Below are 909,422 nucleotides of genomic sequence, written 5' to 3'. Positions count from 1 at the left end.
TACTAGGTCCATACTCCTTCCGCATTTTTAAAACCGAGTCTCGGTCGATTATCTTGAATTCTAGTCCGAACTTTTCAGCCATCTCGTCAACCCATTTTATTTTTAGGTGTGCAGGGCAAACGATCAGTACACGACTTGCTCTATGGCTATGTATCAGTTCTTGGGTCACCAAGCCTGCCTCAATAGTTTTACCCAGGCCAACATCATCTGCTAATAAGAGTCTAACTCTTGGCATATGAGTCGCACGGATAACAGGAGCTAGCTGGTATTCCTCCATCTGCACACCACCACGGAAGGGGGCTTGTAGTATGTCGCCGACAGCCAACGAACTCGCTCGCCACTGCAGAGAACGGATGAAGGCATCAAAGAGTTCGGGATCGTCGTGACCTGTAATTTTGGGTAGTGAGGTCGATTCGACAAAAGCAGGCGCAATTTCTCGCTCCCAAATCACTTGGATGTTCTCGCCAAGCGCATCATCGCTTAGGCATTCGAGTGAGACCCGATGTATGGCCTGTTTTGCTTCTGTTTTCGTTTTGCTTACGGCGGTTACCGCCCAAATTTTGTGGCGCAATCTGACAATCTGCCCTTGCTCCGGGGCTGACCCTATCTCAGGCATACATTTCTATCCGTATTTTTGAGTGCGTAGATAGGTATGATTATATCTTTAACTCTAGGCTCTGTAGGAATGCTGAGAAACCCAATCACCGCCCCTGACCGCTGAGATTTTGTAGCGTCCCCACCATCAATGGAACGGAATTCTGTGCTGGCAAAGCGTCAAAGGTTGTCGGATGGAGCCTGGAATGTGTTTTCCGATCCCTTCACCGAAACCAATGGCCGGGGCGGCCTCGCATAAGCGACCGGCTCATTTTCGATGACGTGCTCTGGATGCTCTGCTCTGGTGCCGTGTGGCGAGATATGCCAGTACGCTTTGATCCAGTGGTCAACGGTGTATGAACGGTTTCGGGGTTGGCGAATCCAGGGGCAGGCTTCGGCTAGGTGTCGAGTACCACTCCTCCTTCACGAATTAACGTAATTGGTTGTTCAGTTCATTTTTTAATGCTGGTGGCCATCAAACTCAGATATTCACTCAGAGGGTGAACACCCAAGATTTTTCGAGACGACGAGCGAGTAGCCGCATGGTCAGGACGTAGTAATACCGCGTTGCGTCACTGTGTTTGTCTAGGCGACTATCGAGAAACCAGGTGAGGTGCTTTCTTCGCCAAGCCCAGGGGTTCTCTCGTTGCCAGCGCTCTGCAATTTCAGCCGTGATAGTCACCGCCTGCCGCAAGTGGCGCTGCCGCGTTGCGTACGATCCCGTCAGCACCGCAGCCAAGAACAGTTCCATATCGAATGGCTTACTCATATGCGTCCTCCAATGTAGGCCGCGACCACATCGATCCGACCGTGCCCCAACTCATAGCTGATTTGCCTTCGAGCCTCACGATCTAGGTTCCTATCTGCCTGGCAACATTGGCCGCCGTTGATAGGCGCGGGGTGTTGGGTGATCTGCTCATAGCGTTCACATGCATACGCCGCTCGTAGCTCATGAAAGCCTTTGAGCTGGTGTGCATGCAGGACGTCCCGCGCTGGGCGGATGATTTCCTGCAGGACATTCAGATAGCTTTCGTCTGGCGCAATCAGGTTGCGGCTACTCGCAGGCGACACCTGCCGTGCAAACCCAAGTGCGTCTCGAACATGGTGGTCCACCGCAATCCATCGTGGCGCTGAGGCGCCGGCTCGGCCGCCTTTGGTGCCATCCTGGATGTTGATCCTGCCTAGGTCGTTAGCCTCACGGCTCAGCCGTGGCAAGTCGGCTAGGATGGCCTCACGCAAGCGCATGCCGGTGGATCGCGCCAACAGAACGATTGCAGCGGCCCGTAGCTGATGATCGCGGCAAAGCACATCGACAATCTGCTTAACCTGTTTGCGGTCTTGGCCCTGTGGCACCGAGTGTCGAACTCCGCTGCGCTGCATACCCAACGCCTTGCTCGGACTTGGCAGTTTCACATGCTGATCACCACGAAGCGCTGCCATGGTCCTGTTAACGCTGGATAATCGGTTTTGCGCGGTGCTGACGGCGAGATCACCGCGCTTAACAATGTCGCGCAGATACGCCGCGTAGTCGGCCAATACCTTTCGATCAATCTGTCGCGCATCATTGATTCCGGGCCCCTGTTCGGAGCGGCACCACTTCACGAATGCCAACCATCGATCACTGTGTGCCTTGACCGTGCCGTAGTGGCCGCCGCCGAACATGTCCTTAAGCGCCTGCGGCCCTGCGTAGCTCAATTGTCTGCCGTAACCGAAATTGCGGCCATCGCGTCTACCCACCAATGCCATGTCAGTCACCTCATCTAACGTTCTCCGATCCTCGCCCCACGTCATCCCGCCAAGAGTGCTGAGTGTTATCAGGGATCAAGGCCCCTGCGACCTGTGGGGATGTCCTTTAACGCGGGACTGGCGGCTCCTTACGACCGGGAGCAAGGGCATCTCATGATCTGGCCTCCTGAGCACCGTTACCGGTGGGCGGGGGGAGGCTGCGTTGGCTGACGAAACCAGCGCCGCGAGATTCTGAGCCGGGTGAACTCAGCGATGCGATGACCGGGGCATGCCTGACTGTCAGTCAGGTGCAGTCCATTCCTTGGTCTGCGGCACCATCATCTACATCGCTGTTGCTGGTGACATCGGCGTTTGTCACGCCGATTGTCACAAGTGAAGTTGCCGCAAAGCCAAATGCGATGAGGGCTGCAGCAGTGTTAGACGCGCCCGTCTCTTTCCACAGAAAGAGACGGGCACAGGTTGGCGCAAGATTCGGCCAAGCGGATAGGTTGCTGCAGGGCAGCGAGGTACGGAGTATCTGGCGCACGAGCGCCATATGTGTAAGAGCATCCATCACATGGGTAGTGACCGGGCGAGCTGCCGGATGCGAATCGCCCTTGGGGAGAACCACCGCCAGAGCGGCGTGACCTTTAAGGCTCGAGTCACCTGGGGTGCTGTCATCGACAGCGCTTGCACGGCCAGTTCTACGCCTGTGGATAAACCCGGTCAAGGTTCGAATTCAGCGCCACTTTGGACTTTAAGAGCGGTTATCCACCGGTGGAATTCCGTGGTAAATCCTGGACAATGTGGTCGCTTTTAGCTCTTCAAAGTGAGGTCCTTCCAAACAGGGCGGCTTTGCAGCCCTGTTTGGAAGGACCCGTGCTAAGAAGCGGATGAGCGAGGCTGCTTGCCCCGAATCTTGAGCGTTCAGTTGTTGCTGCTGCCGTTCTTGCGCCGTACAGAACTAGCGAATCGGCACCACGTTCTTGTCTCTGACTTGGCCGTAGGCTGAGGCAAGCAGGCTGCCGGTGGCGGCCTTCCGGATGTACTCACTCCACCAAGCCATCATCGGACGCCGGCGCTCGATGTAGTCGGCCCGGTTGTAAGCGCTGCGCACCTCATCCTTGTCGACATGCGCCAGTGCGACCTCAATGAGTTCGGGGTCCCACCCATGTTCATTCAAGATGGTGCTGGCCATCGAGCGCATACCGTGGCTGACCAACCGATCCTGGAATCCCATGCGTTTCAACGCCATGTTGGCCGTCTGGCTATTGGCGTGGGTGCGCGGATTTCTGTCTGCCGGGAAGACGTATTCGCGATGGCCGCTGTGAGTCTTCAGTGACTCCAGCAGTGCTACAGCGTGATCACTCAACGGAATGCTGTGCGGGCGGCGCTTTTTCATCCGCTCTGCTGGGATAGTCCAGACACGCCTTTCAAAGTCGATGTCTGCCCAGCGAGTAGTTGCCGCCTCGGCGGGGCGAGTCATTGTGTGTAACTGCCATTCGATCAGGCAGCGGGTGGTGCGTTTGATGCTGGCGTTCGCGATCTCCAGCATGAGCTCGGGGAGCTCTTCGGGCGGAAGCGCAGCCATGTTCTCTTTCTTGGGCTTCTTGAATACTGCCCTGATGCCGGTGAGCGGGTTGGCGAAGATCAGGCCGGAGTTGACGCCGTAGGTCATGATCTCGTTTAGCCGCTGGCTGAGACGCTTGACCGTTTCCAGGCTGCCTTTCGCTTCGATTGGACGAAGCAATGCGATCACCATCGGCGCGGTGATTTTCGTCAGTGGTGTTGTCCTCAATTCTGGGAATACATGCAGCGTGAGCGACCGCCAAATGTCCTCGGCGTAGGCCGGGGTCACCGAGTCTTTCTTGAGCTCGAACCAGGCGGTAGCCACGTTCTCGAAAGTGTGTTCAGTCTCAGCGCGCTTGGCTTCATTCAGCGTGTTGCGCTGCACCTTCGGATCGATGCCTTGGGCGAGCAGCTCGCGGGCATCTACTGCCATCTTTCGTGCGTTCGCCAGTGACAGTTCGGGGTAGGTCCCGAAGCCAATGTTGATGCGCTTCTTGGTCACCGGTTCGCGGTAGTTAAAATTCCACAGCAACGAGCCGTTGCTGCGTACGCGTAGCTGTAAACCGTCACCGTCTGTGAGGACGTAATCCTTGGACGCGGGTTTGACTCCCTTGAGCTGTCGATCGGAGAGGCGGAGGTTTTGAGCAGGCATGAGATTGTCCTCAAGCACTGATTCGGTATTCCAAAGATTAGCACCGGGTGAGCTGGAATACCGCCTGGAATACCCGAATGGCTGGAACTCAAAAACTCTTGAAAGACCGCAAAAGCGCTGGAGGCCGCGTATTTACTGGCTTTCAGGCACAAAAAAAGACGTCCGTGGACGTCTTTGTTTGATCATTTGGTGGAGCCGGGGGGATTTGAACCCCCGTCCGCCAGTACTCCGCTGTCGGTACTACATGCTTAGCCGTGTCTATTGAGTTAATCCGCAGCCGCCCGACGGGCAGGGTGCTTTGGACGAGTTGGGTAAGTTTTAGTCGCTTTGCCCCCAACGTGCTACACGACGATCCTGTTCTGTATGACAATCACTTCGGGTTTACAGGCATCCCCTAGTGATTGCTGGAGCCGAAGCTACCAGGAGAGCGGGCTCAGCTGCTTACGCAGCGAGAGCGTAGCCCTCGTAGTTTTCGTCATTGGCAACTATAGAAAGTTGCAACAGTGGATTTACGAGTTCTGTTACCAACTCGGCATGCACCTAGAGTTTCGCTACCGGCGTCGAATCCTGATCGGCCCCACACTCAGCTCTAGCTGACGTATCTCTCGACACGTGCCGCCGAGTATACGCCTTTGCACGGGCGGCGTCGACTGCTGGTGCCGCCGCCCGTTGCAACAGAGGGGCTCAGGCGCCACTGCCGCCGGCCGAGCCGCTGCCTTTCTCGGTCTTTTCCAGGCGCTCCAGCACCTTGCTGGTGATGGCGATGCACTCCTTGGTGTCGCCGCTGGCCTGGGCGGCCTTGGCTTTGTCGACATGCTCGGTGAGTGCCTTGTCCAGGCCTTCGGACGTGGCGCCGGCGGTAGCCATGCTGTCGTCGATCTTCTGCAGGTTGATCGCGCACAGGTCATCGGCGGCGAATACAGGCGAGGCCAGCAGGGTGGCGGCCGCGAAGAGGGCGGAAAGCGCTGTACCTTTCATGGGTGTCTCCTGGTGAAGGCCTCTGGAAGGTGGGCCTGAAGGGTGGACTGTGGCCATTGGCCAAGGGTTCCATCGGGTTGATCGGGCGATCCACCAAACCCGTCGCGAGTAAAGAGGGTGAGGCAACCGGTCACGCGGCAAACAACCACACAGCCTGCCCTGGCATTCGGGACTATGCTTCCCAACAGTCGTTGATTTGGATCAATCGTTCCAGATGAAACGAGTTGGCCGCCTGGCCAGAATCCCTGCGATCGAACAGAACAATTCGACAACAGCGCACTCGATTACCGTGGGGGCAGTGAGCGCGAGGGTCACGAGCCCGAACGCCCGGATTACCTGAAGAGGAAGCACTATGTTCGGTTTAGAGGCCTTGGAGCTCGCCCGAATCCAGTTTGCGTTTACCGTATCCTTCCACATCCTGTTCCCGGCCATCACCATTGGTCTGGCGAGCTACCTGGCGGTCCTCGAGGGCCTCTGGCTGAAGACCCACGACAATGTCTACCGCGACCTCTACCAATTCTGGTCGAAGATCTTTGCCGTCAACTTCGGCATGGGGGTGGTCTCGGGGCTGGTCATGGCCTATCAGTTCGGCACCAACTGGAGCCGTTTCTCCGATTTTGCCGGGGCTGTTACCGGGCCGTTGCTGACCTACGAAGTGCTCACCGCCTTCTTCCTCGAGGCGGGTTTCCTCGGGGTCATGCTGTTCGGCTGGAACCGCGTGGGGCGGGGGCTGCACTTCTTCGCCACGGTGATGGTGGCGCTCGGCACGCTGGTGTCGACCTTCTGGATCCTTGCCTCCAACAGCTGGATGCAGACGCCCCAGGGCCACGAGATCATCGATGGCCGGGTGGTGCCGGTCGACTGGCTGATGGTCATCTTCAACCCCTCGTTCCCCTACCGCCTGATGCACATGGCCACCGCTGCGTTCGTGGCCACGGCGTTCTTCGTCGGTGCCTCGGCGGCCTGGCATCTGCTGCGTGGGCGGGATAATCCGGCGGTGCGCAAGATGCTGTCGATGGCCATGTGGATGGCGCTGATTGTCACGCCGATCCAGGCGGTGATCGGTGACTTCCATGGCCTGAACACGCTCAAGCATCAGCCGGTGAAGATCGCCGCCATCGAGGGTCACTGGGAGAACAAGCCCGGCGAGCCGACGCCGCTGATCCTGTTCGGCATCCCCGACATGAAGGCCGAGACCACGCGCTTCAAGGTAGAGATTCCAGCGTTGGGCAGCCTGATCCTGACCCACAGCCTGGACAAGCAAGTGCCGGCGATGAAGGAGTTTCCGCCTGAAGACCGGCCGAATTCGACCATCGTGTTCTGGTCGTTCCGGGTCATGGTCGGGCTGGGCTTCCTGATGATCTTCGTCGGCCTGTGGAGCCTGTGGCTGCGCAAGCGCGGCACGCTCTACACCTCGCGGCCGTTCCTCCACCTCACGCTGTGGATGGGGCCGTCGGGGTTGATTGCGATTCTTGCGGGCTGGTTCACCACCGAGATCGGTCGTCAGCCGTGGGTGGTGTATGGGCTGATGCGCACGGCGGACGGGGTGTCGAACCACAGCTACGGGCAGCTCGGCTTCACCCTGGTGATGTTCGTGGTGGTGTACTTCGCGCTGTTCGGTACCGGTCTGGGCTACATGATGCGCCTGGTACGCAAAGGGCCGCACACCGGGGAGGGTGACGCACAGCCGCCGGGCGGTCCGGGGCAGAAACGCACGCCAGCGCGGCCGTTGTCGGCTGCCGACGATGGTGGTGCGGACCACGATACTGCCAGCCTGAACAAGGGGAACTGAGCCATGGGTATCGATCTTCCGCTGATCTGGGCCGTGATCATCATCTTCGGGGTGATGATGTACGTGGTCATGGATGGCTTCGACCTGGGAATCGGCATGCTCTTCCCCTTCGTCAAGGGCGAGCGTGACCGTGATGTGATGATGAACACCGTCGCCCCGGTGTGGGACGGCAACGAGACCTGGCTGGTGCTGGGCGGGGCGGGGCTGTTCGGGGCTTTCCCGATGGCCTATTCGGTGGTGCTCGAGGCGCTGTACCTGCCGCTGATCCTGATGTTGGTGGGCCTGATCTTCCGTGGCGTGGCCTTCGAGTTCCGCTTCAAGGCCAAGGACGACAAGCGCCACCTGTGGGACAAGGCGTTCATCTGGGGTTCGCTGGTGGCCACTTTCTTCCAGGGCGTGGCGCTGGGGGCCTTCATCGAGGGCTTCAAGGTGGTAGACCGCCACTACGCTGGTGGCGCATTTGACTGGCTGACGCCGTTCAGCATCTACAGCGGCCTGGGGCTGATCGTGGCCTACACGCTGCTGGGTTGCACCTGGCTGATCATGAAGACCGAAGGGCCGCTGCAGAAGCAGATGCACGACCTGGCGCGCCCGTTGGCGCTGGTGCTGCTGGTGGTGATCGGCATCGTCAGCCTGTGGACGCCGCTGGCTTATCCACAGATCGCCGATCGCTGGTTCAGCATGCCCAACCTGATCTGGTTCATGCCGGTACCGGTGTTGGTGCTGGTGACCTTCTATGGGTTGCTCAAGGCGGTGGCGCGCAACGCCAACTACACGCCGTTCCTGCTGACCTTGGTGCTGATCTTCCTGGGCTACAGCGGGTTGGGTATCAGCCTGTGGCCGAACATCATTCCGCCGTCGATCTCGATCTGGGATGCCGCTGCGCCAGCGCAGAGTCAGGGCTTCATGCTGGTGGGGACGCTGTTCATCCTGCCGTTCATCCTGGGGTACACCTTCTGGAGCTACTACGTGTTCCGCGGCAAGGTGACCCACGACGATGGCTACCACTAGGGAGTGCCGGGCGATGGATATCGAGGAGAAGAAACCGTTGTGGCAGCGCCTGGGCTGGCTGGTGCTGATCTGGGCGCTGAGTGTCGCGGCGCTGGGGATCGTGGCCTATGGCATGCGCATGTTCATGAGTGCGGCGGGGTTGAGTACGCATTGAGCCGGGTAGGAGCACCTTCCTGGTTCAAAATCTAAAGGCCAGCCCAGCCCTTGTGGGAGCGGGCTGGTCCCGCGATCACCGGCGCAGCCGGTGCCAGAGACCGCAGTGTCTTTTTCGCGGGACCAGTCGGGACGCAGAACCGCCGCTCTCACAGAGGTCACGTCCGGTTTAATGGACGCTGTTGCGGGCGATTTCCAGATCGTTCAGCAGGCCTTTGGCCAGTGCGCTGAGGTAATGCAGTGCTGTGATGGAGGCCGGGGCGGCCTGTTCCTGGTCGCTCAGGTCGCGAATGCAGCCCAGCAATACCGAAACTTCCTCCAGCACCCGCTCCGGTGACAGGCCGGGTTGCACGCGGAACATGTCCAGGAAGCTTGCGACGCCTGCGGTGGTGTAGTCGTTGGGGTGATCACTCATGCTAGAGCCCTCGCATTAGCGGGGCTGGGGATGAAGCGGGGTGGGTCGGGGACGATCTTTTTCATGGCGAATATCCAGTATCGATAGATGAAACCGCCGTTCATCCTTCTCACCAGATGAGGGTGGCAGCCGCGTATGGGGTGAGAAAACCGAGGATACTGGAACCCGGCCAGACCGAAGTCTGCCCATACACGGCCGCCATGACTGCAAGCCTGGGTCAATATCGTTCGGGTTTCTCACGCCCGGTCGCCAACTCGACGTCCCAGCGACGGTATCCCTGAGACATTTCCCCGACAATCAAGACGCTTCCGCAAAATGCGTAGGATAGTTCTCAGGAAGATTTGCTTGAAGCTGGCAGGCTGCAGATTCAGAAACGTCCTATCCGGCCCTGCATTTTTTTTGTGGGAGCGGGCTTGCCCGCGAAAAGGACACTGCGGTGCATGGCACCGGCTTCGCCGGTGATCGCGGGACAAGTCGGGACGCCGAACCGCCGCTCCCACAGGGATTGGGCTGGTCTTCAGATTTTGAGCAAGACAGTTGGCCCTACGATCACTTGCGCGCCTTGAGCACCACGAACTTCGGCGTCGCCGCGACCTGCTCCACACCGCGGAACAACCGCGACAGCTTGCTGTGATAGCCCAGGTGGCGATTGCCGACGATGTACAGCGCGCCGCCGACCACCAGCGCCTCCCGAGCCTGCTGGAACATGCGCCAGGCGAGGAAGTCGCCGACCACCTGCTGCTGGTGGAATGGCGGGTTGCACAGCACCACATCCAGCGACTGCTTCTGCTGCCCGGCCAGGCCATCATCGGCGCGAATGTCCACCGCGCGATCGCCCAGTGCCGCCTGCCAATTTTCCCGCGCCGATTGCACGGCCATGTACGACTCGTCCACCAGGGTGTAGTGCGCATCGGGGTTGACCTGTGCACTGGCGATGGCCAGCACGCCATTGCCGCATCCCAGGTCGGCGACGCGGGCGCTGCCGAGGTTGCGCGGCAGGTGCGGGAGGAAAGCGCGGGTGCCGATGTCCAGGCCTTCGCGGCAGAACACGTTGGCATGGTTGATCAGCTCCAGCGCGGGGCTGTCCAGGCGGTAGCGGGTGGGGTAGGGCGAGGTGGCGACAGGGCGCTCGCCGACCGTGGCGATCAACAGGCGTGCCTTTTTCTGCGCAAGCGACGCCTGGACCGGGCCGATGTACTGCTCCATCAGGTCGCCGGCGGCGCGGGGCAGGTGCTTGATCATCGCCCCGGCGATCACTTCGGCGCCGGGCGCCAGCTTGCCTTGCAGGCGGATCAGTTGTTCCTCGAGCAATGCGAGGGTCTTGGGCACGCGAATCAGCACACGGTCGAACGGCCCTTGCCAATGCTCGCTGGAGGGTATGAAGGGCACCGCGTCGTAGGGTTTGCTATTGCGCGCGAGGTTTTTTTCCAGGGCCAGGTGGGCCAGGTGGGAGTCGCCGCTGCTGGTCACCTGCACATGGCCGGCGAGGCTGGCCGCCAGGGCGCCGAAGCTGTCGTTGAGGATCAGCACGCGACACGTGGTTTGCGGTGCCTGGGCTGCCAAGTGGCTCAGCAGGTACTCGTCGGCAGCGTCGAAGGCTTGCAGGGGGTCGTTGTTCTGCTCCGGTTGACGGATCAGGTCGAGTTCGGCGAATGGGCTGGTCAGCAGGGGCATGGGGGAACGGGCTCGATGCGGCTTTGCCTGCGGTGGATGATCGCAAGCGTCAAAGCCTTCGATTCTACAGGGCTTTGCCGGTAGCGGGCAGTTACTTCCAGATCAAGCCGCGAGCGGCGGCAACTGCGGCGGCAGCGGTCTTGTTGGACACGCCGAGTTTGGCGATCACACTGCGAATATGGAAGTTCACGGTACTCTGCGACAACGAGAGAATGCAGGCGATGTCCGACGCGGTCTTGCCGTCAGCGGTCCACTTGGTGACTTCCAGCTCACGGTCGGTCAGGGCAGGGGCTGGGTCCATCAGTCTGCGGTGATGTTCGCAGATCAGTTCATGCAGTACGTTGTGCAGCCAGAGCAATTGTGCGCTCTTGGTCAGGAATTCGAGCGTCGAGACCTTGTGCTCGGGGCGGGCCACGCTGAGCTGGCTGGCGTGGTTGATGTGATCGTAGAGCGACTGCGTCCACCCATGACGCAGGCCATGGCTGCAAGCGAGGCTGCGGTATTCGGGGGCTTCGTCGTAGAGCTTGTCTTCCCAGAGCACCGGGACCGTGGAGCGGCGGCTGAGGGCTATGATGGGGTCTTGCTCGATGAAGTTGCGATCCGCCTGATAGTGGGCATTCCATTCCTTTGGAAAATTGTTGTACAGGATTACATGGGCACGTTGCGCGGGAACATGCAGGTGCAGGGCAAGCCCTACGTACTGCATGTCCATCTCCTGAACGAGTGCGATGGCGTGGTCGAACATACGTTCGGGGTGCCTTTCGCCCAGCAATATCTGGAGATTTTCCGGCTTCCAATGCGACATGTTGTTGCTCCAAGTGGATCCAAATTTCGGTGGCATCCATCCGAGTGTAGGAAAAGCTGACTAAAGCGCTGGAAATTTTTCGCTATAGCGTGTGCTATCGATATAGATTTAGTTGTACCGATTTTGTACGAGACCCTACAGCTCCTCGGTGTTCCTGGGCGTCACTTTGCGCCACACTTGGCGCATTCACCTCGGGAGTCCGTCATGACCGCCAGTGCCGACAAATTCACTTCACAAACCCTGCTCGATGTCCAACCCCTGACGCCGAACCTTTTCAGCCTGCGTGTAACCCGTGATGCGGGGTTCCGTTTCCGTGCCGGGCAGTTCGCGCGCCTTGGGGTGGCCAAGGCCGACGGCAGTGTGGTGTGGCGGGCCTACTCGATGGTCAGCGCGCCCCATGACGAGTTTCTTGATTTCTTTTCCATCGTGGTGCCGGGCGGTGAGTTCACCAGTGAGTTGAGCCGGCTGGGAGAGGGTGACACCCTGCTGATCGACCGCCAGGCCTTCGGCTACCTGACCCTGGACCGCTTCGTCGGTGGCCGCGACTTGTGGCTGCTGGCCACAGGCACCGGTATCGCCCCCTTCGTGTCGATCCTCCAGGACTTCGAGGCCTGGGAACGCTTCGACAACATCAAGCTGGTGTATTCGGTGCGCGAAGCCAAGGAGTTGGCGTACGTGGATCTGATCGCCGGGCTTGAACAGCGCGACTACCTGGCCGAGTTCGCCGGCAAGCTGCAGTTCATTCCGGTGGTTACGCGTGAGCTGCACCCTGGCGCGCTGAATGCGCGGATCACCACGCTGATCGAGAACGGCGTGCTGGAGCGGGCCGCGGGGCTTGAGTTTTCGCCGGAGCATTCGAGGATCATGCTGTGCGGCAACCCTGAAATGATCGACGAGACACGCAAGGTGCTGAAGGCGCGTGACCTGCAACTGAGCCTGAGCAAGCGGCCGGGGCAGGTGGCGGTGGAGAACTACTGGTAGAAACGCTATCCGGGGCCGTATCGCGGCCCCGGAACGTTTTGGTCAGGGCTGGCGGTTCTGCGCCTTGAGCAGGTCGCGGATCTCGGTCAGCAGGGTTTCCTGCGGCGTCGGTACCGGCGGGGTGGTGGGCGCCACGGCCTCTTCGCGCTTGAGGCGGTTGATCGCCTTCACGCCCATGAAGATGGCGAAGGCCACGATCACGAAGTCGATGACGGTCTGGATGAACTTGCCGTAAGCCAGCACCACTGCCGGTATATCACCCTCTGCAGCCTTGAGCGTGATCGCCAGGTCACTGAAGTCCACCCCGCCGATCAGCAGGCCCAGTGGCGGCATGATCACGTCGCCCACGAACGACGAGACGATCTTGCCGAAGGCCGCGCCGATGATGATACCAACCGCCATGTCGACGACATTTCCCTTGACCGCGAAGGCCTTGAACTCGCTGAGCACGCCCATGTTTTATTCCTTTGTAACAAATGGTGAGGTAAACGCAGTGTAAGCCACTAAAACGCTTCATGCGCTGCATTCAGGGCTACAGACTGCCATTAGAACGAATAGTTTTGTCGCACGCAGCAGCGCCCGAGGCACATCGGGCTTGGGCTATCATGGCGGTCTTTGCCCAGGAGACTGACCCGATGGCCAAGGCCAAGCGCTTGTATGGCTGCACCGAGTGCGGCGCGACCTTTCCCAAATGGGCCGGCCAGTGTGGCGAATGCGGCGCCTGGAACACCCTGGTCGAGACCATGATCGAAAGCGGCGGCGCTGCAGCGCCTTCCGGGCGTGCGGGCTGGACCGGGCAGCAGGCGCAGATCAAGACCCTGGCCGAGGTGAGTGTCGAGGAGATCCCGCGCTTCACCACCAGCAGCACCGAGCTTGACCGTGTGCTTGGCGGCGGCCTGGTCGATGGTTCGGTGGTGCTGATTGGCGGTGACCCAGGTATCGGCAAGTCCACCATCCTGCTGCAGACCCTGTGCAACATCGCCACGCAGATGCCTGCGCTGTATGTCACCGGCGAGGAGTCGCAGCAGCAGGTGGCCATGCGTTCGCGGCGCCTGGGCCTGCCCCAGGACCAGCTCAAGGTGATGACCGAAACCTGCATCGAAACCATCATCGCCACGGCGCGGGTGGAAAAGCCGCGGGTGATGGTGATCGACTCGATCCAGACCATCTTCACCGAACAGCTGCAATCGGCTCCCGGTGGCGTGGCCCAGGTGCGCGAGAGCACGGCGCTGCTGGTGCGTTACGCCAAGCAGAGCGGCACGGCGATCTTCCTGGTTGGCCACGTGACCAAGGAGGGCTCGCTGGCAGGCCCGCGGGTACTCGAGCACATGGTCGACACCGTGCTGTATTTCGAGGGCGAATCGGACGGACGCCTGCGCCTGCTGCGAGCGGTGAAGAACCGTTTCGGCGCGGTCAACGAGCTGGGTGTGTTCGGCATGACCGACCGTGGCCTGAAGGAGGTCTCCAACCCTTCGGCGATCTTCCTCAACCGCACCCAGGAAGAGGTGCCGGGCAGCGTGGTGATGGCCACCTGGGAGGGCACCCGGCCGATGCTGGTCGAGGTGCAGGCGCTGGTCGACGACAGCCACCTGGCCAACCCGCGGCGGGTCACCCTGGGCCTGGACCAGAACCGCCTGGCGATGTTGCTGGCGGTGTTGCACCGCCACGGCGGCATTCCCACCCATGACCAGGACGTGTTCCTCAACGTGGTCGGCGGGGTCAAGGTGCTCGAGACCGCCTCCGACCTGGCGCTGCTCGCAGCGGTAATGTCGAGCCTGCGCAACCGCCCATTGGCCCATGGCCTGCTGGTGTTCGGCGAGATCGGTCTTTCTGGCGAGGTGCGTCCGGTGCCCAGCGGCCAGGAGCGCCTGAAGGAGGCGGCCAAGCATGGCTTCAAGCGCGCCATCGTGCCCAAGGGCAACGCCCCCAAGGAACCGCCAGCAGGCTTGCAGGTGATTGCGGTGACGCGTCTGGAGCAGGCCCTGGACGCACTGTTCGAGTGATCGCACTTCTTGCAAGTGATTCTCAGTAGCGAGTAGCATTCCGCCACCTTGCGACCACCAGCTGGAGTGCGTGTGGCGGAGTCCGACCTCAAGCGCTTGTTCATCAAGCATGCGAAAACCCTGCAGGGGCTGCTGACGCGCAAGGTGCGCGATCCGCAGCTCGCTGCCGATCTGGTGCAGGAAAGTTTCCTGCGCCTGGCCGAACAGCAGCGCCAGGAAACCATCGAAAACACGCCGGGCTACCTGTACCGCACGGCGCACAACCTGATGATCGACCACCTGCGCCAGCAGCAGCGGCGCAAGACCGACCCGGTACCCCACGAGGCTCTCGAAGGCATCGTCGAAGAACGCCCGGGGCTTGAGGAGCAGGCGGCGCGCGAGCAGCATCTGCGGCGCCTGCAAACCATGCTCGAAGAGCTTCCCGAGCGCACCCAGCAGGTGTTTCGTCTCAACCGCCTGGAAGGCATGACCCACGCCGAGGTCGCCCGCCACCTGGGGATTTCCGACAGCTCCGTGCAGAAGCATCTGGCCAAGGCCCTGGCCTATGTGATGCAGTGCCTGCAGGACGGTGGATGACGAGCGGTTTACTGACAATTGCCCCTTCAGACGTCAGCCCAGACATAACCAGATCGCGAGAGAACCGTGTGAGCAGCGAGAACCAGCCCGAGCAAGCGATTCGCGAGCAGGCCGCCGAGTGGGCGGTGCGCGACAGTGCCGGCCCCTTGAGCGATGAGCAGCAGCGGGCGCTGGAGCAGTGGTGCGCCGCCGATCCGCGGCATGCCCAGGCCTATGAGTTCGCCCGCACGACCTGGGCCGACCTGGGGGCCTTGGCGCAGATCGCGCCGCCTGTGCGCCGCGCATCGCCCTCCACCCTGGCCCGGCCAGTGCCTCGACGTTCGCGCCTGCGCCGGGCGATGACCGCAGCAGCTGCGCTGCTGGTGGTGGCGTTTGGCGTCGCGCAGGCGCCGCAGTTGCTGCTGGACTGGCGTGCCGACTACATCACCGCGGCCGGCGAAGTACGCCGCGTGACGTTGCCCGATGGCAGCCTGGTCGACCTGGACAGCCGCAGCGCCATTACTCTGGCCTTCGACGACCGCGAGCGGCGTGTGCGCCTGCTGGCGGGGGAGGCGGTGTTCAGCGCCGCGCCGGTGTCGGCGCAGGAGCGCAGACCGTTCGTGGTCGAGTATGCCGGGGCGACCACTCGCGCGCTGGGCACGCGCTTCGTGGTGGGGCAGGCGGGCGAGGGCGGCTGGGTCGGGATGCTCGAGCATCGCGTGGCCGTCGATCTGCTGACGCCGCCAGCGCGTGGCCGTGCCGATCAGGTGGTCGAACAGGGGCAGAGCGTGCGTTATGACCACGCCAGTGGTGTGCGGCCCTGGCCGGAGCAGAATCTGCAGCGCGCCACCGACTGGGAGCGTGGGGTGCTGGTGTTCGAGCGTCAGCCGCTGGCCGAGGTGGTGGCGCGGCTCAACCGCTATCGTCCGGGGCGCTTGATGGTGGTGGATTCGCAGTTGGCGCAGCGCGAGGTAAGCGGGGTGTTTCGCCTTGACCAACTGGCGGCGGTTGGCGGAGTGTTGAGCGATGAGCTGCAGGCGCAGCGGCTCGAGCTGCCTGGGTTGACCTTGATCTACTGATCTTTGCTCGGTGGTGGGCTTTTCGCGGGCAAGCCCGCTCCTACAGGTACTCCACTGATTTTTGTAAGAGTGGGCTTGCCCGCGAAAAGAACACCACCATGTATGGCACCGGCCATGCCGGTGATCGCGCACCCCTCCAGCCCCCGCAAAATCTTTTTTCATTTCCCCTTACTGACTTTTCCACCCCCGCACGTCTGATTGTTGAGATTGATTTTCATTACTAGAAAACACCAACAACAGACGAGCCTTCGCAGTGACCACGCCACGACAACAGACCCTTCGACCTTTCGGTCGCCTCGCCCTGGCCAGCAGCCTGGTCCTGGGCACCTGTGCCATGCCGATGGGGATCGGCATGGCGCACGCCGCGCCAGCGACCAATGCCGCCAGCCGCCAGATGATCCAGTTCGACATCCCGGCCCAGGCCCTCGACAGTGCCGTACTGGCCTACGCCGAGCAGTCGGGCGTGCAGGTGTTCTTCGACAGCCGCAAGCTGGCCGGGCTCAACAGCGCCGGCCTGCACGGCGCGCATGCCGCTGAAGACGGCCTGCGCCAACTGCTGCAGGGCACCCCGGTACGCTATCGCTTCAGTGCGGCCGGCCAGGTAGGGCTGGAGCGGGTGGAGGCCGATGGCCAGGCGCTGGAGCTGGGTGCCACTCATGTCGAATCGACCCGTGACGGCGACTGGGTCTACATGACCCCGCGCTCGGTCAGCGTCGTCACCCGCAAGCAGATCGACCAGCGCCCGCCGCGCCACGCCGCCGACATGCTCGAGCAGACCGCCGGGGTATACACCGCGGTCAACCAGCGCGACCCCGGGCTCTCGGTGAACATTCGCGGCGTGCAGGACTATGGCCGGGTCAACATGAACATCGATGGCATGCGCCAGAACTTCAGCGTCAATGGCCATCAGCAGCGCAACGGCGTGATGTTCATCGACCCCGAGTTCGTGCAGAACGTCGAGATCGACAAAGGCACCTCCGCCGGTATGGGCGGCGCCGGGGTGATCGGCGGGATCGCCAGCTTCGCCACCCTCGACGCCCGCGACCTGCTCGCTCCTGGCAAGGAAGTCGGCGGCCGCCTGCGCGCCGGGCACGGTATTGGCGAGTTGGGCAACGGCACCTACTTCAACGGCAGTGCGCTGTTCGCCGTGGGCAACGAAGTCGGCGACATCCTGGTCGGCCACAGCGAGCGGCATTTCGGCGACTACCGCAGCGGCACGCAGAACGCCGGCAACCTCGGCACCCAGATGCGCGGCAAGCTCGAAGACCGTCAGGCCTGGAAGAGCTGGCTCAACGGCGAAGTCGGCGGCATGGACAGCGTGACCCGCTCGCAGATCTTCAAGCTCGGCCTGAACCTGCCCGATGAGCAGCGTCTGCAGTTCAGCTACTTCGAGACCGACACCGACAGCAAGGACGCCTGGACGGTGAAGGACGCCGGCAGCCACGACTACTACTACCGCGTCACCGGCACCAACGACATCAACGCCAGGAACGCGGCCCTGGACTACAGCTTCAACCCTAACGAGCTGATCGACTTCAAGGCCAAGCTCTACTACGTCACCACCCGCCAGGATCGCTGGAACGCCAATAACGCCTCGTCCGAGAACAGCGGCAACCGTGTCGAGGACTACACCGATCGCTACCAGACCGACACCTGGGGCCTGCAACTGCAGAACACCTCGCGCTGGCACCTGTTCCAGGCCGACAGCCTCACGTTCAACTATGGCAGCGAGGCTTTCCAGGATACCTTCCGCCCCAGCACCAACCGTATCGCCGCGGTCAACGAGACCGAGTCGCTGCCGTACGTGCAGGGCGCGAACCCCAAGGGCAAGCGGGTCATGGCCAGCCTGTTCGGCAACCTCAGCTACGAGCATGACGACTGGCTGGTGGTCGATGCCGGGCTGCGCTATGACCGCTATCGCCTGACCGGCAAGACCGGCGTCACGACCTGGATGTACCCCGAGGGTGTCACCGAGACCAACCTGCGCCGTCAGCGCACCGACCTGTTGTTCGAGGAAGACCGCGAAGAAGGCCGCTTCTCACCGACCTTCGGTATCGCCGTGAAGCCGGGGCTGGACTGGCTGCAGGTATACACCCGCTGGGGCCGTGGCTGGCGTCCGCCGGCGGTGACCGAGGCGTACATGAGCGGCCGCCCGCATGGCGGTGGCAACGAGATGGTCTATCCCAACCCCTTCCTCAAGGCCGAGGAGTCGCACAACTGGGAGCTGGGGCTGAACATCTTCAAGGAGTCGCTGCTGCGCAGTGGCGACCGCTTCGCCGCCAAGATCGCCTACTTCGACACCCGTATCGACAACTTCTCGTTTCTCGACACCAACGCCAGCCTGCCGGGCTCCAGCGTATCGGGCATCGCCCTGGGCCGCTCGGTGTACCAGAACAACCTCGAGACCACACAGTTTCGTGGCGTGGAATACAGCCTCGACTACGACGCCGGCGATTACTACGGCCAGCTCAGCTACACCCACATGATCGGCAGCAACGACTTCTGCTCCAACCAGTTCTACCTCGGCGGCGCCCAGCAACTGGTCAGCGCCGGTACCGTGCTGCGCCCGGTGCAGGTCGGCAGCCGCATCATCATGCTGCCGGTGCGGGTCTCGCGCGCCGAGGCCAATGCCACCGAGAACAACCGCGTCAGTTGCGGCGACATCATGGGCAATGCCTCCTATATGCCGGCCGATCGTGGCTCGCTGACCCTGGGCATGCGTTTTCTCGACAAGACCCTGGATGTCGGCATGCGCCTGCGCTACAGCGAGGGTAACGGCAAGAACCTCGACACCCACGGCTACAGCCAGATCGACCAGGCCATGTGGCCCAAATACAAGGTCTACGACCTGTACGCCAGCTACTGGATGACCCCCAGCCTGAACCTTGCGCTGTCGTTGGAGAACGCCACCGACGAGGCCTATTTCGTTGCCATGGGCGACGTCAACAACCTGTCCCTGGCCCGCGGCCGGACCCTGAGCGGCATGCTCGAATACCGATTCTGAAACACCTGCGTTCGCCCACTCCGGGCAACACGAGGGCAAGACGCCTTCGTTCAAACCAAGCAGCACAGAGGAACCGTCATGACTATTTCCGTCACCTACGATCCAGCATTCGGCAGCGCCACCGTCGACGACTACCTGGCCTTCTGGAGCGCAGGTTTCGTCACTGCCGGTCACGGCTACAGCAACACCGGCGGCTTCAGCAACGGCAGCCGTGATGGCGACCAGTACGCCACCCACGGCGCCAACGGTTCGGACTACGCCTTCATCGCCGACTCCGACACCTCCAACGGCCTGCACTACGTCTTCGATCCGCTGAAGGCGCCGGGCGACAACCTGAACCACTACCTGTGGGGTTCGCTGGACAACGTCAGCCTGGGCGAAGTGCTCGGCGGTGGCGGCGGCAGCGATTTCAGCCTGAGCAACTACGTGGTCAGCTTCAACGGCCTGGACCTGGATGCCGCGCTGGGTGCCGGCCGTGCCGGCAACGAAGTACAGGGCGTGATCTACGGCCTGATGCAGGGCAACACCTCGGCGCTGGAAGGCGTGCTGGACAACCTGCTGGCCAGCTACGGCGTGTCGACCGACAGCACCTTCGACGCCATTGCCGCGGCACTGAGTGGTGGTGCTGCGAACGTTGCGGCTGCCGAAGCCGTGGGTATCCAGGCACTGCCTGAAGACCTGGCCCTGGCTGCCTGACGCCAGGCATGAAAAAGGCCAATGGCAGATCGCTCTGTCATTGGCCCTGTTGCATGCACCCTGGCCCGTGTCTTGTCGGGCCCAGGCCGGGGTGCCGCGAAATTCTGCGAGGTGGCGGCTGCCAGGTCAATGGCGACGCCGCCTCGCCCTTCGAGGTCAGCGATGAGTACACCGCGCAACGCCGCCGCCGATGAACTGTGGCAGGTCCTCAAGTCCTGCCGGGGTGGGCTGGGCAATATCGCCCTGTTCACCGCCGTGGCCAACGTGCTGATGCTGGCGCCGGCGCTGTACATGCTGCAGGTCTACGACCGGGTGCTGTCGTCGGGCAACGAGATGACCTTGCTGATGCTCAGCCTGATGGTGCTGGGCCTGTTCGCCTTCATGGGCGTGCTGGAATGGCTGCGCAGCCTGGTGGTGATCCGCCTGGGCACGCGCATGGACCTGCAGCTCAACCCTCGGGTGTTCGATGCCGCATACCAGGCCAGCCTCGACGGGCACAAAGGTAGCGCCCAGCAGGCCCTGGGCGACCTGACCCAGTTGCGCCAGTTCGCCACCGGCCAGGCGTTGTTCGCCTTCTTCGATGCGCCGTGGTTTCCGCTGTACCTGCTGGTGATCTTCCTGTTCAGCCCGTGGCTGGGCCTGCTGGCGGTGGTCGGGGCGCTGCTGCTGGCCGGGCTTGCCTGGCTCAACGAACGCCTGACCCATGGCGAGTTCATCGAGGCCGGGCGGCTGTCGCAGCAGGCGATGCAGCAGGCGTCGGGCAACCTGGGCAATGCCGAGGCGATCGCCGCCATGGGCATGCTTGGCGCCGTACGCCAGCGCTGGAACCTGCTGCACCATGGCTTCCTGGCCCGGCAGAACCTGGGCAGCGAGCGCAGCGCGGCAATAACTGCGGTGTCCAAGAGCGTGCGCCTGGCATTGCAGTCGCTGGTGCTTGGGCTGGGGGCCTGGCTGGCGCTGGAGCACCTGATCAGTCCGGGGATGATGATCGCCGGTTCCATCCTGATGGCGCGGGTGCTAGCGCCGATCGATCAGTTGATTGGCGTGTGGCGCCAGTGGGGTTCAGCGCGCCAGAGCGCCGAGCGGCTGGGTTTGCTGTTGCGCCGTTATCCACCGTTGGCCAGTGCGATGCCGCTGCCTGCGCCACAGGGGCGGCTGCGGGTCGAGCAGTTGCATGCCCGGGTGCCTGGCGGGCAGCGGGTCTGCCTGAGTGGTATCGATTTTGAGCTGGCGGCCGGCGAGTCTCTGGGGTTGATCGGTGCCTCGGGGTCTGGAAAATCGACCCTGGCCCGCCTGTTGGTAGGGGCTGCGAACCCTGAGTCGGGCAAGGTCTGCCTCGACGGTGCGGCGCTGGCCCAGTGGGATCGCCAGGCGCTCGGCGAGCACATCGGCTACCTGCCGCAGGACGTGCAACTGTTTGCCGGCAGCATTGCCGACAACATCGCCCGGCTTGGCTCGGTGGACGCCTCGGAGGTGGTCGCAGCGGCGCAGTTGGCCGGTGTGCACGAGCTGATCCTGCAACTGCCGCAGGGCTACGACACGTTGCTGGGCGAAGGTGGCGCGGGGCTGTCCGGTGGACAGCGGCAAAGGATCGGCCTGGCCCGGGCGCTGTATCGCTTGCCTGCGCTGGTGGTGCTCGACGAACCCAACGCCAGCCTCGACGAGGCCGGTGAGCGCGCCTTGCTGGCGGCGCTCGCCGAGCTCAAGGCGCGGGGGCGCACGCTGGTGATGATCAGCCATAAGTCGAGCCTGCTGTTGGGGCTGGACAAGCTGCTGGTGCTGCACGGCGGCGTGATCCAGCAGTTCGGCCCGACCGCACGGGTACTTCAGGCTGCGGCCCGTCCTGCAGCCCCCAGCGTCGCACCACCCTCCGCGGCGCGTAGCGGCGTGACCTACAGCTTCAACCAGGGCGGCCAGAGATCTTGAGCATGAGTGTGCACCCGTTGTTTACCCGCGCGTCTGGCGCTGCGTCTGACAAGGTTCATCAACTGCGCGACGATGCCCGAGGCCCGGCGAAGGCCGGGCGTTGGCTGGTGTTGGCAGGCTTTGGCGGCTTCCTGTTGTGGGCGGCGCTGGCGCCGCTGGACAAGGGCGTGCCGGTCAGCGGCAACGTGGTGGTGGCAGGGAGTCGGCAAGCGGTTCAGCATCCCACCGGAGGGGTGATCGGGCAGCTTGCGGTGCGCGACGGCGATCAGGTCCAGGCAGGCCAGGTGCTGCTCAGCCTCGACCCGACCCAGGCCCAGGCCCAGCGCGGTTCATTGCAGGTGCAGTACGTGAATGCGCGGGCCATGGAGGCACGTCTGCTGGCCGAGCGCGATTCAGCGCCCGGCGTGACCTTTGCCGCCGACCTGCTCGAGGAGGCCGCCACGCCGTGGGTGGCGACGGTACTGGAGACCCAGCGACAATTGCGCAGCAGCCGCGCCCAGGCGCTGGAGCTGGAGTTGGCGGGTGTGAGCGAAAGTATCGCCGGGGCCGAGGCGTCGCTCAGTGGCCTGCAAGGCTCGCTGAGCAGCAAACAGGCCCAGCGCGTCGCGCTGGACGAGCAACTGCGCGGCCTGCGCGAGCTGGCCCGTGACGGCTACATTCCGCGCAACCGTCTGCTCGACAGCGAGCGCCTGCTGGCGCAGGTCAACGGCTCGATTGCCGAAGACCTTGGCAATATCGGTCGCACCCGGCGCCAGGTCCAGGAGCTGAAACTGCGTGCCAGCCAGCGCCGTCAGGAATTCCAGAACGAGGTGCGCCAGCAGTTGAGCGAGTCCCAGGCCAGCGCCGAAGACCTGGGCAACCGCCTGCGCAGCGCCGAGTTCGACCTGGCCCACACCCAGGTGCGTGCGCCGGTCGCCGGTACCGTGGTGGGCTTGAGTGTGTTCACCAACGGCGGGGTGATCGCGCGCGGTCAGCAGTTGATGGAAATCGTCCCTAGCGATGCGCCGTTGCTGGTCGATGCTCGGGCGCCGGTGGAGCTGGTCGACCGCTTGCGGCCGGGCTTGCCGGTGGAGTTGCTGTTCGTCGCCTTCAACCAGAGCACCACGCCACGGGTGGCAGGTGAGGTAAGCCTGGTCTCGGCGGACCGCCTGCTCGATGAAAAGACCCAGCAGCCGTATTACCAGGTGCGCATCAAGGTCAGCGAGGACGGCGCGCGGCAGCTTGCTGGGCTGGACATTCGCCCCGGTATGCCGGTGGAGGCTTTCGTGCGCAGTGGCGAGCGCTCGCTGCTCAGCTACCTGTTCAAGCCGTTGGCCGACCGGGGGCATATCGCCCTGAGCGAGGAGTGAGCCGATGCGCCTGTTGTTGCCCACGGTATTGTCGGGCGTGTTGTCGGGCCTGGTACTGCCAGCGCAAGCCCTGGACCTGAGCGATGCCTATGCCCTGGCCCTGCGCAACGATCCGACCCTGCACGCGGCAATCGCCGAGCGCGACGCGGGTGTCGAGAACCTCGCCATCGGTCGCGCGGGGCTGTTGCCGAATCTTTCCTACCGCTACAACCGTGCCCGCAACGACTCGGAAGTGACCCAGCGCAGCCAGCTCGGTGATGTCACCAGCCAGCGCGATTACCGCAGCTACAGCTCGACCCTGACCTTGCAGCAGCCGTTGTTCGATTACGCCGTATGGAGCGACTATCGCCGCGGCGTGGCCCAGGCTGCGCTGGCCGACGAGCGCCTGCGCGGTCGCGGCCAGGAAATGATGGTGCGGGTGTTTTCGGCCTACAGCGAAGCATTGTTCGCCGACGAGCAGATTGCCCTGGCCCAGGCCCAGCGGCGCACCTACGCCGAGCAACTGCAGCTCAACGAGCGCCTGCTCAAGAATGGCGAGGGCACCCGCACCGACGTGCTGGAAACCCGTGCCCGCTACGAGTTGGCCCAGGCCCAGGAGATCGAGGCTGGCGACAACCTCGACGCGGCGCTGCGCAGCCTGCAGGCGATCACCGGCGAGGCGATGAGTGCCGAAGACCTTGCGCCGATGTTGCCGTCACTCGCCGTGCAGCCGCTGGTACCGGCGCGCTTCGAGCCCTGGCGCGACCTGGCCGTGGCGCATAACGCCGAGCTGGCCAGCCAGCGACATGCCCTGGATGTCGCTGACCAAGGTGTGGAGCGTCAGCGTGCAGGGCACCTGCCGAGCTTGAGTGCCTACGTGAGCAAGGGCATTTCCAGTTCGAGCTCGGAAAGCACCTACAACCAGCGCTATGACACCGACAGTGTTGGCATCCAACTGAGTGTGCCGCTGTTCGCCGGTGGCGGTGTATCGGCGCGGGTGCGCCAGGCACAGGCGGAGCGAGATGGCTTGCAGTTCCAGGTCGATGCGCAGGTCAGCGACACGCTCAATCAGTTGCGTCGCCAGTTCAACCTGTGCGCCAGCAGCACCGCGAAGATCCGCGCCTACGGGATGGCGGTGAATGCGGCCAGTGCGTTGGTCGAGGCGACTCGGCGCAGCGTGCAGGGGGGAGAGCGGGTCAACCTCGATGTGCTCGATGCCGAGCAGCAGCTGTACGGAGCGCGGCGTGATCTGGCCCAGGCCCGGCATGAGTACCTGCGGGCCTGGGTGCAGTTGCGCTACTTGGCGGGGGTACTGGATGCCAAGGACGTGGAGATATTGAACGGGTACTTCGTGGCGCGCGGTTGAAGGCGGTGTCGCCGCTGCGACTTGTCCCGCGAACACGGGCGTAGCCCGTGCCAGGCACCGCGGTGTCATTTTCGCGGGCAAGTCGGGGCGCCGAACCGCCGCTCCTACAGGTATGGCATCCTGGTCAGTGCTCCGCCACCGCCTTGCGTCTGAGCACCTGTTCGCCGTGTTCATCGATGTCCATCACTGGCACTTCATTGCCATCGGCATCGAACAGCTTGCCGTCCTTGAAGTAGTCGCCATCGCGCAGCACCGAGATGTCCGAATACTGGATGGTGCGCTCGTACCCGGCGGCGAATACCGACTGCTGGTCCGAATTGCCGGCCTTGAAGTGGTTGAAGATCAGGTTCAGCAGGATCGCCATGATCGCCGCCGAGCTGATGCCCGAGTGGAAGATGGTCTCGAACCAGTTGGGGAATTGATGGTAGAAGCTCGGCGCGGCGATGGGGATCATGCCGAAGCCCAGCGAGGCCGCCACGATGATCAGGTTGACGTTGTTCTTGTAGTTCACCTTCGACAGGGTACGGATGCCGCTCGCCGCCACGGTGCCGAACAGCACGATGCCCGCGCCGCCCAGGACCGGGGTGGGTACTGCGGCGATGATCCGGCCCATGATCGGCAGCAGGCCAAGCACCACCAGGATCACCCCGCCCGTGGCCACCACGTAGCGGCTCTTCACCCCGGTCACGGCCACTAGGCCGACGTTCTGGGCGAACGCGCTCTGGGTGAAGGAGCCGAAGATCGGCGCCAGGATGCTCGATGCCATGTCGGCGCGCAGGCCGTCGCCCAGGCGCTTGGAGTCGACCTTGGTGTCGATGATCTCACCGACCGCGAGGATATCCGCCGAGGTCTCTACCAGGGTCACCATGATCACGATGCACATCGACAGGATCGCCGCGATGTGGAACGTCGGCATGCCGAAGTGGAACGGGGTAGGGAAGGCGAATATCGGGCCTTCGCCGACCTTGCTGAAATCGGCCATGCCCAGTGTCCAGGCGATCAGCGTGCCGGCAACCATGGCCAGCAGGATCGACAGGCGCGAGATGCTGGCGCTGCCCAGCTTGCTCAGCAGCAGGACGATGGCGAAGGTCAGCGCCGCCAGGCCGATGTTGGCCATGCTGCCGAACTCCGGCGAGGCGCTGTTGCCACCCATCACCCAGCGCGCGGCCACCGGCATCAAGGTCAGGCCGATGGTGGTGATGACGATGCCGGTCACCAGCGGCGGGAAGAACTTGGTGATCCGCGAGAACACCGGAGTGATCAGAAAGCCGATCAGCGATGCTGCCATGACTGCGCCCAGCACCGCCGGCAGGCCGCCGCCGCCCTGGCTGCCGAGAATCGCGCCCATGGTGGCCACGCCAGCGAACGACACGCCCTGCACCAGTGGCAACTGGCAGCCGAAGAACGGCAGGCCCAGAGTCTGCAACAGGGTGGCCAGTCCGCCAGCAAACAACGATGCGGCAATCAGCAGGCCGATCTCCGCCGGGGCCAGGCCGGCGGCCTGACCCAGGATCAGTGGCACGGCGACGATCCCTCCGTACATGGTCAGGACATGCTGCAGGCCATAAGCCAGATTGGCACCAAGCCCGAGGTTTTCGTCCTCGGGGCGCTTGGCAGGAGACGTGCTGGTGGACGTAGTCATTGGAGCAGGCTCTCTGTTTATTGTTGTGCCGATACTGTAGACAGCTCCGATAAAATATTGCCAGATAAATTGTATACAATATTTTGATCTGGGCAGCCGCAGATCCGGCAGGGCGGTGTCTCTGACCGCAATGCAGATAGCGTTCCAACATGGGAAAGGCGGTTTAGAAGGGTGTGTACAAAAAGCTCGGCAGCCCGTGAAAAGCTGTCTAGGTAGGCAGGAAATGCGGGTCGGTCATGTTCTTAGCAAGCTAAAAGATTTCAATCTTCGATAAGTTCGCGCAGCTCGCGCATCATTTCGGTGCTGTCGGCCAGGTTCAGTTCCACAAGACGGTGCAGATGGGTCATCGAGTCAACGTCTATATAGAGGCAGACGAAACCCAGCCGAGTGGGTTCTTCGTGGCGTAATTCCACCTGCATACGGACCGTGACCTCTTTGTCGAGGTGGATGAGCGCATCGAAATCCTGGGTCAGGTCTGCGTCCCAGGGCGCTGGCCGTTCGATCAGCAGGCCTTTGAGCGACAGGTCGAGCAGTTTCACAGGCCACTGTCGGTCGCCTTGGCGCAGTTCGGTGGGGGCGTCGAAGTCGATGCGCTGGAAGCGCCTGCGCTCGTCAGTTCCAGAGGGATGTGTCATGGCGGATCCTCGTCAGTTGATCTGACTATAGACCAGCCACGCTTGTCGCGGCCTGGCGGCGACTGATGCGATTCAGCCTGCGTGCCCTAACGGGTGCTGGGTTGTTCTGCGTGCTGGCGCGGCGTGGGGGTCACCAGCGGCTCCTTGCGGGCCAGCAGCGCGAACAGAATCCCTGCCGCCAACAGCACGAGCAAGCCGATTTGTATGGCCCGGATACGGTTCTTCATTGCGACATCTCTGTCCGATCAGCGATGTCGAAATATTCGGGCGGCCTGGGCTACGGCACAACTGGTAGAAATATCAGGTCGCTTTTCGCACCCTGCCCGCGCCGCTCTAGGGCGGCGCGGGCAGGGTGCAATTCGATATGGTAAAGCTGGCAAGCAGGCCCTAGACTCAGTGAGCTGTCTATTCCAACCACTTAGCTGGAAGCATGCCATGAATAACAATAACAGCCTGCTACGTCACATTCCGTGGCTGGCGCTGGCAGTCATAGGAGCCTGTGCGCTGGGTGTGGTCGCCCTGCGTCGCGGTGAAGCCATCAACGCCTTGTGGATCGTGGTTGCGGCTGTGGCCATCTACCTGGTCGCCTACCGCTACTACAGCCTGTTCATCGCCACCAAGGTGATGCAACTCGATCCGCGCCGGGCTACTCCGGCGGTACTCAACAACGATGGCCTGGACTACGTCCCGACCAACAAGCACATCCTCTTCGGTCACCATTTCGCCGCCATCGCTGGCGCCGGCCCGCTGGTCGGTCCGGTGCTCGCCGCGCAGATGGGCTACCTGCCCGGTACGCTCTGGCTGATTGCCGGCGTTGTACTGGCAGGGGCCGTGCAGGACTTCATGGTCCTGTTCCTCTCCACCCGCCGTAACGGCCGTTCGCTGGGCGACATGGTGCGTGAGGAAATGGGCCGCATTCCGGGCACCATCGCCTTGTTCGGCTGCTTCCTGATCATGATCATCATCCTCGCGGTGCTGGCGCTGATCGTGGTCAAGGCCTTGGCCGAGAGCCCATGGGGCATGTTCACGGTGATGGCGACCATCCCGATCGCCATGTTCATGGGCATCTACATGCGCTTCATCCGCCCGGGTCGCATTGGCGAGATTTCGCTGATCGGCGTGGTGCTGCTGCTGGCATCGATCTGGCTGGGTGGCGTGATCGCGGCCGATCCGGTGTGGGGCCCGGCGTTCACTTTCACCGGCGTGCAGATCACCTGGATGCTGGTCGGCTATGGCTTCGTCGCCGCCGTGCTGCCGGTGTGGCTGGTGCTGGCACCGCGTGACTACCTCTCGACCTTCCTCAAGATCGGCACCATCATTGGCCTGGCCATCGGTATCCTGATCATTGCGCCTGAGCTGAAGATGCCGGCCCTGACCCAGTTCACCGACGGTACGGGGCCTGTGTGGAAGGGCACCCTGTTCCCGTTCCTGTTCATCACCATCGCCTGCGGCGCGGTGTCCGGCTTCCATGCCCTGATCAGCTCGGGCACCACGCCCAAGCTGCTGGACAACGAAACCAACGCCCGCTACATCGGCTACGGCGGCATGCTGATGGAGTCGTTCGTCGCCATCATGGCCATGGTCGCTGCTTCGGTGATCGAGCCGGGTGTGTACTTCGCCATGAACAGCCCGGCCGCCGTGGTCGGTGCCGACGTCGTGTCGGTGGCGCAGACCGTCAGCAGTTGGGGCTTCACCATCACCCCCGAGCAGCTCGAGGCCACTGCCCGTGACATCGGCGAGCACACCATCCTGGCGCGTGCCGGTGGTGCGCCGACGCTGGCGGTGGGGATCGCGCAGATCCTCCACCAGGTACTGCCGGGTGAAAACACCATGGCCTTCTGGTACCACTTCGCGATTCTGTTCGAGGCGTTGTTCATCCTGACCGCCGTGGATGCCGGTACCCGTGCCGGGCGCTTCATGCTGCAGGACCTGCTGGGCAGCTTCGTGCCAGCGCTCAAGCGCACCGAGTCGTGGACGGCCAACCTGATCGGCACCGCCGGTTGCGTGGCCCTGTGGGGCTACCTGCTGTACCAGGGCGTGATCGACCCGTTGGGCGGTATCAACACCTTGTGGCCGCTGTTCGGTATCTCCAACCAGATGCTGGCCGGTATCGCGCTGATGCTCGGCACCGTGGTATTGATCAAGATGAAGCGCGAGCGCTATATCTGGGTCACCTTGCTGCCAGCGCTGTGGCTGCTGATCTGCACCACCACCGCAGGCCTGATCAAGCTGTTCGACCCGAACCCTGCGGTCGGCTTCCTGGCCCTGGCCAAGAAGTACAGCGCCGCGCTGGATGCCGGTCAGGTCCTGGCACCGGCCAAGGACATCGGCCAGATGCAGCACGTGATCTTCAACGCCTACACCAACGCCGGTCTCACCGTGCTGTTCCTGGTGGTGGTGTTCAGCGTACTGTTCTTCGCCATCAAGGTCGGCATCGCCGCCTTGGGTCGCAAGGAGCGCAGCGACAAGGAAACCCCGTTCCAGGCCCTGCCTGACGCTTGAGAGGATTGCAGCGATGTTCAACGACCTGGGGCGACTGGGTAAGTATCTGGGGCAGGCTGCCCGACTGATGGTTGGTATGCCCGACTACGACACCTATGTCGAGCACATGCAGAACAAGCATCCGGACAAGCCGGTGATGAGCTACGAGGACTTCTTCAAGGAGCGCCAGGAAGCTCGTTATGGCGGCAAAGCCGGCCCCAAGTGCTGTTGAGCCTGCACCCTGCTTGAACCTGTGGGAGCCCGCGCAATCGGGCTCCCACAGTCATTTTCGGCTTCAATGGAGGCAAACGCGTGCATACCCCCATTCCCGTCACCGTGCTCACTGGCTTTCTCGGTGCTGGCAAGACCACCCTGCTCAAGCACATGCTCAAGGCCGAGCATGGCCTGAAGATCGCCGTGATCGAGAACGAATTCAGCGAGGCGGGCATCGACAGCCAGCTGCTGGGCGACGAACCGGTGCAGGTGATGACCCTGGCCAACGGTTGTGTGTGCTGCAGCATCCATGGCGACCTCACCCGTGCCCTGTACCTGCTGCTCGAACGCCTGGATGCCGGTGAAATCGCCTTCGATCGTCTGGTAATCGAGTGCACCGGCCTCGCCGACCCGGCGCCGGTGGCGCAGACCTTCTTCATCGACGAGGAGCTGCGCGAGCGCTATATCCTCGACGGCATCATCACCCTGGTGGACGCCAAGCATGCCGAGTTCCACCTGACCCAGACCATCGCCCAGGCCCAGGTCGGGTTTGCCGATCGCCTGCTGCTGAGCAAGACGGACCTGGTCGAAGCAGACGTGGTCGACGCGCTGCGCGAGCGTTTGGCACGGATCAATGGCCGTGCACAGATTCGCGTGGTCGAGCATGGCCGTATCGACCTGGCCGAGCTGCTCGATGTGCGCGGTTTCAATCTCAACCCGGACTTGGGACTGAGCTCGAGGCCGACCCTGCGCCCGGTGCTCAGGCCCGCGACCCCGGACCGTATCTCCACCCTTGTGCTGCGCACGGAAAAGCCGCTGGACATCGACCGTCTCAGCGACTTCATGAACGAGCTTCTGGAAGAGCACGGCAAGCAATTGCTGCGCTACAAGGGAGTACTGAACATCGCAGGCGAGGACCGCCGGCTGGTGTTCCAGGGCGTGCTCAAGCTGTATGGCTTTGACTGGGATGCCGAGTGGAAGGAGGGCGAGGCGCGCGAAAGCGTGATGGTGTTCATCGGGGATGAGCTGCCGCAAGACAGCATACGCGAGGGTTTTGCCGCCTTGGCCGGCTGACAGGGCCTCAAGACATCAGCAAAAAGCCCGGCACAAGGCCGGGCTTTTTCACATCAGGCGATTGCCAATCAGTTGCCGTACACCGGCAGCTTCTTGCAGATGGCCTTGACCTTCTCGCGAACGGCGTCGATCACCGCTTCGTTGTTCAGGTCGGCGAGGATGTCGCAGATCCAGCCGGCCAGCTCGCGGCACTCGGCTTCCTTGAAACCACGGGTGGTGACGGCTGGGGTGCCGAAGCGCAGGCCCGAGGTGACGAACGGCGAACGTGGGTCGTTCGGGACCGAGTTCTTGTTCACGGTGATGAAGGCTTTGCCCAGTGCGGCGTCAGCGTCCTTGCCCGAGATTTCCTGCTTGATCAGCGACAGCAGGAACAGGTGGTTTTCGGTGCCGCCGGAAACGACGTCGAAGCCACGCTCGATGAACACGCTGGCCATGGCCTGGGCGTTCTTCACCACTTGCTGCTGGTAGGCCTTGAACTCAGGCTGCAGCGCTTCCTTGAAGCAGATCGCCTTGGCGGCGATGACGTGCTCCAGCGGACCACCCTGGGCGCCCGGGAAGACTGCGGAGTTCAGCTTCTTCTCGATGTCGGCGTTGGCGCGGGCCAGGATCAGGCCACCACGTGGACCACGCAGGGTCTTGTGGGTGGTGGTGGTGACCACGTCGGCGAATGGTACTGGGTTCGGGTAGACGCCAGCGGCGACCAGGCCAGCGACGTGGGCCATGTCGACGAACAGGTAGGCACCGACTTTGTCGGCGATTTCGCGGAAGCGGGCGAAGTCCAGGACCTGCGAGTAGGCGGAGAAGCCGGCGACGATCATCTTTGGCTTGTGCTCGACAGCCAGGCGCTCGACTTCGTCGTAGTCGATCAGGCCGTTGCCGTCGATGCCGTACTGGACGGCGTTGTACAGCTTGCCCGAGGAGCTGACGCTGGCGCCGTGGGTCAGGTGACCGCCGTGGGCCAGGCTCATGCCCAGGATGGTATCACCGGCCGACAGCAGGGCCAGGTAGACAGCAGCGTTGGCTTGCGAGCCAGCGTGCGGCTGGACGTTGGCGTAGTCGGCGCCGAACAGCTCCTTGGCGCGGTCGATGGCCAACTGCTCGACGACGTCGACGTACTCGCAACCGCCGTAGTAGCGCTTGCCTGGGTAGCCTTCGGCGTATTTGTTGGTCAGAACCGAGCCCTGGGCCTCCATGACCGCTGGGCTGGTGTAGTTTTCCGAAGCGATCAGCTCGATATGCTCTTCCTGGCGCAGGGCTTCTTGCTGCATGGCTTCGAAGAGCTCGGCGTCGTACTTGGCAATGGTCAAATCACGGCTGAACATGGCGGTCCTCAAGGATCGGGGCTGAATTGGGATGGCATTCTAACCGATTGGGTCGGGGCTGGCATATGAAGTGGCATCAAGTCGCGGACCAATGGGCTTCATGTTGCAGGCCGCGCGGGGACTGGGCTGAGGCAGGGCGCTAGTTGACTCCGAAGTCCGTTTTTTTCGATGCCTGGTGGAGGCAGGATTGGTGTCCAACTTCTTGGGGGCAGCCCACCCTGTAGGAGCGGGCTTGCCCGCGAACACGGGCGTAGCCCGTGCCAGGCGGCGCGGTGTCCTTTTCGCGGGCAAGCCCGCTCCTACAGGGACTGCGTGGCGGCACGATCACTGAAACATGAACAAGGTTTCGTTGCTGAACTGCGCCTCGAACTGGTTGGCCGGCATCGGGCGGCCGAACAGGTAGCCCTGGACTTCGTCGCAGCCATGCTCGCGCAGGAACTCCAGCTGTTCATGCGTTTCCACGCCTTCGGCGATCACCGCCAGGTTGAGGCTGTGGGCCATGGCGATGATCGCCCGTGCGATCTGCGCATCCTGCTCGCCTTCGGGCAGGCCGTCGACGAAGGTACGGTCGATCTTCAGCACGTCGATGGGGAACTGCTTGAGGTAGTTGAGCGATGAATAGCCCGTGCCGAAGTCGTCCACCGCGATGCTCAGCCCCAGGTTCTTCAGGCTGTCGAGGATCTGCATGGCCTCGTTGACCTCGCGCATCAGGATACTCTCGGTCAGTTCCAGTTCCAGGCACGCCGGCGGCAGGCCGGTCTCCTCGAGAATAGTGGCGATCCGCTTGCCCAGCTGGCCGTCGGAGAATTGCCGGGCCGAGATGTTCACCGACACCTTCGGCACCCGCACCTTGGCCTTGTGCCAGGCCTTGAGCTGGCGGCTGGCCTCGCGCAACACCCAGTCGCCGACGTCGACTACCAGGCCCAGTTCCTCGATCACCGGGATGAAGTCGCCCGGCGGCACCAGGCCGCGGCGTGGATGGCGCCAGCGCAGCAGCGCCTCGGCGCCGGTCAGGCGCTTGCCGTCGCCGCTGAACTGCGGCTGGTAGTAAAGAATGAACTCGTTCTGCTCCAGGGCGTGACGCAGGTCGCTTTCCAGCTCCAGGCGCTCCAGGGCGCTGGCGTTCATGTCGGCCTGGTAGAACTGGAAGTTGTTCTTGCCGCGCTCCTTGGCGTGGTACATCGCCGTATCGGCGTTCTTCATCAGCTGGCTCAGCTCGTTACCGTCCTGCGGGCTGAGGGCGATGCCGATACTGGCGGTGACGAAGAACTCGCGACTCTCCAGCACGAATGGCCGCACCAGGCTGGCGAGGATGTTCTCGGCGACGTGAATGGCGCGGTTCAGCGCCATTTCACGGCTGGTACGCGACTGCAGCAGCAGGGTGAACTCGTCGCCGCCCATGCGTGCCACGGTGTCGTCTTCATCGACACAGGCCAGCAGGCGCTCGGCCATGTCCTTGAGCATGCGATCGCCGGCGGCGTGGCCGAGGGAGTCGTTGATCGGCTTGAAACGGTCAAGGTCGAGGAACATCAGCACCACCCACGACTTGTGCCGCTCGGCCTGCTGCAATGCCGTGTGCAGACGGTCCTGGAACAGGGTGCGGTTGGGCAGGTGGGTGAGGGCGTCGTAGTACGCGAGGCGGTGGATGCGCTGCTCGCTGGCCTTGCGCTCGCTGATGTCGGTGAAGAAACACACATAGCTGGCCAGGTCGCGCTCATCGTCGAGCACCGCGGTGATGCCCACCCAGGCCGGGTAGTGCTCGCCGCTGCGGCGCTTGAGCCACACTTCACCTTCCCAGGTGCCGCGTTGGTTCAGTTGCTTGAGCACATAGCCCAGGTGCGCGTCCTGCTGGCCTTCGACGGTGAGCATGTTCGGGCGTTGGTCGAGTACTTCATCGGGCGCATAGCCACTGACCCGGCTGAAGGCCTCGTTGACCTGGACGATATAGCCCGCCGGGTCGGTGATCAGGATCGCCGAGGTCGAGTGCTCGAATACCGTCGCGGCCATGCGCAGGTCTTTCTCGGCGCGTCGTTGCTGGCTGATGTCGCGCGCTACCCCAAGGACGCCCTCGAAGCGCTCGTGGTCGTCCCACACCAGCACCAGGCGCAGCTCGATGGGTATCTTGCGACCGTCGGCACGCAGGCAGTCGAACAGGAACATCTGGGTCGGCAGCTGGCTGCGCAACTGGCGCAGTTGCTCGCGGTCGTCCAGCGCCTTGCTGACCCGCTCCATGAGCGTCTGCATGCCGCTGAGCTGGGAGGGGTTGGCGATGATCGATGGCCAGCCGTTGTCGAAGATGTAGTCCACCGAGTAGCCCAGCACCGTCTGCACCGAGGGGCTGATGTAGTTGAGCTGCAGTTGGTTGTCGGTGGAGAAGATCACGTCACTGATGCTTTCGGCGAGCATCCGGTAGCGCTGCTCGCTGTCACGCAGCGACTGGCTGGCCTCGATCTGCACTGTGACATCCTTGCCCACACCGATGATCCGCGTGACCTGGCCTTCGCCATCACGGGCCAGGACCTGCTCGCGGATGTCGTAGCAGCGCCAGCCGCCGTCGCGGTGGCGGAAGCGCAGTTGGCAGTGCAGTGACTGGCTGTGACCGCTGTCGCGCTGTTGCTGGCGCAGGCTGCGGTAGTGCTCGGCATCCTCGGGGTGCAGCAGCAGCTCCCAGAAGTGATCGCCCATCTGCGCAAGTTCCGAGCGGTCGTAGCCCAGGGTTTGTCCCAGGTGGCGGTTGCTGAAGATCATGCGTCGGTTGTGCACGTCCTGAACGTAGAGCTGGTCGGGTACGGTACGCACGACGTCCGACCAGAAGCTCTCACGTTCGAGCAGCGACAGTTCGACCTGCTTGCGGCTGGTGATGTCGCTGATGCTGAGGATCACGGCCTGGTAGTCGCGCCGCTGCTGGGGCAGGCGGGCCATCAGCCACAGGTGCAGCTCGCCACCCAGTGGCGCGGGCAGGCGTACTTCGAGCTCGAACTGTGCGCGCTGCTCGATCAGCGCGTCGAGCAACTGCATGCCGATGCTTTCGCGGCCGTCGCCGCTACCCTCGATCAGCCGTTGCCAGGCGCCCTCGTTGCAGGTCACGTTGAGCAACTGGCGTGCAACTTCGTTGATCTCGGTGATCTTCAGTTCCTGCAGCAGGTTGCGCCGCAGGCCCGGCTCCAGTGCCAGGCTTTGCTTGAGTGCGGCGAGGTTGCGCAGGTGGTAGCGATCGAGCTGGCCGGGCAGGCTCGACAGGTCGAGCACGCACAGGGCCACGCCGGTGCTCTCGAAGATATCCTGATAGCGCCGGCGGTCTTCCTGCAAGGCACGCTGGCGACGGCGCATGTTGATCAACGCCAGGCCCGGCAGCAGGGCGCAGAACAGCACCAGCAAACTCTTGCCCAGCAGCGCGGGCAACAGTTTCTCGCGGGCCGAGGTCGGGTCGTACAGGCCGCGGACCTGCCAGGTGCTGTTGTCGATGAAAGCCAGCAGCACGCTGTGCAGTGCCGATGGGTTGGCGTGGGCGACACCGCTGCGCTCGATCACCGCGCCGTCACGGCTGTTTTCCAGCAGCCAGAGCGGGTGGATCGGCGTGTTGAGCTTGCTGGTCAGCTCCTGGTAGTAGTCGGTGGACAGGCGCAGCAGCCAGTAGCCGCGGTCCTGTTCGGCGGGCTGGCGCAGCAGCAGGTAGACCAGCTGGTTGTCGCTCGAATTGCCATAGAAGTAGGCATTACCATGGTTCAGGCGCACCAGGCCGTCGATCGTTTGACGGTCTGGGCTGTCGCGCAGGCTGTCGCCGCGGATCTGCCCATTGCTGTCCAGCCAGGCCAGGCCGCGCAAGGCCGGCAAGCGTCCCCTGAGGGTCTGCAGCAGCGCCGGCAACGCCGCCGGTGACGGTGGCTTGACGTAGGGCTGCACCAGATTCATGGCTTGCTGCGCCTTGAGCGCCATGTTCAGGGTGAGGTGGTCGGCCAGTTCCGCACTCGTCGCCACGCTTTGCTGGCGCAAGTCGGCCTGTGTGTGGCGGAACTGCGAGAACAGTTGCCAGAACAACAGACCCAGCAGGACCAGGGCCAGCAGAGCAAGCGCACCCTTGAGCGAGCCTCGCAACGAAGCAGACGGCGCAGGGCGCTGGATGGGCGGTTGGGTGAAGTTGGTCAAGCGTTGGTCCTGCGATTGGGCTGGCGAAGGCAGGGGAGATCATGCACGCGGCATGCCGCCGTGGCGCACTATAAGGCCGGACATACGAAAGCGGCTAGGCTCAACCTCATATGTATCTGCACTCGCCCATACTGCGTTGAAACGGAGCGAGCAATGCGCATGTACTTCAGTACACTGGGCTTGCTCGCTCCGTTTCGCCTTGTCTGGCCTTCGCGCAGACACATTTCAGACTGACCCTAGCATGCCTTGGATTATGGCAAAGTGCCAGTCCATATGTCGCCGATCCAGCGCTGACCACGCATTCGGCAACCCGCTTCCACCTGTGCGAGAATGCCGGCCGTTTCATAGTCAATGCATCGGAGAAGTACGGTTTGGTTACTCACTATTCCACCAATGGCCTCGATTCCGCCTGTGGGCGCAGCAGTCAGACCCTGGTCAGCACTGCCGTGGCCGACGACGTATCCTGCAAGTCCTGCCAGCGCTCGTTCACCAAGCCCGACGCCGCGGCTGCGCAGCGCAAGACACCCTCGCTGGCCGAGCTGCGCAAGTCGGCCAAGGTTGCTGTCGAGCCTGTCGTGGCGGCGGTCGTCACGGCCGATTTGGAGCCCGCTGCCAAGGTTGTGAACAAGTCGGCGAGCAGGTCCGTCCAGACCCCTGCCCGTGCCGGCGGTTTCAGCGCCAAGGCTGCCTGGGCTGCGCGCCTGGCCGAACAGAGCGGGCAGTCTCGCCTGCCGCGCGGCATGGGCAAGCAACGCCACGTCTGAGTCACGCTGCTTGTGGTGGCGAGGCTTGCCTGCGAAAAAGCCCCTGCGCTGTCTGGCACCCGCCAAGCCGGTGTTCGGGGCCAGGCCTATCGATCTGTTACCCGTTCGTCATTGAACGCCTGGCCCTCGATCGCGATGCGCCTGGCATACCCGACGCCCCATACCAACGCCCGGCTCATGTTTTCGCCCGGGCGTTGGAGATAGGCTTGTTCGTATAACGCGGAGCCATCGGCGCGATAGACACCGATGAACAACTGTGTCGCCCCCGTACGTGACAAGCGTGCCTGCACTTCAAGGCAGGCTCCGGTGTCCAGCGTCTCCTCATGGATTTGGTGGTGCAGGATCGGGTCGTACCACTGTCGATAGGTCTTGCCTCTTTTTTTCATCTGCCTACCCTCTGCATTGTTGTCAGCGGTAGATCACTTCCTGTGCGTATTCCGTCCAATTCAAACGGCACCATCGGACAGTCGGCAGACGTGTACAAATAGTCCTTGTTTGTACACCTAAGTTGTCATCAATCCATAAATCCAAGCCCATCCCTGATTGTCATTGGACAAGACTTTCGGGCCGTTGATAAGCGTGGCTGATATGCCCGCTCGCCAGGTTTGTGTCTACAAGATTAAAGACTCAAGTTCATTAGAGCCTTTCGTCCCCGCATTCAAAATCTTTTGCACGATGAGCCGCTTGCCCCCGGTCACTCATTTACACAGACCGTTCTGTGTAACTAACGACATGAGGTGTCAATCATGGCTAACAATCAAGACAATCGTGGCAATCAGGGTGGTAATGCCAACACCAATCCGGGCAACTTCGCCAACGATCGCGAAAAAGCCTCCGAAGCGGGACACAAAGGCGGCCAGGTGTCTGGGGGTAACTTCAAAACCGATCCGGAACGCGCTTCGGAAGCAGGTCACAAAGGTGGTCAAGCATCCGGTGGCAACTTCAAGAACGATCCTGAACGTGCCTCCGAAGCTGGCCATAAGGGAGGCCAGGTGTCGGGCGGCAACTTCGCCAATGATCGTGAGAAAGCCTCCGAAGCGGGGCGTGTCGGTGGACAGCATAGCCACGGCGGCGGTCGCAAGAGTGACGACAACCGCTAGTCATCCGTGAAAAGCGCAAGGGCAGCCGAGCTGCCCTTATGCGTTGATGAGGACCCGCTTATGTTCATGCACAACAAACGATTGCAGTACACCGTGCGCGTGGCGCAACCCAATCCCGGCCTTGCCAATTTGCTCCTTGAACAGTTCGGAGGTCCACAGGGTGAGCTGGCTGCAGCCATGCGCTATTTCACCCAGGCTGTCAGTGAGGACGATCCAGGACGCAAGGACATGCTCTATGACATTGCGACCGAAGAACTCAGCCACCTGGAGATCATCGGTTCGATCGTGGTGATGCTCAACAAGGGGGCCAAGGGCAACCTGGCCGAAGGCATAGAGAGCGAGGGCGAGCTTTACCGCTCGCTGACCGGCGCCGGCAACGACTCCCACATCACAAGCCTGTTGTATGGGGCTGGGGCGCCGCTGGTGAATTCCGCCGGCGTACCCTGGAGCGCAGCCTACATCGATACCATTGGCGAACCGACTGCCGACCTGCGTTCGAACATTGCCGCCGAGGCTCGCGCCAAGATTGTCTACGAACGGCTGATCAACGTCACCGATGATCCTGGCATCAAAGATGCGCTGGGTTTCCTGATGAGTCGCGAGATCGCCCACCAGATGTCGTTCGAAAAGGCGTTGCACGCCATCCAGCCAAACTTTCCACAAGGCAAGCTGCCAGGAGACCCTGAACTCAATCGCACCTACTTCAATCTGTCCAAAGGCGGTGAAATGCGCGGGGCGTGGAACGAGGGACAAGACTGGGTCTACGTCGACGAACCCCAGCCTGCAGTGGACGGCGGCGATGGATCGGCCAGTGTCCAGCTCGATGAAACCAGTGCGCAGGTTGTCGAGGCAATGAAACTCCGTACTCAGTCGAATCCAGAGGCGCAACCTTTGACCGGGGCGGAGCTCGGCAAGGTCAACAATGGACAGCAATGAGAAACACCCCGCGCCGGAGCTGATTCGGCGCGGGGCGCTGGTCAACGCTTGGCTTCGGTGTCTGGAGGGGCGATCGGGCCGGGAACGCGCGGGTCACCTCTGGCAATTGGTCCGTCAGCCATTCAGCCATGGCCACTTCTTCCTTGAGAGTTGAGCAGCAGGCTTGCGCAGTGGCTCTCTCTTCGACCGCAACCCTATATGGGCCGCCCCGCAAGCGCTGCCGCGGGCGTTTGGCCAGCGACATAAGACCTCTTTTCAGACAGGGCACATCGTACCCAGCAAGCGAATTTGCGCTGAACGCCCTTAAAGCTCGACAATGGCCCATTTTGCAAAGCTGGCCAGGTAGTTGTCAGTTTTATTCACGTTTGTGCAAGAGGTCCTCAGAATGGCTCAATACGTCTACACCATGCATCGGCTGAGCAAAGTCGTGCCGCCGAAGCGGGAAATTCTCAAGAACATCTCCCTGTCGTTCTTCCCCGGCGCCAAGATCGGCGTACTGGGCCTGAACGGCGCCGGTAAGTCCACGCTGCTGCGGATCATGGCGGGTGTCGACAAGGAATTCGATGGCGAAGCCCGTCCGATGCCCGACATCAATGTCGGCTACCTGCCGCAGGAGCCCCAGCTGGACGCGAGCAAGACCGTGCGTGAAGTGGTCGAGGAAGCGGTCAGCGTGATCAAGGATGCGCAGGCGCGCCTGGACGAGGTCTACGCGGCCTACGCCGACCCGGATGCCGACTTCGACAAGCTGGCCGCCGAGCAGGCCAAGCTCGAAGCCATCCTGCAGGCCGCTGACGGCCATAACCTGGAGCGTCAGCTGGACGTCGCCGCCGATGCCCTGCGCCTGCCGGCCTGGGATGCGAAGATCGAACACTTGTCCGGTGGCGAGAAGCGTCGTGTGGCCCTGTGCCGCCTGCTGCTGTCGGCCCCCGACATGCTGCTGCTGGACGAACCGACCAACCACCTGGACGCCGACTCGGTAGCCTGGCTGGAGCGCTTCCTGCACGACTTCCCTGGCACCGTGGTGGCCATTACCCACGACCGTTACTTCCTCGACAACGTCGCCGGCTGGATCCTGGAACTGGACCGCGGCGCGGGCATCCCGTACGAAGGCAACTACTCGGGTTGGCTGGAAGCCAAGTCGGAGCGTCTGGCGCAGGAATCCAAGCAGCAAAGCGCCCACGAGAAGGCCATGAAAGAGGAACTGGAGTGGGTCCGCAAAGGCGCCAAGGCTCGCCAGTCCAAGTCCAAGGCCCGTCTGCAGCGTTTCGAAGAGATGCAATCGCAGGAATTCCAGAAGCGCAGCGAGACCAACGAGATCTACATCCCGGCAGGTCCGCGCCTGGGCGACAAGGTCATCGAGTTCAAGAATGTCTCCAAGGGCTATGGCGATCGCGTGCTGATCGACAACCTGTCGTTCTCCATGCCAAAAGGCGCCATCGTCGGCGTTATCGGTGGTAACGGTGCGGGTAAGTCGACCCTGTTCCGCATGCTGATGGGCAAGGAGCAGCCGGACTCGGGCAGCATCGAGATCGGTGAAACCGTGCAACTGGCCTGCGTCGACCAGAGCCGCGAGGACCTGGACGGCAGCAAGACCGTGTTCCAGCAGATCTCCGACGGTTCCGACCAGATCCGCATCGGCAACTACGAGATCCCGTCGCGTACCTACGTGGGCCGCTTCAACTTCAAGGGCGGCGACCAGCAGAAGTTCGTCAAGGACCTCTCCGGTGGTGAGCGTGGCCGTCTGCACCTGGCGCTGACCTTGAAAGAGGGCGGCAACGTCCTGCTGCTCGACGAACCGTCCAACGACCTCGACGTCGAGACCCTGCGTTCGCTGGAGGAAGCCCTGCTGGACTTCCCGGGCGCCGCCATCGTGATTTCCCACGACCGTTGGTTCCTGGACCGTGTGGCGACCCACATCCTGGCCTACGAAGATGATTCGAACGTGGTGTTCTTCGAGGGCAACTACACCGAGTACGAAGCCGATCGCAAGAAGCGCCTGGGCGACGCCGCTGCCCAGCCGCACCGGGTACGGCACAAGAAGCTGGCGCAGTAAGCCGGTTTCACTTGCACAAGGATGGGGCCCTCAGGGGCCCCATTTTTGTGCCTGGCTGGGAGCGGTGGTGGCTTCATTCGCGGGCAAGCCCGCTCCTGCAATGGCTTGGAACTGCACGCTTCCCTGTAGGAGCGGGCTTGCCCGCGAATGCCACACCTCGGTGACAATTTGTATACATTTATATAAAACGCACCAAAAAAATTCAGAAAAACGACATTTTGCCCTGTTCCAGTGCGATTGCTTCTTGATAGAGTCCGGAAAAAATCAATAAGTCCAATCCTCTTGGTGAGATGTCTACCATGATCGAATCCGTCGACCATTTCCTTGCACGCCTGAAGCAGCGTGACCCTGCCCAACCCGAATTCCACCAGGCCGTCGAAGAGGTGCTGCGCAGTCTCTGGCCATTCCTCGAAGCCAATCCCCACTACCTGCAGGCCGGCATTCTCGAACGCATGGTCGAGCCGGAGCGTGCGGTACTGTTCCGTGTGTCGTGGGTCGATGACCAGGGCAAGGTCCAGGTCAACCGCGGTTATCGCATCCAGATGAGCAGCGCCATCGGCCCGTACAAGGGCGGCCTGCGTTTCCATCCGTCGGTGAACCTGGGTGTGCTCAAGTTCCTGGCCTTCGAGCAGGTGTTCAAGAACTCGCTGACCTCGCTGCCCATGGGGGGCGGCAAGGGCGGCTCGGACTTCGACCCCAAGGGCAAGAGCGACGCCGAAGTCATGCGCTTCTGTCAGGCGTTCATGAGCGAGCTGTACCGCCACATCGGTGCTGACCTCGACGTGCCGGCCGGCGATATCGGTGTGGGCGCCCGTGAGATCGGCTTCATGTTCGGCCAGTACAAGCGCCTGGCCAACCAGTTCACCTCGGTGCTGACCGGCAAGGGTATGACCTACGGCGGCAGCCTGATCCGTCCTGAGGCCACCGGCTACGGCTGCGTGTATTTCGCCGAAGAGATGCTCAAGCGCAAGGGCCTACGCATCGACGGGCGTCGCGTGGCCATCTCCGGTTCTGGCAACGTCGCCCAGTATGCGGCGCGCAAGGTCATGGACCTGGGCGGCAAGGTGATCTCGCTGTCCGACTCCGAGGGCACGCTGTTCTGCGAGGCCGGGCTGAACGACGAGCAGTGGGATGCGCTGTTGGAGCTCAAGAACGTCAAGCGCGGCCGCATCAGCGAGCTGGCCGAGCGTTTTGGCCTGGAGTTCCGCAAGGGCCAGACGCCGTGGAGCCTGCCGTGCGACATCGCCCTGCCGTGCGCCACGCAGAACGAACTGGACCTCGAGGATGCCCGCACACTGCTGAGCAACGGCTGCATCTGCGTGGCCGAAGGCGCCAACATGCCGACCACGCTCGAGGCGGTGGACCTGTTCATCGAGGCGGGTACCCTGTTTGCACCGGGCAAGGCGTCCAACGCCGGTGGCGTCGCGGTGTCGGGCCTTGAGATGTCGCAGAACGCCATGCGCCTGCTGTGGACGGCGGGTGAGGTGGACAGCAAGCTGCATGCGATCATGCAGTCGATCCACCATGCCTGCGTGCACTATGGCGAAGAGGCCGATGGGTCGGTCAACTACGTCAAGGGCGCGAACATCGCCGGCTTCGTGAAAGTGGCGGATGCCATGCTGGCGCAGGGCGTGGTCTGATTCGAGATCGTCGGGCCGCTTTGCGGCCCAATCGCGGGACAAGCCCGCTCCCACAGGGATTGGGCTGGTCTTCCTGCAGGAATCGCGATTGAGCTGCGCAGCAGCCCCTAACCTTCTCCCAGGATCTCGACCACCTCGATGGACAGATCCCCCGCAGGCCGCCGCCATACCACTTCATCCCCAGGCCCCGCGCCAAGCAGCGCCCGCCCCAGCGGTGAGCCCCAGTTGATCAGCCCCCGCGCTGCATCGGCCTGGTCTTCCCCGACCAGCTGCACCCTGTGCTCCTCATCCTGCTCATCGACGAACCTCACCCGGCTACCGATCTGCACCTTGTCCTGCGAGGTTGCAGGTGGCACCACCTGGGCGCTCTGTACGCGTGCCCGGAAATAGCGCAGGTCGCGCTCGGTATCGGCCAGACGCTGCTTGTCGGCGTGCTCACCCTGGGCTTGCAGATCGCTGTGCAGGGCAATGAGCGCCGCCACGCGTTGCTGCAACTGTGCAAGTCCGCTGGCGGTGACGTAGTTGGGCTGGTCGCTGACCCGTCGCTCCACCGGCTGGCTGGCCTGGGCGGCGGCCTGGTCTTCGTTGACGAATGCTCGGCTCATGAACGGCCTCCTTGTTTCTGGAGACCATGGTGAGGGCTGTAGGGTTTCCCTGAATGTCTGGCTGCGACCTAATTGTGGCGATAGGCGCGCGCGGCACCGCGGTCTTTTTCCTGTTGCCAGTCGCGGTCACGCTCGTCCCAGTAGCGCTCTCGGTACTGGCGCGTGTCTTCGCTGTTCTGCATGGCATGGCACTGGCGAAAGCCGTCGTCCCAACCGCTTTCGTAGCGGCGGTCGTGGAGGTAGCGCGGCACGTCCTTGCGAAAATCACCGACCATCAACCCCGCTGCCTGGCGGCCGCTGCTGCAGCCGTCCTGGAATCCATCGGCATAGGCCGGTGGATAGCCCTGGTCGAGCATCTGCTCGTGGGTGGACTGGCAGCCGACCAGCAGCAGGGTTATCCACAGGGCGAACGCGTACCGCAACATAGACTCTGGACCTCCGGGTGATAGAGGAAGTCTAGGTCGCGGATTGTCGTGGCGATGTCAAAACGCCGTCGAAGGATTGCACGTCATGATGCGAATCCCTGTGAGTGGTATCAGTACTGATACCACTTCAATTCGAGCATCACCTCGTTCTGCGCGGTGGCCAGGTGGCTGAACTCGCGCTTGGCGCTCAACCGCAGGCCCAGGTTCTGCGAAATCTCCCACTGCTGGTTCAGGCTCAGGCTGCGCCGCACTTCGCCATTGGTGAAGTAATCGCCTTTCGCCTCCAGGGTCATGTTGCCCAGCCCGTTGCGCCACAGCAGGCCGCCATTGAAACCGGCTGCCGGCGAGATGAACTCGGCGAAGTCGTTGTGGTGTTCGACCCGCACCGTACCGAGGGCGAAGCCCAGCAGGCCGTCGGCGAGCTGCCAGGTGCCACCGCCGCCACCGTTGACGTGGCTGACCAACACCTCGTCGTCATGCTTGCCCGGCACCCGCTCGAGGCCGCCGGCGACCTGCCACGACCAGGGTTTGAGCAGCTCGTTGCGCGGGGTCAGTGAGCGGATGGTGGCCAGGTCGAGGCGTTGCACCTGCCAGTCGTTGCCCTCGTACTGGCGCAGCTTGAGCTGGAGGATCTCGATCTGTGCGCCGAGCGGGAAGCCGTAGGCGTTGTCGTTGAGGTCGTGGTAGGCCATGCGCAAGCCATATTCGGCGAAGGCGCGGTCTTCGCGGGTGCCGACACCCAACTGCCAGGTCCGCGACTGGTGACCGTCCTCAGGCAGGCCGGGGCGTTCGATCTGCAGCGGTGGCGGCGGGTTGCGGTTGATTGCCCGCAGCAGCTCGAAGCTGCGCCTGGCCTGTTCGGGGTCACGCTCCTGGCCGGTGGCGCGGTAGCGTTCCAGGCGATAGGCCGCATCTTGTACCAGGGCCTGGCGTTCGCGGGGCAGGGCGGTGAACGCGGGGCTCTGCAATTGCGCGGTGTCGGCGCTGACGGCCAATACCTGCTGTTTTTCGTGATGGTCCAGTGGCTCGGCGCGGGCCAGCAGCTCGCGTTCGCGCGATGGCCGGTAGCGCACATCGGACACCAGCCCCGACTGCTTGACGGCCTTGACCGTGTCGGTGGGGATGGCGGTGAGCGGGAACTGCGAGGTCAGGTCCAGCCCGGGGCGGGCGACCTGCAGCAGCTCCAGCAGGCGGTAGGAGCAGTTCTCGTCGAAGAAGAAGTAGTCGAACTGCACCTGCTTGAGTTCCCAGACGTGCTCGACCATGCGCCCGGTCTCTTCAGGCGTCAGGTCCAGCTGGTACTCCCACAGGTCGCGGTTCTCCAGGCTGCGGTATTCGGAGAGTTTCTCCTGGTACGGCATCATCGCGAACAGCCCGGGGTAGCCGCCCATCAGGCCTTTCCAGGCGTAGAGGATGCTGTTGTCGCTGCCTTCGATATAGGCGCCGAAGTTGATCGCGTAGCTGAGTAGCGTGGTGTCGTTGCTGCGGGTGTCGGCCTTGTCGATGCGCAGCAGGGTATGGCCGAACATCGAGGACGGGCTGTTGAGGTAGGCCGCCGGGAAGATCAGCACCGCGCTGTGCGGTGCGACGTCGGCGTACCAGCGGCTGTATTCCTGGCAGTCCGGGGTCGGCAGGTCGCTGAGCTGCAGTTGTTCACGTAGCCAGCGGGTGCGCGCCGGAAAGACGCATTGGGCGTGTTTGTCGCCCAGGCTCGCCGGGGCATACAGCGCATCGACCGTGGCCCGCAGTTCGCGATCCGGATGATGGGCGCCGTCCTCGGCGAGAAAGAATTTGTCGTCGTCCACATAACTGCGCCAACCGCCCAGCTTGGCGGTTTCGTAGTGACCCAGTGCGATCCAGTAGCGGTCGGCGGCCAACTGCTGCACGCGCGCCTCATCCAATGAAGGTGCCGCGTAGGCAGGGGCGCAGGCGCATAACGTCAGGTAGGCGAAGCGTTTGAGCATATCGGGCAACTACTTCTGAATGATGCCGAAGGGAGGCGGGCGAAACCCGCCCCGCAAGCGGGGCGGGCAGGGTCGAACTTACGCTTCGGTAGCGTATTTCGCCAGTTGCGGATCTTTTTTCAGGACCGCGATGGTGTTGTTGTGGACATCTTCGGCAGTGACGTTGGCGCTGCTGAAGATCTGCTGGAAGTGGTCGTGGGTGACCGAGGCGAAGTGCGCGCGGTCTTCGGGTTTGACGCCCAGTACCACGGCGTAGGTGGTCAGGGCTTCGCCCTGGCCCTGGGCCATGTCTTCGGACAGTTCGTTCATGGTGCCATTCATGGCCAGCCACGATTTACCGCCGTAGGTGAGCGCTGCCTTGGTGGAGCAGCCGTTGGTGCCGGAGGTCATGCCGAAGGTGGCGTTACCGGAGGTGCCGTTGGTGGTGGAGGCCAGGAAGTGCGCCGGAGTGCCGCGCTGGCCTTCGAACAGCAGGTTGCCCCAACCGCAGTTCGGGCCGCCTGGCGCTTCGGCCATGGCATTGATCGAAACCGCGGCGAACAAGGTACCCAGAAGAATCCGTTTCATAGCGTTATTCTCTTTTTCGATACGTATCAATGATCAGGGTTGTCTGGCAGTTCACTGCCAGGACGGGGAAGCGTTTTACCCACCCGCGCAGTTTGGAGTTTAGGCACGATCCAATAGTTGCGTAGTTGATTGCGAAAAAATCTTGGACAAACCTTTTTAACGCCTGCGACATAAAGTCCCGCGGAGCCTTGCAAGGCGCGCGCCCCCGGCGCCAGAATGCTGCGTATCCGCCCCGCCGAAGTAAGGAAACCCAATGCCCGATCCTGTTGCTGCGCGCCTGCGTCTCGCGCCCGAAGCCCTGACCCGGCGTTTTTCCCCCGAGCAGTTTGCCTTCACCAACACCGATGATCTGGAGCCGTTTCGCGGAGTACTGGGCCAGGAGCGTGCCGTCGAGGCCCTGCAGTTCGGCGTGGCCATGCCACGCCCTGGCTACAACGTCTATGTGATGGGCGAGCCGGGCACCGGCCGCTTCTCCTTCGTCAAGCGCTACCTCAAGGCCGAGGGCAAGCGCCAGCAGACCCCGGCCGACCGGGTCTACGTCAACAATTTCGAAGACACCCGCGAGCCGCGTGCGCTGGAGTTGCCGGCAGGCACTGCTGGCGAGTTCATCGCCGACATGAACGGTTTGATCGGCAACCTGCTGGCGACCTTCCCGGCGGTGTTCGAGCACCCGTCCTACCAGCAGAAGAAGGGCGCCATCGATCGCGCCTTCAACCAGCGCTACGACCGTGCCCTGGATGTGATCGAACGCGCGTCGCTGGAAAAGGACGTGGCGCTGTACCGCGACGCCAGCAATGTCGCCTTCACCCCCATGGCCGACGGCAAGGCGCTGGATGAGGCCGAGTTCGCCCAGTTGCCTGAAGAGGTCCGCGAGCAGTTCCACGAAGACATCGCCGAGCTGGAGGAGCGTCTCAACGAGGAGCTGTCCAGCCTGCCGCAGTGGAAGCGCGAGTCGAACAATCAGCTGCGCGAACTGAACGAAGAAACCATCACCCTGGCCCTGCAACCGCTACTGGCCCCTCTGTCGGAGAAGTACGCCGAGAACGCTGCGGTGTGCGCCTACCTGCAGTCGGTGCAGTTGAACCTGCTGCGCACCGTGGTCGAGCAACTGGTCGACGATGCCAAGACCGACGCGGTGGCGCGCAAGATGCTCGAGGAGCAATACGCGCCAAGCCTGGTGGTGGGGCATCCGGTCAATGGCGGCGCGCCGGTGGTGTTCGAGCCGCACCCGACCTACGACAACCTGTTCGGTCGCATCGAGTACAGCACTGACCAGGGCGCGCTTTCCACTTCCTACCGCCAGCTGCGTCCCGGTGCATTGCACCGCGCCAACGGCGGCTTCCTGATCCTGGAAGCGGAAAAAATGCTGGGCGAGCCCTTCGTCTGGGATGCACTCAAGCGCGCGCTGCAGTCGCGCAAGCTGAAAATGGAGTCGCCGCTGGGCGAACTGGGCCGCATCGCCACCGTCACCCTGACGCCGCAGATGATCCCGCTCAACGTCAAGCTGGTGATCATCGGCTCGCGTCAGCTCTACTACGCGCTGCAGGACCACGATTCGGACTTCCAGGAGATGTTCCGCGTACTGGTCGACTTCGACGAAGACATGCCGATGGTCGACGAGAACCTCGAGCAGTTCGCCCAGCTGTTGCGCACGCGTACCAATGAAGAGGGCATGGCGCCGCTGACCAGCGATGCCGTGGCGCGCCTGGCGACCTTCAGCGCGCGCCTGGCAGAGAACCAGTCGCGGCTCTCGGCGCGTATCGGCGACCTGTTCCAGCTGGTCAGCGAGGCGGACTTCATCCGCCAGTTGGCCAACGACGAGATGACCGACGCAGGCCACATCGAGCGTGCGCTCAAGGCCAAGGCGACCCGCACCGGGCGGGTGTCGCAGCGGGTGCTCGATGACATGCTCGCCGGCATCATCCTGATCGACAGCGAAGGCGCTGCTATCGGCAAGTGCAACGGCCTGACGGTACTGGAGGTCGGCGATTCGGCATTTGGCATGCCTGCGCGGATCTCCGCCACGGTCTACCCGGGTGGCAGCGGCATCGTCGACATCGAGCGTGAGGTCAACCTCGGCCAGCCGATCCATTCCAAAGGCGTGATGATCCTCACTGGATACCTGGGCAGCCGCTACGCCCAGGAATTCCCCCTGGCGATCTCGGCGAGCATTGCCCTGGAACAGTCCTATGGCTATGTGGACGGCGACAGTGCCTCGCTTGGCGAGGCCTGTACGTTGATCTCGGCGCTGTCGCGCACGCCGCTCAAGCAGTGCTTCGCCATCACCGGTTCGATCAACCAGTTCGGCGAAGTGCAGGCAGTGGGTGGGGTCAACGAGAAGATCGAAGGCTTCTTCCGCCTGTGCGAAGCGCGTGGGCTGACTGGTGAGCAAGGGGTGATCATCCCGCGCGCCAACGTTGCCACGCTGATGCTCGACGAGCGCGTGTTGCAGGCGGTCGAAGCCGGGCGCTTCCATGTCTATGCGGTGAGCCAGGCCGATGAAGCGCTGAGCCTGCTGGTGGGCGAGGATGCGGGGACGCCGGACGAGAAGGGCGAATTCCCTGAAGGCAGCGTCAACGCGCGGGTGGTCGAGCGTCTGCGGGTCATCGCCGAGATGATCAGCGAGGAAGAGATCAAGGAGGCCGAGAAGGAACGGCTGGAGGAGATGGTGGCCCAGGCCAAGCCGGCTTGAGTCAATAATCCGGCGCTGGCGGCCAAGTGCTACCGTTCAGCGCCGGTTTTCCAGCAATGCCCACCTGTCATCTATGCTGGAACTTAAGGAGTTTTCAGGGTTCAGGATGGAAACAGCCTGTCATGCAGGCTGAACAGGGCTTCTCAGAGGGGACGCCGCCATGCGCAACCTCAGCCTCACCCGCCAGTGCCTTGGCCTGGTGACCCGCATCGAGTGCAGCATCCGTCCGCTGGCCGGCGACAACGGCATGTGGACCTTGCTGTTTGCCGCCGGCATGTCCGGTGAACAGCCTTCGGCGATCAAGGCACAAGGGCCGTTTCATGGGCCGATGGTGGCCGAATCGGTGATGAACGCCGTTGTCGACAGCTTGACCCTGCACGGCTACCAGGTGGCTGAAGACCCGCAGATCTGGTGCCTGCACCTGCAGGCGCAATTGCGGCGGATCAACGGAGAACGTTGCCGCAATATTGGGGACTACCAGTTCCGTCCGGATAATTGAAGAGGACTCTGCGGCAACCCGCCGCAGACTTTTGCTGTCATTGATGGCTGGCTATACTCGCGCACGCTTTTCCAGTCCTCTCATGAGTCCCTATCCTCCATGGAACGTATTCTCGAAAACGCGATGTATGCCTCTCGCTGGCTGCTCGCACCCATCTATTTCGGCCTGTCGCTGGGCTTGCTGGCGCTGGCGCTGAAGTTCTTCCAGGAAGTGGTTCACGTCCTGCCAAACGTCTTCGCGCTGAGCGAAGCGGACCTGATCCTGGTGATCCTGTCGCTGATCGACATGTCGCTGGTCGGCGGCCTGCTGGTGATGGTGATGATCTCCGGCTACGAGAACTTCGTCTCGCAACTGGACATCGACGAGAGCAAGGAGAAGCTCAACTGGCTGGGCAAGATGGACTCTTCTTCGCTGAAGATGAAGGTTGCGGCGTCGATCGTGGCCATTTCCTCGATCCACCTGCTGCGCGTGTTCATGGATGCGCAGAACATCTCCACCGACTACCTGATGTGGTATGTGATCATCCACATGACCTTCGTGGTCTCGGCCTTCTGCATGGGCTATCTGGACAAGCTGACCAAGCATTGAGTCGGTGTTGCCCTTTTCGCGAGTTCGCCCGCGAGAAGGGCGACGTGCTTCCGACCGACGAGTGGCCCCTTGTCTAATCCCGGCTTCTGTACAAAAAATGAGCACTCATGTGGGCTTCCCACAGCGAGGTGCATCCATGAACCTGCATCAGCTCAATACCGAGGCCAGGGCCGGCCACGTCGATGAACTCAATCTGATCGCCATCGAAGGCGGCGATTACCTGCTCGAGGCCCGGATCAAGGGTCATGCCCATCCGTTGAACGATCCCCGTGGCGAGCGCCTGCGGGTGCAGTCGGTCGAAGATGCTCGCTTGCTCCTGCAAGCCCTGCCCATGCTGTCGATGAACCTGGTGCACTGGTCGGTGCAGGATGAGATGTGCGGAATGGGCAGCCACCCGGAGGAAGACCTCAAGGTCCCGATATCCCAGCGTTCGGCCTGGTAGCTGCTTCGCGCGGCCCCAGTGTGCTAGGCTGCTTGCCCTTTTGACCAAGGGCGCGGATGCAGTGCGCCCTTAAGCGGAGCAAGCCAATGTCCGAACTCAACCTGTCCACCGACGAATCCCGCGTCAGCTACGGCATCGGCCGCCAGCTGGGCGGCCAGCTGCGAGACAACCCACCACCAGGCGTGAACCTGGAAGCGATTCTCGCTGGCCTGACCGACGCCTTCAACGGTGCCGACAGCCGTGTCAGCGAAGCCGACCTGTCTGCCAGCTTCAAGGTTATCCGCGAAGTGATGCAGGCCGAAGCTGCCGCCAAAGCCGAAGCTGCTGCCGCCGAGGGCAAGGCCTTCCTGGTCGAGAATGCCAAGCGTGATGGCATCACCACCCTGGCTTCGGGCCTGCAGTTCGAAGTGCTGACCGCTGGTAGCGGCGCCAAGCCGAGCCGCGAAGACAACGTGCGTACCCACTACCACGGCACCCTGATCGACGGCACCGTGTTCGACAGCTCCTACGAGCGCGGCCAGCCTGCCGAATTCCCGGTAGGTGGCGTGATCGCTGGTTGGACCGAAGCGCTGCAACTGATGAACGCTGGCAGCAAATGGCGCCTGTACGTGCCGAGCGAGCTGGCCTATGGCGCGCAAGGCGTTGGTAGCATCCCGCCGCACAGCGTGCTGGTGTTCGACGTCGAGCTGCTCGACGTTCTGTAAGACTGCGTTGTCTTCATCGCGGGGCCAGCCCGCTCCCACATGTGCCCTGCAGGCTCTAGTGCGTAGGTGTATTGGTGGGAGCGGGCCTTGCCCGCGAAGAGGCCGGTAATGCCGGCCTCAATTCCAATCCGTTCCCCCTGGGCGCAACGCCCGCGCATAGCAGAACAGAAACAGATTCCTCACCAGTTCCTTCAGTACTCCAGGCTCACTCGAGTTCAGGCCGTTGAGGTCCAGGTCGCCCTGGTCACGCAGTTCGTCGAGCGCTTCTTCCTCGAGTACGGCACAGACTTCGCCGGTCTCGCGATGGAGGATGCGCAGGTAGGGATGGGGGCGGTCGAGCCAGGCGTCGATCAGGTAGGTCATGGCTATTCTCCTTGGAAAGCGTTCCAATGAGAATAATTATTATTATCAAAATAGCAAGTGACTATTGGATTAATTCTGCCGAAGGGTGCAGATGATCCTGTTGCAGGATCTGTTAGGGCCACCCGAGGGTAGCCCTGCAAATAGGCTCAGACCTTGCGCACGAACTCGGACTTGAGTTTCATCGCGCCGATGCCGTCGATCTTGCAGTCGATATCGTGGTCGCCGTCGCACAGGCGGATGTTCTTGACCTTGGTGCCGACCTTGACCACCAGCGACGAGCCCTTGACCTTGAGGTCCTTGATCACGGTGACGGTGTCGCCATCCTGCAGGACGTTGCCGACCGAATCTTTTTTCACCACGTCATCGCTGGCCGTCTCGGCGTCGCCGGTGGCCGACCACTCGTGGGCGCATTCAGGGCAGATCAGTTGGGTGCCATCCTCGTAGGTGTATTCGGAGTTGCAGGCGGGGCAGGGCGGCAGAGTGCTCACTTCGGTTCCTTGGTGTACAGAGGGTTAAAGGCGCACATTGTATAAGGTTTTGCGGCGAAAATGTTTTTTGTCCGCACCAAAGCATTCGCGGGCAAGCCCGCTCTCACACGACCCAAGTACATCAGGTCCTTGTGGGAGCGGGCTTGCCCGCGAATGAAGACGATGCGATCTATCAGTGTGTACGCGCGACCGCAAACTCGCTCAGCTCGACCAGTGCATCACGGTATTCGCTTGCTGGCAGCACTTCCAGGCAGGCGATGGCGCGGGCGACGTAGTCGCGGGCCATCCGTGCGGTGTAGTCGAGTGCGCCGGAGGCTTCGACGGCAATGCGGATCTGCTCGAGGTCTTCCAGGCCGCCCTTCTGGATGGCCTGGCGCACCAGCGCCGCCTGCTCTGGCGTGCCTTCGCGCATGGTGTAGATCAGTGGCAGGGTGGGCTTGCCTTCGGCCAGGTCGTCACCGACGTTCTTGCCCAGGGTTTCGGAGTCGCCCTTGTAGTCGAGCAGGTCGTCGACCAACTGGAAGGCCACGCCCAGGTGGTCGCCAAAGGTGCGCAGGGCCTCGCGCTGCTCGTCGCTGGCGCCGGCCAGCGCCGCGGCGCTGTGGGTCGAGGCTTCGAAGAGCATGGCGGTCTTGCCGCGGATGACGTCCATGTACACCTCTTCGGTGGTGCTGGCATCACGCACGCGCGACAGCTGCAGCACTTCACCCTCGGCGATCACCCGGGTGGCCTTGGACAGGATCTGCATGACCGGCATCGAGCCCAGTTCGACCATCATTTCGAACGAGCGCGAATAGAGGAAGTCGCCGACCAGCACGCTGGGGGCGTTACCCCACAGGGCATTGGCAGTGGAGCGGCCGCGGCGCATGCCGGACATGTCGACCACATCGTCGTGCAGCAGGGTGGCGGTGTGCAGGAATTCGATGGTCGCGGCCAGCAGGCGCAGGTCGTCGCCTTCACGGCCCAGGGCCTTGCCGCACAGCAGCACCAGCAATGGGCGCAGGCGTTTGCCACCCGCGGATGTGATATAGTCGCCGATCTTCGATACCAGCGGCACGCGCGAGGTCAGCTGCTTCTTGATGATCTCGTCGACGGCGCTGAAATCGTCAGCTACCGCGCGGTAGAAGGATTGGGGTTGCATCGGCTGCTCCATTGAGGTTGCGCGGCATGCTAGGTCGCGGGTCCCGGTGTGTCAAGGCGCGCTGCCTGCACCCTCGGGGCGGCACTTGCAAGGCTTTACCGGGTTGCGTACAATCGCGCACCCTAACTTCCTGGGCAGCACCTGCCTTACGCAATTGCACCGGGCCGTTCCAGCCTTGTGCAGCCATGCCAGCCAATACTCATCATATAAAGCGCTGGGTGAGCAGGATTATCGGAGATTCAAAATGTCCTACGCAGTAATCGTTACCGGCGGCAAGCAGTACAAAGTCGCTGAAGGTGAATTCCTCAAGATCGAAAAACTGGAAGTCGCCACTGGCGAATCCGTGACTTTCGATCGCGTTCTGCTGGTCGCCAACGGTGAAGAAGTCACCATCGGTGCTCCAGTCGTTGCTGGCGCCAAAGTAGTGGCCGAAGTTGTTTCGCAAGGCCGCCACGACAAGGTTCGCATCATCAAGTTCCGTCGTCGTAAGCACCACATGAAGCGCATGGGCCACCGCCAGTGGTTCACCGAGATCAAAATCACCGGTATCCAGGCTTAATCCCCTAGGTCCCCTGAATTTATTTGGAGAATTGAACCATGGCTCACAAGAAGGCTGGTGGTAGTACTCGTAACGGTCGCGACTCAGAATCGAAACGCCTTGGCGTGAAGATGTATGGCGGCCAGGTTATCAAGCCGGGCAACATCATCGTCCGTCAGCGTGGCACCGAATTCCACGCTGGCTACGGCGTTGGCATGGGCAAGGATCACACCTTGTTCGCCAAGATCGACGGCGTGATCAAGTTCGAGAAGAAAGGCGAGTTCAACCGCCGTTACGTGAGCATCGTCGCCGCTTAATCGCGACGTCGCTCCAGAAGCCCCGTCATGCGACGGGGCTTTTTCGTTTGTGGTGAGCCTCTTGCAAAGCTGTTTGTCTGGGCTGCCGGCGTTGGTTTCTGATGATACGGGGCCGCCGCGCTCATTTTTGCAAGAGCCTCAGGGTTTTCTGGTTTTCAGCTCGTCGTCCGACGAGAGGCGGTTTTGAATGAAGTTTGTTGACGAAGTATCGATCCGGGTAAAAGCCGGTGACGGCGGTAACGGTTGCATGAGCTTCCGCCGCGAAAAATTCATCGAGAACGGCGGTCCCAACGGCGGTGACGGTGGCGACGGCGGCTCGGTGTACATGGTGGCCGACGAGAACCTCAACACCCTGGTCGACTACCGCTACACCCGCCACCACGAGGCCCAGCGCGGCCAGAATGGCGGCAGCACCGATTGCACCGGCAAGAAGGGCGAGGACCTGTTCCTGCGCGTGCCGGTCGGCACCACGGTGATCGATGCCTCCACCCAGGAAGTCATCGGCGACCTGATCACCCCGGGTCAGAAGCTGATGGTCGCCCAGGGCGGCTGGCACGGCTTGGGCAACACCCGTTTCAAGTCGAGTACCAACCGTGCGCCGCGCCAGACCACGCCTGGCAAGCCGGGCGACCAGCGCGACCTGAAGATGGAATTGAAAGTGCTGGCCGACGTCGGCCTGCTGGGCCTGCCGAACGCCGGCAAGAGCACCTTCATTCGCGCCGTCTCGGCCGCCAAGCCGAAGGTTGCCGACTACCCGTTCACCACCCTGGTGCCGAACCTGGGCGTGGTCAGCGTCGACCGCTGGAAGAGCTTCGTCATCGCCGACATTCCCGGCTTGATCGAGGGCGCCTCCGAAGGTGCCGGCCTGGGTATCCGCTTCCTCAAGCACCTGGCCCGTACCCGTGTGCTGCTGCACCTGGTCGACCTGGCGCCGCTGGACGAGAGCAGCCCGGCCGATGCGGCCGAAGTGATCATCAACGAGCTGGCGCAGTTCAGCCCGGCGCTGGTCGATCGCGAGCGCTGGCTGGTGCTGAACAAGGCCGACATGCTGATGGAAGACGAGCGCGACGAGCGTGTGAAGGAAGTCGTCGACCGCCTGAACTGGGATGGCCCGGTCTACGTGATCTCGGCGATCTCCAAGCAGGGCACCGAGAAGCTCAGCCATGACCTGATGCGCTTCCTCGAAGACCGCGCCGACCGCCTGGCCAACGACCCGGCCTACGCCGCCGAGCTCAACGAACTCGACCAGCGCATCGAAGACGAGGCCCGTGCCCAGCTTCAGGCCCTGGACGACGCTCGTACCCTGCGCCGTACCGGCGTCAAGAGCGTCCACGACATCGGCGACGATGACGACTGGGATGACTTCGAGGACGACGAGGACGGCCCGGAAATCATTTACGTGCGCGACTGACCGGTTGCAGTACACTGAACGCCGCTCTTCGAGGCAGTGTGCCGTGATCAGGCTTGGGCGTTGAGCCCATCGCGGGACAAGCCCGCTCCCACAGGTCCGCTGGGATCCTTGTGGGAGCGGGCTTGTCCCGCGATGGCCTCAACACCCTCTCACGGTACGCCGCTCAAATGAGCGGCGTTTTGGTATCTACAGATTCGACATAGGTTGGAAGAGAAGATGCGAAGCAAGGTGACGGGCGCCAAGCGCTGGGTCGTGAAGATCGGCAGTGCGCTGCTGACCGCCGATGGCAAGGGCCTCGACCGTGGTGCGATGGCGGTCTGGGTCGAGCAGATGGTCGCACTGCGTGAAGCGGGCGTGGAACTGGTATTGGTCTCCTCCGGGGCCGTGGCCGCAGGCATGAGCCAGCTGGGCTGGACCACGCGACCGAGTGCGATGAACGAGCTGCAGGCGGCCGCCTCGCTCGGCCAGATGCGCCTGGTGCAGGCCTGGGAGTCGAGCTTCGGCGAGCACGGCAAGCACACCGCGCAGATCCTCCTGACCCACGACGACCTCTCCGACCGCAAGCGCTACCTCAATGCCCGCAGCACCCTGCGCACCCTGGTCGACCTGGGCGTGGTGCCGGTGATCAACGAGAACGATACCGTGGTCACCGACGAGATCCGCTTCGGCGACAACGACACCCTGGCCGCGCTGGTAGCCAACCTGGTCGAGGCCGACCTGCTGGTGATCCTCACCGACCGCGACGGTATGTTCGACGCCGACCCGCGCAACAACCCTGAAGCCCAACTGATCTACGAAGCCCGCGCCGACGATCCGTCGCTCGACGCCGTGGCGGGCGGTACCGGTGGCGCCCTGGGGCGCGGTGGCATGCAGACCAAGCTGCGTGCCGCACGCCTGGCTGCGCGCTCCGGTGCCCACACCATCATCATCGGTGGCCGTATCGAGCGTGTGCTGGACCGCCTGAAGGCTGGCGAGCGCCTGGGCACCTTGCTGTCGCCTGAGCGCGGCATGCTCGCTGCGCGCAAGCAGTGGCTGGCTGGGCACCTGCAGACCCGCGGCACCCTGGTGCTCGATGCTGGCGCTGTGAAGGCCCTGCGCGAATCGAACAAGAGCCTGTTGCCGGTCGGCGTGAAGACTGTGCAGGGCAGCTTCCGCCGTGGCGAAATGGTGGTCTGCGTCGGCCCCGATGGCCTGGAAGTGGCCCGTGGCCTGGCCAACTACAGCGCCCTGGAGGCGCAGAAGATCATCGGCCAGCCGTCGGACGCCATCGAAAGCCTGTTGGGCTACAGCGCCGAACCCGAGCTGGTGCACCGCGACAACCTGGTCCTGGTCTGAAGGAGATGCCCGTGCTGAAAAGGATGTTTGCCGTGGCAGCGCTGATGCTGCCGATGCTGGCCGGTGCCGAGGAAATCGGCCAGGTGTCCACCGTGTTCAAGTTCCTTGGGCCCAACGACCGCATCGTGGTCGAGGCGTTCGACGATCCCAAGGTCGAAGGTGTGACCTGCTACCTGTCGCGAGCCAAGACCGGCGGCGTGAAGGGTGGGTTGGGGTTGGCGGAGGACCGCGCAGAGGCATCGATCGCCTGCCGTCAGGTTGGGCCGATCAACTTCAAGGGTGAGCTCAAGGATGGCGAGGAGGTGTTCAAGGAACGCACCTCGCTGGTGTTCAAGACCATGCAGGTGGTGCGTTTTCTCGACAAGAAGCGCAATACGCTGGTGTACCTGGTGTACAGCGACCGGATAGTCGAAGGTAGCCCGCAGAATGCGGTGACAGCGATTCCGATCCTGCCTTGGGCGCATGCCCAATAAACGACGCAGCTCCTCCTGTGGGAGCGGGCTTGCCCCGCGATAGGGCCCGACCTGGCGGCGAGGTTGCCAAGTCGGGCCCTATCGCGGGGCAAGCCCGCTCCTACAGGAATGGGCCGCGGTTGCCTCAGGCCAGCTCTTCGGCCTGATCCTCACGCACGATCGCCTTCACTTCATCCCGGCGGCTGATGTACTTCCAGTCCGCCTCGTCGATGTAGATCCCGTTCGGCCCGCTGCCGCCTTCCAGGTCGATCGCCACGCGCGCCGACACCTGCGGCTTCACGCTCGCCAGAATCGGCACGAAGCCCAGTTGCTGGCTGGTCTCCAGCAGCGCCGCCTGGTTGCGTTCGTCGATGTCCGCCGCTTCGTCGAGGTAGTAGGGCAGGCGGATGCGCCCGGCCAGGTCGCGGTCCATCAGGTGCAGCAACAGGTACATGTTGGTCAGCGCCTTGATGGTCATGGTGGTGCCGTTGGACGCGGCGCCGTCGATGTCGGCGTGGATCACCGGCTGGCTGTTGATCTTGGTGATCTCGAAGGCCAGCTCGAACAGGTCTTTCAGGCCCAGCTGGTTGTGGTTGGCCGCTACCAGCCGCGCCAGGTACTCCTTGGCCTCTTCGTTCTTGTGATCCTGCTCGGCGCTCTGCGTGAGGTCGAACACCGACAGCGTTTCGCCTTCCTCATACTGGCCGGCACTGTGGATGATCTGGTCGATGTGCTTGAGCGCTTCCTTGTTCGGCGCCAGCACCACGCGGAAGCTCTCCAGGTTGGATACCTGGCGCTTGTTGATCTCGCGGTTGAACAGCGCCAGCTGGTGCTCGAGGCTGTCGTAGTCGCTGCGGATGTTGCGCAGGGTCCGGGCGATGTCGGTGACCGCCGCGCGGCGCGCCTTGGCCAGGGTGAGGGCTTCCTCAGTGCGGTGCGAGTAGGCGTTGATCAGCAGCATCAGGCGACGTTCCATGTCGTCTTCGCTGTCGAACTTGGCCACACCTTTCAGGCGCACCTGGGCATACAGCGCCTCGATCTGGTTGTCGACGCGCTGCAGCGCCTGCCAGCTGTCCTGGTAGTCGTTGAGCAGCGGCAACAGGTTGTCCATCGAGTCGTCGACCGGCTCCATGAACGGCGTGCCGAACGGCAGGTCGGCCGGCAACAGTTGGCGGCGGCGCAAGGCGTCGTCCAGGGTGCGCTGCTTGGCTTCCATGTCGGCGATCTGGCGGCCGACCAGTTGCAGCTTGGCCGACAACTGCTGGACGCGTTCGGTGAAGGCGTCGCTGGAGCGCTTGAGCTCGTCCTGGGCGGCTTCGAACTGCGCCAGTTGCTCCATCTTCTCTGGCTCCTCGGCGCTCAGGGTCTCGGTGCGGCGGAAGTCCTCAAGGGCCTTCTGCGCATCCAGCACCTGCTGGTACAGCGCCTCGGTCTGGGCCTTGCTCGCGGCGCGGTCCAGGGCCACGGCCTGCTGGGTCTTGAGCTGCTTGAGCTCCTTTTCCAGGCGTTCTTTCTGGTCGCGCAGGGCCGCACGGTCGGCCAGTGCCTGCAGCGCTGGCGGCTCGATGTGCGACAGGTCGATGGACAGGCCCGGCACTTCGAAGCGCTCGCCCTTGAATCTGTCGAGCACGCCTTCAAGCGTCTTGACCCACAGGTCGCTGTCGTCCAGTTCGATGCCCCGATCACCCAGCGGCAGGCTGAACAGCGCGCCGTTGAACAGGCGCATCAGGCGGTCGACGTCTTGCTGAGAGAACTCTTCGCGCAGGCGTGCGTAGCTGTTGTTGTCGGCGTGTTCGAGCTGCTGCTTGACCGCCTTGACGCGTTTTTCGAGGTCGCGCACGCGTTCGTCGAGGTCTTCGGCGGAGAACTGGCGCGACTGCGCCAGGGCGCCGGCCAGTTCGTCGTGGGCGTCCTTGGCGGCGAGCAGTTGCTGCTCCAGGACCTTGACGTCATCGACCAGGGCGAAGCGGTGCTTGAGCACCGACAGCTCGCCGAGCCAGCGCTGGATGCCGGTGATCTCGCGTTCCAGACGCATCAGCTCCTGGGTGCCGCCACGCTGGTCGTTCTGCAAGCCATCCTGCTCGGCGCGGTAGTGCTCGGCCTGGATCACCAGCTCTTCCTTGCGCGCTACGGCGTAGTCCTGCCAGGTGCCGAGCAGGCTGTCGAGCAGGGGGGAGAGACGGTGCAGCTTGCCGCGCAGGATGTCGCGCTGGGCCACGCCGCCGGCAAGTGCTTCGACCAGCGGGCCGGCAGCGACCAGGGCGTTGTAGTCCTGCTCCATGCGGCGCACGTCGCGGAAGGCTTCTTCACAGGCCGCAATGTAGTCGACGCTGCCCGAGCGCAGGCTGTGCTCGAAGGCATCCAGGAACAGCTGCTTGAGCTTGGCGGCAGTGATCTCGCGCATGTGCAGCAAGTTGATGAACAGCGCGCGGAAGGTCTTCAGGCTCTGCTCGCTGGTCGAGCGCAGCGGGATCAGGGTGAGGTCCAGCGGCACCGAGGTGTGGCCGCCGACCAGCAGCCGGCGCAGTTCGTCCGGCTTGAGTTCGTAGGCCTTGAGGCCGTTGCGCTCGAGGTTGGTGAACAGCTCCTTCTGGCGCAGGCAGGTGTCGTCTTTCTGATAGTGAGCCAGGTCCAGCTCACCCTGGTAGGCGAAGAACTGGTGGCCGAAGCCGCCGCCCGGGCCGCGCCCGACCACGCCGATCACGTGCGGGCCGTGGGGCAGGTTCAGTTCGCAGAGGATGTAGCTGGTGTCGCTGGCGAAGTAGAAGCGCCGCGACTGCTCCAGGCTGTACTTGCCGAAGCTCATGTCCGACATGCGCGCCAGGATCGGGAATTGCAGGGCGTTGATCGATGCCGATTTACCCAGGTTGTTCGCGCCATAGACCGACAGCGGATGTTCCAGCGGGAACAGGCCGAGGCTGTAGCCGGCGGTGTTGAGCAGTGCGAAGCGGCGAATGCCGTAGCGTTCCTGGCTCATGCGTCAATCTCCTGTTGCTCTTCGCGGATGGCCCGGGCCAGGGCGTCCTCTTCGCTCTCTTCGCCCTCGAAGGGGGTGAGGTCGAGCGGATCGTCGGTGCGGTTGAGTTGTTCCGGGGTTTCTTCCTCGACCAGCACCGGGACCGGCAGCGGCAGGTCGCTGTGCAGGGTGGCGGCCAGGTCGCGGTCCTGCTGGACCGACAGGCACACATCGAGGAAGCGGTGCATCGGCGGCAGGAAGCGGTAGATGCCGCCTTCTTCATGGGCGAAGCCCAGCTGGGTCATGCGGCGCAGGATCTTCTCTTCGAGCTCCTCGACCGTCTGCACTTCGGCCTGCAGGAACAGGTCGCGGTATTTCTCCAGCAGCGAGGGCAACTCGTCGCGGCCGATGCTGCCGCCGTCGAGCACGGCCATCGGGTCGCGGCCCTGGTCGGCCAGGTGCTCGACCAGGATGAAGGTGAACAGCGACAGGCGCTGGGCGGTCTTGTTGACCTGCGCGGCGGCCTGCTCGGGGACGAAGTAGTAGAAGCCACGGGTGTCGCAGACCAGCTCGAAACCGAGCGCCTTGAACAGGGTGCGGTACTGGTCCTGGAAGTTCGACAGTTGGGCGTACAGTTCCGGGTCGCGGCGGCTGACGTGGAAGCCCTTGAACAGCTCGCGGAAGATCGGCGCGAGCTGGGACAGTTCGGAAAGATCAAGATGCATTGGCTGGGCTCGCGGTGGATTCGGTGGCTGCCGGTTGTTGTTCGCGGCTGGATGTCAGGGCGAAGGAACGCAGGCTGACCAGGTGTTCGCGGGTGGTGTAGTCCTGGCGCTGCAGGCGCTCGCGGCTGAAGCGCTTCTCGCGCGAGAGGCGCGAGAACCAGTACAGCAACTCGTCGGTGGCGCCTTCGGGTTCCTGCTCCAGCAGCCAGACCATCAGGTCGGGCAGCGGGAGGGCGTCTTCGCAGCGTTCGAGCATTTCCTTGACCGTACGCGGCGCGCGTGGCAGCGGGCCTTTGTGGGTCTTGTGCGCCTTGGGGAAGCGCGCAGGCTTGGGCTCGAAGCGGGCCAGGGCATAGACATAGGCCTCGACCTGGCTGGCGCTGCCGAGGAAGGTGCTTTGCGGACGGGTGAACATCGGCATGGCCGCTTGCGGTACGGCATCGATGCCTTTCTTGCGGATCACCGACAGCGCCAGTGCCGCGCCGCGGGTGACGGCGTTATGCCGGCGCGCTTCCTCGCGCAGCGGCAGCAGCAGCTCGCGGGCGTGGCGCAGGGTGAGCTGGGCGCTGGTCTGCATCTCGAGGATGCGCGCGTGGGTGCGCAGCAGCATGTCGTCATCGACCAAGTGGCCGAGGCGCGCCTGCTCGCCCAACAGGCGCAGCAGCACGGTCTCGACCTTGCGTACGCCCTGCTCGAAGGCACCGTCGGCGTTGACCAGCTGGATCATCGGCTCGACGTATTCGTCCCAGGTCGCCAGCACTTCGGCGTAGCGCTGGCGCAGCGGGATCTGGCGGTTGCTGGTCTTGGCCCGTTCGGCCACCGCGACCAGCGCCTGTTCGTCGTTGTCGAGCTTCTTCAACACATCGCGCACGCGCATGTCGAGCAGGCGCAGTTGGCGCGCCAGGTCGTCGCTGTCGCGGTTGTCGAAGGCGTCCTGGATGTGCCCGGCCAGGCGCTCGAGGTGGCGCAGGTAGGCTTCGATCTCCAGGCACAGGCCCAGGCGGTGCTCGCGACGCAGGTAGGCGAGGAAGTCGTGGATCTGCGCGTTGAGCTCGAAGCGGTTCGGGCTCTTGGCCACCGGGACCAGGATATCCAGGCGAATCCACACGTCGAGCAGCTGGGTGATGTCCTGCGGCGTGCTCTCTACCTGCTGGCGGGCCAGTTGCTGACGCAGCTCGACCAGGCTCAGGGTGCCCTGGTCGAAGCGCTCGCACAGCGGCTCGATCAGGGCCCAGTGTTCGGCTAGGGCGCGCAGGACGCGCTTGGGTTCGATCATTGGCGGGTCGACTCTTGCCAAATAAAAGGGGCGATTGTACTGCATACGGGGGGGAGGATTTCACCCCTTGGTCCGGGATTTGCGTTGATCTGTGCCAGCCTCTTCGCGGGCTTATCACCGTTGGTGGGGCAGGCGCTGTACCTGTGGGAGCGGGCTTGCCCCGCGATCGGGCCGGCACAGGCGATAAATTTCCGCCAGCCTGTTGCGGCACGCCGCCGCCAACAGCGTTAGAATGCCCGACTGAACCAAGCCCCCGGATACCCGAGCCTTGCTGACCGAACCCCGCCGCCGCGCCTACCTTTCCGCCATGCAAGTGGTGCACTGGCTGCCGCGTGCCGAACTGCCGTTCGCCGCGCCTTCGCGCCCCGAGCTGCTGTTGCCGGTGGCGCCGGTCGAGGATCTGGATGTCGAGGCGCAGCCGGTGCGCCAGGCGCCTGCGCAAGGCGAAGCCGCGCCGACCCATGCCCGCTCCGGCGAGCGCCCGAAAATCGAGATCCCACGCCCCGGCAGCACGCCCAAGGCCGCTGCCAAGCCGGTCGAGCGCGAACAGGAAGCCCCCAAGGCTGCACGTCCGGCGTCTGTGCCTCCGCCGCGTTTCGCCCTGCAGCTGCTGCGTGCCGGCACGTGCCTGTTGCTGGTGGAGCTCGCCACCGGCCAGCCGTTCCAGAGCCGCGACCCTTCTTACCTGTTGCTCAAGGACATGCTGCGCGCCGCCGGCCTGCCGGACGCGCCGCAGATCATCGGCGAGCCGGTGCGCTGGCCGCTGTTCGTGCGTGGCAACATGGAGCAGGGGCCGGAGGCTGCGCGTGATTTCGTCCAGGGTTTCATCCAGGCCCGCCTCGAAGAGGTCCCCTGCACCTGCCTGTGGCTGATCGGCCTGCCAGCGGTGCGTTTTGCCGGCGACGCCGATGCCCAGGCCTACTACCAAGCACTGAAGATCGATGGCCTGGGCGACGTCTGGGCGTTGCCGGGTCTTGAACTGTTGATGGACGAGCCGCAACGCAAGGCGGACGTCTGGAAAGCGATGCGCCAGCTGATGGCGCGCTGGAAGAGCGTTGAATGAGTGACTCGATCAGTTTCCGCCCGATGACCGAGGCGGATCTGGATAGCGTGCTGAAGATCGAATATGCCGCCTTCAGCCACCCCTGGACCCGCGGGATCTTCCAGGATGCGCTCAAGTCCTACGAAGTGTGGCTGATGTTCGACGGCCAGCAACAGGTCGGGCATGGCGTGATCAACGTGATCATCGACGAAGCGCACCTGCTCAACATCACGGTCAAGCCAGAAAACCAGGGGCGCGGCCTGGGTTTGCGGCTGCTCGAACACCTGATGGCGCGAGCCTGGCAGCTCAATGGGCGCGAATGTTTCCTGGAAGTACGTGCCAGCAACCAGTCGGCCTATCGTTTGTATGAACGCTACGGATTCAACGAAATCGGTCGGCGTCGGGATTACTACCCGGCCGCTGGCGGACGTGAAGACGCCCTGGTGATGGCCTGCACCCTGTTCGAAGAGTGACCGCCTGCCAAGCTACCAGCCGAACAGCTCACAAGCGTTGCGCGTACTGGTCGCGGCCAGCGAAGCGTACTCCACGCCCATGACCTCGGCCAGCGCCCGGGCGATATCGGGCAGATGTTCGGGGCTGTTGCGCGCACCGGGGTGCATCACCGGCGGCATGTCTGGGGCGTCGGTTTCCAGTACCACGCTCTCCAGTGGCAAGCGCGGCAAGGTCTTGCGCAGGCGCAAGGCTTGCGGCCAGGTGGCGGCGCCACCCAGGCCCAATTTGAATCCGAGCTTGATGTATTCGCGTGCTTCTTCGTAGCTGCCGGCGAAGGCGTGGATGATGCCTGCGCGTACGGGCTTGTAGCGCTTGAGCGTGGCGATCACCTGGGCATGGCTGCGGCGTACGTGCAGCAGCGCAGGCAATTCGAAGTCGCAGGCCATCTGCAATTGCGCTTCGAACAAGGCCTGCTGGCGTGTCTTGTCGAGCTCGGGCAGGTAATAGTCCAGGCCGAACTCGCCGACCGCGCACAGGCGCGGGTCGCCCCGTAGGTGTTCGAGCCACGCACGCAGTTGCGCCAGGTGTTCGGGCTGATGCTGCTCGAGGTACACCGGGTGCAGGCCGAGGGCGGCTGGCAGGCGTGTGTCGCTGCAGGCCAGGTCCCAGACTCGCTGCCAGTTGCCCTGATCCACCCCCAGTACCACCATGCGCTCGACCCCCAGCGCCGCGGCGTTGGCCAGGAGGCGCTCGCGGTCGGCGTCGAAGTCGGGGAAATCCAGGTGGGTGTGGGTGTCGATCAGGCGCATGTTCAGGCCGAGATGCGCTGCTTGAAGGTTCGCGCCACGGCGTGTACGCCGGGGGCGTAGGTCTTCTGCTCGATAGCGGCCAGGGCCAGCTCCAACGCGGTGGCGGCGATCTGGCCGTGCTGCTGGGCCATGGCGTTGACTGGCAGCGGCAGGAAATCGAGCAACTGGTTGTCGCCGAAGGTGCCCAGTTGCAGCTCGCGTGGCTCGCTGGCACGGGCTTGCAGGGCATCGAAGACGCCTTGCAGCAACACATAGGAGGTCGTCACCAGGGCATCGGGCAGGTCGCCGAGCTCGTCGATCAGCGTTTCCATCAGGCGCTGGCCACAGGCGCGGCTGAAGGCGTCGCCTTCGTAACGGCGAACTTCGCCATCAAAACGCTGCAGGGCCTCGTCGAATCCTCCGGCGCGTGCCTGGCTGACCGACAGCTCCGGACGCGCACCGATCAGGGCGATGCTGCGAGGCTTGCTGCCCAGCAGGCTTTCGGTGAGTTGGCGGCTGGCCTCGCGGTCGTCGCTGATCACCGAGCAGAAGTGCGCGGGGTCGAGGCGACGGTCAATGGCAATCACTGGCAGGCCCTTGCTCTGCATTTCGCGATAGCTGTCATCTTCCGGCGGCAGGCAACTGGCGACGAACAACGCATCGCAGCGGCGAGCGCGGAACAACTGCTGCAGCTGGCGTTCGCTTTCGGGCTGGTCATCGCTGCTGGCGATCAGCAACTGGTAGCCACGGGCTCGCGCGCCTTGTTCGAGCTGCTTGGCGATGCGTGCGTAGCTGGGGTTTTCCAGGTCCGGGAGGATGAAGCCGAGGGTGCGTGTGTGCCGGCTGCGCAGGCCGGCCGCCTGGGGGTTGGGCGTGAAGTCGTGGGCCTCGACCACCGCGCGCACCCGCTCGACGGTGGCGCTGCTGATGCGCTGCTGTTCGGCCTTGCCATTGATGACGTAGCTGGCAGTGGTCACGGAAACACCGGCCAGACGTGCGATATCGCTGAGTTTCACCGCATTTTCCTTGTTATTACCGGGGCGGCCAGGGGCGCCTGATCGGGTAGTCTTACTCAGAATTGTGTCCAAGTGCAGGCGACCATTGTCGCAATTGTTCCGACAAACTGGGGCTTTTTCCTACGCAGATTATCGAGTAACGTGGCCGCCTGGTCAGATTAAACGTTTCAGCATCCGATTGAACGGGAACTGCCCCTGAGCCCGCGGGTGAAAAAACGCGTTGAATCCCACAACAATAACCTCAGTCCCGAACGACGGGTACTGCAAAAGGAGAAGGTCATGCTCGAGCTCGCGAGAGAGCAGATAGCCATGGGCCAGGTTGCCAGCGATAAAGCGGCGGCATTGCGCTTGCTGGCCGATCGGCTGGTCAGCGACGGTCTGGTCGCCGAGGGTTACCTACAGGGCCTTGAGGCGCGCGAGGCGCAGGGCTCGACCTTTCTCGGCCAAGGCATCGCCATCCCCCACGGTACCCCGCAGACCCGCGACCTGGTGTTTGCCACCGGTGTTCGCCTGTTGCAGTTTCCCGAAGGGGTGGACTGGGGCGACGGGCATATCGTCTACCTGGCGATCGGCATCGCCGCACGCTCTGACGAACACCTGCGCCTGTTGCAACTGCTGACGCGCGCCCTGGGTGAAACCGACCTGGCCGAGGCGCTGCGCCGCGCCAGCTCCGCCGACGCACTGCTCAAGCTGTTGCAGGGGGCGCCGCGCGAGCTGGCGCTGGATGCACAACTGATCGGTCTGAACCTGCCCGCCGAAGACTTCGCTGAACTGGCCTGGCGCGGTGCGCGCCTGCTGCAGCGTGGCGGCTGTGTGGACAGTGGTTTCGCAGCGCTGTTGCAGCAGGCCGAGCCACTTCCGCTGGGAGAGGGGCTGTGGTGGTTGCACAGCGAGCGCGAGGTGCTGCAGCCGGGCCTGGCGTTCGTGACCCCGCAGCAGCCGCTGCGTCATCGCGATCAGCCCTTGAACGGCCTGTTCTGCCTGGCCAGCCTTGGTGCTGCGCATCAGGCCTTGCTCGAGCGTCTTTGTCAGGTGCTGATCGAAGGGCGTGGGCAGACCCTCTACCAGGCCACCAGCAGTCGCGATGTGTTGCAGGTGCTGGGTGGCGAGGCGCCGCCCGACTGGCCCAGCGTGCGCGTGATACTGGCCAACCCCAATGGCCTGCATGCCCGCCCGGCGAAGGTGTTGGCGCAACTGGCCAAGGGCTTCGAGGGTGAAATCCGCATCCGCCTGACCGACAGCGGCCATCCCGGCGTGTCGGTGAAAAGCCTGAGCCGCCTGCTGTCACTAGGGGCCCGGCGTGGGCAGGAACTGGAGCTGATCGCCGAGCCGGCCATCGCCAGTGATGCCCTGCCGGTGTTGCTGGAAGCCATCGAACAGGGCCTGGGCGAGGACGTCGAACCGTTGCCAGCGCTTGCCCTGCCGGTCGCCGAGGTGGTGCGCGAAACCTTGCAAGCGCCGCTGCCCGGTAGCCAGGTCCAGGGCGTCGGTGCAGCGCCAGGCATCGCCAGCGGGCCGTCCCATGTGCGCATTGAGCGCCAGATCGACTATCCGCTGCGCGGCGAATCCTGCGCCCAAGAGCGTGCCAGGCTGCGTGCTGCCCTGGCGGCGGTCGACGCCGAGCTGCAGACACTGGTGCAGCGCAGCGACAAGGCCATCGGTGAGATCTTCATCACACACCAGGAGATGCTCGCCGACCCGGCACTGGGCGATGAGGTGGATCTGCGCCTGGCCCAGGGCGAAAGTGCCGCAGCGGCGTGGATGGCGGTGATCGAGGCGGCCGCCAGCCAGCAGGAGGCGCTGCGCGATGCGTTGCTCGCCGAACGTGCCGCCGACCTGCGCGACATTGGCCGAAGGGTGCTGGCGCAGCTGTGTGGCGTCGCCGAGCAGGCCGAGCCGCAACAGCCCTATGTGCTGGTGATGGCTGAAGTCGGGCCGTCCGATGTGGCGCGTCTCGACCCGGCGCGGGTTGCTGGCATCGTGACCGCGCAAGGAGGGGCCACCGCACACAGTGCCATCGTCGCCCGCGCCCTTGGCATTCCGGCGGTCGTCGGTGTCGGGGCGGCGATCCTGCTGGTGGAGGCGGGCACGCCGCTGTTGCTCGACGCCCAGCGCGGCAAGGTCACCGTTGCGCCAGCTGCCGATGAGCTGCAGCGTGCGTTGGCCGAACGCGATCAGCGTGAGCAGCGTCTGCAGGCCGCCTGGGCGAATCGCCACGAGCCGGCCGTGACCCGCGATGGCCATGCCGTCGAAGTCTTCGCCAACATCGGTGACAGCAGTGGCATCGACAAGGTGGTGGAGCTTGGCGCCGAAGGTGTCGGCCTGTTGCGCACCGAACTGATCTTCATGGCCCATCCGCAACTGCCGGATGTCGCCACCCAGGAAGCGGAGTATCGCCGCGTGCTCGATGGCCTGCAGGGGCGCCCGCTGGTGGTGCGCACCCTCGATGTGGGCGGTGACAAACCCTTGCCCTACTGGCCGATCGCCGACGAAGACAACCCTTTCCTCGGCGTACGTGGCGTGCGCCTGACCCTGCAGCGTCCGCAGGTCATGGAGGAGCAGTTGCGCGCCCTGCTGCGGGCGGCCGACGACCGGCCACTGCGGATCATGTTCCCGATGGTCGGCCAGATGCACGAGTGGCGCGCGGCCAAGGCCATGGTCGAGCGGCTGCGTGAGGAGATCCCGGTCAATGACCTGCAGGTGGGGATCATGGTCGAGGTGCCGTCGGCTGCGCTGCTGGCCCCGCAACTGGCCCGGGAGGTGGACTTCTTCAGCATCGGTACCAACGACCTGACCCAGTACGCCCTGGCCATCGACCGCGGCCATCCGAGCCTGTCGGCCCAGGCCGATGGTCTGCACCCGGCAGTGCTGCAACTGATCGACATGACCGTGCGCGCCGCCCATGCCGAAGGCAAGTGGGTGGGCGTGTGCGGTGAGCTGGCGGCCGATCCGCAGGCTGTGCCAGTGCTGCTGGGGCTGGCGGTGGACGAACTGAGCGTCGCGGCGCGCAGTGTCGCCGAAGTCAAGGCCCTGGTGCGCCAGGCCGATTACTCGACGGCCCGCGCCCTGGCGCGCGAGGCCCTGCAACAGGACAGCGCCGAGGCGGTACGGGCGCTGGTGGAGCGTGACTGAAATGGCCAAGATTCTCACCCTGACCCTCAACCCTGCGATCGACCTCACGGTCACCCTCGAGCAACTGCGCGCAGGCGAGGTCAATCGCACTCATGAACAGTGCAGCCACGCCGCCGGCAAGGGCCTGAACGTTGCCCAGGTGCTGGCTGACCTTGGGCATCAGGTGACGGTCAGCGGTTTTCTGGGGCGCGATAACCTGCAACCTTTCGAAGCGCTGATTGCCCGTCGCGGCTTCGACGACGGGTTCGTTCGCGTGCCAGGCGAAACCCGCACCAACATCAAGCTGGTCGAGGCCGATGGCCGGGTCACCGATGTCAATGGCCTGGGCCCTCAGGTCGACGACGCGGCCCAGGCCGAGTTGCTCGAGTACCTGGCGCAACGGGCGGCAGGGCATGACGTGGTGGTGGTGGCGGGCAGCTTGCCACGTGGCGTCAGCGCGCAGTGGTTCTGCCAGTTGCTGGGCCAGTTGGTCGCCCAGGGCCTGAAGGTGGCGTTGGACACCAGCGGTGAGGCCTTGCGCGCCGGTCTGCAAAGTACGCCCTGGTTGGTCAAGCCCAATACCGATGAGCTCGGCGAGCTGTTCGGCATCACCGTGCAGGCTTTTGCCGAGCAGCGTGATGCCGCCCAGCGCCTGCTCGACGGCGGCGTCACCCACGTGGTGGTGTCCCAGGGCGAACACGGGGTCAACTGGTTCGCCGCTGACCTGGCCCTGCATGCCCAGCCGCCCAAGGTGAGCATCGCCAGTACCGTGGGCGCGGGCGACTCGCTGGTGGCGGGCATGGTTCATGGCCTGCTGCAGGCCGAGAGTGCCGGGCAGACCTTGCGCCGCGCCACTGCGATCGCCGCCCAGGCGGTGACTCAGGTGGGCTTCGGCATCGACGACCGCGAACAGCTGTCGCGCCTTGAAGCTGCCGTGCAACTGACAGAACAACAACAAGAGGCTCGCCGATGAACATTGCGATCGTCACCGCCTGCCCGAATGGCCAGGTGTCGAGTGTATTGAGTGCACGCTTGCTGGCCGCCGCGGCCCAACGTCGGGGCTGGAGTACCAGTGTCGAGGTGTGGGATGCCGAGCACCCCGAGCGGCGCCTGAGCCCTGCGCAGATCGCCGAGGCCGACTGGGTGCTGGTGGTCAGTACCGGTTCGGTGGACCTGAGCCGTTTCGTCGGCAAGCCTGTGTACCAAAGCACTCCCGCCCAGGCGCTGGCTGATCGCGAAGGTTTCCTCGATGAAGCCGCGGCCAACGCCAAGGTGCTCGAGGCGAGCGTCGCCGATACGCCTGGTCGCAGCGCTGCGCCGCGTATCGTGGCGGTCACCGCCTGCCCGACCGGGGTGGCCCATACCTTCATGGCGGCCGAAGCCCTGCAGCAGGCTGCCCGGGAGCTGGGCTACGGGTTCAATGTCGAAACCCAGGGCTCGGTGGGCGCCCGCAACCCATTGTCGGCCGATGCCATTGCCCAGGCGGACGTGGTGCTGCTGGCTGCCGACATCGAGGTGCCGACGGCACGCTTTGCGGGCAAGCGCATCTATCGATGCGGCACCGGCATCGCCCTCAAGCAGGCGCGGGCGACCCTCGACAAAGCGCTGGCCGACGGCAAGCAGGAAAGCGCCGGAGGCACGGCCGATACACCCGCGAAAAGTGAAAAGGCCGGGGTCTACAAGCACCTGTTGACCGGTGTGTCGTTCATGCTGCCGATGGTGGTGGCGGGCGGGCTGCTGATCGCCCTGTCGTTCGTCTTCGGCATCGAGGCGTTCAAGGAGCCAGGCACCTTGCCTGCGGCCTTGATGCAGATCGGTGGCGAGGCGGCATTCAAACTGATGGTGCCGATGCTGGCGGGGTATATCGCCTGGTCCATCGCCGACCGTCCGGGCCTGGCCCCAGGCATGATCGGTGGCCTGCTGGCCAGCACCCTGGGTGCGGGGTTCATTGGCGGTATCGTCGCGGGCTTTCTTGCCGGCGACAGCGCCAAGGCCATCAGCCGCTGGGCGCGTCTGCCCACCAGCCTCGAAGCGCTCAAGCCGATCCTGATCATTCCGCTGCTGGCCAGCCTGTTCACCGGGCTGGTGATGATCTACGTGGTCGGTCATCCGGTGGCGGCCATGCTCGAGGGGCTCACGCGCTTTCTCGACAGCATGGGTACCACCAACGCGATCCTGCTCGGATTGCTGTTGGGTGGGATGATGTGCATCGACCTTGGCGGGCCGATCAACAAGGCGGCCTATGCCTTCTCGGTGGGCTTGCTGGCCTCGTCGAGCTACGCGCCGATGGCGGCGACCATGGCCGCTGGCATGGTGCCGCCGATCGGCCTGGGAATCGCGACCTTCCTGGCCCGGCGCAAGTTCGCCCAGAGCGAGCGCGAGGCTGGCAAGGCGGCATTGGTACTGGGGCTTTGCTTCATCTCCGAAGGCGCGATTCCCTTTGCTGCGAAGGACCCGTTGCGGGTGATTCCGGCGAGCATCGCTGGCGGTGCGCTGACCGGGGCGCTGTCGATGTATTTCGGCTGCAAGCTGATGGCGCCGCACGGTGGCCTGTTCGTGCTGCTGATCCCCAACGCGATCAACCATGCGCTGCTGTACCTGCTGGCGATCCTTGCCGGAAGCCTGGTGACGGCGGTGGTGTACGCGCTGATCAAGAAGGCTGAGCGAGTGGAGATGGTGGTGGCCCCGGCCAAGTGATCGCCCTGGGGGCAATGGTGGAGGCTTCGCAGGCGTGCCAGCGAGGCCTCCACCACCGATCTCAACGTTTGTGCCGCAAGGGCACCAGCAACTCCCCCAGACCGTTGTGATCGATCTCATGCATCAATGCCAGCAACCCGCCCAGCTCTCCGGGCGGAAAGCCCTTGCGCGCGAACCAGGCCAGGTAGTCGCCCGGCAGATCGGCGATGATCCGGCCTTGGTATTTGCCGAAGGGCATGGTCCGTGTGACCAGCAGTTGCAGGGATTCGGGTTTCATTCGGTGAACCTGGTGCGCTGAAAACGCCGACCATACAGCAATCGCTGCGCGCATCCACCCTGCAATCTGCACGAGCGCGCAAGCGGCAATCATGCAGAACACCGCTTCCTTACCGGTGCGCTAAAAAAATAAATATATGATTTTCAAGGATTTTTTATATTTTCCAGGCTTGGCATGAAGACTGCTCCTGTCATAGGGACTATCACCTGCCAAGGAGTTACCCCATGAGCAACCCCAACAAAGACGTGATCGACGTGCTGAACAACCTGATCGAGTACAGCAAGGATGGCGAGAAGGGTTTCAAGGAGTCGGCCGATGACGTCAAGAATCCTGAGCTGAAGGCCTTCTTCGTCCAGCGTGCCGGCGAATGCGCCAGTGCCGCAGGCGAGTTGCAGAGCGAAGTACGCCGTCTCGGTGGCGACCCGGAAACCTCCACCAGCTTCAGCGGCGATCTGCACCGTGGCTGGGTCAACCTCAAGTCGATGGTGACCGGCAAGGATGAAGAAGCGGTGCTCAACGAAGTGGAGCGGGGCGAGGACCATGCGCTGAAGGCCTACAAAGAGGCTCGCGAGAAGCTGGTCAAGCTCGGCCGCGGCGCCAGTGATCAAACCTATGCGCTGGTGGAGAAGCAGCTGCAAGGCGTACAGCGTAATCACGACCAGGTGAAAGTCCTGCGTGACGCTGCCCGCGCCCGCTCCTAAGCAACAGGCGTGACAGGCCCTTCTACCCGGTTACGGCCCCCCGCCTTGGCCCGGTAAAGGGCTTCATCCGCGGCACCCAGCACTGCTGTAAGGTCGTGCTGGGTGCCGGGTTGGTAAAGGCCGATGCCAATGCTGACCGTGATCGGTCGCTCATCGGCACCGAATCGCGGCATCGCCTCGACACTCAGGCGAATGCGTTCGGCCAGCAGCAACGCGCCGGCCAGTTCGGTTTCCGGCAGTACCACCTGAAACTCCTCGCCACCATAACGCGCTGCCAGGTCGGCCGGCCTGCGAATGCAGCGATTGATGGTGCGCGCCACTTCACGCAGGGCATGATCACCGCCGGCATGACCGTGGCGCTGGTTGAACGCCTTGAAGTGATCCACATCCACCATCAGTACCGCCAGCGCCGAGCGGTTGCGTTGCGCGCGTGCCCATTCCTGGCGCAGGACCTGATCGAGGCGACGTCGGTTTGCCAGGCCCGTAAGGCTGTCGGTGGCTGCCAGCGTGGCCAGGCCTTGCTCGGCATCGTGGCGCCGACGCAGTTCGCGCCCCAGCAGCACGGTCAACCAGAGTATGCCCAGGCACAGTACTCCCGTGGCCAGGCCGACGATCAGCGCCGTGCGCCGCCAGGCCTGGAAAACTTCGGAAGAAGAGTGCGCCACCAGCACGATCAGCGGCAGTTCGCCCACGCGCGCAAACGTATACATGCGCCGCTCGTCGAACAGGTTCGAGTGCGCGCTGAAGCTGCCACTGTGCTCCTGGAGAATGCGCTGGAAATTGGGTTGCTGGCTGAAGTCGCTGCCGATCGCTGGGTCTTGTGGCCGGGTCGGCTCGCGAGCGAGCAACTGGCCGCTGGTGTTGAGCAGGTTGATGCTGCTGTGCTCGCCGATGTCCAGGCGCTGGAACAGTTCGTTGAAATATGACAGGCGCAGGGCGCCGGTGGCCAGGCCTGCGAACTCACCGTTGGGGCCGGGGATGCGCCGGCTGAAACTGATGCACCAGTCCAGATCGCCAAGCCGCGCCTTGAACGGTGGGCCGACCAGCAGACCGAGGTTGGCGTTGGTCTGGTGGGCCCTGAACACCCCCGTGCCGGCGAAGTTCGCCTGGCGTGGAATGATGCTGCTGGAGTCGCCCACCACATCGCCTTGGGCGTCGAGCCACAGCACATCGCCGCGGCTGCGGTCGACGAAGGCCTGGTTGAACAGCAGGCGTTGGCGCAACGGGCCAGGCACCTTCGGCAGCTCGCTGCGCCCGACTGCCCAGATCAGTCCCTTGAGCGACTGGTCATAGAGTTCGGCGTTGCGCAGGATGTCACTTTCGATGAGCTGGACGATGTTGCTCGAGGCGCGGATGGAGGACTGTTCGACACTGTCCCGTTCGCGGCCGAGCAGATAGCTGACGATACCTACAATCGCGAGCACGGCGAGGCAACTGCCCAGGTTGAGGATCAGCTCGGGGTGAGGCCTGGGGAGGATGGGGCGCGGGGATCGGGTGTGCAACATCGGGCTCGCTACTGCATAGGCCCCTCTTTCCGTGAGGGTTGGGCTATAAAGCGGCGGCGATATTCTAGGGAAGTGGCAATTGTCGGACAAGATTAGTCCGTCGGAAATGCATCAGGGGCTTTGCGGGACGAGCCCGCCCCTACAGAACTGTAGGAGCGGGCTCGTCCCGCGATCACCGGCAACGCCGGTGCCATCCGCTGAGAGAGGGCCGATCAGAACACGTTCAGCGGATAGTCGACGATCACACGCAACTCGTCGTTGTCGTTATCCACAGCCGAGTACCCCTGGCTGCCACGATGGCTGGCATAGCGCAGCAGCACCGACAGGTCCTTGAACTGGCCTTCCTGGAACACGTACTTCACGTCCAGGTCGCGTTCCCAGTGGCGCGCATCCTTGCCGTCCTCGCTGTACCAGTGGCCATAGCCGACGCTGTTCGGATCGGCCTTGGTGAGGTCCAGCTTGCCGCGCGAATACGACAGCGACGAGGTCAGCCCCGGGATGCCGAGCCCGGCGAAGTCATAGTCGTACTGCAGCTTCCAGGAGCGCTCGTTAGGGCCGTTGAAGTCCGAGTACATGCGCGAGTTGTCGAGGTAGATGCTGTCGCCCAGGTTGATGTAGTCGAACGGCGTATTGCCGTTGACCCGCTGGTAGGCGGCAGTGACGCTGTGATGACCGGCCGCCACGGTGAAGTGCAGGCTGTAGGTGTTGTTGTCGATCTTGCCCAGTTTCGACTGGCCAGTGTCCTGGGTGTGATAGAAGTGCACGCCCGGGTTGAGGCTGACCAGATCATTGACCGCGTAGGTGTAGTCGAAGTCGGCGTAGTACTGGTTCCAGATGTCTTTCAGTTCGGCGGCATAGAGGTTGGCGGTGATGTTCTCGGTGCCGTTCCACGCGGCGCCAGCCCACGACAGGTGCTTGCTGCGCTGGTCGTCGGTCTGCTGGCTGTAGTAGGTGTCGATGCGGCGGTGGCCGCTCTGGTTGTAGGGCTTGGTGAAGCTCACCTGGCCGCCTTCGAGCAGCAGCCCTTCAACGCTGGTGTTGGTCAGTGCTACACCACGGAAGGTCTGCGGCAGCATGCGCGTCTCGCCACCGGCGATCACTGGGTTGGTGAGGAACAGGTCACCGGCCTTCAGTTCAGTGTCGAAGCCCTTGAGCTTGACCGCGGCGCCTGCGGTGGAGAACGAATGCGGCGCGGCGCCCAGTTCGTCTTCGTTCTTCTGGTGAGTCGGCAGGATGCTGGTGCCAGCGTGGCCGCCACCGCCATCGAGCTTCAGGCCCAGCATGGCGTGGGCATCGACACCGAAACCGATCACACCGGGCGTATAGCCCGACTCGAAGCGGGCGACGGCGCCCTGGCCCCACTCGCGATTGTCGCGCACACCCTGGTTGAGTTGGTTGCGGTTGAAGTAGGCGTTGCGAAAGTGCAGGTTCAGCGACGAACCCTCGATGAAACCATCAGCTTTTTCGTCGTCCGCCTGGGCGGCATGGGGAATCGTTGCGGCCAATGCAACGAACAGAGGCGTGAAACGGAAAGCGAGGGACACGAGTAAATGCTCCTTTGGTCTAACAGTGAGGCAGTTTCTAATTGTCGGAATTGCAGTTTCTTATGAGGGACGTTACAAACCGGCTGATAATTAAAGCGCATAAAAAAAGCCGCTGATGCGCAGCGGCTTTAAAAGGCTAACATATCGACACAGGCACTGCCCATGGCGTAGCCGGGGGAAAACAGGGCGTGTTCCGGCTGCCGATCAGCTGTCGGCATTGTCATCGGTCGTGACTTTGGAAGCTGTCTGTTGCGCGTCTTTTGCTGCACCTTGGTGCTGCGCGGCATAGGCGTCCTGCGTCTGTTGCAGGGTGGCGGCGATCTCTGCGTTACGGGCGACGAAGGCCGGCGATTCCTCAGCCATGGCCAGGGGCGACAACAACAGGGACGACAGGACGAAGACGCTGGCAATACCCATACTGTTGGACATTTGAAACAACCTTCTTGCGTGGCAAGTGTGAGTGAAGACAGGGCTAAGTTAGTCCTGAAGAGGCACTTGAAACAGCACCGCAGAGGATAATCACTCTTGCGCAAAAAGTAATAATGACTGCGTGGGTCTTCAGACTTTTACCCTAAAACCGCGTAGTTGAGCGCTCGGCAGGTTGATGCCGAAAGTATTGGCGCCCCCTTCGCTGCGTACAAAAACACTGCCGCCATGCATCAGCGCAATGGCCTTGACGATCGCCAACCCCAACCCGTGGTTACCACCGCCGCTGTTGCTGCGCGCGGCGTCCACCCGATAGAAGCGTTCGAACAGTAGTGGCAGGTGCGCTTCATCGATAGCCGGGCCGGGGTTGCTTACGGCGATGCTGACCCGCTCTTGCTCAACGTCGATTCGCACCTGGATCACCTGCCCGGGCGCAGTGTGCTGTACCGCGTTGTTCAGCAGGTTGATGAGCGCGCGGCGCAGTTGGGCCTTCTCGATCGGGGCCTGGGCATCACCGCTGACCGTGACGCTGACCTGGGCGTCTTCGAGGATGTAGTCCAGGTAGTCGAGGGTCGTGGCCACTTCCTCGGCCAGCGAGGCCTGGGTCAGGGCGGTGGCCTTGCTGCCCTGATCGGCGCTGGCGAGAAACAGCATGTCGTTGATGATGCTGCGCAGGCGCTCTAGCTCTTCCAGGTTCGATTGCAGCACTTCGAAGTAGTGCTCGGCGCTGCGCCCGCGGGTCAGGGCCACTTGGGTCTGGCCGATCAGGTTGGTCAGCGGCGAGCGCAGTTCGTGGGCAACGTCGGCGTTGAAGGCTTCGAGCCGCGAATAGGCCTGGCTGACCCGGTCGAGCGCGGCGTTGAAGGCCTCGGCAAACTGCGCCAGCTCCGGCGGCAGGTCCTGGGTGCGCAGGCGTCCGTCCAGGCGCGGTGGGGCCAGCGCCTGGGCCTCGGCTGACAGCGCCAGCAGCGGACGCAGGCCGATGCGTGCGACCCAGTAGGCCAGCAGCGAGGCCAGCAGCACACCGAGCACGGCCAGGCCGACAATGGCCACCAGCAGGCTGTGCTGGGCCTGCCAGAAGGTTTGGGTGTCGATACCGATCATGAAACGTACCGCCGGCCGTTCACCCAGTGCCGGCAGTTGGCTGACCAGGATCTTGAACGGGTAGGGGTTGTCGGTCAGGCGCAGGTCGCGCATGCCTTCCGGGCCCTGGGCGAAGCGGCGCAACTGTTCGTTGGGATGGCCGTACTCGAAGCGCGGATCATCGCTGACCACCCAGAAGCGGATGCGCCGGTCTTCTTCGGCCAGCAGGTTGAGTTTGTTGTGGATCTTCACCCAGTGCTCCAGGGTGCCGAAGCGGTTGAGGGTGGACTCCAGCACGCTGAAACGCGCATCCAGCTCGGCCGCCGGCAGCAGGTCGAGGCTGCGATCGACCTGGCGGTACAACGCACTGCCGATCAGCACGAACACCGCCAGCGCCACCAGCGTGAACAGCAGCGACAGGCGCAGGGCCAGGGAGTTAGCCCGCACGGTTTTCCAGGACATAGCCCATGCCTCGGATGGTGTGCAGCAGCTTGTTGTCGAACGGCCCGTCGAGCTTGGCGCGCAGGCGCTTGATCGCGACCTCGACAACATTGGCGTCGCTGTCGAAATTGATGTCCCAGACCAGCTCGGCGATGGCGGTCTTTGACAGGATCTCGCCCTGGCGCCGGGCCAGCACGCTGAGCAGCGAGAACTCCTTGGCGGTCAGTTCCAGACGCTGGCCCGCGCGGCTGGCCTTGCGCGCCATCAGGTCGATCCACAGGTCGGCGACCTGGATCTGCAGCGGCTCGTGGCTGGTGCTGCGACGGGTCAGGGCCTGCAGGCGGGCGACCAGTTCGAGGAAGGAGAACGGCTTGCCCAGGTAATCGTCAGCACCTTCGCGCAGGCCATGAATGCGGTCCTCGACCCGCTCACGGGCGGTGAGCATGATCACCGGCGTCTGCTTGCGCGCACGCAGGGCGCGCAGCACGCCGTAGCCATCCAGGCCCGGGAGCATGACGTCGAGCACGATCACCGCGTAGTCGCCTTCGAGCGCCAGGTGCAGGCCATCGATGCCATCGCGGGCCAAGTCGACGGTGAAGCCCTGCTCGGTCAGGCCACGATGCAGGTAGTCGGCGGTTTTTTCTTCGTCTTCGACGATCAGCACACGCATGGGTTTGTCTCAACTGGCAGTCGCGGCCGCGTTGGCGACCTTGCGGCGGTGGAACACACGTTCCAGGGCCAAGTATATGACGGGGGTGGTGAACAGCGTCAGCGCCTGGCTGACCAGCAGGCCGCCGACCACCGCGATGCCCAGCGGCTGGCGCAGCTCGGCACCGGCTCCGAAGCCGAACATCAGCGGCACGGCGCCGAGCAGGGCGGCGAGGGTGGTCATCATGATCGGCCGGAAGCGCGTCAGGCAGGCCTGGTGGATCGCCTGCTCGGGCGTCATGCCCTGGGTGCGCTGGGCGTCGAGGGCAAAGTCGATGAGCAGGATGCCATTCTTCTTGACGATACCGATCAGCAGCACGATGCCGATCAGGCCCATGATGGTGAAGTCCTGGCCCATGGCCCAGAGCAGGATCAGGGCACCAAGCCCCGCCGAGGGCAGGGTGGAGATGATCGTCAGCGGGTGTAAGAAGCTCTCGTAGAGCACACCGAGGATGATGTACACCGCCACCAGTGCGGCGAGGATCAGCCACGGCTGGCTCGACAGCGAACTCTGGAACGCCTGTGCCGCGCCCTGGAAACTGCCGACGATGGCGTCGGGCATGCCCAGCTCGCGCTGGGTCTGTTCGAGGATGCGCACCGCATCACCCAGGGCCACGCCGGGGGCGAGGTTGAACGACAGGTTGGCGGCCGGGAACAGGCCGTCGTGGGCGATCGACAGCGGGCCGGTGCTGGGCGGTGCGACATGCGCCAGGGCCGACAGCGGCACCATCTCGCCCGACAACGGCGAGCGCAGGTAGAAATAGTTCAAGCTCTCGGCCTTGCCGCGCTGGCGGGCATCGAGTTCGAGGATCACCTTGTACTGGTTGGTCTCGGTCTGGAACTCGCTGATCTGGCGCTGGCCGAAGGCGTCGTACAGCGCCTGGTCGACGTCGGTGGTGGTCAGGCCGAAGCGTGCGGCGGCCTGGCGGTCGATGTCGATGTGGGTGACGCTGGCGCCCAGTTGCAGGTCGTTGGACAGGTCACGCAATGCCGGGTTTTCCCGCAGGCGTTCGGTCAGGCGCTGGGTCCACAGGTTCAGGGCCACGCCATCGTTGCTCTTGAGCACGTACTGGTACTGGGTGCGCGACGGGCCGGAGCTGAGGTTGATGTCCTGGCCTGCGCGCAGGTACAGGACGATGCCGGGCACCTGGGCGAGTTTCGGGCGCAGGCGGTCGATCAGTTCGCTGGCTGATACATCGCGCTCGCCGCGGGGCTTGAGACTGATCCAGAAGCGGCCGTTGGCGATGGTCTGGTTGCTGCCGGTGACCCCGACGGAATGGGAGAAGGCGCGCACCGCAGGGTCGGCTTCGATGATCTTTGCCAGGGCCTTGTGCTTCTCGATCATCGCCGGATACGACACGTCGGCTGCGGCCTCGCTGGTGCCGAGGATGAAGCCGGTGTCCTGCAGCGGGAAGAAACCCTTGGGGATGGCGACATAGCCGATCACCGCCAACGCCAGGGTGAGGCCGAACACACCCAGCGTCAGGCGTTGGTGGGCGAGGGCGCGGTCCAGGCCCTTTTCGTACCAGCGCACCAGGCGCTGGCCAAAGCCGTCGTGGTGTTCCTGCGGCGGTTTGCGCATGAACAAGGCACAGAGGGTCGGGGCCAAGGTCAGTGATACCACCACCGAAATCAGGATGGTCGAAGTGGCTGTCAGGGCGAATTCCTTGAACAATCGCCCGACCACGCCGCCCATGAACAGCAGCGGAATGAACGCGGCGATCAGCGAGAAGCTGATCGAGATCACCGTGAAGCCGATCTCCCCGGCGCCCTTTATCGCCGCCGTGCGGCTGTCATCGCCGGCTTCCAGGTGACGGTGGATGTTTTCCACCACCACGATGGCGTCGTCAACCACGAAGCCCACGGCGATGACGATGGCCACCAGTGTGAGGTTGTTGAGGCTGAAGCCTGCCACGTACATCAGTGCGCAACTGGCGATCAGCGACACCCCCAGCACGCTGGAGACGACCAGGGTTGCCGACCACTGGCGCAGGAACAACGCCATCACCCCGATCACCAGTATCACCGCGATCATCAGCGTCAGTTCCACTTCATGCAGCGAGGCGCGGATGGTCTGGGTACGGTCGTTGAGTACCGACACCTCGACCGAGGCCGGGAGCATTTCCTGCAAACGGGGCAGGGCGTCGAGCACGCGATCGACGGTGTCGACGATGTTGGCGCCGGGCTGGCGGAAGATCACCAGATTCAGCCCAGGTTTGTCCCCGGACCAGGATTTGACATAGGCGTTCTCGGCGCCTTCGATCACCTTGGCTACGTCCTGCAGGCGCACCGGGGCGCCGTTGCGGTAGCTGACGATGAGCTGGGCGTAGTCTTCGGGGTGGAACAACTGATCGTTGGCGGCGATGGTCGAGACACTGTGTTCGCCGTACAGCGCGCCCTTGGCCAGATTCAGGCTGGTCTGCTGGATGGCCTGGCGGATATCGGCCAAGGTCAGGCCGATGGCCGCGAGCTTCTCGGGCTGCGCCTGCACGCGGATCGCGGGGCGCAGTTGGCCGGTGATGTTGATCAGGCCGACCCCGTCGATCTGGCTGAGCTGGCGCGCCAGCAGGGTTTCGGTGTAGTCGCTGAGCTCGTTGCCAGGCATCTGCTGGGAGCTGACGGTCAGCACCAGCACGGGGCTGTCGGCCGGGTTGACCTTGCGCCAGGTCGGTGGGCTGGGCAGGTCCTGCGGCAGGCGCGCAGTGGCAGTGTTGATCGCGGCCTGGACTTCCTGGGCGGCGGTGTCGATGTTCTTGTCGAGGGTGAACTGCAGGATCAGCGTGGTCGAGCCCAGGGCGCTGCTGCTGGTCATCTGGGTCATGCCGGGGATGGCGCTGAACTGTACCTCCAGCGGCGTCGCCACCGACGACGCCATGGTTTCCGGGCTGGCGCCGGGAAGCTGTGCGGTGACCTGGATGGTCGGGAAATCTGCCTCGGGTAACGGCGCCACCGGCAGGCGTGGAAAGGCGATGGCCCCCAGCAGCACCAGGGCGAAGGTCAGCAGCAGGGTGGCGATGGGGTGGTCGATGCACCAGGCCGAAACGCCTTTGCGGGTGATCATGGCTGGCTCCGGCGGTCAGCCACTTCGGGGCTGGCGGGCACGTCGGGGGCAACCTCGACCCGTGCCCCGGGCTTGAGGCGCGACTGGCCGTCGAGCACCAGGCGATCACCGGCCTTGACCCCGGCGACAATGTTCAGGTCGCTGTCCTGGTAGAGCACCTTGACCGGAACGCTGGCGACCTTGTCGCCATCGAGGCGGTAGACGTAATGACCATCGACGCCGCGCTGCACCACCGGTGGCGGCACCACCAGCGCCTGCTCATCGACAGCGGTGCGCAGGCGGATGGTCACCAGTTGGCCGGGCCACAGCAGGCCATCCTTGTTGTCGAATTCGGCCTTGATGCGCACGGTGCCGGTGTTGGCCGAGATCTGGTTATCGATCAGCGCCAGATGGCCCTGGCCGAGCAGGCTGCGTTCGCCGTCGGCGTCCATGTAAGCCTCGACCAGCGCCGGCGAGGGCGCTTTGAGCAGCGTCTGCAGAGTCGGCAGCATCTGCTGGGGCAGGGCGAACTCGACGGCGATCGGGTCGATCTGGGTGACGCTGAACAGACCCTGGGTGTCGCTGCTGCGCACCAGGTTACCGGGGTCGACATTGCGAATGCCGACGCGACCGGTCACCGGTGAGCGGATCTGCGTGTACGACAGCTGCACTTCGGCATTGGCGATGGCCGCCTGGTTGCCCTTGACCGTGGCCTGGAGTTGATTCACCAGCGCCTGTTGCTGGTCGAGGGTCTGCTTCGAGACACCGTCGTCGCTGCTCAACAGGCGGTAGCGCTTGAGGTCGACACCGGCCACCTGCAACTGTGCCTGGCTCTGGCCGAGTTGGGCGCGGGCCTGATCGAGGCTGGCGCGAATCGCACGGTCGTCGAGGGTGGCGACCAGGTCGCCTTCCTTGACCCACTGGCCCTCCTTGACCAGCACTTGGGTGAGGGTGCCCTCGACCTGCGGCCGTACATCGACGCTGTGCAGCGAAAGCACCGAGCCGATCGCGCTGGCAAAGCGCGGCACGTCCTGCTGGGTGACGCTGATCACCCTCACCGGCACGGCGTTTTGCGCGCGTGGGGCAGGCGTATCCTGGCGCAGGCGCAGCCAACCGGCCAAGGCGATAAGCAGGAGGATGGCCAGGGCGGCGAGGACGAGGGGGCGGGAGGGACGTCGCATCGAGGCTGATACCGGTCAGTGGGGGAGGGCTGGAAACCGTGCTGGCGTCTTTCGGTTCCAGACTTTTGTCAGATTCTTTTCTGCTTATAGCCCGCCGATCGGGTCGGCAACGTGACGTCTGGCTGACAGCGCTGACAGTTTCCAATCATTGATGGCCAGTTGCCAAGGAATTGAGCTGGACCAATGCTCGTCCGGGATTTGCCCTGGAGTCGAACGCCAACGTTGGAGGTGAGGGACCCTAGATTCCAGCTCAGAACCCGATAAAGGCGTAGTACACCGGCGCTTCGCCGGTCGTCAGCAGCCCATGCTCCCGCAGCCCGTCGGCCAGTTCGGCATCTTGCACATGCACAGTCCATGGCACGTGCGCTTGAGCGCTCACCTGATCCAGCGCCGCGAGAAACGCCGGCATGTCTGGCAGCCAGGCGGTAAAACCGTTGCCCTTGAGCGCGCTGGTGGTCATGCCCAGCGCCTGGCAGACGGCAACCTTGGCGGCGATGTCGTCGCGGTCGGCCTGGCGCGAGGCTTCGATCAGTGCGACCAGTTGCGGATCGACGGCCCTGTTGCCGACGATCAGTTGCGGGCCTTGTTGCCAGGCTTCGGGTGGGCAATCCTTGGCTTCGACGCGCAGAGGCAGGTGCGGGTTGACCTCGGCCGGATAGATACGACAGACCAGCGGGCGTGTTTCATAGATGCCGCACAGGTTGTTGGCATCCAGGTTGCGACAGCGCCCTGGATTGAAGGCCGCGAAGGTCACCGAGACCCGCACCTCGGCGCTCCCGCAAGGCACGGCGAGCGAACGGCGCAGCACATGATCGCGTTGCTCGACCGGCATGCCCGGGCCATCGGTGATGAAGCCTTCGATCAGCACCACGACCTGGCCGCCACTGGCAGCCCACTGGCGGGACTCGGCGAGCGTGAGGGGTACGTGGTGGCCGGTGCAGCACTTGCCGCAGCCGGTGCAGGCGAAACGAATGCCGTCGCTCACTTGGCGCCTGGCTTCCATTCGGTGACGTAGGCTTGCTGCTGGGCGCGGTCGTACAGGCACAGTTCGGTGCCTGTCTGGTTCTTCATGGATTTCGGCTTGTACACGCCTTCGATCAGCAGGGCGCTGTAGGCGGTGCGGTCGTCGAATTCGGCGGGCTTGCCCAGGGCGTGGGCGTCCTTGAACTGGCTGGCGGCCAGGCAGCGCTTGACCATCTGCTGGCGGTACTCGTTCCAGGCGTCGGGGCTGGAGGCCTGGGCAAGACCACTGGTCATGGCGAGGGCAATCAGGGCAATGCGAAGAAGGGTCATAAGCGGTACCGGCAAGAAAACCTCGGAAGGGGAGTGATTATGCCCGAGTCCTCCCCACCATCAAGTGAAGGCATTGTGTCGCCAGATGTATCAGCGCTCGGCGAACCCGACCGCTCGCGCCGCGACGACCAGGCAGTCGGTCAGCTCGGGCGAGGAAAACTTGGTGAGAATCGCGTTGGCGCCTGCGACCTTGGCTTTTTCGGCGCTCATGGCGCTGTCCAGCGAGGTGTGCAGCAGCACGTAGAGGTGCTTGAAGTCCGGGGTCTCGCGCACGGTGCGGGTGAAGGCGTAGCCGTCCATCTCGGACATTTCGATGTCTGACACCACGATGTTGATTTCCTGGGCGGTGCCCTGCAGCTCCAGCAGGACGTTGATCGCATCCTTGGCGCTGCGCGCGGTATGGCATTCGACGCCGAGGTGGCGAAGGGTGTGCACCGATTGCTGCAGCGCCACCTGGCTGTCGTCCACCACCAGGATGTTGGCGGCAGCCAGCAGGCTGGCGTCTTCTGCGCTGAGTTCGCCGGGATGCGTTTCAGGTTCCGGCGGGGCGATGCCGTGGATGACTTTCTCGATGTCGAGCACCTGTACCAGCGTATTGTCGACCCGGGTCACGCCAGTGATGAAGGAGCGGTTGCCCGAGCCGTAGGGCGGTGGCTTGATGTCGGTGCTCAGGCAATGGACGATGCGGCTGACCGCCTGCACGTGCAGGCCCTGGCGGGTGCGGCTGATGTCGGTGACGATCAGGCAGCCGCCATCCGGGTCGGCCAACGGCATTTCGCCGATTGCCCGCGACAGGTCGATCACCGACAGCGAGTTGCCGCGCAGGGTCGCTACGCCTTTGACGTGGGGATGCGACTCGGGAAGCTTGGTCAGGGGCGGGCAGGGGATGATCTCGCTGACCTTGAGCAGGTTGATAGCCATCAGCTTGCCGCTGCGCAGGGTGAACAGCAGCAGGGACAGCGAGTCCGCGCGGGCATTTTGCGTGGCCATGGGTAACCTTCAGGTATGTCTGGAAAGGAGAGATGTCGGGTTATCGGCCTGGAGTAGCCAGGCTTTAGGCCCTCATCCTGATGGTTGGCGCGGGTCCTGTGGGGCTGCCGTCAGCGCAACCCCAGGCGCTTGGCCAGTCGGCTCAGGTTCGCCCGGTCCAGCCCCAGTTCGCGGGCGGCAGCAGCCCAGTTGCCCTGATGGCGCGTCAGGCAAGCTTCGATCAGTTGTCGCTGGTAGTCGTCCAGCGCCTCGCGCAGCCCGCCTTGTGGTAGATCCGTGGGCGATACGGGGACACTGGCAGCGGGTATGGCAACGGTTGGGCGCAGGTCGAGGTCGGGCGCTTCCAGCGTGAGGATGCGTGGACGCTGCGGGTGTGAGCCGAGGGCCTTGAGCGCCGATCGCCCGATCAGATGCTCCAGCTCGCGCACGTTACCCGGCCAGTCATAGGCCAGCAATGCCGACTGGGCACCGGCGCTCAGGCGCAGGCTGTTGAGCCCCAGGCGCGAACGGTTCTGCTCGAGGAAATAGCCCGCGATCATCAGCACGTCACGCCCGCGCTCGCGCAGTGGCGGCACCAGCAGTGGATAGACGCTCAGGCGATGGTAGAAGTCGGCGCGGTAGTTGCCATTGCGTACCTCTTCGGCAAGATCGCGGTTGGTCGCCGCGATCAGGCGCACATCGACCCGGTGTTCGCGGTCAGAGCCCAGGCGTTGCAGTTGCCCGCTTTGCAGCACCCGCAGCAGCTTGGCCTGCACGGCCAGCGGCAACTCGCCCACTTCGTCGAGGAACAGTGTGCCGCCGTTGGCCAGTTCGAACTTGCCGCGTCGCTCGCCGTGGGCGCCGGTGAACGCGCCGCGCACGTGGCCGAACAGTTCGCTTTCCACCAGGGTGTCGGGCAAGGCGGCGCAGTTGAGGCTGACCAAGGGCTTGTCGGCGCGATTGCTTGCGCGGTGCAGGGCCTGGGCCACAAGCTCCTTGCCCACGCCGGTTTCACCGGTGATCAACACGGTCAGGTCGCTGCCCCCGACCAGGCGGATTTCCTCGAGCAGCCGCTTGTGGGCCTTGCTCTGGCCGATCAATTCCTTGTCCTGCCCGCTGGCCTGGCGATAGACCTCGGCGCGCAGGTGCTCGTCCTCGGCACGCAGGGCCAGGCCCTCGATACGCTCGGCCACGGTGACGGTCGCGGCGGCGAGGCTGGCGAAAGCCTGCAGTGCTTCGAGCTCGAGGCTCTGGAACTGGCCGGGAGTGAGGGCGTCAAGTGTGACCAGGCCCCAGGGTCGTTCATCGACCATCAGCGGGCAGCCCATGCAGTCGTGCACTTCCAGGTCTGCATCGTGGGCGTTGACCAGGCCGTCATAAGGGTCGGGCAGGTCGCTGTCGCTGGCGAAGCGGGTGGGCTCGCTGCGGCTGAGCAGAATCTTGAAGCGGGGGTGTTCGCTGACACGGAAACGCCGTCCCAGGGTGTCCGGCGACAGGCCATCGACCGCCAGCGGCACCAGCCATTCGCCGTCAAGCCGCAGCAAGGCGGCCGCATCGCAAGGCAGCAAACCGCGCATGGCCTGCAGCAGGCGACGATAGCGCTCCTGGTCGGGCAGGTCGCGAGACAGGTCGCTGACGAGGGGGAGGAGGGCGGTGAGCAGGGGCTTTGTAGTCATTTGGACTCCTGTTGGTCATCATGACTATATACCGGAGTAGGTCTTTTTGACATGGATTGCTTGCAGGCCTCGGTTTCATTGGGCTTTGGAGTTGGCACGATTGCTGAAGTGGGCTGGGTAACCATTCGTAGCCCAAGGCTCAGGGAGTCACTGCAATGCTCAATGCCGAACAACGTGCAATCATCAAGGCCACTGTCCCACTGCTCGAAAGCGGTGGCGAGGCGCTGACCACCCACTTCTACAAGATGATGCTCAGCGAGTATCCCGAAGTGCGTCCGCTGTTCAACCAGGCGCACCAGGCCAGCGGTGACCAGCCTCGTGCGCTGGCCAACGGCGTGCTCATGTATGCCCGTCATATCGACCGGCTGGAACAACTGGGTGGCCTGGTTGGCCAGATCATCAACAAGCATGTGGCCTTGCAGATCCTGCCCGAACATTACCCGATCGTTGGCAGTTGCCTGCTGCGCGCCATCGAGGAAGTGCTGGGCAAGGACATCGCCACCGCGGAAGTGATCGCTGCCTGGGGCGCGGCCTATGGCCAGCTGGCCGATATTCTTATCGGTGCCGAAGAGGGCCTGTACAAGGCCAAGGAAGAGGCTGACGGCGGCTGGCGTGGTGCCCGGGATTTTCGTGTGGTGCGTCGTGAGCAGGAAAGCAGCGAGATCGTCTCGTTCTACTTCGCCCCCATCGATGGCAAGCCGGTACTCAAGGCCGAGCCTGGTCAGTACATCGGCCTGCAGTTGTTTATCGACGGTGCCGAACAGCGCCGCAACTATTCGCTCTCGGCATTGTGCGATGGCGAACAGTACCGCATCAGTGTCAAGCGCGAGGCCGGGGGCAAGGTGTCGAACCATCTGCACGATCAACTGCAGGTCGGCGACACGCTCAAGCTGTTCCCGCCGTCTGGCGACTTCACCCTGGCACCTGGCGACAAGCCGCTGGTGCTGATCAGTGGGGGTGTCGGCATCACCCCGACCCTGGCGATGCTCGAGGCTGCGCTGAAGACCGAGCGTCCGGTGCACTTCATCCACTGCGCACGCAACGGTTCGGTGCATGCTTTCCGTGACTGGATCGACAGCCTGGCGGCGCAGCATCCGCAACTGCAACGCTTCTATTGCTATGCCGAGGACGACGGCAGCCGTGACGCCAATGCGGTCGGCCTGCTGACCCAGGATCTGCTGGCCGAGTGGCTGCCGCGAGCGCGTGACGTGGATGCCTACTTCCTTGGACCAAAGGGCTTCATGGCGGCGATCCGTCGTCACCTCAAGGCCCTGGGGGTTCCGGATGCGCAGAGCCGCTACGAGTTCTTCGGGCCGGCGGCTGCTCTGGAATGATCTACTGACCAGGCTGGCGTCTTCGCGGGCAAGCCCGCGAAGGGGTTGGCCTGTCCATATATAAGGAAGGATGAACAGCGCCCCGCAGCTTTCATCTTTAATCCTCCTTTAATCACTGTATCCTTCACTCCCGGGTGTCGAGGGGCTGGTCCCTGCGCGACGCCCGGGCAGCCGCTTTTTTTTACCGGCCAAGGTTGAACCGATGTTGCCAACGCCGGTCACAGCATCTCCGGATAGCCCTGCGCAGCGCTGTCTCGCCGCTTCCTCGACACGCTAAGAGACCATCCCTGCGTGTAGACTTGCGCCCAGGCAGGCGGAACACGCTGCCACCTATCCATCCAAGGAATCGGCAATGAACGAACAAACCCTGCGCCTGAATCGGGAACGGCGCTTCCTCGTGCTGTTGGGGGTAATCTGCCTCTCGCTGATCGGCGGCGCGCTGTACATGCAGGTCGTGCTAGGCGAGGCACCTTGCCCGTTATGTATCCTGCAGCGCTATGCCTTGCTGCTGATCGCGCTGTTCGCGTTCATTGCCGCAGCCATGCCCGGACGACGGAGCCTGACCTTCTTCGAGGCGTTGGTCGTGCTCAGCGCAATTGGCGGAATCGTTGCGGCCGGCAACCATGTGTATATACTCGCCAACCCGTACGCCAGTTGCGGTGTCGATGTACTGCAGCCGATCGTCGACGACCTGCCCCTGGCGCGACTCTGGCCCCTGGCATTCCAGGTCGACGGTTTCTGCACCACACCGTACCCGCCCATCCTGGGTCTGTCGCTGGCGCAATGGGCGCTGGTGGCGTTCGTCCTCACTGCCATCCTCGTGCCGCTGGGCATCTATCGGAATCGGCGCCGGGCTTAGACAAAAGTCCCGATTTGATGCAGGTCTATTGCACGGTGAGATAACCGGCAAAATTTCCCCAGAGACTGATCCTGATCAACGTTGAGCCCTTGTAGTACAAGGGTTTCAGGGCTATCAAGCCGGGTGCGACAAACTGTCGCGAAGTTGATTTTTCAGGCAGGATTATTACAAATCCTGTAAAAGACTGTTGCTCAATAAGTCATAGTCAAGGGGGGGCGACCTATCTACAATCGCCCCCAATTTCCGTTCGGCACTGCTTGCGAGTCGCAGGATTGAAGGAAGCCCCAGCGCTCCTTTTGCTGACTTCGACAAGTTTCGCCCAACGGCGATCCGGGCGGACACCCCTCCGCGTTTTCCCGCACCAAATGGAATTGGTCTGAAGTACAGGCCTTTAGCCTAAGAAAACCCCAAGCTCGTCCATACGCTCAACGCCCAGATCCAGCAGTCGGATCCCAGGCAGGCGCGGGTTCGAGCTCGAAATGCTAACGCTTGGCAGGACGAAGTGTTGGCGAACAAAACACATTGCATTGAAGCAAGCTGATCTAGAGGTCGTGAGATGAGTAAAAAGCGTTACCCCAGACTGTTTGGCATATTGCCCTTTTTAGGCATGCTTTTACTCAGTGGGTGCAACTGGACCCTGCTCGACCCGAAGGGCCAGGTCGGCATTGAGCAAAAGAACCTGATCCTCATCGCTACCGGCCTGATGCTGCTGGTCGTGGTGCCAGTCATCATCATGACCCTGGTCTTCGCCTGGAAGTACCGTGCTTCCAACAAGGCTGCCACCTACACCCCCGACTGGTCGCACTCGACCAAGATCGAAGCTGCGGTGTGGATCATCCCGATCCTGATCATCATCGCCCTGGGCTACGTCACCTACCACTCCACCCACAAGCTCGACCCTTATCGTCCGCTGGATTCCGATGTGAAGCCGGTGCAGATCGACGTGGTCGCCCTGGACTGGAAATGGCTGTTCATCTACCCGGAGCAGGGCATTGCCACGGTCAACAAGATCGTCTTCCCGGCTAACACTCCGGTCAACTTCCGCGTGACCTCCGACGCCGTGATGAACTCGTTCTTCATCCCTGCGCTGGGCGGCCAGATCTACGCGATGGCTGGCATGACCACCAAGCTGCACCTGATCGCCAACGAAAATGGCGAGTTCGACGGTATCTCCGCGAACTACAGCGGTGCTGGCTTCACCGGTATGAAATTCAAGGCAACCGCCACTTCGCAAGCCGACTTCGATGCATGGGTCGCGCAAGTGAAGGCTTCGCCGAAGAAGCTGGACAAGGCCGAATACGACGCCTTGGCCAAACCAAGCGAAAACAACCCAGTCGAGCTGTACAGCGAGGCTTCGCCTGACACGTTCCAGCTCATCGTCGACAAGTACGAAGGCATGAACCGTGGTCGTCCGAGCCACGAAGAAGCAGGCAGCAAAGACCTGGCCACTACCAAGGGTGTGGAAACGAGTATGCAACCAGCTGCCGGTGCAGAGGAGTAAGAGATGTTCGGTAAATTAAGCCTGGAGGCGATTCCCTATCACGAGCCGATAGTCATGGTGACGCTTGCCATTGTCGCGCTCGGGGGCCTCGCCGTCGTTGGTGCCCTCACCTATTTCCGCAAGTGGTCCTACTTGTGGACCGAGTGGCTGACCACGGTCGACCACAAGAAGATCGGGGTGATGTACATCATCGTCGCGATGGTCATGCTGCTGCGCGGCTTCGCCGACGCCATCATGATGCGTACCCAGTTGGCTGCCGCTACCGGCGGCTCCGAAGGCTACCTGCCGCCTGAACACTATGACCAGATCTTCACCGCCCACGGTGTGATCATGATCATCTTCATGGCGATGCCGTTCTTCACCGGCCTGATGAACCTGGCCCTGCCTCTGCAGATCGGTGCACGTGACGTTGCCTTCCCGTTCCTGAACTCCCTGAGCTTCTACCTGCTGCTGGCAGGTGTGCTGCTGGTCAACATCTCCCTGGGCGTCGGCGAATTCGCCAAGACCGGTTGGGTTGCCTATCCGCCATTGTCGGGGATCCAGTACAGTCCGGGCGTAGGGGTTGACTACTACATCTGGGCGCTACAGCTATCAGGCTTGGGTACGACACTCACAGGCGTGAACTTCCTGGTCACCGTTCTGAAGATGCGCGCACCTGGCATGAAGCTGATGGACATGCCGATCTTCACCTGGACCTGCACCTGGGCCAACGTGCTGATCGTCGCTTCCTTCCCGATCCTGACCGCCGCACTCGCCCTGCTGACCGTTGACCGTTATCTGGACTTCCACATCTTCACCAACGAGCTTGGTGGGAACCCGATGATGTACGTCAACCTGTTCTGGGCCTGGGGTCACCCTGAGGTGTACATCCTGATCCTGCCGGCGTTCGGCGTGTTCTCGGAAGTGACCTCGACCTTCTCCAGCAAGCGTCTGTTCGGCCACCACGCGATGATCTACGCATCGGGTGCCATTGCCGTACTGGGCTTCGCGGTCTGGCTGCACCACTTCTTCACCATGGGTGCAGGCGCCAGCGTCAACACCTTCTTCGGCCTGGCGACGATGCTGATCTCCATTCCGACCGGTGTGAAGCTGTTCAACTGGCTGTTCACCATGTATCAGGGCCGCGTGCGTTTCACTCCGCCGATGCTCTGGACCCTGGGCTTCATGGTCACCTTCTCCATCGGTGGCATGACCGGCGTACTGCTGGCCGTTCCAGGTGCTGACTTCGTGCTGCACAACAGCCTGTTCGTTATCGCCCACTTCCACAACGTGATCATCGGCGGCGCGGTGTTCGGCTACATTGCCGGCTTCGCCTTCTGGTTCCCGAAAGCCTTCGGTTTCACCCTCAACGAGAAGTGGGGCAAGGCGGCATTCTGGTTCTGGCTGTCCGGTTTCTACGTGGCCTTCATGCCGCTGTACGCGCTGGGCTTCATGGGTATGACCCGTCGTCTGAACCACTCCGACAACCCACTGTGGGAACCCTACCTGTACGTGGCCGTGGTCGGTGCAGTGCTGATCCTGTTCGGTATCGCCTGCCAGCTGATCCAGCTGTACGTATCGGTTCGCGACCGCAACCAGAACCTGGACGTCACCGGCGATCCATGGGGTGGCCGTACCCTGGAATGGTCGACTTCGTCGCCACCTCCGTTCTACAACTTCGCCCACATGCCCGAGAAGGTCGGCCTGGACGCCTGGCAAGAAGCCAAGGAAGCCGGTGTCGCCTACAAGGTGCCGGCCAAGTACGAAGCGATCCACATGCCGAACAACACCGCTACCGGTCTGTTCATGGGTCTGTTCCTGACCATCTTCGGCTTCGCTTTCATCTGGCACATCTGGTGGCTGGTGGGTGCGAGCCTGGTAGCAACCATCGCGGTCTTCGTTCGCCACGCTGCGCGTGACGACCAGGGCTACATGGTCCCTGCCGAAGAAGTGGCGCGCATCGAAGGCGAACGCCAGCGGGCCCTGCAGCTTGCCGGTGTACCTACCGGTGGCGCACGTGTCGAAACCTTTGAACGGGTGTAATCAATGTCCAGTCAAGTAATTCACGGCGATGCACATGGTCACGACCATGGGCACGACGATCACCACCACGACTCGGGCCAGATGACCGTCTTCGGTTTCTGGCTGTACCTGATGACCGACTGCATCCTGTTTGCGTCGCTCTTCGCCACCTACGCGGTGCTGTCCGGCAGTTTTGCCGGCGGCCCGTCGGGTCATGACATCTTCCAGCTCGACTTCGTGCTGGTCGAAACCGCATTCCTGCTGCTGTCCTCGATCACCTTCGGCTTCGCCATGCTGAAGATGTTCGCCGGTAACAAGGCAGGCGTACTGGGCTGGTTGGCAGTGACCTTCCTGTTCGGTGCAGGCTTCATCGCGATGGAAATCTACGAGTTCCATCACCTGATCGTTGAAGGCTACGGCCCGCAGCGCAGTGGTTTCCTGTCGGCGTTCTTCGCGCTGGTCGGTACCCACGGCCTGCACGTGACCTCGGGTCTGATCTGGATGGCCATCCTGATGTACCAGATCAACAAGCACGGCATCACGCCGACTGCCAAGACCCGCATGAGCTGCCTGAGCCTGTTCTGGCACTTCCTGGACGTGGTCTGGATCTGCGTCTTCACCGTCGTCTACCTGCTGGGGGTTCTGTAATGGCTAACGCACACGACACTCACCACGAAGGTAACCACGGCAGCGTGAAGTCCTACATGATCGGCTTCATCCTGTCGATCATCCTGACCGCGATCCCGTTCGGCCTGGTGATGTATCCGACCCTGCCGAAGAACCTGACCGTCCTGATCGTGGTGGCCATGGCCGTCATCCAGGTCGTGGTGCACCTGGTGTACTTCCTGCACATGGACCGCTCGAAAGAGCAGCGTTCCACTGTCTCGACGTTCCTGTTCACCGCTCTGGTAATCGCACTGCTGGTAGGCCTGTCGCTGTGGATCATGTTCAGCATCCACTACGAAATGTTGGCCAAGTGAGGTAAGACTGCATGTCCGTGAAGCACTTTATCCAAATCACCAAACCGGGGATCATTTTCGGTAACGTGCTTTCCGTGGCAGGCGGTTTCTTCCTTGCCGCGAAGGGCCATGTGGACTTCGCCCTGTTCCTGGCGGTGGTAGTAGGTACTTCGCTCGTGGTTGCGTCCGGTTGCGTGTTCAACAACTGCATCGACCGTGACATCGACCAGAAGATGGAACGTACCAAGAACCGCGTCATGGTCCAGGGCGGTATGTCGCTGCCCCTCGCACTGATCTACGCCACCCTGCTTGGGGTGGCGGGCTTCAGCCTGCTGTATGTCCAGGCCAACCCGCTGTCGGCGTTCTGCGCGTTGATCGGCTTCGTGGTCTACGTAGGCTTCTACAGCCTGTGGCTCAAGCGCAAATCGGTGCACGGCACCCTGGTCGGCAGCCTGTCCGGTGCCATGCCTCCGGTGATCGGCTATTGCGCAGTGAGCAACAGCTTCGACCTGGCAGCGGTCACGCTGCTGGTGATGTTCAGCTTGTGGCAGATGCCGCACAGCTTTGCCATCGCCATCTTCCGCTTCAAGGATTACAGCGCTGCCAACATCCCGGTCCTGCCGGTGGCTCGCGGTATCCTGGCGGCGAAGAAGCAGATCGTGCTGTACGTGCTGGCCTTCGTGCTCGCCACGCTGATGCTGACGCTGGGTGGGTATGCCGGTCTGGGTTACCTGGCCGTTGCGGCTGCCATGGGTCTGTACTGGTTGTACATGGCCTGGGGTGGCTACAAGGCCGAGGACGACAGCAAGTGGGCACGCAAGGTGTTCGGCTTCTCCATCCTGACCGTTACCGCGCTGAGCGTGATGATGTCGGTGGACAGCCAGACCGCTGCCGACGTGCTGATGACCTACGCACGCTGAAGCCTTCGCGCTTTACAAGAACCCGGCCTTTGGCCGGGTTTTTTGTTGGCAGATTTTCCGTCTGCGTGCAGGCGTTCGAACACACTAGTTTGGGCCTCCAAACCATCAGGAGGCATCCAAATGAGTGTTTTTACCGTCTATTTCTGTGGCACCGGGTCCCATCGTTTCGATGACAAGAACCCCAACTTCTGGAATGGTGAGCTGATCGCCACGCTGGCGAGCAATCACTCCGGCAGGGAATTCGTCGATTGGATCACAGTCGATGGCCCAGGCAGTGGCAACCTGCAGGACGATGCCCTGTTCGTCGATGACGGCGACTACTACAAAGTGACCGGCACCCTGTTCGGCAAGGGTTGGGATGAGAATGTGCAGCACGCCCTGCAGGTCATCAAGGGCAAGAGTACCTGGGCCCGCACCAAGCTCACCGAGCAGCAATACCAGAACCTGAAGAGTGCAGGCATTCCCATTCCTGATGCCGAGGCCGGCGGCTCGTGGTTCTGGCGCACTTACGACTACGGCGATCGCGCGGTGACCCCTCAGGCTTTGCAGGAGCAGTTGATCAAGCAACTGCGCAAACCGCTGATCCCGACCACGGTCAACCTGGTGGGGTGGAGCAGGGGCGGAATCAGTTGTCACATGCTTGCCAACGCCATGGCGCAAGACCCGGAGCTGTGCGATGTAAAGGTCAACATCTTTGCCATCGATCCGGTGCCCGGCGTGGGTAACGTGCAGTCTGAGCGTGTGCAACTGGGAGCCAACGTGAAGGAGTACGTGGGGTTCTACGCACGAGACGAGCGATCCAAAGGTTTCGCCTGTGTGGTGCCTGTCACTGCATACGGTACGCGTATGAGCGTTCTCCCGATGCCGGGCCGTCATGCAACGCTGGTGGGCAATGCTTCGATAGACGGCGCAGGTTCCGGCAAGGCACTGCCTGAACCGGGGATGATCGTACGGCACTTCGCCGAGGTTTGCCTGAAGCGTTGGGGTGTAACGTTGGACAAGTGTCTGGATTTGAGCGATGCGGCGCTGATGACCTATCACAAGACCATCGACGCGAACGATGAGCTCTACCGCGCCATGCGCAAGAAGTCCTATACCGTACTGACCGAAGGCACTGCCGATGAACGTATGGTTCACCGCGGCAGCATTGCCACGGAGTTCACCCAGGTGCGTGGCGAGCACATGGACCCCAGCGATGGGTTGAGCATCCAGCGCTTCGACTTGAACGCCTACAAGGCTTTGCGCTGAGTTACACGCTTACCCGCCAACGAGCGAGTCTCGCTGGCGGGGCTGCCAATCTGTCGGTAGCCCCTTTACAACGCCAGGGCAACCAGACTATTTTCTGCCTCGGCCACCGCAGTGGCCAACGTCGCTCGGACGGTTCCGGGCGCTTACGTCTCTCGAGGAAAGCATGGCCAACCCAGGTTCGCCGCGCCGCTTTGCGCGCATCGATCGTCTCCCCCCTACGTCTTCAACATCACTGCCGAGCTCAAGATGGCGGCACGCCGTCGCGGCGAAGACATCATCGACCTGAGCATGGGCAACCCGGATGGCGCGACCCCGCCACATATCGTCGAGAAGCTGGTGCAGGTCGCCCAGCGTGAAGATACCCACGGCTACTCCACCTCGCGCGGCATCCCGCGTCTGCGCCGCGCCATCTCCAACTGGTACAAGGAACGCTACGAGGTCGAGATCGACCCGGACAGCGAAGCCATCGTCACCATCGGCTCGAAAGAGGGCCTCGCGCACCTGATGCTCGCCACCCTCGACCATGGCGACACGGTGCTGGTGCCCAACCCAAGCTACCCGATTCACATCTACGGGGCGGTGATTGCCGGTGCTCAGGTTCGCTCGGTGCCGCTGGTACCGGGCGTGGACTTCTTCAATGAGCTCGAACGTGCGATCCGCGAATCGATCCCCAAGCCGAAGATGATGATCCTGGGCTTCCCGTCCAACCCGACGGCGCAGTGCGTGGAGTTGGACTTCTTCGAGCGTGTGGTCGCCCTGGCCAAGCAGTACGACGTGCTGGTGGTGCACGACCTCGCTTACGCCGACATCGTCTACGACGGCTGGAAGGCCCCCTCGATCATGCAGGTGCCCGGCGCCAAGGATATCGCGGTGGAATTCTTCACCCTGTCCAAGAGCTACAACATGGCGGGCTGGCGGATCGGTTTCATGGTCGGCAACCCCGAGCTGGTCAGCGCCTTGGCGCGGATCAAGAGCTACCACGACTACGGCACCTTCACTCCGCTGCAAGTGGCGGCAATCGCTGCGCTGGAGGGCGACCAGCAGTGCGTACGCGACATCGCGGAGCAGTACCGGCAACGCCGCAACCTGTTGGTCAAGGGGCTGCATGAGCTGGGCTGGATGGTCGAGAACCCGAAAGCCTCGATGTACGTCTGGGCCAAGATCCCCGAAGCTTATGCGCACCTCGGCTCGCTGGAGTTCTCCAAGAAGTTGCTGGCCGAGGCCAAGGTCTGTGTCTCGCCCGGTATCGGGTTCGGCGACTATGGCGATGACCATGTGCGTTTTGCCCTGATCGAGAATCAGGATCGTATCCGCCAGGCCATCCGCGGCATCCGTCAGATGTTCCGCGCCGACGGCCTGACCAGCAAGTAAGCCCCCGGCTCAAGCCGCAAGCAGGTCTGCGATGGCAGGCCGTTTGCGGCTTTACCTGCCGCTGGCAACATGGCGCTCGAGGGTCGCGACCAGCGGCCGTCTTTTTTTCATTTCCCCTCTATCCAGCCGCTCGTGCTTGGATTAAAAATGGCGCCGCGAGCGCCCGCTCGATAACAACAACTTCCCTTCCTGGCCATCATGTCCGAACAGAACCCTTGCCTGACCTGCGGCGCCTGCTGCGGCTACTTTCGTGTGTCTTTCTTCTGGGGTGAATGCCAGTCTTCGGGCGGGTTGGTGCCCGACGATCTGGTGGTGCAGATCAATCCGACCCGTGTGGCGATGATCGGCACAGACGCCAAGCCTTGCCGCTGTATCAGCCTGGACGGCGAGATCGGCAACAAGGTCGGGTGCACCATCTACGAGAATCGTTCCACCCCCTGCCGCGAGTTCGACGCTTCGTGGGAGAACGGGGTGCACAATCCCAGCTGTGATGACGCCCGTGCCGCCTATGGCCTGCCACCACTGACACCTCCCGGTGCCAACGAGCCGCACTGGCCTGACGATGGGGCAGAGGTCGCCTGAAAGTGAACGGCCGGATCATTTGCGAAACGGTCAAGCCCATCACGTTTTGCCTGCCGCGCACGACCGTTCGTCGGTTGGATCCAAGCGGCGCACCGCTGTAGCCCGCGAAATACGGGCTGCCTTGAAAAAGTATTAACACCATTTGACCGCCCCGGCGGAGCCTCACGCCTGCTCGCCAGCGGCTACACATTCCCAACAAGGAATCATGTAGCCATTGGTCAGGTGTTTCGTCGTCGCGTGTTCGACTAGCCGGCAACATTGCAGTGCGAGCGTTCAAGGACCGAACCACCTGATCCACGAAGGAGCTCTCCGTGGACAGAAGCGTCGCCTCCGTTTTGCCTACCCGTCTCTCCCATTTGTCGCTCGCTGTGAGCCTGGCTGTCGGAGGGCTGGCCTTCGGTCTTACGAGCGAGCAGGCCCTGGCTGCGTGCAGCGCGGCCGGGTCCATCATCACTTGCAGCGGTGCTGCCAACCCGCTGGCGCCGAGCTATAGCAATGGCGGTAGCGGCCTGACGGTCAACGTGAACCCTGGCGCCAGCCTGGGTACGCTGTTGGGCGTGGGAGGCACGTCGCTGTCACTGGCGGGCAACAACAATACGTTGAACAACTCCGGCACCATCGACCCTACGTTGCTGGGGTTGTTGAGCATCCAGTCCAGTGCTGTGCTGATCGGCAATACTGGTACCGGCAGCACGCTCAATATCAATAACAACGCCTCGGGGGTAATCAAGGGCACGGGTGCCTTGCTTGGCGCAAACCTTCTTAACCTGACGGGCATGGCGCTGGACGCGCGCAATGGTGCGGCCGGTACCACCACCATTACCAACGCCGGCAGCATCGGTTCCTCGGCGTTGCTTGGCCTCACGCTGCTCAGCGAGGACACGCCGGTCATCGCTGTGACCGGCGGGAGTACGGTTAACTTCACCAACACCGGCACCATCCTTGGACGGGCAGCGTTCGAGGCTTCTGCTGCGGGCAACACCTTTACCAACGCCGGCACCTTGACCGGCAGCTTGTCGATGGGGGCCAACAGCACCAACCGCTTCAATGCCATTACCGGTTCGAGTGTCGGTGCCGGGCTTGGTATCAGCGTTGCACTGCTGGTCACCAGTAATCCCAATTTGGGCTTCGCAGCCGCCGGCAAGATCGATGGCGGTGCCGGTGGCACCAACACCCTGGCCTTGCAGAATGCCATTGGTGGCGGTAGCGGAACCACCGGTTCCGGCACGATCAACGCCAACAACTACATCAACTTCAACCGCCTTATCGTGGACAGCGGGACCTGGAGCCTGATCGGCCAGGTGCTCAACGGCACCACCCAGACCACCCTCAATGGCGGTTTGATCAACTTCGACAATGCCAGCGCCTTTGGTACCGGCGGCATCACCGTCAACGGTGGCGGGCTTGCCGGTACTGTCGCAGGTCTGAGCCTGGCCAACGCCCTGACGCTCAACGCCGGCATCAACGTCGGCGGTGCTACCGACATGGCCCTCAATGGGGTCATCTCCGGCGTTGGCGGCTTGACCAAGACTGGCGCCGGCCTGCTCACCCTTGGGGCCACCAACACCTATAGCGGTGGTACCACCCTGGCCGCTGGCGGCCTCAACCTGACCAGCGCTGCGGCGCTCGGCAGTGGTGCGCTCACCGTCAGTGGTGCAAGCAGCCTGCAAGGCAGCGTGCCGCTGGTATTGAATAATGCCGTGGCGCTGAACGCGGCGCTGACCTTGCCCGGCAGCAACGCCCTGACCCTCGGGGGCGTGCTCAGCGGCACGGGCTCGCTGGTCAAGAGCGGCACCAGTAACCTGACCCTCAACGGCGCCAATACCTTCTCCGGCGGCACCAGCCTCGGCGGCGGCACGCTCACCCTCGGCAACAGCGCTGCCCTGGGCATTGGCGCGCTGACCCTGACCGGCAGCGGCGTGCTGGACACCACGGCCGCCATGACGCTGGCCAACGCGGTCAACCTCGGTGCCAACGCCCTGACCCTGACGGGCAACAACGCCCTTACGCTGGGCGGCGTGATCGCCGGCGCGGGTGGCAGCTTGATCAAGAACGGCGCCGCCGACCTGAACCTGAACGGCACCAACACCTTCAGCGGTGGCACCACGCTCAACGCCGGCAAGCTCACCGTCGGCGCCAACGCCGCGCTCGGCACCGGCGCCCTGACCCTGGGTGGCAACGCCAGCCTCGACGCCAGCACCGCAGTCAGCCTGGGTAACGCAATCAACCTCGGCGCCAACACCCTCAACCTGTTGGGCACCAGCGCCACTACCCTGGGCGGGGTGATCAGCGGCACCGGTGCACTGGTCAAGAACGGCGCCGCCGACCTGGCGCTCAACGGCAACAACACCTTCAGCGGCGGCCTGACCCTCAATACCGGCAAACTCACCGTGGGTAACAACAACGCCCTGGGCGGCGGTGCCCTGACCCTGGGTGGCAACGCCAGCCTCGATGCCAGCACCGGGGTCAGCCTGGGCAATGCCATCAGCCTGGGCGCCAATACCCTCAACCTGCTGGGCACCAGTGCCACCACCTTGGGTGGAGTGATCAGCGGCACTGGCGGGCTGGTCAAGAACGGCGCCGCCGGCCTGACCCTCAACGGCGCCAACACCTTCAGCGGTGGCACCACCCTCAACGCCGGGGTGCTGACCGTCGGTAACAACAACGCGCTGGGCACCGGTGCCCTCAGCCTGGGCGGCAATGCCAGCCTCGACGCGGGCGTGGCGGTCAACCTGGGCAACGCCATCAATCTGGCGGGCAACACCCTGAGTGTGGTGGGTAGCAACGCCACCACCCTGGGCGGTGTGATCAGCGGCACCGGTGCATTGGTCAAGAATGGCGCCAGCAACCTCACCCTCGGTGGCACCAATACCTTCACAGGTGGCCTGACCCTCAACGCCGGCACCCTGACCCTGGCCAGCGCTGCGGCGCTGGGCACCGGCGCGCTGACCGTGGGCGGCGCATCCACACTCGCCAACAGCGCGGCGATGACCCTGAACAATGGCGTCAGTCTCGGCGCCAACCTGACCCTGGCCGGCGCCAACAACCTGAGCCTTGCAGGCAACCTGAGCGGTACTGGTGGCCTGATCAAGAATGGGGCGAGCACCCTGACCCTGAGCGGCAACAACACCCAGAGCGGTGCCACCGCGCTCAACGCCGGCACGCTGGTGGTCGGCAGCGCCACCGCCCTGGGCACCGGCGCACTCAACGCTGCCGCCAACACCACGCTGGATTCGTCGGTGGCCGGGCTGACCCTGGGCAACGGGCTTAACCTGGCCGGCAACCTCAACCTCGCCGGCAGCAACGACCTGACCCTGGGAGGCGTGATCGCCGGTGTCGGTGGCCTGACCAAGAACGGCAGCGCTGCCCTGACCCTCAACGGTGCCAACACCCAGATCGGCGCCACCAACCTCAACGCCGGTACCCTTGTGGTCGGCAGCAACACGGCCTTGGGCTCTGGCGCGCTGAATGCCGCTGCCGGTACCCACCTGGACGCCAACGCCGCAGTCAACCTCGGCAACGCCGTGAACCTGGCCGGTGCCCTGACCCTCGACGGCACCGCCAACCTCGGCCTTGGTGGCGTGATCGCCGGTGCCGGTAGTCTGGTCAAGAACGGTGCCGCCACGCTGACGCTTTCCGGTCCCAACACCTACCTGGGCGGCACGACCCTCAATGCCGGTGGCCTGGTGCTGGGCAATGGCGCCGCACTGGGCGTCGGCAAGTTGACCGTGGCAGGTGCCGGTAGCCTGGATACCTCGGCTGCGCTGACCGTTGGCAACGCCGTCACCCTGGATGCCGACCTCACCCTGGCCGGCAGCAACAACCTCAACCTCACCGGTCTGGTCGACGGCACCGGCCGGCTGATCAAGAACGGCACCAGCACGCTCACCCTCGGCGGGCTGAACACCTATGCCGGTGGCACGCTGCTCAACGGTGGCGCCCTGGTGCTGGGTAATGGCAGTGCCATCGGCACCGGCGATCTTACCGTCGGTGGCGCCGCGAGCCTGGACAGCAGCGCTGCACTGAGCCTGGGCAATAACATTGGCCTGAACGCCGACCTTACCCTCACCGGCAGTAACGCGCTGACCCTCGGCGGTGTGGTCAGTGGGGCAGGGCAGTTGGTCAAGAACGGCAGCGCCACTGTGACCTTGAACGGGGCCAACACCTATGCCGGTGGCACCACGCTCAACGCGGGTGGCCTGGTGATAGGCAACGGCAACGCCCTGGGGACCGGCGCCCTGACCGTGGCCGGCGCCGCCAGCCTGGACAACAGCGCGGTCGCTACCCTGGGCAACGACATTGCGCTCAACGCCAACCTGACCCTCGGCGGCAGCAACAACCTGACCCTTGGCGGCATCGTCAGCGGTACCGGAGGCTTGATCAAGAATGGCCTGGCCGACCTCACGCTGACCGGCAACAACACCTTCAGCGGTGCCGTCGACTTGCTTGGCGGCACCCTGACCACCGTTGGTACGGGTGCGCTGGGCAACGCCTCGGCGGTCAATGTCGGCGCTGGCGCCAACCTCAACCTTGGGGCCAGCACCACGGTCGGCGGGTTGAGCGGTGCCGGCGCGGTGAGCGTGGCGGGGGGCAGTGACCTGACGGTCGGCGGCAACAACCTCAATAGCGTATTCAGCGGCGCCCTGGCCGGTAGCGGTGGCCTGATCAAGGCTGGCACCGGTGCTCTGGAACTGTCCGGCGTGAACGTGCTTGGCGGCGCCACCACGGTCAATGGCGGCCTGCTCAATGTCAGCGGTTCGCTCGCCAGCTCCGGCGTACAGGTCAATGTCGGCGCCAGCCTGGGCGGCACCGGCAGCGTGATCGGCCCTGTGGACATCGCCAACGGGGCGCACCTGCTGGCCAACAGCGGCGCGACCCTCAACACCGGTGCGCTGACCCTGCACAGCGGCTCGATCCTCGACTTCGGCCTCGGCTCGCCCTCCACGGGCGGCACTGCCTTGGTCAACGTCAACGGCAACCTGACTCTCGACGGCACCCTCAACGTCACCGATCTGGGTGGTTTCGGCACCGGTATCTATCGGCTGTTCGACTACACCGGCGCGCTGGTCGACAACGGCCTGCTTGTTGGCGCGTTGCCGGGTAGCGTACTGCCGGGCGATGTCCAGGTGCAGACCGCCATCGGCGCGCAGATCAACCTGCTGGTGGGCGGTGCCACCGGCACCGTGCAGTTCTGGGACGGTGCGCAAAGCGTGCCGAACGGCGTCATCGACGGTGGCGCCGGCACCTGGGACGGCAGCAATACCAACTGGACCGACATCAACGGTGTGCTCAACGGCAGCTGGGCCAGCGATTTCGCCGTGTTCCAGGGCACCGCTGGCGATGTCAACGTGGTGGGCACCCAGGCTGCCACCGGTCTGCAATTCGTCACCAATGGCTATCGCCTGATCGGTACCGGTGGCCTGAATCTGGTCAATGGCAGCAACGGTGCATTCGCCGTGCGTGTCGATCCGGGCGCTACTGCGACGATCAACGTCGGCCTCTCCGGCAGCGGCCAACTGGCCAAGCTCGACACCGGAACCCTGGTGCTGAACGGCGCCAACAGCTACACCGGTGGGACCTTGCTCAACGGCGGCACCCTGGTGGTAGGCACCAACACCGCCCTGGGTACTGGCGCGGTCAGCGCCGCAACGGGCACCACGCTGGACAGCAACACCGCAGTCACCCTTGGCAACGCCCTGGCCCTGAGCGGCGCCCTGACCATCGCTGGCAGCGCCGACCTCGGCCTGTCTGGTTTGGTTTCGGGCGCCGGCAGCCTGGTCAAGAACGGCGGTGCCAACCTGACGCTGGGCAATGCCAACACCTACAGCGGCGGCACCACCCTTGCCGCTGGCACCCTGACCCTGGGTAACGACCTGGCCCTCGGCACGGGCGGCCTGAACGTCACTGGTGCCTCCACCCTCGCCACCACGGGTAACGTGGCGTTGGCCAACACCGTTGCGCTGAACGCCAACCTGACCGTGCCAGGCACTGGCAACCTCACGCTCAACGGCGCACTCAGCGGCACCGGTGGGCTGATCAAGACCGGCACCGGCGTGCTCACCCTGAACGGCAGCAACAGCCAGCAGGGTGTTACCAGCCTCAATGGCGGCACTCTGGTGGTTGGCAGCAACACCGCCCTGGGCACTGGCGCGCTGAATGCCGCGGGTGGCACAACCCTGAGTGCAGGCGCCAACGTGACCCTGGCCAATGCGCTCAACCTGGCGGGCAACCTCACCATCGCCGGCGCGCAGGACCTGGTGCTAGGCGGCAACATCATTGGCGTCGGCGGCCTGACCAAGACCGGCAGCGGCACACTCACCCTCAATGGCACCAATGGCAACCTGGGCAACGCCAACCTCAACGCGGGCACCTTGGTGCTCGGCAGCGCAAGCGCGCTCGGCCTCGGCCAGCTCAACGCGGCTGCGGGCACCACGCTCGATAGCAATACGGCGCTCACTATCGGCAACACCGTCAATCTGGGCGGCAACCTCACCATCGCCGGCAGCAACGACCTGGGCCTGGGTGGGCTGGTCACGGGCGCTGGCAGCCTGACCAAGAATGGCGCCGGCAACCTCACCTTGAGTGGCCCCAACACCCTGTCCGGTGGCGTGACCCTCAACGCCGGCACCCTGACCCTGGGCAATAACTCGGCACTGGGCCTCGGCAACCTGACCGTCGGCGGCGCCAGCAACCTGGCCACCACCGGCGCCCTGATCGTGGCCAATCAGGTCACGCTCAACGACACCCTGACCCTGCCTGGTAACAACGACCTGGCCCTGAGCGGCGTGATCAGCGGTACCGGCGGGCTGACCAAGACCGGCACCGGCAACCTGACCCTCGGTGCCGCCAACACCTACCAAGGCACCACCACGCTCGCCGCAGGCACCCTGACCCTGGGCAACGGCAGCGCGCTGGGCGCTGGCAACCTCTCGGTGACCGGCAACAGCACCCTGGCCACCACCGGCGCCCTGCAAGTGGCCAACGCCATCGGCCTGGGCACGGGCGCCACCTTGGGCGTCAACAACGCCCAGACGCTGACCCTCGACGGGGTCATCAGCGGCGGCGGCAGCCTGAACAAGACCAGCACCGGTCAACTGGTGCTCAACGGCGCCAACAACTACACCGGCGGCACCTCGCTGCAGGCCGGCAGCCTGCTGCTGGGTAACGCCAGTGCCCTGGGCAGTGGCGCCCTGAACGTCACAGGTGCCGCAGCCCTCGACGCCAGCCAGGCCCTGGCTCTGGTCAACGCGGTCAACCTGACTGGTGGCAATCTTACCCTCGGTGGCAGTCAGGCCCTCACCCTCAACGGTGTGGTTTCCGGCGCCAACGCACTGGTGAAGAACGGCGCCGCCGGCCTGACCCTCAATGGCAACAACACCTACAGCGGCGGCACCACCCTTAACGCCGGCACGCTGACCGTCGGCAGCAATACCGCGCTGGGTACCGGGGATCTGAGCACTGCTGCCAACACCTCCCTCGATGCCAGCGTGAACGTCGCATTGGCCAACAATGTGCACCTGGGCGGCGCGCTCAACCTGCCAGGCACCGCCGACCTGACTCTCAACGGCGTGGTCGACGGTGTCGGTGGCCTGAACAAGGCTGGTGCCAGTACCCTGACCCTCAATGGCGCCAACAGCTACCTGGGCGGCACCACCCTGGGCGCCGGGCAACTGGTGGTGGGTAACGACAACGCGCTGGGGCAGGGCGGCCTCACCGTCGCGGGGGCCTCCACCCTGAGCAGCGGCGTCGCCGGTACCACATTGGCCAATAACGTCACCCTCAACGCTGGCCTCACCGTCGCCGGCACCAACGACCTGACCCTCAACGGAGTGATCAACGGGACCGCCGGGCTGACCAAGAACGGCAGCGGCAACCTCACGCTCAACGGTAACAACGGCTACCAAGGCGGCACCCAGCTCAATGCCGGGCGCCTGACCCTCGGCAGCAGCGGCGCCCTGGGCACCGGCACCCTCGACGTGACCGCCGACGCCACCCTGGCCAACAGCGCGCCGATGGCACTGGGCAATACCATCGCCCTGAGCAACGGCGCCAACCTGACCGTCGACGCCGCCAATGCCCTGATCCTCAGTGGCGACCTGGGCGGCACAGGTAACCTGGTCAAGGCCGGTGCCGACGATCTGACCCTGGTCGGCGTCAAGACCTTCACCGGCAACGTCGATATCCAGGCCGGCTCGCTCACTACGCTCGGCAGCGGCGTGCTGGCCAACGTCGACACCCTCAACATCGGTGCCAGTGGCCAGCTCAACCTCAATGGCAACACCAGCCTTGGTGCCCTCACCGGCAGCGGCAACGTCGATGTCGGCGTTGGCAGCACCCTGAGCCTGGGCAGCAACAACGTCAGTACGACCTTCGCGGGTGCCCTCAATGGCTCGGGCGGCCTGGCCAAAGATGGCACCGGTACCCTGACCCTCACCGGTACCAGCAATCTGGCTGACAACACGCAGGTCAACGCTGGCACCCTGAAAGTCGATGGCAGCCTGGGCAGTAACCTGCTGACCGTCGCCAGCGGCGCAACCCTCACCGGCAGCGGCTCTGCCAATGCCTCGGTGGTGATCGACAACGGCGGCCACCTGGCAGGCCAGAGCGGCGGCACCCTGGGCCTCGGTTCGCTGGTGCTCAACAGCGGATCGATCGTCGATGTCGGCCTGGCTTCGCCAAGCACTGGCGGCACCGCGCTGTTCAATGTCGGCGGCAACCTGACCCTCGACGGCACCCTCAACGTCAGCAATATCGGTGGCTTCGGCAACGGCGTGTATCGCTTGTTCGACTACGCCGGTGCGCTGACCGACAACGGCCTGGACTTCGGCACCCTGCCGCTGGGCGTGAGCCTTGGCGATGTGTCGCTGCAGACCGCCCTGGCCAACCAGATCAACCTGCTGGTCAGCTCCAGCGGCCTGAACATCCAGTTCTGGGACGGCAGTCAGACTGCCCCGAACGGCCAGGTCGATGGTGGCACCGGCGTGTGGAACGCCGGCAACACCAACTGGACCGACCTCAACGGCACCGTCAACACCACCTGGGGCAGCACCTTCGCGGTGTTCCAGGGCACGGCAGGTGACGTCACCGTCGACGGCAGCCAGAGCGTCAATGGCATGCAGTTCGTCAGCAACGGCTATCGCCTGCTGGCCGGGACCGCCGGCCTGCTCGACCTGGTCAACGGCAGCGGTGGCGATACCAGCGTGCGGGTCGATCCCGGCGTGATCGCGACTCTCGAGGTTGGCCTGGGCGGTGTCGGCAAACTGAACAAGCTCGACACCGGCACTCTGGTGCTCAACGGCAACAACAGCTACAGCGGCGGTACCCAGCTCAGTGGCGGCACCCTGGTGCTGGGCAGCAACACCGCGCTCGGCACCGGCCTGCTGGACACTGCCAGCGGTACCACCCTGGACACCAACAAGAGCGTGAGCCTGGCCAATGCGATCACCCTCGCCGGCCCGCTGAACCTGACCGGCAACAACGACCTGGCGCTCACTGGCAACATCGGTGGCGCCGGCAGCCTGGTCAAGGCCGGTACTGCGCAACTGGCCTTGTCCGGCAACAACAGCTACAGCGGCGGCACGGCGCTGAACGGCGGCACCCTGGTGGTAGGCTCCAACACCGCCTTGGGGACCGGCTTGCTCAGTGCGGCGGCAGGCACCAGCCTGGACAGCAGCCAGGCTGTGACGCTGGCCAACAACGTCAACCTCGCCGGCAACCTCAACGTGCTGGGCGGCAATGACTTGAGCCTCGGCGGCACCGTTGCTGGCGCTGGCCGTCTGATCAAGTCCGGCAACGCGCGGTTCAGCCTGCTGGGCGCCAATACCTTCAGCGGCGGCACCGAGCTGCAGGCCGGCACTCTGGTGGTCGGCAACAACGGCGCGCTCGGCACAGGTGGCCTGGACGTGACCGGCAATGCCAACCTCGACAGCAGCACTGCGGTGACGCTGGCCAATCCGGTCAATGTCAGCGGCGTCCTCAACGTGCTGGGCAGCAACGACCTGCAACTGGCCGGTGTGCTCAGTGGCAACGGCGTGCTGAACAAGAACGGCCTGGCCGATCTCACCCTGTCGGGCAACAACACCTTCAGCGGTATCCTCAACATCCTTTCTGGCAGCCTGAGCACTATCGGCACCACCGCGCTGGGTACCCAGAGCGAGTTGAACGTCAGTACCGGCGCGAGCCTCAACCTTGACGGCAACACCACCCTGGGCGAGATCGGTGGCACCGGCGCGATCCAGATTGCTGCAGGCAACAGCCTCAACGTCGAAGGCGGCGTGTTCGATGGCAACATCAGCGGCACCGGCACGCTCAACAAACTCGGCGCCGCCACCCTGGCCCTGAGCAGCAGCAACAGCCATACCGGCAATACCAACGTGCAGGCCGGTGGCTTGAAGGTGGATGGTTCGCTCGCCAGCAGCGCGGTCAACGTTGCCAGTGGTGCGACGCTGTCGGGTGCGGGCAACCTCGGTGGGGCGGTGACGGTCGCCAGCGGCGGTAGCCTCGCTGCCGCCAGCGGCGCGACCCTGAACGCGGGCAATCTGGCGCTGGATGCCGGTTCGAACTTCAACGCCGCGCTCGGCACGCCGACCGGCGGCAATTCGCCGCTGGTCAACGTTGCCAACAACCTGACCCTCGGTGGCACGCTCAACGTCACCGACATCGGCGGCTTCGGTGCAGGCGTCTACCGCCTGTTCGCCTACGGCGGCAGTCTGATCAACAATGGCCTGGCCTTTGGCACCACGCCCGTTCCAGTGACCGACCTCACCGTGCAGACCGCCGTGGCCAATCAGGTCAACCTGGTGGTTGGTGGTGCCAGCAACGTGCTGTTCTGGGACGGTAGCAACACCGTCGCAAACGGTGTGATCGAGGGTGGCAGCGGTGTCTGGGATGCCACCAACAGCAACTGGACCGATGCCAACGGCGTACTCAACAGCACCTGGAACGACACCTTCGCAGTGTTCCAAGGCACTGCCGGGACCGTCACCGTCAACGGCAGCCACAGCATCACTGGCCTGCAATTCATCACCGATGGCTACGTGCTCAACGCAGGCGCAGGCGGCGAACTGCTCACCAGCACCAGCGGCACTACCAACCTGCGGGTCGATAGCGGCGTCACCGCCACCCTCAACGTGGCTCTCAACGGCACCGGCAACGTGGCCAAGTACGATGCCGGCACGCTGGTGCTCAATGCTGCCAACGGCTACAGCGGCGGCACCGCGCTCAACGGCGGCACCCTGGTGGTCGGCAACGACAGTGCGCTGGGCAGCGGCACGCTGACCGCCGCAGCGGGCACCACCCTGGACAGCAACACTGCCGTCACCCTGGCCAACGCCGCGGTACTCAACGGCGCACTGGCCATCGGCGGCAGCAACGCGCTGACCCTCAACGGCGATATCAGCGGTGCTGGCGGGCTGGTCAAGAATGGCGCAGGCCTGCTGACCCTGGGCGGCAGCAACAGCTACAGCGGCGGCACCCAGATCAACGCGGGCAGCGTGGTCGGCAACACCACCAGCCTGCAGGGTGCGATCCTCAACAACGCGGCGCTGACCTTCGAGCAGAACGCCAACGGCAGCTACACCGGCAACCTCACTGGTAGCGGTACGCTGACCAAGAACGGCAGTGGTGAACTGCTGCTGACCGGTGTCAACGGCTTGACCGGTGCCACCACCGTCAATGCCGGCAGCCTGCTGGTCAACGGACGCCTGGACAGCGCCACGGTACAGGTCGCTACCGGCGCTCGCCTGGGCGGCAGCGGCACCTATGCCGGGGCTGTGCAGATCGCCGACGGCGCCACCCTGGCCGCGGGCCAGAGCAGCACACCGCTGACGGTAGGCAGCCTGAACCTGAGCTCCGGCAGCGCCCTGGACTTCTCGCTCGGGGCGCCAGCGGCGTCCACTACGGTAGTCAAGGTCGACGGCAACCTGATGCTTGACGGTACGCTGAACATCACCAATGCCGGCGGCTTCGGCACCGGCGTCTACCAGCTGTTCAACTATGGCGGCGCACTGACCAACAACGGCCTGGTATTCGGTGCCATTCCCGGCAGCGTGGCGCTGGGCGACCTGAGCCTGCAGACCGCCATCGCCAACCAGATCAACCTGGTGGTGCAAGGCGCGGGCGACCAGTTGCAGTTCTGGAACGGTGGCAAGACCAACCCGGATGGCAGCATCGGTGGCGGCAGCGGCACCTGGGGCCCTGGTACCAACTGGACCAACTCCAACGGCACCACCGGCGAAACCTGGAGCGATGCCTTCGCTGTATTCGGTGGCCAGCCTGGCACCGTCACCGTGGTCGGCAACCAGGCGTTCAGCGGCATGCAGTTCCTCAGCGACGGCTACCAGGTGGTGCCGGGCACAGGCGGCAGCCTGACCCCGGTCAACGGTGCCGATGGCAGCCTGGCCCCGGTACGGGTCAACGCAGGTGCCAGCGCCGTGATCAGCGCGCCACTGGTAGGCACTGGCGGTATCGAAAAACTCGACGCTGGCACGCTGTTGCTGACCGGAGCCAACACCTACAGCGGTGGCACCATTGTCAGCGGCGGTACCTTGGCCGGTAACACCACCAGCCTGCAGGGCAGCATCACCAACAACGCCAACCTGGTGTTCGCGCAGGGCACCAACGGCACCTTCAACGGCACCCTCAGCGGTACCGGCACCACCACCAAACAAGGGGCGGGCAGCCTGTTGCTGACTGGCAACCAGCCGTTCAGCGGGGCCTTCAACGTCAACCAGGGCACGCTTCAAGTCGGCAATGCCGACAACCCAGGCACCTACCTTGGCGCCCAGGTCACCGTGGCCAACGGCGCGGCGCTCACCGGCAACGGTACTGTCGCCAGCCTGACCAACCACGGCACTGTGCTGCCAGGGCCTGCGGGCAACCTCAATGTCAGCGGCAACTTCACCAACGCCAGCGACGGCAACCTCGTCATCGACCTGGGCACCGCGCCGGTGAACTACCTGAATGTCGGCGGCACGGCCAACCTGGGCGGCAGCCTGACGGTGGCCAACCTCGCCGGTGGCAACGGGCAGTACACCGTGGTCAGTGCAACTGGCGGCATCAACGGCACCTTCGCCAGCAACAACCTGATGAACTCGGCGTTCCTCAACAGCTCGCTCGACTACGGTGCCAACCAGGTGACCCTGTCGGTCAGCCGCAACGGCAACGCGTTCGCCGATGTCGCGGCCTCCAGCAACCAACGTGGTGTCGCCACGGCCCTGGAAAGCGCCGGTGCGCCGACCAGCCTGCGCGACAACATCCTGCCGCTGGACCGTCAGGCCGCGCAGTCGGCGTTCGACAGCCTGTCCGGGGAAATCCACGCCAGCACCGCGACCGTGCTGATCGAGGATTCGCGCTACATCCGCGACGCGGTCAACGACCGTATGCGTCAACCGGATTGCAGCCGCGAGGACGATCCACGCCGTACCCTGGCGCCAACCGCCAACCAGCAACTGACCAGCGAAGGTTGCCAGGGCCAGGCCGTGGGCTGGATCCGCGCCATTGGCGGCTGGGGTGACTACGACGGCAGCAGCAGCCATGCCAGCGTCGACCGTGACCTGTCGGGCTTCATGCTCGGTGTCGACCGCGCCCTGGACGATCAGTGGAAAGTCGGTATCGCTGCCGGATACACCCGCAGCAGCATCGATGCTCACCGTCGTCAGTCGGACGCCAGCGTCGACAGCTACCACCTGGCCACCTACCTGGGTTACCAGATGGATGCCTTCGCCGCACGCCTGGGCGCCAGCTACACCTGGCATGACATCGACACCAAGCGCGATGTCCAGGTGGGCAGCTACGACGACCGCCTGAAAGCCAAGTACAAGGCGCGCAGCGCCCAGGTGTTCGGCGAGGTGGGTTACGCCATCGACGCTGGCGGTATCGCCCTGGAACCGTTCGCAGGCCTGGCCTATGTTAACTACGACAGCGACAGTGCCCGTGAGAAGGGGGGCGACGGCCGCCTGAAGGCCAGCGTCGATCAGGACGTGACCTTCTCCACCGTCGGGGTGCGCGCCGGCAAGCGCATCAAGCTGGACAACGGCAGCGAGATCACACCACGGCTGTCGGTTGGCTGGCGGCATGCCTTCGGCGACACCAAGCCCGATGCCGACGCTCGCTTCATCGCCGGTGGCGCTGGCTTCAGCACCGAAGGCGTACCGATCGCCCGCGACGCTGCGGTGGTCGAGGCCGGTGTCGACCTGGCTGTCGGCCAGAGCGGCAAGCTGGGGGTGGGGTACTCCGGGCAACTGTCCAGCGAGAACCGCGACCATGGCGTGGTGCTGAGCTTCAGCATGGGCTTCTGACGCGACATTGCAGTTGGGGTACTACAGGCGCCGTTCGCAAGAACGGCGCTTTTTTTTGTCAGAGCGAAACTGTGCAGGGCGTCAAGAGGCGAAAAATCACAGGCGAATTTTACATGTCCTGTTTGAATTGATTCGGGCGGGCCGGGCATTCAACTAGAGCTATCCAGTTGGTGTGTGCCGATTATTACGCTGCTTTAATTGGGTGGGTGGTCACGCCAAGAGGATCGTTGACCCCATTGGCGCGCCACTTTGCCAGGGCGAGGATTTATTAACTCTTGTTACATTTTTGTAATAAGTAGAAACAGATGCACCGCGTATTAATATGCATTTTTTTCTTTTTCCAGCGTCGGTAACAGGTTGATACAAATACCAATTCGACAATATTCAGGACGAGCCATTTAATTGCCACCGACTTCCAGTCATGCCGATTTGCAACTTTTTGGATGTTGCACCTTTATTAGGTAGTCGTCGGTATGTCGCCATGGAAATCGACAACGTATTGAAACTTTCGGCGCGGTTTTCTGGCGTTGAACATGCACTTTATCGATGGGTGAAGGCCTGTCGTGAGGCTTTCGAAGTTGCCCTTCAGGTACTTCGCTGTGCTGTTTCTGTTGTCTACGTCAACATTTGATAAGGAGTATCAAACATGACGCAACGCCCTCTTCAAGGCGTCCTTCCGGTCGCCATCCTGCCTTACAACAGCGACCTGTCCCTGGACACCTCCGCCCTGCGCCTGCAGATCGAGCACATTCTGCATACCGGCTGCGATGGTGTGGTGATCGGGCAGATTTCCGAAGTTTCCCGACTGACCACCGCCGAGCGTTTCAGCCTTGCGGAACTGATTGCCGAGCAGACCGCGGGCAGGGGCCTGTCGATCATGAGTACGGGCGGCGAAAGCATTGCCCAGGCTGTGGAGTATTCGCGTCAAGCTGAGCGCGCCGGCTGTGATGCCTTGCTGGTGATGCACCCGTCGATGTGGGCGCTGGATGACGAGCAGATGTATACGTACTTCGCCAACGTCATCGAGAGCGTACAGGTGCCGGTGCTGGTGCATCATGCCAAGTCCCTGGCCAAACGCCCGCTGTCGATCGATGTGCAGGCACGCCTGCTCAAGGCGTTCGGCCCCGAGAAGGTCCAGTTCAAACCCGAGTCGGCGCCGACTGCACCGAAGGTCTCGCTGCTTCGTGATGCCACTGCAGGGCAGGCGCGGATTTTCGAAGGTGATGGCGGCATGATGCTGGTCGACACTTATCGACGCGGCTTGGCCGGGGTGATCCCGGCCACCGAGATCGCCGAGATCACCGTGGCCTTGTGGCGCGCCCTGCAAGCAGGTGACGAACGTCTGGCCCGAGCCATCGGCTATCCGCTCTCCTACCTGATGTGCCACATGATGGCGAGCATCGACTGCTACCTGCAGTTGTCCAAGCACTTGCTCAAACGCCGTCAATTGATGAGCAACACTTTGATCCGCCCACCGGTGGACTTCACCATGGACCCGGAAACTCTTCGGGAAGTCGAGAAAGTCTACGACCAACTTCTCGAATTCGTCAGCCAGTAATAAGGATATTACTCATGAAGCGTTTTGGTTTTTCGATTCAACTGAGCAGCGAACAAGCCGTTGAGGCCTACAAGATGCTGCACCAGGATGTGCCGTCGCAAATTGCTGGCGAACACGGTGTGCTGCGTGAAATCGGCCTGCAACGTATGTCGATCTACCTGCTGCCACCCAATACCTTGTTCATGCAGGTCGAGGCGCACGAGGCGTTCGATCCGCTGCGCGATTTCACCCACGCCTTGTCGGTCCACCCGGTCATCCAGGCCTGGGACGACCGCATGCATGGCGCCGAAAGCCCGCTTCTCAAACGCATCGCCGGCAACCAGACCGAGCTGAACTGGTGGCGTCTGGAGCAGGTGTACGACTGGGCGATCGAACAGGTGAGTGGGCAGAAATGACCGGGCGAAAACAGTCATTCGTGCTGATGGATTGCACCTTGCGTGACGGCGGCTTCCAGACCGATTGGCGGTTTTCCGATGCCATGGCGCGACAGTACTTCGATACCTGTCACGCCATGGGCGTGGACATGGTCGAACTGGGCTATCTGAACCTCGCCGCACCGGGCACTCCGGTAGCTATGGGGTCTTACAAGGCGCTCCCCGAGTCGCTGAGCGAGCAGCAGCGCGAACTGGTCAAGCCGGGGACGCTGCGTGCAGCGGTGATGATCGATGCGTGGCGTATCCTCGATCTGCCGACCCATGAGGTCGCCCAGGTCATTCTCTCGGCAGTGGCTCGTGCGCCGTTTCGCATCGAGGTCTTGCGCATCGCCGCGATGAGCAGTCAGTTGGATGCCAGCTTCGCACTCGCCCAGGTATTGGCTGAAAGCGACCTTGCCGTGATGATCAACCTGATGCAGGTCGCCGAGCTTTCGCCCGAGCAACTGGCGCGCGATCTGCGCGGCCTCGGCCAGGTACCGATACAGGCGTTCTACTTTGCCGACAGCTTCGGACGCATGCTGCCGGAGCAGGTGCACCGCGTGCTGCGCCAGGCCGGCGAACTGACTGACCTGCCGCTCGGTTTTCATGCCCATGACAATTATGGGCTGGCAGTCGCCAACACGCATGCGGCACTGCAAGCCGGAGCTCGTTACGTCGACGGAACCTTCGCCGGCATCGGTCGCGGTGCGGGCAATGCGCCGACCGAGACCTTGGCCTTGCTCAAGCCCGGCCAGCAGGAAATGGCGTCCTGCGAGCGGTTTCTCGCCGAGCACATCGAGCCGCTGCGACAAGAGGCCAGCTGGGGCTACTCGCCGACCTACCGCTGCCAGGCAAAACACAACGTGCACCCGACCTATGCGCAGAAGTTGTTCGAAGGTGCGCCGCTTTCGGCACTCGAGCGCATCGATATTCTCGGGCGCATCGCCGGGCACGCGGGGGCAGGGAAGTACGACCCGAGTATTCTCAACCACTACATGTGAGTGCGGGCCATGCGAATCAATCAGGCCAGGCTGGGTGACAGGCTGGCAGGCAGCAAACTCGTGTTCTTCGACTGCGATGGTGTGTTGCTGGACTCCAACGGTGTGAAGCTGGCGGCCGTCGAACACGCCCTGGCCGCCTATCCGTCGGCACTGCGCGAGCGCTGCAAGGTCAGTTTCAAGCTCAACTTCGGGCGTTCGCGGCGTTGGCACTTCGAGGCTTTCGAGTCATTGGCCGGCACGGCCGCCGAAGCGGACTTCGTCAGCACCAGCATTGCCCGTTACGAGCACTACCTGCAACAACACTACAGCGCGGCGCCACCGGTGGCCGGTGCCGCAACGCTGTTGCAGCAACTGGCGGACTGCGCGGTGAAATGCGTGGTGATCAGCGGTGGCAATGAAAAGGAAATCAATCTGGCGCTGGCAGCCAACGGCATGGACCACTATCTGGCGCGCATCATCGGCTCCCCGGTGGCCAAGGCAGCAGCGATCCGCACATTGCTTGAACAGTACGACTGCACACCCGGCGAAACGGTGTTTCTCGGTGACGCGATCGCCGATGCCGAAGCTGCCATCGTCTGCAATGTGCCGTTTCTGTTTGTCAGTGGCCACGCCCTGGTCAAGCGTGATGCCCTGAGCCAGTGCTGGCCCGTCGGGCATTGGGCGGGGGAGGTCGAGAACCTGCAGCCGGATGCACCGATCACGCGCTTCAATCTTGTCGCACAGACTATCCAGGAGGACTCATGAGCGACCATCGACATCGGCCATTACGCATCGTCGTCACTGGCGTCAGCCGTGGGCTGGGCAAAGCTCTCAGCCAGGCGCTGGCGTCCCGTGGACACCAGGTCTTCGGCTGTCAGCTGTCGGCCGAGGCGCAGTCTGCATCCACTGACAATCCGGCGCTGTTCAACGCCTCGGTGACCGAGGCTCACGAGATGCGCGAGTTCGCCAGGACTGTCATGCGTGACGGCGGGGTGGACATCGTGGTGTGCAACGCCGGGGTCATCAACCCACGGCAACCGGCCTGGGAAATCGCCGAGCAGGAATGGGCACGGGTACTGGATGTGAACGTGCTGGGTGTGGTCAATACGATGCATGCCTTCCTGCCGATGATGCTCGACCGCGGCCAGGGCTTGTTCATCGCCATCAGCTCCGGCTGGGGGCGTTCGGCCTCTTGGGGGTTGGGGCCGTATTGCGCGAGCAAGTTCGCTGTAGAAGGGTTGATCGGTTCACTCGCTGCAGACCTGCCCAACGGTGTGAACGCCATCGCTCTGGATCCGGGTAACGGGGTCAATACCCAGATGCTCTCGGTGTGCTTGCCTGATGAACACCAAAACTATATCGCACCGCAGTTGTGGGCCGAACATGCTGCCGACTACATCGTCGGGCAGCTTTACCAGGAAAATGCCTCAGGTAGCCGCACGGTTCCACATCCGGGCCTTTGACAGGAGTCGCAACGATGCTGAAAGACAAACGTGTGGTGGTCACCGGTGGTGGCCGTGACTTTGGACAGGCCGTGTCGGTCTGGCTGTCCCGCGAGGGCGCCCATGTCGACCTGTGCGCGCGCCAGTTGCAAAGCGCTCAGGCCACCTGCGAGATCATCCAGGGCGAGGGTGGCTCGGCGCGTGCGTATGCCTGTGATATCGCCGATCCTGCCTCGGTACGGGACTTCGTCCAAGCGCTGCAAGCCGATGCGCGACCTGTGGATATCCTGGTGCTCAGCGCTGCGCAGTGGCTTGAAGGCCCGCTCGGCGAGGATGACAGCGACGAGGACATTGTCAGCACCATCAATTCCGGGCTCACCGGCTCGATCACCCTGACGCGTGCGTTGCTGCCAAGCCTGCGACGTTCTGCTGCGGCAGATATCGTGGCCATGGTATCGGTGTGCGGTGTGCCACAGTTCACCAATTCGGTGGCGCATCCGGCGTTCTTTGCCGCCAAGCATGGCCTGAGCGGCTTCTGCCTGAACATGACCCACCATCTGGCTGCCGAGAACATCCGCGTCACCGGATTCTATCCGCCAGACTTCGAGGTGACCGGACTCGAGGAAACGGTTGATCCTGCCGGTCGGTTGCTCAATGGCCGCTCCATCTGGGAAACCATGCGCTTCGTGCTGACCCAGCCGCGCAACTGCCATATCGACGCCGTGCACTTTCGCGGCCCGACCCGTGCGGAACTGGGCGAATGAAACCGGCCTACGATTCGCCTGCGCGCGCCGCGTACCGGCTGGCCAGCGATGACCTGCAACTGCGTGAGGTGATGCCGGAAAATATCGAAGCCGGGTACTTTCGCGCCGATTGCGACCCTGCGGTGTTCTACGACAAGTGCGAGCAGTATCGCGCGCTCAGTCGTCTCGACCCAGGGCTGGCGTTCAGCGCTCAGGTGCTTGGCTCCTGCGCCGAGCTGTCGGGATATACGCAAGGCGATTGGGTCGTGCGTCCGGCGATTTCACCGCACTCTCGGGGCTGCGCCGTGTTGCTGGGCGAGCACGGCATCGCGGCTACCGAAGCGGTGTTGCAGGTTATGCCAGGGCCTTTGCTGGTCCACCGCCATGAAGCCGGTTACACGGTGTTCATCAATGGGGTACTGGAGGAAGGGCAATTCCAGGTCAGTGACGCGTGGCGTTGCCACACCCAGGACTGGCTGGCGCGGCGCATTCTCACCGCGGTAACCAGTTTGCCCCCCGCTGCCTTGCCTGCTGATCTGGTGCCGCGTCTAGCGCGGCTGGCCTCTGGCCTGGGCCTGCTGTACGGGCCACTGCACGCTGAAGTGGTGATCACTGCGCAGGGGCCGCGTCTGGTCAAGCTGGCGCCACGGCTGGCCAGTACGCCACTACCTGAGCTATGCCAGCTTGGCGGTTGGCCCAGCCAGCAGGATCTCTGGCAGAAGCGCCCGGTAGTTGACGTCGCGAGCGCTGCGCAGGCGGTGGCCGACTACTCGTTCGTGATCACCCGGCCTGGGCGTGTCCTGGCGATGCGTTTCGATCAACAGGTGCGGGCGCTGTCGAGCTTCAGCCACTATTTCCTGGCGCCGCCGACAGGCCAGTGGGTGCAGACCACCACCGACGGTACCACCTATGGCTGCACGGTGTTCCTGCGTAACAGCAGCGCCGAGGCATTGGAGGCAGATATCGCGCAGCTTCAGGCGCTCAACCTGACGGACGCCTTCGTCTTCGGCTAGCCCTCAACCGTTCAGGCAAAACCAACCGGCCCCCGGGACTGTCATCGCGTAATGACCTTCCCGTGGCCTCGCTCAGCCCGAAATTCTGTAGACAGGGAGTTCACATGAGTTTTGCAACAGACTTGGCCAGAAGCCCTTGCGAGCGCAAGGTTCACGATGTGGTGGGCATCGGGTTCGGCCCTTCGAACATCGCACTCGCCATCGCACTCCAGGAAATGGCACCGCAACTGGATGTCGCGTTCGTCGACAGCGCCCCCGGCTTTGCCTGGCACAAAGGCATGCTGTTCAAGAATGCGACGATGCAGGTGTCCTTCCTCAAGGATCTGGTCAGCTTCCGCAACCCGCGCAGCCACTTCACCTTTGTCAATTACCTGCACAGCAAGGGCAGGATTGCAGCGTTCTGCAACCGCAAGGACTTCTTCCCTGCCCGCGTGGAGTTCCATGACTATCTGAGCTGGTGCGCGGCCGAGTTCAGTGATCAGGTGTACTACGGGCACCAGGTGATACGCATCGTCGAAGGCGGTGTCAGCGACGACGGTGCAGCACTGTTGCGCATCGAGATGCGCGTAGGTGATACCACCACCTCGCTGCTGACCCGGTCCGTGGTGCACTCTCTGGGGTTGGAGCCGCGCTTGCCGGAAGGCCTGCACGCCGACGCACGCATTACCCATGTTCATCATTTGCTGAAGCACTTGCAGGAAACCCCGCCCAAGGCTGACGGGCATTGTGTAGTAGTCGGAGGAGGGCAAAGCGCCGCCGAGGCGGTGGAGTACCTGCTGGAGACCTACCCATCGTTGCGGGTGACAGCAATCCTCGGTCGCTACGGCTATACGCCTGCCGACGACAGCCCCTTCGTCAACCAGATCTTCGACGCCGACGCCGTCGACGATTTCCATGCCGCGCCACCCCACGTGCGCCAGCATGTCCTGCGAGTCCACGCCTCTACCAATTACGCCGCCGTGGACCTGGCGCTGATCGAGAAGCTCTACCGGCAGTGGTATGACGATGAAGTCACCGGCCAGCAACGCCTGGTGCTGGAGCGTCTGAGTCGTTTCCAGATGGCGAGCACTCATGGGAATGAGCTGCAAGTGACGTTCAGCCGACAGCTCAGTGGTGAGGTGCAGAGCATCGCCTGCGACTACCTGATCTGCGCAACGGGATTTCGCCCACGCAACATCGCCGACCTGCTGTGCAGCGGGCTTGCCGCGCGATTGATCAAGGACGAAGGCGGCGCCTGGCTGTCGCGCCACTATCGGCTGACCTTCAAGGGTGAAGCGGCGCCGCTGCTTTACTCCACCGGCATTGCCGAGTCTTCGCATGGCCTGAGCGCCACATTGATTTCCAACATGGCCATTCGCGCGGGCGAAATTGTCGACGACCTGTGTGCCAGCCTGACGCGGAGGCAGTATGAGCAAGCCGTTTGACGTGATCATCGTCGGCGCCGGGATCATCGGCGCCACCTGTTTCAAGATCTTCGGCGATATGGGCAAGCGCTGCCTTCTGATCGACGAGAAGCCGCTGGGGTGCGGCATCACCGGCGCTTCCGGGTGTATCGTGCGGGTCGCTCACAGTCACGCAGCAGCCACTGCTGCTGCGGCGCAGGGGTATCACTTCTACCGGCAGTTGGCGGACACGGCGCAGGTGCCATTCGCCCGCACCGGCTACCTGCATTTCGCCGAGCCCGCAGCCCTGGCGCGCATGCACGACTGGCTCACCGAGCACGACGTGCCTGCCGAGCTGGTCGGGCCAGAGCAACTGGCGGCGCATTATCCAGGCTTTGCGATCAGCGCCGAGCAAGCGCTGTTTGAACCGGGCTCGGGCTATATGCAGGCACGTCCTACCCTGGAATACCTGGTCGGCGCGGGGATTGCCAACGGTGGTGTCTACCGTGATGCCGTGCGCGTGCAGGGCCTGAACCTCGATGGCGCCGGGGGACGGGTAGTCGGCGTGCAGACCACTGCCGGCGAGCATGCAGCCACGCATGTGGTGCTGGCGATGGGGAACGCGACTGCAGAATTTGTGCAGACGCAGTTCGGGCAGGCGTTTGGCCTGTGGAACCAGCACATCCAGGTCACCCGTTTCAAAGGTGAGGCAGCATTGCTGACGGCGCCGTGCTTTATCGACGACGAGCACGATCTGAACGGCCGTTGGTGCCCGCTGACCCAGGGGTTCTATGTGGGCCATCCTACTGGGCAGCGGGTACCGGCCAGCCACGCCTACGCCCCGGCCGATCCTGCGCATGTGCAGCGTACCCGCGAGCGCGGCCAACTGCGTTTCCCGTGGTTACGCCATGCCCAGATGGATGGCGCGTTGTGCCACAGCGACTGCTACAGCACCCAACCGATCGCCGTGCTCGGCCAGCAGCCTGGCCTGCCGGATGGGGTATTGCTGGCCTCAGGCTTCAGCGGCGGTGGCTTCAAGATGGCGCCTTACGCTGCCATGACCCTCGCTCGTGAAATCACTCAAGGATAGAGAGACGACCGTGAAGAAGATCAACATGTTTTCCCCTGCCAAGCGCTTCTACAATGTCCACGCCCGTGCCGTCGAGTTGCCAGGCTCGAACCTCAACCTGATGGGTTGTACCTTGGCGCCAGGCGAGCAGAGCCAGGCGCACAATCATTTCGAAGATGAAATCTTCGTGTTCACCGCCGGGCATGGCGTTGTGCGTACCGCGAACGAATCGCTGCAAGTAACCGCGGGTGACGCCGTTCATTGCCAGCGCTTCGAATCGCACACCGTGCACAACCTCAGTGAAGACGCACCCCTGCAGTTTCACTCGCTGTACTGGGATGCCGGTACCGCGAACCCGGTGGCCGTGCAGCCTGTGCGCGACACACTGATTTTCGCCACTCCTCCCACGCCCAATGGCGACCTGCACCTTGGCCATCTCAGCGGCCCCTATGTTGCGGGCGACGTGCTCAAGCGCGTTCTGGCAGGTGCAGGGGCAAAGGCGTTCTATGGCAGTGGCCGGGATGACAACCAGACCTATGTGGTCACCTGCGCGGCGAAGGAAGGCCGCACAGCCGTCGACTGCGCCGAGCACTATGCCGAAGCGATCCGCCACACCTGGGGCATGTTCGGCATCGACATGGACCTTTTCATCACCCCGGACAACCAGGGTGCCTATGCCGATTTCGTGCATCAGTACGTGCAACGCCTGCATGACAAAGGCCTGATCTATGCCAAGGACACCCCGGTATTCGTCGACGACCGCGGTGATGCCTTGCACGAGGCGTTCATTCATGGCGGCTGCCCGCATTGCGGCGAGAGCAGCGATGGCAACGCCTGCGAAGCCTGTGGCCGGCCTAACCAGTGCGTCGACCTGTCCCAGCCACGGGTCAAGCGCGATGGTCGCCAGCCCCAGCTGAAGATCGAGCCGCGCCTGTTCTTCCGCCTGAGCGCGCTGGCCGATGAACTGGCCCAGTATGTACAGACGGCGAGCATGCCGGCACATGTCTATCAGCTGTGCCATTCCATGCTTGTCCAGGGCCTGCCCGATATCTGCATCAGCCACCGCAGCGACTGGGGTATACGGCACCGCCTGCCAGGGTTCCAGGACCAGATCCTGTATGTGTGGTTCGAAATGGCCTTCGGTTACCTGTGGGCTGCCGGCGAGTTGCCGGTCGCCGGCCAGGATCGTTTGGCGCGAGCCGCCCAGTGCTATTCGGGGGCGATGGATATCGTTCACTGCTATGGCTTCGACAACGCCTACTACCACACGCTGTTGTTCCCCGCGGTGTATCTGGCGCTGGGGCTCACACCGCCGGGTCATCACGTGGTCAACGAACTGCTTGACCTCGATGGCAGCAAGTTCTCTACCAGCCGTCGCCACCTGATCTGGGGCAAGGACTTCCTGGCCGAGGCGGGGCGCGACTACGCCCGCATGGCGCTGATGCTGACCCGTCCCGAGGGTGTTCGCAGCGACTTCACCGTGGCCCGGATCAGCGAGCGGATCAACACCTTGTTCGCCCAGCAGTTGTCCGGCTGGACCGAGAGCCTGCAGCGCAGCCTGGCGCGACAGGCAGGCAAGGTGCCGGAGCCGGGTGCCTGGTTGGCAGACCACAAGGCCTACTACGACGAACTGTGCCAATGGATGCAGAGCTATCGCCAGGCGGCGTCGCTCGACAGCTTCTCGCCACGGCGCATGGCCGAGCAAGTGGCCCAGGTGATCGACCGTGTGGCGCGTTTCGGCCTGGCCCAGGTCTACCTGGTGGATACAGGGCAGGGGCCTTGGTCCAATCATGCCCGCACTGCTGTGGCGCTTCAGGCCTTGACTGCACGTTGGCTGGCCCATGCGCTGGCGCCGTTGGCACCTGACCTCGCCCAGCAGTTGGCCGAATGGCTCGGCCTGGAAGCCCCTGAGCAGGATGCCGCCAAGGCTTGCGCATTCTTCGATGCAACCCAGGTGCTCCCCTGCCAAGGTGGCTTGCGGCTACCGACGATGTGCGCCAAGACGCTGGAACGGTTGATGCCGGAGCGTGCCTGAGTGGAACAGGTCGGCATAGTAGGTCCATTCACCGGCCCGCGTGCGGCCTATGGTCGGTGGTTGCGCCGGGCCGCCAGTGGCACGACGCTGCGAGTGTGCTGGGCGGACGATGGCGCCGATCCGGCCTTGGCGTTGGTCGCTGCCCTGCGTTTGCTGGAGGCCGGTGTGAGTGCGGTGGTCGGGCATTTCAACAGCGAGTGCGCGCGCGTCGCGGGTGCCTTGTATCAGGCGGCGGGCGTGCCCTTGTTGCTGCCCGCCGCCACGGCGCCAGACCTGTGTCAGGCCGTCGGTGCGTACCGGCTGTGTGCAAGCGAGAGGCAGCAGGTCGCAGCGATGCTGGAGTACCTTGCCAGTGCATCAGGGTACCTCGAAGAGGTCTGGTCGGATGGCTCGGTCTACGGCGAGCGCCTGGCACAGTCGCTGCGGGCTGGCGTTGGTCAGGTGCCGCAGCCGCGCGCCGGGCCGCCGATCCATGCGTTGATGGGCTCACACGTCAAGGTTGCACAGCAGATCCGCCTACATGGCCGCTCCGACACTCTGTACCTGCTGCCTGACGACTGTGTGATCGATGAGTTCGATGTGCTGCTCGAGGGCTACGAGTTGTCGACGCTGTGCCCACACGCTACTCCGGACTTCGGCACGTGCGTACGCCTGGCGCTCGGTCACGTCGAGACCGCCATCGCCCAGGGACGAAGCGTTGCCGAGTACCTGCGCAGCCACCCCGACTTCCAGGGCGGCGAGCACCGGCATGCCGGTTTTACCCTGGTGCGGCGCGATTATCGAAGCGCCGCCTCTCTGCTTACAAGGATGTCCTGAACATGCGCGCACCAACCCCCGCACTGCCCGGCATCGGCGACGCCGGCCTGACGCATGAATCGCTTGAGCTGATGCTGGAGGCGATGCGTCAGGCGCTGCTCGGCCAGCGTGCGCCGATGGCGGCACCCGCCTCGGCTGCGACCCTGCAAACCCAGGTCGGTGCCTGCATCACGGCACAGGGCCTCGGCTTGCAGGCATCGCTGAAGCTCTTCACTGAAGTGCTCAGCCGTCAGGGTGTGCCCACTGATCACCCAGGTTATCTGGCCTACATCGGCTCGGCGCCGACACCGGAAGCGGCATTGATGGATGGGCTGCTGTCGGCCAGCGGCATGATTGGCTCGGGCTGGCTGGGCGGGGCGGGTTTGATCTGGGCCGAGAACCAGGCCCTGCGCTGGCTGGCCGATCTTGCCGGTTTGCCTGCCCAGGCCGCAGGCTGCTTCGTCAGTGGCGGAACGGCCGGCAACTTCTCTGCGCTGGTTGCGGCTCGGCAACGCTATCGGGCACGGGGAGGAGGGCGTGACGGAGTGTTGCTGGCCACCGAGGGCGCGCATTCTTCCATCGTCGTGAGTGCCGGCCTGCTGGACCTCGAGGTGGTGACAGTGGCCGCCGATGCGCTTGGCCGGATGACTGCCGCGAACTTGGCGCAGTCCTTGGCCGCACTGGCCGCCGAGGGGCGTTCTGAACACGTGGTGGCGGTGGTGGCGGTGGCGGGCTCGACCAATACCGGGCAGATCGACGAGCTGTCAGGGATTGGGCGCATCGCACGCCAGCAGCAGATATGGTTGCATGTGGACGCGGCCTACGGCGGAGCATTTCTCTGCGCTGCGAGTGTGCGGGAGCGCTTTCAGGGGATCGAGCTCGCCGACTCGCTGATTATCGATCCGCACAAGGGCCTGTTCGTCCCCTACGACTGTTGTGCGTTGCTGTACGCCGCGCCCGAGGAGGTGCCCGCCGCCTTTACCCAGGATGCCGTGTACCTTGACCGGATCAACGCTTCGCAAGCCTGCAACCCGATGCACTACGCGTTTCATCTGTCCCGGCGCGCCCGGGGGGTACCGCTTTGGTTTTCGTTGGCAGTACATGGTACCCGTGCTTATCAGGACACCCTGGAGCAGGTCCTGGCCCTCACCGAGCGGTTGCGGGCGTGTATCGCCGAGCATCCACGACTGGAGTTGATCGAGGCGTCAGGGCTGAGTGTCATCCTGTTTAGGCGTCTGGGCTGGCAGGCACCGGACTACGACGATTGGGCGCAACGGTGCTTGCAGGAGGGAATTGCCCTGGTGGTGCCAAGTGAGTGGCAGGGGCAGACAGTCATGCGCCTGTGCGTTATGAACCCGCGACTCGAGGAGGCACGCTGGACACGACTGCTGGCGATGCTCTAGCCCGTCGGGAGCGACTGTTCCATCCTTGACGCTGACGCTAGACTAACGTGTTGATCTACATCTGTGCGAAGGAGCCCTGGTGTGACCCACCCCCGCAGTTTCCCCAGCGACCTGTGCCTGGACAGCCCGCGCCTGCAGCTGCGCCCCATGCGTCACGGCGATGCCGCGCAGTGGCTGACGATCATGGCTGATCCTGAGGTCATGCGTTTCTGGCACCACGCCCCTTGGCAGGAACTGGCCGAGGCCGAAAGCGCCCTGGCCGCCGACCGCGAAGCCTATGCCGCCGGCAATCTGCTCAAGCTCGGCATGTACCGTCGCGACAACGGCGAACTGATCGGCATGGTCCAGTTGTTCAATCTCGATGACGATTCGCGTCGCGGCGAGATCGGCTACTGCCTGGCCAAGGCGGTGCAAGGCCGGGGTTACATGGACGAGGCGCTGACCTGCTTCATCGACTACCTGGCCCATACCCTGCACATGCGCCGCCTGGAGGCGGAGATCGACCCGCGCAACCAAGGCTCGGCGCGCACCCTGGAGCGCCAGGGCTTCGTCCTCGAAGGCACCTTGCGTGCCCGTTGGTGCGTGGCGGGCGAGTTGTCCGACTCGGGGATCTACGGGTTGTTGCTGGAACCGCCTGTCGTCTGAGGCGCGGGTGCGGTAAGGTCGGGGTTTCGCCCGATCCGATGGAGCTCCGGTTGCCAGCCTACTACATCAGCATCAGCCTGCTGCTTTACCTGCTTGGCCTGTTTTTCGATGGCGCCCTGATGGGCGCCGAGCAGCATATGCCTGCTTTGCAGATGCTGCTCTACGGCCCCTGGGGCGTGGCATTCGAGCTGTATCAGTGGTTCGCCAACCCCCTGCTGGCGCTGGCGATCCTGAGCCATCGGCGCTTGCGGCGGCTGTCGCTGCTGTTCGGCCTGCTGGCGCTATATCTGGCGGCAAGCAGCCTCGGCGTTGAGCGGCTGCCCGACAACCGCAGCTACGCGTTCCACGATGTCACAGGTTTCGGGGCCGGGTTCTACCTGTGGTCGCTGTCGATCCTGACTTTCTGCGCAGGTCAGGCCTGGTGGTGCTGGAAGGCCCGCAAGGCCGACGACATGCCGGGTTGGAACTGGCTGGACGTGGCCCTGATCGCAGCGCTCGGCGTGATGCTGTATGCCGCCACGCAAATGCCCTCGCTGCGCTTCGAGGTGGATCAGGTGCTGATGCCGCCCGAGCCTGCACACAGCCTGTAGCGGTCTGGGCTCAGGCGCTGCGTGCCGTGCCCCACTGCACCACCAGCATGCCCCCAACGATCATCGCCACCCCCAACAGCCGTGGCAGGTTCACGGGTTTCTCCGGCAGGCCCATCAAGCCGAACTGGTCGATCAGCAACGACGACAGCACCTGTCCGGCGATCACGCAGACGATGAACCCCGCCGCGCCCAGGCGTGGCGTCAGCACCAACGCGGCGGTGATGTAGATCACCCCGGCGACGCCCCCCAGCCAGGCCCACCAGGGTGCCTGGGCCAGGTTCTGCAGCTGTGGCATGGGCGCGCGCATCAGCAGCAGCGCCGGCACCAGCATCATCAGGCTGACCAGCAGCGAAACCCCCGCTGCCCACAACGGGTGCCCGAGCAAGCGCCCCAATGCGGCATTGCTGCCAGCCTGAAAAGGCACCGCCGCCCCGGCGAGCAGGGCGATGAGCAAGGGAAGGGTGGCAGACAAGGCAATGACCTTGGGCATGGCGTGAACTCCTGTGGATAACCTTGGCCCAGTCTCCTGTATGCGCTTAAATGATGGAAATTCGAATTCTGCACAGGCTTTATTCGTCATATGGATGATTTGCGTCGCATCGACCTCAACCTGCTGCTGACCCTGCATGCACTGCTCAGCGAGCAGCACGTGTCCCGCGCAGCTATCCGACTGCACCGCAGCCAGCCGGCGGTGAGCCATGCCTTGGCGCAACTGCGCGATATCTTCGCCGACCCGCTGCTGGTGCGTCGTGGCGCACGCCTGGTGCTCAGCCCCCGCGCGCAGGCCCTGCGCGACCCATTGCAGCAGGCACTGGCGCAGCTCGACGGGCTGCTGGGCAGCCCGGGGTTCGAGCCGGGCAGGGCGCGCCGCACCTTTCGCCTGGCGATGTCCGACTACGGCGCCCAGGTGGTCCTCCCTGCGCTGATGCGCGAGTTGCGCAGCGTGGCGCCGCAGATCGATCTGGTCATCTCCCAGGGCAGCCGCGAAGCGATGCTCGGGCAGTTGATCGACGGGGAGGTCGACCTGGCGCTTGGGGTGTTCCCCGAGTTGCCCTCGGAGATCCATGAGCAGGGTTTGTTCGACGAGTCGTTCGTCTGCGTGGCCGATCGCGGCACCTTGCCGGTGCGCGGCAACCTGACCCTCGACGCCTGGCTGGCGCGTCCGCATGTGCTGGTGGCAGTACGCCCCGGTATCGACAACGAGATCGACCAGGCACTCAAGGCCCTCGGCGTCCGTCGGCGCATTGCCCTCACGCTCCCGCATTGGGGGGTGGCCCAGACCGTGCTGGCCGGGACCGATCTGGTGTTGACCGTGGCCCGGCGCAGCCTGGCAGCAAGCCCGCCAGACAAGGCCCTGCGCGTATTCGAGCCGCCGCTGCCGATCAGCGCGTTCAGCTTTGCCCAGGCCTGGCATGCCCGGCGCGAGGGCGATGCTGGGCATCAGTGGTTGCGCGAGCTGATCCTTGCCCATTGTCGGGGCTGGCATTCGCGCGCGTAGGACAGGTCCGATTTCACAGGGTCACAGGGGCCATGCGGCGCACTTGCTGCTAGGCTGGCAATCTTTCCGATCAGAGGGTTCTCTTCGATGTTCAAGCATTCCCTGGCAGCCGTCGTTGCCGCGCTGATGTTCGTCTCGCAGGCCCAGGCCGACGAGAACTCCCCCACCTATACCAAATGCATGGACAAGGCCTCCAGCACCGTTGCGATGAGCGCCTGCATCAAGGATGAAACCAAGCTGCAGGACGACCGCCTCAACCGTGTCTACAAGCAGTTGCTCGGCAAGCTCGATGCGCCGCAGCAGAAAAGCCTGCGTGAAGTGCAGCGCGACTGGATCAGCTTTCGTGACAAGAACTGCAAGTTCCATGTCCAGGCCAGCGGCGGGACCATGGCGCAACTCGAAGGCGGCATGTGCGTACTGGACATGACCCGCGAGCGCGCCGCGGAGCTGGAGCGGATTCTCAGCCCCGGACAGTGAACGGTCTCGAACCCTGTAGGAGCGGGCTTGCCCGCGAAAAATACACCGCGCTGCCTGGCACGGGCTACGCCCGTGTTCGCGGGACAAGTCGCAGCGGCGAACCGCTGCTCCTAGAGGTACCGCACCGGCAAAGCCGGTGCCATGCCCCACGAGGCGATCAGCGCCGGCGCAGCGCCCGTGCTTTCAAGTACTCCCGCACCTCGAGTGCATCACCGGCAAACTCGATCCTGCCCGACTTCGCCTCACGCTGGTACGCATACATCGGGTCGTAGTACTCGTTCAGCAAACCCTCGATCCAGCCTCGGTGCAGGTCCACCTCACCGCTGTGCATCTGCACCTGCAGCGCCTGCTCCAGCAGCCCATACAGCCGCTGGAAGCGTTCGCCCCCCAGACGCTTGTGGATATTGCCCATGCTCTGACGCAGGCGCTCGGCAAACAGGCGGCGCCCATCCTCTTCGCCATGCAGGGCAATGAATTCGGCACACAGGTTGATCACGTAGTCACGCAGGATGCGCTCGACGCGATTGGCAAAACTGTCCTCCAACCACACCAGCGGATACTGCTGCATGCCTTGGTACAGCGCCAGCGGCACCGAGCAGCTGCCGACCATCCGCCCCTCGTCCTCCAGCACGAACTGCTGCACGCCACGCGCGCGTTTTTTCAGCACATCGATGGCCAGGCGGTTCTCGAAATCGATCGGTGCCGGTTGCACGGTGGCGCGCTTGCCGAAGCTGGAGCCGCGGTGGTTGGCGTGGCCTTCGAGGTCGAGCACGTTGTCCAGTTGCAGCAGCACGTCGGTCTTGCCGGTGCCGGTCAGGCCGCCCAGCAGCACGAAGTCACATTGCTCGACTGCCTGTTGGGTGGTGTCCATCAGGAAGGTCCGCAGGGCCTTGTAACCGCCTTTGACCCGCGGATAGTCGATGCCCACGTCTTTCAGCCAGCCCTGGACGATCTGCGAGCGCAGGCCGCCACGAAAACAGTAAAGATACCCCTGGGGATGGGCCTGGGCGAATGCGGCCCAGGCCTCCAGGCGCGCCTGCTTGACCGCGCCGCTGACCAGTTGGTGCCCCAGGGCGATGGCTGCGCTTTGGCCCTGGTGCTTGTAGCAGGTGCCAACCTTCTGCCGCTCCTGGTCGTTCATCAGCGGCAGGTTGATGGCGCTGGGGAAGGCGCCCTTGGCAAACTCGACCGGTGCGCGCATGTCCATCATCGGCGCATCGTCGAGGAACAGCTGTTTGAAGTCGGTGCAGTCGGGGCGCATCAAATCACCTCGACTGCGTAGGTCTGTCGCTCGACCAGCGTGCCGATCGGCGCCAGATCCAGGCCCAGTTCAGCGGCGACCGCCAGAAACTCCGCCTGGCCCTCGGGGCTCACGGCTACCAGCAGGCCACCGCTGGTCTGCGGGTCGCACAGCAGGTGCTTCTGTTCATCGCTCAGGGCACCGATCTTGTGGCCATAGCTTTCGTGGTTGCGCAGGGTACCGCCGGGGATGCAGCCCTCGGCCAGGTAGTGCTCGACACCCGGCAGGCGCGGTACTGCATCGAACTGCAGACGTGCGGTGAGGCCGCTGCCTTCGGCGACTTCCACCAGATGGCCGAGCAGGCCGAAGCCGGTCACGTCGGTCATGGCCTTGACCCCGTCGAGCTTGCCGAAGCGGCTGCCGGGTGTGTTCAGGGTGCACATCCAGTCGCGCGCCAGGCCTTGGTCCTGTTCACGCAGCTTGGATTTTTTCTCGGCGGTAGTGAGGATGCCGATACCCAATGGCTTGGTCAGGTACAGCGTGCAGCCGACGGTCGCGGTGTCGTTGCGCTTGAGATTGCGCTTGCCGACCACGCCGGTCACCGCGAGGCCGAAGATCGGCTCGGGCGCATCGATGGAGTGGCCGCCGGCCAGTGGAATGCCCGCTTCGGCGCAGACCGCACGGCCACCACGGATCACCTCGCGGGCAACTTCAGGCGGCAATACGTTGACTGGCCAGCCGAGGATGGCGATGGCCATCAGCGGGTCGCCGCCCATGGCGTAGATATCGCTGATGGCGTTGGTCGCGGCGATACGGCCGAAGTCGTACGGATCGTCGACGATGGGCATGAAGAAGTCGGTGGTCGAGACCACCCCACGCTCGTCGTCCAGGGCGTACACGGCAGCGTCGTCACGCGAGGCGTTGCCGACCCAGAGCTTGGGGTCCAGCGCCTGGCTGCCGCTTTCGGCGAGGATCACATCCAGCACCTTGGGGGAGATCTTGCAGCCACAGCCTGCGCCGTGGCTGTACTGGGTCAGGCGAATCGGCTCGCTCATAGGTACCTCGGGGTCCAATTGTTGCGCGATTGTAGCAAAGCTGGCCTTTGCGCCATCGGCTCTTATAATTCCCGCAGTCGGTGCGTCGCCGGCACTTTCCCCGCTATTGAACCGGAGAACTCCCATGCTCAAACGCCCCTTGGCGCTCGCCGCCGGCCTCGTGCTGTCCTGCTGCGCCGTCATCGCACAGGCCGCCGACACTTTGCGGGTCAGCGCTATTCCCGACGAAGCGCCGACCGAACTGCTGCGCAAGTTCAAGCCGCTGGGTGAATACCTCGAGCAGCAACTGGGCATGAAGGTGCAGTTCGTACCGGTCGCCGACTACCCGGCGGTGGTCGAGTCGCTGGCCAGCAATCGCCTGGACCTTGCCTGGCTGGGTGGCTTTACCTTCGTCCAGGTGCACCTGAAGGACCCGACCGCCACACCGCTGGTGCAGCGCGAGCAGGACGCGCAGTTCACCAGCAAGTTCATCACCGCCAACCCGGATGTGAAGAGCCTGGCCGACCTCAAGGGCAAGACCTTTGCCTTCGGTTCGATTTCCTCGACCTCCGGCAGCCTGATGCCGCGCTATTTCATGCTCAAGCAAGACAACATCAAGCCTGAGGGCTACTTCAGTCGGGTTGCCTATTCCGGTGCGCACGACGCCACCGTGGCCTGGGTTCAGGCGGGCAAGGTCGATGCCGGCGTACTCAACGCCAGTGTCTGGCAGAAGCTGGTCGATGCGGGCAAGGTCGATACCAGCAAGGTGAAAGTGTTCGCCACCACGCCGACCTACTACGACTACAACTGGACCGTGCGCGGCAACATGGACCCGGCCCTGAAAGACAAGATCAAGCAGGCCTTCCTCGCCCTCGACCCGGCCAAGCCTGAGCACAAGGCGATCCTCGACCTGCAAGCGGCCAGCCGCTTCATCGAGACCAAACCCGAAAACTACGCCGGCACCGAACAGGCTGCCCGTGAGGCCGGCTTGCTCAAGTGAGTATTCAACTGCACGCGGCAGGGCTTCGGCACGGCCAGGTACGCGCCCTCGAAGACGTGAGCCTGCGCATCGACAAGGGCGAGCGGGTGGCGGTGATCGGGCCGTCGGGGGCGGGCAAGTCCAGCCTGCTGCACCTGATGGCCACGGCCGTGCAGCCCGGCGCCGGGCATCTGGAATTGCTGGGTGAACAGCCCTGGGTGCTGTCGGCGGGCGAGCGGCAACGCTTGCGGGCGCGGGTCGCGCTGGTGCACCAGGCACCGCCGTTGCCGCCGCGCCAGCGGGTGGTCACCGCCGTATTGGCCGGGCGTCTTGGCCAGTGGGGCACCTTGCGCGGCCTGCTCAATCTGCTGCACCCCAGCGATGTGCCGGGCGCGCGACAGGTGCTGGCGGAGCTGGGGCTGGCCGACAAGCTGTTCGTGCAGTGCGGGCAGCTGTCCGGTGGCCAGTTGCAAAGGGTGGGTATCGCCCGTGCGCTGTACCAGCAACCTGAAGTATTGCTGGCCGACGAACCGGTCTCGGCGATGGACCCGGTGCTGGCTGATCACAGCCTGGCCCTGCTCAATCGCCACGCGCAAACCCATGGCGTGACACTGGTCGCCAGCCTGCATGCGGTGGAGCTGGCGCTCGCGCATTTTCCCCGGGTGATTGGTATCCGCGAAGGGCGTGTGGTGTTCGATTGCTCGGCAGCGGCGGTGACCGATGCCTTGCTCGACGCCCTCTACGCCAATGAGCAACTGGCGTCGCCGAAGACCGTGGGGCCGACGCTGACGGTGCAGATTCCGCGATGCTGAAGACCGATGCCCGCGACCCAGCGGCGCTGCCACGCCTGTTGCTGACCCTGTTGTGCCTGGCTCTGTTGTGGCCGGGGTTGCAGTTGAGCGAACTCGACCCCGGGGTGCTGTTGCAAGCCGAGAACCGTCGACAGATGGCGAGCTTCGTAGGCGCCTTCTGGCCGCCTGCCCATGATCGGGAGTTTCTGGCGTTGCTGTTCGAAGCCACCCTGCAGACGCTTGCCGTGGCCACTGCCGGCATGACCCTGGCATTGCTGCTGGCCATCCCTGCCAGCCTGCTGGGCAGCCGGGCATTGTCGTTAAGGGCGGCATCCCGCGCCGGTCGCCCGGGGCCTTGGTCGCGGCTGGTGCGCATGCCGGTACGCGGCCTGCTGGTGTTCCTACGCAGCGTGCCGGAAATCGTCTGGGCACTGTTGTTCGTGCGCGCCGTGGGGCTGGGGCCGACGGCGGGGGTACTGGCCATCGCCATCACCTACAGCGGCATGCTTGGCAAGGTCTATGCCGAAATTTTTGAGTCGGTGGACCAGCGCCCGGCCCATGCCTTGATGCAGGCCGGCAGCGGGCGGCTGAGTGCGTTCTGCTATGGCATCCTGCCGGTGGCGGCGGCGGAGGTTGTGTCTTACACGGTCTACCGCTGGGAATGCGCGGTGCGAGCTTCGGTGGTGATGGGCTTTGTCGGTGCCGGTGGGCTGGGGCAGCAGATCGACCTGTCGATGCGCATGTTCGCTGGCGCCGAGGTGGCGAGCATGCTGCTGGCGTTTCTCGTACTGGTGACCCTGGCCGATGTGTTGAGCCGCGTGTTGCGCGGGAGGCTGACATGAACCGGGCGATCAACCTGCTGGTGATCGTCGCCATCGTTGCGGCGGTGGTGTCGTCGTTCGCCTACCTGGAACTCGATCTTGCGTCGGTCATCGGCAATGGTGGCCTGGCGCAGATGGGCGAGTACGCCTCGCGTTTCCTGAGCCCCGACCTTTCTTCCGAGCACCTGCGTGCGGTGGCGCGTGGTGCGCTGGAGACCCTCGCCATGTCCGGGCTGGGCACCTTGCTGGCGATGCTGCTCGGCCTGCTGTTGGCATTGCCTGCGGCCGGGCGCTTCGGCTGGCCGCTACAGGGTGCGGCGCGCTTGCTGCTCAATGCCCTGCGGGCTATTCCTGAGCTGGTGTGGGCGGCCTTGACCGTGCTGGCAGCCGGGCTCGGGCCCAATGCCGGCACCCTGGCCCTGGCGCTGCACACCGCAGGCGTGCTGGGGCGCCTGTTTGCCGAGGCGCTGGAGAATGCACCCGCAGAGCCGGCGGCGGCGATTCGTTTACAGGGCGGGAGCCAGGTCGCGGCGTTCTGCTTTGGCACCTTGCCCAATCTGTGGCCGCAGTTGCTGGCCTACAGCCTGTATCGCTGGGAGAACAACATCCGCATGGCCAGTGTGCTGGGCTTCGTCGGCGCGGGCGGGCTGGGGCAGATGCTCTACACCACCCTCAGCCTGTTCCAGGAAGCCCAGGCCAGTACGGTGATCATCGGCATGCTGGTGCTGGTGTTGCTGGTGGATGCCTTCAGTGATGTGTTGCGCCAGCGCTATGTGCGGGCGTAGGTGAACGGGGCGGCTTCAATCCACCCACTCCCCACACTGCGCCTCGCGCTGCATCGATTCCAGATTCCGTTCGATGGTCTCGCAGATCGTGTCCATCGGAATCTGGTGCTCGCTGCGTCGGAACGGGCTCTGCAGGTCGGTGCCGATCCGCTCGATCGCCAGCAGCATGAAGCCCACCACTGTCGAAGCCAGCGGCGTGAACCACTCCAGCGACTCGACCAGCCCGATCGGCACGATCACGCAGAACAGCGTGATGAACAACCGCGGAAAATACACGTAGGGGTAGGGCAGCGGTGTATTGGCGATCCGCTCCATCCCGCCCTGGGCGTTGGACAGGTCTACCAGCGTCGACTCCAGCCGCGCCAGACGAATGCTGTCCAGCCGCCCAGCCTTGTATTCGCCTGCCAGCAAGGCGGCGGAGCCGGCCAGAATGTCGTTGGCGAAGTTGTTCGAGCCATTGCGCCGCTCGAACTCGTGATGGGGGATGAACGCCATCAGTTCCGGCGGGCACGGCTCGTTCTTCAGGTGCGCCGCCAGGCAGTTCACATAGGCCACATGCCGACGCAGCAAGGTCGCCTTGACCGGATTGAGCCCGTCATCCGGATCGTCCACCAGCGTCAGCACCTGCCGCGCGAAGCTGCGTGAACTGTTGACCATCGCCCCCCACAGCGTGCGCGCTTCCCACCAGCGGTTGTAGGCACTGCTGTTGCGAAAGCTCACCAGCACCACCAGCGCCGAACCCAGCAGCGTCAGCGGGATCAGCGGCAGGCTGAACTTGCTGTTGAAGAACAGCATGAAATCGATGGTGACCAGGATGTCCCACACCAGCAGCCACAGCAGCGACCAGCCGATGTAGTTGAAGGTCTTGAGGACCAGGCGGTACTTGCGCACGAGGTAGTTTTTCACGCAGGGATCTCTTCGTGGAGCGGATGAAGGATCCGACGTCGGGGGCGGGGCAAGGTTCGGTGGACTGGATGTTACTGGACGTGTTTCTCGCGAGGTCGCGACGGAATTAACCCGACGGTTAGTGTATTTCGTCCAGCACGTTTGAAGTCCTGTTTTCGATAGTGGCACAATGCTCGAACGCCGACCCCCAGGGCATTTTCCCGCCTGGCTGCCTGTCCGGTGCATTCAAGGACAGTCCATTTTTTCGGTGAGCCCTCGATGATCGAGCGAACGGGTAAGGGTCTTTCCTTCGCCAAACGCATGTACCCACCCCGCGCCATCGGCACCGGGCTTGGGTTCTTCTGTGTGCTGATCGGCATCTGGCCGCTGCAGCCGGCCTGGTGGACCTGGGCCTTGCTCGCGCTGCACGGCTTCGTCTGGCCGCACGTCGCTTATCAGCTGGCCCGGTTGTCGAAGCAGCCCTTTCGCGCCGAGCAGCGCAACCTGGTGTTCGATGGCTTCGCCGGAGGCTGCTGGGCTGGTGTCATGGGGCTCAACCCGCTGCCGAGCGTGATCATCCTGTCGATGATCGCCATGGACAAGATCGCCGCAGGCGGCTGGCACATGCTCGGCAAGACCTTCCTCGCTCAGGCGCTGGGCATTGGCCTGGGGCTCTGGTTGTACGCGCCACCGCTATTCCCGCCTACCAGCCAGGCACAGATGCTTGCGTGCCTGCCGATCCTGCTGATCTACCCCATGGCCATCGGGCTGATCTGCTATCAGGTCACCGTCCAGCTCGCCCAGCATAAACGCACTCTCTCGCGCCTGAGCCAGACCGACAGCCTCACCGGGCTGATCAACCACGGCGCCTGGAAAGACCTGCTGCTGCGCGAATTCCAGCGTTGCCGCCGCGACAAACAGACCAATGTGCTGGCGCTGATCGACATCGACCATTTCAAGCAGATCAACGACCGTCACGGCCACCTGATGGGCGACGACATCCTGCGCACCCTCAGTGCCTTCCTGCCGACTCACCTGCGCAAGAGCGACCCGGTGGCGCGCTATGGCGGTGACGAGTTCTGCGTGATGCTGCCCGGCGTCAGCGTGGCCCAGGCCGAGGAAGTGCTTGAGCGACTGCGCGAGGCGGTGGAGTGTTATCGCCATCCTGAATTGCCGGAGCAGGGTTTGAGCCTGAGCATCGGCATCGCGCCTTTTGGCGTGCATCTGCAGAGTGCCGAGGCCTGGTTGCATGAGGCGGATATGGCGCTGTATCAGGCCAAGAGTGCGGGGCGGAATCGGATTGTGGTGGCAGGCCGGTATGGGGCGCTGGTGTGACACCCGCAATTGCATAGCTGCTATGTGTTGGTTTTGAGTTTGCTCAGCAGGTCGACCTCTTTTGACCCGCGCAGCTCAGAAATAAACGGAAGCAATCATCCGATTGTTTTCGATAAGCAAGCTCCTCAGCTATGCTTAGGCGTACCCAACCCTATGGATAAACGGATTTAAACGTCCGTTTATTTAAATTAGTCGGACATATTTAGCCGCTTATGGAAAGATTTTTTCCGGTAGATTGTGAAGCAAGCCTCCAGCGTATAGGGCTTCTGGTCAAAACGGCACGCCTGGAGCAGGGTGTCCGGCAACTGGATGTCGTCAGTAGACTCGGCGTTACCGAGAAGATGCTGCGTCGCATCGAACGTGGTGATCCATCCGTCAGTGTCAGATCGTTGATGCTCGTGTTGTGGAACCTTGGTCTTACAGACAAGGTTTTCCGTCCTCTGGAGGATGCTTCAGTCTCCTTCGTTGAGTTGAAGGACGAGACCAGTGGCCGCCGAGCGCGTAGACGCCGCGCCAAGCCGGAGGACTTCTGATGCCCAGTGCCTACATCTACATGGAGCACCCCCAGACCGGTGAGGTTCTGACGCTTGGGCGCCTGACCTTGAATGGCAACCGCCCTGGCGAGTTCGTCTATTCGCCCGCCGTGCTGGACTCGAAGGTATGGGTGCCCGACCCTTTCCACTACCCCTTGTCGGATCAAGTCTTCAGCGTCGCCAGTAATCACGGGGTTCCGGGCTTTATCGACGACGCCCTGCCAGATGGCTGGGGCGAGAGGCTGCTCCAGCGCCTCAAGCGTGACCCGATCACACGTTATGACCTGCTGATCGATTCGCCCAACAGCGATCGCGCGGGAAACCTGATGACCGGGCGCGACAAAACCCCACCTATCGGTGTCGGCCAAAAGCCACTGCCACGGCTGTCGGGGTTGGACAAGTTCATCGAAGCCTGCGATGTCGTCTACGACCAGGACATCGATGAAGAGACCGCCAGAACCCTGGGCGTGCGAGACCAGCGCTCATCGGCTGGAGGAGCCCGTCCGAAGCGCACGTTCCAGGGTGACGGAAAACTCATTCTGGCCAAGCCGCATGATCGCTTTGACCAATATGAGCTGGCCCCGGTAGAGCATGCCTGCATGACCTTCGCCGCCATGAAAGGCATGCGCGTCGCCAACACCTCGCTGTACCTGGATGGAAAGGGGCCGACCTTGCTGGTAGAGCGCTTTGATCGTCGGTACGTGGACGGCGTCTTCCGGCGAGTCCCGATGCTCAGTGGCCTGACCTTGCTGAAGACGGATTGGACGCTGCTGGATCTCCAGGCCCGTTCGTACGCTCGCCTGGCCAACGAAATGCATCGTCGTGGCGTGCCGGATCAGGATCTGCGTGAGCTGTACATGCGCATGGCCTATAACGCCCTGGTCGGCAACGCGGACGACCATCCCCGCAACCACGCCGTCATTTTCATCAACGATGGATGGCGACTTTCGCCCATGTACGACGTGCTGCCAATCCTGGATGAGGGGCCTGCGAAATATCTGTCCATGAGCGTCGGACTGGATGGGGCGCGGGTGTCGCGCGCGAATCTGCTTAGCCAACGGCAGCACTTCGGGCTCGCGCAGGATGAGGCGGAAGGTATCCTTGACCTGGTTGGTGGTTGGGCCGACGAGTTGAAGGAGTACTACGCGGACTTTCTGCAAGGCAAGGTGTTGGAGCTGGCGCGCGATGCGACCAGCGCACGGAGGATTCTGGGCTGAGTCTTGGTGGTGGATTGTGTGGGAAAAAGGAGAAGCTTTTGGCCCTGATGAATGATCGGCATCAGCGATGCACCCAATTATGCTGGGGCGCGATGGATACGCTCATCATCGTGCTCTACGCATTCGGCAGTATTCGCCGTGGTCGGATTCCATTTTGGGATGATCTGCAAAGCATTGTTGCCTTGTCACGCGAGCATGGCGAGCTGGCATTATTTATCGGCCTTACAGGCGTAGCGGTGCATCTCTCGGTAGTCGCCAGCGGTTTGTTGTTTATCAAAGGCGTGCGTGCTGCGGCCTATGTCGGCCTGGCCCAGGCGCCATTTCGAATGATCCTGCTTCCCTCGATACCTATCGCCTTCCTATGGCCCAACGTCCTTGTTACGCCAGCACCCTGGCTGCTTTTTCTGCTGGCAGTTGGTGCGGAAGCCGTCAAAGTGTGGAGTTTGGTACTGCTGGTGCGAAGCCAGCGGTTCGCCCAAGCGACTGAATCACAGCCTGTGTAGCCGATTCGATTCAATAGGCCGGGGCCACGTGCAGCCCCAGCCTATCGCCAATGCGGCTCTGGCCTAGCGGCTTTCCCGCCCGCGTCCTATCTCCACGTCGTCCATCACCGCCTTGACCATGTCGCACAGCAAGTGCGCGGCCCAGCCCAGGTCAGCCTCGCCGTCGGTGGAGGCGAGCAAGGTCATGCGCTTGGCGCAGGCCATCATCGCCGAGGCTTGTTCCATTGCCAGTTTCGAATCATGTCCGGGCTCGACCCGGAACAGCGGCTTGTCGCCATCGCCGTATCCGAACCCGGTGACGCCTGCAGTGGTATCGCTCATCTCCGATGCTCCTTCAGTGACGGACCTGGATCCTGCTCAGTGCGGTTTCCGCCAGCGTCAGGGCGGCATCGACTTCGTGGGCGGTGGCGATGGTCAGGGGCTGGGCGGGGGAGCCGAGGGTGAGGGCTGTGCTGTGGTGGGTGATGGCGAGGGCGCAGGTGAGGTGTTCGATGAGTTGGAGGACGAGGTCTTCGAGGGCGTGGGGATTTTCGGGGGCGAAGGGGGGATCGGGGACGATCTTTAACATGGTAACTCCTTGAGCCGTTTTCAGGAGTTGCGGACCATCGCTGTCAAACGAATGGAGGCAACCGTACGTGGGTTGACAGACCGGAGGCTCAAGAACCCGGCGCACACGAATGTGCCCCACGTACAGCTGCCATTGAGGTCAGCCGTTTGGTCTTGAGCATGCGGCCTGTCAAAGCCGGTCGTTGATGAGCAACGACCGGGCGAGACTAGAACGCGCCCCATGGCACCGCAACGGCTTTAGGCGGCCGAGAGTATGTTTGGGAAACGGACTACAGGGAATGGGGAAAAACTGAAAATCGAGCCACTTATCCACAACGAAAAAAGCTTCGCCCAAGCTAATCTAGGGCAACTTCCCGCCCAGGTAGAGCCCCCATGTCCATCGCCGACAATCTGATTGCCTTCACACTCGCGGCTACCCTGCTAACGGTAACCCCCGGCCTAGACACCGCCTTGATCCTCAGAACCTCTGCTGTGGAGGGGCGCAAGCAGGGACTGCGCGCGGCCCTGGGCATCAACGCCGGCTGCCTGCTCTGGGGCGCAGCGGTCGCCTTCGGCCTTGGCGCATTGATCGCCGTCTCCGAGCTGGCTTATGACATCCTCAAGTACTGCGGCGCTGCCTATCTGGCATGGTTGGGCGTGAACATGCTCCTGCGCCCACGCCAGTCGCTGGCGCCTGCCGAGGCCGAGGGGCGACCGGCAGCGAATTGGTTCCTCAAGGGCATGATGGGCAATCTGCTCAATCCCAAGGTCGGGATTTTCTACGTATCGTTCCTGCCGCAATTCATTCCGCAAGGCCAGCCATTGATTGCATGGACCTTCGGGCTTGTGGGCATTCATGTGCTGCTGGGGCTGATCTGGGCGGTGGGGTTGATCGGTGCGACACAATCCATGGCGGGTGTGCTGCGCAAAGGGAAAGTGATCCAGTGGATGGACCGGGTGACTGGAATGGTGTTTGTATTGTTTGCGGCGCGTTTGGCGTTGAGTCGGCGTTGAGGTGGGCGGCGGTTCGCCCCGAAAACGTCGGTCTGAATCCCGCCCACAAAAAAACCGACCATAAGGTCGGTTTTTTCTGGATCTTGGTGCCCCGAGGGAGACTCGAACTCCCACTCCTTTCGAAAACGGATTTTGAATCCGCCGCGTCTACCAATTCCGCCATCAGGGCTTGTGGCGCCGCAGTATAGAGAGGCTCCTGCAGTCGGTCAATCGGCTTTCATGGTCAATTTTCATGCATTGGGCTAAACTTCCCGGCCCTGCCAAGCCGAACACGATCATGCGCGTCGCCGATTTTTCCTTCGAACTCCCCGATTCCCTCATCGCCCGCCATCCCCTGGCCGAGCGCCATGGCAGCCGTCTGCTGGTCCTTGACGGGCCGAGCGGGGAGCTGGCGCACCGGCGCTTCACCGATTTGCTCGAGTACCTGCGTCCGGGCGACCTGATGGTGTTCAACAACACTCGGGTGATTCCGGCGCGGCTGTTCGGTCAGAAAGCCTCCGGCGGCAAGCTGGAAGTGCTGATCGAGCGGGTGCTCGACAGCCATCGGGTACTGGCCCATGTGCGTGCCAGCAAGGCACTGAAGGTCGGCGCCACGGTGCTGATCGATGGCGGTGGCGAGGCCGAGATGGTCGCGCGCCATGAGACGCTGTTCGAGCTGCGCTTCACCGAAGAGGTGCTGCCACTGCTCGATCGCGTCGGTCACATGCCGCTGCCGCCGTATATCGACCGCCCGGATGAAGGCGCCGACCGTGAGCGCTACCAGACCGTGTACGCCGAGCGTGCCGGTGCGGTTGCTGCACCTACGGCGGGCCTGCATTTCGACGAGGCGCTGCTGGAGCAGATCGCCGCCAAGGGCGTCGAGCGTGCCTTCGTCACCCTGCACGTGGGTGCCGGCACCTTCCAGCCGGTTCGGGTCGACAAGATCGAAGACCACCACATGCATAAAGAGTGGCTCGAAGTGAGCCAGGACGTTGTCGATGCCATCGAGGCCTGCCGCGCCCGTGGTGGGCGGGTGATCGCGGTCGGTACCACCAGCGTGCGCTCGCTGGAGAGTGCGGCGCGCGATGGTGTGCTCAAGGCGTTCAGTGGCGACACCGACATCTTCATCTACCCCGGTCGGCCGTTCCATGTGGTCGATGCGCTGGTGACCAACTTCCATTTGCCCGAGTCCACGCTGCTGATGCTGGTCTCGGCCTTTGCGGGGTATCCCGAGACCATGGCCGCGTACGCCGCGGCGGTCGAGCAGGGGTACCGCTTCTTCAGTTACGGTGATGCCATGTTCATCACCCGCAATCCGGCGCCGCGCGGCCCCGAGGATCAAGCATGAGTCGCACCTGTCGAATGTCCTTCGAACTGCTGGCCACCGACGGCAAGGCCCGTCGCGGTCGGCTGACCTTCCCCCGTGGCACCGTGGAAACCCCGGCGTTCATGCCGGTGGGCACCTATGGCACGGTCAAGGGCATGCTGCCGCGGGACATCGAGGCCATCGGCGCCGAGATCATCCTGGGCAACACCTTCCACCTGTGGCTGCGCCCGGGCACCGAGGTGATCAAGAAGCACAACGGCCTGCACGACTTCATGCAGTGGAAAGGCCCGATCCTCACCGACTCCGGTGGTTTCCAGGTGTTCAGCCTGGGCGCGATGCGCAAGATCAAGGAAGAGGGCGTGACCTTCGCCTCGCCGGTCGACGGCTCCAAGGTGTTCATGGGCCCGGAAGAGTCGATGCAGGTGCAGCGCGACCTGGGCTCGGACATCGTGATGATCTTCGACGAGTGCACGCCGTACCCGGCCGAGCACGATGTGGCGCGCACCTCCATGGAGCTTTCGCTGCGTTGGGCCCAGCGCTCGAAGAACGCCCACGGCGACAATACCGCGGCGCTGTTCGGCATCGTTCAGGGTGGCATGTACCAGGACCTGCGCATGCGCTCGCTGGAAGCATTGGTCAACATCGACTTCGACGGCCTGGCTATCGGCGGCCTGTCGGTGGGCGAACCCAAGCACGAGATGATCAAGGTACTGGATTACCTGCCGGCACAAATGCCTGCTGACAAACCTCGTTACCTTATGGGGGTAGGCAAACCGGAAGATCTGGTTGAGGGTGTGCGCCGCGGCGTCGATATGTTCGACTGCGTGATGCCCACGCGCAACGCGCGCAACGGCCATCTGTTCGTCGATACAGGGGTGATCAAGATCCGCAACGCGTTCCATCGCCACGATGATTCGCCGCTGGATCCGACCTGTGACTGCTATACCTGCACCAACTTCTCCCGCGCTTATTTGCATCACCTGGACAAGTGCGGCGAAATGTTGAGCAGCATGCTGAATACCATCCACAACTTGCGCCATTACCAGCGCTTGATGGCCGGTTTACGCGAGGCTATTCAACAGGGTAAATTGGCCGCCTTTGTCGACGCCTTCTATGCCAAGCGCGGACTTCCCGTTCCGCCTTTGGACTGACTGTTCGCACACATAACTAAATTCAGCAACTGGAGTGCTACATGAGCTTTCTGATTCCCGCCGCTTACGCGGACGCTGCAGCCCCTGCCGCCGGCCCAGCCGGTACTGGCTTCGAGTGGATCTTCCTGGTCGGTTTCCTGGTCATCTTCTACCTGATGATCTGGCGCCCACAGGCCAAGCGTGCCAAAGAGCAGAAGAACCTGCTCGGCGCCCTGCAGAAGGGTGACGAAGTGGTCACCAACGGCGGTATCGCCGGCAAGATCGTCAAAGTTTCCGACGACTTCGTGGTGCTGGAAGTGTCCGACAACGTCGAGCTGAAGTTCCAGAAGGGCGCCATCGCCGCGACCCTGCCAAAAGGTACGCTCAAGGCTATCTGAGTTACCGGTTTCATTTTTTCCAGTCGGGGCGCGCAAAGCGCCCCGCGTCTTGAACGGGCGGCGTGATGCTGAACAAATACCCTCTGTGGAAATACCTGCTGATCCTGGTGGTACTGGCGGTCGGCTTTATTTATTCCGCTCCCAACCTCTACCCGGATGACCCGGCGGTGCAGATCAGCGGTGCAAGTTCCGCGCTGCACGTGAGCCAGGCCGACCTCGACCGCGCCACCAAAGCGCTGGCCGATGCCGGTATCACCGTCAAGGGTGGCAGCCTGGGCGAGAAGGGCAGTGCGCTGGTGCGCCTGACCAACCAGGAAGACCAACTGCCGGCCAAGGATGTGGTGCGCAAGACCTTGGGTGACGACTACGTCGTCGCACTGAACCTGGCCCAGACCACCCCGCAGTGGCTGCGCAACCTGGGTGCCAGCCCGATGAAGCTGGGCCTGGACCTGTCCGGAGGTGTGCATTTCCTGCTGGAAGTGGACATGGACAAGGCCATGAGCGCCCGCCTGAAGGTCTACGATGGCGAAGTGAAGACCCTGCTGCGCAAAGAGCGCGTGCGCTACCGTAGCCTGCCCCAGCAGGACGGCAGCATCATGCTGGGCTTCGTCGACGATGCTACTCGCGAACAGGCACGTGCCCTGGTCCGCAAGAATTTCAATGATTTTGACATTACCACCACCGAGCGCAACGAGCTCTCCGTGCTGCGTCTGGCGCTGACTCAGGCCAAGGTCGCCGAAATCCGCGAATACTCCATCAAGCAGAACCTGACCACCGTCCGCAACCGTGTGAACGAGCTGGGCGTGGCCGAGCCGCTGGTTCAGCGCCAGGGCGCCAACCGTATCGTGGTCGAGCTGCCGGGCGTGCAGGACACTGCCGAAGCCAAGCGTATCCTCGGCAAGACGGCCAACCTGGAGTTCCGCTTCGGCGCTGAGCCAGGTGCTTCGAAAGCGACCACCGAGGTCTTCGAGTTCCGTGACGGCAACCGTTCGGCTGCGGTCGAGCGTGGCTTGATCATCACCGGTGACCAGGTTACCGATGCCCAGGCGAGCTTCGACGAGCACGGTCGTCCGCAGGTGAACATCCGCCTGGATGGCCACGGTGGCGAGTTGATGAGCCGCGCCACGCGCAGCAACGTCGGTCGCAGCATGGCGGTGATCTTCATCGAGCAGAAGCCGGTGACCCGCTACGTCAAGCAGACCGTCGACGGCGTCGAGAAGGAAGTGGCGGTACAGAGCTTCCAGGAAGAGAAGAAGATCATCAGCCTGGCGACCATCCAGTCGCCGCTGGGCAGCCAGTTCCGTATTACCGGCCTGAACGGCCAGGGTGAATCGTCCGAATTGGCCCTGCTGCTGCGTGCCGGTGGTCTGGCCGCACCGATGTACTTCGCCGAAGAACGTACCATCGGCCCAAGCCTGGGTGCCGACAACATCACCAAGGGTGTCGATGCATCGCTGTGGGGCATGTTGTTCGTCTCGCTGTTCATCATCGCTATCTACCGTGGCTTCGGCGTGATCGCCACCATCGCCCTGGCGGGCAACATGGTGCTGCTGCTGGCGCTGATGTCGCTGTTGGGCGCGACCCTGACGCTGCCGGGTATCGCCGGTATCGTGTTGACCATGGGTATGGCGGTCGACGCCAACGTGCTGATCTTCTCGCGGATTCGCGAGGAGCTGAAAAACGGCATGTCGGTGCAGCGCGCCATCCACGAAGGCTTCAACCGTGCCTACACCGCGATCATCGACGCCAACCTGACCAGCCTGCTGGTCGGCGGCATCCTGTTCGCCATGGGTACCGGCCCGGTCAAGGGCTTCGCGGTCACCATGTCCCTCGGGATTTTCACCTCGATGTTCACCGCCGTCATGGTGACCCGCGCAATGGTCAACCTGACCTGTGGCGGGCGTGACATCAAGAAGCTGTGGGTTTGAGGGAGCTGCGATGAAAACCATCAACTTCATGGGCGTGCGCAACGTTGCGTTCGCCGTCACTGTCCTGCTGACCGTACTGGCGCTGTTCAGCTGGTGGCACAAGGGCTTGAACTTCGGCCTGGACTTCACCGGCGGTACGCTCATCGAGCTGACCTACGAGCGTCCGGCCGACCTCAAGGCGGTGCGTGCCGAGCTGGTCGAGTCCGGCTTCCACGAGGCCATCGTGCAGAGCTTCGGTGCCACCACCGACCTGCTGGTGCGCATGCCTGGCGATGACCCGCAACTGGGCAATCAGGTTGCCCAGGCGCTGCAGAAAGTGGGCGGGGACAACCCGGCCACCGTCAAGCGTGTCGAGTTCGTCGGCCCGCAGGTCGGTGAAGAACTGCGTGACCAGGGCGGCCTGGGCATGCTGCTGGCGCTGGGCGGGGTACTGATCTACCTGGCGTTCCGCTTCCAGTGGAAGTTCGCGGTGGGGGCGATCGTCTCGCTGGTGCACGACGTGATCGTGACCGTGGGCATCCTCTCGTTCTTCCAGATCACCTTCGACCTGACGGTGCTGGCGGCAGTGCTGGCGATCATCGGCTACTCGCTCAACGACACCATCGTCGTGTTCGACCGCGTGCGTGAGAACTTCCGCGTCATGCGCAAGGCGTCGCTGATCGAGAACATCAACGTCTCGACCACCCAGACCCTGCTGCGCACCATCGCCACCTCGGTGTCGACCTTGCTGGCGATTGCTGCGCTGCTGTTCTTCGGTGGCGACAACCTGTTCGGCTTCTCGCTGGCGCTGTTCCTGGGCGTCATGGCGGGTACCTACTCGTCGATCTACATCGCCAACGTGGTGCTGATCTGGCTGAACCTGAACAGTGAAGACCTGATCCCGCCGGTCAAGGCCGAGGGTGTGGACGACCGGCCGTAAGGGCTTGTCCTACGCCGTTTGGCGTAAAGAGAGGCGCGAGTGTTGAACTCGCGCCTTTTTTTTGCTCCAAGGCAGGGAGAAGGCGGGCAATGTCCCGCGGGTATGATCAGGAGATTCCACGTGAACAAATCAATGCTGGTGGGTGCGGTTCTGGGTGCTGTCGGTGTTACAGCCGGAGGTGCTGTGGCGACCTACAGCTTGGTGAACAAAGGGCCGGAATACGCCCAGGTCACTGACGTACAACCGATCAAGCAGCAGGTGAAGACACCGCGCGAAGTGTGCAAGGACGTGACCGTGACGCGCCAGCGTCCGGTGCAGGACCAGCACCAGATCGCCGGTACCGTGGTGGGCGCCCTGGCCGGTGGCCTGCTGGGTAACCAGATCGGTGGCGGCACCGGCAAGAAGATCGCCACGGTCGCAGGTGCGGTGGGTGGTGGTTATGCCGGTAACAAGGTGCAGGAAGGCATGCAGGAGCGTGACACCTACACCACCACGCAAACGCGCTGCAACACGGTCAACGACATCAGCGACAAGGTGGTGGGCTACACCGTGAAGTACACCATCGGTGACCAGGCTGGTGTGGTGAAGATGGACCACGAGCCAGGTTCGACCATTCCGCTGGACAAGAACGGCAAGCTGGTCCTGAGCCAGGCGCAGCCCGGGCAGTGATCAGGATGCTGGCCTCATCGCGGGCCAGCAGAACCACGGAAAGCAGGCACAAAAAAAGCACCCCGAGGGGTGCTTTTTTTGCATCCGAAGCCCTGGCTCAGCGCTTCAGGTTTTCCGGCAGGTGCGGCTGGATGGCGGTCAGTACCGCTTTGAAGCACTTGATGTTGCCGGCAACGATGTGGCCTTTGTCGAGGAAGTCGTGGCCACCGTTGAAGTCGCTCACCAGGCCGCCCGCTTCCTGGATCAGCAGTACGCCTGCCGCCATGTCCCACTCGGACAGGCCCGACTCCCAGAAGGCGTCGAAACGACCTGCGGCAACGTAGGCCAGGTCCAGGGCGGCGGAACCCGCGCGGCGGATGCCGGCGGTCTGGCCGGTGAGGGCGCGGAACATGCCGAGGTAGTTGTCCAGGTCAGCCATCTGGCTGTCGCGGAACGGGAAGCCGGTACCCAGCAGGGCGCCTTCCAGGCTGGTGCGCGAGCTGACACGCAGGCGACGACCGTTGAGCTGGGCGCCACGACCGCGGCTGGCGGTGAATTCTTCCTGGCGGACCGGGTCGACGATGACCGCGTGCTCGAGACGGCCGCGGTATTTGCAGGCGATGCTGACCGCGAAGTGCGGAACGCCACGCAGGAAGTTGGTGGTGCCATCCAGTGGATCAATGATCCACAGGTAGTCCTTGCCTTCCTCACCGGAGCCGGCGTGCAGGCCAGTCTCTTCACCCTGGATCGAGTGGTTCGGGTAAGCCTTGCGCAGGGCGTTGACGATGGTCTGCTCGGCGGCGCGATCGACCTCGGAGACGTAATCCTTGGCCTCTTTCTCGTCGACCTTGATGCTGTCCAGGCGTTCGATGGAGCGGAAAATCAGTTCACTGGCGCTGCGAGCGGCGCGCAGGGCGATATTCAGCATAGGCTGCATGGGCGTTTCACCTGGAGATGTTAAAGAAGAAAGCCGCCTAGTCTATCAGAAAACTGTTCCGGCAGAAGGGTGACATTCGCATTCGTGGCGTTACGCCCGTCGCTTAGGTAAGATCGTTCCCCCCTTTATAGGCATCCGTGAGCTCGACACCTTGCTGCAGAATATTCGTGTTGTTCTGGTCAATACCAGCCACCCCGGCAACATCGGCGGCGCTGCTCGTGCCATGAAAAACATGGGCTTGTCGCGCCTGGTGCTGGTCCAGCCACTGGATTTCCCCGCGGCCGACGCCAGTGCCCGCGCCTCTGGTGCCGACGACGTGCTGGAGGGCGCCATCGTGGTCGATACGCTCGAGCAGGCGCTGGCCGGTTGCAGTCTGGCGATTGGTACCAGCGCCCGAGACCGCAGCATGCCGTGGCCGATGCTCGACCCGCGCGAATGCGGGGTGCAGAGCGTCGCGCGTGCGGCCGCTGGCGAGGAGATCGCCCTGGTGTTCGGTCGTGAACATGCAGGCCTGACCAATGACGAACTGCAGCGATGTCACTTCCACGTGCACATTCCATCGAACCCCGATTTCAGCTCGCTGAATCTTGCCGCCGCGGTCCAGGTGCTCGCCTACGAGGTGCGCACCGCATGGCTGGCGGCGCAAGGTGCGCCGGCGAAGGTCGAGAAGGTCGATGCCAGCGATGAGCTGGCCACCCTGGACGAAATGGAGCTGTTCTACGAACACCTGGAAAAGACCCTGGTGGACATCAGCTTCCTTGACCCTGAGAAGCCCAAGCACCTGATGGCGCGCCTGCGCCGGTTGTATGGGCGCAGCTCGGTCAACCGTTCGGAAATGAGCATTTTGCGCGGCATCCTCACCGAGACCCAGAAGGTCGCACGGGGTGATGCGCACAAGCGGAAGGACTAGAAACAATGTTCGAACGTCTGCGTGAAGATATCCAGAGTGTGTTTCATCGTGACCCGGCGGCGCGCAATGCCTTCGAGGTACTGACCTGCTACCCGGGGATGCATGCCATCTGGCTGCATCGCCTGGGCAATGCGCTGTGGAAACGCGACTTCAAGTGGCTGGCGCGCCTGGTGTCGAACTTCGGGCGCTGGATGACCGGCATCGAGATCCACCCGGGCGCCACCATTGGCCGGCGCTTCTTCATCGATCATGGCATGGGCATCGTCATCGGCGAGACCGCCGAGATCGGCGATGACGTGACGCTCTACCAGGGCGTTACCCTCGGCGGCACCAGCTGGAACAAGGGCAAGCGACACCCGACCCTGGAAAACGGCGTAGTGGTGGGGGCGGGCGCCAAGGTGCTCGGCCCGTTCACGGTTGGCGCCGGGGCCAAGATCGGCTCCAATGCGGTGGTGACCAAGGCCGTGCCGGCCGGCGCCACGGCAGTCGGGATCCCGGGGCGGATCATCGTCAAGACCGAAGACAGCGAGGTCGAGGCCAAGCGCAAGGCCATGGCCGAGAAGATCGGCTTCGATGCCTACGGCGTCAGTGGCGACATGCCCGACCCGGTAGCGCGCGCCATCGGCCAGATGCTCGACCACCTGCAGGCGGTCGACGAGCGCCTGGAGGGCATGTGCGGGGCGCTGACCAACCTGGGCAGTGACTACTGTGCCAAGGCCCTGCCGGCGCTGCCGGAAGAAGACTTCGCCGAGGTCAAGCAGGCTGCGCAGAGCGACACTCCGTCGCATTGATTACGCCCGGCTGATACACGGGGCGTGTGCTCGCGCCCCTTGTCTGCTATCATCGCGCCCGCTTCCCGCATGCAAACCCGACTAAAGCACTAGGTCTTATAGTTGACTTAAATGCTCGGGAATCGCATACTCGCACACATCCTGTAACTCCCGTGGTACCCATAGCCATGCGATTGACTACCAAAGGCCGTTACGCCGTCACCGCCATGCTCGACCTGGCGTTGCACGCGCAGCATGGGCCGGTATCCTTGGCCGACATTTCCGAGCGCCAGGGCATCTCCCTCTCCTATCTGGAACAGCTGTTCGCCAAGCTGCGCCGCAGCAGCCTGGTATCCAGCGTGCGCGGTCCGGGTGGCGGCTACCAGCTGTCGCGGGGCATGGAAACCATCCAGGTGGCGCAGGTAATCGACGCGGTCAACGAGTCGGTAGACGCCACTCGCTGCCAAGGCCTCGGGGATTGCCACGCCGGTGATACCTGCCTGACCCACCACCTGTGGTGTGACCTCAGCCAGCAGATCCACGAATTCCTCAGCGGCATCAGCCTGTCCGACCTCGTCATGCGCCGTGAGGTGCAGGAAGTCGCCCAGCGCCAGGACCTGCGTCGAGTCGCCGGTCGCGTTGCCCAGCTGGACAAGATTGAGACGTCCGCCGTCGACTGATGCAGCGACGAGCGACGCCAACGCCTGATAGGAGATACTCAATGAAGTTGCCGATCTACCTCGATTACTCCGCGACCACCCCGGTCGATCCCCGCGTCGCCCAGAAGATGGCCGACTGCCTGCTGGTCGACGGAAACTTCGGTAACCCGGCCTCGCGTTCCCACGTGTTCGGCTGGCGCGCTGAAGAGGCGGTCGAGAATGGCCGCCGCCAGGTCGCCGAGCTGATCAATGCCGACCCGCGCGAAATCGTCTGGACCAGCGGTGCCACCGAGTCCGACAACCTCGCGCTCAAGGGTGTCGCGCACTTCTATCAGACCAAGGGCAAGCACATCATCACCTCCAAGATCGAGCACAAGGCGGTCCTCGACACCGCTCGCCAGCTCGAGCGCGAAGGTTTCGAAGTCACCTACCTCGAACCCGGTGAAGACGGCATCGTCACCCCGGCGATGGTCGAGGCAGTGCTGCGCGACGACACCATTCTCGTCTCGCTGATGCATGTGAACAACGAAGTCGGCTCGATCAACGATATCGCCGCCATCGGTGAACTGACCCGCTCGCGCGGCGTGCTGTTCCACGTCGATGCCGCTCAGTCGGCCGGCAAGGTCGAAATCGACGTGCAGAAGACCAAGGTCGACCTGATGTCGTTCTCGGCGCACAAGGTCTACGGTCCGAAGGGCATCGGCGCGTTGTACGTCAGCCGCAAGCCGCGTGTTCGCCTGGAAGCCATCATTCACGGCGGTGGCCATGAGCGCGGCATGCGTTCGGGCACCCTGCCGACCCACCAGATCGTGGGCATGGGCGAGGCCTTCGCCATCGCCAAGCAGGAAATGGCCGCTGAAAACGTGCGCATCAAGGCGTTGAGCGACCGCTTCTTCAAGCAGGTCTCCGACCTTGAAGAGCTGTACGTCAACGGTAGCCAGACCCAGCGCGTTCCGCACAACCTGAACCTGAGCTTCAACTACGTCGAAGGCGAGTCGCTGCTGATGTCGCTCAAGGACATCGCCGTCTCTTCCGGTTCGGCCTGCACCTCCGCGTCGCTCGAGCCGTCTTATGTACTGCGCGCCCTGGGCCGCAACGACGAGCTGGCGCACAGCTCGATCCGCTTCTCCTTCGGTCGCTTCACCACTGAAGAAGAAGTCGACTACGCCGCGCAGGAAGTCTGCAAGGCCGTGAACAAACTGCGTGAACTGTCGCCGCTGTGGGACATGTACAAAGACGGCGTCGACATCTCCAAGATCGAGTGGGCCGCCCACTAAGCAGTCGCCAGCAAGAGCGGCTCCCTGATGAGGAAGGAATTGCACCATGGCATACAGTGAAAAGGTCATCGACCACTACGAAAACCCGCGCAACGTCGGCAAGATGGACGCCGAAGATCCGGACGTCGGTACCGGCATGGTCGGCGCCCCGGCTTGCGGTGACGTGATGCGTCTGCAGATCAAGGTCAACGAGCAAGGCATCATCGAAGATGCCAAGTTCAAGACCTACGGCTGCGGTTCGGCCATCGCCTCCAGCTCCCTGGCCACCGAGTGGATGAAGGGCAAGACGCTGGACGAAGCCGAAACCATCAAGAACACCCAGCTGGCCGAAGAACTGGCGTTGCCGCCGGTCAAGATCCACTGCTCGGTACTCGCCGAAGATGCCATCAAGGCAGCCGTTCGCGATTACAAGCAGAAGAAAGGCTTGATCTAAGTCGCCGCGAGGTAAGGAGTTCCGATGGCTATCAGCATGACAGAAGCCGCCGCCAACCACATTCGCCGCTCCCTTGACGGTCGCGGCAAGGGTGAGGGCATCCGCCTGGGCGTGCGCACCACCGGCTGCTCGGGCCTGGCCTACGTGCTGGAGTTCGTCGACGAGCTGGCCGACGAGGACCAGGTGTTCGAGAACCATGGCGTGAAGGTCATCATCGACCCGAAGAGCCTGGTGTATCTCGATGGCACCGAGCTGGATTTCGTCAAGGAAGGGTTGAACGAAGGCTTCAAGTTCAACAACCCCAACGTGCGCGGTGAGTGTGGCTGCGGCGAAAGCTTCAATGTCTGAGGCTTGACGTGGGTACTCCTTGCCATTTCGCCCTGTTCGACCTGCAGCCGGGCTTTCGCCTGGACCTCGACAAGCTGGCCACCCGTTATCGTGAGCTGGCCCGCGAGGTCCATCCGGACCGCTTCGCCGACGCCTCCGAGCGTGAGCAGCGTGTCGCCCTGGAAAAGTCCGCAGCACTCAACGACGCCTACCAGACGCTGCGCAGCGCGCCGCGTCGCGCGCGTTATCTGCTGGCCGTCAGCGGTCATGAAGTGCCGCAGGAGGTCACGGTCCACGACCCCGACTTCCTGCTGCAGCAGATGCAGTGGCGCGAAGAACTCGAAGAGCTGCAGGACGAAGCCGACCTCGACGGTGTTGCCGTGTTCAAGAAGCGCCTGAAGGTCGCCCAGGACACGCTCAACGAGGATTTCGCCGCCTGCTGGGATCAAGCTGCCGAGCGCGACAGGGCCGAGCGCCTGATGCGCCGCATGCAGTTTCTCGACAAGCTCGCCCAAGAAGTGCGCCAACTCGAAGAGCGCCTCGACGATTAACCCCGGCGTTGCCCGTGATAACGCCTAAGGTATTCAGATAAGCATGGCCCTACTGCAGATCGCCGAACCCGGTCAGAGCCCCCAGCCGCACCAGCGTCGCCTGGCGGTGGGTATCGACCTGGGTACCACCAACTCTCTCGTCGCTGCGGTGCGCAGCGGTCGCAGCGAGCCCCTGCCCGACGCCCAGGGCAACGTCATCCTGCCGTCCGCAGTGCGCTATTTGCCCGGGCACAGCGACGTTGGCCAGGCGGCTCGTGATGCAGCCGCCAGCGACCCGCTGAACACCGTGCTTTCGGTCAAGCGCCTGATGGGGCGCGGTCTTGCCGACGTCAAGCAGCTAGGCGAGCAACTGCCCTATCGCTTCGTTGGCGGCGAGTCGCACATGCCGTTCATCGACACCGTCCAGGGGCCGAAGAGTCCGGTAGAGGTGTCGGCCGACATTCTCAAGGTCCTGCGTCTGCGCGCCGAGCAAACCCTCGGTGGCGAACTGGTGGGGGCGGTCATCACCGTGCCAGGCCTATTTCGACGACGCCCAGCGCCAGGCCACCAAGGACGCTGCGCGTCTGGCTGGCCTGAACGTGCTGCGCCTGCTCAACGAGCCGACCGCTGCCGCCGTGGCCTATGGCCTGGACCAGAACGCCGAAGGCGTGGTGGCGATCTTCGACCTGGGGGGCGGCACTTTCGATATTTCGATCCTGCGCCTGACCGCGGGCGTCTTCGAAGTGCTGGCCACGGGGGGCGACACTGCCCTGGGCGGCGATGACTTCGACCACGCCATTGCCGGCTGGATCATCGAGCAGGCCGGTCTGTCCGCCGATCTCGACCCGGCGACCCAGCGTCAACTGCTGCAGACGGCCTGTGCCGCCAAAGAGGCCTTGACCGACGCCGATACCGTCAGCGTCGCCCATGGCGCCTGGCAGGGCGAGCTCAGCCGTGCCGCCTTCGAAGCCATGATCGAACCCCTGATCGCCCGCAGCCTCAAGGCCTGCCGCCGCGCCGTGCGCGACAGCGGTGTCGAGCTGGAAGAGGTCGGTGCGGTGGTCATGGTCGGTGGCTCGACGCGCGTGCCGCGTGTGCGTGAAGCCGTCGGCACGCTGTTCGGCCGCGCTCCGCTGACCTCGATCGATCCGGACCAGGTCGTCGCTATTGGTGCCGCGATCCAGGCCGACACCCTGGCCGGTAATCGCCGCGAGGGTGGCGAATTGTTACTTCTGGACGTCATCCCGCTGTCGTTGGGTCTTGAGACCATGGGCGGGTTGATGGAGAAGGTGATTCCGCGTAACACCACGATTCCCGTGGCTCGCGCCCAGGAGTTCACCACCTACAAGGATGGCCAGTCGGCCATGATGATTCACGTCCTGCAGGGCGAGCGCGAGCTGATCAGCGACTGTCGTTCGCTGGCCCGCTTCGAGCTGCGCGGCATCCCGGCGATGGTGGCCGGTGCAGCGAAGATCCGCGTGACCTTCCAGGTCGATGCCGACGGCCTGCTCAGCGTCGCGGCCCGCGAACTGGGCTCGGGCGTGGAGTCGAGCATCCAGGTCAAGCCGTCGTACGGCCTGACCGACGGCGAGATCGCTCGTATGCTCAAGGACTCCTTCGAGCACGCAGGCTCCGACAAGCAGGCGCGCCAGTTGCGCGAGCACCAGGTCGATGCCGAGCGCTTGCTCGAAGCGGTGCAGGGCGCCCTGGATGCCGACGGCGAGCGTCTGCTCAGCGCTGACGAGCGCGAGGCCATCGCCTTCCAGATGCAAGAATTGCGTGATTTGCTCAGCGGCACCGATGGCGCGGCCATCGAGCAACAGACCAAGCGTCTGTCGCAGGTGACCGATGCCTTTGCCGCCCGTCGCCTTGATTCGACGGTCAAAGCCGCACTGGCCGGGCGCAACCTGAATGAGATCGAGGAGTAACCGATGCCCCAGGTGATTTTCCTGCCGCATGAGAAGTTCTGCCCGGATGGGCTGGTGGTCCAAGTGGAGCCAGGGACCAACATCCTGGAGCTGGCCCACGAGCACCATATCGAGATGGAAAGCGCCTGCGGTGGCGTGTGTGCCTGCACCACCTGTCACTGCATCGTGCGTGAAGGTTTCGACTCGCTGGAAGAAGCCGACGAGCTGGAAGAAGACATGCTGGACAAGGCCTGGGGCCTGGAAGCGCAGTCTCGCCTGGCGTGCCAGGTGATCGTCGGTGAGGACGACCTCACCATCGAGCTGCCTAAATATACGCTCAACCACGCTGCCGAAGCGCCGCACTGAGGTTTGCCCCATGAGCCTGAAATGGATTGATGTACTTGAGATCGCCATCCAGCTTGCGGAAAGCAAGCCGGACGTCGATCCTAAATATGTGAATTTCGTCGATCTGCACCGTTGGGTGCTGGCTTTGCCAGAGTTCAGCGACGATCCGTCACGCGGCGGTGAGAAAGTGCTCGAGGCCATCCAGGCGGCCTGGATCGAAGAAGCCGACTGAGCGTCTCTGCAGGTTAGGCAATCCCCTGGAACCCGCGTATAATTCGCGGGTTTAATTTTTCGCAACACTCAAATTCTGGAGTTTTCCATGGCTGTTCAACGTACTTTCTCCATCATCAAGCCTGACGCAGTTGCCAAGAACGTCATCGGCAAGATCACCACTCGCTTCGAAGAAGCCGGCCTGAAAATCGTCGCTTCGAAAATCAAGCAGCTGTCCAAGGCCGAAGCCGAAGGCTTCTACGCCGAGCACAGCGCTCGTGGCTTCTTCGGTGATCTGGTTGCCTTCATGACTTCCGGCCCGGTCGTCGTTCAGGTGCTGGAAGGCGAGAACGCCATCGCTCTGAACCGTGAGCTGATGGGCGCCACCAACCCTAAAGAAGCCGCTCCAGGCACCATCCGTGCCGACTTCGCCGAGTCGATCGACGCCAACGCCGTTCACGGTTCGGACTCCGAAGCCGCTGCAGCTCGCGAAATCGCTTACTTCTTCGCTGCTACCGAGGTAACCACTCGCTAAGCGAAAGCTTACGAGTGAGGGTGAATCCATGACGACATCTACTGGCAAAATCAACCTGTTGGGGCTGACCCTGCCGGAAATGGAACAGTTCTTCGACTCGATCGGGGAGAAGCGCTTCCGTGCCGGTCAGGTGATGAAATGGATTCACCATTTTGGCGTGTCCGACTTTGCGGACATGACCAACGTTGGCAAGGTCTTGCGCGAAAAGCTCGAGGCCGTTGCCGAGATTCGCCCCCCGGAAGTGGTCAGCGAGGACATTTCCGCCGACGGTACCCGTAAATGGGTAGTCCGCGTTGCCTCCGGCAGCTGCGTCGAGACCGTCTACATTCCCACCGACGACCGCGGTACCCTCTGCGTTTCGTCGCAAGCCGGCTGTGCCCTGGACTGCAGTTTCTGCTCCACCGGCAAGCAAGGCTTCAACAGCAACCTCACCGCCGCCGAAGTGATTGGCCAGGTGTGGCTTGCCAACAAATCTTTCGGGACCGTCCCCGCCAAGATCGACCGCGCTATCACCAACGTGGTCATGATGGGCATGGGCGAGCCCTTGCTGAACTTCGACAATGTCATCGCCGCGATGAAGATCATGATGGACGATCTGGGCTATGGCATTTCCAAGCGTCGCGTCACCCTGTCCACCTCGGGTGTCGTGCCGATGATCAACGAGCTGGCCAAGCACATCGACGTGTCGCTGGCGTTGTCGCTGCATGCGCCCAACGACGCGCTGCGCAACCAGTTGGTCCCGATCAACAAGAAGTACCCGCTCAAGATGCTGCTTGAGTCCTGCATGGGCTACATGTCCACGCTCGGTGGCAAGCGGGTGCTCACCATCGAGTACACCTTGCTCAAGGACGTCAACGATCAGCCTGAGCATGCCGCGCAGATGATCGAATTGCTGCGTGACGTGCCGTGCAAGATCAACCTGATTCCGTTCAACCCGTTCCCGCACTCCGGTTACGAGCGCCCCAGCAACAATGCGATCCGTCGCTTCCAGGATCTGCTGCACCACGGCGGCTTCAACGTCACCACCCGCACCACCCGCGGCGAAGATATCGACGCGGCCTGTGGCCAGTTGGTGGGGCAGGTAATGGACCGCACCCGCCGCAGCGAACGCTACATCGCCGTGCGCCAGATCAACGCCGATGGCAGCGAGCTGCAAGACAGCGCTGCGCGCCACTGACGGACTCCGCCGATGACCCTGCGCGCCGCGCTGTCGATCCTGTCGCTTTTGCTGCTGGCCGGCTGCGTGTCCGGCGGTGCAGGTGATCCGCTTTCCAGCCGACAGGGCAGGGCGGAGGCAGGGCGTGCCTACGTGCAGTTGGGCCTGGGGTATTTGCAACAAGGCATGACTGAGCAAGCCAAGGCCCCGCTGGCAAGGGCGCTTGCGTTGAACAGCCGTGATGCCGATGCACACGCCGCCCTGGCCCTGGTCTTTCAGGCCCAGGGCGAGCCCGATCTGGCCGATGGCCATTTCCGCGAAGCCTTGTCGCAATGGCCGGATGACACGCGGATTCGCAACAACTACGGCAGTTTCCTATATGCTCAAGGGCATTTTCGCCAGGCAGAGCAGATGTTTCGCCAAGCCGCCGCCGATACCCTGTATCCTGAGCGCTCCCGGGTGTACGAGAACCTTGGCCTGACCGCACTCAAGCAGGGGCGCCGCGAGCAGGCGCACGAATACCTGGACAAGGCCCTGCGGCTCAATCAACGGCAACCACGAGCACTGCTGGAAATGGCTGAGTTGTCCTACGAAAACAGGCATTATGTGCCAGGCCCGGGACTACTACGAACGTTTCAGCCAGCAAGGCGATCATGACGCCCGCAGTCTGTTGTTGGGCAGCCGCCTCGCCCGAGTCTTCGAAGAGCACGGCACCGCGGCCGAGCTGGGCAAGAAATTACAACGACTTTATCCCGGTACGCCGGAATATCAGCAATACCTGTCGGAGCAACGATGAAAGCCGCGCACCCCGAAGCAGCAGCAGCGATTCAGCAGAATCCCGGTGATGTCTTGCGCCAGGCCCGCGAGAACCGGAACTGGTCGCAGGCCGAGGTCGCCCGTAAGCTGAATCTCACGGTCACTTCGCTGAACAACCTGGAAACCGGCGCCTTCGACAAGCTTCCCGGACACACGTTCGCGCGCGGCTATATCCGCGCCTACGCCAAGCTCATGGACATGGACCAGGCGCCGCTCGTCGAGGCTTTCGACCAGATCACCGGGACTCACGCCAAGGGCAGCGAAGTGCATGCCCTTGGTCGTATCGAGGAGCCGGTGCGCCTGTCGCACAACATCCTGCGTGTCGTCAGCCTGTTGCTGCTGGTGGCTGTGGTCGGTGGCGGCTTCTTCTGGTGGCAGGACCAGAGCAGCCTGCGTGGCAAGGACCTGGCCAAGATCGCCCTGGAGCATGTCGAGGTCGAAAGCGCCGACGGCACCACCCAGATCCACCCGCTCGACGAGCCGGAAGATCAGGCCGTGACTGCTGGCCAGCAGCCTGAAAGCGCGCCACTGCCGCTTGAGCAGGCTCCGACCGAACCCGCCGCCGAGGCGCCTGTGCAGAGCGACCCGGCCACCTCGGCATCAGCCGCCGCTCCAGCCGCTCCGGTTGCCCAGGCTCCTGCCCAGACCCACACGCCGGCCACCACGCCCGCACCGACCGCGCCTGCCACCCACGCCGCACCGACCGCTCCCGCTGCTGCCGAGCCTGCCGTGGTGGCTGCTGGCGATGGCAAGGTCGCCATTCAATTCACCGCCGATTGCTGGACCCAGGTCACCGATGGCAACGGCAAGGTGCTGTTCAGCGCGATCAAGCGCAAGGGTGACAGCCTGGAACTGACCGGCAAGCCGCCGTTCGCGGTCCGCCTGGGCTTTGCCCGCGGCGCTCAGGTCAGCTACAACGGTCAGGCCGTCGATGTCGCCCCGTTCACCAGTGGCGAGACCGCTCGCCTGAAGTTGGGACAGTAAGTCATGCACGGCGAATCTCCGATCAAACGTCGCGAATCCCGCAAAATCTGGGTCGGCAATGTTCCGGTGGGTGGTGATGCACCCATCGCGGTACAGAGCATGACCAACACCGACACCAATGATGTCGCCGCCACCGTTGGGCAGATCCAGCGCCTGGTCGATGCCGGTGTCGACATCGTCCGCGTCTCGGTGCCAGACATGGACGCGGCCGAAGCCTTCGGCAAGATCAAGCAACTGGTCAGCGTGCCATTGGTCGCCGACATCCATTTCGACTACAAGATTGCCCTGCGCGTCGCCGAGCTTGGTGTTGACTGCCTGCGCATCAACCCGGGCAACATCGGCCGTGAAGACCGCGTGCGCGCGGTGGTCGATGCCGCTCGCGACCGTGGGATCCCGATTCGCATCGGCGTCAATGCCGGCTCGCTGGAAAAGGACCTGCAGAAGAAGTACGGCGAACCGACCCCGGCTGCGCTGGTCGAGTCGGCGCTGCGCCATGTCGAGCACCTTGACCGCCTCGACTTCCAGGACTTCAAGGTCAGCGTCAAGGCCTCCGACGTGTTCATGGCCGTCGAAGCCTACCGCCTGCTGGCCAGGCAGATCGTGCAGCCGCTGCACCTGGGCATCACCGAAGCCGGTGGTCTGCGCTCGGGGACGGTGAAATCCGCCGTCGGCCTCGGTATGCTGCTCGCCGAAGGCATTGGCGATACCATTCGCATCTCCCTTGCTGCCGATCCGGTCGAGGAAGTGAAGGTCGGCTACGACATCCTCAAGTCGCTGCACCTGCGCTCGCGTGGCATCAACTTCATCGCCTGCCCGAGTTGTTCGCGGCAGAATTTCGATGTGGTCAAGACCATGAACGAGCTTGAAGGGCGCCTGGAAGACCTGCTGGTGCCGCTGGACGTCGCGGTGATCGGCTGCGTGGTCAACGGCCCGGGCGAAGCCAAGGAATCCCACGTCGGCCTGACCGGTGGCACCCCCAACCTGGTGTACATCGATGGCAAGCCGGCGCAGAAGCTGACCAATGACAACCTGGTCGATGAGCTGGAAAAGCTCATCCGCCAGAAAGCGGCCGAGAAGGTCGAGGCCGACGCGGCGCTTATCGCCCGCGGCTGATAGACAGATTCGTAAGGACTTTTCGTGAGCAAATCGCTGCAAGCCATCCGTGGCATGAACGACATCCTGCCCGAGCAGTCGCCCCTGTGGCGCTACTTCGAAGGCACCGTGGCCGGCCTGCTGGACGGCTACGGCTACAGCCAAATCCGCACGCCGATCGTCGAGTTCACCGAGCTGTTCAAGCGCTCGATCGGTGAAGTCACCGATATCGTCGAAAAAGAGATGTATACCTTCCAGGACAACAAGGACTCGCTGACCTTGCGTCCCGAAGGCACTGCCGCCTGTGTGCGTGCTGTGCTCGAGCACGGCATCATCGGCAACGGCCAGGTCCAGAAACTCTGGTATGTCGGCCCGATGTTCCGCCACGAGCGCCCGCAACTGGGGCGCTATCGCCAGTTCCACCAGATCGGCGTCGAGGTATTCAACCTGGCCGGTCCGGACATCGACGCCGAACTGATCATGCTCACCTGGCGCCTCTGGGCGCGCCTGGGTATCCAGGACGCGGTCACGCTCGAGCTCAACAGCCTGGGCACCAGCGAAGCCCGTGCGCGCTATCGCGACGCGCTGGTCGAGTTCCTCAGCGAACGTATCGATCAGCTGGACGACGACAGCAAGCGTCGTTTGCAGAGCAACCCGCTGCGCATCCTCGACAGCAAGAACGAAGGCACCCAGGCCGCCCTGGTGGGCGCTCCGAAGCTCGAAGAGTACCTGGACGAAGAGTCCCGCGTGCACTTCGAGGGTGTGAAGGCCCGCCTGGACGCTGCCGGAATCCCGTTCGTGATCAACACCAAGCTGGTGCGTGGCCTGGACTACTACAGCAAGACCGTGTTCGAGTGGGTGACCGACAAGCTCGGTGCCCAGGGCACTGTCTGCGCTGGTGGCCGCTACGATGGCCTGGTCGAGCAGATGGGCGGCAAGCCGACGGCTGGCGTGGGCTTCGCCATGGGTATCGAGCGCCTGCTGTTGCTGATCGAGACGCTGGGCAAGGTGCCCGAGTCGATCAGCCGCACGCTGGATGTCTATCTGTGCGCCTTCGGCGAGCAGGCGGAGCTGGCGGGCCTGAAGATCAGCGAGCAACTGCGCGATCGCTTGCCGGGCCTGCGCCTGGCGGTCAACGCCGGTGGTGGCAACTTCAAGAACCAGTTCAAGAAGGCCGACAAGAGCGGGGCGCTGTTCGCCCTGATCCTGGGGGACGACGAGCTGGCGCAACAAGTGGTAGGTTTCAAGCCCCTGCGTGGCCAGGGCGAACAACAGAACATTGCCTGGGATGCTCTGGCCGAGCACCTGCAAGCTGCTCTCGCGCAGGCGTGAAGCGGTCAAACAGCCGAATTGCTGAAAAGGAGTATTGGGGTGTCGAGTACCGATGATGATGGCCTGGCCGCAGCCAAGGACTGGTGGAACCGCAACGGCAAGCCGCTGCTGACCGGTGCCCTGCTCGCCGCCGCGGTGGTGATGGGCTGGCAGGCCTGGCACAAGTACCAGAGCAACCAGTCGCAAGGCGCTTCGGCGCTGTACCAGGCGTTGCTGGAAACTACCCTGACGCCTGACGGCAAGCCGGATGCGACCAAGGTCGCCGAATTGTCCGGCAAGCTCAAGAGCGAATTTGGCGGTTCGGCCTATGCCCAGTACGGCAGCCTGTTCGTGGCCAAGGTCGCGGTCGACAGCGGCAAGCTGGACGATGCCGCCGCCGAGCTCAAGAGCGTGATGGACAAGCCGGCCGATGCCACCCTCGGCGAGATCGCGCGCCAGCGTCTGGCCCGTGTGCTCGCTGCCCAGGACAAGGCCGAGGAGGCCCTCAAGCTGCTCGACGGTGACGCCGACAAGGCGTTCCTGGCCAGCCGCGAGGAGCTCAAGGGTGACTTGCTGGTCCAGTTGGGCCGTGCCGACGATGCCCACGGTGCGTATGAAAAAGCCAAGGCCGCGCTGTCCGACGACGCCGCGATCGGTGGCCTGCAACTGAAGCTGGATGACCTGGCCAAAGGGGACGCGTGAAGTGACCGGTTGGAAACAAGCAGCAGTGCTCGCCCTGGCCGTGCTGGCCGCGGGTTGCAGCAGCAACAGCAAGAAGGAACTGCCCCCGGCCGAACTGACCAAGTTCACCGAAGAGGTGGTGCTCAAGAAACAGTGGAGCCGTTCGATCGGTGACGGCCAGGGTGACAAGTACAACACCCTGGTGCCGGCCATCGAGAACGACCGCATCTACGCTGCCGACGTCAACGGCAAGGTCTTCGCCCTGAACCGCAGCAACGGTGACGTGGTGTGGAAGAAGGACCTGGAGGTGCCGGTTTCCGGCGCTGTCGGCGTGGGTTACGGCCTGTTGATGATGGGTACCCTCAAGGGTGAAGTCATCGCCCTGGACTCCAGCACCGGTGAAGAGCGCTGGCGCTCGCGCGTCACCAGCGAAGTGCTGGCTCCGCCGGCGACCAACGGTGATGTGGTTGTGGTGCAGACCCAGGACGACCGTCTGATCGGCCTGGACTTCAGCACCGGTGATCGCCGCTGGATCTACGAGAGCTCGCCTGCGGTACTCACTCTTCGTGGTACCGGCGCGCCGATCGTCACCAACCGCCTGGCGGTGGCTGGCCTGTCCACCGGCAAGGTGATTGCGGTCGACACGCAGAACGGCGTACCGGTGTGGGAGGCCCGCGTGGCCGTGCCGCAAGGCCGTTCCGAGCTGGACCGCGTGGTGGACATCGACGGTGGCTTGCTGCTGTCCGGTGGTACCCTGTACGTCACCAGCTACCAGGGTCGCGTCGCGGGCCTGGATCTGGAAAGCGGCCGTGTACTGTGGCAGCGCGATGCCTCCAGCTACGTCGGTGTCGCCCAGGGCTTTGGCAACGTCTACGTGAGCGAGGCTTCGGGCACCGTCGAGAGCGTCGATGAGCGTTCGTCTTCGGCGCTGTGGACCAACGATTCCATGGCCCGTCGCCAACTGTCGGCACCGGAAGTGTTCTCCAGCTATGTCGCGGTGGGTGACTTCGAGGGTTACCTGCACCTGCTCAGCCAGGTCGATGGTCGCTTCGTCGGCCGTGAGCGTATCGACAGCGATGGCCTGCGCGCCCGTCCCCTGGTGGTCGGCGACACCATCTATGTCTATGGCAACAGCGGCAAGCTCGAGGCACTGACCATCCGCTGAAGCTATGCTTGAGACCGTCATCGGTTTCAGGCTGCGGCGCAGGAAGCGCCGCCCGAACTCCGGCCGCTGCCTTGCAGCGGCCTTTGCATTTTCAAGAATTCACGAATGGAGAGCCGCATGGTTCCCGTAATCGCCCTGGTGGGACGGCCGAACGTCGGCAAATCCACCATGTTCAACCGCCTGACCAAGACCCGCGATGCCATCGTCGGCGACCTGTCGGGCCTGACCCGTGACCGCCAGTACGGCGATGCCAATTGGCAGGGTCGTTCGTTCATCCTCATCGACACCGGCGGTATCACCGGTGACGAAGTGGGCATGGACGAGAAGATGGCCGAGCAGTCGCTGATGGCCATCGAAGAAGCGGACTATGTGCTGTTCCTGGTCGATGCCCGCGCCGGCATGACCGCCGCTGACCAGATGATCGCCGAGCACCTGCGCAAGCGGAACAAAGAGGCGATCCTGGTCGCCAACAAGATCGACAACATCGATGCCGATGTCGCCCGCGCCGAGTTCTCGCCGCTGGGTATGGGCAACGCCATTCCTGTCGCTGGCTCGCAAGGCCGTGGTATCAACGCGCTGATGGAAGCCGTGCTTGGCCACATCCCGCGCGACCAGGTCGAGGAAGCGCTGGATGCCGAGGTCGCCGAAGGCGAGGAAGCGGTGCGTATCCCCGGCCCGAGCGAGAAGGATGGCATCAAGATCGCCATCATTGGTCGCCCCAACGTCGGCAAGTCCACGCTGGTCAACCGTATGCTCGGTGAAGAGCGCGTGGTGGTCTACGATCAGCCGGGCACCACCCGCGACAGTATCTACATCCCGTTCGAGCGTGATGGCGAGAAGTACACCTTCATCGACACTGCCGGGGTGCGCAAACGCGGCAAGATCCACGAGGAAGTCGAGAAGTTCTCGGTGGTCAAGACGCTGCAGGCGATCAAGGACGCCAACGTGGTGATCTTCGTCATGGACGCGCGCGAGGGTGTGGTCGACCATGACCTGAACCTGCTGGGCTTCGCCCTGGACGCCGGCCGTGCCATCGTCATCGCACTGAACAAGTGGGACGGCATGGAGCCGGGCGAGCGCGACTACGTGAAGACCGAGCTGGAGCGCCGGCTGTTCTTCGTCGACTTTGCCGATATCCACTTCATCTCCGCCCTGCACGGCACTGGCGTTGGCCACCTGTACAAGTCGGTGCAGGCCGCGTTCAAGTCGGCGGTCACCCGCTGGCCGACCAGCCGCCTGACCCAGATCCTCGAAGATGCGATCAGCGAGCACCAGCCGCCGCTGGTCAATGGTCGTCGGATCAAGCTGCGCTATGCCCACCTCGGTGGCGCCAACCCGCCGCTGATCGTGATTCACGGTAACCAGACCGACAAGATCCCGCGTTCCTACTCGCGCTACCTGGAAAACACCTACCGCCGTGTGCTGAAGCTGGTCGGTACGCCGATCCGCATCGAGTACAAGGGCGGCGAAAACCCCTACGAGGGCAACAAGAACACCCTCACCGATCGCCAGGTCAACAAGAAGCGTCGCTTGATGTCGCACCACAAGAAAGCTGAGAAGAAGCGCAAAGACAAGCGCTGATTCTCGCGTCTGCTTCTTCGCGGGCAAGCCCGCTCCCACTGGGTAAGGCACAGGCATTGAGATCTGTGAACGACCTGTGGAGCGGGCTTGTCCACGAATGAGCCTTTAAATGTTTCAACCTTTTTCCTGCCTGCCCGATCCGCTATGCTCGGACTCCACCCCGTGCCGGACCACCCCGCAGGAAAGAGGGCTCCATGATCCGCAGCAAACTGCCGAACGTCGGCACGACCATCTTCACCACCATGTCCCAGCTCGCCGCGCAAACCGGCGCGCTCAACCTGTCCCAGGGTTTCCCCGATTTCAATGGCCCGCAGCCGCTGCTCGATGCGGTCGGCCGACACGTGGCCGCTGGCAACAACCAGTACGCGCCGATGACCGGGTTGCCGGTGTTGCGGCAGCAGGTCGCGGCGAAGATCGCCCGGCTTTATGGCGCCCAGGTGGACGCCGATCAGGAAGTGACCATCACGCCGGGCGCCACCGAGGCGATCTTCTGTGCGATCCAGGCGGTGATCCAGGCTGGCGACGAGGTGATCGTCTTCGACCCGTCGTACGACAGCTACGAGCCGTCGGTAGAGCTGGCCGGTGGTCGCTGCGTGCATGTGCAACTGAGCGATGGCGATTTTCGCATCGACTGGCAGAAGTTCAGCGATGCCCTGACCCCGCGCACGCGCATGGTCATCCTCAACTCGCCGCACAACCCCAGCGGTGCCCTGATCACCCGTGAAGACCTCGACCAGCTTGCCGCCTTGATTGCCGAGCGCGACATCTACCTGGTGAGCGACGAGGTCTACGAGCACCTGGTCTACGACGGCGTACGCCATGCCAGCGTGCTGGCTCACCCGCAGCTGTATGCGAGGGCCTTCGTGGTCAGCTCGTTCGGCAAGACCTACCACGTCACCGGCTGGAAGACCGGCTATGTGATTGCACCGCCTGCGCTGAGCGCTGAGCTGCGCAAGGTCCACCAGTACGTCAACTTCTGCGGCGTGACGCCGCTGCAATGGGCGCTGGCCGACTTCATGGCCGAACACCCGGAGCATATCGACGAACTGCCAGGCTTCTACCAGGCCAAGCGCGACCTGTTCTGCGACCTGCTGCAAACATCCCGATTTGCCTTCACCCGCACCGCGGGCACCTATTTCCAGTTGGTGGATTACTCGGCGATCCGTCCCGACCTCAATGATGTGGAGATGGCCCTGTGGCTGACCCGCGAACACGGTGTGGCGACCATCCCGGTGTCGGTGTTCTACCAGCGCCCCATCCCCGAGCAACGCCTGGTGCGCCTGTGCTTTGCCAAACGTGAGGAGACGCTGCGTCAGGCGGCGGAAAAACTATGCGCGATCTGAGTCAACTGCCGAACCTGAAGCTCGCCCTGGTGCAGACCACCCTGGCCTGGCATGACCGCGAGGGCAACCATGCGCATTTCGAGGTATTGCTGGAGCAGGCCCGTGGCGCTGACCTGGTGATCCTGCCGGAGATGTTCACCACTGGCTTCTCGATGGAGTCCGAACGCCTTGCCGAGCCCGAGCAGGGTCCGACCTACAAGTGGCTCAAGGCACAGGCAAAGAAGATCGATGCGGTGATCACCGGCAGTGTGATCATCCAGGCCGCCGACGGCAGCCATCGCAATCGCCTGCTGTGGGCGCGACCGGACGGCGAGGTGCTGCATTACGACAAGCGCCACCTGTTCCGCATGGCGGGTGAGCACAAGCACTACACGCCTGGCGAGCGCCAGGTGCAGTTCGAGCTCAGGGGCTGGCGAGTTCGCCCGCTGATCTGCTACGACCTGCGCTTCCCGGTGTGGAGCCGCGACGCCCAGGACACCGACCTGCTGCTGTACACGGCGAACTGGCCGGCCGCGCGGCGCCAGCACTGGAACCGGCTGCTGCCGGCGCGGGGGATCGAGAACCTGTGCTACGTGGCTGCGGTGAATCGGGTGGGGACCGACGGCAAAGGCTTTGCCTATTCGGGTGACAGCCAGGTGCTGGACTTCCAGGGCGAGAGCCTGCTGAGTGCGGGGGAGGCCGACGGGGTGTTCAGCGCGGTGTTGAGCGCCGCTGACCTGGCGGCGTATCGGGCCAAGTTCCCGGCGAACCTGGATGCCGACACCTTCGAGCTGCATTGAAACTGCAGTGCTCTTTTCGCGGGCAAGCCCGCTCCCACAGGTAAAGCGTTACTCAATGCTTTACCTGTGGGAGCGGGCTTGCCCGCGAAAAGACCGATACATCAGGCGCTGGTCAGTACACATCCCGCCGATAGCGCCCATCCTCGATCAGCCGCTCGACGAGCTCTTCACCAAGAAGCCCCTTCAGCGCTGCATCCACGCCGCCTGCCATCCCTTGTAGGCTGCCGCAGACATACACACAGGCACCCTCGTCGATCCAGTTGCGCAGCTCTTCGCCTTGCTGCAACAGCACATCCTGCACATACACCTTTTCCGCCTGGTCTCGCGAGAACGCCAGGTCCAATCGTGCCAGATCGCCGCTGTCCAGCCAGCCTTGCAGCTCGCGGCCGCAGAGCAGGTCGTGGGCGCGGTTGCGTTCGCCGAACAGCAGCCAGTTGCGCTGCTCACCACTCGCGATCCGGGCCTTGAGCAGGCTGCGCAGGCCTGCCAGGCCAGTCCCGTTGCCGATCAGCACCATCGGTACCGAGGCGGCCGGCAGGTGGAAGCTGCTGTTGCGGCGCAGACGCAGGCTGGCATGGCCGTCCATGGGCAGGTATTCGGTCAGCCAGCCGGAGCCCAGCCCGAGGCTGCCATCGGCATGACGCTCCTGGCGCACGATCAGTTCCAGCACGCCGTCGCTGGCGATCGAGGCGATGGAGTATTCGCGGGCACCGAGTGGAATCAGCGAATCGACCAGGGCCTGGGCGTGCAGGCCGACCAGATGCTCGCGGCTGGTTGGCAACTGGCGACTGGCCAGCGCCTGGCCAAGCGGCTCGACAAGACCCTCAAGTTGCACCGGCAGATTCGCATCGAGCCCCAACCCTTGCAGGAAGGCATCGATCCGCGCCTGGCTGTGGCGGGGCAGCACCTCGACCAGGTCGCCAGCGTCCCAGACGCTTGGGTGTTCGGCACTCAGGCCCAGCAAGTACACCGGTGCGCCCTGGCTACCGGGGTTGAGGCGCTCCCGTCGTACCAGGCGCCAGTTGCCGTAGCTGGGCGGTTGCCAGGCGGCGAGCGGACGTGCGCCGGTCAGTTGCCCCAGGGCCTGCTGCCATTGTTGCAGGGCGTTCTGGTCGGCACTGTCGACTTCGATCGGGCTGAACGCGGTGGTCGCGCCACGCTCGGCCAGCCAGGCCTGCAAACGCCGGGCGAAACCGCAGAAATGCGGATACTGCCGATCGCCCAGGGCGAGCAGGGCGTAGTTCAGGTGTTGCAGGGCCCAGGGCTGGCCCAGCACCTTGCGCTCGAAGCCGCGGGCGCTGTCAGGCGCCTCGCCATCACCGAAGGTGCTGACCACGAACAGCGCGCGACGGGCCTGGCGCAGCTCGTCCTCGCCCAGCTCGGCGAGCGAGCGCACCTGTACCGGCAAGCCCGCCGCCTGCAACTGCCCTGCGCTCTGCCAGGCCAGTTGCTCGGCCAGGCCACTCTGGCTGGCGAAGCCGATCAGCCAGCTGTCGCCGTTGGCGTGGGCGGTGTCGACCGAGCCTCGGGCGGCACGGACCTGGCGCTTCTTGCGGCGGCGATCGAGATACAGCAGCCAGCCGGTGACGAAGAACAGCGGCATGGTCAGGCTGGCGATGGTGAGGATGATCCTGCCCGGCAAACCGAAATAGCTGCCCACGTGCAGGGCGTAGACGCTCTGTAGCAGTTGGGCTTTGAACGACTTGTCGGTATAGCGCTCGTGACGCTTGATCTGGCCGGTGGCGGGGTCAAGCGTCACGGTGTTGAAGGCGCGTTCGTGGGCCGAATCATCGAGCAGGTAGAACAGCGTCGCCGGCTGCCCGCCGCCAGGTGGCAGGCGCAGGTTGTAGCTGGCAAGGCGTGGGCCTGCGGCATCCTTCAGATTGCTCCAGATGGCGTCGTAGTCGACCACCAGCGGCGCCGCCTTGGCATCCGCTGCTTGTGGCCCGGGCCGGCCGCGACCTGCGCCGCGCTGATGCTGCTCGCCGGCTGCGGGTTTGTCGGCGAGCAGTTTGTTCAGGCCCTCGCGGTACCAGTCGTAGGACCAGAACAGGCCAGTCAGGGCAAACAGCAGGTAGAACAGCAGGCACCAGGTCCCGGCAACGGCGTGCAGGTCCCAGTTGAAGGCGCGGCCTTTCTTGGCCCAGTCGAAGCTCAGCCAGACCCGCCAGTTCAAGGCCCGGCGCGGCCAGCGCAGGTACAGGCCGGAGAGGCAGAAGAAGATCAGCATCAGGGTGCAGGCACCGGTGATCTGCCGGCCGGTATCGCCCATGGCCAGGAAACGGTGCAACTGCAGCATGAGGTTGAAAAAGCCCAGGCCCGTCACTTCACCCTTGAGCTCGCCAGTGTATGGGTCGGCATAACGCAGCTCACCGCGGCGTTCGCCGGGCGGCGGGGTGAAGAAGAGGCGTGCGGCAGTGTCGGCGTGGGTATCGACCCAGAGCATCGCCACCTTGTCACCCTGGGCCAGTTCCGCACGGCGCACCAGTTCCGGCAGCGGCAGCACACCCTCCTGGCGCACCTCGACCTTGAGCACATCGGCGTTGAACAGGCGCAGCAGTTCTTCCTGGAACGACCAGATCGCACCGGTGATGCCCATCAGCGCCAGCACCAGGCCGGCGGTGATGCCAAAGAACCAGTGCAATTGGAACAGCGACTTCTTCACCACATCGATCACCTTGTGCTACTGCGCGGGGGCATTATGCCTTGTGTTGCGATTGATGGCCCCATCGCAGGACAAGCCCGCTCCTGCAAGGACCGCGCTATCGTGGATGACAGCGAAGTCATTGTAGGAGCGGGCTTGTCCCGCGATGGGGCCCTGGCAGACGCCAGGGCGTTCAGGTCAGAAATGCACGCTGGTGGTCAGCAGCGCCGTACGCCCGGCCGCCTGGTTGGCGAAGTGGGTGGAGAAGGCCTTGTCGTAGTACACCTCGTTGGTCAGGTTCTGCACGTTCAGTTGCAGATCGACGTTCTTGGTCAGCTTGTACGCTGCCATGGCGTCGTAGCGCACGTAGCTGTCGACCATGGTGGTGTTGGCCACGCTGCCATACACGTCATCCACATAGAAGGCGCCGCCGCCAACGGTCAGCTTCGGTGTGATGGCGTAGGTGGTCCAGAGGCTGGCGCTGTTGTTCGGCGTGTTCGGCAGCTGGTTGCCGTCGTTGGCCTTGCCCAGCGGGCCACCGTCGATCTGGCGTGCCTGCATGTAGGTGTAGCCGGCGAACACCTGCCACTTGTCGGTGAGCTTGCCGCTGGCCGACAGCTCGATGCCCTGCACGCGAGTTTCGCCGACGTTCTCGTAGGTGGTGGTGTTCACCTGGACGCGGGCGTTTTCCTTTTCGGTGCGGAACAGCGCAGCGGCCAGGGACAAGCGCTGGTCAAGCAGGTCCCACTTGGTACCGATCTCGTAGTTGGTGGTTTCTTCGGGTTCCAGGTCGCTGGACAGCAGGTTGCCCGAACGGTCCGGGGTGCCCGGCAGCGGGTTGCCTTCCTGGCCTTCGCCGAGCATCGCGCCCGGTGGCGTGGCTGAGGTGGCGTAGGACACGTAGATGCTGCCGTTGTCGGCCGGTTTCCACACCAGGCCCAACTGGCCGGTGAGGAACTCGCTCTTGTCGCGGCCCTTGGCCGTGGTGGCGCCGGCTGCGGTATAGGTCTTGTAGTCGGTGTCGAAGTGGTCGTAGCGCAGGCCCATGTTCAGCAGCCACTGCGGGGTCAGTTCGAGGGTGTCGAAGACGTACAGCGCGCGGGTCTTGCTGTTGGTGGTGGTGCCTGCGTAGTTGCGCGAGATCGCGCCGTTCCACGGGTCGTCCGGGTTGGGGTTGCTCAGCGAGGTGCAGTTGTAGCCGCTGGAGACGATCATGCCCGGGGTGCAGTTGGTGCTGGCGTTGCCGGGCGAGGCTGGCGTGGTGTCGGTGTTGACGTTGTAGGAGGACCGTTCGCTTTCTTCGCGGCTCAGTTCGATGCCGGTGGAGAAGCTGTTCTTCAGGCCGCCCAGGTAGAACTCGCCGAACAGGTCGGTCTGGTTGGTGGTAGTGGCGGTATTGCCTACGCGGGTATTGGCGCGGCGCCAGACACTGCCGTTGTTGACGTTGCCCTTGCTGTCGTCCGGCTGGGTGAGGATGTAGTCCTGCATGCTGTTGCCGTGGCGCAGGGTGTTCTTGATGGTCAGCGAGTCCGACAGGTCGTGTTCGACGGCGATGGTGGCGATGTCTACCCGCGACTTGCGGAAGTCGCGGCCGGTCAGGCCGTAGAAGTTGTCGTGGTCGCCACCTGCGTAAGGCTTGCTCGGGTTGGCCGAGGTACGGGCGCCGGTGCCGCCGGCCGGTACGGTGTAGGGGATGCCCGAATCCGGCAGGTCGTCGCTTTCCAGGTGGTAGTAGTCGAGGTTGACGCGGGTCGGGGTGCCCAGGCCGAAGGCCAGCGACGGGGCGATGCCCCAACGGTCGTAATTGACCTTGTCGCGCCCGGCGACGTTGCTCTCGTGGGTCATCAGGTTGAGGCGCCCGGCAACGCTGTCGCTGAACTGGTAGTTGCCATCGAAGGTGTAGCGCTGGGTCTGGTCACTGCCCCAGGTCCAGGCGCCGTCGAGCGAGTTGCCCAGGTGGGCGCGCTTGCTCACCAGGTTGATGGTGCCGCCTGCCGCGCCGCGCCCGCCAATCGCAGAGTTCGGGCCCTTGGCCACTTCCACCGATTCGATGGCGAAGATCTCGCGTGTCTGTGCACCCGTGTCGCGCACGCCGTCCAGGTAGGTATCGCCCTGGGCGTCAAAGCCGCGGATGAAGGGGCGGTCGCCTTGCGGGTTGCCGCCTTCGCCGGCACCGAAGGTGATACCTGGTACGGTACGCAGTGCATCCTGCAGGCTCAGGGCGTTGGTGTCCTTGATCACCTGCTGCGGGATCACCGTGACCGAGCGCGGGGTGTCCACCAGCGGCGCAGTGTATTTCTGCGAGGAGGCTTTCTCGACCTTGTACTCGGTGCTCGCCTGTTCGGCCTTGCCGTTGACGCTGGTGGCGTCGAGCGTCACGGGCTGGGCTGCGGGGTCGGCGGCATAGGCCGAGGTCGCGCTGATGGCGACGCCGATGGCGCAGGTGAGCAGGCGTGGAGAGCTGACAGCGGATGGTACGTGGCGCATGTTGTTTTTGACCTTCCCCAAGGTGTGAAGGCCGCGGATGTTAATGTAAGCAATTGTAAGTAACAATTGAGACTCGTTACCATTCGCAAGAAACTTACAATCTTTACATTTTGCCCTTACGGTTTTTCCGGGTTCATGCGTCTGCGCCCGCCATCTGTATCAAAGGGATTGCCCAAACGGCACTTGCCTGTCGCAAAAGGGAATCAATATCATTGGGGCCTTTGCCCTCTGCCAGGTAATCCGCGCATGCTTCTGCACATCCCCGGCCTGTTCGACGCCGACGAGATTTCCCGCATCCGCCAGGCGCTGGAGCAGGCCGACTGGGCCGATGGCAAGGTCACTGCCGGCTACCAGTCGGCCAAGGCCAAGCACAACCTGCAACTGCCCGAAGGCCACGCCCTGGCCAAGGAGATCGGCAGCGCGCTGATCGACCGGCTATGGCGCAATCCGCTGTTCATGTCGGCGGCGTTGCCGCACAAGGTGTTCCCGCCGCTGGTCAATTGCTACCGCGAGGGTGGCAACTTCGGCTTCCACATCGACAATGCATTGCGCCAGCCCAAGGGCAGCCCCGAGCGGGTGCGCACCGACCTTTCGTCCACGCTGTTTCTCAGTGAGCCGGACAGCTACGACGGCGGCGAACTGGTGATCCAGGACACCTACGGTGTGCAGCAGGTCAAGCTGGCGGCAGGCGACATGGTGCTGTATCCAGGCACCAGCCTGCACAAGGTCAACCCGGTGACCCGTGGCGAGCGTTACGCGGCGTTCTTCTGGACCCAGAGCCTGGTGCGCGACGATGGCCAGCGCACGCTGCTGTTCGAGATGGACAACGCCATACGCCAGCTCGGTGCCGATGTGCCCGATCATCCGTCGCTGCTGCAGCTGACCGGCACCTACCACAACCTGTTGCGTCGCTGGGCGGAGGTTTGAGCATGTCGTATCAGTTGCGGCGCGAGGATGTGATCGATGTCGCCAAGCTAAAGGCCATGCTCGAGCACAGCCCTGGCAAGGCCGCCCAGGCGATTCTTGCCGCAGCGGGGCAAGGTGTGGTCGAGGCGCAGGCATTGCTTGGGCAGATCCTGCTCGACGGGCACGGTATCGAACAGGATGAACGCTTGGCGCGGCATTGGTTCGCCATTGCCGCGCAGGCTGGCAATGCCATGGCCTTCAACATGCTGGGGCGTTGCCTGGAGCACGGCTGGGGTGGGGAGATCGACCTGACCCAGGCGGCCATCCATTACGCACAGGCCGCCGATGCCGACTCCGAGTGGGGCCTCTACAATCTGGGCAACCTGCTGGCGACCGGACGTGGAGTGCCGGTGAACCAGGCGCAGGCGCTGTTCTGCTACGAGAAGGCGGCGCACATGGGACATGCCAAGTCGATGAACCTGTACGGACGTTACCTGGAGCAGGGCATCGCCACGACCGCGAGCCCGGTGCGGGCGGTGCGCTGGTATCGGCGTTCGGCCGAGGCGGGGGATTTTCGCGGAATGTTCAGTTTGGCGCTGGTGCTGGTGGAGCGAGGTGAGGTCGCCGAGGCTGCGCCATGGTTCGAGCGGGCGCGAGGGGAGGGCAACCTGAGCTTTCTGCGCAGTGCATTGGTGACGTTACAGAACGCAGGGCCGGTGCTGATGAGCTTTGCCGCGCGCTATGCCGAGGAACTGGAGCGGCGCGAAGAATGATGTCGCCTGTACTGGCCTCTTCGCGGGTAAACCCGCTCCCACAGGGACCGCGCCACATTGAAATCTGGCGCTGTACCCGCGAAGGGGCCAGTACAGGACGCCACAAACGAGAACGGGGCCTTGCGGCCCCGTTCGGGTGTTACAGGTAGAACGCCTTCAGCGGCGGGAAACCGTTGAACTCCACTGCGCTGTAGCTGGTGGTGTAGGCGCCGGTCGACAGCCAGTACAGGCGGTCGCCAATGGCCAGGTTCAGCGGCAGGCCGTACTTGTAGTTCTCGTACATGATATCGGCGCTGTCGCAGGTCGGGCCGGCGATCACCACTTCTTCGGCTTCACCTTTCTTCTCGGTCCAGATCGGGAACTTGATGGCTTCGTCCATGGTTTCGATCAGACCGGAGAACTTGCCCACGTCGGTGTAGATCCAGCGCTCGACTGCGGTGCGCGACTTGCGCGCCACCAACACCACTTCGCTGACCAGGATACCGGCGTTGGCGATCAGCGAGCGGCCCGGCTCCAGGATGATTTCCGGGAGGTCGTCACCGAAGTCTTCCTTGAGGAAGCGGATGATCTCTTCGGCGTAGGTTTCCAGGCTGTTGGTGCGGGTGATGTAGTTGGCCGGGAAGCCGCCGCCCATGTTGATCAGCTTCAGTTCGATGCCGTCTTCTTCCTTCAGGCGCTCGAAGATCACCTTGACCTTGGCGATGGCCGCGTCCCAGACGCTGATGTCGCGCTGCTGGGAACCGACGTGGAAGGAGATGCCGTAGGGCACCAGGCCCAGGTCACGGGCCAGGATCAGCAGGTCCATGGCCATGTCGGTCTGGCAACCGAATTTACGCGACAGCGGCCAGTCGGCAGTGGTCGAGCCTTCGGTGAGGATACGCACGTACACCTTCGAGCCCGGTGCGGCCTTGGCGATGTTGCGCAGGTCGGCTTCGGAGTCGGTGGCGTAGAGACGCACGCCCTTCTCGTAGAAGTAGCGGATGTCCTTGGACTTCTTGATGGTGTTGCCGTAGCTGATGCGGTCGGCGCTGACACCACGGCCCAGCACCTTGTCCAGCTCGTAGATCGAGGCGATGTCGAAGCTCGAGCCTTTATCCTTGAGCAGGTCGATGATCTCGACCGCCGGGTTGGCCTTGACTGCGTAGTAGACCTTGGCGAATTCGAAGCCCGCGCGCAGGTCGTCGTAGGCCTGGCTGATCATCTGGGTGTCGATGAGTACGAACGGGGTTTCCTGCTTGTCGGCGAACGCCTTCATTTTCTGGAAGGTATCGCGCGCGAAATAGTCTTCGACCTGGATCGACATGCTTAGGGACTCCATGGGCAAACTGAAAAGATAAGTGGCTGCAAACTGAACGTCCTCCGTATCCCCACTTTGGTTCGCCTACTTCCCAAGGCATGTCGCCGAAAGCAAAAAGGTCGCTGTAAAAAGCGGCGGCCTTGCTGTCTCGTCGTCAGTACTTGAGCCGGATGGATCGTTTCCAGCATGGACGTTCGGCGCGCACTTTAGGGCGTGAGGAATGCAGAATCAACCCGCAATCCCGGCGTGTTCCGGTGCAATCGACGAGCAGCCATTTGAATAACCGACTCGTGTGACCGGCAGATGTTCCCCAGGCCAATTCCAGCGTAAAGAATTGTGGAATGGAGCATGTCGGCCCGTTCGCCAGCGAACCCGTTTTCATAGGCGTCACGGTGTTTTGGCGGCGCCGTACTCGTTCGCGAAAAGCACTTGGGTGTTCATATTTATGGCCACGCAGAGCGGGTACATCCGTGCCGGAATCCATCGATAAATTTTTTGTTACCAAGGCAAAAAAATGCCCTCGGTCGAACAGGCACACGCCGATTTGCCGCTTTTAATAAGAAGTATTACTATTTGCGACTTCTTGTCCCCGCCTCCCTGACGAGCCAGACCGTGTCCGGACACAAAGGCTTTCTCGACCACTATCACGAGCTGATCGGCACCTGGACGCGCAAGTTGCGCAGTCGTCAGCAGGCCGAGGATCTCGCCCACGATGCCTTCGTCCGCGTACTGGAAAATCCGCGCGAGCAGGTCGAGCAGCCGCGCGCCTATCTGCACCAGACCGCGCGCAATATTGCGGTGGATGGTTTCCGTCGCGAAGACCGCCGTCAGGCCCTGGAAATTGAACTGTTCGATGAAGGCACCGGCCATGGCGGCGACCCGGAAGCCTATATGCACGCGCTGGAGTTGGCCGACACGGTCGAGCGGGCGCTGGCGCAACTGCCGGTCAACTGTCGGCGGGTGTTCATCTGGCAGAAGCTCGAAGGCTTGACCCAGGCCGAGATCGCCGAGCGCATGGGTTTGACCAAGAACATGGTCGAAAAGTATATGATTCGCACGCTCCGACATCTGCGTGAGCACCTGGACGTGACTACCAGATGAGTCAGGAGACCCTTTCGATGAATCAGCAAGGCGCCGACAACCCGCGCGAACAGGCCGCCGCCTGGTTTGTTCGCATGCAGGACGCGCCCGATGACAGCGCCCTGCGCGAGCGTCTGCAGCATTGGCTGGACGAGCGCCCCGAGCACCGGCAGGAATACGAACTGCTCGGCAGGTTGTGGTGTGCAGCCGATTTCATCCCTCCCGAGCGCCTCGAAGCCTTGTGCGAACCAGAGCCAGTGCGCCAACTGCCGCGCAGGCGCCTGCTGCGCCAGGCCCTGGCCGCGGGGGTGGCGCTGGCTGCGCTTGGCCTGGGTTGGGGCGGCTGGCAGTACCAGCAAATGAACCACCACGACGTGCTCGCCACGCAGGCGGGCGAGCGGCGCCTGTTCGAGCTCCCGGACGGCTCGCGCCTGGAGCTCAACAGTGCCACGCGCATCGACGTTGCGTTCAGCGCCGGGCGCCGGCAACTGCGGCTGCTGGCCGGCGAGGCGATGTTCAGCGTCGCCCACGACAGCAGCCGACCGTTCGTGGTCGATACCGCGCAAGGCAGCGTCACCGTCACCGGCACCCGTTTCGACGTGCGTCAGGACAACGGCCTGACCCGGGTTGCCGTCGAGCAGGGGTCGGTGAAGGTCGAGGGCGCGGCGGGCTCGCTGGCGCAGTTGGGGGCAGGGCAGGGCGCGCATATCGACCACCAGGGCAAGGTTGCCGCGCCCTACACGATCAACGCCGCCACGCTCACCGCCTGGCGCCAGGGCAAGCTGGTGTTCGACAACGCCACCCTCGCCGAAGTGGTCAGTGAAGTCTCGCGCTACCGCCGCCATCCGCTGTATGTCGCACCGGGCAAGGTTGCCAACCTGCGCCTTTCCAGCACCTTCAGCACTGACGATCCGGATGCGCTGCTGCGGGCCCTGCCGAACATCCTGCCGGTGGCCGTGAAAACCCACTCCGACGGCTCCAGCGAAATAATCGCGAAATAAATTCAGGTTTTTTTCGCCTCGTTCGTCTTCCCCGCCAGCTGCAACTGCCAAGCATTTACATTTGCATGCGGTTGGCATTCATCCCGACTTTCAGGACTGATCGAAGACGTGAACAACAACAAGCCCCTGCTTCATCTGCGCCGCCTGGCGCTAGCCCTGGCGGTCAGCGCCGCTGCCACCCACGGTTATGCCGCCCAGGCCCCGGCCGCCATCCAGATCCAGGCCCAACCGCTGGCCCAGGCCTTGGCCCAGCTTGGCCAGCAGACCAACCTGCAACTGTTCTTCAGCCCGGACCTGGTGGCCGGCAAACAGGCGCCGGCGGTGTCCGGTAACCTGGCCCCCGAGCAGGCGCTGCAACAGTTGCTGCAAGGCAGCGGGCTGACCTACGAGATGTCCCAGGACACCGTGGTGGTCAAGCCGGTGCAGAGCGCTGGCACCTTGACCACCGGTAGCCTGGAACTGGCGCCTACGGATGTGAAGGTGGTGGGTGACTGGTTGGGCGATGCCGACCAGACCGTGGTGCAGAACCACCCCGGTGCGCGTACCGTGGTGCGCCGCCAGGAAATGGTCGAGCAGGGCACCATGAACGTGCGCGACGCGCTGCGTGGTATCCCGGGTGTGCAGGTACAGGACTCCAACGGCACCGGCGGCAGTGATCTGTCGCTCAACGTCGGGGTGCGCGGCCTGACCTCGCGCCTGTCGCCACGCTCGACCGTGCTGATCGACGGCGTGCCGGCGGCCTTTGCTCCTTATGGCCAGCCGCAGTTGTCGATGGCGCCGATCTCCTCGGGCAACCTCGACAGCATCGACGTGGTCCGCGGTGCAGGCTCGGTGCGTTATGGCCCGCAGAACGTCGGCGGGGTCATCAACTTCGTCACCCGGGCGATCCCTGAAAAAGCCACGGCCGAGCTGGGCACCACCCTGGAAACCTCCAGGTACGGTGGCTGGAAACACACAGAGTCGGCCTTCGTCGGCGGTACTGCCGACAACGGCATCGGCGTCGCGTTGCTGTACTCCGGCGTCAACGGTAACGGCTACCGCCGCAGCAACAACGACAACGACATCGATGACGTGCTGCTCAAGACCCACTGGGCACCCACCGACAGCGACGAGTTCTGGCTCAACTTCCACTACTATGACGGCCGCGCCGACATGCCCGGTGGCCTGACCCAGGCGCAGTTCGACCGCGATCCGTACCAGTCTGTGCGCGACTACGACTACTTCAGCGGCCGTCGCAAGGACGTGTCGTTCAAGTGGCAGCGCCAGCTCGACGAAGCCACTCAGTTCGAAGTGCTGACCTACTACACCGACAGCTTCCGCGGCAGCGCCATTGCCGCCCGCGACCAGCGCACCCTGTCGTCGTTCCCGCGTAACTACACCACCTTCGGTATCGAGCCACGCGTGTCGCGGGTCTTCTTCACCGGGCCTGTGACCCAGGAAGTCAGCGTCGGTTATCGCTACCTGAAGGAAACCATGCGCGAGCAGGCATCACGCCTGGCGCTGATCGACAACGTGCCGACCGTCACCCCGACCTCCGATGGCCACGTCTACCAGGACCGTACCGGTGGTACCGAGGCCAGTGCCTACTACATCGATGACAAGATCGACGTCGGCAACTGGACCATCACCCCGGGCATCCGCTTCGAGCACATCAACACTGACTGGCGCGACCGTCCGGTGCTGGACACCAACAACCGCCCGGTGCCGGAGAAGAACCGCAGCATCACCAGCAACGAGCCGCTGCCGGCCCTGAGCGTGATGTACCACATGTCCGAGGCGTGGAAATTGTTCGCCAATTACGAGACCTCGTTCGGTAGCCTGCAGTACTTCCAGCTGGGCCAGGGCGGCTCGGGTGACAACACCGCCAACGGCCTGGAGCCGGAGAAAGCCAAGACCTATGAGATCGGTACCCGCTATGACGACGGCCACTTCGCTGGCGAGCTGACTGCGTTCTACATCGACTTCGACGACGAACTGCAGTACATCAGCAACGACGTGGGCTGGACCAACCTGGGCGCGACCAAGCACCAGGGTATCGAGGCATCGGTGCGCTATGACCTGGCCGGCCTGGATCCGCGACTGGACGGCCTGTCGGCCAACGCCGGCTTCACCTACACCCGTGCTACCTATGAAGGTGAGATCCCTGGCTTCAAGGGCCGCGACCTGCCGTTCTACTCGCGCCAGGTGGCCACGGCCGGGCTGCGTTACCAGATCAACCGCTGGACCTGGAACCTGGATGCCTATGCCCAATCCAAGCAGCGCGCACCGGGCACCGGGGTCAATGCCGACGGCAGCTTCACCGGCAACTACATCACCCAGCCGAGCGCCGATGGACAGTACGGCAACATTCCGGGCTACGTGACCTGGCATGCGCGTGGTGGCTATGACTTCGGCCCGCAGCTGTCGAACCTGAAGCTGGCGGCGGGGGTGAAGAACATCTTCGACAAGCAGTACTACACCCGTTCCAGCGACAACAACGCGGGGTTGTACGTGGGTGAGCCGCGCACTTTCTATGTGCAGGCCAGTGTAGGGTTCTGATACCGAGTCGCCCCATTCGCGGGCAAGCCCGCTCCCACAGGTCCTATGCAAGCCCTGAGGCTGGCGCTGTACCTGTGGGAGCGGGCTTGCCCGCGAATAGGCCCGTCCAAGCACTACCTATCCAGGATTTGCTTCGACATTGCCGGGGCGCAAAGCGCCCCCGGCAATCTAAAGCGCCACCGCCTCGGCAGGCGACACGATGCTGGTCTTGGCCCCGCGCGAGCGCCCGGAACTCAGGTAGGCCGCAATGGACTCCTGGGTCACCTCGCCAAGAAACACCTGCTCGGCATCCAGCACCGGCAACCAGGCCCGATTGAACTCGTACATGCGCGACAACAGGATGCGCAGGTGCTCGTCATGGGATGCGGTGGCATTGAACGATCGCAGGAAGTCCCCACAGGTGCCTTGCTGGCGGTGCATGTCGCGCCGGCGCACATACCCCATCGCCTTGTTCGCCGCATCTGTGACCACCACGTAGCGGCGGTCGTGCTCGTCGAGCAACTCCAGCGCCTCGCTCACCGGGGTCTCGGGGCTGACCGACGGCGCGTTGTCCGCGGCATCTTCTGCGCGCACCAGCAGCAGGCGCTTGAGGGTGCTGTCCTGGCCGACGAAGTTGCTGACGAAGTCGTCCACCGGGTGCGCCAGCAGCGTGTCCGGGTGGTCCAGTTGCAGCAGCTTGCCTGCGCGGAAGATGGCGATCTTGTCGCCCAGCTTGATGGCCTCGTCGATGTCGTGGCTGACCATGATCACGGTCTTGTTCAGCGCCCGCTGCATCTCGAAGAACTCGTTCTGGATCATCTCGCGGTTGATCGGGTCGACCGCACCGAACGGCTCGTCCATCAGCAGCACCGGGGCCTCGGCCGCCAGCGCGCGGATCACGCCGATACGCTGCTGCTGGCCACCCGACAGTTCGCGCGGGTAGCGCTGCAGGTACTGCTTGGGCTCGAGCTTGATCATGCTCATCAGCTCGCGGGCGCGGTCATGGCAGCGCTGCTTGTCCCAGCCGAGCAGGCGCGGCACCACGGTGATGTTTTCCTCGATGGTCATGTTGGGGAACAGACCGATCTGCTGGATCACGTAGCCGATGTGCCGGCGCAGGGTCACTTCGTCGAGGCCGGTGGTGTCCTCGCCATTGATGAACACCTGGCCGGAGGTCGGGGTGATCAGGCGGTTGATCATCTTCAGCGTGGTGCTCTTGCCGCAGCCAGAAGGGCCGAGGAACACGCAGATTTCGCCTTCGTTGACGGTGAGGCTGACCGAGTCGACGGCTTTGACGTCCTTGCCGTTGACGTTGAAGGTCTTGCTGAGGTTCTTGAGTTCGATCATGAGCGCAGTCCTTCTGGAGTCAGGGCACGTTGCAGGGTTTGCAGGAGCAGGTCGGCGATGATCGCCAGCAGGCTCACCAGTACGGCGCCGACCAGCAGCATCGACATGTCGCTGCGGCTGATGGAGGTGAGAATGAGCACACCCAGGCCACCGGCACCGATGGTCGCGGCGATGGTCATCACGCCGATGTTCATCACCACGGCGGTGCGCACGCCGGCGAGGATCACAGGTACGGCGATGGGCAGCTCGACCATGCGCAGGCGCTGGCCGAAGGTCATGCCGATGCCGCGTGCCGCTTCGCGGATACCAGGCTCGACGTTGGTCAGGGCCAGGTAGGTGTTGCGCAGGATCGGCAGCAGCGAATAAAGGAACACCGCCGTGATCGCCGGCAGCGGGCCGAGGCCCTGGCCGAACTTGCTGTAGAACGGCAGCAGCAGGCCGAACAGGGCAATCGACGGGATGGTCAGCAATACCGTGGCGCTGGCTTGCAGCGGGCCGGCGAGTACCGGGAAGCGGGTCATCAGGATGCCCAGCGGCACGCCGATGACGATGGCCAGGCTGACGGCGATGCCGACCAGCATGATGTGTTGCCCGGTCAGTTGCAGGACCAGGGCCCAGTCGAGATGGGCGAAAGTATCGATCAGGTTCATCGCGCGACCTCGCTGAAGGCATGTTCACGCAGGAAAGCGGCCGCCACGCTGGACGGGCTCTGGTGCTCGACATCGACCTTGGCGTTGAGCTGGCGCATGGTCTCGTCGTCGAGCGTCTCGGCCAGCGGCTTGAGCAGGTCGGCCAGTTGCGGATGGGCGTCGAGCACGGCCTTGCGCACCACCGGCGCGGCGGTGTAGTCGGGGAAGTAGTGCTTGTCGTCGTCCAGCAGCTTGAGGTCGAAGGCGCTGAGGCGACCGTCGGTGGTGTAGACCAGGCCGGCGAACACTTGGTTGTTGCGCAGGGCGGTGTAGACCAGGCCCGCATCCATCTGGCGGATGTTGGCGCGCCCCAGTTGCATGCCGTACATCGCCTGCAGGCCATCGAGACCGTCGGGGCGATTGGCGAACTCGGTGTCCAGCGCCACCAGGTGCTTGCGCGCCTGTTCGTCCTGCAACACCTGGTTCAGCTGGCTGATGGTGGTGACCTGCGGGTAGGCTTCGGCGACCTTGCGTGGCAGGGCCAGGGCATAGGTGTTGCTGAACTTGGAGGGGGTCAGCCAGATCAGGTCCTTCTTCGCATCCAGGGCCTTGACCTTGTTGTAGGTCGCTTCGGCGCTGGGCATGCGTTCCTCGATGTGGTTGTAGGAGACCAGCGATACTCCGGTGTATTCCCACATCAGGTCGAGCTGCCCGGTTTCGTGGGCCTGGCGCGCCAGGCTGCTGCCCAACCCGCCGGTGACTCGGACCTGGAAGCCGTTGGCACGCAGGTACTGGGCAGTGATTTCGGCGAGCACGGTCTGCTCGGTGAACACCCGCGCGCCGATGCGCACCAGGGGTTTTTCTGCAGCTTGGGCAAAACCTGCGCATAGCAGTGCCGCGCCCAGCAGCAAGGCGATTGTCTTTTTCATGGGTTCCCTCTTGTTATCCGGCCAGGCCGCGTTCCAGCCAGCGCTTGCTGGAGAAGCTCACCAGGGCATCCAGTACCAGGGCCAGGAGCGCCGTGCAGGCGGCGCCCAGCAGCAGCTGTGGCTGGTTGTTCAGGGCGATGCCGGGGAAGATCAGGCTGCCAAGGCTGTTGGCGCCGATCAGAAACGCCAGTGGTGCGGTGCCCACATTCAACGCCAGGGCCACGCGCACGCCGCCGACGATGATCGGCACGGCGTTGGGCAGCTCCACCTGCCAGAGTTGCTGGCGCGGGGTCATGCCGATGCCGGTGGCGGCTTCCTTGAGCGAGGCGGGGACGTTTTTCAGGCCCTCGTAGGTGTTGCGCACGATGGGCAGCAGGGAGGCGAGGAACAGCGCGAAGATCGCAGGGCCTGCGCCGATGCCCAGAATGCTCAGGGCAATGGCCAGAACGGCCAGGGGGGGAATGGTGTTGCCAACGTTGAAGAACTGCATGAAGCGCTCGGCTTTGTCGACCCGGTGCGGTCGACTGAGCGCAATGCCGGCGGGGATGCCCACGGCCAGCGCCGCCGCCATCGAAGCCAACACCAGTACCAGGTGCGCTTGCAGGTAGAACCCAAGATCGTCGCGGTAACGCGCGATCGTGTCAGTGTCGATCCAGTGGATCAGCAGGGCCAGGATGACGAGCACGCAGGCCCATCCCATCAGCCCTTTTCCGTAGCGTTTCGCCACAGGTGGACTCCTTATGTCGTCGGCGGACACACTTCTTCGTAGCCGGCCCGTGCGGGAGGCGGGTGGTGTGTTCGCGAGTAGCAGCGTGACGCCTGCGAGGCAGTGCGTTCATGCCATGAGTCGAGCCCCGTCAGGCTCGTGAATGCTGGTGAAACCAGCCCTGAACCGAAACGGGTTGCAGGGGAGTGGACGTCTCCGAGGGCGTAAAGGTTCCCATCTGAGGCGGCATTTGGCCAGTGTTAATCACTGGCTAAGCAGGATAAAGGCGCGTGAAAAATGCGATTTGTCGCGCTGCAGGCGTTGAAAACACTAAGGTGGAGGGCTTTTGGGCGATGCCACGAATTTATAGTGACTGGGCAGGCCTCTTCGCAGGGCATCGCCAACTGGTAGGCGCGGGCGTGCCACGCGAAGAGGCCGGTTCTGCAATCACTCGTGCAGCCGGCTTTGGTCCAAGCCCGAGTTCAGGTATGATATCGCCCCATTTTTCGATCCCCAGTCAGGCGATTTCCCATGACCAACCAGGCCGCCGAAGTCGCGAAGCGCCGCACTTTCGCAATCATTTCCCACCCCGACGCCGGTAAGACCACCATCACCGAGAAGCTCCTGCTGATGGGCAAGGCAATCTCCGTCGCGGGGACCGTGAAGTCGCGCAAGTCCGACCGCCATGCCACCTCCGACTGGATGGAAATGGAGAAGCAGCGCGGCATCTCCATCACCACCTCGGTGATGCAGTTCCCCTACCGCGAGCACATGATCAACCTGCTCGACACCCCCGGCCACGAAGACTTCTCCGAAGATACCTACCGTACCCTGACCGCCGTGGACTCGGCGCTGATGGTGCTGGACGGCGGTAAGGGTGTAGAGCCGCGTACCATCGCCCTGATGGACGTGTGCCGCCTGCGCGACACGCCCATCGTCAGCTTTATCAACAAACTCGACCGTGACATCCGCGACCCGATCGAACTGCTCGACGAAATCGAAGCGGTACTGAAGATCAAGGCCGCGCCGATCACCTGGCCGATCGGTTGCTACCGCGACTTCAAGGGCGTGTACCACCTCACCGGTGACTACATCATCGTCTACACCCCGGGCCACGGCCACGAGCGCACTGAAGCCAAGATCATCCAGAAGCTGGATTCCGATGAGGCCCGCGCCCATCTGGGCGACCAGTACGATGGCTTCGTCGAGCAACTGGAGCTGGTGCAGGGCGCCTGCCACGAGTTCAACCAGGACGAGTTCATCAACGGCCAGCTCACGCCTGTGTTCTTCGGGACCGCTCTGGGCAACTTCGGTGTCGACCATGTGCTCGATGCCGTCGTCGACTGGGCACCGCGCCCGCTGGCACGCGTGGCGCACGAGCGCACGGTGGAACCGGTGGAGGAGAAGTTCACCGGTTTCGTGTTCAAGATCCAGGCGAACATGGACCCCAAGCACCGCGACCGTATCGCCTTCATGCGTATCTGCTCGGGCAAGTACGAGAAGGGCATGAAGATGCGCCATGTGCGCCTGGGCAAGGACCTGCGCATCGGCGATGCGCTGACCTTCTTCTCTTCCGAGCGTGAACAGCTCGAAGAGGCATATGCCGGCGACATCATCGGCCTGCACAACCACGGCACGATCCAGATCGGCGACACCTTCAGCGAAGGCGAAGCGCTGGGCTTCACCGGTATCCCGCACTTCGCCCCGGAACTGTTCCGTCGTGTGCGCCTGAAGGACCCGCTGAAATCCAAGCAGCTGCGCCAGGGTCTGCAGCAGTTGGCCGAGGAGGGGGCGACCCAGGTGTTCTTCCCCGAGCGCAGCAACGACATCATCCTTGGTGCGGTCGGTGTGCTGCAGTTCGATGTGGTCGCCAGCCGCCTGAAGGAAGAGTACAAGGTCGAGTGTGCCTACGAGCCGATCACCGTCTGGTCGGCACGCTGGATTGCCTGCGACGACAAGAAGAAACTCGAGGAATTCCAGAACAAGGCCATGGAGAACCTCGCCATCGATGGCGGTGGCCACCTGACCTATCTGGCACCGACCCGGGTCAACCTGTCGCTGATGGAAGAGCGCTGGCCTGACGTGCAGTTCCGCGCGACCCGCGAACACCACTGATCCCCTGCAGGATTGCGGCACAAGGCCGCTTCCGGGTAATGCGCCGATGGGCGCGTGATACCCGGAAGCGGCCTTTTGCCGTTATCGGGGGTGGTGTGCGCAATTTTTTTTCACGGGGGGGTGAGGTAACCCGGCGCGGCATCCGTGTAGTGAGTGAAAGTGCGATTCATTCGCAATAAATCCGGTCTCTCACAGGTCAGCGTCCATGAAGTTCACCCCGCGTTGCGTCCCTCTCTGGTTTGGTCTCTGCGCCCTGTCCGCAGTGGCGCTGACACCCCTGGCTCGCGCCGCCGAGCAGGTTCAGGTGTATACCTTCGCCCAGCCCGGCCAACCACTGGCCCAGGCCCTCAACGCCTTCAGCCGCACTACCGGGCAAAGCGTGGTGTACACCTTCGAGCTCCCCAGCCAGCAGGCGCCAGCGCTCAACGGCTCGTTCAGCGCCGAGCAGGCCTTGCAGCAACTGCTTGGCCAATCCGGGCTGGCCTGGCGCCGCGTCGATGCGCGCACCCTGACCCTGGAACCTCTCGACACGTCCGGCGCCTTGAACCTGCAGGCCACCACCGTGACCTCGCAGATGGACAGCTTCAGCTACCAGCCACCGGCCAGCCCCTCGATCATGCGCGGCCAGGGAACGAACCTGGAAACGCCCCACGCCATCAACGTGGTTCCGGCCCAGGTGTTGCGCGACCAGGCGCCGCGCAACCTCGATGATGCCCTGGCCAACGTCAGCGGTATCACCCAGGGCAACAACTTTGGCGGCACCTCCGACACGGTGATGAAGCGCGGCTTTGGCGACAACCGCGACGGTTCGATCATGCGCGACGGCATGCCGATCGTGCAGGGTCGCAGCCTCAACGCCACCACCGAACGCGTTGAAGTGCTCAAGGGGCCGGCGTCGCTGCTGTACGGTATCCAGGATCCGGGCGGGGTCATCAACGTGGTCAGCAAGCGCCCGCAGCTCGAGCAATACAACGCCCTGACCCTGCGCGGCTCGACCTACGGCAGCGGCAAGAATGGCAGCGGTGGCAGTTTCGACAGCACCGGTGCACTGGGCGACAGCAACCTGGCGTATCGCTTGATCGTCGATCATGAAGATGAAGACTACTGGCGCAACTACGGCGTGCACCGCGAGTCGCTGGTGGCGCCGTCGCTGGCCTGGTTTGGCGAGGACACCCAGGTGCTGCTGGCCTATGAGCACCGCGAGTTCCTGTATCCGTTCGACCGTGGCACGGCGATCAGCAACCGCACCAATCACCCGCTGGATATCCCGGCCACTCGCCGCCTGGACGAGCCGTTCAACGACATGGAAGGCCGCTCGGACCTGTATCGCCTTGAAGTCGATCACCAGTTGGCGGACGACTGGAAACTGCACTTCGGCTACAGCTTCAACCGTGAAACCTACGACGCCAGCCAGGTGCGGGTGACCGGCGTCAACGAGGCCCGTGGCACCCTGACCCGCAGCATCGACGGCACCCACGGCGCCATGAGCCGCGACCAGTTCGCCACCCTGAGCCTGAACGGCAATGTGCAACTGGGCGGGATGCAACATGACCTGCTGCTGGGCTTCGACCATGAAGACCGCAAGGTCTACCGCGCCGACCTGATCCGCCAGGCCAGCCGTTCGACCTTCAGCTACCTCAACCCGGTCTACGGCCAGGAGCCTGAAGGCAGCACCGTGCGTGCCAGCGACAGCGACCAGACCGACAAGCTGCGCACCGACTCGCTGTTTTTCCAGGACGCCGTGCACCTGGACGAGCACTGGATCGCCGTGGCCGGTGTGCGCCTGCAACAGTACGACCAGCTCGCCGGTCGCGGCCGACCCTTCACCACCAACACCGACACCAGCGACCGCGCCTGGACCCCGCATGCCGGGCTGGTCTACAAGGTCGACGAGCAACTGTCGTTCTATGGCAGCTACAGCGAGTCGTTCAAGCCCAACTCCAGCATCGCCCCGCTGAGCGGCGGGCTGGTGCTCGATTCCTCCATCGCCCCGGAGGAGGGCAAGGCCTGGGAACTGGGGGCCAAGCTCGACATTCCCGGGCAGATCACCGGCACCCTGGCGCTGTTCGACATCACCAAGCGCAATGTCCTGGTGGCCAACTTCGACACCCGCACCGGCGAAACCCTGTACAGCAATGCTGGCGAAGTCAGCTCGCGTGGCGTCGAACTGGACCTGAGCGGCCAGCTCAGCGAACGCTGGAGCCTGATCGGCAGCTATGCCTTCACCGACGCCGAAGTGACCAAGGACCCGGCCCTCAAGGGTAATCGCCTGCAGAACGTGGCGCGCCATACCGGCTCGCTGTCGGCGGTGTACGACTACGGCAGCCTGTTCGGTGGTGATCGTCTACGTTTGGGAGCCGGTGCGCGTTATGTCGGTGAGCGGGCAGGTAACCCGACCAACGATTTCGACCTGCCGGCCTACACCGTGGCCGACGCCTTCGCCAGCTACGAGACCAAGCTGGATGCGCACAAGGTGCGTTTGCAGTTGAACGTGAAGAACCTGTTCGACAAGGTGTACTACAGCTCGGCGGTGAACCGGTACTTCGTGGCTATTGGCGACGCACGGCAGGTGAGTGTATCGAGTACGTTGGAGTTCTGAGGCAAGTCAGCAGCACTCTACTTCAATGGCGAACTAGAGTGCTTTCAATATACTCAGTCATCAACGTGGTTCACGCGGGTAAGGGAAGTTGAAATACCCTTTTCTGAGGATGAACCCGTCTGCCGTTCCAGAGAAGCTGACGATGCACCTTCCGTCGATGTTGTTCAGATCGACAACACCTTTTATTGAACGGAGGGCGGTTCCTCCCAGGATGATTCCGGGGATGATGCCGACTTTCCCGCCTTGATGTTCATCCATGGTGACAAAAGGGTAACTCCCATCTTTGGAACCATTGGGAACATTCAGAACGACCCGGTCAAGCGAGAGGGCCATACGCGCTATGATCTGAGTGAAGCCTGCGAAGAACTCATAATCAATCTTGGCATTCGAGGTCTCGGAGGTATGTTCGCTCTCGAAGCCATACCACCTCAGATTAAAGTAAGGTTCCTGCGATGTATCCGGCGCAGATGAACCATAAGATTTGTCGGGTAGTTCTGTGATTTTTTCCATTGTTTTCTCCTGGGCGATAGTTTCAGTGAAGGGCGATAGGTGCCTGCTGAAACTAGACACATGATCAGGAGCCCACAACTAGCAGAATTATCAGGTACCCAGGCGAAGGTTTATCGGCTCGCAAGTTCTATTCTGCCCAACGCAGCACGATACTCCCCGGGCGTTGCGCCCATCGCCTGCCTGAAGCGATTGCTGAAATGGCTGGCACTGGCAAACCCGCACAGCAATGCCACCTGCCCCAGCGGCAGGTCGCCCTGGCGCAGCAACCGGCACGCCTGGTGCAGTCGGCGCGCCAGCAGGTACTGGTGTGGCGGCAGGCCGAAGCTTGCGCGGAACATTCGGGCGAAGTGGTATTCGGACAGATTGCAGCGCAGCGCCAGTTCGTTCAGTGAAAGCGGCTGGTCGAGATTGGCCTCGATGTAGTCCACCAGATGCCGACGCTGGTGCGGCGCCAGCCCGCCCTTGAGCCGTAGCCCCTGGCGCAGGCCGGCCTGGCCCAGCACGGCATGGTCGATGATGGCGTGGGCCAGGCTGCTGGCCAGCAGGCGCTCGGCAGGTTCGTTCCAGTCAAGCCCGATCAGTTGGTGAAAGCGCAGGGCCTGCTGTGGGTCGTCGAGGAAGGTGGCTTCGTGCAGCTGCATTTCCCGTGGCTCGCGGTCGAGCAGGCGAATGCAGCCGAGGGCGAACTGTTCTTCGCTGATGTACAGGTGCGCCAGGCGGATGTTGCCGTTGACCACCCAGTTGGACTCGTGGCCGGCGGGCATGATGCACAGTTTGTTCGGCGCGCCCTTGTCGCCCGGGCGCTGGCGGCGGAAGGTGCCGGTGCCGTCGGCGATGTAGCACGACAGGGTATGGTGGCTGGGGGCGAGGTAGTCACGCGCATCGTCACGGTTGCGCCACAGGGCTGCGGCCAGGCCCTCGCCCATTTGCGCGCTGGCTTCCAGGCGGGCGTTGGGCGAGCTGTGCATGGCGTTGAAGACTTGCAACTGATGAAGTGGCGGCATGGGCGATTCCTCTGGAGGGCTATCGTACTGCGGCGCGAGCGCAAGGGGAGTGGTTGCCGACGGAAAAGCGCAAGTTTGTGCAAGCGCGGGGCGGGGCGAGGGGAACAGACTTCGTGAGCGGCGGTGGGTTCTTCGCGGGCAAGCCCGCTGTCACCGCCGCTTCCGCAGACCGCCGCCAGACCCAAGGACCCCGCCCATGAACCTGTCGCTCTATTTGCTTACCGTCCTGATCTGGGGCACCACCTGGATCGCCCTGAAGCTGCAATTGGGTGTGGTCGAGATCCCGGTATCGATCGTCTACCGCTTTGCCCTGGCAGGTCTGATCCTGTTCGCGATCCTGCTGCTGACCCGTCGCCTGCAACCGATGAATCGGCGTGGGCACCTGATCTGCCTGGCCCAGGGGCTTTGCCTGTTCTGTGTCAACTTCATGTGCTTCCTCACCGCCAGCCAGTGGATCGCCAGCGGCCTGATCGCCGTGGTGTTCTCCACCGCGACCCTGTGGAACGCGCTCAACGCGCGGATCTTCTTCGGCCAGAAGATCGCCGCCAACGTGCTGGGCGGTGGCGCCATGGGCTTGCTGGGGTTGGGCCTGCTGTTCTGGCCCGAGCTGTCCGGACACGCCGCCAGCCGTGAAACCCTGGTCGGCCTGGGCCTCGCGTTGCTGGGTACCCTGTGCTTCTCGGCCGGCAACATGCTTTCCAGCCTGCAACAGAAGGCGGGCCTCAAGCCGATGACCACCAACGCCTGGGGGATGGTGTACGGTGCGACCCTGCTGGGGTTGTATTGCCTGGTCAATGGCGTGCCCTTCGCCATGGAGTGGAACACCCGCTATATCGGTTCGCTGCTGTACCTGGTGATTCCAGGTTCAGTGATTGGCTTTACCGCCTACCTTACCCTCGTCGGGCGCATGGGCCCGGAGCGGGCGGCGTATTGCACGGTGCTGTTCCCGCTGGTAGCGCTGAACGTGTCGGCATTCGCCGAAGGCTATCAGTGGACGGCACCGGCATTGCTGGGGCTGGTCGCCGTGATGGCCGGTAATGTGCTGGTGTTTCGCAAGCCCCGGGTTGCCAAGGCCACCCAGGCAGCGTTGGCCATGAAGTGAGGCCTGTGCCCGACACCGTTGCAGAAGACGCTGGCGCTGCGCTGTCTACACTTGGCCAAACCCCTTGATCCTGCAAGGTAGGCCATGCCGACAGCCCAGCCGTGGAACCGCCCCCTGACACCGCGCCAGGCGCATCTGCTCTGCCTGCTCGCACTTGCCCTGCATGTGCTGCCGCTGATTCTCGCCGACTCGATGTACCTCGACGATGTCTGGCGCGCGCAGACCGCCACGGGGAACTGGACCGCCGAAGGGCGCCTGCTCACCCAGTGGCTGCATGCAGGGCTGAGCTTCGCCGGCGGGGCGATCAACCTGTTCCCCTTGCCGCTGCTGTTGAGCCTGCCAGTGGCGGCCTATGCCCTGGCGCGCCTGGCCATTCACTACTTCGGCCAGCCGCGCCCGACCGACCTGCTCGTGGTGTTGCCGCTGTGGTACAGCCCGTTCTTCCTGCAGAACCTGTCATACCAGTACGACGGGCCCGCCATGGCACTGGGTCTGGCGGCGATGATCCTGGCGGTGAGCCTCGATCCACGCCGGTTGTTCGCCGGCACCGTCTTGATTGCCTGCGGCCTGGGTTTCTACCAGGTGACGCTGAATGTATTCATCGGCTTGTGTTGCATCGACGCGGTGCGCGGCCTGTTGCGCGGCGATCCGCTGGCCCGGCTGGGCAAGGTGGTGACCTTGCGTGTGGTGCAGATGCTGTTGGGCGCGCTGGTGTATCTGTTGGTGGCGATGCCGTGGATGTCCGAGCAGCGTTTGACCATGCTGGCAGTGGATGCTGCGCTGCCAGGCGAAGTGATAACGCGCCTGGGCACGGCGTTCGAGCATGTCGCCCTGCTGCTGACGCCCGGCAACCTGGTCCTGGCGGTGGGGCTGGCGCTGCTGGCCGCCGCTGGGCTGTGGCGCGATGGTCGAGGTATCCATCGGCAGCACGGCCTGCCAGGCCTGCTCGTGCGCGTCGCCGGCCTGCTGCTGGCGGTGCTGGTGCTGGTGGTGATGACCAGCGGCGTGATGCTGGCATTCGACTATTTCATTCATGGCGCACGCACCCTGATGGGCTTTGCCTGCGTGCTGGTGCTACTGCTCTACCTGGCCAGGCGCGGGCTGGGTGACCGCGCGCCTGATCGTGCGCTGATTCTCTGCCTGCCGCTGTTGTCGATGCTGGCGCTGGCCTACGCCCATGGCCGTCTGCTGGAGGCGCAGAAGGCGCAGTTCGCGGCGATCGGTCAGTACATCGGTCAGGACATCCTCAGCCACCCCGCCCTGGACAAGGCCCGCGCCTTCTACCTGCTCGAACGCAACCAGGCCGATGGTTGGTTGCCTGCGGCCTCTGGCGCGCAGGCCCGGGCACCGTTGCTCAAATTCATCCGCAGTTCGGACTTCGTACTCTTGCCGGAGATGATGGCGCGCGTCGGTATCGGCCAGTTCTATATCAACAGCACCGCCAACCAGAGCCCGGCACCGACCTGGCGCGCCGATGACCTGCTGGCCCGCGGCGGCACACCGGTAGTGGACAACCGCCTGTACAGCATCTACCTCATCGGCGACCAGGGTTATGTGGTGACCAAGCCGCAGCCCAAACCCTGGACGTTGCCTTGAACGCCGGTGCGGGCGGGCTGTTGGACCAGATGCGGCGCTATGTGCTGGTCGGGTTGGGCAACACCCTGGTGCACGGGTCGGTGTTCTTCCTGCTGCACCTGCTGCTGGGGTTGCGCCAGGCGCCAAGCAACCTGCTGGCGTTTGCCGTTGCGGCGAGCCTGTCGTACTACGTCAACGCCCGCTACACCTTCGCGGCCAGGCCCAGCAAGCGGCGCTACTTGCTGTTCCTGCTGGGCATGGGGATAGTGAGTGTGGCGGTGGGTGCGCTTTCCGACTGGGCGCGCCTGTCACCCTGGCTGACCCTCGTGATCTTTTCCATGGTCAGCCTTGTAGCGGGTTACAGCTACTCGCGCAGTGTGGTCTTCAGACGGAGGACGCCATGAACATCACCCTCATCGTGCCGGTGTACAACGAGCAGGACACCCTCGAACACTTCTACCGCACCGTGCGTGCCGAGCCGTCGCTGCAGGGCATGACGGTGGAGATCCTGTTCGTCAATGACGGCAGCAGCGACGAGACCGAGGCGATCTGCGCCGAGCTTGCGCTACGCGATGAATGGGTCACGGTGATCAACTTCTCGCGCAACTTCGGCAAGGAGTCGGCGCTGTTCGCCGGGCTCGAATATGCCGATGGCGATGCCATGGTGCCGATCGATGTCGACTTGCAGGACCCCATCGAACTGATCGCGCAGATGGTCGAGCGTTGGCAGCAGGGCGCCGACGTGGTCCTGGCCAAGCGTCGCAGCCGCGATGCCGACACCCCGCTCAAGCGCTGGAGTGCGCGCCTTTATTACCGGCTGCACAACCGTATCGCCTCCACTCATATCGAAGAGAACGTCGGTGATTTTCGGCTGCTCGACCGCAAGGTGGTCGCCGCGATCCGCCAGTTGCCGGAGCAGCAGTTGTTCATGAAGGGCGTGTTGTCGTGGGTAGGATTTCGCACCGAGATCATCGAGTACGACCGCCCGCCGCGGGTGGCGGGGGAGAGCAAGTTCGGCCTGTGGCGGCTTTGGAACCTGGCGCTGGACGGCATCACCTCGTTCAGTACCGTGCCGTTGCGGTTGTGGACCTACATCGGCGCGGGGGTGTCGCTGTTCGCGCTGGTATTCGCGGTGTACCTGATCGTGCAGAAGGTGCTCTGGGGGATCGACCTGCCGGGGTATCCGTCGTTGCTGTCGGCGATCCTGTTCCTGGGCGGGGTGCAGCTGATCGGGATCGGGATACTGGGCGAGTATGTCGGGCGGATCTACCAGGAGACCAAGCACCGGCCGCGGTATGTGGTGCGCAAGGTGCTGGGTAGGCGGCGCCAGCCGCGGTGAGCCTGTTGGATGGGTGCTGGCCTCTTCGCGGGCTTGCCCGCGAAGAGGCCGGTACAGTCAGCGGCCAGGCTCAGCCCTTCCACACCTGCGGATTCACCAGGTCCCGTGGTCGCTCGCCCAGCAACGCTGCGCGCAGGTTCTCCATTGCCCGGTTGGCCATGGCATCGCGGGTCTCGGCAGTCGCCGAGCCGATGTGCGGCAGGGTGAGCGCGTTGGGCAGCTTGAACAGCGGAGAATCGGCCAGCGGCTCCTTCTCGTACACATCCAGCCCTGCGCCACGGATGGTGCCAGCTTGCAGCGCCTCGACCAGCGCCGCCTCGTCCACCACCGGCCCGCGGGCGATGTTGATCAGGAAGGCGCTCGGCTTCATCAGCTTCAGCTCACGGGCGCCGATCAGCTTGCGGGTGGCATCGGACAACGGCACCACGATGCAGACGAAATCGGACTCGGCCAGCAACTGCTCCAGGCTGCGGAACTGCGCGCCCAGTTCCTGCTCCAGCGCGCTCTTGCGGCTGTTGCCGGCATACAGGATCGACATGTTGAAGCCCAGGCGACCACGGCGTGCCACGGCGGCGCCGATGTTGCCCATGCCGACGATACCGAGGGTCTTGCCGTGCACGTCGCTACCGAAATGTGCCGGGCCTACGGTTGCCTGCCAATTGCCGGCCTTGGTCCAGGCGTCCAGCTCGGCGGTACGGCGGGCACAGCCCATGATCAGCGAGAAGCCCAGGTCGGCGGTGCTTTCGGTGAGCACGTCGGGAGTGTTGGTCAGGGCGATGCCGCGTTCGTTGAAGTAGTCCAGGTCGTAGTTGTCGTAGCCGACCGACACGCTCGACACCACCTCCAGCTTGCCGGCACCTTCGAGCTGCGCGCGGCCGAGCTTGCGGCCGACGCCGATCAGACCGTGGGCCTCGGGCAGCGCTTCGTTGAACTGGGCATTGATGTCGCCCAGCTTGGGATTGGGCAGGATCACGTTGAAGTCGTGCTGCAGGCGCTCGGCCATGGCCGGGGTGATACGGCTGAAGGCCAGGACGGTCTTTTTCATCGGGCTACTTCTCTGCAAGGCGGTGGGACGATGGCGGCCTTGCGAAAAGGCCGCCGCGAATCAACGATTGGTTAGCAACCTACCATTGTCCCCACCTCCAATGCAGCAGCTTTTTCAGGTGGCGATCAGCAATTCATGGGTCTTCAGGTCCGCTTCATGCGCCGCCAGGATTTCCGGCAGCGAGTTGCGCAGATACTCGACCCAGGTCTTGATCTTGGCATCCAGGTACTGGCGCGACGGGTAGATCGCGTACAGGTTCAGCTCCTGCAGGCGATAGTCGGGCATCACCCGCACCAGGCTGCCGTCGCGCAGGCCGTCGATGGCAGAGTAGATCGGCAGCACGCCCACCCCCATGCCACTGCGGATCGCGGTCTTCATCGCGTCGGCGGAGTTCACCTGGAACGGCGAGCTGGTGATGTTGACCATCTCCTGGCCTTCCGGGCCGTCGAACAACCATTTTTCCAGCGGAATCACCGGGCTGACCATGCGCAGGCACTGGTGCTTGAGCAGGTCGGCAGGCTTGTGTGCGATGCCGTGGCGAGCAATGTAGTCGGGCGAGGCGCAGACGATGCTGTAGGTGATACCCAGGCGCTGGGAGACGAACCCCGAATCCGGTAGCTCGCTGGCCAGCACGATGGACACGTCGTAGCCCTCGTCGAGCAGGTCGGGCACGCGGTTGGCCATGGTCAGGTCGAATGTGACGTCTGGGTGCGTTTCGCGGTAGCGGGCGATGGCATCGACCACGAAATGCTGGCCGACGCCGGTCATCGAATGCACTTTGAGCTGCCCGGCCGGGCGCGCGTGGGCATCGCTGGCCTCGGCTTCGGCCTCCTCGACGAAGGTCAGGATCTGTTCGCAGCGCATCAGGTAGCGCTTGCCCGCTTCGGTCAGGGCGATGCGCCGTGTGGTGCGATTGAGCAAGCGGGTTTGCAGATGGGCTTCCAGGTTGGAGACCGCTCGCGACACGTTGGCGGTGGTCGTATCCAGCTGCGCAGCGGCAGCGGTGAAGCTGCCGAGCTGGGCTACACAACTGAAAGCACGCATGTTTTGCAGGGTGTCCATGGGTCACTCTCGATCTAGAGGACAAAATTGTGACATGAAGTGACGAAAAAGAACGTCCGACCAAAGCCGGATTATCGCTGTTTTGGTAACAAAGATTCGCAGGAATATGCGCTTATCGCCAATGAAACCCGCCCCTAGAATTGCCCGGCCCCTTCACCTCTTCCTCGGGAAATCGCAGCTGTGCCGCGTCGCAACATCGGAGCGCTTCGAGCGCTCAGTGCCTGTGCCCTTAGCCTGTCCTTGAGCGGCTGTATCGGAACCTGGGGCATCGCCCCGCAAAGCAAGACGCTGCAAGTCAACCAACTCGCCACCGACACTGCCATCCGCGAAGCCGACCGCGACGCCCATTGGCCCGCGCAGCAATGGTGGCGCGCCTATGGTGATCCCCAGCTCGATCGCTGGATGGACCTCGCGGTTGCCGGTAGCCCGAGCCTGGCCATGGCCGCGGCGCGGGTGCGCCAGGCCAGGGCCCTGGCTGGTGTGGTCGAGTCGGCGGAACGCCTCCAGGCCAATGGCGAGGCGACCCTCAAGCGCCACAACTGGCCGGAGGACCAGTTCTACGGCCCCGGCGCCCTGTCCGGCGCCAATACCTGGGACAACAACGCCGCCATTGGCCTGAGCTACGCCCTCGACCTGTGGGGCCGTGAACGCAACGCCACTGAGCAGGCGCTGGACCAGGCGCACATGCGCGCCGCCGAAGCCCGCCAGGCCCAGCTCGAATTGCACGACAACGTGGTGCGCACCTACATCCAGCTGAGCCTGCATTTCGCCCAGCGCGACATCGTCCAGGCCGAGCTGGAGCAGCAGGAACAGATCCTCGCGTTGGCCAGGCGGCGCCTCGAAGCCGGGATCGGCACCCATCTGGACGTCAGTCAGGCCGAAGCGCCGTTGCCGGACACCCATCGGCAGCTCGACAGCCTCGATGAAGAAATCGCCCTGACGCGCAATCAATTGGCGGCACTGGCCGGCAAGGGGCCGGGCGAGGGGGCCAGCCTGCAGCGCCCGACACTGACGCTCGCGGCGCCGCTGTCCTTGCCCTCGGCATTGCCCGCCGAGCTGGTCGGCCAGCGCCCCGACGTGGTCGCCAGCCGCTGGCAGGTGGCAGCCCAGGCCCGCGGCATCGAGGTCGCCCACGCAGGCTTCTTCCCCAATGTCGACCTGGTCGGCGGCCTTGGTTTCATGGCCACCGGTGGCGGGCCGCTGGAGTTTCTCACCGGCCGCAAGTTCAACTACAACGTCGGGCCTGCCATCAGCTTGCCGATCTTCGATGGCGGGCGTCTGCGCGCGCAGTTGGGTGAAGCTTCGGCCGGCTACGACATGGCTGTTGCCCATTACAACGAAACAGTGGTCGGGGCGTTGAAGGGGATTTCCGACCAGTTGATCCGTCGCGAGTCGATGGCGCAGCAGGCACACTTCGCGGCCGAATCGGTCGCCGCCGCGCAGAAGACTTACGACATCGCCACGGTTGCCTTCCAGCGCGGGCTGACCGACTACCTGAACGTGCTCAATGCGCAGACCCTGCTGTTTCGCCAGCAGCAGATCCAGCAGCAGGTCCAGGCTGCGCGCTTGAGTGTGCATGCCGAGCTGGTCACGGCGTTGGGCGGAGGTCTGGGTGCGGGCAGCGACGTGCCGGATGAAGGGCATCAGGCGGTGCCGAAAGCGCCGGCCCTGATTGCCTCGGGACGCGGGCAATGATGCGTTGGCTGTCCAACCTGGAATGGCGCCGGGGCTTCTTTGCCTGGGCGCGCACCGACGGGGTGACCTGGGTCTACATCTTCAAGGTGCTCGCTGCGGCGTTCCTCACCCTCTGGCTGGCCATGCGTCTGGAGCTGCCGCAGCCGCGCACGGCGATGATCACCGTGTTCATCGTCATGCAGCCGCAGAGCGGGCATGTGTTCGCCAAGAGTTTCTACCGGATGCTCGGCACCCTGGCCGGCTCGGCGATGATGGTCGCGCTGATTGCGATCTTCCCGCAGAACACCGAGCTGTTCCTGCCCAGCCTGGCGCTGTGGGTCGGCCTGTGCTCGGCAGGGGCCATGCGCTATCGCACCTTCCGCGCCTATGGCTTCGTGCTGGCCGGTTACACCGCGGCGATGATCGGCCTGCCGGTGCTCCAGCACCCTGACCAGGCGTTCATGGCCGCGGTATGGCGGGTGCTGGAGATCTCTCTGGGGATTCTCGTCTCGACCCTGGTCAGTGCCGCGATCCTGCCGCAATCGGCCAGCGCCGCCATGCGCAATGCCTTGTACCAGCGCTTCGGCGTGTTTGCCGGGGTGGTGGTCGAGGCCCTGCGCGGCAACAGCCAGCGTGCGCTGTTCGAGTCGTGCAACGTGCGTTTCATCGCCGAGGCGGTGGGGCTGGAAAGCCTGCGCAACGTCACCGCCTTCGAAGACCCGCACATGCGCAGGCGCTCCGGTCGCCTGGTGCGCATGAACAGCGAATTCATGGCCATCACCACCCGTTTCAACGCCTTGCACCGTTTGCTCGAACGCCTGCGTGCACGCGGCCCGGCGCAGATCGTCGGCGCCATCGAGCCGGGCCTGCATACCCTGGCGCAATTGCTCGAGCCCTACGTCGGGCGAGCCCTGACCGATGCCGATGCGCTACGCCTGACCCTGGAACTGGCAGCCTACAAGGATGGCCTCCAGGCGCAGGTGCGCGGGCTGCGTGCGGCGTACCTGGAGACCGGCCCCAGCGACGCCGACCTACTGGACTTCCACACCACCTACGAGCTGCTCTACCGCCTGGTCGACGACCTCTACAGCTACGCCCAGACCCATGCCTCACTGGCCGCGCACAACCACGAACGCGAGCAGTGGGACGAGCCCTATGTGGCACAGACCAGCTGGCTGGTGTCGCTGGCCGCCGGCGTGCGTGGCGCCGCGGTGCTGTTGCTGCTGGGCAGCTACTGGCTGCTCAGCGACTGGCCCAGCGGCGCCATGATGACGCTGATCGCCACGGTCACCGCCGGCCTTTCGGCAGCCTCGCCCAACCCCAGGCGCATGTCGTTCCAGATGGCGTGCGGCACCCTGCTCGGCGCGTTCATCGGTTTCTTCGAGACCTTCTTCGTATTCCCCTGGATCGATGGTTTCGCCCTGCTGTGCATGGTGCTGGCGCCGGTGTTCGTGCTCGGTGCGTTCCTCTCGTCGCGTCCGGCCTATGCCGGTTATGGCGTGGGCTTGCTGGTGTTCTTCGCCATCGGTTCGGTGCCCAACAACCTCACGGTCTACGACCCGTATGCCTTCATCAACGATTACATCGGCATGATCATCGGCATGCTGGTCTGCGCTGCGGCCGGGGCGATCATCCTGCCGCCGAACAGCCGTTGGCTATGGAGCCGCCTGGAGCAGGACCTGCGCGAACAGGTGCTGTTCGCCATCGGTGGGCGCCTGCGTGGCCTGGGCTCGGCGTTCGAGAGTCGCACTCGTGACCTGCTGCACCAGGCCTATGGCCTGGCGGCCGGCAAGCCGCAGGTGCAGGCCGAGCTGATGGGCTGGATGTTCGTGGTATCGGAAGTCGGTCACGCCGTGATCGAACTGCGCAAGGAGCAGGCCAATGCCCCGGTGCACCCGGCCTATGCCGAATCGCAGCCCTGGCGCCAAGCGATCAGGGTGATGGGGCGCGCCCTGGCGCGGCTGTTCCTGCAGCCCAACGCCAGCAACCACGAGCGCGCGCTGGTGGCGGTCGACCACGCCATCAGCCGCGTGCAGGCCACCGACGAACCCTTCGCCCGGCACTTCGACACGTCGGTGCTGCGCCGCGCGCAGAGCTACCTGCACTTCATCCGCACCTCGCTGCTCGACCCCCAGTCACCCCTGGCCCCGGCCAAAGGATTGCACCATGCCCCGTGAGATCGCCTTCCATGGCGTGTACATGCCCACCATGACCCTGATGTTCCTGTTCGCTGCAGGCCTGGCCTGGGGCCTGGACCGCTTCATCGCCAGCCACGACGGCTATCGCTTCTTCTGGCACCCGGCGCTGCTGCGCCTGTCCCTGTTCGTCTGCCTGTTCGGCGCACTGGCGCTGTCTGTCTACTGGTGAGAAACCTTCGATGAAAAAGTTCTTCAGCCTCCTCGCCACCCTGCTGGTGCTGACCGCTGCCGTGGTGATCGGCCGCCAATTGTGGCTGCACTACATGACCACGCCCTGGACCCGCGACGGTCGCGTGCGCGCCGACATCATCAACGTCGCGGCCGATGTGCCGGGCTATGTGGTGGACGTGCCGGTGCGTGACAACCAGCAGGTGAAGAAGGGCGATGTGCTGATCCGCATCGACCCCGAGCACTATCGCCTGGCCGTGGAGCAGGCCCGGGCGCTGGTCGCTTCGCGCAAGTCCACCTGGGAGATGCGCAAGGTCAACGCACGGCGCCGTGCCGACCTGGACAACCTGGTCATCTCCAAGGAGAACCGCGACGACGCCAGCAATATCGCCAACGCCGCCCTGGCCGATTATCAGCAGGCCCAGGCACAACTGGGAGCGGCCGAGCTGAACCTCAAGCGCACCGAGATCGTTGCCACGGTCGACGGCTACGTCACCAACCTGAACATCCACAAGGGCGATTACGCCCGCACCGGCGAGGCGGTGATGGCGGTGGTGGACGAGCATTCGTTCTGGGTGTACGGCTTCTTCGAGGAGACCAAGCTGCCGCATGTGAAGGTGGGGGACCAGGCCGAGCTGCAGATGATGAGCGGCGAGTTGCTCAAGGGGCATGTCGAGAGCATTGCCCGCGGCATCTATGACCGCGACAACCCGCAGAGCCGCGAGCTGGTCGCCGATGTGAACCCGACCTTCAACTGGGTGCGCCTGGCGCAGCGGGTGCCGGTGCGGATTCATATCGATGAAGTGCCCGAAGGCTACCTGCTGGCCGCTGGCACGACCTGCACGGTGGTGGTCAGGCCAGGCGGGGCGTGAGGGTCACTCGCCTGCCGGGCAGACCAGCACTGGCACCTGTACCCGGTCGATCACCTTGCTGCTGATCGACGGGTCCAGCAGCCTGCCGAGGCGCGACAGGTGCCGGTGGCCCATGATGATCAGCTCGCAGCCCAGTTCCCGGGTCTTGTCGACGATGGCCTCGACCGGTTGCGCAGCGACCATGCAACCCTGGCATTGGAAACCCGCTTCGCGCAGCGTGGCCACGGCTTGTTGCAGGGCGCGTTCGGCCAGTTGCTGCTCCTCGCAGGCGGCGGGGTATTCCTCCAGTTCCTGCTCGGTATAGGACGCCGGGCGCTCGTGCACGGCGAAGGTCGGGTCGATGGCCAGCAGTACCTGCAATGGATGTTCGCCGGGGCGGCAGTAGCGGCGGGCGAGGTCGATCAGGGGGGCGCTGGCGGGGGAGGCGTCGATGGCGATGAGGATGGGCATTGGCGGGGCCTTGTGTCAGGGCGGGTGAGCGGTGTCGATCTTTTCGCGGGCAAGCCCGCTCCCACTGGTTGCCATGTGAGAGCAACTGTCAGGTTCAAATTTGACAGCCAGCTAAATCCTTGTGGGAGCGGGCTTGCCCGCGAAAAGAACCCCACCATTCTCGAACCTTCCCCCAACCTGGATAAATGGCCCCCCACGCACGGCGTTATTGCACCAGACGCAATCGTGCGACCTGCTACCATCGCGTTTCCCACACTCGCCACGGAAACCGGCCATGCAACTCCCGGACATGAACCTGCTTGTCGCCCTCGATGCCCTGCTCGACGAGGGCAGTGTGGTGGGCGCTGCGCAGCGCATGAACCTGAGCCCAGCGGCGATGAGCCGCACACTGGGGCGCATCCGCGACGCGCTGGGCGACCCGATTCTGGTGCGCGCCGGGCGCGGCCTGGTGCCGACACCCCGCGCGCTGGCCCTGCGTGACCAGGTGCGGGCGCTGGTCGAGCAGGCCGGGCTGGTGTTCAACAGCGGCGAGGACGTCGACCTGCCGAACCTGGAGCGCGCTTTCAACATCCGCACCAACGACCTGTTCGTCGCCCTGTATGGCGCGCGCCTGCTGCACATGATGCTGGCCGAGGCACCGCGCACGGTGCTGCGTTTCGTGCCGGAAGCCCATGGCGATGACGACCTCGTGCTGCGCCACGGGCAGATCGACCTGGTGGTGAGTTCGAGCATCGAACTGGGGCCGGAGATCAAGGTGCAGCATCTGTTCGATACACACTTCGTGGGCCTGGCGCGGGACGACCATCCGATCTTCGACGCGCCGATCACCCCCGAGCGCTTCGCTCGCTATCCACAGATCAGCGTGTCGCGGCGCGGGCGGGCCAACGGGCCGATCGACGTGGAGCTGAGCAACTACAAATTGCAGCGGCGGGTGTCGCTGATCACCCCGAGCTTCCACTCGGCGATGTTCTCCCTGCCGGATTCCGACCTCATCCTGCCGATGCCGGCGAATATCCTCGGCAATGTGCTGAAGTTCGGGCTGCCGCTGCGCTCCTTCGAGATTCCGGTGGAGTTGGAGAAGGTGCGGGTGATGCAGGCCTGGCATCCACGGTTCGACAATGACCCGGCGCATCGGTGGCTGCGGCGCACGCTGAAGGCGTGTTGCGGGACCGAGCCTTGAGGCCACCACCGAAAGCGGATTGCGTCTGGCGCAATATAAAACTGCCAACAAGTCAGTTTTCGTAAGCATTGCCCACCCCTAGACTTCCCACAGCTGAAAAATGTTGCTGGAGATGTCTAGAAATGAGTTCCCTGAGCGCACCCGCCGCTGCACTCGCTGCCGCCCCGGTGGCTGCTGCGCCCGCGCAAACGCCATTCGGCCTGCGCGTGGTGGTGGGGTTGTTCGGTGTGTTGCTGGCGGTGCTTTGCGCCGGGCTCAACGAGGCGGTGACGAAGATTTCCCTGGCCGATATCCGCGGCGCCATGGGCATCGGTGCCGACGAGGGGGCCTGGCTGGTGGCGGTGTATGCCGCTGCATCGGTTTCGGCCATGGCCTTCGCACCTTGGCTGGCCACCACCTTCTCGCTGCGCCGCTTCACCATGACCGCCATTGGCCTGTTCGCCGTGCTGGGCCTGGTCCAGCCCTTGGCCCCCAACCTGCATAGCCTGATGCTGCTGCGGGTGCTCCAGGGCTTTGCCTCGGGGGCATTGCCGCCGATGCTGATGAGCGTGGCGCTGCGCTTCCTGCCGCCGAACATCAAGGTCTATGGCCTGGCCTGCTACGCCCTGACTGCCACGTTCGGGCCCAACCTCGGCACGCCACTGGCGGGCCTGTGGACCGAATATGTCGGCTGGCAGTGGGCGTTCTGGCAGATCATCCTGCCCTCGGCACTGGCGATCTTCTGCGTCGGTTGGGGCCTGCCGCAGGACCCGCTGCGCCTGGAACGCTTCCGGCAGTTCGACTGGCGCGGCGTGCTGCTGGGTTTGCCGGCCATCAGCAGCATCGTGCTGGGCCTGTCGCTGGGCGATCGTTGGGGCTGGTTCGATTCGCCGCTGATCTGCTGGTTGCTGGGCGGTGGCCTGCTGCTGCTGGTGCTGTTCATGTACAACGAATGGTCCGAGCCCTTGCCGTTCTTCCAGTTGCGCATGTTGTCGCGGCGCAACCTGAGCTTCGCCCTGGTGACCCTGGCCGGCGTGCTGGTCGTGCTTTCCGGCGTAGGTAGCATTCCTTCGGCGTACCTGGCGCAGATCCAGGGGTATCGCCCGGCGCAGACCAGCCCGCTGATGATGCTGGTGGCCATGCCGCAACTGATCGCGCTGCCGCTCACCGCAGCGCTGTGCAATATCCGCGCGGTGGACTGCCGCTGGGTACTGGCGAGCGGGCTGGCGATGCTGGCGGCCTCGTGCGTGGGCAGCAGCCTGCTCACCAGCGAATGGATCCGCGGTGATTTCTACCCGTACTACCTGCTGCAGGTGTTCGGCCAGCCGATGGCGGTGCTGCCACTGCTGATGCTTTCGACCAACGGCATGACCCCGCAGGAAGGCCCGTTCGCGTCCGCCTGGTTCAACACCGTGAAGGGCCTGGCGGCAGTGATCGCCACCGGCCTGCTCGATGCCCTGGGCACCCTGCGCAGGCATTTTCATTCCAACCATCTGGTCGACAGCCTGGGCAATGCGCCACTGCTGGACGATGGCGCGGCGAACCTGGCCAGGCGCCTTCACGAACAGGCCCTGGTACTGACCTCGGCCGACCTTTACCTGGTGATGGCCTGCATCGCCGTGGCCCTGATCTGCCTGATTCCCTTTGTGCCTACCCGGGTCTATCCGCCCCGTGCGGTGGCCTGACCCTGTAGTTCGAGACAAATGACATGACCCAAGCACGCAAGACAGTTTTCATCGGCTCGGTACTCGCCGTGGCCGTCCTCGCCGCCATCGTCGGCCCCTGGATGTTCGGCAGCGACCACCGCCAGAGCACCAACGACGCCTACGTCACCGCCGACTACACCGTGGTCGCGCCGAAGGTAGCAGGCTTCATCAAGCAGGTGCTGGTCGAGGACAACCAGCAGGTCAAGGCCGGCCAGTTGCTGGCGACCATCGACGCCCGCGACTACCAGGCCGCACTGGATGCCGCCCAGGCCCAACTGCTGGTGGCCAAGGCGCAGGCCATCGATGCCCGCGCCACCCTCGAGCGCCAGGCGGCGCTGATCGCCCAGGCCGAGGCCGCGGTCAAGGCGGCGCAGGCCGAGGCCGGTTTCGCCGACCATGAAGTGACGCGCTACAGCCGCCTGGCAGAGCAGGGCGCCGGCACCGTGCAGAACGCCCAGCAGGCGCGCAGCCGCGTCGACCAGGCCCGCGCGCGGCTGGCCAACACCCAGGCGGCGCTGGTGGCCACGCGCAAGCAGGTGGACATCCTCCAAGCCCAGGTCGCCAGTGCCGATGGCCAACTCAAGCGCGCCGAAGCCGGCGTGGAAAAAGCCGAGCTGGACCTCTCCTACACCCGCATCACCGCGCCGGTGGACGGCATGGTCGGCGAACGCGCGCTGCGTGTTGGCGCCTACGTCAATCCAGGCGCGCGGCTGCTGTCGGTGGTGCCACTGCAACAGGCCTATGTGGTCGGCAACTTCCAGGAAACCCAACTGACCCATGTGCAGCCCGGCCAGCCGGTGCGCATCAGTGTCGATACCTTCTCCGGCGAGACCCTGCACGGGCATGTCGAGAGCATCGCGCCGGCCACCGGCGTCACCTTCGCCGCGGTGAAGCCGGACAACGCGACCGGCAACTTCACCAAGGTGGTGCAGCGGATTCCGGTGAGGATCGTCTTCGATGATGGGCAGCCTTTGCTCGAGCGTCTTCGCGTAGGCATGTCGGTGGAGGCGACCATCGATACCCAGGGCGACACCCTGGCTGGCAAAGAGGTGACTGCGCGATGAAAGCCCATCCAGCGATTGCGGCAGCCGCTTCCACAGTGCTGCTCGCCGCGCTGTTGGCCGGCTGCACCCTCGGCCCGGATTTCCAGCGCCCCGACAGCCAGGCGCCGCAGCAGTGGAACGCCCTGGAGGGCGAGCAGGCGGCGAGCCAGCCTGTGGCAGAGCCCCTGCAACTGCGCTGGTGGGACAGCTTTCATGACCCGCGCCTGAGTGCGCTGATCGAGCAGGTCGCAGCGCGCAACCTCGATCTGCAGATCGCCAGCGCACGCCTGCTGCAGAGCCGGGCGCTGCGCAGTACCGTCGCAGCCGACGAGCTGCCGTCGGTGGATGTCAACGCTGGCTACAGCCGTGCGCGCAACAGCGCCGAAGGGCTGAGCGACCCATCTGGCAAGGCGGGCAAGTCGGCCTTCAACCTGTGGCAGGGCGATCTTGTAGCGGGTTGGGAGCTGGACTTCTGGGGGCGGGTGCGGCGCCAGGTCGAGGCGGCCGATGCCAGTGTCGAGGTGGCCGAGAATGACCGCAATGGCGTGCTGCTGGCGCTGCTCGCCGAGACTGCGGGTGACTACATTCAGTTGCGCGCGGTGCAGCATACCCTGCAGGTCACCGAGGATAACCTGAAGGTTGCCCGGCACAGCCTGAAGCTGTCCGAGGACCGCCAGGCCGAGGGTGTCGCCACTCGCCTCGACGTGGCCCAGGCCAATGCTCAGGTGGCGTCCATCGAAGCGCGCCTGCCAACCTTGCAGGCGCGTCGCGATGACCTGATCAATGCCCTGAGCCTGCTGGCGGCCGAGCCGCCACGCAGCCTGCAGACCACGTTGCTGGACGTTGGCGCGTTGCCGGCGCCGGAGCAGAAGTTCGCCATCGGCGTGCCTTCGCAACTGGCCGAGCGCCGCCCGGATATCCGCCAGGCAGAAGCCCGCCTGCATGCCGCCACCGCGAGCATCGGCGTGGCCAAGGCGGATTTCTATCCCAGCATCCGCTTGTCCGGGAGTGCCGGCTTCCAATCGATGCAGCTGGCTGATTTCGGCAACTGGGATTCGCGGCGCTTCGCCTTCGGGCCGCAGTTGTCGTTGCCGATCTTCGAAGGCGGCCGCCTGAAAGGCACGCTCCAGTTGCGTGAGGCGCAGCAGCAGGAGGCGGCGCTGAACTACCGCAAGGTGGTGCTGGGTGCCTGGCACGAGATCGACGATGTGCTGCGCTTGTACAACGCCAGCCAACTGCGCCGTGACCATTTGGCCGAGGCGGTGCGGCAGAACCGCATTGCCCTGGAAACGGCGCAGCGGCAGTACGTGGAAGGGGCGGTGGACTTTCTCAACGTGCTGACCGTGCAGTCGGCACTGTTGGCCAGCGAAGAGCAGTGGATCGACAGCTCGGCGGCCGTATCGCAGGCGCTGGTGGGGCTGTACAAGGCGCTTGGGGGCGGCTGGCAGGCGTTCGACAAGGTTTGAGACGGGGGGGATTCTTCGCGGGCTTGCCCGCGAAGAATCCACTACTGCTTCAAAGCGGGCGCAACAACCCGAAGCGCTTGCGCAACACCTTGTCCAGCAACCGCTGCGGCAGCAGCCGTGCCATCAACGGCAAGGCGGTGCTGCCATTGCCCAGCCTCACCAGCGCCGGTGTCGGCGTCTTGCGTGTGGCTGCCAGCAATCCCTGGGCAAAGGTCGCCGCTGGGGTCGGCCTGTCCTGCGAGGCGCGAGCCCTGGCCTGCACCTGTTCGCGCAACGGCCACCACGGCGAATCCGCTACCAGTACCTGCTCGGCTTCGTGCTGTGCATTGCTGGCGAACTGCGAAGCGATCGCCCCGGGCTGCACTTCCATCACCCGGATCCCGAACGGTGCCAGCTCCAGGCGCAGGGCGTCGCTGAGCGCATGCACGGCGGCCTTCGAGGCACAGTAGGCCCCGGCGAAGGGCGTGACCAGGACCCCGGACACGCTGCCGATGTTCACCACCAGGCCTTTGGAGCGGCGCAGCAGCGGGAACAGGGCGCGGGTCACGCCGACCAGCGAGAACACATTGGTTTCGAACTGGCGCTGCAGGGCTTCGACGCCGCCGTCGAGCAGCGGGCCCATGGCGCCGTAGCCGGCGTTGTTGATCAGGATGTCGAGTTCTGGCAACTGCTCGGCCAGCAGTGTCAGGGCCTGCGGGTCGTTGACGTCCAGTTGCCGGGCGACGAAGCCTGCGCTGGCGAGGCGCTCGACATCTTCAGGCTTGCGGGCGGTGGCCCAGACCTGGTGGCCGGCATCGCGGAAGGTATCGGCCAGGGCGCGGCCGATGCCGCTGGAACAACCGGTGACAAGAACGGTGGGCATGGTCAGGGTCTGCTGTCAGGTGAGATGTGCAGCGTCTGCACCGGCCTCTTGGCGGGCAAGCCCGCGAAAAGCTCGACGCGGTCGCCCGGTCAATTGGCAAATGTACCTTGCAGGTGCTCGGCACGAAACTCCAGGGTCTGCGCACGATAGCCAGAGCGCAGCGGTGGCAATGGCAGGCAGTCTGTCCATTCGGCACCCGGCTGCAGCTCACCGGGCCCACGATAGCGCGGCGCGGCATAGGTGTTTTCGGCAAGGTTGACCGTATCGCCCGGGGTGTAGGCGGCAACCCGCCAGCGCAGCTCGGTGAGCGGCACCTTGTTGCCGTTCTTCATTCGTACTTGCAGGGCGCGGTCGGCGGGGCATTGATCGGGCGCATAACTCAGGCGCAGATCGAGACGGGCCAGTTGCGAGGCTTCGCGGCTGTCCTGCCAGACCACGAACAACGCAACCAGACCCAGGCCGCACACGGCGGCCATGGAAATCGGCAGGGCCTTGGCCGGGTAGCGCAGCAGCAGGACCAGCCAGGTGAGGATGAGAAAGGCGCCGATGATCATGAGGGTGCAGGCCTTGGTTGGGCGGTTCGATCATCGTAGCGGGAAATGACGCATGGCTCAAAAACGCCATCGCGGAACACGTCGCAGCGGCGAACCGCCGCTGCGACTTGTTCCGCGATGAAAGCGCTGCCGTTACTGCGCGATGGTCTTCACCGAAACCCCACGCTCCACCGGCGTGGAAGTACGCCCGTACACATCCTCGAAGCGCTCGATATCATCCTCGCCCAGGTAGCTCCCGGACTGCACTTCGATGATCTCCAGCGGGATCTTGCCCGGATTGCGCAGGCGGTGCACCGAGGCAATCGGGATGTAGGTCGACTGGTTCTCGGTGAGCAGGAACACGTTCTCGTCGCAGGTCACCTCGGCGGTGCCGCTGACCACGATCCAGTGCTCGGCGCGGTGGTGGTGCATCTGCAGCGACAGGCTGGCGCCTGGTTTGACGGTGATGTGCTTGACCTGGAAGCGTCCACCCATGTCCACCGAGTCGTAGGAGCCCCACGGACGGTACACCTCGAGGTGGTTCTGGGTCTCGCTGCGGCCTTGCTGGTCGAGGGTGTTGACCAGTTGCTTGACGCCCTGGACCTTGTCCTTGTGGGCAATCATCATTGCGTCCTTGGTCTCGACCACGACGATGTTCTCAAGGCCGATCACCGATACCAGCTTGCCGTTACCGTGGATCATGCAGTTGTGGCTGTCCTGCACCACCACGTCGCCCTTGGTGACGTTGCCGTTGTCGTCCTTCTCGTGCACATCCCACAGCGACGACCAGCAGCCCACGTCGCTCCAGCCGGCCGACAACGGCACCACGCAGGCGCGCTGGGTCTTTTCCATCACCGCGTAGTCGATGGAGTTGTCCGGGCAGCAGGCGAAGGTGGCTTCGTCGATGCTCAGCACGTCGGCCTCTTCGTCGCTGCGCTCCAGGGCCAGCAGGCAGGTGTCGTAGATGTCCGGGTCGTGCTTTTTCAGCTCTTCGAGGAAGCGGCTGGCGCGGAACAGGAACATCCCGCTGTTCCAGAAGTAACCGCCGGCACGCACGAACTCGTTGGCACGCTTCTCATCGGGCTTTTCGACGAACTGCGCGACCCGCGCCACGCCCTCTGGCAGCAGGGCGTCCTGGCTGGAGCGGATGTAGCCGTAGCCGGTCTCGGGCTTGGTCGCCGGCACGCCGAACAGCACCATCTCGCCGCGCTCGGCCGCCACGGTGGCCAGGGCCAGGGCGCGTTGCAGGGCTTTCTGGTCCTCGATCACGTGGTCGGCGGGCAGCACCAGCATCAGCTCGTCGCGGCCCTCGTTGACCAGTTTCATGGCGGCCATTGCCACCGCTGGCGCGGTGTTGCGCCCGAAGGGCTCCATGAGAATGGCCTGGGTTTCGAGCTTCAGGCCCGCCAACTGCTCCTGGACGATGAACTTGTGGTCCTTGTTGCAGACCACGATGGGGGTATCCATGCCCTCGAACACCAGGCGCTGGAGGGTCTGCTGGAACAGGGTGTGTTCGCCGGTCAACGCCAGGAACTGCTTGGGGAACTGCTTGCGCGACAGAGGCCACAGACGCGAACCGCTACCACCAGAAAGAATTACCGGGATCATCATGTTTCTCCAATAGTCGTTTAGAGGCAGGGGGATCAGTTGCTAGCCACGGGGCGAGTTACCCACACCGGCGACAAGCTGTTGCCGGAACCGGTGACATACAGCACGGCCGCTTCGCCGCGCTCCAGGGCGACGGGTTTGACGTCGCTGACTTTCTTGTTGCCGTCGAACAGGGCCAGGTTGACCTTGACCGGATTGATTTCGCGCTCGCCGCGACCCTTGGCGGCCACCGGCTTGACCACTTCGGTCTTGCCGTCGGCGGTCTTGAGGGTCAGCGACTGGTCGCTGAGGTTCTGCACGCGCACCAGCGCTTTCTGCTTGTTCTTGAACGGCGGCTCCTCGATCAGTTGCGGGTTGCCGCTGTTGTTGTTGACCAGGGTGTAGTACTTGTCCGAGGCCAGCTTGACCGGCACGCTCTTGCCGCCGACCTGGGCGGTATAGTCGCCGCCAGGCAGGAAGCTGAAGTCGCTGCTGGCCTGGGCACCGACCTGCTTGATCTGGGTATTGCCGACCGAGGCCGCGGTGGGCGCGGAGCTTGCGTTGTACAGGCGCACGAAGGTCGAGCCTTTCGGGGCGCTAGGGCCATAGAGTGCGGCGTCGGCGCCGGCGAAGGCCTGCAGCGATGCCAGGGAAAGGCCGGCCGCGAGGGTGAGGGCTTTGGCGATGGATGGCTTGTGAGTCATGTGCGTGTTCCTCTCTTTCAGTGGTCCGTCCGGTTGGACGAAAGGGCCAGGTTTTCTTCGGATTTACGGGTGTTCTTCAGTTGTGCGATCCACTGCGGATCGAAGCTGCTGAGGTCGTTCTTCATTGGCAGATAGCGCTCGGGGAACTCCCACACCACGACCTGTGGCGGGGTGTTCTTGAAGGCGTCGCTCTGCAGGTACTTGAGCATCGGCAGCAGCGGGCCGTGGCCGTCCTCGGCATAGTTGGCGACGTCGCTGTGCAGCGCCTGTTGCAGGGCGCCGAGGAAGTTCCAGTGCGGGTTGGCGCTGTAGCTGGTGCCCACCAGTGCCACCGGGATGGCGCTGTCGGCGAACAGCGCATCGCCGTCGTCGCCCTCGGCTTGCGCCGGGCGAGTGGTGCGCTGCTGCAGGTTGTCCGGAGTTGGCAGCAGGTTGCTGAACAGCGGGTCGAGCGGCAGGAAGTTGGTCAGGTCGCCTTTGTATGGCGCAGTCTTGCCCGCCTCGGTGATGTAGGCCTGGGGTTGGCTGTCGAGCAGTTGCTGGCGCTTGACGCCTTCGGCGATGGACTGGGCAACCACTTCGGCGCCCATTGGCGTCCAGTGCGTGTCGGTGCGCAGGAATACCTGGCCACGGGCCTTGGCCTGCTCCAGTGGGGCGAGCAGGTCGGGGGCGAACACGTTGGCCTGGCGCGCCTGGGCGTGGAACTGGTTGAACAACTCGCCGTGCAGGCTGGCGGGCGTCTCCTTGCCCAGGTACTCGGCATAGACCCGTGCCTTGGCCGGCACGATCGCCAGCACCAGCTCGATGTTCTGGCGCTGCAGGGTGTCGCGCACGCCGCGGATCAGCGCCAGGTTGTCCTGCATCAGTTGGTCGGCGTTGGCGGTGGGGTTGAATTCCTCATCGCTGAACAGCCACTGGTCGCGGCCCAGCACCACACCGGGGCGGCCTTCGTTGAACAGCTTGAAGTCCAGTGCGGCCCAGAGGTTGGTGCCCAGGCGCTTGATCGGGAACTGTTCGTCGTAGTGGGTTTCGGCGGCCTTGGCCAGCTTGCCGTCGAGCAAGGTCATCTGCCCGGTGCGGTTGAAGCTCTCCAGGCCCCCGACCGACCAGGCGCCCAGGCCTACCAGCAGACCGAGGAACGACAGCGAATAGGTGATGCGAAGTGTGCGGTTCATGTCATCCACCTCAGAACTGGAAGTACAGGAACGGCGAGTAGCTCTGCGCCGAAAGCTTGAGGATCGAGGCCACGAACAGCAGCAGCACCAGGGCGCGGGTCATGACCCGGCTCCAGTCCAGGCTCAGCGTGCCGTCGCCATGTACTTGCGCCGGAATGCGCGGGGCGGCCGGTGGCGTTGCGTTGCGGTAGAAGTCGCGCAGGCCGAAGAACGCCAGGGTCAGGTAGGCGACGATCAGCGTGGCCACCTGCAGGCCGGTGAGTTGGGCGCGGTTGAGTTCCGACAGCTGCCACTGGCCGAAGCTGAACATGGCGCCGTACATGCGGCCGGCCACTTCGAGGTTTTCGGCGCGGAAGATCACCCAGCCGACGACCACCAGCAGGAAGGTGAAGGCCCATTTGATCGGGTTGAAGCGCTGCGGGTTGGTGTCGATGCCCAGCGCGCGTTCGATCGCCAGCCACATGCCGTGCCAGGCGCCCCAGATGATGTAGGTGAAGTTGGCGCCGTGCCACAGGCCGCCCAGCAGCATGGTCAGGAACAGGTTGCGGTAGGTGGCGAAGGTGCCGCCGCGGTTGCCGCCCAGGGTGATGTACAGGTAGTCGCGCAGCCAGGTCGACAGGCTGATGTGCCAGCGCCGCCAGAACTCGGTGATCGACTGGCTGATGTAGGGCTGCTTGAAGTTCTCCATGAAGCGAAAGCCCATCATCAGGCCCAGGCCGATGGCCATGTCGCTGTAGCCGGAGAAGTCGAAGTACAGCTGCGCGGTGTAGGCCAGCGCGCCCAGCCAGGCATCGCCGGTGGTGGGGTTCTGCAGGGCGAAGCAGTGGTCGGCGACCACCGCCAGGGTGTCGGCGATGAACACTTTCTTGATGAAGCCCTGCATGAAGCGGGTGCAGCCTTCGGAGAACTTGTCCAGGGTGTGGGTGCGGTTGTTGAACTGATCGACCAGGTCCTTGAAGCGCAGCACGGGGCCGGCGATCAGGTGCGGGAAGATCGCCACGAACGCGGCGAAGTCGATCAGGTTGCGCGTGGCCGGGGTGTCGCCGCGGTACACGTCGATGATGTAGCTGATCGACTCGAAGATGTAGAACGAGATACCGATCGGCAGCAGCACGTGGGTGAGGATGAACGGCTCAAGGCCGAACGAGCTGATGATCGCGTTGAGGCTGTCGACGCCGAAGTTGGCGTACTTGAAGTAGCCGAGGATCGCCAGGTCCACGCCCACGCCCAGCAGCAGCCAGCGCTGGGCCGGCTTGGTGCGCACGCCGGCAGCGCCGACTTTCAGACCGATCCAGTAATTCCACAGGGTGACGCCTGCGAACAGCGCCAGGAAGTCTACCCGCCACCAGGCGTAGAAGATGTAGCTGGCCACCAGCAACAGCAGGTTGCGATAGCGGTTCCCGCTCAGGTAGTACAAGCCGAGGAAAACCGGCAAGAACAGGAACAGGAACACGTTGGACGAGAAGACCATCCCGGTTCTCCTTTTTGTTCACAGCATCCGGGGCACAGCGCCCCCCAAACCCCCCACGAAAATGCGGGGGATCACCTTGGTCCCTGTGGGAGCGGGCTTGTCCCGCGATTGCGTCAGTCGATTCGCCGGTGTTGTCCAGTCGGACGCAATCGCGGGACAAGCCCGCTCCCAAAGGGGTCACTTCATTTTTTGCTTTCCGCGCTCGGGTCGTAGACCCGTGTCATGTCGCCACCCATGCGGAAGCTGTTGAACGGCTGCATGTCGTGCTTGCGCTTGAGGGTGTCGCCGACGCACTGGTACAGCGCGCACCAGGGTTCGAGCCAGGCGTACTTGCTGTCGACCTTGAGGTCCTTGAGGTCCTGCTTGACCCCGGCGCGCTCGGCGAAGTGCACCGGATCGCGGGCACCGGCCAGCACGCCTTCGCCCAGACGCTGCAGGGCGAAGTTGTTTTCCTTGCGCAGGTCCACGCCATTGACCTGGGCGAAGCTGGCGATCATCGCCAGCGGCGGCAGGGCGTAGTTGTGGTAGGCCAGCGCGCGCTGGCGACGTTTGATCTCGTTGGGCAGGAAGCCTTGGTCGTCGATCTGGTTGGCGCCGACCTTGAACTCCTTCACTGCCCAGTCGAACAGGTCGCGCCGGTCGGTGGCCACTGCCGTGGCCATCACCGACCAGGCCGCCCAGTAGCTATGGTTGTTGATCTTCTCCAGCGGCAGGTCGCTCCAGTCGCGCACGGTCTGTGTCGCCAGCTTGGCGAGCCACTTCTCGATCAGCTCGGCCTCGGCCTGGTGCGCGGCCAGTGGCTGGGAGTTGGAGAACTTCAAGCGCAGCCACGAGCCGCTCATGCTGCCCAGCGCCCATTTGCGCATGGACTTGCCGGTGTGGTTGAAATCGGTGGACTCCAGCGCATCGGCGCGCGCCCAGGTGCCGAGCCAGGTCAGCACGCAATCGAGCTGGGCCGGGCGACCGTCGCGCATGTACTGGCCGACCATCTTGCTGACGCCCTTCTCCAGGGTGGTGATGTCGGCGGTGGAGTCGCGGAAGGCTTTTTCAGAGGCGACGTTGAGCGTTGCCCGAGCCTTGTCCGAACCCTCGTACTTGCTGCGAAACTGCAGCGCGCCGGTGTAGGGCTTGGGCGCGGCTTCGCAAGTGAAGTTGCCGTCGCTGGTCTTGAGTTTCTCGATGCCCTCGTAGTAACCCTGCGGGGGCACCAGCGCAGCCTGCGCGGCACCGCCGAACAAGGCCAGCGCGAGCAGGGCGGGGCTGAAGGTTCGCTTCAATGTCGTCATGTTCGCCTCACTGGCCGGCTTGCGCGGTGTTGCGCGCGCTGCCGGCGAAGTTGTTGCGTTTGCAGAGCTTGGCCTCGACTTTCTGGGTGCCGTTTTCCGGGCCCTGGACTTCCAGGGCCAGCAGGTTCTGGCTGGCCCAGTCTTCGTCCTCGCGCATCTGGAAGACGAAGCGTCCGTCGGTGTCGGAGGTCTCGGGTTTTTCGATCTTGATGTCCTCGTGGCGCCCGTTCAGGTACCAGAGGGTGGCCTGCAGCACCTTGACCGAGGTGTCCTCGAAACGGATGTCGAGTTGGTGATTGCGGTTGACCAGGTCCTTGATCACGCCACCCTTGCCGTTGACCATCAGCTCGTTCTTGCCCGGCTTGAGTGTGGTGCTGGCGCTCATTTGCGCCGGGCGGCCGTCGCAGCCATCGTCGAGCAGGCCGAGGATCTGCCGCCAGATGGTTTCCTGGTCCAGGCGGTACAGCGGCGAGAATTCCCAGATCAGGATCTTCGGCGGGTTCTTGTGGAACTCCTCGCTGCCCAGGTACTGGATCATCGAGCCTTCCAGGCCACCGCCGGGGAAGGCGACGTTGAGTACGTCGGCGCCGATGTACTGTTCCAGAAAGCCCGAGAAGTTGTAGTTCTTGCCACTGTGGCTGGTGCCGACCAGGGTGATCTGCGCGTTGCCTGAATCGCCGAACAGGTCGTCGCCGCCGCTGGCGCCCCCCTTGGGTTCGGTGGCGAACTGGTCCATGTACTGCACCGCATAGCTGGTGCCGCACAGTTGTCCGGCGACGTTGTGCAGGGTGCCGGTCTTGCCCATGCGTCCGGATTTCCGGGTTTCGAATTCCTTGCGTGGAATACCCTCGAAAGCCGGCATCTTGTGCACGGTGTCGGCCACGATCTTCGCTGCGCGCTCGGCGCCGTAGGGCGTCCAGTGCTGGTCGCCGCGGAAGTAGAAGTCCTTGCCCTGGTCGGCGGCGGCGAGCTGCTCGTTGGTCAGGGGCGAGAGGTCGGGCACGTTGTAGCCCATCCGGGCGAAGCGCTGCAGCATCGCCTGGTAGTTGTGCAGGGCTTTCTGGTAGTCGAAGGCAGCCTTCTCTTCGGGATTGAGCATGTTGCGGTTTACCAGGCCACGGGTCGGCTGGTAGACCACCACCAGCTCCACGCCGCGTTTCTTGAACGCATCGTGCACCTGCTGCAGGCGCTTGTAGCCGCCGGGCGTGGTGTCGAACTCGGTGCGCAGGTCTTCGCGGGTACGGAACAGCCAGTCGCCCTGGGCCTGCACCAGGGTGGTGAAGTTCTGCTGGTAGCGGGTGGTGTAGCGGCTGGCGTCGTGGGCCTCAGGGCACAGCTGGCAGCACGGCTCGGCGCTGAAGCTCGGTGGCTGCACGTCGTCGGCGCGCACGCCCTGGCTGATGGCCAGGAGGGCGGCGGACAGGCCGAGCAGTTTCATCAGGTGTGGGGTCATGGTCTGGGCTTCCTTAATCGATCATTTCGGTCTGGCGTTCGACCGGGTCGATCAGCACGGCCTTCTGCTGGCGCACCAGCAGGTCGAGGATTTCGTCCTGACGCTCGCCGAGCACGCCGTTGAGGCTGATGCCGCTGGACTTGCGCGGGGCGAGCATGGAGACCTTGTACAGCTCCACCGACAGCGGCGAGTCGATCGACAAGGGCCCGGAACCGTTGGCCGCCAGCTCGCCGCCGACCACGATGAGCGACACCTTGGTGTCGAACGGGTCGAGGGCGATGTCGCGGTCGGTGTCGGAGAGGTCCTTGATGTGCCCGTACACCCCGACCAGGCCGTTGGCCATGGCGATGTTTTCGTACAGGCGGATGTTCACGCTGTTGCGTACGCGGATGCCGTGGCGACGGTTGTTGATCAGCTTGTTGCCCCAGATCAGGTTGTCGCCGCTCTCGTAGAGGGTGATGCCGTCGGTGTGGTTGCGGTAGATCTCGTTGTAGGCGATCAGGTTGTTGACGCTGTTACGGTCGATCACCACGCCCGAGAGCTTGTTGTCGTAGCTCTTGTTGTTGATGATCCAGCTGTCGTTGACCTCGCGCGAGACGATGATCCCGTGCTTCTTCTTGGTGCCGTACACGGTGTTGCCGGCAATGATCAGGCGGTGCGAGCGGTCGTGCGGGTCGATGCCGTAGACGATGTTGTCGCGGTAGGTCGAGTCCTTGACCACGAAGTCGCTGGTCTCGTAGCAGTAGAAGCCGTACCACATGTCGCTGAACTCCGAGCCGATGATCCAGCCGGTTGGTTCAGGGCGGCCCATCTGCTTGGCCATGTTCGGCGTGTACTGCGAGATGCTCACGCCATACGACTTGGACTTGGCATAGCCGAAGCTGGCCATCTTGCTGTTGACGATGTACGTCTCGGTGCCGCCCCAGCTGAGCAGGAACGGGCGGAATTCCTTGGGCGAGCGGAAAGTCGCCGGGCCGTTGGCCTGCTCGCGCCAGCCGGTGACCTGGGTATCGCTGACGAACAGCTTGCCGTCGTTGACGATGAACGAACCGCCCTCCTGGGAGAGGCGCAGCTCCTTGACCTTGCCGTCGATCTCCAGCACGCCCTTGCGCCCGACCACGATCGGCAGGCGCGCCAGATACACGCCCGGCGCGGTTTCGCGCAGGTACTGGGCGGGCACCTTCTTGCTCAGTTCGACCAGGTCGACATGCCCGTCATCGACGAAGATCGCCTGGGGGATGCCGTGCTGGCGCTGGACCCACTCGGCGGCCTTGTTGTCGCCGCCGATGAATTCCTTGAGCGACTCTTCCTGGAGCATGCGGCGCACGCTGACCTTGCCCTTGTGGCGGCGGTCGATCTTCTGTTGCACGGCCTGCGCGGTGTAGCCGGAGAGGTCGGGCAGCTTGGGCGGATCCATCTGCAGCGGCTCGATCGGCGCGCTGGCGACGGTGTAGGTCTTGGCCTGTTGCAGCTCCTTGACGATCACCGCCGGCTGGGCGGCGGCGGCCATGCCGCTGGCCAGCAGCAGGGCGCTGGCGAGCAGGCTGTGGCGGAGGTTCGGGTGCAGGTTCATAACGGTCCTCTCCCGGCCTCAGAAGCGCCAGATCACGTCGACGAAGGCGCGGTGCATGTACGAGTCCGCTTCCTTGCCATAGGCATCGCCGGGCTTGAACACACCGGCGCGCAGGCGTACCAGGGCCGACGGCTCGTCGATCGACTGGCTCAGCGAGGCGGGCAGCAGGCCCTGCTTGAAGTACTTGGTGACCACCACGTCCATCTCCTGGCCCAGGTCCTTCTCGCCGTTGATCAGCGGACGGTTGATGCCATCGTCGTTGACCACCGCGTTGATGCCGCTGGAGCCGATGTTCTGGTTGCCATCGACGCGCCAGAACTTGTGGTAGATGAAGCTTGCGTCGTAGTCGTCGCGCAGCTGCCAGGAGGCGAACAGGGTCGCGGCCTGCAGGTTGCCCAGCTCGCCGCGGAAGGCCTCGCCGAAGCGGTGCACGCGCGAGCGGGTGCCGGTGAAGTTGGAGCGGTTGCTCTCAAGGCCGGTCTGCTCGAAGTTGTTCGAGCCATCGCTGCCGCCACCACCGCTGCCACGGGCGTAGGCCGCGCCGACCTGCCACTGCGGGTCGAGGCGCAGGCGGATACCGAGGTCGGTGGCCCAGGCATTGACGTCGCCGCTCTGTTTGCCGGTGGCGACCTGGTCTTCGCCGACCAGCTGGCTGCTGAGGCTGTCGCGATTGCCGGTCAGCCAGGTGACGCTGCCCCAGTAGTTGACGGTATGGTCGTTGCGCCAGTTGTAGGCGTCGCTGTTGGCCTCAAGGCCCAGCCAGGTGAGGTCGCCGGTGCGGGTCTTGTCGAGGGCATCGACGGTCTCGCCGGGGTTCTTCAGGCTGCCGCTGTCATGGGTATGGTGGGCGCGCAGGCCGACCCAGTGGCCGGGTGTCCACTGCGTGGCGATGTTGCCGTAGACGTGCGTGCGGTCCTTGTCTTCTGGGGCCAGCTCGGTGAGGTCGGTGCGGTATTCGCTGAAGCGTTGGGCGACACCGAGGTCGGCCTTGAGCAGGGTGGTGTCGAAGCTCCAGTTCAGCGCCTCGATGTTGGTGTCGCGCCACATGCCGTCGTCGCTGCGCAGGCGCTGGCGGCCGAAGCGCAGTTGCTCGCCGGGGTAGGGCGTGAAACCGCTGTAGCCGATCCAGAATTCGCGCAGGGCCAGGTAGCTCTTGTCCGGCTTGCGGCTGTCGTCGCCGGTGTCGACGGCGGTGCCGTCGTCGTTCTGGCGCAGGGTGTCGGTCTCGATGATGTCGGTGGCAGTCACCGCCTGGCCCATGGCGAAGGCGCTCCAGTTGCCGCGCTCGCCGTACACCCAGGGACGCAGGTCCAGGCCCAGGCCGTTGACGTCGCCGCCGGAGCGGGTGCCCAGGTCACGGTCGTCCTCGGACTGGCCGGTGATCTTCACGTCCAGGCCGAAGTTCTTCACTGCGGTTTCCGCGGCCAGGGTCGGCAGCGACCACAGCAGGGCGAAGCTCAGGCCGATGCCGGCTTTCACGAAGGGATTGAGCGTCATAGCGAGTCCTCGGCGTCTACGTCTTTCTCGTCTTGCAGGGCGTCCAGGGCCAGCGGGCTGTTGCTGGCCTGGAGCATCCCGGCACGCGCCTTCTTCTCCTGCTCCAGCAGGCGCTGGGCCTGGCTGCGCTGGTCGGGCGTGAGTTGCTGGTCGAGTTGCTGCAGCAGTTCGCTGGACTGCGGCGTCGGGTTGGCCTGGGCAAGCTGGGCGAATACCCAGGCGTTGCCGGTGTTCTGGCGGATGCCGTGGCCTTCGCTGTAGAGCTGGGCCAGGGCGTAGTCGGCACTGAGCTGGCCGCCACGGGCGGCACTGAGCAGGTGGTCCACCGCTTTCTGCGGCTCGACATGGCCCAGGTAGCCGCGGCGGTAGAGCTGGCCGAGGTAGTAGTGGGCGCTGATTTCGCCGGCGTTGGCGGCGGCCTGCAGGTGTTGCTCGGCCTTCACGGCATCGGCCGGGACGGTCTTGCCTTCGTAGTAGAGGCGGCCCAGCAACAGTTCGGCGCGGGGCTGCTCGGCTTCGCGGCCCTTGTCGATGTAGGCCATCAACTGGTCGGTGTCGCCCAGTTCGGGGAAGTCGTAGAGCAGTTGCGCAAGGCTGACCCAGGATGCCGGGTTGGCCGGGGCGACATGTTCGAGCAGATCCTTGGCGGTCTTCTCGTCGGTCTGGCCGAGGCTCCGGTCGGCGAGCACGCGGGCGACGCTGTCGACCCGTGTGGCAGGCACCGCATTGCGGGCATAGGCGGCCTTGAGCTGGTCGAGCAGGGCGGCCTGCTGGTCGGGTTGGGCGCGTTTCTGGTAGACGGTGGCCAACTCCACGTAGCAGATGTCGGTGCTGTTCAGCGCGGCCTTGCAGATCTTCTCCACCTCGGCCAGGTGCTGGTCGTAGGTGCCTTGGGTGCGGTACAGCAGCACCTGGGCCAGGCCCGCCTCGGGGTTGCCGGCGGTGCGCCACTGGTCGATCTGCTGCTGGGCGTTGATGTTCGGGAAGCTCTGCGGGTATTGCAGGTAGAGCATCGCCAGCGGGATCAGGGTGTTGCCCTCACCTTGCCTGGCCGCGAGCTTGAGCAGGGTTTCGGCCTCTTCGCGTTCGGCCTGGGTGCTGTCGGGCTTGGCCACCAGCAGGCGGCCCAGGCGTGCCTGGGCACGTGGTGAGGTAGCGGCTGCGGCGCGGTAGGTGGCTTCGGCCTGCTTGAGCTGGGCCGGGTCGCGGGTGCCAACCTGAATGTCGGCCAGGCCGACCTGTGCGTCGCTGTAGCCCAGGTCGGCAAGTGCCTTGTAGTTGGCCTCGGCGGTGGCGGTGTCGCCGCGCTTCAGGGCCTCGTTGGCCAGGCGCTGGTCAGGCAAACCGACGCAGCCGGCCAGGGTAATGGCCAGGACGCAGAGCCCGAGAGCCCTGTGGGAGCGGGCTTGCCCGCGAATGGCCGGGACGTGCGATGAAGGTGTGCCTGCTGGCCCCTTCGCGGGCAAGTCCGCTCCCACGGGGACGCAGGGATAATTGTTCGGCGTCATCGTCCTGTCCCCCTCAGAGCCCGCGGGCCACGGCCTTGTCGATCAGCCAGTTCAGCGAGGGACCGCGGTCGCTGTTCACCGAAGCCGGGCGGCCGGCCAGCTCTGCAGGCAGCGACTCGTCAGGCTTGATCTGCACGCGGATGTCCGAAGCCAGGTTGTCGTTGTCCAGGCTGGCGCTGCCGACGATCACACCGGTGCGCACCTCGTCTTCGCCGGCGATCTGGAAGTTGACCCGGGTGCCGGGCTTGACCTCGTCGAACTGGCGATAGCTGAAGCGCGCCTCGACCATCGGGTTGGTGGTGCGCGGGATCAACTGGTAGACCACCTGGCCCTTGCTGGCGTACTGGCCGTCATCCACCAGCTGGCGGGCGACCACGCAATCACAGGGGCTGGTGAGGGTGCCGGAAAGTTGCTTGCCGAACAGTTCCTCGACCTTGGCTGGCTCCAGTTGCGAGTCGTCCAGATGGCCCTTGAGCAGGTCGAGCATACTGGTGTTGAAGGTTGCCAGCGGCGCGCCCTTGACCACCTGCGCACCGTTCTCCACCAGGCTCTGCATGCTGCCGTCGCGGGGCATGGTGACGTTGGTAGTCGGTACTGCGACCACACCGGCCTCGGCGTGGCTGACGAAGTACAGACCGTACAGCGATTTGGCGACGAAACCGAAGGCGGCGATGCCGACCACGAACACGCCCAGGGTGACGGTGACGGCACGCAGGCGACCGAAGGCCGAAAGGCCGGAGCCTGCGTCCTTCTGCTTGCGCGCCTTGGTGAAGTTGTCGCGCTGCAGGGTACTGAGCACATCACCGACGCTGATCAGCTCGCCGGACAGGTGGGAGGTGATGATGTGGCGCAGGGTGGCGATATCGCGCGGTTCCAGGTTCTGGAATTCGACACCGGTGCGGCCGCTTTGTGGATCGCTCGAGCGCACCAGGAACTCGATGTCCATCGACAGCCCCAGGTTGTCGACCACGAACTGTAGGCGACCACGCACGACATCACCGACCGGGAGGGCTTTTTTGGCATGGAACGACAGACCACCGGCGGAGAGGTCGTCGACCTTCACATCCTGCGGCTGGCGCTCGCTGTCCAGGTAGCGCAGCTTGGCCGGGATGCGCACCCGGGCGTGCTGGCGCTGGGCTTCGGACTCATGCACGACGTTGACGTTCACGGCGGTATTCATGGCGATTTGTTCCTGTTGGATCGATCCGGGTTGGGCTCACACGACCATGAACAGCACAGCGACGAAGATGCTGGCGGCCGAGAAGGTCATGGTCCGAGAGGACCAGGTGTTGAACCATTGTTGAAAGCTGGCGAGGTCACGTTTCAGGGCAGTCGGCTGGCGGGTCCAGGACTGCTTGTCGAGGCGGAAGAACACGTAGATCTTCATCAGCGCGCCGACGATCTGGTTGTAATAGAGGATCAGCGGATAGGCCGGGCCGACACTGTGGCCCGAGCACAGCAGCATGATGGTGAGGATCAGGCGGGTGATGCCGATCCACAGCAGGTACACCAGCAGGAACTGCAGGCCGAACTTGAAGCTGGCGATCACGGCCACGGTCAGGCCCAGCAGGCTGGTCCACATCGACACACGCTGGTCGAGCAGCACGATGCTGGTGAACAGTCCCAGGCGCTTGAGGCCCAGGCCCAGGGCGCGGGAGTTCTGCCGCAGGTTGTTGCCATACCAACGGTACATGAGCTTGCGGCTGGCCTTGACGAAGCTCTTCTCCGGCGGATGCTCGACCGTGTTGATCGCCGCGTCCGGGACGTAGAAGGTGTCGTAGCCCAGGCGCATCAGGCTGAACCAGCTCGACTTGTCGTCGCCGGTGAGGAACTTGAAGCGGCCCAGGCGCCAGTGCATCAGCGAGTCGCTTTCGACGTCGGCGATGAACTCAGGGTTGGTGACCACGCTTGCGCGGAACATCGACATGCGCCCGGTCATGGTCAGCACGCGCATGGACAGCGCCATCGAGCACATGTTGATGTGGCGCTGGGCGAAGCGCAGCTTGTGCCACTCGCTCATGATGTAGCCGCCGCGCACTTCGCAGAATTCGTTGGTGGTCAGGCCACCGACATTGGGGTAGAGCTTGAACCAGGGCACGGTCTTGCGAACTACGCCTTCGGCCAGCACGGTGTCGCCGTCGATCACCGCAACCACGGCGTTTTCGTCTGGCAGCATCCGCGAGATGGCACGAAAACCGTAGGCCAGGCCGTCGCGCTTGCCGGTACCGGCGATGCGCACGAAGTCCAGGGCGACGTGCTCGGGCGGGTTGTACTTGGCCCACAGGCTCTTGACCAGCAGCTCGTCGGACTTCTCCACCAGCGAGCAGACCACGGTGGTCGGATAGCCGCATTCGATCGCTTCGCGGATCACCGAGCTGTACACCTGGGCGGTGGTCAGCGCATCGATGCGAAAGCTGGTGACCATCAGGTACACATGAGACGGTTCGGCTGCCTTGCCCAGCTTCTGCACCTTGCGGCGCAGGTAGGGGTAGACCAGGTACAGGAAGATCATGCCGCGGATGAAATGGGTGGCGCCCATGGAGTAGCGCCAGATGCCGACTGCGCCGACCAGGAAGATGAAGTGCTTCGACTGCGAATCGAAGATATCGCTGGGCAGGGCCAGGGCGATCAGCATGAGCAGGCTCATGTAGAGCAGCCATCCGGCGCACTGCAACAGCACTGTCTGGAGCCTTTGCATGTTCAGCATCCGTCGCGAGAATCAGGAGAATGCGGGGCCGACCGGCCCCGCGTCGGGCTGGCTTACCAGCAGATGCCTTCGGTGCGGGTGAGGGTGCTGGTGGGCTTGCTCATGAAGCCGACCAGATCGATCACCTGCTTGCCTTCCGGCGCCTGCTGGGCAAGGGCGCGGAACTGTTCGTCGCGGTTGCCGAGGATGATGATGTCGGCGCCATCGACCACCTGCTGGAAGTCGGCGTTGAGCAGCGACGAGACATGCGGGATCTTCGACTCGATGTAGTCCTTGTTGGCGCCGTGGACACGGGCGTACTCGACGTTCTGGTCGTAGATGTTCAGCTCGTAGCCCTTGCCGATCAGGCGCTCCGCCAGTTCCACCAGCGGGCTTTCGCGCAGGTCGTCGGTGCCGGCCTTGAAGCTCAGGCCCAGCAGGGCGATCTTGCGCTTGTCGTGGCTTTCGATGATGTCGAAGGCGTTCTGCACCTGCGACTCGTTACTGCGCATCAGCGAGTCGAGCAGCGGCGCCTTCACATCGAGGCTGGCAGCGCGGTAGGTGAGGGCGCGCACGTCCTTGGGCAGGCACGAACCGCCGAAGGCGAAGCCAGGGCGCATGTAGTACTGCGACAGGTTCAGGGCCTTGTCCTGGCAGACCACGTCCATCACTTCGCGACCATCGACGCCGACCGCCTTGGCGATGTTGCCGATCTCGTTGGCGAAGGTCACCTTGGTGGCGTGCCAGACGTTGCAGGTGTACTTGATCATCTCGGCCACTTCGATCGGCTTGCGGATGATCGGCGCGTCGAGCTCTTCGTAGATCGCCTGCAGCACGTCGCCGCTGGCGCTGTCCAGTTCGCCGATGACGGTCATCGGAGGCTGGTCGTAGTCCTTGATCGCGGTACTTTCGCGCAGGAACTCGGGGTTGACCGCCACGCCGAAATCGACGCCGGCCTTCTTGCCCGAGCAGTCTTCGAGGATCGGGATCACCACGTTCTTCACGGTGCCTGGCAGCACGGTGCTGCGTACCACGATGGTGTGGCGGCGGGTGGTGTCGCGCAGCACGTAGCCAATCTCGCGGCACACCGATTCGATGTATTCCAGGCCCAGGTCGCCGTTCTTCTTGCTCGGGGTGCCGACACAGATCATCGACACGTCGCTGGCGCGGATCGCCTCGGCGAAGTCGGTGGTGCCACGCAGGCGACCATTGGCGATGCCTTGCTGCAGGAGTTGCTCCAGACCCGGCTCGACGATTGGCGACTTGCCCTGGTTGATGAGGTCGATCTTGGTAGTGGACACATCCACACCAATCACTTCATGGCCCCTTGCCGACAGGCAACCTGCACAGACGGCACCCACGTAACCCAAACCAAAGATGCTGATACGCATCGTATTCACCTCGTGTGTTTATCACGCCGGCTCTTTCGAAGAACCGGACCGGGTTGATTGACCTGCTTTTACGGGCGCACGGATCCATGGCGAATTGACACTTCACCGAACGCAGGCATGAATGAATCCGGAGCGCAAACAGTGCTGCGCTCAAAGTTGGCAGTAAAAGGCCAGTTATAAAAAGGCGTGCCCTGAGATGCAGCCGTCTTTATTGCAACGCGTTATCGGGTGCGCTGCTGTGCTTGTTCTTTCAAGTGAATAAATCCTTTGAAATCAACCACTAGGACGATTAGTAGGGGCGCGGCTCTCCTGCTTTAACAGACCGCTTGGTTATACCGAAGCGGTAGTCGAAGTTATCAGTGCAGGTAGTGAGTACCTGCCACTTGTCCTCTGTAAGTCATCTCTCACGTTGCACGCTCGTGATTCGTTACGGGTGCTATGAGCGATCTGCGAAGGGAGAAGTTCCGAGGTGCGTTCAGGGCAGATGAAAGATTTCTAAATATTTTTTCAGTGAGAAATACTTTCATTCTGATAGCACGGATGGGTTTCACCCCTATATATAAAGGGCGAAAACAAGATGAGATGGTTATATGCCAGTATCGGAAAAATTTTTTCAAAATTCGTCAAAAAACTACGAACGGTCTTATGGCGTTTGGCGATAAGCTCAGCCTTGCCTGTTTTTTGGCGCCGGTAATTTGGCTTTTTTGAGGCGGGGTTTGCAGGAGCGCGCTTGTTGGAGCGCTCCTGCAAGACGGGGAAGCAGGGCTAGTCCGCTGGGTGGTCGCGCAGGAACACCAGGTGGTCGGGCTTCGATTGTTCGGCGCTGTAGTAGTAGCCTTGCACGTCGAAGCGCTTGAGCTGCTCGGGATCGTTGATGCGCTCCTGGATCACGAAGCGGCTCATCAGGCCACGCGCCTTCTTGGCGTAGAAGCTGATGATCTTGTACTGGCCGTTCTTCAAATCCTTGAAGTCGACGTTGATCACGCGGGCATTCAGCGCATTCTTCTTAACGGCGCTGAAGTACTCGTTGCTGGCCAGGTTCAGCAGCAGGTCATCGCCTTGTTCGGCCAGGGCCTGGTTCAGCCATTCGCTGATGCGCGTGCCCCAGAAGGCGTAGAGGTCCTTGCCGCGTGCGTTCGCGAGCTTGGTGCCCATTTCCAGGCGATAGGGCTGCATCAGGTCCAGCGGCCGCAGCAGGCCATAAAGGCCCGAGAGCATGCGCAGGTGTTGCTGGGCATAGCTGAAGTCGTCCTCGCCAAGGGTTTCGGCATCCAGGCCTGTGTATACGTCGCCCTTGAACGCCAGCAGCGCCTGCTTGGCGTTGGCGGGGGTGAAGTCTGGGGTCCAGCTGCCGAAACGCGCGGCATTGAGGCCGGCAAGCTTGTCGGACAGGTGCATCAGCTCGGCGATCTGCGCCGGCGACAGCTCGCGCAGTTGGGTGATCAACGTCTGCGAATCGTCCAGGTACTGCGGCAGGGTATGGCGCTGGGTTACCGGTGGGGTGTCGTAGTCGAGGGTCTTGGCGGGGGAAATCACCGTCAGCATGGGTCGGCTCCTGAAATCGTCGGCGACGATTCTACGGGGCCAGCAGGGCAACGCCAAACTATGGTGACGATAGTCACAGACCATCGCCGGGGCAGGCGCTATAGTGCGCATCATCCGTTTAGGGAGAACCGATCGTGCGCATTGCCTTCGCCGTGCTGGCCGGGTTGTTCAGCCTGGCTGTGCAGGCCGCTCCAGCCAATTCCGTCAGCTTCGACCGCAGCCATTGGCCCGAGCAACTCGACAGCCCGGTGCTGTTCGACGTGGCATCGCGCGCGCAGATCCTCTCCTTCGCCCAGGTGCTGCATGAAAGCGAGATGCTCGATGAGCGCGCCCTGGCGGCGCGACTGGGGCTGCGGCAGATCAACCTGGCGATGATCCGTTCGGTGCGGGCGCGCATGTGGCAGCGGTTGTGGGAAAACTTCCAGCAGGCCCAGCTTAGTTGCGAGCAGGATGCATCGTTCTGCTATCCGCTGGATTCGATGGCGGATTTGCGTACACGTTCGGCTACGTTCGCTACAGATGTCGGCGAATTCTACAAAGAATGGGTCGAGCCTAGCCATCAGTTCAACGTCCGTTACCTTGACGAGCAATTGCGCAAGGCGGCCTTGTTTCCACAGACCAGCAGCGAGATCGAGCGGCTGTCGAATGGCGAGCGCAGTGGCGATGAACTCAACGACCGGATGTTCCTGCTGACGTTCGTCGGCGGCCCCGGCCCGGTCGGCAGCAACACGGACCTGCTCAGCGATTACCTGCGCCGGCAAAAGCTGGGCGCAGTGTTCTTCGTGCTGGGCAACCGTGTGCAGCAGCGCCGTGACATGGCCCAGGGGGCCAATGTCGCGGCGCTCTACGCTGGACAGTGCGTGGGGATTCAGGGCTGGGAGTATCGCTCCCACGCCCAGTGGCAGGGCTGGCAGGATTCCCTGCGGCGCAGCCAGGCGCAGGTGCAGGGGCTGATGCCCGAGCAGTACGTGCCGCTGTTCCGCCCACCCTATGGGCAGCGCCGCGCCGACGGCGAGGCGTTCATGGCGGCGCAAGGGCTGCAGGTGTCACTGTGGGATATCGACGCCCAGGACGACAGCGCGCTGGATGCCGAGCAGTCGGCCCAGCGGGTGATGACCTTGATGCTGCTATGGCGCAAGGGTGTGATCCAGTTCCACGATACCTTGCCCAAGGCACAGCCGGCGCTGGAATGGCTGTTGCAGCACACGGCGCAGAGCGGGATCGGGTGGGAGGATTGCATGGAGTACGCGCATCTGCGCTAGGCAGAAAATCCAGGGTCCAACATTGACTGTAGTCCCCCGTCACCTTATCGCCAAGCGCGGTTCGTCATTCGGCAAAATAAACTTCACCGGAGCGTAAAAAGTCTTTTTTCCGTCACGCCTTTTGCGGTATGAAGGAATCAGACAGCCGATTCCTGCAGCACAGGTGGCGTCATCCAGGCCCTCCTTTGCCAGGTGCGCTCCCCGCCCGTAACGACGCGGATACGGGGAGAACGGCGGTCACTCTGCGGTGCAGCGAAGCTGTGCCGTCCTGCTTTCACATAAGGTGACCGAGTATGGATGACCAAGGACGCAACCCTTCCTCCAACCAGCCAATCCTGTATGTGCTCGATACCAACGTCCTGATTCACGATCCCAACGCTTTGCTCAACTTCGAGGAGCACCACGTCGCCATACCGATGACGGTGCTGGAGGAACTCGACAAGCTCAAGACCGGTAAACAGACCATCGCCGCCGAATGTCGCCAGGCCATTCGCCTGATCGACCAGACCCTGGGCGATGCATCGCCCAACGATGTCGAACAAGGGGTGCCGATCCAGCGTGGCAAGGGCGGGCCGAAGGGCTTCCTGTCGATCCTGATGAGCCCGCGCAACGAACCGAACCGGCTGCTGCCGGAAAACCTCAACGACAACATCATCATCAACCAACTGCTGGAGCTGCGTGCCAGGCGGGCTGACCTGGACGTGGTGCTGGTCACCAAAGACATCAACATGCGCCTGAAGGCGCGCGCCTGTGGCATCGCCGCCGAGGACTACAGCACCGACCAATTGGTCGACGATGTGTCCCTGCTCTCGAAGGGCTACCACTCGGTCACCGGCTCCTTCTGGGACCGGGTCAGCAAGGTCGACACCCGCCAGGAACGGGGCCGCACCTGGCATCGCGTACAACTGATCGACAACTTGCCGGCTGTGCACGTCAATGAGTTCATCATCGACGAGCAAGGCTTCGTCGGCTGGATCAAGGGCATTCGCGAGAACGAGCTGCTATTGCTCGACCTGCACCAGGAGCCGCTGCTGCATCAGGAAGCCTGGGGCCTCAAGCCCCGCGACATCCACCAGAGCCTGGCGCTGTTCGCCCTGCTCGACCCGGACATCCACCTGGTCAATCTCACCGGCGCGGCCGGCTCGGGCAAAACCATCCTGGCACTGGCTGCAGCCATCGAGCAGACCATGGTCAGCAAGCGCTACCGGCGTATCATCGCCACCCGCAGCGTGCAGGGGCTGGACCAGGAGATCGGCTTCCTGCCGGGCACCGAGGCGGAAAAAATGGAGCCCTGGCTGGGCGCCATCACCGACAACCTCGAGGCGTTGCACATGGATGACGAAAGCACCCATGGCAGTGTCGAATACATCCTCGAACGGGTCCCGCTGCAGTTCAAGTCGCTGAACTACATCCGTGGCCGCAGCTTCCAGCAGAGCCTGATCCTGATCGACGAATGCCAGAACCTCACCCCGCACCAGATGAAGACCATCATCACCCGTGCAGGCTCTGGCTCCAAGGTGGTCTGCCTGGGCAACCTGGCGCAGATCGACACCCCCTACCTGTCCGCGACCAGCTCGGGCCTGACCTACCTGACCGAGCGCTTCAAGGACTTCCCCCATGGCGTGCACATCACCCTGCAGGGTGTGCCGCGTTCGGTACTGGCCGAGTACGCCGAGTCGCATCTGTAGACCCGGATCGCTCATTACGCAGGCTCGCCCGCTCCCACACGGTTGTGGGGGCGGACGAGCCCTGTGATGAGGCCGAGCCTGCCGACACATTCCCCTGCGCAAAGCTGACCCACAGGTTTACACTCTGCTTTCCCTTCACAGGAGCAGAGCAGTGCTGACTCATCTCGATTCCCAGGGGCGTGCCAACATGGTCGACGTCACTGAAAAAGCCGTGACTGCGCGCGAGGCGATCGCCGAGGCACGGGTGCGCATGTTGCCGCAGACCTTGCGGATGATCGTCGACGGCGAGCATCCCAAGGGCGATGTGTTCGCCGTGGCGCGCATCGCAGGTATCCAGGCGGCGAAGAAGACCAGCGACCTGATCCCGCTGTGCCATCCGCTGATGCTCACCAGCGTCAAGGTCGAGCTGGCTGCCGAAGGCGAAGATGTGGTGCATATCGTTGCCCGTTGCAAGCTGGCCGGGCAGACCGGTGTCGAGATGGAGGCCCTGACCGCCGCCAGCGTCGCGGCGCTGACGATCTACGACATGTGCAAGGCCGTGGACAAGGGCATGGTCATCGAGCAGGTGCGCCTGCTGGAGAAGCTCGGCGGCAAGAGCGGCCACTACAAGGTGGAGGGGTGATGAAGATCAAGGCCCTCTATTTCGCTCGTTACCGTGAGCTGCTTGGCGTTGATGCCGAGCGTCTGGAAGGGGATTTCAAGGTGCTCGACGACGTGCGCCAGGCGCTGGTTGCCAGAGGCGGCGTTTACGCCGTGCTGGCCGAGCAGAACCTGATGTGCGCGCGTAACGAGGAGCTGTGCAAGCTCGATGAGCCGGTCGAGGACGGCGATGAGCTTGCCTTCTTCCCGCCGGTGACCGGAGGTTGAGCATGGGCGTACGGGTACAGCAGGCGGCGTTCGACGCTGGTGCCGAGGTCAATGCCATGCACGCTGCCAATGTTGGCGTGGGCGCGGTGGTCGGGTTCGTCGGTTATGTGCGCGACTTCAATGACGGTCGCGAGGTGGCGGGGATGTTTCTCGAGCACTACCCAGGCATGACCGAGAAGGCCCTGGCCAAGATCGTGGTCGAGGCCGAGCAGCGCTGGCCGTTGCTCAAGGTCGAGGTGCTGCACCGCATCGGTGCGCTGGAGCCGGGCGAGCCGATCGTGTTCGTGGGTGTCGCCAGTGCCCATCGGCAGGCCGCGTTCGATGCCTGCAACTTCATCATGGACTATCTCAAGACCCGGGCGCCGTTCTGGAAGAAGGAAAACACTCAGGAAGGTCCGAGGTGGGTCGAAGGCAGGCAGAGTGACCAGGATGCTGCCGGGCGCTGGTAGAACCTCTGCCTGATGGCCGGGGCGTTGCCCCGGTTCGCGGGCAAGTCGGCGCCTACAGGTACCCGCTGCCCTCAGGTCCAGCACATTACCTGTGGGAGCGGAGGTGCGGCGACCCGACTTGCCCGTGAAGATTCCAGTACCGATCAGTGATGCTTGCGCGGCACTGGCGTGAGCAATTCATCCGGCGGCATCTCGCATTTGATCTTGCGCCCCAGCAGTTCCTCGATCGCCGGCAACTGGTAGGAGTCATCCTCGCCGGCAAAACTGATCGACACACCACTGGTGCCTGCTCGGCCGGTACGGCCGATGCGGTGCACGTAGTCGTCCGGGTCTTCCGGCAGGGTGAAGTTGATCACGTGGCTGATACCGTCGATATGGATCCCGCGCCCGGCCACGTCGGTGGCCACCAGCACGGTGATGCGCCCTTCGCGGAAGTTTTCCAGGGTACGGATGCGCTTGTGCTGCGGCACATCGCCCGACAGTTGGGCGGCATTGATGCCGTCGCGCACCAGCTTCTCCTCGATGCGCCGCACCTCGTCCTTGCGATTGGCGAAGACCATCACCCGTTCCCACTTGTTCTGCGTGACCAGGTTGTACAGCAGCTTGTACTTGTCGCTGCCCGCCACGGCATAGACGTGCTGCTCGACCGTCTCGCTGGCGACGTTCTCCGGCTCGATCTCGACGATGGCCGGATCAGTGGTCCATTGCTTGGCCAGGTTCATGACGTCGTCGGTGAAGGTGGCGGAGAACAGCAGGGTCTGGCGTTCGCTCTTGGGCGGGGTCTGGCGGATGATCTGGCGTACCTGGGGGATGAAACCCATGTCGAGCATGCGGTCGGCTTCGTCCAGCACCATCACCTCGACCATGTCCAGGTGCACTTCGCCGCGTTGCTGGAAGTCCAGCAGGCGGCCCGGGGTGGCGACCAGGATGTCGCAGTAGCGCTTTTCCAGGGCCTTGAGCTGCTTGTCGTACTCCATGCCGCCGACGAAGCTCATCACGTTCAGCCCGCTGTACTTGGTCAGGGCCTCGGCGTCCTTGGCGATCTGCACCACCAGTTCGCGGGTCGGGGCGATGATCAGGGCACGCGGCTCGCCCATGTAGCGTTCCTTGGGCGGCGGGGTCTGCTGCAGCTGCGAGATGATCGAGATCAGGAACGCGGCCGTCTTGCCGGTGCCGGTCTGGGCCCGGCCGATGGCATCCTGGCCACGCAGGGTGTAACCCAGGACCTGGGCCTGGATCGGCGTGCAGTAGGGGAAGCCCAGGTCGTGGATGGCATGCATCAGCTCGTTGGAGAGCTTGAAGTCGTGGAAGCGGGTCTTGCCTTCCTGAGGCTCGACCACGAAGTCCTCGGGCTTCCACAGGCTGGCCTGGGGCTTGGGTTTGCGCTCACGGCGGGGTTTTTCCCGGGGCGGCTCGACAGGCGCGGCTTCAGCCTTGGCCACAGGTTCGGGCTGGCTGCGCGGCGCAGACTTCGCTCTTGGCGGTTTCGGGGGCCGGGCCGGTGCAGGCTGAGGCGTGGGTGCAATCACGGGGGCAGCGGGCGCGACGGCCTGTGGGGCGGCGTCTCCCTTGCCGAATATTTTCTTGAGTGCCTTGAGCACGGTCGTCTCGTCAACTGGTTAAGGAATGTACGCCGGGCAGTGTAATGCAAGATCCAGGCTCGGCGTAGTACCGGGTGTAGTCCAATGCGCCGACGGCTACAGGCGCACGTCGATTTACAGCAGGCGCTTGGCCAGCCAGTCGTGGATATCGCTCAGTTCCTCGACCACCACCTCGTGTTCCATGGGGTATTCGTGCCAGCGCGCGGCCACGCCCCAGGTGTTCAGGTACTCGAAGGCCGTGCGGCCCATCGACGGGATCACCACCGGGTCATGCACGCCATGCAGGCATAGGGCCGGGGTACGTTGCTGGCAAGCGCTGAGCTGATGGCTTTCGGTGAAGGTCGGTGCGTAGGTGGACAGGGCGATCACCCCGCCGAGCGCTTCCTGCCACTTTATATAGGCGGTATGCAGCACTACGGCGCCGCCCTGGGAAAATCCGGCGAGGATGATCCTCGACAGGTTGATGCCCTTGGCCTGCTCGGCCTTGATCAGCTCGATGATCTGGTCGGCCGATTCTTCAAGTTGCGCCTCGTCGATGGCCCGGGCCGGGGTCATGGCCTTGATGTCGTACCAGCTCGGCATGGCATAGCCGCCGTTGATGGTGACTGGCCGGGTCGGCGCCTGGGGCATGATGAAACGGGTGCTTTGCAGACGTTCCTGCATGAATTCGGCCACCGGTAGGAAGTCGTAACGGTCGGCCCCCAGGCCGTGCAACCAGATCACACAGGCGTCGGCGGTCTTCTGGGGTTCGAGAATCAGCGGGTTGGTCATGACTGCTCCGAAAAAGTGCGTAAGAACTTATTGAGTGCGTAAAAAGAAGGCGCTGGTGGTTAGTGCCATAAAAAGATGTCGCAACTCTACAACTTTACCCCCTTGACGCATGCTTAAACGCTTAAGGCGGCAACTATGGTACGCGCTTTGCTACGTTCGTACCGATGCGATGGACGGGGACCTGAACGGTAACACCCGCCCACGTGGATGGAAGGCTGTCACAGAACAGCCCATTGCGCCAATTGACCCAAAAACAAGCCAACAAGGGTCGGATGCGCCTCATAAGGGTGCGGTGCAATTCCGGCTCGGTACAACAAGAGCATTTGGAGGTTGTTGATGAAGATGTTGAAAACCACGCTGGCAGTCCTGACCGCTGCAGCCACCCTGGGCACCGTGGGCGCCGCCCAGGCTGGCGCCACGCTCGATGCGGTAAAGAAGAAGGGCTTCGTCCAGTGTGGCGTGAGCGACGGCCTCCCGGGCTTCTCCGTTCCTGACGCCCAAGGCAAGATCGTCGGCATCGACGCCGACGTCTGCCGCGCCGTGGCTGCCGCCGTGTTCGGCGACGCCACCAAGGTCAAGTTCAGCCAGCTCAACGCCAAGGAGCGCTTCACCGCGCTGCAGTCCGGCGAAGTCGACGTACTGTCGCGCAACACCACCTGGACCAGCTCGCGTGACGCTGGCATGGGCCTGGTGTTCGCCGGTGTCACCTACTACGACGGCGTGGGCTTCCTGGTGAACAAGAAGCTGGGCGTTTCCAGCGCCAAGGAGCTCGATGGCGCGACCATCTGCATCCAGGCCGGTACCACCACCGAGCTGAACGTCTCCGACTACTTCCGCGCCAATGGCCTGAAATACACCCCGATCACCTTCGACACCTCCGACGAGAGCGCCAAGTCGCTGGAGTCCGGTCGTTGCGACGTGCTGACCTCCGACAAGTCGCAGCTCTACGCACAGCGCTCCAAGCTGGCGGCTCCCACCGAGTACGTGGTGCTGCCGGAAACCATCTCCAAGGAGCCCCTGGGCCCGGTCGTGCGTAAAGGCGACGAGGAGTGGTTCAGCATCGTCAAGTGGACCCTCTACGCCATGCTCAACGCCGAAGAAGCAGGCGTGACCTCGAAGAACGTCGAGGCCGAAGCCAAATCCACCAAGAACCCTGACGTCGCCCGCCTGCTGGGTGCCGACGGCGAGTACGGCAAGGACCTGAAACTGCCCAAGGACTGGGTAGTGCAGATCGTCAAGCAAGTCGGCAACTACGGTGAAGTATTCGAGAAGAACCTGGGCAAGAGCACCCCGCTGGAAATTGACCGCGGCTTGAATGCCCTGTGGAACAACGGCGGCATCCAGTACGCACCGCCTGTGCGCTGATGGCTGCCCCCCGCGACGGCATCCGGCCGTCGCGGGTCGTTCGACTCCCTTCTTTTCGGGGCATTTCATGCAAAATCATATCGGCGCACGGAAAGGGTTATCCCTGAGCGATCCACGTGTGCGCGCGTGGCTGTTCCAGATCATCACGGTCGTGGCCGTGATCGGCCTGGGCTGGTACCTCATCCACAACACCCAGACCAACATGCAGCACCGAGGGATTACCTCGGGCTTCGACTTTCTCGAGCGCAGTGCCGGTTTCGGCATCGCCCAGCACCTGATCGACTACACCGAAGCCGACACCTATGCACGGGTGTTGCTGGTTGGCCTGCTCAATACCCTGCTGGCAAGCGTCATCGGCATCATCATCGCCACCGTGCTTGGCTTCGTCGTCGGCGTTGCCCGGTTATCCTCGAACTGGGTGATCAGCAAGCTGGCGGCCGTTTACGTCGAGACCTTCCGTAACATTCCACCGCTGCTGCAGATCCTGTTCTGGTACTTCGCGGTATTCACCGCCTTGCCGGGGCCACGCGGCAGCATCAACATCGATGACCTGTTCTTCATCAGCAGCCGTGGCGTGAACATGCCCGGAGCCTCCATCGGCGAAGGGTTCTGGCCGTTCGTCGTGGCGGTGCTGCTGGCGGTCGTGGCCATTGTCCTGATGGTGCGCTACGCCAACAAACGCTTCGATGAAACCGGCCAGCCGTTCCACAAGTTCTGGGTAGGGCTGGCGCTGCTCGTTGGCATTCCCGGTATCAGCGCGCTGCTGTTTGGCAACCCATTGCAGTGGGAAGTGCCGCAGCTCAAAGGTTTCAACTTCGTCGGCGGCTGGGTGCTGATTCCCGAATTCCTCGCGCTGACCCTGGCACTGTCGATCTACACCGCCGCCTTCATCGCCGAAATCGTGCGCGCGGGTATCCGCTCGGTCAGCCATGGCCAGACCGAAGCGGCCCGTTCGCTGGGGCTGCGCGAAGGGCCGACCTTGCGCAAGGTCATCATTCCGCAGGCGATGCGGGTGATCATTCCGCCGCTGACCAGCCAATACCTGAACCTGACGAAGAACTCGTCGCTCGCGGCGGTCATCGGCTATCCGGAATTGGTGTCGCTGTTTGCCGGCACGGTGCTGAACCAGACCGGCCAGTCGGTCGAGGTCATGGCGATCACCATGGCTGTGTATCTGACGATCAGCATCAGCATCTCGTTGCTGATGAACTGGTACAACAAGCGCATTGCGCTGATCGAGCGGTGAGGACAGGCGCATGACTTCCCATGTTTTCAAACCCGATATGCCGCCACCGGTGAAGACCGTCGGCGTGCTGGCGTGGATGCGCGCCAACCTGTTCTCCAGCTGGATCAACACGCTGTTGACCCTGTTCGCGATCTACCTGATCTGGCTGATCGTGCCGGCACTGCTGCAGTGGGCGTTCCTGGACGCCAACTGGACGGGCACGACCCGCGCGGACTGCACCAAGGACGGCGCATGCTGGGTGTTCATCCAGCAACGCATTGGCCAGTTCATGTACGGCTATTACCCGAGCCAGTTGCGCTGGCGGGTCGACCTGACCGTGTGGCTGGGCGTGATCGCCGCCGCACCGCTGTTCATCCGCCGGTTCCCGCGCAAGGTGCCCTACGGTATTGGTTATCTGGTGCTGTATCCGATCCTCGCCTACCTGCTGCTGCACGGTGGCAGCTTCGGCCTGACGCAGGTGCCGACCTCGCAATGGGGCGGCCTGATGCTGACCCTGGTCATTGCGACCGTAGGCATCGCCGCAGCCTTGCCGCTGGGCATCCTGCTCGCGCTGGGACGGCGCTCGAAGATGCCGGTGGTCAAGGCCGTGTCGGTGACTTTCATCGAGTTCTGGCGTGGCATTCCGCTGATCACCGTGCTGTTCATGTCGTCCGTGATGCTGCCGCTGTTCATGCCCGAGGGCACGAGCTTCGACAAGCTGCTGCGGGCGATGATTTTCGTGATCCTGTTCGAGTCGGCCTACATCGCCGAGGTGGTTCGCGGCGGCCTGCAGGCGATTCCCAAGGGACAGTACGAGGCAGCCGCGGCGATGGGGCTGGGCTATTGGCGTGCCATGGGCCTGGTGATCTTGCCGCAGGCCCTGAAGCTGGTGATCCCCGGCATCGTCAACACCTTCATCGCGCTGTTCAAGGACACCAGCCTGGTGATCATCATCGGCCTGTTCGACCTGCTCAACAGCACCCGCCAAGCCACGGCAGATCCTGCCTGGCTCGGCATGGCGACCGAGGGCTACGTGTTCGCGGCCCTGGTCTACTGGATTTTCTGTTTCGGTATGTCCCGCTACTCCATGCACCTGGAGCGCAAGCTGGACACTGGCCACAAGCGTTAGGAGTTTCGAAATGAGTGAAGCGATCAAGCAGCCTGCCGGCCCCGAAGGCATCATCCAGATGCAGGGTGTGAACAAGTGGTATGGCCAGTTCCATGTGCTCAAGGATATCAATCTGAACGTACGCCAGGGCGAGCGCATCGTCCTGTGCGGGCCGTCCGGCTCGGGCAAGTCCACCACCATCCGCTGCCTGAACCGATTGGAAGAGCACCAGCAGGGGCGCATCGTCGTCGATGGCGTGGAGCTGACCAACGACCTCAAGCAGATCGAGGCGATCCGTCGTGAAGTCGGCATGGTGTTCCAGCACTTCAACCTGTTCCCGCACCTGACCATCCTCGAGAACTGCACCCTGGCACCGATGTGGGTTCGCAAGATGCCCAAGCGCAAGGCCGAGGAAATTGCCATGCATTACCTGGAGCGTGTGCGTATTCCAGAGCAGGCGCACAAGTTTCCGGGGCAGTTGTCGGGCGGTCAGCAGCAACGTGTGGCCATTGCCCGCGCGCTGTGCATGAAGCCCAAGATCATGCTGTTCGACGAGCCGACTTCGGCACTCGATCCGGAAATGGTCAAGGAGGTGCTCGACACCATGGTCGGCCTGGCCGAAGACGGCATGACCATGCTCTGCGTCACCCACGAGATGGGCTTCGCCCGCACCGTGGCGAACCGGGTGATCTTCATGGACAAGGGCGAGATCGTCGAGCAGGCCTCGCCGGATGACTTTTTCGACCGGCCGCGCAGTGACCGGACCAAGTTGTTCCTGAGCCAGATCCTGCACTGATGTGACTGGGGCCGCAAAGCGGCCCCATCTTGTTGTTACTTTTCTTCCTTGGTCGCCACCGGCGCCGGTGGCGGACGCAGCCCGACCTCGGCAATCAGCTTCAACTGCTTGCCATTGCGCATCACCTCGATGCTGATCTTCTCGCTGGGTTTGATTCGTGCCACCTGGTTCATCGACCTGCGACCATCGCCGGCCGGCTCGCCATTGATGCTCATGATCACGTCACCCAGTTGCAGCCCCGCACGCTGGGCCGGGCCGTCGCGGAAAATACCGGCGACAACGATGCCCGGACGCCCCTGCATGCCGAACGACTCGGCCAACTCTTCGCTCAATGGCTGCACCTCGATGCCCAGCCAGCCGCGAATCACCTGGCCATGCTCGACGATCGACTTCATCACCTCCAGCGCAAGCTTGGCGGGGATGGCGAAACCGATACCCTGCGAACCGCCGGATTTGGAGAAGATCGCGGTGTTGATGCCGATCAGATTGCCGTTGGCGTCGACCAGTGCACCGCCGGAGTTGCCCGGGTTGATGGCCGCGTCGGTCTGGATGAAGTCTTCGTAGTTGTTCAGCCCCAGCTGGTTGCGGCCGGTGGCACTGATGATGCCCATGGTCACGGTCTGGCCGACGCCGAAGGGGTTGCCGATGGCCAGGCAGACATCGCCGATGTGGATGTTGTCGGAGCGGCCGATGGTGATGGCTGGCAGGTTCTTCAGGTCGATCTTCAGCACCGCCAGGTCGGTTTCCGGGTCGCTGCCGATGACCCGGGCCAGGGTCTCGCGGCCATCCTTGAGCGCCACCACGATCTGGTCGGCCCCGCTGGTCACGTGGTTGTTGGTCAGCAGGTAGCCTTCGGGACTCATGATCACCGCCGAGCCCAAGCTCGACTCCCAGCGCCGCTGCTTGGGCAGGTTGTCGCCGAAGAAACGACGGAACTGCGGGTCCTCGAACAGCGGATGGGCGCTCTTGTTCACCACTTTGGTGGTGTACAGGTTGGCGACCGCGGGCGCCGCCAGGGTGACGGCGTCGGCATAGCTGACCGGGCCCTGCATGATCCGCGAAGTCTGCGGTGCCTGTTGCAGGTTGACGTCCTGGCTGGGCAGGCCGACCCATTCCGGGAAACGCTGGATGATCAGTGCGGCGATCAGTACGCCAGTGAGCAGGGGCCAGCCAAAGTAACGCAAAGCCTTGAGCATCGAATGAATCCTGGAAATGGGACGAGGGCCGGGGCGCGAACGCGCGCGATCATACACCTCGGTGATCGGTGAGGGTATGGATCGCGAAGCAGCCGAAGCTGATGTACGCCGGTTTCCCCGAATCCGGCGACGGCCCATAATGGCGCCCAGTATACGAGGCCTGGCGCCCGTTGAAGCAGCGAATTACGAGGAGATTTTCCATGGCCGTCGCCCTTAGCACCCTGGTCGAGGAAGCCGAGCGCTACCTGTCCAGCGCCAAGATCCAGGATTACTGCCCCAACGGCCTGCAGGTCGAGGGGCGTCCGCAGGTCAGCCGCATCGTCACGGGCGTCACGGCCAGCCAGGCCTTGCTCGATGCTGCAGTCGAAGCCGAGGCCGACCTGGTGCTGGTGCACCATGGCTATTTCTGGAAGGGCGAGAGCCCGTGCATCACCGGGATCAAGCAGCGGCGCATCAAGACCCTGCTCAAGCACGACATCAGCCTGCTGGCCTTCCACCTGCCGCTGGACGTGCACCCTGAGGTGGGCAACAACGTGCAGATGGCGCGCCAGCTCGATATCACCGTCGAAGGCCCTCTCGACCCCGAAAACCCGCGGGTGGTCGGCCTGATCGGCTCGCTCGCCGAGCCCATGTCGGCTGGCGATTTCGCCCGCCGCGTGCGTGAAGTCATGGGCCGCGAGCCGCTGTTGGTCGAGGGGGAGGGGATGATCCGCCGGGTTGGCTGGTGTACCGGTGGCGGCCAGGGTTATATCGACAACGCCATCGCCGCGGGTGTCGACCTGTTCATCAGCGGCGAGGCCTCCGAGCAGACGTACCACAGCGCGCGCGAGAACGGCATCAGCTTCATTGCAGCAGGGCACCACGCCACCGAACGCTATGGGGTGCAGGCGCTGGGCGACTACCTGGCCAAGCGCTTTGCCCTGGAGCACCTGTTCATCGATTGCCCGAATCCGATTTAGGCAGGTGCGGTCCTCAAACCCCCAGTCATATCATTAGACCGTTTCGATCTAGCAGCCCGCCTAAATAGAATCAGGCGCTGTGATAAAGTGGCTCGCTCGAACACGGCCCGCTGGCCGTCCATAAGATCGTTTTTCGTGAGTAGCCATGGTCGACAAACTGACGCACTTGAAACAGCTGGAGGCGGAGAGCATCCACATCATCCGCGAGGTGGCCGCCGAGTTCGACAACCCGGTGATGCTGTACTCGATCGGCAAGGACTCCGCCGTGATGCTGCACCTGGCGCGCAAGGCTTTCTTCCCGGGCAAGCTGCCGTTCCCGGTGATGCACGTCGACACCCAGTGGAAATTCCAGGAGATGTACCGCTTCCGCGACAAGATGGTCGAGGAAATGGGGCTGGAGCTGATCACCCACGTCAACCCCGAGGGTGTGGCGCAGGGGATCAACCCCTTCACCCACGGCAGCTCCAAGCACACCGACATCATGAAGACCCAAGGCCTGAAGCAGGCGCTGGACAAGCATGGTTTCGACGCCGCCTTCGGTGGCGCGCGCCGCGATGAAGAGAAGTCGCGGGCCAAGGAGCGTGTCTACTCGTTCCGCGACAGCAAGCACCGCTGGGACCCGAAGAACCAGCGTCCGGAGCTGTGGAACGTCTACAACGGCAAGGTCAACAAGGGCGAGTCGATCCGCGTCTTCCCGCTGTCGAACTGGACCGAGCTGGACATCTGGCAGTACATCTACCTCGAAGGCATCCCGATCGTGCCGCTGTACTTCGCCGCCGAGCGTGAAGTCATCGAGAAGAACGGCACCCTGATCATGATCGACGACGATCGCATCCTCGAGCACCTGAGCGACGAGGAGAAGGCGCGCATCGTCAAGAAGAAGGTGCGTTTCCGTACCCTGGGCTGCTACCCGTTGACGGGCGCTGTCGAGTCCGAAGCCGAAACGCTGACCGACATCATTCAGGAAATGCTTCTGACGCGTACTTCCGAGCGTCAGGGCCGAGTCATCGACCACGATGGCGCCGGCTCCATGGAAGACAAGAAACGTCAGGGCTACTTCTAACTTCAGGGTTACTCCATGTCGCACCAATCCGATTTGATCAGCGAAGACATCCTCGCTTATCTGGCTCAGCACGAGCGCAAAGAACTGCTGCGTTTCCTTACCTGCGGCAACGTGGATGACGGCAAGAGCACCCTGATCGGGCGCCTGCTGCACGACTCCAAGATGATCTACGAGGACCACCTCGAGGCCATCACCCGTGACTCGAAGAAGTCCGGTACCACGGGCGAGGAAGTCGACCTGGCGCTGCTGGTCGATGGCCTGCAGGCCGAGCGCGAGCAGGGCATCACCATCGATGTCGCCTACCGCTACTTCTCCACCGCCAAGCGCAAGTTCATCATCGCCGACACCCCGGGCCACGAGCAGTACACCCGCAACATGGCCACCGGCGCCTCGACCTGCGACCTGGCGATCATCCTGGTCGATGCCCGCTACGGCGTGCAGACCCAGACCCGCCGCCACAGCTATATCGCCTCGTTGCTGGGCATCAAGCACATCGTCGTCGCGATCAACAAGATGGACCTCAAAGGCTTTGACGAGCAAGTCTTCGAGTCGATCAAGGCCGACTACCTGAAGTTCGCCGACGCCATCGACCTGAAGCCGTCGAGCCTGCACTTCGTGCCGATGTCGGCGCTCAAGGGCGACAACGTCGTCAACCGCAGCGAGCGCTCGCCGTGGTACACGGGCCCGGCGCTGATGGAGATCCTCGAGACCGTCGAGGTTTCGGCTGACCGCAACGTCACCGATCTGCGTTTCCCGGTGCAGTACGTCAATCGCCCGAACCTGAACTTCCGCGGCTTTGCCGGCACCATCGCCAGTGGCGTGGTGCACAAGGGCGATGATATCGTGGTGCTGCCGTCGGGCAAGAGCAGCCGCGTCAAGTCCATCGTCACCTACGAGGGCGAGCTGGAGAACGCAGGCCCAGGTCAGGCCGTGACCCTGACCATGGAAGACGAGATCGACATCTCCCGCGGCGATCTGCTGGTGCATGCCGACAACGTCCCGCAGGTGGCCGACCAGTTCGAGGCCATGCTGGTGTGGATGGCCGAGGAGCCAATGCTTCCGGGCAAGAAGTACGACATCAAGCGCGCCACCAGCTATGTGCCAGGCTCGATTGCCAGCATCACCCACAAGGTCGATGTGAACACCCTGGAGCAGGGCGCCGCCAGTGCGCTGCAACTGAACGAGATCGGTCGCGTCAAGGTCGCCCTGGACGCCGCCATCGCGCTGGACGGCTACGACAGCAACCGCACCACCGGTGCGTTCATCGTCATCGATCGCCTGACCAACGGCACCGTCGGCGCCGGCATGATCATCGCGCCGCCGGTGCTGCCGCACGGCGGCACCGGTCAGCACGGCAAGCTCGCCCACGTCTCCACCGAGGAGCGTGCCCTGCGCTTCGGCCAGCAGCCAGCTACCGTGCTGTTCAGTGGCCTGTCGGGCGCCGGCAAGAGCACCCTGGCCTACGCCGTGGAGCGCAAGCTGTTCGACATGGGCCGTGCTGTCTACGTGCTCGACGGCCAGAACCTGCGCCATGACCTGAACAAGGGCTTGCCGCAGGATCGCGCCGGTCGCACCGAGAACTGGCGTCGCGCCGCTCACGTGGCGCGCCAGTTCAACGAAGCCGGCCTGCTGACCCTGGCCGCCTTCGTCGCCCCGGATGCCGAAGGCCGCGAGCAGGCCAAGGCGCTGATCGGCAAGGAACGCCTGGTGACCGTCTACGTCCAGGCTTCGCCGCTGGCGTGCCGCGAGCGCGACCCACAGGGCCTGTATGCCGCCGGTGGCGACAACATCCCGGGTGAAAGCTTCCCGTTCGATGTGCCGCTGGATGCGGACCTGGTGATCGACACCCAGAGCACCAGCGTCGAGGACGGCGTGAAGCAAGTGCTGGATGTGCTGCGCCAGCGCGGCGCGATCTGACGTTCGCTGCTGCACCAGAAACCCCGCTTCGGCGGGGTTTTCTGTTGATGGCCAGACCCATTCAGGCCAGCCCATTGGCCTGCCGCCACGTCATCACCTTTTGAACTATGCTGTTCGCCGACTCGCTGGTGCCTGATTCAGGGTGATAGATGAGGTCTGACCCCTGTGGATGAGAGGTGATGTCGATGAAGTGCTCCAGCAACCCATCCTGGAACTCGGACGAACCTTGTGCGGTGATGAGCATTTCGACCAGTGATTCGAACTCGTCAGGTGCGTAGTCGTTCAGCTGTTGCCTGAAGGTGATCATTCCTCGACCTCCGAGGACAGCGCATATTGCAGGGCGCTCATGATCCGCATGTTGTCCATGTCGTACACCACTGCGCTGAGCTCCGGTGGCAAGAGGTGGCAGATCTGGTAGGAGCGCAAGCCTCTGGCCGTTTCACCGAACGGCGCGCGAGGCGCCCAGCCTTTCTTGATTCGGTTCAATTGCGATTCGACAAATTGCTTCGAAAGTACCGGGTCTTCGGCGATGGTCATCCAGAAGGTGCTGGAGAACTGGTCGAAGCTTGTGAAATGGTGTCCGGCGAGTTTTTGGGCAATGTGAGTGGGGATGGGTGTGGCCATGCTGTTAGTGCTCCTTGTGCATGACAGGGTGAGGTGCCCCATGATCAACGCTTGGTCAGCCAGGGAATAGATTCCGATTGCCGAGTTCTGCGCGGGTTGTTTTCGTGTGGCGAGTCAGAAAACTCCGCTACTGGTGTCGTCCAGGGCTGGCACCCACTGCAAGACGCCTAGATATGCTTCTCCCCCACCGGAATCACCCGCCTTTCCTTCACCGCCTTGTACGAAAAGCTCGAATAGATTTCCTTCACCCCGGGCAGTGTCTGCAGCACTTCGCGGGCGAATTCGCCGAAAGACTCCAGGTCCCGCGCGAGGACCTCCAGGAGAAAGTCATAGCGCCCCGAGATGTTATGGCAGGCGACGATTTCCGGGATTTCCATCAGGCGCTTCTCGAAGGCGCGGGCAGCGTCCTTGTTGTGCGATTCCATCATGATGCTGACGAATGCAGTGACACCAAAGCCCAGAGACTTGGGCGAAAGGATGGCCTGGTAGCCGGTAATGTAGCCGCCTTCCTCCAGCAGCTTTACCCGACGCCAGCAAGGTGAGGTGGTCAGGGCGACCTGGTCGGCGAGGTCGGCGACGGTGAGGCGGGCGTTGTCTTGCAGGGCGCCGAGCAGGGCGCGGTCCGTTCGGTCGAGAGGGGCTGGCATGGTATGCCCTTTTTTCGGTCTGATTGTTGTTTTTGTTCCAGAACTGCCGATGTTCACGGGGCAATTTGGAAAAAAATCCGGTGTGTCAAGGCATAAGCTTAGAACAAACAACAAGGAGGCTGTTGTCATGCGCGCCACTGTCGACAAGACCGGTTTTTCCACGCGGGCCATTCACCATGGCTACGACCCGCAGTCCCACGGTGGTGCGCTGGTGCCGCCGGTCTACCAGAACGCGACCTACGCGTTCGAAAGCGTCGAGTATGGTGCGGCCTGTTTTGCCGGCGAGCAGGCCGGGCATTTCTACAGCCGTATCTCCAACCCGACCCTGGCCCTGCTCGAGCAGCGCATGGCTTCGCTTGAAGGTGGCGAGGCGGGCCTGGCGCTGGCCTCGGGGATGGGCGCCATCACTTCAACGCTGTGGACGCTGCTGCGTCCCGGTGATGAGCTTATCGTCGGCGATACCCTGTATGGCTGCACCTTCGCTTTCCTGCACCATGGCATCGGCGAATTCGGCGTCAAGGTGAAACATGTCGATCTGAACGATCCCGCTGCGCTCGAGGCGGCGATCACCTCCAGTACACGGATGATCTATTTCGAAACCCCGGCCAACCCCAACATGCACCTGGTGGACATCGCCGCAGTGGTGGGCGTGGCGCGCCAGCATGAGCTGCTGGTGGTGATCGACAACACCTACTGCACCCCCTATCTGCAACGCCCGCTGGAGCTGGGCGCGGACCTGGTGGTGCATTCGGCGACCAAGTACCTCAGTGGCCATGGCGATATCACCGCCGGGTTGGTGGTAGGGCGCAAGGCGCTGATCGACCGCATTCGCCTGGAAGGCTTGAAGGACATGACCGGCGCCGTGCTGTCGCCGCACGACGCATCGCTGCTGATGCGCGGTATGAAAACCCTGGCCCTGCGCATGGACCGCCATTGCAGCAACGCCCTGCGCGTGGCGCAGTTCCTGGAGCGTCATCCGCAGGTCGAGCTGATTCATTACCCGGGCCTGCCTAGCGTTGCGCAGTTCGGCCTGGCGCAGCGGCAGATGCGTTTGCCGGGCGGGATGATTGCGTTCGAGCTCAAGGGTGGCATCCAGGCGGGGCGACGCTTCATGAACGCGTTGCAGCTGTTCAGGCGTGCAGTGAGCCTGGGGGATGCCGAGTCGCTGGCGCAGCACCCGGCGAGCATGACCCATTCGAGCTATACGCCCGAGGAACGGGCGCAGCATGGGATTTCCGAGGGGTTGGTGCGGTTGTCGGTGGGCCTGGAGGATGTCGACGACCTGCTGGCAGATCTTGGGCAGGCCCTCGGGAGCCGTGTTCGAGTTGAGTGATGGCCACTTCTCACGGGCACAAAAAAGGCCGCTTTTAGCGGCCTTTGTCATGCTTGCTGGGTCAACGCTTGAGGCCGTAGCTCTCGTCGAGCATGCCTGGCGAGTTCGGCGCCTTGGGCGCGTAGTCGCGTGGGACTTCGGCGGTATCCTTCGGCGGTGTCAGGCGATCGCGCGGACCTTGCGCGGCTTCGGAGTGCAACGAAGCGAGCAGGCGCTGACGGGTCAGTTCGTCCAGGGCCAGGCGATTGGCCCCGTCGGCCAGGTGATCCTGCACATCCTGGTAGCTCTGGGTCAGTTTCTTGACCAGCGAAGCAGTGCTGTTGAAGTGGGTGACCACTTCGTTCTGGTAATTGTCGAAACGCTGCTGGATGTCATCCAGCTGGCGTTGCGTACTGCTGGGAGCCGCGTTGGGGAGAAGGCGGGCCAGGGCGAAACCGACGACGACACCAACGACCAGTGCCAGGGTCGGCAGCAACCAAACAAGGAGCGAGTGTTCCACGAGTCCTTCCTCTATAAACGGCTTTGCTTTACGTTAACGGCTCAGACCTGCGCTGTATACCGCGAGCAATCGCAAATCAGAACAGATTTCCCCCCTCTAGACGAATCGACCCCCCTCGAGGTCACGGAGTAGTGCCTTGCTTGTCCGCGAAACCCCCTTGTTCATCGACGGCCCCAGTGGCCCGCTGGAAGCCTTGTACCTGGACGTGGCAGATGCCCGCGGCGTGGTGCTGATCTGCCACCCCAACCCGGTCCAGGGCGGCACCATGCTCAACAAGGTGGTCTCGACGCTGCAACGCACGGCTCGCGATGCCGGCTACAGCACCCTGCGCTTCAACTACCGTGGCGTCGGCCAGAGTGCCGGCAGCCACGACATGGGGGCTGGCGAAGTGGCCGATGCCGAGGCCGCCGCGGCCTGGCTGCGCGACAAACACCCTGAGCGGGCGCTGGTACTGATGGGCTTCTCGTTCGGGGGCTTCGTCGCCGCCAGCCTGGCCGGACGCCTCGAGGCCGACGGGGTGACGCTGCAACATCTGTTCATGATTGCCCCGGCGGTGATGCGCCTGACCGAGCAGTTCCCGCTGGCGCAGCAGTGCCCGACCACCGTGGTCCAGCCCGACGCCGACGAGGTGGTCGATCCTGCGCTGGTCTATGAATGGTCCGACACACTGACGCGCCCCCATGAGCTGCTGAAAGTGGCAGAATGCGGACATTTCTTCCATGGCAAGCTGACCGATCTGAAGGATCTGGTGCTGCCGCGTCTTTCGAACTGAGCCAAGCCTGAATAAGCGATCACCCATGACCACGCGCATTCTCACCGGTATCACCACCACCGGCACTCCGCACCTGGGCAACTACGCCGGTGCCATCCGCCCGGCGATCCTCGCCAGCCAGCAGCCCGGTGCCGACTCGTTCTACTTCCTGGCCGACTATCACGCCCTGATCAAGTGCGACGACCCGCTGCGCATCCAGCGCTCGCGCCTGGAAATCGCCGCCACCTGGCTGGCCGGTGGCCTGGATCCGGACAAGGTCACGTTCTACCGTCAGTCCGACATTCCCGAGATCCCCGAGCTGACCTGGCTGCTGACCTGCGTGGCTGCCAAGGGCCTGCTCAATCGTGCCCACGCCTACAAGGCCTCGGTCGACAAGAACCTGGAAAACGGCGAAGACCCGGATGCCGGTGTGTCCATGGGCTTGTACAGCTATCCGGTGCTGATGGCTGCCGACATCCTGATGTTCAACGCACACAAGGTCCCGGTCGGTCGCGACCAGATCCAGCACGTTGAAATGGCCCGTGACATCGGCCAGCGCTTCAACCACCTGTTCGGCCAGGGCAAGGAGTTCTTCGTCCTGCCCGAGGCGGTGATCGAGGAGAGCGTGGCCACGCTTCCGGGCCTGGACGGTCGCAAGATGTCCAAGAGCTACGACAACACCATTCCGCTGTTCACCAGCGCCAAGGACATGAAGGACGCCATCTCGCGCATCGTCACCGATTCGCGTGCCCCAGGCGAGGCGAAGGATCCGGACAACTCGCACCTGTTCACCCTGTACCAGGCCTTTGCCAGCGCCGCACAAGCCGGCGAGTTCCGCGAAGAGCTGCTGCAGGGCCTGGGCTGGGGCGAGGCGAAAAGCCGCCTGTTCCAGTTGCTCGACGGCCAGCTGGCCGAGAAGCGCGAGCACTACCATCAACTGATCTCGCGGCCGTCGGACCTGGAAGACATCCTCCTGGCCGGCGCCGCCAAGGCCCGCAAGATTGCCACGCCGTTCCTCGAGCAGTTGCGCGAATCGGTGGGCCTGCGCTCCTTCCGCAGCAGCGTCCAGGTCAACGCCGAAGTGAAGAAGAAGGCCGCCAAGAGCGCGCGCTTCGTCAGCTTCCGCGATGAAGACGGTAGCTTCCGCTTCCGCCTGCTGGCCGCCGATGGCGAGCAACTGTTGCTGTCGCGCAGCTTCGCCGACGGCAAGAGTGCAGGCGCGGTGAGCAAGCAACTGCAGCAGGGTGGCGAGGCGGATGTGCGTGTAGATGGCCTGGGCTTCAGCCTGTGGCTCGATGGCGAGCAGGTGGCCGACGGGCCGCAGTTCGCCGATGCAAGCGCCCGTGATGCGGCGGTGCTGAGCCTGCGTGAGGCGTTGGCGCCCCAGCAGGACTGAGGCATATTGACACAAGTCTGATTGCCATTAAGCGGGCCGGTCGCTACAGTGACGGCCCGTTTTTTGTTGCCTCGCTAACGAATCATGACGCCCCTAGAACGATATCAAGCAGATCTGAAACGCCCCGATTTCTTCCATGACGCGGCGCAGGAAACGGCTGTGCGTCACTTGCAGCGCCTGTACGACGACCTGGTCGCCGCGCAGAACAACAAGCCGGGCGTGTTCGGCAAGCTGTTCGGCAAGAAGGAGCAGACGCCGGTCAAAGGCCTGTATTTCTGGGGCGGGGTAGGGCGTGGCAAGACCTACCTGGTCGACACCTTCTTCGAGGCGCTGCCGTTCAAGGAGAAGATGCGCACCCACTTCCACCGCTTCATGAAGCGTGTGCACGAGGAAATGAAAACCCTCAAGGGTGAGAAGAACCCGCTGACCATCATCGCCAAGCGCTTCTCCCAGGAAGCCAAGGTGATCTGCTTCGATGAGTTCTTCGTGTCCGACATCACCGATGCGATGATCCTCGGCACCTTGATGGAAGAGCTGTTCAAGAACGGCGTCTCGTTGGTGGCGACCTCCAACATCGTGCCGGACGGCCTGTACAAGGACGGCCTGCAGCGTGCGCGCTTCCTCCCGGCCATCGCCATGATCAAGCAGTACACCGATGTAGTGAACGTCGACAGTGGCGTCGACTATCGCTTGCGCCACCTGGAGCAGGCGGAGCTGTTCCACTTCCCGCTCAACGAAGCTGCCCACGAGAGTCTGCGCGCCAGTTTCAAGGCACTGACCCCCGATTGCACTCAGGCGGTCGAGAACGACGTGCTGATGATCGAGAATCGCGAGATCCACGCGTTGCGCACCTGTGACGACGTCGCCTGGTTCGACTTCCGCGCCCTGTGCGATGGGCCACGCAGCCAGAACGACTACATCGAGTTGGGCAAGATCTTCCATGCCGTGCTGCTGAGCAACGTCGAGCAGATGGGCGTCACCACCGACGACATCGCCCGCCGCTTCATCAACATGGTCGACGAGTTCTATGATCGCAACGTCAAACTGATCATTTCGGCCGAAGTCGAGCTCAAGGACCTGTACACCGGTGGACGCCTGAGCTTCGAGTTCCAGCGTACGCTCAGCCGACTGCTGGAAATGCAGTCCCACGAATTCCTGGCTCGCCCGCACAAACCCTGAAGCAGTACCTGCCCCCTGGCAGGAACGGGCTTGCCCCGCTCTTGCCAGGGGCGGCTGGTGTTCTCAGGCTTCCTGCATGAACTGCTGCCGATACTGGTTCGGCGACAGTTCAGTGTGCTGGCGGAAGAGCCGGGCGAAGAAGCTCGCGTCGTCATACCCCACCTCATAACTGATGGTCTTGATGCTCTTGCGGGTGCTCGAGAGCAAGCCCTTGGCTGTCTCGATGCGCAGGCGCTGCAGGTAGTGCAGTGGCTTGTCCCCGGTCGCGCTCTGGAAGCGGCGCATGAAGTTGCGGATGCTCATGCCATGGTTGCGCGCCACGTCCTCGAAGCGGAACTTGTCGGCGAAGTGCTCCTCCAGCCAGTGCTGGATCTGCAGGATGATCAGGTCCTGGTGCAGCTTCTGGCCGCCAAAGCCCATGCGCCCCGGCGTGTAGTTGCGCTGCACTTCGTAGAGGATGTCGCGAGCCACCGCCCGCGCGACGTTGGCGCCGCAGAAGCGCTCGATCAGGTAGATGTACAGGTCGCAGGCCGAGGTGGTGCCGCCGGCGCAGTACAGGTTGTCGGCGTCGGTCAGGTGCTTGTCCTGATTCAGGCGGATGGTGGGGAAGCGTTCGGCGAAGCTGTTGAAGAAACGCCAGTAGGTGGTCGCCTCCTTGCCATCGAGCAGGCCTGACTCGGCGAGCCAGAACACGCCGCTGGCTTCACCGCACAGCACGGCGCCACGGGCGTGCTGCTCACGCAGCCAGGGTAGGACTTGCGGGTAGCGGGCGAGCAGGTTGTCGAAGTCGTCCCAGAACGCCGGCAGGATGATCACATCGGCGTCACCCAGGCCACTGTCCACGGGGAGTTGTACGTCGCTGAAGCTGTCCACCGGCTGGCCGTCAGGGCTCACCAGGTGAATTTCGAACATCGATTGCAGCCCCAGGCCCAGTTGCTTGCTGTAACGCAGGCTGGCCAGGTGGAAGAAGTCCTTGGCCTGCATCAGTGTCGAAGCGAACACCTTATCAATGGCCAGGATGCTGACGCGCCGCAACGACGCGGAGGGTTGGGTAAACATCATTGTCATTGTTCTTATAGGGTAGAGTGGTCAATCACCGGCTGGATCGTCTTATTTTTTGGCGATTGTGTCTACCCCGAAGAAATGCGCCGCCTTCTTCGCGGGCCTACCTGCGAAGAAGGCAGCAATGCTATCGCCTCAAGGCGCCGGATTCGGCTGCCCCTGGTGAATCGCCTCGATCGCCGCCAGTAGTTCGTCGCCGAGTTTCAGTTCGATGCTTGCCAGGTTGCTGCGCAACTGCTCGAGGCTGGTCGCCCCGATGATGTTGCTGGTCACGAACGGCTGGCGGGTGACGAACGCCAAGGCCATCTGTGCCGGATCCAGGCCATGTTCGCGGGCCAATTGCACGTAGCGGCTGCAGGCGGCCACGGTCTGCGGGTTGGAGTAGCGGGCGAAGCGGCTGAACAGGGTCAGGCGTGCGTTTTCAGGGCGCGCGCCGTTTTCGTACTTGCCCGACAGCATGCCGAAGGCCAGCGGCGAATAAGCCAGCAGGCCGCACTGCTCGCGGATCGCTACTTCCGCCAGGCCCACCTCGAAGCTGCGATTGAGCAGGTTGTACGGGTTCTGGATCGAAACTGCCCGTGGCCAGCCCCGGCTTTCGGCCAGGTGCAGGAACTTCATGGTGCCCCACGGCGTTTCGTTGGACAGGCCGATGTGGCGGATCTTGCCGGCGCGCACTTGCTCGTCGAGCACCTCCAGTGTTTCCTCCAGCGGCGTGAACAGGTCGTTGGGCAGGTGCTGGTAGCCCAGCTTGCCGAAGAAGTTGGTCGAACGTTCCGGCCAGTGCAGTTGGTAGAGGTCGATGCGGTCGGTCTGCAGGCGCTTGAGGCTTTCGTCCAGCGCAGCGACGATGTGCTGGCGGTTGTGCTTGAGCTGGCCGTCGCGGATATGGCTGATGCCGTTGCCGGGGCCGGCGACTTTGCTGGCGAGGATCCAGTCGTCACGGTCGCCATTGGCGGCGAACCAGTTGCCGATGATGCGTTCGGTGGCCGCGTAGGTCTCCGGGCGCGGCGGCACCGGGTACATTTCGGCGGTATCGATGAAGTTGATGCCGGCGGTCTTGGCCAGGGCGATCTGCTCGAAGGCCTCATCCTGGACGTTCTGCTCACCCCAGGTCATGGTGCCCAGGCACAGTGCGCTGACGTTGAGGTCGGTACGGCCGAGCTTGCGGTATTCCATCGGAAGGCTCTCTGCTGGACAAAGAAACCATCAAAGCAGGTTGAAAATCTTTGCGCAATCTGGATAATGCTGGGCCTCTCCGTGTGGCGGAAGTGATGCACCACCATGCAGGAAGAACCCCGTCGATCATGGGCGTGCCCGACCCGAGCCCCCAAAAGCGTCCGTGCTCGGCTGCGCGCTTGCCCTTGGCAAGTTGTGCACTATCCAGTAAGATTCGCCGTCTATTTTTCGCTGGGCGGCCTCTGAGGCTTTAGAGAATGAAAACTTTTACTGCTAAACCGGAAACAGTAAAGCGCGAGTGGTTCGTAATCGATGCCGCTGGTCAGACCCTGGGTCGTCTGGCTACCGAAATCGCTACCCGTCTGCGCGGCAAACACAAGCCTGAGTACACTCCTCACGTTGACACCGGCGACTACATCGTCGTCATCAACGCCGAGCAGGTTCGTGTAACTGGTGCCAAGTCTTCGGACAAGATGTACTACTCCCACTCCGGCTTCCCAGGTGGCATCAAGGAAATCAGCTTCGAGAAGCTGATCGACAAGGCCCCTGAGCGCGTCATCGAGACCGCGGTCAAAGGCATGCTGCCGAAGAACCCGCTGGGTCGCGACATGTACCGCAAGCTGAAAGTGTACGCGGGTGCTACCCACCCTCACACTGCTCAGCAGCCTCAAGAACTGAAGATCTAACGGGATAGTTCATTATGTCGGCGACTCAAAATTACGGCACTGGCCGTCGCAAGACCGCAACCGCTCGCGTTTTCCTGCGTCCGGGTACTGGTAACATCTCCATCAACAACCGTCCTCTGGACACTTTCTTCGGCCGCGAAACCGCTCGCATGGTTGTTCGCCAGCCGCTGGAACTGACCGAGACCGTTGAGAAGTTCGACATCTACGTCACCGTCGCCGGTGGTGGTGTCAGCGGTCAGGCCGGTGCTATCCGCCACGGTATCACCCGCGCCCTGATGGAATACGACGAAACCCTGCGTGGCGCTCTGCGTCGTGCTGGCTACGTCACCCGCGACGCTCGTGAAGTCGAGCGTAAGAAAGTGGGTCTGCGTAAAGCGCGTAAGCGTCCTCAGTACTCCAAGCGTTAATACCGCTTCGGCAGTCGAAAAAGCCCGGTTCCCTGGAACCGGGCTTTTTTTATGTCTTGAACTAACCTGTCAGCATGTCCGGGCCGAGTTGCCACATAGACGCAGATCAAGCAAAGCGAGGGTTGTAGCCCGAACCAGGGGTAATCACCTTGTCAGTGTGTGGATTTGTTTCTTACCATGGCGGCCAATTTTTAGTGCCACAGACATTACTAATAGACGCCTGATCCAGCGGGCGAGAAGAAAGCTGATGGGAGAGGACTGAATGAGCAATGACGGCGTCAACGCAGGCCGGCGCCGCTTCCTCGTAGCTGCCACATCCGTGGTGGGGGCTGCGGGGGCAGTGGGGGCTGCGGTACCGTTCGTGGGGTCATGGTTCCCCAGTGCCAAGGCGAAAGCCGCTGGCGCACCGGTGAAGGTCAACATCGCCAAGGTAGAGCCCGGGCAGCAGATGGTTGCCGAATGGCGCGGTCAACCGGTGTTCATCGTGCGGCGAACGCAAGAGATCCTCGGCAATCTGAAAAAAATCACCGCAGACTTGTCCGACCCCGAGTCCAAGGCTTCGGTGCAGCCGACCTACGTCGATCCCGAGGTCCGCTCGATCAAGCCGGAAATCCTCATTCTCGTTGGCTTGTGCACTCACCTGGGGTGCTCGCCGACTTTCCGTCCGGAAGTCGCCCCCGCCGACCTCGGTCCTAAGTGGGTTGGTGGCTATTTCTGCCCTTGCCATGGCTCGCACTACGATTTGGCAGGTCGCGTCTACAAGTCGCAGCCAGCCCCGCTCAATCTGCCAGTGCCGCCGCACTCGTACGAGTCGGACGACATCATCGTCATCGGCGTCGATCAGGAGAACGCATGATGAGCAAGTTCATGGACTGGATTGACGCTCGCTTCCCCGCCACGAAAATGTGGGAAGACCACCTGAGCAAGTATTACGCGCCCAAGAACTTCAACTTCCTGTACTTCTTTGGCTCCCTCGCGCTGCTGGTGCTGGTCAACCAGATTGTCACGGGAGTCTGGCTGACCATGAGTTTCACGCCCTCGGCAGAAGAGGCGTTTGCCTCGGTCGAGTACATCATGCGCGATGTCGAGTACGGCTGGATCCTGCGCTATCTGCACTCCACCGGCGCCTCGGCGTTCTTCATCGTGGTCTACCTGCACATGTTCCGCGGGTTGCTCTACGGCTCCTACCAGAAGCCCCGTGAACTGGTGTGGCTGTTCGGCATGCTGATCTACCTGGCGCTGATGGCTGAGGCCTTCATGGGTTACCTGCTGCCCTGGGGGCAGATGTCCTACTGGGGCGCCCAGGTGATCATCTCGCTGTTCGGTGCCATTCCGGTGATCGGCGATGACCTTACTCAATGGATCCGTGGTGACTACCTGATCTCCGGCATCACCCTGAACCGCTTCTTCGCCCTGCATGTGGTAGCGCTGCCGATCGTCATTCTCGGGCTTGTGGTACTGCATATCCTGGCCCTGCACGAGGTAGGTTCGAACAACCCGGACGGTGTCGACATCAAGAAGCACAAGGACGAAAACGGCGTACCGCTGGATGGCATCCCCTTCCACCCGTACTACACGGTGAAAGATATCGTCGGGGTCGTGGTATTCCTCTTCGTGTTCTGTGCTGTGGTGTTCTTCTTCCCGGAAATGGGTGGCTATTTCCTGGAAAAACCGAACTTCGAGCAGGCCAACGCCTTCAAGACGCCTGAGCACATTGCGCCGGTGTGGTACTTCACGCCCTTCTACGCGATCCTGCGGGCGGTGCCTGACAAGCTGTTCGGTGTCATCGCCATGGGCGCGGCGATCGCGGTGCTGTTCGTGTTGCCCTGGCTCGATCGCAGTCCGGTGCGCTCCATGCGCTACAAGGGCTGGTTGAGCAAGATCTTCCTGCTGGTGTTCTGCGTGGCCTTCATCATTCTCGGCGTGCTCGGTGTACTGGCGCCTACGCCCGGACGGACCCTGCTGTCCCAGGTCTGCACCGTGCTGTATTTCGCCTACTTCCTGCTGATGCCGTTCTACACAAGGCTCGAGAAGACAAAACCGGTTCCGGAAAGGGTGACTGGCTGATGAAAAAGTTTATTGCAGTAATGTTCCTGGCGTTGATGCCTGCCTTATCCTTTGCTGCCGAGCAGGGTGTGGAGCTGCAGAAGGTCGATATCGACCTGACCGACAAGGCCGCGTTGCAGGATGGGGCGCGAACCTTCGCCAACTATTGCATGGGTTGCCACAGCGCCAAGTTCCAGCGTTACGAGCGGGTTGCCGATGACCTCGGCATCCCCCACGAGCTGATGCTCGAAAAGCTGGTGTTCACGGGGGCCAAGATTGGCGATCACATGAAGATCGGCATGCAGCCCAGCGATGCCAAGACCTGGTTCGGTGCGGCGCCGCCCGATCTCACGTTGGTCGCCCGAGTGCGGGGTAACGATTGGCTGTACAGCTACCTGCACAGCTTCTACGAGGACAAATCGCGCCCTTATGGGGTGAACAACAAGGTCTTCCCGAACGTGGGCATGCCCAATGTGCTGGTCGGGCTGCAGGGCAACCAGGTGATTGGGTGCAAGCAGATCCAGACAGTGGTCGACGGCAAGAAGCAGTTCGACCCGCTGACTGGCAGTCCTTTGACCCATGAAGCCTGTGACCAGCTGACCATCGAGCCGAAATCCGGTACCCTGACGCCCGAGCAGTTCGACGAGAAGGTCAAGAACCTGGTGACCTTCCTGGCCTATTCGGCCAACCCGGTCAAACTGGAAAGTCAGCGCATCGGCACCTATGTCCTGCTGTACCTGGCTTTCTTCTTCGTGTTCGCCTACTTGCTCAAGCGCGAATACTGGAAGGACGTGCACTGATCACGCAGTAGTTTCTGGTAGTTGAACGCGCCCTGGGGCGCTCCTGCGCAATCGCGAGGAGCCTCCCAGGGCGCGTTTGCATTTGCAGTTTCACAAGCATCCCCATGCGAGGAGGAGCTACATGGGCGCGACCAACAGGTTAGCCTGCTATTCCGACCCCGCTGACCATTATTCTCATCGGGTACGCCTTGTTCTCGCCGAGAAGGGCGTCAGTGTGCAGATCATCGACGTCATCGCCGATCGTCTGCCGCCCAAACTGATCGAAGTGAACCCCTATGGCAGCGTGCCAACCCTGGTCGACCGCGACCTGGCGTTGTACGAATCGACCGTGGTGATGGAATACCTCGAGGAGCGTTATCCTCATCCGCCGCTGATGCCGGTATACCCGGTGGCGCGCGGCAACAGCCGCCTGCTGATGCACCGTATCCAGCGTGACTGGTGTGCACTGGCTGATGTCATTCTCGATCCGCGTGCCGCCGAGGCTGCGCGTGGCGAGGCGCGCAAGTCGCTGCGCGAGAGTCTGACTGGTGTCTCGGCGCTGTTCGGCGAGTTTCCCTGCTTCATGAGCGAGGAGCAAAGCCTGGTCGATTGTTGTCTACTGCCCATACTCTGGCGATTGCCGGTCCTGGGTATCGAACTGCCGCGGCAAGCCAAGCCGCTGCTGGATTATATGGAGCGACAGTTCGCCCGCGAGCCTTTCCAGGCGAGCCTGTCCGCTGCTGAACGTGAAATGCGCAAGCTTTAAGGAGCCGTTGATGAACTCCAGTCGCCCCTATCTGGTTAGAGCACTGTACGAGTGGATCGTCGACAACGATTGCACCCCCCATATGCTGGTCAATGCCGAGTATCCGGCGGTCCAGGTGCCCCAGGGATTTGCCAGCGATGGCCAGATCGTCTTGAACATCTCGCCCAGCGCTGTGCGTAACCTGCACATGGACAACGACGCGGTGAGCTTCGAGGGGCGCTTCAGTGGTGTGGCCCATTCGCTCTATGTGCCGGCAGGCGCGATCCTGGGGATCTATGCTCGAGAGAATGGCCAGGGCATGGTGTTCGAGCTGGAGCCGCCGTTGATGGATGGCGAAGAGCTCGATGACGAAGGCGTCGAGCCTGATGATGATGGCCCGCCGGAGGGTGGTGGCCAGCCGCCGCGACCCACTGGGCGGCCGAGCTTGAAAGTGGTCAAGTAATAAAAAAGGCGATCCATCCGGATCGCCTTTTTTATTCAAGTTCGGATTACAGGTCCTTGATCGTGCGGACCTGGTCCTTGTTGATGCGGGTCGGCTTGCCGTCCAGCTGCTTGAATTCGTAGAAGCCCGAATCTTTGTCGAACTTTGGCGTGTCGAGCGTCTGCAGCTCGCGGCCGTCGTTGAGGGTGATCGTGCTCGGGGTGGAGCAGCCGGCCAAGGTGGCGAAGGCGGTGATGGCGAGAAGGGACAGCAGGGACTTCTTCATGGGCTTTCCTGGGTTGTTTGCGGCAATACCTGGTGCGATGGGCCACAGCGCTCATTCATCGCGCGCCGTGGCCCTGGATATCAATCGATGTACTCGAACAGCTTGACGATCTTCTGTACGCCAGACACACCTTGAACCACGTTGGTGGCGGCGTTGGCTTCCTGCTGGGTGACCAGGCCGAGCAAGTAGACGATGCCGTTCTCGGTGATCACCTTGATGCGCGAGCTGGGCACGTTGGCGTCACCGATCATCTGGGTCTTGATCTTGGTGGTCAGCCAGGTGTCGTTGTTGCGTGCCAGGATCGACGAGGGCTGCATCACCTGCAGTTCGTTATGCACCTTCTTGACCCGTTGTACCTGGCCGGCGGTCTGCTCGGCGAGGCTCTTCAGGTCGGCGCGCGGGGTCTGGCCGGCGAGCAGGACGATGCCGTTGTAGCTGCTGACGACGATGTGCGAGCCCTTGTCCAGGTCTGGGCTTGCCTTGGCCACATTGACCGAAACCTTGGTTTCGATCAGCGAATCGTCGATCTTGCTACCAATGGTGCGTGTGCCGCGGTCATCCTCGATCGGCGAGTTGCGGGTCGAGGTCAATACCGAGCTGCAGCCGGAAATACCGAGGCACAGGGTCAGGGCCATGAGGCCGAGGCGCTTGGGGATCATTCTTCACTCCCGAACAGTTGGCTGTCGATCAGATCGCACAGGCAATGGATCGCCAGCAGGTGGACTTCCTGGATGCGCGCAGTGACCGTGGAGGGGACGCGGATCTCCACATCCTCGGGCAGCAGCAGCGAAGCCATACCGCCGCCGTCACGTCCGGTCAATGCTACGACAATCATTTCACGATCATGTGCGGCCTGGATCGCCTGAATCACATTGGCCGAGTTGCCGCTGGTGGAGATCGCCAGCAGTACATCGCCTGGTTGGCCCAGGGCGCGGATCTGCTTGGAGAAGACTTCGTTGTAGCTGTAATCGTTGGCGATCGAGGTGATGGTCGAGCTGTCGGTGGTCAGGGCGATGGCCGGCAGGCTCGGACGCTCGCGCTCGAAGCGGTTGAGCAGTTCCGAGGAAAAATGCTGGGCGTCACCCGCCGAGCCGCCGTTGCCGCAGGCGAGCATCTTGCCCTCGTTGAGCAGCGCGTTGACCATGACCAGGCTGGCCTGCTCGATGTGCGGTGCCAGGATGTCCATTGCCTGTTGCTTGGTATCGATGCTGGCCTGGAACAGCCGGCGAATTCGGGATTGCATGTCCATCTGGTGTGACCTTAAGTGCGGCGGAGGCCTGCGCGACGCGCGACAGGGGCCAGCCCGCGAAACATAGAGCAAAGAAATCGGAATGGGTTCAGCATTCGAAGGCGTTTTTCAGCCATTGAAGCGGCCGACCTGCATGGTGGCTGCCCTGCAGGGCGACTACGTCGAAGCGGCAGGGGTGATCGGCCCAGCGGGGCTCCTTCAGCAGGAACATGTTGGCGGCAAGCGCCAGGCGTTTCTGCTTGCGCCCGTCGATACTTCCGACGGCGCCGCCGAAGTCCACGTGCAAGCGGTAGCGGACTTCGACGAATACTACTGTATCGGCGTCGAGCATGACCAGATCAAGCTCGCCTCCCTTGCATCGCCAATTGCGCGTCAGCAGCTGCAGGCCTTGCCCTCGAAGATAATCGAGGGCCTGGTTTTCTGCCGCGAGCCCGGCGCTGGTAGGCGAGGCGTCGGGCATCAGCGAGCCGTGTCCGGCAGGCGCTTGACCTGGCCGCCGGAGAACTCGGCCCAGGGCAGTTGGCGCTCGATACGCTGGTTGGCGTTGATGCTCAGGCTGCCGGACAGGCCCTCGACCCGATTGTCAGGCAGCGCCTTGAGCTGGCCGAGGCGTGGCGCCAGGCTATAGGCATCGACCCCCATGGCGTACAGGCGACCCAGGCTGCCGGCAGCCTGCGGCCACTGCTGGACCACCTGCTGGCGCAAGCTGTTGGTGTTGTCCAGCAGCCATGGGGTTTCGCAGAAGCGAATGCCGTTCATGTCGTTGTACTGGTTCACGTCTCCACTGGCGCTGTAGAGGTTCGAGGTCGCATAGACCGGCACGTCACCCGCGTACTGGAAGTTGAGGGTCGGCTTGATCTGTTGGGCCTGCTGCGGGGTGGCAGCGAGGAAGATGAAGTCGATGTCCTGGCGACGCGACGGTTGTGCGGCGACATTGCCACCCACGGCACTCTGCAGGCTCTTGGCGCGACCTTCGCTCTGGCGCAGCTGGAACAGATCGGCGATCTGTTGAGCCAGGGCCACGGGCTGGGCGATGCGCTCGGCAGCGAGCAGGGTGCCGCCGTTGCCTTCCCAGTCCTGGCGGAAAGCTGCGAGCACGCGGTCGCCCCATTCGCCGCTCGGCACCAGGGCCACGGCGCGGACCAGGCCGTCTGCGCGGGCACGGCGAGAGACTTCGCGGGCTTCGTCCTCGGCGGCGAGGCCGAACTGGAACAGTTGTGGTGGCGATTTCTGCCCGGCCTCGGCGTAGTTCAGCGCCAGGGTGGTGATGGGCAGTTGCGGGTAGTCGGCGAGTTTCTTCACCAGTGGTTTTTCGAGCGGACCGATCACCAGCTGTACGCCGGCCGCCTGGGCCTGGCGATAGAAGTCATCCAGCGAGGTGAGGCGCGAGCTGTCGAAAACCTGAACCGCCGGCGCTGGCTGGCCGGATTGCTGGGCCTGGAAGTGGGCTGCCATGAAGCCGTCGCGCAGTGCACGGGCTACACCGGCCAGCGGGCCTTCCTGTGGCAGCAGCAGGGCGATCTTGGTCAGTGGCTGGCTGGCCAGTTGCTTGAGTTTGACCAGTGCGTCAGGCAACTGCTTGGCGGCCGGATGATCGGCATGTTGCTGGCGCCAGGTGTCGATGGCGGCCTGTTGCTGTTCCAGGGTGCCGGCGGTCTTGACCGCCAGGGCCAGGCTGGTCCAGCCGGCGAGGGTCGGATTGCTGGTCGGTTGCTGCAATTGGTCGGCGGGCAGCGAGGCTACCAGCGACCAGATAGCATCGTTGTTCTTGGCTGCGGCCGGGCCGCTGAGCAGTGGGGCGAGCAAGACGCGCTGCTGGGCAGCAGGGAGTGCCTGGCCGTCGGCTTCGAGGGCTGCAGCATGCACGCTATAGGTGCGTACCTGCAGCTCTTCGGGCAGCTCGCCGACGCGTTGCAGGCTTGGGTGCGACAGGGCGTCGAGGGCGGCTTTGGGCTGGTTGCGGCTCATCGCCAGTTCGGCGGCGAGGGTGCTGGCGAACACCTGTTGGGCGGGTTTGAGCGTGTCCAGTGGAACCTGCTCGAGGATGCGTGCGGCGCGTGGGAAGTCCTTCTGCCGGTAGGCCATGTCGGCGGCGCTCAGGCGCAGCAGCGCGGCGTCTTCGGCGGACTTGCTGGAAGCCGCCTTCTCGAGCAGTTGCTCGATGCTGGCGTCGGGGGTGCGTGGCAGTTCGCCCAGGCTGGATGAGGGCGAGCTGGCGCAGGCTGCCAGCAGGGCAGCGAGACAGAGGGCTGTGAGCAGCCGCAGGCAAGCGATCATGTAAGGGTCCTGTTACTCGATCAAGTTGGCCGGCAATTGTACCCAAGCGCTGGCCGGGGCGCGATCTTGCTGACGCTGATCCTTCACTATAGGTCGCATGTCAGGGGATGACGGCCAAGTTCTTTGCGCCTTGTTGCGGGCGCTCGGGCTACAATGGCGCCTTTGATCGGCAAGACAGGTGTGTGCAGTGACTGATGTTGCAGGGGTTCCAAAATCCATAGCGGGTACGCTTTACGTCGTTGCGACGCCCATCGGCAACCTCGACGACATGAGCGCCCGGGCACTCAAGGTGCTGGCCGGCGTGGCGCTGATCGCGGCCGAGGATACCCGCCATTCTGTGCGCCTGCTGCAGCACTTCGGCATCGAGACGCCGCTGGCGGCCTGCCATGAGCACAACGAGCGCGACGAAGGCAGTCGCTTCATCACGCGCTTGCTGGCGGGTGACGATGTGGCGCTGGTGTCCGACGCCGGCACACCGCTGATTTCCGATCCGGGCTATCACCTGGTGCGCCAGGCGCGGGCTGCCGGGGTGAGGGTGGTGCCGGTGCCAGGGGCGTGTGCGCTGATCGCTGCGCTGTCGGCAGCGGGGCTGCCCTCTGATCGCTTCATCTTCGAAGGCTTCCTGCCGGCAAAGGCTGTCGGGCGCCGTGCGCGACTGGAGCAGGTCAAGGAGGAGCCCCGGACCTTGATCTTCTATGAGGCGCCGCATCGCATCCTCGAATGCCTGGAGGACATGGAGGCGGTATTCGGGGGAGAGCGCCCGGCCGTTCTGGCGCGAGAGCTGACCAAGACGTTCGAGACGCTCAAGGGGTTGGCGTTGGCCGAGTTGCGCGCCTTTGTCGCAGCGGATACCAATCAGCAGCGTGGGGAATGCGTGGTGCTGGTCGCGGGCTGGAGTGCGCCGCAAGACGATCAGGCGATCAGCAGCGACGCCATGCGTGTACTGGACCTGCTGCTGGCGGAATTGCCGCTCAAGCGGGCGGCGGCATTGGCGGCGGAAATCACCGGGGTGCGCAAGAATCTTCTTTATCAAGCGGCGCTGGATAAACAGAAAAGCCATTGATGGCGTAATGATATTGTTTGCGGTATTGCTTGTTCTTGCTCGCGCCTGCCGTTACCCTTACCGGCGGAGAGTCGATCGGACAGTCGCTGCCTGCATTTGTTCCGCAAAAGCAGGGGGAGGAAAGTCCGGGCTCCGCAGGGCAGAGTGCCAGGTAACGCCTGGGAGGCGCGAGCCTACGGAAAGTGCCACAGAAAACAACCGCCTAAGCACTTCGGTGCCGGTAAGGGTGAAAAGGTGCGGTAAGAGCGCACCGCACGACTGGCAACAGTTCGTGGCTAGGTAAACCCCACTCGGAGCAAGACCAAATAGGGTTCCTTATGGCGTGGCCCGCGTCGGAACCGGGTAGGTTGCTAGAGGCGTCCAGTGATGGCCGTCGTAGAGGAATGACTGTCCTCGACAAAACCCGGCTTACAGATCGACTCTCCACCTCTTCTTTTCCTGCTTGAATCGATAGCAGATCCCTTCTGGTAATGCCGAAAAGTTCTTACTCTTGATAATTCACTTTAACTTCACACTCTATCCGTTTGAGTGCGCTTGATTTTTCCCGCCAGTTTTTTCTCCCGGTAGTCCTTCCGCCTTCCTTTGTTGCGCTAAATCTCGGTCCTGTAAGGGTTTTCCTTATGAACGCGCCTTGACGGTGTGGCGGACGGATTCCTATAGTGTGCGCAAGTGGCAGAAAGTGGGATGAAGTGGGTTTTCTGGCACAAAAAAGTTAACATTGTGGGGAATCGCAGCCGTGTTCCGCGGAGCCAACGCCGTCAGCCTCGATGCAAAGGGCCGTCTCGCCATGCCGAGCCGGTACCGTGACGAGCTCGATTCGCGTTGCAATGGTCAACTTATCGTGACCATCGACGCTGTTGACCCCTGCTTGTGTGTTTATCCCCTCGATGAGTGGGAGCAGATAGAAGCCAAGTTGCGTGCCTTGCCGTCGCTGCGTGAGGAAAACCGTCGCCTGCAGCGTTTGCTGATCGGTAACGCGGTGGACCTGGAGCTCGATGGCAGTGGTCGTTTCCTGGTGCCGCCCCGTTTGCGTGAGTACGCCAAGCTCGACAAGAAGGCGATGCTGGTGGGGCAACTGAACAAATTCCAGCTGTGGGATGAGGATGCCTGGAACGCGGTTTCGGCAGCCGACCTCGCAGCTATTCAACAACCGGGCGCCATGCCCGATGAACTGCGTGACCTGATCCTGTGACGATAGATAGCGGCTTCAACCACATCACCGTATTGCTCGACGAAGCTGTCGAGGCATTGGCCCTGCGCGCCGACGGTTGCTATCTGGACGGGACCTTCGGTCGCGGAGGGCACAGTCGTCTCATTCTCAGCAAGCTCGGGCCGCAAGGGCGGCTGTTGGGCTTCGACAAGGATCCACAGGCGATTGCCACGGGGCAAGCGCTGGCGGCCGAAGACGGCCGCTTTGTCATTGTGCAGCGCAGCTTCGCCGAGCTCGGTGATGAAGTGCGCGCGCGCGCGCTGGACGGCAAGGTCAGCGGTATCCTGCTCGACCTGGGTGTCTCCTCGCCGCAGTTGGACGATCCCGAGCGCGGCTTCAGTTTCCTCAACGATGGCCCGCTGGACATGCGCATGAATCCGGGCCAGGGCATCAGCGCGGCCGAGTTCATCGCGACCGCCCCCGTCGAAGAAATAGCCCGCGTGTTCAAGGAGTACGGCGAGGAGCGTTTTGCCGGCCGCATGGCGCGTGCGGTGGTCGAGCGTCGCGAGAAGCAGCCGTTCACCCGTACTGCCGACCTGGCCGAAGTGCTCAAGGTCGCCAACCCTGCTTGGGAAAAGGGTAAGAACCCGGCAACTCGCGCCTTCCAGGGGCTGCGCATTCACGTCAATAACGAGCTGGGTGACCTGGAAGCCGGCCTCGACGCCGCGCTCGAGGCGCTGGAAGTCGGCGGCCGCCTGGCGGTGATCAGCTTCCACTCGCTGGAAGACCGTATCGTCAAACTGTTCATGCGCAAGCTGGTCAAGGGCGAGGCGGATAACCTGCCACGCAACCTGCCGGTGCAGCACAAGGTCTTCGAACCTCGTATCAAGCTGATCGGTAAGGCGCAGTTTGCCTCCGATGCCGAACTCAAGGCCAACCCGCGTGCGCGCAGCGCCGTCATGCGCGTGGCGGAGAAGCTGCGGTGAGTCGCCTGTTCGCCAAGCCATTGCCAGGCGGAAGCTTCCTGATGCTTCTGCTGTTCGTTGGCGTGCTGGTGTCGGCCATCGCTGTCTCCTACAGCGCGCACTGGAACCGCCAGTTGCTCAACACGCTCTACAACGAGCTGAGCGAACGCGACAAGGCCCAGGCTGAGTGGGGGCGCCTGATTCTCGAGCAGAGCACCTGGACTGCCCACAGCCGCATCGAAAGCCTGGCCGCCGGCCAGTTGAAGATGCGCGTGCCCAACGCTGACGAAGTGCGGATGGTGACGCCATGATGAAGCTCGAGGGTGCACTCTACCCCTGGCGCTTCCGGGTCGTCGTTGGCCTGCTGGCGTTGATGGTCGGCGCCATCAGCTGGCGGATCATCGACCTGCAGGTGGTCGATCGCGACTTCCTCAAGGGCCAGGGTGATGCTCGCAGCCTGCGCCATATTCCGATTCCTGCACACCGCGGCCTGATCACCGACCGTAATGGTGAGCCTCTGGCTGTCAGTACGCCGGTCACCACGCTGTGGGCAAACCCCAAGGAGATGCAGGCGTCCAAGGATCGCTGGCCGCAACTGGCCGCCGTGCTGGGGCAGAACCCGCAGCAATTGATCGAGCGCCTCACCCAGCAGGCCAACAAGGAGTTCATCTACCTGGTTCGTGGCCTCACGCCCGAGCAGGGCCAGCAGGTGCTCGACCTTAAAGTGCCCGGTGTCTACGGCCTCGAAGAGTTCCGCCGCTTCTATCCGGCGGGTGATGTCACCGCGCACATGGTGGGTTTCACCGACCTAGATGACCATGGCCGTGAAGGTGTCGAGCTCGCCTATGACGAGTGGCTGGCCGGGGTGCCTGGCAAGCGACAAGTGATCAAGGACCGGCGCGGTCGCCTGATCAAGGATATTCAAGTCACCAAGAACGCCAAGGCCGGTAAGACCTTGGCGTTGTCGATAGATCTGCGCCTCCAGTACCTGGCGACTCGCGAGCTGCGCAACGCCATCGCCGAACAGGACGCCAAGGCCGGCAGCCTGGTGATCATGGACGTCAAGACCGGCGAGGTCCTGGCGATGGTCAACCAGCCAACGTACAACCCCAACAACCGCCGCAGCATGTTCCCGGCAGCCATGCGTAACCGGGCCATCATCGATGTCTTCGAGCCCGGCTCGACGGTCAAGCCGATCTCCATGAGTGCGGCCCTGCAGAGCGGGCGCTGGAAACCGACCGACAAGGTCGAGGTGTATCCGGGCAGCCTGCAGATCGGTCGCTACACCATCAAGGACGTTTCCAGGAGCGAGGGCCCGATCCTCGACCTGACCGGCATCCTGATCAACTCCAGTAACGTCGGCATGAGCAAGATCGCCTTCGATATCGGCGGCGAAGCCATCTATCGGGTGATGTCGCAGGTCGGCCTGGGGCAGTACACCGGCCTGGGCTTCCCGGGCGAGCGTGTTGGCAACCTGCCCAATCATCGCGAATGGCGCAAGGCCGAGACGGCCACGCTTTCGTACGGCTACGGCGTATCGGTCACCGCCCTGCAGTTGGTTCACGCCTACGCCGCGCTGGCCAACGACGGCAAGATGGTGCCGCTGTCGATTCTCAAGGTCGACAAGGCGCCGGAAGCCGTGCAAGCCATTCCGCAAGAAACCGCAAAGACCGTGCAGGGCATGTTGCAGCAGGTGATCGAGGCGCCGCGTGGGGTGTTCCGCGCCCAGGTGCCGTTCTACCACGTCGCTGGCAAGTCGGGTACGGCGCGCAAGGCCACGGTCGGCTCCAAGGGCTACACCGAAAACGCCTACCGCTCGCTGTTCGCAGGCTTCGGCCCGATGAGCGACCCGCGCTACGCCATCGTCGTGGTCATCGACGAGCCGGGCAAGGGCGGCTACTTCGGTGGCCTGGTATCGGCGCCGGTGTTCAGCAAGGTCATGTCCGGCACCCTGCGGCTGATGAACGTGCCGCCGGATAACCTGCCGCCCGCGAACGCGCAGCAGGCCAGTGCAGTACCCGCCAAGGGAGGGCGTGGTTGATGACGATGCCATTGAGCAAGCTTTTCGCCCACGCCAGCCGCGATCCGTTGATTCGCGAGCTGACACTCGACAGTCGCCAGGTGCGGCCGGGTGATCTGTTCCTGGCGGTGCCAGGTGCCAAGGTCGATGGTCGTGATCACATCGCCGATGCGCTTGCCCGTGGTGCTGCGGCCATCGCCTATGAAGAGCAGGGCGCCACGGTGTTGCCGCTGACCGACGTGCCGCTGATTCCGGTCAAGGGCCTGATCGCGCAACTGTCGGCCATCGCCGGCCGCTTCTATGGCGAGCCGAGCCGCCAACTCAATCTGGTCGGTGTGACGGGCACCAACGGCAAGACCAGCGTGACGCAACTGCTCGCCCAGGCCCTTGATCAGTTGGGCCAGCGCTGCGGTCTGATCGGCACCTTGGGCACCGGTTTCTACGGAGACTTGCAGAGCGGCCGCCTGACCACGCCGGATCCGATTGCCGTGCAAGCCACGCTCAACGACCTGAAGAAGGGTGGCGCTGAGGCCGTGGCGATGGAAGTGTCTTCCCATGCCCTGGAGCAGGGGCGCGTGGCAGCACTGGCCTTCGATATCGCGGTGATGACCAACCTGTCGCGCGATCACCTGGACTACCACGGCAGCATGCAGGCCTACGAGGCCGCCAAGGCCAAGCTGTTCGCCTGGCCGAGCCTGCGTTGGCAGGTGGTCAACCTGGACGACGCCTTTGGTCGTCGTCTGGCCGAGGACTTTGCTCGCCGCCCGAGTGCCGATCATATCGAAACCCGGCTGCTCAGCTATAGCCTGGAAAACCCGGACGCCTCGCTGTTCTGCCGCGAAGCCCATTTCGACGACGATGGCGTGCGCGCCCTCCTGGTCACCGCTCAAGGCGAACGCACACTGCGCAGCCAACTGCTCGGGCGTTTCAACCTGAGCAATATGCTCGCTGCCGTGGCCACGCTGCTGGCGCTGGATTACTCGCTGGACGAAATCCTGAAAGTCATCCCGCAGTTGCAAGGACCTGTCGGTCGCATGCAGCGCCTGGGCGGGGGAGCCAAACCGCTGGTGGTGGTCGATTACGCGCACACCCCCGATGCGCTGGAAAAGGTGCTCGAAGCCCTGCGTCCGCACGCCCACGGCAAGCTGCTGTGCCTGTTCGGTTGCGGCGGGGATCGCGATCGCGGCAAGCGTCCGCTGATGGCCGAAGTGGCCGAGCGTCTGGCTGACCGCGTGCTGGTCACCGACGACAACCCGCGTACCGAGGATCCGCTGCGGATCTTCGATGACATTCGCCCAGGTTTCGCCAAGCCTGCCGACGCCGAGTTCGTCGCCGGTCGTGGCGAAGCCATCGCACACCTGATCGCCACCGCTGCCGCCGACGATGTGATCGTGCTGGCCGGCAAGGGGCACGAGGATTACCAGGAGATCAATGGCGAGCGCCTTGTTTTCTCCGATCTGGTCGAAGCCGAGAAGGCGCTTTCAGCCTGGGAGGCTCCACATGCTTAAGCCCATGACACTCAGCCAGCTGACCGCAGCACTGAGTGCTCGTCTGGTCGGGGCCGACGCCACCTTCACCGGTGTCAGCATCGACAGCCGCAGCGTGGCTGCGGGGCAACTGTTCATTGCACTGACCGGCCCGCGTTTCGATGGCCACGACTACCTTGCCGATGTGAAGGCCAAGGGCGCCGTGGCCGCGTTGGTCGAGCGCGAAATCGCCGATGTCGACTTGCCGCAGTTGCTGGTCGCCGATTGCCGCGTGGCGCTTGGCCTAGTGGGCGCGCTCAATCGCGCCGCCTTCGACAAACCGGTGGTCGCCATCACCGGCTCCAGCGGCAAGACCACGGTCAAGGAGATGCTGGCCTCCATTCTGCGCACCCGCGGCCTGGTACATGCCACCCGTGGCAACCTGAACAACGACCTCGGCGCGCCACTGACGTTGCTGGAGATCGCGCCCGATCACAGTGCGGCGGTGATCGAGCTGGGTGCTTCGCGCATCGGCGAGATTCGCTACACCGTTGGCCTGACCCGGCCACAAGTCGTCATCCTCAACAACGCTGGCACCGCCCACGTGGGTGAATTCGGCGGGCTGGAGAAGATCGTCGAGGCCAAGGGCGAGATTCTCGAAGGTTTGGGTGAGGGCGGTATCGCCGTGCTCAACCTGGACGACAAGGCCTTTGACATCTGGCACAAGCGCGCCGGCGCGCGCCAGGTGCTGAGCTTTGCCCTGAGCAACGAGAAGGCCGACTTCTACGCCAGCGACATCGGTCGCGACGCGCGCGGCTGCCCCTCGTTCACCCTGCACGGCCCAAGCGGCAGTGCGCCGGTGCAGTTGAACCTGCTTGGCACGCATAACGTCGCCAACGCGCTGGCCGCTGCGGCTGGCGCCCATGCCGTAGGTGTGAGCCTGCCGGGCATCGCCGCCGGCCTTGCCGCAGTGCAGCCGGTCAAGGGCCGTTCCGTGGCACAGATCGCGCCCAGCGGTGCGCGGGTGATCGACGACACCTACAACGCAAATCCCACCTCGATGTGTGCCGCCATTGATATACTCGCCGGCTTTTCCGGACGCACCGTCCTGGTGCTCGGGGATATCGGCGAACTGGGGCAATGGGCCGAGGAAGGCCACCGTCAGGTGGGCGACTACGCACGCGGCAAGGTCGATGCCTTGTACGCGACTGGCACCAACATGGTTAATGCGGTCCAGGCGTTCGGCGCCAATGGCCGCCATTTCGCTACTCAAGCTGAGCTGATCGACGCCGTTCGTGCCGAGAGCGTCAGCGACACCACTATCTTGATCAAGGGCTCGCGCAGCGCTGCGATGGAAAACGTCGTGGCTGCATTGTGTGGTGCCAGCGGGGAGAAACATTAATGCTGCTGCTGTTGGCTGAGTATCTGCAACAGTTCTACAAGGGCTTCGCGGTCTTCCAGTACCTGTCCCTGCGCGGGATCCTGGGTGTGTTGACGGCGTTGTCCCTGGCACTGTGGCTGGGGCCCTGGATGATTCGTACCCTGCAGATTCGCCAGATCGGCCAGGCTGTGCGTAACGATGGCCCACAATCGCACCTGTCCAAGTCCGGCACCCCGACCATGGGCGGTGCGCTGATCCTGTCTGCCATCGCCATCAGCACCCTGCTCTGGGCCGACCTGACCAATCGCTATGTATGGGTGGTGTTGATCGTCACCCTGCTGTTCGGCGCCATCGGCTGGGTCGACGACTACCGCAAGGTGATCGAGAAGAACTCGCGTGGCCTGCCGAGCCGCTGGAAGTACTTCTGGCAGTCGGTGTTCGGCCTCGGGGCTGCGGTCTTCCTCTACATGACCGCCCCGACCAGCGTTGAAACCACGCTGATCGTGCCGTTCCTCAAGGACTTCACCATTCCCCTGGGCGTTGGCTTCGTGGTGCTGACCTACTTCGTCATCGTCGGTTCGAGCAACGCGGTCAACCTGACCGACGGCCTCGATGGTCTGGCGATCATGCCGACGGTGATGGTCGGCGGTGCGCTGGGCATCTTCTGCTACCTGTCGGGCAACGTGAAGTTCGCCGAGTACCTGCTGATCCCTTATGTGCCGGGCTCGGGTGAGCTGATCGTGTTCTGCGGTGCGCTGATCGGTGCAGGCCTGGGCTTCCTCTGGTTCAACACCTACCCGGCACAGGTCTTCATGGGTGACGTCGGTGCCCTGGCGCTGGGTGCGGCGCTGGGCACCATCGCCGTGATCGTCCGCCAGGAAATCGTGCTGTTCATCATGGGCGGCATCTTCGTGGTGGAAACCCTGTCGGTGGTGATCCAGGTCGCATCGTTCAAGTTGACCGGCAAGCGTGTGTTCCGCATGGCGCCGATCCATCACCATTTCGAACTCAAGGGTTGGCCCGAGCCGCGGGTGATCGTCCGATTCTGGATCATCACCGTGATTCTGGTGCTGATCGGCCTTGCCACCCTGAAGCTGAGGTAAACGAGCGTGTCACTGATCGCTTCCGACCAATTCCGCATCGTTGTCGGCCTCGGCAAGAGCGGCATGTCCCTGGTTCGCTTCCTGGCGAACCGGGGCATTGCCTTTGCGGTCGCCGATACCCGCGAGCAACCGCCGGAACTGGAAACCCTGCGCCGTGAATACCCGCAGGTGGAAGTGCGCTGTGGTGAACTGGATGTGGACTTCCTGTGCCGCGCCAACGAGCTCTACGTAAGCCCGGGCCTGGCATTGGCTACCCCGGCGTTGCAGCAGGCCGCCGCGCGCGGCGTGAAACTCTCCGGTGACATCGAGCTGTTCGCACGCCATGCCAAGGCACCCATCGTTGCCATCAGCGGCTCCAACGCCAAGAGCACGGTGACCACCCTGGTCGGCGAAATGGCTGCCAAGGCCGGCAAGCGTGTCGCTGTCGGCGGCAACCTCGGCACCCCGGCGCTTGACCTGCTCGACGATGCGGTCGAGTTGTACGTCATGGAGCTGTCGAGCTTCCAGCTCGAGACTACCGATCAGCTCAACGCCGAAGTGGCCACCGTGCTGAACATCAGCGAAGACCACATGGACCGCTACAGTGGCCTGCCGGCTTATCACCTGGCCAAGCACCGCATCTTCCGCGGTGCGCGACAGGTGGTAGTCAACCGTCAGGACGCCCTCAGCCGGCCCCTGCCTGTCGAAGGTCGTCCATGCTGGACATTCGGCCTCAACGCCCCGGACTTCAAGGCCTTTGGCCTGCGTGAAGTGGAGGGCGAGAAGTATCTGGCCTTCGAATTCCAGACCCTGATGCCGGTGCGCGAGCTGAAGATCCGCGGTGCGCACAACCAGAGCAATGCCCTGGCAGCCCTGGCTCTGGGCCATGCCGCCGGTCTGCCGTTCGAACCGATGCTCGAGGCTCTGCGCGAGTTCAAGGGCCTTGTCCATCGCTGCCAGTGGATCCGCGAGCGCAATGGCGTGAACTGGTACGACGACTCCAAAGCTACCAACGTCGGTGCTGCCCTGGCGGCCATCGAAGGCCTGGGTGCCGACATCGAAGGCAAGCTGGTACTGATCGCCGGTGGCGACGGCAAGGGCGCTGATTTTGCCGCCTTGCGTCAGCCAGTCGCCGCCTATTGCCGCGCTGTGGTGTTGCTGGGGCGTGACGCCGAGCGCCTGGCCGAGACGTTCGGCGACAGCGTGCCGCTGGTCCGGGTCAAGACCCTGGACCAAGCCGTGCAGCGCTGCGCCGAGCTCGCCCAGCCAGGTGACGCGGTGCTGCTGTCGCCGGCCTGCGCCAGCCTCGACATGTTCAAGAACTTCGAAGAACGCGGGCGCCTGTTCGCCCAGGCAGCGGAGGGGCTGGCATGATCTTCGGCATCATCAAGCCGTATCCGTCGCCGCTGATCAGCGGTCGTGGCATCGACATCGACTTCGCCTTCCTTGCCGGCTGCCTGGCCTTGCTGGGGTTGGGCCTGGTGATGATCACCTCGGCGTCCTCGGAAGTGGCCGCCGTGCAGTCCGGCAATCCGCTCTATCACATGATCCGTCACCTGGTGTACGTCGCGATCGGCCTTGTTGCCTGCGGTGTGACCATGATGGTGCCGATCGCCACCTGGCAGCGCATGGGCTTCATGATGCTGATCGGCGCCTTCGGCTTGCTGGTGCTGGTACTGGTGCCGGGGATCGGTCGGGAAGTGAACGGTTCGATGCGCTGGATCGGCTTCAGCTTCTTCAACGTCCAGCCTTCGGAGATCGCCAAGGTCTTCGTGGTCATCTATCTGGCGGGTTACCTGGTACGCCGCCAGACCGAGGTGCGCGAGAGCTGGATGGGCTTCTTCAAGCCGTTCATCGTCCTGCTGCCCATGGCAGGCCTGCTGCTGATGGAGCCGGACTTCGGCGCCACCGTGGTGATGATGGGCGCTGCGGCGGCCATGCTGTTCCTGGGAGGGGTGGGGCTGTTCCGCTTCTCGCTGATGGTGGTGCTGGCGGTGGTCGCGGTGTTCATCCTGGTCCAGGCGCAACCCTACCGGATGGCGCGTCTGATCACCTTCACCGACCCCTGGTCCGATCAGTTCGGTTCGGGCTACCAGCTGACCCAGGCGCTGATCGCCTTCGGTCGTGGCGAGTGGCTGGGCGTTGGCCTGGGCAACAGCGTACAGAAACAGTTCTACCTGCCCGAGGCGCACACCGACTTCGTGTTCTCGGTGCTGGCCGAAGAGCTTGGCGTAGTCGGCTCGCTGTGCACCGTGGCGCTGTTCGTGTTCGTCACCATCCGCGCCTTGTACATCGGCCTGTGGGCCGAGAAGGCCAAGCAGTTCTTCGCCGCCTACATGGCCTTCGGCCTGGCCTTCCTGTGGATCGGCCAGTTCCTGATCAACATCGGTGTGAACGTGGGCCTGCTGCCGACCAAGGGGCTGACGCTGCCATTCCTCAGCTACGGGGGCAGCTCGCTGGTGATCTGCTGCGCCTGCGTGGGGCTTTTGCTGCGTATCGAGTGGGAGAGTCGAACGCACCTGGGCAGCGAGGAGCACGAGTTCAAGGAGAGCGATTTTGCCGAGGAGACCAGTCATGGCCGCTGATGGCAAGAACGTACTGATCATGGCCGGTGGCACCGGGGGGCATGTATTCCCGGCCCTGGCCTGCGCCCGCGAATTCCAGGCGCGCGGCTACAGCGTGCACTGGCTCGGTACGCCACGGGGTATCGAGAACGAACTGGTGCCCCAGGCTGGCTTGCCGCTGCACCTGATCCAGGTCAGCGGGCTGCGGGGCAAGGGCAAGCTGTCGCTGCTCAAGGCGCCGTTCACCCTGGTCAAGGCCGTGCTGCAGGCGCGGCGCATCATTCGTGAGCTCAAGCCGGTGTGCGTGCTGGGCTTTGGCGGCTATGTCACAGGCCCAGGCGGTGTTGCCGCGCGGCTGTGCGGTGTGCCGCTGGTGATTCACGAACAGAACGCCCGTGCAGGTACCGCCAATCGCCTGCTTGTGCCACTGGCCGCGCGAGTCTGCGAAGCTTTCCCCGACACTTTCGCTGCCAGCGAGAAGCGTCGGACCACCGGTAACCCGGTGCGCCCCGAACTGTTCCTGGAAACGCCTCGTGCGGCACTTGCCGGGCGTCGTGCGCGTCTTCTGGTACTCGGTGGCAGCCTCGGTGCGGAACCATTGAACAAATTGCTGCCTAAGGCCCTGTCCGAAGTGACTGCAGACCTGCGGCCAGAGGTGTTCCACCAGGCTGGCAAGCAACATGCGTCGATCACCGCCGAGCGTTATCGCGAGGCCGGTATCGAGGCTCAGGTAGAGCCTTTCATCAAAGACATGGCCCACGCTTATGGCTGGGCCGACATGGTGGTGTGCCGGGCCGGCGCCCTGACCGTCAGCGAACTCGCGGCGGCGGGCCTGCCCTCGATGCTGGTGCCCTTGCCCCACGCGATCGACGATCACCAGACTCACAACGCCCAATATCTGGCTCGCGAAGGTGCCGCCTTCCTGATGCCACAAGCGACAACTGGCGCAGCGCAGCTCGCTGAACGCCTGAACGAGGTGCTGATGCAACCCGAGAAACTCAACACCATGGCCGGCACTGCGCGCCGCCTGGCCAAGCCTGCTGCAACCAGCACCGTGGTCGATATCTGCCTGGAGGTGGCCCATGGTTGAAAGCCAGAAAGCCATGCCGCAGCCCAAGATGGGCCGCATTCGCCGCATTCACTTCGTCGGTATCGGCGGCGTGGGCATGTGCGGTATCGCCGAAGTGCTGCTGAACCTGGGCTACGAAGTGTCCGGTTCCGACCTCAAGGCCTCGCCGGTCACCCAGCGCCTGGAGTCGTTCGGCGCCGAAATTTTCGTGGGTCACCGTGCCGAGAACGCTGCCACCGCCGATGTACTGGTGGTTTCCAGCGCAATCAATCCGGCCAACCCTGAAGTTGCCACCGCGCTCGAACGCCGTATCCCGGTGGTGCCGCGTGCCGAGATGCTGGCCGAGCTGATGCGCTACCGCCACGGCATTGCTGTCGCCGGTACCCACGGCAAGACCACCACCACCAGCCTGCTGGCCTCGGTGTTCGCTGCCGGTGGCCTGGATCCGACCTTCGTCATCGGTGGCCGTCTGACTGCGGCTGGCACCAACGCCCAGCTCGGTACCAGCCGCTACCTGATCGCCGAAGCCGATGAAAGCGATGCGAGCTTCCTGCACCTGCAGCCGATGGTCGCTGTCGTCACCAACATCGACGCCGATCATATGGCGACTTACGAGGGTGACTTCAACAAACTGAAGAAGACCTTCGTCGAGTTCCTGCACAACCTGCCGTTCTACGGCCTGGCCGTGATGTGCCTGGACGACCCGGTCGTGCGCGAGATTCTGCCTCAGGTCAAGCGTCCGACCGTCACCTACGGCTTCAGCGAAGAGGCCGACATCCGCGCCATCAATGTGCGCCAGCAGGGCATGCAGACGCATTTCACCGTGCTGCGTCGCGACTGCGAGCCGCTGGAGGTGTCGGTGAACATGCCGGGCAACCACAATGTGCTCAACGCCCTGGCCACCATCGCCATTGCCACCGACGAGGGCATCAGTGACGACGCCATCATCCAGGGCCTGTCGGGCTTCCAGGGTGTGGGGCGACGCTTCCAGGTGTACGGCGAGCTGCCAGTCGAGGGCGGTAGCGTGATGCTGGTCGACGACTATGGCCATCACCCCACCGAAGTGGCGGCGGTGATCAAGGCCGTGCGCGGCGGTTGGCCGAGCCGGCGCCTGGTGATCGTCTACCAGCCGCACCGCTACAGCCGCACCCGCGATCTGTACGACGACTTCGTGCAGGTGCTGGGTGATGCCAACGTGCTGCTGCTGATGGAAGTCTACCCGGCCGGCGAGGAGCCGATTCCCGGCGCCGACAGCCGCCAGCTGTGCCACAGCATCCGCCAGCGCGGCAAGCTGGACCCGATCTACATCGAACGTGGTGCCGAGCTCGCGCCACTGGTCAAGCCACTGCTGCGCGCTGGCGACATCCTGATCTGCCAGGGTGCCGGCGATGTGGGTGGCCTGGCCCCGCAACTGATGAAAAGCCCGCTGTTCGCTGGCGCTGTCGCCAAGCAGGAGAAACCGCTGTGAGTACCGCCTACGACAAACTGCACTCCACGCTCGACGTCAAGGCCTTCGGCCGCGTCGCCGTGCTGTATGGCGGCAAGAGCGCCGAGCGCGAGGTTTCGCTCAAGTCGGGCGCCGCGGTGATCGAGGCGCTGACCTCGGCCGGCGTGGATGTGGTTGCCATCGATGTGGGTGACGATCTGCTCGCCCGCTTGCAAAGCGAGAAGATCGACCGCGCCTTCATCATTCTTCACGGCCGTGGTGGTGAAGACGGCAGCATGCAAGGCCTGCTCGAGTGCCTGGGCATTCCCTACACCGGCAGCGGCATCCTCGCCTCGGCGCTGGCCATGGACAAACTGCGCACCAAGCAGGTGTGGCAGAGCCTGGGCATTCCGACCCCGCGTCACGCCGTGCTGGCCAGCGAAAGCGACTGTGTCGAGGCCGGCAAGGAACTGGGCTTCCCGCTGATCGTCAAACCGGCCCATGAAGGTTCCAGCATCGGCATGGCCAAGGTGAACAGCGTCGAAGAGCTGGTTGCCGCCTGGAAGGACGCCGCCAAGTACGACTCCCAGGTATTGGTCGAGCAATGGATCCACGGTCCGGAGTTCACCATTGCGGTGCTGCGCGGGCAGGTGCTGCCACCGATCGCACTGGGTACGCCGCATGTGTTCTACGACTACGACGCCAAGTACATCGCCAACGACACCCAGTACCGCATTCCATGCGGCCTGGACGCTGGCAAGGAACAGGAACTGATGGACCTGACTGCCCGCGCTTGCGATGCCATCGGCATCGAGGGCTGGGGCCGTCTGGATGTAATGCAGGACGAGCAGGGCCGGTTCTGGCTGCTCGAAGTCAACACCGCACCCGGCATGACCGATCATAGCCTGGTGCCCATGGCGGCCCGCGCGGCCGGTCTGGACTTCCAGCAGCTGGTGCTGGCGATCCTGGCCGAAAGCGTAGCGACGCGAGGTTAAGAGCCATGCAAGGCGCGATGATACGTCAGCAGCAACCCGTCACCGGCCGCAGCAAGCCGGTGCCGCGCGGTGCCAGCCGACTGGTGGCCGACGAGCCCGTATCGGCGCGCCTGCCACGGCCCAGCTTCGGTGGGTTGAAACGCCTGCTGTGGCCGGTGCTGCTGGTCGCTGCCGGCTTCGGCGCCTACGAAGGCGCGATCCGGTTGATGCCTTACGCCGACCGACCGATCACCAAGATCGCCGTGCAAGGCGACCTGAGCTACATCAGCCAGCAGGCGGTGCAGCAGCGTATCGCGCCTTATGTCGCGGCGAGCTTCTTCAGTGTCGATCTGCCGGCGATGCGTACAGAACTCGAGCAGATGCCATGGATCGCCCACGCCGAAGTGCGTCGGGTATGGCCGGACGAGGTGGTGATCCGCCTCGAGGAACAACTGCCGGTCGCGCGCTGGGGCGATGAGGCCTTGCTCAACAACCAGGGCCAGGCGTTCACCCCGCGTGAGCTGGCCAACTATGAGCATTTGCCGCAGCTGTTCGGGCCGCAGCGCGCTCAGCAACAAGTCATGCAGCAGTATCAGGTATTGAGCCAGATGCTGCGCCCCATGGGCTTCTCCATCGCTCGCCTGGAGCTGCGCGAGCGAGGCAGCTGGTTCCTGACCACCGGTGCGGGTAGCGCCGGTCCTGGCATCGAGCTGCTGTTGGGGCGCGATCATCTGGTGGAGAAGATGCGCCGGTTCATTGCCATATACGACAAGACACTCAAAGAGCAGATCACCAACATCGCCCGCATCGATCTGCGATACGCCAACGGATTAGCGGTTGGCTGGCGGGAACCGAATGCACCGACGACGGCCCAACCCGCCGTTGCGAAGAATTAGAGAGAGGCAGGACCATGGCAAACGCGCATAGCGGCAAAATGATCGTCGGGCTGGACATTGGCACCTCCAAGGTGGTGGCGCTGGTTGGCGAAGTGGCGGCGGACGGCACCCTCGAGATCGTCGGGATTGGTACGCATCCGTCCCGCGGCTTGAAGAAAGGCGTGGTGGTAAACATCGAGTCGACCGTGCAGTCGATCCAGCGCGCGGTGGAAGAAGCGCAGCTGATGGCCGGCTGCCGCATCCACTCGGCGTTCGTCGGTGTTGCCGGCAACCACATCCGCAGCCTGAACTCCCATGGCATCGTCGCCATCCGCGACCGTGAGGTCAGCGTCGCCGACCTCGAGCGCGTGCTCGACGCTGCCCAGGCCGTGGCCATCCCGGCCGACCAGCGCGTGCTGCACACCCTGCCGCAGGACTACGTGATCGACAACCAGGAAGGTGTGCGCGAGCCACTGGGCATGTCTGGCGTGCGTCTGGAAGCGAAAGTCCATGTGGTCACCTGCGCGGTCAACGCCGCCCAGAACATCGAGAAGTGCGTGCGCCGCTGCGGCCTCGAGATTGACGACATCATTCTCGAACAACTGGCCTCGGCTTATTCGGTGCTGACCGATGACGAGAAAGAACTGGGCGTGTGCCTGGTGGACATCGGCGGCGGCACCACCGACATCGCGATCTTCACCGAGGGTGCGATCCGCCACACCGCGGTGATCCCGATCGCCGGCGACCAGGTCACCAACGACATCGCCATGGCCCTGCGTACACCTACGCAGTACGCCGAGGAAATCAAGATCCGCTACGCCTGCGCCCTGGCCAAGCTGGCCAGCGCCGGCGAGACCATCAAGGTGCCGAGCGTCGGCGATCGTCCGCCGCGCGAACTGTCGCGCCAGGCCCTGGCAGAAGTGGTCGAGCCGCGTTACGACGAGCTCTTCACCCTGATCCAGGCCGAGTTGCGTCGCAGCGGCTACGAGGATCTGGTGCCGGCCGGCATCGTCCTGACCGGCGGTACATCGAAGATGGAAGGCGCCGTGGAACTGGCCGAGGAAATCTTCCACATGCCGGTACGCCTCGGCGTGCCGCACAGCGTTCGGGGGCTGAGCGACGTGGTGCGCAACCCGATCTATTCAACCGGCGTGGGACTGCTCACCTACGGCCTGCAAAAGCAGACCGAGGACCTGCCCCTGACCGGCAACAGCAGCAGCAACAGCTATGGCGATGAACCTAAGGCCCCGGTGCTTGAGCGCTTCAAGCGCTGGGTCCAAGGCAACTTCTAAGTTTCAAAGCAGTAGTGGTAGGCGCAAAAACTAGAGAACTGTAAGGAGAGGGAAAATGTTCGAGCTCGTAGACAACGTCCCGCAAAGCCCGGTCATCAAAGTGATCGGTGTCGGTGGTGGTGGTGGCAACGCCGTCAACCACATGGTCAAAAGCAGCATCGAAGGTGTGGAATTCATCTGCGCCAACACCGATGCCCAGGCGCTGAAGAACATTGGCGCACGCACCATCCTGCAACTGGGGACCGGTGTGACCAAGGGCCTGGGTGCCGGTGCCAATCCGGAAGTCGGTCGTCAGGCCGCGCTGGAAGACCGTGAGCGCATCGCCGAAGTGCTGCAAGGCACCAACATGGTGTTCATCACCACTGGCATGGGCGGCGGTACCGGTACCGGTGCTGCGCCGATCATCGCCGAAGTGGCGAAGGAAATGGGCATCCTCACCGTTGCGGTGGTGACCCGTCCGTTCCCGTTCGAGGGGCGCAAGCGCATGCAGATCGCCGATGAAGGCATCCGCATGCTGGCTGAAAGCGTTGACTCGCTGATTACCATCCCCAACGAGAAGCTGCTGACCATCCTGGGCAAGGATGCAAGCCTGCTGTCTGCCTTCGCCAAGGCCGACGACGTGCTGGCTGGCGCCGTGCGCGGTATCTCCGACATCATCAAGCGTCCGGGCATGATCAACGTCGACTTCGCCGACGTGCGCACCGTGATGGGCGAGATGGGCATGGCCATGATGGGCACCGGCTGCGCCAGCGGTCCTAACCGTGCTCGTGAGGCCACCGAGGCGGCGATTCGCAACCCGCTGCTCGAGGACGTCAATCTGCAGGGTGCCCGCGGTATCCTGGTGAACATCACCGCAGGTCCTGACCTGTCGCTGGGTGAGTACTCCGACGTGGGTAGCATCATCGAGGCCTTCGCCTCCGACCACGCGATGGTCAAGGTCGGCACCGTGATCGATCCTGACATGCGCGACGAGCTGCACGTCACCGTGGTCGCTACTGGCCTGGGTGCGCGCATCGAGAAGCCGGTCAAGGTCGTCGACAACACGCTGCAGACCGCGCAGCAGGTGTACGAGTCCTCCAACCCGGCTCCGGTTCGCCAGGAGCAGTCGGCGGTGAACTACCGTGACCTGGAGCGTCCGACCGTGATGCGCAACCAGGCACACGCAGGCGCTGCGGCTGCGGCCAAACTCAACCCACAGGACGATCTGGACTACCTTGACATCCCGGCCTTCCTGCGTCGCCAGGCCGATTGATGGAATTTATCAGGGGTATAAGGGTGATTGGTGTTCAGCAAAGGCCGGGTCTGCTATCATTCTCAGCCTTTGTTGATACCAATTCGCAATTAGCGCTAAAGCGGCCAATGCCATGATTAGACAACGCACCCTGAAGAATACCATTCGTGCCACAGGTGTCGGCCTGCATTCCGGAGAGAAGGTCTACCTGACTCTCAAGCCAGCACCCGTGGATACCGGCATCGTTTTCCGCCGCGCTGACCTCGACCCTGTGGTCGAAATCCCGGCGCGTGCGGCCAACGTCGGCGAGACAACCATGTCGACGACGCTGGTCAACGGTGACGTCAAGGTCGATACGGTCGAGCACCTGCTCTCCGCCATGGCGGGCCTGGGCATCGATAACGCCTACGTCGAGCTCTCCGCCTCGGAAGTGCCGATCATGGATGGCAGCGCCGGTCCCTTTGTATTCCTGATTCAGTCCGCCGGCCTGGAAGAACAGGACGCCGCTAAAAAGTTCATCCGTATCCTGCGCGAAGTCAGCGTGGAGGAGGGCGACAAGCGCGCCACCTTCCTGCCTTTCGACGGGTTCAAGGTGAGCTTCGAGATCGACTTCGATCACCCGGTCCTCAAGGGCCAGACCCAGAGTGCAGTGGTTGATTTCTCCAGCACGTCGTTCGTGAAGGAAGTCAGCCGAGCACGCACCTTCGGTTTCATGCGTGACATCGAGTACCTGCGCAAGCACAACCTTGCGTTGGGTGGCAGTGTCGAGAACGCCATCGTGGTCGACGAGACCGGTGTGCTCAACGAAGACGGACTTCGCTCCGATGACGAATTCGTCAAGCACAAGATCCTCGACGCCATTGGCGACCTCTATCTGCTGGGCAACAGCCTGATCGGCGAGTTCAAGGGCTACAAGTCCGGACACGCGCTGAACAACCAGTTGCTGCGCAAGCTGATCGCAGAAACGGACGCCTGGGAAGTGGTTACTTTCGAAGATGCCAGTACGGCACCGATCTCCTACATGCGCCCTGTTGCGGCCGTGTAAGTTCGAACACTCTCTAGTTCATTGAGGCCACCTTCGGGTGGCCTTTTTTTATTGGCGCGCCCATGGCCGAGCGGTGTTTGAGGCCTTCGCAGATAACGCCGGGAACTTCAGGTCTTGTCGTGGGCGTGTGCTGCAAGCCGTTCCAGCGCGGCCCGCAGTTTTTCGTCATCAATGCCTTGCGCCGTCTCGCGCAGGCTTTGTGCCGCTTGTTGCGACAACTCGGTGGTGTGTGTCGGGCGCGCGGGTGCGCCAACTGGTGGTTGCACCTGGAACTTGATGCGCTGCAGGTTGGCGAAGGCTTCCATGGCTCGCAGCGTTGTCAGCAGGCGCTTCTGCTGGTAGCGCAGACGCGTTGCCCAATGGCCGTCCGTCACCACCAGGAGCAGACAGCCATCGCGCCATGAGGCCACATGACAGTGTGCCCGGGCAGCGGGCTGCAACTGGCTTTCCAGCAAACGCTGCAGGTGCTCGAGGCGCTCGGCCTGGTTGAGCAGCAGGCGCAGCGGCCTGGCCTGGCGCAGCAAGGCGGCGGGTGGCTGGGCAGAAGGGGGTTTGTAGGCCATCGGAGTACGCATGAGGTTACAAGATTGGCAGTCTAACAGATGCCACCGGGGCCGTTGCCTGTGCCGGACGCTTTGCCGGCAGTACCGATCCTGAGGGCGGTGCAGAGGGTGTGGGCGCAGGCCTGTCCGCGAGGAGGCCAAACACGTTTCATGTCTGGCCGCCTTGAACTTGAGGAAAATGTCCCTATGTTAGAGAGGCCCCGTTTAAAGCGCTGTGCCAGCATCGTGGAAATCCACCACTTTCCTCACCAACGTTTCCGGGTAGAATGCTCGTTCGCATGCGGCCCAAGGGCTGCACGGGCGACTCACGGGGCCGCCCTCCATCCCTAAGTGTGGAAGATCCTGCCGATATGTTTGCGCCTTTGTTAAAAAAACTTTTTGGAAGCAAGAACGAGCGTGAAATCAAGCGCATGCTCAAGACGGTGAGCACCGTCAATGCCTTCGAAGAGAAGATGGTGGCCCTCTCCGACGAGCAACTGCGTGGCAAGACCGCAGAGTTCAAAGAGCGCCTGGCCAAAGGCGAAACCCTCGACCAGTTGTTGCCCGAAGCCTTCGCCGTGGCCCGTGAGGCCGGCAAGCGTGTCATGGGCATGCGCCACTTCGATGTCCAGCTGATCGGTGGCATGACCCTGCACGAGGGCATGATCGCAGAAATGCGTACCGGTGAAGGCAAGACCTTGGTCGGTACCCTGGCGGTCTACCTGAATGCGCTGTCCGGCAAGGGCGTGCATGTGGTCACGGTCAACGACTACCTGGCTCGCCGTGACGCCAACTGGATGCGTCCGCTGTATGAATTCCTCGGCCTCAAGGTGGGCATCGTCTCGGCCTTCCAGCCGCCGGAAGAAAAGCGCGCCGCCTATGCTGCCGACATCACCTACGGCACCAACAACGAATTCGGTTTCGACTACCTGCGCGACAACATGGCGTTCAGCCAGGACGAGAAGTTCCAGCGTGAGCTGAACTTCGCCGTGATCGACGAAGTCGACTCCATCCTCATCGACGAAGCGCGTACCCCGCTGATCATCTCCGGTCAGGCCGAAGACAGCTCCAAGCTGTACATCGAGATCAACCGCCTGATCCCGCGCCTGAAGCAGCACATCGAAGAAGTCGAAGGCCAGGTGACTCAAGAGGGTCACTTCACCATCGACGAGAAGAGCCGCCAGGTCGAGCTCAACGAGGCCGGTCACCAGTTCATCGAGGAGATGCTCACCCAGTCCGGCCTGCTGGCCGAAGGCGAGAGCCTCTACTCGGCCCACAACCTGGGCCTGCTCACCCATGTCTACGCGGGCCTGCGTGCGCACAAGCTGTTCCACCGCAACGTCGAGTACATCGTCCAGGACGGCCAGATCCTGCTGATCGATGAACACACCGGCCGTACCATGCCGGGCCGCCGCCTGTCCGAAGGCCTGCACCAGGCCATCGAGGCGAAGGAAAACCTGAACATCCAGGCAGAGAGCCAGACCCTGGCTTCGACCACCTTCCAGAACTACTTCCGTCTCTACACCAAGCTGTCCGGCATGACCGGTACTGCCGACACCGAAGCGTTCGAGTTCGCCCAGATCTACAACCTCAACGTGATGGTCATTCCGCCGAACAAGCCGCTGGCACGGAAGGACTTCAACGACCTGGTCTACCTCACCGCCGACGAGAAGTACGCGGCGATCATCGCCGACATCAAGGAAAGCATGGCCAAGGGCCGTCCTGTCCTGGTGGGTACCGCGACCATCGAGACCTCCGAGCACATGTCCAACCTTCTGCAGAAGGAAGGCATCGACCACAAGGTCCTGAACGCCAAGTACCACGAGAAGGAAGCCGAGATCATCGCCCAGGCCGGTGCGCCGGGCGCCCTGACCATCGCCACCAACATGGCCGGTCGTGGTACCGACATCCTGCTGGGCGGTAACTGGGAAGCCGAAGTCGCTGCTCTGGAGAATCCGACCAGCGAGCAGATCGCGCAGATCAAGGCAGACTGGCAGAAGCGCCACCAGCAGGTGCTGGAAGCCGGTGGCCTGCACGTGATCGCCTCCGAGCGTCACGAGTCGCGTCGTATCGACAACCAGCTGCGTGGCCGTGCCGGCCGTCAGGGCGATGCCGGTTCGAGCCGCTTCTACCTGTCGCTGGAAGACAGCCTGATGCGTATCTTCGCCTCCGACCGGGTGAAGAACTTCATGAAGGCGCTGGGCATGCAGTCCGGCGAAGCCATCGAGCACCGCATGGTCACCAACGCCATCGAAAAAGCGCAGCGCAAGGTCGAAGGTCGCAACTTCGACATCCGCAAGCAGCTGCTCGAATACGACGACGTGGCCAACGAGCAGCGCAAGGTGATCTACCACATGCGCAACAGCCTGCTGGCTGCCGAGAACATCGGCGACACCATCGCCGAGTTCCGCAAGGAAGTGCTCGACGCCACCATCAGCCAGCACATTCCGCCGCAGTCGCTGCCCGAGCAGTGGGACGTGGCGGGCCTTGAGGCCGCGCTGTCCAGCGACTTCGCCATGAAGCTGCCGATCCAGCAGTGGCTCGACGAGGACGATCACCTCTACGAGGAGACCCTGCGCGAGAAGCTGCTGAACGAGATCACCACCGCATACACCGAGAAGGAAGACCAGGCCGGCATCGACGCCCTGCGCACCTTCGAGAAGCAGATTCTGCTGCGCGTGGTGGACGACCTGTGGAAAGACCACCTGTCGACCATGGATCACCTGCGTCACGGTATCCACCTGCGCGGCTACGCCCAGAAGAACCCGAAGCAGGAGTACAAGCGCGAGTCGTTCACCCTGTTCCAGGAGCTGCTCGAGTCGATCAAGCGCGACACCATCCGTGTGCTCTCGCACGTCCAGGTTCGCCGCGAAGACCCTGCCGAAGAAGAAGCCCGCCTGCGCCGCGAGGCCGAGGCACTGGCCAGCCGCATGCAGTTCCAGCACGCTGCAGCCCCAGGTCTGGAAGGCGAGCAACTGAGCGAGGAGGGCGCCGAAGTGGCTGTAGCCTCTGCGCCCGTTCGCAACGAACAGAAGCTGGGCCGCAACGAGCCGTGCTGGTGTGGTTCGGGCAAGAAGTTCAAGCATTGCCATGGTCAGATCGAGTGATTCGATCCGTCACCTGACATCTACAGGGCCGCTTGGCGGCCCATCGCGGCACAAGGCCGCTCCCACAGGCATCGCACAGAACCTGTAGGAGCGGCCTTGTGCCGCGATGGGGCGCAAAGCGGCCCCGCTTTTCGCAACTCATTCATTTTCTAGGAGCGCTCCAATGGCTGTCGGTCTCGGTCCCCTGCCTACCCTGCACCCGGTTCCCGGTTTCGAACTCGGCATCGCTTCGGCGGGCATCAAGCGCCCTGGGCGCAAGGACGTGGTGGTGATGCGCTGCGCCGAAGGCTCCAGCGTTGCCGGCGTGTTCACCCTCAACGCCTTCTGCGCCGCTCCCGTGATCCTCTCCAAGCAGCGCGTGCAGGGCACTGTGCGCTACCTGCTGACCAACACCGGTAACGCCAACGCCGGTACCGGTGCGCCGGGCCTGGCCGCCGCCGAGCGCACCTGCGCCAAGCTGGCCGAGCTGACCGGCGTGCCTGCCGAGTCCGTGCTGCCATTCTCCACCGGGGTGATCGGCGAGCCGCTGCCGGTCGAGAAGATCGAAGGCGCGCTGCAGGCTGCGCTGGACAACCTTTCGGAAAACAACTGGGCCGAAGCCGCTACTGGCATCATGACCACCGACACCCTGCCCAAGGGTGCCAGCCGTCAGTTCCAGCACGACGGCGTCACCGTCACGGTCACCGGGATCAGCAAAGGTGCAGGCATGATCCGCCCGAACATGGCCACCATGCTCGGCTACATCGCCACCGACGCCAAGGTCGCCCCGACTGTGCTCAAGGACCTGATGCTCGATGGTGCCAACAAGTCGTTCAACCGCATCACCATCGATGGCGACACCTCGACCAACGATTGCTGCATGCTGATCGCCACCGGCAAGGCCAACCTGCCGGAGGTAACCGAGGCGAGTGGCGCGCTGTTCGAAGCGCTGAAGAAGGCCGTGTTCGACGTGTGCATGGAAGTGGCCCAGGCCATCGTCCGTGATGGCGAAGGTGCGACCAAGTTCGTGACCGTGCAGGTCAATGGCGGCGGGAATCATCAGGAGTGCCTGGATGTCGGCTATGCCGTCGCTCATTCGCCGCTGATCAAGACTGCACTGTTCGCCTCCGACCCCAACTGGGGCCGCATTCTGGCTGCCGTCGGCCGCGCAGGCGTGCCGGAACTGGACGTCAGCCTGATCGATGTGTACCTGGACAGCGTGTGCATCGCCAGCAAGGGCGGTCGCAGCCCGAGCTACACCGAAGAGCAAGGTTCGGCGGTGATGGCCCAGGAAGAGATCACCATTCGTATCGAACTGGGTCGCGGCCAGTGCAGCGAAACCATCTGGACCACTGATCTGTCCCACGAGTACGTGAAGATCAACGCCGAATACCGTACCTGATCCACCCAAGGCCGCTGCCACAGGCTCGAAGGGGACCTGTGGAGCGGCCTTGTGTCGCGATGGGCTGCGCAGCAGCCCTGAATCCAAAGAGCAATGGAGCCGAACCATGAGCTATCACCTGATCATCGGCGACAAGCTGTATTCTTCCTGGTCGCTGCGCGGCGCCCTGGCCCTTGAGCTGGCAGGCGTCGGTTATGACGAGACACTGATCAAGCTCAACCAGCCTGATACCCGCAAGCGCATTCTCGAATTCTCGGCCACCGGCAAGGTGCCGCTGCTCAAGACCGAGCACGGCGTGATCGCCGACTCCTTGGCCATCGCCGAATACCTCAACGAACAGCACCCCGAGGCGCAACTCTGGCCGGTGGAGGTCGCTGCGCGTGCCCAGGCGCGCTCGGCGTGTGCGCAGATGCACAGTGGTTTCTTTGCCTTGCGCGGTGCGATGCCGTTCGATCTGTCGCGCGATCAGGCGTTGGATAGCGTGCCGCTCGAAGTGCAGGTCGATATCGACCGCATCGTCGCCTTGTGGGGCGAGTGCCGCCTGATGGCCAAGGACGGCGGCCCGTTCCTGTTCGGACGGCCTACGCTGGCCGATGCTTTCTTCGCCCCGGTGGCGGTGCGTTTGCGTACCTACCGTGTGCAAGTGCCCGCGCAGGCGGCGGCGTACATCGAAACGATCTACAACTGGCAGGCCTTCCAGGCCTGGCAGAAGGCGGGCTTGATGGAGTGTAACGGGTGAAACGGATCCATGTAGTTGCAGCCGTCATTCGCGGCGTCGACGGGCGCATCCTCATCGCGCGCCGCGCCGATACTCAGCACCAGGGCGGCCTGTGGGAATTTCCCGGCGGCAAGGTGGAAGAGGGCGAGGGCGTCGAGGCCGCACTGGCCCGTGAGCTGCACGAGGAGCTGGGTATCGTCGTCAGCGCCTCTCGGCCGCTGATCAAGGTCAGCCATGACTACCCGGACAAGCAGGTGCTGCTGGACGTGCGCGAGGTGTCGGCTTTCACCGGCGAGCCCCATGGCGCCGAGGGCCAGCCATTGGCGTGGGTTGCTCCGCGAGACCTGGACCAGTATGCATTTCCCGAGGCCAATAAACCGATCGTGGCGGCCACGCGCCTGCCGGACCAGTACCTGATCACCCCGGATGGGCTCGATACCCCGGCGTTGCTGCGCGGTATCCAGAAGGCGGTGGCCTCCGGCATCAGGCTGATCCAGTTGCGCGCGCCAGACATGTACGACCCCAAGTACCGCGATGTGGCGGTGGATGCGGTCGGGCTCTGTGCCGGCAAGGCTCTTCTGATGCTCAAGGGACCACTGGAGTGGCTGGGCGACTTCCCGTCTGCAGGTTGGCACCTGACGGCGGCGCAATTGCGCAAGTACGCTGCCAAGGGGCGACCTTTCCCGCAGAATCGCTGGCTGGCGGCGTCCTGCCATAGCGCCGAGGAGCTCGAGCTGGCACGGCAGATGGGAGTGGACTTTGTCACTCTGTCGCCAGTGCAGCCTACCCAGACCCACCCCGAGGCCACGCCGATGGGTTGGGAGGAGGCACAGCGCTTGATTGCAGGCTTCAACCAGCCAGTGTTCCTGCTGGGCGGGGTCGGGCCGGGTGAGCGTGAGCGGGCCCGGGAGGCGGGTGCTCAAGGTGTTGCCGGGATTCGGGCGTTCTGGCCTCAAGCCTGAGTCGCAGCCGGGGCCGCTTTGCGGCCCCGATGGTCTCAGCCTTGCGGCTTCTCGGCAGGCTGCCACAGCACCTCGGCCACTCCCTGGCGTCGGCCGATGATCCGCGCTGCGACAAACAGCAGGTCCGACAACCGGTTGATATAGGCCAACCCCACCCCCTCAAGCGGCTCGACGGCATTCAACTGCTGGCAGCGCCGCTCCGCCCCCCGCGCCTGGGCGCGACACACATGGGCCTGGGCCACCAGCGCCGAGCCGCTGGGCAGAATGAAGTTCTTCAATGGCCCCAACTCCTCGTTCCACCTATCGATGACCGCTTCCAGGCGCTGCACTTCCGCCTGGTCCAGCGCCTGGTAACTGGGCATCGCCAGTTCGCCGCCGAGGTCGAACAGACGATGCTGACAAGGCGCCAACACCTCGCTCAGCTCATCCAGGCCTTGCTCGGCCAGCCCGGCGAGCAGCACGCCCAGCTGGCTGTTGAGCATGTCCACCTCGCCGATGGCCTCGATGCGCGGATGGTCCTTGGGGACGCGGCGACCGTCGCCAAGGCCGGTCTCGCCCTTGTCGCCGGTGCGGGTGTAGATCTTCGACAGGCGATAGCCCATGTCATGCCTCCGTCTTGGCCGGGGGCATGGCCCCCAGCTGGCTCAAGGGCAGGCGCAGGGTGAAGCAGGTGCCTTGGCCTGGGGTGGAGTGCACCTCCATCTGCCCTTTGTGGTTGTTGGTGATGATGAAGTACGAGACCGAAAGGCCCAGACCGGTGCCCTGACCGATCTCCTTGGTGGTGAAGAACGGCTCGAAGGTGCGCTTGCGCACCGACTCGGGCATGCCGATGCCGTTATCTTCCACCTGGATTTCGGCCCATGGCGGGTTGAGGCGGGTGCGCAGGGTGATGCGCCCCGGTTCGCTGGGCGCCGGGCGCTGATGGATGGCCTGGGCGGCGTTCTTCAGCAGGTTGAGCAGCACTTGTTCCAGTTCGTTGGCGGTGCAGGGCACGGGGCCGAGCTCGGGGTCGAACTGACGGACGATGGCCTGTCCCTTGAAGTCGAAGCCCTCCGTCAGGTCGAAGTCGTTGCCGGCGATCTCCACCGCCTGGTCGATCAAGGCGGGCAGGTTGCAAGGCGCCAGTTGGCGGTTGCTGCGGCGGCTGAAGCTGAGCATGTGGGTGACGATCTTCGCGGCCCGCGCGCCGGCCTGCTGGATGCCGTCGAGCAATTGCGGCACTTCGCGGCCCTCCAGGTAGCGGTTGATGCTGGCCAGGTCGATGCCCAGCTCGTCGGCCTGCTCCTGATTGCGCGGCAGTTCCGGCGACAGGCGTCGACGAATGTTCTGCACGTTGTGCAGGATCGCGCCCAGCGGGTTGTTGATCTCGTGGGCCATGCCTGCGGCCAGGCCGCCGACCGAGAGCATCTTTTCCGATTGCACCATCATTTCTTCCAGCGACAGGCGCTGGGTGATGTCGTCGATGCGGATCACCACCCCACGCCCGCCGCCGCCGGTCAGCGGATAGAACGTGAGCGCGTAGTGGCGTGGCTCGTCGTCCTTGGGCCAGGTGACCCGCTCGACCTTCGCTACCCGGTGTTTTTCCACCGTCTCCTTGAGCTGTGGCAGGAATGGCTTGAGTGGCTCGAAAGCGATGAAGATCGGCTGGTTCAGCGCCTCGTCCAGCGGCGTCCCGGAAAGCGCGGTGGCTTCCTGGTTCCATTGCGTGACGTAGAGCTGCTCGTCGAGGGCGATCAGTGCCGAAGGCATGGAGTCGATGATGCTGTTCAGGTAGTTCTGGAAGCCTGTCAGCTTTTTCTCGATCTTGCTGCGCACCTGAACTTCCAGTTCCAGCTTGCGGTTGGTGTGGCGGGTTTCCTCGGCCAGGCCCTGGGCCTGGTCGAAAGCCGACTGGAATTCGTCGCGGGCACGCTTGAGCTGGTCTTCGCGCGCTTCGATACGCGACAGCATGGTGTTGAACGCTTCGGCAAGGCTGCCGATTTCGTCGTCGTTGCCCCGTTGCGCACGCAGGGCGTAGCTCTCCTCGCGGGTCACCTGGCGCGAGAGCTCCTCGAGGCTGTTGATCGGCTGGGTGATGAGGCGCTTGATCTGCCGGGCGATGATCAGCCACAGCAGAATGCTGAACACCAGGATCGCCAGGCTGGCAGACAGGGTGCCGGTATAGAACGCAACCGGCAATTCGCTGCTGGCCACCAGCAGCAGGTGCGCGGGCGGGCTGCCTGGACGGGGCAGGGCGATCAGCTGGGTGCTGCGAAACTCGGTGAGGCGCCAGCCGTCGATGTTGCGGTAGCGCTTGGGCATGCTCAGTGGCTGGCCATGTTGCAGTTGGGCCAGCAGGCGCCCGTCGCTGGCATACACGGCGGCGGCGCGCAGGGGTGAATAGCTGTCGAGCTCCTTGAGCAAGGCGCTGGCGGCTTCTGGGCTGTCGCTGGCGCGCGCGGAAAGCTGTGGATTGGCGACCAACCGGCCGATGGTCTGTAGCGCCTGGGGAGCCATGCTTTCCTGGGTGATCCAGTAGGCGGCGCTGATGAAGGCCAGGTTGGCCACCAGCAGGATGGTGACCAGCAGCACCAGCAGGGCGGCCAGCAGTTTTTGCCCGACCGGAAGGTTTTCCAGGCGTTGGCGCAGGGTCATGGGCGAAGTGATGTCCGTGTCGGTGGGTGGGCAGCGTCAGTCGCTGGGCAGGTTGCGTGCCTGCAGGTTATCGACCAGGCGTTGGCGCAGGTGTTCCAGGCCAGGTGTCGCCAGGCCATGCCGGGCGGCAACGTTGCAGGCATGGCCAAGCAGGTAGTGCAGCTCGGTACGTCGGCCTGCGCGCACGTCCTGGTACATCGAAGAGTAGTTGGCCGCGGTCGCCACGATCACCCGCTGGACGTCTTCGGCCAGGTTTTCGGCCGCTTGCGCTTGCCCGGCACTGCGCAGGAGGGTGCTCAGTTCCAGGCACAGTTCGTCGACTTCAGGCAGGTGACCAAGCAGCCCGCCATTCTGGCAGTCGTAAAGCACCGTCAGCGGGTTGATCGCGCAATTGAGTGCAAGCTTGCGCCACAGGCGGGTGAGTATGTCCAGCGACCACTCGGCCGGGATGCCGGCCTCGCTCAGATCGTCGAACCATTCGGGGACGCCAGGGTTGCCCGGATCGCCCAGCCAATTGAAGCCCTGGCCAGCGAACCGCACCTGCCAGTCGCGCTCGCGGAACGCACCTTCGGTGCTGGAGGCGAAGATACAGCGGGCGTGGGGAGCCTGCTCGGCCACTTCATCCTGGCTGCCGAGGCCGTTCTGCAGCAGGACCAGCTCAGCACCTTCGGCCAGCCGCGGCGCCAGGCGCGCGATGGCAGGCGCGGCGTCGTAGGCCTTGCACGCCAGCAGCAGGCGGTGGATAGGGCCTTCGCCCTCGCAGGTCTGTGCCGGAATGGCGAATTGTGTTGTCTGGTGCTGTTCGATCAGGGTCAGGCCGCCTTCGGCTTCATAAGCTGCCAGGCGCTGTTCGTCGCGCAGCACCAGGCGCACGGCCTTGCCCGCCCGTGCCAGGCGGCAGGCCCAGAGGCTGCCGAGGCTGCCGGCGCCGAGAATATGCCAGGTGCTGCTCATCTGCGTTTCGCAACCCGTTATAATGAGCCCGCATTTTAACCATCAAACCCGACGCGCTCCATCTTCAAGCCGAGCGCGCTTTTATTTTATGGAGAACAACCATGCCTTCGTTCGACGTGGTATCGGAACTGGACAAGCACGAAGTGCAGAACGCGGTCGAAAACGCCATCAAGGAGCTCGATCGCCGCTACGACCTCAAGGGCAAGGGCAGCTTCGAGTTCAAAGACAAGGAGCAGACCGTGATGCTCACTGCCGAAGCCGAATTCCAGCTCGAGGCGATGATCGAAATCCTGCGCCTGGCGCTGGTCAAGCGCAAGATCGACGTCAAGTGCCTGGAAACCAAGGATCCCTATGCTTCCGGCAAGGAAATGAAACAGGAAGCCAAGTTCCGCGAGGGCATCGACAAGGAGCTGGCGAAGAAGATCGTCGCCCACATCAAGGATGCCAAGCTCAAGGTCCAGGCCGCCATCCAGGGCGAGCAGGTACGGGTCACCGGCAAGAAGCGCGACGACCTGCAGGAAGCCATCGCTGCCCTGCGCGCCAAGGAATTCGACATGCCGCTGCAGTTCAACAACTTCCGCGACTGATTCTGCGGGGCAGGAACCTTGATGGCACACCAATGTCCATCGCTTCCTGCGACCGCTGAATGTCCGGCGGTCTGCTTTACTGTGCACGTGTCGTTCGACATCAGGAGATGAACATGGATTTGAACGCTGAAGTCGATCAACTGGTACGCCAGTCCGAGACTTGGATTCCCTTGATCATGGCGTACGGCAGTCGTTTGTTGCTGGCGCTGCTGACCCTGGCGATCGGCTGGTGGATCACCAACAAGATCAGTGATCGATTGGCCAGGCTCGTCGGCCTGCGGGTAGCTGACCCGGCGTTGCAGGGTTTCATCCGCACGCTGTCCAACATCGTGCTCAAGGTGATGCTGGCGATCAGCGTGGCGTCGATGATCGGCATCGAAACCACCTCGTTCGTCGCTGCCATGGGTGGTGCCGTGCTGGCCATCGGCCTGGCCTTGCAGGGCAGCCTGGCAAACTTTGCCGGTGGCGTGCTGATCCTGCTGTTCCGCCCGTTCCGCATCGGCGACTGGATCGAGGCCCAGGGTGTGAGCGGGACCGTCGACAGCATCCAGATCTTCCACACCGTGCTGCGTAGCGGTGATAACAAGACGGTCATTCTGCCTAACGGCACCTTGTCCAACGGCATCATCGTCAACACCAACCGCCAGCCGACGCGCAAGGTCGTGTTCGACGTGGGTGTGGACTACGAGGCCGACCTGCAGAAGGCGCGCAACGTGCTGCTGGAGCTGGCGCAGGACCCTCGGGTGCTGCCCGACCCAGCGCCTCAGGCGGTGGTTGCCACGCTTGGTGACAGTTCGATCACCGTGTCGCTGCGCCTGTGGACCAAGACTGCCGACTACTGGGACGTGATGTTCATGCTCAACGAGCAGGCGCGCGATCGCCTGAAGGCCGAGGGGATCGACATTCCCTTCCCGCAGCGGGTGATTCGCGTGGTGCAGGAGACTGCCGCGCAGTAACCCACGCTGTACAACGGGGCCCCTGCAGGGGCCCTTGTTTTTTGCGCCTTACACTTGTTCACAGCCAAAGCCGGTGATTTCTGGCATATAGCCTGACCCCTTCTGTCTGCACCCGAAACGCCATCATGAAACCATTGTTGTATATCACTCCTCTGCGGGCCCTGTTGTTCGGCCTGACCCTTGCCCTGTTCGAACTGCTGACCTACCTGGCCAGCGATGCCGTCATGCCTGCCATGCCGGTGGTGGTCGACGATCTCAAGGCCAGCCCTGAATTCATTCCCCACGCCCTGAACCTCTACCTGCTTGGCGGCGTAGTACTGCAGTGGCTGATCGGCCCGCTGGCCGACCGCTATGGCCGCCGTCCACTGCTGCTGACCGGCTGCGCCTTCTTTGGTGCGGCATGCCTTGCGACCTTCTGGGTGCACGATATCGGCCTGTTCAATCTGCTGCGCCTGCTGCAGGGCATTGGCCTGGGCTTCGTGGTGACGGTGAGCTATCCGGCGCTCAACGAGGCGTTCAGCGAGGCTGACGCGGTGCGGATGATGGCGCTGCTGGCCAACATTGCGCTGCTCTCGCCGTTGCTCGGGCCGCTGGTGGGGACGTTGATGCTGCAGTGGCTCGACTGGCGCTGGCTGTTCGTCGCCTTCGCGGTGGGCGCGGTGCTGTGCTGGGGGCTGCTGTATCGCCTGATGCCTGAAACGCTCGGGGTCGAGCGCCGTGATGGCTCGCGCCTGGCCTTCACACCCATCCACCTGTTGCCCTTGCTGGCCGGTTACGCGCAGTTGCTGGGCAACCGTCGTTTTGTGGCTGGCAGCGCGGCGTTGGGTTTGGTGGGCTTGCCGCTGATCGGCTGGATCGGCCTGTCGCCGGTCCTGCTGATCCATGACGAGGGGCTTAGCACCCTGGAATACGCGCTGTGGCAGTTACCGGTGTTCGGTGGACTGATCCTCGGCAACCTCATCATCAATCGTATTGCGGATCGTTATCCGCTGCCTGCGCTGGTGCGCGGTGCCCTGTGGCCGTACCTGGCCGGGTTGTGCCTGATGGTGCTGGCGACCTGGTTGTGGCCGACGGTGACCAGTGTGGTCGCTGGCATGTCGCTCTATGCACTGGGGTTGGGTGTGGCCAACGCGGTGCTGTACCGCATGACGCTGTTCTCCAGCGAGCAGAGCAAGGGGCTGGTGTCGGCGATGCTGGGGATGATCACCATCGCCTTGCTGGGGCTGGGGGGCGCGGTGTTGGCGATGCTGGGTGCAGGGGCGAGCTTGTTGCACTTTGCCTTGGGTGCTGGGATCGCCGGGGCGCTGGCGCTGTGGCCGTTGTGGTTCGTGGTGGGCGGTCGGCCTGGGGAAGGGGCTGTCGTTCAGTAGGCTTGAAAACGGCGTCGTCCTTTTCGCGGGCAAGTCGGGGCGCCGAACCGACGCTCCCACAAGTACACCATGGGTTTCAAGAGCAGTGGTGTACCTGTGGGAGCGGGCTTGCCCGCGAAAAGGATGAGGTGACTGTCAGGGCTGCTCGGTCACCGAGTTTTCCGCCTGCGCCTGCTTGCCGCGTCCTACTTCCTGGCGCCAGTGCAGCGCGATCAGGATCAGCGTGGGCACGCCCAGCAGGGCGGTGATCATGAAGAAGTTGTGATAGCCGAACTTCTCGACCATTACCCCTGAATAGCCGCCGATCAGCCGCGGCAGCAAGAGCATGATCGAGCTCAGCAGCGCGTACTGGGTGGCCGAGAACTTCAGGTTGGTCAGGCTAGACAGGTAGGCAACGAACGCCGAGGTCGCCATGCCGGAGCTGAAGTTGTCCAGCGAGATGGTCACCACCAGCATTTCCAGGTTCGGCCCCATGTCGGCCAGCATCACGAACAGGATGTTGGTACCTGCCGACGCCACGCCGCCGATGAACAGGATCGGCAGGATGCCGAAGCGCACGATCAGCAGCCCGCCGACACCGGCACCGACCAGGGTCATGATCAGGCCGAAGATCTTGCTGACGCTGGCGATCTGGTCCTTGGTGAAGCCCATGTCGATGTAGAACACGTTGGCCATGACGCCCATCACGGTGTCCGACATCCGGTACGTGGCGATCAGCCCCAGCAACAGCAAGGCCTGCCAGCGGTAGCGGACGATGAAGTCGTTGACCGGCGTGAGTACCGGCGCCAGGCCGCGGCGGCCCATGGAAGACAGGCAGGCCCAGGTCAGCAGTGCATAGAGGATCAGGCGCAGGAAGGCGCGGTCTTCGAGCAGCAGGTCGAGCATGGTCGAGTCGCCAAACACCACGCTGGCCCAGTCGGTGTTGAACATCTGGGTGAAGCTGGCGGGCACCGACACCAGCAGGATGATCAGCACGAACACCGACACCAGCTGATGCATCAACCCGTAGCGCGCCGCCGACAGCTGCGTGCGCAGCGGCACGGGGGGCTCACGCATCACCAGTGTGGTGAACAGCGCCGGCAGCATGAGGATGCCGAACAGCACGTAGGTGCCGGTCCAGGCTTTGTGCAGGTAGCTGAAACCGGTGGAGCCGAACCATTCGGCGAAGAACAGCGCGCCAGCGGTGGCCAGTAGTGCCGCGACCCGATAGCCAGCCATGTAGCTGGCGGCGAGGGCAGCCTGGCGCTGGTCATCGGCGATTTCCAGGCGGTAGGCGTCGACGGCGATGTCCTGGGTGGCCGAGGCGAAGGCCACCAGCACCGCCAGGGCGATCAGCCAGGACAGGTGTTTCTGCGGATCGCACAGGCCCATGCCCATGAGCCCTACGACGACCAGCACCTGCGACAGCAGCAGCCACGAGCGACGCCGTCCCATGCCGCCGAGCAGCGGCAGGCGCCATTGGTCGAGCAGCGGCGACCAGACCCATTTGAACGCGTAGGCCAGACCGATCAGGCTGGCATAGCCGATGGTCTCGCGGGCGACACCGGCTTCGCGCAGCCACACCGAAAGCGTTGAAAACACCAGCATGTAGGGCAGGCCGGCGGCGAAACCGAGCAACAACAGCACCAAGGTCGACGGGCTGGCATAGGCAGCGAGCGCAGCGCGCCAGGTTTTACGGGGCATGGGCCAACATCTGCCTCAAGTTTGCGAAAACAAAGCGCGCACTCTAACCGCTGTGCTCCATTGGGCGCCAGCCATGGCGCGACATATCCACTCGATTATTGGTCACATTCACGCCCTCTGCGCGCAGCCTGGCGCGTTGTTCGTCGCCCGACGGCGTACCCAACGCGAGGCTCAGGCGGCCACCGGCCCCGAGCACCCGGTGCCACGGCAGGCGTGTGTCAGACGGCAGTTGCCCGAGGGTGCGCCCGACCCAGCGTGCAGCGCGGCCAAGGCCGGCCAGTTCCGCCAATTGGCCGTAACTGATCACCTTGCCAGCCGGCACTTGGCCGAGCACCGAATACAGTGCCATTCGTCGGGCTTCGGAATCGTCCGGATGCGGAATCGATTGATCAGACATCAGTCAATTCCTGACCTGAAGGTGAAACAAGATGAAAGATTGGCGGAAATGAGAATTGAACTCGTAGGCATAGGCCCGGTCTGTCCTTGCTCTGGTCGTGGGTATCTGGATAATGCCCGACTTTTTTCGTCCAACCGAACGCAAATTCTGCCTATGTCCTCTAGAGCTTTGCTGTGCCTTTTCGCCGCCACCCTCTCTGCGCCCGTGCTGGCAGACACCGTCTGGATGAAGAACGGTGACCGCCTGAGCGGCAAGATCAAGGTCTTCGACGGCGGCAAGCTGCTGCTCGAAACACCCTATGGCGGCAGTATCGCCCTGGACTGGAAGCAGGTTCAGACCCTCGAAAGCGACCAGGAACTGTTGGTCAAGCAGGACGCCTACTCCGGCGAGAAGGCCAAGTCGCTCAAGGCCGCCGAAGCCGGCAAGGTGACCCTGGCCAACGGCGATGCGCCCAAGACCGTGGAGCTCGCCAGTATCGAGCAGATCATGAAGCCGCGCCCGCTGGTCGAGGACTTCCTGTGGAAAGGTAATGTCGACCTGGCGCTGGACTACAAGCGTGCCGAAAACGACACCGACGACTACGACGTCAGCTTCAAGACCACCGCGCGCCATGGCCGCTGGCGGCACAACGCCGAAGGCGAGTACAACCGCGAAACCAAGGACGATGTCACCACCACCAACAACTGGAGCGCCGAGTACGCGCTGGACCGTTTCCTCACCGAAAAATGGTTCTGGCAGGGACGCCTGGAATACAAGCGTGACCAGATCGAGAATCTGGCACGCCAGCGTACCATCGGTACTGGCCCGGGCTATCAGTTCTGGGACGACGAGCTGGGCGCGTTCTCGCTTGGTTCGCTGATCAACCGCACCGACTACGAATACCGCGATGGCGGCAAGGATAACTTCTATTCGGCAGCGGTGAAGTGGGACTACAACCGCTATCTGATCGGCAAGAAGGTCGAGTTCTTCACCACCGGCGAGCTGGGCAAGCCATTCGGTTCGGTCGCCGATTACTCGCTGGATGCCGAGATGGGCCTGCGCTACAAGGTGACCGAGTGGGCCTCGCTCAACCTCAAGGCCGAGAAGGACCTGATCAAGGGCACCAGCGACAGCGACCTGGACAAGACCCGCTACACCGCAGGTTTCGGTGTGGCCTGGTAAGACCGCTCGCACGGGGCTGTACAGCGCTCCTGTGGCAGGCGGCGGTGATAATGATTATCTTGTCACCCATCCAGTCCGCTGCCCCAGGAGTTCCCCGTGAGTACCAACGCCATCCGCCCCGCCCGGGAACTGCTGCTCGAAGAGTACCGCGGCGTTCTCTCGACCCTGTCCAAGTCCATGCCTGGCTTCCCCTTCGGTTCGGTGGTGCCCTACTGCCTGGACGCCCAAGGGCACCCGCTGATCCTCATCAGCCGTATCGCCCAGCACACCCATAACCTGCAGAAGGATGCCAAGTGCTCGCTGCTGGTGGGCGAGCGTGACGCCGAAGACGTGCAGGCGGTCGGCCGCCTGACAGTGATGGCCGAGGCGCGCAAGCTGACCGACGAAGCCGCCATCGACGCGGCTGCTGCGCGCTACTACCGGTACTTCCCCGATGCCAGCAACTACCACAAGGCCCACGATTTCGACTTCTGGGTGCTGGAACCTGTGCGGCATCGCTACATCGGCGGCTTCGGCGCGATCCACTGGCTCGACGACGTCACCTTGGCCAACCCTTTCGCCGGGGCGGCAGAAGCCAGCATGATCGAGCACATGAACAGCGATCATGCCAACGCCATCGCCCATTACGTCGAGCTCACCGGTCTGCCGCGCAGTGCACCGGCCGAGATGGTCGGCATCGACAGCGAGGGGATGCACCTGCGCATCGGCCAGGCGATTCACTGGCTGGCGTTCCCGAACACTTGCAATACGCCGACACAAGTGCGCGAAGCCTTGGTATTGCTGGCACGCGCCGACCAGTGGCCCACTCCGGCGAAGGTCGAGGGTTGAAATCGCGAGCAGTTGCATCCATTTGAGGTCTTATTGGAAGGTTCTCTTCCGTCGAGGAATCCTTGATGCGTGCTTTTCTACTGCTGTTCCTGATTTTTCCGGTGCTGGAGTTGTTCGTCTTCGTCAAAGTCAGCGCCGCCATCGGTTTCTTCCCGGCGCTGCTGCTGATCATCGCCGGTTCCGCTCTCGGCCTGCTGGTCATGCGCCTGGCCGGGCTGGCGACGGCGCTGCGCGCCCGTGAAAGCCTGCAGCGCGGCGAACTGCCCGCTGAGGACATGTTCCAGGGCCTGATGCTGGCCGTGGGTGGTGGCTTGCTGCTGCTGCCGGGCTTCATCAGCGATGTGCTGGGCCTGCTATGCCTGCTGCCCTTTACCCGCCATCTGGTTGCGCGCAAGTTGCGTCAACGGGCCGAGGCCCAGGCCACGCGCCAGAGGGCGTTCCAGGATGATCCGTTCAACGGGCAGCCGCGCGATGGCGGTCACCGTCCGAATGTGATCGAGGGCGAATACGAGCGCCGCGATCAGTGATCGACAAATGAACCCAAGGGGGCCGCTATGCGGCCCCTGCTTTTTTCGGCGTGTACACGCCGATTAAAAAAATTCCATGGCAAGCCTTGTAATCGAATCGAGCGGCCTCATGTATGTGTCACCGCAAGGTTTCTGGTGGCAACACCAGACATGACACGTGGGGTTCGCAGGCCGCGAGCCCCCTCCGGCAACGCCGGATAGCCTCAACCGCCGGTGTCGACACCGGCCGATGAAAACCACAATTTGGGAGAGATCGACAATGAAGCTTCGTCCTCTGCATGACCGCGTCGTCATCCGTCGCAGCGAAGAAGAATCGAAAACCGCTGGCGGTATCGTCCTGCCGGGTTCGGCCGCTGAAAAACCAAACCGCGGCGAAGTTGTCGCCGTTGGCACCGGTCGCGTCCTGGACAACGGCGAAGTTCGCGCGCTGGCCGTGAAAGTGGGTGACAAAGTGGTTTTCGGCCCTTACTCGGGCAGCAACACCGTGAAAGTCGATGGCGAAGACCTGCTGGTGATGGCCGAGAACGAAATCCTCGCCGTCATCGAAGGCTGATTTCCCCGATTTCCCTGCTAAAGAATTCCAAGGATTAAACGATCATGGCTGCTAAAGACGTAAAATTCGGCGATTCCGCCCGCAAGAAAATGCTCGTTGGTGTCAACGTTCTGGCTGACGCTGTCAAAGCCACCCTGGGCCCGAAAGGCCGTAACGTTGTCCTGGCCAAGAGCTTCGGCGCTCCAACCATCACCAAAGACGGTGTTTCGGTTGCCAAGGAAATCGAACTGAAGGACGCCTTCGAGAACATGGGCGCCCAGCTGGTCAAGGAAGTTGCTTCCAAGGCCAACGACGCTGCCGGTGACGGCACCACCACTGCTACCGTTCTGGCTCAGGCCATTGTCAACGAAGGCCTGAAGGCCGTCGCTGCCGGCATGAACCCGATGGACCTCAAGCGCGGTATCGACAAGGCCACCGCTGCCGTCGTCGCCGAGCTGAAGAACCTGTCCAAGCCATGCGCCGACTCCAAGGCCATCGCTCAGGTCGGTACCATCTCCGCCAACTCCGACAGCTCCATCGGTGAAATCATCGCCGAAGCCATGGAAAAAGTCGGTAAAGAAGGCGTGATCACCGTTGAAGAAGGCTCGGGCCTGGAAAACGAACTGTCCGTCGTAGAAGGCATGCAGTTCGACCGTGGCTACCTGTCGCCGTACTTCATCAACAAGCCTGACACCATGGTTGCCGAGCTCGAAGGCCCGCTGCTGCTGCTGGTCGACAAGAAGATCTCGAACATCCGCGAACTGCTGCCGGTTCTGGAAGCTGTTGCCAAGTCGGGCCGTCCGCTGCTGATCGTTGCCGAAGACGTCGAAGGCGAAGCCCTGGCTACTCTGGTGGTCAACAACATGCGCGGCATCGTCAAGGTTGCTGCGGTCAAGGCCCCAGGCTTTGGCGACCGCCGCAAGGCCATGCTGCAGGACATCGCCGTCCTGACCGGCGGCCAGGTCATCTCCGAAGAAATCGGCCTGACCCTGGAAACCACCACCCTGGAGCACCTGGGCAACGCCAAGCGCGTCATCCTGTCCAAGGAAAACACCACCATCATCGACGGTGCTGGCGTTGACGCCGACATCGAAGCACGCGTCAAGCAGATCCGTGCCCAGATCGAAGAGACTTCCTCGGACTACGACCGCGAGAAGCTGCAAGAGCGTCTGGCCAAGCTGGCTGGCGGTGTTGCCGTGATCAAGGTCGGTGCTGGCACCGAAGTCGAGATGAAAGAGAAGAAAGCCCGCGTTGAAGACGCCCTGCATGCTACCCGTGCAGCCGTTGAAGAAGGCGTGGTGCCTGGCGGTGGTGTTGCCCTGGTTCGCGCCCTGGCAGCCATTACCGAGCTCAAAGGCGACAACGAAGACCAGAACGTCGGTATCTCCCTGCTGCGTCGCGCTGTCGAAGCGCCGCTGCGTCAGATCACTGCCAACGCCGGCGACGAGCCAAGCGTTGTGGCCGACAAGGTCAAGCAGGGTTCGGGCAACTACGGCTACAACGCCGCTACCGGCGAATACGGCGACATGATCGAGATGGGCATCCTGGACCCAGCCAAGGTCACCCGTTCGGCGCTGCAAGCCGCTGCTTCGATCGGTGGTCTGATGATCACCACCGAGGCCATGGTTGCTGACCTGCCGGAAGACAAGCCAGCTGCTGGCGGCATGCCAGACATGGGCGGCATGGGTGGCATGGGCGGCATGATGTAAGCCATCCCTGGCCCTAGCTGCATGAAAAAGCCCCGCCTTGTGCGGGGCTTTTTCATGCGCGTGTGTCAGACCTGCGTCGACTCAGGCAATGCCGCGTTCAGCCACGGTCACCCTTGCCATCCCCCTGCGATAGAGCACCAGGTAATAGCAGCCCAATCCGATCAACCAGCAGAACACGGCGGTCCAGACGTTGTGCGAGAGAAAGTGTGCGCCCTGCATCATCCGGCCTACAGATAGCACCACCCCGACACCTGCCGCGAGGGCGAAGGCACCACGTGCCAGGCGTGGCTTGCGGTCACGCAGCACGAAGAACAATGCGAACAGGCTGAAGCCGGTCGCTGCATGGCCGCCGGGCCAGCACAGCCCTGGTTTGTCGGTCGCTGGCCGCGCTTCGAGCAGTTTGCTGTAGGTTTCCTTGCCGCCAAACTGGGTCAGGCTCCACGGGCACTGCACCGCCGTCAGTTGCTTGAGTGGCGTGACAAAACCGGTGGACAGCCCCAGGGCCAGCACCAGGCAACCCAGTTCGCGACGCCAACTGCCCAGGCGTGACCAGAAGAAACTGGCGATGAACGCCACTACCGCCAGCAGCCCGACACCGATCACCGCCTGCTTGACCCGGTCATGCAGGATGGTCTCCAGGAAGTAGCTATGGCGCCCGATGAATTGACCCACGGACGGATCGAACATCAGGTTGGCCACGTCCATGTCCAGCGATGTGGCCTCGAGCAGCAGCAGAACCAGTGCGGTAGCCAGGGGGATGCCAAGGTACAGCCAGAGGTTGATCGGGCGGGGTCGGGCGGTGTGCATGAAGGCTCCACAGGCAAGGGGGAAGGCACGAAAGATCGGGCATTTTCGGTCCGCGGCTATGCTCTGTGTGTGAAGGATCAGTGAAAAAAGCGTCAGTTACGCTGTTTTTCCACCAAGGCTGGCGATGCCTGGCCAATGGCCGTAAGCTGCGCCTGCCGCGCACAGCGAAGCGCCGCACAGGAGACCCCGATGCGCATTCTACTGGTTGAAGACAACCGCGATATCCTCGCCAACCTGGCTGATTACCTGGGCATGAAAGGCTACACCGTCGACTGCGCCCAGGACGGCCTGTCGGGCCTGCACCTGGCCGCGACCGAACACTATGACCTGATCGTGCTCGATATCATGCTGCCCGGCATCGATGGCTACACCCTGTGCAAGCGCCTGCGCGAAGACGCCCGCCGCGACACCCCGGTGATCATGCTGACTGCCCGCGACCAGCTGGACGATCGCCTGCAGGGCTTCCGTTCTGGGGCCGACGATTACCTGCTCAAGCCTTTCGCCCTGTCCGAATTGGCCGCGCGCATCGAGGCGGTGCTGCGTCGCGCCCAGGGCGGTGGTCGGCGTACGCTGCAGGTGGCAGACCTGAGCTACGACCTCGACACGCTGGAAGTCACCCGTCAGGGCAAGCTGCTCAAACTCAACCCGGTCGGCCTGAAGTTGCTGGCGGTGCTGATGCAGAAGAGCCCGCACGTGTTGCGCCGCGAAGTCCTCGAAGAAGCCCTGTGGGGCGACGACTGCCCCGACAGCGACAGCTTGCGCAGCCATGTCCACCAACTGCGCCAGGTGATCGACAAGCCGTTCGAAAAGCCCCTGCTGCATACCGTCCATGGCGTCGGCTATCGCCTCGCCGAGGGTCGCGATGGAGTTTAAGCAGAGCCTTGCCCAGCGCATCATCATTGCCTTTGCACTGATGAGCGCGCTGGTCGCTGGCGCGTTTGCCTTCGGCATCGTCGCCACTGTTCACCTGGTCGAAGAACGCCTGATTTCCTCGGTGCTGGGGGGGGATCTGCAGCGTCTGCTGCGCATGGACAGCGTCAGTGACTGGAGCCACCGCCCGCGCCCTGACCAGTTGTTCTACTTCAGCGGCGGTCGCGATGATTTCGAGTTGCCCAAGGACCTGCGTCACCTCGATGCCGGCTTCCATGAAGTGTTCCGCGACCAGCTCTCCTACCACGCCATGGTCGAGGTCGTGGACGGTCGTCGCTATGTACTGTTGCAGGACCAGAGCGATTTCGAGGAGCGTGAGCGGGTGCTGTTCGCCGTGGTGGTGGTGGGCTTCCTGCTCAGCCTGGTGCTGGCGGCATTCCTTGGCTGGCTGCTGGCGCGTCGGGTCATGGCGCCGGTGATTCGTCTGGCGCGTCAGGTTCGCCATCGTGACCAGTTGCTCGGTTTGGCGCCGCCGCTTGCGCCGGACTATGCCGCCGACGAAGTCGGGCAGTTGGCGGTGGCGTTCGACGATACCCTTGGTCGCTTGCGCGATGCGTTGACCCGCGAGCGACTGTTCACCAGCGATGTCAGCCACGAACTGCGCACCCCATTGATGGTGCTCGCGACTTCCTGCGAACTGCTGATGGAGAACACCGGCCTGGACAGTCGGTCACGCGCCCAGGTGGAACGGATCGCCCGTGCCACCGAGGAGATGCGCGAGCTGGTCAAGACCTTCCTCATGCTGGCCCGGGCCCAGCGTGACGAAGGTGCGGTGGCCTCGCGGGCTAGCCTGCGCGAGGTCGCTGATGATCTGATCGGCGTGTGGCGCGACACCATCGAGCAGAAGGGCCTGACGCTCTACTACGATGGCCGTGTCAGTGCCAGCCCGACCTTGTACAACGCCACCTTCCTGCAATCGGTGATGGGCAACCTGCTGCGCAACGCAGCGCATTACACCGATACCGGTTATATCCGCCTGAGCCTCGAGGCCCGCGGTTTCAGTGTCGAGGACAGCGGCGTGGGCATTCCCGAGGAGCAGCGCGAGGCTATGTTCAAGCCTTTCGTGCGTGGCGACGAGCGGCGTGGCGAGGGGCTCGGCCTGGGGCTTTCGCTGGTGCAGCGGATCTGCGACGACCAGGGCTGGCGCGTGACCCTGACCGCCACCGCGCCCCACGGCTGCCGCTTCCAGGTAGACCTGAGCCAGGGCACCGCGCTGGCGCATGAGCAGGAAATCGACACGACACTGCAGTAGAAACCGGGGCCGTACGGCGGCCCCGACGCAGAATGTTGTGTAATGATTCGTAAGATTTAACCCTTTCGGGTGACAGTTTTTTCACATGGCGATGACCTGATGCCAACGCTTGCCCACCTAATGTGGTCGGCATTGAGTCAGGAGATGTCCCATGCGTAGCCCTATCAAACTCGAATTTTCCGAAAAGTACGATCAGCAGCACGCCCGTGAGTACTTCATCAAGCATCAGGATGGCCTGGCCCGTCGCCTTTCCCACACGCGTGACGAGCAACTTGCTCGCCGCGCCCTGACACTGGCCGGCGAGCCGGGCCTGGTGCTCGACCTGCCATGCGGCGCCGGCCGTTTCTGGCCGCTGCTGGCGGAAAAACCCAACCGCGTGATCATCGGTGCAGACAATTCCGCTGCGATGATCGAGACAGCCTGTGCGTCGCAACCGCCAGCGGTGGTCCAGCGGGTACGCCCTTTGCAAACCTCAGCCTTTGCCATTGACCTGCCGGACAACTCGGTAGACAGCATTTTCTGCATGCGATTGTTCCACCACATCGGTGATCCGGCCCATCGCAAGACAATTCTTTCTGAATTTCAAAGAGTTAGCCGCGATAGCGTGATCCTGTCGCTGTGGGTGGATGGCAATTTCAAGGCATGGCGGCGCAAGAAGCTCGAACAACGACGCAGCGCCAAGGCGGAGCAGGACAGTTACCAGAATCGCTTTGTGTTACCTGCTGCTACGGTTGAAGAAGAATTTGTGACAGCAGGCTTCAGGATTCAGGAACGTCTCGACTTCCTGCCGTTCTATGCCATGTGGCGAGTCTATGTATTGCGAAAGGGGTGAGGGATTCATGGCAGCAACTCAGGGGCAGGTGTCGCAATTCGACTACTACTGGCAACAGCAGGGGGAATGGGTCGAGGAGCCCAATCAGCGACGTGGCGGTGAAAGTGGCGTGCAGCGCCTGGATGATGGCAACGGCCATCTGCTCTATGCCAAGCGCCAGGTCGGGCATATCTACCGCAGCCTGCTGCACCCCTTCGGCCGCCCCACGGTATTGCGCGAGCTGGACGCCCTGAACAGCTTCGAGCAGTTGGGAGTGCGGGTGCCGCGCATCGTCTTTGCTGGTGCAGAACGCGATGCCGAGCACCAGTGGCGGGCACTGTTGGTCAGTGAAGCGCTGGATGGATTCGTCGATCTCGACACCTGGCACGCCCAGGGCGCTCGCGAGCATTACCCGCAGGTGCTGCATGAGCGCATGCTCAAGGACCTGGCTGACAACCTGGCGCGGATGCATCTGGGCCACTGGCAGCACGGCTGCCTGTACGGCAAGCATGTGTTCGTCAAGGTGAGCGGTGAAGGTGAGCAGGCGCGGGCCGAAGTGGCCCTGCTGGACTTGGAGAAGTGCCGCCGCCGCATCAGTTGCCAGCGCGCGGCCTACAACGACCTGCGCCAGCTGCGCCGCCATTCGTCGTTCAATGAAGCGGAGTGGCAAACCCTGCTCTACTTTTATGAGAGGGCGTTTGGCAGCGCTGTCAAAGGGTTAGGTTGATGAAACTAGAAATAGCTCGAGCTTTGTTCTTGGTGGCCGCGCTTGGCGTGACCAGCGTAGCCGTGGCGGCCTGGGAGGTGCCACGGCCTACCGTGTTCAGCAAGAGCGATGCGGCGGGGCAGTGCGCCACGCCGCGGGTGATAAAGCCAGAGCAGGCGCAGGCCCCGGCCCAGCCGGATCATGATCTGCTGTTGTTCCTGTTCGGGATGCGCCAGGGGCTGCGGCCGTTTGGTTGAGCCCCAGGCACGAGGCCCCGCAGATGCGGGGCCTTGTTGTTTCTGGCTAATGGGTTTGTCGTTTTTCCAGGCTTGAGGTTGTGCCGCCGCTCCCCTGGCGCTCATCCGCCACCGTCCGATGCGCCAGCAAGGTGTATACGCAGGGCAGCACGAACAAGGTGAACAGCGTGCCGATCGACATGCCGGTGGCAATCACGATACCGATGTCGAACCGGCTCACGGCGCCGGCACCCGTCGCCAGGATCAGTGGCACCATGCCGAATACCATTGCTGCGGTGGTCATCAGCACCGGCCGCAGACGGATCGCCGCGGCTTCCTCGATCGCCTCGCGCACCCCCAGGCCTTTTTCCTCGCGCAGCTGGTTGGCGAACTCGACGATCAGGATGCCGTGCTTGCTGATCAGCCCGATCAGCGTGACCAGCCCGACCTGGGTGTAGATGTTCATGCTCGAGACGCCAAGAAACAGCGGCAGCAGTGCGCCACAGATCGACAGCGGCACGGTCACCAGAATCACCAGCGGGTCGCGGAAGCTTTCGAACTGTGCTGCCAGCACCAGGAAGATGATCGCCAGGGCCAGACCGAAGGTCACCCACAGGGCGCTGCCTTCCTGGACGAACTGCCGCGCGGTGCCGGCATAGTCGAAGGCGAAGCCCTCCGGCGCCTCCTCGCGGGCGATGCCGCGGATGGTATCCAGCGCCTCGCCCATGCTGACCATCGGTACGCCCTGGATGATCGCCGAGTTCAACTGCTGGAACTGGTTGAGCTGGCGCGGTCGGGCCCGCTCGCTGAGGGTGATCAGGGTCGACAGGGGCAGCATCTGGTCCTGCTCGTTCTTCACGTAATAGTTGTTCAGCCAGCCGGCGTTGTCGCGGTAGGCCCGCTCGACCTGGGCGATCACCTTGTAGCTGCGCCCTTCGAGGGTGAAACGGTTGATTTCCGCCTCGCCCAGCAGGGTGGCCAGCGTTGCGCCGAGGGTATCCATCGACACCCCCATCTGCGCCGCCTTGGCCCGGTCGATATCGACCACCACTTCGGGCTTGTCGAAGGCCAGGTCGATGTCGAGGAAGGCGAACTTGCCCGAGGCCTGGGCGCGCTCCTTGACGCGCTGTGCCACTTCCAGCAGGGCTGGGTAGTCGCCTGCGGTGTTGAGCACGAACTGGAACGGCAGGCCTTCGCCAGTGCCCGGCAACGATGGCAGGTTGAAGCCGAAGATCTGCAGCCCGCCTATGTCCTCGAGCTTGGCCTGCACCAGCGGCAGCAGTTGCATCTGCGTACGTTCGCGCTCGTTCCAGGGCTTGAGCAGAAAGCCGCCGATACCGCTTTGCACACCATTGAAACCGTTGATCTGGAACGAGGAGTAATACTCGGGGAAGGTCTTGAACAGCGGTGTGAAACGGTCGGTATAGGCGTTGAGGTAATCCAGGTTGGCCGGCTGCGGCGAGCTGCTCATCATGAAGATCACCCCCTGGTCTTCGTTGGGCGCCAGCTCGTTCTGGGTGAACTTGAGCAGTACCGGGATCAGGCACAGGATGATCACGGCGAAGACGATGACCACCGGGCGGCTGTCGAGGGTGCCGTGCAGCAGGCGCTGGTAACGCACTTTCAGACGCTCGAAGATCTGGTCCAGGCGATGGGCCAGGCCTTTCTCGCTCTGCTCGGGGCGCAGCAGCAGTGCGCACATCATCGGTGACAGGGTCAGGGCCACGATGCCGGAGATCACTACCGCGCCCGCCAGGGTCAGGGCGAACTCCTTGAACAGCGCGCCGGTCAGCCCGGTGAGGAAGCCGATCGGTGCGTACACCGCCGCCAGGGTGATGGTCATCGACACCACCGGCATGGCGATTTCCCGCGCGCCTTCGAGGGCAGCGTCGAACGGCGTCTTGCCTTCCTCGATATGGCGGTGGATGTTCTCCACCACGACGATCGCGTCGTCCACCACCAGGCCGATGGCCAGGACCATGGCCAGCAAGGTCAGCAGGTTCAGCGAATACCCCATCATCTGCATGAAGAACAGCACGCCGATCATCGACAGCGGGATGGTGATCACCGGGATCAGCACCGAGCGCAGCGCACCGAGGAACAGGAACACCACGACGATGACGATCAGCACCGCTTCGCCGAGGGTCTTGATCACTTCATCGATGGAGGCCTGGATGAACAGCGTGGCGTCGTAGGCGATGGAGACTTTCAGTGCCGAGGGCAGCTGGCTTTCCAGGTCCGGCATGATTCGCCGCACCTCCTTGATCACCTCCAGCGGGTTGGCCGATGGCGTGGCCTTGATGCCGATGTACACCGACGGGATACCGTCGAAGGAGCTGACCGTGTCGTAATTCTCCGCGCCCATCTCGATGCGCGCCACATCGCCGAGCAGCACACGACTGTCGCCGACGGTCTTGACCGGCAGGGCGGCGAAAGCTTCGGCGGACTTCAGTTCGGTGGTGGCATTGACGCTGGTGACCACGTATTCGCCCTTCACCTCGCCGGCGGCAGCCAGGAAGTTGTAGCGGCGCACCGCGCTGGTCACATCGGTGGCCGAAAGCCCGAACCCGGCCAGCTTCACCGGATCGACCCAGATGCGCATGGCGAACACCTGGTTGCCGAGGATTTCGGCTTCGGCCATGCCTGGCAGGGTCGCAAGCTTGGGCTGGATGACCCGTGACAGGTAGTCGGTGATCTGCGGGTTGCTCATTTCGCTGCTGTAGAAGCTGATGTACATCAGCGCCGAGGCATCGGCCGCCTCCTTGCTCAGGACCGGGTCTTCGGAGTCCTGCGGCAGTTTGTTGCGCACCTCGTTGGCCTTGGCCAGCAGTTGGGTGAACAGGCGATCCGTATCGGCACCGATGCGCGCGTAGACCGAGATCACCGAAAAGTTCTGGCGGCTCACGGAGGTCATGTAGTCGATGCCGTCGGCACTGGCCAGGCTCTGCTGCAGCGGTTGGGTGATGTAGCCCTGGATGGTCTCGGCGTTGGCGCCGGGATAGGCGGTGGTCACCGTGATCAGGGCGTTTTCCATCTGCGGGTACTGGCGGATCTGCAGCTTGCTCCAGGCCTGGAAGCCGAGCAGCAGGATCAGCAGGCTGACCACGCTGGCGAGTACGGGGCGGCGGATGAATGGGTCGGTGAATGCCATGCCAGCCTCCGCGTCAGTGGGGGGCCGCCGCGCCTTGGGCGTCGGCGGGCGACAGGGGCGGGTCCTGGCTGATGCGTATCGCAGCGCCCGGGCTGAGCTTTAGCTGTCCGGCGGTGACCACCTGTTCGCCGGCCTGCAGCCCCTTGCGCACCACCACCACGCCATCGCGGCGCTCGCCGGTCTGTACGGTGCGCTGCTCGGCGACCAGATGTGCCTGGCCATCGTCGGCCTTCTTCTCGCCGACCACATACACCGAGTTGCCGTAGAGGGTGTAGGTGATCGCGCTCTCCGGCACCACCACCTGCAATTGAGGATCGGGCAGCAATACCAGCAGGCTGGCGAACATGCCCGGTAGCAGCTTGCCATCCGGGTTGGCCAGGGTGGCGCGCAGCAGCAGGTTGCGCGTGCTTTCCTCGACCTTGGGGTTGATTGCGCTGAGGCGGGCAGGGAAGGTCTGGCCGGGGAAAGCCGCCACCTGCACCAGCACCTGCTGGCCGAGGGACAACTGCGGTAGCGCCTGTTCGGGTACGTTGAAGTCGACGTAGAGGCTGGAGAGGTCCTGCAGCGTGGCAATCACCGTGCCGCTGGCCAGATAGTCGCCGACATCCACCTGACGTATGCCGATGGTGCCGCTGAAGGGCGCCTTCATGCTTTTCTTGGCCAGCGAGGCCTTGAGCTGTTCGACCACGGCCTGGTTGCGCCGGTACTGGGCGGTGAGGCGGTCGAATTCACCGCGGGAGATGGCCGAGTCGCCTACCAGTTGGCTGCCGCGGCCGAAATCGACCTTGGCCAGGCCCAGGTCGGCCTGCGCGGTGCCCAGCAGCGCGGCCTCCTGTTCGCTGTCGAGTTCCAGCAGCAGTTGCCCGACCTTGACCTGTTGTCCGGAATCGAAATGCAGGTGCTTTACCGTCCCGGCCACTTCCAGGCTGAGTTCGACGCCCTGCAGCGCCTTGAGGCTGCCGACCGCCGGCAGGCGTTCCTGCCACTGGCGTTGCTCGGCCTTGGCGGCAGCGACGCTGATCGCGGGTTTGGGAGCGGAAAAGACCTGGATCTGGCGGTAGATCGAAAAGGCCTTGATGCCCCCTAGGGCGAGCACGATCAGCAGCACCACGGCCAACATGATCAGCATGCGGCGGCGTAGCATGGTCCGCTTCCTTGGATGTGATTGTCATGGGTATGGCACGACCACGGGCGATCCTGCCCACGTGCGGATGAAGGCAAGTATTGACTGTTTTTCGGGAAGTGGGAGATGTATCGACTGGGCAGGCCCTATCGCAGGGCGAGCCTGCTCCCACTACCCGTGGATGCCGGGCCTGTGGGAGCAACTGTCTTGCTCAAAATCTAGAAGCCAGCCCAATCCCCTGTGGGAGCGGGCTTGTCCCGCGAACACGGGCGTAGCCCGTGCCAGGCAGCGCGGTGTCTTTTTCGCGGGTAAACCCGCTCCCACACGTACGGCGTTCGGATTTACGCCGGTGTTGCGCTCTTGCACTGAGGCAATTCCACATCCTGCCAGGGGGTACCCGTTCTTAGCATCGCATTGAGTCGTACGATGAAAACTCTCATGCAGGCCACAATCGCGACCTTGGCTGCCTTGCCCCTTTCACGCAGTGCTTGGTACTTCGCCTTAAGCGAGGGGTTTTGCCTTACGGCCACCAAACACGACATGTACAACGCGCACCTTATCCCGAAACGGCCTCCCGAGATCGAGCGCTTGCCTACGGATGTTCCACTGTCGTGATTGAAAGGTGCCACCCCAACCAGCGAGGCTATTTCTCGGGCCTCCACATGGCCCAACTCCGGCAGCAGCGTTACAAGCTTCCCAGCCGTCACCAGCCCGATACCTTTGACCTGGACTAGTTGAGCAATTCGTTCATCACCCAGCCCTTCGGCATGCAGCTTGAGCTCATGCTCAATCTGTCTGATCTGAGACCTGAAGTGCTGGAGGTTGGACTTCAGGAAGCGAGCGACCACCTCAGACTGAGCCTGTTTCAGGCGCCGCCGGTCGTCGTCTCGCTGCTGGACCAGACGATCACGCTGCTGCAGCAGCTCGCGCAGCAACGCCCTCTGCGGACTGACCTGCAGAGTAGGTTTATCGGGGATAACTTCGGCGAAATGCGCCAATACCGCTGCATCGATGGCGTCGGTCTTGGCTTTGATATTCATGGACTCGGCAAACGACCTGGCTCGCCTGGGGTTGACGCGAATGACCTTGTAGCCAGCGCTCTGCAGAAAGCTCAGAACCTCACGCTCGTATCCGCCTGTCGCCTCCAGCAGGACACGCTTGACCTTGAGGCCTCGAAGGCTCTTCTCCAATACCTCGAACCCTGCCTGATCGTTGGTGACATTGATCTTGAGGCTCTGGGGACGGACCGCTATGTCCAGCGTGCGACTAGAAACATCGATACCCACAAAGGAAACCATCACCAAAATCTCCTAGACTCAACAGAGTGAGAGGACTTTGGCTTGGCCCACGCTTGTGATTCGAGATCAAGGCCGCATCCAACTGTTCGGGCTCTCGCCAAAGTGGAACGGTGAATGGCAGCTTGTGCTCCCACTCGTGCTCAAGGCACACGCGGCATTCAGCTTGCCATTCACCGCTCTCACTCCAGATTCTAATCCCCTATCAAGACACAAGCGGGCTCGTCCCGCGATAGGGCCGGTGGGGCCAGTGCTGAATCAGACCAGATGCAGGTGGTTGTCCCAAAGCCCGGATGGCAGATTCATGGGCTGCCCGACCAGCTCGGCCTTGCGGCAGTCGTAATAGCGGCAGCGCCCCTGCCCCGAGGTGACGACGAAGCCGTCCTTCACCGCGCCGACTCCGGCGCAATCGGGCATCGGCGCATCGAGCTTCACCGCGCCGCTGTCCAGGTCCCAGATGAACAGGCGGTTGGCCCGCGGCGCGGTCAGTGCCACCAGGCGCAGGTCACTGTGCACGGCGACACTGGCGGTGTACTGGGCCATCGACTGCAGTTGCCGCTCCGGCACCGGGAAGGCCTTGAACGCCTCGCCCGGACGCTTGATCGCCAGCAGTTCGGCGGTTTCTTCAGAACCTCCCATGAACTGCTGGCAGGCAAGGACGGTGCCGTCGTTGCCCACCGCGAGATGGCGCACGCTGTTCATCTGCTGAGCCAGCGTCTCCTTGCTAAGCAGCGTGCCATCACGCTGCATCAGCACCAGGCTCGGCTCCATGGCGTCGAGGTTCATCTCTACCCGGCTTTCGGCCTCGGTGCGGATGCCTCCGTTGGCCACCACCAGGGTTTCGCCGTCGGGCATCCAGGCCACTTCATGGGGGCCGACGCCATGGGTGGGGATCTCGCCGCTGTGTACCAGGCGCTGGCCCTCGAAACGGTAGACCCCGAGCACGCCGCGCCCGGGGTCGGTGGTGTCGTTCTCGGTGGCGTACAGCCACTCGCCATCCTTGTGGATGACGGCATGGCCATAGAAGTGCCGGTTCGGTTGCGAGGTGATCGTCTGCAGCAGACGACCGTCGCGCAGGTCGATCAGGTAGCTTTCGGTACCTGGTCGACGGGCGACGAACAGGGCGACCGGCTGTTCGGGGTGATGAATGATTGCATGGCAACGCTGGGCCACCTGTGTGGCGAACACCTGGGTGCCGTCGAGGCGGTAGCCTACGGCATGGTGGCCGCCATCGGCATCGTCACGCGCCGACAGCAGCAGCGGCTCGCTGCCCTTGTTGCGCAGCAGGGTCCAGCCGCCGAGCGTCAGGGCGCTGAGCAGCACGCTACCGAGTTTGAGGGCCTGGCGTCGCAGCATGATCAGTCACCGTCGTTGGCATTGAAGCCCAGCTGGATATTCAACGCCTTGGCCAGCTCGCCTTCGTGCAGGCGGTGGACGACGTTGAGGCTGTCGTAGATCTGGTTGAGGGTCTGCTTGCCGGCATCGTCGGCGAGCAGTTCGCCCAGGGTCTTCTGGTTGTCAGCCAGCAGTTTGGCAGCGCTGGCGTAGGCATCGTCGATCTTTTGCGCCAGCGCGCTCTGATCTTTACCCAGCAGACCGCGCAGGCCTTTGTTGTCGACCCCGGTCCAGACGGTTTCGGCGGCCTTGAGCGAAGCCTCCAGGCTCTTGAGCGAGGAGTGGCTGCGCCAGGCTTCGGCCTGCAGCGGCTGAGGGACACCCTTGCTCTGACGGCCCATGGGGGCGCCGAGTTTCTTCTTCAGCGTGTCCAGGGCGGTGACCTGCGCGCGCAGCAGGTCGGCGATCGCTTCATGCGAGTCGGCGTAGCGCTGGTTGGGGAACTTGGTCATCTGCGACAGCATGCCATCGGTACTGTTCCAGCTCTTGAGAATGTCTTCGGCCAGGGCTTTCTGGTGCTCGGCGATGGCCACCAGCAGCGGGCAGTAGCGGGCTTTCTGCTCGGCGGTGGCGATGTCCGGCTTGCTGTCGAAGAGGATGTACTCGTAGGCCGACAGGCCACGGACCACGACGCTGGCCTTGCCGAGGCTGTCTGCGTCGACCGGCTTGTCGCCGCTGACCAGTTGCTCGACCTGGCGGCCGACCAGGTTCTTCTTGTCAGGCCAGAACTGCACCTGCCAGGCGCGGTTGCCTTCGGCCAATGGGCCGACCAGCAGCGGCTGCAGTTCGGCCCAGGCCTTCTGCGCGTTGAGGAAGTCGGCGCGGGCGGTGTCCAGGCTCTGCTTGCCTTCGCAATAGGCCAGGGCGCTGGCAGCCAGTTGGCGGTCGGCCTCGACCCAACGGCTGTAGGTCGGCAGGATCACCTGCTGGGCGATGGCGGCGGAGGTCACGGCTTGCGGGTCCTGCGGCGAGCAGGCGCCCAGGGCGATGGCGGCGAGGCTGGTGAACAACAATTTGGGTCGGAACATGCCCGGCTCCTTGCGCGTTTAAAGTGAGTTCAGGAAAGCCAGCAGCGCGGCGCGTTGCTCGGCATTGAAGGTCAGTACGTGACGGCGTGCAGCCTCGGCTTCGCCGCCGTGCCAGAGCACGGCCTCGAGCAGATTGCGGGCGCGACCGTCATGGAGGAACTGGGTGTGGCCGCTGACGGTTTCGGTCAGGCCGATGCCCCACAGCGGCGGCGTGCGCCAATCCTGGCCACCGGCGGCGAACTCGCTACGGTTGTCGGCAAGGCCTGGGCCCATGTCATGCAGCAGCAGGTCGCTGTAGGGGCGGATCACCTGGTTGGCCAGTTCTGGCTCGACGTTGTCACTGCCCGTGGTGAACTGCGGTGTGTGACAGCCCTGGCAGCCTGCCTGGAAGAACAGGTTCTTGCCGGCCAGCACCTGCGGCGAATTCACCTCGCGGCGTGCAGGCACCGCGAGGTTGCGGGTGTAGAACGTCACCAGGCGCAGGATGTTGTCGCTGACTTCCTTTTCGCCGTTGTCACCGTCGCCGTTGGGCGCGGCGCGGCATTCGACCTGTGCCGGCGTGCAATCGTCCTCGGGCTTGAGGGTGCTGGTCAGGCCCATGTCGCCAGCGAAGGCGTGGACGTTCTGCTGGTTGACGTTGGGTTGCCCGGCTTTCCAGCCGAAGCGGCCGACCACGGTCTTGCCCTGGGCATCGTCCCAGACCCGGTTGGCGCGGCCGCGGATGCCGTCGTTGTTGCGATCATCCGGGTCTTCGTTGGCCAAAAGCGCAGCCTCCGGGATGGCCTCGAGCAGTCCGAGGCCGATCATGGGCGGGGCGACGCGGGCGGACATGCGTGTGTCCGGGTGCATCGGGCCGTAGCCGAGCTGGGTGATCTCCACGGTCGGGCGGCGCAGTTCGACCTGGTGGCCATCCTTGAAGGTGACGGTCTCGCTGTCGTAGCTGACCCGCACCTTGCCTTCCGGAGCTACGCCGGGGATCGACATGTCCTGCAGTTGCGTACCGTAGACCGGTTCGGGAACCACGCCGAGGCGTTCGATTTCCTTGATGAACTGCGGCTGGTCGGGGATCGACAGGCGCACCAGCATGGACACGGCATTGCGGGCATCGGCCTCTGGCGGATGACCTCGGCCGTCGCGGATGTGGCAGTTCTGGCAGGCATTGGTGTTGAACAGCGGGCCCAGGCCATCGCGTGCAGTGGTGGTCGAAGGTGCGATCACCCAGGGATTGCGGAAGAAGCTGTTGCCGACGCTGAAATCCAGGCGGCGCTCGGGCGTGAGGTTGGCCGAGGGCATCGAGAAAGCGTTGCGGTCGCTGCGCAGGATCGTCGCCTTGCCGCCGGACAGCGCTTCGCCGGGCTCGGCCTGGGTGAAACGCGGAGCGTCGTCACAGGCGGCCAGGACGGTGACCATCAGCAGAAGTGGGAGTCGGGACAGCGACGAGGACATCGAGAATCCTGGGCGTGAGCGAAAAACCGGCGTGCAAGCTTAGCAAAATGGGGATGTTTGAATAAGAGCAATTTGCAATTGCCTGCTGAATCCGCTGGCGGCCCTTTCGCGGGCAAGCCCGCTCCCACAGGCACCAGTGGGAGCGGGCTTGCCCGCGAAGGGGCGGGTTTGGTCAGCGCAAACCCGGATATGAAAAAGGCGACCCGAAGGCCGCCCCTTTCAAACCTTCACCCTGGCATCAGAACTCGTGGTCTGCGGTGTCCGGGTTCAGGTTGTCGATGCCCAGCTTGCCGGCGGCCTGCTCGATGGCACCGGTCTGCTTGACCAGCGCCGCGATGGCGTCACGCACCACCTGGTTGCCTGCAGCGTTATCGGCAGCGATCAGCTGGTCGTAGTGCTCGCCCTTGAGGGCGTGGTCCACGATCACCTGGATCTTCGCTTCGGTGTCCTGCAGGTCGGCCTTCAGGGTGGCGTCGGTGGCCGGGTCGATCTTGGCCACCAGCGACGACAGGCTCGGGCCGCTGACCTTGGAGCCGTCCGGACGGGTGTACTCGCCCAGGTAGATGTTGCGGATGCCCTTGGCGTCGTAGAAGTGCGACCAGTGGGTGTTGTCGCTGAAGCAGTCGTGCTCGTCTTCAGGCGAGTTGGCTTCCAGCGAGACCTTCATGCGCTCGCCCGCCAGTTCGCCCAGCGACAGGCTGCCCATGCCGAACAGCATCTTGCGCAGGCCATCCTTGACCGGCTCGGCTTCCAGCGAAGCGCGGTAGTTGTCGGCGACGTTCGGTGCCCAGTTGCCGACCATCTCTTCGAGGTCGCTCACCAGCAGGTCGGTGACGGCTTTGAGGTAGGCGCGGCGACGGTCGTTGTGACCACCGGTGGCACCCTGGCCTTCGAGGTAGTCCGAAGCCGGACGGTTGCCTGCGCCTGGGCCCGTGCCGTTGAGGTCCTGGCCCCAGAGCAGGAATTCGATGGCATGGTAGCCGGTGGCGACGTTGGCTTCGGAACCGCCCAGCTCGTTCAGGCTGGCCAGTTTCTCGGGCGTGATTTCCTTGACGTCGACCTTGTCTTCGCCGACCTGGATCTCAGGGTTGGCGATGATGTTGGCGTTGGCAGCCGGGTTGCCCAGGGCGTGCTCGTAGCTCTTGTCGACGTAGTCGATCAGGCCTTCGTCCAGGGGCCAGGCGTTCACCTGACCTTCCCAGTCGTCGATGATGGTGTTGCCGAAGCGGAAGGCTTCGCTCTGCAGGTAAGGAACGCGGGAAGCGACCCAGGCGTCCTTGGCGGCTTTCAGGGTCTCATCGTTGGGCTTGGCCAGGAACGCGTCGATGGCGGTCTGCAGTTGCTTGGCGGTGCTCAGCGAGTCGCTGTACACGGCATGGACCATTTCGGCGTAGTGCTTGACCACGGCCTGGGCAGCAGCTTCATCGACAGCCCCAGGTGCGGCAGCAGTGCTGGCGGCAGGTGCCTGGGCTTGCGGAGCGGCGGCCTTGTCGTCCTTGCCTTCGCCGCAGCCGGCGAGAGCGATGGCGATGGCCAGCAGACTGGCGGAGGCCAGAGGCATTCGAATCATTGTTGGTTTCCCTGCGTCGTTTGGTTGGACCATGTGTTGGAAGCGCTGCACCGTGGCACGCGAAACCGCAACATAATGCGAAAGATTTGCATTTGATGTAAAGGGTTGGCCGCGCTTTTCGTGCAAATGTCGTTTCCAGGGTCGTCAATGACGACCACGCTCAGAGTGCCGAGACCTGGTTGCGTTGGGCGTGCTTGAGGAAGGCGGTCAGCTCGCGCGAGGGCAGCGGCTTGCTGTAGTGGTAGCCCTGACCCTCATGACAGCCCTGGGCGATGATGTAGGTTTCCTGCTCGGCGGTTTCCACGCCTTCGGCGATCACCTGCATGCCCAGGCTCTTGCCCAACTGGATGATGGCGCGAACGATGGTGGCGTCGTCATCGTCGTCCAGCAGGTCCTGGACGAAGCTCTTGTCGATCTTGATCTTGTCCAGCGGCAGCGATTTCAGGTAACTGAGCGAGGAGTAGCCGGTGCCGAAGTCGTCGATGGCGATCAGCGCCCCTGAACGGCGCAGGCTCAGCAGGTGTTGGGCGGCGGTGCTGATGTCTTCCATCAGACCGGTCTCGGTCACCTCCAGCTCCAGGCTGCGCGGCGGCAGGCGATAGGCCTGCAGCAGGTTGTTGACCACCCGCGGCAGCTCGTTGTGGTGCAGTTGCACGGTCGACAGGTTGACCGCCATGCGCAGCTCGCTGAAACCCAGGTCGTGCCACTCGCGCAACTGGCGGCAGGCCTGGTCGAGCACCCATTCGCCGATGGCGATGATGTTGCCGTTCTGTTCGGCCAGCGGGATGAACTGGTCTGGCGGTACCATGCCCAGCTCCGGATGCTGCCAGCGCAGCAGCGCTTCGACGCCGACCACGCGGTGGTCGCGGTAGCTGATCTGCGGTTGATACACCAGGTAGAGCTGGTTGCGCGGCAACGCCTCGCGCAGGTCTTTTTCCAGCTCTCGGCGCCGACGCATCTCGCTGTCGACGCTGGCGATGTAGAACTGATAGCGGTTGCGCGAGCGGGCCTTGGCCAGGGTCATGGTCTGTTCGGCCTTTTGCAGCAGCTTCTCGGTGCTGTCGCCGTCTTCGGGGAACAGGGTGATGCCGATGGTGGCACGTAATCGGATTTCCTGATGATCGAGGGCGAAGGGCACTTCCAGGTCGTCGAGAATGCTCTGGGCCAGCTCGGCGGCCTCGTAGGGCTGCTCGATGTTGGCTTGCACCAGGGCGAACTGGTCGCCACCCAGGCGGGCGAGGGAACCGAGGCGGCCGCTGTGGGCGCGCAGGCGGTCGGCCAGGGCCAGCAGCAACTGGTCGCCGACCTGGTAGCTGAACTGCTCGTTGATGCCCTTGAAGTCGTCCAGGCCCACGCACAGTACGGCCACACGGTGCTGCAGGCGCCCGCCATCGACGAGAGTCTTGTCCAGTTGCTGTTGCAATTGCTGGCGGTTGGGCAGGCCGGTCAGGAAGTCGTACTGGGCCATGCGCTGCAGGCTGTTTTCCGCCTCGTGGCGCAAATGGGTGTTGCGTTCGATGGAGGCCAGCAACTGGTTGGCGGTGTCGACCCACAGGCCCAGTTCGTTGCGTTCGTGGCCTTTGAGTTGGGGAATCTGGTGCTGGCTGGGGCGGTCGGGGTTGATCTGGGTGAGATGCTCGATGATTTTCGACAACGGTTTGGTCAGCAGCCAGTGGTACACGAGGTAGAGCACCAGGCCCATGGCCAGGGCGCGCAGCACGCCGGAAATGAAGATGATGACCGCGTTGACCAGAAAGCCCTCGCCATAGCTGGCGGTATCGAGGGTGATGCTCAGGTCGCCGTAGTATTCGCTGTAGGGGCCGCGGCCGACCAGTTGGGTGGTGTAGGTGCGCTCCTGGCCGAGGATCAGGTCGGTCAACCAGCGCAGGGGCATGTCCTGCAAGGGGCGGGACTTCTGCGCGAGCATGGTTTCATTGGGGTGGCCGATGGAGGCCATGCGGACCGACTCGTCCTGGAACAGACCCTCCATGACTTGCATGCCCATCTCTCGGTCGAGGCTGTAGACCGCTTGGGTGGAGGGGTCGCGGAACATGTCGAGGATGCGCTGGGCGTCGTTGTTGACGGCCTGGCGGGTCTTGTAGGTGTCATAGACGATCTGCGCACAACTGAGAACGACGCCCACCGCGAGCGCCGACAGCAGCACGACCCTGAGCAACTTGACCGACAAGCTGTTCCGAAATTCCAGCTTCAATGGGGTTTCCTTAATCCATGCGCATGCCATTATTTTGCCATCAACCTTGGCAATACACTATCGACCGATTGCCGCGGCAGGCGAGGGGCCCGTCGCTGGATGCACCCTGAGTACTGTATCGGTTATGCGGCCTTGCGACTTGAATGTCCTGCATCAACTTTCCAGAAGGTTGATGTTAGCGCGCTATTGAGGGGGAGCAAGAGAGGGCGCGCGGGAGGCTTGAAAATTAGCCGTGGTTTTTCCGTACCTGGACCCGGGAAACAAAAAAACCCGGCCAGGGCCGGGTTTTTCAGAGCGCTGAACGAATCAGGCCTTGAAGGTCTTGCCTTCGAACTGCTCGGCAACGAACTTCCAGTTGACCAGGTTCCAGAACGCCTCGACGTACTTCGGACGCAGGTTACGGTAGTCGATGTAGTAGGCGTGTTCCCAGACGTCGCAGGTCAGCAGCGGGGTGTCGCCGCTGGTCAGCGGGTTGCCGGCACCGATGGTGCTGGCCAGGGCCAGGGAACCGTCAGCCTTCTTCACCAGCCAGCCCCAACCGGAACCGAAGGTGCCGACCGAAGTCTTGGTGAACTCTTCCTTGAACTTGTCGAAGGAACCGAAGGCAGCGTTGATGGCTTCAGCCAGGGCGCCAGTCGGCTGGCCGCCGGCGTTCGGTGCCAGGCAGTTCCAGTAGAAGGTGTGGTTCCAGACTTGAGCTGCGTTGTTGAAGATACCGCCCGAGGAGGTCTTGACGATTTCTTCCAGCGACTTGCCTTCGAATTCGGTGCCTGGGACCAGGTTGTTCAGGTTCACGACATAGGTGTTGTGGTGCTTGTCGTGGTGAAACTCCAGGGTTTCCTTGGAGATGTGCGGCTGCAGGGCATCGTGGGCGTAGGGCAGCGGCGGCAATTCAAAAGCCATGGTGGATCTCCTGATTCAGGTCTGTTTGCGGTTTGCGCAAGGCCGATCACGGGCGGCCCGATGAGCGTCGGCGAGTTTGTACTCTTTGCGACGCAAGGGCTGGATCATAGCACCAGCCCCCGCGCATAACCACGCAACAACTATAGGGAATAGAGGTTCCAGAGCGGTTGGGCCCCGGCGACCAGTGGGGAATCAGCCGAGGATCAGTTGCGCGGCGACGGCGAACATCATCACCGCCACCATCAGGTCCAGCAGCCGCCACGTCCCGGGGCGTGCGAGCCAGGGTGCGAGCCAGGCGGCGCCCAGGGCCAGGGTGAAGAACCACACCAGCGATGCGCTCGCCGCTCCGGCGACGTAGGCCCCGGGCACCGTCTGCTGGGCGCCGAGCGAGCCGATCAGCAGCACGGTGTCCAGGTAGACGTGGGGGTTGAGCAGGGTCACCGCCAGGGCACTGAGCAGCACTGCCCGGCGTGAACGCAGGCCTTGGCCTTGCTGCTGTTCCAGGCTCTGCTTGGAGCAGGCCCGTTGCAGGGCCTTGGCGCCATACCAGATCAGGAACAGCGCACCTCCCCAGCGTGCGGCGGCAAGCAGGGTCGGGTTGTGCGCCAGCACCGTCGCCAGGCCGAACACTCCGGCCGCGACCAGGATCGCGTCGCACAGCACGCACAACAGTGCCACCGGCAGGTGATGTTCGCGGCGCAGGCTCTGGGCCAGGACAAAGGCGTTCTGGGTGCCGATGGCCATGATCAGGCCGAAGGCCACCAGCATGCCGTTCAGGTAACTCTGCCACATAACGGGAGCACTCCACGGGCGCCACCTTTGAAGGGCGACGCGGATTCACAAGAAGATGCTGGCCATTGTCGGCAAGAGCGCTGTATAAGAAAAACAAATAGTACTCATCCGGCATTAGGAAAATCGATGTTCGACTACAAGTTGCTCGCTGCCCTCGCCGCCGTGATCGAACAAGGCGGGTTCGAGCGCGCCGCCCAGGTACTGGGGCTTTCGCAGTCGGCTATCTCGCAACGCATCAAACTGCTGGAGGCGCGTGTCGGCCAGCCGGTGCTGGTGCGAGCCACCCCACCGAGCCCGACCGATGTCGGTCGCCAGTTGCTCAACCACGTGCAGCAGGTGCGCCTGCTCGAGCGTGACCTGCAGCGCCAGGTCCCGGCGCTGGATGAAGAGGGCATGCCCGAACGTCTGCGTATCGCCCTCAACGCTGACAGCCTGGCGACCTGGTGGGCCGGGGCAGTGGGGGATTTTTGTGCCGGGCAACGCTTGCTGCTGGACCTGGTGGTCGAAGACCAGGAAGTCGGCTTGCGGCGCATGCGTGCCGGCGAGGTGGCGGCCTGCCTGTGCGGTAGCGAGCGCCCGGTGGCGGGTGCGCGCAGCCAGCCGTTGGGGGCGATGCGCTATCGCGCGCTGGCAAGCCCGGCGTTCATGGCGCGGTATTTTCCGCAGGGGTTCGAGGTGGCGCGGCTGGCCCGTACACCGGCGGTGGTCTTCGGGCCTGACGATTTCCTGCAGCACCGCTACCTGGCGTCATTGGGGATCGAGGACGGTTTCCTGCATCACCTGTGCCCGTCGTCCGAGGGTTTTTTGCGTCTGACCGAAGCCGGGCTCGGTTGGGGCCTGGTGCCTGAACTGCAGGCCCGCGAACAACTGGCCAGTGGGCAGTTGGTGGAAATCTGCAGCGATACTCCCATCGATGTGCCGTTGTACTGGCATCATTGGCGCAACGGCGGGCAACTGCTCGCACAACTGACAGAACACCTGCGCCAGGCGGCGCCAGGTTGGCTGGTGCCGTTGTAGGCACGGGCGGCGTCAACTGCATCTGTAATCTGGCAAGGCGGAGTCTTACATGCGAATTCTGGTCACCGGCGCGAGCGGCTTCATTGGCGGGCGCTTTGCGCGTTTTGCCCTGGAGCAGGGCCTGCAGGTGCGGGTCAACGGCCGCCGTGCCGAAGGCATGGAGCACCTGGTCAAGCGCGGGGCGCAGTTCATTCCAGGCGACCTGGGCGACGCCGAGGTGGCGCGCCGTCTGTGCCAGGGCGTCGACGCCGTGGTGCATTGCGCGGGGGCGGTGGGCAACTGGGGGCGTTATCAGGATTTTCATCATGGCAACGTGGTGCTCACCGAGAACGTGGTCGAAGGTTGCCTCAAAGAACATGTGCGGCGCCTGGTGCACCTGTCGTCGCCGTCGATCTACTTCACTGGCCGCTCGCGCCTGGACATTCGCGAGGACCAGGTGCCGCGGCGTTTTCACGATCACTATGCGCTGACCAAGCACCTGGCCGAGCAGAAAGTCTTCGGTGCCCAGGAGTTCGGCCTCGAAGTGCTCGCCCTGCGTCCGCGCTTCGTCACCGGCGCGGGTGATGCGAGCATCTTCCCGCGGCTGATGCGCATGCAGGGCAAGGGACGTCTGGCGATCATTGGCAACGGCCTGAACAAGGTCGACTTCACCAGCGTGCACAACCTCAACGAGGCGCTGCTCAGCGCCCTGTTCGCCGAAGAGCAGGCGCTGGGCCAGGCCTACAACATCAGCAACGGCCAGCCACTGCCACTGTGGGACGTGGTCAATTATGTAATGCGCCAGATGCAGTTGCCGCAAGTCACCCGCTACCGCTCCTATCGCCTCGCCTACAGCCTCGCAGCTGTCAACGAGGCTGCCTGCATGCTCTGGCCAGGCCGGCCACAACCCACCCTGACACGTACCGCGATGCAGGTGATGAGCAAGGATTTCACCCTCGACATCAGCCGCGCCCGGCATAATCTCGACTACCGCCCCAAGGTCAGCCTGTGGACCGCGCTGGATGAATTCTGCGGCTGGTGGAAGCACCTTCCGGGGCAGCAGTGAACCTGTTGGGCGGACGATGGTCATCAGTGCGCCGCCCGGGCGGTTTATAATATGTCTCTTTGCTATTAGTGCGGTCGAACCTACCCATGCGCAACGATGCCCACGATGATTTCGATGATGTGCCGGTCCTGAGGGCGGGTACGCCTGACGATGATGAACTGCTTCCGGCTCACGTGGCCCGCGGCCGCCAGAAAGCCGCGCGGCCAGCCAGCAACGGCCCGCTGTGGGCGCTGCTGCTGGCCTCGTTCATCGCCCTGGCCGGGCTTGGCTGGTGGAGCTTCCAGCAGATCTCGCTGATGGAGCAGCAATTGGTGGCCACTCAGGAGAGCTTCGCCCGCATCAGCGAGGAAGCTGCCGGCCGCCTGCAGGCGATCAGCGGCAAGGTCGATGCCAGCGAGTCGAACAGCAGCACTGGCAGCGAAGCCCTGAAACTGCAGATTCGCCAGTTGCAGGCCAGCCTTGCCGAGCAGAGCAAGCAGCAGGAAGGCGTCGCTGGTCAGGCCGGCGATCTGGGCAAGCGCCTGGAGCAGGTGCTGGCCGATACCCGCGAGCAGCAGAAGGCGGTGACCGAACTGCAGACCCAGTTGCAGGCGCAGCTCAAGGCCGTGAATACCGAATTGGCGGCGCTCAAGTCGGGCCAGGTCGATGGCGGCAAGCTCGATGGCCAGCTCAAGAGCCTGAGCAGCGAGGTGGCTGCAGTGAAGAAGCAAGGCGCTGCGATCGAGAGCCTGGAGCAGGATGTGCTGGTGCTCAAGAGCCAGGCGGACAACCGTCCAGCCAGCGCGGCTGCCGGTGGCGCGTCGGTGCAGGAGTTCGATGCCTTCCGTGGTCAGACCACCCGCAGCCTCAACACCTTGCAGAGCCAGATCCAGAACCTGCAGCAGCAGATCAACGCGCGGCCTTGACCGCGTAACGTTTCAGAGCAGATTGCAACCGGCCTTGAGGTAGTCTTCCAGGGGCCGGTTCGGTCGGAACGGCTCAAGGTTCCATTCGGGTTTGTCGTGGGCAATACGCATGTGGCAGATCATCTGTTGTGTCATGCCGCCATTGTCATTTTGTACCCACTGCCAATCATTGCTGAATTTCTGACGCATTTCCTGATCTGCGGCGTTCTCCGCGTCCGCTGAAGGGTTTGCTTTCACTGCTCTGGCGCAATCTGTCGGAACCAGTCCAAGCGCCCATTCTTTACGTCCCGGATTGACATCGCTGCGCTCGAACCAGTGCCCAGAGACGAAGTAACGCGCACAGATCACATCACCCAGTCTGGCCTGGGACGCTTCGACATAATCGAAACGGGCATCGCGTCCAGATTGTGGCAATGTCAATGTGATGATGGGGACGAAGTTACCGGTTTCCTGATAGAACGCACGTTGATCCTGCTGCGCCTTGTGCAACCCCAGCGGCCTGTCGTGCAGGTAGAAGAACGCCTGGATCGGCAGGCGGGTCGGGATGTCCATATCCCAGGTCTCTGCGCGCAGTTCGTTGTTCTGCTTGTAAGGCGTTGCTGGCAGAAGCCCGGTGGCCTCCACTGCGGCATTGAACCCGCTCACCGCGATTTGTCCAAGCCCATTGGCGACCGAAAAGCCGCATTGCCTGGCGGGATGATTGCCGTAGTTGGCAAGCCAGCCCTGGGCTGTAGTGATGCCCTGTAGATGGCAGGGGCGACTGCTGGCGCCCCCCTCTTGCGACGGCCCGCAACCCTTCTCTGGGCGTGTTTGCCGCCCTCCGTCGGCCGGAAAGATGCACAGGACCTGCAAGGCTTGGATACCTGCGGGCCGGGCGTCTCCAGGATAGATGATGTAGCCGTTGGTGTCGTTGAAGGCCAGGCGGTTGAAGGTGGCATCCTTGGCCAGATACATGTAGGCGGTGCCGCCATTGTTTCGCTCTTCGGGCGTCGGGTTCCAGCTTTTTTCCTGAGTCAGTTGGGTTGTGCCTCGAAGTATCACGCCAGCGCACAGGAAGCGAGGCTTGTTGGTGCTGCCGCAGTTGACGGGGGTCTCATGGTAGCGGGCCTGCAGCGCCTGTGCTGTTTCTGGCCCTGGGTCCGCCAGTGCTGCGTGACCAATAGCCAGGCTTGCTGCCAGTAGGCTCAGGTTGAGGGTGACTGGGTGCGAATGCATAGCGGGTCTCTTGAAAGGTTGATGGGACTGTTCGCGCCCTGTCAGTGCGACGCTCATGCCGTACTGCGAAGACCCTAGGTAAAAGTGTCTATCCGAGCAACTGATAAATATGACAGGTGAATGCCACCGTCGAGTTGTCGGGCACCTAGTAATTTTGTCAGGTGTGCAGGGCTCCGGTTCTTGTTAGATTTTTCTTGCGACTTTGCGATAGGGAAACAGCCAGCGCATGTTGGAATATGGCGCGCCCTCGATGGGGCCAGTAACTATGTTTAGTCCAATCATCCACCGTGCTTTGCTCCGCATAGTGTTCACGTATTCCTACTGCTGAGTTTACTGCGCATACGTGGCACGGATTCATTGGCAGAGCGGTGTGCCTGTATTTGGAAACTTTCAGACTTCTCGAAATGACTACTGCAGTCCAGCGCACCGTCGTTTCACAAAAAAACCGACTCTATGGAGTTACATCATGACCGGATACACCAAGTTCGTGGAAAGAAGCAGTGTCCAGGCCAGGCCAGGTGCCCGCTCTGTCAAGCTCACCCAAGACCCAGGGGTTCTGGACCTCAACCCGATGGAAATCGCGGGCTTGATCGACGATGTGATACTTCCCGTGGCCGCTCAAGGTAGCGACCTTCAGGTGCTTATTCCTAATTGGCCTGAAAGCGAAGATGGCTATGAACTGATCTTGACGTGGAACGGCACCCAACTCACAGGCCCGGAAGCGCGTCATATCATCACCGCTGCAGAGCAAGCAGATCCGAAGTTCAAGTTTTCATTAACTTTCCTCGCCACCCATTGGAGCTCGGTCACACCGGAGCAAGACGTAACTTTCACCCTCGGCTATGTCAATATTCCTCATCCGGACACTACCCCCGATCCTGGCCCAACTCGCCCTTTGCGCATCGATAAGTTGCCACCTGGTGGCAGCACCCCCGAAACGCTTGCAGCGATCGAGTTCCCTACTGCGGTCGAAGCTCGTAATCGAATTCTCCTTACCGACTTCGTAGCGGACCTGCTGCCGACTCAGATCAAGGGTTATATTAATCAAGAGGCGGGAGATCAAATTACTGTCACCGCCACTGACGGTGCGACACCTGTGACATTTGGCCCTTTCACCGTCCTCGGGGCAAACCGGTACACCGATGCACAGTTTGAGCTCGCGAAGCTGCAGACGCTGCCGGACTTGACGCCTATCACCTTCACCTATCAAGTCGTGGACAAGGCAGGCAACCGTTCTATCGTGTCGCAGACTCGTACACTTGAGCTTTTGCTGGAGAACGTCCCCGCCACTCCTCTGCCAACGCCGATCGTACCGATTTACGACAGTGAAGGCCTGATTCTGGATGAGCATGCCAGGGCAGGGGTGGTGGTACAGATTCCTTTGTTCGATGAGGCCACGGTCGGCGATCAGATCATTGTCATCTGGGGCTCGCAACGGGCCGATGCCGCGACCATCACCAGCATCCCGACAACTGAACCTCTGCTTGAAGTGCAGTTGCTCTATAACCTGCTCATCCGTGACGTCCAATCCGGCTCGGTCAACGTCACCTACGAGCTCTGGCGCAGCGGATCCCTCATTGGCCAACCGGACACACCTGCCGTTGTCGAAGTCGAGTTGAGAGTCCCAGGAGGCCCGGACCCTGATCCGGAAACCCCTGAAAATGAAAACCTCAAGCCTGCGGATATTGTCGGGGGCGCTTCGGGTGGCACGAACGAGCTGTCGCCTGAGGACCTGAAGGTTGATGCGATGCTGTTCATTTCTCCTGAAACGGTCGACGGCAAGCCTCTTTTCGAGGCCGGCGATATCTTGGCCTTGCTGTGGGGCGCACAACCTGCTCAATCACTGGCTCCGGTTACTGCTGCAGAAGCTGCGGGCTCCGACGCTCTTGAACGGGTCGTGCCCTCTGCCCTTCTCCAGGCCGAAGGCAGTGGCACGGTAGCGATGCAGTACACGGTCGCTCGCGAATTCGGCGCAGGTGGGGAGCAAAACGCCTCGCTCTCGCCGGCGCAAGACGTGAATGTGCTCAACGGCGATGATCTGCCGGGCGGTGGGAACCCTCCGCCTCCACCGGTATTCACTCGCTTGAATTCAAATGGTGCGATTGGGCGTCCAGAAGCTGCATCTGACCTGCCGTTGCGAATTCCTGCCTACGTCAACATGGCGGTCGGTGACCTGATCGAAGTTTATCTGAGCGCAGACACCTCAGTGGGGGCTGTTCCGGGTGCGGATATCCCAGAGGCGACCGAAACCCTGCCTGTGATCACCGTCGTGCAAAAACACATCGATGACGGCTACATCGACGTCCAGATCGCGCGAGCGTGGGCGTTCAAAGTGTGCCGTGGTTCCGCCACACCTCATTACACAGCCACCAATCCGTCTCTCACGCCTTTGATCCCAGTGAAGTCCGACTCTAATCGGACGCCTGTATCGGTCCGTGAAAGTGGAGCGCCCACTTGTCCGATCCCCGCACCGTAGATCGATTGTGCCTACTGAAAAGCCTTGCAGGTTTATGCAGGCCACCGTTCGATGAGCGTATCTGACAAACGCGGCCGCCAGTAGATTCGGTGGCCAGCGTCAGGAGTTGCAAATGAGCCAATATCGATCCCACCCTTCGGTGCAGTCGACACGCAGGGCCCCTCCAGTTCTTCCGCCGCCGGTTATCCCTGCTGCCCATGACGGCCGTGGGCTGGGCCTTTATCTGTTGGACGATGAGCAGCGTCCGCTCGCCGTAACCATACTTGCGGTGCATCTGGAAAAAGATGACATCATCAAGCTGTACTGGAACGATATTCTGCTGGACACCCAGGCTTATGTTCCCAGTGATGGGTCCCAAATGACATTTCTGGTAGCGCCGTCCCGCATACCAGAGGGCAGCGGGCGCGTGCACTACACCTGGGAAGATCCCCTCGCGCCAGTACCTGACCCCTCCACGCCTCTGGATGTAGTGGTCAAGCGTGCGGTTCCGGGCGGCACCGATCCGGACCCCACCACCGAGATCAACGAAAACCTCACGCCTCCCCAAGGCATCCCCTCTCTGATCGATGCCGAGCAGGCGACGAAGGGTGTCGATGTCATCATCGGCTCTTACCAGAACCGGAGCGTGGGAGACACCGTGTGGCTCAGTTGGCACGGTCAGATACTGCAGAAGGATGTTCCCCCTGGCGTTCAGTCTTTCGAGATCCACGTTGATCAGGATGTCATCGAGCGCGCTGGCGAAACCGATCAACTGGTGGTGCGCTACGAGATCCGCGACGAGGTCAACAACCGCTCGAAATGGTCACCCTCGGCCGGTGGCGAGGTGGATCTGGGCAGTGGTGCGCTGGATGCCCCCCACGTTCCAGCTGCCGACGCTCAGGGGCGTGTGGACTACGAGGCGTTGACTGGAGATCTGGACGTGGTGCTCGGCCCTTATACGGGTATGAAGGTCAACGATTTCTTGGTCCTCAACTGGAAGGGTGAGGGTGCAGGGGGGCAGTTGCTGCCTGAAGTCAATATCCCCCATACAGTCGTGGATCAGGACTTGCCCGGTGGGGCTTTTGTAAAAGTGCCGAAAGCCGCAGTGGCTGCGGTGCTACAGGGCCAGGTGCGGCTGAGATACCAGCTCGTCGGTGGCGCCAACCCGGTATCTCGCAACACCAGCATCAGGGTCACCGGGCGTCTTTCGCTCCGGCCGCCCAAAGTGTTGGAAGCCGAGGATTCGGTACTGGACCCTGTTAAGGTGCCCCCGCAAGGGGTCAATGTGAGGATTGAACAGTACACCAGCATGGCAGAGGGTGACCTGTTGCTCATCGAGTGGGTGGGCAGGACCCGCTCCGGGGGTATCAGTTATCACTACAAAGAGGTCACCGTGCAGGGCGTCCAGGTGGGCAATCCCATCGAGCATTTGTTCGATAAAACCCTTGTCCAGCACATCGCTGGGGGCTCGCTCGAGCTCTACTACACGCTCACTAGTGTCGGTGGTGCCAGATCCGCCTCTGACAAGCAGAGCCTGACGGTGAGAGAGAACTCAACCATGCCGCGTCCAGATGTGCTCCACGCACAAGGCGATGTGCTGGATCCTGCGGATGTACCCAACGGCACCACGGTGACATGCCGCAAAGGTTTGTTCACGGCGGGTGATGAGCTTGAGATGTCCTGGGTCGGGCCTACACAGACCGAGGGTGACGACACGTATTACGAACGCAGAAGCCTTAGTGCCAATCAGGCTCAGCAGGACCAGGATTTCACCATCGACTCGAAGTACATCACCCGCAACAGTGAAAAGGATGTATACGTCTTCTGCCGGATGATGAACCGGCAACTGGACTCCGAGATCTTTGCGCTGAAGATTCGGGCCCTGTCCACCGAATTGCTGCCTCCCGAAGTCAAGGAGGCTGCCGGTGGCAAACTCGATCCCATGCAAGCAAGAAATGGTGCTCATGTGACGGTGCGCTATCCAGGCATGCAAGCGAGTGATCGTATCGAGGTCAGATGGCTTGGCGTGGGGGCCCCGTCGGTGCCAGAGGTCGGTGGCGACGCGAAGGGTTTCGTTGATGTACCGATCCCGGCTGCCACTGTGGGCAGAAGCATCGGTCGCACGGTCCAGGTCAGTTTTGTTCGCATCCGGGATGGGGTTCCCACCCCGTCGCAGGTACTGGAGATGGTAGTCGATGCCCTTGATACCAGCGTCTTGAGCGATCTTGAACTCGATCATGACAACAATGGGCAGTTGGATCTGGATACGTTCCAGGGCAGCCCCTCCCTGCGCGTCGGGCCTTGGCCTTTTATCGCAGCAGGCCAGCGTTATTGGTTGGTAGGGACTGGCGAGAGCGCTGACGGGGGCGCTTATCGACACGAGTTCAGGTCTCATATCCCAGTTGTTGCGGGGGAGGTCAGCCGTGGGTTGGTAATGGAGGTGTATCGAAACGAACTGGAGAAGCTCGCGCCCGATAAAAAGTTCACCTTGAACCTCATGGTCAATTTCCAAGGCGAGAATGACCCGTTCAACGCCCAGGCGTTCGCCCCTTGCGAAGTGGTGGTGACAGGCGGAGTGGGTACAGGAGATCTACCCCCGCCTGTCGTGAGCGGCACCACTGGGGACGTGTTGGATCCGATCACCGCGCGCGCGGGTGCGCGGGTGCGGGTCACCTATCCGCAAATGTCGGCCAATGACCAGATCGCGCTGAGTTGGAAGGGCGTATCAGGCGTGGGGACGCCGTCGATCAGTCCGGTTCCTGGCGATTCGCGTGGCTATGTCGATATCGATGTGCCGGCGAGCGCGGTCGGAGCCAACATCGGCAAGACCGTCGAGGTGAGTTACACCAGAACACGTAATGGCTCCACGCGTCCCTCGCAACTGCTGCCCTTGCGTGTCCAGTATCTTCAGTCTCGGGATCTGGAGCGCCCGACGCTCGATGAAGCGCCCAATGGAGAGCTGGATCTGGACAGCTTTGCTGGGAATCCTACCTTGCGTGCCAAACCTTGGCCGTTTATCGCTGCAGGACAGCGTTATTGGCTGGAGGGCGCTGGTACGCTCAAGGGCGGCGCTGCCTATGAGCACTTGTTCCGACAGAACGTCACAGTCACAGCGGCTGAAGTGGGCACTGGCCTGGTCATTACGCAAATCGCCCGATCAGAGCTTGAAAAGCTGGAGTTGGACAAGCCTCTGCGCTTGACACTCAAAGTCAACTTCGAGGGTATCAATGACCTGACGCAGACGCAGGGCTTCCCGGTACTGGAGGTGATTGTCAAAGAAGGCGCAGGTAATGGGGAACTGCCCGCGCCCGTGGTCGAGGATGCGGCTTTGGGCGTACTCGATCCGATGGCCGCGCTCAACGGGGCGAGGGTGAGAGTCGCCTACCCGTCCATGCAGACCACAGACACCATCCAGCTCAAATGGCTGGGTAGCGCAGGTGCGGGAACGCCGACGCTGCCTGATGTCGGCGGGAGCAGCAACGGTTTCGTCGACATCCCAGTGCCGGTTACCGCAGTGGCCGCCAATATCGGCAAATCAGTCGAAGTCCACTATGTGCGCAAGCGCAATGGTACGGAATTGGAATCCGAAGTGCTCGACCTGCGGATCGACTATCTCCAGCCGACTGATCTCGATACTCCTGTCGTCAAGGAGGCCAGCAACGGTGTGCTCGACCTGGACAGTTTTACCGGGCCGGCAACGTTCCTGGTCGAGCCCTGGCCCTTCATCGCCGCAGGCCAGCGCTACTGGCTGGAAGGCAAGGGCACCGAGAAGGGAGGGACTCCCTATACCTACCTGTTCAGAACCAACGTGACGGTTCCGCAGGATGCCGTGACCAAAGGATTGCAGCTACCCAATCTCTATCGCAGTGAACTCGAAAAGCTTGAGGAGGGCAAACCGTTCGACCTCACCTTCAAGGTCAATTTCGAGGGTGTGAACGATCAGCCCAACACTCAGGCATTTCCGCTGGCAACAGTGAATATCGAGCGTGGGACAGGTGCTGGCGAACTGCCTGAGCCTGGGGTTGAGGGTGCGACAGCCGCAGGTGCACTCAATCCGATACTGGCACGGACCAAAGCAGTAGTGAAGGTCGAGTATCCGCAAATGCTGCAAAGCGATCGGATCGCCTTGAAGTGGGTTGGAGTATCAGGGCCTGGGACGCCGACTATTGCGCCTGTCGATGGACGCACGGCGGGCTTCGTCAATATCGATGTGCCGGCCTCGGCTGTAGGGGCGAACATCGGCAAGACGATCGAGGTCACTTACACACGCACGCGCTCTGGTCGTGACCTGGACTCGAAGGTGTTGTCGCTGAGAATCCAGTATTTGCAATCGACCGACCTGAAGACGCCCGTGCTCAAGCAGGCGGCCAATGACGAGCTCGACCTCAAGAGCTTCACGGGTGACGCCCAATTGGATGTCGAACTCTGGCCGTTCGCCGCTCAGGGGCAGCGATACTGGCTTACAGGGCGCGGTACGTTGAAAGCGGGTGGAGACTACGAGCACGCCTTCAGGACCAATGTGACCCTCAGCGCCAATGATGTCAGCAACGGGAAACTCGAACTCACGATTCAGCGCGCCCAGTTGAGCCTGCTCAAGCTGGATGCGGAACTGAGTCTGACGCTTCAGGTGAACTTCGAAGGCATCAATGACTTGCCCAACTCGCAGGGCTTTCCGCCGACGCGGGTCAAGGTCGTTGAGAAGGGGCTGCCGGTTGCGGAGGTCGAGAAGGCCACTGGCCCGAACAAAGACCAACTGGACATGAACGACTTCTACAACGCATCCAGTGTCAGGGTAACGGTGCGCAAGTACGCTGGCATGGCTGCGGGGGATACGGTGATGTTGCGCTGGCAGAACCCGCGTTCGACCTGGCGTTCAGATATCGTCACCGTGGGGGCGTTGATTGATCTCACATTCCAGGTGCCGAGAATGGAACTGATCGATTCGATCGGGCAGACCGTCCCGCTCGACTACACCGTCATACGCGGTGGTGTTGGAAGCCGGGAATTTTCCGAGGTGTTGTCGCTGGTTGTCGCGCGCCAGCCGATCCTGCTCGGCCCGCCTACCTATACCGCTGCCAGCCGTACGCTCACGGTGCGTTATGCCCAGGCTGCCGTGAATCATACGGTCAAGGTGCGTTGGGATGGCGCGGTGCTCAGGGAAACAGACACCCAGCTGGTGAACCCGAACGGCAACCCGTTCGTGATCGATCAAGCCTGGGTCACGGAAAACGCTGGGAAAACAGTGCTGGTGAACTACAGCATCTCTCGGCAACTGCCTACGGAGCGCCTGCTGTTCTCGCAAGTGTTGCGGTTGCAGCTCTAGACGGCCATTACCCGCGAGGCCAGAAGCAACTCACCCCCTCTGACCCAGTGAAGGCTCTGGCGGGGTGAGTGTTGCCGCACCTTAGGAGTTCTTATGATGAACATCATGCGATGCGTTCGTAGCTTGCTCATGCTTGTGGGCATTTGGGCGCTGGCCGCTTGTAGCACAATTCGCACGGCCTCGGATGACACGCAGAGCTCGGTTTTTGCTAGCGGTGTCGCATCAGCGGGCTTCACCGTTCCTGCGCCGTTATTGGTTCAAGGGCAGGTCATCAACCGTCGGCATACACTGGGACTGGACAACTTCACCGACTACGTGACGGTTCATGTCAGCTTTCCCGATATGGCGGTGGGTCATGTTGTCGGCTTGCGCTGGAAAGGTGCCGGCGAGTTCAATGCTCCGACCCAACGGATTACCCAGGTTGGCACTCAGGTCTTCAGGATACCCAGGGCGGAGGTCGCCAAGGATGACGGTCGCACGGCTGTATTGACGGCAAGCGTGGGAGGAAATGGACTTCCCTCGCTGATCATTTCCGATCCGTTGACGGTGGCGGTACAGACCAACCTGGCCTTACCCATCCCCACGCCTGTCGTGAGCGGTCTGAATGCCAATGGCGAATACGACCTGAGCCAGGGCGATGCACAGGTCGTTGTCGATTACCCGGGCATGAAAGTGAACGACACGATACGGCTGCTCTGGAAAGGCAAGCAGTCTCACTGGAGCCCGGTGTTCAAGGTGCAGAAGGTAGAACCCGCGAGGCTCAGTATCACCACCACTCAGATGTCCGACGACAAGGACAGTGCCGCTGTGGTGACCGCCAGCGTCGGCGCAGGTGGGCCATTGCTGATTTCCCAAGGGGTGAGCGTCAAGATTGTTGGCGAGCGGTCTAGCTTGTCGGCGCCCGTGGTGACCCAGGCAACCCCTGGGCGGTTGGACCTCAACGACGTGGCGGACAAGGTGACGGTGGTCTTCGATGATCCGGGAACGGTCTCGGGCTCGACGGTAAGGATCCTGGTCAAGGGCAAGGCGGAGCATTACACGCCAATCGCTACCGCTACCGGCCCTGGTCCTGTTACCTTTCAAATCGATCGCAGCGTGTTCGCGAATGATAAAGATGGCAATGTTCTGCTGACGGCCAGCCGCGGCGGCAACGGTACACCGATCGTGGTCTCGCCCCCTCTCACGTTGACGATCGTCCAGCCCAGCGGGGCAGATATCCTTGCCAGCCTCGATGCACGCTATAACAGCGTTGGTGCCTGCGGCAACAATCGTTCGGCGTTCTACTGCAACGGCGTGCTGGTGCGTTCGGTAGATAATGGCGCCTTCGATCCCTGGGATCCGAGCCCCAACCAGACAAGAATCGGTGCCACGTCATTCTCCTACATGCGCAAGGATGCAGTGGTCCGTAATACGTATCGTTTAGCGGGCTTCGTTTTCGCCAGCCTTGACGACGCCCAAGCGCTGGGCAAGCCGGTGCAGCCGCTGTGCATCTATCCCTTCGATGCCGCGACTGGTGTAGATCAGGCCGACACCAAAGGTTGCGGCTCACGCGGTATTCCCAGTACCAGCCCCACCGATCTGAGCACCTGTGCCATGACGCCCACTCCGGCGACCACTCTCGCCACATGGCAGGCCTACACCCGGACGATCCCCGGGCAGTCCCGGCAATGCTCGTTGAGCGTACAGGTTCCGGCGCAGTTCGAGCTCTCCCTGGAGGCCAGGCGCAATCCTACGCCAAATCTCAACAACAGCTGGAACGAACTGATGATCGAGATCTGGCCAGTTGGTGCTGGGCAAAAGCTTCCCATAGTGGCGTTCTTTTACAAGGCCGGCCAGGCGGCGAGCTTGGCCAATGCCAAAACCTTCCAGCAGAAGTTCCGGGACAAGACGCAGCGTTGGGTTCCGGTGATCTCGGTCAACTTCAGTAACCAGGTTGCGCCGTTTGCATACAACCCCGCGGATCAAGGAGTGACACCTTGAAAGGCAACATCTGGATAGTCATGAGCAGCGCCGTACTGCTGGCAGCGGCGGGTTGCACGGGTAATGCTCAAAACACCGGCCTTGGCCAGCAGGTGGGACTCGCGCGTTTCGATGTTCCGGCGCCGATTCTGGTCGAGGGCCGTGAGCAGGTTATCGGCCTTGACAACTTCGGTGATCAGCTCAGCGTGCATGTGAACTATGCGTCAATGGCTGTAGGCCACACGGTCGGGTTGCGCTGGCGAGGCAAAGAGCTGCGTGATATGCCATTGCAGACCGTCGGACAGGTGGGTGCGCTCGTATTCAAAGTGCCTAGAAGTGTGGCCCAGAACGATGTTGGCAGTACCGCTCGGTTGACCGCCAGCGTCGGTGTACCTGGCTCGCCATTGATCATCTCAAGTCCGCTCGATGTGCAGGTGGTGCAGTCGCTGCCTTTCGAGATTCCTGCGCCGAAGCTGGTCGGGATCAATGCCGAGGGAGACTATCGCTCTGGCAACGATGACGCGATGGTCAACGTCGACTACCCCACAATGAAGGTAGGGGACACCATTGGCCTCAGGTGGAAGGGACGTGAAACCACTACGTTGCCGGTGCAGAGGATCGGCAAACTGGGGCCTGTGACGTTCAAGGTGCCGGTGAGTGCTGTCAGCCGTGATGTCGGTAGCGCGGTGATGATCTCTGCCAGTGTGGGAGGGGATGGTAATCCACTGCGCATTTCCCAGGCGGTCAGTGCACGGATATTGGCGCAGTCGCCGCTTGAAGCACCCATCGCCGAGCAGGCGGTGCAGGGTGAGCTTGACCTCAATCGGATCGCAGCGAGTACACCGATCAAGGTGCAGGCTCAACGCTTGCAGAAGGACGACATCGTAGGTATGCGCTGGCAAGGGGTAGAGCGTCTGGACTTGCCCACGCAACGCTATGGCGGCACAGGCGATATCCTTTTCCAGGTCAACAAGGATGCTGTCGTCAAGGACCTGGACAAGGCCGTGCGCATTACCGCGAGTCTGGGACGTGGCGGTAATCCTCTGGTGATCTCCGCGCCCCTGGATCTGAAGATCATCAAATCCGCATTGCCCCCTGGAGAGATCGTCGCGGCACGCTTGAATGAACGTTATCGGGCGGTGCCAGCCGCCTGCAACGGCAACACGCCAGCTTATTACTGCAGTGGTGTGATAACGCGGGGCACGACCAACGACGCGTTCGATCCATGGAATCCAAGTCCTGGATCGGTAAACCTGGGGTCCGTGTCGTTTTCGTTCATTCGTATGGATTCCCATACGCCTGGTCTCTATGGACGCAGTGGTTTCATCTTCACGGATCAGGAAACTGCCATCGCGCAAGGCAAGGCCCAGACCTTGCGCTGTATCTACCCCTACAACGCAAGCACTTCGACGAACGCCAATAACAATGGATGCGGACTGCGACGTACCCTTGATGCCGTCGACCAGAGTTCCTGCGCGGCGATCAACGTTACCACGGCAGCACAATGGGTCAATCATGCGCGTGGCGTGCCTAGTTCAGCCTACCAATGCTCACTTAGTACGCAGGTACCTTCCCAGTTCTTGGCCTCGCTGCAAGCGAGGGCTACACCTTTACCTAACATGACTTATGGCTGGAACGAAATTCTCATCCAGACCTGGCCTCAGAACATCGGCGATAGATTGCCTATCGAAGCCTTCTACTACATTGCCAGCAAGGCCGGGGGAGCGGCGGACGCCAAGGTGTACCAGACAAAGTACAAAACCCGTACCAATCTCTGGGTGCCGGTGATCCGGCTGGATGAGAGCCAGTATGGTAAGGGTGATCCCTTCACATACCTGTCTACAGACCAGGCGGTGCAGCCCTGAAGCGATTGGAGGTTAAAAATATAGGGAAAATCCTACATAGCTGATGGGAAAGGATTTGGATAATTCGCGGCCATCCAGCGTTTCACCATGATCTGCTCAGGCTCGACTGCACCTGGGCCTGAGGGTGGGGAGGCGATCCGCAGCCCTCAATTGCGCTCAGCGTAATCAGGACGGCGACTCAACACAGGAAGCCAAGCATGACACTCAACTCGCACAAATCACACTTGTCCTTCGTCGCTACCCTGGTTGCGATGACTGTTAACGGCATCGCCCATGCAAAGACCCTCGACGGAGAAAGTGCCCGGGTGGACGTTCCGGAATCCGAGTTCTATTTGTTGCTCAACGGCTCTCGCCTTGAGGTGAGCTCGAGCGGCAGCATTCTTGATGTGGAGGCGCGTAATGGTTCCCAGGTGGTCGTCGATGGAGGCGTGATACAAGGGCGAGGTCCAGCCACCGGCCTTGCTTTGAACGATGGCAGCTCGGCGCGTCTGAACAATGCGACGGTCACTGGTGGTACCTATGGTGCGAGCGGATCTTCAGCCGCAACGATGAGTGCCACCGGCGGCAGCATCACTGGTCAGAACGGCTTGAGTTTTTCAGGTGGGAGTACGTTGGACCTGGCTGGAACCTCCGTCACCGGGACCGGCGGCGTCGGAGCATTCGTACTGGGTTCGACACTCAACGCTTCCCAAGGTACGGCTATCACCGGCGCAACTTCGGGTATCGAAATACGCCAGGACCGAAACACTGCCGCGCCCGAGGCGCGGGTCAACCTCGACAGTTCCACCGTGGTCGGCCAGAACGGTGCCGCCATCGTTGTCAGGGACAGTGGCAACGGCAACAAGGGCACAGCGCACATCCTGGTTGGCAACAAGAGTCAGCTCTCGGGCAGCAACGGCAACATTCTCGAAGTCAATCGTGGCATGACGGCAGACTTCGTGGTCGACGACAGCACTCTTCAAGGTGATATCGTGGTCGATTCCACCAGTAATGCAGACATCACCCTGCGCAACCAGGCGACGTTGACCGGCAACATGACCAACGTGCGAAGCCTGGGAATCGACAATGCCACCTGGGTCCTGAGTCAACTGCAGACGGACGGTGTGAAGGACCTTTCGCTCAATGGCGGCAGGGTAGTGCTCAATACCGATGGCACGGTATCCGAGGGTTTCAAGACACTGACGGTCGATAGCTTGTCGGGCAATGGCGTGTTCGTGATGAAGGTCGATCTGGCCGAGTCCGAAGGCGACAAACTGGTGGTGAGGAATGAAGCGAATGGCAATCACCAGTTGAGCGTCAGCAGCACCGGCAACGAACCCCAGGCGGGTGCCCAGCCGCAGCTGTTGGTCCAGACCGGGGGCGGTAGTGCACAGTTTGGCCTGGAACATGAGGTCGACCGCGGCGCGTTCGTCTACACCCTGGAAAAAGGTGAAACCGATGACAATTGGTACTTGGTGCAGAAGCTTGCCGACGATGGCGGCCCGATCGTCACCCCAAGCACTCGCGTAGTACTCGGATTGTTCAGCGCGGCACCGACCGTCTGGTATGGCGAGCTGTCATCGCTGCGTACCCGCATGGGCGAGTTGCGCCTGGGGCAGGGTCAGGGTGTCTGGATGCGCAGCTATGGTAATCGCTTCAATACATCCGCGGGCAGTGGTGTCGCCTATCAGCAGAACCAGAGCGGCCTGAGCATCGGTGCCGACGGAGCAGTGCCAGGCCACGATGGACGCTGGCTGGTCGGGGTCATGGGTGGTTACAGCGAGTCCGATCTCAACTTCAGCCTGGGATCGTCCGGCAAGGTCAAGAGCTACTATGTGGGTGCCTATACCACTTGGATGTCCGACGCCGGCTATTACGTCGATGGCGTAATCAAGTACAACCGTTTCGACAATCGCGGCGACGTAATCATGAGTGATGGCGTGCGAGCCAAAGGCAGCTACGACAACAGTGGCCTGGGCGCCTCGATCGAAGTCGGCAAGCACATCAAGCTCGACGACGGCTGGTACGTGGAACCCTTCACCCAATTGTCGACCCTGTGGGTTGGCTCTGACAGTTACTCACTGGACAACGGTTTGCGAGCGCGCAGTGAGGGTGCCGATTCGGTACTGGGCAAGTTGGGTGCCCAACTCGGGCGCAACATTCAGCTTGAGGGTGGCGCAACCCTGCAGCCCTATGTGAAAGCAGCTGCGGCTCATGAGTTCATCAAGGGCAACAAGGTCAGGGTCAATGACAACCGCTTCAGCAACGATCTTTCCGGCACCCGTGGGGAGTTTGCCGTAGGCCTGGCGGCTCAGGTGTCCGAGGTATTGCAATTGCACGGCGAGTTCCAGTACAGCAACGGCGAAAACATCGAGCAGCCCTACGGTGTGAATCTTGGCCTGCGTTACAACTTCTGAAAACGCCCGAGCCCGCGCACTGACTTGGGTGCGCGGGCTCGAGTTCTTGCCTCAGGGACTACTGACGGACCGTGACTGTCGACACCGGAAAGGCCAATGCGCGTGTCTTCCGATCGTTGCCTTCGAAGTTCACCCAGGTTTCGAAGCGCAGTTCACTGCCCGATTCGAGTGAGGCCAGATCACGTCTCTCGAGTTTGTAGACCAATGCCAGCCCCGCCTGTTCGGCCGTTATGACGTGCGCCTCGGCAAGTTGTCGACTGAAAGGGCCTCCCGTCGCCAGCGTGCCGCTGACAGTAAGCCATAGTCGTTGCCCTGCAGCCATGAAGAACCAATCCTCCAGCACCAATGCCGCATCTGCTGTGAAGCGTTTGAGGTCCAGTACCCCATCCGTGGCCTGCTCTGGCATTGGAGCGCGTAATATTTCTGGCGAAAAGGGCAGTACCTCCAGCGTTAAATCCTGGCTGCTGGCCTCGGGAATAGTGGGGTCGGCGTGAATCAGCCGGTAGTTCAATACCAGTGAGCGCCCCAAATGCGATGCTAGCACTGCGTGTGGAACGGTCATGTACTGAGTCTGGGTGGCGCTGCCTGATGCGTAGCCTTCCACGGGGACGTATGTTCCTGGACTCTCCTGGTAATAGAGCACCAGTGTGTCGCTCGGGAGCATGCCGGGGTAACGGATCTTCGCGATTGCCGAGCCTAGAGCATGCAGGGGGTCGAGCTTGCCTCCGACTGCCTGGACGATGGCCAGGGCAGGCAGGGCCGTTGCCGGTTGGATCACCACCCGCAGATTCATGATGGGAAATGCCTGGGACGAAGCGGGATCATTGGCTCCGTCGAAGGTGACCCGTAACGAGAGTGTCAAGGTGCTGTTATCACGCAAGCCCTCCAGGTCCCTGCGCGCCAGTGGCAAGCGCAGTCCATCGGAGAGGTGTGATGGTGTGATGGACAGGCCGATAGCAACAGGTTTGGCGTACTCTGAGCCATCGCTGTTCTCGCCCTTTGCTTCCATCCAGCAGCGTTGTCCGACGGCAATCAGTGGCCAGGGTGAGGCTATGAGGTTGGCATCCGAGGCGAAGGTACTGAGGTCGAGTATTCCGTTGCGACTTTCGTCCGCGTCCGGGGAGGGGAGGTCGGTATCGGCGAAGGGTGATACCGTCAGTGTCGTCCGGGCTGACTCGATTCGGTCTGCGCCTGGTGAGACAACGCTGTAATACAGCGTCACGCTTTTACCGACATTTGCGCCCACCACCGAGGCGAGAGTATCGAAGGACTGGCTTCCCGATCCACTGCCTGGTTTGGACTGTGGATCGGGGGTCCCTGCGCCAGGTGTGCCTTGCCAGTACATCGTGATGGTCTGGTCTGTCCGCATGTCGGGATAAGTGACCAATACTTCGACTCCGTCCCGTGCCACCATGGGGTCGAGCCTGTCCCCAGGCGCCTGTACCACGCTAGGTCGGGGGTAGTGGACCTGTGTACTGCCGATCCTCAGGACCAGTTCTTCCGAGGGAAGGCGCTGTCGTTCTCGTTCGATTTCGTATTTCACCCCGACCTGTTTTCCCTCGCTGGCAGTGACGAATCTTTTCGGGACGGGAAAAGGTATCTCGCGCCCCGCATTTGCCTGGTTGATCGGAATGTAGTCGGTGAGGGAGTCGTTCTCGTCGTTTTCCGGCCCAGTCCAGAACGCATGGAGCGTGTCCCCGACCTGGGTGTCTGCCGTTGCCGGTACCCGGAGCGAGGTGCCACCGGCGGGGACTTTTTCGGGGTCCAGTTCCCCCCTTACGGAATAGTCCACTGTGGGGCGGGGCAGTAGCGCGTTTTGTGCATGAAGGTGCGGCGTTGTCGACATCATCTACTCCCGGTGCGGGCGCGGGTTTGCGTGACGTCCTATTCAACGGTGTGAACGGCTGATTGGAAACTGGCAAAAATATTAGGTAGTACGTACCGGGCTTGCGCCGCGACAGTCAATGTCAATGGTCGTGATCCGACCGGATCCTTATCTGGGGCCTGCCAAATGCGTCAGGTCGACTGGCGGCAGAGAACGAGCCGGCAAGGCTCATTCTCTGCGGCGCGCATTACAAACGCGGATAGTCGATGTAGCCCACTGGCCCTTTGCCGTAGAACGTCTCGGGGTGCGGCTCGTTCAGCGGCGCATCGGCTGCCAGGCGTGCTGGCAGGTCAGGGTTGGCGATGAACGGGATGCCGAAGGCGACGGCATCGGCCTTGCCGCTGGCCAGTGCTGCGTTGGCGGTGGCCTTGGTGAAGCGTTCGTTGACGATGTAGGGGCCGCCGAACGCCTCTTTGATCAGCGGGCCGATGCTGTCGTCGGCTTCTTTTTCCCGCGAGCAGATGAAGGCGATGCCGCGTTTGCCCAGTTCACGGGCAACGTAGGTGAAGGTCTCGGCGCGGTCGACGTCGCCCATGTCATGGGCATCGGCCCGTGGTGCGAGATGCACGCCAACGCGCTTGGCGCCCCACACACCGACCACCGCGTCGGTCACTTCCAGCAGCAGGCGGGCACGGTTTTCCAGCGAGCCGCCGTATTGGTCGGTGCGCTGGTTGGTGCTGCTCTGCAGGAACTGATCGAGCAGGTAACCATTGGCGCCATGGATTTCCACGCCGTCGAAACCAGCAGCCTTGGCGTTCTCGGCACCGGTCCGGTAAGCCTCGACGATGTCAGCGATTTCTTCGGTTTCCAGCGCACGTGGAGTCGGGTAGTCGCTCAGCGGACGCACCAGGCTGACGTGGCCTTTGGGCTGGATCGCGCTTGGCGCCACCGGTAGCTCACCGTTCAGGTACGACGGGTGGGAGATGCGCCCGACGTGCCACAGTTGCAGGAAGATGCGCCCGCCGGCGCCATGCACGGCCTGGGTCACGTTGAGCCAGCCACGGACCTGGTCGTTGGACCAGATGCCGGGGGTGTCGGGATAGCCGACGCCCATCGGCGTGACCGAAGTGGCTTCGCTGAGGATCAGGCCGGCGCTGGCGCGCTGCACGTAGTACTCGGCCATCAGTGCGTTGGGCACGCGGCCCTCGTCGGCGCGGCAGCGGGTCAGCGGGGCCATGATGATGCGGTTGGGCAGCTCGAGGTCGCCCAGGGTGATCGGATCGAAAAGCGTGGTCATATCGCAAGCCTCGCGTAGGTCAGTTGGATGCAGCGGCCAGTTCGGCGTCGTTGTCGCCGCGCTGGTTGAAAGTGATCAGGGTGACGATCAGCGCCAGGACAGCCAGGGCACCTGCAGCCAGCGGTACGCTGGTCAGGCCCAGGCCATGGGCGATGACGCTGCCGCCGACCCAGGCGCCCAGGGCGTTGCCCAGGTTGAAAGCGCCAATATTCAGGGTCGAGACCAGGTTCGGCGCATCCTTGCCGTAGGTGACCACGTTGACCTGCAGCGCCGGAACGGCGGCGAAGGCAGCGGTGGCCCAGAGGAACAGGGTGATTTCGGCGGGCACCAGCGCGTTGCTGGTCCAGCTGAACAGGGTGGAGACCACCGCCATGGTGGCGAACACGCCCACCAGCGTGGCGGCGAGGCGGCGATCGGCAAGCTTGCCTCCGAGGATGTTACCCAGCGTCAGGCCCAGGCCGATCAGCACCAGGGTCCAGGTCACGCCGCGTGGCGATACGCCGGTAACATCACCGAGCAGTGGCGCGACGTAGGTGAACAGGGCGAACACCGAGGCCGAGAACAGTACGGTCATGCTCAGCGACAACCAGATCCGGGCACCCTTGAGGGAGGCGAGTTCAGCACGCATGTCGACCTTTTCGGCATCCTGTTGCAGGGGCAGGAAGCGGATCAGGCCGATCAATGCGATCACGCCGATGCCGGTCACGGCCCAGAAGGTCGAGCGCCAGCCGGCGACCTGGCCCAGGGCGGTGCCCAGTGGCACGCCGAGCACGTTGGCCAGGGTCAGGCCGGTGAACATCAGGGCCACGGCCGAGGCGCGGCGGTTGGCCGGCACCAGGCTGGCCGCGACCACCGAGCCGATACCGAAGAAGGCACCGTGGCACAGGGCGGTGACCACGCGGGCGAACATCAGCAGGTTGTAGTCGCTGGCCACTGCACACAGCAGATTGCCGACGATGAACACGCCCATCAGCACCACCAATGCCGCCTTGCGTGGCAGACGGGCCGTGGCCAGGGCCATGAACGGCGCTCCGATCGCCACGCCCAGGGCGTAGCCGGTCACCAGCCAGCCGGCGCCGGGAATGCTCACCCCCAGGTCGCGCGCCACATCGGGCAGCAGGCCCATGATGACGAACTCGGTGGTGCCGATGGCAAAGGCGCTCAGCGCCAGGATCAACAGTGAAAGGGGCATTGCAAGGTCCTTGTCAGAGCTCTTGGCTCATCTGCTCGAGGAAGGCCTGGATGGTTTCCTCGTTGCGCTTGAAGAAATGCCACTGCCCGACCTTCTGGCTGCTGATCAGACCTGCGCGCTGCAAGGTGGCCAGGTGGGCGGAGACGGTCGACTGCGACAGGCCGCAGCGTTGATCGATCTGCCCGGCACAGACGCCGAATTCGGTGCTGTGGTGCTGGTCGGGGAATTGCGCCGCTGGGTTCTTCAGCCAGTTGAGGATGTCTCGGCGGACCGGATGGGCCAGGGCTTTTATTATTTCGTCGAGGTCGAGAGGCATGGTTGGGCTCGTGGTGTGTAGCGGTATATCGCGATAGGGCGAAATATAAATCGGTATTTCGCGATATACAAATATGAAGAGGTTCTGAGCTCAGCTGAAATCGCTATATCGCGTTATAACGATATAAATGTCCACGGTGATAGAATGCCGCCATGAACTACCTCGCACACCTGCACCTGGGCGGCTCCGCGCCGCAGCAACTGCTCGGCAGCCTGTACGGCGATTTCGTCAAAGGCCCGCTCGAAGGGCGCTTTGCGCCTGAGCTGGAGGCGGCAATCCGGTTGCATCGACAGATCGATCGCTACACCGACAGCCACCCGCTGGTGCTGGCGGCGCTGGCGCGTTTCCCGCGGGAGCGTCGGCGGTTTGCCGGGATTGTGCTCGACGTGTTCTTCGATCACTGCCTGGCACGGCACTGGGCGGATTACGCCGATCAGCCGCTGGCGCAGTTTACCGACAGCTTTTACCGGGTACTGTTGGCCGAGCCGCAGTTGCCGGGGCGCTTGGCACGCATTGCGCCGTTCATGGCAGCGGATGACTGGCTGGGAGCCTATGGTGATTTCGCCACGCTGGAGCAGGTGTTCAATGGCATTGCCCGGCGCTTGTCGCGGCCGGAAGGTATGGCTGGGGTGATGGATGAGCTGGAGCGGCTGTATGAGCCGTTGCTGGCGGATTTTCGTGAATTTTATCCTCAGTTGCAGGTGTTTGCGGCTACGGGGCGTTGAGGGTTTGAGGGCTGTCAGGGCCGTATCGCGGGGCAAGCCCGCTCCCACAGGTACCCCATTGTTTTTGGATACAGTGGGGTACCTGTGGGAGCGGGCTTGCCCCGCGATAGGGCCGGTCGACCCACCCCAGCAATCAGGCCGCCCTGGCCTGCCGACGCGGCACCGCCACCTCGACGTCCTTGACCCCGAACAACGCCACCTGAATCGCCTGCTGCGCCATGAACGCCAGCGCCGCACGTTCCTTGCCCTGACTCTCCACCGGCGCCAGCAGGTGAATCACCACCTCCCCCCGCTCCCGGCCAAACAGGCGCATCAAGTGCGAAACCAGGTCATCATCGCCAATGAACGGCGCGATTGGGTCCGGTTCACCGTTGCGCAGGTATTGGATCGCCACTGGCTGCACGGGTGTGCCTTGGTCGATGGCGCCGGCCAGCAGGCGTCCGTGGAAGGTGCGCAGGGCGCGGCCATCAGTGGTGGTGCCTTCAGGGAAGATCAGCAGCGGTCGGGCCTGGCCCAGTTGCTCGCTGATCTGTTCGCGCAGACGCTGGGCATCACCGCCGCCACGGCGAATGAACAAGGTGCCGGCCTTCTCCGCCAGCCAGCCGGCCAGCGGCCATTGGCGTACCTCGGCCTTGGACAGGAACGACAGGGGTCTGAGCATGCCCAGCAGGGGAATGTCGGTCCAAGACACGTGGTTGCTGACCCACAGCATCGAGCGCTGCGGCAGTTCACCGACGACCCGCACCTCGAAGGGCAGGGCGCCGATCAGGCGTTTCATGAACAGGCAGGTCCAACGTTGCCGTCGCTCAAGGGAGGCGTGCAGGCCCAAGCGTTCGCCCAGGGCGATGACGCTGGCCATGGCCATTCCCAGCAACAGCACCAGCACCAGGCGCAGGAGGCGGGCACAGGCCCGCAGGCCCGGCATCAGACTGCCGCCTTGAAGTGGCGGGCGTAGCGCGGGCAGAGGTCATCGCGCTTGAGCAGGATGAACACGTCGGCGACCTGGAAGTCTTCGTCCCAGCAAGGCTCGCCACAGATCTTCGCTCCCAGGCGCATGTACGCCTTGAGCAGCGGTGGCATCTCGGTGATCACGTTGTTCGGCAGGGCCAGGCTGGGGAGCGGCTTTTTCGGCTCGGCGCGCAGGTGCTCGTTGCACAGGTAGCGTTCGCGCAGGCGCTGCATGATCGCGTGGGCCTGGATGCCGCCGTCCTGCATGGGGATGCTGGCGCAGCCCATCAGGTAGCTGTAGCGACCTTCGTTGAGCACTTCGGCAAGCTCGCCCCAGAGCACGGCGATGGTGCCGCCGTTGCGGTAGTCGGGGTCGACGCAGGTGCGGCCCAGCTCCAGGATCGGACCTTGCAGTTGCAGCAGGCCATGCAGGCTGAATTCTTCTTCACTGTAGAAGCGGCCCAGGCTGCTGGCGGCCTGGTGGTCGAGCAGGCGGGTGGTGGCGACCAACTGGCCGGTGGCCAGGTCGCGCACACCGATGTGGCGGCAGTGGATATCGTAGTCATCCATGTCCAGGCCCAGTTCGGCGCCCTTGAGCTTGGCCTTGAATTCGGCGCTGAACACCTTGAAACGCAGGGCCTGTGCTTCCTGCAGGGCCGCAGCGCCGACCAGGCGTTCGGCTTGCAGACGGCGTTCAGTGCTGTTGTCGCCAGAGCGAGCGATCCGAGTCATTGCGAGTCTCCATAAGCCAGCCAAATAGGGTTGCGGCCGGTCGGCTTTGTTGTGCAAAGTCAGCCTAGGTAGGCGCGGTGTCACCTCCGTGAATCTTTGGTGATGCTTGCGTGACACCCCCCACGAGGAGCATTCGATGACCTGGTTGCAACGACTCAACGACCCGCTGCGCCAGGCGCTGGCGGCCACCCTGGGCGAGACCTACGCGGCCACGCTGGAGCGCCTGGGCGCTGTCACGCCGTTCGAGCTGGCGGCGCTGGGTGGGCGCGCGATGGATACGCCGGGATTGGCCTTTCTGGTCGGTTACCAGGCAGCCTTGCGTGTGCTCTGGCCCAGCGCGCCTGCTGGATTGGGGGCCTTGTGCGCCACCGAGCGGCGCAGTGTGCGTCCGGCGGACATGCACACCCGCCTCGACGGCTTGCGGCTGAGTGGTCGCAAGGATTTCGTCACCGCAGGCCTCGACGCCGAATGGCTGTTGGTGGCGGCCCGCAGCGAAGCGCAGGGCGAGGGCGCGCGGCTGAGCCTGGCGGTGGTCTACCCCGGTGAGCCCGGCGTGACCCTCGAAGCGTTGCCGACCCTGCCGTTGATGCCCGAGGTCGGCCATGCCCGTGTCGAACTGAAGCACGCGGCCTGCGAACTGCTGGCCGGTGATGGCTGGGATGCCTATGTCAAACCGTTCCGCTCCCTCGAAGACCTCTATGTACTCACTGCGCTGCTCGGATGGCTGCATGGCGTTGCCCAGGAATGCGCCTGGCCGCAGGCGTTGCGCCTGCGCCTGATCGGCCTGCTCGCCGCCTGTGCCGAGGCCAGTCGGCAGTGCGCCGACAGCGTGGGCTGTCATCTGTTGCTGGCCGGTCTGTTCGCCCAGTTCCAGGCACTGCGGGTCGATATCGACAAGGCCCTGGTCGAAGGACCCGAACACTGGATGCAGCTCTGGCAACGCGACCAGGGGCTGCTGGCGCTGGCGGCTGCGACCCGGGAAAGGCGCCTGGCCAAGGCCTGGGCTGCTGCAGGATTGTCATGAAGCCCAGGCATGCTCCGCCGATTGACCGCGCGTGAGGTATCGATGGGCAGACTGAAGGTGGTGCTGGGTATTCTCGGGCTGATCGCCCTGCCGGTGTTCGCCGAGGAGTGGCCGGACAGCCACTGGCAGCAGGATCCGACGCAGTACGACTGGCAGGCTGTCGACGCCTATGCCTTCCCGCTGCGCGACGATGCCGTTCGCAGCGGTGTGCGCAGCGATGCACTGTTGATCATTCGTGACGGTCGCATCCTGTACGAGCGCTACGCCGCCCCCACAAGTGCCGATACCCCGCACCTGACCTGGTCAATCAGCAAGAGCGTGCTGGCCACGCTGTTGGGTGTTGCCCGCGGCGAAGGGCGTTTTCAGCTCGATGACCCGGCCGCCCGCTATTACCCCGCCCTGCGTGAGCATCCGCAACTGCGCCTGGTCGACCTGCTGCACTGGGCCAGCGGCCTGGCCTGGCAGGAAGATTATGAATATGCGCCGCTGAAATCCTCGGTAGTGGCGATGCTCTATACCCGCGGACGCAACGACATGGCGGCCTACACCGCAGGCATGGCGCAGGCCGAGAAACCGGGTGAGCATTTCGCCTATTCCAGCGGCGACAGCAACCTGCTGGCGGCGGCCTTGCGCGGCATGCTCGCGCCGGATCAATACGCCGACTATCCCTGGCAGGCGCTGTTCACCCCGCTTGGCATCACGCATGCGGTGTGGGAGCGCGACGCTGCGGGTACCTATGTCGGCTCCTCCTACCTCTACCTCAGTGCTCGCGATCTTGCGCGCATCGGCCTGCTGATGCAGCGCGACGGGCGTTGGCGTGAGCGGCAACTGCTCCCTGCCGACTGGGTGGCCTTCAACCGCACCCTGTTCACCCATGCCGAGCCGGTGCCGGGCGATGCCAACTCCGGTGGGCACTGGTGGCTGAACCAGCCACTGCCGGGCAACCCGACGCCCTGGCCGGACGCACCTACCGACACCTTCGCCGCCCTCGGTCACTGGGGCCAGGCGCTGTACGTGCTGCCCACGCAGAAGCTGGTGATCGTACGCTACGGCGATGACCGCGACGGCAGCTATAGCCACAACGAACTGCTCAAGCGCGTGCTGGCCGTGCTGGCGAAGGAGGGCGCATGAAGCGGGTCTTGCTGGTGGTGCTGCTGGTCCTGCTGGCCTGGGGATGGAGCGAACGTCAGGCCCTGTCGGATTTCCCGAGCATTCTCCCGGCGTATTCGGCAAAGGAGTACTGCTCGTGCCGCTTCGTCATGGGGTTTGACGAGGCCTATTGCCGGGCTTATGTGAAGCAGTACCTGCCGTTGGGGCGCCTGGAAGAGGACAGCCGCGCACGCAGCGTGCTCGCCGAAGGCCTGGGACGGCGTAGCCAGGCTACCTGGCAGGGGCCTCGCGAGGGTTGTCGCTTGCTGCCGTGAAGGCCCGCAGGGTAAGGTGGCTGGCCTTGCTTCACGAGGTTTCACATGTCCAGTTTGCTCCGCCTGCTACCCGCCCTGTTACTGGCCCTGTGTCTGCCCGCCCATGCCAACTGGCACCTGGACGGCGAGTCCTCGCGCCTGTCGTTCATCACCGGCAAGAACGGCGATACTGCCGAGGTGCACCGCTTCCTGGTGTTGCACGGCACCATCGACCGCAAGGGTGTGGCTGGCTTGAGCATCGAGATGGATTCGGTGAGCAGCGGTATTCCGCTGCGTGACGAGCGCATGCGTGACGGCCTGTTCGAAGTCGAGCGCTTCCCCGAAGCGACGGTCAAGGCCCAGCTCGACCTGCGGCCGATCAACGACCTGGCCAACGGTGCCCAGCTGGAGTTGCGCCTGCCACTGACCGTGACCCTGCACGGCCAGTCTCACAACTACAACGCGCTGCTGCTGGCCACCCGCCTCGATGAGCGGCGCTTCCAGGTGGTGACCCTCGAGCCGCTACTGTTGCGGGCCGAGGATTACGGCTTGCTGCCAGGGCTGGAAAGCCTGCGCAAGTTCGCCAAGCTCAAGTCCATCAACCCGTCGGTGCCGGTGAATGCGGTGCTGATCTTCACCGCACGTTGACATGCCAGGGCCAGTCTTCCCCTGGCGGGATGGCAACCAGTTCGAACTGCTGATCGACGGCCCGGAATTCTTTCCGCGCATGCTCACGGCGATCGTGCGCGCCGAGCGCCAGGTCGATCTGGAACTGTACCTGGTGGAGGCGGGGGCCTGTGCCGATGCGGTGGTCGAGGCCCTGGAGTCGGCCGCCTTGCGTGGTGTGCGGGTGCGTTGCCTGTTCGACGACTACGGCGCCCTGGCTTTCCCTTCGGCACTGCGCCAACGCTTGCAGGCCGCCGGTGTCGAGCTGCGGCTGTACAACCGCCTGCGCTGGCGCCGGGGCCTGCGCAACCTGTACCGCGATCACCGCAAGCTGCTGCTGGTGGATGAGCACTGGGCGGTGGTGGGTGGTACCGGGGTGACCGACGAATTCTGGACACCGGGTCAGGAGGCGAGCGAGTGGCATGAAGTGATGGTGCGCATGGAGGGGCCGGTGGTGAGTGACTGGCAGGTGCTGTTCGACCGCCAGTGGCACGCCAACCACCGTCGTACCGCCTGGCGCCCGCCCGAGAACTTCGGCCTGTCGCGCCTGCCGAAGATGCCGGCGCAGGGGCAGGGCCTGGGCCGCGTGGCCTATGCCGACGCGCGCCAGCACCGCGACATCCTGCACTCGCTGGTCCGTGCGCTGAACAGTGGACAGCGTCGCATCTGGCTGGCGACGCCGTATTTTCTGCCAACCTGGAGCGTGCGCCGCTCGCTGCGCCGGGCGGCGCAAAAGGGCATCGACGTACGCTTGCTGCTCACGGGGCCACGTACCGACCACCCTTCGGTGCGCTATGCCGGCCATCGTTACTACCCTCGCTTGCTGCGCGCCGGGGTGCGGATCTTCGAATACCAGCCATGCTTCCTGCACCTGAAGATGGCCGTGGTCGACGACTGGGTCAGCATCGGCTCGTGCAACTTCGACCACTGGAACCTGCGCTTCAACCTCGAAGCCAACGTCGAGGCCCTCGACCCGCCGCTGACCGCAGCGGTGCTGGCCAGCTTCACGCGGGATTTCGCCGTGAGCGAGGAGGTCGATCTGGATCACTGGAAGGCCCGACCGCTGTGGCGGCGGGTGCAGCAGCGGATCTGGGGCTGGCTGGATCGTCTGGTAGTCAATCTGCTGGATCGCCGCAACTGAGACCTGCGCCGTATATCGGTCATGGACAAAGCGGACTATCGTGCAGTGATTGTTCCCTGCAAACGAAGGAGTGAATGCGATGACGGCGAAGAAGATTCTCATGCTGGTGGGCGATTACGTCGAGGACTACGAGGTGATGGTGCCGTTCCAGGCTTTGCAGATGGTCGGCCACACAGTGCACGCGGTATGCCCCGAGAAGATCGCCGGGCAGACCGTGCGCACGGCCATCCACGACTTCGAGGGCGACCAGACCTACAGCGAGAAACCTGGGCACAACTTCGCCCTCAACTTCGATTTCGTCCAGGTGCGTGCCGAAGGGTATGACGCGCTGCTGATCCCCGGTGGGCGGGCGCCGGAGTACCTGCGCCTGGACGAACGGGTGCTGAAACTGGTCAAGGAATTCGACCAGGCGGGCAAGCCGATCGCGGCGGTGTGCCATGGCGCACAGTTGCTGGCGGCGGCCGGGGTGCTCGAAGGGCGTGAATGCAGCGCTTATCCTGCGTGCGCACCGGAGGTGCGGTTGGCCGGGGGACGGTTCGTGGATATCGCCATCGATCAGGCGCATGTGGATGGCAATCTGGTGACGGCACCGGCATGGCCGGCGCATCCGGCGTGGCTGGCGGCTTTTCTCAAGGTGCTGGGCACGCGTATCGGCTGATTCGCGATACCGCCGGGTAGCGGTTCTGGAGAAATACCCGTCGCGCAGGGGAAAGGGCGCATGGCGCAGCCGATGTTAGGGTTTCCCCTCAGGCCCGGCTTAGCCGGGCGCGTCACCCACATCGACAGAGCGATCGCCCCGCATGGAAATCCGCCTGCTCCACGGCGCTGCCATCGCGCCTTACATCGATGACATCGCTCGCCTGCGCCTGACATTGCTACGCGAGTTTCCCTACCTCTACGAGGGTACGCCGGAGTGCGAGGCCGATGCGCTTCGCCGCTACATCGACTGCGAGTGCAGCCTGGCGATCCTGGCAGTGGACGAGGGGCGGGTGGTCGGTGCCTCGACCGGTCTGCCGCTGAGTGACAAGAGCGAGGCGTTGCGCCAGCCGTTTCTCGAGCAGGGGCGCGATCCGCGTACAGTCTATTATTTCGGCAAGTCGGTGTTGCTGCCGGCTTATCGCGGGCGGGGATTGGGTGTGCGTTTTTTCATCGAGCGTGAGTCCTATGCGCACAAGTTGGGCGGCTTTCATTACTGTGCGTTCAGCGCCGTCGAACGGCCCAATGGCCATCCGCGACGACCCGACGACTATAAGCCGCTACATGGTTTCTGGCGTAATCGTGGCTTTCTGCATCAGCCGTCCATGCGTGCGTCGTATGCCTGGCGCGATCTTGATGAAGCGGATGAGTCAGACAAGACGCTGTCGTTCTGGCTCAAGGATCTGTTGCTGTGATCCTGTGCTGAAACAGCAGCGCCCCGTTCGCGGGCAAGCCCATTCCTTGTAGGAGCGGGCTTGCCCGCGAACGGGGCGCTGCTGTTTCAGCCTGGGATTAAACCAGCCTTACTTCACTTCAACAGCCAGGCTCTGGGCAATCTTGTTCTGCCACAGCGCAGGGCCGGTGATGTGCACCGACTCGCCATTGCTGTCCACCGCGACGGTGACCGGCATGTCCTTGACGTCGAACTCGTAGATCGCTTCCATGCCCAGTTCGGCGAACGCCAGGACCTTGGACTTGCGAATCGCCTGGGCCACCAGGTAGGCGGCGCCGCCAACGGCCATCAGGTACACGGCCTTGTTGTCCTTGATCGCCTCGATGGCGGTCGGGCCGCGCTCGGACTTGCCGATCATGCCCAGCAGGCCAGTCTGCTCGAGGATCTGCCGGGTGAACTTGTCCATGCGCGTGGCAGTGGTCGGGCCGGCAGGGCCGACCACTTCGTCACCGACCGGATCGACCGGGCCGACGTAGTAGATGAAGCGGCCTCTCAGATCCACCGGCAGCTCTTCGCCACGGTTGAGCATTTCGACCATGCGCTTGTGCGCAGCGTCGCGGCCGGTGAGCATCTTGCCGTTGAGCAGGATGGTCTCGCCCGGTTTCCAGCTGGCGACTTCTTCCGGGGTGATCTCGTCGAGGTTGACGCGACGTGCGCTCGGGCCGGCTTCCCAGACGATTTCCGGGTAGGCATCCAGCGACGGCGCTTCCAGCTCTGCCGGGCCGGAGCCGTCGAGCACGAAGTGGGCGTGACGGGTGGCGGCGCAGTTGGGGATCATGCACACCGGCAGCGAAGCGGCGTGGGTCGGGTAGTCCATGATCTTGACGTCGAGCACGGTGGTCAGGCCGCCCAGGCCCTGGGCGCCGATGCCCAGCTGGTTGACCTTCTCGAACAGCTCCAGGCGGATCTCTTCGATGCGGTTCTGCGGGCCACGGGCTTTCAGTTCATGGATGTCGATCGACTCCATGAGCACTTCCTTGGCCATGACTGCGGCTTTCTCTGCTGTACCGCCGATGCCGATGCCCAGCATGCCAGGCGGGCACCAGCCAGCGCCCATGGTCGGTACGGTCTTGAGCACCCAGTCGACGATCGAGTCGGACGGGTTGAGCATGGCCATCTTCGACTTGTTCTCCGAACCGCCGCCCTTGGCTGCGACGTCGACTTCGACCTTGTCGCCGGGCACGATGGAGTAGTGGATCACCGCCGGGGTGTTGTCCTTGGTGTTCTTGCGGGCACCGGCCGGGTCGGCCAGGATGGAGGCGCGCAGGACGTTTTCCGGCAGATTGTAGGCGCGGCGCACGCCCTCGTTGATCATGTCGTCCAGGCTCATGGTCGCGCCGTCCCAGCGCACGTCCATGCCAACGCGCACGAACACGGTGACGATACCGGTGTCCTGGCAGATCGGGCGGTGGCCGGTGGCGCACATGCGCGAGTTGATCAGGATCTGGGCGATGGAGTCGCGGGCAGCGGGCGATTCTTCACGCAGATAGGCTTCGTGCATCGCCTGGATGAAATCGACGGGGTGGTAGTACGAGATGAATTGCAGGGCGTCGGCAACGCTCTGAATCAGGTCGTCTTGCTTGATCACGGTCATGCAGCGCGCTCCTCTTAAAGACGGGAACATTCGTAAAGGCATCGACACAGCCGACCAGCGCGTCGAAAGGCCTTGCAAGGCGCACCGGCAGGTCAGGCCGGCACAAAAAGGGCGCGGCAGTATAGCGCGGCTGCCCGTGGGAAACACCTGCGAGTGGTCTGGACCATGGTCGGCCGCTGCCAGGCATCGTTCTTGCTGGCGCTCTGTACAATGGCAACAGACTTCAGGAGACCCTTCGTACATGCCCGATCTTCGTGTGGGCGAGCGCTGCATCAGCGTTCCAACCGGCAGCAACCTGCTCGACGCCCTCAATGGCGCCGGCCTGAACGTGCCCTACAGTTGCCGGGCCGGCAGTTGCCACGCCTGCCTGGTGCGTTGCGTCGATGGCGAGCCGCAGGACGCCCGGCCCGAAGCCTTGCCCGACGACAAGCGTGAGCAGGGCTGGCGATTGGCATGCCAATGCCGGGTGGCCGGCGATATGCGGGTTGCCGTGTTCGATCCCCTGACCGACGGCCTGCCTGCGAAGGTGATTGAGGTCGATTGGCTGGGCGATGTGTTGCGTCTGCGGCTGCGACCCGAGCGTGGCTTGCGCTATCGGGCCGGCCAGCATCTGGTGCTATGGCTGGGGTCGGTGGCGCGACCTTATTCGCTGGCAAGCCTGCCGGGCGAGGATGAATTTCTCGAATTTCATATCGACTGCCGACGTCCAGGCGCCTTCTGCGACCAGGCGCGGGGCTTGAAAATTGGCGACCAGATGGTTCTGGGGGAGCTCAGAGGGGGCGCGCTGCACTACGACCCCGACTGGCAGGAGCGGCCGCTGTGGTTGCTGGCGGCAGGTACCGGCCTTGCCCCGCTGTGGGGCGTTGTGCGAGAGGCTTTGCGTCAAGGCCATCGGGCAGAAATCAAGGTGATGCATGTGGCACGCGACGCTGCCGGGCATTACCTGCAACCCGCGCTGCACCAGATGCATGGCATCGATGCCGAATGCGTGCTGCAGGAACATCTCGAGGAGGCGCTTGCCAGCTTGCGTCCGACCTCTCGCCAGACCATCGCTTTGCTCTGTGGATCGCCCGCAAGTGTCGAGCGCTTCGCGCGCAGATTGTTCATCGCCGGTGTGCCGAGAAATCAGGTATTGGCTGACGTGTTCGTCGAGCATGCCTGACGTTCTTGCAGCACCGCGGCCTATCGCGGGCTACCAAAAAAAGACCGCTCCGAAGAGCGGTCTTTTTTAGGGGCGCCTCAGGCCGTTGCCACGGCTTGGGCATCAACCAACCAGCGGATCACCGACGTGCAGGATCTTCATGCCGTTGGTGCCACCGATGGTGTGGTAGCTGTCGCCCTTGGTCAGGATCACCCAGTCACCCTGTGCGACCAGCCCACGCTTGAGCAGCTCGTCGACAGCCGCCTGGCTGACCTTGTCGGCCGGCAGCGAAGCCGGATCGAAGGCGATCGGGTAGACGCCGCGGAACATCGAAACGCGGGCCTGGGTTGCGCGGTGTGGCGACATGGCGAAGACCGGCACATGCGAGCGCAGGCGCGACATGATCAGCGGGGTGTAGCCGCTTTCGGTCAGGGCGATGATCGCCTTCACGCCAGGGAAGTGGTTGGCGGTGTACATCGCCGCCAGGGCAATGCTCTCGTCGCAGCGCTCGAAGGTGGTGTGCAGGCGGTGGCTGGACTTCTGGTTGGTCGGGTGCTTCTCGGCGCCCAGGCAGATGCGCGCCATGGCCTGCACCGCTTCGATCGGGTACGAGCCGGCGGCGCTTTCGGCCGACAGCATCACCGCATCGGTGTTGTCCAGCACGGCGTTGGCCACGTCGGATACTTCGGCGCGGGTCGGCATCGGGTTCTGGATCATCGACTCCATCATCTGGGTCGCTACGATCACCGCTTTGTTGTTGCGGCGCGCGTGCTGGATGATCTTCTTCTGGATGCCGATCAGCTCGGCGTCGCCGATTTCCACGCCGAGGTCGCCACGGGCAACCATCACCGCGTCGGAAGCAGCGATCAGGCCGTCGAGGGTTTCGTCGTCGGCAACGGCTTCGGCACGCTCGATCTTGGCCACCAGCCAGGCGCTGCCGCCGGCTTCGTCACGCAGCTTGCGTGCGTATTCCATGTCCTTGGCGTCACGCGGGAAGGAGACGGCCAGGTAGTCCAGGTCCATTTCCGCGGCCAGTTTGATGTCGGCCTTGTCTTTTTCGGTCAGGGCCGGTGCAGTCAGGCCGCCACCCTTACGGTTGATGCCCTTGTGGTCGGACAGTGGGCCACCGACGATCACCACGCAATGCAGCGCGTCGGCAGTAGCGGTTTCGACGCGCATGACCACGCGACCGTCGTCGAGCAGCAGCTCGTCACCTACACCGCAGTCCTTGACCAGGTCGGGGTAGTCGATGCCGACGATATCCTGGTTGCCTTCGGTGAGCGGGTGGGCGGTGGAGAAGGTGAACTTGTCACCGATCTTCAGTTCGATGCGCTTGTTGCTGAACTTGGCGATACGGATCTTCGGACCTTGCAGGTCGCCCAGCAGTGCGACGTGGCGGCCGTTCTTGGCGGCGATGTCGCGGATCAGGCGAGCGCGGGCCTTGTGCTCGTCCGGAGTGCCGTGGGAAAAGTTCAGACGTGCCACGTCCAGGCCGGCGAGGATCAGTTGTTCGATCACTTCCGGCGAGTTGCTGGCGGGGCCCAGGGTGGCGACGATTTTGGTACGGCGGATGGTCATGCACAGACTCCTATAGTGAAGCGCAGCGAAAGGCTACTCCTCAATTGAGCTGTAGTCATTGTTCCGTTGCACTACCTTGCAGGTTGGCGAGAGGGCGGTTGCACCGTCGGCAGCACCCTACAAGCAGCAGGTTACAGGTAGACGCTTGCCGCCGGGCGTCTGCGGGATGAAGCGTGCATCGGCGCGCTGAAGAAATCGGGGCGCAGGCCGATATACTGCCCATCAAAGGAGAATTCCCATGCGAGCCCTGATCGTGTTAACCATGGCGGCCAGTGTCGTCGGCTGCACCCGTTGGTCCATGGACCATCACCTGAACAACGCCTACCGTGCCTACGATCGTGGCGATTGCCAGCGCGTGATGCTGGAGCTGTCGCAGGTCGATCGCACCAGCCGTGCTCGCCCGTTCATCCATCCGGAAGTGGCGATGCTGCGTGGCCAGTGCCTGGAGCGGCAGAAACTCTATGTCGATGCAGCGCAGACCTACCAGTTCCTGATCCAGCGCTACCCGCAGAACGAGTATGCCTACCGTGCCCAAGCGCGCCTGCAGACCCTGGAGCAGCTTGGCCATCTGCGTGGTGAGCCTGCGGTGACCCGCCCTGCGCCGACTACCCCTTTGCGTTAATACCAAGGTGACAATGATTTCATCGGGGCCGCCGCTCAGGCTAAGCTAGGCTGTAAAGTAGGTGTAACGCTCACCGCCAGTACCTGGTCTTCCTGGCATAGGGTACGGAGAATCATGTTCATCGAACGTCAGATCGATCGTCATCAACTGCCTTACGTGCTCAAGGTCTTCAACCGGTTGACCGATCAGGAGATTGGTTACCTGGGGAATGCCTCCGAGGATGGGGTCATGGTGATCAGCCAGCTCCCGATCATGGTCGGCCCGGATTTCGAGCTGCAGTTGCGTGTGCCGCTGGCAGGCGGTGGCCATCAGTTCATCAATCTTACCGCCAGTTGCCTGTGGAGCCGCGAGGACCAGACCCCGGGGCATTACGATGCCGGCTTCATGCTGCTACAGGCGCCGCGCGAGTACGAGGAGTTCGTGCGCTCACTGCGCGACTTCTTCAGTTTCAGGCCGATGAACGAGTCGGCCTGAAGGCGTTCCTCCGGTAGACTCGTCCGCGAACTTTGTACAGGACGACACCGTGAGTTCCAGCATCTTCTGGCACGACTACGAAACCACCGGTATCAATCCGCGCTGCGACCGACCGCTGCAGGTTGCAGGCGTACGCACCGATTTCGAGCTCAACGAGATCGACGAACCGGTCAACCTGTATTGCCGCCCCTCCGACGACATCCTGCCGCACCCCGCCGCCTGCCTGGTCACCGGTATCACCCCTGAACAACTGATCGCCAAAGGCTTGGGGGAAGCGGAGTTCATGACCAGGGTGCATGAACAGTTGTCGCGCCCCGGCACCTGTGGCGCAGGCTACAACACCTTGCGCTTCGATGATGAAGTCACTCGCTACAGCCTCTACCGCAACTTCTTCGACCCCTACGCCCGTGAGTGGCAGGGTGGCAACAGCCGCTGGGACTTGATCGATGTAGTGCGTACCGCTTATGCCCTGCGCCCGGAGGGTATCGTCTGGCCGCAGCAGGACGGACGCACCAGCCTGCGCCTGGAGTTGCTGAGCAAGGCCAACGGCATCGACCACGGTCATGCCCACGAGGCCCTGTCCGATGTCCGGGCCACCATCGCGTTGGCTCGTCTGATTCGCCAACGCCAGCCCAAACTTTATGACTGGTTGTTCCAGTTGCGTAGCAAGCACAAAGTCATGGAGCAGATTCGTCTGCTCCAGCCGCTGGTGCATATTTCCGGGCGCTTTTCCAGCGAACGTAGTTACCTGGGGGTGGTATTACCCTTGGCCTGGCACCCGCGTAATCGCAATGCACTGATTGTGTGCGACCTGCACATGGAAACCTTGCCTTTAATAAGGGAAAGTGCCGAGGTATTGCGTTCGCGTTTGTACACGCGGCGCGAGGAGTTGGCTGACGGCGAATTGCCGGTTCCGCTGAAGTTGGTGCACATCAACAAGTGCCCGGTGGTGGCGCCATTGAACGTATTGCGCCCGGTCGATCAACAGCGACTGGGTCTTGATATGTCGCTTGTTCAGTCTCGCGCCGAACAATTGATGCAGCAGCATGACGCGTGGCGGGACAAGCTGGAGAACGTCTACAGCGCTGATGAATTCTCACCCAGCGAAGATCCTGAGCAACAGTTGTACGAGGGATTTCTCGGGGATCGTGATCGTCGCCTGTGCGAGCAAGTTCGTTTGAGCGAGCCGCGACAGTTGGGGCAGGGGCACTGGATGTTCGATGATGCGCGCATGCCCGAGCTATTGTTCCGTTATCGAGCGCGCAACTTTATCGACACGCTGAACGAACAGGAGCAACAACGCTGGCATCGCTTTTGCCAGCAGCGCCTGAGCGATCCGCAGCTGGGCGCGCCCAACACCCTGGGCGATTTCGAGCAGGCGGCGCAGGCGAGTCTGGCCAATGCGGACGATGCCGGGCGGCAGGTGCTGGAGGCCTGGCTGGCGCATGCCGGGAAACTGCGAATGCATTATGGGTTGGCAGAATAAATAAAAACGCCGGCGATGAGCCGGCGTTTTTTGAAGCCATACGCAATTGTCTGGATCAGTCCAGCAGGGTTGCCCAGCTTTCAACCACGTCACCACCCCACTTGGCTTTCCATTCTTTCAGGGTCTTGTGGTTGCCGCCTTTGGTTTCAATCACTTCACCGTTGTGCGGGTTTTTGTATTGCTTGACCTTGCGAGCACGTTTGGTGCTGGTGGTCTTGGCAGCGCCACGCGGGGCCTTGCTCAGTTTGGATTCCGGGTCGAGCAGGGCAATCACGTCACGCAGCGACTTGGAGTATTCGCCCATCAGTGCGCGCAGTTTGCCTTCGAATTCCAGCTCTTTCTTCAGCTTGTCATCTTGCGACAGGTTGGCGAGGCGAGCTTGAAGTTCCTTGATAGCTTCTTCGGTGGCGCGGTATTCGTTGATCAGGGACATGGAGTGTTCCTTGGTGAATGTACAGAGAGACAGTGGGCCAATAATAGACAGGCGATACCCGCAAGTAAACAATTAATAAGGGTGTCAAATGTCGAATCATTGTGACGCAACAATAAGAATGCGTCGGTAAAGAAAAATTTACATATTGCGTTATGCGTATCTTCTCACCTCATGCGCCAGCCCGCGGAGGGGCCTGGTCGGCATTGAGCCGCCACACAGGCCAATGGTTACTGCCTTTTTCACGGCAGATGGCTAGAATGTGCGCCTTTGCGAAGTTTTCCGGAGTCTGATCCATGCGCACCTATCGTCTGACGATTGCCTGCCCCGACCGTGTCGGCATCGTGGCAAAAGTCAGTAACTTCCTGGCCTTGTACAACGGCTGGATCAACGAAGCCAGCCACCATTCCGACGAGCAGAGCGGGTGGTTCTTCATGCGCCATGAAATCCGCGCCGAATCGCTGCCATTCGGTATCGAGGCCTTCCGCGAGGCCTTTACGCCGATCGCCGAAGAGTTCTCGATGAGCTGGAATATCACCGATTCGGCGCAGAAGAAGCGCGTGGTGCTGATGGCCAGTCGCGAGTCGCACTGCCTGGCCGACCTGCTGCACCGCTGGCACACCGATGAATTGGACTGCGATATCCCGTGCGTGATCTCCAACCACAACGACCTGCGCAGCATGGTCGAGTGGCACGGTATTCCGTTTTTCCACGTGCCGGTCGATCCCAAGGACAAGGCCCCGGCCTTCGCCGAAGTTTCGCGCCTGGTTGCCGAGCATGGTGCTGATGTGGTTGTACTGGCGCGCTACATGCAGATCCTGCCGCCACAGTTGTGCCAGGACTACGCGGGGCGTGTGATCAACATCCACCACAGCTTCCTGCCATCGTTCGTCGGCGCCAAGCCCTACCACCAGGCTGCACTGCGCGGTGTGAAGCTGATCGGTGCCACTTGCCACTATGTCACCGAAGAGCTGGACGCAGGTCCCATCATCGAGCAGGACGTGGTGCGTGTGAACCATGCCGACAGCATCGAGGATATGGTTCGCTTCGGTCGTGATGTGGAGAAAATGGTGCTGGCGCGCGGTTTGCGCTACCACCTGGAAGACCGCGTGCTGGTTCACGGCAACAAGACCGTGGTCTTCGACTGACCGGAGCCCGCCCAGATGGCCGATCCGCGTGACAAGGCTGGCGCCCAGCCTCCGCCGACACTCGGTGAAGGCTGCCTGGCGCGCTACGATCCCGAGGCGTTGAGCGACGAAGACGGTACCGAGTTCGAAGGTGCCGCCGAGCTCTGGGAGCAACTCAACCCGCCTGACGCCGCCAGCGCTCCAGCAACGGGCGCGCCAGCAGGCAGACGAACACCGGCCCCCCGGCGAGCAGATAGAAGTAATAAGTGACGGCGCGCCAGATCAGGATCGCCGCCGCCGCTGTCGAGCTGCCCACCAGTGGCGACAGCAGGGTCGCCGACGTCAGCTCGGCGGCCCCTGCACCGCCTGGCAGCAGGCTGAATTGGCCGGCACTGAGCGAGAGCATCTGCACCAGGAAGCTCGGTATCCACGACAGCTCCACCCCCAGCCCCCTCAATACCAGATACAGCACGCTGTAGCGCAAGCTCCAGTGCGCGCAGGTGAGGGCGAATACCAGCGCCAGCGTGCGCTTGGGCAGGCGCCAGGTTTCGGCCAGTGCCCGGATGAAGCGCAGCAGCCTACGTGCCCAGCGCCGACGACGGCTTTTCGACAAACCCAGGCGTTGCAGCAGACGGCCGTTCCAGCGCATCACGCCACGACGGCAGCGCAGCAGCAGGACGATTGCCGCCAGCACGCCACACAGCAAGGCAGCACTGCCCAGCAACATGCTTTCCTGGCTGCGGCCCAGGCTGTGGAACAGGGCGTAGCCGGCGATGGCCAGCATGGCGCAGAAGAAGAACAGCAGGTCGTTCAACTGATCCATGGCGAACACTGCGCCACTGCGGGCGGGGCCAATGCGTTCGCGGGCCAGCAGTGTCATCAGGGTCAAAGGGCCTCCGCTACCGCCGGGCGTAGTGCAGATGGCGAATTCGGTCGCCATCACCACACCCAGGCTGCGTACTCTGCCCAGTTGCGCGCCCTGCTGGCCGAGCAGCAAGCGCAGGCGCACGGCGTTGATGATCCAGCACAGCAGGATCATGCCTAGCAGCGTTGCCATCAGCCCCGGGTCGAACGTCTGCAGGCGCGGCAAGAGTTGGCTGCCGCCGAGCAAACCCGGCACCAGCACGGCGAGCACCAATGCCAGCCCCAGCCAGGCGAGGCGGTTCATGGGCAGGTCCTGCGCTCCAGCCAGGCGGACTTGGTCAGAGGCTCACGCCCTTGCTCGATCAATTCACGCAGGGTGCGCAACCAATAGTTGCGTGCGCTGGCGTGGCGCATATCCACCGGATGCAGGCCCAGGCGCAAGGTTTCGGCCTGGCGCCAGCGTCGGGCCTGCCAGTCACAGAGCATCCGTGACATACCGCGGCGCCATGCACTGCGGGCGCTCCAGACCAGCCCAGGAGCTTCGATCGCGGTGAAGTCCGGCAGCCGATAAAGGTGCTGCGGTGTGCTGGTGTAGCGCAGCGGCAGGCGGCGCAGGGCCTGGCGGGTGCCTTCGCTCATCAGCCAGGCGGGCGCGACGAAGCCTGCGACCGGCCAGCCCTGGCTGGCGAACAGGGCCAGGCCTGCCTCCAGACGTTGCAGGGCTTCGCGCTGCTCCAGCGCATAGAACTCGCCCTCATGGGTGTAGATCCGGCGCATGAAGTACTCGGCAGGCCCGCGTGGGGCAGGGCCATCGTCGGCGTGGTAGAAACCGTGCAGCGCCAATTCGTCGCCGCGCGCCAGGCGCCGATCGAGCAGGCGGCAGAAGTCGGGGGAACGGGCCAATGCGTTGCGGTGGTGGAAGTCCGGGACCACCAGCCAGGTCATGGGCACGTCGCCCATTGCATCGACGGCTTCGACGAAGGGGCGGTAGTCGGGCCAGGTTTCGGGCGCGACATCGTGCAGCACCAGCATCAGGCTACGCGAATCGGCGGGCGCTTCACGCATGGGCGCGTACCTGTGGCGACAGGCCAAGCACGGCCTGGTAGTGCAGCAGCAGGCCATCGACCACGCTATCCCATGAGTAATGCTGCTCCACATGGCGACGGGCCTGGGCGCCGAGGGGGCGCACGCCGGCTTCGAAGATTTCGCGCACTGCCCCGGCCATTGCCTGGCTGTCGTTGGCCTGGCACAGGCGCCCGCACTGGTCGTTGACGATCTCGCCGAAAGCCCCGGCGCGCACGGCGACTACCGGTGTGGCGCTGGCCATGGCCTCGAGTATCACCAGGCCAAAGGTTTCCTGGTCGCCGGCGTGCAGCAACAGGTCGGCACTGGCGAGCAGGCGGGCCACTTCATCGGCGGGGCAGAAGTGGTCGATCACGCTGACGTTGTCCGGCACGTTGGCCGGCATGTTCGAGCCGACCAGCAACAGGTGGTAATGGCGACCCAGGTGGCCCATGCACTCGAGCAGCACTGGCAGGTTTTTCTCCCGCGAGCCGCGACCGGCGAAGACGAGCAGACGAGTAGTGTCGGGAAGGCCGAGTTGGGCCCGCAGGTGCGGATCCCGCCTGTCGGGGTGGAAGGTATTCAGGTCGACCCCCAGGGGCTGTACATGCACATCCCGCACGCCAAGACGGCGCAGTTTGTCGGCCATCACCTGGCTCGGCGCCAGCACCCGATCGAAATTGCCGTAGAGCTTGCTGACATAGGCTTCGACATTGGGGGTGAACCAGTTGCCCATGCGGTTGCTGACCAGCAATGGCAGGTCGGAGTGATAGAAGCCGATCACCGGCACGTCCAGCTTGCGTCGCGCCTCAAGGGCGGCCCAGGCGGTGAGGTAGGGATCGCCGACCTCGATCAGGTCAGGCTTGAGGCGGCGCAGCACGTTGCACCAGGGCGTCAGGCGTACCGGAAAACGGTAGCCCTTGCCGAACGGCAGGGGCGGCGCGGGCACCTGGTAGATGCCATTGGCATCACGGGCGCTGGGACCGGGGATCAGCAGACTGTGGCGTACGCCGGGCATGGCGTCGAGGCGATGGTGTTTGGCATCAAGATAGGTCCGTACACCACCGCTGGCCGGGGCGTAGAACATGGTGATGTCAGCGATGTGCACGATCAGCATCCCTCCGGGATCGTCTTCGGGTCTGTCATCCGGCGGTAACAGACCGACGGTGACGCGCCTAAAGGTTGACCTTTATGAAGGATAGTTTGTTCGATCGGGATTGGGCGGCGGGGCATCCTGGCTTGCCCGCTGCGGGAGCGGGCGAGTCGGGATGCCCCACCGCTCCCACAGGTGCTGCACAGCCCTGAGGCGTCAGATACGGAAACTGCCCACCAGTTGCTTGAGGCGTGCGGCCTGCTGTTCCAGATCGGAGCAGGCGCGCAGGGTGGCCTGCAGGTTTTCCACGCCCTCCTGGTTGAGCGTGTTGATCTCGTTGATGTCCATGTTGATCGACTCCACCACCGAGGTCTGTTCCTCGGTGGCGGTGGCCACCGACTGGTTCATGCCGTCGATCTCGCCAATGCGCTGGGTCACACTGCTCAAGCGCTCGCCGGCCTGGTTGGCGATCTGCACGCCGTCCTGGCTGTGGCGTTGACTCTGGTCCATGGTCTCGACCGAGGTGCGGGCGCCGACCTGCAACTCCTCGATCATCCCCTGGACCTGCTGCGCCGATTCCTGGGTACGGTGGGCGAGGTTGCGCACCTCGTCGGCCACCACCGCGAAGCCGCGGCCGGCCTCACCGGCACGGGCGGCCTCGATGGCCGCGTTCAGCGCCAGCAGGTTGGTCTGTTGGGAGATGCTGGTGATGACCTCGAGGATCTGGCCGATGTTGACGGTCTTGTCGTTGAGGGCCTCGATATGCGCGCTGGAACTGACGATCAGCGCCGACAGGCGGTTCATCGCCTGGATATTGTGCTCGACCACCTGCTGCCCTTCTTCGGCGAGCAATCGGGCAGAGCTGGCATGTTGCGAGGCTTGTGCGGCATTGCCGGCGATTTCCTGAGCCGCGGCGCCCAGCTCGTTGATGGCGGCGGCGACGCTGTTGGTGCGGTTGGCCTGCTCGTCCGAGTTGAGCATCGAGGAGTTGGAGGCGCTGACCACCCGCAGCGCCACTTCGTTGACCTGCTCGGTGGCCGAGGAGACTTCGCGAATCGAGCTGTGCACCCGTTCGACGAAGCGGTTGAATGCGCTGCCGAGCACACCGAACTCGTCATGGTTATGGATGTTCAGGCGCTTGGTCAGGTCGCCTTCACCTTCGGCGATGTCCTCCATGGCACGGGTCATGGTGTGCAGCGGTTGCATCAGCACGCGGATCAGCAGGCCGAGCAGGGCGATGATGATGACCACCGCCACCAGCGTGGCTATCACCGCCGAGTTACGGAAGGTGCTGAGCATGCTGAAGGCTTTGTCCTTGTCCACCGACAGGCCGATGTACCAGTTGGCCGAAGGCAGGCCCTGGATGGGCGTGAAGGTGAGCAGGCGCGCCTGGCCGTCGACCTGCACTTCGGTCAACTCGCGGGACAGTTTCGGGGTGTTCTGTGGGAAGGCCTCCGACAGCGATTTCATCACCAGGGCGTTGTCCGGGTGCACCAGGATCTTGCCCTGGTCGTTAACCAGGAACGCGTAGCCCATGCCGCCGAAGTTCAACGAGTTGATGATCTGTACCAGGCCGTCCAGCGCCAGGTCGCCGCCGACCACGCCGACATCGCTGGAAACCTTGTCGAGGATGCCCATGACCATCTTGTTGGTGGTCATGTCGATGTAGGGTTCGGTGAGGAGAGGGCCGCTGGCGGCCATGCCATCCTTGTACCAGGGGCGTACGCGCGGGTCGTAGCCGTCGGGCATCTTGCTGTCGGGGCGCACGCTGAAGCTGCCGTCGACCTTGCCCAGGTAGACCGTGAGGAAACTGGAGATCAGCGCCTGTTGCCCCATCAGGGTTTCGGCATCGGCCGGATGCTGGGCGATATTCTGCGCAAGGTTTTCCACCAGCCGGATCCGCCCTTCGAACAGGTTGCGGATCGTGGTGGACGTGGACTGGCCCATTTCTGCCAGGTAACTCTCCAGATTGGCGCGAATGGCATTACGCTGGAGATAGTCGTTGTACAACGTGAACAGCGCAAAGGCCAGTATCACGATCAGAGAGGCCGCCAAGAGAATCTTGTGGCTGAAACGAAGGCTTTTGTTCATGACGTCGTCGGGTCCGCTAAGGTTTTATCGGGTCGCTCGCACGAAGCACAGCAGAAAACAGTGCAACAATCCGGTGAGCCTTGGTGGGTTGTGTCCTGTATTTCGGGTCAATATCGCCTCTGCATATCGGCCGCTTTTAGGCAAAGCTTGAGAAGAGGATGAAATAAGATGTCGGATTCTTCGCAAATCGTTGTAGGTGCCGGTCTAGACGGCTTGCCAGTCGGCCAGGCCATGCGCTTGGCCAACCGCCATGGACTGGTCGCCGGAGCGACCGGCACCGGCAAGACCGTGACCCTGCAGCGTCTGGCCGAGGTGTTCAGCGACGCGGGTGTGGCGGTGTTCGCGGCAGACGTGAAAGGAGACCTGTGTGGCCTGGGGGCGGCGGGTTCGCCCCAGGGCAAGGTGGCCGAACGCATTGCCGGGATGCCGTGGCTCGCCCACCAGCCCAAGGCCTACCCGGTGAGCCTGTGGGACATCGCCGGGCAGAGTGGTCATCCGTTGCGCACTACCCTCAGCGAAATGGGCCCGTTGCTGCTGGGCAACCTGCTTGAACTGACCGACAGCCAGCAGGCGGCGCTCTATGCGGCGTTCAAGGTTGCCGACCGCGAGGGACTGTTGCTGCTCGACCTGAAAGACCTCAAGGCGCTGCTTGGCCATCTGAAGGACAACCCACAGCTGCTGGGCGAGGACAGCGCGCTGATGACCACCGCTTCGACCCAAGCCTTGCAGCGGCGCCTGGCCACGCTGGAACAGCAGGGGGCCGAGGCGTTGTTCGGTGAGCCGGCGCTGCAACTGGAGGATCTGCTGCGGGTCGATAGCGATGGCCGCGGGCGCATCCACCTGCTTGACGCCAGCCGCCTGGTGCACGAGGCGCCAAAGGTCTATGCGACCTTCCTCCTGTGGCTGCTGGCCGAGCTGTTCGAGCAACTGCCGGAGCGCGGCGACGCCGACAAGCCGGTGCTTGCGCTGTTTTTCGACGAAGCGCACCTGCTGTTCAACGGGACCCCCAAGGCCCTGCAGGATCGTCTGGAGCAAGTGGTGAGGTTGATCCGTTCCAAGGGCGTGGGGGTGTACTTCGTCACCCAGTCCCCGGGCGACCTGCCCGATGCCGTGCTGGCACAGTTGGGCTTGCGCATCCAGCATGGGCTGCGGGCCTTCACTGCCAAGGAGCAGAAGTCGCTCAGGGCCGTGGCCGACGGTTTTCGTCCCAATCCTGCCTTCGATACCCTGACGGTGCTCACCGAACTGGGGATCGGCGAGGCGCTGGTGGGTACTTTGCAGGACAAGGGGACACCTGAGGTCGTCCAGCGCGTGCTGGTGGCGCCGCCGCAATCGCGGATCGGCCCGCTCACCCCGGCGGAGCGCAGTGCACTGATCGCGCAGTCGCCCCTGGCAGGGCGTTATGACAAGCCGATCGACCGTGAGTCGGCCTATGAACTGCTGACCCAGCGCAAGGGCGAGCCGGTGGAACCGGCGCCTCAGCCCAAGGCTGACGCAGACAGCCTGGCCGACAAGGCGGGTGAATTCTTGCAGAGTGCGGCAGGGCAGGCGATCAAGTCGGCGGTGCGCCAGGCCGCCAACCAGTTGGGCAGGCAACTGGTGCGGGGCTTGATGGGATCTTTGCTGGGAGGCAAGAAGCGCTGAGTTTTCCCAGGGCATGAAAAAGGCGCCGTCGCGGGCGCCTTTTTCAATGCTGCAGGTGTCAGCCGATCGCTTTGGAGGCGAGCCAGAACAGGCCGGCCGCCAGGCCCATCGAGGCTGGCAGGGTCAGTACCCAGGCCAGCAGGATGGTTTTCACCGTGCCGCCTTGCAGGCCGCTCTTGTTGGCGACCATGGTCCCGGCAACACCCGATGACAGTACGTGGGTGGTCGAGACCGGCAGGCTGAACACGTTGGCCATACCGATGGCGCAAGCTGCGGTGATCTGTGCCGACATGCCCTGGGCGTAGGTCATACCCTGCTTGCCGATCTTCTCGCCAACGGTCAGTACCACACGCTTCCAGCCGACCATGGTGCCCAGGCCCAAGGCCAGGGCGACGGCGACGATCACCCAGAACGGGGCGTATTCGGTGGTTGCGGTGAGGTCCTTGCGCAGTTTTTCCAGGTCGGCCTTCTCGCGGCTATCCAGTCCTGGCAGTTTTCCGACCTTTTTCGCGGTGTCGTCCAGGCACAGCAGGTAGCGACGGACTTCCACACGCTGTTCGGCGTTCAGGTCACGGTAGTCGGTCACGCCCTGGAGCGAGGTCTGCAGCGCGGCAATGGTTGGCTCGGTCTGTTGCGGGTTGCAACTGAACTGCTCCGGCAGGTCGTTCGACTTGGCCTTGCCCAACGCCAGGAACTCGCCAAGCGTGGCGGCATTGCGCTGGTAGAACTGGCTCATGTGCAGGGTGGCGTCGCGGGTGCGCTCGATCTGGTAGGTGGTGCTGTTCAGGTCGAGAACGAACTTGGCCGGGACGATACCGATCAGCACCAGCATGATCAGGCCAATGCCTTTCTGGCCGTCGTTGGAGCCGTGCACGAAGCTCACGCCCATGGCCGAGATCACCAGCACCAGGCGGTTCCAGAAGGGTGGGTGCTTCTTGTCGTCGAGCTTGCGGCGCTGGTCCGGGGTCTTGTGCATCTTCGACAGCGGGCGCCACCATTTCAGGCCAATCAGCACCAGTGCGGCAACGGCGAAGCCGGCCATGGGCGAGACCACCAGCGACATGGCGATGTCGATCGCTTTCTGCCAGTTCACGCCGTCACCCAGCGGGATGTCGCTGAGCAGTGCGTTGGCCAGGCCAACCCCGAGAATCGAGCCGATCAGGGTGTGCGAGCTGGACGCCGGGATACCGAAATACCAGGTTCCCAGGTTCCAGGTGATGGCGGCGGCGAGCAGGGAGAAGACCATGGCCAGGCCATGCCCGGTGTTCACGTTGATCAGCAGCTCGACCGGCAGCAGGTGCACGATGGCATAGGCCACCCCGACACCGCCGAGCAGAACCCCGAGGAAGTTGAACACACCCGAGAAGAACACGGCCAGGTGCGGCGGCATGGCTTTGGTATAGATGACGGTGGCTACCGCGTTGGCGGTGTCATGAAAGCCATTGATGAACTCGAATGCGAGCACGAAGGTGAGGGCGAGCACCAGGCTCACGGCTACCCAGGCATCCAGTCCGCTGAATAAATCGATCATGAAGGTTTTCTGGCGGTCGTAGGGGGGCCGGATTATGCCAGAAAACCATGGCAATCGATGCACCCGTGACAGACAGATGGCAGCTTTTCTAAAGCCGCCATGCCGGTTCGACGGTAGGAAGCAAAGCGAAATCGACGAATAAAAAACCGTTAATTTCGTTGAAATGCAGCGAATACGCGATCAATTGAAGGGCTTCGCAGGATTCAAACGATTGTATGAAATTTGTGTAATTCCATTTCATCATCGTCGATTGCAGAAAAAGCGCACGGCGCCATGGCGTTCAGCGCCATGGCGCATTGCGATCACGCCCTGAGCTCAAGGCTCTTCGGGGCGCCGTTCCTTTTCCATCTTCTCCAGTTCCTCGGAGAAGGCTTGGTCAAGGAGGCTGGCACGTTTGCGCCAGGGTTTGCGTTCCGGTTCCGGTTGGGCAGCATAAGTGGTGACTTCACCACCATAAACATCCTTGTAACGTTCTGCCTGGCGCTCGAGTTCGGCGCGCAGTTCATCTTTCGTCACAGTATCGACCTGATAAATTGAAGAGGTTCTCGGTACGGGGCTGTAACACGCGATGCGCGTGGATCCATTTCCCAGCGTGCATACAGACCCGAGCGCCGAATTATAACCGTCGAATCACCAATGGCCACGGCCTTTACTCGAGCCTGATTGTGCAGTGGGAAGTTGACCCGTTGTACTTGGGAAGTTGGAGGCGACGTACCGAGTAAAGTTCGGATAAACAGTGCAGAAATGAAAACGGCCTCGCTGGTAAGCGAGGCCGCTGCCTTTAGTCTTCTACGGTGGGTACCTGACCAGTCTCTCCAAAGAAGCCACAAGGGCATGAGAAAGGTATAAGCAAACGTGTCGGCGGTCAATTGCGATTATCGGCCGCTTGTTCGATAATCGCACGAAGCGCCGTTTTTTTTGAGGTCTGCCGATGAACGATGAAACCAACGCTTCCACGCCCAGCGATCCGCAGCGTGCCGTCTCGCCTTCCCTGGCACCGCCGATCGTCGCATCGCCGGCCAAGCGCATTCAGGCGTTCACCGGCGACCCCGACTTCATGACCTCTCTGGCCCGGGGGCTGGCGGTGATCCAGGCCTTCCAGGAGCGCAAGCGCCACCTGACCATTGCCCAGATCAGCCACCGCACGGAAATCCCCCGCGCCGCAGTGCGTCGTTGTCTGCACACCTTGATCAAACTCGGTTACGCCACTTCCGACGGACGTACCTATTCGTTGCTGCCCAAGGTGCTGACGCTGGGGCATGCCTACCTCTCCTCGACGCCGCTGGCCGTCTCGGCCCAGCCGTATCTGGACCGTATCAGCGAGCAACTGCACGAAGCGGCGAACATGGCGACCCTCGAAGGCGACGACATTCTCTACATCGCCCGCTCGGCGACGGTGGAGCGTCTGATTTCGGTCGACCTGTCGGTGGGTGGCCGCCTACCGGCCTATTGCACCTCCATGGGCCGAATCCTCCTGGCGGCACTGGACGACACCAGCCTGCGCGAGTACTTCGAGCGCGCCGATCTCAAGGCTCGAACCAGCCGCACCTTGCATGATCCCGAGTCGCTGTTCGCCTGTATCCAACAGGTGCGCGCCCAGGGCTGGTGTGTGGTCGACCAGGAGCTGGAGCAGGGGTTGCGCTCGATCGCCGTGCCGATCTATGACGCTTCAGGGCAAGTGCTGGCAGCACTGAATGTCAGCACCCACGTCGGACGGGTGACGCGCAACGAACTGGAACAGCGCTTCTTGCCCATACTGTTGTCGGCCAGCCGCGATCTTTGCCATCAGTTGTTCGGTTGAGCGTCTGGGATGGCGCGCCGCCGCAATAGGTGGACAACCGGTAGAACTATTCTTGTGCGATAAACGCACAATGTCGTTCCTCGTGAATTGCGCCCGCCGCAGGTGCTGATTAATGTTTCTCGCAACGGTCGGCGCTGCCGACCGGACAATAACAACACGAGACAAGCCCATGACCACTGTCCCCTCGCTGCCTTGCGCAGTTGCATCGTTACCCAGCTGATTTCAACGCCCGTACCGGTTTCTTTAGCCCTGCGCCTTATTGGTCGCAGCGGTGTACCTGCGCCCATCTTCTGGATAACAACAATGAACAAACCGCAAACTGCTGTCGGCAACTGCCTCGATGTACAGTCGTTCATCAACGACCAGCCGCTGTCCCGCTATCAATGGCGGGTGGTGATCCTGTGCTTCCTGATTGTCTTCCTCGATGGCCTGGACACCGCAGCGATGGGGTTCATCGCTCCGGCGCTGTCCCAGGAGTGGGGGATCGACCGTGCCAGCCTGGGCCCGGTAATGAGCGCCGCACTGATTGGCATGGTCTTCGGTGCACTGGGTTCCGGGCCGCTGGCAGACCGCTTCGGTCGCAAGGGCGTGCTGGTCGGCGCGGTACTGGTGTTCGGCGGTTTCAGCCTGGCCTCGGCGTACGCCAGCAATGTCGATCAACTGCTGGTGCTGCGTTTCCTGACAGGCCTTGGCCTGGGCGCTGGCATGCCCAATGCCACGACCCTGCTGTCCGAATACACCCCGGAGCGCTTGAAGTCGCTGCTGGTGACCAGCATGTTCTGCGGCTTCAACCTGGGCATGGCCGGTGGTGGCTTCATCTCTGCCAAGCTGATCCCAGCCTACGGCTGGCACAGTCTGCTGGTGCTGGGCGGTGTGCTGCCGTTGCTGCTGGCGGTGGTGCTGCTGGTGTGGTTGCCGGAGTCGGCGCGTTTTCTGGTGGTGCGCAATCGCGGCACGGACAAGGTGCGCAAGACGCTTGCCCCGATCGCTCCGGCCGTGGTTGCCCAGGCCGCGAGCTTCAGCGTACCGGAGCAGAAGGCCGTGGCTGCGCGCAACGTCTTCGCGGTCATTTTCTCTGGCACTTATGGCCTGGGCACGGTGCTGCTATGGCTGACCTACTTCATGGGCCTGGTGATCGTCTACCTGCTGACCAGTTGGCTGCCGACGCTGATGCGCGACAGTGGCGCCAGCCTTGAAACAGCAGCCTTCATCGGTGCGCTGTTCCAGTTCGGCGGCGTACTCAGTGCCGTGGCGGTGGGCTGGGCGATGGACCGCTTCAATCCGCACAAGGTCATCGGCATTTTCTACCTGCTGGCCGGGGTGTTTGCCTACGCGGTGGGTCAAAGCCTGGGCAACATCACGTTGCTCGCCATTCTGGTGCTGGTCGCGGGGATGTGCGTGAACGGAGCACAGTCGGCGATGCCGTCGCTGGCAGCGCGCTTCTATCCGACCCAGGGGCGTGCCACGGGGGTGTCGTGGATGCTGGGCATTGGCCGTTTCGGCGCGATTCTCGGAGCCTGGAGCGGTGCGACGCTGCTGGGGCTGGGCTGGACCTTCGAGCAGGTGCTGACCGCGCTCCTGGTGCCGGCGGCGCTGGCGACCGTCGGGGTTATCGTCAAAGGCTTGGTGAGTCACGCTGACGCCACCTGATCAGGCATTGGGGGAGTGGCCTTTTCGCGGGCAAGCCCGCTCCCACAGGGATTGGGCTGGCCTTTAGATTTTGAGCAAGACAGTTACTCCCTTGTGGGAGCGGGCTTGCCCGCGAAAAGGTCGCCACCCGTCATCATCGGTAACGTATTCAAACCGTTCGATAACCGCACAAAAGGTCGATTATCGGATTGTTTCCCCACCCCGGGTCTCCTTAATCTGAGCCCATCGCAGCGACGCTGCACTCAAACCCGACTCAGCCTGACCAGGAGTCTCCAATGGCAGCAATCCTCTCGCTTCATGATGCCGTGAAGCAGTTCGTCCACGACGGCGACAGCGTTGCCCTCGAAGGTTTCACCCACCTGATTCCGACCGCCGCCGGTCACGAAATCATCCGCCAGGGCAAACGCGACCTCACGCTGGTGCGCATGACCCCGGACCTGATCTACGACCAACTGATCGGTGCCGGTTGTGCGCGCAAACTGATCTTCTCGTGGGGCGGCAACCCGGGGGTCGGCTCGCTGCATCGCCTGCGCGACGCCGTGGAGAAACAATGGCCGCACGCGATCGAGATCGAAGAGCACAGCCATGCCGACCTGGCCAACGCCTACGTTGCCGGCGCCTCCGGCCTGCCGTTCGCGGTATTGCGTGCCTACGCCGGCTCCGACCTGCCCAAGGTCAACCCGCTGATCAAGTCGGTCACTTGCCCTTTCACGGGCGAAGTGCTGGCTGCCGTGCCTTCGGTTCGCCCGGATGTCACCGTGATCCACGCGCAGAAAGCCGACCGCAAGGGCAACGTGCTGCTGTGGGGCATCCTCGGGGTGCAGAAGGAAGCGGCCTTGGCCGCCAAGCGCTGCATCGTCACAGTCGAGGAAATCGTCGACGACCTGCAAGCGCCGATGAACGCCTGCGTACTGCCGACCTGGGCGCTCAGCGCAGTGTGCCTGGTACCGGGCGGCGCGCATCCGTCCTACGCCCATGGCTACTACGAGCGTGACAACCGCTTCTACCAGGCCTGGGACCCGATCGCACGCAACCGCGAATCCTTCACGGCCTGGATCGACACCTACATCCGCGGTACCACCGACTTCACCGAATTCAAGCGCAAGCTGGAGGCTGAACAATGAGCTACTCCACCTCCGAAATGATGACCGTGGCCGCGGCCCGTCGCCTGCGTAACGGCGCCGTCTGCTTCGTGGGGATCGGCCTGCCGTCCAAGGCCGCCAACCTGGCGCGCCTGACCTCGTCGCCCGACGTGGTGCTGATCTATGAGTCTGGCCCGATCGGTGCCAAACCGAGTGTGTTGCCGCTGTCGATCGGCGATGGCGAGTTGGCTGAGACCGCTGACACCGTGGTGCCGACCGGCGAGATCTTCCGCTATTGGCTGCAGGGCGGTCGTATCGATGTGGGCTTCCTCGGCGCCGCCCAGGTCGACCGCTTCGGCAACATCAACACCACCGTGGTCGGTGATTACCACGCGCCCAAGACTCGCCTGCCGGGCGCGGGCGGTGCGCCAGAGATCGCAGGCTCCGCCAAGCAGGTGCTGATCATTCTGAAGCAGTCGCCGCGCGCTTTCGTCGACAAGCTCGACTTCATCACCTCGGTCGGGCACGGCGAGGGCGGCGATTCGCGCAAGCGCCTGGGTCTGCCCGGCGAGGGGCCGGTGGGCATCATCACCGACCTGTGCATCATGGAGCCGGAAGTCGGCACCCACGAATTCGTCGTTACCTCGATCCATCCGGGCGTGACCCGCGAACAGATCGTCGCCGCCACCGGCTGGGCGATTCGCTTTGCCGATGACGTGCAGGCCACCGCCGAGCCGAGCGAGACAGAATTGACCGCCCTGCGTGATCTTGAAGCCCGTACTGCAGCAGCCCATGGCCAGAGCGCAGGAGAAGCCTGATGCGTGACGTATTCATCTGCGACGCGATCCGTACCCCGATTGGCCGTTTCGGTGGCGCCTTGGCTGGTGTGCGCGCCGACGACCTGGCGGCGGTGCCGCTCAAGGCGCTGGTCGAGCGCAACCCGCAGGTTCGCTGGGATCAGCTCGACGAAGTGTTTCTCGGCTGCGCCAACCAGGCCGGCGAGGATAACCGCAACGTCGCGCGCATGGCGCTGCTGCTAGCTGGCCTGCCCGAGAGCATTCCCGGCGTGACCCTCAACCGCCTCTGCGCCTCGGGCATGGATGCGGTCGGCACGGCGTTTCGCGCCATCGCCAGTGGCGAGATGGAGCTGGCCATCGCTGGTGGCGTCGAGTCGATGTCGCGCGCGCCGTTCGTGATGGGCAAGGCCGAGAGTGGCTACTCGCGCAACATGAAGCTCGAAGACACCACCATCGGCTGGCGCTTTATCAACCCGTTGATGAAGGCTCAGTACGGTGTCGATGCCATGCCTGAGACTGCCGACAACGTTGCCGACGATCACCGGGTCTCGCGTGCCGACCAGGATGCCTTCGCCCTGCGCAGCCAGCAGAAGGCCGCCGCCGCGCAGGCGGCAGGTTTCTTCGCCGAAGAGATCGTGCCGGTGCGTATCGTCCACAAGAAGGGCGAAACCCTGGTCGAGCAGGATGAACACCTGCGCCCGGATACCACCCTGGAAGCGTTGGCCAGGCTCAAGCCGGTCAATGGCGCGGACAAGACCGTCACTGCTGGCAATGCGTCGGGTGTGAACGATGGCGCCGCAGCGCTGATCCTGGCATCGGCCGATGCGGTGAAGAAACACGGTCTGACCCCACGTGCCCGTGTCCTGGGTATGGCCAGTGCCGGCGTGGCGCCGCGGGTGATGGGTATAGGCCCCGTGCCTGCTGTGCGCAAGCTCACCGAGCGCCTGGGTATCGCCGTGGCTGATTTCGATGTGATCGAACTCAACGAAGCCTTTGCCAGCCAGGGCCTGGCGGTGCTGCGCGAGCTGGGCGTGGCGGACGATGCGCCTCAGGTCAATCCCAATGGCGGAGCGATCGCCCTGGGGCATCCGTTGGGCATGAGCGGCGCGCGGCTGGTGCTGACGGCGCTGCACCAACTGGAAAAGAGCGGCGGGCGCAAGGGCCTGGCAACCATGTGTGTCGGCGTGGGGCAGGGGTTGGCGCTGGCCATCGAGCGGGTTTGACCTGTGCCGTCCTCTTCGTGTGCAAGCCGCTCACGCCATCCTGTGGTAGCGGGCTTGCCCGCGAAGAGGCCGGACCTGCAAGACATAAGGCTAATGGTCAGCCCCCAAGCGGAACGAGAGTGTTACCGGGTATGTCTAGAATTGATGGTAACCCTCGAGGAGTAAGCACGCCATGACCGCAATCCATTACACGGGCGAGGAGCGTAAAAGCCGTATCTTCGCCATCGTCGGGGCTTCTTCCGGCAACCTGGTGGAGTGGTTCGACTTCTATGTCTATGCCTTCTGCGCCATTTACTTCGCTCCGGCGTTCTTCCCCTCCGACGACCCCACGGTGCAGTTGCTCAACACAGCCGGTGTGTTCGCCGCAGGCTTTCTGATGCGCCCCATCGGTGGCTGGATTTTCGGCCGCCTGGCCGACCGTCACGGGCGCAAGAACTCGTTGATGATCTCGGTGTTGATGATGTGCGCAGGCTCGTTGCTGATCGCCTGCCTGCCGACCTATTCGAGCATCGGTACCTGGGCTCCGGCACTGCTGCTGTTTGCGCGACTGGTCCAGGGCCTGTCGGTCGGCGGTGAGTACGGCACCACCGCGACCTACATGAGTGAGGTGGCCCTGCGCGGCCAGCGTGGATTCTTCGCCTCGTTCCAGTACGTCACCCTGATCGGCGGCCAGTTGCTGGCGGTGCTGGTGGTGGTGATCCTGCAGCAACTGCTCACTGAAGAAGAACTGCGCGCCTGGGGCTGGCGCATTCCGTTCGTGGTCGGCGCCGTCGCCGCGCTGATTTCGCTGATGCTGCGCCGATCGCTGAAAGAGACCAGCAGTGCCGAGACTCGCCAGGATAAAGATGCCGGCAGCGTCAGTGGCCTGTTCCGCAACCACGCCGCAGCCTTCATCACGGTGCTGGGCTATACCGCTGGCGGTTCGTTGATCTTCTACACCTTCACCACCTACATGCAGAAGTACCTGGTCAACACGGCCGGCATGAACGCCAAGAGCGCCAGCTTCGTGATGACTGGCGCGCTGTTCCTGTTCATGATCCTGCAGCCACTGTTCGGCATGTTGTCCGACCGTATCGGCCGACGTAACTCGATGCTGTTGTTCGGCGCGCTGGGCACTCTGTTCACCGTGCCGTTGCTGATGGCGCTCAAGACCGTGACCAGCCCGTTCATGGCCTTCGTGCTGGTGACCCTCGCGCTGTGCATCGTCAGTTTCTATACCTCCATCAGCGGCCTGGTGAAGGCCGAGATGTTCCCACCTCAGGTGCGTGCCTTGGGTGTGGGCCTGGCCTATGCCGTGGCCAACGCGGTCTTCGGCGGTTCGGCCGAATACGTCGCCCTGGGCTTGAAGACGCTGGGGATGGAGAACACGTTCTACTGGTATGTGACCGCCATGATGGCGGTGGCCTTCCTGTTCAGCCTGCGCCTGCCCAAGCAGGCGGCGTACCTGCACCATGATCACTAAGGACGTTGCATGAGCAACCAACTGTTCGATGCCTACTTCACCGCCCCGGCCATGCGCGAGGTGTTCAGCGACCATGGCCGCCTGCAGGGCATGCTCGACTTCGAGGCTGCCCTGGCGCGCGCCGAGGCTGACGCAGGGCTGGTGCCGCACACCGCGGTGGCAGCCATCGAGGCGGCATGCAAGGCCGAGCGCTATGACGTGCAAGCGCTGGCGCAGGCCATTGCGGTGGCTGGCAACTCGGCGATCCCGCTGGTCAAGGCACTGGGCAAGGTGGTTGCCAGTGGCGTGCCGGAGGCCGAGCGTTATGTGCACCTGGGGGCTACCAGCCAGGATGCGATGGACACTGGCCTGGTTCTGCAACTGCGTGATGCCCTGGGGTTGATCGAGGCAGATCTGGAAAAGCTCGCCGACACCCTCGCACGCCAGGCTTTGCTGCATGCCGACACGCCGCTGGTGGGGCGCACCTGGCTGCAGCACGCCACGCCTGTGACGCTGGGCATGAAGCTGGCCGGTATGCTCGGGGCGTTGACCCGTCACCGCCAGCGCTTGCAGGAGCTGCGTCCGCGCCTGTTGTGCCTGCAATTCGGGGGGGCCTCTGGCAGCCTTGCGGCGCTGGGCAGCAAGGCATTGCCGGTGGCCGAGGCGCTGGCGGCACAACTTGGCCTCGCCTTGCCCGAGCAGCCCTGGCACACCCAGCGCGACCGCCTGGTGGAGTTCGCCTCGGTGCTGGGCCTTATTGCCGGCAGCCTGGGCAAATTCGGTCGCGATATCAGCCTGTTGATGCAGACCGAGGCTGGCGAGGTGTTCGAGCCTGCTGCGCCGGGCAAGGGCGGCTCTTCGACCATGCCGCACAAGCGCAACCCTGTGGGTGCAGCGGTGCTGATCGGCGCCGCGACCCGCGTGCCGGGGCTGCTGTCGACGCTGTTCGCCGCCATGCCCCAGGAGCACGAGCGTAGCCTGGGCCTGTGGCATGCCGAATGGGAGACCCTGCCAGACATCTGCTGCCTGGTCTCCGGCGCCCTGCGCCAGGCACAACTGATCGCCGAGGGCATGGAGGTGGACGCCGAGCGCATGCGCCGCAACCTTGAACTGACTCAAGGCCTGGTGCTGGCCGAAGCGGTGAGCATCGTGCTGGCCCAGCGTCTGGGGCGCGACAAGGCCCATCACCTGCTTGAGCAATGCTGCCAGCGCGCGGTGGCCGAACAGCGCCACCTGCGTGCCGTGCTCGGCGACGAGCCACAGGTCACCGAACAGCTGTCTGGCGAAGCGCTCGACCAGTTGCTCGACCCTGCCCATTACCTCGGCCAGGCCCGCGTCTGGGTGGCGCGTGCTGTGGCCGAACATCAACGTTTCACTGCTTGAAGGAGACCGCTGTGGCGCATTTGCAACTGGCCGATGGCGTATTGAACTACCAACTCGAAGGTCCCGAGCACGCCCCCGTGCTGGTGCTGTCCAACTCGCTGGGCACCAACCTGCACATGTGGGATACCCAGATGCCGCTGTGGACCGAACACTTTCGAGTACTGCGCTACGACACGCGCGGTCATGGCGATTCGCTGGTCACCGAAGGGCCGTACAGCATCGAACAACTGGGGCGTGATGTGCTGGCGCTGCTGGATGCTCTGCAGATCGAGCGCGCGCATTTCTGTGGGTTGTCGATGGGCGGCCTGATCGGTCAGTGGCTCGGCATCAATGCAGGTGAGCGTTTGCAGCGTCTGGTGGTGTGCAACACGGCGGCGAAGATCGGATCGCCTGAAACCTGGAATCCGCGCATCGAAATGGTCTTGCGCGACGGCGCCGAGGCCATGCGTGGGTTGCGTGATGCGTCCATCGAGCGCTGGTTCACCCCGGCGTGGTCGAGCGAGCACGCGGATCAGGTCAAGCGCATCACCGACATGCTCGCAACCACTTCGCCACAGGGCTATGCCGCCAACTGCGGAGCGGTGCGCGATGCCGATTTCCGCGATCAGTTGGGAGCGATCAGCGCGCCGCTGCTGGTGATTTCCGGGGAGGCCGATGCGGTGACGCCGCCCTCGGGTGGCCTGTACATCCAAGAGCATGTGGCAGGCGCCGAGTACACCGGCTTCCTGGCTGCGCATCTGTCCAATGTCGAGGTCGGCGAGCCGTTCAGCCGTCGCGTGCTCGATTTCCTGTTGGCCCGCTGAGGAGTACGCCATGGATGAGAAACAACGTTACGACGCTGGCATGCAGGTGCGTCGTGCGGTGCTGGGCGATGCCCATGTGGACCGCAGCCTGGAGAAACTCAACGACTTCAATGGCGAGTTCCAGGAGATGATCACGCGCCACGCCTGGGGCGATATCTGGACCCGTCCGGGGTTGCCACGCCACACCCGCAGCCTGATTACCATCGCCATGTTGATTGGCATGAACCGCAACGAGGAACTCAAGTTGCACCTGCGCGCGGCGGCCAACAATGGCGTGACCCGCGAGGAGATCAAGGAAGTGATCATGCAGAGCGCGATCTATTGCGGGATCCCGGCGGCCAATGCGACCTTCCACCTGGCCGAGTCGGTGTGGGATGAGCTTGGGGTCGAGTCGCGTGCCTAGGCCATAGATCCCCACTGAATTCTTCGCGGGCTTGCCCGCGAAGAATTCAGCACTGTTCCAGCGTCTACACCGCCGCCTTCTTCCCGCGCACCGCTACCGGCCCGGCGTTGGCTTCCACCTGCTGCCTCAGACCGGCACACAGCCCAAGCATGAACGCCAGTTCTGCAACCACGAACAGTGGCCCGATGATCAAGCCGCTGACATCGTCGACGAAGGCGGGTTTTCTGCCCTCGTAGGCATGCCCGACGAACTGGATGATCCAGCCCAGCACGAAGGCCCCGAGCCCGGCACTCAGCCACAGCCCGGTGCTTTGCAGCGCCAGCCATTCGCCTGCCCACAGGCACAGCCCCAGCAACACGCCCATCACCAGCCCGAAGCGCAGGTCCAGGCGCAGGTAGAACCACACCGACGCTGCCGCCACCAGCAGCGCTGGCGACAGCCAGATGCCGGCAACAGGCCAGCCGGGTCGTGACAGCAGGATGCTGACCGCCAGCACGATCAACGGAATGCCGACGAAGTGCGTGGCGATGTTGCGCGGGTCGCGATGATAGGCCGCGTATTGACTCAGGTGTTCGACGAGGTTTTTCATTGTTGTTCCTCCATCAGGGGTAGCGACAGCTTGCCCCGTTCATCCGCCGTCGTCTGTCGCCTGGCCGACAGAGTCCGTTCAGAAGAGGTGTCATGGACAACCCCCAAGCCTGGCGTGCGCAGTTGAGCCACGGCCAGTGGTTTCGGCAGTTGCCCGCTCAGGTTCAGGATAGCCTGCTGGCATTGGCGCGTTCACGTGAGCTGGCGGCCGGACAGTGCCTGTTCCAGCGTGGTGATCCGCCCTGCGGTTTGTATGCGGTGCTGGAGGGTGCCATGCGCGTCGGCGCGGTCAGCCGTGAGGGCAAGGAAGCGCTGTTGACGTTGGTCGAGCCGCCTTACTGGTTCGGCGAGATCAGCTTGTTCGACGGCCAGCCACGCACCCACGATGCCTTTGCCGAAGGTGTCACGCAGCTGTTGTGGATCCCTCAGGCAGCGCTGCTCGACTGGTTGGCGCAGCATCCGCAGCACTGGCGCGACCTGGCGTTGCTGATGAGCCACAAGCTGCGCTGGGTGTTCGTCGCGCTTGAGCAGCAGCACTTGCTGGCCGCGGGGCCGCGTGTGGCCCATCGGCTGTTGCAGATCGCCGAAGGCTATGGCGAGCGCGATGTTGCCCAATGGCGCCTGCAATTGTCGCAGGAGCAATTGGCGCTGATGCTGTCCCTGTCGCGCCAGACCATCAACCAGATCCTCAAGGCGCTGGAGCAGGCGGGGGTGGTGCAACTGGGCTATGGCGAAGTGCTGATCCTCGATGCGCCGAGGCTGCGGGAGATGGCCGCGCATCCAGGCTGACCAAGGTATCGATCATCGCCCGTGCTGCCGGTGACAGGCGATAGCCGCTGCGGCTGATCACCCCGCAACGCACGCTCAGCACTTCCAGCCCCGGCGGCAGGTTGCGCCAGTGCAGGCGTACCAGGCGCCCCGCGGCCAGGTCCTCGGCCACGGCTTCCTCGCTGGCGCTGCCGAGGGTATCGCTGGCCAGCACCACGCTGCGCAGCACTGCCAGGTGTTCGGTCTGCAGGTGTGGGATGAAGTCGCTGCGTCCGCTGAGATTGGCCAGGCGCTTGCGTACACCGGGGGTGAGCAGGGCGCTGGCCAGGGGGTAGGCGAACAGATCGTTGGTCGACAGGCTGTCCTTGGCCAGCAGCGGATGGCCGGGGCGGCAGAAGAACAGGCCCGGGCGCGGGTTGAGGGGCTCGGTGTGGAAGTTGGGGTCGGCCTCGAAGGGGCGGATATCGTCGACGAAAAACTCGATCTGCTCGCGGCGCAGGGCCTGGCCCAGACGTTCGGCATTGTCCACCAGCAGCTCGGTGCGAATCCCCGGATGCTGGGTGATGAACTGCTGCAGGGCGTCGGGTACCAGTCGTGCAGCCAGGGCTGGGCCGCTGCCGAAATGCAGTTCGCCGGCGTCGAGCTTGGTCATCTGCAGCACGTCGTTGCTCAGTTGTGCGGCCCCCTGAACCAGGCGCCGGGCATGTTGCAGCACCACCTGGCCTTCTGGGGTCGGTTGCAGCGCCTTGTTGCCGCGATCGACCAGGGCGCAGCCGAACTCCTGCTCCAGGCCCTGGATGGCGCGACTGAACGCGGGCTGGGTAATGCCCATGGCTTCGGCAGCGCGGACGAAGCTGCGGTACTCGGTGAGGGCGATGAAATAGCGCAGTTGGCGAAGGTCCATATCGAGATTCTGCGGAGTAGAGAGGGCTCGTTTTAGACCTTGTTGCTTATTCCGTCAACGATGGTTTAGTTAGTTGTTTAGCTGATTTTGTTATTTAGAGGGGCGGGTAAGCCCGCCCCCCAAGCGCGGCGCGACTTTCACAACAGGCTGAACGGATAACTCACGATCAGCCTGTTCTCGTCGAAGGCGTTGGTGCTGAAATCCCTGCGCATGGTGGAGTTGCGCCATTTCACCGACAGGTCCTTGAACGTACCGGACTGGATCACGTACGCCAGTTCGCTCTCGCGCGCCCACTCCTTGCCATCGGTGATGCTGCCGACATGCACGTTGTCGCCCTTGATGTAGCGGTTCATCAGGGTCAGGCCGGGGATGCCGACGGTGGCGAAGTTGAAATCGTGGCGCAGTTGCCAGGAGCGCTCCTTGGCATTCTCGAAGCTGGCGTTGTAGCTGTCGTTGGCCAGGGTGCCGCCGCTGGTGCCGTTGACTCGCATCCACTCGTCATCGCCGCCGACCTTCTGCAGACCGACATAGAACGTATGACCCTGATAGCGCGCCGAAAGCATGGCCGAGGCGGTGCGGTTGTCCAGCTTGCCGGCACGCTCGGCGCCGTCTTCCTTGCCGATGAAGTAGCCCAGGTTCGCCCCCAGGGTCCAGTCGCCCAAGGGCTGGCTGTGCACCAGGTTGAAGTACTGCTGGCGGTAGATATCCTTGAGCTGGGCGTCCCACACGCCGACCAGGGTGCGCTTGTCGTTGAAGCTGTACTCACCCCCTGCAAAGTTGAAGCGGTCGGAGGTGAAGCCCGGGCGGCTGAACAGCGCCATGTCCTCCATGCTCGCGTCGTTGCGCGGGCTGTTGCCACGGAACTGGCCGGCGTACAGGGTCAGCCCGGTGATCTCCCTGGAGGTGATCTGGCCGCCGCGGAAGGTCTGCGGCAGCGAACGACCATCGTCAGAGCGCAGGATCGGCAGTACCGGCATCCATTCGCCGACCTTGAGCTCGGTCTGTGAAATCCTGGCCTTGAGCGCGACACCCAGGCGGCCGAAGTCGTCGGCGGGGCGACCATCGTCGTGCACTGGCAGCAGCTGCGTGCCGGCCGTCCCCTTGCCGCCATCGAGCTTGACCGAATACAGCCCCAGCACATCGACGCCAAAGCCGACGGTGCCCTGGGTGAACCCGGAACGGGCGTCGAGGATGAAGCTTTGCGTCCATTCCTCGGCCTTGCCCTGGGCCTTGGCGGGGTCGACGAAGTTGCGGTTGATGTAGAAGTTGCGCAGGTTGAGGGTGGCCTTGGCGTCTTCCACGAAGCCGCCGTCGGCGGCGAGGGCGGGGAGGACGCAGGACATGGCCAGAAGGCCCGGCAGCAGGGGGCGTGCGGGTTGCAGAATGCTCATCTGTCGTGGATCTCTTGTTTTTATGGGCGAGTCGGAGCGCTGCGGCCGGAGGCTGCAGGTCGACGCTTTATTGATGAACTTGTGCAACGTTGCGTGGAGGATGGTGCGTGATCGGAGCTGCGGCGAGCAATTCGTCGGAAGTGGAACGGGGCGATAATCGAACGCATTGTGTGAGGCGGGGTGTTGTTACCGGAAAACAAAAAGCCCACCTCGAGGGTGGGCTTGATGCTGTTGCCGGATCACTCAGCCTTTGGGGGAGTCCACCGAAGCCTGCTGGTTGACCTGTCCGGTCTGCTCGTACCAGCCACCGCCGAGCGCCTTGTACAGGTTGACCTCGCTGGTCAGCTGCGACAGGCGATCGCTGATCAGCGCCTGCTGGGCACTGAACAGGTTGCGCTGGGCGTCGAGGAAGGTCAGGTTGCTGTCGATACCGATGCGGTAGCGACGCTCTGCCAGACGGTAGTAATCCTGGTTGGCGGCAACCAGGTCACGTTGGGCCTGCAACTGCTCTTCGAAGGTCTTGCGCGCCGCGAGGCCATCGGAGACTTCCTGGAAGGCGGTCTGGATGGTCTTTTCGTACTTGGCGACGTTGATGTCCTTCTGGATCTTCGAGTAGTCCAGGCTGGCGCGCAGGCTGCCGGCGTTGAAGATCGGCAGGTTGATCTGCGGTTGGAACAGCCAGGTCCCCGACCCCCCCTTGAACAGCCCGCCCATGTCCGGGCTCAGGGTACCGGCGTTGGCGGTCAGGCTGATGCTCGGGAAGAACGCCGCGCGGGCTGCGCCGATGTTGGCATTGGCAGCCTTGAGCAGGTGCTCGGCTTCCTGGATGTCCGGACGCCGCTGCAGCAGGTCGGACGGCAGGCCCGCTGGCACGTCGGCCAGTTGGTCGGCGTCGAGCTTCAGCGAGGCCGGCAGGTCCGCCGGTACACCGGTGCCCAGCAGCACGGTCAGGCTGTTCAGGTCCTGCGCCACCAGACGCTGGTACTGCGACAGCTTGACCCGCGCGCCTTCGACAGCGGTGCGCGCCTGGCTCAGGTCAAGTGCGGAGGCCACGCCGACCTCGTTGCTGCGGCGGGTCAGGTTGTAGCTTTCTTCGTAGGTCTTGAGCGTTTCTTCGGTCAGCTTCAGCAGCGCCTGGTCGGCCTGCCAGGTGTAGTAGGCGTTGGCCACGCTGGCCACGAGGCTGATCTGCGTGGAGCGACGTGCCTGCTCGCTGGACAGGTAGGTCTCCAGGGCCTGTTCGCTCAGGCTGCGGACGCGGCCGAACAGGTCCAGCTCATAGGCGCTGACGCCCAACGTTGCCGAGTACTGGCTGGTGATGTTCGCTTCGCCGGTCTGCGACAGGTTGCCCGGAACCCGCTGGCGGCTGCCGCTGCCGGTGGCCGAGACCGCCGGGAACAGGTCGGCGCGCTGGATGCGGTACTGCGCACGGTAGGCATCGATGTTCAACGCGGCCACACGCAGGTCGCGGTTGTTGACCAGCGAGGTCTGGATCAGCTTCTGCAGCGCCGGGTCGTGGAAGAACTGGCGCCAGCCCTGTTCGGCGGCGGCCACGTCTGCCGACTGGGTCGGCGAGTACGCAGGGCCTTGCGGCCACTGCGCGGCCACCGGCGCTTCCGGGGTCTGGTAGTCAGGAATAAGCGAGCAGCCGCCGAGAATGAAAGCGGTTACCGCCAGGGACAACAAAGACTTGGTCATTGCCCAGCCTCATTACGTGGAGTTTCAGGGGTGGCGTCGGTGTGCGGCTCTTTGCTGCCGAACAGCGACGACACTGCTACGAAGAACAGCGGTACCCAGAAGATCGCCAGCACAGTCGCACTGATCATGCCGCCGATCACCCCGGTGCCGATCGCGTGCTGGCTGCCAGAGCCTGCGCCGCTGGCGATGGTCAACGGTACCACGCCGAGGATGAATGCCAGCGAGGTCATGATGATCGGGCGCAGACGCATACGGCACGCCTCGATCGTCGCATCGAACAGGCTCTTGCCCTGTTCGTGCAGCTCTTTGGCGAACTCGACGATCAGAATGGCGTTTTTTGCCGCCAGGCCGATGGTCGTCAGCAGGCCGACGAGGAAGTACACGTCATTCGACAGCCCGCGCATGCTGGTGGCGATCAGTGCACCGATGATACCCAGCGGCACCACCAGCACGACGGCGATCGGGATCGACCAGCTTTCGTACAGCGCTGCCAGGCAGAGGAACACGAACAGCAGCGAAAGGGCGAACAGCGCCGGCATCTGCGAACCGGAGAGCTTCTCCTCGTAGGACATGCCGGTCCAGGAGTAGCCGATGCCCGACGGCAGTTCGCCGACGATGCGTTCGACCTCGGCCATGGCCTCACCGGTACTGTAGCCAGGCGCCGGGGCACCGAGGATCTCGACTGCTTCCACGCCGTTGTAACGCGACAGCTTCGGCGAGCCGTAGGTCCATTCACCGGAGGCGAAGGAGGAGAACGGCACCATCTCGCCCTGGCCGTTGCGCACGTACCACTTCTGCAGGTCTTCGGGGCTCATGCGGGCACTGGAGTCGCCCTGGATGTACACCTTCTTGACCCGGCCACGATCGATGAAGTCGTTGACGTAGCTGCCACCCAGCGCGATCGACAGGGTGTTGTTGATGTCGGCAATGGTGACGCCCAGGGCACTGGCGCGCTCATCGTCGACGATCAGCTGGTACTGCGGCTCGTCGTTCAGGCCGTTGGGGCGCACTGCGGAGAGGATCTTGCTCTGCGAGGCCTTGGCCAGGAACTGGTTGCGCGCTTCCATGAGCTTCTCGTGGCCGACGCCGGCACGGTCCTGGAGGAACACGTCGAAGCCGGTGGCGTTACCCAGTTCGAGCACTGCCGGCGGTGCGAAGGCGAACACCATCGCATCGCGGAAGCTGAAGAAGTGCTGCTGGGCGCGGGTCGAGAGATTGAACACGCTGTTCTCGGCCGAACGCTCGCCCCAAGGTTTGAGCATGATGAACGCCATGCCCGAACTCTGGCCACGGCCGGCGAAGTTGAAACCGGTCACGGTGAACACCGACGACACGGTGTCGGCTTCGTCCTTGAGAAGGTATTCGCGCATCTTGTCGACGACCACCTGGGTGCGTTCGGCACTGGAACCGGCCGGGGTCTGCACCTGGGCGAAGAGCACGCCCTGGTCTTCTTCAGGCAGGAACGCGGTGGGGATGCGAGTGAACAGCCAGATCATGCCCACCACGATCAGCGCATAGGCCAGCAGGAACGGGATCTTGTTGCGCAGGATGGTACCGACACTGCGCTCGTAGCCCTTTACGCTGCGGTCGAAGTTACGGTTGAACCAGCCGAAGAAGCCGCCCTTGGCCGTGTGGTGCTCACCTTTCTTCAACGGCTTGAGCATGGTCGCGCACAGCGCCGGAGTGAAGATCAGTGCCACCAGCACCGACAGGCCCATGGCCGATACGATGGTGATCGAGAACTGCCGGTAGATCACGCCGGTGGAGCCGCCGAAGAAGGCCATCGGCAGCAGTACCGCCGAAAGCACCAGGGCAATACCGACCAGTGCGCCCTGAATCTGCTGCATCGAGCGCTTGGTCGCTTCCTTGGGCGGCAGCCCTTCTTCGGACATCACCCGCTCGACGTTTTCCACGACGACGATGGCATCGTCCACCAGCAGGCCGATGGCCAGGACCATCGCGAACATGGTCAGGGTGTTGATGCTGAAGCCTGCGGCCGCAAGGATGCCGAAGGTGCCCAGCAACACCACCGGAACGGTCATGGTGGTGATGATGGTGGCGCGGAAGTTCTGCAGGAACAGGTACATCACCAGGAACACCAGGACCACGGCTTCGATCAGGGTGTGGATTACCCCGCTGATCGATTCGGTGACCACTGGCGTGGTGTCATACGGGAACACTGCCTTGACCCCGGGCGGGAAGAACGGCTCGAGGTCGCTGATGGTCTTGCGCAAGGCCTTGGCGGTATCCAGGGCGTTGGCGCCGGTTGCCAGCTTGACCGCCAGGCCCGAAGCCGGCTTGCCGTTGAACTGCGCGCTGACCGCGTAGTTCTCACCGCCCAGACCAACCTTGGCGACGTCACGCAGGCGCACCTGCGAGCCATCGCTGTTGACCTTGAGCAGGATCTTCTCGAACTGCTCGGCGGTCTGCAGGCGAGTCTTGCCGATGATGGTGGCGTTGAGCTGGGTACCTGGCATCGCTGGCAGGCCACCGAGCTGGCCGGAAGAAACCTGCACGTTCTGCGCAGTGACGGCGGTACGTACATCGACCGGGGTCAACTGGAACTTGTTGAGCTTGGCCGGATCGAGCCAGATACGCATGGCGTACTGGGCACCGAACACCTGGAAGTCACCAACGCCGGCAGTCCGCGAGATCGGGTCCTGCATGTTGGAGACGATGTAGTTCGCCAGGTCGTCCTTGGTCATGCTGCCATCTTCGGACACCAGGCCGATCACCAGCAGGAAGTTCTTCACTGCCTTGGTGACACGGATACCTTGCTGCTGTACTTCCTGCGGCAGCAGCGGGGTGGCCAGGTTGAGCTTGTTCTGCACCTGCACCTGCGCGGTGTCGGCGTTGGTACCCTGCTCGAAGGTAGCGGTGATGGTCATGCTGCCGTCGGAGTTACTTTCCGAAGACACGTAGCGCAGGTTGTCGATACCGTTGAGCTGCTGCTCGATGACCTGTACCACGGTGTCCTGCACGGTCTGCGCCGAGGCGCCCGGGTAGGTCACGGCGATGGCGATGGCCGGCGGCGCGATGCTGGGGTACTGGTTGATCGGCAGTTTCAGGATCGACAGGGCCCCGACCAGCATGATCACCAAGGCGATCACCCAGGCGAAGATCGGGCGATCGATAAAGAACTTCGACATGGTTTACTCCGCTTTGGCGTCTGCTTTCGCGGCGCTGGCCTGTTCAGGGCTGCCCGGCTTCTTGACGTTGGTGGCTTCGCTGACCTTGACCTCGACACCTGGACGCACGAACTGCAGCCCCTCGGTGATCAGGCGGTCGCCCGGATTGAGGCCTTCCTCGATCAGCCACTCGTTGCCCAGCGTGCGGCTGGCCTTGAGTTGACGCAGTTCCACCTTGTTATCCTTGTTCACCACCAGTGCCGTGGGCGAGCCCTTGAGGTCGCGGGTCACACCTTGCTGTGGGGCGAGGATCGCGTTGGCATTGACACCAGCTTGCAGGCGGGCATGCACGAACATGCCCGGCAGGAGGGTGTGGTCCGGGTTGGCGAACACCGCACGCAGGGTCACCGAGCCCGTGGTTTCATCGACCGAGACTTCGGAGAACTCCAGGCGACCTTCACCGGCGAACGTGCTGCCGTCTTCGAGCACCAGCTGCACCTTCGCGGCATTGTCGCCAGCCTTCTGCAGCCGGCCGCTTTCCAGATCACGGCGCAACTTGAGCAGTTCGGCGGTGGACTGAGTGACGTCGACGTAGATCGGGTCGAGCTGCTGGATGGTGGCCATGGCGTTGGTCTGGCCATTGCTCACCAGCGCGCCTTCGGTGACCGACGAGCGTCCGATGCGACCGCTGATCGGCGCCAGCACCTTGGTGTAGCGCAGGTCGATCTGCGCGCTCTTGAGCGAGGCTTCGGCCTGCAATCGTTTGGCATTGGCGTCGTCATATTCCTGTTTGGAGACGGCCTGCTCGTCGATCAGTTGCTTGTAGCGCTCGGCCAGCGAGCGGGTAGCCTGAAGGTTGGCCTGGGCATTACCCAGGTTGGCTTCATAGACGGCGGGATCGATCTGGTAGAGCTGCTGCCCTTCCTTGACGTCGCTGCCTTCCTTGAACAGGCGCTTGAGAATGATGCCATTGACCTGTGGACGGACTTCGGCGACGCGATAGGCGCTGGTGCGCCCTGGCAGTTCCGAGGTCAGGGTGAAGGCCTGCGGCTGCAGGGTGACGACGCCGACCTGAGGAGCCTGCGCTGCAGGCGCGGCTTCTTCTTCTTGCAGCCACTGAGCAGGGTTGCAAGGGCGACGGCGGAAACCAGGGCGGTAACGGCTGGCTTGAATTGCATGAGGATCCTCGGGTCGCAGGAGCAGGGGGAGCTCAAGAATAGTGGAAGAGTCTTGTCAGAAAAATCGCTATCGAGTGGATTAGTAGCTTACTAACGAATATACTTACATTCATGGTTGTTTGTAAATACCGCGTGGTGGTACCAGGCTACTACCGCAAAACGTGATTAATGCATCCGGGAGTTGCCCTGCAGAGGCGAACCCGGCCCAAAGCCCAGGCGATTCTCGTGCCGGGCTCAGATGAGGTTGAGCTGCCATGGTCCGTCGAACCAAAGAGGAAGCCCAGGAAACCCGCGCGCAGATCATCGAGGCGGCGGAAAAGGCTTTCTACAAGCGCGGAGTTGCGCGAACCACCTTGGCCGATATCGCCGAGATCGCGGGCGTCACCCGCGGTGCGATCTACTGGCATTTTAGTAACAAGGCCGAGCTGGTCCAGGCGCTGCTCGACAGTTTGCACGAGACCCATGACCATCTCGCGCGTGCCAGCGAAAGCGAGGACGAGCTCGATCCGCTCGGCTGCATGGGCAAGCTGCTGTTGCAAGTGCTCAACGAGCTGGTACTGGACGCCAGGACCCGGCGTATCAATGAAATCCTGCATCACAAGTGCGAGTTCACCGATGAGATGTGTGAAATCCGCCAGCAGCGACAAGGCGCCATCGTCGAATGCCACGAAGGCATTTCCCGCGCCTTGGCCAATGCGGTACGCCGTGGCCAGTTGCCCGCCGACCTGGATGTCGAGCGGGCGGCCATTGCCATGTTCGCCTATGTCGACGGCCTGATCGGGCGCTGGTTGCTGCTCCCGGACAGCTTCGACCTGTTGCGCGATGCGCAAAAATGGGTCGACACAGGGTTGGATATGCTGCGCTTGAGCCCGGCCCTGCGCAAATGACACTTTGTTAAGGATTGTGATGAAGTTTTTCCCGGCAGGATTAAGCCGGGGTTAAAAGGGCCGCTTTGCGGCCCTGGCCTTTTCAATGCCCCCGTAATTGCCGGTCTGGCAACGCCAGTGCCGCCAGCAGCCCCAGCACTGCCGCGCCGGCACTGGCCAGCAGCAGGTATCGGAACGTCACCAGCAGATGCGCCTGGGTCGCCGGATCCGTCTCGCCGCCCTTCAGGCTGCCCAGCAACGGGTTGCCCAGCACCTCGAGCCCTCCGAGATGCAGCAGCGCCAGCAGCAGGCTGGACATGCAGGCCACGCCCATCGCCCCACCCAACGAGCGGAACAGGTTGGTGGTGCTGGTGGCCACACCGATATCCTTCATGTCCACCGCGCTCTGCGTTCCCACCAGCGAGGTCGGGAACTGCAGCCCGCAGGCGATACCGGTCAACAGCATGAACAACCCGCCCAGCCAGGCTGACTGCGGCGGTGTGAGGGCCATGCCGAGGATCGCCAGCGGCATCAGCAGCGCGCCCGCCAGGATCTGCGGCTTGTAGCGTCCGGTGAATGTCGTCAGGCGGCCTGCGCTGAAGGCGCCCAGTGGCAACCCCATCGCCAACGGCAGCAGGTGCAGCGCGGCACTGTCGGCGCCGGCACCGGTGATGCTCTGGAAGCGCAGCGGCATGAGCATGGTCAGCGAGATCGACTGGAAGCTGGCGAAGAAGATCACGCACCAGCACAGCACGGCGACCCGGTTGCCGAACAGTTTCAGTGGCAACAGCGGCTCCTGGCAGCGGCGTTCATGGGCGACGAACAGCACCAGGCCCAATACCGCGCAGGCAAACAGGGCCAGCACCGGCGCCGCGGTCCAGGCATGCCCTTGACCCACCAGGGTGATGCCCAGCAACAAACTGCCCAGGCCCAGGATCAGCAGCAGTGCACCGATATAGTCGACCTGTGCTTCCCGGCGTTGGACCGGCATGCCCATCAGTGCGCGGCGAATCACCCACCAGGCGCAAAGCCCCAGCGGCAGGTTGATCCAGAACACCCAGCGCCACGACAGATATTCGGTCAGCCAGCCGCCGAGCACCGGGCCAGCCACGCTGGCCAGGGCGTACATGCTGCTGAAATAACCCTGGTAGCGCCCGCGCTCGCGAGGCGGGACGAAGTCGCCGATGATCGCCTGGCTGACCGAGACCATGCCGCCCGCGCCGATGCCCTGCAGCACGCGCGCCAGCACCAGTTGTTCCATGTTCTGTGCCAGGGCGCAGAAGATCGAGGCCAGGGTGAACAGTGTGGTGCCGGTGAGGATCATGCGCCGACGGCCATAAAGGTCGCCCAGCTTGCCGTAGATCGGCACGGCCACGGTCATGGCCACAATATAACCGGAGATGACCCAGGCCAGCAGGCCGACATCGTTGAACTGGGCCGAAATGGCCGGCATGGAGACGGCGACGATGGTCTGGTCGAGGGCACCAAGAAGAATCGCCAGCATCAGCGCGCTGAGCACGCTACGCAAGTCGGCGGGAGGCAGGGCGGCGGTCACGGGGTCACACCTTGTGGTCGGAGGTAGTGAAATTGTGCTGTTCGTCGGCGGCCCGTGGCGAGTGAAATGGCTGCGAACGAGACAGGGATTGTAACCTGAGTTAGGTAGCTTCCTATGTACTGTCTGCATCGCCTATGCACGATCGGCATAAGCGCTTTCACACGAACGCGCATGGCCGCGTGATATCGTGCAGGTTCATAGCAGCCGAAATACACTGGTTTGCACCCATTTGGTGCATTGTGACCCAGGTTTCCGCATCGCTGTAATCCCGCACTTCTCTTCCACTCTCTGCATGTCATGCCTATGGCAGGGCGGAGGGTCCCGGTTCAGGGGCGGTAGTCAGCCAGTTCGACTTTTCACGTTTATGCGGAGTGATCATGCCCAAGGCTTCCCACCAAGATCTGCGTTTTGCCTTCCGCGAACTGCTCGCGTCGGGTTCGTGCTATCACACAGCTTCAGTCTTCGACCCGATGTCGGCGCGCATTGCCGCAGACCTGGGCTTTGAAGTCGGTATCCTCGGCGGCTCGGTCGCTTCCCTGCAGGTGCTCGCCGCCCCGGACTTCGCCCTGATCACCTTGAGCGAATTCGTCGAGCAGGCTACGCGCATTGGCCGCGTCGCCCAGTTGCCCTTCATCGCCGATGCCGACCATGGTTATGGCAACGCGCTGAACGTCATGCGTACGGTAATCGAGCTGGAGCGCGCCGGCGTGGCGGCGCTGACCATCGAAGACACCCTGCTGCCGGCCCAGTTCGGTCGCAAGTCCACCGACCTGATCTCGGTGGAAGAGGGCGTCGGCAAGATCCGTGCAGCGCTGGAAGCGCGAGTCGACTCTTCGCTGTCGATCATTGCCCGGACCAACGCCGGCGTGCTGACCACCGAGGAAATCATCGTCCGCACCCAGAGCTACCAGAAGGCCGGTGCCGACGGTATCTGCATGGTCGGGGTGAAGGATTTCGAGCAACTGGAGCAGATCACCGAGCACCTGAACGTGCCGCTGATGCTGGTCAGCTACGGCAACCCGAACCTGCGTGACGACGAGCGCCTGGCGCGCCTGGGCGTGCGCATCGTGGTCGATGGCCATGCGGCGTACTTCGCTGCGATCAAGGCCACCTACGACTGCCTGCGTTTGCAGCGCGGGCAGCAGAACAAGTCCGAGAACCTCAGCGCCACCGAGCTTTCGCACACCTACACCCAGCCTGAGGATTACATCCGCTGGGCCAAGGAGTACATGAGCGTCGAGGAGTGACCGACAGGCGTTGTCGGGCTACCTGAGGGCGCTCAGCGTTGCGGTGTGCGGGACGCAGTGCTCGTGTGCGCAACTGGCTGCGGTACTGGGCTGGCTGCGCAACAGCTCGACGCGCCAGCAGGCCGAACCATAGAGCCCGGCCACGGCGACCAGGGCCAGGACGATCACGCAGCGTCTGGATTTGATGCCCATGTTGCCTACCTCCTGCTGTGACCACAGGTGATACTTGCAAGCATAGGTCAGGTCGCAGCAATTGCCTGGAGCGAACATCGAGATCGGTGTGATTTGCGTCGCAGCGGCGCAAGGCCGCTCCACGCACTAATCCAGCTCCCGATCCCACTCCGGTTCTGCGCTGAAGCGTTGGGCAAGAAAGTCCAGCATGCTGCGCAAGGTCGCGGGCATGTGTTTGCGTGAGGTATAGACCGCATGGAGGTTCAGCTCTCGCGGTCGCGCCAGGGGCAGTAGTTTCACCAACTCGCCGCGACGCACTGCGCAGGCGGCCTGGTAGGTCGGCAGCATGGCTATCCCGGCACCGGCCAGGGCGGCCTTCTGCAAGGTCAGGGCTTCGTTGGCGCTGATATTGCCCTGCACGGGCACCGCGACCTGTTCACCGGCCACCTCGAAATGCCACAGGCTGTGGCCGAAGTAGGCGTGGGTCAGGCAGTTGTGCTGGGTCAGCTCCTCGACTTGCTGCGGCGTGCCGTACTCGCGCAAGTAGGCGGGGCTGGCGCAGACCACCGAACGGCAGACACTCAGGCGTCGGGCAATTAGGTTCGGGTCCAGGTCGTTGCTGGTGCGGATCGCCAGGTCGATGCGCTCGTCAACCAGGTTGACCGTGCGATCGAGCATCTGCAACTCCACCTTCACCCCCGGATAGCGCTTCACGTACTCCGCCACCGCATCCACCAACTGCGCCTGACCGAACGAGGTGCTTACGCTGATGCGCAACTCGCCGCGCGGCGCATCTTCAGGCGCACGCACCGCTGTCTGCAGGTCGCAGGCCAGTTCCAGCATCTGTCGGCAGCGTGGCAGGGTGTCCAGGCCCGCGGCGGTCAGGCTCAGCTTGCGCGTGGTGCGCTGCATCAAGCGTGCGCCGACCCACTCCTCAAGCTCCGCGAGATAGCGCGACACTACAGGCCTGGAAAGCTCCAGGTGATCTGCCGCAGCCGACTGGCTACCCAGGTCGACGACGGTGACGAACACGCGCATGGCGTTCAGACGGTCCATGATTTGCCCGATTTCAGAAACAAACTATGTTCAAGCATCGCATTTTTTGTGACGGATCGGGCAACTAAGCTGTGTTCCATCGTCCCGCTTTCAGGAACCTCACCATGTCGATTTTCACTCCACTGCGCAGTCTGATGCTGGCCTGTATCGCCCTGACGGGCCAGGCAATGGCGGCCGATCCGCTGCACCTGGATGTCTACAACCCAGGCCATGACGCACTGTTCCCGGTCAGTTCGGTGATCGTCAGTGGCGAGCGGGAGGCTGTGCTGGTGGATGCGCAGTTCGGCAAGGCTCAGGCCGAGCAGGTGGCAGAGCGCCTGCGTGCCAGTGGCAAGCGGCTGACCACCATCTACATCAGCCATGGCGATCCGGACTATTACTTTGGCCTCGACACCCTGACCCAGGCGTTTCCAGACGCCAAGGTGGTCGCCTCCGCTGCCACTGTGGCGCACATCCGCCAGACCATGGACGCCAAGCTGGCGTACTGGGGGCCGCAGATGGGCGCCGACAAGCCCGCGAAACTGGTCGTACCCCAGGTGTTGGCCGGTAACCGTCTCGAGCTGGAGGGGCAGACGCTTGAAGTCGTTGGCCTGGACGGCCCGCAGCCCGACCGCAGCTTCGTCTGGATTCCCTCGATCAAGGCGGTGGTCGGTGGTGTGGTGGTTTCCGAGAACATTCACGTATGGATGGCTGACACCCAGTCTGCCCAATCCCACACCGACTGGCTGGCAACGCTTGCACACATCGAAAAACTCGCCCCGCGCACGGTGATCCCAGGCCACTACCTGGGGCAGAGCAGCCGTTCGCTGGATGCCGTGCGCTTCACCGCAGGCTACATCCGCGCCTTCGACAGCGAAACGGCCAAGGCTCGTGATGCGGCGGCGCTGATTGCTGCAATGAGCAAGCGTTATCCGAACCTCGCCGATGAAAGTTCCCTGGAGCTCGGGGCCAAGGTCGCAAAAGGCGAAATGAAGTGGTAACCCCTTACAACCCAGATGGAGTGTTTCCCATGAGCAAGATCGCAATCATCGGTGCCACCGGCCGCGCCGGCAGCCAGTTGCTGGAAGAGGCTCTGCGCCGTGGCCACAGCGTGGTCGCCATCGCACGCGATCCGTCTTCGCTGCAGAGCCGTGAAGGTGTCACGGTCAAGGCGCTGGATGCCAAGGACAGTGCTGCGCTACAGGCGGCAGTCACAGGCGTGGACGCTGTGCTGAGCGCTGCGCACTTTTCCACCCTCGCGCCGCAGGCGATCATCGAGCCGGTCAAACGCGCCGGGGTCAAGCGCCTGCTGGTGGTCGGTGGTGCCGGCAGCCTGCTGCTGCCGTCGGGGCAGCGGGTGATCGACAGCCCGGACTTCCCCGAGGCGTACAAGGCCGAGGCCAGCGCCGGCGTGGGCTTTCTCGATACCTTGCGCCAGGAACCGACCCTCGACTGGACCTTCCTTTCGCCTTCGGCAGAGTTCGTCGAGGGTGAGCGCAGCGGGCGCTATACGCTGGGCAAGGATCACCTGCTGATCGGCGCCGATGGCAAGAGCTGGATCACCTTCGCCGACTACGCCATTGCCTTGATCGACGAACTGGAAAAGCCTGCACATACGCGCCAGCGCTTCACTGTCGGCTACTGAGGTGTCGCTGCCAGTTTTTCGCAGGTGAGTCGCGGCGCAGTACATGCTGCCGAACTGATGGGGGCGCAGGGCCGCTAAAGACTGGCGCGTGTCTGCAGCCACTCCAGCAACTCGCCCAGCCCCGGCGGCAGGCTTTTCGACGGGCAGACCAGGTAATAGCCTTTGCCCGTCATCACCTTCAGTGCAAAGGGCATGCATAACCGCCCACTGCGCAGGTCATCGCCGATCAGCGCCCAGTCGCCGATGGCCACCCCAGTCCCCTGGGAGGCCATGGCCATCGCCATGTCCAGTGTCTCGAAATGCTGGCGTCGGCCCTGTGGCTCGAACGCAGCGCCGGCCGCCTGCAGCCACAGGCGCCAGTCACGCTCGTCGCGCGAGGGGTGCAGCAGCATGTGCCGCGCCAGGTCCTCCACTCGCTCCAGAGGCATGCCGCCTTGCAGCAACGAGGGGGCGCACACCGGTGTCAGTTGCTCGTCGAACAGCTTGCGCACCAGCGAGCCCTGCGCGGGCGGGCTGCCATACACCACTGCCGCATCGAAGCCTTCATGACGAAAGTCCACGCCGTGCTGCACCGTCGTGGTCAGTTCCACCGGTACATCCGGGCGCAGTGCCTGCCATTCCATCAGCCTCGGCAGTAGCCAACGCATCACGCAGGTCGGGGCCTTGAGCTGCAAGGTGGCGGTGCGCGCGCCAACCTCGCGCACGCCCTGTTCGATCAGGGCGAACACTTGCTGCACCCGCGGCAGCCAGTCCTGGCCTTCACGGGTCAGGCTCAGGCCACGGGCCTGGCGCTGAAACAAGGGGTAGCCAAGTTGCTCCTCGAGCCCGGCGATCTGGCGGCTGACAGCGCCCTGGGTGATGTGCAGATGCTGGGCGGCTCGGGTGAAATTGCAGTGCTGGGCGGTGACCAGGAAGGTGTGCAGGGCGGGGAGGGGAGGGAGTCGTTTCATCGTGGCGAGCCATGATCTGGAGACATGGCTAGTATGTGTTTTTTTGCATTGTCGCGGTAGCCGCAGCTTGCTTCCATGAGCACTGATTTCAACAAGAATCAGGGTAAAGACGATGGCAACCTGTGGCGAAGTCCTGGTCAAACTCCTCGAAGGCTATGGCGTAGACCATGTATTCGGGATTCCCGGCGTGCATACCGTGGAGCTCTATCGCGGGCTTGCGCGCTCGTCGATCCGTCATGTCACGCCGCGCCACGAGCAGGGCGCAGGCTTCATGGCCGACGGCTACGCGCGTACGCGCGGCAAGCCGGGAGTGTGCTTCATCATCACCGGCCCCGGCATGACCAACATCACCACGGCCATGGGCCAGGCCTATGCCGACTCGATCCCCATGCTGGTGATCTCCAGCGTGCAATCGCGCAATGCACTGGGCGGTGGGCGCGGCAAGCTGCATGAGCTGCCGAACCAGTCTGGGCTGGTGGCGGGCGTTTGCGCGTTTTCCCAGACCCTGATGAGTGCCGATGACCTGCCGCAGGTGCTGGCCCGCGCCTTCGCGGTGTTCGACGGTGCCCGGCCACGCCCTGTGCATATCGAGATTCCGCTGGATGTGCTGGTCGAGCCAGCCGACCACCTGCTGCAAGTTCGCCCGGTGCGCACCAGCCGTGCAGGCGCCGCGCCGCAGGTGGTGGCGCAGATGGCCGAGCGGCTGGCCAAGGCCCAGCGTCCGTTGATCCTCGCCGGTGGCGGTGCGCTGGCGGCAGGCGAGGCCCTGGCGCAACTGGCCGAGCAGCTCCAGGCGCCGGTGGCCCTGACCATCAATGCCAAGGGCCTGCTGCCGGGTGCTCATCCGTTGCAGATCGGCTCGACCCAATCGCTGCCGGCAACCCGTGCCCTGGTTGCCGAGGCCGACGTGGTACTGGCCATTGGTACCGAGCTTGCCGAAACCGACTACGACGTGACCTTCAAGGGCGGATTCGAGATCTCCGGCAGCCTGCTGCGCATCGACATCGATCCGGACCAGACCGTACGCAACTACCTGCCGGAGCTGGCGTTGGTCGCCGATGCCAAGCTGGCTGCCGAAGCCCTGGTTGCAGCGTTGGCGGAGCAGCCTGCGGTGCGTGACGAACGCTGGGGCGCTGCCCGTGCCGAGCGCCTGCGCAACGACCTGGCTGCCGGCTGGGACCAACCGACCCTGAGCCAGACCCGTCTGCTTACCGCGATACTGGAAACCTTGCCCGACGCCGTGCTGGTGGGCGACTCGACCCAGCCGGTCTACACCGGCAACCTCACCCTTGACCTTGCGCGTCCGCGTCGCTGGTTCAATGCTTCGACCGGCTACGGCACGCTCGGCTATGCCTTGCCGGCGGCGATGGGCGCCTGGCTTGGCAGCGCCGAAGTCGTGGCTGAACGCGCCCCGTCGGTGTGCCTGATCGGTGACGGCGGCCTGCAGTTCACCCTGCCGGAGCTGGCCAGTGCAGTCGAGGCACAGGTACCGCTGATCGTGCTGCTGTGGAATAACCAGGGTTACGAAGAGATCAAGAAGTACATGGTCAATCGCGCCATCGAGCCTGTGGGCGTGGACATCCACACCCCCGACTTCATCACCGTGGCGCAGGGGCTGGGGGCTGCGGCCGAACATGTCGGCGATGTGGCGCAGTTGCAGGCCGCGCTGGCGCTGGCGGTCGAGCGCAAGGGGCCGACCTTGATCCAGGTGGACCAGGCACAGTGGCAGGCAGCGGTGGCCGGCTGAGGCGCGCGGGGGCTTGCAGATTCAACCCGCGCTCGAGCGCAGGCGCGCCATGTCGCGAATCGGCGGCGCACCATACAGCCGGCTGTACTCCCGGCTGAACTGCGACGGGCTTTCATAGCCCACCCGATACCCCGCCACCGCGGCCTCCAACCCATCGTTAAGCATCAGGCGCCGGGCTTCCTGCAGTCGCAGTTGCTTCTGGTACTGCAGCGGGCTCATGGACGTCACGGCCTTGAACCTGTGGTGCAGGGTCGAGGTGCTCAGGTTCACTTCCCGGGCCAGCTCCTCGATGCGCAGAGGCAGGTGGAAATGCTTGTTGAGCCAGGTGATCGCCTGGCTCACGCGGTGTGTCTGGCTGTTGGCCAGGGCAATCTCGTACAGGCGATGCCCCTGCGGCCCGCGCAGCAGGCGGTAGAGGATTTCGCGGCGAAACAGCGGGGCCAGCATCGGGATGTCGCGCGGGCTATCGAGCAAGCGGACCAGGCGCAGCAAGGCATCGAGCAGGTGCGCATCGGTCTTCTCCACATACAGCCCAAGCCCGGACTGCACGCTGGGCACCAGCATCGGGCCGTTTTCGGCAATCAACTGGCTGATCTCTGCCGCGTCCAGATCGATCCGCAGCCCAAGCACCGGGTTTTCCGGGCTGGCGTCGAGCCTCACCCGGCTGATCGGCATGGTCACCGACACCACCATGTAGTGCAGCGGGTCGTAGGCATACTGCTGATCGCCCAGGAACAGACTCTTGCTGCCCTGGGCCATGACGCAGAGGGCCGGCAGGGCCAGGCCCGGCTTCGAACGGATGTTGTCTTCATAGCGCGACAGGTACAGCTGCTCGATGGCCGTCGGTGGTCCGTGGGGATCGCCTGCGTGCCTCAGGATCAGGTCAGCGAGTTCCAGACGCTGGTTTTCCAGGGTCGGGTCGAGAGCGGCAAGGGCAGTGGTCATGATCGAATTCCTCCAGGGACCGGGCCAGCATAGATTTGGGCAACATCCTGCGCTAGCCAAATGCTGCCGACCGATTGCCTGATCCTGCATTGCGACAGGATCAGGCAATCGACAGACAGAAATGGCCTAACGCAGGGTGCGGGCGAGGACCTAATCTTGGCAGCCTGGCTTTTCCGTCCCGCCTGCTTCAAGGAGATCGTTCATGACCTTGCATCAACCGGTCACACACTTGGCTTTCATCCGTGCCAGCAGCGGTCGTTCGGCGGAACTCGGCATGCGCCTGCGCGACCTGCTCGAGCCTTCGCTGCGCAGCCCAGGCTGTCTGGCGTTCACCGTCCAGCGCTCCCAGGTTGACGCCGACCTCTGGCTGCTCAGCGGCAGCTGGCAGGATCAGCAGGCCATGCGCGGTTACTTCGCTTCACCGACGCTCGAGGTCTTCGGCGACCTGCTGCAGGAGCGGGTGGTGGCGAGCATGGACCTGCAGACCTTCGATTGAGGGTTGGTCGCGGGTAACCTTCTCACGGGCAAGCTTGCCCATGAAAAGGCCACTACCGTAACGCCTGCTGCAGTAGAATCCCGCCCCTCGTTCAACAGCTGGAGCACAGCAATGGCACGTAGAGAATTCCCGGGCTTCGAGGCCGTTTCGGCGATGGTCCCGGTCGAAGGTGGCGGCTACCACGCGGCAATCGCGGTCAAGGCCCTGCACATGGGTGGGGCACCGCGCTTTCACAAAGTCCTGGAGGGCCAGGTATTCAAGTCGGCAATGGCCGCTGACGAGGCGGCCTGCGCCGAGCTTGAACGCCTGCAGGGCGTCGGTGAAGAGGGCGAGCTGGCCTGGTGATCAGGCCTGCGGGCGACGCATCTTGAACAGGTTGCCCAGCTCGAAGTAATCCGCCGGGCCACCGCCACGCAGGATCGGCTCGGCGGCAGCAGTGTCGTAGATACCCTCTTTGAGCAGGTGTTCGGCGATATGCACGGCCACCACTTCACCCAGGATCAGCCAGCTGGGCACCAGCTCCTGATCGGCGCGCTTGAGCTGGATGATCTGGCTCACCTTGCACTCGAAGTTCACCGGGCTCTCACCCACCCGCGGCACGCCGACCACGTTCGAGGGCGCCGGTGTCAGGCCGCTCAGCTCGAATTCGTCGATATCCGCAGCCACTGCCGCGCAGCTCTGGTTCATCTGCTCGGCCAGCGGGCGCGTGGCCAGGTTCCAGACGAACTCGCCGGTCTGTTCGATGTTGTTCAGGCTGTCTTTGCGCCCGACGCTGCAGAAACCGATGATCGGCGGAATGTAGTTGAAGGCGTTGAAGAAGCTGTAGGGCGCCAGATTCAGGCGACCTTCGCGATCATGGGAGGAGATCCAGCCGATGGGCCGGGGGCCGACGATGGCGTTGAAAGGGTCGTGGGGCAGGCCGTGGCCTTTGGCGGGTTCGTAGTAGTGCATCTGTGCAGGGCCTTGGCCCTTCCTCTGGGACGGACGAGGCGCCTAGTGTGCCAAGCCTTGAGCTGGCTGGGAATGATCAAGCCCGGCCAAAGCCGGGCTGGGTGACACGCATCAGTGATCAGCTGATGCGGTGGGCGTTGGTGCGGCTGAAGCCATCTTCAGCGAAGCGTTGGCCGCCAGTACGGTCGAAGCCGTCTTCGGCGAAGCGTTGACCACCAGTGCGGTCGAAGCCGTCTTCGGCGAAGCGTTGGCCGCCAGTGCGGTCGAAGCCATCTTCAGCGAAGCGTTGGCCGCCAGTGCGGTCGAAGCCGTCTTCGGCGAAGCGTTGGCCACCAGTGCGGTCGAAGCCGTCTTCAGCGAAGCGTTGGCCGCCAGTGCGGTCGAAGCCGTCTTCAGCGAAGCGTTGGCCACCGGTGCGGTCGAAACCGTCTTCTGCGTAGCTGGCCGATTGGCTTTGTGCAGCGGCGAAGGTGTGGGCGTTGGTGCGGTCAAAGCCGTCTTCGGCGAAGGCACCTGCGGCGAAGACCGAAAGGGCCAGGGTCAGGATCAGTTGGTTTTTCATGGTCGTTGCTCCAGTAGATTCGAAGGGGTTTGTTCTTGCTATGGATCTCATGCTACGCCGATTAATTTGATTAAAAAGCGCAAAAAATTACGTAAAATAATCAATTTAATCGATGTGTTTGCGCGCGAGATGTCCAAATAAGTAGCTGTCGGCTCTACCCCGCAGCATGCGGCATATCAAATATCCGAAAGCGTTCTGTCAGCGCTTGTAGGTTGCTCCACCTCAATTAATGGCGAGTTAAGGACTCAACCCTTCGTCGCTCTCGACGCCGAACGGTTTTTTCATTCCTTTCCAACCGATTTTTCAGACGTTCGTCTTCAACATCGCCGCATTCCAGAAACCGGAGCGGCACACGATGAATAAACTTCCGCAAATCACCTTGGCCTTCTGGGTCATGAAGATCTGCGCCACCACGCTGGGCGAGACGGCTGGCGACCTGCTGTCGATGACGCTCGACATCGGCTACGCCATGAGTTCGCTGTTGTTGATCAGTGTGTTCTTGCTGACGTTGCTCACCCAGCTTTATTCCCGCCGCTATCACCCAGTGCTCTACTGGCTGGTGATACTGTCCACCAGCACCGCTGGCACCACCATGTCCGATTTCATGGATCGCACGCTCGGGTTGGGTTACGCCGCAGGTTCAGCGCTGCTGATCGGCATCCTGCTGTTGACCTTCGCCCTGTGGCGGCTGAGTGGTAATCCGCTGGATGTCACGCGCATCCGTAGTCGTGCGGGCGAGTTGTTCTACTGGGTTGCGATCCTGTTCTCCAACACCCTGGGCACCGCACTGGGCGACTACCTTGCAGATGATTCAGGCCTGGGCTTCGCGGGTGGCGCCCTGCTGATCGGCAGTGCCATCGTGTTGGTGGCTATGGCGCGTTACTGGACCCGAATCCCTGGTGTGGTGTTGTTCTGGGTAGCCTTCGTGCTGACTCGGCCATTCGGTGCAACCCTGGGCGATTTCCTCACCAAGCCGTACGAAAAAGGCGGTCTGGACTTTGGCACGATCGGCTCTTCCATGGTGTTGGGCGCGATCCTGCTGGCGCTGGTGCTACTGGCCACCTACTACCAGCGTCGTCAGCCGCAGCAAGTGCTGGAAGTATCCTGACCTCCAGAAAAAAGGACTGACGCGAACGGTACAAATGCCCGCAGCAGAGCTTTTTTGCGGCCGCAAAAAAGGGCCGTTCCACCGGAACGACCCTTTTCAATTACAGCGAACGCAGAATCAATCAGTGGTGATGCGCGAGTGCTGCTTGGTGTCCTTCATGGTCGCGTAGACCAGCAGCGAGCAGGCGATGCAGCCGGTGACGTACCAGTAGAAGCCGGTTTCCATGCCGGCGCTCTTGAACCACAGCGCCACGTACTCGGCGGTGCCGCCGAAGATCGACACGGTCAGTGCGTAGGGCAGGCCAACGCCCAGGGCGCGGATCTCGGTGGGGAACAGCTCGGCCTTCACCACGGCGTTGATCGAGGTGTAGCCACTGACGATGATCAGCGCCGCCATGATCAGGAAGAAGGCGCCCCACCAGCTCTGGATGGTGTGCAGGGTGCTGAGGATCGGTACGGTGAACAGGGTGCCCAGCACGCCGAAGGCGATGAGGATCGGGCGCCGGCCGATCTTGTCGGACAGCCCGCCGATCACCGGCTGCAGGCACATGAACAGGAACAGCGTGGCCGCCGAGATGGTGGTCGAGTCGCTGATGCTCATGCCGACGGTGTTGACCAGGTACTTCTGCATGTAGGTGGTGTAGGTGTAGAAGGCCAGGGTGCCGCCCATGGTCAGGCCGACGACGGTCATCAGCTCCTTGGGGTGGCGCATCAGGGTGCGCATCAGGCTTTCCTTGGACTTCTCCTTCTTGGTGAAGGAAGCGGTCTCTTCCATCCCACGGCGCAGGTACAGCGCAACCACCGCGCACAGCGCGCCGATCACGAAGGGCACACGCCAGCCCCAGGCATACAGCTGTTCGGTGGTCAGCACGTTCTGCAGGATGATCAGCACCGCCAGGGCGATGAGCTGGCCGGAAATCAGGGTGACGTACTGGAAACTGGAGAAGAAGCCACGGCGTTCCTTGCTGGCCATCTCGCTGAGGTAGGTGGCCGAGGTGCCATATTCACCGCCGACCGACAGACCCTGCATCAGGCGTGCGATCACCAGCAGGATAGGCGCGGCGACGCCGATGGTTTCATAGCCCGGCGTCAGGGCGATGACCAGCGAGCCTGCGCACATCAGCAGTACCGAAGCCATCAGCGCAGCCTTGCGGCCCTTGCGGTCGGCGTACAGCCCCATCAGCCAGCCACCGATCGGGCGCATCAGGAAGCCCACTGCGAAGATCGCGGCGGTGTTGAGCAGTTGTGCGGTGGTGTCGCCAGCGGGGAAGAAGGCTTTGGCGAAGTACAGCGAGAATGCGGCGTAGACGTACCAGTCGTACCATTCGACCATGTTGCCGATCGAACCGCTGAAGATCGACTTGAGACGACTGGCGGTGGTTTTTTCCGCGGCGGGCGCAGTGGCCGCCCCGGCGGGCAGGGTGGTGGCGTTATCCATCAGGGATACCTTCTCGTTGTTTTTGTGAGGCGCGCGGGACCGCGGCTTGAGAAGGGTTTTGCAGAAGCTGTGCCAAATGAGGGCGTAACGATCCGAATGAGGAGTCGGCCGCCCCATCCTTGGGCATGCCAGCGCCCCAGAAACGCGATGGATCAAGGCCTGCACTGTATCCGTAGAGCGGGCTTGCCCGCGAACAGCCGCGCTGCTTGCACCGGCCAGACACAGGCCATATGAGCGGTAACCCGCCTATTGGCAGCTTTTGATCGGCAAGATTCCGCTCATTCGCGCTCGATAAAATCCTCGCGCATCAGGCCATGGCGCTGCATCTTCTCGTTCAGCGTACGCCGCGGCAGTTGCAGCGTCTCCATGACCCCTTTGATCTCGCCCTTGTGCTGACGCAGCGCGGCGCGCAGGCATTGCAGCTCGAACGCCTCCATTTGTTCGCTCAGCGACTGACCTCCCGGCGCCACCTCGATGCTCGATGAACCCAGCCCCAGCGCATGGCGCTCGGCGGCATTGGCCAGCTCGCGCACATTGCCCGGCCAGTCATGGGCCAGCAGTTGTGCCAGTTGCGCGCCTGAAAGCGGCGGTGTGCTGCTGCGCCCCAGGCGCTCGGCGGCGGTACGGACGAAATGCTCGAACAGCAGCGGGATGTCCTCGCGCCGCTCGCGCAGTGGCGCCAGACGCAGTTCGGCAACGTTCAGGCGGTACGCCAGGTCTTCGCGAAATCGCCCGGCGCGAGCCTCGTCGAGCAGATCGGGTTTGGTCGCGGCGATGATGCGCAAGTCGACGCTGATGCTCTGGTTGGCACCCAGGCGTTCGAGTTTCTGCTCCTGAATCACCCGCAGCAACTTGGCCTGCTGGGCCAGTGGCATGCTTTCGATCTCGTCGAGAAATACCGTGCCGCCGTTGGCATATTCCAGCTTGCCGATGCGTTTGCCCTGGGCGCCGGTGAAGGCGCCGCTCTCATGGCCGAACAGCTCGGCCTCGAACAGGGCTTCGGGGATTGCCGCGCAATTGAGGGCGACGAAGGGTTTGTCGGCGCGTGGGCCGAAGTCGTGCAGGCATCGCGCCACGCGCTCCTTGCCGCTGCCGGTTTCGCCGCGGATCAGCACATTGACTGGCAACCCCGCCAGTTCCAGTACCTGCCGACGCAACTGTTGCAGGCCCTGGGACATCCCCAGCAGGGTCGCTTGCAGCCGTTCCTTGAGGTCGGCCTGCTGGTGCAGCGCGCGGTTTTCCAGCACCAGTTGGCGCTTGTCCAGGGCGCGGCGCAGGCTGCCCAGCAAGTGCTGCGGGGTGAAGGGTTTTTCCAGGAAGTCGTAGGCACCCTTGCGCATGGCTTCCACTGCCATCGGCACATCGCCGTGACCGGTGAGCAGGATCACCGGCAGGTCAGGGTCTTGCGCCTGCAGGTGCTCGAGCAGTTGCAGGCCATCCATGCCCGGCATGCGCACATCGCTGATAACCACGCCGGGGAAGTGCTGTGGCAGTTGCGCGAGACATTCCTCTGCGCGGGCGAACAACTGCACGCTGAAGCCGGACAGGCTCAGCCATTGCTCCACCGCGGTGCGGATGCTGGCTTCGTCGTCGACGACGATCACTGAATTCAACATGCAGGCTCCAGGTCGCGGGGCAGGGTAAGGCTGAAGCGGGCACCGCCAGGCAGGTTTTCGACCTGCAACTGGCCGCCGGCTTCATGAACGATGCCATAGGAAATCGCCAGGCCCAGGCCCAGCCCTTCGCCCACCGGCTTGGTGGTGAAGAAGGGGTCGAAGACGCGGGCCAGGTCGGCATCCTTGATGCCGCCACCGGAGTCGAGCACGCTCAGGTGCCAGCGTTCGTCCTCGGCTTCGATACGGATCTCCAGACGTTTGTAGCGCTTGTCGGCCATGGCGTCGAGGGCGTTGTGCAGCAGATTGATCAGCACCTGTTCGAGGCGGATCGCGTCGCCGCGCACCCACGCAGGACGCGCCAGGTACAGCGCCACCTCGACCTGCTCGCCGCGAATGCGGGTGTCGAGCAGGTGCAGGGCCTGGTCGACCACGGTGGCCAGATCAAGACGCTCGCGCAGCCCGCCTGGGCTATTGCGTGCGAAGGTCTTGAGGTGGCCGGTGAGAGCGGCCATGCGCGTGAGCATCTGCTCCAACGGCTCCAGCGCCTGACGCGCCTGTTCATGGCGGCCATGGTCGAGCAGTAGGCGCAGGGTTTCCAGTTGCATGCGCTGGGTGGTCAACGGCTGGTTGATCTCATGGGCCAGCGCCGCGGACATCTGCCCCAGCGCCGCCAACTTGGCCGACTGCACCAGGCCTTCCTGGGCAGTGCGCAACTCGCGTGTGCGCTCCTCGACCAGGCGCGTCAGCTCTTCGCGGCTGCGTTGGCGCAGGCGGGCGATGCGCAGGCGCTGGCTGACGAACAGCATGGCGAACACCAGGCTCAACCACACCGCGGCGCCAGACAGCGCCGCGTTGCGGGCATCCTCGCTGACCTGCGGCTTGCGCAGCAGATGCAGGGTCCAGCCTTCGGTGGCCAGCGGCAAGCTCTCCCACAGATAGTCGGCGCTGCCGTCCGGCCCCTGCACGCGGCTGAACGTGCTGCGTTCGTCGAAGCGGGTCAGCAACTGGTGCTGCAGAGGGACCAGGGGCTGTTTGTCGTACTGGCGGGTTTCGGCCAGCTCAGCGCGGTCTGCGGCAGTCAAGGGCTGCAGCTCGCGATAGCGCCAGCCGTTCTGGTTGGCGATGAAGATGATCCCGCGCGCATCGCTGACCAGCAGGATGTCGCTGCCCTGGCGCCATTCGCGTTCAAGCTCGGGGAATTCGAGCTTGACCACCATGGCACCGAGGAAGCGTCCGTGCTCGTCGTTCACTGCGCTGGACAGGAAATAGCCCGGCACGCCGCTGGTCACGCCGACGGCGTAGAAGCTGCCGGTGCCCTGGCTGCGGGTCTGCTTGAAATAGGGGCGAAAGCCATAGTTGGAGCCGACGTACGTGGTCGGCAGGCGCCAGTTGCTGGCTGCCACGGCGAGACCGGTGCGGTCGAGCAGTTCGAGGGTCGAGGAGTTGGCGGCACCGTTGATGCGTTCGAGCTTGCGGTTCAGCGCATCCTGCAGCGATTCGCCGACCGGGCCGCGCAGGGCGTCGATCAGCTCCGGGTCCAGCGCCAGGACGGCGGGCAGGGCGCGGTAGCGTTCGATGAGCGTGTGCAGGCCGTTGGCGTAGAGGGTCAATTGCTCGCTGGCCCGGCGTGCGTCGGTCTGCATCGCCTGGCGCTTGGCGTGGTGCATCGCCCAACTGGCGCTGAGGGCAGTGCCGACCAGGATCAGCAGAATGATCAGGGCCAGGCGCAGTGCGCGGAAGGGTGAGGGCATGGTGCGGGTCCGGGCGTTCTGTTTAAAGTGCCGGCCCCTTCGCGGGTAAACCCGCTCCCACAAGAGCACATCCGACCCTGTGGGAGCGGGCGTGCCCGCGCAGTGGCCGCAGCGGTCTACAGCAACTCGAAGCTCTGCTGCTGCACGGCCTGCGAGTCCAGTCCGATCTGGACGTTGAACTGCCCAGGCTCGGCCACATGCTGGAGCTGGCCATTGTAGAACTTCAGGTCATCCTCGCTGATGCGGAAGGTCAAGGTTCGGGACTCGCCCGCCTTGAGCAGCACCTTCTGGAAGTTCTTCAGCTCTTTCACCGGACGGCTCATCGAAGCGCTGACATCCTGGATGTACAGCTGCACTACGGTTTCGCCATCGACCTTGCCGGTGTTCTTCACCGTCACTTCGGCCTGCAGGTTGTCACCGCGCTTGAGCGCGGTCTTCGACAGCGCAAGGTCCGAGAGCTCGAAGGTGCTGTAGCTCAGGCCGTAACCGAACGGATACAGCGGGCCATTGGGCTCCTCGAAGTACTGCGAGGTGTAGTTGCCCGGCTTGCCCGGGGTGAACGGGCGGCCGATGCTCAGGTGGTTGTAGTACATCGGGATCTGCCCGACCGAACGCGGGAAGGTGATAGCCAGCTTGCCGGACGGGTTGTAGTCACCGAACAGCACATCGGCGATGGCGTTGCCGCCTTCGGTGCCGCTGAACCAGGTTTCGAGGATGGCATCGGCCTGCTCGCGCTCCCAGGCGATCGACAGCGGCCGGCCGTTCATCAGCACCAGCACCAGGGGTTTGCCGGTGGCTTTGAGCGCCTTGATCAGCTCGCGCTGTACCGCCGGAATCTCCAGGGTGGTGCGGCTGGATGACTCGTGGGACATGCCGCGCGACTCACCGACCACCGCCACCACCACGTCCGATTGCTTGGCGGCCTTGACCGCTTCATCGATCAGCACGGCGGCCGGGCGCGGATCGTCGATGATTTCTGGCGCCGCGAAGTTGAGGAAGTTCAGGTAGTCGAAGATCGCCTTGTCGCCGGTGATGTTCGAACCCTTGGCATAGATGACCTTGGCCTTGCCTTCGGTGGCGCGACGCAGGCCTTCGCGAACCGTCACCGAATGTTCGGGGCGGCCGTCGGCAGCCCAACTGCCCATCATGTCGATCGGGGCATCGGCCAGTGGGCCGACCAGGGCGATGGTGCCGGCCTTCTTCAGCGGCAGGGCTTGTTTCTTGTTCTCCAGCAGCACCAGGCTGCGCCGTGCCACGTCGCGGGCGGCCTCACGGTGCAGGCGGTCGTCGCCGTAGTAGTCCTTGAGATCGGTCTCGGGCTTGCCGATGCGCACGTAGGGGTTCTTGAACAGACCCATGTCGTACTTGGCGCCCAGCACTTCGCGTACCGCCTGGTCGAGCTCGGCCTGGGTCACTTCACCGGACTTGAGCAGGCCCGGCAGTTCCTGGCCGTAGAGGGTGTCGTTCATGCTCATGTCGATGCCGGCCTTGATCGCCAGCTTCGCCGCCTCGCGGCCGTCGCGGGCGACGCCGTGGCGGATCAGCTCCTGGATGGCGCCGTGGTCGCTGATGGTCACGCCCTTGAAGCCCCACTCCTTGCGCAGCAGATCGTTCATCAGCCAGGTATTGGAGGTGGCCGGTACGCCGTTGATCGAGTTCAGCGCCACCATCACCCCGCCTGCACCGGCGTCGAGGCTGGCGCGGTAGGGTGGCAGGTAGTCGTTGTACATTTTCGGCAGGCTCATATCGACCGTGTTGTAGTCGCGCCCGCCTTCCACTGCGCCATACAGGGCGAAGTGCTTGACGATGGCCATGATGCTGTCGGGCTCGGCCGGGCTCTTGCCCTGGAACGAGCGGACCATAACCTGGCCGATCTTCGAGGTGAGGTAGGTGTCTTCGCCGAAGCCCTCGCTGGTGCGGCCCCAGCGAGGGTCGCGGGCGATGTCGACCATCGGCGCGAAGGTCATGTCCAGGGCATCGGCCGAAGCTTCGATGGCCGAGGTGCGGCCGACCTTGGCGATGGCGTCCATGTCCCAGGTCGCTGCCAGGCCCAGGCTTATCGGGAAGATCGTACGCTCACCATGGATGGTGTCGTACGCAAAGAACATCGGAATCTTCAGGCGGCTGCGCATGGCGGCATCCTGCATCGGCCGGTTCTCCGGCGCTGTGCGCGAGTTGAAGGTACCGCCGATGCGACCGGCGGCGATCTCCTCGCGGATCTTTTCGCGCGGCATTTCCGGGCTGATACTGATCAGGCGCAACTGACCGATCTTCTCGTCGACGGTCATCTGGCTGATCAGATGGTCGATGAAGGCCCGCTTGTCTTCCAGGGGCGGGGCAGAGGTGGCGGCCACGGCCGCCTGACTGGCAAGGCCCATGGCCAGGCCCAGCAAGGACAGTTTCATCATCAATTCCGTTGTCGAGTGGTTCGCTCGCGGCCGATTTTTCGGACGGCTGTTGTTGTCTGGCCCGCTGGCGGTGTAACAGGTCGCTCCCCCATCCTCCCGCGGTCGCCGCGGATTATGCCTTATAAGTGGGGCTCGATGAGATACACTCTCGCGACCGCGTGCCGGGCTAACAACTATAAGAACGATCGAGAGACCGAAGGCATGACCCTTCTCAATGAGTACGAACAACGCCAGGTTGCCGAAGCCATCGCTCGTGCCGAACAGCGCACCGACGCGGAGCTGGTGACGGTGCTGGCGCGCCACGCCGATGACTATGCCTACCTGCCGTTGCTGTGGGCCGTGCTGCTGGCGCTGGCGCTCCCCGGATTGGTGCAGGTGCTGCTGGGGTGGCCAGGGCTGCGTGGGCTGCTGGTCGCCCAGGTACTGACCTTCATCGCCTTCAGCCTGTTGCTGCGTAACCCGCGCCTGGCCGGCTGGCTGGTCCCACGGGTGCTGCGCCACCGCCGTGCCGCCGATCTTGCCCGGCGGCAATTTCGTGAGCAAAACCTGCAACGCACCGAGGGGGCTACCGGGGTGTTGATCTTCGTCAGCGAGGCGGAGCGCTATGTGACCATCCTGGCGGATGAGGGCATCGCCCAGCATCTGGACGCACGAGCACGTGCCGAACTGGTGGCACGTTTTACCGCGCAGGTCTGCGCGGGGCGCACCTTGCAGGGGTTCGTCGAATGTATCGATGCCTGCGGCGAGTTGCTCAGCCAGCACCTGCCGCCGACGCGGCGGCGCAACCAGTTGCCCAACCAGCTGGTGATCCTGGATTGAACAGTGTGTGGCGGTGCGGGCCGACGATGGGGCCTGCACAGCCACTCAAGCCTGCAAACCTGTAGAATGCCGGCCATTGCGCATCTTGAGGCACCCCCTTCCCATGTCTTCCTCCACCCCCGCTGCGGACGCCCGCGCCCAGTTCCTGACCTTGCTGGGCGATGCCCTGCACAGCGAAACCCTGACCAAGCTGGTGCTGGCGCGTCATGTCGGCGCCGACCAGAGCCTGCAGCGGATCATCGCCAAGCCAGTGCAGATCAAGGGTCAGCCCTGCCTGTCGCTGGTCTACCGTCACCAGACCCGCGACATCACCCGCAACCTGCCGCTGGATCAGGCCCAGGCCCTGGTCGCCGAGTTGTTGCCGGAGAGCTTTCGCAATGCCCACCTGTTCACCGCCGAAGGCGAGGTGCAACTGGGGTTCAGCAAGAAGGGCAAGCCGCTGTTGCAACGTCACAGCGCCCAGGTGCCGCGCGAGGCTGCGGCGGGCGGGCACGATCGTGAGAAGAAACGCTATCTGGAACTGTCGCGGCCATTTCTGCGCGATCTGGGTGTGACCGACACTCAAGGTGCGCTGATTCCGTCGATGTCGCGCAAGTGGAAGCAGATCAACAAGTTCATCGAGGTCTTCGCGCATGCCCTGGGCAGTGCGCCGCTGACTGCCGACCAGGTGCTGCGAGTCGCCGACTTCGGTTCGGGCAAGGGCTACCTGACCTTTGCCATGCATGACTACCTGCGCAACACCCTGGCTCGCGAAGCGCAAGTGACCGGCGTGGAATTGCGCCCCGACATGGTCGAGCTGTGCAACGCTGCCGCGGCGCGGCTGGAGCATTCTGGCCTGGAGTTCCAGTGCGGCGATGTGCGCAGCGTGGTGCCCGATGCCATCGAGGTGATGATCGCGCTGCACGCCTGCGATATCGCCACCGACTACGCCATCCATACCGGGATCCGCTGCGGCGCGTCGATCATCATGTGCTCACCGTGCTGCCACAAGCAGATCCGTCCGCAACTGCACAGCCCAGGGCTGTTGCAGCCCATGCTGCAGTACGGGCTGCACCTGGGCCAGCAGGCCGAGATGCTCACCGACAGCCTGCGCGCGTTGTACCTGGAAGCCTGTGGCTACGAGACCAAGGTGTTCGAGTTCATTTCGTTGGAGCACACCAACAAGAACAAGATGATCCTGGCGGTCAAGCGCAGACAGGCGGGGGATAACAGCGCACTGCTGGAGAAGATCGCCCAGCTCAAGGCGTTCTATGGGGTACAGGAGCATTGCCTGGAGAGCCTGTTGCGGGCCGATGGGCTCATTGCCGGCTGAGTACTGCCAGGCCCTGTGGGAGCGGGCTTGCCCGCGAAAAGCTCAGCGCGGCTGTTCGCGGTGGTTCGGCGCCCCGACAAGCTCGCCTCCACCGCGACTGGCGACAATCAGAAGAACCGCGTCACGCTGATCTTGGCATTGCGCCCTTGCATCAGCGCATTCTCCCCCGACAACTCCGGTCGGGCCGACTCGTTGAACAGGTTGTCCACCGTCAGGTTGACCTCGGTACCTTTCAGGTAGGCCTGCTGCGGCTTCCAATTGGCGAACAGGCCGTGGATCTGGTAGCTGCTGTTGGCGAACTGATCGTAGTAACGGTCACCCAGTACGCTGGCCGGCCCCTCGTAGTATTTGTCGCTTGGCAGGCGGTCGGTCTTGCGCACGAACTGCGCGGTCCAGCCGATCCGCGCATCCCAGGCCGGAATCTTCACCCCCAGCGTGGTGATCCATTTCGGCGCGGGAATATCCTTGGCCCACACATCCGGGCCCCAGGGGTTGGTGTAGGCGCCCTGGTGACGGCCGGTGATCCAGGAGAACGACGCCGAGCCGAACAGGTAGGTCGAATCGTAGAAGCTCTCGACCTCGAAGCCCTTGATCACCACATCACCAATGTTGCGGTAGTTGGACATCAGCCCGCCGCCACAGGTGTTGGCGATGCTGCCACCGGTGACCAGTTGTTGTGGGCAGCCGATGCCGGTGGCCTTGAAGATCTCGTCCTCGATGTGGTTGCGAAACAGCGTGGTGCGCACTTGGGCGCTGTCGTTGGCCAGCACCAGGTTGTCGAAGTCGAACACGCTGCCCACGCGCAGGGCGGTGATGCGCTCCGGGTCCAGGTTGCGGCTGGTGGCGGTGCGGCTACCGCTGCCCTGGACTTCGTACTGCTCGTCCAGCACCGGCGCCCGCCAGGTCTTGCTGTAGTCGGCGAACAGGGCGGTGTTGGGCGTGACCTTCCAGAACACCGACAGACGTGGCGACCAGCCGCTGTAGGTCTTGTCGCTGTAGTCGTGGCCCGCGGCCGGGTTGTTGTACAGCGGGGCATCGTTGGGCTTGCCCTCGTTGGTCACCTGGTCGTAGCGCAGCGACGGGGTGATGGTCACGTCACCCAGGGTGACGGCATCCTGCAGGTAGTAACCCTGGCTCTGCACCTTGCCGCTGGGCATGAAGTACGGCTGGTAGTGGCCGTAGTTGTAGCGCGGCGTGTCGTAGATGCCGCCCGGCATCCACATCTGCGTGTCGCGGTCGTGGCGGCGCACTTGCACGCCCGCCGTCAGTGCGTGCTCCAGCGCGCCGGTCTCGAACAGGCTGGTGTTGGTCACGGCGAGCATACGGTCGCGGTACTCGGTGTCCATCTTGCGCCCGCCGGTAGCCGGCTGGAAGAACGCCGTGGCCAGGCGCTCGTCGGTCTGCTTGGTGTCGGAGTCGGAGTACTTCACTTCCAGGTCCACCCAGCGGTTGTCGATCGGCTGGTAGGTGTAGGTGGTCGACCAAGTGGTGTCGGTGGTGGTGCGGTTGGCCAGGAAGCGTTTGAGCGCGGCTTCGTAGCCGTACTTCTTGATGTCGGCGGCGGTGGGCGGCGTGGGGTAGGCGGTGGACGAGAACGGCGCCCAGCGTTCGCTCTGTGACTGCGACCAGGAGAAGCCCAGGCTGTGCTCTTCGTTGAAATGCACGTTGCCCTTGAACAGTGCGCCGTCCAGGTCGAGGGCGCTGTTGGGCAGGCGCGTGGGGTTGATCGGGTAGCGGCCTTGGGGATCGGGGATGTTGCTGGCCAGCTTCATGTCGCCGCCGTCGCGCTTGGTCAGGTAGGCCAAGCCATCGAAGCGGCCATCCTCGGTGCGACCGAACAGCGCCGAGCTGTACACCTGCTGGTGGTCGTTGCTGGCGTAGCCGTACTTGACCATCGCGCCGCTGTTGCGCCCTTCCTGGAGCAGGTCGCCGGCGTCCTTGGTGGTCATGTTGACGCTGCCGCCGAAACCGCCATTGCCGGTCTTGACCGAGTGCGGGCCTTTTTCTACCTCGATATGCTTGATCAGCTCCGGCTCGATGAACACCGTGCCTTGCTGGTAGCGTTCGAAGCCGCTCTTGGTGGCGCCGTCGACGGTCATCGGCACGTCTTCGGCGTCACCCAGGCCCCAGATGTTGATGGTCTGCCCGCCCGGCTTGGCCGAGCCGCCCATGTTCACGCCTGGCAGATTGGCGAGCACGCTGGGGATGTTGCTGGGCTGGTAGCGGTCGATCTGTTCCTGGTTGAGGGTCGAGCGTCCGACGTTCTGGGGGCCGATCTGTTGGCCGTCGCCGACGATGCTCATGGCGCCGAGCTGGATGCTGTTGTCGGCCTGCGGTTGCTCTTCGTTGAGCCGCACCACGTAGGTGTTGCCCATGCGCACCATGCTGAAGCGGCTGCCGGCAAGCAGGCGGGCGATCGCATCTTGCGCCTCGAAGGCACCTTGCAGGGCCGGGGCCTGGGCGTTGTGCAGCAGGGCTTCGTCGAACAGCAGCTGGACTTTGGCCTGCTGCGCCAGTTGGCTCAGCGAGCGCGCCAGCGGTTGGGCGGGCAGGTCGAACTGCTGCGGCGCGGCTTCGGCGGCCAGGCTGATGGCCAGGCACAGGGCGAGCAGGGTGGGACGAGTGGGCAAGGTTTTCAACGGACGCAACGCAGGCAACATGGATTCCCCCAAACGGCAAATGGCCGGAAAAAAGCCCGCCGTTCACGCGGCAGGCGGGGAGGAAGACGCGGTGTTGGGAAAAACCCTCACCTGCGAATGATAAAAATTCTCAAATTTATTTCGAGCGATGTTCGATGCGCAGGCGGCCGTCGCCGAGCAGCGTGGTTTTTACCGGGAGCAACGCGGGCAGGGCGGTGAGCAGTGCATCGGGATCGTGCACATCGAGATTGCCCGACACCTTGTAGCGGCCCAGGCTCGGATCGGCGAGCAGCACCGGTTGCTGGCGGTACAGGCTCAGTTCGTCGATCAGGCTCGCCAGCTCACGGTTGCGAAAGCTCACGTGGCCATCGCGCCAATCGGCCACCGGCTGTTCTCCGAGCTCCTGGCGCACCAGCGTGCCGCGCGCCGGGTCGTAGGTGACCCGTTGTCCGGCACCGAGCAGCAGCGCAGGCTGATGTTCGCCCGAGGTCTCGAAGGCGACCTGGCCGTGGGCCACGCTCAGGGCCAGCTCGCGGTCTCCACGGCGCAGGTCGAAGCCGGTGCCGACCACGCGCACGCGGGCACTGCCGGCATCGACGAACAGCGGGCGCTCCTTGTCGGGTGCCACCTCGATGTACAGCTGGCCGTGTTCGAGGCTGATCAATCGTTGTTCGGCGGTGAAGTCCAGGCGCAGGCGGGTCTGGGCGTTGACGAACAACTGGCTGCCATCGGGCAGGCGCAGGGTGCGCATGCTGTTGCTGGCCGCCAGGTTCTGATGCATCGGTGCAGTGGTGCTGCCCAGGTTGCTGGCCAGCACCGCGCACAGCAGCGCCGCAGCCATTGCCAGAGCCGGACGCCAGCGCGGCGGCTGGCGTATCGGCAGGGCGACAGGCTGGCTGGCCTTCTTGAGCGCCGCCAGGTCGTCCCACAGCTGTTCGAACTGCCGATAGGCGCGCGCATGCTCCGGGTGCTGGATCCACAGGGCGAAAGCCTTGCGCTCCTCACGCGACGGCGTATTGCGGTTGCGCGTGAACCAACTGGCCGCCTGGGCGTCGATCGGGCGCTGGTCGATGTCGTCGATAAGGCTCATTGCGGCTGCTCCCTGCCATTGTCACTGTCCAGCCGTTGCTTGCATTGCAGCAGGGCGGCGGCGATGTGCTTCTCGACCATGCTTACGGAAATATCCATGCGTTCAGCGATCTGTGCCTGGGTCAGGCCTTCGAAGCGGTGCAGCATAAGGGCTTCTCGTCGCCGCGGCGAGAGTTCGCCGAGCACTTCACGCAATTGATCCAGGCGTTGCGCGTGCTGGGCGTGGTCAAGCGGGTCGTTGTCGGCCGCTGTTTCGTCCTGGGCCTGGTCGTCGAGCACGGCATGGCGCACCCTCTGCCGACGCCAGTGATCGCTCAGCAAGTTGCGCGCCACCTGGAACAGAAAGGCGCGGGGTTGCTCGACCTTGGCCCGGTCGCGGTAGCCCAGCCATTGGGTGAAGACATCCTGGGTCATGTCGGCGGCGTCACTGGCATTGTCCATGCGCTTGCGCAGGAAATGCAGGATCTCGGCATAGAAACCGCGGCAGGTGTCCTGGGTGGCTGGGTCGGGCTTGAGGCGCTGCATGCACGCTTTCCGGGCTGGCCTGGGAAGGAAAGGGTGCGGATCTTATCGAGAATTATTTACATTTACCAGATCGCCGCGGATGAATTGTCAGTGACGTCGCGCTTGCGCCAACGGCACCGGCAGTGCCAGTTCCGCGGCGCCGAGCGGGTGGCTGGTGGCGTCGAAGAAGTGCAGGGAAATGCCAGCAAGATCGGCGAAGCGCTTGGAAAAGTGCTGCTTCTGATTGATGATCGAAGCTTCGTTCAGTGGCCGGATGGCGATGCTCAAGTGCTTGGGGCGTGCTTGGTGAATGGCTTGCAGCAGGTGGTCGTCGCTGCTGTCCAGGTGGTGGCCGAACAGGCACAGACCGTCGTGTTCGGTGGCCAACTGCGCGAGGCTCCAGGACAGATAGTCCGAGTTGCGGATCGCCCGCAGCTTCTGCTCGCTGCGGTCTTCGTTGACGAAGAGCGGCACCTCGCCAGGGATGTTCACGGCGAAGCCGTCGAGCAGTTCGCTGCCGACAGCGCTGCGCTGTCGCGTGCTGCCGTCGGGCAGCTTGAGCAGGTGCATGCCACCGTGCAGGTGCAGGACCCGGGTGCCGGTGCTGGCGGTGCGGCGTACATCGAAGAAGCCTTCGTCATCGAACAGCTGCGCGAAACCTTGTGGCGCATGTTCGATGGCCCAGGGCAGGATCAGGTCGTAGTTGCTGGTGTAGACGCTGCGGTACTGGCGCAGTGCGGCATTGATCGACGCCAGGGTGGCGCTCGACAACAGCGTGTGCGGCGGATGCACCGTCCGGGTGGCGTGGATCAGCGCTTCCTTGATCGAGTAATAGCGGTTCAGCGGCGCGGTGGAGTTGATCGCCAGGGCCGCATTGGCCCGTACCGTGGTGTTCAGGGTGCTCAGCACCGGTTCGAACAGCTCGGTGCCCAAGGCCTTGAACAGCGCCTGGTCGCTGATCGCCAGGCCGCTCTTGCGTCCCGCGCGCTGCGCCTGTTCGAACAGCGAGAAGTAGCCGAACGGCTTCCACAGCACCCGACTGGCGCCGTTGCCCACCAGCAGGGCGGTGCAGGAGTGGCGGGCGTTGAGATCGGGCCAGTTGGCCAGCTGGGAATCGAGAGAGGGCATCGCGCATCCGTGGGGCAAGGGTGAACGCGGGGACTTTAGCATGTCATCCAAGCTGTGAGAGGCTTGCGTCTCCAAGGAATCAGCTGCGCAGCTTCCCTTCTGAACGCGCAGCCCAAGAGGATCGATGAATGCGTATACGTGCTCTTCCTGCAATAGGCCTGGCCCTGTTCCTTTGCGCGATGAACGCCGGCGCCAGCGATGGCCCCTCCCTGGCCAAGGCCCAGCATGTTCCCCATCCGGCGGTGATCGCCCACCGCGGCGCCTCCTTCGATGCCCCCGAATCGACGCGAGCGGCCTATCTGCTGGCCCGTGAACTGGGCGCCGACTACCTGGAGCTCGACCTGCAGCGCACCCGCGACAACGTGCTGGTGGTGGTGCATGACGATGTGCTGGCGCGTACCAGCGATGTGGCCGAGCGCTTCCCCGAGCGGGCGAAGAGCCCGGTCAGCGATTTCACCCTCGCCGAGTTGAAGTCGCTCGATGCCGGCAGCTGGTTCAACAAGGCCTATCCGGATCGTGCCCGTGAATCGTTCGGCAAGCTGCAGATCCTGACGCTGGACGAAGTGATCGATATCGCCGAAGGCAACCCCGAGCGCCATCCGGGGCTGTACATCGAGACCAAGGTGCCCAAGCAGTTTCCGGGCATCGAGAAGCAGCTCAAGGAAAAACTCAAGGCTCGCGGCTGGCTCGACAAGCCGGGCCGGGTGATCCTGCAGACGTTCGATCGCAACAGCCTGGCGCTGCTGCACCAGCAGATGCCACAGGTGCCGAAGATCCTGCTGCTGTGGATCGGCAAGGACAGTATCGAGCCAAAGTCGGGCAAGGATTTTGCCGATTCCGCTGAACAGGACAAGGCCGCGTTCTATGCCCGCCAGGAACCAAAGGACCGTGAGGAATTCCTCCGTTGGCTGGATGCGGCCAAGGCCGGTGGCGCCATCGGTACGGGGCCTTCGGCGGTGCGCAGCAATCTGGGCGAGCAGAGCTATGCCGACCTGATCAAGCCATGGATGAACCAGGCCAGCCATGAGCGCGGCTTGCTGGTGCATGTCTACACCCTCGATGAGCGCGTGGACTTCGACAAGGCGATGAAGGCGGGGGTGGATGGCATCTTCACCAACCGGGCCGGGGAACTGCTGCGTTTTTATGGGCGTGCGCAGGTACCGGCCGAGGCGCAGTTGCTGAAGGCGCTGGGTTACTGATCGCAGCAGCATGAAGCCTCTGTAGGCGCGGGCTTGTCGGTGAAAAGAACCGCGATGGAGGACACCGGGTTAGCCGGTGATCGCGAGACAAGCCCGCACTCATACGGCGCGATTTTTTGCTGGCCAAGGTGCATGAGGTGGAACAGGTGAAGTACCCGGCTGCTTGCTATGCGGATTGATCACTCTGATCTGCAAGGGGATGGCGAGCGTGACGCAGGCGTAGGGCCGCGCGCCATTGGGTAGTGCTCTTGGAACGTGTATGGGTGTCAGTGGGAAAGCGCCTTGAGTACATGATCAGGATCATTGTAAATCGCACGTAACAGGGCTTTTGCCGGGCCTGTGGGTTCCCTGCGGCCTTGCTCCCAGTTACGCAAAGTGGCGACCTGCACATCGATCATTTCGGCGAACCGGGCCTGTGACAGGCCTGTTGCCTCGCGAATGCTCTTCACTTGTACTGCATTCACCTCGAACTGGCGCGAAGCTTGGCATTTGCCGTGAATGATCTCATCCATCTGTTGGACGCTTTCCATCAATTCGTCGAAGAAACGGTTCATACCGGGCTCCAATGGAGGACGGGTGTCTCGCACGTTGCGGGTGCGGTGTGCCCACGCGAATGACTGAAAGTAATTTACGCACCGTGCTGAGTTCTGATCCTCATGTAATCCGCTTCTGTCATTCCGCTCCCTGCTCACGCCGCTCCCTGTTACGCCACACCCGATAGGCGCGGATACCGGCGCGGACCGAGCCGAACAGCAGCTTGTCTTCCATCTCCCGCGCCATCCCCGAGCGCACCAGCATGCGCAGGAAGGTGCCGCGGGCGCGGGCGATGGCGAAATGCACGCCTTGCGCTTGCAAGGTGTCGCGCACTTCGCGCAGGGCGGCGATGCCGCTGACGTCGATGCTGGTCACGGCCTCGGCATCGAACAGCACAGCCTTGGGCTCGGGCTCGCGCTGCAGGGCTTCGAGCAGACGCATCTTGAAGTAGTCGGCGTTGAAGAACAGGATCGCGTCATCGAAGCGGTACACCACCAGGCCAGGTACCGTGCGTGCGTCCTGATGCTGGCGTACGTCGACCTGGCCTTCGATACCCGGTACCCAGCCGAGCACGGCATCGGTGGGTTGGTAGATGGTGTAGAGCAGACGCAGGATGGCCAGGGTCACGGCGAAGACGATGCCTGGCAGCACGCCCAGGCCAAGCACGCCGATGGTGGTCAGCAGGCACAGCCAGAACTCGAAGCGGCTCAGGCGCCGGATCTTGCCCAGGGACTTCAAGTCGATCAGGCCCCAACCGGCCATCAACAGCACGGCGCCCAGGGCGGCCTGGGGGATCCAGGCCATGGGAGCGGTGAAGAACAGCAGGATCAGCGCGATCACCAGCGCGGCGATGATACCCACCAACTGGCTCTTGCCACCGACCATGTCGTTGACCGCGGTGCGCGAGTCCGCGCCGCTGATGGCGAAGCCCTGGGAAATGCCAGCGGCCAGGTTGCTCACACCCAAGGCGACGAACTCGTGGTTGGCATTGATCGCGTAGCCATGCCGCGCGGCGAAACTGCGCGCGGTGAGCATGGCGCTGCAGAAGCTGACCGTGGCGATACCCAGCGCGTCGCGCAGCAGGCTCTTGGTTTCGGCCAGGTTGCTCTGTGGCCAGGCCAGCTCCGGGATGCCCGCAGGCACTGGGCCCAGGATCGCTACGCCGAATCGGTCGAGACCGAACAGGGCTGCGAGCACGGTGAACACTGCCACAGTCACCAGTGCCGCAGGCAACCTCGGATAGCGCCTGGGCAGCCAGATCAGCAGGGCCAGGCCACCGAGGCCGATGACCAGGGTCAGCCAGTGGATCTCACCCAGGCGCTCGAGGAAATTGATCAGACTCAGCACGAAGCCATCGCCCTCTATGCGGAACCCGACCACTTTCGACAGTTGTCCGGCAATCAGGCTCAGGCCGATACCGTTGAGGTAGCCGATCAGGATCGGCCGCGAGAAGAAGCTGGCGATGAACCCGGCGCGGGCCAGGCCCGCCGCGATCAGCATCACCCCGACCAGTACCGTGACGATCACCGACAATTCGGCGATGCGCTGCGGATCGCCCATTGCCAAGGGCGCCACAGCCCCGGCGATCATCGCGCAAGTGGCGGCATCGGGGCCGACCATCAATTGCCGCGAGCTGCCGATCAGGGCGTAGACCATCATCGGCAGTACGCAGGCATACAGGCCGTACTGCGGCGGCAGGCCGACGATCTGCGCGTAGGCGATGGCGATCGGGATCTGGATCGCGGCCACCGACAGGCCCGCCTGCAGGTCGGCGTGGAACCACTCGCGACGGTAGTGCAGGAGGTTGGCCAGGCCGGGCAACCAGCGGGAGAGAAACATGGGCAGTCCCTTGGAAATGTCTCTGGGTAGAGTAGGCGATATGCACCCGAAGCTGTCTCGCTTGCAAGCGAAATCCAGCCGCGCATTCAAGCGGATCGGCAAGGGGGTGGCCATGGGCCAGATCAATGGAAGATGCAGAAACGAAAAAAGAGCCGACGGCTCTTTTTACGGGCGCTGAAACCAGGGGTTTCAGGCGAGGAATCTGGAGCGGGTAGAGGGAATCGAACCCTCAACTAAAGCTTGGGAAGCTTTCGTTTTGCCACTAAACTATACCCGCTTCGCAGCGCGACTTTTTACCAGAACCCAAGCCTCATGAGAAGCCCAGGGTTGTAAAAAAGCCTGTCGACGACCTGAACCGGCGGGTGACGGTCACAGGTCGCCGGGCCGCTCAGATGGCCAGCGCATGCTGCCCCTGCACGTAGGTGTAACGTTGGCGCGGTTCGCGTGCCGGCTTGAGGAAACCCAGCATGGCGTTGCGGGTATCCTCGCAGGCGGTCTTGTGTTCCATGTCGAGGAAGTGGCCGGCATCGCGAATCACGCTGAACTGGCTCTTGCCCACATGGCGGCTGAACTGCCGGGCATCCTCGACGGTGGTGTACTCGTCACGTTCGCCGTTGATGAACAGCACCGGAATATCGATGTTGCGCGCGCCCTTCAATGCCCGCTCCAGATCATGATCCAGCACCTGGTTGATGTGAAAGTGCATCTGTGCGTACTCGTGGCTGTCCAGGCTGCTTACGTGGCGGTAGTTGAAGCGCTTGAACAGCGATGGCAGGTGCTTGCCGATGGTGTCGTTGACCAGGTTGCCGACCTGATAGCGATCGCAGGCCGACAGGTACTGGCAGCCGCGCTCCAGGTAGTCGCGCATCGGATCGTTGATCACCGGCGAGAACGAGCTGACGATCGCCTTCTTCACCAGGCGTGGCTGGTGCGCCAGTGCCAGCAGGGTGCACGCGCCGCCCCAGGAGAACGACATCACGTGATCGGCACGGAAGTGCTCGATCAGCTCCAGCAGGATATGCGCCTCGGTCTCTTTCGTGAGCAGCCGTTCCTGGCGATTGTGTGGCTTGGACTTGCCCGCATAGGGCTGGTCGTACAGCACCACGTTGAATTGCGGATACAGATTGCGCACCGTCTGGGCAAAAGATGCCGTGGTGGCCAGCGAGCCGTTGATCAGGACGATCGTCTTCTCTGCCGTTTCCGCGCGATAGAACTCCGTGTAAACCCGGTACTGACCTTGGATATCAAGTACAGCGATTTCTGGCCTCATGTCATCGACTCCTGGCGCAAAAAGGGCACTCGCGTCATCTAGTGGCCTGCTCAGTCGTATCGATCGCTCGACAAGGCTGCGCAGAACCCTAGGGTGCACGTTCCATATGACAGGTAGGCATTCGCCTTGAAGTGAAACCGGGGGCCCAGTGCCGATCCCGGTTGCGCGGGTCGACGGGTATTGTTGTAGGCGGGCGATCTGCCGTGCCCCAAGGCATCGAGACCCTGGGTGGCCAGCAAAAGGCGTCTTGGACTCCATGAGTGACCGATGAGTCACATGAAGACTGACGAATTGGATTCAAGCAGCCGTGCGCGGATCGTGCAAGTGCCGCCTGGGGGATCTTTTGCGCAAAACCGCCGGATGGTCGTTCTGGCGGCGCCCATGGGCGTGGGCTGGGGTGGCATCGCGGGCGTTTGCCCGCGATGCACGTTCAGGCAGTGACGTTGGGCGAATCAGAGTGCGCCGAACACTTTCTTGGCCAGGCTGGTCGCGGCCTGTGCCGGGTTCTGGCGGATACTCTGTTCTTGCTTGGCAATCATTTCGAACAGCCCATCCAGGGCCTTTTCGGTCACATAGTTCTCGATATTGGCGTCGTCCTTGATCAGGCCCAGCCCCTTGGCCTGGCCGGCGAAGCTGTTGTACTGCTGGGCCAGACCGACCTTGTCGGTAGCCTGCTTGACGATCGGCAGGAACTTGGCGCGAATCTGCTCGCGGCTGCTCTTGTTCAGGTACTGGGTGGCCGAATCCTCACCACCGCTGAGGATGCCCTTGGCATCGGTGACGGTCATCTTTTTCACCGCATCCACGAGAATCGCCTGGGCTTGTGGCACGGCAGCCTCAGCAGCCTTGTTCATGCTGTTTTCCAGGGCATCGACCTGATCGCCCTTGCCAAACATCTTCATCGCTTTGGCGGCCTTGCCCAGGTTTCCGGGCAGTTCGATGCGCACGTCAGGGTTGTTGTTGAAGCCACCAGGGGTGCTCAACTGCTTGACGGCAATCTGCGCCCCCTGAGTCAGGGCGTCCTTGAGGCCGCCGGAGGCGTCGCTCTGGGACAGGTCGCCAAGCGACAGGGCCAGGGCGCTGGCCGACAGGAGCAAGCCGGCGCACAGGGTAGTGAAGCGCAAGGAGGAGCGAATCATGGAGACTTCCTTATGGGCGGAAATGAAGCGGAATCAGCGCACCTGATCGACTTTGATCCGCACAGGTTGCGGGTCGCTGCCGTCGAGTCGGACGCCGTGGTGTTCGGTGTTGATGAACAGCAACTTGCCATCGAGCTCGATACGCGCGCTGACGGCGTAGCGATGACCCGGTTGGACCTTGGCTGGGTCGTAGCTGAGCTGGAACGGCAGTGGCACGTTGCCTTTTACCGGGCCTGACTGGCTGGCCAGGGTGACGGCCGGGGCGTCCATCAGCGAGACATCCTGCAGGCTCACGCTGAGCGTGGCGGCAGGCGGCAGGGCAATGCGCTGCAGGTAGAAGACTTCGCCTTCCAGGCTGGCCTGGTGGGACGGGGTATGGCTGGAGCAGGCTGTGAGCAGGGTGGCGCAGCACAGCGTGAGAAGTTTTTTCATGGAATCTCCGCAGTCCTTGGCGTGGGCTTGTGGCCGACCACTGGGACTTTAGCGCAATGGCGGGTGGGGAAGGAAATCTGTCCGGTGCTCAGCGCCATGCCCGGAGCATTTGCCGCGCTGGCCTTTTCGCTGGCAAGCCCGCTCCCACAAAATCTTGCAGGGGTGGGGTTGCCTGCGAAAAGGCCAACCCTGGATCAGGCGATAGCCTGTTCTCCGGTGTCGTCCCTATGCAGCGCCACCTGCCGGATCGACAAGCGCAGCTCCGCCGACAGCACCCGCTTGGCGACGCCTTCGGCCAGCTCGGCGAGTTTGTCGTGGTAGCCGAGCTTGCCATTGCCATCCGGCAGCAGCACGCCTTCACGCACCAGGGTCTGGATGAAGTGGCGGAACAGGGTCTTGTCGAAGAACTCCGGGGCATTGAGCCCATGCAGGATCGACAGGCGCTGGGCCATCATCACGCACAGGTCTTCCAGTTCTTCGGCGTTCAGGCTGTGCTGGCCACTGTTGAGCAGCAGCGAAGTGGCCATGTAGAAACGCTGTAGCGTCTGGGTGATGGCGCGGGCCAACAGGGTGAGCAGCACGAACTGGCGCGAGCTGGGCGCCGGACGCAGGTACACGCCGTTCTCGAAGCGCAGCAGGCCTTGCTCGACCAGTGCGCTCAGCCATTGGTCGATGGCCTCGTCGAGTTGCTCCGGTGTCCAGCGCAGGAACAATTCGGCCTGCAGGTACGGGTAAAGCGCCTGGACATATTGCCCCACCAGTTCGCGACTCATCCGCGAGCTGCTGAGGAAGAAACTGGCGAGCAGCGCCGGCAGGGCGAAGATGTGCAGGACGTTGTTGCGGTAATAGGTCATCAGCACCGCATTGGCTTCGTCCAGGTAGAGGATACGCCCCAGGGCGTCCTTCTGTTCGGCCAGCAACTCCATGCTCCTGACATGTTCGATCAGCGCCTTGCCGTCGCCTTCGGGCAGGGTCACGTGGCTTGAGTAGGGCACCTGGCGCAGCAGGGCCAGGTAGAGGTCGAGCACACGAATCAGGGCGCGCTCGTCGAGCGCCAGGCGGCTGGTCGAGAGCAGCGCGAGGGCCACCAGGTTGACCGGGTTGATGGCTGCCGCACCGTTCAGGTGTTGGGCAACCGTCTGGCCCAGGCGTGTGGTGGTGTCGTTGAGCCAGTCCGGGCGGAACTGCGGGGCAAGGTCTTGCTCGCGCCAGCCAGGTTGCTGCTGGTCCAGGAACGCGCCCAGGCGGATCGGTTCGCCGAAGTTGACATAGACCTGGCCGAAGCGTTGCTTGAGGGCGCCGATGACCTTGAAGATGTCGAAAATCGACTCTTTCTTCTTGCTCGCACCACGCAGCTCTCCCAGGTAGGTACGGCCTTCGAGTACGCGTTCATAGCCGATATAGACCGGCACGAAGACGATCGGCGTGCGCGAGGAACGCAGGAAGCTGCGCAGGGTGATCGCCAGCATGCCCGGGCGTGGCTGCAGCATGCGCCCGGTGCGCGAGCGTCCGCCCTCGACGAAGTACTCCACCGGGAAGCCTTTGGTGAACAAGGTGTGCAGGTACTCGTTGAACACTGCGGTGTACAGCGGGTTACCCTTGAACGTCCGGCGCATGAAGAACGCACCACCGCGGCGCAACAGGCCGCCGATCACCGGCATGTTGAGGTTGATGCCGGCGGCGATGTGCGGCGGCGTCAGGCCATTGCGGAACAACAGGTACGACAGCAGCAGGTAGTCGATGTGGCTGCGATGACACGGCACGTAGATCACTTCGTGGCCCGGTGCGATGCCTTGCACCTGTTCGATGTGGTTGACCTTGATGCCGTCGTAGATCTTGTTCCAGAACCAGCTCAGCACCACTTCCAGGAAGCGGATCGCGGTGTAGGTGTAGTCCGAGGCGATCTCGTTGCCGTAGTGCAGCGCCTTGGCCTCGGCCTTGGCGTAAGGGATCTTCTCGCGCTCGGCTTCATCGCTGATCGCCTGGCGTACCAGCGGGTCATGGACCAGGCCCTTGACCAGGTTGCGTCGGTGCGAGATGTCCGGCCCGATCACTGCGGTCTTGAGGTTGCGAAAATGCACGCGCAGCAGGCGCTGGGCCATGCGCACGGTACGCTCCTGGCCCTTGTTGTGCTGCACCAGTTCACGCAGGTGGATCGGCGCGGAGAACTGCACGCGGGTCTTGCGGCCGAGGATCAATACACTGAGCAGGCGGCGCAGACGGCCGGTGACTGCCCAGCTGTCGGCGAACAACAGTTTCCACGGGCTGGATTCGCTGGCCGGGGTCTGCCCCCAGAACACGCTGACCGGGATGATTTGCGCATCCTCTTCGGCATGCTCGCCAATGGCTGCGATCAGGCGCTCCAGGGTGGGGGGCGCGCCGCGTTTGTCCTGGCGGCCTAGCCAGTCCGGGTCTGGGGTGAGGTAGAAGAACGCCGCAGGTTCGTGCAGCGGCCCAACGGCAACGGGCAACACGGGGCGTGGCAGCCCCGCCTTGGTGCATTCGCGGTCGACCACCGCCAGGTCAGTGAGCGACGGCGAGGGCAAGGCATAGAACACCGGGCGGCTGCGGTCGAGCTGGAGCGTCAGCGAAGACTGATTGATGGTTTCGGATCGCACCCACAGATAGAGCACGCGACGCAGGGCGCCGAAGATCAGGCGGCGCAGGGGGGAACGGGTCATGGGGTGTCTGCCCTGGAAAATGTATCAGGTGATATACCAGCAAGTTAGGCTGCTGTATCTGCATAAGTTCAGCAAAAATCGGCCATCCACGGGCCAGTCATCAAATTTTTTTGTTCTCTGTCATATACTCGGTCCGCACCTTGCAGGAAATTTCCTCAAGCAGTGTCGGCACAGGGAGGAGACCCTGTGCCTGCAAGGCGATCTTCAAAATAAAAATCCGGAGTGTTTCAGATGTCGTCTCGTGAGACTGGGAATGTGAAGTGGTTCAACGATGCCAAGGGTTTTGGCTTCATTCAGCGCGAAGGGGGAGCGGATGTGTTCGTCCACTATCGTGCGATCCGCGGTGAGGGGCATCGTACCCTGGTCGAGGGACAGCAGGTCGAATACTCCCTGGTGCAGGGCCAGAAAGGCCTGCAGGCAGAGGACGTGGTCGGTCTCTGACACGTAGTCGGCACGCTTCAAGCTGCAGGTTGTCCGTGGAACTTGCAGCCTGATGCGAGCTTTTTCAGCTGGTGCGCCAGGTGATTTCCTCTTCACCGTCGGCGCTGATGCGGATCCAGCGATCGGCATCCTCTTCACCATCCTCCTCGACCCAACTGCCCGGCGCGCAGCGCACTTCGACATTGAGCGCAGCGAAGGCGGCGCGGGCGCAAGCGACGTCATCGGCCCACGGCGTCTGATCGCTTTCCAGGTACAGGCTGTTCCATTTCCCTACAGCCTTGGGTAACCAGGTGACCGGAATGTTACCGGCTGTGCACTTGAAGGTCTGGCCTTTCTGTTTCCATTCGCTGCATGGGCCCAGGGCCTGGGTCAGCCAGTCGGCGATCTGCTTGTGATCGACGTCGGCGTCCTTGAGGTAGATCTCGATATCGGGTTGGCGCATTTCAGGGCTCCGGGTGTGCTCAGTCTTGGCGCACGAAATAGTCATAACGCATGGAAACCGTGACGTCGAACGGCTCAGGCTGCTCGATCACGCTGGCACGTTTCTCGGCGCTGGCGCGCCAGCCGTGCGGGGTCATCGCCAGCAGGTCCGCGCGGGCCTTGCCTTCGCGCAGTGTCAGGGTGAACTCGAGCACCTCTTCATGGGCGTGCTGCATGCCGTCCGGGACCAAGGCCAGGTGCTTGTCGTCGGCGTAGGGGCGCACTTCATCGTAGAGCATCTGGCGCAGCTCCATCAGGTGGCCGCTGGTCGGTCCGACCCGCATCAGGCCGCCACCTGGGGCAAGCAGACGCTTGGCTTCGGCCCAGTCGAGCGGGCTGAAGACACTGGCGATGAAGTTGCAACTGGCGTCCGCCATCGGCACTCGAGCCATGCTGGCGACCATCCAGGTCAACTGCGGCGCGCGGCGGCAGGCCCGCTTGACTGCCTCGCGGGAGATGTCCAGCGCATAGCCGTCTGCCGTTGGCAGCGCCTGGGCGATCTGCGCGGTGTAATAGCCCTCGCCGCAGCCGATGTCGAGCCACGTTGCAGGCTGGCGCTCGGCGGCCAGTTGCGCCAGGCGCGCGGCTACCGGAGCGTAGTGACCGGCGTCGAGGAAGTCGCGGCGGGCCTCGACCATCGCTTGATTGTCGCCCGGGTCGCGGCTGTTCTTGTGCTGTACTGGCAGCAGGTTCAGGTAGCCTTGGCGGGCGCGGTCGAAGCGGTGGCCGGCAGGACAGGCCACGCCGTTGTCGAGCTGCGCCAGCGGCGCCTGGCAGAGGGGGCAGGCAAGCATCAGGCGAGCAACCGCACCAGGGTTTGGTAGTAGATTTCGGTCAGCAGGTCCAGGTCGCTGGCCAGGATGCGCTCGTCCACCTGGTGGATGGTGGCGTTGACCGGACCCAGTTCGACCACCTGGGTGCCCATGGTGGCGATGAAGCGGCCATCGGAGGTGCCGCCGCTGGTGGACGGCTGGGTGTCGCGACCGGTGACGGCCTTGATGCTCGATGACACCGCATCGAGCAGCTCACCCGGTTCGGTGAGGAACGGCAGGCCCGACAGCGCCCAGTCGATCGACCAGTCCAGCTGGTGCTTGTCGAGAATCGTCGCGACCCGCTGCTGCAGGCCTTCGACGGTCGACTCGGTGGAGAAGCGGAAGTTGAACAGCGCGATCAGGTCGCCCGGGACCACGTTGGTGGCGCCGGTGCCGGAGTTGAGGTTGGAGATCTGGAAGCTGGTCGGCGGGAAGAAGGCATTGCCCTCGTCCCAGTGCTCGGCGGCAAGTTCTGCCAGGGCCGGTGCGGCCAGGTGGATCGGGTTGCGGGCCAGGTGCGGGTAGGCCACGTGGCCCTGCTTGCCGCGCACGGTCAACTTGGCGCCGAGCGAGCCGCGACGGCCGTTCTTGACCACGTCCCCGAGCAGCGTGGTGCTCGACGGCTCGCCGACGATGCACCAGTCCAGGCGCTCGTTGCGGGCCTTGAGCAACTCGACCACGGCCTTGGTGCCGTGATGCGCCGGGCCTTCCTCGTCGCTGGTGATGAGGAAGGCCACCTTACCGCGGTGATTGGGGTAATCGTTCACGAAGCGCTCACTGGCGATCACCATCGAGGCCAGGCTGCCTTTCATGTCGGCAGCACCGCGGCCGCAGAGCATGCCGTCGGCGTCGATCAGGGCGTCGAAAGGCTCATGCTGCCATTGCTGCACGGGGCCGGTGGGCACAACGTCGGTGTGACCGGCGAAGCACAACACCGGGCCGTCCTGGTTGCCATGGGTGGCCCAGAAGTTGTCGACGTCCTCGAAGCGCATCGGCTCGAGCTGGAAGCCGACGGCACCCAGGCGGTTCATCATCTGGGTCTGGCAGTCGGCATCGACCGGCGTCACCGAGGGGCGACGGATCAGGTCGCAGGCCAGTTGAAGGGTGGGCGAGAGCTCGGCTGGGGCCGTCATGGGGGACTCCGGGGCAAGGCAAGGCGGGAAATCTTGGGGGCGTTATCTTATATCAAATGATTTCAGGCTTCACGGCCCATTCGCCAGCAAGTCGCAACGGTGGTTCGCCCCTGCCAGCCCATGTACGGTCCACAGCACCGGTGCGGTACCTGCAGGAGCGGGCTTGCCCGCGAATGGGCTGCCAAGCAGCCCACGTTGCATCAGGCCTGCTGCGGTTCGGCGGCCTTTTCTCCAGGCTTGGGCAGCGACGACAGCAACGCCATCACCAATGCCGCCAGGTATGGCAGCGACTGCACCAGCAGCATTGCTACCCAGAAGCGCATGTCGGAACTGGGCAACCCTTGCACCAGGTAGATCCCGGCCGCGGCGCTCCACAGCAGCAACATGATGAACAGTTCTTCGCGCGCCTCGGAGATCGCCACCAGCACGCCATGGCTGTCGGCGTTCTTGGGGGTGCGGAAGAACGGCATGCTGCTGGTGAAGAAGCCGTACAGCACCGCCTTGGCGATGGTGTGCGACAACGCCAGGCCGGCCAGGGCGGCGGCGAAGGCGTCCTTCATGTTGACCCCCACCGCACGGCGGTAGAGGAAGACGATCTTGCCGACCTTGAAGAAGAACAGCGCCAGCGGCGGGATGGCAAAGATCATCAGCGGTGGATCGACCCGATGCGGCACGATGATCATCGCCGCCGACCACAACAGTGCGCCGACGGTGAAGAAAATGTTCATGCCATCGGCGATCCATGGCAGCCAGCCAGCCAGGAAGTGGTAGCGCTGGCCACGGGTCAGCTCGCTGTTCCTGCCGCGCAGCAGGGCGCCGGCGTGATGCTTGATGATCTGGATCGCTCCATAGGCCCAGCGGAAACGCTGTTTCTTGAAGTCGATGAAGGTGTCGGGCATCAGGCCCTTGCCATAGCTGTTGTGGGCATAGGCAGCCGACAGCCCCTTCTCGAACACTCGCAGGCCCAGCTCGGCATCCTCGCAGATGCACCATTCGGCCCAGCCCAGCTCTTCGAGCACGCTGCGCCGGGTCATGGTCATGGTGCCGTGCTGGATGATCGCGTCACGGTCGTTGCGGGTGACCATGCCGATGTGGAAGAAGCCCTTGTATTCGCTGTAGCACAGTTTCTTGAAGGCGCTCTCGTGCTGGTCGCGGTAGTCCTGCGGCGACTGCACCACGGCGATCTTCGGGTCGGCGAAGTGCGGGACCATGTGCTTGAGCCAGTTGCGGTCGACGCAGTAGTCCGAGTCGATCACCGCGATCACCTCGGCATCCTTGGCGGTGTGCGGGATCAGGTAGTTCAGCGCGCCGCCCTTGAAGCCGGCCAACGGTGCCACGTGGAAGAAGCGGAAGCGCTCGCCGAGTTTCTCGCAGTGGGCCTTGAGCGGCTCCCACACGGCCGGGTCCTTGGTGTTGTTGTCGATCACCAGTACTTCGTAGTCTGGATAGTCCAGGGCGGCGAGGGCGTCGAGGGTCTGTTTCACCATCTCCGGTGGCTCGTTGTAGCACGGCACGTGCACCGAGACCTTGGGCCGGTAGGCAGCGTCGCCCTGCACCGGCAGGAACTCGCGTCGTCGCTTGTGAATCCATACGGCCTCGGCCAACTCGTGGGCCTCGGTGAGCAAGACGATGAACACGCCGATGGCGCCCAGGGCCAGAAGCAAGCCTACGGTCAGGCTGAACCAGGTGCTGTACTGCTGGCTGTAGTCGTAGGCGATCCACACCAGCACCGACCCGCAGAGGAAGGTGATGAAGGTCAGGAAAGTGCGTCCGCGTTGGCGCAGGGCCGAGCCGTCGATCAGCAGCACGGTCAGGGCGATCATCGCCAGCACCACCGAAGCCACGGCCAGGGCTCGCCATTGTGGAATGGCAACCACCGGCCCTTCGAAGTTGAATTTCTGCTGGCGTTCGGCGTTGAACACGCCCCAGTAGGCGCCCACCGAGCCTTCGTCGCTGGCTTTCCAGGGTTGGTCGTAGGCTTCGATCACGAAGTAGTTGAAGCCGCGGCGGTTCAAGGTGTTGACCAGGGTGCGCAGGTAGATCGCCTGGTCGGCCTGTGTCGCATCGGCGCCGCCGCGCATGCGGCCATTGCTCGGCCAGCCCACTTCCGAGAGCAGCAAGGGTTTGCGCGGGAACTGGCGCTTGAGGTCGCGGGCGCGGTCGAGCACGAACTGGATCGAGTCGCCCACCGGTACGAACTCCCAGTAAGGCAGGATGTGCGCGGCGATGAGGTCGACGTGCTTGGCCAGTTCCGGATGCTCTTTCCAGATGTGCCATTGCTCACTGGTGGTAACGGGGACTTTGACTGCCGCCCGCACTCGGTCCAGGTACTTGATCAGCGCCTCTGGCGTGATTTCTTCGCGGAACAGTGCTTCGTTGCCCACCACCACTCGCACCACGCTGCGCGAGCTGTTGGCCAGGCCGATGGCTTTTTCGATCTCGCGCTCGTTGCGCTCCAGGTCCGTACTGATCCAGATGCCCAGGGTCACACGCAGGCCCAGCTCCTCGGCCAGGTGCGGAATCTCCGCCTGGGTGCCTTCGACGGTGTAGATACGGATGCTGTCGGTGAGCTTGCTGAGTTGCTCCAGATCCTGACGCATCTCGTCTTCGCTGGGGTACTGGCCCTTTTGCGGGCTTTCACCGAGACGGAAGGGTGAGTAGGAGAAGCCGGAGATCTGTTCTGGCCAGGCAGGGGCCGACACCGGGCGGTTGATCAGCGCCCAGAAGCCGGTGAACAGCGCGGCAATGGCCAGCACCACTACCAGGTTGAGACCGAATTTGCGTGATGACATAGGTGATTCAGTTTCCGAGGCAGGGAGCGGGAAGCTCGCGTCGTGGATCCCGCTCTGTTGTCGTCCAGATCTGCTTGTTTGATAAGACATTAAAGCAGGATTGGTAGGCTGTTTCCTAATGAACACGCGCCGCGCCAAGACACCCCTCATGTCGACAAGCCCGCACCGGCGTGTCCGCATGGCATATAATGCGCGCCGGTTTTTTCGGGGTATGAACATGAGCACAGAAGATCCACGCTTTGCCGGTGTCGCCCGGCTGTACGGCGATGACGGCCTGCAACGTCTGCGTCAGGCCCACGTGGCAGTCGTCGGCATCGGCGGCGTGGGTTCCTGGGCGGCGGAAGCCCTGGCGCGCAGCGGCGTGGGTGAAATCAGCCTGTTCGATCTGGACGATGTCTGCGTCAGCAACACCAATCGCCAGGCTCATGCACTGGAGGGGCAGGTGGGGCGCTCGAAGGTCGAGGTCATGGCCGAGCGCCTGCGTGCGATCAACCCGGCCTGCACCGTGCATGCGGTCGCTGACTTCGTCACCCGTGACACCATGCTCGAATACATCACCGAGTCGCTGGATTGCGTGATCGACTGCATCGACAGCGTGCAGGCCAAGGCTGCGCTGATCGCCTGGTGCCGCCGACGCAAGATTGCGATTGTCACCACAGGTGGTGCGGGCGGACAGATCGATCCGACCCAGATCCAGATTGGCGACCTCAACAAGACCTTCAACGACCCACTGGCGTCGCGGGTACGTTCCACCTTGCGCCGGGACTACAACTTCTCGCGCAATGTAAGCCGTAATTACGGGGTGCCCTGTGTGTTCTCCAGCGAGCAACTGCGCTACCCCAAGGGCGATGGCAGTGTTTGCCTGCAGAAGAGCTTCGTGGGGGAAGGCGTGCGCCTGGATTGCTCGGGGGGCTTCGGCGCGGTGATGATGGTCACCGCGACCTTCGGCATGGTGGCCGTGAGCAAGGCGGTGGAGAAGCTGGTGGCGGGGGCGCGGCGGCCCTCGGAGCGGGTCAAGGCGCAATAAGCGCGCGGGCTTCTTCGCGGGTAAACCCGCTCCCACAGGGGCTGGATTTATCCGCGAAGCACGTGCTGCCGACTCAAGGGTTGGTCACCAACTCCGTCATCCGCAACAACACCGCATGCAGCCCATTGCTGCGTGAAGGCGAAAGCTGCCGCTCCAGCCCCAGTTGTGTGAACCACGCACGCAGGTCCAACGCGGCCAACGCTTCGCTGTCCAGCCTCTGTACCCGCACCAGCAGCAGCGCCAGTAGACCGCGCAGCAGCCGGGCATCGCTGGTGGCCCTGAAGCGCCACTGTCCGTCGACCTGGCCAGCCACCAACCAGACCAGGCTTTCGCAGCCATGTACGCGGTTGGCGTCGGTCTTGTCAGACTCGTCCAGTGGCTCCAGGCGATCGCCTATCTGCATCAACAGGCGTGCGCGCTGTTCCCAGCCTTTTGCGTGGGTGAAGGTGTCCAGTGCCTGCTGGGCGTCGGCAGGCAGGCTCACCGCAGCAGCTCCAGGCCCTGGTCGAGCGCATCGAAGAAGCGCTGCAGGTCGTCGCTGTCGTTGTACAGCCCCAGCGAAACGCGGATCGCGCCTTCCAGCCCCAGTCCCTTGAGCAATGGCATCGCGCAATGGTGGCCGGCGCGCACTGCGATCCCTTGTTCGGTCAGCAGGTGGGCGATATCGGCGTTGTGCACGCCATCGATGACGAAACTGGCCAGTGCGCTCTGTGGGGTGCCGAGCATGCGCACGCCTTCGCGGTCGGCCAGGCCGCGCACCAGGTGCTGGTGCAGGCTGGCTTCGTGGGCTGCCACGGCCGCAGGATCGAGGCTCGCGAGGTAATCGAGGGTCGCGCCCAGGCCGATGACACTGGCGATCGGCGGCGTGCCCGCCTCGAAGCCCAGTGGCGCGGGACGAAAGCTTGCCTCATGGTAGTCGGCCAGTTGCACCATCTCGCCGCCGAACTGCCAGTGGCGCAGCCGTGCCAGGGCCTCCGTGCGGCCGTAGAGCGCGCCAACCCCATCCGGGCCATATAGCTTGTGGCTGGAAAATACGTAGAAATCGCAGCCCAGTTGCTGCACGTCGTGGCGGCCATGAACCACGCCCTGGGCGCCATCGACCACGCTCAGAGCGCCTTGGGCGCGGGCATGAGCGAGCAGCGCAGGCAATGGCTGCCAGGTGCCGAGCACGTTGGACAGTTGGCTCAGCGCCACCAGGCGTGTGCGCGGCCCGATCAGTTGCAGGGCCTGGTCGAGGTCGATCCGGCCATGTTCGTCCAGCGGCAGCACTACCAGGCGCAGATTGCGGCGCCGCGCCAATTGTTGCCAGGGCAGCAGGTTGGCGTGGTGCTCCAGCGCGCTGACGGCGATTTCGTCGCCGGCTTCGAAGCCATGCTCCAGCCCGTATGCCAGCAGGTTGAGCGCCGAGGTGGTGCCGTGGGTGAAGATGATCTGCTGGGAGTCAGCGGCGTTGAGCCAGGCAGCAACCTTGTCGCGGCTGGTCTCGAATGCCTGGGTCGCCAGCGCGCCAGGCAGGTGCTGGGCGCGGTGCACATTGGCTGCACCATGGCTGTAGTAGTGGCTCAGGGCCTCAAGCAGGGCTTGGGGTTTCTGCGTTGTGGCGGCGCTGTCCAGGTAGGTCTGGTGCTGCCGTTGCAGGGCGGTGATGGCGGGAAAGTCGGCACGCCAGGGGGAGGGCTGGAACATGATTGCGGGGCCTGGAATGAAAATCGGGTCTGGCGTGGTGCCAGACCCGATCTTAACATCTCAGACGCCGAGAGTCCGCTGATCGCGGGCAAGCCCGCTTCTACAGAGGCCTGCAAGGTTCTCAGTTGTGTGCGTGCAGCGCCTCGTTCAGCTCGATGGCCGACTTGTGGGTCTTGCACTCGACTGCGCCGTTGAGCGAGTTGCGACGGAACAGCAGGTCGGTCTGGCCGGCCAGGTCACGGGCCTTGACCACCTTGACCAGCTCATTGTGCTCGTCGAGCAGGTTCACCTTGGTGCCAGCGGTGATGTAAAGGCCGGCTTCGACAGTGTTGCGGTCGCCCAGCGGGATACCGATACCAGCGTTGGCGCCGATCAGGCAGCCTTCGCCAACCTTGATGACGATGTTGCCGCCACCGGACAGGGTGCCCATGGTCGAGCAACCACCACCCAGGTCCGAGCCCTTGCCGACGAACACGCCTGCCGAGACACGGCCTTCGATCATGCCCGGGCCTTCGGTGCCAGCGTTAAAGTTGACGAAGCCTTCGTGCATGATGGTGGTGCCTTCGCCGATATAGGCGCCCAGGCGCACGCGGGCGGTGTCGGCGATACGCACGCCGCTCGGGACCACGTAGTCGGTCATCTTCGGGAACTTGTCCACCGAGAACACTTCCAGCAGCTCGCCCTTCAGGCGTGCTTCCAGTTGCTGCTCGGCCAGTTCGGCCAGGTCGATGGCACCCTGGTTGGTCCAGGCCACGTTCGGTAGCAGCGGGAAGATGCCGGCCAGGGAAACGCCGTGCGGCTTGACCAGGCGGTGCGACAGCAGGTGCAGCTTGAGGTAGGCCTCGGGGGTCGAGGTCAGCGCGCCGTCTTCGGCGAGCAGGGTGGCGACCAGCGGCTTGTGGCTTTCGGCCAGGCGGGTCAGCAATGCGTGCTGGGTGGCATCCACGCCCTTGACCGCGTCGGCGAGCTGGGCGGCCTGGGCCGGGCTGAAGGCGATCGCCTGGTTGCCGCCTTCGTAACCGAGGATCGGAGCGACGGCCGCGACCAGCTCGGTGGACGGGTTGAGCAGGGGCTGAGCGTAGAAGACTTCCAGCCAGGTGCCCTGGCGGTTCTGGGTGCCGACACCGAAGGCCAGGCTGAACAGAGTGGTGGACATGCAATTACCTCGTGCGAAATAGGGTGTGGAGCGGAATCAGGCCAGTGCCGCGGCGTACAGGTCGGGCTTGAAGCCCACCAGGGTGCGGTCACCCAGATCGAGCACCGGGCGCTTGATCATCGACGGTTGAGCCAGCATCAGCTCGATGGCCTTTGCCTGGTTCAGGTCGGCCTTGCTGGCCTCGTCGAGCTTGCGGAAGGTGGTGCCGGCGCGGTTCAGCACGACTTCCCAGCCGTGCTCGTCGCACCAGCGCTCGAGGCTGTCACGGTCGATGCCTTGGGTCTTGTAGTCGTGGAACGCGTAACCGATGGCCTGTTCTTCAAGCCAGGTACGGGCCTTTTTCATGGTGTCGCAGGCTTTGATGCCGTAGAGAGTGTAAGCCATTGAATGCCTGGGGCTGCCGGGCCGGACCTGGCGTCCCCGATACTCCTTGAAGAATGGGTGGGGCGATTATGCGGTATCGATGGGCCTGGCGCCACGGCTTGCTGTCCGGCTAGGCGATCGATCTGTGTCACGACCTCTCAGGTAGCATTGTGTTACATATTCCCGGGTGGCGTTCGACCATGGTTCAGCGGTGCATCATCACCGCTCGCCGCTAACATATTGTTTCAAGGGCGAAGTCTGGCCCTTTTTTTCGTGTCTGCTTTCATACAGGAAGTCTTGCCAATGCAGTCAGCCTATACCGTTCTTATCCTGCTGATGCTGGTGAGCCTTTCCAAGCTGGTCGGACGCATGGTGCCGCTGCCCTTGCCGCTGGTGCAGATCGCGGCCGGCGCGCTGCTGGCCTGGCCCACGCTTGGGCTGCATGTGGCCCTCGATCCCGAGCTGTTCCTGTTTCTGTTCCTGCCGCCGCTGCTGTTCGCCGATGGCTGGCGCATCCCCAAGCGTGAGCTCTGGCGCATTCGTGGCCCGGTGGTGGCCTTGGCCGTGGGGTTGGTGCTGTTCACCGTGGTGGGGGCGGGGTACTTCATTCACTGGATCCTGCCAAGCATTCCACTGCCGGTAGCGTTCGCCCTGGCCGCGGTGCTCTCGCCCACTGATGCGGTGGCGGTTTCGGCGATTACCCAGGATCGCCTGCCAACCCCCTTGATGCATATGCTCCAGGGCGAAGCACTGATGAACGATGCATCGGGCCTGGTGACGTTCAAGTTCGCGTTGGCAGCTGCCATTACCGGGGTATTTTCGTTGACCGATGCCAGCCTGACGTTCGTGCTGGTAGCCATCGGCGGGCTTGCGGTTGGCGTGGGCCTCAGCTGGCTGGTGGGGCGCCTGCGTGCCTGGATGATCGCCCGGGGCTGGGACGATCCGGCGACGCATGTGGTGTTCATGCTGCTGTTGCCGTTTGCCGCCTACGTGCTGGCCGAACGACTCGGTGTCTCGGGCATTCTCTCGGCGGTGGCGGCAGGGATGATGCAGAGCTGGCTCGACCTGTTGCCGCGCCAGACCAGCACGCGCCTGCTCAACCGCAGCGTCTGGTCGCTGCTGGAGTTCGCCTTCAATGGTCTGATCTTCCTGCTGCTGGGCTTGCAATTACCCGACATCATCAAGGCAGTTGTCAGCCACGAAACGTCGTTGTGGCCGACCCTGGCCTGGCGTTGCCTTGATGTGGTGGCGATCTTCGTGGCGTTGGTGCTGCTGCGGTTCGTCTGGGTACAGAGCGTGTGGCGCGCTATCGGCGTGGTGCGCCGCTGGCGCGGTAAGTCGGCGTTGGTGCTGATGCCCAGCGCACGTTCGTGCTGGCTGTTGACCCTTGGCGGTGTGCGTGGGGCTGTGACCTTGGCGGGTGTGATGTCGGTACCCTTGCTGATCGGGGCCGGCCAGGCGTTCCCGGAGCGTGATCTGCTGATCTTCATTGCCGCCGGGGTGATCCTGCTGTCGCTGATCAGTGCCTGCATCGCCCTGCCGATCCTGTTGCGCGGGGTGACCAAGAGCCCGGACGAGCGCCTGCACCAGGAGGTGCAGGAAGCCTGGAGGCGTACTGCGGAAGCCGCCATCCATGCCTTGGAGGCTGAGGAGGTCGTCGATGCCAATGCCCCGCAGGATGCCGCCCAGGCGACGCTGGCGACCGAGCTGAAGGCGCGCCTGATGGCAGAGTACCGGGACGAGCTGGACAGCTACAACGACAGCGCCGAAGCGCGTGCATTGGCCGAACAGATGGATCTTCTGGAGCGTCGGCTGCGCCTGCGCGCATTGCGCGCGCAGCGGCTGGAGCTCTACAGCCTGCACCGCCAGCACCTGGTGGGGGATGAAGTCGTGCGCCAGGTGCTGGGGGAGTTGGACATGAGCGAGGCGAACCTGGGGCAGGTTCGTTAGCGTCAGTCGTGCGGGTAGGCCAGGCGCATCAGGTCGATGTCTTTCGCACTGAGCTCTGTGTTCTGGCCTATCTCGGAATTATCCAAGGTCATCCAGGCCGCAATCGGGTAATGCATTATGGATAGCGGATCGTACTGGGTTTTGATCAGTCCGCTGTCGGGCCGTTTGTTCAGGTATTGCTCCCTGACGTCTTGCTCTGACCAGCCAGCCGCACGCTTGTGAGCTTCGATTAGCAACGGCTCGTTCCAGGGGATGCTGGCATCGGGGTGCAGATGTTCATGTTCGAACCCCAGCGCATGGCCGAACTCGTGTAACACGGTGGATTCGAATGTTTCATCCCCCGGTATGACATTCAGCGCCATGGTGTCGTCTTCATAAGCCAGTGCATCGGTGCCGATGTCTGATTCGTTGTGCTCTGCATGCTTGCCTGTGAGGATCCTGATCTGGGCATGTTTGTCATCATCCTCTGATAGATCAAGCGTCAGGTTGGCGTCGGAAAGTTCCACCCACTGGCAAGCCAGTTCGAAGATCGACATCTTGAGCTTTCTGTCCGGAGCACCGAGAAACGAGACCCACAAAGTACGACCGGGTGTCCATAGTCGGCCGGTCTGGATCAGTCCGCGCTTGTTTCGACCGCCGTTGCTCTGGCCCCTGTTGCGGGGGTTCTCGGTAACGGCCAGATCATGGGAAAGCTGCTGATCGGTGCGGTGACGGCAGCGGGGTGGGAAGGGTGTATGCATAGGAGCGCTCCTGGTGTGCTTGGAGCTCAGGATGATCTGCGACGGATCAAGCTACGTGGCATTACATAAGTCTGTGTGGTGACGCGCGTTCAGGCATCACCGCCCCCGGGTGCTGATGCTCATGATCATGTCAAGGCCATGACCGAACTCGAGATTTGCATGCTCCAGCCCTTGGCAGGCGGCCCTCAGGATATCGCTCAGCCCCTTGGTCGGGAGCGAACAATGTGCCAGTGCAGGGGCGAGGGGGCGGTAGATAGTTGCCTCGGGGCTGACATCGACGCCAGCCCCGAGGCGAGGGGCATTTCAGCGCCCTGCGAGAAACCCGCGAATCCTTTCGGCCGCCTCGATACACTCGGCCAGCGGCGCAACCAGCGCCATGCGCACGCGTCCTGCTCCGGGATTGACGCCATCCACTTCACGCGACAGGTACGAGCCAGGCACCACGGTCACATGCTCGGCCTCGAACAGGTCGCGGGTAAAGTCGGCGTCGCTACCCGGCACCTTGGCCCACAGGTAGAAGCTGCCGTCCGGGCGCTGTACATCCATCACTGGCTGCAGGATCTCGAGCACGGCGTCATATTTGGCGCGGTACTGATCGCGGTTCGCCCGCACATGGGCCTCGTCCTGCCAGGCGGCCACGCTGGCCAGTTGCGTCTGCACCGGCATGGCGCAACCGTGGTAGGTGCGGTACAGCAGGAATGGCTTGATGATCCTGGCGTCGCCCGCGACGAAGCCCGAGCGCAGGCCAGGCAGGTTGGAGCGCTTGGACAGGCTGTGGAACACCACGCAGCGCGCAAAATCGCTGCGGCCGAGTTCGGCGCAGGCACTCAGCAGGCCAGGCGGCGGGGCGTCTTCGTCGAAGTACAGCTCGCTGTAGCACTCGTCGGCGGCGATCACGAAATCGTGCTCGTCGGCCAGGGCGATCAGTTTTTTCAGGGTGTCCATCGGCACCAGCGCGCCAGTGGGGTTGCCTGGGGAGCACAGGAACAGGATCTGGCAACGTTTCCAGATCTCGGCAGGTACCGCGTCGAAATCCGGATTGAAACCGTTGCTTTCCAGGCATGGCAGGTAGTGCGGGGTGGCGCCGGCCAGCAGCGCCGCGCCCTCGTAGATCTGGTAGAACGGGTTGGGGCTGACGACCAGGCCGTCATCGGCGCGGTTGACCACTGTTTGAGTGAAGGCGAACAGCGCTTCGCGGGTGCCGTTGACCGGCAGGATGTGCTGGTCGGCATCGAGCCAGCCGGCGGGTACGCCGAAGCGGCGCTCGCACCACTGACCGATGGCCTGGCGCAGGGCCGGCAGGCCGAGTGTGCTGGGGTAGACCGCCAATTTGTCGAGGTTGTCGGCCAGGGCCTTGGCGACGAACGCCGGGGATTCGTGCTTCGGCTCACCGATCGACAGGGCAATGGCGCGTTTGTCCGCGGCAGGCTTCACGCTGCCGAGCAGGGCGCGGAGCTTTTCGAAGGGGTAGGGCTGAAGCTGGGTCAAGGCATGGTTCATCGGCGCAAGGTCTCGTAATCGTCAGAAGGTCACGCGGGTGGGGCTGGTATCGCTGGACTGGCCGGCCTGCAACTGTTCGACGATGGCTTCCTGCAGACGGCTGCACAGTTGCGGGTCGGAGAGCGGCTGGTTGTCGGCATCGGTGATGAAGAACACGTCTTCCACGCGCTCGCCGAGGGTGGCGATCTTGGCGTTCTGCAGCGACAGGTCGAACTCCAGGAAGATCCGTCCCAGGCGCGCCAGCAGGCCGGGCCGGTCGGGGGCCGTGATCTCGAGGATGGTCACCGGGCGCTGGGCGTCGTTGAGGATGGTCACCTGCGGCGCGAAGTTGAAGTGCTTGAGCTGGCGCGGCACGCGTCGCTGGATGATGGTCGGGTAATCCTCGGGATTGCGCAGTGCCTCGGTCAGCCCTTCGCGTATCTGCTTGACCCGCTGCGGGTTGTCACCGATCGAGCCGCCGTCGTTGTCGAGCACGATGTAGGTGTCGAGGGTGAACTGGCTGCTGGAGGTAATGATGCGGGCGTCATGGATGTTCAGGTTGAGCTGCGACATCGCCGCCACGGTCACGGCGAAGAAATCGTGCTGGTCGGGCGCGTAGATGAAGATCTGCGTGCCGCCTTCGAACTCGCGCTGGGTGGTTTCCTTGATCAGCACCAGCGGACCGCCATCGGCCGGCTGCTGAAGTATTGCATCGCTGTGCCAGGCCACGTCCGCTGCGGTGTGCTTGAGGAAATAGTCGTCGCCCAGCTGCGACCAGAGTTGCTCTACATCGTCCGGGTCGGTGCCTTCGCGCACGAGAATGTCCAGCGCCGCGCTCTGGGTCTGGCGGATCTGTTCTTCACGGTCCAGCGGGTTTTCGAGGCCCCGGCGCAGCGCGCGCTTGGTTTCGGTGTAGAGCTGGCGCAGCAGGCTGGCGCGCCAGGAGTTCCACAGGCTGGGGTTGGTGGCGTTGATGTCGGCCACGGTCAGCACGTAGAGGTAGTCCAGGCGGGTTTCGTCGCCGACGAACAGTGCAAAATCGTTGATCACCTGTGGGTCGGAGAGGTCCTTGCGCTGGGCCGTGGTGGACATCGCCAGGTGGCTCTGCACCAGCCAGGCAATCAGGCGCGAGTCCCAGGCCGGCAACTGGTGGCGCTCGCAGAAGGCTTGCGCGTCCACCGCGCCGAGCTCGGAGTGATCGCCCTGGCGACCCTTGCCGATATCGTGATAGAGGCCGGCGAGGTAGATCAGCTCAGGCTTGGGCAGGCGTCCCATGAGCTTGCTGGCCAGCGGGAATTTCTCCGACACCGGGGTGTACTGCAATTTGCGCAGGTGCTTGATGAGGTTGAGCGTGTGCGCATCGACCGTATAGATGTGGAACAGGTCGTGCTGCATCTGTCCGACGATCAGGCCGAATTCCGGCAGGTAGCGACCGAGGATGCCATAGCGGTTCATGCGCCGCAGGTTGCGGTGGATGCCGATCTCGCACTTGAACAGCTCGATGAACAGACTGGTATTGCGGATGTCGTTGCGGAACTTGTCGTCGATCAGGTGCCGATGTTCGCGCAGAAGGCGTACGGTATCGGCGCGTACGCCCTTGATCTCCGGATGCTGGGCCATCAGCACGAAGATCTCCAGCATGGCGAACGGGGTGCGCTTGAAGACGTTCGGATTGACCGCTTCTATATAGCCATCATGCAGGCGAAAGCGCGTGTTCAGCGGTTGGGTGCTGCCGTTGTCGTCAGCGAGGATCACTTCCTCGAAGTGCTGGATGATCAGGTCGCACAACTGGCTGATGCTCATCACCACCCGATAGTACTGCTGCATGAACTGCTCGATGGCGCGCTTGGGGTTCTCGTCGCTGTAGCCGAGCAGCGCCGCGATGCTGCGCTGGTGATCGAACAGCAGGCGGTCTTCGGCACGTCCGGCAAGCATGTGCAAGGCGTAGCGCACGCGCCAGAGGAAGGCCTGCGAGGAGGCCAGCAGGTCGTTCTCGCTTTCCAGCAGAAAACCTTCACCGGCCAGTGCGTGCAGGTTGAGGGTGCCGTACTGGCGACGGGCAACCCAGAGTACGGTCTGGATGTCGCGCAGGCCGCCTGGCGAACCTTTGACGTTGGGCTCCAGGTTGTACTCGGTGTCGTTGTACTTGTGGTGCCGTGCCTTGAGCTCGGCGCGCTTGGCCAGGAAGAACTCCTTGCTCGGCCACATGTGCGCAGTGCTGGTGACTTCCAGCATGCGCTCGCGCAGCGTCTCGGGGCCGGCGACGGTGCGGCTTTCCATCAGGTTGGTGATCACTGTCAGGTCGGCGCGCGCCTGCTCGGCGCATTCCTCGACCGTGCGCACGCTCTGACCGACCTCCAGGCCGATGTCCCACAGCAGTGTCAGGAAGCGCTCGATGGCGTCGCGATACTGCTCGTGTTCCGCCTGGTCGAGCAGGATCAGCAGGTCGATGTCCGACCAGGGGTGCAGCTCGCCGCGGCCATAGCCGCCGACCGCGACCAGGGCAATGCCGTCCGGATTGCCCCAGTCGAACTGGTTCCAGGCCTGCTGCAGGATATTGTCGACGAACCAGGCGCGGTCCTCGATCAAGCTCCGGATCTCGACACCCTCGCGAAAGCGTCTGTCGAAGACGTCTGCTGCCTGGCGCAGAGCCTTCTTGAAGGCGGGGATGGGGCTTGCCTTGAGCGCCAGTTCCGCCTGGAACTGGCCACGGTCGAACAGCTCTGGATCCACCTGGGGCATCGAGTCGCCTTCCTGAGTTGAATTACGCCGAGGTACGGGGAATGGTGTCGTCTTTGCGCAGGGTGAAGATTTCATAACCCGTGGCGGTGACCACCAGCGTATGTTCCCACTGTGCCGAGAGCTTGCGATCCTTGGTGATGGCGGTCCAGCCATCGCCCAGCACCTTGGTGTCGGCCTTGCCCTGGTTGATCATGGGCTCGATGGTGAAGGTCATGCCTTCTTTCAGTTCCATGCCGGTGCCGGCCTTGCCGTAGTGGAGGATCTGGGGTTCTTCATGGAAGACCTTGCCGATGCCATGGCCGCAGAACTCGCGAACCACCGAGAAGCCGTTCTTTTCGGCGTGTTTCTGGATCACTTCGCCAATGTCGCCCAGGCGGCAGCCAGGCTTGATGAGCTCGATGGCCTTGTACAGGCACTCTTGCGTGACTTTGGACAGGCGTTCGGCCCAGGGCGCGACGGTGCCGACATGGAACATGCGGCTGGTGTCGCCGTGGTAGCCATCCTTGATCACGGTCACGTCGATGTTGATGGTGTCGCCATCCTTGAGCGGTTTCTCGTTGGGAATGCCGTGGCAGACCACATGGTTGATCGAGGTGCAGATCGACTTGGGGAAGCCTTTGTAGTTGAGCGGTGCCGGGATCGCCTGCTGGACGTTGACGATGTAGTCGTGGCACAGGCGGTCGAGTTCCTCGGTGGTCACGCCAGGCTTGACGTGCTCTTCGATCATTTCGAGGACTTGGGCGGCCAGGCGGCCGGCGATGCGCATCTTCTCGATGTCTTCTGCGGTCTTGATGGTGACGGTCATTACAGGCTCTCTACGGCGCCGGGCGGCGCGCAACAAACGGGAAAGGCCGGATTCTAACAGAGCAGGGCGGCGTTCTGTGGGGAGAAAACCGCGGATCCGGTGGTCTATGGGAGGCATTCTGGCGCGATTGTCGAACCGCTGCAAAAGCCACTGACGGATGAAGCACCTTGCGGGTTCCGTTCGTCTTCTGTCTGTGGTATAAAATGCGCCGCTTTCGGGGAGGTCCCCGTCAGCTCAAACCCACACACGTGTCGACACGATGGCCTGGGTGCCCGGGATCTTCGGATCCATGGGTTGGTCATTGGGATACGTGGAGGCCCAACCCGACTTATCAAGGAACTATCATGTCCCAAGTCAACATGCGCGATATGCTGAAGGCCGGTGTGCACTTCGGCCACCAGACCCGTTACTGGAACCCGAAAATGGGCAAGTACATTTTCGGCGCGCGCAACAAGATCCACATCATCAACCTGGAAAAAACCCTGCCGATGTTCAACGACGCTCTGTCGTTCGTAGAGCGCCTGGCCCAGGGCAAGAACAAGATCCTGTTCGTCGGCACCAAGCGTTCCGCTGGCAAACTGGTCGCCGAGCAAGCTGCTCGTTGCGGTTCGCCATACGTTGATCACCGCTGGTTGGGCGGCATGCTGACCAACTACAAGACCATCCGTGCTTCGATCAAGCGTCTGCGCGACCTGGAAACCCAGGCCGAAGATGGCACCTTCGCCAAGCTGACCAAGAAAGAAGCCCTGATGCGCTCGCGCGACCTGGAAAAACTGGATCGCAGCCTGGGTGGTATCAAGGACATGGGCGGTCTGCCTGATGCTCTGTTCGTCATCGACGTCGATCACGAGCGCATTGCAATCACCGAAGCCAACAAGCTGGGCATCCCGGTCATCGGCGTTGTCGATACCAACAGCAGCCCTGAAGGCGTTGACTTCGTGATCCCAGGCAACGACGACGCAATCCGCGCCATCGAGCTGTACATGACTTCGATGGCTGACGCCGTCATCCGCGGTCGCAACAACGTTGCCGGCGGTACCGAAGTCTACGCTGAAGAAGCGGCGGCACCAGCTGCTGAGTAATTGACGCCTGGCGTCTACTTGGCACGCGAAAAGGGGGCTTGGCCCCCTTTTTGCCACCTGAAATCCTCTTGTCAGCAAGCACGCCGCATCATGTGTGACGCTGGTGTGAAGACAGTGGATTTCCAGAATTGAACGCCCGTGATGAACGGGTGGAATGGTTGAAAAACTTTCCAAGAGGATTTTGAAATGGCAGCAATTACTGCAGCGCTGGTCAAAGAACTGCGCGAGCGTACCGGCGAAGGCATGATGGATTGCAAAAAGGCCCTGGAAAAGGCCGGCGGCGACATCGAGAAAGCCATTGACGACATGCGTGCCTCGGGCGCCATCAAGGCCGCCAAGAAGGCTGGCAACGTTGCCGCTGAAGGCGCTATCGCCGTCAAGACCGACGGTAAGGTCGCCGTTCTGCTGGAAGTGAACTCGCAGACCGACTTCCTGGCCCTGCAAGACGACTTCAAGAACTTCGTCGCCGAAAGCCTGGAAGAAGCCTTCGCCCAGAAGCTGACCGATGCCGCTCCGCTGATCGCTTCGCGTGAAGCTGCTCGTGAAGCTCTGGTCGCCAAGTGCGGCGAGAACGTCAACATTCGTCGTCTGGCTCGTGTCGAAGGCGACGTGGTCGGTGCCTACCTGCACGGCAACAAGATCGGCGCTGCCGTCGTTCTGAAAGGCGGTGACGTAGAGCTGGCCAAGAACATCGCCATGCACGTTGCAGCCTCGAACCCTGAGTTCCTGGATTCGTCGGAAATCTCCGCCGAGGCCATCGAGCGCGAGAAGGGTGTCTTCCTGCAACTGAACGCCGACAAGATCGCTGGCAAGCCGGAAAACATCGTTGAGAACATGATCAACGGCCGTATCACCAAGTTCAAGGCAGAAGCCTCGCTGAAAGAGCAGGCCTTCGTCATGAACCCGGAAGTCAAGGTCGGCGATCTGGCCAAGAAAGCCGGTGCTGAAATCGTTTCCTTCACCTACTTCAAAGTCGGCGAAGGCATCGAGAAACCTGTTGACGACTTCGCTGCCGAAGTTGCCGCCCAGGTCGCTGCCGCCAAGCAGTAAGACGGACTCGTCTGTCGCCCCAAAGAGGCTGCCCGCTCACGCGCGCAGCCTCTTTGTCAAAGCGCACAAGGGTTTATCTGGCCCTGTGCGCTGGCACTGAAGCAGTGCCACGCTACAGTTAGCAGGCTGCACACAGCCCGCACGGAATTTTCTAAAAGTACGCCGCAGGAGAGACTCGCAATGGCTCAGCAGGTGAGTGGTCGCCAACCTCGCTATAAACGCATTTTGCTCAAACTTAGCGGCGAGGCCCTGATGGGCTCGGAAGACTTCGGGATCGACCCGAAGGTGCTGGACCGCATGGCCCTGGAAGTCGGCCAGCTGGTCGGTATCGGTGTCCAGGTCGGCCTGGTGATCGGTGGTGGTAACCTGTTCCGCGGCGCCGCGCTCAGTGCAGCCGGCATGGACCGCGTCACGGGCGACCACATGGGTATGCTGGCCACCGTGATGAACGCACTGGCCATGCGCGATGCGCTGGAGCGCTCGAACATCCCGGCACTGGTCATGTCCGCCATCTCCATGGTAGGCGTCACCGATCATTACGATCGTCGCAAAGCTATTCGCCACCTCAACTCCGGGGATGTGGTAATTTTCTCCGCCGGTACCGGCAATCCGTTCTTCACCACCGACTCCGCAGCCTGCCTGCGTGCCATCGAAATCGATGCCGACGTGGTGCTGAAGGCGACCAAGGTCGATGGTGTGTACACTGCCGACCCATTCAAGGACCCGCATGCCGAGAAGTTCGACCACCTCACCTACGACGAGGTGCTGGATCGCAAGCTCGGTGTCATGGACCTGACCGCAATCTGCCTGTGCCGCGACCACAAGATGCCATTGCGGGTATTCAACATGAACAAGCCTGGCGCCCTGCTGAACATCGTGGTGGGTGGCGCTGAAGGTACTTTGATCGAGGAAGGCGAAGCATGATCAACGACATCAAGAAAGACGCGCAGGAGCGCATGGGCAAGTCCCTCGAGGCGTTGGCCCGCAACCTGGCAGCGATCCGCACCGGTCGCGCCCACCCAAGCATCCTGGATGGCGTCAAAGTCCCGGCCTGGGGTAGCGAGATGCCGCTGAACCAGGTGGCCGCGATCACCGTCGAGGACGCTCGTACCCTGAAGATCGTCGCCCACGACAAGAACCTCAGCGCCGCGATCGAGAAGGCCATCCTGACCTCCGACCTGGGCCTGAACCCATCGAGCGCCGGTACCACCATTCGCGTGCCGATGCCGGCCCTGACCGAGGAAACCCGCAAGGGCTACACCAAGCAGGCCAGCGGCGTTGCCGAGGACGCCAAGGTTGCCGTGCGCAACGTGCGTCGCGATGCATTGGCTGATCTGAAGAAGCTGACCAAGGACAAGGAAATCAGCGAAGACGAAGAACGTCGTGCAGCTGACGAGATCCAGAAGCTGACCGACAAGTTCGTGGCGGAAGTCGATGCTGCGTTCAAAGCCAAGGAAAAGGACCTGATGGCCGTCTGAGGCCAGGACTTTTTCATGGAAAAGACCAAGCAGGCGGCACCCTCGTCGGTGCCGCGTCACGTCGCTATCATCATGGACGGCAACAACCGCTGGGCGAAAAAGCGCCTGCTGCCTGGCGTTGCCGGGCACAAGGCCGGCGTCGATGCGGTGCGTGCGGTGATCGAAGTCTGCGCCGAGGCCAAGGTCGAAGTGCTCACGCTCTTCGCCTTCTCCAGCGAGAACTGGCAGCGTCCGGCCGATGAGGTAGGTGCGTTGATGGAGCTGTTCTTCTCGGCCCTGCGTCGCGAAGCCAAGCGCCTGAACGACAACAACATCTGCCTGCGCATCATCGGTGACCGCTCGCGCTTCCATCCGGAGCTGCAGGCGGCGATGCGAGAGGCCGAGGCGCTGACTGCCGGCAACGATCGCTTCATCCTGCAGATCGCTGCCAATTACGGCGGTCAGTGGGATATCGCCCAGGCCGCCCAGCGCCTGGCGCGCGAAGTCCAGGCCGGCCATTTGCGCCCGGACGACATCACGCCCGGTCTGCTGCAGACCTGCCTTGCCACGGGTGACCTGCCGTTGCCCGACCTGTGCATCCGCACCGGCGGCGAACACCGCATCAGCAACTTCCTGTTGTGGCAGTTGGCCTACGCCGAGTTGTATTTCTCCGACCTGTACTGGCCGGACTTCAAACACGAGGCCATGCGTAGTGCACTGGCCGATTTCGCTTCGCGCCAGCGCCGCTTCGGTAAGACCAGCGAGCAGGTCGAGGCTGGAGCTCGTGCTTAATGCTTAAACAACGCATCATTACTGCGCTGATCCTGTTGCCGATCGCGCTGGGCGGTTTCTTCCTGCTCAACGGAGCGGATTTCGCCCTGTTCATCGGTTTCGTGGTGACCCTTGGTGCCTGGGAGTGGGCGCGTCTGGCCGGGTTGATGGCCCAGCCATTGCGCATCGCCTATGCCGCCGTGGTCGCTGGAGCGCTGATGGTGCTCTATCTCATGCCGGACCTTGCACCCTGGGTGCTGGGGGCGTCGGTGATCTGGTGGGGATTGGCCACCTGGCTGGTGCTCACCTACCCACGCAGCGCTGAGTTGTGGAGCAGTGCCGCTTGCCGTCTGCTGATCGGTCTGCTGGTGTTGTTGCCCGCCTGGCAAGGTTTGTTGCTGCTCAAGCACTGGCCGTTGGGCAATGGCTTGATCCTGGCGGTGATGGTACTGGTCTGGGCTGCCGACATCGGTGCATATTTCTCTGGCCGTGCCTTTGGCAAGCGCAAGCTGGCGCCGCACGTCAGCCCCGGCAAGAGCTGGGAGGGCGTGTATGGCGGCATGGCCGTGAGCCTGTTGATCACCTTGGTGGTCGGGCTCGTGCGCGACTGGGGGCTGGGGCAGTTGCTGCTTGGCCTGGTCGGCGCGGTGATCGTGGTCATGTCCTCGGTGGTTGGCGACCTGACCGAAAGCATGTTCAAGCGTCGTGAAGGCATCAAGGACAGCAGTAACCTGCTGCCCGGCCACGGCGGCGTGCTTGATCGCATCGACAGCCTGACCGCGGCGATCCCGATGTTCGCCGTGCTGCTCTGGGCGGCCGAATGGGGTGTGATGTGAGCCATCCCCAGCGGATTACCGTGCTCGGTGCGACCGGGTCGATCGGCCTGAGCACGCTGGATGTGATCGCCCGCCACCCCGAGCGCTACCAGGTGTTTGCCCTGAGCGGCTATTCGCGTCTGGATGAATTGCTGGCCCTGTGCCTGCGTCATCGGCCGGCGTATGCGGTGGTGCCGGACGTCGATTCGGTCGCCCGCCTGCGTGAAGGGCTGGCGGCGGCGGGCAGCACCACCGAGGTGCTGGAAGGCGAAGCAGGGCTCTGCCAGGTTGCCTCTGCCAGCGAAGTGGACACCGTGATGGCCGCCATCGTCGGCGCTGCCGGTCTGCGTCCGACCTTGGCGGCGGTGCAGGCCGGCAAGAAGGTGCTGCTGGCCAACAAGGAGGCGCTGGTGATGTCCGGCGCGCTGTTCATGGAGGCAGTGCGCACCAGTGGTGCAGTGCTGCTGCCGATCGACAGCGAGCACAATGCCATCTTCCAGTGCTTGCCCGGCGACTATGCTCGCGGCCTGGCGCAAGTGGGGGTGCGTCGTATCCTGCTGACGGCGTCTGGTGGGCCCTTCCGTGAAACCTCGGCGAAGGCGCTGATGGATGTCACGCCGGAGCAGGCCTGCGCTCATCCGAACTGGTCGATGGGGCGCAAGATTTCGGTCGACTCGGCAAGCATGATGAACAAAGGGCTCGAGCTGATCGAGGCCTGCTGGCTGTTTGATGCTGCGCCAGCCAAGGTCGAGGTGGTGGTGCATCCGCAAAGCGTGATCCATTCGCTGGTGGACTATGTGGATGGTTCGGTGTTGGCGCAGTTGGGCAACCCGGACATGCGCACGCCGATCGCCAATGCCCTGGCATGGCCTGAGCGGATCGATTCCGGGGTTGCGCCGCTGGACCTGTTCGCGGTCGCCCGTCTGGATTTCCAGGCGCCCGACGAGCAGCGGTTCCCCTGCCTGCGCCTGGCGCGAGAAGCTGCTGAAGCGGGCAATAGCGCGCCGGCGGTGCTCAATGCCGCCAACGAGGTGGCGGTCGAGGCATTTCTCCAGCGACGTATCCGCTTCCCGGAAATCGCGGGTATGATCGAACAGGTGCTCGAGCAGGAGCCGGTAGTGCCGTTGCCTTCGCTGGATTCGGTGTTCGCCGCCGACCAGCGAGCCCGGGAGCTGTCCCGGGAGTGGTTGAGGCGCCACGGCCGCTGATTTCCCATCGGCCCCAGGCCTGGCTGAACGTCATTCGGAGATGGATATGACTGCGCTCTACATGATTATCGGCACCCTGGTGGCTCTGGGTGTATTGGTCACGTTTCACGAATTCGGCCACTTCTGGGTGGCACGCAAGTGCGGGGTGAAAGTCCTGCGCTTCTCTGTGGGGTTCGGCACGCCGCTGGTGCGCTGGCACGATCGCCATGGCACCGAGTTCGTCGTCGCGGCGATTCCGCTGGGCGGCTACGTCAAGATGCTCGACGAGCGCGAAGGCGAGGTACCGCCGGCGCTTGTCGATCAATCCTTCAATCGCAAATCGGTTGGGCAGCGTATCGCTATCGTTGCCGCAGGCCCCGTTGCCAATTTCCTCCTCGCCATCCTGTTCTTCTGGGTGGTCGCCATGCTTGGCAGTCAGCAGGTGCGTCCGGTCATCGGTGCGGTCGAGTCTGGCAGCCTGGCGGCATCTGCGGGCCTCGTGGCAGGCCAGGAAATTGTTTCTATCGATGGCAAGCCGACCAGTGGCTGGTCTGCGGTCAATCTGCAGCTGGTGCGTCGCCTCGGCGAGAGCGGCAGCCTGCGGGTAGGTGTGCGCGATGATGGCGGCACGCTGGAGCGCCAGCATGAGATCCGCCTGAACCAATGGCTCAAGGGCGCCGATGAGCCCGACCCGATCCAGTCCCTGGGGCTGCGTCCCTGGCGGCCGGCGGTGAGCCCGGTGCTCGCCGAAATCGACCCCAAGGGGCCGGCCGCTGCAGCCGGGCTGAAGAGCGGCGATAAACTCCTGGCGCTCGATGGCGTTGCACTGGGCGACTGGCAGCAGGTGGTAGACGCTGTCAGGGCACGCCCCGACGCGAAGGTGCAGTTGCGTATCGAGCGTGATGGCGCACAGCTGGAGCTGCCTGTGACGCTGGCCCGCAAAGGGGAAGGGCAGGCCTCCGGAGGCTATCTGGGCGCTGGGGTGAAAGGCGCCGAGTGGCCTGCGAACATGCTTCGAGAGGTCAGCTATGGGCCGCTGGAAGCGGTCGGTGAGGGGCTCTCGCGTACTTGGAACATGAGCGTCCTGACCCTTGAATCGCTGAAGAAAATGCTGTTCGGGGAGCTCTCGGTAAAAAACTTGAGCGGACCGATAACCATTGCTAAAGTGGCGGGCGCTTCAGCCCAGTCGGGCGTTGGGGATTTCCTGAATTTCCTGGCCTACCTGAGCATAAGCCTGGGGGTTCTGAACCTGCTGCCCATCCCGGTACTGGATGGGGGGCATTTGCTGTTCTACCTGATCGAGTGGGCGCGCGGTCGTCCGCTCTCTGATCGGGTGCAAGGTTGGGGGGTCCAGATCGGTATCAGTTTGGTCATTGGGGTGATGTTGCTCGCCCTGATCAACGATCTGGGTCGACTTTAACGCTTCGCTCTATTGCGAACCTGCCGCCGTGCTGCGGTGGCGGGTTGTTTATTGCCAGTTGGAATAAAAGGACTTCATGAAACGTCTGCTGCTAACTGCGGTCCTCTCCGCACTGATGATCGCTGAAGTTCACGCCGAGTCCTTCACCATCTCCGATATTCGTGTCAACGGCCTGCAGCGGGTTTCCGCCGGCAGCGTGTTCGGCGCGTTGCCGTTGAACGTAGGCGACCAGGTCGATGACCGCCGCCTGGTGGAGTCGACTCGCTCGCTGTTCAAGACCGGTTTCTTCCAGGACATCCAGCTGGATCGCGACGGCAATGTCCTGATCATCAACGTGGTCGAGCGCCCATCGGTGTCGAGCATCGAGATCGAGGGCAACAAGGCGATTAGTACCGAAGACCTGATGAAAGGCCTGAAGCAGTCCGGCCTGGCCGAGGGCGAGATCTTCCAGCGTGCCACGCTCGAGGGCGTGCGTAACGAACTGCAGCGCCAGTACGTGGCCCAGGGCCGCTATTCGGCCGAGGTCGATGCCGAGGTCGTGCCGCAGCCACGCAACCGTGTCGGCCTGAAGATCAAGATCAACGAAGGCACCGTCGCGGCGATCCAGCACATCAACGTGGTGGGCAACACCGTGTTCAGCGACGAAGACCTCTCCCAGCTCTTCGAACTGAAAACCACCAACTGGCTGTCGTTCTTCAAGAACGACGACAAGTACGCCCGTGAAAAGCTCTCCGGTGACCTGGAGCGCCTGCGTTCCTACTACCTGGACCGCGGCTACATCAACATGGACATCGCGTCCACCCAGGTATCGATCACCCCGGACAAGAAGCACGTCTACATCACCGTCAACGTCAACGAAGGCGAGAAGTACACCGTCCGTGACGTGAAGCTTTCCGGTGACCTGAAAGTGCCGGAAGACCAGGTCAAGTCGCTGCTGCTGGTACAACCTGGCCAGGTCTTCTCGCGCAAGGTGATGACTACCACCTCCGACCTGATCACCCGTCGACTGGGTAACGAAGGCTATACCTTCGCCAACGTCAACGGCGTGCCGCAACCGAACGACCAGGATCACACCGTCGACATCATGTTCGTCGTCGATCCGGGCAAGCGTGCCTACGTCAACCGCATCAACTATCGCGGCAACACCAAGACCGAAGACGAGGTGCTGCGTCGCGAGATGCGTCAGATGGAGGGTGGGTGGGCATCCACTTATCTCATCGACCAGTCCAAGACCCGCCTCGAGCGCCTGGGCTTCTTCAAGGAAGTCAACGTCGAGACGCCGCCGGTGCCAGGCACCGACGACCAGGTCGACGTCAACTATGCGGTCGAGGAGCAGGCTTCCGGTTCGATCACCGCCAGCGTCGGCTTCGCCCAGAGCGCGGGCCTGATCCTGGGTGGTTCGATCAGCCAGAGCAACTTCCTGGGTACTGGTAACAAGGTGTCCATCGGCCTGACCCGAAGCGAATACCAGACCCGCTACAACTTTGGCTTCGTTGACCCCTACTTCACTGCCGACGGCGTGAGCCTGGGCTACAACGCCTTCTACCGCAGCACCAACTACGACGACCTCGACGTCGACGTGGCGAGCTATGCGGTAGACAGCCTCGGTGCCGGTGTCAGCCTGGGCTACCCGATCAGCGAGACCTCGCGCCTGACCTACGGCCTGACGGTACAGCAGGACAAGATCAAGACCGGTCGCTACACCGTCGACGAGATCTTCAAGTTCCTCGACCAGGAAGGCGACAACTTCCTGAACTTCAAGGCGTCGATCGGCTGGTCCGAATCGACCCTGAACAAGGGCGTGCTGGCAACCCGTGGTCACTCGCAAAGCCTGACCCTGGAAACCACCGTACCGGGCAGTGACCTGTCGTTCTACAAGCTCGACTACCGCGGCCAGCTGTTCAAGCCACTGAGCAACGACTACACCCTGCGCCTGCACACTGAGTTGGGCTATGGTGATGGTTTCGGCGGTACCTCGGGCCTGCCGTTCTACGAGAACTATTATGCGGGTGGCTTCAACTCTGTCCGCGGCTTCAAGGACAGCAGCCTGGGTCCGCGCAGTACCCCGAGCCAGGGTACCAATCCGGGTACCATTCGTGACCCGGACCAGGACCCGCTGCCGTTCGGTGGTAACGTTCTCGTACAGGGCGGTGTCGAGCTGTTGTTCCCGCTGCCGTTCGTCAAGGACCAGCGTTCGCTGCGTACCTCGGTCTTCTGGGATGTGGGTAACGTGTTCGACACCAACTGCGGTTCCAAGCCTGACTGCGCGAAGGTCGGTTTCTCCGACATGGCCAGCTCCGTCGGCCTGGGCGTGACCTGGATTACCGCGCTGGGCCCGTTGAGCTTCAGCCTGGCGATGCCGATCAAGAAGCCGGACGACGCCGACACCCAGGTGTTCCAATTCTCTCTGGGCCAGACTTTCTAAGCTTGGCCCTTGCTTAACGACAACGGTTTATCCAGGAGTGCATCGTGCGTAAGTTGACTCAACTGGCCGTAGTGGCCGCGGCGCTGGTCGCCACCCCGGCTTTCGCCGAAATGAAGATTGCCGTTCTGAACTACCAGATGGCGCTGCTCGAATCCGACGCCGCCAAGAAGTACGCTGTCGATGCCGAGAAGAAGTTCGGTCCTCAACTGAACCAGCTGAAGACTCTGGAAAGCAGCGCCAAGGGCATCCAGGATCGACTGATCAAGGGTGGCGACAAGATGCAGCAGCAGGAGCGTGAGCGCCTGGAGCTCGAGTTCAAGCAAAAAGCCCGTGACTTCCAGTTCCAGTCCAAGGAACTGAACGAAGCGAAGGCCGTTGCTGACCGCGATATGCTCAAGCAGCTCAAGCCCAAGCTCGACGGTGCCGTCGAGGAAGTCATCAAGAAAGGTGGTTTCGACCTGGTGCTCGAGCGTGGTGCGGTAATCGATGTCAAGCCTCAGTATGACATCACCCGCCAGGTCATCGAGCGCATGAACCAAGCGCGTTGATATGACCGTAACCATGACGCTCGGTCAGTTGGCCGAGACCCTCGGGGCCACGCTCAGTGGCCCCGAGTCGCTTGAAATCACCGGACTGGCCACCTTGCAGGAAGCCGGTCCGGGGCAGCTGAGCTTCCTCGCCAATCGTCAATACCGCAAATTCCTGGATGACAGCCAGGCGGCAGCGGTACTGATCAAGGCCGAGGATGCCGAAGGCTTCACCGGCAATGCGCTGATCGTCCCTGATCCCTACCTGGCCTACGCCCGTATTTCTCACCTGTTCGATCCAAAGCCCAAGGCTGTGGCGGGAGTTCATCCCAGCGCCGTGGTAGCCGACGATGCGCAGGTGGATGCCAGCGCCAGCATCGGGCCGTTCGCGGTCATCGAAAGCGGTGCGCGCATCGGTGCGAACGTGACCGTTGGCGCGCATTGCTTTGTCGGTGCCCGCTGCATCATCGGCGAAGGTGGCTGGCTTGCCCCGCGTGTGACGCTGTACCACGATGTCACGATCGGCAAGCGTGTCGTCATTCAGTCGGGTGCGGTGATCGGTGGTGAAGGCTTCGGTTTCGCCAACGAAAAAGGTGTGTGGCAGAAGATTGCCCAGATCGGCGGCGTGACGCTCGGTGACGATGTGGAAATCGGTGTCAACACGGCTGTGGACCGAGGCGCGCTCTCGGACACGCGAATCGGCAATGGCGTCAAGCTCGACAACCAGATTCAGATCGCCCACAACGTGCAGATCGGCGACCATACCGCGATGGCGGCTTGCGTCGGGATTTCCGGCAGCACGCGCATCGGCAAGCACTGCATGATCGCGGGTGGCGTCGGCATGGTCGGTCATATTGATGTTTGCGACAACGTCTTCGTCTCCGGCATGACCATGGTCACCCGCTCGATCACCGAGCCGGGCGGCTATTCTTCCGGTACTGCCATGCAGCCGTTGGCCGATTGGCGCAAGAGCGCAGCACGTATACGTCAGCTCGACGAGATGTCCAAGCGTCTGCAGCAACTGGAAAAACGCGTCGAGACCGTGACCTCAGGTGGCCAGCCGGCATCAGAAGGCTGATACCATTTCCTGAGCAAGAGTGAACAGTCGCTAGCTGGCTCCTCTTTGGACTGCAAAAGGAGCGTGTGGTCAGCACCTGCGCTCCCTATTCTTATTACAGGCTTCCCCCCGAAATGATGGACATCAACGAGATTCGCGAATACCTGCCTCACCGTTACCCGTTCCTGCTGGTGGACCGGGTCACGGAGCTGGACTTCGAGGCCCAGAGCATTCGTGCCTACAAGAATGTCAGCATCAACGAGCCGTTCTTCAACGGCCATTTCCCGGCGCACCCTATCATGCCGGGCGTGCTGATCATCGAGGCGATGGCCCAGGCGGCCGGGATTCTCGGCTTCAAGATGCTCGATGCGAAGCCTGCCGATGGCACTCTTTACTACTTCGTCGGCTCCGACAAGCTGCGTTTCCGCCAGCCAGTGCTGCCGGGTGACCAGCTCGTGCTGGAGGCCAAGTTCCTCAGCCGCAAGAGCATGATCTGGAAGTTCGAGTGCCGTGCTCTGGTCGACGGCAAGGCCGTCTGCTCGGCCGAGATCACCTGCGCGGAACGCTCCCTATGAGTTCGATTGATCCGCGGGCGATCATCGATCCGTCGGCCAGGCTGGCTGACGGCGTCGAGGTCGGCCCTTGGTCGATCGTAGGCCCCGATGTCGAAATCGGGGAGGGCACCGTCATCGGTCCGCATGTAGTGCTCAAGGGGCCTACCCGGATTGGCAGGCACAACCGCATTTATCAGTTCAGCTCCATCGGCGAAGACACACCTGACCTCAAGTACAAGGGTGAGCCGACGCGCCTGGTGATCGGCGATCACAACGTGATCCGCGAAGGTGTCACCATTCATCGCGGCACTGTGCAGGACCGTTCGGAAACCACGCTCGGCGATCACAACCTGATCATGGCCTATGCCCATATCGGTCATGACAGCGTGATCGGCAACCATTGCATCCTGGTCAACAATACTGCGCTGGCCGGTCATGTGCATGTGGGCGACTGGGCGATCCTGTCCGGCTATACCCTGGTGCACCAGTACTGCCATATCGGCGCTCACGCGTTCTCTGGCATGGGCACGGCGATCGGCAAAGATGTTCCGGCGTTCGTCACGGTGTTCGGCAGTCCGGCCGAGGCGCGCAGCATGAACTTCGAAGGTATGCGCCGTCGCGGTTTCAGCGATGAGGTCATTCATGACTTGCGCCGTGCCTACAAGATCGTCTATCGCCAGGGGTTGACCGTGGAAGAGGCGATCAAGGAACTGGACGAACTGGCCGGGCAGCACCCGGAGGTCGAACTGTTCCGCCAGTCGATCCTCAATTCTGCCCGCGGCATCACCCGCTGACATGGCGTCGCTTTGCGTAGCGCTGGTCGCCGGTGAGGCCAGCGGCGATATCCTCGGTTCCGGCCTGATGCGCGCGCTCAAGGCGCGCCATCCCGATGTTCGCTTCATTGGCGTCGGTGGTCCGTTGATGGAAGCCGAGGGCATGCAGTCGTACTTCCCCATGGAGCGCCTGGCGGTGATGGGGCTGGTCGAGGTGCTTGGGCGCCTGCGTGAATTGCTCAAGCGGCGCAAGGACCTGATCCAGACACTGATCGCCGAGAAGCCCGACGTGTTCATCGGCATCGACGCCCCGGATTTCACCCTCAACATCGAATTGAAGTTGCGTCAGGCCGGGATCAAGACCGTGCATTACGTCAGCCCGTCGGTCTGGGCCTGGCGGCAGAAGCGGGTGCTGAAGATCCGCGAAGGCTGCGACCTGATGCTGACGCTGTTGCCCTTCGAAGCGAAATTCTACGAAGAAAAGGGTGTACCGGTCCGCTTCGTCGGCCACCCGTTGGCTGACACTATCCCGCTGGAGGCCGATCGTGCTGGGGCACGTGCTTCGCTGGGATTGGGCGACGGCCCGCTGGTAGCCTTGATGCCGGGCAGTCGCGGCGGCGAAGTGGGGCGCCTTGGCGAGTTGTTCCTCGATACTGCCAAGCGCTTGCAGGCGCTGGTACCCGGTGTGCGTTTCGTTTCGCCTTGTGCCAGTCCGGCGCGTCGTGCGCAGCTCGAGCAGATGCTGCAGGGGCGCGAACTGCCGTTGACCCTGCTCGACGGTCAGTCGCACCAGGCACTGGCCGCCTGTGACGCGGTGCTGATCGCTTCAGGCACTGCAACCCTCGAAGCCTTGTTGTACAAGCGCCCGATGGTTGTCGCCTATCGTCTTGCGCCGCTGACCTTCTGGATTCTCAAGCGCATGGTCAAGAGCCCCTACGTGTCGCTGCCAAACCTGCTGGCCCGGCGTTTGCTGGTCCCCGAGTTGCTGCAGGACGCCGCAACGCCCGAAGCGCTGGCAACCACGCTGGCTCCCTTGGTGGCAGACGGTAGCGAGCAGACCGATAGCTTCGATCAGATTCACCGCACCCTGCGCCGCGACGCCTCGAACCAGGCTGCCGACGCGGTGCTGGCATTGTTGAAGGATCGATGACATGCAGATGGGACTTGATTTCAACCTGGTCGAAGACCTGGTCGCGGGTGTCGACGAAGTCGGGCGTGGCCCACTGTGCGGTGACGTGGTCACTGCAGCGGTGATCCTTGATCCGCAGCGGCCGATCCTGGGTCTGAACGACTCGAAGAAGCTTACCGAGGCGCGTCGCGAGTTGCTGTTCGACGAAATCTGCGAAAAGGCACTGGCCTTCTGTGTCGCTCGTGCCACGGTCCTCGAGATCGACCAGCTGAACATCCTGCAGGCCACCATGCTGGCCATGCAGCGTGCGGTGGAAGGGTTGAGCGTCACGCCGAAACTGGCGTTGATCGATGGCAACCGCTGCCCGAAACTGTCGGTGCCAGCAGCGCCGGTGGTCAAGGGCGATTCCCAGGTGCCGGCCATCGCTGCCGCGTCGATCCTGGCGAAGGTCACGCGTGACCGCGAGATGAGCGCCTTCGAGCTGATCTATCCGGGCTACGGCATCGGCGGGCACAAGGGCTACCCGACACCTTTGCACCTCGAAGCCCTGGCGCGACTGGGGCCTACCCCCATCCATCGGCGTTCGTTCGCACCGGTGAGGGCGGCGTGGGAGGTCCGTGAAGGGCTTTCCAGCACGCTGATCTGATCTGTCGGGGCCGCTATGCGGCCCCAAAACATTCTGGCTAATTACGCTACAATCCCGCCCTTGTCGTTCAGCATTGCCACAGGATCTTCAATGTCGGTCTCCTTCGTTCACCTCCGCGTGCACTCCGAGTTCTCCCTGGTCGACGGCCTGGTGCGGATCAAGCCGTTGGCCAAGGCCCTGGCTGGAATGAACATGCCGGCCGTGGCGATCACCGACCAGAGCAACATGTGCTCGCTGGTGAAGTTCTACAAGACCGCCATGGGCGCAGGGATCAAACCGATCTGCGGCGCCGACCTGTGGCTGGCCGGTGCCGATCCGGAGGCACCGCTGTCGCGTATCTGCTTCCTGGCGATGAATCCCCAAGGCTATCGCAACCTGACCGAGCTGATCTCCAAGGGCTGGACCGACGGCCAGCGCAACGGCCTGGTGATCATCCAGCGCGAATGGATCGCGCCCGCCAGCGAGGGCTTGATCGGCCTGTCCGCCGCGCGTGAGGGCGATATCGGCATGGCACTGCTCTCCGGTCGTACCGACGAGGCCGAGGCCCTGTTGCGCGACTGGATGCAGATGCTGCCGGAGCGCTTCTATGTGGAAGTGCAGCGCACCAACCGGGCGGGCGACGAAGAATATCTGCATGCTGCCGTTGCGCTCGCCGACAAGGTCGGCGCGCCGTTGGTGGCGACCAACGATGTGCGCTTCATCAAACAGTCCGACTTCGATGCCCACGAGACCCGCGTCTGCATCGGCGAGGGCTGGACCCTGGACGACCCGCGGCGCCCACGCGCCTACAGCGACCAGCAATACCTCAAGACGGCCGAGGAGATGGCCGAGCTGTTCAGCGACCTGCCGGACGCCATCGCCAACACCGTCGAGATCGCCAAGCGCTGCAACATCACGGTGCAGTTGGGCAAGTACTTCCTTCCCGACTTCCCGACGCCCAACGGCATGGGCATCGACGACTACCTGCGCCACGTCTCCTACGAGGGCCTGGAAGAGCGTCTGGCCGTGCTCTGGCCGAAAGAGACCACCCCCAATTACGAAGAGAAGCGCCAGGTCTACCTGGACCGCCTGAAGTTCGAGCTGGATATCATCATCCAGATGGGCTTCCCCGGTTACTTCCTGATCGTTATGGACTTCATCAAGTGGGCCAAGAACAACGACGTGCCGGTGGGCCCGGGGCGGGGTTCGGGTGCTGGCTCGCTGGTGGCCTACGTACTGAAGATCACCGACCTCGACCCGCTGGCCTACGACCTGCTGTTCGAGCGCTTCCTCAACCCTGAACGTATTTCCATGCCCGACTTCGACGTCGACTTCTGCATGGATGGTCGCGACCGGGTGATCGACTACGTGGCCGAGGCCTACGGGCGCAATGCGGTGAGCCAGATCATCACCTTCGGCACCATGGCCGCGAAGGCCGTGGTGCGTGACGTGGCGCGTGTGCAGGGCAAGTCCTACGGCCTGGCCGATCGCCTGTCGAAGATGATCCCGTTCGAAGTGGGCATGACCCTGGAGAAGGCCTACGAGCAGGAAGAGATCCTGCGCGACTTCCTCAAGGGCGACGAAGACGCTCGCGAGATCTGGGACATGGCCCTCAAGCTCGAGGGGGTCACTCGCGGTACCGGCAAGCACGCCGGTGGCGTGGTGATCGCGCCGACCAAACTCACCGATTTCTCGCCGATCGCCTGTGACGAAGAGGGCGGCGGCCTGGTGACCCAGTTCGACAAGGACGACGTCGAGGCTGCGGGCCTGGTGAAGTTCGACTTCCTCGGCCTGCGGACACTCACGATCATCAAGTGGGCGATGGAGATCATCAACCGCGAGCAGAAAAAGAAAAACCTGCCCGACGTCAACATCGACTTCATCCCGCTGGACGACCGCAAGACCTACGAGCTGTTGCAGAAGGCCGAGACCACGGCGGTGTTCCAGCTTGAATCGCGCGGCATGAAAGAGCTGATCAAGAAGCTCAAGCCTGACTGCCTGGAAGACCTCATCGCACTGGTGGCCTTGTTCCGTCCCGGCCCGCTGCAGTCGGGCATGGTGGATGACTTCATCAATCGCAAGCACGGCCGCGCTGAGCTGGCCTACCCGCACTCCGATTACCAGTACGAAGGCCTCAAGCCGGTACTGGCCCCCACCTACGGCATCATCCTGTACCAGGAACAGGTGATGCAGATCGCCCAGGTGATGGCCGGCTACACCCTGGGTGGCGCCGACATGCTGCGCCGGGCGATGGGCAAGAAGAAGCCCGAGGAAATGGCCAAGCAACGCGGCGGTTTCATCGAAGGCTGCGTGGCCAACAACATCGACGCGGACCTGGCCGGTAACATCTTTGATCTGGTAGAGAAATTCGCAGGTTACGGCTTCAACAAGTCTCACTCCGCGGCCTATGGCCTGGTCTCGTACCAGACCGCCTGGCTCAAGACCCACTACCCGGCGCCGTTCATGGCTGCGGTGTTGTCGGCGGATATGCACAACACCGACAAGGTGGTGGTGCTGGTCGAGGAAGTGCGCAGCATGAAGTTGCGCCTCGACGCGCCGGACGTGAACTTCTCTGACTTCAAGTTCACCGTCAACAACGACGGTCGTATCGTCTACGGCCTGGGTGCGATCAAGGGTGTGGGTGAAGGCCCGGTGGAGGCGATCGTCGAGGCGCGCGCCGAAGGTGGACCGTTCAAGGACCTGTTCGACTTCTGCGAGCGCGTCGACCTCAAGCGCATCAACAAGCGTACCCTCGATGCGCTGATCCGCAGCGGTGCGCTCGATCGCCTGGGCCCGCACTTCCATGACGAGATCAAGGCCTATCAGGCCAACATCGACCGCAACCGCGCGGTGCTGCTGTCGGCGCTCGAGGAGGCGATCAAGTCGGCCGAGCAGACCGCCCGCACCGCTGACAGCGGGCATATCGACCTGTTCGGTGGGCTGTTCGTCGAGGAAGACTCCGATGTCTATGCCAACCACCGCAAGGTCCGCGAGCTCACGCTCAAGGAGCGGCTGAAAGGCGAAAAGGACACCCTCGGGTTGTATCTCACCGGTCATCCGATCGATGAGTACGAAACCGAGATCCGCCGTTTCGCTCGTCAGCGCATCGTCGACCTCAAGCCTTCGCGCGAGACCCAGACCATCGCTGGGATGATCATTGCCCTGCGGGTGATGAAGAACAAGAAGGGTGACAAGATGGGCTTCGTCACCCTCGACGACCGCTCCGGTCGCATCGAGGCTTCGTTGTTCGCCGATGCCTTCATGGCGGCCCAGGCGCTGCTGCAGACCGACGCCATGGTGGTGGTCGAAGGCGAGGTCAGCAACGACGACTTCTCCGGCGGCCTGCGCCTGCGCGTCAAGCAGGTGATGACCATGGAAGATGCCCGCACCAAACTGGCCGAAAGCCTGCGCCTGAAGATCGCCCACGAAGCGCTCAAGGGCGATCGCCTGGCCTGGCTGGGCGAGCTGATCACCCGTCATCGCGGCGGTTGCCCGATCACGCTCGAGTACACCGGCAGCGATGCCAAGGCCATGCTGCAGTTCGGCGACGAGTGGTCGATCGACCCCGCCGATGGCCTGATTCAGGCGCTGCGTGACCAGTTCGGACGTGAGAACGTCTTCCTGCAATACCGTTGAAACGACGAATTTTAATCTCGACCTGAATGCGCCAGATCCCGTAAGGTATGGCGCCAAACGGATCAACCGGCCGGCCGCCTGGCCGTAGACCCAAGACGGATGCCTATGAACCCGAATTTTCTCGATTTCGAACAGCCGATTGCCGACCTGCAAGCCAAGATCGAAGAGCTGCGCCTGGTCGGTAACGACAACTCGCTGAACATCAGCGATGAAATTGCCCGTCTGCAAGACAAGAGCAGCACCCTGACCGAAAGCATCTTCGGCAACCTGACCAGCTGGCAGATTGCCCGCCTGGCACGCCACCCGCGTCGTCCGTACACCCTGGACTACATCGACCACATCTTCACCGAGTTCGAAGAGCTGCACGGCGACCGTCACTTCTCCGACGACGCCGCGATCGTTGGCGGTACCGCGCGCCTGGACGGCAAGCCGGTGATGGTCATCGGTCACCAGAAGGGCCGCGAAGTGCGTGAGAAGGTCCGCCGTAACTTCGGCATGCCGCGTCCTGAAGGCTACCGCAAGGCCTGCCGCCTGATGGAGATGGCCGAGCGCTTCAAGATGCCGATCCTGACCTTCATCGACACCCCGGGTGCCTATCCAGGTATCGACGCCGAAGAGCGTAACCAGAGCGAGGCCATCGCCTGGAACCTGCGCGTCATGGCGCGCCTGAAAACCCCGATCATCGCCACCGTGATCGGTGAAGGTGGTTCGGGCGGCGCACTGGCTATCGGCGTGTGCGACCAGCTGAACATGCTGCAATACTCCACCTACTCGGTGATCTCGCCGGAAGGTTGCGCCTCGATCCTGTGGAAGACCTCCGACAAGGCGCCGGACGCTGCCGAAGCAATGGGCATCACCGCTGAGCGCTTGAAGAGCCTGAACATCGTCGACAAGGTGATCGGCGAGCCACTGGGCGGCGCTCACCGCGATCCGGCCAAGATGTCCGCCAGCATCCGTGCCGACCTGCTCGAGCAGCTCGACATGCTGGGCAAGCTCGACAACGATACCCTGCTCAAGCGTCGCTACGATCGCCTGATGAGCTACGGTCTCTGATTGGCAGGGGCGCCTGGCGCCCCATTCGCAGGCAAGCCGTCTCCCACTCGTGCGTTTTCTGTGGGAGCGGGCTTGCCCCGCGATGCGGTCCTCAGTGAGGCAACCATGCACGACCTCACCCAATCCCTCTCTCCCTGGCTCAACGCCCCCGCCTGGCACGTCGCCTTCTCCGGCGGCCTCGACTCCACCGTCCTTCTAAACCTGCTCGTCGACTACGCTCGCGATCATGAAGCACCGCCATTGCGTGCCGTACATATTCATCACGGTCTGCAAGCGGCTGCTGACGCTTGGCCTGCACATTGTCAGCAGGTCTGTGATGCGCTGGGTGTCGAACTGCGCGTGATCCATGTCCAGGTCGAGCCTGTCGCCAGTCTCGAGCAAGCCGCCCGCACCGCGCGATACGACGCGTTCACAGCGCTTCTGGGCCCCGACGAAGTGCTGTTCACCGGCCAGCACCGCGAAGACCAGGCAGAGACCCTGCTGTTTCGCCTGTTGCGTGGTGCCGGTCTGCGCGGCCTGGCGGCGATGCCTGCTTCCCGTCCGCTGGGGCAGGGGCAGTTGGTCAGGCCGTTGCTTGATCTGGCGCGGGATCAGTTGCAGCGATATGCCCAGGCATCGGGGCTGAGATGGATCGAAGACCCGTCCAACACCGATAGCCGCTTCGCCCGCAATTTCCTGCGCGCCGAAGTGTTCCCGCTGCTACGCCAGCGCTGGCCGCAAGCGAGCCAGAGCCTGGCACGCAGTACCGCGCACCTGGGCGAGGCCCTGGCGCTGCTGGACGAACTCGCCGCCTCCGACATCGATGCCGCAAGTGCCGGAGCAGTGGCGCCTTGGCAATGCCTGGACTCGCTGGACATGGCAGTGCTGGCGGCGCTCTCGCCAGCGCGCCAGCGTAACGCCTTGCAGTACTGGCTGAGCAGTCGTACACGTCTGCCCGATAGCCGCCATTGGGCCGGCTGGGACAACCTGCGTGATGCGGCAGCTGACGCCCAGCCGCTCTGGCGCCTGACCGATGGCGAGCTGCAGCGCAGCCATGGACGGCTGTGGTGGTTGAGCGGCGATTGGCTGCAAGCGCCGCAGGGCGGGGTGGCTTGGCCGGATCCGAGCCAGCCGCTCTCGTTACCCGGCAATGGCAGCTTGCAGCTGGTGGGTGTCATTCCTGGGTCTGGCCTGCATGTCACCTATCGCCAGGGCGGCGAAGTCCTCGATATTCCAGGGCGCGGCCACCGCGACCTGAAGCGCCTGCTCAACGAGCACCGCGTGCCGCACTTCGTGCGTCATCGCCTGCCACTGCTTTGGCAGGGCGAGCGCCTGCTGGCGGTGGCCAACCTGCCGGAGCAGGGGCAGACCGACTGGCAACTGCAGTGGCAGCCGCCGACGAACGTGCAAGGTTTGAGCTGAAGGGTACATTCCGGTAGACTACCCTCCCTTCTTGATACAGCTTCTGTGGGTTCCGCGAAAACACAGGAGTTGCCGATTACCAAGCAGTTTTTTGCTGGGCTGATTCTTAAAATGACGAGCGAGCTCCACACTGGGGATACCCCCGGTCTGTACAGACGCGGCAGTTGTTCGAGATGCACTGTGATTGACGCAGGTGATCGGGGGCTTCGGCCTTCCTTCGCTTTCTCCGGCGGCGCTGGCCGCCTTAACGCAGACTTCTAGGGTTTTTCATGACGCGCTACATATTCGTCACGGGCGGTGTTGTTTCTTCATTGGGGAAAGGCATTGCCTCGGCTTCCCTGGCGGCCATCCTGGAAGCGCGGGGGCTCAAGGTCACCATGCTCAAGCTGGACCCGTACATCAACGTCGATCCGGGTACCATGAGCCCGTTCCAGCACGGTGAAGTGTTCGTCACCCACGACGGTGCCGAGACCGACCTCGACCTGGGGCACTACGAGCGGTTCATCCGCACCACGATGACCCAGAACAACAACTTCACCACCGGCCGTATCTACGAGCACGTGCTGCGCAAGGAACGCCGTGGTGACTATCTGGGCGCGACCATCCAGGTCATCCCGCACATCACCGACGAAATCAAGCGTCGCATCATCAAGGGCGCCGGCGATGCCGATGTGGCCCTGGTCGAGATCGGCGGCACCGTGGGCGACATCGAGTCGCAGCCATTCCTCGAAGCCATCCGTCAGTTGCGTGTCGAAGTGGGCTCCAAGCGCGCCATGCTGATGCACCTGACGCTGGTGCCGTACATCGCCACCGCCGGCGAAACCAAGACCAAGCCTACTCAGCACTCGGTCAAGGAGCTGCGCTCCATCGGCCTGCAGCCTGACGTGCTGATCTGCCGCTCCGACCACCCGGTCGATGCCTCTTCGCGCCGCAAGATCGCCCTGTTCACCAACGTCGAAGAGCGTGCGGTGATTTCGCTGGAAGATGTCGACACCATCTACAAGATTCCGGGCGTGCTGCACGCGCAGGGCCTGGACGACTTCGTCGTCGAGCGTTTCGGCCTGCAGTGCAATGGCGCCGACCTGTCCGAGTGGGACAAGGTCGTCGACGCCAAGCTCAATCCCGAGCATGAAGTCACCATCGCCATGGTCGGCAAGTACATGGAGCTGCTGGATGCGTACAAGTCGCTGATCGAAGCGATGAGCCACGCCGGCATCACCAACCGCACCAAGGTCAACCTGCGCTACATCGATTCCGAAGACATCGAGAACCAGGGCACCGGCCTGCTCGAAGGCGCAGACGCCATCCTGGTGCCAGGCGGCTTCGGTCTGCGTGGCGTGGAAGGCAAGATCAAGGCCGTGCAGTTCGCCCGTGAGAACAAGGTTCCGTACCTGGGCATCTGCCTGGGCATGCAGGTCGCGGTCATCGAATTCGCCCGTAACGTGGTGGGCTGGAAAGACGCCAACTCCACCGAGTTCGATCGCAACGGCGCGCACCCGGTCGTCGGCCTGATCACCGAGTGGGCCGATGCCACCGGCGCCGTCGAAACCCGTACCGAAGCGTCCGACCTGGGCGGCACCATGCGCCTGGGCGCGCAGGACTGCCAGCTGATCGCCGGTTCCAAGGTCCACGACTGCTACGGCAGCGACGTGATCACCGAGCGTCACCGTCACCGCTACGAAGTGAACAACAACCTGCTGCCGCAACTGATCAACGCCGGCCTGGTGGTTTCCGGTCGTTCCGAAGATGGCGCGCTGGTCGAAGTGGTCGAGTCGAAGGATCACCCATGGTTCGTCGCCTGCCAGTTCCACCCGGAGTTCACCTCCACGCCTCGTGACGGTCACCCGCTGTTCAGCGGCTTCGTCAAGGCAGCCCTGGCACAGAAGAACAAGGCCTGATCCATGACCCAGAAGATCATTCGCGTCGGTAACATCGAGATCGCCAACGACAAGCCGTTCGTCCTGTTCGGCGGCATGAACGTCCTGGAGTCCCGTGATCTGGCCCTGAAGGTCTGCGAAGAGTACGTGCGGGTGACCGAAAAGCTCGGCATCCCGTACGTGTTCAAGGCCAGCTTCGACAAGGCCAACCGTTCGTCGGTGGCCTCGTACCGTGGTCCGGGCATGGAAGAGGGGCTGAAGATCTTCGAGGAGATCAAGCGCACCTTCAACGTGCCGGTGATCACCGATGTGCACGAACCCTACCAGTGCGAACCGGTGGCCAAGGTCTGCGACATCATCCAGCTGCCGGCGTTTCTCTCGCGCCAGACCGACCTGGTAGTGGCCATGGCCAAGACCGGCGCGGTGATCAACATCAAGAAGGCCCAGTTCCTCGCCCCGCACGAGATGAAGCACATCCTCGCCAAGTGCGTCGAGGCCGGTAACGACCAGCTCATCCTCTGCGAGCGCGGTTCGAGCTTCGGCTACAACAACCTGGTGGTCGACATGCTCGGCTTCGGCATCATGAAGCAGTTCGAGTACCCGGTGTTCTTCGATGTCACCCACTCGCTGCAGACGCCGGGTGGTCGTGCCGACTCCGCCGGCGGTCGCCGTGCCCAGGTCACCGACCTGGCCAAGGCGGGCATGAGCCAGGGCCTGGCCGGCCTGTTCCTCGAAGCTCACCCGGATCCGGACAACGCCAAGTGCGATGGCCCATGCGCCCTGCGCCTGGACAAGCTGGAGCCATTCCTGGCGCAGCTCAAGCAACTGGACGACCTGGTGAAAAGTTTTCCGACGGTAGAGACCGCGTAAAGCTCGTTTCTCGGGTAAAGTACCGCCCGTTCCACCCCCTGGCCTGCCGGTCAGGGGCTCCCTTCGCCAGGCCTGCCCGTGCCATGTCGCCTGGTGAACGGCAAGAATTCCCAAAGCTGCGTTGTTTTCGTCAATTCTGGAGTGCTTACAACAATGGCAAAGATCGTCGACATCAAAGGTCGTGAAGTTCTCGATTCGCGTGGCAACCCCACCGTGGAAGCCGATGTGCTGCTCGACAACGGCATCATCGGCAGCGCTTGCGCGCCGTCTGGTGCTTCCACTGGCTCGCGCGAAGCGCTGGAGCTGCGTGATGGCGACAAGAGCCGTTACCTGGGCAAGGGCGTGCTGAAGGCTGTCGGCAACATCAACGGTCCGATCCGTGACCTGCTGCTGGGCAAGGATCCTTCCGACCAGAAAGCACTCGACCGCGCCATGATCGAACTGGACGGTACCGAGAACAAGGCCAAGCTGGGCGCCAACGCCATCCTCGCCGTGTCCCTGGCCGCTGCCAAGGCTGCTGCACAGGACCAGGACCTGCCGCTGTACGCACACATCGCCAACCTCAACGGCACCCCTGGCCAGTACTCGATGCCGGTGCCGATGATGAACATCATCAACGGCGGCGAGCACGCCGACAACAACGTCGACATCCAGGAGTTCATGGTTCAGCCGGTCGGCGCCAAGACCTTCTCCGACGGCCTGCGCATGGGCACCGAAATCTTCCACCACCTCAAGGCTGTCCTCAAGGCCCGTGGCCTGAACACTGCCGTGGGTGACGAAGGTGGCTTTGCCCCGAACCTGGCCTCCAACGAAGACGCCCTGGCGGCCATCGCCGAAGCAGTCGAGAAGGCCGGCTACAAGCTGGGCACCGACGTCACCCTGGCCCTGGACTGCGCCGCTTCGGAGTTCTACGAAGACGGCAAGTACAACCTGTCTGGTGAAGGCAAGTCGTTCGACGCCGAAGGTTTCGCCGACTACCTGAAAGGCCTGACCGAGCGCTTCCCGATCATCTCGATCGAAGACGGCCTGGACGAGTCCGACTGGGCTGGCTGGAAGATCCTGACCGACAAGATCGGTGCCAAGGTGCAACTGGTCGGCGACGACCTGTTCGTGACCAACACCAAGATTCTGAAAGAAGGCATCGAGAAGGGCATCGGTAACTCGATCCTGATCAAGTTCAACCAGATCGGCTCGCTGACCGAAACCCTGGAAGCCATCCAGATGGCCAAGGCCGCTGGCTACACCGCGGTGATCTCGCACCGTTCCGGTGAAACCGAAGACTCGACCATCGCCGACCTGGCTGTCGGTACTGCTGCAGGCCAGATCAAGACCGGTTCGCTGTGCCGCTCCGACCGCGTCTCGAAGTACAACCAATTGCTGCGTATCGAAGAGCAACTGGGCGCCAAGGCCGTCTACCGTGGCCGTGCCGAGTTTCGCGGCTGAGCAAGAGATGGTAAAAAGGCAGCAGCCGGGGCTGTCTGAGCGTTCTCACTGAGCGTTCAGCGCCTTCAAACGGGTTTCTGTCGACGAAGCCTGGCCTCGGCCAGGCTTCGTGCTATCGGAAGCTCGCTGCGGCGGCCTTTTACCCTGGATATCTTCATGCGCAGTCCCTATTGGTTGTTCCTCGTCCTGCTGTTGTTGCTCGGAGGCCTGCAATATCGCCTCTGGGTCGGTAATGGCAGCCTGGCGCAAGTGGCCGAGCTGCAACAGCAGATCGCCGACCAGCATGCCGAAAACGAACGGCTGCTGGAACGCAATCGCGTGCTCGACGCTGAAGTGCTGGAGTTGAAGAAAGGTATGGAGACCGTGGAAGAACGGGCTCGTCATGAACTGGGGATGGTCAAGGAGGGCGAAACCCTCTACCAGTTGCCACAGAAATGATCCATGAACTGCCGGCCTTCTGGGCCGTGATTCCTGCCGCGGGCATTGGTGCCCGCATGGCTGCCGACCGCCCCAAGCAGTATCTGCAACTGGGCCGGCAGACCATCCTCGAGCATAGCCTCGACTGTTTTCTCGACCATCCCACGCTCAAGGGGGTGGTGGTCAGCGTTGCCGAAGAAGATCCCTACTGGCCTGGCTTGCGCTGTGCGAACGATAGGCGCATTCAGCGCGCAGCGGGTGGGCGCGAGCGTGCCGATTCGGTATTGAATGCCCTGTTGCTGTTGCACGCCCAAGGGGCGGCCGACGATGACTGGGTGCTGGTGCACGATGCTGCGCGGCCGAACCTGGCGCGCAGCGATCTGGACAAGCTGCTGTCGGAGCTGGCCGATGATCCGGTGGGCGGGCTGCTGGCGGTGCCTGCGCGCGATACCCTCAAGCGTGCCGACGCGAGTGGCCGGGTCAGCGCCACGGTGGACCGCACCACCATATGGCAGGCCTACACGCCGCAGATGTTCAGGCTTGGCATGCTGCACCGGGCGCTGGCCGAGTGCCTGGTGGCGGATGTGGCAGTGACCGATGAATCCTCCGCCATTGAGTGGGCCGGGCATGCGCCGCGGCTGATCGAAGGGCGTAGTGACAACATCAAGGTGACCCGTCCGGAAGATTTGGAGTGGTTGCGTCAGCGCTGGGCTGGGCGGCGCTGAGGCTTTAGCCTGTGCCCGCTTCTTTGCGGGCTCAGCCTGGCTGATACTCCGGCAATCCTGCCAACCCGTCCTTCAGATAGTCGACCAACCGCCGTACCTTGGGTGACAGGTGCCGCTGTTGCGGATACAGCGCCCACACCGCAGTGTTCGGCGGTTGGTGCGCCTCCAGCAGCGACACCAGTGCCCCGGCATGCAGATGCTCGAGCACGTAGTAATCCGGTAACTGACACAACCCCATTCCCTGCAGCGCCGCGTCGAGTACCGCCTGGCCGCTGTTGCAGCGCCAGTTGCCTTGGACCCGTTGGCTGATTTCACGGCCATCCTGCTGCAGCACCCACAGATCCGAACTGCCCACCAGGCAATTGTGCCGCGCCAGTTCCGACAGGCTGTGCGGTCGGCCGTAACGCTCCAGATACGCTGGCGATGCACACAGGTACATGCGCCGCGGTGCGAGGCGCGTGGCCACCAGGCGTGAATCCTGTAGGCGTCCCAGGCGAATAGCCAGGTCCATGCCCTCGTGCAGCAGGTCCAGGGTGCGGTTGCTCAGCTCCACCTCGACGCGCAACTGGGGATACAGCGCCATGAAACGAGTCACCAGTGGCACGATGAAACGCTCGCCGTAGGCCACCGCGCAGGTCATGCGCAGCAAACCTTTGGGTTCGCTGGCCAGGTCCCCCATCGCGCGCAGCGCTTCTTCGCGGCCATCCTGCAAACGCTGGCAGTGTTGCAGAAACGTCTGCCCGGCCTCACTCAGGGTCACGCGCCGGGTGCTGCGGTACAGCAGGCGGGTTTGCAGGCGTTCTTCCAGGCGAGCGATCTGTCGGCTGATATGCGATGAAGAAACCCCCAGTCGTTCGGCGGCCGCGGTGAACTGGCCCGACTCGGCGACCGCGACGAACTCGTCGATTCCTTCCCAGCGACTGCTCATTGATTATCCCTGCGTGGCAATAATGTTTTGCATTTGCTCGGATTATTCATCAAAAGAGCATGAATTACACTGATGACCTGAACCGATACCTAGCTTGGAGCCCTTCATGATCAAGTCCCGCGCCGCTGTTGCCTTCGAGGCCAAGAAACCCCTGGAAATCGTCGAAGTGGACGTGGCCATGCCCAAGGCGGGCGAGGTACTGCTGCGCGTGGTCGCCAGCGGTGTCTGCCATACCGATGCCTACACACTCTCCGGCGCGGATCCGGAAGGTATCTTCCCGTCGATCCTCGGCCACGAGGGCGGGGCAATCGTCGAAGCGGTGGGTGAGGGTGTCACGTCGCTGGCCGTTGGTGACCACGTGATCCCGCTGTACACCCCGGAATGTGGCAAGTGCAAATTCTGCCTGTCGGGCAAGACCAACCTGTGCCAGGCCATCCGCGCCACCCAGGGCAAGGGCCTGATGCCTGATGGCACCACCCGCTTCAGCTACAAAGGGCAGCAGCTGTTCCACTACATGGGCACCTCGACCTTCTCCGAGTACACCGTTCTGCCGGAGATCTCCGTGGCCAAGATCCAGAAGGAAGCGCCGCTGGAGAAGGTCTGCCTGCTCGGTTGCGGCGTGACCACCGGTATCGGTGCGGTACTCAACACCGCCAAGGTCAAGCCGGGTGACACCGTGGCCATTTTCGGCCTGGGCGGCATTGGTCTGTCGGCGGTGATCGGTGCGGTGAAGGCCAAGGCCTCGCGCATCATCGCCATCGACATCAACCCGGCCAAGTTCGAGATCGCCCGCCAGCTGGGTGCCACCGACTGCATCAATCCGAAGGACTACGATCGTCCGATCCAGGAAGTGATCGTCGACCTCACCGACGGCGGCGTGGACTTCTCCTTCGAATGCATCGGCAATGTCCAACTGATGCGTGCGGCGCTCGAGTGCTGCCACAAGGGCTGGGGCGAGTCGGTGATCATCGGTGTGGCCGGCGCGGGCCAGGAAATCGCCACCCGTCCATTCCAGTTGGTTACCGGCCGGGTATGGCGTGGTTCGGCATTCGGCGGCGTGCGTGGGCGCAGCGAGTTGCCAAGTTACGTGGAAATGTCCGAGAAGGGCGAGATTCCGCTGGACACCTTCATCACCCACACCATGGGGCTGGAGGACATCAACAAGGCCTTCGACCTGATGCATGAAGGCAAAAGCATCCGCAGCGTGATCCACTTCTGAGGTCAGCCATGAGCCTGGACAACATCTCCTGCCAGAAGAGCTTCGGCGGCTGGCACAAGCGCTACAAGCATCACTCCAAGGTGCTGGGCTGCGACATGGTGTTCGCCGTCTACCTGCCACCGCAGGCCGAGCAGGGCGAGAAACTGCCGGTGCTGTACTGGCTCAGTGGCCTTACCTGCACCGACGAAAATTTCATGCAGAAGGCCGGCGCTCAGCGCCTGGCCGCCGAGCTAGGCCTGATCATCGTTGCGCCCGACACCAGCCCGCGTGGCGAGCAGGTGCCCGGCGATCCGGAGGGGGCCTGGGATTTCGGGCTCGGCGCCGGCTTCTACCTCAATGCCACCCAGCAGCCCTGGGCCCAGCATTACCGCATGCACGATTACGTGGTCCAGGAGCTGCCGGCGTTGATCGAGGCGCATTTCCCTGCGTCCGATCAGCGCAGTATCAGTGGTCATTCGATGGGCGGGCATGGGGCGCTGGTCTGCGCCCTGCGCAACCCGGGGCGCTACCGATCAGTGTCGGCGTTCTCGCCGATCAGCAACCCGATGGATTGCCCGTGGGGCGAAAAAGCCTTCTCGCGCTACCTGGGTGAAGACCGCGCGCGCTGGCGTGAATGGGATGCCAGCGTGCTGCTGACCGAAACCCCGGCTGGCCAGTGTCCGCCGTTGCTGGTCGACCAGGGCGATCGCGATGACTTCCTCGACAACCAGCTCAAGCCAGCAGCGTTGGAGCAGGCGGCGCGCAAAGGAGGGCATGAACTGACCCTGAGGCTGCAGCCGGGGTATGACCATAGCTACTACTTCATCGCCAGCTTCATCGATGAGCACCTGCGTCATCACGCCGTCGCACTGGGGCGGGTGTAGTGATGCAGCAGCGGCCCCAATAGCGGCCAAAGCAGGTAGAATCACGCCCTGACTCAATCAGGGCGTTTTTCTATGCGTATTGGCCACGGCTACGATGTGCACCGTTTTGCTGACGGTGATTTCATTACCTTGGGCGGGGTGCGTATTCCCCACAAATACGGCCTGCTGGCCCATTCCGATGGTGATGTGCTGCTGCACGCCCTGAGCGATGCCTTGCTTGGCGCTGCAGCGCTGGGTGACATCGGCAAGCATTTTCCTGACACCGACCCACAGTTCAAGGGTGCTGACAGCCGCGTGCTGCTGCGTCATGTGGTGGCCGTCGTGCAGGCCAAGGGCTGGAAGGTGGGCAACGTCGACGCCACCATCGTCGCCCAGGCGCCGAAGATGGCGCCGCACATCGACACCATGCGCCGCTTCATCGCCGAGGACCTGCAGGTCGAGCTCGACCAGGTCAACGTCAAGGCGACCACCGAGGAAAAGCTCGGCTTCACTGGCCGTGAGGAGGGCATCGCCGTGCATGCGGTCGCCCTGTTGCTGCCAGCATGACCGAACTGGAACTGCTGGGCCCGCGCGCCAGCGGCGAGGCCCTTGGCCGCGCCGTGCTCAAGGCGGTCGCCGATGATTTTCAGGTCGATGAAGTGCTCGACATCCCACTGTCCGGTCAAGGCGAGCACCTGTGGCTGTGGGTCGAGAAGCGCGACCTGAACACCGAGGAAGCGGCCCGACGCCTGGCGCGCGCGGCCGGTGTGCCGGTTCGTGCCATCAGTTATGCCGGCCTGAAGGACCGTCAGGCGTTGACCCGGCAGTGGTTCAGTCTGCATCTGCCGGGCAAGGCCGATCCTGACCTGTCCCGTGCCGAAGACGACAGCCTGCGCGTGCTCAAACAGGTGCGTCACCAGCGCAAACTCCAGCGCGGCGCGCACTCGGCCAATGGTTTCACCCTGCGACTGACGGCGCTGAGCGCCGATCACCAGGCGCTGGATGCACGTCTGGAACAGCTCAAGGTGCAAGGCGTACCGAACTATTTCGGTACCCAGCGCTTCGGTCATGCCGGCGGAAATGTCCACGATGCACTCGACTGGGCGTCTCGAGAGGCGCTGCCGGAGCAGCGCAATGTGCGTTCGCGGCTGCTGTCTGCGGGACGCAGCTACCTGTTCAATCAGGTTCTGGCGGCGCGAGTGGCGGACGGAAGCTGGAACCAGGCGCAGGTTGGCGATCTTCTGGCCTTCACGGATAGCCGTAGCTTTTTTCCGGCTGGCGAGCAGGAATGCTCCGATCCTCGGCTGGCAATTCTCGACCTTCATCCCACCGGACCCCTGTGGGGCGCGGGTCTTCCGTCAAGCGCGGGCGGGACCGCGGCGCTGGAAACGGCAGTCGGTGAGCGCCATCCGGCACTCTGCAAATGGCTGGGCAGGGCTGGACTGGATCACGAACGGCGCATCCTGCGGCTCCCTATTGGGCGGCTGACGTGGCATTATCCCGAGCCTGATATCCTGCAACTGGAATTCGTCCTTCCGGCCGGATGCTTCGCCACCGTGGTGGTGCGCGAACTTGTGGATCTGGTGCCGGCAGGGCAGACGGAAAGCCCATGCGTATTCTGATTTCCAACGACGACGGTGTTACCACCCCCGGCCTCGCTGCGCTTCACGGTGCGCTGCAGGACTATGCCGAGTGCGTGGTGATCGCCCCGGATCAAGACAAAAGCGGCGCCAGCAGTTCGCTGACGCTCGACCGGCCACTGCACCCACAGGTGTTGGCCAACGGTTTCATCAGCCTCAACGGCACGCCTACAGATTGCGTGCACCTGGGGCTCAATGGCCTTTTGCCGGAAACGCCAGACATGGTCGTCTCCGGTATCAACCTGGGCGCCAACTTGGGCGACGACGTGCTGTACTCCGGCACGGTCGCCGCTGCATTGGAGGGCCGCTTTCTCGGCGGCACTTCGCTGGCGTTCTCGTTGCTGTCGCGCCTGCCGGACAACCTGCCCACCGCCGCCCATATCGCCCGGCGCCTGGTCGAGGCGCAGTCGCGCCTGGAACTGCCGGCGCGTACCGTGCTCAACGTCAACATCCCCAACCTGCCGCTGGAGCATATCCGCGGGATACGCCTCACCCGTCTGGGGCATCGGGCACGTGCGGCCGCACCGACCAAGGTCGTCAATCCGCGTGGCAAGGAAGGGTACTGGATCGCCGTGGCCGGTGACGCCGAGGACGGCGGCCCGGGCACTGACTTCCATGCAGTGATGCAAGGCTACGTATCGATCACGCCGCTGCAACTGGATCGCACCTTCAACGATGCCTTCGAGCGCCTCGATGGCTGGCTGGAGGGGCTGCTTTGATGCGCGAACAGGATGATCTGCAGCGCCGTGGCGGCATTGGCATGACCTCCCAGCGTACCCGGGAGCGCCTGATCCAACGCTTGTATGAAGAGGGCGTGTCGAACACCAAGGTGCTCGAGACCATTCGCCGCACCCCTCGCCACCTGTTCGTCGATGAAGCCTTGGCGCATCGGGCGTATGAAGATACTGCGCTGCCGATCGGCCATAACCAGACGATTTCCCAGCCATTCATGGTTGCGCACATGAGCGAACTGCTGCTGGAGGCCGGCCCGCTGGACAAGGTGCTGGAGATCGGCACCGGTTCTGGTTACCAGACGGCCATCCTGGCGCAGCTGGTCGAGCGTGTGTTTTCGGTCGAGCGGATCAAGGTGCTGCAGGATCGTGCCAAGGAGCGTCTGGTCGAGCTCAACCTGCGTAACGTGGTGTTTCGTTGGGGCGACGGTTGCGAAGGCTGGCCGGCGCTGGCGCCTTACAACGCCATCATCGTCACCGCGGTGGCGCCGGAAGTCCCCCAGGCCTTGCTCGATCAGTTGGCACCCGGCGGACGTATGGTGATTCCGGTAGGGGCGGCCGGCGAAGCACAGCAACTGTTGCTGATCGTTCGTGAGGAACAGGGCTTCTCGCGCCGGGTACTGGGCGCCGTACGCTTCGTGCCGCTGCTTAACGGGCCACTGGCCTGACGGCCGACGGAATATGTGCGGTTGTAACGAATTCTTGCGCCGCGGGCTTGTCTATCTGGCGGGGTGAGGCAAACCCCGCCAGAATGACAGCGCCCGTACGGGCCACCCAAGCGGGTCGGGCTCGGTTATAATTGAAACAATATTGCATATCGTCATATCCAGATTTCGGCACCATGAGGGGAGCGCGGGTGGGTCACACAATCATTCGGCAGCGCAAGGATCGGTCGGGTTTCAAGCTTCTGGTGATTGCGCTGGCCATGGGAACCTTGCTGGCGGGATGCTCCAGCACCGGCTCCAGTGGCGCTCGGGTGGTCGATCGCAACAACGCGGCACCCAAGCGTCCGACCGTGACCTCGGGGCAGTATGTGGTCAAACCCGGCGATACCCTGTTCTCTATCGCCTTCCGCTACGGCTGGGACTACAAGGAGCTGGCCGCGCGCAATGGCATCTCGGCGCCCTACACCATCCGTCCTGGCCAGCCGATTCGTTTCAGCAGCGGCGCTGGAGGCTCCACCACCGTCGTATCGTCCGGTCCCTCGTCGTCGAGCAGGACCACGGTCATTCGCCGTCCGGTTGGTACGCAGACCCCGCCAGTAACAAATAGCGACAAGCCGGCAACAGCTTCCCCTGCCACAGCCGCTCCGACCGTCACCCAGGTGCCGGCCGCAGAGCGTGCGGTGGGGGGCTGGACTTGGCCGGCGAACGGCGTGCTGATTGGAAAATTCGCTTCAAACGGTAGTTTGAATAAAGGCATTGATATCGCCGGAGATTTGGGACAGCCTGTTTTTGCTGCATCTGATGGTGCGGTGGTTTACGCCGGGAGTGGCTTGCGGGGCTACGGCGAACTCATCATCATCAAGCACAATGATACCTACGTCAGTGCCTACGGCCACAACCGCAGGCTCATGGTTCGGGAGGGGCAGCAGGTCAAGGCAGGGCAGACGATCGCAGAAATGGGGTCTACGGGCACTGATCGGGTGAAGCTGCATTTCGAGATTCGCCGCCAGGGCAAACCCGTCGACCCACTCCAGTTCCTGCCACGCCGTTGATTGTTGCACCAGCCTGTTCCTGAAGACGTAAAGGGGACAGGCTTTAGCGCTGCCAGGGAATCAGGCGCCGCTAGAGTCTGAGGTTCGAACTCAGCAAAGGACTATAACAATGGCTCTCAGCAAAGAAGTGCCGGAGTTTGACATCGACGATGACCTCCTCTTGATGGAGACAGGTATCGTTTTGGAAACGGATGTGGTGTCAGACGAACCTGCTGTACCTTCGGTTCGGACCAGGGCCAAAACGGGCTCATCGCTCAAGCAGCACAAGTACATCGATTACAGCCGTGCGCTCGACGCCACGCAGCTGTACCTCAACGAAATCGGTTTCTCGCCATTGCTCTCCCCGGAAGAGGAAGTGCACTTCGCGCGCCTGTCGCAGAAGGGCGACCCGGCCGGCCGCAAACGCATGATCGAAAGCAACCTGCGTTTGGTCGTTAAGATTGCCCGCCGCTACGTCAATCGCGGCCTGTCGCTGCTCGACTTGATCGAGGAGGGCAACCTGGGGTTGATCCGCGCCGTGGAGAAGTTCGATCCGGAGCGCGGCTTCCGTTTCTCGACCTACGCGACCTGGTGGATCCGCCAGACCATCGAACGGGCGATCATGAACCAGACCCGCACCATTCGCCTGCCGATCCACGTGGTCAAGGAGCTCAACGTCTACCTGCGCGCTGCGCGCGAGCTCACCCAGAAGCTCGACCATGAGCCGTCCCCCGAAGAAATTGCCGGGCTGCTGGAGAAACCAGTGGCTGAGGTCAAGCGCATGCTTGGGCTCAACGAGCGTGTCTCCTCGGTCGACGTGTCCTTGGGCCCGGATTCGGACAAGACGCTGCTCGACACCCTTACCGATGACCGCCCCACCGATCCGTGTGAGTTGCTGCAGGACGACGACCTGTCGCAGAGCATCGACCAATGGTTGGGCGAGCTGACCGACAAGCAGCGGGAGGTGGTGATTCGCCGTTTCGGTCTGCGTGGCCATGAGAGCAGTACGCTTGAGGATGTTGGCCTGGAGATTGGCCTCACCCGTGAGCGTGTACGGCAGATCCAGGTGGAGGGGCTCAAGCGTCTGCGTGAGATCCTGGAAAAGAACGGCCTGTCCAGCGAGTCGCTGTTCCAATAAGCTGCTGCGCGCAAACAGAATGCCCCGATGACCTCGGGGCATTTTTTTGCCTGGGAAATTGTTCAACCTGCTAGCGCTGTTGCTTGGCGTGTAAGAGATCGCTTACTCGTGGTGTAAGCCTTCGCTACCACCAAGAGTAAACAATTGCCTTTTTCAGCAACGATATTTTCTTAACTCTCTGAAAATCATGGATTTTTTTGATATTTGCAAATGTGTCAGTTGTAGCATCTTGTGAGGTGCGCAGGTTGCTCGCGCTGGGGAAATCGCTAGTATCTGAAGTGTGCCGACGGACTGGCACAGGCTTTCAAGGATGATCGCCAAGGACATCGCAGGATGCGATTCATCAGGATGATGAATGGGACAAGCAGGGACTACGGAAAAAATGTGGGCGGGTCAAACCGCCCCTTTTTTTTGCCTGCGATTTCTCCTCGCTCGGGCTTGCATGAGCTCGAATGCCAGGCACAAAAAAGGCCCTTGCGGGCCTTTTTTCGTCACTGCAGCGATCAGCGCTCCAGATCAGCGATCTTGCCTGGCTTGCCATCCCATTCTTCAGCGTCCGGCAGGGGATCCTTACGCTCGGTGATGTTCGGCCATATCTCAGCCAGCTCGGCGTTGAGCTCGAGGAAGTTCTCCATCCCCGCAGGCACTTCGTCCTCCGAGAAAATGGCCTGTGCCGGGCACTCGGGCTCGCACAGCGCACAGTCGATGCACTCGTCCGGGTGAATGACCAGGAAATTCGGGCCTTCGTAGAAGCAGTCCACCGGACAGACTTCCACGCAGTCGGTGTACTTGCATTTGATGCAGTTGTCGGTGACGACGAAGGTCATTTCTAATTTTCTCCTCAGGCGACGGCAGCGTGCCCTTCCTTCCAGGGCAGCGCGGTTCACATTGGCTGCAGGCCAGGCTAATAACCTGCAGCTCCGGCAAACCGCGGCGGATTCTACCAGCTTGCGCGGCTGGCCGTTATAACAGGTTTTTCAGTTGATATAGCATTTCGATAGCTTGGCGAGGCGTCATGTCGTCCAGTGCCAGCTTGCCCAGCTTCTCGATGACCGGGTGGGGCAGGCTGGCGAACAGGTCGCTCTGGTGCGGCACGTGCGGTTCGCCCTTGGCTTTGGTCACCGGCGCCTCGTGGGGCAGGCTGGCGGTTTCCAGGCGGCCCAGGTGTTCGCGAGCGCGCAGGATGACTTGCGACGGCACGCCCGCCAGTTGCGCCACTGCCAGGCCATAGCTCTGGCTGGCGGGGCCTGGCAGCACATGGTGCAGGAACACGATACGCTCGTTGTGCTCGGTGGCGTTCAGGTGCACGTTGGCCACCAGCGGCTCGCTGTCCGGCAGTACGGTCAGTTCGAAGTAGTGGGTGGCGAACAGGGTGTAGGCGCGCAACTGCGCCAGACGTTCGGCAGCGGCCCAGGCCAGCGACAGGCCGTCGAAGGTACTGGTTCCGCGGCCGACCTCGTCCATCAGTACCAGGCTACGGTCGGTGGCATTGTGCAGGATGTTGGCGGTCTCGCTCATCTCTACCATGAAGGTCGAGCGGCCGCCGGCCAGGTCGTCGCTGGACCCGATGCGGGTGAAGATGCGGTCCACCAGCGACAGTTCGCAGCGCGCTGCCGGCACGAAGCTGCCGATATGCGCCATCAGCACGATCAATGCGGTCTGGCGCATATAGGTAGATTTACCGCCCATGTTCGGACCGGTGATGATCAGCATGCGGGTGTTGTTGTCCAGGCCCAGGTCGTTGGCCACGAACGGCGTGGTCAGTACCTGCTCGACCACTGGATGACGCCCTTGCTCGATGCGCAGGCACGGCTCGTCGACGAAGCTCGGGCAGTTCAGGTCCAGGGTCAGTGCGCGCTCGGCGAGGTTGCTCAGCACGTCCAGCTCGGCCAGCGCCGCAGCGCTGTCCTGCAGCGGCGCGAGGTGGCTGATCAAGGTCTCGAGCAGTGCATCGTAGAGCATCTTCTCGCGGGCCAGGGCGCGGCTCTTGGCCGACAACGCCTTGTCTTCGAACGCCTTGAGTTCAGGCGTGATGAAGCGCTCGGCGCCCTTGAGCGTCTGGCGGCGGATATAGTCGCCCGGCGCTTGTTCGGCTTGTTTGGTGGGCAGCTCGATGAAATAGCCATGCACCCGGTTGTAGCCGACCTTGAGATTGGCAAGCCCGGTGCGGGCTTTCTCACGGGCTTCGAGGTCGATCAGGAACTGACCGGCGTTCTCGCTCATGGCCAGCAGTTCGTCGAGTTCGCTGTCGTAGCCGGTCTTGAGCACGCCGCCGTCGCGGATCACCGCAGGCGGGTTGTCGATGATTGCCCGCTCCAGCAGGCTGGCCAGCTCCGGGTAGGTGCCGGTGATCGCCGCCAGGCGGGCCAGGTGGGGGGCCTCGAGCTCGGCCATGGCGTTCTGCAGTTCGGGCAGGGCGCCAAGGGCATCGCGCAGGCGTGCCAGATCACGTGGGCGGGCGTTGCGCAGGCCGATACGGGCGAGAATCCGCTCGATATCACCGATTTCCTTGAGTTGCGGCTGCAGCTTCTCGAAACGGTAGCCGTCGAGGAAGCAGCGAATCGAATCCTGGCGTGCCTGCAGGACTTTCAGGTCGCGCAGCGGGCGGTTCAGCCAGCGGCTCAGCAGGCGGCTGGCCATCGCTGTCTGGCAGCGGTCGATGACCGACTGCAGCGTGTTGTCGCGGCCACCGGCCAGGTTGATGTCCAGCTCGAGGTTGCGGCGGCTGGCGCCGTCGAGAATCACCGTGTCATCCATGCGCTCATGGCGCAGGCTGCGCAGGTGCGGCAGGCTGGTGCGCTGGGTTTCCTTGGCGTAGGTCAGCAGGCAGCCGGCGGCGCCGATGGCCAGGGTCAGCTTGTCGCAGCCGAAGCCCTTGAGGTCCTGGGTCGCGAACTGCTGGCACAGACTCTTGCGCGCCGAGTCACGGTCGAAGTCCCACGGAGCCCGACGGCGCGCTCCCGGGCGCTTCTCTGCCGGCAGGCCCTGGGGCCAGTCGTCGGGAATCAACAGCTCCACCGGGTTGATGCGCTCGAGTTCGGCAAGCAGGTTTTCCCAGCCCTTGATCTCCTGCACGGTGAAGCTGCCGCTGGTGATGTCCAGCACAGCGAGGCCGAACAAGCGTTCGTCACCCAGCAGGGCGGCGATCAGGTTGTCGCGGCGCTCGTCGAGCAGCGCCTCGTCGCTGACCGTACCCGGCGTGATGATACGCACCACCTGGCGCTCAACCGGGCCCTTGCTGGTGGCCGGGTCGCCGATCTGCTCGCAGATCACCACCGATTCGCCGAGCTTGACCAGTTTGGCCAGGTAGCCTTCCAGCGAGTGGAACGGAATCCCGCACATGGGGATCGACTGGCCCGCCGACTGACCGCGTGCGGTCAGGGTGATGTCCAGCAGTTTCGCGGCTTTCTTCGCATCTTCGTAGAAGATTTCGTAGAAGTCGCCCATGCGGTAGAACATCAGCTGGTCTGGATGCTGGTTCTTCAGCTTCCAGTACTGCTGCATCATCGGGGTGTGTGCGGAGAGATCAGACATTCAGGGCCTTGAAACAGGTGGTCTGGTGGCAATTTCGAAACCCGCAATGGTACAGGCTTTTTTCGCCTGCTGCAGGACACAAAGGGCAGGGCACCGCTATGATTTGTCGATTTTCCGGACAGGCCCGAATACAGCGCGAGGAATTCCATGCCAAGGGTGGCGTTTTATCTGATGGTCGCAGGCTTGAGCCTGCCGTTGCCGGTCATGGCGGCTGCACAGTGCCCTTTCCCGCAGGGTATGCAGGCGTCGATAGAGGCTTCGCGGCATGTCGTCCAGGCACGGGCTGACGGGACACCGCGGGAGCAGTTGCTGCAGGGGATACCGACCAAGCTTGACGAGCCGACCCGCCAGTTGCTGCGCGAGATCGTGAGTGAAGTCTATGACAATGAGCCGGTGCAGGCCGATGTGTATGCGGCCTATCGCTTCGAGCACTGTTTCCTGTCCCAGCAGCATGCCGAGACTGTCGCTGCGATCAAGTTCAGCGACGCATTGCCGTTGCTGCGCAAGTGCGAGCAGATCGAACCCCAGGGCGCGCGTCCGCCTTGCGCGATGCGGGCGGTGCACGCGGTGACGGGTATCCCTGAATGATCGCGTGTTCAGGGCGCGCTGTATGCATTTGCATTTCCCATCGATCTGCAGCAATATGCATTTTATGCAAAAGCGCAACGTAGCCACTGTACTCAGAGAACTGCTCGATCGCCACGGCCTGTCCCCGACGGAGCTGCACCGGCGCACGGGCGTACCGCAATCCACCCTGTCTCGGATCCTCAGCGAGAAAATTGTCGATCCGTCAGACAAGCATGTCTCCAGGATCGCCGATTACTTCGGCGTGAGCACCGATCAGTTGCGTGGCCGCATAGAGCTGGGTGATTCCCGCGAGGCGCAGCCCATGCATGGTCATGTGGACCTGAGCGACATCAGCCTGTGGGACGATGAAACCCCCGTCGAGGATGACGAGGTGTCCGTTCCATTTCTTCGAGAGGTCGAATTGGCAGCAGGATCAGGAAGATTCGTCATCGAGGAAAGCGAGCGCGCGCGCCTGCGTTTCGGCAAGCGCAGCCTGCGCCACAATGGTGTGCAGTTCGACCAGGCCAAGTGCGTCACGGTGCGCGGCAACAGCATGCTGCCGGTGCTGCGCGATGGTGCGACGGTCGGCGTCAACACCGGCAAATGTGCCATTGGCGACATCATCGATGGCGATCTCTACGCCATCAACCACAATGGCCAACTGCGGGTGAAGCAGGTCTATCGCCTGCCCACCGGCATACGCCTGCGCAGCTTCAACCGCGATGAACATCCCGACGAAGACTACAGTTTCCAGCAGATGCAGGAAGAGCAGATCAGCCTGCTCGGGCATGTCTTCTGGTGGGGCATGTACGCACGCTGACCCGCAAATCCGCTGTATAAAAACCCGCTTCGGCGGGTTTTTTCATGCATACAAAATATCCCCGCCTCCCGCCTTTCATCCCCGTCGCCACAAACTCTACCCGGCCTACAAAATTTTTAGGCTCTCTGAAAAGCCCTACAAGCCATACCCGACAAGGCCTTCATGCATTTAAGCAACTCCTCATGCATAAATTTTTTCAAAAATGCATTGACTGCATATGCATCAGTGCATAGCCTGTATCTCAAGCCGGACAGCAACCGGTTGTTACACAGGCAGCGATGAACAGGCCTTGACTGTTCAGAGGGTTGGCAACTGGCCCGGGTGTGCAGCGTAAAGCACCACGATCAGTTATCCGGCGGGCAGGTGGCCGCGGTCGGAGTCACAAATTTGAAGCGGAACCGGTCGGTGTCACCAGATGTGACCGACGGTTCGACAACGCATTACTGAAGGGCCTGCACGGACGGGCCTTTTGGAATGCCGCGTTATACGGCAAGGGATCCACCGGCACTCGCCGGTGGCCATGACACAGGAGACAGGACAGTGACGAACGAGCAACAGGCGTTGCTGGAGATGCCGCTCTGGCTGGTGATCGTCCTGGCATTGCTGGGAGGGCTTTCCGGCGAGATGTGGCGGGCCGACAAGGCCGGTGCCCGAGGCTGGTCGCTGCTGCGGCGGCTGGCGCTGCGCTCGGGGGCTTGCATGGTCTGCGGGGTGTCGACGGTGATGCTGCTGTATGCCAGTGGCATGTCGATCTGGAGCGCCAGCGCCTTCGGGTGCCTGACCGCGATGGCGGGGGCCGATGTGGCCATCGGCCTCTACGAACGCTGGGCAGCCAGGCGCCTTGGTTTGAAGGACGAACGATAGGAGTGCGGCACATGAGCGAACTGGCCACCTTGCATGCGGCCTTGACCGCAACGATTCGAGAGGCGATTCCGGAGCTGGCATCGGTCGATGCCTATATGCAAGTAGGACATGCCCCGGCATTGCCTGCGTTGCGCCATGGCATCGTGCGCATGACTGCCGATGCTGCGCCCAGGGATGGACGCTCGGTGCTGGTCACCACCTTCGAGGCGGACATCACCCCCGATGCCGCCAACCCCGAGGCACGCCTGCAGGGCAGCGTGCTGGCCGCGCAACTGATGGACCTGTTGCGCCAGCAGCTATGGGGGCTCGACTTCGTCGAGCCGAGCCGCAATGTACGGGCGTTCTTCGCCGGTGCTGGTTGGCGCGTGCGCTGGGACCAGCCGGTGCTGCTGGGCGAACTGCAATGGCACTGGCCCGACCAGCCGCCGGGCAGCCTCCGGCTGGGCTTCAGTCCAGAAACGGGGCCCGGCAATGAAAGCCTGTACATCGCCCCGGAGGACCTGGCATGAGCTACGTCAGCGCCGCGCATGACCGCATGCTCGCCACCCTGGTGATTCCCTGTCGTGTGGTGGCGGTGGATTTGGCCGCTGCCCGGGTCCGGGTGTCCGATGGTGGCGGCTGGACCAGCGCCTGGGTGCGCTGGCATGCCCAGGCGGCGGGCAAGGCTCGGCACTGGCGGGCGCCGAGCCTGGGTGAGCAGGGCGTGTTGCTCAGCCCCAGTGGCGAACCGGCGCAAGGTACTTTTTTTGCCGGGCTGTATGGCAATGCCGGCTTCCCGCCAGACAACCGCGAGCACGCCGAGGTCTGGCGCTTCGATGACGGCGGTTCGCTGACCTACGACTGGCAGGCCCGGCGTTATGACATCGAACTGCCCAGCGGCAACGCACGCATCAAGGTCGGTGCCAGCACCCTGGTGGTCAGTGACGGCGCGATCACCCTCGAGGCCTCAAGCATCACCCTGACCGGCAAGGTCACGGTCAACGGCCCGCTGACTGTCAGCGGCGACATCAACGGCGGCGGGCGGATCATCGATACCGCCGGCAACACGCCCAACCACAAACACTGAACCCAGCCCGCCATCGCGGGCTTTTTCATGCCAGGAGAACGCAATGGATACCCATCAACGCGCCCGGGCTTTCCCGGGAGGCGCGCCATGATCGGCCTGGACCGTCGCACCGGCTTGCCACTGGCCGGGATCGCTCACCTGCGCCAGTCCATCGAGGACATTCTCACCACCCCTCTGGGCAGTCGCCGCATGCGCCCGGACTACGGCAGCCAACTGCGCCGCTATGTCGACCTGCCGGTCAACGAAGGCTGGAAGAGCGCGGTCCAGGCCGAGGTCGCCCGCGCCCTTGGGCGCTGGGAGCCACGCCTGCAACTGGAGCGAGTGAAGGTCGTGGCCGTGCTCGACGGCCAGGTCAGCCTGGCCCTGAGCGGTCGTTACCTGGGCGACGACGCCCTGGTGGAGGTGAGCGTATGAGCCAGGTAGACCTGTCAAAACTGCCCGCCCCGCAACTGCTCGAAGACCTTGATTTCGAGGCGCTGTACGAGGCCGACCTTGAAACCTTTCGCGCACATATGGGCGATGGCTGGACGGCACAGCTGGAAAGCGATCCGGTCACCAAGCTGCTCGAAGTCGGCGCCTACCGAAAACTGCTCAACCGGGCACGCATCAATGATGCTGCGAAGGCTTTGCTGCTCGCCTATGCCCAGGGCCGCGACCTTGACCAACTGGCGGCCAACGTTTCGTTGCAGCGCCTGGTGATCCAGGCCGCCGACCCCACCACTGTTCCGCCCACCGAGGCGATTCTCGAGTCCGACGACGCCCTGCGCGAACGTGTGCAACTGGTCTATGAAGGCCTGACCACCGCCGGCCCGCGCAACAGTTACATCCTCCACGCCCGCAACGCCTCGGGACGGGTCGCCGACGCGACCGCCGAAAGCCCGTCACCAGCGGTGGTCGATGTCACGGTACTGAGCATCGATGACGACGGTGTCGCGCCCCAGGCGCTGCTCGACGAAGTCAACGCCTATCTCAACGACGAGGACATCCGCCCGGTTGCCGACCGGGTCAATGTGCGCAGCGCCCAGGTGCTGCCATACCGGATCGACGCCGTGCTGCACATGGCCGACAACGGCCCCGAGTACGAGGCCATCCTCAGCGAGTGCCGGCGTCGTCTGCAGGCCTGGATCAACCCGCGGCGCCGCCTGGGTGTCGAGGTCGCCCGCTCTGGCATCGACGCCCAGTTGCACATCGACGGCGTCAGCCGGGTCGAGTTGATCGACTGGACCGACATCCGCCCGAGCAAGGCCCAGGCTGCCTGGTGCACAGGCTTCGACCTCAAGCGCGGAGGCTGACATGCGAAGCCTTCTGCCGCTCAACCGCACCCCGCTGGAGCGGGCCATCGAAACGGCTGGCGACGAAGACCTCAAGGTCACCCTGCGTCAGCTCTACAACCCCGACACCTGCCCCGCGCACTTGCTCTATCAGCTGGCCTGGGCCTGGTCGGTGGATCGCTGGGACGACAGCTGGAGCGACACCGTCAAGCGTTCGGTGATTCGCTCGGCATTCTTCGTCCATGCCCACAAGGGCACCCTCGGCGCCCTCAGGCGGGTGGTCGAGCCGTTCGGCTACCTCATCGAGGTGCAGGAGTGGTGGCAGGCCCAGCCTGCCGGGGTGCCGGGGACCTTTGCGCTGAAGATCGGCGTCGAGAACTCGGGCATCAGCGAACAGACCTACAACGAACTGTCGGCGCTGATCGACGACGCCCGTCCCGTCAGTCGGCACATGACCGGCATGGTGATCAGCCTGGAAAGCAACGGCGCCTTCCATCTCGGCTGCGCGCTCCAGGATGGCGACGAGCTCGACATCTATCCACCGGCTCCGCGTGATATCGACGTCGATGGCGTCATCGGGCGCGGCGGCCGAGAACACACAATCGATACCTTGGACATTGCACATGGTTGACCAGACTTCTCAGTTCTACGCCATCCTCACCAATGTGGGCGCGGCGAAGCAAGCCAATGCGGATGCCTTGGGCATTCCGTGGAAAATCACCCAGATGGGCGTTGGCGACGCCAACGGCACCGACCCGACCCCCAACGCCACCCAGACCAGCCTGATCAACGAATGGCGCCGCGCGCCGTTGAACCAGCTCAAGGTGGATGACAGCAACAGCGCGGTGATCGTCGCCGAGCAGGTCATTCCCGCCGAGGTAGGCGGACGCTGGATCCGTGAGATCGCGCTGTATGACGCCGACGGCGACTTGGTGGCCGTGGCCAATTGTGCACCGACCTACAAGCCGCTGCTCAGCCAGGGCTCGGGCCGTACTCAGGTGGTGCGGATGAACCTGATCGTCAGCAGCGCGAGCAATGTGCAGTTGAAGATCGACCCGGCCGTGGTGCTGGCGACCCGTGAGTGGGTCACCGAGGAACTGGCCCGGCAGGATTTCAAGCACTCGGTACTCGCTGCTACTACTGCGCCGATTGCGCTAAGCGGTTTGCAGACCGTGGACGGGGTAGCGCTGACAGCGGGTGCTAGGGTACTGGTGAAAGATCAGATTGCGGCCAAGGATAACGGCTTGTATCTGGTTGCAACAGGTAACTGGGGGCGCAGTCGGGATGCAGATAATGATGCCAAGGTAACGGCTGGACTGCTGGTGCTGGTTGAGCGCGGTGTCATCAATGGTGACAGCGCGTGGCAATTAATCAGCGATGGCGCCGTAACACCGGGTGTTAGCGCGCAGTACTATGAAATGGCATTCGGACGTAGCGGTGTTACTGCTGGCACCTATCGCAGTGTCGCTGTCGACAAATACGGCCGAGTTGTGGCTGCCACAAACCCATCGACGGTGGCAGGTTATGGGTTGACGGATGTTTATACCAAAGCCGAGATATCCGGGCTCCTTCTCTCGAAGGCTGCGATCGAGAGTCCGGTCTTCGCTGGAAGGCCGAGCGCGATAACCGCTCCGCGCAATGATGTATCGCAACGATTGGCGACTACTGAGTTTGTAAAAGAGGCCGGAATTAACTTTCCAAGTACCACAGCTTTTCTCCCGGTCGGCGGCACCCTTACGGCAGAGCACATCGGCAAGATGACGTACATGTCGGGCGAGGGATTGTGGAACGGTACAGCTTTCCTGCCCTCCTCTGGGATCCCACCTGGGTCAATTTTCTGCATTGGTATTGGGTCCGGAGCAGGGACGGTGACAATCCGAAAGCCTGCAGGTCAAGGTGGTTATATTGCGGTGGGGGCGTCGCAGCGAGACTCCATCACGTTAACCTATGACGACATACCCATCATGCTCATATGTCATTCCGATCTCACCTACTACGTATTGAGTGGGGGAATCTCCAACACAGCAGATTTTTTTGCCAGTAAAGGTTCCACGGGCTGGGCGAAAAGGCCAAATGGTATATTGGAACAATGGGGGTATCGGTACTTTGAAACACCGATAACGACTATCGCTATTGATACTTTGTTCCCCATTGCCTTTCCCAATGCATGTCTGAATCTCGTGATTACTGCTGGCGTTACTATTGATGACTACGATTATCACCCGACTTATCGATTGTCTCGACAGGAGGTGAGTCACAGTCGGCCCTCTAGAACAGGATTCATGGGGCAGCTGTTTGTTGACAATCATCCAGGGAATTCAAGGCATATCTTTTGGCGGGCGATTGGTCACTGAGATTAAGGAGTTTGCATGGCGTTCTATGTAAGCTGTAAAGAAAAAGGTTTTTTTTGTGATGAGGTATCACCTCAATTGCCTGATGACGCATGGGAAGTAACACCCGCTTTACATGCTTATCTTCTAGAGGGGCACTCTAAAGGGAAAACGATTGACTTTTCGATAATGCCCCCTCGCTTAATTGACATGGTACCCACTTGGCCAACTGACACTGAACTGGGCGAGCGGATCGACGCGGCGGTTGCTATGGGCTACTCGATCTGGAGCCGCTTTGAACCTGAGTATTCTGCCCGTGAGCGAGCAGCCACCGATTATCGTCAGCGCGGCTATCAAGGCGACGTCAGTGCGTGGCTCGAAATGGGAGGGTCTGACTCAGGGCAAAACTATGAAGAATGCGCTAAAGCAGTTATTTCTGCCGCTGAGCAGCGTCGGGGATTATTGAAAGATTTAAGTGGCATGCGATTGCGAAAGTTTGAATTGGCAAAGCTTGATGATGAGTTGCGTTATAGGTACTTTGAGGAAGTCATAGAGTCAGTTGAGGGTATTTGTGAAGAAATGAAAGCTTTGGATAACGATATTGCACGCCGATTTTCATGATCGGATTTTGCTGGATGCATTAATTGATTGCTGCGATCGCCGCTTTCATACCGCTTCACCAAAGAACGTTAAAACTATAGCCCCGCTCTTGCGGGGTTTTTTCATCGTAATCCCGGAGGAAATTTAAATGAGTGGATTCTTCCACGGCGTCACCGTAACCAACGTAGACACCGGCGCCCGCAACATCGCACTGCCGTCGTCCTCGATCATCGGCCTGGTCGACACCTTCACCGAAGGTGCCGGTGTCACGGCCAAGGCCAACGACCTCGTCCTCATCACCAGCGAGCGTGAAGCCGTGGCCGCCTTCGGCGCCGATGCGGCGATCACCAAGGCCTGCCGCGCCATCTACAGCCGCGCCAAGGCGGTCATCGTCGCTTGCGGCGTGGCCAAGCTCGAAGAGGCGGCCGAGCAGACCGCAGCGATCATCGGCAACGTGCTCGCCGACGGCAAGCGCACCGGCCTGCAGGCGCTGCTCGACGGCAAGAGCCGTTTCAACGCCCAGCCGCGCCTGCTGGTCGCGCCCAAGCACAGCGCCACCCAGGCGGTAGGTACCGCGCTGGTGGCACTGGCCGACAAGCTGCGCGGCATCGCCATCATCGACGGCCCTGGCACCACCGATGAAGCCGCGCTCGCCTACGCCAAGAACTTCGGCGCCAAGCGTGCCTTCCTGGTCGATCCGGGCGTGCGCTACTTCGACACCATCGCCGAGGCCACCGTCGATGCGCCAGGTTCGGCCTGGGTCGCCGGCCTGTTCGCCTTCACCGACCGCGAGTACGGTTTCTGGGCCTCGCCGTCGAACAAGGAGTTCGTCGGCATCACCGGCACCAGCCGCCCGGTGGAGTTCCTCGATGGCGACGACAGCTGCCGCGCCAACCTGCTGAACAACGCCAACATCGCCACCATCATCCGCGATGACGGCTTCCGACTGTGGGGCAACCGCACCCTGTCCAGCGATCCGAAGTGGGCCTTCGTCACCCGCGTGCGGACCATGGACATCGTCATGGACGCGATCCTCTACGGCCACAAGTGGGCCGTCGACCGCTCCATCACCGCCACCTACGTCAAGGACGTCACCGAGGGCTTGCAGGCCTTCATGCGCGACCTGAAGAACCAGGGCGCGATCATCAACTTCGAGGTCTTCGCCGATCCGGAGTTGAACACCGCCAGCCAACTGGAGCAGGGCAAGGTGTACTGGAACATCCGCTTCACCGACGTACCGCCTGCCGAAAACCCCAATTTCCGCGTCGAAGTCACCAACCAGTGGCTGACCGAAGTCCTCGATTCCGCCGCTTAAGGAGCGCATCTACATGGCAATGATTCCCGAAACCCTGGCCAACCTGAACCTGTTCGTCGACGGTGTGAGCTTCCAGGGCGATGTACCCAGCCTGACCCTGCCCAAACTGACCCTGAAAATGGAAGGACACCGTCCCGGTGGCATGGACATGCCCGTCGAGATGGACCTGGGCATGGAGAAGCAGGAAGCGGCCTTCACCACCACCGGCGTGCGCCGCGAGTCGCTGAAGTTCTTCGGCCTGGCCGATGGCACGGCCTTCAACGGCACGTTCCGCGGCGCCTTCAAGGGCCTCAAGGGCCAGATCAATCCGGTCATCGTCACCCTGCGCGGCTCGCTCAAGGAAATCGACATGGGCGACTGGAAATCCGGCGACAAGGCCGAGATCAAGCACAGCGTCGCACTCAGCTACTACAAGCTGGAGGTTGATGGTCGCCTGGTCTACGAGATCGATGCCCTGGGCATGAAGCGGGTGATCGACGGTGTCGACCAACTGGCGGCGCAGCGTACTGCGCTGGGCCTGTAAAGGAGGTGTTCATGGCTCAGGAAAACCGCCAGCCCCAGTGGCTGAACCTTGCAGCCGACCGCGTCACGGTGCGTTTGTCGCGTCCGAGCGAGGCCAATGGCATTCAGGTCGACAGCCTGACGTTGCGGGCCCCGACGGTGCGTGACATGCGCAACGCCCAGGCCGGCGGCGCCAGCGACGACGAGCAGCGCGAGCTGAACTTGTTCGCCTCGCTGGCCGAAGTTGGCATCAAGGACCTCGAAGGCCTCACCCTGAAGGACTACGGCCGCCTGCAGGCCGGGTATTTTCGCCTGGTGCAGGACGACGAGGTTTGACCCGACCCGGCAGAAGGCCGCCGCAAGGCGGCTGGCCAAGGAGCTGAACTTTTCCGCGAGCGAAATCATGACCATGTCGTTCAGCGACATGGTCTGGTGGCTTTCGGATTGAGAGGATTAACGGATGGCGAACAAATCAGGGATTGCCCTGGGGGAAGCCGTCGCATCTGGCTCGGCTTTCCCTGGCGCGCTCGATGACTATCGCGCCAGGTTTACCGATCATTGGGCGCCTTACGGCAAGGCGCTGCAATCGTTTTCATCACCGCTGGATATCTGGCGACCAGGCCCGTATCCATCGGTCGTGCCACAGCTGTCGAACTGGCAAGGACTCAGTCCGGCACTGGAGCACCCGCCGTTACCCTTGGCTGAACAGGGATGGCGCGCATCCAACTCACCCCCGTTCGAGTTGCCCGCTCAGATCGTATATGCGTACCCCCAGCCTCGGCCGCGCGCAGATTCAACTCCCCGGATCAACGCTGATGCACCTGAAGCCCGACAAGGGGCGGTGTCGGGGGAGGGCGAAGCAGTTTCGTCAGCCTCTGCTGATCCCACGCCGAGCCGAGCCACTGCCCGTACTCGAGCAGGGGCTGCGGCCAAGGAGGCTGCCTCTGCAACCAAGTTGGATTTGGGGTTGAAGCTCTTCCACACCGCTTCCACCGCCACCACGGCGAAGGAGCAGGCAGTGGGCTATCTCAGTGCGGTTGGGTCGGCAGTCGGCACATTAGGCGGCAAGGCCTTGGGGGCGGCGGTGCCGCGCTGGGGCACGATGGTCTCGGAGGTGGGCGGCGTTGCCTTCGGTATGGCCGGCGACAAGCTGGGCGCCTGGGCTGGCGAGCGGGTCACGAACCCTGCATCGGATACAGCCAAGGACAAACCGCCATCAACGCCGGTATCGACTCAGTCGAAACCTGACGCGGATCCTTATTCGACGCTGTCTGGCTCAGTCAAGGATGCGCTTACGACTGCTGCGGTGGTGGGCGGGGGTTATGCCAGCTGGGAAGTACTCAAGCGGCGTTACACCAATCCAGGTGCTGTTGCTGGGACCGCCAAGGGCGTCGCAGAGAACCTCAAGGCATTGAAAATACCCCTTGCTTCGATGTTCATCGAGGCTGGTGCAAAGGCGGCCTATACCTATGGCACGGCGCAAACCCGTGAAGAAAGGTGGAGCGGTTATGGCGGCGCGGCAGGGGGCCTGATCCTTGGCGGCGCCCTGGGTGCCGCCGGATCGTTGCTGGGTCCGATCGGTACCACGATAGGGATGTCGGTTGGCAACTTTGTGGGCGATCAGGTTGGGTCGGCGTTAGGCAAATATTTGGCCACCCAGTACCCGGAGCCTGCCTCCACAGCACAGCCGGTACGGCGCGGGTTGTCGGCCAAGGTAAGCGGTACTGCACAGGAGCAGAACCCGGAGCGCGCCAGGACGTCGGGACCGCCGTCTCCTCTTCGACTGCCGGGACTTATGGCGCAGTTTGCAACCGCCGCAAGCGGTTCATCGCAACGGCGGCCTTCGATGTTGACTATGCCGAAGCCGGGTTCGACTGCTGACATTGCCGGCATGGACAAGGCTCTCGTCAGAGATCTGTTGAGGCCTCCTGTGAATGAAGGGAGGGCAGCAAGTGTGGTGGCCAAGCAACGGGTTGCAGGCGCCATCGCTGAGCCTCGTGCATGGCCTCCGGCGATTCCTGGTCTTTCGTTGGTCCCCGGTATCGTGCCTTCTCCCAGATTCGAAAGTCATGGCGCCAGCGTTGCGCCCGCTGCCGTAAAGGCCGAGCTCCCTCGATCGCCTCAGAAGCCGTCAAGGCCGGCTGCTGTACTGGGGGCGTCGAAGGTAACGGTGCAGGCCTCAGCGTCTGGACGTTCAGCTCTAATGGACAAGCCCGCAGTAGAGGTGCAGGTACCAGCCGCGCAGTTGTCGGTGCCGCCGCAAGCCAGCGTCCTGCCAGATGCTCCGCCGCAAGCCCCGGCCCAACCGGTCATTACCAGCGGGGCTGGCCAACCCTTCAACTTCACCACCAACATCCCCATCACGCTGCAAGGCGCTGCTGTTGCACACGACCAACTCGCCACCGACCTGGAACTGGCTGTGCGCCGGGTACTGGAAGAACGGCAAAGAGCTGATGAAGCGCGTCTGGCAGACCCTCTACGACAATTTTGAACCGGAGGGACATTCATGACCTACCTGGAGCAGTTGCAGGCCGCACTGCATGCACTGGTCAAGGCGGGCGAGGAGGGGCGTCGGCGTGCCGGCGCCATGCTCGACCCGATGAGCCAGGCCGTGGACCACGTCAAGGAAGCCGCGGCTGAACTCGAGGCATTGCCTTGGATCGGTCCGGCCATCGGCAAGCGCCTGCAACGTACCCTGCGTGCCATCGACTCGGCACAAGGGCGTGTCAACAAAGTGATTGCCCGCTACGACAAGAGCGTCGACGAGGTGCGCAAGGTGCAGGAGCGTGTCGATGCGTTCTCCGAACACCTGGGCAAGGCTGGCGCGGCGATCCGCAAGGTGGTGGGCGATGCCCGCGCGGTGGCAAGCGGGGTGCTCGTCACCTTCGGCTTCGCACCGCTGACAACGCCGACCGCCGAAGCGATCAAGCCATTCCCGCACCTGCTGGTGCTGCAACCGCTGAAGGCCAATGCCACACCCTACTACTTCAACCTCGATACCGCCGCGTTCGACCAGTTGCGTCGCCAGACCCGCTTTCGCTGGGCCGCCCAGGAACGCCTGAGCCGCGACAGCGCGCAGCAGGCCGTCGGCCAGGGCGAGGAGACGATCAGCATCCGTGGTGCGATCTTTCCCTCCTTCAAGGGCGGTCTGGGCCAGCTGCAGACCCTGCGCAGCATCGGTCGCCAGCTGCTGCCCCTGAGCCTGACCACAGGGTACGGCGAGGTACTCGGCAACTGGTGCCTGACCAGCATCGACGAAGACCAGAGCAACCTGCTGGCCGGGGGCATTCCACGCAAACAGGGTTTTTCACTGGAGTTCACCCGCTATGGCGAAGACCTGCAAAACGTCTGACGGCGATCTGCTCGACACCCTCTGTCAACACTATTACGGCCACCTCAACCGCACGGTCGAAGCCGTGCTGGAGGCCAATCAGGGGCTGGCCGACGAAGACCAGCCCCTGCGCGCCGGCGTGATGATCCTGCTACCGGACCTGCCCACTGCCACGGTCAGCAGCGTGCGGCTCTGGGACTGAGCGCAGGCCCATATCCACACCGACAACGGAGGCATGAGTCATGCAACCCGTCTTCAGCATCAAGGCCGATGGCAAGGACATCACCGCCCTGATCAACGACCGCCTGCTACTGCTGCGCACCACCGACAAACCCGGCATGGAGTCGGATACGTTCGAGCTGCGCATCGATGCCCGCGACGGTGCCCTGGCCCTGCCGCCTCGCGGCGCGGTGCTGGAGGTGCACCTGGGCTACGCCGGGCAGCCGCTGACGCTGCTGGGGCGCTTCACCGTCGATGAGGTCGAGCTGTCCGGGCCGCCGGACACCCTGGTGATCCGCGGCAAGGCCAGCGACCTGTGCGGCAGTGGCAGAACCATCCGCAGCGGCAGTTGGGAGAATGTTCCGCTGCAACGCATCATCGCCGAGATCGGTGCGCGCAACGGTTGGCAGGCGATCTGCCCGGTCGCCCTGAACGTGCCGCGTATCGACCAGTACAGCGAGTCGGACTTCAACTTCATCACCCGTCTGGCCCGCCAGTACGACTGCACCGCCAAGCTCGCCAACGGCCAACTGCTGGTGCTGCCGCGCCAGGGCGGGCAGAGCGCCAGCGGCAAGACGCTGGGGCTGGTGACGCTGCGGCGCAGCGACGTCAGCCAGTGGCAATTTCGCCTGGACGACAAGGCCACTCGCAAGGCCGTGCGCACCCGTCACCAGGACAGTGCCAGCGGCGAGCTCAAGGTGGTCGAACTGAGCAACGCCGAAAGCTCGGGCAGCCAGCGTCCTGTTCATACCGACCGCCACCTGTACCCCAATCGCGCCGCCGCCGAACAGGCTGCCCGCGCACGCCTGGCCAGCTTCAATCGCGAGACTGCCAGCGTGCGCCTGGACATGCCTGGGCGCACCGACCTGTTCGTCGAGCGCAGCATAGAGGTCAGTGGTTTTGTCGACGGGCTCGACGGCCAGTACCTGATCGACTCGGTCGAGCAGGTGTTCACCGGCTCTGGCTGGCGCACCACCGTGCAGTGCAACGGTGGCAAGGCGGGCAAGGCCGGGAACAAGGGCAGCGCACCGGGCAAGGTCGCTTCACTCAAGGCGTGACGGTCTACCCATTCAGCAGAGGACGCGCCCATGTTCGTCGAGTTTCGCTGCGGCCAGTGCAGGAAGCTGCTGGCCCGCATCACCCCCGCTTCCGAGCTCCAGATCAAGTGCGGCCGGTGCCGCACGCTGAATCATGTGAAAGCCACGCGCTTCGAGCCATCGCCTGCGAGCGATCACCTGGCGGAATCGTCCGCCGATCAAACTGATAGCAATGGAGAATGTAATCATGTCGCTTACCGCACAGGAAATTCAGGACTGCAAGGCACTGGTCACCAGCATCTGGGGGGCTAGCGTGGCCGCTAACCTCGACTACAACGAGGAGGTGGTGGAAGTGGTGCGCATCACGGTCGAGCAGATCAGCATCTGTTCGCAACGATTGGCCGATTTCTTCTCGGCATTGGTCATCGTCGTGGGTGGCGTCGCGGCCGCGGTGTACTCGCGGATGTGGCTGGTCAAGGGCGCCAAGCGGATCGCCGATGAGATCCAGAATCTCAAGGACGCCAACCTGCAGGCCCGTGCCTGCATCGCCCAGGCCGCAGCGACCTATCGCTCGCCGTTGGAGATGGCGTCGCTGGGCATCTGATAGCAACGCGTCGATGTTCCCGAGCCCAGGCATTGCCTGGGCTTTTTTTCTTGCGCCAAGGAGGTGCTGCATGCTCACCGAGCGGCAACTCATTCAGATCTACCCTTTGGCTGGCCAGCGTGCCAGCGCGTTTCTCACGCCTCTCAACGAAGCCATGGCCCGCTGGGAGATTGATCACCCCAAGCGTATCGCCGCCTTCCTCGCCCAGGTCGGTCATGAGTCCGGCCAGTTACGCTATGTGAAGGAACTGGGCAGCGATCGCTATCTTTCACGCTACGACACCGGCCCACTGGCCCTGCGCCTGGGCAACACGCCCGAGGCCGACGGTGATGGCCAGCTGTATTGCGGTCGCGGCCTGATCCAGGTCACCGGGCGCAACAACTACCAGGCTTGCAGCCGTGCGCTGTTCGGTGATGAGCGGTTGCTGGCGCAACCCCAGCTACTCGAGCAGCCGCGCTGGGCCTGCGAGTCGGCGGCCTGGTTCTGGCAGTCGCGCGGGCTCAATGCCCTGGCCGATCGTGGTGAGTTCAACCGCATCACCCGACATATCAATGGTGGGCTCAATGGCCTGGATGAGCGCCTCAAGCTCTGGGCCAGGGCTCGGGAGGTATTGTGCTGAGCCGCCTGCAGTTTGCTGCGTACGTTGCCTCGGTACTGTTGTCCGCCGCGTTGGCCTGGCAGGTTCAGGCCTGGCGCTACGAGCGTCTGCTCGCTGAGTCGGACGAGTTGCAGGCGCGCCAGCGGGTGGCACAGGCCGAGGTGCTCAACGAACAGCTGCGTAGTGAGCGCGAGCAGCGCCAGGCGCTCGAGCGACGCCTGCACGACAGCGAGTCGATTCATTTCCAGGAGCTTACCGATGCGCAACACAATCAGGCTCGGCTGCGTGATCGCCTTGCTACTGCCGATCTGCGCCTGTCGGTCCTGGTCGAGCGCGACGCCACCTGTTCCACAATGTCTGCCGCCACCGGCGCCAGCGGCGTGGATCATGGCGCCGTACGTGCCCGACTTGACCCGGCGCATGCTCGACGAATTATCGCCATCACCGACGACGGCGACCGGGGGCTGATCGCCCTGCGCGCCTGTCAGGCCTACATCCGCGCGCTGGCGCCGTGAATCCTTGCCTGGGGGGATGAGGGTGGTAGGGTAGTGCGCAGTCACGCAAGGAGCCTGCCATGGACCCGATCACCGTACTTTCTACCCGCCTGGGCGAACACCTGCGCCGCTTCAATGCGCAGGTGACCACCGCCGAGTCCTGCACCGGTGGTGGCATCGCCGAAGCGATCACCCGTATTCCCGGCAGTTCGGCCTGGTTCGAGGCGGGTTACGTCACCTATTCCAACGCCCAGAAGACCCGCCAGCTTGGCGTCCCCGAGGCACTGTTCACCCAGGTTGGCGCCGTCAGCCAGGAAGTGGTCGAGGCCATGGTCCGTGGTGCCCAGGCCGCCAGCGGCGCGCGTTTTGCCGTAGCGGTCAGCGGTGTCGCCGGGCCGGATGGCGGCTCGCCGGCCAAACCGGTAGGCACCGTGTGGCTGGCCTGGGGCGATCGAGCCCGCGTGATCAGCGAGCGTCGCCACTTCGAGGGCGATCGCGAGGCGGTGCGCCGACAGACGGTGATCGCTGCGTTAGACGGCTTGTTACAGCTTGGTGCCGAGTAAATCGCTCGACGGGGGTTTGCGGAAACGAATCCCTGTGGAATAATACTGGCTACTTATACAGGTATTCCGGCCATCAGGGCCAAGTCGAACACGTGAGGATTTCAATGGACGACAACAAGAAGCGCGCCTTGGCTGCGGCCCTGGGTCAGATCGAACGCCAATTCGGCAAGGGCGCAGTCATGCGCATGGGCGATCACGAACGCCAGGCCATCCCGGCCATCTCCACCGGCTCGCTGGGCCTGGACATCGCCCTCGGCATCGGCGGTCTGCCAAAGGGCCGTATCGTCGAGATCTACGGCCCGGAATCCTCGGGCAAGACCACGCTGACCCTGTCGGTCATCGCCGAGGCCCAGAAGAACGGCGCCACCTGCGCCTTCGTCGACGCCGAGCATGCCCTCGACCCTGAGTACGCTGGCAAGCTCGGCGTCAACGTCGATGACCTGCTGGTCTCGCAGCCAGACACTGGCGAACAGGCCCTGGAAATCACCGATATGCTGGTGCGTTCCAACGCTGTCGACGTGATCATCGTCGACTCCGTGGCGGCCCTGGTACCCAAGGCTGAAATCGAAGGCGAAATGGGCGACATGCACGTCGGCCTGCAGGCCCGTCTGATGTCTCAGGCACTGCGCAAGATCACCGGTAACATCAAGAACGCCAACTGCCTGGTCATCTTCATCAACCAGATCCGTATGAAAATTGGCGTGATGTTTGGTAGCCCGGAAACCACCACCGGCGGTAACGCCCTGAAGTTCTACGCCTCGGTCCGTTTGGACATCCGTCGTACTGGCGCTGTGAAGGAAGGTGACGAAGTGGTGGGCAGTGAAACCCGCGTCAAGATCGTCAAGAACAAGGTTTCGCCACCTTTCCGTCAGGCCGAGTTCCAGATTCTCTACGGCAAGGGTATCTACCGTAACGGCGAGATCATCGACTTGGGCGTCGCCCAAGGTCTGGTCGAGAAGTCCGGCGCCTGGTACAGCTATCAGGGCAACAAGATCGGCCAAGGCAAGGCCAACGCTGCCAAGTATTTGCAAGAGAACCCGGCCATCGGTTCGGAAATCGAGAAGCAGATTCGTGAGAAGCTGCTGACCTCCGGCGCTGTCGCCGCTGCTGGCAAGGCCGCCGCCGCTGAAGCTGATGCCGACGATATGGCTGATGCTGAAGCCGGTTATTGATATCGCTGGTTGATCGCGCATGTCGTCCGTCGTACTCGACACTCCCGTCGCCGTTCGGCGGACAGCCATGGACCTGCTTGCACGCCGCGAGCACGGTCGTGTCGAGCTAACGCGCAAGTTGCGTCAGCGCGGTGCCACCGATGAGCTGATCGAGCCTGCGCTCGATCGGCTTGCCGAGGAAGGGCTGCTCAGCGAGGCGCGCTACCTGGAAAGCTTCATTTCCTATCGCTCCAACTCCGGCTATGGCCCCGCACGTATTCGTGAGGACCTGAGTCAGCGAGGGCTGAACCGTGGCGATATCGATCAGGCACTGCGCGAGAGCGGTGTGGACTGGTCGGCCCGCCTACGGGACGTCTGGCAGCGCAAGTTCGGCGGGCAACGTCCTCAGGATCCCCGCAGTCGCGCGCAGCAAACGCGCTTTCTCGCCTACCGTGGTTTTTCCATGGACATGATCGGTCGGCTGCTCAGCGGGCGCGACCTCGATGATTGACGGCCAGTACGGCTGACCAGGCAGATATCTGCCTGGTCAGCCGTACTGGCCGTTTTTCGTTCAACTGACTTTCAGTGCTTCTCGCGCATGCTGGGTCGTGTGCATGGGCTGAGGTTTTGCCCAATTTTCCGGCAGGTTGATGAAGTCCACCAATTCACGCAGGCGCCCCTGATCGCGGCCGTTGAAGGCGAAGGTCAGGCGGGTCAGGTGATTGAAGTCGCCGACTTCATGTTCTGCGCTACTGTCGGGCTGTTGATGATACTTGCCGCTCAGGCGCAGGTCGGCAAAACCCTCCTGAATATCGCATAGCGCAGCCTCGCTCAAGGGGTGCAGCATGCGGATCACGAACTGGTTCTTCAGCCAGCGGCTCGAGTGGTAGTTGCTATAGAACTGCTTGATCTCTTCAACGGCCTCGTCGGCGCTGTGTACCAGGCGTACCAGCTTCAGGTCGCTGGGCAGGATATAGCGGTTCTCTTCCAACTGACGGCTGATGAAGTTCAGGGCATCCTGCCAGAAGCTGCCGCCAGGCGAGTCCAGCAGTACCACCGGTACCAGTGGGCTTTTGCCGGTCTGGATCAGGGTCAGCACTTCCAGCGCTTCATCGAGCGTGCCGAAGCCACCCGGGCAAAGGACCAGTCCGTCGGCTTCCTTGACGAAGAACAGCTTGCGGATAAAGAAGAAGTGGAAGGGCAGCAGCTTGTCGGTGCCGTCTACCGTGGCATTGGCATGTTGCTCGAAAGGCAAGGTGATATTGAAACCCAGGCTGTTCTCGGCACCGGCGCCTTCGTGGGCAGCGGCCATGATGCCGCCGCCGGCACCGGTGATGACCATCAGCTCGGAGCGTGCCAGTGTGGCGCCCAGTTCCCGGGCCAGGGCATACATCGGGTGTTCCTGGGGTGTGCGCGCCGAGCCGAACACCGTGACTTTGCGTCGGCCCTTGTAGCGTTCGAGAGTACGGAAGGCGTGATCCAGTTCGCGCAGGGCCTGCAAGGTGATCTTGGCGTTCCAGCGGTTGGCGTCGTCGCTGGCCATGCGCAGTACGGTCAACATCATGTCGCGGTAGAGGGGCAGGTTGGGGCTGTTCGGTGCCACCAGTTGCAGTTGTTCGTCAATCCTGCCCAGGTCGATTCCCTGGTCGCTGAAGTGCTTGGACAGCAGTTCATTCGGTAGGTAAGGCATTCAACGTCTCCTTCTGCAGCAAAACCTCTGACCGGTCGATGGTGAGTACCGGCCACGACACTGCGTGTGTCGCTGGCTGCTGTGGCTCGAGTGTGCATCCCGAGCATTGCAGTAGGCCTTCAAGGCCGTGATGCAGTGGCTTGTATCCATCTTGTCTGTTTTCGTTGCGGATCCGGCAACGTCGTGGCGTCGGCAATCTCCTGTGCTTGCCGAAAATGCCTGTCGTTTGCTTTCAATCTAGACGCTGGCGCGCGATCGTGCCGGTTCGCTGAAGGTCAACCGTTCGTCTGATCGGATCCAATCCTTGCCGAGCTTTGTTTAACTGAGGGCAGAGGGCGATGCAGGGAGGAAGAAGCATGCATCGGTTGGTCATCGAGGTGGACCTGCAGTTGTATGAACTGCTCAGGCGTGCGGCCCAAGACCACCACTTGAGCCTGGAGGGCGAGTGCCTGCGCAGGTTGCAAGGCGCCGACAGGCAATCACGTTACCTTCAGGCCCTGCTGGCGGATCTGCGCGCCGATGAGGAGCAGCGGCGCGCTAGCGACGATCAGGTCGCCTGAATCACTTCTTCTTGTTGCCAGCGGTGCAGCTGGCAGCGTCGAACGCCTGGTCCATGACCGGCTGGTTGGTCTTGTAGACGGTGAAGCGGTAGACCATCACCGCGCCCTTGGTCATCAGTTGGCGGTAGCCGGTGTTGCGGCAGACGCTGTCGCCCAGCTGGCTGCGCACCAGCGCCGGGTTTTCCAGCATGCGCTGGGCATGTTCTTCCCGCACGCTCAGGTGGTTGACCAACGCCTTGCCCTTCTCGACGGTGTAGCCCTGATCGAGGATGTCTTCGTTGACGGCGCGTGGCGTGCCGACGCTGCTCTCCTTGGCAACCTTCTGCAGCATCTGGTTCAGCTCGTAGTCCTGCTTGGACGCTGCGCTGGCGGCAAGCGGCAGGGCGAGCATCAGGCTCAGGGTCGGGACGATAAGACGCAGCATGAATCTCTCCTGGTTCGGTGACTGGCGCTTTGACCCGCGCCGGCAGGCGGCGTTCCATGAACTGGTCGCGCTCCAGGCGCAGCCGCCGCCAAAGGCTCGATTATAAGGGAGCCTGGCAGTGCCCTGCACGGCAAACCTGCGCCCGCTCTGGTAGACTGGCACCTTTGTTTCCCGCCGAGTTGTCGCAGTGTCCATCCTATTCCCGTCGCCAGGCTTGCAGCCATGAGCCATGCGGTAGCGCGTCTGCGCGCGGAGCGTCTGGCGCGCAGCAACAAACCCTTCGTCGCCCGCGGTTCGCGAGCCGATCGCTGCCCGGACTGCCGGGTTATCGCCAGCCATTGCTTGTGCGCCTGGAAGCCTCGGGTCGACGCCCAGGCCGGCATGTGTCTGGTGATGCACGACACCGAGCCATTGAAGCCGACCAACACCGGCTGGCTGATCGCCGACCTGATCGAAGACACCTGGGCCTTCGGCTGGCAGCGCACGGATGTCGATGCGCGCTTGCTGGCGCTGCTCGAACAACCCCAGTGGCAGCCCTATATCGTCTTCCCTGGTGAGTTCGTCGCACAGGAGCGGGTGGTCAACGAAGTGGTGTGCGAGCCTGGCAAGCGGCCGCTGTTCATCCTGCTCGACGCCACCTGGACCGAAGCGCGCAAGATGTTTCGCAAGAGCCCGTACCTGGACCGCTTCCCGGTGCTGAGCCTGGAGGCCGAGCAGATGTCGCGCTACCGCCTGCGCCGCTCCAAGCGTGACGATCATTTCTGCACCGCGGAAGTGGCGGCCATGTGTCTGGACCTGGCCGGCGACAACCGTGCCTCCCAGGCGCTGGATGCCTACCTTGACGTGTTCAGCCTGCACTACTTGAGCGGCAAGCGACACCTGGCACTGGACGACCAGGATGAGCCGCATCAACGCTTGCATACCTTCCTATAGTCCAAGGGGCAAGCTAGCCGGATTGGTTCATACTGTCGAGCAGGTCGCCAGGGTGGGCGAGGCCGCCGGGCAATTGGCTTGACCACCCGGACGGTGCTCGGCATCCTTGGCGCCGATTCGGCCACGACGCAGCCGCTACCCCTGGTCTGCATCGTGTCCTTGCCGCTGGCGGCGCCGCCGCCCGCGCCTTGAGTTGCCCGCCAGGCACAGGCCCCATACCCCACAGCGCCTGGCACAGAACAGGACCCCTGGATCGATGGCTACATATGAAATCCTGATTGCCGATGACCATCCGCTGTTCCGTAGCGCCTTGCGCCAGGCCGTGACCCTCGGCCTCGGGCAGGACGTACGTCTGGTGGAGGTGGCAAGCATCGCCGAACTGGAAACCCGCCTGACCGAGAAATCCGACTGGGACCTGGTCCTGCTCGACTTGAACATGCCAGGTGCCTATGGCTTCTCCGGGCTGGTCCTGCTCCGTGGGCAATACCCGCAGATTCCGGTGGTGATGGTGTCGGCGCAGGAAGAGGCGGCCGTGGTGGTCAAGTCCCGTGAGTTCGGAGCCAGCGGTTTCATTCCGAAGTCCAGCCCGCTGGAAACCATCCAGGACGCCGTGCGCAAGGTGCTCGACGGCGAAGTGTGGTGGCCGCCGCAGGCGTTCGAAAAGGTTGATGTGTCGGCCGAGGCCAAAGCCGCCAGCGAAGGGCTCGCAAGCCTGACGCCGCAGCAGTTCCGGGTGCTGACCATGGTCTGCGAAGGTTTGTTGAACAAGCAGATCGCCTACGAGCTGAGCGTTTCGGAGGCGACTATCAAGGCCCACGTCACCGCGATCTTCCGCAAGCTGGGCGTGCGTACCCGGACCCAGGCCGCCTTGCTGCTGCAACAACTTGAATCGGTTTCAGCCAACTGAGCCCTCCGGCTTCACGCTTTTTTGACCCAGGCTGGACTAGCCTGCAGGTCTTTTTCAGGTGAATTGACTCACATGTCGCCATTCAAGGGCCAGACCGGCCTGAAACGCATCTTCAATGCCGCCGGCTATTCGCTGGACGGCCTGCGCGCCGCCTTCAAGGGCGAGGCTGCCTTCCGCCAACTGGTGCTGCTCAATGTGCTGCTGATCCCGACTGCCTTCTGGTTGCCGGTCAGTCGCGGCGAGCGTGCGATCCTGATCGCGGTGTGTCTGCTGGGGCTGATCGTCGAGCTGCTCAACTCGGCGGTCGAGGCTGCCATCGACCGCATTTCGCTGGACCGTCACCCCTTGTCGAAGAACGCCAAGGACATGGGCAGTGCTGCGCAGTTGGTGGCAATGAGCATGGTGGCGCTGGTCTGGGGCGTAATCCTGCTCGGCTGACGCTCAGGCGATGGTCGGCAGCACGATCTCGTCGCTGCGCTGCACCCCCGCAGTGAAGCTGCGGCACAGCTCGAGAAACTCACGCATGGCTGAGGTCTGGTACTTCTGCTTGTGCCAGATGAAGTAGAACTGGCGCAGCAGATCCAGCTCCGGGGTTTCCACTGCCACCAGGCTGCCGCGCCTGAAAGCGTCGCGCAGCGCGAGGCGTGAAATGCAGCCGATCCCCAGACCCGACTCCACGGCGCGCTTGATCGCTTCCGTATGTTCGAGCTCCAGGCGGATGTTCAGGTTGGCGCGGTGGTGGCGCATGGCCTGGTCAAAGGTCAGGCGGGTGCCTGAGCCTTGTTCGCGCAAGATCCACGCCTCCTGGGACAAGGCCTCGATATTGGCGCGGCCGACCTTGGCCAGCGGATGTTGCGGGGCGCAGAACACCACCAGTTCGTCCTCGACCCAGGGTTGCACCTCCAGGTCAGGGTGGTTGCAGTCACCCTCGATAAGACCCAGGTCAATTTCGTAGTGCGCCACCTGTTGCACAATGTGCGCTGTATTCTGCACGTGCAGCTTGACCTGGCTTTCCGGGTGCACCTGCATGAAGCTGCCGATCAGCAGCGTTGCCAGGTAGTTGCCGATGGTCAGGGTGGCGCCGACGGCGAGCGAGCCGAAGCCGGACTTGCCGTTGAGCAGGTCTTCGATTTCCTTGGCCTGGTCGAGCAGGGCTACTGCTTGGGGCAGCAACTGATGGCCCAGGGCGTTGAGGCTCAGGCGCTTGCCGGCGCGATCGAACAGCTGGCAGCTGGACTGGCGCTCCAGTTCGGTGATGGAGGTACTGGCCGCCGACTGCGACAGGGCCAGTACATTGGCCGCTCGCGATACGCTTTGATGCTGGGCGACGGCGACGAAGACTTGAAGCTGGCGGAGAGTGAATCGCATATCTATATAACCGATAAGTCATATCTTGATAATTCAGTTAACAGATATTCTCGCTGCCCCTAAACTATCGCGCAACTGCGCGTCTTGCGCGCGCCGCGTTTTTCTTCAGGAGCCCCACTAGATGAGCAACATGAACCACGAACGTGTCCTCAGTGTGCATCACTGGAACGACACTCTGTTCAGCTTCAAGTGCACCCGCGACCCGGGCCTGCGCTTCGAGAACGGTCAGTTCGTGATGATCGGCCTGCAGCAGGAAAGCGGCCGTCCGCTCATGCGTGCCTATTCGATCGCTTCGCCGAACTGGGAAGAGCATCTGGAGTTCTTCAGCATCAAGGTGCCGGACGGTCCGCTGACCTCCCAGCTGCAACACCTGAAGGAAGGCGACGAGATCATCATCAGCAAGAAACCGACCGGCACCCTGGTGCTGGACGACCTGAACCCGGGCAAGCACCTGTACCTGCTGAGCACCGGCACCGGCCTGGCACCGTTCATGAGCGTGATCCAGGACCCGGAAACCTACGAGCGTTTCGAAAAGGTCATCCTGGTGCATGGCGTGCGCTACGTGAACGAAGTCGCCTACCGCGAGTTCATCACCGAGCACTTGCCACAGAATGAATTCTTCGGTGAAGCGGTGCGTGAGAAGCTGATCTACTACCCGACCGTGACCCGCGAGCCGTTCGAGAACCAGGGCCGTCTGACCGACCTGATGCGCAGCGGCAAGCTGTTCAGCGACATCGGCCTGCCTCCGATCAACCCGCAGGACGACCGTGCGATGATCTGCGGCAGCCCGAGCATGCTCGACGAGACCAGCGAAGTGCTCGACAGCTTCGGCCTGAAGATCTCGGCGCGTATGCGCGAGCCAGGTGATTACCTGATCGAGCGTGCATTCGTCGAGAAGTAAGGCGAATTGCGGCATAAAAAAACGCAGACCAGGGTCTGCGTTTTTTTATGCCTGGAGAATGTGAGTTCAGGCTTCGCGTGCAACCTCCAGCACCCGGATCACTTCCGGCTGGGGATAATGCCAGCGCACCTGCACATCCCAGAACTTTACCCCGTAGACGCGTTCCGCAGGCGGCACCTGGTAGGCCGGGCGCGGGTCCTGGGCCAGGCACTGCTCGATGAGCTCCACCAGTGGTTCTGCCAGGCGCAGAGCATGCTCGTGGGCCTGGTGCAGGGCACTATCGCTCCACTGCACGTTGATCGGCAGTGGCGCATCGCTGGCTATCTGGTTGACGGCATTGTCGATGCTGTCGGCGTAGGGCACGTAGGGTTTGATATCCAGCACTGGCGTACCGTCCAGCAGGTCGATGCCGGACAAGAGCAGACGCCCCGGCTCCACGCCCTCGAGGCGCACCACCGACTGGCCAATACCATTGGGGCGATGGGTGGCGCGCGTGGCGAACACGCCCATGCTCTTGTTGCCGCCCAGGCGCGGTGGGCGCACCTTCAGCCGGGGCTTTTCTTCCAGTGCTTGATGGAACAGGAACAGCAGCCACACGTGGCTGACCTGCTCCAGGCCCTGTACCGCGTCACCCTGGTCGAACGGCGGCAGCAGCTCCAGCACGCCACGTGCGGCAGGCGCCAGGCGCGGCTGGCGGGGGATGGCGAACTTCTCCTTGAAGCAGGAACGGACGATGCCCACCGGTGTGACGCTGTGCTGCATGATCGGCTCAGCCACGTACGCGAAGGGTCAGGCCCTTGAGGAAGTTGCGCAGCAACTGGTCCTGGCAGGGCCGGTAGTTGTCATGCCCGACCTTGCGAAACAGCGCGCTGAGTTCGGGCTTGGACACCGCGAAATTGACCGACTTGAGAATCGCGTGCAGGTCATCTTCCTTCAGCTCGAACGCCACCCGCAGTTTCTTAAGCACGGTGTTGTTGGTCACCGGCAGCTCGACGGGCTGGGGCGCACGGCTGTCGTCCTTGCCACGGCGGTGGATCACCAGGCCATCGAGAAAATGGGCCATGACGCGTTCCGGGCAGCGCACGTAGCCGGCTTCGTCTTCCTTCTTGATGTAGCCGGCAAGCACCACCGGGTTCACTTCAAGGCCGGACAGGGCGATGATTTCGGCCATCTTGGCGTCGTTCACCTTGAGCATGTAGCGCAGGCTGCGCAGGACATCGTTGTGGTTCATGTGACTCGAATCCTTTTCAGGGCCGCACCTGGCGGCGCGGCGGTATCGCTTAGAAACGTTCGCTGGCGGCCAGGTAGCGCCACTGGCCCAGGGGCAGCTTGCCCATCGACACACCACCCAGGCGAATGCGACGCATACCGAGCATTTCCAGGCGAAGGTAGGCGCACAGTTCGGAAATCTGCCCAGGCTGCGGGTTTTTCAACACCAGGCGCAGGTGGGTTTCGTTCTGCCAGCTGGCCTTGGCCCGCGGCAGTTCCCGGTCATTGCGCGTGGCACCACGGGCCAGGCGCTCGAGCGCCTGCGGTGTGGTTTCACCGCGTACCTCGATGATGTATTCCTGCTCCAGGCGACGCAGGTCGGCGTCGATCTTGCGGGTCACCCGCCAGTCCTGGGTGAATACCTGCAGGCCGCTGGCGCCGCGTTCGAGCGGGGCGAGGCAAGTCAATCTGGCGAAGTGCCCGTGCAGGGGGCGCACGCCTTCGCGGTGGGCTTCGCTGAGGCTTGCCAGGTTCATGCTGGCGCGGGCAGCTTCACTGTCCTGGCCCTTGGGCTGGTTGAGCAGCAGGGTAACCGGCTCCAGTGTTTCGGCACGGGCACCCGGGAGCAGTTCGACACGCTGAGTTTCAACCTTGAACTGCGGTTGCTCGACCACGACTCCATCGACCGTGACCCAGCCGCCCTCGATGTACAGTTCGGCCTCGCGGCGGGAGCAGCCGAGCTGTTCGATGAGGCGTTTGGACAGGCGGACGGGTTCGGACATGAGCAGACATTCGCAGGGCAGGGAAAGGTGTCCATTGTACCCGTCCGAGCCGTGCTGCGGCTGGGAATCTGTGCCATTTCGGCCATTTGCACAGCGGTGGCGGCGCAGTTGCTAGCCCTGTGGGCGGATCAGTCGCATATGCAGCAGCGGATACGGCTGACCCAGGCCATCGGTTTCCGAGCGGCCCGCTATCTCGAAGCCCTCATGCAGGTAGAAACCCAGCGCCTGGGGGTTCTGTTCGTTGACGTCCAGGCGATCGGCATTGAGCTCGGAAATGGCGTGATGCAGCAGGCGCTTGCCAACGCCTTGGCCGCGGTGCTCAGGGGCGACGAAGAGCATGTCGACACGGCCGTTGGCGACGCCGGTGAAGCCGAGGATCCTGCGTCGAGTGTCCCGGCAGCAGACCAGCATCACGGCGTCCAGATAGCGGCGCAGTACATGGTCGCGCAGCAGCACGATGTAGGCGTCGGGGAGAAAATCATGAGTGGCGCGCACCGACGCTTCCCAGATACGGACCAGTTCGGGGTAGTCGCTGTAGTGGGGGGTATGTAGCGTCAGGTGCAAGGACATTCTGTCTTCCTCGGGTACTGAGGAAAACATAGATGCTGCAGCACCGGTGTGCGGATTTTTTCTGTCTGGCAGGCCCTTTCGCGGTGTTACGCGCGAAAGGGCGTGACGATCAGATGGGCTCGGCCCACATGTCGTATTCGTCGGCATCGACAATACGGCAACGGACCTTGTCGCCCGGCTTGAAGCCGTGGTCACCGTCGATGAACACGCTACCGTCGATTTCCGGGGCGTCGAAGAAGCTGCGACCTACCGAGCCCTGTTCCTCGACCTCGTCGATCAGTACCTCGATCTCCTTGCCGATACGCAGTTGCAGGCGTGCAGTGCTGATCGCCTGCTGGTGGGCCATGAAGCGGTCCCAGCGATCCTGCTTGATCTCATCCGGGACTTCTTCCAGGCCCAGGTCGTTGGCTGGGGCGCCTTCGACCGGCGAATACTGGAAGCAGCCGACGCGGTCGAGCTGGGCTTCGGTCAGCCAGTCGAGCAGGTATTGGAAGTCCTCTTCGGTCTCACCGGGGAAGCCGACGATGAAGGTCGAGCGGATCACCAGTTCCGGGCACTGCTCGCGCCAGTTCTTGATGCGCGCCAGGGTACGGTCCTCGAAGGCCGGGCGTTTCATGGCCTTGAGCACCTTGGGGCTGGCGTGCTGGAACGGGATGTCCAGGTACGGCAGGATCTTGCCGGCGGCCATCAGCGGGATCACGTCATCGACGTTGGGGTAGGGGTAGACATAGTGCAGGCGCACCCAGGCACCCAGGCTGCTCAGCGCTTCGCACAGCTCGAGCATGCGGGTCTTGACCGGGCGACCGTTCCAGAAGTCGGTCTTGTACTTGACGTCGACGCCATAGGCGCTGGTGTCCTGGGAAATCACCAGGATCTCCTTGACGCCAGCCTTCACCAGGCGCTCGGCCTCGCTCAGCACTTCGCCGACCGGGCGGCTGACCAGCTTGCCACGCATCGACGGGATGATGCAGAAGCTGCAGCTGTGGTTACAGCCTTCGGAAATCTTCAGGTAGGCGTAGTGGCGCGGGGTCAGCTTGACCCCCTGCGGCGGCACCAGGTCGATCAGCGGGTTGTGGTCCTGGCGCGGTGGCACCACCTCGTGCACGGCGTTGACCACCTGCTCGTACTGCTGTGGGCCGGTGACCGACAGCACGCTGGGGTGCACGTCGCGAATGGTGCCTTCCTCGACACCCATGCAGCCGGTGACGATGACCTTGCCGTTTTCCTTGATCGCTTCGCCGATCACTTCCAGCGACTCGGCCTTGGCGCTGTCGATGAAGCCGCAGGTGTTGACCACCACCACGTCGGCATCTTCGTAGGTCGGAACGACTTCATAGCCTTCCATGCGCAGTTGGGTGAGGATGCGCTCGGAGTCGACCAGGGCCTTGGGGCAGCCCAGGGAGACAAAGCCGACCTTCGGCGTGGCGGGAGTGGTGGACATGACTAACCTCGGTATTGAAACAGGTCGCGCCTGCCAGTGGCGGCGCGATCCGGGCGGGCGTTTTTGGCGCCTCTGATCAAAAAGTGCGCAATTCTAGCGAGCGCAAGGTCGCTTGACCAGCAGAAAAGCGACGAGCGCTGCGCTATGCTTCGCGCCGTTGTGTCCGGGTAACAATGATAGCCGGATGACGACAGCGGTCCGGGCGCTGCAAGCATGCCGTCCGGTGCGAATACTACCGGCCCCGAGGGGCCGTCTGCGGGAGTGGTCGATGGTTCAGGCAAGCAGTCACGCCGAGGGCGGGCATGGGGCGGCACGCCCTTTGGGCCTGCTGGTGGCAGCTGTTGGGGTGGTCTATGGCGATATCGGTACCAGCCCGTTGTATACCCTCAAGGAAGTCTTTACCGGCGGTTATGGCGTACAGGTCGACCACGATGGGGTGCTGGGCATCCTGTCGCTGATTCTCTGGTCGCTGCTGTGGGTCGTGTCGTTCAAGTACGTGATGTTCATCCTGCGTGCCGACAACCAGGGCGAGGGCGGCACCATGGCGCTCACCGCACTGGCGCGGCGTGCCACGGCCGCGCATCCGCGGCTGCGCATGCTGATGGTCGGCTGCGGGCTGGTCGGTGCCTCGCTGTTCTATGGCGACAGCATGATCACCCCGGCAGTCTCGGTGTTGTCGGCGGTCGAGGGCATGGGGCTGGCGTTCGACGGCATCGACCACTGGGTGGTGCCGATCTCGCTGGTGGTGCTGGTGGCACTGTTCCTGGTGCAGAAGCATGGTACCGAGAAGATCGGCAAGGCCTTTGGGCCGATCATGGTTGCCTGGTTCCTCGTGCTGGCTGCGCTCGGCGTGCATGGCATCCAGCAAAGCCCGGAAGTGCTCAAGGCGTTCAATCCCGGGTGGGCGTTGAACTTCTTCATCGTCCATCCAGGGATGGGCGTGGCGATTCTCGGTGCGGTGGTGCTGGCGCTGACCGGTGCCGAGGCGCTGTACGCCGACATGGGCCACTTCGGGCGCAAGCCGATCGCCCGTGCCTGGTTTGCCCTGGTGCTGCCAGCGCTGGTGCTCAACTACTTCGGCCAGGGCGCGATGCTGCTGCAAAACCCCGAGGCGGCGCGCAACCCCTTCTACCTGCTGGCGCCAAGCTGGGCGCTGCTGCCGCTGGTCGGGCTGGCGACCATGGCCACGGTGATTGCCTCCCAGGCGGTGATTTCCGGCGCCTTCTCCCTGACCCGCCAGGCCATTCAGCTGGGCTACGTGCCGCGCATGCAGATCCAGCACACCTCCAGTGACGAGCAGGGGCAGATCTACATTGGCGCCGTGAACTGGACCCTGATGGTCGGCGTGGTGCTGCTGGTGATCGGCTTCGAGTCTTCCGGCGCCCTGGCTGCGGCCTACGGGGTCGCGGTGACCGGCACCATGCTCATGACGACTATCCTGGTTTCTGCGGTGATGCTGCTGCTGTGGAAATGGCCACCGGTGCTGGCAGTGCCGCTGCTGGTGGGGTTCCTGTTGGTGGATGGGCTGTTCTTCGCCGCCAACGTGCCGAAGATCGTGCAGGGTGGTGCTTTCCCGGTACTGGCGGGGATCGTGCTGTTCGTGCTGATGAGCACCTGGAAGCGTGGCAAGCAGATTCTCGTCGAGCGTATCGATGAGGGTGGCCTGCCGTTGCCGGTATTCATCAGCAGCATTCGTGTGCAGCCACCGCATCGCGTCGAGGGGACGGCGGTGTTCCTCACGGCGCGTGCCGATGCGGTGCCCCATGCGTTGTTGCACAACATGCTGCACAACCAGGTGCTGCACAGCCAGGTCGTACTGTTGACGGTGGTCAGCGAGGATCGGCCGCGGGTACCGGAGTCGGAGCGCTTCGAGGTCGAGGCCTATGGCGACGGGTTCTTCCGCGTATTGCTGCACTTTGGCTTCATGGATGAACCGGACGTACCGGCGGCACTGCGCCTGTGCCATCTGGAAGAGCTGGATTTCAGCCCCATGCGCACCACCTACTTCCTCAGCCGCGAGACGGTGATCGCCTCGCGCCTGGAAGGCATGTCGCGCTGGCGCGGGAACCTGTTCGCGTTCCTGCTGAAGAACGCCAACGGCAACTTGCGCTTCTTCAACCTGCCGCTGAACCGGGTGATCGAGCTGGGAACCCAGGTCGAGATCTGATTGAAACAACAAGGGCCGCGATGCGGCCCTTGTTGTTTCACTGCTCGGCGACGTTCGACTTGCCCTGGCGGGTCTCGATCTCGCCGATCAGGCGCTTGGCCAGCGCCGGGTAGTTCTCGTCGAAGTGATGACCGCCTGGCAGCTTCATGCGCTCGCCCACGGCCGTCTTGTCGGTGCAGCCGCTCTCGTCGGTTTCTTCCACACCATAGATGCACACCACCTTGGCGGCGGGCAGCTTGGCCATCTCCGGCCCGGTCGGGGCCTCCTGGCCTTCCTTGCCCAGCCAGCCCTCCACTTCGATCTCGAAGCTGCCACTGCGGGCGAAGGCCAGCAGGATCACCGCGTCGATGCGCTTCTGGTCGGCCTCCGGCAGGCGATTGTAGATCGCCGGCAGTACATCGGCACCGAACGAATAGCCGGTCAGCACGAAGCGCTTGGTACCCCATTTCTGCCGATAGTGCTGCATCAGCTCCGACAGATCGGCAGCGCTCTGTTCTGGCGTCTTGTGCTGCCAGTAGTAGCGCAGGGTGTCGATGCCGACCACCGGGTAGCCGAGCTTGGCCATCTCGCCGGCCACGTCGCGGTCCAGGTCGCGCCAGCCGCCGTCACCGGAGAGGAACAGGGTGACGGTATCGGTGGTCTGGCCGGCCGGCACTTCCACCACGGGAATGGCCAGGGCGTTGCCATCGCGCCCCACCAGGGCCTGGGTCAGCTGGGCCTTGAGGACCTGCGGCAGGTGAATGTCATAGTCGCTGATGCTGGTCTCGGCGTTGGCCTGGTCGCGCACGAAGGCGGCGCTGGCGTCGTCGGGGTTATCGTTCCAGGCCACGTTCCAGTGACCGTGGGCAGCGGTTTTGGGCAGCTCTAGCTTGCAGTCTGGTTGTTCGAGGTTGAAGTCGACCGAGATGGCTCGGGCCTTGTCGTCGTTCTGCCCGGCCAGCCAGCGCCAAGCCTGCGAGGCGCCTGGCCCGATGCCGGCAACCAGGGTCGGCTTGCCGGAGAGCTTGCCCATGGCCTGGTCCAATGCCACTTGCTGCTTGCTGCAGTCGCCGGTCGGCAGGATCACCTGCACCAGTTGCGCTTCACCGGCCTGGCTGAGATCCAGCAGTTGCTTGTCGGTCAGTGCCTGGTCATGGGGTACGCCAACCGCGACCAGGGTCTTGGCGCGCACGCCGGGCGTGACCCGAGTCAGGTTACTGCCATCGTCCAGGGTGAGGTGCTCGATACGGGCTTCGGGGGCAGGGCGGGTCCACAGCCAGAAGGCCCCACCGCCAGCCAGCACGGCGAGCAGCAGGGGGATCAGCAGGTACAACCAGTAACGTCGGGTCATCAGCGTTTCACCAATCCAGTCAGGCCGCCAGCAATCAGGGCGGCGGTATCAGCGAGTGCAACCAGGGGGTCCAGCCCGGCTGGCACAGCCATGTAACGGGGTTCCCAGTCCGGCTGGAACTTGTCCTTGAAGCGCCGCAGGCCCTGGAAGTTGTAGAGCTGCTCGCCGCGCTGGAACACCATCGAACCCAAGCGTTGGGTCAGCGGTGCGCCGCGACGCGGTTGCAGGCCGGAAAGCGGGACCATGCCCAGGCTGAAGCGGGCGTAGTCGTGGCTTTTGTAATGCAGGATGAGGCCCAGCATCATGAATTCCATGGTCAGCTTCGGTGCCTCGGGGTGCGCGCGCATCAGGTCCAGGCTGGCCAACTCGTTGCTGTGGGTTTCCAGCAGGTTGGCGAAGGCCACCGGACGGCCCTGGAAGCGGATCAGTGCAATTCGGAAATGTTGCAGGTACTCCGGGCTGAAGCGGCCTAGCGAGAAGCCTTTTTCGCGCACGTTCTTGCCAGCCAGCCAGGCGTCGGAGATTTCCCTGAGCTCCTGCAGGGGCGCATGCCCGGGTTCGTGGACTTCCAGGGTCAGGCCGTCGCGGCCGCCACGGTTCCAGGTGTAGCGCAGGTCCTTCATCTCCTTGCCCTTGGCTTCGAGGTCGAAGCGGCGCAGGTCGACCCGCGCCTCTTCACCAAGCTTGATCGCGGTCAGGCCGATGTCCATGTAGAACGGCAGGTTTTCCGCGCGCACCTGGTAGAACACCGGGCGGGCGTGGTGCAGGTCGCAAAGGTCGCGGAACTGCCAGATCATCTCGGCACGCTCCTGAGCCGGGCCGATCGGGTCGTACAAGGCAACCAGGCTGCGGCCGCGACGGGCATACATGAGGAAGGCGTTGTCGTTGGGGTGGAACAGCAGCGCCTTGTCACCGGTCAGGGCCAGGCCACCGTCGGGCTGATCGGACGCCAGCAGAATGCGGTTGGCGCGCTGCAGTTCGTCTTCGCTCGGCAGGTGAATCACCGGGCGCGCGGTGCGCAGCAGCCAGGTCAGGGCGACGATCACCAGCAGTACTGCACTGCCCAGCGCAGCGCGCAGGCCGCGCGGAGCATCGGCGTCGAGGGTGAATTGCCACCACAGTTTGTGGCTGTAGGGGACGTCCTGATAGGCGAACAGCAGCAGCCATACCGAGGCACCGACCACGCAAGCGCTGGCTACCAGGTAGATCGGCGAGAACGGCAGCTCCAGCAGGCGGCTGGGGCGATAGAACGAGCGCCGGAACAGGGCGAGCAGGGCGGTGGTGAAGATCATCATCGACGCCTCTTCCCAGTCGAAGCCCTTGAGCAGCGACAGCAGTGCGCCGGTCAGCAGCAACACCGTGGTCAACAGCCAGGCCGCCGACAGGCGGCGACGCAGGCCCTGGGCCAGCAACAGGCAGAGGACGCCGATCAGGCTTGCGCCGAAGTGCGAGGCGTCGATCAGTCGATGCGGGATGAGAAAGCCCATGTGCTCCAGGCGGCTATCGATCTCTGGGGTAACGCCGGAGAACAACAGCACCACGCCGGACAGAAACACCAGGATCGCCAGCACAGGAGCGGCGAGCCCGGATGCAGCCTTGATCGCCTGTTGGGCGAACAGCAGGCGGCGGGCCTCGTTTACCAGCAGCAGAACGCAGGCCACCAGCAACGGCAGCACCACGTAGATCAGGCGATACAGCAGCAGTGCCGCGGCCAGGGGCGCCGCGCCCAGCTCGTTGGCGAAGGCGGCGAGCAGGATCGCTTCGAACACGCCGACGCCGCCGGGCACGTGGCTGAGTACGCCAGCGGCGAGGGCCAGCAGGTAGACCAGTACGAAAGCGCCGAATGGCGGGGCTTCGGGCAACAGCAGGTAGAGCACCGTGGCGGCGGCTGCGACGTCCAGTGCGGTGATGAGCAGTTGCAGGGCGGTCAGGCTTGCACCGGGCAGGCGCAGGGTGCGACGTCCGACCTGCACCAGCAGATTGTCGGCCAGAGGTTGCTCGGCGGCGCGGCGGCGATAGAGCCCCATGGCCAGGACGGCGCAGGCCAGCAATACCGCAACGGCGATGCTACCCAGCAGTGTCGGGGACATGCGCAATGCGGTGGAGGCCGCGGTGAGGTCGCTCAAGGTGGCCACTGCTGCCAGCGGAGGCAGTGCGCAGCCCAGCGAGAGGCTGGCGAACACGGTCATCCGCGCGACTTCTGCAGCCCCCAGCCCCTTGCGCGCATAAAGGCGATAGCGCACCGAACCACCGGAAAGCATCGACAGCCCGATGGCATTGCCGATGGCGAACGCACTGAAACCACCCAGCACAAGCGTGCGGGGTGGAAGCTTGACACCTGCATAGCGGGCCGCGGACCACTCGTATCCCAGCAGGGTCACGAAACCTGCCACCGTGGCCAGGAAAGCACCGAGCAGCGCCTGCTTGGGCACGCTGAGCATGGCGTCATGCAAGGCATAGATGTCCAGCTCGCTCAGCAGGTGCCGGCAGGCGATCAGCGCCATGGCGAACAACAGCAGGGTTATCGCCAGGCCAATGGGCTGGCGGTATTTGCTGAGGCGTTCGAGCCACGGCAGACGCTGTGCTGCCGCAGGCAGGGCTGCGGTGATCGGGGCCTGGGAGTCTGGAGAGCGGGAGGTCATGAAATACCTCGTGCGGCGAGCGCGAGGAGGAGGAGACGTGCGGCCAAGTGAAAGTCCCTTTGGAAAACGTGTCCAGATAGTACTCCGGGTGGAGTAGGTTTATCCGCTTCAGGTTAGTTAAAGTTAGTTCATTGAGGTGCCAGACAAAGGGCAAAGCGCGTACGACAGGATGTTTTAAAGGGCAAACGCAACAAGCCCCGCGCTATCCAAGGATAGGCGGGGCCTGTTCTGACGAATATGGTTGCGGGAGCCGGATTTGAACCGACGACCTTCGGGTTATGAGCCCGACGAGCTACCAGGCTGCTCCATCCCGCGTCAGAGGTGCGCATTCTACGGATTATCGACGGACTGTCAAACCTTAATTCGTGTTGAGCGTGGATAGTCTTCAAGGCAAAGAAAAAGGCCACTGTGTTAACAGTGGCCTTTTCTTGAATCTGGTTGCGGGAGCCGGATTTGAACCGACGACCTTCGGGTTATGAGCCCGACGAGCTACCAGGCTGCTCCATCCCGCGTCAGTGGTGCGCATTCTACGGATTATCGACGGGCTGTCAATCTTAATCCTTGATTTACGTGGATATTTTTTCAAGGCAAAGAAAAAGGCCACTGTGTGAACAGTGGCCTTTTCTCGAATCTGGTTGCGGGAGCCGGATTTGAACCGACGACCTTCGGGTTATGAGCCCGACGAGCTACCAGGCTGCTCCATCCCGCGCCTGTGGAATCGAATTCTACGGAAATCCTTCCGTGAGTCAAGCTATTTTTCAAAAAACCCTTTTTTGTTCAATCCCTTAGCCTGTTGCACAGGCCAGGAGCTGAGCCATGACGCGGGTTGTGGCGGGTTTTGCGAGGGGGGCAGTCATACCGATCATCCTTGGCCGCGTCGGGTGGGGCTGACGAATGCCGAGGCGCGTGCTGTAATATCTGTATGAATTTACAGTACTGACGGTCAGTCATGTCCCTGCGCAAGATCATCCACATCGATTGTGACTGTTTCTACGCCGCCATCGAGATGCGTGACGACCCCCGCCTGGCGGGTCGGCCCATGGCTGTGGGCGGTCAGCCGGGGCAGCGTGGGGTGATCGCCACCTGTAACTACGAGGCAAGGGCCTATGGCGTGCGTTCGGCGATGTCGTCGGGGCATGCCATGAAGTTGTGCCCGGACCTGCTGATCGTCAGGCCGCGTTTCGAGGCCTACCGTGAGGCCTCGCGGGAAATCCATGCGATATTTCGTGACTACACCGATCTGATCGAGCCCCTGTCGCTGGATGAGGCGTATCTGGATGTCAGCGACAGCCAGTGGTTTTCCGGCAGTGCCACGCGGATTGCCGAGGACATCCGTCGGCGCGTTTCCCAGACCTTGCATATCACGGTGTCCGCTGGCGTTGCACCGAACAAGTTCCTGGCCAAGATCGCCAGCGATTGGCGCAAACCCAATGGTTTGTTCGTGATCAGGCCCGATCAGGTCGATGAGTTCGTTGCCGCACTGCCGGTGGCGCGCCTGCACGGGGTGGGCAAGGTGACTGCAGACAAGCTTTCAAGACTTGGTATCGACACCTGTCAGTCATTGCGCGAATGGTCGCGCCTGAGCCTGGTGCGCGAGTTCGGCAGTTTCGGTGAGCGGCTGTGGGGGCTTGCCCATGGCATCGACGAACGGGTCGTACAGAACGACAGCCGGCGCCAGTCTGTCAGCGTCGAAAACACCTACGACAACGACCTCCCTGACTTGGCCAGTTGCCTGGAAAAAATCCCGGATCTGCTCGACAGCCTGAACGGGCGGATTGCGCGGATGGACAGCAGCTACAAACCAGACAAGCCTTTCGTCAAGGTCAAGTTCCATGATTTCAGCCAGACCACCCTGGAACAGGCGGGGGCAGGGTGGGACCTTGAGAGCTATCGGCAATTGCTCAGCCAGGCCTTCGCTCGGGGTGGCAAGCCGGTGAGGTTGCTGGGGGTGGGAGTAAGGTTACGGGATCTGCGCGGTGCGCATGAGCAGTTGGAGCTGTTTCCTGCTCAATAAAAGAAAGGGGCGCATTGCGCCCCGTTCTTTTACCGCTCTCCAGGGTCGGCGACCAATCTGCCGGTTTCCTTGGTCAGCGTCTTGAGGAATTCCTGCTGCAACTCCGGATCGTTGCGTGTCAGCTCGATCAGGCTCTGTTCCAGTTCGCTGGCTTCCTCTTCCAGGCCCAGTTCCGAGAGACGTTTGACCCGATGTACCCACTGGCCAACGTCATCGTCCTCGAGGTCGTCGAAGATCAGCTCATGAGCCTCCAGCAGCTTGTTGCGCAGCGTGCCGCTGACCAGCAGGCTGGCGTCGCCGCGGATGCCGTTGTCTTCATCGATCGCCGCCAGATGCAGGGTGCCGATATGGTTGAGGTTCTGCTCCGAGAATGGGCTGTCGAGCAGGTTCAGGCGTAGCACGCCATGCTTGTCGGTGGTCAGCTCGTGGGTCATCTTGCCAGCCTTGACCTCGACCAGGCGCTCGTTCCACGGCAGGCTGGTGAACTCCTCGCGCTTGTCCTTCTGGATTTCGCTGATGCCTGCGAGGTTCTGCTGTGCGCGACCGTTGGACTGCACGTTCATGAACGGGTTTAGCCCGGCCAGACCATAGCTCAGCCAGTCGTGGGTCATGCTCTGCGGCAGGCTGTCTAAGGTGATCACGTTGACCACGTTGGCGCCTATGCCCGCGACCACCGCCACCGCACCCAGTGGGATCTCGTAGATCTCCCGCCAGGGCTGGTAGGGCGTGTAGCGGTCGTAGCGCCGCGTGACTTCGAACTCGGTGACTTCGAAGCGTCGCTGTTCATTGATGCGAACACGCCGTTGCGGAAGCTCCATCACCTTGGGCTCGCCGACGTCGATCTGCAGACTGTGCTCGAGCAACTTGCGCTCGACACGTTCCTCATGCTCGCTGCGCTGGGACATCTGGTTGGCGCAGCCGCTGAGGAACAGGGCGCCGCAGAGCGCGGCGCCCCCCAGGGTAAAGGTACTTCGCTTGGACATGTTCACTCGTGCATTGGTGGTCAGCGGCGGATGCGGGCCTGCAGGAAGGTCAGCACTTCGTTGAGTGGCAGCGGCTGGGCATCCTGTTCGGTGCGGTGCTTGTACTCCAGGTTGCCGTCGGCCAGACCGCGATCGCTGACGACGATGCGGTGCGGGATGCCGATCAGTTCCATGTCGGCGAACTTGATGCCGGGGCTGGTCTTCTTGTCACGGTCGTCCAGCAGCACTTCGTAGCCTGCGGCAGTCAGCTCGGCGTAGAGCTTGTCGGTTGCCTCGCGCACGGCATCGGTCTCGTAGCGCAATGGCACGAGGGCGATCTGGAAGGGCGCCAGGGCATCGTTCCAGATGATGCCCTTGTCGTCATGGTTCTGCTCGATGGCGGCGGCGACCACGCGGGACACGCCGATACCGTAGCAACCCATCGACAGCACCACTGGCTTGCCGTTCTCGCCCAGTACCTGGCACTTGAGCGCCTCGCTGTACTTGGTGCCGAGCTGGAAGATGTGGCCCACTTCGATACCGCGCTTGATGACCAGTGTGCCCTGGCCGTCGGGGCTCGGATCACCGGCGACGACGTTGCGCAGGTCCGCGACCTGTGGCACTGGCAGGTCACGCTCCCAGTTCACGCCGAAGTAGTGCTTGTCGTCGATGTTGGCGCCGATGCCGAAGTCGCTCATCAGGGCGACCGAACGGTCGATGATGCATTCCAGCGGCAGGTTCAGTGGGCCGAGCGAGCCGGCACCGGCACCGATGGCTGCGCGCAGCTCGGCGTCGCTGGCCATGACCAGCGGGTCGGCAACCTGTTCCAGCTTGGTAGCCTTGATTTCGTTCAGCTCGTGGTCGCCACGTACGATCAGGGCGACCAGCTTGCCTTCCTCGGCGCCACGCACGATCAGGGTCTTGACGGTCTTCTCGATCGCCAGGCCGTGGTTCTCGACCAGTTCGGCGATGGTCTTGGCGTTTGGCGTGTCGACCAGGCGCAGTTCTTCGGTCGGCGCTGGGCGCACGGTTTCCCGTGGAATCGCTTCGGCTTTCTCGATGTTGGCGGCGTAGTCGGAGGTGTCGCTGAAGATCACGTCGTCTTCGCCGGAAGAGGCCAGGACGTGGAATTCGTGGGAGTAGCTGCCACCGATAGAGCCGGTGTCGGCCTGCACCGGACGGAAGTCCAGGCCCAGGCGGGTAAAGATGTTGGAGTACGCCTGGTGCATGCGGTCGTAGGTTTCCTGAAGGGAAGCCTGGTCGGCATGGAAGGAGTAGGCGTCCTTCATGATGAACTCGCGGCCGCGCATCAGGCCGAAGCGTGGACGGATCTCGTCACGGAACTTGGTCTGGATCTGGTACATGTTCAGCGGCAGCTGTTTGTAGCTGGACAGCTCGTTGCGTGCCAGATCGGTGATCACTTCTTCGTGAGTCGGGCCGACGCAGAAATCACGGTCGTGGCGGTCTTTCAGGCGCAGCAGCTCGGGGCCGTATTGCTCCCAGCGCCCGGATTCCTGCCACAACTCTGCGGGCTGGATGCTTGGCATCAGCACTTCAAGGGCACCGGCGGCGTTCATTTCTTCGCGCACCACGTTCTCGACCTTGCGCATGACCCGCAGGCCCATCGGCAGCCAGGTGTACAGGCCGGAGGCCAGCTTGCGGATCATGCCGGCGCGCAGCATCAGCTGGTGGCTGATGACAACGGCGTCTGCCGGGGTTTCTTTCTGAGTGGCGAGCAAATATTGACTGGTGCGCATGGGGAGCCGTGTCGATTGCCTGAATGTTTGAAATGACCCCGCATTGTACGGGGGCGAGACGAAAGCGTACAGGATGCCCCAGGGCGCTCGGCTTGTCAGCCAAGAAAAAGCCCGGCAGATGCCGGGCTTCTTCAGGTGCGGGGCATTGCAAGCCGGGGCTTACAGGATGCTCAGCGGGTACTCGACGATCAGGCGCAGTTCGTCGATCGAACCGGAGTTGTAGTAGACGCCGTCGCTGGAGCGGTAGGTTGCTTGGCGTACGCGGAAGCTCAGGTCTTTCGCTGGACCTTCCTGCAGGACGTACTTGACGTCGATATCGCGTTCCCACTCTTTGCCGTCGTTGGTGGTGGCGGTATTGGCGCCGGTACCGCGGGCATAGCGAGTCATGAAGGTCAGGCCAGGAACACCGAACTCGGCGAAGTTCAGGTCGTAGCGAGCCTGCCAGGATTTCTCGTCCTCGGCGTTGAAGTCCGAGCGAGCGATGGAGTTGGCGAGGAATACAGTGCCGCCACCGTCCACGCCGTAACCATAGTCGCCATCGCCGGTCACGCGCTGGAAGGCCAGGGTGAAGGTGTGGGCGCCAAAGGTGTAGGCGCCGGAAAGGCTGAACGCGCGGTTGTCGAGTTTGGTTTCGTCGTCTTTGGCTGCGCGCTGGATGCCTTGACCATCGCTCTTGGTGTCATAGATGTTGAAGTCAAATACCAGCCCTTGATTGTCGGACAGGGGGATCGACCAGTTCACATTGCCGTAGTACTTGCGCCAGTAGTCTTCGACTTTCGAGTAGTACAGGCTGGTGGTCAGACCATCGGTAATGGTGTAGGTACCACCAAATACGTTTGCCGATTTAAGGCCAAGGCTGTCGTGATTGGTTTCGGCTTGGGCGTTGAGCGCAGTGAAACGACCGGCGTGAAGAGTCAGGCCTTTGATTTCGTTGCTGGTGATGAGCGCGCCTTCAGCGGTTTCCGGCAGCAAGCGGCTGTCGTCGGTTGCCAGCACTGGCAGAGCAGTGAATTGCTGGCCAACTTTCAGTACGGTGTCGGAGACGCGGAATTTAACTGCAGCGCCGCCCTTGGAGTAGTCGTCCTGCGAGCGGAAGTCAGAGCCAGTGGGGAAGAGGCCGCTCTGGGAGTAGCCGCGACCACTATCCAGCTTGATGCCCAGCAGGCCGATGGCATCGACGCCAACGCCGACGGTGCCCTGAGTGAAGCCCGACTCGAAGGTTCCAATGAAGCCTTGACCCCATTCGCGCTGATCGTGGCGAACACGGTTGGCGCGGTTGCCGACGGTTTCCTTGTTGCGGTAGTCGCGGCTGAAATACAGGTTCCGCATTTTGACGTTCAGGCTGCTGTCTTCGATGAAACCCTTGGACTCATCTTGCGAAGAGGCGAGGGCCATCTGGGAAGTCCCCGCTGCAACAGCCAGGGCGATCATGCTCCACTTCATCACGCGCATCGTGATTTGCTCCTTTGGTTTTAGGAAGAGTACCGCTGCGCCCAAGTGTTTTAGTTATATGGGGCAGCTCTTTCTTTTTATGTCGGCGAAAATGTATATCACGCTGACTGTACTTGGCGACATGAAAAACGGAACCTTTCGGTAAGTTTACGGTCGTGTCGCTTTTGGCTATTTCCATGTCGCAAATCACGTCCCGCTAAAGGCGGGTCGTACACCCCAGCGCTGCTCCGAAGTCCGTCACGATTCCGTAAAGAATGGCTGTGTACTCGAAGCTCCCTGGTGAATCCCTTGTCGCTGTTGTTATTTGTCGCGTTCACCGGCTAATGCAGGTGCCGTGCCGACTTGGCGTAAAAAGAATGCAACAAGCGTGCACAAAAACGATCATCGTTGATGAATTTTTCACAAATGCCCGCAAAGCGTCCTGAAACCTCCGGAAACACTGGGTTCAGGTGCTTTGAGGGTATAACGCGATGTTGATTATCGTTTGCAAAATAAAGCTGGCTTGAAAGTCAAGGTGTTACCGCTGACTGTTGATGCTGAGTAGTTTGTACCAGGCGGGTATGACAGGTGTATTTTTCGTTGCTTCATTTTGGTGCGAAAAGTAGCGCAGTGTTACCGCTTGTGGCGCGTACGTCTCGGTCGGGGGCGGACAAGTGAGTGGGTCGTGTCGTGGGCTCTGCAAGCAAGGTATCCTTGCGCTCCACCCGCGTTCGAGTCGGGTCGTGTCATTCGATGGAGGTTTGCCGTGTTTGTCCTGGATTCGCGTCTGCAGCAGGATTCCCTGGTGCTGGGGGATTTCCCGTTGTCCCGTCTTTTGCTGAGCAAGGATGCCAACTACCCCTGGTTCATCCTGGTGCCGCGCCGTGCTGATGTCAGCGAGCTGTTCCAGCTGGATCTGGCCGACCAGCAACAACTGTGGAAGGAAACCACTTTGCTCGCCGAGGCGCTCAAGGGCGAATTCCTGGCTGACAAGATGAATGTCGCCACGCTGGGTAATGTCGTCAGTCAGTTGCACATGCACGTTGTGGTGCGTCATCGCGGCGATGCGGCGTGGCCCGCGCCGGTGTGGGGCAAGGTGCCCGCGCTCGACTACGCGCCCGCGCAGGTCGATGCAATCCGCCAGCGCCTGCGTGGGTTGGCGCTTGAAGGTTTCGAGGAGGCCTGAGCCATGTCACTGGAAGCGAGAATCGTCGAGCTGGAGATGCGCCAGGCGTTTCAGGATGACACCCTTCAGGCGCTCAGCGACGAAGTGGCCGGGCAGAACCGGCTGATCGAGCGTCTGCAGTTGCAGATCGCCGAACTGATCAAGCGTCATGAGGAGATGGTCGGCCAGTACGAGGCCGGAGGGGAGGAGCCTCCACCGCCTCATTATTGAGGTGATGGAGGCGGGTGGTCAGCGGCGTGAAACCGCGACCACGTCTTCGGCCTGCAGGCCTTTGTCGCGATGCATTACCGAGAACTCCACGCGCTGGCCTTCGACCAGGACGCGATGGCCTTCGCCGCGGATGGCGCGAAAGTGCACGAAGATGTCATCGCCGGAGTCGCGGGAGATGAATCCGAAGCCTTTCGAGGTATTGAACCACTTCACGGTGCCGGTATCGCGCTTGCTGGCATCTTGCGGGCCCGCCTGGCTGGCGCGTGACTTGCGGCCGCTGCGGGCGAAGCCGGCGGCCAGGTGCAGGGCGGCTGCCAGTGCCGCGCAGAGCAGCGCCGACAAGCTGCCGAGCTCGGGGCGGGCAAGGACGGTGATGGTTTGCAGGATCACCGCCAGCACCAGGAGTGCGCTGGCCAAGTGTTGCAGTTGCTGGCGGGCGCCGCGGTAGTAAAGCGGTACAACCGGTGCCAGGACCAGGTTGAGCAGGCCCAGGAGTACCAGGTAGACCGCTTCGGGTTGTTGCAGGAAGGGTGTGGCGTCGGTTTTGAGGCTGGGTATGAACGACAGCAGCAAAGCCGCAACGCCCGTCACCAGATGGACGATCTTGAACATTGGGTTGGCTCACATATTTGGATAAGGCCGATCACAGGAAGAGCTGGCAGCACGGTGCGCATGAGGTATGGAGCGCGATCACGTGACTGTTCAGCCTATGCACCCGGCAATAACAGTCCGCACGGGTGGCACCCTGCCTATTTAACAGCAAAGCCATGGGGTTCTCAAACCGCAGGGGTGGTCAGGCGATGTGTTGCCTTGTGTCACATGCAGCCGTCTGCAAGTCTTGGTACAGTGTTTTCGCCCGCTTGATCGTCAAGCCTTATGGAAAGGGGAGATTCATGGCAATCGATATCGGTATCAGCGAAGAAGATCGCAAGTCCATCGTCGAAGGGTTGTCCCGCCTGCTGTCGGACACCTATGTGCTGTATCTGAAAACCCACAACTTCCACTGGAACGTTACCGGTCCGTCGTTCCGAACCCTGCACCTGATGTTCGAAGAGCAGTACAACGAACTGGCCCTGGCAGTCGACTCGATCGCCGAACGCATTCGAGCGCTGGGATTCCCGGCGCCGGGTTCCTATGCATTCTATGCGCGCCATTCCTCGATCAAGGAGGAAGAGGGAGTGCCCGCTGCCGATGAAATGATCCGCCAGCTGGTCCAGGGGCAAGAGGCGGTGGTGCGCACGGCGCGCAGCATCTTCCCGGTGGTGGACAAGGTCAGTGACGAGCCGACGGCCGACCTGCTCACCCAGCGCATGCAAGTGCACGAAAAAACCGCCTGGATGCTGCGAGTGCTGCTCGACGGCAAATAACGATGCGCCGGCCTATGGCCAGGCTGGTCCATCAAGCCCGGTGTCGCCTTGCGATCCCGGGCTTTTTTATTATGGGGAAACCCTTGCTGCTGCTCTGCGACGCCGGAACGGCGCTTCATTGAAGCACCCTGGACCTTGTTGTGCGGGGTATGACGTGATCGCAATCAAGGAGCAGAACCATGGCGCAAGCAAGCAGGCAAGGCGGTTGGCCAGGCAGGGATTGTCAGGATCCGTTCAGAGGTGATTTCGACATGTTGCAGGTCGTACCGGTCTCGCGGTCGGTAAGGCTCAATGGTTTTGCCACTTGCCTTCGGCTCGAGGCGGTCTACTGGCGTATTCTGGAGCGTATCGCCGAGGCCAATCGCTGCTCGGTGAGCGCTGTGCTGTCCTACGTCGATCGAGAGGTGCACCTGCGACAGGGCGGTGTGCGTAATTTCAGTGGGCTGATTCGCGTCATCTGTGTGGCCTGGTTACTTGATCCGCCGAGTACACACTGATCGCCGGGCGGGCTGCACAGCACTCCTTAACCATATATAATCCCGCTTTTTGCTGCCCCGGCAGCCAGCGTTGTGGTTGACGAGAGACCTCCATGCCCCTTTATGACTATCAATGTGCTTCCTGCGACCACCGCATGGAGGTGTTGCAGAAAATCAGCGCCGCGCCATTGACCGATTGTCCGGCATGCCAGGCGCCGGCCCTGAAGAAACTGCTGTCGGTACCCGGCTTTCGCCTGAGTGGCAATGGCTGGTACGAGACCGACTTCAAGACCGGGGCGAAGAAGAACCTGGCCGGCGACAAAGCCGACTGAGTTGAATTGCAGCGACAGGGTCTTGCACTATTAGCCCTCAGGGCGGACAAGACCTCCACCGAATACACGAATCACGAGAAGCGAAACCACGATCATGATGCGCAGCCATTATTGCGGCCAACTGAACGAGAGCCTGGACGGCCAGGAAGTCACCCTTTGCGGCTGGGTCCATCGGCGTCGCGACCACGGCGGGGTGATCTTCCTCGACATCCGTGACCGCGAAGGCATGGCCCAGGTCGTGTTCGATCCGGATCGCGCCGAAACCTTCGCCGCCGCCGACCGCGTGCGCAGCGAATACGTGGTGCAGATCACCGGCAAGGTGCGCAAGCGCCCTGACGGCGCGGTGAACGCGAACATGGCCTCCGGCGCCATCGAGATCCTCGGTTACCAGCTGAACGTGCTCAACGAAGCCGAGACCCCGCCATTCCCGTTGAACGAATACTCCGACGTCGGCGAAGAAACCCGCCTGCGCTATCGTTTCATCGACCTGCGTCGCCCGGAAATGGCCGACAAGCTGCGCCTGCGTTCGCGCATCACCAGCAGCATTCGCCGCTTCCTCGACGAGAACGGCTTCCTCGACGTCGAAACGCCGATCCTGACCCGTGCCACTCCGGAAGGCGCGCGCGACTACCTGGTGCCCAGCCGCACCCACGCTGGCAGCTTCTTCGCCCTGCCGCAGTCGCCCCAGCTGTTCAAGCAACTGCTGATGGTGGCCGGCTTCGACCGCTACTACCAGATTGCCAAGTGCTTCCGCGATGAAGACCTGCGTGCCGACCGCCAGCCGGAATTCACCCAGATCGACATCGAGACCAGCTTCCTCGACGAGTCCGAGATCATGGGCCTCACCGAGAGCATGATCCGCAAGCTGTTCAAGGAAGTGCTCGACCTCGAGTTCGGCGACTTCCCGCACATGACCTTCGAAGAAGCCATGCGTCGTTATGGCTCCGACAAGCCGGACCTGCGCATCCCGCTGGAACTGGTCGATGTTGCCGATCAGCTCAAGGACGTCGACTTCAAGGTCTTTGCAGGTCCTGCCAACGATCCGAAGTGCCGTGTCACTGCCCTGCGCCTGCCGGGCGGCGCTGCCATGCCGCGCAGCAAGATCGACGAGTACACCAAGTTCGTCGGCATCTACGGTGCCAAGGGCCTGGCGTACATCAAGGTCAACGAGCGCGCCAAAGGCGTCGAAGGCCTGCAGTCGCCGATCGTCAAGAACATCCCTGAGGCCAACCTCAACGTGATCCTCGATCGCGTCGGCGCGGTCGATGGCGACATCGTGTTCTTCGGGGCCGACAAGTTCAAGGTCGTCAGCGAGGCCCTGGGCGCGCTGCGTATCAAGCTGGGTCACGACTTCAACCTGCTCACCTGCGAGTGGGCACCGATGTGGGTCGTCGACTTCCCGATGTTCGAAGAGAACGAAGACGGCAGCTTCACCGCGCTGCACCACCCGTTCACCGCACCCAAGTGCACCCCTGAAGAGCTGGAGGCCAACCCGGCCACCGCCTTGTCGCGTGCCTACGACATGGTGCTCAACGGCACCGAGCTGGGTGGCGGTTCCATCCGTATCCATCGTAAAGAGATGCAGCAGGCAGTCTTCCGTCTGCTGGGTATCGAGGCGGCGGAACAGGAAGAGAAATTCGGCTTCCTGCTCGACGCCCTGAAGTTCGGCGCCCCGCCACACGGTGGTCTGGCCTTCGGCCTGGATCGTCTGGTCATGCTGATGACCGGCGCCCAGTCGATCCGCGAAGTGATCGCGTTCCCGAAAACCCAGAGCGCTGCGTGCGTCATGACTCAGGCTCCGGGCCTGGTCGATGCCAAGGCTCTGCGCGAGCTGCACATCCGTCTGCGTGAGCAGACCAAGGTCGAGTAACCGACCGCAGGCGCCCCGAAGTCGGGGCGCTTCGCGTTTGCGCGCAGGATTTTCCGCGTTCCGCCCTTCGGGGCGGAACCTGTTTCTGTTTCAAGGATTTGGAGTCGTTATGGCCGGTCATTCCAAGTGGGCGAATATCAAGCACCGCAAAGAACGCCAGGATGCCAAGAGAGGCAAGATCTTCACCAAGTGGATCCGCGAACTGACCGTCGCTGCCAAGCAGGGTGGTGGTGATCCGGCCTCCAATCCCCGGCTGCGGTTGGCGCTGGACAAGGCGCTGGGTGCCAACATGAGCCGCGACATCATCGATCGTGCGGTGGCGCGTGGGGCTGGCACCAACGAAAGCGACAACGTCGAAGAGCTCAGCTACGAGGGTTACGGCCCCGGTGGCGTGGCGATCATGGTCGAGGCCATGACCGACAACCGCAACCGCACTGCAGCAGCCGTGCGCCATGCCTTCACCAAGTGTGGCGGCAACCTCGGTACCGATGGCTCGGTGGCTTATCTGTTCGAGCGCAAGGGGCAGATCAGCTTTGCACCGGGCGTCGAGGAAGATGCGCTGATCGAAGCGGCCATGGAAGCCGATGCCGATGATGTGGTCGCCAATGACGATGGCTCCTTCGACGTCTTCACGTCTTTCAACAGCTTCTACGCCGTGCGCAACGCGCTGGAAGAGGCGGGCTTCAAGGCTGCCGACGCGGAAATCGTCATGCAGCCGACCACCAGCGCCGAGCTGGATCAGGACGGCGCGGAGAAGGTGCTCAAGTTGATCGATATGCTCGAGGACCTGGACGACGTGCAGAACGTCTACTCCAATGCGCAGATCTCCGACGAGATCATGGAAAAACTCGGCTAAGGTTTTCCTTGGTCTTCGGGGCCTCTTCGCGGGTCAGTGAAATGTGTAAAGAACCGCAGGCTTTATGACGCTGATTCTTGGTATCGACCCCGGTTCGCGAATCACCGGTTATGGTGTGGTACGCCACACGCCGCGGGGGTGCGAGTACGTGGCCTCCGGTTGCATCCGCACCGGTGGTGGCGAGTTGCATGAGCGACTGCAGATCGTGTTTCGCGGCGTCAGCGAGGTGATTCGCCTGCATGGCCCCGTCACCATGGGCATCGAGCGGGTGTTCATGGCGCGCAATGCCGACTCGGCGCTCAAGCTTGGCCAGGCCCGCGGTGCAGCCATCGTCGCTGCCGCCGAGGCGGGCCTGGAGATCGCCGAATACACCGCCAGCCAGGTCAAGCAGTCGGTGGCCGGTACGGGCGGGGCGAACAAGGATCAGGTCATGCTGATGGTCATGCACCTGCTCAAGCTGACGCAGAAGCCGCAGATCGACGCCTCCGACGCCTTGGCCATCGCCCTGTGCCATGCCCATACACGCTCCAGCCTGGTGCCCCACGGCCTGGCCACCGCACGCCGGCGCGGTGGGCGCTTGCGTCTGTAACAGCTTCATGCCCTGATACATATTTTGTCCGGGTGACACGCTCACCCGCCGCATTTGCTGATAGGGTTGTCCGGTCTCCGACCAGACGCCCGAGAGAAAGGATCGGAACGTGATTGGACGTTTGCGTGGCACCCTGGCGGAAAAACAACCGCCGCACCTGATTATCGATGTCAATGGCCTGGGCTATGAGCTGGAGGTGCCGATGACGACGCTGTACCGCCTGCCCAAGGTCGGCGAAGCGGTGACGCTGCATACTCATCTGGTTGTGCGCGAAGACGCCCACCTGCTCTATGGCTTCTTCGAGAAGCGCGAGCGCGAGCTGTTCCGCGAGCTGATCCGTCTCAATGGCGTCGGCCCGAAGTTGGCTTTGGCGTTGATGTCGGGCCTCGAGGTCGATGAGCTGGTGCGCTGCGTGCAGGCCCAGGATGCGTCGGCTCTGGTGCGCGTACCCGGCGTCGGCAAGAAGACCGCCGAGCGCCTGCTGGTCGAGCTCAAGGACCGTTTCAAGGCCTGGGAAACCTCGCCTGCGATGTTCACCCTGGTGTCCGATGGGCCACTGCCGGTGGCCAGCACCTCCAGCGCCGAAGCCGATGCAGTCAGCGCCCTGATCTCGTTGGGCTACAAACCTCAGGAAGCCAGCAAGGCGGTGTCGGCGATCAAGGACAAGGCGAACATGACCAGCGAGGAACTGATTCGCCATAGCCTCAAAGGGATGATCGTCAAGTGATCGAAGCCGACCGCCTGATCGCCGCCAGCGGGCGCGACCGCGAAGAGGTCCAGGACCGCGCCATTCGTCCGTTGAGCCTGGACGAGTACATCGGCCAGCCGGTGGTGCGCGAGCAGATGGGCCTGTTCATCCAGGCCGCCCGCGGCCGCAACGAGTCCCTCGATCACACCTTGATCTTCGGTCCGCCCGGTCTGGGCAAGACCACCCTTGCCAATATCATCGCCCACGAGATGGGGGTTTCGGTCAAGAGCACGTCCGGCCCGATCCTCGAACGCCCGGGTGATCTGGCGGCAATGCTGACCAACCTCGAGCCGCACGACGTGCTGTTCATCGATGAAATCCACCGCCTGTCGCCTGTGGTCGAGGAAGTACTCTACCCGGCGATGGAGGACTTCCAGCTCGACATCATGATCGGTGAGGGGCCTGCCGCACGTTCGATCAAGCTCGACCTGCCGCCGTTCACCCTGGTCGGTGCGACCACCCGGGCCGGCATGCTCACCAACCCACTGCGTGATCGTTTCGGGATCGTCCAGCGCCTGGAGTTCTACAGCAACCAGGACCTGGCGACCATCGTCAGCCGGTCGGCGAACATTCTGGGGCTTGCCATCGAAGACAAGGGCGCTTTCGAGATCGCCCGTCGCGCCCGCGGTACGCCACGGATCGCCAACCGCCTGCTCCGCCGCGTGCGTGACTACGCCGAGGTGCGTGCGAAGGGCCAGATCACCAAGGAAATCGCCGACAAGGCGTTGAACCTTCTGGACGTCGACGAGCGCGGTTTCGACCATTCCGACCGGCGCCTGCTGTTGACCATGATCGAGAAGTTCGATGGCGGGCCGGTAGGCGTGGACAACCTGGCGGCTGCGATCAGCGAAGAGCGGCACACCATCGAGGATGTCCTCGAACCGTACTTGATCCAGCAGGGCTACATCATGCGTACGCCGCGTGGCCGTGTGGTCACCCGGCACGCCTACCTGCATTTCGGCCTGAACATTCCTGGGCGCTTTGCCGAGGGCGGAGAATTTTCTGATCCTGACGATGAGTGACAGATCGAATCGGGGTTTTCGTGGTCCTAGCGCTGGCACTTTGCGACAGCGCTGGCAATACGACATTTCCCCTGAAAAAACAGTTGCCGGGGCGGATTGGCAAGCTGAGGAGTAAGCACTAGAGTATGCGCGCGCAAAATCGGCAGGACCCGTTCGCTCACCGTTGTCGCGTCTATTACGAGGATACTGACGCAGGCGGGGTGGTGTACTACGTCAACTACCTGAAATTCATGGAGCGTGCACGCACCGAAAGGTTGCGGCACCTGGGGTTCTCCCAGTCCGAGCTGGCGGAACAGAATCTATTGTTCGTCGTCCACTCCAGCGAGGCACGCTACCACGCGCCGGCACGGTTGGACGATGCGTTGCGGGTAACCGCACAAGTACTTGAATTGAATCGCGCCAGCCTGCGCTTCGTGCAGCAGGTCTGGCGAGAAGCGGATGAAACACTGCTTTGCGAAGGGCAGTTCCTGGTGGCCGCCGTGCGCGCCGACACTTTCAAACCCCGGGCCATTCCCCCTGAACTGCGCGACGCTTTCATGGCGGACGGCACGGGTACTCAATCGAACGCAGGAGAATAAGCGTGGAAGCAAACGTCGTCGACCATACCTCCATGTGGAGCCTGGTCGCCAATGCCAGTGTGGTGGTTCAGCTGGTAATGCTGACTCTCGTGGCAGCCTCGGTGACCTCTTGGATCATGATCTTCCAGCGCAGCACCATGCTGCGCGCCGGTCGTCGTGCACTGGACGCTTTCGAAGAGCGTTTCTGGTCGGGCATCGACCTGTCCAAACTGTATCGTCAGGCCGGCAGCAACCCTGATCCGGACTCGGGTGTCGAGCAGGTCTTCCGCGCCGGCTTCAAGGAATTTTCGCGCCTGCGCCAGCAGCCGGGCGTCGATCCTGATGCGGTCATGGAAGGCGTGGGACGCGCCATGCGTGTAGCCATCTCCCGCGAGGAAGAGAAGCTCGAGCAGAGCCTGCCGTTCCTGGCCACCGTCGGTTCCACCAGCCCGTACATCGGCCTGTTCGGTACCGTATGGGGCATCATGAACTCCTTCCGCGGCCTGGCCAGCGCCCAGCAGGCCACCCTTGCCACCGTGGCACCCGGCATTGCCGAGGCACTGATCGCCACCGCGATCGGCCTGTTCGCCGCGATCCCGGCAGTCATCGCCTACAACCGCTTCGCTGCACGCAGCGAAACACTGATCGGTCGCTACTACACGTTCGCCGATGAGTTCCAGGCGATCCTGCACCGCAAAGTACACACCAGCGAAGAGTGATCAGGTAGACATCCATGGCCCGAGTTCGCCACAAACGCAAGCCGGTCGCCGAGATGAACGTGGTGCCCTACATCGACGTGATGCTGGTGCTGCTGGTCATCTTCATGGTGACCGCACCCATGCTCAACCAGGGCGTGAAGGTCGACCTGCCCAAGGTTTCCAGCGAAGCCTTGCCGCAGGACAACAACGTCCAGATCCTCACCATCTCGATCAAGGCCGACAAAACCTACTACTGGAACCTCGGTAGCGAAGTCGATACCGACAAACAGATGGACAAGGCGATGACCCTGCCGGAAATGACCAACGCGGTGACCAAGATCATCGCTGCCGGCCGCGACCAGGGCAAACAGACCCAGGTGTTCATCCGGGGTGACAAGGCCGTCGACTATGGCGCGGTCATGGGCGCCATGGGCGGGTTGCAGAAAGCCGGTGTCGGTAACGTTGGCCTGATTACCGAGGCGCCCTGATGCAACAGCGAGAGCCATCCGCCTCGGAAAGCTACTTCTGGCCCAGCGTCTGGGCCATTGGCCTGCATGTGCTGGTGTTCGGCCTGCTGTTCGTCAGCTTCGCCATGACGCCTGAACTGCCGCCGTCCAAGCCGATCGTCCAGGCTACGCTCTATCAGCTCAAGTCAAAGAGCCAGGCGACCACCCAGACCAATCAGAAGATTGCCGGGGAAGCCAAAAAAACGGCTTCACGCCAGACTGAAGTCGAGCAGATGGAGCAGAAGAAGGTCGAGCAGGAAGCTGTGAAGGCCGCGGAACAAAAGAAAGCCGACGCCGCTCAAAAGGCCGAGGAAGCTCGCGAGGCCGCCGAAGCCAAGAAAGCCGAGGACGCTGCCAAGGCTGCCGAGGCGAAAAAGGCCGCCGAGCAGAAGAAGGCCGAGGAAGCGAAGAAGCAGCAGGCTGATATCGCCAAGAAGAAGGCAGAAGACGAGGCCAAGAAACAGGCCGAGGAAGAAGCCAAGAAAGCTGCGGCCGAAGAGGCGAAGAAGAAAGCCGCCGAAGACGCCAAGAAAAAAGCAGCCGAGGACGCCAAGAAGAAAGCAGCGGCGGCCGAGGAAGCGAAGAAGAAGGCAGCCGAAGAGGCCAAGAAGAAGGCCGCTGCGGATGCACAGAAGAAAAAGGCACAGGATGCAGCCCGCAAGGCGGCTGAAGACAAGAAGGCTCAGGCTCTGGCCGAGTTGCTGTCCGACACCACCGAGCGTCAGCAGGCACTGGCCGACGAGCAAGGCGACCAGGTGGCGGGTGATTTCGACGACCTCATCCGCATGCGTGCGGCCGAAGGTTGGGCGCGTCCGCCATCCGCGCGCAAAGGCATGACGGTAGTCCTGCAGATCAACATGCTGCCGGACGGCACGATCACCAATGTGAGCGTGGCCAAGTCCAGTGGCGACGGTCCGTTCGACAGCTCGGCCGTGGCCGCGGTGAAGAACATTGGCCGGTTGACTGAAATGCAGGGCTTGAAGCCGAACGAGTTCAATCCGTATCGTTCGTTCAAGATGACATTTACACCTGAGGATCTAGCGTTGTGATTAAACGTCTGAGAGGACTGCTGGTCATGCTCTGCTGCGTGGCAGGCATGGCCGTGGCGGAGGAAAAGAACATCCTGGTCACCAGCGGCAGCGACCGGGCCACGCCCATCGCGGTAGTGCCGTTCGGTCTGCAGGGTGGCAGCGTGCTGCCGGAAGACATGGCCGACATTATCGGCAACGACCTGCGCAACTCCGGCTACTACGCGCCCATCCCGCGGCAGAACATGATCAGCCAGCCAACCCAGGCCAGCGAAGTCATCTTCCGTGACTGGAAAGCGCTGGGTGCCCAGTACGTGATGGTCGGTAGCATCGTGCCGTCCGGTGGTCGCCTGCAGATCAGCTACGCGCTGTTCAACGTTGCGACCGAGCAACAGGTGCTGACCGGCAGTGTCGGTGGTGGCGTCGATCAACTGCGCGACATGGCGCACTACATCGCTGACCAGTCGTTCGAGAAGCTCACCGGTATCAAGGGTGCGTTCTCCACCCGCATGCTGTACGTGACCGCCGAGCGTTTCTCGACCAACAACACCCGCTACACCCTGCAGCGTTCCGACTACGACGGTGCCCGTGCGGTGACGCTGCTGCAGTCGCGCGAGCCTATCCTGTCGCCGCGTTTTGCACCTGATGGCAAGCGTATCGCCTATGTTTCGTTCGAGCAGAAGCGTCCACGTATCTTCGTCCAGCACATCGATACCGGTCGCCGCGAGCAGATCACCAACTTCGAAGGCCTCAACGGTGCACCGGCCTGGTCGCCCGATGGCAATCGCCTGGCGTTCGTGCTGTCCAAGGACGGCAACCCGGACATCTATGTGATGAACATGGGGTCGCGTCAGATCAGCCGTGTCACTGCAGGCCCTGGTATCAATACCGAGCCGTTCTGGGGCAAGGATGGCAACACCCTGTACTTCACCTCCGACCGTGGTGGCAAGCCACAGATCTACAAGACGTCGGTGGGTGGCGGTGGCGCCGAGCGTGTCACCTTCGTTGGCAACTACAACGCCAACCCGAAACTGTCGGCGGATGAAAAGACCCTGGTAATGATTCATCGCCAGGAAGGTTTCACCAACTTCAAGGTGGCTGCCCAGGACTTGCAACGGGGAAGTGTAAAGATTCTTTCTGAAACGAGTCTTGATGAGTCTCCCACTGTTGCGCCTAACGGCACCATGCTAATCTACGCCACCCGCCAGCAGGGCCGGGGAGTCTTGATGCTCGTGTCGCTTAACGGCCGTGTGAGGCTCCCACTTCCTACCGCTCAAGGCGAAGTCAGAGAACCGTCCTGGTCCCCCTACCTGAACTGATTGCGGCGTAACAATTTTGCTTAACACACTGGGGTTTCATTAGGAGTTTCACGATGGAAATGCTGAAGTTTGGTAAATTCGCTGCGCTGGCTCTGGCCATGGCCGTAGCTGTAGGTTGCTCCTCCAAGGGCGGTGACAACGCTGGCGAAGGCGCTGTTGACCCGAACGCTGGCTACGGTGCAAACACCGGCGCTGTCGACGGTTCCCTGAGCGAAGAAGCCGCCCTGCGCGCAATCACCACCTTCTACTTCGAATACGACAGCTCGGATCTGAAGCCAGAAGCCATGCGCGCCCTGGACGTTCACGCCAAGGACCTGAAAGCCAACGGCAACCGCGTTGTTCTGGAAGGTAACACCGACGAGCGTGGTACCCGCGAGTACAACATGGCTCTGGGCGAGCGTCGTGCCAAGGCCGTTCAGCGCTACCTGGTTCTGCAGGGCGTTTCCCCTGCTCAGCTGGAACTGGTTTCCTACGGCGAAGAGCGTCCAGTTGCTACCGGCAACGACGAGCAGTCCTGGGCTCAGAACCGTCGCGTAGAACTGCGTAAGTAAGTTCTTATGCGTATGTGCCGTCGTGTTGTAACCGTCCTCGCCCTCAGCCTGCCGCTTTCTGCGTGGGCTGCGGTTCCTGTAGTTGATGACAACGGAGGCAGTTATCCGCCTTCGGGTTATGGCACGAGCGGCGCCTATGCCGGGGCAGGGGCTTCGGCCCCTGCTTCTGCACAGGGTCAGCTGTTCCTGCAGCTGCAACAGATGCAGGACCAGATTTCCCGTCAGCAAGGCATCATCGAAGAGCTGCAGAACGATGTGTCGCGCATGAAGCAGGAAAACCTGGAGCGATACCAGGATCTGGACCGCCGCATCAACAGTGGTGCCGCACCAGCCGCTACACCCGATAATTCCTCCACCGGTGGCGCATCCGACGCCGCAGGTGCCGCTGCCGGCGCAAGCGCTGCGCAGCAACCGGCTGCCAATGGCGAGCCGGCCGATCCGGCGAAAGAAAAGCTGTTCTACGATGCTGCTTTCGATCTGATCAAGCAGAAGGACTTCGACAAGGCCAGTCAGGCCTTCAGCGCCTTCCTGCGCAAGTATCCCAACAGCCAGTACGCCGGCAACGCGCAGTACTGGCTGGGTGAGGTCAACCTCGCCAAAGGCGACCTGCAAGGCGCCGGCCAGGCCTTCGCCAAGGTCAGCCAGTTGTACCCCAAGCACAGCAAGGTGCCTGACTCGCTGTACAAGTTGGCCGATGTCGAACGTCGCATGGGCCATACCGACAAGGTCAAGGGCATCCTGCAGCAAGTCATCACCCAGTACCCTGGCACCTCCGCCGCGCAACTGGCCCAGCGTGACCTGCAGAAGCTCTGAACTGCACCGCTTGAAAGAAACCCGCGCCTGGCGCGGGTTTTTTCGTTAGAATCTCTGCCCTTTTTTCGTAAACACGCTGTTGCGGATAACGCTATGTCGAGTCTGCAGCAGTGCCTGACGGAGGCGGTCAGCCTGTATAGCTGTCACGCCCGTGGCGACCATGCAAGACACATTACGTATCACCGAAGTCTTTTACTCGTTGCAGGGTGAAACGCGAACGGCTGGCTTGCCCACCGTGTTCGTGCGTTTGACCGGCTGCCCGCTGCGCTGCCAGTACTGCGACAGTGCCTACGCATTCAGTGGCGGCACACTGCGTACCCTCGACGACATTCTCGAGCAGGTCGCGGGCTTTCGTCCGCGCTATGTCTGCGTCACTGGGGGCGAACCGTTGGCCCAGCCCAACGCATTGCCTTTGCTTGAGCGCCTGTGCGATGCGGGCTATGAGGTTTCGCTGGAGACCAGCGGCGCGCTCGACATCTCGCGGGTAGACACGCGCGTCAGTCGCGTGGTCGACCTCAAGACCCCCGGTTCGGAAGAGGTTCACCGTAACCGCTACGAGAACATCGAACACCTGACGAGCAATGATCAGGTCAAGTTCGTCATCTGCTCCCGCGAGGACTACGACTGGGCAGTGTCCAAGCTGATCCAGTACAACCTCGAAGGACGGGCAGGTGAGGTCCTGTTCTCGCCCAGCCACCATCAGGTGAGCGCCAGCGACCTGGCCGACTGGATCGTCGCCGACAACCTGCCCGTGCGTTTCCAACTGCAACTGCACAAGTTGCTGTGGAACGACGAACCGGGCCGCTGATCAAGAGAGTGATGACATGACTGAAAAACGTGCGGTAATCCTGCTGTCTGGCGGCCTGGACTCGGCCACTGTGGTCGCCATGGCCAAGGCCGAGGGCTACAGTTGCTACACCATGAGCTTCGATTACGGCCAGCGCCACCGCGCCGAGCTCAACGCCGCTGCGCGGGTGGCTCGCGATCAGGGCGTGGTCGAGCACAAGGTCATTGGCTTGAACCTCGATGGTATTGGCGGTTCGGCCCTCACCGACAGCAGCATCGATGTGCCTGAAGCACCTACCGAGGGTATTCCGGTCACTTATGTACCGGCGCGCAACACCGTGTTCCTGTCGTTGGCGCTGGGCTGGGCGGAAGTGCTGCAAGCTCGTGACATCTTCATTGGCGTCAACGCTGTTGATTATTCGGGTTACCCCGATTGTCGCCCGGAGTTCGTCGAGGCCTTCGAGCGCATGGCCAACCTGGCTACCAAGGCGGGTGTGGAAGGGCAGGGGTTCCGCATCCAGGCGCCACTGCAGAACCTGAGCAAGGCGCAAATCGTCGAGGCCGGTATTGCCCGTGGGGTGGACTACAGTCTGACGGTTTCCTGCTATCAGGCAGATGATGATGGCCGCGCCTGCGGCAAGTGCGACAGCTGCCGCCTGCGGGCGGAAGGCTTCAAGGCCGCAGGTGTGGCCGATCCGACACGCTATTTTTGAGAAATTTTCGATGGAGTGTTGATTTCCTCTGAGAAATCAGTAATATACGCGCCATCCAACGGGTCGTTAGCTCAGTTGGTAGAGCAGTTGGCTTTTAACCAATTGGTCGTAGGTTCGAATCCTACACGACCCACCATATTCACAGCGGTTCGCATGTATTGAGACCACTGTACGAAAAGCCCGCCTTATGGCGGGCTTTTTCGTTTGCGTCTCCGTGGTTCATGCCGGGTTCAACCAGCGTGTGCAGATCGGGGGAGCGTGACAACAAGCAAGCCTTGCAAATGACTTTAAAATGTTATGTTATAACCTTAAATTTGATCAGCTTTTTGTCGACACGAGTGCCCCTCCGCCATGGACAGACGCACCTTCCTGCAGCTGCTGTTTGCCGGCTGTACCTTGCCTGTCAGCCGCCTGGTGCTGGCAAATACCGCCGAGCAGGTTCGCGGTGCAGTATTGCGCCAGGCGGCAGAGGGCACGACCCTGCTGCTGGACCTCAGTGGCCCGATACCCGCCCGCACTTTCACCCTCGAAGCGCCGCCGCGGCTGGTTCTTGACCTGCAAGGCGCGGGGCTGGCGACTTCGCTTGATGGGCTGGCCCTCAAGGGCACGCCAATCAAGGCAATTCGCAGTGCAGCGACTGCAGACGGCGGCTTGCGCATTGTGCTTGATCTGCGCTCACCGGGGATTTCCGGCGAGCTGCAGACGCTCGCCCGCGGTCGGCAGTTGGCCCTGCGTCTTGGCGGATTGCCAGTTGCGGCCGCAGTGCCGACGGGCAAGGCTGTCGGGAATAGGGCGCCGCCGCAGGGGCGTGACCTGTTGATCGTCATCGACGCCGGTCACGGCGGCAAGGATCCAGGTGCCGTCGGCAGTGGCGGCGAGCAGGAAAAGCTCGTCGCACTGGCCATCGCCCGCCTGCTGGCGCGCCGCATCGATGCGCAGAAGGGCTTCAAGGCTCGCCTGGTGCGCAATCAGGACGTATTCATCCCGCTACGCAAACGTGCCGAAATGGCCCAGCGGCTGAACGCCGACCTGTTCATTTCCGTGCATGCCGACGCGGCGCCGAGGCGCACCGCATCCGGTGCCTCGGTGTTCGCCCTGTCCGAGCATGGTGCCACTTCGACCGTGGCGCGCTGGATGGCACAACGTGAGAACGATGCCGATTTCGTCGGGGTGTCCAGCGTGTTGAAAAAGCCGCCCAAGGATCCGGTGGTGGCTGGCGTGCTGCTGGACATGTCGATGAACGCGACCATCTCCACCAGCCTGGACCTGGGGCATTCGGTGCTGGGCCAGCTCGAAGGCGTGGCTGGTCTGCACCAGGCCCGGGTGGAGCAGGCCGGTTTCGCGGTGCTCAAGTCGCCCAGCGTGCCTTCGATCCTGGTGGAAACTGGCTTCATGTCCAATGCCCGGGATTGCCAGCGGCTGCAGGATCCACGGCATCAGCGCAAGGTCGCCGAGGCGATTTTCGCCGGGCTCGACAAGCACTTCCGCCGGCGTGCCCCCGATGGCAGCTACCTGGCCGCGCTCGCCGCGTACCGCCTGGCCGAGCCTGGCGCCCAAGGCTGAAGCGGGCCGCTACGAGAACGCATCGGGCTTGCGTATACTGTGCGCCTTTACGGTCCAGGGCTGAACCCTGCGACCCGCTCACGGATCGCGCACAGAGGCTTGCCAGTACGATGACGCAAGGATGTACTTCCATCACTGAGGCACCGTTGATCTCGGTCGTCGCCCCCTGCTACAACGCCGAGAAGTACCTGGAGGCGGCCCTGGCGAGCATCTTTGCCCAGGACTACCCGAACTTCGAAGTCATCATCGTCGACGACGGCTCCAGCGACCGAAGCGTGGAGATGCTGCGCGCGTTGCAGTCGACCTACGATTTCACCCTGCTGACCCAGGCCAACCAAGGGGTCAGCGGCGCGCTCAATACCGGTCTGCAGCATGCTCGTGGGGTCTACGTCTCGACCCCCGATCTCGACGACATCATGCTGCCGAACTCCCTGAGCGTTCGCGCCGCCTATCTGGACGCCCACCCGAAGGTCGGTTGCGTCGGTGCGTTGATCGTCTACATGGACACCGAAGGCCGCGACACAAAGGTGCAGCAACGCACCGAAATCAAGACCTTCGATTTTGCCGAGATCCTGCGTGACGCCGTCGTCGTCGGTGCGCCAGGCTCGCTGTACCGGATGGAGGCGATGCGCGCGGCTGATTTCTACGATCCGGCCATCAAGGTCCAGGATTTCCAGATGACCTTGCGCATTGCCGCCCAGGGTTACGAGATCCACGAACTGCCGGTGTGCGTCACCCGCTACCGCCGCCACCCCAACAACCTGTCGCGCAAGTTCAAGGTGTTGCTGGAGGCTGATCTCAAGGCCATCGCCCCCTACCAGCAGTATTCGGGTTATGCCCGTGGGCGCTCGGTGCTGTTGCACAAGGCGCTCAAGTACGCCGTGGTTGCCGACAAGGCCTATGCCTGGGATCTGCTGCGCAGCATTCCCCTGCGCCACTACAACAAGACCACCCTCAAGCGCATCAAGCGCCTGATGTTCCACCGTTGATGCCGATCAAGGAGCGCCTGCCGTGAAATTCTTCAGGAACCTGGCCGAGCGCCGCGAACGCAAGCGTCTGCGGGCGATGGACAAGCTTGAGCGTGCAGCGGAGAAGATCCGCCTGCGCTATCCGCGCAGCACGGTCGGCGTGGGCAGCTACGGTATCCCCGAGGTCACCGATTTTGGTGATGATGCCGTCCTGCGTATCGGTAATTACACCTCCATCGCCGCAGGTGTCCAGGTCCTGCTGGGAGGCGAGCATCGTACCGACTGGCTGACTACCTATCCCTTTCCGGCAATGATCGACGGCCTGGAAGACATCAAGGATTACGCCCCCAGCAAGGGCGACGTGGTGATCGGCAGCGACTGCTGGATCTGCACCAACGCGGTGATCCTTTCCGGAGTCACCATCGGTCATGGCGCCATCGTTGCCGCCGGGGCGATGGTCACCCGCGATGTACCGCCATTTGCCGTGGTCGGTGGCAACCCGTGCAAGTTCATCCGCTGGCGCTTCGACGAGCCGGTGCGCGAAGCCTTGCTGGAGGCGGCCTGGTGGGACTGGCCGATGGAAGAGGTCAAGCAGGTGGCGCGCATGCTCAGCAGCGCTGACCTGGACGCCTTCCTCGGCTACGCCAGAGCCCGTCAGGGCCGCTGAGGCCCTATCGCTCGATTGACCGACTCCAGCGCGCGTTCCACTGCGGTCGCTGCTGGTTGACCTCGTCCCAGTTCACCACCACGGCGCTCTGCTGGTACTGCTGCATCGCCTCGACCTGGCCGCGCGTGCGCTCGGTGGTCGGGGTCGTGGGGTTGGACGGAATCTGGTCGCCTTCCTCCAGCGCCGGGGCCTGGGCCGCAGGCGTCAGCAGGTAGGCGGCGAGCTTCTGTGCCAGTTCCGGCTGGTCGTTGTTGGCCACCACGCATTCGGCGAAATTCAGCACCACCGCTCCTTCCTTGGGCTGGGCGTAGGCCACCGGGATGCCCTTGGCCTGCAGGGTGGTGACCTGTGTGGGCGTCAGCGGGAACAGCGCGGCTTCGTCGGTCTGCACCATCTCGGAGATCTTCGCCGAACTGGCGATGTACTCCAGCACGTTTGGCCCCACCTGCTTGGGCCAGGCCTTGAAGCCCGGTTCGACGTTGCTTTCGTCTCCGCCCTGCAAACGGTTGTACATCAGGAAGCCATGCAGGCCGAAGGTCGAGGAGGCCAGCGACTGGAACACCAGTTTGTCCTTGAAGCGCGGGTCTTGCAGGTCGACCCAGGAGGTAGGTGCTGCCCAGCCGTTCTTCTCGAACAGCCGAGTGTTGTAGGCCAGCCCCGTGACCCCGAGACTGACAGCTACGGCTTCTTCCTTGATACGTGCCTTCTGCGGAATCTGCGACAAGGCCTCGCTGGGCTGCAGCTTGCTGCACAGCCCCATCGAGATGGCCCGGTACATGATGCCGTCGTCGAGCATCACCACATGCATCTGCGGCTTCTTGCTGTTGGCCTGGACCTTGGCCAGGTGGTCGGCCGAGGTGCCGGGCACGATCACTACCTTGACGTTGTTCGCCTGCTCGAAGGCCGGCAGCACCTTGTCGGCGTAGGTACGCTCCATGGTGCCGCCGTTCATGCCCAGGTACAGGGTCGGGGTGGCGGCCTGCAGCGTGGGGTTGGCGGCGAGCATAGCCAGTGACAGGCAGGACAAGCCGGTGCCGAGAATACGTTTGACGTGCTTCATGAAAGCGACCTTCCTCTTAGTGGTTACAGGCCAGGTCGTGACGGACCTGGAAACGACGGATGGAAAATGCCTCGATCGGCTGGCCGCTGGCGCCGTCGCAGACCAGCTCGGCCAGCGCCTCGCCGACTGCCGGGCCGATCTGGAAGCCCGCTCCGGCAAAGCCGAAGCCATGCAGCAGACCGGGTTGGGTGGTGCTGGCGCCGATCACCGGCTCGTGGTCGGGCAGGTAGCCCTCGGTGCCGCTCCAGGTGCGGATCGCCTGGGCACCGGCCAGAAAGGGGTAGAGTTCGACGGCGTTGCGCAGGATCGCCAGCACCGCTGATTGCCCTGGGCGAGCGCGGTAGGCGTCCAGGGCGAAGCCACGCCCGCCGCCGAGCACGCAATTGCCGCGGGCGACCTGGCGGGCATAGATGCCGCCGCCCTCGACACCGGTGCTGGCATTCATCACCCAGGGCAAGGGTTCGGTGACCAGCATCGCCGGGTGACCAGACTCCATCGGTACCGGCTCGCCGAACTGCGCCGCCAGGTCGGCGGCCCAGGCACCGGCACAATTGAGCAGCCACGGCGCGCGCAGGCGCAAGCCGCTCTGGGTGTGCAGGATGAAGCGCTGGCCATCGTGCTCGACACGGCTGTCGCCGGCCTGCTCGATGACCCGTGCGCCTTTCTGGCGGGCGGCGCGGGCGAATGCGGGGGAGACCAGGCGCGGGTTGGCGTGGCCATCATCAGCGCAGTACGAGGCGCCGACGGCGATCTCGCCGACCCAGGGGTAGCGGGCGCGCAAGGTGCTGCGGTCGAGCAGTTGCAGGTCCAGGCCATGGTCGCGGCTGGCCGCTTCATAGGCTTGCAGCGCGACGAAGTCGGCTTCGCTGCGCGCCAGTTTCAGGTGTCCGGAGCGCAGGTACTCGCCATCGATGCCGATCAGCGCAGGCAGTTCGCCCCAGATCTGGTGCGCCCGCTGCGACAATGGCAATTGTGCCAGGCTGCGCCCCTGGCGGCGCACGCCGCCGTAGTTGACACCGCTGGACTGGGCGCCGCAGAAGCCACGTTCCAGCAAGGTCAGCGAACGGCCACGCCGGGCCAGGGCAAGCGCCGCCGAGGCGCCGACGATACCGGCCCCCATGACGATCACCTCCGAGTCGATCCACGGGCTCATGCGTCATGCTCCACGCCGAAGGGCAGGGGTTTGATCGGTGCCTGGGCGCGCAGGCGGCCGACCTCGTGCAGAGCCTTGCCGCTGCAACTGGCGATGATTTCCGCAGCTGCCGCGCCGCACATGCGGCCCTGGCAGCGGCCCATGCCGACCCGGCAGTGAGCCTTGACCCGGTTGATCTCCCAATGGCCTTCGCCGACCACGGCGCGCAGCTCGCCGACGCTGATCTCTTCACAGCGGCACACCACCAGATCATCCGCTGCCTGTTCGGCCCAGCGCTCGGGGAAGGGGAAGGCGGCTTCCAGCCCTTCACGGAAGCGGCCAATGCGTGTCAGGCGTTTTTCCAGGGTGCGGCAGCGCTGGAGATCGACGCTTTGGCCGAGGTCCTGCAGCAGCGCCAGGGCGGCGCGTTCGCCGGCCATTTCGGCGGCATCGGCGCCCATGATCCCGGCGCCATCGCCGGCCAGGTAGACATCATGCTGGCTGCTGCGCCCGGCCTCGTCGCGGCGCGGCAACCAGGCGCGGTTGAGCGTATCCCAGTCGAATGCACAGCCGAGCAGGTCGGCCAGCTGCGTTTCGCTGCGCAGCGCATGGGCGAAGGCCAGCGCATCGCATTCGGTGTCATGAAGCTGGTCGCCCTTGCGCCATATCGCTCGTTGCACCTGTTGCCCGCCTTCGATGCGTTCAAGCGTCGCGCCGTGGTGCACCGGCACGCCATTGGCGGCGAGCCAGGCGCGGTAGTACAGGCCCTTGCTCAGGGTTGCCGGTTGCTCCAGCAGTTCAGGCAGGGCGCGGCACTGGGCGCTGAAGGGCGCGCTGTCGAGTACGCCGAGTACCTTGGCGCCAGCCTTGGCGTACTGATAGGCCACCAGGTAAAGCAATGGCCCGCTGCCGCAAAACAGCACGCGCTCGCCAATGGCGCAGCCCTGATGCTTGAGCGCGATCTGCGCAGCTCCCAGGGTGTAGACCCCAGGCAGCGTCCAGCCCGGCACCGGCAGCACCCGGTCGGTGGCGCCGGTGGCGATGATCAGGCGCTGGTAAGGCAGGTGCGCGGCATGGCCGTCGCGCAGGGTGTCCAGGGCGCCGTGTTCGGCGTTCCACACCAGGGTGCCGGGGCGATAGTCGATGTGCCCGGCGAGCTGGTCGAGGGTCTGGTGCAGCGCGCTGGCCTTGCGAGCCTCGAAACCGTAGAGCTGGCGCGCCGGTCGCGTGAAGTTGGCCGGTTGGCGGCGATAGATCTGCCCGCCGCCCTGGCTGGCTTCGTCGATCAGGGCTGGACGCACACCGTGCTCCACCAGCGTCTGCGCGGCGCGGATCCCGGCGGGGCCGGCACCGACGATCACCACGGCGTTCATGGCCGGCGCCCCGGTTCGCGCAGCACCTGCTGGCCGGCTTCCAGCGCAGTGGCGCAGGCACGGACGCGGCGGCCATCGCCCAGCCGTACCCAGCAGTCCTGGCAGGCACCCATCAGGCAGAACCCGGCGCGGGGCTCGGCGCTGAAATCGCTGCCGCGCAGGTGCGTTCCACTGGTCAGTACGGCGGTCAGCAGGGTGTCGCCGAGCAAGCCACTGGCCGGCTCGCCGTCGAGGGTGAATTGCAGCACCGGGCGCTGGCGCTCGGCGAGGCGTTTGAACAAGGCCATGTCAGTGCTTCCCTACCAGGACCCGATCCAGGCCATAGACCCGGTCGAGCAGAATCATGGTCACCGCCGTCAGGGCGATCACCAGGGCCGACACCGCAGCCATCATCGGGTCGATGGATTCGGTGGCGTAGACGTACATCTTCACCGGCAGGGTCTGGGTGGCCGGGGAGGTGACGAAGATCGACAGGGTCACCTCATCGAAGCTGTTGATGAACGCCAGCAGCCAGCCGCCGGCGATACCGGGCAGGATCATCGGCAGGGTGATCTTGCGAAACAGCGTGAAGCGGCTCGCACCCAGCGATTCGGCGGCCTGCTCGGCGCTGCGGTCGACGCCGATGGCGGCGGCGATCACCAGGCGCAGTACGTACGGGGTGATCACCACCGTGTGCGCCAGCACCAGCCAGGTGAAGCTGCCGTTGACCCCGAGCAGGGCGAACAGGCGCAGCAGCGCCACCCCCAGCACCAGGTGCGGAATGATGATCGGCGACAGGAACAGCACGTTGAGAAAGTCGCGCCCCGGGAACTGCAGGCGCGTGATTGCAAGCCCTGCCGGCACCGCGATCAGCGTCGCCAGGCTGGCGGCAAGAAACGCCAGTTGCAGGCTGTTGTTGAAGGCTTCGAGGAAGTCGGCGCGCTCGAACACCGCTTCGAACCAGCGCAGCGAGAACCCCGCCGTGGGCAGGCTCAAGGTGTTTTCCGGAGTGAATGCCACCAGGCACACCACCACCAGCGGTGCGAGCATGAAGACCACCACCAGGCTGTGGAAGGTCAGGGCCAGAGGACCGTTCTTGGACATGAGTTACCCCAGCGATTTCTTGTAGCGGCGTTCGATCATGCGGTTCCACGACAGCATGATCAGCAGGTTGACCAGCAGCAGGGCGATGGCGATGGCCGCGCCCATGGGCCAGTTCAGGTCGGCCAGGTACTGGTCGTAGACCAGCGTGGCGACCATCTTCAGTCGCCGCCCGCCGAGCAGGCCGGGGATGGCGAAGGAGCTGGCGGCCAGGCCAAAGACGATCAGCGTGCCGGACAGCATCCCTGGCATCACCTGCGGCAGTACCACCAGGCGCATGACCTTGGCCTGGCTGGCCCCAAGTGACAGCGCGGCCTGTTCGGCGGCCGGGTCGAGCTTCTGCAGGCTGGTCCAGACCGGGATGATCATGAACGGCAGCATCACGTGGACCAGCGCGACGATCACCGCGAACGGGGTGTACAACAGCTTCATCGGCGCGCCACCCAGGGCCTGGATGGCGTGGTTGACCAGCCCATCGGCGCCCAGCAACAGGCTCCAGCCGAAGGCACGCACCACCACCGAGATCAGCAGCGGGGTGAGGATCACCACCAGGAAGATCGAGCGCCACGGGCTGCCCATGCGGCTGAGGATGTAGGCCTCGGGTACACCGATCACCACGCACAGCAGGGTGACCAGGGCGCTGATCCAGAAGGTGCGCCAGAAGATTTCGAGGAAATAGCTGTCGCCGAGCAGCGCCAGGTAGTGCTCGAAGGTCCAGTGGTCGGCACGGATGCCGACTTCGTAGTCGAAGACATTGAACGACAGCACCAGGGTCAGCAGCAGCGGCACGATCAGCAGTGCGGCGAACAGTGCCAGCGCTGGTGCCGACAGCCAATAGCCGCGCAGGTCACGGTGTTGCCTGGCGCAGGTGGCGGGGGCAGGCACGGCGCTGTTCATGCGCTCACCTCGTCGGCGGCGAGCACCCGCAGCAGCTCGGGCTGCCAGTCCAGGCCGACATCGACACCTTCGCCGAGCGGGGCGCTGCCATCGTTGCGCCGCACCACGGTCAGCTCGCCCAGCGGTGTGCCGATGCGGTACAGCCATTGGCTGCCAAGGAAGTAGCGGGTCAGGATGCGGCCTTGCAGGCGACCGACGCCGTTGTCGAGCAGGTCGATCTTTTCCGGGCGCAGGCTCAGGGTCAGGCTGGCGTCGCGGCAGTGGTGCACCTGCGGCAGGCCTGCGCCGTCCAGCTCGCCGGGCAACAGGTTGGCCTTGCCGACGAAGTCGGAGATGAAGCGGGTGCGCGGGTGTTCGTAGAGGCGATATGGCTCGTCGACCTGGGTGACACGTCCGGCCTGCATCACCACCACGCGATCGCTGATCGACAGGGCTTCGGCCTGGTCATGAGTGACCATCAGTGTGGTGATGCCGACTTCGCTCTGGATCCTGCGGATCTCGAACTGCATCTCCTCGCGCAGGTTGGCGTCGAGGTTCGACAGTGGCTCGTCGAGCAGCAGCACCGGTGGCTCGATCACCAGCGCCCGGGCCAGGGCCACACGCTGGCGCTGGCCACCGGATAGCTCGCGTGGGTAGCGTTCGGCGTGCCGCTCCAGGCGCACCAGTGCCAGTACCTCGGTCACCTTGCGGCGAATCTCGGTTTCGGGCTGCTTGCGCATGCGCAGGCCGAAGGCGACGTTGTCGGCCACGGTCATGTGCGGGAACAGGGCGTAGCTCTGGAACACCACGCCCAGGCCACGGCTGCTGGGCTTGGCGTGGGTGATGTCGCGCCCGTCGAGCAGGATGCGGCCGCTGCTGACGTCGACGAAGCCGGCGATCATCTGCAGGGTGGTGGTCTTGCCGCAGCCTGAAGGCCCGAGCAAGGAGACGAACTCGCCTTGTTCGATGGCGAGGTTGGTGGCGACCACGGCGTCGATCGCGCCGTAGCGTTTGCAAAGATTGTCCAGTTGCAGAAAGGCCATGACTGCGTTCCACCTGTCTTTTGTCGCGTGTCGGGCACGCTTGTTGTTGGGGCAGATGCAAGGAGGCAAATCGAGGACCGATGAATACTCACGAGGCCACCGGTGTGTTGTTCGATTTGTCCCGGTGGACGCAGAGTAGGCGCAAGCCTAGGATGGCCTCAATGGCGAATTTCACTGAGTCGAGCACTATTTTCAGTTTTATTCGTTCAGTGAAATTCAGATAAGGAAAAGCACAAGTTGAATTCCGATAAACGAAATCAGGAAGAGCCAGGCGTCAGTGTGGTCTCGCGTTTGTTCGCGGTGTTGAGGGTGTTGGGCGAGGCGCCGGTGGAGGGCATGCGGGTGATCGAGCTGGCCGAGCAGGTGGGCCTGTCCCAGCCGACCGTGCACCGGCTGGTGCGCAGCCTGGTGGATGAAGGCATGGTCGAGCAGGAGGCGCGCAGCAAGCGTTATCGCCTGAGCCTGGCGTTCTTTGCCCTGGCGGCGCGGGCAGGCAACAGCGGTAACCTGCGCGATCTGGTGCGACCCAGCTTGCTGCGCCTCTCAGCTTCGCTGGGTGACTCGCTGTTTCTGCTGGCGCGCAGCGGCTTCGATGCGGTGTGCCTGGATCGCAGCGAAGGGCCGTATCCGATCCGTACCTTCACCGGTGATATCGGTGGGCGTGTGGCGTTGGGCGTGGGGCAGGGGAGCCTGGCGATCCTGGCGTTCCTGCCGGAGGAGGAGCGCGAGGCGGTGATTCGCAACAACCTGCCGCGGCTACGGGATTTCCACCTGTACGACGAGGTGTTCCTGCGCGCGGAGGTGGAGAACGTGCGGCGCCAGGGGTATGCTGCGCGCAACACCGGCGTGTTGCCAGGCATGGCCGGACTTGCGGTACCGATCCTAGATGGCAATGGCCATGCCGTGGCGGCGTTGAGCGTGGCGACCATCAGCGACCGGCTGGGGCCGGAGCGCCTGCCGATGGTGGTCGAGTTGCTCAAGCGCGAAACGGCGGCGATCGGGCCGAGGATCAATCCGTTCGACCCGACCTTGCGGCATCCCTCGCGGGTGTTTGGGGAGTGAACACCGCAGTACCGCCGATCAGGTCCTGAACTGTTCCATCAGCGCTTGCTGTTGATTGGCCAGCCGGTTGAGCGCCTGGCTGATCTGCGCCGACTCTTCGGCCTGCCCTGACAACGACTCGGTCACATCGCGAATGCCCGCCACGTTGCGGTTCACCTCTTCGGCCACCGCGCTCTGTTCCTCGGCCGCCGAGGCGATCTGCAGGTTCATGTCGCTGATCACCGCCACCGCCTCGCCGATCCGTTGCAGCGCTGGCAGTGCCTGGTCCATGCGCTGGGCATTGTCCTGGGCCTGGCGTTGACCGGCCTGCATGGCATCGACCACATCCCGCGTGCCTTGCTGCAAGCCTTCGATCACCACGCGGATCTCCTCCACCGATACCTGGGTGCGCTGGGCCAGGTTGCGCACTTCGTCGGCGACCACGGCAAATCCGCGCCCGGCTTCGCCTGCACGGGCAGCCTCGATGGCGGCATTGAGCGCCAGCAGGTTGGTCTGCTCGGCAATCGCGCGGATTACCTCCAGTACAGAGCCGATCTGCTCACTGCGTCCGGCCAGTGAACGGGCTTCGTCCATGGCCGCATCCATGCCCGCGGCCAGGTTGGCGATGGTCTGGCGGGTGCTGGCGATCAGTCGCAGGCCCTCCTGGCTGGCCTGGTCGGCACCCCGCGCCGCCTCGGCAGCCTGCGAAGCGTTGTGGGCGACATCCTGCGCCGTGGCGCTCATCTCGTTGGCGGCGGTGGCTACCTGCTCGATCTCGCGATGTTGCAACTGCATGCCGGCACTGGTCTGGCTGGCGATGGCGGCCGACTGGTCAGCCGTGCCGCGTGCTTCGTGCAGCGACGCCTTGACCTGGGCGATCACCGGCTGGAGCTTGTCGAGGAAGCGGTTGAACCAGCCTGTCAGTTGGCCCAGTTCGTCGTCGCGGGCGTAGTCCAGGCGACGGGTCAGGTCGCCCTCGCCGCTGGCGATATCGCGCAAGCGTTCGGCCACGGCAAGGATCGGCCGCGTCACGCCGCGCGCGGTCAGCCACACCAGCAGCAGGCCGAACACGGCGGCGACCAGGCCGATCAGCAGGCTGCTGAGGTTTGCCTGCTGATTGTGTGCGTCCAGGCGCTGGTTGACCGCCACGGCAGGGGCGCGCAGCACCGCTTCCGGCACTTCCAGCAGCACCTGCCATGGCGCGGCGTCGGGGATCGGTGCGAACGGGTGGGCAACGCGCAGCATCCCGCCTTCCTGGCGCTCGACCGGCTGGCCGGCACGCATCGGTGCCAGTTCGCGTACCGCCTCACCCAGCGCCTGCTCCAGGGGCTTGCTCAACTGGCTGGCGTCCTGGCTGTGTCCGGCCAGCAGGCCGACAGGGCTGACGATGCTGACCTGGCCCTGGCCTTCGAACAGCTTCTGGCGCCCGGCCAGGCTCAGTTGCTGCAGGTTGTCCAGGCCAATGTCAAGGCCGAGCACGCCGATCACCTTGCCGTTTTCCAGCAGTGGCAGCGCGATGCTCGTCATCAGTACCTGACGGCCGTTGACTTCGTCGAAGTACGGGTCGAGCACACAGGCCTTGGCAGTTTCCAGCGGGCAGGTCAGCCAGCGGTTGTAGGCTGAGCCGTTGGCGCCAACGCGGGTGTCGGCCAGCATCGATTCGGGCATCGCTTCGGAGGCGACCTCGCCGGAGTCTTCGCGTGACCAGTACAGCGAGAAGCGCCCTTGCTCGTTGCTGCCCAACTCGGCCTGGCCGCTGAAACGTGCGTCCTGATGCTCCAGAGCGTCCGGTTGAAATACCAGGTAGAGGCCGATCAGGTCGGGGTTGCCTGCCAGCGCGGCACCGGCTTCCTTGACCAGGTCGCTGCGCAATTGGTCACCGCCGCGTGCCCTGAGCACCTGCACCAGGCGGGCGAAACCGTTGCCGTATTGATAGGCATCCATGAAATAGCGCTGGATGCGCAGCGACTGGGTCTCGGCGTGGGCCTGCAGGCGCAGCCGCGCGCTCTGGTCGAGCAACTCGGTGTTGGCAGTGAACACCTGTTCGGCGCTGCGCCGGGACTGGATCAGCGAAGTGGCTACCAGCAAGGCGACCACCGCCAGCAGACACAAGCCGGCAAGCAGGGTGATTTTCCACTGGATGGAGAGACGGCGCAGCGACATGGAGCGTTTCCTTCTCGATCAAGACAACGCCCGCGGTCAGGCGCGGGCGTTGTCGGCAGGGTGGGTCATTCGGCCACGTAGCTTGGCGGGGCGACGCGGAACGCCTTGGTCAGCCAGGCCAGGTACAGCACGCCGCACAAGGCCCAGGCGCCGCCGAACGCCAGCGAATGCTCGTCCAGGTCGATCCACAGTACGGCGATGATGCAAAAGCCTATCGTCGGCAGCACCAGATACTTGAGGTTGTTGGTCAGGCCCTTGTTGCGCCGCTCGCGAACATAGCAATGGTTGATGACCGACAGGTTGACGAAGCTGAAGGCCATCAGTGCGCCGAAGTTGATCACCGAGGTGGCGGTCACGAGGTCGAAGAAGATCGCCGACAGGGCGACCACACCCACCACCACGATGTTCAGCACCGGGGTGCGATAGCGCGGGTGCAGACGGGCGAACAGGCGGGCCGGGATCACCTTGTCGCGGCCCATCACGAACAGCAGGCGGGACACGCTGGCCTGGGACGCCAGGCCCGAGGCGATGGTGTTGATCACCGTGCAGGCGATGAACACCGACTGGAACAGCTTGCCACCGACGTACAGGGCGATTTCCGGCAGGGCGGCTTCATGATCCTGGAAGCGGTCCATGGTCGGGAAGTACGCCTGGATGAAGAACGACATGGTGATGAACACCGCGCCACCGATCAGGGCGATCAGGAAGATCGCGCGCGGGATGGTGCGCGCCGGATCGCGGGTTTCTTCTGACAGGCAGGTGACGGCGTCGAAGCCCAGAAACGAGAAGCACAGGATGGTTGCGCCGGCGACCAGTGCACTGAACTGCGTCTGTTCATCGGCGAACGGCATCAACGTCCAGGCCGTGCCCAGCCCTTCGCCCTGGTGCAGGCCGCGCACGCAAAGGTAGACGAACACGGCCATGATCGCGATCTGCACCGCCACGAACAGGGTATTGAAGTTGGCCACCAGGTTGATGCTGCGCATATTGACCAGGCTGATCAGGGTGACGAAGGCCACCACCCACGCCCATGCCGGGACCTCGGGGAACATCGCCGACAGGTACAGCTTGGCCAGCAGGGCGTTGACCATCGGCAGCAACAGGTAGTCGAGCAGCGACGACCAGCCGACCAGGAAACCCACGTGCGGGTTGATCGCACGGTGCGTGTAGGTGTAGGCCGATCCCGACTCCGGGAAACGCCGCACCAGCGTGCCGTAGCTCACGGCGGTGAACAGGATGCCCAGCAGGGCCAGGATGTAGGCGCTGGGCACGTGACCGGCGGTGATGCCGGAGACGATGCCGAAGGTATCGAAGACGGTCATTGGCGCGATGTACGCCAGGCCGATGATCACGACCTGCCAGAGGCGCAGGGACTTGCGAAACTGCTCGTGACGGCTGGCAGGGTGCTCAGGCTGCATGCTGGCACTCCCGGCGATGACGGGACGAGGCGGGCGACGGGCACGGCAAGGTCGGGCGGATGAGCTCCATGTTGTTCACCTTTTATAGCGGAGCGAAGGTTCGCGCGTGGGCGCGGGAGTCAGTACGGGCGAGGCCGGCGAAACGGCGGCGCCTGGGGGCAGGGGCGGACAGGCATGATGGCGGCGCGGTCTTTTTTTGGTGTATAGGGCGCGGAGCAAGGTGGGGAAAATAAAAGACGATTGGACGGTTGGGTGTCAAGTTAAACATGACAGAGTGATAGGTTTTCAGGTTTTTATCGGCTTTTTATCCACTCTATAACCCTGTTATATGATTTTCACCGTAAAAAGCAGATTTTGGTGTTCGTAAAATTTTACGATCCATGTCGTGGGTCATGCCTCTTGTGGCGGTTTGATCAGTGAGGAAAGATGTGCTCTGTGCAGTTGCCACCCGTCGGCAGTTGTAGGACGCGTCGCAAGTACAGGAAAATCTCCCGGGCGAACACCGCGGCCGGCAAGCGACAGTGCTACCCTTGGCACCCCCGGTCGCGTGCTTCGCGCCACCATCAGCCCTATGGACAGCAATCGGTTCTATTCATGAAGAAATCAGTAGGCATCCTTTCCGGCCTGGCCGTCGCCATCGCCGTCGTCACCACTGCCGGCGCCTGGTACACCGGCAAACAGCTGCCGACGGAACTGGAGCAGTCCATCGCCCGCGGCAACGCGGAGTTGCAGAAGGCGCTGGTCGGTACGGGTGGCACCATGACCATCGAGTTGGTCTCGCTTGACCAGCACCTGTTCACCAGCGACGCGCAGTACCGGCTCAAGGCCAACGACCTGCGCCTCGGCGAGGGTGAGCCGGTGAGCTTCGAGGTCGGTGTGATCGACCATATCGAACATGGCCCTTTCCCTTGGTCGCGGGTCAAGGCTCTCAAGCTGCTGCCGGTGATGGCGGTCAGCAACAGCCAGTTGCAGAAGGATGACGGCACCGCATCGTGGTTTGCCGCTGCAGGCGACACGTCGCCGGTGGTTGGCCAGGTCAGCCTGGGCTATGGCGGTGGCGTCGAGAGCGACATCCGGCTGGCGCCGGTGAAGCTGGACGAAGGTGATGGCAATGTCCTCGACTTCGCGGGCATGCAACTGGTGCTCAAAGGGGATCGTGAAGGCAAGGCGGTGGAAATCCACGGCAATGCCGAGCGCCTGGACATGACCCTGGTCGGTGATGATCACCCGCCGGTCAAGTTGCAGTTCAACGGCTTCAAGATCGGTGGCGAGCTGACCAGTACCGGCCACGACATGATCTATGTCGGCCACCTGAACCTGCTGCTGGCCGATCTGCAAGCCACGCTCGGACCGAAGCAGGACGTGCTGGTGCTCAAGGGGCTGGAGCAGAACAGCCTGTACAGCGCCGAGGGCCAGGACAAGCTGGGTGGGCGCCTGGAGTACAAGGTGTCCGACATCACCTACGCCGGTCGCGCAGTGGGCAGCGGGCAGATGGTGCTGAGCATGAAGTCGGTGAACATGCCGGCCACTCAGGCACTGCTGGAGTGGTACCAGACCAAGGCGCCCGAGCTGCAGGAGGCCGCTGCCCGTGGCGAGGCGGTGCCGTCGCTGAACATGAGTCCGGAGGAGACCGCCAAGGTCCAGGGCGACCTGCAGAAATTGCTGGCCGACAAGCCACAACTGGCGGTGGAAGACCTGTCGTTCAAGACGGCCAATGGCCAGAGCCACTTCAACCTGTCGCTGGACTTCGCCAATCCGACCTCCTTCGACCTGCCGCCGGACCAGTTTGCCAAGCAGCTGATCACGCGCCTGCAGGGCAAACTGTCGGTGTCCAAGCCAATGGTCGTGGATCTGGTGACGTTGCAAGCGTTGCTCGATGGCCAGAATGATCCTCAGACCATTGCCCAGCAAGCCGGTCAGGCAGGCAACATGTTCGGCGTGATGGCGCTGCAGAGTGGGATGGCGCTGGAAGAGGGCAGCGATATCGTGTCGAAGCTGAACTATGCCGATGGGATGGTCGACTTCAACGGCAAGAAGATGACTGTCGAAGAGTTTGCCATGCTGATGAGCATGCACCTGGCAGCCTTGTCGCCGCAGGGCTGACGATTCCCGAAAGGGCTTTGCGGGTAGGCCCGTTTCTGCAGTGCCAATGCACCTGTGGGAACGGGTTCTTCCTTGAATGCCTCATCCCTTTGAAAAACCCTTTTGCATTCCCCCGATTGCCTGTAGCCTTCGCCGTCCGATAATAATCCGCGCCCGCAGATGGGCCGCGATGGCCCGCCACTGCCGGCCATCCGGCACCGTTAGCCGATCTGCCAGGGCCGGGTGGTACACTCGACTGACGCGCACGCAGGTCCAGCGATCATGACCCAGATTTCCGAACGTCTCCTGGTTCAAGCCCACCTTGACGCCAAGCAGCCCCATCCGCTGACGCCCGCGCAGGAGGCCGATTACCGTGCGGCCATCGCTGCCGAGCTCAAGGCACAGAACGCGGTTCTGGTTGCCCACTTCTACTGCGATCCGGTGATCCAGGCCCTGGCCGAGGAGACCGGTGGTTGCGTTTCCGACTCCCTCGAAATGGCCCGCTTCGGCAAGAACCATCCGGCTGACACCGTGGTGGTCGCCGGTGTGCGTTTCATGGGCGAGACCGCGAAGATCCTTACCCCGGAAAAGCGCATCCTGATGCCGACCCTGGAAGCTACCTGCTCCCTTGACCTGGGCTGCCCGGTAGAGGAGTTCTCGGCGTTCTGCGACCAGCACCCGGAGCGTACCGTGGTGGTTTACGCCAACACCTCGGCAGCGGTAAAGGCGCGCGCCGACTGGGTGGTGACCTCCAGCTGCGCGTTGGAGATCGTCGAGACCCTGATGGATAACGGTGAGACCATCATCTGGGGCCCGGACCAGCACCTGGGCCGTTACATCCAGAAGAAAACCGGCGCCGACATGTTGCTGTGGGATGGTGCCTGCATCGTTCACGAAGAGTTCAAGTCGCGCCAGTTGGCCGACATGAAGGCACTGTATCCGGATGCCGCGATCCTGGTGCACCCGGAGTCGCCGGAGTCGGTGATCGACCTGGCCGATGCCGTGGGTTCGACCAGCCAGCTGATCAAGGCTGCACAGACGCTGCCCAACAAGACCTTCATCGTCGCCACCGACCGTGGCATCTTCTACAAGATGCAGCAGCTGTGTCCGGACAAGGTATTCGTCGAAGCGCCGACCGCCGGCAATGGCGCCGCCTGCCGCAGTTGCGCGCACTGCCCGTGGATGGCGATGAACACGCTGGAGCGCACGCTGGATTGCCTGCGCAAGGGCAGCAATGAGATTTTCGTCGAGCCGGCGCTGATCCCGCGGGCGATCAAGCCACTGAACCGGATGCTGGACTTTACCCAGGCGGCGCGTCTCAAGCTCTCCGGTAACGCCTGACGCCAGACTGCCGCTCCCTCAGTGAGTGATGCCCTCGCTCGCTGTGGGAGCGGGCTCGGCCCGCGATTGGGGCGCGCAGCGGCCCCTGTCCATATCAGCGCATCATGTCCTTGACCATCCGCTGCTGTTCCATGATCTCCCGCTGGCGCTGGTCGATCTGCGACGCCAGTGGGAAGTTGCTTCCCGCACGGCGCTTGGCGTAGTCCAACTGCTGGATCGCCTGGTCGAAATCACCCACCAGCGTGAAGTACTCCGCTCGTGCCCGGTGCAGGCCAATCGTGTTGCCCGACAGGCCGCGCACCTCGGCCACGTCATACCAGACATCCGGATCGTCTGGCCGGTTTTTCACCAGGTCATCCAGCACCTTTTCCGCCTCGGCCGGCTTGCTCTGCTTGACCAGCAGGTCGGCGCTCACCTGCTTGAGCGGGTAGTTGCCCGGATACAGCCCCTGCATGCGGGTGACTCGCTGCTGGGCATCGGCCAGGCGGTTGTTGGTGATGTCCAGGTCGATCTGCGCCAGGTTGTAGGTGATGTCGTTGGGCGCCTTGGCCAGCAGCGGCTTGAGGTTTTCCCGTGCCTCGTTCAACTGGCCACCCTTGATCTGCGCCAGGGCCAGGCCGTAGCGGGCTGCGTCAATGTTGGGGTTTTCGTCGAGCTGGGCACGGAAACGCTTGGCGGCAAGGCCAGGTGTGCCTTCGTAGGTGAGGGCAACATGGGCACGGATCAGTTGGTAGCGCAGGCTGTCCTCGACACCGCCCTTGGGCGCCTGTTCTGCGCGGTTGCGGGTGTCGGCGATACGCGATTCGGTGACCGGGTGGGTCAGCAGGAATTCCGGTGGCTTGGCGTCATAGCGATACTGGCGGGCCAGGCGCTCGAACATGCTCGGCATGTTGCGCGGGTCGTAGCCGGCCTTTTCCAGGTTGAGGATGCCGATGCGGTCGGCCTCCTGCTCGTTCTGCCGCGAGAAGCGTCGTTGCTCCTGCAGGGCCGCGGCCTGGGTGCCGGCGATCACGCCGATCCCGGCATCGCCGCCGCCGCCGGCGGCCAGTACGATACCGGCCAGCAGCGCCGCCATCATCGGCAGCTGCATACGCTGCTGGGCCTCGACACCGCGAGCGAAGTGGCGCTGCGACAAGTGCGCCAGTTCGTGGGCCAGCACCGAGGCGTACTCGCCTTCGGTCTGGGCGTTGAGGAACAGGCCGCCGTTGACCCCGACGATGCCGCCGGGCGCGGCGAAGGCGTTGAGTTCGCGGCTGTCGATCAGGATGAATTCCAGGCGTCGGTCCTGCAACTGGCTGGTCTCGGCCAGTTTGTACACGCTGGTCTCGACGTAGTCCTTGAGCTGCGGGTCGTTGAGCTGGTTGACCTGGCCGCGCAGCAGGCTCAGCCAGGCACGGCCCAGGTCGTGCTCCTGTTTCGGCGAGACGATCGCAGAGCTGGCATCCCCCAGCGACGGCAGGTCGTCGGCGTGGCCAGGAAGGGCCATCAGGCAGGCCAGCGTCAGCAGGGTGGGGCGCAGTAGATTCATGCAGAAGCTCGCGTCGATCAAAAACCCTTACTGTAGCCCGCTCGCACCTTGGCGACCAGTGGCGGTATCCTACCGACATCGTCTGCAACACCTTGTTGCGCCCGCCATGGAGACCCCCGATGATCGATACCCCCACCTGCGATGCTGAGCTCGACGCCAGCGGGCTGAACTGCCCACTGCCGCTGCTCAAGGCGAAAATGGAGCTCAATCGCCTGGCCAGCGGCGGGGTCCTCAAGGTGGTGGCCACCGATGCCGGCTCGCAGCGTGACTTTCGCACTTTTGCCCAGCTTGCCGGTCATACGCTGCTTCGTGAAACGGCCGAGTCAGGGATCTACACCTATTGGCTGCGCAAGGCCTGAGTCTTTTTCCCAAGGATCGTCAATGTTCAAAGTGCTTCGCGACTGGATGCAGCGCTACTTTTCCGATGAGGAAGCGGTGGTGTTGGCGGTCCTGCTGTTCCTGGGCTTCACCGTGGTACTCACGCTCGGTGGCATGCTCGCGCCGGTGCTGGCGGGCATGGTCCTGGCGTTCCTCATGCAGGGGCTGGTCAACGCTCTGGAGCGCTTCAAGGTACCGACGCGCATGGCGGTGTGGCTGGTGTTCGCCCTCTTCATGGGGGCGCTCGGAGTGTTCCTGGTGGTGCTGGTGCCGCTGCTCTGGCACCAGTTGATCACCCTGTTCAACGAGTTGCCGGGCATGCTCGGCAAATGGCAATCGCTGTTGTTGCTGCTGCCCGAGCGCTATCCGCACCTGGTTTCGGACGAGCAGGTGCTGCGCGCCATCGAGTCGGTGCGCGGTGAGATCGGCAAGTTCGGCCAGTGGGCGCTGACGTTCTCGCTCTCCAGCCTGCCGCTGCTGGTCAACGCGATGATCTATCTGGTGCTGGTGCCGATCCTGGTGTTCTTCTTCCTCAAGGACCGCGAGATGATCGCCCGTTGGGTCAGCGGCTACCTGCCGCGCGAGCGCAGGTTGCTGACTCGCGTGGGCGACGAGATGAATCGGCAGATCGCCAACTACATCCGCGGCAAGGGCATCGAGATCCTGATCTGCGGGATCGCCACCTATATCGCTTTCATCAGCCTGGGGCTCAACTACGCGGCCCTGCTGGCGCTGCTGGTGGGGTTGTCGGTGGTGGTGCCCTACGTGGGGGCGGTGGTGGTGACCGTGCCTGTGACCCTGATCGCGCTGTTCCAGTGGGGCTGGGGTGATCAGTTCATCTATCTGATGGCGGTGTACGCGATCATCCAGGCGCTGGATGGCAACGTGTTGGTGCCGCTGCTGTTCTCGGAGGCGGTAAGCCTGCACCCGGTGGCAATCATCTGCGCGGTGCTGCTGTTCGGTGGGCTGTGGGGGTTCTGGGGGATCTTCTTCGCCATTCCCCTGGCGACGCTGTTCAAGGCGGTGCTCGATGCCTGGCCGAGGCAGGAGCCTACGGTGGCGCCACTGCTGTAGGGGCGTAGCGTTCTTCTTCGCGGGCAAGTCGGAACGCCGAACTTGCCCGCGAAGCAATCCAAGGCGATATCAGGCCTTGTTCAGGGCCTGCGCTGCCGCCAGCACCGCATCCACATGCCCGGGCACCTTCACCCCGCGCCATTCCTGGCGCAGCACACCGTCCTTGTCGATCAGGAAGGTGCTGCGGTCCACGCCCAGGTATTCCTTGCCATACAGCTTTTTCAGCTTGATCACGTCGAACAGCTGGCACAGCGCCTCGTCCTTGTCGCTGATCAGCTCGAAGGTGAAGCCCTGCTTGGCCTTGAAGTTCTCGTGCGACTTGATGCCGTCACGCGAGACGCCCAGCACCACGGTGTTGGCAGCCTTGAAGGCTTCGTGCTGGTCACGGAAACCCTGGCCCTGGGTGGTGCAGCCCGGCGTGCTGTCCTTCGGGTAGAAGTACAGCACCACCTGCTGGCCCTTGAGCGCGGACAGGCTGATGGTCTGGCCGCTGGTGGCCTGGGCCTGGAAGTCGGCAACGGGTTGGTCGATGGCAACGGCCATGGGAGCTCCTTAGACAGGGTTCTGTGGGCGCCAGGGTTCGATCAGGGCGTCCAGGTTCAGGGCGTCGGCGAAATCCAGGAACTGGTCGCGCAGCCAGCTGATCTGGGTGCCGGCCGGCAGGATCACGGTGAACTGGGCGTTGAGCATGCTGCTGCCAGTCTGCGGGGCGAGGTAGGTGTCGCAGGTCATCCCGTCGAGCTCGACGCGGTGGTCGAGGAAGAACTGGCACAGCTCGTTGATGATGTCCGGGCGATAGGCGGCGCTGACGTAGGCCACGTAGGGCAGGGCCTGTGGGCGAACCTCCTGCTCGGCGCTGCGCACCACATCGAGGGTCAGGCCGTGCTTCTTGCCAAGGCCGGGCAGGGTGGTCTCAAGACGGGCCAGGGCATCCCAGCTGCCACCGACCTGCAATACCAGGGCGCTGGTTTCGCCGTGGCGCGACAGGCGCGAGGTGACCACCGCGCAGCGGTTTTCGAAGGCCGCGCGGCTGAGGACGTTGGCAAGCTCCATGGGATTGGGGCCCAGGGCACTGATGACGAGGAATTGTTCGCGGGGGGCGGTGGACATGCAGCATTCCTAAAGCGATGAGCGGTCGGCGAAGGACGAGAGCTGGCCTCCCTGTCACCCGCATTCGCAGCCCTTTGGAGGGTGACGAACTACAGGCGTGGAGCACTGTCGACGGCCCGGCGGGCCGCACTGCGCCGATCAAAGAATCAAGGGTAGCGAAAAGCGAGGCCGAGGGGAATGCTCCGCCCGCCAGCTTCGCTTGTGCAAGGTCGATGGCGCCAGTACCATTACCGCTCTCTTTTTCCGGCAGGAGCAGTTTCATGATCGCGGGCAGTATGGTGGCATTGGTCACACCCATGGATGCACAAGGGCGTCTGGATTGGGACAGCCTCGATAAACTGGTCGACTTCCACCTGGAAAAGGGCACCCACGCGATCGTAGCGGTCGGCACCACTGGCGAATCCGCCACGCTTGACGTCGAAGAGCACATCCTGGTCATCAAGCACGTGGTCGAGCGCGTCAAGCGCAGCGCCCGCCGCATCCCGGTGATCGCCGGCACCGGCGCCAACTCCACCGCCGAAGCCGTGCACCTGACGCAGAACGCCAAGAACGCCGGCGCCGACGCCTGCCTGCTGGTGGTGCCGTACTACAACAAGCCGACGCAAGAAGGCCTGTACCAGCACTTCAAGCACATCGCCGAAGCCGTCGACATCCCGCAGATCCTCTATAACGTGCCCGGCCGCACCTCCTGCGACATGCAGGCCGAGACCGTGATCCGCCTGTCGAAGGTCAAGAACATCATCGGCATCAAGGAAGCCACCGGCGACCTGGCCCGTGCCAAGGCCATCATCGAGGGCGTCGACAGCGACTTCATCGTCATGTCCGGCGACGACCCGACGGCCGTCGAGCTGATCCTGATGGGCGGCAAGGGCAACATTTCCGTCACTGCCAACGTCGCCCCGCGCGAAATGGCCGATCTGTGCGAGGCCGCCCTTGAGGGCAATGCCGAGAAGGCCCGCGCGATCAACGAAAAACTCATGCCGCTGCACAAAGACCTGTTCTGCGAAGCCAACCCGATCCCTGTGAAGTGGGCGCTGGTGGAAATGGGCCTGATGCACAAGGGCATTCGCCTGCCGCTGACCTGGCTGAGCGAAGGCTGTCACGAAAAAGTCCGTACTGCCTTGCGCCAGTCCGGCGTACTGGTTTAATCGAGGAAGTACACCGCATGAAGCGACTGGCTGGTCTTTCCGCGCTCGCCCTGATCATCTCCAGCACCAGCGGGTGCGGCTGGCTGTGGGGCGAGGATGGCTATTTCCGCGACCGCGGCAGCGATTACCTGCAGGCGCACCCGACTGCGCCGATGCAACTGCCGCCGGACGCCGCCAACGTAAAGCGTCTGGATCCGCTGCTGCCGATCCCGCGCAACGTGGCCGACGACAACGCCACTGGCGAGTTCGAAGTGCCGCGTCCGCAGCCGCTGTCGGCCAGCGCCGACGTCAGCGATTTCACCCTGCAGCGCAGCGGTGCCAACCGTTGGGTGCTGGCCCAGCGCTCGCCGGCCGAAGTCTGGCCGGTCGCGCGCCAGTACTTTGAAGACAATGGTTTCCGCATCGCGCAAGAGCGTCCGCAGACCGGTGAATTCAACACCACCTGGCAGCGTTTCGACGAATTGTCCGCCTCGCTCGGCCAGCGTCTGGCCAGCACCTCTAGCAGCCCGGACAGCGAAGTGCGCGTCCGTGTGCGCATGGAGCCTGGCGTGCAGCGCAATACCTCCGAGGTGTACGTGGTCAGTGTCGAGCGCCCGGCCGGCAGCACTGCCGAGCCTGATTTCCCGAGCACTTCGACCAACACCGGCGTCGATGCGCTGCTGGTCGACGAGCTGCTCGCCAGCATGAACCGCAGCGCCGAGAAGGGCGGTTCGGTGTCGCTGCTGGCGGCACGCGATTTCGACGCCCCAAGCCAGGTCAGCCTGAGCGAAGACGGCAGCGGCAACCCGGTGCTGTTCCTGGGCTCGGACCTGGACCGCGCCTGGTCTGGTGTAGGCCGCGCCCTGGAGCAGGGCGAATGGCGTGTCGAGGACATCAACCGCAGCCTGGGCCTGTACTACATCAACCTGTCCGAGAAGCCCGAGGACAAGCAGAACGAGCCGGGCTTCTTCAGCCGCCTGTTCGGCAGCGCGCCGAGCAAGGAAGAGCGTGAGGCACGTGCCGAGCGCTACCAGGTTCGCTTGAGCAAGGTGGGCGAGTCGGTCCAGGTTACCGTCGAGAAGAACATCAACACCGTGGCCCCGGCCGATGTGGCCCGCCGCGTGCTGAGCGCGATCCAGGACCGTCTGGGCTAAGTGCGCTTCGCGGTACTGGGAAGCGGTAGCCAGGGAAATGGCACGCTGATCGCCAGTGACGATACCTTCGTCCTGGTCGATTGCGGGTTCTCCCTGCGCGAGACCGAGCGGCGCCTGGCGCTGCTCGGGGTATCGGCAGCACAACTGAGTGCCGTGCTGGTGACCCACGAACATGCCGACCACGTGCATGGCGTCGGGTTGCTGTCGCGGCGCTACAATGTACCGGTCTACCTCAGCCAAGGGACCTTGCGCGGCATGCGCAAGCCGGTGGAGGTCGCCGGTTTTCTCGGTTGTGGGGACGTACTGGACATCGGTGGTCTGCAGGTCAGTGCCGCGCGGGTCGAGCACGATGCGTTCGAACCCCTGCAATACGTGATCAGTGACGGGCGCCGGCGTTTCGGCATGCTCACCGACCTGGGCAGCTACGATACGTACCTGCTGGAGCGTTACCAGGGCCTCGACGCGTTGCTGATCGAGGCCAATCACTGCCGTGACCTGCTCGCACGCGGGCACTACCCGTACTTTCTCAAGCAGCGGGTCGGCGGCAGCCAAGGACATCTGAACAACCACCAGGCTGCCAACCTGGTGGCCGAGCTGGGTTGGAAGCACCTGCAACACCTGGTGCTGGCCCACCTCAGCAGCAAGAACAACCTGCCACAACTGGCCCGTCAGTGCTTCGTCGACACCTTGGGGTGCGATCCGGACTGGCTCCAGGTGGCGAATCAGGAACACGGGCTCGACTGGCGCGAAATCGCCTAGCCCAACCACTCAAGCAAGCGGAGCCCATCATGGAAAAACGCGACGAACTCTACCGCGGCAAGGCCAAATCGGTTTACAAGACCGACGACGCCGACCGCTTGATCCTGCTGTTCCGTAACGACACCTCGGCGTTCGACGGCAAGCGCATCGAGCAGCTGGACCGCAAGGGCATGGTCAACAACAAGTTCAACGCCTTCATCATGCAGAAGCTCGAAGAGGCCGGCGTGCCGACCCAGTTCGACAAGCTGCTGGGCGACAACGAGTGCCTGGTCAAGAAGCTGGACATGATCCCGGTCGAGTGCGTCGTGCGTAACTACGCGGCCGGCAGCCTGGTCAAGCGCCTGGGCGTCGAGGAAGGCATTCAGCTGACCCCTTCGACCTTCGAGCTGTTCCTGAAGAACGACGAGAAGGGCGACCCCTTCATCAACGAATCCCACGTTGTCGCGTTCGGCTGGGGTACCGCCGAGCAACTGGCCGAGATGAAGAAGCTGTCGCTGAAGGTCAACGAAGTGCTGAGCAAGCTGTTCGATGACGCTGGCCTGCTGCTGGTCGACTTCAAGCTGGAGTTCGGTGTATTCCACGGCCAGATCGTCCTGGGCGACGAGTTCAGCCCTGACGGCTGCCGCCTGTGGGACAAGGAAACCCGCAAGAAGATGGACAAGGACCGCTTCCGCCAGGGTCTGGGCGATGTCATCGAAGCCTACGAAGAAGTCGCCAAGCGCCTGGGCGTGCCGCTGTAACCCGCACGCTCACGCAAGCGCCTGATACCACGCGAATTTTTTTCGAAAAAGGTTTGCCAGAAACGAAAACGCTGGTATGATGCGCGCCACTGGAGAGATGCCGGAGTGGTCGAACGGGACGGATTCGAAATCCGTTGTACTGGCAACAGTACCTAGGGTTCAAATCCCTATCTCTCCGCCATACCTAAAAGCCCCGCTGATGAAAATCAGCGGGGCTTTTTTATGGGCAAAATTCGACGATAGGTAGGCTCGAGGCTCTCGAGAGTTTGCGGCAGATATCAGCGCTTCGGCCTATAGTCGCGCCGGGTCGTTGCCAATTCAACGACCGGCTTTGACAGGCCGCTTCGATCACTGAAACTCGAATTCCTTTTGAAACAAGTTTGCTCAGGATCTGGGTGTTGCCTTGAGCATTGCAGACCGACGATTGCCTTGTGTTTTGGGTCAGGAGCTGGCTGCGGCCAGAGGCCTGGTCAGGATGGCTTTGACCAGGATGCCAGTAGATCGCTATGGACCTTTGCCGATGGCGGCGCCCCCATCGCGGGACCAGCCCGCTCCTACAGGTAGAATGAACCAGGACTAAGCCGAAAGCGCGCCCGAGATTCTCGGGCGCGCTTTTTCAGTTATGCGGAGTTACTTTCCAGCGCTCTGCACAGCACTCGTAAGAACCCGTCACACCCTCAGGCAACAGCCGTGCTGCGGGCAGGCCGGCGGCGATACAGTACAAGCGTTGCAGTGAACGCACACAGCGCTGCGAACATCAGCCAGTAAGCCGGGGCGGCCTTGTCTGACGTGGCATGGATCGCCCAGGTGGACACCGCCGGGGTGAAGCCGCCGAACACCGCGGTGGCGAGGCTATAAGCCAGGGAGAATCCGGCAACACGCACTTCGGTGGGCATGATTTCGGTCAGGGCCGGGATCAGTGCGCCGTTGTACACGCCATAGAGGCACGAGAACCACAGCAGCACCTCCAGCATGTGAGCGAAGCTGGGGGCCTGGGCCAGGTACGACAGCGCAGGATATGCCGTGAGCACGGTCAGCAGGGACATCGCCGCCAGCAGCGGTTTGCGTCCCAGGCGATCGCTCAACGTGCCGCCGATCGGCAGCCACAGGAAGTTGGACACGGCGACCAGCAAGGTCACCATCAATGCGTCACTGGTATCGAGCTGCAGTACGGTTTTGCCAAAGGTCGGGGCGTACACGGTGATCATGTAGAAGGCGGTGGTGGTCATGGCCACCATCAGCATGCCCAGGATCACCACCGATGCGTTGGCGCACAGTGTCTTGAACACCTGGCTCATGGTCGGGCGGTGCTCGCGTTTGGCGAACTCTTCGGTCTCCTGCAAGTTGCGGCGCAGCAGGAAGATGCACGGGACGATCAGGCAGCCCACGGCAAAGGGAATCCGCCATCCCCACTGGGACAACTCCTCGGCGGACAACCACTGATTCAGGCCATAGCCCAGGGCAGCGGCAACCACGATGGAGACCTGCTGGCTGGCCGATTGCCAGCTGGCGTAGAAGCCTTTGCGCCCGGGCGTGGCCATCTCTGCCAGGTAAACAGAAACGCCACCGAGCTCGGCACCGGCCGAGAACCCTTGCAGCAGCCTGCCGAGCAACACCAGGGCCGGCGCCCACAGGCCGATGCTGGCATAGCCGGGCACGAACACGATCAGCAAGGTACCGCTGGCCATGATCGCCAAGGTCACGATCAGGCCTTTGCGTCTGCCCACGTCATCGATGTAGGCGCCGAGGATAATCGCCCCCAGCGGGCGCATCAGGAAGCCTGCGCCGAACACGGCGAAGGTCATCATCAATGAGGCGAATTCGTTGCTGGCAGGGAAGAACGCAGCAGCGATCTGGGTGGCGTAGAAACCGAACAGGAAGAAGTCGAACTGTTCGAGAAAATTGCCGGAGGTCACCCGGAAGACTCTTCCGGCTTTGGACGGTGCTTTGGCAGGGAGGGGGGGATTCATCACGTGCTCCAGCTATTCAGCGAATCTTTGTAAGAGGTTGTAACTAAAGATTCTTGCAGAAAGAGCATGGGTCAAAACATGAAACTTTCATTAGGTAGGCGCCTCCCTCGCGGGACTAGCCCACGCTTTCAGGTCGGGCGGTCTCGGTAAAAGGGGCTCAATCGAGGCTGTTCCTGAGCGCTGCAAACAGCGCCTCGTACAGTGCCTCCACCTCCGGCAACCCCCTGGCCCGCAGGCAGCCATGGACCAGTCCATGGCCTGGGAAGTCATCGACCGCCACTCCGTCGTCTCTCAACCGTTGTGCATAGCGCAGGCCGTCATCGCGCAGTGGGTCGAATTCGGCCACGGCAATGAAAGCGGGCGCCAGCCTTGTGAGGTCGCGGGCGAGCAATGGCAGCGCCAGCGGGCTGTGAGTGGTAGAGGGCAGATAGACGTTCAGGCAGGCGCGCATGTCGTCGACAGACAACAGCGGTGCATCGGCACATTCGCGTCGCGACACGCTGTCCTCGTCACCCAGCGCTGGATAGATCAGCGCCTGCATGCGCGGCTGCGGCTCATCCGCTTCACGCAGTGCCAGGCACAGAGCGGCGGCGAGATTGCCCCCGGCGCTGTCGCCGATGGCTACCAGTCGTGTGGGGTCAACCGGTACATCCAGCGCGCCATCGCGCAGGGCGCGCCAGACGGCGAGGCTGTCGTGCAGGGCGGCGGGGAAGGGGTGTTCCGGCGCGAGTCGGTAATCCACCGCGACCACCGCCACTCCCAAGCACGCCGTCAGTTCGGCGCAGAAGAACGCGTGTGAGTCGAGCCCACCGAGCATCCAGCCACCACCATGCATAAATAGCAGCGCTGGCCACCCTCCGGCCGGTGCTGCTTGTGCCGGTTGGAACACGCGCAACGGCACCAGTCCCGGCATATTCAAATCTCGCACCTGCACGCCTTCCGGGCATGGCGGGGTGAAGGCTGCGGCCATGCGCGAATAGGCCGCGCGCTGGGCTGCCAGTGCAGGATCGGCCACGCCGAAGGCGCGGGTCCGCTCGATGAAGGCCTGCATGTCGGCCGAGAGAGGGTAGCGCTGCATTACCGTTGCGCGACCAATGCCGCATTGGCGGGCTTGCCGTCGAATGTGGTCACGCCCTCGAGCCAGGCCGAGACCTGCTCGGGGTGCGCCTTGAGCCAGTCTCGAGCGGCATCGAGCGGCGCTTTGCGGTCGAGGATCGGCTCCATGACCTGGCTGACACCTTCGCTGGTAAAGCGCAGGTTGTGCAGCAGCTTGGCGACGTTGGCGCATTGTTGCTGGTAACCGGCTGCGGTCATGATCGAGACGGTGGCCGAGCCTTCGTTGGGGCCGAAGGCGTCGTCGCTGCCGGAGAGGTAGCGCATGTCGATCTGCAGGTTCATCGGATGCGGCTTCCAGCCGGCGAACACCACCCACTCGTTCTTCTGCACGGCACGCTTGACCGCCGTCAGCATGCCGGCCTCGCTGGACTCGATGCCCTTGAAACCCTTCAGGCCGAATTTGTCTTCGGCGATCATCTGTGCGGTGATGCGGTTCATGCCGCTGCCCGGTTCGATCAGGTACAGCTGGTTCTTGAGCTTGTCGCGAAACCTGGCGATGTCGGCGAAGGTCTTCAGGCCCGCGTCGTAGGCGTAGGCGGGCACGGCATAGGTGGACTGCGCATCGGCGAGGGTGGCGGGGCTGATCACGTCGATCTGCTGTTTGTCCAGGAAGGGCTTGGCCACCGATTGCATGGTCGGCTGCCAGTAACCGAGAAACACATCGAGGCGTTTTTCCGCCATGCCGGCCAGGATGATCTGCTGCGAGGCGCTGGTCTGCTTGACCTTGTAGCCCAGGCTGTCGAGCAGGGCTTCGGCGACGGCGCTGCTGGCGACGACGTCGGTCCAGTTCACCGAGCCCATGCGCACGTTCTGGCAAGCGGCGGGTTCTGCGCCCCAGCTGGCTGCGCTGATACCCAGTAGTGCGGCGCAGGTGGCCGCCTTGATCGATCGCTGCATGACTTTTCCCCTCACGAGACGGTGATTATCGTTGTTATGTCATGACGCCCCGCGCGGCGGTGGCTGCCGTTCAGGTTATGAGCCGGGCGAGTGGAAAAATCGCACCCAGGCGACCTGCTTTTGCACCCAGGCGACTTCGAGTCTGGCACGCTAATGGGCGGGGCGCTTGGCCAAGGTGATGCTCTGATTGCTCAAAAATCACGCAACCTGTTGATTTTACTTGCGCTATTCCCTTCCCCGATTGTGCCGCCCGCGCTGCGGGTATAGACTTTGCGCACTCTTCACCAAAGGCCCCCTTTGGTCCTCGCGACCGCCAGCCAGCATGAAACCAATCCAGTTGCCCCTGGGTGTGCGCCTGCGCGATGACGCCACCTTCATCAACTACTATCCGGGCGCCAATGCTGCGGCATTGGGCTACGTCGAGCGGCTGTGCGAAGCCGACGCGGGCTGGACCGAGAGCCTCATCTATCTGTGGGGCAAGCAGGGCGCAGGGCGCACCCACCTGCTGCAGGCTGCCACCCACCGTTTCCAGCAACTGGGCGAACCCGCCGTCTACCTGCCGTTGGCGCAGTTGCTCGACCGAGGCGTGGAGTTGCTCGACCATCTGGAGCAGTACGAGCTGGTGTGCATCGACGACCTGCACGTGATTGCCGGCAAGGCCGACTGGGAAGAGGCGATGTTCCATCTGTTCAATCGCCTGCGTGACAGCGGCAGGCGCCTGCTGCTGGCGGCCTCGAGTTCGCCGCGCGAGCTGCCGATCAAGCTCGCCGACCTCAAGTCACGGCTCACCCTGGCACTGATTTTCCAGATGCGTGGCCTGTCCGACGAAGACAAGCTGCGTGCCTTGCAATTGCGCGCCTCGCGCCGTGGGCTGCACCTGACCGATGAGGTCGGGCACTTCATTCTCACGCGTGGAACGCGCAGCATGAGTGCACTGTTCGATCTGCTCGAACGCCTCGATCAGGCCTCGCTGCAAGCCCAGCGCAAGTTGACCATTCCCTTCCTCAAGGAAACCCTCGGCTGGTAACCCTGAAAACACCGGGCCAGAGCGGCAAAACGCAAAAGTCACATTTTTTTCGATAAAATTTGCAAATAGGTCCGATAGAAGGCATAGTTTCCCCCTTCTAAAGGATTACAGACACGGTCGTGCCCATGCTCAAGCGCTTCGCACCCCTCGTGCCACTCGCACTCGTGACCCTGCTTTTTGGCTGCGCGGCCCAAGGCCCGATTTCCCAGCCCCAGGATCACCCATCGGTCACCGCGCAAACCGCGGTCAAGGCCAAGGCTTCGCATTCGTCGGTATTCGACGAAGAAGACCTCGCCACCGATGAAGACCTTCAAGCCTTCTCCAGCAATAGCAAGCCCTACCAGCTGCCCGTCCTTGCAGACAGCATTCTGGAGCGTGGCATGTCGCTGATCGGCACCCGTTATCGTTTCGGCGGTACTTCCGAGCAGTCCGGCTTCGATTGCAGCGGCTTCATCGGCTACCTGTTCCGCGAAGAGGCCGGCATGAATCTGCCGCGTTCGACCCGCGAGATGATCAACGTCGATGCCCCCAAGGTCGCACGCAACAAGCTCAAGCCGGGTGACCTGCTGTTCTTCAGCACCAACGGCCGTGGCCGTGTCAGCCATGCCGGCATCTACCTGGGTGACAACCAGTTCATCCACTCCAGCAGCCGCCGCAGCGGTGGTGTGCGCATCGACAACCTCGGTGACCGTTACTGGAGCAAGACCTTCATCGAAGCCAAGCGTGCCTTGGCCATGGCGCCGACCACCACCCTGTCGCGCAACTGATATCAAAATGCTGTATCCTCGCACGGCGGCGTAGCTGAAAAGCTAGCCGCCGTGCGCATTTACGAATAGCGTCTAATCTAAATCCTTAACTCTTTTTTCGGCTGCGGCCGATTGGTCTCAGACAGGTTCTGACCCATGGCGATGATGACGCGCTTCGCATTCCTTTCCCTGGTGGCACTGCTTGCCGCCTGTTCCAGCCGTGCTCCGGCACCGGCACCTGTGGCCAAGCCGCAGATCACCTTCATCGACCAACCTTCCTCGTCGCCTGTGGCGGACGATGTGTTGATCCGTGCCATCGGCCTGGTCGGCACCCCGTACCGCTGGGGCGGCAACACGCCGGATTCGGGTTTCGATTGCAGTGGGCTGATCGGTTATGTGTACCGCGACGCGGCGAACATCAACCTGCCACGCTCGACGCGCGAGATGATCGTCATGCGTGCACCGACCGTGGACATCAATTCGCTGCAATCCGGTGACTTGGTGTTCTTCGCCACCGGCGGTGGCTCGCAGGTGAGCCATGCCGGGATCTACGTGGGGGAGGGGCGCTTCGTGCATGCGCCGTCCACCGGCGGTACGGTGCGCTTGGACTACCTGTCGAACAGCTACTGGTCCAAGGCCTATTTGCAGGCCAAGCGGGTGTTGGCGCCAGGGCATCTGGCGCAGAATCCCTGAGATTGTCGGGGCTGCACAGCAGCCCCGGCGCACGTTCAAGCCTGCTTGAGCAACAACGCCACGCCCGGGTGGTATTGCCCTGACTCGTTATGCAGCTTGCGGTACGCATACGGGAAGTACCAGGCAATCGCGCAGGCCGTGTGCTTGTTCAAGTCATCGACCATATCCTGTAGTTCCTCGGGGCTTGCATGCTGCCCCGCCTTCCACGGGCTTACAAACAGCGCCCCGGCCTTGAGCTGGCTGGGATAGGCTGCCAGCCGCGCCAACGTCGCCGCCTCCTGCAGGGCGCCCGCCAGGTCCAGGCGGGCGATCTTCGGCCAGCGCTGCTCAGTGTGCAGATGAATGGATTGTTCGGCGCCGGCAATCGACAGGTCGCAGCGCCCTTCGCGCTCGCCTTCGTCACGCTGCTTCTTGCTCTGATAGTGCTGCAACGCCACCAGCTCGGCCTGCCAGGCAGCGGCGGCGAGGATACCGGCATTGGCCTGGGCACCGTGCCAATAGGGCGCATCGCCGTCGCCATGGATCTGGTTGAAGCGGTCGATGCAGTCGATCCAGCGCTCCAGGGCCGGGCGCAGGAATTCCAGGTGCGGGTTGTTGATGATCAAGCCTTGCATGCCGCGCTCTCCTTTTATTATGGTCGCGTACAGCCGGTGATGGCTATGTGATATCACTGCTTCAATAGTGAGACAAGCATCCAGATCAACCGTTCATCGTCCGCGTTTAATTGACGCTCCCTGTGCAACCCTCTAACCTTCGCGGCGTGTTTCAGGTGCTCTGCGGATCAGCTCCGGCAGGGTGAAACTGGGAAGCCGGTGGGCGCCAGCAGGGCGCGAATCCGGCGCTGCCCCCGCAACGGTAGGTGAGTCAAGGCCGCGCAAGGCCACTGGGTGTCCGCACCCGGGAAGGCGCGCGGTTTCGGGCCAAGGCCCGGCTCACGAGCCCGGAGACCGGCCTGTCACTGTCAACGGCATCACGGAGGGTGATGCGCGCTGCCCCGTGGTATCGCCACGGCCTTTGCGCGCTCCCTTCGCCTGCCTGCCTTGTTTATCTGTCGTTGCCTGGTGCCCGCCCGCGAGTGCCCGACCGGCGCGTCGACAGCCTGCGGAGAACCCCTGATGAGCGAATCCATCGAGCGCGACGAACGCCACCTGGCACGCATGCAGCGCAAAAAAGCGATCATCGACGAACGTATCGCCAATTCCCCGAATGAGTGCGGCCTGCTGCTGGTGCTCACTGGCAATGGCAAGGGCAAGAGCAGCTCGGCCTTCGGCATGCTTGCCCGTGCGCTGGGGCATGGCATGCAGTGCGGGGTGGTGCAGTTCATCAAGGGCCGCAACAGCACCGGCGAGGAGCTGTTCTTCCGCCGCTTTCCCAACGAAGTGCGCTACCACGTGATGGGCGAGGGCTTCACTTGGGAAACCCAGGACCGCCAGCGCGACATCGCCGCAGCAGAGGCGGCCTGGGCCGTCTCCCGCCAGTTGCTGCAGGACCCGTCGGTGCAGTTTGTAGTGCTCGATGAGCTGAATATCGCCCTCAAGCACGGCTACCTCGACCTGGACCAGGTGCTCTCGGACATCCAGGCCCGTCCTCCGATGCAACACGTGATCGTCACTGGCCGCGGGGCCAAGCCGGAAATGATCGAGCTGGCCGACACCGTGACCGAGATGGGCATGCTCAAGCACGCCTTCCAGGCCGGTATCCGCGCACAGAAGGGCGTTGAACTGTGAGTCGAGCCACCCGTCATTGCCCGGCGGTGCTGATTGCCGCACCAGCCTCCGGCCAGGGCAAGACCACCGTCACCGCCGCCTTGGCGCGCCTGCACCGCAACCTCGGGCGCAAGGTGCGGGTGTTCAAGTGCGGGCCGGATTTTCTCGACCCGATGATCCTGGAGCGCGCCAGCGGCGCGCCGGTGTACCAGTTGGACATGTGGATGATTGGCGAACAGGAGAGCCGCCGTCTGTTGTGGGACGCTGCCGCCGACGCCGACCTGATCCTCATCGAAGGTGTCATGGGGCTGTTCGACGGTACGCCGTCGAGCGCTGACCTGGCGCGGCATTTCGGCGTGCCGGTGCTGGCGGTGATCGATGGTACGGCCATGGCCCAGACCTTCGGGGCCCTGGCCCTGGGCCTGGCGCGCTACCAGCCTGACCTGCCATTCGCTGGCGTGCTGGCCAACCGGGTCGGCAGCCTGCGCCATGCGCAACTGCTCGAAGGTAGCCTGACCGAAGGTTTGCGCTGGTATGGCGGGTTGTCTCGCGAGCGCGGCATCGAGTTGCCCAGCCGTCACCTCGGCCTGGTCCAGGCCAGTGAGCTGAACGATCTGGATGCACGTCTGGACGCTGCCGCCGAGGCCTTGGGCGCCAGCTGCGATGCTGCCTTGCCGCCGCCGGTGGCCTTTGTCGAACCACACGCCGCCCCCTTGACCGCAAGCCTTGCCGGTGTGCGCATCGGTGTAGCCCGCGACGAGGCGTTCGCCTTCCTCTATGGCGCCAACCTCGACCTGCTGCGCGATCAGGGCGCGGAGCTCGTGTTCTTCTCGCCCTTGCACGACCGGCACCTGCCTGCAGTCGACAGCCTGTATTTGCCCGGCGGCTACCCCGAACTGCATCACCACGCCCTGGCGGCCAACGCGCCGATGCGCGAGGCGATCCGCGGCCACCATGACGAAGGCAAACCCTTGTTGGCCGAATGCGGCGGCATGCTCTACCTGCTTGAGGCCTTGACCGACGTTGCGGGCGAACGTGCCGAGCTGCTGGGCCTGTTGCCCGGCGAGGCCGTGATGCAGAAGCGCCTCGCCGCGTTGGCGCTGCAGGCCGTCGAATTGCCTGAAGGCACCCTGCGTGGCCATACCTACCACCACTCGCTGACCACCACCGAGCTTGCGCCCATCGCCCGTGGCCTGAGCCCCAATGGCGGACGTGGCAACGAGGCGGTCTATCGTCTGGGGCGCTTGACGGCGTCCTACGTGCACTTCTATTTCCCTTCCAATCCCGATGCGGCGGCGGCGCTGTTGCGACCATGAACGAACACGCTTTCAGTGAGGCCGAGCGCGCTGCGGTCTACCGAGCGATCGGTGAGCGTCGCGACATGCGCCACTTCATCGGCGGCGATGTGGCGCCTGAGCTGCTCGCCAGGCTGCTGGCCGCCGCGCACCAGGCGCCCAGCGTCGGACTGATGCAGCCCTGGCGCTTCATTCGTATCAGCCAGCGCGATCTGCGCCTGCGCATCCAGGCGCTAGTGGAGGAGGAGCGGATTCGCACCGCCGAGGCCCTCGGCGAGCGCTCCGACGCCTTCATGCAGCTCAAGGTCGAAGGCATCGGCGAGTGCGCCGAGGTGCTGGTTGCCGCCTTGATGGACAAGCGCGAGCCGCACATCTTTGGCCGCCGGACCCTGCCGGAAATGGATTTGGCGTCGATGGCCTGCGCGATCCAGAACCTCTGGCTGGCCGCACGCGCCGAAGGCCTGGGGATGGGCTGGGTGTCGCTGTTCGACCCGCAGGCGCTGGGCGAGCTGCTGGGCATGCCGGCCGGGGCCAAGCCTGTGGCGGTGTTGTGCCTGGGGCCGGTGGCGAAATTCTACGAGGCGCCCATGCTGGTGCTGGAAGACTGGGCGCGTGAACGGCCGCTGAGCGAGATGCTCTACGAGAACCAATGGGGAGAGCAGGCATGAGCATCGCCTTGCTGACTGTCGCCGGCGTGGCGCTGGATGCGCTGCTGGGCGAGCCGCAGCGGCGTCATCCGCTGGTGGCATTCGGCAATTTCGCCGGGCGTCTGGAGCAACGCTTGAATGCCGGTGGCCGCGGCTGGCGCAGCCATGGGGTCAGCGCCTGGTTCCTGGCCGTGGTGCCCCTGACCCTGGTGGCGCTGATCCTGTCGTGGCTGCCCTACATCGGTTGGCTGGTGGACGCCCTGGCGCTGTATTGCGCGCTGGGGATGCGCAGCCTGGGCGAGCATGTATTGCCCGTGGCCCAGGCCCTGCGCCAAGGGGATCTGGATGAAGCACGGCGGCGGGTGGGCTATCTGGTCAGCCGCGAGACCCGCGAGCTCGACGAGTCTGCCGTGGCCCGCGCCGCGACCGAGTCGGTGCTGGAGAATGGCAGCGATGCGGTATTCGCCGCGCTGTTCTGGTTCGTCGTGGCCGGTGCGCCGGGCGTGGTGCTGTACCGCCTGAGCAATACTCTGGATGCCATGTGGGGTTATCGCAACGAACGTTTCGAGCGCTTCGGCTGGGCCGCAGCGCGTATCGACGATGTACTCAACTACCTGCCGGCCAGGCTGGTGGCCTTGACCTACGCATTGCTGGGCAAGACTCGCCTGGCGCTCAGTTGCTGGCGCAACCAGGCGCCGCTGTGGGACAGCCCCAACGCAGGCCCGGTGATGGCCGCAGGGGCCGGTGCCCTCGGCGTGGAGCTGGGAGGTCCGGCGGTGTACCACGGTGAGCTGCACGAACGAGCGCGTCTGGGCGAGGGGCCGGTGGCCGACGCCGATGCCATCGAGCGCGGCTGGAGCCTGGTGCAGCGCGGCGTATGGCTGTGGCTGCTGGTGATCTGCACGGGGGCCTGGCTCTATGCTTGAACATGGTGGCCGCCTGCTGCGTGCTGTGCACCAGTACGGTATCGCACGCGAAGACTGGCTCGACCTGTCCAGCGGTATCGCCCCCTGGTCCTTCTCCATTCCATCGATTCCGCTGGATGCCTGGGCGCGCCTGCCTGAGGTCGAGGACGGCCTGGAGCAGGCCGCGCGCGCCTACTACGGTGTCGATGAACTGCTCGCGGTGGCGGGCTCTCAGGCAGCGATCCAGGCCTTGCCGCACTTGCGCACGCGCGGGCGGGTCGGCGTGTTGTCGCCGTGCTATGCCGAACATCCGCATGCCTGGCAGCGCGCCGGGCATGAGCTTGTCGAGCTCGATGACGACCAGGTTGAAGCGGCCCTGGACCGCCTCGATGTGCTGCTGCTGGTCAACCCGAACAACCCCACGGGGCGCTGCGTGCCGCGCGAGCGCCTGCTCGACTGGCACGCACGCCTGGCTCGACGCGGCGGCTGGCTGGTGGTGGACGAGGCGTTCATGGACAACACCCCGGCACACAGCATCACCGATCAGAGCGGGCGTGGCGGATTGATCGTGCTGCGTTCGTTCGGCAAGTTCTTTGGTTTGGCCGGTGTGCGCCTGGGCTTCGCCATGGCCGAGGCGCCACTGCTGCAGCGCCTGGCCGAGATGTTGGGGCCGTGGACGGTCAGCGGCCCGACCCGGATCATCGGCCAGTCGTGCCTTGCCGATGGCCAGGCGCAGCGGGCGCAGATCGTGCGCTGCGCCGAAGCCAGCGCACGCCTTGCAGCACTGCTGGCCGAGTCTGGCTTGCCCGCCACTGGCGGCTGCGACCTGTTCCAGTACTTGCGCGATCCCCGCGCCGCCCAGCTTCACGGCTTTCTCGCCCGCCGTGGCATTCTCGTGCGCCTGTTCGAGGCGCCTGCCGCCGTGCGTCTCGGCTTGCCTGCCAGTGCGGCGAATGAACAGCGCCTGCGCCAGGCGCTGCAGGACTACCAGAAGGAATCGGCATGACCACCCTCATGGTGCAAGGCACCACCTCCGATGCCGGCAAGAGCACGCTGGTCACCGCCCTGTGCCGCTGGCTGTTGCGCCAGGGTGTCGGCGTGGTGCCGTTCAAGCCGCAGAACATGGCGCTCAACAGCGCGGTGACCGCCGACGGTGGCGAGATTGGCCGCGCCCAGGCGGTGCAGGCCCAGGCCTGCCGGCTGGCGCCGCATACCGACATGAACCCGGTACTGCTCAAGCCCAACAGCGACACCGGCGCCCAGGTCATCGTCCATGGCCGCGCGGTGACCAGCATGAACGCCGTCGCCTATCACGACTACAAGGCCATCGCCATGCAGGCGGTCCTGGCCTCGCACCAGCGCCTGAGCGCTGCCTACCCGGTGGTGATGGTCGAAGGCGCAGGCTCGCCTGCCGAGATCAACCTGCGGGCCGGCGATATCGCCAACATGGGATTTGCCGAGGCGGTGGACTGCCCGGTGATCCTGGTTGCCGACATCAACCGTGGCGGCGTGTTCGCCCACCTGGTCGGCACCCTCGAACTGCTGTCGCCCAGTGAGCAGGCGCGGGTGAAGGGGTTTGTCATCAACCGTTTTCGCGGTGACATCGCCTTGCTGCAACCGGGCCTGGACTGGCTCGAGCAGCGTACCGGCAAACCGGTGCTGGGCGTGTTGCCCTACGTTACCGACCTGCACCTGGAGGCCGAGGACGGCATCGACCGGCGCCAGTCGTTCAAGGGCGATCGCGTGCTCAAGGTGATCGTTCCGGTATTGCCGCGCATCAGCAACCACACCGACTTCGACCCGCTGCGCCTGCACCCGCAGGTGGACTTGCAGTTCATTGGCCCCGGCCAGCCGATTCCGCCTGCCGACCTGATCATCCTGCCCGGCTCCAAGAGCGTGCGCGGTGACCTGGCGCAGTTGCGCGAGCGCGGTTGGGACAGCGCCATTGCCCGTCACCTGCGTTACGGCGGCAAGCTCATCGGCATCTGCGGCGGGCTGCAGATGCTGGGGCGCCAGGTGCACGACCCGCTGGGGCTGGAAGGGCCGGCGGGTTCGAGCGCTGGGCTGGGCCTGTTCGACTACGCCACCGTGCTGGAAGCCGAAAAGCAGCTGCGCAATGTCGAAGGCGTGCTGAGCCTCGAGCAGGCACCGGTGTCGGGCTACGAGATTCATGCAGGTGTCACCCAGGGGCCTGCGCTGGAGCAGCCTGCGGTGATGCTCGCAGATGGGCGTGCCGATGGCGCGATCAGCGCTGACGGGCAGATCCTCGCCACCTACCTGCACGGTTTGTTCGAGGGTAGCCAGTCGTGCGCCGCGCTGCTGCGCTGGGCCGGGCTGGATGACGTCGAGGTGGTCGATTACGAGGCGCTGCGCGAACGCGATATCGAACGCCTGGCCGACCTCATCGAGCAGCACCTGGACACCGCGCGGTTGCGCGCCTTGTGTGGAGTGGCCTGAGATGCGCAACCTGATCCTCGGTGGTGCCCGCTCGGGCAAGAGCCGCCTGGCCGAGCAACTGGCCGTGGCCAGTGGATTGCCGGTCACCTATATCGCCACCAGCGAGCCGCTGGACGGCGAGATGAATGAACGCGTGCGCCTGCACCGCGAGCGCCGGCCCTCTGACTGGGGGCTGATCGAAGAGCCTCTGGCCCTGGCCCGCGTGCTGCGCGCCGAAGCAGATGAAGGGCGCTGCCTGCTGGTGGATTGCCTGACCCTGTGGCTGACCAATCTGCTGATGCTCGATGACCCGCAGCGCCTGGTCGAGGAGCGTGACGCGCTGCTCGACTGCCTGGCCAGCCTGCCCGGCACGCTGATCCTGGTCAGCAACGAAACCGGCCTGGGCGTGGTGCCCATGGGCGAGCTGACCCGCCGTTACGTCGACCTGGCCGGCTGGCTGCACCAGGCCGTGGCCGAACGCTGTGAGCGCGTGGTGCTCACGGTTGCCGGCCTTCCTCTCATGCTCAAAGGACCTGCTCTATGAACACCTCCTGGTGGCTCGATGCCTGCCAACCCCTCGACAACGATGCCATGGAGCAGGCGCGCACCCGTCAGCAGCAACTGACCAAACCCGCCGGATCGCTGGGCCAACTGGAAGCGCTGGCGATTACCCTGGCCGGCCTGCAAGGCCGCGAGCGTCCGACCCTCGAGCGCGTGGCGATCGGCTTGTTTGCCGGTGACCATGGCGTGGTGGAGGAGGGTATCTCCGCCTATCCCCAGGCTGTGACTGGCCAGATGTTGCGCAATTTCGTCGGCGGTGGGGCGGCGATCAGTGTGTTGGCGCGTCAATTGGAGGCGACGCTGGACGTGGTCGACCTGGGGACCATCGACCCGGAACTGCAATTGCCGGGCGTGCATCACCTGCGCCTTGGCGCCGGCACTGCCAACTTCGCCCGCCAGCCGGCGATGACCGACGCGCAACTGCGCGCCGCGCTCGCGGCCGGGCGCGACAGTGCCTTGCGCGCCGCAGGCCAGGGCGCACAGCTGTTCATCGGTGGCGAGATGGGGATTGGCAACACTACGGCAGCGGCAGCCCTGGCCAGCGCATTGCTGGGGTGCCCGGCCGATGCCCTGAGCGGCCCGGGTACTGGGCTCGACAGTGCTGGGGTGCGGCACAAGGCCGAGGTGATCGAGCGAGCCTTGGCACTGCATGGCCTGCAGGACGGTGACCCGCTGCGGGCATTGGCCTGCGTCGGTGGTTTCGAGATCGCCGCGCTGGCGGGTGCATACCTGGCCTGCGCGCAGAGTGGGATCGCGGTGCTGGTCGACGGCTTCATCTGCAGCGTCGCGGCCTTGGTTGCCGTGCGCCTCAATCCGCAGTGTCGCCAGTGGCTGCTGTTCGCCCACCAGGGCGCCGAGCCTGGACATCGTGCCTTGCTCGAGGCGCTGCAGGCAGAACCGTTGCTGGCCCTCGGGTTGCGCCTGGGCGAGGGCAGTGGTGCTGCGCTGGCGGTGCCGCTGATGCGCCTGGCCTGCGCCCTGCACGGGCAGATGGCGACCTTCGCCGAAGCGGCGGTGACGGATCGTCCGGCATGATCCTCGATCTGCTGCGTCATGGTGAGACCGAACTGGGCGGCGGCTTGCGCGGCAGCCTGGACGACGCCCTGACCGCGCAAGGCTGGGCGCAGATGCGCGCGGCTGTCGCGGTGGGTGGGCCTTGGGATGTGCTGGTCAGTTCGCCGTTGCAGCGTTGCGCACGTTTCGCCGACGAACTGGGCGCAAGTCTCCAACTGCCGGTGCAACTTGAAGCGGGTGTGCGCGAGCTGCACTTTGGCGAGTGGGAAGGACGCAGCGCGGCGCAGATCATGCAGACCGAAGCGGACGCGTTGGGGCGTTTCTGGGCCGACCCCTACGCCTTCACGCCGCCTGCGGGCGAGCCGGTGGCCGATTTCGCCGAGCGTGTGCTGACAGCGGTCGAAACCCTGGCCCGGCAACACTCCGGCAAGCGCGTGCTGCTGGTGACCCACGGCGGTGTCATGCGCCTGTTGCTGGCCCGCGCCCGTGGATTGCCGCGCGAGCAGTTGCTGCAGGTCGAGGTGCGGCACGCTGCGCTGATGCGTCTGGCGCTGCAGGCCGACGGCCAGTTGCGCGAGGTGGTTTGATGCTGCCGTTCTGGATTGCCCTGCAGTTTCTCAGCAGCCTGCCGGTAAGCCTGCCGGGCATGCCGGAGCCCCGGCAGATGGGCCGTTCGCTGCTGTTCTACCCGGCTGTCGGGTTGCTGTTCGGCCTGCTGTTGTGGGCTGCCAGCGCGCTGCTGCAGGGGGCCGCGGCACCGTTGCAGGCTGCATTGCTGCTGGCCTTGTGGGTGCTGCTCAGCGGCGCCCTGCACCTGGATGGCCTGGCTGATAGCGCGGACGCCTGGTTGGGTGGCTTCGGCGATCGCGAGCGCACTTTGCAGATCATGAAAGACCCGCGCAGTGGCCCGATTGCCGTGGTCACCCTGGTGCTGGTGCTGCTGCTGAAGTTCTGTGCCCTGTGGGTGCTGGTCGAGCGTGGCGCGGGTGCCTGGCTGGTTCTGGCACCAGTGGTCGGGCGGGCTGCGATGCTCGGTTTGTTCCTCTGTACGCCTTATGTGCGTGCCGGGGGGCTGGGCTCGGCGCTGGCCGAACACCTGCCCAGGCGTGCGGCGGGCTGGGTACTGCTGGGCAGTGCGCTGGCCTGTCTGGTGCTGGGTGGCTGGCTGGCGCTGTGGCTACTGCTGGTGGCAGCGCTGGTCTTTGCGTTCTTGCGGCGGCAGATGTGCCGCCGATTGGGCGGGACCACCGGTGACACTGCGGGTGCACTGCTGGAGTTGCTGGAACTGGGCGTGGTGCTGGGGTTGGCGCTGCTGGGTTGATGATCGCGGACGATCGATCCAGAAATATCCTTCACTCATTGGCGAAGCGTCTTGTTGGTGACGGGGATACGCTCGCTATCCCTTCGCCCTGTCAGGAGTCGCCCCGATGCGTCACTGGATATTCGCCGGCCTGCTGGCGCTGGCACCGCTGCCGGCACTGGCAGCCGACCTGATCGACTTCTGGAACACCCCCCGCCATGGCGGTAACAGCTTCAATCGCCTGCCGCCGGATCAGGCCTACTTCGATGCTCTGAAAGCCTACGGTGCCACCTGGGTGCGGCTTTCCTACGACAAGTGGAGGCCTGCCGGCAGGGACTTCCTTCTGGGAGACGCCGACCACTACGGCGGGCTTGTCGCCGCCGACCTCGCTGAGTTGAAACAGGTGCTGGATCGCGCGCAGCAGGCCGGGCTCAAGGTGGTCATTGCACCGCTCTCGCTGCCTGGCATGCGCTGGTCGCAGAACAACCATGGCCAGTTCGACGACCGGCTGTGGCAGGACAAGCGTTACTGGCAGCAATCCGCTACTTTCTGGCGCGATCTGGCAGAGGCGCTGAAGGATCATCCCGCGGTCGCAGCCTATAACCTGGTCAATGAGCCCGCCCCGGAAAAGCAGGGTGGTCTACCGGAGCATGCCTCGCAAGACCAGATGAAGGCCTGGTATGCGCGACAGCAGGACGGGCCGCGTGATCTGCCGGCACTGTCGGCCAGACTGCTGGCAGCGATCCGGGAAGTGGACGACAAGACCCCGGTGATGGTCGATGCCGGCTGGTATGCGGCGGCCGATGCTTTCGGCTATTGGCCAAGGCCGCTGGCAGATGCGCGTGTCCTGTACAGCGTGCATATGTACGAACCCTACGCTGCCACCAGTGCGCCGAACCTGGCGCGCAAGCGGCCGTTCGAATACCCGGGCAGCGTGCCTTTCGCGGGGCGTGACGAGCACTGGGATGCGGCGCGGGTAGCACAGTATCTGCAACTTCCGCTGCAATGGGCTGAAGCCATGCGAGTCCCGCGTTCACGCCTGGTGGTCGGCGAGTTCGGCTGCATGCGCCGCCTGCCGGGCTGTCATCGCTACCTGGAGGACGTTCTGGAAGTGCTCGTGCGTGAGCGCCTGCACTGGGCTTTCTACAGTTTTCGCGAGGACAGCTGGGATGGCATGGACTATGAGCTGGGTACCGATAAGGTGCCATGGCGCTACTGGAAAGCCATCGATGAAGGAGCGCCCGATCCGCTGGTACGTCATGCCAGCGAGGCATTCGAGCCAATCCGTCGTCGCTTGCAGCCCTGAGCAGGCGCAGAAACTTCTTGCAACATCCAAGGTGCGGGTATATACACGCATTTATGTTGACCAGTGAATGCATCTGCACCCATCTACGTCGTGCCGCCCGTGGGGTGAGCCGACATTACGACGAAGCCTTGGGGGATTTCGGGATCAATGTCGCGCAGTTTTCCTTGTTGCGTCATCTGCAGCGGCTCGACCAGCCGAGTATTACCAGCCTGGCTGAGGCCATGGGCCTGGATCGCAGTACCCTGGGCCGCAACCTGCGTGTGCTGGAAGCTGACGGGCTGGTGACGCTCGGCGAGGGCAGCGACCAGCGCAATCGCCTGGTGTGCCTGACCGAAGCAGGCAAGGCGTGCCTGGCTGCCGCACATCCTGCCTGGGAGCAGGCTCAGCTACAGTTGGTCGAGCATCTTGGCGAGAAGCAGCGCGATGAACTGGTTCGCTTGCTGGAGCGTTTGGCCTGAAATGTGCCCTATAAAGCGGGTATATACCCGCACAAACCTTGCGATGGCTAGGAGACAACAACAATGACTTCTGTTTGGCGAACCAGTGGCTGGGTGCTGCTCGGGGCGGCGCTGATCCTGGCGCTGTCGCTGGGTGTGCGACATGGCTTTGGCCTGTTCCTGGCCCCCATGAGCGCCGATTTTGGCTGGGGGCGTGAAGTCTTCGCCTTCGCCATTGCCCTGCAGAACCTGATCTGGGGCTTGGCCCAGCCGTTCGCCGGCGCGCTGGCCGATCGCCTGGGCGCGGCGCGGGTGGTGATCATTGGCGGCATTCTCTACGCTGCCGGCCTGGTACTGATGGGCATGGCCGATTCGATCTGGTCGTTGTCGCTGAGTGCTGGCTTGCTGATCGGCATCGGGCTGTCCGGTACCTCGTTCTCGGTAATCCTCGGTGTGGTTGGCCGTGCGGTGCCGCCGGAGAAACGCAGCATGGCCATGGGTATTGCCAGCGCGGCGGGATCGTTCGGCCAGTTCGCCATGCTGCCGGGTACGCTTGGGCTGATCCAGTGGCTGGGCTGGTCGGCAGCGTTGCTGGTGTTGGGTTTGATGGTGGCGCTGATCGTGCCTTTCGTCGGGCTGCTGCGTGATCGGCCGCTACCCAGTCAAGGCGACGAGCAGACGCTGGGCCAGGCACTGCGCGAGGCGTGCTCGCACTCCGGTTTCTGGTTGCTGGCCCTGGGCTTTTTCGTCTGTGGCTTCCAGGTGGTGTTCATCGGTGTGCACCTGCCGGCCTATCTGGTCGACCAGCACTTGCCGGCGACCATCGGTACCACGGTGCTGGCACTGGTCGGGTTGTTCAACATTGTCGGCACCTACACCGCCGGCTGGCTGGGGGGGCGCATGTCCAAGCCGCGTCTGCTGACCAGCCTGTACCTGCTGCGGGCGGTGGTGATCGTGCTGTTCCTGTGGGCACCGGTGACCGAATTCAGCGCCTACCTGTTCGGCATCGCCATGGGCCTGTTGTGGTTGTCGACGGTGCCGCTGACCAACGGCACGGTGGCGACCCTGTTCGGGGTGCGTAACCTGTCGATGCTGGGGGGCATCGTGTTCCTGTTCCACCAGCTTGGCGCCTTCCTCGGTGGCTGGCTGGGCGGGGTGGTCTATGACCGCACGGGCAGCTATGACCTGGTCTGGCAGATCTCCATTCTGCTCAGCCTGCTGGCGGCGGCCCTCAATTGGCCGGTGCGCGAACGTCCGGTTGCGCGTCTGCAGGCCAAGGCGGCATGAACCGCTCCTGGCTGCGCGGGCTGCTGGTGGCGGGTGCGCTGCTGGTGCTGGCGCTCGCCTGGTGGGGCTGGCATCAGGGCGGATTGGCATTGATGCAGCTGGGCATGGGCGTTTGTTAAGCGCTACCCTGCAAGGAGTTGTCTTGTAGGAGATTGGGAACATGCTTACGCGTTGGCTTGCAGTACCCTTGCTCGCTTTGGCGGCCACTTCCTCCAGTTGGGCCGCCGGTTGTCCGGCGCTGCTGCAAGGCAGCCTGCCGGAGCTACGCGGCAAGGGCCAGGTCGATCTGTGCCAGCGCTACGCTGGCAAGCCGCTGGTGGTGATCAATACCGCCAGCTACTGCGGCTTCGCGCCGCAGTTCGAGGGGCTGGAGGCTGCCTACAAGGAGTATCACGAGCAGGGGCTGGAAATGCTCGGCGTGCCCTCCAACGACTTCAAGCAGGAAGATGCCGACAGCGAGAAGACCGCCAAGGTCTGCTACGCCAACTACGGTGTCACCTTCACCATGACCAAGACTCAGCCGGTGCGTGGCAAGGATGCGATTCCGCTGTTCGTCGAACTGGCACAGCAGAGCAGCGCACCCAAGTGGAATTTCTACAAATATGTGGTGAACCGGCGAGGCGAAGTGATCGGCAATTTCTCCAGCCTGACCAAGCCGGATGATCCGGCGTTCCGGGCGGCCATCGAGAAGGCCATTGCTTCGCAGCCCTGATGCCGTGCTGTCTCATGCGGGCGATCAGTGCGGGTGCACGGTGATGGCCACCAGGCGCATCACCACGGGCCGTACCATCAGCACGCAGACGAACGCCACCGGCATCGCCAGTTGGTAGGCCTGGAGCACTTTGCGCAAGTAGTCCTGGTCGATGCCGGTCGTGGCAGCGGTGATCACGAAGCACATCAGCATCGCCATGATCGCCGACATGTAGAACGCGAAGACATAGGGTGTGGCACTGGCGCGGAGCTTGCGACGGCGTGGCTGGGGCAAAGGGGTCATGAGGGCGCCTCTCGGTTGGACATGAGAAGCGCAGGTTAACAATGGTCAGTTGTGCGCTGTAGACCAGCCGGGTTGAGTTCTTTATAAAGAGATTCTTACGAATCCCAAGAGCCCAGCCATGGATCTGCTCAATGCCATCCGCAGTTTCATCAAGGTCGTCGAGGCCGGCAGCATTGCCGGTGCTGCGCGCACACTGGGCCTGAGTGCGGCAGCGGTCAGCCAGAACCTGGCGCGCCTGGAGGCGCACCTGCAGGTCCGCCTGCTGTCGCGCAGCACGCGCAGCATGGCGCTCACGCCTGCTGGCAGCCAGTATTACAGCCGGGTCAAGCATGTGGAACGTGACCTGATCCTGGCCGAACAGGAGGTCACCACTCCCGATACCGAGCCGCAGGGGCGCTTGTGCATTGCCGCCTCATCGGCATTCGGGCGCCGCATCCTGGCGCCCCTGATTCCTGCCTTCAGTGCACGTTATCCGCTGCTTTCGATAGAAATGGTTGCGAGTGATCGCCGGGTCAGTCATGCCCGCGAAGATGTCGATGTCAGTCTGCGTATCACGCCGCAGCTGGAAGATCATCTGCTGGCGCGACATATCGCCCGGATTCCGTTCATCTGTTGCGCCTCGCCGGGATATCTGGCCAGGGCTGGCCGACCGACCACGCCCGAGGCGCTGCGTGATCATCGCTGCCTGGTGTTGCGTTATCCGGTCGATGGTCGCCTGCTGCGCTGGGGCTTCGTGCGTGATGGCATGCGCTTCGAGGCGGAGTTCGACAATGTGTTGATCAGCGACGACATCGAGGCCCTGGCGGAAATGGCGCTCAACGATGGTGGGGTGACGCGCCTGGCCGAGTTCCTTGTGCGTCCGCACCTGGACAGCGGTCAGTTGGTGCCGTTGTTCGACTCTGCCCAACCCGGCGAGGCCTATGCGCAGACCGAACCGATGGATGTGTTCCTGTGCGTGGCCGATCGCTTTGCCATGACCACCAAAGTGCGGGTATTCATGGAGTACCTGCAGGCGAGCCTTGGCGAGCATTGGCGCGTGCAGGCATGAAAAAACCGCCACGAAGGCGGTTTTTCATGCAGCCTGAACCCACTCAGAAGCGGTAGGTGAGCGACGCTCCGATGCCGTGAGCGCTGTTCTCGTACTTGGCCTGGTAGGTACCTTTGGTGGCGCTGGCCAGGTTCACCTTGGTGTCCTCTTCCCACAGGTAGGAGTAGGCCACGTCGATGGTCACGTCGTCGGTCGGGCTATAGCCGGCACCCAGGCTGAAGATCTTGCGATCGCCAGTAGGGATGCGCGGAGAGCGGTCGTGGTTGTTGGTTGGCGACTGGTCGACGGTGAAGCCGGTGCGCAGGGTCCACTCCTTGTTCACCTTGTACGAGGCACCGATGGCGTGAGCCCAGGTGTCGTGCCAGTTCTGCTCTTCGCTGATGGTGCCGAACTGGCCGGCCAGCGGTGCAGGGACGTCGTTGGTGACGGTGATGTCCTTCAAACGGCTCCAACGGGTCCAGGTGCTGCCTGCGTACAGGGTCCACTGGTCGTCGAGTTCGTGGGTGACCGAGAAGTCCACCGACTCGGGCGTCTTGATCTTCAGGTCGGCGTCGAATTTGCTGCCGCTGAACGGGCCGATCAACGCGTTGTTGATCTTGGTCTTGCCTTCGAGCTTGTAGTCGACCATCGAATGGTAGGTCAGGCCGAGGCGGGTGCGGTCGGTGGCCTGGACCAGGATACCGATGTTGTAGCCAACGGCGGTGTCATCACCCTTGATCTTCACTTCGCCATCGTTGCGGCCAGGGGAGCGCGGGTTGATGGTGCTCGAACCCAGCTCGCCCTTGATGCGGTTGATGGTCGGGCCGAAACCGATCGACACCTTGTCGTTGAAGGCGTAGCTGACGGTCGGCTGGAAGGTGACCACTTCGACGTGGCTCTTCTTGCCCCAGTAGCGTGCCGCGTGGTTGCTGCCGTAGTCGGTGACCAGGCCGAAGGGCACGTAGACGCCGAAGCCCAGGCTCCAGTGATCGTCGATTGGCTTGACATAGTAGCCCATGGGCACGCCTACGAACGGCACCATGTCACCGTCCATTTTCCCGCCCAGGTTGCTGCCGCGGCCGGAAATGTCGGTCTTGGCGATGACGGCTGCGCCGCCTACGGTGATTTGTTCGCGCTTGAGGCGCGACATGCCGGCAGGGTTTCCGTAAATGGTGCTGGCATCGTCGGCAGAGGAAGAACGACCCGCAAAACCTGTCCCCATGCCACTGACGCTCTGTTCGTTGAGGGCGAAGCCGCTGGCGAACAGTTGGCTGGAAGCGAGCGCGATAGCGACGCCGAGAGAGGTTTTGAGCATGACTGTTTTCATTATTAGAACTCCTTGGGATCTCCGGGGCGAAAAGCTACCAACAAATCACGCACTACGCCATAGCCTGTATCGGCGGAGATAGAGCGGTTTTGTAGGACAATCCGACCAAAATTCCCTTTTTTCCGGTTTGCTTGTAGGACGGTTCTTAAGATGCCTGGGACATTATCGGATTTACCCAGCAGTGCCAGGCCTGCGTGAAGTCGCGCAGGCGTCCCTGGGGGTGGAATGTCTGTCGCCAGATTCGTGCGAGCCCTAGAAGATCGTCGGGGGCGGGTAGAGGCGTGGCTTGCTCTTCGATGAGCATCCATGCGATGGCAGTGGCATAGCGCAGGTTGACGGTCAGTTCCAAGTGCGGGCCGCCAAGGAAGGCATGCTGACTGGCAAGCCCGCGTATCAGGCTCGCCAGCTCGGGATCGCGTGCCAGGTAATCGTCCCAGAGCGTTTGATGGCGCGTCTCGCCGATCCTGTACAAGCCGTGACCGCGACGGTCATGCAGGGCTGCTCCAAGGCTGGACTGGCTAGCTGCGACGCCCAGCAGCAAGGCTTCGGCGCTCGCGCTATGGCGATCCAGGTAGATCAGCGTGGGGCGGATCACATATTGATTCAACTCGTTCGCAGCGATACCCATGATGCCCTCGAACTGTCAGGGGCCGACGGGCGCTGGAGCTTGGCAGCTAATGGATGATCAGGCCCGCCGGAAGCGGCTCGCACCGCTCGAGTTGAAGTGTAGTGTGATAATCATGGTGTAAAGGGCTGTTTTTAAATCGATTGCTGCCGCAGCGCCTCTGCCATATGCCTTGTGGCAATTAAGCAAAGAGCGTTTCGGGCAGCAATCAAGGGCGGTCATTCATGGGGTGAATCCTCACCCATTCATTCATGCGACCAACGACTGGCGGGTGCGATCGATCACTGCCTGCAGCGGCTCTGCGTGGGTGTATTGCTCTGGATACAGGCGCTCGGTGTGGCAGGCCACGCCGTGTTCGTCGACCAGGGTGAAGCTGAAGCTGCCCTTGCGAGGGGCAACGATGAGGCACTTCAGTGGGGCGAAGGCCTGAGAAAGCGTGCCGAAGGCGCGCTGGATCTGATGGTGATTAGTCATTTTTTTAGATTTCCTGCTCAAGACACGGGATTCGATCCGTGCACAATAGAAACGTTCCGGTGACGCCTTTATTAAGGGAGGCGAAAAACCTGACCGGAACAGAGCAGCCAGAGGTAGCGCAAGCACAAGTAAGGCGCCGGGCTGACTGGTAGGTACTTCGGAAGGCGGGCAGCATCCCACGGACCAGGTTCGAGGCCACTGGGTGAAGATCCCGATCAATCTGTCATTAGGTGATTCGTGCTGGAGCGGCTGTTGCCGTCGAGGGAATCATCGAGTGGGCCGGTCCTGGTTTCAGCGGTGCTACCCGGGGAGGGTGGCCATTCGCAAGGACGTTGCGGCCAGAATTGACGTTCAGCTTGGTACTAACGGCGGCCACACTACTGGAAGGTTTGCGGCATGGCAAGCGTTTTTTGATTTTTCTTCAGCGAAGCCGATCATTATCTCTGTTTGCAGGTCATCTGTGAAGAAGTGAATTGCGGCGAAACGGCGCTGTTTTCCCGCCGTGGTGCAAGCCCGCGCACTTTGTTGGCGCACTTGTGCACACTTGGAGCATGACTTGTAACTGTTCTGCAACGTCTTCGCCGGGCGCCGCCAATGACTTGACTGAGCCCTTAAGTCAATGAAAAAAAACACTTATTTAGGCTGGTGAAAAAATCGTCAGTTTGACTGTAAGCCCCATTCCACAGGGGTTTGCGGGCGCCAAGGGGGGGTTGTCCACCGAGTTATCCACAGGTTCTGTGGATTGTCCCTAGGGCTTGCTCTAGGACGGGCGTGCCAGCTGTTTTGGGAAGGGTCTGACACCTAGCCATGGAAAATACTTACCGCCTTTCTCTGGGGTGAAAACGTCAAGAAAAGAACCATGAAATATTTTTTTCCGACGCCCCAACGTTGCCCCGGGCCTTTGTCAAAAAAATCGAGTAGAGTGGCGCGCCTCTCGAATCACCATCGCTGTTGTCATGAAGTTTCGTGGTAAATCCCCCGCCGGTTCCCCCGCCATTGCGCCGTTGGTTTCTCCCAAGCGCTTTTCCCTGAAAGTGGCCCTGTGGCTGCTCGACAACCCGCGCCTGGCTGACAAGCGCAGCGTCAAGCACCTCGCTGGGCGCATGCTCAAGCAACCCGCCCGGCAGGGCGTGGTGGTAGCGCAGAGTCGCCTGGGGCAGATGCTCTGCCGTGACTGTGGCACTGCGCGGGATCGGCGTATCGGCCATGAGCTGCTGCGCCAGGCCGCCCGCGCCGGTGACAGTCGGGCTCAGCTCGAATATGGCCGGTTGTGCCAGGCGCAGGATCCCGAGCAAGCGCGGTACTGGCTGGAGCTGGCGGCGGGACAGGGTTCGCAGGAGGCGCGGCGGCTGCTTGGCCTGCTGCCTTCGGTGCAATAGCACCGGCAAAAAACCTGTAAGCTGCGCACAATCTAAGCGTTGACCGGAGCAAGCATGGCAGTGGACCTGGCCAGTATTCTATTGGGCATCGTGGCTGCCGCGGTGCCGTGCCTGGGGTGGGTGTTGCAGGTCCAGCGTCGGCTCGCCGCCCGCCAAACCGAAACCGGCCTGATGCAGGAACGCCTGAGTGCCGCGCAGTTGGCCCAGGCTGGCCTGCAGGCGCAGCTCGAAGCCTGCCGCGACGAGATCAGCGACCTCAGCGAAGCCAACAGCCACAAACAGGCGACGCTTGCCGCGCAGAATCGCGAGCTGGAACTGTTGCAGATCGAGCGCGACAACGCGCGCGATGCCGCCCATGCCTGGAACCTGGAGCGCGCTACCCGCGAAGCCGAACTGCGTCGCCTGGAGGCTCAGGTTGCGCGGCTGGACGCCGAACTGCGCGAGCAGCAGGAAAGCCACGCCCAGCGCCTGGACGACTTGCAGGAAGCCCGCGATACGCTACGTGCCCAGTTCGCCGAGATGGCCACCAAGATTTTCGACGAGCGCGAGCAGCGCTTCGCCCAGACCAGTCAACAGCACCTGGGACAATTGCTCGATCCGCTCAAGGAGCGCATCCAGGCCTTCGAAAAGCGTGTCGAAGAGAGCTACCAGCAGGAGGCCCGCGAGCGCTTCTCGCTGGGCAAGGAGCTTGAGCGCCTGCAGCAACTCAACCTGCGCCTGTCTGATGAGGCCACCAATCTCACTCAGGCGCTCAAGGGCCAGAAGACCCAGGGCAACTGGGGCGAGCTGATTCTCGAGCGGGTACTGGAGCATGCGGGCCTTGAGAAAGGCCGCGAGTACCAGACCCAGGTCAGCCTGAAGAGCGCCGATGGCGAGCGTTTCCAGCCCGATGTGCTGATCATGCTGCCGGGGGACAAGCAAGTGGTGGTCGATGCCAAGGTCAGCCTCACCGCCTACCAACAGTTCGTCTCCGGCAATGACGAGGCGGCGCTCAAACAGCACGTGCAGTCCTTGCGCAGTCACGTCAAAGGCCTCTCCAGCAAGGATTACAGCCGGCTGGATGGCTTGCACAGCCTGGATTTCGTATTGCTGTTCGTACCCATCGAAGCGGCCTTCTCGGCAGCGCTGCAAGCGGAGCCGGGCCTGTTCCAGGAAGCCTTCGACCGACAGATCGTCATTGTCAGCCCCACCACCTTGCTCGCGACCCTGAGGGTCATCGACAGCCTGTGGAAGCAGGAGCGTCAGGGCCAGAACGCCCGCGAGATCGCCGAGCGTGCGGGTTGGCTGTACGACAAGTTCGTGCTGTTCATCCAGGACCTGGACGAGCTCGGTGCGCGCCTGCAGCAGGTCGACAAGGCCTACGCCGCAGCGCGCAACAAACTGTGCGAAGGGCGCGGCAATCTGATCAGCCGCAGCGAGCAGCTCAAGCTGCTGGGCGCGCGCGCCAGCAAGAGCTTGCCTGCCGACCTGCTGGAGCGGGCGCTGTCGGATGAGGCGCTGGCCGATGCGACGCTTACTGAACCAGGCTCAGATGCCGATTGAGCAACGCACGCAGGGCGGCGGGCTTGACCGGCTTGGCCAGGTAGTCCAGCCCTGCAGCATGCACCTGGGCGATGGTTTCGTTGCGCCCGTCGGCACTGATCACCACGCCTGGAACGGGTTCGCCCAGGCGCGTGCGTAGCCAGGCCATCAGGCCAGTACCGGTTTCGCCGTCGTCCAGGTGGTAGTCCACCAGCGCCAGGTGCGGGCGCATGCCCTTCAATAGCAGCGCCTCGCACTCGGCCTGGTTGCGTGCGGTCCAGACCTGGCAGCCCCAACGCCCGAGCAGGCTGTTCATGCCGATCAGGATGCTGTCTTCGTTGTCCACGCACAGCACCTGCAGCCCGGCGAGCGGTTGCCCGCCCGGTTCCGCGGGCGCTGCGGGCGCTGCGACGGGATGCCTGGCGATCGGCACGCTGACCCGGAACACGCTGCCCTTGCCTGGCCACGAGCGCACTTCCAGGCGATGCCCGAGCACCCGGCACAGGCCATCGGCGATTGCCAGGCCCAGGCCCAGGCCTTTTTCGGCGCGGGTCTGATGGCTGTCCAGGCGTTTGAACTCCTGGAAGATCACCTGCAGTTTGTCGTCGGCAATGCCCGGACCGCGATCCCAGACTTCCAGCCAAAGGTGCTCGCCTTCGCGTCGAGCGCCCAGCAGGATCGGGCTCTTGCCGTAACGCAGGGCGTTGGTGAGGAAGTTCTGCAGCACCCGGCGCAACAGTTTCATGTCGCTGGCGACTTGCAGCCGGCTGCCGCGCAGGCGGAATTCCAGGCCTTTCTCGGCCGCCAGTACCTTGAACTCGGCGCCCAGGGTGTCGAACAGTTCGTTGAGCGCGAAGGGTTTGATGTCGGGGGTGACCTTCCCGTTCTCCAGGCGCGAGATGTCCAGCAGGTCGCTGATCAATTCCTCTGCCGAGCGCAGCGAGCTGTCCATGTGCTGCACCAGCTGCTGGGCCTCTTCACTCAGGCCCTCGGCCTGTTGTGACAGGGCGGCGGAGAACAGCCGCGCGGCATTCAGCGGTTGCATCAGGTCGTGGCTGACGGCAGCGAGGAAGCGGGTCTTGGACTGGCTGACCGCCTCGGCATGGCTCTTGGCTTCCGACAACGCCTGGTTCAGTTGCGACAGCTCGTGGGTGCGTTCGGCCACGCGCTGCTCCAGGCCCTCGTTGGCGTCCTTGAGCGCCTGTTCGGCTTCGCGGAACGGGGTGATGTCGGTAAAGCTCATGACGAAGCCACCGCCGGGCATGGGGTTGCCGATCAGTTCGATCACCCGCCCGTTGGGGAACAACCGTTCCGAGGTGTGCGCCCGGCCCTGGCGCATCCAGTGCAGGCGCCTCGCCACGTGCACCTGCGCCTCGCCCGGGCCGCACAGGCCGCGCTCGGCGTTGTAGCGGATGATGTCGGCGATCGGTCGGCCGACACTGATCAGCCCGTCGGGGTAATTGAACAGTTCGAGATATCGACGGTTCCAGGCCACCAGATGCAGGTTCTGGTCGACCACACTGATGCCCTGGTTGATGTTCTCGATGGCGCCTTGCAGCAGGGCGCGGTTGAATTGCAAAACCTCGCTGGCTTCGTCGGCGATACGCACCACGTCTTCGAGCTGCATGTCGCGGCCTTCGATGGCGGCCTTGACCACCGCACGGGTGGAGGAGGTGCCGAGCACGCCAGCGAGCAGACGCTCGGTGTGTTCGATCCAGTCGCCGTCGGCGTTCTGGTTGGGGTTGAAGCCCTTGCCCTGGCGGTAGGCGAAGCGGATGAAGCTCTGCCGCGCGCGTTCCTCGCCGACGAAACGCGCGGCAAGGTTGAGCAGATCGTCGATCTGCACGGCCAGCAGGGGGCGGCTGCTGGGGCGGGCGCTGGTTTGCTGGCCGATGAAGCGCCCGGCCTGCCAGTGCTCGGAAACCCGGGTGCGCGACAGAATCGAGACCCAGGCAAAGAGCATGAAGTTGCCCGCCAGCGACAGCACCACCCCTTGTGTCAGCGGGGTGATCGGCAGGTCCAACGGGTTGCCGTGCAGCCAGGCAAGGCCGGGGAACAACTGCAGTGACCAGCCCAGGCTATGGGCGGCGATCGGCAGCACCAGGGTGTAGAACCACAGGAAGATGCCCGCAGCGAGGCCGGCGAACACGCCGCGGCGGTTGGCCTGCTTCCAGTACAGGGCGCCGAGCATCGCCGGGGTCAGCTGGGTGACTGCGGCGAAGGCGATCTGGCCGATGGTCGCAAGGCTGGTGGTGGAACCGAGCAGGCGATAGCTCACGTAGGCCAGCAGCAGGATGACCACGATGGTCACCCGGCGCACCGAGAGCATCCAGTGACGGAACGCCTCGAACGGGCGCTCGGCGTTGGTGCGTCGCAGCAGCCAGGGCAGCAGCATGTCGTTGGACACCATGGTCGACAGCGCCACCGCCTCGACGATCACCATGCCGGTAGCGGCCGAAGCGCCGCCGATGAAAGCCAGCAGGGCCAGGCTCGGGTGGGCTTCGGCCAGCGGCAGGCTGATGACGAAGGAGTCGGAAATCACCGTGCCCGGCAGCAGCATCTGCCCGGCCAGGGCGATCGGCACCACGAACAGTGCCGCCAGCACCAGGTACAGCGGGAACACCCAGCGGGCCAGGCGCATGTCCTGAGGCTCGATGTTCTCGACCACGGTGACGTGGAACTGCCGCGGCAGGCAGATGATCGCCATCATCGCCACGGCGGTCTGCACCACCATCGATGGCCAGTTGATCGTCTCCTGCCAATAGCTTTCCAGGTGGATCGACTGGCGCGCCTGGCTGAACAGGTCGTCGAAGCCGTCATACAGGTTGAACACCACGAAGGCGCCCACGGCAAGAAACGCCAGCAGCTTGATCAGGGACTCGAAGGCGATCGCCAGCACCATGCCGCGATGGTGCTCGGTGACATCCAGGCTGCGCGTGCCGAAGACGATGGCGAACAGCGCCAGCACCAGCGACACCACCAGCGCCGTGTCCTGCACCCGGGTGCCGGTAGCGTCGGGAGTGGCCCCGATCAGCAAGTTGACGCCGAGCACGATGCCCTTGAGCTGCAGGGCGATGTAAGGCAGCACGCCGACCAGACAGATCAGTGCAACCACCACCGCGAGCGTCTGCGACTTGCCGTAGCGGGCGGCAATGAAGTCGGCGATCGAGGTGATGTTCTGCTGCTTGCTGATCAGCACCATCTTCTGCAGCACCCAGGGTGCGAAGATCAGCAGCAGCACCGGGCCCAGGTAGATCGGCAGGAACGCCCAGAGCTGCTCGGCCGCCTGGCCGACGGCGCCGAAGAACGTCCAGCTGGTGCAGTACACCGCCAGCGACAGGCTGTACACCCAGGCGCGCAGGCGCGGCGGCAACGGCGTGCTGCGACGGTCGCCGTAGAAGGCGATGGCGAACATGACGGCCATATAGGCCAGGGCGACCACGGCGATCAGCCCGCTGGACAACGACATGCAAACTCCGGAGCAAAAATGAAAACGCGGTCCCGATCAATCAGTCTGGCACGCGGGCGCGGGTTCGTCAGCGCAGACGATGGTCGCAGTGGCAGGTGGTCGCAGGGGGCGCTCTAGACCTTCGCCCCCCGCGTCCCCAGGTAATAGAACAGTGCTGCCAGCAGCACCGACAGCACCAGCAGGTAGAACACCGCCACCGGCACTACATACCCCAGGGCAAACCCGACCAGTACCGGCCCCAGTGCCGCGCCGAGGTTGGAGAGGTTCTGCGCGCCATAGTAGACGCCGCGCAGATGCTCCGGCGCGATCAGGTCGATGAACATGTACTCCGCCGGGATCACGATGATCTCGCCGAGGGTGAACACCAGCATTGCCAGGCACCAGCCCAGCACCGAGCCTGCCAGCGAAAAGCCCAGCAGCCCGGCGATGAACAGCGCCATCCCGGCCATCAGCCAGGGCATCAGGTACTGGCGGCTGATGCGTCTGCCGATCAGGTATTGCAGGGCGATCACCGTCACGGCGTTGGTCGTCACCAGCACCCCGACCAACCGCGCCGCTTCGCTGGCGTGGGCCGTCACCACCAGGTATTGCGACAGGTAGGCGGTGAACTGGCCGAACACCACTGCACTGAGGGCGCCGCCCAGGGTGAAGCACACCAGGCGCCGGTCACGCGTCAGCCCGATAGCCACTTGCATGAAGCCGGCGCCGGGCAGTTGCGGCTCGCTGGGGCGTAACTGCCGATCGCCCAGACGCTGGTAGACCAGGCACATGAGCAGGCCGATCAGCGCCGAGACCAGGAACGGCAGATGGCCATCGAGCTCGATCAGCGCCACCCCCAGCAGCGGGCCGACGGCATAGCCGATGTTGCTGAGGGTGTACTTGATGGCGAACACCTCGGCGCGCTCCTCCACCGGCAGCAGGGCGCAGAATCCGGCCTTGCTGGCGATGTCGACCACCGCCAGGGCGAGGTTGATCAGCACCAGGCACAGGAAGAACAGCGCCACCGAGGGGCTCAACATGGCGACGGCGAACGACAGCGTGAACACCAGGGTTGCGACGATGATCACCGTATGGTTGCGCAGCGTGTCGACCAGATGTCCGCCATACAGGCTCAGCAACGAGGCGACGATCAGTGCCCCGCCGATCAGCAGGCCGATATGGCTGACCGACATCTGGAAACTGTCCGACAGATAGACGACCAGATAGGGCAGGGTGATCGCGCGCGCCAGGGTCAGCACGAAGGTGGTGAGCAGCAGCAGGCGGACAGCGGAAGGGTAGCGTTTGAGTGCGGCGAGCATTGCCACGTCCTTGTTGTTGGAGTTGTCGCAGGCAGCAAGCATAAGCCACCGGCTCTGGCTTGCGCTATATCTGCAAAATAGATAACAGATAGAGAAAATAACCGTTATATGGATATTCTTTACGGGCATAAGATGATTCCACCTTACACGAGGAATCTTTGCCATGACCTGCCCACAGACCCGCGCTGCGTCCTTGCGGCCCTTCCACCAGTTGGCCCGCCCGCTGGAAGTGATCCGTCAGTTCACCCCGAACTGGTTTGCCGCGACCATGGGCACCGGCGTTCTGGCCCTGGCCTTGCGGCAGTTGGAGATTCCGGCTCTGCACGGCGCGGCAGAGGGGTTGTGGTGGCTGACCATCGGCCTGTTCATCCTGTTCTGCGTCCTGTACGGCGCGCGCTGGCTGCTGTTCTTCGACGAGGCACGGCGGATCTTCGCCCATTCCACGGTCTCGATGTTCTTCGGCACCATCCCCATGGGCCTGGCGACCATCCTCAATGGCGCGCTGGTGTTTGGCCTCGAGCGCTGGGGCGACGGCGTGGTGCCTTGGGTCGAGGCGATCTGGTGGGTTGACGTGGCGCTGGCACTGCTGTGTGGCGTGGCAATCCCTTATCTGATGTTCACCCGCCAGGAGCACAGCATCGACCAGATGACTGCAGTGTGGTTGCTGCCGGTGGTAGCGGCCGAGGTGGCGGCGGCCAGCGGTGGCCTGCTGGCGCCGCACCTGGCGGATGTCCATGCGCAGTTCCTGGTGGTGGTGACCAGCTACGTACTGTGGGCGGTGTCGCTGCCGGTGGCGTTCAGCATCCTGACCATCCTGATGCTGCGCATGGCGCTGCACAAGCTGCCGCCGGCCAACATGGCCGCATCCAGCTGGCTGGCGCTGGGCCCGATCGGCACCGGGGCGCTGGGCATGCTGCTGCTGGGCGGCGATGCACCGGCGGTGTTCGCGGCCAATGGCCTGGGGAACCTGGGTGAAGTGGCACGCGGGTTGGGGCTGGTGGCCGGGATGGTGTTGTGGGGAGCCGGCCTGTGGTGGCTGCTGACCGCGGTACTGATCACCCTGCGCTACATGCGCCAGGGCATGCCGTTCAATCTGGGCTGGTGGGGTTTCACCTTCCCGCTGGGGGTCTACAGCCTCGCCACCTTGAAGCTGGCGGCCTGGCTGGGCCTGGGTTTCTTCACGGTGTTCGGGCAGGTGCTGGTGGTGATGCTGGCGCTGCTCTGGCTGGTGGTGGCGAGCCGCACACTCAAAGGCGCTTGGCGTGGTGAGCTGTTCACCTCGCCCTGTATCGCAAATCGTTGAATGTGCTGACCTTTTAGTGGGTGGTCGCGCTCCCCGGTTACCTGGCAGTGCTTGAGAACGCTGCGTACCTGTGGGAGCGGTTTACCCGCGAAGAAGCCACCGTGGCTTTCAAGCCGATAGGCGGAGGATTGACAGCGTTCAGGGCAGCAGGAATACTCTCGGAAAAATTCATATATATGTTTATATAACAAGACGAGAGACAGGCCCCATGAACACACTGCCCGGTGATGCGCGTCTGCCCCGCTACCAACAGCTGCGCGACCATATGGTCGAGCAGATCGCCAACAACCGCTGGCGCCCCGGTGAGGCCATTCCCACCGAAGCGGCCCTGGCCAGCGAGTTCGACATGTCGGTCGGCACCGTACGCAAGGCCGTCGATGTGCTGGTGACCGAGGGCGTGCTGGAGCGCCAGCAAGGCCGCGGCACCTTCATTCGCCGCCCGCAGTTCCATTCCTCGCTGTTCCGCTTCTTCCGCTTCGAGTCGGCCAACGGCGAACGTGCCGTGCCCGAGAGCCGCATCCTGTCCATCGAGCCAGTCCCGGCGCCCTCGGCGGTTGCCAGTGCCCTGGGCTTGGCGCCGGAAGCCGACGTCATTCACATCGTGCGCCTGCGTCTGCTCGGTGCCCAGCCGGTGTTGGCCGAGGAAATCTGGCTGCCACGGCAGACGTTCCAGCCACTGCTTGAGGTCGAGCTGGACCGCAAGGGCCCGCTGCTCTACCCGATCTACGAAGAGCTGTGCGGTCAGGTGGTGGCCTATGCCGAGGAGACCCTCACGGCCGAGTCGGTCGATGCCGTTCACGCGCGCCTGCTGCAGATGCCGGAGGGCAGCCCGGTGGTGGTGATCGAGCGTCTGGCCCGTGACTACGCCGGCAAACCGTTGGAATGGCGCCGTTCGCGCGGCCATGCCGAGCACTTCCGCTACCGCATCGATATTCGCTGACCGGGCGTTTCACGCCCCGTTGTGACGTCCGGCGCCGTGCCAGCACGGCGCCGTGGCTCTGCCTGCCTGGCCGGCGTGCGTCCGGCTGCCCCCTGACCTCGCACACACGACATAGAAGGATAAGAAATCATGTTCAGTTGGTATCGCGAAATCACCTCGCGCGAACGCAAGACGTTCTGGGCCTGCTTTGGTGGCTGGTCGCTCGACGCCCTTGAAGTGCAGATGTTTGGCCTGGCCATCCCGGCGCTGATCGCCGCGTTTTCCCTGACCAAGGGCGATGCTGGGCTGATCAGTGGCCTGACGCTGGTCACCTCGGCGATCGGTGGCTGGCTTGGCGGTACGTTGTCCGACCGTTACGGCCGGGTGCGTACCCTGCAATGGATGATCCTCTGGTTCTCCTTCTTCACCTTCCTGTCGGCCTTCGTCACCGGCTTCTACCCGCTGCTGTTCGTCAAGGCCATGCAGGGCTTCGGCATTGGTGGCGAGTGGGCCGCAGGCGCGGTGCTGATGGCCGAGACCATCAACCCGAAATACCGCGGCAAGGTCATGGGTACGGTGCAGAGCGCCTGGGCCGTGGGCTGGGGCCTGGCGGTGGGGCTGTTTGCGCTGATCTATTCGCTGGTGCCGCAGGAGTTCGCCTGGCGGGTGATGTTCTTCGTCGGCCTGCTGCCGTCGCTGCTGATCATCTGGGTGCGGCGCAACGTACCCGAGCCGGACAGCTTCCAGCGCCTGCAGAAGGAAAAGGCCATTCCCGTCAGCTTCACCAAGTCCATGGCCGGCATCTTCCGTCCTGAACTGCTGCGCGTGACCCTGCTGGGCGGACTGCTGGGTTTGGGTGCCCATGGTGGTTACCACGCGGTGATGACCTGGCTGCCGACCTTCCTCAAGACCGAGCGCAACCTCTCGGTGCTCAACTCCGGCGGCTACCTGGCGGTGATCATCTTCGCCTTCTGGTGTGGTTGCGTGGTCAGTGGCCTGCTCATCGACCGCATTGGTCGGCGCAAGAACATCCTGTTGTTCGCCCTGTGCTGCGTGCTGACGGTGCAGGCCTATGTGTTCTTCCCGCTGAGCAATACGCAGATGTTGTTCCTCGGCTTCCCGCTGGGCTTCTTCGCCGCCGGCATTCCCGCGAGTCTGGGGGCGTTCTTCAACGAGCTGTACCCGGCTGATGTGCGCGGTGCCGGGGTGGGCTTCTGCTACAACTTCGGCCGGGTGCTGTCGGCCGTGTTCCCGTTCCTGGTCGGTCACATGAGCGAATCCATGTCGCTGGGGGCCGCCATCGGCATCGATGCCGGCATCGCCTACGGCGTGGCGGTGATCGCCGCACTGTGTCTGCCGGAAACCCGCGGTCGCAACCTCGAGGCTCCGGTCTCGCCGCAGGTTGCGGGTGTGGTCGCCAAGTAACCTTCAATCTTCACGAATGAGCATCATGCCGCAAACCCCTGTATCCCCATTCACCGCGATCGACAGCCACGCCCACGTGTTCAGCCGTGGGCTGAACCTGGCAGCAGAGCGCCGTTACGCACCCACCTACGATGCGCCGTTGGGCGACTACCTGGCCCAGCTGGCCGGGCACGGTTTCAGCCATGGCGTATTGGTGCAGCCGAGCTTTCTCGGCACCGACAACAGCTACCTGCTGGCGGCGTTGCAAACCGCGCCCAGGCAATTGCGCGGCGTGGTGATGCTCGAGCCTGGCGTTGCGCGCGACACCCTTGAGCAGATGGCGTGCCTCGGTGTACGCGGGGTGCGCCTGAATCTGATGGGGCAGGCCCTGCCTGATCTGCGCGACGCCGGTTGGCGGCCACTGCTGGAGCTGATCGGCGATCTGGGCTGGCATGTCGAACTGCATCGACAGGTGGCCGATATACCGGCACTGGTGCGTGCCTTGCAGCCCTATGGTGTGGATATCGTGATCGATCACTTCGGCAGGCCGGATGCGCGCCTGGGGTTGGGGCAGCCGGGATTTGCCGAGCTGCTGACCCTCGGCGGGCAGGGCACGGTGTGGGTGAAGGTATCGGGGATCTATCGATTGGGCGGCTCGCCTGGGCAGAACCTGGATTTCGCCCGCCAGGCCCTGTGCGCCCTGGAGGCGCACTATGGCGCGGACCGGTTGATGTGGGGCAGCGACTGGCCGCATACCCAGCATGAATCGGTGATGAGCTTTACCGCGGTGGTCGAGCAGTTCGATGCCCTGGGCTGCTCGGCGTCGCTGCGTCGGGCGCTGTTGGTGGACACCGCGCGGGGGTTGTTCGGGTTCGCGTAGGAGCGGAGGTTCGTCGCTCCGACTTGCCCGTGAAAGGGATACCGTGATGCATGGCACCGGCTACGCCGGTGTTCGCGGGACCAGCCCGCTCCTACAGGGATTGGGCTGGTCTTTCGATTTTGAGCAGGACAGTTGCTCCTGCAAGTGTGTTTTTCGCGGTCAAGCCCGCTCCTACAAGGGGAGCTCGGGCTGTCAGAGTTGGAACCGGCTGATCATCTGCTGCAAATGCCCACCCAGCCGTGCCAGTTCGACGCTGGACACCGAGGTCTGCTCACTGGCCTCGGCGGTCTGTTCGGAAATGTCCCTCACCGTCACCACACTGCGGCTGATCTCCTCGGCCACGGCGCTCTGCTGCTCGGAGGCGGCGGCGATCTGCTGGTTCATCAACTGGATGCCCGATACCCGCTGAGTGATGCCCTCCAGCGCAACGCCGGCCTCGCGTACCAGTGCCACGCTGCTTTCGGTCAGGCTCTGGCTTTCTTCCATCAGGTCGCTGACCGAGCGCGTGCCTTGCTCCAGGCTGCTGATCGCCGATTCGATTTCTTCGGTCGAGGCCTGGGTGCGCTGGGCCAGGCTGCGTACCTCGTCGGCGACCACGGCAAAGCCACGACCGGCCTCGCCAGCGCGGGCGGCCTCGATGGCGGCGTTGAGCGCCAGCAGGTTGGTCTGCTCGGCCACGGCCTTGATCACGTCCATCACCTTGCCGATGCGTTGGCTTTCGTTGCGCAGGGCGTCCATCGCCTCATTGGTGGCGTCGACCTGGCTGGCCAGGCGGCCGATCTGGGTCACGGCGCGGGTGACCACACTGTCGCCTTCGCGAGCCTCGAGATCGGTGGCGCTGGCGGCCACCGAGGCTTCGCCGGCATTGCGCGCGACTTCCTGCACGGTGGCGGCCATTTCCTGCATCGCAGTAGCGACCTGGTCGGTCTCCTGGCGCTGGCTGCTGGCGCCGGCGCTGGTTTGCGCGGTGATCGCCGAGAGCTCTTCGGTGGCACTGGCAATCTGCGAGATGCCGTCGCGCACGCCGCCGATCAGCTGGCGCAGCTTGGCAGTCATGCCATGCAGGCTGTTCTGCAACTGGCCGAGTTCATCGCGGCGATTGCTGCTGGGTTGTTCGCCCAGGTTGCCGTCGGCCACCTGCTCCATGGCGCGCAGCACCCGTTGCAGCGGCTGGCTGATCTGCCGGGCGATCAGTATCGCCAGCAGGGCACCGAGCAGCAGGGCGAGGGCGGTGGTGGCGAACTGCAGCGTCTTGGCGAACTGACTGTCATTGACCACGGCCACTGCCTGGCTGTCGAGCAATTGGCCGATCAGGGTGGTGAGGGTCGCGACGTCATTGCCCATGTTGGCGCGGTAGTCCATCAGTTTGCGGGTTTCGCCGCGGAAGGCCTCGACGGCGGCGGCGTAGGCGCGCACCTGTTCGTTCAGTTGGCGGAATTGTTCGGCGAACTGGCCATTGAATACCGCGGTCAGGGCTGGCAGGTCGTTCACCGTGGTGGTGATCTGTGCATTCATCGCCTGCTCGGTGTCGGTGTTGGTGTTGCCGGTGTAGCCACGCACCTGGTAGCGCAGCAGGATCAGGTTCTCGCGGATCTGATTGATCGCTTCGCTGCGCACGTAGCGCTGTTCGGCATCGGGCAACGCGCGGACCTGCTTGCGGATGCTGTCGATCGTGGCGAACGACTGGGTGGCAAGCCCACCCATCTCCTTTTGCGCCGCGCGCATGGTGCGGTAAGACTGCAGGCTCTGTTCCTGGTTGCGCGCGTAGGCCTGCAGGGCCTGCTCGGCCTTGTCGAGGGTCTGCAGGTTGGTCGCGTTGCGCAGGATGCCGTGGAGTTTCGCCAGGGGGGCCTGGAAGGCCGCCAGTGCCTGCTGCAACGCCTTGCCTTGTTCTTCGTCACCATTGGACATGGCGTGGCGCAAGCGCGCCTCGCGCAGATCGCCCAGGGCATCGTTGAGTGCGGAGACGTCGCTGACCACTTCGCTGCGCCGCACCAGGCTGCCCAGGGCGTCCCAGCCGATCAGCGACTGGGTCAGGGTCAGCAGGAGGACCAGGCCAAAACCGAGGCCGAGTTTGTGTGCGATCTTCAGATCGCCGAACCAGGTGAACATCTGCTGCTGTGCTCCTTTTCTTGTGCGTTGGAGGAGAGCCGAAGGCTGATCCTGTTATCGGATGTAGTCATCTATATGAATTATCGGCAGCCTTGCAACATTCTGAAAAGGGGTTGCAGAAAAAATAATGGCATATAGCCATTAATTGGTTCGTCGGCGTGATGCGCTTCGCAGGCCTGTTGCCAGGGGTGGGCAATCGCGTGCAGATTTGTGGCTTCTCGCGATGAGCGGACCTCCAATTGACAACGCCCTCTCAGGAACAAGGACGATGAGTCATTCCTCGCAATTCACCTTGCTCGGCAAGCGGCGCTTCCTGCCGTTCTTCATCACCCAGTCGCTGGGTGCCTTCAACGACAACCTGTTCAAGCAGTCGCTGATCCTGGCGATCCTCTACAAGCTGAGCCTGGAGGGCGACCGGTCGATCTGGGTCAACCTCTGCGCGCTGCTGTTCATCCTGCCGTTCTTCCTGTTCTCGGCGCTGGCCGGGCAGTTTGGCGAGAAGTTCGCCAAGGATGCGTTGATCCGTGCGATCAAGCTGGCTGAAGTGGTGATCATGTTGATCGGCGCGGTGGGCTTTCTCAGTGATCACCTGGAACTGATGCTCCTGACATTGTTCGCCATGGGCACTCATTCGGCGCTGTTCGGGCCGGTGAAGTACTCGATCCTGCCTCAGGCCTTGCGCGAAGACGAACTGGTCGGCGGCAACGGGCTGGTGGAAATGGGCACCTTCCTGGCGATCCTGGCCGGCACCATCGGTGCCGGGGTGATGATGTCCTCGGGCAACTACGCCACGGTGGTGGCTGGAGGCATCGTCGGCACTGCGGTGCTCGGCTACCTGGCCAGCCGCTGGATCCCGCGGGCGGCGGCGGTGGCGCCGCAGATGAAGCTGGATTGGAATATCTTCAAGCAGTCCTGGGCCACCCTGCGCCTGGGCCTGGGGCAAACCCCGGCGGTGTCGCGCTCGATCGTCGGCAACTCGTGGTTCTGGTTCGTCGGGGCGATCTACCTCACGCAGATCCCGGCCTATGCCAAGGACTGGCTGCACGGCGACGAGACCGTGGTCACGCTGGTGCTGACGCTGTTCTCGGTGGGCATTGCCGTTGGTTCGCTGCTGTGCGAACGCCTGAGTGGGCGCAAGGTGGAGATCGGCCTTGTGCCGTTCGGCTCTTTCGGCCTGACCCTGTTCGGTCTGCTCTGGTGGTGGCATTCGGGTGACGTGCCGGCCGCTGCTGCGCCGCACGATTGGCTGAGCCTGTTGGGCATGAGCCAGGCCTGGTGGATCATGGTCTCGATCGTCGGGCTTGGTGTGTTCGGCGGTTTCTACATCGTGCCGCTGTACGCCTTGATCCAGGCGCGTACGCCTGAAGACCAGCGCGCCCGGGTGATCGCCGCGAACAACATCCTCAATGCCCTGTTCATGGTGGTCTCGGCGATCCTCACCATCGTCCTCTTGAGCCTGGCCGACCTCAGCATCCCGCAGCTGTTCCTGGTGGTGTCGCTGCTCAACATTGCGGTCAACGCCTACATCTTCCGCATTGTTCCTGAATTCACCATGCGCTTCCTGATCTGGTTGCTCAGCCATTCGATGTACCGCGTCGAGCACCGCGACCTCGATCGTATCCCTGACGAGGGGGCGGCGCTGTTGGTGTGCAACCATGTGTCGTTCGTCGATGCGCTGCTGATCGGCGGTGCGATCCGTCGCCCGATCCGTTTCGTCATGTACTACAAGATCTACAACCTGCCGGTGCTCAACTTCGTGTTCCGCACTGCCGGGGCCATTCCGATTGCCGGGCGCAGCGAGGACGAGGCGACGTACGAGCGGGCCTTTGCGCGCATTGCCGAGTACCTGCAGGCCGGTGAGGTGGTGTGCATCTTCCCGGAAGGCAAGCTGACCGCCGATGGTGAGATCGATGTGTTCAAGGGTGGCGTCAGCCGGATTCTCCAGGAGACGCCGGTGCCGGTGATTCCGCTGGCCTTGCAGGGGTTGTGGGGGAGTTTCTTCAGCCGTGATCCGGCCAAGGGCTTCCTGCGTCGATTGTGGTCGCGGGTGACTCTGGTGGCGGGTGCCGCCATCCCGGTGGAGGCGGCCCAGCCTGAAGCGCTGCGCGAGGAAGTCAGTGCCTTGCGCGGCGACTTGCGTTGAGGGGAGGGTGGAAGGTCAGCTGGCGCTGACCTTCAGGCCGATCAGGCCGGCGACGATCAGCGCAACGCTGATCAGGCGCACCAATGCCATGGATTCGCCGAACAGGATGATGCCGGCGATTACCGTGCCGACTGCGCCGACGCCGGTCCAGATGGCGTAGGCAGTGCCCAGCGGCAATTCCTTCATGGCCAGGCCTAGCAGGCCCAGGCTCACGGCCATGGCGGCGACGGTCAGTGCAGTGGGGAGTGGGCGAGTGAAGCCATCGGTGTATTTGAGGCCGATAGCCCAGCCGACTTCGAACAGGCCGGCGAAGAACAGAATGATCCAGGACATGATGATTCTCCATCGTTGAAAGATGGGGCCGTCCCCGGATTGGTCACGCCTTGCGTCGTGAGGTCGTCCTCACAGTGCGCACTATATTGCACATCTGCCGGGTGACAAGCAAGTGGCGCCTGTCCGGGCCTCTTCGCGGGCAAGTCGCGGCGGCGAACCGCCGCTCCCAAACTCAAGACAGCTGTATACCTTGTGGGAGCGGGCTTGCCCGCGAAGAGGCCCGCCCGCTCAGTGCCCGACCTGCGCCTGTTCCTCCCCGGCACCGCGGGGCTCTTCCATGCGCCTGAACCAGGTCGAGAGCAAGGCCCCGGAGATGTTGTGCCAGACGCTGAACAGCGCGCTGGGCACCGCCGCCAGCGGTGAGAAATGCGCCGCTGCCAGGGCCGCGCCCAAGCCTGAGTTCTGCATCCCCACCTCCAGCGCCAGCGACTTGCGCTGCGCCAGGGGCAGCTTGCACAGCTTGCCGGTCAGATAGCCCAGCAGGAAGCCGAAGCTGTTGTGCAGGATCACCACCGCCATGATCAGCAGGCCGGACTCGGCGATCTTCGCCTGGCTGGCCGCGACCACCGCGCAGACGATCATCACGATGCTCACCACCGACACCAGTGGCAGCACCTGCACCGCCAGTTGCACCCGCGCACCGAGCAGCTTCTGCGCCAGCACGCCGAGCACGATCGGCAGCATCACCAATTGCAGGATCGACCAGAACATGTCCATGAACGAGACCGGCAGCCAGGCCGAGGCCAGGAACCAGATCAGCGCCGGGGTCAGCAAGGGCGCAAGCAGGGTGGTCACTGCGGCGATGGCCACGGCCAGTGCCAGGTCGCCCTTCGACAGCCAGACCATCACGTTCGAGGCGGTGCCGCTCGGGCAGCAGCCGACCAGGATCACGCCCACGGCGATTTCCGGTGGCAGGTGAAACAGTTGGCACAGCAGCCAGGCAACGCCCGGCATGATCACGAAATGCGCCACCACTCCCAGCGCCACGCGCCAGGGTTGACGGGCGAGGGCGGCGAAGTCGTCGAGCTTGAGCGTAAGGCCCATGCCGAACATCACCAGCCCCAGCAGTGGCACGATGGCTACCTTCAGTGCGATGAACCATTGTGGTTGCAGGAAGGCCAGGCAGGCGAACACCAAGACCCAGAGGGCGAAGGTGTTGCCGACGAAACGGCTGAAGGCGGCGAGGGCGCGCATGGGGGATTCCTTTTCTATTTATAGCTTTGTGAAATTCACTGGCCCTTTCGCGGGACAAGTCGGTGCTGGCGACAACACAACCACCCAGCACCGGCCTTTCAACCTGAATCAGACCCCCTGCGGAATCTCTTCCCCACCCAGGGCTTCGAACAGCACCGGCAGGAATTCGTTGAGGGTCATCATCATCAACAGGAAGCTGGCGTCGAACTGTTGCGCGGCTTCGTCGCCACCATCCTGCTCGGCCTGCTCCTGCAGCAGTTCCTCGAACTTCAGGCGCTTGATCACCATCTTGTCGTCGAGCACGAACGACAGTTTGTCTTGCCAGGCCAGGGCCAGTTGCGTGACCAGCTTGCCGGTGCTCAGGTGCAACTGGATTTCCTCGCTGGCCAGGTCCTGGCGCTTGCAGCGCACGATGCCACCGTCTTCGGCGGTGTCGCGCAGCTCGCATTCGTCCAGTGGATAGAAGCCTTCGGCAGGCTGCTGCGACTTGACCCAGTCGGTCATGGTCGCGGTCGGGGCGATCTTCACGGTGGCCGGGCGCACCGGCAGCGAACCCATGACTTCACGTAGCGTGGAGAGCAGGTCTTCGGCGCGCTTGGCGCTGGCCGAGTTGACCAGGATCAGGCCCTGGCGCGGGGCGATGGCAGCGAAGATCATCGAGCGGCGGATGAAAGCACGCGGCAGGAAGGCCTGGATGATCTCGTCCTTGATCTGGTCGCGTTCCTTCTTGTAGACCTTGCGCATCTGCTCGGTCTCGATCTCTTCGACCTTCTCCTTGACCGCATCGTTGACCACGCTGCTGGGCAGGATGCGTTCTTCCTTGCGTGCGGCAATCAACAGGAATTCACCGCTGACGTGTACCAGGGGAGCGTCTTCGCCCTTGCCGAACGGAGCGACGAAGCCGTAGGTGGTCAGCTCCTGGCTGGCGCAGGGGCGGGCCGGCTTGCTGGCCAAGGCGGTCTCCAGCGCTTCAGGCTCGAACGGGACATCCTGGGTCAGGCGGTAGGTCAGCAGGTTCTTGAACCACATGAGGGGGAATCTCTCCTTAATGCATAAGGCGGGCATTATTCTCCGAGCAGTGGTTGCAGGCCAACCCTGTCAGAGGGCCAGCAGTGACTTATTCATAGGTCTTTGAAAGATCAGATAAAAAATTTGAAAAAAGTGCTTGCCAGGGTACAGGGTCCTCCGTAGAATGCGCGCCACACCGAGACGAAGGGTGATTAGCTCAGCCGGGAGAGCATCTGCCTTACAAGCAGAGGGTCGGCGGTTCGATCCCGTCATCACCCACCACTCGATGTATAGCGCAGCGGTAGTTCAGTCGGTTAGAATACCGGCCTGTCACGCCGGGGGTCGCGGGTTCGAGTCCCGTCCGCTGCGCCATATTCCAGCTTCCAGGGCCCACTGAACACCCGGAAGCCACAAAGAAAGCGACCTTAAGGTCGCTTTTTTTGTTTCTGGCTTGCGCAAACACCACGGGGGCTGTCCATCGACACCCCCGTGGTGTTTCAGCTTCAGGGTTTGGCCACGTGCCAGACCTGGCCGACCCCTTCGCCGGTGGTATCGCCCGGCTTCTGGTCCTTGACCCAGCCGTACAGCGGCTGGTCTTTGTAAGCCCACTGCTTGCTGCCATCGTCGCGGGTAATCACGCTGTAGCCATCGGCGGCCTTGGCGTAGGGGCCGGCGGCCAGCGGCGGCCAGTTCTGCGCACATTGACCGTTGCACGCCGACTTGCCAGCGCTGTCCTTGGTGAAGGTGTAGAGGGTCAGGCCTTTGCTGTCGACCAGGACCTTGCCCAGGGCGCTGTCGCCGACCTTCGCGGGGGCATCAGCCAAGGCCAGGCCAGACACGCAGGTCAGAGCCAATGAAAGAACGAGTGCGCTTTTCTTCAACATGAGAGATACCTCTGGCGGTTATCCGAATCCGATCGGGGGAATGATGGCCTTATGCATCGGCCATGCAGGGACAACGCCCCGGTGTCAGCTTCTATTCCCGTGTTCGATGAATATTTTTTCCGTCCCTGGTGCCGCCCTGGGTCAGCAGGCACGCCGGGTTCGCATCTACGCCTTCAACTCGCTGGCTCATTGCGTCAGAATCCCCCTACACGCCGGATGCAGCCAGCAGGCCGCGCGCCGGCTCTACCTTGCAAGCAGAGACCGACCATGCAGGATGCCAGCACCTCTCCAACGCCCACGCCGTCGACCCCACTGCTGGGTATCGACCTGGGGACCACCAACAGCCTTATCGCAGTCTGGCAGGACGGCAAGGCGCAGCTGATCGCCAACGCCGTGGGCGAGGTGCTGACGCCGTCGGTGGTCAGCGTCGACGACGACGGCAGCATCCTGGTGGGCAGCGCCGCCCGCGCCCGCCTGACCACCCACCCCCACCGCACCGCTGCGGCCTTCAAGCGCTTCATGGGCAGTGACAAGCGCTTCGAGCTCGGCGAGCACCGCTTCACCCCGGAAGAACTCTCGGCTCTGGTGCTGGGCGCGTTGAAGCAGGATGCCGAGGCGTATCTGGGGTGCCCGGTCAGTGAAGCGGTGATTTCGGTGCCGGCCTATTTCAGCGACGAGCAGCGCAAGCGCACGGTCTTCGCTGCGGAGCTGGCGGGGCTGAAGGTGCAGCGCCTGATCAACGAGCCGACCGCGGCCGCCATGGCCTACGGGCTGCACGAGCAGAAGTTCGAGCGCACCCTGGTGTTCGACCTGGGCGGCGGGACCTTCGACGTCACTGTGCTGGAATACGCCTTGCCGCTGATCGAGGTGCATGCCTCAACCGGTGACAACTATCTGGGGGGCGAGGACTTCACCGAGGCCTTGCTCAATGCCTGCCTGCGTGACTGGAACCTCAGTGCCGAAACCCTGGAGCCCCAGGCGCTGTCGAGCCTGCATGATGCGATCGAGCAGCTGAAACGCGAGGTGGGCGAGGGCAGTCGCACCCTGCACTGGAGCGGTGATGGCCAGGCCCGCGAATGGGTGCTTGATCAGGCCCGGCTGCAGTCGATCTGGGCGCCGTTGCTGGCACGGGTACGGACCCCCATCGAGCAGGCCCTGCGTGATGCGCGCCTGAGCCCGCGCGAACTGGACAGCCTGGTGCTGGTCGGTGGGGCCACGCGCATGCCGCAGATCCAGCAACTGGTGGCCAAGCTGTTCGGCCGCCTGCCGTACCGCCACCTCGATCCGGACACCATCGTCGCTCTTGGCGCCGCCAGCCAGGCAGCCTGCAAGGCGCGGGATTCGGCGATCGACGAGTTGATCCTGACCGACGTCTGTCCTTACACCCTGGGGGTCGCCTCGTCCCGTGGCGAGGACGTGTCCGGGGCCTTTACCCCAATCATCGAGCGCAACACGGTGATCCCCACCTCGCGTGTGCAGCGCTTCTACAGCAGCCATCCCGAGCAGAAAGTGGTGCGCATCGCCGTGTACCAGGGCGAGCGGCCCTGGGTGCGCGACAACATTCTGGTCGACAGTTTCGAGATTCCGTTGCAGCCGACCGGCCAGGTGCAGTCGCTGGATGTGCGCTTCAGCTACGACATCAATGGCCTGCTCGAAGTGGACGTGACGTTCCTCGAAACCGGGCACAAGCACAGCCACAGCATCGACCGCAGCCCGACCGGGCTGGACAGCGACGCCCGCCAGGCCAGCCACGAGCGCCTGGCGAGATTGAAGATCCACCCGCGCGACGCCTTGCCCAACCGCACCCTGCTGGCCCGCCTGGAGCGCGCCTGGATGCAGAGCCTGGGCGATGAGCGCGACCTCATCGGCAGTTGGCTGGACGCCTTCAATGCCGTGCTCGCTGGCCAGCAGGCCACCGAGATCAGTCGCCAGCGCCAGCAGTTGAGCCAGGCGCTGGACGAGCTGCGCTACTGATCAGGGATGGTTCAGGCGCCGCAGGGCCACTTGCAGGCCCAGTTGCAACTGGTCGGGGTCGTCCGGTGAAGGGCCATAGCGGTTGGCGAGCTTGTCGCCGGGTAGCCCCACCAGAAGCAGCGGTGCGAATGGCAGCAGGCGGCTGACGGCCAGCAACCCCACCAGTGCCCAGACGCCCTGGCCCAAGTCGCGCAAGCGCCGCAGGAAGGATGTCAACAGCAGCAACACGACAAGGGTCCAGAGCATCGGGCTCTTGGTCGCGGTGGTCAGCACCGTGCCCGCCAGCAGCATCACGATCACGTGGGCGATCAGGTCGCTGCGATTGAGGCGGCTGTCCAGGCGCCAGAATGCCCAGGAGGGTACCGGCGTCTGGCTGACACGGGCCATCAGCAAGCGTTCGGCGCGAGCCAGTATCGCCATGCTGGCGCAGCGCAGGCCGGTGTCCTGGTCCGGGTCATCCTTGGCTTTCTGCAGGCGCATCAGGCTGCGCGTGCCTGGCGGGGATGCGGATTTGACCAGGTGATTGAAGGCGTCGAGGATCTCGTTAAGCAGCTTGCCGTCGACCTTCTCTTCCTGCTCTACGGCTTGGCGCGGCGGACGTTTGACCTTGCCGGCGATCAGGCCATCGCGCAGCGGGGCGAACCAGGGGCTGTCGTTGTTCATCGCCTCGAGGCGATCGCGCAAGCGGGCGCGCTGTTGAGCATCGAGCTCTGGGTCGTGGTACAGCACTGCGCATAGCAGCATGTAGCCCAGTGGGTGGCCGTCGAGGGTACCGACGTCTTCTTCCAGGCATTCGAGCAGACGTACCGCGCTGGGCAGGCGAGTGCTGCCGAACACGTAACCCAGTGTGTGCAGGCGGCTGGCGACCAGGGCCTGCAGCGGGTCGCGGTCGTCCATCCAGCCGAGCAGGGCATTGTGTTCGTTGAACTGAGCCTGACGGGCGATCAGCACCTTGTGCAGTGGGGCGAACGGATGGTCGCTCGGGTAGGTGAGCTGGGCGGCCAGTTGCGGTGGCGCCAGGTCCAGCCAGCGTTGCGGCTGTTGCGCCGTGGCCAGCATGAACAACTGCTGGCGATGCCAGTTCCACAGTGCTTCGCCCTCGACCATCGGCGGCAGCTCGATGCCGTTCAGTGCCAGTTCTTCCATCAGCACCAGGCCGAATGGCACGGTGAACATGCGGCGCATGTCGAAATGCTCGTTCAGCTCGCCCAGCGCTCGTGGCGAATAAACCCGCATGCGCCGCAGCCACTCGCGGCAGGCCGGGTGCAGTGCGTCGGACTTGAGCGCCTCTGGCAGTTCCACCGGCCCCTCGTCACGTGCGCAGTACTCCACCAGTGCACGCGCCACCGGTGAGTGTTCGAGCCAATGCAGTTGCTGCGCCGCCTGGCGCTGGAAGCCTTCGAGGATCAAGGCATCGAGCGGGTCGTTGCCCAGGCGCTCATCGACAATGGTGCGCAGCAAGCCGGCTTCGCCGCGTTGCAGGGCCCAGGCCTGCCAGTAGCGGCGGTGCAATTCGCGATCGTCCTGGTTGGGCAGCAGCCAGGCGAGCAGCGGCAGTTCGTCGTCGCCGTCCAGGCGCCAGTCGATGTAGGTGGCGGCGATGCCCTCAAGGCCCAGGCGCGAGGCTTCGGACCAGCGCGCCAGTGTCTGCGGCGACTGTGCCGGGCTGCCCAGGACCTGTGCCGGATCGGCCAGGTCGGCGGGCCAGGTGTCGGGCGTGCTCTGCTGGTCGAGGGCCTGGATCAGCAGTGGCAGGCGTTGTGGCTGGTAGCGCGCGCAGAGGTCGAGCAGCCAGCGTTCGGCCTGCGGGTGGCGGTGTTCGCGCCACAGCCGTAGCCAGCAGTCCAGGGCTTGCTGCTCGGCGCCCAGGGCGTCGGCCTGGCGGGCCAGCAAGAACAGCAGGTCGACATCGTCCGGCGCCTGCTGGTGCTGGAGCTGCAGGCGTGCATGCAGGGTGAGGCTGCCGATGCCGACCTGGCTGAACTGTTCGGTCAGACGCTGAACCAGATGCTCGTCGTCGGGGAACGCCACGCAGGTGTGGCACCCGGCGAACTGTGCGTACTCGAACAGCGGGCGCTCCTGATGGTAGTAGCCGAGGCTGCGGAAGTACCAAAGGGTTTCCAGTTGCGCGGCGGGCGACCAGCTGTGCATCAGGCGGGTGTCGAAGGGATCGGGTTCCTCGATGCGTTGCAGGAAGGCCTCTATTTCCTGGGCATCCTCCGGCGCCAGGCGCAGCAACTGCTCGGCCCAGCCCATGCGCTGGGCCAGCAGGCGTGCGCACTGGTACGAGATCGGTCCGCAGTTGCGCAGGTTGTGCAGCAGTCGCCAGCTGAGGTCTTCCAGTTGCTCCAGGGGCAGCTCGTCGAGCTGGGCGATGTAGTTCTGCCAGGCTTGGGGTTCGTAACGGCGAGTGGAGTCTTCGAGCAGTGCATGGAACGCCTCGAAGGCTTCGCTGGTGGACGCTTCGGTCCGCCCTTCGGCTGCTTGCTGCTCGGGCGCCGCGCCGGTTTCGGCGTGTTCGCGGGCCAGGCGCTGTGCTTCCTCGTAGGCGGCGCGCAGGGCCTGGAAGCCTTCGGGATCGGTTTCCGGATGGTGCGTCGGCAGGCGGCCGCGGTAGGCCTGGCGGATGGTGTCGAGGTCCTGGGTCGGCTCGATGCCCAGGCGAATCCAGCAACTCATGACCAGCAGTCCTCTTCCAGTGATGCCGGGCGTTCCGGCTCAGGCAACGGCAACTCCCAGGGCAGGTCGGCGAGCAGCGCGTTGGCGCCGATCCTCAGGTTCAGGGCAATGCAGCGATTCCAGTGTTCGTTGCCCTGACGCTCGAGGTTGGCGGCGAACGTTTCGTCGCTGCTGTCGGAGACATTCCACAGCGCCTTGCCGAACAGGTACCCGGCGATGTAGCTGTCCCAGCGGTTGTAGTAATGGCGAGCGCGCAAGGCCAGGCGATAGTGCAGGTAGAGGCTTTCGTCGCGGCTGATATGGCCCTTTTTCACCCCGGCGCGCAGCAGAAAGCTCATGCGTCCGATGTCCCAGGCGCGGGTTCCGCCCGGGCCGCAGTCGGGAAAGGTGCGGGCGGCGTAGTTGTACTTGACCTGGTCACGTGGTGTCAGCGTAGCGAGCAGTGCCTGCCACTGGCTTGGCAGGCAGCGCTGGAACTGCCAGTAGGCGTTGCTCATCTCGCTGGCGTGACCGTTGTCGGCCATGCCGAGCACGTCGAGCAACTGGGCACGGGTGCTGATGCCCCAGCCGCTTTCCAGGTCGGTCTGGTCTTCGCCTTCGAAGTATTCGGCGGCGGTGTAGCTGGCACCGTTGAGTGCGGCCATCGGGGCGGAGAGGGCATGCAGCCAATGCTGTGCGGATTCGTCCATGAAGAGTGTCCGGGGCGAGGGGTGTGGCGCGATTGTAGAGAGGCAGCAAGGGGGCCGTCTACGCAGGCCTCAACGCCGGCCTTCTTCCGCTCGCAGCGTCAGCACTTCATAGCCCTGCTCGGTCACCGCGACCGTGTGCTCCCACTGCGCCGACAGTCCGCCATCGCGGGTGATCACCGTCCAGCCATCTTTCAGCGTGCGCGTGCCGCGGGCGCCCTGGTTGATCATCGGCTCGATGGTGAACACCATCCCGGGCTTGAGTTTCAGGCCCATGCCGCGCTGGCCGTAGTGCAGCACCTGCGGCGCCTCGTGCATCTGCCGGCCGATGCCGTGGCCGCAGTACTCGCGTACCACGCTGTAGCCCGCCGCCTCGGCGAACTGCTGGATAGCGTGGCCGATATCGCCCAAGGTGGCGCCGGGGCGCACCTGTTCGATGCCTTTCCACAGCGCCTCGTAGGTGGTGTCGACCAGGCGCCGTGCCTCCTCGCTGATTGCGCCGATGCGGTACATCTTCGACGAGTCGGCGATATAGCCGCCCTGTTCCAGGGTGATGTCGACGTTGATGATCGAGCCTTCCTGCAGCACCTCGTCAACCTTGGGCATGCCGTGGCAGACGACCTGGTCCACCGAGGTGTTCAGAGAATAGGGGAAGCCGTACTGGCCCTTGCTCGCCGGGCGCGCCTTGAGCGTCTCGACGATGAAGGCTTCGGCGCGGTCGTTGATCTGCATCGTGGTCACCCCGGCGCGGATGAAACCGTCGAGGTCGGCGAACACCTGTGCCAGCAACTGCCCGGCCCTGCGCATCAATGCCAGTTGCTCGGGGTTCTTGAGTATCACCTCGCTCATTGCAGCAGCTCCTTGAGATTCGCTTGTTCCTGGCGCAGCAGTTGACGCAGCAGTTCCTGGTAGGTGGCCTGGGGGTGCAGTTCGGCGAGCATGCCGATGCGGATCCAGTGTTCGGCCTGAGCGTTGATCGAGCGCGACATCGCGGCGCTGGCGATGCGCAGGTCTTCGTGGAGGTCGTCGCAGATCTTGACGATACCCATGGGGAGTCTTCCTGGTATATGAAACGTATACGAATCATATAGTCGGTTGGGCGTCGTGTCATCTTCTGGTGCGCGGCGGCATCAAGACGGGGCGGATATCGCGTCGATGTTCTCGCGGGGCGACACGTCCTCCGGGCTGCGCAGGCCTGTGGGTGCGGGTTGCCCGCGCCAAGGCCACCGCCATTGTGCAACTGGCCCGCAAATTGCTGATTCAGCTGCATCCGGACCCCTCAATGCCGAGGGGCCCTTCATCTTCACGACAAAGGCGCCGTGTTACCCCGCTTGCCCTGCAGGCCGGGTAGCCGGCGCCTTTTGCGTTTTCAGGGAGACCGCCCATGAGCAGCAGCGAGGTGCGCAGCGTTTGCCCGTATTGCGGGGTCGGGTGCGGCATTGTCATGACCGTGGCCGAGGGCCAGGTGGTCAAGATCAGCGGTGACAAACAGCACCCGAGCAACTTCGGACGCCTGTGCACCAAGGGCCTCACCGCACATCTGCCGTTGTCCGCTGCCGGACGCATGGAGCACGCCTTCGTGCGCCAGCAGCGCAGCCAGCAGCCGGTACGCACCGGCATGGACGACGCCATTGCGCAATCGGCCGCGCGCCTGCGCGCGATCATCGACGAGCACGGGCCGGATGCCGTGGCGCTCTATGTGTCCGGGCAGATGTCGCTGGAGGCTCAATACCTGGCCAACAAGCTGGCCAAGGGCTTTATCCGCACCCGCCATATCGAATCCAACTCGCGGTTGTGCATGGCCAGTGCCGGCAGCGGCTATAAGCAGTCGCTGGGCGCCGACGGCCCGCCGGGCAGCTACCAGGATTTCGAGCGTGCCGAGGTGTTCTTCGTCATTGGCGCCAACATGGCCGACTGTCATCCGATCCTGTTCCTGCGCTTGCTCGACCGAGTGAAGGCCGGGGCTCGGCTGATCGTCGTCGACCCGCGTCGCAGTGCCACCGCCGACAAGGCCGACCTGTTCCTGCAAGTGCGCCCGGGCAGCGATCTGGCTCTGCTCAACGGCTTGCTCTACCTGTTGCACGAGAACGGCCATACAGACATCGAGTTCATCGCCCGCCACACCGAGGGCTGGGACGAGATGCCTGCGTTTCTCGCCGACTACACCCCCGAACGGGTCGCGGCCCTGACCGGCCTTGCCGAGGCCGATATCCGTCAGGCGGCTGCCTGGATCGGCGGGGCGTCGGAGTGGATGAGCTGCTGGACCATGGGCCTCAACCAGAGCATCCAAGGCACCTGGCACAGCAACGCGCTGTGCAACCTGCACCTGGCCACCGGCGCGATTTGCCGACCTGGCAGCGGACCGTTCTCGCTGACCGGCCAGCCCAACGCCATGGGCGGCCGTGAGATGGGCTACATGGGCCCGGGCCTGCCGGGCCAGCGTTCGGCGCAGGTGGCGGGCGACCGTGCGTTCGTCGAGCAGCAGTGGGGCCTGGCGCCGGGCGCGTTGCGCAGCGAAGGCGGTGAAGGCACGGTGGCGCTGTTCGAGCAGATGAAGGCCGGGCAAGTGAAGGCCTGCTGGATCATCTGCAGCAACCCGGTGGCCAGTGTCGCCAACCGCCAGCAGGTGATCGACGGCCTGCAAGAGGCGCAGTTGGTGATCGCCCAGGACGCTTTCCTCGACACCGAGACCAACCGCCATGCCGACATCCTGCTGCCGGCCGCGCTGTGGGCCGAGGGCGAGGGTGTGATGATCAACAGCGAGCGCAACCTCACCTTGATGCCGCGTGCGGTCGCAGCGCCCGGCGAGAGCCTGGAGGATTGGCGCATCATCGCTCGCATCGCCTGTGCCATGGGCTATGCCGAGGCGTTCAGCTATGCCGATGCCGAAGCGGTGTACGACGAGATCCGCCGTTTCTGGAACCCCGCCACCGGCTATGACCTGCGTGGCATCGGCTATGCCGAGCTACGCGACAAACCGCGCCAGTGGCCAAGTGCGCCCGGGCGCGTGGACGACCGCAGCCCGCTGCGCTACCTCAATGACGGCAGCAGCCAGGCGCTGCTGCACGACGCTCAAGGCGAGCGGCCCGCGCTGGCCTTTCCTACCCCCAATGGCAAGGCGCGGTTCTTTGCCCGGCCCTGGCTGGCGCCGGCCGAGCTGCCGGATGCCGACTTTCCGCTGGTGCTCAACACCGGCCGCGTGCAGCACCAGTGGCACACCCTGACCAAGACCGGCAAGGTGCCGAGCCTGAACAAGCTCGAGCCCGGCCCCTTCGTCGAGATCAATCCCGAGGACGCCCGACGCCTGGGCATCGCCGACAAGGACCAGGTGGCGATCCGCTCGCGCCGCGGCCAGGCCGTGCTGCCGGCACGCATCAGCGAGCGGGTGCTGGTCGGCAACTGCTTTGCCCCTTTTCACTGGAACGACCTGTATGGCGAGCAACTGGCGATCAACGCCGTGACCTGCGATGCCGTCGATCCAACCTCCCTGCAACCGGCCTTCAAGCATTGCGCCGTGACCCTGGAGCGGGTTGCAGGCGAACGCATCGAGGCACTCGAGCTGCCCAGCGCGATCCCTACGGAGTCTGCCCCCATGCCCACCGACACCCTGTCTCGCCTGCTGGGCCTGGACAGCCTGCCGGCCCCCGTCCTGGCGGACGAGGAGCGTCGTTACCTGCAGGGCTTTCTGCTCGGCCTTGGGCAGGCGCGTGCACCGGGGGTGCCCAGCCTGCCGCCCGGTGCGCCGCTCGCACCCGCCAGTCGGTTGTTCGTCGATGGCTTGATCGCCGGCCTGTTCGCCCAGCCGGTGGTGGCGCCGGTCGCCATGGCCGAGGTTGCCAGGCATCGGGTGCTGTGGGCCTCGCAGACCGGCAATGGCGAGGCGCTGGCCGAGCGCTGTGCGGCGCATCTGCGCGAAGCGGGCCTGGCCGTCGAGCTGAGCTGCATGGATGCAGTCAGCCCCAGCCAGTTGCGTGGCGCCGCCAGCGTGCTGCTGATCACCAGTACCTTTGGTGACGGCGATGCGCCTGACTGCGCTTCGGCGTTCTGGCAGGCGTTGCAGGGCGAGGAGGGGGCACAGTGTGCGGCACTGCCCTTCGCCGTGCTGGCGCTGGGTGATTCCAGCTACGACCAGTTCTGCGGCTTTGGCCGCAAGCTCGACCAGCGTCTGGCTGAGCTGGGCGGCCGACGTCTGCTCGATCGGGTCGATTGCGAACCGGATTTCGATCCATCGTTCGTCACATGGCTGCAGGCGTTGTTGCCGCTGCTGGAGCCGACGGCCGCTGCGCAGGTCACAGCCAAGCCGGCGCCAGTGTTCGGCAGGCAGCAACCCTGCCTGGCTCCCATCATCGAGAACCGTGTGCTCAATGCGCCCGGAGCGACCAAGGAAACGCGCCAGGTGGTGTTCGACCTGCAAGGCACCGGGCTGGTCTACGAGGCAGGCGATGCGCTGGGTGTCTGGCCGCGCAACTGCCCGGCGCTGGTCCAGGAGCTGCTCGAGCTGATGGGGCTCGATGGCCAGACGTGCGTGCAACTGCCCGACCTGCCGGCGATGCCGTTGGCCGAGGCGATGGAGCGGCACCTGGAGATCGCCCGGGTCACTTCGCAGCAGCTTGCAGCCTTCAGCCAGGCGCCGCAGGCCGGTGAACTGCGTCGGTTGCTGCTGCCCGAGCACAAGGCCGAACTCACGGACTGGCTGTGGGGGCGGCAGTTGGCCGATGTGCTCGCTGCATTCGCGCCGCAACTGTCACTGGAGCACTGGCTGATCCTGCTCAAGCCCTTGCAGCCCCGCATGTACTCGATCAGCTCCAGCCCCAAGGCCCATCCACAGCAGGTGCACCTGACCGTTTCAACCGTGCGCTATGGCCAGCGAAAGGGCGTGAGCTCAAGCTTTCTCGCCGACCGCGCCGAAGCGCTGGAGGTGGCGATCTTCCCGCAGGTCGCGCGGCATTTCCGACTGCCGGACGACGATGCCACGCCGCTCATCATGGTTGGCCCTGGCACCGGTATCGCGCCGTTTCGTGCCTTTCTCGAAGAACGCGAAGCCCGCGGTGCGAGCGGCGGCAACTGGCTGTTCTTCGGTGAGCAGCATGCTGCCTTCGATTTCTATTACCGCGAGCAGTTGCAGGCCTGGGAGGCCAGCGGTCATCTGCGCCTGAGCACGGCGTTCTCGCGTGACCAGGCCGAGAAGCTGTACGTGCAGCAGCGCATGCTCGAACAGGGTGCCGAGCTGTGGCAGTGGCTGGAGGCGGGGGCGTACTTCTACATCTGCGGCGATGCCCAGCGCATGGCCAAGGATGTCGATGCCGCGCTGCGCCAGGTCGTGGCCGAGCACGGGCGGATGAGCGCCGAGGCGGCGGCGGTTTATGTCGAGAGGTTGAGCAAGAGCAAGCGCTATCGACGCGATGTGTATTGAGTGCACCGGGATGGGGAGCGGTGCACCGGCTTGAGGCGGTGCAGCGTGCGGCGCTAGCGCGGGGCAAGCGCGCTCCTGCAGGTCGCGCAACGCTGCATCCCCTGTTGGCGCGGGCTTGTCCCGCGATAGCGCCAGCATCGATTGCACCTTGGCACGCTCCCTGCTTTTAACGATTTACAACACAGCCCCACTGATCAACGGCGATCAACAGGGGCCTCACACTGATGAGTACAGGCAAAGGCGCCTGGAGCTTCGGCTCCAGGCGCCTTTTTTTGTCTTTGCGTCGGGCAAGCCCCGCACACCGTGATCGAGGATCGGCTATGAAGGCAACAGCGAACGGCGGACAACGAGAGCGACTGGTCATTGTCGGCAACGGCATGGTCGGTCATCACCTGGTCGAGCAACTGATCGAGCGCGGCGCCCTGGCGCGCTTCGAGCTGCGCGTGTTCGGCGAGGAGCGCCAGCGCGCCTACGACCGTGTGCACCTGTCGGAATACTTCGCCGGCAGCAGCGCCGAGGCACTGGCCATGTGCGAGCCCGAATTCTACGGCCAGCACGGCGTGCATCTGCACTTGCACGAAGCGGTGCTGGAGATCGACCGCACGCTGGGCGAAGTGGTCACTGCCCAGGGCCGCTACGGTTACGACCGACTGATCCTCGCCACCGGCTCCTACCCATTCGTACCGCCGATCGAAGGCTCCACCGGTACCGCCTGCCTGGTCTACCGCACCCTCGACGATCTTGACGACATCCGCGCCTCGGCTGCCGGGGCGCGGCGTGGCGTGGTGGTCGGTGGCGGGTTGCTGGGCCTTGAGGCGGCCAATGCGCTCAAGTCGCTGGGGCTGGAGGCTCATGTCGTGGAGTTCGCGCCACGGCTGATGCCGGTGCAGCTCGATCATGAAGGGGGCGCAGCCTTGCGTGCGCAGATCGAAGCGTTGGGGGTAGGCGTGCATCTGTCTCGCGCCACCCAGTCGATCGACCCGGGCGAAGAGTATCGCCACCGCATGAAGTTCGATGGTGGTGAGTACCTGGAAACCGACCTGATCGTGTTCTCTGCCGGCATTCGTCCGCGTGACGCCCTGGGGCGTGCCTGCGAGCTGGAGATCGCGCCGCGCGGCGGTGTGGTCATCGACGGCAACTGCCGTTCAAGCGATCCACGGATCTTCGCCATCGGCGAGTGCGCGTCGTGGAACGGCAGCGTATTCGGCCTGGTTGCCCCGGGCTACAGCATGGCGCGCAACCTTGCTGCGCTGCTGGTCGGCGAGGCCAGTGCCGAGTTCACCGGTGCCGACATGTCGACCAAGCTCAAGCTGCTGGGGGTCGATGTCGGCTCCATCGGCGACGCGCACGGCGCCACCCCAGGCGCGCGCAGCTACCGCTATATCGACGAGGCCAACGCCAGTTACCGCCGCCTGGTGGTCGACGCCAGCGGCAAGCGGGTGATCGGCGCGGTACTGGTCGGCGACAACAGCTATTACGACACCCTGCTGCAGTACGTACAGAACGGCATCGCCCTGCCGCAGGATCCGGCGGCGCTGATCCTGCCGCAGAGCGGCGGCGCGCCGACTCTGGGCGCCGATGCCCTGCCCGACAGCGCGACCATCTGCTCGTGCCACAACGTCAGCAAGGGCGCGATCTGCGCGGCCATCGACAGTGGCTGCGCGGACCTGGCGGCGGTCAAGGGCTGCACCAAGGCGGCCAGCGGCTGTGGTGGTTGTGCGGGGCTGCTCAAGCAGGTGTTCGAGCACGAACTGACCGCGCGCGGCGTGACGGTCGACAAGAGCCTGTGCGAGCACTTTGCCTACACCCGCCAGGAGCTGTATGCGCTGGTGCGGGTCGAGGGAATTCGTACCTTCAACGAGCTGCTTGAGCGCCACGGCAAGGGGCATGTCGGTTGCGACATCTGCAAGCCGACCGTGGGCTCGATCCTCGCCTCGTGCTGGAACCAGCCGATCATGGACCCTTCGCTGGTACCGCTGCAGGACACCAACGACACGTTCATGGCCAATATGCAGAAGAACGGCACCTACTCGGTAGTGCCGCGCATCCCGGGTGGTGAAATCACCCCCGACAAGCTGATCGTGATCGGCCAGGTAGCGAAGAAATACGATCTCTATACCAAGATCACCGGCGGCCAGCGCATAGACCTGTTCGGCGCGCAGTTGCACGAATTGCCGCTGATCTGGGGCGAGCTGATCGAGGCGGGCTTCGAGACCGGCCATGCCTACGGCAAGTCGACCCGCACGGTGAAGTCGTGCGTGGGCAGCACCTGGTGCCGCTACGGCGTGCAGGACAGCGTCGCCATGGCCCTGCGCATCGAAGACCGCTACAAGGGCCTGCGCTCGCCGCACAAGCTCAAGTTCGCGGTGTCCGGCTGCACCCGTGAATGCGCCGAGGCGCAGAGCAAGGATATCGGTGTGATCGCCACCGACAAGGGTTGGAACCTGTACGTTTGTGGCAACGGTGGCATGCGCCCGCGCCATGCCGAACTGTTCGCGACCGATCTGGACGACGACACCCTGATCCGCCTGATCGACCGCGTGCTGATGTTCTACATCCGCACCGCCGACAAACTGCAGCGCACCTCGGTGTGGCGCGAAGGGCTGGACGGCGGGCTGGACTATCTCAAGGCGGTGATCCTTGACGATAGCCTGGGCCTTGCCGACGAGCTGGAAGCGCAGATGCAGCATGTGGTCGACCGCTACGAATGCGAATGGGCCAACGCCTTGAAAGACCCAGAGAAGCTCAAGCGCTTCCGCACCTTCGTCAACGACCAGCGGCCTGACCCGGATGTGCATTTCGTGCGTGAGCGCGAACAGCGTCGACCGGCTACGCCGCTGGAGTTGATCCCTACTGTCGAGGAGCTCGTTTGATGAACCTGTCCAATGCTGTCGTTGCACCACAGGATATCTGGCAGTCGGTGTGCCGGGTCGATGATCTGATTGCCGATTCGGGGGTGGTGGTCTGGCTCGACGGCGAGCAGGTCGCGCTGTTCTACCTGCCCGGGCAGGAGCAGACACTGTATGCCGTGGACAACCGCGACCCGCGTTCAGGCGCCAATGTTATCGGGCGGGGATTGATTGGCAGCCTGCAAGGCGAGCTGGTGGTGGCGGCGCCGTTGTACAAGCAGCATTTCAGCTTGCGTGATGGGCGTTGCCTGGAGGATGCGGGGCAGCGGTTGCGGGTGTGGCCGGTGCGGATGGAAGGGGGGCAGGTCGAGATTCGCTGTTTCTAGCAGGTATGGCTCCTGCCCGGCCTGTGCAGTACCTGTGGGAGCGGGCTTGCCCGCGAACACCGGCAAAGCCGGTGCCATCTACCGCGGTGTTTGCTTCGCGGGTAAACCCGCTCCCACAGGTACCGCGTAGACCTCGGGTCTGGCTCACTTTTGCAGGTCCTCGGATAAACGTGGCTCCACGGCTTTCAACTACCGCTGCGCGCACATTTGGCTTGAGGGGCACTCGCGGGAGCGTTGGTTTCAACGGGTGTTCTGAATCATAAGTCCTGCCACCTCACGCTTAGCGAATTGATATTGATGGTGAGTGTTCGCCTAAGTGATCCGGACATGATGTCGCATGAGATCTCGTCCTCGTCAATCGAAAGGCAATGCAGCCCGCTGGCGTAATTGAACGCCAGAAGCCTATCGTCAAGATACAGCGATGTCGAAACAGTACCGTCCAGTGAGTAGACCAACTCCAGCCGGAGGGGCCCTGTGCCGAGCTTGCAACTCCATTGTGCATACTCTGGATCGAAATCTGCGACGAGCCCGAGCACCTCGAGCAATGAGGTTTCGAACGAATCAATCATGGTTTTTGGGCGGGCTGAAAAAATTTATCACATCGTTCAGTGTGTTTTTTACGTATCCAGGAGGTAGGAAAATTTCTCGCACCACGTCATCGTCATGAGCTCTCCAGATGACTCGGTCCGTTGTTTCAAGCATGAGCAGAACCACCACATCGCCATCAAGGCATGGCGTCAGGTTCAGCGACAGGAACAGAGCACCAATTTTGCGAGAATCAATCCAGTTTTGAGCGTGCTCGTACCCTTGCTCGATCTGGGAAAGCACGGCCGATTTGTCCAGATTTCTTAGGGAGTCAGCGTAATCGAGATCATAATCTGCGAGTTTGACGTTGATCATGTTCAAGAAGGTGTCGATCTGCGTGATCTCTTCGTTGGCCCCGATGAGATGGTTGTCTAAAAATAGGTTCACGGCCATCCAACCTGACTTGAAGCTTGGTGTGCAGGTCGAGCAGCAGACTGAAAACAACTCTTTTTTCCCCGCATTATAGTAGCTCATGCTACCGGCCTTTTTTCGCATCGATGAGTGGACAGAACAGAGTGCGAACCATCGCCACGATTCAAATTCCTTTTGATGGCAGAGCCGACCTGACGATGTGCATTTCGATGGCGTGCTCATCGTCGCTCAGCGATATGATGAAATCGGGATCAGTCCCCAAGAAGGTATGAAGCATATTTTTGTACTCTGAGTGTCAGAAGTTTGTTACTCAGGATGTGATTCATTTTTTATGCGCGGGCGTTCTTGATTAGTTGCAAGCATTTGTTGTCTTTTTTGGTGGCTCAAGAATTTTGCATTTTTATTATTTTTAGCATGTCGTATTTCTAAGGGTGCTCGCGCTCAAAGGTGTTCACGGCGCATTCGTCAAGTTATTCTTCTTCGTATGCCCAAGAGATTAAATATTCCTGCAGGTGCCTGCTCAGGTTCAAATGTGCGGGCGTGAGGTTTGAAAGTGATAAGCTATTGGGCTCGGCCTGTCTTATCAGGTGGCTCGCACTGAGTTTGGCAATCATCTCAGTATCGGTGTCTGAGATTTTTGCTAGAGCACTCATGTCTTTATACTGCGAAATCAGAGATTCGTGCATACGCCATGCACTTATCTCTGACAAATCAGCTTCCGCTGCGATGTCTTTCTGCATGGAAAATTACTCAAGAGCGTATTGATAGCTGCCGGCGATGATCTCGACGTAGCTGTCGTACCCCGCGACGATGTAATGCTTCAATGAAAGAAAGTTGGCGGGGTCATAGAACGAATTCTTTTCTGCCAACAGCGCTGATTCGACGACTTCATAGAATTTTGGGTCAGGATGAAGTCCGGTCTCACGCCAAGTTTTTACTTCATCATCTTGATTGCCCAGGATTTCGTAGTTTTGATACTGGTGCTCGAAAAAATTGAGTGTTATACAGCGCAGTTCAGCGACGCGTTCGAAAACAAGCGTCGCCATGGCGTAGGTATTCTTTTCGATGTGTTCGAGTCGCTGAGCCTCAACCTGAATCGATGCAACACCTATTTCGTCGTAGCTTGCGTTGAGTTGAGTGGTGTTGATTAGAAAGTCAACGTTCTGGGGGAGAAGTTTTATCATACCGATGATCTCGTGCTGTTCATGGACAAGGTGATACGCGCGTCACGAGTCCTGACCCATCTTTGTTGCGGGTCAGATCAATCGACTTCGAGGGCGGTTTGTTTTTGAAGTCCTTTGTGAGGTGAGGAGGAGCATGCTGGTAGGGAACGAATATCGCATATTTTGGATATTTGTTTGCGCTTACGAGCGCAGCGAGCCCACGGTTGTTGAGTGTTACATACTTGCCGCTGACGGGATCTTTCGTATAGGCGATCAGCAGCTTGTCGGGAGACAGTTTATTAGTTCTTAGATCATCCGCTACGTCAAGAACAGGTCTACCTGCAATTTCGGGGACCTGGGCACCAATGGAGCTGAACTGGGGCGCAGCCCTGTTCTGGCCAAAATGCAGATCTTTCGGGAAATCCGTGAGTTCACCATGCTCGAATGGGTCGAATCCGCTCAGTCCCAGTGGGTCAATGCACGATGCGGTATTCGCCCCGTATTGATATAGGTTCACCCCGCCGATCAACCCAATCGGATCCTGCTGCGTAAACCGCCCCACCTCCGGATCATAGAACCTGAACGTGTTGTAGTGCAGCCCCGTCTCCCGGTCCAGGTACTGCCCCTGGAACCTCAGGTTCTGCTGACGGTTCTGTCCGGCATGGTGCCATTCTTCCCGACACTTGCCCCAGGTCTCGAATTCACCTTGCCACATGGTCGCGCCGTTTTCATCGGTGAGCTGCTCGGGCAGCCCGGCGAGGTTGGTGTGGAAGTAATGCAGCAGTTCGGCGCCGGGTGCGCCGTCGAGGCGGGCGAGGGGTTCGTAGCTGTCGCTGTCGGCGTAGACGTACAGGCTGGGTTTGTCGTCCTGGATTTCCTGCAACAGGCGCAGACCCTGCCAGAGGAAAAGGGTCTGGCTGACAGGGGTAGGGTGATCGTTGCGGTACAGGCGCTTGGCGATCCTGCGGCCGAGCGGGTCGTAGTCGAATACCACCCGCTCGTGCACCGGCCCGCGCTGCTGGTTTACGCGTACCAGGCGGTGCTCGGCGTCGTAGTCGAAGCGCTGGATCAGGTGCGCGCCAGTACGTTTTTCGCTGAGGCGGCCGAAGCGGTCGTAGCGGTAGCGCTTGTCCTGGTAGACCTTTAGGCGGTTGTGCCGTATGTAGCCTTTGATCGGGTAACCGTCGAGCAGGTTGCCGGCCTTGTCGTAGCCGTAGTGCTCGACCTGTTGGCCATTGCGATGAGGCAGTGTGCGGCTGGCGCCATGGATGCGTTCGGTCGGGCCATAGTCGTAGCGAACCTGGCCGCGCTGGACGTTGCCACTGGCGTCGGTGCCGAACAGGCGACCGATGATCTGGGCGTGCATGGTCGGCTCGCCGTCGCGGGCTCGCTGACACTGGATGAAGTCCTCGCCGATCAGGTTGTCACTGTCGTCATAACGATACTGCTTGCTCAGCAGGGCCAGGCTGCCGGGGCCTGCGCCCTGTACATGCAGGGCTTTTTCCAGCAGGCGCCCGGTGCTGTCGTAGCGGGTCCGGGTATGGATTCGGCCTTGTGTGCGCAGGACTTCGGCATGCAGCTCGTCGCGCTCGAAATCGCAGATCACACGGCCGTCGAGGTTGAGCTGATGCAAGTGGCCGCTGCCGTAGTACAGATGGTTGAGGCGTCGGCCATCAGGCAGGGTCAGGGTCTGCAGGTTGCCCAGTTCGTCATGTTCGTAGGCAAGCCGGCCCGCTTCACCGGTTTCACTCAGCAGTTGCCCGAGGGCGTCATGACTGAAGGCGAGCCGTTTTGGCTCTCCCTGCAGGTTGGTGAAGGTGATCGCCAGCAGGTTGTCGGCGAGGTCATATTCGTAGTCGGTGACGCCGTCGTCGGTGCGCTTGCGCAACAGGCGCCCGGCGTCGTCGTACTCGAAGTATTGCGACTGTATCGACGCTTCGGGTTCCGGCGGGCTGCCGGGGAACGTCGGCTCGGCGTCGCGTGCCGGGTGCAGCTTCGCCTCAATGACATTGCCCGCTGCATCGTAGCGATAGCTGTGACCGCCGCCATCGAGGTTGTGCTGGGCGGCCAGGCGGTCCAGGGCATCCCAGTGGAAGGCGTAGTGCTCGCCGTTTTCGTTTTCCAGACGTTGCAGGCGGTCGTGCGCATCCCAGGCGAAGCGAAGGGTGAGCCCCATGGCGTCGGTGCGTTGGCTGAGGCGCCCACGCTCGTCGTAGTGCCATCGGGTGAGCTGCTGCCCAGGGTCGATGTGCTGGGTCAACTGCCCCGACAGGTTTACCTGGTAGCGGTCGACGCGCCCGTCTGCGCGGGTGCTTTCCAGCAGGTGGCCACGGGCGTCGAAACGATAGCGGGTGCGGTTGTTGCGGCCGTTGAAGACTTCGCTCAGGTGACCGCGCTCGTCATAGCGCCAGAGGGTGGTGCGGTTGGAGCAGTCGCTGTAGCGAATCAGTTGCCCTCGGGCGTTCCATTCCAGCTGGCGGGTCTTGCCCTGTGCATCGATGACCTGTTCCACCCGGCCTTGTCGATCGTGACGGTAGCGCGTGGTGCGCCCCAGTGGGTCGGTGGTACTGATCAGATTGCCGCGGGTGTCGTAGGCGTTGCGATAGGTGCGGCCTGCGCCATCGCTGATGTGCGTGGGCAGCGCCCAGTGCTCTGTGTAGGTGGTGCGCTCGCAACGTCCAAGTGGGTCATGGCTTTCGATCAGGCGCCCGAGTGCATCGTAGTGGTATCGCCACTCGGCGCCTTGCGGGTCGATGCTCGCCAGCAACTGGCCCTGGACGACCTCTTCCTGCCAGCGCTGGCCCAGTGCATCTACGTACACCAATACCTCGTGCAACGGGCCCCACTCGAAATGTTCCTTGCGACCTAGGCTGTCGGTGACCTCGGTATGACCCTGCGCCAGGTCGTAGTGGAAGTGGTAGTCCTCGCCGTCTTCGCTCCAGTGACGGATCACCCGCCACTCATGGTCTGGCTGCGGCTCGAGCAGCGGCGGCAGGTTCGGTGTCGGACGAGGGACGGCGGCGAAGCGCTGCCACTGGTAATGGAAGGTCGCACCGCTGGCCAGGGTGTGACTGGCCATCAGGCCTTCAGGGGTATAGCTGAAACGTCGCAGCACCTGGCCGCCCGGCTCGTGTACTTCGCTCAGTTGACCGGCAGGGGTGTAAGTGTAGGTGGCGAGGGTTTCACGGCGTTCGACCACAAAGTCGTTGCCCTCGCGCAGGAACAGACGTTGCACCTGGCCGACGCGGCGAGCATGCACGCTGTCGTAGAGCAGTTCGACCACCGTGCGGCCAAAGGTGTCGACCAGGTACTGCAGGCGGCCGTCGTTGTCGTAGAGCAGGTCAAGGCGGTTGAGGTTGCGATCCCCCAGTTGCACCAGGCGTGAACGACTCGGGTCGTGCGGGTCGGTGCGCAGCACCTGGTACTGGCCGCTGTAGATGTCCTCGACCACGGTGATGCCGGCATCCTGATGGAAGAACGCCAGGCCGTCGAGGCTGCTGACCAGCGCGCTGCCTGGCTGCAGGCGCCCCAGTTCGATACGCGTGCCTTCCTCGTCGACATAGATCCACAGCTCGCCCCCTTCAGGGTGGGGGACACGCTCCATGCACACTTCATAAGGCAGGCTCCAGCCCAGGCCGAACACGCCGTCGCCGCGCGTGTCGTTACTGTCATAGCGCCGGGCCCACTCGATCGGCAGCAGGCCGGGGAGGGCGAAATCCAGGTCGTCAGGGCCATCGAGCAGCTTGGCACCGCTGGAGACGATCACCGGATGGCCCTTGCACTTGGGAATCATCGACTTTGGCTTGGGTGCCTTGCCCGGTCGTGAGCGGGCCTTGCCACCCCGGCGCGAGAGGAGCATGCCGGCGACGATGCCGATGATCTTCGCCAGTGCGCTCTTGCCATCGCGAATGTCGCGCACCGTCAGGGTGCCGCCGCCGATGCGCACATTGGGTGAGAAGGTCATGCCCACAGGGCCGTCGCAGGTGGTCTTGTCGCCGACCCGAACTGCGGGCTGGCCGTTGATGAAGACCTTGTCCGAACCCTGGGCGAGGAAGTTCTTGGCCGGGTGCTTGCTGCAGGTGATGGTATCCTCGCCCCTCTCCTGGGTGCCGGGATCGGCGGGTGTAGTGATCGGAGGGTTGAAGATGCTGGCGATGTCCTGGGCCATGCCGATGATCGGGAGCATCATCGAGGCGCCCAACATGGCGTAGGCACCTACGTTCTCCAGGATGGAGGGGGGCTCGGGGGTGTCGGGCGAAGCCTCGACGCCCAGGCTGATGCCGGCAGCACGGGCAGCGGGCACGCCATTGATATGGACGTTGGCGGAGCCGGTCAGGATGGCGCCATAGGGCTCGGGCGGGAACAACGAGTTGCCGACCCAGTCACTGAAGTCGGAAATGTGTTCGCCGATGCTCTTGTCGCCGCCGCCGGGCAGCGAACTGGCCGCGCCTACCAGCAGGCCGGCGGCCACCGGCACCAGTGCAGCCGCCGCCCCGCCGGTGCCGATGGTGGCGGCGACGGCGGCGCCCAAGGCCGCACCCACTGCGGCCGTGGCGGCCGCATAGACCACCGCCTCGGTCAGCGCGCTGGTGAGCTCGGCCATCAACGGTGGGTGCAGTATCAGGTCGTCCTTGCGGGCGGCGTGGAGGTCCTGCGCCATGAATCCGGGCTTCCTTGCTGGAGGGGTGTCAGCGTGTCTGCAGGCTCGCCTTGATGGCTTGCCAGTGCATGAGGTCGTTTTCCGTCAGCGGTGTCTCCTTGCTATAGCTCAGCACCATAAGACGCTGTGCCTGCACATGGGGATAGGCCAGTTGACGCTGGTGCGAGCGAATTTCGCCACGCTGGAACTGCAGGCCGACTTCCAGGCCCTGGATGACTTGCGCCATGCCGCAAGTCGTGGCTTGAGGCTCGGTGATGTGTGCATCGAGGCGACTGCGCAGTTGTTCGAGCTGCTGGCGGTAGACGATGTCGAAGGACTGGTCTGCGGGGAGCGGGCTGCGGGCGATCACCAAGGTGGTGCCGCGTTCGGGGAACGTCAGCATGTTCATGCTGCTGTCCTGCGGCAGCTCTGCGCCCAGGTCTAGTGATAGGTCCTGGGTTTGGTAAAGCGACATCGGTTGGCTCCTTGCCGGGGAAAGCTGCACCCTACAAAGCCAAGCGCCTTGAGGGCAAGCTGCGCATTGTCAGAATGGGATCGAGTCGTTGTAGGAAAGGGTATTCATAGACGACTTGCAGCTCTCATGCACACCGTTACACTGCCGTGCATGAACCTCGATACCCGCATCAAGTACCGCCATTTGCTGTGCTTTCTGGAGATCGCCCGTCAGGGCAGTCTGGCCAGGGCGGCCGATGTCCTGGCGATCAGCCAGCCGGCCATTTCCAAGACGCTCAAGGAGCTTGAGGACTTGCTCGAGACGCGCCTGTTCGAGCGCACCCGACAAGGCGTCGAGCTGACCTCGGCGGGTACCCGCTTCATGCGTTACGCCGGGCCCAGCGTCCAGGCCCTGCGCGAAGGCGTCAGCACGGTGCGCGGCGAGGCCAGGACGCCGTCGCAGGTGCGCATAGGGGTGCTGTCCACCGTCGAGGGGCTGTTGATGCCGGAGGTGCTGTGCCGCCTGCATCAACGTCATGAAGCATTGGTGATCAGCGTGGTCACCGGGGTCAGTGCGCAGTTGCTGGGGCAACTGCGCCTGGGTGAGCTGGAGCTGGTGGTCGGGCGGATGACCGACAGCCCGCAGATCCAGGGCTTGTCGTTCGAGCATTTGTACAGCGAATCCATGAGCCTGGTGGTGCGTCCTGGCCATCCATTGCTGGCACGCCAGCCACTGGAGCGGGCCAGGATCGGCGACCATGCCCTGGTGCTGCCGCCAGCAGGCACCACCATCCGCCAGCACGCCGACAGCCTGTTCGTGCAGTGTGGCATTGCCATGCCGGCTCAGCGCCTGGAGACCCTGTCCCTGGCCTTGAGCCGGCGTTATCTGCTGGGCAGCGACGCGGTCTGGGTGGCGCCGCGCGATGCAGTGCTGATCGATCTGCGCCGCGGTGAACTGGTCGAGCTGGACCTCGGTGTTCGCGAGCCTGGAGGCTCGGTGGGGATCTGTCGAAATACTGCATTGACGCCCGATGCGAGCGGGGAGTGGGTATGTGCAGTGTTGCGTGAAGTGGCCGGTCAGTTTCGCGAGGGAGCGTTTCCCTGACCTGCCACTTCCAAGGTTTGAACGGGTCAGGATTACTCTGGTTTGAGGGAAATGGCGATCACGCAAGGGATGTTATAGCCATTTTGGTGTTGCTCGTCGTTACCGCAGAACAACATCCGTTGCTTGCCGCTGTCGATGGCGATGGACATGGACCCTGAGTTTACAAAGAACCCGTCAGATGGGTAGATATCACCAAGTTGCCCATGGCCGTCCGGGGGCATGAAGGATTTGTCGAGTGTACCGTCATAGTTATACCGCACCGCCAGAGAGCGAGTATAGAAACGGCCAAATCCTACAATCATTTTTTTGTACTGAATCATGGCATTCCAACCACCGAGTTTTTCAAAAATCACGATATTGCCATGGTTGAATGTTTTATCGGGCTTGCCGTCAGGCGTAAGCCTATAAACGATTGGATTTGCTGCGCCAACTGACGCGTTCCAACGATACCCATATAGCAAAATCGACTCGGGCGATTGTGTAACGCTCATTCCGTTTGGAGTGATGTCCGGGTCAGATGTATGAATCCCGTTTTCACCAAACGAGGTATCGAGTTCACCGTCCTTGGTCAGTGCGCAGGTCAGGCAATGGGCTATACCGTTTGAGTGTGCAACAGCCGAGAAGACGAGGCGCTTCTGGTTGCCGGGCGCGGAAATCACAGCCATTCCCGTGCCATAAAAATATGAGTACTTCTCGGGTATCACAGCCTGGAGCAGCTGATGACCAGCAACCCCGAACGACATGATTCTTTCACCTTTCTCATCCAATGCCAAAATACCATACTGATCGGTACTGGGGCTCGCGGTGATAATGAACCAGTTCGTTTCAAAGGAGACTAGGTGTGTCATACCAAACCTATAGCCCAGCATGTCTGTAACATTGACGTAGCCTTTGCCTTGCCCGAACGACTCATCGGGTTTCCCCGCGGGGGTCAGCTTCCATAGATATTGAGCATCATTCCGAGTACTTGCTGCCACCAAGAGGTTACCCGTGGTGTCCTCGGCCACGGCTGTTACAAAGTTGTATCTGGCAGTTTCTGTGTCGAAATGAAACTTTCCGCGATCGCCGAAGCTCGAAACTTCCTTACCATAACGATCAAGGCAGGTGATGAATACAATTAAGGTATGAGTGCCTCGGTTTTCTTGCCAAGCCGCCACATAGAAGCGGTTTTCATCGTGGCGGCTGGCAAGAATAAGTTCGGGCTCGCCTACCGAAGGGCGTTCTTTGCTGGTGAAATAGGCGTAGCCGTTGGTGCCGTAACCAAGATCGAAAGGAATCTTTTGCTCTTCAGCTTGATCATGCTCCACTCTGATTGGCGGGGGTGACGCAGGATCGCGCTGAGGAGCTGTTGGATCTACATGGTTATCGACCTCGGGTTTCTGTTTCATCACGGTGGTCCTTTGCGAGGATTATGTGCACCTCAAACTTAATTACCTGTGGGTATTGGCACAACTGGCAGAGTTGTCAGGTACTGCGCTCGTGCACAGTCACTCGCGCAGGGATTGCTCGGTGACAAAGGGTGACAACGATGAACCTTCGTTCATACAGGAACTTCCTGCCACAAACCCGCTCCTATGCCGGTAGCCATTGGTCATGGCCGCCTGATAAGCTCGCGGCTTTACCCTGATTGCCCTCATGGCGCATGAACAAGGAAATAGCATGAAACAGCATCGTTTGGCGGCTGCGGTTGCCCTGGTAGGCCTGGTCCTGGCTGGCTGCGACGCTCAGACCAGCAGCGTCGAGCTGAAGACCCCAGCACAGAAGGCCTCCTACGGTATCGGCCTCAACATGGGCAAGAGCCTGGCGCAAGAAGGCATGGATGACCTGGACTCCAAAGCGGTGGCCCTGGGTATCGAGGATGCGGTCGGCAAGAAAGAAGCCCGTCTGAAGGACGAAGAGCTGGTTGAAGCCTTCACCGCCCTGCAGAAACGCGCCGAGGAGCGTCTGGCCAAGGCCAGCGAGGAAGCGGCCGCCAAGGGCAAGAAGTTCCTTGAGGACAACGCCAAGAAGCCGGGCGTGGTCACCACCGCCTCGGGTCTGCAGTATGAAGTCGTGAAGAAGGCCGACGGCCCGCAGCCCAAACCGACCGATGTGGTTACCGTCCACTACGAAGGCAAGCTGATCGATGGCAAGGTCTTCGACAGCTCCATCGAGCGCGGCAACCCGATCGACCTGCCGGTCAGCGGCGTGATCCCAGGTTGGGTCGAAGGCCTGCAACTGATGCACGTCGGCGAGAAATACAAACTGTACATCCCGGCCGAGCTGGCTTACGGCGCCCAGAGCCCGAGCCCGCTGATCCCGGCGAACTCGGTACTGGTGTTCGACCTCGAGCTGCTGGCCATCAAGGACCCGAGCAAGCTGGACGCCGAGCCTGCCGAAGCGCCGGCCAAGTAATCTGGCAACTGCGATACCTGACGCCCCGTTTCGACGGGGCGTTTTCATTTGGGCCGCACGCTTGACGCGAACGCCGCGGGTGTCTCACTGTCTGAGCATGAGGTACCTTGAAGCGTACCCAACCGCACGCCTGACGCAAATCGTTTGCCTGTCTGAAACGGTTGTGTAAAAAACGCCCGATCTGAGCGGGACCCTTGCCCCGTGGGCGCCCAGCGCCTGAAAACGCTGCCCTGTTCACAAGGTTATCCACAATAAATGTGGATAACCTTCCTGGCTGATGCTGGAGACACCATGAGCGCACCCTGGAATTTTGCCCGTTTCCTGCCGCTGGCCGAGCGCCTGCTCAGCCGTGGCCGCCTGCCGGCGCTGCTGTTCGCCGTGGCCCGCAAGGGCCCCAAGCTGGGCCAGTTGCGTGACGACCTGCGCCTGATGCAAGGCCTGTGTCTGGCCTGGTGGCGTGGCGAGTATCGTGCTGTAAGCCCCAAGGCGCTGGTGACCATCGTCGCTGGCCTGCTGTATTTCGTCAGCCCCCTGGATGCCATTCCGGACTGGATCGTCGGTGTCGGCTTTCTCGATGACATCGCCGTGCTGGGGTGGGTGCTGAAGACCGTCGGCGACGAGCTGGCGCGCTTCAAGGCCTGGCGCGACAGCCAATCACCCGAGCGCCTGCGGGTGGTCGAGCGTCTGCCGGACAGCCCGGAAGCGTTGCGCTTGGAACGTCCTCACCCTTGATTTTGGCCTGACCTGCACAGACTCCTGCACTTGGTCATATAATTGGCATAAGCATTATGCCGACGGATTACATGCAGTGAGGGGGTTGTATGGGTATTCAGGTCATCAGTCGGGACGGTCAGCCCGAGTATGCAGTTGTTCCCTGGGCCCAGTACCAGGCGCTGCTCGCGGCAGCCGGGCAGGCGCCAGCCAATAGCGACGAACCTCAGGCTGCAGTCACTGAAGGCCGTGGCGAAGTCATCGAGCAAAGCGCCAGCTTGCCCGCCCTGGGTGAGCTGGCGCAGTTGCGTCAGGCCAAGGGCCTGGCCCCCGAGCAACTGGCCCGCAGCGTCGGCATCAGCCCCTCGTACCTGGCCATGATCGAGTCGGGCGAGCGTGTGCCTGATGCGGCGATCCAGCGTAGCCTGGCGTGGCACCTGGGAATCGCCGGCTGGAGCGAGCCATCATGAGCCAGGTCAGGATCAGTCGTCAGCAATGGCAGCGCCTGCTGGACGAGCTCGACCTGGCCCGCCGTCAACGCCACCTGCTCACCTACAGGGCGCTGCTCGAGCGCCTGGAGCTGCCCACCCCCGCCATGCAAACCCTGACCGCCGCCCTGGAGTACCTGGCGCTGCTCGACGCGCGCGCCGAGCAGCCGCTGCGCAGTTCGCTGGTGATCAGCCAGGGGGCCAGCCGCCTGCCGCGTACCGGCTTCTTCGAGTGTGTCGAGCGCCTCGGGCGGTTTTCCGGGCCGGTCGATGGCATGGAGGCGGCGTCGTGGCATGCATCCGAAGTGGTGCGGGTGTTCGAGTTCGCTTACCCCGAAGAAGTGACGGCAGGGTAGGGCTACAGCACCCCGGTATCGATCAGGCTCAGACTGGGCCCGGCTGTATCCTTGGCCTGGCGCTTTGCCTGCGAAGCGAGATCGGCCAACTGCGCCGCATCCAGGCTGGCACAGCATTCCGGTCGCAGCAAAACCACGCCGATCGACAGCGACAGCAACGGGAAGGTCTCCCGCTGCCCTTGGCGGTTGTGGGCGATGAAGCAACCGGCCTCCAGGTGCTCGCTGCGATAGAAACGTCGACATTCGCGTAGAAAATCATCGATCAGCTGGTGCAGGCGCTCGCGCCAATCGACCGACCCCAAGACCAGCATGAAATCATCACCGCCGATATGCCCGACGAAGTCGCGGCGCGGATCGACGCTGTCGTTCAGACACTGGGCCAGGCACAACAACACCTCGTCGCCGCGGGCATAGCCATAGATATCGTTGAAGGGCTTGAAGCTGTCGATGTCGACGTAGCACACCGCCGCTGCACGCTGTTGCTCCAGCAGGCGGGTCAGGCACTGGCGGATTGGAACGTTGCCTGGCAGCAGGGTCAACGGGTTGGCGTAGCGGGCCTGCTGGATCTTCTGCTCGGTGATCAACTTGAGCACATCGATCACTCGACCCAGGCCCTGGTAGCGACCACCGTGGGTGATGATGAAATCTTCCTCGATGCGCTGCCGTGCGCGGCTTGTGAGCAGGCGGCTGACCTGCTGCAGCGACTGGCTGCGCTCGACTGCGAGGAAGTCTTCGTTCATCAGTCGGCTGATCGGCTTGCGGGCGAACAGGTCGGTGCCGAACGGCTGGAGCAGAACGTCGGACAACGAATGCCGATGGACGATACCGCAGGGGTGGCCCTGGGCATCGAGCACGGCCAGGGAGTTGAGATTGGCCTGGCGGCGAAACGCTTCCAGCACCTGCTGGGTCGGGGTGTCCAGCGCAACCGCAGGCTGCTCGATCAGCAGTGCGGCGAGGTCGCTTCCTTCCTCGTTGATCATCAGTGCGCTGCCGTGCGCCGGGGGCAGCAGATTCAGGCCCTCGCGCGGGGGGAATTCCTGAGGGCGGCCGAGCAGGTAGCCTTGCAACAGGTCGACGCCCATGTCGGCCAGTACGGTCAGCTCCTCGCCCAGCTCGATGCCCTCGGCAATCACCTGGGCCTTCGAGGCGCGGGCGATCTGCAGGATGGAACCAACGAATTCGCGTTTGAGCGGATCCTGATGGATGCCGTCGATGAAGTGTCGGTCGATCTTCACGTAGTTCGGACGCAGCTCCGACCACAGGCGCAAGCTCGAGTAACCGGCACCCAGGTCGTCCAGTGCGATGGAAAAGCCCATGTCCCGATAGTGATGCAAGGCGTTGGACAGCAATTGGAAGTCGTCGGTGGGGGTTTGCTCGGTCAGCTCGATCACCACACGGCTGGGTTGCAGACCGACCTGCTCGAGCATTTTCAGGGTACGCCCGGAAGGATATTGCGGCTCCAGCAGCGACTCGGGCGAGACATTGAGGAACAGCTTGCCTTCGAGCCCCTGCTCGCTGAAGCGTCGGCATGCGTTCTCCCGGCACAGCACTTCCAGCTCGCTCAGGCGCCCCGCCTGGCGGGCGATGGCGAACAGGTTCAGGGGTGAATGCAGAGGGCTGTTGGACGGTCCGCGGCTGAGCGCCTCATAGCCGAGGATGCGTCGCTCGGAAAGGCAGATGATCGGTTGGAACAGGCTGTGAATGCTGCGTTGAGCCAGGATGGCGCTCAAGGCACTGAGCTGTTCGGTGACGGTCATGGACTGCTTCCTGAAAATGAAAAGGCCGGACGTTTTGGCGTCCGGCCCTTCTATTTCACGACAGTGCGATGACTGTTTGATGACAGGTCACATTAATCTGCCATCACCTTATCGAGTCGCTTATTTCTTAGCCACCTGCGAGCTCAGGCGCAGGTAGTCGAGCAGGATGCGACCGGTTTCGGCCAGGTACGCATCATCTTCTGGCTTGGCGTCGTCCTTCTCCTCGGGCAGGGCGTCTTCGTCGACCTTCTTCAGTTCCTTGAGCGGCTCTTCGCCCTTGGCCTTGCGTCGGGTGTTCTCCAGCGCCAGTTGCTTGGCCTCGATTTCGTCGTGGCGGGTACGGCGATCCTGCTCGTTGAGGCTGACGGTCTTCTCGTTCATCAGGCGCTGGGTCAGTGCCAGGCGGTCGCGGATGTAGGTGAACTCGGCATCCTTGACGCTACGGGCTTCATGCTGCGCCTTGAGCTGGGCTAGGAATGGCTTGAACGGATCGGCTGCCGGTTTGACCACCGGGCGGATGGTGTCCCATGGCATGGCTTCGGGCAGGGCGCTCTCGCCGATTTCCTTGGTGTCGATGATCGACGGGTAGTCGATGTCCGGCAGTACGCCCTGGTGCTGGGTGCTCTGGCCGGAGACTCGGTAGAACTTGGCCAGGGTGAGCTTCAGCTCGCCATGGTTCAGTGGCTGGATGGTCTGCACGGTGCCCTTGCCGAAGGTCTGGCCACCGATGATGAGCGCGCGGTGGTAGTCCTGCATGGCGCCGGCGAAGATCTCCGAAGCCGAGGCCGAGAGGCGGTTGACCAGCAGTGCCAGCGGGCCCTTGTAGAAGGCGCCGGGGTTCTCGTCCTCGAGTACGTCGACGCGGCCGTCGCTGTTGCGTACCAGCACGGTCGGGCCTTTCTCGATGAACAGGCTGGTCAGTTCGGTGGCTTCCTGCAGCGAGCCGCCGCCGTTGTTGCGCAGGTCGATGACCACGCCGTCGACCTTCTCCTTCTGCAGTTCGGTGAGCAGTTTCTTCACGTCGCGCGTGGTGCTCTTGTAGTCCGGATCGCCAGCACGGTAGGCCTTGAAGTCGAGGTAGAAGGCCGGGATCTCGATGATGCCGAGCTTGTAGTCGCGACCGTCCTGCTTGAGCTTGAGCACCGATTTCTTCGCCGCCTGCTCCTCGAGCTTGACCGCCTCGCGGGTGATCGAAACGATCTTGGTAGTCTGGTCGTTCGGTGCGTTGCTCGCGGGGATGATTTCAAGACGCACCACCGAGCCTTTCGGGCCACGGATCAGCTTGACCACTTCGTCCAGGCGCCAGCCGACCACGTCGACCATTTCCTTGTTGCCCTGGGCAACACCGATGATCTTGTCGGCAGGGGCGACCTGCTTGGTCTTGGCCGCAGGGCCGGCCGGTACCAGGCGCACGATCTTGACCTGGTCGTTGTCGCTCTGCAGCACCGCGCCGATGCCTTCGAGCGACAGGCTCATGTTGATGTCGAAGTTTTCGGCGTTGTCTGGCGACAGGTAGTTGGTGTGCGGATCGTAGGACTGGGCGAAGGTGTTGATGTAGGCCTGGAAGATGTCTTCGGCACGGGTCTGGTCCAGCCGCGCCAACTGGTTCTTGTAGCGCTTGGTGAGCGTTTCCTGGATCTGCTTGGGATCCTTGCCGGCCAGTTTCTGGCGCAGCACTTCATCTTTGACGCGCTTGCGCCACAGGTCGTCGAGCTCGGCCTCGTTCTTCAGCCACGGAGCGTCCTTACGGTCGACCAGCAGGTCTTCCTTGACGGTGAAGTCGATCTTGTCGACGCCCTTGTTCAGTTCGGCCAGAGCGAAGTCCAGGCGCGATTTCACGCGGTCCAGGTAGCGCTTGTAGATGGTGAAGCCAGGGTCGAGGTTGCCGCTCTTGAGGAAGTCGTCGAACTGCGTCTTCCACTTGTCGAATTCGGCGATGTCACTGGCCATGAAATAGCTGCGTGATGGGTCGAGCAGTTTGATGTAGCTGTCATAGATGATGACCGAGCGGGCATCATCCAGCGGCGGCTTGCTGTAGTGATGGCGCTTGAGCAGCTCCACCACGTTGAGGCTGGCGACGATCTCGTCGCGGTCCGGCTGCAGGCTGTCCCATTTGTTGGCGGCGGCCGCATTGCCACCGAGCGTGAGGCTGCCGAGGCCGACCATGAGGGCGAGGGCGGTGCTGGGGAGGAAATGCTTCATGCTGATTCGACGTGGGGGCAATTGATCACGCATAGTAGGCCGTCTTTTCCGTACGCCGGTTCCATGAAACCGGCTGAATACTGCAAAAAACCCGGGACATGGCGATCCCGGGCTCAGTCATGACTCAACTATGGAGGCACTGTGAAGGCATTGCAAGGCGTTGACGGACATGTAGCCTGGGTCGAAGCCGAACGTCCGGTTTGCGACGCGGGGCAGGTACGCATTCGAGTGGCTGCGGCCGGGTTGAACCGCGCCGACCTGTTGCAGATGAAGGGTTTGTACCCGCCGCCACCCGGCGCAAGCCCTTACATGGGGCTGGAGTGCGCCGGGGTGATCGAGGAGGTGGGTGCGGGGGCAGATTGGCGCGTGGGCGATCGGGTCTGTGCGCTGCTGGCCAGTGGCGCCATGGCCGAAGAAGTGATCGTGGATGCCCGCCATGTGCTGCCGGTGCCCGAGGGCCTGAGCCTGCACGAAGCGGCCGCGCTGCCTGAGGTGTACGCCACGGCCTGGCTGAACATCTTCCAGCTCGGGGCGGCCAAGGCGGGTGAGAAGGTACTGGTGCACGCCGGTGCCAGTGGTGTGGGCTCTGCGGCCATCCAGTTGGGCAAGGCGTTTGGTTGCCCGGTATGGGTCAGCGTCGGCTCCCAGGAGCGCCTGGACTACTGCAAGGCACTGGGTGCCGCAGGAGGTGTGGTGCGTAACGAGAACCTCGACGCGCTCAAGGGGTTCGGGCCGTTCGATGTGATCCTCGACCCGGTAGGCGCGAGCTATGGCCCGCTCAACCTGGAGCTGCTGGCCCGCGACGGCCGCTGGGTGATCATCGGCCTGATGGGCGGGCGCAAGTTCGAAGTGGACCTGGCGCTGGTGCTGGGCAAGCGCCTGGAGATCACAGGTTCCACCCTGCGCAATCGTGACGATGGCTTCAAGGCCGAGTTGCTGCGCGACCTGCAGCAGCAGGTGTGGCCGCTGTTCGCCGAAGGGCGGTTGTCGCCACAGTTGGTCGATACCTATCCGGTGGAGTTCGCCCATGCGGCGTATGCGGAGCTTGAGAGCAACCAGGTATCGGGCAAGCTGGTGATGGTGATCGACCCTGACCTGGCGTAAGCAGACCCGGCCTCTTCACGGGTGAAGAGGCCGGAACAGGGGCAATGGATCTCAGGACCAGCTCAACACAGGCCAGCCATTGGTCTGGGCATGCTCGCGCAGCACCGGGTCTGGATTCACCGCATACGGATGGTCGACCTTCAGTAACAGCGGCAGGTCGTTCCGTGAGTCGGAATAGAAGCTCGCGCCCTCCAGGTTCTCCTGCTCCTGATCCAGCCATTCCAGCAAGCGAGTGATCTTGCCCTCGCGGTAGGTCAGCACGCCGTGGGTCTTGCCGGTGTACACGCCGTTGATCGCCTCCAACTCGATGGCCAGGTATTCGTCGACGCCCAGGCGTGCGGCGATCGGTCCGACAAGATGCGTGCCGGAGGCGGAGATGATCAGGATGCGATCGCCCTTGTTGCGGTGTTCGGCGATGCAGCGACAGGCATCGCCATAGATGATCGGCTCGATCACATCCTCCACCCAGGGCTCGACCAGATGCTCGACCTCCTCCAGCGTGCGCCCGGCGATGGGCTCCAGGCTGAACGCCATGTAGTCCTCCATCTGCAGGTGACCCTTGCCGTACGCCTCCATCAGTTCATGGTCGCGACGCAGGAATTCCTTGCCGTCCACCCAGCCCAGCCGGGCCATCTGTTCGCTCCACAGCGACGCGCAGTCACCGTGGATCAGGGTTTCGTCCAGATCGAAAATCGCCAGTGCCATTGCTTGAATCTCCTTAAGCCACTTCCCGCAGCGCGGTGGGGTCGATCGACAGCGACACGCGCTGCCCGTCGGCATACAGATCGGCAGACGAGCGATTGAGCACGTCCACCACCACCTCCACGCCGCGCGACTCGACACGGTAGCGGATCACGTTGCCGAGCAGGCTGTGACTGCGGATCTGGCCGTCCAGTTCACCGTCCAGGCCCAGGCTGATGGACTCGGGACGGATCGCCAGGCGTGCGCTGACCGGGCGCTGCAGCAGGCGGCTGGCGCTGTCGGCGTCGAGCAGGTTGTAGTTGCCGATGAAACCGGCGGCGAACAGGTCGACAGGTGCGGTGTAGAGGGTTTCGGCGTCGCCGCTCTGGACGATGCGCCCCTGGTTGATCAGGACGATGCGGTCCGACATGGTCAGCGCCTCTTCCTGGTCGTGGGTGACGAAGATGGTGGTCAGCCCCAGCTCGCGCTGGATCGCGCGGATCTGCTCGCGCAGGTGTTTGCGGATACGCGCATCCAGCGCCGACAGCGGCTCGTCGAGCAGCAGCAGGCGCGGGCGGGTGACCAGCGAACGGGCCAGCGCCACGCGCTGGCACTGACCGCCCGACAGCTGGTGCGGATAGCGTCCGGCAAAACTGCCCAGCTCCACCAGCTCCAATGCCTCGTGCACACGCGCCTGGCTCTCCTCGGCCTTGACCTTCTGCATGCGCAGGCCAAAGGCGACGTTCTGTTCAACGGTCATGTTGGGGAACAGCGCATAGCTCTGGAACACCATGCCGATCCCGCGCTTCTGCGGGCTGAGTGGCACGATGTCCTGGCCGTCGAGCAGGATACGGCCGCTGTCGACAGGTGTCAGGCCGGCGATGCAGCGCAGCAGGGTGGACTTGCCGCACCCCGACGGGCCGAGCAGGGTGACGAACTCGCCGCGTTCGATGTTGCAGTCGATGTTCTCGAAGACCGGGCTGCCGGCGTAGCTCTTTTGCAGTTTCTGGACACTGACGAAGCTCATCAGGATTTATCCTTGTTCAGGCGGTTGGCGACCCAGGTCAGTACCAGCACGAAGGCGAAATAGGAGATCACCAGCGCGCTGTTGAAGTGGCCGCTGCTGTTGCGCATGTTGTTCAGGTAGACCTGCAGGGTTTCGTAGCGGGTGCCGACCAGCAGGTTGGCGAACACGAATTCGCCGAACAGGAAGGAAAACGACAGCAGCAACGCCACCATCAGGCCCTTGCGCAGATTGGGCAGTACCACCAGAAGGGCGGCTTGCCAGGTGCTGGCGCCGAGCAGTTGCGCAGCGTCCATCAGGTCGCGCAGGTTGATCGCCTGCAGGTTGTTGGTGATCGCCCGGTACATGAAGGGCAGAGCGATGGTGAAATAGCAGCCGATCAGGATCCACGGCGTCCCGACCATGGCCATCGGCCCGCTGCCGTACAACTGCAGCAGCCCCACCGAAGACACCACCGGCGGCACCGCGAAGGGCAGCAGGATGAGAATGTTCATCAGCGCGTCGAGCTTGGGGAAGTGGTAATGCACCACGAACAGCAGCGGCAGGATCAGCACCACCGACAGTACCAACGCTCCCACGCAGACGATCAACGACTGGCCGAAGGCGGCGAGAAATCGCGGCTCGCTCCACAGTTGCACGTACCACTTGAGGGTCAGGCCGCTGGGCAGCAGGCTCGCCGACCAACTGGTAGCCAATGAGTAGAGCAGGGTGCCGGCCAGGGGCAACAGCAGGATCAGGAACAGCAGGTACACCACGGCGCGGTGGTACCAGCCGCCCTTGTGTGATTCAGCGCGCATGGTAGCTCCTTTTCAGCAGCCATTGATGGACCACCGTCACCAGGGTCATCAGCCCCACCAGCACCATGGCCAGCGCGCTGCCCAGGTTCGGGTCGAGGGTGATGTCGCCGGCCACCAGGGCGGCGATACGGATTGGCAGCACGTTGAAGTTGCCGGTGGTCAGGGCATAGACGGTGGCGTAGGCGCCCAGGGCGTTGGCCAGCAGGATGACGAAGGTGCCCAGCAGTGCCGGCGTCAGCACCGGCAGGCCGATGTGCCGCCAGAACTGCCAGTGGCTGGCACCGAGCAACGCGGCGGATTCGCGCCAGTCCTCGCGCAGGGCGTCGAAGGCCGGGTAGAGCAGCAGCACGCCCAGCGGAATCTGGAAGTAGGTGTAGACGATGATCAGGCCGGTCTTGGAGTAGATGCTGAAGTCGCCGAGCAGGCCGATCTCCTTGAGCGCCAGGGTCAGTGCGCCGTTGAAGCCCAGCAGGATGATGAAGGCGAAGGCCAGTGGCACGCCGGCGAAGTTGCTGGTCATGTTGGCGAAGGCGCTGACGAAGTCGCGCAGGCGCGAATCGACCTGGCGCAGCGAATAGGCGCCGAGGGTGGCGATGACGATGCCGAACAGGCTCGACCAGAAGCTGATCTCGAGGCTGCGTTCGATGGCCTGCAGATAGAACTTCGAGGCGAAGATCTTGCTGAAGTTGTCCAGGCCCCAGCCACTTTCACTTTGCAGGCTGGCGATGGCGACCCAGACCAGCGGGGCGATCTGGAAGATGATGAAGAAGATGGCGAAGGGCAGCAGGCAGAGCAGGGCCAGGTGGCGGCCGCGGTGGCTGGAATTCACTTGAGCAACTCCCGGCAGACCGGTTTATCGTGGGCCGCGCCGAGCAGTTCGCAGATCGTGCCGCACAGCTCGGTCTGCAGGGGCTTGGCGGCGGGGTCGAGGCTGAAGGCGTCGCCGAAGACGAACAGCGGCACCTCGCGCTCCTCGGCCAGCAGGCCATTGTGCGAGCGGTCGTTGTTCATGCCGTGGTCGGCGGTGACCAGTACCTGATAGCCCTCTTCGAGCCACAGTGGCAGGTAGTCGGCCAGCAGGATGTCGGCGCTGCGTGCGGCGTTTCGGTACTGGCTGCTGTCCAGGCCGTGGCGGTGGCCGGCATCGTCGATGTTCATCGGGTGCACCAGCAGGAAGTTCGGGGCATGACGGCGGCGCAGGTACTCGGCGTCGGCCAGCAGGTGCGAATCGGGGTAGTGATCGGCGTAGTAGAACAGCCCGTGCTGGATCGGCAGCTTGGGCGCGTGGGTATGGCGGTCGCGGATCGGATCGAAGGGCGAGCGGTTGTACAGTTCGCTCATCCAGTGATAGGCCGCAGCTGCAGTGCCCAGCCCGGCTTCGCGGGCGTAGTGGAAGACGCTGCGCTGATTGGACAGGCGATTGACGTTGTTGTGCACGATACCGCTGTCGATCGGCGCGACGCCGGTGAGGATGCACTCGTACAGCGGGCGTGACAGTGACGGCAGTTCGCATTCCACGCGGTACAGTGCGGCGCGGTCGGCCTCGACGTAGGCATGCAGATGGCCCATGGCGTGGTGTGCGACCTGGTGGTTGAGGCCGTCGAGCAGGACCAGGATGACGTTGTGTTGCATGTTGGCTCCGCAGAGGAATGGGTCGGTACCGCGTCGTCCTTTTCGCGGGTAAACCCGCTCCCACAGGTATCGCGCAGGCCCGGAAGCTTGTGCTGCACCTGTGGGAGCGGGCTTACCCGCGTAAGGGCCGTGTCAGGCGCTGGAAAACCCCGCCGTCACTCCATCTCGATGATCACCTGCTCCTGCCACTTCTGCGGCAGGGCCTTGGAGGTCTTTTCCCAGGCGTCGGCGTTCTTGATCGGCTGGGCGGCCTGGTACTGCTCGTTGGGCAGCAGCTTGGCCTGGACATCGGCGGGCAGCTTCAGGTGCTCGGCGCGGATCGGGCGGGCGTGACCGATGGCCAGGTTGGTCTGGCCGGCGTCGCTGAAGATGTATTCGCGGGCAAGCTTGGCGGCGTTCGGGTGCTTGGCGTACTTGTTGATGATGGTGGTGTAGCCGGAAATCACCGAACCGTCGGACGGGATCAGCACTTCGAAACGCTTCGGATCGATCTGTTCGCGGTAGCTCAGGCCGTTGAAGTCCCAGACCACGCCGACTTCCACTTCACCTTTCTCGAGGGTCTGGATGGTCGGGTTGGCCAGCGACAGACGCTTCTGCTGGGCCAGTTTGGTGAACAGCTGCAAGCCCGGCTCGATATTGCTTTCGTCGCCCTTGTAGGCGATGGCGGCGGCCAGCACGCCGTTGGCGGCTTGAGCTGCGGTGCCGACGTCACCGATGGCGACCTTGTACTTGCCTTTTTCCAGGTCGTGCCAGGTTTTCGGGCGTTCGTCTTCCTTGACCAGGTCCTTGTTGATGATGAAGGCGATGGTGCCGGTATAGGCCAGCGCCCAGTGACCGTCCTTGTCCTTGGCCCACTCCGGCACTTGGTCCCAAGTGCTCGGCTTGTACGGCTGGGTCACGCCCTTGGTCACGGCGATCGGGCCGAAGGCGGCGCCGACGTCACCGATGTCGGCACTGGCGTTGTCTTTTTCAGCGTCGAACTTGGCGATCTCCTGGGCCGAGCTCATGTCGGTGTCGCTGTGCTTGAGGCCGTACTTCCTGGCCAGGTCATCCCAGGTGCCTTTCCAGTTTGCCCAGGCATCCGGCATGCCCACGCTGTTCACCGTGCCTTCCTTGCGGGCGGCGTCTTCCAGGGCCTTGAGGTCGGTATCGGCGGCCATGGCCGTGGTGCACAGGGCGATGGCCGAGCCCAGCAGTGACGCCATGAAGAACTTTTTCATCCGAAGCTCCTTTGGTGGGTGCCTTGCAATCGTTGTTATGAGCGCTGTTGTGAATGCTGCGGTGCAGACCTTGCCGAGAACCTTTGGTCTAGGTCAGCAAACCTTGAGCCAAGGTAGGCCTGTTGCATGACAGTTTGATGTAGGACGGGCCCGCCAAAGGGGGGGCTAGAGTCCTGAAAACAAAGCGTAGACCAGAACCCGGCCCTTTATTCGCGGGGCTTGGCCCGATTCTGGCAATCGCGGTGCAAGAGCTTTGTCACAGGATCTTCATCAGCTGTGCCTAGGCTTGCTCTATTCTCCAGTTGCCCTGTTATGGGGCTGGACTAGTCCAGATAGGTAACCTTTGATGCAATCGACCCCACCGCGGGCGGTAACAGCCATCTGCCATGCGCTGCAGGAACAGATCGAACATGGCCTGCTGATGCCGGGCGGCAAGCTGCCGGCCGAGCGCAAGCTGAGCGAGGTATTCGACACCACCCGCATCACCTTGCGTGAGGCACTGGTGCAGCTCGAGGCCCAGGGCTTGATCTACCGCGAAGAGCGGCGCGGCTGGTTCGTCGCCCCCGAACGCCTGACCTACGACCTGATCGAGCGCAGCCACTTCCATGCGATGGTGCGCGACCAGGGACGGGTGCCGAGCACGGAGCTGCTGGCAGCGCGCTTGCTGCCGGCGTCAGCGGCGATCTGTGCGCGCCTGCGGCTACCGGCGTTGTCGAGCGTGGTACAGATCTGCCGTTTGCGGCGCATCGATGGACGCGGCGTGTTGTATGCCGAGCACTACCTCAACCCACGCTATTTCCCGGGGATCCTGGCGCTGGACCTGGCACAGTCGCTGACCGAGATCTATGCCCGCGAATATGGCATCCGCTACGGGCAGGTGTGTTTCGAGATCCTGCCGACTGCGTTGCCGGTGGCGGCGGCCATGGCGCTTAGGGTGTCGGCGGGGAGCCCGGGGTTGCACATCACCCGGGTCAACAGTGACCAGCATGGGCACCTGATCGACTGCGACCTGGAGTATTGGCGGCACGATGCGATTCGTATCCAGGCGCAGGCGGGGTAGGACCGTTCGCGACGTGCCGGCTAAAGGGGCCTAGCTAGTGGCGCCAGACTCAGCCATCGCCCCACCCCCAGCCGTCACCACCTGCACCGACAACCGCGGCGTAGCCAGGTCCAGCCCGGCTTCGTCGAGCTGGCGCTTCAACGCCAGGTTGAAGGCCCGTGACACCTCCCACTGCTTGATCGGCGCGGTCTTGAAGCGTGCCCGCAGGATCGCCGAGCCCGACTCGAAACTCTCGACTCCCTGCAGCTCCAGCGGCGACCAGATGTTGCGGCGCATCAGCGGATCATTGCGCAGCTTCTGCCCCACCTCGCGAATCAGGCTGATCGCCTTGTCGATGCTCATGTTGTGCGGGATGGCGACTCGGAAGATCGCATAGCCGAATTCACGCGAGTAGTTCTTGATGCTCTTGATCTCGCTGAACGGGATGGTGTGGACGATGCCGTCGATATCGCGCAGGCGCACGGTGCGAATGGTCAGGCCCTCGACCGTGCCCAGGTGGCCGCCGACGTCGACATAGTCGTCGATGGCCAGGCTGTCCTCGATGATGATGAACAAGCCGGTGATCAGATCGGCCACCAGCGATTGCGCACCGAAGCCGATGGCCAGGCCGATGACACCGGCACCGGCCAGCAGCGGTGTGACGTTCATGCCCATGTTGGCCAGGGCGACGATCACCGCGATGATGAAGATCGCCACGAACAGTACGTTGCGGATCAGCGGCATCATGGTCTGCGCACGGGCGTTGGCCAGGCCTCGGCGCGAACGCACCAGTGCGTGGTGCACGGCGGTGTCGGCCAGGATCCACACCAGCCAGGCGGCGATCAGGGTGCCTGCCAGGCCCAGCAGGCGCACGCTGACATCATGGCCTTCGCCCTCGGCAAAACCGATCATTGAAAGCCCCCACACGCGCAGGCCCAGCTCGATGAACAGCAGCCAGATGCACAGGTGGACCAAGGCGTAGCCAAAGTTCTTCAGGCGTTCGGTATACACCGCCTGACGTTTGTTGGCGCGCCGAGGTTTGGCGGCGTGGCGGCGCACCAGGCCGTTGAGCACCATGCACACCACTACCAGCACCGTGCACATCAGTGACTGACGCAGGGCGGTGCTGGTGTCGCCGGCAGAGACGAAGGTGGCGAACAGCGAGATCGCCACAAGGATCAAGGCCGGGACGAACCAGAAACTGCCAAGCAGCTCGATGGTGTCGCTGAGTGTGCGCCGGGTCAGGCGCCGCGACAGGGGCTGATTGCGGATCAGGTGCGCAATCGGCCGCCTGAAACGCAGGATGAACAGGCCGGTGCACAGGGCCGCCAGCACGTTGGTCACGGTCGCTATCGCATGGGCCAGGTGTGTGCCCAGCGCAGTGGTCAGGCGTGGATCGCTCATCGCTTCACCGAAGGCGGCGAAGCTGCCGATCAGCCATAACGGACGAAACGCCTGGTGTCGCAGGATATGCAGGGCACGGTGGCGATGCGGGCCGTCGAGCAGAGAGAAGGCGATCACGCAGATCGCCGAAAAACAGGTGCCGACCACCAGCGCATAGGCCAGGACCATGGCCAGGGATTTGCCCAGCGACGGTGGCAGGGCGAAGCTCAGGTACACGGTGAATACCAGCGCCACCAGCCAGGGCCCGAGCTTGCGCAGGGCGAATCGCACCAGGTCCCAGGTCCGTGGGTGTTGGGGCAGCTCCTCGGTCAGCCCGAAGCGGATCCGTACCCGATGGCCGATCCAGTTGAAGGCGTAGGCCAACAGGCTCCACACGGCAATGACCGCAGCGAAGCCGAACAGGATCGCTGGCCACTGGTGCACCGGAACGACCAATGCTGCCAGCTCGTTCTGGGCCTGGTCGATTTCCTGCGACCAACGCACGAAGGGGCTGGCATCGCCGCTGAACTGCTTTTCCAGGTCGTGCATGGCGTTGCCGATCAGCCCCAGTACGCCCTGTTCCACCGTGGGTTGCGACTGTTTGCTGGCATCGCGCAGTTTCTTCAGGTCGGCCAGCAACTTGGCCCGTTGCTGGTCGTTTTCGAGGCTCTTGATCACTTCGTCCAGTGACTTGTCCAGCGGCTCGGTGGCCTGGGGTTGGGCAGGCGTGCTGCTACCCAGCAAGCCGGGCAGGCCAGCGGCTTGCACCGGGGCGATGAACAGGAGGAGCAGCAGGGTCAGGCAACGGAGAAAGGCGGGCACCGGAAAATCTACCTCAGGTCGATCGATTGCCGGAGTGTAGAGGATTTCTCAGGCGAGTTTCTCGAGGATCTTCCAGCACATGATGCCAAAGATGCCGAGGGTGCCGATCCACATCATCAGCACGCCGGCATTGCGCTCGCGCAGGCTGAAACCGATGGTCAGCAGCATCAGGAAAAGGAAAACCGGCACGAACAGGGAGAGGAAGGGTGACATGAACAGAATCCTTCTGTTGTCGGGGGCATGCTTGAAGCATAGCGCGTTGAGGGGCGGAGAATTCGTGGGTAAGCCCACTCCTGCTGGAGCGTTGATGCACCTGTAGGAGCGGGTTTACCCGCGAAAAGGCCTACCTGATATCAAGGCAGTTCGCGACTGCGATAGAACGCCGTAAGCACCTTCACCAGGTGCGCCAGGTCCTGGCTGCCGCACAGCTCGCGGATCGAGTGCATGGCGAAGGTCGGCAGGCCGATGTCGACGGTACGCACGCCCAGGTGGCTGGCGGTGATCGGGCCGATGGTCGATCCGCAGCCCATGTCGCTGCGCACCACGAAGCTTTGTACAGGCACTTCCTCGGCCATGCACAGGTGGCGGAAATAGCCGGCGGTTTCGCTGTTGGTGGCGTAGCGCTGGTTGTTGTTGACCTTGATCACCGGGCCGGAGTTGAGCTTGGGCCCATGATTGCCGTCATGCTTGTCGGCGTAGTTGGGGTGCACGCCGTGGGCGTTGTCGGCCGACACCAGCAACGAGCGCTGGATGGTGCGCACGTATTCGTCGCCATCGGGCAGCAGACGTTGCAGGGTCTGCTCGAGCATCGGACCGTCGGCGCCGCACGCCGAGCAGGAGCCGACCTCTTCGTGATCGGTGCATACCAGCACGCAAGTTTCGTCGCTCTCGGCGGCCAGTAGCGCCTGCAGCCCGGCATAGCACGACAGCAGGTTGTCCAGGCGCGCACCGGCGATGAAGTCGCCATGCAGGCCGATGACCGCAGCGCTCTGGGTGTCGTAGAAACTCAGCTCATAGTCCAGCACCACGTCGGCGATCAGGCCGTGCTCGCGGGCCAGTTGCTCGGTGAGCAGGGCTCGGAAGTCGACACGCTCGTCGCCCGCGACCTGGGCCAGGATAGGCGGCAGCTCGTTCTGCGGGTTGATCGGCCAGCCCTCGTTGGCGGTACGGTTGAGGTGGATGGCCAGGTTGGGAATGATGGCGATCGGCAGCTTGAAATCGACCAGTTGGCTTTCGACCTTGCCATCGCGGCGGAAGGTGACGCGTCCGGCCAGCGACAGGTCGCGGTCGAACCAAGGGGCGAGCAGGGCACCGCCATAGACTTCGACGCCCAGTTGCAGGAAACCCTGGCGCTGCAGTTCGGGCTGTGGCTTGACCCGCAGGCACGGGCTGTCGGTGTGTGCGCCGACCATACGGATACCGCCAATCAAGGGCGAATGCTTGCCCAGGCGAATGGCGATGATCGAAGAGTCGTTACGGGTGACGTAGTAGCGTCCGCCGGGCACGGTGGCCCAACTGTCACGCTCGTCCAGACGCTGGTAACCGGCGGCTTCGAGGCGCTTGGCCAGGCTGGCGGTGGCGTGGAAGGGCGTCGGGGAGGCCTTGAGGAAATCGATCAGGCCGGTATTCAGTGCTTCGCGCATAGCTCACTCCAGACAGCAGTGGCGCGAGTTTAGCGTAAATGGTCCGGAATTTGTGCGGGCCTCTTCGCGGGTAAACCCGCTCCTACAGGTGGTGACCCTGTGGGAGCGGGTTTACCCGCGAAAGTGCCGGTGCAGCCATAAAAATCTAGAACGGCGCCGGGCACTCGAACTTCAACCGCTGCCCAGACACCGGGTGGGTAAAGCTCAGCATCGATGCATGCAGGCACAGCCGTTCATGGGCCGCCAATGCCTCGGGGTTGGCATACAGCCGGTCGCCCAGCAGCGGGTGCCCGATCGACAGCATGTGCACGCGCAACTGGTGCGAGCGCCCGGTGATGGGCGTCAGTTCAACCCGGCAATGATCGCCACAGCGTTCCAGTACGCGCCAGAAGGTCAGGGCATGCTTGCCCTGCTCATGGTCGACCACATGGCGTGGCTTGGTGGGCGGGTCGTAGCGCAGCGGCAAGTCGATACTGCCACTGTCGAGCGTCGGCTGGCCCCAGCACAGTGCGGTATAGGCTTTCTCCGTCTCGCGGTCGTGGAACTGGCGCGACAGCTCGCGGTGACTGTCGGCATCGCGGGCCAGGAGAATGATCCCGGAGGTTTCCCAGTCCAGGCGATGGACGATCAGCGCGTCGGGGTAGCCGTTTTCCTGCAGGCGGGTGATCAGGCAGTCCTTGTTGTCCTCGGCACGGCCTGGCACCGACAGCAGCAGGGTCGGTTTGTTGATCACCAGGATGGCGGCGTCTTCGAAGAGGATCTGGATGTTCGACAGCGGCATGTTCAACGGTTCTCTGTAAAGCACTGTGGGAGCGGGCTTGCCCGCGAAGAAGGCCGGTACAAGTGCCAGGGTGATGGCGCCGGTACCGGCCTTTTCGCGGGCAAGCCCGCTCCCACAGGGGATCGCGGTGTGACAGGGGATTCTATCAGCGATCCGGCAAGGTGATGTTCAGTTCCAGAATCGAGCAGCTGCCCTGGTTTTCCAGCTCGATATGCACGTCATCGTTGCCGATGTTCACGTACTTGCGGATCACTTCGAGCAGTTCTTTCTGCAGCGCCGGCAGGTAGTCCGGTTCGCTGCGCTGGCCGCGCTCATGCGCCACGATGATCTGTAGACGCTCTTTCGCTACCGACGCACTGGTCTGTTTCTGTCTGCCACGAAAGAAGTCAAAAAGGTTCATGGTTTATTTGCCTCCAAACAGGCGCGCGAAGAATCCTTGCTTCGGCACTTCGATGAAGCGCAGAGGCTTCTCTTTACCCAGCAGGCGGTCGACGGTATCGCTGTAGGCCTGGCCGGCGTCGCTCTGGTCGTCGAGGATGACCGGGATACCCTGGTTGGATGCCTTGAGGACCGCTTGCGACTCGGGAATCACGCCCTTGAGCTTGATCGCGAGGATCTCTTCGACGTCGGCGATGCTGAGCATTTCGCCCTTTTCCACGCGCTCGGGGTGGTAGCGGGTGATCAGCAGGTGTTCCTTGATCGGCTCCTCGCCGTTCTCGGAGCGGCGCGACTTGCTCGACAGAATGCCCAGCATGCGGTCGGAGTCACGTACCGAGGAGACTTCCGGGTTGGTCACGACGATGGCTTCGTCGGCGAAGTACATCGCCAGGTGCGCGCCTTTCTCGATACCCGCCGGGGAGTCGCAGATGACGTAGTCGAACTGCTCCTTGAGCTCCATCAGGACTTTTTCGACGCCTTCTTGCGTCAGGGCGTCCTTGTCGCGGGTCTGGCTGGCGGCCAGCACGAACAGGTTTTCAAGGCGCTTGTCCTTGATCAGGGCCTGTTGCAGGTTGGCTTCGCCGTTGACCACGTTGACGAAGTCGTACACCACGCGGCGTTCGCAGCCCATGATCAGGTCGAGGTTACGCAGGCCGACGTCGAAGTCGACGATCACAGTCTTGTGGCCGCGCAATGCGAGGCCGGTACCGATGGCGGCGCTGGTGGTGGTCTTGCCCACACCCCCCTTGCCGGAAGTAACCACGAGAATCTTGGCCAAGGTGTTTCACCCCTAAATAAACGGGACCCGAAGTCCCAGCAAATGCAAAAAAGGCAACGGTGGAAAAGTTGCTCTTAAAATGGCGGCAGTATCCGTTAAAGACGGGTGATGTTCAACACGTCGCCGACCAGGCTCACCTGCACGCCCGAACCCCACAGCGGGTCGCGGCGCAGGTCTTCGCAGACCTTGTACTGACCGGCGATGGAGACCATTTCGGCCGTCATCTGCTGACAGAAGATCCTGGCTCGGGTGTTGCCCTTGATACCAGCCAGTGCGCGGCCACGCATGGCGCCGTACACATGGATATTGCCATCGGCGAGAAGTTCCGCACCCGGGCTCACCGAGGCGGTCACGATCAAGTCGCCGCCCTGAGCATAGATCTGCTGGCCGCCACGTACAGGGCTGGTGATGATGCGGGTCGGGCGAACCTCGGGTTCGGCGGCCACAGCGGGTGCCGGAGCGGGCTCGACTTTCTTCACTTCCGGCTCAGGTTCCAGCGGCCGTTCGCGGGCGCCTGAGGGCGGCAGGACCGGCAGGTCGATGGCGATCGCTGCGGCGATGTCCTCGATCCGGCTGGCGCGGATCGCCAGGGTGCGCAGGCCATGGTGACGGCAGATGCGCATCAGCCCGGGCAGGTCGATGGCGCCTTCGTCCGGCGGCAGTTTGTCCAGGGCCAGCACCAGCGGTGTGTTGCTGAAGAAATTGGGGGCCTGCGCCACTTTCGCCGCCAGTTGGCGGTCGAGGGCTTCGAGGTCGTTGCGCGCCAGTTCCAGCACAGTAATGGCGAGCATGCTGCCCTTGAGCTGGAACACGGTGGCGGAGTCGGGTGTCTGGTTGAGGCTCATGGTCTGCATAGACGGCTTGTTGCGAAAAAAGTGCCCTGACTTATAACGATAAGACCGATTGGCCGCAACCTGCGGCCAAAGGTTGTAGAATGCCAGGCCTTTGTCTTACCGGAAGCTTCAATGGATCGTCCGCGTTTTCGTCCCTACTTCCTTCATCCACGTTTCTGGGGCCTGTGGCTCGGCCTGGGACTGCTGTGGCTGGTGGTGCAGTTGCCTTACCGAGCCTTGCTGTGGCTCGGCAGCGTCCTGGGCGCCGTGATGTATCGCCTGGCCGGCGAGCGTCGGCGCATTGCCGCGCGCAATCTGGAGCTGTGTTTCCCGGCACTGTCCGGCGACGAACGGCAGCGCCTGCTGAAGGAAAACTTCGCCTCCACCGGCATCGCCTTCTTCGAGATGGCCATGAGCTGGTGGTGGCCCAAAGCCAGGCTTGCCCGCCTGGCACACATCGAAGGTCTGGAGCACCTGCAGGCAGCTCAGCGTGACGGGCAGGGCGCCATCCTCATGGCGGTGCATTTCACCACGCTGGAGATCGGCGCGGCCCTGCTCGGCCAGGAGCACACCATCGATGGCATGTACCGCGAGCACGGCAATCCGGTGTTCGATTTCATCCAGCGACGCGGTCGCGAGCGGCACAACCTCGACTCCCTGGCAGTGGAGCGCGAGGACGTACGCGGCATGCTCAAGCTGCTGCGCGGCGGGCGGGCGATCTGGTATGCGCCGGACCAGGACTACGGCACCAAGCAGAGCCTGTTCGTGCCGTTGTTCGGCATCCCCGCCGCCACGGTGACTGCAACGACCAAGTTCGCCCGACTGGGCAAGGCGCGGGTGATTCCGTTCACTCAGAAACGCCTGGAAGATGGCAGCGGCTATCGTCTGGTGGTGCATGCGCCGCTCGAGGATTTCCCGGGGGAGAGCGAGGAGGCCGACTGCCTGCGCATCAACCAGTGGGTCGAAAGTGTGCTGCGCGAGTGCCCCGAGCAGTACCTGTGGGCGCACCGGCGCTTCAAGTCGCGGCCCGAAGGGGCGCCGCGGCTGTATGACAAGAAGAAGCGCTGATCCGGGGTAGTGGCTGCAGGCCCTTTCGCGCGCCGACTTGCCCGCGAAGGGCCCGATCCTGACAAAACCGACAAACCAGGAAGGAACCGATGGCCCCACCCCCGACTACTGGCCTGATCCTCTCCGGCGGCGGAGCCCGTGCTGCCTACCAGGTCGGCGTGCTCGCCGGTATCGCCGACCTGTTGCCCGCCGGCGCGCCCAATCCCTTCCCGGTCATCGTCGGCACCTCCGCCGGGGCCATCAATGCCGTGACCCTGGCCAGCGGTGCCACTCGCTTTGGCGAGTCGGTGCAGCGCCTGACCCGCTTCTGGCAGAACTTTCGCAGCCACCTTGTGCTGCGCAGCGACTGGCCCGGGGTCATGCGTCAGGCCAGCCGTTTCGTCAGCCACAGCCTGCTGGGGCTGGGCCGGCAGATGCCGGTGGCGCTGCTCGACAGCAGCCCGCTGCGGGCGCTGCTCAAGGCGCATCTGGACCTGGATGGCATCCACCATGCCCTGGCCAGCGAGCAACTGCGCGCGGTGGCCGTAACCGCCTTTGGTTACGAGTCCGGCCAGGCGGTGACGTTCTATCAAGGCGGCGAAGCGATCGAACCCTGGCTGCGGCACCGGCGTATCGGCGTACCCACTGCCCTGAGCGTCGAGCACCTGCTGGCCAGTTCGGCTATCCCGTTGCTGTTCGCTCCGGTGCGCCTGGGCGACGAGTACTTCGGTGACGGCGCGGTGCGCCAGTCTGCGCCGATCAGCCCGGCGCTGCACCTGGGGGCCAGTCGCGTACTGGTGGTGGGGGTCAGCGGTAACCCGCAGCGCCCTGCGCCGCCAGTGCAGCGTGCACGGGTGTTCAGTGGGCAGCAGCCGAGCCTGGCGCAGATCGGTGGGCACATGCTCAACAGTACCTTCATCGACAGCCTCGAAGACGATATCGAGTTGTTGCAACGCCTGAATCACCTGAGTCATCTGATGCCTGCACATCTGGACGCCCGGCGCCTGGGCCTGGCGCCGATCGAAGTACTGGTGGTGGCGCCCAGCCAGCCGCTGGACGAGATCGCGGCACGTCATCGGCGCGAGTTGCCGGCTGCGTTGCGCCTGTTCCTGCGCGGGCCCGGAGCGACCAGGACCAGCGGGGCCGGTGTACTCAGCTACCTGTTGTTCGAGGCGAGCTACTGCAGCGAACTGATCGAACTGGGGCGCAGCGATGCCCTGGCCAAGCGCCGGGAGTTGCAGCAGTTTCTGGGGTTGGTGGGTTGAGGCTGCCGACCCTATCGCGGCGCCTCGGCTTGCCCCGCGATAGGGCCGCATGGCGGCCCCGCCGCACTCACTCGGAAATCTGCAACTTGCGCGCCTGGGTATAGACGTAGCGCACTTTCTCGTACTCGAACGGCGAGTTGGTCTGGCCATAGCGGAAATTGGTGGTGTAGCGCCGGTCGATCGCCCGCAGCAGGAAGATCTCCGGATGGTCGGTACTGACCTCGGCGACGTTGAGGAAATTCGCTTCGCGCTCGCCGACGTAGTCCACCACCAGGCCCGTGGTGTCGCGCAGGTTCGAGGGACCGAGGATCGGCAGCATGATATACGGGCCTTCCGGAACGCCGTAGAAGCCCAGGGTCTGGCCGAAATCCTCGCTCTGGCGTGGCAACCCCATCTTGGTCGCCGGGTCCCACAGGCCACCCACGCCGATGAGGGTGTTGAACATCAGGCGCGCAGTGATCTCCGCCGAGCGTTTGACCTTGAGCTGCAACACACTGTTGAACAGGTTGGGCACATCCCCCAGGTTGTTGAAGAAGTTGCTCACCCCGGTGCGCACGAAGTGCGGGGTTATGTAGCGGTAGCCATCGACCGCCGGCAGGAACACCCATTGGTCGAAGCGATAGTTGAAGTGGTAGATGCGCCGGTTCATCGATTCCAGCGGGTCGTAGACGTTCAACGCGGCCAGGGTGGAGCGTTCGAACTCGCGCTGGTCGAGGCCGGGGTTGAATTTCAGCTCGCGCAGCGGGTCGAGGAAACCGTCCGATTCCACGGTAGGCGTGTCGATCACATCGGCTTCGACCACGCTGGTACGCGGTGCGGTTTCTGCTGCCAGGGCGCTGGTACTGACGAGCAGGGCGAGGGCAAGTATGAGTCTGTCAGCCACGGAAGAACTCCAGCATGGCGTCGGCATTGACGCGGTAGTTGAGGTTGCCGCAATGGCCGCCGTGTGGATAAAGGGTCAGCCGGTCGCCGAACACCTTGCGCAGGAAACCGATGTCGCCGGGGCCGAGGATCACGTCGTCGGCATTGTGCATCACGGCGATCTTCGGGCTGTCGGCGAGGTAGTCCTTGAGGGCGTACAGGCTGACCTGGTCGATCAGTTGCAGCAGGCTGTTGCCGTCGGTGCGCGCACGCCACATGGGGATCACCTGCTCGGTCAGGTAGCAGTCGAAGTCGCATTGCAGGGCCCGTTTGAAGAACGGCGTGAGGCTGCTGCCCTCGGTGATCGGAAACTTCGGCGGAATGATCAGGCCGCGGCGATTGATCAGGTCGGAGGTGAAGGCGATGTCGGCTGCCGAGAAACGGAACGAGGTGCCGATCAGCATGGCCATCTGCTCGTTGGACAAATGCTCGCGTGAGTTCTGGAAGTCGTAGAGCAGGGCGTCATTGAGGTCGATGTAGCCCTTGTCCTGGAAGTAGCGCGTGAGTTTTTCCAGCATCAGTTCGTAGAACGTGGTGCTGCGGTCGATGCCCTTGACCTGGGTCTGCACCAGTTTGTCGAGGTTGTTGATCGAGGTGTACAGGTTCACGGGCGGGTTGAGCAGCAGCACGCGCTTGAAGTTGAAGCTGCGCCGGGTTTCGTCCAGATGGCTGACGAATGCCGCGTCCAGGGCGCCGAGGCTGTAGCCGGTGAGGTAGAACTCGCTGACCGGCAGGCGCGGATGCTGGGCGCGTACGGCTTGCATGACCCGGTACAGGTCTTCGGCATCCTCGCGGCTCACGCCGGGCGTGGCGAAGCGTGAGGCGGCGCTCATGAAGTCCCAGCTGGTGGGCGAAGACAGCTGCACCACGTGGTAGCCCGCCTGGTAGAACAGTTTTTTCAGGTATTCGGCAATGGTGCTGCTGTAGGGCGCGCCGGTGCCGGCGATGATGAACACCAATGGCGCTTCGTGGTCCTGGCGTGCCAGGCGGTAGCGGAGTTTTTTCACCGGCCAGAAGTTGTCCGGCAGGGTGAATTCGCGCTCTGGGCGCAGGTTCAGGCTGTAGTCGGACTGGTCGATATCGTCGTCGCTGGGCAGCGTCGGGCGCTGGTCCGGCGGCGTGGTGGCAATGGTCGCCTCGAACGGATTGGTCAAGGGATAGCCGTAGGTGGCGGGGTCGATGTCCCGCGCAGAGGCGGCCGCAGCCAGAAACAGGCCGCACAGCAGGGCGACGAGGCGCAACGGTCGAAGCATGGAGAGTCCCCCGGGAGAACGGCAAGGCAATGTGGAGCTAGGACCATCGTGCCCCTGGCAAAGTTGCCTGGCGCGCTGTCCTTTATTGTGGCGGATGTTGCCGTGAAGTTGGCCGCTGCGGCAATGACCGCTTTCCTCGACATTAGCCGAACCGCGCCATTTTGCCTTGCGCGGCAGGCCTGGGGGATTATCCTGAGCGCCGGTTACATTTTCTGGAGCTGTGCATGAGTCGTTGGTGGCCTGTCGTTGCGTTGCTGCTGTTTCTGCCGGTGTGGCTGGCGGCCAGTTATGGCGTGCGTTTCGGCCTGATGGAAGACGGGCAGTGGGTAGGCCTGTGCGCGGTGCCTGGCGAACACTGGCAGTGCCAGGCGCGGTCGCTGCTGGGGTTGTGGATTCACTTCCAGGTGATCGGCTGGGTGGCGTTGGGGCTGGCCTTGCTGTGCCAGGTGCTGCCGGGACGGCTTGGCTGGTGGGGGGCGGTGCTGGCGCTGGTGGCAGGGGTGCCGGCGCTGGTGCTGTACACGGCGAGCCTGGGGGTTTTTGCGGTGGTTCTGGCGGGGTTGCGGTTGGTCAGGGCCTCCAGCTAGCAGGTTTACCGGTGTTCTTTTCGCAGGCTTGCCCGCAAAAAGAACACCGCCGTTTCAAGCCCTGCGCAAACTGCGCCAAAGGGCAGCCACCATCAGCACACTGACCGCCGCCCAGCGCCAGGCCTGATGATTGTGCAGCCCTTCCTGATACAGCTGCGGCGCAATTCCTGCGCCGATGATGAATGCCAGCAGCGCGACTTCGGCCCTGCGCGCGGCCACCGGTCGCAACAGGTACACCAGCGCCGGCAGCAGCAGCGCTGCGCTGGGGAAGCTGCGATAGCGCGGATCGAAGACCATTGCCAGCATGCTCACCGCCGCTGCGAATCCCGCTGCCAGCAGCCACCATCCGGCTCGCGCCTGCAGCCAGGCGAACAACCGCTCACGCCAGCCTTCGCGTCGGGCCAGGGCCAGCGCGGCATGGGCCAGTACCAGCAGGTTCAGGCCCGCCAGCGTTGCCGCCCACAGCCACTCAGCGACAAAGCGCGCGTTGGTGCGCATCAGCTCGCCCCACAGCCCCAGGCTGCCCGCGCCGACTGCCGCCAGCAGCGGTAACAGCAACGCCGCGCGGGCGTGCGCCGGGCGCCCGGCCAGGCCCAGCGTCGCCAACACCAGCAACGCGCTGGCCAGCCACCACTGTGGCCACAGTGGCAGGTTGCTGACGGGCCCTTCGAGTACGCCTTTGTCCTGCCGATCAGCGTCGTACAGCCCCCAGTAGCCACCCACGGCGCCTTCGCTGGCGCGTTTCCAGGGCTGGTCGAAAGCTTCGATCAGGTTGTAGTGCCAGCCGTTGGCCTCGGCCATCGCGACGAAGCCCCGAATGAAGCGTGCCTCGTTGACCCGGCTTGGCTCTGCGGTCTCGCGCTGGCGGCCTTCGCTGGGCCAGCCGGTTTCGCCGATCATGACGTCCTTGGGGGCGAAGCGGTTGCCGAACACCTGACGTACCTCGGCGACATGCGCCAGGGCGTCCTCGATGCCGCGTGGATCATCCTCCCAGTAGGGCAGCAGGTGGATGGTCAGGAAGTCCACCGCTGGCGCCACTTCCGGGTGCTGGAGCCAGAACTCCCAGACGTCGGCGTAGGTCACCGGGACCTGCACCTGGTCTTTCACCCGAGTGATCAGTTCGGCCAGGCGTTGGCCGGTGACCTCCTTGCGCAGCAGCGCCTCGTTGCCGACGATCACTGCGCTGACCACGTCCGGATTGGCGTTGGCCGCCTCGATCAGCAGCGCCACCTCCTTGTCGGTGTCTACCGGGTTGGCATTGACCCAGGCACCGAGCATCACCTTCAGCCCGTGCTTGCGCGCCAGCGCCGGAATCGCCTCAAGCCCGGTCATCGAATAGGTGCGGATGCACTGGAAGCGCTCGGCCAGCAACGCCAGGTCGGCGTCCATGCGCGCAGGGCGCAGGCGAAATGGCTGGTCGAAGGGCGACTGGTCCTTGTCGAAGGGGGTGTAGGAGGCGCACTGCAATTTATGCGTCGGGCTCGCCGCATCGGGCAGGTGCACCGGCTTGCCCAGGCCATACCAGAGTGCACCGAGACCGAGCAGGGCGAACAGGCAGGTGATCAGGTAGAGGAGGGTGGTGCGGGGCGTGCTGGGCATCGAGCGGTCCATCGTCTGGCGCGGGTCATCGGTTGAGAGTCGCTGATAGTAGCCCGGCGCCAACAGTTTGGCATGCAAGGATCGCGCAGAACTCCGCGCGAGGATGACGCTAATGGCGAAGTGCTGTCGCTTATCGTTGGGTAAAGGTCGCTGACGGAGCAGGTCGCGCTGTGTTGCAGGTTGATGATGCAATCTCCAAGACCTGACGAGGGGATGCTTTGATGGCGACTACTACAAGAATGCGACGTTTCCTGGGCGTGACCGGCGCCCTGGTGTTGGCCATGGGTGCTGCACAGGCCATGGCCAAGGAAGTAAGCATCGGTTACGTGGACGGGTGGGCCGACAGTGTCGCCACCACCAACGTGGCCGCCGAAGTGATCAAGCAGAAACTCGGCTACGACGTGAAGCTGCAAGCGGTGGCCACCGGCATCATGTGGCAGGGTGTCGCCACCGGCAAGCTCGATGCCATGCTCTCGGCCTGGCTGCCGGTGACCCATGGCGAATACTGGACCAAGAACAAGGATAACGTGGTCGACTTCGGCCCCAACTTCAAGGATGCCAAGATCGGCCTGATCGTGCCGGAGTACGTCAAGGCCAACAGCATCGCCGACCTCAAGACCGACACCAGCTTCAAGCAGAAGATCGTCGGCATCGATGCAGGCTCCGGAGTCATGCTCAAGACCGAGCAGGCGATCAAGGACTACGACCTCACCGGCTACAAGCTGACGGCAAGCTCCGGCGCGGCGATGACGGCGGAACTTGGGCGTTCGTATGCCAAGCAGCAGTCGATCGCGGTCACCGGCTGGGTGCCGCACTGGATGTTCGCCAAATGGAAACTCAAGTTCCTCGAAGATCCCAAGGGCGTCTATGGTGCAGCGGAAACCGTCAACAGCATCGGTAGCAAGGAACTGGCGGCCAAGGCGCCGGAAGTGGCCGAGTTCCTCAAGAAGTTCCAGTGGCAGTCCAAGGACGAGATCGGCGAAGTGATGCTGGCGATCCAGGAAGGGGCCAAGCCTGAAGCGGCGGCCAAGGACTGGGTGGCCAAGCATCCTGAGCGGGTCAAGGAGTGGACGGGTAAATAACCGATTGGGGCCAGTGGGTACTTTTCGCGGGTAAACCCGCTCCTGCAAAGCGCGCATTGGCCCTGACTTTGTTACCCGAATGGTAAAAGACTGTTGCATCTAAGACTAAGGTCGTCTGGTTGGCGTCCACCGGCAGCATAAAGTTAAGGCGGGTTCTCCCCTTACTGTGTTGCTGCTAGGACAAAAACAATGAACGACAGCATCTACCGATCGATACAAGAAAGTCCGCGCTTCAAGGAGCTGGTCACCAAACGCGAACGTTTCGCCTGGCTCCTGTCGGCGATCATGCTCGGCCTCTACTGCGCTTTCATCCTGCTCATCGCCTATGGCCCGCAGATTCTCGGCGCCAAACTCAGCCCCGGCTCTTCCATCACCTGGGGCATTCCTCTGGGCGTCGGCCTGATCCTCTCGGCATTCGTCCTCACCGCCATCTATGTGCGGCGTGCCAACGGCGAGTTCGATGAGCTGAACAAGGCGATCCTGAAGGAGGCGCAGCAATGATTCGTCACGCCAAAACCTTGGCCGTACTGGCCTGCGGTGCCTTCGCACCCGCCGTGTGGGCTGCCGATGCGATCAGCGGCGCGGTGCAGAAACAGCCGTTGAACATGTCGGCGATCATCATGTTCCTGGCCTTCGTCTGCTTCACCCTGGGGATCACCTACTGGGCCTCGAAACGCAACAAGTCGGCTTCGGACTACTACGCCGCAGGCGGGCGCATCACCGGCTTCCAGAACGGTCTGGCGATCGCCGGTGACTACATGTCGGCTGCTTCCTTCCTGGGTATTTCCGCGCTGGTGTTCACCTCCGGCTACGACGGCCTGATCTACTCGATCGGCTTCCTGGTCGGCTGGCCGATCATCCTCTTCCTGATCGCCGAGCGCCTGCGCAACCTGGGCAAGTACACCTTCGCCGACGTGGCTTCCTATCGCCTCGGGCAGAAAGAGATCCGCACCCTGTCGGCCTCGGGCTCGCTGGTGGTGGTGGCCTTCTACCTGATCGCGCAGATGGTCGGCGCGGGCAAGCTGATCGAGCTGCTGTTCGGCCTGGACTACCACGTCGCGGTGATCCTGGTCGGCATCCTGATGTGCCTGTACGTGCTGTTCGGTGGCATGCTGGCCACGACCTGGGTGCAGATCATCAAGGCCGTGCTGCTGCTCTCCGGTGCCAGCTTCATGGCGCTGATGGTGATGAAGCATGTGGGCTTCGACTTCAACACCCTGTTCTCCGAAGCGATCAAGGTGCATGCCAAGGGCGAGGCGATCATGAGCCCGGGCGGCCTGGTCAAGGATCCGATCTCGGCCTTCTCGCTGGGCCTGGCGCTGATGTTCGGCACCGCAGGCCTGCCGCACATCCTGATGCGCTTCTTCACCGTCAGCGATGCCAAGGAAGCGCGCAAGAGCGTGTTGTATGCCACCGGCTTCATCGGCTACTTCTACATCCTGACCTTCATCATCGGCTTCGGCGCGATCCTGCTGGTCAGCACCAACCCGGACTTCAAGGACGCCGCCGGCGCCCTGCTGGGCGGTAACAACATGGCGGCGGTGCACCTGGCCGACGCCGTGGGTGGCAGCATCTTCCTCGGCTTCATCTCGGCGGTGGCCTTCGCCACCATCCTGGCTGTAGTTGCCGGCCTGACCCTGGCAGGCGCTTCGGCGGTGTCCCACGACCTGTACGCCAGCGTATGGCGCAAGGGCAAGGCCAACGACAAGGACGAGATCCGCGTGTCGAAAATCACCACCGTCGCCCTGGGCGTCCTGGCGATCGGCCTGGGTATCCTGTTCGAGAAGCAGAACATCGCCTTCATGGTTGGCCTGGCCTTCTCCATCGCCGCAAGCTGCAACTTCCCGGTACTGCTGCTCTCGATGTACTGGAAGAAGCTGACCACCCGTGGCGCCATGATTGGCGGCTGGATGGGCCTGGTCAGCGCGGTTGGCCTGATGATTCTCGGCCCGACCATCTGGGTGCAGATCCTCGGTCATGAAAAAGCCATCTACCCGTACGAGTACCCGGCGCTGTTCTCCATGATCATCGCCTTCGCGGGTATCTGGTTCTTCTCGGTCACCGACAAGTCCAAGGCTGCCGATGACGAGCGTGCACTGTTCTACCCGCAGTTCGTTCGCTCGCAGACCGGCCTGGGCGCCAGTGGTGCGGTTTCCCACTGATCGTTGATGCCGAGTACGACGCCCCGCTTGCCGGGGCGTCGTCGTTTCTGACTGATGGCATTTCTCTATCCCTGGGAAATTTCCCAAGCTCGCTGGGAAGGGTCTGAGTTAATGCGTCGATTACTCCGCGAATAATGGGCCAGGTGACGCAGTCAAGCGTTATTCCGCCTCATCACTTCAAGGAGATTTCCTCATGAAACGTCTGTTCGTGGCCCTGCCCCTCGCACTGTTCACCGTCGCATCGGCATATGCCGTCGATCCTATCGAAAAGCAGGTCCAGGTCACTGCACAGGTGCCTACCGATGCCTTCTTCGTCGAGCCGGTGGGCGGCAACTGGATGAACGATCCGCAAGAACTGTCCTGGAACTCGTTCCGCAGCGAACTGCAGCCGATCCGCAAGCAGTTGCAGGTCAAGAGCACCGTTGGCGCGATCACCGCTTACCTGGTGTCGCCGGCGGCGGTCAGCGACGGCGTGAACAGCATCGGCCTGGATGTGTCGGTGGCCGGCACCACACTCAGCACCACCTCCACCGAAGTCATCACCGCGGCGCAGGCAGCGCCGGGTGCGGTGGTCGGTTTCGAGATCGCGGCTCAAGCCGCGCCAGCCGGCGGCTATGTGCCCGGCAGCTACCAGGGGCTGGTGAGCATGATGTTCGAAACCGCCACGCCCTGATTCGCTCACTCCCTGCTTTCCATTGCCCGTTGCTGCTCCTGTCTGATGCTTGTCAGGGCGGGGCGGGCATTGCCTGCCATGATGCCTATGCCAATCTTTCAACCTATCCCCGCCGCGCTCCGCCATTGCCTGCTCGTGGGCGCCTGCATCGCCCTGATGCCCCGGATCGGCCTTGCTGCCTCTGCAACCCTGGGGCGGGTCGAGGGTTTGCCGCGTGAATTCGAGGGGCATTTCTTCGATGTGCCGCTGGCGGTGCGGGTGGACCTGGACGGCCGCTACCTGGGCGATGCCATGGTGGTCCTGGGGCGTGACGAGCAGGTGCAACTGCTCGAGTTCACCGAAACCGACGAGAGCCGCGAGCCCGAAAGCCTGCGCCAGCGCTGGCAGGAGCGTCTGGCTCGACCGCGACCGCTCGGAGATTGTCTTCAGGATTGTCCCGACGGGCTTCAGGCCGTGCACTACAGCCTGGTCAACTCACAGTTATCGTTGCTCACCCTCCAGGCCGAAAGCGCCGGGCAGGTACCTCGTTTTCACCGGCCGCCAGAGCAAGGAAGCACGGGCCTGTTGCTGCGCAACCAGCTCAACCTGGTCGGTGATGGGCGCGGCGGCACTGGGCGCTTTGCACTGCAGGGCCAGGGCAGCATCGGCCACTGGACCGCCCTGGCCGATGGCCAACTCGACCGTGGCAGCGAGGCCGATGCCTCGACCCGTTATCACGTCGAGCAGCTGTATGCCGAACGCCTGGTCGAAGATCACTTCTATCGGCTCGGCTACTTCACCCCCAGTGCCCAGGGCCTGACGCGCCAGCCACGGCTGAACGGGGCCAGCCCCGACACTACACTGGGGCTGATGTTCGGCAGCAGCGACGGGTTGGCCCTGGACACCGGCATGCCCAGCACCACCCCAATCTACGTCACCCCCGACCGACCGGCGATCGTCGAGATCTACCGCAACGGTGTGCTGATCAACAGCCAGCCTGTGCAGCCTGGCTTGCAGACCCTGGACACCCGGGTGCTGCCCGGTGGCATCTACGAAGTCGAGGTGCGTCTGGTCGAGGATGGCCAAGTCACCTCGCGCGACCAGGCATTCATCTACAAACCCAGCAACTGGAGCAGCCGCGGCGGGCGTTGGCGCTACAACGTCTACCTGGGGCGCCAGAGCAGTGTGCTGAGCAACTGGTCACGTGAGCATGACGACAGCCTCAGTGGCGGCATCCTTGCCAACTACCTCCTGCATCCACGCGCAGTGGTGGGGGTTTCCGTGCAGCAGATCGATGAGCAGCAGCAGTTCGGCACTTCGTTGGACTGGGATGTGCACGAGCGCTTCAAGCTGTATGGCAACCTCTATCAGGCCCGGGGCTATGGCAACGGCTACGACCTGCAGGCCGTGGGCAATCTCGAGACCACCTCCCTGGTGGCCAGCCACAGCCGTTCCTGGCTCACCCCCCAGACGACCACCCAGCGTCCTCATGCGGCGCAGGCGACCCGGCAGACCTCGGTGTCGCTGAGTCAGCGCCTGGACCCGCGGCACACTGCCAACCTGCGGGTGTCGCACAGCAGCGGTGCCAGCGAGGGGGTGGGGCTGGATCTGGGGTGGTCGTATTACGGGCGGCTGTTCGGCTCCGATGCCAACTGGCGGCTGTCGGTGTTCGACCGCCCCGGCACGTTGGCCACGGGTGAGTCACGCAGCCGCGGGGTCAACCTGGCGCTGAGCATGAGCCTGGGAGGCGGCAAGGGGCGGCGGGTGTCGGCGACTGTCGGTACCCGCACCTCTCGTGATGGCGGGCGCGACATCAACACCTCGCTGACCTATCAGCAAGACCTCGAGCTCGGGCCGCTGCGCAGTGTAGGTGCAACGGTGAGTGCCGACCGCTATGGCGTGGGGCTTGGCGGCGATACCCAGTTCGAAAACGAGGTGATGCATGGCGATGCCTACGTCCAGCAATCTTCCTACAACGGTGAGTTCAGCGGTGGGGTTAACCTGGAGAGCCTGCTTGCGCTTGGGGGCGGCAAGGTCGCACTGAGCGGCCAGTACCTGCCGCATCAGGCGGGTCTGATTGTCGACGTCGACAGTGACCTGCCCGACCTGAAACTGCACGCCGAAGACCCCAATGGCAGCACCGCCGTCCTGCGCCCCGGTCGCAACGTGATCCCGGTTGCGGCCTACAAGCCCGGCAGCGTGCAGTTCGACTTCGAGGGGATCGACCCCACCGTGGCGTTGATCCAGCCCGCCAGCCTGGATTACCACCTGAACCGAGGCGGCATCGCCTATCGCCAGTTGCGAGTGATGCGCACGGTCACGGTGCTGGGACGTTTGTTCGACGACAAGGGCCAGCCCCTGCGGGGCGCGCAGGTGATCAATCACGCCAGCCGCAGCGTCACTGAAGTCGACGGTTTCTTCGCCGTTGAAATGAGCGAGTCGACCCCGACGCTCGAGGTCCGTCTCAAGGGAGCAGCGGTCTGCTTGCTGGCGCTTGACCCCTCGAGACTGGTGCGCGAGGGCGATGTGCTGTTGGCCGGTGACCAGCAGTGCAGGCCCGGTGAGCTGGCGGGCGAAGGGGGCCCTGCCACGGATGCTCGCAGTGGTTGAGAAGTGCATTGCTCCTGCTTTTTGTAGGAGTTTTCTCATCGCGTTTTGGGAAGTATCGCTCGCATCGGTGCATGGCCACGCGCCCCACGCCCCCCTAATATCACATTGATTGCATGGAGATTTATCGCATGGATATCCGCGGCCTGATGGCCCTGCTGCTGACGATGCCGCTGTAATTACACGCGGCCCCGGAACTGAACATCGGTGGTCTTTACGACTACCTTGAAGGTGATCGCAGCACCTTGCTCAAACGGGTACGCAATGGTGGCGACACCACGGCCTTCGTCAGGATCAGCGTGGTGGAGCTGGTGTATGACGCAGACGGCAGTGCTCGTGAGGTCGCGACCGATGGTCTGGCGCTGGAACAGCGAGGGCTGATCGCCAGTCCTGCCCGGCTGATCGTGCCCGCTGGTGGCATGCAGGCTGTGCGCCTTCTGTACCGAGGGCCACGAGATCAGGAGCGCTATTTCCGCCTGCGCTTCGTCCCGGTGCTGCCTGAGCGCGGCGATGGCTTTGCCGTCGATGAAAAAGAGGCACGCAGCTACCGTGAGCACTTGCAGGCTGGCGTCAACTTGCTGGCCGGTTACGGTTCGTTGTTGTTCGTGCGCCCGCAGCAGGCGCGTTTCGATACCCGGATTCGCCGTCAGGGTGGTCAGTTGGAAGTGACCAACGCTGGCAACGCCAGTGTAGTCCTGGACCGTTTTCGTCAGTGCCACGTGGCGGCGCAGACCTGTGATGCGGCCACCAAGCATCACTTGTTGCCGGGGCGTAGCCGACAATTCAGTGGTCATGTGGAAAAGGAACATCGCTTCGACCTGCATGAAGGGGCCGAACGCCGCGATGTCGTGGTGGAAGGATGAGCCGCCTCGCAGGACGTGGTCGCCTTGCGCATATCGGTCGCGCCTGGCTATGGCTCATGTTGCTGGCCGCACCGGTGGCCCCTGCCCTGGAGGTGACCTTGACTGCGAAATACCATGGCGGCGGATCGGGACGGTTCGAGAATACTACGCCGCCTGGCGGGCTTTGCCAGAGCTGGGGTTCGAGCTGCCGTGACCAGATGACCGTGACCCTGCCTATCACCTATACCAAGACCACGATCCGTACAGCTTCGGATGTGCGCGATACCTTCTTCGTCAAGGTTCCTGCTCGACGCGAGATCGAGGTGCGTTCTGATGACGGGCTCGATTCGCGGCGTATGGTGTTCGAGTGGACGGCGCTCAGCCAACGCGTGCTCGGCGCGAATATCAATCGACATACGCTTTACCAGGCAAGCGTGGAGGGCGGTTGCAGCAGTCTCGGCACTGTATCGCAATTTCGTCCCGCTCTTATCTCCTACCTCTGGCGCATCGGCAATCCGACCTCCCCGGGAGCCTGCACTGCCGATGGTGGTTACGCTGCAGCGGGCTTCAGCCAGAACCTCGACGTGCAGGAAACCAGCGTCGCCTTCCAGCTCGACCTGCCACCGCCTTACCGTTTGCGTTCTGGTATCTATCGAGGCTCCACCACCTACCGCATCGGTCCGGGCATGGACTTCGACTTCGGTAATGGAGTGTCAGGGCTTAGCGGCGATACCCTGACCGTCAATTTCGAATTGGATGTGCAGCATGCCTTCCTGTTCGAGTTTCCCCCAGGGTCCGAGCGCGCCGTGCTCGAACCACGAGGTGGCTGGCAGGCATGGTTGGGAGGCGGTCGGGTTCCACAGCGGCTTTACCGCGACTTGCCTTTCCGGGTGTGGTCGACCGGCCCGTTCAAGGTCTACAAGCTGTGTCAGCACGACAGTGGTACCGGGTGCGCGATTCGGGATGCCGCCAGCCATCAGGCCGACCTGGAAGTGGCGCTCAGTCTGCCTGGCGGGATCCAGCATGGGGGCGGCGCGGTGCAGCGACTGCCGCTGCCCACCGGGCGCGCCATGGCATTGCAGTTCGAGTCGGTTCAGCCGGTGGCGAATCGCCCCGGGCAGTTGCACTTCGCCATCGAATCCGATCAGGTACGCGGCATGCTGGCCAATGCCGGAAGTACCTACAGTGGCCTGGTTACCGTCGTTTTCGATGCCGAGTTGTAGTCCATGGACATGACGAGCGAGGAACGAGCATGAGCAGGGTACTGGTGGTCGACGACCATCCTTTCATCCGCTCGACCGTGTGCATGCTGTTGCGCCAGGAGCGGCTGGAGGTCGTCGGGCAGGCGGACAATGGTATCGATGCGCTGCGGTTGATGCGCCAGGACCCGGTGGATCTGGTGATCCTGGACATCACCATGCCTGGCCTGGATGGCCTGGAGGTGATCGCCCGGATGCGTAGCCTGGAGCACCCGGCCAAGTCGCTGATCCTTACCTCGCAACTGGCCGAGGCCTATTCGCTGCGTTGCATGCAGGCCGGCGCCGCCGGCTATGTGTCCAAGACCGATGATCTTGGTGAACTGAACAAGGCGGTGCGCGCCGTGCTTTCCGGTTACACCTACTTTCCGCAGGTGGCGCTCAGCTCGGTGCACCGGCAGGATCTCAAGGCCAGCGAGGCGCAGTGCATCGCCAGCCTCACCGATCGTGAATTGATGGTTCTGCAGCAGTTGGCGAGGGGCTTGAGCAACAAGGCAATCGGCGATGCGATGTTGCTGAGCAACAAGACCATCAGCACCTACAAGAGCCGTCTGCTGGAAAAGCTTCGGGTCCGTTCGCTCATCGATCTCGCGGATTTCGCTCGCCGCAACCTTTTGATCTAGAGCTGTCCAGTGCTGGGCCGAGCCCTGTCGATGGCGCTGCTGTTGTGCCTGATCGCCCCGCCGCAAGCAACTGCCACCCAGTTGCATTCAGCGGTTGTTCCGGAGGGGCCGGCCATCGAACCGACGCAAGACGCTCTGCGCTGGTTGTGGGAGCGAAGCCGGTTGCGCCTGGGTATCGTCGAACGACACGATCCCCCTTTCGACCTGCTGGGCACCGGCCAGACGTATGAGGGTATCACTGCCGACTATGCCAGCCTGGTGGCGGCACGGTTGCGCATGCAGGTCGAGGTGCAGGTCTTTGCCACGCAGGACGAGGCGTTTGCAGCGTTGCGTGATGCACGCATCGACCTGGTCGGCTCGGTGACCGCACGCCAGGCTCAGGATGCCGGCTTGCGCTTGTCGCATCCCTATGCCGAGGACCGGCCGATGCTGATGGCGGCCCGATCGGCCGGCGCACCGGGACCCGGGCATGAGCCCGGTATGCGCTTGGCCATGGTCGAAGGCTATCGTTCAATGGAACAGGTTCTGGCAGGTTACCCGCTGGCGCAGATCCAGTGGCATGCCTCGCCGTTCAGTGCCATGGCCGCGCTGGTACTGGGCCAGGCCGATGTGTATATCGGGGATGAGCACAAAGGACGCTACCTGCTGGGGCGCAGTCAGCTGTTCGGGGTCGAGGCGGTCGGTCGTGCCGACCTGGATTCACAGGCGATCGGTTTCGCCATGCTCGACTCGACCGGGCCGCTGGCGACCTTGGTCGATGAAGCCCTCGCCAGCATTGGCGAGCCCCAGCATGAGCAGATCCGCCGACGCTGGAGCCCGTTGGCGATGGCGGCCTACGATCCCGCGGCCTTGCAGTTGAGCACCTCCGAGCAGCGCTGGATCAGTGACAATCCTGTGGTCAAGGTGGTGCTGGACGAACAGTTGCTACCTCTGAGCTATCGCGATGCCAAGGCGGGGCTGCAGGGGCTGAGCCTGGACATCCTGCAATTGATCAGCCAGCGCACCGGGTTGCGTTTCGAGGTGCAAGCCTCAGGCACTATCGAGCAGATGATCGAGTGGGTGCGTCAGGGGCGTGCGCAGGTGATTGCCGGTTTGCCCTACAGCCCGCAGCGGGCCCGCGAGCTGAGTTTCAGTCGGGCTTACCTGAGCGCGGCACGGGTGCTGGTCACGCGTGAAGACGCCTCCGGCCCTGCGAGCCTGGTCGGGCTGGAGGGGCACCGACTGGGTGTGATCCTGGGCAGTGCCGTGCCGGACCTCCTGGCCCAGCGCTACCCGCGTATCCGCTTGCAGGCCTATGGCGGGGCTCTCGAGGCACTGCACGCGGTCGCACGCGGTCAGGTGAGCGCGGCGGTGCTGACCTACGACGATGCGCGGCCGATGATCGCCCGTTGGTATCCGGGGCGCGTGAAGATCGCGGCCAGCGTATCCTTGCCGCCTGCTCACTTTGCGCTGGCCACGGCGCGCGGCGAGCAGGCGTTGCAGGGCATCCTGAACAAGGCCCTGCTCAGCCTTGCCCCACAGGAAACCGATGCCCTGGTGCGCCGCTGGCGCAATCCACTGATCATGGGGGATGGGGTCTGGTCACGCTATCGTGGCAAGATCCTGGGGGGCTTCGCGGCGGCCTTGGGCCTGCTGTTGCTGGCGCTGGTGTGGATTCGTTACCTGCGCCGTCTGCAGCGAGAGGCGGCACGGGCGCGCCGCGAGGCGGAGGCGGCGAACCAGGCCAAGACTGGCTTTCTCACCACCATGAGCCATGAAATCCGCACTCCGCTGCACGCCCTGCTGGGCATGCTCGAACTGGCCCAGCGCAAGGCGGGCCAAGGTGTTCTCGACCGCATGGCCATCGAAGTGGCCACCGATGCCGCGCGCGGTCTGCTCGAGTTGATCGGTGACATTCTCGATGTCAGCCGGATCGAAGCCGGGCGTTTGCAACTGGCGCCGCAGCGGGTCGTGCTGGGTGAGCAGGTGGCCAGCGTGGTTCAGTTGTTCGAAGCGCAGGCGCGGGCCAAGGGCCTGGTGTTGGAACTGGACATGTGCGGTGCACAGGCGTGCGAGGTCATCCTCGATCCTCTGCGCTTCAAGCAGATCCTCTCCAACGTTCTGAGCAATGCGATCAAGTTCACCGGCGATGGCCATGTCCGGGTTGATTTGCAGGCGCGTGCGCAGGGGGCCAGGCTGTCGGTCGAGCTTGCCGTGGAGGACACCGGGATCGGCATTGCCGCCGATGAGCTGGCCGCCCTTGGCCAACTGTTTCGCCAGGCCAGCAACCAACGACAATCGCCACGGCACAGCGCCGGGCTGGGTCTGGCCATCAGCCGCAGCCTGTGCCAGATGATGGGCGGGTACCTGAGGCTGGACAGTGTGCTGGGGCAGGGAACACGGGTGTGCATTCACCTTGAGCTGCCTTTGCTGACCGCGCAGGAAGCCCGTGAGGAGCCCGCCGTGCCCACGCCCATGACGCACTTCGCCAGATTGCGGGTGCTGGTGGTCGATGACTATCCGGCCAACCGCCTGTTGCTGGCCCAACAGCTCGATTACCTCGGCCATCAGGCCCGCGTCGCCGAAGACGGCACGCAGGCCCTGCGCTTGTGGCTGAAGGAGCATTTCGATGTAGTGATCAGCGATTGCAACATGCCACGCCTCGGTGGGCACGCACTGGCGCGGGCAATCCGCGAACATGAGCGGCGCAGCGAGCGTCCGCGCTGTCGGGTGATCGGGCTCACGGCCAGCGCCCTGGCCGATGAGCGAAACCGCTGCCGGGCTGCGGGCATGGACAGTTGCCTGTTCAAACCGCTGGGGCTGCAAGACCTGGAGCGGGTACTGACGGCGTGTCGTCCACCCTCACAGGAGAACGCATGCGGGCAATCGATTCTGGACATGGGCCATCTGATGCGCCTGGTGGGCAAGGACCAAGCTGCGCTCAATGCCTTGCTGTCCGATCTGCGCAGCAGCAACCGTAGTGATCTCAAGTGCTTGCAGGCGTTCAGGAGCCAGCCGCAGGCACTTGCGCAACTGGCCCATCGGGTCAAGGGCGCTGCGCGCATCGTGCGGGCCAGTACTCTGGTGGAATTGTGCGAACGTCTCGAACGTACCTGCACCGAGCCGTCACCAGCACCGGAGCAATTGAGCGCAGACGTGCGCGCGTTGCGCGCGGCGATGCAGCAACTGGATCGCCAGCTCAAGCGCCATGCCGCCACTGGCGGCATGGCGATGGCGTCATATCATCCCGAGCAACAACAGCACCAGCAGCACCACCAGTACGGCACCGACGATGCCGGACGGGCCATAACCCCAGCTGCGCGAATGGGGGAAGACCGGTAAGCCACCGATCAGCAGCAGGATCAGGATGATGATGAGGATCGTGGTCATGGGCGAAATCCTTGCGTGGTTGGGGTCAAGGGCCTGGAACTGCTGGCCTCTTGTAAATTCGGACTGTTGCCGGACCTGAAAGATTCCATTTGTGTGTCTGCCCCTTGCAGGTCGACGAGCTCGGCACTGACTGAACGGTCATGGGCTTGCATTCACTATCCTGATGAATCCTGCCTGGCTGTCCGACGTTGATTAGACTCGGTTGCAATTCAGTCGGCACAAGGCCCGTCACCATGCAAAACCGCATCATGATCACAGGCGCAGGATCCGGCCTGGGCCGCGAGATCGCCCTGCGCTGGGCTCGGGAGGGTTGGCGCCTGGCGCTGGCAGATGTCAACGATGCTGGCCTGCGCGAAACCCTGGAGCAGGTACGTGCAGCAGGCGGCGATGGTTTCGTGCAGCGTTGCGACGTGCGTGACTACAGCCAGCTCACCGCCTTGGCCCAAGCCTGCGAAGAACAATTCGGCGGCATCGATGTGATCGTCAACAACGCGGGCGTCGCCTCGGGCGGGTTCTTCGCCGAGCTGTCGCTTGAAGACTGGGACTGGCAGATCGCAGTCAACCTGATGGGCGTGGTCAAGGGCTGCAAGGCGTTTTTGCCACTGCTCGAGCGCAGCAAGGGGCGCATCATCAACATCGCTTCGATGGCGGCGCTGATGCAAGGGCCGGGGATGAGCAACTACAACGTCGCCAAGGCCGGTGTGCTGGCGCTTTCGGAAAGCCTGCTGGTGGAGTTGCGCCAGCTCGAGGTGGGGGTGCATGTGGTGTGCCCCTCGTTCTTCCAGACCAACCTGCTCGACTCTTTCCGCGGGCCGAATCCGGCGATGAAGGCGCAAGTCGGCAAGCTGCTGGAAGGCTCGCCCATCACTGCCGCACAGATTGCCGACTACATCCACGCTCAGGTCGCGGCGGGCGAATTCCTGATTCTGCCACACGAGGCCGGGCGCGATGCCTGGCGTCTGAAGTGCCAAGCCCCGCAGGTGCTCTATGACGAGATGGCCAGTATGGCGGTAAAGATGCGGGCCAAGGCGCGGCCAGGGCAGTAGCTGTTCTGCAGGTGCCGTCTGTAGGTCTTTTTACCGATCTGGGTAGGTGCGGTCTATTTCACAGCTGAATGATTGAATAGGCCGAATGCCCATAGCAGGCTCGGATTTTCCCTGGGTCTGGAGGATCGGAGCATGTTGGTAATCGGACGTGATGTCGGCGAGGTCGTCACCATCGGCGAGAACATCCGCATCAAAGTGATGGCCGTCGAAGGGGGTGTGGTGCGCTTCGGGATCAGTGCACCGCGTGAAGTGGTGGTGCACCGCTCGGAGATTTACAAGCGTATCAAGGAGCAGGAGCTGGAGCGCAGCTCCTCGTCTTAATCCAGCAACTCCCGTGGCACATCATGCTTGGCCAGTAACTGGCACTGCTGGCTTTCCAGGTCGAAGAGGATGAATGCCTGGCCTTTGGCCAAGGCCTGGCGCACGCGCAGCACGCGGGTTTCCAGCGGGGTGTCGTCGCCGTTGTCGGTGCCGTCGCGGGTGACGAAGTCTTCGATCAGGCGGGTGAGGGTGTCGGCTTCGAGTTGGTCGTAGGGGATCAGCATGTTGGCTATCGGGTTGGGCAGGTTGGGCTGCATGCTACTTGAAAGTGGGGCAGGGACGTTAATCGTCGGCGACGTCTGAGCGGGTTGAACCGCGTAGACGCCGCCGCCAGGTTCAGCTCTTGTTGCCCACCAGGCTATCGACCGCTGGCACCCGGGTATCGCTCTCCATTTGCGCATCATGCTCCAGTTGATGACTGAAGCGCTCCAGAGAAGCATTGGCCGGTTGCGAGTCGCTGGCGAACACGGGCGGGCTGAGCAGGTACGCCGACAACAGGCGGCTCAGTGCAGCCAGGCTGTCGATGTGGGTGCGCTCGTAACCGTGAGTGGCGTCGCAACCGAACGCCACCAGCGCAGTGCGGATATCGTGCCCGGCCGTGACCGCCGAGTGGGCGTCGCTGAAGTAGTAGCGGAACAGGTCGCGGCGTACCGGCAACTCCTGGTCGCTTGCGAGCTTGAGCAGATGACGGGACAGATGGTAGTCGTACGGGCCTGACGAGTCCTGCATCGCCACGCTTACCGCATGCTCGCTGGACGCCTGTCCCGGCGCCACCGGGGCGATGTCGATGCCGACGAACTCGCTGACATCCCAAGGCAGCGCGCCTGCGGCCCCCGAGCCGGTTTCCTCAGTGATGGTGAACAGCGGATGGCAGTCGATCAGCGGTTGGCGGCCACTTTCCACCACGGCCTTGAGGGCTGCGAGCAATGCCGCCACGCCGGCTTTGTCGTCCAGGTGACGGGCGCTGATATGGCCGCTGTCGGTGAATTCCGGTAGCGGGTCGAAGGCGACGAAGTCGCCGATGCCGATGCCCAGCGCCTCGCAATCGGCGCGGGTAGCGCAGTAGGCGTCCAGGCGCACCTCAACGTGTTCCCAGCTGATCGGCATCTGGTCGATGGCGGTGTTGAACGCGTGCCCGCTGGCCATCAACGGCAGCACGCTGCCGCGAAACACGCCGGTGTCGGTGAACACGCTGACCCGGCTGCCTTCGGCGAAGCGGCTGGACCAGTGACCTACTGCCGACAGTGCCAGGCGGCCGTTGTCCTGCAACTGCCGCACGCTGGCGCCGATGGTGTCCAGGTGTGCCGAGACGGCGCGATCGGGCGAACTCTGACGGCCCTTGAGCGTGGCGCGGATGGTGCCACGGCGGGTCAGCTCGAAGGGGATGCCCAGTTCGTCCAGGCGCTCGGCTACGTAGCGCACGATGGTATCGGTGAAGCCGGTGGGACTGGGGATGGCGAGCATCTCCAGGAGGACGCGCTTGAGGTAGTCCAGGTCGGGTTCGGGGAGTCGTTCGGACATGGGTACTCCTTGGGGTCTTTGCGGGCTTTTTCGCGGGCAAGCCCGTTCGAACAAGGGCTTGTCCGCGAAAAGGCCAGCAGCGATTCAGGCCAGGGGCTGGCTATGCGGGAACAGCAGATCCACGAACCGCTCCGCAGTCGGCTGCGGTTCATGGTTGGCCAGCCCGGCCCGCTCGTTGGCTTCGATGATCACGTAGTCCGGCTGCTGCGCATCGCGCACCATCAGGTCCAGCCCGACCACCGGAATTTCCAGTGCCCGTGCAGCCCTCACCGCCGCATCGGCGAGCACCGGGTGCAACTGTTCGGTGACATCTTCCAGGGTGCCGCCAGTGTGCAGGTTCGCCGTGCGCCGCACCGCCAGGCGCTGGCCTGCCGGCAATACGTCTTCAAAACCCAGCCCGGAGGCGCGCAGGGTGCGCTCGGTTTCCTCATCCATCGGGATGCGGCTTTCACCCCCAGTTGCGGCCTGGCGACGGCGGCTCTGGGCCTCGATCAGCGCCTTTATGGTGTGCTTGCCGTCGCCGATCACCTCGGCCGGATGGCGAATGGCGGCGGCCACCACCTCGAAGCCGATCACCAGGATGCGCAGGTCGAAACCGGCGTGGAAGCTCTCCAGCAGCACGCGGCTGTCGAAACGCCGGGCGTGCTCCACAGCCTGGCTGATCTCGTCGTATTCGGTGAGGTTGACCGCGACGCCCTGGCCCTGCTCGCCATCCACCGGCTTGACCACCACGGCGCCATGCTCTTCGAGAAAAGCCAGGTTGTCGTCGGCGTTGCCGGCCAATTGCTGGGCAGGCACCTGCAGGCCGGCATCGTGCAGCACCTTGCGGGTCAGGCGCTTGTCCTGGCACAGGGTCATGGTCACGGCGCTGGTCAAGTCACTCAGTGATTCGCGACAGCGAATCCTGCGACCGCCCAGGCTCAGGGTGAACAGCCCGGTGCTGGCGTCGTCTACCTGGACTTCGATACCACGGCGCAGGGCTTCGTTGACGATGATCCGCGCGTAGGGATTGAGCCCGGCTTCAGGGCCAGGGCCGAGGAACAGTTCCTGGTTGATGCCATTCCTGCGCTTGACGGCGAAGGTGGGCAGGTTACGAAAGCCCAGCTTCTGGTAAAGCCGCTTGGCCTGGCGGTTGTCGTGCATCACCGACAGGTCGAGGTAGGCCAGGCCGCGGCTCATGAAGTGCTCGACCAGATGGCGCACCAGCACTTCGCCGACACCCGGACGGCTGCACTGCGGGGAGACGGCCAGGCACCACAGGCTGCTGCCGTGCTCGGGGTCGTCGAAAGCCTTGCTGTGGTTCAGGCCCATGACGCTGCCGATCACGGCGCCGGTGTCCTCGTCCTCGGCAATCCAGTACACCGGGCCACCCAGGTGGCGCGGGGTGAGTAGCTCGGGATTGACCGGCATCATGCCGCGCGCCTGATACAGCGTGTTGATCGCCTGCCAGTCGCCTTCGGCCTGGGCGCGGCGGATGCGAAACCCGCGGAATACGCGCTGGGCCGGGCGATAGTCGGTGAACCACAGGCGCAGGGTGTCGGAGGGGTCGAGAAACAACTGTTGCGGCGCCTGGGCCAGCAACTGCTGGGGGGCCGCCACGTACAGGGCGATGTCACGTTCGCCGGGCTGTTCGTCGAGCATGGCTTCGGCAAGTTGTGCAGGGTCAGGGTAGGTGTGGCCGATCAGCAACCGTCCCCAGCCGCAGTGCACGGCACGCGGCTGGTCGTGGGGGTCGCTGCCGTCACCGGCCAGGCGTGCCTGCAGGCGTTCGTAGGAGGGCGCCTGGCCGCGCAACAGGCGCTGGCCATAGGCACTATGGGCTTTCATCGGTCAGATTCCTTGTTCGCTGAGCCACAGGTTCAGGGCCGCCAGTTGCCACAGCTTGGAGCCGCGCAGTGGGGTGAGCTGGCCGTGGGGGTTGCTCAGCAGGCGATCGAGCATGGCCGGGTTGAACAGGCCACGGTCCTGGCTCGGGTCGGTCAGCAGTTCGCGTACCCAGCCAAGGGTCGCGCCCTCCAGGTGCTTGAGGCCGGGTACGGGGAAGTAGCCCTTCTTGCGGTCGATGACTTCATGGGGAATGACCCGTCGCGCCGCCTGCTTGAGCACCTGCTTGCCGCCGTCGGGCAGCTTGAAGCGGGCCGGGATACGGGCAGAAAGTTCGACCAGGCGATAGTCGAGGAACGGCGTACGTGCCTCCAGCCCCCAGGCCATGGTCATGTTGTCGACACGCTTGACCGGGTCGTCGACCAGCATCACCGTGCTGTCCAGGCGCAGGGCCTTGTCCACCGCATGGGTTGCACCGGGACGGGCGAAGTGCTCGCGGACGAAATCGCCAGCGGCATCGTTGTCCAGCAACCAGGGGGCCTGCACGGTGTCGCGGTATTCGTCGTGGCTACGGTCGAAGAACGCCTCGCGATAGGCAGCGAAGGCATCCTCGGCACCATTCACCTGCGGGTACCAGTGATAGCCGGCGAACAACTCGTCGGCGCCCTGGCCGCTCTGCACGCCCTTGCAGTGCTTGGCGACTTCACGCGAAAGCAGGTAGAAGGCGATGCAGTCATGGCTGACCATCGGCTCGCTCATGGCGCGGAAGGCGGCCGGCAACTGATCGATGATCTCGTGTTCCGCGATGCGCAGCTGGTGGTGGCGGGTGCCGTAGTGCTTGGCGATCAGGTCCGAGTACTGGAACTCGTCGCCACGTTCGCCGCCGGCATCCTCGAAACCGATGGAGAAGGTCGACAGGTCGTCCACGCCGACCTCGCGCAGCAAGCCGACCAGCAGGCTGGAGTCGACACCGCCTGACAGCAGCACGCCGACATCCACAGCCGCGCGCTGGCGGATCGCCACGGCATCGCGAGTGGCATCGAGCACGCGGGTGGTCCAGCCTTCGAGGTCGAGGTCCTGTTCGTCCGGGGTTGGGCCGTAATGCAGTTGCCACCAGGTCTGGCGCTCGACTTCGCCGTGGCGGTCGATGCGCATCCAGGTCCCGGGCTCGAGCTTCTGCACGTTGGCCAGCATCGTGCGCGGTGCTGGCACCACGGCGTGGAAGTTGAGGTAGTGATTGAGCGCCACCGGGTCGATCATCGGATCGATGTCGCCGCCTTTGAGCAGCGCCGGCAGGGTCGAGGCGAAGCGCAGGCGCTCGCCGTTGCGCGACAGGTACAGCGGCTTGACGCCGAGGCGGTCGCGGGCCAGGAACAGGCGCTGGTTGTCGCGCTCCCAGATGGCCAGGGCGAACATGCCGTTGAGCTTGGGCAGCAGCGCGGCGCCCCAGGCGTGGTAGCCCTTGAGCAGCACTTCGGTGTCGCCGTCTGACCAGAAGTTATAGCCCAGGTCCTGCAGTTCCTGGCGCAGCTCCGGGAAGTTGTAGATGGCGCCGTTGAACGCCAGGGACAGGCCGAGGGTGTTGTCGACCATCGGCTGCGCCGAGCCGTCGGACAGGTCCATGATCTTCAGACGCCGATGGCCGAGGGCGATCGGCCCCTGGCTGTGGAAGCCCCAGGCATCAGGGCCACGTGGCGCCAGATGATGGGTGATGCGCTCCACCGCGGCGAGATCCGCCGGGCGGGGGGCTTGGTCGATGGGGGTGAAACGCAACTCTCCTGCTAATCCGCACATAAGTCCTTACCGGTTTTGCCGTTGGGGAAAGAGTGCCCCCACATGGGGCACCTTAAGGAACTGACCCAGGGGATTTGCGGGAGTTTTAGATCAATCTGTTATATGGGATGGGTGGGTGCTGTTTCATTTGCCGCGAATCAGCTTGCGCAGCGTGAAGCGGTTTGGATGACAGGCCTCGGCCACGGCCCGAGGTACCGGCAGTGGTTCGCCACTGGCCCAGGCGGCAATCAGCTCGCCGCTCAAAGGCGCGGTAATCAGGCCGCGTGAGCCGTGGCCGCTGTTGACGTACAAGCCTTCCAGCCAGGGGCAGGCGATCGCCGGAACCTGTCGGGCATCCTTGGCCAGCATTGAATAGGTCGTGCTGAACGCAGCAGGATCGGCCAGCGGCCCGACAATCGGCAGGTAATCCGGGCTGGTGCAGCGAAACGCTGCGCGCCCCTGCAACTGTTCCGGATCCAGTGCGGCCGTGTCGAGCCGCTGCGCCAGGTCGGCAGAAATCGCTTCCAGCAGACCAAGATTGCTTGCGTGCTCGCCGGCAGTGGGAGCGAGGTCGAGGCTATGGAAGTCGAAACTGGCGCCGAGGGTGTGCTCGCCATCGCGCGCCGGGGCGACGTAGCCGTCGGCGCAGACCACGGTGCCCAGCGCCTGGCTGCGCTCGGTCAGCGGCAGGCGGGTGATCTGTCCGCGGATACGCTTGAGCGGCAGCTCGGCGCATGCCTCGAAGTTGCGTATCTCAGCGGCACCGGCCAGCACCACCAGCGGCGCACTGGCCAGCAACCGTTCGCCGTCCCAGGCTTGCCACAGACCGCCGACGCGGCGCAGTTCGATCACCTGGTGATGGTTGAGCAGGCGAATGCGCGGGTGTTGCAGTTGCGCGTGGCACAGTGCGGGCGGGTGCACCCAGCCGCCCTCGGGGTAGAACAGCCCACCGCTGGCCAGGGCGACCCCGGCGATCGCCTCGGCCTGCTCGCGATCCAGGCACTGCAGCAGGCTGCTGTCGAAGGCGCCGGCAAGTTTGGCCTGGCGTTCGGTTTCCTTGGTGTCGAAGGCCAGTTGCAGCACGCCGCAGTCGTCCCAGTCGCGGCCACGCTGCAGGCGTTCGAGCCAACGGCGGGTGTAGCCGAACCCGGCGAGGATCATCTGCGACAAGGCGGTGCCGTGTGCCGACAGCTTCAGGTACAGCACGCCCTGGGGGTTGCCGGAGGCCTCTCGGGCCGGGGCGTCGTGGCGTTCCAGCACTTCGACCTGCCAACCGCGTGCAGCCAGGCTGGCGGCGCTGGCGCAACCGGCCAGCCCGGCGCCGATGACCAGCGCGCGACGGGGGCCGTCCACGGGTGCAGGGCGTGCATACCAGGGGGCTGGTTGTGGCGGCGTCGGCAGGTCTTCAGGCCAGCCGACGAACTCTCCCCCCATCACTTCCCACTTCTTGCCCAGCCCCGGCACTTTCTTGATGGCAAAACCGGCGGCTGCCAGGCCGCGGCGCACCCAACCTGTGGTGGTGAAGGTCCCCAGCGTGGTGCCGGGGCGTGACAGCCGTGCCAGTTGCGCGAACAGTTCCGGGGTCCACATGTCCGGGTTCTTCGCCGGGGCGAAACCATCCAGAAACCAGGCGTCGATGGGCGCGTCGAGCTGGGGCAACTGTTCCAGCACGTCACCGACCAGCAGGGTGAGGGTGACCCGGCCCTGCTCGAAGCTGAACTGCTGGAAGCCTGGGTGCACGGCCACATACTGCGCCAGCAAGGGGTCGCTGAAGGGCGAAAGCTCCGGCCACAGCGCTGCCGCGCGGGCCAGGTCGGCGCGACTCAGCGGGTACTTCTCGACACTGACGAAATGCAGCCGCGCCTCGGGGTGGGCTTTTTCTGCGAACAGTTGCCAGGCACAGAAGAAGTTCATGCCGGTACCAAAACCGGTCTCGCCGATCACCAGGCAGGCGTGCGGCGCAAGCTCGGCGAAGCGCCGGGCCAGGTGGTTGCGCTCGAGGAAGACGTATACCGTTTCGTGCACGCCCTCGTTCTTCGAGAAATAGACGTCGTCGTATTGCCGCGAGTGGGGGCGGCCCTGGTCGTCCCAGTCGATCTGGGCGTGCTGGGGGAGTGGGGTATCAGGCATGGTCGGTTCGGCTGGCAGTGAAGCGAAGATTTTATGCCATCTGCGTCGCCGACGCTGTATCCGCCGTGGTGAAGAGGGCGCAAGACTGGCGTGCAATCCGCTACTCTTGCTTATCCATCGAAGGAGTGAGCCATGTTCGAATCCGCGGAAATCGGTCACAGCATTGACAAGGAAACCTACGAGGCCGAATTGCCGGCCCTGCGCGAGGCGTTGCTGGAGGCCCAGTTCGAGCTCAAGCAGCAGGCGCGTTTCCCGGTCATCGTACTGATCAACGGTGTCGAGGGTGCCGGCAAGGGCGAAACGGTCAAGCTGCTCAACGAGTGGATGGACCCGCGGATGATCGATGTGCTCACCTTCGACCAGCAGACCGACGAAGAACTGGCGCGCCCACCCGCCTGGCGATACTGGCGTGCACTACCGCCCAAAGGGCGAATGGGCGTGTTCTTCGGCAACTGGTACAGCCAGATGTTGCAGGGGCGGGTGCATGGTCGCTTCAAGGATGCGGTGCTCGACCAGGCCATCACCGGCGCCGAGCGCCTGGAGCAGATGCTTTGCGACGAAGGTGCACTGATCATCAAGTTCTGGTTCCACCTCTCCAAGAAACAGATGAAGACCCGGCTCAAGGTGCTGCGCGACGATCCGCTGCACAGTTGGCGCATCAGTCCGCTGGACTGGCAGCAGTCCGAGACCTACGACCGCTTCGTACGTTTCGGTGAGCGGGTTCTGCGGCGCACCAGCCGCGACTACGCGCCCTGGCATGTGATCGAGGGTGTCGATCCGCACTACCGTGCGCTGGCGGCCGGGCGCATTCTGCTCGAAAGCCTGAACGCGGCGCTGGCCAATGCGCCGAAGGGCAAGCACCAGGGCAATGTCGCGCCATTGGGGCGCAGTATCGATCAGTTGAGCTTGCTCGGCGCGCTGGATCTCACCCGGCGCCTCGACAAGCACGACTACCAGAAGCAGCTGGTCGCCGAGCAGGCGCGCCTGGCCGGGCTGTTGCGGCACAAGCGCATGCGCGAGCACGCCCTTGTCGCGGTGTTCGAAGGCAACGATGCTGCGGGCAAGGGTGGGGCGATTCGTCGCGTGGCCGCCGCGCTGGACCCACGCCAGTACCGCATCGTGCCGATCGCTGCGCCCACCGAAGAGGAGCGAGCCCAGCCCTACCTCTGGCGGTTCTGGCGGCATGTACCGGCGCGCGGCAAGTTCACCATCTTCGACCGCTCCTGGTACGGCAGGGTGCTGGTGGAGCGAGTCGAAGGATTCTGCACCCCGGCGGACTGGATGCGCGCCTATGGCGAGATCAATGATTTCGAGGAACAGTTGAGCAACTCGGGCATCGTGGTCGTGAAGTTCTGGCTGGCAATCGACCAAGAGACACAGTTGCAGCGCTTCGAGGAACGTGAAGAGATCCCGTTCAAGCGCTACAAGATCACCGAGGAAGACTGGCGTAACCGTGACAAGTGGGATGTATACGCCGAGGCGGTGGGTGACATGGTCGATCGTACCAGCACCGAGATTTCGCCCTGGACGCTGGTAGAGGCCAACGACAAGCGCTGGGCGCGGGTCAAGGTGCTGCGCACCATCAACGATGCACTGGAAGCGGCGTTCGCCAGGCACAAGAAGTGACGCATCCCGTCCGCCGCGGGGCAGCCATGCCCCGCGGGAATGACCTGATGAATTCTTTTCCCGCCACTTTCTGCCAGCCCCATCTTTGCAGCCCTTAGACTTCAATCACCCCACTCAGGGCATTGATCGAGGACGCTATGCACATTTCTTCCGGACGCTGGGTCCATGGTCTGTTCCTGGCGCTGCTGACCGCGCTGCTGTGGGGCATTCTGCCGATCAAGCTCAAGCAGGTGCTGCAGGTGATGGATCCGATCACGGTCACCTGGTATCGGCTGCTGGTCTCCGGCGGCCTGTTGTTCGCCTGGCTGGCCGCCAACCGGCGCCTGCCGCCAGTCCAGCGGCTAGGGCGCAAGGGCTTGGGCCTGGTAGCGGTGGCCGTGTGTGGGCTGATGGGCAACTACGTGCTGTATCTGGTCGGTCTCAAACTGCTCAGCCCTGGTACTGCGCAGTTGGTGGTGCAACTGGGGCCGGTGCTGTTGCTGGTGGCCAGTGTGTTTGTGTTCAAAGAGCGTTTCAGCTTGGGCCAGGGTATCGGGTTGCTGGTGTTGCTGGCCGGTTTCGGGCTGTTCTTCAACCAGCGCCTGGACGAGCTGCTGACATCACTTGGGACCTATACCACCGGTGTACTGACGATCATCCTGGCCACCAGCATCTGGGTGTTCTATGCCCTGAGCCAGAAGCAGTTGCTGACGGTCTGGCATTCGCAGCAGGTAATGATGGTGATCTACCTGTGCTGCGCGGCGCTGCTGACGCCTTGGGCGCACCCGCTGGAGGCGCTGCAACTGACGGCTGTACAAGGCTGGTTGCTGCTGGCGTGCTGCCTGAACACCCTGGTCGCCTATGGCGCATTTGCCGAGGCTTTGGCGCATTGGGAAGCATCGCGGGTGAGTGCGACCTTGGCACTGACGCCGCTGGTCACCTTTATTGCGGTGGCGCTATCGGCCTGGGTGTGGCCTGATTACGTGCATGCCGAACAGATCAATGCGCTCGGCTATGCCGGGGCGGTGACGGTGGTGGCAGGGTCGGCACTGGTGGCGCTGGGGCCTTCGCTGGTGGCGGGGTGGCGGGCGCGGCGGGCCAGGGTGGCAGAGGTTCGCTGATAATCGGCGATGGCCTCTTCGCGGGCAAGCCCGCGAAGAGGCCCCTATCGGCTCAGGATCAGCCCTTGGCCCCCGGTGCCAGCATGTTTTCCGGGCGTACCCACTGGTCGAACTGCTCGTTGGTCAGGTACTTGAGCTCCAGCGCTGCCTCGCGCAGGGTCTTGCCCTCGCTGTAGGCCTTCTTGGCGATCTCCGCAGCCTTGTCGTAGCCGATGTGCGGGTTCAGCGCCGTCACCAGCATCAGCCCGCGCTCCAGATGGGCGGCCATCTGTTCGGCGTCCGGCTCGATGCCGGCCACGCAGTGCTCCTGGAAGTTGCGGCAGCCATCGGCCAACAGTTCGATCGACTGCAGCAGGTTGTGGATGATCACCGGCTTGAACACATTCAACTGCAAGTGCCCCTGGCTGGCCGCGAAGCCGATCGCCGCATCGTTGCCCAGTACCTGGCAGGCCAGCATCGACAGGGCTTCGCATTGGGTCGGATTGACCTTGCCCGGCATGATGGAGCTGCCTGGTTCGTTGGCCGGCAGGCGTACCTCGGCAAGCCCGGCACGCGGGCCGGAACCCAGCAGGCGCAGGTCGTTGGCGATTTTCATCAGGGCCACTGCCAGGGTCTTGAGCGCGCCAGCCAGGCTGGTCAGCGGCTCATGGCCGGCGAGGGCGGCGAACTTGTTCGGTGCGGTGACGAAGGGCAGGCCGGACAGCGCAGCGAGCTCAGCGGCAATGGCTTCGGCAAAGCCGTGTGGGGCGTTGAGACCGGTGCCGACGGCCGTGCCGCCCTGGGCCAGTTCACAAACTGCCGGAAGGGTGGCGCGAATTGCACGCTGGGCGTAGTCGAGCTGGGCAACGAAGGCCGAGATTTCCTGGCCGAAGGTGATGGGCGTGGCGTCCATCATGTGCGTGCGGCCAGTCTTGACCAGATTCGAGTGACGCGCCGACAGTTCTGCCAGGCCCGACGACAGCTCGGCGATGGCCGGCAGCAGCTTGTTGTGCACGGCCTGGGCGGCCGCGATGCTCATGGCGGTAGGGAAGCAGTCGTTGGAGCTCTGCGAGCGGTTGACGTGATCGTTCGGGTGGACCGGCACCTTGCCGCCACGGCCCTTGCCAGCCAGTTCGTTGGCGCGCCCGGCAATCACTTCGTTGACGTTCATGTTGCTCTGGGTGCCACTGCCGGTCTGCCAGACCACCAGCGGGAACTGATCGTCGTGTTCGCCGTCGAGCACTTCGTCGGCGGCTTGTTCGATCAGTCGGGCAATGTCGGCTGGCAGGTCGCCGTTGCGGTCGTTGACTCGTGCCGCGGCTTTCTTGACCAGCGCCAGGGCGTGGAGGACAGCCAAGGGCATGCGCTCCTTGCCGATGGCGAAGTTGATCAGCGAGCGCTGGGTTTGCGCACCCCAGTAGGCGTCCTCTGGAACTTCGACCGGGCCCAGGCTGTCTGTCTCGATACGGCTCATGCTGCGCTCACTCCTTTGTTCAGTCAGAAGTCGCAGTTTAGGCCCTGATCCACCCGGGCGGTCAATCGCTCGTCTTCCCACTTGAGCACAGTGCCCATCGCGGCGCAGAATGCTCTACTCTGAGGTATCCGCCTCACCCTCTCATGAAGGAATTGCAATGACCCGCCTCCGTGTCCTCTTTGCCGCCGTCGCCCTGGCCTGTGCCAGCGGCCAGGTCCTCGCCGCAACTGCCAGCCACAACGCCGCCGCCGAGAAGTTCCTGACCCTGGCCAATGCCGACAAGCTGGGCACCCCGGTGTACATGCAGGTCCAGCAGATGTTCGCCCAGCGCTTCGAGCAGACCAAGGCCCCGGCCGCGAAGAAATCCGTGCTCGACAGCTACCAGGCCAAGGCCAACGCCGCCCTGGACAATGCCATTGGCTGGAAGAAGCTCAAGCCGCAGATGGTCAACCTGTACACCGCGACCTTCACCGAGCAGGAGCTCAACGACCTGGTCAAGTTCTACGAGTCGCCGCTGGGCAAGAAAGTCCTGCGCGAAATGCCCAAGGTCACCCAGCAGTCGGCCCAGCTGACCCAGCAGAGCCTGGAGCCTGCAGTGCCGGTGGTGAACAAGCTGCTGGACGACATGACCAAGGAGCTGGACCCGAACGCTGGCAAGGCCGCCGCTCCAGCGAAGAAGTGAGCCTGAATCGATGAGCATGCAACAACGCATCGAGCAGCAACTGGCAGCGCTTGGCGATCAGCACCTGCAGGTGCTGAATGAAAGCCACATGCACAGTCGTGGGCAGGAGACGCACTACAAGGCGGTGCTGGTCAGCGAACAGTTCGCCGGCCTGAACAGCGTCAAGCGTCACCAGAAGGTCTACGCCACCATGGGCGAGCTGATGGGCGAGATTCATGCCCTGGCCATCCACACCTACACGCCCGAAGAATGGGCGCAGGTAGGGGCGGCGCCGGCCTCGCCGGTGTGTGCCGGCGGCGGGCACTGAAACCTGTCCGTCGTTCTGGTAGAATCCGCTTCATCCGGGGGCCGCTTTGCGGCCCCCGTGTTTTTTGTCAAACCCGGTCCGCCCCTTACGAGGGCAACCACCTGGAGATACAGATTCATGTCCCAACCGATCGTCGTGGCGGCGCTCTATAAGTTCGTCACCCTCGAAGACTACCTCGACCTGCGCGAGCCATTGTTGAAAACCCTGCAGGACAACGACGTCAAAGGCACTTTGCTGCTGGCGCTCGAGGGTATCAATGGCACGGTCTCCGGTACCCGTGAAGGTATCGACGGCCTGCTGGCCTGGCTGCGCAACGACCCGCGCCTGGCGGATGTCGACCATAAAGAGTCGTACTGCGACGAGCAGCCGTTCTACCGCACCAAGGTCAAGCTCAAGAAAGAGATCGTCACCCTCGGCGTGCCGGGCGTCGACCCCAACAAGCAGGTCGGCACCTATGTCGAACCCAAGGACTGGAACGCGCTGATCAGCGACCCCGAAGTGCTGCTGATCGACACCCGCAATGACTATGAAGTGGCCATCGGCACCTTCAAGGGCGCCATCGATCCGAAGACCGAGACCTTCCGCGAGTTTCCCGACTACATCAAGGCCAACTTCGACCCGAGCAGACACAAGAAGGTCGCGATGTTCTGCACCGGCGGCATTCGTTGTGAAAAAGCGTCCAGCTACATGCTCGGTGAAGGCTTCGAGGAGGTCTATCATCTTAAGGGTGGGGTCCTGAAATACTTCGAGGAAGTGCCTCAGGAAGAAAGCCTCTGGGACGGCGACTGCTTCGTCTTCGACAACCGCGTCACGGTGCGTCACGACCTGTCCGAGGGCGAGTACGACCAGTGCCATGCCTGCCGCCATCCGATCAATGCGGATGACCGTGCGTCCGAGCATTATTCGCCCGGGGTGAGCTGCCCGCATTGCTGGGACACCCTGAGCGAGAAGACCCGGCGCAGCGCCATCGACCGCCAGAAGCAGATCGAGTTGGCCAAGGCGCGCAACTTGCCGCACCCGATCGGTTACAACTACAAAGCCGAGGCCTGATGCATGACTGCACGCCTGCTCTATGTGATGGACCCGATGTGTTCCTGGTGCTGGGGCTTCGCTCCCGTGGCCGAGGCGTTGATCGCCCAGGCGCGGGATGCCGGTGTGCCGACGCGCCTGGTGGTGGGTGGCCTGCGCAGCGGTAGCAGCGCGTTGGATAGCTCGACGCGCAAGTACATCCTCGAGCATTGGCAGGCGGTCGCCGAGTCCACCGGTCAAGCGTTTCGCTTCGAGGGCGCCATGCCTGACGGGTTCGTCTATGACACCGAGCCGGCCTGCCGCGCCTTGGTCACGGCGCGTGAGCTCGATGCCGAGCGCGGTTGGGCGCTGCTCAAGCTGATCCAGGGCGCGTTCTACGAACAGGGCTTGGATGTCACCCGTGCCCCGCAACTGGTGGACCTGGCCGAGCAGGCAGGCTTCGACCGCGAACGGTTTTCTGCAGCGTTCGCAAGCGTCGAGACCCGCACGACCACGACAGCCGACTTTGCCTGGGTTCAGGACCTGGGTATCGCCGGCTTCCCGACCCTGCTGGCCGAGCGCAATGGTCAACTGGCCCTGCTGACCAACGGCTATCAGCCGCTCGATCGCCTGCAGCCGTTGCTGGGCCGCTGGCTGCAGCAGGCCGCCTGTGCTTGATCTGCCAGGGTCTAGCGACCCTGTGCCGGGGAAGCCCCCCGTCGCGCACGATCGTCTGAGCTGGGCGGAAATCCGCCGCCTGGCGCTGCACCACAAGAAGGCCTTGTGGACTGCCAACCTGGTTGCCGTGCTTGCCGCCCTCTGCAGCGTGCCGATTCCCTTGCTGCTGCCCTTGCTGGTCGATGAAGTGCTGCTGGGCCATGGCGACGCTGCCTTGAAATGGATGAACCAGTTCCTGCCGAGCCAATGGCAGGTGGCAGCCGGTTATATCGGCTTGATGCTGGTTGCGACCCTCAGCCTGCGCCTGGCCTCGCTGGCCTTCGGTGTGATCCAGGCCAGGCAGTTCGCCGGGCTGGCCAAGGATATCGTGTACCGCTTGCGAATCCGCCTGATCGAGCGGCTCAAGCGGATCTCGCTCAAGGAGTATGAAAGCCTGGGCAGTGGCACGGTCACTACGCATCTGGTCACCGACCTGGATACCCTGGACAAGTTCGTCGGTGAAACCCTCAGCCGCTTCCTGGTGGCCATGCTGACGCTTACCGGGACTGCGGCGATCCTTATCTGGATGCACTGGAAGCTCGCGCTGCTGATCCTGCTGTTCAACCCGTTGGTGATCTATTTCACCGTGCAGTTGGGCAAGCGGGTCAAGCACCTGAAGAAGCTCGAGAACGACAGTACCGGACGTTTTACCCAGGCGCTGAGCGAGACCCTCGACGCCATCCAGGAAATCCGCGCAAGCAACCGCCAGGGCTATTTCCTTGGGCGCCTGGGAGTACGTGCCCGGGAAGTGCGTGACTATGCGGTGGCCTCGCAGTGGAAGAGCGACGCCAGTGGTCGGGCCAGCGGTCTGCTGTTCCAGTTCGGTATCGACATTTTCCGTGCTGCGGCGATGCTCACGGTGTTGTTCTCCGACCTGTCGATCGGGCAGATGCTGGCTGTGTTCAGTTACCTGTGGTTCATGATCGGCCCGGTGGAACAGTTGCTCAACCTGCAGTACGCCTATTACGCGGCCGGTGGTGCGCTGAGCCGGCTCAACGAGTTGCTGTCGCGAGAGGACGAACCGCAGTATCCGGCCGCCTGTGATCCGTTCGCTGGGCACGCGACGGTGGGTATCGAGGTGCGCGACCTGCGCTTCGCCTATGCCGATGAGCCGGTGCTCGATCACCTGGACCTGTCCATCGCTCCGGGCGAAAAGGTGGCTATCGTCGGTGCCAGCGGCGGCGGCAAGAGCACGCTGGTTCAGCTGCTGCTGGGGTTGTACAGCGCCCAGGCCGGGACCATTCGCTTTGGCGGTGCCAGCCTTCAGGAGATCGGCCTGGAGACCCTGCGCGAACATGTCGCGGTGGTGCTGCAGCATCCATCGTTGTTCAACGACAGTGTGCGCGCCAACCTGACCATGGGCCGCGAGTGCAGTGACGACGCCTGTTGGCAGGCGCTGCGCATTGCCCAGCTCGATGCCACCATCGCCGCGCTGCCGCAGGGATTGGACAGTGTGGTGGGGCGCTCTGGTGTGCGCCTGTCCGGGGGCCAGCGTCAACGCCTGGCGATTGCCCGCATGGTACTGGCCGAGCCGAAGGTGGTGATTCTCGACGAGGCCACCTCGGCCCTCGATGCGGCCACCGAATACAACCTCCATCAGGCCCTGGCGCGCTTCCTCAGCGGCCGCACCACCCTGATCATTGCCCATCGCCTGTCAGCGGTGAAACAGGCTGATCGGGTTCTGGTATTCGACGGCGGTCATGTGGCCGAAGACGGCGGCCACCAGCAGCTCATCGCCGAAGGCGGGTTGTACGCCAAGCTGTATGGGCACCTGCAACAGTCCTGATCGGGCGGTGCATCAATAGGTGCAGTGGCTGCGACAAAAAGCTCCGCGCAGTTATGGCAAATGGCCTACGCTGTGCTTGTCTGGGTCGATTCGTGCCATATCCGCTCTGAGACAGGGACTACATGAAGGGAAATCGGACTCTCGAGGCGCCAAGGTTGCTGGGAATCATCTGGCCCTTCGTCGCAGTGGTGGTTTTCCAGGTGCTGTTGGGCAGCCTCAGTCTTTATTCGCTTTCGGCCATGCGCGCGTACGTGGCCGGCGAAAGCCTGTGGTCCAAGGCACAGAAAGACGCCATCTATTACCTCAATCTGTATGCCGAAAGCCAGGACGAACGCATCTTCCAGCGTTATCGCCAGGCCATTGCCATACCCCAGGGCGACCGTGAGCTACGGGTGGCTCTCGATCAGCCTGTCCCGGACCTGGAGGCGGCGCGGCGCGGGATCTTGCAAGGTGGTAACCATCCGGACGACGTCAACCGGATCATCTGGTTCTACCGCAATTTTCGCCAGATCAGTTACATGCAGAATGCCATCGGCTACTGGAACACCGGCGACGACTACCTGCGGCAACTGGACGGCCTGGCGCAGCAAATGCGCGAGGCCTTCGTCCAGGGGGTGGCCACTGAACGCGAGGTGGCGGACTGGAAAGCGCGTATCGTTTCGATCAACGAGGGCGTGACGCCGGCCGCCAAGGCATTCAGCGATGCACTGGGTGAAGGCTCGCGGGTGCTGCTCCGGGTGTTGATGGTCACCAACCTGCTCACGGCGTTGATTCTCATCGCCCTGGCCTGGCGCCGTTCTGCACGGTTGCTGTCCCAGCGCCAGGCGTTTGCCAGCGCTTTGCAGGTGGAGCGTGAGCGGGCACAGACCACCCTTGAGTCGATCGGCGATGCGGTGATCACCACCGATGTCGAGGGGTGCATCGTCTACATGAACCCTGCCGCGGAGCAGTTGACCCATTGGCAGGCTTCCCAGGCCCAGGGTTTGCCGCTGGCGGCCCTGTTCAGTCTGCTCGATGAGAATGCCGAGCGGGACAGCCTGACCCTGGTCGAGCAGGTACTCAGCGGCAGCCTCAAGGGCGGCGCCGAGCATGCCCGGCTGATCCAGCGCCTGGATGGCAGTACGGTGTCGGTCAACCTGGTTGGATCGCCGATCCACACCGACGGCCAGATCAGCGGTATCGTGCTGGCCTTGCATGACATGACGCAGGAGCGGCAGTACATCGCCAACCTGTCCTGGCAGGCGACTCACGATGCCCTGACGGGCCTGGCCAACCGCCGCGAGTTCGAGTATCGCCTGGAGCAGGCGCTCAACACCCTGGCCCGTCAGTCGGGGCGCCATTCGCTGATGTTTCTCGACCTTGATCAATTCAAGCTGGTCAACGATACCTGCGGACACGCTGCGGGTGATGAGTTGCTGCGCCATATCTGCGCCGTGCTGCAAGCAGGCCTGCGCGAAGGTGACACCCTGGCCCGGCTGGGCGGTGACGAATTCGGCGTGTTGCTGGAAAACTGCCCGCCCGACCAGGCCGAGCGGATTGCCGAGCACTTGCGCCAGACCGTGCAGAGCCTGCATTTCGTCTGGAAGGGAAGACCCTTCGTCACCACCGTCAGTATTGGCCTGGTACACATTGCCCAGTCGCCTGGCACCCTTGAGGCTTCGCTGCGGGCAGCCGACATGGCTTGCTACATGGCCAAGGAGAAGGGGCGTAACCGTGTGCAGGTCTACCATGCCGACGACAGCGAGTTGTCGATGCGCTTTGGCGAGATGGCCTGGATCCAGCGCCTGCATGTCGCGCTCGAGGAAAACCGCTTCTGCCTGTATGCCCAGGAAATCGCACCGCTCAAGCCCGACATGGGCGCCGGGCACATAGAGATTCTCCTGCGCCTGCATGACGAGAGCGGTCGGACCGTTCTGCCTGACAGCTTCATCCCTGCTGCCGAACGCTATGGCCTGATGACCGCACTTGATCGCTGGGTGGTGCGCAATGTGTTTCAGGTGATCCGTCAGGCGCTGGATGAAGGTTGCAGCCGGCCGCTGGCGATGTGCGCGATCAATCTGTCCGGTAGCAGCATTGGCGACGACAAATTCCTGGAGTACTTGCAGCGATCGTTCGCCGAGTACCAGATTCCTCCGCACATGATTTGTTTCGAAATAACCGAGACCAGCGCAATCGCCAATTTGGGAAGTGCTATTCGCTTCATCAACGAATTGAAAGGCTTGGGCTGCAAGTTCTCCCTCGACGATTTCTGCGCCGGGATGTCGTCATTCGCCTATTTGAAGCATTTACCCGTAGACTTCCTGAAGATCGACGGAAGTTTCGTCAAAGATATGCTGGACGATCCCATTAACAGGGCTATGGTGGAGGTGATCAACCATATCGGCCATGTCATGGGTAAGCGCACCATCGCCGAGTTCGTCGAAACGCCGTTGATCGAGCAGGCGCTGCAGGAGATCGGCGTGGATTTCGCGCAGGGTTATCTGATCGAGCGGCCGCAGGTGTTCACCTGTGGCAGCCTCCAGCGACAACGGATTGCAGTGAGGCCCCTGTTGCACCGGGCGCCAGGGACCTTCCGCTGACACCAATAGCCGTCCGGGAAATCACAGGGAATCAAGGAGCTGACAGTGATTGACGCATTCGTTCGGATCGGTCCATTGATGGACGCCAAGAGCTATCCCGACTGGGCGCAGAAAATGATCGATGATTGCGCCGAGAGCAAGCGCAAGGTGGTCGAGCATGAGGTCTACCAGCGCCTGAGCGACGGCAAACTGAGCAAGAAGACCATCCGCCAGTACTTGATCGGTGGTTGGCCGGTGGTCGAACAGTTCTCGCTGTACATGGCCCACAACCTCACCAAGACCCGCTATGGCCGAAGCCAGGGCGAGGATATGGCGCGGCGTTGGTTGATACGCAATATCCGGGTCGAACTCAATCATGCCGACCATTGGGTCAAGTGGTGCAAGGCGCACGACATTACCTTGAAAGACTTGCAGGCCCAGGATGTTCCGCCTGAGTTGAACGGCTTGAACGATTGGTGCTGGCGTGTCTGTGCGACTGAGTCCCTGGCCATTGCGATGGCCGCGACCAACTATGCGATCGAAGGGGCGACGGGGGAGTGGTCTGCAAAGGTCTATCCCGACACGGACTACGCGCAGGCGTTCATCCAGCAAGGTGACAAAGAGTCCAAGGCGGCCATGAGGTGGCTGGATCTGCACGCCGAGTACGATGATGCTCACCCATGGGAGGCACTGGAGATCATCTGCACGCTGGTGGGTGAGAACCCTTCCGAGGAATTGCAGGCGCAACTGCGCAAGGCAATCTGCAAGAGCTACGACTGCATGTACCTGTTCCTGGAGCGTTGCCTGGCAATGGAGCCTGTGCAGCGTCAGACCTTCAGCAAGCCGGTGTTGGCGGCGGGCTGATCAGGTGCCCGGCCTCATCGCGCGCTTGCAGGGATGAGGCCGGTGCAGTTGCCGGCGGTTATTGGGCGTTGAACGCCTGCCCGTTCACGCCGCTGCTGTCAGGGCCCATCAGGTACAGGTACACCGGCATGATGTCTTCGGGCAGCGGATTGTCCTGCGGGTTCTCGCTGGGATAGGCCAGCGCCCGCATCGCCGTGCGCGTGGCACCCGGGTTGATGCTGTTGGCGCGCACCGGCGCTACGCCTTCCAGTTCGTCGGCCAGGGTCTGCATCAGGCCTTCGGTGGCGAACTTCGACACGCCATAGGCGCCCCAGTAGGCCCGGCCCTTGCGCCCCACGCTGGACGAGGTGAACACCACCGACGCGTCCTCGGACAACTTGAGCAGCGGCAGCAGTGTGCTGGTCAGCATGAAGGTCGCGTTGACGTTGATGTGCATCACGCGCATGAAGTTGTCGCCCGACAACTGCTCCAGCGGCGTGCGCGGGCCGATGATCGACGCGTTGTTGAGCAGGCCGTCGAGGCGCCCGAACTGTTCTTCGACCATCACCGCCAGTTCGTCGTATTGATGGGGCAGGGCGGTTTCCAGGTTGAACGGGATCACCACGGGTTGTGGGTGGCCGGCGGCCTCTATCTGGTCGTAGACCTCGTTGAGGTTGGCCTCGGTCTTGCCCAGCAGCAGGACGGTGGCCCCCAGTGCTGCGTAGGCCTTGGCGGCGGCAGCGCCGATGCCGCGGCCAGCGCCGGTGACAAGAATGACCCGACCCTTGAGCAGGTCGGGGCGGGCGATGTAGTCGAACATTGAGAATTCCCTGTTTTTATCCCTGTGTGTGCTGCCAGCCCTTACAGCTCAGCAGCCGCACAACGCACTGTCGATCACCTTGCGCAGGTCCAGCGGGTGGTCCACCACCACGTCGGCACCCCAGTTGTTGGGGTTGTCCTCTGGATGAATATAGCCGTAGCGCACGGCTGCGGTGCGGGTGCCGGCATCGCGGCCGGATTCGATATCACGCAGATCGTCGCCGACGAACAGTACGCTGGCCGGATCCAGGTCAAGCGTCTTGCAGGCGAGGATCAGCGGCTCGGGGTCGGGCTTGCTGTTCTTCACGTGATCGGGGCAGATCAGCAGCGCCGAGCGCTCGGCCAGGCCAAGCTGCTGCATGATCGGCTCGGCGAAGCGTACCGGCTTGTTGGTGACCACGCCCCACAGCAGGTTGCCTTTCTCGATGTCGTCCAGCAGTTCGGCCATGCCCTCGAACAGCTTGCTGTGCACCGCGCAGTCGCGCTGGTAGCGCTCGAGAAACTCCAGGCGCAGCGCTTCGAAGCCTTCGGCGTCAGGGCTCATGGCGAAAGTGGTGGCGACCATGGCCCGGGCGCCGCCGGAGATCACGCCGCGGATCAACTCGTCGTCCACGGCCGGCAGCCCGCGTTCGGCGAGCATGGCCTGGCAGATGGCGATGAAGTCTGGCGCGGTGTCCAGCAGGGTACCGTCCATGTCGAAGAGTACTGCTCGCAGGCGCATGCTCATTCCTCGCGCAGGGTCTGGATCATGTAGTTGACATCGACGTCGCTGGCCAGCTTGTAGTGCTTGGTCAGCGGATTGTAGGTGAGGCCGATGATGTCCTTCACTTCGAGGCCGGCAACACGGCTCCAGGCGCCGAGCTCCGATGGCCGGATGAATTTCTTGAAGTCATGGGTGCCGCGCGGCAGCATCTTGAGGATGTACTCGGCGCCGATGATCGCCAGCAGGTAGGCTTTGGGGTTGCGGTTGATGGTGGAGAAGAACACCTGGCCGCCGGGCTTGACCAGGCGATGGCAGGCGCGGATCACCGAGGAGGGGTCGGGCACGTGTTCGAGCATTTCCAGGCAGGTGACCACGTCGAACTGGCCAGGCAGCTCTTCTGCGAGCGCTTCGGCGGTGATTTGCCGGTACTCGACCTCGACCCCCGATTCCAGCTGGTGCAGGCGCGCCACGGCCAGTGGTGCCTCGCCCATGTCGATACCGGTCACGGTGGCGCCGCGCTGGGCCATTGCCTCGCTGAGGATGCCGCCGCCGCAGCCGACGTCCAGTACCTTCTTGCCGGCGAGGCTGGCGCGCTCGTCGATCCAGTTGACCCGCAGCGGGTTGATCTCGTGCAGGGGTTTGAACTCGCTCTCGCGGTCCCACCAGCGGTGAGCCAGGGCCTCGAACTTGGCGATTTCGGCGCGGTCGACGTTGCTCATTGAACAGATCCTCTGAAAACTTCGATAAAAGGTGTCTCAGGCGGCAGCCGCAGCTGCCGGCCGGTCATTCTTTGCCAGCGCGAATGCGCGCTCCCCAGGTGCGGGCGGTGTCGATCAGTGCGGCTTCGTCCATCTGGGTCAGGCGCCTGTCGTCGAGCAGGTGGTGGCCCGCGACCCAGACGTGGCGCACGCAGTCGCGGCCGGTGGCGTAGATCAGTTGCGAAACCGGGTCATGCACCGGTTGCTGGGCAAGGCCCGAGAGGTCGAAGGCGGTGATGTCCGCAGCCTTGCCCACCTCCAGCGAGCCGATGCTTGCCTCCAGCCCCAGGGCTCGGGCGCCGTTGAGCGTGGCCATGCGCAGGGCGCGGTGGGCGTCCAGGGCCGTGGCCGAACCTGCGACGGCCTTGGCCAGCAATGCTGCGGTCCGGGTTTCGCCAAGCAGGTCGAGGTCGTTGTTGCTGGCGGCGCCGTCGGTGCCTACGGCGACGTTGACCCCGGCCTGCCACAAGCGTTCGACCGGACAGAAGCCGCTGGCCAGCTTGAGGTTGGATTCCGGGCAGTGCACCACGCTGGTGTTGCTTTCTACCAACAGGGCAAGGTCGTCGTCGCTGATCTGGGTCATGTGCACGGCTTGCAGGCGCGGACCCAGCAGGCCGAGGCGCGCCAGGCGTGCCAGGGGGCGCTCGCCGTGCTCGGCCACGGCCCGCTCGACCTCGCCGGCGGTCTCGTGGATGTGCATGTGCAGCGGCGCGTCGAGCTGGTCGGCGATGACCCGGATCTTCTCCAGATTCTCGTCATTGACTGTATACGGGGCATGGGGGCCCAGGGCGACACTGATGCGCGGGTGATGGCGCAGGTCGCCGAACAGCTCGATGGCCAGGTGCAGGGCCTCGTCGGTGGTGCGCGCACCGGGGATGGGGAAGTCCAGCAACGGCACGGCCACCTGGGCGCGGATGCCGCTGCGGTGCACGCGGTCACAGGCTTCGCGGGGGAAAAAGTACATGTCGGCAAAGCAGGTGATGCCACCCTTGAGCTGCTCGGCGATCGCCAGGTCGGTGCCGTCGCGCACGAAGGCTTCGTCGACCCAGCGCCCCTCGGCCGGCCAGATGTGCTCCTGCAGCCAGGTCATCAGCGGCAGGTCGTCGGCCAGGCCGCGGAACAGGGTCATGGCGGCGTGCCCGTGGGCGTTGACCAGCCCCGGGGTGAGCACGCAGTCGGGCAGCTCGCGTACCTCGCGTGCCTGTGGTGCCCGCTCGCGGGTGCCGATCCAGGCAATCAGCCCGTCCCGAATGCCTAGGGCATGCCCTTCGAGCACCACGCCGGCCGGCTCCACGGGCACCAGCCAGCGGGGTGCGAGCAGCAGGTCGAGCGGCGAAGAGGCTGAAAGCATAGGCAGGCTACCGGTTCCGTTAAATGGAACGCGCAGTATACCCGAGCGCCTGCGCCCGAGGCTCGCTATAATCGTCCGCTTTTGATCAGTGAATTGCGGGGAGAGGCGATGCGCGAGCGACTTTTGGCGGCGGAGAAGGTGACCAGCATCCAGTGGCGTGATGGCACCCTGCATCTGCTCGACCAGCGTCTGCTGCCGACCCGCGAGCACTGGCTGACTTGCGCCGATGTGGCAGCCGTGGTCCAGGCGATCCGCGGCATGGCGGTTCGCGGTGCGGCTGCTATCGGCATCAGTGCTGCCTATGGGCTGGTGCTTGCGCTGCGGCAACGCCTGGCCGAGGACGATGACTGGGAGCAGGCGCTGGAAGAGGACTTTCTCGAACTGGCCGAGGCGCGCCCGACTGCTGCCAACCTGTTCTGGGCGCTCAACCGCATGCGCGAGCGCCTGCAACGGTTGCGCCCCGACGAGGACGTGCTCGCAGCCATGGAGGCTGAAGCTGTGGCGATCCACGACAGCGATCGCGAAGCCAACCTGACCATGGCGCAGAGCGGCATCGAGCAGATCCGTCGCCACCAGGGCAGCGAGCAGACCTTGCTGACCTACGGCAATGCCGGTGCGTTGGCCAGCGGTGGTTTCGGCACTGCGTTGGGGGTGATCCACGCTGCCTATCTGGAGGGCATGGTCGAGCGCGTCTATGCCGCAGAAACCCGCCCCTGGTTGCACGGATCGCGCCTGACGGCCTGGGAACTGTCCCATGAGGGGATACCGGTCACGTTGTGTGCAGACTCGGCGCTGGCGCACCTGATGAAGACCAAGGGCATCACCTGGGTTGTCGTCGGTGCCGATTGCATCGCGGCCAATGGCGACATGGCGAGCAAGATCGGCACATACCAGCTGGCGGTCTCTGCCATGCACCACGGCGTACGTTTCATGGTGGTGGCATCGAGTACCAGCATTGACCTCAACCTCGCCAGCGGTGATGACATCCCTCTCGAAGAGCGCGAAGCAGACGAGTTGCTGGAAGTGGCCGGGAAGCGGGTTGCTGCGGATGTCGAGGTGTTCAACACTGTTTTCGATGTGACCCCTGCGGATCTGATCGACGTGATCGTGACCGAAAAAGGTATTGTCGAGCGCCCGGACGCTGCAAAAATCGCCCAGTTGATGTGTCGCAAGCGCTTGCATTGAGTGTTTTCGCGAGGGGGATGGCGCTCGGGACTTTCCGCTTCAGTGGCATCCTGCCCCATCTCCCACCCGCCAACCCTTTGTGATACCATCCGACAGTTTCCAAGGCCGCTCTTTTCCGCGGCCTTCATTGCGCAGATCCTGGGCACAACTCATTGATTTGTCGTATGTCGTCGCACTGTCGAACGCTGCGGCGACGAGCTTCGTTCGTCCACCGATGGATATGGCGAAGTTTCACCAGAAAAAGGAATCAGGCTTCTCATGGGCGAACTGGCCAAAGAAATCCTCCCGGTCAATATCGAAGACGAACTGAGACAGTCCTACCTCGACTACGCGATGAGCGTGATTGTCGGGCGAGCGCTGCCCGATGCGCGTGACGGCTTGAAGCCTGTGCATCGCCGCGTCCTGTACGCGATGAGCGAGCTGGGCAACGACTGGAACAAGCCGTACAAGAAGTCCGCCCGTGTGGTCGGTGACGTCATCGGTAAATACCACCCGCACGGCGATACCGCTGTGTACGACACCATCGTGCGCATGGCGCAGCCGTTCTCGCTGCGCTATCTGCTGGTCGATGGCCAAGGCAACTTCGGTTCGGTGGACGGCGACAACGCTGCGGCCATGCGATACACCGAAGTGCGCATGACCAAGCTGGCTCACGAGCTGCTGGCCGACCTGCACAAGGAAACGGTCGACTGGGTGCCCAACTACGACGGCACCGAGCAGATCCCGGCTGTCATGCCGACCAAGATCCCCAATTTGCTGGTCAACGGCTCCAGCGGTATTGCCGTGGGCATGGCGACCAACATTCCGCCGCACAACCTGGGCGAGGTCATCGATGGCTGCCTGGCGCTGATCGACAACCCCGAGGTCACCGTCGATGAGCTGATGCAGTTCATCCCAGGCCCGGACTTCCCGACTGCCGGCATCATCAACGGTCGCCAGGGCATCATCGAGGCCTATCGCACCGGTCGTGGCCGCATCTACATGCGTGCCCGTTCCGAGATCGAAGACATCGACAAGGTCGGTGGCCGTCAGCAGATCGTCGTCACCGAGCTGCCGTACCAACTGAACAAGGCGCGTCTGATCGAAAAGATCGCCGAGCTGGTCAAAGAGAAGAAGATCGAAGGCATCACCGAGCTGCGCGACGAGTCCGACAAGGACGGCATGCGCATCGTCATCGAGCTGCGTCGCGGCGAGGTGCCGGAGGTGGTGCTCAACAACCTCTATCAGCAGACCCAGCTGCAGAGCGTGTTCGGTATCAACGTCGTCGCGCTGATCGACGGTCGTCCGCGGTTGCTGAACCTGAAAGACCTGCTCGAGGCCTTCGTTCGTCACCGTCGCGAAGTGGTCACACGTCGCACCGTGTTCGAATTGCGCAAGGCGCGCGAGCGTGGGCACATCCTCGAAGGTCAGGCCGTCGCGCTGTCCAACATCGATCCGGTCATTGCCCTGATCAAGGCCTCGCCGACGCCGTCGGAAGCCAAGGAAGCCCTGATCGGCACGCCGTGGGAATCCAGTGCCGTGCAGGTCATGGTCGAGCGCGCCGGCGCCGACTCCTGCCGTCCGGAAGACCTGCCGGAGCAGTATGGCCTGCGTGATGGCAAGTACTGGCTGTCGCCTGAACAGGCCCAGGCCATTCTCGACCTGCGTCTGCACCGCCTGACCGGCCTGGAGCACGAGAAGCTGCTGGCCGAGTACCAGGAGATCCTCGAGCAGATCGGCGAGCTGATCCGCATCCTCAACAGTGCCCAGCGCCTGATGGAAGTGATCCGCGAAGAGCTCGAAGCGATCCGCGCCGAGTACGGCGATGCCCGTCGTACCCAGATCCTCGATGCCCGTCACGACCTCAACTACGGCGACATGATCCCCGAAGAAGAGCGTGTGGTGACCATCTCCCATGGTGGCTATGCCAAGACCCAGCCGTTGTCCGCTTACCAGGCCCAGCGCCGTGGCGGCAAGGGCAAGTCGGCCACCGGCGTGAAGGACGAGGACTACATCGAACACCTGCTGGTCGCCAACAGCCACGCCACGCTGCTGTTGTTCTCCAGCAAGGGCAAGGTGTACTGGCTCAAGACCTACGACATTCCTGAAGCCTCCCGCGCCGCGCGTGGGCGCCCGATGGTCAACCTGCTGCCGCTGGAAGACGGCGAGCGCATCACCGCGATGCTGCAGATCGATCTCGAAGCCCTGCAGCAGAGCGCCGACCTCGACGAAGAGATCGACGAGGCGGAAGACGCGGTGCTCGAGGGCGAGGTGATCGAGCCGGAAGAGGTCGACGAAGAGGATGGCGACACGCCGGAATTGGTTGCCGAGCCAACCGGCGCCTACATCTTCATGGCGACCGCTTCCGGTACCGTCAAGAAGACCCCGCTGGTGCAGTTCGCTCGCCCACGCTCCAACGGCCTGATCGCGCTCAAGCTGAAGGAAGGTGACACCCTGATCGCTGCTGCCATCACCGATGGCGCGAAAGAAGTCATGATGTTCTCCAACGCCGGCAAGGTGATTCGCTTCGCCGAGAGCGTGGTTCGCGAGATGGGCCGCACTGCGCGCGGTGTGCGTGGCATGAGGCTGGGCAAGGGGCAGGAAGTGATTTCCATGCTGATCCCCGAGTCCGGCGCACAGATCCTCACCGCCTCCGAGCGTGGCTTCGGCAAGCGTACTCCGCTGTCCAAGTTCCCGCGTCGCGGCCGCGGCGGGCAGGGTGTGATCGCCATGGGTACCAAAGGGCGCAACGGTTTGCTGATCGGTGCCATCCAGGTTCAGGAAGGCGAGGAGATCATGCTGATTTCCGATCAGGGTACGCTGGTGCGTACACGGGTTGGCGAGGTCTCCAGCCTGAGCCGTAACACCCAGGGTGTGACGCTGATCAAACTGGCCAGCGACGAGACGCTGGTGGGGCTGGAGCGTATCCAGGAACCGTCCGAGGACGAGCTCGACGACATCGTCGAGGCGGACGAGGAGGGCGTCGACAACGACGCGCTGGACACGGCTGGCGAAGACGCCGCAGGCACCGAAGAGGCGCCGCAGGACTAAGCCAGTGCACTACCCGAACGGGGCGACCAAGGTCGCCCCGTTTGACTGATTACAGCAGGCAACGCCCGCTCCCACAGGGTCCCCGTTGAGTCAGCTGGTTAGATTTTGTTCTATTAGAGCGAGAGTGGATGTGAGCAAACGAGCCTTTAACTTCTGCGCAGGCCCTGCCGCGCTTCCCGACGCTGTGCTGCAGCGTGCTCAGGCCGAAATGCTGGACTGGCGCGGCAAGGGCTTGTCAGTGATGGAAATGAGCCACCGCAGCGATGACTACGTGGCGATCGCTGAAAAGGCCGAGCAAGACCTGCGTGATCTGCTGACCATTCCCTCGAACTACAAGGTGCTGTTCCTGCAGGGCGGTGCCAGCCAGCAGTTCGCCGAGATCCCGCTGAACCTGCTGCCGGAAAATGCCACCGCCGACTACGTCGAGACCGGTATCTGGTCGAAGAAGGCCATCGAGGAAGGGCGCCGTTTCGGCAACATCAACGTTGCCGCCAGCGCCAAGCCCTACGACTACCTGGCCATTCCTGGCCAGAACGAGTGGAAGCTGACCCCAGGGGCTGCGTACGTTCACTACGCCTCCAACGAAACCATCGGCGGCCTGCAGTTCGACTGGGTGCCTGAAACCGGTGATGTTCCGCTGGTGGTCGACATGTCGTCGGATATCCTCTCGCGCCCGATCGACGTGTCGCAGTACGGCCTGATCTACGCCGGTGCGCAAAAGAACATCGGCCCGAGCGGCCTGGTGGTGGTCATCGTGCGCGAAGACCTGCTCGGTCGCGCGCGCAGCACGTGCCCGACCATGCTCGACTACAAGATCTCGGCCGATAACGGTTCGATGTACAACACCCCGGCTACCTACTCCTGGTACCTGTCGGGCCTGGTGTTCGAGTGGCTCAAGGAGCAGGGCGGCGTCGAGGCCATGGAGCAGCGCAACCGCTCCAAGAAAGAGCGCCTCTACGGCTTTATCGACGCCAGCGAGTTCTACACCAACCCGATCAGCCACAACGCCCGCTCTTGGATGAACGTGCCGTTCCGTCTCGCCGACGAGCGCCTGGACAAGGCATTCCTCGCCGGTGCCGACGCCCGCGGCCTGCTCAATCTCAAGGGCCATCGTTCGGTCGGTGGCATGCGTGCCTCGATCTACAACGCGCTGGGGCTGGATGCGGTGGAAGCCCTGGTGGCCTACATGGCCGAATTCGAGAAGGAGCACGGCTGATGTCCGAACAGGAACTCAAGGCCCTGCGCGTTCGCATTGACAGTCTCGACGAGAAAATCCTCGAGCTGATCAGCGATCGTGCCCGCTGCGCCGAAGAGGTGGCGCGGGTCAAGACCGCTTCGCTCGCCGAAGGCGAGAAGCCGGTGTTCTACCGTCCCGAGCGTGAGGCTGCAGTGCTCAAGCGCGTCATGGAGCGCAACAAGGGGCCGTTGGGTAACGAGGAGATGGCGCGTCTGTTCCGCGAAATCATGTCGTCGTGCCTGGCCCTGGAAGAGCCGTTGAAGATTGCCTACCTCGGCCCCGAGGGCACCTTCACCCAGGCTGCGGCCATGAAGCATTTCGGTCATGCGGTGATCAGCCGTCCGATGGCGGCCATCGATGAAGTATTCCGCGAAGTGGCGGCCGGCGCGGTCAACTTCGGCGTGGTGCCGGTGGAAAACTCCACCGAAGGCGCGGTGAGTCACACGCTCGACAGCTTCCTCGAGCACGACATGGTGATCTGTGGCGAGGTCGAGCTGCGTATCCACCACCACCTGCTGGTGGGCGAGAACACCAAGACCGACAGCATCACCCGTATCTACTCGCACGCCCAGTCGCTGGCCCAGTGCCGCAAATGGCTGGACGCGCACTACCCGAACGTCGAACGCGTGGCGGTCTCGAGCAATGCCGAGGCGGCCAAACGGGTCAAGGGCGAGTGGAATTCGGCGGCGATCGCCGGTGACATGGCAGCCAATCTTTATGGTTTGACCCGTCTGGCAGAGAAGATCGAAGACCGTCCGGACAACTCCACGCGCTTCCTGATGATCGGTAACCAGGAAGTGCCGCCAACCGGCGACGACAAGACCTCGATCATCGTTTCGATGAGCAACAAGCCAGGGGCGCTGCATGAGCTGCTGGTGCCATTCCACGATAACGGCATCGACCTGACCCGCATCGAGACCCGCCCGTCGCGCAGCGGCAAGTGGACCTACGTGTTCTTCATCGACTTCGTCGGTCACCACCGCGATCCACTGATCAAGGCGGTGCTGGAGAAGATCAGCCAGGAGGCCGTGGCGTTGAAGGTGCTGGGGTCTTATCCGAAGGCGGTCCTCTGAATTTATTGTTGCCCGTGGGTGGGGTGCTTTTCGCTCCACCGCAGCCCTGCTGCTTCCCACCCCATCTGTAGGCTGTAATTTGGCACATGTTGCTGTTCTGAACAGGGTTCGCACTCGTGGTTAATGCTGTAAACAAACCCGCACCGCTCATCAATCGCCTGGTCGTCGTCGGCCTGGGTCTGATCGGTGGTTCCTTCGCCAAAGGTCTGCGTGAAAGCGGCCTGTGCCGTGAAGTGGTCGGTGTCGACCTGGATGCTCAGTCGCGCAAGCAGGCTGTCGCCCTTGGCGTGGTCGACCGCTGCGAAGAGGATCTTGCCGTCGCCTGTGTCGGTGCCGACGTGATCCAGCTGGCGGTACCGATCCTGGCCATGGAAAAGCTTCTGGCTCGCCTGGCACCGCTCGACCTGGGGGCAGCGGTGATCACCGATGTCGGCAGCGCCAAGGGCAATGTGGTGCGTGCCGCGCGGGCCGTGTTCGGCGAGCGTCTGGCGCGTTTCGTGCCCGGCCATCCGATCGCAGGGTCCGAGCAGAGCGGTGTGGAGGCTTCCAATGCTGCACTGTTCCGTCGCCACAAGGTGATCCTCACGCCGCTCGCCGAAACCGATCCGGCAGCCCTGGCCCTGGTCGATCGCCTGTGGCGCGCGCTGGAGGCCGACGTCGAGCACATGCCGGTCGAGCGTCATGACGAAGTCCTGGCGGCCACCAGCCACCTTCCGCACCTGCTGGCGTTCGGCCTGGTGGATTCGCTGGCCAAACGCAATGAAAACCTCGACATCTTCCGGTACGCTGCGGGAGGGTTCCGCGATTTCACGAGAATCGCTGGCAGCGACCCGATCATGTGGCATGACATCTTCCTCGCCAATCGCGACGCTGTCCTGCGCACGCTGGATACATTTCGCAGCGATCTCGACGCCTTGCGCGACGCGGTCGATGCAGGGGACGGGCACCAGCTGCTGGGTGTATTCACCCGCGCTCGGGTCGCCCGCGAGCATTTCAGTAAAATCCTGGCCCGCCGGGCCTATGTGGACGCTATGAACGCCAACGACCTGATCTTCCTGGCCCAACCTGGTGGCCGCGTGTCCGGACGGATTCGCGTACCGGGCGACAAATCGATTTCCCACCGTTCGATCATGCTCGGCTCGCTGGCCGAGGGCACCACTGAAGTCGAAGGCTTCCTCGAGGGCGAAGATGCTTTGGCGACCTTGCAAGCCTTCCGCGACATGGGTGTCGTCATCGAGGGGCCGCACCACGGCCGCGTCACTATTCATGGTGTCGGCCTGCACGGCCTGAAGCCGCCACCTGGTCCGATCTACCTGGGTAATTCCGGCACTTCGATGCGCCTGCTTTCGGGCCTGTTGGCCGCGCAGCCGTTCGATGTGACCATGACCGGTGACGCCTCGCTGTCCAAGCGCCCGATGAATCGCGTGGCCAATCCGTTGCGCGAGATGGGCGCCGTGGTCGAGACCGGTCCCGAGGGGCGCCCACCGCTGACCATCCGCGGTGGCCAGAAGCTCAAGGCGCTGAACTACACCCTGCCGATGGCCAGTGCCCAGGTTAAGTCCTGCCTGCTGCTCGCTGGCCTGTACGCCGAAGGCACTACCACCGTGACCGAGCCGGCACCGACCCGCGATCACACCGAGCGTATGCTGCGCGGCTTCGGCTATAGCGTGCAGAGCAATGGCCCTGTCGCCTCGCTGCAGTCCGGCGGCAAGCTGACTGCCACTCGGATCGAAGTGCCAGCCGATATCTCGTCTTCGGCCTTCTTCCTGGTCGCAGCGTCCATCGCCGAAGGTTCGGAGCTGGTGCTTGAGCACGTCGGCATCAACCCGACCCGCACCGGCGTGATCGACATCCTGCGCCTGATGGGTGGCGACATCACCCTGGAGAACCAGCGTGAAGTCGGTGGCGAGCCTGTCGCCGACCTGCGCGTGCGTGGCGCGAAACTCAAGGGTATCGAGATTCCGGAAGAGCTGGTGCCGCTGGCCATCGACGAATTCCCGGTGCTCTTCGTCGCTGCGGCCTGCGCCGAGGGGCGTACCGTGCTGCGTGGCGCCGAGGAGCTGCGAGTCAAGGAGTCGGACCGTATCCAGGTCATGGCTGATGGCCTGATCGCCCTGGGCGTGAAGTGCGAGCCGACCCCGGATGGCATCATCATCGACGGCGGCCAGATTGGTGGCGGTGAGGTCCACGGTCACGGTGATCACCGGATCTCCATGGCCTTCAGCATTGCCTCGCTGCGTGCCAGTGCGCCGATCCGTATTCACGACTGCGCCAACGTCGCCACCTCCTTCCCCAACTTCCTGGCGCTTTGCGCCGAAGTCGGCATCCGCGTGGCGCAAGAGGGCAAGTCGTGAATTCGCAGGCGCCGGTCATCACCATCGACGGGCCAAGCGGCTCGGGCAAGGGCACGGTCGCTGGCCTGCTGGCACGCGAGCTTGGCTGGCGGCTGCTGGATTCCGGAGCGTTGTATCGCCTGCTGGCGTTCAACGCCTCGAACCATGGCGTCGACCTGACCAACGAAGAGTTGCTCAAGGCGCTTGCCGCCCACCTGGACGTGCAGTTCATCGCTGCCGAGCCGGGCAAGCTGCAGCAGATCATTCTCGAAGGTGAGGATGTGAGCAATGTGATCCGTACCGAAACGGTAGGGGCGGGCGCCTCGATGGTCGCTTCTCTGCCAGCGGTGCGCGAGGCGCTGCTGCAGCGCCAGCGCGCCTTCCGCGAGGCGCCGGGTTTGATCGCCGACGGTCGTGACATGGGTACCGTGGTGTTTCCCGATGCGCCACTGAAGGTGTTTCTCACTGCCAGTGCCGAGGAACGCGCCCGCCGCCGTTACCTGCAGTTGAAGGGCAAAGGCGAAGATGTTAGTCTGCCGAGTCTGCTAGATGAGATTCGTGCGCGCGATGAGCGCGACACCCAGCGCGCAGTGGCCCCGCTCAAGCCGGCGGCCGATGCAATCCAGCTGGACTCTACCGAGTTGTCCATCGAGCAGGTGCTGCAACGGATCAGAAGCGAGCTCGCATTGCGCGACCTGCTCTGATCGCCAGGAAAGCAGGCAGGGGCACCAGTCAACGTCCTGCCCGCTTTCCTTTACTTAAACGAAACCCACATTGTCTGGAATGTGGCGATGGGCGTCTGTCTCGCCCGAATTTACAGGAATTAAAATGAGCGAAAGCTTTGCAGAACTCTTTGAAGAAAGCCTGAAAACCCTCAATCTTCAGCCGGGCGCAATCATCACCGGTATCGTTGTCGACATCGACGGCGACTGGGTTACCGTTCACGCTGGTCTGAAGTCCGAGGGCGTCATCCCGCTCGAGCAGTTCTACAACGAAGCTGGCGAGCTGACCATCAAGGTCGGTGACGAAGTTCACGTTGCGCTGGACGCGGTCGAAGACGGCTTTGGCGAAACCAAGCTGTCCCGTGAAAAAGCCAAGCGCGCCGAGTGCTGGATTGTTCTGGAAGCTGCTTTCGCTGCCGAAGAAGTGGTCAAGGGCGTTATCAACGGTAAGGTTAAGGGCGGCTTCACTGTCGACGTTAACGGCATCCGTGCGTTCCTGCCGGGCTCCCTGGTTGATGTCCGCCCAGTGCGCGACACCACCCACCTGGAAGGCAAAGAGCTGGAATTCAAGGTCATCAAGCTGGACCAGAAGCGCAACAACGTTGTCGTTTCCCGTCGCAGCGTGCTGGAAGCCGAGAACAGCGCCGAGCGCGAAGCCCTGCTGGAAACCCTGCAGGAAGGCCAACAGGTCAAAGGTATCGTCAAGAACCTCACCGACTACGGCGCCTTCGTGGACCTGGGCGGCATCGACGGCCTGCTGCACATCACCGACATGGCCTGGAAGCGCATCAAGCACCCGTCGGAAATCGTCAACGTTGGTGACGAAGTCGACGTTCGCGTTCTGAAGTTCGACCGTGAGCGCAACCGCGTTTCGCTGGGTCTGAAGCAGATGGGCGAAGATCCGTGGGTTGCTATCACTTCCCGCTACCCAGAAGGTACTCGTGTTACCGCTCGCGTCACCAACCTGACCGACTACGGCTGCTTCGCCGAGCTGGAAGAGGGTGTCGAAGGTCTGGTACACGTTTCCGAAATGGACTGGACCAACAAGAACATCCACCCGTCGAAAGTCGTTCAGGTTGGCGACGAAGTGGAAGTCATGGTTCTGGACATCGACGAAGAGCGTCGTCGTATCTCCCTGGGTATCAAGCAGTGCAAATCCAACCCATGGGAAGACTTCTCCGGCCAGTTCAACAAGGGTGACAAGATCACCGGTACCATCAAGTCGATCACCGACTTCGGTATCTTCATCGGCCTGGACGGCGGCATCGATGGTCTGGTTCACCTGTCCGACATTTCCTGGAACGAAACCGGCGAAGAAGCCGTGCGTCGTTTCAAGAAGGGCGACGAGCTGGAAACCGTCATCCTGTCGGTAGACCCAGAGCGCGAGCGCATCTCCCTGGGCATCAAGCAGCTGGAAGACGATCCGTTCTCCAACTTCGTTGCTGTCAACGACAAGGGTGCAATCGTCAAGGGCATCGTGAAGGAAGTTGACGCCAAGGGCGCCATCGTCACTCTGGCCGACGACATCGAAGCTACTCTGAAAGCTTCCGAAATCAGCCGTGACCGCGTTGAAGACGCGCGTAACGTCCTGAAGGAAGGCGAAGAGATCGAAGCCAAGATCATCAGTGTTGACCGCAAGTCCCGCGTCATCAGCCTGTCCATCAAGTCGAAGGACGACGCTGAAGAGCGCGAAGCAATCCAGAGCCTGAAAAACACCGCTCCGGAAGCTGCTGCCGACACCACCATGGCTGCGCTGCTGCGCGAAGCAATGGCCAAGCAGAACTGAGTTCTGTTTGATCGGTAAAAAAGGGCGACCCTCGGGTCGCCCTTTTTTATGCCTTTGATTTCTCTCCCTTCCACAGAGCCTTACCGCTGCGGCGTTCCTGTCGGTGTTGGCCTAGGGTCAGTGTCATGTGCAGATCTTGAATTTTTTTATCAAGTCAAGATGCACCCTGTTCAAATCCCTCCAAGCGTGCTACAAACTGGTTAAGCAATGATCTAGCTGCTTGATAACGAAGGGAAAAATATGACGAAGTCGGAGCTGATCGAACGTATTGTCACCCATCAGGGGTTGCTCTCGTCCAAGGATGTAGAGTTGGCCATCAAGACCATGCTTGAACAGATGTCCCAATGCCTGGCGACCGGGGATCGCATCGAGATCCGTGGCTTTGGCAGCTTTTCCCTGCATTATCGTGCGCCGCGGGTTGGGCGTAATCCTAAGACTGGGCAGTCGGTGAGTCTTGAGGGTAAGTTTGTGCCGCATTTTAAACCGGGTAAAGAGCTGCGTGATCGGGTCAACGAGGAAGATCACGAGCATCTCTAGTGCGCCAGGAGCAAAAAATGCGTAATTTGAAGCGTGCCTTTGCGGCTGTTTTCGTCTTGTTGCTAGGGCTTCTCGTGGTGCTGTTTGTGATCGAGAATCAGCAATCTGTCATCCTTGGCATGTTCGGTTGGTCTGCGCCGGAGATGCCTGTGGCGGTGCCTATTCTTGGCGCCTTGCTGATAGGTCTGGCTCTAGGGCCTTTGTTGGCGACCTATGGTTGGGTGCTTTCTAGGCGAAAGGCGCGCAGCACTGCCCAGCGTTCGCTCTCTGCCAGGTGAGTGCCTCGTCGTACCCAGTCTGTTTGAACGGGTGTGCTTGTCGTGGCCCGGCAGGGCGCACGATGCTCTGCCTTGCCGGCTGTAATAGGATTGGTTGCAAGTCTCCCTCTCTTCCTTATACTTAGCCGCTCAATACCCATACCCTGAGTTCAGGGGGTCAAGCCCTGGGTGAGGAACCAGCTATTGGGGTTTTCAGATGATTGCCCTGCCTCAAATTAGTTTCGTCGTGTCCCTCACACTAATTTCTGTTTTTCGGCGAGCTTCTGCTGGTTGCTCGCGCGGGCTTGATATTCGGTCACCGCGATTGAAATGGCTGCAATTATCTTCTCAAGGATAGCTATGAAGATTTTGATTCTGGGAGCGAACGGTTTTATTGGCGCTCCTTTGCTGAAGAGAGTTCTGAGCGAGGGCCACGAGGCTCGTGTGCTGACACGGAAAGAGACGGGGAGCTATCCTGCTGGCGTTGAAGTGTTTCATGGGGATCTGCTTGATGAGGCATTGAACACCGATGCACTGATCGCGGATTGTGACGTCATTTTCAATTGTGCGGGTGAAATCCGTAACGAGGCGTTGATGTCGGCTCTGCATGTCGAGTCCACCCGACGACTTCTCGGGGCTGTGAAGCGTCGGCTCGCCGACGATCCTGAGCATCGCTGCCACTGGGTTCAATTGAGTAGTGTGGGGGCTTATGGTCCGTCGCTAGGACGGGCGCGTGTCGTTACGGAAGATACGCAACCTAATCCCGTAGGCATGTACGAGGTTACCAAGACGCAGGCCGATGAACTGGTGCAGGAAGCAGGCCAGATCGCTGGTCTGACCTACGCTATCCTGCGGCCCTCCAATGTCTACGGTCCCCGAATGCCCAACAATTCACTCCGACAGTTGGCTGCGCTCATTCGTCGGCGGATTTTTTTCTATGTTGGCTTTAAGCGTCCGGTGGCCACCTACATTCATGTGGAAGATGTCGTGTCGGGCTTGATGTTGTGCGGTTTCAATCCGAAATCACATGGGCAGATCTACAATCTCTCCAACGATTGTTTCATGGATGAAATGGTCGATGGACTTGCTCGCGCTATGAATACTTCCCGACCCTTCTTGAAGCTTCCGGAGACATTTGTCCGAAGCCTGGTGTATGTAGCGAGTAAGCTCGTGAAGCTACCTGTTACTCAAGAGCGCGTCGACGCGCTGATGGTCAGGACGCGTTACCCCTCAAAAAAATTGGAAAGTCAATTGGGTTTTGTCGCCAAATATCCGGTGCCCGAGACCATTGGCGACATCCTGATCTAGTCTTCGATTACTGGTTGATTTTCACTTTATGAGCAAGCGCATCCGTGTCGCTAGGGTCTCGACGGTACCCTTTTTTGTAATTACGCAACTGTCCGCCCCTATTCGTGCGCTCTCCGAGTCCGGCGCGGAAGTGGTGGTCATCGCCAGTGACGATGACCTGGGCGACTCTATGGCTGAGCTTGACTGTTCAGAGTACGTCCCCGTGCACATCGCCCGTGAAATCAATCCCTTGAGCGATCTCAAAAGCTTGGTTCGGTTGATCAGTCTGTTCCGTCAGCGCCGCTTCGATATTGTCCATTCCACCACGCCCAAGGCAGGGCTTCTATGTGCGATAGCCGGTTTGGTCGCGCGGGTTCCGGTTCGTTTGCATTCATTCACTGGTCAGCCTTGGGTGACTATGAGTGGGTTGAAACGGCGGATTCTTAAGGCGTGCGACCGCGTGATCGGTTTATTGGACACGCGCTGCTATACCGACAGTCAGAGCCAGCGCAGGTTTTTGGTCGAAGAAGGTATCGTCAGCGCTCGCAAGCTTCATGTCCTTGGGGAGGGCTCGCTGGCGGGAGTGAATCTGCAGCGCTTCGATCCAAGTCGATATTCGGTCGAGGCGCGTGGTGAGTTGAAGGTGGAGTTGGGGATCGATCAGGATACTCTGGTCCTGCTCTTTGTCGGTCGAATTACCAAAGATAAAGGCGTCGTTGAACTGCTGGAGGCATTTTCGGGTTTGCTCGAAGCCGGCAAGGATGTCGTGCTGGTCATGGTGGGGCCCTACGAAACGGATGGCGAAACTTTGCTATCCCGCTACCTCGCGGATCCGCAGGTTGCCAGCCGCTTGAAGCTTGTGGGTTTCACCGGTGAGCCTGAACGTTATATGTCTATTGCTACCGTTCTCTGCTTGCCGAGCTATAGGGAAGGATTTGGTACTGTCGTCATTGAGGCAGCGGCGATGGAAGTGCCAACAGTGGGTACTTCGATTTACGGGCTGACGGATGCGGTGGTCGATGGCATCACCGGGAAACTGGTACCTGTCGGCGATGCGCGTGCCTTGCAAGAGGCGCTTCTGGCCATTGTCGAAGACCCTCTGGTTGCACACAACCTATCTGCTGCGGCGCGTCAACGAGCGGTCGAACGTTTTGATTCGAGACGATATTCTCAATTGCTGATTGATGAATACCATGACTTGCTAAACAACTAAAATCGCTGGAGTGGATGAATGAGGATTTTAGTCACGGGCGCCAATGGTTTCGTTGGCAGTTCATTGGTAGAACGTTTGGCTGTGGCGGCGGGCAATGATGTTCGGGCGGCGGTCAGAGAAGTGCCTGCCTTGAAAATCGACGGCGTGAATTACCATGCGATTGGCAACGTTGGAAGTAATACGGACTGGCGTGATGCGCTGGATGGCGTGCAAGCGGTTGTGCATCTTGCGGCTCGGGCGCATGTCCTGAACGATGACCCGGCTAGCGCGTGTGGGCTGTTCAGAGAGGTGAACGTCGCCGGGGCTGTTTCTTTGGCAGAGCAGGCGCTGGCGGCTGGGGTAAAACGCTTCGTCTTCGTTAGCTCGATTGGTGTGAACGGGAACGTCACCCGAGAGCCATTTTCTGAATCGTCTCCTGTACACCCGCATGCACCGTACGCCGAATCAAAATACGAGGCGGAGCAGGCCCTGACCAAGATGCTGGCGGGCACTGCCATGGAACTGGTCATCGTGCGACCGCCGTTGGTTTACGACGCTGATGCTCCCGGCAATTTCAAGCGTCTGCTAGGCATTGTGGATAAAGGAATCCCGCTGCCGTTCGGCTTGATCTACAACCGTAGAAGTATGATTTCCCGAGCAAATCTGGTTGAGATTCTCGAACTGTGCATCGCCCATCCCGCAGCGGCCAACGAATTATTCCTGGTTGCGGATGGCGAGGATCTCTCCACTGGACAGATTGCCAAGCTTCTTGGCCAGGGGATGGGGCGCTCGGTGATGTTGCTGCCTGTTCCGGCGTTTCTGTTGGCCTGGGCGGCGGCTCTGGTCGGACGCAAGAGTATGTATATCCAGCTCTGCGAGTCACTGCAGGTAGACGCTGGCAAGGTTCGGCGTCTCTTGGATTGGCGTCCCGAACGTTCTGCAGAGCAGCAATTGCACGCCGCTGGCAAGGCTTACCTGGTCCGCAAGTGATTGGTCCACTTTTCAAGAGTAATTCATATGTTGTATTGGCTCTATACGCTGGCTGCGCTGGTAGCTGCATTGTTGCTGACTGGTGCGCTGCGCCGATATGCCCTCAAGCGAAACATCATTGACATCCCTAACAGCCGAAGCTCGCACAAGATTCCCACGCCACGCGGTGGCGGAGTGGCTATCGTGCTGAGTACTTGCGCGTTCTCAATCGTCCTGGTGCTGGGCGGTGAGCAGACTTGGGGGGCGATATTGCCATTGCTGTTGCCTGGTCTGCTGATCGCGGCCATCGGATTTCTCGACGACCACGGTCATATTGCTGCGCGGTGGCGGTTGCTTGGCCATTTCGCCGCCGCATTTGCCGCCTTGTGGCTACTACCTGCAAGGCCGGTAGTAGAGGTCTTTGGTTGGGAGGTCGACCTGAGCGTTGGTGTTTATGTGTTCTTCTCGTTGTACCTAGTGTGGATGCTCAACTTGTACAACTTCATGGACGGCATCGATGGGTTGGCCAGCGTAGAGGCCATATGTGTGTGCTCGGGCGCCATCTTGGCTTACGCTATCCTAGGTAACTACGATCTCATTTGGCTCCCGGCAGTATTAAGCGCTGCAGTGGCGGGTTTCCTGTTTTGGAACTTCCCACCCGCGCGAATCTTCATGGGTGATGCAGGCAGTGGCTTCCTGGGCATATCGCTGGGTGCACTGTCGGTGCAGGCCGCGCTGGTCGAGCCAAAATTCTTATGGATGTGGCTGATCCTGCTGGGTGTCTTCATCGTCGACGCCACGGCAACGCTACTGCGACGTATGCTCAGGGGCGACAAGGTGTACGAGGCGCACCGCAGCCATGCCTACCAGCACGCTGCCTTGGGCTTTTCAAGCCACAAGACAGTTACCCTTTCGGTCGTTGCGCTAAATCTGTGCTGGCTGCTGCCATTATCGTTGACTGTTGCCCTGCTGGATTGGAACGGCACGCTCGTGCTTATGGTCGCATACCTGCCATTGATCGCATTAGCGATCAAATGGGGCGCAGGCCAGCCCAATTTTGCTGTCAAATGCCGGTAACGCTTCGTGGGCGGTGTGGCAGAATAGTAGGTTGTAGCATGTGCTTGGCTGCAGGATGAGGAGCTCCGCAGATAATGGGTAGTTTTGGGACGAAATTGTTAGGACTAAGGCGGCGGCACAAGCGAGTGCTGCAGGTGGCCTGTGACATCTTATTAATATGGCTGGCCCTGTGGGTCGCGTTTCTCGTGCGGTTGGGAATCGAAGATCTGGTCAACCCGTTGAAGGAGCACACTTGGCTATTCATCTGTGCGCCGATCATTGCCATCGTGACGTTCGAAGGGTTTGGGCTGTACCGCCTCGTCATCCGCCATTTTGGTAACGATTCATTGGTGCGTATTGCCCAGGCCACTACGACATCAGCGTTGGTCTTGGCGCTGCTGGTATTTTTCTTCAGCCAGCAGGCTGCCGTGGTGCCACGCTCCGTCGTGTTCAACTATTGGTGGTTAAGCCTTATTTTGGTGACGGGCTTGCGCTTGGCACTGCGTCAGTACCTAGTGGGTGAGTGGCACCTGCCAATTCCCCGCAGCTCCTTCGCGCGTCACGAAAGTGGTTTGACTCGGGTGGCTATCTACGGGGCGGGAGTTGCCGGCAACCAGCTGGTGGCGGCGCTACGTACTAGCAAGACCGTGCTTCCCGTGGCCTTCATCGATGACGACGTAAGCTTGGCGGGTCGCACCATTTCTGGTCTACGGGTTTATAAGCCTAAGCACATTCGGCGGATGATCGATACCGTAGGGGTAGAGGAGATACTACTGGCAATCCCTTCCGCGAACCGTTCCCGTCGGCGTGAGATCCTTTCATTCCTCGAGAGTTTTCCGCTGCATGTACGAAGTGTTCCTGGTTTTGTGGAGTTGGCAAGCGGTCGCGTGAAGGTGGACGACATCCAAGAAGTGGACATCGCCGACCTGCTGGGACGAGACTCAGTTCCTGCTCAGGAAGCGTTGCTTGAGCGTTGCATCGTCGGCAAGGTCATTGCTGTGACGGGGGCAGGTGGCTCCATCGGTTCGGAGTTGTGCCGCCAGATCCTAAGTCTGCAGCCGACCACACTTATTCTCTTTGAGCATAGCGAGTTCAACCTTTACAGTATTCTCTCGGAACTTGAGCAGCGCGTTGGGCGTGAGTCGCTGCCGGTGCGATTGCTACCTATTCTGGGATCCATTCGTAATCAGGATCAGTTGCTGGACGTGTTTACCACATGGAAGGTCGACACGGTCTATCATGCGGCGGCATACAAGCATGTGCCCATGGTGGAGCACAATATTTCCGAAGGCGTCTTGAACAATGTCATTGGCACGTTGAATACCGCTCAGGCGGCTATTCAGGCGAATGTTGAAAACTTCGTGCTTATTTCAACGGACAAGGCGGTTCGCCCCACCAATGTCATGGGTAGCACCAAGCGCCTTGCCGAGATGGTCTTGCAGGCGCTGAGCCGTGAAGTCGCCCCGGTAATGTTCCGCAGTAAGTTCAACGTGTCTCAGGTCAACAAGACGCGTTTCACGATGGTGCGCTTTGGTAACGTGCTCGGGTCTTCTGGCTCGGTGATCCCTCTGTTCCATAAGCAGATCCAGGCTGGGGGGCCGCTCACCGTCACGCATCCGAAGATCACTCGCTATTTCATGACCATTCCCGAGGCTGCCCAATTGGTGATCCAAGCGGGCTCCATGGGCTTGGGGGGGGATGTGTTCGTGCTTGACATGGGGGAACCGGTAAAGATCGTCGAGCTTGCGGAAAAAATGATTCACCTTTCGGGCTTGACCGTGCGCTCCGAGAAAAACCCCTATGGCGACATCGCCATTGAATTTAGCGGTTTGCGCCCAGGTGAGAAGTTGTACGAGGAATTGCTTATTGGTGACAACGTTGCTGTCACTCAACACCCAATGATCATGACTGCGAGTGAGGATCATCTGTCCTGGGATGAGTTGAAAACCCGCCTGGAGACGCTTTTACGTGCCATTGAGCAAGATGACTTTGTACGGGTGAGGCAGTTGCTGCGTGAAACAGTCGCCGGCTGATTCCCCGGATGGAGAGATCGTCGACTGGATCTACCAGCAGCGACGGCTGGAGTCCTGAACGAGAAAGCGGAGCCTTGGGCTCCGCTTTTTATTGGTGCTGCGCCGATTACCGGGAAAGTCATCCTTGATCGTAATGAAGCAGAGCGCGCTGTCCCGGTAGCCTTAGCCCGTTTGCTTTATCACTTCGATCCGGTTGTCGATACCCTCCGGTTGCCCCGAATGCATGGGGCGGCGCACCCTTATCTCCGTCTGGCCTGATCGCGACGACAGAAAAGCCCTCTTAAAAGGGCAGAAACGTATCGATATCGTGCACAGGAACGCCGGTATGTTGATGTGTTTGTTCGTGAACATCATCCATCAAACCGGTGTTCTTGTTTCTGTCTTTCCCGGGATTCCGTGAAGAACCTTTTCATTGTGGGCTGAGCGGGGAAACCTTTAGCCCTTTGCGCATGATCTTCTTAAGCTGGCGGCTGATCGGTTTTTCAAGGAAGCGCTGAATGACCCAGGAGGCGATGAGCATGCCTGCAACGGTGGCCCACAGCAGTAAGTGGTTGTTCCAGGCGGGGTAGAAGGTATTGAATATGATGAAGCCGACCGTTTGGTGGAGTAAATAAAGGGGGTAGGTAAGTGCCCCAACCGGTGCCCAGTTGTGGGTGCCCACCCAGCCAGTCTTGCGCTGAGCGACTAATTGCATGGCTGCGTAGAACACGATGATCGTAAAGGCAATAGCCAATGAGTTGAACTGCGTCTGGTAGACAGACTCCAGCAATACACCGAATTGCAGGGAGTGATGAAGGCTCAGGGCGAGGCAGACTAATGTGGTCAACTGGCGGCGGCGGTTGGATCCTTCTGCCCATATCCAGTAGAAGTTGGCACCTGCAACGAAGTATGACGCATAGTCTGTTATGAATGACTTGCGTGCTCCCTCCCAGCCACTGAGTTCACAAACTCCGGAAAAAAAGAGCCAGGCACACAGTATGTTCTCCAAGTGACGTGTTTTTTTGAATAGCAGCACAGCGGCGATAATAAAATAAAACTTTAGTTCGACAAACAGTGACCAGTAAGCACTCTCGACGTTTCCGATGCCAATAAATTCGCTTACCAGCAACATACTCGAAAAGTACTGTTTAATGTTTGTTTCATAGCGTGGGGCGCCGAATAACAGGATGGCCACGAACGTGAGTGTGCAGCAGATCCATAAGGCGGGGTAGAGGCGTGCCGCACGGGAAATGAAGAACTGCCGGAGACTACCCGAGCCGATTGAAAGCACGATGACGAACCCGCTGATCATGAAGAAAAGCTCCACGCCTAGGTAGCCGTAGCGGGCGAGACCTGATAGCAACGGGTAGGGCATAACAGACATATCGCCCCCCGCATAGCCTCGGAAGGCATAGTGAAAAATGACCACTGCGAGTGCAGCGATGAAGCGAAGGAGATCAATTTCGTGTATTCGGGAGGTCTGCATGGCGCACATCTTGCTGGCAAGGTGCCGAGGTTATCATGCAGACCCGTCACTGCCTATTCAGCGGTTGCTAGCGGGGTGACGCATTGGGTAACATCCGGCACTTCCCATAACTCTGGTTTCTGCGGCCGAGCGACGTATGGCAAGGCTCGTACTGCACATCCGTTGTGCTTGGGTGATTCCAGAAGCGGCAGGCGGGCTCTTCGCTTGCTCCCAGAATGAATTCAAAGGAAGCGTTGTTTGAGCAAACGAGTTCTCGGTGCCGCATTGCGCGCCTTTTCCTGGTTATCGATCGATAGGGTATGCCAGGTTGCCACCACGCTTTTCGTCAGTGGATTGATTGCGCGTGGGGTGGGAGTGGATGCATACGGGCACTGGCAGTTGGCATTGTCCCTTCTATTCGTTCTGGCTACCTTGTCGAACGTCGCCAGTAACGAGGTGACGGTTCCCCTCACCATCTCGCAGAAGGAAAACGGTCCGCAGGTCATTGCTGCCGCCTTGCGGCTGCGCTATCGCGCAGTCTTCTTCAATGTCGGTATTGGCGTCCTGTTGGCGTTTTTTTGGCCGGAAGGCCCCACGTTACTGGTGCTCATGCTATTGCCCGTGTTGCTGCGCGAGCCGGTGCTGGCAGTGATGATGTGGTGTATGGCGGTGGGCGATATCAAGCCCTATTTCAATATTTCGATCTTTACACTGGTCATTCGGGTGGTGGGCACCCTGCTGGTTTATTTTTCGGGAAAGCCGTTGTATTGGTATGTGCTGCCGTTGCTCATCGAGAATGTGTTCTTCATCGGGTTGCTACTTCGGCAGGCCACCAAGGCTGGGGTGAAGTTCCTCGATCCGATTTCGCCGACTCTCACTCGCAATATGTTACGGCTTTCTGTGTGGGGATGGTTGGCCGCGGTTGCTGCCCTGGCCAGCCAGCGTGCTGATCGTCTGGTACTGTCTTTGCTGGTCTCGCCACAGGAGCTGGGGTTGTACTCGGCGGCAGCGCAGATAAACGATAACTGGTACTATCTCGGCGTCCTGCTTGCTGGTGGGCTAGGGCCTGCACTAATTTATCGCGTGGCGCCTGAGCGCGTTCTGCGCAATGCCGTGATCCTCAGCATCGCGGCGTTGTGTATCGGTCTTTTGGGGTCGGCCGTATTGACCCTCCTTTCCACCGAACTCTCACACTGGGTATTTGGAGAGAAGTTTTCCGGGGCTGCGCCGATTCTGTCGGTGACCACGTGGATCGTTGCACTGGTTCCTGTCGACATGATGCTCGCCCTCCCGTTCTTGCGCTGGGGGCGTATGCGCTGGATCGCTTTCAAGAACCTAGGGATTCTCGCGGTGACTCTGATAGGCGCATTTCTGTTGCATGAATCCTTGGGGCTTTACTCTCCAGCGGTCTCCTTATTGGCAGCCTATTTAGGCTCGATACTTATCACTTCATTGAAGTTATGGCAGCAGCGGAAAGGGATGAGAGTCGAAGATGTTTAGTACTACGGATGTACATCTCAGTGAGTCGGGCAGGGGGCGCTCTGCATCACTCATTATGTGTTTGAGCCTGATCTTGGGCATTTTTGCGCTGTGTCAGCCATTGATCTGGGTTGGCGGTGAGGAAAGCGTACCCATTTACGCGGCTGAATTCTTCGTTGTAATGGGGTTCATCATTCTGAGCGCCATGTGGGTGGACCGAACGCTGACCCCGTACGTTTTCTTGCTTGCGACTACCATTATGTTCGTAGGCGGTCGATTCATCGCCTATCCGATCATCGGCCATGAGGTGTTTTCCGACCCCAACTTCGTGCCCATCCAGCTAAGTGACGGTGAAGCGTCCCGTCTAATGAGCAAGGTGCTGGGAGGATCATTGATGGTACACACCGGTTACTGCTTCATTCGTTGGGCCGACAGCAAGGGTAGTCTATGGCTACCCACTCATCGGCCTGCGCCTGATTTCACGCTACCTGCCTTGGTTTTGCTGCTGCTCTCGAGCGCGATTTCCATCTACGGCATCATCCAGCACTACGCTGCATGCTCGCAGTTAGGCTACATGAGCATTTATCAGGATCAGCAGTCCGATAACCTCACGCGCTTCGCATCGATAGGGCAGTATGGCTTGCTCCTGGGTACCGGTCTGGCATTCGCCACGCCACGCAAATGGCTCCAGGCGTTATCAATGATGCTTATCGTGAGCTACTTCATGGCCTACCTCGGGCTTGGGCTGCGAAGTGGGTTCCTGGCATTGATGCTGATGGGGACATGGGTGGTGCATACCCGCTTCAAACGACTGAACATTTTCACCGTCATGCTGGTGCCTGTTCTGATGGTCGCGCTCGCGCAATTATCGATCACCGTAGGATGCCGCGCACAATCGATTGCAGTTGCAGATAACGCGGCTGTCCAGAAACAACCTTCGGTCGATGCCGCCAACGTTCCCGCTATCGTTCCCGATAGCGTCCCGATTGCTATTGAACCGCCTATCACTGCGCAGGTTGAAGCCCTCGAAAACCCCGTAGTCTCGTCGGAAGTTGCTGATCAAGGCGCACGCAGTCTCAACGAGATTCTCCAGCAATTCAGGCAGCGCCTGCGTCTGGACGATCTGGCGTGGTTCGCGTATTACCAGGGTTCCACGTTGATTTATAGTGGCGCGGCCATGAGGCTGGAGCATTACCCGGCTACGGCGTACTTCCAGTCCTTGATCCCGGGGTTCAGCCAGGTATACGGTCGCCTGCATGCGGATATCCCCGTATCCGACTACTACTTCCCGCACTATCTCGCCAAATCCTATTCCGAGGAAAAGTATGACCAGGGCTTTGGCATCGGTTGGAGCCTGTATTCCGATTTCCAGGTGTTTTCGGGAGGCAATCCTATCGCCTATGGATTGGTGGCTTTGCTCTTCGGTCTGTTGTTGGGCTATTTCCTGAGGGCGGCAGACTCCAGTGCTTTCGTATTGGGCGCCCTGATTTGCGTGTTCCTCAAGCTGATGCTACTGCCTCGCAGCGGCATATACAGCATCGTTCCCTACGTGGTGGCCTACTCCATATTGTATTGGACGATCCGTTTCGGCTATCGGATAACACCTGTGTCTTTAAAACGGATGATCTGCTGGCGTTAAGGTTCGCTTGCATATTAGCCGGGCGGTGCTCGGTCGGATCGCGCTCGATTTCGTGAGTTGCACGCGCGTGTTTCGACTGGGCATGAGGTGAATTTTTCCTACAGTTTCTGTTGCTAATTCTATTGAGTAAATCGATGAAACTGATGCTTTATCGCTTTGTTACCTTTTGTCGAGAGTGGATTCTTTTCATCCTGTCTTGTGATTGCTAAGTTTGTGGCGTCGGTCACGGAAAGGCCGTCACATAATTTTCATTTCAGGAGTGACAATATGCGTAACATCATCTTGCCCTACTTGTTTCTGCCCGCCTTCGCAGTGTTTTCATTTGCACTCAATGCTGCTCCCATTATGGCGGTCCCAGCTTCTCCTAAGAATGGTGTGCTTGAAGTTAACCTCGATCAGGTCAAGGCGGGGAAGTTAAACTTGAACTTGGTTGATGCCACTACTTTGCAGGCTCAGCTCACTGGCATCGGGAAGGCAAAGGCCGAAGCTATTGTCGCTTACCGTGAAACCCACGGGGCGTTTTCCTCCGTGGATGAACTTCTGGAAGTCAGCGGCATCGGTAGCGCGCTATTGGAACGCAACCGGGAGAAGTTAACGGTCGACTAAGGTTAGTCGAACAGTCCCCGAGCGGCGATCAGGGAAGGCGAAAACAGGCGCTGAGCGCTTGGAGTGATGTTCGGCGCACTGCTGGCAAATCGAGTACTCCGGCTGGGCCGGCGTAGTCACAGTAGGACCATTACACGGATACTTTCCATACAGCACCTGGGCCGAAGAGCGTATGCGATTGTCGACCTTGTACTGGGTTGGCTATCGCTGCTCACGGCTCATCGATCTCGCTGTTCCTTGGCATCCATTTCAGCATTGCGCACATGAATCTTCTTCAGCTGTTCTTCGGTCAGCGGCAGTTTTTTGGCCGTATCTCGAAGTAGCATCAAGCCGCCTACAATCGAACCCAGGGCGATGAACAGGATTAACCAAGCGTACCAGGGCATTTTTTCGATCTCCTCTACCTCAGTGCATGACGGTTGAGCCGCTAAGGTGCCCGTTGGTTCAATTATAGGCGTCCTACGCAGGGAAATCAGATGACTCGCGGCACGCAAAGCTTTGTGACTTCGTTTACAATGCGCGCCGTTCATGACTTGCCAAGAGATCCGACCATGCCATCGTGCCAGACGCCCTTGATCGTTGCCCTGGATTTTCCTACACGTGCGGCCGCTTTGCGGCTCGCTGATCAGCTTGATCCGACGCTCTGCAGGGTAAAGGTAGGGAAGGAGCTATTCACCAGCAGCGCTTCAGGCATCGTCGAAACGCTTTGCGATAAGGGTTTCGAGGTATTTCTCGATTTGAAGTTCCATGACATTCCCAACACCACGGCGATGGCAGTGAGGGCTGCCGCCGAGATGGGTGTTTGGATGGTTAATGTGCATTGTTCGGGCGGCCTGCGCATGATGGCGGCATGTCGGGAGGAGCTGGGCAAGCGCTCAGGCAAGCAGCCTCTGCTGATCGGTGTGACTGTTCTGACCAGCATGGAGCGTGAGGACCTGGCCGGAATAGGTCTCGACATTGAACCGCAGGAACAGGTATTGCGGCTGGCCGGCTTGGCAGAAAAAGCTGGAATGGACGGGCTTGTGTGCTCCGCATTGGAGGCGCCAGCGCTGAAGGTTGCACACCCGGGACTGCAGTTGGTTACCCCAGGGATCCGTCCGGTGGGTAGTGTGCAAGATGACCAGCGGCGGATTTTGACCCCTCGGCAGGCTTTGGATGCGGGTTCTGACTATCTGGTCATTGGTCGTCCTATCAGCCAAGCCGCATCTCCCGCGCACGCGCTGACTGACATCGTTGCCGACATGCGGGCTTGACCCGTTGCAGACGAGTTGACTAGTAAACTTAGTTGCGCTGCGCAATCAGAGTGCCATAATCGGCGTACAGGTTTTTGATAGATCACTAGACTATTTGCTAATGTGATGGATCTGATTTGAGTATCGTTCTCAGTCATGGAAGGCGTTCTAATGGCCTGCAAGCATTGCGTGGTGTCGCTGCCCTATTAGTGCTTTTTCAGCATGTTTTCTGGTTGGCGGAGTATTTCTCTCCTGGTCCCACAAAATTTATCATATCCCTGATGATGGGTGGGACTGGCGTATTCTTGTTCTTTGCCCTTTCCGGCTTTTTGATGATCAGTCAAATTGACAGGCCCGCGAAGCGCTTCTTGAAAGATAGATTCAGAAGGATCTATCCGGGGTTGGGTCTTGCAGTTTTAGTGAGTGGTAGTACCTTGGCATGTTTCAGCTATAATGGCTGGCCTAAATTGACAACGCTGCTGTTGTTGCCGGTGGGCGTCGCCGATAATATCTATATTCCTTATTGGACGCTAATATACGAGCTCCAGTTCTACTTGATTGTCATACTCGTCGGTCGCTTACCATATATCGCACGTCTTCCTGTCTTTACCCTCTGGGCTGCGGCGATTCTGATTTCGAATTTCGGCAGTATGAAACCCGCAGCGCAAGCCGCTTATCCGTCCGCGACTGAGATAGTCTTCAGTTTCTACAATCTCTATTTCATTGTCGGCATGTTGGCGTGGTGGTTTTTGAAAAAGATGCCGCCCAGCATATTTGAAGGTGTATTCGCTCTTGTGCTGACTCTGGCGCTTGCGTTGTCCAATGCCTTCATGGAAGTTAGCTTAAAGTTCTACCATTATGGAATGTTGCTGGTGGTCTTTTGTGCCGTGCGTTACCTGGCGGTAGTGAAATTCAACGGTGGATTGTGGCGAGCCCTGATACGTTTTGGTGATGTTTCATATGGGGTTTACCTTATTCATATTACTACAGGCTTTTTGGTCGTTCTAGTTGTCAAGGAAACTTTGAGAATTCAGTTGGGCTATTGGCATGGCGCACTGGTGATTTTGATATTTGGTGGAGGGCTTGCCTATCTGTTCGGGTGGGTAGAGTTGAAGTTGCAAGAAGCATTGAAGCAAAGGAAGGCCATTGAGAAACCTGACTCCCCCTCTCCATGCACTTCGGTATCTTCGAAAACTTAGTCTGTTATCATCGCTGGTAGGCTTCCAATTGATCAGCATCAAGTCCGGGCCTCAGACGGCCCGGCGCGGTTGATGGCATCAGACCTTCAGCACCAGCTTGCCGAAGTTCTCCCCGCTGAACAGCTTGAGCAGCGTTTCCGGGAAGGTCTCCAGGCCTTCGACCACATCCTCCTTGCTCTTGACCTCGCCACTGGCCAGCCAGCCAGCCATTTCCTGCGCAGCCTTGCCGTACTCCTTGACGTGGTCCATCACCACGAAGCCTTCCATGCGCGCGCGGTTCACCAGCAGCGACAGGTAGTTGGCTGGCCCTTTCACCGCCTCCTTGTTGTTGTACTGGCTGATGGCGCCGCAGATCACCACGCGGGCCTTGAAATTCAGGCGGCTCAACACGGCGTCGAGAATGTCGCCACCGACGTTGTCGAAATACACATCCACGCCCTTGGGGCATTCGCGCTTGAGGCCGGCGAGCACGTCTTCGGCCTTGTAGTCGATGACACCGTCAAAGCCCAGTTCATCCTTGAGGTACTGGCACTTTTGCGTGCCGCCGGCGATCCCCACGACGTGGCAGCCCTTGAGCTTGGCGATCTGCCCGGCGATGCTGCCGACCGCGCCGGCAGCGCCGGAAATGACCACGGTCTCGCCGGCCTTGGGCTGGCCGACGTCAAGCAGGGCGAAGTAGGCGGTCATGCCGGTCATGCCCAGCGCAGACAGATAGCGGGGCAGGGGTGCCAAGCGCGGGTCGATCTTGTGCAGGCCCTGGAGCGTGCCGGTGAAGTAGTCCTGTACGCCAAGCGCGCCGCTGACATGGTCGCCGGGCTTGTAGTCCGGATGTTTGGAGGCGACGACTTCGCCGACGCCCAGCGCGCGCATCACCTCACCCAGGCCCACCGGCGGGATGTAGGACTTGCCTTCGTTCATCCAGCCGCGCATGGCAGGGTCCAACGACAGGTAGAGGTTGCGCACTTGGATCTGGCCGTCGGTGGGTTCGGCGGCGGGGCCCTGCTGGTAGTCGAAATCTTCGCGGCGCACGGCACCGACGGGGCGTTTGGCGAGCAGGAAGCGGCGGTTGGTCTGGGTCATGGTATCTCTCCCTGTAGATGGCAAAGCCTGTTGATAGACCGTCGAGCCTGGCCAGGCAAGGTTGACCGGGTTGGCGAATGCCCGGTAATCCACCTCGATGATCTGGCTGGCAACGCACAATCACTGCAAACGATGGTAGTCCAACCGTGCTTCTGATGATGCTGCCCAGCCGGGTGGTGCTCTGACTAGACTCAGTCTCTACTCGATCTCTGTGAAGCAGGAGCCTGTGATGAGCATGACTTTTTCCGGCCAGGTCGCCCTGGTCACCGGCGGCGCGGCAGGTATCGGCCGAGCCACGGCCCAGGCATTTGCCGCCGAGGGGCTTAAGGTGGTGGTGGCTGACCTCGACGTGGCCGGTGGCGAAGCAACCGTCGCACTGATTCGCGAAGCCGGTGGTGACGCGCTGTTCGTGGCCTGCGACGTGACCCGCGACAGCGATGTGCGCCAGCTGCACGAGAAGATCATCGACGTCTATGGTCGCCTGGACTACGCGTACAACAACGCCGGAATCGAGATCGAGAAGGGGCGTCTGGCCGAGGGTAGCGAGGCCGAGTTCGACGCGATCATGGGCGTCAACGTCAAGGGCGTCTGGTTGTGCATGAAATACCAGTTGCCGTTGCTGCTGGCCCAGGGCGGCGGTGCGATCGTCAACACAGCGTCGGTGGCCGGGCTGGGCGCCGCCCCCAAGATGAGCATCTATGCTGCGTCCAAGCACGCGGTGATCGGCCTGACCAAGTCGGCGGCCATCGAGTATGCGAAGAAAGGGATTCGGGTCAACGCGGTATGCCCCGCAGTGATCGACACCGACATGTTCCGTCGCGCCTACGAGGCCGATCCGCGCAAGGCCGAGTTCGCCGCAGCGATGCACCCGGTCGGGCGCATCGGCAAGGTCGAGGAGATCGCCAGCGCAGTGCTTTATCTGTGCAGCGATGGGGCGAAGTTCACCACCGGCCATAGCCTGACCGTGGATGGCGGTGCCACGGCCATCTGATCGAGACGCGTGCCGAGACCAGCAACGCCACCACCACCGCGACGCAGCCCAGCAGCAGGGCTGCGCCGAACAACACCAGCGCCATGCGCGAGCCGAGGCGATCACTGAGCAGCCCGGTGAAGATCACCGGCAGGCTGAAACCCAGGTAAGCGAGCAGGAAGAAGCCGGCGCTGGCGCGGGTCTTCTCGTTGCCGGCGAGGGTGTTTACCGCCGCCAGCCCGCCAAGGTAGATGAAGCCATAACAGGCGCTGCTGGCAGCCACGGCACCTGCCAGTACCGCTGCCAACCTGCCGTTTTCTGCACCCCAGGCCAACAGGGCATAGCTCAGCGGCAGGATCGTCAGGCCGAGCAGAGTGGCGCGCACGCTTGCCAGGCGTCGAGCCAGCGGCTGGAACAGCACGCCGCAACTGATTACGCAGAAGGTGGAGAAGCCCGACCACTCGCTCAGCCCGTGCTGGCGCAGTACACCAGGCAGCAGCGCGATGACCAGCCCGGTGCAGGCCCAGGCCAGCAGGATCGCCAGGCCGTACGGCAGGCTGCCTGCCGGATAGCAGGGCAGGCGCAGCATGGCGCTACGTTGTGTCGGACGACGGTCCGGCAGGCGCCACACCAGCAATAGGGCTACGGCGGCCAGCAGCAGTTGCAGGTAGAAGCTACCCGGGCTCAGGGTCGGGCCACGCAACAGGAACAGACTGGTCAGTGCCGCGCCCAGTCCGAAGCCCAACGAGGTGCTGGCGGTTACCCAGTTGGCAGCCCGGGTATTGTCGGCGCCGCCCAGCAGTTCTCCCATGTAGGCGGTCGCGGTGGTGGTCGCCAAGGCCGTACCGACGCCCATCAGCAGTCGGGTCAGGGCGAGGGTTTCGAGGCCGGGTGCGAGCAGGACGAGGGTTGTGGCCAGCATCGACAGTAGCAGTGCGGCCATGATCAATGGGCGGCGGCCGACCCGGTCGGCCAAGCCGCCGAAGGCCAGCAGCACGGGAAGTACACCCAGCACATAGCTGGAAAATGCCAGGGCGGTAGCGGCGGCGCCGTATCCGGACAGGTCGGCGTAGGTGGTGTAGAGCGGGGCCTGCAGGTTCACGGCGAGGGTGATCAGGCACAGGGCAAAGGCCAGGCGGGCGGGCATGGGGTATCCATCTACGAAGGGGTGGGTGAAACCACATTGAATTCATCTCCCTGCGCCAACAAGACACACATCCCCGGCATTTGTGATTAACTGTTCCCCAAAAATCAGCAAACACTTTGCCATGCACATTTCCCTGAATCGCCTCAGTCCCATCCCTCTGGTCCAGCAACTGACCGACCAGTTGCAAGCCTGGATCGAGCAACAGCGTCTGCGACCCGGTGCGCGGCTGCCGTCGATTCGCACCTTGGCCAGCACCCTTGAAGTCAGCCAATCCTGTGTGATCGATGCGTACGACCGTCTGGTGGCCATTGGCTGGCTGGAGGCGCGCCACGGCACCGGCTTCTTCGTCGCCGAGCGCAAGCCCGGGCTGGCCCAGGAGGATGCCATGGCCTGGGGCGATGCCATCGATGGCAGCTGGAGGCAGTTCGGGGATGGTCACGAGACCCTGCTCAAGCTCGGTTGTGGCTGGCTGCCCACCGCCTGGCACGCCCGTGATGCCCTGGCACAGGCAATACGTCTGGTCAGCCGTGGCGACCCCGAGGACCTGTTCCGCTATTGCTCGCCGCTGGGGTTGGCCAGCCTGCGCCAGCAGTTGCACAAGCGCCTGTCGCAGCTGGATATCCCCACCGCTGCTGAACGCATTCTCACCACCCAAGGCGGCAGCCATGGCCTTGACTTGCTGGTGCGGACGCTGCTCAAGCCCGGCGATACGGTGGTGGTCGAAAGCCCCGGCTACTACAACCTGTTCACCCTGCTGCGCCAGCATCAGGTGCGCATGCTGCCGTTGCCGCGCACCCCTGCAGGCCCTGATGTCCAGGCGCTCGAGCAACTGCTGGTCGAGCACCGCCCGCGTTGCCTGTTCGTCAACAGCCTTTACCAGAACCCGACCGGCACCAGTCTCAGCCCCAAGACCGCCTACCGCTTGCTGGAGCTGGCGCGTGAGCATGATCTGCGGATCATCGAGGATGACATCTACGCAGACTTCCAGGATGGCCCGGCCACGCGACTGGCGACGCTGGACAGCGAACAGCGGGTGATCTACCTGGGCAGCTTTTCCAAGACTCTGAGCAGTGCCCTGCGGGTCGGCTACATCGCCGCCGACGCCGAGCTGATCGGCCAACTGGCGCAGTTGAAGATGGTGACCGGCATCGGGACTTCACGCTTCGTCGAGCAAGTGGTCGGGCAGATGCTCGCCAACGGCAGCTATCGCAAGAGCGTGCAGCGCTTGCGGCTGCGCCTGGCCCAGCACATGGCCAAGTTGCTGCGGCAGCTGGAGGCCTTTGGTTGGGAGGTGTTCTGCGAGCCTTATGGCGGCATGTTCGTCTGGGCGCGGGTGCCGGGCCGGGATTTCGCCTGGCTCGATCACCTGGCGCTGGAGCATTCGGTGTTGCTTACCCCAGGCAGCGCTTTCGATCACCAGGGAGCCGACAGCGACTGGCTACGCATCAATGTCGCGTATGGGCAGGACATCCGTGCCCAGGCCTTCTTCGCACATGCAGGGCGACCTGCAGATAGCTGAAAACGACAGGGTCATAGCTATTTGACACCATTCTGACGTCAAGCCCTTGTGAGCCGGCCGGCACGGTTGTCACTCTTGGTATTCGGGAACACCTGAATGGGCAAGGGGGAGCGGCGATGGGGGCGACCAAGCGCGGTAGTCTGTCCAATCTGGGCATGGCACGTAAACTCGGCCTGGGCTTCGCCCTGGTGCTGCTGTTGACCCTGGCGGTGGCGGCCATCGGTGTGTACGCCCTGAACAATATCGGCCAGCGCTTCGACGGGCTGCGGCAGATGGGCGAGGTCAATACCGACCTGCTGCGTCTACGCCAGCATGAGCAAGCCTTCGCCCTGCGTTCTGACATCAAGGAGGCCGAGGCCCTGCGCGCGGGCTTGCAGACGCTGGTCGAACGCGTGCGCAGCCTGCCGACGCTGGCGGCGAGCGAGGCAGACCTCAATGCCTATGGCCAGGCCTTCGATGCCTTCGTCGAGGCCGTGCAGGCCAAGGAGCTGGCGCTGGATACGGCTGGCTGGTCGGTGTCCAGCGTCGCCAACAACCTTGATGTGCTGCAGGCCGGGCTGGCGGACGATGGCGCCTACACCCTCAAGCAGTCCCAAGGCCAGCAGGGCAGCGAGTTTCTCGATCAGGCCGCGCAGGTGGCCCAGGTCTCGCGCCTGATGCTGCAGGCGATGGACGAGGCGCGGGTACGTCTGGAGCAGGGGCGCAAGGGGGAAGAGGCGGTGTCCGCCGGGCGCATCGCGCAGACGGTCGAGGCGGCGAATCTGGTCGATCAGCTCAAGACCGCCGTCACCGATTCCGGTTACCAGAGCGTATTGGGGGAAGTGGCCGGGCATATCGCCACCTTCTCCGACAAACTCAACGAATACACTGATGAACTGGCCAAGGAGCAGGGCACCAAGACCCAGTTGCAGGCCAGCGCCGAACAGGTCACCAGCCGGGTTGACCAGGCCTATGCGGCGCAGCAGGAAGCCATGCGCCAGGAGCTGCTGCACAACGCGCTGGCCATCGCCATCGCCACGGCCCTGGCGTTGCTGGTGGGCATCGTTGCCGCCTGGTTGATCACGCGCGCCGTGGTCGGGCCGCTCAAACGGGTGATCGCCAGCGCCCAGCGCATCGCGGCTGGCGATCTGGTGGTCGAGGCGCAAGTGGCAGGTCGCGATGAGGTAGGGCAACTCACCCTGGCCATGCAGCAGATGGCGGCGGGGCTGTCAGGTATCGTCAGCGGATTGCAGCAGGGTATCGAACAACTGGCCGGCAATGCCCAGGCGCTGTCGGCGGTGACCGAGCAGACCAACCGCGAGGTGGGCAGCCAGAAGGAGGAGACCGAACAGGTCGCCACCGCGATGCAGCAGATGACTGCGACCGTGCACGATGTGGCGCGCAACGCCGAGGAGGCAGCACAAGCGGCGCAGGATGCCGATGACAAGGTCGAGTCCGGCCAGCAGGTGGTCCGCCAGAGCATGCAGCGCATCGAACAGTTGGCTGAGGCTGCGGAAACTGCCAGTGCCGGTATCGACAGCCTGAGTGCCGAGATCCACACCATCGGCGATGTACTGGAAGTGATCAAGAGCGTCGCCGAGCAGACCAACCTGCTGGCGCTCAACGCGGCGATCGAGGCCGCGCGCGCTGGTGAGCAGGGCCGTGGTTTTGCCGTGGTGGCCGACGAAGTGCGGGCCTTGGCACGGCGTACCCGGCAGTCGACCGAGGAGATCGAGCGCCTGGTAGCCAGCCTGCGCGGCAACGCCCAGCAATCGGTGGCGCAGATTCGTGGCAGTACCGAGCTGGTGCGCATGGCCGTGGCTGATGCGCTGCACACCGAAAGCGCCCTGGGTAGCATCGCCTCGGCCGTGTCGCTGATCCAGCAGATGAACCAGCAGATCGCTGCCGCAGCGGAGCAGCAGAGCTCGGTGGCCGAGGAGATCAGCCGCAGCGTCACGCAGATTCGCGGTAGTGCGGATCAGGCGGCGCTGGCGATGCAGGACAATGCGCGGTCGAGTGTGGAGCTGGCGCAGTTGGGGGATGAGTTGAAGGGGATGGTGGGGCATTTCCGCTTGGGATGAGGCTGGCCTCTTCGCGGGCAAGTCCGCTCCCACAGGTACGGCGCAGCCTTCAATACTGCTGGACCTCTGTAGGAGCGGGCTTGCCCGCGAAGAGGTCGGTACAGGCAACCAATAACCTCTACCCCTTGCGCGGACTCAGTATCAGCAAGGTAATCACCCCCGCCACGATTCCCCAGAACGCCGAACCGATCGAAAACAGCGTCAGCCCCGAGGCCGTCACCATGAAGGTGATCAGCGCCGCCTCACGCTCCCGCGCTTCGCTCATCGCCACGGTCAACCCGTTCATGATCGAGCCGAACAGCGCCAGCGCCGCGATCGACAACACCAATTCCTTTGGTAGCGCCGCGAACAGCGCCGCCAAGGTCGCGCCGAACACCCCGGCGATACCATAGAAGATTCCGCACCAGACCGCCGCGGTATAGCGCTTGGCCGGGTCTTCATGGGCGTGCGGGCCGGTGCAGATCGCCGCGCTGATGGCCGCCAGGTTGACCCCGTGCGAACCGAAGGGGGCCAGCAGCAGCGAGGCGAAGCCGGTCGCCGAGATCAGCGGTGAGGCCGGCACCTGGTAGCCGTCGGCGCGCAGCACGGCAACTCCGGGCATGTTCTGCGAAGTCATCGCCACCACGAACAGCGGGATGCCGATGCTGATGGTCGCTGCCAACGAGAAGCTCGGCGTGGTCCAGACCGGTTTTGCCACCTCCAGGTTGAAGTGGCTGAAGTCCAGCAGCCCCAGGATGCCGGACAGCGTCGTGCCGACCACCAGCGCGGCCAGTACGCAATAGCGCGGTGACAGGCGCTTGACCAGCAGGTAGCTGAAGAACATGCCCAGTACCAGCAGGGTGCGATGCTGGGCGGCGACGAAGATTTCGCTGCCGATCTTGAACAGGATCCCTGCCAGCAAGGCCGACGCCAGCGACGCCGGAATACGCCGCACCAGGCGCTCGAAACTGCCGGTCAAGCCGCAGATCAGCACCAGTACGGCGCAGGTAATGTACGCGCCGATGGCTTCGCCATAGCTGACACCGCCAAGGCTGGTGATCAGCAACGCTGCGCCCGGCGTCGACCAGGCCACGGTGATCGGGGTGCGATAGCGCAGCGACAGGCCGATGCTGCACACCGCCATGCCGATCGACAGGGCCCATATCCACGAGGAAATCTGCGCGGTGGTCAACCCGGCGGCCTGGCCAGCCTGGAACATCAGCACCAGGGAACTGGTGTAGCCGGTCAGCATGGCGATGAAACCGGCGACCACCGCCGATGGGGCGCTGTCCGCCAGTGGGCGCAGACGCGTGGAAGTGGCGTCGGTCATGAGGCATTCCTTGTTCATGTAAGCAGTTTTTTCAGACTAACGCGGGCGAATCGGAAGCTTGCCATACAGCAGTCATTGCATTTAGCCGTACAGTCCCCAACTATTGGGCGCTGACCTGCAACTGCACAGGAGGGGAGGGGCGATGTACAAGGTTTATGGGGATTACCAGTCGGGTAACTGCTACAAGATCAAGTTGATGCTGAATCTTCTGGGGCGCCCCTATGAGTGGCACTCAGTCGACATTCTCAAAGGCGAGACCGAGACCCCCGAGTTCCTGGCCAGAAACCCCAATGGCAAGGTGCCGGTGCTGGAGCTCGAAGACGGTACCTGCCTGTGGGAGTCCAACGCGATCCTCAACTTCCTCGCCGACGGCAGCGAGTTCCTGCCGACCGAGCCGCGCTTGCGCACCCAGGTGCTGCAATGGCAGTTCTTCGAGCAGTACAGCCACGAGCCTTACATTGCCGTGGCGCGTTTTATCCAGTTCTACCTGGGATTGCCGGATGAGCGCCTCGAGGAGTACCGCAAGTTGCACAAGGGCGGCTACAAGGCGCTCAAGGTGATGGAGCGCCAGTTGCAGATGACGCCGTACCTGGTGGGCGAGCAGTATTCGATCGCCGATGTAGCGTTGTATGCCTACACCCACGTGGCGCAGCAGGGTGGCTTCGACCTGGCCGAGTATCCGGCGGTGAGGGCGTGGCTTGAGCGGGTTGCCAGCCATCCGCGGCATGTGCCGATGGTGGATTGATCGGCTTGGCAGCGGCGCAGTCCTTGTGACTGCGCCAGGCTCAGACCGACCCGAAGCGCTTTTCCAGATAGCCAATGATGTCCTTGGACTCATACATCCAGGTCACCTTGCCGTCCTCTTCGATACGCAGGCACGGCACCTTTACCCGGCCGCCGCCTTCCTGCAGTGCCTGGCGGTGTTGCGGGTCGTTCTTCGCATCGCGCAGTGCCACCGGCACGTTGAGGCGGTGGAGGGCGCGGCGGGTCTTGACGCAGAACGGGCAGGCATGGAACTGGTACAGCGCCAGCCCCTTGGCCTGCTGCTCGACCTGGGCCTGGGCGGCGGCGTCGCGCTGGCGCTTGGCCGGGCGGCTGATCCAGTCGCCGAACACGATGAGCTGGCCGAGGCTGACCCGCAGGGCTTTGACGATCATGGGCAACTCCTGATCTGTGGTGCACAACGGAAAATAAAAAGCCGACCCCGAGGGGTCGGCTTCGCGCAGAGTCCGATCACTTGATCAGACTGAGGAATTCACTGCGGGTGGCGGCGTTCTCGCGGAACTCGCCAAGCATCACCGAAGTGATCATGCTCGAGTTCTGTTTCTCGACGCCGCGCATCATCATGCACATGTGCTTGGCTTCGATGACCACCGCAACGCCTGCGGCGCCGGTAACCTTCTCCACGGCCTCGGCGATCTGGCGGCTGAGGTTTTCCTGGATCTGCAGGCGACGTGCGTACATGTCGACGATCCGTGCCACCTTGGACAACCCCAGCACCTTGCCCTTGGGCAGGTAGGCCACATGGGCCTTGCCGATGAACGGCAGCATGTGGTGTTCGCACATCGAATAGAGCTCGATGTCCCGGACCAGCACCATCTCGCTGTTGTCCGAAGTGAACAGCGCACCGTTGGTGACTTCTTCCAGGGTTTGTTCATAACCGCGGCAAAGGTACTTCATGGCCTTTGCGGCCCGCTTGGGCGTGTCGAGCAGGCCCTCACGGGAGACGTCCTCGCCGATCTGGCTGAGGATCTCGGTGTAGTTCTGTTCCAGGGACATGGATCTACCTGTGGGAAAAAACGCAAAAACGAAGGTTACGGCGGCAAACGCGGCGCTGCAAGCGTGATGTCATTCGTCGCGACCGTCGAGCATGGTCCGCTTGAGCATCACGTACAAGGCGCCGGTGCCGCCATGACGGGCCTGGCAAGAGACGAAACCGAGCACCTGCGGGTGCTGGCGCAGCCAGGTGTTGACGTGGCTCTTGATCATCGGGCGCTTGCCGTCGATGCGCGCAGCCTTGCCATGGGTGACCCGCACGCAGCGCACTTCCAGCTTGGTGGCTTCGGCGATGAAGTCCCAGAGCGTTTCGCGCGCGCGTTCAACGGTCATGCCGTGCAGGTCGAGGCTGCCCTCGAAGGCGATCTGGCCGAGCTTGAGCTTGCGGATCTGGCTTTCCTGCACGCCGTCGCGGCGCCACATCAGTTCGTCTTCGGCACCAACGTCGATGACGAACTGGTCCGACATGCCATCGACCACCAGCGGCTGGTCGCTGCGCACGGTAGCGGCCTGGCGCAGGCCGGCCAACTGCTTGCGGTCGGCCTTGGGCTTGCCGACTTCGGCGCGGTCGTGTGCGATGGGCTTGACGCCACGCACCTCGCTGCGGAAGAGGGAAAAGTCGTCGTCTTGCATGTGTGCCTCCACGTGGGCGGCGTATTCTACGCGAACGGCCCTGCGTCGTCAGCAGCGCGCTGGTCAACGCTCAATCATGCTTTTTCATCAAGTGCGGCGACAGGTTCAGCTCCCGCCCTCGGCGCAGGCGAATGCGGCTGCGCCGCCAGAAGCGCACCCCCAGGTACAGCATCAGCAACCCGATCACCGTGAGGATGGCCGACAAGGGGCGGTTGGCATTGAGTTCGGCCAGGGCCTGGTAGTTGCCCAGCAGTCCGGCGAAACCGGCCATGGCCAGGAGGATGCCCAGGGTGGCGAGCAGGGCGGACAGGCCGGCAGCCAGGCGCGCGCCCCAGTTGCCCGGCTCGCGCGGGCGCAGGCGCTTGGCATCGAAACTGCCTTTGAGCTTCATTCCGTGTTCCTCTGTAGGTATCCGGAATCAGACCTGTGCTCGCCCGTCGGGTTCCGCCCGGCTGCCGGGCGGTTGTACGGTCAGATCAGGCTGGCGGTCGGGGCGACACAGGCAAAGTTGTCGGCCATCACGGCCATCTCGCACTGGTGGATCTGCGCGGCCGGAATGACCGTATCCTTGAACGCCAGGTCACGGGTGGCCGAGGCGTCTTCCACCAGGGTGCAGCGATAACCATAGTCCTTGGCACGGCGCACCGTGGTGCTGACGCTGGAGTGGCTCATGAAACCGCAGACGATCAGGTCCAGGTGCCCGAGCTGCTGCAGCGTCTCGTGCAACTTGGTGTTCTTGAAGGCGTTGGGCATGCGCTTCTCGATGACGATTTCGTCGCCTTGCGGCTCGAGACCCGGAATGAATTCGCCGGCCGGACCCTGCGGGTCGAAGCGGCCACCGACGGTGCCGAGGTGGCGGACATGGATGATCGGGCGGCCGGCCTTGCGGGCAGCCTCGAGCAACTTGGCAATGTTCGCCACGGCCTCGTCCATGCCCGACAGCGCCAGTGGACCGCTCAGGTACTCCTTTTGCGCGTCGATGACGATCAGGCTGGCTTGGCTCAGCCTGGCCGGCGGGTAATCGCGGCCGGTGAGGCGGAACATCGTGGTTGGAACGGACATCAAGGGCTCCTTGGAAGGGCTTTTATCCCTCTATTCTCCCTTGCCTCGGCGCCAATGTGAATGGTTGACAACGCAGACGGCATGGTTACTGCCCTGTGGCTATCCGAACGGGAACCGGTGGAACATTTCAGCCGGGGGGCTGTTAGACTTTCGCACAGTCTGAAAAGGAGTACTCCGTGATCACATCCCGCCTGCGCACCCTGCGCGACCACATCCGCTGGGCGGTCAGCCGCTTCCATGAGCACGAGCTGTTCTTCGGTCATGGCGCCGACAACGCCTGGGACGAGGCCCGCCTCTTGGTGCTCGGTGCCGTACATTTGCCCTGGGAGGTGGCCGACAGCTACCTGGACTGCCAGTTGGAGGATGACGAACGGGTGCGTCTGCAGCACTTGCTCAAGCGACGTATCGAGGAGCGGGTACCGACCGCCTACCTGCTGGGCGAGGCGTGGTTCTGCGGCATGTCGTTCATCGTCGACGAGCGGGTACTGATACCACGTTCCCCGATCGGCGAACTGATCGAGAAGCGCTTCGAGCCGTGGCTGGCCAGCGAGCCGGCGCGGATCCTCGACCTGTGCACCGGCTCCGGCTGCATCGGAATCGTTGCCGCCGATGTGTTCCAGGAGGCCGAAGTGGTACTGGCCGACCTGTCCTTCGACGCGCTCGAAGTGGCCAATCACAATATCGAGCGCCACGGCCTCGACCAGCGTGTATATACCGTGCAGGGCGATGGTTTTGCCGGGCTGCCGGGCCAGCGTTTCGACCTGATCCTGTCCAATCCGCCCTATGTCGACGCCGAGGATTTCGCCGACATGCCCACCGAGTACCACCACGAGCCCGAGCTGGGTCTGGCCTGCGGCAACGACGGTCTGGACCTGGTGCGACGCATGCTTGCCGAGGCCGCTGATCACCTGACCGAGAAGGGCTTGTTGATTGTCGAGGTGGGCAACAGCCAGGTCCATGTCGAAGCCCTCTACCCGGAGGTGGACTTCGCCTGGCTGGACTTCGAGCGCGGTGGCCACGGCGTGTTCATGCTGACGGCGCAGCAATGCCGGGACCACCAGGAGTTGTTTGCTTCGCGGGTATGAGGCTTCGGTCGCGGGGGGGCATGCCCCCCGCGATCGGGCGTCAGCGAGTGGCAATCCAGATCAGCAGGCCGGCCTGGAACACCGCAAAGGCGACCAGGCAGGTGATGGTGAAGCGCAGGCCGCTGTCCTCGCGGCGGTACTTGGCCACACGCTCGTCGCGCTCGCGCAGTTGCGCTTCCTTCTCCTGCAGTTTCTGCTCTGCCTGTTGCAGCATGGTCGCCGCTTCGAGCATGTCGACGCGCTGCACCTTCTCGTTGCTCCAGGCGCTCTTGAGCTGGCCGACCGCCGTTTCGACGGTTCGGGCCTTGAGCATCTGGCCGTCGGCATACTCCACCTCCAGCCCTACGCTGCGCAGCACGTGGTCGCGACGCAGGCGCGAGTCTTCGTTGAGGGCATCCTTGCTGGGCAGGGCCATGCCCTCGACCTGGTAGTGCGACCATTTGCGCTGCAGCCATTGCACGGCCTGCGCCAGCACGTAGCGGCCAAGGCCGCGGTTGAGTGGCTCCAGTTGCAGGCCGGCGTCGTCGCCGATGCGCACGACACGCTGTTCATGGTCGACCCGCACATCGAGGCGGTTCTGCTCCTTGCGTACCTTCTGGCCTGGCAGCAGGATTTCCATGCGCAGCAGGCTGTTGGCCTTGTCGTGGCGCTCGGCATAGCCGAACTGCACGAAACGCAGCGGTCGCGCGCCGCTGTTGCGGTCGGTGGGCAGCGGCGCCAGGCGCAGCAATTGAAAGTGCTCAGCGGCCAGGTCCGCCCAGGGCAGCGGCGCGCTCTCCGGTGGTTGTTCTTCGATCGCCTCGGCGGCGGGTGCATCGGTCATCAGGGCAATCCTCAAGTGCACGGGCCGGGTGATGCCGTGCTTGTGCGCGCAACGCTTGCTGCACGATAAGGCTCTTTGGCATCACCGCCTCTTGCCATGCATTATCGGCAGCACCGGGCAAGACCTGAGGGGTAAAAGTGTCAGGCGGACTGCAAGCGGTGGATGAAGGCGACGATCCGCTCGCCCAGCTCGTGGGCCAGGGGCAGGTCAGGATTGCTGTAACTGTCGCGCTGCTCGCTCATCGCTCGTGGGCTGATGCGCAGCATATGGTTCATGCCATCGATCAGCACCAGCTCGGCGTCCGGTTTGGCGGCTTTCAGGCGCTCGGCGTCGTCGACCTCGACCTGCACGTCGTTGCGGCCCTGGACGATCAGAGCCGGTACCTGCAAGCGCGAGAAAGCCTTGGCCGGGTCCTGGCGGAACAGTGAGATCAGGTAGGGCTGCACCGTCGGTCGAAACACCTCGCGCAAGGGCGTGGGCACATCCAGGCTGGTCTGGCCGGCCTGCAGGCGGTCGAGCAGGCTGTTGCCGCGGGCCAGTTGCGCCGGCGACAGGCGCTGGGCCAGTTGTTCACGCAGCACATCGGCAATGGGGCGGCCGCTGCCGGCCAGCGTGATCACCGCGCTGGCGCCGGCTTGATTGGCGGCGAGGCTGGCTATCAGCGCGCCTTCGCTGTGGCCGATCAGGATCACCGGGCCGAAGCGTGGGTCGGCTTGCAGCTTGTGCGCCCAGGCCACGACATCGGCGACATAACCTTCGACGCTCAGGTCGCGTTCGTCGGGCGCCGCCGGCTGGCTGGCGGCGACCCCGCGCTTGTCGTAGCGCACGCTGGCGATGTGCTCGTTGGCGAGCAGTTGGGCCAGGCGTTTTAGGTTGTCGATGCGCCCGGATGCCGGGTTGTTGCCGTCGCGGTCGGTGGGCCCGGAGCCGGCGATGATCAGCGCCACCGGCGGCGGTGTGTCCTGCAGCGGCAAGAGCAGGCTGCCGTGCAGCACGCCATGGCCGGTGTCGAGGTCGATGGGATGCTTGAGCACGGTAGGGGCGGCGGCCTGGGCCAGGCTTGTGAACAACAGCAGGAGCAGGGCGACGATGCGCATCTTCGGATACTGCATGGGGAGATGTTCGATTTGACCTGGGGTGCGAACGAAGGTTCTCGCGATTTTTTTCGCAAAGCTGCGGCTTTCCGTATACTGGCGGCCTCTTTCAAGTTCAGGCTGATTTTCGCGGAGCGTCCATGTCCGGCAATACCTACGGCAAGCTGTTCACCGTCACCACCGCAGGCGAAAGCCATGGCCCCGCGCTGGTCGCCATCGTCGACGGCTGCCCGCCGGGCCTGGAAATTTCGCTGGCCGACCTGCAGCACGACCTGGATCGTCGCAAGCCCGGTACCAGTCGGCACACCACCCAGCGTCAGGAAGCCGACGAAGTCGAAATCCTCTCCGGGGTGTTCGAAGGTCGTACCACCGGTTGCTCGATTGGCCTGTTGATCCGCAACACCGACCAGAAATCCAAGGACTACTCGGCGATCAAGGACCTGTTCCGCCCGGCCCACGCCGACTACACCTACCACCACAAGTACGGCATCCGTGATTACCGCGGTGGTGGCCGCAGCTCGGCCCGTGAAACCGCCATGCGCGTGGCGGCTGGTGCCATCGCCAAGAAGTTCCTGGCCACCCAGGGCATTCGCGTGCGCGGCTACATGAGCCAGTTGGGCCCGATCGAAATCCCCTTCAAGACCTGGGACAGCGTCGAGCAGAATGCCTTCTTCAGCCCCGACCCGGACAAAGTCCCTGAGCTTGAGGCCTACATGGATCAACTGCGCCGTGACCAGGATTCGGTCGGCGCGAAGATCACCGTGGTCGCCGAGGGCGTGATGCCGGGCCTGGGCGAGCCGATCTTCGACCGCCTCGACGCCGAACTGGCCCACGCGCTGATGAGCATCAACGCGGTCAAGGGCGTGGAGATCGGTGCCGGGTTCGCCAGCATCGCCCAGCGCGGCAGCGAGCACCGCGACGAGCTCACGCCAGAAGGCTTCCTCAGCAATAACGCCGGCGGCATTCTCGGGGGTATTTCGTCGGGTCAGCCGATCGTTGCCCACCTGGCACTCAAGCCAACCTCGAGCATCACCGTGCCGGGTCGCTCGATCGACGTCAATGGGGACCCGGTCGACGTCATCACCAAGGGGCGCCATGACCCGTGCGTGGGCATTCGCGCCACGCCGATCGCCGAGGCGATGATGGCCATCGTGCTGATGGACCACCTGCTGCGCCACCGTGCGCAGAATGCCGAGGTGAAGGTCAACACCCCGGTGCTGGGCCAGCTCTGATCTAGCCAGGCCCGGCCTCTTCGCGGAGCATTCCCCGCGAAGAGGCCGGTACAGGTCCCCACAAGGCCGATCCATGCAGCCCATCCCTTACTGGCGTCTGTCCAGCTTCTACCTCTGCTACTTCGCCTTGCTCGGTGCCACTGCACCCTTCCTGGCCCTGTACTTCGACCACCTCGGCTTTTCCCCGGCACGCATCGGCGAGTTGGTGGCGATCCCCATGCTCATGCGCTGCATCGCCCCCAACCTGTGGGGCTGGCTGGGTGACCGCAGCGGTCGGCGCCTGCTGATCGTGCGCCTGGGGGCCCTGTGTACGCTGGCGACCTTTTCCCTGATCTTCTTTGCCAAGAGCTACGCCTGGCTGGCGCTGGTCATGGCCCTGCACGCGTTCTTCTGGCATGCGGTGCTGCCGCAGTTCGAAGTGATCACTCTGGCGCATCTGCATGGACAGACCTCGCGCTACAGCCAGGTCCGGCTATGGGGCTCGATCGGTTTCATCCTCACCGTGGTCGGGTTGGGGCGGTTGTTCGAATGGTTGAGCCTGGACATCTACCCGCTGGCGATGGTCAGCATCATGGCTGGCATCGTCATCGCCAGCCTGTGGGTGCCCAATGCCCAACCGGTCGAGCACGCCGAACGGCGCGAGGCAGAGGGCTTTCTCAAGCAACTGGCGGCTCCGGGCGTGTTGGCGTTCTATATCTGCGTGGCGCTGATGCAGCTCAGCCACGGCCCGTACTACACCTTCCTCACCTTGCACCTGGAACACCTGGGCTACAGCCGCGGCGCCATTGGCCTGCTGTGGGCGCTCGGGGTGGTCGCCGAGGTGCTGATGTTCATGCTGATGAGTCGGATCTTTGCGCGCTTCCCGGTGCGCAGCGTGTTGCTGGCGAGTTTCTTGCTGGCCTCGTTGCGCTGGCTGCTGCTGGGCAGCCTTGCCGATATGCCGGCGGTGCTGATCCTTGCCCAGTTGCTGCACGCAGCCACCTTCGGCTGCTTCCACGCGGCCTCCATCGCCTTCGTCCAGTCCAGCTTTGGCGCTCGCCAGCAGGGGCAGGGCCAGGCGCTGTATGCGGCGCTGTCCGGCACCGGTGGCGCGCTGGGTGCGCTTTATTCGGGCTACAGCTGGAAACTGCTCGGCCCGCAGTTCACCTTTGGTATGGCCAGCGTCGCAGCGCTGGCTGCAGCCGTTATCATTGCCCTTCGTTCGCAACAGACCAGGAACAGCCCCTGATGAGCATTCTCAGCGTTTTTCATTCCAGCAGCCCGCAGCTGGCGAACAAGGTGCTGACCCACCATGAAGACATTGCCGCCACCCTGGCCGAGCAGGGCGTGCAATTTGCACGGCACGACCACGGCCTGCGCATTCGCCCATGCAGCGCCGAGGCCCAGGTGCGCGAAGAGGCCGGTGGCCTGATCGACATGCTGATGACCACGCACGGTTGCCAGACCCTGATGCTGCTGAACCGAGACGGCGATCAGCCGACCGAGGTCGACCTGCGTGATGAGCACGTGCATGACGCCGTCGAGGTATTCGCGATGGTGAGCGGGCGAGGCCAAGTCAGCCTGCGTCTGGGTGAGCAGGTATTTGCGCTACTGTGCGAGAAAGGCGATGTGCTGGTAGTGCCTGCGCAGACTCGACGCTGGATCGATCTGGGTGATACACCGTTTTGCCTGGCCTTGCGCTTGTTTGGCAACGAGCAGGGCATCCGCATGACCGGCGACGAGCAGGCACGACAGTTTGCAGGGATGAGCGAGCTGTAATAGATCGCGGGGCAATCCTCTTCCCACAGAATCCCTTCGTGGAAGGAGGATTGCCCCGCGAAACGGGCGGCACTGTCAACGATAGGTCGGCAGGGCGAAACGTTGCTGGCTTTGCAGCATGGAGATAACAGGCAGTTCGCTGGCTTGCTCGGCCAGGTCGCGGCGAATGGCACTGATGGCCCAGGACAGTTGCTCGGCGCTGTGCAGTTGCGCATAGGAAAGCACACGACGAGTCACGGTGCCGTCGGCGGCGCGCAGGGTCAGCAGGATGCCGCCGTCCGGACGGGACTTGGTGTCGACCTGATAGGCTGGGAAGACCGAAACGAATTTTTCCTGGATGAGGTCCATATCAACTCCTGACGTGTAGGTTGGCAGACGTGAGTTGATGGTTGCAGTGACCGTGCCAGGCTTTTAGATAAAATAATTTCCTTTAGAAACAATAATTTATGTTGTTTTTTGGAATTGATTGCCGTGCATTGTGCATGGTCGTGCATTTTGCACAGTGCATTTTGCAAGGTCATAGAGCCTGCCTCTCGGTCCCATAGAATCTGAACCTTTGCTGCCCGGCGATGGCCTGACACAAAATTGGGCCAACACACTTGCCAGGAGGTTCCAGATGTCCGACCAACAGCCCACCGCGATGACCGAAGAAGAATCCGCCGCCTTCGCTGAAGAAGTATTCGAGCGCGCCCGCCGAGGCGATGCCGCCATGCTCGAGCGCCTGCTTGACGGTGGCTTGCCGGCTAACCTGCGCAATCACAAGGGCGACACCTTGCTGATGCTGGCGAGCTATCACGGTCATCATGAGGCGGTGAAGGTGCTGCTGGCCCATGGCGCGGACCCCTTGATCGCCAACGACAATGGCCAATTACCGATTGCTGGTGCTGCCTTCAAGGGCGACCTGGCGATGATCCGGCTGTTCATCGAGCACGGGGTGCCGGTGGACGCGGCAGCCGTCGATGGCCGCACGGCATTGATGCTGGCAGCGATGTTCAACCGCAGCGAAATCCTCGACTATCTCCTGGCCCAGGGCGCCGACCCGACCCGCCAGGATGCGCGTGGCGCTACCGCGCTGGTCGCGGCGCAGACCATGGGTGCCAGCGAAGCAGCCGCTCGCCTGCAGGCGCTGGTCGGCTGACACCTCGGGGGGTATCCTTGGCGCCTTTTTCGCCATTCGCCAAGCAGGGCCCCCCATGAAAAACCAGTTGCTCGAATTCATCAGCCTCATCGGCGCCGGTTGCCTGCGCGAGGCGGACATCGAGCGTATCGCCGACGAGGCCGCCCAGGCCTACGCCGACCCTGCCGCTTTTCTTGCGGCCAATCCCGACATCAACTACGACGACAGTTTCCCGATCCCGCTGGGCGAATGGGTGGTGCTCGGCAGTCTGCCGGACACCGTGGTGTTCCAGGCCGACAGCTACCAGGACCTGTTCCAGGCGATCAGCGATTCGTTCGACAAGAGCGTGCCCTTCACCCTCAAGCCCAAACAGTTGGCACGTACCGAGCCGCTGACCGCGCTCAACCGCATCCAGGTGCAGATGGGTGCACTGAACAAGGAAGCGGGCGGCTATGTGCTGCTGGACTTCAGCCAGTTGCTCGATGACGAGCTGCAGATGGTGATGGTCGGTCAGCAGGACCTGGCGCGCGTGCTGGAGCTGGGCGCCGAGTTGGGCATCAAGGTGGAACCGGCGTTGGAGGCCTTGAAGGTCGCGGTGCACGTCTGACGCGGCGATTGTGTGTTGCAGGGGCGGCGAATGCCGCCCCCACGGAGCTCCTGCAGATCAGCCCAGCGCGGTATCGAGGAACATCATCACCGCAAAGCCGCCCATCAGGCCCAGCGTTGCCGAAGTCTGGTGGCCGTTGCGGTGAGTTTCCGGAATCACCTCGTGCGACACCACGAAGATCATCGCGCCCGCTGCCAGGCCCATGCTGATCGGGTAGGCGAGGGCGAAGCCAGTAGAGATGCCCAGGCCGATCACTGCCCCCAGCGGCTCCATCAGGCCAGAGCCGATCGCCACCAGCGCGGCCTTGAAATTCGACAATCCTGTGGCGCGCAGGGCCATGGCCACGGCCAGGCCTTCGGGAATGTCCTGGATTGCGATGGCGCTGGTCAGCGGCAGGCCGATGCTCATGTCACCGTTGGTGAAACTCACGCCGATGGCCATGCCCTCGGGCAGGTTGTGCAGGGTAATGGCGAGCACGAACAGCCACACCCGGCTGATTCGTTCGGCGTCGGGCCCACAAGGGCCTGTGCTCTCGTGCTCGTGTGGGGTGAATCGGTCCAGGCCGAGCATCAGCAACACCCCCAGGCCCATACCCAGCACGACGACGCCCGCGGCGGCGGGGCCGTTGCCGGTGATTTCCCGTGCCGCATCCAGACCCGGCAGGATCAGCGAGAACGAACTGGCGGCGAGCATCATGCCGGCAGCAAAACCCAGCATCACATCCTGGCTGCGAGCACTGACATCGCGCAGCACAACGGCCAGCACCGCGCCCAAGGCCGTGGCGCCAAAGCCCGAAAGCCCGCCCAGCGCCGCCAGGTGCAGGTTCTGTGAGTGATCGCCGTTGACGGCATTCCACAGGCTGGCCAGCAGCAGGAGTACGATCGCCAGCAGGCTCAGCCCAAGGCCTGCACTGAGCCAGGGGGTACTCAGCGCTTGCTGGCGCCAGGCATCGATGAGAGAAGGGGTGTCGGCGCTGTGGCTGTGGGCGGGTGGCATGGGAACCTCGGAAGCGATGGATGACAGCAGTCTATCCAGTGACCTGCGAGCCCGGCCAAGGATTCCCTTCTATCGCGCCGATAGCAGGCTATGCTCAGCCACAGGAACGTTCACGCAGGAGTTGCAGCATGGGTTCTACCTTCAACAGCCTGGTCGGGCTGGTCATTCTGGCCCTGGATATCTGGGCGATCATCAACGTGCTGAAAAGCGGCAGCGAGACAGGGATCAAGATTCTGTGGATTCTGCTCATCCTGTTGTTGCCGGTGCTGGGCCTGATCATCTGGGCAATTGCCGGTCCGCGGGGCAACGTGCGCCTCTGACCGTTCATCGTGACGAAATTTTCACACGGCATTAACCAAACTCCGCGCCGCACATTTAATGTATGGGCCCTTGCCGGCGATTGTCCGGCACAGGACTGCGAGGCTGCGTCCAGCGCCTTTCCCAACCCCGAAATCCTAGGATCTTCCCATTCATGGCTAACACGGATGCCTTGAAGCAACGGGCCGCGTCGGCACCGTTCTCGCCGACCCTCAAATCGCACCTCGCCTACACCTTGCTCAGCGGCTTGCTGATCATGCTGATGCTCAGCCTGGTGCGCCTGGCGCTGCTGATCTATAACAGCGACATGATCGGCGACACCCCGTACTCCACGGTGGCCGAAGGCTTCCTCAACGGCCTGCGCTTCGACCTGCGGGTGGTGGTGTACCTGAGCATTCCGCTACTGCTGGCCCTTAACAGCCCCTGGGCCATGGCGCGGCGCGGCTTCTTCCGTTTCTGGTTGACCGTCAGCTCCAGCGTCGTGATGTTCCTTGGCCTGATGGAACTGGATTTCTATCGTGAATTCCACCAGCGCCTGAACGGCCTGGTCTTCCAGTACATCCAGGAAGACCCCAAGACCGTCATGAGCATGCTCTGGTACGGCTTCCCGGTGGTGCGTTACCTGCTGGCGTGGCTGTTTGGCACCTGGCTGCTGAGCCTGCTGTTCAAGGGCATCGACCGTTTGACTCGCGGTGGCCAGGGCAGCGGGCAGATCGTCGCTCAGCGCCGTGTCGCACCCTGGTACGGCCGCCTGGCGGTGTTCATGGTCATCCTGCTGGTGGCGGTGGTCGCTGCCCGTGGCACCCTGCGCCAGGGCCCACCCATGCGCTGGGGTGACGCCTTTACCACCGACTCCAATTTCGTCAACCAGCTGGGCCTGAACGGCACCTTGACGCTGATCGATGCCGCCAAGAGCCGTTTCGGCGAAGACCGTGCGAATATCTGGAAACCGGTGCTGGAAACCGGAGTCGCCCAACAAAGCGTGCGTGACCTGCTGCTGACCCCCAACGACACGCTGGTCGATGCCGACCAGGCGGCCATCCGTCGCGACTTCGTGCCGCCGGCCGGCAACACCTTGCCGATCAAGAACGTGGTGGTGATCCTCATGGAGAGCTTCGCCGGTCACTCGGTGGGCGCCCTGGGCAGTCCGAACAACATCACCCCGTACTTCGACAAGCTGGCCAAGGAAGGGCTGTTGTTCGATCGCTTCTTCTCCAACGGCACCCACACTCACCAGGGCATGTTCGCCACCATGGCGTGCTTCCCCAACCTGCCGGGCTTCGAGTACCTGATGCAGACTCCCGAGGGCGGGCACAAGCTCTCGGGCCTGCCGGCGCTGCTCAGCGCCCGTGACTACGACGATGTCTACGTCTACAACGGCGACTTCGCCTGGGACAACCAGTCCGGGTTCTTCGGCAACCAGGGCATGACAACCTTCATCGGCCGCAACGACTTCGTCAACCCGGTGTTCTCCGACCCGACCTGGGGCGTTTCGGACCAGGACATGTTCGACCGTGCCAACCAGGAGCTGGCCCACAACTACGGCAAGAAACCGTTCTACGCCTTGCTGCAGACGCTCTCCAACCATACCCCGTACGCCTTGCCCAAGGACCTGCCGGTGGAGAGGGTCACAGGGCAGGGCCGCCTGGACGAGCACCTGACCGCCATGCGCTATTCCGACTGGGCGTTGGGCCAGTTCTTCGAGAAGGCGCGCAAGGAGCCCTACTTCAAGGAGACCCTGTTCGTGATCGTCGGCGACCATGGTTTTGGCAACCACCAGCAGGTCACCGAGCTGGATCTGGGGCGTTTCAACGTGCCGCTGCTGCTCATCGCACCGGGTATCCAGGACAAGTTCGGTGCGGTCAAACACACCGTCGGCACCCAGGTCGATATCGTGCCGACCATCATGGGTCGCCTGGGTGGCGACACCCGTCACCAGTGCTGGGGCCGTGATCTGCTGAACCTGCCTGCCGGTGACCAGGGCGTGGGTATGATCAAGCCATCGGGCAGCGAGCAGATCGTTGGCCTGGTGCAGGGTGATCACATCCTCATCGAGTCCAAGGACATGACGCCACGGATGTATCGCTACCAGCTGGGGCGTGAGTTCAAGGCCGAGTTGATCGAGAGCCCGGATCAGCCTGAGATGCTCAAGAAGCTCGAGGCCTATATCCAGACCGCGACCAAGAGCCTGCTGGACAACACCGCCGGCGTGGTTCACGGCAAGCCTGAGTAACGCTTGCCTGTATGAAAAGCCCGCCGATGATGGCGGGCTTTTTCATTTGCGGCATCTGTCATCGCTTGCTGAAGAAATCTTCATCTCCATCCCTCAGCCACTCTGAACATCAGCCTTTGTGTATGGTCAGCTAAGTACGGATATCGCTCACCGTTGTGCTTCCAAGAGGGTCGATCAATGAAAGAGTGGGAAATCATCTTTGCTGATCAGAAAGGTGTAACGCAGTACCTGCTGCTCAAAAGCGAGCATCTGCCCAGTGAAGAGGATGCGGCGCGGGCCATCCGCTCCAAGCTGTTTCCGCTCATGGATGAACTGGACCTCAACGATTTCCAGGACCGAAAACCGTCCCCTACCGCGCTGTGGCTCAAGGAGCAGAACGGCGTGATCATCACCACCATCCACGAAGCGCGCTGAAAGGGGCACCTGGCAAGGTGCCGTCACAGGCACTACGCTAGACAGAGGCGTCGGTCTTCTGCGGGTCTACGCCGTTTTCATTCGCGTCTTGCATCAGCTCGAACTGCCAGGCCCCTTGCGGGCTGCCGGCAGGTGCGTAGTGCACGGAAAGTCTATCCCTTGGGTTTTTCAGGAGGACGTTTCATGAGCAGCCAGAACGAAGACATCAGCAGCAGCGTGCTTCGCCAGATGAAAGCGGGTGGTTTCGATTTCACCCAGATCCATCCCATCGAGTTCTATGCCACTTTTCCAGACGAAGTCGGGGCACGCCGGGCCGCGGGGCAATTCCGCGGAGAGTCGATCAATGCCCAGGTACACGAGCGCGATGACGGCGCCTGGCACCTGGAACTGAGCAAGGTCATGTACGCCACCTACCGAGGGATCGGGGCTTTCGAGGAGGCCTTCGAGGCGGTGATTTCGCCGCTGGGAGGCGAGGTCGAGGGTTGGGGCGTCAAACAGGAAAGACTCATCGCCTGACGCGTTCGGGGCTGCGCTGCGGCCCCGCGCATTCTTCTCAAGGTCGCCGCTTGGCCATGTGCCCGAGGTAGGCGATCAGCGCATCGAGCTCCTGCTCGCTCAACACATCCTTCGAGAACCCCGGCATGCGTGCCTGCGGCCACTGCCTGAGGCTCTGCGGGTCGCGAATGTACAGGCGCAGGTAACTCGGCTGGAAGTACTCGGTGGGGTTGTGCGGCAGGTTCAGGTCCGGCCCGAACTGGGCATCCCCCGCGCCATTGAGGCGATGACAGGCCAGGCAGTTCTGCTGGAACAATGCAAAACCTTGGCGTACCGGGTCTTGCGCGGGAAGCTCGGGCGCAGGCAGCAGGGCAGGAAAGCGCTCGGCGACCGGCGCCAGGCGACGGATGCTGGCGATCTGGTAGGGCCATTGTTCGGGGCGTATGCCGCTTGCCTGCGGGTCGGTCCAGACCAGGTAGAACGGGCCGGCGCCGGGCTTGTCCTCGGCCAGCGCTGGCCATGGCTGGCGCGGATCTTCCACGGCCAACCACGCCCGTGCCGGGCCTTCCTGCAGCAGCGGCGCAGCGGGCATCTCCGCGGCAAAGCCATCCAGTGCCACCGCTTGCAGGTGATCGCCGGGCTTCACCCCTTCGAGCAGGGTCGCCAGCGGCACCGCACGGTAATGCATGGGGCGTTTGTAGGCCACGTCCTGGGGGATGTCGATCGCACGCGCCTGCGGGTGCTCGAGCAATTGCTCGGACTGCCATTGGCGTTGACCGTTGCCCAGCTCCAGTGTCAATTGCGCAGCCGCCAGTGGCAGGCTGACCAACAGCAACAGCAAACTCAGGCAATGGCGCATGAGCGATCTCCAACCCGGACAGGTCGGCAGATTACCCTTGCGCAGCGTGCGAATGCCACCGCTGCCTTCAGCCGAACAAGCGTGTCAGGTTCGGCAGGATCAGCAGCAACGTGGTGGCGAAGAGTATGAGTCCGGCTTGGCGTACTTTCGATTGTCTGAACATGGCGGACCGCCTTCTTGTTGTTATTCCTGAATAGCCTTTGGCTTCCTTGTCTTGCGTCGGGTCGATCACTGTGGCGTATGAAACGCAGGCCTTGCGTGCCTCTTGCGTGAATGTCTACCCCAACAGTAGGGCGAACACCGGCCTTGTTTGAGAACCCTTTGTTCTAAGCGTGTTTACAGGCATTTCCGAACGTTATGAGGCCAATGGCCATTTAGCTGGCATGCTCTGACTAGACACATCGAGGATGCTGTACGGGCAGGGTCTGCCAGGTGACCGTTCGTCAGTGCACACCTCTTGCTTGTACGTGTCTTTCGCGTCAGTCTCTACATCAGATTCCATCACATGTCGTTCAGGACTATCCCTATGTCGTTACGCATCTGCATCCTTGAAACCGATGTCCTGCGACCGGAGTTGACCGCGCAGTATCGGGGCTACGGAAGGATGTTCGAGCAGCTGTTCTCGCGTCAGCCGATCGCCGCCGAGTTTCGCGTCTTCAACGTGATGAACGGCGAGTATCCGCCCGAAGGTGAAACCTTCGATGCCTACCTTGTGACCGGCAGCAAGGCCGACTCGTTCGGTACCGATCCCTGGATCCAGACCCTCAAGGCCTACCTGCTCAAGCTTTATGAGCGGGGCGAGAAGCTGCTGGGGGTTTGTTTTGGTCACCAGGTGCTGGCGCTGGTGCTGGGCGGCAAGGCTGAGCGCGCCGATCGCGGCTGGGGGCTGGGTATCCACCGCTACAGCCTGGCGGCCCACGCGCCATGGATGGACCCTGAGGTGACCGAACTGACCCTGCTGATCAGCCATCAGGACCAGGTGACCGCGTTGCCTGAAGGCGCAACCCTGATCGCCTCCAGCGATTTCTGCCCGAATGCGGCCTATCACGTGGGTGACCAGGTGCTGTGCTTCCAGGGGCATCCGGAGTTTGTCCACGACTATTCCCGTGCGCTGCTCGATGCGCGCCAGGACGTTCTGGGGGATGAGGTGTATCACAAGGCCGTGGCGAGCCTGGCCACCGAGCACCAGGGCGATCTGGTGGGCGAGTGGATGCTGCGGTTCGTCCAGCAACCGCGCAAGGGCAAGCAGAGCGCGGCCTGAGCCTGCCACTGGGTCGTTCTTTTCGCGGGCTTGTATGGCGCCGCCGCGAAAAGAACGACTCGCTAGCTAGCCCGTTACAACCATCCCGAGCGCTTGAAGCTCGCATACAGCCCTGCACATCCCGCCCCGATCACGCCCAGCACCGCAAAGTACCCATAGTGCCAGCCCAGCTCCGGCATGTTCTGGAAGTTCATTCCGTAGATCCCGGCAATGGCCGTGGGGAAGGCGAGTATCGCCGCCCACGCAGCGAACTTGCGCTGCACGATGCTCTGGCGTGACGACTCCAGCAGCATGCCGATCTCGATGGTCTGGCTGGCGATGTCGCGTATGCCGACAAGGTCCTCCATCTGCCGCGTGACGTGGATCTGCACGTCGCGAAAGTACGGGCGCATGTTCTTGTCGATGAACGGAAAGCTCAGGCGCTGCAGCTCTTCGCCGATCTCCACCATCGGCGCCACGTAGCGGCGCAGGCGCAGGATGTCGCGCCGCAAGCTGTGCAGGCGGCGGATGTCCTGTTCTTGCAGCGAGCCGCTGAGCACGCTTTGCTCCAGCTCCTCGATCTCGCCATGGATCGCCTCGCTGACGGGCTGGTAGTTTTCGGTGACGAAGTCGAGCAGGGCGTAGAGCACGAAGTCCTCGCCGTGCTCGAGCAGCAGCGGCCGCGCTTCGCAGCGCTGACGTACCAGGGCGTAGGATTTCGAATGGCCGTTGCGGCAGGTGATGATGTAGCCGTTGCCGGCAAAGATGTGGGTCTCGATGAACTCCAGCTTGCCCTCATGGCGCACCGGCGAATAGGTGACGATGAACAGCGCGTCGCCGAAGGTTTCGAGCTTGGGGCGGCTGTGCTTCTCCAGCGCGTCCTCGATGGCCAGTTCGTGCAGGCCGAACTGGCGCTGCAGGTTGGCCAGCTCCTGGGCGTTGGGCTCCTCCAGGCCTATCCAGACGAAGTGCCCAGGCTTGCGTGCCCATTCACTGCCTTCGTCGAGGCTGATGTTGGTGACCTTTCTCCCGGCGCTGTACACCGCCGCTGCGACGACTCGACCCATGGTTGCCTGCTTCTTCGGTTGGACACCCCGACAGCTTGGGCCGTGCTGCGGCGTAGAGCAAGCTGGCGGCTCAGGCCTGCGGCAACTCCCGCTCCATGCGATCGATGCACTGCTGCATCTGCAGGCGGCATTGCTCCATCAGCGCCGGCACGTCCTGCTGCCCCAGGCCATGGGTGGCGATCGGTGGCAAGGAGCGGACGATCACCGTGCGCTGTCGCCAACTGTTGAGACTCAGGCGCTTGGAGTAGCGGCTGACGCATACCGGCACGATCGGCACGCCGGCCTCGACCGCCATGTGGAACGCGCCTTTCTTGAACGCCAGCAGGTGTTCAGTCGGGTTGCGTGTGCCTTCGGGGAAGATCCAGATCGAGGTGTCGTCGCGCAGGATCCGCGTGGTCAGTCGCATCGCCTTGCGCGCCTGGTAGGCATTCTTGCGGTCCACCAGTACGTTGCCGCCGAGCCAGAACAATTGGCCGAACAACGGAATCCAGCCCAGGCTCTTCTTGCCGATGGCAACCGTACGCCGTGGAACCACCTGGCCGAGGATGAACAGGTCGTAGTTGGATTGATGATTGGCGACGATCACGCAGCCGGGCGGCTGGTCCCACAAAGGGCCGACTTCAGCCTTGACCCGGATGCGCATGAGCCAGGCTGCTGGCACGCTGTAGAGGCGGGCGAACAGGCGGCTGTTATCGGGGTTGAAGGGGCGGCACAGGCCGATGACCAGGCCGACGGCGCCGACCAGCAGGAAGTGCAGCGCCAGAAGGAGCATGCGAAGCATATAGAGCATGATACGGCTCACACCAGACAGTCGCGGCGCAGTGTACGACCGTGCACTGGTCAGGGCAAACCGGCGAGCAGAGACCGGTCGCGTCCTGGCTTTGCTGGAGCGGCACGCGGCAGCTCCAGCAAGCCTGGTTTCAGCCCATGTGGCCCTTGTCGGCCTCGATCGCCTTGTCGAGCGTCTCCAGCAGCGCCTTGCGCACTTTGCGCTTGGTGTTCTTGTGCGCCAGCATGTTCAGTTTCTTCAGTTCCCGCGCCGCGCTCAGCGCCGTTTCCTGGAGTTGCTCGGCGGGTACCACCTTGTCGAGGAACCCGGCCACCACTGCCCCGTGCGGGTCGAAGACCTCGGCATTGTTCACCGAGCGCTGGAAGGTCGAGCGGGTCAGGCGGTCGCGAGCCAGCTCGATCCCGGCATGGTGCATGGTCATGCCGATCTGGACCTCGTTCAGGCAGATCTTGTACGGACCTTCGACACCGATACGGTAGTCGGCCGACAGCAGCAGGAACGCGCCCTTGGCCACGGCATTGCCGGGGCAGGCGACGATCACCGGGAAGGGGTGCGAGAGCAGGCGGCGGGCCAGGGTGGAGCCGGCTGTGACCAGGTCGATCGCCTCTTTGGGGCCGGCGGTCATCACCTTGAGATCGTAGCCGCCGGAAAGAATGCCTGGCTGGCCGGTGATGATCACCACGGCACGTTCTTCCTCGGCACGGTCCAGTGCTGCGTTGAAGGCGGTGATGACGTCCGGCGAGATCGCGTTGACCTTGCCGTTGTTCAGGGTCAGGGTGGCGATGCCGTCTTCGGCGTGGTAGGTAATCAGCTCGCTCATGACAGAGTCCTTTGGGTGGCGTGGCGATGACGTTACCCAGCAGCGCAGGCCAGGTAAAGCGCCAAGGCTGACTGGCCGGTCAGCCTTGGCCAGCTACCCCGTGTGGCGTCGGGGCCGGTGTCAGGAATGCGGAAAAAGCGCAGGCCAGATTGGCAGCATCGCCCTGGCTGGCCAGGCTTTTCCGGGGCGAGGCTTAAGCGCATGAAAATTCTGAAAAAAATGCTTGCCAAAGGAAAGGTCTTCTACTAAATTAGCGCGCCTCGACAGGCTGAATGGCTTGAAGAGATCCGGTGAAGTGTCCGAGTGGTCGAAGGAGCACGCCTGGAAAGTGTGTATACGAGAAATCGTATCAAGGGTTCAAATCCCTTCTTCACCGCCACATTCCACAAGAAACCCCTGAATCGAAAGGTTCAGGGGTTTTTTGTTTGCGTGAAATCCGGCTTGGCGTGCTCGCCCGCGAACACCGACCAAGCCGGTGTCCGCGGGGAAGCGATATATTCAGAAACTGACCGACGCCGACAGTCTTGCCGTGCGCGGCGCGCCCTGGAACAGATAGTTGTCGCCCAGGTAATCCCCCACATCGCGCCAGTAGCGCTTGTCGAAAATGTTGTCTACCGTCAGGCGCAGCACGGTGTCATAGTCACCGATGCGGGTGCGGTAGCGGCTGCCGATATCGAATACCGTGTAGCCGCCGACCTCGACGTTGCCTGCCTGGCTCGCGTACTTGCTGGCGCTGTAGCGTGCACCGCCGAGCAGTGCCAGGCCCGGCACCGGAAGGTTGTATTCGGCTTGCAGCGCCGCGCGCAGGCGAGGCACGTTGATCGCCTGGTGGCCCTCGTAGGCGTCGGTGCCGCTGTTCTTCACCCGGGCGCGGATCGCGGCGGCGCTGGCGTGCAACTGCAGGCTGGATGTCACCCAGCCGCTGGCGCCGAGCTCCAGGCCGGTGTTCTTCTGCTGGCCTTGCTGCACATAGATTGGGTCCGTACCGTCCTGTGGTCGGGCGTACTGGTAGGCCTGGCGGATCTGGAACAGCGCTGCGCTCAGGCTCATGCCTTTCCAATCGCGCTTGATACCCACTTCCAATTGGCGCGACAGGGTCGGGGCGAGGATCTCGGCAGCGTTGCTGGCGAACCAAGGCGCGGTGCCGCCCGCCGACAGGCCTTTGGACCAGCTGGCGTACAGCGTGGTGTCCGCTTGCGGTTTGTAGATCAGGGCGGCGTTGGGCAGCAACTGGTACTGGCGGGTATGGCGGCCAGCAGCACCGGTTTCGTCCCAGGTCTTTTCGTCCAGGCGCACTTCGCGCGCGCCGAGTACGGTCTGCCATTGCTCGTTGAAGCTGATGCGGTCGCTGACGAACAGGCCGTACTGGCGGCTGTCCAGGCGGCGTTCGCTATGTCCGATCGGTTTTTCGGACGGCGCCAGAGCGGGCGCGCCGGTGTAGATGTTTCCGCTGCCGAGCCACTCGTTGTAATACGGACGCTGATCAAGGGTCCGACGCTGGGCGCTGCTGCCGACAGTCAGTTCATGCTGCAGGCCCAAGGCTTGGAAACGGCCTTCGAGGGTGGCCTGGAGTTCGTCGGTGCGCCGGGTGTCGTCGGGGCTGCGGAAGTCGTAGATGCCGTAGTCGCCGTTGCCGGAGAAGAACGCGTCGTCGCCGGAGCCCCAGGCGAACGCACTGTAGTCGTCAATCACCACCTTGCTGCGCGAAGCGCTGAGCGTGCCGGTCCAGGCTTCGTTGAAGCGGTACTCGAAGCGTCCGCCCAGGTTCAACGAGTCGTTCGTCACAGGCTTGGCCCAATGCTGGTAGGCCAGGCGGTCGTCCGGGTCGATGCCGTGGGGCACCTGGGTGCCGCCCAGCAACTGGTAGCCGGGCACCGAGCGCTGTTCGCGGTGCTGATACTCGGCATCGAGTTGCAGGGTGGCGTCGGGGTTGATCTGCCAGTCGAATGCCAGCGAGGCGAAGTCGCGCTTGCCGTCGGCATGGTCGACGTAGGAACGGATGTCTTCATGGGCGAGGTTGGCGCGCAGGCCGAACTGTTTCTCGCTGCCGAACCAGCCGCCGAGGTCGGTGGCCAGGTAGCGTTCGCCCTGCTCGTTGGTCGAGACGGTGACACTGCGCACATCCTCGGCGCGCTTGGTCACATAGTTGACCAGCCCGCCGGGTTCGGACACGCCGCTCTGCAGGCCCGACAAACCCTTGAGCAATTCGACCTGTTGCTTGTTCTCCAGCGCCACGTTCTGCTCGCCGGCGATGGTCTGGCCATTGATCCGATAGCTGCTGGCGGCATTCAGTTCGAAGCCGCGCACGTTGAAGTTCTCGTAGTAGCCGATCGGCGCGTAGCTTTCGCCGACCGAGGCATCGCTTTGCAGCACCTCGCTGAGCAAGCGTACCTGGCGATCATCGAGCAGTTGGCGACTGAACACGCTGACCGAGGCCGGGGTGTCGAGCAGCGGTGCGGCATGCCAGCCGCCTACCTGGGCTTCACGTGGTTGATAGCCGTCATCGCCGCTGCGTTCGGTGACCTGCAAGGGGGCGAGGGTCACGCGTTCATCGGCCAGACCCTGACCGGCATGCAGCGCAAGGCCCAGGCCAAGCAGGCCAAAGGGCAGGCGGGGGCGAAGCGGGGTCATGCAAGGCTCCTTGGAAGGCGGATGCGCCGGTATGCTCCGGCGGCAGTCGGTGGGGCGGTTGGCAAAGGGGCGCAATGGTAGCAGGGGTGTCAGGGGCTGTGCGGTGTTCTTTTCGCGGGCAAGCCCGCTCCCACAGGTATCACACACTGCTCTTGGGTTCAGTGGGGTGCCCGCGAAAAGAACACCTCGATCATGCAGACGAACTCGACCCCGATGGTTTTACCTGGCGCCCGAGCGCTGACGCTGGCGCCAGGTGTCGTCGATCTTCGACCAGGTCTTGCCATCGGTAATGGCCAGCAGCTTGCGGCCATCCTTGAACGTGGCGAGAAAGGTGGCTTCCTCCTCTTTGCCGCCAAGCCACAATCCGGCGAGCATGCCGACCGGCCCGGCCACCAGGGCGCCGGCGACACCCCAGCCGAGGGTGGCGCCCAGGTTGCGGTTCGATTCCAGGCTGGCGAGCCGGAGGTCCTTGATACGGGCCAGGGAGATACGCTCACCGGCCTGGCTGCGTGGGGTCTTGAGTGTGAGCGATCCGTTGCGATACTCGCCTTCACCTTGCAAGAAATCGCCGGATTGCACCGTGAGTCTTGTCATTGTGTCGTCCTGTCAGTGGAGGGGCTGTAACCAGCACCTACTGAGCGCCGCACCCCTCGGCAAGTCAACGAGCAGGCGACGGAGGGTCGTGCGACCGGTTGTCGCGAGGCCAGACGCCATTAACGAACAACGGTCTTGAATCATCAGCAGGACGTCGCTTTTTCATAATAAAACTTCCCGGCCTTGAATAATAAACCGGTCAGTCATTATCTGGAGTATGGGTACTCCTCAATACACCTGGTGCATAACAGTTTGCGCAAATAACAGCGGCGCACCGCTTATTTCTCCGTTAGGAAGATTGGCGTCAAAAAACACTGGACAGAAAGTTTCTAAATGTGTCAGTTTTTTTGCGCCTCACAAGGGCGAGTGACAGGATGCTCTCGCCGAAAGTTTGAGCGTTCCTGTCGAACATCAACTTTTCCGCAAACAAGGAAGTGTCTGCATGTCGAAAGTCAAAGCAAATGCTGTTGTTTCTGCTGCCTCGGTGTTGCAACCGAACGGGCCGAGTTCGGCCTTCGGGCTGATCAACAGCTTCGCCCACCAGTACGATCGCGGTGGTGCGAACATCAATGGCAAACCTTCGTTCACCGTCGATCAGGCAGCCACCCAACTGCTGCGCGACGGGGCGTCCTGGAAGGACCTGAACAAGGACGGCACCATCAGCCTCACCTACACCTTCCTGACCAAAGCGCCGGCGGACTTCGCCAGCCGTGGCCTGGGCAGCTTCAGCCAGTTCAACAACCAGCAGAAAGCCCAGGCCAAGCTGGCCATGGAGTCCTGGGCCGACGTGGCCAAGCTGAGCTTCACCGAGGCAGCTTCGGGCGGCGACGGTCACATGACCTTCGGCAACTTCAGCGCCAGCAACGGTGGCGCGGCGTTCGCCTACCTGCCGTTCGACGGATGGGGTTCGCACAAAGGTGAGTCGTGGTACCTGATCAATAGCGGTTATCAGGTGAACATCAATCCCGACACTGGCAACTACGGTCGCCAGACCCTGACCCACGAGATCGGCCACGTGCTCGGCCTGTCCCACCCCGGTGACTACAACGCCGGCGAGGGCAACCCGAGCTATCGTGACGCTTCGTATGCACAGGACACCCGCGGCTACAGCGTCATGAGCTACTGGAGCGAAAGCAACACCGCGCAGAACTTCGTCAAGGGCGGCGGGCAGTACTACGCGTCGGCCCCGCTGATGGACGACATCGCGGCGATCCAGAAACTCTACGGCGCCAACTACGCCACGCGTTCGGGCGACACCGTGTACGGCTTCAACTCCACGGCTGATCGCGATTTCTACTCGGCCACCTCGGCTTCGTCGAAGGTGGTGTTCAGCGTGTGGGATGGCGGCGGCAACGATACCCTGGACTTCTCCGGGTTCACCCAGAACCAGAAGATCAACCTCAACGAGGCTTCGTTCTCCGATGTTGGTGGCATGATCGGGAACGTCTCGATCGCCAAGGGCGTGACCGTGGAGAACGCCATCGGCGGTTCGGGCAACGACCTGTTGATCGGCAACGCGGTGGCCAACGTGCTCAAGGGGGGGGCCGGCAACGACATCATCTACGGCGGTGGCGGGGCTGACACCCTCTGGGGGGAAGCGGTGCGGACACCTTCGTCTATGGCGCCATCAGCGATTCGACGGCCAAGGCGCCGGACCGGATCATGGATTTTGTCAGCGGTCAGGACAAGATTGATCTGTCAGCCATCTCGGCGTTTTCCCAGGGCAAGCTACCGCTAGAGTTCGTCAGTGCCTTCACCGGACATGCCGGCGAGGCCGTTCTCAGCTACGACCAGGCGACCAACCTGGGCAGCCTGTCCATCGACTTCACCGGCAATAGTCTGGCTGACTTCCTGGTGACCACCGTAGGTCAGGCCGTCGCCACGGATATCGTGGTCTGACGGGCCGGGAGCGGCTCGCGTAGCGCTGCGCGGGTTGCTCCCTGCCACATGGACCACGCGAGGTGGATGGATGCGAGCAATCAAACGAATGATCGCGCTGGGCGCGATTCCCTTGATGTCTATGACCGAGGTAGGTATGGCGAGCAGCCTGCTACTCCCCAACGCCGCGCAACTGGCCGGGCGCTGGACGCTTTATCCGCAGCAGCAGCAGGCCAGTGCCTGCACCCTGCGCCTGTCGGCCAGCGAGGGCGCGCTGGACGGTGACCTGGCCTGCGCCGAGCGCTTGCTCGGGGTTCGTCCGGGCAGTTGGCTGGTGACACCCGACACCCTGGCACTGGTGGGCGGCGACGGCAGCACGGTGGTGCATTTCAGCCGACAGGGCGCCGGTCGCTATACCTGGACTTCAGCCGCCGGCAGTGCAGTGGTGCTGGAGCGTGTGGACAATTAATTACCCGGCCAAGTTATAACGGCAATAAGGGCGAAACATGAAACTTCCGAGCAACAGGCCCGGCGCACTTTTGTGGGCGGCACTTGGCGAATTCAAATCGACGTTGATCAGCGTCGGTTTTTTTACTGCGTTGATCAATATTCTCATGCTCGTGCCGTCGATTTATATGCTGCAAGTGTACGACCGTGTACTGACTTCGCAGAATGAAACCACCCTGTGGATGTTGACGCTGATGGTGGTGGGTTTCTTCGCATATATGGGCGTGCTGGAAGCGGTGCGCAGTTTCATTGTGATTCGCGTCGGCCATCGACTGGAACAGCGCTTCAACCTGAACATCTATCGCGCCGCGTTCGAACGTAACTTGCGCCAGGGTGATGGCGCCGCTGGCCAGGCCTTGAACGACATGACCCAGGTGCGCCAGTTCGTCACTGGCCCTGCGTTGTTCGCCTTCTTCGATGCCCCCTGGTTTCCGGTGTACCTGGCGGTGATTTTCCTGTTCAACGTCTGGCTGGGTGTGCTCGCCAGTGCCGGAGCCTTGCTTTTGGTACTGCTGGCCGTGCTCAACGAGCGCCTGACCCAGCGCCCGCTGGCCGAAGCGAGCAACCTGCAGCAGCAGTCGAGCAGCCTGGCCGGCAGCCAACTGCTCAACGCCGAAAGCATCCAGGCCATGGGCATGCTCGGCGCGCTACGCCAGCGCTGGTTCGCCTTGCACGGGCGCTTTCTCGAGTTGCAGAACCGGGCCAGCGACACGTCGGCAGTGATCACTGCCACCAGCAAGTCCCTGCGCCTGTGTTTGCAGTCGCTGGTGCTGGGCCTGGGTGCGCTGCTGGTGATCGAGGGCCAGATGACGCCGGGCATGATGATCGCCGGCTCCATTCTCATGGGCCGGGTGCTGGTGCCGATCGACCAGCTCATTGCGGTGTGGAAGCAGTGGAGCGGTGCCCACTTGGCCTACAAGCGCCTGGAAACCTTGCTGCAGGAGCATCCTGAACCACCAGTGCCAATGTCGCTGCCAGCGCCTGACGGTCAGTTGTCCATCGAGCAGGTCAGCGGCGGGCCACCGGGGCGCAGGGTCGCCACCGTGCAGCAGGTCAGTTTTGCCCTGGCGCCCGGTGAGGTGCTGGGGGTGCTGGGGGCTTCGGGGTCCGGCAAGTCGACCCTGGCCAGGTTGCTGGTGGGTGTCTGGCAACCGCTGGCGGGCCATGTGCGCCTGGATGGCGCCGAGCTTTCCCAGTGGGACCGCGATGCGCTCGGTCCGCATATCGGCTATCTGCCGCAAAGTATCGAGCTGCTGCGTGGCAGCATTGCCGAGAATATCGCCCGATTCGGCGAGCTCGATGGCCATAAGGTGGTGGAGGCTGCGCGTCTGGCGGGGGTGCATGAATTGATCCTGCGCTTGCCGCAGGGGTACGACACGCGCCTGGGCGAGGGCGGTGGCGACCTCTCTGGCGGCCAGAAACAACGTATTGCCCTGGCGCGCGCGCTCTATGGCAGCCCCTGTCTGATCGTGCTCGACGAACCCAACTCCAACCTCGACAGCCTTGGCGAGGCGGCGTTGGCCAATGCCATCGTCCAGTTGAAGGCTCTGGGGCGCACGGTGGTGTTGGTGACCCATCGCAGCGCGGCGCTGGCCCAGGCTGACAAGTTGCTGGTGATGAACGACGGGCGCGTGCAGGCGTTTGGCCCTGCGCGGGATATTCTCCAGGCGCTGGGCCAGGGCACCGCACAGCGGCCGCTGCAAGCCGGAGGTGGTGCATGAGCCGCGTGACGAGCGATGCACGCTTCTACGTGCGCCTTGGCTGGCTGCTGACCCTGCTGGGGTTTGGCGGATTCATGGCCTGGGCCAGCCTCGCGCCGCTGGATCAGGGCGTGGCGGTGCAGGGCACCGTGGTGGTGTCGGGCAAGCGCAAGGCAGTGCAGTCGATGGCTGCCGGGGTGGTCAGCCGGATTCTGGTCAGCGAAGGGCAGGTGGTGCGCCAGGGTGAGCCGCTGTTCCGCCTCGATCGTACCCAGGTACAAGCAGATGTCGAGGCGCTGCAGGCCCAGTACCGCATGACCCAGGCCAGCCTTGCGCGTTGGCGCGGTGAACGGGACAACGTGGGGCAGGTGCAGTTTCCTGCGGAGCTGATGGATGAGTCCGATGCGCAACTCGGCCTGGTTGTTGAAGGTCAGCGCCAGCTGTTCGATAGCCGTCGCCAGGCCCTGGCCCGTGAACAGGGCGCGGTGTCGGCCAGCATCGAAGGCTCCCAGGCCCAACTGGCCGGCATGCGCCGGGCACGGGGCGACCTGCAGGCCCAGGCTGACTCCCTGCGCGAGCAGTTGGACAATCTGCGCCCGCTGGCCGGCGAGGGCTACATCCCGCGCAATCGGGTGCTCGAATACCAGCGGCAGTTGTCCCAGGTGCAACGTGACCTGGCGCAGAACGCAGGCGACAGCGCGCGCCTGGAGCAAGGCATCGTCGAGGCCCGGCTCAACCTGCAGCAGCGCCGCGAGGAATACCAGAAAGAGGTGCGCACCCAACTGGCCGAGGCCCAGGTCAAGGCCGCGACGCTGGAGCAGCAGCTCAACTCGGCACGCTTCGAGTTGCGTCACAGCGAGATCCTCGCACCCGCCGACGGCATCGCCGGCAACCTGGGCGTCCACACCGAGGGTGCGGTGGTGCGGGCAGGCGACACGTTGCTTGAGATCGTGCCGCAAGGCACAGCGCTGGAGGTGGAGGGGCGCTTGCCGGTGAACCTGGTGGACAAGGTCGCGCCGCAGTTGCCGGTCGATATCCTGTTCACGGCCTTCAACCAGAACAGCACGCCACGGGTTACCGGCGAGGTGGCGCTGATATCGGCCGACCAGTTGCTCGACGAGCGCAGCGGCCAGCCGTACTACGTGCTGCGCAGCACCGTCAGTGAAGAGGCGCTGGCGCGTTTGCAGGGCTTGTCGATCCGTCCGGGCATGCCCGCCGAACTGTTCGTGCGCACTGGCGAGCGCTCGCTGCTCAACTACCTGTTCAAGCCCCTGCTCGACCGTGCAGGCAGCGCCTTGACCGAACAATAAGGACGTTGCGATGAAATCATCTGCAACCGGTCTGCTGGCGGCCTGCGTGCTGCTGCCGACACTGGCCCAGGCCGGCATGGGGCCGTTTCAGGTCTACGAACAGGCCTTGCGCCGCGATCCAACCTACCTCGCCGCCTTCAAGGCCCGCGAGGCAGGCCAGGAGTATCGCGCCATCGGCCGTGCAGGCCTGCTGCCCAACCTTTCCTACAGCTACAACAAAGGCCGCAACGATTCGAAAGCCAGCTACCTCGGTGATTCGCGTCGTTCAAGTGAAGACAGGCGCTATGACAGCTATGGCTCGACCTTCATTCTCCAGCAACCGCTGTTCGACTACGAAGCCTATGCGGCCTATCGCAAGGGGGTGGCCCAGGCGCTGTTCGCCGACGAAAGCTTTCGCGACCAGAGCCAACAGTTGCTGGTGCGGGTGATGACCAGCTTCACCCAGGCCCTGTATGCCCGGGATCAGATCGCCATCAGCGTGGCCAGCAAGCAGGCCTACCGCCAGCAATTCCAGCAGAACCAGCGTCTGTTCCAGGCCGGCGAGGGGACGCGCACCGACATCCTTGAGGCCCAGGCACGTTTCGAGTTGGCTGATGCCGAGGAAATCCAGGCACGTAACGACGAGGATGCCGCATTGCGCGAGCTCGGTGCGCTGATCGGCGAGCCGGCTGTGCGCATCGATGAGCTGGCGCCGCTGCGCAGTGGCTTCGCCTTCCCGCAGGTTACGCCGACCAGCTATGAGGCCTGGCAATCGCTGGCGCTGGCCAGCAACCCGCAACTCGGCTCGCAGCGCCATGCGCTGGAAGTGGCGCGCTACGAAGTCGAGCGTAATCGCGCCGGGCACCTGCCCAAGGTCAGCGCCTTCGCCACTTCGCGGCGCCAGGAGTCGGACAGTGGTAACACCTACAACCAGCGCTACGACACCAACACCGTCGGTATCGAGATCAGCGTGCCGCTGTTTGCCGGTGGTGGCGTCAGCGCTTCGACGCGCCAGGCCAGCCGGCATCTGGAGCAGGCCGAGTACGAACTGGATGGCAATACGCGCAACACGCTTATCGAGCTGCGCAAGCAATACAACGCCTGCGAGTCCGGCGCCAGTCGCTTGCGTGCCTATGAGCGGGCGCTGCAGGCGGCCGAGGCGCTGGTGGTGTCGACGCGCAAGAGCGTGCAGGGAGGCGAGCGGGTGAGTCTGGATGTGCTCAATGCCGAACAGCAACTGGCGACCACCCGGCGTGACCTGGCGCGGGCGCGCTACGACTACCTGCTGGCCTGGATCAAGCTGCATTACCAGGCAGGGACCTTGAGCGAAGCGCAGTTGGCGCGGGTAGACGAAGCCTTCGTGGCGGCTGGCGGATAGGGGCGGCCAGAGGGCCGCTCCATGTCGCAAGGGCTCAGGCGGCGAAACCGCCATCGGCCAGCAGGCTGGCGCCGGTGATGTAGCCAGCCTCAGGCCCTGCCAAGTAGGCGACGAAGCTGGCGATTTCATCGGCATGCCCGTAGCGTCCGATCGCCATCAACGGGATCAGGCTGTCGGCGAACTCGCCGCTGGCCGGGTTCATGTCGGTGTCCACCGGGCCAGGCTGCACATTGTTGACGGTGATGCCCTGAGGGCCGAGGTCACGGGCCATGCCGCGGGTCAGGCCGACCAGCGCGGACTTGCTCATGGCGTAGGGCGCGCCGCCTGCGAACGGCATGCGTTCGGCGTTGGTGCTGCCGATGTTGATGATCCGGCCACCCTGGCCCATGTGTCGGGCCGCGGCCTGGCTCGCCACGAACACGCTGCGCACGTTGATCGCCAGCATGCGGTCGAAGTCGCCGAGGTCGAATTCGGTCACTGGCGCCACGGCCAGTACGCCGGCGTTGTTGACCAGGATGTCGAGGCGGCCGAAGGCTTTGACGGTGTCGTGCACCGCTTGCTGTACCGCGCTGGCATCAGCGCTGTCGGCGCGCAGGGCCAGGGCGCGACCACCCTCGGCGTTGATGGCGTCAGCCAGGGCCTGCGCGGGGGCAGCGGAGCTGACATAGGTAAAGGCGACCTGTGCGCCTTCGCGGGCCAGGCGCCGGACGATGGCGGCGCCGATGCCGCGGGAACCGCCCTGGACCAGGGCGACTTTGCCTTCGAGGTTCGATACGTGGGACATGCTGCTCTCCTGAAGCGAGCAAGGCGGTGTGCCTTGGATGGGGTCAGTATCGACGGGTGATTACCTGCTGATAAGATCGCAATCACTATCATCAGAGTGAACTTCTGGTTGGGAATCGCTTATGGAATCCTTCAGCAGCCTCGAGTGCTTCATCACCAGTGCCGAGGTCGGCAGCTTCGCCGAGGCCGCCCGGCGTCTGTCCATCACACCTGCGGCGGTGGGCAAGAACGTCGCCCAGTTGGAATCTCGCCTGGGTGTGCGCCTGTTTCAGCGTAGTACGCGCAAACTGACCCTGACCGAGGCCGGGCAACGCTTTCTCGGTGAGGTGAGCGAGAGTTTTCGCAGCATCCAGTACGCTGTGGCCAACCTGGCCAGTAGCGAAGGTCAACCGGCCGGGGTGCTACGGGTCAGCATGGGTATCGTGTTCGGGCGTTTGTATGTGCTGCCGTTGCTGGGAGAGTTCTTGCGCCGATACCCGGCGATCACCCCGGACTGGCATTTCGACAACCGTCAGGTCGACCTCATCGGCCAAGGGTTCGATGCGGCGATTGGCGGCGGCTTCGACCTGCCGCCGGGTGTCGTTGCGCGCAAGCTGGCGCCTGCACACCGTGTCTTGGTAGCGGCGCCTGAGTACCTGCAGCGGCACGCGCCGATCCAGATGCCGGAACAACTACCCCAGCACGACGGCATCCTGATCCGTTCCCCGCAGACCGGGCGAGTGCGCTCCTGGCCGCTGACCAGTCGCAACCAGGAGCAGCGCCCGCTGCACCTGCGCCAGGCGATGACCATGAGCGACTCGGATGCAGCCTGCGCTGCGGCGGAGCAGGGGCTGGGCATTGCCTTGGTGAGCATGCCGTTCGCCGTGCCGTACTTCGCCAGCAAACGCCTGTGCCGGGTGTTGCCGGACTGGTATGTGGACGATGGCAGCGTCAGCGTCTACTACGCCGAGCGCAAGCTGCTGCCGGGCAAGACGCGCGCGTTCATCGACTATCTGTTGGCGTGTTTCGAGGCGCAGGGGTTGGCGAAGCAGTTCGATGCGATGGCAGGCGCCTGAATTCTGCCGTCAGTCGACTTCGACAACGAACTGCACCTGCGCCACCCCGGCGAGCACCAGGCTTACTTCGTCATCGAGTTTCTTGCCGATCAACTGCTTGCCCAGCGGCGAGCGCGGGGTGATCACGGTCACCCGTCCAGGGCCTTCGCCGATTTTCAGCCCGGCGCCCTCGGGGCCGAGAAACAGCAACTGCTGGCGACCTTGCTCATCTTCAAGCGTTACCCGGTTGCTCAGCTGGATGCCGCGCGCCGGGTCGTAGTCGCGCAGCAGCAACTGCTGGTAGCTCAGCAGCGCCTGGCGGATTTCGGCGGTACGGCGCGCCTGGCCGGTGGCGAGGTAGGAGGCCTCGAGCCCCAGGGTGTCGTACTTGTTCTCGGCGATGTTCTCTTCGGCGGTGGCGGTTTCGTAGGCGGTCTGGGCGGCGCGGCGCAGCACCTCCATGTCGTGCTCTAGGGTGTCGATGATGCGCGCGAGCAGGGTTGGCTTGTCCATGGTCAGCGGCAGAACTCCAGCACGTTGGCCTGGCTCTTGTCTGTCGGTGCATTGCGGTTCTGCTGCAGCCAGAACTGGCATTTGGGGTTGTTCAGGTTGCGCGGGTTGGCCTCGATGGCCTGTTGGGCTTGCTGCGTGTTCAGGATCTCCTTGTAGCGCTCGAACATCGCCTGCTGCGCGTCGGCCGGTTGCGGCGGGGCAACTGGGGCGGGCGCGCTGCGTGCCGGGGCCACTGCCTGGGCCAGTGGCTCGACCTGCTGTGGCCACAACTGCCAGGCCAGCCACAGGCTTAAAGCGATGGCCACGGCGCCGAGCCACAGACCGAAGGCCACGCAGACAATCAACTGCAAAGGGTTCAGGGTGATCTTCAGTTCGCGGCGACGGGGCATCGTGGCCTCCTGGCAGGGGTCGATCGAGGGGCCATTGTCGCATGGCTGTGCGATTTGTTTTATTGCCAGGTGCGGGTAGCGCTTTTGTCGGTGCCGGTTTATCCGCACAATCCATGGTTTTCTGCGCTGCGAGGGGAGTGGTCGTGAAAGCCACCTGGGACATTTTCTGCACGGTCGTCGACAACTACGGCGATATTGGCGTCACCTGGCGCCTGGCGCGCCAGCTCGCCGATGAGCATGCGTTGACCGTGCGCCTTTGGGTGGACGACCTGCACGCGTTCGCACGCCTGTGCCCGGAGGCTGATCCACAGGCCGAGCGGCAATATCAGCAAGGCGTCGAGGTATGCCATTGGCCGGTCGATTGGCCCGCATGCGAAACCGCCGAGGTGGTGATCGGTGCCTTCGGTTGCCAACTACCGGCGGCCTATGTCGAAGCCCTGGCCGAGCGCTCGACACCAGCGTTGTGGCTGAACCTCGAATACCTGAGCGCCGAAGACTGGGTCGAGGGTTGTCATGGGCTGCCGTCGCCACAACCCAATGGCCTGCGCAAAGTGTTTTTCTTCCCGGGCTTCACCGCCAATACCGGCGGCTTGCTGCGTGAAGGCGAACTGCTGGGCAAGCGTGCTGCGTTCGAGCAGGATGCTGCCGCGCGCAAGGCATTCCTTGCCGGTCTCGGCGTCAAGCCTGCGCCCGAGGCGCGACTGATGTCGTTGTTCGCCTACGAGAACGCGCAGTTGGGCCATTGGCTGGAAGCCCTGGCGGCAGACGATCAGCCCACCCACCTGCTGGTCCCCGAAGGTCGAATCCTGTCCGACCTGCATGCGTGGCTGGGTGAACAACCGGCCGTGGGCGAGGTGCGCCAGCGCGGGGCGCTGACCTTGCAGGTGCTGCCATTCGTCAGCCAGGACGACTACGACCGTATCCTCTGGTGTTGCGACTTCAATGCCGTGCGCGGCGAGGATTCCTTCGTGCGTGCCCAGTGGGCCGGGCGCCCTCTGCTGTGGCACATCTACGTGCAAGAAGAGAACGCTCACTGGGAAAAGCTCGAGGCTTTTCTCAAGATCTATCGACAGGGGCTGTCGGACGATGCCGCAGATGCACTGGTGGCGTTGTGGCGTGCCTGGAACATGGATCGTGACATGGGCGAGGCCTGGCGCGGGGTGCTGAAACACTGGCCGCAACTGCAGATGCATGCCCGGCAATGGTGCCTGGAACAGGCCACTCGGCCGGACCTTGCCACAGCGCTGGTACAGTTTTACCGAAATTGGATATGATATGCGGCCTCGATTTTTATAAATCCATCCAGATTCGGATACTTCGTAATGAAAACTGGTAAAGAGCTGAAACCCGGTACCGTACTGCGGATCGACAACGACCCGTGGCTGGTCCAGAAAGCGGAATTCACCAAGTCGGGCCGTAACAGCGCGATCATGAAGACCAAGCTGAAGAACCTGCTGACCGGCTACAAGACCGAAACCGTCTACGGTGCGGACGACAAGCTGGACGACGTGATCCTGGATCGCAAAGAAGCGACCCTGTCGTTCATCAGCGGTGACTCGTACACCTTCATGGACACCACCGACTACACCATGTACGAGCTGAACGCCGAAGACATCGACGCCGTTCTCCCGTACATCGAAGAAGGCATGGAAGATGTCTGCGAAGCCGTCTTCTTCGAAGGCCGCCTGGTATCGGTTGAGCTGCCGACCACCATCAGCCGTCAGGTTGTCTACACCGAGAACGCTGCTCGCGGCGATACCTCGGGCAAGGTCATGAAGCCTGCCAAGCTGAAGAACGGTACCGAAATTTCGGTAGCTGACTTCATCCAGATCGACGAGTGGATCGACATCGACACTCGCGACAACAGCTTCAAGGGCCGTTCCAAGAAGTAATCTTCTTGCGACCCACAAAAAAACCCGGCCTTGGCCGGGTTTTTTTGTGTCTGGCGTTTACTCAGACCGTCACGTGCAGGCGCACATCGACATTGCCGCGGGTGGCGTTGGAGTATGGGCAGACTTTGTGCGCCTTCTCCACCAGGGCTTCGGCATCTGCCTGGGCCAGGCCCGGCAGGTTGATGTGCAGGTCGATGTCCAGGCCGAAACCGCCGGGGATCTGGCCGATACCGACCTTGGCGGTGATCGAGGCGTCGGCAGGCAGGGCTTTCTTCTCCTGACCGGCGACGAACTTCAGTGCGCCGATGAAGCAGGCCGAGTAGCCGGCAGCGAACATCTGCTCGGGGTTGGTGCCCTCACCGCCAGCACCGCCCAGTTCTTTAGGAGTGCTCAGCTTGACTTCGAGCTTGCCGTCGCTGGAGCGGGATTTGCCGTCGCGACCACCAGTGGAGGTGGCTTCTGCGATGTACAGGGGAGTGACCTTTTGCATCTTGAGCCTCGCTTGTGTGCTGTGCGCCTTGGCGCTGGGTGGGTATGGGTTTAAATTAGCGTGCAATCATTTAGTGCGCAAGATAAATTTTCGACCATTCGTCCGACAGGCTTTCACAGCATAGTCCTCAGAGGCTTTTTTGCAGGCTGTTGCGCAGGTCGAGCAGTTCGGCCTGCAGCTTCTGCAAGCGTTCCACCGTGCGCCCGGAGGCTTCCAGGATGCAGTGCGGCACCTTGCTGGCCTCGTCGCGCAAATCACGGCCCTTGTCGGTCAGTTGCACCAGCACCACGCGCTCATCCTCGCGGCTGCGGGTGCGCTTGAGCAGGCCTTCGCTTTCCAGGCGCTTGAGCAGCGGGGTGAGCGAACCGGGGTCGGTCAACAGGCGCTGGCTGATTTCGCCTACGGTCAGGCCGTCCTGCTCCCACAGCACGAGCATGGCCAGGTATTGCGGGTAGGTGAGGCCCAGGGCCTGCAACAAGGGTTTGTAGACCTTGGTCATCAGCAACGAGGTGGAGTGCAGGGCGAAGCACACCTGATTGTCCAGCAACAGCTCGTCGCAGGGGGCTTTGATGTCGGCGTTCATGCAGGTCCTTGAATGAGTTCAGTTAAGAATCTAGCACGCTGATCGTTAGCGCGCTCATCAACCACGCAGTCCACTGCGTAGCGCCAAGTCCCAGGGAGGGACAGGACTGAAGCGGCTCTTGAGGAATTCGAGCAGCAAGCGGCTGCGAGAGTTCGTTTCATGTTCGAGTCGTAGTGCATAGATACCGGTGGTTTCCGGTTCGGGCAGGCCGTTTTCGCAGAACAGCGGCAGCAGTTCACCGCGCAGCAGGTATTCGCTGACCAGCCAGGTGGGCAGATGGGCGATGCCGAGGCCGGCGAGGGCGCCGAACAGCAGGGTTTCGGCGTTGTTGGCGGTCATGCGCAGGCGTGCCGGGCGGTACAGGCGCACCTGGCCGTCGACGGCGAAGCGCCAGGCGAACGGTGGTGCCAGGCCATCCCAGTCCAGGCCGTCGTGCTGCGGCAGTTCGCTTGGGCAGGTGGGCACCCCTCTGGCGGCCAGGTAGGCCGGGCTGGCGCAGGCGATGCGCACCATGTAGGCCAACGGAGTGGCGACCAGACGTGTGTCGGCCAGAGTGCCTGCGCGCAGCACCAGGTCGACCTCGCCCAGGTGGCTGCCGTGCATGTCGACGAAGCTGTCGATCAGGCGCAGTTGCACATCGAGCCCGGGGTAAGCCACCAGGAAGTCGGCGATCGCTGGCGCCAGGTGGCGGCGGCCGAAGGCTGCCGGGGCATCCATGCGGATCAGGCCTTCCGGTGCATTGCTCAGGGATACCGCTTCAGCCCGTGCCAGACGCAGTTCCTCGATGATGCGCCGGGCGCGCTCGGCGAAGGCATTGCCTGCCGGGGTCGGGCGTACGGCATGGGTGCTGCGCACGAACAGGCGGCTGCCCACGGCGTTTTCCAGGTTGTCGATGCGTCGGGCGACTGCCGAAGGCGTCAAGGGGTGACGACGCGCGGCCGCCGAGAAGCTGCCGGTTTCGAGTACATCGAGAAACAGGCTCAGTTGTTCGGTGAGGATATCTGGACTCATGACCCTTCCCATGCTTGTGCGTAAAACGCAAAGCCATTGTGCGCTGCTGTGCGTTTCCCTGCCAGCCTCCACTGGGTAGCATGCCTGGATTGAGAATGCAGTCGAATGAGGCACTGATGATCGAGTGGTTGATGTACATCGTTTTGGGCGCGGCGCTGGGCACCATGGGCGGCCTGTTCGGGATCGGCGGCGGGTTGATTGCGATTCCTGCACTGGGAGTGCTGTTCGGTCTCGACCAGCAGCTGTCCCAGGGGACGGCGTTGGTGATGGTGGTGCCCAACGTGCTGCTGGCGCTGTGGCGCTATCATCAGCGCAACCGCATCGAGCTGCGCCATGCCGTGCCGCTTTCGCTGTGCAGCTTTATCTTTGCCTGGCTGGGCTCGATCTGGGCGGTAGGGCTCGATGCACACTCCATGCGCCTGGGCTTCGTCGCATTCCTGGTGGCGCTGGCGGTGTGGAACGTGGCACGCATGTTCATGAAAGCCAGCCCGCCGAGCAGCCAGCTGCGTTATCCCTGGCCGTGGCTGGGTGTGCTGGGCTGTTTCGCCGGTAGCATGGGCGGGCTGTTCGGCGTTGGTGGCGCGGTAGTGGCCACTCCGATCCTGACCAGCGTGTTCGGCACCACCCAGGTGGTGGCTCAGGGCCTGTCGCTGGCGCTTGCGGCACCGAGCACCATGGTGACGCTGCTCACCTATGGCGTTCATGGCAGCGTTGACTGGCATGTCGGTATTCCGCTGGCGGTAGGCGGTTTGCTCAGCATCAGCTGGGGCGTGAAGCTGGCCCATGCGCTGCCTGAGAAAGTGCTGCGTACGCTGTTCTGCGTGTTTCTGATCGTCTGTGCGGTGATGCTGGGCCTGGAGCTCTGACAACCTTTACCTGAAGCCGTCGATCACGTAGTCGGCCATGCAGTCGGTGATCGGCGAATGGCTTTGGGCATTGCGCAGCAGCATCACATTGGCCATCGGCAACTGCGGCAGGCCCTGGTCTTCGCCGAGAATGCACAGCGAGTCGCCGATCAGGCTCTGCAACTGGGCCGTAACCGCCAAACCCGCGCCGACGATGGCAAAGATCGCAGCCAGGCTCGGACTTGTGTAGGCGATGCGGTAATCGATCCCCTGATGTTCGAGGGCGTTGCAGGCCCAGGAGCGGCAGAAACAGTCGGTGTTGAACATCGCCAGGGGTATCGGGCGCTGTTCGTGGGGGCAGAAGCCCTTGGCAGCGGCCCATACCAGGCGTTCCTGGCGCAGCAGTTGGCCCACCTCGGCACCTGGCTCGCGGGTGATGATCGTCAGGTCAAGGTCCTGGCGCAGCATCAATTGCTTAGATGGCTCGCAATGCACCTCTACCTGGATCAGTGGATAGCTGCTGGCGAAGCTGGTGAGTATCGCCGGCAGAAAGCGCATGGCGTAGTCGTCCGGTGTACCGATGCGCACTAAGCCGACCATGTGTGGCATGCGCAAGGTGTTGAACACCTCGCCGTGCAGCTTGAGGATGCGCCGGGCATAACCGAGCAGCACCTGGCCCTCGGCGGTCAGGCGCACCTGGCGTCCGTCGCGCTCGAACAACTGGCGCTGGAGGATGTCTTCCTCCAGGCGTTTCATCTGCATGCTCACGGCCGACTGGGTACGGTTGACGACCTCCCCGGCACGAGTGAAACCGCCTTGTTCGGCGATGGCAACGAAGGTGCGCAAGACCTCGGCGTCGAGGCTCTGGTAGGTGGACATTGCATCAATCCTCCAGATGCAAGACATAAGAAACATTCGTTGGATTGATCCTAAGCCTGGCGCGAGACTGAAGCCACTCACACGGAGGGCTTCACGATGAAAGGTCATGTCGGTTTTACCCACACTCCCTTCTCCTTGGGCCAACTGCTTGCACAGGCGCTTGAGCGACTGCTGCGCTGGCAGCAGCTGTACCGCCAGCGTCAGCAATTGGCCAGCCTCAGCGACGATGCGCTGCACGATCTGGGGTTGAGTCGGGCAGATACCCTGCAGGAGGTGGAGCGTCCGTTCTGGGACGATCCATTGCGCAAGTGAAGGCGTCGCTGCGGGGCATGGCCGCCCCGCAGCGTTTACAGGCTGTAGTAGTAGCCGCGGCTGCGCAGGGCGACGATGCGTGGACGGCCATCGGCGTGGGGGCCGATCTTCTTGCGCAGGTTGCTGACGTGCATGTCCAGGCTGCGGTCATAGAGCGTCAGTTTGCGGCCCAGGCCGATCTGCGCCAGTTCCTGCTTGTCCAATGGCTCGCCGGGTTGGCGCAGCAGGGCTTCGAGGATGCGGCTCTCGGAGAGTGTCAGGCTCATCTCGCGCTGATCGATGCTGACTACCCCGCGCACGGGGCTGAAGGCCAGGTCGCCGATCTCGATCTGGGTGCTGGGCGCCGCCGGATGACTGCGGCGCAGCACGGCACGCAAGCGAGCGGTCAGCTCACGCGGGTCGCAGGGTTTGGCCAGGTAGTCGTCTGCACCCAGCTCCAGGCCCAGGATACGGTCCAGGGGTTCGCCACGGGCCGACAGCATCAATACCGGCAGTTCGGCGTGGTCGCTGCGCAGTTGCTTGAGCAGCTCCAGGCCGCTGCCATCGGGCAGCATCACATCCAGCACCACCGCCGCCGGGGCGTGGGCGGCCAGGGCCTGGCGCGCGCTCTCGCCGTCGTGGCAGGCGCGGACCGCAAAGCCCTCCTGAGTCAGCCAGCTACCGAGCAGCTCGCACAACTCCTGGTCATCATCAATCAGTAACAGCTCGCTCATGACTCACTCAATTCAACCATTGTCGGCGTCTTCTGTGTCCGCCGCTGGCTAAGATACCGCAGACTGCCGACAACAGTGCAACGACCGATCCGATCAGGAACCATTGCTGCTGGTCGGTAAGCAGGCGTAGTGGGCTGGTGGTCTGAAGTTTTTCCACCGTAGCCTGCAGGCGCTGATTGTCCTGGCGCAGGCGTTCGAGTTGGGTGCTTTCCCGGGCGCTGTCGGCATTTTGCAGCTGTTTGCTCAGTGCAGCGCGCTGTTTCTCGCTTTCCTCCAGACGTTGCTGCAGCTCGGTGATGCGCGCACCGGCTTCCAGCGACAGAGGCTGTTCGGCGAGGGCGAGGGGGGAGAGCAGCAACAGGCAGAAAAGCAGCAGGGACATCGGACCTTGGCGCATCGGTACTCCTGATTCTTGTTCGATTCAGAAGGTTGTCGGCAGTGGGTCGCAATAGATGAATCCGGGGATTGCCTGGGCCTGTTCGCGTGCAAGTCGTCCTGAAGGCTCGCCCGCGAACAGGCCCGATCAGGCTCAGGGCAGCACTTGCTTGAACGGTTTGACCACCACCTTCTCGTACACGCCTGCCGCGATGTACGGGTCGGCGTCGGCCCAGGCCTGTGCGGCGGCAAGGGAGTCGAATTCGGCGACGATCAGGCTACCGCTGAAGCCGGCAGCGCCGGGATCGTTGCTGTCGATGGCCGGATGCGGGCCGGCCAGGACTACACGGCCTTCGGCCTTGAGCTGGTGCAGGCGCTCGATGTGCGCGGGGCGTGCAGCCAGGCGTTTTTCCAGGGAGTTTTCGACGTCGCTGGCGATGATGGCGTAGAGCATGTCAATCCTTGGGTTTAGGGGTGGAAGGGTCGGCGTCGTGCAGGTGGCGCGACAGGTACACGCCCTGAGCCACCAGGAAGATCACGGTCATGCCCAGGCTGCCGAAGACCTTGAAGTCGACCCAGAACTCCTGGAACGTGAAGGCGACGAACAGGTTGGCTGCGCCGCAGACCAGGAAGAACAGGATCCAGGCCAGGTTCAGGCGGGTCCAGATTGTTTCCGGGAGTGTCAGGGCATGGCCCATGATGCGTTTGATCAATACCCGATCGCCGATGAAGTGGCTGCCGGCGAAGGCCAGCGCGAACAACCAGTTGACCACCGGCGCTTTCCATTTGAGGAAGGTTTCGCTGTGGAAGGCCAGGGTGAGGCCGCCGAACACAAGGCAGGCCACCAGCGTCAGCAACTGGCCCTTTTCGAGCTTGCGATGGCGCAGGAACAGCGCGCCGTAGACCACCACGGAGCTGATGATGAGCATCGCCGTGGCACTGTAGATGCCGCCGAACTCGAAGCTTTGTCCGGCAAATTCGACCGGGCGCGGGTCCAGCTTATAGACGATGAAGAACAGCAGCAGCGGGATGAAATCGATGAATTGTTTCACAATGGCAGCCAGAAGCGGGATGTGACGGCATAATAACAAACATCGATTCCGGCGAAAGCGCTCCTCCATGAATGTTGATCTGCACTGTCACAGCACGGCCTCCGACGGCGCCCTGTCGCCCACGGCACTGGTCGCACGCGCCCATGAACACGGGGTGCGCACGCTGGCGCTGACCGATCACGATACCCTCGAAGGGCTCCCCGAGGCGCGCCAGGCCTGTCTTGACCTGGGCATGCAATGGGTCAGCGGGGTAGAGCTTTCCTGCACCTGGGGCGGTGCGACCATCCATGTGCTGGGTTACAACTTTCCCCTCGATGCGCCGCCACTGTTGGAGGCCATCGAGCAATTGCACCGTGGTCGCTGGCTGCGCGCCGAAGACATCGCCAGGCGCCTGGCGGGCAAGGGCATGCCCGATGCGCTCGAGGGCGCGCGCGCCGTGCAGCAGGAGCTGGGCGACAGCGGCAACGCGCCGGCGCGCCCGCACTTTGCCGAATTCCTGGTGCGTGCGGGGCATGTCAAGGACCGCGGCGAGGCGTTCCGCAAATGGCTGGGCGCCGGCAAGCTGGGTGACGTCAAGTTGCATTGGCCGACACTCGAGGAAACTGTCGCGACCCTTCGCCAGTCCAACGCTTGGGTGAGCCTGGCCCATCCCATGCACTATGAACTGACGCGTAGCAAGCGCAGACGCCTGATCGCCGACTATATTCAAGCGGGAGGGCAGGCGCTTGAAGTGGTCAATGGCATGATGCCGCCCGAGCAAGTGGGCACGATGTCCATCCTTACCCGTGAGTTCGGCCTGCTGGCAAGCGCTGGCAGTGACTTCCACGGCCCCGGCACCTGGGGCGAGATCGGTGCCTACCGGCCATTGCCCGAGGACCTGCCACCTCTGTGGCGCCGATTCAGCCATGAACAGCCTATGGCGGTATGAACAGGACGATTACGTGAGTCAATTCTTCCAGATTCATGCGGAGAACCCGCAAGCGCGCCTGATCAAGCAGGCCGTGGAGATCATCCGCAAGGGCGGGGTGGTGGTGTATCCGACCGACTCGGCATACGCCCTGGGTTGTCAGATCGGCGACAAGGCGGCGATCGAGCGGGTCCGGCGCCTGCGCGGCCTGAATAAAACGCACAATTTCACCTTGATGTGCTGCGACATGTCGCAGCTTGGGTTGTATGCCAAGGTCGATACCGGCACCTTCCGCCTGCTCAAGGCCCATATTCCGGGCCCTTACACCTTCATTCTCAACGGGACCCGCGAGGTGCCGCGCCTGTTGCTGCATGAAAAACGCCGTACCATCGGCCTGCGCGTGCCGGACCATGGCATCACCCTGGCGCTGCTCGCGGAACTGGGCGAACCGTTGATGAGCGTCAGCCTGATCCTGCCCGGCGACGATGAGCCGATGACCGATCCCTACGAAATCCGCGAGCGCCTGGAGCACCACGTCGATCTGGTCATCGACGGCGGCTTCGGCGACCTGAAGGCGTCCACCATCATCGACCTGTCCGGTGACGAGCCACAGCTGATCCGCGAAGGCTGCGGCGATCCCACACCCTTCCTGGTCAACGCGTGAACCAGGTGCAGGCCCCCGAGGCGCCGACGGTCGAAGCCGAGGCGCCGCAGCAACTGCAGTTGGCGCTGGTCTACGGTGAAGCCCTCACCGAAATGCCGGTTGATCTGTACATTCCCCCGGATGCCCTGGAAGTCTTCCTCGAAGCCTTCGAGGGCCCGCTGGACCTGCTGCTGTACCTGATCCGCAAGCAGAACATCGATATTCTCGACATCCCCGTAGCCGAGATCACCCGGCAGTACATGGGCTACGTCGAGCTGATGAAGTCGGTGCGCCTGGAGCTGGCTGCCGAATACCTGGTGATGGCTGCCATGCTGGCCGAGATCAAGTCGCGCATGCTGCTGCCGCGCTCCAGTGAAATCGAGGAAGAAGAGGGCGATCCGCGCGCTGAACTGATTCGCCGCCTGCAGGAGTACGAACGCTTCAAGGCGGCCGCCGAGGGTATCGACGAACTGCCGCGGATCGGGCGCGAGGTGCTGGTGCCACAACTGGAAGCGCCGCAGGCCAAGGTGCGCAAATTGCTGCCCGACGTCGCGCTGGAAGAAATCCTGCTGTCGATGGCCGAAGTCATGCGCCGCAACGACTTGTTCGAAAGCCACCAGATCACCCGTGAGACCTTGTCGACCCGCGAGCGCATGAGCGAGGTGCTCGAGCGTCTGAAGGGCGGAGGCTTCGTACCCTTCATCGAGCTGTTCAGCGTCGAGGAGGGCAAGCTTGGTGTGGTAGTCACCTTCATGGCGATTCTCGAGCTGGTGAAGGAATCGCTGATCGAACTGGTGCAGAATGAGCCTTTCACCCCGATCCATGTCCGTGCCCGGGCCGAGTGACAGTAAAGAGCACCGATGAACCTGAACGAACCCCGCGACCTTGCGTCGCTGATCGAGGCCTTTTTGCTGGCCTCAGGCAAGCCACAGTCCCTGGAGCGCCTCTTCGAATTGTTCGAGGAGGCTGAGCGACCGGCGCCGGCCGTGTTCAAGAAGGCCCTGGAGGTGCTCGGCAAGTCATGCAATGGTCGCGCCTTCGAGCTCAAGGAAGTGGCCAGCGGCTACCGTCTGCAGATTCGTGAGGACTTCGCACCCTGGGTCGGTCGCCTGTGGGAGGAGCGCCCGCAGCGCTATTCTCGCGCGCTGCTCGAGACCATGGCCTTGATTGCCTACCGTCAGCCGATCACCCGTGGCGAGATCGAAGATGTGCGTGGGGTGGCAGTCAACAGCAACATCATCAAGACCCTGATGGAACGCGAGTGGATCCGCATCGTCGGCTACCGCGAAGTGCCTGGCCGCCCCGCCATGTTCGCCACCACCAAGGCGTTTCTCGATCATTTCAATCTCAAGAGCCTCGATGAGTTGCCGCCCCTGGCCGAGTTGCGCGAGATGGAGCCAGAACCTGTGCTCGACGACCTGGACGATGCGCCGGTGCCCGCGCACCTGCAGGCGTTGGCCGATGCCAGCCTGGGCGAGGATGGGCCAGAGGACGAGGGTGAGCCGAAGGAGGAGACCAGCTTCCGCAGCTTGCTGGTGGAGCTGGATGCGATGGAAGAAGGGCTCAAGATCGACTTCGATGACTTACGCGAGGAAGAAGATGTGGTCGAGGATGAGGACAAGTCCTGATCTGCGCTGACCCTTTCACGGGCTAACCGCCGGGCAGAAAAACTTTCTCATCCCGATGCGCCAGCTGCATGAACCGCGTACAATACGCGCCCCTTGGCGCATCCGCCGCCAAACCGCTTTCACTACACCGTACACCGGGAGGTGCCCAGATGAGTGACAAAGACCTGCAAGAAACCCAGATCACCCCACCGTCCGGCGAAAAGCTGCAGAAAGTGCTGGCACGTATCGGTGTCGGTTCGCGCCGTGACGTCGAAGCCTGGATCAGCCAAGGCCGCATCAAGGTCAATGGCGTCGAGGCTACCCTCGGCCAGCGCGTCGACCTGCACGATGCCATCGCTGTCGACGGCAAGCTGATCAAGCGTGAGGAAGCCGCCGAGGCGACCCGCCGCGTCATCATGTACAACAAGCCCGACGGCGAGATCTGCACCCGTGACGACCCTGAAGGCCGTCCCACCGTGTTCGACCGCCTGCCGCGCCCGAAAGAGGGCCGCTGGATCAACATCGGTCGTCTCGACATCAACACCACTGGCTTGCTGCTGTTCACCACCGACGGTGAATTGGCCAACCGCCTGATGCACCCTTCCTACGAGATGGACCGCGAGTACGCGGTGCGTGTCCGTGGCGAGGTCGACGACGAGATGATCGAACGCCTCAAAGCGGGCGTGATGCTCGAGGACGGCCCGGCCAAGTTCACCGATATCCAGAAGGCGCCGGGTGGTGAAGGCTTCAACCACTGGTACCACTGTGTGGTGATGGAAGGCCGCAACCGGGAGGTGCGTCGCCTGTGGGAGTCCCAGGGCATGGTGGTCAGCCGCCTGAAGCGTGTGCGCTTCGGCCCGGTGTTCCTCAACTCTGACCTGCCGATGGGGCGCTGGCGTGAAATGAGCCAGGGCGAGATCGACATCCTGGCCGCCGAAGTCGGGCTGCAGCCGGTGGCGCTGCCGACCCTCAACCTCAAGGCCAAGGACAAGCTCGAGCGCTTGCAGCGCAAGTCCACGCGCCCCATGGGTCGTGGCGAGCGCGTACGTGACTTGCGCCCAGCCAAGGATGCCGGCGAGCGTCAGCCACGTGCGACCAGCGAGCGTCCGGCGCGTCCGGCTCGTGAGGAAGCACCGCGCAAGGGTGGCCGTGGCAGCACCGTTGCCGAACGCCCTAGCGAGATGCGCAAGCGTCCTGCGCGTGCCGAAGGCGACAAGCGCCGGCCGTGGTCGCGGCAAGCCGCGTGGGTGATCGCATCCTGCGGTGAAAAGGCCAGCCTTCGGGCTGGCTTTTTTGTGCCTGGTCGAAAACTGAGCGTCCTCAAGCCCCTGAGTGCGAAGCATTTTTCGTCACGCTGGAAAGTTTTTGAACCACCTTGTAACGGAATTTATACGAAGTCTGCCGGAATTGCCGTTCGGTTTCCTGCTTTGCAAGTTGGTGTAAACAGATCTTGCCGCATGCCGCGCTGTAGAGCCTTGCGCCGACCATTCTTGCTATTGCCCAAAGCCCCGCCTCGCGCTGATATGACGGGCATTGCCATGTGCATCAGCCCACCACTGCAGTCGGGCCTACACAACAACAAATGGAGGCGCCATGTACGCCGATCACTACGCCATTGATGGCTCTTGCCACTGGACCGCTGCGTTTTTTCCCGAGGAAACGACGCAGCGCGTTGACGCCTGCGCGCTCGCAGGGGTATACAATGCGCCGCGTTTTACCTGTGACCCCCTCGCGTACCACGCATTCTCGCCGACTCCCGGCTAATCCGCCTCAGGCTCCGTGCCAGGCGCGGCGCCAGGGTCCGGGAACCCAAGGTAACCACCTTGCCTCATTCCGCTGTGCCACGAGCGCGGCGGGTCCGATTCCGTCACAGATAAAAACAAGCAGGTGACTTCGTTCATGAGTGGACACAATTCGCAGTCGTCAGGCGAACTCAAGCGTGGCTTGAAAAACCGCCATATCCAGCTGATCGCCCTGGGCGGCGCCATTGGTACCGGCCTGTTCCTCGGTTCGGCCGGGGTAATGAAATCCGCCGGCCCCTCGATGATCCTTGGCTACGCCATCTGTGGCTTCATCGCCTTCATGATCATGCGCCAGCTCGGCGAGATGATCGTCGAAGAGCCTGTGGCCGGCTCCTTCAGCCATTTCGCTCACAAGTACTGGGGCGGCTTCGCGGGCTTCCTGTCGGGCTGGAACTGCTGGGTGCTGTACATCCTGGTGGGTATGTCGGAGCTCTCCGCGGTCGGCAAGTACGTCCACTACTGGTGGCCGGAGATCCCGACGTGGGTCACTGCAGCGGGCTTCTTCCTGCTGATCAACGCGATCAACCTGATGAACGTCAAGGTGTTCGGCGAGGCCGAGTTCTGGTTCGCGATCATCAAGGTGGCCGCCATCGTCGGCATGATCGCCTTGGGCGCGTATCTGCTCACCAGCGGCAGCGGTGGCCCGGACGCCTCGGTGACCAACCTGTGGAGCCATGGTGGCTTCTTCCCCAATGGCGTGAGCGGGTTGGTGATGGCGCTGGCGATCATCATGTTCTCCTTCGGTGGCCTGGAAATGCTCGGTTTCACTGCCGCCGAAGCCGACAAGCCCAAGACCGTGATTCCGAAGGCGATCAACCAGGTCATCTACCGCATCCTGATCTTCTATATCGGTGCCCTGGTGGTGCTGCTGTCGCTGACCCCGTGGGACAGCCTGGTGGCCAGCATCGATGCTTCCGGCGGCAGCTACGGCAGCAGCCCGTTCGTCCAGGTGTTCTCGCTGCTGGGCAGTGACGTGGCGGCGCATCTGCTGAACTTCGTGGTACTGACCGCGGCACTGTCGGTGTACAACAGCGGCACCTACTGCAATGCGCGCATGCTCTACGGCATGGCCGAGCAGGGCGATGCGCCGGCGGGCCTGGCGAAGATCGACCGTCGTGGCGTGCCGGTTCGGGCGATCCTGGCGTCGGCAGCGTTCACCCTGATTGCCGTGCTGCTCAACTACTTCATGCCGCAGCATGCCCTGGAGTTGCTGATGTCGCTGGTGGTCGCGGCGCTGGTGATCAACTGGGCGATGATCAGTTACTCGCACCTGAAGTTCCGCCAGCACCTTGACCGTACCGGCCAGAAACCGCTGTTCAAGGCGCTGTGGTACCCGTACGGCAACTACCTGTGCCTGGCCTTCGTGGTGCTGATCCTGGGCATCATGCTGCAGATTCCAGGGATCCAGATTTCGGTCTATGCGATCCCGGTGTGGCTGGTGGTGATGTATGTGTTCTATGTGATCAAGAGCAAGCGCATGGCGCAGGCCGGTACTGCGGCGGGTAGCGTGGCCAAGTAAGCCGGTAGCTTGATTCGGGAAACCCGGTGCCAGGGGCTGGTGCCGGGTTTTTTGTTGTCTGATCGGGTCCTGTGGGAGCGGGCTTGCCCGCGAAAGCGCCCAACCAGGCAACCGCTAAATCTGCTCCAACAACCACCCGCGAAACGCCCTGAGCGAGGGCAGCGCCTCGTTGCGCGGCGGATAGATCAGGTAGTAGCTGCGCTGGCTTGCAAACGCCTCGCCCGGGCTGAACAGCTCGCCCTTGGCCAGTTCTTCGGCCACCAGAATCCTTGGCACCAGGCCGATGCCGATCCCGGCGCGTACCGCCTGGATCAGGTGCGATGTCAGCTCGAAGCTCGGCCCCAGGCGCATGGCGCGATGCGCCAGTTCATGATGGGAAAACCATTCGCCCCAGGCATGCGGATTGTTGGCGACATTGAGCAGCAACTCTTCGCTGATGCGCGCTGGCGTCCATGTGTGCGCCGCACCCACCGCTTGCGGCGGCAGGATCACCACCAGTTCCTCGGCATGCAGCCGGTGGCAGATCAGGCCCGGCAAGTCGTGGCTGGCCACACCGATGGCGGCATCGATTTCGCTGGTGTCGAAGTTGATCGCCTCAATGCGTGAATGAATGTGCACCAGCATCCCGGGATGCGCGCTGTAGAACGCATTCAGGCGCGGCAGCAGCCATTTCGAACCGAAGGTGGGCAGTGTCGCCAGGCGCAGGGTACCGACCCCGGACTGGTAGGCGAGGGCCTGCAGCGTGGCACTGCGAATACGCCCAAGGGCTTCGCTCAACTCGCGCTGATACAGGCGCCCGACATCGGTCAATTGCACCTGGCGCCCTTCGCGGCGGAACAAGGTCAGGCCCAGTTGCTGCTCCAGCGCCTGGACCTGGCGGCTGACTGCGCTCTGGGTCAGCGACAGCTCGACGGCCGCGCGGGTGTAGCTTTCATGCCGGGCAGCGGCCTCGAAGGCCAGCAGCAAGGACATCGATGGGGTCAGGTGGCGGTAATTCATTCATGAAACTCATCGATAGCGGCAGGATTATCCGTTTGCCCTCGGCTGGAAAGTACAGGAACATTGGCCTATCCGTCATCCGGCCCGGAGTTATTCATGCCGGATGAGCAACTGAGCGTCGCCTGCCGGTGATGCCAGACCGTGAACCTGCCCATACAAGAGGCCATCCTTCGATGATCGCCCAGTTGCCCGTCCGTGCGCCTGTCGTCGGCTACCCCGAATTCCTCGAAGCCCTGAGTGCCAGCGGCTTCCGCGGCCAGATCAGCGCCGACTACGGCACCCGTACGGTGCTGGCCACCGACAACTCGATCTATCAGCGCCTGCCCCAGGCGGCCGTCTTCCCGCTCGATGCCGACGATGTGGCGCGCGTCGCCACGCTGATGGCCGAGCCGCGTTTTCGGCAGATCAAGCTGACCCCGCGCGGCGGCGGTACGGGGACCAACGGCCAGTCGCTGACCGACGGCATCGTCGTCGACCTGTCGCGGCGCATGAACACCATCCTTGAAATCAACACCCAGGAGCGTTGGGTACGGGTGCAGGCTGGTGTGGTGAAGGATCAGCTCAACGCTGCGCTCAAGCCGCACGGGCTGTTCTTCGCCCCTGAGCTGTCGACCTCCAACCGCGCCACGGTCGGCGGCATGATCAACACCGATGCCAGTGGCCAGGGCAGTTGCACCTACGGCAAGACCCGTGACCACGTGCTCGAGCTGCACAGCGTGCTGCTCGGGGGCGAGCGACTGCACAGCCTGCCGATCGACGACGCTGCGCTGGAGCAGGCCTGCGCCGCACCTGGCCGGGTCGGCGAGGTCTATCGCATGGCGCGTGAGATCCAGCAGACCCAAGGCGAGCTGATCGAGACCACCTTCCCCAAGCTCAACCGTTGCCTGACCGGTTACGACCTGGCGCATCTGCGCGACGAGCAGGGCCTGTTCAACCTCAATAGCGTGCTGTGCGGCGCCGAAGGCTCGCTGGGCTATGTGGTCGAGGCCAAGCTCAACGTGCTGCCGATCCCGAAATACGCGGTGCTGGTCAACGTGCGCTACACCAGCTTCATGGACGCCCTGCGCGACGCCAATGCGCTGATGGCGCACAAGCCGCTGTCGATCGAGACCGTCGATTCCAAGGTACTGATGCTGGCGATGAAGGATATCGTCTGGCACAGCGTCGCCGAATACTTCCCTGCCGACGCCGAGCGCCCGACCTTGGGTATCAACCTGGTCGAGTTCTGCGGCGACGAGCCGGACGAGGTCAATGCCCGCGTCGAGGCCTTCGTCGAACACCTGCGCAGCGATACCAGCGTCGAGCGGTTGGGCCACACCCTCGCCGAGGGCGCCGAGGCAGTGACGCGCGTCTACACCATGCGCAAGCGTTCGGTGGGGCTGCTCGGCAACGTCGAGGGCGAGGTGCGGCCGCAGCCGTTCGTGGAAGATACCGCGGTACCGCCGGAGCAGTTGGCCGACTACATCGCCGAATTCCGTGCGCTGCTCGATGGCCATGGCCTGGCCTATGGCATGTTCGGTCACGTCGATGCCGGGGTGCTGCACGTGCGTCCTGCGCTGGACATGAAAGACCCGGCCCAGGCCGCGTTGGTCAAGCCGATCTCCGATGCGGTGGCGGCGCTGACCAAGCGTTATGGCGGCTTGCTCTGGGGCGAGCATGGCAAGGGGCTGCGCTCGGAATACGTGCCGGAATACTTCGGTGAACTGTACCCGGCCCTGCAGCGGCTCAAAGGCGCATTCGACCCTTACAACCAGCTCAACCCGGGCAAGATCTGCACGCCACCCGACAGCGCCGAGGGCCTGACGCCGGTCGATGGTGTCACCCTGCGTGGCGACCTGGACCGTAACATCGACGAGCGCGTGTGGCAGAGCTTCGGCAGCGCCGTGCACTGCAACGGCAACGGCGCCTGCTACAACTATGACCCCAACGACGCCATGTGCCCGTCGTGGAAGGCCACCCGTGAGCGTCGCCATTCACCCAAGGGGCGCGCCTCGCTGATCCGTGAATGGCTGCGCCTGCAGGGCGAGGCCAATATCGATGTGCTGGCCTCGGCCCAGCGCAAGGCGTCGTGGATCAAGGGCCTGCCCAAGCGCCTGGGCAACCTGCGGGCCCAGCGTCAGGGGCAGGAGGACTTTTCCCACGAGGTGTACGACGCCATGGCCGGCTGCCTGGCGTGCAAGTCGTGCGCGGGGCAGTGCCCGATCAAGGTCAACGTACCGGACTTCCGTTCACGTTTCCTCGAGCTCTACCACGGTCGCTACCAGCGCCCGCTGCGTGACTATCTGATCGGCTCGCTGGAGTTCACCATTCCGTACCTGGCCCATGCGCCGGGCTTGTATAACGCGGTGATGGGGTCGAAGTGGGTCAGCCGCCTGCTGGCCGACAAGGTCGGCATGGTCGACAGCCCATTGATCAGCCGCTTCAACTTCCAGTCCACCCTGACCCGCTGCCGTGTGGGTGTGGCCAGTGTGCCGGCGCTGCGCGAGCTGACCCCGGCCCAGCGCGAGCGCAGCATCGTGCTGGTGCAGGACGCTTTCACGCGGTACTTCGAGACGCCGCTGCTGGCTTCGTTCATCGAACTGGCCCACCGGCTGGGCTACAAGGTGTTCCTGGCGCCCTACAGCGCCAACGGCAAGCCGCTGCATGTGCAGGGCTTCCTCGGCGCCTTCGCCAAGGCAGCGATTCGCAATGGCCGGCAGCTCAAGGCCCTGGCTGATTGCGGTGTGCAGTTGGTGGGTCTGGATCCGGCGATGACCCTGGTCTATCGCCAGGAATACCAGAAGGTCGATGGCCTGGAGGGTTGTCCGACTGTACTGTTGCCGCAGGAGTGGCTGATGGATGCCTTGCCCGAGCAGGCTGCTGGGAAGGGCGGCAGCTTCCGCCTGATGGCGCATTGCACGGAGAAGACCAACGTCCCGGCCAGCACCCGGCAGTGGGAGCAGGTGTTTGCGCGGATGGGACTCAAGCTTGCCACCGAGGCCACCGGTTGCTGCGGGATGTCGGGCACCTACGGGCACGAGGCGCGTAATCAGCAGGCTTCGAAGACTATCTTCGAGCAGTCGTGGGCGACCAAGCTGGACAAGGAAGGCGAGGCGTTGGCGACGGGTTATTCGTGCCGTAGCCAGGTCAAGCGCATGGCCGAGAAACAGCTTCGCCATCCGCTGGAGGTGGTGTTGCAGTACCTGGTGCATTGATCTCACGGCCTCTTCGCGGGAGTGCCCGCGAAGAGGCCTGCGCAACCTTCAGCCGTGCAGCTCTCGCCCCAGCCGTGCCTGGCGGTACAGATACAGGCTCAGCACCAGCCCGCAAACCGCCGCACCTGCGGCGAACAGAAAGATCGACCTGAAGCCGAAGCCTGAGGCCACCGCACCGACCAGCGGCCCGGTGATCCCCAGCGACAGGTCGATGAACAGTGAATACGCCCCGACCGCAGCCCCGCGGTTGGCCGCCGAAACCTGGTTCACGGCTTCCACCCCCAGTGCCGGGAAGACCAGCGAGAAGCCGAATCCGCTCAGCGCGGCGCCGACCAGGGCCAGCTCGGCGTTGGGTGCCAGCCATAGCATCAGCAGCCCCAGGGTTTCCACCGACAGGCAGGCGATGGCCACGCGAAAGCCGCCGATGCGGTTGATCAGATTGCCGAACAGCAGGCGTGCACAGATGAAGCTGGCGCCGAACAGGCTCAGGGTCAGCGCAGCGTTCGGCCAGTTGCGGCTGGCGTAGTAGAGGGTGATGAAGGTCGCGATGGTGCCGAAACCGATCGACCCCAGCGCCAGCCCCGAACCATGCGGGAATACCTTGCCCAGCACCTGCAGGAAGGGCAGGCGCTTGCCCGCCACCACCGGTGCTGCCTGCTTGGGCCAGGCCAGTGCAAGGCCCAGAACGCCCAGCAGGATGACGCTCACGCCCATGCTCCACAGCCCCAGGCCCTGGACCATCAGCACCCCTAGCGGCGCGCCGACGGCCAGCGCGCCATAACTGGCGATGCCGTTCCAGGAGATGACCTTGGCGGTATGTTCGGCGCCGACCCGGCCGATGCCCCAGCCGATCGAGCCCGAGCCCACGAGGCTCTCCGCGCTGCCCAGCACCAGGCGCCCGATGAGCAGACAAGTGAGGCTCAGCCAGGGCAAGTGAGTGAGGAAGCTGCAGGCCAGCATGAACACCCCGCTCAGGCCACAGCCGAACAGGCCCCACATCACCGCCTTCTTGCTGCCGAGGTTGTCGATGATACGGCTGGCGGTCGGGCGGCTGAGCAGGGTTGCCAGGTACTGGACGCTGATCACCAGGCCCGCGAGTACGGCACTGAAACCCAGGTCGTTGTGCACATAGCCGGGCAGCACGGCGAGGGGAATGCCGATGTTCAGGTAGCCGATGAAGGTGAAGAGAACGATGGAGACGACTTGCAGGGTAACCGCAAGAGGACGCGGTGAATCGGGCATGGGGGCCTTCAAGGTTCTGGACTGTGTGAAAACGTGATGACGGGGATGACCCGCAGGTCAGCCGTTTTCACACGGTCGGTGGGGATGCGCGGTTATTCCTGATCGGCGCTGGATTGATCGTCACTGTCCTGCGAAGCAGGTGCCGGCTCGGCGGCGTGGGCGGTGACGGTTTGCTCTTCGGGGTTCAGGCTTGGGAAGGGAAGATTCGGGATTTCATGCATCTCGTCGTTCCTCGCAAGTGTGAGTGAAAGGGCAGCGCTTGGCGCGTTGGAAGCTTTTGAAAAGCTGGGGCAGGATACAGCAGTCTGGATGACAGTTTGAGATTTTTCCCTCTCGCTTGTCGGTTTTGCGGGCGAATAGCGGACGGTGTGCGCCTCGGTTTTGCTGTGAATGCATTCGCGGCGGTCCAGCGCCCTGATAAGCTCGCACCTGCAGGTAGGTCACTATTCCTGTAGGTGCGGGCTTGTTGGAGCGTGGAGCCGCCGCGAAGAGAACGACGCGATCCAGCTGGCGTTATTTACGCCCTTCAGCCGTCTCAGCGACCTTGTCGGTGCGTGCACACATGATGAAGTCGTTGCGGTGCAGCCCTTTGATCGAGTGGCTCCACCAGGTCACGGTGACTTTGCCCCACTCGGTGAGCAGGCCGGGGTGATGCCCTTCGGCTTCGGCGATTTCGCCGACGGCGTTGGTGAAGGCCAGGGCGTGCTTGAAGTTCTTGAACAGGAACACACGCTCCAGTTCCATGTGGCCGTCGCGCACTTCTACGCTCCAGTCCGGGATCTCGCGAATCAGTTCGGCCAGCTCTTGGTCGCTGACCTTCGGCGCGTCAGCGCGGCAGGCTTCGCAGTGGGCTTGGTTCAAGGCATTCATGGAGGTTTTCCGCTTTCGAGTTGTTGTCGGCAAGACGGCTCAGGCCGCCTTGGGTGGAAATTTCGGCGCGTGCAGGCCCAACTGCATGGCGTGCTGGACCATGCCCATGATGTCCTCGTGGGCCAGATCGAACAGGCGCTTCATGTTCGGCAGGACGAAGTACACCGGCTGCAGGATATCGATACGGTAGGGCGTACGCATGGCTTCGATCGGATCGAAGGCTTGGTGTTCGGGTTCGCTGGACAGGCTGTAGACCGTCTCCTTGGGCGAGGAGAGGATGCCGCCGCCGTAGATCTTGCGGCCCTGGGCGGTTTCCATCAGGCCGAACTCGATGGTCATCCAGTACAGGCGCGCCAGGTACACCCGTTGTTCCTTGGTCGCCGCCAGGCCGAGCTTGCCATAGGTATGGGTGAATTCGGCGAACCAGGGGTTGGTCAGCAGCGGGCAGTGGCCGAAGATCTCGTGGAAGATGTCCGGTTCCTGCAGGTAGTCCAGTTCTTCCGGGGTGCGGATGAAAGTGGCGACCGGGAAGCGCTTGCTGGCCAGCAGTTCGAAGAAGGTCTGGAAGGGAATCAGCGCCGGCACGCGAGCGACCTGCCAGCCTGTGGTGGCGCCCAGCACCTTGTTGACTTCGCCCAGTTGCGGAATGCGGTCATGGGGCAGCTTGAGCTGGTCGATGCCGTCCAGGTACTCCTGGCATGCGCGGCCCTCGATCACTTTCAACTGGCGGGTGATCAGGGTGTTCCACACCGCATGCTCTTGCTGCGGGTAGTCGATAAAACCCTGCGCATCGGGCTCGCGGGCCACGTATTGCGTCTGTTTCATGGAGCTCTCCTGGTGAGGGCTTTCTTGTTATGTGGGACTTGCCCTAGGAATAGCCCTACGCAGGCGGTTTTGCACGGGTCGATCTGCGGAGTGAGAAGCAGGAGCGGGGCATTTCTGTAACGATAATTTTACAAATAGAGGGTTGTCCCGGAAAATCAAGGGTATCAGGCTGGCAGTTAGCGTATTTTTGTCAGCTTATCTTTACGAATTTTCTGCGCACCGATGAATAAAGTCGGTTGCCTCGGGGCCTTTCATGCGTATCAAAGTCCACTGCCAGAACCGCATCGGCATCCTGCGCGACATCCTCAACCTGTTGGTGGAGTACGGTATCAACGTGTTGCGTGGCGAGGTCGGCGGCGATCACGGCAACGCCATCTATTTGCATTGCCCGAACCTGATCAACCTGCAGTTCCAGGCCTTGCGTCCAAAGTTCGAAGCCATCGCCGGGGTGTTTGGGGTCAAGCGCGTCGGCTTGATGCCCAGCGAGCGGCGGCACATGGAGCTCAATGCGTTGCTAGGGGCGCTGGAGTTTCCGGTGCTGTCGGTCGACATGGGAGGCAGCATCGTTGCAGCCAACCGTGCCGCGGCGCAGTTGCTCGGGGTGCGGGTCGACGAGGTGCCGGGGTTGCCGCTGGCGCGCTATGTCGAGGATTTCGACCTTCCGGAACTGGTGCGGGCCAACCAGTCGCGGATCAACGGGTTGCGCATCAAGGTCAAGGGTGATGTGTTCCTGGCCGATATCGCGCCCTTGCAGTCCGAACATGACGACAGCGAAGCCCTGGCCGGCGCGGTGCTGACCCTGCATCGCGCCGATCGCATCGGCGAGCGTATCTACAACGTGCGCAAGCAGGAGCTGCGTGGTTTCGACAGCATCTTCCAGAGTTCACGGGTGATGGCCTCGGTCGTGCGCGAGGCGCGGCGCATGGCGCCGCTGGATGCGCCGTTGCTGATCGAGGGCGAAACCGGCACCGGCAAGGAATTGCTGGCCCGTGCCTGTCACCTGGCCAGCCCGCGTGGCCAGGCACCGCTGATGGCGCTCAACTGCGCGGGGTTGCCGGAGTCAATGGCCGAGACCGAGCTGTTCGGCTACGGCCCGGGTGCGTTCGAGGGCGCGCGGGCCGAGGGCAAGCTCGGGCTGCTGGAGTTGACCGCGGGCGGCACGCTGTTTCTGGATGGGGTAGGGGAGATGAGCCCGCGCCTGCAGGTCAAGCTGCTGCGCTTTCTGCAGGACGGCTGCTTTCGCCGGGTCGGCAGCGACGAGGAGGTCTATCTCGATGTGCGGGTGATCTGCGCCACCCAGGTCGACCTGTCGGAGTTGTGCGCGCGGGGCGAGTTCCGCCAGGACCTCTATCACCGGCTCAACGTGTTGTCGTTGCACATTCCGCCACTGCGTGAGTGCATGGATGGGCTGGAGGGGCTGGCGCAGCACTTCCTCGACCAGGCCAGTCGGCAGATCGGTTGTGCATTGCCTCGCCTGGCGCCGGCGGCGATGGACAAGTTGAGTCAATATCACTGGCCGGGCAATGTTCGGCAGCTGGAAAACGTATTGTTCCAGGCCGTGTCGTTATGCGAGGGCGGTGTGGTCAAGGGCGAACATATTCGTTTGCCGGATTATGGTGCGCGACAACCCTTGGGTGAATTTTCGCTGGAAGGGGAACTTGCGCAGATCGTCGGTCGCTTTGAAAAAGCGGTGTTGGAAAGTTTGATGGCGGAGTTTCCAAGTAGTCGGGCGCTGGGGAAAAGGCTGGGTGTTTCCCATACCACGATTGCCAACAAGTTGCGTGAGTATGCGTTGAGCAAGTCGGTGGATTGAAGAAGTTTCAAGTAATGAAGATTTAATCGGCGGTGTTGTGTTCGCGGGCAAGCCCGCTCCTACAGAAGCCCGCTCCCACGGAGATGTCGAGAGCGGACGAAGGGAGCGGGCCGTGGCGTTAGCCGTTGGAGCATCCGTTGCCCATCACGCGGTATTCGAGAATGTGCTTCTGGCCCTTGGAGTCTTCGTAGGTCATGCGCGCCGGCACCACTTCGCAGACATTCGGGACTTCGCTCATGGACAGCACCTTGGCGATGTCCAGGTGTTGCGAATAACTGTACTGTTCAACCGGAATCTGCTCGGCGTTCGTTGCAACATCGTCGGCCATTGCCGCGCTGCAAACACTGCCAAGTACCAATACCAGTAAAGCTTTCATTTTCAATTTACCTGTCTAAGGTCGTGAGGGGGCACGCGGCACTTGTGGCGCCGCGAGTACATCCAGAGTTTTACTGTTGAATTAGAGCGGGATTAACGTGCCTTCGTGGGGGCTGTTACAAGAAGTTAATCGCCTTGCCGTTGCTGGCGAGATGAATTCTAGGAGTGTGCTTCGAATTGAAAAAGATCTGGTTTTGATAAAGTTTTTCGGGCTTTTGACAGAATCGGTAACAATCACGGGTACGAACGTACCGAATTCTTCAGTGATGGCCTGGGGCTCCGCGGGCTAGAGCGCCTTGATGAAATTTCGCCGCGGCGCATGCTGTTCGTTACTACCAACGTCGAATGGTCATGGTCGCTCTGGTACAGTTAAAACCGTCTCATACAAAAACAACTATTACACCGAGGTAACACAGATGAGTGCGGCTCCACTGTATCCCGTTCGTCCCGAGGTTGCGGCAAACACCCTGACCGACGAGGCCACCTACAAGGCCATGTACCAGCAATCGGTGATCAACCCGGACGGTTTCTGGCGCGAGCAGGCCCAGCGCCTGGACTGGATCAAGCCCTTCACCAAGGTCAAGCAGACCTCGTTCGACGACCACCATGTCGATATCAAATGGTTCGCCGACGGCACTCTCAACGTTTCCTACAACTGCCTGGATCGTCACCTCGAAGAGCGCGGCGACCAACTGGCGATCATCTGGGAAGGCGATGATCCTTCCGAACACCGCAACATCACCTATCGCGAGCTGCACGAGCAGGTTTGCAAGTTCGCCAACGCCCTGCGTGGCCAGGACGTGCACCGTGGCGACGTGGTCACCATCTACATGCCGATGATCCCGGAAGCCGTGGTGGCGATGCTGGCCTGTGCCCGCATCGGTGCCATCCACTCCGTGGTATTCGGCGGCTTCTCTCCTGAAGCGCTGGCCGGGCGCATCATCGACTGCAAGTCCAAGGTCGTCATCACCGCCGACGAAGGCCTGCGTGGCGGCCGCCGCACGCCGCTCAAGGCCAACGTCGACCTGGCGCTGACCAACCCTGAAACCAACAGTGTGCAGAAGATCATCGTGTGCAAGCGCACCGGTGGTGACATCGCCTGGCACCAGCATCGCGACATCTGGTACGAAGACCTGATGAAGGTCGCCTCCAGCCATTGCGCCCCCAAAGAGATGGGCGCTGAAGAAGCGCTGTTCATCCTCTATACCTCCGGTTCTACCGGCAAGCCCAAGGGTGTGCTGCATACCACGGGTGGCTATCTGGTCTATGCCGCGCTCACCCACGAGCGCGTGTTCGACTACCGTCAGGGAGAGGTCTACTGGTGCACCGCCGACGTGGGCTGGGTCACCGGTCACAGCTATATCGTCTATGGCCCGCTGGCCAATGGCGCGACCACCCTGCTGTTCGAGGGTGTGCCGAACTACCCGGACATCACCCGCGTGTCCAAAATCGTCGACAAGCACAAGGTCAACATTCTCTACACCGCGCCAACCGCTATCCGCGCGATGATGGCCGAAGGTCAGGCGGCGGTCGCCGGTGCCGATGGCTCGAGCCTGCGCCTGCTCGGTTCGGTGGGTGAGCCGATCAACCCCGAGGCCTGGAACTGGTACTACAAGACCGTCGGCAAGGAGCGCTGCCCGATCGTCGACACCTGGTGGCAGACCGAGACCGGCGGCATCCTGATCAGCCCGCTGCCGGGCGCCACGGGCCTCAAGCCGGGCTCGGCAACCCGTCCGTTCTTCGGCGTGGTACCGGCACTGGTGGACAACCTGGGTAACCTGATCGAGGGCGCGGCCGAGGGCAACCTGGTGATCCTCGATTCGTGGCCGGGCCAGTCGCGCTCGCTGTATGGCGATCACGACCGCTTCGTCGACACCTACTTCAAGACCTTCCGTGGCATGTATTTCACCGGAGACGGTGCGCGCCGCGACGAAGATGGCTACTACTGGATCACCGGTCGGGTGGACGATGTGCTCAACGTTTCGGGGCACCGCATGGGGACGGCCGAGATCGAAAGCGCGATGGTCGCCCACTCCAAGGTCGCCGAGGCCGCGGTGGTAGGTGTGCCGCACGACATCAAGGGGCAGGGCATCTATGTTTACGTCACTCTCAATGCCGGCGAGGAGTCCAGTGAGCAACTGCGCCAGGAGCTGAAGAACTGGGTGCGCAAGGAGATCGGCCCGATCGCCTCGCCGGATGTCATTCAGTGGGCGCCAGGCCTGCCCAAGACTCGCTCGGGCAAGATCATGCGGCGTATCCTGCGCAAGATCGCCACGGGTGAGTACGATGCGCTGGGCGATATCTCCACGCTCGCCGACCCGGGTGTGGTGCAGCACCTGATCGACACGCACAAGGCCATGAACCTGGCGACCGCGTGATGATGCTTTGGGGGTAGGCTGTCTTGCCCCGCGCCTTGCAACCAGACCCCGCCGGTAATCGGCGGGGTTTTTGCATTCTGTTACCCGACATTCATCGGTAACCCGCTGCTGTCACCGTGATTGCACTCAAACGGGGCCAAGGGAAACATTTCTGTGCCTTCAGGGTGCGATCCTGTAGACGTTTTTTGCAGCCTTGCACCCTGCACTTGCCGGATTACAAGGCTTTGCCAATAATAGGCCCGCTTATTGCTTCGTCTAAAGGTTGTTTTCCTTTTGCGCTTGCATGTTTCGCAAGAGCTGTCAATATCGCCGCCCGCAGCTTCAAGCGCTTCTGTACGTAGTTGTCGCTTTGAAGAAATATCGACTACCGGGCTGTCGTTAAAATGCCACTCACTCGCTCGTGGTCTGCGACCTTGGTCGAACCCTGCGCGGCTCGCGTTGTACTCATTCGCATATCCGGCAATCGTGTCCCTGCCTGTTATTGCCCCGTACCGATGGAGTTACCTGATGAAGAAGCTTGCACTGCTTGGCGCCCTGGCGCTGTCTGTGTTTTCCCTGGTCTCGCAGGCCGACGAGAAGCCGTTGAAGATCGGTATCGAAGCCGCCTACCCACCCTTCGCCTTCAAGCAGCCTGATGGCAGCATCGCCGGTTTCGACTACGACATCGGCAACGCCCTGTGCGAAGAGATGAAAGCCAAGTGCACCTGGGTCGAGCAGGAGTTCGATGGCCTGATCCCGGCGCTGAAGGTGCGCAAGATCGACGCCATCCTGTCGTCGATGTCGATCACCGATGATCGCAAGAAGTCCGTCGACTTCACCAAGCGCTACTACCTGACTCCAGCCCGTCTGGTGATGAAGGAAGGCGCCACCGTCAGCGACAGCCTCGACGAGCTCAAGGGCAAGAAGATCGGTGTACAGCGCGGCTCTATCCACGACCGCTTCGCCAAGGAAGTGCTGGCACCTAAGGGCGCCACCGTCGTCCCTTACGGCACCCAGAACGAAATCTACCTGGATGTCGCCGCCGGTCGCCTCGATGGCACCGTGGCCGATGCCACTCTGCTCGAGGATGGCTTCCTGAAAACCGACGCCGGCAAGGGCTTCGCCTTCGTCGGTCCGTCGTTCACCGACGTGAAGTACTTCGGTGACGGCGTCGGCATTGCCGTGCGCAAGGGCGACAAGGCCAACGCCGATCGCATCAACGCTGCCATCGACGCCATCCGCGCCAACGGCAAGTACAAAGAGATCGAGAAGAAGTACTTCAACTTCGACATCTACGGCCCAGAGTCGAACTAAATCGTCGAGTTTCACCTGTGCAATGGTGCAAACAGCAGAATCTCTGAGGTTTGCACCATTTTTCATTCCCAAGTCCTGAGGAATCCCAATCATGTTGAAAGGCTACGGGGCAGTCATCCTCGAGGGGGCGTGGCTGACGTTGCAGCTCGCCCTGTCGTCGATGGCCCTGGCCATCGTTCTGGGCCTGATCGGCGTGGCCTTGCGGCTGTCGCCGGTGCGCTGGCTGGCCTGGCTGGGCGACCTGTACTCCACGGTGATCCGTGGCATTCCGGACCTGGTGCTCATCCTGCTGATCTTCTATGGCGGTCAGGACATCATCAATCGGGTCGCGCCACTGGTCGGCTACGATGACTACATCGACCTGAACCCGATGATCGCCGGTATCGGCACGCTGGGCTTCATCTTTGGTGCCTACCTGTCGGAAACCTTCCGCGGCGCCTTCCTCGGCATTCCCAAGGGGCAGGCCGAAGCGGGCGCGGCCTATGGCATGAGCAGCCGCCAGGTATTCTTCCGCATCATGGTGCCGCAGATGATCCGCCTGGCCATTCCCGGCTTCACCAACAACTGGCTGGTGCTGACCAAGGCCACTGCGCTGATTTCCGTGGTCGGTCTGCAGGACATGATGTTCAAGGCCAAGCAGGCGGCGGATGCCACCCGCGAACCCTTCACTTTCTTCCTGGCGGTGGCGGCGCTGTACCTGGTGCTGACCAGCGTTTCGCTGCTGGCGTTGAAGTATCTCGAGAAGCGCTACTCGGTGGGCGTAAAGGCGGCTGAACTATGATCTTCGACTACAACGTCATCTGGGAGGCCATGCCGCTGTACATCGGTGGTTTGCTGACCACCCTCAAGCTGCTGGCGCTGTCGCTGTTCTTCGGCCTGCTGGCGGCCATTCCGCTGGGGTTGATGCGGGTGTCGAAGCAGCCGCTGGTGAACCTGATCGCGTGGCTCTACACCTACGTGATCCGAGGCACGCCGATGCTGGTGCAACTGTTCCTGATCTACTACGGCCTGGCCCAGTTCGAGGCGGTGCGCGAGAGCATCTTCTGGCCGTGGCTGTCGAGTGCGACCTTCTGCGCCTGCCTGGCGTTCGCCATCAACACCAGCGCCTACACCGCCGAAATCATCGCCGGCAGCCTCAAGGCCACGCCTCATGGCGAGATCGAGGCAGCCAAGGCCATGGGCATGTCGCGCTTCAAGATGTACCGCCGCATCCTGCTGCCTTCGGCCATGCGCCGGGCGCTGCCGCAGTACAGCAACGAAGTGATCATGATGCTGCAGACCACCAGCCTGGCGTCGATCGTCACCCTGATCGACATCACCGGTGCTGCGCGCACGGTCAATGCCCAGTACTACCTGCCTTTCGAGGCCTACATCACGGCGGGCGTGTTCTACCTGTGCCTGACCTTCATCCTCGTGCGCCTGTTCAAGATGGCCGAACGTCGCTGGCTCAGCTACCTGGCGCCGCGCAAGCACTGACCGCTCTGTGAGAATCGACAGCATGTACAAACTCCAAGTCCAAGACCTGCACAAGCGCTACGGCAGCCACGAGGTGCTCAAGGGCGTCTCGCTCGAAGCCAAGGCAGGCGATGTGATCAGCATCATCGGCTCGAGCGGTTCGGGCAAATCCACCTTCTTGCGCTGCATCAACCTGCTTGAGCAGCCGCATGCCGGCAAGATCCTCCTCAACAACGAGGAGCTCAAGCTGGTCGCCGGCAAGGACGGCGCGCTCAAGGCTGCCGACCCCAAGCAGCTGCAGCGCATGCGTTCGCGCCTTTCGATGGTGTTCCAGCATTTCAACCTGTGGGCGCACATGACTGCACTCGAGAACATCATCGAGGCGCCGGTGCATGTGCTGGGCATGAACAAGAAGGAGGCGCTGGAAAAGGCCGAGCACTACCTGGCCAAGGTAGGTGTGGCGCATCGCAAGGATGCTTTCCCCGGGCACATGTCTGGCGGTGAGCAGCAGCGTGTGGCGATCGCTCGCGCCCTGGCCATGGAGCCTGAGGTGATGCTGTTCGACGAGCCGACTTCGGCGCTCGATCCTGAGCTGGTGGGCGATGTGCTGAAGGTCATGCAGTCGTTGGCCCAGGAAGGCCGCACCATGGTAGTGGTCACGCATGAAATGGGCTTTGCCCGCGAGGTGTCCAACCAGCTGGTGTTCCTGCACAAGGGGTTGGTCGAGGAGCGGGGTAATCCGCGTGAGGTGCTGGTCAATCCGCAATCCGAGCGTCTCAAGCAGTTCCTCTCGGGCAGCCTGAAGTAAAAGCTGCATTCCCGCACCAGAATAGGGCATGCTGCGCAGCGAGCGCGGCATGACCCGTGCCTCACTCGACTTCAGGTTTCGGACCTAGCCTATGACCACCCAGCGAATCGGATTTCTTATCTGGCCCGGCACCAAGCCGCTGACCCTGGCCCTGGCCGAGGAAGTGCTGCAGGTGGCGCAGCGGGTGCATCCTGATGTGGTCTACGAGCTGGCGTACCTGCAGGCCGAGCCTGCCGAAGCGGGCGCCTGGCGCCTGCCGGGCGAGCCCTGGAACGGTCGGCTGGAGGGTTTCCAGAAGCTTCTGGTACTCGCTGACGAGCCGCCGCTGGCGGTGGGTTCGGCGCTTTCGGCGGCGCTCAAGCACCTGGCCCGCAGTGGCTGCATGATTGGTGGGTTGTCGGCGGGCGTGTACCCGTTGGCCTTGCTGGGTCTGCTCGACGGTTACCGGGCTGCGGTGCACTGGCGCTGGCAGGACGACTTTGCAGAGCGTTTCCCCAAGGTTATCGCCACCAGTCATCTGTTCGACTGGGATCGCGACCGCCTGACTGCCTGTGGTGGCATGGCGGTGACCGACCTGCTGCTGGCGGTGCTGGCCCGTGATCACGGGGCAGAGTTGGCCGGCGCGGTGTCCGAGGAACTGGTGGTCGAGCGCATTCGTGAAGGCGGGGAGCGTCAGCGTATCCCGTTGCAGAATCGTCTGGGCTCCAGCCACCCCAAGCTGACCCAGGCCGTGCTGTTGATGGAGGCCAACATCGAGGAGCCGCTGACCACCGACGAGATCGCCCAGCATGTCTGTGTCTCGCGCCGGCAGTTGGAGCGGATCTTCAAGCAGTACCTCAATCGCGTGCCCAGCCAGTACTATCTGGAGCTGCGCCTGAACAAGGCGCGGCAGATGCTGATGCAGACCAGCAAGTCGATCATCCAGATCGGCTTGTCGTGCGGGTTCTCATCCGGGCCGCATTTCTCCAGCGCCTACCGCAATTTCTTTGGCGCCACGCCGCGGGAAGACCGCAACCAGCGGCGCAGCAGCAGCCCGTTCGAGTTGAGTTCGGCGCCGGCCGAGCGCGGTTGAGGTCGGGGCGAGTCCGCTTCCATAGCTGCCCCACTGATTCTGAGTTCGCCGGGGTAGCTGTGGGAGCGGGCTTGCCCCGCGACAGGGCCGCCGCGGGCGCCTCCCTCTCCTGTGAACACCCGTTCTCCCAATTTGCCCAACCCTCTCCCCGCCACCCCGTCAGCCCGTTACACTGCGCGATTGCGACAGTGTTTGTCGCATTGCCGAAAACCCAGGTAAAACAGGGGTTGGCGCTGTAACAAGTTGTCGCCTGGCAGCAAGGACAGGCGCCGATCAGTCCTTACAATCCCCCCATCGCTCGCCACTTTCAGGCCAGCGTTCCTCTTCAGGAGACTCAGATGTCCGTTGAGCAAGCCCCGGTGCAGCGTGCCGATTTCGACCAGGTCATGGTTCCCAACTACTCCCCGGCGGCCTTCATTCCTGTTCGAGGCGAGGGATCCCGCGTCTGGGACCAGTCGGGCCGCGAACTCATCGACTTCGCCGGCGGCATTGCGGTGAACGCCCTGGGTCATTGCCACCCAGCACTGGTCAAGGCGCTGACCGAACAGGCCAACACCCTGTGGCACGTGTCCAACGTCTTCACCAACGAGCCGGCCCTGCGCCTGGCGCACAAGCTGGTGGATGCCACCTTTGCCGACCGTGCTTTCTTCTGCAACTCCGGCGCCGAAGCCAACGAGGCCGCCTTCAAGCTGGCCCGTCGTGTCGGGCATGACCGCTTCGGCCCGGAAAAGCACGAGATCATCGCCACCGTGAACAGCTTCCACGGTCGCACCCTGTTCACCGTCAGCGTCGGTGGCCAGCCCAAGTACTCCGACGGTTTCGGACCCAAGATCACCGGCATCAGCCATGTCCCGTACAACGACCTGGAAGCGCTGAAGGCACAGATCTCCGACAAGACCTGCGCCGTAGTGATCGAGCCGATCCAGGGCGAGAGTGGGGTGGTGCCGGCCGACAAGGCCTACCTGGAAGGTGCGCGCAAACTGTGTGACGAGCACAACGCCCTGCTGATCTTCGATGAAGTGCAGACTGGCGTCGGCCGTACCGGATCGCTGTACGCCTACCAGCACTACGGCGTGACCCCGGATATCCTGACCAGCGCCAAGAGCCTGGGCGGTGGCTTCCCGATCGGTGCCATGCTGACCACCACCGAGCTGGCCAAGCACCTGGCCGTTGGCACCCACGGCACCACCTATGGCGGTAACCCGCTGGGTTGCGCCGTCGCCTGTGCGGTGCTGGACGTGGTCAACACTCCCGAGACGCTGGCCGGCATCAAGACCAAGCACGCGCGTTTCAAGACCCGTCTGGAGAAGATCGGCCAGGACACTGGCCTGTTCACCCAGGTGCGTGGCGTTGGCCTGCTGATCGGCTGTGTGCTGAGCGAGGCCTGGAAAGGCAAGGCCAAGGACATCCTCAACGCCGCAGAGAAAGAAGGCGTGATGGTGCTGCAGGCCGGTCCTGACGTCGTGCGCTTCGCGCCGAGCCTGGTGGTCGAGGACGCTGACATCGACGAGGGTCTGAGCCGCTTCGAGCGCGCTGTGGCCAAGCTGACCCAGGGCTGATCGCCCTGCGGTCCCATCGCCGGGGCGGATCGTACTGCGCCGGCGATACCTGAATTCCAGTGCGGGTGTCTGCTTGTGCAAGCAAGGGTGTGCCCGCCGTTCTTCCGTGCCGACCGGGTCGGCCCGTATTCCAAAGGAGTGACACCATGCTGGTGATGCGCCCCGCGCAAATGGCGGATCTGAATGAAGTGCAGCGCATGGCTGCCGACAGCCCCATTGGTGTCACCTCGCTGCCCGATGACGCGGGCCGCCTGGGCGACAAGATCGCCGCCTCGGAAACCTCCTTCGCTGCCGAGGTGAGCTTCAACGGAGAGGAGAGCTATTTCTTCGTGCTTGAAGACAGCATCTCCGGCAAGCTCGCCGGCTGTTCGGCCATCGTCGCCTCGGCCGGCTATTCCGAGCCGTTCTACAGCTTTCGCAACGAAACCTTCGTGCACGCTTCGCGCGAGCTGAAGATCCACAACAAGATCCACGTTCTGTCGCTGTGCCATGACCTGACCGGCAACAGCCTGCTGACCAGCTTCTACGTATTGCCCGAGCTGGTGAACAGCGGCTTCGCCGAGCTCAATTCGCGCGGTCGCCTGCTGTTCATGGCCTCGCATCCCGAGCGTTTTGCCGACTCGGTGGTGACCGAGATCGTCGGCTACAGCGACGATCAGGGCGAGTCACCGTTCTGGGACGCCATCGGGCGCAACTTCTTCGACCTCAACTACGCCGACGCCGAGCGCCTGTGCGGGCTGAAGAGCCGGACCTTCCTCGCCGAACTGATGCCGCACTACCCGATCTACGTGCCGCTGCTGCACGACGAAGCCCAGGAAGCCATGGGCCAGGTGCACCCGCGCGCGCAGATCACCTTCGACATCCTGATGCGCGAGGGTTTCGAGACCGAGCACTACATCGACATCTTCGACGGTGGCCCGACCTTGCATGCGCGCACCTCGGCGATCCGCTCGATTGCCCAGAGTCGCGTGGTGCCGGTCAGGATTGACGACACGCCAGTCAAGGGCGGGCGCCCGTACCTGGTGTGCAACGGCCAGTTGCAGGACTACCGCGCCGTGCTGCTGGAGCTGGACTGGGTGCCGGGCAAGCCGGTGGCACTGAGCAATGAAGCTGCCGACGCCCTGGGCGTCGGTGAAGGTGGCAACGTCCGTCTGGTTGCCGCCTGAGCCTGGGCGAAGCTGGCAAGCGCGATTCGCGGCAGGCAGAGGCCGCCGCACAAGGAGATAGCATGATCGTTCGTCCTGTACGTAGCAGCGATTTACCCGCGCTGATCGAATTGGCCCGCAGCACCGGTACCACCGGGCTGACCACGCTTCCTGCCAACGAGGAGCGATTGGCCCGCCGTGTCGGCTGGGCCGAGAAGAGCTTCAGTGGCGAAGCCGAGCGCGGCGACACCGACTACCTGTTCGTGCTGGAGAACGACGAAGGCCTGGTGGTCGGCATCAGCGCCATCGCCGGCGCCGTCGGTTTGCGCGAGCCTTGGTACAACTATCGGGTCGGCCTGACGGTCAGCGCCTCGCAGGAACTGAACATCTACCGCGAGATCCCGACCCTGTTCCTGGCCAACGACCTGACCGGCAACTCCGAGCTGTGCTCGCTGTTCCTGCGCAGTGACTACCGCAGCGGGCGCAATGGGCACCTGCTGTCGAAGTCGCGCATGCTGTTCATCGCCGAATTCCCTGACCTGTTTGGCAAGAAGATCATCGCCGAGATGCGTGGCATGTCCGACGCTGCCGGTCGTTCGCCGTTCTGGGAAAGCCTGGGCCGCCACTTCTTCAAGATGGAATTCAGCCAGGCCGACTACCTCACCGGCGTGGGCAACAAGTCGTTCATCGCCGAGCTGATGCCCAAATTCCCGCTGTACACCTGTTTCCTGTCGGAGGCTGCGCGCAGCGTCATCGGGCGCGTGCACACCGACACCGAGCCTGCGCTGGCGATGCTCAAGCGCGAAGGTTTCAACTATCAAGGCTACGTCGACATCTTCGATGCCGGCCCGGCAATCGAATGCGAGACCGCGAAGATCCGAGCCGTGCGCGAGAGTGAAACCCTGGTGCTGGCGGTCGGTACGCCGGGTGACGACGCCACGCCTTACATCATCCACAACCGCAAGCGCGAAGACTGCCGTATTACCGCAGCGCCCGCGCGTCTGGCGGCCGGGACATTGGTCGTCGATCCGCAGACCGCCAAGCGCCTGCGCCTGGGCGTTGGCGATAACGTTCGCGCCGTGCCGCTGACTGCACCCCGGGAGACCCAATAATGACCACGCATTACATCGCCGGAAACTGGCAGGCCGGCCAGGGTGACGCCCTGCAATCGCTCGACCCGGTCAGCCAGGCCGTGGTCTGGCAAGGGCAGGGTGCGACGCCTGCTCAGGTCGAAGCTGCGGTGCAGGCGGCGCGCAATGCCTTTCCAGCCTGGGCGCAACTGAGCCTGGAGGCGCGCATCGCCGTGCTCGAAGGCTTCGCCGACCAGCTCAAGGCCAACGCCGACGAACTGGCCCGCTGCATCGGTGAGGAAACCGGCAAGCCCTTGTGGGAGTCGGCCACCGAAGTCACCAGCATGGTCAACAAGGTAGCGATCTCGGTGCAGAGCTACCGCGAGCGTACCGGCGAGAAGAGCGGCCCGCTGGCCGACGCGACCGCCGTGTTGCGCCACAAGCCGCATGGTGTGGTGGCGGTGTTCGGCCCCTATAACTTCCCTGGTCACTTGCCTAACGGCCATATCGTGCCGGCACTGCTGGCTGGCAACTGTGTCGTGTTCAAGCCCAGCGAGCTGACCCCCAAGGTCGCCGAGCTGACGGTCAAGTGCTGGATCGCCGCCGGGTTGCCGAGCGGTGTGCTCAACCTGGTGCAGGGCGCCCGTGAAACCGGTGTCGCTCTGGCAGCCAACCCGGGCATAGATGGTCTGTTCTTCACTGGTTCCAGTCGCACCGGCAACCTGCTGCACCAGCAGTTCGCCGGTCGCCCGGACAAGATCCTGGCGCTGGAAATGGGTGGCAACAATCCGCTGGTGGTCGATGAGGTCAAGGATCTGGATGCTGCGGTCTACACCATCATCCAGTCGGCGTTCATTTCGGCCGGGCAGCGTTGCACCTGTGCCCGCCGTCTTCTGGTGCCGCACGGCGCCTGGGGTGACACGCTGCTTGCGCGCCTGGTCGAGGTCAGTCGCAGCATCAGCGTCGGTGCCTTCGACCAGCAACCGGCGCCATTCATGGGCTCGGTGATTTCACTGCAGGCTGCCGGTGCCTTGCTGGCGGCGCAGTCCGAACTGCTGGCCAAGGGCGCGCAGGCGCTGCTGGAAATGACCCAGCCAAAGGCCGGCGCTGCCTTGTTGACGCCAGGCATCCTCGATGTTTCGGCAGTTGCCGACCGGCCCGACGAAGAGTTCTTCGGCCCACTGCTGCAGGTGATTCGCTACAGCGACTTTGATGCGGCGATCGATGAGGCCAACAACACCCAGTACGGCCTGGCAGCCGGGTTGCTGTCCGACTCGCGCGCTCGTTACCAGTACTTCTGGCTGCGCAGTCGCGCCGGCATCGTCAACTGGAACAAGCAACTCACCGGCGCCGCCAGCAGCGCACCGTTCGGTGGCGTGGGGGCCAGTGGCAATCACCGGGCCAGTGCCTATTATGCGGCGGACTACTGCGCCTACCCCGTGGCCTCGCTGGAGACCGCCAGCCTTGCCCTGCCGGCGACCCTGACGCCGGGCGTCACCCTATAACAACAGGTCTCGGAGCTAGCCGATGAAATCCTATGAAGTGAATTTTGATGGCCTGGTGGGGCCAACCCACAACTACGGCGGCCTCTCGTACGGCAACGTGGCCTCGCAGAGCAACAGCCAGCAGTGCTCCAACCCGCGAGAAGCGGCACGCCAGGGCCTGGCAAAAATGAAAGCCCTGATGGAAATGGGCTTCAAGCAAGGTGTGCTGGCCCCGCAGGAGCGACCGGATGTGGCTGCCCTGCGCCGCCTGGGCTTCACCGGCAGCGACGCCGAGGTGATCCGCCGCGCCGCCAAGGAGGCCATGCCGCTGCTCGTCGCCAGTTGCTCGGCCTCGAGCATGTGGGTGGCCAACGCCGCCACCGTCAGCCCCAGCGCCGACACGGCGGATGGGCGGGTGCATTTCACTGCAGCCAACCTCAACTGCAAATACCACCGCAGCATCGAACACCCGACCACCAGTCGCGTGCTGGCGGCGATGTTCGCTGACGAGCAGCATTTCGCCCACCACGCGGCATTGCCGGCAGTGGCCCAGTTCGGCGACGAGGGTGCGGCCAATCACACGCGCTTCTGCCGTGCGTACGGCGAGTCGGGCGTGGAGTTCTTCGTCTATGGTCGCAGCGCCTTCGACGCGCGCTACCCGGCGCCACAGAAGTATCCGGCGCGCCAGACCCTCGAGGCCTCCCAGGCCGTGGCGCGGTTGCATGGCCTTGGCGAGGAGGGTGTGGTCTACGCTCAACAGAACCCGGCGGTGATCGACCAGGGGGTGTTCCATAACGACGTGATTTCGGTGGGTAACGGCGAGGTGCTGTTCTACCACGAGGACGCCTTCCTCGAGACCGACACGGTGCTTGGCCAACTGCAGGCTAAACTGGCTGCAAAGGGCGGCAACTTCCAGGCCATCCGCGTGCCGCGTTCGGCAGTGACGGTGGAGGACGCGGTGCGGTCCTACCTGTTCAACAGCCAGTTGCTGTCGCGCGACGACGGTTCCATGCTGCTGGTGGTACCTGAAGAGTGCCGCAACAACGAGCGCGTGTGGAGTTACCTGAGCCAGCTGACCGGCCAGCAGGGTGTGGTGAAGGAGGTCAAGGTGTTCGACCTCAAGCAGAGCATGCAGAACGGCGGAGGCCCCGCCTGCCTGCGCTTGCGCGTAGCCCTGAAGGAAACGGAACTGGCGGCGGTCAACCAAGGCGTTATCATGACCGCCCCGCTGTACGACACCCTGGTGCAGTGGGTCGACAAGCACTACCGCGACCGTCTGGGCGAAGCTGATCTTGCCGACCCGCAGTTGCTGGACGAATGCCGTACGGCACTGGATGAGTTGACCCAGATCCTGAAGTTGGGTTCGGTCTATCCGTTCCAACGCCAACCTTGATAGAGAGAATTTGCAATGTCCGACGCCCTGCGCCTGATCCTGGAAGATGAAGACGGCACCCAGCTGGAAACCTCCTGCACCCGCTTTGCGGTGGTCTGGCAAGGCAAGGAGGTGTGGATCCAGCAGGATGGCCGCGGTCAACTGCTGATCGGTGTCGATGTCGAGGAAGACGATACCGAGTACGCCAACCTGCTGCTGCGCCCGATGGCCACCAACCTGGTCAGCCTGCAACTGGAGATGGAGCCTGCCGAGGTCGGTGAAGACGACGATCACGTGCACGGTCCGGATTGCGGTCACCACCACTAAGGAAATGCCCTATGCTCGCCCTTGGCAAACTGCTTGAGCTGACCCTGACCGATCACGAACCGGCCGAGAAGACCCAAGTGACCCCCAGGGGCGTGCGTTTGCGCTGGTTGGGGGAGGGCGCGCTGGAGGTGCGTCCGGCCGAGAGCGAAGATTGTGGGCTCGACCTGTTGTTGTCGGCCGGCATCCACGGCAACGAGACCGCGCCGATCGAGTTGCTGGAGCGGCTGCTGCATGGTGTGGCCAACGGCCAGATCAAGCCGCGTGCCAGGGTGTTGTTCCTGTTCGGCAACCCTGCGGCGATTCGCAAGGGCGAGCGCTTCATCGAGCAGGACATCAATCGCCTGTTCAACGGTCGTCACGAGCTTTCCAGTGGTTTCGAGGCGCTGCGCGCCGCGGAGCTCGAGCAGTTTGCCCGGGTGTTCTTCAACAAGCCCGAGCGTACTCGCCTGCATTACGACCTGCACACGGCCATTCGCGGTTCGAAGATCGAGCAGTTCGCGCTGTACCCGTTCAAGGAGGGCCGCAAGCATTCACGCCGCGAACTGGCGCGCCTGGCGGCCGCCGGCATGGAGGCGGTGCTGCTGCAGAGCAAGTCGTCGATCACCTTCAGTGCTTTCACCTACGAACAACTCGACGCCGAAGCCTTCACCCTGGAGCTGGGCAAGGCCCGTCCTTTCGGGCAGAACGAGCAGGTCAATCTCGACAAGCTCGAGGAGCGGCTTGTTCAGATCATCGAGCATACCGAGCCTGAGACCGATGCCTCGCTCGATGGCCTGAAGCTGTTCAGCGTCGCCCGGGAAATCATCAAGCACAGCGACAGTTTCCACCTGCACTTGCCGGCGGATATCGAGAATTTTTCCGAGCTGAGCAAGGGCTATCTGCTGGCCGAGGACCTGGCCGAAACACGCTGGGTCGTGGAAGAGGAAGGGGCACGTATCATTTTCCCCAACCCCAAGGTCAGGAATGGCTTGCGGGCAGGGATTCTGATCGTGCCGGATTCCGGGCAGCGCCTGGAGTAGGGGTTCAAGGGTAAGTCAGCCTGGGTGGTAGGCCCAGTTCGTGTCGCAAGGCATTTTCGTTGAACGGCGCAGGATTGGTGTCGGTATCGGGCGTGCTTGGATCGTCGTCGAAATCGAACAGGGAGCCTGGGTTTTCGAGCCCGACAGCCAAGCGCTCGGAGTTGTCGTTCACGCTTCCGGTCGCAAAGTTCCAGACGTGACAGAGCTCGTGGTAGAGCATCACCAGTGATGGTGCGTCACGCCTGTGGGCCAGCGGGTTATAGCCGATTTTGCAGTTCAGGATGCGATCGCCTCGCATGCCGTTTCGGATTGTCGGATCGCCTTGGGCGGGATCAAATCCAGCATAAGCATTGTCCAGTTCCGGGATCGACTTGATGGCGACCTTCACCTTGTGCGCCACCAACTGCTCCAGAAGCCCCGAGGCACTCGGGCTGGCCCGCAGCATCACCAACTGGCGCCTGACTTTGTCGGTGTACGCGGGATCACCCTGGATATCGAAGGTGTCGAGGTATTGCGCTGGTAGCTCCGCATCGTGTGCCTCGTAGAGCAGTGGTGCGCTGAAACCGTCCTCGACGAGAATGCTGCTGGCGTTGCCGTAGAGTCGATCGTCCAGTGGCCCTGTGGACAGGCGATTGTTGCCGGCAAAGGCCTCGATGGTCGCATTGCCCGCATTGACCCTGACGACGTCGTCGCCAGCGCCGGCATACAACGTGCTGTGGGCAGCGGCGCTGTGCAGGGCGTCGTTGCCCTTGCCGCCATCGATTTCTGCCTGCCGAACCCCTTCTACCACGACGTGGTCATCACCGGCCCCGGCGTCAATGATCACCGAGCCGGCATTCAGGGGCTGGCCATCAGGAGGCAATTGGCCCTCGATCCGGATTCTGTCGTTGCCCTCGCCGGTCTCGATCACGATGCGGCTGTCGAGGGTGGACTCGACGAATACGTTGTCATCGCCGGCGCCAGTACGAATATGCAGCATCTCTGTTTTTGCCAGGGCCAGCGTGTAGCGGGTAGCTTCGATGCGCAGCGCGATGCCTTCGGGGCTTGGATGAACCGACAGTTCGGTGTCTGGGGCCAGTGCTTCGATCAGCAGCGTGTGGTCATGGCGACTGATCGCCAGTGGGCCGCTTCTGTAGGGTAGTTGTTGTCTCAGCACAAGGCCGGAAGCGGTGTGGATCATGAGGTCTTCGGGCGCCATGGGCGTCTCCTTTCGTAGGGGAGGCTGCATTCTGGCGTTCGCTCGGTGGTTCCAGTGGTACTCCTGTACCGCCTGAGTCGTCAGCATGAGGCGGATGACAGGGATTTAATTTGCCGCCTATTCCCTTTTCCTTTCCCCTGGGCGGTAATTGGCTTGTCAGTGACGAAAGCTCCGATTTAGCATCCGCTCATGTCGTTTTTGCCTGTTTGCAGCGGAAAAACTGTCCGTTTGCCGGTTTCCATCGCATAAACACACTGCACCTCGATTGCAGGACCGATATAATGCGGCCCTTTGCCGTCGTTTCGTCGATCCGACGCGTTAGCCAAAACGGCCGCCGTTTCCGTGGAAGAACCTATGAAAAGCGCAGAAATCCGTGAAGCCTTCCTTCGCTTCTTCGAAGAGCAGGGACATACCCGAGTCGCCTCCAGTTCGCTGATCCCGAACAACGACCCAACCCTGCTGTTCACCAACGCAGGCATGAACCAGTTCAAGGACTGCTTCCTGGGCGCCGAGAAGCGCGCCTACACGCGCGCTGTCAGCAGCCAGAAGTGCGTGCGCGCCGGTGGCAAGCACAACGACCTGGAAAACGTCGGCTACACCGCGCGTCACCACACTTTCTTCGAGATGCTGGGCAACTTCAGCTTCGGTGACTATTTCAAGCGCGACGCGATCACCTTCGCCTGGACCTTCCTGACCTCCGACAAGTGGCTGAACCTGCCCAAGGAGAAGCTCTGGGTCACTGTCTACGCCAGCGACGACGAAGCCTACGACATCTGGACCAAGGAAGTCGGCGTGCCGGCCGAGCGCATGGTGCGCATCGGTGACAACAAAGGCGCCCCGTACGCTTCCGACAACTTCTGGACCATGGGTGATACCGGCCCTTGCGGTCCGTGCACCGAGATCTTCTACGACCACGGCGCCGACATCTGGGGTGGCCCACCCGGCTCGCCGGAAGAAGACGGCGACCGCTACATCGAGATCTGGAACAACGTCTTCATGCAGTTCAACCGCACTGCTGACGGTGTCCTGCACCCGTTGCCCGCCCCGTCGGTGGACACCGGCATGGGCCTTGAGCGCATCAGTGCGGTGATGCAGCACGTGCACTCGAACTACGAGATCGACCTGTTCCAGAGTCTGCTCGATGCCGCAGCCCAGGCCATCGGTTGCCGTAACGAAGCGCAGTCGTCGCTGAAAGTGGTCGCCGACCACATCCGTTCCTGCGGCTTCCTGATCGCCGACGGCGTGCTGCCTTCCAACGAGGGCCGTGGCTATGTGCTGCGCCGCATCATTCGTCGCGCCTGCCGCCATGGCAACAAACTTGGCGCCAAGGGCAGCTTCTTCCACAAGGTCGTGGCCGCACTGGTCAGCGAGATGGGTGAAGCCTTCCCCGAGCTCAAGAGCCAGCAGGCGCACATCGAGCGCGTGCTCAAGACCGAAGAAGAGCAGTTCGCCAAGACTCTCGAGCAGGGCCTGCGCATCCTCGAACAGGACCTGGCGCAGTTGCAGGGCACGGTCGTGCCGGGCGACGTGGTGTTCAAGCTGTACGACACCTATGGCTTCCCCATGGACCTGACCGCCGACATCGCCCGCGAGCGTGAGCTGACCATCGACGAAGCCGGCTTCGAGCGCGAGATGGACGCCCAGCGCGAGCGCGCCCGCTCGGCCAGCGCCTTCGGCATGGACTACAACAGCCTGGTCAAGGTCGATACCGCCACCGATTTCCTCGGATACAGCAGCACCGAAGGTCAAGGCAAGATCATCGCCCTGTACAAGGATGGCCAGTCGGTCGACCAGTTGGGCGAAGGCGAGGAGGGCGTGGTCGTCCTGGATCGCACGCCGTTCTACGCCGAATCCGGCGGCCAGGTCGGTGACAGTGGCTACCTGCAGGCTGGCGGTGCGCGCTTCGATGTGCGCGACACCACCAAGACCGGTGGCGCCTTCCTGCACCACGGCGTGGTGGCCAGCGGCGCGCTGCTGATTGGCGCCCCGGTCGAGGCCCGCGTGGATGCCGATGTGCAGCACGCCACCTCGCTGAACCACTCAGCGACTCACCTGCTGCACGCTGCTCTGCGTGAAGTGCTGGGCGAGCACGTCCAGCAGAAGGGCTCGCTGGTCGACAGCCAGCGCCTGCGCTTCGACTTCAGCCACTTCGAGGCGGTGACGCCTGCGCAGATCAAGGCACTCGAAGACATCGTAAACCGCGAAGTGCGCAAGAACTCCGCGGTCGAAACCATCGAGACCGATATCGAGACCGCCAAGCGCAAAGGCGCCATGGCGCTGTTCGGTGAGAAATACGGCGACACCGTGCGCGTACTGAGCATGGGCGGTGATTTCTCGGTAGAGCTGTGCGGCGGTATTCACGCCAAGCGCACCGGCGATATCAGCCTGTTCAAGATTATCAGTGAAGGTGGCGTAGCCTCCGGTGTGCGTCGTATCGAGGCGATCACCGGTGCTGCGGCGCTGGCCTACCTGAACGCTGCCGAAGAGCAGGTCAAGGAAGCGGCGCAACTGGTCAAGGGTAACCGCGACAACCTGATCGACAAGCTGTCGGCTGTGCTCGAGCGCAACCGTCAGCTGGAGAAGCAGCTCGAGCAGCTGCAGGCCAAGGCCGCCAGCGCCGCAGGGGACGATCTCTCCAGTGCGGCCGTTGAGGTCAAGGGTGCCAAGGTGCTTGCCGCTCGCCTGGATGGGCAGGATGGCAAGGCGCTGCTGGCGCTCGTCGATCAGCTGAAGAACAAGCTCGGCCATGCAGTGATCCTGCTGGGCAGCGAGCATGAGGGCAAGGTCGTGCTGGTGGCCGGCGTGACCAAAGACCTCTCCAGCCAACTCAAGGCTGGCGACCTGATGAAGCAGGCCGCTGCGGCGGTGGGCGGAAAGGGCGGTGGTCGTCCGGACATGGCCCAGGGTGGTGGCGTCGACGTCGCTGCGCTGGATCAGGCCCTGGCACTGGCCGTGCCGTTCGCCGAGCAGGGGCTTTGAGATGACGCGCCCCGCAGTCTGGTTGCGGGGCGCGTCAGGAAGGATTGTTTACTGGGTGCCCTTCGTGGGCTGAGGCACTTTGAAATGGCGTTGATCGTACAGAAATTTGGCGGCACCTCCGTTGGCTCTATCGAGCGGATCGAGCAGGTGGCCGACAAGGTCAAGAAACACCGCGAGGCAGGCGATGACCTGGTGGTTGTGCTGTCGGCCATGAGCGGGGAAACCAACCGCTTGATCGACCTGGCCAAGCAGGTGTCCGATCAGCTGGTTCCGCGTGAACTGGATGTGATCGTCTCGACCGGCGAGCAGGTGACCATTGCGCTGCTGGCCATGGCGCTGATCAAGCGTGGCGTGCCGGCGGTGTCCTACACCGGCAACCAGGTGCGTATCCTGACCGACAGCGCGCACAACAAGGCGCGCATCCTGCAGATCGATGACCAGAAGATCCGCGCCGACCTCAAGGCTGGCACCGTGGTCGTGGTCGCAGGTTTCCAGGGCGTCGACGAGCACGGCAACATCACCACCCTCGGGCGTGGTGGCTCCGACACTACCGGTGTTGCCTTGGCGGCAGCGCTGGGGGCCGACGAATGTCAGATCTACACCGATGTCGATGGCGTCTATACCACCGATCCACGTGTGGTACCGCAGGCCCGTCGCCTGGAGAAGATCACCTTTGAAGAGATGCTGGAAATGGCCAGCCTCGGTTCCAAGGTGCTGCAGATCCGTTCGGTGGAGTTCGCCGGCAAATACAACGTTCCGCTGCGCGTGCTGCACAGCTTCAAGGAGGGTCCGGGTACCCTCATTACCATCGATGAAGAGGAATCCATGGAACAGCCGATCATTTCCGGTATCGCCTTCAACCGTGATGAGGCCAAGCTGACCATTCGTGGCGTGCCGGACACCCCGGGCGTTGCTTTCAAGATCCTCGGCCCGATCAGCGCCGCGAACATCGAAGTCGACATGATCGTGCAGAACGTCTCGCACGATAACACCACCGACTTCACCTTCACCGTGCACCGCAACGAGTACGAAAAGGCTCTGAGCGTGCTGGAGAACACCGCCCGTGAAATCGGTGCCCGCGAAGTGATCGGCGATACCAAGATCGCCAAGGTGTCGATCGTTGGCGTCGGCATGCGCTCCCACGCGGGCGTGGCCAGCCGTATGTTCGAGGCTCTGGCCAAGGAGAGCATCAACATCCAGATGATCTCCACTTCCGAGATCAAGGTGTCGGTGGTGATCGAAGAGAAGTACCTGGAGCTGGCCGTACGCGCGCTGCACACCGCGTTCGAGCTCGATGCGCCTGCCCGACAGAGCGAGTGACGCATTGCCCCGGGGGGCGCGGCTTTGGCCGCGCCCTTCGCGTTTCTGGCTGTCATGCGGGTTACTGTCCTTTCCTGCCTGACAGCCGATAAGGAGGGCTGGGCCTTCGTCCCGACCAGCCCTCTGTTTCCAACAGACTGTTGTCCCTGAATGAACTGCGTGAGGAGAAAGCTATGTTGATTCTGACTCGTCGGTGCGCCGAGAGCCTGATCATTGGTGACGGTGAAATCACCGTGACGGTCCTGGGTGTCAAAGGCAACCAGGTACGAATCGGTGTGAGTGCCCCTAAGGAAGTGGCTGTTCACCGCGAGGAAATCTACCTGCGGATCAAGAAAGAGAAGGACGAAGAACCAACCCTTTAATTTTTTTGAAGTTTTTTTCAAAAAAGGGTTTGCAAACGGGGAGGGGTCTGGTTAATATACGCCCCGTGTTGCGGTGAGGTGGCCGAGTGGCCGAAGGCGCTCCCCTGCTAAGGGAGTATACCTCATAAGGGTATCGGGGGTTCGAATCCCCCCTTCACCGCCATTCTTCGTGTAGGGCGCTGTAACTGGTCAAAATGCTTAAGTCGTTGAAATTAAACGAAAAAGTACTTGGCAAAACGGTTTAGCGAACTATAATGCGCGGCAAGACACGGACTCATAGCTCAGCTGGATAGAGTACTCGGCTACGAACCGAGCGGTCGGAGGTTCGAATCCTCCTGAGTCCGCCATACAATGAGGCGGTTTTCTTTGGAAGACGCATCATTTCACCAGTGGTAATCTGGTCTAAAAGTACCATCGACGGACTCATAGCTCAGCTGGATAGAGTACTCGGCTACGAACCGAGCGGTCGGAGGTTCGAATCCTCCTGAGTCCGCCACTTTCTGAAGTGGCTTTGCTTGTCGAGAAATCTTCAAGAAGAGAAGCTTCAAAAACCAGTGGTAATCTGGTCTAAAACTACCACCACGGACTCATAGCTCAGCTGGATAGAGTACTCGGCTACGAACCGAGCGGTCGGAGGTTCGAATCCTCCTGAGTCCGCCACACCAAAAAGCCCGCTCCTGTAGCGGGCTTTTTCTTTTCTGCCGTTCACGAATCTGTCAGTGCAACGCGGCTAGACTCCGTATAAACCCCTGCTGCACGTCGATGTGCTTTTTCGCTGTTGTCCGCCGTCGCACTGTTGGCTTCGAGCGTTGTCACAGCTTTATCGCGCAAACGATTGTTCCAGCCAAAAATTTAAGCGATCAGACAGCTTGAGCAGTGTATGATTGCGCCCGTCAGCCCCGCCGGGGCTTGTGGAATACCACCATGGACTTACCCAGTAGTTACCCCTTAATCCGCTTTATCAAGCCAGATCTGACCGATTGATTCTCCCGGCGTGCTCCGCTGCTGGGAGTGGAGTTCGCCTATGACCGAAGTCGAAGTAAAGAAAGTCCAAGAGAGCCTGCAGGATCGCCTCGCCCAGGTGATCGAGCTACTGCAGCGCCAGCGCGTCGTTGAGGACCTGACTCATCGTCAGGAGGGTCAGCACAACGACCTGGTGGAAAACCTCGTCCACCGCCAGAACCTGGTCGAGCTGCAACGCAAGCTCGATGATCTGCACCCCGCCGACATCGCCTATATCCTCGAAGCCTTGCCCCTGGAAGATCGTCTGACGGTCTGGCAGCTGGTGCGCTCGGATCGTGACGGCGACATCCTTCTCGAAGTTTCCGACGCCGTACGTCAGACGTTGATCGCCGACATGGACGATCACGAGCTGCTGGCTGCGGCCAAGGAAATGGACGCAGACGAACTGGCTGACCTGGCGCCTGAGCTGCCGCGTGACGTTGTCCATGAGCTGATGGAAAGTCTCGATGCCCAGCAGCGTGAGCGCGTGCGTTCGGCCCTGAGCTACGACGAGGAGCAGGTCGGTGCGCTGATGGACTTCGAGATGGTCACCATCCGCGAAGACGTCAGCCTGGAAGTGGTACTGCGTTACCTGCGTCGGCTCAAGGAGCTGCCGGGGCACACCGACAAGCTGTTCGTGGTCGATTACGACGGCATTCTGAAGGGTGTGCTGCCGATCAAGCGTCTGCTGGTCAACGACCCGGACAAGAAGGTGGCGGAGGTCATGGCGACTGACCCTGTCAGCTTCACGCCCGAGGAAGATGCCTACGATGCTGCGCAAGCATTCGAACGTTATGACCTGGTTTCTGCACCGGTGGTCGACAAGAGCAATCGCCTCATCGGCCGTCTGACCATCGACGAGATGGTTGACCTGATTCGTGAAGAGAGCGAAAGCGAAGTGCTCAACATGGCCGGCCTGCGCGAGGAAGAAGATATCTTCGCCTCGGTCTGGCGTTCGCTGCGCAACCGTTGGGCGTGGCTGGCGATCAACCTGATCACCGCCTTCGTCGCCTCGCGGGTGATCGGACTGTTCGAAGGGTCGATCGAAAAGCTGGTAGCGCTTGCGGCGCTGATGCCTATCGTCGCCGGTATCGGTGGTAACTCGGGTAACCAGACCATCACCATGATCGTGCGCGCCATGGCGCTGGACCAGGTATCGCCGGGCAACACCCGTCGTCTGATGCGCAAGGAGCTGGCGGTATCGCTGATCAACGGCCTGATCTGGGGCGGGGTGATCGGGGTAGTGGCGTTCCTGCTCTATGGCAGTTGGTCGCTGGGTGTGGTGATGACCGCGGCAATGACCCTGAACCTGCTGCTGGCGGCGTTGATGGGCGTGTTGATCCCCATGACACTGGTGCGCCTGGGGCGCGACCCGGCGATGGGTTCGAGCGTGATGATCACTGCCGTAACCGACAGCGGCGGCTTCTTCATCTTCCTTGGCCTGGCGACACTGTTCCTGCTCTGACGGATTCAGCTCAAACGAAAAAAGCCAGCTTGCGCTGGCTTTTTTCGTGGGCGTTGGAAGCCTCAGGAAGCGTCGGCAGCCATTTCCACATCGTGAGCGATGAGGGCGACCAGCGCATTCTGCTGGCGATGGGTCAGTTGACGGAAGCGTTGCAGCAATTCGCGTTCGTGCAGGGACAGCTCAGGGCTGTCCAGGCGCATGCTCAGCTCGTCGCCCAGCGCACCTTCCTGGATGAGACTTTGCTCCAGGCGGGCGATGATCTCGGAGTTCATGCTGCGGTGATGGTTGCGCGCTACCTCGGCAATGCGCTCACGCATCCCGTCAGGCAGGCGGACGACGAACTTGTCAGCGGTGCGGCTGGAGTAGATAGCCTGTTTCATTGGGCGCATATAAATTGACCGGTTGTTCTGGTTCAGGGGAAGCGGTTCTCAAATTGGCCGCACGGTAGTGGGTTCGACCGTCGCGACGACAAAATGTTCAACCGTGATGTGATTTTGGATGCTCATCTTGCCTCATGGTCGCCGTTTCCTTGGCGTCAATTCTGTGACAAATAGTGATCCGGGTAAAGGCTTTATGCCAGTACCAATTATCAGAAATGAGTACTGGTTTGAAAAGTTTTACTCTATCCCGTCTCGCCCTGTTGTCAGGCCTTTGCTGTCAAAATCTTGTAAAGTTCGACAAGACCTGGGGAAAATCATCAAACCCGCAAGATTTCCCTATCCTTGAGCATAGTGGCTATGCAACATGACGCAAGCGTTCCCCATCAGGCCGAAGCGCCCGACGTTGACGTTTTGACCGTGCCTGCGCAAAAAATTCCCTGGCGATGCCATTAATATGCAATTGAATCGCCTCGCAGCTTGGAGACGGTGAGAAATCGCGGAAAGGGACTACATGGAAATGCCAGCATTGGGCATGACAAACGGTCGAGCGCTGGTTACCATGCTCGCCGCCGACAGCCTGCGCCGCGTCGGGTGGCTTCTCCAACCCACTGAATTTGCGTAGAATGCGCGCCGTGATGTCCCCTTAGTTCAACGGATAGAACAAGCCCCTCCTAAGGGCTAGATGCTGGTTCGATTCCAGCAGGGGACACATCCTTCCTTTCTCGCCTTTCCCTCCCTCTCGCTTACCACTGCTATCCGGTGATTCGGCTGCAGGCGTTTTTGCCTGCGCAGCAGCCTGCCGTAATGGCCAGCGTTGCACCGGCCATCGCGGTCATGCCACTCAGACGGACTGCGCCTTTTCCTTGTCTTCCTGCTGCTTGCTGGTCTCACTCCCCTGGGCCATGTCGGCCGTGTTGGCTGCTGCGCGTTCAGCCTGTTGTTGCAGCTTGGCCTGGGTCTTGAGTTCGACGTCTTCCTTCATGCGTTGGGCGATCTGCTCGTCGATCTTCTGTTTCTTCTCGGGAGGCAAGGCGTTGTAGTCCTCCTCGGTCATGCCGAGCTCCTGCAGGATCTTCTCCTTGATCTTTTCCGCTGGCGACTTGGACATGTAGTCGCGGAACTCCTGCAGCGCATTGCTGGCTGCAGGTTTCGACGAACTGGCCTGCTGGCGTGCGCCAATGTCAGGGTTCTGCAGGGCCACCTTGAGCTTGGCGAAAGCTTCCTGACGAGCGTCTTCGGCATTCTGCTGCGAGGTACTGCCTTGATTGTTCTGCTGCGCTGCTGTGTTGCTGGTGGTCATTGCCTGACGCTGCGGCATGAAATCGGCCTGCACAGCGTCATGGTTGACCCGGCTTGGCTGCTGCAATGCAGTCTGCCAGCCCAGCCCGTTGAGGCTGATCATCATGTGTTTCCTCCTTGGATGGTAATCGCGTTGTGCAAGGGGCAAAACCTGTGCCATTTGGCTCAAGCCAAGCGTGGCGGGGGTTGTAGCCGAGCAACAGGTATCACCTGGGCAGCGGATTGCCCATCGGAGGAAGCGCGTTGCCGGTATCGGCAACAGCCGCTGTTGCAAAAAAAGACCCGCAGCACCCCAAGGCGCTGCGGGTCAAAACGGCCAACGCCGCTTCAGTGCTGATCAGATATGCAAGGCATGCCCCAAAGCTCGCAATGCCGCTTCCTGCACGGCCTCGCCCAAGGTCGGGTGGGCATGGATGGTGCCGGCCACGTCTTCCAGCCGCGCGCCCATTTCCAACGATTGGGCGAAGGCTGTGGACAGTTCGGAAACCGCCACCCCGACGGCTTGCCAACCGAGGATCAGATGGTTGTCGCGACGTGCAACCACGCGCACGAACCCGCTTTTCGACTCAAGGCTCATGGCTCGCCCGTTGGCCGCGAAGGGGAACTGCGCAACGATGCAGTCCAGGCCTTCGGCGCTGGCCTGCTCAGGCGTCTTGCCAGTCACCACCACTTCCGGGTCGGTGAAGCACACCGCAGCAATCGCGGTGGGCTCGAAGCGGCGGGTCTTGCCGGCGATAAGTTCGGCGACCATCTCGCCCTGGGCCATCGCTCGGTGTGCGAGCATCGGTTCGCCGGCCACGTCGCCGATCGCCCAGACGTTGCGCATGCTGGTCTGGCAGCGCTCGTCGATGGCGATCGCCGCACCGTTCATCTTCAGCGCCAGGCTCTCCAGGCCAAAGCCCTGAGTGCGTGGTCGACGGCCAACGGCGACCAGTACCTGATCGGCTTCCAGGCGCAGCTGCTGGCCTGCACCGTCGCGTGCCGACAGACAGCCATGTTCATAGCCTTCGACGCTGTGTCCCAAGTGCAACGCGATGCCAAGTTTTTTCAGCGACTCAGCCACCGGTGCGGTCAGCTCGGCGTCGTAGGTGGGCAGGATGCGATCACGCGCTTCTACCACGCTCACACGAGCACCGAGCTTGCGGTAGGCGATGCCCAGCTCCAGGCCGATATAGCCGCCGCCGACCACCACCAGGTGCTGCGGCAGGCTTTTCGGTGCCAGGGCCTCGGTAGAGGAAATCACCGGCCCGCCCAGCGGCAGCATCGGCAGCTCGACACTGCTCGAGCCGGTCGCCAGCAACAGGTGTTCGCACTGGATGCGCTGGCCGTCGACCTCGACGTTCTTGCCGTCGAGGATCTTCGCCCAGCCATGGAGCACCTTCACCCCATGTTTCTTCAGCAAGGCCGCCACACCGCTGGTGAGGCGGTCGACGATGCCGTCCTTCCATTCGACGCTGCGCGCAATGTCCAGGTGCGGTGCCGAGACGCTGATACCCAGCGCCGAGCCGTCAGCATACCGGCTGGTCTGGTGGAACTGCTCGGCCACGTGGATCAGCGCCTTGGACGGAATGCAGCCGATGTTCAGGCAAGTGCCGCCCAGTGCCTGCCCTTCGACCAGCACGGTGGGAATGCCCAGTTGCCCGGCGCGGATGGCGGCCACGTAGCCGCCGGGTCCCCCGCCGATAATCAGCAGGGTGGTATCGAGGATCTGTTGCATGCTCACTCCACGAACAGGCAGGCGGGCTGTTCCAGCAGGCCGCGCACGGCCTGGATGAACAGGGCGGCGTCCATCCCGTCGACCACGCGATGGTCGAACGAGCTGGACAGGTTCATCATCTTGCGCACCACGATCTGGCCATCGATCACCACGGGGCGCTCGACCATGCGGTTGACGCCGACGATCGCCACTTCGGGAGTGTTGACCACCGGCGTGCTGACGATGCCGCCCAGGGCGCCGAGGCTGGTCAGGGTGATGGTCGAGCCGGACAGCTCTTCCCGACTGGCCTTGTTGTTGCGCGCGGCATTGGCGACGCGGGCGATCTCGCTGGCGTTGCTCCACAGGCTGCCGGCTTCGGCGTGACGCAGTACTGGCACCATGAGGCCGTTGTCACCTTGGGTGGCGATACCCACGTGTACGGCGCCGTGGCGGGTGATGATCTGGGCCTCGTCGTCGTAGGTGGCGTTGATCTGCGGGAAATCGCGCAGGGCGACGACCATGGCGCGCACCAGGAAGGGCAGCAGCGTGAGCTTGCCACGGCTTTCGCCATGCTTGGCGTTGAGCTGCTGGCGCAGGGCTTCGAGCTGGGTGACGTCGATTTCCTCGACATAGCTGAAGTGCGCGACGCGGCGCTTGGCATCCTGCATGCGCTGGGCGATCTTGCGGCGCAGGCCGATCACCGGCACCTGCTCGCTGTCGGTGCGCTTGCCGTAGCCAGCTGGCGCCTGGCCGAGGGCGGTCTGCGGCTTGCTGATGAAGGCGTCGAGGTCTTCGTGCAGGATGCGCCCGGCCGGGCCGCTGCCGTGCACGTAACGCAGCTCGATGCCGGCATCCAGGGCGCGCTTGCGCACGGCAGGTGAAGCCAACGGTTTCTCATGCGCCTCGCGCGGAACGATCGGCGCGGCGGCGTGGCTCGTCGCTGGTTGCGGACGGTTTTCGGGCTGCGGCTCGACCTTCGTCTGGGCTGGCACTGGCGCTGGCGCTGGCGCGGCGTGCGCCTCGGCCGGCTTGGCCTGCGGTGCGTCGATGTGGTTGCCGCTGCCTTCGACTTCGATACGGATCAGCTCGCTGCCGACCGCCATGACCTCACCGGGCTGGCCACCCAGGGCCAAGACCTTGCCGCTGACCGGCGAAGGAATTTCTACCGTCGCCTTGTCGGTCATGACATCGGCCACCACCTGGTCTTCTGCGATCACATCGCCGACCTTCACGAACCATTCCACCAGCTCGACCTGCGCGATGCCTTCACCGATATCCGGCATCTTGATGACGTGCGTGCCCATTCAGACCTCCATGACCCGTTTCAATGCCGCACCTACCCGCGAAGGACCAGGGAAGTAGGCCCATTCCTGTGCGTGGGGGTAGGGGGTGTCCCAGCCGGTGACGCGCTCGATCGGCGCTTCGAGGTGATGGAAGCAATGCTCCTGGACCAGCGAAACCAGCTCGGCGCCAAAGCCGCAGGTACGGGTGGCTTCGTGGACCACCACGCAACGCCCGGTCTTCTTCACCGAGGCGACGATGGTTTCCAGGTCCAGCGGCCAGAGGCTGCGCAGGTCGATGACTTCGGCGTCGACGCCGCTCTCCTCGGCGGCCACTTGGGCCACGTAGACCGTGGTGCCGTAGGTCAGCACGGTGACATCGTTGCCGGGGCGGGTGATCGCCGCCTTGTCCAGCGGCACCTTGTAGTAGCCGTCCGGCACGGCACTGTGCGGGTGCTTCGACCAGGGGGTTACCGGGCGGTCGTGGTGCCCGTCGAACGGGCCGTTGTACAAGCGCTTGGGCTCGAGGAAGATCACCGGGTCGTCGCACTCGATCGAGGCGATCAGCAGGCCCTTGGCGTCATAGGGGTTGGATGGCATCACCGTACGCAGGCCGCAGACCTGGGTGAACATCGCTTCGGGGCTCTGGCTGTGGGTCTGACCGCCGTAGATGCCGCCGCCGCAGGGCATGCGCAGGGTCAGCGGCGAGATGAATTCGCCGGCCGAACGATAGCGCAGGCGAGCCATCTCCGAGACGATCTGGTCGGAGGCGGGGTAGAAGTAGTCGGCGAACTGGATTTCCACCACCGGGCGCAGGCCATAGGCGCCCATGCCCACGGCGGTGCCGACGATGCCGCTCTCGGAGATCGGTGCATCGAATACCCGCGACTTGCCGTACTTGGTCTGCAGGCCTTCGGTGCAGCGGAACACGCCGCCGAAATAGCCGACGTCCTGGCCGTAGACCACCACGTCGTCGTCGCGCTCGAGCATGACATCCATGGCTGAGCGCAGGGCCTGGATCATGGTCATGGTAGTGGTGGCCATGGCGGTTTCCGGGTTGATGCTGTTGTTGTGATCGTTCATTTCAAACCCCCAGTTCCTGGCGTTGCCGGCGCAGGTGATCGGGCATTTCCTTGTACACGTCCTCGAACATCGAGGCGGCGCTGGGGATATGGCCATTGGCGAGGGTGCCGAACTGTTCGGCGTCCTTCTGTGCCTTGATCACCTCGGCTTCGAGCTCGGCACTGACGGCCTGGTGCTCTTCTTCGGACCAGTGGCCGGCCTTGATCAGGTGCTGCTTGAGGCGAAGGATCGGATCGCCCAGCGGGAAGTGGCTCCAGTCGTCGGCAGGGCGATATTTGGATGGATCGTCCGATGTGGAGTGCGGGCCGGCGCGGTAGGTGACCCATTCGATCAGCGTCGGGCCCAGGCCACGGCGGGCACGCTCGGCGGCCCAGCGCGAGGCGGCGTACACGGCAATGAAGTCGTTGCCGTCGACCCGCAGCGAGGCGATGCCGCAGCCCACGCCGCGGCCGGCGAAGGTGGTCGACTCGCCACCGGCGATGGCCTGGAAGGTGGAGATCGCCCACTGGTTGTTGACCACGTTGAGGATCACCGGGGCGCGGTAGACGTGGGCGAAGGTCAGGGCGGTGTGGAAGTCGGATTCGGCTGTGGCGCCGTCACCGATCCAGGCCGAGGCGATCTTGGTGTCACCCTTGATCGCCGACGCCATGGCCCAGCCGACCGCCTGCACGAACTGGGTCGCCAGGTTGCCACTGATGGTGAAGAAGCCCGCCTCGCGCACCGAGTACATGATCGGCAATTGGCGGCCCTTGAGCGGGTCGCGGGTGTTGGACAGCAGCTGGCAGATCATTTCCACCAGCGACACGTCGCGGGCCATCAGGATGCTCTGCTGGCGATAGGTGGGGAAGCACATGTCGGTGCGGTTCAGGGCCAATGCCTGACCGCTGCCAATGGCTTCCTCGCCCAGGCTCTGCATGTAGAAGGACATCTTCTTCTGGCGCTGGGCGACCACCATGCGGCTGTCGAAGATGCGCGTCTTGAGCATGGCGCGCATGCCCTGGCGCAGCACCTGCGGGTCGATGCCCTCGGCCCAGGGGCCGACAGCATTGCCATGCTCGTCGAGCACACGCACAAGGCTGTAGGAGAGGTCCGCAGTGTCGGCGGGCTCTACGTCGATAGGTGGTTTACGGACTTGACCGGCATCGTTCAGACGCAGGTAGGAGAAATCGGTCTGGCAGCCTGGCCGGCCTGTGGGCTCGGGCACATGCAAACGCAGGGGGGCGTACTTGTTCATGCTTTTTACGCTCGCTCGAATGTTGTTTTTGTGAGCTCTGAAGCGGCCGCCGCTGCCTACTGGCTTGTGACTGGTAGGTCAGCGTCATTTACATCTTAGAGGCTGGGCCGAAGAATTTTTCTCTCAAGTTCATTGCCTTTATCGCGTGGCGCAGATAAACATTCTGAATAAACACAAGAATCAGGTGAATTTTCCTCATGCGTAAACTCGATCGCACAGATATCGGCATTCTCAACAGCCTCCAGGAGAACGCCCGAATCACCAACGCAGAGCTTGCGCGCTCGGTGAACCTCTCGCCGACTCCCTGTTTCAACCGGGTCAAGGCGATGGAGGAACTGGGGGTCATCCGCCAGCAAGTGACCTTGCTGTCGCCCGAAGTGCTGGGCCTGGATGTCAACGTGTTCATTCATGTCAGCCTGGAGAAGCAGGTGGAGCAGTCATTGCATCGCTTCGAGGAAGAGATCGCCGAGCGACCCGAGGTGATGGAGTGCTACCTGATGACAGGCGATCCGGATTACCTGCTGCGTGTGCTGTTGCCGAGCATCCAGGCGCTGGAGCGGTTTCTCGATTACCTGACGCGGCTGCCGGGGGTGGCCAATATCCGCTCCAGCTTTGCGCTCAAGCAGGTGCGCTACAAGACGGCGTTGCCGTTGCCGGCCAATGGCATGACCTTGCGCGAGTAGTAGTCAGTGCAGGCCCTGTCGCGGGGCAAGTCGCAGCGATAGCGTCGCCACCGCTCTACAGGGTGCTTGATATTTTAAACACCCCCGGCCTATGTTGTGGCTGTCGCCGTTCGCGGCATGCCTACAACAACAAGGACCAGCGTCATGACGACCGAGCGCCTGACCGGCATCGACGAAATCGAATGCGTCACCCCCGACCTCAATGGCGTCCCGCGCGGCAAGGTGATGACCGCCGAGGGCTTCCTCGAAGGTCGGCGCCTGCAGATGGCGCGTGGCGTGCTGCTGCAATGCATCATGGGCGGCTACCCGCCGGCGAAGTTCTACGGCAGCGATGATGGCGACCTGGCGCTGGTCGCCGACCCTGGGCAAACCCATGTCCTGCCTTGGAGCGACAGCCCTCGGGCACTGGCCATCTGCGATGCGGTTGAGCTCGATGGCACGCCCTCGGGGCTTTCGACCCGTGGCCTGCTCAAGGCGGTGATCGCCCGTTATGCGGCGCTGGGGCTTGCGCCGGTGGTGGCCACCGAACTGGAATTCTTCGTGTTCGCCCCGAACAGTGATCCGGGCCAGCCGTTCCAGCCACCGCTGGGCAGTGACGGGCGTCGCGAGCTGGGCCATTCGGCCTTCAGCGTCAGTTCCAACAATGGCTTGCGCCCGTTCTTCAGCGAGGTCTACCGGTGCATGGCAGCACTGGGCCTGCCACGCGACACCTTCATGCACGAGATGGGCGTCAGTCAGTTCGAGATCAACCTGTTGCACGGTGATCCGCTGTTGCTGGCCGACCAGACCTTCCTGTTCAAGCACCTGCTCAAGGAGGTTGCGCTCAAGCACGGTTTGACCGTGGTCTGCATGGCCAAGCCGCTGGCGCATACCCCTGGCAGTTCGATGCACATCCACCAGAGCCTGGTGGAGATCGGCACCGGCCGTAACGTGTTCAGTGACGAACAGGGCAGGGCAACCGACACCTTCCATCACTTCATCGGCGGCTTGCAGGCGTGCATGGCCGACTTCACCGCCCTGTTCGCGCCCAACGTCAACTCCTACCAGCGTCTGTGCCACCCGTACGCATCGCCGAACAATGCTTGCTGGTCAGAGGATAATCGCGCTGCCGGCCTGCGCATCCCGGCCAGTTCGCCGGTGGCGCGACGTGTGGAAAACCGCCTGCCTGGCGCCGACACCAACCCTTACCTGGCGATCGCCGCAAGTCTTGCGGCCGGGCTGCAGGGTATCGAGCGCAAGCTGCAGCCCACGCCGGCGATCCAGGGCGAGTTCGTGGTGCCCGAGCACCTGAGCCTGCCGTGCACGCTGCACGCGGGGATCGAGCGCCTGCGTCGCAGCACGTTGGCGCGGGAACTGTTCGGCGAGGAGTTCATCGAAGGCTACGTCGCCACCAAGACCCTGGAATTGACGGATTTCTTCGATGAGATCACGCCGTGGGAGCGGAGGGTGCTGGCCGCGCAGGCCTGATCGCGACAGAAGCTTTGCCCGACGCGCCGCTCCTGGCTTTTTTTCATTGCCAGGGGCCCGCGTCCGGGAAATTGCCCTTATGCTTGCCAGCAGCACCACACCTGCCCAAGGAGCCCGCGGGGACGCATGCGCCAGATCTGGAAGTCATTTCGCTCGTTGTACTTCGCCGCCCTGATGATGCTGATCGGCTCAGGCCTGTTGAGTACCTACCTGGCGTTGCGCCTGGCTGCCGACCACGTCGACAGCCTATGGGTCGGTGCGCTGATGGCGGCCAACTATTTCGGCCTGGCAGTGGGCGGCAAGGTCGGTCACCGATTGATCGCCCGGGTCGGGCATATTCGTGCGTATGCCACCTGTGCCGGCATCGTCGGCGCGGCGGTGCTCGGGCATGGGATGACCAACTTCGTGCCCGCCTGGATCGGCCTGCGAATGATCGTGGGCCTGGGCATGATGTGCCAGTACATGGTCATCGAGAGCTGGCTCAACGAACAGGCCGACGCCAAGCAGCGCGGTGCGGTATTCAGCGGCTACATGATCGCGTCCTACCTCGGGTTGGTGCTGGGTCAGTTGATCCTGGTGGTGCATCCGGCACTGGGGCCTGAGCTGCTGATGCTGGTCGCCATGTGCTTCGCCCTGTGCCTGGTGCCGGTGGCGATGACCCGGCGCATTCACCCGGCGCCGCTGCGGCCGGCGCCGATGGAGCCGAAGTTCTTCATCAAGCGGGTACCGCAGTCGTTGAGTACTGTGCTTGGCGCGGGCCTGATCGTCGGTTCCTTCTATGGTCTGGCCCCTCTGTATGCGGCGCGCCAGGGGCTGAGCACCGAGCAGGTCGGTCTGTTCATGGGTTGCTGTATTTTTGCCGGGCTTCTCGTGCAATGGCCTCTGGGCTGGCTGTCGGATCGTTACGATCGGGCAGTGCTGATCCGCAGTGTATCGATCGGCCTGGCGGTGGTTTCGCTGCCGCTGGCGCTGTTGCCCAGTGTGCCGCTGGAGTTGCTGTTCGCGGCAGGCTTCATCGTTTCGTTGCTGCAATTCTGCCTCTACCCATTGGCCGTGGCGTTCTCCAATGACCACGTGGAAAGCGAGCGACGGGTATCGCTGACGGCGATGCTGCTGGTCACCTATGGCGTGGGTGCGAGCATCGGTCCGCTGGTGGCGGGCGTTCTGATGAAGGCGTTGGGCGCACAGATGCTCTATGCCTTCTTCACCTTCTTTGCCCTGGTGCTGGTATGGCGTATTCGGCCGAAGGCGGTCACCGGGCTGCACCAGGTGCAGGATGCACCGCTGGGCCACGTGGCTATGCCGGCGGCAGGTTCGCCTCTGTCGGCTGCGCTCGACCCGCGGGTCGACGAGCAGACCGTGCAGGACGTGATGCAGGCGCCGGTGGCGGCAGAGGATACCGAGGCCGAGGAAGAGAAGGACACAGCTGCCAAGGCGCCGCAGGCCGAGGCAGACAAGTCGGTTTGACGCAGGCTGTGTCGGCCCTGTCGCGGGGCCCCACGGACCAGAACGAAAACGCCACCGATCGGTGGCGTTTTTTATTTGAGCTAGACGATCAGTAGTCGTCCTTGTCGAACCGCCGTGCTTCGCGCTGCAACTGATACACGAAGCTCTCGATCTTGCGCTGGCTTTGCCCATTCAGGTTGTGGAAGCGCACGCCGGCGAAGGTGGTGTTGATCCGCTCTTCGAAGTGCAGGTGGCGCAATTCCACCATGACGTCGGTCAGGCCCAAGGGGTTGGCTGCCTTGAAGCGCTCGTACACCTGGCCGAGTTGCAGGCGGTCTTCGACATTGCCGTCGAAGCGCAGCTTGCAGCCGGTGGCGGACACGTCGAGCAGCTTGCCGCGCAGCGCGCCGTTGCCCTTGAGGTGGGTGCCGTCGAGGATGATGTCGACCAGTTGCGACAGTTTCAGCGCTGCGCGGAAGGCATTGCGGCGCTGGTGGTAGGTCATTTCGGTGGGGAGCGGGCCGCGGTAGCAGCGGTGGCCATCGACTTCGCCGATGGTCAGCGGAGTGTTGCACTCCCAGGCAATGCGTACGCCATCGTGGAAACCTTCGACACGGAAGGGTTCGCCGTTCTCGATGAATTTCTCGCCATCACGCGGGATCATTTCGTCCAGTGCCAGAACGTTGGCGTCCCGGTCCACCTGTACCACGTAACTCTGGAAGCGCTGGCTGCGCTCATGGAAGCTGATGATCAGCGGATCATGGCTGTCCATCAGCTGGCGCAGGTTCGCCGAAATCTCCAGAGGAGTGGTCAGCACTTTTGGTGGCTGAGGAGCATCGGACTCATTGAACACGGGTAATCAATCTCCAGGCAAAAACGACACACGCAAGTAACGGCATTTTGCCAGTATGTTCCGTGCCTTGAATAGGAATAATCACACCTGGCTGATCGCCCGGGGCTTGTCCATGGGGGAGGTGGTGCCACGGCTGTCGTACAGCGACGGAGAGTCGCCGCCGTTGAGGATTCTGATCTGGTTGGCCGTGGCGTGCTGTTGCACCTGGATGACCCGGCCGTTGGTCTCGTTGACCTTCTGGCAGGTGTCCATCAACTGGGTCAGCACATCGAGTTGCTGCAGGATGATCTCGCCGTTGGGCGATTGCGCAGCAACGGCCTGCACACCTGCCCGGTCGGCGCTGAGGCCGAGCCCGTTGAGCAGGTGATTGCGCCGCATGCCCTGCTGCTCGAGCAAGACGATCAGCGATTGCTTGCGGGCGAGGATGGTCTCCAGCACCTGCATGTCCCGACCGTGCAGGGCGACCGTTTCCTTCTGGAGCAGGTCGAGCAGTTCCTGGGTCGGCGCGATGTCGTCTTCGATCAGTTGCAGCAGTGTGGTGTCGTGCATGGCTGGCTCTTGGCTCTGGCGTCCTGGAAGTCAGCGCACCGTAAGGTTAGCGCTGCGCTTCGAAATCAAGCAGTTTGCTGGCGACCCGGCCGGCATCGACCTGGTAGCTGCCGTCTGCGATCGCCTGCTTCAACTGGGCCACACGGGCGCTGTCGACTGCGGGTTGATCGCGCAGCTTGTCGCTGATCTTCTGCAACTGCTGGGCCTCTTGACTGAGGTGTACCGCTTCTCCGCTGACGCTGGCAGGCTTGCCTGCATCGCTGGCAGCACCGGTTTTTTCGGTGTTGCCCGATGCGGCATTGCCGCGAACGCCGCCCGTTATGGACGGAGAGTTATTCAAACGACTGAAGTCGATGACCATGATCAGAAACCTCTGGGTAAATAGGACGCTTGCCTTTGTTTCGGCTAACTCGAAACAAACTTTAGGCACAAATGTTCTGCCGTCCGTCAGCAAACCCGCGTATCCCGATTTCTGACACAGTTTAGGAAAAGCGGTTCATCGCCGCCAGTCCCGGGGCCCTGCATTATTTCGTCGGCGAGGATCCGCCGGCGGCTTCTTTCTACATCGCCACTTCGACCTGGCCCGGCCCGACAACCGTGGCCTTGACCACGCGCTGGGAGTTGAGATTACGCACGCGGATCTGTTCGGTCAGGCCGCCTTTGCTCAGGGCTTCGCCTGGCATGCGTACGCTCAGGCCGCCACTGCGGGCGGTGATCACCACGTGGTCGCCCTTGCGAATCACATCCGCCTGTTCCAGTTGCTGCAGCGTCAGGACCTGGTCAAGGACGGTCGGGCGCAGCAGTTTCATGCCCACGGCCTGGTCGAGTTCGCTCAGAAAGCCCTGGCCCAGGGTGCTGACGTCACGCTCGCGCAGGGCTACGTCACCTTCACCGATCACGCTTTCGCGCTTGAGCGGGCGGGTCATGACCACCACGTCGCGAAACAGCTTGACCTGTGCCGGCACGAACACTGTCCAGGGCGAAGTACCGTCGCAACGTACCCGCACCGTCACTCGCCCAAGCGGCTGTGCCGGGCTTTCCAGCGAGGCGTCCAGTTGCTGGCTGCACACCGGCATGCGCAGGCGTGGGTCAAGATTGTTGACCTGGATGTCATAACGCCCCACGGTCTGGGTGCGCGTCATGTAGTCTTCGACGGTGAATTCAAGAAACCCTTGGGTGACACCGATAAGCTGTTCAGGCAAGGTAAACGAATCCGCCAGCGTGCGGGCGCCGGATGCGAGCAGGCATGCAATGGCCAGGGGGATGGCCAGCAGGCGCGTCAGTCGTCGGAAAAATGTCGTTTTCGTATACATACGCTCAAAAAAGCAAAGCCCGTGCCGACTTGTTGGCAAGCGAGCAGAAAAATAGAAGGAGTCTGGCATGGCTGGCGTTATGGATTCGGTCAACCAGCGCACGCAACTGGTTGGACAGAATCGCCTCGAGCTGCTGTTGTTCCGTCTCAATGGCGATCAACTCTACGGCATCAACGTGTTCAAGGTCCGGGAAGTGCTGCAGTGCCCGGAGCTGACACTGTTGCCCAAGTCCCATCCGGTGGTGCGCGGTGTGGCGAACATTCGTGGGGCGACCATCCCCATCCTCGACCTGTCGATGGCGACGGGGCTGCCGGGCCTGAAAGAAGAGACCCGTAACAGTTTCGTGATCATTACCGAGTACAACACCAAGACCCAGGGTTTCCTGGTGCACTCGGTCGAGCGCATCGTCAACATGAACTGGGAAGAGATCCACCCACCACCCAAGGGTACCGGGCGTGATCACTACCTGACGGCGGTCACCCGGGTAGACAACCGCATGGTCGAGATCGTCGATGTCGAGAAGGTGCTTGCGGAAGTGGCGCCGTCCTCGGAGTCGGTTTCCGCCGGCGTGGTCGATGCCGAGGTGCAGGACAAGGCCGTGTTGCTGCGGGTACTGACCGTCGACGATTCGTCGGTGGCGCGCAAGCAGGTCAGCCGTTGCCTGCAGACCGTGGGCGTGGAGGTAGTGGCGCTCAACGACGGCCGCCAGGCGCTGGACTACCTGCGCAAGCTGGTGGATGAGGGCAAGCGGCCGGAGGAAGAGTTCCTGATGATGATCTCCGACATTGAAATGCCGGAAATGGACGGCTATACCCTCACCGCCGAGATTCGTAACGATCCGCGCATGCAAAAATTGCACATCGTCCTGCATACTTCGCTATCGGGCGTGTTCAACCAGGCGATGGTCAAGAAGGTTGGCGCTGACGACTTTCTGGCCAAGTTCAAGCCGGACGACCTGGCCCAGCGCGTAGTCGATCGGATCAAGGCAACGCATTGAAACGGCCGGGGCAAGCCCCGGCGCAAGTGATTGAAAAGAGGCGGCAGCATTGTCTACGGGTAATTTGGATTTCGAACAGTTCCGGGTATTCCTGGAGAAAGCCTGTGGCATCCTGCTGGGCGAAAATAAGCAGTATCTGGTGTCCAGCCGTCTCAACAAGCTGATGGAGCAACAGGGCATCAAGAGCTTGGGTGAGCTGGTGCAGCGCATCCAGACCCAGCCCCGCAGTGGCCTGCGCGAGCAGGTGGTCGATGCCATGACCACCAACGAGACCCTGTGGTTTCGCGACACCTATCCGTTCGAAGTACTGAAGAACAAGGTGATTCCCGAGTTCATCCGCAGCAACCCCGGTCAGCGCCTGCGCATGTGGTCGGCGGCCTGCTCGTCGGGGCAGGAGCCGTATTCGATCTCGATGGCCATCGATGAGTTCGAGCGCAGCAACCTGGGCCAGTTGAAGATGGGGGCGCAGATCGTCGCCACTGATCTTTCCGGCGCCATGCTCAATAACTGCAAGACCGGTGAGTACGATAGCCTGGCGATTGCCCGTGGCTTGTCGCAGGAGCGCCTGCAGCGCTACTTCGACCCGAAAGGGCCGGGGCGCTGGGCGGTGAAGCCGGCGATTCGCAGTCGGGTGGAGTTCCGCTCCTTCAACCTGCTCGACAGCTATGCGGCGCTGGGCAAGTTCGACATCGTGTTCTGCCGCAATGTGTTGATCTACTTCTCCGCGCAGGTGAAGAAAGACATCCTCATGCGTATCCACGCGACGCTCAAGCCAGGGGGGTACCTGTTCCTGGGGGCTTCGGAGGCGCTCAATGGCTTGCCGGATCATTACCAGATGGTTCAGTGCAGTCCGGGGATCATCTATCAGGCCAAGTGAATGAAAAGGCCGGTATCGAGAGATACCGGCCTTTTCGTTTTCGGGACTGCGAACACAAGACCTTGCCTGTGCTTTTGTCTTCAGGCGGCAAGGTCAGGATCGTTGGAGGTTGCGATCAGAAGTCGTACCGCACCTTCGCCGAGAACACGTCGGCATTGAAGCCCGACTTGCCCACGTAGTTGTAATTGACCCCAAGGCTCACCGCACCCAGCTTGTAGTCTGCTCCAATGCCCGCCTCGTAGCTGTTGCGCACGGCACTCGCGCCGCGGGTCACGAATGGCGTGTTGCCAAGCAGGAAGGTCGAGGTGCTGTTGGTCTGGTCGGCGGCGAAGTCGTGGTAGCCCATCAGCTTCAACTGCGGCTCCAGGGTCCCGACGCCAATGGCATAGCTGCCCGCTACCCGCACACCTGCGCCGAGTTCGAGCGCTTCGTAGCGTTCATCTTCGACCTTGAGCGCGGCGGACGAGCCTTTCTCGCGGTAGCCATCGATATCGACACGGCTGTAGCGCGCGGCCACGCGTGGCTCGACCAGCAGTTGCGGGTTGATGTGCCAGGTGTAGCCACCGACCAGGTTCACGGCCAGCTGGTCGCTGTCGTAATCGGCCTTGGCTCGGGTATCAGCGATCTCGCGCTTGCCTTCGTTGTCGCCCAGGCCGTAGGTCAGGCTGGCGTCGACGAAGTAGTTGCCCAGGGTGTAAGCGCTGTACAGGGTGAAGGCATGGCTCTCTACCGAAGTCTTGTTGCCACTGCTGCCGTTGACGTCGGTGTCCAGGAAGCTGTAAGCCAGGCCCAGGGTGAGCTGGTCGTTGAACTTGCCATCAGCGCCGACGGCAATGCCGCGACTGTAGGCGTTGTAACCGGCCACGCCGTCACGGTTGTTCTGGGTGGCGTCGCTGTACAGCGATTGAATCCACACGCCGGCCTGGCTGAAGCCTTCGCCCGAAGAGGCGCCACGCAGGCTGCTGGCACGGCTGCTGATGGCGTTGCCGATCATGCGCTGGCTTCCGGTGGCCGCCTGGCGGGCGCCGCCGTTGACTTCCGGGGTCAGCTGGCGGGCCAGTCTCGCGACCTGGGCCTGGTCGGCGGTGGCGGCGTAGGCCAGCAGCGGGTCGCCTTTGGGCAGTTGAGCCAGGAGGCCATTGTTGATGGCGTTACCGATAGCGCCCTGGGCATTGCCGTTGCCGCCGCCTTCCTTGACGATTTCGGTGATCTCGTCGACCGGCTTGGTCGTGACTTGCGCGTAGATCTTGTTGTCTTCCACCGCGCTGCTCTGCACGCGCAGCAGTGCCGAGGTGCTGGTGACCTGGATGCCGTTGGGGTCAAGGTCGTGGCCGGCGGTGTCCACCAGCTGTACCTGGCCGGCCTCGACCAGCAGGTAGCGCGATCCGGACGGCTGGAAGTCCTCTTCGTCGGCGTGCAGGGCGATGCGCGAGCCTTGTTCGAACTTGCTGGTGCCGCTGACCTTGAGTACCGCCACGCTCGGGTCGGTTTCGCTGGACAGCTCCAGGCCCAGCGCGGAGTTGCCGGCGATCGACAGGTTGCCGTCGATCACGGTGCGGGCCGCGGTCAGTGACAAGGTTGCACGGGTGTCGTCGCTCAGGTTGCCGACTTCGATCCAGCCACCAGGCTTGAGGCGGATGTCCGGGGTGCTGTGGGGCAGGTAGTGGGCCTGGAACTCGCTGTCACCTTCGACCTCGATGTTGCTCAGCCCGTCCAGCATGCCGGTGATCTGGCTGCCCTCGCGCAGGATGAGTTCGACCGGCCGATTGCTGTGGCTGGCGTCGATGGCCACCTGGGCCATGATGATGCCGCTGTTGAAGATGTTCAGGTCGCCGTGGTCACGGTACCAGGGTTGCTGGCCGGGGGCGTCGTATGCGACATCGCCGATGCGAATGCCGGTGCCGCTCAGGGCGTAGATCGAGCCACGGTTGTCGATGTGTCGCCCGAGGCTGGTGGTCAGGGTTGCACCGTCGAGCGCGATGGCCTGGCTATTGGTGTCGCTGGCGACGATATTGCCGTGGTTTTCGATGCTGTCCAGGCGGGTTGGCATGCCGGTGGCGCCGCCGCGCGAAGTGGCGTTGACGCTGATGGCATTGGGGCCGCTGCTTTCGATGGCGCCGCGGTTGATGATCTTGCCCTGCACGGTGGCACCGGCGAGGTTGAGAGTGATCGCGTTGTAGCCATAGGCGCGGATCTTGGCATTCTGGGCATTGACCACGTCGCCCTTGATCAGCGTCGATTGACCGGTGGCGCTGGCCAGGTTGATGCCGTAGGCCTCTCGTCGGTTGATGATGCCGATGCCGGTGCCGGCCTGGAGCGTGCCCTGGTTGATCAGGTTGCCATCGAGCGTGGTATTGCTGATTTTCAGCGCATTGCCATCGAGGCTGGTGCTCCTGACGAAGGCCTGGTTCACCAGGTCGCCGGTCACCTGGCTGTTGCGCAGGGTGAGGGCATCGCTGCGATTGACCATGTCCACGGTGGTGCGGTCGTTGTCGTTGACCGGGCTGTTGAAGGTCAAGCCGCCCTGTACGGTGGCGTCGTCAAGCACGATCGCACTGCGGGAAATATTGGTGAAGCTGCCGCCGAACTCGAGCCCGTTCGCGTAGCTCTGGTGGCTTGAGGTGAAGCCGGCATCGGTAAGCTGGACGGTCTGGCCGTGGGCAGGCAGGGCGCAGGCGGCAATTGCCAGGGCCAGCAGGGTCTTGCGATAGGTCAGCGGGGACACGGTTTCTTCCTTGGAAGGCAATGGGGACAGTGCGCATCCATGCTGTGCCTGAAACCGTAACTAGTGGCCTCATGCCACATTTCTGCGCGGTCGCGAATGCTACTCGCAGTGATGGCAAAATAACACTGGTCTGTTGACGTCAATTTTTTGGATTGCCGCTTTTGCCGCTCTGCAATTGCCGCTCACCCGCCACCAAGCGGAAGCACTTTGCCGCTTTTCTGGCATTGCCGCTGCTCACTGATACAGCCGATGCCCGGTATTACTGGGGTTGCGCCTGTTGGCACAGGCCTTGCTATAGCTTGGCCAACGCAACGCTGGTCAACCTTCGAAGGTTCCCCGACATGAGCATCAGCTTCGACAAGGCCCTCGGCATCCATGAAAAGGCACTGGGCTTCCGCGCCCAGCGCGCCGAGGTGCTGGCCAACAACATCGCCAACGCCGACACGCCCAACTACAAGTCGCGTGACATGGATTTCTCCTCGGTGCTTGCCGCCGAGGCAGACAAACAAAGCAACGGGCGTATCTCGCTGACCCGCACCAACGGCCATCACATCGAGGCCGAAGGCCTGGCCATGGCCGACGACAGCCTCAAGTACCGCACGCCGATGCAGCCGTCGATCGATCAGAACACCGTCGATGCCCAGATCGAACAGTCGAACTATGCGCAGAACGCGATCGACTTCCAGGCCAGCTTCACCTTGCTCAACAGTAAATTCAAAGGGCTGGTATCGGCCCTGCGTGGAGAGTGACCATGTCCCTTGCCAGTGTCTTCAACATCGCCGGTAGCGGCATGAGCGCGCAGAACACGCGCCTTAACACCGTCGCCTCGAACATCGCCAACGCCGAGACCGTCTCCTCGAGCATCGATCAGACCTACCGCGCGCGCCACCCTGTGTTCGCCACCACCTTCGAGCAGGCCCAGAACGGTGCCGGCCAGTCGCTGTTCGACGACCAGGGCCAGGCCGGCCAAGGTGTGCAGGTCAAGGGGATCATCGAGGACCAGAGCAATCTGGAAGCCCGCTACGAGCCCAATCATCCGGCGGCGAACAAGGACGGCTACGTCTACTACCCGAACGTCAACGTGGTCGAGGAAATGGCTGACATGATCTCCGCCAGCCGTGCGTTCCAGACCAACGCCGAACTGATGAACACCGCCAAGACCATGATGCAGAAGGTGCTGACCCTGGGTCAGTGATTGAGGAGCGCAACGCATGGCAGTCAATATCAATGATGTGCTCGCCAATTCTGGTGTTAGCAACGGCACCAAGAAGCCAACCAGCGAGCCGACCGACAAGAACGCGCTCGGCAAGGATGCCTTCCTGCAGTTGCTGGTCACCCAGATGCAGCACCAGAACCCGCTCGACCCGCAGGACAACGGTGAATTCGTTGCCCAGCTGGCGCAGTTCAGCAGCCTGGAGGGTATCCAGACCCTCAACGAGTCGGTCAATGCCATTACCGGTTCGCTGGGTTCGTCCCAGGCGCTGCAGGCGTCGTCGCTGGTCGGTCGCTCGGTGATCGTGCAGAACGACAAGGCGTTGGTCGATCCGACCAAGAGCTTCAATGGTCAGGTCGTGGTGCCGCAGAACATCGAGAGCGGCAAGGTCACGATCAAGGACAAGGATGGCAATGTCGTCAAGACCATCCAGTTGGGCGAACAGAAGAAAGGCACTGCCGACTTCATCTGGGATGGCACCAACGACAAGGGCGAGAAGGTCGCGGCGGGCAACTACACCTTTACCGCGACGACCACCGTCGATGGCAAGGCTCAGGAGATGTACACGCTGCTGCCAGCCACCGTCACCAGTGTCACCGTGGGCGGCACTGGCGGCGAGATGATGCTCAACCTGGCAGGTATCGGCAAGGTCGGCATCTCCAAAGTACAAACCATCGGAATCTAAGGCCGGCCTGTTCGGCAGAAGGAGCAAAGCATGTCTTTCAATATCGGCCTTAGCGGTCTCTACGCAGCCAACAAGCAGCTCGACGTTACCGGCAACAACATCGCCAACGTCAACACCACGGGTTTCAAGTCGTCCCGTGCCGAGTTCGCCGACGTCTACGCCGGTGCCAACCGCCTGGGCGTGGGCCAGAACCAGGTCGGTAACGGTGTCCGCCTGGCAGCGGTGTCGCAGCAGTTCACCCAGGGTGACGTGAACAACACCGGCAACGTGCTGGACATGGGTATCCAGGGGCAGGGCTACTTCGTTCTCTCCGACAACGGCTCGCTGACCTACACCCGTGCCGGTGCCTTCCGCACCGACAAGGACAACAACGTGGTCACCTCCGATGGCTTGAACCTGCAAGGTTATGCCGCCGACAGCACCGGCAAGATCCAGAAGGGCATCCTCACCAACCTGAAGATCGATACCTCGGCGCTGGCCCCCAAGGCCACCACCTTGATCGACCAGGGCATCAACCTGAACTCCTCCGCCGACACCATCCCGCTGGAAGTGTCCAACGGCGCGACCCCGCCTGTGATGGTGCCGAACAAGCCGTTCGACCCGGCCGACCAGTCGACCTACACCAAGTCCTTCCCGACCAAGGTGTACGACAGCCAGGGTAACGAGCACACCATGGAGCAGTTCTACCGCAAGACCGGCACCAACGAGTGGACCATGTACACCCTGGTCGATGGTCGCAACCCGCTCAACCCGGGCAGCACCACGCCGCTGACCGGCACCATGACCTTCAACTCCGACGGCAGCATCAAGGCCATGACCACCGACAACACCACGGTGCCGGCGGCCAACTGGAGCGTGACCAACAACACCTTCAGTCTCAAGGGCTGGATCCCGGCCGCGAAGGATGCCGCAGGCAACTGGGCGGCCAACGGTTCGGATGGCAATGCCGACGGCATGCGCCTGGCCATGAACAGCACCACCTCGTACAACACCGAGACCGCGCGCATGTCGCAGAACCAGGACGGCTATGCCACTGGCATCCTGTCGAGCCTGTCGATCGACTCCACCGGGGTGATGTTCGCAAGCTTCAGCAACCAGCAGTCCCGCGCCATCGGCCAGGTTGCGATTGCCAGCTTCGCCAACGACCAGGGCCTGCAGCAGATTGGCGGTACTCGTTGGAAGGAAACCTTCTCCTCGGGTATTCCGGGCATCGATGCGCCGAAGACCGGCACCCTCGGTTCGGTCGAGTCCAACTCCCTGGAGGCGTCCAACGTCAACCTGACCCAGGAGCTGGTCGAGCTGATCAAGGCGCAGAGCAACTACCAGGCCAACGCCAAGACCATCTCCACCGAAAGCACCATCATGCAGACCATCATCCAGATGACCTGATGGTCGCTGACTGAGCGTGTCTGGACGAACCCCTTTCCCGTGAAGGGGTTCGTCGTTTTTGCAGGAGGGATCATGAAAAAGCTGGCTGTCGCGCTGCTTGCGGCGCTGTGTCTGCTCCAGGCTCAGGCCGGAACCGCGCCGTGGTGGCATTGGGAAAGTCAGGTGGATGGGCGACTGGTGTGTTCGCAGTGGTCGCCGGGGGAGGGCTGGAAGCGCTTTGCCGGGCCATACAACAATGGCGGGTGTCGCGACTAGCAACACTGCTATTGCTGAACTTTGGCACCCCCTTGCCGCCAGCGGCAAAGCAGCGCCGGATAACCGACGTTGCACCCTCGACGAAAACCGCTAAAGGCCCGTATTCACGGGCTTTTTCTTGCCTTGAAGAAAGTTGGTTCGGAACTTGCTTTACAGCCTGCACAGCAACGGTGAGCGGCAATCGATCGCCAGTGCAGCGGAGGATGACTGTGGACAAGATGCTTTACGTGGCCATGACCGGTGCCGCCCAGAATGCGGTGGCACAGAAGGCCCACGCCAACAACCTGGCGAACGTTTCCACCACTGGTTTTCAGCGTGACCTGGAGCAGGCGCGCTCGATGCCGGTGTTCGGCGACAGCTTTCCGGCGCGTGCCTTCGCCATGAGCGAGCGGCCTGCCACCGACTTTACCGCGGGCCCGATGATCGAGACTGGTCGCGAGCTGGACGTGGCGGTCAGTGGCAATGGCTTCATCGCCGTGCAGGCCCCGGATGGCAGCGAAGCCTACGTGCGCACCGGCAGCCTGAACATTGACGCCCTCGGCGTGTTGCGCGCCGGCAATGGCATGCCGGTGATCGGCAACGGTGGCCCGATCGCCATTCCGCCCGAGCAGAAGGTCGAGGTCGGTGACGATGGCACCATCAGCATCCGCGCCATGGGCGAAGACCCGCGCGTCATGGCCGAGGTCGATCGGATCAAGCTGGTCAACCCCGACATCAAGAGCATCAGCAAAGGCCTCGACGGCCTGATCCACACCAACAGCGGTCAGCCGGCCGATGCGGACGTCAATGTCCGCGTGGTGTCGGGCTTCCTCGAAGGCAGCAACGTCAATGCCGTCGAAGAGATGACTTCGGTGCTGGCCCTGTCTCGCCAGTTCGAACTGCACGTCAAGATGATGAAAACAGCCGAGCAGGGCGACGAAGCCATGGCTCGGGTTTTGCAAATCAGCTAATCACTTTTGAACGGGTGCCGTAAAACAGGCGCACGAGGAGAACACTAAATGCTTCCGGCTCTCTGGGTCGCTAAAACCGGCCTGTCCGCACAGGACACCAACCTGACGGTCATCTCCAACAACCTGGCCAACGTCTCGACCACTGGTTTCAAGCGTGACCGTGCCGAGTTCCAGGACCTGTTGTACCAGACCAAGCGCCAGCCTGGTGCCCAGTCGACTCAGGACAGCGAGCTGCCTTCGGGCCTGCAGGTCGGTACCGGTGTGCGCATCGTCGGCACCCAGAAGAACTTCCAGACCGGCAGCCTGCAGACCACCGAAAACCCGCTGGATCTCGCGGTCAATGGTCGTGGTTTCTTCCAGGTCCTGCAGCCCGATGGCACTGTCTCCTACACCCGTGACGGCACCTTCCACCTGAACTCTGATGGTCAGGTCGTGACTGCCAACGGTTTCGCCCTGGAGCCTGCCATCGTCGTGCCGCCGGAGGCGCAGACCTTCACCGTCGGCCAGGACGGCACCGTGTCGATCACCACCACCGGCAACCCGGCCGCGCAGATCATCGGCAACATCCAGACCGCGGACTTCATCAACCCGGCCGGCCTGCAGGCGATTGGCAACAACCTGTTCTTCGAGACCGCTGCCAGCGGTGCGCCGCAGGTCGGTACCCCGGGCCTGAACGGTTTCGGCACCACCCTGCAGCAGACCCTGGAAAACTCCAACGTCAGCACCGTCGAAGAGCTGGTGAACATGATCACCACCCAGCGCGCCTACGAGATGAACTCCAAGGTCATCTCCACCGCCGACCAGATGTTGTCGTTCGTCACCCAGCAACTGTAAGTCCTGGCTCTAGCTACCCGGCCGCTGTTGCAGCGCCTGTTACACCGTGAGGTAAGCGTCATGAATCGTCTGTTGTCCGTCGTCGCCCTGGGAGGGGCTGTGTTGCTGGCCGGTTGCGTTGCGCCGACGGCAAAGCCCAACGACCCGTACTACGCGCCTGTACTGCCGCGTACACCTTTGCCGTCGGCGGCCAACAACGGTTCGATCTACCAGGCAGGGTTCGAGCAGAACATGTACGGCGATCGCAAGGCGTTTCGTGTCGGTGACATCATCACCATCACCCTCAACGAGCGTACCTCGGCGAGCAAGAACGCCGGCTCCCAGATCCAGAAAGACAGCAACGCCAATATCGGCCTGACCTCGCTGTTTGGCACCACCCCCAACACCAACAACCCGTTCGGCGGCGGCGACCTGTCGCTCAACGCGGGGTACAAGGGAGAGCGCGCCACCAAGGGTGCCAGCCAGGCCAGCCAGGGCAACACCCTGACCGGCTCGATCACCGTGACGGTGGCCGATGTACTGCCCAACGGCATCATCGCCGTGCGCGGCGAGAAGTGGATGACCCTCAATACCGGCGAAGAGCTGGTGCGTATCGCCGGTCTGATCCGCGCCGACGATATCGCCACCGACAACACCGTGCCGTCCACCCGTGTGGCCGACGCGCGCATCACCTATTCGGGCACCGGCTCCTTCGCCGATGCCAGCCAGCCCGGGTGGCTGGACCGCTTCTTCATGAGCCCGCTTTGGCCCTTCTGAGTACGGATGACCATGTTCAACGCCAGGCAGTTGATTGCCGCGACCTTGCTCCTGTCCTTCGCGTTCGGCGCCCACGCCGAGCGCCTGAAGGATATCGCCAGCATTTCCGGCGTGCGCGCCAACCAGTTGATCGGCTACGGCCTGGTGGTGGGGCTCAACGGCACCGGTGACCAGACCACCCAGACTCCGTTCACCCTGCAGACCTTCAACAACATGCTGTCGCAGTTCGGCATCAAGGTGCCGCCAGGTTCGGGCAACGTGCAGTTGAAGAACGTCGCTGCAGTATCGGTGCACGCCGACCTGCCTGCCTTCGCCAAGCCTGGCCAGGTGATCGACATCACCGTGTCCTCGATCGGCAACTCCAAGAGCCTGCGTGGCGGCAGCCTGCTGATGACCCCGCTCAAAGGGATCGACGGCAACGTCTACGCCATTGCCCAGGGCAACCTGGTGGTCGGTGGTTTTGATGCCGAAGGTCGCGATGGCTCGAAGATCACCGTCAACGTGCCGTCTGCCGGTCGCATCCCTGGCGGCGCTTCGGTCGAGCGAGCGGTGCCGAGCGGCTTCAACCAGGGCAACAGCCTGACCCTGAACCTCAACCGTCCTGATTTCACCACCGCCAAGCGCATCGTCGACAAGGTCAACGAACTGCTCGGCCCGGGCGTTGCCCAGGCGCTGGACGGCGGTTCGGTGCGCGTCACCGCGCCCATGGACCCGAGCCAGCGGGTCGACTACCTGTCGATCCTCGAGAACCTGGAGATCGATCCGGGCCAGGCCGTGGCCAAGGTCATCATCAACTCGCGTACCGGCACCATCGTCATCGGCCAGAACGTCAAGGTATCGCCGGCCGCCGTCACCCACGGCAGCCTGACCGTGACCATCACCGAAGACCCGATCGTCAGCCAGCCGGGGCCGTTCTCCAACGGTCAGACTGCCGTGGTGCCACGGTCGCGGATCAATGCGCAACAGGAAGCCAAGCCGATGTTCAAGTTCGGCCCGGGGACCACGCTGGATGAAATCGTCCGTGCGGTGAACCAGGTCGGCGCGGCACCGGGCGACCTGATGGCGATCCTCGAAGCCCTGAAACAGGCCGGCGCCTTGCAGGCCGACCTGATCGTGATCTGAGGACGCTGGCGATGAATCCGAAGAGCCTGGTTTCAAGTTCCGCCGACAGCGGCGCCTACACCGACCTCAACCGTCTGAGCTCGCTCAAGCACGGGGACCGTGACAGCGATGCCAACATCCGCAAGGTGGCCCAGGAGTTCGAGTCGCTGTTCATCGGCGAAATGCTCAAGGCCTCGCGCAAGGCCGGCGATGTGCTGGCTGCCGACGATCCGATGAATACCGAGACGGTCAAGCAGTACCGCGACATGTACGACCAGCAGTTGGCCGTGAGCATGTCCCGTGAAGGCGGCGGTATCGGCCTGCAGGACGTGCTGGTGCGTCAGTTGTCGAAGAACAAGGGCGTGCGCCCGAACACCAGCCCGTTCCCGCGTATCGACGGCAATGCGCCGGCGCTGTGGGGCACGAAAGTGGTCGCACCTGCCCACGCCGTCGAATCGACGTCAACCCGCAACGACGTTGCGGCGCTCAATGCGCGGCGTCTGGCGCTGCCGGGCAAGCTCACCGACCGTCTGCTCGCCGGCATCGTGCCGTCGGCGGGCAATCCTGCGGCGACCAACACCGCGGCGTTGCCGGGCCGTGGCGACATCCCGCCCGGTGGCGTGGCCACCGGTGACTGGGAGCCGGCCCAGGCCTTCGCCGCGCCAGGGCGTGGCATGCAGATTCTCGGGCGCGCGGTGGCCCAGCCGCCGCTGGCGCCGAAGAAAGCCTTCGCCGACAGCGACGAGTTCGTCGCCACCATGCTGCCGATGGCCGAGCAGGCCGCCAAGCGCATCGGTATCGACCCGCGTTACCTGGTGGCCCAGGCCGCCCTGGAAACCGGCTGGGGCAAATCGGTCATGCGCAACACCGATGGCAGCAGCAGCCACAACCTGTTCGGCATCAAGGCCACCGGCAATTGGCAGGGCGGCGAGGCGAGGGCGATCACCAGCGAGTTCCGCAACGGTCAGTTCGTCAAGGAGACGGCCGCGTTCCGTTCCTACGACTCTTATCAGGACAGTTTCCACGACCTGGTCAGCCTGCTGCAGAACAACGCGCGCTATCAAGATGCGGTGAAGGCGGCCGATAACCCAGAACAGTTTGTGCGAGAGCTGCAGAAGGCCGGGTATGCCACCGACCCGAACTACGCCAGCAAGATCTCGCAGATCGCAAGACAGATGAAGTCGGACACGAGCTACGCAATGCTCGGGACCACCACGCAACTTTAAGGGCAGCGAATCATGGCGAGCTTGATCAATATTGGCATGTCGGGGCTGGGTGCCGCGCAGTCGGGGATGTACACCCTGGGTAACAACATCGCCAACGCCGATGTGGACAGTTACTCGCGCCAGCAGAACGTGCAGAAGACCAAAGGCTCGCAGCAGAACGGCAACGTCTTCATCGGCAGCGGCACCACGCTGGCCGACGTGCGCCGGGTGTACAACTCGTTCCTCGAGAACCAGCTGCGCACCACCACCTCGCTGTCCAGCGATGCCAACTCGTACCTGAACCAGATCAATCCGCTCGACACTGCCCTGTCGAGCGCTGATACCGGTATCACGGCTGCCCTGAAAAGCTTCTTCACCGCCATGCAGGACGCTGCGGCCAAGCCCAACGAAGATGCCTCTCGCCAGTTGCTGCTGACCAGCGCGCAATCGCTGGCCAAGCGTTTCAACACCCTGTCCACGCAACTCAATCAGCAGAACAGCAACATCAACGCCAACATGGCGTCGATTGCCGATCAGGTGAACAAGCTCACCTCGACCATCGCCCAGTACAACGACCAGATCTCCCGCGTGTCGGCGATCCAGGGCCAGCCGAACGATCTGCTCGACCAGCGTGACGGCGCCGTGCGCGAACTGAACAAGCTGATCGGCAGCCAGGTGGTGGAGCGCGAAGGCAACTACGACATCTACCTGCCCAACGGCCAGGCATTGGTGCTGGGCAAGACCACCCAGACCCTCGAGGTCGCGCCAAACCGCAACGATCCGACGCGCATGAGCCTGATGATCAACCGCGGCAGCACCAAGATGGATATCACCGATTCCACCACCGGTGGCGAGCTCGGTGGCCTGCTGCGCTACCGCAAGGACACCCTGGACCCTGCGCTCAACGAGCTGGGCCGGGTGGCACTGGTAGTGTCCGATGCGATCAACAGCCAGCTCGGCCAGGGCGTGGACAAGAATGGTGAATTCGGCGCGCTGCTGTTCGGCGACATCAACAGCGCCAAGGCCATCAGCGAGCGCAGTATCGCCCGCCAGGGCAACAGTGCAGGCTCCGGCAACCTCGATGTGACCATCAAGGACACCGGTAAGCTCGGCACCAGCGACTACCAGGTGACCTTCACCAGTGCCACCGGCTACAACGTGCGCAAGCTGCCCGAAGGCACCGACATGGGCAACTTCGACCTTAACGACAACCCACCGAAAGTGATCGATGGCTTCAGCCTCTCGCTCAATGGTGGCGCCGTTGCCGCTGGCGACAGCTTCAAGATCACCCCGACCCGCAACGCCGCAGCCGGTATCGAGTCGGTGCTCACCGATCCCAAGCGCCTGGCGCTGTCCGCGCCGTTGGGTGCAGTGAGCGGCTCGGGCAACAAGGGCACCGGGCAGATCACCCAGCCGAACCTGACCTCCAAGCTGGACATCTACAACGCCACCGATCGCACTCAGTTGCAGACCGGCCTGAAGTATTCGACCCCGGTCAAGCTGGTGTTCGGCGACGACTCCGCGTCCCCGCAGGGCTACACCCTGTACGACGCCAAGGGCAACTCCATCGGCACCGGCACCATCGTGCCCGGCCAGAGCAACAAGCTGCAGCTCTCGGTGCCGATGGTCGATGGCGCCGGTAACCCGATCATGGACGGCGCCACCCAGCGCTCGTTCACCTTCGAGATGGAAGTCGCGGGCGCGCCGAAGAACGGTGACAGTTTCACCGTCTCGCTGACCGGCGCAGGCTCGTCCGATAACCGTAACGCCAAGTCGGTGATCGACCTGCAGACCAAGTCCACCGTGGAAGTCGGCGCCGACGGCAAGGGCATCAGCATGACCGATGCCTACGCCAAGCTCGTGTCCAACGTCGGCGGCAAGGCCGGCCAGGCAAGCATGGACTCCGACGCCACCAATGCCCTGCAGAAGTCGGCGCTCGATGGGCGCAACGCCGTCTCTGGGGTGTCGATCGACGAAGAGACCGGCAACCTCATCAAGTTCCAGCAGTACTACACCGCGTCGTCGCAAATCATCAAGGCGGCCCAGGAAACCTTCGCCACCTTGATCAACAGCCTTTAAGGAGCCGTAGACCGTGCGCATTTCCACTTCGCAGTTCTACAACACCAGCAGCGCCAACTATCAGCGCGGCTTTTCCAACGTGGTGAAAACCCAGCAGGAATCCAGCGACGGCATCCGCGTGCGTACTGCAGCCGACGATCCGGTGGGCGCCTCGCGCCTGCTGCAGCTCGAGCAGCAACAGAACATGCTCGACCAGTACAAGAGCAACATCACCAATGTGCGCAACTCGCTGAGCACCTCCGAAAGCACCCTCGATGCCATCGGCAAGGTGCTGCAGCGGGTCAACGAGCTGGCGATCAGCTCGGGCAACGCCGGTTTCACCGACGCCGACCGCAAGGCCAACGCCGACGAGCTGGGTTCGCTGGAAGAGCAGTTGTTCTCGCTGATGAACAGCAAGGACGAGAACGGCAAGTACCTGTTCTCCGGTTCCAAGGGCGACACCCCGCCCTACGTGCGCAACGCTGACGGCACCTACAGCTACCAGGGCGACCAGGGCCAGCTGAAACTGCAGGTGGGCGACATGCTCAGCCTGGCGGCCAACGAGACCGGTTTCGATGCGTTCGAGCAGGCACTCAACACCAGCCGCAGCCAGACCACCCTGACCGCCCCAGCGGTGGACGATGGTCGGGTCAGCCTGTCCAACGGCCAGGTGTCCGGCAGCGCGACGTTCAACGACCGCTTCCGCAGTGGCGAGCCGTACCGCGTCGAGTTCCTCAGCAGCACTCAGTACCGCATCCTCGATTCGGGCAACAACGACGTGACCCTGGAAGCCTCGCAGGGCGGGACCTATAACCCGAATGCCGAGAATGGCACGATCTCCTTCCGCGGTGTCGACCTGCGCCTGAAGATCACCCTGCAGCCGGGCGACAACCCGGATGCCGCGATCGCCGGCCACACCTTCAACCTGAGCTCCAAGCCCGACGCCATCGCTGGCTCGCGCAGCCCGGGCAACACGTCCGGCACCCAAGTCAACAACGCCACCATCAGCAACCAGGCGCAGTACAACGCCTCGTTCCCAGGGGGCGGCGCGGTGCTCAAGTTCACCAGCGCCACCGACTTCGAGCTGTATGCAGCGCCGCTCACCGACAACAGCCGGCCGATCTCCACCGGCACCCTGGCGGGCAACACCGCCACGGCCTCGGGCGTGAGCTTCCAGTTGTCCGGTGCACCCAATGCGGGTGACTCGTTCGCGATCAAGGTCGACACCCACCAGAATCAGAACATGCTCAACACCATTGGCCAACTGCGCACAGCGTTGAGCGTGCCGATGGACAGCGACCCCAAGGCGCGCCAGAACTTCCTCGCCTCGCTGGACTCGGCAATCGGCAACATCGCCAGTGCCACCAACCAGGTGAGTTCCTCGATCAGCGCCATCGGTGGTCGCGGCGCGGCATTGGATGTCCAGGCCGAAACCAACGAAGCACTGGGCAACGAGAACGCCAAGACCCAAAGCTCGATCCGCGAAAGCGACCCGGCCACGGTGATGCTGCGCCTGCAGATGCAGACCAACATGCTCCAGGCCTCGCTGCAGTCCTACGCCAAGATCGCCGGCCTGTCGCTGGTCAACTACATCTGAACCCTGGTGCGGGTGATCGCGGGGTGATCGTCCCACGAGCCTGCCTCGCCACCCGCCGGTCAGCGCCGGACCGGGTGGCAGCCGGTCCCGCGGTTCAATCGCTTGAGTGAGTCCTAGTGAACGCACAACCCCTCGTCAGTATCGCCATCCCCGCGTTCAATCCCGAGTTCTTTCGCGCCACGCTGGTCAGCGCCATCGGCCAGGATTACCCGAACCTGGAGATCGTGGTCTGCGACGACAGTCGCGGTGACCAGATCGCTGCAATCTGCGAAGAGCTGCGTGCCGGTTGCACGGTGACCTTGCGTCACGTGCGCAACCCCGAGCGCCTGGGTTTTGCCCGCAACCTGCAGCGCTGCCTGGAGCAATCGTCGGGCGAGCTGATCAAGTTTCTCTGTGACGACGACGTACTGTTCGGCGCCTGCATCAGCCAGCAGGCCAGGGTGCTCTGCGATCACGCCAAGGTCAGCATGGTCATCTGCCAGCGCCTGCTGTGCGCAGCCGACGATGTGCTGCTTCCGGCGCGTTGGCTGAATTTCGTCATTTCCGTGAACAGTGCCGTGATCAATGGCACCGACCTGCTCGAAGGCGTTGCCGATGGCGTGCCCAATTTGTTTGGCGGGATCAGCCATGCGCTGATGCGCCGCCGCGAAGTGCAAGCCTACCTGCCGGCACTGGTTCAGGATGGACACGGCTTTGCCGCGCGTCTGGACATCGCCCTATACGCCTGCCTGCTGCGCCGCGGCCACCTGTGCAGCCTGGACCAGGTGCTGAGCCTGGAGCGGGTGTACCCGGGGCGTTTGAGCCATCAGGGGGCAATGGTCGAGGCGGCCAAGATCGAGACCGAATGGCTGATGCAGATGCTTGCCGAGTCGACCGGCGAGCCAGCCCCTGCCGATGGCTGGGTGCGCAGCCTGCCGTTGAGCGATTACACCGGTGCGCCTGACCAGGTCTGGGACGAGGTCGACCTGCGTCGGTTCTTCTCCGGGCAGATGGCCAACTTCACCCAGCAGATCGGCACCGACAGCCTCAGCTTTGGTGAGCTGTACGCCGAATGGCTCGAGTCGCGCCAATTGTCGGCAGGTCAGGTCAGCCTGTTGCCCAAGCGCATCGAGCAATGGCCGAGGCAACCACGTATTGCCGTAGCAGTGTTCGCCGCACAAGGGGACGAAAGGGCCCTGCGTACCACCCTGCAGAGCCTGCAGGAGCAATCCTATCCCGCACGTCGCACACTGGTGCTGGGCCCATCGGCATTGGCCGCGCAGGTGCAGGGTGAGGCCCGGCACCTGGAATGCCAGGCAGAAGGCTTCGCCGAGCTCGACCAGTGGCTGGCCGCTACCACTGAGTTCGACTGGTTGCTGCTGTTGCGCGCCGGTGACCGCCTGCACCCTCACGCCCTGGTGATCATGGCCGAGCGCATGGCCTTGCGTGACGACAGCCTGTGCCTCTACATAGATGAAGGTGCCAACGACAACCTGGCGCCCTCCAGCCCGATCTTCAAGCCTGATTTCAACCTCGACCTGATGCGCAGCCTGCCCTATGTCGGTCGGCTGCTCGCCTTCAACACCCAGGCGCTGCAAGAACGGGGCGGCTTCGACGCAGGCTTTGCCAGCCTGGCACCGCACGATCTGCTCTGGCGCATGGTCGAGGCCCACGGCCTGCAGGTAGTCGAGCACATCGCCGAAGTGCTGGTGCAGTGTCACCACAGCTACGCCGACTGGCTCAACGATGCGCAGGCGCATGTGCAGGCCCCGCGTGTGCTGCAAGCACACCTCGAGCGCCTGGGCGTGCAGGCGCGGGTTTCGAGTATCGAAGGCAGCATGATGACGCGGGTCACCTACCTGCACCCCCAAGCCGCCAGTGTGTCGATCCTCATCCACGCGGCGGGCGAGCTGGCGGTGCTGATGCGCTGCGTGGAATCGCTGTTCGCCCATACCGCCTACGCTGATTTCGAAGTGTTGCTGGTGGCCAGCAGCGAGACATCCCCCGAGGTGCGCGACTGGCTGGGCGGCCTGCAGGGGTTGGGCAGTGATCAATTGCGCGTTTGCCAGGCGGATGCCACCGGGCGGGCGCAGAGCCTCAACGAGGCCAGCCGTCAGGCGCGCGGTGAATACCTGCTGCTGCTCGATGCCACTTGCGTGCTGTTCGACGGCCAATGGCTGCAGGAATTGATGCATCTGGGGCAGCGCCCGGAAGTCGGCATGGTTGGCCCCAAGCTGTTCGACAACAATGGTTCGGTGCTCTCGGCCGGCCTGGTGATGGGCATGAACGGCACTGCCGGCACGCCGTTCCTGAGCTGTGCGGTGAATGCCGATGGCTACATGAACCGCCTGAGCCTGGTGCAGAACTGGAGCGCCCTGGGCCTTGACTGCCTGCTGATGCGCGCAGCGTTGTTCGCCGAGCTGGGTGGGCTGGATACTGCGGCGTTCGAGGTATCGCTGTTCGATGCCGATTTGTGCCTGCGGGCGCGCGAAGCGGGCTACCTGTCGGTGTGGACGCCGTTCTCGCGGGTCGCCCAGGTGCCGGTGCCCGCTCAGGAACAGCCCGCACCGCAAAGCCTGCTGGCCGATCAGGAGCGGCTCTATGAACGCTGGCTGGCATGGGTTGCTTTCGATCCCGCCTACAATCGCAACCTCAGCCTGAAGCTGCCGAACTTCAACTTCGAGCCGGGCCTGCGCGGTGGTTGGGATCCGTTCATTGCGCGCGCCATGCCGTCGGTGATGGGGCTGCCCAGCAGCACCTCCGCCATCGGTCACTACCGTGTATCGCAGCCGTTCGCCGAGCTGGAAAAGGCCGGCTGGATCCAGGGGCGCATCGACTACAGCGCACCGAGCCTGATCGAGCTGGAGCGGGAAAAACCTGATGTGGTGATCCTGCAGTGCCGATACACCCCGGCGAGCCTGCGCGATATCGCTCGCTTCAAGCGTTTCTCCAACACCCGGCGCATCTACGAGCTGGACGACTACATCATCGATCCGCCGAAGAAGAACGATCACGCCCGCAACCTGCCGCGCAACATGCGCGAGCTGGTCAGCGAAGCCATCGGCCTGTGCGATCGCGTGGTGGTCTCTACCGAACCGCTGGCCGATGCCCTGTCGAGCATGCACAGCGACATCCGCGTGGTCCCCAACATGCTCGCCGCCGCCTTGTGGACGGGCCTGCGCAGTGAGCGTCAGACCACCGCGCGGCCGCGTGTAGGCTGGGCGGGCGGCACCAGCCACCGCGGTGACCTGGAACTGCTGCTGGAGGTGGTGCGCACACTGGCCGACGAAGTCGACTGGGTGTTCTTCGGTATGTGCCCCGAGATGCTGCAGCCTTACGTGAAAGAGTTTCACCCGGCCATTTCGTTCGGTGACTACCCGCGCAAGCTGGCCAGCCTCAACCTTGATCTGGCCCTGGCGCCGTTGGAGCAGAACCTGTTCAACGACTGCAAGAGCAACCTGCGGCTGCTCGAATACGGCGCCTGCGGCTTCCCGGTCATCTGCACCGACACCAAGGCCTATGCCGGCTACCTGCCGTGCACCCGGGTGGCAGACAACACCACGGCGCAGTGGCTGGAAGCGATCCGCATGCATCTCGACGACCCGGCTGCCAGCTATCGCCAGGGCGATGCTCTGCGCGAGGCGGTACTGAGCGACTACGTCCTCACCGAACATCATCTGCAGCACTGGGCCAACGCCTGGTTGGCTGACTGAAATCCAGGCGCTGGGCCCAGGCCTTGCGCAGAACCGACCTCTTGAACAGGTGCCTTATGATCGATACCGCAACCGGCTCGCACACCGACGTGACCGTTGTCCTGCTTGGGCATGACCAGGCGGATCACCGCGCCCGCGCACTCCACTACTACGCCTGTCAGGGCATTCCGTGCCTGGCGCTGGAGCCGGCAGGCCAACTCGGCGAACTGCTCGAGCGGGTGAAAACGCCTTTCGTCTGCCTGGCGCTGGATGCCGACTTCGTTCTCGCCGATGCGCTGGGCAAGGCTGCTGCCTATCTGGCTGCACAGCCCCAGGTGAAGGGTGTACAGGGGCATGCCCTGGCCTATGCCGCGGGCAACTGCAAGCTCAGCTACCACAAGCTGGGTGCATTCGCCGCGCCCGAGGCCGCAGGAGACGCTCTGGCGCGCGTGCGCCGTTATGGTCACAGCGGGCAACAGGCTTGGCGCGCGGTGCTGCGTGTCGCTACCCTGCAGAACGCGCTGGCAGGCCTGCCGCAAGCGCTGGACGCCGCGGGCTGGCGTGTGGCGCTGGGCTACGCGATCCTGCTGCAAGGCGAGATCGGCAGCCTCGAGCAGACCGATGTGGTCTGCGAACTGCTGAGCAACGACCTGGGCGCAGCCGCCCGCGAAGAGCGCCTGACCCAGACCGTGCGCAGCCTGCGCCAGTGGGATGAAGCGGCGGGTGTGTGTGCCGGCGAAGAAGGTTTCGTGGTGCTCAACCGCTTCGTGCGCAGCAGCTACGATCAGGGCGAGACGCCGCTGCTGTTCAGCTCCGACTGGGCCAGCGTGATCGACGACCCTGAACAGACCTTCGAGCCGCGCCAGTATGTCGAGCTGCCGTACTACAACGGCAAGCTGTTCCAGCGTTTGAGCGAAATCGAGTTTCTCTGCCATGCCTGGCCGGCTGGTGAGCGTCATCTGCATGCGCTCGAAGGCGCCTGGGTGCGCCAGCACGACCTGCTGCAAGTGCATCCGAACGACACCAACGACAGCCTGCAGCAGCGCTACCTGCAAGCGCTGGGCCTGGGCCTGTTCAACCAGGACGTATGTCAGCGCCTGGTGCCGCTGCTGACCGGCGCCAAAGACACCCACCATGTTCGCGAAATGCAGGACTGGCTGGCGCGCCTGAGCAGCGTTCCGGCACCTGATGCCCGCGCATTGCTCGAGACGACGCCGTCCGGCAAGGTGTTGGCCGCCATTGCTGCCGCGACCCCGGCTGAAGCCGACCGTGCTCGCGCGCAGAGCTTCCTGGCGCGCCACCCGGCTGCGCAGATCGCCTTCGTGGTGCTGGACCTGGAAAACGACGACCAGGCGCTGCAGGCCACCTTCGACAGCCTGCTGGCCAGCGGCCTGCGCAACTTCAAGCTGGTGGTGCTCAAGGGCGGCAAGCCCCCGGCCATCACCACCGCGCGCGATACCTTGCATTTCATCCAAGTCAACGAAGGCAACTGGGCGACCCACCTGAACCAGGTGGTGAAGCAGCTTTCCAGCGAGTGGCTGCTGCTGCTCGATGCTGGCGACGTGCTGCTGGCTGGTGGCCTGTTGCGCCTGGCTGTCGAGCTGGCCCAGGCGCCGGGCTGCCAGGCGATCGCTGCCGATGAGGTGCAGCGCGACAGCGAAGGCCGTCTGCTTGACGTGACCCGTCCGGGCAGTGACCTGGACCTGCTGCGCAGCCAACCAGGTCTGATGTCGCGGCACTGGCTGGTGCGTCGCCAGGCCGTGGTCGATCTGGGGGGCTACAGCGAGTCCTATCGTCATGCGCTGGAGTACGACCTGTTGCTGCGTCTGGTCCAGCATCAGGGTGTCGGCTGTCTCGCGCACATGGACGACTACCTGGTCATCGGTCAGCAGCCCGAGCAGGCATTGACCGACGAAGCGGCCAAGGTCCTCAACCGTCACCTGACCGAGCTGGGCTACCGCGCCCAGATCAGCGACCAGGGCAGTGCAGGCCTGACCGTCGATTTCCGTCATACCGCCACGCCGCTGGTCAGCATCCTGCTGGCGGGCGAGGGCGATACCGCGCAACTGCAGGTGTCACTGACCGGGATCTTCCAGCGCACCCGTTATCCGCGCTTCGAAGTGGTGGTGGCCTTGCCGGGGCACGACAGCGCAGGGCAGGCGGCGATTGCCCAGACCTTTGGCACACGCGTGCGGCTGATTGCCGGTGAGGCGCATGCCTCGCGCGAGCAACTGCTGGCGCTGGCCGCCGGGCAGGCGCGTGGCGATTACCTGGTGCTGCTGTCCGAGCGCTGCCACGTGATCACTCCAGCCTGGATCGAGTCGCTGCTCAACGAGGCCCAGCGCCCCGAGGTGGGGATCGTCGGGGCCAGCTTGTGGGGGCGTGGCGAAGTCCTGCTGCATGCTGGCTACGAGCTGCTCGACGGCGGGCAGGTCAATGCACCGTGGGCCGGTGCCTCGGCGGCACGCAGCGCCGCGGCGCGCTGGCCGCTGTCGGTCCGTGATTGCCCGGCGGTGTCCGGCGATTGCCTGATGATCAGCCGCGAGACGTTCGAGCTGTGCGGTGGCCTGCCGACAACGGGTGCGGCGGACCTGGCCCTGTGCCTGGCGGTACGCAGCAACGGTCTGATGGTAGTGTGGACGCCGCGTGCCAGGCTTATGGGCAACGAGCTGGTGGTGCCTGCCGGGCAAGCTGTGCAGGCGCTGGCCGAGCAATGGCCCGGCGCGTTCCAGGGGGTTGCGCGGCTCGACGGTCAGAGCGCCGCGGGTGCACCGCAGTGGCTGGCACAGCTGGGGTGACTGGCGCGCTAATTGCAAAAAAGCCGGGTTAAGCCCGGCTTTTTCATGCCCGCTGGCAAATTATTGACAGGCCGCCACCGTGATGGTCAGCGACCTGTCCTGATCCTGGAGTTCGCCCCCCAATGTCGACCGCTGCGCAGCTGGATGCTCTTTCGCTCGAACAGGCGCTGACGCGCCTGCGCCTGATGTTCACCAAGCCGGGGCATCCCTACTACCTGCTGGCGCCTGCCTACCGCGATACCTCCTCCGGTATCGTTTCGATGCACTACCTCTGCCACATGCTCAACCTCAATGGCCGCGAGGCATACATCTACGGCACCGATGTGGTCAATCCAGACCTGAAGACGCCGCTGTTCGACCCGGCCGTCGCCCGCCGCCACCTGGCCGAGGGCAAGGTGCCGATCGCGGTCTATCCCGAAGTGGTCAGCGGCAACCCGCTGGAGTGCCCGGTGGTGGCGCGCTACATGCTCAACTTCGAGAGCTTCATCAGTGGCAAGAGCATGAATGCGGCGGCGACCGACTTGATCTTCTACTACGCCGAACGCCTTGCCGAGGCCCGTGGCGATGTCAACGTCGACCTGCTGTGCCTGCCCACCATCGACATCGAATTGTTCGCCGCCGGCGCTGCCGATTGTGCTCGCGAGGGCGCCTACCTCTACCAGAACCGCCACCCGCTGGAGATGATCGACTACGACCAGTTGCCTGCCGGCATTCGCCTGCTCAGCGTGGCCAATGCCCTGAGCCTGGTGGAGCTGGCCGAGGTGCTGCGCCATGCCGAGGTGCTGTACACCTACGAATGGTCGATGACCTGCGTGATCGCGGTGCTGTGTGGTTGCCCTGTGCTGTTCATGCCGGGGCATGGCGTGGATCAGCAGGTGCTCGACAACAGCTTCTTCGGTTGCGTCGGCTTTGCCATGGCCGACCAGCCGCACGCCCTCGAACAGGCCCGGGCCACCGTTGGCGATGGCCTGCAGCGTTATGTGCAACGTACCGCATCGTTCTGGCAGCAGCTGGACACCTTCATTGCCAAGACCCAGGACGCAGCCGTGCGTGAAGCCGCGGGCAACCGGCACGGTATGCTCGACTGGCTGCGGCAGCGCTATCCGCTGCCCGCCCAGGTACAGCGCCTGCAGCAGGCGTTGTCCGGGCCACAGGCGCCCAAGCTTGCCGTGCTGGTGCGTGATCATGGTGACCGCCAGGCACTGCTGCAGACCCTGGAGAGTCTTGACCGTGGCCTGTATCGACAGTTGCAGGTGCATGTGCTGGGTGAGTGCGACCCGCAGCGTGTCGGTGTGCAATGGCATGCCTGCGATCCACGTGAGCCGGTGGCGACGATGAACACGCTGCTGAGCGATAGCGCAAGTGACTGGTACCTGCTGGTCGAGGCTGGCGAGACCATCGTCGCCAGCGGGCTGCTGGCGCTGGCGGTGCGTTTGCTCGATGCGGCCGATGACTGCCAGGCGGTGTACGCCGACGAAGGGCTGCGCCGAGAGGGAGGGGAAATCGAGCTGGCGCTGCGTCCGGACCTTAACCTCGACCTGCTGCTGGCCATGCCGGGCAGCCTGTCGCGGCACTGGATCTATCGGCGCGAGGCGCTGGCGGCAGGGTTCGCCAGCGACTGCGGGCGAGCCTTCGAACTTGGCCTTCAGTTGAGTTTGTTGCTTGAGCGCGGGTTGGGCAGTGTCATGCATGTCGCCGAGCCTCTGTTGATCGGCAATGGCGGGCCGCTGGCGGCCTGTGCCGACGAGCAGGCGGTCATCGAGCATCACCTGCGCCTGCGCGGCTATGAACGGGCGCGGGTCTTCGCCCTTGACGACGTGCCGGGTGGTTATCGCATCGACTACGGCCATGCACATGTCGCGTCCGTGAGCATCATGGTGCCGTTGCGCGGACAACTGGTCGACTTCCAGCGTTGCCTGGAAACCCTGCTGACGCACACCGCCCATGAGCAGTTCGAGGTGTTGCTGATCGAGGCGGGCAGCGAAGACCCGGCGCTGCTCGAATGGCTGGACATGGTCGTGCAGATCGGCGTTGGGCGCTTCCAGGTGCTGCGCTACATGCCAGGCCAGCCTTGGGCTGCGTTGTGCAATGCGGCTGCGCAGGAGGCGCGGGGTGATTATCTGGTCTGGCTCGACGGCCGCGCCGCGGTGCTCGATGGCAACTGGTTACCGGCGTTGCTCAATCATGCTCAACGCCCCGAAGTCGGTGCCGTCGGTGGCAAGTTGCTGGTTGGTGACGGCACGGTACGCCAGGCCGGTTTGCTGCTCGGGATCGACGGCTCTGTGGGGCCGGCGTTCGCCGGTCTGCCTGCGCAGTCTGCAGGCTACATGGCGCGCCTGGCGCTGGAGCAGAACTTCGCAGCAGTCGGTGGCGAGTGCCTGATGCTGCGGCGCGAACTGTTTCACGAGGCAGGCGGCTTCGATGCCAGCGAGTTGCTGGCGCCCTGGGCCGATGTCGACCTGTGCCTGAAGCTGCATCAGGCTGGCTATCTGAATGTCTGGACGCCGCATGCGCGCTTGGTGCTGGATGCGCCACGCGATGCGCTGGCCAACGAAGAGCAGCACGACGCGTTGTATGCACGTTGGTTGCCGCGTCTGGCACATGACCCGGCCTACAACGGCAATTTCTCGCTGCGTGCCGGGCAAGGTTTCGTGCTGCAAAGCAATGACCTGAGCTGGCGACCGCTGCTCGGCAAGGTGCCGCGAGTGTTGGCTTGCATTGCCGAGCAGGATGAGCAGGCTCTGTCGCGTCTGATCCATCCGCTGGGTGCGCTGTGCGAAAACGCGTTGCTCGACGGCGCCGCGACCGTCGGGCTGTTGTCTGCGGTGGAGCTGGAGCGTTTTGCCCCGACCAGCGTGATCCTGCAGCGACCGCTGGATGATGCAGGGCTGCTGACCCTGCGTCGGCTGAGTGCATTCTCCCGGGCGCTGAAAGTGGTGGTGCTCGACCGTTATCCCGAGCTTGCACAGTTCGAGTCCGGCGAGGATCTGCTGCAGCGCCTGCAGGCGGCGTTGATGCACGCTGACCGGGTGCTGGTGTCGACCCCTGCGCTGGCCGAGCGGCTGCAGGGGCTGCACCACGATATCCGGGTGTTGGAGAGCGCCTTGCCGGTCGGCTGGGGCCGCCTGAAGGGCGAGCGACGCGCAGGAGACTTGCCACGTCTTGGCTGGATCGCCGGCAAGGGCGACGAGATGCTCGAACAGGTAGTGCCGGCCTTGTCTGGAGAAGTCGAGTGGGTGGTGCTGGGTGAGTGTCCCGGGAGCTTGAAGCCGTTCGTCAGCGAGTTGCACGCAGCGGTCGAGCCAGGGCATCTCGGCGAGGCCCTGGCCGCGTTGAATCTGGATCTGGCTCTGGTGCCCATGGCCGACTCGATGGAAAACGCCTGCTCTGGCGACATGCGCGTGTTGCAGCACGCGGCCTGTGGTCATCCGGTGATCTGCAGTCGAGTGCCGGGCTTTGCCGCAGGCGATGCCTTGCCGCTGTCGCGTGCGGGCAACCAGCCCGACGAGTGGCTGCAGGCGATCCGTCTGCACCTGTCCGACCGCGACGCGTCGGCGGCATTGGGCGATGCGTTGCAGGCGGCGGTGCGTGGGCAGTGGCTGCTCGAAGGGACGCGACTGGAGAGCTGGCGCCGCGCCTGGTTACCCGATTGAGGGAGTGACCCGCAGTGAGGATGTGACGCTGCGGTGTCCATTCGACAAAAAACGCGTGACTTGAGAGTCACTTCGCGCATCTTCACTGTATATTGTCCAAACTAGGAGCCGCCGTCGCGCAGCCATCAACGTGGTCAGGAACAGGGGCGTCCCGTGTTTCCTGGCGTTTCGTCGTTGCGTACGCCGTGGGCTACTTCGCTGTTATTGAACGGGAAGCCACATGATTGGCATTAAAAGCATCGCCAGTTACCTGCCGACTCAAGGGGTAGACAACTACGCCCAGGGCGCCAAATTCGGCAAGGACCAGGATTTCATCTTCGGCAAGATCGGCTCCACGTTCTTGCCGCGCAAGGACAGCGAGCAGGAAACTTCCGACCTGTGTGTCGAGGCCGCGCGCAATCTGTTCGCCGCCAATCCTTCGCTCGACCCTGCCAGCATCGATGCGGTGATCGTCGTCACTCAGAATGGCGACGCCGAGGGGCTGCCGCACACCGCAGCCATCGTTCAGCACAAGCTGGGGCTTGCGACCCATGTTGCGGCGTTCGACGTTTCGCTCGGGTGCTCGGGCTATGTCTACGGCCTGTACGCGATGAAAGGCTTCATGGAAGCTGCGGGCCTGAAGAACGGCCTGCTGATCACCGCCGATCCGTACTCGAAGATCGTCGACCCTGAGGACCGCAATACCACCATGCTGTTCGGTGATGCCGCCACCGCGACCTGGATGGGCGAGGGCGCGGCCTGGCAACTGGGCAAGTCGCTGTTCGGTAGTGACGGTGCCGGTGCCGAGCACCTGCGCACCACCGATGGCAAGTTCTTCATGAACGGTCGTCAGGTCTACAACTTCGCCCTGGTCAAGGTGCCGGCGCACCTGAACCAGTTGCTCGAGGCCAGCCAGCTCAAGGCTGACGACATCGACCTGTATTGCCTGCACCAGGGCAGCGCGGCCATCGTCGATGCGGTGTCGGCGCGCTTCGATGAGGGCGCGCACAAGGGCAAATTCGTCAAGGACATGGTCGAAACCGGCAACACCGTTTCCTCCAGCATTCCGTTGCTGCTGGAGAAGCATGTGCTGGGTTCGACCCACAAGCGTGTTGCCCTCAGTGGCTTTGGCGTCGGCTTGTCGTGGGGTTCGGCGATCATCGAACGCACTGATTGAGCATTGTCGCTGCATCTGCAAAAGCGCCGCACGGTTAACCGTTCGGCGCTTTTGCATTTCTGCTATCTATTGGCAGTTCTGTGGGCCCCGGCGGACGCTGTATTTCTGGCGTCAAACCCTTGATTTCATTGGGGTGGCAGCGTGCCACTAAAAAAAATCGCAAAACCCCCTAAAGCAAACCGCCACGACGACGATAACCATTACGAAGGTTCTCTAGGCCACACACCCGGCAAACGCCAGGGCCGGAAGCCGCAGTACCCAATCCAACGAGGAATTCGTCATGGCTTTGACCGTTAACACCAACACCACCTCTCTGGGCGTTCAGAAAAACCTGAGCCGTGCTTCCGACGCTCTGAGCACCTCGATGACCCGTCTGTCGTCCGGCCTGAAAATCAACAGCGCCAAAGACGATGCCGCCGGCCTGCAGATCGCTACCCGCATGACCTCGCAGATCCGCGGTCAGACCATGGCAATCAAGAACGCCAACGACGGTATCTCCATCGCCCAGACCGCTGAAGGCGCGATGCAAGAGCAGACCAACATCCTGCAGCGTATGCGTGAACTGGCCGTCCAGTCCCGAAACGACTCCAACAGCCAGCAAGACCGTGACGCTCTGAACAAAGAGTTCCAGTCGATGCTGTCGGAAATCGACCGTATCGCCGACTCCACCCAGCTGAACGGCAAGAACCTGCTGGACGGTACCGCTGGCGTCATGACCTTCCAGGTCGGCTCCAACTCCGGCTCTGCCAACCAGATCACCGTGACGCTCAGCGCCGCGATGAAAACCACCGGTACTGGCGCCGCCCTGACTGCCCTGGCTGGCAAGAGCATCACCGGTGCCAACAGCACCGCCGCCGAGCAGACCTTCACCGCCGCCATCAGCGCCATCGACGAGGCCCTGCAGGCAATCAACACCAACCGTGCTGACCTGGGTGCCGCCCAGAACCGTCTGACCAGCACCATCAACAACCTGCAGAACATCAACGAGAACGCCGAAGCTGCTCGTGGCCGTGTACAGGACACCGACTTCGCTGCCGAAACTGCCCAGCTGACCAAGCAGCAGACCCTGCAGCAAGCTTCGACCTCGGTTCTGGCTCAGGCCAACCAGCTGCCGTCGGCAGTTCTGAAGCTGCTGGGCTAATCTGCCTGATAGCTGCTGGCGGGGGAGTGCACTTGCGGCGCTCCCCCGCCTTTTCATTACGAGGTGGTGGACATGGACATGAGCGTCAAGCTGAACCTGTCTTATCCGGCCGCACGTTCGGCCGAGCAGGTTGCCGACAAGCCGGTCTCGCGGCCGTTGGAAGCATCCGCCGAGGGTGGCAAGAAGGACGCGGTCAAGGTGCACGACACTGACAACGTCAAGAACGCCGTCTCGCAGATCGAGCAATTCCTGAAAGAAACCCGACGTAATCTTGAGTTTTCCACGGATGAAGAATCCGGCAAGATTGTCGTCAAGGTCATCGCCAGCGAAACCGGCGAGCTGATCCGTCAGATTCCCTCCGAGGAGGCCCTGCGGATCGCCGAAAGCCTGCGCGATGTCAAAAGTGTACTGTTCAACGCCAAGGTCTGACCGGCGGCGAGCATTGCGCGTTACGAATCATGCCGGCCTTGCAGGAGCGAGGCGGGCGCGTTGAAGAGAGGGGCAGGACATGGCAGCAATTACTCCTAGCACAGGCGTGGGCTACGGCCTCGAGATCAGCAAGATCGTCGACGCGTTGGTGAAGTCCGATACTTCGGCCAAGTCCAACCAGATTGCTCGGCAGTCGAGCAATAACTCGGCGATCCTCTCGGGCATTGGCTCCCTGCGTAGCGCTCTCACGGCGTTCCAGGACGCCATGAAGAAGCTCAACGACAAGGATGCGCCTTCCTTCAACGCCTTTGCCGGTACTTCCGCCAACGAAAGCGTGGTCAAGATCAAGACCACCAACAGTGCGGTTGCCGGTACCTACGATATCCGGGTAAGCCAACTGGCCACTGGCTCCAAGGTCGCCAGCCAGCAGTTCGCCGGAGGGGGAACCTCAGCGATCAGCGAAGGTGAGCTGAGCATCAGCCAGAACGGCAAGACCTACAAGGTCAATGTTGCTGCCGGTTCCACGCTGCAAAGCGTGCGCGACCAGATCAACAAGGAGCTGAGCAAGGAAGGCATCACCGCCAACGTCGTCAACGAGGCGGGCGGTTCGCGGCTGGTGTTCGGCTCTACCACGACCGGCAAGGGCAGTGACATTTCCGTCGGCGGTATCCCTGAGCTCACCATCGATGGCACGCAGAAGATGGTGGGTGCGGGGGGCGGCTTCATCGACGCCCTGGCACAGGACGCCGAGTTCTCCGTCGACGGTTTGAAGCTGACCAGCTCCAAGAACGTCGTCGACAACGCGGTCAGTGGCCTGAGCCTCGAGCTTACCGGCACCACCTCGCCCACTGCCACGACCGGGGTCAAGGTGAGTGTGACGCTCGATAACGATGGCCTGAAGAAATCGGTTCAGTCGTTTGTCGATGCTTACAACACCCTGCGCAAGGCTGTTACCGCCCTGACGACACCGACCAAGGATTCTTCCGGTAACGTGACCAGCCTGGGCCCGTTGACCAACGATCCGACCACGCGCTCGTTGCTGAGCGACATCGGCAAGGTGATCGCCGAAGCTGGTTCGGGCACCCAGCTCAATACCCTCAGCCAGCTGGGTATCAACACCCAGAAAGACGGCACGCTTGAGTTCAACAGCACCAAGTTCACCGCTGCACTGAACGACAAGAAGCTTGGCTCGGAGATCCAGGGGCTGTTCACTGCCGACGGTGGCGTTTTCGACCGGATGACCAAGGCCCTCGATCCCTACGTCAAGACCGGCGGTTCGCTGGATTCGCGCAAGACGGCGCTCGACAAGGTGACCAAGAACCTGCAGGACCAGCAGGCTGCGCTGGACCGTCGTACCGAGCTGCTGACCACCTCGCTGACCAAGAAGTACGCAGCGCTCGACACCGCCCTGGGCTTGATGAAGAAGCAGGGCGAGCAGATCGTCTCGATCTTCGATGCGATGAATGCCCAGGCCAAGAAAGGCTGATCGCTAAACGGCGACAAAAGCCCGGCGGCACCTTGCAGGTGTCCCGGGCTTTGTGTTTCATGGCTAAAGTTTTTTGACGAGCTGGCGATACAGCAGGTATACGCAACCTTTTCGCTGCAATGAGGTAGTTCCATGAACCCGATGTTGGCCCTTCGGCAGTACCAGAAAGTCAACGGTGCTGCGCAGACTTCCGAAGCCAGTCCGCACCGTCTGGTGCAGATGCTGATGCAGGGCGGTCTTGACCGGATGGCCCAGGCCAAGGGCGCGATCGCGCGCAAGGATGTCGCCCAGAAGGGCATTCTGATCGGCAAGGCCATCGACATCATTGGCGGCCTGCGCGAAGGGTTGGATCTGGAGAATCACGCTGACAGCCTGACCGAACTCGACAACCTGTACCAGTACATGAGCCGTCGCCTGATCGAAGCCAACGTCCACAGTGACCCGGCGATCATCGACGAAGTGGCGCGCCTGCTGATCACGGTCAAGGAAGGCTGGGACGCCATCGGCGAACAGGTGCCGGCAGAGTAATTCCAGGAGGCGCACATGAGCGAAGTGATTGCACGTATCGAAGAGACCCGCGATGCCTTGCTGGCAGCGTTCGCTGAGCGCGACTGGGATGCGGTGGGCAAGCTCGACCTGGCATGTCGCGTGTGCGTCGAGGATATCCTGGCCGAAGCGCAGGAAAACGATGCGCAGGTCAGGAGCAGTCTGGATGAATTGCTGGCGGTGTATCGGCAATTGATTGAATTTGCAAGTGGTGAACGTCAATCGATAGTCGACGAGATGACGCAGATACGTCAGGCAAAAAACGCGACAAAGGTATACCATCTGTTCAGCTGATCGCTGGGCAATGCAAGAAGCTGCGCGCCATTAATTTGACTGTGTGCTGTTTTTTGACTTAACTAGTGGCTGTTTTCGAATTTCAGACGTCCGAACACTGACCATTTCAGTCGGAATGATGTCGTGCACGCCTGCGGGCGCCGATATGACTAGGGAAGTTAGTATTGAATGTGGCGTGAAACCAAGATCCTCCTGATCGATGACGACAGCGAACGCCGCCGCGATCTGGCGGTGGTCCTGAATTTTCTCGGCGAAGAGAACCTCTCATGCTCCAGCGCGGACTGGCAGCAGTCGGTAGAGGCGTTGTCTTCGAGCAGGGAAGTCCTGTGTGTGCTGATCGGGGCTGTGAATGCACCGGCAAGTGTCCTGGGCCTGCTTAAGACAGTGGCTGCGTGGGATGAGTTCCTTCCAGTTCTCCTTCTAGGTGAAATTTCTTCCGCCGAGTTCCCTGAAGACCTGCGCCGGCGCGTGCTGTCCAACCTGGAGATGCCGCCCAGCTATAGCCAGTTGCTCGATTCGCTGCACCGTGCCCAGGTCTACCGTGAGATGTACGACCAGGCGCGCGAGCGCGGTCGTCAGCGCGAACCCAACCTGTTCCGCAGCCTGGTTGGCACCAGCCGCGCGATCCAGCATGTGCGGCAGATGATGCAGCAGGTGGCCGACACCGATGCCAGCGTGCTGATCCTCGGTGAGTCCGGCACGGGCAAGGAAGTGGTCGCGCGCAACCTGCACTATCACTCCAAGCGCCGTGAAGCGCCGTTCGTGCCAGTCAACTGCGGGGCGATCCCGGCCGAGTTGCTCGAAAGCGAGCTGTTCGGACACGAGAAGGGCGCCTTCACCGGGGCGATCACCAGCCGTGCGGGGCGTTTCGAGCTGGCCAACGGCGGTACCCTGTTCCTCGACGAGATCGGCGACATGCCGTTGCCGATGCAGGTCAAGCTGCTGCGCGTGCTGCAGGAGCGTACCTTCGAGCGGGTTGGCAGCAACAAGACCCAGAGCATCGACGTGCGCATCATCGCGGCGACCCACAAAAACCTCGAGACCATGATCGAGGAGGGGACCTTCCGCGAAGACCTGTACTATCGCCTGAATGTCTTCCCCATCGAAATGGCGCCGCTGCGCGAGCGTGTCGAGGACATTCCGCTGCTGATGAACGAGCTGATCTCGCGCATGGAGCACGAGAAGCGCGGCTCCATCCGTTTCAACTCGGCTTCGATCATGTCGCTGTGCCGGCATGGCTGGCCGGGCAACGTCCGTGAGCTGGCCAACCTGGTCGAGCGTATGGCGATCATGCATCCGTACGGGGTGATCGGCGTTGCCGAGCTGCCTAAAAAATTCCGCTACGTCGATGACGAAGACGAGCAGTTGGTCGACAGCTTGCGCAGCGATCTCGAAGAGCGCGTGGCGATCAACGGCCATGCGCCGAACTTCTCCAGCCACGCCATGCTGCCGCCGGAAGGCCTGGACCTGAAGGACTATCTCGGCAGCCTTGAGCAGGGGCTGATCCAGCAAGCTCTGGACGACGCCAACGGTATCGTTGCCCGCGCCGCCGAACGCCTGCGCATCCGTCGAACCACGCTTGTCGAGAAGATGCGCAAGTACGGCATGAGTCGCCAGGGCGGCGAAGACCAGGCCGAAGACTGAAGCCCAGCCCCTTGCAGGCGCAACCTCGCGTTGCGCCTGCAAGGGGCTGGCGTGTTTTCAGAAGCCCCATCCCCGGCACGGCTATTGCTACACCGCAGGCAAAGTACCGTTTTTATGACGGTCAGCCATGCGAGAGAGCACGATGCCCCAGGCCGCCCACATCTCCCGAGCCCCTGAGCAGCAGGGACGCACCCCGGTCGAACAGGAAAGTCGACAGGGGCTCGAGCAGGCGTTCGCCCTGTTCAACCAGGTTTCCTCCCAGCTCAGTGAGTCGTACAACATGCTCGAGGCCCGCGTCAGCGAGCTCAAGGGCGAGCTGGAGGTGGTCAGCGCACAGCGCATGGCCGAGCTGGGTGAGAAGGAGCGTCTGGCCAACCGCCTGCAGCATTTGCTGGATCTGCTGCCTGGCGGGGTGATCGTCATCGACGGCCAGGGCTATGTGCGCGAAGCCAACCCTGCCGCCTGTGAGTTGCTCGGTGCGCCGTTGGTCGGTGAACTCTGGCGCCAGGTCATCGCCCGCAGCTTCGCGCCGCGAGAGGATGACGGCCACGAGGTGTCGCTGCGTGACGGTCGACGCTTGTCCATTGCCACCCGTTCGCTGGATGCCGAGCCCGGTCAGTTGGTGCTGCTCAACGACCTGACCGAAACCCGTCGCCTGCAGGGACAACTGGCGCGTCACGAGCGTCTGTCGTCGTTGGGGCGCATGGTTGCCTCGCTGGCGCATCAGATTCGCACGCCCTTGTCGGCGGCCATGCTTTATGCCAGCCATCTGGCCGACGACCAGGGCGGCCTGGCTCTGGAAACCCGTCAGCGCTTCGCCGGCAGTCTGAAGGAGCGTCTGCACGAGCTGGAGCATCAGGTGCGCGACATGCTGGTGTTCGCCCGTGGTGAGTTGCCGCTCAATGACCGGCTGACCCCAAAGGCATTGTTCCAGGCGCTGCAACAGGCTGCGCAGTCCCATGTGCAGGGGCATGCGGTGCGCTGGCAGTGCGATACGCACTTGGGCGAGTTGCTGTGCAATCGCGACACCCTGGTTGGCGCCTTGCTCAATCTGATCGAGAACGCGCTGCAGGCAAGCTCGGAGCCCGCGCGCCTGAAAGTACACCTGTTGCGTCGCGGGCAGAGCCTGCACCTGTGCGTCAGTGATGCTGGCAGCGGGATCGACGCGCAGTTGCTGGCGCGCCTGGGCGAGCCGTTCCTGACGACCAAGGCCACCGGTACCGGCCTCGGCCTGGCGGTGGTCAAGGCGGTGGTCAAGGCGCATCAGGGCAGTCTTGAGCTGCGCTCGAAAGTCGGGCGTGGCACTTGCGTGCGGGTGGTGCTGCCGCTGATCGACGGGCAATCGACGGAGGTGCAGTGATGGTCAAGGTTTTGTTGGTCGAGGACGATCGTGCCTTGCGCCAGGCATTGGGCGATACCCTGGAGATCGGCGGATTCGACTACCGCGCCGTGGGTAGTGCAGAAGAAGCGCTGGACGCCGTGGCCGAAGAGGCCTTCGGGCTGGTGGTCAGTGATGTGAACATGCCGGGGATGGATGGCCATCAACTGCTTGCGCAACTGCGTCGTCACCACCCGCAACTGCCCGTGCTGCTGATGACTGCGCACGCTGCAGTGGAGCGTGCGGTGGAGGCGATGCGTCAGGGCGCTGCCGACTACCTGGTCAAGCCGTTCGAGCCCAAGGCGTTGCTGAGTCTGGTCGATCGTCATGCCGCTGGGCACCTGGGTGCCGAAGAGGAGGGGCCGGTGGCCAGTGAGCCGGCCAGTCGGCAACTGCTCGAGCTGGCTGCCCGCGTGGCGCGCAGCGACTCCACGGTGTTGATCTCGGGTGAGTCGGGTACCGGCAAGGAAGTGCTGGCGCGTTACATTCATCAGCGCTCGGCGCGCGCCGCGCAGCCATTCGTGGCGATCAACTGTGCGGCGATTCCAGACAACATGCTCGAAGCCACGCTGTTCGGTCACGAAAAAGGCGCGTTCACCGGTGCCATCGCGGCCCAGGCGGGCAAGTTCGAACAAGCCGATGGCGGCACCCTGTTGCTCGACGAGATTTCCGAAATGCCACTGGGCCTGCAGGCCAAGCTGCTGCGCGTGCTGCAGGAGCGGGAGGTCGAGCGGGTCGGCGGGCGCAAGCCGATCAGTCTGGACATTCGCGTGCTGGCCACCACCAACCGTGACCTGGCTGGCGAAGTCGCTGCCGGGCGCTTCCGTGAGGACCTGTACTACCGTCTTTCGGTCTTCCCGCTGGCCTGGCGCCCACTGCGCGAGCGCAGCGCCGATATCCTGCCGCTGGCCGAGCGCCTGCTGGCCAAGCATGTCGGCAAGATGAAGCATGCACCGGTTCGCCTGTCGGCCGAAGCGCGGGCATGCCTGCAGGCGCACGCATGGCCTGGCAACGTGCGCGAGCTGGACAACGCGCTGCAGCGAGCGCTGATCCTGCAGCAGGGGGGGGTGATCGAGGCGGCGGATTTCTGTCTGGCGGGCGCCATTCCCTTGTCACCAGCAAGCAGTGATATCACGGAGCCATCATCGCTCGAATCGGCGTCTGAGTCCAGTGGCCTGGGCGACGATATGCGTCGTCATGAGTTCCAGATGATCATCGATACCTTGCGCGCCGAACGTGGGCGTCGCAAGGAGGCTGCCGAACGGTTGGGCATCAGCCCGCGTACGCTGCGCTACAAGCTGGCGCAGATGCGCGATGCGGGGATGGATGTCGAGGCCAGCCTGTACGGGTGAGTGCCTTTGCGGAGCGACTTTGCGAAGGCTGGCACCTTTGTTGCTTTAACCGTTTTACCCGCTGCATCAGTGTCAAAAAAATGCGGCCGCCGGAGAGAGAAGTTCATGAGCCAAGGTGTTGAATTCAATCGTCTGATGTTGGACATGCGCGCGATGCAGGCCGATGCCATGTCGCTGCCCAAGGTCGCCGCTGCGCCTGAGCTCGCCCCGGGCCAGAGCAGCTTTGCCGACATGCTCGGCCAGGCCATCAACAAGGTCAGCGATACCCAGCAGGCATCGAGCCAGTTGGCCAACGCCTTCGAGATCGGCAAGAGCGGTGTCGACCTCACCGACGTGATGATCGCCTCGCAGAAGGCCAGCGTGTCGTTCCAGGCCCTGACCCAAGTGCGCAACAAGCTGGTCCAGGCGTACCAGGACATCATGCAGATGCCGGTTTGAGGACGAATTGAGTCATGGCCGAAGCAGTCGTCGATAACGCCCCCGCCAAGAGTGGCCCGCCCGTGGCCAAGCCGCCGCTGTTCGGCATGGCGTTCCTGGAAAACATCTCGCAGATGCCCATGCTGCGTCAGGTCGGCCTGCTGGTCGGGCTGGCTGCCAGCGTGGCCATCGGCTTTGCCGTGGTGCTCTGGTCGCAGCAGCCGGACTACCGTCCGCTGTATGGCAGCCTGGCCGGCATGGACACCAAGCAGGTCATGGAAACCCTGGCCGCCGCTGATATTCCCTACACCGTCGAACCCAATTCCGGCGCGCTGCTGGTCAAGGCCGATGACCTCTCCCGTGCCCGCATGAAACTGGCCGCCGCCGGCGTGGCGCCAAGCGATGGCAACATCGGTTTCGAGATCCTCGACAAGGACCAGGGCCTGGGCACCAGCCAGTTCATGGAGGCGACCCGTTACCGTCGCGGCCTGGAAGGCGAATTGGCGCGTACGATCTCCAGCCTGAACAACATCAAGGCTGCTCGCGTGCACCTGGCCATTCCGAAAAGCTCGGTGTTCGTGCGTGACGAGCGCCGCCCGAGCGCTTCGGTACTGGTCGAAATGTTCCCAGGCCGCAACCTGGAAGCCGGTCAGGTGATGGCCATCGTCAACCTGGTCGCCACCAGCGTGCCGGAACTGGACAAGTCGCAGGTCACCGTGGTCGACCAGAAGGGCAATCTGCTGTCCGATCAGTTGCAGGACACCTCGCTGACCATGGCCGGCAAGCAGTTCGACTACACCCGCCGCATGGAAGGCCTGCTCACCCAGCGTGTGCACAACATCCTGCAGCCGGTGCTGGGCAACGACCGCTACAAGGCCGAGGTCTCCGCCGACGTCGACTTCAACGCCGTCGAATCCACCTCCGAGCAGTTCAACCCTGACCAGCCGGCGCTGCGCAGCGAGCAGTCGGTCAACGAGCAGCGTGCCAGCAGCCAGGGCCCGCAGGGTGTTCCCGGCGCGCTGAGCAACCAGCCGCCAGCCGGTGCTGCTGCACCTGAGAACGCCGCCGGTACCGGTACCCCGGCCGGTGCCATCGCCCCCGGCCAGCCGCTGGTCGATGCCAACGGCCAGCAGATCATGGACCCGGCCACCGGCCAGCCGATGCTCGCGCCGTATCCGTCCGACAAGCGTCAGCAGAGCACCAAGAACTTCGAACTGGACCGCTCCATCAGCCATACCCGCCAGCAGCAAGGTCGCCTGACCCGCCTGTCGGTGGCCGTGGTCGTGGACGATCAGGTCAAGGTCGATGCCAACGGCGAGACCACCCGCGCGCCCTGGGGCGCCGAGGACCTGTCGCGCTTTACCCGCCTGGTGCAGGATGCGGTCGGCTTCGATGCCAGCCGCGGCGACAGCGTGACCGTGATGAACGTGCCGTTCTCCGCCGACCGTGGCGAAGTGCTCGCCGACATCCCGTTCTACTCGCAGCCCTGGTTCTGGGACATCATCAAGCAAGTGCTGGGCGTGGTGTTCATCCTGGTGCTGGTGTTCGGCGTGCTGCGCCCTGTGCTCAACAACATCACCGGTGGCGGCAAGAGCGCGGCCAGCGACAGCGACATGGAACTGGGCGGCATGATCGGCCTGGACGGCGAACTCGGCAACGACCGCGTCAGCCTGGGCGGGCCGAGCAGTATCCTGTTGCCAAGCCCGAGCGAAGGCTATGAGGCGCAACTGAACGCAATCAAGGGCCTGGTGGCCGAAGACCCGGGCCGTGTCGCCCAGGTCGTGAAAGAGTGGATCAACGCCGATGAGTGACAACCGAGCCGTTACCGCCAAGCTGAGCCGCGTCGACAAGGCGGCGATTCTCCTGCTGTCCCTGGGCGAGACCGATGCAGCCCAGGTCCTGCGGCACATGGGGCCCAAGGAAGTGCAGCGGGTTGGCGTCGCCATGGCGCAGATGGGCAACGTGCACCGCGAGCAGGTCGAGCAGGTGATGAGCGAGTTCGTCGAGATCGTCGGCGACCAGACCAGCCTGGGCGTCGGCTCCGACGGCTATATCCGCAAGATGCTCAACCAGGCGCTCGGCGAGGACAAGGCCAACGGCCTGATCGACCGCATCCTGCTCGGTGGCAACACCAGTGGCCTGGACAGCCTGAAGTGGATGGAGCCGCGTGCCGTGGCCGATGTCATCCGCTATGAGCACCCGCAGATCCAGGCCATCGTGGTCGCCTACCTCGACCCCGACCAGGCCGGTGAAGTGCTGAGCAATTTCGACCACAAGGTGCGCCTGGACATCGTCCTGCGCGTCTCCTCGTTGAACACCGTGCAGCCGGCGGCACTCAAGGAGCTCAACCAAATCCTCGAGAAGCAGTTCTCGGGCAACTCCAATGCTGCGCGCACCACCCTGGGCGGCATCAAGCGCGCTGCCGACATCATGAACTTCCTCGACAGCTCTGTGGAAGGCCAGCTCATGGATGCGATCCGCGATATCGACAGCGACCTGTCCGAGCAGATCGAAGACCTGATGTTCGTCTTCAACAACCTGGCCGACGTCGACGACCGTGGTATCCAGGCGCTGCTGCGCGAGGTGTCTTCGGACGTGCTGGTGGTCTCGCTCAAGGGCGCGGACGAGAAGGTCAAGGACAAGATCTTCAAGAACATGTCCAAGCGTGCTTCGGAACTGCTGCGCGACGACCTGGAGGCCAAGGGGCCGGTGCGGGTCAGCGATGTGGAAACGGCGCAGAAGGAAATCCTCACCATCGCTCGACGCATGGCCGAGGCCGGCGAGATCGTGCTCGGTGGCAAGGGTGCCGAGGAAATGATCTAAGCGATTTCGCGCACCGTTCTGACTGGCGCTGACCCTGTGGGAGCGGGTTTGCCCGCGAAGGCGCCAGGTCAGGCCACGCGTTGCTCCTGCTGACGCATTCGCGGGCAAGCCCGCTCCCACGGGGATCGCGTTGGCTGAACATGGTTTCGAGAACATGACAGCATGTCCACCAAAGAACATCCCAGCGACCTGATCCGCGCCCGCGACCTCGAGGGCGTCGATATATGGGCATTGCCCAGCTTCGATCCGGAGCCTGAGCCCGCGCCTGAACCTGAGCCCGAGGTGGTCGAGGAAGTCGAGGAAGTGCCGCTGGAGGAAGTCCAGCCGCTGACCCTCGAAGAGCTCGAAGCGATTCGCCAGGAGGCCTACAACGAAGGCTTCGCCACCGGCGAGCGCGAGGGTTTCCACAGCACGCAGCTCAAGGTGCGCCAGGAGGCCGAAGAGGCACTGACGGCCAAGCTGGCGAGCCTGGAGCTATTGATGGCCAACCTGCTCGAGCCCATCGCCGAGCAGGATACCCAGATCGAGAAGTCCCTCGTGCACCTGGTCGCCCATGTCGCCCGTCAGGTGATCGGTCGCGAGTTGGCCAGCGATTCCAGCCAGATCACTCATGTGTTGCGCGAGGCGCTGAAACTGCTGCCGATGGGCGCAGACAATATCCGCATCCACCTCAATCCGCAGGATTTCGAGCTGGCCAAGGCCCTGCGCGAACGCCACGAGGAAAGCTGGAAGCTGCTTGAAGACGAGTCGCTGCTGCCAGGCGGTTGCCGCATCGAGACGGCCCACAGCCGCATCGATGCCACCATGGAAACCCGCATGGAGAAGGCTGTGGCGCAGTTGTTCGAGCAGACCCACGACCAATCACTGCATCCTGCTGCGCCGGATCTGTCGGTCGACCTGGACAGCCCCGATGCGCCTTGAACGCACCAGTTTCGCCAAGCGCCTGGCCGGCTATGCCGAGGCGGTGAATCTGCCGGAGCAGCCGGTGGTCGAGGGCCGTCTGCTGCGCATGGTCGGTCTCACCCTCGAAGCCGAGGGCTTGCGCGGCGCAGTGGGCAGCCGCTGCATGGTGATCAACGACGACAGCTACCACCCGGTACAGGTAGAGGCCGAAGTGATGGGCTTTGCCGGCAGCAAGGTCTTTCTCATGCCGGTCGGCAGTATCGCCGGTATCGCCCCCGGGGCGCGGGTTGTGCCGCTGGACGACAGCGGCCGCCTGCCCATGGGCATGAGCATGCTTGGACGGGTGCTCGATGGCGCCGGCCGTGCCCTCGATGGCAAGGGCGGGATGAAGGCCGAGGACTGGGTGCCGCTGGATGGCCCGGTGATCAACCCGCTGAACCGTGATCCGATCAGTCAGCCGCTGGATGTGGGTATCCGCAGTATCAACGGCCTGCTGACTGTCGGTCGCGGCCAGCGCCTGGGTCTGTTCGCCGGTACGGGTGTCGGTAAGTCGGTGCTGCTGGGCATGATGACCCGCTTCACCAAGGCCGACATCATCGTGGTCGGCCTGATCGGTGAGCGGGGCCGCGAGGTGAAGGAGTTCATCGAGCACATCCTTGGCGAGGAAGGGCTCAAGCGCTCGGTGGTGGTCGCTTCGCCGGCCGACGATGCACCGCTGATGCGACTGCGCGCAGCCATGTATTGCACGCGCATCGCCGAGTATTTCCGCGACAAGGGCAAGAATGTCCTGTTGTTGATGGATTCGTTGACCCGTTTTGCCCAGGCGCAGCGGGAAATCGCCCTGGCCATCGGCGAGCCGCCCGCCACCCGTGGCTATCCGCCGTCGGTGTTCGCCAAGTTGCCCAAGTTGGTCGAGCGCGCGGGTAATGGTGAGGCGGGGGGTGGTTCGATCACTGCGTTCTATACCGTGCTTTCCGAGGGGGATGACCAGCAGGACCCGATCGCCGATTCGGCACGTGGGGTGCTGGACGGACACTTCGTGCTGTCCCGGCGCCTGGCCGAGGAAGGGCATTATCCGGCGATCGACATCGAGGCTTCGATCAGCCGGGTGATGCCGCAGGTGGTGGATTCCGACCATCTGCGCCAGGCGCAGAAGTTCAAGCAACTATGGTCGCGCCTGTCGCAGAGTCGCGACCTGATCAGCGTGGGTGCCTACGTGGCCGGTGGCGATCCGGAAACCGACCTGGCCATTGCCTTGCAGTCCAAGCTGGTGGCGTTCTTGCGCCAGGGGCTGGACGAAAGTGTCGGCATGGCCGAGAGCGGCGAGCAGCTGGGCGCGGTGTTCGCCCCGCCGGCGGGCGGCTGATAGGCCATGGCCCTGCCCAGTCGTGCCGCGCGCCTGTCGCCGGTGGTGGAGATGGCCGAGGAGGCCGAGCGCAAGGCTGTCCAGCGCATGGGCCACTTCCAGCAACTGGTGGCTCAGGCGCAGGCCAAGCTCGCCGAGCTTGAGCGTTTTCGCGAAGACTACCAGTTGCAGTGGATCAACCGCGGCAGCCAGGGCGTTGGCGGCAGTTGGTTGGTCAACTACCAGCGCTTTCTGGGGCAGTTGGAAACGGCCATGACCCAGCAGCGCCAGAGCCTGACCTGGCACCAGAACAACCTCAAGAATGCCCGCGACGCCTGGCAACAGGCCTACGCCCGGGTCGAGGGTCTGCGCAAGCTGGTGCAGCGTTATCTGGACGAAGCCCGCCGGGCCGAAGACAAGCGTGAGCAGAAGCTGCTCGACGAGCTGTCACAGCGCTTGCCCAGGCAGAATCATTTTCCAGGCTGACACCGCTCAAAGCCGCTGCGCTTGCGGCCCAGCCGGGCTGCTGCTAAACCTTCCTGAGTCGTAGCCATCATCGAAGGAATCGCACGCATGGCAGTCGAAACTGATTTTTCACCGGACGAAAAGCAGCTGACGATCAAGGTCAAGGGCCGTTTCGATTTCGGCAAGCATCAGGAATTTCGTGACGCCTACGAGCGCCAGCACCCGGCCCCGGACTCGGTCGTGGTGGATCTCAAGGATGCGACGTACCTGGACAGCTCCGCATTGGGCATGCTGCTGCTGTTGCGCGATCACGCCGGTGGTGACCACTCGGATATCAAAGTGATCAACACCAGTTCTGATGTGCGCAAGATCCTCGCCATTTCCAACTTCGAAAAATTGTTCGACGTCAGCTGAGGCCGCTCATGCCCGCCGAACAGGGATTGAGGGTGCTGATCGCCGAGGACGGTGCCGCGGACCGCTTGCTGCTCGCGCAGATCGTGCGGCGCCAGGGACACGAGGTGGTCACTGCCGAAAACGGCGAGCAGGCCGTTGCGCTGTTCGCCGAACAGAGGCCGGACCTGGTGCTGCTCGACGCCTTGATGCCGGTGATGGATGGATTCGAGGCGGCGCGACGGATCAAGGCCATGGCCGGTGAAGCGCTGATACCGATCATCTTCCTCACCTCGATGAACGAGGAGCAAGGGCTGGTGCGTTGCTTGGAAGCCGGCGGCGACGATTTCATGGCCAAGCCCTATAGCGCAGTGATTCTGGCTGCCAAGATCGGCGCCATGGATCGTCTGCGTCGGCTGCAGGCCACGGTGCTGGAGCAGCGCGACGAACTGGCCCGGCATCACCATCACCTGCTCAACGAGCAGCGCGTAGCCAAAGCGGTGTTCGACAAGGTCGCCCATTCCGGTTGCTTGAGAAGCAGCAACATCCGCTACCTGCAGTCGCCCTACGCATTGTTCAACGGCGATCTGCTGCTGGCGGCGTTCGCGCCTTCGGGCGACATGCATGTGCTGCTGGGTGATTTCACCGGTCACGGCCTGCCGGCGGCCGTGGGGGCAATGCCCCTGGCCGAGGTGTTCTATGGCATGACCGCCAAGGGCTATGGTTTGGTAGAGACGCTGCGCGAGATGAACGCCAAGCTCAAGCGTATCCTGCCGGTGGACATGTTCTGTTGTGCGCTGTTGCTGAACCTGAGTTTCGAGCGTGGCACGGTCGAGGTGTGGAACGGTGGCATGCCCGATGGCTATCGTTTGTCGGCCGCTGGCGAGGTGCTGTCGGTGCTGCAATCCCGGCACTTGCCGCTGGGCATCCTGGCGCCCGAGCAGTTCGACGACCGCACCGACATACTGCCGCTGGCCGCGGGGGAGCGATTGTTCCTGCTGTCCGATGGCGTGGTCGATACCAGCGATGCGACGGATCGATTGTTTGGTGTGGAGCGCTTGCGTGAGGTGTTGGCGGCCAACCGCGACCCTGGGCGACTGTTCGATGAAGTGATGCAGGCGCTGGAGCGCTTTGGTGGTGTGCCGCGAGACGACATCAGCCTGTGTGATGTCCGCATGGCCGAACCTGGTGGCCTGGCACCTGTGGCGCCGGTGTATTCCGACAGCGGTCGCTCCAGTCCGCTGGATTGGTCGTTGTCGCTGGTGCTGCATGCCGACAGCCTGAAGCGCTTCAACCCGGTGCCTTATCTGTTGCAGTTCCTCCAGGAAATCCATGGTCTGCGTCCCAGCAGCGGGGTGTTGCACAGTGTGCTGGGTGAGCTGTATTCCAATGCGCTGGAGCACGGGGTGTTGGGCCTGGACTCACGGCTCAAGCAGGATGCCGAGGGATTTGCCGAGTACTACCGCGAACGCGGTCGGCGCCTGGCGGCGTTGTCCGAAGGGTTCGTGCAAATCGCGCTGAGGGTGGAACCCGTGGCAACAGGTGGTCGTCTGACTGTTGAAATCAGCGACAGTGGCACGGGTTTTGATATCGAGAAAGTCTTGGCGCGCCCTGCGTCGGAAAAAGGTTTCAGTGGGCGTGGGCTACAGTTGGTACAGCGCTTGGGCGTCAAGGCTCAATGGCTCGACCAGGGGCGGCGGGCGCGGGTGGAGTTCGGTTGGTGAGCGGCCTCGGCGATTGAGGCATAATCAAGCTTGATCAAGGAGTGAGCAAGTGACACACGAGCATATCGATCAAAAGGTCCTGAGCGACCTGCAGGAGGTCATGGAAGATGGCTACCTGCAGTTGCTGGAAACCTTCCTGGAAGACTCCGAGCGCCGTCTCAGTCAGTTGCACGAGGCCAAGGACGCCAGCGAGTTGGGGATGGCCGCCCACAGCTTCAAGGGCAGCAGCAGCAACATGGGCGCAGTGGGCCTGGCCAGTCTGTGCCAGCAGCTCGAGGAGCGTGTGCGGCAACAGCCTTTGTATGGCATCGAGGACCTGATCAATCGGATCGACCAGGAGTTCGTCGAGGTCCAGCGCTTCTACCGTAGCGAGCGCGAGCGGGTTTCTGCAGGCTGACGGCAAAACTGGCGCGAGTTTTGCCTGTCTTCACCCAGATTCTATTTCGGTTCACTGGCGTGGAGAGTTTCAATGCCTGTCGCATCCAATCCCTTGTTGCAAGCCGGCCTCGCCAACGCGACCTCGCGGGCGACCAGTCCTGCGGCGGACAAAACCCCGCAAGCACCGGGCAATCAGGGCAGCGGCTTCGACCAGCTGATGGCCCGACAGCAGAGCGACAAGATGCCGGTGCGCAACGACAAGGCCTCTGTGCCAGCGCCCAGGGACAAGCCTGACTTCAATGCCGGCGGCAAGGGCGGCAACGACCGATCTTCGGCGGTTGCCGGTAATGGCAAGAACTTGCCAGCCAACAGCAACAAGGCCGCATCGGCCGCTGACAAGAACAACCAGGGTAGCGACAGCACTCAACAGGCGGGTGACAGTACCCAGCAGGCTTCCAGCGACGGCAATCAGGCAAGCGACTCGAGCTCCCTGGACGCCAGCCTGGTGGCGGGGCAGGTGACCGACGCCCAGGCGGGTGCGCAATTGCTCCAGGCCCAGGCCGAAGCCGTCGCCCCGGTGCTGCAGGCCGCGATCCAGCAGCCTGCTGCGCAACCGGTCCCTGAAGAGCTGGCGCCGCCAGTCGCCGAGCAGGCCGACAGCGACTTCGATCCCGAGGCCGACGCCCTGGCGAACATGCCGACCTTGCGCCTGGCGCTCGAGCAGAGCGCCCAGGCCAAAGGCACCACCTCGACGCACGCCTCTGGCCAGGGGGACAAGACCCAGGCCCAGGACGACAGTGCCCAGGCCAACGTCAATACCTTGGCGAACCTGGCGGTCAAGCCTGAGGGCGAATCCGAGCGTGGACAGTCACAGCCTGGCGAAAAAGGCTTCTCCGAGCTGTTGTCCAATGGTCTGAAGGACGTCAAGCATGCCGACAGCGACACCCGCGTGGACGACTTCGCCAATCGCCTGGCCAACCTGACCCAGGCCGTCACCGCCAAGACTGCCCATGCCGTACCGCCGACCAATCCGCTGCACCAGCCCCTGGCGATGAATCAGGGGGCCTGGACCGAAGGGTTGGTCAATCGCGTCATGTACCTGTCGAGCCAGAACCTCAAGTCGGCCGACATCCAGCTCGAGCCTGCAGAGCTGGGGCGACTGGACATTCGCGTCAATGTCGCGTCGGACCAGGCCACCCAGGTGACTTTCATCAGTGGTCACGCCGGCGTGCGCGATGCGCTCGACAGCCAACTGTACCGTCTGCGCGAACTGTTCGCCCAGCAGGGGCTGGCCCAGCCTGACGTCAACGTCGCCGACCAGTCGCGTCAGCAACAGCAGCAGGCCCAGCAGGGTGGATCGAATCTGTCTGGTGTGGCTGCGCGTCGGGCCGGGGAGGCGGGCGAGGACGGTGAGCTGGCCGATGCTTCACGGCCGGTGGAGCAGCAGGTGGTGATCGGCGACAGTGCGGTCGATTACTACGCCTGATCATTCGGGGCTGCGTCTGACACCGGTGCGGACCGTTGTAAGCAACTGTCTTGCTCAAATCTAGAAGCCAGCCCAAATCCCTGTGGGAGCGGGCTTGCCCGCGAAAAATACACCCCGCTGCCTGCCACGGGCTACGCCCGTGTTCGCGGGCAAGCCCGCTCCTACCAGGACTGTCCCGTCAGCCACACCGTTATAGCGCTCGCAACCTCCTCAAGCCCGCTCGGCCAAATCTGGCATAACACTTGCTCAGCCACGTCATCCTTTCTTGAAACCCCGATGGACGACGGATTATTGGCATGGCGAAGAGCGACGCAGTCAAAGACCCCGCCACTAAAGGCAAACTGAAGCTGATCCTGCTGCTGGTGCTGGCCTTGCTGCTGGCCGTGGGCCTGTCGGTGGGCGCCACCTGGTTCATCATGCACAAGAACGAGCCTGCACCTGCGGCCGACCCTGCCGTGGCCAGCGTCAAGCAAGCGGCGATCTACGAGCCCCTGGCGCCGGCCTTCGTGGTCAATTTCAACCAGAACGGCCGCCAGCGCTACATGCAGGTGAGCATTACCCTGCAGGGCCGCAACCAGGCTGACCTCGATGCGCTGAAAGTGCACATGCCGGTGATTCGCAACAATCTGGTGATGATGTTCTCCGGGCAAGGCTTCGACAGCCTGGCCAGCAGTGCCGTGGGCCAGGAAATGCTGCGCCAGAAGGCCACTGCGGTGGTCCAGGAAGTGGCGCAGAAGGAAGTCGGCAAGCCGGTCATCGACCAGTTGCTGTTCACCAATTTCGTATTGCAGTAGGAGCACACTCGATGGCCGTGCAGGACCTGCTGTCCCAGGATGAGATCGATGCCCTGCTGCATGGGGTCGACGATGGGCTGGTACAGACCGAGAGCGCTGCCGAACCCGGTGGCGTCAAGAGCTACGACCTGACCAGCCAGGACCGGATCGTCCGCGGTCGCATGCCGACCCTGGAGATGATCAACGAGCGCTTCGCCCGTTACACCCGCATCAGCATGTTCAACTTGCTGCGTCGCTCCGCCGATGTGGCGGTGGGTGGCGTGCAGGTGATGAAGTTCGGCGAGTACGTGCATTCGCTGTACGTGCCGACCAGCCTCAACCTGGTCAAGATCAAGCCGCTGCGCGGCACCTCGCTGTTCATCCTCGACGCCAAGCTGGTGTTCAAGCTGGTGGACAACTTCTTCGGTGGCGACGGGCGCCACGCCAAGATCGAAGGCCGTGAGTTCACCCCGACCGAGCTGCGTGTGGTGCGCATGGTCCTGGACCAGTGCTTCGTCGACCTCAAGGAAGCCTGGCAGGCGATCATGCCGGTGAACTTCGAATACATGAACTCCGAGGTCAACCCGGCCATGGCCAACATCGTCGGGCCCAGCGAGGCGGTGGTGGTCTCGACCTTCCACATCGAACTCGATGGCGGCGGCGGCGACCTGCACGTGACCATGCCGTATTCGATGATCGAACCGGTGCGCGAGATGCTCGATGCCGGTTTCCAGTCCGACCTGGACGATCAGGACGAGCGTTGGGTCAAGGCCCTGCGCGAGGACGTGCTGGACGTCAATGTGCCGCTCTCGGCCACCGTTGCCCGTCGTCAGCTCAAGCTACGCGACATCCTGCACATGCAGCCGGGCGATGTGATTCCGGTAGAGCTGCCCGAACACCTGGTACTGCGCGCCAACGGCGTGCCGTCGTTCAAGGCGCGCCTGGGCTCGCACAAGGGCACCCTGTCGCTGCAGATCATCGACCCGATCGAGCGCCGCTGACGGCGAGCCGGTCGCACTACGAATTGAAAGCCTGTCGAGGACTTTATGGCTAACGAAAACGAGATCACCTCCCCAGAGGAACAGGCCCTGGCCGATGAGTGGGCGGCAGCCCTGGAAGAAACCGGTGATGCCGGCCAGGCGGACATCGATGCGCTGCTGGCAGCTGACAATGGTCGCTCCTCTGGCGCAGGTCGCCTGCCGATGGAAGAGTTCGCCAGCTCCCCGCGGCCGAGCGAGAACGTCGGCCTGGAAGGGCCGAACCTGGACGTGATCCTGGACATTCCAGTGAGCATCTCCATGGAGGTGGGCGCCACGGAAATCAGCATTCGCAACCTGCTGCAACTGAACCAGGGGTCGGTCATCGAGCTCGATCGCCTGGCAGGCGAACCGCTGGATGTACTGGTCAATGGCACGCTGATCGCCCATGGCGAAGTGGTGGTGGTCAACGAGAAGTTCGGCATTCGCCTGACCGACGTGATCAGCCCCAGCGAACGCATCAAGAAGCTGCGCTGAGTGAAGGGCCTGATACGCGGCGTCGCCGCCCTGGGCACATTGCTTGCCAGCGAGGTGGTGATCGGCGCGGCTGATCCCGCGTCGGCGTCGGCCAGCACGTCCACGCCCGGCGGCATGGGTGGGCAACTGGCGCAGATGGTCTTCGGCCTGCTCGTGGTGGTGGGCGCCATCTTCCTGCTCGCCTGGCTGTTGCGCCGCCTGCAGGTGGCACAGCCGCGCGGCGGGCAGGTGATCGAGATCGTCGGCAGCCGAGCCCTCGGCCCGCGCGATCGCCTGCTGCTGGTGCAGGTGGGCAAGGAACAGATCCTGATCGGCCACAGCCCTGGCAGCATCGAAGCGTTGCACGTCATGGCCGAGCCCGTGGAGGTGCCTGTCGGCGCGCGCCAGGCGGCACCGGAATTCGCCCAGCGGCTGCTCGAGCTGATGGGCAAGGACCAGAAGGACAAGAAGTGATGAGCGGCGCGCTGCGCTTACTGTTGACCCTGGCGCTGCTGCTGGCCGCGCCCGTGGCCCTGGCCGCCGATCCGTTGTCGATCCCGGCCATCACCCTGTCCAATGGGCCTGACGGCCAGCAGGAATATTCGGTCAGCCTGCAGATCCTGCTGATCATGACGGCGCTGAGCTTCATTCCGGCGTTCGTCATCCTGATGACCAGCTTCACCCGCATCATCATCGTCTTCTCCATCCTGCGCCAGGCCCTGGGCCTGCAGCAGACACCGTCGAACCAGTTGCTCACCGGCATGGCCCTGTTCCTGACCATGTTCATCATGGCGCCGGTGTTCGATCGGGTGAATCGTGACGCGTTGCAGCCCTACCTGAACGAACAGATGACCGCGCAACAGGCCATCGACAAAGCCCAGGGGCCGCTGAAGGACTTCATGCTGGCGCAGACCCGGCAAAGCGATCTGGACCTGTTCATGCGCCTGTCCAAGCGCACCGACATCGCCGGCCCCGACCAGGTGCCGCTGACCATCCTGGTGCCGGCATTCGTCACCTCCGAGCTCAAGACCGCGTTCCAGATCGGCTTCATGATCTTCATCCCGTTCCTGATCATCGACATGGTGGTCGCCAGCGTGCTGATGGCGATGGGTATGATGATGCTGTCGCCGCTGATCATCTCGCTGCCGTTCAAGATCATGCTGTTCGTCCTGGTCGATGGCTGGGCGCTGATCATGGGTACGCTGGCCGGCAGTTTCGGCGGCGTCTGAGGCCGCTCAAGGAGAGTTTTCGATGACCCCTGAAGTTGCCGTCGACCTGTTCCGCGATGCGCTCTGGCTGACTGCCCTGATGGTGGCGGTGCTGGTGGTGCCGAGCCTGCTGGTCGGCCTGCTGGTGGCGATCTTCCAGGCGGCCACGCAGATCAACGAACAGACCCTGAGTTTCCTGCCGCGCCTGCTGGTGATGCTGATCACCCTGATCGTGGTCGGTCCGTGGCTGGTGCAGAAGTTCATGGAATACATGACCGGCCTGTACAGCGGCATTCCGCAGTTGATCGGATGATGAGCCCATGCTCGAGCTGAGCGCCGCGCAGATCGGCACCTGGGTCGCCACCTTCATCCTGCCGCTGTTTCGCGTGGCAGCGGTGCTGATGACCATGCCGGTGTTCGGTACGCGCATGCTGCCGGCGCGCATACGCCTGTATGTGGCGGTCGCGATCACCGTGGTGATCGTGCCCGGCCTGCCGCCGCTGCCCGAGTTCGAGCCCTTGAGCGTGCGTGGCGTGCTGCTGTGCGCCGAACAGATCATCGTCGGCGCGCTGTTCGGGTTTTCCTTGCAGATGCTGTTCCAGGCGTTCGTCGTCGCCGGGCAGATCGTGGCGATTCAGCTGGGCATGGCGATGGCCTCGATGATCGACCCGGCCAACGGCGTCAACGTGGCGGTGGTCGGGCAGTTCCTGACCATGCTGGTGAGTGTGCTGTTCCTGTTGATGAACGGCCACCTGGTGGTGATCGAGGTATTGACCGAAAGCTTCACCACGCTGCCGGTGGGCAATGCCCTGGTGGTCGCGCATTTCTGGGAGATTGCCGGACGCCTGGGCTGGGTGCTGGGAGCGGGGCTGGTTCTGATCCTGCCAGTCATCGCAGCCCTGTTGGTGATCAACATCGCCTTTGGTGTGATGACCCGAGCCGCGCCACAGCTGAACATCTTCTCCATTGGTTTCCCGCTGACCCTGGTGCTGGGGCTGGCCATCTTCTGGGTCGGGCTTGCCGACATCCTCTCGCACTACCAGCAACTGGCCAGCGAGGCCTTGCAGTGGCTGCGTGAGCTGGCACGGGCGCCCTGAGCATGGCAGAGAGCGAGAGCGGTCAGGACAAGACAGAGGAACCCACCGAGAAGCGCAAGCGCGACGCACGGGAAAAGGGTGACATCGCCCGTTCCAAAGAGCTCAACACCTTCGCGGTGACCCTGGGGGGCGCCGGCGCCTTGCTGGCCTTCGGTGGCCACCTTGCCGAAACCCTCATGACGCTGATGCGCGTGAACTTCAGCCTGTCGCGCGAAGTGATAGTCGACGAGCGGGCCATGGGCGCCTTCCTGATGGCCTCGGGCAAGATGGCCATCTGGGCCACCCAGCCGGTGCTGGTGCTGCTGTTCGTCGTATCGTTCGTGGCCCCTATCGCCCTGGGCGGCTTTCTGTTTTCCGGCTCCTTGCTGCAGCCCAAGTTCAGCCGGATGAACCCGCTGTCCGGGATCAAGCGCATGTTCTCGCTGAACTCGCTGACCGAACTGCTCAAGGCGGTGGCCAAGTTCTTCCTGGTGCTGGTGGTGGCGCTGGTGGTGCTGGCCAACGACCGCGAGGCGCTGATGGCGATTGCCAAGGAGCCGCTCGAGCAGGCGATCATCCACAGCGTGCAGGTGGTGGGCTGGAGCGCCTTGTGGATGGCGGCGGGTCTGCTGCTGATCGCCATCGTCGATGTGCCGTTCCAGCTCTGGCAGACGCACAAGAAGCTGAAGATGACCAAGCAGGAAGTGCGCGACGAATACAAGGATACCGAGGGCAAGCCGGAGGTGAAGCAGCGCATTCGCCAACTGCAGCGCGAGGCGTCGCAGCGCAGGATGATGGCGGCGGTGCCCGAGGCCGATGTGATCATCACCAACCCGACGCACTATGCCGTGGCGCTCAAGTACGACCCGGAGAAGGGCGGTGCGGCGCCGCTGCTGCTGGCCAAGGGCACCGACTTCCTGGCCTTGAAGATCCGCGAGATCGGCCAGGAGCACAAGGTACAGATCCTCGAATCGCCGGCGCTGGCACGGGCGATCTACTACTCCACGGAGCTTGAGCACGAGATTCCGGCCGGTCTGTACCTGGCAGTGGCGCAGGTGCTGGCGTACGTGTTCCAGATTCGCCAGTACCGCTCGGGCAAGGGCAAGCCGCCCGAGCCGCTGAAGAAGGATCTGCCGATCCCGCCGGACCTGCAGCGCGACAGTTGATTCTGTAGGCGCGGGCTTGCCCGCGAAAAGAACACCGCCGTGGACCGCGAAAACACCGCAACAGAGCGCCTGGCCCCGTACCCCGGCAAAGTTGGAAAGCTTCTTGCAAAGCCACGCCCAAGCGCCGTCCAGGCGTCAAAGTTTTGCTTGAAGAGGATACCCGGTGGATCGCGCACAGTTAATCAGCAACGCCCGTAACAACCTGGCCGGTCTCGGTCGGGGGAACCTGGGTGTACCGCTGTTGCTGCTGGTGATGCTGGCAATGATGATGTTGCCCATCCCGCCGTTCCTGCTCGATGTGTTCTTCACCTTCAACATCGCGCTGTCGATCGTGGTCCTGCTGGTCTGCGTCTACGCCCTGCGCCCACTGGATTTCGCCGCCTTTCCGACCATCCTGCTGGTGGCGACGCTGCTGCGCCTGGCGCTCAACGTCGCCTCGACCCGCGTGGTCATGCTCCACGGCCAGGAGGGCCACGGAGCGGCGGGCAAGGTGATCCAGGCCTTCGGTGAGGTGGTGATCGGCGGCAACTACGTGGTCGGTGCGGTGGTCTTCGCCATCCTGATGATCATCAACTTTGTCGTGGTGACCAAGGGTGCCGGGCGTATTTCCGAGGTGAGCGCGCGCTTCACCCTCGACGCCATGCCCGGCAAGCAGATGGCCATCGACGCCGACCTCAACGCCGGCCTGATCGACCAGGCCCAGGCCAAGGCGCGTCGTGCCGAGGTCGCCCAGGAGGCCGAGTTCTATGGTTCGATGGACGGTGCCAGCAAGTTCGTGCGTGGCGACGCCATCGCCGGCCTGCTCATCCTGTTCATCAACCTCATCGGCGGCATGCTCATCGGCATGCTGCAGCATGGCATGACCTTCAGCGACGCCGGCAAGGTGTACGCTTTGTTGACCATCGGTGACGGTTTGGTGGCGCAGTTGCCCTCGCTGCTGCTGTCCACTGCGGCCGCGATCATGGTCACCCGCGCCTCGGGCTCCGAGGACATGGGCAAGCTGATCAACCGGCAGATGTTCGATTCGCCCAAGGCGCTAGCCGTTTCCGGCGCGCTGATGGTGGTGATGGGGCTGGTGCCGGGTATGCCACACATCGCCTTCCTCAGCCTCGGCGTGCTGGCCGGCGGCGGCGCCTACATGGTGTGGAAGAAGCAGCAGAAGGCCAAGCTCCTGGCCGTGCAGGAAGCGCAGCGCCAACAGGATCTGCTGCCATCGCCGCAGCGCGCCATGGAAACCAAGGAGCTGGGCTGGGACGACGTCACGCCGATCGACATGATCGGCCTGGAAGTCGGCTATCGCCTGATTCCGCTGGTCGACCGCAACCAGGGCGGCCAGTTGCTGGCGCGGATCAAGGGCGTGCGCAAGAAACTCTCGCAAGACCTGGGCTTTCTCATGCCCACCGTGCACATTCGCGACAACCTCGACCTGCAGCCCAGTGCCTATCGCCTGACGCTGATGGGGGTGATCCTGGCCGAGGCGGAGATCTACCCCGACCGCGAGCTGGCGATCAACCCTGGGCAGGTGTTCGGCACCCTCAACGGTATCGCCGCGCGCGACCCGGCCTTTGGCCTGGAGGCGGTGTGGATCGATGTGGCCCAGCGCGCCCAGGCGCAGTCCTTGGGTTACACGGTGGTCGATGCCAGCACCGTGGTCGCTACTCACCTCAACCAGATCCTGCAGAAGCACTGCCACGAGCTGATCGGCCATGAAGAGGTCCAGCAGTTGCTGCAGGTGCTGTCCAAGGCATCGCCGAAACTTGCCGAGGAATTGGTGCCAGGTGTCATTTCCTTGTCGGGGTTGCTCAAGGTCCTGCAGGCCCTGCTTGCCGAGCAGGTGCCCGTGCGTGACATCCGCAGCATTGCCGAGGCCATCGCCAACAATGCCGCCAAGAGTCAAGATACCGCCGCGTTGGTGGCGTCGGTGCGGGTCGGCTTGTCACGCGCCATCGTGCAAAGCATTGTCGGCGTTGAGTCCGAGCTGCCTGTGATCACCCTTGAGCCAAGGTTGGAACAGATCTTGCTCAATAGTCTGCAAAGGGCCGGGCAGGGTCAGGAAGACGGTGTTCTTCTTGAACCGAGCATGGCCGAGAAGTTGCAGCGTTCGCTGATCGAGGCGGCGCAGCGCCAGGAGATGCAAGGCCAGCCGGCCATCCTCCTGGTCGCCGGCCCGATCCGTGCCATGCTGTCGAGATTCGGTCGTCTGGCCGTGCCCAACCTGCATGTGCTGGCGTACCAGGAAATACCGGACAACAAGCAAGTCACCATCGTTGCCACCGTGGGCCCTAACGGCTGAGGTAGTGGGTTATGCAAGTTAAGCGTTTTTTCGCCGCCGATATGCGTCAGGCCATGAAGCTGGTCCGTGATGAGCTTGGCGCCGATGCCGCAATCATCGGCAACCGGCGTATCGCCGGCGGTGTCGAACTGACGGCCGCGCTGGACTACAAGCTGTCCGCCCTGGCCCCACGCGTGCCGAATGTCGAGCTCGAGGACGAGCTGCGCAAGACCCATTCGCGCATCGCCACCGCCCAGGCCGAGCTGGATGGGCGTGGTGACGCCGAACTCGGCAACCGGCAATTGTTTGCCGGCCTGTCGCTGACCGCGTCCGAGCCGCTGGTCGAGCCGCATGTGGATGTTCCGGCGCCTGCGCCGGCCCCTGCGGCCCCGACGGTCGACAAGCGCGTCTTCGACGCCATGCGTTCGGAGCTTTCGGGCTTGCGCGAGCTGCTCGAAGTGCAGCTTGGCTCGCTTGCCTGGGGCCAATTGCAGGGCAACAAGCCGCAGCAGGCCAACCTCTGGCGTCGCTTGCAGCGCCTGGGCCTGTCTGGCCCGATCGCCCGTGATCTGCTTGAGCGGGCCGGTGAGATCGAAGACCCGCGTCAGGCTTGGCGCATGGTCCTGGCGCACCTGGCGCGTCTGATCGAGGTGCCTGAGGTAGAGCCGATCGAGGAGGGCGGGGTCATCGCCATGGTCGGCCCGGCCGGCATGGGCAAGACCACCACCCTGGCCAAGCTCGCCGCGCGCTATGTGCTCAAGTACGGCTCGCAGCACCTGGCGCTGGTGAGCATGGACAGCTACCGCATCGGTGCCCAGGAGCAGCTCAAGACCCTCGGGCGCATCCTCAATGTGCCGGTGACCTATGTCGATCCGGGCCAGTCGCTGGCCCAGGCCCTGGAACCACTGCTGCGCAAGCGCGTGGTGCTGATCGACACCGCCGGCCTTCAGGCCAGCGATCCGGCGCTGCGCATGCAGCTCGAATCGCTCGCCAGCCGCGGCATCGCCGCCAAGAACTACCTGGTACTGGCCACCACCAGCCAGAAACAGGTGCTGACCGCCGCCTATCACAGCTACAAGCGCTGTGGCCTGGCCGGTTGCATCCTGACCAAGCTCGATGAAACGGGCAGCCTCGGCGAAGTGCTGAGCCTGGCCATCAGTCACGAACTGCCCGTGGCCTATCTCACCGATGGTCCGCGCATTCCTGACGACCTGCAGTTGCCGCGCAAGCATCAGTTGGTGAGCCGCGCGGTCAGCGTGCAGTTGCAGGAAGAGCCCAGCGAAGAGGCCATGGCCGACATGTTCGCTGATCTCTACCACAATCCCGATAAGCGCGCGGGTTGAAGATGAACGGCGCAGGGGGTCGACAGCGGCCCTTCAAGTGGGCAGGTCCCACGCGAGACAAGGTAAAGAACAGACATGGGTAGCATGCATCCCGTACAGGTGATCGCCGTCACCGGTGGCAAAGGTGGCGTCGGCAAGACCAACGTTTCAGTGAACCTGTCCCTGGCGCTGGCTGAACTCGGCCGCCGGGTCATGCTGCTGGACGCCGACCTGGGTCTGGCCAACGTCGACGTGCTGCTGGGGTTGACCCCCAAACGTACCCTGGCCGACGTCATCGAAGGACGCTGCGAGCTGCGCGACGTGCTGTTGCAGGGGCCGGGCGGCGTGCGCATCGTGCCGGCGGCCTCGGGTACCCAGAGCATGGTGCACCTGGCGCCAGCCCAGCATGCCGGGCTGATCCAGGCGTTCAGCGAGATCGGCGACAACCTCGATGTATTGGTGATCGACACCGCTGCAGGTATCGGTGACTCGGTGGTCAGTTTCGTTCGTGCGGCGCAGGAAGTGTTGCTGGTGGTGTGCGACGAGCCCACCTCGATCACCGACGCCTACGCCCTGATCAAGCTGCTCAACCGCGATTACGGCATGAATCGTTTCCGCGTCCTGGCCAACATGGCGCAGAGCCCGCAGGAAGGACGCAACCTGTTCGCCAAGCTGACCAAGGTCACCGACCGTTTCCTCGACGTGGCCTTGCAGTACGTGGGCGCCGTGCCCTACGACGAATGCGTGCGCAAGGCGGTGCAGAAGCAGCGCGCAGTGTACGAGGCCTTCCCGCGCTCCAAATGCGCCCTGGCGTTCAAGGCCATTGCGCAGAAGGTCGACAGCTGGCCGCTGCCGGCCAACCCGCGCGGGCACCTGGAGTTCTTCGTCGAGCGCCTGGTACAGCCCACCAGTGCGGGGCCGGTGCTATGAGTGCGAGCGGATTCAAGATGTACAGCAAGGCGTCCAAGGACGCTCAGTACGAGCTGGTCGAGCGCTATGCCCCGCTGGTCAAGCGGATTGCCTATCACCTGTTGGCACGCCTGCCGGCCAACGTGCAGGTCGAGGACCTGATCCAGGCCGGCATGATCGGCCTGCTGGAAGTGGCCAACAAGTACGACGCCAGCAAGGGTGCGAGCTTCGAGACCTATGCCGGCATCCGCATCCGTGGCGCCATGCTCGACGAGGTGCGCAAGGGTGATTGGGCGCCGCGTTCGGTGCACCGCAACACGCGCATGGTCAGTGACGCGATTCGCGCCGTCGAAGCAAGAACCGGTCGTGACGCTAAAGATCACGAGGTTGCTGCCGAACTCCAATTGGGTCTCGACGATTATTACGGGATTCTGAACGATACCTTGGGCAGCCGCCTGTTCAGTTTCGACGACCTGCTGCAGGACGGCGAACACGAAGGGCTGCACGAGGACGGTGTCAGCGGCCAGGTCGAGCCGTCGCGTGACCTGGAAGACGAACGCTTCCAGGCTGCACTGACCGATGCGATCGCCAACCTGCCGGAGCGCGAGCGCCTGGTCCTGGCGCTGTACTACGACGAAGAGTTGAACCTCAAGGAAATCGGGGAAGTGCTGGGGGTCAGCGAATCGCGTGTCAGCCAGTTGCACAGCCAGTGCGCGGCGCGTCTGCGCAGTCGGTTGGGTGAATGGCGAGCGCGGTGAACCCGGGTTCGATGCAGTCGTTTTACGTGGTGCCGAATTGATTGAGCGCGCGCTTGTGAGACGAGCGCGTTTAAGACTGCTTGGAGGTCTAATTGAACAAAGATATGAAAATCCTCATCGTTGACGACTTCTCGACGATGCGGCGGATCATCAAGAACCTGTTGCGTGATCTGGGCTTCACCAACACCGACGAAGCCGACGATGGCACCACGGCTCTGCCGATGCTCGAAAGCGGTCACTACGACTTCCTGGTGACCGACTGGAACATGCCTGGCATGTCCGGCATCGACCTGCTGCGCAAGGTGCGCGCCCACGACCGTCTCAAGGGCATGCCGGTGCTGATGGTGACCGCCGAGGCCAAGCGCGACCAGATCATCGAAGCGGCCCAGGCCGGGGTCAACGGCTATGTGGTCAAGCCTTTCACCGCGCAGGTACTCAAAGAAAAGATCGAAAAGATCTTCGAACGCGTCAACGGCTGAGCCATGTCTGGGGGCGCTATGGAATCAAGAAACGATTCTCTGGGGGAGTTCGAGTCGACCCTGAAGAAGCACGCCGAGCAACTGGTGCAAAGCCTGGAACGCGGCCAGTTCGGCGAGGCGGTGCAGCTGATCCACCAGCTCAACCAGACCCGCGACCGCGGCCTTTATCAGGAAGTGGGCAAGCTCACTCGCGAGCTGCACAGCGCTATCGTCAGTTTCCAGATCGATCCGCGCATGCCGCAGGCCGAGGAAGTGTCGCAGATCACCGACGCCACCGAACGGCTGTCCTACGTGGTCCGGCTGACCGAGAACGCGGCCAATCGCACCATGGACCTGGTCGAGCAAAGCACGCCTGTGCTCAACGATCTGGCATCCGAAGCCCAGAACCTGTCTGCCGACTGGCAGCGCTTCATGCGCCGCGAGGTGGCAGCGCCTGAATTTCGTGAGTTGGTCAAGCGCGTCGACAGTTTCCTGACGCACAGCGCCGAAGGTAACCGCAAGGTGGCCGGCCATCTCAACGATATTCTCCTGGCTCAGGACTATCAGGACCTGACCGGGCAGGTGATCAAGCGGGTGACCGCGCTGGTCACCGAAGTCGAAAGCAATCTGCTCAAGCTCGTGTTGATGGCAAGTCAAGTCGACCGCTTTGCCGGCATCGAACATGACCACGATCAATTGCGCGCTGAAAAAGATGAAGAAAAACATCCAACTCGGGGTGAAGGTCCGCAGATTCATGCCGATAAGCGTGAAGACGTCGTGTCCGGTCAGGACGATGTCGACGATCTGCTGTCCAGCCTGGGTTTTTAGGGAGCACGTTTAATGAGCTTCGGCGCCGATGAAGAAATCCTTCAGGATTTCCTGGTAGAAGCCGGCGAAATCCTCGAGCAACTGTCCGAGCAACTGGTCGAGCTGGAAAGCCGACCTGATGATGCGGACCTGCTCAATGCGATCTTTCGCGGTTTTCACACTGTAAAAGGGGGCGCCGGCTTCCTTCAGCTCAATGAGCTGGTGGAGTGCTGCCACATTGCCGAGAACGTCTTCGACATCCTGCGCAAGGGAGAGCGCCGGGTCGATGCCGAACTGATGGATGTGGTGCTCGAAGCGCTCGACACGGTCAACAGCATGTTTGGCCAGGTTCGCGAGCGCAGCGACATCACCCCGGCTACGCCAGAGCTGCTCGCCGCGCTGTCGCGCCTGGCCGAACCAGCCAGCGCCGATGCCGTGGCACCGGTTGCCGTGGCGGCGGTCGTCGAGGCCCCGGCTGCCGAGGCGGACATCACCGATACCGAGTTCGAGCAACTGCTTGACTCCCTCGACGCGGTCAAGGCCCAGGCCGAGGCGGCCGAGCAGTCGCAGGGCGAAGCCGTTTCCGGCAGTGCCGACGAGATCACCGACGCCGAGTTCGAGTCGCTGCTCGACCAACTGCATGGCAAGGGTCAGTTCTCGCCGGAAGTCGCGGCGAGCGAGCCGGAGGCTGCAGTCGCGACGCCGGCCGGTGACGAGATCACCGACGAAGAGTTCGAGGCGCTGCTCGATCAGTTGCATGGCAAGGGCGCTTTTGCCGCCGATGCACTGCCGAGCGTCGAAGCCACCGCCTCTGCGCCAGCGGCCGAACCTGTCGGCGATCACATCACCGACAACGAGTTCGAGGCCCTGCTGGACCAACTGCATGGCAAGGGCAAGTTCAGTGGCGATGCCGTCGCGGCTGAAGCGCCAGCCGTTGCCGTGGCTGCCGCGCCTGCTGCCAAGGCCGAAAGCAAGCCTGTCGCCAAGCCGGCGCCTGCCCCCGCCGCGGCTGCCAAGCCGGCCGCTGCTCCGGCACCGGCACGCGCTGCAGCGCCGGCTGCCGACAAGCATGGCGCCAGCGAAGCGGAAACCACGGTGCGGGTCGATACTGCGCGCCTGGATGAAATCATGAACATGGTCGGCGAACTGGTGCTGGTGCGTAACCGCCTGGTGCGCCTGGGCCTGAATAGCGGCGACGAGGCCATGTCCAAGGCCGTGTCCAACCTCGACGTGGTCACTGCCGACCTGCAGACCGCGGTCATGAAGACCCGCATGCAGCCGATCAAGAAGGTCTTCGGCCGCTTCCCGCGCCTGGTACGCGACTTGGCCCGCCAGCTCAAGAAAGAGATCAACCTGGAGCTGGTCGGCGAAGAGACCGACCTGGACAAGAACCTGGTCGAGGCCCTGGCCGACCCGCTGGTGCACTTGGTGCGCAACGCGGTCGACCATGGCGTCGAGACCCCCGAGGAACGCGAGGCCTCCGGCAAGGCGCGTACCGGTCGGGTGGTGCTGTCGGCCGAGCAGGAGGGTGACCATATCCTGCTGTCGATCTCCGACGACGGCAAAGGCATGGACCCGAACGTCCTGCGCGCCAAGGCGGTCGAGAAGGGCCTGATGGACAAGGATGCAGCCGACCGCCTGAGCGAGTCGGATTGCTACAACCTGATCTTCGCCCCGGGCTTCTCGACCAAGACCGAGATCTCCGACGTGTCCGGCCGCGGTGTGGGCATGGATGTGGTGAAGACCAAGATTTCCCAGCTCAATGGCTCGATCAACATCTTCTCGGCCAAGGGCCAGGGCTCGAAGATCGTCATCAAGGTGCCGCTGACGCTGGCAATCATGCCGACGCTGATGGTGATGCTGGCCAACCAGGCGTTCGCCTTCCCGCTGGTCAACGTCAACGAGATCTTCCATCTCGACCTGTCGCGCACCAACGTGGTCGATGGCCAGGAAGTGGTGATCGTGCGCGACAAGGCGCTGCCGCTGTTCTACCTCAAGCGCTGGCTGGTCCAGGACCAGCAGCACGAGGAGCAGCTCGAAGGGCATGTGGTGATCCTGTCGGTCGGTACTCAGCGCATCGGCTTCGTGGTCGACCAGTTGGTGGGCCAGGAAGAGGTGGTGATCAAGCCGCTGGGCAAGATGCTGCAGGGCACCCCGGGCATGTCCGGCGCCACCATCACCGGTGACGGTCGTATCGCGCTGATCCTCGACGTCCCGAGCATGCTCAAGCGTTACGCCGCCCGGCGTATTTGATTTCGGCGGCGCGACCTGGCGGTTGCGCCGCCTAACGGAGTGTTTATGGCAGTCAAGGTCCTGGTGGTGGATGATTCCGGTTTCTTCCGCCGCCGTGTCTCGGAAATCCTCTCGGCGGACCCGACCATCCAGGTGGTCGGCACCGCGACCAACGGCAAGGAAGCGATCGATCAGGCGCTGGCGCTCAAGCCTGACGTGATCACCATGGACTACGAGATGCCGATGATGGACGGCATTACCGCCGTGCGGCACATCATGCAGCGCTGCCCGACACCGGTCCTGATGTTCTCTTCGCTCACCCACGAAGGTGCGCGTGTCACCCTCGATGCGCTGGACGCAGGGGCGGTCGACTACCTGCCGAAGAACTTCGAGGATATTTCGCGCAACCCCGAGAAGGTCAAGCAGATGCTGTGCGAGAAGGTCCATACCATCTCGCGCAGCAATCGCCGTTTCAGCAGCTTCGCCAGCCACGCGCCAAGCCCGGTTGCCAGCGCTGCGTCGAGCACCAGCCACGCCCCGGCCAGCACCTTGGGCAGCGCTGCACCGACACGCCCTGCGGCGCCGGTACGCAGCGTTGCGCCTGCCGCCAGCCATTCGCCGGCGCCCAAGCGCAAGCCCTACAAGCTGGTGGCCATCGGCACCTCCACAGGCGGCCCGGTTGCCCTGCAGCGGGTGCTGACGCAACTGCCCGCCAACTTCCCGGCCCCCATCGTGCTGATTCAGCACATGCCTGCGGCGTTCACCAAGGCCTTTGCCGAGCGCCTCGACAAGCTGTGCAAGATCAGCGTCAAGGAGGCCGAGGACGGTGATGTGCTGCGTCCAGGCCTTGCGCTGCTGGCCCCGGGAGGCAAGCAGATGATGGTCGATGGCCGTGGCACGGTGAAGATCCTGCCGGGTGACGAACGCCTGAACTACAAACCCTGCGTGGACATCACCTTCGGCTCGGCGGCCAAGACCTACGGTGACAAGGTGCTGTCGGTCGTGCTGACCGGCATGGGTGCCGACGGACGCGAAGGTGCTCGCCTGCTCAAGCAGGGCGGCAGCACCGTATGGGCCCAGGACGAGGCAAGCTGCGTGATCTACGGCATGCCCATGGCGATCGTCAAAGCCAACCTGGCCGACGCCGTGTACAGCCTGGACGAGATCGGCAAGCACCTGGTAGAGGCCTGTGTCTGATGGATGTTCTTAGCCTTATCGGCCTGATCCTGGCGTTCGTCGCCATCGTCGGCGGCAACTTCCTCGAGGGCGGACACGTCGGTGCGCTGCTCAACGGCCCTGCCGGGTTGATCGTCATCGGCGGCACCCTGGCCGCGGCGCTGCTGCAGTCGCCGCTGTCGGCGTTCAAGCGTGCGTTGCAGATCCTGCGCTGGATTTTCTTCCCGCCTCGGGTCGACCTGGCTGGCGGCATCGATCGTGTCGTCAACTGGAGCCTGACTGCGCGCAAGGAAGGCCTTCTGGGGCTGGAGGGCGTCGCCGATGCCGAACCGGACCCATACGCACGCAAAGGTTTGCAGTTGCTGGTCGACGGCGCGGAGCCTGAGTCGATCCGCAGCATTCTCGAGGTCGACTTCCTCACCCAGGAGAGCCGTGACATCCAGGCTGCCAAGGTCTTCGAGAGCATGGGCGGCTACGCGCCGACCATCGGTATCATCGGTGCGGTGATGGGCTTGATCCATGTGATGGGCAACCTGGCCGATCCGTCGCAACTGGGTAACGGCATCGCCGTGGCCTTCGTCGCCACCATCTATGGTGTGGCCAGTGCCAACCTGATCCTGCTGCCGGTGGCCAACAAGCTCAAGGCCATCGTCATGCGCCAGTCGCGTTACCGCGAGATGCTGCTCGAGGGGCTGCTGTCGATCGCCGAAGGCGAGAACCCACGCTCGATCGAGCTGAAGCTGCAAGGCTTCATGGAGTAAGCCATGCGTCGTCGTCGCCATACCGAGGAGCATGAGAACCACGAGCGCTGGCTGGTCTCGTACGCCGACTTCATCACCTTGCTGTTCGCCTTTTTCGTGGTGATGTACTCGATTTCCTCGATCAACGAGGGCAAGTACAAGGTCATTTCCCAGGCGCTGATCGGAGTGTTCAACGACCCCGAGCGCAGCCTCAAGCCGATCCCGATCGGCGATGAGCGCCCGCTGACGATCAAGCCGGCAGAACCCTTGATCAAGGACAGTGACCAGGTCGATGCAGGCCTGGGACAGACCAGCGTCGACCCGCTCAAGACCATCACCGACCAGGTGGCCGATGCCTTCGGCGACTTGATCAAGTCGAACCAGATGACCGTGCGTGGCAATGAGCTGTGGGTGGAGATCGAACTCAACTCGGCATTGTTGTTCGGCAGCGGCGATGCCATGCCCAGCGACATCGCCTTCGAGATCATCGAGAAGGTGGCCCGGATCCTCAAGCCGTTCGCCAACCCGGTGCATGTCGAAGGCTTCACCGACAATCTGCCGATCCGCACTGCCCAGTACCCGACCAACTGGGAGTTGTCGTCGGCGCGCGCGGCGAGCATCGTGCGCTTGCTGGCAATGGAAGGGGTGAACCCGGCGCGCATGGCCTCGGTGGGTTACGGCGAGTATCAACCAGTCGCCAGCAACGATACCGCCGATGGCCGGGCGCGCAATCGTCGCGTGGTGCTGGTGATTTCGCGCAATCTCGAAGTGCGCCGCAGCCTGACTGGCTCCGGCAGCGCCAACGCCACCCCGGACGCAGCGTTGCGCCGTGCTGGCACACAAAGTGCACCAGCTACGCCAGCCACGACGGTCGGGAGCAATCCCGTCAAATCTCCGTCACCGAATCTATAGAACCGTTCCCGGCGGGACATTTCGCCCATGCTGGGAGGAAGCAACGCACGATGAGAGTCTGGGCAGTAGCCAATCAAAAAGGTGGCGTCGGCAAGACCACCACCACCATCGCCCTGGCCGGTCTGCTGGCCGAGGCGGGCAAGCGCGTGGTCGTCGTCGACCTCGACCCGCACGGCTCGATGACCAGCTATTTCGGGCACAATCCCGACGCCCTGGAGCACAGCTGCTACGACCTGTTCCTGCACAAGGGCGTGGTGCCCGAAGGGCTGCCGGGGCAGTTGCTGCTGCCGACCAGCCATGAGCGTATCTCGTTGCTGCCCTCGAGCACTGCACTGGCGGTGCTGGAGCGCCAGTCGCCGGGCCAGAATGGGCTGGGCCTGGTAATCGCCAAGAGTCTGGCGCAGCTGTGGCAGGATTTCGACTTTGCCCTGATCGACAGCCCGCCCTTGCTGGGTGTGCTGATGGTCAACGCCCTGGCGGCCAGCCAACAACTGGTGATCCCGGTGCAGACCGAGTTCCTCGCGGTCAAGGGCCTGGAGCGGATGGTCGGCACCCTGGCGATGATCAACCGCTCACGCAAGCAGGCGCTACCCTTCCAGATCGTCCCGACCCTGTTCGACCGCCGTACCCAGGCCTCGCTCGGCACGCTCAAAGTGCTGCGCGACACCTATGGCGAGCAGGTCTGGCAGGGTTACATTCCGGTCGACACGCGCCTGCGCGATGCCAGCCGCAACGGTGTCACGCCCTCGCAGTTCGACGGCAAGAGCCGCGGTGTGATCGCCTACCGGGCGCTGCTCAAGCACCTGCTGACCTACCGCAACGCATTGCAGGTGGCCTGATGAACCGTGCCCCGCAGATCACCAGCAAGCCGCAACTGGCCTTGCAGTCGTACCTCGACGGCCTGTTGCAGGAAGCCACCGAGCCGGTTGAAGTGCCTGAGGCGCCGCTGCCGACAGTGCAGCCACAGGCAGCCGAGCCCAGCGACGAATTCGCCGCTGCGGTTCGTGAAGAACAAGCCCGCGATGCCGTCCGCCAGCCTGAGTCGGTGGTGGCGCTCAAACCCTTTGCCGAGCCTGCGCCCAGGATCCTGCCGACGCTGCTGCCGCCGGTGGAGCCGGTGGTCAGCGTGGTCGAAGAGCAAGTGCTGGCCGAGGCTTCGATTCCGGTGCTGACCCAGACCCAAGCCATAGAGCCGGTCGCCCCGCTGGTCGAAGTCCACCTGCCGTCACCTGCTGCACCGGTGCCGCCGGCTACCGTCGACGGGCGTCCGGCCTGGGCAGCGGAGCCTTTCGAATGCCTGCTGTTCGACGTCGCCGGGCTGACCCTGGCGGTGCCGCTGGTGTGCCTGGGGTCGATCTACAGCCTGGCCGGCCAGGAGCTCACGCCGCTGTTCGGCCAACCGGACTGGTTCCTCGGCATCCTCAGTTGCCAGGCCGGCAACCTGAAGGTGCTGGACACCGCACGCTGGGTCATGCCTGACCGCTACCGCGAGGATTTCCGCCAAGGCTTGCAGTACGTGATTTCCGTGCAGGGCTACGAGTGGGGGCTGGCGGTGCATCAGGTCAGCCGTTCTCTGCGCCTGGACCCGGCCGAGATCAAGTGGCGCAGCCAGCGTGGCCAACGCCCGTGGCTGGCGGGCACGGTGATTGAACACATGTGCGCCTTGCTCGACGTCGCCGAGCTGGCCGAGCTGATCGCCAGTGGTGCGGTCAAGCAGCTGAATACCAAACACAACTGACATGGGCGCCGCATCTGCCGCGGCCTCAACGAGCACACCGCCAACGGCGGTACAAGAGGGCTAGGGGAATGAAAAAGTCGTCTGCACAAGGTTCCGAAGATCCGATCCTGCAGTGGGTCACCTTCCGTCTGGACAACGAGTCCTACGGCATCAACGTCATGCAGGTGCAGGAAGTCCTGCGCTATACCGAAATCGCTCCGGTGCCGGGTGCGCCGAGCTATGTGCTCGGTATCATCAACCTGCGCGGCAACGTGGTCACCGTGATCGACACCCGCCAGCGTTTCGGCCTGATGCCCTCGGACGTCACCGACAACACCCGTATCGTGATCATCGAGGCGGACAAGCAGGTGGTCGGCATCCTGGTCGACAGCGTGGCCGAAGTGGTCTATCTGCGTCAGTCGGAGATCGAGACTGCGCCGAACGTCGGTAACGAAGAGTCGGCCAAGTTCATCCAGGGCGTGTGCAACAAGAACGGCGAGCTGCTGATCCTGGTCGAGCTGGACAAGATGATGACCGAGGAAGAGTGGTCGGAGCTGGAGAACATCTGAGGTGATCTTCGAGGCTGCGGTAATCCTCCTGGCGCTGTTGTGGGCGCTGAGCCTGTGGTTCTTCCTCAACTACAGCAAGCGCCAGCGCGAGCTGGCCAGCCAGCAGGCCCAGGGCGATGCGCTGCGTGACCAGCGCATCAGGGACCTGGCCAAACGTCTGGACGACTACCAGAACGTCACCGTGCGCATGGGGGAAGCCATCCATGAACTGCGCGCGGCGGTCGCGCCGCTGCCTGACAGGCTCCTGCAACTGGAGCAGCGCGACCCCAACAATGTCACCTTCTCCCAGGCGGCCAAGTTGGTGGGGATGGGCGCAAGCGTGTCCGAACTCACTGAAAGCTGCGGGCTGACCCAGGCCGAAGCTGAGTTGATGAGCAAGTTGCATCGGCGCGACTGAGTGTCGAACGGCACTTATTCGAGCTTGTCATCGCGGGCCGCTTTGCGGCCCCGTTTCTCCCCTCATTCCCTCAGCCAGGATTGGCTGCCGCCGACCCGTACCACTGGTGCTGGCGGTAACAGCTCGTCCATCAGCCGTAGTGCCTGTGCCAGGTCAACGAACAGCCATGAGTTGAGGCGCTGGATACCACACAGGTTGTTTATCTCGCGCAGCGTATTCAACAGCGGCAGGCCCGGTCATCCGTCTGAGCCGGGCGATATGGCGATAGAAACCGGCTGTTAGATATAGGTGCCCCTGCACCGGCAAGCTCAATGGCTCTACGGCAGCAGCGGGTTGCCAGGGGTGATGTCACGCTCGCCTGGCGCCGAGTCGTCGAAGTTCTCCGGTACCTTGCCGCGCAGTTGCCAGGCGAAGGCAATGATTTCGGCGATAGTCAGGTACAGCGCTTCGGGGATCTGCTCACCCAGCTCCAGGCGTGCCAGCAGGCTCACCAGTTCGGCGTTCTCGTAGATCGGCACTTCGTGTTCGCGGGCCAGGGCGAGGATGGCTTCGGCCAGTTCGTCCTCGCCCTTGGCGCTCAGGGTGGGGGCCTGATCACCGTCGTAGCTCAGGGCAATGGCCTGGCGGGGGGCTTTGTTGCTCATGCGGTTTCATCCACCCAGCGTTGTTCCAGTCGTGTGCGCGGGCCTTGTGGCGGGATGCCGGGATGACATTCCAGATCGCCAACGTCCAGGCCCCGTGCCAGCAGGCGTTCGCGCAGGCTGCCAAGCTGGCTGTCGATCAGTTCGGCGGTTTGCGGGCGCTCGGCCCACAGCTGGCCGCTGAGTCGGCCTTGGGTGAGCTGGGCCTGGACCTGTAGTGGGCCCAGCGGCGGCAGGTCGAAGGCCAGGTCGATGCGCCACAACGACTCGAGCGGATCGCGCTGCTCGCGCTGCGAGTCGGCTTGCTGCCGTGGGGTGTCCTCGCGTTGCAGCTTGGCCTGCAGCGGGATGAACTCCTGGCCGTGGCGCAAGGGGATCTCGGTTTGCCAGGTGGTCTGCTGGTTGCCGCTCTCGGTGGTACCGGTCTGCTGCAGGCTGGCCAGTTGATGACTTTGGACCCGCGAAATGGCGGCGGCGGCCAGGCGCAGCAGTTGCTGCAGGTCGCCTTTTTCTTCCAGGCTTTGCAGCAGACGTGAGGGCAGGGGGAAGGTGCCGGGCTGCGGGCGGCTGCTGACTTGGTCGAGCATGCCCAGGGCGCTGCGGGCCATGCCCGGCAGGACCTGGGCCAGGGCGGTGGCGGCCAGCGCCGGATTGAATGTGGGGTTGCCCGGAACGCTCGGCAAGACTTGCGCCACCAGGCGCACCAGCTGCGCCTTGAGGTCTGGAGCCACTCCCGCGCCAAGGCCGCCGAGCAACTTGGCTTCGAGAAACGCGCCACTGTTATTCAGCGCCTGGGCGATGCTCTTGGCGTCGCCCAACTGTGCGGGGGTTGGCAGGCTGGCCAGCAGGCGCGCGGCGGTAGCGCTCAGCTCGCTGTTGCCAGCGGGGGCGCTGGCGATCTGCTGCAAGGCGTTGAGCAAGGTTGGCAGCGACGCCTGGCGGCTGGTTTGGGTCAGCAGTTGCTGGGCGATGGTCAGTTGGTCCTGGCGCCCGCTCAGGGGTACGAAGCGCAGCGACTGGTCGCCTTGCACCAGCGCGCTGAGCAGGCTGCCGACCGCCAACGGACGTGGGCTGTCGATGGTCAGGGTGGCGCCGGCCTGGCTGCTGTTGAGCAGACTCACCAGCGAGCGGAACGCTGTGGTCTGCGCCGCGCCGCCTGGCAGTGCCTGGCTGGTCAGCACCTTGCCTTGCAGCAAGGTGCCGATCGGTATCTTGCCGGTGTCGAGCTGAGTGAGGGTGGCGATGTTGCTGGCGCTGGCCTGTTGCAAAACCACCGCCAGGCGGTTGCTATCGGCTTGGCCGAGCGTGATCTGGCTGCCGGGGGGCAGGGGCTGGTTAGCACTGGCCTGCACCTGGGCCTGGTTGCCGTTGGGCAGGCTCAGGCGCAACAGCATCATGAAGTCCTGGCCTACCTGGCGCAGGTTCAGCACTTCGGCCTGGGCAGTCTGGCCCGGGGGGATCAGGCCGGGTTGCGCTTGACTCAGGCGCAGCAGCTCACCGGTCAGGCTGGCCTTGGCCACCTGCGCTGCGAATGCGCTTTGTGCGCCGAGACTATTGATTTCCGTCATGATTGTATACAACCTGTCGAGCCAGCCCTCTTGGCAGCGGGATGGCACATGTAATAATGCCGGTCGCGTTGCCACTGCCAGTATAACGGCCAGTGGCAGGGCGACTTGAGACAAGGGTGTTGATCTGCGGTGTTTCATTCGCGGGCAAGCCCGCTCCCACAGGATCGCTGCTGCCTCTGTGGGAGCGGGCTTGCCCGCGAAGAAGGCGCACTGCTCGACACGCCATGAACAGCATAAGGCGAAACCGTGACCCTCCACCTCCAAGCCGCGAACCTTGCCTGCGAGCGCGACTGGCGACTGCTCTTCGAGCACCTTGACTTCGAACTGCGCCCCGGCGACATGCTGCAGGTCAGCGGCCCCAATGGCAGCGGCAAGACCAGCCTGCTGCGCCTGTTGGCCGGCCTGATGCAGCCGACGGCAGGGCAGATCCTGCTCGATGGCCGCGCCCTCGGCGAGCAGCGCCATGCCCTGGCCAGCATCCTGCTGTGGATCGGGCATGCTGCCGGGATCAAGGAGTTGCTGACGGCCGAAGAGAACCTTGCCTGGCTCTGCGCCCTGCATCGACCCGCGACCCGCGAGGGCATCTGGACGGCTCTCGAGGCGGTCGGCCTGCGCGGATTCGAGGATGTGCCTTGCCACACCCTCTCGGCCGGCCAGCAGCGCCGCGTCGCCCTGGCCCGCCTGCACCTGGACTGCCCGCCACTGTGGATCCTCGATGAACCGTTCACCGCCCTCGACAAACAGGGGGTGGCCCAGCTCGAAGCGCACCTGGCCGCGCACTGCGAGCAGGGGGGACGGTGGTGCTGACCACCCATCACAACCTCGAGCGCAGACCGTCCGGCTACCGTGAACTCAACCTGGGGCAGTGGGCGGCATGAGCGTATTCCTTCTGTTGCTGCGCCGCGAAGCGCGCCTGTTGTTCCGTCGCCCGGCGGAGCTGGCCAACCCGCTGGTGTTCTTCGCCATCGTCGTGGCGCTGTTTCCGCTGGCGGTCGGCCCCGAGACGCAATTGTTGCAAACCTTGTCGCCTGGACTGGTCTGGGTCGCGGCCTTGCTCGCGGTATTGCTGTCGTTGGACGGCCTGTTCCGCAGCGATTTCGAGGATGGCTCGCTGGAGCAGTGGGTGCTATCACCGCATCCACTGCCATTGCTGGTGCTGGCCAAGGTTCTGGCGCACTGGACCTTTTCCGGGCTGGCGCTGGTATTGTTGGCGCCACTGCTGGCGCTGATGCTGGGTTTGCCAGTCGCCTGCCTGCCGGTGCTGCTCGGCTCGCTGCTGCTCGGCACTCCGGTGCTGAGCTTGCTGGGGGCGGTGGGCGCGGCGTTGACGGTCGGGCTCAAGCGCGGTGGTTTGCTGCTGGCGTTGCTGATTCTGCCGTTGTATATCCCTGTATTGATCCTGGGCAGTGGTGCGTTGCAGGCGGCGTTGCAGAATATGCCCGCGACCGGACACCTGCTCTGGCTGGCCAGCCTGACCGCCCTGGCCGTGACACTGACACCCTTTGCGATAGCGGCCGGCCTGAAGATCAGCGTCGGCGAATAACGAGTCCCGGGCACCGAAGCCCGGCAAAGACCCTGGATGTACCCTGATGAAAATGAGCTGGACGTGGTTCCACAAACTGGGTTCCCCCAAATGGTTCTATGCCATCAGCGGCCGCATGCTGCCGTGGCTGACCATCGCTGCGGTGCTCCTGCTGCTGGTGGGCATCGCCTGGGGCCTGGCTTTCGCCCCGCAGGACTACCAGCAGGGCAACAGCTTCCGCATCATCTATATCCACGTCCCTGCGGCCATGCTCGCGCAGTCCTGCTACGTGCTGCTGGCGGTCGCCGGTGTGGTGGGGCTGGTGTGGAAGATGAAGCTGGCCGACGTCGCCCTGCAGTGCGCCGCCCCCATCGGCGCCTGGATGACCGCAGTGGCGCTGGTCACCGGGGCGATCTGGGGCAAACCGACCTGGGGCAGCTGGTGGGTGTGGGACGCGCGCCTGACCTCAATGCTGATCCTGCTGTTCCTGTACTTCGGCATCATCGCTCTGGGCCAGGCCATCAGTAACCGTGACAGCGCCGCCAAGGCCTGCGCGGTGCTGGCCATCGTCGGCGTGGTCAACATCCCGATCATCAAGTACTCGGTGGAGTGGTGGAACACCCTGCATCAGGGCGCCACCTTCACCCTCACCGAAAAACCGGCCATGCCCGCCGAGATGTGGCTGCCGCTATTGCTGACGGTGCTGGGGTTCTATTGCTTCTTCGGCGCCGTGCTGCTGCTGCGCATGCGCCTTGAAGTGCTCAAGCGCGAAGCGCGTGCCAGTTGGGTGCGCGAAGAGGTGCTCAGCAGCCTGGGCCGGGAGATCGTGCGATGAGTTTCGCCTCCTTCAGTGATTTCCTCGCCATGGGCCATCATGGCCTGTACGTGTGGTCGGCCTATGGCATCTGCCTCACGGTACTGGCGATCAATGTCGCCCTGCCGCTGCTGGCCCGCCGCCGCTACCTGCAAGAAGAGGCGCGCCGTCTGCGCCGGGAGAACCACCAGTGAATCCGCAGCGCAAGAAACGTCTGTTGCTCATCCTCGGCCTGCTGGTCGGCGTCGCCGTGGCCCTGGGCTTTGCCCTGAGTGCCCTGCAGCAGAACATCAACCTGTTCTACACGCCCACCCAGATCGCCAACGGCGAGGCACCGCAGGACACACGCATTCGCGCCGGCGGCATGGTCGAGAAGGGCTCGGTGCAGCGCTCGGCCGATTCGCTCGACGTACGCTTCGTGGTCACCGACTTCAACAAATCGGTGCCGATCACCTACCGTGGCATCCTCCCGGACCTGTTCCGCGAAGGGCAGGGCATTGTTGCCTTGGGCAAGCTCAACGCCGAGGGCGTGGTGGTGGCTGACGAGGTGCTGGCCAAGCATGACGAGAAGTACATGCCGCCCGAGGTGACCAAGGCACTCAAGGAGAGCGGCCAGGCCAACGCTGCCGGCGAGGTCAAGCCATGAACGCTGCCCTGGTGATCCCCGAGCTTGGCCAGTTGGCGATGATCCTGGCGATCTGTTTTGCCGTGGTGCAGGCCAGCGTGCCGCTGCTCGGTGCCTGGCGTGGCGACCGTCTCTGGATGAGTCTGGCGCGCCCTGCGGCCTGGGGCCAGTTCGCCTTCCTCGCCTTTGCCTTCGCCTGCCTCACCCATGCCTTCATGACCGACAATTTCTCGGTCGCCTATGTCGCCCACAACTCCAACACCGCACTGCCCTGGTACTACAAGTTCAGCGCCGTGTGGGGCGCCCACGAAGGCTCGCTGCTGCTCTGGGCATTGATCCTGGGTGGCTGGACCTTCGCCGTGTCGGTGTTCTCGCGCCAGTTGCCGCAAGTGATGCTGGCGCGTGTGCTGGCGGTGATGGGCATGATCAGCACCGGTTTCCTGTCGTTCCTGATCATCACCTCCAACCCGTTCACCCGCCTGCTGCCGCAGGTGCCCACCGACGGTCGCGACCTCAATCCGCTGCTGCAGGACTTCGGCCTGATCGTCCATCCGCCGATGCTGTACATGGGCTACGTAGGCTTCTCGGTGGCCTTCGCCTTCGCTATCGCGGCGTTGCTCGGTGGCCGCCTGGATGCCGCCTGGGCGCGCTGGTCGCGGCCCTGGACCATCGTCGCCTGGGCCTTCCTCGGCATCGGCATCACGCTCGGCTCCTGGTGGGCCTACTATGAGCTGGGCTGGGGCGGCTGGTGGTTCTGGGATCCGGTGGAAAACGCCTCGTTCATGCCATGGCTGGTCGGCACTGCGCTGATTCACTCGCTGGCAGTGACCGAAAAGCGCGGGGTGTTCAAGAGCTGGACCGTGCTGCTGGCCATCGCGGCGTTCTCGCTGAGCCTGCTGGGTACCTTCCTGGTGCGCTCCGGGGTGCTGACCTCGGTACATGCCTTCGCCGCCGACCCGTCGCGCGGTGTGTTCATCCTGATCTTCCTGCTCTTCGTGGTCGGCGGCTCGCTGACCCTGTTCGCCCTGCGCGCACCGGTGGTCAAGAGCCACGTGGGCTTTGGCCTGTGGTCGCGCGAGACGCTGCTGCTGGCCAACAACCTGGTGCTGGTGGTGGCGGCCTCGATGATCCTGCTGGGCACGCTCTACCCGCTGGTGCTCGACGCCCTGACCGGCGCCAAGCTGTCGGTCGGCCCACCTTACTTCGATGCGTTGTTCCTGCCGTTGATGGCGCTGCTGATGGTAGTGCTGGCGATTGGTGTGCTGGTGCGCTGGAAGGATACGCCTGGCAAATGGCTGTTCGGCATGCTGACGCCGGTGCTGATCGGCAGCGCAATCCTGGCGCCGGTCGCCGGGCTGATCGTCGACGACTTCGACTGGCCGGCGCTCAGCGTCTTCGCCCTGGCCGCCTGGGTGGTGCTCGGCGGGGTGCGCGATATTCTCGACAAGACTCGTCACAAGGGCCTGCTCAAGGGGCTGCGCGGCCTGCACCGCAGCTACTGGGGCATGCACCTGGCCCACCTGGGGCTAGTTGTTTGTGCCCTGGGCGTGGTGCTGTCGAGCAACAACAGCGCCGAGCGCGACCTGCGCATGGCGCCGGGCGAAAGCGTCGGGCTGGGCGGTTATCACTTCCTGTTCGAGGGCGCCAAGCACTTCGAGGGTCCGAACTTCATCTCCGACAGGGGCACCATCCGTGTGTCGCGCGAGGGGCGTGAAGTGACCGTGCTGCACCCGGAAAAACGCCTGTACACCGTGCAGCAATCGATGATGACCGAGGCCGGTATCGATGCCGGCTTTACCCGCGACCTCTATGTCGCCTTGGGCGAGCCACTGGAAAACGGTGCCTGGGCGGTACGGGTACACATCAAGCCCTATGTGCGCTGGATCTGGCTGGGCGGCTTGCTGACCGCACTGGGCGGGCTGCTCGCAGCGCTCGATCGGCGTTATCGGGTCAAGGTCACGGCGCGGGTGCGCGATACATTGGGCCTGTCTGGAGCGACGGCATGAAGCGTTGGATCATGGTAGTGCCATTGGCGGTGTTCCTGCTGATGGCCGTGTTTCTGTACAAGGGGCTGTTCCTCAAGCCCGACGAACTGCCGTCGGCGATGATCGGCAAGCCATTCCCGGCATTCTCGCTGCAGAGCGTGCAGGGCGACCGGACCCTGACCCAGGCCGACCTGCAGGGGCGACCGGCGCTGGTCAACGTCTGGGGCACCTGGTGCCCATCGTGCAAGGTCGAGCACCCTTACCTGAACCAACTGGCCGAGCAAGGCGTGGTGATCCACGGCATCAACTACAAGGACGACAACGCCGCCGCGCTCAAATGGCTGGCCGAGTTCCACAACCCTTACCAGCTCGACATCCGCGACGAGCAGGGCACTCTGGGCCTGGACCTTGGCGTGTACGGCGCGCCGGAAACCTTCCTCATCGACGCCAAGGGCATCATCCGCTACAAACATGTCGGTGTGGTCGATGCCACGGTCTGGCGCGAGCAACTGGCGCCGTTGTACCAGGAACTGGTCGATGAGGAGCGGCCATGAAGCGCTGGCTTGCCGCCGCCATACTTGGCTTGAGCCTGGCCGGCATGGCCAGGGCGGCCATCGATACCTATCAGTTCCGCGACGATGCCGAGCGCGAGCGCTACCAGCAACTGACCAAGGAACTGCGCTGCCCCAAGTGCCAGAACCAGGACATCGCCGACTCCAACGCACCGATCGCCGCCGACCTGCGCCGGGAGATCTTCCGCATGCTCGGCGAAAACCAGAGCAACCAGCAGATCATCGACTTCATGGTTGATCGCTACGGCGACTTCGTACGCTACAAGCCAGCGCTGACGGCACGTACCTGGTTGCTCTGGTTCGGCCCTGGCGTGTTGCTGGCTGGCGGCTTCGTGGTGCTGGCGGTGATCGTCCGTCGGCGCCGCAGCCCGGTGGCGCATGGCAACTCCGAACTCTCCGTGGACGAGCGCGAACGTCTCGCCAAACTGCTGGATAAAGAACAGACCCATGACTGAATTCTGGCTGAGTGCGGGCCTGCTGTTGCTCGCCGCCCTGGCTTTCCTGCTGATCCCGATCCTGCGTGGCCGCCGCCAGCAGCAGGCCGAAGAAGACCGCACCGCGCTCAACGTGGCCTTGTATCAGGAGCGGGTCGCTGAGTTGACTGCGCAGCAGGAGGCCGGGGTGCTCGACGCCGGGCAACTGGCCAAGGGCCGCGACGAGGCGGCCCGTGAACTGCTGTCCGATACCGAAGGTAGCGAGGCGCCGCGTCAGGGGCATCTGGGCAAGACCCTGCCGCTGGTGGCTGCCGTGCTGGTGCCGGTAATGGCGCTGGGGTTGTACCTGCATTTCGGCGCCGCCGACAAGGTCGAGCTGACCCGCGAGTTCGCCGATGCGCCGAAAACCATGCAGGAGATGACCACGCGCCTGGAGCGCGCCGTGCAGGCCCAGCCGGACTCTGCCGAGGGCCTGTATTTCCTCGGCCGCGCCTACATGGCCGACCAGCGTCCAGGCGATGCCGCCAAGGCCTTCGAGCGTGCGGTCGCCCTGGCCGGTCGTGAACCCGAGCTGCTCGGGCAGTGGGCCCAGGCGCAGTACTTCGCTGCCGACAAGCAGTGGAGTGCGCAACTGCAGAGCCTGACCGACGAAGCGCTCAAGGCCGACCCGAACGAGGTTACCAGCCTGGGGCTGCGCGGCATTGCTGCCTTCGAGGGCGAGCGCTATCAGGAAGCGATCGATTACTGGCAGCGCCTGCTGGCGCAACTGCCCGAAGGCGACGCCTCGCGCGCCGCCCTGCAGGGCGGTATCGACCGTGCCGCCGACAAGCTCAAGGCCGATGGCGGCAAGCCGGTGCAGGCGGCGAGCCTGACCGTGCGTGTCGAGCTGGCCGCAGCGCTCAAGGACAAGGTCAAGCCGGACGACACCGTGTTCATCTTCGCCCGCGCCAGCAACGGCCCGCCGATGCCGCTGGCGGCCAAGCGGGTGACGGTGGCGCAGTTGCCGATCGAAGTGCAACTGTCGGATGCCGACGCGATGATGCCGCAGATGAAACTGTCGGACTTCGCTGAAGTCCAACTGGTTGCGCGCGTATCGCGTGCCGGCCAGCCGACCCAGGGCGAGTGGATCGGCCAGAGCGCGCCGCTGGCTACCCGCGGCCAGCCAACCCAGCAACTGACCATCGACCGACCCGACCGATAAGAGATTGCCGCCATGAACCGCAGCGTACGCCTGACCCTGATCACCCTGGCCCTGGGGCTTTCTGCCTGTACGGTGCACCAACCAGGCGAGCGCGAGTCGCTGCCACCGATCGAGACCACGCCACCACCGCACCAGGGGCCGGTGGTCAAGCCGCTACCGGGCGGCCAGCCCGCACCGCAGCCTGGCGCGCCGTCCGGTATTCCCAAGCCGATGCCACGCACCTCCGCGAGCTTCGCGCCCCCGCCAGGCGGTGCCAGCCACTGGGACCCGAAGCTTGGCGTCTATGTGCTGGAGAAGCAGCCCAACACCTTCTATCGTCAGCGCACCTACTACCGTTATGACAAGGGCTGGAGCTGGTCGCTGAGCCCCAATGGCCCCTGGCAGGAAACCGACAGCAGCGGTGTGCCGGGCGGGTTGGGCAGGGCCTTCGCGCAGTAAGTATCCTTCACGTCCCTGTCGTGGGCTCGCCCCCGCGATAGAGGCCCTCGCAGTCTCCCGCCGAACTGGCATAATCCCCCTCTGAATCGAACCGGAGGGTGGCATGAGCAAGACAGTCCTGGTACTGGTGGAAACCGTCGATGATTACCTGCCACTGCTGGAGCAGGCCGGTTACCGCCTGATTCGTGCCCCATCCCCGCAACAGCGTGCACAAGCCATCGCCCAGCATGCCGAGCAGATCGACGCTGTCCTCACCCGTGGCCCGCTGGGCCTGACCGGTGCTGAAATCCAGGCACTGCCCAAACTCGAAATCATCTGCGTGATCGGCGCAGGCTATGAGCAGGTCGACCTGGCCGCCGCGAAGGCCCGTGGCATCACCGTCACCAATGGTGCTGGCGCCAACGCAGGCCCGGTCGCCGATCACGCCATGGCCCTGTTGCTGGCGATGTTGCGCGACATTCCCCGGGCCGATGCCAGCACCCGGCGCGGTGAATGGAACCGAGTCATCAGCCCATCGGTGAGCGGCAAGCGCCTTGGCATCATCGGCCTTGGCGCCATCGGCCAGGCCATCGCCAAGCGTGCAGCCCAGGGCTTCGACATGAGCGTCAGCTACCACAGTCGTACGCCGCGTGGTGATGTGCCCTACACCTGGTACGACAGCCCGTTGCAACTGGCCCAGGCCGTGGACATCCTGGTGATCGCCACCCCGGGTGGTGCCGGTACCCTGCATCTTGTCGATGCCCCGGTGCTCGAGGCGCTGGGGGGCGAGGGGTATCTGGTCAATATCGCCCGCGCGAGCGTGGTCGATACCCAGGCACTGGTGCAGGCATTGCAGACGGGCGTTATCGCAGGTGCCGCATTGGATGTCTTCGATGACGAGCCTGCCGTGTCCGAGGCACTCAAGGTGTTGGGCAATACCGTGCTGACCCCGCATGTCGCCGGCCAGTCGCCGGAAGCGGCGCGCGACACCGTGACCCTGGTGCTGCGCAATCTCCAGGCATTCTTCGCTGGCGAACCGGTGCTCACGCCAGTACTGTCGTAATCCCAGCTTTCGATCCCGCCTGACAAGGAGTGTGTGCATGCAACTTGAGATATTCCAGGTCGATGCTTTTTCGGCCGAACCTTTTGGCGGTAACCCGGCGGCGGTGATTCCGCTGGACAGCTGGCTGCCGGACGATGTGCTGCAGCGCGTCGCCGAAGAGAACAACCTGTCCGAGACGGCCTACTTCGTGCGTAACGGCGAAGGCTTCGACCTGCGCTGGTTCACCCCTGCCGTGGAGGTCGATTTGTGCGGCCACGCCACGCTGGCTTCGGCCTGGGTGTTGTTCGAGCAGTTGCATGAGCAGGCCGATGTGTTGCGCTTCAATACCCGCAGCGGTGAGTTGCGCGTCAGTCGCGGTGCAGATGGCTTGCTGGCCATGGACTTCCCGGCCAAGCAACCTGTGGCGGTGGACATCCCCGATGGCCTGCTCGAGGCGCTCGGTCTGCCGAGCGCCCGCGCGCTGTACCGCTCGGATGACTTCGTGGTGGTGATCGACGATGCAGCGTTGATCGATCCGCTCAAGCCCGATTTCGTCGCGCTGTCGGCCTTCGATGTGCGTGGCATTGCCGTGACTGCACCGGGGCGCGGCTTTGACTTTGTCACCCGCTGGTTCGGCCCACGAGTGGGGATCAACGAAGATCCGGTGACCGGCTCGGCACACACCTCGCTGGCGCCTTACTGGTCCGAGCGCCTCGGCAAGCGCAGCCTCAGCTGCGAGCAGGGCGGGGTGCGCAAGGGGCAGTTGCAGTGCGAGGTGCCGGGTAACGGCCGAGTGATCATCAGCGGGCGTGGGGCGCTGTATATGCGAGGGACCGTGTTCATCTGACGGGCGAGGGTGGCTTGCGGGCCTCTTGTGGGAGCGGCGGTTCGCCGCTGCGACTTGCCCGCGAAGAGGGCTGTAGCTGCACCGCTATACTTTGCAGCTTTCTCACCCGCCAGGAGCCCACCCCATGTCTCACACCAAGCACGGCGCCTGCCTCTGCGGCGCCACCCGCCTGACTGCCACGGTCGAAAACCTCGAAGTCAACGCTTGCCACTGCAGCATGTGCCGCACCTGGGCCGGAGGCCCGATGTTGGCCGTGCACTGCACCCAGCCGCCCAGTTTCGAAGGCGCTGTTCCCAGCGTCTTCCGCTCCTCCGACTGGGCCGAGCGGGGCTTTTGCGGGCAGTGTGGCACTCACCTTTACTACCGCCTGATCGCCAAGAACGAATACGCGTTGCCGGTCGGCCTGCTCAAAGGCGCTGACTGGCAGTTCACGATGCAGATCTACGTCGACGAGCGCCCGAGCTGGTACTGCTTCTCCAATCAGACCCAGGACCTCACCGGCGAGCAGGTCATGCAGCTGTTCAGCTAAGCGCGTTTCGCAACCATTCGGCGAAATTGTGGGATTGCATGCCGGACTGGCCCGACTTGACTGGAGACGGCAGCCATCGTGAAGGTGATCGGCGGCGTCCGGTGGTCGATGCGCCAGCACGACGTCGCCCCCGGACTTGCCAAATCCGTGCATTCCTGAGAAAAGGGCGGCCTCGAAATCTGCCGCAAGGAAATGACCGTGACTCAGGAACTGCACATCACCGAGATCCAGGAAGGCGACGGCAAGGCCGTGGTCAAAGGCGCCCTGATCACCACCCAGTACACCGGCTGGCTGGCCGACGACAGCGAGTTCGACTCGTCCTGGTCGCGCGGCAAGCCCTTCCAGTGCGTGATCGGTACCGGCCGGGTGATCAAGGGCTGGGACCAGGGCCTGATGGGCATGCGCGTGGGCGGCAAGCGCAGGCTGCAGGTACCCGCGCACCTGGGCTATGGCGAGCGCTCGGTGGGCAGCATCCCGCCGAACTCGGACCTGACCTTCGAGATCGAGTTGCTCGAGGTGCTGACGCGGGATGATTGATGTCCAGTTGTTGCAAGGGTGACGTAATTCGGCAACATCGATGGTCCAACATGGCTGCTGCCAGGGAGGGCCAGCATGGAAGAGCCCATCAGGCGGCCGGTGCCTTGCACCGCCGCCGGCAAGGATGGTGCACAAGCAAGGATGCTCCCCGTCCTTAGCCGAACGAGCCCTGCCATGAAGTGGATGCAATACCTGCGACGCCGTCACCTGTTTCTCGGTCTCACCCTCGCCGCGGTGCTGATACCGCTGACCCTCGATGTGGTGCAAAGTCGCGACCAACACGGTGATGGAACCCAGACGCTGGTGTTCCTGCGCCATGCCGAGAAGCCCGGCGAGGGGCTGGGGCAACTGAACTGCCAGGGCCTCAACCGCGCCATCGACCTGGCCACGTTGCTGCCGGAGCGTTTCGGCGCTGCCGATTACGTGTTCGCAGCCGACCCCGGTCGGCATGTCGAGGAGGGCAGCGAGGATAAACGCTACAGCTACATCCGCCCGCTCATGACCATCAGCCCCAGCGCCATCCGCCTCGGGCTGCCGGTCAATATCGACTTCGGCGCCAACGACTACGACGATCTCGCCGAAGAACTGCTGCGCGCCAAGTACCGCAAAGCCACGGTCTACACCGCCTGGTCGCACGGCTACCTGCCAGACCTGATCAACGCCGTGGCTGGCAAGGCCCTGGGCGAGAAGCGCGTCATCACCTCGGACTGGGACGGCGATGATTTCGACACGCTCTACGTGATCACCCTGACCTGGCATGACGGCAAGGCCACCATGCTCAGCCGCAACGTGCGTCAGGAACTCGATGGTGGGTCCGAAGTTTGCCCGACCTGATTCAGACGTTTCTGACTCGGTCGGGGTGTCCAGCCTGACTTATTTCCAGGTGACGACAAGGCACTGTTCACGGGTTTCCGGAAATTCGATACCGGGCGTGAGGAGTGCGGGGTTGCATGGAAATCGATCGGTCTTATCGGTTCATCGGTCATCGCGGCGTGACCTTCGATGTCATCGAGTTCACCGTGAGGGCCGATAACTGCTGCTGGCTCAATACGCTGCATATTCCAACAGCGGGCCGACATCAGTATCGCGTGGTCGGCAAGGTGAAGGAACTGTACGAGCGGATGCAGGCCGGGCAGTTGCCCTGCGTGATGGTGGTGGCGGTTTCATTGCCGTTGACGCGTGAGCAGGGGGATCAACTCAATATGCAGCGCTGGACCGTGGCGAGTGTGGTTTCGGGAGCTGTGGGCGGTGCGGTTGCGGCCGTGGCAGGTCCGCTGGCTGGCGGGTTGACAAAAGCCAGCGTGGTTCCGCTTGTCGCCTCCCGTCTTCCCACCTTCCATGCCGGCGATGTCCTGATAGGCATAGACGCGAGAGTCCGGGGTGGTATCGGGCCGCAGCACTCCTCGATTGCTGTCAGGCTTTACCAATGATGCTGGATATGTATGAAGATCCAGTGCAGATAGGCTTGATGCTGGTAGTGACGGTTATCATTGACCATGTCATCAAATCGCCTGTCTGGCGCAAGTGGCTTGGGCTGTTCCTATTTCCCTTTGGATTGTTCAGCCTACTTTTCGTCCAAGCCTGGTCCTACTACGGCATTGATCTAATGTTGTGGAAGTCGTGGTGCATGATGATGGGGTCATGCTTGTTCTTTCGTCGCTACCACCATGTGCAACGGGACTGATTGCACACTGTTGGCTACAACGCCCTTCGACGCTCATCCTACGGGATGTCGAGGGGCGTTGGCCTTTAAGGGAATACCTTTCAAGGTGTATGCGTAGAGGCTGACAGGTGCTCGTCGGAAGCCTTTTAGCGCCTATGAGATCGAGCGCCGCCCGCGCGGCGCTTCGCGGGCAAGCCCGCTCCCACGGTTTGTTTCGGGCCAATCATTTCTGAAAGATTCGCGCAAGCCCTTGTCTGCTCTACTCGATATCTCATTTGAGCGGTTGCCTTTCATGCATATCGCGTCATGCGCCAAGCGGCGCGCATCGATGGATACTGGAGAAACTGGCCCGAAACAAACCGTGGGAGCGGGCTTGCCCGCGAAGCGCCGCGCGGGCGGCGCTCGATCTCATAGGCGCTGAAAAACTTTCGGCGACCGCCTGTGAGCCCTCACGCAATCACATGCAAACACATTGAAAGGTAGGCCTTAGGGGCTACCGCCCCAACCGCATCGGCCAGCCCACCACCTTCTTCACCCGTGGCGTCGCATAGGTGCGCACTTTCGACGTACTCAACCCCAATCGCACCAGCGATTCGGCGATGGTCACCGCGGCGCTCACCCCATCGACCACCGGCACGCCGGTACGCTGGCGAATCTGTTCGTCGAGCCCGGCCATGCCGCCGCAGCCCAGGCAGATCACCTCGGCCTTGTCGTCACGCACGGCACGTTCGGCCTGTTCGACGATGGCCTCCACGGCGCGCTGCGGATCAGCCTCCAGTTCCAGTACGGCCAGGCCGCTGGCCCGCACCGAGGCGCAGCGGTCGTAGAGTCCGGACAGCTTCAGGCGATCCTCGATCAGCGGCACGGTGCGGTCCAGCGTGGTGACCACCGAGTAGGCATGGCCCAGATACATCGCGGTGCTGGCGGCGGCATCGGTGATGTCCACCACCGGTACATTGAGCAACTCCTGCAAACCTTCGCGGCCGTGCTCGCCGTACCCGGCCTGGATCACCGCGTCGTAGGGCCGGTCGTAGGCCAGCACCCGGTCCATCACGGCGATGGCGGCCAGATAGCTCTCGAAATTTCCCTCCACCGACTCCGCGCCGAACCAGGGCGTCAGCCCGACGATCTCGGTGCCGGGCGCTGCAACGCTGCGCGCCTGTTCGGCAATGGCCTCGGTGATGGCTTCGGTGGTGTTGACGTTGACGATCAGAATACGCATCAAAGAACTTCCCTTGATCAATGGCTGCTATGGTCGACGGCGATGGCTTCGCCGCTGACGTCGAGGTATTGGCGATTGCGCGGTGCGATCAGCAGGTAGAGCGCGGCCGCGGTACCTGCGCCGATCAGCCAGGAGAATGGCGCGACGCTGTGGAAGTGCGGTACCAGCGCCAGCACGATCGCCAGCAGGGCCGATGGAATGAACGCCGCGAGCGCCCGAAGGTTGATGCCACGCGAGTAGTGATAGGCGCCGGCCGGGTTCTCGCTGTACAGCTCCGGCACGTTGACCCGGCCTTTGCGCAGCAGCCAGTAGTCGGACATGATCACGCCGTACAGCGGGCCGAGCAGGGCGCCCAGGCCGGACAGGAAGTACACGATCACCAGCGGGCTGTTGTACAGGTTCCACGGCAGGATCAGCACCGCCACGGTGGCACTGATCAGCCCGGCGCGGCGGAAGTTCAGGTGGCGTGGTGCCAGGTTGCTGAGCACGAAGGCCGGGGCGACGAAGTTGGCCATGATGTTCACCGCGACGGTGACGATCAGGAAGGCCATGCAGCCCAGGACCAGGAACAGGGTGTTGGGGATGGTAGCGACGATCTGGGTCGGGCTGTCGATCACCTGCCCGTTGATCTGGAACTGTGCGCCGCACAGCACCACGGTGATCACCGCAAATACCAGGATGTTCACTGGCAGACCCCAGAAGTTGCCGACGCGGATGGTCCTGCGGCATGGCGAGGACCGGGCGAAGTCGCAGAAGTTGAGCACCAGGGTGCCGTAGATTGCCAGCCAGAGCGCGCCGCCGGCAAAGATGTTGCGCCACATCTCGTAGCCGGTCAGCGGATCGGCCACCGACCAGGCGATGCGCGCATCGTTCTTGAAGAACATCCAGGCGGCCAGGCTCGCCACGGTCAGCAGGATCACCGGCCCGGCGAAACCTTCGTAACGGCGCACCATCTCCATGCCGTAGGCGAGGATCACCAACTGCACGATCCAGATCGCCACGAAGCATACCCAGCCCAGGCTCGACAATCCGAGAATGCTGTCGTGGTCATAGGCGGCTACCTGTGGCCACACGGCGGTGAGCAGCACGCGCAGTACCACCGAGGCCAGGTAGGTCTGGATACCGAACCAGGCGATCGCGATCACCGCGCGGATCAGCGCGGGAATCTGCGCGCCATGGATACCGAAGGCGATGCGGCTCATGACCGGGAACGGTACGCCGGTCTTCTGGCCCATGTAGCCGGAGAGGTTCATGAAGAAGTAGACAAGCGCGGCACCGATCGCCAGAGAGACGAGAATCTGCCAGCCGCCAAGGCCCAGGGCGAACAGCCCCATGGCGAAAGAGTAGTTGGCGATGTTGTGCACATCGTTGGTCCACAGGGCGAAGATGCTGTAGCCACCCCAGCGCCGACCCTCGATGCGGGTTGGCGCAAGATCACGGTTGTGCAGGCGTGGACTCAGCTCGTACGGTCCGGCGGGGTTTTCCAGCGTGGTGGCGGTGGGGCTGGTGCTGGCAACGGAAAGTTCAGGGGCAAGGTCGAGACTGCTACTCATTCCGGCGGCTCCTGATGCGCTAGGACTGCGATGAGGCGGGCTTGCGCACGGGCTCGCCTTCTCGTCTGTGCAGCATTGGCATCACTGGGTTCTGGGCGCTAGCGGCCTGCGGGGCAGGCGCTGCGTGTTCTTGTGTATTTATGTTTTGTTTAAGTTGTATACAAAACACAAGTTCACTCAAGCCAGTTCCATGCCAGAGAGGGCACAGTTTCTGAGTTGCTATTACTTTGACTTTCTCCTTTTGTTTGGTAACTTTATGAAAATAAAGAACTATAAATTGACCATTTGATCAGTATTTATTTTGCATTCACTTATTAGTTGATTTTAGAGTCAATTTTTATCGGCTTTCCGGTGTAACGTGTTGGGGCGTGTCCGTAACCAGTGCACACAAAAATGGCACTCTAGGTGACATTCTTGTGTACAAATCTTGGGTCATGCCATCGGTGGCAGGCGCCGCTTGACCGGTGTCTTCTTGATGATCGCGGTGTTGGTCTCGGCCAGGGTGTTGAGCCGGTCAAGCAGGGTGTCCAGCTGTTCCATCGAGCGCACATGCAGGCGGGCGATGAAGCAGTCCTCGCCGGTAACCTTGTCGCATTCGGTGAACTCGGGAATGGCGACGATCTGCCGCTCGACTTCCTGCAATTGCCCCGGCAGCGGTCGGATTCGCACGATGGCCTGTAACTGGTAACCGAAACAGCGTGGGTCGATTTCCACGGTGTAGCCGCGCAGCACGCCGCGTTCCTCCAGGCGGCGCAGCCGCTCGCTGACGCTGGGGGCGGAGAGGCCGCTGATCTGCGCCAGGGCCTTGAGCGAGCGGCGCGAATCCTCCATCAGGGCATTGATCAGCAGTTGGTCGATATCGTCGGTCATGCTTGCCTCGTCAGGTAAAAGTGCAAATCTGCCTTGATAGTAAAGGCGATTGGTGATTCTGGCCTTGTTTATCCGCTGGAGTGCCCATGTCCGCGCCAGCATACTGTTGCCATCTTCGACAGGAGGCATGAGATGGACAGTTCGATTCGTCGCGGCTCGCTGGAAATGGTCGCCGCCATGCTGATTTCCGGAACCATTGGCTGGTTCGTGCTGGTGTCCGGGCAGCCGGTGCTGGACGTGGTGTTCTGGCGTTGTGTGCTGGGCGCTGGCACCTTGCTGCTGATTTGTGCGGTCATGGGCTTTCTCAAGCCCGGTATCCTGAGCCGCACCACCTTTCTGTTGGCGGTGCTCAGCGGGGTCGCCATCGTCGGCAACTGGTTGTTGCTGTTCGCCTCTTATTCGCGCGCTTCGATCGCCATCGGCACGGCCGTCTACAACGTCCAGCCTTTCCTGCTGGTGGGCCTGGCGGCGGTGTTTCTTGGCGAGCGGATTACCGCAGCCAAGCTGACCTGGCTGACACTGGCCTTCCTCGGCATGTTGGCGATCGTCAGCGCTCACGGGCAAGGGCAGGGCGGCGATGAGTACCTGCTAGGTATCGGCCTGGCATTGGGGGCGGCGCTGCTCTATGCCGTGGCGGCATTGATCATCAAGCGCTTGAGCGGAACCCCGCCGCACCTGATTGCCTTGATCCAGGTAAGTACCGGCGCACTGCTGCTGGCCCCTTGGGTCGGGTTCGGCGGGCTACCGGCAGCGCCTGCCGCGCTGGGTAGCCTGGTGACACTGGGGGTGGTGCATACCGGGTTGATGTACGTGCTGTTGTACAGCGCCATCCAACGCCTGCCCACGGCGCTGACCGGCGCGCTGTCGTTCATCTATCCGATCGCCGCGATCCTGGTAGATTGGGTGGCGTTCGGCCATCGCTTGGCACCGCTGCAGTGGCTGGGCGTGGCGCTGATCCTGCTGGCGGCGGCAGGGATGCAGCAGGGCTGGTGGTTCAGGTCGCGCAGGGCGGCCTCGGCCTCACAAAGCAGGTAGAATGGCGGTTTTTCGCTATGCGGCCCGCCATGACCTCCCCGATTCACACTCTGGAGCAGCACCTGCTCACCGCCCTCGACCCCGCACCTGTCGAAACCCGTCGTCTGTTCCATGGCCGTGGCCGTTGCTGGCCGGGCCTGGAGCAGATCACCGTCGACTGGCTCGACGGGGTGCTGTTGGTCGCGCTGTTCCGCGAGCCGCCCGATGGCCAGTTGGCCGAACTCGAGGCGATGCTGCGTGCCCTCGCCGAGCGCCCGCAATGGAGCGGCCAGGCGATCCTGCTGCAGCACCGCTACCTGCCCGACAGCCCCGGTCAGTGGCTGCTCGGCGAGCCCTGCCAGCAGCGCGAGGTGATCGAGGACGGCTTGAAGTACCTGCTGGACCTGGGCGTTCGGCAGAACAACGGATTGTTCCTGGACATGCGCTACGGTCGCCGCTGGGTGCGGGAGCAGGCGGCGGGCAAGCGGGTGCTGAATCTCTTCGCCTACACCTGCGGGTTCTCTGTGGCGGCCATCGCCGGTGGCGCACAGCAGGTGGTGAACCTGGACATGGCCAAGTCGGCGCTGTCGCGTGGGCGCGAGAACCACCGCCTCAATGGCCATGATGCGTCATGCGTCGCTTATCTCGGGCATGAGCTGTTCAAGTCGTGGGGCAAGGTGCGCAAGTACGGCCCGTACGACCTGATCATCATCGACCCGCCGACCTTCCAGCGCGGCAGCTTCGTGCTCACCCAGGACTACGCCAAGATCCTGCGTCGTTTACCTGAACTGCTGAGTGAGGGCGGGACAGTGCTGGCCTGCGTGAACGATCCGGCGATCGGCCCGGAATTTCTCATCGACGGCATGGCGCAGCAGGCGCCGCAGCTGGCCTTTGTCCAGCGTCTCGAGAATCCACCGGAGTTTCCCGATGCCGACCCACAAGGCGGGTTGAAGGCGCTGGTCTTCCAACGGCTGGGCTGAACCCGAGGACTCGGGTTCGGCCCGGTCGCTGATCAGTATTCGGACAGCGAAAACTCGGTCAGGCAGAAGGTCGGCACCCCGGCGGCTTGCAGGCGGCGCGAGCCTTCGAGCTCGGGCAGGTCGATGATCGCTGCAGCCTCGAATACCTTGGCCCCGGTACGGCGCACCAGGTTGGCGGCTGCGAGCAGGGTGCCGCCAGTTGCGATCAGGTCATCGAAGATCAGCACCGAATCGCCGTCGCACAGGCTGTCGGCATGCACTTCCAGGAAGGCTTCGCCGTATTCGGTCTGGTAGGGCTCCGACAGTACGTCGGCCGGCAGTTTGCCCTGCTTGCGGAACAGGATCAGGGGCTTGTTCAGTTGGTGGGCGATGATCGAGCCGATCAGAAAACCCCGTGCATCCATGGCACCGATGTGGCTGAACTCGGCCTCGACATAGCGCTCGATGAACTGGTCGGCGACATAGCGCAGCCCGCGTGGCGACTGGAACAGCGGAGTGATGTCACGAAAGATCACGCCCGGCTTGGGGAAGTCCACTACCGGACGGATCAGGGCTTTGAGGTCGAAGGTGTCGCTGTGCATGGGGCGGGTATCCTGGAAAAACGTGGCGTCAGTATACCCTGCCGTGGCAGCGATCAGACCTCCATCGCACCACCGGCCAGCGCGCACAGCTGGATCGGGTCGAGGATGTGCACTTCCTTGCCTTCGGCCTTGAGCAGGCCGTTCTGCTGGAAGCGGGTGAACACGCGCGACACGGTTTCCACCGCCAGGCCCAGGTAGTTGCCGATCTCGTTGCGCGACATGCTCAGGCGGAACTGGTTGGCCGAATAACCGCGGGCGCGGAAGCGTGCCGAGAGGTTGACCAGGAAGGTGGCGATCCGCTCGTCGGCGGTCTTTTTCGACAGCAGCAGCATCATCTGCTGGTCGTCGCGGATCTCGCGACTCATCACCCGCATCAGTTGGCGGCGCAGTTGCGGCAGTTGCACCGAGAGCTCATCGAGGCGTTCGAAGGGGATTTCGCAGACCGAGGTAGTTTCCTGGGCCTGGGCCGAGACCGGATAGGCTTCGGTGTCCATGCCCGATAGCCCGACCAGTTCGCTGGGCAGGTGGAAGCCGGTGATCTGTTCTTCGCCGGCATCGCTGAGGCTGAAGGTCTTGAGGGCGCCGGAGCGTACAGCGTAGACCGAGCCGAAATTGTCACCCTGGCGGAACAGGAACTCGCCCTTCTTCAGTGGGCGGCCGCGCTTGACGATTTCATCCAGTGCGTCCATGTCCTCGAGATTGAGCGACAGGGGCAGGCACAGAGGGGCCAGGCTGCAATCCTTGCAATGGGCCTGGCTGTGAGGGCGCAGTTTGACTGGCTCGGACATTTCTTTCGATCCTTGTGATAAAGCACACATAAGCTGTAAGGGTAACCCACAGCTGGACTAGAGGCCAGCCTGCACTTTTTTGGTGCGGCTTGGCGGCACCCTGCGCGGATGAGTTCGGGCGCCTTCTACCAATCCATGGTGTGCCTGACAAGGCGGACTGTCCATGCGGTGTAACGTCTCGGAAAAACCGACTAGATGACCCGGGAAAAACGTTGGCGATTGTGCAGGTCCAGGTAGGCATCGAACACCATGCAGACCGAGCGCACCAGCAGCCGACCTGCCGGCAGCACCTTGATACCGCGGCTGTCGAGAGTGATCAGACCGTCACGCTGCATGGCCTGCAGTTGCGGCCAGAGCCCTTTGAAGTAACCACGAAAGTCCAGGGTGAAAGCCTGCTCGATCTGCTCGAAGTCCAGTTCGAAATGACAGATCAGTTGCTGGATCACGGCCCTGCGCACACGGTCATCCTGATTGCACAGCAGGCCACGCTGGGTCGCCAGTTGGGCGCTGGAGAGGGTGTCCTGGTAGGTGTTCAGGTCGCTGCTGTTCTGGCAGTAGAGATCGCCGATCTGACTGATAGCCGAAACCCCCAGCCCCACGAGGTCGCAATGACCGTGGGTGGTGTAGCCCTGGAAGTTGCGTTGCAGGGTACCTTCCTCCTGGGCGATGGCCAGTTCATCGTCGGGCAGGGCGAAGTGGTCCATGCCGATATAGCGATAGCCGGCGGCAGTGAGTTGCTCGATGGTGTTGTGCAGCATTTCCAGCTTGGCGGCCGGGGCTGGCAACTCGGCGGCGTCGATGCGTCGCTGGGGCATGAAGCGTTCGGGCAGGTGCGCATAGTTGAACACCGACAGGCGGTCTGGCTGCAGGCGAATCACCTCCTCAACGGTGCGGGCGAAACCTTCCGGGCTCTGGCGTGGCAGGCCGTAGATCAGGTCGAGGTTCACCGAGCGGAATTGCAGGGTGCGTGCGGCTTCCACCAGAGCGCGGGTCTGCTCCAGGCTCTGCAGGCGGTTGATCGCTCGCTGCACGGCCGGGTCCAGGTCCTGCACGCCGAGGCTGACACGGTTGAAGCCCAGCTCGCGCAACAGGCCCATGGTCGACCAGTCGGCTTCGCGCGGGTCGAGCTCGATGCCGTAGTCACCCGAATCATCATCCAGCAGGTTGAAATGCTGGCGCAGGCAGGTCATCAGCTGGCGCAGTTCCACATGGCTGAGAAAGGTGGGAGTGCCACCGCCGAAATGCAGTTGTTCGACCCGTTGCTTGGGGTCGAGGTGACAGGCGATCAGCTGGATCTCCTGCTCCAGGCGCTGCAGGTAGGGCGCGGCGCGGGCGCGGTCTTTGGTGATGACTTTGTTGCAGGCGCAGTAGTAGCAGATGTTGGCGCAGAACGGCACGTGCACGTACAACGACAGCGGGCGCACCGCACGGCGGCTTTCGCGCAGGGCATGCAGCAAGTCGAACGAACCCACTTCGCCATGCAATTGCACGGCGGTCGGGTAGGAGGTGTAGCGTGGTCCGGCCAGATCGTAGCGACGGATCAGGTCGGCATCCCAACGTAGGTCGTCGAGCATGTGGGCAGTCCCCGGATAGAGCAGCAGTGCCCGGAGTTTAGATATGTCTGTAGGAAGGGGTCTTGACTTGTATCAAGCCGAGTCGGCAGTCACCTGGTGCAACACTCTCAGGCGATCAATGCCCCATCAGCCAGTGCTGGTGCGGCCCAGGTAGCGTCCACAGGCCGAACAGCATCACCAACACTCCGCCCGCCATGCGCACGCTGCGCCGCCGTAGCAGCGCGTTGGCCCGTTCTGCGGCCAGGCCCGTGGCCAGCAACACTGGCCAGGTACCGACACCGAATGCCAGCATCAGCGCCGCGCTGTGCGCGGCGTTGCCCTGGCTCGCCGCCCACAGCAAGGTGCTGTAGACCAGCCCGCAGGGCAGCCAGCCCCACAGTGCGCCGAGCAGCAGGGCCCGCGGCAGGCTCGAGACCGGCAGCAGGCGCGACGCCAGCGGCTGGATGTGTCGCCACAAGCCTCGGCCCAGGGCCTCGATCCGGGTCAGCCCACTCCACCAGCCGGCCAGGTACAAGCCCATGGCGATCAGCAGCAAGGCTGCCACCACTCGCAGCAGTTGGGCGGCAGGGCTGCTGGCCAGGGCCCAGCCGGCCAGGCCCAGCAGCAGCCCGGCGGCCGCGTAGCTGAGCACGCGGCCGAGGTTGTAGGCGACCAGCAGGCGCAGGCGGCGGGCGCGTTGTTCGGGCGGGATGGCCAGGGTCAGGGCGCCCATCAGGCCGCCGCACATGCCCAGGCAGTGGCCACCGCCCAGCAGGCCGAGCACCAGGGCGGAACCGAGCAGCGGGAGCAGGTCAGACACGCGGGGTGGGATCCTTGTCGTCGGGCTGTTCGGGCTTGGCTTCTTCGGGTTTCACCGCGGCCTGGTGGCGCGGGTCCTGATCGTCGAACAGGATGCTGTGGGCAGGGCCCTCGAGGTCATCGTACTGGCCGCTGTCCACGGCCCAGAAGAAGATGTACACCGCCACGCCGACGAGCAGCAGGGCGGCGGGGATCATCACATAGAGGGCGGGCATCGGCGATTCCTGCTCAGGCCATGACGGGACGAGGGGCAGCATTGGCAGCCTGCACGGTTGGCATGCGCGTCAAGCGCAGGGCATTGAGCACCACGATCAGCGAGCTCACCGACATGCCGACCGCCGCCCACACCGGCGTGATCCAGCCCAGCGCGGCGAAGGGCAGCATGAGGCCATTGTACAGCGTTGCCCAGAGCAGGTTCTCGAGGATGTTACGGCGCGTGCGGCGCGCCAGGTCGAAAGCCTGTGCCAGTGCCTGCAGGCGGTTGGACAGCAGCACGGCGTCGGCGCTGGTCTTGGCCAGGTCGGTGGCCGAGCCCATGGCGATGCTGATGTCGGCGGCGGCCAGCACCGGCACGTCGTTGACGCCGTCACCGAGCATCAGCACCTTGCGTCCTTCGCTCTGCAGGGCCTTGACCCGGGCCAGCTTGTCGTCCGGACGCAGGCCGCCGATGGCCTGGTCGATGCCCAGTTGCGCGGCGACTTCCCCGACCATCGGCGAGCTGTCGCCCGACAGCAGCAAGGTCTGCCACCCGCGCGCCCTGCACGCGGCCAGCAACTCGCTGGCATCGTCACGCAGGCGATCGTCAAGGCCGAACCAGGCCAGGGGGCCCATGCGGTCACCCAGGAGCAGCCACTGCCCGCGGGGCTCGGGTACCGCCGGCACTTCGGCGCCGCTCAGGGCGCAGACGAAGGCGGCCTGCCCGATGCGCAGCCGCTGCTGGTCGACCTGGCCCTCAAGGCCCAGCCCAGGTACGGCCTGGACATCGTCGGCAGGTTCGGCACTGTGGCCGAAGGCACGGGCGATGGGATGTTCCGAGCGGTTCTCCAGGGCGGCTGCCAGGGCCAGGCAGCGGTCAGGCGCAAGGCTGCCCAGCGGGCGGATGCTGCGCAGGGCCAGGCGTCCTTCGGTCAGGGTGCCGGTCTTGTCGAACA

Annotated in this window: 814 protein-coding genes, 15 tRNA genes, 2 other RNA genes, 16 pseudogenes and 1 riboswitch (2 of these 848 cut by a window edge); of the genes and pseudogenes, 537 read left to right on the top strand and 310 right to left on the bottom strand. The window is 63.1% G+C overall.

Annotation, left to right across the window (positions count from 1 at the left end; genetic code table 11):
* Positions 1-616: the start of a DISARM system SNF2-like helicase DrmD gene (gene drmD, locus ACMGGG_RS20045; RefSeq protein ID WP_414155999.1), read on the bottom strand. The gene continues 2,465 nt to the left of window position 1, outside the view; only the first 616 of its 3,081 coding nucleotides appear in the window; it begins with the start codon at positions 614-616; the stop codon falls past the left edge of the window.
* Positions 617-763: 147 nt separating this feature from the next.
* Between drmD and ACMGGG_RS20040 the strand changes: the two are divergent.
* Positions 764-982 (top strand): annotated as a pseudogene (locus ACMGGG_RS20040) (transposase); the annotation flags it as partial.
* Between the two features lie 105 nt (positions 983-1,087).
* Here the strand turns inward: ACMGGG_RS20040 and ACMGGG_RS20035 are convergent.
* The 5 genes from ACMGGG_RS20035 to ACMGGG_RS20015 all read right to left on the bottom strand — a co-directional run bounded on the left by ACMGGG_RS20035 (position 1,088) and on the right by ACMGGG_RS20015 (position 5,518).
* Positions 1,088-1,363 (bottom strand): hypothetical protein, encoded by a 276-nt coding sequence (locus tag ACMGGG_RS20035; protein WP_414154274.1) that lies wholly within the window; start codon positions 1,361-1,363, stop codon positions 1,088-1,090.
* Positions 1,360-2,340: an integrase domain-containing protein gene (locus ACMGGG_RS20030; protein ID WP_414154273.1), complete on the bottom strand. Its 981-nt coding sequence runs from the start codon at positions 2,338-2,340 to the stop codon at positions 1,360-1,362. Before ACMGGG_RS20030 ends, ACMGGG_RS20035 begins: the two co-directional genes overlap by 4 nt.
* A gap of 943 nt (positions 2,341-3,283) precedes the next feature.
* Positions 3,284-4,540, bottom strand: coding sequence for an integrase domain-containing protein (locus tag ACMGGG_RS20025; protein ID WP_414154272.1), 1,257 nt, complete (start codon positions 4,538-4,540; stop codon positions 3,284-3,286).
* Positions 4,541-4,727: 187 nt separating this feature from the next.
* Positions 4,728-5,119: a transfer-messenger RNA gene (gene ssrA / locus ACMGGG_RS20020) on the bottom strand.
* Positions 5,120-5,224: 105 nt separating this feature from the next.
* The gene (locus ACMGGG_RS20015; RefSeq protein WP_112899183.1) at positions 5,225-5,518 is read right to left on the bottom strand and encodes a hypothetical protein; all 294 of its coding nucleotides are present in this window, start codon (positions 5,516-5,518) and stop codon (positions 5,225-5,227) included.
* 352 nt (positions 5,519-5,870) lie between these two features.
* Here ACMGGG_RS20015 and ACMGGG_RS20010 point away from each other — a divergent pair, with 352 nt between their 5' ends.
* From ACMGGG_RS20010 to ACMGGG_RS20000, 3 genes are read left to right on the top strand one after another with little or no spacing between them, the layout of a single operon-like run.
* Positions 5,871-7,310, top strand: a complete 1,440-nt coding sequence (locus ACMGGG_RS20010; RefSeq protein WP_112899182.1) for a cytochrome ubiquinol oxidase subunit I — start codon at positions 5,871-5,873, stop codon at positions 7,308-7,310.
* Between the two features lie 3 nt (positions 7,311-7,313).
* Positions 7,314-8,321, top strand: a complete 1,008-nt coding sequence (cydB, locus tag ACMGGG_RS20005) for a cytochrome d ubiquinol oxidase subunit II (RefSeq protein ID WP_054894034.1) — start codon at positions 7,314-7,316, stop codon at positions 8,319-8,321.
* Between the two features lie 13 nt (positions 8,322-8,334).
* A complete protein-coding gene (locus ACMGGG_RS20000) occupies positions 8,335-8,475 on the top strand; it encodes a DUF2474 domain-containing protein (protein ID WP_063546145.1) in 141 nt (46 codons plus the stop codon).
* Between the two features lie 168 nt (positions 8,476-8,643).
* Here the strand turns inward: ACMGGG_RS20000 and ACMGGG_RS19995 are convergent, their stop codons facing one another.
* From ACMGGG_RS19995 to ACMGGG_RS19985, 3 genes are all read right to left on the bottom strand, one after another.
* Positions 8,644-8,889, bottom strand: coding sequence for a DUF3077 domain-containing protein (locus ACMGGG_RS19995; protein ID WP_054894036.1), 246 nt, complete (start codon positions 8,887-8,889; stop codon positions 8,644-8,646).
* A gap of 549 nt (positions 8,890-9,438) precedes the next feature.
* Positions 9,439-10,563: a methyltransferase gene (locus ACMGGG_RS19990; protein WP_414154271.1), complete on the bottom strand. Its 1,125-nt coding sequence runs from the start codon at positions 10,561-10,563 to the stop codon at positions 9,439-9,441.
* Positions 10,564-10,654: 91 nt separating this feature from the next.
* Positions 10,655-11,368, bottom strand: a complete 714-nt coding sequence (locus ACMGGG_RS19985; protein ID WP_414154270.1) for an autoinducer binding domain-containing protein — start codon at positions 11,366-11,368, stop codon at positions 10,655-10,657.
* A gap of 204 nt (positions 11,369-11,572) precedes the next feature.
* Between ACMGGG_RS19985 and ACMGGG_RS19980 the strand changes: the two genes are divergently transcribed.
* The gene (locus ACMGGG_RS19980; protein WP_414154269.1) at positions 11,573-12,349 is read left to right on the top strand and encodes a ferredoxin--NADP reductase; all 777 of its coding nucleotides are present in this window, start codon (positions 11,573-11,575) and stop codon (positions 12,347-12,349) included.
* 42 nt (positions 12,350-12,391) lie between these two features.
* Here the strand turns inward: ACMGGG_RS19980 and mscL are convergent, their stop codons facing one another.
* A complete protein-coding gene (mscL, locus tag ACMGGG_RS19975; RefSeq protein WP_054894040.1) occupies positions 12,392-12,805 on the bottom strand; it encodes a large-conductance mechanosensitive channel protein MscL in 414 nt (137 codons plus the stop codon).
* Between the two features lie 179 nt (positions 12,806-12,984).
* On the opposite strand from mscL, the gene radA reads away from it, so the two are divergent.
* The 8 genes from radA (at position 12,985) to ACMGGG_RS19935 (ending at position 24,306) form a co-directional block, all read left to right on the top strand.
* On the top strand, positions 12,985-14,352 hold the full coding sequence (radA, locus tag ACMGGG_RS19970) for a DNA repair protein RadA (protein WP_414154268.1): 1,368 nt from the start codon (positions 12,985-12,987) through the stop codon (positions 14,350-14,352).
* Positions 14,353-14,424: 72 nt separating this feature from the next.
* Positions 14,425-14,928 carry an RNA polymerase sigma factor gene (locus ACMGGG_RS19965; RefSeq protein WP_063546141.1) on the top strand — a complete coding sequence of 168 codons (504 nt, stop codon included), beginning with the start codon at positions 14,425-14,427 and terminating at the stop codon, positions 14,926-14,928.
* A gap of 68 nt (positions 14,929-14,996) precedes the next feature.
* Positions 14,997-15,986, top strand: a complete 990-nt coding sequence (locus ACMGGG_RS19960; protein WP_414154267.1) for a FecR family protein — start codon at positions 14,997-14,999, stop codon at positions 15,984-15,986.
* Positions 15,987-16,320: 334 nt separating this feature from the next.
* Positions 16,321-18,990, top strand: a complete 2,670-nt coding sequence (locus tag ACMGGG_RS19955) for a TonB-dependent hemoglobin/transferrin/lactoferrin family receptor (RefSeq protein WP_414155827.1) — start codon at positions 16,321-16,323, stop codon at positions 18,988-18,990.
* Between the two features lie 78 nt (positions 18,991-19,068).
* Entirely contained in the window at positions 19,069-19,686 is a 618-nt protein-coding gene (locus tag ACMGGG_RS19950; protein WP_054894045.1) for a heme acquisition protein HasA, read from the top strand.
* Positions 19,687-19,848: 162 nt separating this feature from the next.
* Positions 19,849-21,612 (top strand): type I secretion system permease/ATPase, encoded by a 1,764-nt coding sequence (locus ACMGGG_RS19945; RefSeq protein ID WP_414154266.1) that lies wholly within the window; start codon positions 19,849-19,851, stop codon positions 21,610-21,612.
* A 2-nt stretch (positions 21,613-21,614) separates the two neighbouring features.
* Complete coding sequence (locus ACMGGG_RS19940) at positions 21,615-22,961, top strand: HlyD family type I secretion periplasmic adaptor subunit (protein ID WP_414154265.1); 1,347 nt, start codon at positions 21,615-21,617, stop codon at positions 22,959-22,961.
* A 4-nt stretch (positions 22,962-22,965) separates the two neighbouring features.
* Positions 22,966-24,306, top strand: a complete 1,341-nt coding sequence (locus ACMGGG_RS19935) for a TolC family outer membrane protein (protein ID WP_112899174.1) — start codon at positions 22,966-22,968, stop codon at positions 24,304-24,306.
* A 124-nt stretch (positions 24,307-24,430) separates the two neighbouring features.
* Here ACMGGG_RS19935 and ACMGGG_RS19930 read toward each other — a convergent pair whose 3' ends face one another.
* The 3 genes from ACMGGG_RS19930 to ACMGGG_RS19920 all read right to left on the bottom strand — a co-directional run bounded on the left by ACMGGG_RS19930 (position 24,431) and on the right by ACMGGG_RS19920 (position 26,810).
* Positions 24,431-25,948: a nucleobase:cation symporter-2 family protein gene (locus tag ACMGGG_RS19930; protein WP_414154264.1), complete on the bottom strand. Its 1,518-nt coding sequence runs from the start codon at positions 25,946-25,948 to the stop codon at positions 24,431-24,433.
* A 260-nt stretch (positions 25,949-26,208) separates the two neighbouring features.
* Positions 26,209-26,583, bottom strand: a complete 375-nt coding sequence (locus ACMGGG_RS19925) for a PilZ domain-containing protein (RefSeq protein ID WP_063546134.1) — start codon at positions 26,581-26,583, stop codon at positions 26,209-26,211.
* Positions 26,584-26,669: 86 nt separating this feature from the next.
* Positions 26,670-26,810 (bottom strand): hypothetical protein, encoded by a 141-nt coding sequence (locus tag ACMGGG_RS19920; RefSeq protein WP_155738234.1) that lies wholly within the window; start codon positions 26,808-26,810, stop codon positions 26,670-26,672.
* A 208-nt stretch (positions 26,811-27,018) separates the two neighbouring features.
* Here ACMGGG_RS19920 and ACMGGG_RS19915 point away from each other — a divergent pair, with 208 nt between their 5' ends.
* The 3 genes from ACMGGG_RS19915 to yjiA all read left to right on the top strand — a co-directional run bounded on the left by ACMGGG_RS19915 (position 27,019) and on the right by yjiA (position 30,351).
* Positions 27,019-29,085, top strand: coding sequence for a carbon starvation CstA family protein (locus tag ACMGGG_RS19915; protein ID WP_063546133.1), 2,067 nt, complete (start codon positions 27,019-27,021; stop codon positions 29,083-29,085).
* A 13-nt stretch (positions 29,086-29,098) separates the two neighbouring features.
* Positions 29,099-29,296, top strand: coding sequence for a YbdD/YjiX family protein (locus ACMGGG_RS19910; protein ID WP_054894051.1), 198 nt, complete (start codon positions 29,099-29,101; stop codon positions 29,294-29,296).
* An 80-nt stretch (positions 29,297-29,376) separates the two neighbouring features.
* Positions 29,377-30,351 (top strand): GTPase, encoded by a 975-nt coding sequence (gene yjiA, locus ACMGGG_RS19905; protein ID WP_414154263.1) that lies wholly within the window; start codon positions 29,377-29,379, stop codon positions 30,349-30,351.
* Positions 30,352-30,419: 68 nt separating this feature from the next.
* Here yjiA and glyA read toward each other — a convergent pair whose 3' ends face one another.
* Positions 30,420-31,673 (bottom strand): serine hydroxymethyltransferase, encoded by a 1,254-nt coding sequence (gene glyA / locus ACMGGG_RS19900; RefSeq protein WP_054894053.1) that lies wholly within the window; start codon positions 31,671-31,673, stop codon positions 30,420-30,422.
* 324 nt (positions 31,674-31,997) lie between these two features.
* On the bottom strand, positions 31,998-35,819 hold the full coding sequence (locus ACMGGG_RS19895) for an EAL domain-containing protein (RefSeq protein ID WP_414154262.1): 3,822 nt from the start codon (positions 35,817-35,819) through the stop codon (positions 31,998-32,000).
* A gap of 371 nt (positions 35,820-36,190) precedes the next feature.
* On the opposite strand from ACMGGG_RS19895, the gene ACMGGG_RS19890 reads away from it, so the two are divergent.
* A complete protein-coding gene (locus ACMGGG_RS19890) occupies positions 36,191-36,583 on the top strand; it encodes a hypothetical protein (RefSeq protein WP_414154261.1) in 393 nt (130 codons plus the stop codon).
* 86 nt (positions 36,584-36,669) lie between these two features.
* Here the strand turns inward: ACMGGG_RS19890 and ACMGGG_RS19885 are convergent, their stop codons facing one another.
* A complete protein-coding gene (locus ACMGGG_RS19885) occupies positions 36,670-36,969 on the bottom strand; it encodes a hypothetical protein (protein ID WP_414154260.1) in 300 nt (99 codons plus the stop codon).
* Positions 36,970-37,329: 360 nt separating this feature from the next.
* Here ACMGGG_RS19885 and ACMGGG_RS19880 point away from each other — a divergent pair.
* The 5 genes and pseudogenes from ACMGGG_RS19880 to gdhA form a co-directional block, all read left to right on the top strand.
* A pseudogene (locus ACMGGG_RS19880) lies at positions 37,330-37,590 on the top strand (general stress protein); the annotation flags it as partial.
* Entirely contained in the window at positions 37,576-37,683 is a 108-nt protein-coding gene (locus tag ACMGGG_RS19875; RefSeq protein WP_231100338.1) for a general stress protein, read from the top strand. The pseudogene ACMGGG_RS19880 and the gene ACMGGG_RS19875, both read left to right, overlap by 15 nt.
* 60 nt (positions 37,684-37,743) lie before the next feature.
* Positions 37,744-38,619 (top strand): manganese catalase family protein, encoded by an 876-nt coding sequence (locus ACMGGG_RS19870; RefSeq protein ID WP_054894057.1) that lies wholly within the window; start codon positions 37,744-37,746, stop codon positions 38,617-38,619.
* A 385-nt stretch (positions 38,620-39,004) separates the two neighbouring features.
* Complete coding sequence (gene ettA / locus ACMGGG_RS19865) at positions 39,005-40,672, top strand: energy-dependent translational throttle protein EttA (protein WP_054894058.1); 1,668 nt, start codon at positions 39,005-39,007, stop codon at positions 40,670-40,672.
* 299 nt (positions 40,673-40,971) lie between these two features.
* A complete protein-coding gene (gdhA, locus tag ACMGGG_RS19860; RefSeq protein WP_125931421.1) occupies positions 40,972-42,312 on the top strand; it encodes an NADP-specific glutamate dehydrogenase in 1,341 nt (446 codons plus the stop codon).
* Positions 42,313-42,419: 107 nt separating this feature from the next.
* On the opposite strand, the gene ACMGGG_RS19855 is transcribed toward gdhA, so the two are convergent.
* From ACMGGG_RS19855 to ACMGGG_RS19840, 4 genes are all read right to left on the bottom strand, one after another.
* On the bottom strand, positions 42,420-42,917 hold the full coding sequence (locus ACMGGG_RS19855) for a GreA/GreB family elongation factor (RefSeq protein ID WP_063546126.1): 498 nt from the start codon (positions 42,915-42,917) through the stop codon (positions 42,420-42,422).
* A 68-nt stretch (positions 42,918-42,985) separates the two neighbouring features.
* The gene (locus tag ACMGGG_RS19850; RefSeq protein WP_054894060.1) at positions 42,986-43,342 is read right to left on the bottom strand and encodes a hypothetical protein; all 357 of its coding nucleotides are present in this window, start codon (positions 43,340-43,342) and stop codon (positions 42,986-42,988) included.
* A gap of 110 nt (positions 43,343-43,452) precedes the next feature.
* On the bottom strand, positions 43,453-45,306 hold the full coding sequence (locus ACMGGG_RS19845; protein WP_112899170.1) for a DUF4105 domain-containing protein: 1,854 nt from the start codon (positions 45,304-45,306) through the stop codon (positions 43,453-43,455).
* A 78-nt stretch (positions 45,307-45,384) separates the two neighbouring features.
* Positions 45,385-45,873 (bottom strand): DUF3015 domain-containing protein, encoded by a 489-nt coding sequence (locus tag ACMGGG_RS19840; RefSeq protein WP_065864072.1) that lies wholly within the window; start codon positions 45,871-45,873, stop codon positions 45,385-45,387.
* A 253-nt stretch (positions 45,874-46,126) separates the two neighbouring features.
* Here ACMGGG_RS19840 and ACMGGG_RS19835 point away from each other — a divergent pair, with 253 nt between their 5' ends.
* The 5 genes from ACMGGG_RS19835 (at position 46,127) to ACMGGG_RS19815 (ending at position 50,798) form a co-directional block, all read left to right on the top strand.
* On the top strand, positions 46,127-48,565 hold the full coding sequence (locus ACMGGG_RS19835; protein ID WP_054894063.1) for a Lon protease family protein: 2,439 nt from the start codon (positions 46,127-46,129) through the stop codon (positions 48,563-48,565).
* A gap of 160 nt (positions 48,566-48,725) precedes the next feature.
* Positions 48,726-49,064, top strand: a complete 339-nt coding sequence (locus ACMGGG_RS19830) for a hypothetical protein (protein ID WP_054894064.1) — start codon at positions 48,726-48,728, stop codon at positions 49,062-49,064.
* Positions 49,065-49,163: 99 nt separating this feature from the next.
* Positions 49,164-49,652, top strand: coding sequence for a TIGR00645 family protein (locus ACMGGG_RS19825; RefSeq protein WP_003247486.1), 489 nt, complete (start codon positions 49,164-49,166; stop codon positions 49,650-49,652).
* A 136-nt stretch (positions 49,653-49,788) separates the two neighbouring features.
* Positions 49,789-50,094, top strand: coding sequence for a DUF6482 family protein (locus ACMGGG_RS19820; protein WP_414154259.1), 306 nt, complete (start codon positions 49,789-49,791; stop codon positions 50,092-50,094).
* A gap of 86 nt (positions 50,095-50,180) precedes the next feature.
* Complete coding sequence (locus tag ACMGGG_RS19815; protein WP_054894067.1) at positions 50,181-50,798, top strand: FKBP-type peptidyl-prolyl cis-trans isomerase; 618 nt, start codon at positions 50,181-50,183, stop codon at positions 50,796-50,798.
* 117 nt (positions 50,799-50,915) lie between these two features.
* On the opposite strand, the gene ACMGGG_RS19810 is transcribed toward ACMGGG_RS19815, so the two are convergent.
* The 3 genes from ACMGGG_RS19810 to ACMGGG_RS19800 all read right to left on the bottom strand — a co-directional run bounded on the left by ACMGGG_RS19810 (position 50,916) and on the right by ACMGGG_RS19800 (position 52,790).
* Complete coding sequence (locus ACMGGG_RS19810) at positions 50,916-51,161, bottom strand: hypothetical protein (RefSeq protein ID WP_054894068.1); 246 nt, start codon at positions 51,159-51,161, stop codon at positions 50,916-50,918.
* A 146-nt stretch (positions 51,162-51,307) separates the two neighbouring features.
* The gene (locus ACMGGG_RS19805; protein WP_063546122.1) at positions 51,308-51,649 is read right to left on the bottom strand and encodes a zinc ribbon domain-containing protein YjdM; all 342 of its coding nucleotides are present in this window, start codon (positions 51,647-51,649) and stop codon (positions 51,308-51,310) included.
* A gap of 172 nt (positions 51,650-51,821) precedes the next feature.
* Positions 51,822-52,790: a polyprenyl synthetase family protein gene (locus tag ACMGGG_RS19800; protein ID WP_063546121.1), complete on the bottom strand. Its 969-nt coding sequence runs from the start codon at positions 52,788-52,790 to the stop codon at positions 51,822-51,824.
* Positions 52,791-53,034: 244 nt separating this feature from the next.
* Here ACMGGG_RS19800 and rplU point away from each other — a divergent pair, with 244 nt between their 5' ends.
* The 5 genes from rplU (at position 53,035) to ACMGGG_RS19775 (ending at position 56,864) form a co-directional block, all read left to right on the top strand.
* A complete protein-coding gene (rplU, locus tag ACMGGG_RS19795; protein WP_003247466.1) occupies positions 53,035-53,349 on the top strand; it encodes a 50S ribosomal protein L21 in 315 nt (104 codons plus the stop codon).
* A 38-nt stretch (positions 53,350-53,387) separates the two neighbouring features.
* Complete coding sequence (gene rpmA / locus ACMGGG_RS19790) at positions 53,388-53,645, top strand: 50S ribosomal protein L27 (RefSeq protein ID WP_029614211.1); 258 nt, start codon at positions 53,388-53,390, stop codon at positions 53,643-53,645.
* A gap of 187 nt (positions 53,646-53,832) precedes the next feature.
* The gene (gene cgtA / locus ACMGGG_RS19785) at positions 53,833-55,056 is read left to right on the top strand and encodes an Obg family GTPase CgtA (protein WP_054894071.1); all 1,224 of its coding nucleotides are present in this window, start codon (positions 53,833-53,835) and stop codon (positions 55,054-55,056) included.
* A gap of 216 nt (positions 55,057-55,272) precedes the next feature.
* Positions 55,273-56,391, top strand: a complete 1,119-nt coding sequence (proB, locus tag ACMGGG_RS19780; protein ID WP_054892485.1) for a glutamate 5-kinase — start codon at positions 55,273-55,275, stop codon at positions 56,389-56,391.
* A 23-nt stretch (positions 56,392-56,414) separates the two neighbouring features.
* Complete coding sequence (locus tag ACMGGG_RS19775) at positions 56,415-56,864, top strand: CreA family protein (protein ID WP_186668416.1); 450 nt, start codon at positions 56,415-56,417, stop codon at positions 56,862-56,864.
* A 124-nt stretch (positions 56,865-56,988) separates the two neighbouring features.
* Here the strand turns inward: ACMGGG_RS19775 and mksF are convergent, their stop codons facing one another.
* From mksF to mksB, 3 genes are read right to left on the bottom strand one after another with little or no spacing between them, the layout of a single operon-like run.
* Complete coding sequence (gene mksF / locus ACMGGG_RS19770; protein WP_414154258.1) at positions 56,989-59,820, bottom strand: Mks condensin complex protein MksF; 2,832 nt, start codon at positions 59,818-59,820, stop codon at positions 56,989-56,991.
* Complete coding sequence (gene mksE / locus ACMGGG_RS19765; protein ID WP_054892489.1) at positions 59,817-60,524, bottom strand: Mks condensin complex protein MksE; 708 nt, start codon at positions 60,522-60,524, stop codon at positions 59,817-59,819. The genes mksF and mksE overlap by 4 nt, the downstream gene beginning before the upstream one ends.
* Positions 60,514-61,800 carry an Mks condensin complex protein MksB gene (gene mksB / locus ACMGGG_RS19760; protein ID WP_054892490.1) on the bottom strand — a complete coding sequence of 429 codons (1,287 nt, stop codon included), beginning with the start codon at positions 61,798-61,800 and terminating at the stop codon, positions 60,514-60,516. The genes mksE and mksB overlap by 11 nt, the downstream gene beginning before the upstream one ends.
* A 268-nt stretch (positions 61,801-62,068) precedes the next feature.
* Here mksB and ACMGGG_RS19755 point away from each other — a divergent pair, with 268 nt between their 5' ends.
* Both ACMGGG_RS19755 and rimI read left to right on the top strand, forming a co-directional pair.
* On the top strand, positions 62,069-62,863 hold the full coding sequence (locus ACMGGG_RS19755) for an energy transducer TonB (RefSeq protein WP_414154257.1): 795 nt from the start codon (positions 62,069-62,071) through the stop codon (positions 62,861-62,863).
* Positions 62,860-63,315: a ribosomal protein S18-alanine N-acetyltransferase gene (gene rimI, locus ACMGGG_RS19750; protein ID WP_054892492.1), complete on the top strand. Its 456-nt coding sequence runs from the start codon at positions 62,860-62,862 to the stop codon at positions 63,313-63,315. The genes ACMGGG_RS19755 and rimI overlap by 4 nt, the downstream gene beginning before the upstream one ends.
* A gap of 12 nt (positions 63,316-63,327) precedes the next feature.
* Here rimI and ACMGGG_RS19745 read toward each other — a convergent pair whose 3' ends face one another.
* The gene (locus ACMGGG_RS19745; RefSeq protein ID WP_414154256.1) at positions 63,328-64,104 is read right to left on the bottom strand and encodes a TatD family hydrolase; all 777 of its coding nucleotides are present in this window, start codon (positions 64,102-64,104) and stop codon (positions 63,328-63,330) included.
* Between the two features lie 2 nt (positions 64,105-64,106).
* Entirely contained in the window at positions 64,107-65,099 is a 993-nt protein-coding gene (gene cra, locus ACMGGG_RS19740; RefSeq protein WP_063546114.1) for a catabolite repressor/activator, read from the bottom strand.
* Between the two features lie 279 nt (positions 65,100-65,378).
* On the opposite strand from cra, the gene ptsP reads away from it, so the two are divergent.
* The 3 genes from ptsP to ACMGGG_RS19725 are packed head-to-tail and all read left to right on the top strand — an operon-like array spanning position 65,379 to position 70,907.
* Entirely contained in the window at positions 65,379-68,231 is a 2,853-nt protein-coding gene (ptsP, locus tag ACMGGG_RS19735) for a phosphoenolpyruvate--protein phosphotransferase (protein ID WP_414154255.1), read from the top strand.
* 1 nt (position 68,232) lies between these two features.
* Complete coding sequence (gene pfkB, locus ACMGGG_RS19730) at positions 68,233-69,183, top strand: 1-phosphofructokinase (RefSeq protein WP_414154254.1); 951 nt, start codon at positions 68,233-68,235, stop codon at positions 69,181-69,183.
* Positions 69,180-70,907, top strand: a complete 1,728-nt coding sequence (locus tag ACMGGG_RS19725) for a fructose-specific PTS transporter subunit EIIC (RefSeq protein ID WP_414160004.1) — start codon at positions 69,180-69,182, stop codon at positions 70,905-70,907. The genes pfkB and ACMGGG_RS19725 overlap by 4 nt, the downstream gene beginning before the upstream one ends.
* A 61-nt stretch (positions 70,908-70,968) precedes the next feature.
* Here ACMGGG_RS19725 and ACMGGG_RS19720 read toward each other — a convergent pair whose 3' ends face one another.
* Positions 70,969-71,184: a DUF3820 family protein gene (locus ACMGGG_RS19720; protein ID WP_054892498.1), complete on the bottom strand. Its 216-nt coding sequence runs from the start codon at positions 71,182-71,184 to the stop codon at positions 70,969-70,971.
* 224 nt (positions 71,185-71,408) lie between these two features.
* On the opposite strand from ACMGGG_RS19720, the gene ACMGGG_RS19715 reads away from it, so the two are divergent.
* Entirely contained in the window at positions 71,409-71,885 is a 477-nt protein-coding gene (locus ACMGGG_RS19715; RefSeq protein WP_063546110.1) for a ferritin-like domain-containing protein, read from the top strand.
* On the opposite strand, the gene ACMGGG_RS19710 is transcribed toward ACMGGG_RS19715, so the two are convergent.
* From ACMGGG_RS19710 to norR, 11 genes are all read right to left on the bottom strand, one after another.
* The gene (locus tag ACMGGG_RS19710) at positions 71,882-73,387 is read right to left on the bottom strand and encodes a sensor domain-containing diguanylate cyclase (RefSeq protein WP_063546876.1); all 1,506 of its coding nucleotides are present in this window, start codon (positions 73,385-73,387) and stop codon (positions 71,882-71,884) included. The two genes, ACMGGG_RS19715 and ACMGGG_RS19710, sit on opposite strands and share 4 nt — an antisense overlap.
* Before the next feature lie 215 nt (positions 73,388-73,602).
* Entirely contained in the window at positions 73,603-74,934 is a 1,332-nt protein-coding gene (locus tag ACMGGG_RS19705) for an OprD family porin (protein ID WP_063546109.1), read from the bottom strand.
* Between the two features lie 204 nt (positions 74,935-75,138).
* Positions 75,139-75,363: a hypothetical protein gene (locus tag ACMGGG_RS19700; protein ID WP_414154252.1), complete on the bottom strand. Its 225-nt coding sequence runs from the start codon at positions 75,361-75,363 to the stop codon at positions 75,139-75,141.
* A gap of 129 nt (positions 75,364-75,492) precedes the next feature.
* Positions 75,493-76,905 carry a heavy metal sensor histidine kinase gene (locus ACMGGG_RS19695; RefSeq protein WP_414154251.1) on the bottom strand — a complete coding sequence of 471 codons (1,413 nt, stop codon included), beginning with the start codon at positions 76,903-76,905 and terminating at the stop codon, positions 75,493-75,495.
* Entirely contained in the window at positions 76,880-77,554 is a 675-nt protein-coding gene (locus ACMGGG_RS19690; RefSeq protein WP_063546106.1) for a heavy metal response regulator transcription factor, read from the bottom strand. Before ACMGGG_RS19690 ends, ACMGGG_RS19695 begins: the two co-directional genes overlap by 26 nt.
* A 9-nt stretch (positions 77,555-77,563) precedes the next feature.
* Entirely contained in the window at positions 77,564-80,653 is a 3,090-nt protein-coding gene (locus tag ACMGGG_RS19685; RefSeq protein ID WP_414154250.1) for a multidrug efflux RND transporter permease subunit, read from the bottom strand.
* Positions 80,650-81,813, bottom strand: coding sequence for an efflux RND transporter periplasmic adaptor subunit (locus ACMGGG_RS19680; protein WP_414154249.1), 1,164 nt, complete (start codon positions 81,811-81,813; stop codon positions 80,650-80,652). Before ACMGGG_RS19680 ends, ACMGGG_RS19685 begins: the two co-directional genes overlap by 4 nt.
* 250 nt (positions 81,814-82,063) lie before the next feature.
* Positions 82,064-82,798, bottom strand: a complete 735-nt coding sequence (locus tag ACMGGG_RS19675) for a YkgJ family cysteine cluster protein (protein ID WP_063546103.1) — start codon at positions 82,796-82,798, stop codon at positions 82,064-82,066.
* Positions 82,795-83,106, bottom strand: coding sequence for a hypothetical protein (locus ACMGGG_RS19670; RefSeq protein WP_054892507.1), 312 nt, complete (start codon positions 83,104-83,106; stop codon positions 82,795-82,797). Before ACMGGG_RS19670 ends, ACMGGG_RS19675 begins: the two co-directional genes overlap by 4 nt.
* 90 nt (positions 83,107-83,196) lie before the next feature.
* Positions 83,197-84,096 (bottom strand): chemotaxis protein, encoded by a 900-nt coding sequence (locus ACMGGG_RS19665; protein WP_054892508.1) that lies wholly within the window; start codon positions 84,094-84,096, stop codon positions 83,197-83,199.
* 110 nt (positions 84,097-84,206) lie between these two features.
* On the bottom strand, positions 84,207-85,751 hold the full coding sequence (gene norR, locus ACMGGG_RS19660) for a nitric oxide reductase transcriptional regulator NorR (protein WP_414154248.1): 1,545 nt from the start codon (positions 85,749-85,751) through the stop codon (positions 84,207-84,209).
* A 155-nt stretch (positions 85,752-85,906) separates the two neighbouring features.
* Here norR and hmpA point away from each other — a divergent pair, with 155 nt between their 5' ends.
* The 26 genes and pseudogenes from hmpA to ACMGGG_RS19530 all read left to right on the top strand — a co-directional run bounded on the left by hmpA (position 85,907) and on the right by ACMGGG_RS19530 (position 124,891).
* A complete protein-coding gene (gene hmpA, locus ACMGGG_RS19655; RefSeq protein ID WP_112899155.1) occupies positions 85,907-87,085 on the top strand; it encodes an NO-inducible flavohemoprotein in 1,179 nt (392 codons plus the stop codon).
* Positions 87,086-87,437: 352 nt separating this feature from the next.
* On the top strand, positions 87,438-87,944 hold the full coding sequence (locus tag ACMGGG_RS19650; protein WP_054892511.1) for a disulfide bond formation protein B: 507 nt from the start codon (positions 87,438-87,440) through the stop codon (positions 87,942-87,944).
* A 556-nt stretch (positions 87,945-88,500) separates the two neighbouring features.
* Positions 88,501-89,445 carry a ubiquinol oxidase subunit II gene (cyoA, locus tag ACMGGG_RS19645; RefSeq protein WP_054892512.1) on the top strand — a complete coding sequence of 315 codons (945 nt, stop codon included), beginning with the start codon at positions 88,501-88,503 and terminating at the stop codon, positions 89,443-89,445.
* Between the two features lie 3 nt (positions 89,446-89,448).
* Complete coding sequence (gene cyoB, locus ACMGGG_RS19640; protein WP_063546100.1) at positions 89,449-91,467, top strand: cytochrome o ubiquinol oxidase subunit I; 2,019 nt, start codon at positions 89,449-89,451, stop codon at positions 91,465-91,467.
* Between the two features lie 3 nt (positions 91,468-91,470).
* Positions 91,471-92,094, top strand: a complete 624-nt coding sequence (locus ACMGGG_RS19635) for a cytochrome o ubiquinol oxidase subunit III (protein WP_054892514.1) — start codon at positions 91,471-91,473, stop codon at positions 92,092-92,094.
* Positions 92,094-92,426: a cytochrome o ubiquinol oxidase subunit IV gene (gene cyoD / locus ACMGGG_RS19630; RefSeq protein WP_054892515.1), complete on the top strand. Its 333-nt coding sequence runs from the start codon at positions 92,094-92,096 to the stop codon at positions 92,424-92,426. The genes ACMGGG_RS19635 and cyoD overlap by 1 nt, the downstream gene beginning before the upstream one ends.
* 11 nt (positions 92,427-92,437) lie before the next feature.
* Positions 92,438-93,325 carry a heme o synthase gene (gene cyoE / locus ACMGGG_RS19625; protein ID WP_054892516.1) on the top strand — a complete coding sequence of 296 codons (888 nt, stop codon included), beginning with the start codon at positions 92,438-92,440 and terminating at the stop codon, positions 93,323-93,325.
* 120 nt (positions 93,326-93,445) lie between these two features.
* Complete coding sequence (locus ACMGGG_RS19620; protein WP_153774772.1) at positions 93,446-94,573, top strand: hypothetical protein; 1,128 nt, start codon at positions 93,446-93,448, stop codon at positions 94,571-94,573.
* Between the two features lie 163 nt (positions 94,574-94,736).
* Positions 94,737-95,944: pseudogene (gene alaC / locus ACMGGG_RS19615) on the top strand (alanine transaminase).
* Positions 95,945-96,142: 198 nt separating this feature from the next.
* On the top strand, positions 96,143-96,526 hold the full coding sequence (locus tag ACMGGG_RS19610) for a YkgJ family cysteine cluster protein (protein WP_054892519.1): 384 nt from the start codon (positions 96,143-96,145) through the stop codon (positions 96,524-96,526).
* A 311-nt stretch (positions 96,527-96,837) separates the two neighbouring features.
* Positions 96,838-110,823 (top strand): autotransporter-associated beta strand repeat-containing protein, encoded by a 13,986-nt coding sequence (locus ACMGGG_RS19605; RefSeq protein ID WP_414154247.1) that lies wholly within the window; start codon positions 96,838-96,840, stop codon positions 110,821-110,823.
* Between the two features lie 481 nt (positions 110,824-111,304).
* Positions 111,305-111,454 carry a hypothetical protein gene (locus tag ACMGGG_RS19600; RefSeq protein ID WP_162714425.1) on the top strand — a complete coding sequence of 50 codons (150 nt, stop codon included), beginning with the start codon at positions 111,305-111,307 and terminating at the stop codon, positions 111,452-111,454.
* A 15-nt stretch (positions 111,455-111,469) separates the two neighbouring features.
* The gene (locus tag ACMGGG_RS19595; RefSeq protein WP_063546097.1) at positions 111,470-112,381 is read left to right on the top strand and encodes a dihydrodipicolinate synthase family protein; all 912 of its coding nucleotides are present in this window, start codon (positions 111,470-111,472) and stop codon (positions 112,379-112,381) included.
* 14 nt (positions 112,382-112,395) lie between these two features.
* Positions 112,396-112,776, top strand: coding sequence for an L-rhamnose mutarotase (locus tag ACMGGG_RS19590; protein WP_414154246.1), 381 nt, complete (start codon positions 112,396-112,398; stop codon positions 112,774-112,776).
* The gene (locus ACMGGG_RS19585) at positions 112,773-113,795 is read left to right on the top strand and encodes a homocitrate synthase (protein WP_414154245.1); all 1,023 of its coding nucleotides are present in this window, start codon (positions 112,773-112,775) and stop codon (positions 113,793-113,795) included. Before ACMGGG_RS19590 ends, ACMGGG_RS19585 begins: the two co-directional genes overlap by 4 nt.
* A 9-nt stretch (positions 113,796-113,804) precedes the next feature.
* Positions 113,805-114,539, top strand: coding sequence for an HAD family hydrolase (locus ACMGGG_RS19580; RefSeq protein ID WP_063546094.1), 735 nt, complete (start codon positions 113,805-113,807; stop codon positions 114,537-114,539).
* A complete protein-coding gene (locus ACMGGG_RS19575) occupies positions 114,536-115,237 on the top strand; it encodes an SDR family oxidoreductase (protein ID WP_063546093.1) in 702 nt (233 codons plus the stop codon). The genes ACMGGG_RS19580 and ACMGGG_RS19575 overlap by 4 nt, the downstream gene beginning before the upstream one ends.
* Before the next feature lie 14 nt (positions 115,238-115,251).
* A complete protein-coding gene (locus tag ACMGGG_RS19570) occupies positions 115,252-115,980 on the top strand; it encodes an SDR family oxidoreductase (protein ID WP_414154244.1) in 729 nt (242 codons plus the stop codon).
* Positions 115,977-116,972, top strand: a complete 996-nt coding sequence (locus ACMGGG_RS19565) for a hypothetical protein (protein ID WP_414154243.1) — start codon at positions 115,977-115,979, stop codon at positions 116,970-116,972. Before ACMGGG_RS19570 ends, ACMGGG_RS19565 begins: the two co-directional genes overlap by 4 nt.
* 104 nt (positions 116,973-117,076) lie before the next feature.
* Positions 117,077-118,396 (top strand): lysine N(6)-hydroxylase/L-ornithine N(5)-oxygenase family protein, encoded by a 1,320-nt coding sequence (locus tag ACMGGG_RS19560; protein WP_112899149.1) that lies wholly within the window; start codon positions 117,077-117,079, stop codon positions 118,394-118,396.
* Positions 118,380-119,444 (top strand): NAD(P)/FAD-dependent oxidoreductase, encoded by a 1,065-nt coding sequence (locus tag ACMGGG_RS19555; RefSeq protein ID WP_063546089.1) that lies wholly within the window; start codon positions 118,380-118,382, stop codon positions 119,442-119,444. Before ACMGGG_RS19560 ends, ACMGGG_RS19555 begins: the two co-directional genes overlap by 17 nt.
* Before the next feature lie 10 nt (positions 119,445-119,454).
* Complete coding sequence (locus tag ACMGGG_RS19550) at positions 119,455-121,458, top strand: class I tRNA ligase family protein (RefSeq protein WP_414154242.1); 2,004 nt, start codon at positions 119,455-119,457, stop codon at positions 121,456-121,458.
* A complete protein-coding gene (locus ACMGGG_RS19545) occupies positions 121,459-122,274 on the top strand; it encodes an ABC transporter substrate-binding protein (RefSeq protein ID WP_414154241.1) in 816 nt (271 codons plus the stop codon).
* A gap of 2 nt (positions 122,275-122,276) precedes the next feature.
* Positions 122,277-123,656, top strand: coding sequence for a pyridoxal phosphate-dependent decarboxylase family protein (locus ACMGGG_RS19540; RefSeq protein ID WP_414154240.1), 1,380 nt, complete (start codon positions 122,277-122,279; stop codon positions 123,654-123,656).
* Between the two features lie 81 nt (positions 123,657-123,737).
* Complete coding sequence (locus tag ACMGGG_RS19535; protein WP_063546086.1) at positions 123,738-124,301, top strand: GNAT family N-acetyltransferase; 564 nt, start codon at positions 123,738-123,740, stop codon at positions 124,299-124,301.
* Positions 124,302-124,351: 50 nt separating this feature from the next.
* Entirely contained in the window at positions 124,352-124,891 is a 540-nt protein-coding gene (locus ACMGGG_RS19530; protein WP_054892522.1) for a hypothetical protein, read from the top strand.
* Between the two features lie 10 nt (positions 124,892-124,901).
* Here ACMGGG_RS19530 and ACMGGG_RS19525 read toward each other — a convergent pair whose 3' ends face one another.
* Positions 124,902-125,381, bottom strand: coding sequence for a DMT family transporter (locus ACMGGG_RS19525; RefSeq protein WP_054892523.1), 480 nt, complete (start codon positions 125,379-125,381; stop codon positions 124,902-124,904).
* A gap of 90 nt (positions 125,382-125,471) precedes the next feature.
* Between ACMGGG_RS19525 and ACMGGG_RS19520 the strand changes: the two genes are divergently transcribed.
* Together ACMGGG_RS19520 and ACMGGG_RS19515 are read left to right on the top strand one after the other, a co-directional pair.
* Entirely contained in the window at positions 125,472-126,389 is a 918-nt protein-coding gene (locus ACMGGG_RS19520) for a LysR family transcriptional regulator (RefSeq protein ID WP_063546085.1), read from the top strand.
* Positions 126,390-126,476: 87 nt separating this feature from the next.
* On the top strand, positions 126,477-126,866 hold the full coding sequence (locus ACMGGG_RS19515) for a lysozyme inhibitor LprI family protein (RefSeq protein WP_063546084.1): 390 nt from the start codon (positions 126,477-126,479) through the stop codon (positions 126,864-126,866).
* Positions 126,867-127,023: 157 nt separating this feature from the next.
* On the opposite strand, the gene mnmH is transcribed toward ACMGGG_RS19515, so the two are convergent.
* Positions 127,024-128,127, bottom strand: coding sequence for a tRNA 2-selenouridine(34) synthase MnmH (gene mnmH / locus ACMGGG_RS19510; RefSeq protein ID WP_414154239.1), 1,104 nt, complete (start codon positions 128,125-128,127; stop codon positions 127,024-127,026).
* Positions 128,127-129,161 carry a selenide, water dikinase SelD gene (gene selD, locus ACMGGG_RS19505; protein WP_125931442.1) on the bottom strand — a complete coding sequence of 345 codons (1,035 nt, stop codon included), beginning with the start codon at positions 129,159-129,161 and terminating at the stop codon, positions 128,127-128,129. Before selD ends, mnmH begins: the two co-directional genes overlap by 1 nt.
* A gap of 124 nt (positions 129,162-129,285) precedes the next feature.
* On the opposite strand from selD, the gene ACMGGG_RS19500 reads away from it, so the two are divergent.
* The 4 genes from ACMGGG_RS19500 to phnE are packed head-to-tail and all read left to right on the top strand — an operon-like array spanning position 129,286 to position 132,516.
* Positions 129,286-130,140 (top strand): putative selenate ABC transporter substrate-binding protein, encoded by an 855-nt coding sequence (locus ACMGGG_RS19500; protein ID WP_112899140.1) that lies wholly within the window; start codon positions 129,286-129,288, stop codon positions 130,138-130,140.
* Positions 130,137-130,931, top strand: a complete 795-nt coding sequence (locus ACMGGG_RS19495; RefSeq protein WP_112899139.1) for a phosphonate ABC transporter ATP-binding protein — start codon at positions 130,137-130,139, stop codon at positions 130,929-130,931. The genes ACMGGG_RS19500 and ACMGGG_RS19495 overlap by 4 nt, the downstream gene beginning before the upstream one ends.
* On the top strand, positions 130,925-131,752 hold the full coding sequence (locus ACMGGG_RS19490; protein WP_063546079.1) for a PhnE/PtxC family ABC transporter permease: 828 nt from the start codon (positions 130,925-130,927) through the stop codon (positions 131,750-131,752). The genes ACMGGG_RS19495 and ACMGGG_RS19490 overlap by 7 nt, the downstream gene beginning before the upstream one ends.
* Positions 131,749-132,516 (top strand): phosphonate ABC transporter, permease protein PhnE, encoded by a 768-nt coding sequence (gene phnE / locus ACMGGG_RS19485; RefSeq protein WP_112899138.1) that lies wholly within the window; start codon positions 131,749-131,751, stop codon positions 132,514-132,516. The genes ACMGGG_RS19490 and phnE overlap by 4 nt, the downstream gene beginning before the upstream one ends.
* Positions 132,517-132,531: 15 nt before the next feature.
* Here the strand turns inward: phnE and ACMGGG_RS19480 are convergent, their stop codons facing one another.
* Positions 132,532-133,422 carry a bestrophin family protein gene (locus ACMGGG_RS19480; RefSeq protein WP_054892532.1) on the bottom strand — a complete coding sequence of 297 codons (891 nt, stop codon included), beginning with the start codon at positions 133,420-133,422 and terminating at the stop codon, positions 132,532-132,534.
* Between the two features lie 258 nt (positions 133,423-133,680).
* On the opposite strand from ACMGGG_RS19480, the gene ACMGGG_RS19475 reads away from it, so the two are divergent.
* The 3 genes from ACMGGG_RS19475 (at position 133,681) to ACMGGG_RS19465 (ending at position 136,989) form a co-directional block, all read left to right on the top strand.
* On the top strand, positions 133,681-134,736 hold the full coding sequence (locus ACMGGG_RS19475; RefSeq protein WP_414154238.1) for a diguanylate cyclase: 1,056 nt from the start codon (positions 133,681-133,683) through the stop codon (positions 134,734-134,736).
* 532 nt (positions 134,737-135,268) lie between these two features.
* The gene (locus ACMGGG_RS19470) at positions 135,269-136,486 is read left to right on the top strand and encodes a type II toxin-antitoxin system HipA family toxin (RefSeq protein WP_414154237.1); all 1,218 of its coding nucleotides are present in this window, start codon (positions 135,269-135,271) and stop codon (positions 136,484-136,486) included.
* 38 nt (positions 136,487-136,524) lie between these two features.
* Positions 136,525-136,989 (top strand): hypothetical protein, encoded by a 465-nt coding sequence (locus ACMGGG_RS19465; RefSeq protein ID WP_414154236.1) that lies wholly within the window; start codon positions 136,525-136,527, stop codon positions 136,987-136,989.
* Between the two features lie 63 nt (positions 136,990-137,052).
* Here the strand turns inward: ACMGGG_RS19465 and ACMGGG_RS19460 are convergent, their stop codons facing one another.
* Together ACMGGG_RS19460 and ACMGGG_RS19455 are read right to left on the bottom strand one after the other, a co-directional pair.
* Entirely contained in the window at positions 137,053-137,310 is a 258-nt protein-coding gene (locus tag ACMGGG_RS19460; protein WP_054892538.1) for a DUF3077 domain-containing protein, read from the bottom strand.
* Between the two features lie 13 nt (positions 137,311-137,323).
* The gene (locus tag ACMGGG_RS19455; RefSeq protein ID WP_372822085.1) at positions 137,324-137,557 is read right to left on the bottom strand and encodes a hypothetical protein; all 234 of its coding nucleotides are present in this window, start codon (positions 137,555-137,557) and stop codon (positions 137,324-137,326) included.
* 371 nt (positions 137,558-137,928) lie between these two features.
* On the opposite strand from ACMGGG_RS19455, the gene ACMGGG_RS19450 reads away from it, so the two are divergent.
* The gene (locus tag ACMGGG_RS19450; protein ID WP_414154235.1) at positions 137,929-138,549 is read left to right on the top strand and encodes a LysE family translocator; all 621 of its coding nucleotides are present in this window, start codon (positions 137,929-137,931) and stop codon (positions 138,547-138,549) included.
* Between the two features lie 84 nt (positions 138,550-138,633).
* Here ACMGGG_RS19450 and ACMGGG_RS19445 read toward each other — a convergent pair.
* Positions 138,634-138,718: transfer RNA gene (locus ACMGGG_RS19445), tRNA-Leu, on the bottom strand.
* Between the two features lie 108 nt (positions 138,719-138,826).
* Between ACMGGG_RS19445 and queA the strand changes: the two genes are divergently transcribed.
* From queA to ACMGGG_RS19415, 6 genes are all read left to right on the top strand, one after another.
* On the top strand, positions 138,827-139,876 hold the full coding sequence (gene queA / locus ACMGGG_RS19440; protein ID WP_063546071.1) for a tRNA preQ1(34) S-adenosylmethionine ribosyltransferase-isomerase QueA: 1,050 nt from the start codon (positions 138,827-138,829) through the stop codon (positions 139,874-139,876).
* 14 nt (positions 139,877-139,890) lie between these two features.
* Positions 139,891-141,006 carry a tRNA guanosine(34) transglycosylase Tgt gene (gene tgt, locus ACMGGG_RS19435; RefSeq protein WP_162144435.1) on the top strand — a complete coding sequence of 372 codons (1,116 nt, stop codon included), beginning with the start codon at positions 139,891-139,893 and terminating at the stop codon, positions 141,004-141,006.
* Positions 141,007-141,047: 41 nt separating this feature from the next.
* Positions 141,048-141,383: a preprotein translocase subunit YajC gene (yajC, locus tag ACMGGG_RS19430; RefSeq protein WP_054892542.1), complete on the top strand. Its 336-nt coding sequence runs from the start codon at positions 141,048-141,050 to the stop codon at positions 141,381-141,383.
* 65 nt (positions 141,384-141,448) lie between these two features.
* On the top strand, positions 141,449-143,311 hold the full coding sequence (gene secD, locus ACMGGG_RS19425) for a protein translocase subunit SecD (RefSeq protein WP_414154234.1): 1,863 nt from the start codon (positions 141,449-141,451) through the stop codon (positions 143,309-143,311).
* 10 nt (positions 143,312-143,321) lie between these two features.
* Complete coding sequence (secF, locus tag ACMGGG_RS19420; RefSeq protein WP_063546069.1) at positions 143,322-144,230, top strand: protein translocase subunit SecF; 909 nt, start codon at positions 143,322-143,324, stop codon at positions 144,228-144,230.
* A gap of 120 nt (positions 144,231-144,350) precedes the next feature.
* Complete coding sequence (locus ACMGGG_RS19415; protein WP_054892545.1) at positions 144,351-144,899, top strand: glycine zipper 2TM domain-containing protein; 549 nt, start codon at positions 144,351-144,353, stop codon at positions 144,897-144,899.
* A gap of 97 nt (positions 144,900-144,996) precedes the next feature.
* On the opposite strand, the gene suhB is transcribed toward ACMGGG_RS19415, so the two are convergent.
* Positions 144,997-145,815: an inositol-phosphate phosphatase gene (suhB, locus tag ACMGGG_RS19410; RefSeq protein WP_054892546.1), complete on the bottom strand. Its 819-nt coding sequence runs from the start codon at positions 145,813-145,815 to the stop codon at positions 144,997-144,999.
* A gap of 151 nt (positions 145,816-145,966) precedes the next feature.
* Between suhB and trmJ the strand changes: the two genes are divergently transcribed.
* The 21 genes and pseudogenes from trmJ (at position 145,967) to ACMGGG_RS19305 (ending at position 164,626) form a co-directional block, all read left to right on the top strand.
* A complete protein-coding gene (gene trmJ, locus ACMGGG_RS19405) occupies positions 145,967-146,725 on the top strand; it encodes a tRNA (cytosine(32)/uridine(32)-2'-O)-methyltransferase TrmJ (protein WP_112899129.1) in 759 nt (252 codons plus the stop codon).
* Positions 146,726-146,730: 5 nt separating this feature from the next.
* Positions 146,731-147,516: a serine O-acetyltransferase gene (gene cysE, locus ACMGGG_RS19400; protein ID WP_054892548.1), complete on the top strand. Its 786-nt coding sequence runs from the start codon at positions 146,731-146,733 to the stop codon at positions 147,514-147,516.
* Between the two features lie 167 nt (positions 147,517-147,683).
* Positions 147,684-148,175 (top strand): Fe-S cluster assembly transcriptional regulator IscR, encoded by a 492-nt coding sequence (gene iscR / locus ACMGGG_RS19395; protein ID WP_054892549.1) that lies wholly within the window; start codon positions 147,684-147,686, stop codon positions 148,173-148,175.
* 41 nt (positions 148,176-148,216) lie between these two features.
* A complete protein-coding gene (locus ACMGGG_RS19390; RefSeq protein WP_054925565.1) occupies positions 148,217-149,431 on the top strand; it encodes an IscS subfamily cysteine desulfurase in 1,215 nt (404 codons plus the stop codon).
* Positions 149,432-149,477: 46 nt separating this feature from the next.
* Positions 149,478-149,864, top strand: coding sequence for a Fe-S cluster assembly scaffold IscU (gene iscU / locus ACMGGG_RS19385; RefSeq protein WP_003443374.1), 387 nt, complete (start codon positions 149,478-149,480; stop codon positions 149,862-149,864).
* A gap of 24 nt (positions 149,865-149,888) precedes the next feature.
* On the top strand, positions 149,889-150,212 hold the full coding sequence (gene iscA / locus ACMGGG_RS19380) for an iron-sulfur cluster assembly protein IscA (RefSeq protein WP_003248536.1): 324 nt from the start codon (positions 149,889-149,891) through the stop codon (positions 150,210-150,212).
* A gap of 8 nt (positions 150,213-150,220) precedes the next feature.
* Entirely contained in the window at positions 150,221-150,742 is a 522-nt protein-coding gene (gene hscB, locus ACMGGG_RS19375) for a co-chaperone HscB (protein WP_054892551.1), read from the top strand.
* 43 nt (positions 150,743-150,785) lie between these two features.
* Positions 150,786-152,649, top strand: a pseudogene (gene hscA / locus ACMGGG_RS19370) (Fe-S protein assembly chaperone HscA).
* A gap of 3 nt (positions 152,650-152,652) precedes the next feature.
* The gene (fdx, locus tag ACMGGG_RS19365) at positions 152,653-152,994 is read left to right on the top strand and encodes an ISC system 2Fe-2S type ferredoxin (protein WP_414154233.1); all 342 of its coding nucleotides are present in this window, start codon (positions 152,653-152,655) and stop codon (positions 152,992-152,994) included.
* 10 nt (positions 152,995-153,004) lie between these two features.
* Entirely contained in the window at positions 153,005-153,205 is a 201-nt protein-coding gene (iscX, locus tag ACMGGG_RS19360) for a Fe-S cluster assembly protein IscX (RefSeq protein WP_027920277.1), read from the top strand.
* A gap of 87 nt (positions 153,206-153,292) precedes the next feature.
* The gene (ndk, locus tag ACMGGG_RS19355; protein WP_011532343.1) at positions 153,293-153,718 is read left to right on the top strand and encodes a nucleoside-diphosphate kinase; all 426 of its coding nucleotides are present in this window, start codon (positions 153,293-153,295) and stop codon (positions 153,716-153,718) included.
* A 28-nt stretch (positions 153,719-153,746) separates the two neighbouring features.
* On the top strand, positions 153,747-154,895 hold the full coding sequence (gene rlmN / locus ACMGGG_RS19350) for a 23S rRNA (adenine(2503)-C(2))-methyltransferase RlmN (RefSeq protein ID WP_054892553.1): 1,149 nt from the start codon (positions 153,747-153,749) through the stop codon (positions 154,893-154,895).
* A gap of 12 nt (positions 154,896-154,907) precedes the next feature.
* Positions 154,908-155,670: pseudogene (gene pilW, locus ACMGGG_RS19345) on the top strand (type IV pilus biogenesis/stability protein PilW).
* Positions 155,667-156,674, top strand: a complete 1,008-nt coding sequence (locus ACMGGG_RS19340) for a helix-turn-helix domain-containing protein (RefSeq protein ID WP_153773237.1) — start codon at positions 155,667-155,669, stop codon at positions 156,672-156,674. Before pilW ends, ACMGGG_RS19340 begins: the two are co-directional and overlap by 4 nt.
* Before the next feature lie 3 nt (positions 156,675-156,677).
* Positions 156,678-157,787, top strand: a complete 1,110-nt coding sequence (ispG, locus tag ACMGGG_RS19335) for a flavodoxin-dependent (E)-4-hydroxy-3-methylbut-2-enyl-diphosphate synthase (protein ID WP_054892556.1) — start codon at positions 156,678-156,680, stop codon at positions 157,785-157,787.
* A gap of 24 nt (positions 157,788-157,811) precedes the next feature.
* A complete protein-coding gene (gene hisS / locus ACMGGG_RS19330) occupies positions 157,812-159,098 on the top strand; it encodes a histidine--tRNA ligase (RefSeq protein WP_054892557.1) in 1,287 nt (428 codons plus the stop codon).
* A gap of 39 nt (positions 159,099-159,137) precedes the next feature.
* Positions 159,138-159,779, top strand: a complete 642-nt coding sequence (locus ACMGGG_RS19325) for a tetratricopeptide repeat protein (protein ID WP_054892558.1) — start codon at positions 159,138-159,140, stop codon at positions 159,777-159,779.
* A 1-nt stretch (position 159,780) separates the two neighbouring features.
* Positions 159,781-160,923: an outer membrane protein assembly factor BamB gene (gene bamB, locus ACMGGG_RS19320; protein ID WP_054892575.1), complete on the top strand. Its 1,143-nt coding sequence runs from the start codon at positions 159,781-159,783 to the stop codon at positions 160,921-160,923.
* A gap of 117 nt (positions 160,924-161,040) precedes the next feature.
* On the top strand, positions 161,041-162,504 hold the full coding sequence (der, locus tag ACMGGG_RS19315) for a ribosome biogenesis GTPase Der (protein WP_414154231.1): 1,464 nt from the start codon (positions 161,041-161,043) through the stop codon (positions 162,502-162,504).
* Between the two features lie 194 nt (positions 162,505-162,698).
* A complete protein-coding gene (locus ACMGGG_RS19310) occupies positions 162,699-163,847 on the top strand; it encodes a pyridoxal phosphate-dependent aminotransferase (protein ID WP_151925204.1) in 1,149 nt (382 codons plus the stop codon).
* Complete coding sequence (locus tag ACMGGG_RS19305; protein WP_414154230.1) at positions 163,835-164,626, top strand: amidohydrolase; 792 nt, start codon at positions 163,835-163,837, stop codon at positions 164,624-164,626. The genes ACMGGG_RS19310 and ACMGGG_RS19305 overlap by 13 nt, the downstream gene beginning before the upstream one ends.
* Positions 164,627-164,738: 112 nt before the next feature.
* On the opposite strand, the gene ACMGGG_RS19300 is transcribed toward ACMGGG_RS19305, so the two are convergent.
* Entirely contained in the window at positions 164,739-167,294 is a 2,556-nt protein-coding gene (locus ACMGGG_RS19300) for a PepSY domain-containing protein (protein ID WP_414155826.1), read from the bottom strand.
* 174 nt (positions 167,295-167,468) lie between these two features.
* On the bottom strand, positions 167,469-169,757 hold the full coding sequence (locus ACMGGG_RS19295; RefSeq protein WP_063546061.1) for a TonB-dependent receptor: 2,289 nt from the start codon (positions 169,755-169,757) through the stop codon (positions 167,469-167,471).
* 246 nt (positions 169,758-170,003) lie between these two features.
* Here ACMGGG_RS19295 and ACMGGG_RS19290 point away from each other — a divergent pair, with 246 nt between their 5' ends.
* Together ACMGGG_RS19290 and ACMGGG_RS19285 are read left to right on the top strand one after the other, a co-directional pair.
* The gene (locus ACMGGG_RS19290) at positions 170,004-170,684 is read left to right on the top strand and encodes a Fe2+-dependent dioxygenase (RefSeq protein ID WP_065864131.1); all 681 of its coding nucleotides are present in this window, start codon (positions 170,004-170,006) and stop codon (positions 170,682-170,684) included.
* A gap of 2 nt (positions 170,685-170,686) precedes the next feature.
* Complete coding sequence (locus ACMGGG_RS19285) at positions 170,687-171,436, top strand: tetratricopeptide repeat protein (RefSeq protein ID WP_414154229.1); 750 nt, start codon at positions 170,687-170,689, stop codon at positions 171,434-171,436.
* Between the two features lie 139 nt (positions 171,437-171,575).
* On the opposite strand, the gene ACMGGG_RS19280 is transcribed toward ACMGGG_RS19285, so the two are convergent.
* On the bottom strand, positions 171,576-172,739 hold the full coding sequence (locus ACMGGG_RS19280) for a type III PLP-dependent enzyme (RefSeq protein ID WP_054892564.1): 1,164 nt from the start codon (positions 172,737-172,739) through the stop codon (positions 171,576-171,578).
* A 606-nt stretch (positions 172,740-173,345) separates the two neighbouring features.
* Between ACMGGG_RS19280 and ACMGGG_RS19275 the strand changes: the two genes are divergently transcribed.
* The 3 genes from ACMGGG_RS19275 to ACMGGG_RS19265 all read left to right on the top strand — a co-directional run bounded on the left by ACMGGG_RS19275 (position 173,346) and on the right by ACMGGG_RS19265 (position 177,352).
* Positions 173,346-173,834 (top strand): sigma-70 family RNA polymerase sigma factor, encoded by a 489-nt coding sequence (locus ACMGGG_RS19275; protein WP_063546058.1) that lies wholly within the window; start codon positions 173,346-173,348, stop codon positions 173,832-173,834.
* A gap of 17 nt (positions 173,835-173,851) precedes the next feature.
* Positions 173,852-174,814 (top strand): FecR family protein, encoded by a 963-nt coding sequence (locus ACMGGG_RS19270; RefSeq protein WP_414154228.1) that lies wholly within the window; start codon positions 173,852-173,854, stop codon positions 174,812-174,814.
* A 108-nt stretch (positions 174,815-174,922) separates the two neighbouring features.
* Positions 174,923-177,352: a TonB-dependent siderophore receptor gene (locus ACMGGG_RS19265; RefSeq protein ID WP_054892567.1), complete on the top strand. Its 2,430-nt coding sequence runs from the start codon at positions 174,923-174,925 to the stop codon at positions 177,350-177,352.
* Positions 177,353-177,520: 168 nt separating this feature from the next.
* Here ACMGGG_RS19265 and ACMGGG_RS19260 read toward each other — a convergent pair whose 3' ends face one another.
* From ACMGGG_RS19260 to ACMGGG_RS19245, 4 genes are read right to left on the bottom strand one after another with little or no spacing between them, the layout of a single operon-like run.
* Entirely contained in the window at positions 177,521-178,678 is a 1,158-nt protein-coding gene (locus tag ACMGGG_RS19260; protein WP_112899114.1) for a betaine/proline/choline family ABC transporter ATP-binding protein, read from the bottom strand.
* On the bottom strand, positions 178,675-179,328 hold the full coding sequence (locus ACMGGG_RS19255) for an ABC transporter permease (protein WP_054892569.1): 654 nt from the start codon (positions 179,326-179,328) through the stop codon (positions 178,675-178,677). Before ACMGGG_RS19255 ends, ACMGGG_RS19260 begins: the two co-directional genes overlap by 4 nt.
* The gene (locus tag ACMGGG_RS19250; RefSeq protein WP_054892570.1) at positions 179,325-180,236 is read right to left on the bottom strand and encodes a glycine betaine ABC transporter substrate-binding protein; all 912 of its coding nucleotides are present in this window, start codon (positions 180,234-180,236) and stop codon (positions 179,325-179,327) included. Before ACMGGG_RS19250 ends, ACMGGG_RS19255 begins: the two co-directional genes overlap by 4 nt.
* 13 nt (positions 180,237-180,249) lie before the next feature.
* Complete coding sequence (locus ACMGGG_RS19245) at positions 180,250-180,963, bottom strand: ABC transporter permease (RefSeq protein ID WP_414154227.1); 714 nt, start codon at positions 180,961-180,963, stop codon at positions 180,250-180,252.
* Positions 180,964-181,473: 510 nt separating this feature from the next.
* Between ACMGGG_RS19245 and ACMGGG_RS19240 the strand changes: the two genes are divergently transcribed.
* Both ACMGGG_RS19240 and ACMGGG_RS19235 read left to right on the top strand, forming a co-directional pair.
* Positions 181,474-183,057: a peptide chain release factor 3 gene (locus ACMGGG_RS19240; protein ID WP_054892572.1), complete on the top strand. Its 1,584-nt coding sequence runs from the start codon at positions 181,474-181,476 to the stop codon at positions 183,055-183,057.
* A 205-nt stretch (positions 183,058-183,262) separates the two neighbouring features.
* Positions 183,263-185,656, top strand: coding sequence for a TonB-dependent siderophore receptor (locus tag ACMGGG_RS19235; RefSeq protein WP_414154226.1), 2,394 nt, complete (start codon positions 183,263-183,265; stop codon positions 185,654-185,656).
* Positions 185,657-185,716: 60 nt separating this feature from the next.
* Here ACMGGG_RS19235 and ACMGGG_RS19230 read toward each other — a convergent pair whose 3' ends face one another.
* Together ACMGGG_RS19230 and ACMGGG_RS19225 are read right to left on the bottom strand one after the other, a co-directional pair.
* A complete protein-coding gene (locus ACMGGG_RS19230) occupies positions 185,717-186,166 on the bottom strand; it encodes a hypothetical protein (RefSeq protein WP_197892290.1) in 450 nt (149 codons plus the stop codon).
* A gap of 110 nt (positions 186,167-186,276) precedes the next feature.
* Positions 186,277-187,170, bottom strand: coding sequence for a helix-turn-helix domain-containing protein (locus ACMGGG_RS19225; protein ID WP_414154225.1), 894 nt, complete (start codon positions 187,168-187,170; stop codon positions 186,277-186,279).
* Between the two features lie 196 nt (positions 187,171-187,366).
* On the opposite strand from ACMGGG_RS19225, the gene ACMGGG_RS19220 reads away from it, so the two are divergent.
* From ACMGGG_RS19220 to ACMGGG_RS19205, 4 genes are all read left to right on the top strand, one after another.
* Positions 187,367-188,272, top strand: coding sequence for a DMT family transporter (locus ACMGGG_RS19220; protein WP_125931463.1), 906 nt, complete (start codon positions 187,367-187,369; stop codon positions 188,270-188,272).
* A gap of 84 nt (positions 188,273-188,356) precedes the next feature.
* A complete protein-coding gene (locus ACMGGG_RS19215) occupies positions 188,357-189,868 on the top strand; it encodes a glucosyltransferase domain-containing protein (protein ID WP_414154224.1) in 1,512 nt (503 codons plus the stop codon).
* Positions 189,865-190,251: a GtrA family protein gene (locus tag ACMGGG_RS19210; RefSeq protein ID WP_367613733.1), complete on the top strand. Its 387-nt coding sequence runs from the start codon at positions 189,865-189,867 to the stop codon at positions 190,249-190,251. The genes ACMGGG_RS19215 and ACMGGG_RS19210 overlap by 4 nt, the downstream gene beginning before the upstream one ends.
* A complete protein-coding gene (locus ACMGGG_RS19205) occupies positions 190,248-191,186 on the top strand; it encodes a glycosyltransferase family 2 protein (RefSeq protein WP_063546050.1) in 939 nt (312 codons plus the stop codon). The genes ACMGGG_RS19210 and ACMGGG_RS19205 overlap by 4 nt, the downstream gene beginning before the upstream one ends.
* Positions 191,187-191,256: 70 nt before the next feature.
* Here the strand turns inward: ACMGGG_RS19205 and ACMGGG_RS19200 are convergent, their stop codons facing one another.
* Both ACMGGG_RS19200 and ACMGGG_RS19195 read right to left on the bottom strand, forming a co-directional pair.
* The gene (locus ACMGGG_RS19200) at positions 191,257-192,231 is read right to left on the bottom strand and encodes a 2-hydroxyacid dehydrogenase (RefSeq protein WP_054894896.1); all 975 of its coding nucleotides are present in this window, start codon (positions 192,229-192,231) and stop codon (positions 191,257-191,259) included.
* 114 nt (positions 192,232-192,345) lie between these two features.
* On the bottom strand, positions 192,346-193,293 hold the full coding sequence (locus tag ACMGGG_RS19195; RefSeq protein WP_054894897.1) for a LysR family transcriptional regulator: 948 nt from the start codon (positions 193,291-193,293) through the stop codon (positions 192,346-192,348).
* A 180-nt stretch (positions 193,294-193,473) separates the two neighbouring features.
* Between ACMGGG_RS19195 and ACMGGG_RS19190 the strand changes: the two genes are divergently transcribed.
* The 4 genes from ACMGGG_RS19190 to ACMGGG_RS19175 are packed head-to-tail and all read left to right on the top strand — an operon-like array spanning position 193,474 to position 198,205.
* On the top strand, positions 193,474-194,988 hold the full coding sequence (locus ACMGGG_RS19190; RefSeq protein WP_414154223.1) for an efflux transporter outer membrane subunit: 1,515 nt from the start codon (positions 193,474-193,476) through the stop codon (positions 194,986-194,988).
* Positions 194,988-197,144, top strand: coding sequence for an FUSC family protein (locus ACMGGG_RS19185; RefSeq protein WP_063546868.1), 2,157 nt, complete (start codon positions 194,988-194,990; stop codon positions 197,142-197,144). The genes ACMGGG_RS19190 and ACMGGG_RS19185 overlap by 1 nt, the downstream gene beginning before the upstream one ends.
* Complete coding sequence (locus ACMGGG_RS19180) at positions 197,134-197,334, top strand: DUF1656 domain-containing protein (protein WP_054894899.1); 201 nt, start codon at positions 197,134-197,136, stop codon at positions 197,332-197,334. Before ACMGGG_RS19185 ends, ACMGGG_RS19180 begins: the two co-directional genes overlap by 11 nt.
* Before the next feature lie 10 nt (positions 197,335-197,344).
* Entirely contained in the window at positions 197,345-198,205 is an 861-nt protein-coding gene (locus ACMGGG_RS19175; protein WP_414154222.1) for an efflux RND transporter periplasmic adaptor subunit, read from the top strand.
* A gap of 3 nt (positions 198,206-198,208) precedes the next feature.
* Here the strand turns inward: ACMGGG_RS19175 and ACMGGG_RS19170 are convergent, their stop codons facing one another.
* Entirely contained in the window at positions 198,209-198,655 is a 447-nt protein-coding gene (locus ACMGGG_RS19170) for a universal stress protein (RefSeq protein WP_054894901.1), read from the bottom strand.
* A gap of 274 nt (positions 198,656-198,929) precedes the next feature.
* Between ACMGGG_RS19170 and ACMGGG_RS19165 the strand changes: the two genes are divergently transcribed.
* From ACMGGG_RS19165 to ACMGGG_RS19150, 4 genes are all read left to right on the top strand, one after another.
* Entirely contained in the window at positions 198,930-199,835 is a 906-nt protein-coding gene (locus ACMGGG_RS19165; protein WP_065864143.1) for a LysR family transcriptional regulator, read from the top strand.
* Positions 199,836-199,957: 122 nt separating this feature from the next.
* Positions 199,958-201,499: an MFS transporter gene (locus ACMGGG_RS19160; RefSeq protein ID WP_054894903.1), complete on the top strand. Its 1,542-nt coding sequence runs from the start codon at positions 199,958-199,960 to the stop codon at positions 201,497-201,499.
* 23 nt (positions 201,500-201,522) lie between these two features.
* Positions 201,523-202,584, top strand: coding sequence for an HlyD family secretion protein (locus ACMGGG_RS19155; RefSeq protein WP_063546044.1), 1,062 nt, complete (start codon positions 201,523-201,525; stop codon positions 202,582-202,584).
* A complete protein-coding gene (locus ACMGGG_RS19150; protein ID WP_414154221.1) occupies positions 202,581-204,029 on the top strand; it encodes an efflux transporter outer membrane subunit in 1,449 nt (482 codons plus the stop codon). Before ACMGGG_RS19155 ends, ACMGGG_RS19150 begins: the two co-directional genes overlap by 4 nt.
* Before the next feature lie 49 nt (positions 204,030-204,078).
* Here the strand turns inward: ACMGGG_RS19150 and ACMGGG_RS19145 are convergent, their stop codons facing one another.
* The 15 genes from ACMGGG_RS19145 to yaaA form a co-directional block, all read right to left on the bottom strand.
* Positions 204,079-204,891: an SDR family oxidoreductase gene (locus ACMGGG_RS19145; protein ID WP_414154220.1), complete on the bottom strand. Its 813-nt coding sequence runs from the start codon at positions 204,889-204,891 to the stop codon at positions 204,079-204,081.
* An 89-nt stretch (positions 204,892-204,980) separates the two neighbouring features.
* A complete protein-coding gene (locus tag ACMGGG_RS19140; RefSeq protein WP_063546041.1) occupies positions 204,981-205,445 on the bottom strand; it encodes a hypothetical protein in 465 nt (154 codons plus the stop codon).
* Between the two features lie 132 nt (positions 205,446-205,577).
* Positions 205,578-207,032, bottom strand: a complete 1,455-nt coding sequence (locus ACMGGG_RS19135; protein WP_054894908.1) for a mannose-1-phosphate guanylyltransferase/mannose-6-phosphate isomerase — start codon at positions 207,030-207,032, stop codon at positions 205,578-205,580.
* Between the two features lie 35 nt (positions 207,033-207,067).
* Positions 207,068-207,715 (bottom strand): alginate O-acetyltransferase AlgF, encoded by a 648-nt coding sequence (locus tag ACMGGG_RS19130; protein WP_112899103.1) that lies wholly within the window; start codon positions 207,713-207,715, stop codon positions 207,068-207,070.
* 17 nt (positions 207,716-207,732) lie between these two features.
* The gene (locus ACMGGG_RS19125) at positions 207,733-208,890 is read right to left on the bottom strand and encodes an alginate O-acetyltransferase (RefSeq protein WP_414154219.1); all 1,158 of its coding nucleotides are present in this window, start codon (positions 208,888-208,890) and stop codon (positions 207,733-207,735) included.
* A 10-nt stretch (positions 208,891-208,900) separates the two neighbouring features.
* Positions 208,901-210,361 (bottom strand): MBOAT family O-acyltransferase, encoded by a 1,461-nt coding sequence (locus ACMGGG_RS19120; protein WP_054894911.1) that lies wholly within the window; start codon positions 210,359-210,361, stop codon positions 208,901-208,903.
* 182 nt (positions 210,362-210,543) lie between these two features.
* Positions 210,544-211,647: a mannuronate-specific alginate lyase gene (locus ACMGGG_RS19115; RefSeq protein ID WP_063546037.1), complete on the bottom strand. Its 1,104-nt coding sequence runs from the start codon at positions 211,645-211,647 to the stop codon at positions 210,544-210,546.
* Positions 211,648-211,654: 7 nt separating this feature from the next.
* Positions 211,655-213,100 carry an alginate O-acetyltransferase gene (locus ACMGGG_RS19110; RefSeq protein WP_414154218.1) on the bottom strand — a complete coding sequence of 482 codons (1,446 nt, stop codon included), beginning with the start codon at positions 213,098-213,100 and terminating at the stop codon, positions 211,655-211,657.
* 13 nt (positions 213,101-213,113) lie between these two features.
* Positions 213,114-214,673, bottom strand: coding sequence for a mannuronan 5-epimerase AlgG (algG, locus tag ACMGGG_RS19105; RefSeq protein ID WP_414154217.1), 1,560 nt, complete (start codon positions 214,671-214,673; stop codon positions 213,114-213,116).
* A gap of 18 nt (positions 214,674-214,691) precedes the next feature.
* Positions 214,692-216,170: an alginate export family protein gene (locus ACMGGG_RS19100; RefSeq protein ID WP_063546035.1), complete on the bottom strand. Its 1,479-nt coding sequence runs from the start codon at positions 216,168-216,170 to the stop codon at positions 214,692-214,694.
* Positions 216,167-217,678, bottom strand: a complete 1,512-nt coding sequence (gene algK, locus ACMGGG_RS19095) for an alginate biosynthesis TPR repeat lipoprotein AlgK (protein ID WP_414154216.1) — start codon at positions 217,676-217,678, stop codon at positions 216,167-216,169. Before algK ends, ACMGGG_RS19100 begins: the two co-directional genes overlap by 4 nt.
* 13 nt (positions 217,679-217,691) lie before the next feature.
* Entirely contained in the window at positions 217,692-218,858 is a 1,167-nt protein-coding gene (locus ACMGGG_RS19090) for an alginate biosynthesis protein Alg44 (protein WP_054894917.1), read from the bottom strand.
* 36 nt (positions 218,859-218,894) lie between these two features.
* The gene (locus ACMGGG_RS19085) at positions 218,895-220,376 is read right to left on the bottom strand and encodes a glycosyltransferase family 2 protein (protein WP_414154215.1); all 1,482 of its coding nucleotides are present in this window, start codon (positions 220,374-220,376) and stop codon (positions 218,895-218,897) included.
* 62 nt (positions 220,377-220,438) lie between these two features.
* Positions 220,439-221,755 (bottom strand): nucleotide sugar dehydrogenase, encoded by a 1,317-nt coding sequence (locus tag ACMGGG_RS19080; RefSeq protein ID WP_065864153.1) that lies wholly within the window; start codon positions 221,753-221,755, stop codon positions 220,439-220,441.
* Positions 221,756-222,520: 765 nt separating this feature from the next.
* The gene (gene yaaA / locus ACMGGG_RS19075; RefSeq protein ID WP_063546032.1) at positions 222,521-223,300 is read right to left on the bottom strand and encodes a peroxide stress protein YaaA; all 780 of its coding nucleotides are present in this window, start codon (positions 223,298-223,300) and stop codon (positions 222,521-222,523) included.
* 134 nt (positions 223,301-223,434) lie between these two features.
* Between yaaA and ACMGGG_RS19070 the strand changes: the two genes are divergently transcribed.
* The 5 genes from ACMGGG_RS19070 (at position 223,435) to moaE (ending at position 227,566) form a co-directional block, all read left to right on the top strand.
* Positions 223,435-224,562 (top strand): polysaccharide deacetylase family protein, encoded by a 1,128-nt coding sequence (locus ACMGGG_RS19070; protein WP_414154214.1) that lies wholly within the window; start codon positions 223,435-223,437, stop codon positions 224,560-224,562.
* A 293-nt stretch (positions 224,563-224,855) separates the two neighbouring features.
* Positions 224,856-226,250 (top strand): PhoH family protein, encoded by a 1,395-nt coding sequence (locus ACMGGG_RS19065; protein WP_054894922.1) that lies wholly within the window; start codon positions 224,856-224,858, stop codon positions 226,248-226,250.
* A gap of 151 nt (positions 226,251-226,401) precedes the next feature.
* The gene (gene moaC, locus ACMGGG_RS19060) at positions 226,402-226,872 is read left to right on the top strand and encodes a cyclic pyranopterin monophosphate synthase MoaC (protein WP_054894923.1); all 471 of its coding nucleotides are present in this window, start codon (positions 226,402-226,404) and stop codon (positions 226,870-226,872) included.
* Positions 226,872-227,117, top strand: a complete 246-nt coding sequence (locus ACMGGG_RS19055) for a MoaD/ThiS family protein (protein WP_054894924.1) — start codon at positions 226,872-226,874, stop codon at positions 227,115-227,117. Before moaC ends, ACMGGG_RS19055 begins: the two co-directional genes overlap by 1 nt.
* Positions 227,118-227,119: 2 nt before the next feature.
* Positions 227,120-227,566: a molybdopterin synthase catalytic subunit MoaE gene (gene moaE / locus ACMGGG_RS19050; RefSeq protein ID WP_112899099.1), complete on the top strand. Its 447-nt coding sequence runs from the start codon at positions 227,120-227,122 to the stop codon at positions 227,564-227,566.
* Positions 227,567-227,709: 143 nt separating this feature from the next.
* On the opposite strand, the gene rhlB is transcribed toward moaE, so the two are convergent.
* Entirely contained in the window at positions 227,710-229,167 is a 1,458-nt protein-coding gene (rhlB, locus tag ACMGGG_RS19045) for an ATP-dependent RNA helicase RhlB (protein ID WP_125931478.1), read from the bottom strand.
* A 114-nt stretch (positions 229,168-229,281) separates the two neighbouring features.
* Positions 229,282-229,938 carry an alpha/beta hydrolase gene (locus tag ACMGGG_RS19040; RefSeq protein WP_414154213.1) on the bottom strand — a complete coding sequence of 219 codons (657 nt, stop codon included), beginning with the start codon at positions 229,936-229,938 and terminating at the stop codon, positions 229,282-229,284.
* Positions 229,939-230,274: 336 nt separating this feature from the next.
* Here ACMGGG_RS19040 and ACMGGG_RS19035 point away from each other — a divergent pair, with 336 nt between their 5' ends.
* The 4 genes from ACMGGG_RS19035 to ACMGGG_RS19020 all read left to right on the top strand — a co-directional run bounded on the left by ACMGGG_RS19035 (position 230,275) and on the right by ACMGGG_RS19020 (position 234,432).
* On the top strand, positions 230,275-231,303 hold the full coding sequence (locus tag ACMGGG_RS19035; RefSeq protein ID WP_054893972.1) for an amino acid ABC transporter substrate-binding protein: 1,029 nt from the start codon (positions 230,275-230,277) through the stop codon (positions 231,301-231,303).
* 67 nt (positions 231,304-231,370) lie between these two features.
* Positions 231,371-232,549 (top strand): amino acid ABC transporter permease, encoded by a 1,179-nt coding sequence (locus tag ACMGGG_RS19030; protein WP_054893973.1) that lies wholly within the window; start codon positions 231,371-231,373, stop codon positions 232,547-232,549.
* Positions 232,550-232,559: 10 nt separating this feature from the next.
* Entirely contained in the window at positions 232,560-233,657 is a 1,098-nt protein-coding gene (locus ACMGGG_RS19025) for an amino acid ABC transporter permease (protein ID WP_414154212.1), read from the top strand.
* A 10-nt stretch (positions 233,658-233,667) separates the two neighbouring features.
* A complete protein-coding gene (locus tag ACMGGG_RS19020; RefSeq protein ID WP_054893975.1) occupies positions 233,668-234,432 on the top strand; it encodes an amino acid ABC transporter ATP-binding protein in 765 nt (254 codons plus the stop codon).
* Between the two features lie 35 nt (positions 234,433-234,467).
* On the opposite strand, the gene algW is transcribed toward ACMGGG_RS19020, so the two are convergent.
* Positions 234,468-235,628, bottom strand: coding sequence for a Do family serine endopeptidase AlgW (gene algW, locus ACMGGG_RS19015; RefSeq protein ID WP_063546025.1), 1,161 nt, complete (start codon positions 235,626-235,628; stop codon positions 234,468-234,470).
* 200 nt (positions 235,629-235,828) lie between these two features.
* Between algW and ACMGGG_RS19010 the strand changes: the two genes are divergently transcribed.
* The 3 genes from ACMGGG_RS19010 (at position 235,829) to cysN (ending at position 239,567) form a co-directional block, all read left to right on the top strand.
* On the top strand, positions 235,829-236,587 hold the full coding sequence (locus ACMGGG_RS19010) for a Nif3-like dinuclear metal center hexameric protein (RefSeq protein WP_414154211.1): 759 nt from the start codon (positions 235,829-235,831) through the stop codon (positions 236,585-236,587).
* A gap of 145 nt (positions 236,588-236,732) precedes the next feature.
* On the top strand, positions 236,733-237,650 hold the full coding sequence (gene cysD, locus ACMGGG_RS19005; RefSeq protein WP_009408193.1) for a sulfate adenylyltransferase subunit CysD: 918 nt from the start codon (positions 236,733-236,735) through the stop codon (positions 237,648-237,650).
* Between the two features lie 15 nt (positions 237,651-237,665).
* Positions 237,666-239,567 (top strand): sulfate adenylyltransferase subunit CysN, encoded by a 1,902-nt coding sequence (cysN, locus tag ACMGGG_RS19000; RefSeq protein ID WP_054893978.1) that lies wholly within the window; start codon positions 237,666-237,668, stop codon positions 239,565-239,567.
* A gap of 61 nt (positions 239,568-239,628) precedes the next feature.
* Here the strand turns inward: cysN and ACMGGG_RS18995 are convergent, their stop codons facing one another.
* The 3 genes from ACMGGG_RS18995 to ACMGGG_RS18985 form a co-directional block, all read right to left on the bottom strand.
* Positions 239,629-239,874 carry a bacteriocin immunity protein gene (locus tag ACMGGG_RS18995; protein ID WP_063546023.1) on the bottom strand — a complete coding sequence of 82 codons (246 nt, stop codon included), beginning with the start codon at positions 239,872-239,874 and terminating at the stop codon, positions 239,629-239,631.
* Positions 239,871-240,191 carry an S-type Pyocin gene (locus tag ACMGGG_RS18990; protein ID WP_054893980.1) on the bottom strand — a complete coding sequence of 107 codons (321 nt, stop codon included), beginning with the start codon at positions 240,189-240,191 and terminating at the stop codon, positions 239,871-239,873. Before ACMGGG_RS18990 ends, ACMGGG_RS18995 begins: the two co-directional genes overlap by 4 nt.
* Positions 240,192-240,358: 167 nt before the next feature.
* On the bottom strand, positions 240,359-240,838 hold the full coding sequence (locus tag ACMGGG_RS18985) for an Lrp/AsnC family transcriptional regulator (protein WP_054893981.1): 480 nt from the start codon (positions 240,836-240,838) through the stop codon (positions 240,359-240,361).
* A gap of 127 nt (positions 240,839-240,965) precedes the next feature.
* Here ACMGGG_RS18985 and ACMGGG_RS18980 point away from each other — a divergent pair, with 127 nt between their 5' ends.
* Positions 240,966-242,171 (top strand): methionine gamma-lyase, encoded by a 1,206-nt coding sequence (locus ACMGGG_RS18980; RefSeq protein WP_414154210.1) that lies wholly within the window; start codon positions 240,966-240,968, stop codon positions 242,169-242,171.
* 61 nt (positions 242,172-242,232) lie between these two features.
* Here ACMGGG_RS18980 and ACMGGG_RS18975 read toward each other — a convergent pair whose 3' ends face one another.
* Positions 242,233-242,670, bottom strand: a complete 438-nt coding sequence (locus tag ACMGGG_RS18975) for a YhcB family protein (RefSeq protein WP_054893983.1) — start codon at positions 242,668-242,670, stop codon at positions 242,233-242,235.
* A gap of 136 nt (positions 242,671-242,806) precedes the next feature.
* Here ACMGGG_RS18975 and ACMGGG_RS18970 point away from each other — a divergent pair, with 136 nt between their 5' ends.
* From ACMGGG_RS18970 to zapE, 3 genes are all read left to right on the top strand, one after another.
* A complete protein-coding gene (locus tag ACMGGG_RS18970; RefSeq protein WP_063546021.1) occupies positions 242,807-243,442 on the top strand; it encodes an alpha/beta hydrolase in 636 nt (211 codons plus the stop codon).
* 25 nt (positions 243,443-243,467) lie between these two features.
* Positions 243,468-244,817, top strand: coding sequence for a tryptophan--tRNA ligase (locus ACMGGG_RS18965; protein ID WP_054893985.1), 1,350 nt, complete (start codon positions 243,468-243,470; stop codon positions 244,815-244,817).
* 84 nt (positions 244,818-244,901) lie between these two features.
* Positions 244,902-245,996, top strand: a complete 1,095-nt coding sequence (gene zapE, locus ACMGGG_RS18960; RefSeq protein WP_112899091.1) for a cell division protein ZapE — start codon at positions 244,902-244,904, stop codon at positions 245,994-245,996.
* 63 nt (positions 245,997-246,059) lie between these two features.
* On the opposite strand, the gene ACMGGG_RS18955 is transcribed toward zapE, so the two are convergent.
* Positions 246,060-246,956 (bottom strand): GlxA family transcriptional regulator, encoded by an 897-nt coding sequence (locus tag ACMGGG_RS18955; RefSeq protein ID WP_172964850.1) that lies wholly within the window; start codon positions 246,954-246,956, stop codon positions 246,060-246,062.
* Positions 246,957-247,193: 237 nt separating this feature from the next.
* Positions 247,194-248,234 carry an NADP(H)-dependent aldo-keto reductase gene (locus ACMGGG_RS18950; protein WP_112899090.1) on the bottom strand — a complete coding sequence of 347 codons (1,041 nt, stop codon included), beginning with the start codon at positions 248,232-248,234 and terminating at the stop codon, positions 247,194-247,196.
* A gap of 257 nt (positions 248,235-248,491) precedes the next feature.
* Between ACMGGG_RS18950 and rplM the strand changes: the two genes are divergently transcribed.
* The 7 genes from rplM (at position 248,492) to ACMGGG_RS18915 (ending at position 253,360) form a co-directional block, all read left to right on the top strand.
* Entirely contained in the window at positions 248,492-248,920 is a 429-nt protein-coding gene (gene rplM / locus ACMGGG_RS18945; protein WP_054893988.1) for a 50S ribosomal protein L13, read from the top strand.
* 14 nt (positions 248,921-248,934) lie between these two features.
* Positions 248,935-249,327, top strand: a complete 393-nt coding sequence (gene rpsI, locus ACMGGG_RS18940) for a 30S ribosomal protein S9 (RefSeq protein ID WP_054893989.1) — start codon at positions 248,935-248,937, stop codon at positions 249,325-249,327.
* Between the two features lie 262 nt (positions 249,328-249,589).
* Entirely contained in the window at positions 249,590-250,183 is a 594-nt protein-coding gene (petA, locus tag ACMGGG_RS18935) for a ubiquinol-cytochrome c reductase iron-sulfur subunit (protein WP_054893990.1), read from the top strand.
* On the top strand, positions 250,183-251,394 hold the full coding sequence (locus tag ACMGGG_RS18930) for a cytochrome b (protein WP_054893991.1): 1,212 nt from the start codon (positions 250,183-250,185) through the stop codon (positions 251,392-251,394). The genes petA and ACMGGG_RS18930 overlap by 1 nt, the downstream gene beginning before the upstream one ends.
* Entirely contained in the window at positions 251,394-252,173 is a 780-nt protein-coding gene (locus tag ACMGGG_RS18925; protein WP_054893992.1) for a cytochrome c1, read from the top strand. The genes ACMGGG_RS18930 and ACMGGG_RS18925 overlap by 1 nt, the downstream gene beginning before the upstream one ends.
* Before the next feature lie 121 nt (positions 252,174-252,294).
* The gene (locus tag ACMGGG_RS18920; protein ID WP_063546019.1) at positions 252,295-252,918 is read left to right on the top strand and encodes a glutathione S-transferase N-terminal domain-containing protein; all 624 of its coding nucleotides are present in this window, start codon (positions 252,295-252,297) and stop codon (positions 252,916-252,918) included.
* Positions 252,919-252,928: 10 nt separating this feature from the next.
* Positions 252,929-253,360 carry a ClpXP protease specificity-enhancing factor gene (locus ACMGGG_RS18915; RefSeq protein WP_065864173.1) on the top strand — a complete coding sequence of 144 codons (432 nt, stop codon included), beginning with the start codon at positions 252,929-252,931 and terminating at the stop codon, positions 253,358-253,360.
* 46 nt (positions 253,361-253,406) lie between these two features.
* Here ACMGGG_RS18915 and ACMGGG_RS18910 read toward each other — a convergent pair whose 3' ends face one another.
* The 5 genes from ACMGGG_RS18910 to ACMGGG_RS18890 all read right to left on the bottom strand — a co-directional run bounded on the left by ACMGGG_RS18910 (position 253,407) and on the right by ACMGGG_RS18890 (position 257,151).
* Entirely contained in the window at positions 253,407-253,625 is a 219-nt protein-coding gene (locus ACMGGG_RS18910; protein WP_063546018.1) for a YgdI/YgdR family lipoprotein, read from the bottom strand.
* Between the two features lie 80 nt (positions 253,626-253,705).
* Complete coding sequence (locus ACMGGG_RS18905) at positions 253,706-254,284, bottom strand: BON domain-containing protein (protein ID WP_063546017.1); 579 nt, start codon at positions 254,282-254,284, stop codon at positions 253,706-253,708.
* Positions 254,281-254,874, bottom strand: a complete 594-nt coding sequence (locus tag ACMGGG_RS18900) for a phosphoheptose isomerase (RefSeq protein WP_054893997.1) — start codon at positions 254,872-254,874, stop codon at positions 254,281-254,283. The genes ACMGGG_RS18905 and ACMGGG_RS18900 overlap by 4 nt, the downstream gene beginning before the upstream one ends.
* Before the next feature lie 88 nt (positions 254,875-254,962).
* Positions 254,963-255,334 carry a YraN family protein gene (locus ACMGGG_RS18895; RefSeq protein WP_054893998.1) on the bottom strand — a complete coding sequence of 124 codons (372 nt, stop codon included), beginning with the start codon at positions 255,332-255,334 and terminating at the stop codon, positions 254,963-254,965.
* Positions 255,334-257,151 carry a penicillin-binding protein activator gene (locus tag ACMGGG_RS18890; protein WP_414154209.1) on the bottom strand — a complete coding sequence of 606 codons (1,818 nt, stop codon included), beginning with the start codon at positions 257,149-257,151 and terminating at the stop codon, positions 255,334-255,336. Before ACMGGG_RS18890 ends, ACMGGG_RS18895 begins: the two co-directional genes overlap by 1 nt.
* A gap of 187 nt (positions 257,152-257,338) precedes the next feature.
* Here ACMGGG_RS18890 and rsmI point away from each other — a divergent pair, with 187 nt between their 5' ends.
* From rsmI to lpxC, 18 genes are all read left to right on the top strand, one after another.
* Positions 257,339-258,214: a 16S rRNA (cytidine(1402)-2'-O)-methyltransferase gene (gene rsmI, locus ACMGGG_RS18885; protein WP_414154208.1), complete on the top strand. Its 876-nt coding sequence runs from the start codon at positions 257,339-257,341 to the stop codon at positions 258,212-258,214.
* 67 nt (positions 258,215-258,281) lie between these two features.
* Positions 258,282-258,641: RNase P RNA component class A (gene rnpB, locus ACMGGG_RS18880), an RNA gene on the top strand.
* Positions 258,642-258,950: 309 nt separating this feature from the next.
* Positions 258,951-259,406 carry a division/cell wall cluster transcriptional repressor MraZ gene (gene mraZ / locus ACMGGG_RS18875; RefSeq protein WP_004575120.1) on the top strand — a complete coding sequence of 152 codons (456 nt, stop codon included), beginning with the start codon at positions 258,951-258,953 and terminating at the stop codon, positions 259,404-259,406.
* Positions 259,403-260,350 carry a 16S rRNA (cytosine(1402)-N(4))-methyltransferase RsmH gene (gene rsmH, locus ACMGGG_RS18870; RefSeq protein ID WP_054894000.1) on the top strand — a complete coding sequence of 316 codons (948 nt, stop codon included), beginning with the start codon at positions 259,403-259,405 and terminating at the stop codon, positions 260,348-260,350. The genes mraZ and rsmH overlap by 4 nt, the downstream gene beginning before the upstream one ends.
* Positions 260,347-260,640, top strand: coding sequence for a cell division protein FtsL (ftsL, locus tag ACMGGG_RS18865; protein WP_063546012.1), 294 nt, complete (start codon positions 260,347-260,349; stop codon positions 260,638-260,640). The genes rsmH and ftsL overlap by 4 nt, the downstream gene beginning before the upstream one ends.
* On the top strand, positions 260,640-262,370 hold the full coding sequence (locus ACMGGG_RS18860; RefSeq protein ID WP_162714455.1) for a peptidoglycan D,D-transpeptidase FtsI family protein: 1,731 nt from the start codon (positions 260,640-260,642) through the stop codon (positions 262,368-262,370). Before ftsL ends, ACMGGG_RS18860 begins: the two co-directional genes overlap by 1 nt.
* Positions 262,370-263,857 (top strand): UDP-N-acetylmuramoyl-L-alanyl-D-glutamate--2,6-diaminopimelate ligase, encoded by a 1,488-nt coding sequence (locus ACMGGG_RS18855; protein ID WP_414154207.1) that lies wholly within the window; start codon positions 262,370-262,372, stop codon positions 263,855-263,857. The genes ACMGGG_RS18860 and ACMGGG_RS18855 overlap by 1 nt, the downstream gene beginning before the upstream one ends.
* Complete coding sequence (locus tag ACMGGG_RS18850; protein ID WP_414154206.1) at positions 263,850-265,217, top strand: UDP-N-acetylmuramoyl-tripeptide--D-alanyl-D-alanine ligase; 1,368 nt, start codon at positions 263,850-263,852, stop codon at positions 265,215-265,217. The genes ACMGGG_RS18855 and ACMGGG_RS18850 overlap by 8 nt, the downstream gene beginning before the upstream one ends.
* A complete protein-coding gene (gene mraY / locus ACMGGG_RS18845) occupies positions 265,217-266,299 on the top strand; it encodes a phospho-N-acetylmuramoyl-pentapeptide-transferase (protein ID WP_054894005.1) in 1,083 nt (360 codons plus the stop codon). Before ACMGGG_RS18850 ends, mraY begins: the two co-directional genes overlap by 1 nt.
* Positions 266,300-266,305: 6 nt before the next feature.
* The gene (gene murD / locus ACMGGG_RS18840) at positions 266,306-267,652 is read left to right on the top strand and encodes a UDP-N-acetylmuramoyl-L-alanine--D-glutamate ligase (protein ID WP_063546009.1); all 1,347 of its coding nucleotides are present in this window, start codon (positions 266,306-266,308) and stop codon (positions 267,650-267,652) included.
* A complete protein-coding gene (gene ftsW / locus ACMGGG_RS18835; RefSeq protein WP_054894007.1) occupies positions 267,649-268,863 on the top strand; it encodes a putative lipid II flippase FtsW in 1,215 nt (404 codons plus the stop codon). Before murD ends, ftsW begins: the two co-directional genes overlap by 4 nt.
* Entirely contained in the window at positions 268,853-269,932 is a 1,080-nt protein-coding gene (gene murG, locus ACMGGG_RS18830) for an undecaprenyldiphospho-muramoylpentapeptide beta-N-acetylglucosaminyltransferase (protein ID WP_054894008.1), read from the top strand. Before ftsW ends, murG begins: the two co-directional genes overlap by 11 nt.
* Positions 269,925-271,379, top strand: a complete 1,455-nt coding sequence (gene murC, locus ACMGGG_RS18825) for a UDP-N-acetylmuramate--L-alanine ligase (protein WP_054894009.1) — start codon at positions 269,925-269,927, stop codon at positions 271,377-271,379. Before murG ends, murC begins: the two co-directional genes overlap by 8 nt.
* Entirely contained in the window at positions 271,376-272,332 is a 957-nt protein-coding gene (locus ACMGGG_RS18820) for a D-alanine--D-alanine ligase (protein WP_054894010.1), read from the top strand. The genes murC and ACMGGG_RS18820 overlap by 4 nt, the downstream gene beginning before the upstream one ends.
* Positions 272,333-272,337: 5 nt before the next feature.
* Positions 272,338-273,207: a cell division protein FtsQ/DivIB gene (locus tag ACMGGG_RS18815; RefSeq protein ID WP_054894011.1), complete on the top strand. Its 870-nt coding sequence runs from the start codon at positions 272,338-272,340 to the stop codon at positions 273,205-273,207.
* A gap of 14 nt (positions 273,208-273,221) precedes the next feature.
* Positions 273,222-274,478, top strand: coding sequence for a cell division protein FtsA (ftsA, locus tag ACMGGG_RS18810; protein WP_414154205.1), 1,257 nt, complete (start codon positions 273,222-273,224; stop codon positions 274,476-274,478).
* A gap of 55 nt (positions 274,479-274,533) precedes the next feature.
* On the top strand, positions 274,534-275,730 hold the full coding sequence (gene ftsZ / locus ACMGGG_RS18805; protein WP_054894013.1) for a cell division protein FtsZ: 1,197 nt from the start codon (positions 274,534-274,536) through the stop codon (positions 275,728-275,730).
* 112 nt (positions 275,731-275,842) lie between these two features.
* Positions 275,843-276,754: a UDP-3-O-acyl-N-acetylglucosamine deacetylase gene (gene lpxC / locus ACMGGG_RS18800; protein ID WP_054894014.1), complete on the top strand. Its 912-nt coding sequence runs from the start codon at positions 275,843-275,845 to the stop codon at positions 276,752-276,754.
* 107 nt (positions 276,755-276,861) lie between these two features.
* Here the strand turns inward: lpxC and ACMGGG_RS18795 are convergent, their stop codons facing one another.
* Positions 276,862-277,317 (bottom strand): DUF721 domain-containing protein, encoded by a 456-nt coding sequence (locus ACMGGG_RS18795; protein ID WP_063546007.1) that lies wholly within the window; start codon positions 277,315-277,317, stop codon positions 276,862-276,864.
* A gap of 350 nt (positions 277,318-277,667) precedes the next feature.
* Here ACMGGG_RS18795 and secA point away from each other — a divergent pair, with 350 nt between their 5' ends.
* The 4 genes from secA (at position 277,668) to ACMGGG_RS18775 (ending at position 283,464) form a co-directional block, all read left to right on the top strand.
* The gene (gene secA / locus ACMGGG_RS18790; RefSeq protein ID WP_063546006.1) at positions 277,668-280,403 is read left to right on the top strand and encodes a preprotein translocase subunit SecA; all 2,736 of its coding nucleotides are present in this window, start codon (positions 277,668-277,670) and stop codon (positions 280,401-280,403) included.
* A gap of 163 nt (positions 280,404-280,566) precedes the next feature.
* Positions 280,567-281,784, top strand: coding sequence for a bifunctional glutamate N-acetyltransferase/amino-acid acetyltransferase ArgJ (gene argJ, locus ACMGGG_RS18785; RefSeq protein ID WP_112899082.1), 1,218 nt, complete (start codon positions 280,567-280,569; stop codon positions 281,782-281,784).
* Positions 281,785-281,890: 106 nt separating this feature from the next.
* A complete protein-coding gene (locus ACMGGG_RS18780) occupies positions 281,891-282,523 on the top strand; it encodes a glutathione S-transferase family protein (RefSeq protein WP_054894018.1) in 633 nt (210 codons plus the stop codon).
* Complete coding sequence (locus ACMGGG_RS18775; RefSeq protein ID WP_414154204.1) at positions 282,520-283,464, top strand: Nudix family hydrolase; 945 nt, start codon at positions 282,520-282,522, stop codon at positions 283,462-283,464. The genes ACMGGG_RS18780 and ACMGGG_RS18775 overlap by 4 nt, the downstream gene beginning before the upstream one ends.
* 35 nt (positions 283,465-283,499) lie before the next feature.
* On the opposite strand, the gene ACMGGG_RS18770 is transcribed toward ACMGGG_RS18775, so the two are convergent.
* The 3 genes from ACMGGG_RS18770 to ACMGGG_RS18760 are packed head-to-tail and all read right to left on the bottom strand — an operon-like array spanning position 283,500 to position 287,052.
* A complete protein-coding gene (locus tag ACMGGG_RS18770; RefSeq protein ID WP_063546002.1) occupies positions 283,500-284,066 on the bottom strand; it encodes a cob(I)yrinic acid a,c-diamide adenosyltransferase in 567 nt (188 codons plus the stop codon).
* A 1-nt stretch (position 284,067) separates the two neighbouring features.
* Positions 284,068-286,098, bottom strand: a complete 2,031-nt coding sequence (locus ACMGGG_RS18765) for an ATP-binding protein (protein ID WP_054894021.1) — start codon at positions 286,096-286,098, stop codon at positions 284,068-284,070.
* Positions 286,099-286,134: 36 nt separating this feature from the next.
* A complete protein-coding gene (locus ACMGGG_RS18760) occupies positions 286,135-287,052 on the bottom strand; it encodes a putative 2-dehydropantoate 2-reductase (RefSeq protein WP_414154203.1) in 918 nt (305 codons plus the stop codon).
* A 101-nt stretch (positions 287,053-287,153) separates the two neighbouring features.
* On the opposite strand from ACMGGG_RS18760, the gene ACMGGG_RS18755 reads away from it, so the two are divergent.
* The 3 genes from ACMGGG_RS18755 to ACMGGG_RS18745 all read left to right on the top strand — a co-directional run bounded on the left by ACMGGG_RS18755 (position 287,154) and on the right by ACMGGG_RS18745 (position 289,965).
* On the top strand, positions 287,154-287,639 hold the full coding sequence (locus ACMGGG_RS18755; protein WP_054894023.1) for a YajQ family cyclic di-GMP-binding protein: 486 nt from the start codon (positions 287,154-287,156) through the stop codon (positions 287,637-287,639).
* 113 nt (positions 287,640-287,752) lie between these two features.
* Positions 287,753-288,595, top strand: a complete 843-nt coding sequence (locus ACMGGG_RS18750; RefSeq protein WP_054894024.1) for a mechanosensitive ion channel family protein — start codon at positions 287,753-287,755, stop codon at positions 288,593-288,595.
* A gap of 125 nt (positions 288,596-288,720) precedes the next feature.
* The gene (locus ACMGGG_RS18745; RefSeq protein ID WP_063546000.1) at positions 288,721-289,965 is read left to right on the top strand and encodes an MFS transporter; all 1,245 of its coding nucleotides are present in this window, start codon (positions 288,721-288,723) and stop codon (positions 289,963-289,965) included.
* Positions 289,966-290,100: 135 nt separating this feature from the next.
* Here ACMGGG_RS18745 and ACMGGG_RS18740 read toward each other — a convergent pair whose 3' ends face one another.
* Both ACMGGG_RS18740 and ACMGGG_RS18735 read right to left on the bottom strand, forming a co-directional pair.
* A complete protein-coding gene (locus ACMGGG_RS18740; protein WP_054893837.1) occupies positions 290,101-291,648 on the bottom strand; it encodes an AmpG family muropeptide MFS transporter in 1,548 nt (515 codons plus the stop codon).
* 43 nt (positions 291,649-291,691) lie between these two features.
* Complete coding sequence (locus ACMGGG_RS18735; RefSeq protein WP_414154202.1) at positions 291,692-292,045, bottom strand: MGMT family protein; 354 nt, start codon at positions 292,043-292,045, stop codon at positions 291,692-291,694.
* 153 nt (positions 292,046-292,198) lie between these two features.
* Here ACMGGG_RS18735 and ACMGGG_RS18730 point away from each other — a divergent pair, with 153 nt between their 5' ends.
* The 5 genes from ACMGGG_RS18730 (at position 292,199) to groL (ending at position 296,802) form a co-directional block, all read left to right on the top strand.
* The gene (locus ACMGGG_RS18730; protein WP_065864193.1) at positions 292,199-293,206 is read left to right on the top strand and encodes a DUF481 domain-containing protein; all 1,008 of its coding nucleotides are present in this window, start codon (positions 292,199-292,201) and stop codon (positions 293,204-293,206) included.
* 96 nt (positions 293,207-293,302) lie between these two features.
* Positions 293,303-294,034, top strand: a complete 732-nt coding sequence (locus ACMGGG_RS18725) for a HugZ family protein (RefSeq protein WP_054893834.1) — start codon at positions 293,303-293,305, stop codon at positions 294,032-294,034.
* A gap of 65 nt (positions 294,035-294,099) precedes the next feature.
* Positions 294,100-294,561, top strand: a complete 462-nt coding sequence (locus ACMGGG_RS18720; protein ID WP_054893833.1) for an FxsA family protein — start codon at positions 294,100-294,102, stop codon at positions 294,559-294,561.
* 259 nt (positions 294,562-294,820) lie between these two features.
* Entirely contained in the window at positions 294,821-295,114 is a 294-nt protein-coding gene (locus ACMGGG_RS18715) for a co-chaperone GroES (protein ID WP_029614823.1), read from the top strand.
* Positions 295,115-295,158: 44 nt separating this feature from the next.
* A complete protein-coding gene (groL, locus tag ACMGGG_RS18710) occupies positions 295,159-296,802 on the top strand; it encodes a chaperonin GroEL (protein ID WP_054893832.1) in 1,644 nt (547 codons plus the stop codon).
* A gap of 81 nt (positions 296,803-296,883) precedes the next feature.
* Here groL and ACMGGG_RS18705 read toward each other — a convergent pair whose 3' ends face one another.
* Positions 296,884-297,609 carry a phosphatase PAP2 family protein gene (locus ACMGGG_RS18705; RefSeq protein ID WP_054893831.1) on the bottom strand — a complete coding sequence of 242 codons (726 nt, stop codon included), beginning with the start codon at positions 297,607-297,609 and terminating at the stop codon, positions 296,884-296,886.
* Between the two features lie 189 nt (positions 297,610-297,798).
* Here ACMGGG_RS18705 and colR point away from each other — a divergent pair, with 189 nt between their 5' ends.
* The 5 genes from colR (at position 297,799) to ACMGGG_RS18680 (ending at position 301,565) form a co-directional block, all read left to right on the top strand.
* Positions 297,799-298,482: a two-component system response regulator ColR gene (colR, locus tag ACMGGG_RS18700; RefSeq protein ID WP_054893830.1), complete on the top strand. Its 684-nt coding sequence runs from the start codon at positions 297,799-297,801 to the stop codon at positions 298,480-298,482.
* A complete protein-coding gene (locus ACMGGG_RS18695; protein ID WP_054893829.1) occupies positions 298,472-299,791 on the top strand; it encodes a sensor histidine kinase in 1,320 nt (439 codons plus the stop codon). The genes colR and ACMGGG_RS18695 overlap by 11 nt, the downstream gene beginning before the upstream one ends.
* 151 nt (positions 299,792-299,942) lie before the next feature.
* A complete protein-coding gene (locus tag ACMGGG_RS18690; protein WP_063545995.1) occupies positions 299,943-300,623 on the top strand; it encodes a class I SAM-dependent methyltransferase in 681 nt (226 codons plus the stop codon).
* A gap of 7 nt (positions 300,624-300,630) precedes the next feature.
* On the top strand, positions 300,631-301,329 hold the full coding sequence (locus ACMGGG_RS18685) for a lipopolysaccharide kinase InaA family protein (protein WP_054893827.1): 699 nt from the start codon (positions 300,631-300,633) through the stop codon (positions 301,327-301,329).
* Entirely contained in the window at positions 301,329-301,565 is a 237-nt protein-coding gene (locus tag ACMGGG_RS18680; protein ID WP_063545994.1) for a hypothetical protein, read from the top strand. The genes ACMGGG_RS18685 and ACMGGG_RS18680 overlap by 1 nt, the downstream gene beginning before the upstream one ends.
* 46 nt (positions 301,566-301,611) lie before the next feature.
* On the opposite strand, the gene ACMGGG_RS18675 is transcribed toward ACMGGG_RS18680, so the two are convergent.
* The 10 genes from ACMGGG_RS18675 to ACMGGG_RS18630 all read right to left on the bottom strand — a co-directional run bounded on the left by ACMGGG_RS18675 (position 301,612) and on the right by ACMGGG_RS18630 (position 316,459).
* Positions 301,612-304,695 (bottom strand): multidrug efflux RND transporter permease subunit, encoded by a 3,084-nt coding sequence (locus ACMGGG_RS18675; RefSeq protein WP_414154201.1) that lies wholly within the window; start codon positions 304,693-304,695, stop codon positions 301,612-301,614.
* A gap of 13 nt (positions 304,696-304,708) precedes the next feature.
* Entirely contained in the window at positions 304,709-305,839 is a 1,131-nt protein-coding gene (locus ACMGGG_RS18670) for an efflux RND transporter periplasmic adaptor subunit (RefSeq protein ID WP_112899075.1), read from the bottom strand.
* A gap of 320 nt (positions 305,840-306,159) precedes the next feature.
* Positions 306,160-307,116, bottom strand: a complete 957-nt coding sequence (locus ACMGGG_RS18665) for an IS110 family transposase (RefSeq protein ID WP_063545967.1) — start codon at positions 307,114-307,116, stop codon at positions 306,160-306,162.
* A 255-nt stretch (positions 307,117-307,371) separates the two neighbouring features.
* Complete coding sequence (locus ACMGGG_RS18660; protein ID WP_054893823.1) at positions 307,372-308,469, bottom strand: DUF1513 domain-containing protein; 1,098 nt, start codon at positions 308,467-308,469, stop codon at positions 307,372-307,374.
* 2 nt (positions 308,470-308,471) lie between these two features.
* Positions 308,472-309,536, bottom strand: coding sequence for an imelysin family protein (locus ACMGGG_RS18655; protein ID WP_414154200.1), 1,065 nt, complete (start codon positions 309,534-309,536; stop codon positions 308,472-308,474).
* Between the two features lie 18 nt (positions 309,537-309,554).
* The gene (locus ACMGGG_RS18650) at positions 309,555-310,982 is read right to left on the bottom strand and encodes a di-heme oxidoredictase family protein (RefSeq protein WP_414154199.1); all 1,428 of its coding nucleotides are present in this window, start codon (positions 310,980-310,982) and stop codon (positions 309,555-309,557) included.
* 238 nt (positions 310,983-311,220) lie between these two features.
* Positions 311,221-312,552, bottom strand: a complete 1,332-nt coding sequence (locus ACMGGG_RS18645; protein ID WP_063545990.1) for an imelysin family protein — start codon at positions 312,550-312,552, stop codon at positions 311,221-311,223.
* Positions 312,553-312,712: 160 nt separating this feature from the next.
* Positions 312,713-314,764 carry a putative bifunctional diguanylate cyclase/phosphodiesterase gene (locus tag ACMGGG_RS18640; RefSeq protein ID WP_414154198.1) on the bottom strand — a complete coding sequence of 684 codons (2,052 nt, stop codon included), beginning with the start codon at positions 314,762-314,764 and terminating at the stop codon, positions 312,713-312,715.
* Between the two features lie 306 nt (positions 314,765-315,070).
* On the bottom strand, positions 315,071-315,667 hold the full coding sequence (locus ACMGGG_RS18635) for a superoxide dismutase (RefSeq protein ID WP_054893818.1): 597 nt from the start codon (positions 315,665-315,667) through the stop codon (positions 315,071-315,073).
* Positions 315,668-315,859: 192 nt separating this feature from the next.
* Positions 315,860-316,459, bottom strand: a complete 600-nt coding sequence (locus ACMGGG_RS18630) for a LysE/ArgO family amino acid transporter (RefSeq protein ID WP_112899071.1) — start codon at positions 316,457-316,459, stop codon at positions 315,860-315,862.
* Between the two features lie 126 nt (positions 316,460-316,585).
* Between ACMGGG_RS18630 and ACMGGG_RS18625 the strand changes: the two genes are divergently transcribed.
* From ACMGGG_RS18625 to ACMGGG_RS18615, 3 genes are all read left to right on the top strand, one after another.
* Positions 316,586-317,476 carry a LysR family transcriptional regulator ArgP gene (locus tag ACMGGG_RS18625; RefSeq protein WP_063545988.1) on the top strand — a complete coding sequence of 297 codons (891 nt, stop codon included), beginning with the start codon at positions 316,586-316,588 and terminating at the stop codon, positions 317,474-317,476.
* Between the two features lie 49 nt (positions 317,477-317,525).
* Complete coding sequence (locus tag ACMGGG_RS18620) at positions 317,526-318,521, top strand: NAD-dependent epimerase/dehydratase family protein (RefSeq protein WP_414154197.1); 996 nt, start codon at positions 317,526-317,528, stop codon at positions 318,519-318,521.
* An 86-nt stretch (positions 318,522-318,607) separates the two neighbouring features.
* Positions 318,608-319,426, top strand: coding sequence for a hypothetical protein (locus tag ACMGGG_RS18615; protein ID WP_054893814.1), 819 nt, complete (start codon positions 318,608-318,610; stop codon positions 319,424-319,426).
* A gap of 12 nt (positions 319,427-319,438) precedes the next feature.
* On the opposite strand, the gene ACMGGG_RS18610 is transcribed toward ACMGGG_RS18615, so the two are convergent.
* Entirely contained in the window at positions 319,439-320,698 is a 1,260-nt protein-coding gene (locus tag ACMGGG_RS18610; protein ID WP_414154196.1) for a DUF2599 domain-containing protein, read from the bottom strand.
* Between the two features lie 409 nt (positions 320,699-321,107).
* Here ACMGGG_RS18610 and ACMGGG_RS18605 point away from each other — a divergent pair, with 409 nt between their 5' ends.
* From ACMGGG_RS18605 to ACMGGG_RS18585, 5 genes are all read left to right on the top strand, one after another.
* Positions 321,108-323,117 carry a hypothetical protein gene (locus ACMGGG_RS18605; protein WP_063545985.1) on the top strand — a complete coding sequence of 670 codons (2,010 nt, stop codon included), beginning with the start codon at positions 321,108-321,110 and terminating at the stop codon, positions 323,115-323,117.
* Between the two features lie 112 nt (positions 323,118-323,229).
* Entirely contained in the window at positions 323,230-328,419 is a 5,190-nt protein-coding gene (locus ACMGGG_RS18600) for a hypothetical protein (RefSeq protein WP_414154195.1), read from the top strand.
* 93 nt (positions 328,420-328,512) lie between these two features.
* Positions 328,513-330,399 carry a hypothetical protein gene (locus tag ACMGGG_RS18595; protein WP_414154194.1) on the top strand — a complete coding sequence of 629 codons (1,887 nt, stop codon included), beginning with the start codon at positions 328,513-328,515 and terminating at the stop codon, positions 330,397-330,399.
* On the top strand, positions 330,396-332,243 hold the full coding sequence (locus ACMGGG_RS18590) for a hypothetical protein (protein WP_414154193.1): 1,848 nt from the start codon (positions 330,396-330,398) through the stop codon (positions 332,241-332,243). Before ACMGGG_RS18595 ends, ACMGGG_RS18590 begins: the two co-directional genes overlap by 4 nt.
* A gap of 197 nt (positions 332,244-332,440) precedes the next feature.
* Positions 332,441-334,639 carry an autotransporter outer membrane beta-barrel domain-containing protein gene (locus ACMGGG_RS18585; protein WP_112899065.1) on the top strand — a complete coding sequence of 733 codons (2,199 nt, stop codon included), beginning with the start codon at positions 332,441-332,443 and terminating at the stop codon, positions 334,637-334,639.
* Between the two features lie 58 nt (positions 334,640-334,697).
* Here the strand turns inward: ACMGGG_RS18585 and ACMGGG_RS18580 are convergent, their stop codons facing one another.
* The 4 genes from ACMGGG_RS18580 to ACMGGG_RS18565 form a co-directional block, all read right to left on the bottom strand.
* On the bottom strand, positions 334,698-336,485 hold the full coding sequence (locus ACMGGG_RS18580; RefSeq protein WP_414154192.1) for a hypothetical protein: 1,788 nt from the start codon (positions 336,483-336,485) through the stop codon (positions 334,698-334,700).
* Between the two features lie 226 nt (positions 336,486-336,711).
* The gene (locus ACMGGG_RS18575) at positions 336,712-337,761 is read right to left on the bottom strand and encodes an alkene reductase (protein WP_414154191.1); all 1,050 of its coding nucleotides are present in this window, start codon (positions 337,759-337,761) and stop codon (positions 336,712-336,714) included.
* Between the two features lie 19 nt (positions 337,762-337,780).
* A complete protein-coding gene (locus ACMGGG_RS18570) occupies positions 337,781-338,953 on the bottom strand; it encodes an MFS transporter (protein ID WP_054893812.1) in 1,173 nt (390 codons plus the stop codon).
* Positions 338,954-338,966: 13 nt separating this feature from the next.
* On the bottom strand, positions 338,967-339,269 hold the full coding sequence (locus tag ACMGGG_RS18565; protein ID WP_054893811.1) for an ArsR/SmtB family transcription factor: 303 nt from the start codon (positions 339,267-339,269) through the stop codon (positions 338,967-338,969).
* Between the two features lie 152 nt (positions 339,270-339,421).
* Here ACMGGG_RS18565 and ACMGGG_RS18560 point away from each other — a divergent pair, with 152 nt between their 5' ends.
* A complete protein-coding gene (locus tag ACMGGG_RS18560; protein WP_112899062.1) occupies positions 339,422-339,994 on the top strand; it encodes an ACP phosphodiesterase in 573 nt (190 codons plus the stop codon).
* A 133-nt stretch (positions 339,995-340,127) separates the two neighbouring features.
* Here ACMGGG_RS18560 and ACMGGG_RS18555 read toward each other — a convergent pair whose 3' ends face one another.
* Together ACMGGG_RS18555 and olsB are read right to left on the bottom strand one after the other, a co-directional pair.
* A complete protein-coding gene (locus ACMGGG_RS18555) occupies positions 340,128-340,919 on the bottom strand; it encodes a lysophospholipid acyltransferase family protein (RefSeq protein WP_414154190.1) in 792 nt (263 codons plus the stop codon).
* The gene (gene olsB / locus ACMGGG_RS18550) at positions 340,919-341,674 is read right to left on the bottom strand and encodes an L-ornithine N(alpha)-acyltransferase (RefSeq protein ID WP_063545976.1); all 756 of its coding nucleotides are present in this window, start codon (positions 341,672-341,674) and stop codon (positions 340,919-340,921) included. The genes ACMGGG_RS18555 and olsB overlap by 1 nt, the downstream gene beginning before the upstream one ends.
* Positions 341,675-341,810: 136 nt before the next feature.
* Between olsB and ACMGGG_RS18545 the strand changes: the two genes are divergently transcribed.
* The 7 genes from ACMGGG_RS18545 to ACMGGG_RS18515 all read left to right on the top strand — a co-directional run bounded on the left by ACMGGG_RS18545 (position 341,811) and on the right by ACMGGG_RS18515 (position 347,299).
* A complete protein-coding gene (locus ACMGGG_RS18545; RefSeq protein WP_414154189.1) occupies positions 341,811-342,698 on the top strand; it encodes an acyl-CoA dehydrogenase in 888 nt (295 codons plus the stop codon).
* A gap of 42 nt (positions 342,699-342,740) precedes the next feature.
* Positions 342,741-343,829 (top strand): serine hydrolase domain-containing protein, encoded by a 1,089-nt coding sequence (locus ACMGGG_RS18540; RefSeq protein ID WP_414154188.1) that lies wholly within the window; start codon positions 342,741-342,743, stop codon positions 343,827-343,829.
* Entirely contained in the window at positions 343,826-344,122 is a 297-nt protein-coding gene (locus ACMGGG_RS18535; RefSeq protein WP_112899059.1) for an amidase, read from the top strand. Before ACMGGG_RS18540 ends, ACMGGG_RS18535 begins: the two co-directional genes overlap by 4 nt.
* A gap of 45 nt (positions 344,123-344,167) precedes the next feature.
* Positions 344,168-344,749 carry a YceI family protein gene (locus tag ACMGGG_RS18530; protein ID WP_414154187.1) on the top strand — a complete coding sequence of 194 codons (582 nt, stop codon included), beginning with the start codon at positions 344,168-344,170 and terminating at the stop codon, positions 344,747-344,749.
* A gap of 1 nt (position 344,750) precedes the next feature.
* Positions 344,751-345,908 (top strand): phospholipase D-like domain-containing protein, encoded by a 1,158-nt coding sequence (locus ACMGGG_RS18525; protein ID WP_054893804.1) that lies wholly within the window; start codon positions 344,751-344,753, stop codon positions 345,906-345,908.
* A gap of 79 nt (positions 345,909-345,987) precedes the next feature.
* Positions 345,988-346,566, top strand: coding sequence for a DJ-1/PfpI family protein (locus ACMGGG_RS18520; protein ID WP_054893803.1), 579 nt, complete (start codon positions 345,988-345,990; stop codon positions 346,564-346,566).
* 142 nt (positions 346,567-346,708) lie between these two features.
* Positions 346,709-347,299 (top strand): GNAT family N-acetyltransferase, encoded by a 591-nt coding sequence (locus tag ACMGGG_RS18515; RefSeq protein ID WP_054893802.1) that lies wholly within the window; start codon positions 346,709-346,711, stop codon positions 347,297-347,299.
* 108 nt (positions 347,300-347,407) lie between these two features.
* On the opposite strand, the gene ACMGGG_RS18510 is transcribed toward ACMGGG_RS18515, so the two are convergent.
* A complete protein-coding gene (locus ACMGGG_RS18510) occupies positions 347,408-348,931 on the bottom strand; it encodes a fumarate hydratase (RefSeq protein ID WP_414154186.1) in 1,524 nt (507 codons plus the stop codon).
* A gap of 241 nt (positions 348,932-349,172) precedes the next feature.
* Between ACMGGG_RS18510 and ACMGGG_RS18505 the strand changes: the two genes are divergently transcribed.
* The gene (locus tag ACMGGG_RS18505) at positions 349,173-350,093 is read left to right on the top strand and encodes an iron-sulfur-binding ferredoxin reductase (RefSeq protein WP_063545973.1); all 921 of its coding nucleotides are present in this window, start codon (positions 349,173-349,175) and stop codon (positions 350,091-350,093) included.
* 102 nt (positions 350,094-350,195) lie between these two features.
* Here ACMGGG_RS18505 and pyk read toward each other — a convergent pair whose 3' ends face one another.
* Positions 350,196-351,650, bottom strand: a complete 1,455-nt coding sequence (gene pyk / locus ACMGGG_RS18500; RefSeq protein ID WP_414154185.1) for a pyruvate kinase — start codon at positions 351,648-351,650, stop codon at positions 350,196-350,198.
* Between the two features lie 238 nt (positions 351,651-351,888).
* Here pyk and ACMGGG_RS18495 point away from each other — a divergent pair, with 238 nt between their 5' ends.
* The 3 genes from ACMGGG_RS18495 to sbcB all read left to right on the top strand — a co-directional run bounded on the left by ACMGGG_RS18495 (position 351,889) and on the right by sbcB (position 354,232).
* Positions 351,889-352,272, top strand: coding sequence for a hypothetical protein (locus ACMGGG_RS18495; RefSeq protein ID WP_054893798.1), 384 nt, complete (start codon positions 351,889-351,891; stop codon positions 352,270-352,272).
* A 114-nt stretch (positions 352,273-352,386) separates the two neighbouring features.
* Positions 352,387-352,746, top strand: coding sequence for a PilZ domain-containing protein (locus tag ACMGGG_RS18490; protein WP_054893797.1), 360 nt, complete (start codon positions 352,387-352,389; stop codon positions 352,744-352,746).
* Positions 352,747-352,795: 49 nt separating this feature from the next.
* Positions 352,796-354,232 carry an exodeoxyribonuclease I gene (gene sbcB / locus ACMGGG_RS18485; protein WP_063545972.1) on the top strand — a complete coding sequence of 479 codons (1,437 nt, stop codon included), beginning with the start codon at positions 352,796-352,798 and terminating at the stop codon, positions 354,230-354,232.
* Between the two features lie 55 nt (positions 354,233-354,287).
* Here the strand turns inward: sbcB and mvaT are convergent, their stop codons facing one another.
* Positions 354,288-354,665, bottom strand: coding sequence for a histone-like nucleoid-structuring protein MvaT (mvaT, locus tag ACMGGG_RS18480; protein WP_063545971.1), 378 nt, complete (start codon positions 354,663-354,665; stop codon positions 354,288-354,290).
* 293 nt (positions 354,666-354,958) lie between these two features.
* On the opposite strand from mvaT, the gene purU reads away from it, so the two are divergent.
* Entirely contained in the window at positions 354,959-355,810 is an 852-nt protein-coding gene (gene purU, locus ACMGGG_RS18475; protein ID WP_112899054.1) for a formyltetrahydrofolate deformylase, read from the top strand.
* Between the two features lie 15 nt (positions 355,811-355,825).
* Entirely contained in the window at positions 355,826-356,059 is a 234-nt protein-coding gene (locus ACMGGG_RS18470) for a hypothetical protein (protein WP_081255308.1), read from the top strand.
* On the opposite strand, the gene ACMGGG_RS18465 is transcribed toward ACMGGG_RS18470, so the two are convergent.
* The 4 genes from ACMGGG_RS18465 to ACMGGG_RS18450 form a co-directional block, all read right to left on the bottom strand.
* A complete protein-coding gene (locus tag ACMGGG_RS18465; RefSeq protein ID WP_414154184.1) occupies positions 355,965-356,957 on the bottom strand; it encodes a lysylphosphatidylglycerol synthase transmembrane domain-containing protein in 993 nt (330 codons plus the stop codon). The genes ACMGGG_RS18470 and ACMGGG_RS18465 overlap by 95 nt on opposite strands.
* A complete protein-coding gene (locus tag ACMGGG_RS18460; protein WP_125931517.1) occupies positions 356,954-357,718 on the bottom strand; it encodes a DUF2334 domain-containing protein in 765 nt (254 codons plus the stop codon). The genes ACMGGG_RS18465 and ACMGGG_RS18460 overlap by 4 nt, the downstream gene beginning before the upstream one ends.
* Entirely contained in the window at positions 357,711-358,832 is a 1,122-nt protein-coding gene (locus ACMGGG_RS18455; protein WP_054893791.1) for a glycosyltransferase family 4 protein, read from the bottom strand. The genes ACMGGG_RS18460 and ACMGGG_RS18455 overlap by 8 nt, the downstream gene beginning before the upstream one ends.
* Positions 358,833-359,024: 192 nt before the next feature.
* Positions 359,025-360,899, bottom strand: coding sequence for a methyl-accepting chemotaxis protein (locus ACMGGG_RS18450; RefSeq protein WP_414154183.1), 1,875 nt, complete (start codon positions 360,897-360,899; stop codon positions 359,025-359,027).
* A 168-nt stretch (positions 360,900-361,067) separates the two neighbouring features.
* Between ACMGGG_RS18450 and ACMGGG_RS18445 the strand changes: the two genes are divergently transcribed.
* Positions 361,068-362,543 carry a helicase HerA-like domain-containing protein gene (locus ACMGGG_RS18445; RefSeq protein ID WP_063545965.1) on the top strand — a complete coding sequence of 492 codons (1,476 nt, stop codon included), beginning with the start codon at positions 361,068-361,070 and terminating at the stop codon, positions 362,541-362,543.
* 58 nt (positions 362,544-362,601) lie between these two features.
* Here ACMGGG_RS18445 and ACMGGG_RS18440 read toward each other — a convergent pair whose 3' ends face one another.
* Positions 362,602-364,074 carry an inorganic phosphate transporter gene (locus tag ACMGGG_RS18440; protein ID WP_054893788.1) on the bottom strand — a complete coding sequence of 491 codons (1,473 nt, stop codon included), beginning with the start codon at positions 364,072-364,074 and terminating at the stop codon, positions 362,602-362,604.
* A gap of 315 nt (positions 364,075-364,389) precedes the next feature.
* Positions 364,390-364,590, bottom strand: coding sequence for a hypothetical protein (locus ACMGGG_RS18435; RefSeq protein WP_081255307.1), 201 nt, complete (start codon positions 364,588-364,590; stop codon positions 364,390-364,392).
* 415 nt (positions 364,591-365,005) lie between these two features.
* Here ACMGGG_RS18435 and pcaR point away from each other — a divergent pair, with 415 nt between their 5' ends.
* The 9 genes from pcaR to pcaC all read left to right on the top strand — a co-directional run bounded on the left by pcaR (position 365,006) and on the right by pcaC (position 374,657).
* Positions 365,006-365,875, top strand: coding sequence for a pca regulon transcriptional regulator PcaR (pcaR, locus tag ACMGGG_RS18430; RefSeq protein ID WP_054893786.1), 870 nt, complete (start codon positions 365,006-365,008; stop codon positions 365,873-365,875).
* A 303-nt stretch (positions 365,876-366,178) separates the two neighbouring features.
* Positions 366,179-367,525 carry an MFS transporter gene (locus ACMGGG_RS18425; protein WP_063545964.1) on the top strand — a complete coding sequence of 449 codons (1,347 nt, stop codon included), beginning with the start codon at positions 366,179-366,181 and terminating at the stop codon, positions 367,523-367,525.
* 275 nt (positions 367,526-367,800) lie between these two features.
* Positions 367,801-368,649 (top strand): CoA transferase subunit A, encoded by an 849-nt coding sequence (locus ACMGGG_RS18420; RefSeq protein ID WP_054893784.1) that lies wholly within the window; start codon positions 367,801-367,803, stop codon positions 368,647-368,649.
* Positions 368,646-369,425, top strand: a complete 780-nt coding sequence (locus ACMGGG_RS18415) for a CoA-transferase subunit beta (protein ID WP_054893783.1) — start codon at positions 368,646-368,648, stop codon at positions 369,423-369,425. The genes ACMGGG_RS18420 and ACMGGG_RS18415 overlap by 4 nt, the downstream gene beginning before the upstream one ends.
* On the top strand, positions 369,422-370,627 hold the full coding sequence (gene pcaF / locus ACMGGG_RS18410) for a 3-oxoadipyl-CoA thiolase (protein ID WP_172964853.1): 1,206 nt from the start codon (positions 369,422-369,424) through the stop codon (positions 370,625-370,627). The genes ACMGGG_RS18415 and pcaF overlap by 4 nt, the downstream gene beginning before the upstream one ends.
* A 172-nt stretch (positions 370,628-370,799) precedes the next feature.
* On the top strand, positions 370,800-372,089 hold the full coding sequence (locus ACMGGG_RS18405; protein ID WP_054893781.1) for an MFS family transporter: 1,290 nt from the start codon (positions 370,800-370,802) through the stop codon (positions 372,087-372,089).
* Between the two features lie 9 nt (positions 372,090-372,098).
* Positions 372,099-373,451 (top strand): 3-carboxy-cis,cis-muconate cycloisomerase, encoded by a 1,353-nt coding sequence (locus ACMGGG_RS18400; protein WP_065864245.1) that lies wholly within the window; start codon positions 372,099-372,101, stop codon positions 373,449-373,451.
* Between the two features lie 11 nt (positions 373,452-373,462).
* On the top strand, positions 373,463-374,254 hold the full coding sequence (gene pcaD, locus ACMGGG_RS18395) for a 3-oxoadipate enol-lactonase (protein ID WP_054893779.1): 792 nt from the start codon (positions 373,463-373,465) through the stop codon (positions 374,252-374,254).
* Positions 374,255-374,264: 10 nt separating this feature from the next.
* Positions 374,265-374,657: a 4-carboxymuconolactone decarboxylase gene (gene pcaC, locus ACMGGG_RS18390; RefSeq protein ID WP_112899050.1), complete on the top strand. Its 393-nt coding sequence runs from the start codon at positions 374,265-374,267 to the stop codon at positions 374,655-374,657.
* A gap of 64 nt (positions 374,658-374,721) precedes the next feature.
* Here pcaC and ACMGGG_RS18385 read toward each other — a convergent pair whose 3' ends face one another.
* Positions 374,722-375,246, bottom strand: a complete 525-nt coding sequence (locus ACMGGG_RS18385) for a DUF962 domain-containing protein (protein WP_054894504.1) — start codon at positions 375,244-375,246, stop codon at positions 374,722-374,724.
* Positions 375,247-375,338: 92 nt separating this feature from the next.
* Here ACMGGG_RS18385 and ACMGGG_RS18380 point away from each other — a divergent pair, with 92 nt between their 5' ends.
* Positions 375,339-376,034 carry a Crp/Fnr family transcriptional regulator gene (locus ACMGGG_RS18380; RefSeq protein WP_054894503.1) on the top strand — a complete coding sequence of 232 codons (696 nt, stop codon included), beginning with the start codon at positions 375,339-375,341 and terminating at the stop codon, positions 376,032-376,034.
* Here ACMGGG_RS18380 and ACMGGG_RS18375 read toward each other — a convergent pair.
* The 5 genes and pseudogenes from ACMGGG_RS18375 to ACMGGG_RS18355 form a co-directional block, all read right to left on the bottom strand.
* On the bottom strand, positions 375,934-376,917 hold the full coding sequence (locus ACMGGG_RS18375; RefSeq protein WP_112899049.1) for a LysR family transcriptional regulator: 984 nt from the start codon (positions 376,915-376,917) through the stop codon (positions 375,934-375,936). The genes ACMGGG_RS18380 and ACMGGG_RS18375 overlap by 101 nt on opposite strands.
* 137 nt (positions 376,918-377,054) lie before the next feature.
* Positions 377,055-378,308, bottom strand: a complete 1,254-nt coding sequence (locus ACMGGG_RS18370) for an OprD family porin (RefSeq protein ID WP_414154182.1) — start codon at positions 378,306-378,308, stop codon at positions 377,055-377,057.
* 243 nt (positions 378,309-378,551) lie between these two features.
* Complete coding sequence (locus ACMGGG_RS18365; protein WP_414154181.1) at positions 378,552-380,006, bottom strand: AdeC/AdeK/OprM family multidrug efflux complex outer membrane factor; 1,455 nt, start codon at positions 380,004-380,006, stop codon at positions 378,552-378,554.
* Positions 380,003-383,155: a multidrug efflux RND transporter permease subunit TtgB gene (gene ttgB, locus ACMGGG_RS18360; protein ID WP_054894499.1), complete on the bottom strand. Its 3,153-nt coding sequence runs from the start codon at positions 383,153-383,155 to the stop codon at positions 380,003-380,005. Before ttgB ends, ACMGGG_RS18365 begins: the two co-directional genes overlap by 4 nt.
* A gap of 3 nt (positions 383,156-383,158) precedes the next feature.
* Positions 383,159-384,312, bottom strand: a pseudogene (locus tag ACMGGG_RS18355) (efflux RND transporter periplasmic adaptor subunit).
* A gap of 254 nt (positions 384,313-384,566) precedes the next feature.
* Here ACMGGG_RS18355 and ACMGGG_RS18350 point away from each other — a divergent pair.
* Positions 384,567-385,199 (top strand): TetR family transcriptional regulator, encoded by a 633-nt coding sequence (locus tag ACMGGG_RS18350; RefSeq protein ID WP_063545954.1) that lies wholly within the window; start codon positions 384,567-384,569, stop codon positions 385,197-385,199.
* An 82-nt stretch (positions 385,200-385,281) separates the two neighbouring features.
* Here ACMGGG_RS18350 and ACMGGG_RS18345 read toward each other — a convergent pair whose 3' ends face one another.
* Positions 385,282-386,733 (bottom strand): MDR family MFS transporter, encoded by a 1,452-nt coding sequence (locus tag ACMGGG_RS18345; RefSeq protein ID WP_414154180.1) that lies wholly within the window; start codon positions 386,731-386,733, stop codon positions 385,282-385,284.
* 377 nt (positions 386,734-387,110) lie between these two features.
* Here ACMGGG_RS18345 and ACMGGG_RS18340 point away from each other — a divergent pair, with 377 nt between their 5' ends.
* Complete coding sequence (locus ACMGGG_RS18340) at positions 387,111-387,980, top strand: isocitrate lyase/PEP mutase family protein (protein ID WP_054894495.1); 870 nt, start codon at positions 387,111-387,113, stop codon at positions 387,978-387,980.
* Positions 387,981-387,998: 18 nt separating this feature from the next.
* Here the strand turns inward: ACMGGG_RS18340 and ACMGGG_RS18335 are convergent, their stop codons facing one another.
* Positions 387,999-388,172 (bottom strand): hypothetical protein, encoded by a 174-nt coding sequence (locus tag ACMGGG_RS18335; RefSeq protein ID WP_172964814.1) that lies wholly within the window; start codon positions 388,170-388,172, stop codon positions 387,999-388,001.
* Positions 388,173-388,298: 126 nt separating this feature from the next.
* Positions 388,299-389,207 carry a LysR family transcriptional regulator gene (locus ACMGGG_RS18330; RefSeq protein ID WP_414154179.1) on the bottom strand — a complete coding sequence of 303 codons (909 nt, stop codon included), beginning with the start codon at positions 389,205-389,207 and terminating at the stop codon, positions 388,299-388,301.
* 104 nt (positions 389,208-389,311) lie between these two features.
* On the opposite strand from ACMGGG_RS18330, the gene ACMGGG_RS18325 reads away from it, so the two are divergent.
* Both ACMGGG_RS18325 and ACMGGG_RS18320 read left to right on the top strand, forming a co-directional pair.
* Complete coding sequence (locus ACMGGG_RS18325) at positions 389,312-390,187, top strand: MBL fold metallo-hydrolase (RefSeq protein WP_112899045.1); 876 nt, start codon at positions 389,312-389,314, stop codon at positions 390,185-390,187.
* Between the two features lie 29 nt (positions 390,188-390,216).
* A complete protein-coding gene (locus tag ACMGGG_RS18320) occupies positions 390,217-390,831 on the top strand; it encodes an NAD(P)-dependent oxidoreductase (protein WP_414154178.1) in 615 nt (204 codons plus the stop codon).
* Between the two features lie 74 nt (positions 390,832-390,905).
* On the opposite strand, the gene ACMGGG_RS18315 is transcribed toward ACMGGG_RS18320, so the two are convergent.
* Positions 390,906-391,781 (bottom strand): LysR substrate-binding domain-containing protein, encoded by an 876-nt coding sequence (locus tag ACMGGG_RS18315; RefSeq protein WP_414154177.1) that lies wholly within the window; start codon positions 391,779-391,781, stop codon positions 390,906-390,908.
* A 112-nt stretch (positions 391,782-391,893) separates the two neighbouring features.
* On the opposite strand from ACMGGG_RS18315, the gene ACMGGG_RS18310 reads away from it, so the two are divergent.
* Positions 391,894-393,528, top strand: coding sequence for a 5-guanidino-2-oxopentanoate decarboxylase (locus ACMGGG_RS18310; protein ID WP_414154176.1), 1,635 nt, complete (start codon positions 391,894-391,896; stop codon positions 393,526-393,528).
* 21 nt (positions 393,529-393,549) lie between these two features.
* Here the strand turns inward: ACMGGG_RS18310 and ACMGGG_RS18305 are convergent, their stop codons facing one another.
* Entirely contained in the window at positions 393,550-394,473 is a 924-nt protein-coding gene (locus ACMGGG_RS18305) for an AraC family transcriptional regulator (protein ID WP_063545947.1), read from the bottom strand.
* A 202-nt stretch (positions 394,474-394,675) separates the two neighbouring features.
* On the opposite strand from ACMGGG_RS18305, the gene ACMGGG_RS18300 reads away from it, so the two are divergent.
* Both ACMGGG_RS18300 and ACMGGG_RS18295 read left to right on the top strand, forming a co-directional pair.
* Positions 394,676-394,969 carry a putative quinol monooxygenase gene (locus ACMGGG_RS18300; RefSeq protein ID WP_054894488.1) on the top strand — a complete coding sequence of 98 codons (294 nt, stop codon included), beginning with the start codon at positions 394,676-394,678 and terminating at the stop codon, positions 394,967-394,969.
* A 111-nt stretch (positions 394,970-395,080) separates the two neighbouring features.
* Complete coding sequence (locus ACMGGG_RS18295; RefSeq protein WP_063545945.1) at positions 395,081-395,314, top strand: hypothetical protein; 234 nt, start codon at positions 395,081-395,083, stop codon at positions 395,312-395,314.
* Here ACMGGG_RS18295 and ACMGGG_RS18290 read toward each other — a convergent pair whose 3' ends face one another.
* Together ACMGGG_RS18290 and ACMGGG_RS18285 are read right to left on the bottom strand one after the other, a co-directional pair.
* Entirely contained in the window at positions 395,315-395,920 is a 606-nt protein-coding gene (locus ACMGGG_RS18290) for a flavin reductase family protein (protein ID WP_112899042.1), read from the bottom strand. It lies immediately after the preceding gene.
* A gap of 118 nt (positions 395,921-396,038) precedes the next feature.
* A complete protein-coding gene (locus tag ACMGGG_RS18285; protein WP_063545943.1) occupies positions 396,039-396,482 on the bottom strand; it encodes a hypothetical protein in 444 nt (147 codons plus the stop codon).
* Between the two features lie 355 nt (positions 396,483-396,837).
* Here ACMGGG_RS18285 and ACMGGG_RS18280 point away from each other — a divergent pair, with 355 nt between their 5' ends.
* Positions 396,838-397,590 (top strand): hypothetical protein, encoded by a 753-nt coding sequence (locus ACMGGG_RS18280; RefSeq protein ID WP_054894484.1) that lies wholly within the window; start codon positions 396,838-396,840, stop codon positions 397,588-397,590.
* Between the two features lie 117 nt (positions 397,591-397,707).
* Here the strand turns inward: ACMGGG_RS18280 and ACMGGG_RS18275 are convergent, their stop codons facing one another.
* The 4 genes from ACMGGG_RS18275 to bglX all read right to left on the bottom strand — a co-directional run bounded on the left by ACMGGG_RS18275 (position 397,708) and on the right by bglX (position 404,802).
* Positions 397,708-399,027 carry an MFS transporter gene (locus ACMGGG_RS18275; RefSeq protein ID WP_054894483.1) on the bottom strand — a complete coding sequence of 440 codons (1,320 nt, stop codon included), beginning with the start codon at positions 399,025-399,027 and terminating at the stop codon, positions 397,708-397,710.
* A gap of 278 nt (positions 399,028-399,305) precedes the next feature.
* Complete coding sequence (locus tag ACMGGG_RS18270) at positions 399,306-400,643, bottom strand: sigma-54-dependent transcriptional regulator (protein WP_063545941.1); 1,338 nt, start codon at positions 400,641-400,643, stop codon at positions 399,306-399,308.
* A complete protein-coding gene (locus ACMGGG_RS18265; protein ID WP_414154175.1) occupies positions 400,637-402,394 on the bottom strand; it encodes an ATP-binding protein in 1,758 nt (585 codons plus the stop codon). The genes ACMGGG_RS18270 and ACMGGG_RS18265 overlap by 7 nt, the downstream gene beginning before the upstream one ends.
* Positions 402,395-402,510: 116 nt before the next feature.
* Positions 402,511-404,802 carry a beta-glucosidase BglX gene (gene bglX / locus ACMGGG_RS18260; RefSeq protein ID WP_414154174.1) on the bottom strand — a complete coding sequence of 764 codons (2,292 nt, stop codon included), beginning with the start codon at positions 404,800-404,802 and terminating at the stop codon, positions 402,511-402,513.
* 201 nt (positions 404,803-405,003) lie between these two features.
* On the opposite strand from bglX, the gene ACMGGG_RS18255 reads away from it, so the two are divergent.
* Together ACMGGG_RS18255 and ACMGGG_RS18250 are read left to right on the top strand one after the other, a co-directional pair.
* Positions 405,004-405,621 (top strand): TPM domain-containing protein, encoded by a 618-nt coding sequence (locus ACMGGG_RS18255; protein ID WP_065862311.1) that lies wholly within the window; start codon positions 405,004-405,006, stop codon positions 405,619-405,621.
* A gap of 103 nt (positions 405,622-405,724) precedes the next feature.
* On the top strand, positions 405,725-406,933 hold the full coding sequence (locus tag ACMGGG_RS18250) for a class I SAM-dependent methyltransferase (protein WP_414154173.1): 1,209 nt from the start codon (positions 405,725-405,727) through the stop codon (positions 406,931-406,933).
* A 107-nt stretch (positions 406,934-407,040) separates the two neighbouring features.
* On the opposite strand, the gene ACMGGG_RS18245 is transcribed toward ACMGGG_RS18250, so the two are convergent.
* The 4 genes from ACMGGG_RS18245 to ACMGGG_RS18230 form a co-directional block, all read right to left on the bottom strand.
* A complete protein-coding gene (locus tag ACMGGG_RS18245; protein ID WP_414154172.1) occupies positions 407,041-409,593 on the bottom strand; it encodes a TonB-dependent hemoglobin/transferrin/lactoferrin family receptor in 2,553 nt (850 codons plus the stop codon).
* A gap of 115 nt (positions 409,594-409,708) precedes the next feature.
* Complete coding sequence (locus ACMGGG_RS18240) at positions 409,709-410,662, bottom strand: FecR family protein (RefSeq protein WP_414154171.1); 954 nt, start codon at positions 410,660-410,662, stop codon at positions 409,709-409,711.
* Positions 410,659-411,186, bottom strand: coding sequence for an RNA polymerase sigma factor (locus ACMGGG_RS18235; protein ID WP_372822151.1), 528 nt, complete (start codon positions 411,184-411,186; stop codon positions 410,659-410,661). Before ACMGGG_RS18235 ends, ACMGGG_RS18240 begins: the two co-directional genes overlap by 4 nt.
* Positions 411,187-411,273: 87 nt before the next feature.
* Complete coding sequence (locus ACMGGG_RS18230; protein ID WP_414154170.1) at positions 411,274-412,293, bottom strand: DUF4917 family protein; 1,020 nt, start codon at positions 412,291-412,293, stop codon at positions 411,274-411,276.
* A gap of 128 nt (positions 412,294-412,421) precedes the next feature.
* On the opposite strand from ACMGGG_RS18230, the gene ACMGGG_RS18225 reads away from it, so the two are divergent.
* A complete protein-coding gene (locus ACMGGG_RS18225) occupies positions 412,422-413,492 on the top strand; it encodes a glycerophosphodiester phosphodiesterase family protein (protein WP_414154169.1) in 1,071 nt (356 codons plus the stop codon).
* 266 nt (positions 413,493-413,758) lie between these two features.
* Here the strand turns inward: ACMGGG_RS18225 and nadS are convergent, their stop codons facing one another.
* From nadS to plsB, 7 genes are all read right to left on the bottom strand, one after another.
* Positions 413,759-414,046 (bottom strand): NadS family protein, encoded by a 288-nt coding sequence (nadS, locus tag ACMGGG_RS18220; protein WP_063545932.1) that lies wholly within the window; start codon positions 414,044-414,046, stop codon positions 413,759-413,761.
* A gap of 118 nt (positions 414,047-414,164) precedes the next feature.
* Positions 414,165-415,865 carry a SulP family inorganic anion transporter gene (locus ACMGGG_RS18215; protein WP_063545931.1) on the bottom strand — a complete coding sequence of 567 codons (1,701 nt, stop codon included), beginning with the start codon at positions 415,863-415,865 and terminating at the stop codon, positions 414,165-414,167.
* 203 nt (positions 415,866-416,068) lie between these two features.
* Positions 416,069-416,142: transfer RNA gene (locus ACMGGG_RS18210), tRNA-Gly, on the bottom strand.
* A gap of 111 nt (positions 416,143-416,253) precedes the next feature.
* Positions 416,254-417,135, bottom strand: a complete 882-nt coding sequence (locus ACMGGG_RS18205; protein WP_054894471.1) for an alpha/beta fold hydrolase — start codon at positions 417,133-417,135, stop codon at positions 416,254-416,256.
* A gap of 452 nt (positions 417,136-417,587) precedes the next feature.
* Complete coding sequence (locus tag ACMGGG_RS18200; RefSeq protein ID WP_054894470.1) at positions 417,588-418,274, bottom strand: DUF4197 domain-containing protein; 687 nt, start codon at positions 418,272-418,274, stop codon at positions 417,588-417,590.
* A 33-nt stretch (positions 418,275-418,307) separates the two neighbouring features.
* Entirely contained in the window at positions 418,308-418,706 is a 399-nt protein-coding gene (locus tag ACMGGG_RS18195; RefSeq protein ID WP_054894469.1) for a YbaY family lipoprotein, read from the bottom strand.
* A 194-nt stretch (positions 418,707-418,900) separates the two neighbouring features.
* Complete coding sequence (plsB, locus tag ACMGGG_RS18190) at positions 418,901-421,387, bottom strand: glycerol-3-phosphate 1-O-acyltransferase PlsB (protein WP_063545928.1); 2,487 nt, start codon at positions 421,385-421,387, stop codon at positions 418,901-418,903.
* 231 nt (positions 421,388-421,618) lie between these two features.
* Between plsB and ACMGGG_RS18185 the strand changes: the two genes are divergently transcribed.
* On the top strand, positions 421,619-421,828 hold the full coding sequence (locus ACMGGG_RS18185) for a cold-shock protein (protein ID WP_029614930.1): 210 nt from the start codon (positions 421,619-421,621) through the stop codon (positions 421,826-421,828).
* A 64-nt stretch (positions 421,829-421,892) separates the two neighbouring features.
* Here ACMGGG_RS18185 and ACMGGG_RS18180 read toward each other — a convergent pair whose 3' ends face one another.
* The 4 genes from ACMGGG_RS18180 to ACMGGG_RS18165 form a co-directional block, all read right to left on the bottom strand.
* A complete protein-coding gene (locus tag ACMGGG_RS18180) occupies positions 421,893-422,270 on the bottom strand; it encodes a hypothetical protein (protein ID WP_054894467.1) in 378 nt (125 codons plus the stop codon).
* Positions 422,271-422,289: 19 nt separating this feature from the next.
* The gene (locus tag ACMGGG_RS18175) at positions 422,290-423,102 is read right to left on the bottom strand and encodes a putative RNA methyltransferase (protein ID WP_054894466.1); all 813 of its coding nucleotides are present in this window, start codon (positions 423,100-423,102) and stop codon (positions 422,290-422,292) included.
* Positions 423,102-424,253: a succinyl-diaminopimelate desuccinylase gene (gene dapE / locus ACMGGG_RS18170; protein WP_063545927.1), complete on the bottom strand. Its 1,152-nt coding sequence runs from the start codon at positions 424,251-424,253 to the stop codon at positions 423,102-423,104. Before dapE ends, ACMGGG_RS18175 begins: the two co-directional genes overlap by 1 nt.
* A 200-nt stretch (positions 424,254-424,453) precedes the next feature.
* A complete protein-coding gene (locus tag ACMGGG_RS18165; protein WP_054894464.1) occupies positions 424,454-427,045 on the bottom strand; it encodes a glycosyltransferase in 2,592 nt (863 codons plus the stop codon).
* 217 nt (positions 427,046-427,262) lie between these two features.
* On the opposite strand from ACMGGG_RS18165, the gene tcdA reads away from it, so the two are divergent.
* Complete coding sequence (gene tcdA, locus ACMGGG_RS18160) at positions 427,263-428,072, top strand: tRNA cyclic N6-threonylcarbamoyladenosine(37) synthase TcdA (RefSeq protein ID WP_065862293.1); 810 nt, start codon at positions 427,263-427,265, stop codon at positions 428,070-428,072.
* 73 nt (positions 428,073-428,145) lie between these two features.
* On the opposite strand, the gene ACMGGG_RS18155 is transcribed toward tcdA, so the two are convergent.
* From ACMGGG_RS18155 to ACMGGG_RS18140, 4 genes are all read right to left on the bottom strand, one after another.
* Positions 428,146-428,556 carry a SufE family protein gene (locus ACMGGG_RS18155; protein WP_414154167.1) on the bottom strand — a complete coding sequence of 137 codons (411 nt, stop codon included), beginning with the start codon at positions 428,554-428,556 and terminating at the stop codon, positions 428,146-428,148.
* The gene (locus ACMGGG_RS18150; protein ID WP_414154166.1) at positions 428,553-429,758 is read right to left on the bottom strand and encodes a cysteine desulfurase; all 1,206 of its coding nucleotides are present in this window, start codon (positions 429,756-429,758) and stop codon (positions 428,553-428,555) included. Before ACMGGG_RS18150 ends, ACMGGG_RS18155 begins: the two co-directional genes overlap by 4 nt.
* A 121-nt stretch (positions 429,759-429,879) precedes the next feature.
* Positions 429,880-430,914 carry a 2,3,4,5-tetrahydropyridine-2,6-dicarboxylate N-succinyltransferase gene (dapD, locus tag ACMGGG_RS18145; protein WP_054891087.1) on the bottom strand — a complete coding sequence of 345 codons (1,035 nt, stop codon included), beginning with the start codon at positions 430,912-430,914 and terminating at the stop codon, positions 429,880-429,882.
* Positions 430,915-430,950: 36 nt separating this feature from the next.
* On the bottom strand, positions 430,951-431,298 hold the full coding sequence (locus tag ACMGGG_RS18140) for an ArsC family reductase (RefSeq protein ID WP_054891086.1): 348 nt from the start codon (positions 431,296-431,298) through the stop codon (positions 430,951-430,953).
* 282 nt (positions 431,299-431,580) lie between these two features.
* On the opposite strand from ACMGGG_RS18140, the gene ACMGGG_RS18135 reads away from it, so the two are divergent.
* Positions 431,581-433,227 (top strand): Na+/H+ antiporter, encoded by a 1,647-nt coding sequence (locus tag ACMGGG_RS18135; RefSeq protein ID WP_054891085.1) that lies wholly within the window; start codon positions 431,581-431,583, stop codon positions 433,225-433,227.
* 2 nt (positions 433,228-433,229) lie between these two features.
* Here ACMGGG_RS18135 and ACMGGG_RS18130 read toward each other — a convergent pair whose 3' ends face one another.
* The 4 genes from ACMGGG_RS18130 to map (ACMGGG_RS18115) form a co-directional block, all read right to left on the bottom strand.
* Positions 433,230-433,967, bottom strand: coding sequence for a M12 family metallopeptidase (locus ACMGGG_RS18130; RefSeq protein WP_063545923.1), 738 nt, complete (start codon positions 433,965-433,967; stop codon positions 433,230-433,232).
* A gap of 303 nt (positions 433,968-434,270) precedes the next feature.
* The gene (gene dapC / locus ACMGGG_RS18125; RefSeq protein WP_063545922.1) at positions 434,271-435,467 is read right to left on the bottom strand and encodes a succinyldiaminopimelate transaminase; all 1,197 of its coding nucleotides are present in this window, start codon (positions 435,465-435,467) and stop codon (positions 434,271-434,273) included.
* Positions 435,468-435,488: 21 nt separating this feature from the next.
* Positions 435,489-438,188, bottom strand: coding sequence for a [protein-PII] uridylyltransferase (locus ACMGGG_RS18120; RefSeq protein WP_054891083.1), 2,700 nt, complete (start codon positions 438,186-438,188; stop codon positions 435,489-435,491).
* Positions 438,189-438,210: 22 nt separating this feature from the next.
* Positions 438,211-438,993, bottom strand: coding sequence for a type I methionyl aminopeptidase (map, locus tag ACMGGG_RS18115; protein ID WP_414154165.1), 783 nt, complete (start codon positions 438,991-438,993; stop codon positions 438,211-438,213).
* A gap of 344 nt (positions 438,994-439,337) precedes the next feature.
* On the opposite strand from map (ACMGGG_RS18115), the gene rpsB reads away from it, so the two are divergent.
* The 23 genes from rpsB to ispD all read left to right on the top strand — a co-directional run bounded on the left by rpsB (position 439,338) and on the right by ispD (position 465,287).
* Entirely contained in the window at positions 439,338-440,075 is a 738-nt protein-coding gene (gene rpsB / locus ACMGGG_RS18110; protein WP_054891081.1) for a 30S ribosomal protein S2, read from the top strand.
* A gap of 186 nt (positions 440,076-440,261) precedes the next feature.
* Complete coding sequence (tsf, locus tag ACMGGG_RS18105; RefSeq protein WP_063545921.1) at positions 440,262-441,125, top strand: translation elongation factor Ts; 864 nt, start codon at positions 440,262-440,264, stop codon at positions 441,123-441,125.
* Between the two features lie 180 nt (positions 441,126-441,305).
* Positions 441,306-442,049: a UMP kinase gene (gene pyrH / locus ACMGGG_RS18100; protein ID WP_023381972.1), complete on the top strand. Its 744-nt coding sequence runs from the start codon at positions 441,306-441,308 to the stop codon at positions 442,047-442,049.
* Entirely contained in the window at positions 442,046-442,603 is a 558-nt protein-coding gene (frr, locus tag ACMGGG_RS18095; protein WP_054891079.1) for a ribosome recycling factor, read from the top strand. The genes pyrH and frr overlap by 4 nt, the downstream gene beginning before the upstream one ends.
* Before the next feature lie 15 nt (positions 442,604-442,618).
* Positions 442,619-443,374 (top strand): polyprenyl diphosphate synthase, encoded by a 756-nt coding sequence (uppS, locus tag ACMGGG_RS18090; RefSeq protein ID WP_054891078.1) that lies wholly within the window; start codon positions 442,619-442,621, stop codon positions 443,372-443,374.
* Positions 443,374-444,189, top strand: coding sequence for a phosphatidate cytidylyltransferase (locus tag ACMGGG_RS18085; RefSeq protein WP_054891077.1), 816 nt, complete (start codon positions 443,374-443,376; stop codon positions 444,187-444,189). Before uppS ends, ACMGGG_RS18085 begins: the two co-directional genes overlap by 1 nt.
* Positions 444,186-445,376: a 1-deoxy-D-xylulose-5-phosphate reductoisomerase gene (ispC, locus tag ACMGGG_RS18080; protein ID WP_054891076.1), complete on the top strand. Its 1,191-nt coding sequence runs from the start codon at positions 444,186-444,188 to the stop codon at positions 445,374-445,376. The genes ACMGGG_RS18085 and ispC overlap by 4 nt, the downstream gene beginning before the upstream one ends.
* A 46-nt stretch (positions 445,377-445,422) precedes the next feature.
* On the top strand, positions 445,423-446,775 hold the full coding sequence (rseP, locus tag ACMGGG_RS18075) for an RIP metalloprotease RseP (RefSeq protein ID WP_414154164.1): 1,353 nt from the start codon (positions 445,423-445,425) through the stop codon (positions 446,773-446,775).
* A gap of 76 nt (positions 446,776-446,851) precedes the next feature.
* Positions 446,852-449,200: an outer membrane protein assembly factor BamA gene (gene bamA / locus ACMGGG_RS18070; RefSeq protein WP_054891074.1), complete on the top strand. Its 2,349-nt coding sequence runs from the start codon at positions 446,852-446,854 to the stop codon at positions 449,198-449,200.
* Between the two features lie 44 nt (positions 449,201-449,244).
* A complete protein-coding gene (locus tag ACMGGG_RS18065; RefSeq protein WP_054891073.1) occupies positions 449,245-449,748 on the top strand; it encodes an OmpH family outer membrane protein in 504 nt (167 codons plus the stop codon).
* 1 nt (position 449,749) lies between these two features.
* Entirely contained in the window at positions 449,750-450,805 is a 1,056-nt protein-coding gene (gene lpxD, locus ACMGGG_RS18060) for a UDP-3-O-(3-hydroxymyristoyl)glucosamine N-acyltransferase (RefSeq protein WP_323452797.1), read from the top strand.
* Positions 450,806-450,918: 113 nt separating this feature from the next.
* Positions 450,919-451,359, top strand: coding sequence for a 3-hydroxyacyl-ACP dehydratase FabZ (gene fabZ, locus ACMGGG_RS18055; RefSeq protein ID WP_054891071.1), 441 nt, complete (start codon positions 450,919-450,921; stop codon positions 451,357-451,359).
* Positions 451,356-452,132 carry an acyl-ACP--UDP-N-acetylglucosamine O-acyltransferase gene (gene lpxA, locus ACMGGG_RS18050; protein WP_054891070.1) on the top strand — a complete coding sequence of 259 codons (777 nt, stop codon included), beginning with the start codon at positions 451,356-451,358 and terminating at the stop codon, positions 452,130-452,132. Before fabZ ends, lpxA begins: the two co-directional genes overlap by 4 nt.
* 1 nt (position 452,133) lies before the next feature.
* Positions 452,134-453,261, top strand: a complete 1,128-nt coding sequence (gene lpxB, locus ACMGGG_RS18045; RefSeq protein ID WP_054891069.1) for a lipid-A-disaccharide synthase — start codon at positions 452,134-452,136, stop codon at positions 453,259-453,261.
* 1 nt (position 453,262) lies between these two features.
* Positions 453,263-453,886, top strand: coding sequence for a ribonuclease HII (rnhB, locus tag ACMGGG_RS18040; RefSeq protein ID WP_063545917.1), 624 nt, complete (start codon positions 453,263-453,265; stop codon positions 453,884-453,886).
* A gap of 90 nt (positions 453,887-453,976) precedes the next feature.
* Complete coding sequence (dnaE, locus tag ACMGGG_RS18035; protein ID WP_414154163.1) at positions 453,977-457,501, top strand: DNA polymerase III subunit alpha; 3,525 nt, start codon at positions 453,977-453,979, stop codon at positions 457,499-457,501.
* Positions 457,502-457,606: 105 nt separating this feature from the next.
* Entirely contained in the window at positions 457,607-458,554 is a 948-nt protein-coding gene (accA, locus tag ACMGGG_RS18030) for an acetyl-CoA carboxylase carboxyl transferase subunit alpha (RefSeq protein ID WP_054891066.1), read from the top strand.
* Between the two features lie 105 nt (positions 458,555-458,659).
* Positions 458,660-459,955, top strand: a complete 1,296-nt coding sequence (gene tilS / locus ACMGGG_RS18025; RefSeq protein ID WP_414154162.1) for a tRNA lysidine(34) synthetase TilS — start codon at positions 458,660-458,662, stop codon at positions 459,953-459,955.
* 269 nt (positions 459,956-460,224) lie between these two features.
* Positions 460,225-461,853, top strand: a complete 1,629-nt coding sequence (locus ACMGGG_RS18020) for a CTP synthase (RefSeq protein ID WP_414155894.1) — start codon at positions 460,225-460,227, stop codon at positions 461,851-461,853.
* Positions 461,854-461,856: 3 nt separating this feature from the next.
* Positions 461,857-462,702, top strand: a complete 846-nt coding sequence (kdsA, locus tag ACMGGG_RS18015) for a 3-deoxy-8-phosphooctulonate synthase (protein ID WP_054891063.1) — start codon at positions 461,857-461,859, stop codon at positions 462,700-462,702.
* A gap of 153 nt (positions 462,703-462,855) precedes the next feature.
* Positions 462,856-464,145, top strand: coding sequence for a phosphopyruvate hydratase (gene eno, locus ACMGGG_RS18010; RefSeq protein WP_054891062.1), 1,290 nt, complete (start codon positions 462,856-462,858; stop codon positions 464,143-464,145).
* A 156-nt stretch (positions 464,146-464,301) separates the two neighbouring features.
* Positions 464,302-464,583 (top strand): cell division protein FtsB, encoded by a 282-nt coding sequence (gene ftsB / locus ACMGGG_RS18005; RefSeq protein ID WP_054891061.1) that lies wholly within the window; start codon positions 464,302-464,304, stop codon positions 464,581-464,583.
* Positions 464,580-465,287: a 2-C-methyl-D-erythritol 4-phosphate cytidylyltransferase gene (gene ispD / locus ACMGGG_RS18000; RefSeq protein WP_112899020.1), complete on the top strand. Its 708-nt coding sequence runs from the start codon at positions 464,580-464,582 to the stop codon at positions 465,285-465,287. Before ftsB ends, ispD begins: the two co-directional genes overlap by 4 nt.
* A gap of 31 nt (positions 465,288-465,318) precedes the next feature.
* Here the strand turns inward: ispD and ACMGGG_RS17995 are convergent, their stop codons facing one another.
* Positions 465,319-466,215 (bottom strand): LysR substrate-binding domain-containing protein, encoded by an 897-nt coding sequence (locus ACMGGG_RS17995; protein WP_054891059.1) that lies wholly within the window; start codon positions 466,213-466,215, stop codon positions 465,319-465,321.
* Positions 466,216-466,321: 106 nt separating this feature from the next.
* Here ACMGGG_RS17995 and ACMGGG_RS17990 point away from each other — a divergent pair, with 106 nt between their 5' ends.
* The 8 genes from ACMGGG_RS17990 (at position 466,322) to rpoS (ending at position 473,481) form a co-directional block, all read left to right on the top strand.
* Entirely contained in the window at positions 466,322-467,434 is a 1,113-nt protein-coding gene (locus tag ACMGGG_RS17990) for an S-(hydroxymethyl)glutathione dehydrogenase/class III alcohol dehydrogenase (RefSeq protein ID WP_009686067.1), read from the top strand.
* A gap of 8 nt (positions 467,435-467,442) precedes the next feature.
* Complete coding sequence (gene fghA / locus ACMGGG_RS17985) at positions 467,443-468,297, top strand: S-formylglutathione hydrolase (protein ID WP_414154161.1); 855 nt, start codon at positions 467,443-467,445, stop codon at positions 468,295-468,297.
* Between the two features lie 72 nt (positions 468,298-468,369).
* On the top strand, positions 468,370-468,843 hold the full coding sequence (gene ispF, locus ACMGGG_RS17980) for a 2-C-methyl-D-erythritol 2,4-cyclodiphosphate synthase (RefSeq protein WP_054891057.1): 474 nt from the start codon (positions 468,370-468,372) through the stop codon (positions 468,841-468,843).
* Positions 468,840-469,898 carry a tRNA pseudouridine(13) synthase TruD gene (gene truD / locus ACMGGG_RS17975; RefSeq protein ID WP_063545912.1) on the top strand — a complete coding sequence of 353 codons (1,059 nt, stop codon included), beginning with the start codon at positions 468,840-468,842 and terminating at the stop codon, positions 469,896-469,898. The genes ispF and truD overlap by 4 nt, the downstream gene beginning before the upstream one ends.
* The gene (gene surE, locus ACMGGG_RS17970) at positions 469,886-470,635 is read left to right on the top strand and encodes a 5'/3'-nucleotidase SurE (protein ID WP_414154160.1); all 750 of its coding nucleotides are present in this window, start codon (positions 469,886-469,888) and stop codon (positions 470,633-470,635) included. Before truD ends, surE begins: the two co-directional genes overlap by 13 nt.
* A 41-nt stretch (positions 470,636-470,676) precedes the next feature.
* Positions 470,677-471,315 (top strand): protein-L-isoaspartate(D-aspartate) O-methyltransferase, encoded by a 639-nt coding sequence (locus ACMGGG_RS17965; RefSeq protein WP_162714454.1) that lies wholly within the window; start codon positions 470,677-470,679, stop codon positions 471,313-471,315.
* Positions 471,316-471,503: 188 nt separating this feature from the next.
* On the top strand, positions 471,504-472,364 hold the full coding sequence (locus tag ACMGGG_RS17960) for a peptidoglycan DD-metalloendopeptidase family protein (RefSeq protein WP_414154159.1): 861 nt from the start codon (positions 471,504-471,506) through the stop codon (positions 472,362-472,364).
* Between the two features lie 109 nt (positions 472,365-472,473).
* The gene (gene rpoS / locus ACMGGG_RS17955; protein ID WP_054891052.1) at positions 472,474-473,481 is read left to right on the top strand and encodes an RNA polymerase sigma factor RpoS; all 1,008 of its coding nucleotides are present in this window, start codon (positions 472,474-472,476) and stop codon (positions 473,479-473,481) included.
* A gap of 503 nt (positions 473,482-473,984) precedes the next feature.
* On the opposite strand, the gene fdxA is transcribed toward rpoS, so the two are convergent.
* On the bottom strand, positions 473,985-474,308 hold the full coding sequence (fdxA, locus tag ACMGGG_RS17950) for a ferredoxin FdxA (RefSeq protein ID WP_054891051.1): 324 nt from the start codon (positions 474,306-474,308) through the stop codon (positions 473,985-473,987).
* Positions 474,309-474,444: 136 nt separating this feature from the next.
* Positions 474,445-477,015, bottom strand: a complete 2,571-nt coding sequence (gene mutS, locus ACMGGG_RS17945) for a DNA mismatch repair protein MutS (protein ID WP_054891050.1) — start codon at positions 477,013-477,015, stop codon at positions 474,445-474,447.
* A gap of 147 nt (positions 477,016-477,162) precedes the next feature.
* On the opposite strand from mutS, the gene ACMGGG_RS17940 reads away from it, so the two are divergent.
* The 24 genes and pseudogenes from ACMGGG_RS17940 to recX all read left to right on the top strand — a co-directional run bounded on the left by ACMGGG_RS17940 (position 477,163) and on the right by recX (position 494,857).
* Entirely contained in the window at positions 477,163-477,603 is a 441-nt protein-coding gene (locus ACMGGG_RS17940; protein WP_414154158.1) for a hypothetical protein, read from the top strand.
* A gap of 64 nt (positions 477,604-477,667) precedes the next feature.
* Positions 477,668-478,402 carry a helix-turn-helix transcriptional regulator gene (locus ACMGGG_RS17935; protein WP_151925098.1) on the top strand — a complete coding sequence of 245 codons (735 nt, stop codon included), beginning with the start codon at positions 477,668-477,670 and terminating at the stop codon, positions 478,400-478,402.
* 540 nt (positions 478,403-478,942) lie between these two features.
* Positions 478,943-479,266 (top strand): phage holin family protein, encoded by a 324-nt coding sequence (locus ACMGGG_RS17930; RefSeq protein ID WP_054891048.1) that lies wholly within the window; start codon positions 478,943-478,945, stop codon positions 479,264-479,266.
* 11 nt (positions 479,267-479,277) lie between these two features.
* The gene (locus ACMGGG_RS17925) at positions 479,278-479,775 is read left to right on the top strand and encodes a hypothetical protein (RefSeq protein WP_414154157.1); all 498 of its coding nucleotides are present in this window, start codon (positions 479,278-479,280) and stop codon (positions 479,773-479,775) included.
* Positions 479,772-480,332: a phage baseplate assembly protein V gene (locus ACMGGG_RS17920; protein ID WP_414154156.1), complete on the top strand. Its 561-nt coding sequence runs from the start codon at positions 479,772-479,774 to the stop codon at positions 480,330-480,332. The genes ACMGGG_RS17925 and ACMGGG_RS17920 overlap by 4 nt, the downstream gene beginning before the upstream one ends.
* Positions 480,333-480,419: 87 nt before the next feature.
* On the top strand, positions 480,420-480,746 hold the full coding sequence (locus ACMGGG_RS17915) for a GPW/gp25 family protein (protein WP_063545905.1): 327 nt from the start codon (positions 480,420-480,422) through the stop codon (positions 480,744-480,746).
* Entirely contained in the window at positions 480,743-481,624 is an 882-nt protein-coding gene (locus ACMGGG_RS17910) for a baseplate J/gp47 family protein (protein ID WP_065862268.1), read from the top strand. Before ACMGGG_RS17915 ends, ACMGGG_RS17910 begins: the two co-directional genes overlap by 4 nt.
* Position 481,625: 1 nt before the next feature.
* Positions 481,626-482,234, top strand: coding sequence for a phage tail protein I (locus ACMGGG_RS17905; RefSeq protein WP_063545903.1), 609 nt, complete (start codon positions 481,626-481,628; stop codon positions 482,232-482,234).
* Positions 482,227-483,957 carry a phage tail protein gene (locus ACMGGG_RS17900; RefSeq protein ID WP_414154155.1) on the top strand — a complete coding sequence of 577 codons (1,731 nt, stop codon included), beginning with the start codon at positions 482,227-482,229 and terminating at the stop codon, positions 483,955-483,957. The genes ACMGGG_RS17905 and ACMGGG_RS17900 overlap by 8 nt, the downstream gene beginning before the upstream one ends.
* A gap of 15 nt (positions 483,958-483,972) precedes the next feature.
* Positions 483,973-484,554, top strand: coding sequence for a hypothetical protein (locus ACMGGG_RS17895; protein WP_162714423.1), 582 nt, complete (start codon positions 483,973-483,975; stop codon positions 484,552-484,554).
* 127 nt (positions 484,555-484,681) lie between these two features.
* Positions 484,682-485,848, top strand: coding sequence for a phage tail sheath family protein (locus ACMGGG_RS17890; protein WP_125931562.1), 1,167 nt, complete (start codon positions 484,682-484,684; stop codon positions 485,846-485,848).
* Positions 485,849-485,861: 13 nt separating this feature from the next.
* Positions 485,862-486,371, top strand: a complete 510-nt coding sequence (locus ACMGGG_RS17885) for a phage major tail tube protein (protein WP_414154154.1) — start codon at positions 485,862-485,864, stop codon at positions 486,369-486,371.
* Positions 486,372-486,382: 11 nt separating this feature from the next.
* Positions 486,383-486,685 carry a phage tail assembly protein gene (locus ACMGGG_RS17880; RefSeq protein WP_063545900.1) on the top strand — a complete coding sequence of 101 codons (303 nt, stop codon included), beginning with the start codon at positions 486,383-486,385 and terminating at the stop codon, positions 486,683-486,685.
* 124 nt (positions 486,686-486,809) lie between these two features.
* The gene (locus tag ACMGGG_RS17875; protein WP_414154153.1) at positions 486,810-488,840 is read left to right on the top strand and encodes a hypothetical protein; all 2,031 of its coding nucleotides are present in this window, start codon (positions 486,810-486,812) and stop codon (positions 488,838-488,840) included.
* A gap of 15 nt (positions 488,841-488,855) precedes the next feature.
* Positions 488,856-489,701, top strand: a complete 846-nt coding sequence (locus ACMGGG_RS17870; protein WP_197890589.1) for a phage tail protein — start codon at positions 488,856-488,858, stop codon at positions 489,699-489,701.
* The gene (locus ACMGGG_RS17865; RefSeq protein ID WP_414154152.1) at positions 489,676-489,882 is read left to right on the top strand and encodes a tail protein X; all 207 of its coding nucleotides are present in this window, start codon (positions 489,676-489,678) and stop codon (positions 489,880-489,882) included. Before ACMGGG_RS17870 ends, ACMGGG_RS17865 begins: the two co-directional genes overlap by 26 nt.
* Positions 489,883-489,922: 40 nt before the next feature.
* Positions 489,923-490,957 (top strand): phage late control D family protein, encoded by a 1,035-nt coding sequence (locus ACMGGG_RS17860; RefSeq protein ID WP_125931566.1) that lies wholly within the window; start codon positions 489,923-489,925, stop codon positions 490,955-490,957.
* A gap of 30 nt (positions 490,958-490,987) precedes the next feature.
* Positions 490,988-491,131, top strand: a pseudogene (locus ACMGGG_RS17855) (zinc finger domain-containing protein); the annotation flags it as partial.
* Positions 491,132-491,183: 52 nt separating this feature from the next.
* Positions 491,184-491,540, top strand: coding sequence for a hypothetical protein (locus ACMGGG_RS17850; RefSeq protein WP_063545894.1), 357 nt, complete (start codon positions 491,184-491,186; stop codon positions 491,538-491,540).
* A gap of 70 nt (positions 491,541-491,610) precedes the next feature.
* Entirely contained in the window at positions 491,611-492,159 is a 549-nt protein-coding gene (locus tag ACMGGG_RS17845) for a glycoside hydrolase family 19 protein (protein ID WP_063545893.1), read from the top strand.
* Entirely contained in the window at positions 492,153-492,653 is a 501-nt protein-coding gene (locus tag ACMGGG_RS17840) for a lysis system i-spanin subunit Rz (protein WP_414154151.1), read from the top strand. The genes ACMGGG_RS17845 and ACMGGG_RS17840 overlap by 7 nt, the downstream gene beginning before the upstream one ends.
* Positions 492,654-492,712: 59 nt before the next feature.
* Positions 492,713-493,195, top strand: coding sequence for a CinA family protein (locus ACMGGG_RS17835; protein ID WP_414154150.1), 483 nt, complete (start codon positions 492,713-492,715; stop codon positions 493,193-493,195).
* A 104-nt stretch (positions 493,196-493,299) separates the two neighbouring features.
* On the top strand, positions 493,300-494,367 hold the full coding sequence (recA, locus tag ACMGGG_RS17830) for a recombinase RecA (RefSeq protein ID WP_063545891.1): 1,068 nt from the start codon (positions 493,300-493,302) through the stop codon (positions 494,365-494,367).
* 19 nt (positions 494,368-494,386) lie between these two features.
* Positions 494,387-494,857 (top strand): recombination regulator RecX, encoded by a 471-nt coding sequence (gene recX, locus ACMGGG_RS17825; RefSeq protein WP_414154149.1) that lies wholly within the window; start codon positions 494,387-494,389, stop codon positions 494,855-494,857.
* A gap of 60 nt (positions 494,858-494,917) precedes the next feature.
* On the opposite strand, the gene ACMGGG_RS17820 is transcribed toward recX, so the two are convergent.
* Entirely contained in the window at positions 494,918-496,036 is a 1,119-nt protein-coding gene (locus ACMGGG_RS17820) for an LOG family protein (protein ID WP_054891027.1), read from the bottom strand.
* A gap of 356 nt (positions 496,037-496,392) precedes the next feature.
* Here ACMGGG_RS17820 and ACMGGG_RS17815 point away from each other — a divergent pair, with 356 nt between their 5' ends.
* The gene (locus ACMGGG_RS17815; protein WP_112899004.1) at positions 496,393-496,596 is read left to right on the top strand and encodes a hypothetical protein; all 204 of its coding nucleotides are present in this window, start codon (positions 496,393-496,395) and stop codon (positions 496,594-496,596) included.
* Position 496,597: 1 nt separating this feature from the next.
* Here ACMGGG_RS17815 and ACMGGG_RS17810 read toward each other — a convergent pair whose 3' ends face one another.
* On the bottom strand, positions 496,598-497,020 hold the full coding sequence (locus ACMGGG_RS17810; RefSeq protein WP_063545888.1) for a quorum-sensing-regulated virulence factor family protein: 423 nt from the start codon (positions 497,018-497,020) through the stop codon (positions 496,598-496,600).
* A gap of 222 nt (positions 497,021-497,242) precedes the next feature.
* Between ACMGGG_RS17810 and ACMGGG_RS17805 the strand changes: the two genes are divergently transcribed.
* The 3 genes from ACMGGG_RS17805 (at position 497,243) to ACMGGG_RS17795 (ending at position 499,298) form a co-directional block, all read left to right on the top strand.
* Positions 497,243-497,953 (top strand): tRNA-uridine aminocarboxypropyltransferase, encoded by a 711-nt coding sequence (locus tag ACMGGG_RS17805; RefSeq protein ID WP_065862255.1) that lies wholly within the window; start codon positions 497,243-497,245, stop codon positions 497,951-497,953.
* A 256-nt stretch (positions 497,954-498,209) separates the two neighbouring features.
* Positions 498,210-498,860, top strand: coding sequence for a response regulator transcription factor ErdR (gene erdR, locus ACMGGG_RS17800; RefSeq protein ID WP_054891023.1), 651 nt, complete (start codon positions 498,210-498,212; stop codon positions 498,858-498,860).
* Positions 498,861-498,932: 72 nt separating this feature from the next.
* Positions 498,933-499,298, top strand: coding sequence for a diacylglycerol kinase (locus ACMGGG_RS17795; RefSeq protein WP_054891022.1), 366 nt, complete (start codon positions 498,933-498,935; stop codon positions 499,296-499,298).
* 3 nt (positions 499,299-499,301) lie between these two features.
* Here the strand turns inward: ACMGGG_RS17795 and finR are convergent, their stop codons facing one another.
* Entirely contained in the window at positions 499,302-500,228 is a 927-nt protein-coding gene (gene finR / locus ACMGGG_RS17790) for a LysR family transcriptional regulator FinR (protein WP_054891021.1), read from the bottom strand.
* A 121-nt stretch (positions 500,229-500,349) separates the two neighbouring features.
* Here finR and fpr point away from each other — a divergent pair, with 121 nt between their 5' ends.
* Positions 500,350-501,129, top strand: coding sequence for a ferredoxin-NADP reductase (gene fpr / locus ACMGGG_RS17785; RefSeq protein WP_054891020.1), 780 nt, complete (start codon positions 500,350-500,352; stop codon positions 501,127-501,129).
* Positions 501,130-501,195: 66 nt separating this feature from the next.
* On the opposite strand, the gene tsaA is transcribed toward fpr, so the two are convergent.
* The 5 genes from tsaA to rimO form a co-directional block, all read right to left on the bottom strand.
* Positions 501,196-501,891 carry a tRNA (N6-threonylcarbamoyladenosine(37)-N6)-methyltransferase TrmO gene (gene tsaA / locus ACMGGG_RS17780; protein WP_414154148.1) on the bottom strand — a complete coding sequence of 232 codons (696 nt, stop codon included), beginning with the start codon at positions 501,889-501,891 and terminating at the stop codon, positions 501,196-501,198.
* 7 nt (positions 501,892-501,898) lie between these two features.
* Positions 501,899-502,360 carry a DUF1456 family protein gene (locus ACMGGG_RS17775; protein ID WP_054891018.1) on the bottom strand — a complete coding sequence of 154 codons (462 nt, stop codon included), beginning with the start codon at positions 502,358-502,360 and terminating at the stop codon, positions 501,899-501,901.
* A gap of 49 nt (positions 502,361-502,409) precedes the next feature.
* Positions 502,410-503,120 carry an rRNA pseudouridine synthase gene (locus ACMGGG_RS17770; RefSeq protein WP_112899002.1) on the bottom strand — a complete coding sequence of 237 codons (711 nt, stop codon included), beginning with the start codon at positions 503,118-503,120 and terminating at the stop codon, positions 502,410-502,412.
* Between the two features lie 111 nt (positions 503,121-503,231).
* Positions 503,232-503,690: a GNAT family N-acetyltransferase gene (locus ACMGGG_RS17765; protein WP_063545886.1), complete on the bottom strand. Its 459-nt coding sequence runs from the start codon at positions 503,688-503,690 to the stop codon at positions 503,232-503,234.
* 109 nt (positions 503,691-503,799) lie between these two features.
* The gene (gene rimO, locus ACMGGG_RS17760) at positions 503,800-505,131 is read right to left on the bottom strand and encodes a 30S ribosomal protein S12 methylthiotransferase RimO (protein ID WP_054891015.1); all 1,332 of its coding nucleotides are present in this window, start codon (positions 505,129-505,131) and stop codon (positions 503,800-503,802) included.
* Between the two features lie 268 nt (positions 505,132-505,399).
* On the opposite strand from rimO, the gene ACMGGG_RS17755 reads away from it, so the two are divergent.
* The gene (locus ACMGGG_RS17755; protein WP_054891014.1) at positions 505,400-507,298 is read left to right on the top strand and encodes a potassium transporter Kup; all 1,899 of its coding nucleotides are present in this window, start codon (positions 505,400-505,402) and stop codon (positions 507,296-507,298) included.
* Positions 507,299-507,335: 37 nt separating this feature from the next.
* Here the strand turns inward: ACMGGG_RS17755 and ACMGGG_RS17750 are convergent, their stop codons facing one another.
* From ACMGGG_RS17750 to ACMGGG_RS17730, 5 genes are all read right to left on the bottom strand, one after another.
* A complete protein-coding gene (locus ACMGGG_RS17750) occupies positions 507,336-508,628 on the bottom strand; it encodes a virulence factor family protein (protein ID WP_054891013.1) in 1,293 nt (430 codons plus the stop codon).
* Positions 508,628-511,270 (bottom strand): bifunctional lysylphosphatidylglycerol flippase/synthetase MprF, encoded by a 2,643-nt coding sequence (gene mprF / locus ACMGGG_RS17745; protein WP_414154147.1) that lies wholly within the window; start codon positions 511,268-511,270, stop codon positions 508,628-508,630. Before mprF ends, ACMGGG_RS17750 begins: the two co-directional genes overlap by 1 nt.
* Positions 511,271-511,508: 238 nt before the next feature.
* A tRNA-Met gene (locus ACMGGG_RS17740) sits at positions 511,509-511,585 on the bottom strand.
* A 120-nt stretch (positions 511,586-511,705) separates the two neighbouring features.
* A tRNA-Met gene (locus tag ACMGGG_RS17735) sits at positions 511,706-511,782 on the bottom strand.
* A gap of 120 nt (positions 511,783-511,902) precedes the next feature.
* Positions 511,903-511,979, bottom strand: a tRNA-Met gene (locus tag ACMGGG_RS17730).
* 246 nt (positions 511,980-512,225) lie between these two features.
* On the opposite strand from ACMGGG_RS17730, the gene dinB reads away from it, so the two are divergent.
* Positions 512,226-513,284, top strand: a complete 1,059-nt coding sequence (gene dinB / locus ACMGGG_RS17725) for a DNA polymerase IV (protein ID WP_414155825.1) — start codon at positions 512,226-512,228, stop codon at positions 513,282-513,284.
* A gap of 29 nt (positions 513,285-513,313) precedes the next feature.
* Here the strand turns inward: dinB and ACMGGG_RS17720 are convergent, their stop codons facing one another.
* From ACMGGG_RS17720 to ACMGGG_RS17710, 3 genes are all read right to left on the bottom strand, one after another.
* Complete coding sequence (locus tag ACMGGG_RS17720; protein WP_414154146.1) at positions 513,314-514,267, bottom strand: hypothetical protein; 954 nt, start codon at positions 514,265-514,267, stop codon at positions 513,314-513,316.
* A 20-nt stretch (positions 514,268-514,287) separates the two neighbouring features.
* On the bottom strand, positions 514,288-516,003 hold the full coding sequence (locus ACMGGG_RS17715; RefSeq protein ID WP_063545881.1) for a proline--tRNA ligase: 1,716 nt from the start codon (positions 516,001-516,003) through the stop codon (positions 514,288-514,290).
* 159 nt (positions 516,004-516,162) lie between these two features.
* The gene (locus ACMGGG_RS17710; protein WP_414154145.1) at positions 516,163-517,455 is read right to left on the bottom strand and encodes an OprD family porin; all 1,293 of its coding nucleotides are present in this window, start codon (positions 517,453-517,455) and stop codon (positions 516,163-516,165) included.
* A 745-nt stretch (positions 517,456-518,200) separates the two neighbouring features.
* On the opposite strand from ACMGGG_RS17710, the gene ACMGGG_RS17705 reads away from it, so the two are divergent.
* Positions 518,201-518,620: an HIT family protein gene (locus tag ACMGGG_RS17705; RefSeq protein WP_063545879.1), complete on the top strand. Its 420-nt coding sequence runs from the start codon at positions 518,201-518,203 to the stop codon at positions 518,618-518,620.
* 3 nt (positions 518,621-518,623) lie between these two features.
* On the top strand, positions 518,624-518,830 hold the full coding sequence (locus tag ACMGGG_RS17700) for a SlyX family protein (RefSeq protein WP_054891006.1): 207 nt from the start codon (positions 518,624-518,626) through the stop codon (positions 518,828-518,830).
* A gap of 18 nt (positions 518,831-518,848) precedes the next feature.
* Here ACMGGG_RS17700 and ACMGGG_RS17695 read toward each other — a convergent pair whose 3' ends face one another.
* Positions 518,849-519,442 carry a cold shock domain-containing protein gene (locus ACMGGG_RS17695; protein WP_151925075.1) on the bottom strand — a complete coding sequence of 198 codons (594 nt, stop codon included), beginning with the start codon at positions 519,440-519,442 and terminating at the stop codon, positions 518,849-518,851.
* Positions 519,443-519,723: 281 nt separating this feature from the next.
* Here ACMGGG_RS17695 and ACMGGG_RS17690 point away from each other — a divergent pair, with 281 nt between their 5' ends.
* The 21 genes from ACMGGG_RS17690 (at position 519,724) to ACMGGG_RS17590 (ending at position 536,259) form a co-directional block, all read left to right on the top strand.
* The gene (locus tag ACMGGG_RS17690) at positions 519,724-520,197 is read left to right on the top strand and encodes a Dps family protein (protein ID WP_023381917.1); all 474 of its coding nucleotides are present in this window, start codon (positions 519,724-519,726) and stop codon (positions 520,195-520,197) included.
* Positions 520,198-520,376: 179 nt separating this feature from the next.
* The gene (locus ACMGGG_RS17685) at positions 520,377-520,694 is read left to right on the top strand and encodes a ribbon-helix-helix domain-containing protein (protein ID WP_414154144.1); all 318 of its coding nucleotides are present in this window, start codon (positions 520,377-520,379) and stop codon (positions 520,692-520,694) included.
* A 92-nt stretch (positions 520,695-520,786) separates the two neighbouring features.
* On the top strand, positions 520,787-521,005 hold the full coding sequence (locus tag ACMGGG_RS17680; RefSeq protein ID WP_063545878.1) for an FmdB family zinc ribbon protein: 219 nt from the start codon (positions 520,787-520,789) through the stop codon (positions 521,003-521,005).
* A gap of 94 nt (positions 521,006-521,099) precedes the next feature.
* Positions 521,100-522,875, top strand: coding sequence for an aspartate--tRNA ligase (gene aspS / locus ACMGGG_RS17675; protein WP_054891002.1), 1,776 nt, complete (start codon positions 521,100-521,102; stop codon positions 522,873-522,875).
* A 109-nt stretch (positions 522,876-522,984) separates the two neighbouring features.
* Complete coding sequence (locus ACMGGG_RS17670) at positions 522,985-523,731, top strand: YebC/PmpR family DNA-binding transcriptional regulator (protein WP_063545877.1); 747 nt, start codon at positions 522,985-522,987, stop codon at positions 523,729-523,731.
* A gap of 64 nt (positions 523,732-523,795) precedes the next feature.
* Positions 523,796-524,320 (top strand): crossover junction endodeoxyribonuclease RuvC, encoded by a 525-nt coding sequence (gene ruvC / locus ACMGGG_RS17665; RefSeq protein ID WP_054891000.1) that lies wholly within the window; start codon positions 523,796-523,798, stop codon positions 524,318-524,320.
* A 109-nt stretch (positions 524,321-524,429) separates the two neighbouring features.
* The gene (gene ruvA, locus ACMGGG_RS17660) at positions 524,430-525,047 is read left to right on the top strand and encodes a Holliday junction branch migration protein RuvA (protein WP_063545876.1); all 618 of its coding nucleotides are present in this window, start codon (positions 524,430-524,432) and stop codon (positions 525,045-525,047) included.
* Entirely contained in the window at positions 525,044-526,090 is a 1,047-nt protein-coding gene (ruvB, locus tag ACMGGG_RS17655) for a Holliday junction branch migration DNA helicase RuvB (RefSeq protein ID WP_054890998.1), read from the top strand. The genes ruvA and ruvB overlap by 4 nt, the downstream gene beginning before the upstream one ends.
* Positions 526,091-526,215: 125 nt before the next feature.
* Positions 526,216-526,668 carry a tol-pal system-associated acyl-CoA thioesterase gene (gene ybgC, locus ACMGGG_RS17650; RefSeq protein WP_054890997.1) on the top strand — a complete coding sequence of 151 codons (453 nt, stop codon included), beginning with the start codon at positions 526,216-526,218 and terminating at the stop codon, positions 526,666-526,668.
* Between the two features lie 2 nt (positions 526,669-526,670).
* Positions 526,671-527,366, top strand: a complete 696-nt coding sequence (gene tolQ, locus ACMGGG_RS17645; protein WP_054890996.1) for a protein TolQ — start codon at positions 526,671-526,673, stop codon at positions 527,364-527,366.
* Between the two features lie 14 nt (positions 527,367-527,380).
* Entirely contained in the window at positions 527,381-527,833 is a 453-nt protein-coding gene (gene tolR / locus ACMGGG_RS17640; RefSeq protein ID WP_054890995.1) for a protein TolR, read from the top strand.
* Positions 527,833-528,900 carry a cell envelope integrity protein TolA gene (gene tolA / locus ACMGGG_RS17635; protein ID WP_054890994.1) on the top strand — a complete coding sequence of 356 codons (1,068 nt, stop codon included), beginning with the start codon at positions 527,833-527,835 and terminating at the stop codon, positions 528,898-528,900. Before tolR ends, tolA begins: the two co-directional genes overlap by 1 nt.
* 26 nt (positions 528,901-528,926) lie before the next feature.
* Positions 528,927-530,198 (top strand): Tol-Pal system beta propeller repeat protein TolB, encoded by a 1,272-nt coding sequence (gene tolB / locus ACMGGG_RS17630; RefSeq protein WP_054890993.1) that lies wholly within the window; start codon positions 528,927-528,929, stop codon positions 530,196-530,198.
* Positions 530,199-530,251: 53 nt separating this feature from the next.
* Complete coding sequence (pal, locus tag ACMGGG_RS17625; protein WP_023381906.1) at positions 530,252-530,749, top strand: peptidoglycan-associated lipoprotein Pal; 498 nt, start codon at positions 530,252-530,254, stop codon at positions 530,747-530,749.
* A gap of 6 nt (positions 530,750-530,755) precedes the next feature.
* Complete coding sequence (gene ybgF / locus ACMGGG_RS17620; protein WP_063545875.1) at positions 530,756-531,562, top strand: tol-pal system protein YbgF; 807 nt, start codon at positions 530,756-530,758, stop codon at positions 531,560-531,562.
* Between the two features lie 160 nt (positions 531,563-531,722).
* Complete coding sequence (gene queE / locus ACMGGG_RS17615) at positions 531,723-532,370, top strand: 7-carboxy-7-deazaguanine synthase QueE (RefSeq protein WP_372822229.1); 648 nt, start codon at positions 531,723-531,725, stop codon at positions 532,368-532,370.
* A 16-nt stretch (positions 532,371-532,386) separates the two neighbouring features.
* Entirely contained in the window at positions 532,387-533,061 is a 675-nt protein-coding gene (gene queC / locus ACMGGG_RS17610) for a 7-cyano-7-deazaguanine synthase QueC (protein WP_414154143.1), read from the top strand.
* 60 nt (positions 533,062-533,121) lie between these two features.
* A tRNA-Lys gene (locus ACMGGG_RS17605) sits at positions 533,122-533,197 on the top strand.
* A 215-nt stretch (positions 533,198-533,412) separates the two neighbouring features.
* Positions 533,413-534,624: an N-acetylmuramoyl-L-alanine amidase gene (locus ACMGGG_RS17600; RefSeq protein WP_112898995.1), complete on the top strand. Its 1,212-nt coding sequence runs from the start codon at positions 533,413-533,415 to the stop codon at positions 534,622-534,624.
* Between the two features lie 110 nt (positions 534,625-534,734).
* Entirely contained in the window at positions 534,735-535,613 is an 879-nt protein-coding gene (locus ACMGGG_RS17595) for a glycosyltransferase family 2 protein (RefSeq protein ID WP_414154142.1), read from the top strand.
* Positions 535,614-535,689: 76 nt separating this feature from the next.
* On the top strand, positions 535,690-536,259 hold the full coding sequence (locus tag ACMGGG_RS17590; RefSeq protein WP_054890988.1) for a CatB-related O-acetyltransferase: 570 nt from the start codon (positions 535,690-535,692) through the stop codon (positions 536,257-536,259).
* Positions 536,260-536,263: 4 nt separating this feature from the next.
* Here the strand turns inward: ACMGGG_RS17590 and ACMGGG_RS17585 are convergent, their stop codons facing one another.
* The 7 genes from ACMGGG_RS17585 to ACMGGG_RS17555 are packed head-to-tail and all read right to left on the bottom strand — an operon-like array spanning position 536,264 to position 542,823.
* Positions 536,264-537,319, bottom strand: a complete 1,056-nt coding sequence (locus ACMGGG_RS17585; RefSeq protein WP_414154141.1) for an ABC transporter substrate-binding protein — start codon at positions 537,317-537,319, stop codon at positions 536,264-536,266.
* A gap of 16 nt (positions 537,320-537,335) precedes the next feature.
* Complete coding sequence (locus ACMGGG_RS17580; RefSeq protein ID WP_414154140.1) at positions 537,336-538,472, bottom strand: NAD(P)/FAD-dependent oxidoreductase; 1,137 nt, start codon at positions 538,470-538,472, stop codon at positions 537,336-537,338.
* Positions 538,469-539,824 (bottom strand): FAD-dependent oxidoreductase, encoded by a 1,356-nt coding sequence (locus ACMGGG_RS17575; RefSeq protein ID WP_414154139.1) that lies wholly within the window; start codon positions 539,822-539,824, stop codon positions 538,469-538,471. Before ACMGGG_RS17575 ends, ACMGGG_RS17580 begins: the two co-directional genes overlap by 4 nt.
* Positions 539,821-540,111, bottom strand: a complete 291-nt coding sequence (locus tag ACMGGG_RS17570; RefSeq protein ID WP_112898991.1) for a (2Fe-2S)-binding protein — start codon at positions 540,109-540,111, stop codon at positions 539,821-539,823. The genes ACMGGG_RS17575 and ACMGGG_RS17570 overlap by 4 nt, the downstream gene beginning before the upstream one ends.
* A gap of 1 nt (position 540,112) precedes the next feature.
* Positions 540,113-540,907 carry an ABC transporter permease gene (locus ACMGGG_RS17565; RefSeq protein ID WP_054890980.1) on the bottom strand — a complete coding sequence of 265 codons (795 nt, stop codon included), beginning with the start codon at positions 540,905-540,907 and terminating at the stop codon, positions 540,113-540,115.
* 3 nt (positions 540,908-540,910) lie between these two features.
* Entirely contained in the window at positions 540,911-541,801 is an 891-nt protein-coding gene (locus tag ACMGGG_RS17560; protein WP_414154138.1) for an ABC transporter permease, read from the bottom strand.
* Positions 541,798-542,823, bottom strand: a complete 1,026-nt coding sequence (locus ACMGGG_RS17555) for an ABC transporter ATP-binding protein (protein WP_112898989.1) — start codon at positions 542,821-542,823, stop codon at positions 541,798-541,800. The genes ACMGGG_RS17560 and ACMGGG_RS17555 overlap by 4 nt, the downstream gene beginning before the upstream one ends.
* Positions 542,824-543,060: 237 nt before the next feature.
* Here ACMGGG_RS17555 and ACMGGG_RS17550 point away from each other — a divergent pair, with 237 nt between their 5' ends.
* On the top strand, positions 543,061-543,885 hold the full coding sequence (locus tag ACMGGG_RS17550) for an IclR family transcriptional regulator (protein WP_063545865.1): 825 nt from the start codon (positions 543,061-543,063) through the stop codon (positions 543,883-543,885).
* 18 nt (positions 543,886-543,903) lie between these two features.
* Here ACMGGG_RS17550 and ACMGGG_RS17545 read toward each other — a convergent pair.
* The 3 genes and pseudogenes from ACMGGG_RS17545 to ACMGGG_RS17535 all read right to left on the bottom strand — a co-directional run.
* Positions 543,904-544,416, bottom strand: a pseudogene (locus ACMGGG_RS17545) (methyl-accepting chemotaxis protein); the annotation flags it as partial.
* A 345-nt stretch (positions 544,417-544,761) separates the two neighbouring features.
* Positions 544,762-545,808 (bottom strand): annotated as a pseudogene (locus ACMGGG_RS17540) (HAMP domain-containing protein); the annotation flags it as partial.
* A gap of 284 nt (positions 545,809-546,092) precedes the next feature.
* Positions 546,093-547,445, bottom strand: coding sequence for an APC family permease (locus ACMGGG_RS17535; protein ID WP_414154137.1), 1,353 nt, complete (start codon positions 547,443-547,445; stop codon positions 546,093-546,095).
* 594 nt (positions 547,446-548,039) lie between these two features.
* Between ACMGGG_RS17535 and ACMGGG_RS17530 the strand changes: the two genes are divergently transcribed.
* Both ACMGGG_RS17530 and nadA read left to right on the top strand, forming a co-directional pair.
* Positions 548,040-549,548 (top strand): YdgA family protein, encoded by a 1,509-nt coding sequence (locus tag ACMGGG_RS17530; RefSeq protein ID WP_414154136.1) that lies wholly within the window; start codon positions 548,040-548,042, stop codon positions 549,546-549,548.
* A 261-nt stretch (positions 549,549-549,809) separates the two neighbouring features.
* Positions 549,810-550,868: a quinolinate synthase NadA gene (gene nadA, locus ACMGGG_RS17525; protein WP_054890972.1), complete on the top strand. Its 1,059-nt coding sequence runs from the start codon at positions 549,810-549,812 to the stop codon at positions 550,866-550,868.
* Positions 550,869-550,962: 94 nt separating this feature from the next.
* Here nadA and ACMGGG_RS17520 read toward each other — a convergent pair whose 3' ends face one another.
* The gene (locus ACMGGG_RS17520) at positions 550,963-552,396 is read right to left on the bottom strand and encodes a M48 family metalloprotease (RefSeq protein WP_414155895.1); all 1,434 of its coding nucleotides are present in this window, start codon (positions 552,394-552,396) and stop codon (positions 550,963-550,965) included.
* 119 nt (positions 552,397-552,515) lie between these two features.
* Here ACMGGG_RS17520 and ACMGGG_RS17515 point away from each other — a divergent pair, with 119 nt between their 5' ends.
* Complete coding sequence (locus ACMGGG_RS17515; RefSeq protein ID WP_063545859.1) at positions 552,516-552,755, top strand: sulfurtransferase TusA family protein; 240 nt, start codon at positions 552,516-552,518, stop codon at positions 552,753-552,755.
* 22 nt (positions 552,756-552,777) lie between these two features.
* Positions 552,778-553,848 carry an AI-2E family transporter gene (locus tag ACMGGG_RS17510; protein WP_054890969.1) on the top strand — a complete coding sequence of 357 codons (1,071 nt, stop codon included), beginning with the start codon at positions 552,778-552,780 and terminating at the stop codon, positions 553,846-553,848.
* A 69-nt stretch (positions 553,849-553,917) separates the two neighbouring features.
* On the opposite strand, the gene ACMGGG_RS17505 is transcribed toward ACMGGG_RS17510, so the two are convergent.
* Both ACMGGG_RS17505 and ACMGGG_RS17500 read right to left on the bottom strand, forming a co-directional pair.
* Entirely contained in the window at positions 553,918-554,391 is a 474-nt protein-coding gene (locus tag ACMGGG_RS17505) for a peroxiredoxin (RefSeq protein WP_054890968.1), read from the bottom strand.
* A 9-nt stretch (positions 554,392-554,400) separates the two neighbouring features.
* The gene (locus ACMGGG_RS17500; protein ID WP_054890967.1) at positions 554,401-554,958 is read right to left on the bottom strand and encodes a glycine cleavage system protein R; all 558 of its coding nucleotides are present in this window, start codon (positions 554,956-554,958) and stop codon (positions 554,401-554,403) included.
* 260 nt (positions 554,959-555,218) lie between these two features.
* Here ACMGGG_RS17500 and dapA point away from each other — a divergent pair, with 260 nt between their 5' ends.
* The 5 genes from dapA (at position 555,219) to ACMGGG_RS17475 (ending at position 558,919) form a co-directional block, all read left to right on the top strand.
* Positions 555,219-556,106, top strand: coding sequence for a 4-hydroxy-tetrahydrodipicolinate synthase (dapA, locus tag ACMGGG_RS17495; RefSeq protein ID WP_054890966.1), 888 nt, complete (start codon positions 555,219-555,221; stop codon positions 556,104-556,106).
* A 17-nt stretch (positions 556,107-556,123) separates the two neighbouring features.
* A complete protein-coding gene (bamC, locus tag ACMGGG_RS17490; protein ID WP_414154135.1) occupies positions 556,124-557,239 on the top strand; it encodes an outer membrane protein assembly factor BamC in 1,116 nt (371 codons plus the stop codon).
* The gene (locus tag ACMGGG_RS17485) at positions 557,240-557,998 is read left to right on the top strand and encodes an MBL fold metallo-hydrolase (RefSeq protein WP_112898983.1); all 759 of its coding nucleotides are present in this window, start codon (positions 557,240-557,242) and stop codon (positions 557,996-557,998) included.
* Positions 557,999-558,027: 29 nt separating this feature from the next.
* Positions 558,028-558,738 carry a phosphoribosylaminoimidazolesuccinocarboxamide synthase gene (purC, locus tag ACMGGG_RS17480; RefSeq protein ID WP_186711856.1) on the top strand — a complete coding sequence of 237 codons (711 nt, stop codon included), beginning with the start codon at positions 558,028-558,030 and terminating at the stop codon, positions 558,736-558,738.
* A gap of 91 nt (positions 558,739-558,829) precedes the next feature.
* Positions 558,830-558,919 (top strand) — tRNA-Ser (locus tag ACMGGG_RS17475).
* A gap of 496 nt (positions 558,920-559,415) precedes the next feature.
* On the opposite strand, the gene ACMGGG_RS17470 is transcribed toward ACMGGG_RS17475, so the two are convergent.
* The 3 genes from ACMGGG_RS17470 to choX all read right to left on the bottom strand — a co-directional run bounded on the left by ACMGGG_RS17470 (position 559,416) and on the right by choX (position 562,721).
* On the bottom strand, positions 559,416-560,708 hold the full coding sequence (locus ACMGGG_RS17470; RefSeq protein ID WP_414154134.1) for an MFS transporter: 1,293 nt from the start codon (positions 560,706-560,708) through the stop codon (positions 559,416-559,418).
* A 157-nt stretch (positions 560,709-560,865) separates the two neighbouring features.
* Positions 560,866-561,786, bottom strand: coding sequence for an alpha/beta hydrolase (locus ACMGGG_RS17465; RefSeq protein WP_414154133.1), 921 nt, complete (start codon positions 561,784-561,786; stop codon positions 560,866-560,868).
* Complete coding sequence (gene choX, locus ACMGGG_RS17460; RefSeq protein WP_414154132.1) at positions 561,786-562,721, bottom strand: choline ABC transporter substrate-binding protein; 936 nt, start codon at positions 562,719-562,721, stop codon at positions 561,786-561,788. Before choX ends, ACMGGG_RS17465 begins: the two co-directional genes overlap by 1 nt.
* 322 nt (positions 562,722-563,043) lie before the next feature.
* On the opposite strand from choX, the gene hda reads away from it, so the two are divergent.
* The 3 genes from hda to ACMGGG_RS17445 all read left to right on the top strand — a co-directional run bounded on the left by hda (position 563,044) and on the right by ACMGGG_RS17445 (position 565,187).
* Positions 563,044-563,748, top strand: a complete 705-nt coding sequence (gene hda / locus ACMGGG_RS17455) for a DnaA regulatory inactivator Hda (RefSeq protein ID WP_054890953.1) — start codon at positions 563,044-563,046, stop codon at positions 563,746-563,748.
* A gap of 125 nt (positions 563,749-563,873) precedes the next feature.
* The gene (locus ACMGGG_RS17450; protein WP_054890952.1) at positions 563,874-564,515 is read left to right on the top strand and encodes a C40 family peptidase; all 642 of its coding nucleotides are present in this window, start codon (positions 563,874-563,876) and stop codon (positions 564,513-564,515) included.
* A 135-nt stretch (positions 564,516-564,650) separates the two neighbouring features.
* Complete coding sequence (locus tag ACMGGG_RS17445; RefSeq protein ID WP_063545853.1) at positions 564,651-565,187, top strand: C40 family peptidase; 537 nt, start codon at positions 564,651-564,653, stop codon at positions 565,185-565,187.
* Between the two features lie 35 nt (positions 565,188-565,222).
* Here ACMGGG_RS17445 and ACMGGG_RS17440 read toward each other — a convergent pair whose 3' ends face one another.
* The gene (locus ACMGGG_RS17440) at positions 565,223-565,801 is read right to left on the bottom strand and encodes a hypothetical protein (RefSeq protein WP_063545852.1); all 579 of its coding nucleotides are present in this window, start codon (positions 565,799-565,801) and stop codon (positions 565,223-565,225) included.
* Between the two features lie 136 nt (positions 565,802-565,937).
* Positions 565,938-566,158: riboswitch (cobalamin riboswitch) on the top strand.
* A gap of 144 nt (positions 566,159-566,302) precedes the next feature.
* On the opposite strand from ACMGGG_RS17440, the gene cobO reads away from it, so the two are divergent.
* The 15 genes from cobO to ACMGGG_RS17365 all read left to right on the top strand — a co-directional run bounded on the left by cobO (position 566,303) and on the right by ACMGGG_RS17365 (position 578,793).
* Positions 566,303-566,914, top strand: coding sequence for a cob(I)yrinic acid a,c-diamide adenosyltransferase (gene cobO, locus ACMGGG_RS17435; RefSeq protein ID WP_054890949.1), 612 nt, complete (start codon positions 566,303-566,305; stop codon positions 566,912-566,914).
* The gene (locus ACMGGG_RS17430; protein WP_414154131.1) at positions 566,911-568,209 is read left to right on the top strand and encodes a cobyrinate a,c-diamide synthase; all 1,299 of its coding nucleotides are present in this window, start codon (positions 566,911-566,913) and stop codon (positions 568,207-568,209) included. The genes cobO and ACMGGG_RS17430 overlap by 4 nt, the downstream gene beginning before the upstream one ends.
* A complete protein-coding gene (bluB, locus tag ACMGGG_RS17425) occupies positions 568,206-568,856 on the top strand; it encodes a 5,6-dimethylbenzimidazole synthase (RefSeq protein WP_054890947.1) in 651 nt (216 codons plus the stop codon). The genes ACMGGG_RS17430 and bluB overlap by 4 nt, the downstream gene beginning before the upstream one ends.
* Positions 568,853-569,761 (top strand): adenosylcobinamide-phosphate synthase CbiB, encoded by a 909-nt coding sequence (cbiB, locus tag ACMGGG_RS17420; RefSeq protein WP_063545850.1) that lies wholly within the window; start codon positions 568,853-568,855, stop codon positions 569,759-569,761. Before bluB ends, cbiB begins: the two co-directional genes overlap by 4 nt.
* Positions 569,754-570,746 carry a threonine-phosphate decarboxylase CobD gene (cobD, locus tag ACMGGG_RS17415; protein WP_414154130.1) on the top strand — a complete coding sequence of 331 codons (993 nt, stop codon included), beginning with the start codon at positions 569,754-569,756 and terminating at the stop codon, positions 570,744-570,746. Before cbiB ends, cobD begins: the two co-directional genes overlap by 8 nt.
* Positions 570,743-572,197: a cobyric acid synthase gene (locus ACMGGG_RS17410; RefSeq protein WP_414154129.1), complete on the top strand. Its 1,455-nt coding sequence runs from the start codon at positions 570,743-570,745 to the stop codon at positions 572,195-572,197. The genes cobD and ACMGGG_RS17410 overlap by 4 nt, the downstream gene beginning before the upstream one ends.
* Position 572,198: 1 nt before the next feature.
* The gene (gene cobU / locus ACMGGG_RS17405; RefSeq protein ID WP_414154128.1) at positions 572,199-572,720 is read left to right on the top strand and encodes a bifunctional adenosylcobinamide kinase/adenosylcobinamide-phosphate guanylyltransferase; all 522 of its coding nucleotides are present in this window, start codon (positions 572,199-572,201) and stop codon (positions 572,718-572,720) included.
* Positions 572,717-573,772 (top strand): nicotinate-nucleotide--dimethylbenzimidazole phosphoribosyltransferase, encoded by a 1,056-nt coding sequence (gene cobT, locus ACMGGG_RS17400; protein ID WP_414154127.1) that lies wholly within the window; start codon positions 572,717-572,719, stop codon positions 573,770-573,772. The genes cobU and cobT overlap by 4 nt, the downstream gene beginning before the upstream one ends.
* On the top strand, positions 573,769-574,338 hold the full coding sequence (gene cobC / locus ACMGGG_RS17395) for an alpha-ribazole phosphatase family protein (protein WP_112898973.1): 570 nt from the start codon (positions 573,769-573,771) through the stop codon (positions 574,336-574,338). The genes cobT and cobC overlap by 4 nt, the downstream gene beginning before the upstream one ends.
* Positions 574,338-575,072 carry an adenosylcobinamide-GDP ribazoletransferase gene (locus ACMGGG_RS17390; RefSeq protein WP_112898972.1) on the top strand — a complete coding sequence of 245 codons (735 nt, stop codon included), beginning with the start codon at positions 574,338-574,340 and terminating at the stop codon, positions 575,070-575,072. The genes cobC and ACMGGG_RS17390 overlap by 1 nt, the downstream gene beginning before the upstream one ends.
* Before the next feature lie 106 nt (positions 575,073-575,178).
* On the top strand, positions 575,179-576,357 hold the full coding sequence (locus tag ACMGGG_RS17385; RefSeq protein ID WP_414154126.1) for a glycoside hydrolase family 5 protein: 1,179 nt from the start codon (positions 575,179-575,181) through the stop codon (positions 576,355-576,357).
* A gap of 53 nt (positions 576,358-576,410) precedes the next feature.
* Positions 576,411-576,815 (top strand): MarR family winged helix-turn-helix transcriptional regulator, encoded by a 405-nt coding sequence (locus tag ACMGGG_RS17380; protein WP_414154125.1) that lies wholly within the window; start codon positions 576,411-576,413, stop codon positions 576,813-576,815.
* Between the two features lie 63 nt (positions 576,816-576,878).
* Positions 576,879-578,081: an MFS transporter gene (locus tag ACMGGG_RS17375; protein WP_414154124.1), complete on the top strand. Its 1,203-nt coding sequence runs from the start codon at positions 576,879-576,881 to the stop codon at positions 578,079-578,081.
* Positions 578,078-578,200, top strand: coding sequence for a hypothetical protein (locus ACMGGG_RS17370; RefSeq protein WP_256673900.1), 123 nt, complete (start codon positions 578,078-578,080; stop codon positions 578,198-578,200). Before ACMGGG_RS17375 ends, ACMGGG_RS17370 begins: the two co-directional genes overlap by 4 nt.
* A 41-nt stretch (positions 578,201-578,241) precedes the next feature.
* Positions 578,242-578,793 carry a glutathione peroxidase gene (locus ACMGGG_RS17365; RefSeq protein ID WP_063545841.1) on the top strand — a complete coding sequence of 184 codons (552 nt, stop codon included), beginning with the start codon at positions 578,242-578,244 and terminating at the stop codon, positions 578,791-578,793.
* Positions 578,794-578,817: 24 nt separating this feature from the next.
* On the opposite strand, the gene ACMGGG_RS17360 is transcribed toward ACMGGG_RS17365, so the two are convergent.
* Positions 578,818-579,075 carry a DUF2798 domain-containing protein gene (locus tag ACMGGG_RS17360; RefSeq protein ID WP_063545840.1) on the bottom strand — a complete coding sequence of 86 codons (258 nt, stop codon included), beginning with the start codon at positions 579,073-579,075 and terminating at the stop codon, positions 578,818-578,820.
* A 118-nt stretch (positions 579,076-579,193) separates the two neighbouring features.
* Here ACMGGG_RS17360 and ACMGGG_RS17355 point away from each other — a divergent pair, with 118 nt between their 5' ends.
* Positions 579,194-580,123 (top strand): LysR family transcriptional regulator, encoded by a 930-nt coding sequence (locus ACMGGG_RS17355; protein WP_054890936.1) that lies wholly within the window; start codon positions 579,194-579,196, stop codon positions 580,121-580,123.
* 43 nt (positions 580,124-580,166) lie between these two features.
* Here ACMGGG_RS17355 and ACMGGG_RS17350 read toward each other — a convergent pair whose 3' ends face one another.
* The 3 genes from ACMGGG_RS17350 to ACMGGG_RS17340 form a co-directional block, all read right to left on the bottom strand.
* Positions 580,167-581,429 (bottom strand): OmpP1/FadL family transporter, encoded by a 1,263-nt coding sequence (locus ACMGGG_RS17350; RefSeq protein ID WP_063545839.1) that lies wholly within the window; start codon positions 581,427-581,429, stop codon positions 580,167-580,169.
* A gap of 145 nt (positions 581,430-581,574) precedes the next feature.
* Entirely contained in the window at positions 581,575-582,057 is a 483-nt protein-coding gene (locus ACMGGG_RS17345) for a hypothetical protein (protein ID WP_063545838.1), read from the bottom strand.
* A 246-nt stretch (positions 582,058-582,303) separates the two neighbouring features.
* Positions 582,304-582,528 (bottom strand): hypothetical protein, encoded by a 225-nt coding sequence (locus ACMGGG_RS17340; RefSeq protein WP_054890933.1) that lies wholly within the window; start codon positions 582,526-582,528, stop codon positions 582,304-582,306.
* 956 nt (positions 582,529-583,484) lie between these two features.
* Between ACMGGG_RS17340 and ACMGGG_RS17335 the strand changes: the two genes are divergently transcribed.
* Positions 583,485-583,907 carry a tetratricopeptide repeat protein gene (locus ACMGGG_RS17335; RefSeq protein WP_054890932.1) on the top strand — a complete coding sequence of 141 codons (423 nt, stop codon included), beginning with the start codon at positions 583,485-583,487 and terminating at the stop codon, positions 583,905-583,907.
* A 168-nt stretch (positions 583,908-584,075) separates the two neighbouring features.
* Complete coding sequence (gene rmuC / locus ACMGGG_RS17330) at positions 584,076-585,449, top strand: DNA recombination protein RmuC (RefSeq protein ID WP_177339363.1); 1,374 nt, start codon at positions 584,076-584,078, stop codon at positions 585,447-585,449.
* On the opposite strand, the gene ACMGGG_RS17325 is transcribed toward rmuC, so the two are convergent.
* On the bottom strand, positions 585,421-588,897 hold the full coding sequence (locus ACMGGG_RS17325; RefSeq protein WP_414154123.1) for a NahK/ErcS family hybrid sensor histidine kinase/response regulator: 3,477 nt from the start codon (positions 588,895-588,897) through the stop codon (positions 585,421-585,423). The genes rmuC and ACMGGG_RS17325 overlap by 29 nt on opposite strands.
* 113 nt (positions 588,898-589,010) lie before the next feature.
* On the bottom strand, positions 589,011-590,195 hold the full coding sequence (locus ACMGGG_RS17320) for an MFS transporter (RefSeq protein WP_414155824.1): 1,185 nt from the start codon (positions 590,193-590,195) through the stop codon (positions 589,011-589,013).
* Positions 590,196-590,358: 163 nt separating this feature from the next.
* On the opposite strand from ACMGGG_RS17320, the gene ACMGGG_RS17315 reads away from it, so the two are divergent.
* The 4 genes from ACMGGG_RS17315 (at position 590,359) to ACMGGG_RS17300 (ending at position 594,701) form a co-directional block, all read left to right on the top strand.
* Entirely contained in the window at positions 590,359-591,498 is a 1,140-nt protein-coding gene (locus ACMGGG_RS17315; protein ID WP_414154122.1) for a TDT family transporter, read from the top strand.
* A 208-nt stretch (positions 591,499-591,706) separates the two neighbouring features.
* Complete coding sequence (locus tag ACMGGG_RS17310; protein WP_200602979.1) at positions 591,707-592,438, top strand: GntR family transcriptional regulator; 732 nt, start codon at positions 591,707-591,709, stop codon at positions 592,436-592,438.
* Between the two features lie 129 nt (positions 592,439-592,567).
* Positions 592,568-593,842 carry an MFS transporter gene (locus ACMGGG_RS17305; protein WP_054890927.1) on the top strand — a complete coding sequence of 425 codons (1,275 nt, stop codon included), beginning with the start codon at positions 592,568-592,570 and terminating at the stop codon, positions 593,840-593,842.
* 16 nt (positions 593,843-593,858) lie between these two features.
* Positions 593,859-594,701 carry an amidohydrolase family protein gene (locus tag ACMGGG_RS17300; RefSeq protein WP_414154121.1) on the top strand — a complete coding sequence of 281 codons (843 nt, stop codon included), beginning with the start codon at positions 593,859-593,861 and terminating at the stop codon, positions 594,699-594,701.
* Positions 594,702-594,893: 192 nt separating this feature from the next.
* Here ACMGGG_RS17300 and ACMGGG_RS17295 read toward each other — a convergent pair whose 3' ends face one another.
* On the bottom strand, positions 594,894-595,757 hold the full coding sequence (locus ACMGGG_RS17295; protein ID WP_370671074.1) for a methyl-accepting chemotaxis protein: 864 nt from the start codon (positions 595,755-595,757) through the stop codon (positions 594,894-594,896).
* Positions 595,749-596,813 (bottom strand): annotated as a pseudogene (locus ACMGGG_RS17290) (methyl-accepting chemotaxis protein); the annotation flags it as partial. The gene ACMGGG_RS17295 and the pseudogene ACMGGG_RS17290, both read right to left, overlap by 9 nt.
* Positions 596,814-597,081: 268 nt before the next feature.
* Between ACMGGG_RS17290 and ACMGGG_RS17285 the strand changes: the two are divergent.
* Positions 597,082-598,956 (top strand): MFS transporter, encoded by a 1,875-nt coding sequence (locus tag ACMGGG_RS17285; protein ID WP_414154120.1) that lies wholly within the window; start codon positions 597,082-597,084, stop codon positions 598,954-598,956.
* A gap of 15 nt (positions 598,957-598,971) precedes the next feature.
* Here ACMGGG_RS17285 and sugE read toward each other — a convergent pair whose 3' ends face one another.
* The 3 genes from sugE to rdgC form a co-directional block, all read right to left on the bottom strand.
* Positions 598,972-599,289, bottom strand: a complete 318-nt coding sequence (gene sugE, locus ACMGGG_RS17280; RefSeq protein WP_063545829.1) for a quaternary ammonium compound efflux SMR transporter SugE — start codon at positions 599,287-599,289, stop codon at positions 598,972-598,974.
* 228 nt (positions 599,290-599,517) lie between these two features.
* Positions 599,518-600,483: a bile acid:sodium symporter family protein gene (locus ACMGGG_RS17275; protein ID WP_063545828.1), complete on the bottom strand. Its 966-nt coding sequence runs from the start codon at positions 600,481-600,483 to the stop codon at positions 599,518-599,520.
* A 108-nt stretch (positions 600,484-600,591) separates the two neighbouring features.
* On the bottom strand, positions 600,592-601,512 hold the full coding sequence (gene rdgC / locus ACMGGG_RS17270; RefSeq protein WP_054890921.1) for a recombination-associated protein RdgC: 921 nt from the start codon (positions 601,510-601,512) through the stop codon (positions 600,592-600,594).
* A gap of 185 nt (positions 601,513-601,697) precedes the next feature.
* Here rdgC and ACMGGG_RS17265 point away from each other — a divergent pair.
* Together ACMGGG_RS17265 and ACMGGG_RS17260 are read left to right on the top strand one after the other, a co-directional pair.
* Positions 601,698-601,773, top strand: a tRNA-Val gene (locus ACMGGG_RS17265).
* A 13-nt stretch (positions 601,774-601,786) separates the two neighbouring features.
* Positions 601,787-601,863, top strand: a tRNA-Asp gene (locus ACMGGG_RS17260).
* Between the two features lie 131 nt (positions 601,864-601,994).
* On the opposite strand, the gene ACMGGG_RS17255 is transcribed toward ACMGGG_RS17260, so the two are convergent.
* Entirely contained in the window at positions 601,995-602,375 is a 381-nt protein-coding gene (locus tag ACMGGG_RS17255; RefSeq protein ID WP_054890920.1) for a hypothetical protein, read from the bottom strand.
* A gap of 267 nt (positions 602,376-602,642) precedes the next feature.
* On the opposite strand from ACMGGG_RS17255, the gene ACMGGG_RS17250 reads away from it, so the two are divergent.
* The gene (locus ACMGGG_RS17250; protein WP_063545827.1) at positions 602,643-604,349 is read left to right on the top strand and encodes a molecular chaperone HscC; all 1,707 of its coding nucleotides are present in this window, start codon (positions 602,643-602,645) and stop codon (positions 604,347-604,349) included.
* On the opposite strand, the gene ACMGGG_RS17245 is transcribed toward ACMGGG_RS17250, so the two are convergent.
* The 4 genes from ACMGGG_RS17245 to ACMGGG_RS17230 all read right to left on the bottom strand — a co-directional run bounded on the left by ACMGGG_RS17245 (position 604,350) and on the right by ACMGGG_RS17230 (position 608,763).
* Entirely contained in the window at positions 604,350-607,028 is a 2,679-nt protein-coding gene (locus ACMGGG_RS17245; RefSeq protein ID WP_414154119.1) for a DUF805 domain-containing protein, read from the bottom strand. It abuts the gene before it with no gap.
* Positions 607,025-607,717, bottom strand: coding sequence for a DUF1266 domain-containing protein (locus ACMGGG_RS17240; RefSeq protein WP_063545825.1), 693 nt, complete (start codon positions 607,715-607,717; stop codon positions 607,025-607,027). Before ACMGGG_RS17240 ends, ACMGGG_RS17245 begins: the two co-directional genes overlap by 4 nt.
* Before the next feature lie 69 nt (positions 607,718-607,786).
* Positions 607,787-608,563, bottom strand: a complete 777-nt coding sequence (gene map, locus ACMGGG_RS17235; RefSeq protein ID WP_186667095.1) for a type I methionyl aminopeptidase — start codon at positions 608,561-608,563, stop codon at positions 607,787-607,789.
* Positions 608,560-608,763, bottom strand: a complete 204-nt coding sequence (locus ACMGGG_RS17230) for a ParD-like family protein (RefSeq protein ID WP_054890915.1) — start codon at positions 608,761-608,763, stop codon at positions 608,560-608,562. Before ACMGGG_RS17230 ends, map (ACMGGG_RS17235) begins: the two co-directional genes overlap by 4 nt.
* Positions 608,764-609,098: 335 nt before the next feature.
* Here ACMGGG_RS17230 and ACMGGG_RS17225 point away from each other — a divergent pair, with 335 nt between their 5' ends.
* The 3 genes from ACMGGG_RS17225 to nirD all read left to right on the top strand — a co-directional run bounded on the left by ACMGGG_RS17225 (position 609,099) and on the right by nirD (position 616,362).
* Positions 609,099-613,127 (top strand): molybdopterin-dependent oxidoreductase, encoded by a 4,029-nt coding sequence (locus ACMGGG_RS17225; RefSeq protein WP_414154118.1) that lies wholly within the window; start codon positions 609,099-609,101, stop codon positions 613,125-613,127.
* Positions 613,128-613,447: 320 nt separating this feature from the next.
* Positions 613,448-616,000: a nitrite reductase large subunit NirB gene (gene nirB, locus ACMGGG_RS17220; RefSeq protein WP_414154117.1), complete on the top strand. Its 2,553-nt coding sequence runs from the start codon at positions 613,448-613,450 to the stop codon at positions 615,998-616,000.
* Positions 616,000-616,362 (top strand): nitrite reductase small subunit NirD, encoded by a 363-nt coding sequence (gene nirD / locus ACMGGG_RS17215; protein WP_151926318.1) that lies wholly within the window; start codon positions 616,000-616,002, stop codon positions 616,360-616,362. The genes nirB and nirD overlap by 1 nt, the downstream gene beginning before the upstream one ends.
* A 561-nt stretch (positions 616,363-616,923) precedes the next feature.
* Here the strand turns inward: nirD and ACMGGG_RS17210 are convergent.
* The 5 genes from ACMGGG_RS17210 to ACMGGG_RS17190 form a co-directional block, all read right to left on the bottom strand.
* Positions 616,924-617,421, bottom strand: coding sequence for an Imm42 family immunity protein (locus ACMGGG_RS17210; protein ID WP_414154116.1), 498 nt, complete (start codon positions 617,419-617,421; stop codon positions 616,924-616,926).
* A 368-nt stretch (positions 617,422-617,789) separates the two neighbouring features.
* Positions 617,790-618,059 carry a hypothetical protein gene (locus tag ACMGGG_RS17205; RefSeq protein WP_414154115.1) on the bottom strand — a complete coding sequence of 90 codons (270 nt, stop codon included), beginning with the start codon at positions 618,057-618,059 and terminating at the stop codon, positions 617,790-617,792.
* Between the two features lie 6 nt (positions 618,060-618,065).
* Complete coding sequence (locus ACMGGG_RS17200; RefSeq protein ID WP_414154114.1) at positions 618,066-618,503, bottom strand: hypothetical protein; 438 nt, start codon at positions 618,501-618,503, stop codon at positions 618,066-618,068.
* Positions 618,504-618,522: 19 nt separating this feature from the next.
* Positions 618,523-623,142, bottom strand: a complete 4,620-nt coding sequence (locus ACMGGG_RS17195) for an RHS repeat-associated core domain-containing protein (protein ID WP_414154113.1) — start codon at positions 623,140-623,142, stop codon at positions 618,523-618,525.
* A 28-nt stretch (positions 623,143-623,170) separates the two neighbouring features.
* Positions 623,171-623,596, bottom strand: a complete 426-nt coding sequence (locus tag ACMGGG_RS17190) for a DcrB-related protein (protein ID WP_414154112.1) — start codon at positions 623,594-623,596, stop codon at positions 623,171-623,173.
* 150 nt (positions 623,597-623,746) lie between these two features.
* Here ACMGGG_RS17190 and pcaQ point away from each other — a divergent pair, with 150 nt between their 5' ends.
* Positions 623,747-624,679, top strand: a complete 933-nt coding sequence (gene pcaQ, locus ACMGGG_RS17185) for a pca operon transcription factor PcaQ (RefSeq protein ID WP_063546857.1) — start codon at positions 623,747-623,749, stop codon at positions 624,677-624,679.
* Between the two features lie 32 nt (positions 624,680-624,711).
* Here the strand turns inward: pcaQ and ACMGGG_RS17180 are convergent, their stop codons facing one another.
* Positions 624,712-626,067 (bottom strand): hypothetical protein, encoded by a 1,356-nt coding sequence (locus ACMGGG_RS17180; RefSeq protein ID WP_414154111.1) that lies wholly within the window; start codon positions 626,065-626,067, stop codon positions 624,712-624,714.
* A 271-nt stretch (positions 626,068-626,338) separates the two neighbouring features.
* On the opposite strand from ACMGGG_RS17180, the gene ACMGGG_RS17175 reads away from it, so the two are divergent.
* The 4 genes from ACMGGG_RS17175 (at position 626,339) to ACMGGG_RS17160 (ending at position 628,628) form a co-directional block, all read left to right on the top strand.
* A complete protein-coding gene (locus ACMGGG_RS17175; RefSeq protein ID WP_054890905.1) occupies positions 626,339-627,073 on the top strand; it encodes an FKBP-type peptidyl-prolyl cis-trans isomerase in 735 nt (244 codons plus the stop codon).
* Positions 627,074-627,364: 291 nt separating this feature from the next.
* Complete coding sequence (locus tag ACMGGG_RS17170) at positions 627,365-627,805, top strand: YkvA family protein (protein WP_063545813.1); 441 nt, start codon at positions 627,365-627,367, stop codon at positions 627,803-627,805.
* Positions 627,806-627,894: 89 nt separating this feature from the next.
* On the top strand, positions 627,895-628,254 hold the full coding sequence (locus ACMGGG_RS17165) for a helix-turn-helix domain-containing protein (RefSeq protein ID WP_063545812.1): 360 nt from the start codon (positions 627,895-627,897) through the stop codon (positions 628,252-628,254).
* Complete coding sequence (locus ACMGGG_RS17160; RefSeq protein WP_054890902.1) at positions 628,251-628,628, top strand: hypothetical protein; 378 nt, start codon at positions 628,251-628,253, stop codon at positions 628,626-628,628. The genes ACMGGG_RS17165 and ACMGGG_RS17160 overlap by 4 nt, the downstream gene beginning before the upstream one ends.
* Positions 628,629-628,630: 2 nt before the next feature.
* Here the strand turns inward: ACMGGG_RS17160 and ACMGGG_RS17155 are convergent, their stop codons facing one another.
* Positions 628,631-630,385: a bifunctional diguanylate cyclase/phosphodiesterase gene (locus tag ACMGGG_RS17155; RefSeq protein WP_414154110.1), complete on the bottom strand. Its 1,755-nt coding sequence runs from the start codon at positions 630,383-630,385 to the stop codon at positions 628,631-628,633.
* A gap of 120 nt (positions 630,386-630,505) precedes the next feature.
* Complete coding sequence (locus ACMGGG_RS17150; RefSeq protein ID WP_172964815.1) at positions 630,506-632,587, bottom strand: carboxy terminal-processing peptidase; 2,082 nt, start codon at positions 632,585-632,587, stop codon at positions 630,506-630,508.
* Positions 632,588-632,728: 141 nt separating this feature from the next.
* Between ACMGGG_RS17150 and ACMGGG_RS17145 the strand changes: the two genes are divergently transcribed.
* A complete protein-coding gene (locus ACMGGG_RS17145; RefSeq protein ID WP_414154109.1) occupies positions 632,729-633,691 on the top strand; it encodes an NAD(P)H-quinone oxidoreductase in 963 nt (320 codons plus the stop codon).
* Between the two features lie 51 nt (positions 633,692-633,742).
* Here ACMGGG_RS17145 and ACMGGG_RS17140 read toward each other — a convergent pair whose 3' ends face one another.
* The 6 genes from ACMGGG_RS17140 to ACMGGG_RS17115 form a co-directional block, all read right to left on the bottom strand.
* Positions 633,743-634,396 carry an HAD family hydrolase gene (locus tag ACMGGG_RS17140; RefSeq protein WP_112898948.1) on the bottom strand — a complete coding sequence of 218 codons (654 nt, stop codon included), beginning with the start codon at positions 634,394-634,396 and terminating at the stop codon, positions 633,743-633,745.
* Between the two features lie 13 nt (positions 634,397-634,409).
* Positions 634,410-635,399: an ABC transporter ATP-binding protein gene (locus ACMGGG_RS17135; protein ID WP_414154108.1), complete on the bottom strand. Its 990-nt coding sequence runs from the start codon at positions 635,397-635,399 to the stop codon at positions 634,410-634,412.
* Complete coding sequence (locus ACMGGG_RS17130; protein ID WP_054895577.1) at positions 635,399-636,193, bottom strand: ABC transporter permease; 795 nt, start codon at positions 636,191-636,193, stop codon at positions 635,399-635,401. The genes ACMGGG_RS17135 and ACMGGG_RS17130 overlap by 1 nt, the downstream gene beginning before the upstream one ends.
* Complete coding sequence (locus ACMGGG_RS17125) at positions 636,183-637,022, bottom strand: ABC transporter permease (RefSeq protein WP_054895576.1); 840 nt, start codon at positions 637,020-637,022, stop codon at positions 636,183-636,185. The genes ACMGGG_RS17130 and ACMGGG_RS17125 overlap by 11 nt, the downstream gene beginning before the upstream one ends.
* Entirely contained in the window at positions 637,019-637,825 is an 807-nt protein-coding gene (locus tag ACMGGG_RS17120) for an alkaline phosphatase family protein (RefSeq protein WP_125931639.1), read from the bottom strand. The genes ACMGGG_RS17125 and ACMGGG_RS17120 overlap by 4 nt, the downstream gene beginning before the upstream one ends.
* A gap of 155 nt (positions 637,826-637,980) precedes the next feature.
* Entirely contained in the window at positions 637,981-639,045 is a 1,065-nt protein-coding gene (locus tag ACMGGG_RS17115; RefSeq protein ID WP_054895574.1) for an ABC transporter substrate-binding protein, read from the bottom strand.
* A gap of 346 nt (positions 639,046-639,391) precedes the next feature.
* Here ACMGGG_RS17115 and ACMGGG_RS17110 point away from each other — a divergent pair, with 346 nt between their 5' ends.
* Entirely contained in the window at positions 639,392-640,105 is a 714-nt protein-coding gene (locus ACMGGG_RS17110) for a UTRA domain-containing protein (RefSeq protein WP_065862169.1), read from the top strand.
* A gap of 30 nt (positions 640,106-640,135) precedes the next feature.
* Here the strand turns inward: ACMGGG_RS17110 and ACMGGG_RS17105 are convergent, their stop codons facing one another.
* From ACMGGG_RS17105 to minC, 7 genes are all read right to left on the bottom strand, one after another.
* Positions 640,136-642,289, bottom strand: a complete 2,154-nt coding sequence (locus ACMGGG_RS17105) for a mechanosensitive ion channel family protein (RefSeq protein WP_112898944.1) — start codon at positions 642,287-642,289, stop codon at positions 640,136-640,138.
* Positions 642,290-642,337: 48 nt separating this feature from the next.
* Complete coding sequence (locus ACMGGG_RS17100) at positions 642,338-642,502, bottom strand: hypothetical protein (RefSeq protein WP_172964816.1); 165 nt, start codon at positions 642,500-642,502, stop codon at positions 642,338-642,340.
* Between the two features lie 140 nt (positions 642,503-642,642).
* A complete protein-coding gene (locus tag ACMGGG_RS17095) occupies positions 642,643-643,932 on the bottom strand; it encodes a M18 family aminopeptidase (protein WP_054895571.1) in 1,290 nt (429 codons plus the stop codon).
* A gap of 145 nt (positions 643,933-644,077) precedes the next feature.
* Positions 644,078-644,713: an RluA family pseudouridine synthase gene (locus tag ACMGGG_RS17090; protein WP_054893839.1), complete on the bottom strand. Its 636-nt coding sequence runs from the start codon at positions 644,711-644,713 to the stop codon at positions 644,078-644,080.
* A gap of 145 nt (positions 644,714-644,858) precedes the next feature.
* A complete protein-coding gene (gene minE / locus ACMGGG_RS17085) occupies positions 644,859-645,113 on the bottom strand; it encodes a cell division topological specificity factor MinE (protein WP_003252572.1) in 255 nt (84 codons plus the stop codon).
* Positions 645,114-645,116: 3 nt separating this feature from the next.
* Positions 645,117-645,929, bottom strand: coding sequence for a septum site-determining protein MinD (gene minD, locus ACMGGG_RS17080; protein WP_054893840.1), 813 nt, complete (start codon positions 645,927-645,929; stop codon positions 645,117-645,119).
* Positions 645,930-646,024: 95 nt separating this feature from the next.
* A complete protein-coding gene (minC, locus tag ACMGGG_RS17075; RefSeq protein ID WP_063545803.1) occupies positions 646,025-646,783 on the bottom strand; it encodes a septum site-determining protein MinC in 759 nt (252 codons plus the stop codon).
* Between the two features lie 111 nt (positions 646,784-646,894).
* Between minC and ACMGGG_RS17070 the strand changes: the two genes are divergently transcribed.
* Entirely contained in the window at positions 646,895-647,830 is a 936-nt protein-coding gene (locus ACMGGG_RS17070) for a lipid A biosynthesis lauroyl acyltransferase (RefSeq protein ID WP_054893842.1), read from the top strand.
* Between the two features lie 89 nt (positions 647,831-647,919).
* Positions 647,920-649,074: a patatin-like phospholipase family protein gene (locus ACMGGG_RS17065; RefSeq protein WP_414154107.1), complete on the top strand. Its 1,155-nt coding sequence runs from the start codon at positions 647,920-647,922 to the stop codon at positions 649,072-649,074.
* Between the two features lie 67 nt (positions 649,075-649,141).
* Here ACMGGG_RS17065 and ACMGGG_RS17060 read toward each other — a convergent pair whose 3' ends face one another.
* Together ACMGGG_RS17060 and ACMGGG_RS17055 are read right to left on the bottom strand one after the other, a co-directional pair.
* Complete coding sequence (locus tag ACMGGG_RS17060) at positions 649,142-649,957, bottom strand: VacJ family lipoprotein (RefSeq protein WP_054893844.1); 816 nt, start codon at positions 649,955-649,957, stop codon at positions 649,142-649,144.
* Positions 649,950-651,248 carry a hypothetical protein gene (locus tag ACMGGG_RS17055; RefSeq protein WP_063545800.1) on the bottom strand — a complete coding sequence of 433 codons (1,299 nt, stop codon included), beginning with the start codon at positions 651,246-651,248 and terminating at the stop codon, positions 649,950-649,952. Before ACMGGG_RS17055 ends, ACMGGG_RS17060 begins: the two co-directional genes overlap by 8 nt.
* Before the next feature lie 224 nt (positions 651,249-651,472).
* Here ACMGGG_RS17055 and ACMGGG_RS17050 point away from each other — a divergent pair, with 224 nt between their 5' ends.
* A complete protein-coding gene (locus ACMGGG_RS17050; protein WP_063545798.1) occupies positions 651,473-651,835 on the top strand; it encodes a hypothetical protein in 363 nt (120 codons plus the stop codon).
* Positions 651,836-651,889: 54 nt separating this feature from the next.
* On the opposite strand, the gene ACMGGG_RS17045 is transcribed toward ACMGGG_RS17050, so the two are convergent.
* Complete coding sequence (locus ACMGGG_RS17045; protein WP_414155823.1) at positions 651,890-653,446, bottom strand: beta (1-6) glucans synthase; 1,557 nt, start codon at positions 653,444-653,446, stop codon at positions 651,890-651,892.
* Positions 653,447-653,655: 209 nt separating this feature from the next.
* Between ACMGGG_RS17045 and ACMGGG_RS17040 the strand changes: the two genes are divergently transcribed.
* The 9 genes and pseudogenes from ACMGGG_RS17040 to ACMGGG_RS17000 all read left to right on the top strand — a co-directional run.
* A complete protein-coding gene (locus ACMGGG_RS17040) occupies positions 653,656-654,516 on the top strand; it encodes a glycine betaine ABC transporter substrate-binding protein (RefSeq protein ID WP_414154106.1) in 861 nt (286 codons plus the stop codon).
* A 189-nt stretch (positions 654,517-654,705) separates the two neighbouring features.
* Entirely contained in the window at positions 654,706-655,017 is a 312-nt protein-coding gene (locus ACMGGG_RS17035; RefSeq protein ID WP_063545796.1) for a DUF485 domain-containing protein, read from the top strand.
* Positions 655,014-656,678, top strand: coding sequence for a cation acetate symporter (locus ACMGGG_RS17030; protein WP_063545795.1), 1,665 nt, complete (start codon positions 655,014-655,016; stop codon positions 656,676-656,678). The genes ACMGGG_RS17035 and ACMGGG_RS17030 overlap by 4 nt, the downstream gene beginning before the upstream one ends.
* 193 nt (positions 656,679-656,871) lie before the next feature.
* Complete coding sequence (locus ACMGGG_RS17025) at positions 656,872-657,351, top strand: CS1 type fimbrial major subunit (RefSeq protein ID WP_054893850.1); 480 nt, start codon at positions 656,872-656,874, stop codon at positions 657,349-657,351.
* Positions 657,352-657,438: 87 nt separating this feature from the next.
* Positions 657,439-659,940, top strand: a complete 2,502-nt coding sequence (locus ACMGGG_RS17020) for a TcfC E-set like domain-containing protein (protein WP_414154105.1) — start codon at positions 657,439-657,441, stop codon at positions 659,938-659,940.
* A gap of 242 nt (positions 659,941-660,182) precedes the next feature.
* On the top strand, positions 660,183-660,800 hold the full coding sequence (locus ACMGGG_RS17015) for a molecular chaperone (protein ID WP_414154104.1): 618 nt from the start codon (positions 660,183-660,185) through the stop codon (positions 660,798-660,800).
* Entirely contained in the window at positions 660,797-662,002 is a 1,206-nt protein-coding gene (locus ACMGGG_RS17010) for a hypothetical protein (RefSeq protein ID WP_414154103.1), read from the top strand. Before ACMGGG_RS17015 ends, ACMGGG_RS17010 begins: the two co-directional genes overlap by 4 nt.
* Positions 662,003-662,031: 29 nt before the next feature.
* Complete coding sequence (locus ACMGGG_RS17005; RefSeq protein WP_112898936.1) at positions 662,032-662,658, top strand: response regulator transcription factor; 627 nt, start codon at positions 662,032-662,034, stop codon at positions 662,656-662,658.
* Between the two features lie 30 nt (positions 662,659-662,688).
* Positions 662,689-665,772: pseudogene (locus tag ACMGGG_RS17000) on the top strand (transporter substrate-binding domain-containing protein); the annotation flags it as partial.
* 102 nt (positions 665,773-665,874) lie between these two features.
* Here ACMGGG_RS17000 and ACMGGG_RS16995 read toward each other — a convergent pair.
* Positions 665,875-666,027 carry a DUF3309 family protein gene (locus ACMGGG_RS16995; RefSeq protein WP_065862157.1) on the bottom strand — a complete coding sequence of 51 codons (153 nt, stop codon included), beginning with the start codon at positions 666,025-666,027 and terminating at the stop codon, positions 665,875-665,877.
* Between the two features lie 233 nt (positions 666,028-666,260).
* On the opposite strand from ACMGGG_RS16995, the gene ACMGGG_RS16990 reads away from it, so the two are divergent.
* The gene (locus ACMGGG_RS16990) at positions 666,261-667,073 is read left to right on the top strand and encodes an SDR family oxidoreductase (RefSeq protein ID WP_063545791.1); all 813 of its coding nucleotides are present in this window, start codon (positions 666,261-666,263) and stop codon (positions 667,071-667,073) included.
* A gap of 132 nt (positions 667,074-667,205) precedes the next feature.
* Complete coding sequence (gene csrA, locus ACMGGG_RS16985; RefSeq protein ID WP_063545790.1) at positions 667,206-667,394, top strand: carbon storage regulator CsrA; 189 nt, start codon at positions 667,206-667,208, stop codon at positions 667,392-667,394.
* Here the strand turns inward: csrA (ACMGGG_RS16985) and ACMGGG_RS16980 are convergent.
* The 5 genes from ACMGGG_RS16980 to mnmC all read right to left on the bottom strand — a co-directional run bounded on the left by ACMGGG_RS16980 (position 667,391) and on the right by mnmC (position 674,642).
* Positions 667,391-667,618: a YheU family protein gene (locus tag ACMGGG_RS16980; RefSeq protein WP_054893888.1), complete on the bottom strand. Its 228-nt coding sequence runs from the start codon at positions 667,616-667,618 to the stop codon at positions 667,391-667,393. The genes csrA (ACMGGG_RS16985) and ACMGGG_RS16980 overlap by 4 nt on opposite strands.
* 112 nt (positions 667,619-667,730) lie before the next feature.
* Positions 667,731-668,915, bottom strand: a complete 1,185-nt coding sequence (locus ACMGGG_RS16975; RefSeq protein WP_063545789.1) for an osmoprotectant NAGGN system M42 family peptidase — start codon at positions 668,913-668,915, stop codon at positions 667,731-667,733.
* Between the two features lie 84 nt (positions 668,916-668,999).
* The gene (ngg, locus tag ACMGGG_RS16970) at positions 669,000-670,742 is read right to left on the bottom strand and encodes an N-acetylglutaminylglutamine synthetase (protein ID WP_414154102.1); all 1,743 of its coding nucleotides are present in this window, start codon (positions 670,740-670,742) and stop codon (positions 669,000-669,002) included.
* Between the two features lie 3 nt (positions 670,743-670,745).
* Positions 670,746-672,533, bottom strand: coding sequence for an N-acetylglutaminylglutamine amidotransferase (locus ACMGGG_RS16965; protein WP_054893860.1), 1,788 nt, complete (start codon positions 672,531-672,533; stop codon positions 670,746-670,748).
* 123 nt (positions 672,534-672,656) lie between these two features.
* On the bottom strand, positions 672,657-674,642 hold the full coding sequence (gene mnmC, locus ACMGGG_RS16960) for a bifunctional tRNA (5-methylaminomethyl-2-thiouridine)(34)-methyltransferase MnmD/FAD-dependent 5-carboxymethylaminomethyl-2-thiouridine(34) oxidoreductase MnmC (protein WP_414154101.1): 1,986 nt from the start codon (positions 674,640-674,642) through the stop codon (positions 672,657-672,659).
* 132 nt (positions 674,643-674,774) lie between these two features.
* Here mnmC and pap point away from each other — a divergent pair, with 132 nt between their 5' ends.
* Together pap and ACMGGG_RS16950 are read left to right on the top strand one after the other, a co-directional pair.
* Complete coding sequence (gene pap, locus ACMGGG_RS16955; RefSeq protein ID WP_063545787.1) at positions 674,775-676,268, top strand: polyphosphate:AMP phosphotransferase; 1,494 nt, start codon at positions 674,775-674,777, stop codon at positions 676,266-676,268.
* 137 nt (positions 676,269-676,405) lie between these two features.
* Positions 676,406-677,368, top strand: a complete 963-nt coding sequence (locus ACMGGG_RS16950) for a DMT family transporter (protein WP_414154100.1) — start codon at positions 676,406-676,408, stop codon at positions 677,366-677,368.
* A gap of 58 nt (positions 677,369-677,426) precedes the next feature.
* Here ACMGGG_RS16950 and ACMGGG_RS16945 read toward each other — a convergent pair whose 3' ends face one another.
* The gene (locus tag ACMGGG_RS16945) at positions 677,427-678,821 is read right to left on the bottom strand and encodes a class II fumarate hydratase (RefSeq protein WP_065862149.1); all 1,395 of its coding nucleotides are present in this window, start codon (positions 678,819-678,821) and stop codon (positions 677,427-677,429) included.
* A 157-nt stretch (positions 678,822-678,978) separates the two neighbouring features.
* On the opposite strand from ACMGGG_RS16945, the gene ACMGGG_RS16940 reads away from it, so the two are divergent.
* From ACMGGG_RS16940 to ACMGGG_RS16910, 7 genes are all read left to right on the top strand, one after another.
* Positions 678,979-679,503 (top strand): DUF2059 domain-containing protein, encoded by a 525-nt coding sequence (locus tag ACMGGG_RS16940; protein ID WP_054893865.1) that lies wholly within the window; start codon positions 678,979-678,981, stop codon positions 679,501-679,503.
* Positions 679,504-679,513: 10 nt separating this feature from the next.
* The gene (locus ACMGGG_RS16935; protein ID WP_054893866.1) at positions 679,514-679,810 is read left to right on the top strand and encodes a BolA family protein; all 297 of its coding nucleotides are present in this window, start codon (positions 679,514-679,516) and stop codon (positions 679,808-679,810) included.
* Positions 679,811-679,927: 117 nt separating this feature from the next.
* On the top strand, positions 679,928-680,860 hold the full coding sequence (locus ACMGGG_RS16930) for a rhodanese-related sulfurtransferase (RefSeq protein ID WP_054893867.1): 933 nt from the start codon (positions 679,928-679,930) through the stop codon (positions 680,858-680,860).
* Between the two features lie 3 nt (positions 680,861-680,863).
* Positions 680,864-681,496, top strand: coding sequence for a DsbA family protein (locus ACMGGG_RS16925; protein ID WP_414154099.1), 633 nt, complete (start codon positions 680,864-680,866; stop codon positions 681,494-681,496).
* On the top strand, positions 681,489-683,321 hold the full coding sequence (locus tag ACMGGG_RS16920; RefSeq protein ID WP_054893869.1) for an ABC transporter ATP-binding protein: 1,833 nt from the start codon (positions 681,489-681,491) through the stop codon (positions 683,319-683,321). Before ACMGGG_RS16925 ends, ACMGGG_RS16920 begins: the two co-directional genes overlap by 8 nt.
* Positions 683,322-683,443: 122 nt before the next feature.
* Positions 683,444-685,900: an EAL domain-containing protein gene (locus ACMGGG_RS16915; protein ID WP_151926278.1), complete on the top strand. Its 2,457-nt coding sequence runs from the start codon at positions 683,444-683,446 to the stop codon at positions 685,898-685,900.
* A 45-nt stretch (positions 685,901-685,945) separates the two neighbouring features.
* Positions 685,946-686,743: a TenA family transcriptional regulator gene (locus tag ACMGGG_RS16910; protein ID WP_414154098.1), complete on the top strand. Its 798-nt coding sequence runs from the start codon at positions 685,946-685,948 to the stop codon at positions 686,741-686,743.
* A gap of 58 nt (positions 686,744-686,801) precedes the next feature.
* Here the strand turns inward: ACMGGG_RS16910 and ACMGGG_RS16905 are convergent, their stop codons facing one another.
* The 4 genes from ACMGGG_RS16905 to ACMGGG_RS16890 all read right to left on the bottom strand — a co-directional run bounded on the left by ACMGGG_RS16905 (position 686,802) and on the right by ACMGGG_RS16890 (position 690,353).
* Positions 686,802-687,542, bottom strand: a complete 741-nt coding sequence (locus ACMGGG_RS16905; RefSeq protein WP_054893871.1) for a YciK family oxidoreductase — start codon at positions 687,540-687,542, stop codon at positions 686,802-686,804.
* Between the two features lie 48 nt (positions 687,543-687,590).
* The gene (gene mupP / locus ACMGGG_RS16900) at positions 687,591-688,262 is read right to left on the bottom strand and encodes an N-acetylmuramic acid 6-phosphate phosphatase MupP (protein WP_054893872.1); all 672 of its coding nucleotides are present in this window, start codon (positions 688,260-688,262) and stop codon (positions 687,591-687,593) included.
* 2 nt (positions 688,263-688,264) lie between these two features.
* Positions 688,265-688,963 carry a bifunctional 2-polyprenyl-6-hydroxyphenol methylase/3-demethylubiquinol 3-O-methyltransferase UbiG gene (gene ubiG / locus ACMGGG_RS16895; RefSeq protein WP_112898930.1) on the bottom strand — a complete coding sequence of 233 codons (699 nt, stop codon included), beginning with the start codon at positions 688,961-688,963 and terminating at the stop codon, positions 688,265-688,267.
* A 64-nt stretch (positions 688,964-689,027) separates the two neighbouring features.
* Positions 689,028-690,353 carry a TRZ/ATZ family hydrolase gene (locus ACMGGG_RS16890; protein ID WP_414154097.1) on the bottom strand — a complete coding sequence of 442 codons (1,326 nt, stop codon included), beginning with the start codon at positions 690,351-690,353 and terminating at the stop codon, positions 689,028-689,030.
* Positions 690,354-690,461: 108 nt separating this feature from the next.
* On the opposite strand from ACMGGG_RS16890, the gene mtnA reads away from it, so the two are divergent.
* The 14 genes and pseudogenes from mtnA (at position 690,462) to ACMGGG_RS16820 (ending at position 709,108) form a co-directional block, all read left to right on the top strand.
* Positions 690,462-691,538 carry an S-methyl-5-thioribose-1-phosphate isomerase gene (gene mtnA / locus ACMGGG_RS16885; protein ID WP_414154096.1) on the top strand — a complete coding sequence of 359 codons (1,077 nt, stop codon included), beginning with the start codon at positions 690,462-690,464 and terminating at the stop codon, positions 691,536-691,538.
* Positions 691,539-691,796: 258 nt separating this feature from the next.
* Positions 691,797-694,568, top strand: coding sequence for a DNA gyrase subunit A (gyrA, locus tag ACMGGG_RS16880; RefSeq protein ID WP_063545778.1), 2,772 nt, complete (start codon positions 691,797-691,799; stop codon positions 694,566-694,568).
* 130 nt (positions 694,569-694,698) lie between these two features.
* Positions 694,699-695,784 carry a 3-phosphoserine/phosphohydroxythreonine transaminase gene (gene serC, locus ACMGGG_RS16875; protein ID WP_414154095.1) on the top strand — a complete coding sequence of 362 codons (1,086 nt, stop codon included), beginning with the start codon at positions 694,699-694,701 and terminating at the stop codon, positions 695,782-695,784.
* Positions 695,784-696,878: a prephenate dehydratase gene (gene pheA, locus ACMGGG_RS16870; protein WP_054893877.1), complete on the top strand. Its 1,095-nt coding sequence runs from the start codon at positions 695,784-695,786 to the stop codon at positions 696,876-696,878. Before serC ends, pheA begins: the two co-directional genes overlap by 1 nt.
* A gap of 116 nt (positions 696,879-696,994) precedes the next feature.
* A complete protein-coding gene (locus ACMGGG_RS16865) occupies positions 696,995-699,232 on the top strand; it encodes a bifunctional prephenate dehydrogenase/3-phosphoshikimate 1-carboxyvinyltransferase (protein ID WP_112898926.1) in 2,238 nt (745 codons plus the stop codon).
* Entirely contained in the window at positions 699,229-699,915 is a 687-nt protein-coding gene (gene cmk, locus ACMGGG_RS16860) for a (d)CMP kinase (RefSeq protein ID WP_414154094.1), read from the top strand. Before ACMGGG_RS16865 ends, cmk begins: the two co-directional genes overlap by 4 nt.
* A gap of 124 nt (positions 699,916-700,039) precedes the next feature.
* On the top strand, positions 700,040-701,719 hold the full coding sequence (gene rpsA, locus ACMGGG_RS16855) for a 30S ribosomal protein S1 (protein ID WP_054893880.1): 1,680 nt from the start codon (positions 700,040-700,042) through the stop codon (positions 701,717-701,719).
* A 240-nt stretch (positions 701,720-701,959) separates the two neighbouring features.
* Positions 701,960-702,256, top strand: coding sequence for an integration host factor subunit beta (gene ihfB, locus ACMGGG_RS16850; protein ID WP_414154093.1), 297 nt, complete (start codon positions 701,960-701,962; stop codon positions 702,254-702,256).
* A 17-nt stretch (positions 702,257-702,273) separates the two neighbouring features.
* Positions 702,274-702,534 carry a lipopolysaccharide assembly protein LapA domain-containing protein gene (locus tag ACMGGG_RS16845; protein WP_414154092.1) on the top strand — a complete coding sequence of 87 codons (261 nt, stop codon included), beginning with the start codon at positions 702,274-702,276 and terminating at the stop codon, positions 702,532-702,534.
* Positions 702,535-702,873: 339 nt separating this feature from the next.
* On the top strand, positions 702,874-703,821 hold the full coding sequence (locus tag ACMGGG_RS16840; RefSeq protein WP_414154091.1) for an NAD-dependent epimerase/dehydratase family protein: 948 nt from the start codon (positions 702,874-702,876) through the stop codon (positions 703,819-703,821).
* A 28-nt stretch (positions 703,822-703,849) separates the two neighbouring features.
* A complete protein-coding gene (locus ACMGGG_RS16835; protein ID WP_414154090.1) occupies positions 703,850-705,013 on the top strand; it encodes a glycosyltransferase family 4 protein in 1,164 nt (387 codons plus the stop codon).
* 18 nt (positions 705,014-705,031) lie between these two features.
* Positions 705,032-705,982, top strand: coding sequence for an NAD-dependent epimerase/dehydratase family protein (locus ACMGGG_RS16830; protein ID WP_414154089.1), 951 nt, complete (start codon positions 705,032-705,034; stop codon positions 705,980-705,982).
* Between the two features lie 27 nt (positions 705,983-706,009).
* Positions 706,010-707,038 carry an MraY family glycosyltransferase gene (locus ACMGGG_RS16825; protein WP_414154088.1) on the top strand — a complete coding sequence of 343 codons (1,029 nt, stop codon included), beginning with the start codon at positions 706,010-706,012 and terminating at the stop codon, positions 707,036-707,038.
* 74 nt (positions 707,039-707,112) lie between these two features.
* Positions 707,113-709,108, top strand: a pseudogene (locus ACMGGG_RS16820) (polysaccharide biosynthesis protein).
* Between the two features lie 351 nt (positions 709,109-709,459).
* On the opposite strand, the gene ACMGGG_RS16815 reads toward ACMGGG_RS16820, so the two are convergent.
* Complete coding sequence (locus ACMGGG_RS16815; protein WP_414154086.1) at positions 709,460-710,515, bottom strand: acyltransferase family protein; 1,056 nt, start codon at positions 710,513-710,515, stop codon at positions 709,460-709,462.
* Positions 710,516-710,752: 237 nt separating this feature from the next.
* Between ACMGGG_RS16815 and ACMGGG_RS16810 the strand changes: the two genes are divergently transcribed.
* From ACMGGG_RS16810 to ACMGGG_RS16800, 3 genes are all read left to right on the top strand, one after another.
* Positions 710,753-711,994 (top strand): hypothetical protein, encoded by a 1,242-nt coding sequence (locus ACMGGG_RS16810; protein WP_414154085.1) that lies wholly within the window; start codon positions 710,753-710,755, stop codon positions 711,992-711,994.
* A gap of 61 nt (positions 711,995-712,055) precedes the next feature.
* Entirely contained in the window at positions 712,056-713,612 is a 1,557-nt protein-coding gene (locus ACMGGG_RS16805) for a hypothetical protein (protein WP_414154084.1), read from the top strand.
* Between the two features lie 267 nt (positions 713,613-713,879).
* Positions 713,880-714,218: a ComEA family DNA-binding protein gene (locus ACMGGG_RS16800; protein WP_414154083.1), complete on the top strand. Its 339-nt coding sequence runs from the start codon at positions 713,880-713,882 to the stop codon at positions 714,216-714,218.
* 218 nt (positions 714,219-714,436) lie between these two features.
* On the opposite strand, the gene ACMGGG_RS16795 is transcribed toward ACMGGG_RS16800, so the two are convergent.
* Entirely contained in the window at positions 714,437-714,604 is a 168-nt protein-coding gene (locus tag ACMGGG_RS16795; protein WP_414154082.1) for a DUF2897 family protein, read from the bottom strand.
* A 165-nt stretch (positions 714,605-714,769) separates the two neighbouring features.
* Here ACMGGG_RS16795 and pyrF point away from each other — a divergent pair, with 165 nt between their 5' ends.
* Together pyrF and ACMGGG_RS16785 are read left to right on the top strand one after the other, a co-directional pair.
* Positions 714,770-715,471, top strand: coding sequence for an orotidine-5'-phosphate decarboxylase (gene pyrF, locus ACMGGG_RS16790; protein ID WP_414155822.1), 702 nt, complete (start codon positions 714,770-714,772; stop codon positions 715,469-715,471).
* Positions 715,472-715,587: 116 nt separating this feature from the next.
* Positions 715,588-716,649, top strand: coding sequence for an acyltransferase family protein (locus ACMGGG_RS16785; RefSeq protein WP_414154081.1), 1,062 nt, complete (start codon positions 715,588-715,590; stop codon positions 716,647-716,649).
* 78 nt (positions 716,650-716,727) lie between these two features.
* Here the strand turns inward: ACMGGG_RS16785 and ACMGGG_RS16780 are convergent, their stop codons facing one another.
* Complete coding sequence (locus tag ACMGGG_RS16780; RefSeq protein WP_414154080.1) at positions 716,728-717,729, bottom strand: NADP-dependent oxidoreductase; 1,002 nt, start codon at positions 717,727-717,729, stop codon at positions 716,728-716,730.
* 229 nt (positions 717,730-717,958) lie between these two features.
* Between ACMGGG_RS16780 and ACMGGG_RS16775 the strand changes: the two genes are divergently transcribed.
* Positions 717,959-718,720, top strand: coding sequence for an SDR family oxidoreductase (locus tag ACMGGG_RS16775; RefSeq protein ID WP_063545753.1), 762 nt, complete (start codon positions 717,959-717,961; stop codon positions 718,718-718,720).
* Here the strand turns inward: ACMGGG_RS16775 and ACMGGG_RS16770 are convergent.
* Positions 718,671-719,846 (bottom strand): MFS transporter, encoded by a 1,176-nt coding sequence (locus tag ACMGGG_RS16770; RefSeq protein ID WP_414154079.1) that lies wholly within the window; start codon positions 719,844-719,846, stop codon positions 718,671-718,673. The genes ACMGGG_RS16775 and ACMGGG_RS16770 overlap by 50 nt on opposite strands.
* 121 nt (positions 719,847-719,967) lie before the next feature.
* Between ACMGGG_RS16770 and ACMGGG_RS16765 the strand changes: the two genes are divergently transcribed.
* The 3 genes and pseudogenes from ACMGGG_RS16765 (at position 719,968) to ACMGGG_RS16755 (ending at position 723,425) form a co-directional block, all read left to right on the top strand.
* The gene (locus ACMGGG_RS16765; RefSeq protein ID WP_414154078.1) at positions 719,968-721,365 is read left to right on the top strand and encodes a PLP-dependent aminotransferase family protein; all 1,398 of its coding nucleotides are present in this window, start codon (positions 719,968-719,970) and stop codon (positions 721,363-721,365) included.
* Between the two features lie 116 nt (positions 721,366-721,481).
* A pseudogene (locus ACMGGG_RS16760) lies at positions 721,482-722,561 on the top strand (HAMP domain-containing protein); the annotation flags it as partial.
* On the top strand, positions 722,550-723,425 hold the full coding sequence (locus ACMGGG_RS16755; protein ID WP_371264443.1) for a methyl-accepting chemotaxis protein: 876 nt from the start codon (positions 722,550-722,552) through the stop codon (positions 723,423-723,425). The pseudogene ACMGGG_RS16760 and the gene ACMGGG_RS16755, both read left to right, overlap by 12 nt.
* A gap of 118 nt (positions 723,426-723,543) precedes the next feature.
* On the opposite strand, the gene ACMGGG_RS16750 is transcribed toward ACMGGG_RS16755, so the two are convergent.
* The gene (locus tag ACMGGG_RS16750; RefSeq protein WP_054891995.1) at positions 723,544-724,734 is read right to left on the bottom strand and encodes a benzoate/H(+) symporter BenE family transporter; all 1,191 of its coding nucleotides are present in this window, start codon (positions 724,732-724,734) and stop codon (positions 723,544-723,546) included.
* A 142-nt stretch (positions 724,735-724,876) separates the two neighbouring features.
* On the opposite strand from ACMGGG_RS16750, the gene ACMGGG_RS16745 reads away from it, so the two are divergent.
* Positions 724,877-725,479: a glutathione S-transferase family protein gene (locus ACMGGG_RS16745; RefSeq protein ID WP_054891994.1), complete on the top strand. Its 603-nt coding sequence runs from the start codon at positions 724,877-724,879 to the stop codon at positions 725,477-725,479.
* 40 nt (positions 725,480-725,519) lie between these two features.
* Here the strand turns inward: ACMGGG_RS16745 and ACMGGG_RS16740 are convergent, their stop codons facing one another.
* The 5 genes from ACMGGG_RS16740 to ACMGGG_RS16720 form a co-directional block, all read right to left on the bottom strand.
* Positions 725,520-725,891: a glutaredoxin family protein gene (locus ACMGGG_RS16740; protein WP_414154077.1), complete on the bottom strand. Its 372-nt coding sequence runs from the start codon at positions 725,889-725,891 to the stop codon at positions 725,520-725,522.
* Positions 725,892-725,967: 76 nt separating this feature from the next.
* The gene (gene folE, locus ACMGGG_RS16735; protein WP_054891992.1) at positions 725,968-726,513 is read right to left on the bottom strand and encodes a GTP cyclohydrolase I FolE; all 546 of its coding nucleotides are present in this window, start codon (positions 726,511-726,513) and stop codon (positions 725,968-725,970) included.
* Between the two features lie 69 nt (positions 726,514-726,582).
* The gene (locus ACMGGG_RS16730; RefSeq protein WP_054891991.1) at positions 726,583-727,143 is read right to left on the bottom strand and encodes a Smr/MutS family protein; all 561 of its coding nucleotides are present in this window, start codon (positions 727,141-727,143) and stop codon (positions 726,583-726,585) included.
* A 70-nt stretch (positions 727,144-727,213) separates the two neighbouring features.
* Entirely contained in the window at positions 727,214-727,534 is a 321-nt protein-coding gene (locus ACMGGG_RS16725; protein ID WP_054891990.1) for a hypothetical protein, read from the bottom strand.
* A gap of 80 nt (positions 727,535-727,614) precedes the next feature.
* Positions 727,615-728,205: a cysteine hydrolase family protein gene (locus ACMGGG_RS16720; protein WP_063545746.1), complete on the bottom strand. Its 591-nt coding sequence runs from the start codon at positions 728,203-728,205 to the stop codon at positions 727,615-727,617.
* A 176-nt stretch (positions 728,206-728,381) separates the two neighbouring features.
* Here ACMGGG_RS16720 and prmB point away from each other — a divergent pair, with 176 nt between their 5' ends.
* Complete coding sequence (gene prmB, locus ACMGGG_RS16715; protein WP_414154076.1) at positions 728,382-729,290, top strand: 50S ribosomal protein L3 N(5)-glutamine methyltransferase; 909 nt, start codon at positions 728,382-728,384, stop codon at positions 729,288-729,290.
* Positions 729,291-729,330: 40 nt separating this feature from the next.
* Here prmB and ACMGGG_RS16710 read toward each other — a convergent pair whose 3' ends face one another.
* Positions 729,331-730,113, bottom strand: coding sequence for a hypothetical protein (locus tag ACMGGG_RS16710; RefSeq protein WP_054891987.1), 783 nt, complete (start codon positions 730,111-730,113; stop codon positions 729,331-729,333).
* Between the two features lie 140 nt (positions 730,114-730,253).
* The gene (locus ACMGGG_RS16705) at positions 730,254-731,225 is read right to left on the bottom strand and encodes an alpha/beta hydrolase (RefSeq protein WP_226938337.1); all 972 of its coding nucleotides are present in this window, start codon (positions 731,223-731,225) and stop codon (positions 730,254-730,256) included.
* Between the two features lie 122 nt (positions 731,226-731,347).
* Here ACMGGG_RS16705 and aroC point away from each other — a divergent pair, with 122 nt between their 5' ends.
* From aroC to ACMGGG_RS16690, 3 genes are all read left to right on the top strand, one after another.
* Positions 731,348-732,439: a chorismate synthase gene (gene aroC / locus ACMGGG_RS16700; RefSeq protein WP_063545745.1), complete on the top strand. Its 1,092-nt coding sequence runs from the start codon at positions 731,348-731,350 to the stop codon at positions 732,437-732,439.
* A 73-nt stretch (positions 732,440-732,512) separates the two neighbouring features.
* Positions 732,513-733,667 (top strand): MFS transporter, encoded by a 1,155-nt coding sequence (locus ACMGGG_RS16695; protein ID WP_414154075.1) that lies wholly within the window; start codon positions 732,513-732,515, stop codon positions 733,665-733,667.
* Positions 733,667-734,197 carry an oxidase gene (locus ACMGGG_RS16690; protein ID WP_414154074.1) on the top strand — a complete coding sequence of 177 codons (531 nt, stop codon included), beginning with the start codon at positions 733,667-733,669 and terminating at the stop codon, positions 734,195-734,197. The genes ACMGGG_RS16695 and ACMGGG_RS16690 overlap by 1 nt, the downstream gene beginning before the upstream one ends.
* 75 nt (positions 734,198-734,272) lie before the next feature.
* Here ACMGGG_RS16690 and ACMGGG_RS16685 read toward each other — a convergent pair whose 3' ends face one another.
* Positions 734,273-734,545, bottom strand: a complete 273-nt coding sequence (locus ACMGGG_RS16685; protein ID WP_054891983.1) for a DUF3509 domain-containing protein — start codon at positions 734,543-734,545, stop codon at positions 734,273-734,275.
* 268 nt (positions 734,546-734,813) lie between these two features.
* Between ACMGGG_RS16685 and ACMGGG_RS16680 the strand changes: the two genes are divergently transcribed.
* Positions 734,814-735,335, top strand: coding sequence for an ankyrin repeat domain-containing protein (locus ACMGGG_RS16680; RefSeq protein WP_054891982.1), 522 nt, complete (start codon positions 734,814-734,816; stop codon positions 735,333-735,335).
* A gap of 55 nt (positions 735,336-735,390) precedes the next feature.
* Positions 735,391-735,921, top strand: a complete 531-nt coding sequence (locus ACMGGG_RS16675; RefSeq protein WP_414154073.1) for a hypothetical protein — start codon at positions 735,391-735,393, stop codon at positions 735,919-735,921.
* A 57-nt stretch (positions 735,922-735,978) separates the two neighbouring features.
* Here ACMGGG_RS16675 and ACMGGG_RS16670 read toward each other — a convergent pair whose 3' ends face one another.
* Positions 735,979-736,917: a ZIP family metal transporter gene (locus ACMGGG_RS16670; protein ID WP_063545741.1), complete on the bottom strand. Its 939-nt coding sequence runs from the start codon at positions 736,915-736,917 to the stop codon at positions 735,979-735,981.
* A 128-nt stretch (positions 736,918-737,045) separates the two neighbouring features.
* Between ACMGGG_RS16670 and ACMGGG_RS16665 the strand changes: the two genes are divergently transcribed.
* From ACMGGG_RS16665 to ACMGGG_RS16650, 4 genes are all read left to right on the top strand, one after another.
* Positions 737,046-737,237 carry a PLDc N-terminal domain-containing protein gene (locus tag ACMGGG_RS16665; protein WP_054891979.1) on the top strand — a complete coding sequence of 64 codons (192 nt, stop codon included), beginning with the start codon at positions 737,046-737,048 and terminating at the stop codon, positions 737,235-737,237.
* A 152-nt stretch (positions 737,238-737,389) separates the two neighbouring features.
* Entirely contained in the window at positions 737,390-739,468 is a 2,079-nt protein-coding gene (locus ACMGGG_RS16660; protein ID WP_414154072.1) for an LTA synthase family protein, read from the top strand.
* A gap of 177 nt (positions 739,469-739,645) precedes the next feature.
* On the top strand, positions 739,646-739,882 hold the full coding sequence (locus ACMGGG_RS16655; protein WP_065862107.1) for a hypothetical protein: 237 nt from the start codon (positions 739,646-739,648) through the stop codon (positions 739,880-739,882).
* 183 nt (positions 739,883-740,065) lie between these two features.
* Entirely contained in the window at positions 740,066-740,398 is a 333-nt protein-coding gene (locus ACMGGG_RS16650; protein WP_054891976.1) for a ribonuclease E inhibitor RraB, read from the top strand.
* Positions 740,399-740,435: 37 nt separating this feature from the next.
* Here the strand turns inward: ACMGGG_RS16650 and ACMGGG_RS16645 are convergent, their stop codons facing one another.
* Entirely contained in the window at positions 740,436-741,236 is an 801-nt protein-coding gene (locus ACMGGG_RS16645) for a c-type cytochrome (RefSeq protein WP_063545738.1), read from the bottom strand.
* A gap of 526 nt (positions 741,237-741,762) precedes the next feature.
* Between ACMGGG_RS16645 and ACMGGG_RS16640 the strand changes: the two genes are divergently transcribed.
* On the top strand, positions 741,763-742,497 hold the full coding sequence (locus ACMGGG_RS16640; RefSeq protein WP_054891974.1) for an amidotransferase: 735 nt from the start codon (positions 741,763-741,765) through the stop codon (positions 742,495-742,497).
* Positions 742,498-742,571: 74 nt separating this feature from the next.
* Here ACMGGG_RS16640 and ACMGGG_RS16635 read toward each other — a convergent pair whose 3' ends face one another.
* The 3 genes from ACMGGG_RS16635 to ACMGGG_RS16625 all read right to left on the bottom strand — a co-directional run bounded on the left by ACMGGG_RS16635 (position 742,572) and on the right by ACMGGG_RS16625 (position 745,153).
* Positions 742,572-743,543, bottom strand: coding sequence for a magnesium and cobalt transport protein CorA (locus ACMGGG_RS16635; protein WP_054891973.1), 972 nt, complete (start codon positions 743,541-743,543; stop codon positions 742,572-742,574).
* 70 nt (positions 743,544-743,613) lie between these two features.
* Complete coding sequence (locus tag ACMGGG_RS16630; RefSeq protein ID WP_151925535.1) at positions 743,614-744,333, bottom strand: lysophospholipid acyltransferase family protein; 720 nt, start codon at positions 744,331-744,333, stop codon at positions 743,614-743,616.
* Between the two features lie 130 nt (positions 744,334-744,463).
* Entirely contained in the window at positions 744,464-745,153 is a 690-nt protein-coding gene (locus ACMGGG_RS16625) for a crotonase/enoyl-CoA hydratase family protein (protein WP_054891971.1), read from the bottom strand.
* A 289-nt stretch (positions 745,154-745,442) separates the two neighbouring features.
* Between ACMGGG_RS16625 and ACMGGG_RS16620 the strand changes: the two genes are divergently transcribed.
* A tRNA-Ser gene (locus ACMGGG_RS16620) sits at positions 745,443-745,532 on the top strand.
* Between the two features lie 119 nt (positions 745,533-745,651).
* On the opposite strand, the gene ACMGGG_RS16615 is transcribed toward ACMGGG_RS16620, so the two are convergent.
* A complete protein-coding gene (locus ACMGGG_RS16615; RefSeq protein ID WP_414154071.1) occupies positions 745,652-747,784 on the bottom strand; it encodes a TonB-dependent siderophore receptor in 2,133 nt (710 codons plus the stop codon).
* A gap of 219 nt (positions 747,785-748,003) precedes the next feature.
* Entirely contained in the window at positions 748,004-748,378 is a 375-nt protein-coding gene (locus tag ACMGGG_RS16610; protein WP_054891968.1) for a hypothetical protein, read from the bottom strand.
* A 442-nt stretch (positions 748,379-748,820) separates the two neighbouring features.
* Here ACMGGG_RS16610 and ACMGGG_RS16605 point away from each other — a divergent pair.
* The 5 genes and pseudogenes from ACMGGG_RS16605 to ACMGGG_RS16585 all read left to right on the top strand — a co-directional run bounded on the left by ACMGGG_RS16605 (position 748,821) and on the right by ACMGGG_RS16585 (position 755,130).
* Positions 748,821-750,277, top strand: a pseudogene (locus tag ACMGGG_RS16605) (serralysin family metalloprotease).
* A gap of 70 nt (positions 750,278-750,347) precedes the next feature.
* A complete protein-coding gene (locus tag ACMGGG_RS16600) occupies positions 750,348-750,725 on the top strand; it encodes an AprI/Inh family metalloprotease inhibitor (RefSeq protein WP_414154070.1) in 378 nt (125 codons plus the stop codon).
* Between the two features lie 37 nt (positions 750,726-750,762).
* Positions 750,763-752,484 (top strand): type I secretion system permease/ATPase, encoded by a 1,722-nt coding sequence (locus ACMGGG_RS16595; RefSeq protein ID WP_414154069.1) that lies wholly within the window; start codon positions 750,763-750,765, stop codon positions 752,482-752,484.
* The gene (locus ACMGGG_RS16590; RefSeq protein WP_414154068.1) at positions 752,481-753,773 is read left to right on the top strand and encodes an HlyD family type I secretion periplasmic adaptor subunit; all 1,293 of its coding nucleotides are present in this window, start codon (positions 752,481-752,483) and stop codon (positions 753,771-753,773) included. Before ACMGGG_RS16595 ends, ACMGGG_RS16590 begins: the two co-directional genes overlap by 4 nt.
* Before the next feature lie 10 nt (positions 753,774-753,783).
* The gene (locus ACMGGG_RS16585; protein WP_414154067.1) at positions 753,784-755,130 is read left to right on the top strand and encodes a TolC family outer membrane protein; all 1,347 of its coding nucleotides are present in this window, start codon (positions 753,784-753,786) and stop codon (positions 755,128-755,130) included.
* 34 nt (positions 755,131-755,164) lie between these two features.
* Here the strand turns inward: ACMGGG_RS16585 and ACMGGG_RS16580 are convergent, their stop codons facing one another.
* Positions 755,165-755,914: a 3-oxoacyl-ACP reductase family protein gene (locus tag ACMGGG_RS16580; protein WP_054891962.1), complete on the bottom strand. Its 750-nt coding sequence runs from the start codon at positions 755,912-755,914 to the stop codon at positions 755,165-755,167.
* A gap of 121 nt (positions 755,915-756,035) precedes the next feature.
* Here ACMGGG_RS16580 and ACMGGG_RS16575 point away from each other — a divergent pair, with 121 nt between their 5' ends.
* Positions 756,036-756,968: a LysR family transcriptional regulator gene (locus ACMGGG_RS16575; RefSeq protein ID WP_054891961.1), complete on the top strand. Its 933-nt coding sequence runs from the start codon at positions 756,036-756,038 to the stop codon at positions 756,966-756,968.
* Positions 756,969-756,977: 9 nt separating this feature from the next.
* Here ACMGGG_RS16575 and ACMGGG_RS16570 read toward each other — a convergent pair whose 3' ends face one another.
* A complete protein-coding gene (locus ACMGGG_RS16570; RefSeq protein WP_054891960.1) occupies positions 756,978-757,460 on the bottom strand; it encodes a GreA/GreB family elongation factor in 483 nt (160 codons plus the stop codon).
* Between the two features lie 2 nt (positions 757,461-757,462).
* Positions 757,463-757,849 carry a hypothetical protein gene (locus tag ACMGGG_RS16565; protein ID WP_054891959.1) on the bottom strand — a complete coding sequence of 129 codons (387 nt, stop codon included), beginning with the start codon at positions 757,847-757,849 and terminating at the stop codon, positions 757,463-757,465.
* Positions 757,850-757,992: 143 nt separating this feature from the next.
* On the opposite strand from ACMGGG_RS16565, the gene earP reads away from it, so the two are divergent.
* Positions 757,993-759,123 (top strand): elongation factor P maturation arginine rhamnosyltransferase EarP, encoded by a 1,131-nt coding sequence (gene earP, locus ACMGGG_RS16560; RefSeq protein ID WP_414154066.1) that lies wholly within the window; start codon positions 757,993-757,995, stop codon positions 759,121-759,123.
* A 48-nt stretch (positions 759,124-759,171) separates the two neighbouring features.
* On the top strand, positions 759,172-759,741 hold the full coding sequence (gene efp, locus ACMGGG_RS16555; RefSeq protein WP_028691737.1) for an elongation factor P: 570 nt from the start codon (positions 759,172-759,174) through the stop codon (positions 759,739-759,741).
* A gap of 61 nt (positions 759,742-759,802) precedes the next feature.
* Here the strand turns inward: efp and ACMGGG_RS16550 are convergent, their stop codons facing one another.
* The 3 genes from ACMGGG_RS16550 to ACMGGG_RS16540 form a co-directional block, all read right to left on the bottom strand.
* Positions 759,803-760,231, bottom strand: a complete 429-nt coding sequence (locus ACMGGG_RS16550; protein ID WP_063545725.1) for an organic hydroperoxide resistance protein — start codon at positions 760,229-760,231, stop codon at positions 759,803-759,805.
* 127 nt (positions 760,232-760,358) lie between these two features.
* A complete protein-coding gene (locus tag ACMGGG_RS16545) occupies positions 760,359-760,814 on the bottom strand; it encodes a MarR family winged helix-turn-helix transcriptional regulator (protein ID WP_054891956.1) in 456 nt (151 codons plus the stop codon).
* 57 nt (positions 760,815-760,871) lie between these two features.
* A complete protein-coding gene (locus ACMGGG_RS16540) occupies positions 760,872-761,825 on the bottom strand; it encodes a LysR family transcriptional regulator (protein ID WP_054891955.1) in 954 nt (317 codons plus the stop codon).
* A 116-nt stretch (positions 761,826-761,941) separates the two neighbouring features.
* Between ACMGGG_RS16540 and ACMGGG_RS16535 the strand changes: the two genes are divergently transcribed.
* A complete protein-coding gene (locus tag ACMGGG_RS16535; protein WP_414155821.1) occupies positions 761,942-762,691 on the top strand; it encodes a sulfite exporter TauE/SafE family protein in 750 nt (249 codons plus the stop codon).
* A gap of 6 nt (positions 762,692-762,697) precedes the next feature.
* Here ACMGGG_RS16535 and ACMGGG_RS16530 read toward each other — a convergent pair whose 3' ends face one another.
* Entirely contained in the window at positions 762,698-763,549 is an 852-nt protein-coding gene (locus tag ACMGGG_RS16530; protein WP_414154065.1) for a LysR substrate-binding domain-containing protein, read from the bottom strand.
* Between the two features lie 96 nt (positions 763,550-763,645).
* Between ACMGGG_RS16530 and ACMGGG_RS16525 the strand changes: the two genes are divergently transcribed.
* Positions 763,646-763,861 (top strand): DUF1127 domain-containing protein, encoded by a 216-nt coding sequence (locus ACMGGG_RS16525; protein ID WP_065862095.1) that lies wholly within the window; start codon positions 763,646-763,648, stop codon positions 763,859-763,861.
* A gap of 35 nt (positions 763,862-763,896) precedes the next feature.
* Here ACMGGG_RS16525 and ACMGGG_RS16520 read toward each other — a convergent pair whose 3' ends face one another.
* The 4 genes from ACMGGG_RS16520 to ACMGGG_RS16505 form a co-directional block, all read right to left on the bottom strand.
* Positions 763,897-764,574: a response regulator transcription factor gene (locus ACMGGG_RS16520; protein WP_054891952.1), complete on the bottom strand. Its 678-nt coding sequence runs from the start codon at positions 764,572-764,574 to the stop codon at positions 763,897-763,899.
* A 7-nt stretch (positions 764,575-764,581) separates the two neighbouring features.
* Positions 764,582-764,971 carry a hypothetical protein gene (locus ACMGGG_RS16515; RefSeq protein ID WP_054891951.1) on the bottom strand — a complete coding sequence of 130 codons (390 nt, stop codon included), beginning with the start codon at positions 764,969-764,971 and terminating at the stop codon, positions 764,582-764,584.
* 132 nt (positions 764,972-765,103) lie between these two features.
* On the bottom strand, positions 765,104-765,403 hold the full coding sequence (locus ACMGGG_RS16510) for a YciI family protein (protein WP_151925550.1): 300 nt from the start codon (positions 765,401-765,403) through the stop codon (positions 765,104-765,106).
* Between the two features lies 1 nt (position 765,404).
* Positions 765,405-766,001: a septation protein A gene (locus tag ACMGGG_RS16505; RefSeq protein ID WP_063545722.1), complete on the bottom strand. Its 597-nt coding sequence runs from the start codon at positions 765,999-766,001 to the stop codon at positions 765,405-765,407.
* Between the two features lie 67 nt (positions 766,002-766,068).
* On the opposite strand from ACMGGG_RS16505, the gene ACMGGG_RS16500 reads away from it, so the two are divergent.
* From ACMGGG_RS16500 to ACMGGG_RS16475, 6 genes and pseudogenes are all read left to right on the top strand, one after another.
* Positions 766,069-766,929 (top strand): PHP domain-containing protein, encoded by an 861-nt coding sequence (locus ACMGGG_RS16500; RefSeq protein WP_054891949.1) that lies wholly within the window; start codon positions 766,069-766,071, stop codon positions 766,927-766,929.
* Positions 766,930-766,942: 13 nt separating this feature from the next.
* On the top strand, positions 766,943-767,572 hold the full coding sequence (locus tag ACMGGG_RS16495) for an L-threonylcarbamoyladenylate synthase (protein WP_081255296.1): 630 nt from the start codon (positions 766,943-766,945) through the stop codon (positions 767,570-767,572).
* Positions 767,573-767,697: 125 nt separating this feature from the next.
* Positions 767,698-768,396 carry a segregation and condensation protein A gene (locus tag ACMGGG_RS16490; protein WP_162714451.1) on the top strand — a complete coding sequence of 233 codons (699 nt, stop codon included), beginning with the start codon at positions 767,698-767,700 and terminating at the stop codon, positions 768,394-768,396.
* Positions 768,397-768,411: 15 nt separating this feature from the next.
* Positions 768,412-769,179, top strand: coding sequence for an SMC-Scp complex subunit ScpB (scpB, locus tag ACMGGG_RS16485; RefSeq protein WP_063545720.1), 768 nt, complete (start codon positions 768,412-768,414; stop codon positions 769,177-769,179).
* Positions 769,180-769,328: 149 nt separating this feature from the next.
* Positions 769,329-770,409 (top strand): annotated as a pseudogene (rluB, locus tag ACMGGG_RS16480) (23S rRNA pseudouridine(2605) synthase RluB).
* Positions 770,410-771,057: 648 nt separating this feature from the next.
* Positions 771,058-772,479 carry an amino acid permease gene (locus tag ACMGGG_RS16475; protein WP_054891944.1) on the top strand — a complete coding sequence of 474 codons (1,422 nt, stop codon included), beginning with the start codon at positions 771,058-771,060 and terminating at the stop codon, positions 772,477-772,479.
* A 114-nt stretch (positions 772,480-772,593) separates the two neighbouring features.
* Here the strand turns inward: ACMGGG_RS16475 and ACMGGG_RS16470 are convergent, their stop codons facing one another.
* Positions 772,594-773,478 carry a LysR substrate-binding domain-containing protein gene (locus ACMGGG_RS16470; RefSeq protein WP_112898886.1) on the bottom strand — a complete coding sequence of 295 codons (885 nt, stop codon included), beginning with the start codon at positions 773,476-773,478 and terminating at the stop codon, positions 772,594-772,596.
* A gap of 173 nt (positions 773,479-773,651) precedes the next feature.
* Here ACMGGG_RS16470 and ACMGGG_RS16465 point away from each other — a divergent pair, with 173 nt between their 5' ends.
* The gene (locus ACMGGG_RS16465) at positions 773,652-776,672 is read left to right on the top strand and encodes an FAD-binding and (Fe-S)-binding domain-containing protein (RefSeq protein WP_414154063.1); all 3,021 of its coding nucleotides are present in this window, start codon (positions 773,652-773,654) and stop codon (positions 776,670-776,672) included.
* A gap of 48 nt (positions 776,673-776,720) precedes the next feature.
* On the opposite strand, the gene ACMGGG_RS16460 is transcribed toward ACMGGG_RS16465, so the two are convergent.
* The 4 genes from ACMGGG_RS16460 to phhA form a co-directional block, all read right to left on the bottom strand.
* The gene (locus tag ACMGGG_RS16460) at positions 776,721-777,914 is read right to left on the bottom strand and encodes an MFS transporter (protein WP_414154062.1); all 1,194 of its coding nucleotides are present in this window, start codon (positions 777,912-777,914) and stop codon (positions 776,721-776,723) included.
* A 92-nt stretch (positions 777,915-778,006) separates the two neighbouring features.
* Complete coding sequence (locus tag ACMGGG_RS16455; protein ID WP_256216352.1) at positions 778,007-778,135, bottom strand: hypothetical protein; 129 nt, start codon at positions 778,133-778,135, stop codon at positions 778,007-778,009.
* A gap of 292 nt (positions 778,136-778,427) precedes the next feature.
* Positions 778,428-778,784: a 4a-hydroxytetrahydrobiopterin dehydratase gene (locus tag ACMGGG_RS16450; protein WP_054891940.1), complete on the bottom strand. Its 357-nt coding sequence runs from the start codon at positions 778,782-778,784 to the stop codon at positions 778,428-778,430.
* A 39-nt stretch (positions 778,785-778,823) separates the two neighbouring features.
* Entirely contained in the window at positions 778,824-779,609 is a 786-nt protein-coding gene (gene phhA, locus ACMGGG_RS16445) for a phenylalanine 4-monooxygenase (protein ID WP_112898883.1), read from the bottom strand.
* Between the two features lie 253 nt (positions 779,610-779,862).
* Between phhA and ACMGGG_RS16440 the strand changes: the two genes are divergently transcribed.
* Positions 779,863-781,422 (top strand): sigma-54-dependent transcriptional regulator, encoded by a 1,560-nt coding sequence (locus ACMGGG_RS16440; RefSeq protein WP_414154061.1) that lies wholly within the window; start codon positions 779,863-779,865, stop codon positions 781,420-781,422.
* Between the two features lie 118 nt (positions 781,423-781,540).
* On the opposite strand, the gene ACMGGG_RS16435 is transcribed toward ACMGGG_RS16440, so the two are convergent.
* Complete coding sequence (locus ACMGGG_RS16435) at positions 781,541-781,798, bottom strand: DUF2790 domain-containing protein (RefSeq protein WP_054891937.1); 258 nt, start codon at positions 781,796-781,798, stop codon at positions 781,541-781,543.
* A gap of 415 nt (positions 781,799-782,213) precedes the next feature.
* Between ACMGGG_RS16435 and acs the strand changes: the two genes are divergently transcribed.
* The 13 genes from acs (at position 782,214) to astE (ending at position 796,779) form a co-directional block, all read left to right on the top strand.
* Positions 782,214-784,175 (top strand): acetate--CoA ligase, encoded by a 1,962-nt coding sequence (gene acs, locus ACMGGG_RS16430; protein WP_054891936.1) that lies wholly within the window; start codon positions 782,214-782,216, stop codon positions 784,173-784,175.
* Between the two features lie 507 nt (positions 784,176-784,682).
* Positions 784,683-785,468 (top strand): ABC transporter substrate-binding protein, encoded by a 786-nt coding sequence (locus ACMGGG_RS16425; protein WP_063545715.1) that lies wholly within the window; start codon positions 784,683-784,685, stop codon positions 785,466-785,468.
* Positions 785,469-785,559: 91 nt separating this feature from the next.
* Positions 785,560-786,249: an ABC transporter permease gene (locus ACMGGG_RS16420; RefSeq protein ID WP_054891934.1), complete on the top strand. Its 690-nt coding sequence runs from the start codon at positions 785,560-785,562 to the stop codon at positions 786,247-786,249.
* Complete coding sequence (locus ACMGGG_RS16415) at positions 786,246-786,944, top strand: ABC transporter permease (RefSeq protein WP_054891933.1); 699 nt, start codon at positions 786,246-786,248, stop codon at positions 786,942-786,944. The genes ACMGGG_RS16420 and ACMGGG_RS16415 overlap by 4 nt, the downstream gene beginning before the upstream one ends.
* A 22-nt stretch (positions 786,945-786,966) precedes the next feature.
* A complete protein-coding gene (locus ACMGGG_RS16410; protein WP_054891932.1) occupies positions 786,967-787,731 on the top strand; it encodes an ABC transporter ATP-binding protein in 765 nt (254 codons plus the stop codon).
* 91 nt (positions 787,732-787,822) lie between these two features.
* Positions 787,823-788,803, top strand: coding sequence for a transcriptional regulator ArgR (gene argR, locus ACMGGG_RS16405; protein WP_054891931.1), 981 nt, complete (start codon positions 787,823-787,825; stop codon positions 788,801-788,803).
* 338 nt (positions 788,804-789,141) lie between these two features.
* Complete coding sequence (locus tag ACMGGG_RS16400) at positions 789,142-790,362, top strand: acetylornithine transaminase (protein ID WP_063545714.1); 1,221 nt, start codon at positions 789,142-789,144, stop codon at positions 790,360-790,362.
* Positions 790,363-790,508: 146 nt separating this feature from the next.
* Positions 790,509-791,528 (top strand): arginine/ornithine succinyltransferase subunit alpha, encoded by a 1,020-nt coding sequence (gene aruF, locus ACMGGG_RS16395; protein WP_414154060.1) that lies wholly within the window; start codon positions 790,509-790,511, stop codon positions 791,526-791,528.
* Between the two features lie 62 nt (positions 791,529-791,590).
* Entirely contained in the window at positions 791,591-792,619 is a 1,029-nt protein-coding gene (gene astA, locus ACMGGG_RS16390; RefSeq protein ID WP_054891928.1) for an arginine N-succinyltransferase, read from the top strand.
* Complete coding sequence (gene astD, locus ACMGGG_RS16385) at positions 792,616-794,082, top strand: succinylglutamate-semialdehyde dehydrogenase (protein WP_204360773.1); 1,467 nt, start codon at positions 792,616-792,618, stop codon at positions 794,080-794,082. The genes astA and astD overlap by 4 nt, the downstream gene beginning before the upstream one ends.
* Positions 794,083-794,104: 22 nt before the next feature.
* Positions 794,105-795,454 carry an N-succinylarginine dihydrolase gene (astB, locus tag ACMGGG_RS16380; RefSeq protein ID WP_054891926.1) on the top strand — a complete coding sequence of 450 codons (1,350 nt, stop codon included), beginning with the start codon at positions 794,105-794,107 and terminating at the stop codon, positions 795,452-795,454.
* 15 nt (positions 795,455-795,469) lie between these two features.
* Positions 795,470-795,760: a hypothetical protein gene (locus ACMGGG_RS16375; RefSeq protein ID WP_054891925.1), complete on the top strand. Its 291-nt coding sequence runs from the start codon at positions 795,470-795,472 to the stop codon at positions 795,758-795,760.
* A gap of 11 nt (positions 795,761-795,771) precedes the next feature.
* A complete protein-coding gene (astE, locus tag ACMGGG_RS16370; RefSeq protein WP_414154059.1) occupies positions 795,772-796,779 on the top strand; it encodes a succinylglutamate desuccinylase in 1,008 nt (335 codons plus the stop codon).
* Between the two features lie 4 nt (positions 796,780-796,783).
* Here the strand turns inward: astE and ACMGGG_RS16365 are convergent, their stop codons facing one another.
* A complete protein-coding gene (locus ACMGGG_RS16365; RefSeq protein WP_414154058.1) occupies positions 796,784-797,977 on the bottom strand; it encodes a M91 family zinc metallopeptidase in 1,194 nt (397 codons plus the stop codon).
* Positions 797,978-798,331: 354 nt separating this feature from the next.
* Here ACMGGG_RS16365 and alaS point away from each other — a divergent pair, with 354 nt between their 5' ends.
* The 8 genes from alaS (at position 798,332) to mgtE (ending at position 805,105) form a co-directional block, all read left to right on the top strand.
* Complete coding sequence (alaS, locus tag ACMGGG_RS16360; RefSeq protein WP_414154057.1) at positions 798,332-800,956, top strand: alanine--tRNA ligase; 2,625 nt, start codon at positions 798,332-798,334, stop codon at positions 800,954-800,956.
* An 84-nt stretch (positions 800,957-801,040) separates the two neighbouring features.
* On the top strand, positions 801,041-802,276 hold the full coding sequence (locus ACMGGG_RS16355; RefSeq protein WP_054891921.1) for an aspartate kinase: 1,236 nt from the start codon (positions 801,041-801,043) through the stop codon (positions 802,274-802,276).
* A 173-nt stretch (positions 802,277-802,449) separates the two neighbouring features.
* Positions 802,450-802,638 (top strand): carbon storage regulator CsrA, encoded by a 189-nt coding sequence (csrA, locus tag ACMGGG_RS16350; protein ID WP_043209419.1) that lies wholly within the window; start codon positions 802,450-802,452, stop codon positions 802,636-802,638.
* Between the two features lie 72 nt (positions 802,639-802,710).
* Positions 802,711-802,801 (top strand) — tRNA-Ser (locus tag ACMGGG_RS16345).
* A gap of 107 nt (positions 802,802-802,908) precedes the next feature.
* Positions 802,909-802,985 (top strand) — tRNA-Arg (locus ACMGGG_RS16340).
* Between the two features lie 72 nt (positions 802,986-803,057).
* Positions 803,058-803,134: transfer RNA gene (locus tag ACMGGG_RS16335), tRNA-Arg, on the top strand.
* 87 nt (positions 803,135-803,221) lie between these two features.
* Positions 803,222-803,298: transfer RNA gene (locus ACMGGG_RS16330), tRNA-Arg, on the top strand.
* 364 nt (positions 803,299-803,662) lie between these two features.
* Entirely contained in the window at positions 803,663-805,105 is a 1,443-nt protein-coding gene (gene mgtE, locus ACMGGG_RS16325) for a magnesium transporter (RefSeq protein WP_054891920.1), read from the top strand.
* A 62-nt stretch (positions 805,106-805,167) separates the two neighbouring features.
* On the opposite strand, the gene ACMGGG_RS16320 is transcribed toward mgtE, so the two are convergent.
* Positions 805,168-805,494: an Arc family DNA-binding protein gene (locus ACMGGG_RS16320; protein ID WP_029613963.1), complete on the bottom strand. Its 327-nt coding sequence runs from the start codon at positions 805,492-805,494 to the stop codon at positions 805,168-805,170.
* A gap of 628 nt (positions 805,495-806,122) precedes the next feature.
* Here ACMGGG_RS16320 and ACMGGG_RS16315 point away from each other — a divergent pair.
* A tRNA-Arg gene (locus tag ACMGGG_RS16315) sits at positions 806,123-806,194 on the top strand.
* Positions 806,195-806,326: 132 nt separating this feature from the next.
* Here ACMGGG_RS16315 and ACMGGG_RS16310 read toward each other — a convergent pair.
* The 5 genes from ACMGGG_RS16310 to ACMGGG_RS16290 form a co-directional block, all read right to left on the bottom strand.
* Positions 806,327-806,890, bottom strand: coding sequence for a hypothetical protein (locus ACMGGG_RS16310; RefSeq protein ID WP_226938338.1), 564 nt, complete (start codon positions 806,888-806,890; stop codon positions 806,327-806,329).
* A gap of 231 nt (positions 806,891-807,121) precedes the next feature.
* Positions 807,122-808,501 (bottom strand): dihydrolipoyl dehydrogenase, encoded by a 1,380-nt coding sequence (gene lpdA, locus ACMGGG_RS16305; protein ID WP_414154056.1) that lies wholly within the window; start codon positions 808,499-808,501, stop codon positions 807,122-807,124.
* A 2-nt stretch (positions 808,502-808,503) separates the two neighbouring features.
* Complete coding sequence (locus ACMGGG_RS16300; RefSeq protein ID WP_414154055.1) at positions 808,504-809,784, bottom strand: dihydrolipoamide acetyltransferase family protein; 1,281 nt, start codon at positions 809,782-809,784, stop codon at positions 808,504-808,506.
* Positions 809,785-810,843: an alpha-ketoacid dehydrogenase subunit beta gene (locus tag ACMGGG_RS16295; protein ID WP_054891917.1), complete on the bottom strand. Its 1,059-nt coding sequence runs from the start codon at positions 810,841-810,843 to the stop codon at positions 809,785-809,787.
* Between the two features lies 1 nt (position 810,844).
* Positions 810,845-812,077 (bottom strand): 3-methyl-2-oxobutanoate dehydrogenase (2-methylpropanoyl-transferring) subunit alpha, encoded by a 1,233-nt coding sequence (locus ACMGGG_RS16290; RefSeq protein WP_414154054.1) that lies wholly within the window; start codon positions 812,075-812,077, stop codon positions 810,845-810,847.
* Between the two features lie 197 nt (positions 812,078-812,274).
* Between ACMGGG_RS16290 and bkdR the strand changes: the two genes are divergently transcribed.
* The 3 genes from bkdR to ACMGGG_RS16275 all read left to right on the top strand — a co-directional run bounded on the left by bkdR (position 812,275) and on the right by ACMGGG_RS16275 (position 815,694).
* On the top strand, positions 812,275-812,760 hold the full coding sequence (gene bkdR, locus ACMGGG_RS16285) for a Bkd operon transcriptional regulator BkdR (RefSeq protein ID WP_054891915.1): 486 nt from the start codon (positions 812,275-812,277) through the stop codon (positions 812,758-812,760).
* Between the two features lie 225 nt (positions 812,761-812,985).
* Positions 812,986-814,227 carry a glutamine synthetase family protein gene (locus ACMGGG_RS16280; protein ID WP_414155820.1) on the top strand — a complete coding sequence of 414 codons (1,242 nt, stop codon included), beginning with the start codon at positions 812,986-812,988 and terminating at the stop codon, positions 814,225-814,227.
* 126 nt (positions 814,228-814,353) lie between these two features.
* Positions 814,354-815,694, top strand: coding sequence for an MFS transporter (locus tag ACMGGG_RS16275; protein ID WP_063545702.1), 1,341 nt, complete (start codon positions 814,354-814,356; stop codon positions 815,692-815,694).
* A gap of 88 nt (positions 815,695-815,782) precedes the next feature.
* On the opposite strand, the gene ACMGGG_RS16270 is transcribed toward ACMGGG_RS16275, so the two are convergent.
* The 4 genes from ACMGGG_RS16270 to flgA form a co-directional block, all read right to left on the bottom strand.
* Positions 815,783-816,526, bottom strand: coding sequence for a flagellar brake protein (locus ACMGGG_RS16270; protein ID WP_063545701.1), 744 nt, complete (start codon positions 816,524-816,526; stop codon positions 815,783-815,785).
* Between the two features lie 81 nt (positions 816,527-816,607).
* A complete protein-coding gene (locus ACMGGG_RS16265; RefSeq protein ID WP_054891911.1) occupies positions 816,608-817,075 on the bottom strand; it encodes a flagella synthesis protein FlgN in 468 nt (155 codons plus the stop codon).
* 46 nt (positions 817,076-817,121) lie between these two features.
* Positions 817,122-817,436 carry a flagellar biosynthesis anti-sigma factor FlgM gene (gene flgM / locus ACMGGG_RS16260; RefSeq protein ID WP_054891910.1) on the bottom strand — a complete coding sequence of 105 codons (315 nt, stop codon included), beginning with the start codon at positions 817,434-817,436 and terminating at the stop codon, positions 817,122-817,124.
* A 199-nt stretch (positions 817,437-817,635) separates the two neighbouring features.
* Complete coding sequence (gene flgA, locus ACMGGG_RS16255) at positions 817,636-818,388, bottom strand: flagellar basal body P-ring formation chaperone FlgA (RefSeq protein WP_063545700.1); 753 nt, start codon at positions 818,386-818,388, stop codon at positions 817,636-817,638.
* A 67-nt stretch (positions 818,389-818,455) separates the two neighbouring features.
* On the opposite strand from flgA, the gene ACMGGG_RS16250 reads away from it, so the two are divergent.
* Together ACMGGG_RS16250 and cheR are read left to right on the top strand one after the other, a co-directional pair.
* A complete protein-coding gene (locus tag ACMGGG_RS16250) occupies positions 818,456-819,385 on the top strand; it encodes a chemotaxis protein CheV (RefSeq protein ID WP_063545699.1) in 930 nt (309 codons plus the stop codon).
* Between the two features lie 49 nt (positions 819,386-819,434).
* Complete coding sequence (gene cheR, locus ACMGGG_RS16245) at positions 819,435-820,262, top strand: protein-glutamate O-methyltransferase CheR (RefSeq protein WP_054891907.1); 828 nt, start codon at positions 819,435-819,437, stop codon at positions 820,260-820,262.
* Positions 820,263-820,377: 115 nt separating this feature from the next.
* Here cheR and ACMGGG_RS16240 read toward each other — a convergent pair whose 3' ends face one another.
* On the bottom strand, positions 820,378-822,987 hold the full coding sequence (locus ACMGGG_RS16240; RefSeq protein ID WP_414154053.1) for an autotransporter outer membrane beta-barrel domain-containing protein: 2,610 nt from the start codon (positions 822,985-822,987) through the stop codon (positions 820,378-820,380).
* Between the two features lie 341 nt (positions 822,988-823,328).
* Between ACMGGG_RS16240 and flgB the strand changes: the two genes are divergently transcribed.
* The 56 genes from flgB to ACMGGG_RS15960 all read left to right on the top strand — a co-directional run bounded on the left by flgB (position 823,329) and on the right by ACMGGG_RS15960 (position 884,494).
* On the top strand, positions 823,329-823,736 hold the full coding sequence (gene flgB, locus ACMGGG_RS16235; protein ID WP_054891906.1) for a flagellar basal body rod protein FlgB: 408 nt from the start codon (positions 823,329-823,331) through the stop codon (positions 823,734-823,736).
* Positions 823,737-823,738: 2 nt separating this feature from the next.
* The gene (gene flgC, locus ACMGGG_RS16230) at positions 823,739-824,182 is read left to right on the top strand and encodes a flagellar basal body rod protein FlgC (protein WP_054891905.1); all 444 of its coding nucleotides are present in this window, start codon (positions 823,739-823,741) and stop codon (positions 824,180-824,182) included.
* Between the two features lie 16 nt (positions 824,183-824,198).
* Complete coding sequence (gene flgD / locus ACMGGG_RS16225; protein ID WP_063545697.1) at positions 824,199-824,885, top strand: flagellar hook assembly protein FlgD; 687 nt, start codon at positions 824,199-824,201, stop codon at positions 824,883-824,885.
* A gap of 30 nt (positions 824,886-824,915) precedes the next feature.
* On the top strand, positions 824,916-826,274 hold the full coding sequence (gene flgE, locus ACMGGG_RS16220) for a flagellar hook protein FlgE (protein ID WP_063545696.1): 1,359 nt from the start codon (positions 824,916-824,918) through the stop codon (positions 826,272-826,274).
* 72 nt (positions 826,275-826,346) lie between these two features.
* The gene (locus tag ACMGGG_RS16215) at positions 826,347-826,529 is read left to right on the top strand and encodes a hypothetical protein (protein ID WP_414154052.1); all 183 of its coding nucleotides are present in this window, start codon (positions 826,347-826,349) and stop codon (positions 826,527-826,529) included.
* A 209-nt stretch (positions 826,530-826,738) separates the two neighbouring features.
* Positions 826,739-827,479, top strand: a complete 741-nt coding sequence (locus tag ACMGGG_RS16210) for a flagellar basal body rod protein FlgF (RefSeq protein WP_054891901.1) — start codon at positions 826,739-826,741, stop codon at positions 827,477-827,479.
* A 48-nt stretch (positions 827,480-827,527) separates the two neighbouring features.
* Positions 827,528-828,313 carry a flagellar basal-body rod protein FlgG gene (flgG, locus tag ACMGGG_RS16205; protein ID WP_063545695.1) on the top strand — a complete coding sequence of 262 codons (786 nt, stop codon included), beginning with the start codon at positions 827,528-827,530 and terminating at the stop codon, positions 828,311-828,313.
* A 60-nt stretch (positions 828,314-828,373) separates the two neighbouring features.
* Positions 828,374-829,069, top strand: coding sequence for a flagellar basal body L-ring protein FlgH (gene flgH, locus ACMGGG_RS16200; RefSeq protein WP_054891899.1), 696 nt, complete (start codon positions 828,374-828,376; stop codon positions 829,067-829,069).
* Between the two features lie 12 nt (positions 829,070-829,081).
* A complete protein-coding gene (locus ACMGGG_RS16195) occupies positions 829,082-830,191 on the top strand; it encodes a flagellar basal body P-ring protein FlgI (RefSeq protein WP_054891996.1) in 1,110 nt (369 codons plus the stop codon).
* Between the two features lie 11 nt (positions 830,192-830,202).
* Positions 830,203-831,396, top strand: coding sequence for a flagellar assembly peptidoglycan hydrolase FlgJ (flgJ, locus tag ACMGGG_RS16190; RefSeq protein ID WP_414154051.1), 1,194 nt, complete (start codon positions 830,203-830,205; stop codon positions 831,394-831,396).
* Between the two features lie 12 nt (positions 831,397-831,408).
* Positions 831,409-833,454, top strand: coding sequence for a flagellar hook-associated protein FlgK (flgK, locus tag ACMGGG_RS16185; RefSeq protein ID WP_414154050.1), 2,046 nt, complete (start codon positions 831,409-831,411; stop codon positions 833,452-833,454).
* Positions 833,455-833,467: 13 nt separating this feature from the next.
* On the top strand, positions 833,468-835,030 hold the full coding sequence (locus ACMGGG_RS16180; protein WP_063545692.1) for a flagellar hook-associated protein 3: 1,563 nt from the start codon (positions 833,468-833,470) through the stop codon (positions 835,028-835,030).
* 116 nt (positions 835,031-835,146) lie between these two features.
* Complete coding sequence (locus tag ACMGGG_RS16175; RefSeq protein WP_414154049.1) at positions 835,147-838,722, top strand: glycosyltransferase; 3,576 nt, start codon at positions 835,147-835,149, stop codon at positions 838,720-838,722.
* Positions 838,723-838,778: 56 nt separating this feature from the next.
* A complete protein-coding gene (locus ACMGGG_RS16170; RefSeq protein ID WP_414155846.1) occupies positions 838,779-841,499 on the top strand; it encodes a glycosyl transferase in 2,721 nt (906 codons plus the stop codon).
* A gap of 122 nt (positions 841,500-841,621) precedes the next feature.
* Positions 841,622-845,152 carry a glycosyltransferase gene (locus ACMGGG_RS16165; protein WP_414154048.1) on the top strand — a complete coding sequence of 1,177 codons (3,531 nt, stop codon included), beginning with the start codon at positions 841,622-841,624 and terminating at the stop codon, positions 845,150-845,152.
* Between the two features lie 220 nt (positions 845,153-845,372).
* On the top strand, positions 845,373-846,308 hold the full coding sequence (locus tag ACMGGG_RS16160) for a ketoacyl-ACP synthase III (RefSeq protein WP_054891892.1): 936 nt from the start codon (positions 845,373-845,375) through the stop codon (positions 846,306-846,308).
* Positions 846,309-846,588: 280 nt separating this feature from the next.
* Complete coding sequence (locus ACMGGG_RS16155) at positions 846,589-847,449, top strand: flagellin domain-containing protein (protein WP_112898865.1); 861 nt, start codon at positions 846,589-846,591, stop codon at positions 847,447-847,449.
* Positions 847,450-847,521: 72 nt separating this feature from the next.
* On the top strand, positions 847,522-847,878 hold the full coding sequence (locus ACMGGG_RS16150; RefSeq protein WP_054891890.1) for a flagellar protein FlaG: 357 nt from the start codon (positions 847,522-847,524) through the stop codon (positions 847,876-847,878).
* A 79-nt stretch (positions 847,879-847,957) separates the two neighbouring features.
* Positions 847,958-849,364 (top strand): flagellar filament capping protein FliD, encoded by a 1,407-nt coding sequence (gene fliD, locus ACMGGG_RS16145; protein ID WP_414154047.1) that lies wholly within the window; start codon positions 847,958-847,960, stop codon positions 849,362-849,364.
* Between the two features lie 132 nt (positions 849,365-849,496).
* Positions 849,497-849,892, top strand: a complete 396-nt coding sequence (gene fliS / locus ACMGGG_RS16140; protein WP_112898864.1) for a flagellar export chaperone FliS — start codon at positions 849,497-849,499, stop codon at positions 849,890-849,892.
* 15 nt (positions 849,893-849,907) lie between these two features.
* Positions 849,908-850,204 (top strand): flagellar protein FliT, encoded by a 297-nt coding sequence (gene fliT / locus ACMGGG_RS16135; RefSeq protein WP_054891887.1) that lies wholly within the window; start codon positions 849,908-849,910, stop codon positions 850,202-850,204.
* A 168-nt stretch (positions 850,205-850,372) separates the two neighbouring features.
* Positions 850,373-851,848 carry a transcriptional regulator FleQ gene (gene fleQ / locus ACMGGG_RS16130; RefSeq protein WP_054891886.1) on the top strand — a complete coding sequence of 492 codons (1,476 nt, stop codon included), beginning with the start codon at positions 850,373-850,375 and terminating at the stop codon, positions 851,846-851,848.
* Positions 851,849-851,990: 142 nt separating this feature from the next.
* The gene (locus ACMGGG_RS16125) at positions 851,991-853,208 is read left to right on the top strand and encodes a sensor histidine kinase (protein ID WP_197891544.1); all 1,218 of its coding nucleotides are present in this window, start codon (positions 851,991-851,993) and stop codon (positions 853,206-853,208) included.
* Positions 853,205-854,578, top strand: a complete 1,374-nt coding sequence (locus tag ACMGGG_RS16120; protein WP_063545685.1) for a sigma-54-dependent transcriptional regulator — start codon at positions 853,205-853,207, stop codon at positions 854,576-854,578. The genes ACMGGG_RS16125 and ACMGGG_RS16120 overlap by 4 nt, the downstream gene beginning before the upstream one ends.
* A gap of 105 nt (positions 854,579-854,683) precedes the next feature.
* Positions 854,684-855,016: a flagellar hook-basal body complex protein FliE gene (gene fliE, locus ACMGGG_RS16115; RefSeq protein WP_054891884.1), complete on the top strand. Its 333-nt coding sequence runs from the start codon at positions 854,684-854,686 to the stop codon at positions 855,014-855,016.
* A 14-nt stretch (positions 855,017-855,030) separates the two neighbouring features.
* Positions 855,031-856,806, top strand: coding sequence for a flagellar basal-body MS-ring/collar protein FliF (fliF, locus tag ACMGGG_RS16110; RefSeq protein ID WP_414154046.1), 1,776 nt, complete (start codon positions 855,031-855,033; stop codon positions 856,804-856,806).
* On the top strand, positions 856,799-857,818 hold the full coding sequence (fliG, locus tag ACMGGG_RS16105; protein WP_054891882.1) for a flagellar motor switch protein FliG: 1,020 nt from the start codon (positions 856,799-856,801) through the stop codon (positions 857,816-857,818). The genes fliF and fliG overlap by 8 nt, the downstream gene beginning before the upstream one ends.
* Before the next feature lie 162 nt (positions 857,819-857,980).
* The gene (gene fliH / locus ACMGGG_RS16100) at positions 857,981-858,739 is read left to right on the top strand and encodes a flagellar assembly protein FliH (RefSeq protein ID WP_063545684.1); all 759 of its coding nucleotides are present in this window, start codon (positions 857,981-857,983) and stop codon (positions 858,737-858,739) included.
* A complete protein-coding gene (gene fliI, locus ACMGGG_RS16095) occupies positions 858,729-860,087 on the top strand; it encodes a flagellar protein export ATPase FliI (protein ID WP_414154045.1) in 1,359 nt (452 codons plus the stop codon). The genes fliH and fliI overlap by 11 nt, the downstream gene beginning before the upstream one ends.
* Positions 860,088-860,093: 6 nt before the next feature.
* A complete protein-coding gene (fliJ, locus tag ACMGGG_RS16090; protein ID WP_054891879.1) occupies positions 860,094-860,552 on the top strand; it encodes a flagellar export protein FliJ in 459 nt (152 codons plus the stop codon).
* Positions 860,553-860,639: 87 nt separating this feature from the next.
* Positions 860,640-860,945 carry an STAS domain-containing protein gene (locus tag ACMGGG_RS16085; protein WP_054891878.1) on the top strand — a complete coding sequence of 102 codons (306 nt, stop codon included), beginning with the start codon at positions 860,640-860,642 and terminating at the stop codon, positions 860,943-860,945.
* An 8-nt stretch (positions 860,946-860,953) separates the two neighbouring features.
* Positions 860,954-862,645, top strand: coding sequence for a SpoIIE family protein phosphatase (locus ACMGGG_RS16080; protein WP_414154044.1), 1,692 nt, complete (start codon positions 860,954-860,956; stop codon positions 862,643-862,645).
* A gap of 49 nt (positions 862,646-862,694) precedes the next feature.
* On the top strand, positions 862,695-863,042 hold the full coding sequence (locus ACMGGG_RS16075; protein ID WP_054891876.1) for an Hpt domain-containing protein: 348 nt from the start codon (positions 862,695-862,697) through the stop codon (positions 863,040-863,042).
* A 72-nt stretch (positions 863,043-863,114) separates the two neighbouring features.
* The gene (locus ACMGGG_RS16070; protein WP_414154043.1) at positions 863,115-864,509 is read left to right on the top strand and encodes a flagellar hook-length control protein FliK; all 1,395 of its coding nucleotides are present in this window, start codon (positions 863,115-863,117) and stop codon (positions 864,507-864,509) included.
* A 296-nt stretch (positions 864,510-864,805) separates the two neighbouring features.
* Complete coding sequence (gene fliL / locus ACMGGG_RS16065) at positions 864,806-865,303, top strand: flagellar basal body-associated protein FliL (protein WP_063545679.1); 498 nt, start codon at positions 864,806-864,808, stop codon at positions 865,301-865,303.
* An 11-nt stretch (positions 865,304-865,314) separates the two neighbouring features.
* Positions 865,315-866,283, top strand: a complete 969-nt coding sequence (fliM, locus tag ACMGGG_RS16060; RefSeq protein ID WP_054891873.1) for a flagellar motor switch protein FliM — start codon at positions 865,315-865,317, stop codon at positions 866,281-866,283.
* Between the two features lie 45 nt (positions 866,284-866,328).
* The gene (gene fliN, locus ACMGGG_RS16055) at positions 866,329-866,796 is read left to right on the top strand and encodes a flagellar motor switch protein FliN (RefSeq protein WP_054891872.1); all 468 of its coding nucleotides are present in this window, start codon (positions 866,329-866,331) and stop codon (positions 866,794-866,796) included.
* A complete protein-coding gene (gene fliO, locus ACMGGG_RS16050; RefSeq protein ID WP_414154042.1) occupies positions 866,797-867,249 on the top strand; it encodes a flagellar biosynthetic protein FliO in 453 nt (150 codons plus the stop codon).
* Positions 867,249-868,004, top strand: a complete 756-nt coding sequence (gene fliP, locus ACMGGG_RS16045) for a flagellar type III secretion system pore protein FliP (RefSeq protein ID WP_054891870.1) — start codon at positions 867,249-867,251, stop codon at positions 868,002-868,004. Before fliO ends, fliP begins: the two co-directional genes overlap by 1 nt.
* Positions 868,005-868,026: 22 nt before the next feature.
* Entirely contained in the window at positions 868,027-868,296 is a 270-nt protein-coding gene (fliQ, locus tag ACMGGG_RS16040; protein ID WP_054891869.1) for a flagellar biosynthesis protein FliQ, read from the top strand.
* Positions 868,297-868,303: 7 nt separating this feature from the next.
* Positions 868,304-869,080, top strand: coding sequence for a flagellar biosynthetic protein FliR (fliR, locus tag ACMGGG_RS16035; protein ID WP_054891868.1), 777 nt, complete (start codon positions 868,304-868,306; stop codon positions 869,078-869,080).
* Between the two features lie 2 nt (positions 869,081-869,082).
* Positions 869,083-870,225, top strand: coding sequence for a flagellar biosynthesis protein FlhB (flhB, locus tag ACMGGG_RS16030; protein WP_063545677.1), 1,143 nt, complete (start codon positions 869,083-869,085; stop codon positions 870,223-870,225).
* Positions 870,226-870,388: 163 nt separating this feature from the next.
* On the top strand, positions 870,389-872,518 hold the full coding sequence (flhA, locus tag ACMGGG_RS16025) for a flagellar biosynthesis protein FlhA (protein ID WP_063545676.1): 2,130 nt from the start codon (positions 870,389-870,391) through the stop codon (positions 872,516-872,518).
* Between the two features lie 11 nt (positions 872,519-872,529).
* A complete protein-coding gene (gene flhF / locus ACMGGG_RS16020; protein ID WP_054895560.1) occupies positions 872,530-873,840 on the top strand; it encodes a flagellar biosynthesis protein FlhF in 1,311 nt (436 codons plus the stop codon).
* Positions 873,841-873,915: 75 nt separating this feature from the next.
* Entirely contained in the window at positions 873,916-874,749 is an 834-nt protein-coding gene (gene fleN / locus ACMGGG_RS16015) for a flagellar synthesis regulator FleN (protein WP_016393812.1), read from the top strand.
* Complete coding sequence (gene fliA, locus ACMGGG_RS16010) at positions 874,746-875,486, top strand: RNA polymerase sigma factor FliA (protein WP_054895561.1); 741 nt, start codon at positions 874,746-874,748, stop codon at positions 875,484-875,486. The genes fleN and fliA overlap by 4 nt, the downstream gene beginning before the upstream one ends.
* A gap of 104 nt (positions 875,487-875,590) precedes the next feature.
* The gene (locus tag ACMGGG_RS16005) at positions 875,591-875,965 is read left to right on the top strand and encodes a chemotaxis response regulator CheY (RefSeq protein ID WP_104881405.1); all 375 of its coding nucleotides are present in this window, start codon (positions 875,591-875,593) and stop codon (positions 875,963-875,965) included.
* An 18-nt stretch (positions 875,966-875,983) separates the two neighbouring features.
* Positions 875,984-876,772, top strand: coding sequence for a protein phosphatase CheZ (locus tag ACMGGG_RS16000; protein ID WP_054895562.1), 789 nt, complete (start codon positions 875,984-875,986; stop codon positions 876,770-876,772).
* A gap of 12 nt (positions 876,773-876,784) precedes the next feature.
* Positions 876,785-879,004: a chemotaxis protein CheA gene (locus tag ACMGGG_RS15995; RefSeq protein WP_063545674.1), complete on the top strand. Its 2,220-nt coding sequence runs from the start codon at positions 876,785-876,787 to the stop codon at positions 879,002-879,004.
* 45 nt (positions 879,005-879,049) lie between these two features.
* Entirely contained in the window at positions 879,050-880,180 is a 1,131-nt protein-coding gene (locus ACMGGG_RS15990; protein ID WP_054895564.1) for a protein-glutamate methylesterase/protein-glutamine glutaminase, read from the top strand.
* On the top strand, positions 880,180-880,920 hold the full coding sequence (locus ACMGGG_RS15985; RefSeq protein WP_054895565.1) for a flagellar motor protein: 741 nt from the start codon (positions 880,180-880,182) through the stop codon (positions 880,918-880,920). The genes ACMGGG_RS15990 and ACMGGG_RS15985 overlap by 1 nt, the downstream gene beginning before the upstream one ends.
* Positions 880,921-880,923: 3 nt before the next feature.
* The gene (motD, locus tag ACMGGG_RS15980) at positions 880,924-881,811 is read left to right on the top strand and encodes a flagellar motor protein MotD (protein ID WP_054895566.1); all 888 of its coding nucleotides are present in this window, start codon (positions 880,924-880,926) and stop codon (positions 881,809-881,811) included.
* Positions 881,812-881,861: 50 nt separating this feature from the next.
* Positions 881,862-882,650, top strand: a complete 789-nt coding sequence (locus tag ACMGGG_RS15975; RefSeq protein WP_054895567.1) for a ParA family protein — start codon at positions 881,862-881,864, stop codon at positions 882,648-882,650.
* Entirely contained in the window at positions 882,650-883,549 is a 900-nt protein-coding gene (locus ACMGGG_RS15970; protein ID WP_063545672.1) for a CheW domain-containing protein, read from the top strand. The genes ACMGGG_RS15975 and ACMGGG_RS15970 overlap by 1 nt, the downstream gene beginning before the upstream one ends.
* Positions 883,550-883,617: 68 nt before the next feature.
* Entirely contained in the window at positions 883,618-884,097 is a 480-nt protein-coding gene (locus ACMGGG_RS15965; RefSeq protein ID WP_016393802.1) for a chemotaxis protein CheW, read from the top strand.
* Position 884,098: 1 nt separating this feature from the next.
* On the top strand, positions 884,099-884,494 hold the full coding sequence (locus ACMGGG_RS15960; protein ID WP_054895569.1) for a DUF2802 domain-containing protein: 396 nt from the start codon (positions 884,099-884,101) through the stop codon (positions 884,492-884,494).
* A gap of 317 nt (positions 884,495-884,811) precedes the next feature.
* Here the strand turns inward: ACMGGG_RS15960 and ACMGGG_RS15955 are convergent, their stop codons facing one another.
* Both ACMGGG_RS15955 and ACMGGG_RS15950 read right to left on the bottom strand, forming a co-directional pair.
* The gene (locus ACMGGG_RS15955) at positions 884,812-885,138 is read right to left on the bottom strand and encodes an EscU/YscU/HrcU family type III secretion system export apparatus switch protein (RefSeq protein ID WP_054895570.1); all 327 of its coding nucleotides are present in this window, start codon (positions 885,136-885,138) and stop codon (positions 884,812-884,814) included.
* A complete protein-coding gene (locus tag ACMGGG_RS15950; protein ID WP_200602785.1) occupies positions 885,135-886,703 on the bottom strand; it encodes a flagellar hook-length control protein FliK in 1,569 nt (522 codons plus the stop codon). Before ACMGGG_RS15950 ends, ACMGGG_RS15955 begins: the two co-directional genes overlap by 4 nt.
* A 246-nt stretch (positions 886,704-886,949) precedes the next feature.
* On the opposite strand from ACMGGG_RS15950, the pseudogene ccmA reads away from it, so the two are divergent.
* From ccmA to ACMGGG_RS15870, 16 genes and pseudogenes are all read left to right on the top strand, one after another.
* Positions 886,950-887,581: pseudogene (gene ccmA / locus ACMGGG_RS15945) on the top strand (cytochrome c biogenesis heme-transporting ATPase CcmA).
* Positions 887,578-888,246, top strand: a complete 669-nt coding sequence (gene ccmB / locus ACMGGG_RS15940; protein ID WP_063545669.1) for a heme exporter protein CcmB — start codon at positions 887,578-887,580, stop codon at positions 888,244-888,246. The pseudogene ccmA and the gene ccmB overlap by 4 nt, the downstream one beginning before the upstream one ends.
* Before the next feature lie 46 nt (positions 888,247-888,292).
* Positions 888,293-889,060: a heme ABC transporter permease gene (locus ACMGGG_RS15935; RefSeq protein ID WP_063545668.1), complete on the top strand. Its 768-nt coding sequence runs from the start codon at positions 888,293-888,295 to the stop codon at positions 889,058-889,060.
* Complete coding sequence (ccmD, locus tag ACMGGG_RS15930) at positions 889,057-889,233, top strand: heme exporter protein CcmD (RefSeq protein ID WP_063545667.1); 177 nt, start codon at positions 889,057-889,059, stop codon at positions 889,231-889,233. Before ACMGGG_RS15935 ends, ccmD begins: the two co-directional genes overlap by 4 nt.
* On the top strand, positions 889,230-889,685 hold the full coding sequence (gene ccmE / locus ACMGGG_RS15925; RefSeq protein ID WP_323453721.1) for a cytochrome c maturation protein CcmE: 456 nt from the start codon (positions 889,230-889,232) through the stop codon (positions 889,683-889,685). The genes ccmD and ccmE overlap by 4 nt, the downstream gene beginning before the upstream one ends.
* Before the next feature lie 11 nt (positions 889,686-889,696).
* Positions 889,697-891,670, top strand: a complete 1,974-nt coding sequence (locus ACMGGG_RS15920; protein ID WP_414155819.1) for a heme lyase CcmF/NrfE family subunit — start codon at positions 889,697-889,699, stop codon at positions 891,668-891,670.
* Positions 891,667-892,203 (top strand): DsbE family thiol:disulfide interchange protein, encoded by a 537-nt coding sequence (locus ACMGGG_RS15915; protein WP_151925590.1) that lies wholly within the window; start codon positions 891,667-891,669, stop codon positions 892,201-892,203. The genes ACMGGG_RS15920 and ACMGGG_RS15915 overlap by 4 nt, the downstream gene beginning before the upstream one ends.
* Complete coding sequence (locus tag ACMGGG_RS15910; protein ID WP_054895610.1) at positions 892,200-892,676, top strand: cytochrome c-type biogenesis protein CcmH; 477 nt, start codon at positions 892,200-892,202, stop codon at positions 892,674-892,676. Before ACMGGG_RS15915 ends, ACMGGG_RS15910 begins: the two co-directional genes overlap by 4 nt.
* Positions 892,669-893,856, top strand: a complete 1,188-nt coding sequence (ccmI, locus tag ACMGGG_RS15905; RefSeq protein WP_414154041.1) for a c-type cytochrome biogenesis protein CcmI — start codon at positions 892,669-892,671, stop codon at positions 893,854-893,856. The genes ACMGGG_RS15910 and ccmI overlap by 8 nt, the downstream gene beginning before the upstream one ends.
* A 12-nt stretch (positions 893,857-893,868) precedes the next feature.
* Entirely contained in the window at positions 893,869-894,294 is a 426-nt protein-coding gene (locus ACMGGG_RS15900; RefSeq protein WP_065862031.1) for a hypothetical protein, read from the top strand.
* 103 nt (positions 894,295-894,397) lie between these two features.
* A complete protein-coding gene (locus tag ACMGGG_RS15895; RefSeq protein WP_414154040.1) occupies positions 894,398-895,336 on the top strand; it encodes a 2-hydroxyacid dehydrogenase in 939 nt (312 codons plus the stop codon).
* A 37-nt stretch (positions 895,337-895,373) separates the two neighbouring features.
* The gene (locus ACMGGG_RS15890; RefSeq protein WP_414154039.1) at positions 895,374-896,162 is read left to right on the top strand and encodes a PhzF family phenazine biosynthesis protein; all 789 of its coding nucleotides are present in this window, start codon (positions 895,374-895,376) and stop codon (positions 896,160-896,162) included.
* Positions 896,163-896,286: 124 nt separating this feature from the next.
* Entirely contained in the window at positions 896,287-896,691 is a 405-nt protein-coding gene (locus tag ACMGGG_RS15885) for a GFA family protein (protein WP_414154038.1), read from the top strand.
* Positions 896,692-896,889: 198 nt separating this feature from the next.
* Positions 896,890-897,228 carry an FKBP-type peptidyl-prolyl cis-trans isomerase gene (locus ACMGGG_RS15880; RefSeq protein WP_414154037.1) on the top strand — a complete coding sequence of 113 codons (339 nt, stop codon included), beginning with the start codon at positions 896,890-896,892 and terminating at the stop codon, positions 897,226-897,228.
* A gap of 174 nt (positions 897,229-897,402) precedes the next feature.
* A complete protein-coding gene (locus ACMGGG_RS15875) occupies positions 897,403-898,062 on the top strand; it encodes a histidine phosphatase family protein (protein WP_414154036.1) in 660 nt (219 codons plus the stop codon).
* 116 nt (positions 898,063-898,178) lie between these two features.
* Complete coding sequence (locus tag ACMGGG_RS15870; protein WP_414154035.1) at positions 898,179-898,658, top strand: hypothetical protein; 480 nt, start codon at positions 898,179-898,181, stop codon at positions 898,656-898,658.
* 726 nt (positions 898,659-899,384) lie between these two features.
* On the opposite strand, the gene ACMGGG_RS15865 is transcribed toward ACMGGG_RS15870, so the two are convergent.
* From ACMGGG_RS15865 to ACMGGG_RS15855, 3 genes are all read right to left on the bottom strand, one after another.
* The gene (locus tag ACMGGG_RS15865) at positions 899,385-900,113 is read right to left on the bottom strand and encodes an aspartate/glutamate racemase family protein (protein WP_323453726.1); all 729 of its coding nucleotides are present in this window, start codon (positions 900,111-900,113) and stop codon (positions 899,385-899,387) included.
* Between the two features lie 17 nt (positions 900,114-900,130).
* On the bottom strand, positions 900,131-901,666 hold the full coding sequence (locus tag ACMGGG_RS15860) for an NCS1 family nucleobase:cation symporter-1 (protein ID WP_063545656.1): 1,536 nt from the start codon (positions 901,664-901,666) through the stop codon (positions 900,131-900,133).
* A 432-nt stretch (positions 901,667-902,098) separates the two neighbouring features.
* Positions 902,099-902,536 carry an Lrp/AsnC family transcriptional regulator gene (locus ACMGGG_RS15855; protein WP_063545655.1) on the bottom strand — a complete coding sequence of 146 codons (438 nt, stop codon included), beginning with the start codon at positions 902,534-902,536 and terminating at the stop codon, positions 902,099-902,101.
* Between the two features lie 132 nt (positions 902,537-902,668).
* Here ACMGGG_RS15855 and ACMGGG_RS15850 point away from each other — a divergent pair, with 132 nt between their 5' ends.
* Together ACMGGG_RS15850 and ACMGGG_RS15845 are read left to right on the top strand one after the other, a co-directional pair.
* Positions 902,669-903,571, top strand: coding sequence for a DMT family transporter (locus ACMGGG_RS15850; RefSeq protein WP_054894756.1), 903 nt, complete (start codon positions 902,669-902,671; stop codon positions 903,569-903,571).
* A gap of 29 nt (positions 903,572-903,600) precedes the next feature.
* Positions 903,601-904,530 carry a class I SAM-dependent methyltransferase gene (locus ACMGGG_RS15845; protein ID WP_063545654.1) on the top strand — a complete coding sequence of 310 codons (930 nt, stop codon included), beginning with the start codon at positions 903,601-903,603 and terminating at the stop codon, positions 904,528-904,530.
* 32 nt (positions 904,531-904,562) lie between these two features.
* Here ACMGGG_RS15845 and ACMGGG_RS15840 read toward each other — a convergent pair whose 3' ends face one another.
* The 6 genes from ACMGGG_RS15840 to ACMGGG_RS15815 all read right to left on the bottom strand — a co-directional run.
* The gene (locus ACMGGG_RS15840) at positions 904,563-905,111 is read right to left on the bottom strand and encodes an adenine phosphoribosyltransferase (RefSeq protein WP_063545653.1); all 549 of its coding nucleotides are present in this window, start codon (positions 905,109-905,111) and stop codon (positions 904,563-904,565) included.
* Between the two features lie 53 nt (positions 905,112-905,164).
* Positions 905,165-905,899, bottom strand: coding sequence for a Crp/Fnr family transcriptional regulator FnrA (gene fnrA, locus ACMGGG_RS15835; protein WP_054894758.1), 735 nt, complete (start codon positions 905,897-905,899; stop codon positions 905,165-905,167).
* A 191-nt stretch (positions 905,900-906,090) separates the two neighbouring features.
* Positions 906,091-907,473, bottom strand: coding sequence for an oxygen-independent coproporphyrinogen III oxidase (hemN, locus tag ACMGGG_RS15830; RefSeq protein ID WP_063545652.1), 1,383 nt, complete (start codon positions 907,471-907,473; stop codon positions 906,091-906,093).
* A 115-nt stretch (positions 907,474-907,588) separates the two neighbouring features.
* Positions 907,589-908,272: a sulfite exporter TauE/SafE family protein gene (locus tag ACMGGG_RS15825; RefSeq protein ID WP_112898845.1), complete on the bottom strand. Its 684-nt coding sequence runs from the start codon at positions 908,270-908,272 to the stop codon at positions 907,589-907,591.
* Positions 908,265-908,486: a cbb3-type cytochrome oxidase assembly protein CcoS gene (gene ccoS, locus ACMGGG_RS15820; protein WP_054894761.1), complete on the bottom strand. Its 222-nt coding sequence runs from the start codon at positions 908,484-908,486 to the stop codon at positions 908,265-908,267. The genes ACMGGG_RS15825 and ccoS overlap by 8 nt, the downstream gene beginning before the upstream one ends.
* Before the next feature lie 13 nt (positions 908,487-908,499).
* On the bottom strand, positions 908,500-909,422 hold the 3' portion of the coding sequence (locus ACMGGG_RS15815; RefSeq protein ID WP_414154034.1) for a heavy metal translocating P-type ATPase. It continues 1,522 nt past the right edge of the window; only the last 923 of its 2,445 coding nucleotides appear in the window; the start codon falls outside the window, past its right edge — the gene reads right to left on this strand; it ends in the stop codon at positions 908,500-908,502.

It is taken from the genome of Pseudomonas sp. BNK-44-b (assembly GCF_047456245.1).
Lineage (GTDB): Bacteria > Pseudomonadota > Gammaproteobacteria > Pseudomonadales > Pseudomonadaceae > Aquipseudomonas > Aquipseudomonas machongensis.
Note: the sequence above shows the minus strand (reverse complement) of the source record. Positions and strands in the feature narration are given on the sequence as shown.

Bases quoted from the DNA above. Each gene is read 5' to 3' on its own strand.
- pyrF (WP_414155822.1), top strand. From the start codon at position 714,770: ATGCCATCGTGCCAGACGCCCTTGATCGTTGCCCTGGATTTTCCTACA.
- ACMGGG_RS16460 (WP_414154062.1), bottom strand. From the start codon at position 777,914: ATGCCCGATTCACCGCGTCCTCTTGCGGTTACCCTGCAAGTCGTCTCC.
- ACMGGG_RS17680 (WP_063545878.1), top strand. From the start codon at position 520,787: ATGCCCCTTTATGACTATCAATGTGCTTCCTGCGACCACCGCATGGAG.
- ACMGGG_RS15955 (WP_054895570.1), bottom strand. From the start codon at position 885,138: ATGAGCAACAAAGCCCCCCGCCAGGCCATTGCCCTGAGCTACGACGGT.
- ACMGGG_RS18270 (WP_063545941.1), bottom strand. From the start codon at position 400,643: ATGTTGAATTCAGTGATCGTCGTCGACGACGAAGCCAGCATCCGCACC.
- ACMGGG_RS19065 (WP_054894922.1), top strand. From the start codon at position 224,856: ATGGATGACCAAGGACGCAACCCTTCCTCCAACCAGCCAATCCTGTAT.
- aroC (WP_063545745.1), top strand. From the start codon at position 731,348: ATGTCCGGCAATACCTACGGCAAGCTGTTCACCGTCACCACCGCAGGC.
- ACMGGG_RS18225 (WP_414154169.1), top strand. From the start codon at position 412,422: ATGCGTATACGTGCTCTTCCTGCAATAGGCCTGGCCCTGTTCCTTTGC.
- truD (WP_063545912.1), top strand. From the start codon at position 468,840: ATGACCGAACTGGAACTGCTGGGCCCGCGCGCCAGCGGCGAGGCCCTT.
- ACMGGG_RS17020 (WP_414154105.1), top strand. From the start codon at position 657,439: ATGCCAATCTTTCAACCTATCCCCGCCGCGCTCCGCCATTGCCTGCTC.
- ACMGGG_RS17595 (WP_414154142.1), top strand. From the start codon at position 534,735: ATGACGCAAGGATGTACTTCCATCACTGAGGCACCGTTGATCTCGGTC.
- ACMGGG_RS15965 (WP_016393802.1), top strand. From the start codon at position 883,618: ATGAAAAAGTCGTCTGCACAAGGTTCCGAAGATCCGATCCTGCAGTGG.
- ACMGGG_RS18185 (WP_029614930.1), top strand. From the start codon at position 421,619: ATGTCGTCTCGTGAGACTGGGAATGTGAAGTGGTTCAACGATGCCAAG.
- ACMGGG_RS17720 (WP_414154146.1), bottom strand. From the start codon at position 514,267: ATGTCCAAGCGAAGTACCTTTACCCTGGGGGGCGCCGCGCTCTGCGGC.
- ACMGGG_RS16600 (WP_414154070.1), top strand. From the start codon at position 750,348: ATGCGAGCAATCAAACGAATGATCGCGCTGGGCGCGATTCCCTTGATG.
- ACMGGG_RS19585 (WP_414154245.1), top strand. From the start codon at position 112,773: ATGACCGGGCGAAAACAGTCATTCGTGCTGATGGATTGCACCTTGCGT.
- ACMGGG_RS18565 (WP_054893811.1), bottom strand. From the start codon at position 339,269: ATGCCTCTCGACCTCGACGAAATAATAAAAGCCCTGGCCCATCCGGTC.
- ACMGGG_RS15910 (WP_054895610.1), top strand. From the start codon at position 892,200: ATGAAGCGCTGGCTTGCCGCCGCCATACTTGGCTTGAGCCTGGCCGGC.
- fpr (WP_054891020.1), top strand. From the start codon at position 500,350: ATGAGCAACATGAACCACGAACGTGTCCTCAGTGTGCATCACTGGAAC.
- gyrA (WP_063545778.1), top strand. From the start codon at position 691,797: ATGGGCGAACTGGCCAAAGAAATCCTCCCGGTCAATATCGAAGACGAA.
- ACMGGG_RS18625 (WP_063545988.1), top strand. From the start codon at position 316,586: ATGTTCGACTACAAGTTGCTCGCTGCCCTCGCCGCCGTGATCGAACAA.
- ACMGGG_RS17340 (WP_054890933.1), bottom strand. From the start codon at position 582,528: ATGACTAATCACCATCAGATCCAGCGCGCCTTCGGCACGCTTTCTCAG.
- ACMGGG_RS18760 (WP_414154203.1), bottom strand. From the start codon at position 287,052: ATGAGCAGCACCTGGCATATTCTCGGCGCCGGCAGCCTCGGCAGCCTC.
- ACMGGG_RS19800 (WP_063546121.1), bottom strand. From the start codon at position 52,790: ATGCAACCCCAATCCTTCTACCGCGCGGTAGCTGACGATTTCAGCGCC.
- lpdA (WP_414154056.1), bottom strand. From the start codon at position 808,501: ATGCAACAGATCCTCGATACCACCCTGCTGATTATCGGCGGGGGACCC.
- minE (WP_003252572.1), bottom strand. From the start codon at position 645,113: ATGAACCTTTTTGACTTCTTTCGTGGCAGACAGAAACAGACCAGTGCG.
- ACMGGG_RS18405 (WP_054893781.1), top strand. From the start codon at position 370,800: ATGACCGCAATCCATTACACGGGCGAGGAGCGTAAAAGCCGTATCTTC.
- ACMGGG_RS16085 (WP_054891878.1), top strand. From the start codon at position 860,640: ATGGCAGTCGAAACTGATTTTTCACCGGACGAAAAGCAGCTGACGATC.
- ACMGGG_RS16570 (WP_054891960.1), bottom strand. From the start codon at position 757,460: ATGGACAAGCCAACCCTGCTCGCGCGCATCATCGACACCCTAGAGCAC.
- ACMGGG_RS19820 (WP_414154259.1), top strand. From the start codon at position 49,789: ATGAACCTGCATCAGCTCAATACCGAGGCCAGGGCCGGCCACGTCGAT.
- ACMGGG_RS18675 (WP_414154201.1), bottom strand. From the start codon at position 304,695: ATGGCATTCACCGACCCATTCATCCGCCGCCCCGTACTCGCCAGCGTG.
- ACMGGG_RS19155 (WP_063546044.1), top strand. From the start codon at position 201,523: ATGACCCAAGCACGCAAGACAGTTTTCATCGGCTCGGTACTCGCCGTG.
- ACMGGG_RS18400 (WP_065864245.1), top strand. From the start codon at position 372,099: ATGAGCAACCAACTGTTCGATGCCTACTTCACCGCCCCGGCCATGCGC.
- ACMGGG_RS16635 (WP_054891973.1), bottom strand. From the start codon at position 743,543: ATGGGTCGAGTCGTCGCAGCGGCGGTGTACAGCGCCGGGAGAAAGGTC.
- pap (WP_063545787.1), top strand. From the start codon at position 674,775: ATGTTCGAATCCGCGGAAATCGGTCACAGCATTGACAAGGAAACCTAC.
- ACMGGG_RS19340 (WP_153773237.1), top strand. From the start codon at position 155,667: ATGAAAGCCGCGCACCCCGAAGCAGCAGCAGCGATTCAGCAGAATCCC.
- fdxA (WP_054891051.1), bottom strand. From the start codon at position 474,308: ATGACCTTCGTCGTCACCGACAACTGCATCAAATGCAAGTACACCGAC.
- phhA (WP_112898883.1), bottom strand. From the start codon at position 779,609: ATGAAACAGACGCAATACGTGGCCCGCGAGCCCGATGCGCAGGGTTTT.
- ACMGGG_RS19825 (WP_003247486.1), top strand. From the start codon at position 49,164: ATGGAACGTATTCTCGAAAACGCGATGTATGCCTCTCGCTGGCTGCTC.
- ACMGGG_RS18910 (WP_063546018.1), bottom strand. From the start codon at position 253,625: ATGAAGAAGTCCCTGCTGTCCCTTCTCGCCATCACCGCCTTCGCCACC.
- ACMGGG_RS19600 (WP_162714425.1), top strand. From the start codon at position 111,305: ATGGAAATCGACAACGTATTGAAACTTTCGGCGCGGTTTTCTGGCGTT.
- ACMGGG_RS17370 (WP_256673900.1), top strand. From the start codon at position 578,078: ATGAACCGCTCCTGGCTGCGCGGGCTGCTGGTGGCGGGTGCGCTGCTG.
- ACMGGG_RS16000 (WP_054895562.1), top strand. From the start codon at position 875,984: ATGGAATCAAGAAACGATTCTCTGGGGGAGTTCGAGTCGACCCTGAAG.
- ACMGGG_RS17880 (WP_063545900.1), top strand. From the start codon at position 486,383: ATGGCTCAGGAAAACCGCCAGCCCCAGTGGCTGAACCTTGCAGCCGAC.
- ACMGGG_RS16275 (WP_063545702.1), top strand. From the start codon at position 814,354: ATGCGCCAGATCTGGAAGTCATTTCGCTCGTTGTACTTCGCCGCCCTG.
- ttgB (WP_054894499.1), bottom strand. From the start codon at position 383,155: ATGTCGAAGTTCTTTATCGATCGCCCGATCTTCGCCTGGGTGATCGCC.
- ACMGGG_RS17860 (WP_125931566.1), top strand. From the start codon at position 489,923: ATGCAACCCGTCTTCAGCATCAAGGCCGATGGCAAGGACATCACCGCC.
- cydB (WP_054894034.1), top strand. From the start codon at position 7,314: ATGGGTATCGATCTTCCGCTGATCTGGGCCGTGATCATCATCTTCGGG.
- ACMGGG_RS16845 (WP_414154092.1), top strand. From the start codon at position 702,274: ATGCGTAATTTGAAGCGTGCCTTTGCGGCTGTTTTCGTCTTGTTGCTA.
- ACMGGG_RS20010 (WP_112899182.1), top strand. From the start codon at position 5,871: ATGTTCGGTTTAGAGGCCTTGGAGCTCGCCCGAATCCAGTTTGCGTTT.
- flgH (WP_054891899.1), top strand. From the start codon at position 828,374: ATGAATCGTCTGTTGTCCGTCGTCGCCCTGGGAGGGGCTGTGTTGCTG.
- csrA (WP_043209419.1), top strand. From the start codon at position 802,450: ATGTTGATTCTGACTCGTCGGTGCGCCGAGAGCCTGATCATTGGTGAC.
- ACMGGG_RS17940 (WP_414154158.1), top strand. From the start codon at position 477,163: ATGCCAAGGGTGGCGTTTTATCTGATGGTCGCAGGCTTGAGCCTGCCG.
- ACMGGG_RS16725 (WP_054891990.1), bottom strand. From the start codon at position 727,534: ATGAAGCTCAAAGGCAGTTTCGATGCCAAGCGCCTGCGCCCGCGCGAG.
- ACMGGG_RS16925 (WP_414154099.1), top strand. From the start codon at position 680,864: ATGACTGCACGCCTGCTCTATGTGATGGACCCGATGTGTTCCTGGTGC.
- plsB (WP_063545928.1), bottom strand. From the start codon at position 421,387: ATGACCCGTTCCCCCCTGCGCCGCCTGATCTTCGGCGCCCTGCGTCGC.
- ACMGGG_RS18920 (WP_063546019.1), top strand. From the start codon at position 252,295: ATGGGCGCGACCAACAGGTTAGCCTGCTATTCCGACCCCGCTGACCAT.
- ACMGGG_RS18545 (WP_414154189.1), top strand. From the start codon at position 341,811: ATGACCTGGTTGCAACGACTCAACGACCCGCTGCGCCAGGCGCTGGCG.
- ACMGGG_RS18250 (WP_414154173.1), top strand. From the start codon at position 405,725: ATGTCTTCCTCCACCCCCGCTGCGGACGCCCGCGCCCAGTTCCTGACC.
- ACMGGG_RS16610 (WP_054891968.1), bottom strand. From the start codon at position 748,378: ATGACAAGACTCACGGTGCAATCCGGCGATTTCTTGCAAGGTGAAGGC.
- ACMGGG_RS17755 (WP_054891014.1), top strand. From the start codon at position 505,400: ATGGTTCAGGCAAGCAGTCACGCCGAGGGCGGGCATGGGGCGGCACGC.
- hda (WP_054890953.1), top strand. From the start codon at position 563,044: ATGAAACCAATCCAGTTGCCCCTGGGTGTGCGCCTGCGCGATGACGCC.
- ispF (WP_054891057.1), top strand. From the start codon at position 468,370: ATGCGTATTGGCCACGGCTACGATGTGCACCGTTTTGCTGACGGTGAT.
- eno (WP_054891062.1), top strand. From the start codon at position 462,856: ATGGCAAAGATCGTCGACATCAAAGGTCGTGAAGTTCTCGATTCGCGT.
- olsB (WP_063545976.1), bottom strand. From the start codon at position 341,674: ATGACTCGGATCGCTCGCTCTGGCGACAACAGCACTGAACGCCGTCTG.
- ACMGGG_RS16930 (WP_054893867.1), top strand. From the start codon at position 679,928: ATGTCCCAACCGATCGTCGTGGCGGCGCTCTATAAGTTCGTCACCCTC.
- ACMGGG_RS19995 (WP_054894036.1), bottom strand. From the start codon at position 8,889: ATGAGTGATCACCCCAACGACTACACCACCGCAGGCGTCGCAAGCTTC.
- ACMGGG_RS16655 (WP_065862107.1), top strand. From the start codon at position 739,646: ATGAAAGAGTGGGAAATCATCTTTGCTGATCAGAAAGGTGTAACGCAG.
- ACMGGG_RS19080 (WP_065864153.1), bottom strand. From the start codon at position 221,755: ATGCGTATCAGCATCTTTGGTTTGGGTTACGTGGGTGCCGTCTGTGCA.
- fnrA (WP_054894758.1), bottom strand. From the start codon at position 905,899: ATGTCCGAGCCAGTCAAACTGCGCCCTCACAGCCAGGCCCATTGCAAG.
- ACMGGG_RS17795 (WP_054891022.1), top strand. From the start codon at position 498,933: ATGTCGCCATTCAAGGGCCAGACCGGCCTGAAACGCATCTTCAATGCC.
- ACMGGG_RS17440 (WP_063545852.1), bottom strand. From the start codon at position 565,801: ATGCAAGGCTTGATCATCAACAACCCGCACCTGGAATTCCTGCGCCCG.
- ispD (WP_112899020.1), top strand. From the start codon at position 464,580: ATGATCCATGAACTGCCGGCCTTCTGGGCCGTGATTCCTGCCGCGGGC.
- ACMGGG_RS18375 (WP_112899049.1), bottom strand. From the start codon at position 376,917: ATGGACCTTCGCCAACTGCGCTATTTCATCGCCCTCACCGAGTACCGC.
- mgtE (WP_054891920.1), top strand. From the start codon at position 803,663: ATGACCGAAGTCGAAGTAAAGAAAGTCCAAGAGAGCCTGCAGGATCGC.
- ACMGGG_RS18765 (WP_054894021.1), bottom strand. From the start codon at position 286,098: ATGACCCTGCGCCAACGCCTGGAAAACCTTCCGGTCGGGCAAAAACTG.
- ACMGGG_RS17815 (WP_112899004.1), top strand. From the start codon at position 496,393: ATGCATCGGTTGGTCATCGAGGTGGACCTGCAGTTGTATGAACTGCTC.
- ACMGGG_RS17870 (WP_197890589.1), top strand. From the start codon at position 488,856: ATGACCTACCTGGAGCAGTTGCAGGCCGCACTGCATGCACTGGTCAAG.
- ACMGGG_RS18740 (WP_054893837.1), bottom strand. From the start codon at position 291,648: ATGCCCCGTAAAACCTGGCGCGCTGCGCTCGCTGCCTATGCCAGCCCG.
- ptsP (WP_414154255.1), top strand. From the start codon at position 65,379: ATGCTCGAGCTCGCGAGAGAGCAGATAGCCATGGGCCAGGTTGCCAGC.
- ACMGGG_RS16440 (WP_414154061.1), top strand. From the start codon at position 779,863: ATGCGTATCAAAGTCCACTGCCAGAACCGCATCGGCATCCTGCGCGAC.
- ACMGGG_RS17500 (WP_054890967.1), bottom strand. From the start codon at position 554,958: ATGTCCACCGCCCCCCGCGAACAATTCCTCGTCATCAGTGCCCTGGGC.
- ACMGGG_RS19220 (WP_125931463.1), top strand. From the start codon at position 187,367: ATGAACCTGTCGCTCTATTTGCTTACCGTCCTGATCTGGGGCACCACC.
- rpsI (WP_054893989.1), top strand. From the start codon at position 248,935: ATGTCGGCGACTCAAAATTACGGCACTGGCCGTCGCAAGACCGCAACC.
- finR (WP_054891021.1), bottom strand. From the start codon at position 500,228: ATGCGATTCACTCTCCGCCAGCTTCAAGTCTTCGTCGCCGTCGCCCAG.
- ndk (WP_011532343.1), top strand. From the start codon at position 153,293: ATGGCTGTTCAACGTACTTTCTCCATCATCAAGCCTGACGCAGTTGCC.
- ACMGGG_RS16195 (WP_054891996.1), top strand. From the start codon at position 829,082: ATGTTCAACGCCAGGCAGTTGATTGCCGCGACCTTGCTCCTGTCCTTC.
- ACMGGG_RS18275 (WP_054894483.1), bottom strand. From the start codon at position 399,027: ATGGATAACGCCACCACCCTGCCCGCCGGGGCGGCCACTGCGCCCGCC.
- ACMGGG_RS18695 (WP_054893829.1), top strand. From the start codon at position 298,472: ATGGAGTTTAAGCAGAGCCTTGCCCAGCGCATCATCATTGCCTTTGCA.
- flgD (WP_063545697.1), top strand. From the start codon at position 824,199: ATGGCAGTCAATATCAATGATGTGCTCGCCAATTCTGGTGTTAGCAAC.
- ACMGGG_RS19280 (WP_054892564.1), bottom strand. From the start codon at position 172,739: ATGTCGATCCAGGTCGAAGACTATTTCGCGCGCGATACCTTCCAGAAA.
- flhF (WP_054895560.1), top strand. From the start codon at position 872,530: ATGCAAGTTAAGCGTTTTTTCGCCGCCGATATGCGTCAGGCCATGAAG.
- ACMGGG_RS17385 (WP_414154126.1), top strand. From the start codon at position 575,179: ATGCGTCACTGGATATTCGCCGGCCTGCTGGCGCTGGCACCGCTGCCG.
- ACMGGG_RS17120 (WP_125931639.1), bottom strand. From the start codon at position 637,825: ATGCAACACAACGTCATCCTGGTCCTGCTCGACGGCCTCAACCACCAG.
- ACMGGG_RS17360 (WP_063545840.1), bottom strand. From the start codon at position 579,075: ATGACCCCTTTGCCCCAGCCACGCCGTCGCAAGCTCCGCGCCAGTGCC.
- ACMGGG_RS16005 (WP_104881405.1), top strand. From the start codon at position 875,591: ATGAAAATCCTCATCGTTGACGACTTCTCGACGATGCGGCGGATCATC.
- ACMGGG_RS17140 (WP_112898948.1), bottom strand. From the start codon at position 634,396: ATGGCACTGGCGATTTTCGATCTGGACGAAACCCTGATCCACGGTGAC.
- ACMGGG_RS17885 (WP_414154154.1), top strand. From the start codon at position 485,862: ATGGCAATGATTCCCGAAACCCTGGCCAACCTGAACCTGTTCGTCGAC.
- ACMGGG_RS15860 (WP_063545656.1), bottom strand. From the start codon at position 901,666: ATGAGTAGCAGTCTCGACCTTGCCCCTGAACTTTCCGTTGCCAGCACC.
- hemN (WP_063545652.1), bottom strand. From the start codon at position 907,473: ATGCTCGACGACCTACGTTGGGATGCCGACCTGATCCGTCGCTACGAT.
- ACMGGG_RS18525 (WP_054893804.1), top strand. From the start codon at position 344,751: ATGCCAGGGCCAGTCTTCCCCTGGCGGGATGGCAACCAGTTCGAACTG.
- rlmN (WP_054892553.1), top strand. From the start codon at position 153,747: ATGACGACATCTACTGGCAAAATCAACCTGTTGGGGCTGACCCTGCCG.
- ACMGGG_RS16150 (WP_054891890.1), top strand. From the start codon at position 847,522: ATGGACATGAGCGTCAAGCTGAACCTGTCTTATCCGGCCGCACGTTCG.
- ACMGGG_RS16825 (WP_414154088.1), top strand. From the start codon at position 706,010: ATGTTGTATTGGCTCTATACGCTGGCTGCGCTGGTAGCTGCATTGTTG.
- ACMGGG_RS18535 (WP_112899059.1), top strand. From the start codon at position 343,826: ATGAAGCGGGTCTTGCTGGTGGTGCTGCTGGTCCTGCTGGCCTGGGGA.
- ACMGGG_RS16250 (WP_063545699.1), top strand. From the start codon at position 818,456: ATGGCTGGCGTTATGGATTCGGTCAACCAGCGCACGCAACTGGTTGGA.
- ACMGGG_RS19500 (WP_112899140.1), top strand. From the start codon at position 129,286: ATGCTCAAACGCCCCTTGGCGCTCGCCGCCGGCCTCGTGCTGTCCTGC.
- ACMGGG_RS16465 (WP_414154063.1), top strand. From the start codon at position 773,652: ATGATCGCCCAGTTGCCCGTCCGTGCGCCTGTCGTCGGCTACCCCGAA.
- ACMGGG_RS18510 (WP_414154186.1), bottom strand. From the start codon at position 348,931: ATGACCGTGATCAAGCAAGACGACCTGATTCAGAGCGTTGCCGACGCC.
- ihfB (WP_414154093.1), top strand. From the start codon at position 701,960: ATGACGAAGTCGGAGCTGATCGAACGTATTGTCACCCATCAGGGGTTG.
- ACMGGG_RS17365 (WP_063545841.1), top strand. From the start codon at position 578,242: ATGCTTACGCGTTGGCTTGCAGTACCCTTGCTCGCTTTGGCGGCCACT.
- ACMGGG_RS16675 (WP_414154073.1), top strand. From the start codon at position 735,391: ATGAAAAACCAGTTGCTCGAATTCATCAGCCTCATCGGCGCCGGTTGC.
- fliD (WP_414154047.1), top strand. From the start codon at position 847,958: ATGGCAGCAATTACTCCTAGCACAGGCGTGGGCTACGGCCTCGAGATC.
- ACMGGG_RS19590 (WP_414154246.1), top strand. From the start codon at position 112,396: ATGAAGCGTTTTGGTTTTTCGATTCAACTGAGCAGCGAACAAGCCGTT.
- lpxB (WP_054891069.1), top strand. From the start codon at position 452,134: ATGGCGTCGCTTTGCGTAGCGCTGGTCGCCGGTGAGGCCAGCGGCGAT.
- ACMGGG_RS16685 (WP_054891983.1), bottom strand. From the start codon at position 734,545: ATGGACCTCATCCAGGAAAAATTCGTTTCGGTCTTCCCAGCCTATCAG.
- ACMGGG_RS19310 (WP_151925204.1), top strand. From the start codon at position 162,699: ATGATCCGCAGCAAACTGCCGAACGTCGGCACGACCATCTTCACCACC.
- ftsW (WP_054894007.1), top strand. From the start codon at position 267,649: ATGATCTTCGGCATCATCAAGCCGTATCCGTCGCCGCTGATCAGCGGT.
- ACMGGG_RS16530 (WP_414154065.1), bottom strand. From the start codon at position 763,549: ATGTCCACCTACCAGAGCCTCGACGCCGAGGTCTTGCGCACCTTCGTT.
- ACMGGG_RS18570 (WP_054893812.1), bottom strand. From the start codon at position 338,953: ATGCCCCTTTCACTGTTGATCCTGGCGCTGAGCGCCTTTGCCATCGGC.
- mksF (WP_414154258.1), bottom strand. From the start codon at position 59,820: ATGAGCCAGGAACGCTACGGCATTCGCCGCTTCGCACTGCTCAACACC.
- ACMGGG_RS16965 (WP_054893860.1), bottom strand. From the start codon at position 672,533: ATGTGCGGATTAGCAGGAGAGTTGCGTTTCACCCCCATCGACCAAGCC.
- yaaA (WP_063546032.1), bottom strand. From the start codon at position 223,300: ATGCTGACGGTGATTTCCCCCGCCAAGACCCTCGACTACGACACCCCA.
- ACMGGG_RS16525 (WP_065862095.1), top strand. From the start codon at position 763,646: ATGAAAGGTCATGTCGGTTTTACCCACACTCCCTTCTCCTTGGGCCAA.
- flgB (WP_054891906.1), top strand. From the start codon at position 823,329: ATGAGCATCAGCTTCGACAAGGCCCTCGGCATCCATGAAAAGGCACTG.
- ACMGGG_RS18575 (WP_414154191.1), bottom strand. From the start codon at position 337,761: ATGACCACGCTTTTCGATCCGATCACCCTGGGCGACCTCGAGCTGCCC.
- ACMGGG_RS18020 (WP_414155894.1), top strand. From the start codon at position 460,225: ATGACGCGCTACATATTCGTCACGGGCGGTGTTGTTTCTTCATTGGGG.
- ACMGGG_RS19110 (WP_414154218.1), bottom strand. From the start codon at position 213,100: ATGACCCCACACCTGATGAAACTGCTCGGCCTGTCCGCCGCCCTCCTG.
- ACMGGG_RS18255 (WP_065862311.1), top strand. From the start codon at position 405,004: ATGACCCTTCTCAATGAGTACGAACAACGCCAGGTTGCCGAAGCCATC.
- ACMGGG_RS17245 (WP_414154119.1), bottom strand. From the start codon at position 607,028: ATGAGTTGCTGGATTCGCCTGGGCATCGAGCCGACCCAGGACCTCGAC.
- ACMGGG_RS18135 (WP_054891085.1), top strand. From the start codon at position 431,581: ATGCAGTCAGCCTATACCGTTCTTATCCTGCTGATGCTGGTGAGCCTT.
- ACMGGG_RS19835 (WP_054894063.1), top strand. From the start codon at position 46,127: ATGCCCGATCCTGTTGCTGCGCGCCTGCGTCTCGCGCCCGAAGCCCTG.
- ACMGGG_RS16535 (WP_414155821.1), top strand. From the start codon at position 761,942: ATGATCGAGTGGTTGATGTACATCGTTTTGGGCGCGGCGCTGGGCACC.
- ACMGGG_RS16375 (WP_054891925.1), top strand. From the start codon at position 795,470: ATGTCCGACGCCCTGCGCCTGATCCTGGAAGATGAAGACGGCACCCAG.
- ACMGGG_RS18305 (WP_063545947.1), bottom strand. From the start codon at position 394,473: ATGACCACTGCCCTTGCCGCTCTCGACCCGACCCTGGAAAACCAGCGT.
- ACMGGG_RS15915 (WP_151925590.1), top strand. From the start codon at position 891,667: ATGAAGCGTTGGATCATGGTAGTGCCATTGGCGGTGTTCCTGCTGATG.
- ACMGGG_RS18895 (WP_054893998.1), bottom strand. From the start codon at position 255,334: ATGCCCGACGCCTCGCCTACCAGCGCCGGGCTCGCGGCAGAAAACCAG.
- ACMGGG_RS15975 (WP_054895567.1), top strand. From the start codon at position 881,862: ATGAGAGTCTGGGCAGTAGCCAATCAAAAAGGTGGCGTCGGCAAGACC.
- ACMGGG_RS19595 (WP_063546097.1), top strand. From the start codon at position 111,470: ATGACGCAACGCCCTCTTCAAGGCGTCCTTCCGGTCGCCATCCTGCCT.
- ACMGGG_RS17925 (WP_414154157.1), top strand. From the start codon at position 479,278: ATGAGCGAACTGGCCACCTTGCATGCGGCCTTGACCGCAACGATTCGA.
- ACMGGG_RS19565 (WP_414154243.1), top strand. From the start codon at position 115,977: ATGAAACCGGCCTACGATTCGCCTGCGCGCGCCGCGTACCGGCTGGCC.
- nirB (WP_414154117.1), top strand. From the start codon at position 613,448: ATGAAGGCAACAGCGAACGGCGGACAACGAGAGCGACTGGTCATTGTC.
- ACMGGG_RS19200 (WP_054894896.1), bottom strand. From the start codon at position 192,231: ATGAAAAAGACCGTCCTGGCCTTCAGCCGTATCACCCCGGCCATGGCC.
- ACMGGG_RS18730 (WP_065864193.1), top strand. From the start codon at position 292,199: ATGTCCTCTAGAGCTTTGCTGTGCCTTTTCGCCGCCACCCTCTCTGCG.
- rdgC (WP_054890921.1), bottom strand. From the start codon at position 601,512: ATGTGGTTCAAGAACCTGCTGACCTACCGCCTGACCCAGGATGTCCCG.
- pyk (WP_414154185.1), bottom strand. From the start codon at position 351,650: ATGACCATCCGCCGTACCAAAATCGTCGCCACCCTGGGCCCCGCCAGC.
- ftsZ (WP_054894013.1), top strand. From the start codon at position 274,534: ATGTTCGAGCTCGTAGACAACGTCCCGCAAAGCCCGGTCATCAAAGTG.
- ACMGGG_RS17565 (WP_054890980.1), bottom strand. From the start codon at position 540,907: ATGTCCAAGAACGGTCCTCTGGCCCTGACCTTCCACAGCCTGGTGGTG.
- ACMGGG_RS18690 (WP_063545995.1), top strand. From the start codon at position 299,943: ATGCGTAGCCCTATCAAACTCGAATTTTCCGAAAAGTACGATCAGCAG.
- rseP (WP_414154164.1), top strand. From the start codon at position 445,423: ATGACTGCGCTCTACATGATTATCGGCACCCTGGTGGCTCTGGGTGTA.
- ACMGGG_RS19920 (WP_155738234.1), bottom strand. From the start codon at position 26,810: ATGAAGAACCGTATCCGGGCCATACAAATCGGCTTGCTCGTGCTGTTG.
- ACMGGG_RS19515 (WP_063546084.1), top strand. From the start codon at position 126,477: ATGTTCAAGCATTCCCTGGCAGCCGTCGTTGCCGCGCTGATGTTCGTC.
- ACMGGG_RS17750 (WP_054891013.1), bottom strand. From the start codon at position 508,628: ATGACCCGACGTTACTGGTTGTACCTGCTGATCCCCCTGCTGCTCGCC.
- ACMGGG_RS19695 (WP_414154251.1), bottom strand. From the start codon at position 76,905: ATGTCCTGGAAAACCGTGCGGGCTAACTCCCTGGCCCTGCGCCTGTCG.
- ACMGGG_RS17160 (WP_054890902.1), top strand. From the start codon at position 628,251: ATGAGCCAGGTCAGGATCAGTCGTCAGCAATGGCAGCGCCTGCTGGAC.
- ACMGGG_RS17065 (WP_414154107.1), top strand. From the start codon at position 647,920: ATGGCCCCACCCCCGACTACTGGCCTGATCCTCTCCGGCGGCGGAGCC.
- ACMGGG_RS16300 (WP_414154055.1), bottom strand. From the start codon at position 809,784: ATGGGCACGCACGTCATCAAGATGCCGGATATCGGTGAAGGCATCGCG.
- ACMGGG_RS19240 (WP_054892572.1), top strand. From the start codon at position 181,474: ATGACCAACCAGGCCGCCGAAGTCGCGAAGCGCCGCACTTTCGCAATC.
- dnaE (WP_414154163.1), top strand. From the start codon at position 453,977: ATGTCGGTCTCCTTCGTTCACCTCCGCGTGCACTCCGAGTTCTCCCTG.
- argR (WP_054891931.1), top strand. From the start codon at position 787,823: ATGACCACCCAGCGAATCGGATTTCTTATCTGGCCCGGCACCAAGCCG.
- rplU (WP_003247466.1), top strand. From the start codon at position 53,035: ATGTCCTACGCAGTAATCGTTACCGGCGGCAAGCAGTACAAAGTCGCT.
- ccmB (WP_063545669.1), top strand. From the start codon at position 887,578: ATGAGCGTATTCCTTCTGTTGCTGCGCCGCGAAGCGCGCCTGTTGTTC.
- map (WP_186667095.1), bottom strand. From the start codon at position 608,563: ATGAGCGAGGTGATACTCAAGAACCCCGAGCAACTGGCATTGATGCGC.
- alaS (WP_414154057.1), top strand. From the start codon at position 798,332: ATGAAAAGCGCAGAAATCCGTGAAGCCTTCCTTCGCTTCTTCGAAGAG.
- dapC (WP_063545922.1), bottom strand. From the start codon at position 435,467: ATGAACCATGCCTTGACCCAGCTTCAGCCCTACCCCTTCGAAAAGCTC.
- ACMGGG_RS19540 (WP_414154240.1), top strand. From the start codon at position 122,277: ATGCGCGCACCAACCCCCGCACTGCCCGGCATCGGCGACGCCGGCCTG.
- ACMGGG_RS19980 (WP_414154269.1), top strand. From the start codon at position 11,573: ATGACCGCCAGTGCCGACAAATTCACTTCACAAACCCTGCTCGATGTC.
- ACMGGG_RS17685 (WP_414154144.1), top strand. From the start codon at position 520,377: ATGGCGCAAGCAAGCAGGCAAGGCGGTTGGCCAGGCAGGGATTGTCAG.
- ACMGGG_RS17010 (WP_414154103.1), top strand. From the start codon at position 660,797: ATGAGCCGCCTCGCAGGACGTGGTCGCCTTGCGCATATCGGTCGCGCC.
- ACMGGG_RS19235 (WP_414154226.1), top strand. From the start codon at position 183,263: ATGAAGTTCACCCCGCGTTGCGTCCCTCTCTGGTTTGGTCTCTGCGCC.
- ACMGGG_RS17155 (WP_414154110.1), bottom strand. From the start codon at position 630,385: ATGACCGTCACCGAACAGCTCAGTGCCTTGAGCGCCATCCTGGCTCAA.
- ACMGGG_RS16650 (WP_054891976.1), top strand. From the start codon at position 740,066: ATGAGCAGCCAGAACGAAGACATCAGCAGCAGCGTGCTTCGCCAGATG.
- ACMGGG_RS16915 (WP_151926278.1), top strand. From the start codon at position 683,444: ATGAAGGGAAATCGGACTCTCGAGGCGCCAAGGTTGCTGGGAATCATC.
- ACMGGG_RS17310 (WP_200602979.1), top strand. From the start codon at position 591,707: ATGAACACACTGCCCGGTGATGCGCGTCTGCCCCGCTACCAACAGCTG.
- ACMGGG_RS17765 (WP_063545886.1), bottom strand. From the start codon at position 503,690: ATGTCCTTGCACCTGACGCTACATACCCCCCACTACAGCGACTACCCC.
- rimI (WP_054892492.1), top strand. From the start codon at position 62,860: ATGAGTGACTCGATCAGTTTCCGCCCGATGACCGAGGCGGATCTGGAT.
- ACMGGG_RS18085 (WP_054891077.1), top strand. From the start codon at position 443,374: ATGCTTAAACAACGCATCATTACTGCGCTGATCCTGTTGCCGATCGCG.
- ACMGGG_RS18915 (WP_065864173.1), top strand. From the start codon at position 252,929: ATGAACTCCAGTCGCCCCTATCTGGTTAGAGCACTGTACGAGTGGATC.
- ACMGGG_RS18705 (WP_054893831.1), bottom strand. From the start codon at position 297,609: ATGCACACCGCCCGACCCCGCCCGATCAACCTCTGGCTGTACCTTGGC.
- ACMGGG_RS17530 (WP_414154136.1), top strand. From the start codon at position 548,040: ATGAAGAAATCAGTAGGCATCCTTTCCGGCCTGGCCGTCGCCATCGCC.
- mksE (WP_054892489.1), bottom strand. From the start codon at position 60,524: ATGCATCTTGATCTTTCCGAACTGTCCCAGCTCGCGCCGATCTTCCGC.
- ACMGGG_RS19120 (WP_054894911.1), bottom strand. From the start codon at position 210,361: ATGGTCTTCTCGTCCAACGTGTTCCTGTTCCTGTTCTTGCCGGTTTTC.
- ACMGGG_RS17585 (WP_414154141.1), bottom strand. From the start codon at position 537,319: ATGAAGCACGTCAAACGTATTCTCGGCACCGGCTTGTCCTGCCTGTCA.
- ACMGGG_RS16815 (WP_414154086.1), bottom strand. From the start codon at position 710,515: ATGCAGACCTCCCGAATACACGAAATTGATCTCCTTCGCTTCATCGCT.
- ACMGGG_RS19140 (WP_063546041.1), bottom strand. From the start codon at position 205,445: ATGATCATCGGCGCCTTTCTCATCCTCACCTGGCTGGTCCTGCTGCTG.
- ACMGGG_RS19670 (WP_054892507.1), bottom strand. From the start codon at position 83,106: ATGACCCTTCTTCGCATTGCCCTGATTGCCCTCGCCATGACCAGTGGT.
- ACMGGG_RS18540 (WP_414154188.1), top strand. From the start codon at position 342,741: ATGGGCAGACTGAAGGTGGTGCTGGGTATTCTCGGGCTGATCGCCCTG.
- ACMGGG_RS19165 (WP_065864143.1), top strand. From the start codon at position 198,930: ATGCAACTCCCGGACATGAACCTGCTTGTCGCCCTCGATGCCCTGCTC.
- ACMGGG_RS17115 (WP_054895574.1), bottom strand. From the start codon at position 639,045: ATGAAAAAGTTCTTCATGGCGTCACTGCTGGGCTCGGCCATCGCCCTG.
- ACMGGG_RS18230 (WP_414154170.1), bottom strand. From the start codon at position 412,293: ATGCCCTCTCTCGATTCCCAGCTGGCCAACTGGCCCGATCTCAACGCC.
- ACMGGG_RS19940 (WP_414154265.1), top strand. From the start codon at position 21,615: ATGAGTGTGCACCCGTTGTTTACCCGCGCGTCTGGCGCTGCGTCTGAC.
- ACMGGG_RS16435 (WP_054891937.1), bottom strand. From the start codon at position 781,798: ATGAAAGCTTTACTGGTATTGGTACTTGGCAGTGTTTGCAGCGCGGCA.
- ACMGGG_RS17890 (WP_125931562.1), top strand. From the start codon at position 484,682: ATGAGTGGATTCTTCCACGGCGTCACCGTAACCAACGTAGACACCGGC.
- ACMGGG_RS16510 (WP_151925550.1), bottom strand. From the start codon at position 765,403: ATGCTCTACGCCATCATCGCCAGCGACGTCGAAAACTCCCTGGAAAAA.
- dapD (WP_054891087.1), bottom strand. From the start codon at position 430,914: ATGTCCACCACTCTGTTCAGCCTGGCCTTCGGTGTCGGCACCCAGAAC.
- ACMGGG_RS19930 (WP_414154264.1), bottom strand. From the start codon at position 25,948: ATGACTACGTCCACCAGCACGTCTCCTGCCAAGCGCCCCGAGGACGAA.
- fliP (WP_054891870.1), top strand. From the start codon at position 867,249: ATGAGCGGCGCGCTGCGCTTACTGTTGACCCTGGCGCTGCTGCTGGCC.
- ACMGGG_RS19390 (WP_054925565.1), top strand. From the start codon at position 148,217: ATGAAGTTGCCGATCTACCTCGATTACTCCGCGACCACCCCGGTCGAT.
- purU (WP_112899054.1), top strand. From the start codon at position 354,959: ATGCGCACCTATCGTCTGACGATTGCCTGCCCCGACCGTGTCGGCATC.
- ACMGGG_RS19130 (WP_112899103.1), bottom strand. From the start codon at position 207,715: ATGACTCACAAGCCATCCATCGCCAAAGCCCTCACCCTCGCGGCCGGC.
- scpB (WP_063545720.1), top strand. From the start codon at position 768,412: ATGAACCTGAACGAACCCCGCGACCTTGCGTCGCTGATCGAGGCCTTT.
- ACMGGG_RS16690 (WP_414154074.1), top strand. From the start codon at position 733,667: ATGAGCATTCTCAGCGTTTTTCATTCCAGCAGCCCGCAGCTGGCGAAC.
- ACMGGG_RS19115 (WP_063546037.1), bottom strand. From the start codon at position 211,647: ATGACGACATTGAAGCGAACCTTCAGCCCCGCCCTGCTCGCGCTGGCC.
- ACMGGG_RS18720 (WP_054893833.1), top strand. From the start codon at position 294,100: ATGCGTGCTTTTCTACTGCTGTTCCTGATTTTTCCGGTGCTGGAGTTG.
- ccoS (WP_054894761.1), bottom strand. From the start codon at position 908,486: ATGCCCGCCCTCTATGTGATGATCCCCGCCGCCCTGCTGCTCGTCGGC.
- ACMGGG_RS17200 (WP_414154114.1), bottom strand. From the start codon at position 618,503: ATGATAAAACTTCTCCCCCAGAACGTTGACTTTCTAATCAACACCACT.
- ACMGGG_RS15875 (WP_414154036.1), top strand. From the start codon at position 897,403: ATGAAGTGGATGCAATACCTGCGACGCCGTCACCTGTTTCTCGGTCTC.
- pfkB (WP_414154254.1), top strand. From the start codon at position 68,233: ATGGCCAAGATTCTCACCCTGACCCTCAACCCTGCGATCGACCTCACG.
- murC (WP_054894009.1), top strand. From the start codon at position 269,925: ATGGTTGAAAGCCAGAAAGCCATGCCGCAGCCCAAGATGGGCCGCATT.
- ACMGGG_RS18990 (WP_054893980.1), bottom strand. From the start codon at position 240,191: ATGGCCACACCCATCCCCACTCACATTGCCCAAAAACTCGCCGGACAC.
- ACMGGG_RS17345 (WP_063545838.1), bottom strand. From the start codon at position 582,057: ATGGGTATCGCTGCGAACGAGTTGAATCAATATGTGATCCGCCCCACG.
- radA (WP_414154268.1), top strand. From the start codon at position 12,985: ATGGCCAAGGCCAAGCGCTTGTATGGCTGCACCGAGTGCGGCGCGACC.
- ACMGGG_RS17040 (WP_414154106.1), top strand. From the start codon at position 653,656: ATGGCGACTACTACAAGAATGCGACGTTTCCTGGGCGTGACCGGCGCC.
- ACMGGG_RS16980 (WP_054893888.1), bottom strand. From the start codon at position 667,618: ATGCTGATCCCCTACGACCAACTCGAAGCCGACACCCTCACCCGCCTG.
- ACMGGG_RS17055 (WP_063545800.1), bottom strand. From the start codon at position 651,248: ATGCTTCGACCGTTGCGCCTCGTCGCCCTGCTGTGCGGCCTGTTTCTG.
- ACMGGG_RS16765 (WP_414154078.1), top strand. From the start codon at position 719,968: ATGCACATTTCCCTGAATCGCCTCAGTCCCATCCCTCTGGTCCAGCAA.
- ACMGGG_RS16615 (WP_414154071.1), bottom strand. From the start codon at position 747,784: ATGACCCCGCTTCGCCCCCGCCTGCCCTTTGGCCTGCTTGGCCTGGGC.
- tsf (WP_063545921.1), top strand. From the start codon at position 440,262: ATGGCAGCAATTACTGCAGCGCTGGTCAAAGAACTGCGCGAGCGTACC.
- ACMGGG_RS17250 (WP_063545827.1), top strand. From the start codon at position 602,643: ATGCAGGATGCCAGCACCTCTCCAACGCCCACGCCGTCGACCCCACTG.
- ACMGGG_RS18460 (WP_125931517.1), bottom strand. From the start codon at position 357,718: ATGCGTGAAGCGCCCGCCGATTCGCGTAGCCTGATGCTGGTGCTGCAC.
- ACMGGG_RS18200 (WP_054894470.1), bottom strand. From the start codon at position 418,274: ATGATTCGCTCCTCCTTGCGCTTCACTACCCTGTGCGCCGGCTTGCTC.
- ACMGGG_RS16355 (WP_054891921.1), top strand. From the start codon at position 801,041: ATGGCGTTGATCGTACAGAAATTTGGCGGCACCTCCGTTGGCTCTATC.
- secD (WP_414154234.1), top strand. From the start codon at position 141,449: ATGCTGAACAAATACCCTCTGTGGAAATACCTGCTGATCCTGGTGGTA.
- der (WP_414154231.1), top strand. From the start codon at position 161,041: ATGGTTCCCGTAATCGCCCTGGTGGGACGGCCGAACGTCGGCAAATCC.
- ACMGGG_RS18745 (WP_063546000.1), top strand. From the start codon at position 288,721: ATGAAACCATTGTTGTATATCACTCCTCTGCGGGCCCTGTTGTTCGGC.
- ACMGGG_RS19840 (WP_065864072.1), bottom strand. From the start codon at position 45,873: ATGAAACGGATTCTTCTGGGTACCTTGTTCGCCGCGGTTTCGATCAAT.
- flgM (WP_054891910.1), bottom strand. From the start codon at position 817,436: ATGGTCATCGACTTCAGTCGTTTGAATAACTCTCCGTCCATAACGGGC.
- ACMGGG_RS16775 (WP_063545753.1), top strand. From the start codon at position 717,959: ATGAGCATGACTTTTTCCGGCCAGGTCGCCCTGGTCACCGGCGGCGCG.
- ACMGGG_RS17935 (WP_151925098.1), top strand. From the start codon at position 477,668: ATGCAAAAGCGCAACGTAGCCACTGTACTCAGAGAACTGCTCGATCGC.
- ACMGGG_RS17900 (WP_414154155.1), top strand. From the start codon at position 482,227: ATGGTTGACCAGACTTCTCAGTTCTACGCCATCCTCACCAATGTGGGC.
- ACMGGG_RS15970 (WP_063545672.1), top strand. From the start codon at position 882,650: ATGAACCGTGCCCCGCAGATCACCAGCAAGCCGCAACTGGCCTTGCAG.
- ACMGGG_RS19935 (WP_112899174.1), top strand. From the start codon at position 22,966: ATGCGCCTGTTGTTGCCCACGGTATTGTCGGGCGTGTTGTCGGGCCTG.
- fliI (WP_414154045.1), top strand. From the start codon at position 858,729: ATGCGCCTTGAACGCACCAGTTTCGCCAAGCGCCTGGCCGGCTATGCC.
- ACMGGG_RS18615 (WP_054893814.1), top strand. From the start codon at position 318,608: ATGCGCAACGATGCCCACGATGATTTCGATGATGTGCCGGTCCTGAGG.
- ACMGGG_RS17600 (WP_112898995.1), top strand. From the start codon at position 533,413: ATGGACAGACGCACCTTCCTGCAGCTGCTGTTTGCCGGCTGTACCTTG.
- ACMGGG_RS17810 (WP_063545888.1), bottom strand. From the start codon at position 497,020: ATGCTGCGTCTTATCGTCCCGACCCTGAGCCTGATGCTCGCCCTGCCG.
- iscU (WP_003443374.1), top strand. From the start codon at position 149,478: ATGGCATACAGTGAAAAGGTCATCGACCACTACGAAAACCCGCGCAAC.
- ACMGGG_RS16590 (WP_414154068.1), top strand. From the start codon at position 752,481: ATGAGCCGCGTGACGAGCGATGCACGCTTCTACGTGCGCCTTGGCTGG.
- mutS (WP_054891050.1), bottom strand. From the start codon at position 477,015: ATGTCTGATCTCTCCGCACACACCCCGATGATGCAGCAGTACTGGAAG.
- ACMGGG_RS19990 (WP_414154271.1), bottom strand. From the start codon at position 10,563: ATGCCCCTGCTGACCAGCCCATTCGCCGAACTCGACCTGATCCGTCAA.
- ACMGGG_RS18325 (WP_112899045.1), top strand. From the start codon at position 389,312: ATGTCGATTTTCACTCCACTGCGCAGTCTGATGCTGGCCTGTATCGCC.
- ACMGGG_RS18965 (WP_054893985.1), top strand. From the start codon at position 243,468: ATGACCACGCGCATTCTCACCGGTATCACCACCACCGGCACTCCGCAC.
- ACMGGG_RS19470 (WP_414154237.1), top strand. From the start codon at position 135,269: ATGCCCAGTGCCTACATCTACATGGAGCACCCCCAGACCGGTGAGGTT.
- ACMGGG_RS16905 (WP_054893871.1), bottom strand. From the start codon at position 687,542: ATGTTCGACTACATCGCCCGCCCCGACCTGCTCAAGGGTCGGGTCATT.
- ACMGGG_RS18350 (WP_063545954.1), top strand. From the start codon at position 384,567: ATGGTCCGTCGAACCAAAGAGGAAGCCCAGGAAACCCGCGCGCAGATC.
- suhB (WP_054892546.1), bottom strand. From the start codon at position 145,815: ATGCAGCCTATGCTGAATATCGCCCTGCGCGCCGCTCGCAGCGCCAGT.
- ACMGGG_RS17580 (WP_414154140.1), bottom strand. From the start codon at position 538,472: ATGAGCCCGTGGATCGACTCGGAGGTGATCGTCATGGGGGCCGGTATC.
- ACMGGG_RS18365 (WP_414154181.1), bottom strand. From the start codon at position 380,006: ATGACCAAGTCTTTGTTGTCCCTGGCGGTAACCGCTTTCATTCTCGGC.
- ACMGGG_RS16450 (WP_054891940.1), bottom strand. From the start codon at position 778,784: ATGAATGCCTTGAACCAAGCCCACTGCGAAGCCTGCCGCGCTGACGCG.
- ACMGGG_RS17050 (WP_063545798.1), top strand. From the start codon at position 651,473: ATGAGTCGTTGGTGGCCTGTCGTTGCGTTGCTGCTGTTTCTGCCGGTG.
- fleN (WP_016393812.1), top strand. From the start codon at position 873,916: ATGGGTAGCATGCATCCCGTACAGGTGATCGCCGTCACCGGTGGCAAA.
- ACMGGG_RS15985 (WP_054895565.1), top strand. From the start codon at position 880,180: ATGGATGTTCTTAGCCTTATCGGCCTGATCCTGGCGTTCGTCGCCATC.
- ACMGGG_RS17700 (WP_054891006.1), top strand. From the start codon at position 518,624: ATGTCACTGGAAGCGAGAATCGTCGAGCTGGAGATGCGCCAGGCGTTT.
- ACMGGG_RS19215 (WP_414154224.1), top strand. From the start codon at position 188,357: ATGCCGACAGCCCAGCCGTGGAACCGCCCCCTGACACCGCGCCAGGCG.
- ACMGGG_RS17465 (WP_414154133.1), bottom strand. From the start codon at position 561,786: ATGCAGCGCTACCCTCTCTCGGCCGACATGCAGGCCTTCATCGAGCGG.
- ACMGGG_RS19225 (WP_414154225.1), bottom strand. From the start codon at position 187,170: ATGCCGCCACTTCATCAGTTGCAAGTCTTCAACGCCATGCACAGCTCG.
- ACMGGG_RS18320 (WP_414154178.1), top strand. From the start codon at position 390,217: ATGAGCAAGATCGCAATCATCGGTGCCACCGGCCGCGCCGGCAGCCAG.
- ACMGGG_RS18595 (WP_414154194.1), top strand. From the start codon at position 328,513: ATGATGAACATCATGCGATGCGTTCGTAGCTTGCTCATGCTTGTGGGC.
- ACMGGG_RS17295 (WP_370671074.1), bottom strand. From the start codon at position 595,757: ATGACTGCCAAGCTGCGCCAGCTGATCGGCGGCGTGCGCGACGGCATC.
- ACMGGG_RS18450 (WP_414154183.1), bottom strand. From the start codon at position 360,899: ATGAACAAAAGCCTTCGTTTCAGCCACAAGATTCTCTTGGCGGCCTCT.
- mvaT (WP_063545971.1), bottom strand. From the start codon at position 354,665: ATGTCCCTGATCAACGAATACCGCGCCACCGAAGAAGCTATCAAGGAA.
- ACMGGG_RS19010 (WP_414154211.1), top strand. From the start codon at position 235,829: ATGGCCGTCGCCCTTAGCACCCTGGTCGAGGAAGCCGAGCGCTACCTG.
- ACMGGG_RS18950 (WP_112899090.1), bottom strand. From the start codon at position 248,234: ATGGAATACCGCAAGCTCGGCCGTACCGACCTCAACGTCAGCGCACTG.
- ACMGGG_RS18165 (WP_054894464.1), bottom strand. From the start codon at position 427,045: ATGTCATCACGCAAATTCGGTCTCAACCTGGTAGTGGTGCTGGCCATT.
- ACMGGG_RS18670 (WP_112899075.1), bottom strand. From the start codon at position 305,839: ATGCTACGCCGCCGCATGCTGATCATGTTGGCCGTGGTGCTGCTGATC.
- glyA (WP_054894053.1), bottom strand. From the start codon at position 31,673: ATGTTCAGCCGTGATTTGACCATTGCCAAGTACGACGCCGAGCTCTTC.
- ACMGGG_RS19685 (WP_414154250.1), bottom strand. From the start codon at position 80,653: ATGATCACCCGCAAAGGCGTTTCGGCCTGGTGCATCGACCACCCCATC.
- ruvC (WP_054891000.1), top strand. From the start codon at position 523,796: ATGACGCTGATTCTTGGTATCGACCCCGGTTCGCGAATCACCGGTTAT.
- ACMGGG_RS17590 (WP_054890988.1), top strand. From the start codon at position 535,690: ATGGACAAGCTTGAGCGTGCAGCGGAGAAGATCCGCCTGCGCTATCCG.
- ACMGGG_RS17095 (WP_054895571.1), bottom strand. From the start codon at position 643,932: ATGCGCGAAGCACTGAATACCGGCCTGATCGATTTCCTCAAGGCCTCC.
- ACMGGG_RS16660 (WP_414154072.1), top strand. From the start codon at position 737,390: ATGGCTAACACGGATGCCTTGAAGCAACGGGCCGCGTCGGCACCGTTC.
- ACMGGG_RS18630 (WP_112899071.1), bottom strand. From the start codon at position 316,459: ATGTGGCAGAGTTACCTGAACGGCATGCTGGTGGCCTTCGGCCTGATC.
- ACMGGG_RS16795 (WP_414154082.1), bottom strand. From the start codon at position 714,604: ATGCCCTGGTACGCTTGGTTAATCCTGTTCATCGCCCTGGGTTCGATT.
- rpmA (WP_029614211.1), top strand. From the start codon at position 53,388: ATGGCTCACAAGAAGGCTGGTGGTAGTACTCGTAACGGTCGCGACTCA.
- ACMGGG_RS16940 (WP_054893865.1), top strand. From the start codon at position 678,979: ATGACCCGCCTCCGTGTCCTCTTTGCCGCCGTCGCCCTGGCCTGTGCC.
- proB (WP_054892485.1), top strand. From the start codon at position 55,273: ATGCGAAGCAAGGTGACGGGCGCCAAGCGCTGGGTCGTGAAGATCGGC.
- choX (WP_414154132.1), bottom strand. From the start codon at position 562,721: ATGCAGCGATCGATCAAGGCGGCCACCTGCGCCGCACTACTGGGTATC.
- ACMGGG_RS19635 (WP_054892514.1), top strand. From the start codon at position 91,471: ATGTCCAGTCAAGTAATTCACGGCGATGCACATGGTCACGACCATGGG.
- mnmC (WP_414154101.1), bottom strand. From the start codon at position 674,642: ATGCCTGATACCCCACTCCCCCAGCACGCCCAGATCGACTGGGACGAC.
- fliT (WP_054891887.1), top strand. From the start codon at position 849,908: ATGAGCGAAGTGATTGCACGTATCGAAGAGACCCGCGATGCCTTGCTG.
- fleQ (WP_054891886.1), top strand. From the start codon at position 850,373: ATGTGGCGTGAAACCAAGATCCTCCTGATCGATGACGACAGCGAACGC.
- ACMGGG_RS19260 (WP_112899114.1), bottom strand. From the start codon at position 178,678: ATGATCGAACTCAAGAACCTCAGCAAGACCTTCAACGTCAACGGCAAG.
- ACMGGG_RS18685 (WP_054893827.1), top strand. From the start codon at position 300,631: ATGGCAGCAACTCAGGGGCAGGTGTCGCAATTCGACTACTACTGGCAA.
- ACMGGG_RS18330 (WP_414154179.1), bottom strand. From the start codon at position 389,207: ATGGACCGTCTGAACGCCATGCGCGTGTTCGTCACCGTCGTCGACCTG.
- ACMGGG_RS18445 (WP_063545965.1), top strand. From the start codon at position 361,068: ATGTCGGATTCTTCGCAAATCGTTGTAGGTGCCGGTCTAGACGGCTTG.
- ACMGGG_RS18645 (WP_063545990.1), bottom strand. From the start codon at position 312,552: ATGATTCGAATGCCTCTGGCCTCCGCCAGTCTGCTGGCCATCGCCATC.
- ACMGGG_RS18515 (WP_054893802.1), top strand. From the start codon at position 346,709: ATGGAAATCCGCCTGCTCCACGGCGCTGCCATCGCGCCTTACATCGAT.
- ACMGGG_RS16745 (WP_054891994.1), top strand. From the start codon at position 724,877: ATGTACAAGGTTTATGGGGATTACCAGTCGGGTAACTGCTACAAGATC.
- ACMGGG_RS17875 (WP_414154153.1), top strand. From the start codon at position 486,810: ATGGCGAACAAATCAGGGATTGCCCTGGGGGAAGCCGTCGCATCTGGC.
- ACMGGG_RS19870 (WP_054894057.1), top strand. From the start codon at position 37,744: ATGTTCATGCACAACAAACGATTGCAGTACACCGTGCGCGTGGCGCAA.
- ACMGGG_RS16750 (WP_054891995.1), bottom strand. From the start codon at position 724,734: ATGACCGACGCCACTTCCACGCGTCTGCGCCCACTGGCGGACAGCGCC.
- yajC (WP_054892542.1), top strand. From the start codon at position 141,048: ATGAGCTTTCTGATTCCCGCCGCTTACGCGGACGCTGCAGCCCCTGCC.
- ACMGGG_RS17335 (WP_054890932.1), top strand. From the start codon at position 583,485: ATGAAGTTTCGTGGTAAATCCCCCGCCGGTTCCCCCGCCATTGCGCCG.
- ACMGGG_RS19620 (WP_153774772.1), top strand. From the start codon at position 93,446: ATGAGTGTTTTTACCGTCTATTTCTGTGGCACCGGGTCCCATCGTTTC.
- ACMGGG_RS19295 (WP_063546061.1), bottom strand. From the start codon at position 169,757: ATGCGCCACGTACCATCCGCTGTCAGCTCTCCACGCCTGCTCACCTGC.
- fghA (WP_414154161.1), top strand. From the start codon at position 467,443: ATGAGCCTGGACAACATCTCCTGCCAGAAGAGCTTCGGCGGCTGGCAC.
- ACMGGG_RS18600 (WP_414154195.1), top strand. From the start codon at position 323,230: ATGAGCCAATATCGATCCCACCCTTCGGTGCAGTCGACACGCAGGGCC.
- selD (WP_125931442.1), bottom strand. From the start codon at position 129,161: ATGAGCGAGCCGATTCGCCTGACCCAGTACAGCCACGGCGCAGGCTGT.
- ACMGGG_RS17070 (WP_054893842.1), top strand. From the start codon at position 646,895: ATGGATCGTCCGCGTTTTCGTCCCTACTTCCTTCATCCACGTTTCTGG.
- bamC (WP_414154135.1), top strand. From the start codon at position 556,124: ATGAAGCGACTGGCTGGTCTTTCCGCGCTCGCCCTGATCATCTCCAGC.
- ACMGGG_RS19035 (WP_054893972.1), top strand. From the start codon at position 230,275: ATGAAGATGTTGAAAACCACGCTGGCAGTCCTGACCGCTGCAGCCACC.
- ACMGGG_RS19850 (WP_054894060.1), bottom strand. From the start codon at position 43,342: ATGTTGCGGTACGCGTTCGCCCTGTGGATAACCCTGCTGCTGGTCGGC.
- ACMGGG_RS19150 (WP_414154221.1), top strand. From the start codon at position 202,581: ATGAAAGCCCATCCAGCGATTGCGGCAGCCGCTTCCACAGTGCTGCTC.
- nadS (WP_063545932.1), bottom strand. From the start codon at position 414,046: ATGAACCGTTTCTTCGACGAATTGATGGAAAGCGTCCAACAGATGGAT.
- ACMGGG_RS19575 (WP_063546093.1), top strand. From the start codon at position 114,536: ATGAGCGACCATCGACATCGGCCATTACGCATCGTCGTCACTGGCGTC.
- ACMGGG_RS16950 (WP_414154100.1), top strand. From the start codon at position 676,406: ATGCACATTTCTTCCGGACGCTGGGTCCATGGTCTGTTCCTGGCGCTG.
- fliJ (WP_054891879.1), top strand. From the start codon at position 860,094: ATGGCCCTGCCCAGTCGTGCCGCGCGCCTGTCGCCGGTGGTGGAGATG.
- ACMGGG_RS19745 (WP_414154256.1), bottom strand. From the start codon at position 64,104: ATGCGCCTGATCGACACCCACACCCACCTGGATTTCCCCGACTTCGAC.
- ACMGGG_RS16890 (WP_414154097.1), bottom strand. From the start codon at position 690,353: ATGCTTTCAGCCTCTTCGCCGCTCGACCTGCTGCTCGCACCCCGCTGG.
- ngg (WP_414154102.1), bottom strand. From the start codon at position 670,742: ATGAAAGCCCATAGTGCCTATGGCCAGCGCCTGTTGCGCGGCCAGGCG.
- ACMGGG_RS16800 (WP_414154083.1), top strand. From the start codon at position 713,880: ATGCGTAACATCATCTTGCCCTACTTGTTTCTGCCCGCCTTCGCAGTG.
- ACMGGG_RS17030 (WP_063545795.1), top strand. From the start codon at position 655,014: ATGATTCGTCACGCCAAAACCTTGGCCGTACTGGCCTGCGGTGCCTTC.
- ACMGGG_RS16670 (WP_063545741.1), bottom strand. From the start codon at position 736,917: ATGCCACCCGCCCACAGCCACAGCGCCGACACCCCTTCTCTCATCGAT.
- ACMGGG_RS19160 (WP_054894903.1), top strand. From the start codon at position 199,958: ATGAGTTCCCTGAGCGCACCCGCCGCTGCACTCGCTGCCGCCCCGGTG.
- efp (WP_028691737.1), top strand. From the start codon at position 759,172: ATGAAAACTGGTAAAGAGCTGAAACCCGGTACCGTACTGCGGATCGAC.
- ACMGGG_RS16585 (WP_414154067.1), top strand. From the start codon at position 753,784: ATGAAATCATCTGCAACCGGTCTGCTGGCGGCCTGCGTGCTGCTGCCG.
- ACMGGG_RS18650 (WP_414154199.1), bottom strand. From the start codon at position 310,982: ATGTCCTCGTCGCTGTCCCGACTCCCACTTCTGCTGATGGTCACCGTC.
- tolR (WP_054890995.1), top strand. From the start codon at position 527,381: ATGGCCCGAGTTCGCCACAAACGCAAGCCGGTCGCCGAGATGAACGTG.
- ACMGGG_RS16070 (WP_414154043.1), top strand. From the start codon at position 863,115: ATGCCTGTCGCATCCAATCCCTTGTTGCAAGCCGGCCTCGCCAACGCG.
- lpxA (WP_054891070.1), top strand. From the start codon at position 451,356: ATGAGTTCGATTGATCCGCGGGCGATCATCGATCCGTCGGCCAGGCTG.
- secA (WP_063546006.1), top strand. From the start codon at position 277,668: ATGTTTGCGCCTTTGTTAAAAAAACTTTTTGGAAGCAAGAACGAGCGT.
- ACMGGG_RS17555 (WP_112898989.1), bottom strand. From the start codon at position 542,823: ATGGCCTTTCTGCAACTGGACAATCTTTGCAAACGCTACGGCGCGATC.
- ACMGGG_RS16945 (WP_065862149.1), bottom strand. From the start codon at position 678,821: ATGAGCCGTATCGAGACAGACAGCCTGGGCCCGGTCGAAGTTCCAGAG.
- ACMGGG_RS18195 (WP_054894469.1), bottom strand. From the start codon at position 418,706: ATGAAAAAACTTCTCACGCTGTGCTGCGCCACCCTGCTCACAGCCTGC.
- ybgC (WP_054890997.1), top strand. From the start codon at position 526,216: ATGCGCGCGCAAAATCGGCAGGACCCGTTCGCTCACCGTTGTCGCGTC.
- ACMGGG_RS16565 (WP_054891959.1), bottom strand. From the start codon at position 757,849: ATGCCCCGTCGCCGCGAACTGAAGATCACCCTGAACCCTTTGCAGTTG.
- argJ (WP_112899082.1), top strand. From the start codon at position 280,567: ATGGCTGTCGGTCTCGGTCCCCTGCCTACCCTGCACCCGGTTCCCGGT.
- ACMGGG_RS19030 (WP_054893973.1), top strand. From the start codon at position 231,371: ATGCAAAATCATATCGGCGCACGGAAAGGGTTATCCCTGAGCGATCCA.
- ACMGGG_RS17835 (WP_414154150.1), top strand. From the start codon at position 492,713: ATGGACCCGATCACCGTACTTTCTACCCGCCTGGGCGAACACCTGCGC.
- ACMGGG_RS17450 (WP_054890952.1), top strand. From the start codon at position 563,874: ATGCTCAAGCGCTTCGCACCCCTCGTGCCACTCGCACTCGTGACCCTG.
- ACMGGG_RS16695 (WP_414154075.1), top strand. From the start codon at position 732,513: ATGCAGCCCATCCCTTACTGGCGTCTGTCCAGCTTCTACCTCTGCTAC.
- ACMGGG_RS18610 (WP_414154196.1), bottom strand. From the start codon at position 320,698: ATGAGCGTCGCACTGACAGGGCGCGAACAGTCCCATCAACCTTTCAAG.
- ACMGGG_RS17375 (WP_414154124.1), top strand. From the start codon at position 576,879: ATGACTTCTGTTTGGCGAACCAGTGGCTGGGTGCTGCTCGGGGCGGCG.
- ACMGGG_RS19985 (WP_414154270.1), bottom strand. From the start codon at position 11,368: ATGTCGCATTGGAAGCCGGAAAATCTCCAGATATTGCTGGGCGAAAGG.
- ACMGGG_RS19230 (WP_197892290.1), bottom strand. From the start codon at position 186,166: ATGGAAAAAATCACAGAACTACCCGACAAATCTTATGGTTCATCTGCG.
- ACMGGG_RS16625 (WP_054891971.1), bottom strand. From the start codon at position 745,153: ATGAGCGAGCTGATTACCTACCACGCCGAAGACGGCATCGCCACCCTG.
- ACMGGG_RS17845 (WP_063545893.1), top strand. From the start codon at position 491,611: ATGCTCACCGAGCGGCAACTCATTCAGATCTACCCTTTGGCTGGCCAG.
- ACMGGG_RS18900 (WP_054893997.1), bottom strand. From the start codon at position 254,874: ATGGACATGCAATCCCGAATTCGCCGGCTGTTCCAGGCCAGCATCGAT.
- ACMGGG_RS17165 (WP_063545812.1), top strand. From the start codon at position 627,895: ATGGGTATTCAGGTCATCAGTCGGGACGGTCAGCCCGAGTATGCAGTT.
- iscX (WP_027920277.1), top strand. From the start codon at position 153,005: ATGAGCCTGAAATGGATTGATGTACTTGAGATCGCCATCCAGCTTGCG.
- ACMGGG_RS19040 (WP_414154213.1), bottom strand. From the start codon at position 229,938: ATGACCAACCCGCTGATTCTCGAACCCCAGAAGACCGCCGACGCCTGT.
- ACMGGG_RS19025 (WP_414154212.1), top strand. From the start codon at position 232,560: ATGACTTCCCATGTTTTCAAACCCGATATGCCGCCACCGGTGAAGACC.
- ACMGGG_RS18715 (WP_029614823.1), top strand. From the start codon at position 294,821: ATGAAGCTTCGTCCTCTGCATGACCGCGTCGTCATCCGTCGCAGCGAA.
- fliE (WP_054891884.1), top strand. From the start codon at position 854,684: ATGAGCCAAGGTGTTGAATTCAATCGTCTGATGTTGGACATGCGCGCG.
- ACMGGG_RS16170 (WP_414155846.1), top strand. From the start codon at position 838,779: ATGATCGATACCGCAACCGGCTCGCACACCGACGTGACCGTTGTCCTG.
- ACMGGG_RS19945 (WP_414154266.1), top strand. From the start codon at position 19,849: ATGAGTACACCGCGCAACGCCGCCGCCGATGAACTGTGGCAGGTCCTC.
- ACMGGG_RS17300 (WP_414154121.1), top strand. From the start codon at position 593,859: ATGAGCATCATGCCGCAAACCCCTGTATCCCCATTCACCGCGATCGAC.
- dapA (WP_054890966.1), top strand. From the start codon at position 555,219: ATGATCGCGGGCAGTATGGTGGCATTGGTCACACCCATGGATGCACAA.
- hmpA (WP_112899155.1), top strand. From the start codon at position 85,907: ATGCTCAATGCCGAACAACGTGCAATCATCAAGGCCACTGTCCCACTG.
- ACMGGG_RS17515 (WP_063545859.1), top strand. From the start codon at position 552,516: ATGATCGATACCCCCACCTGCGATGCTGAGCTCGACGCCAGCGGGCTG.
- fliL (WP_063545679.1), top strand. From the start codon at position 864,806: ATGGCGAAGAGCGACGCAGTCAAAGACCCCGCCACTAAAGGCAAACTG.
- pheA (WP_054893877.1), top strand. From the start codon at position 695,784: ATGTCCGAACAGGAACTCAAGGCCCTGCGCGTTCGCATTGACAGTCTC.
- ACMGGG_RS17210 (WP_414154116.1), bottom strand. From the start codon at position 617,421: ATGAGCTACTATAATGCGGGGAAAAAAGAGTTGTTTTCAGTCTGCTGC.
- tcdA (WP_065862293.1), top strand. From the start codon at position 427,263: ATGAGCACAGAAGATCCACGCTTTGCCGGTGTCGCCCGGCTGTACGGC.
- ACMGGG_RS17135 (WP_414154108.1), bottom strand. From the start codon at position 635,399: ATGAGCTTCGTCAGTGTCCAGAAACTGCAAAAGAGCTACGCCGGCAGC.
- ACMGGG_RS20030 (WP_414154273.1), bottom strand. From the start codon at position 2,340: ATGGCATTGGTGGGTAGACGCGATGGCCGCAATTTCGGTTACGGCAGA.
- ACMGGG_RS16455 (WP_256216352.1), bottom strand. From the start codon at position 778,135: ATGCATGAAATCCCGAATCTTCCCTTCCCAAGCCTGAACCCCGAAGAG.
- ACMGGG_RS18580 (WP_414154192.1), bottom strand. From the start codon at position 336,485: ATGTCGACAACGCCGCACCTTCATGCACAAAACGCGCTACTGCCCCGC.
- ACMGGG_RS16475 (WP_054891944.1), top strand. From the start codon at position 771,058: ATGAGTGGACACAATTCGCAGTCGTCAGGCGAACTCAAGCGTGGCTTG.
- accA (WP_054891066.1), top strand. From the start codon at position 457,607: ATGAACCCGAATTTTCTCGATTTCGAACAGCCGATTGCCGACCTGCAA.
- ACMGGG_RS16160 (WP_054891892.1), top strand. From the start codon at position 845,373: ATGATTGGCATTAAAAGCATCGCCAGTTACCTGCCGACTCAAGGGGTA.
- fliA (WP_054895561.1), top strand. From the start codon at position 874,746: ATGAGTGCGAGCGGATTCAAGATGTACAGCAAGGCGTCCAAGGACGCT.
- fliQ (WP_054891869.1), top strand. From the start codon at position 868,027: ATGACCCCTGAAGTTGCCGTCGACCTGTTCCGCGATGCGCTCTGGCTG.
- ACMGGG_RS16410 (WP_054891932.1), top strand. From the start codon at position 786,967: ATGTACAAACTCCAAGTCCAAGACCTGCACAAGCGCTACGGCAGCCAC.
- ACMGGG_RS16730 (WP_054891991.1), bottom strand. From the start codon at position 727,143: ATGCAAGACGACGACTTTTCCCTCTTCCGCAGCGAGGTGCGTGGCGTC.
- ACMGGG_RS20035 (WP_414154274.1), bottom strand. From the start codon at position 1,363: ATGAGTAAGCCATTCGATATGGAACTGTTCTTGGCTGCGGTGCTGACG.
- ACMGGG_RS17505 (WP_054890968.1), bottom strand. From the start codon at position 554,391: ATGGCCGTTGCCATCGACCAACCCGTTGCCGACTTCCAGGCCCAGGCC.
- ACMGGG_RS19830 (WP_054894064.1), top strand. From the start codon at position 48,726: ATGCGCAACCTCAGCCTCACCCGCCAGTGCCTTGGCCTGGTGACCCGC.
- cysE (WP_054892548.1), top strand. From the start codon at position 146,731: ATGTTCGAACGTCTGCGTGAAGATATCCAGAGTGTGTTTCATCGTGAC.
- ACMGGG_RS17915 (WP_063545905.1), top strand. From the start codon at position 480,420: ATGATCGGCCTGGACCGTCGCACCGGCTTGCCACTGGCCGGGATCGCT.
- ACMGGG_RS15885 (WP_414154038.1), top strand. From the start codon at position 896,287: ATGTCTCACACCAAGCACGGCGCCTGCCTCTGCGGCGCCACCCGCCTG.
- queE (WP_372822229.1), top strand. From the start codon at position 531,723: ATGCAAGACACATTACGTATCACCGAAGTCTTTTACTCGTTGCAGGGT.
- ACMGGG_RS17230 (WP_054890915.1), bottom strand. From the start codon at position 608,763: ATGGGTATCGTCAAGATCTGCGACGACCTCCACGAAGACCTGCGCATC.
- ACMGGG_RS15865 (WP_323453726.1), bottom strand. From the start codon at position 900,113: ATGCGTATTCTGATCGTCAACGTCAACACCACCGAAGCCATCACCGAG.
- mprF (WP_414154147.1), bottom strand. From the start codon at position 511,270: ATGACCTCCCGCTCTCCAGACTCCCAGGCCCCGATCACCGCAGCCCTG.
- map (WP_414154165.1), bottom strand. From the start codon at position 438,993: ATGACCGTCACCATCAAGACCGCAGAAGACATCGAGAAGATGCGCATC.
- ACMGGG_RS17190 (WP_414154112.1), bottom strand. From the start codon at position 623,596: ATGTCGCTTTACCAAACCCAGGACCTATCACTAGACCTGGGCGCAGAG.
- ACMGGG_RS19570 (WP_414154244.1), top strand. From the start codon at position 115,252: ATGCTGAAAGACAAACGTGTGGTGGTCACCGGTGGTGGCCGTGACTTT.
- mraY (WP_054894005.1), top strand. From the start codon at position 265,217: ATGCTGCTGCTGTTGGCTGAGTATCTGCAACAGTTCTACAAGGGCTTC.
- ACMGGG_RS18335 (WP_172964814.1), bottom strand. From the start codon at position 388,172: ATGGGCATCAAATCCAGACGCTGCGTGATCGTCCTGGCCCTGGTCGCC.
- ACMGGG_RS17285 (WP_414154120.1), top strand. From the start codon at position 597,082: ATGAGTCATTCCTCGCAATTCACCTTGCTCGGCAAGCGGCGCTTCCTG.
- ACMGGG_RS15900 (WP_065862031.1), top strand. From the start codon at position 893,869: ATGAACCGCAGCGTACGCCTGACCCTGATCACCCTGGCCCTGGGGCTT.
- flgE (WP_063545696.1), top strand. From the start codon at position 824,916: ATGTCTTTCAATATCGGCCTTAGCGGTCTCTACGCAGCCAACAAGCAG.
- flgG (WP_063545695.1), top strand. From the start codon at position 827,528: ATGCTTCCGGCTCTCTGGGTCGCTAAAACCGGCCTGTCCGCACAGGAC.
- ACMGGG_RS18340 (WP_054894495.1), top strand. From the start codon at position 387,111: ATGCCCAAGGCTTCCCACCAAGATCTGCGTTTTGCCTTCCGCGAACTG.
- ACMGGG_RS16720 (WP_063545746.1), bottom strand. From the start codon at position 728,205: ATGTCCGTTCCAACCACGATGTTCCGCCTCACCGGCCGCGATTACCCG.
- cysD (WP_009408193.1), top strand. From the start codon at position 236,733: ATGGTCGACAAACTGACGCACTTGAAACAGCTGGAGGCGGAGAGCATC.
- ACMGGG_RS18440 (WP_054893788.1), bottom strand. From the start codon at position 364,074: ATGATCGATTTATTCAGCGGACTGGATGCCTGGGTAGCCGTGAGCCTG.
- erdR (WP_054891023.1), top strand. From the start codon at position 498,210: ATGGCTACATATGAAATCCTGATTGCCGATGACCATCCGCTGTTCCGT.
- ACMGGG_RS18140 (WP_054891086.1), bottom strand. From the start codon at position 431,298: ATGGCTTACACTCTCTACGGCATCAAAGCCTGCGACACCATGAAAAAG.
- ACMGGG_RS19055 (WP_054894924.1), top strand. From the start codon at position 226,872: ATGAAGATCAAGGCCCTCTATTTCGCTCGTTACCGTGAGCTGCTTGGC.
- mupP (WP_054893872.1), bottom strand. From the start codon at position 688,262: ATGCGCCTGCGAGCAGTACTCTTCGACATGGACGGTACCCTGCTGGAC.
- cbiB (WP_063545850.1), top strand. From the start codon at position 568,853: ATGAGCATCGCCTTGCTGACTGTCGCCGGCGTGGCGCTGGATGCGCTG.
- ACMGGG_RS17895 (WP_162714423.1), top strand. From the start codon at position 483,973: ATGGCGTTCTATGTAAGCTGTAAAGAAAAAGGTTTTTTTTGTGATGAG.
- ACMGGG_RS19885 (WP_414154260.1), bottom strand. From the start codon at position 36,969: ATGAAAAAAAGAGGCAAGACCTATCGACAGTGGTACGACCCGATCCTG.
- purC (WP_186711856.1), top strand. From the start codon at position 558,028: ATGGAAAAACGCGACGAACTCTACCGCGGCAAGGCCAAATCGGTTTAC.
- ACMGGG_RS16415 (WP_054891933.1), top strand. From the start codon at position 786,246: ATGATCTTCGACTACAACGTCATCTGGGAGGCCATGCCGCTGTACATC.
- ACMGGG_RS16515 (WP_054891951.1), bottom strand. From the start codon at position 764,971: ATGCGCCAAGGTCCGATGTCCCTGCTGCTTTTCTGCCTGTTGCTGCTC.
- ACMGGG_RS16545 (WP_054891956.1), bottom strand. From the start codon at position 760,814: ATGAACGCCGACATCAAAGCCCCCTGCGACGAGCTGTTGCTGGACAAT.
- ACMGGG_RS17005 (WP_112898936.1), top strand. From the start codon at position 662,032: ATGAGCAGGGTACTGGTGGTCGACGACCATCCTTTCATCCGCTCGACC.
- ACMGGG_RS18680 (WP_063545994.1), top strand. From the start codon at position 301,329: ATGAAACTAGAAATAGCTCGAGCTTTGTTCTTGGTGGCCGCGCTTGGC.
- ACMGGG_RS19725 (WP_414160004.1), top strand. From the start codon at position 69,180: ATGAACATTGCGATCGTCACCGCCTGCCCGAATGGCCAGGTGTCGAGT.
- ACMGGG_RS17305 (WP_054890927.1), top strand. From the start codon at position 592,568: ATGTTCAGTTGGTATCGCGAAATCACCTCGCGCGAACGCAAGACGTTC.
- ACMGGG_RS19950 (WP_054894045.1), top strand. From the start codon at position 19,069: ATGACTATTTCCGTCACCTACGATCCAGCATTCGGCAGCGCCACCGTC.
- ACMGGG_RS18455 (WP_054893791.1), bottom strand. From the start codon at position 358,832: ATGCTGATCGTGCACATCGCTGACATCACCATGTTCTACGCCCCGGCC.
- flhB (WP_063545677.1), top strand. From the start codon at position 869,083: ATGGCAGAGAGCGAGAGCGGTCAGGACAAGACAGAGGAACCCACCGAG.
- ybgF (WP_063545875.1), top strand. From the start codon at position 530,756: ATGCGTATGTGCCGTCGTGTTGTAACCGTCCTCGCCCTCAGCCTGCCG.
- mnmH (WP_414154239.1), bottom strand. From the start codon at position 128,127: ATGCGCCCCGACTGCACCGACTTCAAACAGCTGTTCCTCGACGATGCG.
- ACMGGG_RS16575 (WP_054891961.1), top strand. From the start codon at position 756,036: ATGGAATCCTTCAGCAGCCTCGAGTGCTTCATCACCAGTGCCGAGGTC.
- ACMGGG_RS18930 (WP_054893991.1), top strand. From the start codon at position 250,183: ATGAGCAAGTTCATGGACTGGATTGACGCTCGCTTCCCCGCCACGAAA.
- ACMGGG_RS17045 (WP_414155823.1), bottom strand. From the start codon at position 653,446: ATGGACCGCTCGATGCCCAGCACGCCCCGCACCACCCTCCTCTACCTG.
- aspS (WP_054891002.1), top strand. From the start codon at position 521,100: ATGATGCGCAGCCATTATTGCGGCCAACTGAACGAGAGCCTGGACGGC.
- ACMGGG_RS18925 (WP_054893992.1), top strand. From the start codon at position 251,394: ATGAAAAAGTTTATTGCAGTAATGTTCCTGGCGTTGATGCCTGCCTTA.
- ACMGGG_RS18215 (WP_063545931.1), bottom strand. From the start codon at position 415,865: ATGTTTCTCTCCCGCTGGTTGCCCGGCCTGGCCAACCTCCTGCACTAC.
- ACMGGG_RS17575 (WP_414154139.1), bottom strand. From the start codon at position 539,824: ATGAACGCCGTGGTGATCGTCGGTGCCGGCCCCGCCGGGATCCGCGCC.
- ACMGGG_RS19195 (WP_054894897.1), bottom strand. From the start codon at position 193,293: ATGGACACCCTGCAAAACATGCGTGCTTTCAGTTGTGTAGCCCAGCTC.
- ACMGGG_RS19525 (WP_054892523.1), bottom strand. From the start codon at position 125,381: ATGCCCAAGGTCATTGCCTTGTCTGCCACCCTTCCCTTGCTCATCGCC.
- ACMGGG_RS18120 (WP_054891083.1), bottom strand. From the start codon at position 438,188: ATGCCCCAGGTGGATCCAGAGCTGTTCGACCGTGGCCAGTTCCAGGCG.
- ACMGGG_RS17390 (WP_112898972.1), top strand. From the start codon at position 574,338: ATGCTGCCGTTCTGGATTGCCCTGCAGTTTCTCAGCAGCCTGCCGGTA.
- ACMGGG_RS17195 (WP_414154113.1), bottom strand. From the start codon at position 623,142: ATGGCGCAGGACCTCCACGCCGCCCGCAAGGACGACCTGATACTGCAC.
- ACMGGG_RS18755 (WP_054894023.1), top strand. From the start codon at position 287,154: ATGCCTTCGTTCGACGTGGTATCGGAACTGGACAAGCACGAAGTGCAG.
- moaE (WP_112899099.1), top strand. From the start codon at position 227,120: ATGGGCGTACGGGTACAGCAGGCGGCGTTCGACGCTGGTGCCGAGGTC.
- ACMGGG_RS18175 (WP_054894466.1), bottom strand. From the start codon at position 423,102: ATGCTTGCCTGCCCCCTCTGCCAGGCGCCGCTGGCGCAGCTCGACAAC.
- rpsB (WP_054891081.1), top strand. From the start codon at position 439,338: ATGTCCCAAGTCAACATGCGCGATATGCTGAAGGCCGGTGTGCACTTC.
- ACMGGG_RS18605 (WP_063545985.1), top strand. From the start codon at position 321,108: ATGACCGGATACACCAAGTTCGTGGAAAGAAGCAGTGTCCAGGCCAGG.
- ACMGGG_RS19460 (WP_054892538.1), bottom strand. From the start codon at position 137,310: ATGAGCGATACCACTGCAGGCGTCACCGGGTTCGGATACGGCGATGGC.
- ACMGGG_RS16935 (WP_054893866.1), top strand. From the start codon at position 679,514: ATGAGCATGCAACAACGCATCGAGCAGCAACTGGCAGCGCTTGGCGAT.
- ACMGGG_RS17965 (WP_162714454.1), top strand. From the start codon at position 470,677: ATGACCTCCCAGCGTACCCGGGAGCGCCTGATCCAACGCTTGTATGAA.
- ACMGGG_RS17520 (WP_414155895.1), bottom strand. From the start codon at position 552,396: ATGAATCTACTGCGCCCCACCCTGCTGACGCTGGCCTGCCTGATGGCC.
- ACMGGG_RS19955 (WP_414155827.1), top strand. From the start codon at position 16,321: ATGCCGATGGGGATCGGCATGGCGCACGCCGCGCCAGCGACCAATGCC.
- ACMGGG_RS17570 (WP_112898991.1), bottom strand. From the start codon at position 540,111: ATGGCCTTGTTCAAACGCCTCGCCGAGCGCCAGCGCCCGGTGCTGCAA.
- ACMGGG_RS16835 (WP_414154090.1), top strand. From the start codon at position 703,850: ATGAGCAAGCGCATCCGTGTCGCTAGGGTCTCGACGGTACCCTTTTTT.
- ACMGGG_RS17990 (WP_009686067.1), top strand. From the start codon at position 466,322: ATGATCAAGTCCCGCGCCGCTGTTGCCTTCGAGGCCAAGAAACCCCTG.
- ACMGGG_RS19175 (WP_414154222.1), top strand. From the start codon at position 197,345: ATGAAAAAGTTCTTCAGCCTCCTCGCCACCCTGCTGGTGCTGACCGCT.
- ACMGGG_RS17710 (WP_414154145.1), bottom strand. From the start codon at position 517,455: ATGCGCGTGATGAAGTGGAGCATGATCGCCCTGGCTGTTGCAGCGGGG.
- ACMGGG_RS16645 (WP_063545738.1), bottom strand. From the start codon at position 741,236: ATGCGCCATTGCCTGAGTTTGCTGTTGCTGTTGGTCAGCCTGCCACTG.
- ACMGGG_RS18795 (WP_063546007.1), bottom strand. From the start codon at position 277,317: ATGGCCTACAAACCCCCTTCTGCCCAGCCACCCGCCGCCTTGCTGCGC.
- ACMGGG_RS19270 (WP_414154228.1), top strand. From the start codon at position 173,852: ATGAATCAGCAAGGCGCCGACAACCCGCGCGAACAGGCCGCCGCCTGG.
- ACMGGG_RS18520 (WP_054893803.1), top strand. From the start codon at position 345,988: ATGACGGCGAAGAAGATTCTCATGCTGGTGGGCGATTACGTCGAGGAC.
- ACMGGG_RS19715 (WP_063546110.1), top strand. From the start codon at position 71,409: ATGAGCAACCCCAACAAAGACGTGATCGACGTGCTGAACAACCTGATC.
- ACMGGG_RS19135 (WP_054894908.1), bottom strand. From the start codon at position 207,032: ATGATCCCGGTAATTCTTTCTGGTGGTAGCGGTTCGCGTCTGTGGCCT.
- ACMGGG_RS19855 (WP_063546126.1), bottom strand. From the start codon at position 42,917: ATGAGCCGAGCATTCGTCAACGAAGACCAGGCCGCCGCCCAGGCCAGC.
- ACMGGG_RS16975 (WP_063545789.1), bottom strand. From the start codon at position 668,915: ATGTCCGAACGACTCCCCGAACCCGACCTGGACTACCTCAAGCGCGTC.
- ACMGGG_RS16640 (WP_054891974.1), top strand. From the start codon at position 741,763: ATGTCGTTACGCATCTGCATCCTTGAAACCGATGTCCTGCGACCGGAG.
- ACMGGG_RS16680 (WP_054891982.1), top strand. From the start codon at position 734,814: ATGTCCGACCAACAGCCCACCGCGATGACCGAAGAAGAATCCGCCGCC.
- tilS (WP_414154162.1), top strand. From the start codon at position 458,660: ATGCACGACCTCACCCAATCCCTCTCTCCCTGGCTCAACGCCCCCGCC.
- queA (WP_063546071.1), top strand. From the start codon at position 138,827: ATGCGCGTCGCCGATTTTTCCTTCGAACTCCCCGATTCCCTCATCGCC.
- ACMGGG_RS17445 (WP_063545853.1), top strand. From the start codon at position 564,651: ATGGCGATGATGACGCGCTTCGCATTCCTTTCCCTGGTGGCACTGCTT.
- ACMGGG_RS18495 (WP_054893798.1), top strand. From the start codon at position 351,889: ATGCGAGCCCTGATCGTGTTAACCATGGCGGCCAGTGTCGTCGGCTGC.
- pcaC (WP_112899050.1), top strand. From the start codon at position 374,265: ATGGATGAGAAACAACGTTACGACGCTGGCATGCAGGTGCGTCGTGCG.
- rplM (WP_054893988.1), top strand. From the start codon at position 248,492: ATGAAAACTTTTACTGCTAAACCGGAAACAGTAAAGCGCGAGTGGTTC.
- ACMGGG_RS19180 (WP_054894899.1), top strand. From the start codon at position 197,134: ATGCCCCGTGAGATCGCCTTCCATGGCGTGTACATGCCCACCATGACC.
- cgtA (WP_054894071.1), top strand. From the start codon at position 53,833: ATGAAGTTTGTTGACGAAGTATCGATCCGGGTAAAAGCCGGTGACGGC.
- secF (WP_063546069.1), top strand. From the start codon at position 143,322: ATGAAAACCATCAACTTCATGGGCGTGCGCAACGTTGCGTTCGCCGTC.
- ACMGGG_RS18905 (WP_063546017.1), bottom strand. From the start codon at position 254,284: ATGATCCCCAAGCGCCTCGGCCTCATGGCCCTGACCCTGTGCCTCGGT.
- ACMGGG_RS18655 (WP_414154200.1), bottom strand. From the start codon at position 309,536: ATGTTCCGACCCAAATTGTTGTTCACCAGCCTCGCCGCCATCGCCCTG.
- ACMGGG_RS16295 (WP_054891917.1), bottom strand. From the start codon at position 810,843: ATGAACGATCACAACAACAGCATCAACCCGGAAACCGCCATGGCCACC.
- ACMGGG_RS19090 (WP_054894917.1), bottom strand. From the start codon at position 218,858: ATGAATACCGCCGTGAACGTCAACGTCGTGCATGAGTCCGAAGCCCAG.
- ACMGGG_RS17820 (WP_054891027.1), bottom strand. From the start codon at position 496,036: ATGCCTTACCTACCGAATGAACTGCTGTCCAAGCACTTCAGCGACCAG.
- motD (WP_054895566.1), top strand. From the start codon at position 880,924: ATGCGTCGTCGTCGCCATACCGAGGAGCATGAGAACCACGAGCGCTGG.
- ACMGGG_RS18290 (WP_112899042.1), bottom strand. From the start codon at position 395,920: ATGCACTACTACGAACCCGCCAAAGGCCACGGCCTGCCCCACGACCCT.
- ACMGGG_RS19290 (WP_065864131.1), top strand. From the start codon at position 170,004: ATGCTTCTGCACATCCCCGGCCTGTTCGACGCCGACGAGATTTCCCGC.
- ACMGGG_RS17225 (WP_414154118.1), top strand. From the start codon at position 609,099: ATGAGCAGCAGCGAGGTGCGCAGCGTTTGCCCGTATTGCGGGGTCGGG.
- ACMGGG_RS17695 (WP_151925075.1), bottom strand. From the start codon at position 519,442: ATGTTCAAGATCGTCCATCTGGTGACGGGCGTTGCGGCTTTGCTGCTG.
- ACMGGG_RS19285 (WP_414154229.1), top strand. From the start codon at position 170,687: ATGTCGTATCAGTTGCGGCGCGAGGATGTGATCGATGTCGCCAAGCTA.
- ACMGGG_RS16990 (WP_063545791.1), top strand. From the start codon at position 666,261: ATGCAAAACCGCATCATGATCACAGGCGCAGGATCCGGCCTGGGCCGC.
- ACMGGG_RS17805 (WP_065862255.1), top strand. From the start codon at position 497,243: ATGAGCCATGCGGTAGCGCGTCTGCGCGCGGAGCGTCTGGCGCGCAGC.
- ACMGGG_RS16840 (WP_414154091.1), top strand. From the start codon at position 702,874: ATGAAGATTTTGATTCTGGGAGCGAACGGTTTTATTGGCGCTCCTTTG.
- ACMGGG_RS17560 (WP_414154138.1), bottom strand. From the start codon at position 541,801: ATGAACAGCGCCGTGCCTGCCCCCGCCACCTGCGCCAGGCAACACCGT.
- ACMGGG_RS18295 (WP_063545945.1), top strand. From the start codon at position 395,081: ATGGCACGTAGAGAATTCCCGGGCTTCGAGGCCGTTTCGGCGATGGTC.
- astB (WP_054891926.1), top strand. From the start codon at position 794,105: ATGAAATCCTATGAAGTGAATTTTGATGGCCTGGTGGGGCCAACCCAC.
- algG (WP_414154217.1), bottom strand. From the start codon at position 214,673: ATGAACCTGCACCCGAACCTCCGCCACAGCCTGCTCGCCAGCGCCCTG.
- dapE (WP_063545927.1), bottom strand. From the start codon at position 424,253: ATGACGGCCCCAGCCGAGCTCTCGCCCACCCTTCAACTGGCCTGCGAC.
- ACMGGG_RS18735 (WP_414154202.1), bottom strand. From the start codon at position 292,045: ATGTCTGATCAATCGATTCCGCATCCGGACGATTCCGAAGCCCGACGA.
- ACMGGG_RS16265 (WP_054891911.1), bottom strand. From the start codon at position 817,075: ATGCACGACACCACACTGCTGCAACTGATCGAAGACGACATCGCGCCG.
- cysN (WP_054893978.1), top strand. From the start codon at position 237,666: ATGTCGCACCAATCCGATTTGATCAGCGAAGACATCCTCGCTTATCTG.
- ACMGGG_RS17035 (WP_063545796.1), top strand. From the start codon at position 654,706: ATGAACGACAGCATCTACCGATCGATACAAGAAAGTCCGCGCTTCAAG.
- cyoE (WP_054892516.1), top strand. From the start codon at position 92,438: ATGTCCGTGAAGCACTTTATCCAAATCACCAAACCGGGGATCATTTTC.
- ACMGGG_RS19665 (WP_054892508.1), bottom strand. From the start codon at position 84,096: ATGGCCACGCAAAATGCCCGCGCGGACTCGCTGTCCCTGCTGCTGTTC.
- surE (WP_414154160.1), top strand. From the start codon at position 469,886: ATGCGTATTCTGATTTCCAACGACGACGGTGTTACCACCCCCGGCCTC.
- algK (WP_414154216.1), bottom strand. From the start codon at position 217,678: ATGACGCCGAACAATTATCCCTGCGTCCCCGTGGGAGCGGACTTGCCC.
- ACMGGG_RS18245 (WP_414154172.1), bottom strand. From the start codon at position 409,593: ATGTTGCCTGCGTTGCGTCCGTTGAAAACCTTGCCCACTCGTCCCACC.
- ettA (WP_054894058.1), top strand. From the start codon at position 39,005: ATGGCTCAATACGTCTACACCATGCATCGGCTGAGCAAAGTCGTGCCG.
- acs (WP_054891936.1), top strand. From the start codon at position 782,214: ATGAGTGCGGCTCCACTGTATCCCGTTCGTCCCGAGGTTGCGGCAAAC.
- ACMGGG_RS15890 (WP_414154039.1), top strand. From the start codon at position 895,374: ATGCAACTTGAGATATTCCAGGTCGATGCTTTTTCGGCCGAACCTTTT.
- iscA (WP_003248536.1), top strand. From the start codon at position 149,889: ATGGCTATCAGCATGACAGAAGCCGCCGCCAACCACATTCGCCGCTCC.
- ACMGGG_RS17770 (WP_112899002.1), bottom strand. From the start codon at position 503,120: ATGTCCGAACCCGTCCGCCTGTCCAAACGCCTCATCGAACAGCTCGGC.
- ACMGGG_RS17535 (WP_414154137.1), bottom strand. From the start codon at position 547,445: ATGCAGCCTGAGCACCCTGCCAGCCGTCACGAGCAGTTTCGCAAGTCC.
- ACMGGG_RS17180 (WP_414154111.1), bottom strand. From the start codon at position 626,067: ATGAAACAGAAACCCGAGGTCGATAACCATGTAGATCCAACAGCTCCT.
- mtnA (WP_414154096.1), top strand. From the start codon at position 690,462: ATGCGCGAGCGACTTTTGGCGGCGGAGAAGGTGACCAGCATCCAGTGG.
- ACMGGG_RS17910 (WP_065862268.1), top strand. From the start codon at position 480,743: ATGAGCCAGGTAGACCTGTCAAAACTGCCCGCCCCGCAACTGCTCGAA.
- bamA (WP_054891074.1), top strand. From the start codon at position 446,852: ATGAAACGTCTGCTGCTAACTGCGGTCCTCTCCGCACTGATGATCGCT.
- ACMGGG_RS19720 (WP_054892498.1), bottom strand. From the start codon at position 71,184: ATGAAACCCGAATCCCTGCAACTGCTGGTCACACGGACCATGCCCTTC.
- ACMGGG_RS18265 (WP_414154175.1), bottom strand. From the start codon at position 402,394: ATGCCCTCACCCTTCCGCGCACTGCGCCTGGCCCTGATCATTCTGCTG.
- ACMGGG_RS19020 (WP_054893975.1), top strand. From the start codon at position 233,668: ATGAGTGAAGCGATCAAGCAGCCTGCCGGCCCCGAAGGCATCATCCAG.
- mksB (WP_054892490.1), bottom strand. From the start codon at position 61,800: ATGATCGAACCCAAGCGCGTCCTGCGCGCCCTAGCCGAACACTGGGCC.
- lpxC (WP_054894014.1), top strand. From the start codon at position 275,843: ATGATTAGACAACGCACCCTGAAGAATACCATTCGTGCCACAGGTGTC.
- murG (WP_054894008.1), top strand. From the start codon at position 268,853: ATGGCCGCTGATGGCAAGAACGTACTGATCATGGCCGGTGGCACCGGG.
- frr (WP_054891079.1), top strand. From the start codon at position 442,046: ATGATCAACGACATCAAGAAAGACGCGCAGGAGCGCATGGGCAAGTCC.
- ACMGGG_RS18860 (WP_162714455.1), top strand. From the start codon at position 260,640: ATGAAGCTCGAGGGTGCACTCTACCCCTGGCGCTTCCGGGTCGTCGTT.
- ACMGGG_RS16770 (WP_414154079.1), bottom strand. From the start codon at position 719,846: ATGCCCGCCCGCCTGGCCTTTGCCCTGTGCCTGATCACCCTCGCCGTG.
- ACMGGG_RS19610 (WP_054892519.1), top strand. From the start codon at position 96,143: ATGTCCGAACAGAACCCTTGCCTGACCTGCGGCGCCTGCTGCGGCTAC.
- tolB (WP_054890993.1), top strand. From the start codon at position 528,927: ATGCTCTGCTGCGTGGCAGGCATGGCCGTGGCGGAGGAAAAGAACATC.
- ACMGGG_RS17025 (WP_054893850.1), top strand. From the start codon at position 656,872: ATGAAACGTCTGTTCGTGGCCCTGCCCCTCGCACTGTTCACCGTCGCA.
- bkdR (WP_054891915.1), top strand. From the start codon at position 812,275: ATGCGTAAACTCGATCGCACAGATATCGGCATTCTCAACAGCCTCCAG.
- ACMGGG_RS16500 (WP_054891949.1), top strand. From the start codon at position 766,069: ATGAATGTTGATCTGCACTGTCACAGCACGGCCTCCGACGGCGCCCTG.
- aruF (WP_414154060.1), top strand. From the start codon at position 790,509: ATGCTGGTGATGCGCCCCGCGCAAATGGCGGATCTGAATGAAGTGCAG.
- ACMGGG_RS17355 (WP_054890936.1), top strand. From the start codon at position 579,194: ATGGATCTGCTCAATGCCATCCGCAGTTTCATCAAGGTCGTCGAGGCC.
- nadA (WP_054890972.1), top strand. From the start codon at position 549,810: ATGACCCAGATTTCCGAACGTCTCCTGGTTCAAGCCCACCTTGACGCC.
- tgt (WP_162144435.1), top strand. From the start codon at position 139,891: ATGTCCTTCGAACTGCTGGCCACCGACGGCAAGGCCCGTCGCGGTCGG.
- cyoB (WP_063546100.1), top strand. From the start codon at position 89,449: ATGTTCGGTAAATTAAGCCTGGAGGCGATTCCCTATCACGAGCCGATA.
- rpoS (WP_054891052.1), top strand. From the start codon at position 472,474: ATGGCTCTCAGCAAAGAAGTGCCGGAGTTTGACATCGACGATGACCTC.
- ACMGGG_RS20025 (WP_414154272.1), bottom strand. From the start codon at position 4,540: ATGCCTGCTCAAAACCTCCGCCTCTCCGATCGACAGCTCAAGGGAGTC.
- ACMGGG_RS16080 (WP_414154044.1), top strand. From the start codon at position 860,954: ATGCCCGCCGAACAGGGATTGAGGGTGCTGATCGCCGAGGACGGTGCC.
- ACMGGG_RS17100 (WP_172964816.1), bottom strand. From the start codon at position 642,502: ATGTCACCCTTCCTCTCCCTGTTCGTGCCGGTTTTCCTTTTCCTGATG.
- ACMGGG_RS16520 (WP_054891952.1), bottom strand. From the start codon at position 764,574: ATGAGCGAGCTGTTACTGATTGATGATGACCAGGAGTTGTGCGAGCTG.
- ACMGGG_RS17350 (WP_063545839.1), bottom strand. From the start codon at position 581,429: ATGAAAACAGTCATGCTCAAAACCTCTCTCGGCGTCGCTATCGCGCTC.
- ACMGGG_RS19690 (WP_063546106.1), bottom strand. From the start codon at position 77,554: ATGCGTGTGCTGATCGTCGAAGACGAAGAAAAAACCGCCGACTACCTG.
- ACMGGG_RS16280 (WP_414155820.1), top strand. From the start codon at position 812,986: ATGACCGCCGAGGGCTTCCTCGAAGGTCGGCGCCTGCAGATGGCGCGT.
- lpxD (WP_323452797.1), top strand. From the start codon at position 449,750: ATGACCGTAACCATGACGCTCGGTCAGTTGGCCGAGACCCTCGGGGCC.
- ACMGGG_RS19650 (WP_054892511.1), top strand. From the start codon at position 87,438: ATGAACGAACAAACCCTGCGCCTGAATCGGGAACGGCGCTTCCTCGTG.
- ACMGGG_RS16320 (WP_029613963.1), bottom strand. From the start codon at position 805,494: ATGCGCCCAATGAAACAGGCTATCTACTCCAGCCGCACCGCTGACAAG.
- ACMGGG_RS20015 (WP_112899183.1), bottom strand. From the start codon at position 5,518: ATGAAAGGTACAGCGCTTTCCGCCCTCTTCGCGGCCGCCACCCTGCTG.
- kdsA (WP_054891063.1), top strand. From the start codon at position 461,857: ATGACCCAGAAGATCATTCGCGTCGGTAACATCGAGATCGCCAACGAC.
- cobD (WP_414154130.1), top strand. From the start codon at position 569,754: ATGCTTGAACATGGTGGCCGCCTGCTGCGTGCTGTGCACCAGTACGGT.
- ACMGGG_RS19845 (WP_112899170.1), bottom strand. From the start codon at position 45,306: ATGCTCAAACGCTTCGCCTACCTGACGTTATGCGCCTGCGCCCCTGCC.
- ACMGGG_RS18980 (WP_414154210.1), top strand. From the start codon at position 240,966: ATGCGCGCCACTGTCGACAAGACCGGTTTTTCCACGCGGGCCATTCAC.
- ACMGGG_RS19250 (WP_054892570.1), bottom strand. From the start codon at position 180,236: ATGAAAAAGACAATCGCCTTGCTGCTGGGCGCGGCACTGCTATGCGCA.
- ACMGGG_RS19680 (WP_414154249.1), bottom strand. From the start codon at position 81,813: ATGCGACGTCCCTCCCGCCCCCTCGTCCTCGCCGCCCTGGCCATCCTC.
- ACMGGG_RS19560 (WP_112899149.1), top strand. From the start codon at position 117,077: ATGAGTTTTGCAACAGACTTGGCCAGAAGCCCTTGCGAGCGCAAGGTT.
- fliH (WP_063545684.1), top strand. From the start codon at position 857,981: ATGTCCACCAAAGAACATCCCAGCGACCTGATCCGCGCCCGCGACCTC.
- flgJ (WP_414154051.1), top strand. From the start codon at position 830,203: ATGAATCCGAAGAGCCTGGTTTCAAGTTCCGCCGACAGCGGCGCCTAC.
- ACMGGG_RS15870 (WP_414154035.1), top strand. From the start codon at position 898,179: ATGGAAATCGATCGGTCTTATCGGTTCATCGGTCATCGCGGCGTGACC.
- fliR (WP_054891868.1), top strand. From the start codon at position 868,304: ATGCTCGAGCTGAGCGCCGCGCAGATCGGCACCTGGGTCGCCACCTTC.
- ACMGGG_RS16665 (WP_054891979.1), top strand. From the start codon at position 737,046: ATGGGTTCTACCTTCAACAGCCTGGTCGGGCTGGTCATTCTGGCCCTG.
- ACMGGG_RS19125 (WP_414154219.1), bottom strand. From the start codon at position 208,890: ATGAACCGCACACTTCGCATCACCTATTCGCTGTCGTTCCTCGGTCTG.
- ACMGGG_RS15950 (WP_200602785.1), bottom strand. From the start codon at position 886,703: ATGACGGAAATCAATAGTCTCGGCGCACAAAGCGCATTCGCAGCGCAG.
- ACMGGG_RS16125 (WP_197891544.1), top strand. From the start codon at position 851,991: ATGCCCCAGGCCGCCCACATCTCCCGAGCCCCTGAGCAGCAGGGACGC.
- fliS (WP_112898864.1), top strand. From the start codon at position 849,497: ATGAACCCGATGTTGGCCCTTCGGCAGTACCAGAAAGTCAACGGTGCT.
- ACMGGG_RS16420 (WP_054891934.1), top strand. From the start codon at position 785,560: ATGTTGAAAGGCTACGGGGCAGTCATCCTCGAGGGGGCGTGGCTGACG.
- bluB (WP_054890947.1), top strand. From the start codon at position 568,206: ATGAACGAACACGCTTTCAGTGAGGCCGAGCGCGCTGCGGTCTACCGA.
- bglX (WP_414154174.1), bottom strand. From the start codon at position 404,802: ATGATGAAACTGTCCTTGCTGGGCCTGGCCATGGGCCTTGCCAGTCAG.
- cyoD (WP_054892515.1), top strand. From the start codon at position 92,094: ATGGCTAACGCACACGACACTCACCACGAAGGTAACCACGGCAGCGTG.
- ACMGGG_RS18985 (WP_054893981.1), bottom strand. From the start codon at position 240,838: ATGCCAGCCCCTCTCGACCGAACGGACCGCGCCCTGCTCGGCGCCCTG.
- ACMGGG_RS18620 (WP_414154197.1), top strand. From the start codon at position 317,526: ATGCGAATTCTGGTCACCGGCGCGAGCGGCTTCATTGGCGGGCGCTTT.
- ftsB (WP_054891061.1), top strand. From the start codon at position 464,302: ATGCGCAGTCCCTATTGGTTGTTCCTCGTCCTGCTGTTGTTGCTCGGA.
- cobC (WP_112898973.1), top strand. From the start codon at position 573,769: ATGATCCTCGATCTGCTGCGTCATGGTGAGACCGAACTGGGCGGCGGC.
- ACMGGG_RS17255 (WP_054890920.1), bottom strand. From the start codon at position 602,375: ATGTTGAAGAAAAGCGCACTCGTTCTTTCATTGGCTCTGACCTGCGTG.
- ACMGGG_RS17090 (WP_054893839.1), bottom strand. From the start codon at position 644,713: ATGCCGCTGTCGAACATCCAGATCCTCTTCGAAGACGCCGCCATCCTG.
- ACMGGG_RS19520 (WP_063546085.1), top strand. From the start codon at position 125,472: ATGGATGATTTGCGTCGCATCGACCTCAACCTGCTGCTGACCCTGCAT.
- ACMGGG_RS16425 (WP_063545715.1), top strand. From the start codon at position 784,683: ATGAAGAAGCTTGCACTGCTTGGCGCCCTGGCGCTGTCTGTGTTTTCC.
- groL (WP_054893832.1), top strand. From the start codon at position 295,159: ATGGCTGCTAAAGACGTAAAATTCGGCGATTCCGCCCGCAAGAAAATG.
- recX (WP_414154149.1), top strand. From the start codon at position 494,387: ATGTCGTCCGTCGTACTCGACACTCCCGTCGCCGTTCGGCGGACAGCC.
- ACMGGG_RS18310 (WP_414154176.1), top strand. From the start codon at position 391,894: ATGGCAACCTGTGGCGAAGTCCTGGTCAAACTCCTCGAAGGCTATGGC.
- petA (WP_054893990.1), top strand. From the start codon at position 249,590: ATGAGCAATGACGGCGTCAACGCAGGCCGGCGCCGCTTCCTCGTAGCT.
- ACMGGG_RS16580 (WP_054891962.1), bottom strand. From the start codon at position 755,914: ATGTCCCACGTATCGAACCTCGAAGGCAAAGTCGCCCTGGTCCAGGGC.
- queC (WP_414154143.1), top strand. From the start codon at position 532,387: ATGACTGAAAAACGTGCGGTAATCCTGCTGTCTGGCGGCCTGGACTCG.
- ACMGGG_RS18850 (WP_414154206.1), top strand. From the start codon at position 263,850: ATGCTTAAGCCCATGACACTCAGCCAGCTGACCGCAGCACTGAGTGCT.
- ACMGGG_RS19145 (WP_414154220.1), bottom strand. From the start codon at position 204,891: ATGCCCACCGTTCTTGTCACCGGTTGTTCCAGCGGCATCGGCCGCGCC.
- ACMGGG_RS16290 (WP_414154054.1), bottom strand. From the start codon at position 812,077: ATGAACAAGTACGCCCCCCTGCGTTTGCATGTGCCCGAGCCCACAGGC.
- ACMGGG_RS18995 (WP_063546023.1), bottom strand. From the start codon at position 239,874: ATGATCACCTTCAGGCAACAGCTGAACGACTACGCACCTGACGAGTTC.
- ACMGGG_RS18770 (WP_063546002.1), bottom strand. From the start codon at position 284,066: ATGGGCTATCGCCTGTCGAAGATCTACACCCGCACCGGCGACAAGGGC.
- ACMGGG_RS18130 (WP_063545923.1), bottom strand. From the start codon at position 433,967: ATGCATACACCCTTCCCACCCCGCTGCCGTCACCGCACCGATCAGCAG.
- mscL (WP_054894040.1), bottom strand. From the start codon at position 12,805: ATGGGCGTGCTCAGCGAGTTCAAGGCCTTCGCGGTCAAGGGAAATGTC.
- ACMGGG_RS17130 (WP_054895577.1), bottom strand. From the start codon at position 636,193: ATGCGCGCTGAATCACACAAGGGCGGCTGGTACCACCGCGCCGTGGTG.
- ACMGGG_RS17325 (WP_414154123.1), bottom strand. From the start codon at position 588,897: ATGTCGTTGTCCAGCGGGCTGATCGCCGTGGTCGCCCTGGCCTATATG.
- ACMGGG_RS18560 (WP_112899062.1), top strand. From the start codon at position 339,422: ATGAACTACCTCGCACACCTGCACCTGGGCGGCTCCGCGCCGCAGCAA.
- ACMGGG_RS16400 (WP_063545714.1), top strand. From the start codon at position 789,142: ATGTCCGTTGAGCAAGCCCCGGTGCAGCGTGCCGATTTCGACCAGGTC.
- ACMGGG_RS18285 (WP_063545943.1), bottom strand. From the start codon at position 396,482: ATGAAAAACCAACTGATCCTGACCCTGGCCCTTTCGGTCTTCGCCGCA.
- ACMGGG_RS17775 (WP_054891018.1), bottom strand. From the start codon at position 502,360: ATGAACCACAACGATGTCCTGCGCAGCCTGCGCTACATGCTCAAGGTG.
- ACMGGG_RS19455 (WP_372822085.1), bottom strand. From the start codon at position 137,557: ATGTTAAAGATCGTCCCCGATCCCCCCTTCGCCCCCGAAAATCCCCAC.
- sugE (WP_063545829.1), bottom strand. From the start codon at position 599,289: ATGTCCTGGATCATTCTGTTCTTCGCCGGCCTGTTCGAAGTCGGCTGG.
- ACMGGG_RS16155 (WP_112898865.1), top strand. From the start codon at position 846,589: ATGGCTTTGACCGTTAACACCAACACCACCTCTCTGGGCGTTCAGAAA.
- cobT (WP_414154127.1), top strand. From the start codon at position 572,717: ATGAACACCTCCTGGTGGCTCGATGCCTGCCAACCCCTCGACAACGAT.
- ACMGGG_RS17690 (WP_023381917.1), top strand. From the start codon at position 519,724: ATGGCAATCGATATCGGTATCAGCGAAGAAGATCGCAAGTCCATCGTC.
- ACMGGG_RS15995 (WP_063545674.1), top strand. From the start codon at position 876,785: ATGAGCTTCGGCGCCGATGAAGAAATCCTTCAGGATTTCCTGGTAGAA.
- ispG (WP_054892556.1), top strand. From the start codon at position 156,678: ATGCACGGCGAATCTCCGATCAAACGTCGCGAATCCCGCAAAATCTGG.
- ACMGGG_RS18585 (WP_112899065.1), top strand. From the start codon at position 332,441: ATGACACTCAACTCGCACAAATCACACTTGTCCTTCGTCGCTACCCTG.
- ACMGGG_RS16365 (WP_414154058.1), bottom strand. From the start codon at position 797,977: ATGGCGCCCGAAGACCTCATGATCCACACCGCTTCCGGCCTTGTGCTG.
- ACMGGG_RS19700 (WP_414154252.1), bottom strand. From the start codon at position 75,363: ATGTCCAACAGTATGGGTATTGCCAGCGTCTTCGTCCTGTCGTCCCTG.
- flgK (WP_414154050.1), top strand. From the start codon at position 831,409: ATGGCGAGCTTGATCAATATTGGCATGTCGGGGCTGGGTGCCGCGCAG.
- ACMGGG_RS16830 (WP_414154089.1), top strand. From the start codon at position 705,032: ATGAGGATTTTAGTCACGGGCGCCAATGGTTTCGTTGGCAGTTCATTG.
- ACMGGG_RS17380 (WP_414154125.1), top strand. From the start codon at position 576,411: ATGTTGACCAGTGAATGCATCTGCACCCATCTACGTCGTGCCGCCCGT.
- ACMGGG_RS16995 (WP_065862157.1), bottom strand. From the start codon at position 666,027: ATGACCACGATCCTCATCATCATCCTGATCCTGCTGCTGATCGGTGGC.
- ACMGGG_RS15895 (WP_414154040.1), top strand. From the start codon at position 894,398: ATGAGCAAGACAGTCCTGGTACTGGTGGAAACCGTCGATGATTACCTG.
- iscR (WP_054892549.1), top strand. From the start codon at position 147,684: ATGCGATTGACTACCAAAGGCCGTTACGCCGTCACCGCCATGCTCGAC.
- fliF (WP_414154046.1), top strand. From the start codon at position 855,031: ATGGCCGAAGCAGTCGTCGATAACGCCCCCGCCAAGAGTGGCCCGCCC.
- ACMGGG_RS15855 (WP_063545655.1), bottom strand. From the start codon at position 902,536: ATGACCGACGATATCGACCAACTGCTGATCAATGCCCTGATGGAGGAT.
- ACMGGG_RS18235 (WP_372822151.1), bottom strand. From the start codon at position 411,186: ATGCAGCGCCTCAAGCCCGACCCAGCCACCCAGGACACCTGCCGCGGT.
- ACMGGG_RS16470 (WP_112898886.1), bottom strand. From the start codon at position 773,478: ATGAATTACCGCCACCTGACCCCATCGATGTCCTTGCTGCTGGCCTTC.
- ACMGGG_RS19255 (WP_054892569.1), bottom strand. From the start codon at position 179,328: ATGAACCTGATCGATACTTTCGCCCATCTCGACTGGGCCCTGGTCCTG.
- ACMGGG_RS18280 (WP_054894484.1), top strand. From the start codon at position 396,838: ATGAATAAACTTCCGCAAATCACCTTGGCCTTCTGGGTCATGAAGATC.
- ACMGGG_RS18315 (WP_414154177.1), bottom strand. From the start codon at position 391,781: ATGAAACGACTCCCTCCCCTCCCCGCCCTGCACACCTTCCTGGTCACC.
- folE (WP_054891992.1), bottom strand. From the start codon at position 726,513: ATGTCCCTGGAACAGAACTACACCGAGATCCTCAGCCAGATCGGCGAG.
- ACMGGG_RS15840 (WP_063545653.1), bottom strand. From the start codon at position 905,111: ATGCACAGCGACACCTTCGACCTCAAAGCCCTGATCCGTCCGGTAGTG.
- ACMGGG_RS16310 (WP_226938338.1), bottom strand. From the start codon at position 806,890: ATGATGATCAGCCTCAACGGGCTGGGCTGGCAGACTGCATTGCAGCAG.
- ftsA (WP_414154205.1), top strand. From the start codon at position 273,222: ATGGCAAACGCGCATAGCGGCAAAATGATCGTCGGGCTGGACATTGGC.
- ACMGGG_RS15990 (WP_054895564.1), top strand. From the start codon at position 879,050: ATGGCAGTCAAGGTCCTGGTGGTGGATGATTCCGGTTTCTTCCGCCGC.
- ACMGGG_RS19475 (WP_414154238.1), top strand. From the start codon at position 133,681: ATGATCGAGCGAACGGGTAAGGGTCTTTCCTTCGCCAAACGCATGTAC.
- tolA (WP_054890994.1), top strand. From the start codon at position 527,833: ATGCAACAGCGAGAGCCATCCGCCTCGGAAAGCTACTTCTGGCCCAGC.
- zapE (WP_112899091.1), top strand. From the start codon at position 244,902: ATGACGCCCCTAGAACGATATCAAGCAGATCTGAAACGCCCCGATTTC.
- cobO (WP_054890949.1), top strand. From the start codon at position 566,303: ATGAGCGAATCCATCGAGCGCGACGAACGCCACCTGGCACGCATGCAG.
- rimO (WP_054891015.1), bottom strand. From the start codon at position 505,131: ATGTCCACCACTCCCGCCACGCCGAAGGTCGGCTTTGTCTCCCTGGGC.
- ACMGGG_RS16740 (WP_414154077.1), bottom strand. From the start codon at position 725,891: ATGATCGTCAAAGCCCTGCGGGTCAGCCTCGGCCAGCTCATCGTGTTC.
- ACMGGG_RS19205 (WP_063546050.1), top strand. From the start codon at position 190,248: ATGAACATCACCCTCATCGTGCCGGTGTACAACGAGCAGGACACCCTC.
- minC (WP_063545803.1), bottom strand. From the start codon at position 646,783: ATGCAGACCATGAGCCTCAACCAGACACCCGACTCCGCCACCGTGTTC.
- ACMGGG_RS18855 (WP_414154207.1), top strand. From the start codon at position 262,370: ATGACGATGCCATTGAGCAAGCTTTTCGCCCACGCCAGCCGCGATCCG.
- ACMGGG_RS16755 (WP_371264443.1), top strand. From the start codon at position 722,550: ATGCAGCAGATGGCGGCGGGGCTGTCAGGTATCGTCAGCGGATTGCAG.
- rnhB (WP_063545917.1), top strand. From the start codon at position 453,263: ATGCAGATGGGACTTGATTTCAACCTGGTCGAAGACCTGGTCGCGGGT.
- ACMGGG_RS18385 (WP_054894504.1), bottom strand. From the start codon at position 375,246: ATGAAAAACCTCGTCGAACACCTGAGTCAATACGCGGCCTATCATCGC.
- ACMGGG_RS17865 (WP_414154152.1), top strand. From the start codon at position 489,676: ATGGCGAAGACCTGCAAAACGTCTGACGGCGATCTGCTCGACACCCTC.
- ACMGGG_RS18505 (WP_063545973.1), top strand. From the start codon at position 349,173: ATGCCCGATCTTCGTGTGGGCGAGCGCTGCATCAGCGTTCCAACCGGC.
- uppS (WP_054891078.1), top strand. From the start codon at position 442,619: ATGGAAAAGACCAAGCAGGCGGCACCCTCGTCGGTGCCGCGTCACGTC.
- gdhA (WP_125931421.1), top strand. From the start codon at position 40,972: ATGATCGAATCCGTCGACCATTTCCTTGCACGCCTGAAGCAGCGTGAC.
- ACMGGG_RS17110 (WP_065862169.1), top strand. From the start codon at position 639,392: ATGCAATCGACCCCACCGCGGGCGGTAACAGCCATCTGCCATGCGCTG.
- cobU (WP_414154128.1), top strand. From the start codon at position 572,199: ATGCGCAACCTGATCCTCGGTGGTGCCCGCTCGGGCAAGAGCCGCCTG.
- ACMGGG_RS19925 (WP_063546134.1), bottom strand. From the start codon at position 26,583: ATGACACATCCCTCTGGAACTGACGAGCGCAGGCGCTTCCAGCGCATC.
- ACMGGG_RS18370 (WP_414154182.1), bottom strand. From the start codon at position 378,308: ATGAGCATTCTGCAACCCGCACGCCCCCTGCTGCCGGGCCTTCTGGCC.
- ubiG (WP_112898930.1), bottom strand. From the start codon at position 688,963: ATGAGCAACGTCGACCGCGCCGAAATCGCCAAGTTCGAGGCCCTGGCT.
- ACMGGG_RS18470 (WP_081255308.1), top strand. From the start codon at position 355,826: ATGGCCGATCCGCGTGACAAGGCTGGCGCCCAGCCTCCGCCGACACTC.
- ACMGGG_RS18660 (WP_054893823.1), bottom strand. From the start codon at position 308,469: ATGCTGCGACGCCAGGCCCTCAAACTCGGTAGCGTGCTGCTCAGCGCC.
- astA (WP_054891928.1), top strand. From the start codon at position 791,591: ATGATCGTTCGTCCTGTACGTAGCAGCGATTTACCCGCGCTGATCGAA.
- ACMGGG_RS17320 (WP_414155824.1), bottom strand. From the start codon at position 590,195: ATGCTCGCCGCACTCAAACGCTACCCTTCCGCTGTCCGCCTGCTGCTG.
- ACMGGG_RS18635 (WP_054893818.1), bottom strand. From the start codon at position 315,667: ATGGCTTTTGAATTGCCGCCGCTGCCCTACGCCCACGATGCCCTGCAG.
- ACMGGG_RS18415 (WP_054893783.1), top strand. From the start codon at position 368,646: ATGAGCTACTCCACCTCCGAAATGATGACCGTGGCCGCGGCCCGTCGC.
- fliM (WP_054891873.1), top strand. From the start codon at position 865,315: ATGGCCGTGCAGGACCTGCTGTCCCAGGATGAGATCGATGCCCTGCTG.
- ACMGGG_RS19910 (WP_054894051.1), top strand. From the start codon at position 29,099: ATGTTCAACGACCTGGGGCGACTGGGTAAGTATCTGGGGCAGGCTGCC.
- ACMGGG_RS16710 (WP_054891987.1), bottom strand. From the start codon at position 730,113: ATGACCGATGCACCCGCCGCCGAGGCGATCGAAGAACAACCACCGGAG.
- ACMGGG_RS17175 (WP_054890905.1), top strand. From the start codon at position 626,339: ATGAAACAGCATCGTTTGGCGGCTGCGGTTGCCCTGGTAGGCCTGGTC.
- ACMGGG_RS18465 (WP_414154184.1), bottom strand. From the start codon at position 356,957: ATGAACCGCCTCGCCTGGCTGGGGCTGGCATTGGTGCTCGCCGTGCTG.
- ACMGGG_RS17275 (WP_063545828.1), bottom strand. From the start codon at position 600,483: ATGCGCGCCCTCGCCGCCTTCAGCCGTTTCGTCGGCAACACCTTCGCC.
- ACMGGG_RS20000 (WP_063546145.1), top strand. From the start codon at position 8,335: ATGGATATCGAGGAGAAGAAACCGTTGTGGCAGCGCCTGGGCTGGCTG.
- fabZ (WP_054891071.1), top strand. From the start codon at position 450,919: ATGATGGACATCAACGAGATTCGCGAATACCTGCCTCACCGTTACCCG.
- ACMGGG_RS19580 (WP_063546094.1), top strand. From the start codon at position 113,805: ATGCGAATCAATCAGGCCAGGCTGGGTGACAGGCTGGCAGGCAGCAAA.
- ACMGGG_RS18420 (WP_054893784.1), top strand. From the start codon at position 367,801: ATGGCAGCAATCCTCTCGCTTCATGATGCCGTGAAGCAGTTCGTCCAC.
- ACMGGG_RS18530 (WP_414154187.1), top strand. From the start codon at position 344,168: ATGTCCAGTTTGCTCCGCCTGCTACCCGCCCTGTTACTGGCCCTGTGT.
- ACMGGG_RS19450 (WP_414154235.1), top strand. From the start codon at position 137,929: ATGTCCATCGCCGACAATCTGATTGCCTTCACACTCGCGGCTACCCTG.
- ACMGGG_RS15935 (WP_063545668.1), top strand. From the start codon at position 888,293: ATGAAAATGAGCTGGACGTGGTTCCACAAACTGGGTTCCCCCAAATGG.
- ACMGGG_RS15850 (WP_054894756.1), top strand. From the start codon at position 902,669: ATGGACAGTTCGATTCGTCGCGGCTCGCTGGAAATGGTCGCCGCCATG.
- ACMGGG_RS17170 (WP_063545813.1), top strand. From the start codon at position 627,365: ATGAGCGCACCCTGGAATTTTGCCCGTTTCCTGCCGCTGGCCGAGCGC.
- pcaR (WP_054893786.1), top strand. From the start codon at position 365,006: ATGAACGATGAAACCAACGCTTCCACGCCCAGCGATCCGCAGCGTGCC.
- ACMGGG_RS17715 (WP_063545881.1), bottom strand. From the start codon at position 516,003: ATGCGCACCAGTCAATATTTGCTCGCCACTCAGAAAGAAACCCCGGCA.
- ACMGGG_RS18490 (WP_054893797.1), top strand. From the start codon at position 352,387: ATGTTCATCGAACGTCAGATCGATCGTCATCAACTGCCTTACGTGCTC.
- norR (WP_414154248.1), bottom strand. From the start codon at position 85,751: ATGACTACAAAGCCCCTGCTCACCGCCCTCCTCCCCCTCGTCAGCGAC.
- rpsA (WP_054893880.1), top strand. From the start codon at position 700,040: ATGAGCGAAAGCTTTGCAGAACTCTTTGAAGAAAGCCTGAAAACCCTC.
- ACMGGG_RS18300 (WP_054894488.1), top strand. From the start codon at position 394,676: ATGACCTTGCATCAACCGGTCACACACTTGGCTTTCATCCGTGCCAGC.
- ACMGGG_RS18205 (WP_054894471.1), bottom strand. From the start codon at position 417,135: ATGAGGCCAGAAATCGCTGTACTTGATATCCAAGGTCAGTACCGGGTT.
- ACMGGG_RS19085 (WP_414154215.1), bottom strand. From the start codon at position 220,376: ATGCAAAGGCTCCAGACAGTGCTGTTGCAGTGCGCCGGATGGCTGCTC.
- recA (WP_063545891.1), top strand. From the start codon at position 493,300: ATGGACGACAACAAGAAGCGCGCCTTGGCTGCGGCCCTGGGTCAGATC.
- ACMGGG_RS17995 (WP_054891059.1), bottom strand. From the start codon at position 466,215: ATGAGCAGTCGCTGGGAAGGAATCGACGAGTTCGTCGCGGTCGCCGAG.
- ACMGGG_RS19185 (WP_063546868.1), top strand. From the start codon at position 194,988: ATGCGTTGGCTGTCCAACCTGGAATGGCGCCGGGGCTTCTTTGCCTGG.
- astE (WP_414154059.1), top strand. From the start codon at position 795,772: ATGCTCGCCCTTGGCAAACTGCTTGAGCTGACCCTGACCGATCACGAA.
- ACMGGG_RS17410 (WP_414154129.1), top strand. From the start codon at position 570,743: ATGACCACCCTCATGGTGCAAGGCACCACCTCCGATGCCGGCAAGAGC.
- ACMGGG_RS17315 (WP_414154122.1), top strand. From the start codon at position 590,359: ATGACCTGCCCACAGACCCGCGCTGCGTCCTTGCGGCCCTTCCACCAG.
- fliG (WP_054891882.1), top strand. From the start codon at position 856,799: ATGAGTGACAACCGAGCCGTTACCGCCAAGCTGAGCCGCGTCGACAAG.
- ACMGGG_RS17920 (WP_414154156.1), top strand. From the start codon at position 479,772: ATGAGCTACGTCAGCGCCGCGCATGACCGCATGCTCGCCACCCTGGTG.
- ACMGGG_RS19810 (WP_054894068.1), bottom strand. From the start codon at position 51,161: ATGACCTACCTGATCGACGCCTGGCTCGACCGCCCCCATCCCTACCTG.
- ACMGGG_RS18380 (WP_054894503.1), top strand. From the start codon at position 375,339: ATGGACAACCCCCAAGCCTGGCGTGCGCAGTTGAGCCACGGCCAGTGG.
- ACMGGG_RS19815 (WP_054894067.1), top strand. From the start codon at position 50,181: ATGTCCGAACTCAACCTGTCCACCGACGAATCCCGCGTCAGCTACGGC.
- phnE (WP_112899138.1), top strand. From the start codon at position 131,749: ATGAACCGGGCGATCAACCTGCTGGTGATCGTCGCCATCGTTGCGGCG.
- ACMGGG_RS17150 (WP_172964815.1), bottom strand. From the start codon at position 632,587: ATGAAGCATTTCCTCCCCAGCACCGCCCTCGCCCTCATGGTCGGCCTC.
- colR (WP_054893830.1), top strand. From the start codon at position 297,799: ATGCGCATTCTACTGGTTGAAGACAACCGCGATATCCTCGCCAACCTG.
- pcaQ (WP_063546857.1), top strand. From the start codon at position 623,747: ATGAACCTCGATACCCGCATCAAGTACCGCCATTTGCTGTGCTTTCTG.
- ACMGGG_RS16780 (WP_414154080.1), bottom strand. From the start codon at position 717,729: ATGACCCAGACCAACCGCCGCTTCCTGCTCGCCAAACGCCCCGTCGGT.
- ACMGGG_RS16705 (WP_226938337.1), bottom strand. From the start codon at position 731,225: ATGCAGTATCCGAAGATGCGCATCGTCGCCCTGCTCCTGCTGTTGTTC.
- ACMGGG_RS19555 (WP_063546089.1), top strand. From the start codon at position 118,380: ATGAGCAAGCCGTTTGACGTGATCATCGTCGGCGCCGGGATCATCGGC.
- ACMGGG_RS16215 (WP_414154052.1), top strand. From the start codon at position 826,347: ATGAAAAAGCTGGCTGTCGCGCTGCTTGCGGCGCTGTGTCTGCTCCAG.
- ACMGGG_RS19490 (WP_063546079.1), top strand. From the start codon at position 130,925: ATGCTGAAGACCGATGCCCGCGACCCAGCGGCGCTGCCACGCCTGTTG.
- algW (WP_063546025.1), bottom strand. From the start codon at position 235,628: ATGCTCAAGGCTTTGCGTTACTTTGGCTGGCCCCTGCTCACTGGCGTA.
- fdx (WP_414154233.1), top strand. From the start codon at position 152,653: ATGCCCCAGGTGATTTTCCTGCCGCATGAGAAGTTCTGCCCGGATGGG.
- pal (WP_023381906.1), top strand. From the start codon at position 530,252: ATGGAAATGCTGAAGTTTGGTAAATTCGCTGCGCTGGCTCTGGCCATG.
- ccmI (WP_414154041.1), top strand. From the start codon at position 892,669: ATGACTGAATTCTGGCTGAGTGCGGGCCTGCTGTTGCTCGCCGCCCTG.
- flgA (WP_063545700.1), bottom strand. From the start codon at position 818,388: ATGTATACGAAAACGACATTTTTCCGACGACTGACGCGCCTGCTGGCC.
- ACMGGG_RS18815 (WP_054894011.1), top strand. From the start codon at position 272,338: ATGCAAGGCGCGATGATACGTCAGCAGCAACCCGTCACCGGCCGCAGC.
- flgC (WP_054891905.1), top strand. From the start codon at position 823,739: ATGTCCCTTGCCAGTGTCTTCAACATCGCCGGTAGCGGCATGAGCGCG.
- ACMGGG_RS17850 (WP_063545894.1), top strand. From the start codon at position 491,184: ATGTCGCTTACCGCACAGGAAATTCAGGACTGCAAGGCACTGGTCACC.
- ACMGGG_RS16595 (WP_414154069.1), top strand. From the start codon at position 750,763: ATGAAACTTCCGAGCAACAGGCCCGGCGCACTTTTGTGGGCGGCACTT.
- ACMGGG_RS19915 (WP_063546133.1), top strand. From the start codon at position 27,019: ATGAATAACAATAACAGCCTGCTACGTCACATTCCGTGGCTGGCGCTG.
- ACMGGG_RS18555 (WP_414154190.1), bottom strand. From the start codon at position 340,919: ATGCCGGGCCTGCGGGCCTGTGCCCGCCTCCTGCGCCTGGTGCTGGTG.
- ACMGGG_RS16550 (WP_063545725.1), bottom strand. From the start codon at position 760,231: ATGCAAAAGGTCACTCCCCTGTACATCGCAGAAGCCACCTCCACTGGT.
- ACMGGG_RS19170 (WP_054894901.1), bottom strand. From the start codon at position 198,655: ATGCCCATCCTCATCGCCATCGACGCCTCCCCCGCCAGCGCCCCCCTG.
- ACMGGG_RS18150 (WP_414154166.1), bottom strand. From the start codon at position 429,758: ATGTTCCAGCCCTCCCCCTGGCGTGCCGACTTTCCCGCCATCACCGCC.
- ACMGGG_RS16165 (WP_414154048.1), top strand. From the start codon at position 841,622: ATGTCGACCGCTGCGCAGCTGGATGCTCTTTCGCTCGAACAGGCGCTG.
- ACMGGG_RS15845 (WP_063545654.1), top strand. From the start codon at position 903,601: ATGACCTCCCCGATTCACACTCTGGAGCAGCACCTGCTCACCGCCCTC.
- ccmD (WP_063545667.1), top strand. From the start codon at position 889,057: ATGAGTTTCGCCTCCTTCAGTGATTTCCTCGCCATGGGCCATCATGGC.
- ACMGGG_RS17470 (WP_414154134.1), bottom strand. From the start codon at position 560,708: ATGAATCCCCCCCTCCCTGCCAAAGCACCGTCCAAAGCCGGAAGAGTC.
- ACMGGG_RS17240 (WP_063545825.1), bottom strand. From the start codon at position 607,717: ATGGACGAATCCGCACAGCATTGGCTGCATGCCCTCTCCGCCCCGATG.
- ACMGGG_RS17205 (WP_414154115.1), bottom strand. From the start codon at position 618,059: ATGCAGAAAGACATCGCAGCGGAAGCTGATTTGTCAGAGATAAGTGCA.
- ACMGGG_RS17670 (WP_063545877.1), top strand. From the start codon at position 522,985: ATGGCCGGTCATTCCAAGTGGGCGAATATCAAGCACCGCAAAGAACGC.
- fliN (WP_054891872.1), top strand. From the start codon at position 866,329: ATGGCTAACGAAAACGAGATCACCTCCCCAGAGGAACAGGCCCTGGCC.
- nirD (WP_151926318.1), top strand. From the start codon at position 616,000: ATGAACCTGTCCAATGCTGTCGTTGCACCACAGGATATCTGGCAGTCG.
- ACMGGG_RS18180 (WP_054894467.1), bottom strand. From the start codon at position 422,270: ATGCGCCAACCCGATATCGAGATCTACCTCAAGGACGCCGACGTCGAT.
- ACMGGG_RS18425 (WP_063545964.1), top strand. From the start codon at position 366,179: ATGAACAAACCGCAAACTGCTGTCGGCAACTGCCTCGATGTACAGTCG.
- ACMGGG_RS18890 (WP_414154209.1), bottom strand. From the start codon at position 257,151: ATGATCGCTTGCCTGCGGCTGCTCACAGCCCTCTGTCTCGCTGCCCTG.
- ACMGGG_RS16630 (WP_151925535.1), bottom strand. From the start codon at position 744,333: ATGCTCTATATGCTTCGCATGCTCCTTCTGGCGCTGCACTTCCTGCTG.
- ACMGGG_RS19305 (WP_414154230.1), top strand. From the start codon at position 163,835: ATGCGCGATCTGAGTCAACTGCCGAACCTGAAGCTCGCCCTGGTGCAG.
- ACMGGG_RS19100 (WP_063546035.1), bottom strand. From the start codon at position 216,170: ATGACGCTCAATCCCTTCGTGAAAGCCGGCATCGGCCTGAGCTTCGCC.
- ACMGGG_RS16540 (WP_054891955.1), bottom strand. From the start codon at position 761,825: ATGAGTCCAGATATCCTCACCGAACAACTGAGCCTGTTTCTCGATGTA.
- ACMGGG_RS19775 (WP_186668416.1), top strand. From the start codon at position 56,415: ATGTTTGCCGTGGCAGCGCTGATGCTGCCGATGCTGGCCGGTGCCGAG.
- pyrH (WP_023381972.1), top strand. From the start codon at position 441,306: ATGGCTCAGCAGGTGAGTGGTCGCCAACCTCGCTATAAACGCATTTTG.
- ACMGGG_RS17510 (WP_054890969.1), top strand. From the start codon at position 552,778: ATGTTCAAAGTGCTTCGCGACTGGATGCAGCGCTACTTTTCCGATGAG.
- ACMGGG_RS18240 (WP_414154171.1), bottom strand. From the start codon at position 410,662: ATGAGCCTTATCGACGACATCGACCAGCGCCCGATCGACGCCCAGGCG.
- ACMGGG_RS18750 (WP_054894024.1), top strand. From the start codon at position 287,753: ATGGATTTGAACGCTGAAGTCGATCAACTGGTACGCCAGTCCGAGACT.
- ACMGGG_RS17905 (WP_063545903.1), top strand. From the start codon at position 481,626: ATGCGAAGCCTTCTGCCGCTCAACCGCACCCCGCTGGAGCGGGCCATC.
- ACMGGG_RS18780 (WP_054894018.1), top strand. From the start codon at position 281,891: ATGAGCTATCACCTGATCATCGGCGACAAGCTGTATTCTTCCTGGTCG.
- ACMGGG_RS18665 (WP_063545967.1), bottom strand. From the start codon at position 307,116: ATGGTTTCCTTTGTGGGTATCGATGTTTCTAGTCGCACGCTGGACATA.
- tsaA (WP_414154148.1), bottom strand. From the start codon at position 501,891: ATGCAGCACAGCGTCACACCGGTGGGCATCGTCCGTTCCTGCTTCAAG.
- cyoA (WP_054892512.1), top strand. From the start codon at position 88,501: ATGAGTAAAAAGCGTTACCCCAGACTGTTTGGCATATTGCCCTTTTTA.
- csrA (WP_063545790.1), top strand. From the start codon at position 667,206: ATGTTGGTAATCGGACGTGATGTCGGCGAGGTCGTCACCATCGGCGAG.